The sequence below is a fragment of the Neobacillus niacini genome (assembly GCF_048572935.1).
GTDB classification, from domain to species: Bacteria; Bacillota; Bacilli; order Bacillales; family Cytobacillaceae; genus Neobacillus; species Neobacillus niacini.
On sequence record NZ_CP183883.1, the window covers coordinates 4,524,599 to 5,447,344 of the forward strand.

858 protein-coding genes, 4 tRNA genes, 13 pseudogenes, 5 riboswitches and 3 other annotated features (2 of these 883 only partly in view) are annotated in these 922,746 nt (G+C 37.9%); of the genes and pseudogenes, 187 read left to right on the forward strand and 688 right to left on the reverse strand.

The features are described 5' to 3' along the window. From ACN6MT_RS22380 to ACN6MT_RS22415, 8 genes are all read right to left on the reverse strand, one after another. Positions 1-522, reverse strand: the 5' portion of a protein-coding gene (locus tag ACN6MT_RS22380; protein ID WP_419888115.1) for a hypothetical protein. It extends 15 nt beyond the left edge of the window; the window shows 522 of its 537 coding nt (coding positions 1-522); its start codon is at positions 520-522; its stop codon lies off the left edge, out of view. A gap of 39 nt (positions 523-561) precedes the next feature. After that, positions 562-1,194: a hypothetical protein gene (locus ACN6MT_RS22385; protein WP_419888116.1), complete on the reverse strand. Its 633-nt coding sequence runs from the start codon at positions 1,192-1,194 to the stop codon at positions 562-564. Positions 1,195-1,289: 95 nt separating this feature from the next. Beyond that, complete coding sequence (locus tag ACN6MT_RS22390; protein WP_419888117.1) at positions 1,290-2,585, reverse strand: MFS transporter; 1,296 nt, start codon at positions 2,583-2,585, stop codon at positions 1,290-1,292. Positions 2,586-3,026: 441 nt separating this feature from the next. Beyond that, complete coding sequence (gene brnQ, locus ACN6MT_RS22395; RefSeq protein WP_419888118.1) at positions 3,027-4,352, reverse strand: branched-chain amino acid transport system II carrier protein; 1,326 nt, start codon at positions 4,350-4,352, stop codon at positions 3,027-3,029. A gap of 43 nt (positions 4,353-4,395) precedes the next feature. Further along, the gene (locus ACN6MT_RS22400) at positions 4,396-5,355 is read right to left on the reverse strand and encodes an AraC family transcriptional regulator (protein WP_419888119.1); all 960 of its coding nucleotides are present in this window, start codon (positions 5,353-5,355) and stop codon (positions 4,396-4,398) included. Positions 5,356-5,484: 129 nt separating this feature from the next. Continuing rightward, a complete protein-coding gene (rhaD, locus tag ACN6MT_RS22405) occupies positions 5,485-6,315 on the reverse strand; it encodes a rhamnulose-1-phosphate aldolase (RefSeq protein WP_419956504.1) in 831 nt (276 codons plus the stop codon). A 257-nt stretch (positions 6,316-6,572) separates the two neighbouring features. Then, positions 6,573-7,406 (reverse strand): radical SAM protein, encoded by an 834-nt coding sequence (locus ACN6MT_RS22410; protein ID WP_419956505.1) that lies wholly within the window; start codon positions 7,404-7,406, stop codon positions 6,573-6,575. Positions 7,407-7,514: 108 nt separating this feature from the next. Then, entirely contained in the window at positions 7,515-8,276 is a 762-nt protein-coding gene (locus ACN6MT_RS22415; RefSeq protein WP_419888120.1) for a DeoR/GlpR family DNA-binding transcription regulator, read from the reverse strand. Between the two features lie 185 nt (positions 8,277-8,461). On the opposite strand from ACN6MT_RS22415, the gene ACN6MT_RS22420 reads away from it, so the two are divergent. Next, complete coding sequence (locus tag ACN6MT_RS22420; RefSeq protein WP_063253528.1) at positions 8,462-8,737, forward strand: hypothetical protein; 276 nt, start codon at positions 8,462-8,464, stop codon at positions 8,735-8,737. Between the two features lie 27 nt (positions 8,738-8,764). Further along, entirely contained in the window at positions 8,765-9,109 is a 345-nt protein-coding gene (locus ACN6MT_RS22425) for a spore coat protein (protein ID WP_063253529.1), read from the forward strand. 266 nt (positions 9,110-9,375) lie between these two features. Here the strand turns inward: ACN6MT_RS22425 and rhaA are convergent, their stop codons facing one another. The 3 genes from rhaA to ACN6MT_RS22440 all read right to left on the reverse strand — a co-directional run bounded on the left by rhaA (position 9,376) and on the right by ACN6MT_RS22440 (position 12,845). After that, a complete protein-coding gene (rhaA, locus tag ACN6MT_RS22430) occupies positions 9,376-10,629 on the reverse strand; it encodes an L-rhamnose isomerase (protein WP_419888121.1) in 1,254 nt (417 codons plus the stop codon). 21 nt (positions 10,630-10,650) lie between these two features. Next, positions 10,651-12,069, reverse strand: coding sequence for a rhamnulokinase (gene rhaB, locus ACN6MT_RS22435; protein WP_419888122.1), 1,419 nt, complete (start codon positions 12,067-12,069; stop codon positions 10,651-10,653). Positions 12,070-12,236: 167 nt separating this feature from the next. Further along, positions 12,237-12,845, reverse strand: coding sequence for a hypothetical protein (locus ACN6MT_RS22440; protein ID WP_419888123.1), 609 nt, complete (start codon positions 12,843-12,845; stop codon positions 12,237-12,239). Positions 12,846-13,010: 165 nt separating this feature from the next. Between ACN6MT_RS22440 and ACN6MT_RS22445 the strand changes: the two genes are divergently transcribed. Next, on the forward strand, positions 13,011-13,454 hold the full coding sequence (locus ACN6MT_RS22445) for a cell wall hydrolase (RefSeq protein WP_419888124.1): 444 nt from the start codon (positions 13,011-13,013) through the stop codon (positions 13,452-13,454). Between the two features lie 27 nt (positions 13,455-13,481). Here the strand turns inward: ACN6MT_RS22445 and ACN6MT_RS22450 are convergent, their stop codons facing one another. The 20 genes from ACN6MT_RS22450 to ACN6MT_RS22545 form a co-directional block, all read right to left on the reverse strand. Continuing rightward, positions 13,482-14,177, reverse strand: coding sequence for an SDR family oxidoreductase (locus ACN6MT_RS22450; RefSeq protein ID WP_419888125.1), 696 nt, complete (start codon positions 14,175-14,177; stop codon positions 13,482-13,484). Positions 14,178-14,245: 68 nt separating this feature from the next. After that, positions 14,246-14,704: a VOC family protein gene (locus tag ACN6MT_RS22455; protein WP_419888126.1), complete on the reverse strand. Its 459-nt coding sequence runs from the start codon at positions 14,702-14,704 to the stop codon at positions 14,246-14,248. 145 nt (positions 14,705-14,849) lie between these two features. Next, a complete protein-coding gene (locus tag ACN6MT_RS22460; RefSeq protein ID WP_419888127.1) occupies positions 14,850-15,839 on the reverse strand; it encodes an endo-1,4-beta-xylanase in 990 nt (329 codons plus the stop codon). Between the two features lie 68 nt (positions 15,840-15,907). Beyond that, positions 15,908-16,837 (reverse strand): carbohydrate ABC transporter permease, encoded by a 930-nt coding sequence (locus ACN6MT_RS22465; RefSeq protein ID WP_419888128.1) that lies wholly within the window; start codon positions 16,835-16,837, stop codon positions 15,908-15,910. A gap of 11 nt (positions 16,838-16,848) precedes the next feature. Then, complete coding sequence (locus ACN6MT_RS22470; protein ID WP_419956506.1) at positions 16,849-17,823, reverse strand: ABC transporter permease; 975 nt, start codon at positions 17,821-17,823, stop codon at positions 16,849-16,851. 185 nt (positions 17,824-18,008) lie between these two features. Beyond that, the gene (locus ACN6MT_RS22475) at positions 18,009-19,667 is read right to left on the reverse strand and encodes an ABC transporter substrate-binding protein (RefSeq protein ID WP_063253539.1); all 1,659 of its coding nucleotides are present in this window, start codon (positions 19,665-19,667) and stop codon (positions 18,009-18,011) included. A gap of 83 nt (positions 19,668-19,750) precedes the next feature. Then, a complete protein-coding gene (locus ACN6MT_RS22480) occupies positions 19,751-21,538 on the reverse strand; it encodes a sensor histidine kinase (protein WP_419888129.1) in 1,788 nt (595 codons plus the stop codon). Next, positions 21,535-23,115, reverse strand: coding sequence for a response regulator transcription factor (locus tag ACN6MT_RS22485; protein WP_419888130.1), 1,581 nt, complete (start codon positions 23,113-23,115; stop codon positions 21,535-21,537). The genes ACN6MT_RS22480 and ACN6MT_RS22485 overlap by 4 nt, the downstream gene beginning before the upstream one ends. Before the next feature lie 128 nt (positions 23,116-23,243). Further along, positions 23,244-24,398, reverse strand: a complete 1,155-nt coding sequence (locus tag ACN6MT_RS22490) for a glycosyl hydrolase family 8 (protein WP_419888131.1) — start codon at positions 24,396-24,398, stop codon at positions 23,244-23,246. Positions 24,399-24,720: 322 nt separating this feature from the next. Beyond that, positions 24,721-29,814: an SGNH/GDSL hydrolase family protein gene (locus tag ACN6MT_RS22495; RefSeq protein ID WP_419956507.1), complete on the reverse strand. Its 5,094-nt coding sequence runs from the start codon at positions 29,812-29,814 to the stop codon at positions 24,721-24,723. Positions 29,815-30,130: 316 nt separating this feature from the next. Beyond that, positions 30,131-30,259 carry a sporulation histidine kinase inhibitor Sda gene (gene sda, locus ACN6MT_RS22500; protein WP_419888132.1) on the reverse strand — a complete coding sequence of 43 codons (129 nt, stop codon included), beginning with the start codon at positions 30,257-30,259 and terminating at the stop codon, positions 30,131-30,133. 28 nt (positions 30,260-30,287) lie between these two features. Further along, positions 30,288-32,357 carry a bifunctional aldolase/short-chain dehydrogenase gene (locus ACN6MT_RS22505; protein WP_419888133.1) on the reverse strand — a complete coding sequence of 690 codons (2,070 nt, stop codon included), beginning with the start codon at positions 32,355-32,357 and terminating at the stop codon, positions 30,288-30,290. Positions 32,358-32,707: 350 nt separating this feature from the next. Beyond that, the gene (locus ACN6MT_RS22510; RefSeq protein ID WP_419888134.1) at positions 32,708-33,673 is read right to left on the reverse strand and encodes a Gfo/Idh/MocA family protein; all 966 of its coding nucleotides are present in this window, start codon (positions 33,671-33,673) and stop codon (positions 32,708-32,710) included. A 24-nt stretch (positions 33,674-33,697) separates the two neighbouring features. Then, positions 33,698-34,417 (reverse strand): LutC/YkgG family protein, encoded by a 720-nt coding sequence (locus ACN6MT_RS22515; protein ID WP_419888135.1) that lies wholly within the window; start codon positions 34,415-34,417, stop codon positions 33,698-33,700. 1 nt (position 34,418) lies between these two features. Next, positions 34,419-35,843 carry a LutB/LldF family L-lactate oxidation iron-sulfur protein gene (locus tag ACN6MT_RS22520; protein WP_419888136.1) on the reverse strand — a complete coding sequence of 475 codons (1,425 nt, stop codon included), beginning with the start codon at positions 35,841-35,843 and terminating at the stop codon, positions 34,419-34,421. A gap of 98 nt (positions 35,844-35,941) precedes the next feature. Beyond that, positions 35,942-36,268 carry a hypothetical protein gene (locus ACN6MT_RS22525; protein WP_419888137.1) on the reverse strand — a complete coding sequence of 109 codons (327 nt, stop codon included), beginning with the start codon at positions 36,266-36,268 and terminating at the stop codon, positions 35,942-35,944. Positions 36,269-36,369: 101 nt separating this feature from the next. Continuing rightward, a complete protein-coding gene (locus tag ACN6MT_RS22530; protein ID WP_419888138.1) occupies positions 36,370-37,086 on the reverse strand; it encodes a (Fe-S)-binding protein in 717 nt (238 codons plus the stop codon). A gap of 155 nt (positions 37,087-37,241) precedes the next feature. After that, positions 37,242-37,709, reverse strand: coding sequence for a PTS sugar transporter subunit IIA (locus ACN6MT_RS22535; protein ID WP_419888139.1), 468 nt, complete (start codon positions 37,707-37,709; stop codon positions 37,242-37,244). Between the two features lie 194 nt (positions 37,710-37,903). Then, positions 37,904-38,257 (reverse strand): hypothetical protein, encoded by a 354-nt coding sequence (locus ACN6MT_RS22540; RefSeq protein ID WP_419888140.1) that lies wholly within the window; start codon positions 38,255-38,257, stop codon positions 37,904-37,906. 113 nt (positions 38,258-38,370) lie between these two features. After that, complete coding sequence (locus tag ACN6MT_RS22545; protein WP_419888141.1) at positions 38,371-39,060, reverse strand: hypothetical protein; 690 nt, start codon at positions 39,058-39,060, stop codon at positions 38,371-38,373. Between the two features lie 157 nt (positions 39,061-39,217). Here ACN6MT_RS22545 and ACN6MT_RS22550 point away from each other — a divergent pair, with 157 nt between their 5' ends. The 3 genes from ACN6MT_RS22550 to ACN6MT_RS22560 all read left to right on the forward strand — a co-directional run bounded on the left by ACN6MT_RS22550 (position 39,218) and on the right by ACN6MT_RS22560 (position 41,583). Next, positions 39,218-40,132 (forward strand): DMT family transporter, encoded by a 915-nt coding sequence (locus ACN6MT_RS22550; RefSeq protein WP_419888142.1) that lies wholly within the window; start codon positions 39,218-39,220, stop codon positions 40,130-40,132. Positions 40,133-40,153: 21 nt separating this feature from the next. After that, positions 40,154-40,561: a hypothetical protein gene (locus tag ACN6MT_RS22555; RefSeq protein WP_419888143.1), complete on the forward strand. Its 408-nt coding sequence runs from the start codon at positions 40,154-40,156 to the stop codon at positions 40,559-40,561. Between the two features lie 167 nt (positions 40,562-40,728). Beyond that, on the forward strand, positions 40,729-41,583 hold the full coding sequence (locus tag ACN6MT_RS22560) for an AraC family transcriptional regulator (protein WP_419888144.1): 855 nt from the start codon (positions 40,729-40,731) through the stop codon (positions 41,581-41,583). A 44-nt stretch (positions 41,584-41,627) separates the two neighbouring features. Here the strand turns inward: ACN6MT_RS22560 and ACN6MT_RS22565 are convergent, their stop codons facing one another. Beyond that, a complete protein-coding gene (locus tag ACN6MT_RS22565) occupies positions 41,628-43,418 on the reverse strand; it encodes an ABC transporter ATP-binding protein (RefSeq protein ID WP_419888145.1) in 1,791 nt (596 codons plus the stop codon). Beyond that, complete coding sequence (locus tag ACN6MT_RS22570; protein ID WP_419888146.1) at positions 43,402-45,204, reverse strand: ABC transporter ATP-binding protein; 1,803 nt, start codon at positions 45,202-45,204, stop codon at positions 43,402-43,404. Before ACN6MT_RS22570 ends, ACN6MT_RS22565 begins: the two co-directional genes overlap by 17 nt. A gap of 220 nt (positions 45,205-45,424) precedes the next feature. On the opposite strand from ACN6MT_RS22570, the gene ACN6MT_RS22575 reads away from it, so the two are divergent. Next, positions 45,425-46,225, forward strand: a complete 801-nt coding sequence (locus tag ACN6MT_RS22575; protein WP_419888147.1) for a hypothetical protein — start codon at positions 45,425-45,427, stop codon at positions 46,223-46,225. 305 nt (positions 46,226-46,530) lie between these two features. Next, the gene (locus ACN6MT_RS22580; RefSeq protein WP_419888148.1) at positions 46,531-48,543 is read left to right on the forward strand and encodes an alpha-galactosidase; all 2,013 of its coding nucleotides are present in this window, start codon (positions 46,531-46,533) and stop codon (positions 48,541-48,543) included. A 157-nt stretch (positions 48,544-48,700) separates the two neighbouring features. Here the strand turns inward: ACN6MT_RS22580 and ACN6MT_RS22585 are convergent, their stop codons facing one another. The 12 genes from ACN6MT_RS22585 to ACN6MT_RS22640 form a co-directional block, all read right to left on the reverse strand. Next, the gene (locus tag ACN6MT_RS22585; RefSeq protein WP_419888149.1) at positions 48,701-49,666 is read right to left on the reverse strand and encodes a ribose-phosphate diphosphokinase; all 966 of its coding nucleotides are present in this window, start codon (positions 49,664-49,666) and stop codon (positions 48,701-48,703) included. 35 nt (positions 49,667-49,701) lie between these two features. Beyond that, positions 49,702-50,670 carry a 2-hydroxyacid dehydrogenase gene (locus tag ACN6MT_RS22590; RefSeq protein ID WP_419888150.1) on the reverse strand — a complete coding sequence of 323 codons (969 nt, stop codon included), beginning with the start codon at positions 50,668-50,670 and terminating at the stop codon, positions 49,702-49,704. 18 nt (positions 50,671-50,688) lie between these two features. Then, positions 50,689-52,179, reverse strand: a complete 1,491-nt coding sequence (locus tag ACN6MT_RS22595; protein ID WP_419888151.1) for a xylulokinase — start codon at positions 52,177-52,179, stop codon at positions 50,689-50,691. A gap of 19 nt (positions 52,180-52,198) precedes the next feature. Beyond that, on the reverse strand, positions 52,199-53,023 hold the full coding sequence (locus tag ACN6MT_RS22600; RefSeq protein ID WP_419888152.1) for a class I fructose-bisphosphate aldolase: 825 nt from the start codon (positions 53,021-53,023) through the stop codon (positions 52,199-52,201). Between the two features lie 33 nt (positions 53,024-53,056). Continuing rightward, positions 53,057-54,094, reverse strand: coding sequence for a zinc-dependent dehydrogenase (locus ACN6MT_RS22605; RefSeq protein ID WP_419888153.1), 1,038 nt, complete (start codon positions 54,092-54,094; stop codon positions 53,057-53,059). Between the two features lie 105 nt (positions 54,095-54,199). Continuing rightward, entirely contained in the window at positions 54,200-55,477 is a 1,278-nt protein-coding gene (locus tag ACN6MT_RS22610; protein ID WP_419888154.1) for a TRAP transporter large permease, read from the reverse strand. A gap of 1 nt (position 55,478) precedes the next feature. Continuing rightward, a complete protein-coding gene (locus tag ACN6MT_RS22615) occupies positions 55,479-55,988 on the reverse strand; it encodes a TRAP transporter small permease (RefSeq protein WP_419888155.1) in 510 nt (169 codons plus the stop codon). A gap of 70 nt (positions 55,989-56,058) precedes the next feature. Beyond that, positions 56,059-57,093: a DctP family TRAP transporter solute-binding subunit gene (locus ACN6MT_RS22620; RefSeq protein ID WP_419888156.1), complete on the reverse strand. Its 1,035-nt coding sequence runs from the start codon at positions 57,091-57,093 to the stop codon at positions 56,059-56,061. 218 nt (positions 57,094-57,311) lie between these two features. Then, entirely contained in the window at positions 57,312-58,178 is an 867-nt protein-coding gene (locus ACN6MT_RS22625; protein ID WP_419888157.1) for a MurR/RpiR family transcriptional regulator, read from the reverse strand. A gap of 116 nt (positions 58,179-58,294) precedes the next feature. After that, on the reverse strand, positions 58,295-58,873 hold the full coding sequence (locus tag ACN6MT_RS22630; protein WP_419888158.1) for a uracil-DNA glycosylase: 579 nt from the start codon (positions 58,871-58,873) through the stop codon (positions 58,295-58,297). Between the two features lie 44 nt (positions 58,874-58,917). Further along, complete coding sequence (locus ACN6MT_RS22635) at positions 58,918-59,205, reverse strand: hypothetical protein (RefSeq protein ID WP_419888159.1); 288 nt, start codon at positions 59,203-59,205, stop codon at positions 58,918-58,920. Between the two features lie 51 nt (positions 59,206-59,256). After that, a complete protein-coding gene (locus ACN6MT_RS22640) occupies positions 59,257-59,403 on the reverse strand; it encodes a hypothetical protein (RefSeq protein ID WP_419888160.1) in 147 nt (48 codons plus the stop codon). Positions 59,404-59,535: 132 nt separating this feature from the next. Between ACN6MT_RS22640 and ACN6MT_RS22645 the strand changes: the two genes are divergently transcribed. Continuing rightward, complete coding sequence (locus ACN6MT_RS22645) at positions 59,536-60,444, forward strand: AEC family transporter (RefSeq protein WP_419888161.1); 909 nt, start codon at positions 59,536-59,538, stop codon at positions 60,442-60,444. Positions 60,445-60,546: 102 nt separating this feature from the next. Next, positions 60,547-61,095: a hypothetical protein gene (locus ACN6MT_RS22650; protein ID WP_419888162.1), complete on the forward strand. Its 549-nt coding sequence runs from the start codon at positions 60,547-60,549 to the stop codon at positions 61,093-61,095. A 47-nt stretch (positions 61,096-61,142) separates the two neighbouring features. Here ACN6MT_RS22650 and ACN6MT_RS22655 read toward each other — a convergent pair whose 3' ends face one another. The 5 genes from ACN6MT_RS22655 to ACN6MT_RS22675 all read right to left on the reverse strand — a co-directional run bounded on the left by ACN6MT_RS22655 (position 61,143) and on the right by ACN6MT_RS22675 (position 67,298). Further along, positions 61,143-61,979 (reverse strand): neutral zinc metallopeptidase, encoded by an 837-nt coding sequence (locus ACN6MT_RS22655; protein ID WP_419888163.1) that lies wholly within the window; start codon positions 61,977-61,979, stop codon positions 61,143-61,145. Positions 61,980-62,526: 547 nt separating this feature from the next. Next, positions 62,527-63,270 carry a DUF2935 domain-containing protein gene (locus ACN6MT_RS22660; RefSeq protein ID WP_419956508.1) on the reverse strand — a complete coding sequence of 248 codons (744 nt, stop codon included), beginning with the start codon at positions 63,268-63,270 and terminating at the stop codon, positions 62,527-62,529. 200 nt (positions 63,271-63,470) lie between these two features. Continuing rightward, positions 63,471-63,965, reverse strand: a complete 495-nt coding sequence (locus tag ACN6MT_RS22665) for a flavodoxin domain-containing protein (RefSeq protein ID WP_419888164.1) — start codon at positions 63,963-63,965, stop codon at positions 63,471-63,473. Further along, positions 63,946-64,992: a ribonucleotide-diphosphate reductase subunit beta gene (locus ACN6MT_RS22670; protein WP_419888165.1), complete on the reverse strand. Its 1,047-nt coding sequence runs from the start codon at positions 64,990-64,992 to the stop codon at positions 63,946-63,948. Before ACN6MT_RS22670 ends, ACN6MT_RS22665 begins: the two co-directional genes overlap by 20 nt. A gap of 20 nt (positions 64,993-65,012) precedes the next feature. Further along, positions 65,013-67,298 (reverse strand): ribonucleoside-diphosphate reductase subunit alpha, encoded by a 2,286-nt coding sequence (locus tag ACN6MT_RS22675; protein WP_419888166.1) that lies wholly within the window; start codon positions 67,296-67,298, stop codon positions 65,013-65,015. A gap of 159 nt (positions 67,299-67,457) precedes the next feature. Next, a riboswitch (cobalamin riboswitch) is annotated at positions 67,458-67,636 on the reverse strand. A gap of 146 nt (positions 67,637-67,782) precedes the next feature. Beyond that, a riboswitch (cobalamin riboswitch) is annotated at positions 67,783-67,964 on the forward strand. 163 nt (positions 67,965-68,127) lie between these two features. Between ACN6MT_RS22675 and metE the strand changes: the two genes are divergently transcribed. Continuing rightward, positions 68,128-70,422 carry a 5-methyltetrahydropteroyltriglutamate--homocysteine S-methyltransferase gene (gene metE, locus ACN6MT_RS22680; RefSeq protein WP_419888167.1) on the forward strand — a complete coding sequence of 765 codons (2,295 nt, stop codon included), beginning with the start codon at positions 68,128-68,130 and terminating at the stop codon, positions 70,420-70,422. Between the two features lie 56 nt (positions 70,423-70,478). Here metE and ACN6MT_RS22685 read toward each other — a convergent pair whose 3' ends face one another. Then, positions 70,479-71,948: an amino acid permease gene (locus ACN6MT_RS22685; protein ID WP_419956509.1), complete on the reverse strand. Its 1,470-nt coding sequence runs from the start codon at positions 71,946-71,948 to the stop codon at positions 70,479-70,481. Between the two features lie 191 nt (positions 71,949-72,139). Then, positions 72,140-72,280: riboswitch (cyclic di-AMP (ydaO/yuaA leader) on the reverse strand. A 138-nt stretch (positions 72,281-72,418) separates the two neighbouring features. Then, complete coding sequence (locus ACN6MT_RS22690; RefSeq protein WP_169803694.1) at positions 72,419-72,568, reverse strand: hypothetical protein; 150 nt, start codon at positions 72,566-72,568, stop codon at positions 72,419-72,421. A 296-nt stretch (positions 72,569-72,864) separates the two neighbouring features. Here ACN6MT_RS22690 and ACN6MT_RS22695 point away from each other — a divergent pair, with 296 nt between their 5' ends. Then, positions 72,865-73,596 carry a hypothetical protein gene (locus tag ACN6MT_RS22695; RefSeq protein WP_419888168.1) on the forward strand — a complete coding sequence of 244 codons (732 nt, stop codon included), beginning with the start codon at positions 72,865-72,867 and terminating at the stop codon, positions 73,594-73,596. A 12-nt stretch (positions 73,597-73,608) separates the two neighbouring features. After that, the gene (locus ACN6MT_RS22700; RefSeq protein ID WP_419888169.1) at positions 73,609-74,349 is read left to right on the forward strand and encodes a metallophosphoesterase family protein; all 741 of its coding nucleotides are present in this window, start codon (positions 73,609-73,611) and stop codon (positions 74,347-74,349) included. Between the two features lie 64 nt (positions 74,350-74,413). Here ACN6MT_RS22700 and ACN6MT_RS22705 read toward each other — a convergent pair whose 3' ends face one another. Together ACN6MT_RS22705 and ACN6MT_RS22710 are read right to left on the reverse strand one after the other, a co-directional pair. After that, positions 74,414-75,373, reverse strand: coding sequence for an aldolase catalytic domain-containing protein (locus ACN6MT_RS22705; RefSeq protein WP_419888170.1), 960 nt, complete (start codon positions 75,371-75,373; stop codon positions 74,414-74,416). Positions 75,374-75,568: 195 nt separating this feature from the next. Then, the gene (locus tag ACN6MT_RS22710; protein WP_419888171.1) at positions 75,569-76,786 is read right to left on the reverse strand and encodes an MFS transporter; all 1,218 of its coding nucleotides are present in this window, start codon (positions 76,784-76,786) and stop codon (positions 75,569-75,571) included. Positions 76,787-77,262: 476 nt separating this feature from the next. Between ACN6MT_RS22710 and ACN6MT_RS22715 the strand changes: the two genes are divergently transcribed. Next, positions 77,263-78,075, forward strand: a complete 813-nt coding sequence (locus tag ACN6MT_RS22715) for a YhcN/YlaJ family sporulation lipoprotein (protein ID WP_419888172.1) — start codon at positions 77,263-77,265, stop codon at positions 78,073-78,075. Between the two features lie 204 nt (positions 78,076-78,279). Here the strand turns inward: ACN6MT_RS22715 and ACN6MT_RS22720 are convergent, their stop codons facing one another. The 3 genes from ACN6MT_RS22720 to ACN6MT_RS22730 all read right to left on the reverse strand — a co-directional run bounded on the left by ACN6MT_RS22720 (position 78,280) and on the right by ACN6MT_RS22730 (position 80,221). After that, the gene (locus ACN6MT_RS22720; protein WP_419888173.1) at positions 78,280-78,906 is read right to left on the reverse strand and encodes a fumarylacetoacetate hydrolase family protein; all 627 of its coding nucleotides are present in this window, start codon (positions 78,904-78,906) and stop codon (positions 78,280-78,282) included. A gap of 86 nt (positions 78,907-78,992) precedes the next feature. Further along, a complete protein-coding gene (locus ACN6MT_RS22725) occupies positions 78,993-79,724 on the reverse strand; it encodes a hypothetical protein (RefSeq protein ID WP_419888174.1) in 732 nt (243 codons plus the stop codon). Beyond that, a complete protein-coding gene (locus tag ACN6MT_RS22730) occupies positions 79,721-80,221 on the reverse strand; it encodes an RNA polymerase sigma factor (RefSeq protein ID WP_419888175.1) in 501 nt (166 codons plus the stop codon). The genes ACN6MT_RS22725 and ACN6MT_RS22730 overlap by 4 nt, the downstream gene beginning before the upstream one ends. 243 nt (positions 80,222-80,464) lie before the next feature. On the opposite strand from ACN6MT_RS22730, the gene ACN6MT_RS22735 reads away from it, so the two are divergent. From ACN6MT_RS22735 to ACN6MT_RS22745, 3 genes are read left to right on the forward strand one after another with little or no spacing between them, the layout of a single operon-like run. Next, positions 80,465-81,340: a hypothetical protein gene (locus ACN6MT_RS22735; RefSeq protein ID WP_419888176.1), complete on the forward strand. Its 876-nt coding sequence runs from the start codon at positions 80,465-80,467 to the stop codon at positions 81,338-81,340. Next, positions 81,337-81,675: a hypothetical protein gene (locus ACN6MT_RS22740; protein WP_419888177.1), complete on the forward strand. Its 339-nt coding sequence runs from the start codon at positions 81,337-81,339 to the stop codon at positions 81,673-81,675. The genes ACN6MT_RS22735 and ACN6MT_RS22740 overlap by 4 nt, the downstream gene beginning before the upstream one ends. Next, on the forward strand, positions 81,596-82,924 hold the full coding sequence (locus tag ACN6MT_RS22745; protein WP_419888178.1) for a replicative DNA helicase: 1,329 nt from the start codon (positions 81,596-81,598) through the stop codon (positions 82,922-82,924). Before ACN6MT_RS22740 ends, ACN6MT_RS22745 begins: the two co-directional genes overlap by 80 nt. A 58-nt stretch (positions 82,925-82,982) precedes the next feature. Here ACN6MT_RS22745 and ACN6MT_RS22750 read toward each other — a convergent pair whose 3' ends face one another. The 11 genes from ACN6MT_RS22750 to ACN6MT_RS22800 all read right to left on the reverse strand — a co-directional run bounded on the left by ACN6MT_RS22750 (position 82,983) and on the right by ACN6MT_RS22800 (position 94,861). Beyond that, complete coding sequence (locus ACN6MT_RS22750; RefSeq protein WP_419888179.1) at positions 82,983-83,324, reverse strand: hypothetical protein; 342 nt, start codon at positions 83,322-83,324, stop codon at positions 82,983-82,985. Between the two features lie 141 nt (positions 83,325-83,465). After that, positions 83,466-84,353 (reverse strand): carbohydrate ABC transporter permease, encoded by an 888-nt coding sequence (locus ACN6MT_RS22755; protein ID WP_419888180.1) that lies wholly within the window; start codon positions 84,351-84,353, stop codon positions 83,466-83,468. 20 nt (positions 84,354-84,373) lie between these two features. Continuing rightward, entirely contained in the window at positions 84,374-85,276 is a 903-nt protein-coding gene (locus ACN6MT_RS22760; protein WP_419956510.1) for an ABC transporter permease, read from the reverse strand. Between the two features lie 171 nt (positions 85,277-85,447). After that, the gene (locus ACN6MT_RS22765) at positions 85,448-86,935 is read right to left on the reverse strand and encodes an ABC transporter substrate-binding protein (RefSeq protein WP_419888181.1); all 1,488 of its coding nucleotides are present in this window, start codon (positions 86,933-86,935) and stop codon (positions 85,448-85,450) included. A 164-nt stretch (positions 86,936-87,099) separates the two neighbouring features. After that, positions 87,100-88,029: an AraC family transcriptional regulator gene (locus ACN6MT_RS22770; protein WP_419888182.1), complete on the reverse strand. Its 930-nt coding sequence runs from the start codon at positions 88,027-88,029 to the stop codon at positions 87,100-87,102. A gap of 115 nt (positions 88,030-88,144) precedes the next feature. Further along, a complete protein-coding gene (locus ACN6MT_RS22775) occupies positions 88,145-89,011 on the reverse strand; it encodes a sugar phosphate isomerase/epimerase family protein (RefSeq protein WP_419888183.1) in 867 nt (288 codons plus the stop codon). A gap of 21 nt (positions 89,012-89,032) precedes the next feature. After that, entirely contained in the window at positions 89,033-90,268 is a 1,236-nt protein-coding gene (locus tag ACN6MT_RS22780) for an MFS transporter (RefSeq protein WP_419888184.1), read from the reverse strand. Between the two features lie 186 nt (positions 90,269-90,454). Further along, positions 90,455-92,107, reverse strand: coding sequence for a glycoside hydrolase family 43 protein (locus ACN6MT_RS22785; protein WP_419888185.1), 1,653 nt, complete (start codon positions 92,105-92,107; stop codon positions 90,455-90,457). 343 nt (positions 92,108-92,450) lie between these two features. Next, positions 92,451-92,852: a C-glycoside deglycosidase beta subunit domain-containing protein gene (locus ACN6MT_RS22790; RefSeq protein WP_419888186.1), complete on the reverse strand. Its 402-nt coding sequence runs from the start codon at positions 92,850-92,852 to the stop codon at positions 92,451-92,453. Positions 92,853-92,863: 11 nt separating this feature from the next. Next, entirely contained in the window at positions 92,864-93,757 is an 894-nt protein-coding gene (locus ACN6MT_RS22795) for a sugar phosphate isomerase/epimerase family protein (RefSeq protein WP_283864845.1), read from the reverse strand. 282 nt (positions 93,758-94,039) lie between these two features. Continuing rightward, the gene (locus ACN6MT_RS22800) at positions 94,040-94,861 is read right to left on the reverse strand and encodes an AraC family transcriptional regulator (RefSeq protein WP_419888187.1); all 822 of its coding nucleotides are present in this window, start codon (positions 94,859-94,861) and stop codon (positions 94,040-94,042) included. A gap of 123 nt (positions 94,862-94,984) precedes the next feature. On the opposite strand from ACN6MT_RS22800, the gene ACN6MT_RS22805 reads away from it, so the two are divergent. Then, on the forward strand, positions 94,985-96,526 hold the full coding sequence (locus ACN6MT_RS22805; RefSeq protein WP_419888188.1) for a DUF5597 domain-containing protein: 1,542 nt from the start codon (positions 94,985-94,987) through the stop codon (positions 96,524-96,526). Positions 96,527-96,592: 66 nt separating this feature from the next. Here the strand turns inward: ACN6MT_RS22805 and ACN6MT_RS22810 are convergent, their stop codons facing one another. The 10 genes from ACN6MT_RS22810 to ACN6MT_RS22855 all read right to left on the reverse strand — a co-directional run bounded on the left by ACN6MT_RS22810 (position 96,593) and on the right by ACN6MT_RS22855 (position 108,252). Next, a complete protein-coding gene (locus ACN6MT_RS22810) occupies positions 96,593-97,561 on the reverse strand; it encodes an ROK family glucokinase (RefSeq protein ID WP_419956511.1) in 969 nt (322 codons plus the stop codon). A 51-nt stretch (positions 97,562-97,612) separates the two neighbouring features. Further along, positions 97,613-98,584 carry a sugar phosphate isomerase/epimerase family protein gene (locus ACN6MT_RS22815; protein WP_283864842.1) on the reverse strand — a complete coding sequence of 324 codons (972 nt, stop codon included), beginning with the start codon at positions 98,582-98,584 and terminating at the stop codon, positions 97,613-97,615. Then, positions 98,581-99,036 carry a C-glycoside deglycosidase beta subunit domain-containing protein gene (locus ACN6MT_RS22820; RefSeq protein ID WP_283864841.1) on the reverse strand — a complete coding sequence of 152 codons (456 nt, stop codon included), beginning with the start codon at positions 99,034-99,036 and terminating at the stop codon, positions 98,581-98,583. Before ACN6MT_RS22820 ends, ACN6MT_RS22815 begins: the two co-directional genes overlap by 4 nt. An 11-nt stretch (positions 99,037-99,047) precedes the next feature. Next, positions 99,048-100,175, reverse strand: coding sequence for a Gfo/Idh/MocA family protein (locus ACN6MT_RS22825; protein WP_283864840.1), 1,128 nt, complete (start codon positions 100,173-100,175; stop codon positions 99,048-99,050). Between the two features lie 54 nt (positions 100,176-100,229). Continuing rightward, positions 100,230-101,135 (reverse strand): sugar phosphate isomerase/epimerase family protein, encoded by a 906-nt coding sequence (locus tag ACN6MT_RS22830; RefSeq protein WP_419888189.1) that lies wholly within the window; start codon positions 101,133-101,135, stop codon positions 100,230-100,232. 560 nt (positions 101,136-101,695) lie between these two features. Continuing rightward, positions 101,696-104,371: a sugar-binding domain-containing protein gene (locus tag ACN6MT_RS22835; protein WP_419888190.1), complete on the reverse strand. Its 2,676-nt coding sequence runs from the start codon at positions 104,369-104,371 to the stop codon at positions 101,696-101,698. A 67-nt stretch (positions 104,372-104,438) separates the two neighbouring features. Continuing rightward, positions 104,439-105,836: an MFS transporter gene (locus ACN6MT_RS22840; RefSeq protein ID WP_419888191.1), complete on the reverse strand. Its 1,398-nt coding sequence runs from the start codon at positions 105,834-105,836 to the stop codon at positions 104,439-104,441. A gap of 382 nt (positions 105,837-106,218) precedes the next feature. After that, positions 106,219-106,338 (reverse strand): sporulation histidine kinase inhibitor Sda, encoded by a 120-nt coding sequence (locus tag ACN6MT_RS22845; protein ID WP_419888192.1) that lies wholly within the window; start codon positions 106,336-106,338, stop codon positions 106,219-106,221. An 11-nt stretch (positions 106,339-106,349) separates the two neighbouring features. After that, positions 106,350-107,444: a Gfo/Idh/MocA family protein gene (locus ACN6MT_RS22850; RefSeq protein ID WP_419888193.1), complete on the reverse strand. Its 1,095-nt coding sequence runs from the start codon at positions 107,442-107,444 to the stop codon at positions 106,350-106,352. Positions 107,445-107,463: 19 nt separating this feature from the next. Then, entirely contained in the window at positions 107,464-108,252 is a 789-nt protein-coding gene (locus ACN6MT_RS22855) for a sugar phosphate isomerase/epimerase family protein (RefSeq protein ID WP_419888194.1), read from the reverse strand. 353 nt (positions 108,253-108,605) lie between these two features. Here ACN6MT_RS22855 and ACN6MT_RS22860 point away from each other — a divergent pair, with 353 nt between their 5' ends. Together ACN6MT_RS22860 and ACN6MT_RS22865 are read left to right on the forward strand one after the other, a co-directional pair. Further along, positions 108,606-109,625 (forward strand): sugar phosphate isomerase/epimerase family protein, encoded by a 1,020-nt coding sequence (locus ACN6MT_RS22860; RefSeq protein ID WP_419888195.1) that lies wholly within the window; start codon positions 108,606-108,608, stop codon positions 109,623-109,625. Position 109,626: 1 nt separating this feature from the next. Then, the gene (locus ACN6MT_RS22865; RefSeq protein ID WP_419888196.1) at positions 109,627-110,019 is read left to right on the forward strand and encodes a C-glycoside deglycosidase beta subunit domain-containing protein; all 393 of its coding nucleotides are present in this window, start codon (positions 109,627-109,629) and stop codon (positions 110,017-110,019) included. Positions 110,020-110,267: 248 nt separating this feature from the next. Here the strand turns inward: ACN6MT_RS22865 and ACN6MT_RS22870 are convergent, their stop codons facing one another. The 8 genes from ACN6MT_RS22870 to ACN6MT_RS22905 all read right to left on the reverse strand — a co-directional run bounded on the left by ACN6MT_RS22870 (position 110,268) and on the right by ACN6MT_RS22905 (position 123,118). Beyond that, the gene (locus ACN6MT_RS22870) at positions 110,268-112,463 is read right to left on the reverse strand and encodes a glycoside hydrolase family 3 N-terminal domain-containing protein (protein ID WP_419888197.1); all 2,196 of its coding nucleotides are present in this window, start codon (positions 112,461-112,463) and stop codon (positions 110,268-110,270) included. Positions 112,464-112,893: 430 nt separating this feature from the next. Continuing rightward, positions 112,894-115,413: a GH39 family glycosyl hydrolase gene (locus ACN6MT_RS22875; RefSeq protein ID WP_419888198.1), complete on the reverse strand. Its 2,520-nt coding sequence runs from the start codon at positions 115,411-115,413 to the stop codon at positions 112,894-112,896. Positions 115,414-115,608: 195 nt separating this feature from the next. Further along, positions 115,609-117,012, reverse strand: a complete 1,404-nt coding sequence (thrC, locus tag ACN6MT_RS22880; protein WP_419888199.1) for a threonine synthase — start codon at positions 117,010-117,012, stop codon at positions 115,609-115,611. Positions 117,013-117,147: 135 nt separating this feature from the next. Continuing rightward, a complete protein-coding gene (locus tag ACN6MT_RS22885; RefSeq protein WP_419888200.1) occupies positions 117,148-117,795 on the reverse strand; it encodes a DNA-3-methyladenine glycosylase in 648 nt (215 codons plus the stop codon). A 419-nt stretch (positions 117,796-118,214) separates the two neighbouring features. Continuing rightward, entirely contained in the window at positions 118,215-119,840 is a 1,626-nt protein-coding gene (locus ACN6MT_RS22890) for a M20/M25/M40 family metallo-hydrolase (RefSeq protein ID WP_419956512.1), read from the reverse strand. A 154-nt stretch (positions 119,841-119,994) separates the two neighbouring features. Then, positions 119,995-121,404, reverse strand: coding sequence for an amino acid permease (locus ACN6MT_RS22895; RefSeq protein ID WP_419888201.1), 1,410 nt, complete (start codon positions 121,402-121,404; stop codon positions 119,995-119,997). 44 nt (positions 121,405-121,448) lie between these two features. Then, positions 121,449-122,210, reverse strand: coding sequence for a dimethylarginine dimethylaminohydrolase family protein (locus ACN6MT_RS22900; RefSeq protein ID WP_419888202.1), 762 nt, complete (start codon positions 122,208-122,210; stop codon positions 121,449-121,451). Positions 122,211-122,227: 17 nt separating this feature from the next. Continuing rightward, on the reverse strand, positions 122,228-123,118 hold the full coding sequence (locus ACN6MT_RS22905) for a dimethylarginine dimethylaminohydrolase family protein (protein ID WP_419888203.1): 891 nt from the start codon (positions 123,116-123,118) through the stop codon (positions 122,228-122,230). A gap of 143 nt (positions 123,119-123,261) precedes the next feature. Here ACN6MT_RS22905 and ACN6MT_RS22910 point away from each other — a divergent pair, with 143 nt between their 5' ends. After that, complete coding sequence (locus ACN6MT_RS22910) at positions 123,262-124,014, forward strand: IclR family transcriptional regulator (protein WP_419888204.1); 753 nt, start codon at positions 123,262-123,264, stop codon at positions 124,012-124,014. 149 nt (positions 124,015-124,163) lie between these two features. Here ACN6MT_RS22910 and ACN6MT_RS22915 read toward each other — a convergent pair whose 3' ends face one another. The 6 genes from ACN6MT_RS22915 to ACN6MT_RS22940 form a co-directional block, all read right to left on the reverse strand. Next, positions 124,164-125,369 carry a 4-hydroxybenzoate 3-monooxygenase gene (locus ACN6MT_RS22915; RefSeq protein ID WP_419888205.1) on the reverse strand — a complete coding sequence of 402 codons (1,206 nt, stop codon included), beginning with the start codon at positions 125,367-125,369 and terminating at the stop codon, positions 124,164-124,166. Between the two features lie 19 nt (positions 125,370-125,388). After that, positions 125,389-126,237: an extradiol ring-cleavage dioxygenase gene (locus ACN6MT_RS22920; protein ID WP_419956513.1), complete on the reverse strand. Its 849-nt coding sequence runs from the start codon at positions 126,235-126,237 to the stop codon at positions 125,389-125,391. A 98-nt stretch (positions 126,238-126,335) separates the two neighbouring features. After that, positions 126,336-126,518, reverse strand: a complete 183-nt coding sequence (locus tag ACN6MT_RS22925) for a 4-oxalocrotonate tautomerase (protein WP_179599365.1) — start codon at positions 126,516-126,518, stop codon at positions 126,336-126,338. A 24-nt stretch (positions 126,519-126,542) separates the two neighbouring features. After that, positions 126,543-127,325: a 2-keto-4-pentenoate hydratase gene (locus ACN6MT_RS22930; RefSeq protein WP_419888206.1), complete on the reverse strand. Its 783-nt coding sequence runs from the start codon at positions 127,323-127,325 to the stop codon at positions 126,543-126,545. A gap of 18 nt (positions 127,326-127,343) precedes the next feature. Continuing rightward, positions 127,344-128,120: a 2-keto-4-pentenoate hydratase gene (locus tag ACN6MT_RS22935; protein ID WP_419888207.1), complete on the reverse strand. Its 777-nt coding sequence runs from the start codon at positions 128,118-128,120 to the stop codon at positions 127,344-127,346. A gap of 16 nt (positions 128,121-128,136) precedes the next feature. Next, positions 128,137-129,600, reverse strand: a complete 1,464-nt coding sequence (locus ACN6MT_RS22940) for an aldehyde dehydrogenase (RefSeq protein ID WP_419888208.1) — start codon at positions 129,598-129,600, stop codon at positions 128,137-128,139. A gap of 228 nt (positions 129,601-129,828) precedes the next feature. Here ACN6MT_RS22940 and ACN6MT_RS22945 point away from each other — a divergent pair, with 228 nt between their 5' ends. Both ACN6MT_RS22945 and ACN6MT_RS22950 read left to right on the forward strand, forming a co-directional pair. Then, positions 129,829-130,614 carry an IclR family transcriptional regulator gene (locus tag ACN6MT_RS22945; RefSeq protein ID WP_419888209.1) on the forward strand — a complete coding sequence of 262 codons (786 nt, stop codon included), beginning with the start codon at positions 129,829-129,831 and terminating at the stop codon, positions 130,612-130,614. A 21-nt stretch (positions 130,615-130,635) separates the two neighbouring features. Next, the gene (locus ACN6MT_RS22950) at positions 130,636-131,574 is read left to right on the forward strand and encodes an amidohydrolase family protein (protein ID WP_419888210.1); all 939 of its coding nucleotides are present in this window, start codon (positions 130,636-130,638) and stop codon (positions 131,572-131,574) included. 58 nt (positions 131,575-131,632) lie between these two features. On the opposite strand, the gene ACN6MT_RS22955 is transcribed toward ACN6MT_RS22950, so the two are convergent. The 7 genes from ACN6MT_RS22955 to ACN6MT_RS22985 form a co-directional block, all read right to left on the reverse strand. Next, on the reverse strand, positions 131,633-132,895 hold the full coding sequence (locus tag ACN6MT_RS22955; RefSeq protein WP_419888211.1) for an MFS transporter: 1,263 nt from the start codon (positions 132,893-132,895) through the stop codon (positions 131,633-131,635). A 317-nt stretch (positions 132,896-133,212) separates the two neighbouring features. Beyond that, positions 133,213-133,968, reverse strand: a complete 756-nt coding sequence (locus ACN6MT_RS22960; RefSeq protein ID WP_419888212.1) for a cyclase family protein — start codon at positions 133,966-133,968, stop codon at positions 133,213-133,215. Between the two features lie 108 nt (positions 133,969-134,076). Beyond that, complete coding sequence (locus ACN6MT_RS22965; protein ID WP_419888213.1) at positions 134,077-134,892, reverse strand: SDR family NAD(P)-dependent oxidoreductase; 816 nt, start codon at positions 134,890-134,892, stop codon at positions 134,077-134,079. A 49-nt stretch (positions 134,893-134,941) separates the two neighbouring features. After that, on the reverse strand, positions 134,942-135,847 hold the full coding sequence (locus tag ACN6MT_RS22970) for a fumarylacetoacetate hydrolase family protein (RefSeq protein ID WP_419888214.1): 906 nt from the start codon (positions 135,845-135,847) through the stop codon (positions 134,942-134,944). Between the two features lie 80 nt (positions 135,848-135,927). Beyond that, a complete protein-coding gene (locus ACN6MT_RS22975) occupies positions 135,928-136,872 on the reverse strand; it encodes a VOC family protein (RefSeq protein WP_419888215.1) in 945 nt (314 codons plus the stop codon). 33 nt (positions 136,873-136,905) lie between these two features. Beyond that, positions 136,906-138,012 (reverse strand): alpha/beta hydrolase family protein, encoded by a 1,107-nt coding sequence (locus ACN6MT_RS22980; protein ID WP_419888216.1) that lies wholly within the window; start codon positions 138,010-138,012, stop codon positions 136,906-136,908. A 58-nt stretch (positions 138,013-138,070) separates the two neighbouring features. Then, positions 138,071-139,201 carry an FAD-dependent monooxygenase gene (locus ACN6MT_RS22985; protein WP_419888217.1) on the reverse strand — a complete coding sequence of 377 codons (1,131 nt, stop codon included), beginning with the start codon at positions 139,199-139,201 and terminating at the stop codon, positions 138,071-138,073. A 526-nt stretch (positions 139,202-139,727) separates the two neighbouring features. On the opposite strand from ACN6MT_RS22985, the gene ACN6MT_RS22990 reads away from it, so the two are divergent. After that, complete coding sequence (locus ACN6MT_RS22990; protein ID WP_419888218.1) at positions 139,728-141,077, forward strand: MFS transporter; 1,350 nt, start codon at positions 139,728-139,730, stop codon at positions 141,075-141,077. Positions 141,078-141,131: 54 nt separating this feature from the next. Here the strand turns inward: ACN6MT_RS22990 and ACN6MT_RS22995 are convergent, their stop codons facing one another. The 12 genes from ACN6MT_RS22995 to ACN6MT_RS23050 form a co-directional block, all read right to left on the reverse strand. Further along, positions 141,132-142,883 carry a sigma-54 interaction domain-containing protein gene (locus tag ACN6MT_RS22995; RefSeq protein ID WP_419888219.1) on the reverse strand — a complete coding sequence of 584 codons (1,752 nt, stop codon included), beginning with the start codon at positions 142,881-142,883 and terminating at the stop codon, positions 141,132-141,134. A 24-nt stretch (positions 142,884-142,907) separates the two neighbouring features. Continuing rightward, entirely contained in the window at positions 142,908-144,656 is a 1,749-nt protein-coding gene (locus ACN6MT_RS23000) for a sigma-54 interaction domain-containing protein (RefSeq protein WP_419888220.1), read from the reverse strand. 166 nt (positions 144,657-144,822) lie between these two features. Next, positions 144,823-145,755 (reverse strand): AEC family transporter, encoded by a 933-nt coding sequence (locus tag ACN6MT_RS23005; RefSeq protein WP_419888221.1) that lies wholly within the window; start codon positions 145,753-145,755, stop codon positions 144,823-144,825. A 359-nt stretch (positions 145,756-146,114) separates the two neighbouring features. Further along, positions 146,115-146,261 carry a hypothetical protein gene (locus tag ACN6MT_RS23010; RefSeq protein ID WP_419888222.1) on the reverse strand — a complete coding sequence of 49 codons (147 nt, stop codon included), beginning with the start codon at positions 146,259-146,261 and terminating at the stop codon, positions 146,115-146,117. A gap of 42 nt (positions 146,262-146,303) precedes the next feature. Further along, positions 146,304-147,836, reverse strand: a complete 1,533-nt coding sequence (locus ACN6MT_RS23015; protein WP_419888223.1) for a CitMHS family transporter — start codon at positions 147,834-147,836, stop codon at positions 146,304-146,306. Then, positions 147,793-148,485, reverse strand: a complete 693-nt coding sequence (locus ACN6MT_RS23020) for a response regulator (protein WP_419888224.1) — start codon at positions 148,483-148,485, stop codon at positions 147,793-147,795. Before ACN6MT_RS23020 ends, ACN6MT_RS23015 begins: the two co-directional genes overlap by 44 nt. Beyond that, on the reverse strand, positions 148,469-150,067 hold the full coding sequence (locus ACN6MT_RS23025; RefSeq protein WP_419888225.1) for an ATP-binding protein: 1,599 nt from the start codon (positions 150,065-150,067) through the stop codon (positions 148,469-148,471). The genes ACN6MT_RS23020 and ACN6MT_RS23025 overlap by 17 nt, the downstream gene beginning before the upstream one ends. A gap of 36 nt (positions 150,068-150,103) precedes the next feature. Next, positions 150,104-150,826: a response regulator gene (locus ACN6MT_RS23030; protein ID WP_419888226.1), complete on the reverse strand. Its 723-nt coding sequence runs from the start codon at positions 150,824-150,826 to the stop codon at positions 150,104-150,106. Then, complete coding sequence (locus ACN6MT_RS23035) at positions 150,823-152,418, reverse strand: ATP-binding protein (protein WP_419888227.1); 1,596 nt, start codon at positions 152,416-152,418, stop codon at positions 150,823-150,825. The genes ACN6MT_RS23030 and ACN6MT_RS23035 overlap by 4 nt, the downstream gene beginning before the upstream one ends. Before the next feature lie 71 nt (positions 152,419-152,489). Beyond that, positions 152,490-154,016 (reverse strand): tripartite tricarboxylate transporter permease, encoded by a 1,527-nt coding sequence (locus ACN6MT_RS23040; RefSeq protein ID WP_419888228.1) that lies wholly within the window; start codon positions 154,014-154,016, stop codon positions 152,490-152,492. A gap of 34 nt (positions 154,017-154,050) precedes the next feature. After that, positions 154,051-154,506 carry a tripartite tricarboxylate transporter TctB family protein gene (locus tag ACN6MT_RS23045; protein ID WP_419888229.1) on the reverse strand — a complete coding sequence of 152 codons (456 nt, stop codon included), beginning with the start codon at positions 154,504-154,506 and terminating at the stop codon, positions 154,051-154,053. Positions 154,507-154,591: 85 nt separating this feature from the next. Further along, positions 154,592-155,623, reverse strand: a complete 1,032-nt coding sequence (locus ACN6MT_RS23050; RefSeq protein WP_419888230.1) for a Bug family tripartite tricarboxylate transporter substrate binding protein — start codon at positions 155,621-155,623, stop codon at positions 154,592-154,594. 180 nt (positions 155,624-155,803) lie between these two features. On the opposite strand from ACN6MT_RS23050, the gene ACN6MT_RS23055 reads away from it, so the two are divergent. Next, positions 155,804-156,001 carry an H-type small acid-soluble spore protein gene (locus tag ACN6MT_RS23055; RefSeq protein WP_419888231.1) on the forward strand — a complete coding sequence of 66 codons (198 nt, stop codon included), beginning with the start codon at positions 155,804-155,806 and terminating at the stop codon, positions 155,999-156,001. A gap of 91 nt (positions 156,002-156,092) precedes the next feature. Here ACN6MT_RS23055 and ACN6MT_RS23060 read toward each other — a convergent pair whose 3' ends face one another. The 3 genes from ACN6MT_RS23060 to ACN6MT_RS23070 form a co-directional block, all read right to left on the reverse strand. Further along, the gene (locus ACN6MT_RS23060) at positions 156,093-157,136 is read right to left on the reverse strand and encodes a cytochrome d ubiquinol oxidase subunit II (RefSeq protein WP_419888232.1); all 1,044 of its coding nucleotides are present in this window, start codon (positions 157,134-157,136) and stop codon (positions 156,093-156,095) included. A 12-nt stretch (positions 157,137-157,148) separates the two neighbouring features. Continuing rightward, positions 157,149-158,510, reverse strand: coding sequence for a cytochrome ubiquinol oxidase subunit I (locus ACN6MT_RS23065; RefSeq protein WP_419888233.1), 1,362 nt, complete (start codon positions 158,508-158,510; stop codon positions 157,149-157,151). 149 nt (positions 158,511-158,659) lie between these two features. Further along, entirely contained in the window at positions 158,660-159,151 is a 492-nt protein-coding gene (locus tag ACN6MT_RS23070) for a DUF6803 family protein (RefSeq protein WP_419888234.1), read from the reverse strand. Between the two features lie 280 nt (positions 159,152-159,431). Here ACN6MT_RS23070 and ACN6MT_RS23075 point away from each other — a divergent pair, with 280 nt between their 5' ends. Continuing rightward, positions 159,432-160,616 (forward strand): TetR/AcrR family transcriptional regulator, encoded by a 1,185-nt coding sequence (locus ACN6MT_RS23075; RefSeq protein WP_419888235.1) that lies wholly within the window; start codon positions 159,432-159,434, stop codon positions 160,614-160,616. Here the strand turns inward: ACN6MT_RS23075 and ACN6MT_RS23080 are convergent. Then, positions 160,600-161,772 carry a TetR/AcrR family transcriptional regulator gene (locus ACN6MT_RS23080; RefSeq protein WP_419888236.1) on the reverse strand — a complete coding sequence of 391 codons (1,173 nt, stop codon included), beginning with the start codon at positions 161,770-161,772 and terminating at the stop codon, positions 160,600-160,602. The two genes, ACN6MT_RS23075 and ACN6MT_RS23080, sit on opposite strands and share 17 nt — an antisense overlap. A gap of 390 nt (positions 161,773-162,162) precedes the next feature. On the opposite strand from ACN6MT_RS23080, the gene ACN6MT_RS23085 reads away from it, so the two are divergent. Together ACN6MT_RS23085 and ACN6MT_RS23090 are read left to right on the forward strand one after the other, a co-directional pair. After that, complete coding sequence (locus tag ACN6MT_RS23085; protein ID WP_419888237.1) at positions 162,163-162,537, forward strand: hypothetical protein; 375 nt, start codon at positions 162,163-162,165, stop codon at positions 162,535-162,537. 15 nt (positions 162,538-162,552) lie between these two features. Continuing rightward, positions 162,553-164,316 (forward strand): PQQ-binding-like beta-propeller repeat protein, encoded by a 1,764-nt coding sequence (locus ACN6MT_RS23090; protein ID WP_419888238.1) that lies wholly within the window; start codon positions 162,553-162,555, stop codon positions 164,314-164,316. Between the two features lie 359 nt (positions 164,317-164,675). On the opposite strand, the gene ACN6MT_RS23095 is transcribed toward ACN6MT_RS23090, so the two are convergent. The 4 genes from ACN6MT_RS23095 to ACN6MT_RS23110 are packed head-to-tail and all read right to left on the reverse strand — an operon-like array spanning position 164,676 to position 172,435. After that, a complete protein-coding gene (locus ACN6MT_RS23095; protein ID WP_419888239.1) occupies positions 164,676-169,139 on the reverse strand; it encodes a hypothetical protein in 4,464 nt (1,487 codons plus the stop codon). Beyond that, positions 169,117-169,863, reverse strand: a complete 747-nt coding sequence (locus tag ACN6MT_RS23100; RefSeq protein WP_419888240.1) for a DUF6063 family protein — start codon at positions 169,861-169,863, stop codon at positions 169,117-169,119. Before ACN6MT_RS23100 ends, ACN6MT_RS23095 begins: the two co-directional genes overlap by 23 nt. After that, positions 169,863-171,374 carry a hypothetical protein gene (locus tag ACN6MT_RS23105; protein ID WP_419888241.1) on the reverse strand — a complete coding sequence of 504 codons (1,512 nt, stop codon included), beginning with the start codon at positions 171,372-171,374 and terminating at the stop codon, positions 169,863-169,865. The genes ACN6MT_RS23100 and ACN6MT_RS23105 overlap by 1 nt, the downstream gene beginning before the upstream one ends. Further along, complete coding sequence (locus tag ACN6MT_RS23110) at positions 171,365-172,435, reverse strand: Wadjet anti-phage system protein JetD domain-containing protein (RefSeq protein WP_419888242.1); 1,071 nt, start codon at positions 172,433-172,435, stop codon at positions 171,365-171,367. Before ACN6MT_RS23110 ends, ACN6MT_RS23105 begins: the two co-directional genes overlap by 10 nt. Positions 172,436-172,784: 349 nt before the next feature. Here ACN6MT_RS23110 and ACN6MT_RS23115 point away from each other — a divergent pair, with 349 nt between their 5' ends. Next, positions 172,785-173,363: a M15 family metallopeptidase gene (locus tag ACN6MT_RS23115; protein ID WP_419888243.1), complete on the forward strand. Its 579-nt coding sequence runs from the start codon at positions 172,785-172,787 to the stop codon at positions 173,361-173,363. A 423-nt stretch (positions 173,364-173,786) separates the two neighbouring features. Here ACN6MT_RS23115 and gltD read toward each other — a convergent pair whose 3' ends face one another. Further along, positions 173,787-175,253, reverse strand: a complete 1,467-nt coding sequence (gltD, locus tag ACN6MT_RS23120) for a glutamate synthase small subunit (protein WP_419888244.1) — start codon at positions 175,251-175,253, stop codon at positions 173,787-173,789. 17 nt (positions 175,254-175,270) lie between these two features. Continuing rightward, positions 175,271-179,818: a glutamate synthase large subunit gene (gene gltB, locus ACN6MT_RS23125; RefSeq protein WP_419888245.1), complete on the reverse strand. Its 4,548-nt coding sequence runs from the start codon at positions 179,816-179,818 to the stop codon at positions 175,271-175,273. Between the two features lie 133 nt (positions 179,819-179,951). On the opposite strand from gltB, the gene ACN6MT_RS23130 reads away from it, so the two are divergent. The 4 genes from ACN6MT_RS23130 (at position 179,952) to ACN6MT_RS23145 (ending at position 182,216) form a co-directional block, all read left to right on the forward strand. Continuing rightward, on the forward strand, positions 179,952-180,854 hold the full coding sequence (locus ACN6MT_RS23130; protein ID WP_419888246.1) for a LysR family transcriptional regulator: 903 nt from the start codon (positions 179,952-179,954) through the stop codon (positions 180,852-180,854). A 123-nt stretch (positions 180,855-180,977) separates the two neighbouring features. Further along, entirely contained in the window at positions 180,978-181,478 is a 501-nt protein-coding gene (locus ACN6MT_RS23135) for a redoxin domain-containing protein (protein ID WP_082799457.1), read from the forward strand. Positions 181,479-181,514: 36 nt separating this feature from the next. Then, positions 181,515-181,949 carry a glycine/sarcosine/betaine reductase selenoprotein B family protein gene (locus tag ACN6MT_RS23140; RefSeq protein WP_419888247.1) on the forward strand — a complete coding sequence of 145 codons (435 nt, stop codon included), beginning with the start codon at positions 181,515-181,517 and terminating at the stop codon, positions 181,947-181,949. Positions 181,950-181,976: 27 nt separating this feature from the next. Further along, positions 181,977-182,216 carry a hypothetical protein gene (locus ACN6MT_RS23145; RefSeq protein WP_419888248.1) on the forward strand — a complete coding sequence of 80 codons (240 nt, stop codon included), beginning with the start codon at positions 181,977-181,979 and terminating at the stop codon, positions 182,214-182,216. Between the two features lie 114 nt (positions 182,217-182,330). Here the strand turns inward: ACN6MT_RS23145 and ACN6MT_RS23150 are convergent, their stop codons facing one another. The 8 genes from ACN6MT_RS23150 to ACN6MT_RS23185 form a co-directional block, all read right to left on the reverse strand. Further along, a complete protein-coding gene (locus tag ACN6MT_RS23150; RefSeq protein ID WP_419888249.1) occupies positions 182,331-183,677 on the reverse strand; it encodes an MmgE/PrpD family protein in 1,347 nt (448 codons plus the stop codon). Between the two features lie 153 nt (positions 183,678-183,830). Continuing rightward, a complete protein-coding gene (locus tag ACN6MT_RS23155) occupies positions 183,831-185,363 on the reverse strand; it encodes an acyl-CoA carboxylase subunit beta (protein WP_419956514.1) in 1,533 nt (510 codons plus the stop codon). A 39-nt stretch (positions 185,364-185,402) separates the two neighbouring features. Further along, positions 185,403-186,182 carry an enoyl-CoA hydratase gene (locus ACN6MT_RS23160; protein WP_419888250.1) on the reverse strand — a complete coding sequence of 260 codons (780 nt, stop codon included), beginning with the start codon at positions 186,180-186,182 and terminating at the stop codon, positions 185,403-185,405. Positions 186,183-186,195: 13 nt separating this feature from the next. Further along, complete coding sequence (locus ACN6MT_RS23165) at positions 186,196-187,125, reverse strand: hydroxymethylglutaryl-CoA lyase (RefSeq protein ID WP_419888251.1); 930 nt, start codon at positions 187,123-187,125, stop codon at positions 186,196-186,198. Between the two features lie 32 nt (positions 187,126-187,157). Continuing rightward, positions 187,158-187,370: an acetyl-CoA carboxylase biotin carboxyl carrier protein subunit gene (locus ACN6MT_RS23170; RefSeq protein WP_419888252.1), complete on the reverse strand. Its 213-nt coding sequence runs from the start codon at positions 187,368-187,370 to the stop codon at positions 187,158-187,160. A gap of 11 nt (positions 187,371-187,381) precedes the next feature. Continuing rightward, a complete protein-coding gene (gene accC, locus ACN6MT_RS23175; protein WP_419888253.1) occupies positions 187,382-188,743 on the reverse strand; it encodes an acetyl-CoA carboxylase biotin carboxylase subunit in 1,362 nt (453 codons plus the stop codon). Positions 188,744-188,899: 156 nt separating this feature from the next. Further along, positions 188,900-190,870 carry an acetate--CoA ligase gene (locus ACN6MT_RS23180; protein WP_419888254.1) on the reverse strand — a complete coding sequence of 657 codons (1,971 nt, stop codon included), beginning with the start codon at positions 190,868-190,870 and terminating at the stop codon, positions 188,900-188,902. A 44-nt stretch (positions 190,871-190,914) separates the two neighbouring features. Further along, on the reverse strand, positions 190,915-192,054 hold the full coding sequence (locus ACN6MT_RS23185) for an acyl-CoA dehydrogenase (RefSeq protein WP_419888255.1): 1,140 nt from the start codon (positions 192,052-192,054) through the stop codon (positions 190,915-190,917). Between the two features lie 258 nt (positions 192,055-192,312). On the opposite strand from ACN6MT_RS23185, the gene ACN6MT_RS23190 reads away from it, so the two are divergent. Both ACN6MT_RS23190 and ACN6MT_RS23195 read left to right on the forward strand, forming a co-directional pair. Further along, positions 192,313-194,142 (forward strand): helix-turn-helix domain-containing protein, encoded by a 1,830-nt coding sequence (locus tag ACN6MT_RS23190; protein WP_419888256.1) that lies wholly within the window; start codon positions 192,313-192,315, stop codon positions 194,140-194,142. Between the two features lie 229 nt (positions 194,143-194,371). Continuing rightward, positions 194,372-195,679 (forward strand): M14 family zinc carboxypeptidase, encoded by a 1,308-nt coding sequence (locus ACN6MT_RS23195; protein WP_419888257.1) that lies wholly within the window; start codon positions 194,372-194,374, stop codon positions 195,677-195,679. A 61-nt stretch (positions 195,680-195,740) separates the two neighbouring features. On the opposite strand, the gene ACN6MT_RS23200 is transcribed toward ACN6MT_RS23195, so the two are convergent. After that, complete coding sequence (locus ACN6MT_RS23200) at positions 195,741-197,183, reverse strand: glycoside hydrolase family 1 protein (RefSeq protein WP_419888258.1); 1,443 nt, start codon at positions 197,181-197,183, stop codon at positions 195,741-195,743. A gap of 276 nt (positions 197,184-197,459) precedes the next feature. Here ACN6MT_RS23200 and ACN6MT_RS23205 point away from each other — a divergent pair, with 276 nt between their 5' ends. Next, positions 197,460-198,080 carry a DUF2238 domain-containing protein gene (locus ACN6MT_RS23205; protein WP_419888259.1) on the forward strand — a complete coding sequence of 207 codons (621 nt, stop codon included), beginning with the start codon at positions 197,460-197,462 and terminating at the stop codon, positions 198,078-198,080. A 98-nt stretch (positions 198,081-198,178) separates the two neighbouring features. Here ACN6MT_RS23205 and ACN6MT_RS23210 read toward each other — a convergent pair whose 3' ends face one another. The 7 genes from ACN6MT_RS23210 to ACN6MT_RS23240 all read right to left on the reverse strand — a co-directional run bounded on the left by ACN6MT_RS23210 (position 198,179) and on the right by ACN6MT_RS23240 (position 205,526). Then, complete coding sequence (locus tag ACN6MT_RS23210; protein WP_419888260.1) at positions 198,179-199,153, reverse strand: multidrug resistance efflux transporter family protein; 975 nt, start codon at positions 199,151-199,153, stop codon at positions 198,179-198,181. A gap of 5 nt (positions 199,154-199,158) precedes the next feature. Continuing rightward, positions 199,159-199,824: a GntR family transcriptional regulator gene (locus ACN6MT_RS23215; RefSeq protein ID WP_419888261.1), complete on the reverse strand. Its 666-nt coding sequence runs from the start codon at positions 199,822-199,824 to the stop codon at positions 199,159-199,161. A 951-nt stretch (positions 199,825-200,775) separates the two neighbouring features. Beyond that, a complete protein-coding gene (katG, locus tag ACN6MT_RS23220) occupies positions 200,776-202,986 on the reverse strand; it encodes a catalase/peroxidase HPI (protein ID WP_419888262.1) in 2,211 nt (736 codons plus the stop codon). Between the two features lie 273 nt (positions 202,987-203,259). Continuing rightward, positions 203,260-203,442: a Fur-regulated basic protein FbpA gene (locus ACN6MT_RS23225; protein ID WP_063252828.1), complete on the reverse strand. Its 183-nt coding sequence runs from the start codon at positions 203,440-203,442 to the stop codon at positions 203,260-203,262. Positions 203,443-203,632: 190 nt separating this feature from the next. After that, positions 203,633-204,400, reverse strand: a complete 768-nt coding sequence (locus tag ACN6MT_RS23230; RefSeq protein WP_419888263.1) for an SDR family oxidoreductase — start codon at positions 204,398-204,400, stop codon at positions 203,633-203,635. A 131-nt stretch (positions 204,401-204,531) separates the two neighbouring features. After that, entirely contained in the window at positions 204,532-205,050 is a 519-nt protein-coding gene (locus tag ACN6MT_RS23235) for a GNAT family N-acetyltransferase (RefSeq protein ID WP_419888264.1), read from the reverse strand. Between the two features lie 23 nt (positions 205,051-205,073). After that, positions 205,074-205,526, reverse strand: a complete 453-nt coding sequence (locus ACN6MT_RS23240; RefSeq protein WP_419888265.1) for a MarR family winged helix-turn-helix transcriptional regulator — start codon at positions 205,524-205,526, stop codon at positions 205,074-205,076. A gap of 117 nt (positions 205,527-205,643) precedes the next feature. Between ACN6MT_RS23240 and ACN6MT_RS23245 the strand changes: the two genes are divergently transcribed. Beyond that, positions 205,644-206,084: a GNAT family N-acetyltransferase gene (locus tag ACN6MT_RS23245; RefSeq protein ID WP_419888266.1), complete on the forward strand. Its 441-nt coding sequence runs from the start codon at positions 205,644-205,646 to the stop codon at positions 206,082-206,084. Between the two features lie 74 nt (positions 206,085-206,158). Here ACN6MT_RS23245 and ACN6MT_RS23250 read toward each other — a convergent pair whose 3' ends face one another. After that, positions 206,159-207,403, reverse strand: coding sequence for an endo-1,4-beta-xylanase (locus ACN6MT_RS23250; RefSeq protein WP_419888267.1), 1,245 nt, complete (start codon positions 207,401-207,403; stop codon positions 206,159-206,161). A 612-nt stretch (positions 207,404-208,015) separates the two neighbouring features. Here ACN6MT_RS23250 and ACN6MT_RS23255 point away from each other — a divergent pair. Next, entirely contained in the window at positions 208,016-208,885 is an 870-nt protein-coding gene (locus ACN6MT_RS23255; protein ID WP_419888268.1) for an SDR family oxidoreductase, read from the forward strand. Positions 208,886-209,318: 433 nt separating this feature from the next. Here ACN6MT_RS23255 and ACN6MT_RS23260 read toward each other — a convergent pair whose 3' ends face one another. Continuing rightward, a complete protein-coding gene (locus ACN6MT_RS23260; protein WP_419888269.1) occupies positions 209,319-211,046 on the reverse strand; it encodes an SGNH/GDSL hydrolase family protein in 1,728 nt (575 codons plus the stop codon). Positions 211,047-211,378: 332 nt separating this feature from the next. On the opposite strand from ACN6MT_RS23260, the gene ACN6MT_RS23265 reads away from it, so the two are divergent. Continuing rightward, positions 211,379-212,542 (forward strand): serine hydrolase domain-containing protein, encoded by a 1,164-nt coding sequence (locus tag ACN6MT_RS23265; RefSeq protein ID WP_419888270.1) that lies wholly within the window; start codon positions 211,379-211,381, stop codon positions 212,540-212,542. Between the two features lie 180 nt (positions 212,543-212,722). Here the strand turns inward: ACN6MT_RS23265 and ACN6MT_RS23270 are convergent, their stop codons facing one another. The 11 genes from ACN6MT_RS23270 to ACN6MT_RS23320 form a co-directional block, all read right to left on the reverse strand. Continuing rightward, positions 212,723-213,499 carry a sulfite exporter TauE/SafE family protein gene (locus tag ACN6MT_RS23270; protein WP_419888271.1) on the reverse strand — a complete coding sequence of 259 codons (777 nt, stop codon included), beginning with the start codon at positions 213,497-213,499 and terminating at the stop codon, positions 212,723-212,725. A gap of 47 nt (positions 213,500-213,546) precedes the next feature. Continuing rightward, entirely contained in the window at positions 213,547-213,774 is a 228-nt protein-coding gene (locus tag ACN6MT_RS23275; RefSeq protein ID WP_063252811.1) for a sulfurtransferase TusA family protein, read from the reverse strand. A gap of 19 nt (positions 213,775-213,793) precedes the next feature. Then, the gene (locus ACN6MT_RS23280) at positions 213,794-214,921 is read right to left on the reverse strand and encodes an MBL fold metallo-hydrolase (protein ID WP_419888272.1); all 1,128 of its coding nucleotides are present in this window, start codon (positions 214,919-214,921) and stop codon (positions 213,794-213,796) included. Positions 214,922-214,971: 50 nt separating this feature from the next. Next, complete coding sequence (locus ACN6MT_RS23285; protein ID WP_419888273.1) at positions 214,972-215,547, reverse strand: sulfurtransferase TusA family protein; 576 nt, start codon at positions 215,545-215,547, stop codon at positions 214,972-214,974. A 50-nt stretch (positions 215,548-215,597) separates the two neighbouring features. Then, positions 215,598-215,894: a rhodanese-like domain-containing protein gene (locus tag ACN6MT_RS23290; RefSeq protein WP_419888274.1), complete on the reverse strand. Its 297-nt coding sequence runs from the start codon at positions 215,892-215,894 to the stop codon at positions 215,598-215,600. Between the two features lie 18 nt (positions 215,895-215,912). Further along, the gene (locus tag ACN6MT_RS23295; protein WP_419888275.1) at positions 215,913-216,272 is read right to left on the reverse strand and encodes a rhodanese-like domain-containing protein; all 360 of its coding nucleotides are present in this window, start codon (positions 216,270-216,272) and stop codon (positions 215,913-215,915) included. 44 nt (positions 216,273-216,316) lie between these two features. Continuing rightward, positions 216,317-216,796, reverse strand: coding sequence for a DsrE/DsrF/DrsH-like family protein (locus tag ACN6MT_RS23300; RefSeq protein WP_419888276.1), 480 nt, complete (start codon positions 216,794-216,796; stop codon positions 216,317-216,319). Between the two features lie 121 nt (positions 216,797-216,917). Then, positions 216,918-217,181, reverse strand: coding sequence for a metal-sensitive transcriptional regulator (locus ACN6MT_RS23305; RefSeq protein ID WP_063252800.1), 264 nt, complete (start codon positions 217,179-217,181; stop codon positions 216,918-216,920). An 11-nt stretch (positions 217,182-217,192) separates the two neighbouring features. Beyond that, positions 217,193-217,558 carry a hypothetical protein gene (locus tag ACN6MT_RS23310; protein WP_419888277.1) on the reverse strand — a complete coding sequence of 122 codons (366 nt, stop codon included), beginning with the start codon at positions 217,556-217,558 and terminating at the stop codon, positions 217,193-217,195. Positions 217,559-217,704: 146 nt separating this feature from the next. Then, positions 217,705-218,088 (reverse strand): DUF302 domain-containing protein, encoded by a 384-nt coding sequence (locus ACN6MT_RS23315; protein WP_419956515.1) that lies wholly within the window; start codon positions 218,086-218,088, stop codon positions 217,705-217,707. Between the two features lie 226 nt (positions 218,089-218,314). Then, entirely contained in the window at positions 218,315-218,494 is a 180-nt protein-coding gene (locus tag ACN6MT_RS23320; protein WP_419888278.1) for a hypothetical protein, read from the reverse strand. Positions 218,495-218,714: 220 nt separating this feature from the next. On the opposite strand from ACN6MT_RS23320, the gene ACN6MT_RS23325 reads away from it, so the two are divergent. After that, positions 218,715-219,686, forward strand: coding sequence for a bile acid:sodium symporter family protein (locus ACN6MT_RS23325; protein ID WP_419888279.1), 972 nt, complete (start codon positions 218,715-218,717; stop codon positions 219,684-219,686). 162 nt (positions 219,687-219,848) lie between these two features. On the opposite strand, the gene ACN6MT_RS23330 is transcribed toward ACN6MT_RS23325, so the two are convergent. Further along, positions 219,849-221,240 carry a sialidase family protein gene (locus ACN6MT_RS23330; protein WP_419888280.1) on the reverse strand — a complete coding sequence of 464 codons (1,392 nt, stop codon included), beginning with the start codon at positions 221,238-221,240 and terminating at the stop codon, positions 219,849-219,851. Positions 221,241-221,411: 171 nt separating this feature from the next. Between ACN6MT_RS23330 and ACN6MT_RS23335 the strand changes: the two are divergent. Then, positions 221,412-221,620, forward strand: a pseudogene (locus ACN6MT_RS23335) (hypothetical protein). 213 nt (positions 221,621-221,833) lie between these two features. After that, a complete protein-coding gene (locus tag ACN6MT_RS23340) occupies positions 221,834-222,502 on the forward strand; it encodes a hypothetical protein (RefSeq protein ID WP_419888281.1) in 669 nt (222 codons plus the stop codon). 596 nt (positions 222,503-223,098) lie between these two features. Here ACN6MT_RS23340 and ACN6MT_RS23345 read toward each other — a convergent pair. Together ACN6MT_RS23345 and ACN6MT_RS23350 are read right to left on the reverse strand one after the other, a co-directional pair. After that, positions 223,099-223,539, reverse strand: a complete 441-nt coding sequence (locus ACN6MT_RS23345) for a hypothetical protein (RefSeq protein WP_419888282.1) — start codon at positions 223,537-223,539, stop codon at positions 223,099-223,101. A 290-nt stretch (positions 223,540-223,829) separates the two neighbouring features. Next, positions 223,830-224,282 carry a hypothetical protein gene (locus tag ACN6MT_RS23350; protein WP_419888283.1) on the reverse strand — a complete coding sequence of 151 codons (453 nt, stop codon included), beginning with the start codon at positions 224,280-224,282 and terminating at the stop codon, positions 223,830-223,832. A gap of 782 nt (positions 224,283-225,064) precedes the next feature. Here ACN6MT_RS23350 and ACN6MT_RS23355 point away from each other — a divergent pair. After that, on the forward strand, positions 225,065-225,205 hold the full coding sequence (locus tag ACN6MT_RS23355) for a hypothetical protein (protein ID WP_419888284.1): 141 nt from the start codon (positions 225,065-225,067) through the stop codon (positions 225,203-225,205). A gap of 187 nt (positions 225,206-225,392) precedes the next feature. Here the strand turns inward: ACN6MT_RS23355 and ACN6MT_RS23360 are convergent, their stop codons facing one another. The 10 genes from ACN6MT_RS23360 to ACN6MT_RS23405 all read right to left on the reverse strand — a co-directional run bounded on the left by ACN6MT_RS23360 (position 225,393) and on the right by ACN6MT_RS23405 (position 234,218). Continuing rightward, complete coding sequence (locus tag ACN6MT_RS23360) at positions 225,393-225,581, reverse strand: 4-oxalocrotonate tautomerase (protein WP_256235465.1); 189 nt, start codon at positions 225,579-225,581, stop codon at positions 225,393-225,395. A gap of 61 nt (positions 225,582-225,642) precedes the next feature. After that, positions 225,643-226,425 (reverse strand): 2-keto-4-pentenoate hydratase, encoded by a 783-nt coding sequence (locus ACN6MT_RS23365; RefSeq protein WP_419888285.1) that lies wholly within the window; start codon positions 226,423-226,425, stop codon positions 225,643-225,645. 46 nt (positions 226,426-226,471) lie between these two features. Next, positions 226,472-227,251 carry a 2-keto-4-pentenoate hydratase gene (locus tag ACN6MT_RS23370; RefSeq protein ID WP_419888286.1) on the reverse strand — a complete coding sequence of 260 codons (780 nt, stop codon included), beginning with the start codon at positions 227,249-227,251 and terminating at the stop codon, positions 226,472-226,474. Positions 227,252-227,378: 127 nt separating this feature from the next. Then, entirely contained in the window at positions 227,379-228,863 is a 1,485-nt protein-coding gene (locus tag ACN6MT_RS23375; protein ID WP_419888287.1) for an aldehyde dehydrogenase, read from the reverse strand. A gap of 177 nt (positions 228,864-229,040) precedes the next feature. Further along, positions 229,041-229,481: a GlcG/HbpS family heme-binding protein gene (locus ACN6MT_RS23380; protein WP_419888288.1), complete on the reverse strand. Its 441-nt coding sequence runs from the start codon at positions 229,479-229,481 to the stop codon at positions 229,041-229,043. A gap of 1 nt (position 229,482) precedes the next feature. Further along, positions 229,483-229,809: a 2Fe-2S iron-sulfur cluster-binding protein gene (locus ACN6MT_RS23385; RefSeq protein WP_419888289.1), complete on the reverse strand. Its 327-nt coding sequence runs from the start codon at positions 229,807-229,809 to the stop codon at positions 229,483-229,485. A gap of 147 nt (positions 229,810-229,956) precedes the next feature. After that, complete coding sequence (locus tag ACN6MT_RS23390) at positions 229,957-230,871, reverse strand: catechol 2,3-dioxygenase (protein ID WP_063254913.1); 915 nt, start codon at positions 230,869-230,871, stop codon at positions 229,957-229,959. 82 nt (positions 230,872-230,953) lie between these two features. After that, the gene (locus ACN6MT_RS23395; RefSeq protein WP_419888290.1) at positions 230,954-231,340 is read right to left on the reverse strand and encodes a VOC family protein; all 387 of its coding nucleotides are present in this window, start codon (positions 231,338-231,340) and stop codon (positions 230,954-230,956) included. Positions 231,341-231,359: 19 nt separating this feature from the next. Further along, positions 231,360-232,784, reverse strand: a complete 1,425-nt coding sequence (locus tag ACN6MT_RS23400; protein ID WP_419888291.1) for an amidase — start codon at positions 232,782-232,784, stop codon at positions 231,360-231,362. A gap of 153 nt (positions 232,785-232,937) precedes the next feature. Further along, positions 232,938-234,218, reverse strand: a complete 1,281-nt coding sequence (locus tag ACN6MT_RS23405; RefSeq protein WP_419888292.1) for a Rieske 2Fe-2S domain-containing protein — start codon at positions 234,216-234,218, stop codon at positions 232,938-232,940. Between the two features lie 235 nt (positions 234,219-234,453). On the opposite strand from ACN6MT_RS23405, the gene ACN6MT_RS23410 reads away from it, so the two are divergent. Together ACN6MT_RS23410 and ACN6MT_RS23415 are read left to right on the forward strand one after the other, a co-directional pair. Continuing rightward, positions 234,454-236,382, forward strand: coding sequence for a XylR N-terminal domain-containing protein (locus ACN6MT_RS23410; RefSeq protein WP_419888293.1), 1,929 nt, complete (start codon positions 234,454-234,456; stop codon positions 236,380-236,382). 477 nt (positions 236,383-236,859) lie between these two features. After that, positions 236,860-239,283 carry a penicillin acylase family protein gene (locus tag ACN6MT_RS23415; RefSeq protein ID WP_419888294.1) on the forward strand — a complete coding sequence of 808 codons (2,424 nt, stop codon included), beginning with the start codon at positions 236,860-236,862 and terminating at the stop codon, positions 239,281-239,283. 55 nt (positions 239,284-239,338) lie between these two features. Here the strand turns inward: ACN6MT_RS23415 and ACN6MT_RS23420 are convergent, their stop codons facing one another. Further along, a complete protein-coding gene (locus ACN6MT_RS23420; protein ID WP_419888295.1) occupies positions 239,339-239,995 on the reverse strand; it encodes a YczE/YyaS/YitT family protein in 657 nt (218 codons plus the stop codon). A 217-nt stretch (positions 239,996-240,212) separates the two neighbouring features. Here ACN6MT_RS23420 and ACN6MT_RS23425 point away from each other — a divergent pair. Continuing rightward, positions 240,213-241,546, forward strand: a protein-coding gene (locus ACN6MT_RS23425; protein WP_419888296.1) for an IS3 family transposase whose coding sequence is annotated in 2 segments (ribosomal slippage) — positions 240,213-240,585 and positions 240,585-241,546 — 1,335 coding nt in all. Because the reading frame shifts where the segments join, the coding sequence is not laid out codon by codon here. A gap of 444 nt (positions 241,547-241,990) precedes the next feature. Here the strand turns inward: ACN6MT_RS23425 and ACN6MT_RS23430 are convergent. From ACN6MT_RS23430 to ACN6MT_RS23480, 11 genes are all read right to left on the reverse strand, one after another. Continuing rightward, on the reverse strand, positions 241,991-243,115 hold the full coding sequence (locus ACN6MT_RS23430) for an acyl-CoA dehydrogenase family protein (protein ID WP_419888297.1): 1,125 nt from the start codon (positions 243,113-243,115) through the stop codon (positions 241,991-241,993). A gap of 69 nt (positions 243,116-243,184) precedes the next feature. Beyond that, entirely contained in the window at positions 243,185-243,940 is a 756-nt protein-coding gene (locus ACN6MT_RS23435) for an SDR family NAD(P)-dependent oxidoreductase (protein WP_419888298.1), read from the reverse strand. Positions 243,941-244,131: 191 nt separating this feature from the next. Then, positions 244,132-244,494 (reverse strand): hypothetical protein, encoded by a 363-nt coding sequence (locus ACN6MT_RS23440; protein WP_419888299.1) that lies wholly within the window; start codon positions 244,492-244,494, stop codon positions 244,132-244,134. 136 nt (positions 244,495-244,630) lie between these two features. After that, the gene (locus ACN6MT_RS23445; protein ID WP_419888300.1) at positions 244,631-245,830 is read right to left on the reverse strand and encodes a dipeptidase; all 1,200 of its coding nucleotides are present in this window, start codon (positions 245,828-245,830) and stop codon (positions 244,631-244,633) included. A 145-nt stretch (positions 245,831-245,975) separates the two neighbouring features. Next, a complete protein-coding gene (locus ACN6MT_RS23450; RefSeq protein WP_063254924.1) occupies positions 245,976-246,467 on the reverse strand; it encodes a flavin reductase family protein in 492 nt (163 codons plus the stop codon). Between the two features lie 235 nt (positions 246,468-246,702). Continuing rightward, complete coding sequence (locus ACN6MT_RS23455; protein WP_419888301.1) at positions 246,703-247,641, reverse strand: ketopantoate reductase family protein; 939 nt, start codon at positions 247,639-247,641, stop codon at positions 246,703-246,705. A gap of 216 nt (positions 247,642-247,857) precedes the next feature. Next, positions 247,858-248,853, reverse strand: coding sequence for a 3-hydroxybutyryl-CoA dehydrogenase (locus ACN6MT_RS23460; protein WP_419888302.1), 996 nt, complete (start codon positions 248,851-248,853; stop codon positions 247,858-247,860). Further along, positions 248,840-249,940: an NAD/NADP octopine/nopaline dehydrogenase family protein gene (locus tag ACN6MT_RS23465; RefSeq protein WP_419888303.1), complete on the reverse strand. Its 1,101-nt coding sequence runs from the start codon at positions 249,938-249,940 to the stop codon at positions 248,840-248,842. The genes ACN6MT_RS23460 and ACN6MT_RS23465 overlap by 14 nt, the downstream gene beginning before the upstream one ends. A gap of 45 nt (positions 249,941-249,985) precedes the next feature. Continuing rightward, complete coding sequence (locus ACN6MT_RS23470) at positions 249,986-251,035, reverse strand: TRAP transporter substrate-binding protein (RefSeq protein ID WP_419888304.1); 1,050 nt, start codon at positions 251,033-251,035, stop codon at positions 249,986-249,988. Positions 251,036-251,183: 148 nt separating this feature from the next. Then, positions 251,184-252,473: a TRAP transporter large permease gene (locus tag ACN6MT_RS23475; protein WP_419888305.1), complete on the reverse strand. Its 1,290-nt coding sequence runs from the start codon at positions 252,471-252,473 to the stop codon at positions 251,184-251,186. A gap of 4 nt (positions 252,474-252,477) precedes the next feature. Continuing rightward, positions 252,478-253,041 carry a TRAP transporter small permease gene (locus tag ACN6MT_RS23480; RefSeq protein WP_419888306.1) on the reverse strand — a complete coding sequence of 188 codons (564 nt, stop codon included), beginning with the start codon at positions 253,039-253,041 and terminating at the stop codon, positions 252,478-252,480. A gap of 854 nt (positions 253,042-253,895) precedes the next feature. Here ACN6MT_RS23480 and ACN6MT_RS23485 point away from each other — a divergent pair. After that, positions 253,896-254,075, forward strand: a complete 180-nt coding sequence (locus tag ACN6MT_RS23485; protein ID WP_419888307.1) for a tyrosine-type recombinase/integrase — start codon at positions 253,896-253,898, stop codon at positions 254,073-254,075. Positions 254,076-254,255: 180 nt separating this feature from the next. Here the strand turns inward: ACN6MT_RS23485 and ACN6MT_RS23490 are convergent. After that, a tRNA-OTHER gene (locus ACN6MT_RS23490) sits at positions 254,256-254,340 on the reverse strand. Positions 254,341-255,129: 789 nt separating this feature from the next. Between ACN6MT_RS23490 and ACN6MT_RS23495 the strand changes: the two genes are divergently transcribed. From ACN6MT_RS23495 to ACN6MT_RS23510, 4 genes and pseudogenes are all read left to right on the forward strand, one after another. Next, the gene (locus ACN6MT_RS23495) at positions 255,130-255,360 is read left to right on the forward strand and encodes an IS110 family transposase (protein WP_419888308.1); all 231 of its coding nucleotides are present in this window, start codon (positions 255,130-255,132) and stop codon (positions 255,358-255,360) included. 97 nt (positions 255,361-255,457) lie between these two features. Then, a pseudogene (locus tag ACN6MT_RS23500) lies at positions 255,458-255,526 on the forward strand (hypothetical protein); the annotation flags it as partial. A gap of 114 nt (positions 255,527-255,640) precedes the next feature. Continuing rightward, complete coding sequence (locus ACN6MT_RS23505) at positions 255,641-255,874, forward strand: hypothetical protein (RefSeq protein WP_419888309.1); 234 nt, start codon at positions 255,641-255,643, stop codon at positions 255,872-255,874. Next, a complete protein-coding gene (locus ACN6MT_RS23510; protein ID WP_419888310.1) occupies positions 255,871-255,960 on the forward strand; it encodes a hypothetical protein in 90 nt (29 codons plus the stop codon). The genes ACN6MT_RS23505 and ACN6MT_RS23510 overlap by 4 nt, the downstream gene beginning before the upstream one ends. Before the next feature lie 565 nt (positions 255,961-256,525). On the opposite strand, the gene ACN6MT_RS23515 is transcribed toward ACN6MT_RS23510, so the two are convergent. Continuing rightward, a complete protein-coding gene (locus ACN6MT_RS23515) occupies positions 256,526-259,624 on the reverse strand; it encodes an EAL domain-containing protein (protein ID WP_419888311.1) in 3,099 nt (1,032 codons plus the stop codon). Between the two features lie 410 nt (positions 259,625-260,034). On the opposite strand from ACN6MT_RS23515, the gene ACN6MT_RS23520 reads away from it, so the two are divergent. The 6 genes from ACN6MT_RS23520 to ACN6MT_RS23545 all read left to right on the forward strand — a co-directional run bounded on the left by ACN6MT_RS23520 (position 260,035) and on the right by ACN6MT_RS23545 (position 262,611). Continuing rightward, positions 260,035-260,157 (forward strand): hypothetical protein, encoded by a 123-nt coding sequence (locus ACN6MT_RS23520; protein ID WP_419888312.1) that lies wholly within the window; start codon positions 260,035-260,037, stop codon positions 260,155-260,157. A gap of 138 nt (positions 260,158-260,295) precedes the next feature. Then, positions 260,296-260,541, forward strand: coding sequence for a spore gernimation protein GerQ (locus tag ACN6MT_RS23525; protein WP_419888313.1), 246 nt, complete (start codon positions 260,296-260,298; stop codon positions 260,539-260,541). A gap of 16 nt (positions 260,542-260,557) precedes the next feature. Next, complete coding sequence (locus ACN6MT_RS23530) at positions 260,558-260,926, forward strand: spore coat protein (protein WP_419888314.1); 369 nt, start codon at positions 260,558-260,560, stop codon at positions 260,924-260,926. An 18-nt stretch (positions 260,927-260,944) separates the two neighbouring features. Next, positions 260,945-262,081 (forward strand): zinc-dependent alcohol dehydrogenase, encoded by a 1,137-nt coding sequence (locus ACN6MT_RS23535; protein ID WP_419888315.1) that lies wholly within the window; start codon positions 260,945-260,947, stop codon positions 262,079-262,081. 17 nt (positions 262,082-262,098) lie between these two features. Continuing rightward, entirely contained in the window at positions 262,099-262,293 is a 195-nt protein-coding gene (locus ACN6MT_RS23540; protein WP_335420590.1) for a hypothetical protein, read from the forward strand. Positions 262,294-262,311: 18 nt separating this feature from the next. After that, positions 262,312-262,611, forward strand: a complete 300-nt coding sequence (locus ACN6MT_RS23545; RefSeq protein ID WP_419956516.1) for a spore coat protein — start codon at positions 262,312-262,314, stop codon at positions 262,609-262,611. A gap of 142 nt (positions 262,612-262,753) precedes the next feature. Here ACN6MT_RS23545 and ACN6MT_RS23550 read toward each other — a convergent pair whose 3' ends face one another. Together ACN6MT_RS23550 and ACN6MT_RS23555 are read right to left on the reverse strand one after the other, a co-directional pair. After that, positions 262,754-263,851 carry an L-dopachrome tautomerase-related protein gene (locus ACN6MT_RS23550; protein WP_419888316.1) on the reverse strand — a complete coding sequence of 366 codons (1,098 nt, stop codon included), beginning with the start codon at positions 263,849-263,851 and terminating at the stop codon, positions 262,754-262,756. A gap of 432 nt (positions 263,852-264,283) precedes the next feature. Continuing rightward, positions 264,284-264,622: a DUF5655 domain-containing protein gene (locus tag ACN6MT_RS23555; protein ID WP_419888317.1), complete on the reverse strand. Its 339-nt coding sequence runs from the start codon at positions 264,620-264,622 to the stop codon at positions 264,284-264,286. 242 nt (positions 264,623-264,864) lie between these two features. On the opposite strand from ACN6MT_RS23555, the gene ACN6MT_RS23560 reads away from it, so the two are divergent. Then, complete coding sequence (locus ACN6MT_RS23560; protein WP_419888318.1) at positions 264,865-265,443, forward strand: CBO0543 family protein; 579 nt, start codon at positions 264,865-264,867, stop codon at positions 265,441-265,443. Between the two features lie 722 nt (positions 265,444-266,165). Here the strand turns inward: ACN6MT_RS23560 and ACN6MT_RS23565 are convergent. The 4 genes from ACN6MT_RS23565 to ACN6MT_RS23580 all read right to left on the reverse strand — a co-directional run bounded on the left by ACN6MT_RS23565 (position 266,166) and on the right by ACN6MT_RS23580 (position 269,475). Continuing rightward, positions 266,166-266,732: an HPP family protein gene (locus ACN6MT_RS23565; protein WP_419956517.1), complete on the reverse strand. Its 567-nt coding sequence runs from the start codon at positions 266,730-266,732 to the stop codon at positions 266,166-266,168. Between the two features lie 349 nt (positions 266,733-267,081). Then, complete coding sequence (locus tag ACN6MT_RS23570; protein WP_419888319.1) at positions 267,082-267,681, reverse strand: GNAT family N-acetyltransferase; 600 nt, start codon at positions 267,679-267,681, stop codon at positions 267,082-267,084. 231 nt (positions 267,682-267,912) lie between these two features. After that, complete coding sequence (locus ACN6MT_RS23575) at positions 267,913-268,797, reverse strand: hypothetical protein (protein WP_419888320.1); 885 nt, start codon at positions 268,795-268,797, stop codon at positions 267,913-267,915. Positions 268,798-269,025: 228 nt separating this feature from the next. Next, on the reverse strand, positions 269,026-269,475 hold the full coding sequence (locus ACN6MT_RS23580) for a C40 family peptidase (RefSeq protein ID WP_419888321.1): 450 nt from the start codon (positions 269,473-269,475) through the stop codon (positions 269,026-269,028). Positions 269,476-270,013: 538 nt separating this feature from the next. Here ACN6MT_RS23580 and ACN6MT_RS23585 point away from each other — a divergent pair. Both ACN6MT_RS23585 and ACN6MT_RS23590 read left to right on the forward strand, forming a co-directional pair. Then, on the forward strand, positions 270,014-270,379 hold the full coding sequence (locus ACN6MT_RS23585) for a CidA/LrgA family protein (protein WP_419888322.1): 366 nt from the start codon (positions 270,014-270,016) through the stop codon (positions 270,377-270,379). Beyond that, entirely contained in the window at positions 270,376-271,065 is a 690-nt protein-coding gene (locus ACN6MT_RS23590; protein WP_419888323.1) for an LrgB family protein, read from the forward strand. The genes ACN6MT_RS23585 and ACN6MT_RS23590 overlap by 4 nt, the downstream gene beginning before the upstream one ends. A gap of 162 nt (positions 271,066-271,227) precedes the next feature. Here ACN6MT_RS23590 and ACN6MT_RS23595 read toward each other — a convergent pair. After that, positions 271,228-271,463: pseudogene (locus ACN6MT_RS23595) on the reverse strand (D-2-hydroxyacid dehydrogenase); the annotation flags it as partial. On the opposite strand from ACN6MT_RS23595, the pseudogene ACN6MT_RS23600 reads away from it, so the two are divergent. Further along, positions 271,463-271,900 (forward strand): annotated as a pseudogene (locus tag ACN6MT_RS23600) (transposase); the annotation flags it as partial. The pseudogenes ACN6MT_RS23595 and ACN6MT_RS23600 overlap by 1 nt on opposite strands. Before the next feature lie 130 nt (positions 271,901-272,030). Here the strand turns inward: ACN6MT_RS23600 and ACN6MT_RS23605 are convergent. After that, complete coding sequence (locus ACN6MT_RS23605; protein WP_419956518.1) at positions 272,031-272,621, reverse strand: molybdopterin-dependent oxidoreductase; 591 nt, start codon at positions 272,619-272,621, stop codon at positions 272,031-272,033. Positions 272,622-272,935: 314 nt separating this feature from the next. Here ACN6MT_RS23605 and ACN6MT_RS23610 point away from each other — a divergent pair, with 314 nt between their 5' ends. Beyond that, positions 272,936-273,073: a hypothetical protein gene (locus ACN6MT_RS23610; RefSeq protein WP_309529079.1), complete on the forward strand. Its 138-nt coding sequence runs from the start codon at positions 272,936-272,938 to the stop codon at positions 273,071-273,073. A gap of 664 nt (positions 273,074-273,737) precedes the next feature. Here ACN6MT_RS23610 and ACN6MT_RS23615 read toward each other — a convergent pair. From ACN6MT_RS23615 to ACN6MT_RS23675, 13 genes and pseudogenes are all read right to left on the reverse strand, one after another. Continuing rightward, positions 273,738-274,850, reverse strand: a complete 1,113-nt coding sequence (locus ACN6MT_RS23615; RefSeq protein ID WP_419888324.1) for an NADH:flavin oxidoreductase — start codon at positions 274,848-274,850, stop codon at positions 273,738-273,740. A gap of 98 nt (positions 274,851-274,948) precedes the next feature. Continuing rightward, on the reverse strand, positions 274,949-275,281 hold the full coding sequence (locus ACN6MT_RS23620; RefSeq protein WP_419888325.1) for an ArsR/SmtB family transcription factor: 333 nt from the start codon (positions 275,279-275,281) through the stop codon (positions 274,949-274,951). A gap of 296 nt (positions 275,282-275,577) precedes the next feature. Then, positions 275,578-275,853, reverse strand: coding sequence for a hypothetical protein (locus ACN6MT_RS23625; protein ID WP_419888326.1), 276 nt, complete (start codon positions 275,851-275,853; stop codon positions 275,578-275,580). 564 nt (positions 275,854-276,417) lie between these two features. After that, positions 276,418-277,329 (reverse strand): hypothetical protein, encoded by a 912-nt coding sequence (locus ACN6MT_RS23630; RefSeq protein ID WP_419888327.1) that lies wholly within the window; start codon positions 277,327-277,329, stop codon positions 276,418-276,420. Positions 277,330-277,468: 139 nt separating this feature from the next. Beyond that, on the reverse strand, positions 277,469-277,837 hold the full coding sequence (locus ACN6MT_RS23635; protein ID WP_419888328.1) for a hypothetical protein: 369 nt from the start codon (positions 277,835-277,837) through the stop codon (positions 277,469-277,471). 212 nt (positions 277,838-278,049) lie between these two features. Then, entirely contained in the window at positions 278,050-278,838 is a 789-nt protein-coding gene (locus ACN6MT_RS23640; protein WP_419956519.1) for a PAS domain S-box protein, read from the reverse strand. 3 nt (positions 278,839-278,841) lie between these two features. Then, positions 278,842-279,198: a PAS domain S-box protein gene (locus ACN6MT_RS23645; protein ID WP_419888329.1), complete on the reverse strand. Its 357-nt coding sequence runs from the start codon at positions 279,196-279,198 to the stop codon at positions 278,842-278,844. A gap of 171 nt (positions 279,199-279,369) precedes the next feature. Beyond that, positions 279,370-279,885 carry a CBO0543 family protein gene (locus ACN6MT_RS23650; RefSeq protein WP_419888330.1) on the reverse strand — a complete coding sequence of 172 codons (516 nt, stop codon included), beginning with the start codon at positions 279,883-279,885 and terminating at the stop codon, positions 279,370-279,372. Between the two features lie 245 nt (positions 279,886-280,130). Further along, positions 280,131-280,627 (reverse strand): annotated as a pseudogene (locus tag ACN6MT_RS23655) (aminomethyltransferase beta-barrel domain-containing protein); the annotation flags it as partial. A 65-nt stretch (positions 280,628-280,692) separates the two neighbouring features. Beyond that, complete coding sequence (locus ACN6MT_RS23660; RefSeq protein WP_419888331.1) at positions 280,693-281,649, reverse strand: LLM class oxidoreductase; 957 nt, start codon at positions 281,647-281,649, stop codon at positions 280,693-280,695. Positions 281,650-282,300: 651 nt separating this feature from the next. Further along, positions 282,301-282,972 (reverse strand): GNAT family N-acetyltransferase, encoded by a 672-nt coding sequence (locus tag ACN6MT_RS23665; protein ID WP_419888332.1) that lies wholly within the window; start codon positions 282,970-282,972, stop codon positions 282,301-282,303. A gap of 18 nt (positions 282,973-282,990) precedes the next feature. Further along, positions 282,991-283,662, reverse strand: coding sequence for a GNAT family N-acetyltransferase (locus ACN6MT_RS23670; RefSeq protein ID WP_419888333.1), 672 nt, complete (start codon positions 283,660-283,662; stop codon positions 282,991-282,993). Positions 283,663-283,694: 32 nt separating this feature from the next. Beyond that, positions 283,695-284,558, reverse strand: coding sequence for a carbon-nitrogen hydrolase family protein (locus tag ACN6MT_RS23675; protein ID WP_419888334.1), 864 nt, complete (start codon positions 284,556-284,558; stop codon positions 283,695-283,697). A 244-nt stretch (positions 284,559-284,802) separates the two neighbouring features. On the opposite strand from ACN6MT_RS23675, the gene ACN6MT_RS23680 reads away from it, so the two are divergent. The 3 genes from ACN6MT_RS23680 to ACN6MT_RS23690 are packed head-to-tail and all read left to right on the forward strand — an operon-like array spanning position 284,803 to position 288,501. Next, the gene (locus ACN6MT_RS23680) at positions 284,803-286,284 is read left to right on the forward strand and encodes a spore germination protein (protein WP_419888335.1); all 1,482 of its coding nucleotides are present in this window, start codon (positions 284,803-284,805) and stop codon (positions 286,282-286,284) included. A 7-nt stretch (positions 286,285-286,291) separates the two neighbouring features. Next, positions 286,292-287,413 (forward strand): GerAB/ArcD/ProY family transporter, encoded by a 1,122-nt coding sequence (locus tag ACN6MT_RS23685; RefSeq protein WP_419888336.1) that lies wholly within the window; start codon positions 286,292-286,294, stop codon positions 287,411-287,413. Further along, positions 287,410-288,501, forward strand: a complete 1,092-nt coding sequence (locus ACN6MT_RS23690; RefSeq protein WP_419888337.1) for a Ger(x)C family spore germination protein — start codon at positions 287,410-287,412, stop codon at positions 288,499-288,501. The genes ACN6MT_RS23685 and ACN6MT_RS23690 overlap by 4 nt, the downstream gene beginning before the upstream one ends. Before the next feature lie 61 nt (positions 288,502-288,562). Here ACN6MT_RS23690 and ACN6MT_RS23695 read toward each other — a convergent pair whose 3' ends face one another. Together ACN6MT_RS23695 and ACN6MT_RS23700 are read right to left on the reverse strand one after the other, a co-directional pair. Further along, entirely contained in the window at positions 288,563-288,928 is a 366-nt protein-coding gene (locus tag ACN6MT_RS23695) for a winged helix-turn-helix transcriptional regulator (RefSeq protein WP_108669074.1), read from the reverse strand. Positions 288,929-289,264: 336 nt separating this feature from the next. Beyond that, positions 289,265-290,273 (reverse strand): annotated as a pseudogene (locus ACN6MT_RS23700) (DUF3231 family protein). Between the two features lie 365 nt (positions 290,274-290,638). On the opposite strand from ACN6MT_RS23700, the pseudogene ACN6MT_RS23705 reads away from it, so the two are divergent. The 3 genes and pseudogenes from ACN6MT_RS23705 to ACN6MT_RS23715 all read left to right on the forward strand — a co-directional run bounded on the left by ACN6MT_RS23705 (position 290,639) and on the right by ACN6MT_RS23715 (position 294,390). Further along, positions 290,639-292,167, forward strand: a pseudogene (locus tag ACN6MT_RS23705) (spore germination protein). Between the two features lie 26 nt (positions 292,168-292,193). Beyond that, positions 292,194-293,270 (forward strand): Ger(x)C family spore germination protein, encoded by a 1,077-nt coding sequence (locus ACN6MT_RS23710; RefSeq protein WP_419888338.1) that lies wholly within the window; start codon positions 292,194-292,196, stop codon positions 293,268-293,270. A gap of 118 nt (positions 293,271-293,388) precedes the next feature. Further along, on the forward strand, positions 293,389-294,390 hold the full coding sequence (locus ACN6MT_RS23715; protein WP_419888339.1) for a GerAB/ArcD/ProY family transporter: 1,002 nt from the start codon (positions 293,389-293,391) through the stop codon (positions 294,388-294,390). A gap of 260 nt (positions 294,391-294,650) precedes the next feature. On the opposite strand, the gene ACN6MT_RS23720 is transcribed toward ACN6MT_RS23715, so the two are convergent. From ACN6MT_RS23720 to ACN6MT_RS23740, 5 genes and pseudogenes are all read right to left on the reverse strand, one after another. Then, positions 294,651-294,860, reverse strand: a complete 210-nt coding sequence (locus tag ACN6MT_RS23720) for an SDR family oxidoreductase (protein ID WP_419888340.1) — start codon at positions 294,858-294,860, stop codon at positions 294,651-294,653. A gap of 23 nt (positions 294,861-294,883) precedes the next feature. Then, positions 294,884-295,402 (reverse strand): type 1 glutamine amidotransferase domain-containing protein, encoded by a 519-nt coding sequence (locus ACN6MT_RS23725; RefSeq protein ID WP_419888341.1) that lies wholly within the window; start codon positions 295,400-295,402, stop codon positions 294,884-294,886. Positions 295,403-295,468: 66 nt separating this feature from the next. Then, positions 295,469-295,972: a hypothetical protein gene (locus tag ACN6MT_RS23730; protein ID WP_419888342.1), complete on the reverse strand. Its 504-nt coding sequence runs from the start codon at positions 295,970-295,972 to the stop codon at positions 295,469-295,471. Between the two features lie 75 nt (positions 295,973-296,047). Continuing rightward, positions 296,048-296,260: pseudogene (locus ACN6MT_RS23735) on the reverse strand (glucose-6-phosphate dehydrogenase); the annotation flags it as partial. Positions 296,261-296,681: 421 nt separating this feature from the next. After that, positions 296,682-297,542: a YitT family protein gene (locus ACN6MT_RS23740; protein WP_419956520.1), complete on the reverse strand. Its 861-nt coding sequence runs from the start codon at positions 297,540-297,542 to the stop codon at positions 296,682-296,684. A gap of 641 nt (positions 297,543-298,183) precedes the next feature. Between ACN6MT_RS23740 and hxlA the strand changes: the two genes are divergently transcribed. The 3 genes from hxlA (at position 298,184) to ACN6MT_RS23755 (ending at position 300,217) form a co-directional block, all read left to right on the forward strand. Then, positions 298,184-298,816 (forward strand): 3-hexulose-6-phosphate synthase, encoded by a 633-nt coding sequence (gene hxlA, locus ACN6MT_RS23745; RefSeq protein ID WP_419888343.1) that lies wholly within the window; start codon positions 298,184-298,186, stop codon positions 298,814-298,816. Between the two features lie 8 nt (positions 298,817-298,824). Beyond that, positions 298,825-299,382 (forward strand): 6-phospho-3-hexuloisomerase, encoded by a 558-nt coding sequence (hxlB, locus tag ACN6MT_RS23750; protein ID WP_308080005.1) that lies wholly within the window; start codon positions 298,825-298,827, stop codon positions 299,380-299,382. A 115-nt stretch (positions 299,383-299,497) separates the two neighbouring features. Continuing rightward, a complete protein-coding gene (locus tag ACN6MT_RS23755; RefSeq protein ID WP_419888344.1) occupies positions 299,498-300,217 on the forward strand; it encodes a 3-ketoacyl-ACP reductase in 720 nt (239 codons plus the stop codon). Positions 300,218-300,361: 144 nt separating this feature from the next. Here ACN6MT_RS23755 and ACN6MT_RS23760 read toward each other — a convergent pair whose 3' ends face one another. After that, entirely contained in the window at positions 300,362-301,234 is an 873-nt protein-coding gene (locus ACN6MT_RS23760; RefSeq protein WP_419888345.1) for an SDR family oxidoreductase, read from the reverse strand. Positions 301,235-301,436: 202 nt separating this feature from the next. On the opposite strand from ACN6MT_RS23760, the gene ACN6MT_RS23765 reads away from it, so the two are divergent. The 3 genes from ACN6MT_RS23765 to ACN6MT_RS23775 all read left to right on the forward strand — a co-directional run bounded on the left by ACN6MT_RS23765 (position 301,437) and on the right by ACN6MT_RS23775 (position 303,673). Beyond that, positions 301,437-301,871, forward strand: a complete 435-nt coding sequence (locus ACN6MT_RS23765) for an Rrf2 family transcriptional regulator (RefSeq protein ID WP_419888346.1) — start codon at positions 301,437-301,439, stop codon at positions 301,869-301,871. A 350-nt stretch (positions 301,872-302,221) separates the two neighbouring features. Further along, complete coding sequence (locus tag ACN6MT_RS23770; RefSeq protein WP_419956521.1) at positions 302,222-302,476, forward strand: CBO0543 family protein; 255 nt, start codon at positions 302,222-302,224, stop codon at positions 302,474-302,476. A gap of 762 nt (positions 302,477-303,238) precedes the next feature. After that, positions 303,239-303,673 carry an ASCH domain-containing protein gene (locus ACN6MT_RS23775; protein ID WP_419888347.1) on the forward strand — a complete coding sequence of 145 codons (435 nt, stop codon included), beginning with the start codon at positions 303,239-303,241 and terminating at the stop codon, positions 303,671-303,673. A gap of 280 nt (positions 303,674-303,953) precedes the next feature. Here the strand turns inward: ACN6MT_RS23775 and ACN6MT_RS23780 are convergent, their stop codons facing one another. The 20 genes and pseudogenes from ACN6MT_RS23780 to ACN6MT_RS23875 all read right to left on the reverse strand — a co-directional run bounded on the left by ACN6MT_RS23780 (position 303,954) and on the right by ACN6MT_RS23875 (position 327,736). Continuing rightward, positions 303,954-304,853: an aldo/keto reductase gene (locus ACN6MT_RS23780; protein WP_419888348.1), complete on the reverse strand. Its 900-nt coding sequence runs from the start codon at positions 304,851-304,853 to the stop codon at positions 303,954-303,956. 174 nt (positions 304,854-305,027) lie between these two features. Then, entirely contained in the window at positions 305,028-305,744 is a 717-nt protein-coding gene (locus ACN6MT_RS23785) for an SDR family oxidoreductase (protein ID WP_419888349.1), read from the reverse strand. A gap of 191 nt (positions 305,745-305,935) precedes the next feature. Then, complete coding sequence (locus tag ACN6MT_RS23790) at positions 305,936-306,235, reverse strand: iron-sulfur cluster assembly accessory protein (protein ID WP_419888350.1); 300 nt, start codon at positions 306,233-306,235, stop codon at positions 305,936-305,938. Positions 306,236-306,372: 137 nt separating this feature from the next. Then, complete coding sequence (locus ACN6MT_RS23795) at positions 306,373-307,395, reverse strand: LLM class flavin-dependent oxidoreductase (RefSeq protein WP_419888351.1); 1,023 nt, start codon at positions 307,393-307,395, stop codon at positions 306,373-306,375. A 43-nt stretch (positions 307,396-307,438) separates the two neighbouring features. Further along, positions 307,439-308,398: a TIGR03571 family LLM class oxidoreductase gene (locus ACN6MT_RS23800; RefSeq protein ID WP_419888352.1), complete on the reverse strand. Its 960-nt coding sequence runs from the start codon at positions 308,396-308,398 to the stop codon at positions 307,439-307,441. A gap of 11 nt (positions 308,399-308,409) precedes the next feature. Further along, positions 308,410-308,661, reverse strand: coding sequence for an ArsR/SmtB family transcription factor (locus tag ACN6MT_RS23805; RefSeq protein ID WP_419956522.1), 252 nt, complete (start codon positions 308,659-308,661; stop codon positions 308,410-308,412). Between the two features lie 585 nt (positions 308,662-309,246). Continuing rightward, complete coding sequence (locus tag ACN6MT_RS23810) at positions 309,247-309,585, reverse strand: DUF5655 domain-containing protein (protein WP_419888353.1); 339 nt, start codon at positions 309,583-309,585, stop codon at positions 309,247-309,249. Between the two features lie 303 nt (positions 309,586-309,888). Continuing rightward, positions 309,889-311,001, reverse strand: a complete 1,113-nt coding sequence (locus ACN6MT_RS23815; RefSeq protein WP_419888354.1) for a CapA family protein — start codon at positions 310,999-311,001, stop codon at positions 309,889-309,891. 38 nt (positions 311,002-311,039) lie between these two features. Beyond that, the gene (locus ACN6MT_RS23820) at positions 311,040-312,347 is read right to left on the reverse strand and encodes an amidase (protein WP_419888355.1); all 1,308 of its coding nucleotides are present in this window, start codon (positions 312,345-312,347) and stop codon (positions 311,040-311,042) included. Between the two features lie 168 nt (positions 312,348-312,515). Beyond that, complete coding sequence (locus ACN6MT_RS23825) at positions 312,516-314,279, reverse strand: M28 family peptidase (protein WP_419888356.1); 1,764 nt, start codon at positions 314,277-314,279, stop codon at positions 312,516-312,518. A gap of 153 nt (positions 314,280-314,432) precedes the next feature. Further along, positions 314,433-316,493, reverse strand: a complete 2,061-nt coding sequence (locus ACN6MT_RS23830) for a sigma-54 interaction domain-containing protein (protein ID WP_419888357.1) — start codon at positions 316,491-316,493, stop codon at positions 314,433-314,435. 124 nt (positions 316,494-316,617) lie between these two features. Continuing rightward, entirely contained in the window at positions 316,618-317,721 is a 1,104-nt protein-coding gene (locus ACN6MT_RS23835) for a zinc-binding dehydrogenase (protein WP_419888358.1), read from the reverse strand. Positions 317,722-317,757: 36 nt separating this feature from the next. After that, positions 317,758-319,112 (reverse strand): annotated as a pseudogene (locus ACN6MT_RS23840) (amidase). A gap of 16 nt (positions 319,113-319,128) precedes the next feature. After that, the gene (locus ACN6MT_RS23845; protein ID WP_419888359.1) at positions 319,129-320,580 is read right to left on the reverse strand and encodes a sodium:solute symporter family protein; all 1,452 of its coding nucleotides are present in this window, start codon (positions 320,578-320,580) and stop codon (positions 319,129-319,131) included. Positions 320,581-320,759: 179 nt separating this feature from the next. Continuing rightward, a complete protein-coding gene (locus ACN6MT_RS23850; protein WP_419888360.1) occupies positions 320,760-322,004 on the reverse strand; it encodes a M20 family metallopeptidase in 1,245 nt (414 codons plus the stop codon). 208 nt (positions 322,005-322,212) lie between these two features. After that, positions 322,213-323,640, reverse strand: a complete 1,428-nt coding sequence (locus ACN6MT_RS23855; RefSeq protein WP_419888361.1) for a sodium:solute symporter family protein — start codon at positions 323,638-323,640, stop codon at positions 322,213-322,215. 108 nt (positions 323,641-323,748) lie between these two features. Next, positions 323,749-324,432 carry a hypothetical protein gene (locus tag ACN6MT_RS23860; RefSeq protein ID WP_419888362.1) on the reverse strand — a complete coding sequence of 228 codons (684 nt, stop codon included), beginning with the start codon at positions 324,430-324,432 and terminating at the stop codon, positions 323,749-323,751. A 108-nt stretch (positions 324,433-324,540) separates the two neighbouring features. After that, positions 324,541-325,740, reverse strand: coding sequence for an MFS transporter (locus tag ACN6MT_RS23865; protein WP_419888363.1), 1,200 nt, complete (start codon positions 325,738-325,740; stop codon positions 324,541-324,543). Positions 325,741-325,744: 4 nt separating this feature from the next. Beyond that, positions 325,745-326,830 carry a mandelate racemase/muconate lactonizing enzyme family protein gene (locus ACN6MT_RS23870; protein WP_419888364.1) on the reverse strand — a complete coding sequence of 362 codons (1,086 nt, stop codon included), beginning with the start codon at positions 326,828-326,830 and terminating at the stop codon, positions 325,745-325,747. 123 nt (positions 326,831-326,953) lie between these two features. Beyond that, positions 326,954-327,736 (reverse strand): aspartate/glutamate racemase family protein, encoded by a 783-nt coding sequence (locus ACN6MT_RS23875; protein WP_419888365.1) that lies wholly within the window; start codon positions 327,734-327,736, stop codon positions 326,954-326,956. A 133-nt stretch (positions 327,737-327,869) separates the two neighbouring features. Here ACN6MT_RS23875 and ACN6MT_RS23880 point away from each other — a divergent pair, with 133 nt between their 5' ends. Beyond that, a complete protein-coding gene (locus ACN6MT_RS23880; RefSeq protein ID WP_419888366.1) occupies positions 327,870-329,090 on the forward strand; it encodes an MFS transporter in 1,221 nt (406 codons plus the stop codon). Between the two features lie 44 nt (positions 329,091-329,134). Here ACN6MT_RS23880 and ACN6MT_RS23885 read toward each other — a convergent pair whose 3' ends face one another. From ACN6MT_RS23885 to ACN6MT_RS23960, 16 genes are all read right to left on the reverse strand, one after another. After that, entirely contained in the window at positions 329,135-330,883 is a 1,749-nt protein-coding gene (locus ACN6MT_RS23885) for a M28 family peptidase (RefSeq protein WP_419888367.1), read from the reverse strand. An 11-nt stretch (positions 330,884-330,894) separates the two neighbouring features. Then, complete coding sequence (locus ACN6MT_RS23890) at positions 330,895-332,043, reverse strand: M20 family metallopeptidase (protein ID WP_419888368.1); 1,149 nt, start codon at positions 332,041-332,043, stop codon at positions 330,895-330,897. 24 nt (positions 332,044-332,067) lie between these two features. Continuing rightward, positions 332,068-332,526: an Lrp/AsnC family transcriptional regulator gene (locus ACN6MT_RS23895; RefSeq protein ID WP_419888369.1), complete on the reverse strand. Its 459-nt coding sequence runs from the start codon at positions 332,524-332,526 to the stop codon at positions 332,068-332,070. Between the two features lie 387 nt (positions 332,527-332,913). Next, the gene (locus tag ACN6MT_RS23900) at positions 332,914-334,101 is read right to left on the reverse strand and encodes a Gfo/Idh/MocA family protein (RefSeq protein ID WP_419888370.1); all 1,188 of its coding nucleotides are present in this window, start codon (positions 334,099-334,101) and stop codon (positions 332,914-332,916) included. Between the two features lie 30 nt (positions 334,102-334,131). Further along, positions 334,132-335,307, reverse strand: a complete 1,176-nt coding sequence (locus tag ACN6MT_RS23905; protein WP_419888371.1) for a substrate-binding domain-containing protein — start codon at positions 335,305-335,307, stop codon at positions 334,132-334,134. A gap of 26 nt (positions 335,308-335,333) precedes the next feature. Further along, positions 335,334-336,158 carry a sugar phosphate isomerase/epimerase family protein gene (locus tag ACN6MT_RS23910; protein WP_419888372.1) on the reverse strand — a complete coding sequence of 275 codons (825 nt, stop codon included), beginning with the start codon at positions 336,156-336,158 and terminating at the stop codon, positions 335,334-335,336. A 272-nt stretch (positions 336,159-336,430) separates the two neighbouring features. Then, positions 336,431-337,243 carry an AraC family transcriptional regulator gene (locus ACN6MT_RS23915; RefSeq protein ID WP_419888373.1) on the reverse strand — a complete coding sequence of 271 codons (813 nt, stop codon included), beginning with the start codon at positions 337,241-337,243 and terminating at the stop codon, positions 336,431-336,433. Positions 337,244-337,314: 71 nt separating this feature from the next. After that, positions 337,315-338,166 (reverse strand): sugar phosphate isomerase/epimerase family protein, encoded by an 852-nt coding sequence (locus ACN6MT_RS23920; protein WP_063254398.1) that lies wholly within the window; start codon positions 338,164-338,166, stop codon positions 337,315-337,317. Between the two features lie 131 nt (positions 338,167-338,297). After that, entirely contained in the window at positions 338,298-339,332 is a 1,035-nt protein-coding gene (locus tag ACN6MT_RS23925) for a zinc-dependent alcohol dehydrogenase family protein (RefSeq protein ID WP_063254397.1), read from the reverse strand. A gap of 157 nt (positions 339,333-339,489) precedes the next feature. Next, positions 339,490-340,461: a sugar phosphate isomerase/epimerase family protein gene (locus ACN6MT_RS23930; protein ID WP_419888374.1), complete on the reverse strand. Its 972-nt coding sequence runs from the start codon at positions 340,459-340,461 to the stop codon at positions 339,490-339,492. Then, a complete protein-coding gene (locus tag ACN6MT_RS23935; protein ID WP_419888375.1) occupies positions 340,458-341,636 on the reverse strand; it encodes a Gfo/Idh/MocA family protein in 1,179 nt (392 codons plus the stop codon). The genes ACN6MT_RS23930 and ACN6MT_RS23935 overlap by 4 nt, the downstream gene beginning before the upstream one ends. Positions 341,637-341,706: 70 nt before the next feature. After that, positions 341,707-342,687, reverse strand: a complete 981-nt coding sequence (locus ACN6MT_RS23940) for an ABC transporter permease (protein ID WP_419888376.1) — start codon at positions 342,685-342,687, stop codon at positions 341,707-341,709. Further along, complete coding sequence (locus tag ACN6MT_RS23945) at positions 342,668-344,164, reverse strand: sugar ABC transporter ATP-binding protein (protein WP_419888377.1); 1,497 nt, start codon at positions 344,162-344,164, stop codon at positions 342,668-342,670. The genes ACN6MT_RS23940 and ACN6MT_RS23945 overlap by 20 nt, the downstream gene beginning before the upstream one ends. 59 nt (positions 344,165-344,223) lie before the next feature. Then, positions 344,224-345,393 (reverse strand): substrate-binding domain-containing protein, encoded by a 1,170-nt coding sequence (locus ACN6MT_RS23950; protein WP_419888378.1) that lies wholly within the window; start codon positions 345,391-345,393, stop codon positions 344,224-344,226. Between the two features lie 205 nt (positions 345,394-345,598). Then, positions 345,599-346,594: a LacI family DNA-binding transcriptional regulator gene (locus ACN6MT_RS23955; protein WP_419888379.1), complete on the reverse strand. Its 996-nt coding sequence runs from the start codon at positions 346,592-346,594 to the stop codon at positions 345,599-345,601. Between the two features lie 203 nt (positions 346,595-346,797). Continuing rightward, positions 346,798-347,514 (reverse strand): LytR/AlgR family response regulator transcription factor, encoded by a 717-nt coding sequence (locus ACN6MT_RS23960; protein ID WP_419888380.1) that lies wholly within the window; start codon positions 347,512-347,514, stop codon positions 346,798-346,800. Between the two features lie 190 nt (positions 347,515-347,704). Between ACN6MT_RS23960 and ACN6MT_RS23965 the strand changes: the two genes are divergently transcribed. Further along, positions 347,705-350,269, forward strand: a complete 2,565-nt coding sequence (locus ACN6MT_RS23965) for a substrate-binding domain-containing protein (protein WP_419888381.1) — start codon at positions 347,705-347,707, stop codon at positions 350,267-350,269. 1,234 nt (positions 350,270-351,503) lie between these two features. Here ACN6MT_RS23965 and ACN6MT_RS23970 read toward each other — a convergent pair. After that, a tRNA-Sec gene (locus ACN6MT_RS23970) sits at positions 351,504-351,600 on the reverse strand. A gap of 219 nt (positions 351,601-351,819) precedes the next feature. Here ACN6MT_RS23970 and ACN6MT_RS23975 point away from each other — a divergent pair. Together ACN6MT_RS23975 and ACN6MT_RS23980 are read left to right on the forward strand one after the other, a co-directional pair. Beyond that, on the forward strand, positions 351,820-352,248 hold the full coding sequence (locus tag ACN6MT_RS23975; protein WP_419888382.1) for a DUF2621 domain-containing protein: 429 nt from the start codon (positions 351,820-351,822) through the stop codon (positions 352,246-352,248). 80 nt (positions 352,249-352,328) lie between these two features. Continuing rightward, entirely contained in the window at positions 352,329-352,811 is a 483-nt protein-coding gene (locus ACN6MT_RS23980) for a hypothetical protein (RefSeq protein ID WP_419888383.1), read from the forward strand. Positions 352,812-352,855: 44 nt separating this feature from the next. Here the strand turns inward: ACN6MT_RS23980 and ACN6MT_RS23985 are convergent, their stop codons facing one another. Further along, entirely contained in the window at positions 352,856-353,329 is a 474-nt protein-coding gene (locus ACN6MT_RS23985; RefSeq protein WP_419888384.1) for a CcdC family protein, read from the reverse strand. A gap of 62 nt (positions 353,330-353,391) precedes the next feature. Beyond that, positions 353,392-354,099, reverse strand: coding sequence for a cytochrome c biogenesis CcdA family protein (locus tag ACN6MT_RS23990; protein WP_063254384.1), 708 nt, complete (start codon positions 354,097-354,099; stop codon positions 353,392-353,394). Between the two features lie 279 nt (positions 354,100-354,378). Between ACN6MT_RS23990 and ACN6MT_RS23995 the strand changes: the two genes are divergently transcribed. Then, positions 354,379-354,558 (forward strand): aspartyl-phosphate phosphatase Spo0E family protein, encoded by a 180-nt coding sequence (locus ACN6MT_RS23995; protein WP_082799606.1) that lies wholly within the window; start codon positions 354,379-354,381, stop codon positions 354,556-354,558. 38 nt (positions 354,559-354,596) lie between these two features. On the opposite strand, the gene ACN6MT_RS24000 is transcribed toward ACN6MT_RS23995, so the two are convergent. From ACN6MT_RS24000 to sirA, 5 genes are all read right to left on the reverse strand, one after another. Next, a complete protein-coding gene (locus ACN6MT_RS24000; protein ID WP_419888385.1) occupies positions 354,597-356,405 on the reverse strand; it encodes an ABC transporter ATP-binding protein in 1,809 nt (602 codons plus the stop codon). Continuing rightward, a complete protein-coding gene (locus ACN6MT_RS24005; protein ID WP_419888386.1) occupies positions 356,392-358,143 on the reverse strand; it encodes an ABC transporter transmembrane domain-containing protein in 1,752 nt (583 codons plus the stop codon). Before ACN6MT_RS24005 ends, ACN6MT_RS24000 begins: the two co-directional genes overlap by 14 nt. A gap of 166 nt (positions 358,144-358,309) precedes the next feature. After that, entirely contained in the window at positions 358,310-358,777 is a 468-nt protein-coding gene (locus tag ACN6MT_RS24010) for a hypothetical protein (RefSeq protein WP_419888387.1), read from the reverse strand. Between the two features lie 153 nt (positions 358,778-358,930). Further along, the gene (locus ACN6MT_RS24015; RefSeq protein WP_063254381.1) at positions 358,931-359,152 is read right to left on the reverse strand and encodes a YneF family protein; all 222 of its coding nucleotides are present in this window, start codon (positions 359,150-359,152) and stop codon (positions 358,931-358,933) included. Between the two features lie 78 nt (positions 359,153-359,230). Then, entirely contained in the window at positions 359,231-359,671 is a 441-nt protein-coding gene (sirA, locus tag ACN6MT_RS24020) for a sporulation inhibitor of replication protein SirA (RefSeq protein WP_063254380.1), read from the reverse strand. Positions 359,672-359,966: 295 nt separating this feature from the next. On the opposite strand from sirA, the gene ACN6MT_RS24025 reads away from it, so the two are divergent. Beyond that, positions 359,967-360,977, forward strand: coding sequence for a DUF3231 family protein (locus ACN6MT_RS24025; RefSeq protein WP_419888388.1), 1,011 nt, complete (start codon positions 359,967-359,969; stop codon positions 360,975-360,977). Positions 360,978-361,093: 116 nt separating this feature from the next. Here the strand turns inward: ACN6MT_RS24025 and tkt are convergent, their stop codons facing one another. From tkt to yneA, 4 genes are all read right to left on the reverse strand, one after another. Next, a complete protein-coding gene (gene tkt / locus ACN6MT_RS24030; protein WP_419888389.1) occupies positions 361,094-363,100 on the reverse strand; it encodes a transketolase in 2,007 nt (668 codons plus the stop codon). Positions 363,101-363,279: 179 nt separating this feature from the next. Next, a complete protein-coding gene (locus tag ACN6MT_RS24035) occupies positions 363,280-363,510 on the reverse strand; it encodes a DUF896 domain-containing protein (RefSeq protein ID WP_419888390.1) in 231 nt (76 codons plus the stop codon). 201 nt (positions 363,511-363,711) lie between these two features. Continuing rightward, entirely contained in the window at positions 363,712-364,371 is a 660-nt protein-coding gene (locus ACN6MT_RS24040; protein WP_419956523.1) for a YneB family resolvase-like protein, read from the reverse strand. Between the two features lie 9 nt (positions 364,372-364,380). Then, positions 364,381-364,704 (reverse strand): cell division suppressor protein YneA, encoded by a 324-nt coding sequence (yneA, locus tag ACN6MT_RS24045; RefSeq protein WP_419888391.1) that lies wholly within the window; start codon positions 364,702-364,704, stop codon positions 364,381-364,383. Between the two features lie 157 nt (positions 364,705-364,861). Here yneA and lexA point away from each other — a divergent pair, with 157 nt between their 5' ends. Continuing rightward, positions 364,862-365,485: a transcriptional repressor LexA gene (gene lexA / locus ACN6MT_RS24050; RefSeq protein ID WP_063254376.1), complete on the forward strand. Its 624-nt coding sequence runs from the start codon at positions 364,862-364,864 to the stop codon at positions 365,483-365,485. 495 nt (positions 365,486-365,980) lie between these two features. After that, positions 365,981-366,271, forward strand: coding sequence for a DUF4257 domain-containing protein (locus tag ACN6MT_RS24055; protein WP_419888392.1), 291 nt, complete (start codon positions 365,981-365,983; stop codon positions 366,269-366,271). 391 nt (positions 366,272-366,662) lie between these two features. On the opposite strand, the gene glnA is transcribed toward ACN6MT_RS24055, so the two are convergent. From glnA to hflX, 4 genes are all read right to left on the reverse strand, one after another. Further along, positions 366,663-367,997: a type I glutamate--ammonia ligase gene (gene glnA, locus ACN6MT_RS24060; protein ID WP_419888393.1), complete on the reverse strand. Its 1,335-nt coding sequence runs from the start codon at positions 367,995-367,997 to the stop codon at positions 366,663-366,665. A 22-nt stretch (positions 367,998-368,019) separates the two neighbouring features. Beyond that, a complete protein-coding gene (locus tag ACN6MT_RS24065) occupies positions 368,020-368,421 on the reverse strand; it encodes a MerR family transcriptional regulator (protein ID WP_034672862.1) in 402 nt (133 codons plus the stop codon). 142 nt (positions 368,422-368,563) lie between these two features. Beyond that, positions 368,564-369,835, reverse strand: a complete 1,272-nt coding sequence (locus ACN6MT_RS24070; RefSeq protein ID WP_419888394.1) for an aminotransferase class I/II-fold pyridoxal phosphate-dependent enzyme — start codon at positions 369,833-369,835, stop codon at positions 368,564-368,566. A 4-nt stretch (positions 369,836-369,839) separates the two neighbouring features. Then, positions 369,840-371,108, reverse strand: a complete 1,269-nt coding sequence (gene hflX, locus ACN6MT_RS24075) for a GTPase HflX (RefSeq protein WP_419888395.1) — start codon at positions 371,106-371,108, stop codon at positions 369,840-369,842. A 171-nt stretch (positions 371,109-371,279) separates the two neighbouring features. Here hflX and ACN6MT_RS24080 point away from each other — a divergent pair, with 171 nt between their 5' ends. Beyond that, positions 371,280-371,885, forward strand: a complete 606-nt coding sequence (locus tag ACN6MT_RS24080) for a trimeric intracellular cation channel family protein (protein ID WP_419888396.1) — start codon at positions 371,280-371,282, stop codon at positions 371,883-371,885. A 35-nt stretch (positions 371,886-371,920) separates the two neighbouring features. Here the strand turns inward: ACN6MT_RS24080 and spoVK are convergent, their stop codons facing one another. From spoVK to miaA, 3 genes are all read right to left on the reverse strand, one after another. After that, positions 371,921-372,871, reverse strand: coding sequence for a stage V sporulation protein K (gene spoVK / locus ACN6MT_RS24085; protein ID WP_034672855.1), 951 nt, complete (start codon positions 372,869-372,871; stop codon positions 371,921-371,923). 241 nt (positions 372,872-373,112) lie between these two features. Beyond that, positions 373,113-373,343 carry an RNA chaperone Hfq gene (hfq, locus tag ACN6MT_RS24090; RefSeq protein ID WP_034672853.1) on the reverse strand — a complete coding sequence of 77 codons (231 nt, stop codon included), beginning with the start codon at positions 373,341-373,343 and terminating at the stop codon, positions 373,113-373,115. 26 nt (positions 373,344-373,369) lie between these two features. After that, entirely contained in the window at positions 373,370-374,326 is a 957-nt protein-coding gene (gene miaA / locus ACN6MT_RS24095) for a tRNA (adenosine(37)-N6)-dimethylallyltransferase MiaA (RefSeq protein ID WP_419888397.1), read from the reverse strand. A gap of 324 nt (positions 374,327-374,650) precedes the next feature. Here miaA and mreBH point away from each other — a divergent pair, with 324 nt between their 5' ends. Next, positions 374,651-375,658: a rod-share determining protein MreBH gene (mreBH, locus tag ACN6MT_RS24100; RefSeq protein ID WP_419888398.1), complete on the forward strand. Its 1,008-nt coding sequence runs from the start codon at positions 374,651-374,653 to the stop codon at positions 375,656-375,658. Positions 375,659-375,708: 50 nt separating this feature from the next. Here mreBH and ACN6MT_RS24105 read toward each other — a convergent pair whose 3' ends face one another. The 6 genes from ACN6MT_RS24105 to mutS form a co-directional block, all read right to left on the reverse strand. Further along, positions 375,709-376,971, reverse strand: coding sequence for a hypothetical protein (locus ACN6MT_RS24105; protein ID WP_419888399.1), 1,263 nt, complete (start codon positions 376,969-376,971; stop codon positions 375,709-375,711). Between the two features lie 164 nt (positions 376,972-377,135). Next, the gene (locus ACN6MT_RS24110) at positions 377,136-377,540 is read right to left on the reverse strand and encodes a YsnF/AvaK domain-containing protein (RefSeq protein WP_419888400.1); all 405 of its coding nucleotides are present in this window, start codon (positions 377,538-377,540) and stop codon (positions 377,136-377,138) included. Between the two features lie 70 nt (positions 377,541-377,610). Next, on the reverse strand, positions 377,611-378,159 hold the full coding sequence (locus ACN6MT_RS24115) for a YsnF/AvaK domain-containing protein (protein WP_419888401.1): 549 nt from the start codon (positions 378,157-378,159) through the stop codon (positions 377,611-377,613). 261 nt (positions 378,160-378,420) lie between these two features. Beyond that, positions 378,421-378,873: a hypothetical protein gene (locus ACN6MT_RS24120; protein WP_034672868.1), complete on the reverse strand. Its 453-nt coding sequence runs from the start codon at positions 378,871-378,873 to the stop codon at positions 378,421-378,423. A 438-nt stretch (positions 378,874-379,311) separates the two neighbouring features. Beyond that, complete coding sequence (mutL, locus tag ACN6MT_RS24125) at positions 379,312-381,201, reverse strand: DNA mismatch repair endonuclease MutL (RefSeq protein WP_419888402.1); 1,890 nt, start codon at positions 381,199-381,201, stop codon at positions 379,312-379,314. A 12-nt stretch (positions 381,202-381,213) separates the two neighbouring features. Continuing rightward, on the reverse strand, positions 381,214-383,817 hold the full coding sequence (gene mutS / locus ACN6MT_RS24130) for a DNA mismatch repair protein MutS (protein ID WP_419888403.1): 2,604 nt from the start codon (positions 383,815-383,817) through the stop codon (positions 381,214-381,216). A gap of 162 nt (positions 383,818-383,979) precedes the next feature. On the opposite strand from mutS, the gene ACN6MT_RS24135 reads away from it, so the two are divergent. Then, positions 383,980-384,687 (forward strand): TIGR02206 family membrane protein, encoded by a 708-nt coding sequence (locus ACN6MT_RS24135; RefSeq protein WP_419888404.1) that lies wholly within the window; start codon positions 383,980-383,982, stop codon positions 384,685-384,687. 68 nt (positions 384,688-384,755) lie between these two features. Then, positions 384,756-384,829 (forward strand) — tRNA-Arg (locus tag ACN6MT_RS24140). Positions 384,830-385,084: 255 nt separating this feature from the next. Here ACN6MT_RS24140 and ACN6MT_RS24145 read toward each other — a convergent pair. The 3 genes from ACN6MT_RS24145 to ACN6MT_RS24155 form a co-directional block, all read right to left on the reverse strand. After that, entirely contained in the window at positions 385,085-386,518 is a 1,434-nt protein-coding gene (locus ACN6MT_RS24145) for an MFS transporter (protein WP_419888405.1), read from the reverse strand. A 215-nt stretch (positions 386,519-386,733) separates the two neighbouring features. Then, positions 386,734-389,472, reverse strand: a complete 2,739-nt coding sequence (locus tag ACN6MT_RS24150) for a glycoside hydrolase family 78 protein (RefSeq protein WP_419888406.1) — start codon at positions 389,470-389,472, stop codon at positions 386,734-386,736. Between the two features lie 194 nt (positions 389,473-389,666). Beyond that, positions 389,667-391,151, reverse strand: coding sequence for an NAD-dependent epimerase/dehydratase family protein (locus ACN6MT_RS24155; protein ID WP_419888407.1), 1,485 nt, complete (start codon positions 391,149-391,151; stop codon positions 389,667-389,669). 144 nt (positions 391,152-391,295) lie between these two features. On the opposite strand from ACN6MT_RS24155, the gene ACN6MT_RS24160 reads away from it, so the two are divergent. Further along, the gene (locus tag ACN6MT_RS24160; protein WP_419888408.1) at positions 391,296-392,537 is read left to right on the forward strand and encodes a helix-turn-helix domain-containing protein; all 1,242 of its coding nucleotides are present in this window, start codon (positions 391,296-391,298) and stop codon (positions 392,535-392,537) included. A 35-nt stretch (positions 392,538-392,572) separates the two neighbouring features. On the opposite strand, the gene ACN6MT_RS24165 is transcribed toward ACN6MT_RS24160, so the two are convergent. The 8 genes and pseudogenes from ACN6MT_RS24165 to hutU all read right to left on the reverse strand — a co-directional run bounded on the left by ACN6MT_RS24165 (position 392,573) and on the right by hutU (position 404,774). Beyond that, the gene (locus ACN6MT_RS24165) at positions 392,573-394,837 is read right to left on the reverse strand and encodes a glycoside hydrolase family 3 C-terminal domain-containing protein (protein ID WP_419888409.1); all 2,265 of its coding nucleotides are present in this window, start codon (positions 394,835-394,837) and stop codon (positions 392,573-392,575) included. A gap of 678 nt (positions 394,838-395,515) precedes the next feature. Then, positions 395,516-395,647 (reverse strand): annotated as a pseudogene (locus ACN6MT_RS24170) (hypothetical protein); the annotation flags it as partial. A gap of 295 nt (positions 395,648-395,942) precedes the next feature. Further along, positions 395,943-397,463, reverse strand: a complete 1,521-nt coding sequence (gene hutH, locus ACN6MT_RS24175; protein WP_419888410.1) for a histidine ammonia-lyase — start codon at positions 397,461-397,463, stop codon at positions 395,943-395,945. Positions 397,464-397,518: 55 nt separating this feature from the next. Then, a complete protein-coding gene (locus tag ACN6MT_RS24180) occupies positions 397,519-398,835 on the reverse strand; it encodes a Na+/H+ antiporter NhaC family protein (RefSeq protein ID WP_419888411.1) in 1,317 nt (438 codons plus the stop codon). 144 nt (positions 398,836-398,979) lie between these two features. Then, positions 398,980-400,143, reverse strand: coding sequence for a M20/M25/M40 family metallo-hydrolase (locus ACN6MT_RS24185; RefSeq protein WP_419888412.1), 1,164 nt, complete (start codon positions 400,141-400,143; stop codon positions 398,980-398,982). Positions 400,144-400,165: 22 nt separating this feature from the next. Further along, complete coding sequence (gene hutI / locus ACN6MT_RS24190) at positions 400,166-401,422, reverse strand: imidazolonepropionase (protein ID WP_419888413.1); 1,257 nt, start codon at positions 401,420-401,422, stop codon at positions 400,166-400,168. Between the two features lie 90 nt (positions 401,423-401,512). Further along, positions 401,513-402,874, reverse strand: coding sequence for a YjiH family protein (locus ACN6MT_RS24195; RefSeq protein ID WP_419888414.1), 1,362 nt, complete (start codon positions 402,872-402,874; stop codon positions 401,513-401,515). A 178-nt stretch (positions 402,875-403,052) separates the two neighbouring features. Next, a complete protein-coding gene (hutU, locus tag ACN6MT_RS24200) occupies positions 403,053-404,774 on the reverse strand; it encodes a urocanate hydratase (protein ID WP_419888415.1) in 1,722 nt (573 codons plus the stop codon). A 350-nt stretch (positions 404,775-405,124) separates the two neighbouring features. Here hutU and ACN6MT_RS24205 point away from each other — a divergent pair, with 350 nt between their 5' ends. After that, complete coding sequence (locus ACN6MT_RS24205) at positions 405,125-406,852, forward strand: sigma-54 interaction domain-containing protein (RefSeq protein ID WP_419888416.1); 1,728 nt, start codon at positions 405,125-405,127, stop codon at positions 406,850-406,852. Between the two features lie 438 nt (positions 406,853-407,290). Here the strand turns inward: ACN6MT_RS24205 and ACN6MT_RS24210 are convergent, their stop codons facing one another. From ACN6MT_RS24210 to ACN6MT_RS24235, 6 genes and pseudogenes are all read right to left on the reverse strand, one after another. Further along, complete coding sequence (locus ACN6MT_RS24210) at positions 407,291-408,529, reverse strand: Bcr/CflA family multidrug efflux MFS transporter (protein WP_419888417.1); 1,239 nt, start codon at positions 408,527-408,529, stop codon at positions 407,291-407,293. Positions 408,530-408,961: 432 nt separating this feature from the next. Beyond that, positions 408,962-409,531: pseudogene (locus ACN6MT_RS24215) on the reverse strand (Uma2 family endonuclease). A 450-nt stretch (positions 409,532-409,981) separates the two neighbouring features. Next, positions 409,982-411,292, reverse strand: a complete 1,311-nt coding sequence (locus ACN6MT_RS24220) for a pectate lyase family protein (protein ID WP_419888418.1) — start codon at positions 411,290-411,292, stop codon at positions 409,982-409,984. 270 nt (positions 411,293-411,562) lie between these two features. After that, positions 411,563-413,893, reverse strand: a complete 2,331-nt coding sequence (locus ACN6MT_RS24225; protein ID WP_419888419.1) for a beta-galactosidase — start codon at positions 413,891-413,893, stop codon at positions 411,563-411,565. Between the two features lie 319 nt (positions 413,894-414,212). Next, positions 414,213-415,106, reverse strand: a complete 894-nt coding sequence (locus ACN6MT_RS24230) for a sugar phosphate isomerase/epimerase family protein (protein ID WP_419956524.1) — start codon at positions 415,104-415,106, stop codon at positions 414,213-414,215. Beyond that, the gene (locus ACN6MT_RS24235; RefSeq protein ID WP_419888420.1) at positions 415,084-415,893 is read right to left on the reverse strand and encodes a phytanoyl-CoA dioxygenase family protein; all 810 of its coding nucleotides are present in this window, start codon (positions 415,891-415,893) and stop codon (positions 415,084-415,086) included. The genes ACN6MT_RS24230 and ACN6MT_RS24235 overlap by 23 nt, the downstream gene beginning before the upstream one ends. Positions 415,894-416,091: 198 nt before the next feature. On the opposite strand from ACN6MT_RS24235, the gene ACN6MT_RS24240 reads away from it, so the two are divergent. The 3 genes from ACN6MT_RS24240 (at position 416,092) to ACN6MT_RS24250 (ending at position 419,106) form a co-directional block, all read left to right on the forward strand. Next, positions 416,092-416,904 (forward strand): helix-turn-helix domain-containing protein, encoded by an 813-nt coding sequence (locus ACN6MT_RS24240; RefSeq protein WP_419888421.1) that lies wholly within the window; start codon positions 416,092-416,094, stop codon positions 416,902-416,904. Between the two features lie 541 nt (positions 416,905-417,445). Beyond that, on the forward strand, positions 417,446-418,366 hold the full coding sequence (locus tag ACN6MT_RS24245; RefSeq protein ID WP_419888422.1) for a hypothetical protein: 921 nt from the start codon (positions 417,446-417,448) through the stop codon (positions 418,364-418,366). A gap of 5 nt (positions 418,367-418,371) precedes the next feature. Further along, positions 418,372-419,106, forward strand: coding sequence for an SH3 domain-containing protein (locus ACN6MT_RS24250; RefSeq protein WP_419888423.1), 735 nt, complete (start codon positions 418,372-418,374; stop codon positions 419,104-419,106). A 53-nt stretch (positions 419,107-419,159) separates the two neighbouring features. On the opposite strand, the gene fbp is transcribed toward ACN6MT_RS24250, so the two are convergent. The 21 genes from fbp to ACN6MT_RS24355 all read right to left on the reverse strand — a co-directional run bounded on the left by fbp (position 419,160) and on the right by ACN6MT_RS24355 (position 447,782). Beyond that, positions 419,160-421,091, reverse strand: a complete 1,932-nt coding sequence (gene fbp / locus ACN6MT_RS24255; protein WP_419888424.1) for a fructose-1,6-bisphosphatase — start codon at positions 421,089-421,091, stop codon at positions 419,160-419,162. A 228-nt stretch (positions 421,092-421,319) separates the two neighbouring features. Continuing rightward, on the reverse strand, positions 421,320-423,152 hold the full coding sequence (locus ACN6MT_RS24260; RefSeq protein WP_419888425.1) for an ABC transporter ATP-binding protein: 1,833 nt from the start codon (positions 423,150-423,152) through the stop codon (positions 421,320-421,322). Continuing rightward, on the reverse strand, positions 423,145-424,908 hold the full coding sequence (locus tag ACN6MT_RS24265; protein WP_419888426.1) for an ABC transporter ATP-binding protein: 1,764 nt from the start codon (positions 424,906-424,908) through the stop codon (positions 423,145-423,147). Before ACN6MT_RS24265 ends, ACN6MT_RS24260 begins: the two co-directional genes overlap by 8 nt. 92 nt (positions 424,909-425,000) lie before the next feature. Beyond that, positions 425,001-425,426: a MarR family winged helix-turn-helix transcriptional regulator gene (locus ACN6MT_RS24270; RefSeq protein ID WP_063255343.1), complete on the reverse strand. Its 426-nt coding sequence runs from the start codon at positions 425,424-425,426 to the stop codon at positions 425,001-425,003. 139 nt (positions 425,427-425,565) lie between these two features. After that, complete coding sequence (locus ACN6MT_RS24275) at positions 425,566-426,096, reverse strand: helix-turn-helix domain-containing protein (protein WP_419888427.1); 531 nt, start codon at positions 426,094-426,096, stop codon at positions 425,566-425,568. Between the two features lie 149 nt (positions 426,097-426,245). After that, a complete protein-coding gene (locus ACN6MT_RS24280) occupies positions 426,246-427,547 on the reverse strand; it encodes a TRAP transporter large permease (protein WP_419888428.1) in 1,302 nt (433 codons plus the stop codon). A gap of 22 nt (positions 427,548-427,569) precedes the next feature. Beyond that, entirely contained in the window at positions 427,570-428,049 is a 480-nt protein-coding gene (locus ACN6MT_RS24285) for a TRAP transporter small permease (protein WP_419888429.1), read from the reverse strand. Between the two features lie 147 nt (positions 428,050-428,196). Then, positions 428,197-429,225, reverse strand: a complete 1,029-nt coding sequence (locus tag ACN6MT_RS24290) for a TRAP transporter substrate-binding protein (RefSeq protein ID WP_419888430.1) — start codon at positions 429,223-429,225, stop codon at positions 428,197-428,199. A gap of 343 nt (positions 429,226-429,568) precedes the next feature. Then, a complete protein-coding gene (locus ACN6MT_RS24295; RefSeq protein ID WP_419888431.1) occupies positions 429,569-430,837 on the reverse strand; it encodes an alpha/beta hydrolase in 1,269 nt (422 codons plus the stop codon). A 233-nt stretch (positions 430,838-431,070) separates the two neighbouring features. After that, complete coding sequence (locus ACN6MT_RS24300; protein ID WP_419888432.1) at positions 431,071-432,255, reverse strand: ROK family protein; 1,185 nt, start codon at positions 432,253-432,255, stop codon at positions 431,071-431,073. A 22-nt stretch (positions 432,256-432,277) separates the two neighbouring features. Beyond that, positions 432,278-433,969 (reverse strand): glycerol-3-phosphate dehydrogenase/oxidase, encoded by a 1,692-nt coding sequence (locus ACN6MT_RS24305; protein WP_419888433.1) that lies wholly within the window; start codon positions 433,967-433,969, stop codon positions 432,278-432,280. A gap of 166 nt (positions 433,970-434,135) precedes the next feature. After that, complete coding sequence (gene glpK, locus ACN6MT_RS24310) at positions 434,136-435,626, reverse strand: glycerol kinase GlpK (protein WP_419888434.1); 1,491 nt, start codon at positions 435,624-435,626, stop codon at positions 434,136-434,138. 212 nt (positions 435,627-435,838) lie between these two features. Beyond that, positions 435,839-436,384: a glycerol-3-phosphate responsive antiterminator gene (locus ACN6MT_RS24315; protein WP_419956525.1), complete on the reverse strand. Its 546-nt coding sequence runs from the start codon at positions 436,382-436,384 to the stop codon at positions 435,839-435,841. A 76-nt stretch (positions 436,385-436,460) separates the two neighbouring features. Next, the gene (locus tag ACN6MT_RS24320; RefSeq protein WP_419888435.1) at positions 436,461-437,807 is read right to left on the reverse strand and encodes an ABC transporter substrate-binding protein; all 1,347 of its coding nucleotides are present in this window, start codon (positions 437,805-437,807) and stop codon (positions 436,461-436,463) included. A gap of 148 nt (positions 437,808-437,955) precedes the next feature. After that, positions 437,956-440,364, reverse strand: coding sequence for a TIM-barrel domain-containing protein (locus ACN6MT_RS24325; protein WP_419888436.1), 2,409 nt, complete (start codon positions 440,362-440,364; stop codon positions 437,956-437,958). 38 nt (positions 440,365-440,402) lie between these two features. After that, entirely contained in the window at positions 440,403-441,932 is a 1,530-nt protein-coding gene (locus ACN6MT_RS24330; RefSeq protein WP_419888437.1) for an MFS transporter, read from the reverse strand. A 300-nt stretch (positions 441,933-442,232) separates the two neighbouring features. After that, positions 442,233-443,771 carry a response regulator gene (locus ACN6MT_RS24335; protein ID WP_419888438.1) on the reverse strand — a complete coding sequence of 513 codons (1,539 nt, stop codon included), beginning with the start codon at positions 443,769-443,771 and terminating at the stop codon, positions 442,233-442,235. After that, positions 443,772-445,529: a cache domain-containing sensor histidine kinase gene (locus ACN6MT_RS24340; RefSeq protein ID WP_419888439.1), complete on the reverse strand. Its 1,758-nt coding sequence runs from the start codon at positions 445,527-445,529 to the stop codon at positions 443,772-443,774. A gap of 191 nt (positions 445,530-445,720) precedes the next feature. Further along, entirely contained in the window at positions 445,721-446,500 is a 780-nt protein-coding gene (locus ACN6MT_RS24345; protein WP_419888440.1) for a Cof-type HAD-IIB family hydrolase, read from the reverse strand. Positions 446,501-446,543: 43 nt separating this feature from the next. Continuing rightward, entirely contained in the window at positions 446,544-447,503 is a 960-nt protein-coding gene (locus ACN6MT_RS24350) for a LacI family DNA-binding transcriptional regulator (protein WP_419888441.1), read from the reverse strand. Positions 447,504-447,620: 117 nt separating this feature from the next. Next, positions 447,621-447,782, reverse strand: a complete 162-nt coding sequence (locus ACN6MT_RS24355) for a hypothetical protein (RefSeq protein WP_419888442.1) — start codon at positions 447,780-447,782, stop codon at positions 447,621-447,623. A gap of 163 nt (positions 447,783-447,945) precedes the next feature. On the opposite strand from ACN6MT_RS24355, the gene ACN6MT_RS24360 reads away from it, so the two are divergent. Beyond that, positions 447,946-448,080, forward strand: coding sequence for a hypothetical protein (locus ACN6MT_RS24360; RefSeq protein WP_307196319.1), 135 nt, complete (start codon positions 447,946-447,948; stop codon positions 448,078-448,080). Positions 448,081-448,512: 432 nt separating this feature from the next. On the opposite strand, the gene ACN6MT_RS24365 is transcribed toward ACN6MT_RS24360, so the two are convergent. The 17 genes from ACN6MT_RS24365 to ACN6MT_RS24445 all read right to left on the reverse strand — a co-directional run bounded on the left by ACN6MT_RS24365 (position 448,513) and on the right by ACN6MT_RS24445 (position 470,309). Further along, positions 448,513-448,881 (reverse strand): hypothetical protein, encoded by a 369-nt coding sequence (locus ACN6MT_RS24365; protein ID WP_419888443.1) that lies wholly within the window; start codon positions 448,879-448,881, stop codon positions 448,513-448,515. Between the two features lie 190 nt (positions 448,882-449,071). Further along, positions 449,072-449,803, reverse strand: a complete 732-nt coding sequence (locus ACN6MT_RS24370; protein WP_419956526.1) for a CAP domain-containing protein — start codon at positions 449,801-449,803, stop codon at positions 449,072-449,074. Positions 449,804-450,415: 612 nt separating this feature from the next. Beyond that, positions 450,416-451,057, reverse strand: coding sequence for a YesL family protein (locus ACN6MT_RS24375; protein ID WP_419888444.1), 642 nt, complete (start codon positions 451,055-451,057; stop codon positions 450,416-450,418). A gap of 113 nt (positions 451,058-451,170) precedes the next feature. Continuing rightward, complete coding sequence (locus ACN6MT_RS24380) at positions 451,171-452,016, reverse strand: carbohydrate ABC transporter permease (RefSeq protein ID WP_419888445.1); 846 nt, start codon at positions 452,014-452,016, stop codon at positions 451,171-451,173. A 2-nt stretch (positions 452,017-452,018) separates the two neighbouring features. Beyond that, entirely contained in the window at positions 452,019-452,963 is a 945-nt protein-coding gene (locus tag ACN6MT_RS24385) for a carbohydrate ABC transporter permease (RefSeq protein WP_419956527.1), read from the reverse strand. Between the two features lie 101 nt (positions 452,964-453,064). Further along, positions 453,065-454,369 carry an ABC transporter substrate-binding protein gene (locus ACN6MT_RS24390; RefSeq protein ID WP_419888446.1) on the reverse strand — a complete coding sequence of 435 codons (1,305 nt, stop codon included), beginning with the start codon at positions 454,367-454,369 and terminating at the stop codon, positions 453,065-453,067. Positions 454,370-454,557: 188 nt separating this feature from the next. Then, entirely contained in the window at positions 454,558-455,853 is a 1,296-nt protein-coding gene (locus tag ACN6MT_RS24395; protein ID WP_419888447.1) for an ABC transporter substrate-binding protein, read from the reverse strand. A 22-nt stretch (positions 455,854-455,875) separates the two neighbouring features. Then, the gene (locus ACN6MT_RS24400) at positions 455,876-457,435 is read right to left on the reverse strand and encodes a response regulator transcription factor (RefSeq protein ID WP_419888448.1); all 1,560 of its coding nucleotides are present in this window, start codon (positions 457,433-457,435) and stop codon (positions 455,876-455,878) included. Continuing rightward, positions 457,428-459,212, reverse strand: coding sequence for a sensor histidine kinase (locus tag ACN6MT_RS24405; protein ID WP_419888449.1), 1,785 nt, complete (start codon positions 459,210-459,212; stop codon positions 457,428-457,430). Before ACN6MT_RS24405 ends, ACN6MT_RS24400 begins: the two co-directional genes overlap by 8 nt. A 210-nt stretch (positions 459,213-459,422) precedes the next feature. Further along, the gene (locus ACN6MT_RS24410) at positions 459,423-461,204 is read right to left on the reverse strand and encodes an ABC transporter ATP-binding protein (protein WP_419888450.1); all 1,782 of its coding nucleotides are present in this window, start codon (positions 461,202-461,204) and stop codon (positions 459,423-459,425) included. A 6-nt stretch (positions 461,205-461,210) separates the two neighbouring features. Beyond that, a complete protein-coding gene (locus tag ACN6MT_RS24415; RefSeq protein ID WP_419888451.1) occupies positions 461,211-462,953 on the reverse strand; it encodes an ABC transporter ATP-binding protein in 1,743 nt (580 codons plus the stop codon). Between the two features lie 131 nt (positions 462,954-463,084). Continuing rightward, positions 463,085-463,399, reverse strand: coding sequence for an L-rhamnose mutarotase (rhaM, locus tag ACN6MT_RS24420; protein ID WP_419888452.1), 315 nt, complete (start codon positions 463,397-463,399; stop codon positions 463,085-463,087). A gap of 205 nt (positions 463,400-463,604) precedes the next feature. After that, a complete protein-coding gene (locus ACN6MT_RS24425) occupies positions 463,605-465,593 on the reverse strand; it encodes a beta-galactosidase (protein WP_419888453.1) in 1,989 nt (662 codons plus the stop codon). Positions 465,594-465,622: 29 nt separating this feature from the next. After that, positions 465,623-466,306 (reverse strand): rhamnogalacturonan acetylesterase, encoded by a 684-nt coding sequence (locus ACN6MT_RS24430; protein WP_419888454.1) that lies wholly within the window; start codon positions 466,304-466,306, stop codon positions 465,623-465,625. A 93-nt stretch (positions 466,307-466,399) separates the two neighbouring features. Next, the gene (locus ACN6MT_RS24435) at positions 466,400-467,431 is read right to left on the reverse strand and encodes a glycoside hydrolase family 88 protein (RefSeq protein ID WP_419888455.1); all 1,032 of its coding nucleotides are present in this window, start codon (positions 467,429-467,431) and stop codon (positions 466,400-466,402) included. A gap of 432 nt (positions 467,432-467,863) precedes the next feature. Next, positions 467,864-469,183, reverse strand: coding sequence for a Gfo/Idh/MocA family protein (locus ACN6MT_RS24440; protein WP_419888456.1), 1,320 nt, complete (start codon positions 469,181-469,183; stop codon positions 467,864-467,866). Between the two features lie 40 nt (positions 469,184-469,223). Further along, a complete protein-coding gene (locus ACN6MT_RS24445; protein WP_419888457.1) occupies positions 469,224-470,309 on the reverse strand; it encodes a glycoside hydrolase family 88/105 protein in 1,086 nt (361 codons plus the stop codon). Between the two features lie 335 nt (positions 470,310-470,644). On the opposite strand from ACN6MT_RS24445, the gene ACN6MT_RS24450 reads away from it, so the two are divergent. The 3 genes from ACN6MT_RS24450 to ACN6MT_RS24460 all read left to right on the forward strand — a co-directional run bounded on the left by ACN6MT_RS24450 (position 470,645) and on the right by ACN6MT_RS24460 (position 475,962). Beyond that, entirely contained in the window at positions 470,645-473,206 is a 2,562-nt protein-coding gene (locus tag ACN6MT_RS24450) for a rhamnogalacturonan lyase (RefSeq protein ID WP_419888458.1), read from the forward strand. Between the two features lie 584 nt (positions 473,207-473,790). Continuing rightward, positions 473,791-474,011: a binding site (T-box leader), on the forward strand. A 55-nt stretch (positions 474,012-474,066) separates the two neighbouring features. Beyond that, entirely contained in the window at positions 474,067-475,278 is a 1,212-nt protein-coding gene (thrS, locus tag ACN6MT_RS24455; RefSeq protein ID WP_419888459.1) for a threonine--tRNA ligase, read from the forward strand. 300 nt (positions 475,279-475,578) lie between these two features. Continuing rightward, a complete protein-coding gene (locus ACN6MT_RS24460) occupies positions 475,579-475,962 on the forward strand; it encodes a DUF1398 family protein (RefSeq protein WP_419888460.1) in 384 nt (127 codons plus the stop codon). A 58-nt stretch (positions 475,963-476,020) separates the two neighbouring features. Here ACN6MT_RS24460 and ACN6MT_RS24465 read toward each other — a convergent pair whose 3' ends face one another. From ACN6MT_RS24465 to ACN6MT_RS24605, 29 genes are all read right to left on the reverse strand, one after another. After that, positions 476,021-476,638: an NUDIX hydrolase gene (locus ACN6MT_RS24465; RefSeq protein WP_419888461.1), complete on the reverse strand. Its 618-nt coding sequence runs from the start codon at positions 476,636-476,638 to the stop codon at positions 476,021-476,023. Positions 476,639-476,767: 129 nt separating this feature from the next. Then, entirely contained in the window at positions 476,768-478,066 is a 1,299-nt protein-coding gene (locus tag ACN6MT_RS24470; RefSeq protein WP_419888462.1) for a TRAP transporter large permease, read from the reverse strand. Then, positions 478,059-478,550: a TRAP transporter small permease gene (locus tag ACN6MT_RS24475; protein ID WP_419888463.1), complete on the reverse strand. Its 492-nt coding sequence runs from the start codon at positions 478,548-478,550 to the stop codon at positions 478,059-478,061. Before ACN6MT_RS24475 ends, ACN6MT_RS24470 begins: the two co-directional genes overlap by 8 nt. A 118-nt stretch (positions 478,551-478,668) precedes the next feature. Continuing rightward, a complete protein-coding gene (dctP, locus tag ACN6MT_RS24480; RefSeq protein WP_419888464.1) occupies positions 478,669-479,784 on the reverse strand; it encodes a TRAP transporter substrate-binding protein DctP in 1,116 nt (371 codons plus the stop codon). Positions 479,785-479,881: 97 nt separating this feature from the next. After that, positions 479,882-481,060 carry an acyl-CoA dehydrogenase family protein gene (locus tag ACN6MT_RS24485; protein WP_419888465.1) on the reverse strand — a complete coding sequence of 393 codons (1,179 nt, stop codon included), beginning with the start codon at positions 481,058-481,060 and terminating at the stop codon, positions 479,882-479,884. 69 nt (positions 481,061-481,129) lie between these two features. After that, positions 481,130-481,882: an SDR family NAD(P)-dependent oxidoreductase gene (locus tag ACN6MT_RS24490; protein ID WP_419888466.1), complete on the reverse strand. Its 753-nt coding sequence runs from the start codon at positions 481,880-481,882 to the stop codon at positions 481,130-481,132. A 234-nt stretch (positions 481,883-482,116) separates the two neighbouring features. Beyond that, entirely contained in the window at positions 482,117-482,980 is an 864-nt protein-coding gene (locus ACN6MT_RS24495; RefSeq protein ID WP_419888467.1) for a fumarylacetoacetate hydrolase family protein, read from the reverse strand. A 132-nt stretch (positions 482,981-483,112) separates the two neighbouring features. Then, a complete protein-coding gene (locus tag ACN6MT_RS24500; RefSeq protein ID WP_419888468.1) occupies positions 483,113-483,901 on the reverse strand; it encodes an ABC transporter ATP-binding protein in 789 nt (262 codons plus the stop codon). Between the two features lie 82 nt (positions 483,902-483,983). Next, positions 483,984-484,964 (reverse strand): electron transfer flavoprotein subunit alpha/FixB family protein, encoded by a 981-nt coding sequence (locus ACN6MT_RS24505; RefSeq protein ID WP_419888469.1) that lies wholly within the window; start codon positions 484,962-484,964, stop codon positions 483,984-483,986. 12 nt (positions 484,965-484,976) lie between these two features. Beyond that, complete coding sequence (locus ACN6MT_RS24510) at positions 484,977-485,771, reverse strand: electron transfer flavoprotein subunit beta/FixA family protein (protein ID WP_419888470.1); 795 nt, start codon at positions 485,769-485,771, stop codon at positions 484,977-484,979. A gap of 341 nt (positions 485,772-486,112) precedes the next feature. Then, positions 486,113-486,964, reverse strand: coding sequence for an aspartate/glutamate racemase family protein (locus ACN6MT_RS24515; RefSeq protein ID WP_419888471.1), 852 nt, complete (start codon positions 486,962-486,964; stop codon positions 486,113-486,115). A 278-nt stretch (positions 486,965-487,242) separates the two neighbouring features. After that, on the reverse strand, positions 487,243-488,619 hold the full coding sequence (locus tag ACN6MT_RS24520) for a flavocytochrome c (RefSeq protein ID WP_419888472.1): 1,377 nt from the start codon (positions 488,617-488,619) through the stop codon (positions 487,243-487,245). A gap of 6 nt (positions 488,620-488,625) precedes the next feature. After that, on the reverse strand, positions 488,626-489,072 hold the full coding sequence (locus ACN6MT_RS24525) for a GlcG/HbpS family heme-binding protein (RefSeq protein WP_419888473.1): 447 nt from the start codon (positions 489,070-489,072) through the stop codon (positions 488,626-488,628). Positions 489,073-489,103: 31 nt separating this feature from the next. Next, the gene (locus ACN6MT_RS24530; protein ID WP_419888474.1) at positions 489,104-489,832 is read right to left on the reverse strand and encodes an SDR family NAD(P)-dependent oxidoreductase; all 729 of its coding nucleotides are present in this window, start codon (positions 489,830-489,832) and stop codon (positions 489,104-489,106) included. A 17-nt stretch (positions 489,833-489,849) separates the two neighbouring features. Further along, the gene (locus ACN6MT_RS24535; RefSeq protein ID WP_419888475.1) at positions 489,850-491,271 is read right to left on the reverse strand and encodes an FAD-binding protein; all 1,422 of its coding nucleotides are present in this window, start codon (positions 491,269-491,271) and stop codon (positions 489,850-489,852) included. A 17-nt stretch (positions 491,272-491,288) separates the two neighbouring features. Beyond that, positions 491,289-492,161, reverse strand: a complete 873-nt coding sequence (locus ACN6MT_RS24540) for an isocitrate lyase/PEP mutase family protein (RefSeq protein WP_419888476.1) — start codon at positions 492,159-492,161, stop codon at positions 491,289-491,291. Beyond that, complete coding sequence (locus tag ACN6MT_RS24545; protein ID WP_419888477.1) at positions 492,158-492,994, reverse strand: adenylyltransferase/cytidyltransferase family protein; 837 nt, start codon at positions 492,992-492,994, stop codon at positions 492,158-492,160. The genes ACN6MT_RS24540 and ACN6MT_RS24545 overlap by 4 nt, the downstream gene beginning before the upstream one ends. Before the next feature lie 50 nt (positions 492,995-493,044). After that, complete coding sequence (locus ACN6MT_RS24550) at positions 493,045-494,241, reverse strand: acyl-CoA dehydrogenase family protein (RefSeq protein ID WP_419888478.1); 1,197 nt, start codon at positions 494,239-494,241, stop codon at positions 493,045-493,047. 188 nt (positions 494,242-494,429) lie between these two features. Beyond that, positions 494,430-495,929 carry an FAD-dependent tricarballylate dehydrogenase TcuA gene (tcuA, locus tag ACN6MT_RS24555; RefSeq protein ID WP_419888479.1) on the reverse strand — a complete coding sequence of 500 codons (1,500 nt, stop codon included), beginning with the start codon at positions 495,927-495,929 and terminating at the stop codon, positions 494,430-494,432. 75 nt (positions 495,930-496,004) lie between these two features. Continuing rightward, entirely contained in the window at positions 496,005-496,958 is a 954-nt protein-coding gene (locus ACN6MT_RS24560) for a VOC family protein (RefSeq protein WP_283864540.1), read from the reverse strand. A gap of 21 nt (positions 496,959-496,979) precedes the next feature. Beyond that, entirely contained in the window at positions 496,980-497,819 is an 840-nt protein-coding gene (locus tag ACN6MT_RS24565) for an alpha/beta fold hydrolase (RefSeq protein WP_419888480.1), read from the reverse strand. Positions 497,820-497,981: 162 nt separating this feature from the next. Then, positions 497,982-499,838, reverse strand: coding sequence for a V4R domain-containing protein (locus tag ACN6MT_RS24570; protein WP_419888481.1), 1,857 nt, complete (start codon positions 499,836-499,838; stop codon positions 497,982-497,984). Between the two features lie 122 nt (positions 499,839-499,960). Beyond that, a complete protein-coding gene (locus ACN6MT_RS24575; protein ID WP_419888482.1) occupies positions 499,961-500,737 on the reverse strand; it encodes a 2-keto-4-pentenoate hydratase in 777 nt (258 codons plus the stop codon). 113 nt (positions 500,738-500,850) lie between these two features. After that, the gene (locus ACN6MT_RS24580) at positions 500,851-501,330 is read right to left on the reverse strand and encodes a flavin reductase family protein (RefSeq protein ID WP_419888483.1); all 480 of its coding nucleotides are present in this window, start codon (positions 501,328-501,330) and stop codon (positions 500,851-500,853) included. Between the two features lie 42 nt (positions 501,331-501,372). Then, positions 501,373-502,326, reverse strand: coding sequence for a VOC family protein (locus ACN6MT_RS24585; RefSeq protein ID WP_034674446.1), 954 nt, complete (start codon positions 502,324-502,326; stop codon positions 501,373-501,375). A 64-nt stretch (positions 502,327-502,390) separates the two neighbouring features. Continuing rightward, complete coding sequence (locus ACN6MT_RS24590; protein WP_419888484.1) at positions 502,391-503,584, reverse strand: acyl-CoA dehydrogenase family protein; 1,194 nt, start codon at positions 503,582-503,584, stop codon at positions 502,391-502,393. Between the two features lie 34 nt (positions 503,585-503,618). Then, entirely contained in the window at positions 503,619-504,278 is a 660-nt protein-coding gene (locus ACN6MT_RS24595; protein WP_419888485.1) for a GntR family transcriptional regulator, read from the reverse strand. 113 nt (positions 504,279-504,391) lie between these two features. After that, entirely contained in the window at positions 504,392-505,240 is an 849-nt protein-coding gene (locus tag ACN6MT_RS24600) for an alpha/beta fold hydrolase (RefSeq protein ID WP_034674451.1), read from the reverse strand. A gap of 262 nt (positions 505,241-505,502) precedes the next feature. Then, positions 505,503-506,693, reverse strand: coding sequence for an MFS transporter (locus tag ACN6MT_RS24605; protein WP_419888486.1), 1,191 nt, complete (start codon positions 506,691-506,693; stop codon positions 505,503-505,505). A 514-nt stretch (positions 506,694-507,207) separates the two neighbouring features. On the opposite strand from ACN6MT_RS24605, the gene serC reads away from it, so the two are divergent. Next, positions 507,208-508,305: a 3-phosphoserine/phosphohydroxythreonine transaminase gene (gene serC, locus ACN6MT_RS24610; RefSeq protein WP_419888487.1), complete on the forward strand. Its 1,098-nt coding sequence runs from the start codon at positions 507,208-507,210 to the stop codon at positions 508,303-508,305. A 26-nt stretch (positions 508,306-508,331) separates the two neighbouring features. Here the strand turns inward: serC and ACN6MT_RS24615 are convergent, their stop codons facing one another. Beyond that, positions 508,332-508,982 carry a serine/threonine protein kinase gene (locus ACN6MT_RS24615; protein WP_419888488.1) on the reverse strand — a complete coding sequence of 217 codons (651 nt, stop codon included), beginning with the start codon at positions 508,980-508,982 and terminating at the stop codon, positions 508,332-508,334. A gap of 125 nt (positions 508,983-509,107) precedes the next feature. Here ACN6MT_RS24615 and ACN6MT_RS24620 point away from each other — a divergent pair, with 125 nt between their 5' ends. Further along, on the forward strand, positions 509,108-509,683 hold the full coding sequence (locus tag ACN6MT_RS24620; RefSeq protein ID WP_419888489.1) for a GNAT family N-acetyltransferase: 576 nt from the start codon (positions 509,108-509,110) through the stop codon (positions 509,681-509,683). Positions 509,684-509,708: 25 nt separating this feature from the next. Here the strand turns inward: ACN6MT_RS24620 and ACN6MT_RS24625 are convergent, their stop codons facing one another. From ACN6MT_RS24625 to ACN6MT_RS24660, 8 genes are all read right to left on the reverse strand, one after another. Continuing rightward, positions 509,709-509,909 carry a hypothetical protein gene (locus ACN6MT_RS24625; protein ID WP_419888490.1) on the reverse strand — a complete coding sequence of 67 codons (201 nt, stop codon included), beginning with the start codon at positions 509,907-509,909 and terminating at the stop codon, positions 509,709-509,711. A gap of 115 nt (positions 509,910-510,024) precedes the next feature. After that, positions 510,025-510,570 (reverse strand): outer spore coat protein CotE, encoded by a 546-nt coding sequence (locus ACN6MT_RS24630; RefSeq protein ID WP_034676730.1) that lies wholly within the window; start codon positions 510,568-510,570, stop codon positions 510,025-510,027. 601 nt (positions 510,571-511,171) lie between these two features. After that, positions 511,172-511,621 carry a RicAFT regulatory complex protein RicA family protein gene (locus ACN6MT_RS24635; protein WP_419888491.1) on the reverse strand — a complete coding sequence of 150 codons (450 nt, stop codon included), beginning with the start codon at positions 511,619-511,621 and terminating at the stop codon, positions 511,172-511,174. Position 511,622: 1 nt separating this feature from the next. Beyond that, positions 511,623-513,167, reverse strand: a complete 1,545-nt coding sequence (gene miaB / locus ACN6MT_RS24640) for a tRNA (N6-isopentenyl adenosine(37)-C2)-methylthiotransferase MiaB (RefSeq protein ID WP_419888492.1) — start codon at positions 513,165-513,167, stop codon at positions 511,623-511,625. A 191-nt stretch (positions 513,168-513,358) separates the two neighbouring features. Continuing rightward, entirely contained in the window at positions 513,359-514,225 is an 867-nt protein-coding gene (locus ACN6MT_RS24645; RefSeq protein ID WP_034676702.1) for a 2-oxoacid:ferredoxin oxidoreductase subunit beta, read from the reverse strand. 2 nt (positions 514,226-514,227) lie between these two features. Further along, the gene (locus ACN6MT_RS24650) at positions 514,228-515,964 is read right to left on the reverse strand and encodes a 2-oxoacid:acceptor oxidoreductase subunit alpha (protein ID WP_034676703.1); all 1,737 of its coding nucleotides are present in this window, start codon (positions 515,962-515,964) and stop codon (positions 514,228-514,230) included. 465 nt (positions 515,965-516,429) lie between these two features. Continuing rightward, a complete protein-coding gene (gene spoVS, locus ACN6MT_RS24655) occupies positions 516,430-516,690 on the reverse strand; it encodes a stage V sporulation protein SpoVS (RefSeq protein ID WP_003181955.1) in 261 nt (86 codons plus the stop codon). 171 nt (positions 516,691-516,861) lie between these two features. Then, positions 516,862-517,659 (reverse strand): TIGR00282 family metallophosphoesterase, encoded by a 798-nt coding sequence (locus tag ACN6MT_RS24660; protein ID WP_034676704.1) that lies wholly within the window; start codon positions 517,657-517,659, stop codon positions 516,862-516,864. Positions 517,660-518,004: 345 nt separating this feature from the next. Between ACN6MT_RS24660 and ACN6MT_RS24665 the strand changes: the two genes are divergently transcribed. Next, positions 518,005-519,174 carry an IS256 family transposase gene (locus ACN6MT_RS24665; RefSeq protein ID WP_419888493.1) on the forward strand — a complete coding sequence of 390 codons (1,170 nt, stop codon included), beginning with the start codon at positions 518,005-518,007 and terminating at the stop codon, positions 519,172-519,174. A 287-nt stretch (positions 519,175-519,461) separates the two neighbouring features. On the opposite strand, the gene rny is transcribed toward ACN6MT_RS24665, so the two are convergent. The 79 genes from rny to ACN6MT_RS25060 all read right to left on the reverse strand — a co-directional run bounded on the left by rny (position 519,462) and on the right by ACN6MT_RS25060 (position 606,180). Further along, positions 519,462-521,021 carry a ribonuclease Y gene (gene rny, locus ACN6MT_RS24670; protein WP_034676706.1) on the reverse strand — a complete coding sequence of 520 codons (1,560 nt, stop codon included), beginning with the start codon at positions 521,019-521,021 and terminating at the stop codon, positions 519,462-519,464. A 313-nt stretch (positions 521,022-521,334) separates the two neighbouring features. Then, on the reverse strand, positions 521,335-522,375 hold the full coding sequence (gene recA / locus ACN6MT_RS24675) for a recombinase RecA (protein ID WP_034676708.1): 1,041 nt from the start codon (positions 522,373-522,375) through the stop codon (positions 521,335-521,337). 524 nt (positions 522,376-522,899) lie between these two features. After that, complete coding sequence (locus ACN6MT_RS24680) at positions 522,900-524,153, reverse strand: competence/damage-inducible protein A (protein ID WP_419956528.1); 1,254 nt, start codon at positions 524,151-524,153, stop codon at positions 522,900-522,902. An 18-nt stretch (positions 524,154-524,171) separates the two neighbouring features. Beyond that, entirely contained in the window at positions 524,172-524,750 is a 579-nt protein-coding gene (gene pgsA / locus ACN6MT_RS24685) for a CDP-diacylglycerol--glycerol-3-phosphate 3-phosphatidyltransferase (RefSeq protein ID WP_034676712.1), read from the reverse strand. Between the two features lie 50 nt (positions 524,751-524,800). Further along, a complete protein-coding gene (locus ACN6MT_RS24690; RefSeq protein WP_419888494.1) occupies positions 524,801-525,721 on the reverse strand; it encodes a RodZ domain-containing protein in 921 nt (306 codons plus the stop codon). Positions 525,722-525,741: 20 nt separating this feature from the next. Next, positions 525,742-526,533 carry a DUF3388 domain-containing protein gene (locus tag ACN6MT_RS24695; protein ID WP_034676716.1) on the reverse strand — a complete coding sequence of 264 codons (792 nt, stop codon included), beginning with the start codon at positions 526,531-526,533 and terminating at the stop codon, positions 525,742-525,744. A 156-nt stretch (positions 526,534-526,689) separates the two neighbouring features. Then, the gene (locus ACN6MT_RS24700) at positions 526,690-526,947 is read right to left on the reverse strand and encodes a DUF3243 domain-containing protein (RefSeq protein ID WP_034676717.1); all 258 of its coding nucleotides are present in this window, start codon (positions 526,945-526,947) and stop codon (positions 526,690-526,692) included. 80 nt (positions 526,948-527,027) lie between these two features. Beyond that, on the reverse strand, positions 527,028-527,750 hold the full coding sequence (gene ymfI / locus ACN6MT_RS24705; RefSeq protein WP_419888495.1) for an elongation factor P 5-aminopentanone reductase: 723 nt from the start codon (positions 527,748-527,750) through the stop codon (positions 527,028-527,030). Positions 527,751-527,824: 74 nt separating this feature from the next. Next, on the reverse strand, positions 527,825-529,114 hold the full coding sequence (yfmH, locus tag ACN6MT_RS24710; protein ID WP_419888496.1) for an EF-P 5-aminopentanol modification-associated protein YfmH: 1,290 nt from the start codon (positions 529,112-529,114) through the stop codon (positions 527,825-527,827). Continuing rightward, positions 529,114-530,394 carry an EF-P 5-aminopentanol modification-associated protein YfmF gene (yfmF, locus tag ACN6MT_RS24715; protein ID WP_419888497.1) on the reverse strand — a complete coding sequence of 427 codons (1,281 nt, stop codon included), beginning with the start codon at positions 530,392-530,394 and terminating at the stop codon, positions 529,114-529,116. Before yfmF ends, yfmH begins: the two co-directional genes overlap by 1 nt. 507 nt (positions 530,395-530,901) lie before the next feature. Then, a complete protein-coding gene (locus tag ACN6MT_RS24720; protein WP_034676725.1) occupies positions 530,902-531,852 on the reverse strand; it encodes an ABC transporter permease in 951 nt (316 codons plus the stop codon). Position 531,853: 1 nt separating this feature from the next. Continuing rightward, positions 531,854-532,933 carry an ABC transporter permease gene (locus ACN6MT_RS24725; protein ID WP_419888498.1) on the reverse strand — a complete coding sequence of 360 codons (1,080 nt, stop codon included), beginning with the start codon at positions 532,931-532,933 and terminating at the stop codon, positions 531,854-531,856. Further along, the gene (locus tag ACN6MT_RS24730) at positions 532,930-534,453 is read right to left on the reverse strand and encodes an ABC transporter ATP-binding protein (RefSeq protein WP_419888499.1); all 1,524 of its coding nucleotides are present in this window, start codon (positions 534,451-534,453) and stop codon (positions 532,930-532,932) included. Before ACN6MT_RS24730 ends, ACN6MT_RS24725 begins: the two co-directional genes overlap by 4 nt. Positions 534,454-534,636: 183 nt before the next feature. Then, entirely contained in the window at positions 534,637-535,737 is a 1,101-nt protein-coding gene (locus ACN6MT_RS24735) for a BMP family lipoprotein (protein WP_419888500.1), read from the reverse strand. A gap of 84 nt (positions 535,738-535,821) precedes the next feature. Further along, complete coding sequence (locus ACN6MT_RS24740) at positions 535,822-536,547, reverse strand: GntR family transcriptional regulator (protein WP_063254331.1); 726 nt, start codon at positions 536,545-536,547, stop codon at positions 535,822-535,824. A gap of 247 nt (positions 536,548-536,794) precedes the next feature. Beyond that, positions 536,795-539,134 (reverse strand): DNA translocase FtsK, encoded by a 2,340-nt coding sequence (locus ACN6MT_RS24745; RefSeq protein WP_419888501.1) that lies wholly within the window; start codon positions 539,132-539,134, stop codon positions 536,795-536,797. A 154-nt stretch (positions 539,135-539,288) separates the two neighbouring features. Further along, complete coding sequence (locus ACN6MT_RS24750; protein ID WP_419888502.1) at positions 539,289-539,528, reverse strand: YlzJ-like family protein; 240 nt, start codon at positions 539,526-539,528, stop codon at positions 539,289-539,291. Continuing rightward, the gene (locus ACN6MT_RS24755; RefSeq protein ID WP_063254328.1) at positions 539,525-540,277 is read right to left on the reverse strand and encodes a ClpP family protease; all 753 of its coding nucleotides are present in this window, start codon (positions 540,275-540,277) and stop codon (positions 539,525-539,527) included. The genes ACN6MT_RS24750 and ACN6MT_RS24755 overlap by 4 nt, the downstream gene beginning before the upstream one ends. Positions 540,278-540,437: 160 nt before the next feature. Then, positions 540,438-542,105: a ribonuclease J gene (locus ACN6MT_RS24760; RefSeq protein ID WP_419888503.1), complete on the reverse strand. Its 1,668-nt coding sequence runs from the start codon at positions 542,103-542,105 to the stop codon at positions 540,438-540,440. Between the two features lie 216 nt (positions 542,106-542,321). Continuing rightward, positions 542,322-543,188, reverse strand: coding sequence for a 4-hydroxy-tetrahydrodipicolinate synthase (dapA, locus tag ACN6MT_RS24765; RefSeq protein ID WP_419888504.1), 867 nt, complete (start codon positions 543,186-543,188; stop codon positions 542,322-542,324). Positions 543,189-543,271: 83 nt separating this feature from the next. After that, a complete protein-coding gene (dapG, locus tag ACN6MT_RS24770) occupies positions 543,272-544,516 on the reverse strand; it encodes an aspartate kinase (protein WP_419888505.1) in 1,245 nt (414 codons plus the stop codon). A gap of 33 nt (positions 544,517-544,549) precedes the next feature. Next, positions 544,550-545,608, reverse strand: a complete 1,059-nt coding sequence (gene asd, locus ACN6MT_RS24775) for an aspartate-semialdehyde dehydrogenase (protein ID WP_419888506.1) — start codon at positions 545,606-545,608, stop codon at positions 544,550-544,552. A gap of 189 nt (positions 545,609-545,797) precedes the next feature. Further along, the gene (dpaB, locus tag ACN6MT_RS24780) at positions 545,798-546,397 is read right to left on the reverse strand and encodes a dipicolinate synthase subunit B (protein ID WP_419888507.1); all 600 of its coding nucleotides are present in this window, start codon (positions 546,395-546,397) and stop codon (positions 545,798-545,800) included. Further along, positions 546,394-547,296, reverse strand: coding sequence for a dipicolinic acid synthetase subunit A (gene dpaA / locus ACN6MT_RS24785; RefSeq protein WP_419888508.1), 903 nt, complete (start codon positions 547,294-547,296; stop codon positions 546,394-546,396). The genes dpaB and dpaA overlap by 4 nt, the downstream gene beginning before the upstream one ends. 166 nt (positions 547,297-547,462) lie before the next feature. Further along, complete coding sequence (locus ACN6MT_RS24790; protein WP_063254321.1) at positions 547,463-547,717, reverse strand: YlmC/YmxH family sporulation protein; 255 nt, start codon at positions 547,715-547,717, stop codon at positions 547,463-547,465. Positions 547,718-547,820: 103 nt separating this feature from the next. Next, positions 547,821-549,059 (reverse strand): M16 family metallopeptidase, encoded by a 1,239-nt coding sequence (locus tag ACN6MT_RS24795; RefSeq protein ID WP_419888509.1) that lies wholly within the window; start codon positions 549,057-549,059, stop codon positions 547,821-547,823. Positions 549,060-549,129: 70 nt separating this feature from the next. Beyond that, positions 549,130-550,077, reverse strand: coding sequence for a polysaccharide deacetylase family protein (locus tag ACN6MT_RS24800; RefSeq protein WP_419888510.1), 948 nt, complete (start codon positions 550,075-550,077; stop codon positions 549,130-549,132). A gap of 266 nt (positions 550,078-550,343) precedes the next feature. Beyond that, positions 550,344-552,470, reverse strand: coding sequence for a polyribonucleotide nucleotidyltransferase (gene pnp, locus ACN6MT_RS24805; protein WP_063254318.1), 2,127 nt, complete (start codon positions 552,468-552,470; stop codon positions 550,344-550,346). 226 nt (positions 552,471-552,696) lie between these two features. After that, a complete protein-coding gene (rpsO, locus tag ACN6MT_RS24810) occupies positions 552,697-552,966 on the reverse strand; it encodes a 30S ribosomal protein S15 (protein WP_063254317.1) in 270 nt (89 codons plus the stop codon). Between the two features lie 383 nt (positions 552,967-553,349). Further along, positions 553,350-554,297 (reverse strand): bifunctional riboflavin kinase/FAD synthetase, encoded by a 948-nt coding sequence (gene ribF / locus ACN6MT_RS24815; RefSeq protein ID WP_419888511.1) that lies wholly within the window; start codon positions 554,295-554,297, stop codon positions 553,350-553,352. A 31-nt stretch (positions 554,298-554,328) separates the two neighbouring features. Next, entirely contained in the window at positions 554,329-555,249 is a 921-nt protein-coding gene (truB, locus tag ACN6MT_RS24820) for a tRNA pseudouridine(55) synthase TruB (protein ID WP_063254315.1), read from the reverse strand. A gap of 60 nt (positions 555,250-555,309) precedes the next feature. Beyond that, positions 555,310-555,681 (reverse strand): 30S ribosome-binding factor RbfA, encoded by a 372-nt coding sequence (gene rbfA / locus ACN6MT_RS24825; protein WP_063254314.1) that lies wholly within the window; start codon positions 555,679-555,681, stop codon positions 555,310-555,312. Positions 555,682-555,697: 16 nt separating this feature from the next. After that, positions 555,698-555,979, reverse strand: coding sequence for a DUF503 domain-containing protein (locus ACN6MT_RS24830; RefSeq protein ID WP_063254313.1), 282 nt, complete (start codon positions 555,977-555,979; stop codon positions 555,698-555,700). Then, a complete protein-coding gene (infB, locus tag ACN6MT_RS24835; RefSeq protein ID WP_419888512.1) occupies positions 555,976-558,249 on the reverse strand; it encodes a translation initiation factor IF-2 in 2,274 nt (757 codons plus the stop codon). The genes ACN6MT_RS24830 and infB overlap by 4 nt, the downstream gene beginning before the upstream one ends. Before the next feature lie 19 nt (positions 558,250-558,268). Continuing rightward, a complete protein-coding gene (locus ACN6MT_RS24840) occupies positions 558,269-558,571 on the reverse strand; it encodes a YlxQ family RNA-binding protein (protein ID WP_063254311.1) in 303 nt (100 codons plus the stop codon). Beyond that, positions 558,568-558,852, reverse strand: coding sequence for an RNase P modulator RnpM (rnpM, locus tag ACN6MT_RS24845; protein ID WP_063254333.1), 285 nt, complete (start codon positions 558,850-558,852; stop codon positions 558,568-558,570). The genes ACN6MT_RS24840 and rnpM overlap by 4 nt, the downstream gene beginning before the upstream one ends. 18 nt (positions 558,853-558,870) lie before the next feature. After that, complete coding sequence (nusA, locus tag ACN6MT_RS24850; protein WP_419888513.1) at positions 558,871-559,992, reverse strand: transcription termination factor NusA; 1,122 nt, start codon at positions 559,990-559,992, stop codon at positions 558,871-558,873. A gap of 40 nt (positions 559,993-560,032) precedes the next feature. Beyond that, positions 560,033-560,503 carry a ribosome maturation factor RimP gene (gene rimP / locus ACN6MT_RS24855; protein ID WP_419888514.1) on the reverse strand — a complete coding sequence of 157 codons (471 nt, stop codon included), beginning with the start codon at positions 560,501-560,503 and terminating at the stop codon, positions 560,033-560,035. A gap of 212 nt (positions 560,504-560,715) precedes the next feature. After that, positions 560,716-565,038, reverse strand: coding sequence for a PolC-type DNA polymerase III (locus ACN6MT_RS24860; protein ID WP_419956529.1), 4,323 nt, complete (start codon positions 565,036-565,038; stop codon positions 560,716-560,718). 300 nt (positions 565,039-565,338) lie between these two features. Beyond that, positions 565,339-566,598: an RIP metalloprotease RseP gene (gene rseP / locus ACN6MT_RS24865; protein WP_034677047.1), complete on the reverse strand. Its 1,260-nt coding sequence runs from the start codon at positions 566,596-566,598 to the stop codon at positions 565,339-565,341. A 168-nt stretch (positions 566,599-566,766) separates the two neighbouring features. Then, positions 566,767-567,909 (reverse strand): 1-deoxy-D-xylulose-5-phosphate reductoisomerase, encoded by a 1,143-nt coding sequence (gene dxr, locus ACN6MT_RS24870; protein WP_034677045.1) that lies wholly within the window; start codon positions 567,907-567,909, stop codon positions 566,767-566,769. Positions 567,910-567,930: 21 nt separating this feature from the next. Further along, positions 567,931-568,719 (reverse strand): phosphatidate cytidylyltransferase, encoded by a 789-nt coding sequence (locus ACN6MT_RS24875; protein WP_419888515.1) that lies wholly within the window; start codon positions 568,717-568,719, stop codon positions 567,931-567,933. A 38-nt stretch (positions 568,720-568,757) separates the two neighbouring features. Beyond that, positions 568,758-569,537, reverse strand: a complete 780-nt coding sequence (locus tag ACN6MT_RS24880; protein ID WP_034677034.1) for an isoprenyl transferase — start codon at positions 569,535-569,537, stop codon at positions 568,758-568,760. Between the two features lie 254 nt (positions 569,538-569,791). After that, positions 569,792-570,349 (reverse strand): ribosome recycling factor, encoded by a 558-nt coding sequence (gene frr, locus ACN6MT_RS24885; RefSeq protein WP_034677036.1) that lies wholly within the window; start codon positions 570,347-570,349, stop codon positions 569,792-569,794. Further along, positions 570,349-571,074, reverse strand: a complete 726-nt coding sequence (pyrH, locus tag ACN6MT_RS24890; protein WP_034677039.1) for a UMP kinase — start codon at positions 571,072-571,074, stop codon at positions 570,349-570,351. The genes frr and pyrH overlap by 1 nt, the downstream gene beginning before the upstream one ends. A gap of 112 nt (positions 571,075-571,186) precedes the next feature. Beyond that, entirely contained in the window at positions 571,187-572,068 is an 882-nt protein-coding gene (gene tsf, locus ACN6MT_RS24895; RefSeq protein ID WP_034677041.1) for a translation elongation factor Ts, read from the reverse strand. A gap of 122 nt (positions 572,069-572,190) precedes the next feature. After that, the gene (rpsB, locus tag ACN6MT_RS24900; protein WP_034677043.1) at positions 572,191-572,895 is read right to left on the reverse strand and encodes a 30S ribosomal protein S2; all 705 of its coding nucleotides are present in this window, start codon (positions 572,893-572,895) and stop codon (positions 572,191-572,193) included. 195 nt (positions 572,896-573,090) lie between these two features. Then, a complete protein-coding gene (codY, locus tag ACN6MT_RS24905) occupies positions 573,091-573,870 on the reverse strand; it encodes a GTP-sensing pleiotropic transcriptional regulator CodY (protein WP_063254306.1) in 780 nt (259 codons plus the stop codon). Positions 573,871-573,925: 55 nt separating this feature from the next. Continuing rightward, complete coding sequence (gene hslU, locus ACN6MT_RS24910) at positions 573,926-575,329, reverse strand: HslU--HslV peptidase ATPase subunit (protein WP_419888516.1); 1,404 nt, start codon at positions 575,327-575,329, stop codon at positions 573,926-573,928. Between the two features lie 16 nt (positions 575,330-575,345). Beyond that, positions 575,346-575,888, reverse strand: coding sequence for an ATP-dependent protease subunit HslV (gene hslV, locus ACN6MT_RS24915; protein WP_034675689.1), 543 nt, complete (start codon positions 575,886-575,888; stop codon positions 575,346-575,348). Positions 575,889-576,236: 348 nt separating this feature from the next. Then, a complete protein-coding gene (gene trmFO / locus ACN6MT_RS24920; protein ID WP_034675692.1) occupies positions 576,237-577,544 on the reverse strand; it encodes an FADH(2)-oxidizing methylenetetrahydrofolate--tRNA-(uracil(54)-C(5))-methyltransferase TrmFO in 1,308 nt (435 codons plus the stop codon). 190 nt (positions 577,545-577,734) lie between these two features. Continuing rightward, positions 577,735-579,816, reverse strand: a complete 2,082-nt coding sequence (gene topA / locus ACN6MT_RS24925) for a type I DNA topoisomerase (protein WP_034675695.1) — start codon at positions 579,814-579,816, stop codon at positions 577,735-577,737. A gap of 441 nt (positions 579,817-580,257) precedes the next feature. Next, on the reverse strand, positions 580,258-581,145 hold the full coding sequence (gene dprA, locus ACN6MT_RS24930) for a DNA-processing protein DprA (RefSeq protein ID WP_419888517.1): 888 nt from the start codon (positions 581,143-581,145) through the stop codon (positions 580,258-580,260). A 72-nt stretch (positions 581,146-581,217) separates the two neighbouring features. Next, positions 581,218-582,120, reverse strand: coding sequence for a succinate--CoA ligase subunit alpha (gene sucD, locus ACN6MT_RS24935; RefSeq protein WP_034675699.1), 903 nt, complete (start codon positions 582,118-582,120; stop codon positions 581,218-581,220). Between the two features lie 23 nt (positions 582,121-582,143). Beyond that, positions 582,144-583,304, reverse strand: a complete 1,161-nt coding sequence (gene sucC, locus ACN6MT_RS24940; RefSeq protein WP_419888518.1) for an ADP-forming succinate--CoA ligase subunit beta — start codon at positions 583,302-583,304, stop codon at positions 582,144-582,146. Between the two features lie 220 nt (positions 583,305-583,524). Continuing rightward, positions 583,525-584,301, reverse strand: coding sequence for a ribonuclease HII (locus tag ACN6MT_RS24945; RefSeq protein ID WP_419888519.1), 777 nt, complete (start codon positions 584,299-584,301; stop codon positions 583,525-583,527). A gap of 425 nt (positions 584,302-584,726) precedes the next feature. Continuing rightward, positions 584,727-585,602: a ribosome biogenesis GTPase YlqF gene (gene ylqF / locus ACN6MT_RS24950; protein ID WP_419888520.1), complete on the reverse strand. Its 876-nt coding sequence runs from the start codon at positions 585,600-585,602 to the stop codon at positions 584,727-584,729. 21 nt (positions 585,603-585,623) lie between these two features. Beyond that, positions 585,624-586,175 (reverse strand): signal peptidase I, encoded by a 552-nt coding sequence (lepB, locus tag ACN6MT_RS24955; protein ID WP_034675731.1) that lies wholly within the window; start codon positions 586,173-586,175, stop codon positions 585,624-585,626. Positions 586,176-586,342: 167 nt separating this feature from the next. Then, the gene (gene rplS, locus ACN6MT_RS24960; protein ID WP_034675704.1) at positions 586,343-586,687 is read right to left on the reverse strand and encodes a 50S ribosomal protein L19; all 345 of its coding nucleotides are present in this window, start codon (positions 586,685-586,687) and stop codon (positions 586,343-586,345) included. A 147-nt stretch (positions 586,688-586,834) separates the two neighbouring features. After that, positions 586,835-587,578, reverse strand: a complete 744-nt coding sequence (gene trmD / locus ACN6MT_RS24965; RefSeq protein WP_419888521.1) for a tRNA (guanosine(37)-N1)-methyltransferase TrmD — start codon at positions 587,576-587,578, stop codon at positions 586,835-586,837. Beyond that, positions 587,575-588,093: a ribosome maturation factor RimM gene (gene rimM / locus ACN6MT_RS24970; protein WP_419888522.1), complete on the reverse strand. Its 519-nt coding sequence runs from the start codon at positions 588,091-588,093 to the stop codon at positions 587,575-587,577. Before rimM ends, trmD begins: the two co-directional genes overlap by 4 nt. A 14-nt stretch (positions 588,094-588,107) precedes the next feature. Then, positions 588,108-588,494, reverse strand: coding sequence for a YlqD family protein (locus tag ACN6MT_RS24975; RefSeq protein ID WP_419888523.1), 387 nt, complete (start codon positions 588,492-588,494; stop codon positions 588,108-588,110). 81 nt (positions 588,495-588,575) lie between these two features. After that, positions 588,576-588,806: a KH domain-containing protein gene (locus tag ACN6MT_RS24980; protein WP_034675712.1), complete on the reverse strand. Its 231-nt coding sequence runs from the start codon at positions 588,804-588,806 to the stop codon at positions 588,576-588,578. Between the two features lie 5 nt (positions 588,807-588,811). Then, entirely contained in the window at positions 588,812-589,084 is a 273-nt protein-coding gene (gene rpsP, locus ACN6MT_RS24985) for a 30S ribosomal protein S16 (RefSeq protein ID WP_034675715.1), read from the reverse strand. A gap of 244 nt (positions 589,085-589,328) precedes the next feature. Further along, entirely contained in the window at positions 589,329-590,681 is a 1,353-nt protein-coding gene (gene ffh, locus ACN6MT_RS24990) for a signal recognition particle protein (RefSeq protein WP_034675717.1), read from the reverse strand. 12 nt (positions 590,682-590,693) lie between these two features. Beyond that, positions 590,694-591,026, reverse strand: coding sequence for a putative DNA-binding protein (locus tag ACN6MT_RS24995; RefSeq protein ID WP_034675720.1), 333 nt, complete (start codon positions 591,024-591,026; stop codon positions 590,694-590,696). 86 nt (positions 591,027-591,112) lie between these two features. Continuing rightward, entirely contained in the window at positions 591,113-592,102 is a 990-nt protein-coding gene (gene ftsY / locus ACN6MT_RS25000; RefSeq protein WP_419888524.1) for a signal recognition particle-docking protein FtsY, read from the reverse strand. A gap of 20 nt (positions 592,103-592,122) precedes the next feature. After that, positions 592,123-595,689: a chromosome segregation protein SMC gene (smc, locus tag ACN6MT_RS25005; RefSeq protein ID WP_419888525.1), complete on the reverse strand. Its 3,567-nt coding sequence runs from the start codon at positions 595,687-595,689 to the stop codon at positions 592,123-592,125. 64 nt (positions 595,690-595,753) lie between these two features. Beyond that, a complete protein-coding gene (gene rnc, locus ACN6MT_RS25010) occupies positions 595,754-596,494 on the reverse strand; it encodes a ribonuclease III (RefSeq protein ID WP_419888526.1) in 741 nt (246 codons plus the stop codon). Positions 596,495-596,658: 164 nt separating this feature from the next. Further along, complete coding sequence (gene acpP, locus ACN6MT_RS25015) at positions 596,659-596,892, reverse strand: acyl carrier protein (RefSeq protein ID WP_045515275.1); 234 nt, start codon at positions 596,890-596,892, stop codon at positions 596,659-596,661. 69 nt (positions 596,893-596,961) lie between these two features. Beyond that, positions 596,962-597,705 carry a 3-oxoacyl-[acyl-carrier-protein] reductase gene (gene fabG / locus ACN6MT_RS25020; protein WP_063251645.1) on the reverse strand — a complete coding sequence of 248 codons (744 nt, stop codon included), beginning with the start codon at positions 597,703-597,705 and terminating at the stop codon, positions 596,962-596,964. After that, positions 597,702-598,649 carry an ACP S-malonyltransferase gene (gene fabD / locus ACN6MT_RS25025; protein WP_419888527.1) on the reverse strand — a complete coding sequence of 316 codons (948 nt, stop codon included), beginning with the start codon at positions 598,647-598,649 and terminating at the stop codon, positions 597,702-597,704. The genes fabG and fabD overlap by 4 nt, the downstream gene beginning before the upstream one ends. Before the next feature lie 14 nt (positions 598,650-598,663). Continuing rightward, positions 598,664-599,668, reverse strand: coding sequence for a phosphate acyltransferase PlsX (gene plsX, locus ACN6MT_RS25030; protein ID WP_419888528.1), 1,005 nt, complete (start codon positions 599,666-599,668; stop codon positions 598,664-598,666). Continuing rightward, complete coding sequence (gene fapR, locus ACN6MT_RS25035; RefSeq protein ID WP_063251642.1) at positions 599,665-600,249, reverse strand: transcription factor FapR; 585 nt, start codon at positions 600,247-600,249, stop codon at positions 599,665-599,667. The genes plsX and fapR overlap by 4 nt, the downstream gene beginning before the upstream one ends. 117 nt (positions 600,250-600,366) lie before the next feature. Continuing rightward, the gene (gene recG / locus ACN6MT_RS25040; protein WP_419888529.1) at positions 600,367-602,415 is read right to left on the reverse strand and encodes an ATP-dependent DNA helicase RecG; all 2,049 of its coding nucleotides are present in this window, start codon (positions 602,413-602,415) and stop codon (positions 600,367-600,369) included. A gap of 1 nt (position 602,416) precedes the next feature. Continuing rightward, positions 602,417-603,295, reverse strand: a complete 879-nt coding sequence (sdaAA, locus tag ACN6MT_RS25045) for an L-serine ammonia-lyase, iron-sulfur-dependent, subunit alpha (RefSeq protein ID WP_063251640.1) — start codon at positions 603,293-603,295, stop codon at positions 602,417-602,419. Between the two features lie 38 nt (positions 603,296-603,333). Next, the gene (gene sdaAB, locus ACN6MT_RS25050) at positions 603,334-603,996 is read right to left on the reverse strand and encodes an L-serine ammonia-lyase, iron-sulfur-dependent subunit beta (RefSeq protein ID WP_063251639.1); all 663 of its coding nucleotides are present in this window, start codon (positions 603,994-603,996) and stop codon (positions 603,334-603,336) included. A 102-nt stretch (positions 603,997-604,098) separates the two neighbouring features. Next, on the reverse strand, positions 604,099-605,781 hold the full coding sequence (locus tag ACN6MT_RS25055; protein WP_419888530.1) for a DAK2 domain-containing protein: 1,683 nt from the start codon (positions 605,779-605,781) through the stop codon (positions 604,099-604,101). 36 nt (positions 605,782-605,817) lie between these two features. Further along, positions 605,818-606,180: an Asp23/Gls24 family envelope stress response protein gene (locus ACN6MT_RS25060; protein ID WP_063251637.1), complete on the reverse strand. Its 363-nt coding sequence runs from the start codon at positions 606,178-606,180 to the stop codon at positions 605,818-605,820. Between the two features lie 360 nt (positions 606,181-606,540). On the opposite strand from ACN6MT_RS25060, the gene rpmB reads away from it, so the two are divergent. After that, positions 606,541-606,729: a 50S ribosomal protein L28 gene (gene rpmB, locus ACN6MT_RS25065; RefSeq protein ID WP_045515302.1), complete on the forward strand. Its 189-nt coding sequence runs from the start codon at positions 606,541-606,543 to the stop codon at positions 606,727-606,729. A gap of 101 nt (positions 606,730-606,830) precedes the next feature. On the opposite strand, the gene spoVM is transcribed toward rpmB, so the two are convergent. From spoVM to ACN6MT_RS25150, 17 genes are all read right to left on the reverse strand, one after another. After that, a complete protein-coding gene (gene spoVM, locus ACN6MT_RS25070; protein WP_035445740.1) occupies positions 606,831-606,914 on the reverse strand; it encodes a stage V sporulation protein SpoVM in 84 nt (27 codons plus the stop codon). A 96-nt stretch (positions 606,915-607,010) separates the two neighbouring features. After that, positions 607,011-607,658 carry a thiamine diphosphokinase gene (locus ACN6MT_RS25075; RefSeq protein WP_419888531.1) on the reverse strand — a complete coding sequence of 216 codons (648 nt, stop codon included), beginning with the start codon at positions 607,656-607,658 and terminating at the stop codon, positions 607,011-607,013. Between the two features lie 57 nt (positions 607,659-607,715). Then, positions 607,716-608,360: a ribulose-phosphate 3-epimerase gene (rpe, locus tag ACN6MT_RS25080; protein ID WP_419888532.1), complete on the reverse strand. Its 645-nt coding sequence runs from the start codon at positions 608,358-608,360 to the stop codon at positions 607,716-607,718. A gap of 1 nt (position 608,361) precedes the next feature. After that, complete coding sequence (gene rsgA / locus ACN6MT_RS25085; RefSeq protein ID WP_419888533.1) at positions 608,362-609,243, reverse strand: ribosome small subunit-dependent GTPase A; 882 nt, start codon at positions 609,241-609,243, stop codon at positions 608,362-608,364. An 18-nt stretch (positions 609,244-609,261) separates the two neighbouring features. Next, a complete protein-coding gene (gene pknB, locus ACN6MT_RS25090) occupies positions 609,262-611,229 on the reverse strand; it encodes a Stk1 family PASTA domain-containing Ser/Thr kinase (RefSeq protein WP_419888534.1) in 1,968 nt (655 codons plus the stop codon). Next, the gene (locus ACN6MT_RS25095) at positions 611,229-611,981 is read right to left on the reverse strand and encodes a Stp1/IreP family PP2C-type Ser/Thr phosphatase (RefSeq protein ID WP_419888535.1); all 753 of its coding nucleotides are present in this window, start codon (positions 611,979-611,981) and stop codon (positions 611,229-611,231) included. Before ACN6MT_RS25095 ends, pknB begins: the two co-directional genes overlap by 1 nt. Positions 611,982-611,986: 5 nt before the next feature. Next, the gene (rlmN, locus tag ACN6MT_RS25100; RefSeq protein ID WP_063251632.1) at positions 611,987-613,078 is read right to left on the reverse strand and encodes a 23S rRNA (adenine(2503)-C(2))-methyltransferase RlmN; all 1,092 of its coding nucleotides are present in this window, start codon (positions 613,076-613,078) and stop codon (positions 611,987-611,989) included. 3 nt (positions 613,079-613,081) lie between these two features. Then, positions 613,082-614,431 carry a 16S rRNA (cytosine(967)-C(5))-methyltransferase RsmB gene (rsmB, locus tag ACN6MT_RS25105; protein ID WP_419888536.1) on the reverse strand — a complete coding sequence of 450 codons (1,350 nt, stop codon included), beginning with the start codon at positions 614,429-614,431 and terminating at the stop codon, positions 613,082-613,084. Position 614,432: 1 nt separating this feature from the next. Then, a complete protein-coding gene (gene fmt / locus ACN6MT_RS25110) occupies positions 614,433-615,377 on the reverse strand; it encodes a methionyl-tRNA formyltransferase (RefSeq protein WP_419888537.1) in 945 nt (314 codons plus the stop codon). Continuing rightward, positions 615,374-615,859, reverse strand: a complete 486-nt coding sequence (gene def, locus ACN6MT_RS25115; RefSeq protein WP_419888538.1) for a peptide deformylase — start codon at positions 615,857-615,859, stop codon at positions 615,374-615,376. The genes fmt and def (ACN6MT_RS25115) overlap by 4 nt, the downstream gene beginning before the upstream one ends. A gap of 116 nt (positions 615,860-615,975) precedes the next feature. Next, positions 615,976-618,387 carry a primosomal protein N' gene (gene priA / locus ACN6MT_RS25120; protein WP_419888539.1) on the reverse strand — a complete coding sequence of 804 codons (2,412 nt, stop codon included), beginning with the start codon at positions 618,385-618,387 and terminating at the stop codon, positions 615,976-615,978. After that, on the reverse strand, positions 618,374-619,594 hold the full coding sequence (coaBC, locus tag ACN6MT_RS25125) for a bifunctional phosphopantothenoylcysteine decarboxylase/phosphopantothenate--cysteine ligase CoaBC (protein ID WP_419888540.1): 1,221 nt from the start codon (positions 619,592-619,594) through the stop codon (positions 618,374-618,376). The genes priA and coaBC overlap by 14 nt, the downstream gene beginning before the upstream one ends. A gap of 139 nt (positions 619,595-619,733) precedes the next feature. Continuing rightward, positions 619,734-619,979, reverse strand: coding sequence for a DNA-directed RNA polymerase subunit omega (rpoZ, locus tag ACN6MT_RS25130; protein WP_063251626.1), 246 nt, complete (start codon positions 619,977-619,979; stop codon positions 619,734-619,736). Continuing rightward, the gene (gmk, locus tag ACN6MT_RS25135; protein ID WP_063251625.1) at positions 619,980-620,594 is read right to left on the reverse strand and encodes a guanylate kinase; all 615 of its coding nucleotides are present in this window, start codon (positions 620,592-620,594) and stop codon (positions 619,980-619,982) included. Positions 620,595-620,604: 10 nt separating this feature from the next. Beyond that, positions 620,605-620,868: an extracellular matrix/biofilm regulator RemA gene (remA, locus tag ACN6MT_RS25140; RefSeq protein WP_063251624.1), complete on the reverse strand. Its 264-nt coding sequence runs from the start codon at positions 620,866-620,868 to the stop codon at positions 620,605-620,607. Between the two features lie 59 nt (positions 620,869-620,927). Further along, positions 620,928-621,803 (reverse strand): YicC/YloC family endoribonuclease, encoded by an 876-nt coding sequence (locus ACN6MT_RS25145; RefSeq protein ID WP_419888541.1) that lies wholly within the window; start codon positions 621,801-621,803, stop codon positions 620,928-620,930. 122 nt (positions 621,804-621,925) lie between these two features. Further along, entirely contained in the window at positions 621,926-624,604 is a 2,679-nt protein-coding gene (locus ACN6MT_RS25150; RefSeq protein ID WP_419888542.1) for a calcium-translocating P-type ATPase, SERCA-type, read from the reverse strand. 192 nt (positions 624,605-624,796) lie between these two features. Between ACN6MT_RS25150 and ACN6MT_RS25155 the strand changes: the two genes are divergently transcribed. Then, a complete protein-coding gene (locus ACN6MT_RS25155; protein WP_419888543.1) occupies positions 624,797-626,506 on the forward strand; it encodes an Rqc2 family fibronectin-binding protein in 1,710 nt (569 codons plus the stop codon). Between the two features lie 32 nt (positions 626,507-626,538). Here ACN6MT_RS25155 and pyrE read toward each other — a convergent pair whose 3' ends face one another. The 45 genes from pyrE to ACN6MT_RS25380 form a co-directional block, all read right to left on the reverse strand. Next, on the reverse strand, positions 626,539-627,171 hold the full coding sequence (pyrE, locus tag ACN6MT_RS25160) for an orotate phosphoribosyltransferase (RefSeq protein ID WP_419888544.1): 633 nt from the start codon (positions 627,169-627,171) through the stop codon (positions 626,539-626,541). Then, complete coding sequence (gene pyrF / locus ACN6MT_RS25165) at positions 627,168-627,884, reverse strand: orotidine-5'-phosphate decarboxylase (RefSeq protein ID WP_419888545.1); 717 nt, start codon at positions 627,882-627,884, stop codon at positions 627,168-627,170. The genes pyrE and pyrF overlap by 4 nt, the downstream gene beginning before the upstream one ends. Next, positions 627,856-628,797, reverse strand: a complete 942-nt coding sequence (locus tag ACN6MT_RS25170) for a dihydroorotate dehydrogenase (RefSeq protein ID WP_419888546.1) — start codon at positions 628,795-628,797, stop codon at positions 627,856-627,858. The genes pyrF and ACN6MT_RS25170 overlap by 29 nt, the downstream gene beginning before the upstream one ends. Further along, positions 628,794-629,567, reverse strand: a complete 774-nt coding sequence (locus ACN6MT_RS25175; RefSeq protein WP_419888547.1) for a dihydroorotate dehydrogenase electron transfer subunit — start codon at positions 629,565-629,567, stop codon at positions 628,794-628,796. Before ACN6MT_RS25175 ends, ACN6MT_RS25170 begins: the two co-directional genes overlap by 4 nt. Further along, complete coding sequence (carB, locus tag ACN6MT_RS25180; protein ID WP_419888548.1) at positions 629,564-632,770, reverse strand: carbamoyl-phosphate synthase large subunit; 3,207 nt, start codon at positions 632,768-632,770, stop codon at positions 629,564-629,566. The genes ACN6MT_RS25175 and carB overlap by 4 nt, the downstream gene beginning before the upstream one ends. Continuing rightward, on the reverse strand, positions 632,749-633,855 hold the full coding sequence (locus ACN6MT_RS25185; protein ID WP_063251615.1) for a carbamoyl phosphate synthase small subunit: 1,107 nt from the start codon (positions 633,853-633,855) through the stop codon (positions 632,749-632,751). The genes carB and ACN6MT_RS25185 overlap by 22 nt, the downstream gene beginning before the upstream one ends. Beyond that, the gene (locus ACN6MT_RS25190) at positions 633,852-635,141 is read right to left on the reverse strand and encodes a dihydroorotase (protein WP_419888549.1); all 1,290 of its coding nucleotides are present in this window, start codon (positions 635,139-635,141) and stop codon (positions 633,852-633,854) included. The genes ACN6MT_RS25185 and ACN6MT_RS25190 overlap by 4 nt, the downstream gene beginning before the upstream one ends. Then, the gene (locus ACN6MT_RS25195) at positions 635,101-636,042 is read right to left on the reverse strand and encodes an aspartate carbamoyltransferase catalytic subunit (RefSeq protein ID WP_419956530.1); all 942 of its coding nucleotides are present in this window, start codon (positions 636,040-636,042) and stop codon (positions 635,101-635,103) included. Before ACN6MT_RS25195 ends, ACN6MT_RS25190 begins: the two co-directional genes overlap by 41 nt. A 158-nt stretch (positions 636,043-636,200) precedes the next feature. Beyond that, on the reverse strand, positions 636,201-637,511 hold the full coding sequence (locus ACN6MT_RS25200) for a solute carrier family 23 protein (RefSeq protein ID WP_063251613.1): 1,311 nt from the start codon (positions 637,509-637,511) through the stop codon (positions 636,201-636,203). Positions 637,512-637,677: 166 nt separating this feature from the next. Then, positions 637,678-638,220: a bifunctional pyr operon transcriptional regulator/uracil phosphoribosyltransferase PyrR gene (gene pyrR, locus ACN6MT_RS25205; RefSeq protein ID WP_063251612.1), complete on the reverse strand. Its 543-nt coding sequence runs from the start codon at positions 638,218-638,220 to the stop codon at positions 637,678-637,680. A 178-nt stretch (positions 638,221-638,398) separates the two neighbouring features. Then, positions 638,399-639,310 carry an RluA family pseudouridine synthase gene (locus ACN6MT_RS25210; RefSeq protein ID WP_063251611.1) on the reverse strand — a complete coding sequence of 304 codons (912 nt, stop codon included), beginning with the start codon at positions 639,308-639,310 and terminating at the stop codon, positions 638,399-638,401. Beyond that, entirely contained in the window at positions 639,282-639,773 is a 492-nt protein-coding gene (gene lspA / locus ACN6MT_RS25215) for a signal peptidase II (RefSeq protein ID WP_063251610.1), read from the reverse strand. The genes ACN6MT_RS25210 and lspA overlap by 29 nt, the downstream gene beginning before the upstream one ends. A gap of 79 nt (positions 639,774-639,852) precedes the next feature. Then, on the reverse strand, positions 639,853-640,149 hold the full coding sequence (locus tag ACN6MT_RS25220) for a hypothetical protein (protein ID WP_419888550.1): 297 nt from the start codon (positions 640,147-640,149) through the stop codon (positions 639,853-639,855). A gap of 147 nt (positions 640,150-640,296) precedes the next feature. Next, on the reverse strand, positions 640,297-643,068 hold the full coding sequence (gene ileS, locus ACN6MT_RS25225) for an isoleucine--tRNA ligase (protein WP_419888551.1): 2,772 nt from the start codon (positions 643,066-643,068) through the stop codon (positions 640,297-640,299). 74 nt (positions 643,069-643,142) lie between these two features. Further along, positions 643,143-643,384 (reverse strand) — a binding site (T-box leader). Positions 643,385-643,434: 50 nt separating this feature from the next. Further along, positions 643,435-643,950: a DivIVA domain-containing protein gene (locus ACN6MT_RS25230; RefSeq protein WP_063251607.1), complete on the reverse strand. Its 516-nt coding sequence runs from the start codon at positions 643,948-643,950 to the stop codon at positions 643,435-643,437. A 94-nt stretch (positions 643,951-644,044) separates the two neighbouring features. After that, complete coding sequence (locus ACN6MT_RS25235; protein ID WP_419888552.1) at positions 644,045-644,818, reverse strand: RNA-binding protein; 774 nt, start codon at positions 644,816-644,818, stop codon at positions 644,045-644,047. 29 nt (positions 644,819-644,847) lie between these two features. Beyond that, a complete protein-coding gene (locus tag ACN6MT_RS25240) occupies positions 644,848-645,111 on the reverse strand; it encodes a YggT family protein (protein ID WP_419888553.1) in 264 nt (87 codons plus the stop codon). A 6-nt stretch (positions 645,112-645,117) separates the two neighbouring features. Then, a complete protein-coding gene (locus tag ACN6MT_RS25245; protein WP_063251604.1) occupies positions 645,118-645,555 on the reverse strand; it encodes a cell division protein SepF in 438 nt (145 codons plus the stop codon). A gap of 1 nt (position 645,556) precedes the next feature. Beyond that, positions 645,557-646,243: a YggS family pyridoxal phosphate-dependent enzyme gene (locus ACN6MT_RS25250; RefSeq protein WP_419888554.1), complete on the reverse strand. Its 687-nt coding sequence runs from the start codon at positions 646,241-646,243 to the stop codon at positions 645,557-645,559. After that, the gene (pgeF, locus tag ACN6MT_RS25255; RefSeq protein ID WP_419888555.1) at positions 646,240-647,064 is read right to left on the reverse strand and encodes a peptidoglycan editing factor PgeF; all 825 of its coding nucleotides are present in this window, start codon (positions 647,062-647,064) and stop codon (positions 646,240-646,242) included. Before pgeF ends, ACN6MT_RS25250 begins: the two co-directional genes overlap by 4 nt. Positions 647,065-647,135: 71 nt before the next feature. Beyond that, a complete protein-coding gene (locus ACN6MT_RS25260) occupies positions 647,136-647,405 on the reverse strand; it encodes a YlmC/YmxH family sporulation protein (protein ID WP_063251601.1) in 270 nt (89 codons plus the stop codon). Between the two features lie 197 nt (positions 647,406-647,602). Further along, complete coding sequence (gene sigG, locus ACN6MT_RS25265) at positions 647,603-648,382, reverse strand: RNA polymerase sporulation sigma factor SigG (RefSeq protein ID WP_063251600.1); 780 nt, start codon at positions 648,380-648,382, stop codon at positions 647,603-647,605. A 169-nt stretch (positions 648,383-648,551) separates the two neighbouring features. After that, positions 648,552-649,271, reverse strand: coding sequence for an RNA polymerase sporulation sigma factor SigE (gene sigE / locus ACN6MT_RS25270; protein WP_063251599.1), 720 nt, complete (start codon positions 649,269-649,271; stop codon positions 648,552-648,554). Between the two features lie 44 nt (positions 649,272-649,315). Continuing rightward, positions 649,316-650,254 (reverse strand): sigma-E processing peptidase SpoIIGA, encoded by a 939-nt coding sequence (gene spoIIGA, locus ACN6MT_RS25275; protein WP_419888556.1) that lies wholly within the window; start codon positions 650,252-650,254, stop codon positions 649,316-649,318. Positions 650,255-650,491: 237 nt separating this feature from the next. Further along, positions 650,492-651,625 (reverse strand): cell division protein FtsZ, encoded by a 1,134-nt coding sequence (gene ftsZ, locus ACN6MT_RS25280; RefSeq protein WP_063251597.1) that lies wholly within the window; start codon positions 651,623-651,625, stop codon positions 650,492-650,494. A 42-nt stretch (positions 651,626-651,667) separates the two neighbouring features. After that, on the reverse strand, positions 651,668-652,954 hold the full coding sequence (gene ftsA / locus ACN6MT_RS25285) for a cell division protein FtsA (protein WP_063251596.1): 1,287 nt from the start codon (positions 652,952-652,954) through the stop codon (positions 651,668-651,670). Between the two features lie 126 nt (positions 652,955-653,080). Next, on the reverse strand, positions 653,081-653,443 hold the full coding sequence (locus tag ACN6MT_RS25290) for a small basic family protein (RefSeq protein ID WP_063251595.1): 363 nt from the start codon (positions 653,441-653,443) through the stop codon (positions 653,081-653,083). After that, positions 653,443-654,180, reverse strand: coding sequence for a DUF881 domain-containing protein (locus ACN6MT_RS25295; protein ID WP_419888557.1), 738 nt, complete (start codon positions 654,178-654,180; stop codon positions 653,443-653,445). The genes ACN6MT_RS25290 and ACN6MT_RS25295 overlap by 1 nt, the downstream gene beginning before the upstream one ends. A 52-nt stretch (positions 654,181-654,232) precedes the next feature. Then, complete coding sequence (locus tag ACN6MT_RS25300; RefSeq protein ID WP_419956531.1) at positions 654,233-654,940, reverse strand: DUF881 domain-containing protein; 708 nt, start codon at positions 654,938-654,940, stop codon at positions 654,233-654,235. After that, a complete protein-coding gene (locus tag ACN6MT_RS25305; protein WP_419888558.1) occupies positions 654,921-655,721 on the reverse strand; it encodes a cell division protein FtsQ/DivIB in 801 nt (266 codons plus the stop codon). The genes ACN6MT_RS25300 and ACN6MT_RS25305 overlap by 20 nt, the downstream gene beginning before the upstream one ends. Before the next feature lie 193 nt (positions 655,722-655,914). Continuing rightward, the gene (murB, locus tag ACN6MT_RS25310) at positions 655,915-656,823 is read right to left on the reverse strand and encodes a UDP-N-acetylmuramate dehydrogenase (protein ID WP_419888559.1); all 909 of its coding nucleotides are present in this window, start codon (positions 656,821-656,823) and stop codon (positions 655,915-655,917) included. A 63-nt stretch (positions 656,824-656,886) separates the two neighbouring features. After that, positions 656,887-657,990: an undecaprenyldiphospho-muramoylpentapeptide beta-N-acetylglucosaminyltransferase gene (gene murG / locus ACN6MT_RS25315; protein WP_034673101.1), complete on the reverse strand. Its 1,104-nt coding sequence runs from the start codon at positions 657,988-657,990 to the stop codon at positions 656,887-656,889. Positions 657,991-658,143: 153 nt separating this feature from the next. After that, entirely contained in the window at positions 658,144-659,244 is a 1,101-nt protein-coding gene (gene spoVE / locus ACN6MT_RS25320) for a stage V sporulation protein E (protein ID WP_034673103.1), read from the reverse strand. 55 nt (positions 659,245-659,299) lie between these two features. Then, positions 659,300-660,652 (reverse strand): UDP-N-acetylmuramoyl-L-alanine--D-glutamate ligase, encoded by a 1,353-nt coding sequence (murD, locus tag ACN6MT_RS25325; RefSeq protein WP_419888560.1) that lies wholly within the window; start codon positions 660,650-660,652, stop codon positions 659,300-659,302. After that, positions 660,653-661,627, reverse strand: coding sequence for a phospho-N-acetylmuramoyl-pentapeptide-transferase (mraY, locus tag ACN6MT_RS25330; RefSeq protein ID WP_419888561.1), 975 nt, complete (start codon positions 661,625-661,627; stop codon positions 660,653-660,655). It abuts the gene before it with no gap. A gap of 1 nt (position 661,628) precedes the next feature. After that, entirely contained in the window at positions 661,629-662,084 is a 456-nt protein-coding gene (locus tag ACN6MT_RS25335; protein WP_419888562.1) for a hypothetical protein, read from the reverse strand. Between the two features lie 2 nt (positions 662,085-662,086). After that, positions 662,087-663,547, reverse strand: coding sequence for a UDP-N-acetylmuramoyl-L-alanyl-D-glutamate--2,6-diaminopimelate ligase (locus ACN6MT_RS25340; RefSeq protein ID WP_419888563.1), 1,461 nt, complete (start codon positions 663,545-663,547; stop codon positions 662,087-662,089). Positions 663,548-663,742: 195 nt separating this feature from the next. Further along, the gene (locus ACN6MT_RS25345) at positions 663,743-665,662 is read right to left on the reverse strand and encodes a stage V sporulation protein D (RefSeq protein WP_419888564.1); all 1,920 of its coding nucleotides are present in this window, start codon (positions 665,660-665,662) and stop codon (positions 663,743-663,745) included. A gap of 88 nt (positions 665,663-665,750) precedes the next feature. Beyond that, positions 665,751-667,982: a penicillin-binding protein gene (locus ACN6MT_RS25350; protein ID WP_419888565.1), complete on the reverse strand. Its 2,232-nt coding sequence runs from the start codon at positions 667,980-667,982 to the stop codon at positions 665,751-665,753. Continuing rightward, the gene (gene ftsL / locus ACN6MT_RS25355; RefSeq protein WP_034673117.1) at positions 667,979-668,338 is read right to left on the reverse strand and encodes a cell division protein FtsL; all 360 of its coding nucleotides are present in this window, start codon (positions 668,336-668,338) and stop codon (positions 667,979-667,981) included. Before ftsL ends, ACN6MT_RS25350 begins: the two co-directional genes overlap by 4 nt. Positions 668,339-668,373: 35 nt before the next feature. Then, positions 668,374-669,306 carry a 16S rRNA (cytosine(1402)-N(4))-methyltransferase RsmH gene (rsmH, locus tag ACN6MT_RS25360; RefSeq protein WP_034673121.1) on the reverse strand — a complete coding sequence of 311 codons (933 nt, stop codon included), beginning with the start codon at positions 669,304-669,306 and terminating at the stop codon, positions 668,374-668,376. A 60-nt stretch (positions 669,307-669,366) separates the two neighbouring features. Continuing rightward, positions 669,367-669,798, reverse strand: coding sequence for a division/cell wall cluster transcriptional repressor MraZ (mraZ, locus tag ACN6MT_RS25365; protein WP_419888566.1), 432 nt, complete (start codon positions 669,796-669,798; stop codon positions 669,367-669,369). 184 nt (positions 669,799-669,982) lie between these two features. Beyond that, a complete protein-coding gene (gene bshC / locus ACN6MT_RS25370) occupies positions 669,983-671,617 on the reverse strand; it encodes a bacillithiol biosynthesis cysteine-adding enzyme BshC (RefSeq protein WP_419888567.1) in 1,635 nt (544 codons plus the stop codon). A 79-nt stretch (positions 671,618-671,696) separates the two neighbouring features. Next, the gene (locus ACN6MT_RS25375) at positions 671,697-672,089 is read right to left on the reverse strand and encodes a DUF3397 domain-containing protein (protein WP_419888568.1); all 393 of its coding nucleotides are present in this window, start codon (positions 672,087-672,089) and stop codon (positions 671,697-671,699) included. Further along, positions 672,086-672,991, reverse strand: coding sequence for a 2-dehydropantoate 2-reductase (locus ACN6MT_RS25380; protein WP_419888569.1), 906 nt, complete (start codon positions 672,989-672,991; stop codon positions 672,086-672,088). Before ACN6MT_RS25380 ends, ACN6MT_RS25375 begins: the two co-directional genes overlap by 4 nt. 310 nt (positions 672,992-673,301) lie before the next feature. On the opposite strand from ACN6MT_RS25380, the gene ACN6MT_RS25385 reads away from it, so the two are divergent. Then, positions 673,302-673,778, forward strand: a complete 477-nt coding sequence (locus ACN6MT_RS25385) for an N-acetyltransferase (RefSeq protein ID WP_063251587.1) — start codon at positions 673,302-673,304, stop codon at positions 673,776-673,778. Between the two features lie 32 nt (positions 673,779-673,810). On the opposite strand, the gene ACN6MT_RS25390 is transcribed toward ACN6MT_RS25385, so the two are convergent. From ACN6MT_RS25390 to ACN6MT_RS25405, 4 genes are all read right to left on the reverse strand, one after another. Continuing rightward, on the reverse strand, positions 673,811-674,434 hold the full coding sequence (locus ACN6MT_RS25390; RefSeq protein ID WP_419888570.1) for an RsfA family transcriptional regulator: 624 nt from the start codon (positions 674,432-674,434) through the stop codon (positions 673,811-673,813). Positions 674,435-674,515: 81 nt separating this feature from the next. Beyond that, positions 674,516-675,283 (reverse strand): enoyl-CoA hydratase/isomerase family protein, encoded by a 768-nt coding sequence (locus ACN6MT_RS25395; RefSeq protein WP_063251585.1) that lies wholly within the window; start codon positions 675,281-675,283, stop codon positions 674,516-674,518. A 109-nt stretch (positions 675,284-675,392) separates the two neighbouring features. Next, entirely contained in the window at positions 675,393-675,566 is a 174-nt protein-coding gene (rpmF, locus tag ACN6MT_RS25400; protein WP_063251584.1) for a 50S ribosomal protein L32, read from the reverse strand. 82 nt (positions 675,567-675,648) lie between these two features. Further along, a complete protein-coding gene (locus ACN6MT_RS25405) occupies positions 675,649-676,176 on the reverse strand; it encodes a YceD family protein (RefSeq protein ID WP_063251583.1) in 528 nt (175 codons plus the stop codon). Positions 676,177-676,438: 262 nt separating this feature from the next. Here ACN6MT_RS25405 and ACN6MT_RS25410 point away from each other — a divergent pair, with 262 nt between their 5' ends. Next, positions 676,439-677,653: a nucleotidyltransferase gene (locus ACN6MT_RS25410; RefSeq protein WP_419888571.1), complete on the forward strand. Its 1,215-nt coding sequence runs from the start codon at positions 676,439-676,441 to the stop codon at positions 677,651-677,653. 31 nt (positions 677,654-677,684) lie between these two features. Here ACN6MT_RS25410 and ACN6MT_RS25415 read toward each other — a convergent pair whose 3' ends face one another. Together ACN6MT_RS25415 and ACN6MT_RS25420 are read right to left on the reverse strand one after the other, a co-directional pair. After that, on the reverse strand, positions 677,685-678,704 hold the full coding sequence (locus ACN6MT_RS25415) for a SepM family pheromone-processing serine protease (protein ID WP_419888572.1): 1,020 nt from the start codon (positions 678,702-678,704) through the stop codon (positions 677,685-677,687). Between the two features lie 7 nt (positions 678,705-678,711). Continuing rightward, positions 678,712-679,491, reverse strand: a complete 780-nt coding sequence (locus ACN6MT_RS25420; RefSeq protein WP_419888573.1) for a patatin-like phospholipase family protein — start codon at positions 679,489-679,491, stop codon at positions 678,712-678,714. 215 nt (positions 679,492-679,706) lie between these two features. Here ACN6MT_RS25420 and ylbJ point away from each other — a divergent pair, with 215 nt between their 5' ends. After that, positions 679,707-680,924: a sporulation integral membrane protein YlbJ gene (gene ylbJ / locus ACN6MT_RS25425; protein ID WP_419888574.1), complete on the forward strand. Its 1,218-nt coding sequence runs from the start codon at positions 679,707-679,709 to the stop codon at positions 680,922-680,924. 41 nt (positions 680,925-680,965) lie between these two features. Here ylbJ and coaD read toward each other — a convergent pair whose 3' ends face one another. Together coaD and rsmD are read right to left on the reverse strand one after the other, a co-directional pair. Further along, a complete protein-coding gene (gene coaD / locus ACN6MT_RS25430) occupies positions 680,966-681,448 on the reverse strand; it encodes a pantetheine-phosphate adenylyltransferase (RefSeq protein WP_419888575.1) in 483 nt (160 codons plus the stop codon). Positions 681,449-681,476: 28 nt separating this feature from the next. After that, a complete protein-coding gene (gene rsmD, locus ACN6MT_RS25435) occupies positions 681,477-682,022 on the reverse strand; it encodes a 16S rRNA (guanine(966)-N(2))-methyltransferase RsmD (RefSeq protein WP_063251577.1) in 546 nt (181 codons plus the stop codon). 366 nt (positions 682,023-682,388) lie between these two features. Here rsmD and ACN6MT_RS25440 point away from each other — a divergent pair, with 366 nt between their 5' ends. Then, a complete protein-coding gene (locus ACN6MT_RS25440) occupies positions 682,389-682,778 on the forward strand; it encodes a DUF7147 family protein (protein WP_034674220.1) in 390 nt (129 codons plus the stop codon). A 329-nt stretch (positions 682,779-683,107) separates the two neighbouring features. Here ACN6MT_RS25440 and ACN6MT_RS25445 read toward each other — a convergent pair whose 3' ends face one another. Next, positions 683,108-683,383 (reverse strand): YlbG family protein, encoded by a 276-nt coding sequence (locus tag ACN6MT_RS25445; RefSeq protein ID WP_034674218.1) that lies wholly within the window; start codon positions 683,381-683,383, stop codon positions 683,108-683,110. 128 nt (positions 683,384-683,511) lie between these two features. Between ACN6MT_RS25445 and ACN6MT_RS25450 the strand changes: the two genes are divergently transcribed. Next, on the forward strand, positions 683,512-683,832 hold the full coding sequence (locus ACN6MT_RS25450; protein ID WP_034674216.1) for a hypothetical protein: 321 nt from the start codon (positions 683,512-683,514) through the stop codon (positions 683,830-683,832). 35 nt (positions 683,833-683,867) lie between these two features. Here ACN6MT_RS25450 and ACN6MT_RS25455 read toward each other — a convergent pair whose 3' ends face one another. The 4 genes from ACN6MT_RS25455 to ACN6MT_RS25470 all read right to left on the reverse strand — a co-directional run bounded on the left by ACN6MT_RS25455 (position 683,868) and on the right by ACN6MT_RS25470 (position 685,513). Continuing rightward, a complete protein-coding gene (locus tag ACN6MT_RS25455) occupies positions 683,868-684,311 on the reverse strand; it encodes a YlbF family regulator (protein WP_419888576.1) in 444 nt (147 codons plus the stop codon). A 60-nt stretch (positions 684,312-684,371) separates the two neighbouring features. After that, on the reverse strand, positions 684,372-684,758 hold the full coding sequence (locus ACN6MT_RS25460; RefSeq protein WP_052106323.1) for a hypothetical protein: 387 nt from the start codon (positions 684,756-684,758) through the stop codon (positions 684,372-684,374). Positions 684,759-684,859: 101 nt separating this feature from the next. Beyond that, positions 684,860-685,099, reverse strand: coding sequence for a YlbE-like family protein (locus ACN6MT_RS25465; RefSeq protein WP_034674213.1), 240 nt, complete (start codon positions 685,097-685,099; stop codon positions 684,860-684,862). Positions 685,100-685,117: 18 nt separating this feature from the next. Beyond that, complete coding sequence (locus ACN6MT_RS25470) at positions 685,118-685,513, reverse strand: YlbD family protein (RefSeq protein ID WP_419888577.1); 396 nt, start codon at positions 685,511-685,513, stop codon at positions 685,118-685,120. A gap of 139 nt (positions 685,514-685,652) precedes the next feature. On the opposite strand from ACN6MT_RS25470, the gene ACN6MT_RS25475 reads away from it, so the two are divergent. After that, entirely contained in the window at positions 685,653-686,141 is a 489-nt protein-coding gene (locus tag ACN6MT_RS25475; protein WP_034674209.1) for a PaaI family thioesterase, read from the forward strand. A 17-nt stretch (positions 686,142-686,158) separates the two neighbouring features. Then, positions 686,159-686,527: a hypothetical protein gene (locus ACN6MT_RS25480; RefSeq protein WP_419888578.1), complete on the forward strand. Its 369-nt coding sequence runs from the start codon at positions 686,159-686,161 to the stop codon at positions 686,525-686,527. A gap of 34 nt (positions 686,528-686,561) precedes the next feature. Here the strand turns inward: ACN6MT_RS25480 and ACN6MT_RS25485 are convergent, their stop codons facing one another. Then, entirely contained in the window at positions 686,562-687,593 is a 1,032-nt protein-coding gene (locus ACN6MT_RS25485) for a CAP domain-containing protein (RefSeq protein WP_419888579.1), read from the reverse strand. 199 nt (positions 687,594-687,792) lie between these two features. Next, positions 687,793-688,227, reverse strand: coding sequence for a CBS domain-containing protein (locus ACN6MT_RS25490; RefSeq protein WP_419888580.1), 435 nt, complete (start codon positions 688,225-688,227; stop codon positions 687,793-687,795). Between the two features lie 186 nt (positions 688,228-688,413). Between ACN6MT_RS25490 and ACN6MT_RS25495 the strand changes: the two genes are divergently transcribed. Beyond that, a complete protein-coding gene (locus ACN6MT_RS25495; protein WP_034674200.1) occupies positions 688,414-688,773 on the forward strand; it encodes a YugN family protein in 360 nt (119 codons plus the stop codon). A gap of 39 nt (positions 688,774-688,812) precedes the next feature. Here the strand turns inward: ACN6MT_RS25495 and ACN6MT_RS25500 are convergent, their stop codons facing one another. The 8 genes from ACN6MT_RS25500 to cyoE form a co-directional block, all read right to left on the reverse strand. Then, positions 688,813-689,985 carry a GNAT family N-acetyltransferase gene (locus ACN6MT_RS25500; RefSeq protein WP_419888581.1) on the reverse strand — a complete coding sequence of 391 codons (1,173 nt, stop codon included), beginning with the start codon at positions 689,983-689,985 and terminating at the stop codon, positions 688,813-688,815. Between the two features lie 88 nt (positions 689,986-690,073). Continuing rightward, a complete protein-coding gene (locus ACN6MT_RS25505) occupies positions 690,074-690,538 on the reverse strand; it encodes a DUF420 domain-containing protein (protein WP_034674198.1) in 465 nt (154 codons plus the stop codon). Positions 690,539-690,746: 208 nt separating this feature from the next. Further along, positions 690,747-691,652 (reverse strand): cytochrome c oxidase assembly factor CtaG, encoded by a 906-nt coding sequence (gene ctaG, locus ACN6MT_RS25510; protein ID WP_034674196.1) that lies wholly within the window; start codon positions 691,650-691,652, stop codon positions 690,747-690,749. Positions 691,653-691,776: 124 nt separating this feature from the next. Beyond that, positions 691,777-692,112: a cytochrome c oxidase subunit IVB gene (gene ctaF / locus ACN6MT_RS25515; RefSeq protein WP_034674194.1), complete on the reverse strand. Its 336-nt coding sequence runs from the start codon at positions 692,110-692,112 to the stop codon at positions 691,777-691,779. 4 nt (positions 692,113-692,116) lie between these two features. After that, positions 692,117-692,746: a cytochrome c oxidase subunit 3 gene (locus tag ACN6MT_RS25520; protein ID WP_034674192.1), complete on the reverse strand. Its 630-nt coding sequence runs from the start codon at positions 692,744-692,746 to the stop codon at positions 692,117-692,119. Further along, positions 692,746-694,620 (reverse strand): cytochrome c oxidase subunit I, encoded by a 1,875-nt coding sequence (ctaD, locus tag ACN6MT_RS25525; RefSeq protein ID WP_034674190.1) that lies wholly within the window; start codon positions 694,618-694,620, stop codon positions 692,746-692,748. The genes ACN6MT_RS25520 and ctaD overlap by 1 nt, the downstream gene beginning before the upstream one ends. A 32-nt stretch (positions 694,621-694,652) precedes the next feature. Further along, positions 694,653-695,711 carry a cytochrome c oxidase subunit II gene (gene coxB, locus ACN6MT_RS25530; protein WP_419888582.1) on the reverse strand — a complete coding sequence of 353 codons (1,059 nt, stop codon included), beginning with the start codon at positions 695,709-695,711 and terminating at the stop codon, positions 694,653-694,655. A gap of 184 nt (positions 695,712-695,895) precedes the next feature. Beyond that, positions 695,896-696,831: a heme o synthase gene (cyoE, locus tag ACN6MT_RS25535; RefSeq protein WP_063251576.1), complete on the reverse strand. Its 936-nt coding sequence runs from the start codon at positions 696,829-696,831 to the stop codon at positions 695,896-695,898. A gap of 576 nt (positions 696,832-697,407) precedes the next feature. Between cyoE and ACN6MT_RS25540 the strand changes: the two genes are divergently transcribed. Continuing rightward, positions 697,408-698,313, forward strand: coding sequence for a COX15/CtaA family protein (locus ACN6MT_RS25540; RefSeq protein ID WP_419888583.1), 906 nt, complete (start codon positions 697,408-697,410; stop codon positions 698,311-698,313). 45 nt (positions 698,314-698,358) lie between these two features. Here the strand turns inward: ACN6MT_RS25540 and pyc are convergent, their stop codons facing one another. The 3 genes from pyc to ACN6MT_RS25555 form a co-directional block, all read right to left on the reverse strand. Continuing rightward, entirely contained in the window at positions 698,359-701,799 is a 3,441-nt protein-coding gene (gene pyc / locus ACN6MT_RS25545) for a pyruvate carboxylase (protein WP_419888584.1), read from the reverse strand. A gap of 63 nt (positions 701,800-701,862) precedes the next feature. Next, on the reverse strand, positions 701,863-703,062 hold the full coding sequence (locus tag ACN6MT_RS25550) for an FtsW/RodA/SpoVE family cell cycle protein (protein WP_419888585.1): 1,200 nt from the start codon (positions 703,060-703,062) through the stop codon (positions 701,863-701,865). 175 nt (positions 703,063-703,237) lie between these two features. Next, the gene (locus ACN6MT_RS25555) at positions 703,238-703,519 is read right to left on the reverse strand and encodes a YlaN family protein (RefSeq protein ID WP_063251657.1); all 282 of its coding nucleotides are present in this window, start codon (positions 703,517-703,519) and stop codon (positions 703,238-703,240) included. Positions 703,520-703,691: 172 nt separating this feature from the next. Between ACN6MT_RS25555 and ACN6MT_RS25560 the strand changes: the two genes are divergently transcribed. Continuing rightward, the gene (locus ACN6MT_RS25560; RefSeq protein ID WP_419888586.1) at positions 703,692-704,189 is read left to right on the forward strand and encodes a peptidyl-prolyl cis-trans isomerase; all 498 of its coding nucleotides are present in this window, start codon (positions 703,692-703,694) and stop codon (positions 704,187-704,189) included. A gap of 62 nt (positions 704,190-704,251) precedes the next feature. Here the strand turns inward: ACN6MT_RS25560 and ACN6MT_RS25565 are convergent, their stop codons facing one another. Then, a complete protein-coding gene (locus ACN6MT_RS25565) occupies positions 704,252-705,580 on the reverse strand; it encodes a PhoH family protein (protein ID WP_063251572.1) in 1,329 nt (442 codons plus the stop codon). A 197-nt stretch (positions 705,581-705,777) separates the two neighbouring features. Here ACN6MT_RS25565 and ACN6MT_RS25570 point away from each other — a divergent pair, with 197 nt between their 5' ends. After that, positions 705,778-706,365, forward strand: a complete 588-nt coding sequence (locus ACN6MT_RS25570) for a YhcN/YlaJ family sporulation lipoprotein (protein WP_063251656.1) — start codon at positions 705,778-705,780, stop codon at positions 706,363-706,365. An 18-nt stretch (positions 706,366-706,383) separates the two neighbouring features. Here ACN6MT_RS25570 and ACN6MT_RS25575 read toward each other — a convergent pair whose 3' ends face one another. Further along, positions 706,384-706,839, reverse strand: coding sequence for a pyridoxamine 5'-phosphate oxidase family protein (locus ACN6MT_RS25575; RefSeq protein WP_063251571.1), 456 nt, complete (start codon positions 706,837-706,839; stop codon positions 706,384-706,386). A 170-nt stretch (positions 706,840-707,009) separates the two neighbouring features. Between ACN6MT_RS25575 and ACN6MT_RS25580 the strand changes: the two genes are divergently transcribed. Continuing rightward, positions 707,010-707,210, forward strand: coding sequence for a YlaI family protein (locus ACN6MT_RS25580; protein WP_082799369.1), 201 nt, complete (start codon positions 707,010-707,012; stop codon positions 707,208-707,210). Between the two features lie 158 nt (positions 707,211-707,368). Here ACN6MT_RS25580 and ACN6MT_RS25585 read toward each other — a convergent pair whose 3' ends face one another. The 3 genes from ACN6MT_RS25585 to typA are packed head-to-tail and all read right to left on the reverse strand — an operon-like array spanning position 707,369 to position 709,856. Further along, positions 707,369-707,662, reverse strand: coding sequence for a hypothetical protein (locus ACN6MT_RS25585; protein ID WP_419888587.1), 294 nt, complete (start codon positions 707,660-707,662; stop codon positions 707,369-707,371). Between the two features lie 14 nt (positions 707,663-707,676). Next, positions 707,677-707,994 (reverse strand): YlaH-like family protein, encoded by a 318-nt coding sequence (locus ACN6MT_RS25590; protein WP_419888588.1) that lies wholly within the window; start codon positions 707,992-707,994, stop codon positions 707,677-707,679. Positions 707,995-708,017: 23 nt separating this feature from the next. Next, positions 708,018-709,856 carry a translational GTPase TypA gene (gene typA / locus ACN6MT_RS25595; RefSeq protein ID WP_419888589.1) on the reverse strand — a complete coding sequence of 613 codons (1,839 nt, stop codon included), beginning with the start codon at positions 709,854-709,856 and terminating at the stop codon, positions 708,018-708,020. Between the two features lie 178 nt (positions 709,857-710,034). On the opposite strand from typA, the gene ACN6MT_RS25600 reads away from it, so the two are divergent. Then, positions 710,035-710,220: a YlaF family protein gene (locus ACN6MT_RS25600; RefSeq protein WP_419888590.1), complete on the forward strand. Its 186-nt coding sequence runs from the start codon at positions 710,035-710,037 to the stop codon at positions 710,218-710,220. 26 nt (positions 710,221-710,246) lie between these two features. Here ACN6MT_RS25600 and ACN6MT_RS25605 read toward each other — a convergent pair whose 3' ends face one another. Together ACN6MT_RS25605 and ACN6MT_RS25610 are read right to left on the reverse strand one after the other, a co-directional pair. Then, positions 710,247-711,044: an inositol monophosphatase family protein gene (locus ACN6MT_RS25605; RefSeq protein WP_419888591.1), complete on the reverse strand. Its 798-nt coding sequence runs from the start codon at positions 711,042-711,044 to the stop codon at positions 710,247-710,249. Between the two features lie 203 nt (positions 711,045-711,247). Next, positions 711,248-711,442 (reverse strand): hypothetical protein, encoded by a 195-nt coding sequence (locus tag ACN6MT_RS25610; RefSeq protein ID WP_063251565.1) that lies wholly within the window; start codon positions 711,440-711,442, stop codon positions 711,248-711,250. A gap of 181 nt (positions 711,443-711,623) precedes the next feature. Here ACN6MT_RS25610 and ACN6MT_RS25615 point away from each other — a divergent pair, with 181 nt between their 5' ends. After that, the gene (locus ACN6MT_RS25615; protein WP_419888592.1) at positions 711,624-712,256 is read left to right on the forward strand and encodes a YktB family protein; all 633 of its coding nucleotides are present in this window, start codon (positions 711,624-711,626) and stop codon (positions 712,254-712,256) included. A 33-nt stretch (positions 712,257-712,289) separates the two neighbouring features. Here the strand turns inward: ACN6MT_RS25615 and ACN6MT_RS25620 are convergent, their stop codons facing one another. Together ACN6MT_RS25620 and ACN6MT_RS25625 are read right to left on the reverse strand one after the other, a co-directional pair. Next, positions 712,290-712,562 carry a UPF0223 family protein gene (locus ACN6MT_RS25620; protein WP_419888593.1) on the reverse strand — a complete coding sequence of 91 codons (273 nt, stop codon included), beginning with the start codon at positions 712,560-712,562 and terminating at the stop codon, positions 712,290-712,292. A gap of 44 nt (positions 712,563-712,606) precedes the next feature. Continuing rightward, positions 712,607-713,566, reverse strand: coding sequence for an NAD(P)H-dependent flavin oxidoreductase (locus ACN6MT_RS25625; RefSeq protein ID WP_419888594.1), 960 nt, complete (start codon positions 713,564-713,566; stop codon positions 712,607-712,609). Between the two features lie 206 nt (positions 713,567-713,772). Here ACN6MT_RS25625 and ACN6MT_RS25630 point away from each other — a divergent pair, with 206 nt between their 5' ends. Continuing rightward, positions 713,773-715,245: an aminotransferase class I/II-fold pyridoxal phosphate-dependent enzyme gene (locus ACN6MT_RS25630; protein ID WP_419888595.1), complete on the forward strand. Its 1,473-nt coding sequence runs from the start codon at positions 713,773-713,775 to the stop codon at positions 715,243-715,245. Positions 715,246-715,298: 53 nt separating this feature from the next. On the opposite strand, the gene ACN6MT_RS25635 is transcribed toward ACN6MT_RS25630, so the two are convergent. Together ACN6MT_RS25635 and ACN6MT_RS25640 are read right to left on the reverse strand one after the other, a co-directional pair. Further along, positions 715,299-715,421, reverse strand: a complete 123-nt coding sequence (locus tag ACN6MT_RS25635; protein ID WP_082799367.1) for a GapA-binding peptide SR1P — start codon at positions 715,419-715,421, stop codon at positions 715,299-715,301. A gap of 166 nt (positions 715,422-715,587) precedes the next feature. Continuing rightward, positions 715,588-715,887, reverse strand: a complete 300-nt coding sequence (locus ACN6MT_RS25640) for a DUF3055 domain-containing protein (protein WP_063251560.1) — start codon at positions 715,885-715,887, stop codon at positions 715,588-715,590. A gap of 154 nt (positions 715,888-716,041) precedes the next feature. On the opposite strand from ACN6MT_RS25640, the gene ACN6MT_RS25645 reads away from it, so the two are divergent. After that, positions 716,042-716,476: a DUF1885 family protein gene (locus tag ACN6MT_RS25645; RefSeq protein ID WP_419956532.1), complete on the forward strand. Its 435-nt coding sequence runs from the start codon at positions 716,042-716,044 to the stop codon at positions 716,474-716,476. Between the two features lie 408 nt (positions 716,477-716,884). On the opposite strand, the gene lpdA is transcribed toward ACN6MT_RS25645, so the two are convergent. The 5 genes from lpdA to ACN6MT_RS25670 all read right to left on the reverse strand — a co-directional run bounded on the left by lpdA (position 716,885) and on the right by ACN6MT_RS25670 (position 722,856). After that, positions 716,885-718,300, reverse strand: a complete 1,416-nt coding sequence (lpdA, locus tag ACN6MT_RS25650; protein ID WP_419888596.1) for a dihydrolipoyl dehydrogenase — start codon at positions 718,298-718,300, stop codon at positions 716,885-716,887. Positions 718,301-718,303: 3 nt separating this feature from the next. After that, entirely contained in the window at positions 718,304-719,629 is a 1,326-nt protein-coding gene (locus ACN6MT_RS25655) for a dihydrolipoamide acetyltransferase family protein (protein ID WP_419956533.1), read from the reverse strand. A gap of 123 nt (positions 719,630-719,752) precedes the next feature. Then, positions 719,753-720,730, reverse strand: a complete 978-nt coding sequence (locus tag ACN6MT_RS25660) for an alpha-ketoacid dehydrogenase subunit beta (protein ID WP_192651755.1) — start codon at positions 720,728-720,730, stop codon at positions 719,753-719,755. A gap of 3 nt (positions 720,731-720,733) precedes the next feature. After that, positions 720,734-721,849: a pyruvate dehydrogenase (acetyl-transferring) E1 component subunit alpha gene (pdhA, locus tag ACN6MT_RS25665; protein ID WP_419888597.1), complete on the reverse strand. Its 1,116-nt coding sequence runs from the start codon at positions 721,847-721,849 to the stop codon at positions 720,734-720,736. Between the two features lie 341 nt (positions 721,850-722,190). Beyond that, positions 722,191-722,856, reverse strand: coding sequence for a YkyA family protein (locus ACN6MT_RS25670; RefSeq protein ID WP_419888598.1), 666 nt, complete (start codon positions 722,854-722,856; stop codon positions 722,191-722,193). A gap of 149 nt (positions 722,857-723,005) precedes the next feature. Here ACN6MT_RS25670 and def (ACN6MT_RS25675) point away from each other — a divergent pair, with 149 nt between their 5' ends. The 3 genes from def (ACN6MT_RS25675) to rnjA all read left to right on the forward strand — a co-directional run bounded on the left by def (ACN6MT_RS25675) (position 723,006) and on the right by rnjA (position 725,968). Next, entirely contained in the window at positions 723,006-723,560 is a 555-nt protein-coding gene (gene def / locus ACN6MT_RS25675) for a peptide deformylase (protein ID WP_419888599.1), read from the forward strand. 524 nt (positions 723,561-724,084) lie between these two features. Further along, on the forward strand, positions 724,085-724,294 hold the full coding sequence (locus tag ACN6MT_RS25680; protein WP_419888600.1) for a DNA-dependent RNA polymerase subunit epsilon: 210 nt from the start codon (positions 724,085-724,087) through the stop codon (positions 724,292-724,294). 6 nt (positions 724,295-724,300) lie between these two features. Continuing rightward, a complete protein-coding gene (gene rnjA / locus ACN6MT_RS25685; RefSeq protein WP_063251553.1) occupies positions 724,301-725,968 on the forward strand; it encodes a ribonuclease J1 in 1,668 nt (555 codons plus the stop codon). A 282-nt stretch (positions 725,969-726,250) separates the two neighbouring features. Here the strand turns inward: rnjA and ACN6MT_RS25690 are convergent, their stop codons facing one another. The 13 genes from ACN6MT_RS25690 to ACN6MT_RS25750 all read right to left on the reverse strand — a co-directional run bounded on the left by ACN6MT_RS25690 (position 726,251) and on the right by ACN6MT_RS25750 (position 736,907). Further along, the gene (locus tag ACN6MT_RS25690) at positions 726,251-726,910 is read right to left on the reverse strand and encodes a potassium channel family protein (RefSeq protein WP_063251552.1); all 660 of its coding nucleotides are present in this window, start codon (positions 726,908-726,910) and stop codon (positions 726,251-726,253) included. 71 nt (positions 726,911-726,981) lie between these two features. After that, entirely contained in the window at positions 726,982-727,881 is a 900-nt protein-coding gene (locus tag ACN6MT_RS25695) for a DUF4349 domain-containing protein (protein WP_063251551.1), read from the reverse strand. A gap of 112 nt (positions 727,882-727,993) precedes the next feature. Further along, on the reverse strand, positions 727,994-728,449 hold the full coding sequence (locus ACN6MT_RS25700) for a TlpA family protein disulfide reductase (protein WP_419888601.1): 456 nt from the start codon (positions 728,447-728,449) through the stop codon (positions 727,994-727,996). Between the two features lie 65 nt (positions 728,450-728,514). Then, positions 728,515-729,063: a peroxiredoxin gene (locus ACN6MT_RS25705; RefSeq protein ID WP_063251549.1), complete on the reverse strand. Its 549-nt coding sequence runs from the start codon at positions 729,061-729,063 to the stop codon at positions 728,515-728,517. Between the two features lie 152 nt (positions 729,064-729,215). Next, complete coding sequence (locus ACN6MT_RS25710) at positions 729,216-730,334, reverse strand: N-acetyldiaminopimelate deacetylase (protein ID WP_419888602.1); 1,119 nt, start codon at positions 730,332-730,334, stop codon at positions 729,216-729,218. Positions 730,335-730,398: 64 nt separating this feature from the next. Then, positions 730,399-731,109, reverse strand: a complete 711-nt coding sequence (dapD, locus tag ACN6MT_RS25715) for a 2,3,4,5-tetrahydropyridine-2,6-dicarboxylate N-acetyltransferase (RefSeq protein ID WP_419888603.1) — start codon at positions 731,107-731,109, stop codon at positions 730,399-730,401. Positions 731,110-731,182: 73 nt separating this feature from the next. Beyond that, complete coding sequence (locus tag ACN6MT_RS25720; RefSeq protein ID WP_419888604.1) at positions 731,183-732,067, reverse strand: LysR family transcriptional regulator; 885 nt, start codon at positions 732,065-732,067, stop codon at positions 731,183-731,185. 109 nt (positions 732,068-732,176) lie between these two features. Beyond that, positions 732,177-733,685 carry an MDR family MFS transporter gene (locus ACN6MT_RS25725; protein ID WP_419888605.1) on the reverse strand — a complete coding sequence of 503 codons (1,509 nt, stop codon included), beginning with the start codon at positions 733,683-733,685 and terminating at the stop codon, positions 732,177-732,179. Between the two features lie 51 nt (positions 733,686-733,736). Then, positions 733,737-734,189, reverse strand: a complete 453-nt coding sequence (gene cbpB, locus ACN6MT_RS25730; RefSeq protein ID WP_419888606.1) for a cyclic-di-AMP-binding protein CbpB — start codon at positions 734,187-734,189, stop codon at positions 733,737-733,739. Between the two features lie 111 nt (positions 734,190-734,300). Next, the gene (locus ACN6MT_RS25735; protein WP_045515459.1) at positions 734,301-734,537 is read right to left on the reverse strand and encodes a YkuJ family protein; all 237 of its coding nucleotides are present in this window, start codon (positions 734,535-734,537) and stop codon (positions 734,301-734,303) included. Positions 734,538-734,719: 182 nt separating this feature from the next. After that, positions 734,720-735,214 carry a DUF3993 domain-containing protein gene (locus tag ACN6MT_RS25740; RefSeq protein ID WP_419888607.1) on the reverse strand — a complete coding sequence of 165 codons (495 nt, stop codon included), beginning with the start codon at positions 735,212-735,214 and terminating at the stop codon, positions 734,720-734,722. A gap of 176 nt (positions 735,215-735,390) precedes the next feature. Continuing rightward, entirely contained in the window at positions 735,391-735,627 is a 237-nt protein-coding gene (locus ACN6MT_RS25745) for a hypothetical protein (protein ID WP_063251542.1), read from the reverse strand. A 68-nt stretch (positions 735,628-735,695) separates the two neighbouring features. Continuing rightward, positions 735,696-736,907 (reverse strand): EAL-associated domain-containing protein, encoded by a 1,212-nt coding sequence (locus ACN6MT_RS25750; protein WP_419888608.1) that lies wholly within the window; start codon positions 736,905-736,907, stop codon positions 735,696-735,698. 158 nt (positions 736,908-737,065) lie between these two features. Between ACN6MT_RS25750 and ACN6MT_RS25755 the strand changes: the two genes are divergently transcribed. From ACN6MT_RS25755 to ACN6MT_RS25770, 4 genes are all read left to right on the forward strand, one after another. Beyond that, positions 737,066-737,854: a C39 family peptidase gene (locus tag ACN6MT_RS25755; RefSeq protein ID WP_419888609.1), complete on the forward strand. Its 789-nt coding sequence runs from the start codon at positions 737,066-737,068 to the stop codon at positions 737,852-737,854. A 186-nt stretch (positions 737,855-738,040) separates the two neighbouring features. Then, the gene (locus tag ACN6MT_RS25760; protein WP_419888610.1) at positions 738,041-738,916 is read left to right on the forward strand and encodes a metallophosphoesterase; all 876 of its coding nucleotides are present in this window, start codon (positions 738,041-738,043) and stop codon (positions 738,914-738,916) included. Positions 738,917-739,051: 135 nt separating this feature from the next. Beyond that, complete coding sequence (locus tag ACN6MT_RS25765; RefSeq protein ID WP_419888611.1) at positions 739,052-739,528, forward strand: YkyB family protein; 477 nt, start codon at positions 739,052-739,054, stop codon at positions 739,526-739,528. 147 nt (positions 739,529-739,675) lie between these two features. Then, on the forward strand, positions 739,676-740,830 hold the full coding sequence (locus ACN6MT_RS25770) for an aminotransferase A (protein WP_419888612.1): 1,155 nt from the start codon (positions 739,676-739,678) through the stop codon (positions 740,828-740,830). 34 nt (positions 740,831-740,864) lie between these two features. Here ACN6MT_RS25770 and ACN6MT_RS25775 read toward each other — a convergent pair whose 3' ends face one another. The 8 genes from ACN6MT_RS25775 to ACN6MT_RS25810 all read right to left on the reverse strand — a co-directional run bounded on the left by ACN6MT_RS25775 (position 740,865) and on the right by ACN6MT_RS25810 (position 747,663). Next, the gene (locus ACN6MT_RS25775; RefSeq protein ID WP_063251536.1) at positions 740,865-741,044 is read right to left on the reverse strand and encodes a hypothetical protein; all 180 of its coding nucleotides are present in this window, start codon (positions 741,042-741,044) and stop codon (positions 740,865-740,867) included. Between the two features lie 67 nt (positions 741,045-741,111). Next, on the reverse strand, positions 741,112-741,990 hold the full coding sequence (locus ACN6MT_RS25780; protein WP_419888613.1) for an NAD(P)-dependent oxidoreductase: 879 nt from the start codon (positions 741,988-741,990) through the stop codon (positions 741,112-741,114). A 154-nt stretch (positions 741,991-742,144) separates the two neighbouring features. Beyond that, positions 742,145-742,618 carry a hypothetical protein gene (locus tag ACN6MT_RS25785; protein WP_063251534.1) on the reverse strand — a complete coding sequence of 158 codons (474 nt, stop codon included), beginning with the start codon at positions 742,616-742,618 and terminating at the stop codon, positions 742,145-742,147. 88 nt (positions 742,619-742,706) lie between these two features. After that, positions 742,707-743,492, reverse strand: a complete 786-nt coding sequence (locus ACN6MT_RS25790; protein ID WP_419888614.1) for an SDR family oxidoreductase — start codon at positions 743,490-743,492, stop codon at positions 742,707-742,709. Between the two features lie 113 nt (positions 743,493-743,605). Further along, the gene (gene ptsP, locus ACN6MT_RS25795) at positions 743,606-745,318 is read right to left on the reverse strand and encodes a phosphoenolpyruvate--protein phosphotransferase (RefSeq protein ID WP_419888615.1); all 1,713 of its coding nucleotides are present in this window, start codon (positions 745,316-745,318) and stop codon (positions 743,606-743,608) included. Next, positions 745,318-745,584 (reverse strand): phosphocarrier protein HPr, encoded by a 267-nt coding sequence (locus ACN6MT_RS25800; RefSeq protein ID WP_063251531.1) that lies wholly within the window; start codon positions 745,582-745,584, stop codon positions 745,318-745,320. Before ACN6MT_RS25800 ends, ptsP begins: the two co-directional genes overlap by 1 nt. A 324-nt stretch (positions 745,585-745,908) precedes the next feature. After that, on the reverse strand, positions 745,909-747,399 hold the full coding sequence (gene glpK / locus ACN6MT_RS25805; protein ID WP_419888616.1) for a glycerol kinase GlpK: 1,491 nt from the start codon (positions 747,397-747,399) through the stop codon (positions 745,909-745,911). A 69-nt stretch (positions 747,400-747,468) separates the two neighbouring features. Next, on the reverse strand, positions 747,469-747,663 hold the full coding sequence (locus tag ACN6MT_RS25810; protein WP_419888617.1) for a hypothetical protein: 195 nt from the start codon (positions 747,661-747,663) through the stop codon (positions 747,469-747,471). 231 nt (positions 747,664-747,894) lie between these two features. Here ACN6MT_RS25810 and ACN6MT_RS25815 point away from each other — a divergent pair, with 231 nt between their 5' ends. Further along, positions 747,895-748,083, forward strand: a complete 189-nt coding sequence (locus tag ACN6MT_RS25815) for a YkvS family protein (RefSeq protein WP_063251529.1) — start codon at positions 747,895-747,897, stop codon at positions 748,081-748,083. A gap of 47 nt (positions 748,084-748,130) precedes the next feature. On the opposite strand, the gene ACN6MT_RS25820 is transcribed toward ACN6MT_RS25815, so the two are convergent. Continuing rightward, positions 748,131-748,250 (reverse strand): DUF6254 family protein, encoded by a 120-nt coding sequence (locus tag ACN6MT_RS25820; protein WP_235847045.1) that lies wholly within the window; start codon positions 748,248-748,250, stop codon positions 748,131-748,133. Positions 748,251-748,400: 150 nt separating this feature from the next. On the opposite strand from ACN6MT_RS25820, the gene ACN6MT_RS25825 reads away from it, so the two are divergent. Continuing rightward, positions 748,401-749,012: a CPBP family intramembrane glutamic endopeptidase gene (locus tag ACN6MT_RS25825; protein ID WP_419888618.1), complete on the forward strand. Its 612-nt coding sequence runs from the start codon at positions 748,401-748,403 to the stop codon at positions 749,010-749,012. 44 nt (positions 749,013-749,056) lie between these two features. Here the strand turns inward: ACN6MT_RS25825 and ACN6MT_RS25830 are convergent, their stop codons facing one another. Continuing rightward, positions 749,057-750,091 (reverse strand): GerAB/ArcD/ProY family transporter, encoded by a 1,035-nt coding sequence (locus ACN6MT_RS25830; RefSeq protein ID WP_419888619.1) that lies wholly within the window; start codon positions 750,089-750,091, stop codon positions 749,057-749,059. A gap of 204 nt (positions 750,092-750,295) precedes the next feature. Between ACN6MT_RS25830 and ACN6MT_RS25835 the strand changes: the two genes are divergently transcribed. Next, positions 750,296-752,446, forward strand: a complete 2,151-nt coding sequence (locus ACN6MT_RS25835) for an AAA family ATPase (RefSeq protein ID WP_419888620.1) — start codon at positions 750,296-750,298, stop codon at positions 752,444-752,446. A gap of 254 nt (positions 752,447-752,700) precedes the next feature. Here ACN6MT_RS25835 and ACN6MT_RS25840 read toward each other — a convergent pair whose 3' ends face one another. From ACN6MT_RS25840 to ACN6MT_RS25860, 5 genes and pseudogenes are all read right to left on the reverse strand, one after another. Then, positions 752,701-753,261, reverse strand: a complete 561-nt coding sequence (locus ACN6MT_RS25840) for a transposase (protein ID WP_419956558.1) — start codon at positions 753,259-753,261, stop codon at positions 752,701-752,703. Positions 753,262-753,333: 72 nt separating this feature from the next. Next, positions 753,334-753,405, reverse strand: a pseudogene (locus ACN6MT_RS25845) (hypothetical protein); the annotation flags it as partial. 385 nt (positions 753,406-753,790) lie between these two features. Next, on the reverse strand, positions 753,791-755,485 hold the full coding sequence (locus ACN6MT_RS25850; protein WP_419888621.1) for a M3 family oligoendopeptidase: 1,695 nt from the start codon (positions 755,483-755,485) through the stop codon (positions 753,791-753,793). Positions 755,486-755,582: 97 nt separating this feature from the next. Next, the gene (locus ACN6MT_RS25855; RefSeq protein WP_063251524.1) at positions 755,583-756,023 is read right to left on the reverse strand and encodes a MarR family winged helix-turn-helix transcriptional regulator; all 441 of its coding nucleotides are present in this window, start codon (positions 756,021-756,023) and stop codon (positions 755,583-755,585) included. Positions 756,024-756,156: 133 nt separating this feature from the next. Beyond that, positions 756,157-757,146: a phosphotransferase enzyme family protein gene (locus tag ACN6MT_RS25860; RefSeq protein ID WP_419888622.1), complete on the reverse strand. Its 990-nt coding sequence runs from the start codon at positions 757,144-757,146 to the stop codon at positions 756,157-756,159. A 149-nt stretch (positions 757,147-757,295) separates the two neighbouring features. Here ACN6MT_RS25860 and ACN6MT_RS25865 point away from each other — a divergent pair, with 149 nt between their 5' ends. Next, positions 757,296-758,534: an MFS transporter gene (locus tag ACN6MT_RS25865; RefSeq protein ID WP_419888623.1), complete on the forward strand. Its 1,239-nt coding sequence runs from the start codon at positions 757,296-757,298 to the stop codon at positions 758,532-758,534. 26 nt (positions 758,535-758,560) lie between these two features. Here ACN6MT_RS25865 and ACN6MT_RS25870 read toward each other — a convergent pair whose 3' ends face one another. Beyond that, positions 758,561-759,082, reverse strand: coding sequence for a hemerythrin domain-containing protein (locus tag ACN6MT_RS25870; protein WP_326160998.1), 522 nt, complete (start codon positions 759,080-759,082; stop codon positions 758,561-758,563). Positions 759,083-759,288: 206 nt separating this feature from the next. Between ACN6MT_RS25870 and ACN6MT_RS25875 the strand changes: the two genes are divergently transcribed. Next, complete coding sequence (locus ACN6MT_RS25875; protein WP_063251521.1) at positions 759,289-759,636, forward strand: hypothetical protein; 348 nt, start codon at positions 759,289-759,291, stop codon at positions 759,634-759,636. Positions 759,637-759,762: 126 nt separating this feature from the next. Here the strand turns inward: ACN6MT_RS25875 and ACN6MT_RS25880 are convergent, their stop codons facing one another. The 4 genes from ACN6MT_RS25880 to ACN6MT_RS25895 are packed head-to-tail and all read right to left on the reverse strand — an operon-like array spanning position 759,763 to position 763,222. Then, positions 759,763-760,047 carry a ferredoxin family protein gene (locus ACN6MT_RS25880; RefSeq protein ID WP_063251520.1) on the reverse strand — a complete coding sequence of 95 codons (285 nt, stop codon included), beginning with the start codon at positions 760,045-760,047 and terminating at the stop codon, positions 759,763-759,765. Further along, positions 760,047-761,342: an FAD-dependent oxidoreductase gene (locus tag ACN6MT_RS25885; protein WP_419888624.1), complete on the reverse strand. Its 1,296-nt coding sequence runs from the start codon at positions 761,340-761,342 to the stop codon at positions 760,047-760,049. The genes ACN6MT_RS25880 and ACN6MT_RS25885 overlap by 1 nt, the downstream gene beginning before the upstream one ends. Continuing rightward, positions 761,326-762,366 carry an electron transfer flavoprotein subunit alpha/FixB family protein gene (locus ACN6MT_RS25890; protein WP_419888625.1) on the reverse strand — a complete coding sequence of 347 codons (1,041 nt, stop codon included), beginning with the start codon at positions 762,364-762,366 and terminating at the stop codon, positions 761,326-761,328. The genes ACN6MT_RS25885 and ACN6MT_RS25890 overlap by 17 nt, the downstream gene beginning before the upstream one ends. Positions 762,367-762,394: 28 nt before the next feature. Next, positions 762,395-763,222: an electron transfer flavoprotein subunit beta/FixA family protein gene (locus ACN6MT_RS25895; RefSeq protein ID WP_419888626.1), complete on the reverse strand. Its 828-nt coding sequence runs from the start codon at positions 763,220-763,222 to the stop codon at positions 762,395-762,397. Positions 763,223-763,562: 340 nt separating this feature from the next. Between ACN6MT_RS25895 and ACN6MT_RS25900 the strand changes: the two genes are divergently transcribed. Beyond that, positions 763,563-764,294 (forward strand): ZIP family metal transporter, encoded by a 732-nt coding sequence (locus ACN6MT_RS25900; RefSeq protein ID WP_063251516.1) that lies wholly within the window; start codon positions 763,563-763,565, stop codon positions 764,292-764,294. Positions 764,295-764,303: 9 nt separating this feature from the next. Here ACN6MT_RS25900 and ACN6MT_RS25905 read toward each other — a convergent pair whose 3' ends face one another. The 6 genes from ACN6MT_RS25905 to ACN6MT_RS25930 all read right to left on the reverse strand — a co-directional run bounded on the left by ACN6MT_RS25905 (position 764,304) and on the right by ACN6MT_RS25930 (position 769,304). Further along, positions 764,304-764,540, reverse strand: coding sequence for an aspartyl-phosphate phosphatase Spo0E family protein (locus ACN6MT_RS25905; protein ID WP_235847044.1), 237 nt, complete (start codon positions 764,538-764,540; stop codon positions 764,304-764,306). 265 nt (positions 764,541-764,805) lie between these two features. Beyond that, positions 764,806-765,339, reverse strand: coding sequence for a 1,2-dihydroxy-3-keto-5-methylthiopentene dioxygenase (locus ACN6MT_RS25910; protein ID WP_419888627.1), 534 nt, complete (start codon positions 765,337-765,339; stop codon positions 764,806-764,808). Positions 765,340-765,365: 26 nt separating this feature from the next. After that, positions 765,366-765,995, reverse strand: a complete 630-nt coding sequence (locus ACN6MT_RS25915; RefSeq protein WP_063251513.1) for a methylthioribulose 1-phosphate dehydratase — start codon at positions 765,993-765,995, stop codon at positions 765,366-765,368. Further along, a complete protein-coding gene (locus ACN6MT_RS25920; RefSeq protein ID WP_419888628.1) occupies positions 765,989-766,660 on the reverse strand; it encodes a 2-hydroxy-3-keto-5-methylthiopentenyl-1-phosphate phosphatase in 672 nt (223 codons plus the stop codon). The genes ACN6MT_RS25915 and ACN6MT_RS25920 overlap by 7 nt, the downstream gene beginning before the upstream one ends. After that, the gene (mtnW, locus tag ACN6MT_RS25925) at positions 766,661-767,863 is read right to left on the reverse strand and encodes a 2,3-diketo-5-methylthiopentyl-1-phosphate enolase (protein ID WP_419888629.1); all 1,203 of its coding nucleotides are present in this window, start codon (positions 767,861-767,863) and stop codon (positions 766,661-766,663) included. Between the two features lie 76 nt (positions 767,864-767,939). Beyond that, a riboswitch (SAM riboswitch) is annotated at positions 767,940-768,048 on the reverse strand. Between the two features lie 77 nt (positions 768,049-768,125). Next, positions 768,126-769,304: a pyridoxal phosphate-dependent aminotransferase gene (locus tag ACN6MT_RS25930; protein ID WP_419956534.1), complete on the reverse strand. Its 1,179-nt coding sequence runs from the start codon at positions 769,302-769,304 to the stop codon at positions 768,126-768,128. Positions 769,305-769,419: 115 nt separating this feature from the next. Between ACN6MT_RS25930 and ACN6MT_RS25935 the strand changes: the two genes are divergently transcribed. Beyond that, entirely contained in the window at positions 769,420-770,202 is a 783-nt protein-coding gene (locus ACN6MT_RS25935; RefSeq protein WP_419888630.1) for a carbon-nitrogen family hydrolase, read from the forward strand. A gap of 34 nt (positions 770,203-770,236) precedes the next feature. Here ACN6MT_RS25935 and ACN6MT_RS25940 read toward each other — a convergent pair whose 3' ends face one another. From ACN6MT_RS25940 to ACN6MT_RS25950, 3 genes are all read right to left on the reverse strand, one after another. Further along, a complete protein-coding gene (locus ACN6MT_RS25940) occupies positions 770,237-771,289 on the reverse strand; it encodes an ATP-binding protein (RefSeq protein WP_419888631.1) in 1,053 nt (350 codons plus the stop codon). Positions 771,290-771,463: 174 nt separating this feature from the next. Continuing rightward, positions 771,464-773,758 (reverse strand): thiamine pyrophosphate-dependent enzyme, encoded by a 2,295-nt coding sequence (locus ACN6MT_RS25945; protein ID WP_419888632.1) that lies wholly within the window; start codon positions 773,756-773,758, stop codon positions 771,464-771,466. Continuing rightward, complete coding sequence (locus tag ACN6MT_RS25950; RefSeq protein WP_419888633.1) at positions 773,758-774,771, reverse strand: 2-oxoacid:acceptor oxidoreductase family protein; 1,014 nt, start codon at positions 774,769-774,771, stop codon at positions 773,758-773,760. The genes ACN6MT_RS25945 and ACN6MT_RS25950 overlap by 1 nt, the downstream gene beginning before the upstream one ends. Positions 774,772-775,074: 303 nt before the next feature. On the opposite strand from ACN6MT_RS25950, the gene ACN6MT_RS25955 reads away from it, so the two are divergent. Beyond that, complete coding sequence (locus tag ACN6MT_RS25955) at positions 775,075-776,817, forward strand: B12-binding domain-containing radical SAM protein (RefSeq protein ID WP_419888634.1); 1,743 nt, start codon at positions 775,075-775,077, stop codon at positions 776,815-776,817. A 24-nt stretch (positions 776,818-776,841) separates the two neighbouring features. Here ACN6MT_RS25955 and ACN6MT_RS25960 read toward each other — a convergent pair whose 3' ends face one another. Both ACN6MT_RS25960 and ACN6MT_RS25965 read right to left on the reverse strand, forming a co-directional pair. Further along, positions 776,842-776,976, reverse strand: a complete 135-nt coding sequence (locus ACN6MT_RS25960) for a hypothetical protein (protein WP_268875047.1) — start codon at positions 776,974-776,976, stop codon at positions 776,842-776,844. Next, positions 776,976-777,137 (reverse strand): hypothetical protein, encoded by a 162-nt coding sequence (locus ACN6MT_RS25965; protein ID WP_169803640.1) that lies wholly within the window; start codon positions 777,135-777,137, stop codon positions 776,976-776,978. Before ACN6MT_RS25965 ends, ACN6MT_RS25960 begins: the two co-directional genes overlap by 1 nt. Before the next feature lie 127 nt (positions 777,138-777,264). Here ACN6MT_RS25965 and ACN6MT_RS25970 point away from each other — a divergent pair, with 127 nt between their 5' ends. Both ACN6MT_RS25970 and ACN6MT_RS25975 read left to right on the forward strand, forming a co-directional pair. Continuing rightward, a complete protein-coding gene (locus ACN6MT_RS25970) occupies positions 777,265-777,615 on the forward strand; it encodes a DUF3905 domain-containing protein (RefSeq protein WP_419888635.1) in 351 nt (116 codons plus the stop codon). A gap of 116 nt (positions 777,616-777,731) precedes the next feature. Next, positions 777,732-777,929, forward strand: coding sequence for an alpha/beta-type small acid-soluble spore protein (locus ACN6MT_RS25975; RefSeq protein WP_090763659.1), 198 nt, complete (start codon positions 777,732-777,734; stop codon positions 777,927-777,929). A 46-nt stretch (positions 777,930-777,975) separates the two neighbouring features. On the opposite strand, the gene ACN6MT_RS25980 is transcribed toward ACN6MT_RS25975, so the two are convergent. The 6 genes from ACN6MT_RS25980 to ACN6MT_RS26005 form a co-directional block, all read right to left on the reverse strand. Further along, entirely contained in the window at positions 777,976-779,013 is a 1,038-nt protein-coding gene (locus ACN6MT_RS25980; protein WP_419888636.1) for an anti-sigma factor domain-containing protein, read from the reverse strand. Between the two features lie 14 nt (positions 779,014-779,027). Next, positions 779,028-779,774 carry an RNA polymerase sigma factor SigI gene (sigI, locus tag ACN6MT_RS25985; RefSeq protein ID WP_419888637.1) on the reverse strand — a complete coding sequence of 249 codons (747 nt, stop codon included), beginning with the start codon at positions 779,772-779,774 and terminating at the stop codon, positions 779,028-779,030. A gap of 130 nt (positions 779,775-779,904) precedes the next feature. Continuing rightward, a complete protein-coding gene (locus ACN6MT_RS25990) occupies positions 779,905-780,813 on the reverse strand; it encodes a DUF5667 domain-containing protein (protein WP_419888638.1) in 909 nt (302 codons plus the stop codon). A 112-nt stretch (positions 780,814-780,925) separates the two neighbouring features. Further along, a complete protein-coding gene (locus ACN6MT_RS25995; protein ID WP_419888639.1) occupies positions 780,926-781,399 on the reverse strand; it encodes a hypothetical protein in 474 nt (157 codons plus the stop codon). 110 nt (positions 781,400-781,509) lie between these two features. Next, entirely contained in the window at positions 781,510-782,607 is a 1,098-nt protein-coding gene (locus ACN6MT_RS26000) for an SDR family oxidoreductase (RefSeq protein ID WP_419888640.1), read from the reverse strand. Positions 782,608-782,739: 132 nt separating this feature from the next. Beyond that, positions 782,740-784,320 carry a peptide chain release factor 3 gene (locus ACN6MT_RS26005; protein ID WP_419888641.1) on the reverse strand — a complete coding sequence of 527 codons (1,581 nt, stop codon included), beginning with the start codon at positions 784,318-784,320 and terminating at the stop codon, positions 782,740-782,742. A 184-nt stretch (positions 784,321-784,504) separates the two neighbouring features. Between ACN6MT_RS26005 and ACN6MT_RS26010 the strand changes: the two genes are divergently transcribed. Both ACN6MT_RS26010 and ACN6MT_RS26015 read left to right on the forward strand, forming a co-directional pair. Beyond that, positions 784,505-786,241 carry an AAA family ATPase gene (locus tag ACN6MT_RS26010; RefSeq protein ID WP_419888642.1) on the forward strand — a complete coding sequence of 579 codons (1,737 nt, stop codon included), beginning with the start codon at positions 784,505-784,507 and terminating at the stop codon, positions 786,239-786,241. A 61-nt stretch (positions 786,242-786,302) separates the two neighbouring features. Next, positions 786,303-786,725 carry a YkvA family protein gene (locus tag ACN6MT_RS26015; protein ID WP_419888643.1) on the forward strand — a complete coding sequence of 141 codons (423 nt, stop codon included), beginning with the start codon at positions 786,303-786,305 and terminating at the stop codon, positions 786,723-786,725. Positions 786,726-786,753: 28 nt separating this feature from the next. Here the strand turns inward: ACN6MT_RS26015 and ACN6MT_RS26020 are convergent, their stop codons facing one another. The 8 genes from ACN6MT_RS26020 to phaQ all read right to left on the reverse strand — a co-directional run bounded on the left by ACN6MT_RS26020 (position 786,754) and on the right by phaQ (position 792,567). Further along, entirely contained in the window at positions 786,754-786,891 is a 138-nt protein-coding gene (locus tag ACN6MT_RS26020; protein WP_283864295.1) for a YjcZ family sporulation protein, read from the reverse strand. A 20-nt stretch (positions 786,892-786,911) separates the two neighbouring features. Continuing rightward, entirely contained in the window at positions 786,912-787,019 is a 108-nt protein-coding gene (locus ACN6MT_RS26025) for a YjcZ family sporulation protein (protein WP_082799364.1), read from the reverse strand. 126 nt (positions 787,020-787,145) lie between these two features. Beyond that, complete coding sequence (locus tag ACN6MT_RS26030; RefSeq protein ID WP_063251495.1) at positions 787,146-787,568, reverse strand: CotY/CotZ family spore coat protein; 423 nt, start codon at positions 787,566-787,568, stop codon at positions 787,146-787,148. Positions 787,569-787,591: 23 nt separating this feature from the next. Next, on the reverse strand, positions 787,592-788,812 hold the full coding sequence (locus tag ACN6MT_RS26035; RefSeq protein ID WP_419888644.1) for an ATP-grasp domain-containing protein: 1,221 nt from the start codon (positions 788,810-788,812) through the stop codon (positions 787,592-787,594). Positions 788,813-789,123: 311 nt separating this feature from the next. Further along, positions 789,124-789,957: an undecaprenyl-diphosphate phosphatase gene (locus tag ACN6MT_RS26040; protein WP_063251493.1), complete on the reverse strand. Its 834-nt coding sequence runs from the start codon at positions 789,955-789,957 to the stop codon at positions 789,124-789,126. Between the two features lie 143 nt (positions 789,958-790,100). Beyond that, entirely contained in the window at positions 790,101-791,267 is a 1,167-nt protein-coding gene (locus tag ACN6MT_RS26045; protein ID WP_419888645.1) for a PcsB-like coiled-coil domain-containing protein, read from the reverse strand. Positions 791,268-791,534: 267 nt separating this feature from the next. Continuing rightward, complete coding sequence (locus ACN6MT_RS26050) at positions 791,535-792,149, reverse strand: hypothetical protein (protein WP_419888646.1); 615 nt, start codon at positions 792,147-792,149, stop codon at positions 791,535-791,537. Next, positions 792,130-792,567: a poly-beta-hydroxybutyrate-responsive repressor gene (phaQ, locus tag ACN6MT_RS26055; RefSeq protein WP_179598122.1), complete on the reverse strand. Its 438-nt coding sequence runs from the start codon at positions 792,565-792,567 to the stop codon at positions 792,130-792,132. Before phaQ ends, ACN6MT_RS26050 begins: the two co-directional genes overlap by 20 nt. Positions 792,568-792,716: 149 nt before the next feature. Here phaQ and ACN6MT_RS26060 point away from each other — a divergent pair, with 149 nt between their 5' ends. After that, entirely contained in the window at positions 792,717-793,499 is a 783-nt protein-coding gene (locus tag ACN6MT_RS26060) for an alpha/beta fold hydrolase (RefSeq protein WP_419888647.1), read from the forward strand. Between the two features lie 51 nt (positions 793,500-793,550). Here the strand turns inward: ACN6MT_RS26060 and ACN6MT_RS26065 are convergent, their stop codons facing one another. From ACN6MT_RS26065 to ACN6MT_RS26095, 7 genes are all read right to left on the reverse strand, one after another. Beyond that, positions 793,551-794,135, reverse strand: coding sequence for a hypothetical protein (locus ACN6MT_RS26065; protein ID WP_419888648.1), 585 nt, complete (start codon positions 794,133-794,135; stop codon positions 793,551-793,553). Between the two features lie 18 nt (positions 794,136-794,153). Next, entirely contained in the window at positions 794,154-794,837 is a 684-nt protein-coding gene (locus tag ACN6MT_RS26070) for a hypothetical protein (protein ID WP_419888649.1), read from the reverse strand. A 104-nt stretch (positions 794,838-794,941) separates the two neighbouring features. After that, entirely contained in the window at positions 794,942-796,576 is a 1,635-nt protein-coding gene (locus ACN6MT_RS26075) for a long-chain-fatty-acid--CoA ligase (RefSeq protein WP_419888650.1), read from the reverse strand. Positions 796,577-796,798: 222 nt separating this feature from the next. Beyond that, positions 796,799-799,399, reverse strand: a complete 2,601-nt coding sequence (gene adhE, locus ACN6MT_RS26080; RefSeq protein ID WP_419888651.1) for a bifunctional acetaldehyde-CoA/alcohol dehydrogenase — start codon at positions 799,397-799,399, stop codon at positions 796,799-796,801. 242 nt (positions 799,400-799,641) lie between these two features. Next, a complete protein-coding gene (gene ppc / locus ACN6MT_RS26085; protein WP_419888652.1) occupies positions 799,642-802,404 on the reverse strand; it encodes a phosphoenolpyruvate carboxylase in 2,763 nt (920 codons plus the stop codon). A gap of 138 nt (positions 802,405-802,542) precedes the next feature. Beyond that, entirely contained in the window at positions 802,543-802,992 is a 450-nt protein-coding gene (locus ACN6MT_RS26090) for a CoxG family protein (protein WP_419888653.1), read from the reverse strand. Positions 802,993-803,098: 106 nt separating this feature from the next. Beyond that, complete coding sequence (locus ACN6MT_RS26095; RefSeq protein WP_419888654.1) at positions 803,099-804,274, reverse strand: LL-diaminopimelate aminotransferase; 1,176 nt, start codon at positions 804,272-804,274, stop codon at positions 803,099-803,101. Between the two features lie 177 nt (positions 804,275-804,451). Between ACN6MT_RS26095 and ACN6MT_RS26100 the strand changes: the two genes are divergently transcribed. Then, positions 804,452-805,096, forward strand: coding sequence for a YczE/YyaS/YitT family protein (locus tag ACN6MT_RS26100; RefSeq protein ID WP_419888655.1), 645 nt, complete (start codon positions 804,452-804,454; stop codon positions 805,094-805,096). Between the two features lie 23 nt (positions 805,097-805,119). Here the strand turns inward: ACN6MT_RS26100 and ACN6MT_RS26105 are convergent, their stop codons facing one another. Beyond that, positions 805,120-805,722 (reverse strand): hypothetical protein, encoded by a 603-nt coding sequence (locus tag ACN6MT_RS26105; RefSeq protein ID WP_419888656.1) that lies wholly within the window; start codon positions 805,720-805,722, stop codon positions 805,120-805,122. A 288-nt stretch (positions 805,723-806,010) separates the two neighbouring features. On the opposite strand from ACN6MT_RS26105, the gene ACN6MT_RS26110 reads away from it, so the two are divergent. Then, positions 806,011-806,592, forward strand: a complete 582-nt coding sequence (locus ACN6MT_RS26110; RefSeq protein WP_063251480.1) for a hypothetical protein — start codon at positions 806,011-806,013, stop codon at positions 806,590-806,592. A 31-nt stretch (positions 806,593-806,623) separates the two neighbouring features. On the opposite strand, the gene pabA is transcribed toward ACN6MT_RS26110, so the two are convergent. Together pabA and ACN6MT_RS26120 are read right to left on the reverse strand one after the other, a co-directional pair. After that, the gene (pabA, locus tag ACN6MT_RS26115; RefSeq protein ID WP_063251479.1) at positions 806,624-807,232 is read right to left on the reverse strand and encodes an aminodeoxychorismate/anthranilate synthase component II; all 609 of its coding nucleotides are present in this window, start codon (positions 807,230-807,232) and stop codon (positions 806,624-806,626) included. Between the two features lie 148 nt (positions 807,233-807,380). Then, entirely contained in the window at positions 807,381-807,575 is a 195-nt protein-coding gene (locus ACN6MT_RS26120; RefSeq protein ID WP_063251478.1) for an IDEAL domain-containing protein, read from the reverse strand. A gap of 204 nt (positions 807,576-807,779) precedes the next feature. Between ACN6MT_RS26120 and ACN6MT_RS26125 the strand changes: the two genes are divergently transcribed. From ACN6MT_RS26125 to ACN6MT_RS26145, 5 genes are read left to right on the forward strand one after another with little or no spacing between them, the layout of a single operon-like run. Beyond that, a complete protein-coding gene (locus tag ACN6MT_RS26125) occupies positions 807,780-808,625 on the forward strand; it encodes a hypothetical protein (protein WP_419888657.1) in 846 nt (281 codons plus the stop codon). A gap of 36 nt (positions 808,626-808,661) precedes the next feature. After that, positions 808,662-809,366 (forward strand): ABC transporter ATP-binding protein, encoded by a 705-nt coding sequence (locus ACN6MT_RS26130; RefSeq protein ID WP_419888658.1) that lies wholly within the window; start codon positions 808,662-808,664, stop codon positions 809,364-809,366. Beyond that, positions 809,363-810,100: an ABC transporter permease subunit gene (locus ACN6MT_RS26135; RefSeq protein ID WP_419888659.1), complete on the forward strand. Its 738-nt coding sequence runs from the start codon at positions 809,363-809,365 to the stop codon at positions 810,098-810,100. The genes ACN6MT_RS26130 and ACN6MT_RS26135 overlap by 4 nt, the downstream gene beginning before the upstream one ends. Before the next feature lie 17 nt (positions 810,101-810,117). After that, positions 810,118-811,590 (forward strand): sensor histidine kinase, encoded by a 1,473-nt coding sequence (locus tag ACN6MT_RS26140; protein ID WP_419888660.1) that lies wholly within the window; start codon positions 810,118-810,120, stop codon positions 811,588-811,590. After that, positions 811,587-812,273 (forward strand): response regulator transcription factor, encoded by a 687-nt coding sequence (locus ACN6MT_RS26145; RefSeq protein WP_419888661.1) that lies wholly within the window; start codon positions 811,587-811,589, stop codon positions 812,271-812,273. Before ACN6MT_RS26140 ends, ACN6MT_RS26145 begins: the two co-directional genes overlap by 4 nt. A 74-nt stretch (positions 812,274-812,347) precedes the next feature. Here ACN6MT_RS26145 and ACN6MT_RS26150 read toward each other — a convergent pair whose 3' ends face one another. Further along, the gene (locus tag ACN6MT_RS26150) at positions 812,348-813,190 is read right to left on the reverse strand and encodes an ABC transporter permease subunit (protein ID WP_419888662.1); all 843 of its coding nucleotides are present in this window, start codon (positions 813,188-813,190) and stop codon (positions 812,348-812,350) included. After that, the gene (locus tag ACN6MT_RS26155) at positions 813,183-814,097 is read right to left on the reverse strand and encodes an ABC transporter ATP-binding protein (RefSeq protein ID WP_419888663.1); all 915 of its coding nucleotides are present in this window, start codon (positions 814,095-814,097) and stop codon (positions 813,183-813,185) included. The genes ACN6MT_RS26150 and ACN6MT_RS26155 overlap by 8 nt, the downstream gene beginning before the upstream one ends. Before the next feature lie 177 nt (positions 814,098-814,274). Between ACN6MT_RS26155 and ACN6MT_RS26160 the strand changes: the two genes are divergently transcribed. The 5 genes from ACN6MT_RS26160 to ACN6MT_RS26180 all read left to right on the forward strand — a co-directional run bounded on the left by ACN6MT_RS26160 (position 814,275) and on the right by ACN6MT_RS26180 (position 818,768). Continuing rightward, the gene (locus ACN6MT_RS26160; RefSeq protein WP_419888664.1) at positions 814,275-814,988 is read left to right on the forward strand and encodes a response regulator transcription factor; all 714 of its coding nucleotides are present in this window, start codon (positions 814,275-814,277) and stop codon (positions 814,986-814,988) included. Then, positions 814,985-816,349: an ATP-binding protein gene (locus tag ACN6MT_RS26165; RefSeq protein ID WP_419888665.1), complete on the forward strand. Its 1,365-nt coding sequence runs from the start codon at positions 814,985-814,987 to the stop codon at positions 816,347-816,349. The genes ACN6MT_RS26160 and ACN6MT_RS26165 overlap by 4 nt, the downstream gene beginning before the upstream one ends. 65 nt (positions 816,350-816,414) lie before the next feature. Further along, positions 816,415-817,161, forward strand: a complete 747-nt coding sequence (locus ACN6MT_RS26170) for a PepSY domain-containing protein (RefSeq protein ID WP_419888666.1) — start codon at positions 816,415-816,417, stop codon at positions 817,159-817,161. 126 nt (positions 817,162-817,287) lie between these two features. Next, entirely contained in the window at positions 817,288-817,791 is a 504-nt protein-coding gene (locus ACN6MT_RS26175) for a PepSY domain-containing protein (RefSeq protein ID WP_419888667.1), read from the forward strand. A 182-nt stretch (positions 817,792-817,973) separates the two neighbouring features. Beyond that, on the forward strand, positions 817,974-818,768 hold the full coding sequence (locus tag ACN6MT_RS26180; protein ID WP_419888668.1) for an alpha/beta fold hydrolase: 795 nt from the start codon (positions 817,974-817,976) through the stop codon (positions 818,766-818,768). 69 nt (positions 818,769-818,837) lie between these two features. On the opposite strand, the gene ACN6MT_RS26185 is transcribed toward ACN6MT_RS26180, so the two are convergent. From ACN6MT_RS26185 to trpB, 7 genes are all read right to left on the reverse strand, one after another. Continuing rightward, on the reverse strand, positions 818,838-819,911 hold the full coding sequence (locus ACN6MT_RS26185) for an alpha/beta fold hydrolase (RefSeq protein ID WP_419888669.1): 1,074 nt from the start codon (positions 819,909-819,911) through the stop codon (positions 818,838-818,840). A 21-nt stretch (positions 819,912-819,932) separates the two neighbouring features. After that, on the reverse strand, positions 819,933-820,499 hold the full coding sequence (locus ACN6MT_RS26190; RefSeq protein WP_419888670.1) for a polyhydroxyalkanoate biosynthesis repressor PhaR: 567 nt from the start codon (positions 820,497-820,499) through the stop codon (positions 819,933-819,935). A 20-nt stretch (positions 820,500-820,519) separates the two neighbouring features. After that, entirely contained in the window at positions 820,520-821,122 is a 603-nt protein-coding gene (locus tag ACN6MT_RS26195) for a hypothetical protein (RefSeq protein ID WP_419888671.1), read from the reverse strand. An 18-nt stretch (positions 821,123-821,140) separates the two neighbouring features. Next, a complete protein-coding gene (locus ACN6MT_RS26200; protein WP_419888672.1) occupies positions 821,141-821,581 on the reverse strand; it encodes a hypothetical protein in 441 nt (146 codons plus the stop codon). Between the two features lie 290 nt (positions 821,582-821,871). Continuing rightward, positions 821,872-822,531 (reverse strand): YitT family protein, encoded by a 660-nt coding sequence (locus ACN6MT_RS26205; protein ID WP_419888673.1) that lies wholly within the window; start codon positions 822,529-822,531, stop codon positions 821,872-821,874. Positions 822,532-822,621: 90 nt separating this feature from the next. After that, on the reverse strand, positions 822,622-824,304 hold the full coding sequence (locus tag ACN6MT_RS26210; RefSeq protein WP_419888674.1) for an ABC1 kinase family protein: 1,683 nt from the start codon (positions 824,302-824,304) through the stop codon (positions 822,622-822,624). A 144-nt stretch (positions 824,305-824,448) separates the two neighbouring features. Next, positions 824,449-825,618: a tryptophan synthase subunit beta gene (gene trpB, locus ACN6MT_RS26215; RefSeq protein ID WP_419888675.1), complete on the reverse strand. Its 1,170-nt coding sequence runs from the start codon at positions 825,616-825,618 to the stop codon at positions 824,449-824,451. A gap of 207 nt (positions 825,619-825,825) precedes the next feature. Here trpB and ACN6MT_RS26220 point away from each other — a divergent pair, with 207 nt between their 5' ends. After that, entirely contained in the window at positions 825,826-826,371 is a 546-nt protein-coding gene (locus ACN6MT_RS26220) for an NADPH-dependent FMN reductase (RefSeq protein ID WP_419888676.1), read from the forward strand. A gap of 50 nt (positions 826,372-826,421) precedes the next feature. Here the strand turns inward: ACN6MT_RS26220 and ACN6MT_RS26225 are convergent, their stop codons facing one another. Both ACN6MT_RS26225 and ACN6MT_RS26230 read right to left on the reverse strand, forming a co-directional pair. Continuing rightward, positions 826,422-827,054, reverse strand: coding sequence for a PspA/IM30 family protein (locus tag ACN6MT_RS26225; RefSeq protein ID WP_419888677.1), 633 nt, complete (start codon positions 827,052-827,054; stop codon positions 826,422-826,424). Between the two features lie 19 nt (positions 827,055-827,073). Further along, positions 827,074-827,421, reverse strand: a complete 348-nt coding sequence (locus tag ACN6MT_RS26230; protein ID WP_419888678.1) for a flagellar basal body rod protein — start codon at positions 827,419-827,421, stop codon at positions 827,074-827,076. Between the two features lie 393 nt (positions 827,422-827,814). On the opposite strand from ACN6MT_RS26230, the gene ACN6MT_RS26235 reads away from it, so the two are divergent. Continuing rightward, positions 827,815-828,189 carry a rhodanese-like domain-containing protein gene (locus tag ACN6MT_RS26235; protein WP_419888679.1) on the forward strand — a complete coding sequence of 125 codons (375 nt, stop codon included), beginning with the start codon at positions 827,815-827,817 and terminating at the stop codon, positions 828,187-828,189. Between the two features lie 573 nt (positions 828,190-828,762). Here ACN6MT_RS26235 and ACN6MT_RS26240 read toward each other — a convergent pair. The 5 genes from ACN6MT_RS26240 to ACN6MT_RS26260 form a co-directional block, all read right to left on the reverse strand. Continuing rightward, positions 828,763-830,715, reverse strand: coding sequence for a CoA-disulfide reductase (locus ACN6MT_RS26240; protein ID WP_419888680.1), 1,953 nt, complete (start codon positions 830,713-830,715; stop codon positions 828,763-828,765). A 229-nt stretch (positions 830,716-830,944) separates the two neighbouring features. Next, complete coding sequence (locus ACN6MT_RS26245) at positions 830,945-831,331, reverse strand: YidH family protein (RefSeq protein ID WP_419888681.1); 387 nt, start codon at positions 831,329-831,331, stop codon at positions 830,945-830,947. Between the two features lie 392 nt (positions 831,332-831,723). Next, on the reverse strand, positions 831,724-832,173 hold the full coding sequence (locus tag ACN6MT_RS26250; RefSeq protein WP_419888682.1) for a hypothetical protein: 450 nt from the start codon (positions 832,171-832,173) through the stop codon (positions 831,724-831,726). 295 nt (positions 832,174-832,468) lie between these two features. Then, positions 832,469-832,909, reverse strand: a complete 441-nt coding sequence (locus ACN6MT_RS26255; RefSeq protein ID WP_419888683.1) for a hypothetical protein — start codon at positions 832,907-832,909, stop codon at positions 832,469-832,471. A gap of 256 nt (positions 832,910-833,165) precedes the next feature. Further along, positions 833,166-833,237, reverse strand: a tRNA-Val gene (locus ACN6MT_RS26260). 147 nt (positions 833,238-833,384) lie between these two features. On the opposite strand from ACN6MT_RS26260, the gene ACN6MT_RS26265 reads away from it, so the two are divergent. The 5 genes from ACN6MT_RS26265 (at position 833,385) to ACN6MT_RS26285 (ending at position 837,882) form a co-directional block, all read left to right on the forward strand. Next, positions 833,385-833,609 (forward strand): hypothetical protein, encoded by a 225-nt coding sequence (locus tag ACN6MT_RS26265; protein ID WP_419888684.1) that lies wholly within the window; start codon positions 833,385-833,387, stop codon positions 833,607-833,609. A gap of 91 nt (positions 833,610-833,700) precedes the next feature. Continuing rightward, positions 833,701-834,423, forward strand: a complete 723-nt coding sequence (locus ACN6MT_RS26270) for an alpha/beta hydrolase (RefSeq protein WP_419888685.1) — start codon at positions 833,701-833,703, stop codon at positions 834,421-834,423. Between the two features lie 101 nt (positions 834,424-834,524). Next, positions 834,525-835,037 carry a YjcG family protein gene (locus ACN6MT_RS26275; RefSeq protein WP_419888686.1) on the forward strand — a complete coding sequence of 171 codons (513 nt, stop codon included), beginning with the start codon at positions 834,525-834,527 and terminating at the stop codon, positions 835,035-835,037. A gap of 6 nt (positions 835,038-835,043) precedes the next feature. Beyond that, positions 835,044-835,469 (forward strand): GNAT family N-acetyltransferase, encoded by a 426-nt coding sequence (locus ACN6MT_RS26280; RefSeq protein WP_419888687.1) that lies wholly within the window; start codon positions 835,044-835,046, stop codon positions 835,467-835,469. A 124-nt stretch (positions 835,470-835,593) separates the two neighbouring features. Next, on the forward strand, positions 835,594-837,882 hold the full coding sequence (locus tag ACN6MT_RS26285) for a UvrD-helicase domain-containing protein (protein ID WP_419888688.1): 2,289 nt from the start codon (positions 835,594-835,596) through the stop codon (positions 837,880-837,882). Between the two features lie 87 nt (positions 837,883-837,969). Here the strand turns inward: ACN6MT_RS26285 and ACN6MT_RS26290 are convergent. The 8 genes and pseudogenes from ACN6MT_RS26290 to ACN6MT_RS26325 all read right to left on the reverse strand — a co-directional run bounded on the left by ACN6MT_RS26290 (position 837,970) and on the right by ACN6MT_RS26325 (position 843,114). Beyond that, positions 837,970-839,303 (reverse strand): annotated as a pseudogene (locus ACN6MT_RS26290) (IS3 family transposase). 170 nt (positions 839,304-839,473) lie between these two features. After that, a complete protein-coding gene (locus ACN6MT_RS26295) occupies positions 839,474-839,728 on the reverse strand; it encodes a stage VI sporulation protein F (protein ID WP_063251447.1) in 255 nt (84 codons plus the stop codon). 134 nt (positions 839,729-839,862) lie between these two features. After that, positions 839,863-839,979: a YjcZ family sporulation protein gene (locus tag ACN6MT_RS26300; RefSeq protein WP_082799360.1), complete on the reverse strand. Its 117-nt coding sequence runs from the start codon at positions 839,977-839,979 to the stop codon at positions 839,863-839,865. 95 nt (positions 839,980-840,074) lie between these two features. Continuing rightward, on the reverse strand, positions 840,075-840,431 hold the full coding sequence (gene spoVAE / locus ACN6MT_RS26305) for a stage V sporulation protein AE (RefSeq protein WP_063251446.1): 357 nt from the start codon (positions 840,429-840,431) through the stop codon (positions 840,075-840,077). A gap of 3 nt (positions 840,432-840,434) precedes the next feature. Then, on the reverse strand, positions 840,435-841,460 hold the full coding sequence (gene spoVAD, locus ACN6MT_RS26310) for a stage V sporulation protein AD (RefSeq protein WP_419888689.1): 1,026 nt from the start codon (positions 841,458-841,460) through the stop codon (positions 840,435-840,437). Then, positions 841,461-841,937, reverse strand: a complete 477-nt coding sequence (gene spoVAC, locus ACN6MT_RS26315) for a stage V sporulation protein AC (protein WP_419888690.1) — start codon at positions 841,935-841,937, stop codon at positions 841,461-841,463. A gap of 18 nt (positions 841,938-841,955) precedes the next feature. Then, positions 841,956-842,423: a YhcN/YlaJ family sporulation lipoprotein gene (locus tag ACN6MT_RS26320; RefSeq protein ID WP_419888691.1), complete on the reverse strand. Its 468-nt coding sequence runs from the start codon at positions 842,421-842,423 to the stop codon at positions 841,956-841,958. A gap of 340 nt (positions 842,424-842,763) precedes the next feature. Further along, entirely contained in the window at positions 842,764-843,114 is a 351-nt protein-coding gene (locus tag ACN6MT_RS26325; RefSeq protein ID WP_419888692.1) for a DUF1360 domain-containing protein, read from the reverse strand. Positions 843,115-843,240: 126 nt separating this feature from the next. Here ACN6MT_RS26325 and ACN6MT_RS26330 point away from each other — a divergent pair, with 126 nt between their 5' ends. Continuing rightward, entirely contained in the window at positions 843,241-843,750 is a 510-nt protein-coding gene (locus ACN6MT_RS26330; protein WP_419888693.1) for a CotY/CotZ family spore coat protein, read from the forward strand. A 40-nt stretch (positions 843,751-843,790) separates the two neighbouring features. On the opposite strand, the gene ACN6MT_RS26335 is transcribed toward ACN6MT_RS26330, so the two are convergent. The 3 genes from ACN6MT_RS26335 to ACN6MT_RS26345 all read right to left on the reverse strand — a co-directional run bounded on the left by ACN6MT_RS26335 (position 843,791) and on the right by ACN6MT_RS26345 (position 847,124). Continuing rightward, positions 843,791-844,288, reverse strand: a complete 498-nt coding sequence (locus tag ACN6MT_RS26335) for a CotO family spore coat protein (protein ID WP_419888694.1) — start codon at positions 844,286-844,288, stop codon at positions 843,791-843,793. A gap of 114 nt (positions 844,289-844,402) precedes the next feature. Continuing rightward, on the reverse strand, positions 844,403-845,173 hold the full coding sequence (fabI, locus tag ACN6MT_RS26340; protein WP_063251439.1) for an enoyl-ACP reductase FabI: 771 nt from the start codon (positions 845,171-845,173) through the stop codon (positions 844,403-844,405). Between the two features lie 103 nt (positions 845,174-845,276). Continuing rightward, positions 845,277-847,124, reverse strand: a complete 1,848-nt coding sequence (locus ACN6MT_RS26345; RefSeq protein WP_419888695.1) for a monovalent cation:proton antiporter family protein — start codon at positions 847,122-847,124, stop codon at positions 845,277-845,279. Between the two features lie 76 nt (positions 847,125-847,200). Here ACN6MT_RS26345 and prpE point away from each other — a divergent pair, with 76 nt between their 5' ends. Further along, positions 847,201-847,941 carry a bis(5'-nucleosyl)-tetraphosphatase PrpE gene (prpE, locus tag ACN6MT_RS26350; RefSeq protein WP_419888696.1) on the forward strand — a complete coding sequence of 247 codons (741 nt, stop codon included), beginning with the start codon at positions 847,201-847,203 and terminating at the stop codon, positions 847,939-847,941. Between the two features lie 74 nt (positions 847,942-848,015). Here the strand turns inward: prpE and ACN6MT_RS26355 are convergent, their stop codons facing one another. From ACN6MT_RS26355 to ACN6MT_RS26370, 4 genes are read right to left on the reverse strand one after another with little or no spacing between them, the layout of a single operon-like run. Further along, the gene (locus tag ACN6MT_RS26355; protein WP_419888697.1) at positions 848,016-848,915 is read right to left on the reverse strand and encodes an RluA family pseudouridine synthase; all 900 of its coding nucleotides are present in this window, start codon (positions 848,913-848,915) and stop codon (positions 848,016-848,018) included. A 23-nt stretch (positions 848,916-848,938) separates the two neighbouring features. After that, positions 848,939-849,739: an NAD kinase gene (locus ACN6MT_RS26360; RefSeq protein ID WP_063251436.1), complete on the reverse strand. Its 801-nt coding sequence runs from the start codon at positions 849,737-849,739 to the stop codon at positions 848,939-848,941. Positions 849,740-849,779: 40 nt separating this feature from the next. Continuing rightward, positions 849,780-850,418 (reverse strand): GTP pyrophosphokinase, encoded by a 639-nt coding sequence (locus ACN6MT_RS26365; RefSeq protein WP_034673971.1) that lies wholly within the window; start codon positions 850,416-850,418, stop codon positions 849,780-849,782. Between the two features lie 31 nt (positions 850,419-850,449). Next, entirely contained in the window at positions 850,450-850,809 is a 360-nt protein-coding gene (locus ACN6MT_RS26370; protein WP_419888698.1) for a hypothetical protein, read from the reverse strand. Positions 850,810-850,931: 122 nt separating this feature from the next. Between ACN6MT_RS26370 and ACN6MT_RS26375 the strand changes: the two genes are divergently transcribed. The 4 genes from ACN6MT_RS26375 to ACN6MT_RS26390 all read left to right on the forward strand — a co-directional run bounded on the left by ACN6MT_RS26375 (position 850,932) and on the right by ACN6MT_RS26390 (position 853,295). Further along, positions 850,932-851,504 (forward strand): CYTH domain-containing protein, encoded by a 573-nt coding sequence (locus ACN6MT_RS26375; RefSeq protein ID WP_419888699.1) that lies wholly within the window; start codon positions 850,932-850,934, stop codon positions 851,502-851,504. 71 nt (positions 851,505-851,575) lie between these two features. Next, positions 851,576-851,983, forward strand: a complete 408-nt coding sequence (locus tag ACN6MT_RS26380) for a globin (protein WP_419888700.1) — start codon at positions 851,576-851,578, stop codon at positions 851,981-851,983. Further along, on the forward strand, positions 851,980-852,849 hold the full coding sequence (locus ACN6MT_RS26385) for a ClpXP adapter SpxH family protein (protein ID WP_419888701.1): 870 nt from the start codon (positions 851,980-851,982) through the stop codon (positions 852,847-852,849). Before ACN6MT_RS26380 ends, ACN6MT_RS26385 begins: the two co-directional genes overlap by 4 nt. Positions 852,850-853,121: 272 nt before the next feature. Next, complete coding sequence (locus ACN6MT_RS26390) at positions 853,122-853,295, forward strand: hypothetical protein (protein ID WP_419888702.1); 174 nt, start codon at positions 853,122-853,124, stop codon at positions 853,293-853,295. A 32-nt stretch (positions 853,296-853,327) separates the two neighbouring features. Here the strand turns inward: ACN6MT_RS26390 and pepF are convergent, their stop codons facing one another. The 5 genes from pepF to spxA all read right to left on the reverse strand — a co-directional run bounded on the left by pepF (position 853,328) and on the right by spxA (position 859,534). Beyond that, positions 853,328-855,145 (reverse strand): oligoendopeptidase F, encoded by a 1,818-nt coding sequence (pepF, locus tag ACN6MT_RS26395; protein WP_419888703.1) that lies wholly within the window; start codon positions 855,143-855,145, stop codon positions 853,328-853,330. A gap of 121 nt (positions 855,146-855,266) precedes the next feature. Continuing rightward, positions 855,267-856,472, reverse strand: coding sequence for a competence protein CoiA (locus ACN6MT_RS26400; RefSeq protein WP_419888704.1), 1,206 nt, complete (start codon positions 856,470-856,472; stop codon positions 855,267-855,269). Positions 856,473-856,571: 99 nt separating this feature from the next. Further along, a complete protein-coding gene (gene cls / locus ACN6MT_RS26405) occupies positions 856,572-858,083 on the reverse strand; it encodes a cardiolipin synthase (protein ID WP_034674007.1) in 1,512 nt (503 codons plus the stop codon). Between the two features lie 70 nt (positions 858,084-858,153). After that, entirely contained in the window at positions 858,154-858,828 is a 675-nt protein-coding gene (gene mecA / locus ACN6MT_RS26410) for an adaptor protein MecA (RefSeq protein ID WP_419888705.1), read from the reverse strand. Between the two features lie 310 nt (positions 858,829-859,138). After that, the gene (gene spxA, locus ACN6MT_RS26415; protein ID WP_045519743.1) at positions 859,139-859,534 is read right to left on the reverse strand and encodes a transcriptional regulator SpxA; all 396 of its coding nucleotides are present in this window, start codon (positions 859,532-859,534) and stop codon (positions 859,139-859,141) included. 416 nt (positions 859,535-859,950) lie between these two features. On the opposite strand from spxA, the gene ACN6MT_RS26420 reads away from it, so the two are divergent. Next, positions 859,951-860,136: a hypothetical protein gene (locus ACN6MT_RS26420; RefSeq protein WP_419888706.1), complete on the forward strand. Its 186-nt coding sequence runs from the start codon at positions 859,951-859,953 to the stop codon at positions 860,134-860,136. A 60-nt stretch (positions 860,137-860,196) separates the two neighbouring features. Next, positions 860,197-860,442, forward strand: a binding site (T-box leader). Positions 860,443-860,498: 56 nt separating this feature from the next. Beyond that, the gene (gene trpS / locus ACN6MT_RS26425) at positions 860,499-861,488 is read left to right on the forward strand and encodes a tryptophan--tRNA ligase (RefSeq protein WP_419888707.1); all 990 of its coding nucleotides are present in this window, start codon (positions 860,499-860,501) and stop codon (positions 861,486-861,488) included. A gap of 42 nt (positions 861,489-861,530) precedes the next feature. Here trpS and ACN6MT_RS26430 read toward each other — a convergent pair whose 3' ends face one another. The 4 genes from ACN6MT_RS26430 to ACN6MT_RS26445 all read right to left on the reverse strand — a co-directional run bounded on the left by ACN6MT_RS26430 (position 861,531) and on the right by ACN6MT_RS26445 (position 865,531). Beyond that, positions 861,531-862,277: a YjbA family protein gene (locus ACN6MT_RS26430; protein WP_419888708.1), complete on the reverse strand. Its 747-nt coding sequence runs from the start codon at positions 862,275-862,277 to the stop codon at positions 861,531-861,533. A 108-nt stretch (positions 862,278-862,385) separates the two neighbouring features. Continuing rightward, positions 862,386-863,192 carry a DUF2268 domain-containing protein gene (locus ACN6MT_RS26435; RefSeq protein ID WP_419888709.1) on the reverse strand — a complete coding sequence of 269 codons (807 nt, stop codon included), beginning with the start codon at positions 863,190-863,192 and terminating at the stop codon, positions 862,386-862,388. Positions 863,193-863,307: 115 nt separating this feature from the next. Further along, positions 863,308-864,549 carry a beta-ketoacyl-ACP synthase II gene (gene fabF, locus ACN6MT_RS26440; protein ID WP_034673991.1) on the reverse strand — a complete coding sequence of 414 codons (1,242 nt, stop codon included), beginning with the start codon at positions 864,547-864,549 and terminating at the stop codon, positions 863,308-863,310. Between the two features lie 49 nt (positions 864,550-864,598). Beyond that, positions 864,599-865,531, reverse strand: a complete 933-nt coding sequence (locus ACN6MT_RS26445) for a beta-ketoacyl-ACP synthase III (protein ID WP_034673989.1) — start codon at positions 865,529-865,531, stop codon at positions 864,599-864,601. Positions 865,532-865,712: 181 nt separating this feature from the next. Between ACN6MT_RS26445 and ACN6MT_RS26450 the strand changes: the two genes are divergently transcribed. Then, positions 865,713-865,937 carry a hypothetical protein gene (locus tag ACN6MT_RS26450; RefSeq protein ID WP_419888710.1) on the forward strand — a complete coding sequence of 75 codons (225 nt, stop codon included), beginning with the start codon at positions 865,713-865,715 and terminating at the stop codon, positions 865,935-865,937. Positions 865,938-865,962: 25 nt separating this feature from the next. Here the strand turns inward: ACN6MT_RS26450 and ACN6MT_RS26455 are convergent, their stop codons facing one another. After that, entirely contained in the window at positions 865,963-866,781 is an 819-nt protein-coding gene (locus tag ACN6MT_RS26455; RefSeq protein ID WP_419888711.1) for a hypothetical protein, read from the reverse strand. An 84-nt stretch (positions 866,782-866,865) separates the two neighbouring features. Beyond that, complete coding sequence (locus ACN6MT_RS26460; RefSeq protein ID WP_419888712.1) at positions 866,866-867,588, reverse strand: hydrolase; 723 nt, start codon at positions 867,586-867,588, stop codon at positions 866,866-866,868. 276 nt (positions 867,589-867,864) lie between these two features. On the opposite strand from ACN6MT_RS26460, the gene ACN6MT_RS26465 reads away from it, so the two are divergent. Continuing rightward, positions 867,865-868,005, forward strand: coding sequence for a DUF2929 family protein (locus ACN6MT_RS26465; RefSeq protein ID WP_419956535.1), 141 nt, complete (start codon positions 867,865-867,867; stop codon positions 868,003-868,005). 50 nt (positions 868,006-868,055) lie between these two features. On the opposite strand, the gene clpB is transcribed toward ACN6MT_RS26465, so the two are convergent. The 4 genes from clpB to ACN6MT_RS26485 all read right to left on the reverse strand — a co-directional run bounded on the left by clpB (position 868,056) and on the right by ACN6MT_RS26485 (position 872,243). Next, on the reverse strand, positions 868,056-870,650 hold the full coding sequence (gene clpB / locus ACN6MT_RS26470) for an ATP-dependent chaperone ClpB (RefSeq protein ID WP_419888713.1): 2,595 nt from the start codon (positions 870,648-870,650) through the stop codon (positions 868,056-868,058). A gap of 120 nt (positions 870,651-870,770) precedes the next feature. Further along, positions 870,771-871,721: an IS3 family transposase gene (locus ACN6MT_RS26475; RefSeq protein ID WP_419956536.1), complete on the reverse strand. Its 951-nt coding sequence runs from the start codon at positions 871,719-871,721 to the stop codon at positions 870,771-870,773. Next, positions 871,619-871,951, reverse strand: coding sequence for a transposase (locus ACN6MT_RS26480; RefSeq protein WP_419888714.1), 333 nt, complete (start codon positions 871,949-871,951; stop codon positions 871,619-871,621). Before ACN6MT_RS26480 ends, ACN6MT_RS26475 begins: the two co-directional genes overlap by 103 nt. Positions 871,952-872,063: 112 nt before the next feature. Beyond that, positions 872,064-872,243 (reverse strand): YjzC family protein, encoded by a 180-nt coding sequence (locus tag ACN6MT_RS26485; protein ID WP_063251430.1) that lies wholly within the window; start codon positions 872,241-872,243, stop codon positions 872,064-872,066. A gap of 256 nt (positions 872,244-872,499) precedes the next feature. On the opposite strand from ACN6MT_RS26485, the gene ACN6MT_RS26490 reads away from it, so the two are divergent. Next, positions 872,500-873,192, forward strand: coding sequence for a Crp/Fnr family transcriptional regulator (locus ACN6MT_RS26490; protein ID WP_419888715.1), 693 nt, complete (start codon positions 872,500-872,502; stop codon positions 873,190-873,192). Between the two features lie 29 nt (positions 873,193-873,221). Here the strand turns inward: ACN6MT_RS26490 and ACN6MT_RS26495 are convergent, their stop codons facing one another. The 3 genes from ACN6MT_RS26495 to glp all read right to left on the reverse strand — a co-directional run bounded on the left by ACN6MT_RS26495 (position 873,222) and on the right by glp (position 876,045). Beyond that, positions 873,222-873,947 (reverse strand): YwiC-like family protein, encoded by a 726-nt coding sequence (locus tag ACN6MT_RS26495; protein WP_419888716.1) that lies wholly within the window; start codon positions 873,945-873,947, stop codon positions 873,222-873,224. Positions 873,948-874,240: 293 nt separating this feature from the next. After that, positions 874,241-874,792 carry a molybdopterin-guanine dinucleotide biosynthesis protein B gene (gene mobB / locus ACN6MT_RS26500; protein WP_419888717.1) on the reverse strand — a complete coding sequence of 184 codons (552 nt, stop codon included), beginning with the start codon at positions 874,790-874,792 and terminating at the stop codon, positions 874,241-874,243. Further along, the gene (glp, locus tag ACN6MT_RS26505) at positions 874,780-876,045 is read right to left on the reverse strand and encodes a gephyrin-like molybdotransferase Glp (protein WP_419888718.1); all 1,266 of its coding nucleotides are present in this window, start codon (positions 876,043-876,045) and stop codon (positions 874,780-874,782) included. Before glp ends, mobB begins: the two co-directional genes overlap by 13 nt. Before the next feature lie 211 nt (positions 876,046-876,256). On the opposite strand from glp, the gene ric reads away from it, so the two are divergent. Continuing rightward, entirely contained in the window at positions 876,257-876,955 is a 699-nt protein-coding gene (gene ric / locus ACN6MT_RS26510; RefSeq protein ID WP_419888719.1) for an iron-sulfur cluster repair di-iron protein, read from the forward strand. A gap of 73 nt (positions 876,956-877,028) precedes the next feature. Here the strand turns inward: ric and moaA are convergent, their stop codons facing one another. After that, complete coding sequence (gene moaA / locus ACN6MT_RS26515; RefSeq protein WP_419888720.1) at positions 877,029-878,045, reverse strand: GTP 3',8-cyclase MoaA; 1,017 nt, start codon at positions 878,043-878,045, stop codon at positions 877,029-877,031. A 252-nt stretch (positions 878,046-878,297) separates the two neighbouring features. Here moaA and ACN6MT_RS26520 point away from each other — a divergent pair, with 252 nt between their 5' ends. Further along, entirely contained in the window at positions 878,298-878,996 is a 699-nt protein-coding gene (locus tag ACN6MT_RS26520; RefSeq protein ID WP_419888721.1) for a Crp/Fnr family transcriptional regulator, read from the forward strand. Between the two features lie 37 nt (positions 878,997-879,033). On the opposite strand, the gene ACN6MT_RS26525 is transcribed toward ACN6MT_RS26520, so the two are convergent. The 3 genes from ACN6MT_RS26525 to ACN6MT_RS26535 form a co-directional block, all read right to left on the reverse strand. Next, a complete protein-coding gene (locus ACN6MT_RS26525; RefSeq protein WP_419888722.1) occupies positions 879,034-880,158 on the reverse strand; it encodes a TIGR04053 family radical SAM/SPASM domain-containing protein in 1,125 nt (374 codons plus the stop codon). A gap of 215 nt (positions 880,159-880,373) precedes the next feature. Continuing rightward, complete coding sequence (locus tag ACN6MT_RS26530; RefSeq protein WP_063251425.1) at positions 880,374-880,682, reverse strand: metal-sulfur cluster assembly factor; 309 nt, start codon at positions 880,680-880,682, stop codon at positions 880,374-880,376. 18 nt (positions 880,683-880,700) lie between these two features. After that, on the reverse strand, positions 880,701-881,474 hold the full coding sequence (locus ACN6MT_RS26535; protein WP_419888723.1) for an alpha/beta fold hydrolase: 774 nt from the start codon (positions 881,472-881,474) through the stop codon (positions 880,701-880,703). A gap of 215 nt (positions 881,475-881,689) precedes the next feature. Here ACN6MT_RS26535 and ACN6MT_RS26540 point away from each other — a divergent pair, with 215 nt between their 5' ends. The 3 genes from ACN6MT_RS26540 to ACN6MT_RS26550 all read left to right on the forward strand — a co-directional run bounded on the left by ACN6MT_RS26540 (position 881,690) and on the right by ACN6MT_RS26550 (position 882,953). Beyond that, positions 881,690-882,502 carry a Cof-type HAD-IIB family hydrolase gene (locus ACN6MT_RS26540; protein ID WP_063251423.1) on the forward strand — a complete coding sequence of 271 codons (813 nt, stop codon included), beginning with the start codon at positions 881,690-881,692 and terminating at the stop codon, positions 882,500-882,502. A 110-nt stretch (positions 882,503-882,612) separates the two neighbouring features. Continuing rightward, positions 882,613-882,765, forward strand: a complete 153-nt coding sequence (locus ACN6MT_RS26545; RefSeq protein WP_169803637.1) for a hypothetical protein — start codon at positions 882,613-882,615, stop codon at positions 882,763-882,765. A gap of 2 nt (positions 882,766-882,767) precedes the next feature. Beyond that, on the forward strand, positions 882,768-882,953 hold the full coding sequence (locus ACN6MT_RS26550) for a DUF3813 domain-containing protein (protein WP_063251422.1): 186 nt from the start codon (positions 882,768-882,770) through the stop codon (positions 882,951-882,953). A gap of 42 nt (positions 882,954-882,995) precedes the next feature. Here the strand turns inward: ACN6MT_RS26550 and ACN6MT_RS26555 are convergent, their stop codons facing one another. Both ACN6MT_RS26555 and ACN6MT_RS26560 read right to left on the reverse strand, forming a co-directional pair. Beyond that, a complete protein-coding gene (locus tag ACN6MT_RS26555; protein WP_419888724.1) occupies positions 882,996-883,457 on the reverse strand; it encodes a BsuPI-related putative proteinase inhibitor in 462 nt (153 codons plus the stop codon). Between the two features lie 12 nt (positions 883,458-883,469). Beyond that, the gene (locus tag ACN6MT_RS26560; protein ID WP_411834551.1) at positions 883,470-884,321 is read right to left on the reverse strand and encodes a YitT family protein; all 852 of its coding nucleotides are present in this window, start codon (positions 884,319-884,321) and stop codon (positions 883,470-883,472) included. A 104-nt stretch (positions 884,322-884,425) separates the two neighbouring features. Between ACN6MT_RS26560 and ACN6MT_RS26565 the strand changes: the two genes are divergently transcribed. Beyond that, positions 884,426-885,283, forward strand: coding sequence for a DegV family protein (locus ACN6MT_RS26565; protein WP_419888725.1), 858 nt, complete (start codon positions 884,426-884,428; stop codon positions 885,281-885,283). A 26-nt stretch (positions 885,284-885,309) separates the two neighbouring features. Here ACN6MT_RS26565 and ACN6MT_RS26570 read toward each other — a convergent pair whose 3' ends face one another. Then, complete coding sequence (locus tag ACN6MT_RS26570) at positions 885,310-885,441, reverse strand: DUF3941 domain-containing protein (protein WP_081810752.1); 132 nt, start codon at positions 885,439-885,441, stop codon at positions 885,310-885,312. Positions 885,442-885,508: 67 nt separating this feature from the next. Further along, positions 885,509-886,372 carry a S1 RNA-binding domain-containing protein gene (locus tag ACN6MT_RS26575; RefSeq protein WP_419888726.1) on the reverse strand — a complete coding sequence of 288 codons (864 nt, stop codon included), beginning with the start codon at positions 886,370-886,372 and terminating at the stop codon, positions 885,509-885,511. Between the two features lie 146 nt (positions 886,373-886,518). On the opposite strand from ACN6MT_RS26575, the gene ACN6MT_RS26580 reads away from it, so the two are divergent. Together ACN6MT_RS26580 and ACN6MT_RS26585 are read left to right on the forward strand one after the other, a co-directional pair. Further along, on the forward strand, positions 886,519-887,010 hold the full coding sequence (locus ACN6MT_RS26580) for a YajQ family cyclic di-GMP-binding protein (RefSeq protein ID WP_063251417.1): 492 nt from the start codon (positions 886,519-886,521) through the stop codon (positions 887,008-887,010). Between the two features lie 109 nt (positions 887,011-887,119). Continuing rightward, entirely contained in the window at positions 887,120-887,989 is an 870-nt protein-coding gene (locus tag ACN6MT_RS26585; RefSeq protein WP_419888727.1) for an SDR family oxidoreductase, read from the forward strand. A 48-nt stretch (positions 887,990-888,037) separates the two neighbouring features. Here ACN6MT_RS26585 and ACN6MT_RS26590 read toward each other — a convergent pair whose 3' ends face one another. Both ACN6MT_RS26590 and asnB read right to left on the reverse strand, forming a co-directional pair. After that, entirely contained in the window at positions 888,038-889,546 is a 1,509-nt protein-coding gene (locus ACN6MT_RS26590) for an alpha-amylase family glycosyl hydrolase (protein WP_419888728.1), read from the reverse strand. 62 nt (positions 889,547-889,608) lie between these two features. Beyond that, positions 889,609-891,459 (reverse strand): asparagine synthase (glutamine-hydrolyzing), encoded by a 1,851-nt coding sequence (asnB, locus tag ACN6MT_RS26595; protein ID WP_419888729.1) that lies wholly within the window; start codon positions 891,457-891,459, stop codon positions 889,609-889,611. A gap of 164 nt (positions 891,460-891,623) precedes the next feature. On the opposite strand from asnB, the gene ACN6MT_RS26600 reads away from it, so the two are divergent. After that, positions 891,624-892,187: a DUF2777 domain-containing protein gene (locus ACN6MT_RS26600; protein ID WP_419888730.1), complete on the forward strand. Its 564-nt coding sequence runs from the start codon at positions 891,624-891,626 to the stop codon at positions 892,185-892,187. Between the two features lie 42 nt (positions 892,188-892,229). Here ACN6MT_RS26600 and ACN6MT_RS26605 read toward each other — a convergent pair whose 3' ends face one another. Next, a complete protein-coding gene (locus tag ACN6MT_RS26605; RefSeq protein ID WP_419888731.1) occupies positions 892,230-893,258 on the reverse strand; it encodes a ThiF family adenylyltransferase in 1,029 nt (342 codons plus the stop codon). Between the two features lie 221 nt (positions 893,259-893,479). Here ACN6MT_RS26605 and ACN6MT_RS26610 point away from each other — a divergent pair, with 221 nt between their 5' ends. Then, entirely contained in the window at positions 893,480-895,309 is a 1,830-nt protein-coding gene (locus tag ACN6MT_RS26610; protein ID WP_419888732.1) for an aldehyde ferredoxin oxidoreductase family protein, read from the forward strand. A gap of 56 nt (positions 895,310-895,365) precedes the next feature. Here ACN6MT_RS26610 and ACN6MT_RS26615 read toward each other — a convergent pair whose 3' ends face one another. The 4 genes from ACN6MT_RS26615 to ACN6MT_RS26630 all read right to left on the reverse strand — a co-directional run bounded on the left by ACN6MT_RS26615 (position 895,366) and on the right by ACN6MT_RS26630 (position 897,075). Then, positions 895,366-895,638 carry a hypothetical protein gene (locus ACN6MT_RS26615; protein ID WP_419888733.1) on the reverse strand — a complete coding sequence of 91 codons (273 nt, stop codon included), beginning with the start codon at positions 895,636-895,638 and terminating at the stop codon, positions 895,366-895,368. 1 nt (position 895,639) lies between these two features. Beyond that, positions 895,640-895,912: a ubiquitin-like small modifier protein 1 gene (locus tag ACN6MT_RS26620; RefSeq protein ID WP_419888734.1), complete on the reverse strand. Its 273-nt coding sequence runs from the start codon at positions 895,910-895,912 to the stop codon at positions 895,640-895,642. 116 nt (positions 895,913-896,028) lie between these two features. Then, positions 896,029-896,388 carry a YisL family protein gene (locus tag ACN6MT_RS26625; RefSeq protein ID WP_419888735.1) on the reverse strand — a complete coding sequence of 120 codons (360 nt, stop codon included), beginning with the start codon at positions 896,386-896,388 and terminating at the stop codon, positions 896,029-896,031. Between the two features lie 78 nt (positions 896,389-896,466). Further along, a complete protein-coding gene (locus ACN6MT_RS26630; protein WP_419888736.1) occupies positions 896,467-897,075 on the reverse strand; it encodes an ATPase, T2SS/T4P/T4SS family in 609 nt (202 codons plus the stop codon). A gap of 206 nt (positions 897,076-897,281) precedes the next feature. After that, positions 897,282-897,368, reverse strand: a riboswitch (cyclic di-GMP riboswitch). A gap of 229 nt (positions 897,369-897,597) precedes the next feature. Here ACN6MT_RS26630 and ACN6MT_RS26635 point away from each other — a divergent pair. From ACN6MT_RS26635 to ACN6MT_RS26660, 6 genes are all read left to right on the forward strand, one after another. After that, the gene (locus tag ACN6MT_RS26635) at positions 897,598-897,822 is read left to right on the forward strand and encodes a spore germination protein (protein ID WP_063253175.1); all 225 of its coding nucleotides are present in this window, start codon (positions 897,598-897,600) and stop codon (positions 897,820-897,822) included. Between the two features lie 17 nt (positions 897,823-897,839). Then, positions 897,840-898,082 carry a spore germination protein GerPB gene (locus ACN6MT_RS26640; RefSeq protein ID WP_063253176.1) on the forward strand — a complete coding sequence of 81 codons (243 nt, stop codon included), beginning with the start codon at positions 897,840-897,842 and terminating at the stop codon, positions 898,080-898,082. Positions 898,083-898,091: 9 nt separating this feature from the next. Beyond that, positions 898,092-898,712, forward strand: a complete 621-nt coding sequence (gene gerPC, locus ACN6MT_RS26645; protein ID WP_419888737.1) for a spore germination protein GerPC — start codon at positions 898,092-898,094, stop codon at positions 898,710-898,712. Continuing rightward, positions 898,702-898,872, forward strand: a complete 171-nt coding sequence (locus tag ACN6MT_RS26650; protein ID WP_063253178.1) for a hypothetical protein — start codon at positions 898,702-898,704, stop codon at positions 898,870-898,872. Before gerPC ends, ACN6MT_RS26650 begins: the two co-directional genes overlap by 11 nt. A 14-nt stretch (positions 898,873-898,886) precedes the next feature. Continuing rightward, a complete protein-coding gene (locus tag ACN6MT_RS26655) occupies positions 898,887-899,267 on the forward strand; it encodes a spore germination protein GerPE (RefSeq protein ID WP_419888738.1) in 381 nt (126 codons plus the stop codon). Between the two features lie 64 nt (positions 899,268-899,331). Beyond that, the gene (locus ACN6MT_RS26660; RefSeq protein ID WP_063253180.1) at positions 899,332-899,550 is read left to right on the forward strand and encodes a spore germination protein; all 219 of its coding nucleotides are present in this window, start codon (positions 899,332-899,334) and stop codon (positions 899,548-899,550) included. A 41-nt stretch (positions 899,551-899,591) separates the two neighbouring features. Here ACN6MT_RS26660 and addA read toward each other — a convergent pair whose 3' ends face one another. From addA to ACN6MT_RS26685, 5 genes are all read right to left on the reverse strand, one after another. Further along, entirely contained in the window at positions 899,592-903,368 is a 3,777-nt protein-coding gene (addA, locus tag ACN6MT_RS26665; RefSeq protein WP_419888739.1) for a helicase-exonuclease AddAB subunit AddA, read from the reverse strand. Then, positions 903,361-906,855 (reverse strand): helicase-exonuclease AddAB subunit AddB, encoded by a 3,495-nt coding sequence (addB, locus tag ACN6MT_RS26670; protein WP_419888740.1) that lies wholly within the window; start codon positions 906,853-906,855, stop codon positions 903,361-903,363. The genes addA and addB overlap by 8 nt, the downstream gene beginning before the upstream one ends. Positions 906,856-907,031: 176 nt before the next feature. After that, positions 907,032-907,586 (reverse strand): signal peptidase I, encoded by a 555-nt coding sequence (gene lepB / locus ACN6MT_RS26675; RefSeq protein ID WP_063253183.1) that lies wholly within the window; start codon positions 907,584-907,586, stop codon positions 907,032-907,034. A 2-nt stretch (positions 907,587-907,588) separates the two neighbouring features. Beyond that, positions 907,589-908,242 carry a TVP38/TMEM64 family protein gene (locus tag ACN6MT_RS26680; protein ID WP_063253184.1) on the reverse strand — a complete coding sequence of 218 codons (654 nt, stop codon included), beginning with the start codon at positions 908,240-908,242 and terminating at the stop codon, positions 907,589-907,591. A 44-nt stretch (positions 908,243-908,286) separates the two neighbouring features. Next, entirely contained in the window at positions 908,287-909,231 is a 945-nt protein-coding gene (locus tag ACN6MT_RS26685; RefSeq protein WP_419888741.1) for an LCP family protein, read from the reverse strand. 228 nt (positions 909,232-909,459) lie between these two features. Here ACN6MT_RS26685 and ACN6MT_RS26690 point away from each other — a divergent pair, with 228 nt between their 5' ends. Next, on the forward strand, positions 909,460-909,825 hold the full coding sequence (locus tag ACN6MT_RS26690; RefSeq protein WP_063253186.1) for a hypothetical protein: 366 nt from the start codon (positions 909,460-909,462) through the stop codon (positions 909,823-909,825). Positions 909,826-909,829: 4 nt separating this feature from the next. On the opposite strand, the gene ACN6MT_RS26695 is transcribed toward ACN6MT_RS26690, so the two are convergent. Then, positions 909,830-910,402 (reverse strand): competence protein ComK, encoded by a 573-nt coding sequence (locus ACN6MT_RS26695; RefSeq protein ID WP_419888742.1) that lies wholly within the window; start codon positions 910,400-910,402, stop codon positions 909,830-909,832. A gap of 186 nt (positions 910,403-910,588) precedes the next feature. Between ACN6MT_RS26695 and ACN6MT_RS26700 the strand changes: the two genes are divergently transcribed. Continuing rightward, positions 910,589-910,822, forward strand: coding sequence for an IDEAL domain-containing protein (locus ACN6MT_RS26700; protein WP_063253188.1), 234 nt, complete (start codon positions 910,589-910,591; stop codon positions 910,820-910,822). 239 nt (positions 910,823-911,061) lie between these two features. Here the strand turns inward: ACN6MT_RS26700 and ACN6MT_RS26705 are convergent, their stop codons facing one another. The 4 genes from ACN6MT_RS26705 to ACN6MT_RS26720 all read right to left on the reverse strand — a co-directional run bounded on the left by ACN6MT_RS26705 (position 911,062) and on the right by ACN6MT_RS26720 (position 915,112). Next, positions 911,062-912,330, reverse strand: coding sequence for a M48 family metallopeptidase (locus tag ACN6MT_RS26705; protein ID WP_419888743.1), 1,269 nt, complete (start codon positions 912,328-912,330; stop codon positions 911,062-911,064). Between the two features lie 89 nt (positions 912,331-912,419). Continuing rightward, positions 912,420-912,728, reverse strand: a complete 309-nt coding sequence (locus ACN6MT_RS26710; RefSeq protein WP_419888744.1) for an AzlD domain-containing protein — start codon at positions 912,726-912,728, stop codon at positions 912,420-912,422. After that, complete coding sequence (locus ACN6MT_RS26715) at positions 912,718-913,449, reverse strand: AzlC family ABC transporter permease (protein ID WP_063253191.1); 732 nt, start codon at positions 913,447-913,449, stop codon at positions 912,718-912,720. Before ACN6MT_RS26715 ends, ACN6MT_RS26710 begins: the two co-directional genes overlap by 11 nt. A 106-nt stretch (positions 913,450-913,555) precedes the next feature. Next, the gene (locus ACN6MT_RS26720; RefSeq protein ID WP_419888745.1) at positions 913,556-915,112 is read right to left on the reverse strand and encodes a fatty acid--CoA ligase family protein; all 1,557 of its coding nucleotides are present in this window, start codon (positions 915,110-915,112) and stop codon (positions 913,556-913,558) included. 195 nt (positions 915,113-915,307) lie between these two features. On the opposite strand from ACN6MT_RS26720, the gene ACN6MT_RS26725 reads away from it, so the two are divergent. Continuing rightward, positions 915,308-917,503, forward strand: a complete 2,196-nt coding sequence (locus ACN6MT_RS26725; protein ID WP_419888746.1) for a YheC/YheD family protein — start codon at positions 915,308-915,310, stop codon at positions 917,501-917,503. A gap of 41 nt (positions 917,504-917,544) precedes the next feature. On the opposite strand, the gene ACN6MT_RS26730 is transcribed toward ACN6MT_RS26725, so the two are convergent. After that, the gene (locus ACN6MT_RS26730) at positions 917,545-918,765 is read right to left on the reverse strand and encodes an ATP-grasp domain-containing protein (protein ID WP_419888747.1); all 1,221 of its coding nucleotides are present in this window, start codon (positions 918,763-918,765) and stop codon (positions 917,545-917,547) included. Positions 918,766-918,969: 204 nt separating this feature from the next. Here ACN6MT_RS26730 and ACN6MT_RS26735 point away from each other — a divergent pair, with 204 nt between their 5' ends. Beyond that, a complete protein-coding gene (locus tag ACN6MT_RS26735; protein WP_419888748.1) occupies positions 918,970-920,352 on the forward strand; it encodes a Mur ligase family protein in 1,383 nt (460 codons plus the stop codon). A 121-nt stretch (positions 920,353-920,473) separates the two neighbouring features. Continuing rightward, positions 920,474-921,904: a C40 family peptidase gene (locus tag ACN6MT_RS26740; protein ID WP_419888749.1), complete on the forward strand. Its 1,431-nt coding sequence runs from the start codon at positions 920,474-920,476 to the stop codon at positions 921,902-921,904. Between the two features lie 39 nt (positions 921,905-921,943). Here ACN6MT_RS26740 and ACN6MT_RS26745 read toward each other — a convergent pair whose 3' ends face one another. Both ACN6MT_RS26745 and ACN6MT_RS26750 read right to left on the reverse strand, forming a co-directional pair. After that, positions 921,944-922,327, reverse strand: a complete 384-nt coding sequence (locus ACN6MT_RS26745; protein ID WP_419888750.1) for a GNAT family N-acetyltransferase — start codon at positions 922,325-922,327, stop codon at positions 921,944-921,946. A gap of 125 nt (positions 922,328-922,452) precedes the next feature. Continuing rightward, on the reverse strand, positions 922,453-922,746 hold the end of the coding sequence (locus ACN6MT_RS26750; RefSeq protein ID WP_419888751.1) for a lipoate--protein ligase. 693 nt of this gene lie beyond the right edge of the window; 294 of the gene's 987 nt are visible here — the last part of the coding sequence; its start codon lies beyond the right edge, outside the window; the stop codon is at positions 922,453-922,455.

Below are 922,746 nucleotides of genomic sequence, written 5' to 3' on the forward strand. Positions count from 1 at the left end.
GTTTTTTAAATCCGCAGAAACTTGTTCATCAGGACCATAAACCTTCTCGATAGCCTCCACTGTTCGTGAATTTACCATTTCCAATTTATGTTCAATGCGCTTATCTATATATTCAAACGCAGATAAAGACTTAAGCATATCAAAAAATATATTTATCCCTTTTGTTTCGATTAGGTACGTGCTTAGTAGTGCTCCATCACGGTACATGGAACCTTCAGGATCAGTGTAATCAATTTGCCCAAGCTCTTCGATTGTTTTTAAAGTATTCGAGATTTCCATTGCTTTTTGCGCGTTTTCAATCGGTTTTTGAGGATCAAATGAGACCATTCCGTTACCGTCTCGGTTTATGGCAGCCTGTAAATAAGTAGCAAATCCTTCTTGTATATAGATGGAGGCATTATCGTTGGTTATATCTCCTACCATCTTATGTGTTAATTCATGGGCCAGATATTTAAAAATTTGCGACATGACGCCTGAGTTAATTTTTAGTGATTCTCCAATCTCATTCCATCCGCTCAACATGACCCATGGGACTGTGGCCGACACTTCATTAATATTGGATTATACTTTTATGGAGATCGGTTCTGGTTTCCAATTAAACATTTTTGAATAGAAGGCTACTATATCTGTGGCATCCTTTAATGTTTTTTGAGCTGTATCTTCTTGTCCTTTTTTATAATAAACTGTGATTGATCCAGATTCGGAAGTTAGAGTTTCAAATGGCACATCATTTAGAATCCACTTCTCATTAACCTTAATTGCTTGGTAGATGACTAAGTTATTTGTGCTTTCGAAATTAGGATGACTCATCTTGACTCTAAAATAAACCATCCCTTTCGTATCATTTTCTTTCGTAAAACTAATGTCCACAGATAGTGTATAGCCTTGCTCTTTTTTAAATTTCGCTTCTTCTATCCATCTTTTTTGTTCTTTAAAGAAGAGGTGATTCTCACTGTTTTGATAACTCATAAAAACAGTTTCATCATTGTTTTCAACCGCTTGTTCTATTTGCAGCATATCCCACTCCGGTGTACCCTTCTTAACTTCAGGTTCTTCCACTTGCTTATTTTTATTTAGTTTAGAAGGTGGAGTTTGTTCTTTTTTAGGTTCTCCTTTCGTTTGCTCACTGTTACTGTTACAACCTGTCAGGAGAACGCATACTAGTAAAATACCCCACATACCTATACCCTTCATCCTATTTCCCCCTTAAATAATAAAAACCTTCTAGCATAAGTGGACGGTCCACTATGCCAGAAGGTTTCACATTATTTTCAAATAAAAGTTGCAATTCACGCAGTAACTTTAACTCTTTTAGAACTTGACCAGATTAATACTTGTATGAGGAAGAGTGACAGAATTCCTCCTGCAATGGATAGTGTTGCGTAACTAGTATTCGCAGCCACAACTCCAGAAAGTACACCTCCAGTTGCTCCGGATAAGGCAACCATAACATCTACGGTTCCTTGCGTTTTTGCACGATTGGCCGTATTCGTTGAATCAACAAGAATCGCAGTTCCGCTTATTAATCCGAAGTTCCAGCCTAGACCAAGCAATATGAGTGCCAAGGTAAGTAATGTCATTGATTCACCGGGAGCGATGGCAGCGAGCAGTCCTGCTGCAAGTAAGGTAATACCTGCTGCAATTGCCATATACAGACGTCCAATTCGATCAACGAGGACTCCTGTCAGCAAAGATGGAAGATACATAGCACCAACATGGAATCCAATGATCATTCCAACCTCACGTAAACCATGACCATGCTCTCCCATATGTACAGGTGTCATCGTCATGATGGCAACCATCACCAATTGGGTTAATACCATTAATATTGCTGCGGCAACAATTCCTCTTTTGTTAAACGTTAGTGAGTGTGTATGACTATCTATAAGGATGTTCTTGTTGTTTCTCTTCTCATCGGCAATAGCTTTAGCAACGATGAGCGGGTCAGGACGAAGTAGCACTAGAAGCACCAAACCAGCGAGAATATAGGTGGCTGCTGCTAGGATAAACGGTCCTGATAGTGCCGGGACACCAATTCTTGTTGCAAATCCGCCCATAACATCCACTAAGTTCGGACCTGCGACCGCACCAAAGGTAGTTGAAACCATGGCAATACTAATCGCTGTAGCACGCTGCTTTGGACTTGCCAAGTCAGTTCCTGCATAGCGGGCTTGTAAGTTTGTAGCGCCCCCTGAGCCGTAGATTAGAAGGGAGACAAAAAGAAGTAAAATATTACTTGTGATGGCTGAAACCACTACTCCTATTGCACCTATCCCTCCGGCAAGAAAACCAGCTGCCAGCCCCAACCGGCGGCCATAACGCTGGGATAACCGCCCAACGAGAAGAGCCGCTCCTGCAGATCCAAGTGTGAATAACGCAGTTGGAACTCCTGTAAAGCTGTCTGTTCCCAGCATATCTTGTGCCAGAAGTGCACCAACTGTAATACCAGCTGCCAGTCCTGCACCGCCAAAAATTTGTGATAATACTACAATAATCAAAGTTCGACGATATAGTGCACGCTGCTTTTCTGGGGAGTTAATGTAAAGCAGTAAATTACTTTTTAATTGATCTTTGTTATGTGACACCACTACACCTCCCTGCTATTAATCAAGACCTGATTACTAAATCATAGCATCTTGGGTTAGTAAGGAAAACATATTTATATCTGCTTTCATACTTGATATCAAGCATCCATAATGAAGTCCGTTTTTTCTTTTCCTGCTCTGTTTTGGGCTTCATGCCCCCTCCATGAGGACTGGTTTTTCTTATCCAACTCTACTTGGGTCTTCATGAACCCTTCATGAATCCATTTTTACTTTTCCAACTCTACTTTGGGATTCATAAACCCTTCTGAGGACCATTTTTACTTTTCCAACTCTATTTTGGGCTTCATGAAACCCTAATGAGGACTGGTTTTTCTTATCCAACGCGCTTTTGGGAAGCATGAAACCCTTCATAACCAATGTTTGAAGCGCAAAAAAAACGAGAAACCTCCAATCTAATAGGTTTCTCGTTTTTTAACAATATTATGGATTTGTTCTTGTTACAGGTGATGGACCTCTTAACTTTCCTAACAGATAACCAACGATTAAGCCAACAACTGCAGGGGCTAGCCACCCAATTCCTTCGATGTAAAAAGGAAGAATTTCAAATCCCCCGCCCCATATGTTATTTAGGAATGTTTTATTAATCGTGTCCAATATACTGAATATAGTTACAAAGCCTATCACAGTGATATAAATATATGGATTTCTTTTTATCATATCATCAAATAGCCCTAAGAAGATCAGTACGATGGCAATCGGGTAGATCATCCCGAGAATAGGTACTGAAATCTGCAGGATTTGCGTTAATCCTAAATTCGCAATAGCGGTACTAAGAACAGCTAAGATCACGACCCATACCTTATAAGCAACTTTTGGAATGGCAGTAGAGAAGAATTGACTGCATGATGTAATCAAACCAATGGAAACACAAAAACATGCTAATGTAAAAACGATGCCTAAAATGAGTGTTCCACTTTGTCCAAACAGGTATGTCATAATGTTAGATAAAATAATGGCCCCATTTTCTGCCTGGCCTAATGAAGAACTCGCCGCCCCTAAATAGCCCAAGATAAGATAGATCACTGCTAATAACAACCCCGCGCCGAAACCTGCGTACATCATATAGCGTGATTTCATTTTTGAATCGCTAACACCTTGAGCTGTCAATGTGTTAGCAATGACAATTCCGAATGCTAGGGCTGCTAAGGCATCCATTGTTAAATACCCTTCTAAAATCCCTTGAAAAAGAGGATTCTCACGGTAATTCCCCATCGGTGATTCAAATGACCCAATCGGATCCATTAAGCTCTTTATAAAAATAACTGCAATTAGAGCTAAAAGTATTGGGGTCAATAACTTCCCAAAAAGACTAATCAGTTTTGAAGGATACATACTTAACCATGCCGCTAGGCCAAAAAAGACGACAGTATAGATGAGTAAAGAAACTGGACTTCCAACAAAATTTTCTGGCAAGAAAGGCGCTGCGCCCATTTCAAAGGCAAGGCTTCCTGCACGTGGTATCGCCAGTCCAGGACCAATGGCAATGTAGATTAAAAATGGAAAAACCAGTGCAAAAATAGGATGAACTCTAAGATTCAGTTCATTTAAACTACCTGCCTTAGCCACCGCTATGACCCCTAATATCGGCAGTCCAACTGCAGACACGATAAAACCAGCAAGAGCAGCCCATAAATGATCACCAGCTGATTGACCAAGAAAGGGTGGAAAAATTAAATTACCTGCTCCAAAAAACATAGAAAATAACATAAAACTAATAAAGACCACTTGTTTTGCAGAAAAATTCATGATGTTGTATCTCCTTATGATGTAAAAATATTATTGTATTATATCACTTAATCATTCTGAATTCTTTAGGAGTTCTTCCATATTTCTCTTTAAAAATCCGATAAAAATAACTAATATTATCATAGCCGACTTGCTCAACAATTAAAGCGATCGGCAAATCACTTCCTTGTAATAATTCTTTTGCTTTTTCTAGTCTTCTTTCCTGAAGAAGCTCCTTAAAGGTCCGAGAAGTTGCCTTTTTAATCGTTTTACTAAGACCATAATGTGATTGGTTTAATTGATCTGCTAATTCATATAAAGAGGCTTCCTTGTAGTGTTCCTCAATATATTTAAGTGATTCCACCACCAAATAATGAGTGATGGACGATTCTTCTTTTCTCTCTACCCTATCAGAATTCTTTATTAACTCAATCATAAAGAGACCCATATAAAGCTTGATGGCAGACTCTGAAAAAGTGGTCGGATACATAATTTCATGGATTATTTTTCTAATTAAATCTTGTATGGCTTCCACTTCAGAAACTTTAAAATAAAGAAATTGCCCATCCTGAGTATTATTATAAAGGCTGCTCAACAAAAAATCGCTGACAAAATTTTCAGAACTTAAATAGGAAAAAATGAAGTCAAAGAAAGCAGGACGAATAATAAAGTTGATGATAATGTCTTCTTTCGCACAAGCTTTAATTTCATGTTCAATATGTTGGTTTAAGAGCAGCAGTTCACCTTCCTTTAAGGTAATCTGTCTCCCCCCAACAATCTGCTGCAATTCCCCATTAAAAACATAATTGACCTCAATGTAATCATGTTTATGTAAAGGAAAATCCACAAATCTTGTATGTTTTCGAACCATGATCATCTTATCTTTACTTAAGAATTTCTCACTTTCAATAATAAAATTTGTCTTACTTGTATATAAGTCTTTGCTCACATTACTTTGTTGTTCAATAATCTCTTTCTCTTCATCTGTCAGTTGTAAAAGTTCGTTAAGAAGTTCCTGGTTCACTCTATTCACCTATTTCCTACTGGACCTAAAAGTGCTTTTTATAAGTTATAATGATACCATTTCCCTGCACCGATTAGAATAAAAAAAGTATGCTTCTTTGTAAGAAACATACCATAATTCATTATATTCCTATAGTTTAAGAATCCCTTTTCGTGGTACCACATTAAAAGCATGTGCTAGTTCCAATAGCTGCTGGTCTGTTAACGTTTGTTTTTTACCACCTTGGGTACAAACTAGAGTATATACTTCAGCTGCTTTTTCCGCTGTCTCAATCAAGCCAAAAGTTTCATCCAATGTGCTGCCTGCACCGAATATTCCATGATGCGGCCAGAGTACAAGGCGGACTTCTTCCATTTTCTCTGCAGTTGCTTCACCTATGGCATTTGTTCCGGGAACAATCCACGGAATAATCCCTACTCCTTCAGGGAAAACAACAAGACATTCTGTACACATCTCCCATAAGGTTTTTGTAAATTCTATTTCGTTTAAACTATGTGTAAAGGACATCGCAATTAGGTTTGTTGCGTGGCAATGCATAATTACTCGATGGTTTTTATCAACGGCTAAGCGCTTCATATGGTTCATAAGATGTGTTGGTAATTCACTTGTTGCAATCCCGCCATCTTCAAATCCCCAAAGAATTTCATAGCTTTTACCCTCTGCAGAAATACGGATAATACCAAGGTTATTTGCTGGATCTGTTTTTACATTTTTAAAATATTTTCCGGACCCTGTAACGATGAAGTAACGTCCAGCTAGGGTTGAGGCGTCAAAGTTCATTGCTACTGTTCTTTTAACATCGTCTACATTCAAAAAGGGAAGAACTTCGTACTCATGTAGTAAATAACTGATATTACCGCCATTTCGTTCATCCCAGCCTAAACGATATAAATTCGCGGTTGTTTCTAACATTTCTTGTAAAAATGGTGCGGAGTATATTCCATCTTTGATCATGGTCATGCTCATCTTCCACTCTCTCCTTATATAAAACCTTTTGATTTATTATTTTAGTTATATTTATTCTCTACACCGTAATCATACATCCAAAACAAACATAAATCAACATAAAAACAAACATAAAACACCATTTATATTTGTTTTTATTAACACTTCCGTCACAATTTTATCCGTTTATTTTTGTTTAACTTTAAGAAGTATGGAATACTAATATGTTTTGTTAAACAAAAAACAGACCTAATTCGGTCTGCATTCACATGTTATTCTAAAAATGCTTCTTGTTTAGAAACCCGTATCATATCACTAGGGAAAAATTTATTAAAATACTTTTCAACCTTGATGTGTATATCTTTTCTATACCACTTTGCTAAATCATGTTCCTTAAATAACAGAGGCATACCTAACCTCTCAGAACGTGTTCCATCTGCACCATCCCCAATGGTTAACGTATCAATCCAAATGTGATCGACGATCCCGTCCAATACTTTTGGAAAATCGGGTGTAAATGGCAATACTGGTGATAGCGAAGCTTGTGTAGGTATTCCTGCAGCATGTATTTCTTTTAAAGCCTTTAACCGTAATTGAATTCCTGGTGCAGAAGGAGCAAAAATTTGCTTGATGTCTTCCCTGTCTGTCTCAACTGTCATCGACACAAGAACTTTGCATTTATCTTTCAATACCGTCAACAAATCAATATCTTTTGTGATGAACGGGGAACGTGTTTGAATCCATAGAAAATCCGGTGGATATTCAATCATTACCTGTAATATCCCGCGGACAATGTTTGCTTTCCGTTCTATCGGTTGGTAGGGATCGGTTGCAGATGACATAAAAATATTAATCGGTTTGTCTTTTTTTCGAAGCCTTATTATTTCATTTCGGTAATTTTCAGCTGCGTTTATTTTTATTTCTACCCATTCTCCCCAAGGGATTTCTTTGAATCTTTGAATAGGCATTTCTCTTACATAGCAATACCGGCAAGAAAAGGCACAACCACTGTAAGGATTCAATGAATGGGTAAAGCCAACATCTAAATATCCCTTGGCTTCAGTTAGAATCTTCTTAGAGACACTTTCTTTTATTTCAATGCTAATAAATACTCCCCCTTTCTCAAGTGAATTTGCCTTATCTAGCAATTTAACATGATTGAAAACTAGGTGCAATGAAAACGAAAAACAGACCAGAATTTGGTCTGTTTCTCTTTATTTTGCAATTGTTACGTCTATGTTTCTTTCCTTTAACTGTTTTTTCGTTTTTTCTTCAATATTTGAATCAGTAATAATGCAGTCAATCTTTGTTATAGGAGCAATTTGGGAAAAAGCTCGTGTTCCAAATTTACTTGAGTCCACCATTAGAATTGTTTCATCGGCAATGTCAATCATTTGCTTCTTCAACAGTGCTTGTAATTCATTAAAATCACTTAGTCCTTTTTCAAGGTGCACTCCTTTGCAGGATATAAAAGCTTTATTGACATGGTACATTTCAAGGGACCTTTCGGCAAGTGGGCCGACATATGATAAGGATTGTGCCAATAACGTCCCGCCTGTGGAGATGACTTTGATTTGTTCCTTTTTGCTAAGCTCAATCGCTACTTTAATTGAGTTTGTTAGTACCGTTAATGGCATGTCCTCTAATTCCTTTGCCACATACCATGCGGTTGTACTGGCATCCAAAACAATTTGGTCTCCAGGCTCAATAGAACGGACGGCCTCAACCGCAATGGCTTTCTTCTCAGCAGCGTTGGTAATTTCCCTTTCTATATAAGAGGTTTCACTTTGGTCCTTTTCAATACTTACTGCCCCGCCATGACTTCTCATTAATAGATTCTCTTTTTCAAGTTTTTCAAGATCCCTGCGAATCGTTTCTTCTGTAACAGAAAAAATTTTGCTTAGTTCCGTAACCCTTACACTTAGTCGTTCATTCACTAAATCAACAATTTTTCTCTGTCTTTCCGCTACCAGCATGCCCTGCACCCTTCCATACTTTTGCTTTTATTTATATTGTTTTATCCTTTGTTTATGTTTGTTTTCTATATTCAATATAACATAATTTTTGAAAAACAAAAATAAGTTAAATAAATAAAAAGCATATTTTGGTTACATTTCGCAAAATATAAATTTGTTGGAAGTTAAATGAAAGGAGTTTACTTATGCAAAATAATCAACCACCGATTCCAAACCCTCCTAGGGCTATTACGACAAAGGATGTGCTTTATCTAAAGGATGCCTTATCATGGGAGCTTTTAGCATTTAAGAAATTTCATTTTATGGCGAATCAGATCCAAAACCCTCAATTAAAGGATGCACTAAATAAGGCGGGACAAATGCATCAAAATCATTATCAACGACTACTTACTCACCTTCAGGTGGATAACAATACTGCATTAGCCAATCTTCCTAATACACAGCAGATGCAGCAGCAGTAACGATTATTAAGGAAAGGAGGAAGAATAATGTCAAATCAGCAAAGTCAAAACAGCAACCAAATTGCGAACCCTCAGACTGGAGAATTGCCTAAAGTTAAAACTCCAGATATGAATGATCGAGATTTTGTTAATGACGCACTTAGTACATGTAAGTATTTAACGGACAGCCTCAACATTGCCGTAAGAGAAGCGAGCCACGAACAGCTTCATACGGATGTATTACAAATTCTGACTGAAACACATCAAAGCTGCAGGGAACTCTATAACCTAATGTTCCAGCATGGATGGTACAAACTAGAGGCAGAAGAACAGCAAAAATTAGACCAAGCTTATCAACAATTCAATAACTATTCTTCGCAATTTCCATATTAAAGTCAGCCTTTGGGGGTCATGCGATTTTGAAAAAGGACGAAAGAGTTAAAGTAACAAGGCTTATGAAACCTAATAAATCAAATCGCTCTGCAGATAGCCTTAATAGAACAACTGGAACTGATAATATAAAAGACTATGATAGAGCATAGGAAGATGACCGTCTCTAGAAATTAAAAAACAGACTTTTGTAGAACTGTCACACTTGTCAGCTTCATGCGACATGAGTGGGTCCAGTGCAATAGAGTCTGTTTTTTCACATTATTACTTTATCGCTTTGATAGTACCTCTGCTTCATAGGATCTAATTTCTTCTAGCCACGCTTCCCTCACTGGAACACCCATTTTTTCGCAATAGTAATCCCAAACTGCCCCAAATGGATATGTTTTGAATTCTTCCATTAATGCTAGTCTTTCTGTAAAGTTACCTTCTTCTTGAAGCTGCTTTAAATATTCATTTGGTACTAACATTGCATAAAGGAGCGCTTTAATCATGTTGCGTGTACCAATAGTCCAAGCAGCAACACGGTTAATACTTGCATCAAAGAAATCTAGTCCGATGATTACGCGGTCTAAGGCATCGTTACGCACGATTTCTAATGCGATTTCTTTTAATTCATCATCAAGAATAACAACATGGTCACTGTCCCAGCGAACTGGTCTTGAAACGTGTAACGCAAGTTTTTCGCTAAATAAAAGCATAGATGAGATTTTGTTTGAAACTGTTTCTGTTGGATGGTAGTGACCTGTATCTAGTAAGCACAATTTATCGTTTTTCATTGCATAGTTCAAATAAAATTCATGTGAACCAACAACATAAGATTCAGAACCAATACCGAATATTTTACTTTCGACAGCATCTAAGTTGTACTTTTCATCTGTTTCAACCGCAAAAATCTTATCTAACGATTCTTTTAATCTCTTTCTTGGAGTAAGACGATCACTTGGGATATCTTTGTAGCCATCTGGAATCCAAATGTTTGTTAATGCTGGTGTACCAAGCTCTCTTCCGAAATATTCACCAATTTTACGGCTGCCAATACAGTGATTAATCCAGAATTCACGAATTTCTTCATTTGGATGGGAAAGGGTTAAACCATCATCCGCTTTTGGATGTGAGAATAAGGTTGGATTATAATCCAAACCTAGACCATTTTCCTTTGCCCATTTTACCCAGTTTTCAAAATGCTTTGGTTCCAGCTGATCACGTTCCACCACCTCACCGTTTGTTTCTGCATAAATAGCATGAAGGTTGATTCGGTGTTTACCAGGGATTAAGGATAATGCCTTCTCTAAATCACTTCTTAATTCTTCTGCATTGGTCGCTTTACCAGGATAATTCCCAGTAACATCAATACCACCTGATAATTCGTTTTGGTTTACTTCGAAGCCGGCAACATCATCGCCTTGCCAGCAATGTATAGAAATGGGAACGCTTTTTAGCTTTTCCACTACTTCTTCAACGTCTACTCCCCATTTAGCATATGTTTGTTTCGCAAGTTCAAAATTTTCTTTAATAGTCATATTTATTCTTCCTTCCTTTCATTAGCTGATTACTTGTTGAGCTGGCAGATATTTTTTGACTTCAAATGACTCCTTAATAATCGAACGCGCTTCTTTAATATCATTGATTTCTCCAAGTGCCATTAATTGGGCCGCGATGTTACCAAGTGCGGTTGCTTCAACAGGTCCAGCATAGACTTCTTTATGGGTGACATCAGCAATCAGCTGGTTAAGCATTTCATTTTGACAGCCGCCGCCAATAACATTAATCTTGGTAAACTTCTTTTCAAAAATCTCTTCAATCTCTGCAACAGCTTCTTGGTAGCTTACTGCTAAACTATCAAACACACATTTCGCCACTTCACCAGGTGTACTTGGTACAGGCTGCTGCGTTTCAATACAATAGTTCATGATGGCCTCAATCATGCTATCCGGCTTTAGAAAACGGTCATCGTTTACATTTACCGTCGCCTTATAATCCCCTGCCAACCTTGCTAAATCCACAAACTGTGCAAAGGAGTATTCGTCATTGTAATTTCGCTTCACTTCTTGGATCATCCAAAGACCCATGATATTTTTCAAGAAGCGGTATTGGTAATTGATTCCGCCTTCATTGGTAAAATTATAATCCAATGCCTTCGTTACACAGATAGGAAAATAGTTTTCCACCCCAATTAGTGACCAAGTTCCAGAACTGATATAAATAGATTCAGCTTCTTCTGGTACGGCAATCACCGCTGAACCTGTATCATGTGTGGCTGGAAGGATAACTTGAAGGTCAAAACCAAGTTCTGATACGAGATTTTCTGTAAGTGTACCAAGAATTGTTTTGGGAGCTTTAATTTCATGAAACATTTCTTTATTTATCCCAAGCACATCTAATATCTGATGATCCCAGTGTTTCGTGAATGCATTTACAAGCTGTGTAGAGGTTGCATTGGTGTATTCATTGGCTTTCTTGCCTGTAAGTAAGTAATTAAAATAATCGGGTATCATTAAGAATGATTTTGCTTTTTCTAGGATTTCGGGATTGTTTTTTTTGATAGAGAATAATTGATAGATTGTATTAAACTTCTGAAACTGTATGCCTGTTTCAAGGTAAAGCCGCTCTTTAGAAAAGAGCTTGAAGACCTCTTCCATCATCCCATCCGTCCGAGGGTCACGATACGAAACCGCATTGGTTAATGGTTGATCTTTTTCATCTAATAACAAAAAGTCAACCGCCCATGTATCAATTCCAATGCTGTCTGGCTTAATGCCCAGCTCCTTGCATTTTTTTAGTCCATTTTTGATTTCGTGAAAAAGTTTATCTGCTTCCCAGCAAAAGGAATCCCCTTTTTTTACAATCTTGTTTTCAAAGCGATGAATTTCATCTAGTTTTAATCGTCCATCCTCAAGATACCCCAATATAAGTCTTCCACTTGATGCTCCGATGTCGACAGCTATACTGTATTTTGGCATTAACATCACCTTTCTGTTGAAAACGCTTACCGATAACTCTATCTTACTAGAAATTCTCATTTTTCCTATAACGTGATTCGACTAATTTATTGTCCTTATTTGCACTCATGCATGGTCCATAACGACAAAAGGAGATTCTTTCAATCTGAAAGAATCTCCTTTTAATTCTACTGGGATACTATTGAGAAAAACTTATTGATATTCTTCAAGTTTTTTGCTGTACTTGGGACACATAACACCTTGTTTTCATCCAATTTGAGTGGAGCCAAAAGGGTAATTTCAGATGTACGGATACCGTAAACTTTTTCATCAGAGTTTAACAGTTTATCCGTTCCCTTTAGATCATTTAATGCTACCAATGATGATGGTTGTGATGAAATTTCGTCGAATAGTTCTTTCTCAACAATCATTAAATCAATTCCGCCAAGCGTTATCTCTGCAGACATTTTTTGTATTGCTGCTTGCGAAGCCTGATCCATACTAGCTTTATTATAATTTAAATATTGAACAAAAACTTCTTCATCCGCTTTGTCTTGCACCAGCTTGCTGTTTAACTGTTCTTGTAATTGAACGACACCATCTGAATTTACCCCTTGTCCAATAATGGTCATATTTAGAACCACTTCTTTTTTCTCACCAATACTGCTAATAAAAGAGACTAATAGAACGACGGCCGCAATGGTCCCAATGATATGAAACTTGTAATAATCCCATATATATGCAATTCTTTCTTTGGGACTCATCGGTGTAAGGATTGCTTTGATGTTTTGCTTCAATAGTAGTTTCTCCCTTCCATGACTGGGCTTTCAAATATAGTTTTAATTTGATTTTAGTATAAAGAATCTAATAATACTACAATTGAGAAAAAATAAAACACCATAATTCAGTAACAATGACATCAATACAGGCTGTTTTTCATACTATATTTCTGGGGTGAGAAAATGCCAAGAATTAATTACCGGAGTTCAGACGTTGACTTAATGGCAAGGATGATGCGGGCAGAAGCCGAGGGTGAAGGAAAACAGGGAATGTTAATGGTTGGAAATGTTATTGTTAATCGTGTGAAAGCAGATTGTTCTGACTTTAAAGATCTACGAAACGTTAACGATGTCATTTTTCATGTCCAAGGAGGAAATTTTTCTTTTGAAGCAGTTCAAAAAGGGAATGTATTTTATCAACGAGCGAGATCTGCTGAAAAAAGATTAGCAAAACAGAATTTAGAATATTGGAGAGAACACCCATCAAAATATGCCCTTTGGTATTTTAATCCGTATGCTCCATGTCCTCCAACATGGTACGGTCAACCACATTCTGGTCAATTTAAGCAGCATTGTTATTATGAACCAAAAGCCGGCACATGTGAAAGTATTTATACGGGAGCTTAAGCTTACTCGATGAGTAAGCTTTTTCCATTATAACGGCATTGGCTGCCCTTCGTAGGTGATAAACACATTCTCATTATCAATCTCTCGTTTCCCTTCTATAATATCAAATATTCCTTTGGCAGTTTCAATTGGGTTACCTGGTGCTCTTTCTCCGCCCATATCTGTCTTAATCCATCCGGGATGTATAGCGTAAACATTAATATTTTTAAGTTTTACATAATGGTTTAGTTGATGTGTGAACATGTTTAATGCAGTTTTTGAAGAAGCGTATGCATAATCACCGCCATAAGCATTGGACATACTTCCGGCTTCAGAAGAAATATTAATGATTGATGATCGATCACCCATCATGAAAAGAGGAAGGAAATGTTTTACCACTCTCATGGGTCCAAAAAGATTGACATCGAACGTTACTTTTACTTGATCAAAATCCAAGTCCTCAACCTGTTTATCGCGTTCTAACAATACTCCTGCATTATTAATAATCACATCAATGGTTCCAAAGTTTTCTTTTACTATATGAGCAGCTGAAGAAACTGAGTCTTCATCTGTTACATCCAAAGGCAGCAGTAAAATTGATTTATTCATTTCAGATTGAGTTAAACTTTTATTGTTATTTTGGAGATCTCTTACTCCAGCAAGAATTTGATGACCTCTTTCTGCCCCAATCTGTGATAGGGCCAATCCAAGACCTCTATTTGCACCTGTTATCAAAATCCTCATCCATTCATCCTCCTATTATTAATCTAAAAGGAGAGGAGTACCTTTTAAGTATCTCCTCTAGAACCTTTTTATCGATCGTTTTCCAACAATTCCGTGATAATTTTAAGGTCTTTGAATGTGTCCATGTACGCGTATCTTCCACCGGTGTATTCACCTTTTTGAAGTAACGGCATTTGCTTACCTTCCATTATGGCAATTTTTTCTTTCATACCTTCTATGAAAAAAGCAATATGGTGAGGGCCTTCACCATGTTCATCTAAATGCTTCCGCCAAGTACTTGGATGATGATCCGGTTCGATTAATTCTAATTGAAGAGAGCCCATGTCAAAGAATGCTAGTTTCGCACGAGCCTCAGTCGGGTTACCCTCAAACTCTGTTTCTGCACGTTCTAATGTATCTGTTAAACTCCATTCAGGTTTTTCAATACCAAAAAAATCAGCATAGTTCTGGCTCGTTTTTTCAATATCATGAACGAGAATACCTATTTGAGCAATCACGTTCGTTCCAAGAGCATTTTTTCCTGTCATTTGATTAAAACCTCCTATTATTTTCGTTAGGATAAGTAAGGGATTTACGATTAGTGACAAAACGGGTAATCCTTACTCGTATTAGGATTCAAAGGTAATATCTTCTATTCTCCCTTTCCTGCCCGAGATCTCTATTTATCTATGTTTAATATTGTATAACCTTCCAAAAAGATTCTTTTGCCTGATGATTTTCGTCAAATAAAAACGGCCAATTTTTTCTGCCTTTAACAGGAAAATCGCTTAACCAGGTATAATCATCGGCTGCTCCCCAAAAGGTTACCGAAGTAATATGATTTCGAAATTCTCTCAGCAATTGAAATATTTGCTGGTATCTTTCAGCCTGCAAATCTAGCATTTTAAGGGTTGGTTCCGTGAGGTCAGTTCGCTTATCTTCAAAGTCGAAAACGGATACATCCAATTCTGTCAGGTGAAGCTTCAAGCCAAGAGAGGCGTATCGTTCAATCGCTATACGGATATCTTCTAGTCTTGGATTTACAAGATTCCAATGTGCTTGGAGACCAACTCCATGAATGGGAACACCTTTATCTACCAATGATTTCACAAGCTTATAGATTTTTTCACGTTTTTCGGGATTGGATTCATTATAGTCATTGTAAAAAAGCAGGGCGTCCGGGTCAGCCTCATGAGCAAATTCAAATGCTTTTTCGATATAATCTTCTCCGATTATTTCTAACCATTTTGTAGAACGTAATAATTCTGGACCCTCATCCGTTACCGCTTCATTTACCACATCCCAGCAGAAAATTGTCCCTTTATATCTGTTCATTACTGCAGTAATATGTTCCTTCATTCGTTGTAAAAGTGTTTCTCTATCAGCGCCTTCAAATACCCATTCAGGCGTCTGATTATGCCAGACTAATGTATGCCCGCGCATCTTCATTCCATTTTCCTTCGCAAAGGCAGCCAATTGATCAGCTTTTTCAAACGTAAACTGTCCCTCAACAGGTTGAATTTCAATAAATTTCATATCATTTTCGGCTGTAATACTATTAAAATGTTTTCTTAGTAAATCTTTTTGTGACTCTATCGTTCTTACATTCACTGCAGCACCAATATGAAAAGATGCTTCATACACCTTTGATAAAGAAGGTACTTCTACTGACGTTTTCACCATTATTGATCTCTCCTTAATTCAATAATTTTATTAAAAAATCAGATGAGAGAACTCATCTGATTCTTTTTTCAACCTTTTACTCCGCCTAATGTTAATCCTTTTACGAAATATTTTTGCAGGAATGGATAAACCATGATGATTGGTAAACTCGCAATAATGGTCATGGTTGCTCTAATGGAAGTAGGTGTTACTGAGTTTGCAGAAGAATTACTACTCGCAAAAGCATCTGCGGCAGTTTTACCTGACATTGACGCGTTTGAGTTCTGTAGAATTTTCATAAGTTCATATTGCAAAGTACTTAATTCTGGAACAGAAGAATTATACAAGAAAACATCAAACCATGAATTCCATTGATAAACGGCAACAAATAATGAAACAGTAGCTAAGACCGGCATTGATAATGGGAGTACAATTTTAATGAAAATAGTAAAATCTCCTGCCCCATCAATTTTTGCTGATTCGAATAAACTCTCAGGAATTCCCTCAATAAATGACCGAATAACAATAAGATTAAATACTCCAATGATACCAGGTAAAATATATACCCAAAAGCTATCTAATAAATTTAGTTCCTTGATTAGCAAATAGTTTGGAATTAGTCCTCCATTGAAATACATCGTTAGAACAAAGGCAATGGTCACAAATTTTTTAAACACGAAATCCTTACGGCTAATGGTATAAGCAACCATTGCAGTACCAAGGACGGAAGTCAATGTTCCGATGAGCGTTCGTAAAACTGAAATCATGAATGATTGTATGATGCTAGCCTCACCAAATACATGTTGATAATTGGCCCAAGTAAATTCTCTAGGCCAGAGAAAAATTCCGCCTTTTATCGAATCATTTGCATCATTTAAAGAAACCGCCATTTGGTTTAGAAACGGATACAACATTACAACACAAAGGAAAACCATAAACGTGTAATTAAAAACATCAAAAATATAATCTCCTGGTCCTGAATGATACCTGGTTGCTTTAAAAAGTCGTTTTTTTCCCATAAAAATCCCTCCTAGAAAAGCCTTGGCTGATCAAAGCGTTTGGCAATATGGTTTGCTGTAAATAAGAAAATGAAACTAACGACCGTCTTAAATATTCCTGCAGCAGTGGCAAGCGAGAAATTACCTAATGAAATCCCGTATTTTAATACATAAATATCCAAGTTTTCAGAATAGGCGAGATTTAATGGATTTCCTAATAGATATTGAGCCTCAAAGCCTGATTCTAAGATATATCCTAAATTCATGATCATCAAAATAATGATAGTTGGTTTTAAAGAAGGCAATGTGATATATCGGATACGCTGTAACCTAGTAGCACCGTCAATATCAGCTGCCTCATATTGCTCAGGGTCAATCATTGTAATAGCAGCTAAATAAATGATGGTATTCCACCCCACATTTTTCCAAATATCGGATACCCCATTGATTCCCCAAAACCACGTTTCCTTACCAAGCCATAGAATGGGTTCATCGACGATCCCTAATTTTAATAAGACGATATTGACGATACCGTTATCAAGGGAAAGAGAGTAAGAGATGATACTAGCTGCAACTACCCACGAAATAAAATGGGGCATATAACTAATCGTTTGGACCAATTTTTTAAACTTGGCATGTCTAATTTCATTTAATAGGAGGGCAAGACCAATTGCAGTGACAAAACCTAAAACTAGGTTAATGGTGCTCATACCAAGTGTGTTACGCAGCACGCGGTAAAAATTAGGGTCAGTAAATAAAAATTTAAAATGTTCAAGCCCAATCCATTCCTGGTCAAGCAGACTTTTAGCAGGTTTAAAATCCTGGAAAGCAATTGACCAACCCCACAATGGAATGTATTTGAAAATGAATAACCATATCAAAAATGGAAAGCTCATTGCAATCAATGCTTTTTGTGTCATCATTTTCTTAATAAATATTTTCTTAGATTTTTTTGGCTGAACCAATATGGAGGTATCGATTCCCTCCTCTGTTACTCTTGACTCCATTTGCATATTTACCCCCTCCTCTTTAGTAAGCAAACATTATAAAATCATCATCATAAGCCACACCTCAGAATAATCATTCACACACCTGACGCCAAGGTGGGGCTTATGATCTTGAGGATTAATGTTATATAAAGGAGAAAGCCGAAAAGCCAATTTGGCAATATCGGCCTTCTCCTCTTTTTCTATTACTTAGCTAGGTCAATTAGCTTTTTGATTTCCTTGGTCATCGTCTCCTCGTAAACTTTTACATCCAGAGCATTATATTCTTTCTTATACTCTGTCCAAATGGATTCGAATTCTGAAGGTTTAGCTAAAACTAATTTAGGATAATATTTCTTTTGCAAATCTGTTTGTCTTTGAGAGAATATTTGTTCCTTTGATCCCTCTTCAAGTTGTACACTCCAAGCTGGATACCAAGGACGATCCTCCGGCTTGGCAAAAAGGTCAGAGAACACTTGAACTCCATATGCTTCTAGCAATTTTTTATCTCCGTCTGTGTAGGACATTTGAGCAACTTCCGCTTGCCTTCTTGGCTCCCAAGCATTACCATCGGCGTAAAGTCCATTTCCACGAGGCCAGCCCCATTCATAAATCTTAGAACCAAAATCTTCTCTAAATTTCTCATCAGATGTTTTAGCAATTTGTTCTTCTGTACGATGGAAACGACCTTCATCATTTACTTCATAAGTTTCGCCTTTAATTCCCCACAGAATTAGTTTTTGGTTTTCTTCTTTGACCATATTGTCCAAATACTTAATGATACGAACAGGATCCTTTGCACTAACAGTAATACCAACACCACGGTTAGATACAAATGATGGTGGATCTAAATATTGATCTTTTGTATTTTCATCAAATGTAATTGGTAAAGCCATATAACGCTTATCATCAACACCGGCATTTTTAAGATTATCTTCTGCTTGTCCAATTTGCCATCCGTAGTCAAAGAACCCTAGTACACGTCCAGATGTTAACTTTGCAAGGTATTCATCATAGTTACCAACAAACGCTTCCTTGTCAAACAATCCTTTGCTATTTAACTCATTTAATTCTTTTAAATAACGTTTGGTGTCATCATTGTTTCCGTAAACCTTAGCTTCATGTGTTTTCATATCAACCTGTACGCCGCCATCATTTGGGTAACCCGCTAGATGGTTAGGAGTATTTGATAGAGCAAAGAATCTCCAGTCATAAGTTAAAGCTGTAAACCCAATTGTTGATTTTCCTTCTACCTCTGGATGCTTCTTTTGGTAATCTTCAATTAACTTAAAATATTCATCAAGAGTTTTAATTTTAGGATAGCCAGCTTCTTTTAATACTGCACGTTGAACCCAAAATGCACCTTGGTCAATATTAGGGTTAGCAATAAATCCTTGGCTAGCTTCCATAGGAATAAAGAAAATTTTTCCATCTTTATCTTTCATTCTATTTAAATATGGACCATATAGTTTTTTAATATTTGGGGCATGTTTGTCGATTAAATCATTAAGCTCAATAAAAGCACCTGCATCTAATACTTTGGGTAAAGCAGCATCTGGAACTAATAGATCTGGATACTTACCGCTTGCAATCATTGTACCAATTTTAGTGTTAATATCACCGACAGCATATTCTACCTTAAAGTTTACCCCAGTTTGTTTTTCGAGCTCTTTCCCAATCACTGTTTCGTTCGTATTCATATCTTTACCAGGGCTTGCTGCATTGTAATAACTGAATGTTACTGGTTCCTTTGAGTCACCTGATTTACTTGCTTTACCACTTGAACTTTCGTCTTTTGTGCATCCTGCTACAGACACTAGCAGCACAAACATTAGAAGCACCATAAAAATCTTACTCTTAAACATTTGCTTACCCCCCATTTCTTTTATGAAAGCACTTTCATTATAGAATGGAATAGCTTTTTCTCACTACCTAAAAACTATAGATGTTATTTAATAAAGTATAGGTTTTTTTCTAAATTGCCGTGTATTTGGCTATCTATCTGAAGTGGCAATTGAATGGTGATGATTGTTCCATAGTCTAGATGACTATCAATATTAAAATAGAACTGATCCGGATAGTATAGATTCAAGCGATAATAAACATTTTTAATTCCAACATTCTCCCCTATATCTTCCTCATTTTTTAATGATGATAATAATTGCTTTCTCTTCCCTTCCGTCATTCCAACCCCATTATCTTTAATAACACAGGTTAGGAGATTATCTTTTAAAGAAATTGATAGATTAATTTTGCCATTTTCCTTCAATGGTTCAATTCCATGAATGCTTGCGTTTTCTATAAATGGTAAAATGGCCATATTGGGAATTTTATATTCTTCTGTAGATTCATCCACATGAATTTCATAATCCAATTTATCTCCGAATCTATATCTTTGAATTTCTAAAAAACTAATAATTAAATTTATTTCATCCCTAATTGGTACAAAGTCCCTCCCCCACGTCAGGGAGTTTCTAAAAATTTTAGCCATATTATGAATGATTTTCGCGGTTTCTTTTTCCTCCTTCATTAAGCTTCTCATTCGAATGGTTTCTAAAGCGTTAAATAAAAAATGAGGATTGATTTGGCTTTGCAGTGCACTTAACTGTGCCCGGTTTCGTTTAATTTCTAAATCCTTGTTTTGAATATTAACTAATAACACATCGTTGATTAAATCCTTGATTTTTTTAGTCATTCGATTAAATTCACTTGTTAATTGACCAATTTCATCTTCAAATTCCTGGTCATCAATTAGCTCAAAGTTTTGGTTTTCCATCCTCTTTACATGGCGTAAAATCCGATGTAATCGAATCAAAAATGATCTAGAAATAATCACAATAATAATCGTTGGTGCTAAGAAGTTTATGCATGCCAGCAAGAAAATAAAGAGTTTAGATTTATTAACCGTTGTAAGCATTGTTTCTTCCGATATGGTACCTACAATTGTCCAGTCGTTTAAAAACGAACCGCTATTTAGTTTCGTACGGATGGTAACCTGATTCTTCTCTTTATTTATCTGATTAAAATTAACGGATTTATCCATATGTGATAAGAAACGATTGGTTGTGTATTCAATCTCCCCTCTTTCATTTAGTAAGTATACATCCCCTTTAAAAGTTACGTTGTTAAAGATATCTCTTATCGCTGAGGAATTTAGTTCAACCTTCACAAATTTTTGTTTATCTTTATAAAAGTAATCCAAATTACGGATAATACTAAAGGTTTCTAAATTTTTATTTGAAGGTGTATCAATCAGTATTTGCGAGCCATTACTTTTAGTAAGCTCATCCTTGAAGTGTATTGATTGTTCAAGGCTGTCAATTGGATAAACCCCGCCAGAATAGATTACTGTTTGGTTATCCGTATAAAAGCGAATGCTGTTAATAGATGGATTTAATGGGTTAGTCTGATTGAGATTCCTTAAAAAACTATAATGTCTTTCGATATATTCTATATCTGACATATAATCCGTTTCTAAAAATAGATTTAAATTTAAGTTAGTATAATAGGAAGAAGATATTCCTACAGCCTCGTCAATAATCCTTTTAAATTCATTATTAATCTGCTGCAATGCCAATGTGCTATCATCCATTTGCTGTTTTTTAACATTTTCAATTGTAACAATGTAAAAGATTACATTTGTTAATACGATTGGAATGAATACAGCAAAAAAGTACATGATCAACATTTTGTTCTTTAAACGAATATTATGAAAACTTCGGGTTGACCTACTCATTTTTTTATCACTTTTCTATCGTTTATTAATTTATTCCGATACTCAGATGGTGTGATTTTCTCTAACTTTCCGAAAATAGTGACAAAATAATCTGTATTATTGAATCCAACGCTTTCTGCTATTTCATAAATTCTTTTTTCGGATTGGCGCAGCTGCTTTTTTGCCTCGTTAATTCTTACTTGCAGGAGGTAATCCTTAAAGTAGATTCCATATGTTTTCTTAAACAATTGCCCCAAATATACTGGATTCATAAAAAACTTAGAAGCAATGATTTTTAAGCTAATATTCTCATGGTAATGTAAGTCAATATATTGTTTTATTTTGTGAACTTCACCATTTGCAGTCTGCTTCCTCAAATTAGAAATTTCATCTTTACACTCAACTACAAAACCAATAATCAATTCCTTTATTTGAGGTATGGTCAATGGGTAATTTTGCAGGTAAAAAATAACCCGATACGATTGTAAACTTGAAGGATCTCCTCCCATCTTCGTAATAATTTTATGAACATTTTGTATAAAACTAGTAAGTGTAGCAAGAACTGCAGTTTGAGATAGTTTCTTTGAGACAAGAGACTGAAAAAGTACGTCTATTGAATGCAGAATCATAGATGTAGATTCTTCTTCAATTTGTTCAATTAATGGATGATATACTGTTTCGTCCAGCTCCGCAAAGGTAATTGGTTTATCTACAATCTTTTCAAAGAAAAGGAGTCCATCTTCGTTATTTGCATATTTATGCTGCTGTACCTTTTCCACCGTTTCGTAGGAATCTTTTAACAAAGAAAGGCTTGGTACTCCTTCACCAACATAAAATGTAAAATTCTTGGGGATCCTGTTCGTCAGTTCTTTCCTTACCCAAGTAATCAATTTCTTTAGGCTCATTTGAAACCTTGATAAGTGATTGGAGGTAATTAACACACCCAATACACCATTTGATATCTCTTGAATACAGATTCTTTCTTTGCGTTCACAAACATTTCGAATTACATCGGCTAATGTAGATTTTACTTGTCTTATCTTGCTAGACTCATACACTCCATTTACTTCGACCATTAGGTAAAAAAACTCGCTTGGGCTTCCAAGGGAAAGGAATTTTAAAAGGTCTTTGGAATCATTCCCCTCTACCTCTCCTGACAAAAGATGATGAAACACTAATTTCACTTGTTCTTCCAGCCTTTGATCCTGAAGCTTTTTTTGCTCGTTTAACGTTTTTGATAGTACTCTAAGTGTTTGTTCAATTTCATCTTGGTCAATTGGCTTTAATACAAAATCGTGAACACCGTATCTTAATGCTTGTTGAGCATATTTAAAATCACTATATCCGCTGATAATAATAAATTTAGTTTGAATTCCCTCTATTTCTATGGCTTGTTTAATGAGTCCAATTCCATCAAGTACAGGCATACGGATATCTGTAATCACGAGGTCCGGGTTTAAATCATGGATCATCTTAAGGGCATCTTCGCCGTTTGCGGCTTCTCCGACTACATTAAAGCCACAGTCTTCCCAATTTATTAAATTTCTTAATCCTTTGCGGAAATACATTTCATCATCTACTAATAAAACTTTGTTCATTTCCGTCACTCTCCTATTTTTTACACGCTTAATATGTATTTAGGAATTTATCAAAGAATAATTAATACTATTCCATTTATAGAGAAGGCCCGCAAAATAAAACCTTGCGGACCTTTCTTTTTATTAATCTATTCTTTTGGCATCCATATTTTATAGTTGCCACTCAACGCTAAAATACTAAAAAAGTATAAGCAGTTATCATAGTATCTTCTAACCCCAGTTCTAACCGGAGTATTCCACAACAACTCCACCCATTTTTTGCCCTTAATTTCATCAGCCGCTAGAGAAGCCATGGCGTTGGTTGCAAGCAAGCCAACAGGATGAAGAGATTTCTCTTCGAATGGTTCACCGGCAATCGTGTATCTGCGATAGTCAGCAGGTGCTTTGTCCGCAAAGAAAGCTTGAATTTTATTTGCTTCTTGCCGCTCCCATTCATCTCCTCTAAACCACTCAAAATCAAGCCCGATGTTTGCTGCAACACGATAGGCGTCACTGAAGAAATGCCCATAACCATTTTCATTGTTTGGCGTTCCATCATAATACGCATACTCCGGCGCCAAGCCTGTTATTGGATGACAAGCAATTTTTAAATACTCCCTGCTGGCAGCAGCTGCTTCCTTCCAAAATGGCTGATCTTCCTCGTAAGACCAAAGTGCAAATAGTTCATAAAAGTGAGGTACATGATAAGATGGATCGGAATACTCACAGTTAGGTATGAATTTAATGAGTTTATTCTGAGGATTCCACATTGGATATCCTTCACCATTTTCACCTTTATGTATACAAGTCCTAAGTAAGTCTCTTGCTTGAATGCTGTAATCAAAAGGCGCAGCACCATCTCCCCAGCGGTGTGAGGCAAAAAACAAAGCCATCGCAAAAAATTCTTCCCCATCAGGTGCAGGACCATAAGCTCTCTTTGAACCGTCTGGGTTACAGGACCAGGCAAAATAGCCGGCGTTTTCTCCGCTTGTCATATACATGTTCATCATCGTCCACTTCCACAAGCGGTCGAAGACATCTTTATTGTCCATTTGTACAGCCATCATCATTCCATATGACATGCCCTCAGTCCGTACATCCAGGTTTCCTGTATCCAACATGTACCCTAAATCTTCGCCAACAGGATAGTAGATTCTTGTATCTTCATTTCCATTAAATAACTCTTCCCAATTTTGTTGAATTCTAGTTGAGATTTGTTCATCTGTTTTTCCAATTTCTTTAAATAGGTTGCGATATTGCCCTGTATAAAATGAACCTTCCTGCATTTCTACTAATCTCGACATTTATTCCCCTCCAATTGATATGAATTAATTAAGCTATTATCTGAACCTAAATAATTCGGTGTATCATATATTTAGAATGTGCTGGTAGTCATAAACTGCCAGCACATTATAATTTGTATACTTGTCGCACAATGGTAACGCTTTCAGATGTTTATATTAAAGGAATCATTTAGTAATCTTGTAAAATAAATACGTTAATTTTATTTTTATTATAGCGAGAGGAACTTAGTTTGTCTATTGCATAAACTAAGTTTATTGGCAAATTTATTTGAAATTTTAAATAAAACAGGTCCCAAAATGGAGACCACTTGGGACCTGCTTATTATTTCATTAATACTTCTGCAAATTCAATTAATATCTGTGCCTGGTTATCTGTGAAGTCAGTATTCGTTTTAGCTTTAACCTCATTGATAAAGGCTTTTAGTTGCCCGTCTCTAGCACTATTATTACCTCGTTCATCAGCAGCTTTGGCTGCTTCTAGTTTAGCAATGAAAGAGTTTCCTTTTTTACTTATGTCTAAAGAATTTGTTTGAGTATTTTCAATGCCATATCCAGTCAGGAACAATTTAGTAAGTTCTCCAAGACTGTCAAAGTTAACAATAACATTGATCGTAACAGATTTTACAGAATGGTTGCCAGCAACATCTTCCCCTTCTGCCGTGTACGTATGACCTCCTAGACCAAGCTCGTATGCCGGTACAGAAACTTCTTCACATGTTGATAAGGTGACTCCTGATAGAGCATCTGTTGCTTTGCAAGTGATGCTAATTTGTTGGTCTACTGTGAATTGTGTACCGTCCTCGACCGAGAAGGTGATTTCCGGAGCAGTTTTATCAAGGTTAATAGCAACTGATTTTTTTTGTTCGATATTACCTGCCTGGTCCTCACTCCAATATTCAAGAACATGTTTGCCATCTTCTGTTATTGTTACCGTATTGCCTTCCTGTTCTACGGATCCATTTAATGAATAATAGGTTGCTTTCATACCAGACTGATAGTCATATCCCTTCAAGTTCACTGTAACCGGGTTATGATACCATCCTTCCTGTACTTCCCCGATAACTTCACTTTCTGTTTCTGGTGCATTTACATCTTGTATTTCTACTACATCGATACTCGGTACAGGAGGTTTCTCCATCCCTGTTCCAAGGAAGAAACTGGTATGCGGCGGCTGGTTATAGCCGACGTTTTGCCACGCAATCGATAAACGATATTGAGAATCATGCATTAAGGTGTATATTCTATTGTCGGTTTCCTCTGTAGTCATGTATACCCTTAAAGCACTGCTATCATCGGTTCTCCAAATGATTTCTTCTCTCCAGTCACCAAACAAATCTGCCTGCAGCACAGGATTTCCTTTTGTGCCGTTATTCGATTGTGTTCCATCAGCGGTTAGGATATTCACCAACTTACTATTTTTATAGTCCCACTTATCAATCGTTCCAACGCCTGTTGATGCTGCGTCATCCCATTTATGATCGACTAACTCGCGAGACAAGTCGCCGTCCCACCAAATCGCAAAATTACTCGAAGGAATATTCTCGGAAATTTTTTCACCTTTTGCCGTATGAATTCCGCCGACTTTACTGTTCCAAGCACCTGAGATTGCCCACGCTTCAGCACCTTCGTACCTAGGGTCAATGTCAGCTGACACTCCACGACCAGTATCTTGGCCTGTTTTCACACCCCAGAGGATTTCACCCGTTTCCGCGTCACGCATGTCATATCCGTATGGACCCTCTTTATGCTCTTGAACAGCAAATACTTCAAGTCCTGGTCTTGTAGGATCAAGATCACTTACATGCTGAGCGTCCCCATGTCCTAAACCTGTTGTATACAGCCCTTTTCCATTATCATCAATTACCGCTTGGCCATACACAATTTCGTCTTTACCGTCTGTGTCGACATCCGCCACGCTTAAATTATGATACCCTTGACCAGCATAATCTCTTTGACCTTCATCGTTAGAGTCAAAGACCCACTGTTTTGTCAATTTACCATTTTTAAAGGTGTATGCAGCAAGAACTGATCGCGTATAGTATCCACGTGCCATAATAATGCTTGGTGTCTCACCATTTAGATAAGCAACAGCTGCCAGGAAACGGTCAACTCGGTTACCGTATGTGTCACCCCAGGCATCTACGTCTCCTCGGGCTGGTTCATAATCCGTTGTATCCAGTGCTTTTCCAGTAACTCCGTCAAATACAGTCAAGTACTCTGCACCCTGGAGAACGTAACCTGTACTGTTACGGTGGTCCGCATCTGCTCTGCCGATAACTGTACCCTGCCCGTCTTTCGTTCCATCTGCCGTTTTGAAAACAATCTCAGCTTTACCATCTCCATCAAAATCATAAACAAGGAATGGTGAGTAGTGTGCACCGGCACGGATATTTTTTCCTAAATCAATACGCCACTTTAGGGTACCATCCATTTCATAGGCATCTACATATACATTACCTGTGTAGCCTGCTTGAGAGTTATCCTTGGAATTGGTTGGATCCCACTTTATCACCAATTCATACTCTCCATCTCCATCTAGGTCACCAACACTTGAATCATTCGCACGGTAGGAATATGGATCACCAAGTGGTGTCACGCCATCCGCTGGTTTGTTAAGCGGAATATCAAAGTAATTTTGATTCAATACCTTCGTAGTATCCTTTGTTTTTCTTTCTTTGCCGTCAAGGATCGCACGAACCTCATAAATGGATTCAACTTTCCCATCCTTATCAACGTAGTTGGTGCTGGCTGTAATTGGTTTAGCATTAATCTTTTCACCATCACGGTAAATGTTAAAGTTAATGCTTTCAGGATCTGTTCCAAGCATTCTCCAGCTGACAAAAACACCTTCTTCTGATTTAATGGCTACTGGTGCTCGGTCAAGCTCTTCCATTTGTCGTTTAAGTTTGGTTACTGCTGGTGTTTTCAAAATTTCAGACTGTTTTGAAATACCGCCAGCATTAACAGCTTCAACCTTATAAAAATAAGGAATCGTTGTTAACACACTTTCATCTTTGTAGGATGTTGTTTTGGTTTTACCAATGAGTTCATACGTTCCTTTTTCCTTATTAGAACGATACACATTGTACGTTATCGCTCCTACTACCTTATCCCAGCTTATTGTAAGGTCATTCTTGTTTACTTCGCCTACCTTTAAGTGGTCTGGTGCTGCTGGAACTGGCTGTGTTGGATCCACCATTACTACCTTTAAAGACAGTGAAGGATCGGTTTCCACATTAGCATTGTCAACGGTTGTTGCCACATACTCATATTCCATTCCTACATCTACAGTTTTATCTGTGTAGGATGTTGTTGTGCTACTACCCACTAGGGTAAATTCACTTGTGCCTGCCACTTTACGGTAAACATTATATTTAACCGCATCCTCAACTGCTTTCCAAGATAGAGTCACAAGCGGATTTTCCGCATCCAACGATTTCTCATCCAATTTAAGTTCGGACGGAGCTATCAAAATGGGGGTTATTTCAACACCGTTTACAATGGCTGTTGAACCGGCAAAATTAAAATTCATTTGACCATCTTTAACGGAAACCTGTGATACAACTTTAGTTGTATAGTTATTTTTAGGTGCAGAAATTGTACCATAATCCTGACCTTCCACCGCTAGAGTTGTTCTGGCACTTCCTGTGAAATCACCAACATAGACTTTTAATGCATAAAGCCCGTTTGGTACATCGACATTAAATTTCCAGCCAACATTAAAATAACCCAGCCAGTCGCGAAGAAGATCTCCACCGGTACCGCGGTCACGGCCAATCATCCCTTTTGAATCAACGATTCCATAACCTCTCTCAGCGCTGTATGTGGTGGATAAATTGACACCTGTATAACCTTCGGCAATTGGATTACCTGCTAAACCAAAGTCAAATTTTAACGTAGCTTTCTTCGTTGTGAATTGTTTTGCATCCGATAATTCTGATTCTCCTTTACCATTTATAGCAGAAACCACTACATCATAGGTTTTTCCTTCTTCCATTCCTGTGATATTAAGTTGAGAAATAGTAGAAGTTCCGATCAATTTATATTCGCTGTCAGTTGATAATTTACGGTAAACCCTATAGATGTCTGCACCTTCAACAACTTTCCACGTGACAAGCGCACCTGCGTTACTAATGCTGCTTACCGCCACGTCAGCTGGTTTCGCTGGAACGTTAGCTGGAGATTCGATACCCGTAACATACTGAGAAAGCGAAATATTCAGATTTTTAATTTCATCTGAAACCAGACGAGCGAGCTGGATTGCTCCGTATTCTTGGAAGTGTGTATTATCCTGTGAACCATTTGGAAATGCAGCATAAACACCCGGGTCTGTATGTAAAAATACAGATAGACTTCCCTCAGGCCCAATGGTATCGTAGTAGGCAACACTTCGTGCACTTAAGTCAACCACATTGACATTCATTTCTGCCGCTACGTCTTTCATACCCTGCACATACTCAGGGAAGCTGACATTAAACTTTCCTGTTGCTGCATTAAAATCACGTCTGCCAACCGGGGTCACTAGAATGGGAACCGCTCCACGCTGACGAGCACCATTAATATACGTTTTTAGATAATTTTTATAATCAGGGACAGATGCATATCGTTCAGGAATACTGATGGTTGCATCGTTATGACCAAATTGGATTAGGAAAAAGTCGTTTGGTTTTATTTCTCTTAACACGTTATCTAAGCGGCCTTCATTGATAAAAGACTTTGTACTTCTTCCGCCAATGGCGTGGTTCTTAAAGGTTACATCAGAACTGAAATAGCGTGGGATCATTTGACCCCAGCCAGCTTCTGGTCGCCAATATTCATCATAAGTCTGAACCGTTGAGTCTCCAGCGATATAAACGGTTGGGAGTTCTCCTGCTGTTCTTTCCGGAAGTTTCTCAATGGTTAATCCGTTTACTTTTGGGTTTGCACCAGTAAATTCAACATTTAATTGTCCGTCTATTAGGGCAATTTCAAACTTACGTTCAATAAATTCGCCATTTTTTACATCAGTATTTTGAACCTTTTGGATATTTTCAGCCTTAATGCCTACATTTGTCGTGTCGTTATTGTCGCCGGCAATGACAGTGACCAAATAATCACCATTTGGTAGGTCAACGTTAAAGGAAGTCTCTGTTGTTGTAATAAAATCTGATTTCAAGGAGTCTGATGTTGATCGATCTTGTGAGGTTACCTTGGAGATATCAGCAAAACCGTAGCCTGTTTCTGCTGAATAAGCTGTTTCTGAAGAAACTTTTGTATAGCCATCTTTGACGGAACTTGTTGGTGTTCCAAAGTCAAACTTTTTTGATAGTGTTGGTTCTTCCGCCGATACTTGTATTGGCCCAGCGGGAACCAAGGCTAGTAGTAATAATAAACTAAGAAAAACGGCAACATACTTTCTTGAATTTCTCCGCTTCATTTTCAAAAACTTTCCTCCCTATACCCTATATTTTTATCTACTAACCTAGCTTTGTTTTCTCTGAAACCATCCCCTTTTGCGTTATATTGACAGCGTTTTCATACTTATATTAGCGCCATAGCTTGATTTTCAGTTATAAGAAAAACAGTTAATAATGTTTAAAATTCAGTGCTTCCATAAATTTGAATATATGTTCCTATTACTCATTAGGTCCTACTACCTATTTTAGATGAGGAAACATTTCTTCTATTAACTTACTCACCATAAAAAAAAGAAATGACGTGAGCGAACTCAGATCATTTCCTTTTTCTTTACTTTAATTTGCTATTATCGTGTGTTTATTGTTTATTTCATTTACTACTAACTCAATAAACTCTTTCGGCAGGTTTAACTCTACTGCTCTATTTAATACCTCATACAAATGTTCAATACTAAGGATCTGCATACGTTCGCTCGTCACCCACTAAAATTTCTTATCTTGTAAACGCAGCTGGAACCCCGCCATCAACCGTTAACATACATCCTGTTGTTCGATCAGATTTTGATGAAGCAAAGAATGCGATGGATTCAGCAATGTCTGCTGGATAGATATTTACTAGTAATGTCGTTCGTTTACGATAGTGTTCTTCTAATTGATCTGGGTGGATTCCGTACGCTGCCGCACGTTCCTCACGCCAGCTTGATCCCCAAATGGCTGAACCTTGAAGGACTGCATCTGGCAGAACAGAGTTAACACGAATTCCAAACTCGCCGCCTTCTGCTGCGATACATCTTGCTAAGTGTGTTTCAAGTGCTTTAACAGAGCTGTATGCTGCAGCATTTTTACCAGCGTACACAGAGTTTTTAGATCCGATAAATACCATGTTACCGCCGATTCCTTGGCCTTTCATTTGCTTGAATGCTTCACGTGCAACTAAGAAATAGCCAGTACCTAATACATTCATGTTTAAGTTCCACTCTTTAAGAGTAGTTTCGTCGAATGGACTAGATGTAGCAAGACCCGCGTTGTTAACGATAATGTCTACTCCGCCAAAAGTAAGGGCTGTTTGATCAAACGCTGCTTGTACTTGCTCTTCACTTGTAACATCCATCTTAACCGCAAGGGCACGATCAGCACCGTATTGCTCGTTAATTTCTCCTGCTACTTTTTCTGCACCTTCAAGATTTAAATCGGCAAGCACCACATGAGCACCTTCAGATACTAAACGACGAGCCGTTGCACTGCCGATACCGCCTGCGCCGCCAGTGATGAATGCTACTTTACGAGAAAATTCAGCTTCAGCAGGAGCAAGAGTCAATTTGTATAATTCCAATGGCCAGTATTCTACATTATAAGATTCGTTTTCACTTAGTGAAACAAAGTTTCCTAGAGTTGTAGCACTTTTCATAACTGCAATTGCACGGTGATATAAAGCACCACTTACACGAGAGTTATTTACATCCTTACCGGTGTTAACCATACCTAATCCTGGGATCAGGATTACACGTGGAGCTGGTTCAAACATTTTGTCGCCTTCGTTTTTGTTGCGTTCAAAGTAAGCTTTGTATCCTTCTTTGAAGTTGGCAACTCCTTCTTTAATGCTGGCGATTAAGCTTTCCACATCTTTAGTTTGCGGGTCCCAATTGATGTAGAGTGGAACCATTTTTGTATGAACTAAGTGGTCGGGACAGGCTGCACCGATTTGTGAAAGCTCTGGTGCTTGAAAGCTGTTAACAAACTGAAGTACATCTTCACCACGATCGTAAGTTAGAAGCATTTTCTTTTCTTCACTAACCGCACCACGGATAATTGGCATAACCTTTGCTAGAATACTAGTTGCTTCTTCATCGGTAAGAGATTGATATTTTTGACCGCCAAAAGCAGTTTCTTCATTTGATTTTGCATTGATAAAGCTTTCCGCTTCATTGATAATTTCAATTGTTTTTGCATAGGACTCTTCGGAAGTTTCTCCCCAAGTCACAAGTCCGTGTTTTTCCATTAATACAAGTTCTGCATTTGGATTGTTTCTAACACCTTCTGCGATCATTTTTGAAAGTGTGAAGCCAGGGCGTACATATGGTACCCAAACAAAACGATTTCCAAAAATCTCTTCTGCAATCTGTTTTCCGTTGTCTGCACAGCAAAGGCTGATAATGGCGTCTGGGTGTGTATGGTCAACATGTTTGAATGGTAAGAAAGCATGTAATAATGTTTCGATAGAAGCTCTAGGATGCTTGCTGTCAATCATACAATGTGAAAGATATGCCACCATATCTTCATCTGTCATTTCATCACGTTCGAATAATGGACGAATATCCTCTAAATTAAGACCCGTAAAGTTTTGAGCCTTCATCGTTGCTAAATCAGAGCCGCTTCCCTTAACCCACATAACCTCAATATTACGTCCACGGAAATCTTTTTCCGTTGTCTTCATGGAAGTATTGCCGCCACCCCAGTTACATACGGCACGATCGGTTCCAATCAAATTGGAACGATACACTAATTCTTCTACCCCTTTTGCTACTTGTGAAGCTTTTTCACTTTCCCATAGATTCCTTACCATTATCAGTTCCCCCGTTTGTTTGTAGTTGTGTTTGTTATCTTCTGCTTTATTATATTATATGTTTGTTTGTTTTTGAATAGAAAACATATAAATCTTTTTATTTTTTTGATTTTTTTATATAAAAGCTTTTGAATTTGGATTGTTGATTTCTAGTACAACTGTATAAAAGGTCAATGAAGGTCAATTCTGGATAGTTCTGAGTGAGATTTGTCCTTCATAAGGTTGATGCGAGACAAATCTGGAGCGTTCCCAATGAGTTTTGTCCTTCATCAGGTTTTTGTGAAAAAAATCAACACCTGCCTATATAAAAAGTCGACAAGCAAATAGACTTGTCGACTTTCGTTCTTTTATTATAATTCCAATCTTATTGGCTGCCCGCTCATTGCTGATTGATTGGCTGCAAGAGTAACTTGGTACGTTTTTAGAGAATCTTTGTAGTCTGATAATATTTTTTCTGGGTTACCGGTTTTAACTGCTTCCAGAAATATCTTATTTTCTACAATGTATGGATTACCTTGTTCTTTATATTCTTGTATTTGTTTACCTTTGATTTCTCTTAAAAGCTCATTTCGCAACTCGATGATTCCTTCTTCTGTAAATAAATCCAAACCTACCTTATTGGAATCATTCAGGATACAGGTATTTGATATAGTTGCAACCATGCCATTCTGCAGCTTCATGGTGACACTGCCCACATCTGATACGGTGGTTCCGTCTACCTTTTCCTGCATGATTGTGCTGCCATAAGCAGCATAAACTTCCGTAATCTCACCGCACAGGAAACGTAAAAGATCTACAATATGTGTAGTCTGCTCAACAAATTGTCCCCCTGATTTATTTACATTTCTCCACCAAGGAACCATCGGCATATTTCCCATCCAATAACCAAGAGCCATCCCCACTTTGCGGTTATCAAGTAAGGATAAAGCTTTCTTTGTGGTTTCTTTATAACGCCAGTGGTAACCAACCGATGTAATGAGACCTGTTTCATCTATTTTCTTTGCAATTTCAAACGGTTGTTCATCTATACCTAGTGGCTTTTCTACAAAAAAGGGTATGTTCCTATCTATCAAAGCACACTCTATCTCGCCATGCGCCATTGGTGGTACACAAATATAAACAGCATCGAGTTTTTGTTTATCTAGCATCTCGTCAACATTTGTAAAACCCTTTGCATACGACCAGTCTCTTGCTTCTTTTTCAGCCTTTTCCATACTTGTACCACAAAATGCAGTTACCTCTACTCCATCTATGCCTGCTAATATAGCCGCATGCGTTTTGGCAAACCAGCCGGTCCCAATAAACCCTACTTTCAAAAAAATCGCTCCTCTGTATTTCAGTTATAAATCATTAATCACGATATAAGAAGCCTTTACTGGTCCATGAACGCCAACCACCAAATTTAATTCAATATCTGCTGAATTACTTGGACCAGTAATAAAATTGATACACGAAGCCACATGTCCTGTTTTTTCATGAATTTCCCGCATTTTTTGTGCAGCTTGTGTCATTCTTGGTACTAGCGTACTTATTGGAATCAGAGCGATATAGGTCGCTGGTAAAAAGCTTACTGTTCTGCCTTTATCCTGATCACTGAATAATACAACGGTTCCTGATTCTGCTAATGTGATTTCACTAATCGTGATTCCTACATTTGCCTTTTCTGCTTTTGAAATATTTTCTGATCCATTAGTGTGATTCCATTCATACACATCATAATCTTGGCTTGGCCATTGAGTTTTCAGTAAAGAGTCAAGCCCCCATTGTGAGAACCTTTCATCTTTCCACGTAACAATTGGTCCTCCTCCATAATTGGTAACAACTTCATGAAGGGTGGATGGTAACTCTTTGAGGTTAGTAGTGTAAATACTGGTGTGGATTCTCTTACACTGCTCTGCTAACACTTCTACTAACTCATCTTGCGTTGCTCCTTTTAATACCTCATCCTGCGGCTTAAATTTCCATGCTGGCCGCTCGATTTTGGAAGAAATCCGGGGACGGCCAAGCTGGCTGGCAATTTGATTTAAGAATGACTCGCGATTTTGTATAGTACCAGTCATGTTATTTGCCCCCTTTCTCGCGGTTTTTAAACCAATCTCTGAATCTCTCTTTATTTGGTGCAGGAAACTCACGGATTTCTGTCCAAGCTTTTAATGGTCCAGGGCCTTTAGAAATCTTGTCTCCAGACGTAAATGGATTCATTGCGGTTGGAGCAATCTTGGACCCAATCTTGTATAGTGTTGGTGACGCTGCCCCCAATCCAAACGCTTTCATTGCTAGTTTTTCTGATATGGGTGCCTTTCCTTCCTTCTCAACGATCACTTCTCGATGTTTATGAAGGAGGTTATGCAGTGGAATTTTTACCGGACAAACTTCCGTACATGCTCCGCAAAGGGTGGAAGCATACGGCAGTTCTTTAAATTCATCGTAACCGCCGAGAAGCGGTGAAAGCACGGCCCCTATAGGTCCTGAATAAATAGAACCGTAAGAATGGCCGCCAACATGACGATAGACAGGACACACATTTACGCATGCCGCACAGCGAATACATTGCAAGACGGATTGAAATTCTCCCCCTAAAATCTTGGAGCGGCCATTATCAACAATCACAAGGTGGAATTCCTCTGGTCCATCCACATCTAATTCTTCTCTTGGTCCTGTAAGGACAGTGATATAACTGGTTAACTTTTGACCCACAGCACTTCTTGTTAAAAGGGAAACCAATACTTCCATTTCTTCAAAAGTAGGGACTATCCGTTCCATCCCCATTACGGTAATCTGTGTTTTTGGCAATGCTGTAACTAAATCAGCGTTTCCTTCGTTCGTCACTAAACTAAAGGAACCCGTTTCTGCCACCGCAAAGTTACATCCGGTAATACCAATATCGGCGGATAAATATTTTTCTCGCAGCATTTCCCGTGCATGCCAGGCTAATTCTTCTGGCTTTGATGTTTTTGTATAACCAAGTTTTTCTGTAAACACGTCTCGAATTTGTTCTTTGTTTTTATGTAACGCCGGTACCACAATATGTGATGGAGGATCATGATCATCGACCTGAAGAATGTATTCACCAAGGTCCGTTTCAACCACCTCACAGCCTTCTTGTTCCAAAGCTGCATTTAAGCTGATTTCCTCCGATACCATGGATTTCGATTTTACAATTTTCTTGGCATTTTTCTGCCTTATAACGCCGCGAATATACTCATTTGCTTCTTCTTTTGTTTGGGCAAAGAATACATGCCCTCCTCTTTTAGCCACATTTTCACTTAACTGTTCAAGATAATAATCTAAGTTCTCAAGCACATGCTGACGAATTTCTTCTCCATGTGAGCGCCAGTCTTCCCAGTTTCCAAGTTCCTCCGTCACAAGGCGTCTTTTTACACCCATTCCATCTTGAGCACCGGAAACGGCCCCGCGCATAAATTCGTCATGAATCCCTTTATCGACACGGTCCTTAAATTGCTCATTGCTTATTTTCATGGCCATTTGGTATCCCTCCCATCTTATTTGAGTCAGATAGAGCTACTCTATTTGACCTTAATTTCTATTCAGCTTGATTTTCGGGCACATGGGACCTTCTCTCTTCACCTTGATTTTCGGTCACCATGGGAGCTTCCCACTTTACCCAAATTCTCTTCTCCATGATTTTCGGTCACATGGGACTTTCCCACTTTACCCAAATCCTCTTCACCTTGATTTTCGGTCACATGGGACCTTCCCACTTTACCCAAATTCTCTTCTCCATGATTTTCGGTCACATGGGAGCTTCCCACTTTACCCAAATTCTCTTCACCTTGATTTTCGGTCACATGGGAGCTTCCCACTTTACCCAAATTCTCTTCTCCATGATTTTCGGTCACATGGGAGCTTCCCACTTTACCCAAATTCTCTTCTCCATGATTTTCGGTCACATGGGACCTTCCCACTTTACCAAAATCCCTCTCAGCTTGATTTTCGGGCACATGGGAGCTGTCCCTCTCACCTTGATTTTCGGTCAGATTGGATACTTTTATCATCGACTATTCAATACCTCAGCAATATGCATAACCTTTATCGGTTTACCTTTTCGATCAATCCGGCCGCCAATATTCATCAGACAGCCGGCGTCGGCACCAATTAGATAATCTGCACCTATGTCCTCTACATGACAAACTTTCTCATCTACCATTTGCTCTGATATCTGTGCCATTTTAACCGAGAAGGTGCCGCCAAACCCGCAGCACTGTTCTTTTCCAGGGAGCTCGGTATAGTTTAATCCTTTAACATTTTTCAATAAAATCATAGGAGCTTCTTTTACTCCTAGCAGTCTTGTCATATGACAGGAGGTATGAAAGGTTGCATTTCCCTCCAATTTAGCACCCACATCTTCAACCTTTAATACATCAACAATAAATTGCGTGAGTTCGTAGGTTTTCTCTGCTAATTTCTTTGCTTTCGGTTCCCAAACAGGATCTCCTTTGAAAACATGAGGATATTCATGAAACATAAATGCACAAGAACCGGATGGTGAAACGACATATTCCGCCTCTAAAAAGGTATCAATCATCCTTTTCATCGCTTCTTTAGACTCTTTTGTATAGCCACTATTATATGCTGGCTGACCGCAGCAAACCTGGGATTCTGGGAATTCAATTTCACAACCAAGTTTCTCTAGGAGCTCGACCGTTGCTTTTCCAACATTGCTTTGAAACATATCCACAAGACATGTTGCAAATAAACTTACTTTCATCTTGTTTCATCCCCTTACTAAATCGGAAATTATTTTTATTTATTTTTGTTTTATTATAATATATGTTTGTTTATTTTTGAATCTAGTTAAACAAATTTTCCTAAAAATAAAAAAGAGCAAGCTCTAAATAAGCTTACTCTTTCAGGAATGATAGGTTATTTAATTATTTTTACTTCTTGTCCTTCAATTACTACTTTTTCATCCTCTGCTAAGTTTGTAAAGATGACTGGTGTAATAATGGATGGTACTTTTTCTTTAATTAATTCAAAGTCAGCTTCGAGCAGCTTTTGACCTTTTTGGACACGCTGGCCGTCACTTACAAACGAAGTAAAGCCTTCTCCATTTAGAGATACAGTTTCAAGACCGACATGAATCAAAATTTCTCTGCCATCTGTAGACTTTATGCTTACTGCATGTTTGGTCGGGAATACACTGATTACTTCCCCATCTACTGGAGCTACTACCGTCCCGTTTGTTGGATTTACAGCAAAACCATCGCCAATCATTTTTTGAGAAAATACTGGATCTGGAACCACATCTAGTGAGACAATTTCGCCTTCTAATGGCTGTAAAATCGAAGTATCAACCTCTGCCTTTTTACTCTTGAATAGGTTTTTAAACATATAGAATACCGCCTTTTTGAATACTTTTGCATAACTTTTATGTCACAAGTTTTTACTTATATTATTTTCCCCTAATTTTATTCCTTTATCAAAACATACGCTTAGGACAGATTTTTTAAAATTTTCTTTACTTTTGGTTATACCCTTTAAAAAAAATAATAAACCGCACCAGTGAATGTGCGGAAATGGTATGGTTATGAAGTTATTTTACTAAAGCTATTGCAGAGGTTTTTTAAGGTATACAATCTAGCGGTTATGATAAATAATTCATTGTAGTTATTTTTGACATACTCGTCTATGATGGTAATTCCTTTTTGAAATTGGTCCACTAAGTAAAGTGTGTATTTTTCATCCCAATCAAACTTGTTGATTCTGATTAATTCATCAGCAACAATTTGAAACCTATATTCTTCTATCAGATATTTAATTTGCAATAATTTATTGTTTTCAATTCTAAAATTGTTGGTCTTTCTTTGATTTTGAACAAATTTAATAAAACCATTAATATTTTCCGCCAGGACGATCGCTTTTTGCATTTCGGATTGCATTTCATCCCCTCCTATAGGTCTAAGTTTCATCCTATAGAAAGTGTATGTTGTGGGAGAATATGATGACACCCATAAATTATGTCTTTCGAATCACTCCGATTCACAGGCGGTTGTTAATTAAATTTTTTAATAATTTTATTATGTGTCACTTCAATTTTTCCAGGCAAGACAAAAAGATATTCAATGAGGCTTTCAAGCAAATCCATTAATAAAGCAGTTGTCTCATAATCCATTTCCGTTTCTAGTTCCAGCATCCGATGTAAGGAACCATCAGTTGCGAGCAGGTGGCTAAGAGATTGAATCGGCTTTGCCAAATCAACATGATTTGGCAGGATTTCAAGCTGCTGGGATAAAGGCTGTCCTTTACTTTTTTCTTTAAGAAAATGTTTTAGGATACTCTCAATGACACGTTTTGCCATAACTGCAGTAGCTGAATTTTCTCTAGATTCGAATACATTTATCGCAGATCGGTAAGCTCTTATAAGGTCTTTTGGAATAGTAGGAAGACTTTCTATATGATTAATGAGATTTTTTGAAGCTTGGATGTCATAGATATATGTGTCTGCATGCTCATTTTGCTCATCCTGACCATCTTTAGTCATCATAATAAATACGGTTGATTTTTTACAAGTTGGGCAGCTTGACTCCGTTAGTATTCCATTCTTGCTGCTTTGAAAGTTTGCATTAATCATAAATTCGGTAACATTTCGGCATTGAGGGCATTCACTTTGTATGCTCTTTGGTATTTTTAAATTTCCATATCGGATGTAAGAATTGACGGAACCAGGATTTATCCTTCTCATACCTTAGCCTCCCTGATTTTCCACTTTATATTTCTTATTTAGATAAATGATAGGATCTCCATACATTGTTAGTTTTCCCGTAAAAAGAAAAATCATGTTCTATACGGACAAGCATAAGATGAAATAACTATCTTTTTTGCTGAAAGGACTGTTCAGCATGATTATTAATTCGAAGTTGACTGCTTCACTATATGCATTAATGGCAATTAGTTTTTGGGGCGTTTCATTTGTGTCCACAAAAGCTGTACTAGGAAAGCTGGATCCTTATTCATTATTAGTGATTCGATTTGGGATTGGAGCTTTATTTTTGCTGTTGCTCCTTCTTCTGCAACGAAATCGACTAAAAGTCTCGATTAAATATCTTCCACATTTAATCGTACTTGGTATACTAGGAGTTTTTATTCATCAAATACTTCAGGCAACAGCATTGCTGACTATAAATGCTTCTGCAGCTGGTTGGCTCATTTCATTTTCACCCGTTTTTACCGTCATTCTCTCGATTCTTTTTTTACATGAAAAGATAAATTTAACAAAAGTAGTTGGGATGGTATTGGCGATAATGGGTGTTCTGATTATATCAATGTCAAGAAGTGGACAATCCTTTCAGCTTATGATGAATATAGGCTTCCTTCTCATGATTCTGAGCACGTTAAATTGGGCTATTTATTCTGTGCTTTTAAAAAGTTTAAAAATTCCTTATCCCCCTCTTGTGGTTACGTTTTATATGTGTTTAACAGGCTTGTTTCTTACCACTCCCTTCCTTATTCGGAATAGAGGCTGGGAAGACCTTTCATTGTTAAACCATTCAGAGTGGGCACATTTGTTATTTCTCGGTGTCTTTGTATCGGGAATTGCCTATTGGTATTGGGGAAAAGCACTTGAGGTCCTAGAGGCATCCAAGGTTTCCATGTTTCTCTATTTGGAGCCCATTGCAACATTAATTGCGGCAGTTCTGCTTTTACAAGAGAAAGTTTTACTCATAAGTATTGGAGGCGGAATCATAATTATTATAGGAGTGATTATCGTTAACGGTCAGCTTGTGCCTATGTTGTTACGCTTATTAAAGAAATAACGGCAATAGGAGGAGATCTTTATGACTTTGACAGCTAAGATTAAGAATGCCTTAGATTCTTTAAAAAGCCTATCGAAAGCCGATCTAAAAGAGGCATTGTTACAAATTGATATGAAACTTGATGATCTTGCACAATTGCCAGTACCTTCTGACGGAAAGCCTTACAACCGAAAGCTTCTATACAAAAATGATGAAGTCGAGCTCCTTGTTATGAACTGGTCTCAGTTAGAGTGTGCTCCTCATGATCATGGCAATTCCCACGGCTGGATTCAAGTGATTTCTGGCACGTCCCTTAATTCTGTTTATGAAGTTAAAGGTGATAGCTTACCGAAAGAATTGTTTCATCAGTACCACCATAAAGGACAATATTTTTATGCTCCAAAAAAGGCCGTCCATAAAATGAAAGCCTCTAATAATATGGACTGGTAACACTCCATCTCTATTCCCCTCCCATTACCGGTATGATGGTTTATGACATTGAGAAATGCGCAGCCTGTGTGGTATCAGATGATTGCGGGGCATGGTGGCCAGATGAACAATATCAGAAACTAAAAGAGATTAAATTAAATTCGAAGATAAGTAAAGGATGAAGCTCATTGTGTAAGGATCTAGGAAACCTAACATCTAAACTAAATGAGTTAACCTTTTCCTTATTGCTAGCAGGTTACAAAACTTGTCCTCAAAATTGGGTTAAAAAAGGGAAAAAGCCCTTTTATCATTCCTTTTGGTTTATTACGAAAGGATCTGGCGAAATCATTATAAATGGTAAGAAAAATGAACTTTCTCCCGGGAAACTTATCGTTTTTACACCTGGGATGATATGCGACAAAAAATCTTCTTCTTCAAATCCACTAGAGTTTTATTTTATACGGTTTACTCATGCAGGTGCTATTGAGAAAAAGGAGCAATGGCATTTCAAACAGCCTCAGGATATACCATTTCCATTACATGGAGTGTATTCCATTAAAAACAGCTCTGGAGTTGCCCTTTTATTCGATGAAATCAATTCTTTATCTAAACGCAGAAGTTCAACGATTGCTTTTAGACAAAAAATTCTCTTTCAAGAACTATTACTAACCTTGATACAGGACTTCCATACTCAAACGTTTTCTAAAGACACAAGACAGGTGATTGAGGAAACGATTGACTACATTGGTCATCATTATCATCAGGCTATAACCTTAACAGATTTGGCTAAGATGGCAGACTTAAGTAACAGTCACTTCTCCAGACTTTTCAAAAAGAATACTGGCTACAGTCCGATTGAATATTTGACCCATTTACGGATTGATCGGGCAAAGGAGCTTCTAGCCCATTCTGATATAAGAGTCAAAGAAGTAAGTCAGAATGTTGGTTACGAGGATGAACTCTATTTCAGCCGAATTTTCAAAAAAATAGTTGGAGTTTCCCCTACTCAATTCAGTGATGAACAAAAGACATTAGACCAATAGAAAAAGGATGGTTTTGATTCAAGACCATCCAATACCATTTCATCTTAATTTTTAACTTTTACCTGCTTCCCTTTATTCCGATTTTGGCATAATTGATAGTAGACCAATTGGTTGTTTAGCAGCTGTTGATGATTTCCCATTTCTACAATTCTACCCTTATCTAAGACAATAATTTTATCTGCATGCTGTATGGTGGATAGCCGATGTGCAATGATAATGGTAGTTCGATTCTTGGATATTTCTCTTAAGGCTTCTTGAACCGCTTGTTCTGTTTCTGTATCAATATTGGCTGTCGCTTCATCAAGTATGAGTACATCATTATCCGCAATCATGGCCCTTAGAAAGGAGAGCAGCTGTTTTTGTCCCGCCGACAGTACGGTACCTTCCTCTCCCAGCATGGTGTCATATCCTTGAGGCAGCTTGCTAAAAAAAGTATCCATATTTACAGCCTTTGCCGCTTTTATAATTTCTTCATTACTAACATGGTTATGATTCAAACGAATGTTATCAAAGACAGTCCCTGAAAAGACAAATGCATCTTGTTGTATAATTCCGATGTGCCTTCTAAGGTCGTTTAAATGAACATCTTTTATGTTGATACCATCAAGGCTGATGGTTCCCTTTTGATGATCATAAAATCTGTTTATCAGTTGTATGATTGAACTTTTGCCGGCACCGGTTGCACCAACCACACCTACTGTTTCCCCATGGTTGATCCTAAAATGGACATCCTTTAATACCCATTCTTCATTCTTGTAAGCAAACCATACATGTTGAAAAACAATGTTACCCTTCACTTTTTCTGGCAGTTCCTTAGGGTGCACAGGGTTAATGATTGTTGGCTTGGTTTCTAACGTTTCAAAGATCCGTTCAGCCGATGCTAGTGCTGCTTGTATTTGGTTGAATCTGTCTGCTAATCCTCTAAGCGGTTCAAAAAACTGCCTGACATAATGTGTAAACGCATACACAGTACCGAAAGTAATCGTTCCATCTACTACACTTCTCCCCCCATACCAAACTAATAGCGCAAGCGAAATATTTCCAAATAAGCCGATAGAAGGATTAAAGATAGAATTGATTACCGTTTGACGCATCCCAGCACGATAATGCTCCTCATTTAATTCATTAAAGCGTTCCAGTTGTTTTCCTTCACGGGCAAATAGTTGAATGACACTCATACCTGAGAGATTTTCAGCTAAATAGGAAAGTAATGATGAAAGAATGCTCCTCAGCTTCCTCTGTGTATCACGTAATACCCTTTTAAAATAAAAAGTGACGACGGCTATGACAGGTATGACTAAAAAACAGATCAGGGTCAGTTTTACACTCATATATAACATAAGGGCAATAATTCCAATCAGGATTAATACTTCTTTTACTAAATTAACAATTACTTGAGAATAGAGCTGGTTCAGAGATTCAACATCATGGGTAATCCTTGTCACTAACCTTCCAATCGGGTTTTGCCTAAAGAAATCCATCTGCATGATAGAAAAGTGCTTAAAAAGGGCTTGCCTGAAATCATATATTACATACTGCCCCGTATATTGCAGGGTGTTATTTTGGAAATAGGTACAAATAGAAGAGACCATGATTAGTAAGAAATAGATGCTGCCTAAGTACATCATCCCTTGATAATCATTCAGCCTGATGTAAGTGTCGATGGCCACTTTAATGATAAATGGCTGCGCTAAACTGGCAATGACAATAAATCCTGTCAGCAGCAATGAAAAGAATAGGAGCTTTCGATAGGGTTTCGCGAACATCATCATTCCTTTTAATAATTGGCGGTCACCCATTTGAGAATGGCTTCCTTTTTCAGTTCGTCGAATCATGATCTCCTCCTTTTTTGATGAGGATCTTTCTTCCATTAAGTGATGGACTCAAAAACTCTGTTGTTTGCTGCGTAAACATTTTTTTGTACATTCCATTCTGTTTTAAAAGAGAGTGATGTGTTCCCCTTTCGACAATCTCCCCTTTATCTAATACAATAATTTGATCTGCTTCTTGTATCGTAGAAATTCGGTGGCTGATAATGATGGAAGTTCGACTTTTCATTTCAGTTCTTAGTGTGTTTAAAATATTGGTTTCTGTTTTAGAATCTACTGCCGATAGGCTGTCATCAAATATGATGATAGGAGAAGGTTTTATCAATGCTCTTGCGATACTCACACGTTGTCGTTGTCCACCTGATAAAGATAATCCTCTTTCGCCCAATTCTGTCTCAAATTTCTCTGGAAGTTCCATAATATCTTGATAAACATGTGCTTGCCTTGCTGCATGAAATACCTGTTCATTTTGATATGGATTTGGGTCAAAGGCAATGTTTTCTTTTATAGATGATGAAAATAAGAAATTGTCTTGTGGCACGTATGCAACCGAAGATCGAAGGATTTTTAAGGGAACATCTCGGATATCATGGTCATCGATAAAAATTGAATTTTTAGGAGGATTGTATAAACGTAAGAGTAAATTGACTAAAGTTGATTTTCCGCTTCCTACTTTTCCGACAATGGCTAAACTAGTTCCTTTTGGAATCGAAACGGTAATATTTTTTAATGCACTCTCTTTACTCCTTTGATACTGAAACGATAAATTCCGAATCATAATAGTACCTTGAATCGAGGTAATAGGAGTCATCCATTCTTCATCTTGAATTGTAGGTTCCGTTGATAAAACATGACGAATTCGATTGTCTGCAGCTTTCCCCTGCTGCAGGAGATTGATGACCTTCCCTATGTTTTCAATCGGAGCAATCAACAAAGATAAATAGGTATTAAAAGCAACAAAGTCACCAAGAGAAATGGCACTTTTCATTACTAAAATAGAGCCAAATACGATGGAAATTAAATAACTTAGACCGACAATACCCTGACTTAAAGAGGTGAAAAGCGAATTTGCACGGATTAACTGTTTATTAACCTCGACATTTGCCTGATTATCGTTTGTGAACTTCTTACGTTCTTCTTGCTCTTGTATATAAGTTTTTATAACACTTATACCAGAACAAAATTCTTGAACTCGGCTTGTCAATGTCCCGATCGCTTCTTGTACTTTTAAGGAATGCGTTTGAATCTTTGACCGGAAACGATAGGCGACGTACGTTAAACCTGGTAAAGGCAAAAGGACCAGTAACGTTAAATAAAGATTTATCGTACTAGCCATCATAAAAACAGATATCGAAATAAGTACGGCTGCTTCGACCATCTGGAAATATCCCTGCATCACAATCTGCCTCATGATATTCACATCGTTTACGGCATGAGCCATCAAATTCCCAATTCGCTGGTTTTGATAGTATTCAGCCTGCAGCCTCTCCCAATGGGAAAACAATGAACTCCGTAAATCCCGCTCTAAGATTCTAGACATCTTGAATATATAAATGCGGCCACTCGAGCGAAATAGGAAAGCACCGAGTCCAACAATCACAAACCATAGAGATAACTCCCATAAATCAGAAGTGTGAATGGATTCATTTTGGAGCCCATCTGTGAACTTTTTTAATAAAACAGGAACAATTAATTGCAAAACAAGGGAGAAGGTTAAAAGGGTGGTGCCTTGCAAATAACTCCATTTATGTAGAACAAAATGCTCTTTAAAGATAGGTTTATTTTTCATCATACCTCCTCCTTCATAAAGGAATATGCTTAGAATAACCCACCCTTTCATCAATCACAATGGATTTCCCCATCATCTTTCATGGATTATTATGCTAAATTCTCAGATTATTAAGTAACTGAAATAACGACAAATACTTTTGATTCTTTGTTTTTCGATAGGGCAATTGCTCATAAATACTCAATTATAGGGTGGATACATCACATTTCATAAGAAAGTGACGATGAAAACTCTTCATACTCAAACAGGTACGAAGGAAATGATGTGGAATTTATACATTAACAAGGTAAATACCCTTGTAACTAATCGGAAAGGTTGTGAGTTTATGAGACTTCTGGATGTACAGCCTAAGAAAAACTTTAGCTACATCTTCGTTCAATTTCCAGGAATGAAAATGAATGTCCCTACGCTCTCGAACAATGAGGGAAGGGTGGTGAACGAAGACGTTGCTTTATGTATCCAATTAAATCGTAAAGAGAAGGTTAATAGTTTATACCTTGTGCCCACACAGAGTATAAAACCTTTTGACTTCTCTGATGAAGAAATTGGAGCAAAAGCATTTTTCCGAGTCATCAAGAAAAAAGAAATCTCTAAAGCCTCACACACGAATGAATCCGATGATATTGTCACGTTAATTACAGATGAAGTGGCTGTTGTGCAAAAGAAAACAGCAGGAGGATATGAATTCGTCTTAATTTTAAATAAACGTGAAATTGGAATGGTCGCTTCGCTTGAAGAAGAAGTTTTACAAACAGAAACAGTCCCATTGACACTTATTGAGAAGCCGAAACCAAGTGTCATTGCTCAAACCGTTAAAAAGGAGAATTTCATTGTCTTCCGAAGGAGGGCCAAAAAGAGGATATTCTTTGGAGGCCATGTCTTTCTCAATACTGAAGTTATAGATCCTATCCGAATGCTTTTTGAGGGCGTTAAAAGAAAAGTTATGGTATTCTCTCCTGCCGCATTAGATTTTATCGGTCCAGGTGATCGGAACCAACCCATTTTTATTATGAAGGGAGGGTAAAGCCGTTTTTCCACAAAGGAAAAGACAATTTCATACTAGAAAAATAATCGAAATGAAGGATTAAAAGGATAATCCTTTACGATTGAATAGATATAAAATAAAAGTGAAAGGAAAAAGTTCTTAAAAAAATGCAGCAAATTCAAATGGATTTAAAAGACTTAACCATGGGGTTAAGTCTTTTTGTTTTGAATATATCCAAGTTGTTTATTAAAGAGAAATTCAATGTTGGAACATATTGTTCATTAAAATTTAGAGTTTTCTATATTAATATAGTACTTATAGACATCTATTTTGGGGAGGATTTTATGCTTAAAAAAATAATTACAACTTTTGTTTCCTTCTCAATTGGGCTGACTGGTATTTTTTCAACCTCTGTTTTAACTCCAAACAAAGCAGAAGCTTCTTCGTATAATGATTTGGCAGAGCGCCCTTTTATGGGTTGGAGCAGCTGGAGTTCGATTCGTAAAAAGCCCACTGAGGAAAAGATTAAAGCGGCTGCTGATGTCATGGCGGCAAAATTTAAGTCACACGGATATGAATATGTAAATCTTGATGATTATTATATGTTGGATTGGCGGGAAACCGTTGATGAATACGGCAGGTGGGCCGTTGACCCAAAGAAGTTCCCTAACGGAATGAAAGCACTTGGTGACTATATTCATAATAAGGGATTGAAGTTCGGCCACTATGTAACTTTGGGCATTCCAAAAGCAGCGGTGGATCAAAACACACCTATTGAAGGCACACCATATCATGCGAAAGATATCGTTGACTTTAGCAAAGGGCAAAAGAAAAACTTTAATTATGAAGAAATGTATGCCATCGATTTAGCGAAACCTGGTGGACAGGAGTTTATTGATTCATGGGCAAGGCTGTTTGCATCCTATGGGGTCGATTATCTAAAAATTGATGGTGTTAGAAATCAAGATATAGCTGATGTCGAGGCATGGGCAAAGGCGCTCGAGAAAACAGGCAGACCCATACATGTGGAGTTGTCTAATAACCTCGATATAAAACATATCTCTACCTGGAAACAATTATCCAATGGCTGGCGCACCGACCATGATGTCGAGGCTTACGGGACCCCCTACCTTGCTTCTTGGAAAAAAATAACGAGAAGATTCGATGATGTCGCAGAGTGGCAGCGGCATGCTGGTCCTGGCGGCTGGAATGATTTAGATTCACTGAATGTGGCAAATGGCCGCAAGGATGGTTTAACAAACGATGAGAAAATTTCTTATGTTTCTCTCTGGGCGATTGCTGCTTCTCAGTTTGTTATTGGTAATGACCTGACAAAGCTGGATGATTTCGGGGTCAGTTTACTAACCAATGATGAGATTATAGGTGTCAATCAAAGTGGTGTGGCCGGGAAGCGTCTATATAAAAAGAATGACGCTCAGGTGTTTTACCAGAGTCTTCCTGACGGTTCCTTTAATATAGCCCTATTTAATACGGGCTCGTCTACACTTGATGTTAGTGTTAAATGGGCAGATATGGGGATTGAGGGGTCTGCATTCGTGCGTGATTTATGGCGTCATCAAGATTTAGGAAGTAAGACAAAGGGCTTCACTGCCAAGCTTTCCACCCATGCTTCAAGGGTAATCAATGTAGTGCCAGCTTCAGCACTTACTGTCTCTCCTGTTAGTGGCGCAACTGGATTGAACCCTTCTAAGGTCGCATTAAACTGGGAAACAGTATCCGAGGCCGACAGTTATCACGTTCAGGTGGCGACAGATCCAAGTTTAAAAAATATAGTTTTTGATCAGACCGTCTCTATACCAACTGCAGATGTAAGGAACCTTGATAACGGTACCCGTTATTACTGGAAAGTTTCCTCACTATCAGGAGTAACTGAAAATCAGATTGGAATCTATTCGTTTTATACAGAATTAACGAAAGCTCCAAAAAAGCCAGACTGGGTGTTGGCAAACAGGAAAAATAATGATTCTGTTTCACTCACATGGAATCCTACATTTGGAGCAGAATCCTATACGGTCTATCGAAAAGAAAAAAATATCCTAGGTATAAGCAGCGACTACCAACCAATTGCTACAGATCTATCTGATCCAAACTATATCGATAATAGTGCTAAGCTAAAAAGCGGCGTCACTTATTCTTATAAAGTAACAGCAACCAACAGTATAGGTGAAAGTAAAAAGTCGATAGAAGGACAGTCAGACGATCAATCTACTGTTCAGAAAACTGCTCTTCTGATTGTTTCTTTCACCTTAGCAGCAGTAGCGATTATATTTATTATTGCTCGAATCAAATCCAAATCTACTAAACAAGTAGAATTGGCAAATAAGCGTGCTTCATAGGCCTTAAAGAGTTCGGAGATATCCTCCGAACTCTTTATTTTGGCGCTGTATAAATTGATTATTTTCAGATTAGTTAAAAAGTGCGAATTCTTCTCCTTATGAGTTATGTAATAAAACAAGATAACTATTTGTTCAACAGTTATCTACAAGTTTATTTCTATTCAAATAATGGACTAACTGCTTTTTCATTGTGAATCCTGTCAATCGCTTCTACTAGTAGCGGGGCAATTGATAATGAAGTAATTTTATTTATCATTTTCTCTTCTGGTAACTCAATGGAATTTGTAACTACTAATTCTGTAATCGATGATGCTTCTATCCTACTAATCGCTGGCCCTGAAAGCACTGGATGGGTACAGCATGCATACACGGCCTTTGCCCCTCTTTCAATTAAAGCATTAGCAGCTAAAGTAATGGTTCCAGCTGTATCAATTAAATCATCTATAATAATTGCATTTTTCCCTTCAATATTCCCAACAATATTCATCACTTCCGCAACATTAGGCTGCGGACGGCGTTTATCAATGAATGCGATAGGTACATGTAACCGGCTAGCCATTTTTCTTGCTCGTACTACCCCTCCATTATCTGGTGCAACCACAACGACATCTTCAATTCCTTTATTTTCAAAATACTTTGAAAGTATTGGAACACCTAATAATTGGTCGACCGGTATGTCGAAAAAGCCCTGTATTTGTGGAGCGTGAAGGTCCATTGTGATGACTCTATTTGCTCCAGCTGTTTCCAATAAGTTTGCAACTAGTTTTGCTGTGATCGGTTCACGAGAACGAGCTTTGCGGTCTTGCCTTGCATATCCATAATACGGAATAACCACATTGATTGTTCTAGCTGATGCCCGTTTCAATGCATCAATCATAATGAGAAGCTCCATAATATATTCATTTCCAGGCTGTGAAGTCGATTGCACCAAATAAACCTCACTTCCACGGACACTTTCTTCTATATTAATTTGAATTTCTCCATCGCTAAAACGAGATACAGAACACTTCCCTAACTCACACCCTAAAAGCTGTGCCATCTCTGTAGCTAACTTCCGATTTGAATTTAACGTAAACATTTTAAATCTATTTGTTAGTTGATAAGCCACCGCAAAGCCCTCCATGATGTTTTCAATTTTTGAATCCTTTGTAATCTTTATTATTTCGATACAACTGGCGAAATCGGTTCGTTACCATTTAACACATTCACCAAATTATCCGCAGCTAAATGTGCCATTGCCAATCTTGTTTTAACACTTGCACTTCCGATATGGGGCAAGGTAACAATATTCGGTAATGAAAGTAATGGATGATTAACCGGTACTGGTTCTTGTTCAAAAACATCAAGTCCTGCAGCCCAAATTTGCCCATCCTTCAACGCATGGTACAAAGCTTCCTCATCTACAATTCCGCCTCGAGCAGAATTAATTAAGATAGCATTTTTCTTCATGAGGGAAAATGCTTCCTTTCCGATAAGATGATGTACCTCTGAACTATAAGGAAGAAGTATACAAATATAATCAGATTGCTGTAATAAATCCGTTAGTTCTGCGTATTGAATATCTAACTCTGTTTCTTTTTCAAGCTTACGAGTCCGATTATAATAGAGAATATTCATATCGAATCCTTTTGCTCGTTTGACTAGCGCTTCTCCAATTCTGCCCAATCCAATAATCCCCAGGGTACTTCCATAAATATCTTGACCCGTTAACTGCATTGGGGACCATGCTCCCCATTTTCCGCTTCGTAAAAAATCAGATGCTTCGACAACTCTTCGTGCTGCAGCCATTAAAAGAGTGAATGTTAAATCAGCAGTGGTTTCATTTAACACCCCTGGAGTGTTGGTAACAATGATACCTCTCATGGATGCTGCTTGAATATCAATATTGTTATATCCTACTGCTAGATTAGTAACGACCTTTAAATTCGGCGCATGGTCTAAAACCTCTGCATCGATTGTATCGGTTAATAGACAAAATAGACCGTCAACATCCTCAACTTCCTTCAGTAGGACATCCTTTGGAACCGGGATATATTCTTCCTCCCACATGCCTACATCAAATTGACTTAAAAGTTTATCCAAGATTTCTTCCGGCAGCTTTCTAGTTATATAAACCTTCTTTTTCAAGTATCAACCACTACCTTTCTAGCTTTTCCTGGCACTTAATGCAAAGAATTGTTTTAAAGACGGATATAGCTCTTTATATACTTGATATAATTCATCATAAATGCCAAGCTGCTCACGTTCAGGTTCTACGGAATACAGTGTATGGTTACTTATTTCTTTTGCTGCACTTTCTAGTGAAGAAAAATAACCAACAGCTGTGCCTGCCATAATACACGCTCCTAATACTCCGGTTTCGCTAATGTCCTTAATATGAATATTCTTGTTCAGAACATTTGCCTTGATTTGTGCCCATTCCTTGTTTTTAGCACCGCCACCTATGGAAGGAAAACTTTCAAGTTCGAGTTGATATTTCGACTCAATAATTTCGTGGATTTGCCGTAGACCAAAAGAGCAGCCTTCTAAGATGGCACGAAACATATCAGCTTTGGATGTGTTCAAATGAATTCCTGCGAAGACACCTCTTGCATCTGGATTCCAAATAGGTGATCGTTCACCTTGCATATATGGAAGGAAAAACACACCGTTAGCACCAGCGGATGATTGATTATATAATTCTGTAAATATAGTTTTAGAATGGCCTTCTGGCTTCAAAAACTCCTCATAGAACCATTGAATAGAAGCACCAGGAAATGACATAGCCCCATGGGATAACCACAGGTTTTTAATAATATGGCACCGATTCAAAAAGCGCTTATCTAACATATTGGGCTGACTAGTACAAACTGTTAATACATTTGATGTACCAACGGATTCAAAAATTTCATTTTCCACAATCCCTAAAGCCAAAGTAGAGCAAGCTGTATCCGCAGCGCCAGCAACGACGGGGATACCTTTGGAAGTAAGCTCAGGAATCAACAAATCACCAATAATTGAACTAGGATCAACGACATCTGGAAGTTTATCGCAATTTATACCCACTTTTTCATAAATGTCTGGAGACCAATGATAATTCTCAATATCATACATTCCAGAGAAGGAGCTTTGAGTCCAATCCATCACAAAGCACCCTGTCAGTTTATGCAAAATAAATGTCGATAGATTTCCCCACTTATACGTTTTCTCATATAAGTCAGGAAAGTTATTCATAAACCACAAATGTGTTGTAACCGTATACATTCCTTGTTCTAATCGATTCTTCGTTACCAAGTCCAATAGGTCATCTCCAACTACATGCTTAATCCATTCTGCTTCTGCTTTACTTCTTTGATCTAAGTACATAATTCCTTTGTACAGAGGCTCTCCCTTTTCATTTAAAAACACCGAACAATTACAAAAGGTTGAAAGGGAAATAGCATCCACAGAGCCTATTGCTTCTACTTGATACCATACATTCAAAAGCATCGTTTTTGTCTTATACCAAATATCCTCGAGGTCGATTTCTACCCAGCCCTTTTGGGGGTAAAGAAGGGAGTATGGTTGATACTCGAGGTATCCCAATACTCCTTCTTTATTCATGGCACCGACTTTTATTCCACTTGTTCCAATATCAATCCCGATTACATGAGACATGATTGACCACCTATTTTTATTATACGTTTGCTGGTTGATTGATTAATTCGTTATAAAGCTCAAGTGTTTCATGTACTGTTCCTTTATTATGAATAATATTTTTAAATGCTTTGACAACTGCTGTAGGATTCTGATTATTCCATACTATTCTACCAAATGTTATTCCAGTTCCACCAGCATCGATTACATCATAAACCATTTGGAAATAGTCTTCGATATTATTTCCGTTGTCTCCACCCGCAACGACAACCTTTCCTGGAGTTGAGGAAACAACCTTATGAAATGTTTCTGGATTTCCGGTATATTTCGTTTTGACAATATCTACTCCAAGTTCTGCTCCAGCACGAACTGCATAAGCAACATGTCTCCAATCATTCTTCTCATTCTCGGGAATTTGGTTTCCTCTAGGATAAATATGAGCAATCATTGGCAGTCCATTGGCTGCCGCCTGACCCGCAATTATCCCAAGATTACGAAGCTGTTCTGGCTGATCATCGCCACCAACGATACATCCCATTGATACGGCATCAGCTCCTAGACGGACTGCTTCATCAACCTCTGTAACCCATGCGTCATAGTTAGGCTGCCAAGGTGAGAAGGTTGAGCATTTTAAAATAAAACCCGCTTTACCAGCATGTGGACGGAAGCATAAATCAGCAATTCCTTTGTGCATCGTAATGGCATCAGGTCCTCCTGCCACAATTTCACTTACTTTGCGGTCGATTGGCATTAATTCTTCAAAAATACCTCGTGCCATTGCCTGGTCAACTGCAACAGCTAATAACTTCCCAGATTCCTGGTTTAATAGACGACTCATGCGAATTTCTTTTCCTAAAAATGCCATTAATAAAACACTCCTATTCATATTTTTATTGTTTTATAGTGTAATAACAGACTTCATACCATTGCCATTACGTACATCCAATATCGCCTGCTCGATATCATCTAGCGTATAACCAGTTGTGGTTAAAACATCGGTATTAATTTGACCAGAAGCAATCAGAGAGAGCGACTTGTGGTAATCAGCTCTAGTTAAAGCTGATGTCCCATTAACATTTACTTCGTTATAATGAATGATATTGGGATCAACCTCAGATAACACCCCTTTTGTAAACCCTGCAAATAAGTTTAATGTACCGCCTTTTTTCAGTAGATTTATACTTGAATTAACTAAGAACGGAACTCCAATCGCCATAATCACCACATCTGCTCCAAGCCCATCTGATTCACTTAACACGATATCGTGTAGTGATTCATTATTAGGATTTACAGCAAGATTGGCACCTGCAAGGAGTGCTTTATCACGACGGTGATCAATAGGTTCACTTAAAATAACAGATTTAGCTCCAGCGATTTTCGCTAACTGAACATGCATTAATCCAATAGGACCGCCACCAATAACTACGACAACGTCCCCCATTTTGACATTCGCTTTCCTTTGGCCATTTAGACAGCATGCAAGCGGTTCGGTAACAACCGCTTGTTCAAACGAGATATGATCAGGAATTTTCACAAGATTACCCGATTCCACTGCAGAACCTGGAATTTTCACATATTCTGCAAAACCACCATCAAACTCATATCCAATAGCTGTACGGTTTGAACAAACATTTTCCCTTCCATTCAGGCAGTAATAGCATTTTCTACAGGGAATAACCGGCATAACCCCTACTCGATCACCTATGAAAAAATCTTTCACATTTTCGCCAACTTCTTCAATTGTACCCACAAGCTCATGACCAATAATTGATGGTGTTCGAACCCCTTTTGTCTTTTTACCTTCAAAAATACGGACATCTGTCCCACAAACAGCACTTGCATTAACCCGGAGTAGCACCTCATCCCCATTTATGACTGGTTTCTGCACTTCTTCAAGTCTTAATTTATTTGGTCCATGAAAAACTGCTGCTTTCATTACACCTCACTCCATTTCCTTTTATATTTATATTATACGTTATGGTGGTAATTTCCTTCATAATTTATTAAAAAAAATAGGTGATTTTTTTCTCCCCCCCTATTTTTATAAATCAAACCATCCAATTGGAACGGTAATAATCTGTGGAACAAAGACAAAAGCGAGTAGGATCGCGAACGTTACAGCTAACCATGGCAATGTCGCTTTCGTTAATTCCTCAATTTTAAGACCGGTTATATTACAAGTAGCATATAAGCAAACACCAACAGGAGGTGTAACTAAACCAATAGAGAGAAGAACGACTAAAAATACAACAAAGAACACTGGATCGATTCCAACTGCTAACACCGTCGGCATTAAAATTGGTACGAGGATAAAGATAGCAGCTGTTGCATCCATAAACATTCCCACAAGAATTAAGAACACGAATAGTAATAACATAATCACAAGCGGGCTATCACTTAATCCACCTATAAATCCTGCTACTCTAGAGGGTAATCCATCATATTCAAAAACCCAGCCAGCCGCCTTTGCTGTTACAGCTATGAAAAGGATAGTCCCTGTTAAGGTTGCTGTTTTAAAGAAAATTTTCGGTAATTTCTTGAATGTTAAACCCTTGTAAACAAACAAAGCGATAAATAACATATACAAAACGCATATTCCTGCAGCTTCAGTTGGTGTAAAGTATCCACTTAAAATTCCAGCGAGCAAAACCAAAGGTGCAAGTAAGGCTGGAAATGCCCGTACAAACTCTACTCTGAATGTTTTCCAAACAAATTTCTGTTTAATTCCATAGTTATGCTTTTTGCAGTAATAATAGTTATAGATCATGTAAACCACAGCAATAATAACACCAGGTATAAGTCCGCCCACAAGTGCAGCACCAATCGAAACACCTGCAGTTGATGCTGCAACAATCATCAAAATACTAGGTGGTATAATGGTCGCTAGCACCGAGGTAATAAGCGTGACTGCGGCAGAATAATCTAATGGGTAATTGTTTCTAGTCATTGCATTCGTTGTAAGACGTCCTGTACTCGCAATATCTGCTACGGAAGACCCCGCCATCCCTGCAAAGATAAGACTTGCTAAAATATTTACCTGGCCCAATCCACCCGTCATCCATCCTACAATGCTTTTCGAAAAATCAAAAATTCTCTCTGCAATACCACCTTCATCCATGATTAGGCCTGCTAATATGAACAATGGCACTGCAACCATGAGGAAGCTATTCATCGAACTATACATCGATTGAATTACTATACTTATTGGCACATCTGTGAAAAGAAGAATGGTCCCCACAACCGCAATACCCAGGGAAGTAGCAATCGGAATCCCGATAAACATCAGAATAAAAAATAAGAATAATAGTAAGATTGACATACTATTGCCTCACCTCCTCTTCCAGTAATGATCGATTATATAGTAATGATTGGATGATATTAATAATCCCCGTGACTGCGGAAAAGGGAACGCACAATCCGATTAACCACATTGGTAAAAGTAAGACAGAACTTTTTTCATTTGTACTGAATTGTTGTGACATTAACTCAATTCCTAAAATAAGCATGAAAAGGAAAAATCCAATCGTTGCAACGGAATAAATCCAAATGGAATGTTTTCGAATAAATTTAGGCAAATACTTTAATAACAGGGTGACCCTAGCAGATTCTGCCTCGCGGAAACCGATTCCAATTCCTAAATAAATCAACCAGATAAAGATAAAACGTGTTAACTCCTCTGTCCATGGGGCTGGTTGTCCGATTAATCTACCGATAATCTGCCACATTACGACAATAAAAATGGCAGCAGCTGTTACAGCAGCTAATGTATCAGTAATTTTATTAAAGAACTGAAAGAAGTTTTTTAAGTTACTCTTCTCATTCGTAACCATCGCGTTGCTCCTTTACTTCATTGTTAGGCGGCCATTTACTTAACGTGACCGCCTTCTTTAAATCTAGTAATTATTCACTTTTTCCAACAAACTCTAGTACTTTATCAAAGAATTCATCATCTTTTACTAACCCTTTAAAAGTAGGAAACGCTTTCTTTGAAACTTCGACGAAAAGCTGTTGTTGTTCCTTCGTTAACTCGTTAATCTTAACTCCTTCTTCTTCAAGGAATTCAACCGCAGCTTTAGCTTCTTTCGTATCATAATCTAAAGCCCAGCCTTGTATTTGTTCTGATGCTTCCGTTAAGATTTTTTGCTGTTCTTCTGTTAAATTTTTAAACTTGGATTGGTTGATTCCGACGACCCAACCATCAGCCATATGGTTAGACATCGTTAAGTATTCTTGTACTTCATATATTTTGGCAGTTTGTACAACACCAATTGGGTTTTCCTGTCCATCAATGGTTTTTAATTGTAATGCATTGTAAACTTCACCAAAGTCCATAGGAGTCGTTACAGCACCAGTCCCCTTAAAAAACTCAACCCATAATGGATTGTTTGGAACACGTAGTTTGATTCCTTTCAAATCTTCAGGTTTTGTTATTGGATTCTTTGAATTTGTAATTTGTCTAAAGTCGCGAGTCCAGTAACCAAGTCCTTGGATTTTTAATTTGGATACTGAGTCCAATAGTTCTGCACCAAGGTCGCCATTTAAGAAGGAAACGAATTGATCTTTGTCATCAAATAAGTAAGGGATACTAATTGCACTAAATTCAGGTATAAAGTTTGCATATAGCGATGTTGATAGTACAAGCATATCTAAGCTTCCTGCACCTAATTGTTTAACGGCAGCAGCTGGGTCTCCACCATATAGAGTTCCATTTGGATGTACCTTAATTTCGATAGAACCATTACTTTTTTCTGCCACAACCTTCGCAAATTCTTTTGCTGCTACTGATACCGAAGCTCCATCAGGATCTGGTGTAGACAGTGTAAGTGTTACCTTCTTTCCAGAACCAGATTTTTCTTCACCACTCGTCGTACTGCTGCAAGCTGATACTGCCAGTAAGAGAACCATCGCCAAAACCACTGATAAAAACTTTTTCAATTGTTTTTCCCCCTTATTCTTGACCGTAATTTGATAACGCTTTCTTTTTTTGTTGGATAAAAAAGAATTTTCGTTATCTATCAAATTTTCTGAAAATTCATTCTGTAAAACTATCATAACACATGGTGGTAATTTCCTTCAAGATTTTTTTAAAAAAAATGAATATTACTTTCACGTATGATAGTTAAAGGGAGTAGACAATTGTTTTCAACTTACACTTACATCTTTTTATCAATAGTTGATTTGCGCGTTTTTTGCAAATTATTATAAAATATTTCATACTGTTGGTTTGCAACTGCAGCAACTAACACGTCTATGATGGTTAACTGAGCAATCCTTGAAGAGATAGCATCCGTTCTGAATAACGTTTCATTGGAAGCAGTTTGCAAAACTATGTCAGAGATATTCGTTATTGGTGATTTAGACGAATTAGTGATACAAATTAATGTAGCTCCCGCTTCTTTTGCTAATTTCATAGCAGCTAACACCTCTGTATTTGAACCAGTATGAGAGATACCTATAACAACATCTTGCTCTGTGAGGACACTCGCTGACATTGCTTGGAGTACAGAATCATTATAAGCGAACGATTTGACACCTAATTTTAGTAACTTATGTTGGGCATCTAAAGCAACAGTTCCCGAACCGCCTGTTCCATAAAATTCGATTAATCTTGCTTTAGAGATAGCAACGACAGCCTTCTGTAGTTCCTCATCATTGCATACTTCAATTGAATCATACAAAGCTTGTATGTTAGACTGAAAAACCTTCTTCTTTATTACAACGACATCGTCACCTTTTTCAATCACTTCATGAATCTGTTTCTCGGGAGCAATTACTTCTTTTGCCAGATGGATCTTTAAGTCCTGAAAGCCTTTATATCCTAACCGCTTACATAAACGGACAACTGAAGATTCGCTAGTTTCACTTCTTTCCGCAACTTCAGTAATAGACAAATGAATAATCTCCTCTTGATTATGTTCAATAAACTCAACTATCTTTTTTTCTGAATCCCGGAGTTTTGACATCGCTGCGCTAATTCTTGTGAAAAATCCTGGATTTGTATTAATGTTTAACTCACTCACCTGTAATCCTCCTCTACAAAAATATTACTTGTATATTTAACTATTTTATAATAACTATTTAGAAATTATCTACATAAATTTACAAAGGCGATTATAAATTGGGCTTGTACACACAACTAAATGGTTAAATTATGATACTGTTTTGCAACAAACTCCCAATCACGTAAAAAATAGGACCATAAGTTTGGACGGCGCCTTACAGCCAGCGGATGGTAAGCAACAGTGGTTGGATATCCTTGAACATTGTGCCATGTACCTCGTAATGTTTTTACATCCGCTTCTGTGTTTCGAAAAAAAGATTGAACAGCGACATTTCCTAAACATAAAATCAATTTATGCTTTTTTTGCAGCAATTGTTGTTCCAAATGAACCATACAAGTTTGGCGCGCATCATCCTTGTCGTAAGCACGGACTGGTCTTCTTTTAAGGATATACGTCACATATAAGTCTTCCTTTTTTAAGCCTGCTTCACTTGCAGCTTGTTGTAATGTTTGTCTTGTTCCACAAACCATTGAATTCCCTGAACGGTCTTCCCTGGCTCCAGGATTGTCGAGGATTACCATGATTGGTGCTTCTGGATTTCCTTCTCCCCAGACCATGCGTGATCCGTGCTGATAAAGACCGCATTCACGGCAATTTTCAAAGGTTTTTGGAGTCGGTTCCTCTGGCCATAATTCAGGACAAAATGTAGACATACCTTCCATCTCCTGTCACTTGTTTTTAATTAATAGAATGCTTTTTATTCTTTCCAATAATCTATCACGTACTCAACTTGTTTTTGGTCCACCATATTTACTGCGTAATAAACGATATCTCTATATTTCATTTCTCGTATAGGATTTTTTCTAACATTGTGCAGAACTCTCATAACTGAAATATCGGGGAGGGTAAATGCCACTAAGATAATCGCCTTTTTTCCATTAATCCCCCAAGTACCTCTTGAACCTAAAACTAGAGGCAAGGGTTTATTACATTTGTGAAGATAATTGTAAACCCACTCTTGTTCGCTTAGATTTTTTTTATCCATTCAGCCCTCACCTTTTATGTAAAAAAACAGCCAATAAAATTGGCTGCTTCTTTAACGATCAAGTCCCTTTTTAGTCTTACCAAGATTATCATTCGGTGAGTCACCGGTACCATTTTTGCTTTTGCTATTAGGTGTTCCGTAAATTTGATTATCCGATGTTACTTTTGCACCTGTTTGAACATCATCTTTCGTCTTCATTCTGTCATCTCCTTTCGTTAATCAGTTATAGTATCTATAGCGTGTAACAGAAATATACAGAAGAGCTAAATCTATCATTTTAGATTGATTTTATGGTTTAATTAGAAGGAACTAACATAGAGGAGCTTTTAGATGAATCAAGAATTTCTTTATATTATTATTATCATTGCATTTGGGTATTTATTAAAACGTCTAAATATTTTACAAGAAAAAGATGGAGAAGTGATATCAAAACTTATTTTTAAAATTACCCTTCCCGCCTTGGTTCTTGTAACATTCGATTCCGTAAAGATAGAAACTTCATTAATCGTGTTACCGGTGATTGTACTGGTTTATGGAATTATAACTGCATTACTAGGATTATTAGTTTTTAAAAATGAAGATAGAGAATTAAAGGGTTCTCTTCTTATGCTTTCCTCCGGGTTTAATGTAGGCTTATTTGCATTCCCGTTAGTTTATGCAATTTGGGGAATAGATGGCTTAACTTATTTTAGTATGTTCGATGTTGGGGCGTCATTTGTCGTTTTTGGAATTTGCTTTATTTTTGCAAGCTATTTTTCAGAAGAAGGTCTCAAGCTTAATCCTGTGGAAATTCTGAAGAAATTGGGCAAATCTATTCCATTAATGACCTATCTAATTGCTAGTATTTTAAATCTAATCCATATCCAATTACCAGACATGATCATCAATGTTGCCAGCAAAATCTCTGGAGCCAATATGCCGTTGTCATTATTGTTATTAGGTCTCTTTTTAAATTTTAAATTCGATAAACAATTTATTAAACCTATGATAAAATTCTTAGCTTTCCGATATGGTTTAGGTCTTATTGTTGGTTCAGCGTTATACTTTATCCTACCCTTCGATACCATGTTTCGATATACCATTCTAATTGGACTGTTACTGCCGGTTGCAGCTTCTGCTCTTACTTTTGCAGTTGAATTTAAATATAGCACCAACAGCACTCGTTTCATTGCTACAATGTCAAATATAACGATTTTGGTTAGTATCGTTATTTTATATATCTTTGCTAACTTTATTTAGTAAAGACTCGAAACCCACTAAGTAGGTACTTAGTGGGTTGAAATTTGTTCAGATAAAATTGAATTTCAAAATTTGGGTAAATTAATAGTGGAGGTTATGAAAATGATTGTTTACCATGGATCGATTAGTAATTTTCAACATTTTAATAAAGAAACCGTCGTTCAAAATTTAAATAACGATATCAATACGATTGGATTTTGGTTTACTTCTGATATGAATGCAGCAAAACCTTTCGCAATTGGTTTTGAGACAGTGATTGAAGAATCTAAGAGTGAGTTCTGGGAGAATGGAGAATCAAAGGTCATCCAATATAACAGGCCAGTTAGCGGCTTTATCTATAAAGTGTATATAGATGAACCTAGTTTAAAAATTTATGAATCTACGACAGAGGAATCTTTTGATTTGTTTATGAGGGATCGTGACGTATATTGTAATTACTTAGGCGCTAAAGGAAGAAACGTTACATGGAAAGATAATGCCATCCTTTTAAATAAGGAAGAAGCTAATACAGAATTTCGTAAAAGCCTTATAAAACAGGGGTACGAAGGCTTAGTAATACAAAAGACACGGATACATAATATGATCACTGATTTGTATTGCATTTTTTCGGAGGACTCTTTGCTTATTACAGAAGTCTTGCCTTTAAATTAAGTGTGGACGGACCCTGCGAAGAGTCCATCCAATATCAGTTCAGTTCTCTAAAGATTCGCTGCGTTAAATGTGTCTCCACCCTCTATCGTACCGTTTTTGAATCCTTTATTAAACCATCGCTCCCTCTGCTTAGAGGTTCCATGTGTAAAGCTATCGGGAACTACATAACCTTGTGCTTTTTTCTGAATAGTATCATCGCCGACCGCATGTGCTGCATTAAGCGCCTCTTCAAGGTCACCTGATTCCAGGTAGCCCTTCCCTTCAGCATAATGCGCCCAAACACCAGCCAAGTAGTCAGCCTGCAATTCAAATCGAACCGAATACTCATTGGACCGCTTTTCGGCTGGTGATACGTTTTCACCACTATGTAAAAGCGTCTGGACGTGGTGCCCTACCTCATGGGCTATGACGTATGCCATCGCAAAATCACCAGGTGCTTGGAATCTTTGCTTCAGTTCCTGATAAAAACTTAAATCAATATAAAGTTTGTGGTCACCTGGACAATAGAAAGGTCCGACAGCCGAATTTGCCGCTCCACAAGCTGACTGAACGCTATCTGTAAACAAAACAAGCTTTGGATTTTCGTATACCATTCCTCTTTTCTCAAATTCAGCTGACCAAACATCTTCTGTATCGGCAAGGACTACAGAAACAAAATCTGCCAACTCCTCCTCTTGTGTAGAACCATTCATAGGAGTGTTTGAGTATGAATTATTCGTCGTTGGCGTACTGTTCAATAAATCCCCTGGATTACCCCCGAGCAGAACAAAGAGAAGCATGACTACAATACTGCCGAGTCCTCCTCCGATAACCGTTTTTCCACCCATGCCCATTCCTCTGCGATCTTCTACGTTTGAACTTTGCCGTCTTCCTTTCCAAATCATTATTTTATCCCCCTACAGTATTAATGATGAATAGTGTTTCCCCTTTTCTGATGTTTATTAAACAAACATCATGGTTTATTGACGCAAAAAAGTGTTCAGGAAATCGTTCTCCTGAACACTTTAGCGGTGATTATGGTTTTTATTTTTTTAGGTTTGTTTGATGTTGATGATTATTTTTATAGATATTTTTATAAAGGACGAATCTGGAGTCGGACCTTCTCGATTTGTCCTTCATTGACCTTATGAAGGACGAATCTCATCCGGACCTTTCTTGATTTGTCCTTCATCACTCTTATGAAGGACGAATCTTTTCCGGAACCTTCTTGATTTGTACTTCATCAACCTTATGAAGGACGAATCTCAGCCAGAACCTTCTTGATTTGTCCTTCATCACCCTTATGAAGGACAAATCTCCTCCGAAACCTTCTTGATTTGTCCTTCATCACCCTTATAAAGGACGAATCTCATCCGGAACTTTCTTGATTTGTCCTTCATCAACTTTTTATCCTCTTGTCCTTAAAAACCGACAATAAAATTTTTAGAAAGCTTATTCCTTCAGTCGAGGTTTTGCAGGATCACAATTTGGCGGATCAATGTTTGCCGATTCTGCTAGTTTCATTAGATAATAACATTCTTCCCGGTACATATGATCAGCCATTAACGGGGCAAATGTTCCCAATGCTTGGTTACTTAGTTCTAACTCTTCTATCTCTGTTAAAAAATTTTGAAATAATTTAATTTCTAATTGAGCGTCATTCGTCATTTTTGTTAAAGCTGGAAAGGCAGTCAAATTGGTTCTTAAATATCCTGCCAGCTCTACTGCTTTTAGATAAAAACCTTCGAAATCCTTCTTAAATGCCTTACTTTTCTCTCTTAGTTTCTTTTCAACACCATCTAAATTTGTATAGATAGCATCTGAATGACCTGCTGCGTCTAATAACCAAAGGAGGTGATGATGTAGTTCGTGGTAAACGGGAGGGACTTTACCCTCTTTTAAATGATTTAAAATCCTTACATATTCTTCTAACTCATTTACCATATGATTAATAAAAGTAGGTGATAGATGAATTTTGATTTTACCGACAAGGTGTTTTCTTAATAATTCTAATTTGAATTCCCGTAATTTTAGTACCTCTGGTTCCACTTGAGCTGTTAGTTGTGTTAGTGGTACGGATTTTGCGCGTTCTAGAAGTGTATCGAATATATTTATAAAATTTGCTGCCTGCTCAATCTCAATTTTTTGAATCGGGGCAAGAGCTTCAAAAATAAATCTAGAATGGTCACCTAGTATCTGGAGCCAAAAACGGTGTTCAAATCTGGCTGACCTTTCAAAACTTCATTCATGTCCATTCCTCCTAGGATAAAAATACCCATACTAAATTGATATTTATTCTCCTACGGCACGTCTTATGAACATTAGGTCTGCGGATAAATCATTTGCCTAACCGGATTTACTGGCGTATAGCCAGATTTACTGGCGTATAGCCAGATTTACTGGCTCATAACCGCATTTACTGGCGGATATCTATGCATACTAGCACGCAAAAGCAACGATTCAACAAACTTTTCGCAACGCTGTAAATCCTGACTTTGCGGCCGAAGCTCAACTTTCAAGGTCGCAGCTAAGTTTGTATGAACATACAACATGTCACGAAATTGATCAACACCACCGCAAAACATCGGATAGTTGCTGTCCCCTGTTCCAAATACAGCAGTCGTGATGTCCTTTCTGCTAATCGATTCAAACGCTTGATAGAGTTCCAACATTTCCTTTGGAATGTCACCATTTCCCCATGTATACGTTCCGATCGCTACTGCATCATAGTGACTTAAGTCAGATAAAGAAAACTCTTCTATACTATAAATAGCTATCACGACTGACCTAGTTAAAAAGATTCTATAAATCACTTCTGCCAATTCTTTCGTGTTTCCAGATACTGACGTATAAACAATCGCAACGGACAAATTACAGTTCGTCAAATCCATTGGACTGTGAGACCTTTGAATAGGTTCTGGACTTTTGCTCAAAGAAATCCGACTTTGTTTCATTCATCATTTCATCACCGAAAATTTGAATCCACGGCATCGGATTGTTTCTTTCTTCATAAAGATTTTTCAAACCAAGCTGTCTCAATCGCTTATTGGCTAGGTATTCGACATACCCTTCAAATTCCTCTATATCGATTCCTTTAATTTCAGCCAAAATATAGTGAGCCCACTCTTTTTCCAGCGCAACGGCTTCGTTAATGGTTTGATAGATATAGGTAATATTTTCATCTGTATGAAGCTCAGGATTTTCTGTTAACAGGATTCGAATGAATTGAGCAATAAAGTAGGCATGCTGCATTTCATCTCGTTGGATATAGCTAATCATTGTACTAGTTTTCAGCATTTTTTGCTGACGTGCCAAATGATAGAAAAAAGCAAAACCGGCGTAAAAATAAATACCTTCTAGGTTAATAGAGTTTACAGACAACTTAAATAACGTTTGTGGCGTTGGATATTGTCTAAAATCCTCATAGGCGTCTAAAATTAATTGGTTTCTTTTTCGTACAATGTGATCACTTTTCGCTTGATTAAATCGTTCATTTTGTTCGCCGATAGGAACTAGCGAGCTTAGTATATAAGAATATGATTCATTATGGACGGCTTCTTGCTGTGAAATAACAGCAAAAATCGCTTTAAAACTAGGGTCACTCACATAATCCATGACCTGACACATGGTTGGAGTCTGCAAGCTATCTAGTGAAGCAAGCTGCGTATTAATACGCAAAAATACATCTTTTTCATGATCACTAAGGAGATCCCATTGTTTTATATCATCCTGCATATTAATTTCTTGAGGTTTCCAAAAATTCGATAATAGAGTCTGATATAAGTCGTACATTTTTGGGTAGGCAATATCATTCCAGTTAAGAATTCCCGAAGACTTTCCATTTATGATTCCAGTGGACTTATTTGGAAAGTCAGGATTTAGTAATTTAATTTTGGTTAATGGTGTGTGAATCATCATTCTCAATTTCCCCCTATAGCCTAACTTTGACATGCTTCACATTCTTCTATCTCAGCTTGTGAAGTACTTCTTATGTAATAAGTAGTTTTTAAACCCTGCTTCCATGCTTCCAGATGAAGATTTAATAACTCTACTGCTTTAATATCGTGACGAACATAGAGATTGAAGCTTATCGATTGATCAATATGGCGCTGCCTGGCTGCGTTTTGCCTGATACTCCATGTCTGATCCAGCACATGCCTAGTTCGTCGATAAAAGTTGTAGCTGTTATGGTCTAAATCAGGTGCCGTTACTTTAAATTTAAAGTTTTTCTTCTCCTCTGCGTATTCAACCGCATACAAAGGATCAATCCCATCGGTGGAACCACCAATCTTTGCCGTAGATGAGTTTGGAGCAATCGCCATCATCCAGCCATTACGAACACCGTTACTCGAAATCTCCCCCATCAATTGGTTCCAACTTTCAGACTTATAGCCTTTACGTTCAAAATACTGGCCTGATTGCCATTCTGAACCATCAAATTTTGGATAGCACCCTTTTTCCTTCGCCAATTCCATCGAAGAACGAATCGTATAGTAAGCAATTTCCTCATATAGTCGATCTGCGTATTCAACAGCTTGCTCAGACTCCCAATAAATCCCCTCCAAAGCAAGAAGGTGATGCCAGCCAAACGTACCTAATCCCACAGGCCGATATTGCTTATTTGTCACTTCCGCTTGTCCAACTGAGATGGTGTTGAGATCAATGACATTGTCCAGCATTCTCATTTGAATCGGAATTAATCTTTCCAGCACATTCCCTTTTACTGCTTTTGGGAGATTAATAGATGATAGATTGCAGACAACAAAATCCCCAGGTTTTCGAACAATGACAATATTCCCATCTTCATCCTTATATTCTCTCACAATCGTTGTTGCCGACATATTTTGCGTAATCTCTGTACACAAATTGCTGCAATAAATCGACGCAAGTCCCTTTCCTCTTACATGTTTGTTTGGATTTTGACGATTTACCTCATCCCGATAAAACATATATGGAGTACCGGTTTCTAATTGAGAAATCATAATCCTTGCCATAATATCCATTGCTCGGTATGTTTTTCTTGGAAGAAGAGAGTTTTTTACTGCTTCTTCATATTTTTCTGTAAAAAACTTTTCATCACTCTCATCATAAAAATCTTCCAAGCCAAGGGGATTCCCGTCTTGATCCTTCCACCCCATAATTTGTTTTACTTGATGAGGACAAAAGGTATGCCATTCTCCAACACTTCGACCGTTCTCATCTACTTCTTCTAGTTTCTTCATAAACAAGTCAGGTATCGAAACTCCCGTAAAAATATCATGAGCCTTTCGTCTCTCGTCTCCGTTATTGGTTTTTAAGTCTAAAAAGCCATTCATAATATCTTTATGAAAAACATCTAAATAAACGGCGATGGCTCCCTGCCTTTGCCCAAGTTGATCGACACTCACAGCCGTATCATTAATAAGGCGAATCCATGGTACCACCCCAGAGGAATTACCTTTAAACCTTTTAATATCTGAACCTAATGCACGTACCTTTCCTAGATAAACACCCAGACCACCACCGTCCTTACTTAATCTAGCAATATCCCAATTATTCAAATAAATCCCATCTAAAGAATCGTCTACAGTATCAATAAAACAAGAAGAAAGCTGGCCAAAACTTTTTCCGGCATTTGATAGAGTTGGAGTAGCAACAGTCATATATAAGTTACTCAGTGCCCAGTATGCTTCTTTTACAAGATTTAACCTGTTTCTTTTTTGTTCCTTTCTCATTAATGTCATGGCGATGATCATAAACCGTTCTTGAGGCAGCTCGTATAGATTTCCCTCGTAATCTCTTGCCAAGTAACGATCTGCCAGTAAAAACAACCCTATGTAATTAAACAAACGGTCCCGCTCAGCTGTTATTTCTCCGCCTAATAATTCAATCTCTTCTTCCGTATAATCTTGTATTAACTCCTCTGAATAAATTCCTATTCTAGTTAATTCAGCAACCAGAGTGTAAAAATCTCCGTATTTTTTCTCAGCCTTGTACCCTCTGCTGCTTGAAGCATATTGATAAAGTTCCTGTAAATACAGATTTGCTGCTAGAAAGGTCCAGTTTGGATCGATCATTGAAATTTGATTTAAGGCATAGAAAAGTGATTGTTCATAGATTGATGAGTCTTCAAGACCAGCAATCTTTTTAACTAATTCAGTAGTGTCCAAATTATATTTTTCAGTTGCACTTTTCACAGCTGCTAAAACTGAATCCTTTTCTGTATAAGTACTGTTTATTGCCATGCGAAGGTTCCTCATTTCTTTAGGTAATAACTTCGTGAGTGAAACGACAAAAAACCCATCTATGAAGATGGGTTTGATAACGTGGAATAATCTAGTATACAGGCTCATTCACTGTAATAGCAGGATACCCTCGTTATATCTCCCCAGCTCCCGAAGAAGATAATACGTAATAGAAATGGCAGGTCTCCTGACTTGTGCTTCACCCTACTCAAATCCCTTCCCGTCCGTAGACAGTGGATATGATTATTTCGTCAGCACTTACAGTTGCGGGTACAGTTCTGGATTCTCACCAGATTCCCTATTAAGTCTAAATAGACACCATTTATATTGGTCATTATCTATATTTAGTGTTTCTGATTAAAACAAACACTAAATATTGTATAGCTCCCACTATAATATACTATTTTCACTTTGACAATAACAAAATTAATTCTCTGAAAATGATGTACGAATGTTTTTTTATATGTTATATTAATTGGCAATTACATATCGTGTAAGATTTGGTGCCAAGCTTATGCTTGGCTTAAAAGGGAAGAACGGTGTAATTCCGTCGCTGTCCCGCAACTGTAATTCGGAGTGAATCACGCAAACCACTGTCTTTTGACGGGAAGGTGTGAGGAGCATTGATGATAAGCCAGGAGACCTGCCAATGTCTAGTACACACCAGATACCTACGTGGAAATAGGTGGTGACATTCATTTGTACGACAAACGAGTTAAGAACAGTATTGTTTTTTACATACTTTTAACTTGATTGTATAGCCATTTCCAGTTGTCGGAGATGGCTTTTTTGTATTTGGAAATATGTAAAGATAAAGGAGGAATCGTAAATGAAATTAGCTAGTACAGCTATTGGTTACCCCTACATTGGCGGCAATCGAGAATGGAAACGATGTGTGGAATCTTTTTGGAAGGACGAGAAATCGGAGGAAGCGTTTATCTTTGAGATGAAGACCATTCGCTTGAATCATTTGAAGCATCAGCAATCATTAGGATTAGATATCCTTACCGTTGGAGATTTTACTTTTTATGACCGTATGCTGGACCTTGCCACTATGTTCGGTTTAATTCCAAAACGTTATAAGTGGACTGGCGAAAAGGTAAATCTTAGGACATATTACTCGATGGCACGTGGAGTTGACGATGTTGTCGCTTCAGAGATGACAAAGTGGTTTAATACAAACTATCACTACATTGTACCTGAATATGAAGACCAGCCACTTAGATTAACTCAAAACTACCTTTTAGATTACTTTTTAGAAGCAAAATTCGAGCTAGGATTAATTACAAAGCCGACCATTATCGGCCCCTATACCTTTGTCCAACTTTCTAAAGGGTATGATTCAATTTCAAAAGCCTCATTTATTTTAAGACTCTTACCTCTTTATGTTCAGGTACTCCAACAACTTGTAGATGCTGGAGCTCAGTGGATTCAAGTAGAAGAACCAGCATTAGTCCTTTCACTAGCACCTGAAGATATCAAACTAGTTCAACAAATATATAAACAATTAGCTGAAGAAGTACCTGCAGCGAAACTGATGTTACAAACCTATTTTGAAGGACTATCAGCGTATGAAGAGCTAATACAATTACCTGTCGCTGGAGTTGGGCTTGATTTTATTCATGGTGCTGATCAGAATATGGCTTCACTCCGTAAATACGGGTTCCCACAAGATAAAGTATTAGGAATTGGGATTATAAATGGGCGTGATATTTGGCGTGCAAGTTTAGCTGAAAAAGCAATGATGACAAAAGCTATTTTATCCTTAAGCGGTGTACAAGAAGCGTGGGTTCAATCTTCTTGCAGTTTACAGCATGTACCTGTCACAACCAAATCTGAAAAGACTCTGGATAAGACATTACTAAACGCATTATCCTTTGCCGATGAGAAAGTCATCGAGTTAACGCATATAACATCCTTCGTTTCAGATGAGAATTGGTCTGGAAGTAAAAGTGTGTCACAAAGTATCGTGGCCATTCAAGCCTTAGAGCAGCATGAGGCAAGGAAAAATCCACGTGTGAAGGAGCTTTTATCACAAGTTAGACAAGAGCATTTTACACGTCCAATGCCCTTTAAAGAACGCCAACCAATACAGCAAGAGGCTTTGCAATTACCGGAATTTCCAACAACAACAATTGGAAGCTTCCCTCAATCGGAACAAGTAAAAAGAACTCGTACAGCATGGCGCAGAAGTGAAATAACAGATACTGAATATGCTGAGTTTTTGAAAAGTGAAACCGCACGCTGGATTCAAATCCAGGAAGAAATTGGCCTTGATGTCTTAGTACACGGTGAATTTGAACGAACCGATATGGTGGAGTACTTTGGTGAAAAGCTAAAAGGATTTGCTTTTACAGAAAAAGCCTGGGTGGTTTCCTATGGGTCACGTTGTGTGAAACCGCCGATTATATATGGGGATGTCGAGTGGACATCGCCAATGACTGTGAAGGAAGTAGCGGAGGCACAGGAGCTAACGTCTAAGTATGTGAAAGGAATGTTAACAGGCCCTGTCACCATCTTAAATTGGTCTTTCGTTCGTGATGATCTTTCGCGTGAACAGGTAGCCAATCAAATTGCCTTAGCGTTAAAGGAAGAAATTCAAGCATTAGAAAGTGCTGGCATTGCCATTATACAGGTAGATGAACCTGCTTTACGTGAAGGCTTGCCGCTTAGAAAAGAGGATTGGAACGAATATTTGTCATGGGCAGTAAATGCATTTAAACTCGCGACTTCTAGTGTCAGAAATGAAACACAAATTCATACGCATATGTGTTATTGCGAGTTTAATAACTTTATAGAGCCGATTCGTGCCCTTGATGCAGATGTCATTTCAATTGAAACCTCTAGAAGTCATGGAGAATTGATTCAATCACTAAAACAAAATCCTTATGAACTTGGTATTGGGTTAGGTGTCTATGATATACACAGCCCGCGGATCCCAAGTGTAGAAGAAATCGACACCATCTTAAAAGACAGTTTAGAGATTATTTCAAAAGAACAATTTTGGGTGAACCCAGACTGTGGTTTAAAAACTCGAAATGAAAACGAAACCATTGCCTCATTAAAAAATATGGTGACAGCTGCTCGAAAACTTCGTCAACAGCAACAGCAAACCGTTTCCTAAAGGCTTCTTAGAAAAAAACAGGCTCCAAGTATTCCTAAGAGCCTGTTTTTTCTTGATTATTTATATTTTTTGTCAAAGTCAAACTCAACTTCCTCAAGTTTAACCATTTTTGTTTTCTTAATAAGTTTATATCCAACATATAAACTTAGGAAAAATGGAATACCTAAGTAAGCTGCTACCACTCCGCCCCAATCAATTTGGTCAGCAAGAAAGGCTTGGAAATTTTGAGCTAAGATGACGATAATTCCACAAGCAATCGCAAAGATCGGCCCAATCGGAAACCATTTCGCCTTATAAGGTAACCTGTCTAAAGAATGCCCTTGAGCCATAAGAGCTTTACGGAACCGGTAATGACTGATGGAAATACCCAGCCAAAAGATAAATCCTGTTATACTGATTGCATTCATTAACCAAATATAAACGGTACCATCTCCAAAAAATGAAGCTAAAAAGGCAAGCGCACCTATTGCACATGTTAGAATCATACCAGCAACCGGAACACCACGGTCGTTTAGTTTCCCAAAAATCTGCGGTGCTTGTCCCGCTTTCGCCATCGAATACAACATCCGTGTCGAAGCATACAAGCTAGAATTACCAGCAGATAATACGGCCGTTAAGATTACTGCATTCATAAGTGACGCAGCAAAAGCAATCCCTGCCTTTTCAAATATGAGGGTAAATGGACTGACCATCACACTATCATTTTGTAAATTCGGATTGGTATAAGGAATAAGAAGACCGATTACAGCAATCGCCAAAATATAAAAAATCAAGATTCTCCAGAAAACATTTTTAATCGCCTTCGGTACATTTTTCGCTGGATCCTCACTTTCTCCTGCGGTAACCCCTACGATTTCTGTACCTTGGAATGAAAAACCTGCTGCAATAAAAACAACAAATACACTTAAAATACCGCCTGAAAAAGGAGCTTTATCCACTGTGAAATTTTTAAACCCTACTGCTTCTCCTCCCATAATGCCGAAAATCATCAGTAAGCCAACAATAATAAAGATAACAATCGCTGATACTTTAATTAAGGATAGCCAGTATTCCCCTTCCCCATAACCCTTAACAGATAAATAATTTAATAGAAATATAAGTGCTAAAAATGATCCACTCCATACCAAAGAAGGGCTATCCGGAAACCAGAATTTCATAATCATCGTTGAGGCGGCTAACTCAGCTGCAATGGTCATCGCCCAACTAAACCAGTACGTCCATCCAATTGCAAAACCAAATGCCGGATCGACAAATCTTGTGCCATATGTGCTAAAGGAACCGCTTACAGGCATAAAAGCAGCCATTTCTCCTAAACTAGTCATGATAAAAAAGACCATTGCGCCAACTATTGCATATGCAAGCAATGCTCCACCGGGTCCGGCTGAACTGATCGCTGCCCCGCTGCTCAAGAACAGTCCAGTACCAATCGCACCTCCGATTGAAATCATCGTTAAATGCCGGGATTTTAACTCTCGTTTTAATGTTTGTTCATGCTGTTTATTCACTGAATGCTGGAATTTTTCCATTTCACGTTCTGGTAACATGTACCTCAGTCCTTTCATTTTTTAATAGAAAGCGATTACAGACAGATCATTGCATTACCTTGTCGTATGTACGGACCCCTTAATAATAGAACACCCAGAAATGGACAAAAAAGTGTCTACAAGTCACGGGAAATAAACTTGTAGACACTAAATAATCGGGTCACAAGTTCCACCTTCCTTCTCAATAACGCTTACGAGGTTAGCTGTCGGATTCGGGCCTCCTGAGTAGCCCTACCTTAAAAAGGATTCACCCCTTGGATTGTTTACATCCATATGGTTCCCCCGTGCCTAATAGGTTTCAGCGATTTAGAAATTTGAAACTATTTTCAATATTATAATAGTTACTATTTTAAGAAAAGTAAAATAATTTTTTACAAAAATATAAAAAATATCTAAAATTCCTTTAAAACACTGTCTATGCTTCTTTATAAAGGATATTTTCTTCCAAAATCTTATTCAACTACATCAAAATCATTATAGTAGATCACTTCACTGAGGAATTTACATCCTTCTATACTCTTGTAAGTGGCAGTTGCTTCCTCTTTATTATCAAATTCAAACATACGAATACTTGATTCTGAATACACCGTAATGACCCACATACTAATGCCCTCCTATTCAATGATTTTTTTAGACCGAGCCTTCCTAATATTTCTGTAAAATCAAATCAGGTTTTCTATGCCCTGGTTCTCACCATTAGCAACATAGAGATGTTTTATATCTTGTATTTTTATAATGCAATAAGTGTGCCAAATGTTTTTCCTAGTAGGATTCTACATTTTAGTATTCTTAACAAGCTATTACTGCAAAATTTTTTTGCTATGCCAAAATATTTTGCGTAATAATGTTTATATTGTGCCTACAAAGGTGACCTTTGTATTGACTGGAGGTAGTTTTCATGGGAATGGTTACAGACGCAAAATTCCATTTATATAAAGAAAAAATTGTTTCTCTAGATTTGCCCTTAACAGATCACGATCTATTAAATTCCTCATTCTTATTGAAAAAAGATGAAAAGAAAAAACTTGAAGTTTATTACACCCCATTTGACTACATTAATGAGAAAGCTCGTGTTGTTATTGCAGGGATTACACCTGGACTACACCAGATGAAAAAAGCGTATAGAACTGTGATTGAGAATAGACATTTACATGATGAGGAGCTCCTTCATAAGGTTAAAAAAAGTGCTAGCTTCGAGGGACCGATGAGAAAAAACCTTATAACGATGTTGGATGAACTTGACTTGCCAAGATACCTGGGCATTTCTTCAACAAGCGATTTATTTGGAACAGCTAGTCATCTTGTCTACACTACCTCCATCCTCCCGCATGCAGTCTTTTTTAATCATAAAAATTTTAACGGTTCACGACCAGATATATTAAAAACGGAAATGCTATTGGAATTTGTAAAAAATAATTTTATTAAGGATATCTCTAGAATTGAACATCCATTGATTATCCCTTTAGGGGTAAAGGTAAGCAAAGTGCTTGACCACTGTTATAAAAATAAACATACTTTGAAGGGATTCCCTCACCCTTCAGGGAGTAATGGTCATCGACATAAACAATTTCAGGAAAATTTACAGGAAATGAAGAGACAAGTGGAGAATTATTTTCATATAAATGGTTAGGAGTTTTTTAAAATGGAAAAAATCGCGATTATTTCAGATATTCATGGAAATATCCCTGCATTAGAATCGGTACTGGCTGACATCTATTCTAGACAAATTCAGAGAATTATTTGCTTAGGTGACTTAGTGGGTAAAGGGCCACAATCAAGCGTGGCCATACAAATGATTCAAAAGCATTGTGAAACGGTGGTGAGAGGCAATTGGGATGATTTCTTTCCTAAACCTCAAGAGTCCGACACCATCAAATGGCACCAAAACCAATTAACGAAAGTACAAATGAATGATTTAAAAGAACTGCCGTTTTCAATAGAATTTATAATGAGCGGTAAGCTAGTCAGAATGTTTCATGCTTCACCGCGGAGTGTGTACGAAAGAATTCAACCGTGGGATGCACTTGAACGTCGCTTAAGTATGTTCGAAAACACAGACCACACAGAAAACATAGCAGGAAAAAGAGAGCCAGATGTTGTATTTTATGGAGATATTCATAATGCCTACCAGCAAAATATTAAAGGGAAAACATTATGCAACGTGGGCAGTGTAGGAAATCCGCTTGACCTCACGCAAGCCTCCTACGCCATTCTTGAGGGAGAATATAACCAAAGTGAAAATGGAGTTTTTTCGATACAGCTTGTTCGAGTTCCATATGATATTGAGGCATCCATACAGATAGCGAAAGAAATGGAAATGCCCGAGCTTGAGGAATATATTCAAGAATTAACAACAGCAAAATATCGAGGGTTAAAAAAGTAGAGATTTTATGTGTAAACACAAAACAAGTACCTCTGAGATGAGAGGTACTTGTTTTCAGTCTAAATTATTTTGTCGCTGGTGAAACAGAAACTTCTGGTGATGTTACCTTATCGTAAAAGTCTGCAAATTTATCACGATCGGCGCTGTCACGATAAGCCATTGCGACACGCGGGTGTTCATTCAATACTCCAGAAATCATATACGGAATGATGTAACCCCACTCCCACTTCTGGCGCATGTCGAGCATGTGCTTTTCAATCATTTCTAGTACTGGTTTCAATTCATAGCTTGGCTTTTGGATGTAGCTTACAAGTAGTTCTGTGTTACAGTTACCTGCAGCACGGCCCATGCCATAAACAGATGAATCTAAGTATGTAACCCCATTTTGCATTGCCGCTAATGTATTGGCGAATGCTAACTGCATGTTGTTATGGGTATGGATTCCAAGCTCTTTGTTTGGAATTAATTCTTGGAATCTTTTCACTTGGTGTTCGATATCAGCAGGATCCAAGCTTCCGAAAGAATCAACGATATAGACAACATCTACAGGACTTTCTCTCACCATATCAAATGCTTTTGTAAGCTGCTTTTCAGGTACACTCGATAACGCCATAATATTTAGTGAAGTCTCATAACCCAAATCATGGAACATTTGTACAAGCTCTAATCCTTTATCAACTTCTCGGATATAACATGCGACTCGAATCATATCTAAAACACTTTGATCACGTGGTAAAATATCATTTGGATCTACACGGCCAATATCCACAAGAGCAGAAAACTTAGTGGATTTTTTTTCAGGGAAGATTTCCTTTAAGAAATTATCGTCTAGAAATCTCCATGGATTTGGCTCAGTCGCGTTCAGTAGTTTTGGGGAGTTTTTGTAACCAATCTCCATGTATTCTACACCAGCAGCACTTAAGCTATTATATAAGTCTTGAACAAATTCGACACTGAAATCCCAATTGTTAACTAAGCCTCCATCTCGAATGGTGCAGTCTAAAATTTTACTACGTTGTCCCATGAAAGTAATTCCTCCTGTATATCCTTTTTTGTCATTATTTGTAAGCCTTTTGCTTTAAAGTACTAAAATTCTTACTGTGTTTATATCATGTTTCATTCAAGCGAGTCAATGCTATTTTCCAAAAATTCTTTTTTTTTACAAATTAAAAGCCAATCTCCCAACATGTATGTCGGAAAGATTGGCTTTTTTATAACATTACACTGCTTCAGTTAAAGTATGAATTTCTTCCTGTTTACCTTTTCCTTTTTGCAAAGTAATCATTGCTAGGAAGGAGATACAATAAAGTGCCGCAAGATATCCCATGGCTACTGTTACATTTGCGTTTTGCAGGATATATCCTACTAATATTGGAGATAATCCCCCTAAGGCTCTACCGAAGTTAAAAATGGTATTGGTTGCTGTACTACGAATTTCAACAGAGTAATATTTGCTAATTAAAGCTCCGTAACCTGCAAACATTCCATTCGAGAAGAACCCAACAATTGCACCGCCAATCAGAAGTCCTGTACTGCCTGAAGCATAGGAATATAGGAAGACCGCAACAGCAGAAGCGGATAAGAAGATTCCGTACGAACGCTTCATTCCAAACCGATCCATGAATTGTCCAAATGTTAACATACCTGCAATCATCCCTGCTGCTGTACTAATCGTCCAAAGAGCCGAGCTTGAAACGGATAAGCCTTGAGATTGTTGGAGCATGGATGGCAGCCAAATCATCAAACCATTATAACCAGCAATTTGGACAGTTGCCATGATTGCTAAAGCAAGTGTTGTTACTGTAGTTCTAGGTGTAGCAAATAATTGCTTAAGTTTTCCCTGCTTCTGAACGAGTTGCTTTTTCTTTTGCGATTCAAGCCATGCTGGTGATTCGTCTAGTTTCTTTCGAACGATAAAGGCGAAAATAACCGGTGCCAATCCAACAAAGAACAACCCTCTCCATCCCCAAGACGGAAGAATCATCGCACTAAGAAGGGCCGCAAGGATAACACCGTATTGAGCACCGACACTAACATAAGAGGAAGCGCGCCCTTGTTTATTTTTTGGCCAGGCTTCAGCCACTAGAGCCATTCCAATTCCATATTCTCCACCTGCACCTAAGCCGGCAATAAATCTAAATAAATATACTTGTTCAATATTTTGTGCAAGACCGGTTAATGCTGTTCCGACCGCAAATAATAGAATCGTATAAGTAAAGATTCGAACTCTCCCAAATTTATCTGCTAAAATACCGAAAATAACTCCCCCAGCTAGCATTCCTAAATTAGTAATGGAGGAAATAAGTCCGCCTGCTGCCATATCGATATGAAACTCCGCAATAATCATCGACATCGCAAAGGATATAAACATAATATCCATGCCCTCTAATGTTAAACCTGCTACTGACGCGACTACTGTTTTTTTACGATAATCCATTCTTGTTGTTCTCCTTTCGAGCCTCACAGGACTCCGATTAAAAGATTTTGAGCGAAAAAAATGCCTTTTCATCCAAAGGACAAAAAGGCATTCATAACACATAATAAATTATGCATGAATTTTATTTTCGCCTTTTTGGCCTCTCTGGACCAGATTTAAAGGGATTTAATTTCAACTCGATTTAATTTCAACTAATAGTAACACGATAATTATCATGTGACAATATATTAAAAAAATAAAAAATAAATTTCCATATTATTAAAATGGTAAACATGTGATCGCTTCTCTATTTTATCTTTTTCAAAAACTGCATTTAATATTCTTCAAAAAATCGCCAATTACCATAACTTTCATATTAAGGGAAAACATAGCTGATTTACCTTTAGATCGATTATTTGTCATCTACTCTTTCCGAATAGTTCGTCTTAGATAAGCCACGATATATGTGTAAGATCATTTTTTAGGAGCTGACATATATGAAAAAAAGTCTCATTACTTTCGTTCTAGCCTCTACGCTCATCGGGTTAACTGGCTGTGCCGGAGATAATCAAAATGCAGGCGGCGATAACAACGGTAACAATTTAGGGGTAAATAACGTTAGAAACAACATTAGAAACAATGATAATAATGGGATTACCGGAAGAAATGTTTCGAACCAAAATTTACGAGTTTCCACACGTGCTTCAAACAATGTTGAACGATTAAGAGAAGTGGACCAAGCCCATGTAATCATCCGCAATAACGATGCCTATGTGGCTGTTCGGTTAAACAATCAAGGTACTTCCGGAGATCGAGCAGGAAATGGAACAACGAATAACAGCAATGCTAGAAATACGCAAAATACAGCTAACACTGGAAATACCGGGATCACTGGAAACTATACAAACTCTGGCTTAACCGGCACTACAAATGACAACTTAAATACCGGGGCTGGCGCAATTACAGGAAACAATACAGGTGCTGGTACAGATCGGATAACTGGCAACAACACAAACACTAACAATAATGGTATGATGGGCAATACGGGTAATACAGGTAATAATGGCGTAGGTATGAATGGAAACAATGGAACAGGCGGTACCAATTTTAAAGAAGTATCCACTCAACTTGAGCAAAGAATCGCTGACCAAGTCAGAGCTTCTGATAAAAAAATTCACAAAGTGTATGTTTCATATGATAACGATTTCTACACCCAAATGAACACCTATTCGAATGATCTTCAAAATGGACGAAACAGAGATGGTATTTGGGATGATTTTACTGGTACTGTCAGAAGGTTTTTTGATTAATTAATCAAAGGGGAAAAACTGTCGAATTTATGAATCGGCAGTTTTTCCGTTCCAACTAATAATTCTAAGATTACAGTACTGGAAAAATATCCCTGAATAAGAATCATTTCTGGAAGTGTAGGGTTCGTTCATTTCTCTTTCGATTAATAAAGCCGAACTTCTTGATTCTCGGAATAGGTAAGTATTAAGAGCCTGTTCTATCGCTTAATCAAATTTTATAATACATTCACCAAGTTTGGAATTTCCCCAAAGTAATGTTAAATGATCATTGTCATTGACGGGGCCAACACCTTCAGGGGTTCCCGTATAAATCAAATCCCCCTCGCCTAAACCAAAGTTTAGTGCGGTGAAATCGATAATAGTCTGCAAATCAAAAAGCATATTTTTACTATTACCTTGCTGCACTTTCTCCCCATTCTTAAGAAGATAGAAGTCGACACTCTTCATTTCCTCTATCCCTGGAAAGGGAATAAATTTGCTGACAATAGCTGAGTTTGGGAACCCTTTTGCTAACAACCATGGATGTCCTTTTTTCTTGAGTTCACTCTGGATATCCCTAAGGGTAAAATCAATGCCAATTACCATACTTTCTACTATATCCGCTACTTTTATCCCCTTTTCATATGGTTTTCCCATCCTAATGACAATCTCTGTTTCAAAATGTATAGATCCACGGTTACTAGGGAGTAAAATTTCCTGACCAGAAGCTTCTATAAGAGCATGAGTAGGTTTGGAAAAAAGCATGGGAGATGTCGGTACTTCATTTTGTAATTCTTTGGCATGTGCAGCATAGTTTCGACCAACGCAATAAATGTTATTTACTTTATTCAAGACAATCCCTCTTTCCCAAGTTAGTAATATCATATTAACATATTCTGGCTTAAGCTGAGTTTCGTAAAATAGGTATGTGAGCGGAGCTATTTCATTACATTTTTAGGTTTAAGAGGGTTGTTTTCTAAAATGTTTTCTACTTCTTCATAACCTTCTAGAAAGGCATAGTTATATCTAGCTGGAAGTGCAAAAACATATTCATTATTTTGTCCCAATAGTGTTGGGCCTATCGGAGCTGCTCCAATATGAAATTCACCTTTTTCAAGTGAAGACCATTGTTCAAGAGTAAAAACCATAATTGGAATATCTTGTCTCGGGTTATCCTCCTTCCATTCAGGATGTCTGATTAAAAGGATTTGACCATTTTCCGTTTGTTGTTGATCATTAGAAATTCCTTCCCAAGAATCCGATACAATCTGATAGCCCTCCCAACTAACGGGCAACACAAAGGTGAATCCATATTCTGCATTTTCATATAGGTTTTCTTCAGGTTCATTTTTATCTATATCCTCTTTGTCATTATTTTGAGTTACGGTAGGTTCTCCTTGTTCTTGTTGACCTTGTTTATTTGAATCAAGACTTAATAGAGGAATCGTAAGGATGGCGAATAAAACGAAGGCAGCAATACTTGCTAAACCTAATGAAATCTTTTTCATTATTGCAGTTCTCTTTTTCTTCTTTTCATAAGAACTTGAGTATAGAATTAGGTTTTCATGGATTCTATCTTGGGTTTCTTTCGTAAACTTTCTATCATAATCAGGTTCTGGTAATGAACGAATATTTTTCTCTAGTTCATAAAACTTCTCATTATCTTTCATTGAGATAATCCTCCTATATTCTTTTCTAAAGTCTTTAACGCACGATGATAGGTTGTTCGAACCTTATTTTCACTCCACTTTAATACTAAGGCTGTTTCAGAAACAGAGAGTTCTTTAATCCCTCTAAGGATAATTACATCTCGGTAATCATCTTTTAATGATTGAATTGCTTGGTAAAGCAATTTGTTATTTTCATTGAGTTGAAGCATTTTCTCCGGTGTATCCTTATCAGATCTTTCATCCCTGAACCAACTCATTTGCTTCATCCCTAAACGCTTCCTTTTTCTCATTTCATCTATCCCCACATGGCGGGCAATCGAAAATAGCCATGTTTTAGGACTTGATCTATTCTGAAATGTATTAAAACCTTTAATTGCTCGAATAAAAACTTCCTGTACCAGATCTTCTACATCGCTTGAACCGATGTAGTAAACCAAAAAATGGTATATATCTTTGTTGTACAAGTAATACCACTCCGAAATTTTGTCGCTATTCATCTACTGGTCAACTCCATTTTTCCTCCAATTTTTTATACTCATAAATTAGTCGAAACCGCGCAGCATTTATGTCACCAAATATAAATATTATTTAAGTTTATTTTCTGTTAGAGAGATGTTGGTTAAGAGCTATTATAAATTAAGTGTAGTTCTTTTACTTTTTTTAAAAATATTTTTTTGACCATGTCTTTTTTGCTCTTTCTCTATATATATAGGGTGAGAAAACGATTAGGAGATGGTTAGATGTCCGGATGGGTAAAATTAACCAAGCAATTTACAAATGATGAACTATGGTTTAACGTTTCGGCTTTCCGACTTTATGTGTGGATTTTGATGAAGGCAGCATACGAGGATGGGATCGTTTTAAATGGGTTGAAGCTAAAAAAAGGACAATACATAAGGGCATATTCCCAGTTAGGTGAAGATTTAATGTACATAGAAGGAAGATCCAAGAAGGCACTTGCAAAAAGTACGGTAAAACGCGCTGTTGATAAACTAGTAAAAAAAGGTTTGCTTATGGCCGAAGAAACACCCTTAGGAACACTTTTCACCGTAATGAATTCCGATGATTTTAAGTGTCTAGACGGAAAAGCTGATTTTTTTTGCCCTCCGTTTCGCGAAACGGAAGTGGAACAGTCACAGAACGATAACAAAACGGAACCGGAACAAAATAATAGAAAGAGAGAATATAAGAACTTAAAAAATAATGATGATCCTCACATCCAAGAAAATTTAAATCTCCCTTCACCAGGAGCCTCTAATGATGACACGGTAAATCGTGAAAGAATAGATAAGATCTCCAGAACATTTATCGGTTTACGAAATCAAGGAAAACTTTTAAACCCTAAAGATAAATTGGCAATGGAGAGAATCTGCAGCCTACCTGTGAAAACGGAGCAGTTAGAATCTTTGTTAGTGGAAATTTTTGAAGAATACCTTTTGAAGAATCCAAACGGGACGATTAGCAGTGTATCGTATTGTGAAAAGGTTATTGGGACAAAACTAGAAAGTGAGAAAAATACCAAGCACCAGAAAAAAACAAAAAAAGAATCGATGGCTGATCGTGTTGAACGGTTGATTCATGAAGGAATAATCTCGTTAGAGGAGGAAGCACAATGACCAAGAAAGAGGTAATTGAACTTTTAGTACTGATTGAATCGGTATATTCTAACTGTATCTTTAAGGACGAAACGATACAGCAATGGCTCGAATTTTGTTCAGAGATGGATGTTGAGAAAGTGATGGCGAGGGTAAAGAACCATATTAGAAAAAGTCCTTTCCCGCCAACCATTGCGGATATAGCTGTATTTTCCTTCGATGACAACGATTTTCCTACAATACTACAAGAATGGATTAAGAAAGGACGTGAAAGAATTGAATCAGACAGTAACTCGAACAAACGAGGACGACTACCTGCCTGGCTTGCCGAATATGCACCACGAAGATCTGTTTGAAGCGGAAGGGATTCTTTTAGGTGCAGTGTTCTTGGCTCCTGAGCTCATACATGAAATCACCTTAGATCCATGCCATTTTTCACAAAAGCGAAATCAACTCCTGTTTCAAGTGTTCCGGGAACTGCAAAAAGAGAACACACCAATTGATGTTGTACTGGTAGCAAAAAAACTGGGGAACGCCATTGAAAATATCGGTTATAGTTATATGACAGCTATTGCCGGGTGCTGCCCATCCACAGCTAATTATGAACACTATCAAACTATTATTATGAACGACTATAAACTTCGAATGTTTCAGAAGGCTGCCTTTCGCATTTTAAACGAGAAAACACTCGATGCAGTGGATAATTTTAATAAAATCTATACAGACATGCAGGATGTTGGTATGGTTAAAAGCAAATCGAAACGTGATATCTTAACCGATGTTTATCGGGAGATGGTCGAAGATCAAGGAAATATCTCTGGAATAGATACTGGATTTCCTCTGCTTAATGGTATGTTAAATGGACTTCAAAATGGGGATTTAATTATTGTTGCTGCACGGCCATCCGTCGGAAAAACCGCCCTTGCTCTTAATCTAGCAAAAAACTGCTGCAAGGATGGCGGAGTGGTTGATTTCTTTTCCTTAGAAATGCCTGCTATACAATTGCTGAAACGAATGCTGAGTGATATTTCCTATGTAGACGGCTCCAAATGGAAAAATCCTTATAAGTATTTCAGCGGAGATGACCATGACCGAAGTGTTTATGAGCTAGGAACCGTAGATCAATGGAATATTCACATACACGACCACCCGCGGCAAACTGTTGCAAACATTCGAGCTGCCATCCAGAAAACGAAACGGGAGCACCAAAGTAGGCAACACTTGGTAGTGATCGATTATTTACAATTAATCACCCAAACAAAGAGCTTTGAGCGTCAGGATTTAGCAGTTGGTAATATTACACGTGAGCTTAAGCTGATTGCCAGGCAATATGAAGTACCCATTGTCCTTTTGTCGCAGTTGTCCAGAGGGGTTGAGCAGCGGGCTGACAAACGGCCGGTCATGTCTGATTTAAGAGATTCCGGAAGTATTGAGCAGGATGCAGATGTAATCATGTTATTAAGCCGTGAAGATGTCGAACCTGTAAGGTCTGATAAAGCTGAACTGATTAACTTGAATATTGCCAAGCATCGGAATGGTCCGGTGGGCGTAATTAAGCTGGCTTTCGAGAAAAACTATAGCCGCTATCGGGATTATGTAGTCTAAATGACAACAAACATAGGGAAGGTTACTAGCCTTCCCTCCTAAATGATTGGCAGGAGCATTATTTATTTAAAAAGATTGTACCGATTGCGATAAGAACTAGACCAATGATGGAATAAACGGAAATCTTCTGCTGTAAAAATATTATCGATAAAAATGTAACAACAACGGCATACACCCCAGTCTGAATACCACCGAGCATGACCGTATTTCCAAATGTTTTGCTGCCTTGAATGAAACCCCATGATAAGACGATGTTTCCTAAAAAAGAGAGAGGCAAAAAATACACATTAAATTTAATGCTGTCTTTTAAAGTGGGTTGAAAAAATTGGGCTGATAAAATGGGTAATAAGGAAAAAACAATTGCACCAATAATAATTGCACCTATGACCAAAAACTTCAAGTAAACACCTCTTTTACTCTTTTTAGTGTTACTTTCTCCAAAGCAGGACAGCATATACAATTCGGCAACGGCAAGCATGAAAATATCAGAAAAAAAGGTTAAAAATCCGGATGTGATTTTTAACCTTTTTTTGTATATGAGTTAGCCTTTAACCGATCCTAGCGCAATCCCCTTTACAAGGTACTTTTGAAAGAATGGATAAGCTATAAGGATTGGCAGGAAACCGATTACTGCTATTGCCATCCTCACACCTGTGGTAGGAATCTGGGCAGCAGCCGAATTAGTGTTTGTCCCTAAATTACTGCTAGCCAAAAACTGAATGTCCGTCAGCATCCTATTTAACATGTTTTGGATACTGAATAAGGATGGTTCTGTGATATAAATCAGTCCATTAAACCAATCGTTCCAATAAAAGATTGTTTGAAGTAACCCAATTGTAGCCAAAATCGGCAATGAAAGCGGCAGGACGATGGAGAAAAAGGTTCTAAATTCACCTGCACCGTCCATCCGTGCTGATTCAATAACAGGCTCAGGTATGGAAGTAATAAAAAAGGTTCTCATCAATAATACGTTAAACCCGTTCATTAACAAACCAGGTACGATGAGTGCCCATATCGTATTCTTTATGTCAAATACTTGAGTATATACAAGATAGGTCGGAACAAGTCCACCATTAAATAAGAGGGTAAAGAAAACAAAGAAGGCAAAAAAGTTTCGGTAAGGTAAATCACGACGTGAAAGTGCGTAAGCCAAAAGCGCAGTCATCGCCAAGCTGACAAAAGTTCCAAATACAGTAACGAAAGTGGTAATACCGTAGGCCCGTAAAATACTTGCTGAATTAGTCATCAGGTATTCATATGCCGCAAAGCTAAGCTCCTTGGGAAAAAATGAATATCCATCTTTCAAGATTGAGGCTTCACTTGAAAAGGATGAAGACAAAAGAAGAATCAAGGGAATAATACTACCCGCAGCAAGTATAATTAAAAAGATATGTGAAACCCAATTGGTAATTCGATCTGATCTATACATTTTTCTCCTCCCCCTTTGGCTTAAAATAATGCATTATCTTTACTTTTTCTTCGAACGAGATAGTTCGATACTAACACTAGGATAAATCCTACAACTGATTGATACAGGCCGGCAGCTGCCGACATCCCGATGTCCCCAAGCTGCATTAACCCACGATAAACATAGGTATCAATAACATTTGTCGTGTCATAGATAGCACCTGAATTCATTGGCACTTGATAGAACAACCCAAAATCCGAGTAGAAAATGCGCCCGATTGCCAATAATGTCATCATGATTATGACTGGAATTATGGATGGAATAGTAATATGAATGATTTGCTGCCATTTATTCGCTCCATCCAAAGTGGCAGCTTCATAGAATTCCTGGTCGATTCCGATAATAGCAGCCAGGTAAATGACGCATAAGAAACCAACACCTTTCCACATATTGATAATTGTTAAAATATAGGGCCAATATTTTGCTTCTGAATACCAGGAAACTCCATCAAGTCCAAACAAAGGCAGGATGGTATTATTCAAATAACCGGTATCCTCGCTAAAGAAGGCATATCCCAAATAGCTGACAATAACCATTGATATCAAAAATGGCATAAGGATGACACTTTGATAAAAACTTTTTGCCAGCTTATTTTTAATTTCATTTAACATAATCGCTACCGCGATGGCCAATACAGTATTTAAAATAATAAATCCTCCATTATAAAGGATAGTATTACGTGTAATTACAAAAGCATCTCTTGTGCTAAACAAGTATTCGAAGTTTTTAAAGCCAATCCAATCACTTCCCAAAATTCCTTTTGAAAAATTAATATCTTTGAAAGCAATGATAAAGCCAAACATCGGTAAATAATTGTTAATAAGTAAGTATATTAAACCAGGCAGCATCATAATGAATAGCGGCAGAGCCCTTTTCAATTTCATTAGTCTGGTGTTAACCTTCTTCACTGGTAATGTTTGAACATCTGCTTGCAATTTCTTTACAGTAACCTCTGTCATCCCTAATCCTCCTTGTCTCATTTGTTATCTAAAAGCATTATAAAAAAAGAGATTAAAAATCAATTTGGGATTTTTAATCTCTCCAGTTGGTGGATATTATTTTAGCGTTTTGGCCCATTCATCCAATTGTTTTTGTTTTTCTGCAACAATCTTATCCATACCGGCAGCCTTTAATTCTTTAATAAATTTCGGTAATTCCGTTTCGGGATCTAACACTCCGTTTTCCAATCCGATTGTATACTTATTAACGACATTGGTAACAGCAGTGACCTCTGTTTTCACCGGTGAACTATCAAAATTAAAACCTAATGCCTTGGATTTAATGGCACTTTTGTTAAATTCATCCATTTTATTCCAAAGTTCTGGGTCATTCCCTTCAAATATATACGAGAGGAAGGAATTTCCCATGGCGAAATTCATATTTAAATTGTAACCATTGTTTGTTGCATCCACGCCTTCAGGATACTCAACCAAAGTTTCTGATACTTTTTCGTAATGCTTTCCTTCAATTCCCCAACTTAGCAAATTGACTAATTCTTTATCTTGATACATTAAGTTAAGAAATTTCATTGCATCTTCTGGAATTTTGGAACTTTGAGGTATCCCCCACATCATTGTTGTTACACCAAATGTTGTCGACACTGGTTCTCCAAGGGATGCTGAAACCATAGGCATTTGAGTATTTTTAGATTCTTGTGAGTCTATCCCTGGTTTTAGAGGACTGAAATAACTAAAACCTACATTTGACTTTACTAAGTTTCCGCCCGTTTCCGTATTTGTTCCAGGATTTTTCATAAGAAGTCCTTCGTTTTGCCATTTTCTCATTTTCTTAACAAACGCTTCATATTCGTCTGTTTCATACAAGTTTACTACTTTTAGATTATTATCATATTTTGGTAGTACCCCTAAGCCATCCCCTAAACGATCGAACCAATTATAAATCATTGTTGGCTGCTGTCCTGGATTAGAAGGAACAAGTGGAGTCAAATCTTTCTCGTTATCCTTTATCGTCTTTAATACTGTCTCTACATCATCTAATGTTTTTACCTTACTAACATCAATGTTATATTTTTCTACTAAATCTTTACGCATCAATATCCCACTGGCAGAAGCCATATCTCTTTGTGTTGGGACAGCATACAATTTTCCTCCGACCTTTGATGCATTCAAATAATCCTCATCCATAACCTTTTTGATATCGGGACCATATTTATCTACCAAATCATCTAGAGGAAGTAATTGTCCTTTTGCCGCTTGAGATGTGTAGCCAAAAAAGGAAGCCACAAGCATTAAATCTACTTTTTCATTGCTCGATAACATCAAATTCGTTTGTTGAACATAGGCACCAATGTTAATGGGTGATAATTTTATTTTTACATTAATCTTTTCCTTGGTAATCTTGTTAATTTCATCTTCTACTATTTTTAAATCTTTCGGAACGGATGCTGAAAATAATACCATATTTACCTCAGGTACTTCTTCTCCTGATTCAGAACTCTCATTTGTTGAGCTTTCCTGTTTCGGACTACAAGCAGTAATCAACAGTAAAAAACTTACAAGAATAATACTAATTAATTTCCTCATGTATTTACCCCCTATTTTTATTCATCATACCCCGCCCTTTTGAAGGATTTCTTACCTTTTTTTAATCATCCATCTAATGAAAGCGGTTTATTACTGATAATTATAGAGAGGAATTAACTAGAAAACGTCCAATATTTTAATATAAATGATATCAATTTTTATTATTATTCAGAAAATAACAAATATTTATCCAAATAATTTAGATCCTCTTCTTCCTGATATTGATACCCTTCAACCCCTTTCTTCTTTTGACGTATTCTTATAGAGTTAAACGATTGCTTTTTTCGATATTGATAGGGTGTTGCGTGAAAGGTTTCCTTAAATAGTTTATGGAAGGTATTTAGATTAGAAAAACCAGACTCCATTGCGATTTGAATAATGGGCCAATCTGATTCCAGCATCGTTCGGACTGCATGTTCCAAGCGAATACCATTTAAATATTTAACAAACGATTGGCCCATATGCTGCTGAAAATACTTAGATAAGTAAGGGACTGTTAGTTGTTCAATTTCTGCAATTTCATTTAATGTAATAGGATGCATAAAATTCTGTTGAATATAGCTAGTAATTCTAGTAAGCCGGTCTATATCTTTCTTGCTGTTTCTGTATAATTCCACATTATTTTTTAATCTAAAATTGCTAATGAGCTTATAGACGATATCTAACAAAAGGGAATGGATTTTAACTTCATATCCATCCTTTTTGTTTCTTGAAATTAGCATTAATTGGGCCATTAACGATCGGATATCATTAAATCTATCTTGTTCCTCATATTGAAAAGATTGGCAGTGAAATGTTTCGTTTTCAATGTTTTTGTAAATTTGTTTGATATATGAGACAGGGATTTGAAGGACGATTAGTTTATTTTCCTCACTCGATTCTACACCGTGAACTTCATTACTATTAATAAGCAGCAGGTCATTTTCCTGTAAGAAATATTCATCCCTGCCGACATATACATGAATCCTCCCTTTCAGAACAAATAAAAATTCAATCCGGTCATGCCAATGCATAGCAACATATTTAACACTATTCATCAACATAAACATCGGTATTTCCTCATTCACAACTACAGTTTCATATGGATATTTCATAGTTCCTCCTTACTAACAAATGAATAAGGTAATAAATTTGAAAGAATTCAAAAAAAACCGCAAAAGTTTTACTGCAACATTGCGGTTTAACCTAGATGGCAAGATAATTTTCTCATTAAAGTGCTTGAACATATTTCTCCATGACTTTTAAATCGTTTGCAATACTTGTAAATTTATTTCCTATCTGTCCTTCATTCTCTACAATGGCATAACGAACATTACCCATTTCTTGAAGCTTTTGATAGGTCTCTTGAAAATTAAAGATACCGGTTCCTAGATTAACAAAATCATTTGGTTTTACCATCTCTGTGTAAAGTTTCATCGTATCTAGATTTCCTTGAGATAATGCAGAAAAAATATTTACTGGATTTACGTGCTGCCCTAAATCTTTTTGGTGGATCATATCACAGCGGCTGCCAAGTTTATCGAGTAATGCTAACGGATTATATCCACCTCTCATCACCCATACTAGATCTAACTCAAATTTTACGAGTGCTGGATCCGTATTTTCTGCGAGCAGTTCAAATAATGAGGTTTCTCCTATTCTCCTAAACTCATGCGCATGGTTATGATAGTAAAAGCTTAATCCTGCTTCTTTGCATTTTTCCCCAATTAGATTTAGATGTTCTGCTGTTTCTAGTGTATCCTCACGGCCAGATATCATTGCCATAGGGAAAACGATGGACTTACATCCTAACACTGCATTTTCTTCAACAATCCGATCCCAATCAGCATCCATTATTGCGCTTCCTGGAGCAACACCTTCATGTGCTGAAAATGCATTCAGCCCTAAGTCCTCCAACTTCTGTTTGATGACTGGCAGGGTAAAAGTATCGGTATACCGCTCTCCTGTAGTAAAATTCACCGTTAGCAATTCCAAATTCTTATATCCCATCTCTGCAACATGCTCCAAGGTACCAAAGTAATCCTCGTTTAACTCCTTAAATACTGAGAATAAATTTAATCCAATTTCCATTGTCATCGTATCTCCTTTTTCATGAGTTTATCTTTGCCCACTTAAAATCGAAACAAAATCAGAATTTTGTCTTGCTTTCTGATTCCACGCCACACACATGACAATACTGCCTAACAAAATAACGGCACCAAATATAAATGGAACATTAAATGATACATCAAATAAAATTCCCGCTAATGAGGGTCCGATAATATTACCTAAACTGCTATACGCATTGTTCATACCGGCCGCAAACCCTTGCTCACTTCCTGCCATTTTCGATAACAATGTATTAATTGCAGGGCGAAGTATCGATGTAAATAAGATAAACAAGATATTCATCATCAACATGAATGAAAAATTCCCAGATAGTAATAGTAGAAGCATGGTTACGGCAGATAAGAAGAAACAAACATTAATTACTCTAATTTCATTGAAACGTTGTAGAAGTTTATCTACTAAGAGCGCCTGAATGATAACCCCAATTAATGCTGCTATCGTCATAATGATTGAAATATCTTTAGGGGTATACTCATACTTTTCAGTAACATATAATCCAAAGATTGTTTCAAAGTTTGCTAGACCAAACGTCATCGTAAAGACGAGCAGTAAGAGTACAAAGTAAGACACTTTAAAAGACCTTTTGATGTCATGAACCATTCCATTTTGTTCCGATGATGAATTTCTAAACGCATCTTGTTGGTCTTTTGACAATGACTCTGGTAAAAATAACAGTGATACGAGCATGGCGATAGCTGCGGCGAGTGCTGAAGCATAAAACGGTACACGTATGCCGAACTCTGCAAGAAATCCTCCAATTCCTGGTCCAATAACAAAACCTAGCGAAATGGAAGCTCCAAGTAACCCCATCCCTTTTCCACGATTTTCTAATGTGGTAACATCTGCCACATAAGCCATCGTAGCTGGTATAAGCAATCCAACACCGATTCCACCAATGAAGCGCGAAAGATAAAGGACCCAGAGATCAGTGCCTACACTGAACATAAATTGAGACACCATTATGATCGCTAAACCAATCACCGTTATGATCTTCCGGCCATATTGATCTGAAAGCTTCCCGCCTAGTGGTGAAAAAAGAAACTGAGTTAGTCCTGTTGCTGCTACGAGATATCCCATATCTTTACCGCTGGCACCGATTTCTGAAATAAATTTGGGAAGAACCGGAATCGCCAAACCAACTCCAACTAAAGCGATAAATGTGTTTACCATTAGAATTAGTAATGGCATATTTCTCTTTACTTTTAACAAATTAAACCTTTGCATTCACTTTCTCCTGTTCTAAAAACTAAAAACTCTGCTTATTTAATATTACCTTTCTATTTACTAACTTCATTTCGATTATTTAATCTCTTAATAGTGCAATTCTTATCCTAGTTTTTTCGGATATTTCTTGAAAAATAAAGAGATTAAAAATCTAACTATGATTTTTAATCTCTCTAACAACGATCTTTATTGTTCAATTCCGTTATAGTCAAACCAATCAAATTCTGCTTTGTTAATACTCTCTTGTCCGTTCGAACTTGCAAACATGCCAAGCATTGTTCCCACCATACCGCCAACAATTTCGGGATTTATTTTTCTAGCGTCTGCGTTCTCGTATAGTAAGGTGAGGCTCTCGTCCACTTTGCCATAATAAAAGCTATAATCTTGTCCTTCTGCAATAATACTCAGAATGATATCTCCACCATCGACCAAAGTTTTTGCTAGCTCGCTTTCAGTCGTTATACCTTTGAAGTGCGGCTGGTGCGGGTATCCGGTTAACTCACTGGTACACTGGATCAGCCTCAGAATCTGCTGTCCTTTCTCCAACGACCGCTCAAACCGAAATTGATGATTAGATGCCTGCATTACGACAAGTCCTGCTGTCTCATTCTCTGAACATGCATCAAAACTCATACTAGTTGAAATCCGGAAGTTTGCATGCATCTGTCTGCGTCCGATAAAGCTTAAACTCGGAACAGCCTCATCCGTATTGGTAGCAGACAAGTCGATTTTACGTAATTCAGGGCTCATGGAACGTGGCAGCAATTTCAAAGTCAACTTGCTGTCTGAGAGTGTATGAAAATCTTCATAAGGTGTGCCGAAGTATACCCAATCCATTCCTAGCTTTTCGCCCTCGAAATCATCCCTCACAGATCTAGGCTTTTGCACAGTGGCAGGGAGTTCAGGTGCGGGATAACTCCATTCTACTTTTCCCGTTCCAGGGCTAATGACCGGCCAGCCATCTTCCCAAACGACTGGTGCAATAAAGGTTTCCCTTCCAAGATTTTTATGATAGCCCTCGATGAGGCGTGAGGCAAGCATAACAGCATACCATTCTCCGTTTATTAGTTCAACGAAATCAGCATGGCCAACATTACAGATAGGATACTGTTTGCCTAGGTGGCGATGGGTCAAAATCGGATTTCCAGCATATCCCTCATAATAATCAAAAATATTTTTTGTGCGTGCGATCGTGACTGAATGATAGTGTTCCGTACCACCCTCTGCAATCATCAAGTAGTAATACCCATCCTTCTTGTAAAGATGAGGAGCTTCAGGTGAAGCGCAATTCATTAAGGCTCCGCTCCATATCGTCTTTTTTTCACCGACAAGTTTCATATTGACCAGATCAATTTCACCAATCCAGATCACTTGACTTCCATGTGTACCGTCATGACTGACTTCACCTCTAGTACCGGTGATGTATGCCTTCCCATCGTCGTCAAAAAATAAGGATGCATCAATTCCCGGACAGCCTTCTATCCAATATGGATCTGACCATGGACCCTTGGGATCGGTAGCAGTCACTATAAAATTCCATTTGTCGCTGACATTTGTCGTAATCATGTAGAAGGTACCATCATGATAGCGAAGTGTTGGCGCCATGATTCCGGCTGTCATATGATTTGCCGTGGTGTGCAGCTGTGACTTTCGGTCGAGTACATGTCCAATCTGTTCCCAATTAGCCAGGTCTGTACTATGGAAAATAGGAACTCCAGGAAATAAGGAGAAACTTGATGTAATCATGTAGAAATCATCTCCCACCCTGCAAATGGAAGGATCAGGATAAAAGCCTGGTAAAATTGGGTTGTGTATCTGTTTTTTCTTCAAATAGATCACCTTTTATTTTTTAGTTTTTCACTTGGAATCTACTAAACTTTTTAATCAAGTTTGTCTGAAGTCACATTCTTTTACAAAAGTGTTATTACTGTAGTATGGAACTCATTCAAGATTATGGTCAGCGTTAGGATCACTGCTTTTTATAAAGATAGCTTTCGTGACCGTGGCACCGGTTCATTTATCCAGTTCGGGCACGAATAGCGCAAATTCGTGACCGTGGCACCGGTTCCTTTACGGGTTCGGGCACGAATAGCGCTTATTGGTGATCGTGGCACCGGTTCCCTTATCCAGTTCGGGCACCTGCCAAAACTACGTACTGTATTTCATGTTTCATTACTTAAAATCAAACCAAAATCAGTGTCCTCTTTTGTGTACCGCCAAGAACTGTATCCACCACTGGAGGAAAATAAGAGCAGCTATAAGTATTGTTAACTTCTATTTCATGACTTCCTGATTCCAAGCCGCCTTCTTTTGCAACAGTAAGAGTGGCAGGTTCTAACAGGCCCCAGTGAACATCTCCGAGCTCAGCCATTTCCGCTTGTGTATAAGTAGCACCATTAATCGTCCAGGTAATCTGATCTCCCGAAAAAGTTTCACCATCTACTGTAACCGTAGCAGGGCGCAACTGAGAAAGCCAGAGTCCTCTATAATATAAGGAACGGATATTAACTTGAAAGCCTGTGATTTTCCCATTACTTTCTACATTTTTAAAGCCTCTCGATTGAATACAAGGTTTTTCTAACATACGATTCTCTCCTATTCTCCCAAAATTCTTTTCATCATGACGTGGTGTTTCCGTACTTGTTCAACAGCATAACCAGGCACATCCTTCTTCGGTCCTTCATACTCACTTACCATATAGCCATCCCAGTTGTGCTCTATCAGTGTGTTAATAACCTTTTCATATGGAATCGTCATCTCTTCGAAATCATCTGACATCTTTACGAATTTGGCATGACAGCAATATAAATATGGCAGCAGTGGAATAATATCCTCTACCGGACTGTGATCACTTTCAGGCATGATAAACTCATTTGGCCCCCATTCACTAGCTGGTATAGTCTGTGTCGTAAAAACACCAAAGTCGATATTCAAACCAAAATATTTCGTGCCTGTCTCTTCAATGAACGCCACATAATCATCCACCATCTTGGATTTTAGAAGCGTAGGAGCATGAATTTCCGGACACATGCGCACATTATACTTTTCTGCCATCGGCAGTGCCATTTTAATAAACTCTCTCCAATTTTCTACAGGAGTTAAATCATTATCAATGACTCCTAATTTGGTACGAAGAACCGTGAAACCGAGTCTGTTGGCTAGTTTGAAATCGCGAACCAGCATCTCATACGATTCCACCGCCGTAAGATGTCTTCCCTGATAGAGGCGGGAATCTACCCAATGTCCATATTCAACCGGTACAATATCATACTTTTCAATCAACCTGTCCCAATTCTTGAGCCATTCTTCGCTAGGATTTGGATAGCCTTCAATATGTGAGTTTGCTAGGATTTCTAATCCCCTCGCACCCATATCATGCATTTCAGCAAACATATCTTCCAAACTCATTGTGACACCATATTCACCTGCATAACTGTAAAGAGAAACTCCTCGTTTTGGCTTTATATTTATATCCACCTTATTAGTCATTTCGACTTTCTCTCCTTTTACTATTAATTAAAAATCGCTGATTACGCTTACATCCTTAATAATAATCTAACTTTACAATTAATCATTTCCTTTAATTAACTTAATAGATATAGATTCTTGTTACTTTTACCGCCATATAGCTTAAATTATAAAAAAGAGGATAAAAATTAAAGGTTAATTTTTATCCTCTTTTATTTTGTCTACGATAGATCCATCTTCAGTAATAAAAACGCCAAGCATTTTAATTCTGCTTGGCACCCTTAAACTTTCGTATGTTCCATTTTAATGTAGTTCTCTGAATTTCGCTGGTGTCATACCTTCTTTTTTCTTAAATACCATCCCAAAATAGCTGACATCTTCATATCCACACAATCTACTGATGTTCTTGATTTTCTTGTCCCGTTCTTGAATGAGTAGGGTTTTCGCCTGGGCTAAACGAACATCAGTAATATAGTCAAAAATAGAAAATCCATTAATTTTTTTAAATAACTGACAAAGATATTCTTTTGACAAATCTACTATCTCTGCTAAGTCAGATAACACAATAGGCTCTGTATAATGTTCGTTTATGTAGTCCATAACAAGATGTATTTTCTTATTCTGATTTTGAAAAGACTTTTCATTGTGTAACGTGGTTGATTTTGCAATTACCATTAAGATTTCATAAAGTATTTTTGAAAAATCATACATTTCCGTTGGACTATTTCGTGTATATATTAAAAATAAATCCTCCATATATTGTTCTATTTTTTCAATATCGTTTTGTTTATAAATGCCTGATTGTTTAATTCCTACGTTTTCAAAAAATTCCTTTGTTCCATAGCCTGTAAAACACATGAAATGAACATCCCATTCGTTGCTCACTCCGTAATATTTATGACCAACATTAGGAAAGAGTAACATCCCACTCCCTTCCTCCACCACATACTGTTTATCTTCTATTTCTAGGACACCGTTTCCTTTGACAGCTTGAATCAATTGAAAAAAAGGCAATCCTGTTGGTCTGTTGATGTATTCCTGCCTATGATCTAAACCTAAAGAATATAAGACAAAAGGAAGTTTAATATTTTGTTCAGTATATTTTGTAAAAAAAACCTTGTTCATTACTGAAGAATCACCTTCCTTTTCTTAATATAATCATATTCATCGTAATATTCTAAGATTTCCTCTAATTTCACAATCTATTATCATATTAATATATTCTTATTATGAAAGGGTGCTTATAGTATGTCAACATTGCCACATATTAAAATAAACAATGATATTCCAACTTTATACGTTCATGACGAACCCTTTATTGCTTTAGCGGGAGAAATCCGTAATTCCAGTGCCTCTAGCCTCGAATATATGGAAAAAAATGTTTGGCCAAATATAAAAACATTAAATATGAATTCCGTCATTGTTCCTGTTTACTGGGAATTAATTGAGCCTGAAGAAAATCAATTTGACTTTACACTCGTTGAAGGACTGATCAACCAAGCGCGTGAAAATAACATGCATCTTATATTCCTCTGGTTTGGCTTATGGAAAAATTCAGAATCTAAATATGTACCACATTGGATAAAGCAAGATTCACGAACTTATTTCCGAGCTTGTAAAGCTTCCGGAGAACCTTTAAATACTATTTCACCATTATGTGAAGCAGCAGTTGAAAAGGATGCAAATGCTTTTTATCACCTAATGAAATTTATCAAATCTATTGATTCAGAAGAAAATACTGTTATTGTTATGCAGGTTGAAAATGAAATCGGAATTTTAGGTAGTGATCGTGATTATTCTAATCAAGCAAATGCAGCTTTTTCTCAAGAAATTCCTGAAGCAGTTTCAGAAGCATTCCAAGTCTTCGGAACATGGGAAGAAGCTTTTGGCTACGAAGCGTGCGAATACTTTATGGCTTATTATTTTTCATCCGCAGTAGAAAAAATCACTCAGGCTGGACAAAACGCTTATCCTCTTCCTTGCTACGCCAATGCCTGGTTGGAACAATTCCCGTGGCGTGCGGGGACCTATCCAAGCGGCGGTCCCGTAATGAAGATGCAAAAAATGTGGAATTTATTGGCTCCATCTCTATTTTGTCTTGCACCGGATATTTATGTTCCATATGTACCTGATGTGCTGGATCAATATAGTCAGAACGGCAATCCGCTATTCGTTCCGGAGGTCCGCAAAGATGCGGTATCTGCTACATATGCTTTATATGCTGTTGGCGGATGTAACGCGATTTGTTATTCACCGTTTGGCATAGAGGAACTTTTGATGAATCCTGAAAATATTGACAAACCACCACTAGAGTTAATGGTGGCATTAAATATTGACCCTTCAGCTTTTGAAATAGAAGGCAGCGCAGCGTATCTTGCCAAGAGCTATTCTATTATCGAAAATATCAAGCCGCTTTATTTTAAATATAGAAATACTAGTCATTTACAAAGTTTCGTAAAGAGAAATGAACATGACTTTGGTAAACTTCTTCATTTTGACAAATATGATATTCTCGTATCTTACTCGCCGAAAGCACCCTATAAGCCAACTTCTGGCGGTATGATTTTTGAGGTTTCAGAAAATGATTTTGTCGTTATTGGAACGATGATGAAGGTTCAATTCTTTTCAAAATCAGGAAACAATACACACGTGGATTTACTACGATTTGAAGAAGGCGAATTTGTTAAGGGAGAATGGAAAGCGGGACGTGTCTTAAACGGTGACGAAAAAATGATGATACAATTGAAAGATATGCCAGCAACTTATAGAACTCAGGTATATGAGTATTAGAATGAATTAATATTAGGACAAAAAAATGCCAATTATTCTTTAGTGAATAGTTGGCATCTTTCATTTTTAATTCTTACTTGATTGTTTTACCAATGATGCTGCCCCAATAACACCCGCATCATTACCTAATTGAGCCAGTTTTAATTTTGTACTTGTTTTTACTGTTGGGAAAGCATATTTTAGAAAATATTCTTCGACTCCTTTTAACAGCATATCTCCTGCGGCCGATACTCCCCCGCCAATTACAATAGTCTCAGGGTTTAATATATTCCCAATATTGCCACAGGCAAGTCCTAAGTAATAATAAAATTTATCTACAACAATTAATGCTAATTTATCGCCACGTTTGGCATGTTCGAACACGGTCTTTGCCGTTACTTCTTGTCCATCGTCAATTAACCACTTCAGTTCTGATTCCCCAGAAAATTTTTCTGAAAAATCCCTAGCCAATCGGACTACACCAGTAGCACTTGCGACAGTTTCAAGACAGCCCTGATTTTCACAAGTACAGAGATAGCCTTCAGAATCTACAATAATATGGCCAATTTCCCCGGCTGCTCCAACCTTACCATGAATGAGGTTGCCATCTGCAATTATCCCCCCGCCCACACCTGTTCCAAGTGTAACGAAGACCACATCTGTCCCATTTTCACCGGCACCTTTCCAGCGCTCGCCTAATGCTGCTACATTCGCATCATTATCAATATAAAAAGGAATCCCTGTCCCTGCTTCGATCAATTCTTTCACTGGCTGCAGAGTACTCCAATTTAAATTAAAGGCTCCGATAACAGTCCCTTTCTCACGATCAACTGTACCTGGAGACCCCATTCCGATTCCTATGAATGCATCAGCTGACAACCCGTATAATTCTAGACGATGGTTAATGGATTCGATAATGTTTGGGACAATATTCTTTCCGGCTTCTTGAATATCTGTCTCAATGCTCCACTTTTGTTGAACTTCACCTTCTTCTGTTAATATGGCGAATTTTACTGTAGTGCCACCTAAATCAATCCCAATTAATTTCTTCAATATTCTCCCGCCTTAGTAAAGAATACAGGTGAATTTCACCTGTATTCTCTCAATTTATTTAGCTAGTATTTTTCTTTCCATTTCCAAAAGACGTTTTGTCATTTGTAAAGCTCTTCCCGATAAATGATCCTCATATTCTGCCATTATATATCCGTCGAAACCAGAATTTTGGATAATCGGTAAAATATCCTGATAAGGAATACTCGCTTCCTCAAGATTCTCATCTATATAATGGAATTTCCCATGGAAGTGAATATTATATGGCATGATTTTCTTTAAACCTTCCAAATCAGGCTCGTTATAGAATGTCACGAACCCATACATACCCTGTAATGCCCCCATTACAGGACCATTAGCACCAGCTTCAATCAGCCTTTGTCGTGCTTCCTCTCTTGGCACACCTTCATAGCGTAATTGAGCAGCCATTTCCAGTAATTCAAGAGGAGCTCCATTTGCTAGAGCCTCGTCCCAATGAGGTTTATTTGGCCGAGTTGCAAAAGTTCCAAAATCTGTTACAAATCCTAAATAGTTGGAGCCTGTTTTATCAATTACTTCCACATATTCTTGGATTTTTGGTGAAGTTGGCGTTTCAGGATTATGGATTTCGATTCCAACCTTAATACCATAGCTTTCCGCATAAGGTGCGAGTTTAGCAAATGCTGCCGGCGATAATAGGTATTGAGCACGCATGATTTTACAGCCCAATTTATTGGCCGTTTTCAAATCAATAATGGCCGATTGTAGTAATTCATCATCCGTCAAATCTCTATCAGATCTTAACCCACGGTCTGCATTTGCCCCATAAGAGACGAATTCAATACCATAGTGATTCGTCATTGCTTTAAATTCATTTAACACTTTGTCACTTACATATGGATAAGAAGGCAGCATTTGCGTGCCTACCAATTCAAACCCTTCTGCTCCATATTCAGCTGCCGTACGAATACAGTCCTCTAATGAAAATTTTCCTTTTACATACTCATCTGTGAAGCTGTATAAAGAAACCCCTAACTTAATGTTACTCATTTGGCCATTACCTCCTCTCTTATTGTTAGGGTTTTACTGCCACATGAATCTAGTACGGCATATTCACGTTCAATCTTTCTTCCTGGAACCGCCATATAAGGGATACGTAACATTAATTTCACTTCAATTTGATGTTCCCCTTCTGTCAATCCTCCTGGTTGATAAACATTAATTGTAGCTGGCGCTATTAAATTCCAAAACTCTGAAACAAGACTTGGCAGCTGTTTTACAGTAAACTCTTTGCCATTAAGAGTAAAAGTTAGATGATCTGGATTTACTTCCTGGCCATCCACCGTTACAGCAAACTCCTCAATACAAGATAAATAGTGTCCGCGATAGTTGCTTAGTCGGATTTGGAACTCATATCCCAGCTTTTTACCATTCACGTATGTGTTTTTTAAACTATCATCACAAACAACATCGACGAATGGCAGCTTCATACTAAATGCCATGTTTGCACCTCCTATTTGCTTAAAACTGTCTCTTCTTCAAACACAATTTCTTTACCTGTTTCTGCAGATTTATAAACAGCATCTAAAATTTTCGTTACCACAAATGCTTGTTCTGGTTTTACAAGTGGTTCTCTATCATACAAAACGGCCTCTAGCCATTGTTTTGCTTCTAGTACTTCTGGTTTATTGGATCCGCCTTCAAAGAACGCAATCGCTCCGCCTGCGGAGTTTTTCTCTTCAGTTAACATCCCGTTGCGTGCAGTATTATAAACTAACTCATTTGTACGGAAGCTCATGCCGGAATTGATTTGTGCTCCAGCCTTAGTTCCGCAAAGAGTAGTCGCTGCTTCTCTAGATTCTAAAACGTTTAGAGCCCAAGATGACTCAAGGAAAATCGTCGCTCCATTTTCCATTTTAATGTAACCAAACGCAGAGTCTTCTACTTCATATGTTTCTGGATCCCATGGTCCGAACATATTACCTTCAACTGCTTCTGACAGATTACCTAATTTATTGAAAACAGAACCTGTTACAGAAACTGGTTTGTAGTTATCCATCATCCATAAAGTAATGTCAAGTGCATGAGTACCAATATCGATTAATGGACCGCCGCCTTGTTGAGACTTATCTGGGAACACTCCCCAAGTTGGTACAGCACGGCGGCGAAGCGCATGTGCTTTTGCAAAATAAATATCCCCAAGCTCGTCTTTTTCACAAGCTTTATGAAGTGATTGAACTTCTGGACGGAAGCGATTTTGATAACCAATCGTGAATTTCTTGCCTGACTTTTTCCAAGCATCGATCATTTTTTGAGCAGCTTCTGTAGTATGAGCCATTGGTTTTTCACACATAACATGCTTTCCTGCTTCAAAGGCTGCAACTGTAATTGGGCTATGGCTAACGTTTGGAGTTAAAACGTGTACAAGATCAATCGATTCATCCTTTAATAGCTCACGATAGTCTTCGTAAACTTTAGCATCTGGTGTTCCAAATTCTTTCGCTGCTTTTTCTGCACGTTCAATGACGATATCACAAAAAGCAACGATTTCACTAATTTCTTTAAACTGTGCTAATGCCGGAAAATGCTTTTGATTTGCAATACCACCGCAGCCAATAATACCAATTTTTAATTTACCCATAATGTATCTTCTCCTTTTTCCTCATTATTTATGATTTATAGTTTGATAATCTATTTAAGCGAAGTATTGACTCAAATAGTTTTTGCTAATTTTAATAGAGTCTTTTTTAGATTTAAGTGAATCTTCGAATGCCTTGTCCTCTACTTCAATGACGGCAAATCCTCGGTAACCGATATCTGTTAAGGCAGATACATATTGTCCCCAATTCACATCCCCCAGACCTGGTAGTTTAGGTGAGATGTATTCAAGAGGCGTTGCCATGATTCCCACATCATTTAAACGATCCTTGTACACTTTAATATCCTTAAAGTGGATGTGGAAAATCCGATCCTGGAACTCATAAATCGGCTTGATATAATCCATTTGCTGCCATACAAAATGAGAAGGGTCAAAATTCAATCCAAAGTTTTTATTAGGAATAGCCTCAAACACCCGACGGAAAATGGCCGGAGTTGTCATTAGGTTTTGTCCGCCAGGCCACTCATCAGCAGTAAATAACATTGGACAGTTTTCAATGGCAATTTTCACTCCAAGTTCTTCCGCATATTCTACAATAGGCTTCCAAACGGCTGTCATTTTTTCTAGATTTTCTTCAACTGTTTTATTTTGGTCTCTTCCAATAAAGGTTGTTACCATGTTTATATCAAGCTTGTTGGCTGCCTCGATACATTTTTTGATATGAGTTGCGTAGTAATCACTTTTTTCCTGATCTGCATCTAAAGCATTGGGATAATAAGCAATAGCGGAAATTCTAACTCCTTTTGCCTCGGTATAATTTTTAATGTATTCCACATCTAAATGATCAACGTCAATATGAGTAACACCAGCATATTTCCGAGCAGCCTTCCCCTTTGGCCATGCACATATCTCCACACATGAAAATCCGTTATCAGCTGCATAGTCAATGACTTCTTCAAAGTTGCATTCATTTAAGATTGCGCTGTTGAATCCAAGTTTCATTGTGTCTTTTTCCCCTCCTGTGCCTCTATTGAATTTAACTATTGATTCCGCTTACAAATATATCTTAACCTCTTTTCGCGGATGTTCCCTTTCATTAATTAACCTATTCAGGTATAGATTTTCGTCTTTTTTTTTGATAGATTCCATTTTTATTAATTTGAGATTAAAAATAACAACGTGTTTTTTAACCTGGTATGGGTTGGTGTTTATACCTAAGCTTCATTCGGACAGACTTCTATTTATTTGAGAGTGTCGTGTCCGAATCCAGCACGCATTCGGACACACTTCGTTCTCTTTGAGAGTGTCGTGTCCGAATCCAGCACGCATTCGGACAGGCTTCATTCTTTTTGAGAGTGTCGTGTCCAAATAAGGCATGCATTCGGATAGGTTACGTTCAATTCGTGTGAGTCGTGTTCGAATCAATCCCTCACTCTGACACGATTGCCTTATAATCTTCATTGCTGTCTGTATCAATCCTTACAAAAAAAGTACCCTAGGGAGACAATTACTGTCTCTCATTAGGGTACTTTTCAACCTTTTGGCAGTTTTCGTTAATCAAACTATAAAAATAGAGTTATTTTCCCAAACATTCCCGTAGGATCGATTGCGTCGTGCCAAACAATAAATGGTGGTTCTGGATGATTGAAACGATCTCGGTCTAATGTAGTTGCTACTTCTACCCGAATGGTATTTGTACCTTCCCTTAGATAGTTTTCCACTTCAAAAACATATGGCGGACATACTTTCATCCCCACATATTCTTCATTGATCCATATTTCTACAGCTTCATAAATATTCTCGAAAGTTAATATCCCTTGTTTTGGAACTTCTTCTAGTTCAATTGTCTTTTCGTATTTTATGATACCTGTAAAAGTTGGATACTCTTTGGAAATTGGCACTAATTCTTTCATTTGTTTTACTTCGCCGAAATTTGGATATTCGATATTCTTTACGAAAGAATAATTCCAGTCCTCAGAAAGATCTAATGTTTCTCTACATTCCGAGAACTTCATAGAAAACGAGCGATAATCTCTAAATTCTCCAGCGTGTGCTTCATTCGAAACAATCACCACACAAGATTCATATGGTCTTAACTCTAAATGAATAATAAATTTTCCGTTATCTTTTTTAACTTGAAGATTTTCAAAGGTACTTTCTAGCACGTTATAAACAATCGCAGATTCGCCAACTGGTAATTCAATTTCTCCGCTGAAGGTCTCATGAGCAGCTTCATTCTGAAACATGTAAATATCATTTTCTTTCTTATAATGATAATACGTTAAGTCCTTAAAAGGCTGCCTTAATTGGATATCAAATACCCCTTCTGCCTTAAGAACTGAAGTCAACTCGTTTAAACCTACTACTTTACAATTTTCAACAACCTTTAGAAGGTCTGAAACTTCCTGTCCATCTACGACATTAGATATCCCTTCTGGCCTTCCATCTACAAAAATAATCTCCAAGCCATTTGCATGTTTAATAAAAGCAGCCAATTCTTTCGTAATATATTGACTGTATGGAATCACTAAACATTTAAATACTTCACCATTTATGTGTAAAGCGTTACTCTCTACTTTTCCATTATAGGAGCCTAAATCATTTAACATATCAATCGAAACAAAATCAAAATCAATTTGATTTTCAGTCAGGACTCTGGCTGGTTTTTGCATTTTCATATATTCCCCAGTCCATTCACTTTCCCCGTGATACAAAACAGCTGCAGGGGCAACATGGACACCGCCATTAAAAATATGACATAGTCGATTAGCATAACGCATAAGATACGCAAAATGCTTAAACTGCGGATTATGACCTCTTGCATAAAAATGCGGCGGACAATCAAAGTCAGGGTACTCTCTCATAGAAAAGGCATGAGGAACCAAATAATTGATCCCCCGGACAATCAAGTGGTCCAAAATATACTTCATATCCCTAACCCCAAGCTTCCATCCATAAGCTCCAAAAAGTTCACACATAGTCCTTCCTTTTTTCTTAGGATCTAAATGTCCATAAGAAGAACCGAGCTTACCTAATGTATAATGATAGAATTCTCCATCTCCTTTAAAGACTCCCCTTCTCTCTAAACCTGCACCGCCAAAAATCACTTGACCGCCAATCACATCAATACCCGACATATGCTGGCCTGACAATGCTCTAAAGAAGTGTCCAGCACCGCTGCCTAGACGGCTATGCTGATCATTATCCTCAATAACGTGACCAATGTATTCCACATTGCGTTCTTCGCACCATTGTCCTAATTGTTTACTGAAGTTCTTTTCATATAACACAGTTACAATATCCATATAAGTATAGCGAGTATGAACACAGAGATTCATTTCATCAGTACTACTCCATAAATATGGAAGATACATTCCCCATTTCTCCCCAAGAGCGTCTGAAAGCATATTTTTTGCTTCTTCACTCCAAGGTAAAGGCATATCCTTTCTACCAATCGATTCATTAAAATCGAACCCAATTACATTACCAAATGCCGGCTCATCAGAAAAGAACCCCGCAAATGTCTTCCCGAATTCGTCTTGATAACGTTGAAAATGTGGTTCATATACCGCTTCAAGCTGTGTGCTGACAGAATCTTCATCAATCATATTAATGTATTTCGGGTTACCGCCATCTGTTTTCGTTTCATAAACCACAAAAAGTCTCCATGGTCCTTCAGGTAAGATAAATGTTAAAAAATCGCCCTCTACCCTGTCTGTTAAATCAATTAACTCTTCTGAAATAATTCCGTCTGTTACTAACTTAGCTGCTACGACACTAAGCAACTTATTGTTTTTTTGCTCTTCTTTGTCGATCGGTTTACCGATATCCAGCCATGAACTTTTTGGTTTTAACATTGGCGAAATATGTACACTTACCTCGTTTTGTGCCCCTAAGATATCTAGAGTATTATAGTTAATATAGGTTTTCTTACGATTCAGATATTTCTTTTCGATTAACCCATTCGCATAACCGGTTGGAAAATGGGCATCATCTAACACCCAAACCCGCATGCCTCGCTGCTTTGCCTCTTCCATAACAATATCTAAATCATGCCACCAGCCTGGTCCAGAAAAATCAGGATGCGGTCTTGCTTCTACACAAATTCCTTTAATTCCACATTCATAAATTCTAGCAATTTCCTCTCTTATGACATTTTCTTCTTCCCCTCTCATCCAAAGAAAAGGGAGAATATAATTTTCGTTGTTAAGATTTAACGTATCTAACGTATTAACCATGATGAAACCTCCAATAGATAATAGCTTAATAAGCTGCACAATTTGTGCAGCTTATTAGCTTGAGTGATTAATTTAATAATTGACTTTGTCTTCTTATTAATTCCTCTGTATTTTCCATAGCTCTTGCCTTAGAAATTTTATAAAAATACATAGGAATCGTTGATAGGATAAATATGATACCAGGTGCTAGGTTTACTAACACGTTAATTCCGTTTACAACTTCAGGGGTTTGTTCAGCGTTAGCAACGTAACCAATTGCCCCAAGAATAGCAGCTGCTGCCGCTCCGACGATAGCGCTTGCAATTTTAGTTGAAAGACTAGTTACGGAATAAATAGCACCATCAGCTCGAATACCCGTTTTTACTTGGTGTTCATCAATACAGTCACCAACCATACTGAAAACCATTGGGCTGGCGAAACCAATTGGTAAACTTGCAATAATCGTCCATACAATAATCATGGAAATACTAGTTGCAGGTGTAAAGTACATGGCGATAAAAGCTAACCCTGTAATGGTGGTACCAAGAATCATGATTGTTTTCTTTTCCATAAACTTTGCAAAGAAAGGAAGGCTGATAGCTCCAACAGCTCCACAGACTGATAATAAAGTAAATAGAACTGCGATTAAATCTGGGCGATGCAATACATAGATACAGTAGTATGTTAATGTACCAATTCGTCCAAATAATCCAACCAACACGGTGAAAAGATTTGCTAAGATTAACATTAACGGTTTATTAGAACTTACAGCTTTCAATGAATCTTTGATGGTTGGTCTTTCTTCTTTAACAGGTTCAATAACTTCCTTACAGTTTCTAAAAGTTAAGTATAAAAGTGGAGCAGAGACTACTGATAATACAATCGCTGCGAAGAAGAAACCGTTTTGTTGGTTTCCGTTACCTAATAATGTGATTAAAGGCATTACAGCAGCACCGGTTAAAATACCAGCAAACTGTCCAAACACTCCTCTAAAAGAGTTTAAATTTGTTCTCTCATTTGTATCCCTGGTCATAACAGTTGCTAATGCTCCGTATGGAACATTTACTACTGAGTGAACAGTACCTAATAATAAATATGTGACTCCAGCATAAATGATTTTGCCTGTCATTGGCAGGTCCGGGGTGTAAAAAGTCATAATATTTAGTGCACAAAGTGCAATTGCACCGTAAAGGACATATGGTCTAAAACGTCCATGTTTGCTTTTCGTACGTTCCATTACTAAGCCGAGAATTGGATCTACGAAACAATCCCATACCCTTGCTACCAGTAAAATGATAGCCGCTACACCACCTGCGATACCGAAAACATCCGTATAAAAGAACAATAAATAGGATGACGCTAAACTCCATACAACACTCGCGGAAAACTCTCCAAAACCATAACTTAACTTGGTTGAAAAACTAAGCTTTTCATTTTTCTGAGGAGTAACGAAATCATTTGTTTGCTGAACCACTGCATTTGCCATACTTTTCCTCCTATAAATAAGTATTGACTCATATTGTGTATCTCTTTATCTCAGTAGCTACTGTTAAAATTATAGTAACTTACCTACTATGCAAACGCCTTCATATTATTAAACATATAACTCTTATATTTTAACCTCTTTCATTATTAAAGGGCTTTCATTATTAATAGGATAATAATTAAGATGTAATCCTTAACCTTTTGTTTAAAATTTCAGAAAACTAAACCTAGTAAACAACATCTGAATAGTATTTCTAGCTATTTTAACATATAAAAAATTAACTTAGGAGAATAAAAAAATGCAGCCATATAACATTTGTTAATGGCTGCATATGATAAAGATTGTTATTTTTGCTAATCAGGCTAAGAGACATAGCTTAAAACTATAGTAATGATCTATGATACATTTCAGTTTCTAGTATTCTGATAAAATCTGGGTTAAGATTTAATTCCTTTGCTTTATTGTAAGTTTCTATCAATTTATAATCTGATAATCTTTCCATTAAAAAACACCTCAAAATGACGAAGATAGTAATAAAAATTTATTATTATTCTTTTCGAAAAAAACAGGTTCGTTTCCTTTTGCTGCTTGATAAAAACGATCAATAATTTCCAATGTGTAAACTCCATGCTCAGCAGGTGCCATTAATGGTGCCCCAGAAAGGATACTATTGATGAAATGTTCAAACTCATTCATTAATTTTATATTTGGATTTAGAATTGGAGAGATATCAACACAGGTATCCAATAATTCTGAATGAATCTTTAACTCACCATTAATAAGAGAAACTCCACCTTTTGTTCCTAGTATCTCTATATACTGTTTGTCTTTTTCAATATTGGAAGCCCAGCTGAATTCGAAATTAAGTGTTGCACCGTTTTTAAGGCCAATAAATCCGAGCGCAGAATCCTCAACATTAAAGATTCCATTTGGATTTCCTTTATAACCATTGCGATTACGCGTAGTCGTATAATCAAAATTATTGTATGTGGCTCCAGTTACATATGACGGTTCTGGCATCCCCATAAGATATAATGCTAAATCTAGATAATGAACTCCTAAATCGATCATTACTCCGCCGCCTGCAGAATCTTTATTCGTGAACCAGGTGCCTCTCCCGGGAATTCCACTTCTTCTAATCCATCCAGCTTTTGCATGATAGATTTCTCCCAATAAACCCTCGTCGATATACTTCTTTAAATAAACAGCTTCATTTGTAAAACGGTTATTTAGCCCGACCATTACCTTTTTCCCAGACTTATTCTTTGCCTCTACAATTTTTTGTGCTTCTTTTGAATTAACGGCTAAAGGTTTTTCACAGTGTACATTTACTCCCTTTAAAAGAGCATAAATTGTAATTTCTGCGTGAAGAAAGTTCGGAGTACAAACACTTACAAGATCTAATTTTTCTTTGTCCAACATCTCTTCATAATTACTATAAACCTTATCAATATGATACTTTTTTGCTAATCTATCAGCATTCTCTATATTCACATCACAGATAGAAACGAATTCCACATTAGGGAGATTCATATAATTATTTAAATGTTTTCTCTCCGCATTACTTCCAGCTCCAATTAATCCATATCTTAATTTCCGATTATTCATCTATACCTCTCCTTCTTCTTTAAAAGATAAGCTTCCTCATGTACTCAATTGTATAGTCGATTCCCTTTTCGCCTAGTTCCCCTGTCCAAACTGGTGAATGGGGTTCAATACTTAGACCGCCGGAATATCCTTTGACCCTTAATAATGAAATGAATGTTTTCCAATCCGTCTGATCCAGCCCTGCAGGCGGATCATCGACTCTTTGACCATTTATCATCATGGATCCTTTTAAATGAACGTGGTTAAAACGTTCTCCCCAATCAAGGGTTTCCTGTAGGTAATCTCCGCCAAAATATCGGCTGTGAGAAGGGTCAAATTTGATTCCTAGGTCTTTTAAATGGCCATGAACGATCTTCCAAACCTCAGGAGTATTAACATAGTTTACTTTACGGCAATTGTAAGTGGAGATTTTTACCCCTATTGGTTTCGCATAGTCAATCAGCAGTGAGAAAAAATTTATCGCTGCTGTACAGTTTTCATAAAAAGATAACTCGTCAACATAATTACATCCACTTACAAAATTGGTACATCCTAATTCACTTGCAACATCTATTAATCGAAAACATCTCTCTACTTCTTCTTCAATCACACTTCCCTTATCATCTATGCGTAACGATTTCCATCTGCCGATTGATTGAACGGATACACTGTATTCATTTTTCCATTTTAGTAAATTCTCTCGATTACGATAAAAGGCATCTACATCTTGCCCTTCATTTACACATACCTCAATAAAATCGAGTCCTTTTTCCTTTGCCCGTTGAAAACTTTCTTCTGTCGGTGTAGCTATTATTCCTAGTTGCATCATGATTAAGACCTCTTTCCTTAATTGGTTGGACTTACAATCTATTTAACAAAATGTTTTTGAGTTTCGCTTACAATTTCATTTTAAACGGTCGCCTTATTCTCTTCTCTCCACCAATTAACCACTTTGTTGCAAGTTTTTTATTCATTTTGTTTTATTTTAAAAACCTTTACGAAATTGAGGTTAAAAATTTACACTCAATTATTAACCTTAATTCAGTTTGAAGCGTAAGAAACGAAAATGAGACGAAAATATCTATCTACTAAGATAATTAATGAAAAGGAATGAGGAAAAACACAGGTTATGATACATATGTAAAACACATTAAATAAGAAAAAACGAAGGGAGATTTTTTAATGAGCAAATTAAAAACATGCGTAAGTTTGTATAGTTTGCAGGATGAGTATTTAAATAAGCGTATGAGCCTTGAGGATATCTTCAAATTTTTGGCAGAGAATTCCGTTGAAGGAATTGAAATCATTCCCGATCAGATGATGCATAACGCACCACATCCTTCGGAACAAACGTTAGCAGAATGGGATCGATTAGTTTCTACCTATAAAATGAAGCCAGTGATTGCTGACGTCTTCTTAAATACAAACTTATACAAAAATCGTGAATTAACGAAAAAAGAGTGTGTAGATTTACTAATAGAAGAAATTAAACTTGCAAGTCGATTAGGTATTAAGTTGATTCGTTTGGTGTCAATGGTCCCCGCTTTTGTAATCGAACCATTATTGCCATATGCTGAAAAATATAATGTCACTTTAGCACTTGAGATCCATGCAGGCTTGAGTTTCGACGTAAAGAAAACACAAGATTTTATCAAAGAGATGAAGAGATTAAATTCACCATATGTAGGTCTTGTGATTGATACGGGTATTTTTTGTAGAAGGCTACCAAGAGTAATGGCTGAATATTGTAAGCATTTAGGAACAAGTCAAGAAGTAATTGATTATATCAATCATATTTTCGAGCAAGGAAAAGATCCTAGAAAAGTATATCTAGCAAATGATGGATTCCCTGCAGAATTGAAACAACTTTTAAAATCGGATGCTGATTACTTCTTTGCCCATATGGCAGATGGATATGAAAATGAGCCTTTCAGCGTTTTAGATGAATATTTGCCTTATATTAAGCATTTCCACTTTAAGCTTTTTGAAATGACGGAAACGGGAGAAGAATTTTCAATTGATTATAAAGGCATTCTTCAATATTTACATGATAAAGGCTACGATGGTTATGTTTCTACCGAATATGAAGGAAACCGCTGGGTGCTTCCTGGACACCCAATGAAGGAAAAAGAGCAGGTTTTAGCACATCAGAAGCTTATTCGAAGCGTAATTAAAGAATTAGAAGGTCAGGAGGTATATTAATATGTTTGATAATAATGTTTTCCTTGAGAATACTTGTAGAAATATCGTAGAAGAAGGTCATATTACTGGGTTTGAGCTGAAGACTAATATTACTTATTATCGAGGTATTCCCCTTTCCATGGTCAATGATATTGGTGTTGAAGTAGATGGTGAAAAGATTGCACGTGAACATATTATTTGTTCTATTGATGAGGTCGATTGGTTTACGTTAGAAGAAATGGAAACTGTCACATCCTATAAATGGGAATATGGAGAACCGTTAACCGTAAGAGTTCTTAAAGATGGTGGTTTATCCACAGGAAGTCATGAGATCGCTTTAGATGTAGTTGTTCGTACTGCCTATATACCTGTACCCTTAGCAGGACGTAAAATTAGGACTGTCGAAGTAGGTTAATAAAATGATAGTATTGATTTTTTAACGGGTTTCATTTTCTTTATCGGAAAACGCGATTTTCAACTAAAATGTATAGTAAAATGCACATCCATTTGCACCGCTTTTGCGGTGCTTTTTGTATAGAAATATAGCATAGCCCCAATTTTGCTTCATCTACGATCATATATATAACAAAAAACCATAAATTCAAAGAGATGTTTTCTCTTTGATTTTATGGCATCATCGTACTACTTTTTGAAATTAGTTATTTAAAAATTTATGTTAATCGTTTGGCTCAAGCAATCTGCACTGCTTTTTCCAACATAAATACTGAATTCTCCACTTTCTAGTCTATAATCTCCATTGTTATCATAGAAGCCAAGATTATTTTTTGGTAGATTAAACTCTATTATTTGGGACTCACCTGGTTCTAGTGAAATCTTTTTGTATCCTTTTAACTCTTTTACTGGTCTAACAATGGAAGCAACCCTATCTCTAACATAAAGCTGCACAATTTCCTCTCCTTGTCTCTTTCCAGTATTCGTTATTTCGACTCCAATAGCCAATAAATCATTTTTCTCAGTAACATTTAGATTCGTATAATTGAAACTGGTATAAGATAATCCAAACCCAAATGGATACAAAACATCGTTATTTACATCGATATATTTAGAAGTAAACTTACTTTTACCTCCAGGTCTCCCTGTATTAGGGTGATTATAATAAACTGGGCATTGACCTGTTACCCTTGGGATTGATACTGACAATTTACCACTTGGATTTGTTAAGCCAAAAATGATATCTGACACAGCATTGCCCATTTGAATACCAAGATGCCATGTTTCTACTATCGCATCAATATTTTCAGCTTCCCACTCCAACGCCAATGGACGCCCATTCATTACTATAGCAACTAGTGGTTTATTGGATGTCTTCACCATTTTTAAAAGTTTTTTCTGGTCTCCTGGAAGTTCGATATTCGATCTAGAAGCTGCTTCACCGGACATGTTTACAGTTTCACCAACTACTGCAACAATGACATCTCCAAAATCTAACGCATGTTTTAGCTCTTCTTCATTAATTGGCTCAGTTAGTCCTCCTGTTTGGAAATATCTAATATTATCACTATTTTGTTTCAGTCCATCTAAAATGGATACACAATCTTCCTCTTTCCAACTAATTGACCATGCACCAACAACTTCAGAAGACTTGTCTGCAAGTTCTCCAATGATACTAATCTTCTGTTCTCTATTTAGTGGCAGAATATTATTTTCATTTTTCAGCAAAACGATAGACTTTTTTGCTGATTCAAGAGCTAATTGAATATGTTCACTAGGAATAGGATCCATTCGATCTTCAAGATTGACATATGGATTATCAAATAGACCTAACCACATTTTTGTTGATAAAATTCTCTCTACAGCTTCATTAATTATACGTTCATCAAGCTCACCTGTTTTTACTAATTGGGATAAATAGGAACTATAAATACCTGTACCCATATCCATATCTATACCAGCATTTACTGCCTGTAAACCAGCATCTTGGTCATTAATAGCTATTCCATGTGATACACATTCTCTTATCCCATTTGCATCACTTACAACAAATCCACTAAAACCATATTCTCTTTTTAATATATCTCTTAAAATTTCACTATTGACAGTACAAGGCACACCATTTAAATCATTAAAAGCTGCCATAACAGTTGCTGCACCTTCATTTACAGCAGCTTTGAATGGTGCCAAATAGACATTATGTAATAAAGAAGTTGACATACTCGTGGTATTATAATCTCTCCCTGACTCTGCTGCACCATAGGCCACAAAATGCTTTAAACAGGCTGCTACATAATTCATTGGACTGGAAGTATCTCCTTGGAGACCTTTTACTTTAGCTTTAGCAAATTCTGAAACCAGAAATGGGTCTTCTCCAGGTCCTTCAGAGACTCTCCCCCATCTGGCATCTCTTGATACATCGATCATTGGCGCAAAATGCCAATTAATCCCTTGCAATCTAGATTCCTTGGCCGCCATTCTTGCAGTTCTTAAAAATAAATCACTATCAAAAGAACACGCTTCTGCTAGAGCTATCGGAAACACTGTGCGAAATCCATGTATAACGTCTAATCCGATAATAAGTGGAATACCAAGACGACTTTCTTCCATTGCAATTTTCTGCAGTTCATTTGCCTTCTTAGCATCTTGCAGCATGATGGAACCAACTCTTCCTAGACGGATATCTTCCTCATGATAGTCTTGTTCAGCACTTTCCATAATTTTTGTAAATTCACCTTGGCTAATCCGACCATCTGTTAACATTTCAATTAGTTCTTCAAACGGAACATCGAATCCACCAACAATGGAAACAGAAGCCTGGTTCATTTGCCCAATTTTTTCCTCTAATGACATCATGCTCACAATTTCTTGTACTTTATTTTTTTGTACTTGGGTTAAGCTAACCATTCAAAAACCTCCACTTTAATTTGATTAACTGTAGCCTTTATAAGAGATTTATAGTGTTGTTCCATTTGAGTTGACAACCTTTTATACCGCTCAAAAAATTTCTTATTAAAAGTCCTCTATGAAGCCACCGGTTACAATTGTTATTATATTTAATTACCCACGAAAAAGATTGCTTGAAATTAACCCTTTACTCATACAATTTTTAACCAATCCTATAATCATCTTGTTAAGTGGTTAAAAAAACAATAATAAAATTAACCTTTCGTATATTAGTTTTAGGTGACATGCCGTGAAAACCCTTTACAACAATAAAAAATGAGCGTCAAAATTCATATACGAATTGACACTCATTTTAAATAAAATATTTAATGTTTCCTATAGGCAATGGAGCCTAGGTATGATTTTTTAGCATTTTTTTATAGTACTTAAATTACCTTTCGCCAAATAGTAAATTAAACTCAAATAACCGTACTTCATGGGGTTGAAGTTCCCCCTTCAAAACAATGGAATGATTTTCAACAAGGTAATGCTCTACTTTCATATAAGGAACACAGATTTGTTTAAAATAATCCACTTCATCCGGTTTTATGTCATCCACAGCGCCAAATTTCAACCATTCATCTAGCACACTGCCATGATCCCGATTTAGTCTCAGTTCTTTTACACGATATCTCCCATTAGTAATACCTTGTAATTCCAATGAAAGGTTTAAAGTCTCTTTGTTTTCGAAAATATCATATTGCTCATCTATTCCTGTACTACCTTCAGGATGTAAGTAATAAGAATAATTGAAATGTTTATAGTTATAACATAATACTTGATAGCGATCCCCGGATTTTTTAGTAACAATATAATTGTCGCCTTTTGCGACTAGAATTTCACCTAATTGCTTTAATAGGACAAATGCATGGTAACTCGGTTTCTTAATGCCATTTTTGGTCAACAGCCCGGCACCGCCATGAAGGATGTTTTTCGAATCTCGAAAATCACTAAAAATATCAGAACTTAACCAGTATCCCAACATTTTCACGTGATTTTGATTCAAATTCTCAACAATATTTTTTACCATATAGGACGCTTTAAAGCTGCTATCATTAAGATAATTACGATTAGAGATGGAGATATTCCATTCGGTAACGTTTAGTTCTAAATTCTCAAACCCTGTTTTTTTCAAAGATTTTCTCACATCATTTAACTTGTTCAACACATAATGAGGATCCGTTGAATGTAAATTCTTAATTGGAACCCGATATTTTTCACGATCTATTTCTATTGGATAAAGATAAATTGAGAGAAAGTCAGGCTGAATATCTTCTTGTTTCCATTGATCCAGTAAGGAATCTAACTTGTCACCTTCTAAATCCATGCTTAAACCACATCCGCCTATCTTTGCTCCAGGAACCAGTTCTTGCGCAGTCTTTTTAAATTCACTAAATATTTTAAAATATTCACCAAATTTAGGATTTTGATTATTTTTCATTTTTGCTAGGAAATCTTTTTCTTCCTCTGCTTTACTGTTAAGCTCATCCATTGGCCGCCATAATTCAAAATACCAGGTCTCGACTTCTTCAATACCATAACGTTCAATACATTGCAGTAAAAACGCCGTCACAAGATTATGCCATTCGGACAATGTCCTTTCACTGCTTATCGTTTGGATGACAAGGGTTTCTCCAATCCCTTTTTGAATGATTTTTGGTTTCGGCCCCATTTCAATAAACGGTTTTAACTTATTTTTAATTAGAAAATCTAATAATTTGTTTGCATTTGAAAAATTGTAAGTGATCGTTCCCCTAGAGCGATCCTCTAGCAGCATATCGTCTCCAAACAATCCCCAAAATCTCGCGTAGGTAAAACCGAATTCCGATTGTAGAAGGGTAATTTGCTCTTGCATATCAGAATTCAATAAATCTTTTGCATATCCAATATTAAGTAATCGATTCCAATACTTTATAAAAGCATCTGTTTTTCCAATTTTAACAAGTTCTGTTTCCATATTACTTCTGGATTCAGGAATTGATTGGTCACTTTTTTCCACAGTACTTCTAAGATAATCGCGTAGTTCGGTTAGTGCTTCATTGGTTTCTAGATTACTAATAACATTTGAAGACTCTTGTCTCTCTGTTTTACCTGACATTTGTTTTCTGTATTCAACCGGTTTTAACTCGTAGCTGTCATTAAAAACTCTATTAAATGAAGCTAAATTTGGAAATCCATTATCTAATGCAATCCTTGTTATTGGTTTGTCAGAGTTTACTAATTCGTTAACTGCATGGGCTAAACGAATTTCATTCAAGTATTGAGAAAAAGTTTTTCCTGTTTGTTTTTTAAAATATTTAGATAAATAAGGAATTGAGAGATAATGGATACTTGCTACTTCTTCTAACGATAGAGGCTCTCGATAATTGCTTTGAAGGTAATCAACAATTTCCGATAATCGATCATTTTGACCTTTGATTGACGTATTAAGCAACATTTGATTTTGATTCTTTAAATAATTCATCCTAAGAGTTGATATAAATTTATAAGTTTTTTCAAGAAATTCCACTTGTGAAAAATCGTTTACCTTCATATAAACAGAGAGTAAGTCTTCAATGACTAATCTTAATTCACGATTGGCAGAATGGTCGTGTTCGGTCGAATTACATATAAACAATAAATTTTTTTGCCCAAGAAGGGAACCTATCTCAAAGTAATTAAAATGAAACACAACACATAAATTATCTTCATCAGACTGGAAAGAATGAAATTCATTAGAATTCACCAATACAAAATCAGAACTTTTCATTTGAAAAATTTTATTGTTAACTTTGACCTGTAAATTACCCTTAATCATATAAATCAATTCTATTTCTCTATGGGCATGTTCCAGGTTACTCTTGTTGCTCATCACTGAAATCGTTACTAACTTCGAATCTATTGAAGATTGGAAAGTATGTGAACCAACCAATTCCATCCCCTCCATAAAAAAGCTATACTTTTAAAAACTACTATTTTTAAATATATCACATTAATATTTTAAAATTCGACGAAATATTTAAATTTCATTTAAATATTATGTACATGAACCGTAGGTATGTTGCTTTTTGTTTGAAAAAATAAAAATGCGTACCCTCCTGTCCGGAAGGTGCGCAAATTTTCGTTTCTATTTTTCAGTAAGACTAAAAAGTTTTTCTAAATGCTGAACGATTTCATCCTTATCAGCTTCTACAACTTCAAGATACTGTGGTTTATTAAACAATTGGTTGATTTGTTCAGGGAATGTCTGTTGAATCTGACAACGCTCAATGGATTCATTAAATTTCGCTGGATGAGCAGTGGCAAGAGTGACACAGATCTCATTCGTATTATTACAGTTTTCGTATGCAGCTACCCCACACGCCGTATGTGGGTCTAATAAATAACTAGTTTCTGAATTGTACTTACTGATCGTTTGTAAGCATTCTTCGCCATTTACTCCATGTGCTGCAAAATCCTCTTGCACTTTATGGAGCAGATCGCCGCTAACAACAATTTTTCCTTCTACTTTAAAGCTTTCCATTAAGTCCGACACGGCCTTTGGATCTTCTCCAAGCAGATAATATAGATAGCGCTCAAAATTGCTGGCTACTTGGATATCCATGGAAGGGCTGAATGTACTGCGGAATTCACCTGGCTTGTACACTCCATCATGAATGAAATTTTCTAGTATATTATTCTCATTCGTAGCCACAATGAGTTTACCAATCGGGAGACCCATTTTCTTTGCAAGATAACCAGCAAAGATGTCTCCAAAATTACCAGTTGGCACACTAAAGTTAATCGTATTTACATCGGACTGTTTTTTTACTTGGAAATACGAATAGAAATAATAAACCGTTTGCGCCATGATTCGAACAAAGTTAATGGAATTGATTGCGCGCATATGGTATTTGTTTTTAAACTCTACATCTGCGAACAATTCTTTAATAATTCTTTGGCCATCATCAAATGTTCCTTTAATGGCTAAATTCAACACACTTTTATCATCGACGGTCGTCATTTGTAATTCTTGTACCTTACTTACTTTGCCGTATGGGTGCAAAATACAAATACGAATGCCTTCCTTTCCTCTGACACCTTCAATCGCAGAGGCACCGGTATCCCCTGAAGTAGCACCGAGAATATGAATCGACTCCCCTGTCTTCTTGGATACATAAGAATATAAATTCCCTAAGAATTGCAGTGCAATATCTTTAAAAGCAAATGTCGGTCCGTGGAATAGTTCTAAAACATACATATTATCCTTCAACTTTTGAACAGGCGTTACATCTGGGTGACGAAAGGTTGCATAGCTTTTCTCGATTAATTCTTTCAACTCATTGTCTGGAATTTCACCATCTACATAATAAGAAAAGATTTCGAATGCTAATTCTTGATACGTAAGATTGGACATAGATTCTAACTTTTCTGCAGGAATTTGTGGGATTTTCTCTGGTACTAATAGTCCCCCATCATTTGCTAGTCCCATTAAGACTGTGTCGATAAACCCAATTTTACTTACATTTCCGCGTGTACTTACAAAGTTCATAGCTGCCTCCTGTATATATTAAAAGTTTTATTGCTTCAGTTTTGAAGTCTGAGATTGTATCCTTTTAAAGTGCTAAAATATAAATTTCATTTTAACATAATTGAGTGAATAGTCTAGAAATTATTGTTTTAATTTTCAATAATTGTTACTATTTTTGATTTTTATTTCATATTCAGATTTTTGATGTCTTGAAACAAATTTATTATGGGTAATCCAGAAGCGCCATGGATAATCTTTGGCTTCACCAGATTTGTCAATTCCAATCCTTTTTCCAACTGATATACTCTCCGGACAAAAACCTTTAGCTATGTATAAAGGTGGAAGTGTAAGTGAGCTGCCATAGTCCTCCATGGTAATCCCCATTGATTTAGTCAGTTTTCCAGGACCATTGGTCAGATTTGTTATATCTTTAATCCCTCTTCGGCTTTTCATCAATTCAATCCCATAACGTGGTTCTAAGGCACGGACCAATACAGCCTCTGGATTTTCTTCACCACCGCTGACCACATTGAAAAGGCAATGGGTATGCATAAGATAGGTATAGGTAAGTCCTGAACGGTGGAACATGACCTCCGTCCTTCCTGTCCGCCGATTATTGTAACTGTGCGCAGCCCTGTCACCAGGACCAATATAGGCCTCTGTTTCTACAATATATCCTGCAGCCATACCCTGTTCAGTTTCTTTAACTAGAAGGCACCCGAGCAATGCCTTTGACAATTCTAGAGTAGGCTGTTCATAAAAATCATGAGATAGTGGAATAATTTCTTTTGGAATTTCTCCCATACTGCTGCCTCCGTATGAATGATTTTCTTTTTGGTTTACCCTTATTTCGGAGAATTAAAGTATGAAATTTATTTTAAATTATAGCTTGGTTAAAGTTGATGTGAATTAACTGTATTTGAAAAATAAGCGAAAAATTTCCGGCTAAGTTGGGAAATACCCATATTACCTTATAAATAAGGGGAGCTTTTCCGTTTATATGAGCCAATTCTTTAGATTTTGTCTCATCTAGATCAGTTAACCGTAATATCTCCGGTTATATCTGCTTCTTAAGCTTCCCCTTAAACATTAACCGGAAATTCTCCGCCTTTGAATTCTCATACCTAAACGAAAATTAACATTGAATCATAACAGAGGCTAAATACTAAATCCAGTGAAATGATGAAAGACACCTTCCTGCACGGAAGGTGTCAGTTTTTAAATCAATGAACAGATTGACACATGCTTTTAATGATCATTTTTATCATATCCTCTACTAGAGCCGGTACTTCTTGAAAGGCGCTTTTAATATGCAGTCTTTCTGTCCTTTTATGAGCATCTTTGCCAAACGGACCGACATTTAGGACAGGTGCCCGAAGCTCGGTCATAGCGTCAAAAGGTATACTGTAACTGCTACCCCAAACGGGTGTATTTGCTTTAAATGCAGTCCACCCTTCCCCTTCATCTTGATAGTTAACATAGCTTAAATCACTGATTCCATTAAAATAATGAACCTGTTTTACAGGTAAATTAAATTTTTCCAGTCCTTCTTCCCTAACAAACTGGACACAGCTCTTAACTAGGTCATCATCGGATGAATTAACTGCCGGATAATAAGGAGGTGCAAAAAGTAAAACGATTGCTGGTGCCAGCTCCTGACATTCAATCATCAGACTGTCTGCTATTCGTATGGATTTTTCACGGTCATCCCAGTTTGGATTTCCCTGAACTTGAGCCTTTAATTCCTCCACAAAATCGACTCCGAATTTACGGATAGCATGTGTGTGTAAATCGTCGTAACGCAAAACACGGACTTCGCCAACGGGCTCCACAGAGTGCTTCAAACAAACCTCTTTATATGATTGATTGCAGGCTTTTGCAGCACCTATGGCAACTTTTTCAAATAATTCCATAATTTCGTCAGCATTTCGCTTCATTAGAAACACATTATATAATGCTGCTGAACGAAAAGGCGTTTGAGCGGAGTATTCCAATCTTAAATCTTTCTGCTGAAGGGTAACAGGCAGTGGTGTAGTTTCGCCATTTACTTTTTCTTGCATCAGCAAATTCCAATCCATTCTCTGAGTTAAAAAAGAAGCAATATAGGGCGCAGTCATGCCACTGAGTGGTTCGCCAACATGTGTTTCTTTTCCATAAAAAAGCGCTGATGGCATAATCTTCCCAATGGAACCGGAATATACATAAAAGCTTCTGTCACCCGGTTCTTGGGTAAATACCGGCTCACCGTTTAGGAAAAGTTTATAGCTAAGATTATGTTGATCCTTTAATTCAAGCAGTTTCGTTACAGCGGCACGCATACCAGTTGAATTTACCTCTTCGTCAGGGACTGTGAGTAGGAGCAGATTTATCGGCCATTTCTCAACCGTTGCTTTTTCCAATAACCCCATATGCATTGCCAGTCCCATCTTCATATCCATTGTGCCCCGTCCAAATAAATATTCACCAGATAGGAGATCCCTATGTGCGTCTCCGTACAGTTCATCAACTCTATTTAAAAGTAATTTCGTCAATTCTTCGGGCTGATAGGCGTACTCCTCAAGGTCCCCATACTCTTCAGTGTTTACCGTATCAAAATGACTCAGTAAAACAATCGTTTCCTTCGAAGAGGTATTCTTATATAACCCCGTTAAGAATCGCCGGCCCAAATCAGCCTCATAAAGACCCAAATGGTCAGGATTCTCTTGAAAATACTTAAGCTCCTGAAGTTTCGCCTGAATCTTGAAAGGAAACTCCCGCTCCCCCTCTGTTAACGTCATACTCTTCCAGCTCACCAGTTCACACAATAAACTCCGCAGTCTATCCGGTGTTCCCCACCTAAGTTGTTCCATCATTCTATTCCCCTTTACCAATATTCCATATATGAGTGCCCGACAAATCTGAGGCAGTGTCCACCTCAGGGGTGGAAGTGTCCACCTCAGATGGACACTGTCCACGAGCGGTGCCTGTCACCCATGTTTTGTGTCACCATTGTTGTCACCCATCTTATCCTTTAATATCCGTTTCTGAGTTTGCTTTTGTTTGTTTGTTTTTGATGAAGTAGGATACATAGCATATTACTAGGAATCCTAGGCCGATAAGCAGACCTATTAATTGGGTTGGGTCAAATGCCAGGAATATCAGTATGGATACGCAGAATATGATACAAATCAATGGGATTAACGGATAAAATGGTACTTTGTATTGCAGGTCCTCTAATTTCCCACCGCCATGTAAATATTTACGTCGAAACATTAACTGAGAGAGAGCAATTCCGATCCAGGAAATGGTCACGGATATTCCGGCAACAGACATTAATAGAACGAATACTGTATCTGCAGCAATAACACTAGTCAAAAGTGATAATAGGGAGAATATCATCGTAAACACTAGAGCTCTAAATGGAACCTTCCGTTTTGAAAGTTTCCCAAATTGTTTTGGTGCCATTCCCTCATGAGCCATGGCCCACAAAAGACGGGTGGATGCATAGATACAAGAGTTTCCTACTGATAAAATCGCCGTCAGGATAACAAAGTTCATTATATCGGGAGCGAAAGGAATTCCAGCTAAATCCATTAAAGTAACGAATGGGCTTTCGAGTAAACCAAGTTCCTCAGTAGGAAAAATTGCTGATAAGATTATAATTGAGGCTAAATAAAAGACAATGATCCTAAATAACACGTTGCGAATGGCACGAGGGATATTCTTAGAAGGTTCCTCGCTCTCTCCGGCAGCAATCCCAATTAATTCAGATCCTTGATAAGAAAAAATTACATTCATCATCGTCACAAAAAGAATGGCAATTCCGGCTGGAAATAGTCCAGATGGAGCTAGATTGTCTAATAAAGGAGCAGGTCTGTCTTCGAGAGGAATAATTCCAAATATGGCTCCGGCACCAATAATGATAAAGAAAATAACAGCAATTACCTTAATACCGGCAAACCAGTATTCTGCCTCGGCGAAACCTCTAGTTGTTAAAGCATTAAGCCCGAATAACAACAATATAAACAACGAACACCATATCCAGACGGATACATCTGGGAACCACCTCTGCATAAGGATTCCTGCGGCGGTGAATTCAACTCCAGCCGTCGTAGCCGACCCAATAAAATACATCCATCCTAAAGAGAATCCGGCAGAAGGACTAATGAATTTACTGGCATATGTTTGAAAAGAACCTGTTACTGGCATATATACAGCGAGTTCACCTAAGCAGACCATGACCAGGTACAAAATAATCCCGCCAAACAAATACCCGATTAGTGCACCGCCTGCCCCCGATTGATTAATGGTATAACCAGCATTTAAAAACAATCCTGTTCCAATAACTCCCCCTAATGAAAGCATAAATAAATGTCTGCGCTTCATGGATCGATTTAATTGATTTTCCTGACTTACCTGATTCAGTGTTTCCATTGCCTCTCCCACCCCTCTTAAAATAGCTTTACCCCTTTATATAATTAAAATCGCAGTGACAAACAGCTTAATCCCCCATCCTGCTTACGGAATTCAGACATTTCGAGTTCGATTGTCTGGAATCCGGCAGTATTAAGTTTTTGTTTTGTTATAGGATAGCCTGCAGGAATGATTACAAAGTCATTCACACGGATACAATTTGCTGCGTATTCCTCTTCAGGTGGAACAACTATTTTTTGATATTGATTAAACTCGGGATGATCAATAAATTCCCCTGCGACCACAATCGTTTGATTTCCTAAATAAGCAATGCCTGTTTTTAAATGGAAGAATTTCTTCAGCTCAACAATCGTACCTTTGTACCCTTCTAATTCTAGAATTGTTTTTAATTGCTCAGCGCCATCATGGTTCGTTCTAGCAGAAATTCCTATATAAAAGTGATCTTCAATCTGAAGGATATCACCCCCATCAAGAGTACCCGGAGCCTTAATAGAATAAATAGATTCATAGAATGATTTAAGTACAGGTTCCATTTCATGGATTTCTCCATTCCGGGAAAGTGCCCCTGGATTCGAAATGACAGCGAAATTAGGTGTCAATACCGCTGTATCCTCTACAAAAGTTGAGTCCGGAAATTCAATATTACTAGGAAGAATGGTTACGGTTGTTCCACATTTTTTCAACGCGTCTATATAGGCCTGATGCTGCTCTAATGCAATCTCGAGATTAGGTCTTCCTAAATCGGAAGTAGTTAACCCATTGATATAGCTTTCGCTGGGCATTTTAACAATCGTATTTTTAAACATAATACTAGCCTCCTTATTTAACCTCTTGCTACTGGACATGTAAGACATGTAGGTCCCCCCGTTCCTAAATAAGAAATTTCATTTCCTTCATATTCGTAGACAGTTGCACCGGCTGCAAGTAATTGTTCCTTTGTTGACGGATTTCCTGATACCATCACACAGACTCTTGGTGCGAGTGCAAGAACATTACAGCCTAAGCGGTGATACTCTTCATCAGGTACCTCTATTAATTGAAAACCTCGCTTGATTAGCAGCTGTCGGAGGAATACCGGCATAAGTCTTGAATAAACAACTGCTAGATTCTCATCTACGATACTAATGAATGACATAAGATGAAGACATTCTTCTTCTCCCTGGTCATGCGGTAATTGAACAACAATACACTCTTCAACCATATCCTTTGTCATTTCCTTAATTTGCCGGATGGCTTCATCATTTGTACGATAACCACGTCCAATTAATAAAGTCTGATCATCGAGCCAGACGAGATCTCCTCCATCAGCCATCGCCTCCCCAGTTAGTTCACCAACGATAGGAATCTTCTGTTCTAGTAAAAATTGTTTATAAGCCTCTGCTTCTGGTTGACGTAATTTTTTTCCTGATTTTAAAATAATGGCCCCATTTTTTGTGAACTTTACAGGATCATGTGCGTAAAGCGAGTCTAATCCTACAGTCTCTGAAGCAGGTAAAAATTCAATTTCAGCCACATGTTCTCTAATAATCGCAAGAAACTGTTCAAATTCATTTTGTGCTTTTATGTAGTCTGGTTCATTGATGTAATTAAACTTTCCCCATTCATTTCTTAGATGCTCTTGACTGATAAAAGCGTCCTTTGGATGTTTTAAAATCACCTTGTTAAGATTTTTATGCATAGATGATAACAAGTTTTTCAACCCCCTTTTCCGCATAGTGGAAAACTTTTTCTTTTAATGGAAACTTATAATATGATAATATAAAAAGGGGAAATATATGTCAATATTTTTTGAATTGACTGATAATTAATTATTCACTATTTATACTTTGGCCGAAGATATGATAGGAGTTGGATAAAATGCAAACTATAGACCGTGCTATGCAAGTAATTAAAGTCTTAGCAGAAAGCGATTCGAAACAATGGTTCTCGATTACGGATTTATCAAAGGAGTGTGACTTGCCTGTCAGTACCATGCACCGACTTTTACAGTCCATGATTAAACATGGATTAATTCAGCAGGATCCTCATCTAAAACTCTACTCAATGGGATATACCTGGATGGAATATGGATTAAAGATGTATGATACCTTTGATTTTGTCGGTCTGATCCGACCGGAAATGGAGACGTTAATGCATGAGGTAGAAGAGAGTGTTTATTTTAGTAAACCTATAGGATCAGAAGCAATAATTGTTGAAAGAATCGACTGCCTTCATAATCCAATCCGGATTAATGATCAATTGGGAATTAGAATCCCAATGAATATTGGGGCTGCCAATAAGGTCATGCTGGCACATATGCAGAGGGAAGAAGCTTTAAAAATTGTCAGTGAGTTAGTAAAAAATGATGAAATAGAGTCATTCCTTCAACTGCTAACCACCATTCGTCATAAGGGTTATTGGGAAAGCCACGGTGAAAGAACCAAAGGTACCTCCTCCATCGCTGCACCTATTTTCAATCACTCCAACGAATTAATAGGAGCTTTAAGTATTGGCTACGTAACCTTCAACCAAACAGATGAAAGAAAGCAAATATTAATTGAAAAAGTAATTCAAACCGGTTTACGCATATCTGCTAAACTAGGAAGTAAACTTAAATTTACTATTGAATAAAGGGATAAACAATAAGGATTATCTAAAAAACACTCTTCCGTTAATTGGAAAGAGTGTTTTTGATTTGTATTACTGTTAATAGAAGTCACTAAAACCATAAATGGAGGAGCTTTTAATAAAATACTTTCAAATTAGATCTAAAACCAATCTTAAATTTTTATTGAATAATTAGTCTGAATTTCCATCGGTAGCCCTACGTAATTTTCTGCAAGACCAGTTGCTGCTGCCTGAGAGGAAGTCACATAGTCTAATTCAGCCAATTGGATATTATATTCAAAAGAGCTATGCTCAAAGTTACGATGCAGCATGGTAGTCATCCAATAGGAGAATCTTTGAGCTTTCCAAATACGGCGGAGACAAATTTCTGAATAACGATTAAGCAGATCTTCCTCACCGGAATGATAATATTCACTCAAGCCCTTTGCCAATACTTGAACATCGGCGGCAGCTAAATTCAACCCTTTCGCACCAGTTGGAGGAACAATATGGGCTGCATCCCCAGCGAGGAATAGGTTTCCATAACGCATCGTTTCACATACAAAGCTGCGCATAGATACAATATTCTTTTGAATAATCGGTCCATCCAGCATGGTCCAGCCATCCATGTCAACCCTTGCATGAAGTTCCGACCAAATACGGTCATCTGACCAATTGGCAATATCATCATTTGGATCCACTTGGATATAGTGTCGTTGAATTTCTGGCGACCTTGTGCTTATTAACGCGAATCCTCTTTCGTGGTTGGAATAAATTAATTCTGGATTGACAGGTACTGTTTTTGCAAGAATGCCTAACCAGCCATAGGGATATATTTTTTGTTTTTCAACCCGGATACTTGCCGGAATTGCCTGACGGCTTGGACCATGAAATCCATCACAGCCTGCAATAAAATCACACGTTAATTCTTCAAAATTTGCTGCATTTTCTGGGAGGAACCGGATGATTGGGGAGGTTGTTTCTACTTGATGAAGGCTGACATCCTTAACATTAAAGTAAATTTTAGCGCCTGATTCTAGCCGTGATGCCACTAAATCTTTAATTACATCATGCTGCGCATATACCGTAATCTTTTTTCCGCCAGTCAGTTCATGCATATCGATTCGATGTCTTCTACCATTAAATTGCAATTCAATGCCATGGTGAAAATGCCCTTCCTTCATCATTCTGGTACCGACACCCATTGCATTCAATAAATCGACCGTTCCTTGTTCTAGTACACCTGCACGAATGGTTCCTTCGATTTCTTCACGTGAGCGGGATTCTAGAATGATAGAATCAATCCCTTGCAGATGCAATAAATGAGACAACAAAAGTCCAGCTGGACCCGCTCCAATGATACCTACTTTTGTTCGCATAGTTTCCCTCCTATCACAGTTATTTAGCAAATTGTGTTTCTGCCGAGGTTTTAGAGATTGCAGCTACTTTTTTTTCAAATGTAATAACAGCGTTCCAGCTGCCGGATGATTGACCATCTGCCAAAAAAGCAGGCTCCCAGCCTTCCTCTATCATGCTGAACAACATTGCGAGGTGTCGTCCACCTGACTCGACCCTGGCAAACCGCGAATACTCAGGCAGCATTTCATAAGCTGCTTGATAGTTTTTATTCATCATAAATTCAATAAACTGTTTATCCATCGCATGTTCCGTAACCGTCGGCTTATTATGTCTGCCGCGGACTAAATTATGAGACAGTGCACCACTGGAAACAAACACAACCTTTTTCTCTGTCTCTCGTAATACTTTGGCTATTGTCTGCCCCCATTTATATGTTTCTTCTAAACTAGCTGCCAAAGTGACAGATAAATTAATGACAGGAATATCCTCATTGGGAACCAAATACCGTAAAGGAACAACACCGCCATAATCCCAAAGATAATAGGGATCATTCACACCTTGCACCTGCAGACCCACTTCTTCTCCTGCTTTTACTAATTGATTGGCCAAGTCTTCATCACCAGGATAATGGTAAGCAACATCTTTAATTAAATCGGGTGCTTCAAACGCGGTAAGGATTCCTTTATGAATAGGTGTGCAATCAACATAATGGAAGAAAGTGGACGGCCAATGACAGGAAACCAATACAATTACATCTGGATTGATCTCCTTCAGCTGTTTTCCAATTTCCTTCATCGCAGCAGCCATATCCTTTTGAAATTCAGGTACTAAATCCTCATGGCACATACTGGGAACGTGAGGAGCCAACATACTAAATTCTATCGTCATCATAAAACCCCCTTAAATATTTTTCAATCCAGGAACCGTTTTCAAAATATAATCAATCATAGCATGGCAGTAATTACCACCATGCTTAGTTAAAATAGTTATTTTTCTACAGGTTCCCCAGCTTTTCCCCAGTGCGTTTTAGGGATTTCCGTTACGATAACTCGTATATTCTCTTTCGGGGCATCCAAGGTTTCAGAAACGGTATTGGTTACATTACGAATTAATTCTGCTACTTTTTCTTTTGGTCTGCCTTCCATCATTTGGACTTGAATAATCGGCATAAATATCCCTCCACTTACAATTTTTTAATCGGTTACGGTAAATGAGACTTCGCCAAATCCATCAAATTTTCCGGTTACGATATCGCCATAATTTAATTTGACAGCAGCGGTAATGCCGCCCGTTAAGATCACGTCACCTTTACGTACCTTACCACCCTTTCTAGCCAGCATATTGGCAAGCATCGCCACAGAATGGGCTGGGTGTCCTAGGACAGCAGCACCTGCACCTAATTCCTTGATTTCACCATTAATGGAAAGCGTTGCACCGATAAGGTCCAGTTCAAATTGCTCTGGTTTTTTTAAGGATGTTCCAAACACAACCCGGGAGGTTGAGGCATTGTCAGCAATGACGTCCGGCAGCGTAAATTGAAAATTTTCATAACGGCTGTCGATGATTTCCAATGCGGGGAGAACGTATTCCGTTTTTGCTAGAACCTGCGCCCCTGTTATTCCAGGACCTTCAAGATCTTCTCCCATTACAAAAGCAACCTCTGCCTCTACTTTTGGATGAATCAAATCACTTAAGCGGACTTTACCGCCATTTTCAATCAACATATAATCAAACACATATCCATAGATAGGTTCTTCAATGCCCATTTGCTTCATTTTGGCAAAACTGGTTAAGCCCATCTTAGGACCAACAATTCTTCTTCCTTCATTTAATTTACGGTTTACGATTTCTTGCTGAACAAGATACGCTTCCGCTACCGATAAATCCGGCTTCTGACTCACCGTTACCTTTTGAACTTCACGCCTCTCCTCCTCCGCTGAAACGAGGTAGTTGGCAATTTCCTTGTATTGACTCATGAAATTTTCTCCTCCGTTCTAAAAATGGACACTTACCTGCCCAATATGTGCGAATCTTGCCGTAAATGTATCTCCTGCCTTTGCTTCTACCGCTGCTGATAAAGCTCCTGAGAGAATCACTTCTCCTGCTCGCAATGGGATATCAAATTCAGATAATTTATTCGCCAGCCAAGCAACACAATTGGCTGGATTGCCTAATGCAGCCGCTCCAACCCCAGTATTCACTAACTCACCATTTTTATAAAAAGCCATTCCGAGCAGCTCAAGATCGATGTCTTCAACCTTTACTGGCTTGCCGCCAAGCACATAAAACCCAGACGAAGCATTATCTGCCACTGTATCTGCCAGCTTAATCTTCCAATCCTTTACTCTGCTATCGACGATTTCAAGGGCTGGAACAATATACTCCGTTGCCTGAAGAACCTCTAGAGCGGTTAAATTAGGGCCGCGTAATTCCTTTTTTAAAATAAAGGCAATCTCTGCCTCAACCTTTGGCTGTAGAACTTTCTCGATGGAGATATATCCTCCGTTTTCAACCACCATGCTGTCTAATAGGTGTCCATAATCCGGCTCATCCACACCTAATAGATTCTGCATAGCAAGTGAAGTTAACCCGATTTTTTTTCCTACGATTTTCTTTCCTTGTTCTACCTTTTTCTTGATATTTTCTAACTGGACATAATAGGCTTCTTTTACTGTCAGCTCAGAATCCATGGAAGTAAGCGGTACGATTCCCACTCTTGTAGACTCTGCTTCTGCCAATGTTTTAGCAAACTCTTCTATTTTTCGGTTCAACTCTTTTACTCCCTTTCTAAAGCTTAATTGTAATATTCGATAATTCTGAGTAGAAATCAATGCTATGCATGCCGCCGGTTCTTCCGATACCGCTGTTTTTCATTCCGCCAAATGGAGTACGAAGATCGCGTAGAAACCAAGTATTAACCCAGATAATGCCCGCTTCAATTTGATGGGCGACCCGGTGGGCACGTCTTAAATCGTTTGTCCAGATGGTTGCACTTAAACCATAATGGCTATCGTTCGCCTGAACAATTACTTCTTCTTCCATATCAAATGGCATTACTGTTACAACAGGTCCAAATATTTCTTCACGAACACAACGGGAATTCCGGTCCAAACCAGTAATAATGGTTGGCTCTAAAAAATATCCTTTGTCTAATCCTTCTGGGCGTTTGCCGCCAGTAAGAATGTTCGCACCATCATTACGAGCGATTTCAATATAGCTATTTACACGATCGTAATGTTCCTTACTGATTAATGCCCCAACCTTTGTATCTTCATTTTCCGGCTTACCCACTTTTAATGTTTTTACTTTTTCAACAAATTTCTTTAAGAATTCTTCATAGGCCGGACGTTCTACATAAATTCGGGAACCGCATAAGCAAACTTCGCCCTGGTTAATAAAACTAGATTTAACGGTCGTTTCAACGACTTCATCAAGATCAGAGTCGGCAAAAATAATGTTTGGATTTTTACCGCCTAGTTCAAATGATAATTTTTTCAAAGAACTTGATGCTGCTTTCATAATCGCAGAACCTGTACCTGGTTCACCAATAAAGGAAATCGCGTCGATATCTGGATGTTCTGAAATGGCACCGCCGGCAGAATTCGGACCGAAACCATGGACGAGATTGACAACACCATCTGGCACTCCAGCTTCCTTACAAATCTCCATTAACACCGTTGCCGTCATTGGTGTCCACTCAGCTGGTTTAATTACGGCTGTGTTCCCCATCGCAAGACAAGGTGCTAATTTCCAAGTAAGCAATAGTAATGGCAGGTTCCAAGGTTTAATAATGCCAACAACCCCAACAGGACGGCGGTATGAATAATGAATGGCTTGGTCATCCTGCTGATTTGCATCGGTGTTAACAGAAATCATATAATCGGCAAAAAAGTGGAAGTTGTACGCTGCCCTTGGAATATCGATGCTATTTGCCAGCCAAAATGGTTTACCTGTATCCAATGATTCTAAACGGGCTAATTCCTCTTGTCTTTCTAAGATTAAATCACCGATTCGACGAAGAATTTTCGAACGTTCAGCTACTGTGGTAGTTTTCCACTTTCCATTTAACGCTCTGCGAGCAGCGGCTACTGCATAATCTACTTCTTCTTTTCCACCTTCGGCAACGGTACCTATTACTTCTTCAGTGGCTGGATTAATGTTTTCAAATGATTTTTTATTTTGTGACTCGACAAACTGTCCATTAATGAAGTGTAAGCAATTGATCGATTTTACTTTTGTTTCCACTTGCATACCATGTTTCCTCCTAATTGGAAAAATTTAATTTATGTTCATAACTTGATGGTAATGCTTGCGTGTTTCACATACAACGCTCGCGTTGCTCTATATGCAACAAAAACAAAGAATTATTAAATAAATTTTAATAATTCAAATTATTCGAATTTACTCTTTTCTTTCTAAAAACTTTCTGCTATATTGCGTACTATAGAACAACAGTGTTTTCTATTTTGAAACAAGGAAGTGAGTCATTTGGAACTAAAAAATCAGGAGGATCAATATTTATCCTCTGTTAGGAATGCGCTAAAAATATTAAAAAGCTTTTCAATGGATGAGCCTGAAAAGAAGGTTAGTGATATTTCTGCTTCGCTCGGACTTAATAAAAGCACTGTTAGCCGAACCATGGCAACGCTGGCAAGTGAAGGCTTTGTTTACAAAGACCCTGAAACGAAAAAATATCGTCTCGGACTCTCGCTTCTATCTTTGAGCAGTATTGTGAATAGCAATACAGATGTGTATCGCGAGTCATATCCTGTCTTAACTAGGCTTGTTGAAAACCTTGGCGAAACCGCTCACATTTCTGTAATAGATAAACTAGAGGTTATCTATTTGCAAAAAGTAGAATGTAATCATCCTGTAAGATTCTTAACTCATGTTGGCAGACGAAACCCTTCTCACTGTACGAGTTCTGGAAAAGTGCTGCTCGCCTATGATGATAAGGGACTGGTTAACGCAGTTCTCAAACAAGGCTTAGAAAAATACACAAAAAATACGATTACGGACCCCGATAAACTCCTTGCTGATTTAAAAGAAATTAAGAAAAATGGATATTCTACTAGTTTTGAAGAATTCCATGAAGGAGTTAATTCCATTGCTGCGCCCGTTTACGATTACACAGGGAAAGTTATTGCAGCGTTATCTGTCGTCGGTCCGAAACAAAGAATTCAATCTCATAAAGTGCAAGGGTTTTCCAAGAAAATAATAGCCGCTGCCAAAGAAGTCTCAGAACGAATGGGATACAGAGGCTAATTTTGAAAAGGAGCTTATCATATGCATGACTTTCATACTCATTTTATCCCGTCTGATGTTATTTCCTGGCTAAAAGATAACAAGGAACAGGTGAATGCCAAATGGATTCAAAAAGAAGAAAACAAAGATGATTTCTTATTTATTAATGAAAAATGGGGATTTGAACTAAAAAAAGCCTTTATTGACAGCGAACTCTACTTAACACAACAGGAGAGCGCGGGTGTAACTCATTCTGTTGTTTCTCCAATTCCGCAGCTATTTCTTTATGATTTTCCTGATGAAATTTCAACCGATATTTCAAACGTGTACAATCATTCCTTGGCAGAGTGGTCAAAATCAGCACCTCAGAAAATCTCAGCATTAGGCACCGTACCGCTAACCAACCCAGACAAAGCAGCCCAAGTCTTACAAAACGCCATGAATCTAGGACTTGAAGGTGTCATAATTGGTCCGGGCCTTCCTGGAAAAATGTTATCGGATGAATGTTTCACACCATTTTTTGAAGAGGCCAATCGCCAAAAAGCCATCGTCTTTATCCATCCGTTATTGTGTGAAGACCCTCGATTAAACAGAAGAATGATGCCCAATTTAATAGGAGTTCCTTGGGAAACAACCGTTTGTACGACGGACCTACTATTAAGCGGACTAATTGATAGATATCCAAATGTGAAAATCCTTTTTGCCCATGGAGGAGGTTTCTTACCGTATCAAATTGGCCGGCTGGACAAAGGCTATAATCAGTGGAAACTCGTGTCTTCCAACCTTATAGCACACCCTTCTGAATACTTGAAACGCTTTTGGTATGATACCGTACTTTGGAATAATGAAAGTGTCGAATTCCTGGTTAAAGCAGTTGGCTCAGACAGAGTTGTTCCCGGATCGGATTATCCATTCGACCTTTCTGTATGGCCGCCTGAAGGAAAATTTCAAAACGGCGTAAGTTCTTTATTAGACAGGTAAAATGAATGACTAAAGGCACTGGAATCGATAAATTCTGGTGCCTTTAGTTGCTTCTAGTTTAAATAGTGGTATCGATAGCAGAATCTTCTGAAATCTTAGGCGAAACTTTTACTGGTGCAGTTTCATTAAGTAGAAACGATAACAAGAAAAAAACAACGGCTGCCCCGCTCGCAAGCCATAGCGGCGTATACAAACTAAACTTATCAGCTAGGATTCCGGCAATAACAGGACCTGCTGTTCCTCCGATGATTTCTCCCGTAAGCACAACACATGCAATTGCTGTTGCAGCAAAAACCTTAGGAACCGACTCTGATGGTATGATGGCAAGATAGAGCGGCTGTGCCCCAAACCCTATGGTGAGAATAAAAATAGAAACAGCCAGCAGCGCAAAGTTCGTATGGAAAGCTGCGACCGCAAGCGGAAGTAGAATAGCGATCAATGTTGCAGGAACAATGATTGTCTTTCTGCCTAATCTATCGGATAAAAACGGCAGAAGAAATTGCCAAATGAACATCCCTATCCCCATAATTCCTAAAATAGCTCCATACTGGGCTTCGCTATAATTCGAAACACTCGATAAAAACAACGGCATAAAACTGGTAAACACTAATAAATACATCATGTAAAAAATAGCCATCAGCATACTGACCCAAACATTCCGTGTTTTAAAGACACTTTTATATTCCTGAAACGTTGGTTTTGCTTTTTTGTGGTTAGTACCATCGCTGCTAGTAAAATTAGGTTCTTTCATATAAAACATTAAAATTACCGCTAATATGATCCCTGGAATAGCCAAGGCAAAAAATGAATAGCGCCAATTTGTCGCTGCTGCGATTGCCACGACGATTACAGGAGCAACGGCATTTCCCAATAATGCACCCGATCCTTGGATAAATCCCAGATTTGAGCCCCTTCTTTTAGGCGTAGATTCCGCCATCATCGTAGACTGAACCAGCGGAATGACAGGTCCCTCTGTAACCCCCATCAGTAAACGAACAAGAATAAGCGAACCCAGCCCGCCTACTAAACCAGAAGTAAAGGTAGCGATTGAAAACCCAAGAATAAAGATGATTAACGTGAGTTTCTTTTTGCCAATAAAATCTGAAACACTAGCAAAAAGTAACGTTGAAATCCCCCAAGCAATGCTAGTAGCGCCAACAATCATTCCCATTTGCGTGTTATTCAACTTTAACTCCTCTGCGACAAAGGGAAACAAATAGATAATACTTAATCTGTCCATAAAAACGAGACCAAAGACCAAAAATAGGAGAATGAGCAGACTATTTTCATATCTGAAAAATGATACTTTCTTCTTCATCATTATGACACCCCTTTATTTTGTACTGCATGTAGAGCATTCCTATTATTCTAGTATCGTATTCAAGATTGCACTCCGTTTTCATTGTTCAAGGGAACCGCTTGCTAGGTATTGTTCCCTTGTAAAATCGTTTACGCCATACAAGGGAACATTTTTCTAAGTATCTTTCCCTATAACTTTCATTTACGTCTTTCAAGAGAACGATTCGCCAAGTATCGTTCCCTTGACACCCCATTTTCGTAGTTTAAGGGATTAATTCCTTTCAAAGAGAGTTCTTTAAGTCTGACGATCCCCCATCAATCTATCGCTTTACGATGTCGTTAATCAATAATCGCCACCGCCCTGGTCCATCCTCCGCTCGCGCCCTTAATTTTCACAGGGAAAACGGCTATTCTAAATCCATGTGAGGGTAATTGATCCAAGTTTGCTAGTTTTTCAATTTGGCAATATTCTTTTTCTTTCCCTGCATAATGAGCAGCCCAAAGTACACCTGGACGTGGATTTTCCTTATAATCTGCGGCTTGAATAGCCAGTGGAGTATCCCAGCCCCATCCGTCTGTTCCCATTACTTTAATACCTTGATCAATCAGCCAAAGTGTTGCCTCTGCCGAAACCCCTACATGAATCTCACTATAATTAGGTTGGTACCTTTTTTTATCTGCATCACAGCGAATCAACACGATATCAAATGGCTTTAATTGGTAGTCCATTTTTTGTAATTTTCCCTGCAGGTCTGAAACGGTTACAGCATACCCTGCAGGCTTGTCAGTAAAGTCAAGGACAACCCCCTCATTGAAAAACCAGTCAAGCGGAAGCTCATCTATGGTCCTGGCAGGCTTCCCTTCTGCTGTTGGCCAATAATGCCAAGGTGCATCGACATGGGTACCGGCATGACTTGTTAGAGATAAAAACTCCCCTGCAAGTCCTTTTCTTTCTGGAAAATCATCCGGTGTTACCCCAACCAGCTTCGCACCAAACTCCGCACCCTCTTCATGTGTTTCATAGCGGATTAAACAGGGAAGTGGATCTTTTAATTCTTCTTCGATTGATACACTTAAATCTATTAATTTTGCCATAATTGCCCTCCGTATATTTAGTGAGATTATTTTTTTATGTTGCCTAGAAATTGATTGTTACCCAACTCTCCTATTAATCTCTTTTCGGGAACAATTCAGTTCTATTTGTTACCCAAATTTACAATTAACCTTTTTTCCGGGCACAACCCAGCTACTTGGCAAATGCACCGCCATCAACTGGCAGGCATGTCCGGTTATAAATGAAGATTCATCTGAACTTAACCATAAAATAACATCAGCAACCTCTTTAGGCTGCCCCATCCTCATCATCGCCTGCTCATTTGTAAACTTTTCTAGTAACTCTTGGTTATTCCTTAAATTCAAACGTCCATCCATGATCATCGGTGTTTCAATGGCGGTTGGACAAACGGCATTCACGCGAATGTGTTTCGTTGCATATTCAAGAGCAGCTGTTTTCGTTAATCCAATTACACCATGCTTCGTGGCTGAATAGGAGACATTATTGGGGTGCCCTTTTAGACCGGCAGCAGAGGCAACATTCACAATGGTGCCTCCACCTTGTTTCAGCATTTGATTTAGTTGTGCTTTAACGGAATACCACATTCCGGTGAGATTCACGGCTATCACTTGAAGCCAGCGATCCTCTGGATACTCATGGGTTGGTATGCTCACGCCCCCTGTTATCCCCGCACAATTTACCGCATGATCTAGCCTTCCGAAATGCTCCAAAGCTGCTTGGACCATTGCTTCCGTATCTACTCTTTTGGAAATATCACTTTTTATAAAAACCGCTTCTCCCCCAATTGCGTCAATGGAAGATACAGTGTGCCTCGCACCTTCCTCATTGAGGTCAGCAGCGATAACCTTTGCCCCTTTTCTTGCAAAAGAAATGGCTGTTTCCTGCCCGATTCCTGAACCTGCTCCACTGACTAAGCAAACCTTTCCTGTAAATCTATTGGGCATTGAGTCACCCCCAAATTAAATACAGCCCTAATTCTTTTTAACAATACGATTAAACTATTCTATTTTTAAGAACTCCCAGCCCCGTAATTTCCAACTCTATCTCATCTCCAGGCTCCAGCCAGCGATACTTGTCTGTTCCCAATTCTAAAACACAGCCAAAGCCAACGGTTCCAGAACCGATGATGTCACCTGGATACAACGTTACATCCTCTGAAGCCCGCTCAATCATTTGGCCGAATGAATAGTAAATGTCTTTGAAATTCCCATGTGACCACACTTCTCCATTTACTTTCGCCGTCATTTCTAAGTCAAAAACATCACCAATTTTGTATGGCTGCAATTCATCCTTCGTGACAATCCAAGGCCCGATCGAAGTAGCAAAATCTTTTCCCTTTGCTGGACCAAGTAATACCTTCATTTCCTGCGCCTGCAAATCCCTCGCAGACCAATCATTTAAAATCGTATAGCCGAAGATATACTCTTCTGCTTCACTTGCTTTAATGTTCAGCCCTTCTTTCCCGATGATACAAGCCATTTCTAATTCATAATCCAATCTCACACATTTTTTAGGGCGTGCTACATCTTGATCTGGCCCCTTCATGGCATTCGGGTTTGAATAATAAAAGATTGGAACTTCATACCACTCAGGTGCAACAGTATTACCATGTGTCGCAGCTGCATTTTTTACATGTGTTTCAAAAGCTACAAAATCTCGGAACGTACATGGGTTTGGCAGAGGTGCAAACAGTTCAACTTCTTCAAGTGAATAGGTTGGCTGAACATCTTTATCAATGGATTGAATCACTGGCAGATAGGCTTCTTGGTGTTCCAACAATTCGCGTATGCTGCCCGGTAGTTTCCCTTGACCGGCAAACTGTATATCCACTACTCCGCCGCCGCGAAGCCACCCAGCTCGTTGTTGTCCTTCCGGGTTTCGAAAAGTAACAAATTTCATACAATCATCTCCCCAATCTCTTAAACTAATAAAGGACATCTCTAAGACGCCCTTTATTACATTCATAAGTCTTCAAAAAGTTAAGCTTTTTCTCTGATACTATCAAACTGCTTCGATTCAAAAATATTCACTTCATCCCAAGCATCGTTCGGATTTTCCTCAACCTTCCACATCTTTGGACCGTAATCAGGAGCAAAGTATAGTGGAGAACCGCCATAGATTTCAATCCGATTTCCGCCTGGTTCAATTGCATACGTCGTAAACGCCTCACCTACAGCATGCTTAAATGGTTTCATCTCTAATCTGTAGCCGTTATCAACCACATAATCAGCAGTCTCAAGTACTTGGTCACGATTTTCCACTGCAAAGCATAAATGGTTCAGTTGTCCATGCTCTCTTTTAAAATCAGCAAATAAGGCAATTTCATGTGATAAGCTTGAAACAGCTAGTAAGGAACCAACCTCTGTTCCATTTGGAATGACAATTCCTTCATTGTGTTTAAAACCTAACTCTTTATAGAAGTTTGTATGACGAGTCACGTCACTTGTCCAAAGAGTCACATGGTCTAATCGTCTGACAGACGCACCACGGCTTGGATTTTTTTGCGGACGAGATCTCCATTTACTTTTCAGATGGGCAGGGATTTCGGCAAGTTCAACATCCCAGAAAATTTCTTCTAAATGGCCATCAGGAGAGTAATATTGGTAGGCTCTTCCATGTCCTAGATCTCCATCAATCCAGCCTTTACCGCAGCCCATGTTCTCGATGTATTGAACGGCATCCAGTAAATCTTCTTCACTTTCTGCACGCCAGCTAATATGGCCAACCCCATTAGTACTTGCTTCAGTTATCTTTAAACTGTGATGGAAAAACTCTCCCCATGCACGCATGTAAACAGATTGACCAATTCTTCCGGATTCTTCCATTCCTAAAACTTCCTTAAAGAATTTAACGGATTTTTCTAGCTTTGGGCTTAATAGTTCCACGTGGGCTAATTGTGAGATAAAATGATTTCTTTTTGGCATGATTTTCTTCCTCCTAATAGTGAAAAGTATTTTTTAAGCGTTTAATTGAAGTTTGAGCCAGTCGTACATCTCGTATGTCTCGGTAACGTTATCCACCTGGCAATGAGCGGAACCCGGATTGCTTTTAGCTACAACCTTCAACCATCTTGGGCAGGTTAAATCATTGTATAGGTTATAAGCATTTTCAACAGAGACCTGACGATCATCTTCACCATGAACAATATAGGTTGGCATACTAATTTTTTCAGCCACTCCTTTTAGGTTAAAGATGTCCAACTTTTTCCGTGCTTCTTCCATTGATTCTGCACCAACAACATGCTGGAGAATCTTTGCTAACGGATGGTTATCTGGACGCTTTGCCCAGACAGATTGATAATCATAAACAGCACCCCAAACGGCACATGCCTTGAAGCGCGGTTCAAAGGCTGCTGATCTTGCTGCCATATATCCGCCCATTGAAACCGCCATGATTCCAACACGTTTTGGATGGATATCAAGGTTTTCTGCAGCCCATTCATATGCAGCAGTACCCGCGACATTGTAATCGTAACGAGATGAAATATGATTTAACCTCAATGCTCCGCCTTGACCTGGACCATCTATAGCAAGGAGAGCAATTCCCCTTTCATTTAACAACTGTGCCGGACCAAAATAAAGCTCTTCTGCCGTTGAATCAAGACCGCCAAACATAATGACTAATGGGGTTTCTTTTTTGCCTGGTACAGCAAAAAAGTATCCTGGCAAAAACGAGTTTTCATAGGGAACTTGGACTGCCACTGGCGGATTATCCAGCATTTCTGCCCCTTTTCTGAACGATTCTACCCCTTTTAAATAGGTTGGTATTTTTCTAGGATCATCTGGTTGAAGGAAAAACTCAGCAGTTCGGATATAATTGGACGCCCGCAAAAATGCAGCTCTGGCTGTTTCAATTTGTTCCTTATCAAGGGCTTCATTAGCAACAGCCAACGAGCGGTTCCCTGCTCCCATCCATGCATAATGAAAACTATCCGTATCACCAAGAGTTATATTCCCAGCTGCTTCTAGGATTTCATTCACTTCACCGCCGCCAAAATGGGCTTGACTAAACATCCTTACAATTTGATAAGACCACATATAATGTTCGGGAAAATAATGCCACATATTTACTACACTCCATACTCTGTATAATTTTTTGAGTCCTTACGTTGTCTGAAGTCTTTTAGATGACCTCTGTCATTCTAATTAAGCTTTGTGCAACAATGGCGTTCGGATTATTCTCTTTCGGCAGCCTGCCTTCTAATTGCAAGAGTTCCCAATTTACCAATGTGTTTGAATTATCAACAACAAATTTACAACGTTCAAAACGTCTATCCATGAATTCATCTAAAATTTCTGAGACCGGCTCTTCTTTTTGCAGCAATTCCGCTAATACTAGCGCATCCTCTATCGCCATCGCAGCACCTTGTGCTAAATGGGGAACGGTTGCATGAGCAGCATCTCCAATTAACAGCACTCTGTCCCGATACCACGGTTTCTCGACAATAAGCGTTTCAAGCGGACGATACACTACTTCTTTTGGATCCGTAATTTGTTCACTTAGTTCCGCAACTAAGCCTCCAAATTCTTGAATGGCCTCACGCATAAGAACATGCAGCTGGTCTTCTTGCTTCCATGGGTTATCAGGTTCTGCCGTAACAACAAAAACATAGCAACTATCTTCAGTCATAGGAACAATTCCCGCTTTAGCTTTTTGGCCATAGTACATGGTAATGTTCTCGATACCCTTAGGACGCTTAAGTGTATAACGCCAAACAGCCTGTCCGACGAAGGTTGGTTCAATATCGCCAAATACCAAGTTACGAACCTTCGACCTAACTCCATCAGCTCCAATCACTAGATCATAGGTCTCTGAAGTCCCATCGGTAAATTTTGTATAGACAAAGCTGTCTGCATTTTCAATTACGTCAACAGTGATACCCATTCGAATCTTTGTTCCATGTTTTATTGCAGCTTGCAGCAAAATGTCGTGAAAGTCCCTTCGTGGAATACCAGCTGTCATATTGAACTGTCCTGATGGATGAATAGGTGCATCAAAAATCATATTTCCTTGGGCACTACGGATATGTAAGGCAGAGTGTGTCGTACCCACTGCTAAAAATTCTTCCGTGATCCCTAGTGCATCAATCGCCCTAAGCGCATTAGATTGAAGAATGATTCCAACTCCATAAACATTCCATTCCTTCTGTTTTTCAACAATCTCTGTTTGAATTCCGGCTTTTTGTAAAGCTATAGCTGTCGCCAGCCCGCCTATGCCGCCTCCAACGATAAGAACCTTTTTTACTTTTGACAAGAAAACCCCTCCTTTTAATTGGCTTTAGGATTCATTTTTTTCCTCAGTCAAAAAATATAATCTTTGCACTGTGTTGATGATATAAAAGGTGTTTGAATCCTATGCTTATTACTATTGCAAGAAGTGTGCCAAGATAGAAAACGTCGTCATACACAATATTCAAAAAAATACCCAACCAATTTTGGGTATTTTTTGTCCGAAAATACTACACATGTGTTTGAATTGTCCGAAATCAGTACAACAAACTAATTACGGTGATTCTTTTTTTAAAATTTTTAAAAGATAGTTCGGGCGTAAAACAAAAAGAAGCAGGGATGCTCCCCCGCTTTTTGCGTTCATGTGGTTCTATGGAACTAATTAAGTATTAATATTCCGAAAAGTATAAATTCTATATTGAAAATATCACTACTAGTGTTTATAATCTCTAATTAGAGAACTATATTAACTATTAGTAAAGTGTGAATGATGTTAACTAGCTATTATCGTAAGCGTTATCATTTGATCTACTTTTAAAGGGGGAAATAATATGAAAACAATTAATCCTACCGAGGTTATTGCTACTAGCAAATTTAACCGCTTTCATTTAGGATTACTACTATGGAGTTTTATCATTATTTTGTTTGATGGTTATGATCTTGTTGTCTATGGAACGGTTGTACCAACCCTGATAGAAGAATGGAATCTTTCATCAGTGGAAGCAGGCGCAATTGGGACATATGGGTTATTTGGGATGATGTTTGGGGCCATTTTCTTCGGTACTTTAGCAGACCGAATTGGCAGAAAGAACGTGATTGCTATAACATTAGTACTGTTTAGTTTATTTACATTCCTTTGCGGCTTCGCTAAAACCCCTACAACTTTCTCAACCTTTCGTTTTTTAGCTGGCTTAGGTTTGGGAGGAATCATGCCAAATGTTATCGCACTCTTAACCGATTATGCTCCTAAAACGATGAGAAGTATGATTGTAAGTATCGTGTTATGTGGATATTCTGTTGGGGGAATTCTTGCTCCCTTGATAGGAATCTTCTTAATGCCAACATTCGGTTGGGAAGCAATCTTTTGGTTTGCAGTTCTTCCTCTATTATTTTTGCCTATCATGTATAAACAGCTGCCAGAAACCGCCAGCTATCTTATCCGTACAGGTAAAAAAGAAAAATTGATTTCAACTCTTGCTAAAGTAAGTCCAGAATCGGATTTTAGTCAAAATGATGAGATTATCGAATTAAAAATACAAGAAACAAAGGTTCCTATAATAGGATTGTTTAAGGAGAACCGAGCATTCAGTACGGTTATGTTTTGGATAGCTTTTTTCAGTTGTTTATTGATGGTTTATGGTTTGAATACTTGGCTTCCAAAATTGATGATGGAAGCAGGATATGGTTTAAATTCGAGCTTAGGCTTTCTCATTGCCCTCCAAGGAGGAGCCATTATCGGGACACTCATCATCGGACGACTTTGTGATAAATACGGTTCAAAAAAGATGCTTGTTCCAATGTATGCCTCAGGTGCCGTGGCTCTGACGCTCCTAGGATTTGGAGGAAATACGTTAGTAATCTATCTTTTAGTAGCCATTGCCGGAGCTGCAACCATTGGTGCACAAAATATAGTTCAGGCTTATGTTTCTCAATACTATCCGCCAACGATTAGATCTACAGCATTAGGGATGGCTTCCGGAGTCGGCAGAACCGGCGGGATGCTCGGTCCACTTTTAGGAGGATTCCTATTATCCGTTTCTTTACCCATTCACTTAAACTTTATCGCCTTTGCGATTCCTGGCTTAATTGCAGCCGCCGCACTCTTTATGGTGCCTTTAAAAAATGCCTATCAAAATGAAAACGATGCCAAAGAAGAATCTATTAAAGCACATGTAAGTTAATGGATTAAAAAAGTCTCCCTTGAAAAAGGGAGACTCATTGCTGCATATGGAACTTTAAAGTAAATGATACTGATACATTTTTTCATATAAGGTAGATCTGGCAATTCCGAGCTTTTTTGCTGCCTTACTTTTGTTACCTTTTGACTCTTTGAGAGCGTTGATAATTAATTGCTGTTCCATGACACTCTTTGGCTTTTCCGCCGTCTGATGAACAACGGATTCACTTTGAACTAGGGTGGAACTCACGTTTATTTTTTGTATTTCCAACAATCTCTTAGGTAAATGTTGATAATCAATTTCCCCATTTGCAAGGATCACAGCACGTTCCATTGTATTTTCCAGTTCCCTAATATTCCCGGGCCAAGGGTAGTTTTCTAGAACCTCCACGACCCGTTCCGAAAGCTTAGGAACCTCCCTTTTTTCACGTTTTGCCGTCTTTTCCATCAATTTAGTAACGAGGAAAGGCAGATCTCCTTTACGATCACGTAAAGCTGGAACAAACAAATTGATCACGTTCAATCGATAGTACAAATCGTTTCGAAAATTACCTTCCGATACTTCATGTGCCAAATTTCGATTTGTAGCAGCAATAATCCTGATATTAAGGGAGATCGGTTCATGTCCTCCGATTCTCGTAATCGACCTGCTTTGTATCACACGAAGAAGCTTGGATTGAATCTCTAATGGCATTTCCCCAATCTCATCTAGGAATACGGTCCCGCCGTTGGCCCGTTCGAATTTTCCCATCATGCCTCTTTTGTGTGAACCAGTAAATGCTCCCGCTTCATAGCCAAACAATTCACTTTCCACTAGATTTCGTGGTATAGCAGAGCAATCAATGACAATAAATGGATGGTTTGAACGACTGCTGTAATTATGAATAGATTGGGCAATAAGTTCCTTCCCTGTACCGCTTTCACCCTCAATTAAGATACTTGAGTCCTGTAATGCCGCCTTTTTGGCTAAATGGATTAAGCTTTCCATTTCATTACATTGATAAATAATATCATCAAAGGTAAAAAAGCCCTTTGTGTTTACGATCATTTCTACTTCTTTTCGAATATCTTTAAAGTGAAAAATAGCCCCAATCGGTTCATTCGAATTATCATAGAGCGGAACGGAAGATAATCGAAAATGATATTGACCCTTATTTATTTTTATTATTATGTCTTTGTTAATGACCGGCAACCCAATTTCTAAGACGTCTAATGAAAATGCCTGGTTATCCAAAACCTCCGAAATGGGTTTGCCTAATACTTCTTCAGCTCTTACACCGAGCATTTCCCCTCCCACCTCGTTGATAAACATGATGGTTCCGAACTTATCGACAGATAAACTACCTGCACTTACCGTTTCTGTTATTTGTTTCATATGATCGTTTTTCAAGTGAATCTCCTGAAGCTTTATGTGAGTTTCAAGCCGTGTGCTAATATACGTTGACAACAGTTCTACTATAAGAAGAGTAAGTGCGTCATGATCAATATCTGAAGTGCACACCAAATAGTATTTTATTTCTTGCTCTACTATTATGGGTGATGCATATAAAAATTCTGATTCCCCTGCCTGAGCCCATCGAGCCATGGTGTTTTCATAGCATGTGGTTTTGTCCATGAGTGTTACATCACGGGGCAGGTCAATTCCCTTACCTCTATCTAAAACCACTTCATCTAATAGAGGGTCATAATGGCAAATGTAAGAAAGATCAGAACTCATAATTTGAATCTGTGAATTTATTTCATTATGGGTTTTGTATTGCTTAAACACCTTTTTAACTGTGTCCACCACAAGGTCGATATGAATAATCATGATTGATATCATCCCTTTTGAAAGTCATCTATTTACCTGTTCTATATTATATTTTGCTATTTTCTCATATAAGTTAGAGCGGGATATTCCCAGTTTACGCGCTGCTTGGCTTTTGTTCCAATACACATGATCAAGAGTGTTTCGAATTAGCTCCTTTTCCATCTCATTAATAGTTTTCACATTTTTATAAATGATAGATTGCAACGGCTTTCTTTTATCACTTTTAACAAGTGCATTTAACAAATAATTCGGCAGGTGTTCAGGTTCAATCACTTCATGTGCAATCAGAATGGCTCTCTCTATTACATTTTCTAATTCTCTTATATTTCCTGGCCATGAATAGCTTTCTAGTATTTTCATCGTTTCAATAGAGAGTGTCGGAGACTGACGATTGGTTCGATTTGCTGCTACCTCAACTAAGGTTTTTGCCAATAAGGGGATATCACCCTCTCTGTGCCTTATTGGCGGGATGGTTAGCTGCAGGACATTTAAACGATAATATAGGTCTAATCGAAAATTTTCGTATTCAACTTCTTCCTCAAGATTTCGGTTCGTTGCCGCAATGATTCTAACATTACATGGTGTAGGTTCATGTCCGCCAACACGTGTAATTGTGCGTGTTTGAAGTACACGCAGCAGTTTTACCTGAATTTCTAAAGGCATTTCCCCAATTTCATCGAGAAACACCGTACCTCCATTGGCCACTTCAAATTTCCCAAGCCTGCCGCCTTTTCGGGCACCTGTAAAAGCACCATCGACGTAGCCGAATAACTCACTTTCTACTAAATCTCTCGGGATGGAAGAACAGTCTATTACAACAAACGGCTTCCCTTTACGCTGGCTTTGATTATGTATGGCTTGGGCGATTAATTCCTTTCCAGTTCCGCTCTCACCTTCTATTAGAATATTCGATTCTGTTTTTGCCGCAACCTTTGCTGTCTTTACCAACTCTTGCATAGAAGTGCTTTTGTGAATGATATCTTCGAAATGAAATATTGGATTGATATTGACTAAGCTCTCCAATTTTTTCATAATGATTTTCATTTCTCTAAAGGTAATGACAATCCCAACAGGATGACCATTTTCAAACAAAGGAGTAACGGAAAAAATAAGATGAATCTTGCCCTTTGGCAATTCAAAAGACACTTCCCGATTTATCCAATTCTCCATCGTTTTTAAGGTTTCAAGGGGAGAGGGGTTAAAATTGGGCAAAATTATCTTAAGAGGCTGACCAGTTATTTCATTTTCATCCAAACCTAGAATGCTAGACCCATTTTGGTTTATAAATGTAATCATTCCCATTTGGTCAACGGTCAAATATCCTTCCTCGATGGTGTTCGTAATTTGCTGCTGATATTTACTCTGCAAAAATAAAGATTTAAGATTCGGCTGGGTTACGAGTTGATAACTAAGCTGTTTTGCAAGGAGCTCTAAGATTTGAAGTATTTTTTTATTATTTTTTTCAGGATAGTTTATCACTAGCGTATATTTATGTTTACTATAGTGTGAAACCGGACGGGCATATATCCATTCTGATTGAGCTACCTCATAAGATATAGCGTTTGAATGAATATATTCTTCCCACTTTATCGGATTCATCCTATTACTCTGGTTTTCATCAAAAATGATTTTTCTCTCCTGGATATCGTAATGGCAATGGTAGAGATAAAGATTATTTAGAAGAAAAATTTCTGTTATTCCTGTTTGAAAACTTCCAATTGAACTGCAAACCTTTAGAAAACAATCTATTAAAGGCTGCTCTAAGGTATTCATTCTACATTCACCGCCTTATAAGATATCATGTACAAATAGGACATTGATACAGCGGACACTTTCATTTAACAAGAACTCCATATGTACTAGGAAAGTATATCATATAGTCTGACTATTTTGAAATATCATCATTTTATCCATAACATTGTTAAACCACTAAATTTCACTATCCATTACCAAAGAGAATTTTCGATAGAAAGACTACAACCGCAACTGTAATACTACTGATGACAGTAGTTAATAGAACCGCTTGTGAGGCATATTCCGGGTAATTATCATATTCAAGCGCCAGTAAAGCACTATTTCTTGAAGTGGGAAATGAACTGGCTATAAATAGTGCCTGAGCAGTTATTCCAGTTAATCCAAGAGAGTATATAACTACTAACCCAACAATAGGAGAAATTATCAACCGGCCGATTACTATCCAAACAATGGGTTTAGAAATTCGTGTAATCTTTAAAAACGCCACTTGAGCTCCGAGTGTGACGAGGGCAACTGCCAAAAACGCGTTTGATGAATTTTCAATTGGCTTCCACAAAAACGGAGGAATTTGAATATGGAGCCATTTCAACAATATCGCCAATAATAAAGCGTATATAACCGGAAGACGGATAATTTTTCGTATGATATCTCTACCGCTGCTTTGGGCAGAGACACTGTTGAAGAATCCATATGTAAAGGTAAGGAGATTTTGAAAAATAGAAATAATAATTTGGATTGACATGCCGGCAGGATTAACAGCAAAAACTAATTCACTTACAGGGAGACCATAATTTCCTGAATTGCTCAAAACCATGCTGTTTTTAAAAGTAGATGACAGCTTACGGTCAAACCTGTTCGCTTTTGCAATAACCATACTGGTAAGGATAAGCAGAACATTAAAAAGGATTAAAAATATTAACGTTTGGCCAATTAACTCACTTGACATTTTGCTTTCATAAATATTTACAAAACAAACCGCTGGTAATAAGAAATACACCGTCAATGTTGACAGTGTAGATAAATCCAGCCTTATTTTCCGCTGCAGTAAAGCGCCTGCCCCAATCAATAGAAATATCGGAAAAATGATATCCAACAAGATATGAAATAAAATATTCATACAACTACCCTTCTCTCCATCTAATGAAAAAAAGGAAAAATGCAGTTTATTTAAAAATATGCTCTGTTATTATTTATTGTTGATTTCGTTTAGGGCCGAGAATTCATAAGCGGAGAATTTCCGGCTATTGTATAAAGATGATCTTAAGAAGCAGAAATAAACGGAGATATTCCGGTTAACTGCTTTAAATAAGACAAATTCCATGGATTTCGATACAATAAGCGGAAAAACTTCGCTTATTTTTAAAGAAATATGGGTAATTCGCAATTTAAACGGAAATTCTCCGCTTATTTTCCAAACACAGTTAGATCAACATTCAGTTTTTAAGAGCAAAAAAATAAATTGCATTTTCCTATTTCCTATACCACCTGATCATTAAAATAAATAACCTCTGATAGAATCTTACAACCTGAAACATTATTAAAAACTTCTCTAGCTTCTTTTTCAGAAGTAAATTCAAACATTGAAATATTGTTTTCCTTTGAATAGACCGTGATTATCCACATTAATATTCATCCCCTATCGATTTTCCTTTGTTCTCAATCTAGTTAAAAAGGAATAATTGACAATAGTATTGCAACGGTCATCATAACCAGGGTTGAACCACAAGCCCATTTAAGGAATGCGCGCTGTAAGTCCCCAAAATCTTCTCCCACCATACCGACTAATAAATATGTTGAAGGTACAAGAGGGCTTAATAAATGGACAGGCTGCCCCAATAGTGATGCTCGTGCGAGGAACTCAGGATCAATGCCATAGACACTTGCTGCTTTGGCAAGCAATGGCAAAACACCATAGTAAAAGGCATCATTTGACATAAAGAATGTTAAAGGAGCACTGATTATAGCGGTAATAATAGCAAAATGTGAACCAAGTACATCTGGAATATACGTAATCATGGAGTTTGCCATCGCATCGACCATTTTTGTGCCTGTTAGGATACCAGTAAAAATACCTGCAGCAAAAACCATCGAAACAACCGACAACGCATTATCTGCATAATTTGCAATTCGTTCTTTTTGATCACTTAATTTTGGATAATTAATCGTAATTGCCAAAGCAAATCCAAGCATAAATAATACAGTGGTTGGAAGTACTTCTTTAATTAGCGCAACTAACAGGATAATCGTAATAAAATAGTTTACAAGTATTAACTTTGGTCGTTTTAAATAGGCGTCCTCTGATGTAGCCGCTACCATTGACATTGTGCTGTGATCGATTTGCAGTATACCAACCCGTTTCCGTTCTTTTATCCCTAGAAAGTAGGCCATGAGCAAAACGAACAGCACTCCACCCGCCATGCTAGGTATTACCGGGGTAAAGACATCTGACATCTCAAGATGTAATGCCGTCATGGCTCTCGCAGTTGGTCCACCCCATGGAAGAAGGTTCATGACTCCTGAAGCTGATACAGCAATTCCGGCAAGGATTAACGGTTTCATACCGATTCGTTTATACAAAGGTAACATCGCAGAAATCGTAATCATGTACGTCGTAGTTCCATCTCCGTCAAGGGATATTAAAAGTGCAAGAACGGCAGTTCCGATGGCTATTTTTACTGGATCTCCCTTTACAACTTTCAAAATAGTAGAAATAATAGGATCAAATACTCCTGCATCAATCATGATGCCAAAAAAGAGAATAGCGAATAGGATCATAATCCCAGTTGGTGCCACACTTTTTATACCTTCTAGCGCCATTGGTCCCATTTCCTTACCAAATCCGCCGATTAATGCAAAAATGACAGGAACAACGATAAGGGCAATCATCGCCGGAAGTCGTTTTGTCATAATTAAAATCATAAAAGTAATAATCATCAAAAACCCTAATAATGCAAGCATCGTCTTCACCTCTTTTGTTTGTAAATTAAATATAATCAAAATATTCAGTTGTGAAAACGTTACCAAAATAAAGTTATTAACGTAAATAAAATTGATTTTGTACATTTTGTTCACAGTAGGATAATATTTCCATATAGGATTTTTCACTGACTGTATCCAAAAAAGTATAAAAAAAAGAAGGTCTTTGGCCCCCTCTTTAAACTGGATAATATTTTCTTTCCGGTCTTCCCACAATTCCATAAACCACTTCTGCTCTTACCTCCTGTTTGGAGGAAAGATATTCCAGGTATCTTCGTGCAGTGATTCGAGAAGCACCCATTTCCTTGCCAACATCCTCTGCGGAAAGTCCCCCTCTTTTTACATGAAAAACAGCCTTAACTTTCCCTAAGGTAATTTCGTCAATTCCTTTTGGCAATCCCGCACTCTTTGTCGGCTCTTCCTGTTTCCCTTTACGAAATAGCAGATCTACATAATTCTGATTTACTTCTTGATTGGCAGAAAGAAGCGATTGTTTTTTAATATAATCCTGGATGACTTCATCGAATCTTTCCCTGCTTACAGGTTTAATTAAGTAATTCTCAACACCATAGCTTAATGCCTTTTCAAGGAAAACCTTATCTATTGCCGCTGTTATCATAATAATACTGACCTTTGGGAATTTCCCCCGGATTACAGGAAGCAACTCAGAACCAAGTATATCCGGCATATACACATCTAACAGCAGTAGATCTGGGTTTTGCTGCTCCAATATTTGCAAAGTCTGCTCACCATTCAATGATTTGCCAACTACATCGATTTCCTTAAACTTTTCCAAAAATTTCTCATGAATATCAGCTATTCGAAAATCATCTTCCGCTATAGCCACTTTTATCCTATCCAAGTTCCTCATCTCCTTGCAAATTCTTTGGAAGATAGACAGTAAAAACAGTTCCACTTTCCTGATTGCTTTGGACCTCAATAATCCCATTCAGCTCTAATACCGCTTCTTCAGCATTTGATAGACCAAATCCCCTTAATTCGGACCCATTTTTGGAGGTATACCCTCTTTCAAATAGAAGAGGAAATTCTACATCGCTTATTCCTTTTCCATTATCTGAAATTTCAAAAATAATATCTTTTCCAATATCTGTTGCGAAAAACTTTACCGTCGGGATTTCACAATCATAGACGGCTTCAAAGGCATTATCAATTAAGTTTCCAAGGATCACGATTAAGTTTGATAGATTAACATGGGAAGGTAAACTATCCAAATAGCTATCTGAAATAATTTCAAACTTAATTTTCCGCTCGGACGCTTTTCCTAATTTCCCTAGTAGGATCGCCTGCACTTTTATATCTTTGATCTGGTTAAAAACCACTGTATTTTGAAATTGCAGCGTTTGTGTCTCACTTTGAATCATCGCGATTGCTTGGTTATATTCTCCAAGCTGAAGCAAGCCCAATAAAACATATAATTTATTGGTAAATTCATGTGTTTGGGCTCGGAGATCTTCCGAATAACTTTTTACCTCGGATATCGTATTTAACATTTGTTTAATTTCGGTTTTATCACGAAAAGAAGCAACAACCCCCTTAATACCTGATTCATCAACGATAGGGGTACAATTAACAATCACTGTTTTATCTTTCCAAACCATTTCTATATCTGTTTGAGCGTTCCCTGACCTTAATACTTCATACAAATAATTAGAAGGAAACAGCCCATCTACTTTCCTATTTTTTACTGTTCCCTGAAGCTGCAGAAGCCTCTTTGCCTTTTGATTCATCATGGTAATAAAGCCTTTATTATCAATCGCTAATATCCCTTCTTTTACAGAATGCAGGATAGCATTTTTTTCTTTATACAGAGTGGCAATATCATAAGGCTCAAGCCCCATTGTATCCCTGCGTATATTCCGTCCAAGTAACATACTGCCTATAAGGGAAATCAACAGTGCAAAGAAAGAAACAATGAGCACTCTCCTGATGTTATTTACAATTTGCTGATGGACATCTTCTAATAGAAATCCTACGGATACAATTCCGATAATCTTACCTTGATGATTAAAGATAGGAGATTTCCCTCTAATGGACGGTCCGAGTGAACCCTCCGCCTTCGAGATATAATACTCTCCTTGGACAAGCGCTCTTTCATTATCTCCTCCTGTCATTTTCCTCCCAATTTTTGTATCCAATGGGTGCGAATATCTGGTTCCATTACGATTTCCGATGACGACAAATTCTGCACCGGTTTCTTTTCGTATCTTTTCTGCTATAGGCTGTATCGTTTTAGAAGGATCAGGCGTTTGAAAGGCATCGATGATGGTTGGAATAAACGATACGGTTTTCGATAATTCCAATGCCAGCCTTCCCTTATTTTCCTCAATTTGTTTACTCTCCATATAACTATAGAATCCTGTCATTAATATGATTAACAATAAACCTAGTGAGAGAACCAGCCCGAATATTTTTGTTTGCAGGGAAACTTTCATTGACTTCAGGCAGAAAACCTCCTATTAAAATAACGCTTAAATCTTAGTTGCTTTGCTTGAAACGATATAAACTCGTTCAGGCCTTCCTACTGTTCCATATGATAAATCCGCTTCTATATTTTCATTCGATACTAAGTGTTCAAGGTACCTTCTAGCGGTGGTTCTGCTTACTCCTATTTCTTTCGCGACACTCTCTGCTGTTAGTCCATATTCAACTTTCCCGAGAACTTCCATCACTTTTTCTAGTGTTAATGGGTCGATTCCTTTTGGGAGATAAGACTTTTCATTTCCAACTCCCTCTGCTTCTTTCCGTAACAGCCTGTCTACCTGCGCTTGAGTCACATGGGTATTTTCTCTTCTATATTGTAATAGCTTTCCATGATAATCCTTATATCTCAGTAACGATTGTTTAAAGCGGTCAAAGATGACCGGTTTGATAATATAATCAAATACACCAATACTAATTGCCTCTTGGACCTGTGTAATTTCTTTTGTTGCTGTAATCATAATAACATCCATTTGTTTCGATTGTTGTTTTGCTTCTTTTAGCAAATCTAGTCCGTTCATATCAGGAAAATAAACATCTAACAGAAGTAAGTCTGGCTGCAATATATCAATTAAGGTTTTAGCCTCAACATAGCTTGCCGCAATCCCGACCGTTTGAAAGCCTTCAATCTGTTCTAGAAACCTCTTTTGAATTTCTGCTATCCTTAAGTCATCTTCAACAATTAATACTTCAATCTCTCTGTTCCTCTTCATTTCACAATCTCCCCCTGCTCTTTGGGTATAGCCACAGTAAAAATCGTACCGTCCCCCACATTTGATGAAAATGTGACATATCCCCCTAAGCCTTTGATTGCCTTCTGAACTAGACTAAGCCCAATTCCTGCATTACTATTGGTATTCTTAGTCGTATAGCCTGCTTTAAAAATCTGTTCGTTAATAGTAGTATCGATTCCTTTTCCGTTATCCTCTACTTCTATAATCAGTTCCTTTCCAAGGTCGGTTAAAAACAACGAGACTCTTTTCTCTTCTTTTTCATTCTCCCTAACTGCTTCAAAAGCATTATTGACAAGGTTGCCAATGATGGTGACTAATGAATCTCTGTTGATATCATGTGGTAAATCTTTAAAACTGCTCTCTCTATCTATTGAAAAATTAACTTTCCATTCGCTTGCTAGACTTACTTTCCCTAATATAAATCCAGCAATAATGGGATCAGGGATTTCCTTCATTAAAAATTGGATAAATCCTTGTGTGACATCGACTTCCTTAGAGATAAAATCAATCGCTTCCTTATACGACCCTAGTTGAATTAAGCCTAGCAGGGTATAAAGACGATTGGAATATTCGTGGGTTTGAGCACGCAGACCTTCTGCATAGGCTTTTACATGTGATAATTCCTGCAGTAACTGGGCAAGTTCCGATTTATTGCGTAAACTGGCGACAGCCCCAATCACATCACCTTTCTTATTAAAAATCGGAATCCGATTAGCCAAAAATATATCTCCAAAGATGAGAATTTCCTTATCATATTCTGCCTGTCCATTTCGAACTACTTCAAGAAGATTCGTATTTTCTAGAACCTCTTCAATCCTCTTTCCTCGGAGAAGTATCTCATTTGGAACCCTCAAAATTTTATGTGCGGTTTCATTCACTACTGTGATTCGTCCATCAGTATCAATGGCAATAATCCCTTCATGAATGGACTCTAAAATGGCATGTTTCTCTTGGTACATCCAGGCGATTTCTTTCGGTTCTAGTCCAAACATTGCCTTTTTTATATTTAAAGAAATGAGTAATGCAGCCAGTAATCCTCCTATTAAAATAAGCAGTGTCGCAAAAAAGATTTTTTTCTGTATCTTTGAAACTTCCTTTTGAATATCAGTCTGTAGATATCCGACTGAAACAACACCAATCACTTCCCCCTGGCTAAAGATAGGGGCTTTTCCACGTAGAGACGGACCCAGAGTTCCGGTAGATTCTGAGATAACAGATTCTCCTTTAAAAACAAGTCCATTATCTCCCCCAACCATTTTTTGTCCTAATCGTTTCGGATTGGGGTGCGAATAGCGAATTTCATCTCGGTTCCCGATAACAATAAATTCTGCCCCAACTTGTTTACGAATGCTTTCTGCAATCGGCTGGATTTGTGCCGCAGGATTTTCGGCTTCAAACGCTTCCTTGATATGTGGCATATTTGCAATCGTTTGGGCTACAGATAACGCTTTAGAACCTATTTCATGTTTAAGATTGTTTTCCATAATATTCTTAAAGGTAATCTCAAAAATAACTCCAATCGAGATAATTAAAAGAAGAATGACAAGCATTAATTTCGAATGTAAACGCACGCAACCACCTCATTACTTATTATAGTAAAAAAACTCCTTAAATAAAGGAGTTTTCAAATTATTATAAATTTTTAACCTTCGATATTAATAATTACATCTTTCCCTCTTCTTTTCATCATGAACGGTATGAGCAGCCAAAGAACGGTGATAATTAGAAAAACAAGTGAAATCGGCCGAGTTAAGAATACACTGAAATCTCCATTAGAAATCGTTAAAGCTCTTCGTAAATTATTCTCTACCATCGGCCCTAACACCAATCCTAGTACTAAAGGAGCGATTGGATAATCGTTTTTACTTAAGAAATAGCCAAGAAGTCCACATCCCAATAAAAGCAAAAGATCATTCGTTGATACTTGGACAGCATAAACACCAAAAATCGAGATGGCAATAATCATAGGAATCAAGAATTGCTTTGGTGTTTGAATAATCTTTGCAAACACTTTGACTAGTGGTAGATTCAAAATTAATAGCATGATGTTCCCGATAAACATACTCGCTATCAGTCCCCACGCCACCTGAGGATGGTCCTCAAATAATAACGGCCCCGGTTGGACGTTATACATCATCAGAGCTCCCATTAAAATAGCCGTAGTACCTGAACCAGGAATCCCTAATGTTAATAATGGAATCATTGCTCCCCCTGATGCCGCGTTATTCGCCGATTCTGGTGCTGCAACCCCTGCAATGGTTCCTGTTCCAAACTTTGATGGTGTTTTCGAGATCTTTTTTTCAAGAATATAAGAAAAGAAGGAAGCTAGTGTTGCCCCAGCACCTGGTAATATACCTACAAAGAAGCCTAAGAGCGAACCTCGGGCAATAGGTCCTGCGGATTCTTTTAACTCAGCTTTAGATGGAAGTAAATTATTTATCCTTGCAATCTCGGTATCTTCCTCTTCCTTTTCCAAGATGGTCTTAAAAACCTCACCAAGCGCAAACAACCCTACCGCGATCGTTAAAAACTCAATTCCCTGATACAGCCACGGAACATCAAAGGTAAATCTAGCAATTCCAGATACATTGTCGATTCCAATCGTACCAAGTAATAACCCGAAGATAGTCATTATTAATGCTTTTGTTACGGATTTTCCAGCTAATCCGCTGACAGCCCCCAGCCCTAAAAGCATTAAGGAAAAATATTCAGCAGGACCAAACTTAAGTGCGACAGCTGATAATGGTTTTGCTAATGCAATCAGTGCCACCAGGGTAATTATCCCCGCCACGAAGGAACCGATTGCTGCAATAGATAGGGCACTCCCTGCTCTCCCTTTCTTGGCCATCTGGTAACCGTCCAATGTCGTCACGACAGAGGAAGATTCTCCTGGTGTATTTAATAGAATGGAAGTGGTCGATCCGCCGTACATCGCTCCATAATAAACTCCAGCGAGCAGAATAATTGCGCTTGTTGCTGCATGTTCTGGCGGGAGGCCGCCGGTAATGGATGCGGTTACCGGAATAAGAAGAGCAACGCCACTCATCGGTCCAATCCCAGGAAGTACACCAACAGCAGTCCCAATTAAAACCCCAACAAAGGCAAATAGGATATTATACCAAATAAGTGCCGTTTGGAATCCTTGAAATAAATAATCTAGTGTACTCATGCTTCAATCTCCTTTCCAAAAGCCTTCTCTTTAACTACTGAAACCAAATTGGCCAATCTGGCAGTGTCCCTTTTAAAACTTCTACATATAAAAAATAAACAAGTCCTGAAAAACATGCAGAAATGATAAGGGAAAGAATCACTTTTGAACGTTCCATCGTTTGAAAGCAAACGAATAAAAACAGGAAGGTTGTGATGACATACCCGATCGTTTCCAACGTCAATATGTAAACCAATGTAGCAATAAAAATGATTAAGAAAGGCTTGTACTGTAACTTTTCCTTCGTCCCCTGTTGATTCTTCGTGACGAATGTTTCATAAAATAAACGGATACTTAATAAAACGAGTGCGCTGCCAAGAATCAATGGAAATATATCAGGCCCAACGGCACTTCCATAGGAAGAACTTCCAAGACTTCTGCTCCCAATGATAAAAAGAATACCTACGGCGAGAAACAAGACTGAAGCGATGTAATCAAATTTTAATTCCATTTTTAATCCTCCTTCAGAAAAAATAGAGGAAGGAGAAAGTTAACTCCTTCCCGAGGAAGGAGCGAGTTCCTCCTTCCCGTCATCTTTATTTTTGCATTCCTAATGCAGTTAATAATTGCTGGACTTGGCTTTCTTGTTCATCTAAGAACTTTTTGAATTCAGAACTGTTTTTATACTCTAGTTCCCAGCCTTGTGTCTCTACTTCTTTTTTCCATTCAGGAGAGTTAACGAGCTTATCAATAGCTTGTTCCCAATATGTCTTGGCTTCTTTAGACATTTTTTCCGGACCAAACACCCCGCGCCAAATCGTAAATTCTGCATCGACACCTTGTTCTTTTGCAGTTGGAACATCTTTAAAATCACCAGCTAAACGCTCTTCTGAGGTAATCGCCAACACGCGCACCTTGCCCGCCTTTAAAAATTCTTTAACACTGGAGGCATCGGTACCAATTACATCTGCGTTACCGCCTAGTAGTGCTGTTATGGCTTCCCCGCCCCCATCATAGGAAACGTATTTCACTTTTGTTGGATCCACTCCATACTTATAAGCAGGTAAAATGGAAATTAAATGGTCCATAGATCCAGGTGCAGATCCGCCTGCAAATGTTAGTTTACTAGGATCTTTCTTTACCTCTTCTAAAACGGATTTTAAGTCTGTGAATTTGGAATCTGCTTTTACCACAATCGCCCCAAAATCTTTTGTAAGCTGCGCTAATGGTGTTGTATTTTTATAGCCATATGGGCTGTTTCCTTCTTTTTTCAGATTGTTAATTACAATCGGTGGTGAATTAACAAAGAGCATGTCATTATTTTCAACTTGCTGGGTAGCATATTCAGCCATAAAGACTGCACCGCCGCCGCCAGGCTTATTTTCAACCGTCATAGGCTGATCAACGATTTTCGTTTCACCTAGTACTTTAACGAACGCACGAGCGGTTAAATCCCATCCGCCCCCTGCCCCTGATGGTGCCACAACTGTAATCGCTTTCTTAGGGTAGCCGGTCCCTTCTTCCTTCTTTTCTGTACTACCTGTCTCTTTACTGTTGCTGCAAGCACCAAGACTTAGAGCCAATGCACCTGCAACCATTACTGCTGAGATTTTTTTGATAGAAAACATTTCATTTCCCCCTTGTAAACGTTTTCTTAATTTTACAAAACTTTTGAATATTTAATAGATTATACATTTAAACAGCATTAAAAACTTATTAACCATTTTGTTCATATTGTTCACGAAGTGTATGCAGATCTTTAGAATATAAAATGGCTATATCGGAGAGGATAAAATTGAGGTGTTTATATGAATCTACAACGTGCCAAAGAAATTCTATTAGCCGACCAAGAAATATCCGTTCACTATCATGGAATTCCTGTGTGGATTGAAAGTATAGATGATACATCGATTAAGGCCGTTGTATCTGAAAGAGGAATTCATAGTAAAAGACAAATCGTACCGATTAATGATTTGGAAGAAACGGGAGAGTATTACACTGAATAAAGACAACATGTACATCTCCAATTTCAACTACTAAAACAGCATAGCTCGTCAACAAAAAATCCCACCTTTAGGTGAGATTTTTTTGTTTCTACTAGTTCCCCTTTTGCCTCAAATATCGTTTATCATTCATAAATAAACTCCAAAAGTAAATGAAGCCCGGGAAAAGGATGGCGAATCCAACGATATAGGTGATAAACACGGCTTTAAATGAGTTAGGGTCTGTAAAGGCCGACTCAATCGTAACATTTGGATAGATGATATAAGGTAAATGAGCCTTGCCATATACATAGCTTGCAATGAGGTATTGAATGGTAACTGCAATGACAGCGAGTCTTGGCATACCTCGTACCCCTTTTTGAAAAGGATTGGACGCATATAATCCGTAACCGATGATTAAAAAGAACCCAACCGAAATCAATAGTAATGGAAGATCTTCCATCATTTTAGTATATAACCATCCCACTTCACTTTTTAGCGTCAGCATAATCAGCAATGCCATTATTAAGGAAATCGGTCCAAGGATTTTTCCATCGCGAAGGTAAACACGATATGCTTCCATTTCATTCGAAGCCTTGGAATAATCCGCTAATAGTAAAGATGAGAGAAAAAGTGTACTCGTGATTGCAAACCCAATAAAGGCATACTCATTGGGGCTCGTAAAGAGCTTAGTAAGGTTTAAATTGGCATTGGCATTGCCATCTACAATATCAACATAGTGACCATGTGTAATCGGCAATACACTAATTAACAGGCCGGGAATAATGATTCCTGCAATACCAGAAATGTAGGTTAACGGCTTTTTGTATTCCGTAGCAATATTTGAAAAAACTAAAAAAGCACTCCGTAATGCAAGCAATAGAAGGATCAAGCTGCCAGGAATCAGTAATATCGTCCCCAATATATTGGCCGCACTTGGAAAAAGGCTATAGACAGCAACAACCAACGCAACAATAAAGGTATTTGTCACTTCCCAAGTTGGAGATAAATAGCGATTGGCAATGTTCGTTGCTTTCGTTTTTTCCCGATTAATGTAAACCATTGACCAAAAGCCGGCTCCAAAATCCATTGTGGCCATAACTGCATAAATAAACACGAACCCCCATAGCACGGTAATTGCAATAAGAGCGTCAGCCATACGTTTCTCCTCCTATGAATTTGAACTAAATAATGGGGTGCTTTTTTTCTCAGCACGCTCGATATCATCTAATTCTGTGTTTTTTCTAAAGAAATAGAGTAATACGAACACCACAGAAAGCCCTAGGATGATGTAAACAACAATAAACGATATAAATAGAGGACCTAAGTTGGTTGCCGTCGTTGCAGACTCTGCCGTCGATAAGATGTGGTAAATGACCCACGGCTGACGGCCGGTGCATGCGAAAATCCAACCACATTCTATGGCGATGACAGCCAGAGGACCTGTCGTTACCAGCCCCCAAAGCAGGATCCTTGGATAATGTGTTTTTTTCAAAAATTTCCTCCATGCGAAAACAAGTAAAGGAACCATGATAAGTGCGGACCCAATAAACACCATTCCATTAAAAAGAGTATGGATAAATAATGGCGGCCACAGTTCCTCTGGATAATCGTTTAAGCCAACAACCACCGTATCAAAGCTGTTTCCCGCAAGAAAACTCAATGCCCAAGGAATCTCAATAGCTCCTTTTATTTCCTTTGTTTTTGGGTCGGTAAAACCACCAATGGCTAAGGGTGCATGGGATTGTGTTTCAAATAACCCTTCTGCTGCAGCTAATTTTTCCGGCTGGTATTTATGCAGGTATTGAGCAGATTCATGTCCATTTAAAGCAGTTAGAAAAGCAAAGATCCCCCCCACTACAAGACTTAGAACCAGTGCTTTTTGGTGAAAAAGATATACTCGCGATCCAATTTTATTTTTCAACATTTTAAAAGACGCAACAGAAGCAACCACAAAAGCTCCTACTACATAGGCAGACAACGCCACATGTGCGGCTGTAACAAAAAAGCTTGGGTTAAAAAAAGCTGCCCAAGGGTCAATGTCGAGAAATTTCCCATCTTCATAACGGAAACCAGCCGGTGTACCTTGAAAGGCATGGACATTGGTAATTAAGACTGCAGAGGACAGTGCCCCAATTGCCACTAAAACTAAACTAACGATTCGCATCCAAGGAGCTATTCTTTCTGCTGCATAAACGTAGATCGACATAAACAATGCCTCAATAAAAAAGGCATAGATTTCGATTTGGAAAGGAAGAGGCATTACTCTACCTATCACTTCCATAAAACCCGGCCAAAGTAACGATAATTGAGTACCCGCAATCGTACCGGTGGGAATCCCTACGCCCAGTAAAACTGCAAATGCTTTAGTCCAACGTTTCGCCATTACTACATAATCTTGATCTTTTGTTTTTTGATAAAGAAGTTCTGCAGCTAAAATCATGAGCGGCAAGCCAACTCCTATCGTGGCAAAGATAATATGAAAAGCCATGGTTGTTCCAAATAAGGAACGGGCTATTAAGATGTCACTCAAAAATAGTTCTCCCCTTACGTAGTATAGTCTTGATAATTATTTCCAAAAGGTCCAATAATATGTAAACTTGTGTTTTCTAAAATCTTATTTATGAAAATACGCTACCAATAAAAAATCTCACCTCCATTTGAAGGTGAGATACATTTATATTACATATTGTGACCCATAGTAGGCATGTCAGAAACGATTGTTGGATCGACCATTCCAGCAATCATAGCAATGTGCGCAAAAATCAGGAACATACCTACAAAGGTTGCGTGAACTTTTAATTTTCCTTCTTGGGTTTTGTTTTTATAAATCAAATTTAAATCCAAAAGTGCCATGCCCAGCAATGGGACAATCCCTAATAGGTAAAACCCTACTGCCACTACATCAATCCAACCATGCCATTCTCCGTTTGATGTAATCGGTATAACAGCATTAAAGAATAAGTAAATAAAAATACCAGTGAAATAAATTCCTACAAAAATAGATGTGATTTTGTTGACCAATCTTAATTTGCCAGTCAGATTTCTAGTAAACAAAATCGCTAATTCTGTTACAGCGATCGTTTCCGCACAGATAACCGGAATGGCCATAAAAATAATCAGGTTCCATGGTTGATTGTCTGCTAGCAGGCCCATATAATGTGTCATGTTCATTTTCTTACATCCTCCTAAAACTTCTTTATTTTATTTCGCTGCAGATTGATTTTAGTTTTAGGATATAAAGATTGGATGAAGAAACTGTGACAATAACATGACACATACCTGGCTTGTGATTTTTAATAACACGCATGATAAATGACGTCATAATGGCCTTTCATTATATTGAAAATGTTTCCAACTTAAAGTATATTAAAATTTAAATATAAAAAATAGTCAGTTTATAGAGACTCTTTTACTAGACTATCAATATTCTTTTTAAAGGAGGAATTTGAAGGTGAAGAGTAAAGGTTTACGTTCACAAAGAGAGTTTGTTCGTGCATTATTAGAGCTTTTGGCTATAGAAGATTATGATACTATTACCATTTCTCAAATCTGTAAAAAAGCTGGATACAATCGTGTTACGTTTTATCAAAACTATGGTGATAAAGATGAACTTTTAAATGAAATAATTGACACGAAACTAAATGAAATGGTGGAAACACTCAGAAAAGTTCACAATATATACCCTGATGAATCTTTTTCTAGGCAGAATAAAGTAGAGGCACTCCTCTTACTTTTTGATTATATGCTTGAAAATGTTCATTTCTTTAAGGTCGTACTGAAAGATAATAAAATAATAGGGTTCCGTCAAAAAATGTTCGATGCCTATAAAGCTTCAGTAGAAGAAAGTTTTATAAGTCCACTTTATAACCCTGATAACGACCCTGGGATAAATGATTTTTATCTTATGTACGCTACCTCTGCAGCATTAGGCGTATTACTTTATTGGATAAACGAAGGATTAGATAAATCTCCTAAATATGTCACTGAACAACTTAACATGATTACAGAGATACGGCCCCATGACTTAATCCTAGGAACCATTCCATTTAGGAAATCAATTTTAGAAGTAAAAGATGTAGAGACGGATCCAAGAATTCTTCGGACTAAGCAAGCGCTTAAGAACTCATTGGTCAGTCTAATGAAGAACCATCATTATACGATGATAAAAGTTAATGATATTACAAACCATGCCGAGTATAATCGTTCAACATTCTACTCTCACTATAAAGACAAGGATCAACTATACCAAGACATCCTTGCTGATTTTGTAAACGGTATAATCTCAGCCTTGAAAAGTAATCCGCAAATAAATAAGATTGATGAGGAACAGTCTACACCCCTTCATCATATATTTGCCTACATCTATCAAAATCGTACACTATTAGAAATAATGTACAGTGATAAAAAAGTTCCTGGTTTTTTTAATTTTATGTACAACCGTTTAATTGACATGTTTTATGAAGAATTAGATGGACAGATCGAGGTGGATACCATCATTTACTGTCATTACATAACGTCCACGTTAATGTCAGTTATTGGCCATTGGATTTTAAACAAGGTTAAGTATTCCCCAAGTTTTCTTGCTGAACTATTTATCGAACTTCTAAAGAAACATCCAATTAAAAATCCTCTCTAACCTGTTTTAATCGGTTCGAGTTTACCATTGCTCCTTGTTCAGATGTCCAATAGGTAATAACTCCAATCAGCCCGCCTGTAATAAAGTGATTGAATGCGTCTTGATTCATTTCTTTTTCCATAGAGTGGCTCAATTGAAGTTGTTTCTGATGGTATTGGTAGATTTTTTCATAAATGTCCTTGGATAGGCAGCTATTTTTATTTTGTGAACTCATAAGTTTATATAAATTAGAATGTTCCTTAAGATAATAGAACAGTGGTAACTGATGATTCTCTATTTTATGGGAAAGTGCTGTAGATAAATAAGAACGATGCAGAGCATCAATTAATCCTGAATTTTTCTCATCTATTATTTCTTTTAATAAATGCTCTTTATTTTGATAGTGAGAATAAAAAGTGACCCTGTTACATAGGGCAGTTTCAGTAATTTGCTTAATGGTTATTTCGTGGTAAGGGCTAACTGAAAGTAAGGAGATTAACGACTGCTTGAAACTTTTTTTTGTCCGCCGAATTCTCGGATCAAGTTTAACAAATTTTCTTTCTACCTCAACTTCGTAATGATTAGGCTGAAATAAGTTTTCTATTGGTCTTTTAAAAATTTCATGCAATTGCTTTGCCATATATTTTGGAGAATAAGCAAACCCTTCTCGAATCCAATAATGGATTACACTAAAAACTGCTGAGGATAAATAATGAATGTATGCTTCTTGATTAAGCCTTGTTTTTAACGGAATATTGTATGTGATTGTAATTTCCTCATTTAAGAACTTCCATATACCACGATATAAATTTTCAAAAGCTGTGGGCACTATCTTTCTAGCATAAACTAATTGGAAAAAATCGGCATTTTCATTAATAAACTGAAAAAGGTTAATAATCCAAGAATCAACCGTCACTTTTACTAAGGATTTCCCATTTGTATCAGATTTATAGATTGACTCGAATAAGCCATTAATTTTATCTTGTATCATTTCATTCAATAAGGTCTTCTTATCTTCATAATGAGCATAGAACGTTACTCGACTATACTGTGCCAAATCACATATATCGTTAACTGTAATGTCTGAATAATTTTTATCAACAAGTAAAGTGAGGAGTGTTTCCTTTAACATATGTTTGGTTCGAATCACTCTACGATCATCCTGTTTTTTCCCCATTGCTACACCCCACATTATAAATAAAATTACCCATTTACTTCCCTTCATTTGATTATTAAGTTACATATTTTTATTCAAAATTGTACGAGTAATCCCATTAACCATCAATAAACATTTGAACCCTTTTTGTTTATTAAACTACAATTACATTTATTTTGTGGATTAAGCCAAGAATAAACTACACTTTTTCAGCTTCATCATGTGTTTATGTAATAGTACTTATAGACTACAAGAGATTGATTTATGTAAGGAATTTAGCAATTTCCTAACATATACCACAACTTTGTAGTTTACCCGTCACTTCACAGTAATCTGAATATTGAAAACACTGTAATTTTTACTATTATTAACTTACAGATATTACTATAAAGAAAGTGGGGTTATGCAGTTTTGGAACGAAAAAATGGATTAGTTATTTCAGGATTTTTAGGTCTATTTATCCTAATTGTTTTCTTTACTATTTTCCTATCAAAAGTAGAGAATTCAGAGAAGGTGGATGGAAAACCCCAAGAAGAAAAGGTAGAAGAAAACGAAAAACCACCTGTGGTATTAGACCCTATTACTCCAGCATTTACAAGCAACGAATTGACAGCGCTTCCAAGTGAAAACTGGATTGGTAATGGTGGAAATGTATTTAATCAACGTTATTCTACCTTGGATGAAATCAACTCCAGCAATATTAAGAATTTAAAGGGAAAATGGGTAACCAAATTAGGTTCTGGACTTGAATTTAAGTATTCCGGAGAAGCGTCACCAGTGGTTTAAAACGGAGTAATGTATGTGATTACTGGTGCACATGAAGTCTCAGCCATTGATGTTAAAAACGGAGACATTATTTGGACCTACAAACCAAATCTTCCCGAACTAACCACCGTGTGCTGCGGCTGGACTAGCCGGGGTGTAACGATTGCCGAAGGAATGGTTTATGTTGGGCTTTTAGATGCTCGTTTAGTAGCACTGGATCAGAAAACAGGCAAAGAAGTTTGGTCTACTGTAGTTGATGATTGGAAAAAGGGTTATACGATAACAAGTGCACCACTCTATTACAATGGTAAATTGTACACGGGTATTTCTGGCGGTGAATATGGTACGCGAGGTCGGGTTACGGCCTATGAAGCGAAAACGGGTAAGGAGCTTTGGCGTTTTTATACCATTCCAGGACCTGGCGAAATTGGACATGAAACCTGGCCAAGTGACAATGATTCCTGGAAACGTGGAGGAGCTCCAGTTTGGCAAACCCCTGCTGTAGACCCTGAATTAGGAATGATTTACTTTTCAACCGGAAACGCTGGTCCCGATTTAGATGGAAGTGTGAGGAAAGGTGATAATTTATTCGCAGCTTCCATTGTCGCGATTGATGCTGAAACAGGGGCATACAAATGGCATTTCCAAGAGGTACACCACGATATATGGGATTTAGATGCACCGAATCCTGTCGTTTTATTCGATACGGAAAAAGATGGTAAACCTGTAAAAGGACTTGCGCAGGCAGGTAAAACAGGATGGGTTTATATTTTAGATCGAACAAATGGGAAACCTTTAGTAGGAATAGACGAAGTACCTGTGCCACAGGATGAACGTCAGGCTACCGCAGCTACCCAGCCGATTCCAAAAGGTGACGCATTCGTTCCTCAAGGTGTAACAAAAGAGGATATTGCGAAAGATGCACCTAAGTATGAGGGTAAGTTTGGGAAAATATTTGACCCATTCTGGGAAGAGCCACTTCTCTTAAAACCAGCCGCAGCTGGAGGGGCAAACTGGCCGCCATCTGCTTACAATCCAGATACGGGATATTTTTACGTAGTGGCAACGGATCAATATCAGCTTTTTACAAGAAGCGAAGAAGAGTTTAAAGAAGGAAGTATGTATCTAGGCAGTATTATCGCACCTGTCGATGATTCACCAAGAAGAGGCACCGTGACCGCGATTGATGTAAAGACAAATAAAATTGCTTGGCAGAAAGTATGGGATGACAGTGCCTATAGTGGTGTGGTAACCACCAAGGGAGGACTTGTCTTCGTCGGTCATAATGATGGAAGATTAATCGCTTTTGATGCAAAAACCGGTGATCAGGTGTGGGAATTCATGACAGACGCAGGAGTAAACGCGCCTCCAATCACCTATGAAGTGGATGGTGTACAGTACATTTCTGTTCTTGTCGCAGGAAATTCTCTTGCTGGAACGAAACATGGAGATTCCTTATGGACTTTCGCTTTGGATGGTACCATTGAATCAGGTACTGATATTACGGCATCTAGCAACCAAAATGATAGCAATGACGGTGGTACCGGCGCAACAGTGAGTGTTGATGAAGGTAAAAAGGTGTATGAAGGGAATTGTCTTGCTTGTCACGGAAATGAAGGCACAGGTGGACATAATGGACCAGATTTACAGCTTAGCCAAACAGCCGAAGACGCAAAAAAGGTCATAGAAAGAGTCAAAAAAGGCGGAACCACTATGCCAGCTTTTGCTGATTTATTGACAGAAGCACAAATACAAAATGTTGCTGCTTATATTTCTGAGGTTGTCGCGAAGAAGCAATAAAACTTTAGTGAAATGCACGAAGAAATAGTTTTAAAAAAAGGCTCTGTTAGTATTCATTGTTGATTTTCGTGGAGGTATGAGAAACCATAGGCGGAGAATTTCCTGCTAATGTATATAGAGGAAGCTCAAGAAGCTGATATAAGCGAAGATTTTCCGCTTAACTGCTCTAAATAAGACAAAATCCATAGATTTGAATCATATAAAAGGAAAACCTCCTCTTATATTTAAGAAAGTATGGGTAGTTCGCAATTCAGTCGGAATTTCTCCTCTTATTTTCATATCAACATTCAGTTATAGCAGAGCCTTAAAAAAGAGTCAGTTTTCACTCATTAGAGTAAAACTGACTCTTTTAGCATTATTTATCTCACCTGTCCAACTTCTTCTCCCTGGTAAATCCGAAATGCCGGAACGATCGTGTCAGATACAATTTCTTTTCCTTTTTCACGAATGAAATCCAATTTATAATAGGCGTCGAATCGTTGACTAATTTCTGTTTTCACTAGCTCTGGCGGCGTAACCACAATGAATTGGAACTTCAGTTTTTCAGCAACGGCGAAGATCGGGTCAAGGACATGTGCCGATGCCGCTTGTCCGAACGGATTATCACAGACTAATGGTACCCAGCTATGGTCGGTTTCACTTTTAACCGACAATAACATCATCATCATTACCATTCGCGCAGATAATTTTTGTCCGCCACTGCCGTCTGATTTCGTCTTAGAACCTTGATTGATTGTCTGCCAGGTTGAATAATGCTCTCTTTGCGGCTTCCCGTACATAAAGGCATTATCCGTTCGCATGTTGTAAACCAAAACCTCAGGATAACGGTTTCGAAGTGACACAAATAATATTTGCTCATCACTAATCAGCTGTTTAATTTCTTCGTCTAAGGCCCGGTTATGATCATCAATCATATCAAATTGTTTCGTGATTTTGTTAATCGCAGTAACAAAATGCTGCTTCAGCAGCGGCTCGATATCTTCAGGCTTTTTAGGTAAGATGTCTTCTTTAAGCTGGACGAGCGGGAAAGATCCTCGTTCATTTTTCAGCTTCATTTTCGCCACCATCGAACGAATTGCCTCTGAAATGCTCATCACTTTCATGCTTGCACGGCTAGCCCAGAAGTTTTGCGCCTTCTCTGCCCTTTCCTTATCTCGTTCTAATTGTTCCAAACCACTTTGTGAAAAACGCTTCATATTTTTAACAATGGTTTGGATATGCGTATAATGCCTCGTATCCAAATGGTCAAGGGTGGTTAGTACTTCATTTTTAAAACGAACTTCCCAATCCTTCCCTTCAATCGTTAGCTTGAGATTGCGCAATGATTGGTCAATTTTCGCATGTTTTTCCTGACCTTCTTCTTGAACCGCTTGATGTTCTTCACACCAGGATAAGATACATGCTTTACCTTGACTCTTAATTTTTTCAACATCATTATTCGTAAATACAGCTGCTTCCTCTTTAAGGATAACCGATAGGGTTAATAAGTCTCCTTCATATCCCGCAATATTGGTTTCTGTTTCTTTTTGAACCTTCTCAGCCTTCTTTACTTCCTCTTTCGTTACTTTTGTTTGATCTTTAATCTCTACTTCTTTGACTTCTAAGTCAAGATCTTCCCAGGCTTCTGGCTGTTTTTCATGCTTTTCTATCTTTTTACCTAATTTGTCACGCTGTTCAGTCGCGTGCTTTAAGGAAGTTTCCGCCACCGTTACCGCAGTTCCTTGTTCCCGTTCTTCTTTTTCCGCTGCCTTTGCTTCCTTCTGAGCATTTTGCAGCATGTTTTCTAAGATACTAATCGGTTCCTCCGGTTCGGCCGCTTTATTCCACTCCTCATCATGGGTGTGGAGTTTTTTCTCTAATTTCTTCTGCTGCTTTTGCTCCGTTTCTTTTCTTGCTTGAAGAACGAGTAATTCCCTAGCTTGTTCTTCTTTGGATTTTTGCAGCTGCCTTAGCTCCCCAATACTTCCGTTTATCTCTTGTAATAAATGTGGTGAAAGCTTAGGAACCTCTTCACTTTGCTCCGCTTTTTGTTCGGCAGGAAAAACGGCTTCTTCAATAAAGAAGGCAATTTCCTTTATATTTTGTTCGGTGGTAAGTTTCCATTCTAGGTATGTTTGATTCCACTGATTTTGCAATTCAACGGTCTGCTGGTGCTCTTTACCTATTTCTTGTTGCTGAAGTGTCAAGGCTTCCTTCTGTTTTTCTTTTTCCAGTTTTACCCGTTTATTTTCTAAGTGAAGCGTTTTTGCCTGATCAAAACCCTCTAATGTCTCAACATTTTTTGAAAGTTTTTCTATCTTGCCTTTTGTCTTTTCCAGCTGTTCTCTTAACGCAAGCTGTGATTCTTTTTCTTTCTCTTCTTGTGTCTTAATTTCCTGTAGCTTCGTTTTCAAAGAAAGAAGAGTGTTTTGTTCCTGAATCATCGCTTTTTCGATATCACTAGAAAGCTCACTTGATGAAAAACGATCGATTTCTTTTAAAACACGACGCAAGGAGGTTTCTGTTTTTTCAATTTCAAAAAGGGTATCTTTCTTGTCTTCTATTTGTTTTGTAATATTTATTTTCCAGCTGGTAAATTGATTTTTATCGGTTAAAAGCTCTTTCTCTTTTCCGTTAATGATAACAAAGGTTGGTTGTTGCTGTTCATTGTTCATTTCCTCACGCAAGAAAATCGGAACAGGACTTTTAAACATTCTTCCTGAGAGAACCTGCTGGTTAATTTTTTTCCATTGCTGCCCGCTTACGACCAAGCCGTACGGAAGCAGCGGATCGTTAATAAGGGTATTCGCCAATTCTTCGGGACTTAAAGATTGAAGAAATTGAGTTCCATAAAAGACATCAATTCCAGTCTTCTCATCAATCCATTCCTTTAACTCTTTCACATCTTTATTGGCAATCCAAAAGGGCTCATCGTTTAAGGAATGGTCTAGTTGAGTTTCCCAAAGTTCTTTTTTCATTTGTTCTGCTTGTTGGCGGTTATTGCTCAATATTTCTTCTATCTGCAGGCTATACTTGGATAAGAGAGAGTGCGTTAACGGTGCTGTAACATCATCCAATAAACCATGAAGCCGATCTACTAGTTTTGCTTCTCTTTCTTTTTGCTTTTCATTTGCAAGGCTTAATTCCTCATATTTCTCTTCTGAGTACTGAATCGATTGAACTTGTGTACCATGGGAAGTGGCCAACTTGTTTTGCTTTTCACTAGATTCCTTATCCTTTGTATGCAGCTCTACTAATCTTGCTTTTTTCTCATCAATTTGCTTCAAGAAACTGTCAGTCAAGCCCTTTAAATCATAGGTTAAGCGGTCGCCAAATTCCTTAATAAGTGCTGCTTCCTTAGAATCAAAGTTATGCATTTGCGTATAAAGAAAATCAATTTCAGAACTTAGCTGAGCAATCTCTGTCGTCTTTTGTTTATCCTGCTGCGACAGCTCTTTTGCTTTTTTAGTTAAGAACTTTTGATACCCTAGATACTGTTTTATCCCTTCTTGTATCGATAAAAAAGAATGATTCCATTGTTCTCTCGCTTCTTTTTTAATTTCGTCCATTCTTTGATTCACTTGCTCTAACCCGCTATTTTGTTCCAATGTTGCAATCTGCTGAGAGAGGGAAACAATACTCTGTTCATTTTCATTCCATTCTTTCAATAACGCTTGAAAGGCAAGCTGTTCTTTTCGTTCCTGTTTTTCTTTCACAAAACTTTGTAAGGAAACATGTTTTTCCTTTTCTTGTACTAATTTCTTTTCCCAATCCATGACGTCTCTGTGAGCTTTTGCAAACTCCAAATTATCCTTTTGATAACGTAAATCTGCTTGCTTAATGATTAGTTTCTCTATGTCTTTCTGCAGAGTAAGCAAACCTTCCTCTTCTGTTTGCTTCAAATGCTCTAGCGCACCTAGAAGCTGCCTGCCAGTTTGTATACTTGCCTGAACAATTTCTTTATGTTCTACCCCTTTAGCTAAGTGCTCTTCAAATGGGACAATGTCTTCTAAAAACTCTTTATGAGCTTGCTCTCTTTTCAATAGGACAGGCAGATCCTTTGCGATACTGGCCTGACTTTTGAATATCTCCACTAGATCGTTCTTTTGGTGTTCGGTTCGATGTAAGACCTGACTTACGGTTGGAATGATTCGTTTTTGGAACAGGGAATGATCATCCTCAGCTCCCTCGAAGTATTTTCCAACGCCGCCTTCATCCTTATTAATGTCCTTCATAATATCCCAGTCTTTACGGTTAATGCCGTATGTATCAAGAATGCGATAATGCTTTTTCGTATCTCGGTAAACGTCATATCCATTCCACTTTAAATAGTCTTTTAAGCCTTCGGTTTCAGCAACCTCACCATTTTCATAGAGCGGAATATGCTCAATGGAAGCTTCTTCCTTCCGTTCAAATTCTCTTGTATAGAATGTTATATTAGGAAGAATCTTGGCTTCCTGTTCTAATGTTTTATTTTCGTTTTCTTCACTCATCGAAATCCGCTGCTCAGCTGAAAACATTCCTCCAGTTATCAAATGGCGGTGGTCCGCACCGTCCAACTCCCACTGTATGAGAACATGAAAAGTATAGGGAATAAATTGCTCTTTATTATTAAAAAAGAACTGCTGGTAATAACGATTGTTTTGCTTTCCCCAAGAGGTACCTGGTTTAAGAATCTGGAAAATGGTCTGAAGAAACACACCTTTCCCGCCGCCATTCATCATCGCAATCAGCCCATTTGTGGATGTCTCCTCATTATGGAAATTAAACGTGGTATCTTTATATTGCTTTTGCATGCCATCATACTTCAGGCCGACAATTCTAATTCGATGGATTTTCGGCATGCTCATCCTCCTCTGATGTCATTAACTTTTTAAAAAGTTCATAACGGTCATAATCATGATACAAGTATTCAATCCGTTCAAAAAGTTCTTGTTTTGGAATGACCTTAGCGATATCGTCCCGGTCCAATATGACGATAAGCCCCTCACTCTCTAATAAGCGCATAGCGCCCGCAATTAAACCAATTCTGGTTCGTCTATTTCCCTTTTTTAATCCAAAATCGTCACTATCGACCTCCATGTATTTCCATGTGGTCACCACTTCCTTCATATCAATTCGTTCTTCTTCTCCAAAGGTCGGTTGATTTTTAAGCAGGCTCTCCCATTTCATAATGAGATCATTTACTTGGCGTTCTAATGCATAAAAGCTAATGCCTTCCCGCTTCGTGCGGATTTTTGCAGCCTGGTTTCGATCGATGGCTGCCAAAAAAGACATAATGATAATGCTGATTAGATGAAAATGTTTTTTCGTTTCCACTTGCTTATGCTTATCTTTTAAATGGGTAAAATTGGTAGCAAAGACCGAACCCGTTGGCTGAACCACTAAATGGATGCGTTTAGGTGCTTCAATGATATATGTACCGGATTCGTCTGCTAATAATAGTACTGTCTGTCTTACTTCCGGATCAAAATAGGTTTGGAAGTGTTCACTATTTTCGTCGATTACTTTTTCTTTTAATAGAGTAAAATAGACAGCTGATGCTTTTTTGATTGTTTCTGCATTCATCACTTATTCTCCTCTACACAAATTTTAAAAGGGGTCATTTTCGTTTGATACCACAGGAAAGGTTCCGCCTGATGATCGAACATCGTATAGATCTTTAAACCTTCAAACATTTCAAATTGTGGATACTCCTTCATTAGTTTATAAAGAAGAATTTCCCTCTCATCGCTTAAGGTTTCTTCCTTTCGATGGAGCACTTGGACCCTCAGCGGCTTTTTATCGAACATCATCCACAAATCAATCGTTTCAGATTCTTCAAACCATAAGTCCTGCACTTCTAATGGCAGCTCTTTTAAATCGGTTAATGAAAATTCACCGTTGGTTTGTAAAAACTGAAATACATAACTCCATGCCTTGATAACAGAATCCCAGTTGGTCACTCGTAGTCTTTTGATTCCTTCTTCTTGTTCCTCTTCAATGATTGTATCAGTTACTTGCTTTTCATTGAGTTCTTGCTCTCCCCAAATCCAGTCAAGCGGCAAGATAAATTCATTCTTCGGTGAGAATAAAGGCGATAGTAGTTTTTCTATGACAGTGAAACGTTGAACGCCTTCCTTCAATAACCAATTTTCATAAAAATGCTCTCGAAATGAAACGAGACTGTTTTCCCAAAACAATGAAGGGTTTTCCGCTTTTAATTTCATCTCATAGGAAATATTTTGAATGACGAGTTTGGCAAAACGATCATGCAGCTGCCTTGTATGGCCAATTTTTTCTTGAAGAAGAATCAATTCTTTTTGAATATAATCATCTTCTTCATTTCTTCGTTTTGTCTTATCTATCATACTAGTAATCGTCCGGAAGTGATTTTTCTCTTCTTCAAATTGCTTTTCAATTTCCACACGATTGTCTGCCCTTTGCCATTCATCTTCAATTAATAAGATTTTGGGATTATTAATCATTTCCTTTTGAAAGGAGAATTCCTTTGCCATTAGGCGGTTCACACGTGAAATGAGGTGATCGAGGTTACGAGTGGCTTTTCTGAAATTACCGTTTTTAATCAACTGCATACTGTAGAGTTGTTCAATCGTAATCGAGAATTCCTCTGCCATTTCCCTGCTCATAAAAATCATTTCCTGAGCGACATCGGTGAGTTTATATACAATGGATCCGCCCATCTCCAAATTCGTATATAATTCATCCATGGTGACATATCGAAAGGTTTGTGTCTCCCAGGATTGTTTTATTTCATCATAATATAAGGCTTCAAACGGTTTACTATACTCTTCTTTCCCCTGATAAAGGAGCCCGCTTGTAATCCGTTCAATTTGCTTTTCGTCTGCTAACAGTTTCATTTGTTTAATAGAATCTTCCACCATATACTTAATATCCGACTTACGACGATGATCATCATCATTTAATTCACGATAAAAGATGGTGAGAAGAACTTGCATGAGAATAGTTTGGATATGTGGTTTCAATTCCCCTACTTCCATTCCCCTGCCAAGCTCAAACAGTGGATTTAATCGTTGGATTCGCTGGGCAAATCCTTCCCATGATTCGTTCACAGCCATCTCCTCCAAGTTTCGATGTTTAAGACTTCTTGCGGAATCCGTTTATTTTCCTGCCATAATTGCATTAATAGATTTTGCTCCTCCTCGGTAAACCATTGAAAGAAAGCGTCACGGTATTTGGGATTCTGTGTTTGGCCTTGCTTTTGCTCATTCCGCTGATCTATACATTCAAGCATTTTCCGATAAATTTTTAAGGCAGGCTGAATACAGCAATCCGAATACTTTTCGATAAGCCGAATGAGGATGCCGTATCCTGCAGCATCCAAATCACCTGCGTAATAGAAAAGATAGTTTTTGACTGGAAACATTCGGAAGAAAAAAGAAAAGCTCCGTTCAATCTTAGTCCCTTCACCATAAATAATCAGTTCAGGTTCATAATCAAGTTGATTGGCTTCCAATAACTTAATGGAAGTATGGAAGAAAGATAGATTCTCGACAATCAGTATCCGCTGAATATCGTTAATTTCTTTCCCTTGCTTCATCCAAAAGACAAATGGCTCGCCGTAGTTCACCATTTTAAGACGCTCTTCTGATACTCCTATTCTAGCTAAAAATCCTTTCCCTTCAGGAAAACTATCACCGTCGAGTAGAAACTTTTCATGGCCAAAGAGCTCCAAGCTTCTTTCTTCGACTGAGACAGTTTCCCGTTCCTGACCGGATTGTAAAAATGAATATAAATGGTGGATTCGGTCCCATTCGTCTTTCGTTTGCCATTGGGGGTGCCGTTCATAAAAGGAAAAATCAAACTGATCACTTAATTTCATCATCCCAAGACGATCCCATTTGGCTGATTGAACTTTTATATTAACCCAGTAATATAATGGCAGCCCTGGTGTTCTGCCATTATATTGATTATTTTGTATAGGAATAAGAATTCCCTCAGCTTGCAAGGCTTCAATGGCACGGTGGAACAATGCATACCCGTCCATTTCGAAATAATCATCCAAAAGCCTGCGCAACTGAATCTCTAAATCGTTGATATTAATCTTCTTTTTTTGTTTTGGGTGTTGAATATCAGCAATAAACCCTCTCACCCTTGTTTCAATGATGTCGATGACCATTCACCTACTTAAAATCTCTTAGTTTCATAGGAATAGACTCCTATCATCCAATTTGGACATCCTTTTATTATAAACTAGTTATGGGAAGGTTGGTAAATGGATTTTTTCTTACAAAAATTTCCCGTTCAAATAGGCACCGGTTAACTCATCTGCCAAGGCGGACCCTATGTTAGAATTAATAGAGTAGTCCTTTACTAGAAGCTCATGATTGTTTAATATGTAACATATTAGTTTTATACTATTAAGAATGGTTTAAGGTTTATATTAGGGAATAAAAGGGATTGATAGACAAATAGAAAGAGGACACAAGCTCGGCTTAGTAGTCTTCTAACTGAAAGGAAGAGGCACCATGAAAAGGATTAAACTGTTACTTTTTCTGCTGGCTATAGGAATTAGTACCATTTTTATATTAAAAGACAACGAAACCATACCTTCTAAAGCAACAAGCATAGAACAAAAGAAAGATGTACCCTTACCAACAGAGCTTCATCCCATCGTAAAGGAAAGAAGCGACCAATTAGTCCAACAAGCGGCAAAGATAGGAATTGTCGTTTTGATTACGGACGGCTTCCGCAGTATAGAGGAGCAGAATACCATTTATGAGCAAGGACGTACGGCAGAGGGCAATATTGTCACGAATGCAAAAGGTGGAGAGTCTTACCATAATTATGGGCTTGCGATTGATTTTGCTCTTGAAACTACTTCAGGAGACGTTATTTGGGATCGTCAATATGATCGTAATCAGAATGGAAAGTCCGATTGGTCCGAGGTAGTGAAAATAGCTAAATCACTAGGGTTTGAGTGGGGCGGAGACTGGAAAGGTTTTAAAGATTATCCACATTTCCAAATGGATTTTGGACTGACAATTGCGGATTTGCAGAATGGAGAAAGACCTGACGATACATCTAACGTGGCAGATACCCAGTGATATTAACAATCACAAAAAACAAAGCACATTTGCGTCAGACGTGCTTTGTTTCCTTTTATACTAATATACTCGGTTTCCGCTATTATATTGAAACTTTCAATCTATTTAATTACTTGAACATTTCTTGGGAGAAGTCCATTCCCTTTTCTCTAAAAATATCACTGCGCAGCATGATTCTCAGAGTATCGTTCCCTTCTTCTCGAATAACCTCGCTGCACGGGCACGATTCTCTGAGTATCGTTCCCTTCTTTTCGAATAACCTCACTGCACGGGCACGATTCTCTAAGTATCGTTCCCTTCTTCTCGAATAACCTCACTGCACGGGCACGATTCTCCATTACTTCCTTTCTCCTTGTGCATATATCAAAAAGCACAACCCTAATTAGGTTGTGCTTCTTAATCAACAAATGCAAACTTTAGGGTTCACCCCAACAAGTATTTATGAACTTCCTGTGCAACTTCCCTGCCCTCGTTGATCGCCCAAACGATGAGGCTCTGCCCTCTTCTAGCATCACCTGCAGCGAACACTCCTTCAACGTTGGTTTTGAACTCACCGTATTTAGCTGCAACCTTTTGGTTGACTGCTTTCACACCGAATTGGCTTAACAGAGGCTGTTCCGTACCTTCAAAGCCGATTGCGATAAACACAAACTGCGCTGGCCATACTTTTTCAGTCCCAGGGATTTCTTTAAAATAATAACGGCCGCCTTCATCTTTCAATTTCTCCATTTGGATAGTGTGAAGTTCTTTCAGGTTCCCATTCTCATCTGCGACGATTTTCTTTGTTTGAATCGAATATTCACGAGGATCCTGACCAAATTTGGCTTCTGCTTCCTTATAAGCATAATCCATGGTAAAAACGTTCGGATACGCTGGCCATAAATTATCAGAAGTACGCTCACCAGGTAATTGCGGGTGCTTCCCGAACTGAACGACACTCTTGGCTTTTTGACGAAGCGCTGTTGCCACACAGTCAGCACCTGTGTCCCCGCCGCCAATAACAATGACGTCTCTATCTTCAACATTGATAAATTGACCATCCTCAAAGGTTGAATCTAATAGACTTTTTGTTGCCATAGTTAAATAATCCATTGCAAAATGAATACCCCTTGCTTCACGGCCTTCAATCACTAAATCGCGCTGCTTCTGGGCACCAGTACAAAGAATGACCGCATCAAACTGTGCTTGAAGATCTGCAGCTGTTATATCCTTACCCACTTCTGTATTCGTAACAAAGTCAATGCCTTCCTGTGTCAATAAACGAATACGGCGTTCTACAACATCTTTTTCAAGCTTCATGTTCGGAATTCCATACATCAACAACCCACCAGGACGGTCGGCACGCTCAAAAATCGTTACGGAATGGCCAGCTTGATTAAGCTGGTCGGCTGCTGCCAAACCAGCAGGACCAGAACCGATAATCGCCACTTTCTTTCCAGTCCGTACCCTTGGAATCCTAGGTGTAATCCAGCCGTTTTCAAAACCTTTATCAATAATCGCTTGTTCAATATTTTTAATTGTAACCGCTGGGTCGGAAATGGCTAACGTACATGAACCTTCACACGGCGCCGGACAAACCCTGCCTGTAAACTCAGGAAAATTATTTGTTTTCATCAGCCGGTCGAGTGCTTCTTTCCAACGGCCGCGGTAGACTAGATCATTCCATTCAGGAATCAGGTTGTGAATCGGACAGCCTGATGTTGCTCCTTGAATCTCCATTCCCGTATGGCAGAAGGGGATCGAGCAATCCATGCACCGCGCCCCCTGTATACGTAACTTTTCGTCAGAAAAAGGAACCTTATATTCTCTCCAATCGTTTTGGCGTGTCAGCGGATTTCTTTCCCCTACTTTTTCGCGGGCATATTCCATAAATCCCGTTGGTTTCCCCATTGTTCCTCTCCCCTTTCTTAGCGGTTTGCAGCTTCCTGCTGTTTAGAATGTGTTAGTTTTGCAGAGGAGTTCGCTAAAAAGGCACTCATGACTGCTTCTTCTTCCGATAATCCTGCTAATTTTTGCTCTTCAATCAAATCAATCATTCGTTTATAATCTTTCGGAATGACTTTGACAAATTTTCTGACACACTTTTTCCAGTCTTCTAGTACACAACTAGCCTTTACACTTTGAGTGTAATGGAAATGGTTTTCGATTAACTTTTTTAGCTCATCCTGTTCTGCAGGAGTTGAGACTGATTCAAATTCAATCAATTCTTGATTACATAAATGCTTAAATGCATCCTTGTCTTCTGTTAACACGTAGGCTGTTCCGCCAGACATCCCAGCTGCGAAATTTTTGCCAACTTCACCTAAAATAACGACGCGTCCGCCCGTCATATACTCACAACCATGGTCACCAACGCCCTCAACTACGACATTTATACCACTATTTCGAACAGCAAAACGTTCGCCAGCGCGGCCGTTAACATAAGCCTCGCCGCTAGTTGCCCCGATAAATGCCACATTTCCTGCTATGACGTTTTCTCCAGAAGCAATCTTCGTGTGCTCATCCGCTTTCACGATAATCTTTCCTCCAGATAGACCTTTACCTACATAGTCATTCGCGTCCCCGGTCAGTTCAAGAGTCAAGCCTTTTGGTACAAAAGCACCAAAGCTTTGGCCGGCAGAACCATTAAATCTTAAGGTAATGGTATCTTCCAGAAGCCCTTCTTCACCGTAGCGTTTGGAAATTTCACTTCCGATGATCGTACCAGCCACCCGATTGATGTTCGTAATTGGGAAGCTTAAATCAACCGGTGTTCCCTGTTCTAATGCCGGTTGAACAGCCGGTAGAATTTTTTGGATATCAAGAGATTCATTGATTCTATGATTTTGTGGTCGTTTAAAAGTACGCACACCTTCAGGCTTGTAAAGCAATGCTTTCAAATCCAAATGCTGAGCCTTCCAATGTGCTTTTGCCCGCTCACTTACGGTTAATACATCTGCGCGGCCGACCATTTCCTCTACAGTCCTGAAACCAAGTTCAGCCATAAGCTCGCGCACTTCCTGTGCAATGAAACGCATAAAGTTAACGATATAATCTGCTTCACCCGTGAACTTTCTGCGAAGCTCTGGGTTTTGAGTGGCAATCCCAACAGGACATGTATCCAAATGACAAACACGCATCATCACACAGCCAAGAACAACTAACGGTGCAGTTGCAAAGCCAAATTCCTCCGCTCCAAGCAAAGCCGCCATAACGACATCCTTACCTGTCATTAATTTTCCGTCTGTCTCAAGCACAACTCGATCACGTAATCCATTCAGCATGAGCGTTTGGTGTGCTTCTGCTAACCCAAGTTCCCACGGTAATCCGGCATGCTGAATGCTCGTTTTCGGGGAGGCACCTGTTCCGCCATCGTAACCGCTGATGACAATGACATCTGCCACCGCTTTTGCTACTCCTGCGGCAATCGTTCCTACTCCACCTTTTGAGACAAGCTTTACGCTAATGCGCGCATCACGATTTGCATTTTTTAAATCATGGATTAGCTGGGCTAAATCCTCAATGGAGTAAATATCATGGTGCGGCGGCGGTGAAATTAAGCTGACTCCCGGCGTTGCCCCGCGAACATCCGCAACCCATGGATATACCTTGGTACCCATCAACTGGCCGCCTTCACCAGGCTTTGCACCTTGTGCCATTTTGATTTGCAGCTCTTGGGCATTCACAAGATAATGACTTTTTACACCAAAGCGGCCGGAAGCAACCTGTTTAATCGCACTTCCTCTGTTGTCGCCATTTTGATCTACCTCATATCGGCTAGAATCTTCTCCGCCTTCACCGGAATTGCTTTTTCCGCCTAACCGGTTCATGGCAATCGCCAATGTTTCATGAGCTTCCTTACTGATCGACCCAAATGACATTGCACCCGTTTTAAAGCGGCGTACAATTGAATCCACTGATTCTACTTCTTCAATCGGTACAGCTGTACGCGTTCCATTAAAGGAGAATAAGTTGCGCAAGAAGCCAAGTCTTTCTTCATTTGCTAATGTTGAGTATTTTTTAAATAATTGATAATCACCGTTACGGCAAGCCCATTGCAACGTATGGATAGTTCCAGGGTTAAAGGCATGGTGTTCACCATCATGTCTCCATTGGAAGTTACTGCCTGATTCTAAGGTTTTGTCGGTTGATCCAACAAACGCTTCCTCGTGTCGCAGCTTCGCTTCCTGGGCGATAGTGTCTAAACCAATCCCACCAAGCTGTGAAACTGTTCCAGTAAAGTAGGTATTGATGACATCAGTGCCAATCCCCACCGCTTCAAAAATTTGTGCACCGCGGTAGCTTTGCACGGTTGAAATCCCCATTTTTGACATGACCTTCACAACACCCTCAGTCATGGCATAGATATACTTCTTCACCGCTTCTTGATAAGTGAATGGTATGGTTCCTTCCTCAACAGCTTGCTGATAGGTAGCGAACACAAGATAAGGGTTAATGGCATCCACACCATATCCAAGCAGTACAGCAAAATGGTGAACTTCTCTTACTTCTCCGGTTTCAATGATAATGCTTGCTTTCGTTCTCAATCCTTCACGAATCAAGTGTTGATGAAGGGTGCTCGCTGCCAATAAAGATGGAACGGCAGCTTCTTTTGCATTCATATTACGATCAGACAGGATAATTAAGCTTGCACCGCCTGCAATTGCTTTTTCTGCTTGACGGCAAATTTCCTTAAGGCTATTCTCTAAATCCTCGGTAAAAAGGATGTCGATTGCATGGCTTTTAAATGCTTCGTTCGTTCTTAAATCTTCAAGCTGGCTGTTCGTTAGGATTGGTGTCTCCAACTGAATCCGACGGCAATTTTCTGCCGATGGATGAAGTAAATTCCCCTCTGCTCCTAAATAGGAAATCGTTGAAGTGACAATGGCTTCACGAATCGAGTCAACCGGCGGATTGGTTACTTGGGCAAATAATTGCTTAAAATAGTTAAACAAGTTTTGTGGCCGGTTTGATAATACAGCAAGAGGCATATCATTTCCCATCGCTCCGAGCGGATCTTTTCCTTCCGTTACTGCTGGAAGGATATATTTTTGAATATCCTCATACGTATATCCAAAGGCTTTTTGAAGGGTCAGTATATCAGCAGGGATTTCTCCCTCAGCCTCTACGCTATCGTTCAATCGAACAAGCTGTTCATTTAGCCATTGCTGATACGGCTGTTGACTCGCCAATTGTGATTTGATTTCCTCGTCAGAAATAATTCTTCCTTCTTCTAAATCAATCAAAAGCATTTTTCCTGGGCGCAGGCGCTCTTTATATAAAACCTTTTCAGGCTCCACATCGATGACGCCAACCTCTGATGAAAAAATAATATAATCATCTTCTGTTACGTAATAGCGAGCCGGACGTAATCCGTTCCGATCCAAAATGGCACCGATTTGTTTACCATCTGTGAAAGAAATAGCAGACGGTCCATCCCAAGGCTCCATTAACGAACTATGGTATTCATAAAAAGCGCGCTTTTCCTCAGAAATATGAGGGTTTTCAGACCATGGCTCTGGTACGAGCATCATGGCTGCGTGAGCTGGCTTTCGGCCGGCAAGCACCAAAAATTCGAGCGCATTATCCAATATGGAAGAATCACTTCCTTCTGTATCGAGAATAGGCAGTACTTTTTCTAAATCCGTTCCAAATGCTTCTGAAACGAATTGTTTTTCCCGCGCCTTCATCCAGTGAATATTTCCCTGAAGTGTATTAATCTCGCCATTATGAATTAAATAGCGATTAGGATGTGCTCGTTCCCAGCTTGGAAATGTGTTTGTACTAAAACGCGAATGGACTAAAGCAAACGCTGAGACAAACGTCTCATCCTGCAAATCTAAGTAAAACTGATCAACTTGTTCAGGTGTTAATAAACCTTTGTAAACAATCGTCCTGCTAGAAAGACTAGCAAAGTAAAAACGATATTCTGAGGTCTTTGCCCATTTTTCTGCCAGTTTGCGAATGACGTATAGTTTGCGTTCAAACGCTAATGAATCCGTACCTTTTTCGTTATCACCAACAAACAACTGACGAATCACAGGACAGCTTTCCTGTGCCGTTACCCCTATTGGTTCTGCATTAACTGGGACTGTTCTCCAGCCAAGCACCGTATGCCCCTCTTGTTCGACCATTTTAGTGATATATGTTTCAATTTCTTCCCGTTCCCCATCGTTCTTAGAGAAAAACAGCATCCCCACACCGTATTTCCCTTTTTGCGGTAAGTTGATTTCTGAACATTCTTTGCGGAAAAATTGATCCGGTATTTGAACCATAAGTCCCGCGCCATCGCCTGTAAGAGGATCACTCCCCTGTCCGCCGCGATGTTCCAATTGACAAAGCATCTTTAGTCCTTTTGCCACAATATCATGTGTAGCATTCCCTTTAATGTGAGCATACAAGCCGATACCACAAGCATCATGTTCAAATTCTGGACGGTAGAGACCTTGTGCTTTTGGTAGTTGATGAAACGTCATATCTAATCTCTCCCTGTTAGTGAAATTGTCGGAATATTTATATCCACTATTCTAGGTTTTCTAATTAATACAAACAATATATAATTTATATCAAACCAATCTAATTTTTATATAAATAGAAGGAGGAATAGCATTGGAGCTTCGTCAATTACGTTATTTAATCGAAGTGGCAGAGCGGCAGCATGTGACGGAGGCCGCTGATCATCTAAACGTGGCGCAATCGGCGGTTAGTTATCAAATTACCAAACTGGAAGAAGAGCTAGGGGTTAAATTATTAGAAAGGGTCGGCAGGAACATTAAGATTACACAGGTCGGAAACATTTTTTTAGAATTTGCGAAAAGTGCTCTAAACACATTAGAAGAAGGAAAAGACAAAGTAGATGAATATCTTAATCCTTTAGGAGGCACGCTTCATATTGGGTATCCTTCGAGTCTTTCCATTTATTGGCTTCCAACTCTTATTTCGGCTTATAAAGAAGTTGCGCCAAATGTTAACTTCCATTTGCGGCATGGCTCCTATGCCTACTTAATTGATGCCGTTAAAAACGGTGAAATCGATTTAGCCTTTCTTGGTCCTGTCCCCATGAAGGAACCTGACCTTGAGACGAAGATTTTATTTATGGAAAATATCGCTGCGCTGATTCCACAGCGTCATCCTTTGGCTGATAGAAAAAGTCTGTTTTTAAGTGACTTGCGGACAGATCCATTTGTCTTATTTCCAGATGGATATGTCCTTCGAAAAATTGCTGTAGATGCCTGTCATGAGGCTGGGTTTGAACCGAATATTGTGTCAGAAGGGGAAGATATGGATGCTTTAAAAGGACTTGTTTCCGCAGGAATCGGCGTTAGCTTATTACCTGAAAGTACTTTCTATGACTCTGTTCCCAGGTTCACAGTCAAAATACCGATAGAAGCACCAAAGGCCATGCGTACAGTTGGGGTTATCATTCCTAAACACAGGGAAATAGGACCTTCCGAAAAGAATTTCTATCAATTTCTCATCCAATACTTCAACCGATTGGACCAATTCAAATAAATAAGACTAGTAAAAACGATAGAAAAAAAGATAACTATATAATCAATTTCCGATTAATCCAAAATGTACATGGGAATAATAAACAGTGTTCGTGAATTTTAAAGCTAGAAAGGAGATAATCACATGCCACAAGGAGCTACTGAAACAAGCACCTTAAAAGTTGGTGATCCGGCACCGGATTTCACAGTGGAAGCCCATGGCGGCCGCAGAGTGACGTTGAGTGAATTCCGCGGATCCAAAAATGTATTTCTTTGTTTTTATCCTCTAGATTGGACCCCAGTTTGAGGCGCGCAAATGCCTTCATACGAGGATGATCTCCCTCGTTTTGAAGATTTTGATACCCAGGTCTTGGGTATTTCAGTCGATAGCGTTCACAGTCATGATGCATGGGCAAAATCAATCGGCGGGATATCGTATCCGCTTTGTTCCGATTTCTATCCACATGGAGAGGTTTCGGAGAAATATGGCGTCCTTCGCAAAAACAAAGGCGAACCGGCATATGGAGCTTCAGAGCGCGCTCTCTTTATCATTGATAAAGAAGGAATCGTTCAATGGATTGATGTTCATCCACTTGACAAGCAGCCTGATAACGAAGAATTGTTTGATGTTTTACGAAAACTTTAAATCGAATAATGTTAGTAGAATATAAGGAGGCTGTGTATGGAACTCTCAAGAAAAGCTATCCCATATACACCTAGTACCAAACCACTGCATGAAATGACCATTATGATTGTTTCTACTTCTGGTGTTCATCTAAAGGACCAAGAGGCATTTAACACGGATCCTTCAGTAGGAGATGCGACCTTCCGCATTATTCCAGGAGACGTAAATTCAAAGGATTTAACCGTCACTCATGCAGCCCCAAAGGAGCATTATAATACAGATGCTCCGAAAGAGGATATTAACTGTGTTTTTCCTATTGATCGACTTCGGGAAATGGTAGACGATGGAGACCTAGGCGGGGTTGCCGAGAAACATATGACCATGATGGGTTATTCCATGAGATTAAACATTATCAATAAGGAAACAATCCCTGCACTCGTGAAAGAAGTAGTCCGTTCCAAAGCGGATGCGGTGCTTTTAACTGCCGGCTGACCGCTCTGTCATCGCACTGTAGTTACAGTGCAGCGCGGCATTGAATCTCAGGGAATTCCAACCGTACTAATTACGTTAGATGTAGAACAATCCAGTTTAATGAGGCCGCCGCGAGCGATCCATCCAGTGGGGTTCGAATTCGGACACTCCCTAGGAAAGCCTCATGATAAAACAACACAAATGAAAGTATTAATGGCAGCACTGGCAGAACTAAATGAACGACAAGAGCCAGGCAATATTCATGATGCTCATTTTCCATCTTATTAAGGAATAAGAAGGGACGGCTTGATTGCCGTCCCTTTCTGTTTATACAATATCCCCCACTGAAAGGGGTGAAACCCTTACAGTTTTTAGTCAATTGGTAGTCGGATCCTTGAGATTCTAATGATTAATCGTTGGTAATCTTTCTAATTTGTCAAAATCCGAATCATTACTTAACTGCTCCCAAAGTACTTCAGGTTCGACAACGTCTGCATACAGACAACAATCGATAAACTTCTTTTTAACTTCATTAAAAAATGTTTTAGGTTGTATGTGCTCGATATGTCTTTTTGTTTCATTTGCAGTTTTGACCTTAATATCACCTAAAGGAATACCTAGTGTATTTGCCTGGGTTTGCTCTATTTTTATACGATGAGCTAATTCTAAGACCTGAGTTTCCATAAGAGCACTCTCCGTCAGATTATTCAGGTGAACACTCCCATTAACAAAGGTAAAGGCAACCATAAAAGGAATACTAAATTTAGCATCTTGTAAGGTTTTAGGATGACAGCGATCCTCAAGCGGCTGACATAACATACCTGCTGTTTCATTTACTCCGATTACAATTTGGTCGATGTCATGAAGACTAATATGATTTCGAAGAACAAGGACTGATTGAATATACGGATGTGAGTAACGGCAGCTAGGATAAAGTTTAATAGATGTATCGGAAAAAGCCCATGTAACAGTATCCAATAATACACCCCGTTGTTTTTCGTTTAGATTTTCCCCAAAATAATTTGGAAAAAGACCTGTCTTTCCATCCAAACAACTTGCAGGAGCAGTCACCCCTTCTCGGGCTAAAAATGCAGCTTGAACACCTCCCATTGAGGCAAAGGCTGGATAAATTGCTCTAGCCTGTGAACCTGTCCCCACTCCCGGCTCTTTTCCACCTGCCGCTTGCATATACGCAAGCCCTAAGGCATGAACTAACTTCTCATCATCTAATCCAAGTACAAGTCCAGCAGTAATTGCGGCTCCTAAATAACCAAACAGTTGACTTAAAAACCATTTGGAATCGGAACCCGTTCCCCTAGGTTCAATTGCATACCCAAGCCGGCATAATAACTCGTTTCCTAATGCAACTGAAGTAATAAGATCCGTACTCCTTGAATCTTGAGAGTCAGCAGCAGCTAAGGCGGCTGCTAACGTAACAGGAGTTGGATGAATTCTAGCTAAATCATTGATATCATCATAGTCTAAAGCATGTGCTAAAGCCGTATTTGCAAATGCAGCATAGGCAGGAGGTAATCGCTGCTCACTTCCAATTACTCTCCCTGTCCCACCGGTTACTCCAATTGATAGACCTGCTATTGATTTTAAAGCGACCGGTGCTCCTTTATAAGAAGCTAAAGAAATGGCAATTGTATCACATATATGAAGAATCGCTTTTTTACGAATATGCTCTGGCACTCCTTGCTTCTGTCTTTGACGGATAGCTTGTACAATCTCGTGGCTTAATGACAAAATAGCTTCCCCCTAGTAAATGTTTTATTGTCAAATATTCAACTATGTCCATCTAGTTTCCTGTTTTCCCTATAAAAAACTCCTTGCATACAAAAAGCCCGCTTCATTAAAATAAAGCGAGCTACCACTTAAAGTTGGATTGACTCTTAACAGTTAGACCGGATATACAGGATGCTTCCGTTCTGAGAAAATGAGGTATTTTGAAGAATATGCCTCAAAACGAGTGACAAGTTCCTTACGTAATGAGTTCGCTGGGATAATTCCGTCAATCACCATCTCGGAAGCCAAATTATAAATATCAATATCCTCTTTATATTCCTCACGTTTTTGTTCAATAAATGCAGCACGCTCCTCTTCTGGCAGCGCAGCAATCTTATTTGCATAGACCGCATTAACAGCCGCCTCTGGTCCCATAACCGCAATGGATGCGGAAGGTAAAGCAAGACAAGCATCCGGTTCAAATGCTGGGCCAGCCATTGCATAAAGACCAGCACCATATGCTTTACGTACGATAACTGAAATTTTTGGAACACTTGCTTCAGACATCGCTGAAATCATTTTCGCACCATGGCGAATGATTCCTGCTCGTTCTACCTTGGTACCAATCATAAATCCAGGTACATCCACTAGGAATAAAAGCGGAATATGGAAGGCGTCACAAAGATTAATAAATTTCGCCGCTTTATCGGCTGAATCGTGGAATAACACTCCGCCTTTAACACGCGGCTGATTGGCGATTATTCCAACAGGCTTCCCTTCCATACGGGCTAGGCCTGTGATAAGTTCACCGGCAAAAAGCTTCTTAATCTCATAGAAAGAACCTTCATCAATGATTCCATTGATTAGATCAAGCATATTAAATGGTGAATTTTGATTCACTGGAATTAACTCTTCTAATGGTTTCTTCAATTGTTTTGGTTCCACCGCCTCACGAACTGGCGGTTTCTCAGAAAAATTAGCTGGAAAGTAAGATAGATAGTTTCTAGCCATAGAAATGGCTTCCTCTTCATTTTTCGCCAGAACATCACCGCAGCCTGAAACAGAACAGTGCATGCGGGCTCCACCCATTTCCTCCAAGGTTACATGTTCACCAATAACCATTTCTGCCATTCTTGGTGACCCCAGGTACATCGACGCATTTTTATCAACCATGATAACAATGTCACAAAAAGCTGGAATATAGGCTCCGCCTGCAGCAGATGGCCCAAATAGAATACAGATTTGAGGGATTTTTCCTGAAAGTTTTACTTGATTGTAAAAGATTCTTCCGGCACCACGACGTCCCGGGAACATTTCCACCTGATCCGTGATCCTCGCTCCAGCGGAATCTACCAAGTATAATAATGGCACTCGCAGTTTTTCAGCTGTTTCTTGGATTCGAATAATTTTTTCAACCGTCCGGGCTCCCCAAGAACCAGCCTTAATGGTGGAATCATTGGCCATCACACAAACCGTCTGGCCATTTATCTTGCCCATCCCTGTCACAACTCCGTCAGCAGGAAGATCCCCCGCCATACAGTTTGCAAATAGACCATCCTCTAGTTCAAGGTCAGAATCAAATAATAATGATAAACGATCGCGGACAAACAATTTCCCCTGCTCTTGGTTTTTCTCGTGATATTTAGGAGGTCCACCCTTTTTAATTTGTTCAACTCTATCATTTAACGTTTGTTGGAGAGGTTTCATATCCACAGTCATTTTTCCTCCTCGATTCATGTAAGTTTCTTATTCTCCAATGTAGTTTGGAGTTCGTTTCTCTTTAAATGCCTGTAATCCTTCTAAACGATCTTTTGTTGGGATTGTCACTGCATAGGCATTTTGCTCAATGGCAAGACCGGTATTTAGATCAACATCATACCCTTTATCAATAGCGAACTTTGCTTGGGTAACCGCAATCGGGCCATTCCGAACGATTTGCCCGGCAACTTCTAATGCTTTATCTAGTAAATCTTCAAATGGAACCGTATACTCTACTAATCCAATTTCAAGGGCCTCTTTGGCGTCAATTCGTCTAGCAGTAAAAATCAGCTCTTTTGCACGTCCCTTTCCTACTAATCTAGGTAATCGCTGTGTTCCCCCGGCACCTGGGATGATCCCCAGGGATGTTTCCGTTAGACCAAGCTTGGCCGTTTCTGAGGCAATGCGAATATCACAAGCAAGTGCAAGTTCAGTTCCCCCGCCAAAAGCGACTCCGTTCACAGCTGCTATGACGGGTTGTGGTAATGATTCTAACGAGTTGATTGTATCGCGGATCAAAGACACTGTTTTCTTCACTTGAACACTATCCATTCCCGCTCTTTCTTTTAAATCAGCTCCTGCACAAAAAGCTTTTTCCCCCGCCCCTGTTATAACGATACAGCGGACTGACACATCAAATTTACAGGCAAGAAGTGCGTCGCGGAGCCCCTCTAACATTTCTATTGATAAAGCATTAGCCGCTTCCGGCCTATTTAGCGTAATCACTACGATTCCGTTATCCAGTTTATTAACTAATATTTTACTCATACATTCACCTTCCTCAAACGGAGCTTCCAAGTATTCCACCCAGCCCGGCGGAACTGGCTGCTTGAAAACTTTTACTAGGCAATGTTCTGCCTATCTTCTCCTGAATGAATTGCGAGGCATATAGCAGCTTTTGTTGATCAACCCCAGTATGAATCCCCATCCCGTGGAGCATATAGAGTAAATCATCTGTCGCTACGTTTCCGGATGCACCAGGTGCATAAGGACATCCCCCTAAGCCGCCAAGGGACGAATCAAACGTAGTAATTCCCATGTCTAATGATACTAAGATGTTAGCTAGTGCTGTTCCCCTTGTATCATGAAAATGCATGGCTAGCTTATCTGCCGGAAATCTTTTCAATAATACTTCCAATACTTCTTGGACTTGCTTTGGATTTGCGACACCGATCGTATCCCCAAGAGACAGCTCAGCAATCCCCATTTCAAATAACGCTTCGGACACTTTTATGACACCTTCGATATCGACATTTCCTTCATACGGACAGCCAAAAACTGTGGAAACATAACCTCTGGTAGATTTCCCTGCTGTCAGGGAGTCTCTTACCAAATCTCTTAAAACAGGTAAAGTCTGATCAATATTTTTATTAATGTTTTTAAGATTATGAGTTTCACTCGCTGACATAAATACAGCGACTTCATCTATGTTTGCTTGAAAAGCCCGTTCCAAGCCTTGGTGGTTTGGAACGAGTGCGGTATAGGTAACACCTGGCACTTTAGTAATTCCAGTTGCAACGGCAACGGCATCAGAAAGTGCAGGGATCCATTTTGGATTAACAAACGAAGTAATCTCAATATGTTTAAGTCCACTTTCTGACATTTGATTAATCCAAGTGATTTTATCCTCTGTTGAAATAAAACTCTTTTCGTTTTGTAAACCATCACGAGGACCAACCTCTTTAATCGTTACACCTGCCGGCCACTTCATTGCTCCATCTCCTTTCCACCTTTATATAGGCTTTATTCGACTACTACAATAACATCGCCTTCATTTACAAATTCGCCTTCTGCCACCTTTACTTCCTTTACCGTCCCATCAAATTCAGCAGCAATCGGAATTTCCATTTTCATTGATTCTAAAATCACAACATCCTGGCCTTCTTCTACCTGGTCTCCAACTTGAACTAATACCTTCCATACACTTCCTGCCATGCTTGCAATGATTTCATTCATGATAATTCCTCCTATTTTACCTTGTTGGGTTTAGTTGGTTTTAAATACTTGCTGACAAAGTCTGTTGTCGTATCCCCTGAATGGAATGCCGGATGAGCAACCACTTCTTGAAGCATCGGGATGTTCGTTTTAATTCCTTCAATATGATAATCAGCTAATGCGTCTTGTAAGCGATTGATAGCCTCTTCACGAGAGCTGCCTTTAACAACTAGCTTCGCAATCATTGGATCATAAAATGGAGTAACGACGGATTGACCGTGAATAGCTAATTCATGTCGCACTCCCGGTCCATTCGGAAGATCTAATTTTGTTATTTTTCCAGGTGAAGGGAAAAATGTCTTAGGGTCTTCTGCATAGATTCTAACCTCGATGGCATGGCCCACAAGTTTTACATTTTCCTGCGAAAAATTCAAAGGTTGACCTGCAGCAATTTGCAATTGTTGTTCAACTAAGTCTAAACCTGTAATTTCTTCCGTAACCGGGTGCTCTACTTGTAAACGGGTATTCATTTCAAGAAAGTAGAAGTTTTGCTCTTCATCCACTAAGAACTCAATGGTTCCTGCATTTTTATACCCAATTGATTTTGCCGCTTTCACTGCAGCCTCGCCCATCTTCGTACGGGTGTCTTCCGTGATAAACGATGATGGGGCTTCTTCTACAACCTTTTGATGGCGACGCTGGATTGAACATTCACGTTCCCAAAGATAAACGGTATTCCCCTCACCGTCTGCTAAGATTTGAATCTCAATATGTCTTGGATTGGAAACAAATTTTTCTATATACATCGATCCATCACCAAAGAAATCTGTCGCTCGCTTTTGGTTCCCCGCAAAAGCTTTTCGGACTTCATCTCCGCTATGGACCACCTGCATTCCAATTCCTCCGCCCCCAGCAGAGGCTTTCAGCATGACAGGGTAGCCGATGCGATCAGCCACTTCTACTGCTTCCTCTGCATCTGCCAGCGGGTAAGTAATTCCGGGTACAACAGGAACACCTGCTTCTTCCATCACTTTGCGTGATTCAATTTTACTTCCCATTTTCGAGATTACCTTTGGAGAAGGTCCGATGAAAATTAGCCCTGCTTCCTCACAACGACGGGCAAATTCAGCATTTTCAGAAAGCAAGCCATATCCCGGATGGATTGCCTCTGCCCCTGAGATTTTCGCAACCTCTAGTATTTTATTGATGTTTAAATAGCTTTCTGCTACCCGGGAACCTCCAATTAAATAGGCCTCATCTGCCAGTTTTACATGCGGGGCATCACTATCAGCTTCAGAGTAGACTCCAATCGTTGTAATCCCTAAGGCTTTGCATGTACGGATAACACGAACAGCAATTTCTCCGCGATTAGCAATTAAGACTTTTTTGAACATGCTTTCCACCCTTTCTCGCTTTTATCAACTCGTAAGCTTCCTTACAAAGATATGTAAAGGTACATTTTTTCAACTATCTTTATCAAAAACTCCTAATCTTAAATAAGAAACCAGTCATTTGCCAGGCAGTTTCCTGACAAATGACAGCTCTCCTTACTACCTTTTTGCTGTTGCTTTTTCAGCAACAATTTTTTGTATTTGAAGAACAGTAGCTGGGTCTTCTAGTCCTGTAATATCGCCTTGAACCTTTCCTGATACAACAATTTCCTTTAATAGGCGGCGCATGATTTTTCCACTTACTGTTTTCGGCAGCATATCTGTAAAAATAATCGATTTTGGAGCAGCAATCTTGCCAATTTGTTGGATAATCTGGGCATTTATTTGCTGTTTTAATTCTGCTGTTTCTTGATAACCATCGGCAAGACGGACAAAAACGAGCGGAACTTCTCCTTTGATTTCGTCAGGTATTCCGATGATTGCCGTTTCAGCAACACCCTCAATTTCTAGTACAGCGCTTTCCATCTCCATTGTACTTAATCGATGTCCTGCGACATTAAACGCATCGTCCGAACGGCCAACTACCCATAAATAGCCATCCTGATCAATCAACGCCAGGTCGCTGGCATAATAGCAGCCATCCACTTGACTGAAATAGGAGGCGTAATAGCGCTCAGGTTCTTTCCAAAGGGTACGGCATAGCATAGGAAATGGTTTACGAATAACCAGATTACCTAACCTTCCAGGTTGAACTGAATTTCCTTCTTCATCCACGACATCAAAAACAGCACCTAAAAAGGCAGTACCTGCAGCACCTGGTTTCATTGGCGTCAGCCATGCTGCTCCTGCGATAGGCGACCCTGCTGTTTCCGTCTGCCCCCAAGTATTGTTTATATATACTTTCTTCTTACCTAACACATCGTATGTCCAATACCAGGTTTCTGGATCGAAAGGCTCTCCAACAAGGGATATAACATCCAGGCAAGTTAGATCAAATTTCTCTAATACCTTTTCTCCCATACTCTTTAACATTCTTAATGCAGTTGGGGCAGTAAATAGTTTATTCACCCTGTATTTTTCAATCACTTGATAGAAACGGTCTTTTGCTGGATAATCTACTGCTCCTTCATAGACAACGGTTGTGACACCATTTGCTAAGGCACCAGTAATCCCCCAAATATGCATGGTTAACCAGCCGATATCCGCGGTACACCAGAAAACATCGTCATCATGGTGATCCATATGATACTTGGCATATATATAATTCTGAATAACAAAAGCCATGCCGGAATGTACAACACCTTTTGGTTTCCCTGTGGTACCGCTAGTATAAAATACAATACCGCTCTCATTCGCTTCTAATCTCTCAGGTTCACAAACAATGCTTGCTGCTTTTGTCTGTTCATGCCACCAGTAATCCCGGCCTTCTTTCATTTGAACCTCTGAACCTAATCTATTTACAACAATGACAGCTTCTATGGAAGCAATCGATGGGACAACATTGTCAACCTTCTCTTTTAAAGGAATCAATTTTCCCCTGCGTTCAGTTGCGTCCGCAGTAATCAAAACTTTTGGTTCAAAATTAATGAGTCGGTCTGACAATGATTTTTCGGAGTAACCTGAGAAAATCGTATTGTAAATGGCCCCAATTCGAAAACAAGCTAAAACAGATATAATCGCTTCTGCTAAATTTGGTAGAAAAATAGCGACACAATCGCCTTTTTTTACACCGAATGATTTTAGAACATTGGCAAACCGATTAACCTCCGCAAGAAGCATATTATAGGTATAAAATTTGCTGTCTCCGTTTTCCCCTTCCCAAATCAAAGCAGTTCGATTCCCTGCACCATTTTCAATATGCCGATCAAGTAAGTTTACACTCGGATTACTTATACCGCCGGTAAAAAAGCGAAAATCAGGAAGTTCTCCACTAATGGTTTCATTCCATGGTTCATACCAAACAAGTTCACGTGCTGCAGTATCCCAGAATGTTGCAGGATCTTGTTGAGATTGTTTAAGAAGTTCTTGAAAAGCTTCGGTACTGCCAATCGATGTTGAACGTACTTTCTCTTCTGCTGGATAAATGAGTTTACTATTTGAAACAACTTGTAAAATTCCACTGATATCCATAATATGGCTCCTTTAACAATGATATTTATTCACCATAAAATACGTTAACATCCAATTTGTTTCGCAATGACCATTCGTTGAACTTCAGATGTTCCTTCACCAATTTCCAATAGCTTTGCATCGCGGAAGAATCGCTCAACTTGATATTCCTTCATATATCCATATCCGCCATGAATTTGAACCGCTTGGTCGCATGCACGCATACAAATCTCCGAAGCAAATAACTTTGCGTATGCAGCTTCCTTCTTAAATACTCGTCCTTGATCCTTTAACCAGGCTGCTTTGAAGACCATATTCCGCGCCAATTCGATATTCATTGCCATATCCGCAAGCTTAAATTGGATGGCCTGGAAATTGGATAAGCTTTTTCCAAACTGCTTTCTTTCTTTTGCATATTGAAGTGACTTTTCATATGCTCCTTGAGCAATCCCTACCGCCATGGCACCAATTCCAATTCGGCCGCCATCAAGTGTAGCTAAGAATTGTTTGTAACCGTTTCCAATTGTGCCTAGCAGATTTTCTTTAGGAACTCTTACATTGTCTATGATAAGTTCTGTCGTATTCGAGGAATGAAGACCCATTTTTTCGTAGTTGTCAATCACGGTGAATCCTTTTGCATTGGTAGGAACAATAAATGCACTGATCCCATTGATTCCTTTTGAACGATCTGTTACCGCAGTCACTGCCAGGTGCTTGGCATAGCTTGCATTTGTAATGAAGCACTTTGAGCCGTTAATCACCCACTCGTCTCCATCAAGAACTGCTGTTGTTTGAGTTCCCCCTGCGTCGGAGCCTGCATTTGGTTCTGTTAATCCAAATGCACCGAAGGATTCTCCCGTACAAATAGGGGTTAAGTATTTTTCTTTTTGCTCGTGGGTACCAAATAGATTAAGTGGAGCCCCGCCTAATGAGATATGTGCTGAATATGTAATTCCAGTGGAGGCACAAACGCGGCTTAGTTCTTCAACGACGATTGCAAAACTGACAGTGTCTGCTTCACCGCCGCCATATTGTTCAGGAAATGGAAGACCCATGATACCTAGCTCTGATAATTTTGCGAAAATCTCTTTAGGGAATTCCCCCGTCCGATCACGTTCATCTGCACCAGGAGCTACCTCTGCATCAGCAAAGTCCCGAATTAAATTGCGGATCATCTCTTGTTCTTTCGTTAAATCAAAATTCATTTATTTACAACTCCTTTCACCAATTATGAGTGTTTTTAGAAATAAAAAATGAAAAACAACCTATTAAACTCTTTTTCTACGTGCAGCCCCCCTTTCAATACATTCCAAATTTTCTTATAATCAGAATATAACGATTAGCAATATTATGCTATGTACCTTTTCATGAATATAGATGTGATAAATTTGTGTCTTTTACACAAATTTATAAAATTGGATCGATATGTAAATGACATTTCATAGAGGAAGGGTGATGAAACGGTGCAAGATACATTAACTCATCGGCAACTTAAGTCCTTAATCCATGTTTCCAACGTTATTAATTCCAAATTGGATATAAATTCAATTTTTGAATCCATCATGAGCGAAACCATCTCTGTGGTGGAAGCGGCTGGCGGCGGCTCGATATGGATTTTTGACAAAAAACAGAACCGACTAATCGCTAAATCAGCGCAAGGATTATTTTATCCTCATATCTTCAGGCAAATTAAACTTGTTAGTGGTGAATCGATGACGGGGATGGCTTTTGCTGCGAAAAAATGTCTCATTTTTTGGGATGAGGAAGAAGTAAAACAAGCACTGTCTACACTGACTCCACATAATAGAGATTTATTGGATCAGGCAATTCCGAGTAATTTTCATTTTACCTCTGTTATTTCCTCCCCTATCTTACAAAAGGGAGAATGTATCGGTGTTATTACATTAGACTCATTTGAACAGTCTTTGCAGTTTAAGCAAGAAGATATTCATTTATTGGAAGCGATTGGTCACCAAGCAGCGGTTGCCTTGGAAAAATCCAAACTATTTTTCGAGAAGGAAAGAATGGTTCATAAGCTTTCCCACTCTATTGAAATACATAGAAACTTAGCAAATCTTGTGGTGAATGGAGAAGGTATTCAATCCATTTTGAATTTTATACATAAATCAATTGGACAGCATCTGTTTCTCTTTGACGAAATTGGCGAACTTAAGGCTTCTGCCTGCGATTCCTCCTTTTCGGTTGAAATGACCGAATTTATGAAAGCGTATGCAAAACAGATTATCTTAACACTAGAAAACTCACATACTGTTTCCGAAATAACTTTAATAGACGATACATACCAATTGGTTGTACTGCCCCTTGGCTCTAAACAAAAGTCTCTTGGCGGTCTTATCATCCTTTCTAAACAAAAAGTAAGTAAAGTGGATATCGCCGCTCTTGAACATGCTTGTACGGTGATTTCACTTGAACTTGTAAAAGAGCAAGCGGTATTTGAAACACAACAGCGTTTACGAGGAGAATTCGTAACCAAACTTTTTTCAGGACAAATTGATGAACTGCTGATTCAGAAAGCAAAGAATTTACAGTTTGATCCGAACTGGAACTACGTGGCGATTATTATGAATGCGAAAGATAAGGTAAACGAGCAAAATGTGATCAGTGAACCCGTTATTAGAAATCTGCTCCATATGACCAATCGAACATTGCTAGGAAGGAACTTTCAAGTAACGGCAGTACGAGAAAAAAATCAAATCGTTGCCCTTCTATCCTTGGATGTAAGAGTTTCTTCATCCAATATTGTGGCTGAAATTAAGGAACTTGCAAAAAAGTTACAACTTGAGATTACGAATAAATATAGTGAGATCGACGTATCCATTGGGATTGGAAGAATGAAGCAAGGACTTACACTTGTCCATGAGTCATTTGTCGAAGCGACTAAGTGTATTACGTTTCTCAAAAACTACATTTTTGATGATAGAGTCATTAGTTATACAGACCTTGGGGTTCAAAGGTTTATTTTGCAAAATTCCAAGGAAGAATTGATTGATTTTATCCAAGAAGTATTAGGAGCTCTTATTCAGTACGAACAATCAAGAAAAGGTGAATTATTAAGCACGCTGATTGTTTATTTAGACCAAAATCAAAACATCAAGAGAACGGCAGACTCCTTGCATATTCACACCAATACCTTAAGCTATCGGCTAAAGCGGATTGAAGAAATTCTCGTAACAGACCTGAATGATAGTCAATCGCTATTTAATATTCATTTAGCGATAAATATTTATCAGTTCATAAAAGATAAAGATCCATTACTGACATCCAAAGACTAATAAGAAAAGCAATTACCTGATAGCAGGAAAAAGGCCTATCTTTTTGATAGAAAAGATTGGGTAATATTGTCTAAAATGAACCAATAGAACAAGTTCTATTGGTTCATTTTTCTAAATATAGGGATTTTTCAGTTAATAAAAACTTCCTCCTCTGGTAATATACTCTATAACTACCATTTGTTTCTATACCCGAAAGAAATGGCAGCTAAACATACTGGGGGGAATATCTATGAAAAAGTTTTCAAAGGCTGTTATGCCAGCCGCCATGGCATTAACCATGACACTTTCAACAACTGCATTGGCTGGACCTCAATCAAATCCAAACGGACCTTATATTGAGGGAGAACAAAATATCTCTTTATCAAGCTACATGTCTAATGAGGAACTAACCAAAACATTACAGAAACTGGAAGCGTCCTCTAAAGGGAAAATGAAGTTAGAAGTAGTCGGATATTCAAACCATACGTTAGATGGATATAAAACCGAAGAAGACAAAGGAGATCCATTGTATGTAGTCAAATTCGGTGATGCCGATCCAAACAAAAAAAGAATTTTAATTACGACGCAGATTCATGGTAACGAACAAATTGGAACAGAGGCTGCGATTGATATTATTCAAAAACTATCAAGCGGCGGACAGGAAATCGATGAAATACTAGAAAATGTGTCTATTTGGATTATGCCAAGAATTAATCCAGAAGGATCAGATAATACATATGAAGGAAAATGGTACCCTACTCGTTATACACACCAAACCTGGCTTCCAGAAAATATAGCTCTTCCTGCAGGAACCTTGGCGCCTTGGTACTATAATGCCGATGGCAGTGAAAGAGGTCAGGCAAATGATGGCCGTGTGGTATATGGAATCCCTGGTTACGACCAAAACCGAGACTACAATCCTAACTTAGATTTTAGAGTGGAAGATGAAGATAAAAGTAAAGTTGCAGCTTTTTTAAATAGCAAAGCAACAAATAACAGTAATTATGGCGGCTTTTATGTAACAGCGGAAGCTAGAACGGTTACAAGTGTATTTAAAGAATTTAAACCTGATGTTTATGTAGATGTTCACCACCGTGGATTTAATACACTTTCTGATGAGGACAACAGATCCGTTCCAGTCCAAGTGGCGGCAGTTGTAGCCGATCCATACACCGATCCATTCTCAGGTAAACAATATGAAGTGGATGAAGAGGTATTAAAGCTTGGTAAACAAGTAAATGCGCTCGCCAATCTTGCTCTTCAAAGAGGGAACTCGCATTATGGCGCCATTCAAAAGTATCCTGACGTTAACCTTCCAGGTACAGCACTTGGAGCGTTTGCTTTAAATGATGCAGCCATCATGCTGATTGAAATCAAAGGTCAAAGCCAGACTCTAGGACAAAAACAAGCCGGTATGTTAAAAGAAACCGTAAAAGTACCATTATTTGAGGTATTTAAAGGGCTTGCAGATGGATCGATTCATGATGTGGATACAGCGATTTATGATGCCATTCCAGAATCCACGAATAGAATTGAAGACCCTACGACAAGAGATTAAGTAATAGAGACTGACCCCAAAAGGAACAATTTCTTTTGGGGTCAGCTTTTTTTAGTTACTATTAAAGAACCTCTCCATTGCTTTCAATGACTTTTTTATACCAATGGAATGAATTTTTCTTTCTTCTTTCCAGTGTTCCACTTCCATCATCATTCTTATCGACATAGATATATCCATAGCGCTTCGACATTTCGCCGGTTGACATACTGACTAAATCAATACAGCCCCAGCTTGTATAACCCATTAATTCCACACCATCTTCTATTGCCTCTCCCATCGCCCTCACATGGTCACGGAGGTAATCAATCCGGTATTCATCATGGATAGAACCATCACTCTCCAGTTGGTCATGTGCCCCTAAGCCATTTTCAACCACAAATAGTGGAATCTGATATCTTCCATAAAGCTTATTTAAGCTGATACGTAAACCAACCGGGTCAATCTCCCATCCCCAGTCGCTAGCATTAAGGAATGGGTTTTTTACGCCGCCAACAATATTTCCTTGTGATTTTTCCTCTTCAGACTTTCCTTTTTTATCCGTACGAGACATGTAATAACTTAAACCAATATAATCTACCGTGCCTTGTTTGATTAAATCTAAGTCACCGTCTTGAATCTCTAATTCAATGTTCTTCTCTTTAAAGAAAGGCTTAATGAAAGCTGGATATTCCCCGCGCACATGTACATCACCACAGAAATAGTTAAAAAGTTCCTCTTCTTTCAACGCATACAAAATGTTTTCAGGATTACTATCGAAAGGATAAACAGGTGCAAAAAGAATCATGCAGCCAATTTTTGCTTCTGGAATCATTTCCTTGCAGGCCTTAACTGCAATAGCACTAGCAACAAATTGATGATGAAATGCCTGAAACGTCTCCTGGTAACGACTTTCCTCATTTTTTGGAGAAAAGCCCATACTCATAATTGGCATTTTTAAGGCACCGTTAATTTCATTGAAGGTCATCCAATACTTCACTTTATCTTTATAACGCAGAAGGATGACATTCACATATTTTTCAAAGAAGCTCACGACCTGTCGACTTCTCCAGCCCCCATATTCTTTTACCAAATGCAGCGGCATTTCATAATGTGAAATGGTTACCACAGGCTCAATTCCATACTTGAGTAATTCATCAAAAACCCGGTCGTAATAGGCCAACCCTTCTTCGTTTGATTCTGACTCATCACCATTTGGAAAAATTCTTGTCCAAGCGATCGACATCCGAAACACTTTAAAGCCCATTTCCGCAAACAGAGCGATATCTTCCTTGTAACGATGGTAAAAATCAATGGCTTCATGATTTGGATACGTGTATTTTTCACGATTGATTTCAAAGTTGAACCCAGCTGACATTAAAATTTGAAGACGCTCTTTTCCACCTGGCAGTACATCTGCAATATTTAGGCCCTTGTTTCCTTCATTAAATCCACCTTCTATTTGGTTAGCAGCCGTTGCCCCGCCCCATAAAAAACCTTTAGGAAATGCCTCTTGTTTAGAAATCAACCCTTTATCCTCCAATCGATAGATTATGTTATATCCTGTTATATTTCTATTGTCTTTGCTTGTTTTTCATAATCCTTACCATCATTTGTAGTATTCGACCATTTTATTCTGTATTTTAGTGATATAAACTAGAGTCATTAACTTCTTCTATCTATGATACAGGTCACCCTGATTTATCTAAACGAGGTTTTACAATTTTACCCTTTTTTCTCCTCAATACTATTTAAATGTTTAGCTAATACTAAATACATTATGTTTTCTGATGGAGTGATTTGAATGTCACGAAAAAAAGGGAGTTCGATACATTTTCTCTTGTTATTTGTTGTGATTCTGGTACTTATTTGGTCCTTGATTAAGCCTGAGGAAGGTTATAAGGTTTTAATGATGGAAATTTCCCCTTCCGTATTAGTTTTAATATTCTTAGTATCAAGATATAATCAGTTTCGGCTAACCACTGTTTCCTATGTCATTATTACTCTTCTTGTCATTTTAACGTTTATCGGAGGGCATTATTCTTACGCCAAAGTTCCTCTCTTTACATGGATTAAGGATTATTTTGATTTACAACGAAACAACTATGATCGGTTTGGTCATTTTCTTAAGGGGCTTATGGTCCTTGTTATAATCGAGCTATTATTAAGGAAAACCGTTTTATTAAAAAGTAAAACGACAAATTTTATTGCTCTATGTATAACACTTTCAATAGGGGCTTTCTACGAAATCATAGAATGGTTAAGTACAAAAATTGGGAAAGAAGGGAAAGCCACAAAAGATTTTTTAGGTATGCAAGGAGACATATGGGACGCTCAGAAGGATATGGCACTTTTACTAGCGGGTTCAATTCTTTCGCTTCTTTTCATAAAGATCCTTTATAAGCAATTGGAAAAATCCAAATAACAAAAACACTCATAAATGTTGATTTAACAACATTTATGAGTGTTTTATTGTTCTTCAAATGATTAACAATTAATTTAGAATCATATTCGCAAATAAAATCAGTTTACATTTATTGAATGATTAACATAAGATTCAACCTTTTTATTTGTTAGATAGCTATGCAAAATCATCCCTAAGATGACCACAAAAATACCAATCCAAGATAATAGGGTTGGAAAAGGTATTGAAAGAAATAGTAGTTCCCCCACTAATGCGAAAACCACTTCCATAGATTGCGTGGCCTCAACAGCGGCTAACTTTTGCATATTTCCTCTTACCATATCTGTGGCCATGAAAAATAACACAGTTGCAATGACACCTGAAGAAAGTGCCACCAATAAAGATTGAAAACTTTGCCCTCCACTTGGTAACCCGACGGTAAACAATCCATAGAAAGAAAGTATCAGCCAAAATGGAAGGCTTGCTAATGTCATTCCTAACACGCGTTGATACGCATCTAAACGCCCTTCACTTACATCCATCATTTTGCGATTTCCTAACGGATAGGCAAATGAAGCGATTAGAATCGGAACTACTCCCAGTAATACATTTTCAAAAGAAAGTTGCTTGGCGTGTTCCATTTGCATGAGTACAATCCCTAACAGAATGATCAAGGACATGACAAGTCCTCTAAAGGGAATCTTCCCTCTTATTTGTATAGGTCCATTCTTTGTAGGAATCGTTTCAAAAAATAAAGGTGTCAGTAATGCGCCTGAAATGATGGTAATTTGCCATGTTCCCGCGATCAGCCAACCCGGTGAATATGCAGCGGCAAAACACAATGGAGCATAGAATAACCCAAAGCCCACAAAGCTCCAAAGCAGCCATTTTCCGGGTTTTTCTTTCATTTCTTTTAATAGCGGCCGTAGGTTTTTCCTCATACTGACAATACACAAAAGAAATGGGACCATAAAGATGTACCGGAGCGAGGCACTCCAAATCCAACTACCTCCAGATAACTCCATCGACGCGTTAAGAACAAATGTAAAAGCAAAAAAGAAGGCTGCGCAAATACCTAATAGTATTGATTTCACTGAACTCACCTCGGCTCGATTCGCTGTGATAAAAGTTCGCCAAGACTTAGCCAGTTATCTTCTACCAAACGGACTACTCTTTCAAACTCTTGATTTTTACATGCTGAAATAATTTGATTGTGCTGTTCTACCGATTTTAATCCTTTAACTGAAATAAATTGTGAGATTTCAAGTCGTTGAATTTTAGGCAAAATACGATCCAATGCGAATGCAATTTCAGGGTTCCCAGCCAGGTCTAGGAAAACGTTGTGAAAAGACCCATCTGCCTCAATGGCCTTAATCACATCACCAGCTTCAATTGCTAGTCTTAACGTCTTATTGCTAAGCTCTAAATCTTCAATATCCGATTCCTTCAATAATGGACTTGCAAGTCGAGCAGCTAATGCATGTAAAGCTGCTACCACGGTAAACGCATGTTTCGCCTCCTCTAATTTTAATGGTGCTACGCGAGTAGATGATCCCGGCAGTGACTCAACAAGCCCTTCATCCTCAAGCCGTTTAAGTGCCTCCCTAACAGGAGTCCGGCTAATTCCAAACTTTTCTGCTAATTCTTTGTCACTTAGACGCTCATCAGGTTGTAATTCCAAGTTGATAATTGATTTTTTTAAAGTTTGATATACTTCATCTCTAAGAGACAAACGCTTAATAGGTTTTATCATATCTTTTTCCATAAAACCAATATATCGCATATTGGTTTTTAATACAATCCACCATTTTGAAATTTCGAATGACGAGGTTACAAATCATTTTTGCCTTCTCGTATCGATTTTCTTGCAGGTATAGGATTAGACGGAGAATTTCCTGCTAATGAATATAGGGAGGCTTGAGATGTGAGTATAAGCGGAGATATTCCGGGTAACTGATCAAAACAAGGTAAAATCCATGGTTTTTGACAATTTAAACGGAAAAGCTCCCCTTATTATTAAGGAAAAATGGCTATTTCATAATTAGCCGGAATTTTTTCGTTTATATGACGAGGTTACAAATCATTTTGCCTTCTCGTATCGATTTTCTTGCAGGTATAAGATTAGGCGGAGAATTTCCTGCTAATATATATAGGGAAGCTTAAGGAGTGGATATAAGCGGAGATATTCCGGTTAACTGCTCAAAACAAGGTAAAATCCATGGTTTTTGACAATTTAAACGGAAAAGCTCCCCTTATATAAAGGAAAAATGGCTATTTCATAAATTAGCCGGAATTTTTTCGTTTATTTTTCATTTGTAGTGAAATCAACATTCAATTATAACAAAGGCTAATCTAAAATGAAGTATATTTTGCGGGTACATTGGCTATTGTAAATGCACTGCAAAATTCTCCCCGAACAATATGAAAATCCCTTTATATCAGCAAAATAGACCTCCAAATTACCATACAATTTGGAGGTCATTCTACATTACATATTTAATGTTTGCGATAGTTAACGGAACCCGTTTCTATAAAAGCATCTCTTCTTAAATCCCTAATAAATAGGTAATTCCTACATAAACTTCAGCTAAGACAATCGTTGAAATGACCATGATGTGAAAAACATTCCAACCGAATTATGTAGAAGAGAAACCAACAATTTACAGCATAATGACAGGCACATGCTTATCCCTGGGAAGTCCCAGGTTTTGTTACGTTAAATACTTATTTTTTGAGCTCTCTTTAACTTAAGATCAAAACGATCTGCATTCATGACCTTGACCCAAGCAGCGATGAAGTCACGTACAAACTTCTCATGGTTATCGTCTTGTGCATACACCTCTGCAATTGCACGCAGAACAGAGTTTGAACCAAACACAAGGTCTACTCTTGTTGCCGTACGGACGACTTTACCTGTTTTGCGATCACGTCCTACATATACGTTTGCTTCTACAGGCTTCCACTCAATTCCCATGTCAAGCAAATTAACAAAGAAATCATTTGTGAGTGTGCCTGCACGCTTAGTGAAAACACCGTGTTCTGCTCCACCGTGGTTGGTGCCCAGCACACGCATACCGCCAATAAGAGCTGTCATTTCTGGTGCAGTAAGGCCTAAAAGTTGTGCCTTATCCACTAGAAGCTCTTCCGGACTCACTCTATACTGCTCCTTCTGATAGTTACGGAAACCATCCGCGATAGGTTCAAGCACGGCAAAGCCGTCAACATCTGTTTGTTCTTCAGTAGCATCGCCACGACCCGGTGCAAAAGGAACGGTTACATCAAAGCCTGCATCACGCGCAGCCTTTTCTATGGCAGCACTGCCTCCTAGTACAATCAAATCAGCAAGGCTAACTTCCTTCTTTAATTTACCTTGTAGGTCTTCGAATACCTGAAGCACTTTTGCAAGCTGCTCCGGCTGATTCACTTCCCAATCCTTCTGTGGAGCAAGACGGATGCGTGCACCATTCGCGCCGCCGCGCATATCTGAGCCACGGAAGGTGCTGGCAGAAGCCCAAGCCGTTGTCACTAACTCGCTGATTGTTAATCCTGAGTTTAGGATTTTCCCTTTAAGATCTTCTATTTCACTGTCTGTTAATTCATAATCAACAGTCGGAACCGGATCTTGCCAGATTAAATCTTCTTTTGGCACCTCTGGACCTAGATATCTTTCTTTAGGACCCATGTCACGATGAAGAAGTTTAAACCATGCACGTGCAAACATGTCCGCAAATTCTTCTGGATTCTGATGGAAACGACGAGATATCTTCTCGTATTCGGGATCATAGCGTAAAGCCATATCCGCTGTGGTCATCATCGTTGGAACTTTTACGGATGGATCTTCGGCGTCCGGTGCAAGATCCTTTTCATCAGGATTGACAGCAAGCCACTGAAAGGCACCTGCCGGACTCTTTGTAAGCCACCATTGATATTTAAACAATAGATCAAAGTAACCATTGTCCCACTGTGTTGGATTAGCCGTCCAAGCACCTTCAATTCCGCTGGTAATGGTGTCATGCCCCTTACCGCTGCCGTGTGTGCTTAACCACCCTAAGCCCATTGCTTCAATAGGAGCAGCTTCTGGTTCTGGACCAACATGAGCAGCATCTCCTGCACCGTGCGCCTTACCAAACGTATGACCGCCCGCAATGAGTGCCACTGTTTCTTCATCGTTCATTCCCATCCGTGCAAAGGTTTCCCTGATATCACGGGCACTTGCAACTGGATCTGGGTTACCGTTTGGTCCTTCAGGATTCACGTAAATAAGTCCCATCTGAACAGCAGCGAGTGGATTTTGCAGTTCCCGATCACCTGAGTAACGATTATCACCCAGCCAGTCTGTTTCAGTTCCCCAGTAGATATCTTCTTCTGGATGCCAGATGTCTTCACGTCCTCCTCCAAAACCAAAAGTCTTGCCTCCCATGGATTCAATCGCAACATTACCTGCTAAAAGGAGCAAGTCGGCCCAAGAAATCTTGTTGCCATACTTTTGCTTAATCGGCCACAGGAGCCTGCGAGCTTTATCGAGGTTGCCGTTGTCAGGCCAGCTATTCAGTGGAGCAAAACGCTGTGCACCCGTTCCGCCTCCGCCTCGGCCATCTGTTATACGATAAGTACCTGCAGCGTGCCATGACATACGGATAAAGAATGGACCATAATGTCCATAGTCCGCTGGCCACCAATCTTGACTGGTTGTCATGAGCTCCTGAAGGTCTTGCTTAAGAGCATAGTAATCTAGTTTTTTAAATTCTTCTGTATAAACAAAGTCTTCTCCCATAGGGTTAGATTTTCTGTCATGTTGATGAAGAATATTTAAATTTAACTGGTTTGGCCACCAATCTTGATTCGTCGTGCCGCTAGATTTGTTACTAGTAGCGCCTCCGTGATGAAACGGGCACCCTTCTGCTTTAGCATTGTTTTTAACGTCCATCGTTTTTCCCCTCTCTTTGTAAAATAAAGAACAAATAATTATTCTTTCTAGTGGTCAAAAACTACAAACTCCTGACAATAACTATTCTATTTATATTCTACTAAGCTATTACTAAAAATTGATAAAATAGGCAAAATAATCACAAACTTGTCACAAAGGACCTTAAAACCATAGGCTTTCCAATACTGGTAAATGGACAATCCCGAACGTTTTCTGCACAAAAAAACTGCAGGTGTGAAAAACACCATGCAGTGAAAGGTAATCATATTTAATTTATACCCATTGAATAGACCCATACACATCATGCGGATGGTTTGATAATTTAAATCTTCTATACTCATATTCTAATTTTGATAGTGACATTTCGGAAAGCTTTTGATCATCTTTATTATAAACATTTAAAAAAATTAATTTATTAATAAGTTTTTGCCGCTTTTTTTCATCATTTTTTCTCATCAGAAACACTCCTTTAGATTTACAAAGTCTTTCCCTTGAATACAACAATTCGTTTATTTGATTAATCTCATTATAAACTTATAATTCCTATCTGTAAAGTAGGAATTAAAAAAAAAGTAAAGGACGTTCCACTTAATTGTAGAAACGCCATCGTTTGTTTAATATTTATTCCAGTCTTTTTATCAAAATATCAATTAAAAATATCCCTCTTTTTAAACATTGAGCTGGCAAATCGCCACATTACTTTTGGCTTGGTCAGCCAATGTATGCTGGCGTCGTTTTCTTGATTACCGAGAACTTTCTGTGCAAGGAATTTTGTTACTGGTTCGACCTTGTCGCCTAAAATATTGAAGATTTTCCGGTTGTGCTCATCAAGAGATTTCCTTAAAAAATCAGTCGCAACCATTCCAGGGCTTAACGTGCCTACTTTAATAGTTGTCTGCTTGGCCTCGATAGCCAAAGAGCGGGTAAAGTAGCTGACAGCACTTTTTGATGTTCCATATAACGTCATCTTTTCGCGCATCATCCCGTTGCTGCCGAAGCCCTCCATATTAAAAATTTGGCCGGAACCTTGTTTTAACATGTGATTGAAGGCTACATGGCAGCCGTTCATTACACCTTTTAGATTGGTATCAAGAATTTGGTCATATGCCTTTTCTTCCAGCTCCCAAAAGTTTTTCCGCTCTTGGTCAATTCCTGCATTATTGATCCAAATATCGATCGTGCCAAACTTTTCTTCGGCGCATTTCCATAATTGCTCCATCTCGTCTCGTTTACCTACTGCTGCAGCGAAACCCTCGACAGTATCGGGATACAATATTCTTAAACTTTGCAGTGCAGCCACCACACTTTCCTGTGACTGTCCATTTATCGTCACCCTGCATCCTAATCGTAGAAATTCTCTGGCCAGTCCATACCCAATTCCTCTTGTACTTCCCGTTATTACAACATGCTTCATCGTACATGCCAACTCCATTTCCATGAAGAATTCAACTATCTACATTATAAATTCTTTTCAATGGACATTTGCTGCTGGTAATAAATAATTATTGAAATTTTTGTAAACTCTTATAATCTTTAATAAAAATGTTATTGGAGTGATTTGGTCATGATAAAGTCTGTCTGTTCTTCTTCACCCATAAAAAAAGAGTGGGCTCCAGTTTGCACATATCCCATTTTCATATAAAAAGCGATCGCATTTTCATTTCTTTCCCATACGCCCAGCCAGATTTTCTTTTTACTACATTCCAGTGCAATTTCCGCAGCTTTATTTAGCAGGACTTTCCCAAGCCCATGCTTATGAAACTGTTTCTTAATATAAATTCTCTCAACTTCGAGTGATTCGTCACCCATTTCTTCAGACTGAGCGTCATTAATATTGACCTTTAAATATCCAGCAACTTCATTATTAAAAAAAATAAAGTAGAATTGAGAAGAAATATTGGCTATTTCTTTGTCTAATTGTTTTAAGTTATATGCCTTTTCTAAATAGGCTTCCATCGCCTCGGGTGTGTTTTGATCTTTAAATGTCTCATTAAATGTTTGATAACTAAGTTCTTGAAGTTGGTATAAATCCTCATGGGTACACTTTTTTATAGTAATCGTCATTTATATCTGCCTCTCCTTATAAATCAGTAATTTCTCTTGTTCCCCTTTTTTACAAAATCCCAGTCTATTTCTATATTTTTTCGTACTCTTTGAAGAAGATTAAAAATAGTTTCTACTTCTTTTTCGGAAAATCCGGATAATGCAACCTTATTGGAATGATTATTTTCTCTTACTATGAAAGGATAAACTGTTTTCCCTTTCTCTGTTGGATAAAGTTTTTTAATTTTTTTGTTTTGTTCATCTTCTTTCTTTTCAATAAAACCATTCATTTCAAGTTTTTTTATGGCACGGGCTGCTGTTGTTCGATCTACTTTTATCATTTCAGCTAACTTTTCTTGAATGATTCCAGGGTTCTCACAAATTCGGACAAGGTACAAATACTGCCCCTTTGTAAGGTCATATTCTTTAAATTCTATATTACTGATAGAATCTAATGCCCTTGCGATCATTCCGATTTCTCGCAAAATCTCCTTCATGATAAACTCCTTACCTTTCATTTTTTGTTGCATTTACTATAAAGATGGTATAATTTAAATGTATCCTATTTTTGTTGCATTTACAACAAAAATAAATGGATAAAAAGGACTGATAGAATGAATGCAAAAAGAATAACCACTGAGGAAGATCTAAAAGAAACATTTGCTATTCGAAAAGAAGTATTTGTGAGAGAACAAGGCGTACCGCTAGAGGATGAATTTGATCAGTTTGATACACTGGATGGGCTTTGTGAACACATATTAGTCTATCAACAGGATCAACCAGTCGGAACGGGAAGGTTACGGTTCATCGATGGAGTAGGAAAATTGGAGCGAATCTGTATACTCGAGCCATACCGTAAATTCGGTCTTGGAAAAGTCATTCTAGCCACATTAGAAGGAATTGCTGCTGAACGAGGAGCTAAGAAGGTTAAATTACATGGACAAACACATGCGGAAGGTTTTTATAAAAAACTTGGTTATCAGACTGCATCTGATATCTTTATGGAGGATGGTATCCCCCATATTCTTATGCTTAAAGAATTGTCTAGTAAATAATGATAGTAAGGTCGAGTTACCCATATATCTAAAAAAATCAGCTCCAAAAACCTTGGAGCTGATTTTCTATTATCTTATTTGTGGTCGATAATTGCCCAATAGGCTGGTTTTACATTGTATTCTGGATCAAATACAAATGGTGCATCTTTTCCTGATCTAGGTACCATTTTAGTATATGGAGCATTTGGCAGTGTTACAACATTTCCATCTGCATCATAATAAACATCTGCACGGTCATTTAACCATGTATGATTATCGGCAATACCCCAGAATGTTACATTGCTGATTTTATCTCCTAATTTCTCATATATCTTAAATAATCGATCATAACGGTCTGCTTGATCTATGAATTTTTGTCCTGGAATTGCTTCATAAGTCGGAAACGCTCTTACAGGCCAGCCGTACATACTAACATCAAGCTCGGTAATTTGGTTATCTAATCCTAGATCGGCAAACATGTTAATCGTATCTTCAATTTCTTTATCAGAAGGCCAGCCAATTTGGATGTGTGACTGATGCCCAACACCATCAATAGGAACACCTTGCTCTTTTAAACTTTTTACCAGGTTGTAAAGATAGGTTCTCTTTGGTGTTACTTCTGTATTGTAATCATTGATATATAACTTAGCGTCTGGAGCAGCATATTTTCTGGCTGTCTCAAAAGCAACTTTAATATAGTCTGTCCCGGTAATGAGGAACCATGGAGATTGACGTAAACCATCAGGCTGCCCGCCCCACTCATCAATTACTTCATTGACAACATCCCAAGATTTTATATCATTTTTATAACGTGATACGACCGTTTTAACATGATTTTCTAAGCGGCTTAATAGAAGCTCTTTGTTAGCCTCAAGATTTGCTGGATCAGCGACTACTTGTCTTCCATTTTGCCAAACTACCATTGAATTTCCATTTCCATCTTTAAAGAACCAATCTGGTACTTGGCTATGCCAGACAAGCGTATGGCCGCGCATGTCCATTCCATTTTCTTTCGCAAACGTAACAAGTTTATCTGCTGGTTCCCAGTTAAATTGCCCTTCTACTGGCTGTAGACTGCTTGGCTTCATGACATTTTCTGCTACGATACTATTAAAATGGCGCTTTAACATTTGTGCGTCTTTTGAATCTAACAATTGAGAGGGTTCCACCGCCGCTCCAATAGTAAAAGAATCTTTGTATCTTTGATCCAATTGCGGAGCTGTTAATCCACTAATACTTGGCTTATTTGAAATATTCGTTTCGGCACCTGCTGACCCAACCGGTAATAATAAAGCTAAAGCTAATCCAGAAATAATAGGTTTACGTAAAACTTTTAGCATGTCTTAATCTCCTCTTTATTAATAGATTTTTGAAAAGTCTAAGCTAAGGTGAAAATTCTTCCTTTTCTGAATTTATTGTAACGCAAATAACTTTGTCTATATACCAGACAAAGTAAAGGTCTTACTTTTACTTTTAAAGGTAGTTACCCCCAAAATAGGTATTATTTACTACCTTATTAAGTATCAATTATTTACAATGTGGCTATTCGATGTCAAATTTAAAAAATAATAGCAGCACCACAAATATGGCACTGCTTAATCACCGTGATAAGTACCTATTCTTGTTTTCCAATATCGCTAAACGAATTAGTTTCAGTTTGATTTCTTTGCTTAATGAAAGCCATTCCGGTTTAAAGATTTTCATTTTCCATTCCCCCATAAGAGTATTGTTCGGTCCATTAACAACATATCTTGCAACAATATTCATCTGAGCTGTATTTGATATTTATCATTCCCCTTCCCGCGAGCTCTGTAACATTTTTCGTTTTCCATTTTTCTACATTTTTTTTGATTTTATAAGATTAAAAGATATCGAAACAATAATGGGGTTTATTACCTTTATCTAATGGGTACTGAATGACCATAGTATATTTTTAGGAGGTATCATTTTTCATGAACAATGAACAATACCCAAGCAAATTACCTGCACAAGAACAAAACCAGCAGCCAGGGATGGAGAAGGAAATGAGGCCACTTCCGGAGTCCGAAAATCCGAACTACAAAGGAAGCGACAAGTTACAAGGAAAGAATGCAATTATTACCGGTGGAGACAGTGGAATTGGACGTTCAGTAGCAATAGCCTTCGCAAAGGAAGGAGCAAATGTTGCGATTATTTATTTAAATGAAAGCAATGACGCCGAAGAAACGAAACAGCTGGTTGAGGAGCACGGTGGAAGGTGCCTATTAATTGCTGGGGACATCGGTGATGAATCCTTCTGTAAAGAAGCTGTACAGCAAACGGTAGATGAGCTTGGCGGCCTTGATATCCTTGTAAACAATGCGGGTGAACAGCACCCTCAGGACAGCATTATGGATATCGGTACAGAACAGCTGGAAAAGACATTCCGGACAAATGTTTTTTCTATGTTCCATTTAACAAAATCGGCGTTACCTCACCTTAAGGAAGGAAGTGCCATTATTAATACAACATCCATCACTGCCTATAAAGGGAATCCAAAGCTGCTCGACTATTCTTCTACAAAAGGTGCCATAACATCCTTTACAAGGTCTCTTGCCCTTCAGCTGGCTGAGAAAGGAATCAGGGTAAATGGAGTCGCTCCAGGACCTATTTGGACACCGCTTATTCCTTCTACGTTTACTGCGGAAGAAGTAAGTAAATTTGGACAGGATTCACAGATGAAGCGCCCTGGACAGCCGGAGGAGGTTGCTCCTGCATTTGTCTACCTCGCCTCACATTCAGATTCATCCTATGTAACTGGACAAATTCTGCATGTTAATGGTGGACAAGTCGTTAATGGGTAGGTTGCTAAAAACAGCCCTAAAATAAGGGAATTCCTTACTGTTTTCTATTAATGTTTTATTTTGTTTTTTCACCAATTTAAAAGGACCTCCGGTATATGGATGGTCCGCTTAAATGTTTATTTAATTTCTTATGTATGATTTTTTTATTTCAAGATATGAAGAAAGCAGGGAATATGAAACATGCCCCCTGCTTCCTTTATGCTCTTTTTGTTGCCCCTGCCAAGGAAATTCATTTTAACACATTACTTACTAACTTGACACGTCTATAATAATCCTCCTGAATATATGCAATCAGTTTCAATTCTTAGATAACTTAGATTCACATTCGACTAGTTTAAGTAGTGACTGGATTAGAAGGCTGCATATTTATATCGAACCGCGATCCAGTTTCGATTATTTTAAAATTACGGTTCCCAACAGGAATAATGAAATGTTACAAGGTGTATCCGAATCCCAGTATCGTAAAACATTTGACTTCATGCTCGGCAGCCATCTTGATTTCTATTTGATGTTCCCGGGATATATTCTCCTGATACAAGATTACAGCATTGCAATGTGTCCAGTTCACTTCATGAGGGTCGAGGGTTTTTATATGCTGGCCATCCACAAATATATCTGCTATTCCAAATTCACTACTTCCTGAATCCTTAAAAATAAGGATAAGACTTTTGCTGTTTATCGTGATTTTGAAACTCTCATTTCCCGAAGCAGCTGTATGCATCCAGTTATTCGGGAATTGTGGAGTAACAAAGGGGTTCGCATCCATCTCTACCATTTGCAAATCAGCATCTAATTCATAATAACTGCCCATATTTATCGTTGCATTTATTGTGTTATCTTTCCTATCAAGTAACTGAACAGCCTTAAAACCATTACCAATAACCGGCGTTTTATCGATTTCGATGTCAACTTGGTCTTTACGAGATTTCTTTGTTTCTGAAAATAAATAGGCAAGACAATCGGCCATTACAGTATGACCGTCATTTGTTGGATGATAAATATCGTAAAAAAATTGCCTTTTGGTAATGATGTTTCCTTCTTCCTTCGTAAGCCTAAACTGCTCTACCACTGCGTCCTTTACACTGACCATTGGCAGATCATAGTGCTTTCCTACGGGAGAAAGCCTGTCCTGCAGATTCCAGTCATTTTCAAACACGCTGAATAATAAAATAACAGCTGGTTTGTTTTTCGATGAAAGTATTTTTAAACATAAGCTTTCATAACAAACTCCCTCTGTTTCGTCTCCTGCATCATTTACGGCAAACTCAACAATCACAATATCCGGTTCTACTTTTCCATTCCTTAAAATATCCCGTTCATAACGAATCATGCCAAGTTCAGATGGTGTACCTCCTACCCCGGCCTTTATGAAATGAACGTTCTCGCCATCATCTTTTCCAAACATTTCTCTGAATTTCAAATAAGATTGGTAAGCATAACAATGGGTATGAATTGGTTTTGCACCAGCGCCCTGAGTGATGGAGCCCCCTATATAGGCAATGGTAACATCGTCGCCTCTTTCTGCTTTTTCAATAGCTGCTTTTAATCTATGATTGTTTCCCTTTCTTAAAAGGGACTTATTAATCATAGTCTGGTAACCTTTTGAGCCAAATGCAACCGGTGGTTCCATTGGTATCTCGGGTACCTTATAGTCATCATGAAGATAGAATTTGACACTTGCCAATGCTAGTTCACCAGTATGGTTAAATTCAAAGGCAAATTTACCTGGAACATCATCATCTAGGGACCATTGAAAATCCCCAAGTTCTAAAATCGTCTCGGTTCCATCTGTTGGACAAGCTATTCTTAGCAGTGTTCCAGTTTCATATTTATTTTGCTTTCCATAATTGTGTAATATAAAATTAATTTTTCCTGCATTTTCAGCATCTGTTTTAATCACTATACCTATACTATGCACAAGCTTGCGGAAACCCTTACAATCGTCAAGGAGAGTCAAGATGTCCTCATCCTTCACGCCACCTACAAGTCTGGCAATACTTTTTAATCGTTCTCCATCCAAATAGATTTCCTGTGAAGGCTTCCCTTCATTACGGGGAGTTGCCTCAATCACTTTCTCGAACATAACGAAAAAGCTATCTCTCTTTACTACTAGATTTTTTGGTGACTTGAAATCGTTATTTATTAATCTGCTTTCTGTCATCGTTACCTATCTCTCCTATGAATGATCAATTTTTATGACATATGGTGCTTCATAATTGACACCTGTTGCCGATCCAATGGGAGCCTTTTGGTTATTTTTAAAAGTAATAACCACCTTTTTATATGTTACTGCTACTAAATTTACAAAGTTTATTCATTCAACAAACAAAGTCTATATGTATTAATTTTATTATTATTTTCAGAAAGGTCAATGCATTTTTGAAATCGCTTTATATTATTAATATCATCTTGTTGCAATTAACAATAAATGGTTAAATGGGAGTATCATCTACTTTTCTGTAAGTCGATGCATCGTAAGGGGGGGGAAGTTGTTTGAAATCATTTGAAAAACTACATCCATTATTAAAAGGCTTTGTCGAAAACGGTCCGGCTGGATGTGCTTGTTCGGTTACCTATCAGGGGAAAACAGTATTTGAAGATTACATAGGATATGCCGACATTGAATCTGAAAAACCAATTTTCCACGATACGATTTATAGAATTTTTTCAAACACCAAATTGGTTACGTGTGTTGCTGCCCTTATTTTATATGAACGGGGATTGTTTTTGCTGAATGATCCTCTTGAAGAGTATCTTCCTGAATTCAAAGAACCAAAAGTTTACCATAGAAATAAAAACGGAGAGTTATCGATTTTACCTTCTTCAAAATCAATCAGGGTCAAAGATCTCTTCATGATGACCTCCGGATTAACCTATGGAGGGGAAGGAAATGAAACGGAACGTTCGGTTAAAGTGGCGATCAATAACTTTAATAACGAAAACGGTTCTGAGAATTTAGATGTAAGATCCCTCTCCCAAATGCTCAGCAAGATTCCACTTGCCTTTGAACCGGGGACACAATGGCAATATGGCTATAGTCATGACGTCTTAGGTGCACTGATTGAAGTCGTGTCAGGTAAATCCTTTGGACAATTTTTACAAGATGAGATTTTTGATCCTTTGGAAATGAAGGACACATTCTTCAAGATTGCCGAGGAGAAAAAAGAGCGTCTTAGCAACCTTTACAATCGCAGCGAAAATGGAGAGTTAACCCAAAATTCTTTATTGGATGGGTATTATCAACCAGAAGCCAAGTTTGAAAGTGGAGGTGCAGGTCTGCTGTCGACGTTAGGTGACTATAGTCGATTTGCCCACATGTTGGCAAACGGCGGAGAGCTTAACGGGGTCAAAATTTTGGGGAGAAAGACGGTAGAACTAATGTCCACCAATCATCTACAGCCTGAGGTGTTGCCGTACTATAATTGGGACTATCTCAAGGGCTATGGTTATGGATTGGGTGTCAGAGTCATGATTGATCCGCCTTTAGCTGGCAGTAACAGTTCAATTGGAGAATTTGGCTGGTGTGGTTTAGCGGGTACGTGGGTATTAATCGACCCAAAAGAAAAGCTTTCTGCAGTGTATATGCAACAAATGTTGCCTAACTTTGAGGCTTACCATCAGCCACGGCTTCGCTCGGTTATTTATAGTTCGCTTTAAGAAAAGGCATATGTGTTGAATTATTTAAGGAAAACAATGATTATTTGTAATTGTTGTATCATTAGTACTCAAAAGCAATCGCCCAAACCAATGCAATGCTGGGTCGATTGCTTTTGTTTACACAAAATAATACAGCTTCACCATTTTTAAACATTCGGGCTATTAGCGGAATCTTAAAGCTTACAAGATATCCATCCAAATCTTGATAGCTGTTGCTAAGATTAATAATGCCAGTACAACTTGTAAGATCTTCGTATTGATCTTCTTTCCAGCCATTGCACCAAGTGGGGAGGCGATTAAGCTGGCAATCACCATGATGAGCGAGGGTACAAAATCAACTTGTCCGGTTGTAATCTTCCCCACCGTCGCACCAATTGAAGAGATGAAAGTTATCGCTAATGAGGACGCAATGGTCATTCTAGTTGGAATTTTTAATACCACGAGCATGATAGGTACCAATAAGAATGCACCTGCTGCCCCAACAATTCCAGATCCAATACCAACAATTAATGCTAAAGTTGCTGCCAGCCATTTATTAAACTTCACTTGATCAAGAGGTATATCGTCGATTCCTTTCTTAGGAATAAACATCATTACAGCCGCTATTAATGCTAAAATACCATAAACTAGATTAATTCCACCCTCTGTCATTAATCTTGAACCAAAACTCCCAACAAAACTACCAATTAATATGCTTACACCCATATATGCAATTAGTGTTTTATTTAAATAACCGCCTTTACGGTAGGCCCATACACCACCAATAGTCGCAAAGAACACTTGAACAGCACTTATTCCAGATACTTCGTGGGCGCTAAATGCTGCCAGACCAAATAAAGGTGGAATGTATAACAGCATCGGATATTTAATAATGGAACCGCCTATTCCTAACATCCCTGATATATAGGATCCTATAAAACCAATTAAGAAAATAATCATAATAAATCCAAAATCCATGGTATTTCCCCCCTTAAGAAAAGGGAACCTGATTGGTTCCCATATTCTTACCCTTTTCTAATCCAAAACTTAAACACATCGTTCTCCTCATCGTGTTTAATTAGTTCGTGACCACCTGATTTTGCCCATGCAGTAAGGTCATTTTTTGCCCCTTTATCTGTCGCATGAATTTCTAGTACTTGACCACTTTCTAAATCATTCATCGCCTTTTTTGTTTTAACTATTGGCATTGGGCATGCAAGCCCTTTTGCGTCGAGAATTTTATTTGCTTCCATTTACATTACCTCCTCAAATTTATCGAACGGCACAGCGATTTGGTCCAATTTCCATTTCGCGTTGTTTTTCTAGATCTGGATTCATTTTTCCCATATTTGTTTCCCGAATCTCTTGATAAGCATTCGGTTGTGGCGGCAGGTTTTCCGTAACCATTTTTCTGAACTCATTTTCATCTTCTATGTTTAAGCCATGGTTTTTCGCGAACAAAGTTCCTAATTTTTCAGCGACACTGCCATCTTCATTCAATTCATCAATAATCATAAAGTGAGCAGGAAGAACCGTTAAATCCTCTGATAATTCTCTGTAGCGCTTATATAAACTTTCTCTTAAGTCCCCTACCCAATCCTGTGCCAATCCTGCTAAATCAGGTCTGCCAATAGAGTCAATAAACAAGATATCACCGGAGAGTAAGAACTTCTCATCAACAATAAATGAAGTAGATCCAATCGTATGACCTGGTGAATACAAGGCGTGGATATGGATTTTTACCTTTCCAATTTCAACATCATTACCATCTTCTAATGACTGATACGCAAACGTTACTTCTGTTGCGTCCTTTGGCGGCAGCCAATACGTTGCACCCGTTTTTTCTGCTATCGTTCTACCACCTGAGATGTGATCGGCATGTAGGTGTGTGTCAAAAACATGAGTAATTTTTGCACCAATACGATCAGCAAATTCAAGATAATTGTCTGTCATACGAGTGGCGTCTATAATCGCAGCCTCATTGTTCGACACAACCATGTAAGATAAACAACCTTTGCCAACACGGACAAACTGATACATTTCTCCGCCTTCTCTTAACTCTCCGACTTTTACTGGTTCTAAATGCTCACTCCATGCTTTCATCCCACCCTGTAGGTAAGAAACCGTAAGCCCTGCGTCCGAGAGCATTTCTGCCACCATGATAGAAGATCCTTCTTTTGCACATACCACTAAAACTTCCTTATCTGATGGAATCTTATCGATAATCTCTTCAACACCATCTAGTAATTCAAAATAGGGAATGTTAAAATGATCGAAGTTTTCTCCTTCAATTTTCCAATCTCGAAAGTCACTCTCATTACGAACATCGAGAATAAATAATTCTTCCTTATTAAAGACTTTCTTTGTTACTTCTTTTGAAGTCATAGCTTTAACAGTCACTCTTAATTACCCCCTACGGTATATTTTATTTTAAAAAAATTTAATATATCTTATTTGACGATAGTAGTAGTTTTCCCAGACCATTGACTCATTCCTGGTACGACGTTCGTCACCTTGGTAAATCCCTTTTCTGTTAATTTTTGTGCAGCAAGGTCACTACGGCTGCCTGTTCGGCAAACAACATAAATCTCCGCTTCTTTGTTTATTTCATCAAAACGTATTTCTAATTCACCTAATGGGATCGAAATGGAATTCGGGATATGATTAAACGCATATTCAGCATTTTCTCTAACATCGAGAACAATGATGTTATCCTCCGTTTCGAGTTTTCTTTCAAGTTCATCATTATCGATAACATTTGGATGTTTTCTGTCGATTGTTTCATCACTAGAGGATTTTCGTAAGTAATGCTTTAATACGGCTCCTTCCTCTAACGTACCTAAATATTGATGACCTGTGCTCTCAGCCCAAGCCTTTAAATCAGCCTTCGACCCCTTATCTGTTGCTTGAACTTCCAATACTTGCCCAGCTTCTAATCCATTCATCGTCTTCTTTGTTTTGACAATTGGCATAGGACAAGCTAATCCTTTTGCGTCTAACATGACATTTGCTTTAACGTTTTCCATCTTAAAACCTCCGTTTTATACCCACTATGGTATTATTTGTGTGAAAAAATTTATTCCATCTTTCCTTCCCAAGCCATCATGCCGCCTGTCATATTAATGACATTATATCCGTGATACTCTAAAAATTGCACAGCACGGGCACTTCTCCCACCAGAGCGGCAAACGATGATATATTCTATTGCTTTATCTAATTCATGCATACGGAATTCTACTAATCCTAAACGAATGTTTTCAGCACCAGGAATCTTTCCAGCTGCAACCTCATCCACTTCACGTACATCAATAATGTTTAATTTCGTTCCTTCATTTAATTTCGTTTCAACTTCTTTAGCTGTCATTTCTCTCATTGTTAATCCTCCTTTATATTAAAACCAAGCGCTCATACCGCCCTTAACATTCGTAACGTTTGTAAAACCAAGTTTTTTTAACTGCTTACTAGCCTTTTGACTTCTCATACCACTTTGACAAATAACGACTACTTCTTTATCTTTTGAAAGCTCGGGTGCTTTTTGAGCTAGTTGATGAAGAGGAATATTTTTAAATTCTTTAATATGATTGCCTTTATACTCACCTGGAGTTCGAACATCAACAAATTGCTTATTCTTGTCTTTTAATTCATTTTTCAATTCTGTTGTCGAGATATTTCTTACCCCTTTTGTTGGAATGAAACGATTGACAATCAAAAAGAGGAAGAGTCCCATGATTATATAATTTATATATTCCATCTTAGTAACCTCCTAATGTTGGGGCGTAAATCCGCCAATTAAAATTAAATGAACAGATTTACATTACCATCTTCAGCTTCCGCTAAATAGGCTGCCACTCCTGCATATTCAATGTTATCTAATAGTTCTTCTTTTTGAAGACCTAGTAAATCCATCGTCATCGTACAGGCAATTAATTTTACATCTTGTTCTTGTGCCATCTCAATAAGATCAGGAAGAGGAAGCGCATTGTGTTTTTTCATTACTTTTTTGATTAACTTAGGACCAAAACCAGCAAAGTTCATTTTTGATAAACCCATATTGTCAGCGCCTCTAGGCATCATCTTAGCAAACATTTTTTCCAAAAAGCCTTTATCGACTGAAATGCTCTCATCTTTCCGTAACGCATTTAACCCCCAGAAAGTGTGAAAGATCGTTACTTCATGATCATAGGCAGCTGCACCATTTGCAATAATATAGGCTGCCATTGCTTTATCGTAATCACCGCTTAATAAGACAATAGTAGTTTTTTTCTTTTCAGTCATTTTTATGACCTCCTGTGTATTTTTACCCCTAAGGGTATTAATTTATATAAAATAAAAGTTAATTACCATTACCCCTATGGGTATCATAGTAACGAAAATAAAAGAGGGTGTCAACCCTTTTTTATCGGCTTCTTACCAATAAGTTTACTGCATCTTTAATTAACTCTTCGGCACTTCTTTCTTTTGTTTCATCGGCTTTTCGAACACATTCAACTAAATTGGAACTCACAATGACCCCTATTGTTCGATCGATTGCAGTTCGAGCAGCAGACAACTGGGTAATCACATCTTTACAATCCTTATCTTCTTCCATTAATCGTAAAATACCTCTTAATTGACCTTCAATTCGTTTTACTCGGTTTTTGACCTGATCATTATACTCCATGATTTTACCTCCTAACAGTGTATTTCTAATGGACATTTATTTAATTCATGATTACGAACAAAGGTATATCCAACTACTCGAAAACCCTTTTTTTGCAGCGTCCGTATCCCAATATTTTTTTCAAGTAAACTTGATACAACTAAATGTAATTCTTTATGTGGTATCTCATGCATGTTTCTTTTAAAATAGGAAATAGGAATATTAATGGCTCCATCTATCGGGTTCTTGTAAGATTCGTTATAATCTCTGACATCAAGGATTTCTATTTGAGATAAATCAAGTTCTGATAAGGGATGACATTTCACACCCAGAACAGGAAAATATCTTTTATATGAGATAGTTGCTACTGCGATCAGCGCTAGAATTAAATATACCATGTATGCCTCCTAGAATGAAACAAATTGCAATGACAATTTCAATAATATACCCCTATAGGTATAAAGTCAACCGTAAATTTTATTATTTGATATCCTATTGAAAAGACCGCTTAATCCAGCGGTCAAAGAAGTTTTTAGAGAATACATTATTTACTTTTGTTTATAACATTAATTAACCGATCTTCAATTTCGTTAGCAAAATTTTTCATTCTCTCATCATTTAACAGACTAATCAGTGCAGTGGGTTTTGGCATTCCAATTTTCGTTTTCCCTTCATGCTCATAAACAACCATTTTACAAGGGAGGAAATATCCTGCCATTTCATTTTCACTTAAGACCCTCTGTGCCTCAACAGGATTACAGACTTCAAGCACTTTAAATTCTTTGGAAAATTCCAGGCCTTTTTCTTGCAGCTTTTCTTTAATATCAAACATCCATAGCACACCGAACTTTTCTTCTTGTAAGCTTTTTTCCAGGCTTTGTATGGCCCCCTCAATGGTTTTATCACTTATAACGGTATAATCAAACATGTTTTCTTCCCTCCTTTCTTGTTTAGTATCACCTACCTTTTTTGACATGCCTCCTACCAGAATTTTCACATCTAAATAGTTCGTTTTGGGTAAATATAAAAAGCATGACTCGAAATTCAGGGTCATGCTTCATGTTTAAACTTTTTATTTTTCTAAAAAACCTACCTATATTAAAACAATGACCAAAAACCCTTTACTTGCGGCAAAAGCACCTCTACTTAGAATTTCAAGAGATTCGAATTTTTCCAACTCTTCTGTTTCGATTAGGATCTTTAGTATTCTGGGATGGAGGTATCCCTTGAAAAGATATGAGGCCAGCCTTAAACATGGCAAAACCAATAAATGCGGCAAAGACCGAACTTCCAATCAGAAATAAGATAAATTTTCTGCCAACATTACGTAACATGTTTTCACCTCTTTAACCTCTCATTAGTGATAAATATGATGAAATCATCTTTTTTATGTCGTCTTATTCAGCTCCTTTATCCTTCCTGTCTAAGCAAGCGTTTACAATATTTTAATTCTTAGTTTTTTTGATAATTTAATATTCTAACTATTGTTTTTATTCAAAAACTATTCTATAATACTTTTCATTACATAAAAATTCAAAGTCAGAGGTGTAAAAAATGAGAGTTTTAGAGAAAATAAGTCAATTGGCTGGCAGTACCTTTGCTGTTTGGGTGCTATTGTTTGCAGCCCTTTCGTTTTTTTGGCCATCCGCATTTACGTGGATAGCACCACATATTTCCCTCCTATTAGGGATCATTATGTTTGGAATGGGACTAACATTGTCTACAGGAGATTTTAAAGAAGTGTTCAGACGCCCAAAGGATGTGGCGATTGGAGTTATTGGTCAATTTTTAATCATGCCTGTTCTTGCCTTTTTACTTGCAAAAGGATTACAATTACCTCCTGAAATTGCGGTAGGAGTCATTTTAGTAGGCTGCTGTCCAGGTGGGACTTCATCTAATGTTATGACTTTCTTGGCGAAAGGTGATGTACCCCTAAGTGTAACGATTACTTCAGTGACGACAATTCTAGCACCTGTAGTAACACCAGCACTTATTTTATTACTGGCAAGCGAATGGATTCCAGTAGATCCAGCTAGCCTCTTTATTTCCATTGTAAAAATTGTGATTATACCTATCGTCCTAGGGGTAATCATTAAGAAATTATTTAATCGTCAAGCACAAGCAAGTGTAAAGGTCCTTCCACTTGTATCCATTATAGGAATTGTTGCGATTGTAGCAGCAGTAGTATCGGTTAACCAACAAAATATTGCTAAAACGGGGTTAATCATTTTTGCTGTTGTTATCCTACACAATGTCCTTGGCTATTTATTAGGCTATTTCTTTGGAAAATTATTCAAGATGGATTTATCGAAGAAAAAAGCAGTTGCCATTGAAGTGGGAATGCAAAACTCCGGCTTAGGTGCTGCCATTGCTTCAGCACATTTCTCACCATTATCTGCCGTACCAAGTGCTATTTTTAGTGTTTGGCATAATATATCTGGTCCAATATTAGCAACCCTATTTAATCGGATGGATAACAATAAGTCTGTCGATGCGGATTCAAAAAGTTCACAATTAACAAACTAGATAACCACACCTTCATTGTTGGAATTAACGTCCACATGAAGGTGTTTTTTTTGAAATTATGAAAATGGTTTTGTTACTCAATTCCCTTTATTTTTATATTGGATGAGCAATAATAATAGGAAGGGAGACTTTTCAGATATAACTATTTTCAGCAGCGCCCTTTTAACGCGGACGAATTTTCCGAAATAATGCAGACGTTCTATTTTCAAAATCATTGTTTGTTTGTGAAAAAAACGAAACAAACGTTTCTTCAACATTTGTAAGCCCCATATAGTCACCAATAAAATATCCTGGTACAGAAGGAGGAAATTGTAGCGCAGATAAAAGCATATCAAACGGACCGGAAATTTTTATTTCCGTTTTAAATGTCCGTCCGCAATCATCCGATGAAGTAAACCAATAATTTACCGGGAGGGTTTCGTGTGTTGGATCTTGTTGACGTAAATCAAAATATGTTACACCAACAATACCATCCGAGTTAACGCGAACCATTGGTGTAAAGGCAGGTTTTCCTGTTGGAGTATTGACTCGTATTGGTTTGGTCCAAGTTTGTCCGCCATCTCGTGATGATGAAAGTGCAATTTCGTCATAGATTCCTCCATTAAAACGTGAGTCTTGCCATACAACATATAGCACCCCTGTCTTTTCATCAATGGCTGGTTCAGGAATCATTTCCCCCGCGCTGCGAATTTTTGCCTTTGTATTCGGATCAATAACACCTATTCCTTGCAATCGTGAAATGATTATCGGCTTTGACCAAGATTCTCCTTGATCGTCCGATGTCTGTACAGCCACAAACGACTCCGATTTTTGCTCCTGAGTCATGTTAAGAGTTAGAGTGAAAAAGTTATATAATGTTCCAGTGTTTGGATCCACAACTATTTGATTTCCAATAGTTCCATTATTTTTACCTGGGTTAAAAATAATCCTCGGTTTACTCCATGTTTCACCTCCATCTGTTGTTTTTGAAAACCATGTGGGTGCTCCGTTCGGTGTGACACGATCCCAAACCATATACGCTACTCTTGGAGTGGTCGGGTCGGCTGTAATCGCTTCTTTATCGTTAACAATCCCTGCCGCACTATCTTCCTTTATGATGTTAACATATTGCCATGATCTCCCACCATCGAAGGATGTAGCTGCAGCAATCGCTGAATCAGTTACCTCTTCATTTGCACCAATATTAATACAAAGAGCTGAAACATATGCTGTTCCATCTGGTCCAAATGATACCCATGGATCGGAGGCACGATCATATGGAAAATTCTGATTTACACATCTGCTAAACGGTAATGCTGTATTCCTCCAAGTTCTACCTCCATCAAATGAGGAGGCGGCTACTAATCCTTTAGCCGCTCCGTTGGACCAGCGATCACCTTGCCATATTCCTATATAGTTGACTCGATTTTCTCCCCGGCCAACTGTCGTAGGATTCACAGCAATATACGGTTCAATTTCAGTGTTTCCATAACTGATCCCCGGCCCTCCAATTGTGCATGCTCGAAATGGACTGTTCCTTGATACACGGATGAGTGGTGATAATTGATCTGTCATAAAAAGCCTCCCATTAATTTTTAAAATATAATATGTACAAGATAGGACGGCGGATTGGACAAACAAACGTAAAGTGGGCCCGGAACTTGTACGTTCTTTGTGCAAATAAACCGTTCTTCGACACTTAAAATATATATGGGCATATAATGTATTTTAAGGGGTGGTGGTAACATGCCATGGCATCAAAAAATTGGGTACTTAATTGGGCAACCAATCGGATTTCGTTATTAAATGGGCAAGGGACCTCTGGAGTTTTGTGCGGTACATCTGACAGAAAACTTCTTGTTATGGAATACCTATATCAAAAACAGTTTGCCTTAAAACAATACGATTTTTATATGATTCAAGATATTAATGGATTTCCACCTTGTAACATCTAATCATCGCTATAATAATAAAATAAATCCCTCAATTTTCATGAGGGATTTTTTCATTATGATAATTGTTATATTTATAGACTCAACTTGTGCAGAGTGTATGGCAACACATGGGCTGCTGGTTAGAAAACTTGTGTTTTTTAAATTATCATTTGTAATACTTGTCCAATCACTTCATTTTTCTTTGAATATCCTTAATTATGAGGTGATGCAAACATGTTGGATAAAAATCTTAAGGAAAAATCTAATAAGAAGGAACAAACCAATATAACTTTAAGTAATGAAGAAATGCTACAGTGTCAAAGGGATATTCAAGATTTAAATGATGCAGCAACCGCGTTCTTTAGAATTCCCGTCTTCTTCAGCCATCAAAACCTTTTTAGTCTAGGTGATCCGAATCCACCTTTTACTAATCAGCAGGAATTTATTATTCGGATGTTTAAAGAAATTAAAAAGGTTCTCCTTTTCCCCAGAACTTTACCTAATACTGAACAGTATCCCGATACAACCTTAGAAAATATTCGTACAATGGTTAATTCAAGTTATGGACTGGCAGCTGCTCTATTGGTGCCAACTGGACCTACAAACAAAGGTGAACCATATTCACCGTTTTTACAAATTGAACCATCCATGGCCTATCAGCGTGGCCTTCCTATCCTTCTCGTCATAGAGAGTACTATGCAGGATAGAGCAGGCGGAATCTGGACTGGACAACTTGCACCGTTCACCCCAGTGGTATGGTTCTCTGCTACGACATCCGTTGATCAATTTTTCAATAGCGTACAATGGAAGGAAGCTCTTCAAAACTGGGCTGCACAAGTTCGAAGCGGTTATTTTGCACAAACAGCACCTGAATTTGAATATAAATTTAACAGCCATGACTAAGAAATTCAATAATAGAATAAACTTCATTAAAAAGAGAGTGGAATCACAGATTATCTGGAATTCCACTCTCTTTTCACTTTTTATATTCAATAACTCTCTTGGATTTGTATTTACTGGCATGCTTCCAGGGAAATATGAGCCCCTTTATCGTTAGCGGCCACGTATGGAAAAAATGGAAATAACAGCGTTTTGGTAATCCTTACCTCTTGCCAACTTAACCCTTCATTTATACTATAAGTCAAATAGACAGCAATAAAGGTTCGAAGCAATCAAATCCGCCTGCATCCCAGAAGGCATATTTATTTTCATTCGAATGAGTCTGAATGACTTTTGCCACCCGGTAGTTTAATCAGAAAATGTTTATTGAAACATTTAAAAAAGCAAAGCCATTAAGTTGGAGGATTCGCTCCCCTTCTAGCTTGTCCTTTTCTTTCCCAATCCAGTTTCTATATAGTTCTAAATAATCCTCATTTAAGATATTCGCCCAAAATTTCTCCTAGACTCCAGAGCATTCTCTTTGGACTCGGTGCTCACTCTTGAATAATAAAAAATCGGATAGCTAAATCCTCCAATCTTTAAAACTTCACAATGGAACATTAACCAATTATATCATTTTTCTCTAATAATCGAAGGGCTCTTTTAACATCTGAAACGCTGACAATAATTGCATTATCTTCTCCAAAGTATATAGCTTTCACTTTTACTTTACGAAACAAAGCTTCATATATACGACTTAAGACGCCGATTGTTCCGGTTACCAACCCAAGAAGCTGTATAACTTTCTCCTCCAGAAACCTTACGCCTGCTGAGCAAAGAACATCTCGCACAACACGATTAGCATCTGGATCATTCGATAGTGGGGGCCCAACAACAATTCTGACAAGATTAGTGTTTTGTAGCTTAGTGATTGTGGTACCGGTAAAACTTACACCTCTATTGGATATATTTTTTATAATATTATTAAGAGTTTGATCGTCCGCAGTGAATGTAAATTGCTGTCTTATTCGGGCAGTTAAACATAAATTCATGCCGTCCATTAATATCACTTCCTTTCTATAACAATAAATTATTCATTTTATCAATAGATGACAGGTTTATCCGTCCATAATCGTGAGCCTAATTTAAAAAATATATCAGTGATAGGGGGCAAAGCCCTTTTTGATATTAGTGCCAAAGACAAAGAAACTTAAAAACAAATGGCTACTTGCAATGAAGTGGAAATCATAGAAAAAAGAAGTGGTGACATTTCTTAAGACAATGCCTGAAATAAAAAAGAACCGCAACCCAAAAGTAAATGGATTTGACGGTTCTCTTTTATTTGGATAAATTAGCAGATTTCCCAATTCGAAGCAACAGTCGTTCGAGGTACATGATGGATATCCTCGTTTTCAACTTCAATGAGATCTGCATGACGGAAGAACATGGTTGGTTCATGCATTCGATCACTTGCTCTTCTGCCTACGAACGATATTTCTAGTTTCTTTGCATCTTTATCAATATGACCTATAGCATATAAACGAATAATAGAGTCAGGAAGAACACTATTAAAAAGACGTAATCTTAAACAGCTATTATTAAGAATGGTAAATAAATCGGAAGATTCAGTCCTTACAGTTGTTGAGTCCGGAGGACAAATGTCTGCAAAAACTTGTACCTTAAAATTTTTAGAAGTTGGATTTATAATTGTAATAGCAACCTCGTCTGGAGGACCGCCGACGGGATCACCTGTTATTTTCCTAGGAACCATCATCGGTCCTGTTGTAAGAATTTTTTTTGACAATTTTTAGCACCTCATACTTTTTAGGATTACTATATTTGATGCACCAAAGGGACAGCTTGCAAGGGACAAAGCTCCCTTTATAAAATTATTTTTCATTCCTTCAACGGATTGCATAAAAACCGGTAAAAAGGTTAATCAAAGGAAAAATTACGGGCAGAAAACCAGTGCTTAAACTACGGTACCACGTGATACGGAAACTCACAATTAGACTTTTAAAATTAGGAAGCAACCTTAACCAACCCCAGACTGGATCAGTAACGATAATCCCCCCGTCTAAACCAGTGCGAGTTTCGGCTTATCTTTTTCGTAATAACAACCGTCTACATAAAATAACCTCCAATAAATAACTATTTGGAGGTTAAAGAAACGTTCTCTATAGTCTCGTCAACAGCCCCTTTACAATTGGGCCAGTAGATAGGGATGAGACTGTTAAGGAATATGTGAAACTTAATCAAAGTAATTCTGTTCAAACCCTTGATAAATCGATACTTTTGGCGGGACTGCGTGGGAATCGAACCCACCAGACCTGGCACGCAGGTCTCAAGCAGTTTTGAAGTTCTATACAGTACGTCATTTCTAATATCACAAAGTCCCATAAAGTGCTATAGAATAAGGTTTCTGTGATTTTAGAGTGTTAGGTAATATCATTAATTTTTTTCAAATGGGCACCAAACTCGGCACCGAAATCTTCTCCTCCCCCACCCTCTATGTAACCAGCAAAATAACCTTTCTCATACATCTTCAACTCATTCAACCCGTTTGCTGGTCAGGAAAATCAAGATTTGACTAATGCAGGAAAGGAAACATTTACCACTGTGCCTGGAGCTTCCATTTTTGACAGCACTGAATCATTTTCAATGATTCGCGGCGGGCATATTGACGTAGCATCCTTGGCCGCATGGAATTGTTTTGAAGATGAGTGACCTTGTTAAATAGGGTGATCCCAGGTAGATGCTCAAAGATATGGGTTGAGCTATGGATCTCTTTAACGGTGCAAACGGGTTGTTGCTATAATGGAACATGTCAAAAGTATGGTGTGTCCAAGATAACTTGTTGGTTTTGATAATCGACAGGTGGAGGACAATTTGACGTTTACATTGTTACTATTTTTTATTTTCTTTCGGAAGCTGGTACTCCGGCAATTCCCCAATGAGTCTTTGGCATTTCATTAACCAAAACTCTGACACTTTGTTTAGGAGCATCTAATGTTTCAACAACTGTATCAGTAATATTTTCAATTAATGCTTTTATTTTTTCAGGGGGTCTGCCTTCCATAATATTTACTTGAATAAGCGGCATAATTTATCACTCTCAATCCTTCATAAATTTCAATCTTAACATATCTCAACTTTTAATTATCTTATTCACCAATAGTGAAAGTAACTTCTCCAAGTCCGTCGAACTTTCCGGAAACAAAATCCCCTACTTTTAAAAGGACAGCACTTGTTAAAGCACCAGACATGATGATTTCACCTTTTTTAATCTTGTCGCCTTTTCTGGCAAGCATATTGGCTAACACAGCAATTGCATTGGCTGGATGCCCTAAAACGGCTGCACCAACTCCAAGTTCTTTAATTTGACCATTAATCGAAAGTGTAGCACCTACTAATTCCAAATCAAAATCACTTGGTTTTCTTAGTGTATTTCCGAAAACAACCCTTGAAGTAGATGCATTATCAGCAATTACATCTGTATGGGTAAAGTTAAAGTTTTCATAACGGCTGTCAATGATCTCAAGTGCCGGCAAAACATATTCTGTTTTTGCTAATACTTGTGCACCAGTAATTCCAGGTCCTTCAATATCTTCACCAATAAGGAAAGCAATTTCAGCCTCTACTTTTGGATGAATTTGAAAAGGAACGACTCCGCCATTTTCAACAAGCATATAATCAAATACATAGCCATAAATAGGCTCTGAAACACCCATTTGATCCCATTTTGCCTTACTTGTTAAACCCATTTTAGGACCAATGATTTTGTGTCCTCGATCTAATTTCTTTTGAACAAGCAATTCTTGTGCTTGATATGCTTCCGCCACAGTTAAATCAGGTTTAATAGTCTTTGTGATTTTTACAACTTCCCGTTTTTCTAATTCTGCTGCTTCAAGATAATCTGCAATTTGTTTAAAGATTTCACTAGCCATTTTCTTATCCTCCTCGGATACAATTCCATGATCTATTCAAGCCAAATTATTTAAAGTTAACGCTTACTTGTCCAAGATGAGCAAATCTTGCAGTAAAGTTGTCACCAGGTTTTGCAACCACCATGCTAGAAAGTGCACCAGAGAGAATTACTTCCCCCGCTTTTAGGGGGATACCATAATCAGCCAAACGGTTTGCCAACCATGCAACACAAGTAGCCGGATTTCCAAGAGCAGCAGCCCCCACCCCGGTATTGGCAACCTCACCATTTTGCATTAATACCATGCCAATTAATTCAAGATCAATATCTTCAATTTTTGTCGGCTTGCCGCCTAATACGACTAATCCTGAAGAAGCATTATCTGCAACTGTGTCTTGTAATTTGATTTTCCAATCTTGAACCCGGCTGTCAACAATTTCTAAAGCGGGAACAACATAATCTGTTGCTTGTATAACATCAAGGACAGTCACATTAGGGCCTTTTAAATCTTTTTTCAAAATAAAAGCAATTTCGCCTTCAATTTTTGGTTGAAGCATTGTTTTGATGTCAATAGTTCCGCCATTTTCTACTACCATGCTGTCTAAAAGATGTCCGTAATCTGGTTCATCTACACCTAACATTTTTTGTACTGCTACAGAAGTTAAGCCGATTTTTTTACCGACTATTTTTTGTCCTTCGACTAGCTTCTTTTTAATATTTTGCAGTTGAATATAATATGCCTCATCGATTGAAATTTCTGGATCTGACGTAGTTAACGGATCTATTCCAACGCGTGTTTGTTCAGCTTCAATTAATTGAGCTGCAAACTTTTCAATTTTACTTATCAATTAAATACATCCATTCTATTAAATATGTATTTTGGTCATTGTTCGTATTAACAGAAAACATTTAAAAACCTGTTGCACGGCCTAACCTATCTATACCGTGCAACATAGATGTTTTTAGAAAAGAGAATTATAGTTTAACACAAATATTCGTTAATTCTGTGTAGAATTCCCAGCTATGAGCACCGCCAACGCGACCTAGTCCGCTATCTTTCGTACCCCCAAATGGAGTTCTTAAATCACGTACGAACCAGCAGTTGATGTAAGATAAACCTGATACAATTTTTTGAGCTACACGATGTGCACGACGGATATCGTTAGTCCAGATTGTGTTACTTAAGCCCACGCGGGTATCGTTTGCTGCCGCAATTACTTCTTTTTCTGTGTCGAATGGAATAACTGTAACAACTGGCCCAAAGATTTCTTCACGAACACAACGAGAACTGTCATCTAAACCAGTAATAATAGTAGGTTCTATGAAATATCCTTTATCCAATCCTTCAGGACGTTTTCCTCCTGTAACGAAAGTTCCGCCTTCTTCTTCAGCAATTTTTAGGTAGCTCATTACTTTATCATAGTGTACTTTAGCAACTAATGCGCCTTGATCGTAGGCCATATCAAATGGGTCGCCAACTTTTAATTCTCTTGTTTTTGCTGCAAATTTTTCTAAGAATTCTTCATAAATTGGACGCTCAACGTAAATTCTGGAACCACATACACAAACTTCCCCTTGATTTGTAAAACTTGATCGAATAGTGGTGGCAACTACTTCATCAATATCCACATCCGCAAAGATAATGTTAGGGTTTTTACCGCCTAATTCGAAAGAAAGCTTTTTTAATGTAGGAGCAGCTTCTTCCATGATTTTAGTACCTGTTGATACTTGACCGATAAAGCCAATACCTGAAATGTCAGGGTGTTTGTTGATAGCACTTCCAGCACCAGGACCAAAGCCGTGAATCAAGTTTACAACTCCATCCGGAACACCAGCTTCTTTAAGAATTTCCATTAATTTTGTTGCTGTCATTGGAGTTAATTCAGATGGCTTAATAACTACTGTGCAGCCTGCAGCTAAAGCTGGAGCTAATTTCCAAGTTAATAAGAATAATGGGAGGTTCCATGGCTGGATTAATCCGACTACTCCGATCGGGCGGCGATATCCGTAGTTAAGCGCATTATGAACTTCATCCTGGTATGCTTCTGTTCCTATAGAAATCATGTAGTCAGCAAAGAAATGGAAGTTTGCCGCTGCTCGAGGTGCATCAACGTGACGTGAAAATTTAAGATGCTTTCCGGTATCCAAGGATTCTAATTGTGCGATTTCTTCTTGTCTTGCTTCAAGAATATCACCAACTTTGCGGAGAACTTTCGAACGTTCTTGTACACTCATTTTTCCCCATGGTCCTTCTTCGAAAGCACGTTTCGCAGCTTTAACAGCTAAATCAATATCTGCCGCGCTTCCTTCTACAACTGTACCATAAACTTCTTCCGTTACAGGGTTCACGTTATTAAATGTGTTTCCATCTAAAGATTCAACAAATTTGCCGTCAATATAATGTAAGCAATCAAATGCTTTAACAATAGGTTCAACTACTGTTTTAGTTTGGACTTGCATTGTAAAACTCCTCCTTGAACATTGCTAATTTCTTATTAACGCCTACATACTTTTTATCCCCAAAAGATTACATCCAATATACTTTTTTTAAAAGTGTATCTACTATTCTATTATGTTTCCCATTATATGCACTTAGGACAAAAAGTCTTTAAATTGAGAAAGCTCAAAATAGGGCTACTAGCTATATAGAGTAAGCTGAGCATACTGTTCAAATACTTTAGCACCTGCTTCTGCACATTGTACATCTTCTATTGCACTACCGCCGGAAACACCAATGCCTCCAACAATAATTCCATTGTATAGTAACGGAATACCTCCACCAAAAACAACAAGCTTATCTGTATGAACAATCCCTGTTAACAAGGCGGGGTCATCTTTTATCATTGGATACCATTCATGTGTCGGTTTTCCAAATGCAGCAGCCGTATAAGCTTTATTTTGGGCAATGTCTGAGCTTAGTAATGCGGCTTCATCCATGCGAATGAAGGCTTTTAAATTAGCTCCTTCATCTACAATGGCAGCATTAATTTTAATTCCAACCTCTTTTGCTTTCTTTGTAACTGCCTCAAGAATTTTCAATGCTAGCGACTGGGTTAAAGCATATTTTTGATATAGCATTTTATTTCGCTTCTTCCAGACTCGCTTTTTTTAGTTGGTCTTCGTAATCAGCTGCAGAAATAATATCAAGATCACTTTTAACTGTCATACAACAAGCTAGTGCAAAGCCGTTGGCTAGTTCCTCATTAGATAGTGCTTCATGTGAGCGCTCTAATTCTTGCTTATATTCCCCTTCTAAAACTTTCATCTTGCACATCCCACAGCCGCCGCGCTGGCATCCTGTCGGAAATGGAATAAACTCGTTTCGGGCTGCTCTTAAAGGTGTTTGATCTGGAGCACAATTATACTCAAATTGTTGATTTCTTACCTTTAAAGTTACTTTATACATATCGTTTCTCCTTAATTTCAGATAGACTCTCGGATTTCGCCGAGGCAGATGGGAGAAGGAGTCCCTTGCCCCACCCATTTGTTTTCCAACTTACTTTGTAGGGGCTTTTTTCCCAGTAGGTCAATTTCATTTACTCTGAAAATAAAATCAAGTCAATGCCTTCATAAAGGATTCAGATAATTCTCTGCGGTGATAAAAAATACCCGTTCCAATTTTTGACGCATCCCATGTAATCGTTGGCATATCCCGAAATGCCATATACCCACCTGCAAATGCTTCATTACGGTTTCCTGATGGGTCAAAGAAATAAATGGTTTGTCCTCTTGAAATTCCGTGTCGAGTAGGAGTCACATCGAATGGTACTTCATACATCGATAATAAATCAGCTGCTTTAAATACATCATGAAGAGATTCTACACCGAATGCTGCATGGTGAAGTTTTGCATCAGGCCCTTTTACAAAAGCAATATCATGAGACGTATTTGTCGTAAATAAGAAACTGCCGACTAATTCTTCTTCCCCTTCTGTAACTACTCTTTCACTTTGTCCAAAATTAAGCACTTCAACAAAGAATCTTGTAACTGTTTTTAAATCATCACCAGTAAGTAATAGGTGATCAAGGCGATGTGGAGCAATCCCTTTCATACCTAATGGCCATGGATGTGGATTTCTCGTTCCTACGGCTGTGCCTAAGAAACCGATTTCATGATAAAGTTCACAATGATGACCAGTTGGCAAAATAAAATGGACGGCTTCCCCTTCACCTAATCTAGTATTGCTGGAAATACGAGTAGTCGTACAGCCAAATTCCTCTATTTTTCTTTCATAATAGGCAAGATCATCAATTGTCTCTACTTTAAAGGCTAAATGGACTAAACCCGCCTTGTTCGATTTTGTTAAAATTAAACTATGATGATCAAATTCATCCCATGCTTTTAAGTAAACACTATTTCCCATACGTCCCGTTTCTTCTAACCCTATAACCTTTGTATAGTATTCTACTGATTTATCTAAGTTTAATACATTTAATTCCACGCGGCCTAAACGCATAACTCTTGTCATTTTTTATCCTCCTAATACAGGTAGTTTTTTGAGAGATGACACCATAATGCCACCTTAGCACTATTCAAAATGCTGATCCGGCTCATTTTACTTTTTCTACTAACTGCAGCAGCTCCCGGCTTGGCCCGTGAAAGAAGATCATGCGCCCGCCATCAAGCGTTGGCTTCACCATATCCGAAGTAACGATGATCTCTTTTTCTTTTAAGAACTGAATCGTTTCATCAATGTTTTCGACTGTAAAAGCAAGATGGTTCACAATACCCGTTTCAATGTACTTAAGCTTTTCTTTTTTCTCATGAATAAGCTCAATCTCCATATCAGGCTGTGATTCAAGATACAAAAAAGCCATTTCGCGGTCGGATTTACTTCCCCGGAGACGGACGTTAAATCCAAAAATCTCCGAATAAAACCGGATCGATTGATCCATATCACGAACCATTATGGATACGTGCTCCATTTTCCGTATCATATAGTTCTCCTTTTATTCTTTATTTGTTTGAGGAAGCAGCAGAACCGTCCCCTGGCATCATCATTAGTGCTTTGACCCATTGCATTGAGTTTTCGTAGCAGTCGCCAATTTGAAGCACTCGATGATCTGTGAATGGTTTTCCGATTAGCTGCAATCCGACTGGCAGGTTCTCTGTTGTAAAGCCGCAGGCTACGGATAGAGCTGGGAAGCCTAGGATATTTGCTAATGGTGTTTTCCCAAGAGTAAACATATTGCTAATCGCCATTTCTGGAACCATCGTACCGATTTCAAACGGTGGTTGGACATTTGTTGGGCCGACTAAGGCATCAATCCCATTCATTTGTTTGATTGTTTCTCTGACAAATTGCTCTCTCCTGCGCTGGGCACGAAGGTAGATTGTTGCGGAAATATCACTGCCAAATTCAAAGCGGTATTTCAAATCATCTCCGTATAGATGACCGTATTTTTTCAATAATGGTTCGTGCACGGAGACTACCTCTGATTGAGCGATTGCCTTTAAGGCATTTAGGGCTTCATCTATTCCTGGTAAATCAATCGGAATGATTTCAGCGCCAAGTGATTCTAGCTGACGGAAGGCTTGTTCAATCACCCATTTCACATCAGCATCAATCCTGGAAAACATGTATGGCTCATAGAATCCTAGCCTTACACCCTTTAAGTCGCCTAAGGAGTCAAATCGAACAGGAACATTCCTTTTAACAGTTGCCGGATCTTTCACATCATGCCCTCTCATGACCTCAAGCATGATGGCCGCATCCTGAACCGTTCTTGCCATCGGCCCTACATGATCCAATGACCAGCTGAACGGTAGACACCCGCGTCTGCTAACGACTCCATAGGTCGGCTTGAACCCGACTGTGCCACACATTGCTGCCGGTAGTCGGATGGATCCAGCTGTATCTGTGCCTACCGCACCAAAGGCCATTCCTGTTGCGGTTGCCACTGCTGAGCCGCCGCTTGAGCCGCCTGGAATTCTAGTGACATTCCAAGGGTTCTTGGTGCTTCCATAATGTGGATTTTCCGTCGTTGCCCCCATGGCAAACTCATGAAGATTGGCCTTGCCGATGATAACAGCTCCAGCCTCTCTTAGCTTTTGAACAGCCGCCGCATCCTCAGAAGGAATCCAGTCTTCAAAAATTTTCGAGCCGCCAGTCGTTTTTACACCCTTCGTTTGTAAAATGTCTTTGACAGCAATGGGAATTCCGTGCAACGGCCCCCGCACAATATTATTCAGTAATTCCTCTTCCAATTGCCTCGCCTGAACCAGGGCTTCTTCTTCCATGACAGTAATAAACGCATTAACTCTTGGCTCATACTCGTGAATTTGGTTTAATGTCATTTGCGTCAACTCAACCGGTGAAATCCGTTTATTTCTAATCGCGGCCCCTGCAGTTTCAATTGTTTCGAAAAGGAGTTGATTCATGGCTTGTCTCCTCATAAACTTCTAAATTAAAAGTAAAGGACGGCTCTAATGTTGCTAATTCTAGTTCCTCATCACATAAAATGGTGCGTAGATACTCTTCTAAAGTCATCAAATCCCTACTCTCACTTTGATATTCCTATTTATTCAAATATTTTAAGACTTTACTTTCTGCCCATCCTTTTTATATTGTTCCTCCAAAGGAAAAGCCTCCTGCCAGGACTTTTCGTTCTTGTCGTAGAGTCCCGCACTGTATAGGTTCCTCAGTGATTCATTGTCTAACTTAAAGTTCTCTGCTCCTTCTTGAAACGCTTTCACCTGTTGAAGCAATAAGCGGCGCATATGAATAATCGGTAAATCACTTGTTCCTAGATGCTCTTTAGAGCGGTCGACAATCGGCCCCATTGTTTCGGTTGCTGCGTGATCCTGATTAGCGATTCCTCGGATTCCGGTGAAATTTCCTGTCTTTTGTAGCTCACGGTCCTGTGCATAATCATTCTCAAGGCTGATTTGTTTTTTGAAGTGCTCATCTAACTTTAAGCCGCGGCGTTCATGATTCGCCTGAGCATCAATTGTACGGTTATGTGAAAATTGTACATCCCAGGACCAAGTGCTGTAGTCATCTCTTGGAATGAACGCATGCCACATTCCATCCTCACCCTCAAACCTTGGTGGATAAGTATAAAACGGGAAGATATAATGAATTTCCATAAAGGCATTTTCTGTTTCGTTGCCAATTCCTACGGCTACACAGCGTTTTCCGTAATTGGTATCCTCTACATCTTGTTTGACCGGTGGATTCTTCACAAGCGGATGGTTCGGATCAATTCCTAAATCTGTACTTAAAATTCCTTCTCCTGTCTCCTGTTTCCCATGTGCTTTGTGAAGAAACGCCGCATGTACATAATCAAGATCATTTTCCATTACCTGTGCATAGTTGCATTCCTGCCAAACCCGTTCCGACATCATATATTCATCAGGAAGCCCCATCCAGTAGAATTCAGGAAATTCAGGCTGGCTCTCTTCCGGTCCCATGTACGTCCAAACGATACCTTTTACCTCCTTCACCGGATAATTTTTGATCTTGATTTTATGTCTAAACTTCGGATCGCCTTCCTCTGACGGAATTTCCGTACAATCACCATTCGTATCAAATTTCCAGCCATGATACATACAGCGTAAGCCGCATCCATCATTGATGCCGTAATATAGAGATGTTCCACGGTGCGGGCAGGCTTCCTCCATTAAACCGACTTTCCCTTCCGTATCACGAAACGCAATTAATTCCTCCCCGAGCAATTTCACGCGCTGCGGCTTGCCGTCGCTTAGTAATTCATCTGACTTTAATGTCGGTATCCAATAGCGGCGAAACAACTCACCCATCGGAGTACCAGGCCCTACTCTTGTTAATAAATGATTATCTTGTTTTGATAACATGTCGATTCCTCCCATTTGTACTTTATCTGTTTTTAGAAAATTTTGACTTTATGTTTATATCTTATTAAAATAGCATCATTCAAACAATTTATCTTTAGGTCGGAAAATTTTCATTTTATAACCGAAACATACAGTTAGAGATAACTATTCTGATTCTTTCAAAAATAGTGTGAATTATGATAGATTAGTAATAAATAATAAATGCTTTTGATTTTCTTTTTCTATAGGAGGCAATATGGCGATTAAAGCAAACACCATCACCTTAGGTGATTTATTTGGAATGAACCCTGAAAATGACAACTTTCTACAAGCTCACCGAATGTTTATATCAAGCGCGGATGCCTGGGGGGCTTTAATTAAAGATTTAGTTTTAGCTCTAGGAATTGAAAGAGCCAAACGCTTTCTATTACGGTATGGCTATCAATGCGGAAGGCATGAAGCTTTAATGCTGAAGGAAATGTTTAATTGGGAGAATATTAGAGAATGGATTATGGGCGGGGTTACCATGCATGGCCTTTCTGGACGAACAACATCCGTTCCGGTTAACGTTCATATTGACGTTGAAAACCAGGAATTTGACGCGGAAGGATATTGGAATAATTCTTATGAGGCCCAACAATATTTGCAGCACTTCCCAACACACTCAGAGCCAGTTTGCTACTTTCTTGAAGGATATGCAAGCGGTTACTGTAGTACCTCCCTGGGCAAAAAAGTGGTTTTTAAAGAAGTCGAATGTATCGGTAAAGGTGATCCACATTGTCATTTTATTGGAAAAACACTTGATCTATGGGGAGATGAAATTTCACCTGAGTTAGTTGATTATGCACGAGAAGACATTGGGGACGAACTAGATCAAGCACATAAACGAATTGAAAGACAAAGTGAAATTTTAAAACGTGGGAATTTATTAAGTAATCAATTGACACAAATTGTCCTACAGGAAAAAGGACTAGACTCAATTGCCCAGACACTTGGACGAAGTTTAAAATGTGGAATCGTTATCTCCAACAAAGATTTTGAACCCCTTTCACAATATGGGGATGTATTTGAATATTCCTTAAAAAGGATTATTGAAAAAAAGGAAAACCTTGACCCATCAGATCAAAAGAAAATAATCGAAATGATCCATCATCGAACCACCATTCAACTCAATACTTTAGATAAACAAGGATTTTTCCATTATCCTTTAATCACTCCAATCATCGTGCGAAACCATGTATATGGTTATATTTCGATTATAAAAAACTCGAAAGAAATGGACGAACTCGAGTCATCTTTTATCGAGCGGGCAGCCAATATTTGTGCACTTCATATTCTAAATGAAAAAACAGCCATTGATACGGAACTAAAAATGAAAGGAGAATTATTAGACGAGGTTCTACTGCAGCCAAAGTTAGATTCTAACATTACGAAAAAAATTTCTTTTCTAGGCTATAACCTCAACAAACCTCATTATGTGTTTATTTTTCGTTTACAAAATCCGTCCTTTGATTTTCAAAAGGATGAATTAGTACATGATGAAAAGGAAGTGATTATGAATGTCCTTAGAAAATATTCAGCTAATGCAGGAGAAAATATACTAATCTCGAACTCTTTTGGACAGGTTCAAACCCTTATTTCAGAAGATTTATTGAAGACTAACAATTGGAGCGAAAAGGAATTAGGGACATTTATACTAAAAGAAGTGAAAAAGGAATTTCCTTCATCACAAATAATCATTGGAATCAGCAACATATGTTTGAATATAAATGGTGTTCACGAAGGTTACAAACAAGCGAAAAAAGCTTTAGAAATTGCCCAAATCAACAATGAGAACCAACACGTGTTCCAATTCTCAGCCATTGGACCTATCTCCATTCTATTAGATGCCAGAAATCCACAGGAATTGGAGGACTATGCCGATTATATTTTAGGTGCCATCTATCAATATGATATTCAGAAATCTGCAGAACTATTAAAAACTCTTTATTTCTATTTAAATAATGAATGCAATTTGCATAAAACAGCCCGCTTCCTGAATTTATCAATTGGAGGGATGCGTTACCGCCTTGCAAATTTAAAAGAACGATTTAACATTGATATGATGAATTCAACAACGCGTCGTGAGGTTCAAATGGCCTTAGACATATATACAGCATTTGGCAAACTGTCTACCCTCTTTTGAATCAAGAGGTAGAAGGTATAGAAAATCAAGATTTACGATAAATATAGAGACTGTCCTAGTTTAAAATGGACAGTCCCTTTCATTTTTTACCATAACTTAGATACATCCTGATCTCAATACAACCCCAATCCATTGATAATAGGATAGAAACTGCCCATTCCCCTCCAACACCAACACCTTGTATTAATCTCATTAAAACAAGCAGGATAGGAGCCCATATTCCAATCGAGTCAATTTATATGCTGGAATGGGTTCTTGTTTTTTCGTTCATATGTTCTTCTTAAAATAATTTGACCAGATGTACGAATCGTATAGAAAAATGAAAAATAATAGACCAATCTATACATTGTTTACTAAAATGACCTAACGTATAATCCATAAGGTGAACCGAAATTTCAGAAAATTTAGAATTAGCGGTTCAAGAAGACTAAGAGATGATCTTAGCCCATTTTTTAATCCATTTTGAAAGGAGAAAAGATGAAAATGCACAAAAAAGGCTTAACGTTATTTTTAACCTTTGTTCTGTTGTTAGCCTCCATTACTCCGGTACTGGCGGATTCACAGAAAAAAGGAACAGCAAAAATTGTCCGCGACAATTATGGTGTCCCGCATATTTATGCCAATAATAACGAGGACTTGTATTTTACCTATGGGTATGTAATGGCTGAGGATCGGTTGTTTCAACTGGAAACGTTTCGTCGGGGGAATAACGGGACGGTAGCTGAAGTCTTTGGGGAGAAGTTTTTAGCCAGGGATCAACAAATGAGAAGAGATGGCTACACAGATCAAGAGGTCCAAAAGATGATTACAAAAATGGATGGATTCTCAAAAAAGGTCATCCGTAACTTCGCAGCAGGTATCTCTTTGTATGTAGAAGAAGCATTGAAAGATCCAGATGAGAAGCTGTCAAAAGAATTCCATGATTACAAGGTAACACCTAAGGCTTGGACAGAAGTGGATGTATTAAGGTTGTTCATGTCCTCTATGGGGGTATTTATGGATTCAGAGCAGGAAATCCAAAATGCTAAGATTTTAGCTCAATTGGAAAAACAATATGGCCCTGAAGCAGCGAAAAAAATGTTTGACGATATTTTTTGGGAAAATGACCCTGCCTCACCTACTACTCTGCCGGATGATGGAGCTGTCAATCCTGTTAAAAAGGATACAAAAAAGACTGCCAATCAGCAGTTTCCGGGGATTGAAAAAGCATCTGAGACATTTTCAGAGAAGCGCAATGATTTCGTTGTAACTTCACAAGAATTAGGACTTCCGCTGAAAATTGGAAGCAATGCAGTTGTGATTGGTCCTGGGAAATCAGCAACAGGTAATGCTTTACTGATGGGTGGACCGCAATACAATTTCTCTGCACCTGGTTCTGTGTATGAAGTAGGCTTGCATGCTCCAGGAATTGATATTGAAGGTTCTGGGCTAATCGGTCTTCCGATTATCATGTTTGGTACGAAAGAAAACTATGCTTTTACCTCCACTTACGGAGTTGGGAACTTAGTTGATATTTTCGTAGAAACATTAAACCCTGAGAATTCATATCAATACTTATATAAGGGAAAATGGCTCGATATGGAAAAGAAAGTAGAAACTTTTACATATAGGGACAGCGAAGGAAATCGTCAGGAAGTGGCTAAAGAATTTTACAGCACAGTTCATGGACCTGTAAATCACTTCGATAAAGAAAATAACACTGCCTATAGTAAAGCCTGGTCCTTCCGTGGAACAGAAGCAGAGAGCTGGTCAGCTTATTTAGAGTCGAACTGGGCCAATAATATGAAAGAGTTTCATAAAGAGGCAAAAGAAATGACCATGAGCATTAACTGGTACTATGCGGACAAGGAAGGAAATATCGGTCACTTTTATACAGGTAAATATCCGATTCGTGATGAACGAGTCGATTTAAGACTTCCAACCCCAGGTACAGGTGAATATGAGTGGAAGGGATTCATCGATCCAAAAGATCACCCCTATGCCATTAATCCGAAAACCGGCTATATTGTTAACTGGAATAACAGGCCTGCTTCAAATTGGACGAATGGTGAGTTAAGCTTTATGTGGGGTGAAGATCACCGCGTACAGCAGTTTATCGATTTAGTCAACGCTAAGGACAAGTTAACAGTAGACGATATTGATGATATTAACTATCATGCAAGCTATGTTAACTTAAGAACAAAATGGTTTAAACCGATGTTGATGGAGGCTTTGGAAAAAACAAATGACCCAAGATATCAGGAAGTGTATGAAGCCCTTCAGGATTGGAACAATCTAAACGAAGATAACAATAAAGATGGTATGTATGACAGTCCAGGCTTAACAATCTTTGAATCATGGTGGCCGCTTGTCGTGGATAATCTTTACAAAGCGCAGCTTGGGGATGCTTATGCCTCGTTAAAAGGGATCATCGATCATCGTTATGGGTCAAGTCTTACATTAAGAGCTTTGGGAGGAAATAACGGCCCGCTCAAAACAAATTATCCATGGCTGAATGAAGACACTGACCAATTCTTGCTTACAGCATTAGATCAAGCACTTGAAAAGCTCGAGGAAGAGCACGGAACAGATATAAGTACCTGGTTGAAACCGGCCCGGATGATGGTATTTACTAATACTTCATTAATCGGCCTTCCGCAATACGGATCCGAAACAAAATTACTCGAAGCAAACCGCGGCAGTGAGAACCATTATATCGAACTAACCAAAAATGGCCCTAATGGAGTCAATGTAAATCCTCCAGGTCAAATTGGTTTTATCAAAAAGGACGGTACAATGCATACACATTATGAAGATCAAATCGAGCTGTTTGCAAATTGGGAATATAAACCTGTCTTGTTTACAGAGCAGGATGTGGAAAAATACGCTGTGAGTACTAAAGTACTTAAAATTAAAAAATAGAGCGATATGAAAACACAGGATCCCATCCTGTGTTTTTTCGCGATAACCATCTTATTCATCCTTCTTTATGAAACGTTTGAATCAATTGTTTGTCATATTTTAACTTGATAAATAGTTTTTCTACTTTAGGATAAAAAAAGGCAACAATAGGTCCCAGAGAAACAACCATAATGAACGTTCCAATGCCGACGGGCCCGCTGAAAAGGAAGCCGAGCGTGACGACTGCCAGTGAAAATAATGTCCTTGAGGTAGAACGGCTCATCTTCCAAATTTCCTCAAGAAGAAGTATCATTCCGTCCGGCGGTGCAGGCGAAAATTTTGCTTGTAAATAAAGCGATACGCCTAAGCCCATGAATAGTAACCCAAAACAAAGGAACAAAATTTTACCGGGTAATTGTTCGGGAATATAAACTAGTTCCGTGACATAAAGCCACATATCAATACTTAAGCCGGTCAAAAAGGATGTTAAAAAGGCCAGGATATCGGGTCTGTTTCGGCGCACAATGGCCATAATCGTGACCAATATGGCACCAATAATAAACTCCCAGCTGCCTACAGTTAGACCAATTGTTTGCTGAAGACCGACCTGTAATGAAGGCATTGGAGCAGCTCCAAGCTGGGAATTTACTGAGCAGCTGATCCCAAAGGAAAGCAGCAGAATGCCAATCATATAGAAGGCAAAGCGAATTCGAATGTTTATGTTAACAACCAATGACATCACTCCTTATAGCAAGTTCATTTTAAAAAAAGAGACGTAACAAAAAAACTTCTATTTTTTAAAGATAAAATAGAAGTTATGGATAGAAAGTATGAACTATAACCCGATTAATGGACACTAAATAAAAAGTGCCCCTTAATCGGGTTTTTCTATGTCCCCTTAATGAAAACCCGTTTATAATAAAAGAATTATTGTGGACGGAGGATTTATCATGAGTAAGAATCTATTTACCGAATACCAGATTAAAGAGTTAGAGAAGAATCCTAATGTTAGTCGGGTTTCAAATCGCTCTATTTCCTATGACCCTGACTTCAAAATAAAAGCCGTAAAGGAATATCAAAAAGGGAAAAGTCCTTCCCAAATTTTTATCGAGAACGACTTTAACATTGAAGTAATCGGTAAAAACCAGCCAAAGAGATGTTTACAAAGATGGCGCGCAACCTTCGATAAATCAGGTGAATTAGGTCTTCAAACAGAGCGTAGAGGAAAGGCAAGTACTGGACGCCCTTCGTCGAAGGAACTATCTGTGGAGGAAAGACTGAAGAAGGCTGAAGCTAAAATAAAATTCTTAGAAGCTGAGAATGACTTCTTAAAAAAGCTAGAGGAACTAGAGAGGCAGGCGTTGAAGAAAAAACGATATTAACTCCATCAGAAAAATTCGAACTTATTGAATACATCCTTCGTCAACACCAACTAAAGAACACTGTAAGTTACTTATGTGAACTAGCAGGAGTAAGTAGAAGTGGGTACTATGCTTGGTTAAAGGCAGCTTCCATTCGCGAACAAAGAGACTTCGATGATGAAGCAGATTATGAACTTATCTATTCTATTTTTAAGCAAAAGAAGGAAAAAGTTGGGGCATTACCAATCAAGATGATTTTAGAAAACGATTATTTTGTAGTAATGAATCATAAGAAAATTAGAAGGTTAATGCGCAAGTACGGACTAATTGCGAAGGTTAGAAATGCGAACCCATACAAAAAAATGTCCAAAGCTACTCAAGAACATAAAACATGTCCTAACATTTTAAAGCGTAAGTTTAATCAAGAGGAACCTGGAAAGGTGTTATTAACAGATATAACCTATTTATATTATGCAAATGGTCAAAAAGCCTATTTATCATGTGTTAAAGATGGCAGTACCAATGAAATACTAGCCCACTATTTATCTACTTCATTAAAGATGAATATTGTTTATAAAACATTAGGAAGGCTAAAAGAAGCAGTGCAGAATCAGTTCCATCCAGAAGCAATTCTGCATTCAGATCAAGGCTTCCATTATACTCACCCCCTCTTTCAAAAGAGAGTAAAGAAGTTGAATATAACCCAATCAATGTCCCGTAAGGGTAACTGTTGGGATAACGCTCCAATGGAATCCTTCTTTGGTCATTTTAAAGATGAGGTTGATTATAAAGAATGTAATAGTTTTATTGAGTTAAAGCAGATGGTGGATTCATATATCGAGGAGTACAATAATCATCGTTACCAGTGGGGATTACAAAAGATGACCCCGGTCCAATACCGAGGTCGTCTGTTAGCAGCATAGGCTCTTTTATTAAACTGTCCATATTATGGGTTATAGTTCAGTAATGAAAAGTAATCATTCTTTTAAATAATGATCTCCCCCATGATTGAAACAGGAAAAGATGTTTGTTAACTTGTCTTTATTAGAAGTTGTCAAATCAATCTACCTCTTTCTCTCAATAATGTGTAGAATAAAATGAAAATAAACACTATATTAATAGTGTTAGAAGAGTAATATTTAGTGGTTTTAATTTTAGGAATATTCTATTATTTATTACACCCTATGATTAGGGACATTTTCGATAACTTCCTTTCTTTTCTATATTCAGAAAGGTTAGAACCTCCACGCAATTTTAGAGTTTTTTCTTTGCATTCATCCCCCACCAATAAAAGTGGGGATGATTACTGAATGAAGTTAACAGAGTCTTATTTAGAAATGTAGGAACCCAGGTAATGATTGACGGAATTAAATGTAGCCGCGAAACGGCTGTACGCCCAGGAATACTGATCCAGCGCCGTCATACATACTTTCGTTAAGGAATGCGTGCTGGGTTACGACCATTGCATCGCGTAGATAGCGTTGAAGTGGGTGCCCGTCGTAGATTGCTGAGGTGCCAGCGAGCATGTAGGCTGTCTGCACGGCACTTGCACCTTCACGAGCAGCTTGTGCCGCTGCTAAACGCAACATGCTGGTTTGCTCAACGGAGACACCGTCTCCCATTAGGATTGATTCCCAAGCAGCATCAGTGGCCTCGTAGAAGAAAGCGCGCGCCGACCTTAGAGATGCTTCTGCCTTTGCAACGCCAACTCGCAAGTAAGCACGATCGCCCATCTTTGGTGCACCGGTGATGCTAGAACGGCCTGCCATCTGAGAAATTTCATCAAGCGCAGCACGGGCTATGCCAAGATTGACCACCGCCAGCACCTGTGCTGCATAAGCGATAGATGGATACTGGTAGATCGGCTCATCAATAGTGGGCACTCCGCCACGGGCAAAGGTCCATTCGTCAGAGACGAAGGCGTCTTTCACCCGAAGGTCATGGCTACCCGTTCCGCGCATCCCAATCACTTCCCAGTTCTCGACGATTTCCACATCCTCAGGTCTCAGCACCGCAGTAAGCGGCTTACCGCCTTCTCCAATGCCAATACCAACACCGAGAATGTCAGCACCCTTGCAGCCGCTCGCAAACTTCCAGAGACCGTTCACGCTCCAGCCTCCCTCGACCTTCTCTGCAGGCTGGACCGGAAATAAGCCGCCTGCGAAGGCCACGTCCGGTCCATTTGCGTAAACGCATGCGAGCGTTTCACGTGGAAGGGCAGCTAGGTAGATTGCAGCAGAACCGAAGCTCGCCACCCATCCGGCAGATCCGTCAGCCTCGGAGATGGTTTCGATCAGCTTGAGGAACTCCCTAGGAGAGGAGCCATCACCGCCAAAGCAACGCGGTGCGTGAGCACGATAGACGCCCAATTGTTTAAATTGCTCGATCATGTCCCGAGGCACATGTCTCTTCGCTTCAAATTCATCTCGTCTGGCGCGGATTTCGGATAACACAATGTCAATCTGGTTTTGATTTTGCATTTTAACAGTCATGATTCATTCCTCCCCATTATTATCTATCGTTTCACCTAATGATTATTGTTTTAATTCTATAGAACACCCTTATCTCATAAGCCTTCCGCCATTAATGTCAAAAGTTGCTCCGGTTGTAAATCCACCACTATCAGAGGCTAATAAGGAAACTAAATCTGAAACTTCTCGGGGTTCTCCCACACGTCTAAGTGGAATGGTCTCTACCATTTGGGCTAATTTAGCTGGATCCATTTTATCCATCTCTGGTGTACGAATGGCAGCTGGAGCAACCGTATTAACAGTAATTCCATAAGGCGCTAGCGATCTAGCAAAGACTTTACTTAACGCAATTTGTCCCGCCTTGGAAGCAGAATAATGGGCACCCGAAGTTAATGGACCTGCCTGCCCTCCAATGGAAGACATATTGATTATTCGTCCCCATCCCCTCTCTTTCATTGTAGGAATAACAGCTTGTGAAAAAAAGAATGTGCTTTTTAAATTGACAGATAAGACTTGATCCCATTCTTCCTCATCGATCTCTTCTATTGAAGTTTCAAAACGGATTCCTGCATTATTTACTAGAATATCGATTCTACCCCACTCGTTTAAAACCTCGTTGACAGCACTTTTAATTCCGTTAATGTCAGATACATCCAATTGGATGAACATGACTTGCTTCTGTAATTCTTCCTGTTGAAACCGCTGTCTTGTTTGTTCAAGATTCGCCTTATTTCTGATCACAAAAACGACCTTTTTTCCTTCCTTTACGAAATTTTCGGCGACAGCTAAACCCAGACCTTTATTTGCTCCGGTAACTATTGCGACTCTTTGTTCATTCATTTGCATTGAATTTCTCCCCTATTCAAAAAATTTACAATACATTACAATTACAATTTCCTGTATTATGGTCCGAATTTTAGCACGATATCAGACCAACTGATAAAACGCTTTCATAATGTAATTCTATTAATCACTATAATAATAGACAGGACTGAGAAGCCCCATGTATCCATGTTGGGCTCCGCCAATTAGTCTTCTTATTTTTCAAGTAAGAAAAACGGTCTGCCAAGTACAGCTTCTAAACGGAAATACTTATCCAATCCAGTTGCACGGAATGAATTGGTCATATCTGCAACGGTTTGTAAATCTGGAACATTATAAAGGAAACTTGCATGCCAGCCAGCACTTCCAGCAGGTCCAGCTGTTAAAATATCTCGGTCAATGGTGCCAAGTAACTCTGACCCATTCTCTCTCCATGAAGCAATGATTTCGTTTAATACAGGTAGAATCTCATTTGTCTTCTCCTCACCCGTTGTGTTAAACCACCCTGTTGATTCAAAATAGAACATTACTCTAAGTGGTGATGGTACTTGTGGTGCATCGTGTTTAATTCCAGCCATTTTTATATTCCTCCCTGTTATCTCCATAATAATTTCAATTGTTAATCTAGTGTTACTAGTTGACTCAGAAGCAAAAATATAAGATTGCTACTCTTCCATAGCATCTATACTTTCTATCACTTTTAACAAGAATATTTTACAATATAGATTGTAAAACTCTTAAAGCATTTCCACCCACAATTTTCTCAATATCTTGTACCTTATAATTTTTCTTGATCAGCCATTTAATTATATTACTCATGGCTTCAGTTGGGTTCTCTAATCCTTTGACAAAAGGAGAACTGTCATAGTCTTGATTCCCATGTGACTCATGAAGCGATAACATCGAATCGAAAGCGTCTTGCAGGGCTACATGATCTCCAAAAAATGTATCCGGTCCTAAACCAACATGTTCAATCCCGACTAAATCTATGAGATACTCTAAATGCTCCATAACCGATTCAATGGTATGTTCATTGGGATTCTTAGAAGAAAGAGTGGTGTTTGGAGCAGCACAAACCCCGATAACCCCACCTTTTTCAGCACATGCGAGAAGAATTTCATCCGGTTTCATTCTTGGTGAATCCCATACTTTCCTCGCTCCAGCATGGGTAATCATGACAGGTGATTCACTTGCTTCAATAACATCTAGGCTTGTTTGATCACCGCAATGTGAGATATCGATAACCATTCCAAGAGTATTCATTCTTTCTACTACTTTTCTGCCAAACTTAGTTAATCCGCCGTCGAATTTTTCAGTTAAACCGGACCCTAATGTATTGGCATCATTATAGGTGATCCCCATGCAGCGAATCCCTAGGCCATATAGAACATCTACCCGATCGACTTCATTTTCTAAAATACTTGCAGCTTCCAATGATGGTAGAATGGACACCCGTTTTGATACCTTCGCTTCCTGTAAGTCCTTAAATGTTTTAGCAAGAAAGACGGTATCTTGTTTGGCTATGTCACAATAACGTATCCCCAAGGTTAAGATGACATCGTTCCACTTTAGCCCATTTTGCGATGTGATAATGGAGATTCCATCCATAAAATTCTCAAATACAACATCAATTCCGGAGCGGGCTAAGCCCTCATAATCAAATTCTGTATGAAGCTGACGGCAATAAGGAATGATATCATCCAGAATTTTGGGAACTATAAATCCGTGGTCCCTTAGAGAAACAATCGGATAATATTTTTGAATCGTATTGAAAATACGTTCCTCCGATTCTGAAAGCTTCATCTCATAAGTATTTCGATATCTTTCCGATTGAGGGAGAGGATACGTTTTATAGTGTTTGCCAGGTGTTAGATATTGAAATGAGCGGTATCCATCATAATGTTTTACTGTCATAATCATCCCCACACTTTGTGAATAGTTATTTCCTTCAGTTTGTTCATGTAACCGTTGACTCCACTAGCTTCCTTTTAAGAAGGAAAAATAGCAGACTTTTCACCTTATTAAACTAGTATTTCTTTTAAATGGAGCATTTATTAAATTATTGATTGTTCACCGCAGGAATAGAAATACTACAAATTTTCCCTTTATAGAAAAGAAGCGGTTGTTTCTCTTCTTTTCTAGAGATTGCTTTCACTAAACCCGTTACGATCCAATGGTCGCCGCCTTCTAGTACTTCATGAACATCACAAACAAGTGTTGATAGATTTTCTTTTAACATCGGAACTCCATCTTCAGAAAGTTCGTATTGTGCATTGGCAAATTTATCGGTGCCTTTTTTCGCAAATGTCCAACAATCACTTTCCTGCTCCTCAGATAAAATATTTACGACAAACGGACGGCCGGGTTGGAACGCCGGTACACTATAGCTATTCTTATCTATGCAAACTAAAACTAAAGGCGGGTCCAGCGACAATGATGAAAAGGCATTTGCTGTTAGCCCAATATTTTCTCCATTTTCTCCTTTACCTGTGATGATCGTAACTCCTGTCGCAAATGTTCCCAATGTATTTCGAAATTCTCTTTGATCCATAAACCCATCCCCTTTTTTCTTATTCATACTCCTATAATGACGACAATCTAATCAATCACGCGAAAAATGAACTTTTTTGTATCCTGCCGATAATACACATTCTAGAATATTTCGAACATTCAAACTACAACATAACCTGTCTGAATTCTTCGATCTGTTCAATACTATTAGTATAGTGTTATTTAATGTAAGGCAACTAATCCTATTAAAAGTTCGTTACTAGATAATTGTTGTTTCAAATTAAAGACGGTTGCTCATTCCCTTTTTCCAACATTTTTATTAAATGATAAAGAATTTGATTATAAGGCATAGAAATTTGATTATGCTCTCCTTTTTTTAACAAAGCACCATTCAAAAATTCTATTTCAGTCGGTTCACCACGTTGTATATCTTGATACATCGATGAAAGATGACTTCCAGACATAGAAGGATTGAGTGCAGCAATAATCGTTTCGGTAATATATTTTTTGTTCAGTTCGATCCCTTCTACTTCCGCAACCTTTATGATTTCATCTATAATAGGATCTATAATTTCATAAAAATGACTATAGGTCCCTATTACTCCAGCCGAACTTTTCGTTAACGTGCAAAGGGGATTCATCACAGAATTAAAAGCCACCTTATTCCAGATACTTTTGATAACATTTTCAGAAATGGTTGCGTGAATGCCTGAATGATTGAATATCTGTATCATTCGTTCAGTATCTTCTATGTGTTGGCCAGTCACATTCATGATTTCCGTTTTTCCTGAACCAAATGCTTCCACCATTCCAGGTCCGCTCAGTTTCGCTGAGTACGTCGTAACACCAACAAATAATTGTTCTTTGGACACATATTTTGTTAATATCTCTATATTCCCTAGACCATTTTGTAGAGTGAGGACTTGGGTTTGTTTACCTAACAGATGCAAACAACTTTTCATCATGGAATCTGTCTTTGTTGATTTCGTAAGGATGATTAATAAATCTACTTCCCCCGCACAATCTTTCGGAAGATGTGCTGGTATGTAGACTTGTTCCTTCCCCTTTTCATTTATTACCATTAGTCCATTTTGTTGGATGGCCTCAACATGCTCCTCCCAATCATCGATTAGCTGTACATGATAATCATGTTTATAAAGTGCAGAACCCACACGACTTCCCATTGCTCCAGCACCTACAATCACAATGTTCATTTGATCCCTCCTTTTTACCAAACGATTTTTATGTATACAATCTTCCGTTTCCTTTTTACTAGAGGAAAACAAAAAGAAGTAGTGGTTATCGACTAACATCCACTACCATATATTTTTCGAAAAAAGCACAAGATCATGTTTCATACGGCTACAAAGCTACTATTTTCGTCCAACGTATCAGGGTCGAGATAGGCTTTTACACTGGAATCTATGTCTCTAGTTGTATTGTTTTTTAACATCTGTCAGATACCCTAAATGCTTCAGCAAATCCACAAATTTTCGAAGGGTTTCGACTTGATATTCATCGATATTTTTCCCTTCAAATGAATAAAAGCCTTTCCCTGTTTTCATCCCTATTTCGCCTGTATTCATTTTATTTTCAATAATCTCTGGAGGAGCAAATCGTTCTTCACCCATCGAATCTTTTAAATAGTGACTGGCATGGTAGAGCGTCTCGGCACCGCCCCAATCGATAAATTCTAAGAGTCCTAGAATAGCAAAACGGAGACCGAACCCTACCGTAGATGCCTTATCAATATCTTCAACGGTTGCGACTCCCTCTTCCACAAGACGAGATGCTTCATTCATGGCTAGCGCTTGTATTCTTGGTACGATAAAGCCTGGTGAAGGAGCACAAATTACAGGAACTTTCCCTATGCCTTCAAGTAAGCTGGTCATTTTTTGCAAGTATTCAGAACTAGTTGATTTCGATGGACTTACTTCTACTAACGGCATTAAATAAGCAGGATTCAACCAATGGGTATTCATAAATCTTTCTTTCCCTTGAATATATTCAACTAAATCATTGGCTGAAAAAGATGAAGTGGTAGAGGCAATGATTGTATTCTCTGACAGAATCTCACAGATTGAAGCAAATACGGATTTTTTCACCTCTAAAATTTCTGGTACTGCTTCAAATAGTACATCTGAGTTTTGCCAGGAAAGATTGTGGTCTTTCATCGAACAGACTTCAACTTGACTTAAAATGGTCTTAACGGACTCTCTTGCTATTACATTTGTCACGACTAGGATCTCTAATTGACTCCTTAATTCGTTAAAAACTTGTTCTTTTAACTGGAGAAATTCTTCTCTTGTTCGTTCTTTAATATCAATAAGTGTGACAGGATAACCTTGATAAGCGAAAGAAAGGGAGATTCCTCTCCCCATCCTTCCTGCTCCCGCTACCGCAATGGACCCATTAGTTAATTTCATATTGGATCACGCCTTTTTCCAAAATCTCTTTCACTTGTTCTTTTGTTTTAATAGAAAGTCCTAAGTTCTCCATCGTTCTACCTGTCTTGCGCAAATCTTCCCCTATCACACTGGATGCAATAGCCAATAGACCGGACGCAACTGGTACAGGAACCTTTAGCCATTCACCTAAGGAAACAAGGAAAGCAAGTCCGCATGCCACATCTTCTCTCATATAGCGGTGATGAGTGAGATTAAGAGGTTCATGCCAATCATTTCCATCTACGAGCTTCTCGTGTGCACCGTTTCCATACATCCACTCGTCTCCGTCATGATTATAGTGATCCTCGAGCGGAAAGTGAGGGGCCGTATATCCTAATGCTTCACGAATTCTGATCCGTTCTGCATCCAGCGCTCGATGAACATTTCGAATTGCAGGCTGGGTGCCTTCATCATGAATATCCCATTTATCAAAATGTTCAATGGGTCCTGCATTCATTAAGATAAGTGGCGGGTGAATAATCGGTCCTGCATTCATTAAAGCTCCATCAAGAGCATCTTGATTCTCTTCAATCGCAGGAAAGGCTTCTTTTAAAATCCGAAAGGCATATTCTGCTTGGTTACTAGGGAAGACCCCTGTAGGAAGCCTTGTCCCGCGTCCTGAAATTGAAACCGTTTCTTCATCGTGTTTTCTTGCTAAATAAGGCAGGGTTCCTGTTTCTGCAAACATCACATTTGCTCTACAGCCTTCCTCTACAAGAACCTTGGACATTAGGTAGCTGCCGAATGTTCCAGGTGGTAAGAAAATAACTTGGCCATCTTCTAAAATCGGTGCCAACTGTTTGGCAAGTGAGCTTTGCGTGACAGCGGGTAGAGGAATGACAATGAGCTGTACCCCTTGAACCGCCTCTTTCAAATTGGTCGTAGCATTCGCTAACGTAACCAATCTATTTCCCTTATAGTCTTTTACTTTGATTATTTTTGTTTCTAGCACTTTTTGAAAGGCTTCAGCGTTACGTCTCCATAGAGTAACCTCATGACCTTGTTCCGTCAAATCAACTGCTGCTGCGTAGGATCCATTTCCTCCACCAAGAACCGCAATTCTCATCGGTATTCCTCCATTCATAATTATATTAATAAAAGCAATTCTTTGTTACTTCTTGTATTGTTCAACTAATTCTTTAAGTCGTTCATGGTATTCCTTGCCTGGCAACCCTTTTTCTTCTGCATTCTTCACTGCATTTTCATTAATTGGCGCAATGGTTTCACTCCACAGTTTTGTTTCCTCTTCTGATAATGGAACAATTTCTAACCCTTTGGTTTCTTGACTCCATTTAATAGCTTCTTGGGTGTGTTCATCTAAATATTTCCCTGTGAAAATAGTCATTTCTCTATTTAATTCATCTATCACTTTCTTTACATCATCAGGAAGGCTTTCCCATTTATCCTTGTTCATAACAGCCACAAAAGTATTGATCGTTAAAGGATAATCCGAAACATATTTAACATATTCAGCAAGTTTTAGATCCTTTAATACTTCACGCGAAGAAACATTCCCTTTCACTACTCCAGTTTGCAGTGCTTCTGGTACTTCTGATTGAGCCATCCCGACTGGTGCTGCTCCTAAAGCTTTCATTACTGGCGTTAACGCACCTGCAATACGTAATTGAGTCCCAGAAAGCTCTTTTAAATTGGAAATACTCTTTGTACTTTGGATATAAGCAGGCTCTGTTGCGAAAGTAGTCACAATTTTAAAGTCCTTCAGTGCATCTGCTGGATACTCACTCAATAAATCCGCTACCACTTGGCTAGCTACTTCAGCGCTCGGGTAGCCATTTGGTAAATCTGAAATTTCTAATAATGGAAAACGTCCTGGTTCATATGTGGTTGCCGTTAAACCGATATCAGCTGTACCATTGGCTACTCCATCAAACATATTATCTGCTTCAAGAAGTGTTCCACCAAAAAACATATCGACTTCTACTTTACCATCTGTTCTCTTCTCTAATTCCTCTGCCCATTTCTTCATTTGAACAGCTGGAAATGTATTATCTGGTGCAAAAAAAGCATAGGATAGAGTAATCTTTTCTTCATCCCCGCTCCCAGATGAGCTATTCGAACTACATGCCCCTAAAAAGGCAACCATTGCCACACTTAGTAACATTAAAGCTAATTTCATTCCAAACTTTCTTTTGGATCTCATACTTTCATCTCCTTTTTCATTTTTCATTTATTTTCTTTGTCACTTCAAGTAAATGGTTTATCAGTTTTTGAAAACGCTTTATATTATAGATATCTATAAAACTAGCTTTCTTAGCCCTAAATCAATCTAGCAGATCAGACAATTCCTTCTACAAAACAAACGTTACAATGCTTGGAAAAAGAATGAGCAACGCAATAAACACAAAATATGGGATAAGAAAATAGGATGTACCTCTAAAAATGGTTGTAATCGGTGTAGTAGGTGTTAACCCTTGGACGACAAATACATTTACTCCTACTGGTGGAGTGATCGCGCCAAGACTCGTTACGACACAAAGGACGATAGCAAACCAAATCGGATCGTATCCTAACGCAAGCACCGTTGGATAGAATATCGGTAAGGCAATGGTTAAGAATCCCATTGCATCCATAAGCGCTCCACCAATGATAAAGATGAAAAGAATGGCAAGGAGAATAACGACAGGAGGCACGGCCAATCTACTCACCCCTTCCGCCACATCAAAAGGCATTCTCGTTATGGCTAAAAAGCGCCCAAACACCATCGCCCCAACTATTAGCATCCATACCATAATCGATGAACGTAACGTACTTTCGATCGATTGCTTAAAGTTCTTCCACGTTAATTTACGCATAATTAGGGATAGAACAATGGCACCAAAAGCACCAACGGCAGCCGATTCTGTTGGCGTGAACCACCCTAAAAATAAACCACCAATGACAAAGACAAATAAGATGCCGATTGGAACAACTCCTTTTAATGAGCGAATCCTTTCTTTCATATCCGTCTTTTCCCCAGCAGGTCCAAGATTAGGATCTTTCCAACAAATAAACACAATCGTTAAAATCAATAGAATGGTTAATATAATTCCCGGAACAATACTTGTTAAAAATAAATCTCGTACCGATTGCTCCATTTGTAACGCTAATACGATTAACACTGTACTAGGTGGGATGATAACACCTAATGTTCCTCCAGTAGCAATACTTCCTGTACTTAGCGCCTTATTGTAATTATATTTGTTCAATTCTGGTAACGCCATCGTTCCAATCGTAGCGGCTGTTGCAGAGTTAGAACCACTAATAGAACCAAAGACAGCACTTGCTAACATCGTAGTACTTGCCATCCCGCCTCTGTGATGACCTACCCATGTATAGGCCGAATAAAAGAGCTTTTCTGCAATTCCTGTTCGGTATACCACTTCACCCATTAAGATGAACAAAGGAATAACGCTTAAGGAATAACTCGTAAATTGACTCCATAAATCAGCACTTAGTACATTGTTGGCTGCCTTAGGAGAAGCTGCCAAGATTAACCCAACATACCCGACAATAAACATCGCAAAACTAATCGGCATACGAAGAAACATCAACACAAACATAATGATAATTCCGATGAAGGCTAATAATATTGGATCCATTCTGTCACTCCTTCCAAATGAAGATTGTTTCTTTAATGATGGCAAGAACTATCCCAATGAATCCTAATGAACATAGTTGGACAATAGGATAAAATGGAATTCGCAAGGTTTCTGATACCACTCCGCTCCCCATCATATTCAACCCATGCTGAAATATAAGCCATCCAGCTACGAGAAAAAATAGAGCACTCACGATATTCACAAGGGTGTGAATGATTTTACTGACCATTTCGGGGAATTTGTTAATCAGCAGATCAATAAATACATGACTTTTATGCAATTGTGCATACCCAAGGGCAAAAATACCTGAAATCGCTCCAAGCCAAGTGGCTATCTCCACGGTTCCAGCAAAAGGATCTGAAAACATCCGTTTGATGGCATTAAAAACAATTAATAGCATTAATAAGACAACTGCTGCACCTGCAATCCATGCCAAAGCCTCATTCATCTTATCAATCATGGTAAAAAATAGATTGATAGATTTTGATTTTGTCTTTTTAATGGTTTGATCATATACAGTCACTCTTGCCTGATCATCTATGACTGAAATTGATTGATCCCTATCCATTCTCACACCTCCATGTAAATTGTTTTATGCTTTTTATCTATAAGAGAAGGAAAATTAGCTTTCCCTTACTTTGTGTGGTTAAGACTGTCACACCTGTTGCAAATTGACTAAGCGTATTTCTAAAAAAAGAGCATTGGATTGACTGAGGTGGTTTCTTGTATTATTCTGGTTTTTGCATTTCGGCATAGATTCCTAATTTAATATTCTTTCATCCTCCTAAAATTGAATTGATCTTTCTTTTTGTCCTAATTAATAGAATCTTTACAATCTTCTTTATTTTCTGTCCTGTTTTGAATTATAGTTTAAACATTCTTCTGAATCAATTACCGATTCGGTTGGAATTTTTTGTTTTTACTACCTTATTCAGACTGTAAAATATGGGAATGGTTCTCACCATCTCCTAATTATTCCTAATTCACAAAACTTTGAGTATAGTTTTCTACTTTTTTTGTTAGAAGTAATTGAAAGAATTAGAACTTGGAAAAGGATAAGTGAAGGCTGTTTATTCTTAATTCAAATATGAGGAGGATTCAAATGCTTTTTTCACAAAAAAGACGATTAAACTGCTTATTAATAAAAAAACGTAAGCCCGAACTATAAAAAATAAGCGCAACTTTCCGGTACGCATCACAAATAGCCGTATATCATGATTTTTTTAATCAAATATCCGGCACATAAAAACTGCGCAAAATGCCAAAAAAATCTGAGCCATTAAAAGATTGTGAATTGATATTTTAAATGTGGTGTGTATTGCAAAATAGAAGTGATAGAAAATATCCTGCAGTACTAAGAGAATATCAGGACTTAGATTTAGTTTTGCTCAAAGAAATGGTAAACCACTTCAACCTACCGAAATGGCAAGAGATTATCGAAAGATGGTTGATAAAAGTGGATTACCGTATATTCTTTTTCATGATTTAAGGCATACACATGCGACATTATTGCTTCAACAAGGAGTACATCCAAAAGTGGTTTCGGAACGATTAGGACACTCGACTATCGGGATCACGATGTACACATACACTCATGTGTAACCAAATATGCAAAAAGAAGCCGCCCATCAATTTGAGCAGCTCATCAAATAACCTATGTAAATTTTAAAAATATCCATGTTACCAAAATGTGACCAAAGTTAATATTTTCGTTGTTGGCCAACAACTTTACCTTTCAATCACCTTCATCAAAAATACTCATAAACCCTTATATATCAAGGTTGGCGGGACTGCGTGGGAATCGAACCCACCAGACCTGGCACGCAGGTCTCAAGCAGTTTTGAAGTTCTATACCGTATGTAGTTCCTAGTATCACAAAGTCCTATAAAGTGCTATAGAATAAGGTTTCTTTGATTTAGAGTGTTATGTAATATCATTAATTTTTTTCAAATGGGCACCAAACTCGGCACCGAATTTTCCCCATAAAATAATGCGAATTAATGGTTCAGCATAGAAAACGGAATTTTTTTGATAAACATAATTTAATTAAATTTAAAAATGATTGTAAAGACTAGATTAAATAAATATTATTTATTTTTTAATTAATTCCTCCAAGTATCTCACCTTTTCAGGTATCTCCACTTAACAAATCTCACCTTAAGATTGTACTTCTCATATTAACCCCTACCGTACTTTACAACTATTTGTCTGATAGTCCTCTTTAATTAAATTTAAATATGTCACATTAGGCTTAGGTGACTAACAAAAAGTTGTTTCCCCACTCCACATGTGTGGACTGTAATTGACAACACAATGGATGTCGGTGGGTTTATCAACATTATTGATGCATTTTTCACTTAGATTATCACACTTGTTAAACTAATGCACCCCGTTAGCCATCCATGAAGCGTAAAAAATCGGCGCTTCACCACAGAGAATGAAAATGGTTTAGAACCGTCAGTACCGATTCTACTGCTGGAAGAGGAATGTCGCTGAACTGTGGTGCGTTAAAGCCCATCCGTTAGTCTGACTCCACCCACTACGGTTCACCACTAACTGTCGCTCCCTTACGGGAAGCACACATGGTAGATTAATCCTATTCTGGTTGATGCCCCAACCTCTAATCATAACGATTGCCGAAGAAAGGATGTTTTCAATGGATGTAGTCATTGAAAGAGCCAGCGGTATGGATGTCCATAAGGACAATATTACTGCATGTATTGTGACACCTGAAGGAAAGGAGTTTCAAACATTTTCTACCAAAACTGTATTTCTATTACAGTTGGTTGACTGGATTGAACAACATAGTTGTACTCATGTCGCTATGGAGAGCACAAGTGTTTATTGGAAGCCGATAGTGAATTTACTTGAAGATGAGGATATTTAGTATTTAGTTGTGAATTCGCAACATATGAAGGCAGTTTCAGAACTCAAAAACAGATGTAAAAGATGCAGAGTGGATTGCCAAGCTTCTTCGCCACGGACTGATCAAAGCAAGTTATATTCCAGATCGAAATCAACGAGAACTGCGTGAGCTAGTTCGCTATCGCCGAAGTATTATCGAAGCGCGAGCCAGGCAACATAACAGAATCCAGAAGGTTTTAGAAGGTGCGAACATTAAATTAGATCTGTTTATTTCTGATGTTCTGGGTGTTTCGGCTCGGGATATGCTGGATATCATTGCCGATGGTGAGGAGGATCCTGAAAAACTAGCAAACTTTGCAAGACGCACTATGAAAAAGAAGAAAGATGAGCTGGAACTCGCCCTAAAAGGCTATATCAATTCACATCAACGCCTCGTGTTAAAAACCATTTTAGGTCATATTGATTTTCTGACTGAGCAAATCCTATCTGAAATTGGGACTGATGTAAAAAACAATTCCCTACTGCTGCTCAAATGAGTTCTTGGGCAGGATTAGTTCCTGGGCAAATCGAAAGTGCGGGAAAAAGAAAATCAGCCAAAACTAAAAAAGGAATAAGTATTTAAGATAAGCATTAACCGAAGCAGCTCATTCAGTAAGAGGAACCAAAAACTATCTCGGAGCATGTATAGGCGTACAGCATCACGAAGTCAAGAAACGTGCTGGTATTGTAGTCACTCACGCAATGTTACGTATCTCTTATTATCTCTTAACCCGAAAAGAAATATATTTAGACATAGGCGAAGACTACTTTGAAAAGCAGAGACAACAATCTATCGTTCGGCATCCACTGAGACGACTCGGAAGTTTAGGATACACAGTTACGTTAGAAGAACCTAAAGTCTCTTAATCTAGTCACTTTCTAAACCAAAGATCAATGTATCTGGCGCTCTCCCCTTTTTAAAAAATGAATGAGCTTCGTCCTATTAAGTATTGCCTTTATTCATGGTAGTTAAAGAAGTCTATTTTCATGGTAGTATAAGTACGATCCTTCACAATATAATTTATTAATTTCATAACAAATGAATAAGGCATTGGGGGTTTTTCCGTTTGCTTTTAATGGCGTTGTATTACCTTCCTGCATATTCTTTTCCTAACTAGCTATAATGGTTTAATTCATTAAGTTTCTTCCTATTGACAAGTTTTTATCGGTAACCTAACTTCAACCGTAGTACCTTCATTTTCTTTACTTTTTACTTTTATTGACCCATTATGTTCCCGAACAATTCTAAAACATATCATTAAACCTAAACCAGTACCTTTTTCTTTATTACTATAGAACGGCTCACCTAATTTCTGAACTCGCTCCTCACTTATCCCAATTCCATTATCTATTATTTTTATTAGGACATTTTTTCCTTCTATAGTGCCTTGGATTTCTACAAACCCATTATTAGGAATTGCTTCAATGCTATTTTTAATAATATTAATGAAAACTTGTTTTATTTGGGTGGTATCACACATAATCTGAGGAAGATTTTGTTCATACTCTTGGAAAATTTCTACGTTTTTCAAATTTGCTTCTGGTTTTAATAATGTCTCAACTTCTTTAAGTATATTTTTAATATTAACCCTTTTTAATTGAATCTCTATTGGTTTGGCAAGATTAATAAATTCTTCGAGAATTCCCTCAACTTGTTTAAGTTCTTTGGAAATTACTTCAAAAAATTCTTTCTTCATGATTCCTTCCTCTATAAGTTGAATGAATCCCTTTATTGAAGTTATAGGGTTTCTAATTTCATGTGCAACACCTGCAGCAAGTTGACACACAATTGATAATTTCTCTGATTTTGAGAGTTGTTCTTCCATTTCCCTTTTTTCAGTAATATCTCTCCCCACTACTATAAAATGTTCTGGATCGCCATTTTCTCCAAGGACTGGGGTACCTAATCCTTCAAATAATAACGATTTACCATCAACGTTCACAAAACGAGCTTCCGCCCTTAATGGATTCATAGTATCTAGTACTTTTTCAAATCCCATCATTACGCTTTGCTTGTCTTCAGGATGTATTAAATCAAAAGAGCTTTTACCTATATATGATTTTAATGGGTTACCCATTACTTTTCCAAGGGAAGGTGATGCATACTGTATCGTTCCATTTATATCCAATAACATTATTATGTCTGTCATGTTTTCAGAAATCAGTCGATATTTAGCTTCGCTTTCTTGTAAAGCTTTCTCCGCTTTTTTGCGTTTCGTTATATCTATACATGAACCTATGACTTGTACTACTTCACCCGCTTTTTTAATAGGACGTAAAGTTGTAAGATAATTAATTCCATTTAGCTCTGCCTCATAAGTAACAAATTCCTCTCCTTCCCATGCCATCTTATAGTAGGCAGTTTTATCGAGGGCAGTTCCATAAGGTATAAAATCATCTAATTCTTTTCCTATCACTTGAGAAGGAATCATTCCAAGACGGTATAATAATTCCCCGTCACATTGTGTATGAATAAATCGTTCATTAATTTTCTTATACTTAAATATCATCCCTTGCTGTAAACGAATCGTATCGTGTAACTCTCTTTGGGCTGATTCCAATAATTCTTTCAATAACAATTGTTGGTTTATATCTTTAGGGATTCCATGTTCTTCAACCATTTTTTCGATTTCAAACCGTTTTTCTTGTAATTGGGATGCTGTTAAGGGCTTACTTAAAAAATATCCTTGTCCTTCATCACATAAATGTTGTTGTAGAAAAACTAGTTGTTCCTTTGTTTCTATTCCCTCTGCCACTACAATCAAATTCAAATTATGAGCCATTGAGATAATGGTTTTAACTATGGTTTCATCATTTGGGTTGTTTCGAAGTTCTTTAACAAAAGACTGGTCGATTTTTAAGGTATCAACAGGAAAATTTTTCAAGTAGCTTAATGAACTGAAACCTGTACCAAAATCATCGATACTAACACGGACTCCAATCTTTTTAAGCTGTTGTAACATTAAAATTGTACGGTCAATATCAACTGTCATACTTTCAATAATCTCAATTTCTAAAAAGTGTGGCTCTAATCCTGTTTTTTGAAGAATGGATTCAATAGTATCAATTATATTAGTCTGATTAAATTGAATAGCTGATAAATTGACGGAAACAACTGTTGAAAAACCTTGTTGCTGCCATGTTTTATTTTGTTTACAGGCAGCATTCAAAGCCCATTCTCCAATAGGTAAAATTAATCCTGTCTCTTCAGCAACGGGTATAAATGTACTTGGTGATACCATTCCCCATTCTGGATGGTTCCAACGAAGTAATGCCTCAACACCCACAATTTTCCCCGTATTTAAATTAATTTTAGGTTGATAGTGAAGTAATAACTGATTATTTTCTATCGCCTTGTGGAGCTCTATCTCTATTTTTAAAGTGTCTACTCTCCCTTCATTCTCATCAAAGGCGTAGAACTTATATTTGTTTCTACCCTCTTTTTTTGCCTGATACATTGCATTTTCTGATTGTTTTATTAATAATTCTTCACTTTGTCCATCCTTAGGAAACTGACTAACCCCAACGCAGATTGAAATTTTTATGTCAAACCCATTTATACAAAATGGACTTGAAAATGATTCAATTATTCGTTCAATCACAGATGAAATTTCATTATCATCAAGGTTTTCCAACGTTAGAAGAAATTCATCTCCAGAGTATCGAGCTATGAAACCAAATTGATTTATTTTTTTCTCAATTTGTCTTGAAATTTGTTTTAATACCAAATCACCTACTCCATGACCATATGTATTATTAACATTTTTAAAATTATTAATATCTATAAATAAAACAGCAAATGAACCACCAATAGATTGTGATTGTAACTTGCGTTTTAAGTATTTATTAAAGTAATAACGGTTCGGTATTTCTGTTATAACATCGTAATTAGCTAGAAAATTAATGTTTTGAAACTCTTTCTTTTGTTCTGTAATATCTCTAAAAAGTACAGACAAGCCTTCCTTTGAAGGAAATGCCCTTATTTCATACAATCTATTATTAAAAAACTCTTCAAATTCTACAGGTACTTGTTCCGACAATGCCCTTTTATATCGTGATAAAAATTTATGCAATTCACTGTGTGGTAATACATCATAAATATATCCGCCAATCGCATTTTCTCGCTTAATTTGTAAAAGTTTTTCTGTAACTTTATTAATATATTCAAATTTTAATTCATTATTTAATGAATAAAACGCATCGGATACTCGCTCCAAAATATCCTTCGTATTGGTTATAGCACTCAAGGGTGATCTCCTTTCGTTAGGACCTAAAAAAGGAACTAAATTTTTCACTAATATATTATACAGTTATTTTCCATTGCAACGACAATTTTAATATAATCCAACGATATTCTTTTAACACCTTGAGCTTTCATCCATTATTAATCACTTTTTGAAGAGTGTACCTAGCATCATGGTATTTTTCGCTCTACAACTAAAAGCTCCGTTAGCCCAACAAGAAAAAGCTGCTCAGTTAATGGCAGCTTGATCTTTAACTCTTGCACCAGTTTGTTTAAGTGAAGATGTTCACAATCAGGAAACAATTTTATATCAAAATAGAACCTTGTTTATTCATTTTTTACTTATCTCATTTTCGAATGTCCTAGGTATAACCACCTGCATCAGAGATAACCTATCTAATGGAGGAGCTAAACATGGGTCGAAAATTTGAAATTTCTTTGGTATTAGTTCCTTTATTTACTTTAATTAAAAAACCACTTGCAAAGGACTGGCTCCTTGTTTTCTTTATAAAAAGTCATCCTCAGCAATCACAATAAATAAATTTCCCCCGCTTTATAAATAATCCAACCATTTAAGATAATATACCAATTATAAAAAAAACTTAAAGAATGTTTCCCTCTTATTTTTGGAACAATACATTTGATTGTATTAACGTATAAGGAGGGAAATTAGAAATGGATAATCAAAAATTAGCCGATCATGAATCATTGGATTTACATGAAGTTATTAATTTCAAAACCCTTTGCTTAGCGAAATCAAAACTAATGCAAGGACTGGTATTTGATCAGGATTTGAGGGCATTAATGCAAAAGGATGTTGAACAATCCATGCAAGCGCTTGGAGAATTACAGGCAGTTTATCAACGCGCACCTTTTGAAGCTCCTGTTCCTCAAAACCGGCCAACACCAATAGTAAATTGAAAAGGAGGCAAATTCATTGAATAATGACTATTTAGACCCTATAAACTCGCTACACGTACCAGAGCTAGCAGATACTACATTTGCGATGGATTTACTTCTTCGTGCCAAAGAAGGTGTGCGTAATATAGCTGTCGCATTAACGGAGTCCGCGTCACCTGATGTTAGAACCCTCTTACGAAACCAGTTAATGCAAGGGATTGCCATTCACCAAGAAATTACAGAATTAATGATTAGTAAAAAATGGTTCCATCCATACGAATTAAGTGAACAATATCAATTAGACCAACTCTCTGCCAACAATACTTTGATGATTGGCAAAATGAATCTATTTCCTGTTGAGACCAATAGAAAAGGTATGTTTGACCGGACACCTGATGAACATTAACACTGGAGGCTGTAACCAATGAAGGCAGTAACGTATCAAGGTATTAAAAATGTTGTAGTCAAAGAAGTTCCAGATCCAAAGATTGAAAAACCAGATGACATGATTATTAAAGTAACAAGTACAGCTATTTGTGGGTCTGATTTACATTTGATTCATGGCATGATTCCTAACCTGCAAGAAAACTATGTTATTGGCCATGAACCAATGGGAATCGTCGAAGAAGTTGGTCCAGGTGTGACTAAGCTAAAAAAGGGAGATCGAGTTATTATCCCCTTTAATATTGCATGCGGTGAATGCCAATACTGTAAAAACCATTTGGAAAGCCAATGTGATAATTCTAATGATAATGGTGATATGGGTGCCTATTTCGGATATTCTGGTACGACGGGTGGCTATCCAGGTGGGCAAGCTGAATATTTAAGAGTGCCATTTGCCAACTTTACTCATTTCAAAATTCCAGAGACTTGTGAAGAGCCAGATGAAAAGTTAGCAGTTATTGCCGATGCGATGACTACTGGTTTTTGGACTGTTGACAATGCAGGTGTAAAGGATGGAGATACAGTTATTGTTCTTGGCTGTGGTCCGGTTGGTCTTTTTGCTCAAAAATTCTGTTGGCTAAAAGGGGCAAAGCGAGTCATTGCAGTTGATTATGTCAATTATCGCCTGCTGCACGCCAAGCGCACCAACAAAGTAGAAATTGTTAACTTTGAGGACCATGAGAATGTAGGAAATTACCTGAAGGAAATCACCAAAGGCGGCGCTGATGTTGTCATTGATGCAGTTGGTATGGACGGTAAAATGACTGATATGGAGTTCCTCGCAAGCGGAATGAAGCTTCAAGGCGGAGCATTAAGTGCGTTTATCATGGCTTCACAAGCAGTGCGTAAAGGCGGGACAATTCAAGTTACTGGCGTTTACGGCGGCAGATATAATGGTTTCCCTCTTGGAGATATTATGCAGCGAAATATCAATATCCGCTCCGGTCAAGCACCTGTCATCCACTATATGCCATATATGTTTGAATTAGTTACGACCGGAAAAATTGATCCAGGAGATGTCGTAAGTCATGTACTTCCACTTAGTGAAGCTAAGCGTGGCTATGAGATTTTTGACACAAAAATGGATGATTGTATAAAAGTCATATTGAAACCTTGAGGAAGGAGGTATAAAAAATGAACTACGCCTTACATGAAGTTCTTGAGGTCCATGAGATGACTGCATTTAAGACCACATGTTTGACTAAGTCCAAAACGATGAAAGCGTTAGTTACAGATCAGCTATTAAAAGATATTATGCAGCAAGACATAGATGTATCTACGAGACAATTACAAGAATATGCTTCTATCCTTTCCAACGCTAAGCAGTAAATTAGGAGATGAATGAACATGAATCCAATCATTGAAACTTTAACGGGCATGGACGGACTATCGGATCAAGTTGTTGCAATGGACCTACTCATTTCAGCTAAAAGTGGAGTTAGAAATTATGCCATGGCAGTAACAGAATCAGGAACACCGGAAATTAAAGAAATGCTCACTCGCCATTTAGTGGAAGCTATTGATACGCATGAACAAATATCCGCATATATGGTAGAAAAAGGATGGTACCATGCTTGGGATACAAACGAACAGATCAGTTTGGATTTAAATAATATCAATACAGCATTGAACTTACCGACATTATAAAAAAATTTCTAGGAACAGTTTAACAAACTGTTCCTTTTGAACCATTATGAGTTTATTTGACGGAAGTAAATAACATTAATCCTTATTGCTAACTGTTTTTGTTTTACACTATATAATTAAAACAATGAATTGACTATTTCTATTATGAAAAAGTCGGAGCAGGAAATTCATCAATTTTGATACGGAGTAAACTATAAGGTTTCTGTCGTAAGTCTTTTCCATAATGAAATCTAGGCTGTCGATGTAATTGGTTCACAATGACATATAAGTATCCATCAGGGCCAATTGAAAAAGTATCCGGCCATAGTATTCTTGGATCATGTGCAATGGTTTCCATTACACCATTCGGCAATATCTTTCGAATACTGTTATTTTCGTAGTCCCCAGCATAAACGATTCCTTTTGCATCGGTGATCATTCCATCAGACGCACCTTTTTCTCCCCAATACTCCACATGATAAGGTAAATCCATATCCGGTATCGTTCTGTTTCTCAGGGCTTCTGTTGAGATCGAGAACAAATGACGACTAGTTAGTGGAGCAAAATATAATATCTTTCCATCGGGAGAAATCGCAAGACTATCAGACGCCAATCTAAATGGAGAAGTTGAACCATCTTTTTTTCGATTCATTAATATTCGACCTTCTACTTTCGGTAAAAAATAGGGATCGGGTGAAGTTGAATTTGCCCCATTTAACCGTCTAAACGCGTTTCCATTTGATAAATCTACGACAATAATAGCTCCCGGTCCTCTTGAAGAAGAATCCGTTATATAGGCATAACCTGCTTTTCCTACACGAAAATCAAAACGGACATCATTCAGATACGTTGTAGGCAGGACAACATCTTCTTTAAAGGTATATACTTTCCTTATTGTATTGGTTTTTAAATCAACAGCGACTAATTTTGCCCCTCCTTTAATAGGTTCAGAAAAATTGGGTGCCGCTGTATCTAATATCCAAAGCGTTCCCCTTCCATCAGCAACTACACTTTGGACACTGATGAAAGTCATTGTGATATTCTCGGGATTAACCAAATTGGTTTGTAAATCAGGATAAGGCTGCAATTTATCCTCAACAATTTCCGCCACCGTAAATTTAACATCGTCTCCCCATTTCGGAAAGCAAATGAAAATACGACCGGTTTCTGAAACAGTAACACCTGTAGGCATAGCCCCATAAAATGCATAAACTAGTTCTAAATTACCGAAATATTTTTCACTAGGTAACATAGGTTTCATAATATCCTCCTCAACCATTCAAACGGGATATCACCTATATATGATTTATATTTTTTCTAGTGCATGTTTCTTAATAAGTTTTTCTATACGAAAAGATTATTGACACTACTTTAGCCAATAAAGCCTCCAATAATAGCTCCTCCGATTACTCCTAAACCAATAATTGGTAAATAGGCTTTTGTAATAAGTGCGTCTGGGAGGCTAATTAACAACCCTATCAAAATTCCTTTTGTCCAACCATACATAGGAAGAACAGTTACTGATATTAAGAAACCAATCGTAGAACGATTAATAAATGAACCAATAATAGCAATACGTTTATCTCAAAATTTCATTCGGGAGCATTAGTAATACAGAGAATAAACCAAATATTATAACAGATATAATTCCAAAGAAAATGCTGTTCATTGGTAATAAATATCCTTTCTCTAACTAACTCATTAATTGATATGATTCTTTTAAAAGAACTAAAAACTCTTGATTTAGTTCGTCTTCACTAAGAAATCTAAAGTTATTGTGAAATCTTTTTTTTGAAACTTGTTCAATTTTAGTAATCTTCTCATGTTCAATTTGATGGTTTGTTACTAAATTAAAATCTAACCATTTCTTTTTTGGATGAACTCCTCCGAAGGAAGATTTATTCAAAAGATGTATAGAAGTCTTTTTAAACTCAATTTCAAAAGGTCCAATTTCTTTCAATAAATCGAGTATTTTTGAATATATTTCATAAACATTAGATGCCTTATTTGAGAATAATTCATCTTCTGACATATCACCATCTCCTACTTTCAGGTTAACTTATTAAACTTTATTTCCTTTATTTTGCCTCTTTTTACATCCTTTTACCATTTCTATATTCACTAACATGCTACGTTACGTGAAGAAGCAACTCGCTTTTATTACACCTTATTGTCGAAATGCGAAATAATCATCTTCTTTATTTAATTACTAATAAACGAAATATATTAGGTTATTCTAACTGTATAATTGGCAAACATTAGGGAGGAATTTTATTGGATCGTTTACATGAATTTGACAAGATTCTATACGGTAGAAAAGAGAATACCGATTCTTTAATTAATTATTGGACAGACTATTCTAACCCTTCTACATGGCAGTTTTGGGTTTTAATTGCTATTCTTTTAGTCCCATTGGTTATTCTTTATATCAAAATTGACCGAAGTAAAGTATTTCTAATTGGTTTTTACGGATATAACGTTCATGTTTTTTTTACATTTATCGATATATACGGTATTAATAGAGGGTATTGGCATTACCCTTATCAGGTTATCCCTGCACTGCCAAGCATCTCATTGGATACCTCTATGGTTCCTGTGGCTTTCATGCTCATTTACCAATGGACATTAAATAATCATAAAAATTACTACCTATACGCAATTATAACTGCTGCTATATTTGCACTTATTTTAAAGCCTATTTTAGTAAGTACTGGTCTTTTTAGAATGTACGGTGAAATTAATTATTTTCACTTATTTTTTGGATACGTATTTGTACTTTTGATAGCAAAAGTTATAACCTGTTTATTTCATATATTACATAAACCTAATTTCTCAACTCAGAATAGAGAATAGTAAAGTACTCATATAATATGGGTGCTTTTCTATATTTTCCAGTCCAGATACTTAATACGTAATTTCTTTCAAGAGTGACTTAAAGCTGGCATTTCAATTTGAACTATCCTGCCCCTTTAGTTCAATAAAAAAGAACACTTCTCCTCTTGAAGAAATGCAACCGTTAGACGAACAAAATGTTTCTTTAGGGATATTATAATTCTGATTTCATCTTATTTTGATTTACAATTTTCACTCTTGCACCAGATAGTTTAAGTACATAATTTCACAATCCCTTTAAAAGTTATCATAGAGAACTAATTTTCTTTAAAGGAGTTGCCCCATAATCTAATCCTTTTATGCAAAAAAAAGCACAGTTCCATACTCTGGAAACGCACCCGATTGTTGAATGTGAAAAAATCCTGCATTAACAGGATTTATGATCAAACTTTATTCCAAATCTACACAAGTTTTTCCATTGTCTGGTAACCAGAGTTGTAGTACAAGAGTGTCTAGACTTTTGTGTTACTAGTCAATGTTGATGATGAGTGACAAAAACTTTGGACTAAAGTGACATAAAAGTTTAGACTACTTTAAATTAAAGATTAAAAATGACAAAATAATTCATACACTAAGGATAAATAACGAAACCTGTGTAGAATTTTATCTATAGAGGTTTTTTTAGAAAATATAACAGAAATAAATGCGAAAGTTATTCATTAAAAGAATTTATTTCTATACTTTTATATCCAAAAAACAGGATAATTTCTATCACTTCGTAAATTATTAATTAATAATGCTATCAGGACAATAACAATGGATCCTGTTAATACTGGCGTAAATAAATATTCCCATGTATAAGAGCCAAGTATTACAATGATTGGATCTGCCCCCGCGGGAGGATGGGTTGTTTTGGTTAACATCATCAAACCGATAGCTAATCCAACCCCCAAGGCCAAAGACCACGGTTCATTTCCAATTATATGATATACGACTAATCCTATTAATGTTGAAATGAAGTGTCCTCCTATGATATTTCTAGGCTGCGATAAAGGGGAATTCCAAAGTCCAAATGCTAATACACAACTTGCCCCAAATGAAGCTATTAACAATGGAGTGTATGTAAAGCGTGTTAATAATCCAAGAATAAAAATAGTAATAGCCCCACCTATAAATCCAGTTATAACATCTTTCGAATTTACTTTCAGAGGACTTTTCCCTCTTCCCCTCATTTTAGTTAGATAAGAAGGGATGTTGTGTTGAGCAATTACTTCTGGTTGCTCCTTTTTCGCTAGATTTCCTTCTGTAATCAAATTATGTTCCCTCCTTGAAAAAACTACCTCTAATTATATTATAATAATTGATATTTTAGGTGAAGCAAAATCTTTCATAAACTTCATGCCAGTTTGAACATAAATAACCAATTTCATTTAAGTTTTCTATTCAATTATATGGCCCGATTATTGAATAAAAACTAAAGACGATTCTTCCACTAAACTGCACGTTACTTCAATAAGAAAAAAAGGCTTTACTCTTTATTCAAGTAAAGCCCCCATTAGTTAATTAAATCCCCATAGTTATTACCAGCCTGTACATAAGCAAGTAATCCGAGAAGCACCTATTACTATTCCAGTTACTTTGAGCAGAATACTTTACTAGCTATTTAACACTGTTCCACTTTTGCCAGGAACTTTCAAGTTTGTTTTTTATACTCTTCCATTCTTTTTGGAGAATACTATAATAAACCGTATCACGAACAAACCCATCGTAAAGAACTCTATCCATTCGTAATACTCCTTCTTTTGTTGCACCAATTCTTAATACTGCTTGATTAGAACGTGTATTTCTGCTGTCAACTTTAAACTGAACACGAGTTATATTTAAAGTATCAAAACAATAATTTAATAGCAGATATTTACATTCAGTGTTAACTCTTGTTCGCCAAACTTTAGATGAATACCAGGTCCACCCAATCTCCAAGCTTCTATTTTCTAAAGAGATGTTTAACAGTCTAGTTATTCCAACAATTTGGATAGTTTTCTTATCGAATACCACAAAGGGCATTTCCAATCCACTTTCCTTTGCTTTTAAAGCTTCTTGAACATGTTTTGTCATATCTTCTAAACTATCCATCTTACTGGGTAAGTAAGTCCAAATTTCAGGTGAATCAATAGCTTCGAATAATTCTGGAACATAAGAAATATCAAGAGGAAAAAGCTTAATCCGCTCGCCTTCTAAATTTCTTTCCTTAATTTGCATAAAACTATCTCCTTCTTTAAATTGTTTGTAGATTACAATAATAAACAATATGTAAAAATTAAGATACTTTTTCCTTACTTTTTATTCATTTATGAACCTTTTCTTAATATCGGCGATATATGGTTTGGGCTGTTCATTAGTAAATCCTTCTTGAAGTAATCTGCTTCGTTACTTGAATAAGAAAAGCCTTTACTCCTGTTAAAGTAAAGCCCAATAGTTGAAGAACAATTGCTACTTTTCGCGATAAACCTTCATCTTGTACTGCTGCCATTCTTCATTTAACTTATTCAAGTGTGTTATTTTCCAAGGGTTGAAGAAAGTTTGTCCATTTTTATTAAAGAAGAGGTTATTGTCTATATGGTAAGCAGCATGCTGAATAACCTCACCATTATTTACCCAAGTAATAACGTCTCCTTTTTTTATTTCATCGTTTATGAGGGAAAAATTTGCTCTTTCTAATCCATTCAAAAATGTATTAGGGTGAACCCACTCACCAATAATCCAATCTTGTTCTGTTATTGCATATAAAGTAGCGGATAAACAATTACTTCCTGATTCTGTTGAAAATTTGTTAGCATATTTTTTTATGTGTAAAGGTGTCTGTTCTGGAATATCACAACAAGCCCAACTATCCCAAAGTTGAGCATATGCTTGTATTGCACTCTCTTTTATTTGATAGGGTAGTTCATTCCATATATTGTGTTGAATCACAACATACTTTTCCCCTTTATCCTCAATAATGTATTCTTGAGGAAATGAATTTGCAGAAGAAAACAATGACAAGGGGAAAATTAAACCTCTGCCCATTTTATATTGAATGATAAAAATATCTCTTTTCTTTTGCTCTGGTAGGTTTGTAATCCAATCAGGTTGTGCCACAATAACAAACTTAGCCTTAGCAGAAATGTTCCAATACATATAACTATTGACTAGCTGGATTTGTTTATATGATGAATGTTGAAAAAATTCTTCTCTTGGGACAACTAAGACTTCACTTAAATACTCTACTAACATAATTAAATCTTTTTCTCCTACGAAAAACAGGTCTTTTTTTGGAACAATATTTTCTATCCAATTACTTACCTGTTCTTTTGATGGTTCCATTTTAATAGTCATTTTTACCACATCTCTCCTTTAGCTCTGTTTTTCTGTTTCTTCTTTAACTCTTCTGCCCAATTAGTTCAATAACAAAAAAGATGCCGTCGCGATACCCGTTCTTTAACTCTTTCCCCAGTTAGTTTAATGAGAGCTTAACCATGGAGATTTTAAATTACTTCAATAATCTCTCATAAGAGAAAACAAAAATACTATAAAATGAAAAAAGACCATCGTAAACGATGATCTTTATACTCGCTTTACTCCAATATATCTAGCATGCCAATATGGGTTACTTGTGTAGGTGATAATGACTCCTTTTGATGAAGATGCCATAATCATTTTCCCGTATCCAATATAGATTGCAACATGAGTTGGGGCACTTGCTTTAGTCGGTGCATAGAACAGTAAATCACCTATCTGCAAATTAGATGGTCGATACCCGTTTCCATAGTACATTTGGGCAGCGGTGCGGTTTAGCGTAATTCCCGCTTTTCCGTAAGAATACTTTACAAGACCTGAACAGTCAAATCCGCTTGGCGATATCCCGCCCCATCTATATGGAACTCCAAGATTTGCTTTTGCAACAGAGATTGCTTTTGTATGATAATATGCCGCTTCCGCTTTATCACCCTTGGCGGCGAACAAAGTGCTACAAGAAACTAAAATGGTAAAAGCTACGATGAATTTCTTTAGCATGGCTGTTACCTCCTAGTGTGATTTGATAGGTTAACTATACTAGAAAGGTATAACAGACTCATCACAGCAATATAATAATTTCATTACAAAATAATTCTAAAATAATTTTTTGAAACAATGGATAATTATTCTTTAGCATGTTCATCTTCGAATTCTTTTCTATTAACCTGTCCCATAGTTGAAGAAGAAAGAACGTTACCACTTAATGTAGTAACGCTACCCGATAGTTTAAGTGCATTTTTTCACAATCTTTGCTTTCATAATAAAAAAAGGGTTGCACCAATAATCGTTATTTAATCGTTTTATTATGATGAAGGAGTAACTCTCTAAGCCATTCTTGATTTTTCACAATCAAGAATGGCTTTTTTTACATTTATAACAGATTCCTCATAAGCCCTAATAGTTATAAATTGTAAGATTTTCTATCGGAATATTAGCGCTTTCGTCGAATAACGCGTAATATTTTCTTACGCGTTTACTGACAAAAACTTATTTGTAGTCTAATCTGAAACTAATTCAACAGGATGGAGGGAGTAATATGAAGCTAAGTTGGCTTGTTCAGATGTTCACAATTTTAGGATTTCTTCTCCTTGGTAACGGAATCATCACGGTGTTTCATATTCCTCTACCCGGAAGCGTCATTGGCATGATCCTTCTCTTTGTTTTTCTTTTAACAGGAATGATGAAATTAGAATGGATTGAAAAAGTTTCTTCATTTCAATTAAAACATCTTACTTTACTGTTTATCCCTCCCATTGCAAGTCTATTTTTATCCCCACGGCTTTTAGAGATATTACAATGGAATATCATAGTGATTTTACTTGTCAGCAACATCACCTGTTTGTTAGGCACAGCTTACACGGTTGAATGGTATGAAAGAATAAAAAGGAGAAATGTAAAATGATACTCTTTATGATAAATATTTTTTTCTGTTTGGCCATCACCCTAGCCTGTTACTTTTTCAGTTTTAAACTCTATCGGAAATATAAAAAAGCTTGGCTGAATCCTTTATATACCGCATCAGCCCTTCTTATTTTTTTCTTACTTATCTTTCATATTCACGAGGATACCTATCAGCAAGTAAGTGTTGTATTTAATCAGCTATTACAACTTGCTGTTGTCTCGTTAGCTGTTCCACTATACAAACAATGGTCCTTCTTAAAGAAAAACTATAAAAAAATCTTTGCTGGCGTGATTTCAGGTACGGTCCTAGGAGTGATAGCTGTGCTAGGAATGGCCCAACTTTTTCAATTGAAACAACAACTGCTCGCGTCATTAATTCCTAGATCTGTAACCCTCCCTATCGCCTTAACTATATCGAATGATCTTGGAGGGATTACGTCGACTACGATCTTCTTTGTCATTTTCTCAGCCCTTATATCTTTGATGATCGGGCCGAAATTATTAAATCAACTGGGAATAAAGAGCAAATCTGCAAAAGGATTGGCAATGGGAACCTCAGCACAAATGCTTGGGGCAAATCGTTCTCTCGTGTGGGGAGAAGAGGAAGGAGCAATGGGAAGTATCGCAATGACTACCTCGGCTTTATTTCTCTCGGTTTTAATGCCAATCCTCCCTTACATTTTCTAAAAATGCTTTTGCTTAATCATTTGTGAAATGATGAACATCAATACCATGATAATTTAATTGGTACAATGCGGTATCGTTTTGCAATAAAAAACTCATCCATACGTATTATTGGATGAGTTTTTACATTTTAAAATGTAGTTTTGCTGCCTTCTATTCAATTTTTTAATATCCCTTAGAAAAATCGACAAGATTAATCGAAGGGGCTTTACCCAAAATATAGTCTTTAAGGTTAGGAATTAAGATATCTTCAACGACACGCTTATTATAATGTTCAGTTGGGCCGGCAGTGTGAGGTGTAATGATGACGTTCTCCATTCCCCATCTTTTAATGCCATAACCAAATCTTCCTCATTTACAATCTCTCCTCGCCCAATATTAATAAAATAGGCCGAAGTCCGCTAAAGAAATTGAAGAATATCATATACTCCAATCTATTCCTGGAATCGGAGAGAAAATCGCCGCCACGATTATTTCCGAAATTGGTGAGATAGATCGGTTCAATGATGCCAAAAAGCTAGTTGCATTCGCTGGAGTAGATCCTAGCGTTTACTCATCTGGTAAGTTTACGGCATCAGTAAATCGAATTACCAAACGAGGTTCTTGTAGGCTTCGTCATGCCTTGTATATGGCTGTTCAAAGTGGTATTCGTGATGCCCGTAAAAAGAAAACGACTGATGAGATCATCGCACGCAATAAAAGACTAAGAGAGTTTTACGATAAGAAACGTGAAGAAGGAAAACCCTTCAGAGTAGCAGTTATTGCATGTGTAAATAAGCTCTTACATTGGATTTTTGCCTTACTGAAAAGCAGAACTACTTTCCAAGATATAGCTTAAAAACTATATCTAACTAAATGCAACAAAACCTTCCAATTACAAGATAGAGGAAGGTTATTTAGCTGGTTTAGTTTAAGTACATTGTTTCACAATCTTTGATGCTTCTTTTTGTTTCCTAAACGAATCTGTGTTAACGGTACCGTTCTTCTTTAAATGGATTTGCTGTCATCGAATAGCCAAGCTCTTCCCAAAAACCAGCCTCGTCTACTTTCATAAACTCAATCCCTGAAACCCACTTTGAGCCTTTCCATAGATAAAATACTTCTGGTGGAATAAACCTTAGTGGATAACCATGTTTTGGATCAATATCCTGCCAATCATGATTTTTATCCTTCCAACGGTATACAAACAAAGAATTGTCCCCTAATAAAGGCTCTAGCGGCAGGTTTGCAGAATAACCAAATCTGTCCCCATTGTAGTAACCGTAAATTTTAATGTATTTTACACCTTCATTAATTTCAACAAATTTCAATAACTCTCTAAGTGCAATTCCTTCAAAAGTTGTATCAAATTTAGACCAGGTGGTAACACAATGCATGTTAACGTTTGATATGGTCTTGGGAAGCTCCATGATTTCCTTATAGGATAAGAACTTTTCTTCCTTCACCTCACCAAAAAGTCTGAAATTCCATGTGATTTCATTAAACTCGGGAACATCCCCTGTGTGCAATATTGGCCATTTTTCTGTTTCGAATTGGCCAGGTGGAAGCTGCTTTTTCATCATACACCATCCCTTTTTCATCATAAACGATAATTAATTCAAAGTGCTTTGTATAGTATGCTTCAAAATAATGACAGCAACCTGTAGTCAAATCCGTTATTTGGGATATACCTAAAATTTGGAACCAGTATATTCCCATAAATTTCTTATTCGACTATCCTGCCCCATTAGTGCAATAAGAAAAGCTGTCTTAATGACAGCTCCCGTTGAACAAACACTATTTCTTCTAATGCACACTATCATCGAAGTATGTATTACGAATAATAAATGTTTTTTTATACAAACTATAATTATTGCTAAAGGGAGGTTCTGTTATGCGTGATAATACAAATTTGGCAGTTACTGTCTTTTTTTCACTTTTAGGCTTTGTAGCAACAATAATTTTTAGCAGTGTCATTATAACTCAAAATAACCAAATTAAATCAAAACTTGAAAATGCAGAACAAACGTGATTCCTTTCAAGAAAAACTTGAGGGAATTTTTTATGTCAAAAATATTCATCAAAGGCGATATAAAAAGAGATGGTTTTTCATCTTGCATATTCTACTAAACTAATTTACAACGTTAAGGAATTACAAATATAAAAAGCCTAATTTCTCAGGTGTTAAAAGTGAGAAATTAGGCATTAGTTACTTCAGAAAAGCGCTCGATTGTTGCATATCACATTAGTCTATTGAATAGTATCGTTGTACTGTGCATTAATATCTTGTACACAATATTTCATTCTCACATTTACTGCATTGACATACTGATAAAATGTTTTCGGTAGTATTATCAACTTCTATATCCCAGTATTCTATTGAGAATCCATGTTCTAATCCTCTAAGACATCGCATTTGAATCTTGTAGCACCAGTTGAGTCTTTCCAAACTGTGTTCAACTAAGCAAGGAAATCGATTAAACTAGGCGGGTCGGAGGGACAGGCACTTTGCGACTCGGATTCACGAGCATTAATATCCAAAATAAAGGCTCCGCAGAGTAAAATTATCTCTGTGGAGCCTTTTAAATGAGTAATGGGATCTAATGTCCCATTTACGAGGAACCCATCCTTTAAATTTTCGGTAAATAAGATAAATCCTTAAAAATGAGTATAGGAACCTGTCCCTAAAACACAGATTAGCTCAGCGTACCAAGTGCCTCTCGGGTAAATGCTTGAAGTTCATCATTGCGGCCATCGCGAATTTTGGCTGCCCATGCCGGGTCGTTCAAGAGGGCACGACCTACCGCAACTAGGTCGAATTCTCCGCGTTCAATGCGTTCAATCAGGCTATCGATACCGGTAATTTGTCCACCTTTTCCTGATTCAAACAAGCTAGTGAATTCGGAATCAAGGCCAACTGATCCAACTGTGATGGCTGGTTTGCCAGTTAGCTTGCGTGTCCAGCCTGCCAAGTTAAGGTCAGAGCCTTCAAATTCTGGTTCCCAAAAACGGCGTGTGGAAGCGTGGAAAATATTGACGCCTGCTTCAGACAATGGTTTAAGGAAACGTTCCAGTTCTTCAGGAGTTGCAGCCAGCTTTGCTGTGTAATCAACCGGCTTCCATTGGGAGAAACGGAAGATAATTGGGAAGTCAGGACCGACTGCAGCTCTCACCGCTTCGATAACCTCTACCGCAAATCGGGTACGGCCAATCATATCGCCGCCATACTCATCTGTTCGCTTGTTGGTCACTTCCCAGAAAAACTGATCGATGAGATAACCGTGTGCGCCGTGAATCTCCACCGCATCAAAACCGATGCGCTTTGCATCTGCAGCCGCTTGTGCATAGCTTTGAACAAGACCGCGGATTTCCTCGGCTGTCAGCGGATCAGATACTTGTTTTCCAGTCAGACTCAAGCCGGATGGGCCGATTGGATCGGCATCTGAATCAGGAAATTTCTTTCTTTCGCGAGCCGTGCCAGTATGCCAGATTTGTGGAGCAATTTTGCCGCCTGCTTCATGTACTTCCCGAACAACGTGTGCCCATCCTTCAAGTGCTTCTTCACCATAGAAGTGGGGCACATTATGGTCGGCCGGTGCTGCCGGATGGTTGATAACCGTTCCTTCTGTAATAATAAGACCGACACCATTTTCTGCTCTGCGGCGATAATATCCAGCCACATCTGGACCCGGAACGCCATTTGGGGAAAAGCAGCGTGTCATGGGAGCCATGACAATGCGGTTTTCTAGCTTCAGATTGCCGCCTTCAAAAGCCTCAAATAAAGGTGTTGCTACTTTGGATAACTTCATCGTACTCTCTCCTCATATCGCTATTTTTTTAAATCTATAAAAATGAATATACAGATATATAGATTAATATGCAAATAATAAAGCCGTACATTATTAAGTTAATCCACTTTTGCGTGCAATCCAGCTGCGAATTGTTCCAAAAACTCAGCAATTGCTTCTTCATTGCGCCTGTAATATGTCCACTGGCCGAAGCGGCGTGACTCAAGCAAGCCAATCTTCTGCATGGAAGACAGATAAGAGGAAATAACAGACTGTGCAAGGCCGGACTTCTCTTGAATGCTTCCTACACATACACCGCCTGGAAATTCTTCTTTGATGGCCGTGGGCAGGTTCGCGTTTATTTCTCCTGGTTCCTTCAGCCAACAAAGAATATTGAGTCGCGTCTCATTGGACAGAGATTTCAGCACAGCAAGTATCTCTTCGTTCTTCATGTATTGACACCCATTTCTACTTTGTTTAACTCAGTATACCACAGATGGTTTTTGGGCACAGGTCCTAGATATTGCTTCCACAAAGATAGAAATCTATCACTTTTGTTATCATTACTTACGTTGAATACGGTGGATTTTCATACTATAGATAGCTGCCCCTTATTTTAAGTAAAAAGCTTCACAATATCACAAACTTTGATATTAAAATATGAACAAAACTTAACGAATTTTTGTTCATATTTTCCACAATTGGGAATTGTTGCTGCGCAGTATAGGTCTACTACGTAATACATGAGTTACTCCACAATCTGGCCCTTATCTTGAATAACATGACTAATGTTTTTAAACAAATGTAAGGTTTTTTCTTGTGTGGCTACTGTCATAAAGTGTGTTGTAGATTTCGCCTCATTAATATACCATTCATCGGGTGTCATTCCAGTCTTAGCATTGAATTGTTGTTCGTTCCATTCCTCTATTGTTATTCCGTGTCTTTCCTTAAAACGTTCTTCTGGTGTCTTACCATGTACTACTCTATTGTTTGTCTTACTGATACGTTTTTTGTCTTTCATCATCCTTTTCACCCTTAGAATTAGTTTTTAATATATGATAATTCGATACTGCTTTCATCTTTCCCTTCTAAGTCTTATTGTGCTAAACTGCCCGTTAGCTTTAGTACATTGTTTCACAAAGTCACCTAATAATCATAATATTTATTGCGCAGTTTGAGTCTGCTACGTAATACAAGAGTAAATCTGGACCGTTTGCAAAAGACTGATTTTTTTGAAAGTCAATCAATTTTTTATAACATTTTGGTTCTCAAAACTATGGTTTTATATCTTTTATCACCAGATAGATTGCAGTCTTGAACAGTCTGTAATTCTTTAGTACATTCTTTGTCATTAGTGGTAATAACTATGTCAGAGGTAGTCCATTCCAATGGCCGTAATTATATACTGCAATCTTTATAAAAAGAAGCAGATAACACAACCTAGCGGGTTTAGTTATTGGGGAGATAAATCATATTAAGAACGTAATTAGTACCTTAATCAGAAAATCTATTAACAAAAAAAGCATAAAAAAAGCAACTGAATTCGCTTAGTTGCTCGTTTTTCATTAAAAATATGAAATTACACCGTTTATTCTTTAACCGCTAAGACAACATCAGCATAAAATTCGCCATCTACTACCACTTCATAACGCCACAAGCCGCTTTTTGGTACTGCAAAGGTAGCTGTGAATCGGTCTAAAGTGGAATATCCTGTTGATGGCTCTTTAATCGTTTCTGGGGCAAATCCTGTAATTTTTTCCCCTGTTTCTTTATGGTAAGCGTAAATAGCTAATTCTTTCCCTTTAAAAGTCTCAAAAGGTACCGTGAAATGAAATAAGTATCCATACGGTTTTCCTGCTGAAAGAGATCGATCTGGGGCAACCATCAATAACACTTTCCCATCTTTTACATATATATCTCTAATTTCTTTCATTTCTTTAGTCCTTGAGCTCCAAAAATCTTTCGTACGAATTAACATTCCTTCTATTTTGTGCTTTTCTGTTAAATTTGCTTGCCCAGTTACGATCCCAGTTTCTGATTTTTCACTGCCTTCTTTTTGGAACTGTATTTCTACTGAAAAATTATAAACTCTATCTTTTGCATCTACTACTTCATAGTCAATGTTCTTTATCTTAAAATTGTAATATTCACTATTCGGTTGAATCATTACTAACGAACCATAGCGATTAACGAAATCTCTGTAAGACGTTTCATTTGCAAAATAAGCTTTAAATAGCTTTTCTTCGTATTGATTTAAAGCTTCAATTTTTTCTTCACTTTCTTTATCTAATATTTGTCTCAATTCAACACTTGAACCTGTAAGGCTATTCTGTAATACAGCTTCAATGGTCTTTATATTATCATCTTGAGTTTCCTTTTTTTCGGTACATCCACTTAACATTAATAGGAGTAAAATAAATAAAGTGGTTAAAAAAATTTTGACCGTTCTTTTTCTCAGGTAAATCCCCACTTTAATTAATGATATCATAAATTTTTCCAATTAACTCCAAAAAAAATAATAGTTCACTTGTTTACAAACGAACTATCTGGATTGGCTACAATTTTTTCTCAAGTGTGTTTTCGTAAAATTTGTTAAAAATTTGGGGCTTAATATCCCCCAATTTCACTATCAAGCTATCCTAATCAACAAGACCGTTACCTATGTAATTAAAGGTATTTACGTCTGCATAAACAATCATATTGTTTGGAATGAATTTACTTTTCGTAGGAAAATCAATCAAATATACTTCTTTTCCTTCATATGATTTATCATCAACTTGGATCATCATATTCTCAGTAAGAGTAATTTTAGAAAACTTTCCATCTTCCCAAGTACCATTAATCCATTCTTTTTGTTCTGAGGACAATTGGTTCCAAACTATTTCTCTGACATCATCTTTTTTGACAATCTTTTCTTCATTTTTACTTGATTGTACACTCTCGTTAGAACAAGCAATCAGTCCTAACAAAAGAGCTGTGGAAAGAATATATAGAGTAATTTTTTTCACACCTAACACCACCTTATATTATAAGACGGACAACCTATAAATTAGTTTCAAATCAAAGCCAGCACTCTTTTTATTCAAGATATTCCCACCTTAGCTAAACAACTCAATCCTTATTTATCTTTTAGGCATTGTTATTTAATATCTTTTCAATCTCATTGTTTGGCAGAGGTTTACTAAAGTAATACCCCTGCATCTCAGTAAATTCATTTAATCTAGGGAAGAGCATCTTTAAATTGGATATATAAAATAGTAAAAGTGCCTTCATTTGATTGTGCCTGATCGTCTAAGTATTTATTTAAGGAATTTCGATTGAACAGGCCAGTGATAGAATCATAATAGGCCAAATAGTTTACTTCCTGTTGAGAATGGATTTTATCAGTTATGTCATATTGAAATCCTATAAAGTGATTTGGTTTATTTTGACCATCAACAATCGGTACAATCGTGGTGTCAAACCAAAGTAGTTCACCCGATTTTGTCCGTCTATTCATCTCACCTTGCCACACATTGCCTGACTGAATGGTGTTACGCATTTCTGTAATGGTTGCATTAGTATTAAAGTCTGGAATAAATAAATCATGAGTCTTTCCAATAAGCTCATCTTGATTGTACTTGGAAACTTCACAAAACTTGCCATTGACATAGACGATTTTCCCGGCTGAGTCCGTTACCGATACAATTGCAGATACATCTAAGGCAAATTTAATATCTTGCAGTTCCTTTAGAGCCTTTTTTAATTGCCTTTGAGCGATTTTTTCATTGGTGACATCTGTTATCGTACCGATAATAACTTTTTTATTGTTTATGATAGTGACGACGGAACGAATATCGACTTCCCGTATTTCTCCAGTCTTTGTAATCATTGATAGTTCCTCGGTCATGGAGTGTATATTGGATTGCAGCATTTGCATAATATTATGCAAAACAAGTTCATGCTGTGTTTCAACAAATAAATCTAGCAGATTTGTCTCTTCAATTTCAACACGTGAATATCCGAGAATTCGTTAAACTTCTTTATTTACATATGTAACTCTTCCATCTTCAAACATATATACGCCAACCAAGGATTCTTCGGAAATGCTTCGATACTTTTCTTCTGCTTCCTTTAACTTCAACTTCATTTTCTTATCTTCTGTAATGTCTTTAGCAACGACTAAAATAGCTTCAACGTCATTATAGCTGGCTATAATGGCAGTAGACTCTACATCAATAAAGCTCCCGTCTATTTTTCTAACCTTAAATTCTTGAAAAGGAAGCTTATCAATCTCTCTTGAGTATAATTGCCGTAATCTCTGGTTGGATAGATTTTGTTGTTCATCTGTTAAAAATGTTAATAATTTTTTGCTGAGAACTTCCTCCACTGAGGAACCCGAAAAAATACATGGGGAGCAGTAAACTGGTCGTAAAAGCTATTTCAAGAGGATGTATTTCAGCTCCATTAATCAGATCAAATAGAAGACATACGGTTATATACATAAGTGTGAAGACAATGGCAATGATTCTACCTTTATAGCCCATCAACTCATCCCCCTTCAACTAGAGGTTTTCGTTTTTTGCCTGCTTTCAGGCAATTCTTCCCTATTAGCTTTAGTTTGAATCAACTGAATAAAACCTCTTACTAGCATTTTCACTGCCGCTATCGCGCCGAACGTGTGATACCATTTCCAGCCCTTTTTATACTCAATGAGATCAGTGTATTTTTCCAAAATAATTTCAATGACGGTTTGTGGTAAAACATATAGAAAGGTCTTGAACAAAAACTCAGATATTTTTTTCGTATTTTTCGTTGATTGACAGTACCATAACGTTACAATTGGACATAACAGATTGTCATATAAGATACTTCCTCTAGTAAATAAGCCGGCATGTTTCACTCTAACCGGATATTTTAAGCGTTTCGTATGAACTAAATAATTATCTAAATAGATATTAAGGACGGAATTGAATAAAAACACAATCCATCTTTCTCTTATCGGTTTCCTAAATATGGTAGAAAATAGGATGATTCCTAATATCCAAAGGTATTTAAGAATTTTCCGCTCTAACATGGTGTCACACGCTCCTTTGGTATGGCGGTTTATACTTAAATGTCATTCAGGCATTGCAGGTTTATGATTGCAAAGCTTTATTATTTGCTATCGAGCATTAGGTTCTAAAAATATCATTTGCGAACGCAACCTTCCTTATTCCAACCATTCAAAGCGCAGTGGAGTCTAAACCGATAGGAAAATTTCTATTATATTATGTGTAGGCTTAATGGGTAATTTTACGGGCAAAAAAAGGAAAATGCCATTTAGGCATTCTCCCATTTTTTAATTACACGGTCTATTGTTCCCCCACCAATACAAATATCACCATCATACAGAACAACAGCTTGTCCTGGGGTAATAGCCCGCTGTCCTTTGTGAAAATAAATCTTAGCTGTTCCATCTTCCTGCGGATACACTGTTACCTGTTGATCCTCTTGACGGTGTCTCATCTTGGCGGTACAACTAAATTCTTGCTTAAAAGTTAGATCTGTTTTAATCCAATTCATACCAATAGCCTCTAAACCTTCTGAATAAAGTCCTTCGTTATGAAACCCTTGTCCAACAATCAGAACATTTTTTGAGAAAGAGCATTAAGGAAGTATGATTGGTCTTTATTATGATCAGCACCTCGCAGCAATCGGAATTGTCCATCTTTTTCTTCGACTCGTGCATAGTGACCTGTTGCGATATAGTCAGCCCCAAGTGACATCGCATGATTTAAAAACGCCTTAAATTTGATCTCTTTATTACACGTGACGTTTTAAATTAGCTAACTTTATTGTTACTTATTCTTAAATCCCTGATTCATCAGCTCTATTGTATGGATTATAAGGTCTGTTGTTTAAATGCAGGAAACTGAGGTACTACCTTTTCTCCTAATTCATTAATTACATCCTTTGCCGGACGTTGACCATATTTTAAATTCAGAATAACATGATTAACTCCAATTTCTTGTAAGCGATTCAGAAATTCAATTAAAAATTTGTATCCGCTTCTAAACCCAAGGTGAATAGGAGTAGGACCTTCATCCGGATCTTTTGCTAAATCAATATAAAGTGATTGAGAAAATGGCTGGAAATCATACGTTAAGGAACGCCAATCATTAATGAGTTCAGCTTGTACATCAATATTTCGCGGGTAACTAATCCAACCGTCACTGTTTTCAGCTATCCACTCTAGTGACTGCCCTGAACGACCTGTTACGAAAACAGGAATATCTGATAAAACTGGTTTTGGCAAGAGGTCTCCTTGTTCTAATCCAACTCTTTGTGAGTTGATCAGTGGGAATGACTTTTTCCATGCCTCCTTCATAACTAAAAATGACTCTTGAAATAATTCGGTTCGTTCTTCTCGGTTAACTTTATATGCTGAAAATTCAATAGGTCGGTCTCCAGTTGCAATACCCAAAAGAAGCCTTTGATTAGATATTTGATCTACAGATGCAGCAGCTTTCGCTAGGTCAAGTGGATGACGTAGTGTCGTCACAATGCTCCCTGTCCCTAATGCAATCTCTTTTGTTTGAGCAGCTAAGTATCCTAGAAAAACCCAAGGATCATATATTTGCCCAACATCACCAAAGGTCGGGTCATTCAACGGAACATCTCTTACAAATAAAGAAGCAAAATTAGCTTCCTCAGCTATTTGAGCAAGATCTACCTGATGCTTTAAATCCATAACTGGGATACTTCCCTTATATGCTTCTAAAGGAAAGAATAAACCAAGTGAAAGTTTGTTTTCTTGAAATGTGCGTGAATAACCATTGTGCTTTTCAAATTTATTCATACTTTTTAAACTCTCCCCTTTCAATGTTGAATTTAACTGCACTTCCTCTAAAAACTACATGGACTAACCAATCAGTCTTCCTTAGCGAATAAGTGAACTTCCCTGTTTATGCAGTTTCTTGCTTCACTGAATTTGGATTCGCAGCATGATATTTGCCCCCACTTTGTAAAAAAAACATGAATGGTCGTAATTCGGAATGACCACATTTAGGACAATGATCACTTTCTTTAGTTATCGTTAAGCATCTGTCGCAAACGTGTCTATGCTTTGCATTTGACATAACCATACATTTGTCATACCTTTCTGTGTTTTATTGAATGAAACCTCTTATTTCTCCTGATTTTTCAATCTTGCTCTTGATCCATCAAGTATAAATTCTATTATTAAACCCTGTACGACGTAAAAACGAACAAGTATTGAGAGGATTTACCGAAGTTAACTGAAATAAAAATAGTTACAGTTTATACAAAAGGAAAATTAGACCATCTAACTAAAATAGCATTTACCATCTGTAACAAAATATATTACATTTAATTCAAAAATAAAACAACTATTAACATTGTTTTATTTTCTTTAAGATGGATGTAATTGAAATACGATCGAGGTATGCTGAAAAATATTGATCGGTTAATCAGCAAGCTTTTTCAATCATTAAAAATATAATAATGCCACTTTTTCTTTTGCTTCTAAGTTTTCAATCATTGAATACCAAGTCTCTGGTTTATTTGATAAGACGGTATAATAGCGTTTCAAAAATTTCACTATTAAGTCTGTTTGCAGTTCATTCCTTTCTTCATCCATTGGGAGGAAACATAGATCTAGACCAGTTACAGCTTCTCCATCATTGTTCCAGGACGGGTGAACATATGGAAAATCCAGACGTTTGTATCCAAGGTGTGCCAGCACTTCACGACGAACATAAGGATCCATCGGCTTAACACCGCCAAATTCATAATGCTCTATACGATAGGGATCATAGATTTCAGCAAACATGCCCATCAGTTTCTTCCCATTCGCTGCTGCTAATTCATTCAGGTCTTCTAGTCTTTTATTCGCTAAAAATGGGCCGATGCCCAAGCCTGCTTGGCCAATAATTGTAAAATCCGTCATCGCTACATTAAAATCTTCATAATAACGGTACTCAGTTGCGCCAACTACTTTTCCTTCATGAACAGCGACAAAAACACGGATACCTGGATCTTCGAGCGGTTCTTTCCAAAGATCAAATTCTAGTACTTCTTCTGGGGGGAACACATCTTGCATTAAATGATGCATTTGTTTAAATAACGGATCGTTGATATTGGTAATTCTACTATATTCCATTGGATCATCTCCTTTTCTTTATTTTGAATGGGAAAACGGATTTTTCCATTCCATTAGAGTGCCATAATTATACGATTCTTCATCCTCTAAATAATTTGCTACTACTTTTACTGGTGTACGGCCGCAACGGAGGAGAAAAGTGATAACTGGATCCTTCAGCTCCCCTTTTACCACAGCATCTATATATTGTTCAGGTGACTTTTCATTCGCATGTTTGTGATAACCTGGCATCCTGCCCCCACCAAGCAGTCTTTCCAACCCCAAATGAACAACAACATCATACATAGAAAACATCAACCACTTGCCTAAACCTAACTTTCGAAAAGCTGGACGGACACCTATATCGACAACGTATAAGCTATTCCCTTTAGGGTTGTGGTTCCGGATATAGCCATTATCCGTTATTTCTTCCCAGGAATGTTCTGGATGTTGAGGATCAAATTCGACAAGAAGTCCAGTCATAGACCCAGCTATTTCACCATCCACTTCGATACATAAAGCTCCCTGTGGAAAAAGAGTCACGTGATTATTTAGTTGCTCTTCATTCCACCATAATTCAGATGGAAATGGAGGAGGAAAGCTTTCCTGTTGAATACGAATTAAGTCAGGAAAGTCCTTCTTTTCATAATTTCGGATGACAACTGGAACAGGTTTGTCTTGGTCGAAAACGAAAAATTCTTTTCGGTACATGAGGATTCCTCCATTTCATTCTATAAATCAGCTTATTTTGTTTCCCAATCTGGGTAAAGATCTGTGCGTCGGTCACGCCATGTGGTCACCGATCCTTTTTCACGAACTTGATATAATAGCTCTAAATTCAAGTCAGCTGTAACGATCATATCTTGATTAATCTCACCTTCTACCAAAATCCCTTTTGGCGGGAATGGAATATCATTTGGTGTGATGACAACTGCCTGGCCAAAATTGGCACGCATGAAATCAACGGTTGGCAGCGCACCGACCGTACCAGTTGTGACAACATAGACTTGATTTTCGATGGCTCTTGCATGACTTGTGTAACGAACACGGTGAAAGCCGTGGCGATCATCTGTACATGATGGACAGAAAATGACATCTGCTCCTTTCGCTTTTGCCATACGAACGATTTCCGGAAATTCTATGTCATAGCACGTTAACATAGCGATTTTCCCTTTTTCAGTCTCGAAAACTTCCAGACCGTCTCCGGGACTCATATTCCACTCATGTACCTCTGTCGGAGTTATATGAAGTTTCGCTTGTTCCACCACTCTTCCATCCGGGTAAAACATATGAGCAACGTTATAAAGGCGATCACCCTTACGGATCACATGTGTTCCACCTATAATGTGCATCTTATATTGTTTGGCAAGTTCGATAAATAATGACCGGTACTGATCGGTATAATCAGGTAATTCTTGGATGGTTAATGCTTCCCCTTTATTGTTCCCAATGGACATAAGTTGAGTAGTGAAAAATTCAGGGAAGATGATAAAATCGGATCCGAATTCTTCTGCTGTTTTTATATAATGCTCCACCTGGTCTGCAAACTCTTTAAAAGAGCTAATGGTATGAAGATAATACTGAACGGCTGATACTCTCATTTGCATACAATCCCCTTCTTTCTATTTGTAATAATCATATAAGCCTATTATTAGCGAAATGACAAATTTGAACAAGTACGCACTTTTTAATTACATAGTGAAAAAAACTATACTGTAAAATTTATATAGTTTCCCCTACCTTATTTTATTAGGATAAAATAATCTTTTCTTTTTCATACTAAAAGGAAGAATTACTATTACACTTTTTCTAAAGTGAAAAAATGGCAGCTTATATCAGTGAGGGATGTTTATGTTTTGGAAAAAGGGTAAAAGCATTGATAATAATAATAGTGACACACAACAACCTGTGCAAAGGAAGATATCTCTAGACTCTCTAAAACAGGTTTTAGACAATATGGACGATGTAGAGATAATCGAACGCACTACACTTAACGATCAAAAAGTTATCATAATCTATTTAAGAACCTTAATTGACCAGGATCGTTTGAATGAATCGATAATAGAACCTGTTATCCAATGTCCACATGCCTTGATTTACGAAAGCATAGCCACACCTAAAGTAATGAAGATCCAATTACTTGAAGAGGCACAGAAATTACTCCTCACCGGTGCTGTACTTCTGAATGATTGTATCCAAGAACAATGGTTGGTCATTCCTATTCCTAACGAATTAAGTAGGGGGATTGAAACCTCTGAAACAGAAACAATTTTATACGGTGCAAAAGATAGTTTCACTGAACAATTAGAACCAAATATCACCCTCATACGCAGAAGACTTCCTATTACTGAATTAAAAACAGAGAAATATAAAGTAGGTTCATTAAGTGAAACAACGGTTGTCCTAATGTACATAGACGGGTTAACCAATCCTGAATATATATCAATAGCAAGAAAGAAAATCTCTGAAATTAACTTTGATTTATTTTTCGATTCATCCCAGGTAGCGGCATTTATGGAGGAACATAATCACAGTATTTTTCCACAATTCCAACAAACTGACCGCCCTGATGTTTGTGCTTATTCCTTAGGGCTCGGTAAATTAACAATCTTGGTAGAGAACACACCGTTTGTATTAATTGCACCAATCACCTTTTTTCACCTTTTCCAATCACCTGAGGATTATATTAATCGTTGGCCGGTTGCAAGTTTTTTAAGAGTTATTCGATATTTAAGCTTTTTTCTGTCCGTCGCACTGGTACCATTATATGTTGCACTAACAACTCACCAGTATCAAATGATTCCCTTACAAATACTATTTGTTTTAGTGGAATCTAGAAGTAAACTACCTTTTACACCATTTTGGGAAGCAATACTGATGTTAACTATTCTTGAAATCATAAAAGAAGCGAGTTTACGGATGCCGACCAAATCAAGTCAAACCTTAGGGGTGATTGGTGGTATAGTTATCGGTCAAGCAGCTGTTCAAGCAGGTTTTGCCAGCAAAGTATTAATTGTATTAGTTTGTATTTCAACCATCTCCTCATTTTTAGTACCAAACTATTTGATGACGAAGGCAAATACACTCATTCAATTTGGTTTTCTTCTCCTTTCATCCATTTTTGGTGTTTTTGGCATTGCCATGGGAGCTGTTGCCATTTTGGCACATCTAAATGGTCTTACTTCCTTAAAACAACCCTATTTTTCACCAGTCGCTCCATTTTACTGGAGGGACTGGATCGATCTCTTTATTAGAGGGCCTTTAATAAACATGAAATCCCGTCCGGATCATTTACACCCTTTACAGAAATGGAGATTCAAACGAAGGATGTGATTCAAAGTTGACCACATTTTCCTTATTTGATAAAGCATCTAAATTTGACGGAATCTATGCCTTTTTCATCGTCAACCGTTTCCAAATGCTTTACCTATTAATTTTAATGCCTAACTACTTATTACAACCGTTTATGATTTGGGGCATTGTTGCAATGGCAATCTTTTCCCAACTCAATATAAGGCTGTTATGCAAATGGCTAGAATCAAATTATGCTAAAAAAGGATATCAAGGTTTTGTAGAGCTTTTTGGTGTTCGAATGGTAAGGCTTTTGACTTTTATAGGCCTTATATTGATACTAATCAAAATAACGGTGATTACACTCGGATACATTGAAGTCATTCATGATTTTATTTTCCCGTCAATGAATTCAAATTGGATTATTTTTTTGATTCTTCTTACCAGCTCCTATGTCGCTTCACTAGGAATGAAAAATACCATACGGTTTGTGGTAATTGTTTTTTTATGTGTTTTTTGGATGATTTTTTTATATTATCCCTTTTTTATTCCACCAATCGCTGCATTACATGATTTGTATCCTTTGATACCAACAAATTGGACAACTGATTCATGGAAAGGACTGTTACTCATTTGGGCTTCATTTTCAGGACCAGAGTATTTAATCTGTTTAATTCCTTGGATCAAACCACAACAAAAAATGAGTAAATATTTAACCTATGCGAATGCTCTTTCTGCTTCAGAGTATTTGCTATTGTTTATTGCGAGTTTATTCTTTTTCGGTTCAAATTATTTAAGTAAAAGTAAATACCCTATTATTCATATGCTTCGATACTTACAATCTCCCATGTTTGAACGACTGGATATTATCCTGATTTCACTACATATGTTTGTATTGGTGTTTGCTATATCAATTTTCTTGTTATGTATATATGGGGCTACAAGAATCATCCTAAAAAAAACAAGTACCCAACCTTCACGTATGGGTTTTGCTGTCACTTGTATTATGTTATTTCTCTGCTTTGTAATTGTGAATAATTGGATTTGGTCCATTAAAACGGAACAGAATATTCTCCTGAATATTCAAATTTGGTTAAGTGGAATAACTTACTTTATCGTCCCAACATTCTTGCTCCTATTGACAAAGCTAAAAGGGCGTGTAAGAGCATGAGACACAAGAAAATGCTTTTTGTTTGGGGAATCTTTGTTTCATTAGTCATGATTCCAGGATGTGCACCATTTGTTGAGAACAACACAATTGAAGATATTGCCCCTGTCACTTTTTGGTCGATTAGTAAAGGCGAAAAAGGAAAAACAAAAATGAGTACATTAGTCCCTCCATTAGTAAATGCGCCAAAAAGCTTATTAACCCTAGAAGTTGATCTCCTTAAACAGGGAGGAAAAGACTTTAATTTAAGATATTATCGTGAATTGAAGGTTGGACAACTCCGTTATTTTTTAATTCATGAGGAATTAGCGAAACAAGGAATTATTCAGTTGATTAACACGCTATTGACAGACTATGATATTTCGCAAAGAATGTATTTAGTAATCGTTAAAGGTAATTTTGACGAATATATTAACAGACAAGCAAAGAAGCAAGAAAACCTTGATTATTACCTGTATCGGATGCTAAGACACTATGAGAGGAAAAAACAAGGTGAAATGACCATTGTCAATTTGCATGAATATAAAAATAAGCTGTTTTCACCATTTTCTGATCCCGTTCTTCCTGTTTTCAAAGTAGCGAAAGATAACTTTACTTATGAGGGGACTGCTTTTTTTAGCAATGATAAATTAATAGAAACGGTCACAAGTACTGAAGATCAAATATTTCAACTGCTTGACAACGATCACTATTTGAAGTTTTTCCCAATACCCAAATTAGATGTGGTTATTGGACGTCTACGCTCAAGAGTAAATGTGGATTTAGATAAAAATCTTTCCCTAGTTACAATAAACGTGAAACTAAATGGAAGAATTGAGGAATATCAAGGTAATAAAAATATACTCAACGGAAATGAACTGATGCAGCTTCAGAAGGAAATTGAAACTGAATTAGAAATGAAAACTACGGAACTCATAAAAAAATTGCAAGAGCTGAAGGTGGATCCTCTTCAAATCGGGACACACACCCTTAGCCCCTTTTCTAAACCCATCAGCGAAAAGGTATGGTCGGCCGCTTGGGGAAAAATGAAAATAAAAGTTAATTATCAGCTTTATTTTGAGACATTACAAAATACTAAAAATAATTATTAAATTATCATAAAAAGAGGTTGACCCCCTTGGCCGGAGTCAACCTTAGATTACCAGTTAAAATTTACCTAATCGACTCTTGTCTTACTAAAGGATTCAACCCAGCAGTTTCCATATAATCTTTTCCCCAGTTATACATAGCATCGAGAATCGGCATCAAGCTTCTTCCTTGTTCAGTAAGGGAGTATTCTACTTTTGGAGGAACCACGGGATAGACTTCGCGTTTTACAATCAAGTCTTCTTCCAGTTCTCGCAATTGATTAACTAGCATTCTCTGCGTAATTCCTGGCATAAGAGCTTTTAGTTCACCAAATCGCTTCGTTCCCTCTTTTCCTAGATGCCATAGTATAAGCATTTTCCATTTACCACCGATAACGGAAAGAGTTAATTCTTTTTCACAATTAAACATCTTATCCTGCATTCGCGACATTTCACATCACCTCCATATTTATTATAACCCATAGTATACTTTTTTCACTATATAAAATAAAAGTCTGTACATGTGATATCCTTCCATACATTATATATTAGCAGTGAATATATAATTCTATTCTGTCACTAGAAGAATTACCTGAAACCTTACCTACTATTTTAAAAGGACAAGCAAGAGGTAGAATCATAGTAAAGATTTAATAAAACAATAGAGAGAGACCCAAAGTCTCTCTCTAAAGGAAATTACTTTCTTAACATGACAACATTTTATCAACCATTTTGACACCCATCAAAACTAGGTCCTTTCTTTTTCATAAAGCTACTTATCATTGATCTAATTCTTAGCCAAACTTTCGTGATCAGTGGCAGAGGGAGGTTGTTCCATCCATCCCTTTTCTATTAATAGATTTATACCCTCTTCAGCAATTAAAAGCAATTTCGGTATTCATTCGTGCGTAATCTGCCGTTATGTCTCTTCTTTGTCCCATTGATAATGCCTCACTATAATAAGCAATTGCTGCAGAAAGCAGTGTCGCTATATGAAATAGCATAAGTTTATCTGAAAAGGGTGGAACTGTTGAATCTGTTACTTCTGTTTCAAATAACTTTGGAACATGAAGATTCTCCTCTTTTAACATTGAACTTAGAATATCAAAGTGTTTAATACAAAGCTTACGAGCACGTTCCATATAATCTCGTATCTCTTTAGATTGACAAACTTGACTAAATCCTAACTCCAATACCATTTTCACCATTGTTTTCTGCATATTAAGATGCACACCACTGATTTCAATTGCGTTAATAGGTCTACGTTTCCCGAACCAACCAGTTAAATAATTTTGCTTCCTCACAAAATCAATCTTTTGTTGATTGTTTAAAGTAGGAGGTTTGTTAATAATTCCCTTATTTAAGGAAACACTAGTTACCCTATCATATAGTTCCAATGTTTGCGAAGTACATTCAATAAAGTATTTTCTGACATCCTCTCGTATACAAACACTAGTGGCACCAGCATATCTAGTCAAACCGTGAATTGTCATAATATGTAAATAAACAATCTTAAATGTATCAGTAAATAAACTTGGAGCGTCTACTGTGACATCTTCGTCTGTAAAGCCAATTGGAATTGGAAGATTTTCTAAGGATAAGAATTGCTTCGTTTTTTCTAAATGTGTTTCTGATAATTCTAAGGCAAATTCCAGTAAATCGCGAATATCTTCAACCTTTACATCATGTAACATATAGCGAAGAATACATCGTGACAAACTGTCATTAACATATTGTGACCAAATGACAGCATATTCTGATGCATTAATTTTAGTATGGTGATTAACTTGTTCCATTTTATCATCCCTCCTAGCTATTATAGGTTAGGATAACCGTTTACATTAATTTTATTTGTTAAATGTTCCTTGCAAGAAGAGTATTCGTTAAAACAGCCGGATTATGGTCAACAAATCCATCATAAAACGAAGCAGATCCAGTGGGGTCTGCTTCTTTAGTTCGTACAAAATACTCTTATATGTATCAGTGATACAAGGACATTACTTTCTCTAAATCAACAATTTACTGTTTAACTTCATTCTGTGCTAAGCGTACAAGCATTTGATCGTATAATAGTAAACTTGTTAGGCAAAAAGCATATTTGAATATAAATTTCACCATAATATAGATATACATGAATGGCTCTAAGTGATGAGGTGATTATATGCCCTTCAAACAACAGTTCTTAAAAAATAAAATTGAGAAACAAGCAATAGGTCATCAAGATATTAACCATTTATTTACTAAAGCAAAAAAATCCAGTGATTTTGGGCAACTTTCACTTATAAATAAAGCAGGACATTTCATCCTTTCTTACTACAACACGCTAATTGATCGAGAACAATTGCAGTGCAAAGTATTAAATGTTTTTCAAGAACCGTCTTTTGATATTGGTCACATAAAGAACATTGAGGATATTAGGAATACGATTCCCATTGATGATATTTTGATTACAGACAACATTGAAGTGATCGAATCGAAATTCCTTAAAGGGTATGCTATTCTGCAAATGAAAGAAAATGATTATAGGTGTGCTTTAATTAATTTATCCAATGAAAAAGTTGGGTTGCGTGAGCAAAATAACGTTGAAAATGAGTTCAGCGTCATAGGACCTCAAATCGGATTTGTTGAACATGTCGATATCAATATACATTTACTAAGGCAGCAAATCAATACACCTAATTTAATCATCCAAGACATTCAAATAGGGTCTATGTCACATACTAAAGTCATCATCGCTTATATTGAAGGGATTACAAATGAGCAGCATATTCAAACGATGACTCAACGATTACAAAATATCGATTTTGATGTAGTTTTTGATTCTTCTCAGCTTCATCAAATCATAACCGATATTCCTTAACACCTTTTCCGCTACTTCTATCCACGGAACGTATTGATAGAACGGTTTTTGCTTTGATTAGCGGACAAGTAGCTGTTTTTAGTAATGGATCGGCTTATGCCGTCACGGGCCCCTCCACATTACTGGATTTTTTTGTTTCGCCTGAAGATTACTATTTACCGTGGATTATTGCGTCTTTTTTTCGTTTGATACGTGTCTTTAGTGTGCTTTTCTCAGTTTTTGCAACCTCTATATACATAGCTGTTTTGACATATCACTATGAAATGATTCCAAAAGTGTTACTCGGTCCCCTTAGCTTTTCACGTCATAACGTTCCGTTTACACCTGTATTAGAAGTACTTTTTTTGGAATTGACGATTGAACTTTTACGTGAAGCTGGAGCACGCTTACCTACTAAGGTGGGACAAACGCTGGGAATCGTAGGAGGTATCGTAATAGGCCAGGCCTCCGTTGAAGCAGCACTTACAAGCAATGTGTTGCTTATTATTGTTGCCTTATCTGCTTTGGCTTCTTTTACTACACCGATTTATAAAATGTCGAACACCATACGCTTTTTACGTTTTCCTTTGATTATATTAGCATCGATATGGGGCGGATTTGGGATTGTTATAGGAATAAGCTTTTTGATCGTTCATCTGACACGTTTAGAATCATTAGGTACACCCTATACCGTTCCCTTATATCCATTTAGGCGTAAAGATTTAGCGGATAGCATTATACGTTCGTCCTATAATGCCACTTCAAAAAGACCAAGTTATTTACGTCCCAGATCCCTTTGGAGATATCATCCAAGTGACCAGATCAAAAAGAAAAACGATTTTGATGATTGATCAGAAAATAATAGACGAGGTGAGGTATGAACTCACGTTTTTTCTTTGCGATTAGCTTCATTGTCTTCCTAACTGGGTGCGAGAATGAAAGGACTATTGATCAAGTTCAGATTATCGAATCGATTGGTTATGATCAGCATGAGGATGAAATCAAGGGAACTGCTATCTATCCTACGTTCACAGAAAAAGGACAAACCAAATTAAATATCTTGACGACAAAATCTGCTTCGTATGATGATATCCTCCCGAGAATGAATACAATGTCTGCGCATCCAATCGAAATAGGCCAATTACGTTTAGTATTGTTCGGCAAGAAGTTTGCGGAACAAGGGATTAATCCGGTTATAGAAAGCCTTAAACGGGATCCAGCTGTAGGAAGTCGAATGCAGCTCGGTATAGCCGAACATACAGCAAAAAATATATTAATATCAGGTATAAATACAAACCTTCCCTTCCATTTAAGCGATAAAATTAATCAGAATATACAGAATGGAAATTTACCCAAAATGAATTTACACCTTTTTTTGGAAAACTTTTATAGTAAAGGCAGAGATCCATATTTGCCTTTCTTTACCATAGAGGAGGGAAGAGCCCACATTAATGGGTTAGCTTTATTTAAGAATGACAAGTATATAAAGCATATTAATTTAAACCAGTCATTTATTGTAAAAATGCTAATTGACGGAGCAAAAAATGGATATTATCACATCAAAATCAATGAAAATAAAAAGGATGGTTTTATTTTATTAAAAAATCTGGATGCAAAAGCTCATTTTACAATTAGTCAAATCGATCCAGTTCCGAACATATCTATCGATTTAACGGTGAATACTCAGATAAAAGATGTCCCGCCTTGGCTTAATGTAACCGTAAAAAACGATATCCTAAAAATGGAAAATATTATGAATAAACATTTTAATGAAGAAGTCCAGCAATTAATCTCATTGTTTCAAGAATACCAAGTAGATCCAATCGGGTTTGGAGACATGGTTAGAGCAACATCAAGCAAGTGGAATTATCGCCGGTTTCAGGATGTGTATCCACATCTCAAAACTACAGTCAATACAAAGGTGAATATTATACAAACAGGTGTCGGGGAGTAAGGATTTCATTTTTGAAGAGGAGAGGAATAATGTGCACACTTTAACCGATGAACGATTTTTAGTATCTCCTTTTTTCGTTTTCTTTCTGATTTACTCTAATATTGTTGGTGTGGGAATCATGAGTTTTCAAAGAGATATCATAAAGAGCGCCGGTTACGATGCATGGATTTCCGTCCTATTAACCGGTATAAGCATTCATGTTTTAGTTTGGATGATATATCGCATTCTTACAATTGCTAATAATGATATCATTTATATCCATCAATTTTGCTTTGGGAAATGGATTGGCGGGTTATTAAACGTTTTTATCATCATCTATTTTCTTGTAGTGGGATTGATTGTTTTCCGTGTTTATATTGAGGCTGTTCAAGTTTGGATGTTTCCTTTAATGAAGACATGGCAAATAAGCGTGATTTTTCTATTCCTTCTTTATTACATTGTTTCCAGTGGGTTTCGTGTGATTACCGGGGTGTGTTTCTGGGGAACAGTTATACCTTTTGTTTTTCTGTTTCCCCTTTTATTCTTTTCCTTAGAATTTGCCCAATTCAATCATTTACTGCCTCTTTTTAATCACTCGGTTAATGAAATATTAGGATCATCTAAAAAGATGGTGTTTCAGTTTCTTGGCTTTGAGACTTTACTCATGTTCTATCCATTTATCAAGAATCCTGAAAAATCAAAAAAATGGGCTCATTTCGGGGTTTTGTTTACAATCTTCCTATACCTTTCCGTAACAATCATTACTTTTGTTTTCTTTAATGAAGAGCATCTCAAACATACGATTTGGCCGACCTTGACTTTACTTAAAATTACGGAAATGCCTTTCATAGAAAGAGTTGAATATATTGTCGTTTCCGTATGGTTCCTTGTCGTATTGCCTCATATTAGCCAGCATCTATGGGCAGTCTGCCGCGGACTCAAACAGTTAGTAAATATCAAACAACGTATCAGCTTATTGATTTGCCTCTTTTTATTCTTTTTGTTCTCTAATGTATTAGAGAGTCATAAACAGATAGAACGATTAGCTGATTTATACTCATCTGTCGGCTTCTATTTTATATATTTGTATATCCCTTTTCTCTTTTTAACGATTAACATTAAACAAAAACTAACTAAATAGGGTTTTGATGGGAGAATAATTCGATATGGATATTAAATCTCCCCGATAAAAAAACTGTATGGAATAAATTCTACACAGTTTTTTGAAAATCCTATTAGATTGTCAGCAACTACAACAAGAGTCCTTTTTTAAAGTAAATTTTCAAATAATATCCAATGGTATTTTCCTAGTAGGTTTAGGAAATACTTGATCAATTCTACTGAGATCTTCTTCAATAAACTCAATTGTTGCTGCTTCAATCGACTTTGATATCAAATGGATTAGATCAGATGAGCTCCTCCATCGATAAGAACCGATGTGCCAGTTGTAAACCCATTTTTCACTAGGTAAACATAGGTTACAGCTATATCTTTAGGTTGAGCAACACGTCCGACAGGTAATTGCTTAGCAATCCCATGGTACATCTTTTGTCTTTGATCTTCTGCCATTCCGCCGTAAAGAGGAGTGTCAACGGTACCAGGTGATACCACGTTTACTCTGATAGCTGCCAGGTCTACTGAAAGTTAGCTAAAAGTTTTAGTGATTCACGATTAAATGCTGGAATATCTTTTAGTTCTCGACTTGTTACAATATTTTTGCTGATGACAACTTCTTCGTCTTTATAATTTGCACCAGCATTTTTTAAATCGTTGCGAATGGATTTATAGCCAGTGATGTCGACACCTTTTAAAAGGTCTGTATCGATTAATACTTGTGGTCCATGACAAATGGCAAAAACAGGTTTTTCATCTTGGATAAATGCTTTTGCAAATTCACCAAAACGATCGTCTTCACGCAATAAATCGGGAGAGAATCCACCAGGGATAAGCAACGCATCAAAGTCAGCAGGATGAACTTCATCAATGGATTTATCAATTTTTACGGTTGTGCCTTTTTTACCAGTTACTTGGTTACCTGATTGTTTGTCAATCTTGATAACTTCATGACCAGCTTCTTTAAAGGCTTGTGCCGGTTCAGTGTACTCCACATCTTCAAATAGGTTTGTTATAAGTGTAGCGATTTTTTTACTCATGCTCATTCACCTCCTTTCAATGACAAAACAGAAGCACATAAATGTTTCCCATCATCTTAAAAGTTACTAATGAACATACTCAAGGTCTCTCATAACATTGGTACTTAAAATGTCTTCTGTTTTGATTTCGAGTAATTTCTCTAGGAATCTTATTGTTCCTAGTACTACTTGAATATCTCCCTCTGTTTTAACGTTTTCCATTTTCTTTTGAACAATCAGTTCATTGATAACTTGTTTGAAAGCATCGGTCTTTATAAGCCATTTTCCAACCAGTTCCTTTGTTGTGTCTCTTTTGCCTTCATTTTTGACAGCAAATATACTTTCCGTTTTCGTTTCTACGAGCGTTATGAAACCGAAATCGGAATCCATACGGATACGAAAATAATTCTTTCTACTGTCATAATATCTTTCTTCCTTTAATATAAAATACTCTATCCCTACTGTGATTTCATAAAAGAGTCGTGTCTCTGTAGGATAATGAAGATCTCTTACATCAACACTATTTACAACGTCTAAATAGGTCTCCAAACCATATTGGGTACTAATGATTTTTGCATCCATTACATTCATGATTTCACTCCCTTTTTCACTTTTGCGGATTGTTTAAATATTTTAAGTAGCTTGTTTACTAAAATCCACTCAATATTAGAATAATTGCTTTTTTCGACTTGATTGATCTTTTGAAATCATCTCATACTTAGACCCTTGGTATTCCCACCAATAAAACCCGTCCTCTTTTAAAAGTTCATCCGAAGCATCCGGACCCATCGAACCTGAACGATAGAAATGTAAGTGGACTGTGTTTTCCTCAAATGCTTCTAAAACTGGCTGCACCCATTTCCACGATAATTCTACTTGAATAAGGATCTATGACTTCCACGTAAAAACTGTATTATATATTATTACAGTTAAAACAAAAAAATAGATTTATATGTTATATAGTGAACAAAAAAGCACTTAGTACATTTTTATACACTATTGAGAGTTATGCAATTTTTCATTTTGGGATTTAAAACAGAAAAATCCCCGTTAATGTACGAGGATCTTTCAAAATTGCCTTGGAGTTATGATTTAAATAATAGTTTGATCAACTAATGATAAATAAGGGAGTATCCCTGGGTTCAAGACTTGTTGTGATATTTTTTCTTAATGCCGAATCTTGGCCCTTGTCGTTTACACAGACATTTATCAAACCTTTGCGAATTGGTTTAAAACAGGTAAATATACACGCTTTCTATTCTCTAGTATCAAACAGGATGCTAACTAATGTAAGCAAATATTACGATTTATTGTTAGAAGGGTTGGCTTTCGGTAATAAAAGCGACCTATCTATACCAGATGTTTCACAAACATATGACGCCTCCATAATAGCTGATGGATCTGATGCTAAAACGACACTTTTTAATTTGGAAAAAATAAACCTGTTCGTAATACAATAAATAACCTTCTTTCTTTCCCCTAAAAAACCTCCTTCTCCATATAAAAATGTAATGCTGATATTTAAATGGTTGATAATACTATCTCCAACTTCATCCGGTTTTTCTGAAATGATCATGACAGATTTCCCATGATTTAATCCATCTAAAACATAATTAATCATTTTCGTGACTAGATAAAAAACCGCTAGAGAAAGCATGGCTTGTTCCAATGAATAGACAAGCGCTGCAATCGTAAATATGAAAGCATTCACGACTAATAAAAATGAGGCAATCGGAAATCGATAGTGTTGGTTAAACCAAATCGCCAGCATTTCAGTGCCATCTATTGCACCGCCAAACTTTACAACGATTCCTATCCCAACTCCTAAGATAACCCCACCGTATAAAACAATTAATACTTCAGATTGAGTAATAGGAGGAATCGATTTAAATAGTACTAAACCAACGGTAGTAATGATATTTGCATATAGAGTTCTAATGACAAAGGTTTTACCCACTTCTTTAGCTGTAAAAATTAAGATAGGAATATTTAAGCCCAAAAATACAACATAAATTGGGATTCCCCATAAAGCATTGGCCATAATTGATAACGCTGTTACACCACCATCTACTAGCCCGTTTGGTGCTAACATCGTTTCTAATCCCATAGCAACGATTGACGCGCCAAAAGTTAAAAAAACATACTCAACAAATTTTTTCATCATCTCACCTTTAATTATCTATTATTCTTGATTCCTTACTATAAAACAGTTGAGCTAAAATCCTTTTCAACACAGGAATATTATTCACCTTTTTCCAGATTGTACTCCTTTATTTCCTTTATGCACTGGATCATTGCAAATAAAAAGACCACAATTCTTGACTTATTAAAAGTGTTTCTTCGCTAAATCAGGATCTGTTCTTTTGATTAATGGATGTGGGATAGGAATATACCCCATAAAGCTATAATGATATTCTGTTAACCCCCCAATAAAACTTCGTTCATCAAGTTGCTTGAACCTTTCAATTGGAAAAAAGCAATTTATGTCCTCGTCTGCATTCTAGTGATTATTATGTTCGTGAAAATGATAGCAACAATTTTACGAAAACAGCTTATAGTAAGACTTTATAAGCGGTTTGTCTTTTAGTATACTTTTTTACACTATGTAAAATAAAAGTGCGTACTTTTAATGTTGAATCATACGTTGTATACTTGCAATTGTTCAGCGAGAGGACATGGTATCCCTTATTGCTGGCAGGTACAGTTAATGCACTATAAGGATAATATTACTGTAAAAGTATTATTACCCTTTGGAAACATGATCACTGTACAACAATTAAAAAATTATAGGAGTGAATATAGATGGAATTACAATTAGCATTAGATTTAGTGAATATCCCAGAAGCAATAGAGTTAGTTAAAGAAGTGGAAGAGCACATTGATATCGTTGAAATCGGTACACCGGTTGTAATCAATGAAGGTCTTCATGCTGTAAAAGCAGTTAAAAAAGCATTCCCTAACTTAAAGGTATTAGCAGACCTAAAAATCATGGATGCTGCTGGTTATGAAGTAATGAAAGCTTCTGAAGCAGGGGCTGATATCGTCACAATTCTTGGAACGGCTGAAGATATGTCAATCAAAGGTGCTGTTGAAGAAGCGAAAAAACAAGGTAAAAAAATCCTTGTTGATATGATTGCTGTAAAAGACCTTGCTGGACGTGCAAAAGAAGTGGACGCTATGGGCGTTGATTATATTTGTGTTCATACTGGCTATGATCTTCAAGCAGTTGGAAAGAACTCTTTTGAAGATTTACAAACCATCAAAGGTGTTGTAAAAAATGCTAAAACTGCAATCGCAGGTGGTATTAAGTTAGACACACTTCCAGAAGTCATCAAAGTACAACCAGACCTTGTCATTGTAGGTGGCGGGATTACTGGACAAGGTGATAAAAAAGCTGCTGCTGCCAAAATGCAACAAATGATTAATCAAGGGTAATTCAGATTATGAATACAACTCAATACCTAGCAGAAATCATAAAAGAGTTAAATCGCTCCGTAGATTTAATTTCGAATGATGAAGCTGAAAAATTAGTTAATGGGATTCTTGAATCTAAAAAAATCTTTGTTGCAGGCGCAGGTAGATCTGGATTTATGGCCAAATCATTCGCCATGCGAATGATGCACATGGGAATAGATGCCTATGTGATTGGCGAAACAGTAACCCCTAACTTTGAAAAAGATGACATCTTAATCATTGGATCAGGTTCAGGAGAAACGAAAGGTTTAGTTTCCATGGCTGAGAAGGCAAAAAGCATCGGTGGGACGATTGCAGCTGTAACCATTTTCCCTGAGTCCACTATTGGACAATTAGCGGATATCACAATTAAGTTGCCTGGCTCACCAAAAGATCAGTCAGAGAGTGATTTTAAGACGATTCAACCAATGGGCTCATTATTTGAGCAAACACTTTTACTATTTTATGACGCTGTGATTCTTCGGTTCATGGAGAAAAAAGGTTTGGATACCAATAAAATGTACGGTAAACACGCCAACTTAGAATAAATATATTATTCCTCGAGTTCTAAATAGGAAAGACCGCAAGCTGTTTCCATGCAAGATTGCGGTCTTTCTGTTAAAATGAACTACTTCAATTTGTAATAATTTTAGGAGTGATAAAATGATTTCTTTAAATGGAAAAACTGCAATAGTTACTGGCGCAGGTAGAGGCATTGGTCGTGCTACTGCTATCGCCTTAGCAAAAGAAGGCGTTCATTTAGGCCTAATCGGCTTAAATATGTCTAATCTAGAAAAGGTAGCTGCTGAACTAGCACAATTTGATGTAAAGGTTTCTGCAGCAACAGCAGATGTGACCGATCTTGAATCAATTACCCATGCTGTTGAACATATCAAATCAGACTTAGGCCCAATTGATATCCTAATCAACAATGCTGGTGTTGCTAAATTTGGTGGGTTCCTTGATCTAACACCAGAAGAATGGGAAAAAATCATCCAAGTCAATTTAATGGGTGTGTATAATGTAACGAGAGCAGTATTACCAGGAATGATCGAAAGAAAATCAGGAGATATCATTAATATCTCTTCATCTGCTGGCCAAAAAGGTGCTCCTGTTACAAGTGCTTACAGTGCTTCTAAATTCGCTGTTTTAGGGCTAACAGAATCACTTATGCTAGAAGTAAGAAAACATAATGTCCGTGTTACTGCTTTAACACCAAGTACGGTCGTTACAGATTTAGCCATTGATACAAATCTTGTTAAAGGCAATGAAGAAAACGTGATGCACCCAGAAGACCTTGCAGAATTAGTCGTGGCTAGTTTAAAATTTAATCCAAGAGTATTCGTTAAAACAGCCGGATTATGGTCAACAAATCCATCATAAAAAGAAGCAGATCCAGTGGGGTCTGCTTCTTTAGTTCGTTCAAACAATCTGATAATTATTTCTCATGTTTAATTTCCTTTTTCGGATTACAACTGAATAATTCAGCAAAAAAAACCGACTTAATGTCGGTTTTCAAATTGATTTTTATTTTGTTTGTAAAATTGCATTAACAAGTTCGGTCAGTGATTCGTTGATTGGAGCAACTGGACGACCAAGAATTTTCTTAAAATCATTGCTTTCAACTTCTAGTGAACCGTTCCGAATGCTTTCTTGAATTCCTACTACTATCGGAATCACAAAATCAGGTAAACCTAAGCCTTTCATGATTTCTGCATATTTTTCGTCGCTAACTTGTTGTACAGGTACTTCTTTACCCATTACATTACCAAGAGCAGCTGCCAATTCTTCCTGAGTTAAAAGTGGACCAGAAAGTTCATATACTGTATTATCGTGACCACTTCCAACAAGAACTGCTGCCGCTGCATCTGCGTAATCTTGTTGCAGTGCCCAGCCTACTTTACCTTCTCCAGCAGATGTTACCCATGGAGCTCCAGCCATAGCTCCTTGAATGCTTCCGATTTCATTTTCCAAATACCAATTGTTACGCAAGAAAGAATATGGGATACCAGTCTTAATGATGGCTGCTTCTGTCGCAATATGAGGAGGAGCCATTATATTTTTGCTTTCTGTTGCATTTGCTAAACTTGTGTAAGCAATAAATTTTACCCCTGCATGATCAGCTGCTTGGACAGCATTAGTATGTTGACGAATTCTCGTTTCATTGTCACCATCCGCAGAAATAATTAATAAGCGGTCAATCCCTTTAAAAGCATTTTCTAATGTTTCTGGATGATCAAAATCTCCATGACGAACTTCAACCCCTCGACTACGAAGTCCTTCTGCTTTCTCTGGGTTTCTAACACTTACTACCAACTCTCTTGCAGGTATAGATTTCAATAATGATTCTACAACCTTTGAACCTAATTTCCCTGTTGCTCCAGTTACTAATATTTTCATTAATATTCCCTCCAGTAAACTTTTATCTGTAACAATAATGATTACATGTATTCATTTTAGTTACATGTAACTATTTTGTCAACAGGCAAAATAATAGATATTTTTTTGTTTGTATTTTGGTATAATAAACTTGTAATCAAAACAATTACATGATGATGAAATAAAAAATATAAGGATTAGTTAATAAGGATGGTGACTGAAAATGTCCATCAGCAGCCGATTTGCAGTAGGTATTCATATATTGGCTCTAATTGAATTAAATAATGAAGGAGTTACTTCTTCTGAATTTTTAGCTAGGAGTGTCAATACGAACCCAGCCGTTATAAGAAAACTAATGGGGATGTTAAAAAAAGCTGGTTTGATAAAAGTAAATCCAGGAATTGCAGGTGCTAAACTCGCAAAGGAATTATCTAGTATCACTCTGTTCGACTTATACAAGGCAGTGAATGTTGTACAGGAGAAAGAGTTGTTTAGCATACACGAAAGTACACATCCTGATTGTCTTGTAGGAAGGAACATCCAAAATACAATTGAACCATTATTCACAGCTGCACAATTGGCAATGGAGATAGTTTTAAGAAATGTTACTTTAGAAGATGTTGTGAGAGACATTGCTACTAAAGAAAATATCTGTTAGAAAAGACATTCCTAAAGAATGTCTTTTCTCTTTCTTTCAACTAATCTGCTCTATAGTTAGTTCATTAAGGCCACAAAAATAGCGTTAATCCTGCTTTGAATCAACGCACTCGTTTGTTTAAGTGAAAATGTTCATAATTAGGAAAAAATTTTATTACAAGATAGAGCCTTGTTTTATTCATTGTTTACTTATCTAATTTACGAATGTCCTAAGTATAACCACATGTATCAGAGATAACCTATCTTATGGAGGTGCTAAACGTGGGCCGAAATTTTGAAAAAACCCTTATAAAATTGCTATATTTCTTTGGTATTAGTTCCTTTATTTATTTAATTAAAAAACAACTTGCAATGGGCTGGCTCCTTGTTTTCTTTATAAAAAGTTATTATGCATCATTGGTCGACAAACTGGTTGTTAATACTAGTTATGTTAAATATCCCACCCGATTTCCAAAACAAGTTAAAACAAGTGTGGTGTTTGATTACATACTATTCCCAATTTCATGTGTCTTTTATAATCAACTGACTAAGGATTCTCACATCCTTCAGTGCCATATAAAAGTTCTGTATTTCAGTGTACCGATGACTATACTGAGCTATGGCTAGAAAAAAACACACAGCTTGTTAAATATAAAAAGGGGTGGAATTGGATAACCACTTTTTATTCGCTTTCTTTTTCCTTTTTATTGGTCAGATTTTCAATGTCTATTATAATTGAACGGAAAAGGCTAGAAGTAGCTGAATAACATCTAATAGTACTCCGTACATATTTGAATCCTACGAATAAACCATCACTTGATTAAGCGATAAAAAAATTGTGTATTTGTCTAAGAAGCCGGGTAAGTTGGTACTAAATCGTCGATTCCCTACTTCAACGGGTTATGAGTAGGTTAAACGATGCATTTGCGGGAATACCCTGCTTCATCGGCTTTATGAAGCAGGGTAAGTGGGTTTTAAATCGTGGATTCCCTACTCCATAGCCACTAGTGATGATGATAGAGTCACGGAAGCCTAAGCCTTAATAAGGGACATATTACAGAAACTTTTCCGCTAAAAAGTATACGTTTTAACTTTTGATCTGTAGTCATAAACAATGTTGATGATCATAAATTCATCTGTTTGGTAATGATTGCTTAATCGAAACATTCGTCCCCCGATTTTTTCAAATATGAAGATCCCATACCCTTTTTCTTTGCTCTGTTTTTATGTTAAAGCCTCTTTTATCCTATCTTCCTAAAATTATAGATACTTTTCGAACAAGTTACAGTTTGACCGTTAAAAATTTAAATGAATGTAACGAAGCAAGTATATACTTTCCTTCAGTAAGGGAACCCTAGTCATACATTTTTCTGATTGGGGACGGGCTAAATGAAAATTCTATCAATGATTCAGCCCTGGGCTAGTTTGTTTGTCCTTGGCGAGTCCAAATATGAAACGAGGACATGGAGAACCAACTATCGAGGTCCATTAGCGATTCATACGAGCAAAAAACCGGACAAGGCCGCCTGCCGCTACCCGAGGGTCCAGGAGCTTCTCCAAAAACACGGATATTCAGGAGAAGACCTCCCGACAGGTGTTATCATTGGCGTCTGTGAACTGAAAAATTGCATAAGAGTGGTTGAAAGCAATGAAACTTGGGCGGTACTGGAAGATGGGCGAGTTGTTTCCGGTATTGAATTTTTGTTAGGTGATTATCGGGTAGGCGGTTATGCCTGGGAAGTGGAAGGGATGCGCACGTTAAAGGAGTTTATTCCTGCAAAAGGGCAGCTTGGTCTGTGGGAGTATCCCGGAATGGATCATTAAAAACTAGTCTTAGTTAAGTCAGCAGGACTTCCTAACTGACTATACGGCGAATGTATTACCTAAAATGTAATCCAGTAGTTGCTAGGAGAGCAACGACCACCATGTGGTAGTCGTATCCTTGTTAACACAAAAGAAGTATCCCATCGGTCTAGTCAGTGCATTTACTTACTTCAGAATCCTAGGCCGGGAGCCTCCTCTGCGCTGCATGGGAGTATATTTTCCCGATACCTCTGAAGACATACAAATTCAATCCCTTCTCTCCTGTCTATCCTCAAAATTTCTATAAAATGTCCAAAGGCATTTTTCTAGTCGGTTGCAGAAATACTTCATCAATTCTATTTAAATCCTCTTTTGTTAATTCAATAATAGCAGCTTCCGCATTTGCTAGTACATGCTCTTCTTGAACAGCTTTTGGAATAGCTAGACAATTGTTAGACCGGATTGTCCAAGCAAGAGCGATTTGTAAGGGTTGTACAGCGTACTTTTTTGCAATCTCTAAAATGGTTGGATCCGTTAACAGTTGTCTTCTTAAAGAACCCCCTTGAGCAAGCGGGCTATATGCCATAATAGGCATGTGATGTTCTCGCTGCCATGGTAAGAGATCATACTCTATACCCCTTGAACCAAGATGATATAATACTTGATTAATCATACAATTTTTTCCGTTAGTGGTGTTCCATAACTCTTTCATATCATCAAAATCAAAATTGGAGACTCCCCACCTTACTATTTTTCCTTCCTTGCGTAGCTTTTCCATTCCTTCAATGGTTTCTGCTAATGGCACACGTCCTCGCCAGTGTAATAGGTACAAATCAAGAAGATCGGTTCCCAGCCTTTTTAGACTGTTTTCACACGCTTTGGCAATCATATCTAATCCAGCATGATGAGGATACACCTTTGATACTAAAAAGACGTCATCTCTTCGTCCTTTAATGGCTTCACCTACTAAGCGTTCAGAATCGCCATCACCATACATTTCCGCCGTATCTATTAGTTTCATGCCTAATTCTATTCCGAGTTGTAAAGCTTTGATTTCCCTTTCTCTCATTTGAGGATTTTCTCCCATGTACCAAGTTCCTTGTCCTATTCTTGGCATAGAAGTTCCATCAGGCAATGTAACTACACGACTTTCAAGGGAATTTCTTATTTTTGTTAATTTATTTTCGTCCTGTACACTCATTAAAAATCAACACTTCCTTTTGTATCTTTTTATGTACCTAATAACAAAAAAGGCGGCAATACTCTTTTGCAGTATTGCCACCAGTGAATTACTTAATTCTTAACTTATTTCTATTTTAGTTAGAACCGCTGCTTGGCAGGGTGATAAGCTTCCGTTCAACATCCATTTAGGCCATTATACTAAGTGGGCTCCACCATCAATAAGAACAGCCGTACCAGTAGTAAAACCATTTTTAGCAAGGTATACATAGGTTTCAGCTATGTCTTTCGGCTTTGCAATCCGTCCAACAGGGAGCTGTTGTGCAATGCCGTTGAACAGTGCTTGCCTCTGATCATCTGGCATTCCAGCATAGATTGGAGTGTCTACAATTCCAGGTGAAACCACGTTTACCCTAATAGGGGCTAGGTCTACGGAAAGTCCTCGAACCAATCCTTCAATGGCTGAATTGATTGCCGCTAACGTAGTAGCGCCTTGAGGAGGACGAACGCCATATACACCAGAGGTTAAGGTGATTGAGCTCTCATTGTTTAAATATGGAAGTGCTGAACGGACGGTTATATATTGCCCCCAGAACTTACTATCAAACGCCTCTTTAGCACTTGCCACAGGCAATTCGCTAAAGTGCCCCATTGCGCCTTCTCCTGCTGTTACCACAAGGTGGTCAAATTTTCCAACCTTGCTGAAAAATTCTGCTACTTTTTCTTCGCTTCGAAAATCGATTTCATTTCCTTCTACATTGCCACCAAGAACTTGTTTTGCTTCATTTAATTTGGAAACAGAACGGCTGGCAATGATCACTTGAGCTGATTGATCGAGAAACGCTTTGGCAGTTGCTAAACCAATACCAGAAGTACCCCCTATAACAACTACTCGTTTACCATTTAATGACATAGTAAAAAACCTTCCTTCTTAAAACATTTTTTGTATTGAAATTCATTTTGAAGTATTAATTTAAAATTATAAAACATCGTTGGTATTATTCTCATTTAATACAATTAATACAAGTAATTTACCGTGTTTAGTATATGTTTCTGCTAGATATATGAGGGTATAAAAACAGTTAGTATCGCTCTGTCACGTGTTTAATGATGGTGATGCCCTTTGGAAGAATTCGTGATGTCAAATCCTTCTTGCGGCACATAGAAATACTTGATCCAAACCCCATCTAAAAACGGTTCCCTTTTATCAAGTAAAACATCAATGCCTTTGTCTGTTTTCACAATTTCATCATGGTCCGTGGGCGTATCAAGTTTTACTTCATAATGGGCATGGTCCCCATGGTCCAATGTAACGTAGACACGAACCATTTTCCCTTCAGCCTCTTCACTTTCCAACATTTGTTTCAGCACTTTAGCAGCATTTCGGTTAATTTTGCAGTTCATATCATTGTCTCCTATTCTATCAACTTTTATCTTTTAAATTAAGGAATCCTGTAAACAACCTCATAACCTGATTTCACGGTTTCATCCATATTCAGTGCCTTAGAAAAATCAAAAAGGTTTCCTTGCTGATCGCCTTTTTACCTTTCACTTTTTGTAATTTCTGCCAGAAGCTCGTATGAATGCAGGCGAGCTTTGTGGTCGTACACTTGGGCAATGGCCATGATTTCATCTGCCTGGCTCTCCTCCAAAAATGTATGAAGCTTGTCCTTTATCGTCTGCTGGCTGCCAACAATCGATGAGCCTAATTGCTGCTCGAGAGCCTTTAATTGGTAGCTGCCGGCCACTTCGGATATGTCATCTACCGGTGGTTGAAGCGGTGTAAGGTTGCCACTCATCAGATTCAAAAATTGCTGCTGTATTGTTGTAAAAAGGCGCTTTGCCTCTTTATCCGTTTCTGCTGTAATGATATTCAATGCCACGATCGCATATGGCTTTTCGAGAACATTCGAGGGCTTAAACGCCTTGCGATAGATCTGTAGAGCACCCAGAGTGTTAAGTGGCGAGAAATGGGCGGCAAACGCAAATGGCAAACCCAGTTCTCCGGCCAGCTGCGCACTGAAGCCGCTTGAACCCAGCAGCCAGATTGGAATATTCAAACCTTCACCTGGAATCGCTTTTATAGTGTTCCCTTGTGCCAGGGATGGATTAAAGTAACCGCGGAGTTCCGCTAATTGCTCAGGAAAGTCATCTCCGGTACTTCCCAAGTTGCGTCTCAATGCACGAGCGGTCCCCTGATCTGTACCGGGTGCCCGCCCCAGACCAAGGTCAATTCGCCCAGGATATAATGATTCAAGAGTGCCAAACTGCTCAGCGATGACGAGCGGTGCGTGATTCGGCAGCATGATTCCTCCTGAACCGATCCTGATTTTTGAAGTACCGGATGCCACATGGGACATCACCACAGAAGTGGCGGAACTGGCGATAAACGGCATATTATGATGTTCTGCGAGCCAAAAACGGTTGTAACCAAGTTTTTCAGCAAGCTGTGCGAGTTCCAATGTATGGCGGAAAGAGTCAGCAGGAGTACTTCCGGCTGTTATCGGTGAAAGATCAAGCACCGAGAATGGAATTTCGTTTAGTTTATTTGGATGTTTAGACATAAGTTCATCTTCTTCCCTTATCTAATTTTTTTAAAAACTAATCTCATACTGGAATTTCATGAGTCGGAAAGTAAGGCAACACAAACTCTCCAAGCTCCTGGATGACTTCCTCGGGAGGGCGCTTTGAAAAGTACAATACAAATGCCAGGTGATTGACACCAATGGATTGAAATTGATATAGAATTTCTAATAACTGTTTGCGCCCTACACGAAATCCTAACGGAATCGGAACAGGAAACGTATCGGGATTTTCCGATAAATCGATAAATAAAGTCTGAGTGAAAGGTTTAAACACTCCTGGGGAGTGAATTTCCGACAACTCGCGATACTCGTTAATCAATTGAGTTTGTTGTGAGATAATCCTCGGGTACTGGATCCAGCCGTCCCCATTCTGGGCGATCCATTCAATCGATTGATTGCTGAATCCTGTCACCATGGTCGGAATCGAAGAAAAAGGTTTGGGGATCATTCTCATATCCGTTCCATCGATGATGCCTAAATCGCTGTTGATTGTCGGATTTTCCTCCTTTAACAGCCGTTCAAGGAATGCATATTTCTTTTTAAACAGCCCTCCACTTTCGAGCTTGGATATTCCCAAAGCTGTGAAATCTTTATCCCGGTCTCCTGAAGCCACTCCCATGATCAGGCGTTCGGGAAACAACCGGTCAATAGATGATGCTTCCTTTGCCACTCGGACAGGATGGCGCAGCGGGAGGACCACACTCGCCGTCCCAAGTGCAATATCCTTCGTATGGGCAGCAAGATAGGTCAAATAAATCCATACATCATACATTTGACCATTATCATCAATATTCAAATTCTGAATCGTAACATCCCGAAGCCACAATCCCGCGAAACCATGGTCTTCAATTTTGCGGGCAAGCGACAGCTGATTTTCCATAATCGGATATTTGGACATCTTTGCCGTCGGAATCGCGAAACCAAGCGTCATTTTATCCTTTTGGTACAACCTGTTAAATGCTCGATGCTGTAATAAACTCACTTCAATTCTCCTTAAATTTTTGTACCAATGTATTTTTCGAACTTTTTAATCGTCTCCTCATTACGGCGATAATACGTCCATTGTCCGATTCGCTTCATTTCAACCAGTCCGCTTTGCAGCAGAATCGATAAATACTGTGAAGTAGTGGATTGCGAAATCCCGGCCTTGCTTCGGATATCCCCTACGCAAACCCCGCCTTTAAATCCTTCATCAGCAATAATATGGGTTTGCGGTGAAAAATGACTGTCTGGATCTTTTAACATTTGAAGAATGCTCACCCTTGTCTGGTTCGACAATGCCTTAAAAATTTCAACGGCTTGTTCATCATTTAATCGTTCCAATGTCATTTGCCTCTTTCTATATCGATTATCACTATCCCAATGAAAGCTGAATAGAGGATCTGAAAGCATCATGCCAAATCGGTAATTCGCGATATTACTATCTTATCTATCTGGTCCTTCCAAATCAAATCATTTGTTTGGAAGGGAGATACCGTGAGAAGCTACCATTTAAAAAAGGTCACTAAAAAACCTGCAAATAGCAGGTTCGACTGTTCCGCAACTTAATCTTTGAACTAATTCCATTATTTTCAGCTTTATAGACTTCTCTATTTAATACACGGTCTGTAATATGGTTCCTGTATTCCTGATAATGGGCAGACTGAATATGGCGTTCCAGAGCTTCCTCAAGAAACCAATCGTAGAACGATTAATAAACGAACCAATAATAGAAATACGTTTAACTTCAAATTACAGGAGCCTTAGTAGTACAGAGAATCAACCAAATATTATACCAGATATAATTCCAATCAAAATGCTGTTCATTGGTAATAAATATCCTTTATCTAACTAACTCATTAATTGATATGATTCTTTTAAAAGAACTAAAAACTCTTTATTTAGTTCGTCTTCACTATAAAATCTAAAGTTATTGTGAAATCGGTTTTTTGAAACTTGTTCAATTTTAGTAATCTTCTCGTGTTCAATTTGATGGTTTGTTACTAAATTAAAATCTAACCATTTCTTTTTTGGATGAACTCCTCCGAAGGAAGATTTATTCAAAAGATGTATAGAAGTCTTTTTAAACTCAATTTTAAAAGGTCCAATCTCTTTCAATAAATCGAGTATTTTTGAATATATTTCATAAACATTAGATGCCTTATTTGAGAATAATTCATCTTCTGACATATCACCATCTCCTACATTCACTTTAACATATTAAATTTTATTACCTTTATTTTGCCTCCTTTTACATCATTTTACCATTTCTTTTTGTTTGTCTTTCCAGCTGTTTAATCTTAATCGCTTCCCACTTTATTTCTTCTAGGTAATGTACTCTTGTGCTCATAGAAAAACACCCTCCTAAGAATCATATTGTATAAATACGATTCAGGGGGTGTTTTTTCCTTGTATCATTTATCTGGGTCTCTCCAAATCATTAGTCGGCTGGTTTTATATTAGAAATCATTCATTCAAATTTTAGGCAATGTTTTATTTCTTGCTATTCCACACAACTGTATTATCTTCAATTATGGTTAAAGTACCACGCTGATTATTAAACTCATTTAATCGATTGGCAATGTCTAAACATTCTTGGATGCTAGTTTCAATTGCTTCACCAATCTCACTGATTACTGCTGGATGAATTGTAACCCGTTCAACTCTAAGTCTTTTATTAGAAGTAGTTAGTTTGATTTCTGCAATACAGCTTTGGCGGTTTTCTGGGAGCTTAGGAGGGAATTTAATGGTGCAGGAAGACATATCCAGCCCTACTCCTGAGTATTCGTAATGAGAAATGTAGTTTCCAAGACTGTAAAGCACAGGCACTTCTTTTTCATCTTTGCCTTTGAATGCTTCCATTCCATATGGAGCATGTGCATGGTGCCCAAGTATAATATCGACACCAGCATTGGCTGCACGCTGCGCAATGATTGGTTGATATTCGGCAATCACACCTTGATATGGAACACACCACTGAGGCGGTACACCCCAATGAAGAGCTAATATAACGAGATCTGCTTCCCTATTCGCCTCCTCAATCACTTTTTCAAGTAATTCTAGATCTTCCTCAAACGGTACTGATTTAATATACGGAGCTGTTCCAGGCTGCTCCAAATCAAGACTTGGTCCTAATTCATAGAAAGATGTAACCCTTACACCCGCTATACCTGGACGATTGTGCATGGCCTGGAATCCTGGTGACAGCGTAGTGGCCCATGATAGGAATGCAATTCTATGATCGCCTGCTTGAAAATATACAGGTTTGATGGCTTCTTCTAGATTCCGGCCTCCTCCAGCATAGCTTACGCCAATTCGATCCAATTCTTCTTGTGTTTGAAAAAGTCCCTCTTGGCCCCAGTCCATCGTGTGATTATTAGCAATTGAAACGGCTGTAGGATTCAACTCTTTCAGCCATTCCCCTGCTTCTATTGGCTGTTGCAATCGAAATTGCTTATCAGCGGGAGCACCCGGTGTATGCATGATTGGCGATTCCAGATTTCCAATTCGAATATCCGCAGCATCCCATACACCTCTAAATAATTCCTTTCCAACTTTCTGCGATAGAGTAATATCACCTACAGCAGCAATAGTGATTGATGACATATGGACAACCCCCAAAATTTATTTTAGAAAAATGGCCCCTAAATGAGCGGGCGTTTATATCCTCCATTGGCTATTTGGAATGTATCGGCGATACGATAAATGGTTGCTTCATCATGGTGACGCCCAATGAACTGAAGACCTACAGGTAAATTTTCAGATGCCGTAAGTCCGGCGGAAACCGTTATTGCAGGATTACCCGCAATGTTAAACGGAATGGTTCGTTGGAGATAATCATATGTTGTATCTTCAAATGATGGATCACGTTCCGTTGCAGGACTTGGTGAGGTTGGGCATACAAGTACATCGAAACGATCGAATAGACTGTCGATTTTTTCAGCAAACTTTCTTTTCTTAGCAAGTGCTTCTACATAACTTACAGCTGGTATCTTGAATCCTTCTGCCAAAACGATCTTGGTTCCTTCTGCGTAATCGTCTGCACGTTCTGGATACCACTTCTTATGATGGAAGGATCCTTCTGACATCAATATTGGAAGAGCGATTTCGCCTATGTTTGCAATTTCAGGTATTTCGATGTCCACGACTTCAGCACCTAATTCAGCAAGCTGATTAATCCCTGCATTCACCAGTTCTCTTACCTCTGGATGAATGCCAGATAAGTCGATTAAAGAACGGATAACTCCTACTTTCATACCTTTAATGGAACCGGTAAAAATAGAATTAAAGTTTACTGGGATAGAAGAAATACATTCTAATACAATCGCATTATCGCGAACGGTTCTCGTTAACGGCCCAATATGATCCAATGAATGGGATAAATGGAATAATCCCTCACGCGAAACTCTATCATAGGTAGGCTTTAAACCGACAACCCCACAAAATGAGGAGGGCAGGCGAATTGATCCCCCTGTATCGGTTCCAATCGAGGCGAACCCAATTCCGGCAGCTACGGATGATGCTGAACCCGTACTTGAGCCTCCGGAAGTTCTATTGACATCCCAAGGGTTATTACACTGACCATAATCGGAATGAACAGAACCATAAGCAAATTCAAGCATATTGTTTTTACCAAAAATAATTGCACCCGAAGATTGTAGCGCTGTATATAGATACGCATCCTCATCCGGAACATGGTTTTGTAATATTCTTGAGCCTAATGTCGTTTTGATTCCCCTAGTGTTAAAGATATCCTTAATTGATACAGGCACTCCGTACAATTTGCCGACAGCTTCTCCCTTAAGAAATACTGCTTCTGCTTCTTGAGCTTTCTTTAAGGCGGCTTCTGCCAACACTGTAATAAAAGCATTTAACTTAGGCTCGAGTTCATCCAAACGTTCCAAAGTTGCTTTGGTTACTTCAACCGGTGATACCTCCTTACGGCGATACAACGTTCCAATTTCATCGATCGTTTTAAATAGTAAATCTTTTGCACTTGTTATGGCGATGTAGGTTTCTCCTCCATTTGTCAGGCTGGTCTGGACGAGCCTTAAATGCTACATTCTTTCTCGTAAAAAGGAGTGTCAGCAAGCTCCTAACACTCCCAGCAGCAGACACTCTTAAGATAGTAATTCCCGGGCTTGTTGAATGGCCCAAATGACACGGTTTTGACCGCGAGTTAAATGAGTTTTTAAAACCTTATACTCATGAGTTCCTTCTTGTACCTGATTAAAGTTTAATGCAGGTGCAATGTCTGGCAGGGCTGGAACATTAAGAGCCGGATCATGCCAGAACTTCCCACGCTTTGTGAAGTTGATTGGAACCAAGATTCTAGCTAATTTTTCAATGACTTGATTTGCTTGTTGCACTACAGGGTTGCTAATTTCCAAACCTTTTAATGTGTTTGTTTTGTCATAGAATGCTAGTAAATCTTCGCGAAGTGCAGACACTTCATTTAATGCTAGCGTAAAATCAAAATTGGAGCCTGCTGCGTCCTGATAGGATTTAATCGTATTCTCAAACTCATCCGCGGTCTTCACAAAATTAAATGGATGAACAACGCTATTGGCTGCACGAAGCACCCCGGTAATATAGACTTTAATGTCCTTTACAAGGATATCTAAGTCAGCTACATGCATTAAATCTTCTTCTGTGTGCCATTCAATGTTTGCTCCACAGCCGCCTACAGGATAGTAGCCTTTTTCTTTTAGAAGCTCCTCTGGAATGCTGGAAGAAAGCATAAAGAAGGAAGTAATACCAATGTTGTTAAAAGAATAATCACCTGCACGAAGTGGTCTTGATCCTTTTGAAGGAAGATTGACAGCATCGGTAATAACATCTGTACAGAATTCATCGACTTCGCTCATCCACATCATATACTCATAAGAAGTTGCCCAGCGGCATCCGGGAGAGTCACAGTTCACCTGTGCAATACAATTTTTATCTAAATCTAATCCGAATTGGTCAACGAACCAGCTCGAACCGGCATATCTGCCCGTTGAATGACCTGTCCAAACTGCAATTCGCACACTTCTCTTTAACTTGTCGCGGTGCTTATAAAAAATCCGTGCCATTTCTAGTAATGCAGCATTCCCTGTAGCATTATCTCCGATTCCTTCATGCCAAGAATCTAAATGGCCATGTAGGAGAACATATTTTTCTGGTTCTTCTGTTCCTTCTATAAAAATATCGATTACTGGACATTCCATCCAGCCTTTTTCAAGATATGTCTTGAATTCAATCGTTACGCTTTCTTTTTCAATTAATGCTTTTAACTCATCGCCATCATTTTTATTGATTGCAAGGACCGGAATGGTTGGTTCGTTATTCATGTTTTCTAAATCCGGTGCTCCCCAGATTGGTGTACATATGCCCTCGTGAATGTTTTTGCCAGGGTTGATGAAAATCATCGCATTTACTCCCTTTTCGGCAAATTCCCTTACCTTTCCTGGCATCGCATACCCTTCAGTAAGGACGATTTTCCCTTGTAAATCTCCTAAATCGCCATCTACTGCCGTTCCGAAAATATCATTAATGCCTTTTGCATATCCAGTAGCTATGTAAACAAGCTCGCCACTGACTGAATCATAACCGGTTGCAATTGAAAAAGAAGGTGTTTTAACGCGAATTTCTTTTTCAAAGGGAGCTGTTACTTTTAGATAAGCCTTTTTTGGAACGCTTAAATATAATTCAGGGTGATGGACCTTATGAGGTACACCCCATTCTTGTAAATAATTCGTTAAGAAGTCAGCGGCAATTCTTTCATCTTCACTACCAGATTCACGAATTAACGTGCTGAATCTTTCCAGGACGGCTTTGGGAACCTCCATACTAATTTCATCAAGTAAGCTTTTCTCAAGAGCAATATTTGTAACAGTTGACATTGATTTTATCCCCTTTCTTGGATACATGGTTTCATATACTATTAATGCAAGTATTGTGCCAATTTACTAAATTTCAAAAGTCGTAGAAATAAAGAACTCACCTGCGACAAAGGTTACCTATTAGGGTCTAATAGGCTAAAAAAGGCTGTCCAATTAGGACAGCCTTTTCATTACTTTTTCGTTTTCACTTATGATTCTTTCCATTTCTTTCATGGTATTTATACCCATTTGGGTTATTTTGCTTCCCTGGCCTTTTGTTCCAGATTGAATAAATCCTAAATCCCTCAACGTTTCCATTCTGCGCCGAACTTGTTGATCCGTTAACATGACTCCCTTTTCTTTAGCATACGAAACAATTTTCCCTCGGCCTATGCTTTTCCGCTCCTGAATTGCTTCTAGTAAACTACATAGAATCGTATGAAAATCTATCAAATCTCCTTCTTTAGTCAGCTGCAAAAGGGTATCATCTATTTTTACAGTTGGACCAGTATGGCGAAATTGTTCTGGTAAATCAAAAAAAGTGATAAGGTTATTTTCCATCACTGTAATCATGTATTGGACAACACTTGCCAGTTCTCTTACGTTACCAGGCCAATCATAATTCACTAACTCATCCAAGACATCGTCCGATATAGCTGGAATGCTAGGACAATATTCTTCAAAAAAATGAGTGATTAATTCCGGAATATCCTCTTTCCGATCTCTAAGCGGTGGGACGCGCAGCGGCAATACAAATAACCGATAATAGAGATCCTCGCGAAAGCTTCCTTCTTCCACCATCTTTTTTAGGTCCTTATTTGTTGCGGCAATCACACGGACATTCACTGGGATAATGCTTCTACCCCCAACCCGCATCACTTGTTTCTCTTGTAAAACGCGTAAGAGCAGAGTTTGCAGGTTTTTAGGAGCGTCCCCTATTTCATCAAGGAAGATGGTACCATTATGTGCTAATTCAAAAAGTCCTTGTTTACCACCTTTTACTCCGCCAGTAAATGTCCCTTCTTCATATCCAAAAAGTTCACTTTCCGCTAATGATTCAGGTAGCCCAGCAAAATTCACGGGAATAAATGGGCCGTTATGACGGGATGATAGTTGATGAATAGAATGGGCAAACAATTCCTTTCCAGTTCCATTTTCCCCTAATATTAATACGGTCCGGTCTGTTTTAGCCAGCTTGTTAATAATATGCAAGATATCCTTCATTCGCTGACTTTTACCAATGATATCTGATATCGAATACCTTGAAGAAAACCCCTTTTTTTGTATCTTCTTTCTGATTTCCTGCTCCAAAGCCTGAATCCGTGTTACATCCTGAAAAGCCGTGACGTCTCCACTATTTTTTTGATCCACTACAATGGAACTATTATTGATAATTAATTTTCTTTCGTTAAAGGATATAACATGGTTTTTTTGCGATAAATCATCATTTATGTAGGAATCCAACTTCAATTTTGGAAGTATTTCTGAAACTTTCTTTCCAATGATCTCATTCTCTGAATGCTGCATACCGAGCATTGATTTTGCGGATCTGTTTATTTTTATAATCTTCTTTTCTGCATCTGTCGCAAGAATTCCATCATGTACAGTGTTTAAAATCGCATCTAATTGATGATTGAGATGGGCAACCTCTTTAAAGGAATGTGAAAGGTTTCTGCTTAATTTTATGATTTCTTGAATGTATCTGGCTGACTGAATATTGGCTCGATCGATATTGATGTTTAACTTAAGTGAAAGTTCAATGAGGGTTGAAAAATCTAATGGACGCAACCCGATATCGATCATTCTTTTTATCCCTTTTGGAACCATTTCAAGTGCCTCAGGAATAATGGCGACCTCTACTTTTTGATAAGTTTTGATTCCAGGGTAATAGGGATAGAACTTTAATTCAAAACCGAGGTTTTCCAAAATTTCGATCGTTTCAGAGGCAGTGGAGGATAAGTTATTCACTACAAGGCATTCAGTTCCTGCCGGCAAAGAGATTAATTCTTCTAGTCTTGCAATATTTATCGTCCTTCTAGCAATTAAGACTTTTTCTTCGGGGTACTGGTCGTCTTGAAGCTCTTTATTAGAGAGCAATATGATATCAACGTTTTCATAATCTTGACATTTCTCGCGTGATAAAATGGTCACTTTTCCATTAAAAAAGTCAGAAATTTGATTAAAAAACAATTTATATGTACGATTATCCTTCGTGACCGCTAAAATCTTAGGCAACCTATTCTCCCCCTAATTCAACCTATTATAAAGGATATTGTAAATTTTTTTGATTTTTTAGTCAATGAAGACTATTCAAAAAAATAAAAACAGCCAAGAGGCTGTTTTTACCATTACAATTTTTTTAACTTATCTTTATTACTATTTTTCCAAAATGCTTTCTCTCTTCCAACTCTCGCTGTGCCTCAGCAATTTCCTCGAAAGGATATACTTTATGAATAGTTGGATGTAATTTTCCGTTCCAAATCAGGTTCGTCACCTGCAAGAAATCTTCCCAATTCCCCATCGGTGCGCCTAGTATTTGACGGTGACGCTGATAAATTTCTCTTATGCTTAAATCAGGCGAATCACCAGCTGTTGCTCCAGATAGGACGATTTTCCCGCCCATCTCTAGGCAGCGCAAGCTTTTCCTTATGGTAGGAGCCCCTACAGCATCAAAAGCGGCACTGACCCCCTGTCCATTGGTCCATTCCATTACTTCTGCTTCCCAATCACCATTTGAATCAAACATGGCGACAGCGCCTTTTTTACGTGCTTTTTGACGTTTGTCCTCGGTACTCGCAATTCCGATTACAGTAGCGCCTGCTGCTGCTGCAATCTCCACCTGGGCTGATCCCAGACCTCCAGATGCCCCAACCACAAGGACCACGTCTGATGGTTTTACCTGGGCAACCGTCATAACGGCTCTCCATGCAGTAGTGTAAACAACTGGAGCAGCTGCAGCTACCTCAGATGGAATGTGAGCAGGTACAGGTATAATATTGCGTGCAGGGGCCACTACATATTCAGCCAAACCGCCCCAAAAATGTTCCCCCAATATTTGATAGTCATGGCACATACTTGGTTCTCCACGTCGGCAAAAGCGGCATTCATTACAACCGATAGCAGGATTGATGATAACTCTTTCTCCTATGGCAGGTCCGCCTTTCTGTCCAGGGAGCCCTTGCCCATAAAATTGAACAGTTCCGACAATATCTACACCCGATATATGCGGTAATGTGATTTCTGGGACCCCAGGTCCTTTTAAGCCCTCTCTTGCAAAAATGTCAAGGTGATTTAATGCAGTTGCCTCAACTTTAAGCAATACCTCTCCTGGCCCCGGCAAGGGAGTTGCGATTGATTCATACTTTAGTACTTCCGGTCCGCCATGTTCCCTGATGACAACAGCTGTCATGGTAGCAGGAACATGGTTAGGTTTTATGGTATTAATTGAATCGTTTTTTAACATGGTATCCCCTCCTTCCGCCTTATCCATTTCTTTCATTTAAAGAGGAGGCTTCTTGTAGCCGTCTGTAGATTGTTGGAAGGCATCACCTACACGATAAATGGTTTCTTCATCAAAGTATCGTCCAATGATTTGCAGCCCCACCGGCAGATTTTCTGAACCAGTATTTCCTGCTGACAGAGATAGAGCCGGATGTCCACTCATATTAAATGGAATCGTGCGCTGAGAAATATCGATATTTCCATCCTCAAAGGAAGGGTCCTTTTCAGTAGCTGGATATGGGACCGTTGGACAAATCAGCACATCCACCTGTTTTAATACTTGATCAACTGCTTTTGTGAACGCCTTTTTCTTCTCTAACGCTTCCAAATAGCTTACTGCTGTAACCTTATAGCCTTCTCTTAGGTTGGCATAGGTGTTTGGAGAATAATCTTTTTCCCTCGAATCAAACCATTTTTGATGATACGTCGAAGCTTCCGCAAGGACAATAGGCATGGCAGCTTCTTCGATTGATTCAATTCCTGGAATCTCTACATCGTAAAGCTGAGCACCTAATTCCTTAAGTTGCTGAATGGCAGATACCATTAACGCAGATACTTCCGGATTCATAATAGAATCGGTTAATGATCGGATGACGCCCACTTTTATCCCGCGAATCTCTCCCCAGGAATCGAAATTAAAGCGGCGGGAAGAAATGTGCTCCAGAACAATTGCATTATCTCGGACAGTCCTAGTTAGCGGCCCGATATGGTCTAAAGAATGAGATAAAGGGAACAACCCTTGTCGTGAAACCGTTTCATAGGTTGGCTTCAGCCCCACAATACCACAAAAGGAAGATGGAACGCGGATGAGCCTCCTGTATCCGTTCCGATTGAGGCATATCCAATCCCTACGGCAACTGACGCGCCTGACCCAGTACTGGATCCACCAGCTGTACGGCTTACATTCCACGGATTATTGCATTGACCATAATCTGGGTGTACGGACCCGTAAGCAAATTCAAGCATATTATTTTTCCCAATGATGATGGCACCATTATCCTGTAATGCACTATAAACAAAAGCATCTTCTTCTGGAACAAAGTCCTTCATAATTCTTGATCCAAGTGAAGTACGAATCCCTTTTGTCATAAAAATATCCTTCAATGATACAGGTATTCCTAATAACTTACTGGCATTTTCCCCTTTTATGAAAATCGCTTCAGCTTTTCTTGCTTTCGCCAAAGATTGCTCACCAAGGACCGTAACAAATGCATTTAGCCTTGGCTCCAATTCCTGTAAGCGGTCTAAAGTTGCTTCCGTAATCTCGACCGGAGATACCTCTTTTTTTCTATATAATGTACTGATTTCTTCAATTGACTTATAAAGCAATTGCTTCGTATCTGTTGAAGGCAATGCAATTTCCTCCTTTTTATCCTGCTATTGTGTTTCCAGACTCCGATGCTTGGACATCTTTAAAAAATGGTTGTAATGCTTGTTTTGACACCGGCTTCGTTAGTAAGCTGACAAACACCATTCCTAATAGACTTACCGGTACACTGATATAAACAGGATCCAATCCAAATGGGTTGCCAAGTGATAACCAAAGTATAGCGCTGCCTATTCCGCCAACCATGGAAGTAATAGCACCAGCTTTTGTTGCCCGTTTCCAGTACAACCCTAACAAAATAGAGACTGCGAAGGATGAACCAATCAGGGCAGCTGCATTAATCCAAATTTGCTGAATTAATGGCAGCGGGTTTAACGCAAACGGAATTGGTAAAATACCCATAATCAATACAACGATCCTGGTAATCTTTAATTGTTGTTTGTCGCTTAATTTTTTCTTCATTACCACTTTCATAATATCATGAGAGATGGAGCTTCCCAGCATCAATAAAACGGCACTGACAGTCGACTGAATCGCAGCTAAAATGGCAGCTAAAAGCAATCCACCCAATACTGGCGGCAATAGATCCATGGCGATTGTAGAGCTGGCTAAATCAGGTGAAGTTAAATTAGGATATAAAACTCTTGCACTAACCCCAAGGATGGCGATAGAAACCGCTACAATTGCCTGAAAAATAAAAGATATACCTACTGCACGGCGGATCGTTTTATTATCTTTTATTGAATAAAAACGAACAGCAATAATAGGATATCCGATCATCATGATAAAGAATGATAGAGCGACTGCCGTTAAAGCCGATGAAGGCATCCCGGTGGCAACAAGATTCGGATCAATCGAAGATAATGTTTCATTTAATTTACTAAAACCTCCTGCCTTTGATACAGCAAAAGGCACTGCAATGGCAAATCCTATAGCAAAGACAAGCATTTGAAGTACGTCTGTATAGGCAATGGCAAATAACCCGCCCATTACAGTGTAAGCAATAAATATACATGCAATAATTAATACTCCCCATGTAATAGGGATATCGAAAACAACATTTAATAAATACGATCCCCCAACTAATTCAGCTACTACTGTCATCCCGTAACAAACTAATAGAATAAGAACAGAAATCACTCGGATGGCATTACTTTCATAGCGGGTTCCTAATAGGTCGGGAATGGTTAAGGCCTTATTAGAATTAAAGAATGCTTTCATTTTAGGTGCAATAAAGATGGCCATGATGACCCATGAAGCCCAAATGGCTGGCCAAATCCAAGCAAAATTATAGCCTACTTGATAGTGGAAGCCCACCGTTCCAATGGCTGTACCGGCACTCATCTGAGTGGCTGCAAGCGTCATACCTCCAACCCAGACCCCTAATTTCCCGCCAGCCGCTAAGAAATCCATTTCATTTTGGATGCGAGATTTCATGTAATATCCAATCCCAATAACAGCGAGCATATAAGCGACAAGAACAGCGATAGCCATTATTTTTTCTCCTCCTTTTTAGTGATCGCTTCGGTGACAACAAAATAGGCGATAATGAAGACACCCATTGTGATCCAAATAAACCAATTAGATGCCGATAACCCCAAAAATGTACCCATTCTTCTCCAACCCCTTTTTGTAATTGTTTCTATATTCCGAAAAATCAGGATAAAATTTTGCTATTCCGTGACGTATTCTTTTGTTCCACAGAAATTTTTAGCAAGAACCGTTAAGATTTTTGTCGTTTGGATTAAATCCTCGATTTCCATGAACTCATCATAACCATGGAGATTATTGTTGTTTGTACCAGGGCCATAATTAATACCTGGGATTCCATTTTGAATAAACCAGCGTGTATCTGATTGCCCTAACATTCCTACTACAGGAATTGTGGTTCCTGATACCTCTTGAATGGCCGATTGCAATTCTTCAATTAGAGGTGAATTCGCTTCAGTTACGGTTGGATTGGTTTGAAAATCCGGCACTCGCTCTACCTGGATGTTCATCTCTGGATCTTCCATCTGAAGCCTTTCGATCATAGTAGATACCCGATTATAAATATCATCAAGGGTTTGTTCTGGAATCACCCGAAAGTCCACCTCAATCTCACAGGTCCCAGGGACAACATTCACCTTGGTTCCCCCATTGATAACTCCAACATTGACGGTTGTATAACTCATTCCCTCAACTTCTGAAGGTTCATTTTTTAATTGTTCTTGCAGGTTAGTTAATTCTAGTATGACTTTTGCCATTTTTTCAACGGCATTTATTCCCTTCCATTTGAAGGCTGCATGAGCAGGACGGCCTGTTGATTTAATTCTTAACTGAAGAACTCCAGCCATAGCGCGAACGATATGATTGCTGTAGCCTTCCACGACCACCATATCACCAGTAACTAATCCTTGACCAGTGACATAACCTGCTCCTAGAACACCGCCAGTTTCTTCATCACAAGTAGCTGCGATCACAATATCACCGTAAAAAGGAATTCCGGACTTCTTTAACGCCACAGCAGCCATAATATAAGCGGTTAATCGCCCTTTGGAGTCTGTTGCACCTCTTCCATATACCTTACCATTAGCAATGGCTCCTGAAAATGGCGGGTAGGTCCATTGTTCCAAGTCTCCTGCTGGAACCGTATCAATATGAGAGTTAAAAATTAAATTTTTCCCTCCTCCATTCCCCTTCATGACAGCAATAACATTTTTCCGAGGTGTTGGCAGATTTAATTTCCTCGTCTCTTCCTCAGGCACATTGACTACCTTTACCTCAAATCCTAACGATAATAGTTCCTTTTCTAGAAAGTTACAAATTTCCTCATAGTTTCCTGGTGGATTTTCACTAGGAATTTGAATCATTTTTTGCAATAGAGATACGATTTCATTACTCATCGAATCTACTACTTTTTCAATTGTTACATTCATGGTTGCACCCCTTTCTCTTTACAACAATATTAATGCAAGTTCTGTGCCAATCTGTTAACAAGGTTTTTAATATTATATATTCAAGTTTCGATAGGAATTAGGTTCATTTAGGTGAGGATACACGGCCTACTTTTTAACCTAAACGAACTTATATTTGTTTCAAATGACAATTAAAAAAGGGGAAGGAATAAATCCCCCCCTTGAACATTTACTTCACATCGTCAAAGAATGGTTGAAGCGCTTCTTTCGGCACAGGTTTCGTAACTAGACTGACAACAATAAATGAGATGAAGCTGACCATGACTCCAGGTATAACCTCATTAATCCCCAACGGATTACCTGCTAAATACCAGAACAATGCTGTGAAAAAGCCGCCGATCATCGAAACAATTGCACCCGCTGCTGTACCTCTTTTCCAGTTAAGGCCTAGAATTACCGTTGCAAAGAAAAAGCTCGCCGTTAAGGATGCCTGGAGAACGACTATGAATTGAACAATGTCTAACTGTCTTAAGGCCAAGAAAATTGGGATAATTCCTAGTACTAGTACCGCAATTCGGTTTACCTTCATTTTTTCACTGTCACTGGCGTTAGGCTTGATCATCGTGGCATAGAAATCATGTGAAAACGCGGAAGCAGATACCATCATAATGCCGGAAACTGTACTCATTATCGCTGAGAGGATTGCTAAAATAATCAAGGACCCCACAACTGGCGGAAGTATATTAATGGCCATGATGGTAGAAGCAATATCAGGTGTAGGCATATATGGGAAGAGTGCTCGAATGGCCATGCCTGCTGCTGCTACAGAAATACCAACAACTGCTTGGAAAATAAATGAAAAGCCGATTGCTAATTTAACGGTCTTCCTATCTCTTAATGTATACATTCTTGCTAACTCATATGGCGCTGCGGCCATTGCAAACCCAAAGGCTGCACCAAAACCAAGCAACTCCTTAAAACCGAAATGCCAGCTTAACATATTAGGACTAAATTCGGCTAAGAAATTCCCGACAAATTCTGTTCCACCTGCTTGATTAAAGAGCAAAGGAAGAGCAGCAAAAAAGCATCCTGCCATGATAATTGCCTGAACGAAATCACTGTAAGCAGTAGCTCTCATTCCGCCAATCATCGTATAAAGTAAAGTGATCCCAACGGTTATCATTGCTCCCCAAATGAACGGAATTCCGAATAGTGTCTGAAAAATATTTCCTCCTGCTTGGTACTGTGCAGTTAGGTAAACGGTATAGGCTACTAATATTAAAAGGGCTGATATTCCCCGAGCCGCTTTACTATTAAATCTAGTACCTACATAGTCAGGTACCGTTAACCCTTTAAAAGCTTGGAACTTAGGTCCGACCAGGGTAGCCGCAATTAACCAGCCGAACCAAAGACCAGCCCAAATCCAAAGGAAACTCCCGCCAGTTAAGTAATGAATACCAAGTGTTCCAACAAATGTACCTGCACTCATTTGTGTTGCTGCAAATGCTGCACCACCTACTAATGGCCCAATGGATCTCCCTGCTACCAAGAAATCCTCTGTTCCTTTGTTCTTGGTTCCCGACCAAATTCCGATACCAAGAATGACGGCAAAATATAAAACCAACACCACATAAAACGTCGTACTTACTTCGAACATTCGCGATCCCCTCCTTTTAGTTATTTTTCACTTTTAACAGCCCATAGGAAATATCCAGCAATCCAAACAACGGTATATAGGACAAAAAAGGTAAAGGGAGCACCAAGATTAAACATTTACTACTTCACCACCCTTACTTTTTCTTTCACTAATGATCCAAGCCAAAATAATTCCCAAGATGACAGCCAATCCGAAAAAGGTATATAGATTCGAGGTTGTAAATAACCCTGCAGGGGAAGAACCTGTTTCGAGATTTACGTAACTTGGAACGTTCATCATATCCTCTTTGACCATCCCCGAATCTCCAGAATCAATGATTGGGAATGATTCATGCAGATATTTCCCCTTTGGCAGATTGATATTTAATGAGACTACATTACCATCTCCAGCTGTATTAACAGCCGGTACGACAAATGGAATTTTCTTATTTCTCGTATCTGAAAATTGATAACTTACCGTATAGGTAAATTCTCCTTTACTGCCCTCAGGTAGAGATACTAGTACTCTATTAACAGAATTTCCTTCGTTTAACTCATAGGTAAGCTCTTGATCCTCTCCATTAATCACTAAATCTTCAAACCGTGCACCCCCGATTTTGGTTACGATATGCTCTAATGTTCCCTCAGGGATTGCTTCGGAGTTGGCAATCGTTATTTTTTCCGTTACTTTAATAACATGATCATACATAACTTCAAGGTTGGCGCTTTTTAAAACCGGCGTTGCTTCTTCTGCCGAAACGGTATTAATTGAAAGCAGCATCACGCCAAATAGCAACATGATTATTCTTTTCATTTCACTTTCCCCCTTCATTTCGCTTTTGATCGTTTCAAGAATCCTAGTATCTTTTCTTGACACCAAATTCTGTTAGTTATGAATAATCTGGAAACTAATTCTAAAAAATTAAATACTAATTTCTTTCTCTGATTCTATGACTTGATGATTTTCAAGCTCACCGAAAGTGAACATAATTCGAATGAGACAAGCAATAAAACTGACAATCCAGATTATTTGGAAACTCCCGAACGTATCATAGAGCATACCAAATACATATCCAGAAATCGCTGATCCTAATTGACCAACCGTGTTCATGATACTAATAAGCGATCCCGCGCTACTAATATGAACCATTTCAGTGGCGAGAGTCAGCATCGGGGCTAAAGACCATGAAATAGCGATGCCAATCACAAAAGCTGTACAATATATCCCCGTGTCGTTTAGGAATATCAACCATAAACAACATCCTGCCGCTAAGATCGAACCGATGATGAGAGTTGATTTTCTTTGCCCTACTATATCAGAAAGTTTACCTGAAAGAGGGGCTCCGATGATTTGAGCGATCATCATAATGGCCATGATCAGACCGGTCTCTTGCTTCGTATATCCCATAGCCGCTTCCAAATAGGTGGGCATCCAGGCCAGAAAGCCATAAAGTCCAAATAAGCCAAAAAAGGAAATTCCCAAAAGACGGTGGATTTTTTTATCTTTAAACAAATTCAAGAAAACCCTAGGCTGGACTTCTTTCTTTCCCTGTATTTCTGATATGTTTTTACCCTTTGGCACCTTTAGGAATAGCAGCAATGTTGGCAAAAGGAGAATAGATAACATAAGAAATAATGTGTTCAATTCTACATAGATTGATAGAATCGGAAAAACAGTTAAAGTTAATAACGATCCAGCAGCTGCGGCACCTTCTAGTATGCCAATGCTTAATCCCCGTTTTTCTTTAGGGCTATGGATTGAAATTAGTTTTATCGCTGGAGAAAAGATCATGGCTGCTGAAGCCCCCATAATAAACCTTAAAATAAGAGCCAGATAAAGTGAATGCGTCATTGAAAAGATCATCGATGAAATCATCATTAGAGACAATCCCAGCACGATTAAGGATACAGGTGAATATCGGTCTGCAAGAGTTCCTGCAGGAATTTGGAAAATTGCGTATCCAAGCAAAAAGGAAGATAAAAGCCCTCCTACTTGAGTAAATCCTACATGATACATATCTTTTAGATCGACCAGAAAAGGAACGACTTCCATTCGATGAGATAGAGCTAAAAAATGAATAAAACTGACGAAACAGACCATGAACCATTGAAATTTATTCAAGGTACTACTCCTCCATAATCTCATCGAAAATATCTTCCATCCCGAATCCAATACCCTTCGGTATATCCATCACTCCCTTAATCTCTACCACTCCAAAAGGGTCGTCCTTTAAATAATAAGGACCAACCATTTCATGTGAGTAGTTCCCAGGTAAAATAGTGGAAAGATGGAGACTTGCATAGGTTCCAAGCAGAGTATCCCATGGACTGATTAACACACATTGAAGACCTATTGCCTCTGAAAATTGCGCGATTTGAACAGCTGGTGTGATACCGCCGCATTTGATTAGCTTAATACCGATCAGGTCGATGGCTTCCTTTTTTGCAAGCTCATAGACATCCTTTAACGTATGGGCACTCTCGTCGGCCATGATTGGAATAGATGTTGCACTTCTAATTTGTCTTAATCCATCATGATCCCATCCGGGGACTGGTTGTTCAATGTAATCAATCTTATATGGTTCGATTTCTTTAATCACCTGGACGGCCGTTTTCACTTTATATCCCTGATTTGCATCAATTCTTAAATGAATGGCTGGACCTATTGCCTGTCGAATTTGAGAAATGGCTTCGATATCTTTTCGAAAGTCGCTGCCAATTTTAATTTTCAGCGTATCAAAACCAGCTTCCGCCATTTCTTTTGCAGCTCTTGCCATTTCCTCTGGGAATTCATCCCCTAATACGTAGGCCACTCTGACAGGCTGTTTCCTTTCACCACCTAAAAGCTCATATACGGGAGTTTTCAACCTTTTTCCTTGAACATCCCATAAAGCCATATCAATAGCCGACTTTGCACCAGTTGCATTCCCGAGAATGATTCCCATTGAACGGTGTATTTCTCTTAACGCATAAACCGGTTTTCCAATAATGGCAGGGCCAAGTTTTTTTTCCACTAAGACCTTCATTGTTTCAACAGTCTCTCCAGTGAAAAAAGGTAATTCGGATGCTTCCCCAAGACCTGTCAATCCTGTGTTGGTGGTGATTCGAACAATAAGATGGGATTGATATGGAGGCATTTTCCCATATGTCATTTTAAAAGGGACATTAAAGGGTGTTCGTACGATCTTTGCCTCTACCTTAGTAATGTACAAAATGCTCCCTCCTTCCTCAGAAATGGAAAATGTAAAATCATGATCTTTTATTTTGGTGCATTAGGTTGTTTTAGGGTTGATTAGACTTTTTCAATACCCTTTTTCGTGAATAAGGGTATTCCATTATTGGACGATTTTGTTTTTCTTCACAAGCAAGCCTTTAGAAGAAGTAACCGTTCCTGTTGAAATCTTCGGCGGTGTAAGATAGGCAAGCTTGGAGTGTGATAGCCCTGCTCCAACCAATGCTTCCGCCATCTTTAATGAGGTTTTGCCAGGATTGATAACAGGCACACCTAGTGCTTTAGACATTTCTTCTGCAACATTAAGGAAGCCCATTGACATACAGCCTAATACCAACGTATCTGCCCGGTCTTCCTGAATCGCTTTTTTTCCCTCTTCAATTAGCTTTTGGATCGTTCTTTCACGATCGTTGGCAAGTTCGAGAACAGGTGTATTTATGGCACGCACGGAAGCTAGCTTCTTACCAACCCCTGCTTTTTCCACTAGGTGATGCAGTGGATTTATAATGCTATTTGTAACGGTTATGATTGAAAACCGGTAACCACACATTGCTGCTGCCATTACACCCGCTTCACCAGGTCCCACTACCACCATTTTTCCCGTTACTTCTCTAACTGCGTCCAAACCTGGGTCTCCATAACAACCTAAAATGGCTGCATCATACCCTTTTTTCTCCATCTCCAACATAAGATCTACAGTATTCGGTATACTTAGGTATTCCTCATAAAGAGATTCAATGGACGCGGGGCCTTCATCTACATCGACGATATCAACATGTGTACCAGGCGCTGCACAGGAGCGCAGGATTTCTAATCTTCTCTCCATTTCTTGACGTCCTGGTTCCGTCCTACTTATCGGTCCTGGCAGTACATAAACTATTTTCATAGTCATTCCTCCTTTTTCGTTTTCGTTAGTAATACCTGCAAGTTCTATGCCAGTTTTAGGACATCAAGTTCGATTGGCATAAAAATTGCATTTTAATTTAATGAACAGTACAATTACAAAGGTTGTGAAGCACATGAAACAAGATCTCAATTTCTATATCAAGGAAAAAACAAGCCAATTCTGGAAGGCTACTATAGCACTAAGTTTCGGTTCTTTCCTCGTATTTTCAAATTTACATTTTACACAGCCGTTACTTCCGTTAATTTCCAGAGAATTTGAAGTTTCTCCTGCAATGGCAAGTTTAACCGTTTCGCTTGTAACATTGTCATTGAGTTTGTTTTTATTAATAGTTGGCCCTTTTTCTGACCATATCGGCCGAAAAAACTTAATGTCTTTCGGGCTTTTGTCATCATCTTTATTTTCCCTTGCGATCTTTTTTGTTACCGACTTCTGGTTCCTTCTATTTTTACGAACACTCCAAGGGGTCACATTAGCTTGTTTGCCGGCTATTGCTTATGCCTACATTGCAGAAGAATTTGAAAAAAAAGCCATAGGAGTTGCAATCGGTCTTTATATTAGCGGAAACACAATTGGGGGAATGGGCGGGAGAATCATCGGTGGATTCACGTCTGATTTATGGGGATGGCGATACGCCTATCTAACAATGGGGTTGATAGGTATTTTCTGTTTTCTGTTATTTGTTTTTTATTTACCTAAATCAAAACATTTTTCCCCCAACTCTTTGGAGCTTAAGGAAGTTTTAGGGCATCTTATTATCCATCTAAAGAATCACGAACTAAGATCGGCGTATTATGTTGCTGGAATCATCTTTTTTATTTTCATGGGGTTGTTTAATTATTTATCCTACCATCTGCACGGGGCACCGTATCATTTATCTTCCAGCATAATCGGTCTATTATTTCTATCCTACCTTGCTGGAACATTTAGCTCGACATTTTCCGGGAAACTGGATGCCGTTATGAGTATTCCTAATCGGATGTGTGCAGGTCTCCTCATTATGTTAGTCGGTGTTTTGCTAACGCTTTTTAGTTCGCTTTTAATGATCTTAATCGGTCTTATCATTGTCTGTTTTGGTTTTTTCTTCGTACATGCAGCTGCAACAAACTGGGTAAGTATCCTGGCAAAAGAGGCAAAAGGAAGTGCCTCCTCTCTCTACTTATTTTTCTATTATGCAGGAGGCAGCTTGGGGAGTTATGTCTTAGGGTTTGTTTGGGAGTATTTTGGGTGGTATGCGATTGTAACGGTAACCATCTTGTTACTATTGGTGGGTTTAAAAATAACCCTTGGAATGGTCGCCGTACAAAAGAATGAAAAGTTAAAAATCACTTTGTAAAAGGGAGAAATGGATCGACCATTCTCCCTTTTTTTATACAATATTTAGTTATTTATTTGCTCAACAGCGAGTTTAATGGTCCGGATTGCTTCTAATAGGGCATAGTTTACTTTATTGAGATTGCGTTTTAATTCGGTTAGAACTAAATGATATTGATGACTTCCTACCTCTAAGTCTGCTAATTTCTCACAATTCGCTAGTAACGGGATTGGAGGCTGCTTTAATGCTGTATCATGGTTGAATATGTCCCCTTTTACATAATTAAGGGGAACTAAAATATTGGAAAGGTGTTTTAATGTTTTGTTAGCATGAGTAACTTGTGGCTCTGTAGGTGTCGTTTTTAGCAAACTGCCAAACTGTGTTAAGTTATTTTTCAATTCCTCGATCCGGTTATTTGTAATGCTAAAATTCAGGTGGCCATTTGTTTTGCTTTGATAGTCCTTTATGCATGTTTCCAATTCTTCGACCGCTGCCAATTGGTTAACAGGCAAAATCTCAGTAGTACATGCTTCATACACGATAGATAAATAAATTTTGCAATCACGGGCAAGATTTTCTGGAGAAATCTTGTCAAGTGTATCTTCTGTTGTATGCCACCACCAGCCAAATCCGCCGGCTTTTCCTGCTCCAAATAATTGAGAAAACGCTTCTGATGCTGGATTATTGGACTGAGGCTGTTCAGATAACCCCATAAAAAGTGACGGAACACCAGGGCCCCAGAAGGATTGATCCCCTGCTCTTCCAAATCGTGATCCTTCAAACTCATCTCCGGTTAGTTCCTTAATAGACCGTTTAGCAAGATCCCTAGTCTCAGCCATACAATTAGCCTCTGTTAATATCGTTGCTCCTTTGCCGCCAACTGAATCAATATTAATATGAAGAACACAATTTTCGTGAAGGTCTTCCCAATGTTCATCACAATACAAAGCAGAACCTGCATAACGGCCATGCGAGTGGCCAGACCAGAAGGCAAGCTTTAAGCTGCGACGAAGATTGTCTTTATTTAGGGCAAGTATTCGTGCAACTTCCAACATCGTTGCATTTGCTGTTCCATTATCCATTACCCCATAATGCCATGAATCAATATGGCCGCTAAATAATACAAAATGATCATTCTCGTCATTACCTGGAATCTCAGCAGTTAAAGTGGGAATTTTTCTCCATCCAGTATCAACCTTAGTTTTTAGCCATCCTTGACAATTGGTGTGATTTTTTACAATACTTTTCATCTTTTGTCCATCATGAAAATTGACCGATACAACTGGAATCTTTGGCAAATTGTCATAAGTATGAGGTGTTGGGTTTCCCCATACTGGTGAAACGATCATTTCATGCGTATATTCAGCATTTATAAAGATAATTGCTTTTGCTCCTGCTTGCTGAGCTTGAAGTACCGCTCCTGGAATAGCGAGACCATCTAGCAGGACTATTTTTTCGCTAACTGGATTTTTTTGATAGTCTACACTTACTGACTTACCTGAATACACAATTTCCCCTTCTAACCCTGTTTCATCCGTAGAAACGGCCATTGAATGAGTAATGGCAGGAAAGCTTTGACGGTTAACCTTTAGCTCCGTTTTTCCTGGAAGACTAATGTAAGCATCATTAAATGTTAACTCTGTTGTTAAGCCAAATTCTTCAAGCTTTGATTTTGCATAATAAAAGGCACGGAGCTCTTCCTCCGTTCCTGATAGACGAATTTCTGAAGCAACGTTTTGAGTATATTCCATTAATAGATCCTGATTTACTTCCTCAAGCATTTGGCTTTTAATAGATTCTAAATTGACCTTCATCAAAAATCCCCCTATTGGTAAATTGCTAACTCCTTGATCAACAAAGCTAATAATGCACTTCTTTTCGGCATTTGAGAAATAATGATATGTTCATTAAGAGCATGTGCCCCGTCACCAACTGCACCTAATCCATCCAGGGTTGGAGCAAACGGTGCTGTAAAGTTCCCGTCACTACCTCCACCTGTTTCTTTCTCTTCCAATTTAAAACCCAAATTTTCCTGGGCCACTTTCTTTGCCATGTTAAAAAGTGAAATAACTTGATCTGTTCGTTCAAATGGCGGTCGATTAATACCGCCGGCTACACTAACTTCAACACCAGTGGTACTTGGCTTAAGATTTTTGATGATTGGTATGATCCGGTCAAATTCTGCTTTCGTTTTTACACGTAAATCGATATCTGCTTCCGCTTCTGCTGCAATCACATTCACGGTTGTTCCACCTGTGATTTTGCCTACATTGACGGTGGTTCCTTTGCTATAATCAGTTAATTCATGTAAATAAGTTACTTGTTTGCTTAATTCAAGAATAGCGCTTATTCCTTTTTCAGGTTCCACTCCGGCATGAGCTGCTCTACCTTTAACATTTAGTTTGAATATTCCTACACCTTTTCTAGCAGTCTTTAATGCGCCTTGCCTCGATATTGCTGGTTCTAATACCAACACGTATTTACTTTTTTTTGCTTCTTCTTCTATTAGTTTTTGAGAGGATGGGCTTCCCAACTCTTCATCAGATGTACATAGAAAAACGACCTTTTTGTTTAATTGTGCATTTGTTTCTTTTAGTGCCCACAGTGCATATAACCCCTGGACAATACCGCCTTTCATATCAAAGACTCCTGGTCCATAGGCAATATCTCCTTCAGTTTTAAAAGGGATTTTTTCCAGAATATCCCCTTTTTGCCAAACCGTATCATAGTGTGCCAGAAGCAGAATTTGTTCGTCGCCATGTCCAAATTCCCCTCTGACATGATTACCAAAAAGCTCATTTTGAATAATGGATGATTTCCCAGAAGTTAATTCTTCAAATAATTCAGCAATGAAAATCGCCAGTTCATCAGCTAATTCTTTATCACGAGTAGGTGATTCTTTTTCTACTATTTGTTTTAATGTCTCAAGCATCTCTGCTTGATTTTCCTTTAGAATTTCGACGAGCTCGTTCATAGTAGCCCCCTTTTCTGATTCTAATTACTGAGAAGATTGTGAACCAACTTCCCAATCATAGCTCTGCTTAAAGATTTCCAAAATCAACGAAGACTCTATCGATTCAATACCATCGATTGGGCTAATGCCATTCTTCATAACCCGATAAAGTTCCTCATTCGAGGACGTAATTACTTCCACATATAAGTCATAGACACCCGTTGCGGCTGCTACAAAGCGGACCTCTGGAATCGCAACTAGTTTTTTTATAACATGGTCTAATTTCTGATGACGCACCTTCATTCCAAAGATGGTCACACTAGGACTTCCTGTCTTAAATGGATTGACTACACCTACAATTTTAAGAATTTGGTTTTCTATCAGTCTTTGAACTCTGTTTCTTACGGTCCCGACAGTAACACCTAGTTCCTCTGAAATGTCAGTATAGGAAGTTCTACCATCCGTTTGTAACCTTTTAATGATGTCGAAATCTAGTTCATCCAAATTCAGTGGGGCTTCTTCAACCTTTTTAATGGAACTCAGCCTCCTTTAAAAATTCAAAATTTTCATTTAATTACATAATAAATTATAAATTTTTCAATATCAATTATTATTTTTTCATTATTTTCAAAAAAATCAACTCCAAGATATAGAGCCGATTTACTACTTCCGAATGTTTTAAGGGGTATCTTCATTTGGTTTCATTGACCATTTTAATTGTTTTACCACCTATATCAACACCAACTAACCATTTTTCTTCCATAACTATTCACTCTCTTCCCCATTAATTTCTTTCCATAAAAACACCTGAAATCTAATTACGATATATAAGATTCTTTATTTATTTCTACAAAAGAGGCTCCTCAATTGAGAAGCCTCTTTTTATATATTTTATTTTACAGCTACTGCTGTTTTTTCAATATTTACCCATTGACCTTTTTCAGCTGATTCAAGGATTGCATCTGCGATTAATTCAATTTGGTAGCCATCATTGAAGTTTGGAGAAAACTCTTTATCTTCAGCAATTGCTTTAAACAAATCATATGTTTCAATGATTTTTGTTTCGCCGTAACCAATACCTAGAGCAGGGATTGGCCATAATCCTTCACCATATGGAGTGGCAGGTCCTGTATAAACCGTTCTAAAGCCTTTTGCATCGCTTGGATCATCAGCAAAGCAAACTTGAAGCTCGTCACGGCGCTCATAGTTAAAGTATAGAGAACCTTTTTCACCGTGAATTTCAAAGGTTAGGAAGTTGTTACGCCCCCATGCATTACGTGTTGCTTCAATTGTTCCAATAGCACCATTATCAAACTTAACCATGGTAATCACTTCATCGTCTACATCGACTTGCGCTTTTGGTACATCACTTCCACCGGTTTTCACAGTACCTAGTTTATCAATACCGCCAGTTTGAACCGGTCTTTCTGGAATCCATGTTCTTGTCATCGCATTTACATCTGTAATTTCACCAACAAGGTAACGGGCAAAATCAACTACGTGTGTTCCGATATCACCTAGAGCGCCAGACCCAGCAATTTTCTTCTGGAAGCGCCATGATAATGGAGAATTGGGATCCGCTGACCAGTCTTGCAGGTATGTTCCTCGGAAGCTGAGAATGTTTCCAATTCTTCCTTCTTCAATATATTTTTTCGCAAGAGCAACAGCTGGTGTTCTTCTGTAGTTGAAGGCAACCGCATGCTTAACTCCTGCAACTTGTACGGCTTCCAGCATTTCCTTGGCTTGTTCAGCACCTAATGCCAATGGTTTTTCGCAGATAATATGTTTACCAGCTTTTGCTGCTGCAATTGCAATTTCAGCATGCGAATTATTTGGAGTAACAATATCAATAACATCAATTTCGGGATCGTTAACGACAGCTCTCCAATCTGTCGAATAATTGTCAAATCCTAACCTTGCTGCTGCGTCTTTTGCTAATTGTTCGTTAACATCTACTACTGTATGACGGTGAGGGATTGCTGGTGCTGGCCAGAAAAACATTGGCATTCCTGCATAGGCAAGTGAATGCGCCTTTCCCATAAATCCACCGCCGATCATGCCTACGTTTAATTTTTTCATTTTTGTATCCTCCCTTTTATGAATGGTTCATTATTTTGCAACACTTTGAATAGATTTTGGTGCATCCTGATGGTAAACAAGTTTCCATGCGTCTAATACGTTTTTATTCGTTACTTGTAATGCTGGTACAGCTACATATGCCGGGGCTTCTTTACCAAGTATTCCATAACCTGCTAATATTGCTTCTGAAATCCCCTGGTCATACGGCAGCTGAGCACCAAGCCCTTTAATAATTCCATCAGAGGCAATATCCAAGGCTACGTTTGTCCCTAAATCGATTGTTGTAATCACGAAATCTTTCTTGCCTGCCGTACGTGTGGCTGCTAAAGCTCCTTCTGCCGGAACATCCCAGACGACAAACATGCCATCAAGGTCACGATTTTTCGTCAACATTCCAGAAGCCACTTTCTCGCCATCGTTAGGGCCGATGATGCCCCCACGTTCAACGATTTTGATATTCGGATATTTTTCTTTGATTGTTTTTTCAAATGCTTCTGTACGCTGCTTGGTTACGAAATAATCGGCATCATGATAAATCACACCGATTTTCCCTTTTCCACCAAGCTTTTCAGCCATGATTTCCGCTGCCTGAACACCATTTCCATAGTTATCAGCAGAAACTACACTCACATAATCCTTGCCTGCTTCCAGACCATTTGGTTTATTATCCATAAACACGACTTTCACTCCTGCATCTGCGGCTTTCTTAAAAGCTGAAGCAGTCGAAACAGGGTCAACTGGAATCCCTACGATAATATCAGGTTTTTTCGCTAAAACTGTTTCAATATCAGATACTTGTTTTTCAGCCTTAAATTGGGCATCGGTTACAGCCACTACTTCAATTCCCATTTTCTCAAAGGTGGCTTTTAAACCATCGATTTGAGCAGTCGCCCAGTCGTTTCCTGCATAGTGCATAACAAGAGCGGCTTTGTATTTTCCTTCTTTGATCTTTTGAACTTCTTCTTCAGTCAGCTGTAGTGTTTTAGCTGAAACAGCAGCTTCCCCGCTAGGACCTTTACTTAATATTTCTTGGTCAGGGATCTCCTGATTAATGGTAATTGGACCGGAACTTGCCGCTGTTTCTTCCGTTTTGGACTTCTCTTGCCCATCACTTTTTTTGATATTCGTGCTTTTCTGGCCGCAGCCGGCTAGTGCAATACTAGTAATAAATAGAATCATAGTAATAATCGATAAAACCTTTTTCATATTGGTCCCCCTATCTCTTGAAAAACTTATTTTGTCTTTAATGCTTCATACCGGGCAAGAAACTGCCGGCTGATTTCGGCACCCTCTTTTGGATTCGCCCAGCTGTCCAATTCCACTGTAATCCAGCCGTCATAGTTTGCTTTCTCTAGTAATTCTAGCATTTCAGCAAACTTCTGATGGCCTTCCCCTAAAGGCAAAAACTCACCATTTTCATAGTCTTTAAAGTGAACATATTTGATGCGGTCGACATATTTTTTAATCACTTCAACAGGGTCTCCCCCACCTGCTTCAATATGAGCTGTGTCAGGACATAGGTTGATAGTTGTTAAAGGCATTAATTTATCCAGCTGTTCAGGTGACTGTACATTCGTCCCCAAATGCGGATGGTAGCTAGGAATAAGGTGGTATTTCTCTGCGATTTCTACTACTCTATTAAGGGCATTTCCTAAATCTTTGTAGTCGCTTTCTTTGATGCCGTTAGTCCGGACTGCACCGCCGCCGACAACAAGATGCTGTGCTCCTAATTCATAAGCAAAAGCTGCTACCTCTTCAATTTTTGCTAATTCTTCCTCTAAAATATCAGGAAAAATAAAGTTTCCGCCGGTGTAAACACCTATGAAGGATAAAGAGTGATCTGCGATTAGTTTTTTAAATTCTTCCTTTTTATCTCGAAATTGCATCATATTTCCATCAAAAATTTCAAACCCTTTATACCCAGCTTCAGCAATCTCTTTGAGCGCGTCCTCTGTTGAGCCGTTTGCAAGGTAATAGAGATCCTTTACAGAAGTAACTCCTGCCGGGTGACCAACTACGCCTCCCCAGGTATTCGTTTGATAACCTAGTTTCATCATTTTCCCTCCATTTTTCACTATCTAGCTTCTTGTCTCTTCGAAAATATTCTCCGTTATGTAATCGATTACAATTTAAGGATTTAAAAAATAATTATTTTGTTTTCTAAGAGAAATAATGTAATCCATTACATTTGACAAAGTAGTATCTTCACTCCTTATACTACTTGGTATATGGTAACGTTAAAATCAATAAAATTGCTAATCTAAATACACATTCTTGCTAACCAAAAAAAGCTCTAATCTTTCCCTAAAGTTTTTGAAAGATTAAAGCTTTATACTTTCATTCTTCTGAATTTTCCCGGCGGGCTACCTGTCATTTTTTTAAAAAGCAAATTGAAATAATTAGCATTTTCATATCCTATTAACGAGGCAATTTCCCTCACAGAAAGATCGGAATACTCCAGCAGCCTTTTTGCCTCTTCAATACGGCACTGAATCATGTATTGAATGGGCGGCAGGCCCACTTCTTCTTTAAAAATGTGTACTAAATGGAAGGGGCTTACATAAACGAGGTTGGCTAAATCGTTTAAGGTCAGCTCTTGCCGAAAATTTTCTTCAATATATTTTTTTACTTCAAGGCACATAGAAGAAAAGGAAGGATGATGATCGACATTTTTCAATAGACGAGTAACTTTAATCACTACCGTTTGTAATATTGAGGATATGATATCTTGGTAACCCACATGCTTTATACTATATTCATTTAATATTACCTTTAAATAACTATGAATCTCCTTCTTTTCTTCCTGCAAATTAATAATTGGAAGATCTGTGGATTCTATCAGAAAACCTTTCTGCTTCCCATTGATATGGAGATTGGAAAAACAGATGGAAATCCCATTAAGAGGATTATCCATACAAGATTTCACCTTGAGATCACTTAATGGATTTAATATGATAAGATCTCCTGTTTTTCCCACAAAATGGCTGTCTTCAAGTATGAAATCACCTCGTCCTTGTTCTATAAAGATAATCTCTGTATAGTCGGCGTCGGCATTTTTTTTAAAACCAAGAGGACTTTTTTGACTGATTACTGATGCAGATATTAATCGAGGTGTTTCAAGTAGAATGGAGGTTTTTTGCACGGCGAATGCCCCCTTTAAAGAAGAATGGGCGGCGACTACAGGTATCTGTTACCGCCCGGATTTTTCCAAGATTATTTGTGCTCCCAGCCAATTTCTTTCATTTGCTCTTTTAAGTATTTAATCGATTCTTTGGCAAACCAATCTGGTTCAGACGCTCTAGAATTGAATCCAACTTCCATTGCTAAATATCCATCATAATTGATATCTTTTAAGGCTCTTAATACCGCATCATAATCACATTGGCCTTTACCAGGAGGGAGACGGTCGCTGTCGGCGATATGAACATGATGAAGCTTGTCTTTCATTCGGTATACATAATCACTGGCCACTTCATTTCTGTACAATGCATGGAATGTATCAAACATGACCTTAACATTATCCATACCTGATTGCTCTGCTAATAGAAGGGCATCATCAGCTGTTTCAATTAAGTTGCTGTCTGCTGGAGTTGGTTCAACTACAAGTGTCACACCAAGATCCTTAGCATATTGGGCTACTTCAATTAAGCCTTCTAAACTGTAGTTCCAAGCTTCTTGCTGTGAAGTTCCAAAAACCACCCAGCCTGCAATCCACATAACGGTTGGGCATTCCCATTCATGCGCTAAACGAACAACTTCCTTATAATGTTTAATCGTAAATTCTCTTTCTTCCTTTAAAGGAGAGCTTGGGTTCATCCCTGGACCTCCGCCTGGTGCGGGAAGCATCGATGAAACCTTTAAGTTCTTTTCCTTAAGCAATTTTTTGATTTCTTGTCTTCTTTCAGGTGATAAATAGTCTGGCCAGGCATGCGGGGCTGCACAGCCAATTTCAATCGCATCGTAACCAAAAGAAGAAAGACGGTTGATAACTTCCTCTAATGGATAAGAAGAAAGCCAGTTTGGAAAACTACTATACACCCATGTGTTAAATGAAATACCTTTCATTAGGAACAGCTCCTTTTAATATAATCATTGGTTTAAATCTAGTAAGGATAGCTTAACCTGTGAGTAATGCTGCTTTATCCGAGAGTAAAGGCAGCTTATCCGAGAGTTACGACCTACCGCTTCTGCTTTTCTTATTCCCAAACAAATACAGCTTTTTCTGTCTTTCTTTCATCAAACATACGGAATGCTGTTTCTGCTTCTTCCAATTTAAATTGATGTGTCACTAGTTTTTCAACAGGCAGATTTTTTCTCACTATGAATTCTGCAATTTCGTCAAACTCTTGAATTGGGAAGTACCAAGAACCGATCACCGAAATTTGCTTACGAATTAACTGCTGACTAGGCTTAATTGTTGTCTCTTTGCTTTCGCCGATAAAGGCCACACTTCCATGTGCTCTCACACAATCTAATGCATCATTTTCAGCATACGGGCTTCCGGAGCAATCGATTGCTGCGTCTGCACCGGCACCATTTGTAATACGGGCAATTTCTTCTTGAACATTCATCGTTTTACCATTGATGGTGTAATCTGCACCTAATTCCTTCGCAAGCTCCAAGCGCTCATCCAGCATGTCAACAGCAATAACCGTTGCACCTAATCCTTTAGCAATCATCACACCTGCACCGCCCATTGGGCCCATACCAAAAATAACAAGGTAGTCTCTTCCGGAAATTCCTAATCTCTTTTGAGCGTGATAAAGGGTTCCTACTGCATCTGTTGACACGGCAGCTGTTACAAAGCTCATAGTATCTGGAAGTCTCATGCAGTTTTCAGCTGGAACTACCATATACTCAGCGTCGCCGCCATGAGAGTCAAAACCTATGCACTTAAATTCTTTACAGAACATTTTGTATCCACTCTTACAATGAGCACATTCACCGCAGCCTAATGCTAAGTAAACAGCAACCCGATCACCAGGCTTAAAATTAGATACACCATTACCTACTTCTGTAATAACTCCCGCAGGCTCATGTCCAGGCACCGTACATCCACATTTTGTTCCTTCAAAAACAGATGTTCCGTAGTATAAGCTCATATCACTGCGGCAAATAGCAGACGCCTTTAATTGAATGAGTACTTCTCCTTGTCCTGGTGTTGGGATTTCAACCTGACGAATTTCTACCTTTTTGTCTCCGGGAAAAAATACTGCTTGCATTGTTGTCATCGTACTGCCTCCAATAAGTTAATTTGAATCATAGGACTAAGGTCTACTACAACTTGTTTTTATTGATTACATAAGGGCTGTAGAATACAGCCGGCCATATCCCCTTTTATATAAAAACGTATAACGTTCCGATCAAAATTGCTCTATCAACCAAAAATTAAGCCCACCACATATCAGTAACTTGTTCCTTAAACATGGCATATTTTAAAAGAGAAATCGCTTTCTTTAATCCCTCATCTGTTGAAGCAAGCATATCTTCATGTTCAATGGAAATGACATAATCATAACCAACCGCTCTTAAGGTACTCACAATGTCTTTCCACATTTTTTCATCCGATCCATATCCTACAGATCTAAATGTCCATGAGCGATCTAAAATTTGGCTGTAATGCTTTGTATCTAAAACACCATTTACACTAATATTGGCTTGATCTAAATAAGTGTCCTTCGCATGGAAATGGAAGATGGCTTTTTCCCTTCCAAGCCTTTTAATTGCATCTACCGGATTGATTCCTTGCCAAACTAAATGGCTTGGATCAAAATTGGCACCAATGTTTTCCCCCGCATGTTCTCTTAACTTTAGTAGTGTATCAGGATTATAGACTACAAACCCAGGGTGCATTTCAAAGGCAATTTGGTTAATGCCATGCTCTTTCGCGAATTTCGCTTCCTCTTTCCAATAAGGAATCGCGACTTCGTTCCATTGCCAGTTCAACACATCTAAATATTCAGGCGGCCAAGAACATGTGACCCAGTTTGGATTTTTTGCACTGATATGATCACCCGGGCATCCGGAAAAGCCATTGATAACAGGAACTTCTAAATGTTCTGCCAGTAAAACGGTTTTCCGCCAAACGTCGTGTGATTCTTTGGCTATTTTCACATTCGGATGCAGCGGATTCCCGTGGCAGCTTAAGCCACTGATGGTTATTCCCCTTGTTTCAAGTGCTCGCAGGAATTCTTTAGTTTTATCGGGAGAGGCAAGCAATTCATCCGGTTTACAGTGATGGTTGCCGGGATAATTGCCAGTCCCCAATTCAACGGTCTCAACACCCATACCTGCCAGCTTATCCAGCATTTCTTCAAATGGCAAATTCTGATAAAGCGGGGTAAATACACCTAGTTTCATGCCAGAACCTCCTTGCTTGCCTGAACCTTCACCCATTTCTGCAGCTGATGGCTTTCCAAGATGGCATCTGTAATACACATGGAAATATGGCCATCTACAAATGTCGCAAACTTATGCTTGTCTGTTTTCAGGCTCTTTCCTTCGCTAACAAAAGAGTAGAAATTTAACATCATATTTTTTAATGCATCCGGCCAGCCTTCATTATGCCCACCTGGATGATGGATAGCTGATCTTGCCTCCGCTGAGAATAACGCAGGGTCTGCTAAAAGAACTTCATTCGCTTTATCCCGGTGTCCGATCCATAATTTTTCTGGTTCTTCCTGGTTCCAGAAAACAGAGCTGTGGCTTCCATTGATTTCAAAACTTAGTCTATTTTTCCGACCGGCACTTACTTGGGATACCGTAAAGACTCCTCTTGATCCATCTTCAAAGCGAACTAGAACGGATGCATAGTCTTCTGTATTGATTTGAATATCTTCATATTCCATATCTTCTTTATTCTTGGCCCCAAAAGTAGCTACATTTCCTGTAGGCTTCTTTCTTACTGGAATAACAGTTGCTAAATCAGCAAATACTTCCACAATTTTTTTACCTGTTACAAATTGGACAGTATCGCACCAATGGGATCCAATATCCGCTACGGCCCGTGATTTCCCGCCTACTTCCGGTGCTAAACGCCAGTTATAATCTGTTTCATATAATAACCAGTCCTGCAAGTAACTTCCGTGAACCAAATTCACTTTCCCAAGATCACCATTTGTGATTTTCGCTTGTAAGTTTTGTATACTTGCATGCTGTCTGTAATTAAAGTTCACTGCATGGACTACGCCGTGTTTTTCTGCAAGTTCCAGCAATTCTGCTGATTCTTCACTGTTCATTGCCAGCGGCTTTTCTGAAACGACATGCTTTCCTGCCAAAATAATCTCTTTATTAATTGCATAGTGCAGGTGATTTGGTGTGCAATTGTGCACTACTTGGATTTCACTGTCTTTTAGCATTTCACGGTAATCACCATAAGCTCTCGGGATTCCAAGCTCAACGGCTTTTTTTTCAGCTGTTTCCTGACTGGTTTCCGCCAAACCAACTACTTCTACAAAGCCAAGTCTTCTGATGGCTTCAATATGTGTTGGCCCGATAAAACCGGTACCAATGATACCAACTTTAATCTTCTTCACTTCGTTTCCTCCTGTACATAAGTTTTCTCATGTTGCAGTAACGTACATTTTAAGAGCGTTTTATAAAAACCTATCGCTTCATCGCTTTCTTACCAAATGCCACAGCCAAGATGATGATAATTCCTTTGATAATCATTTGCTGGCTGACATCAAGACCCATAATGATCAAACCGTTATTAATCGTACCAATCATCAAGGAACCTACAATCGTCCCGATGATCGTTCCTACACCGCCAAACAAGCTTGTTCCTCCAAGGATGACCGCTGCGATAACAGAAAGCTCATCCCCTTCTCCAAAGGAAAAACGACCTGCATTCATACGACCTGCATAGAGAAGCCCGGCTAAACCAGCCATTAATCCTGTACCTAGGAAAACCATCAGCTTAATTTTCATTGTCTTCACACCTGAAAATCTTGCAGCGTTTTCATTTCCGCCTGTAGCAAGCACCTGACGGCCAAAAGCTGTTTTACGAAGCAACACATGGGCGATAACCGTAAACACTAGAGTCCAAATAAGAAGAACCGGAATTGGACCAATGTCACCAGATCCAAAAATAAAGTTGAAATTTGCATCTACAATTGGAACTGGTGCTGTGTCTGTAATCCACATTGCAAAACCTTTAATTGCTCCCATTGTTCCCAATGTTACAAGGAAGGAAGGAATGGCTACCTTTGTAACAAGCAAACCATTGATTAAACCAACCACAAGTCCCGTACTTACACCGCCAATGAGTCCTCCCACAATGCCATAACCGGCTTGGAGCGCCAATGCACCTACAAGAGAAGAAAGAGCGGCAATGGAACCAACAGAAAGGTCAATTTCACCTGTACTGATTACAAATGTCATTGCCAACGCCATTAAGGAAATGGTAGCTGTTTGTCTAACAATATTTAACAAGTTTCCTGATGTTAAAAACCCTTCATCACTTAAGGTGATAGAAAAATAGATTAATACTCCTACGAAAGCGAAATAAACAATATAATTGCGCCATTCGAAGCCTTTCAATGCCGGAGCTGCCGGCTTTTGTATATTAGAAACCTTGGATTGCATATTGTAATTCCTCCTCTGTTTTAATCTCTTTGCGTGTCATCTCCTTCTTTATTTTCCCATCATGCATGACGACCACACGGTCACTCAAGGCAAGCAGTTCTGGAAGTTCAGAGGAGACCACAAGGATTGCCTTGCCAGTTTCGGCCATTTCTCGAATAATCTCAACGATTTCTGTTTTTGCACCAATATCCACACCAATGGTTGGTTCATCCAGCATGAGTACGGTAGGATCATTCGCCAGCCATTTGGCGAGAACGATTTTTTGCTGATTACCACCTGATAACAGTCTGGCTTGTTTAAAAATATGATCCGTTTTAATATTGAGCTTTTGAACAAAATCATTACTAATGTCATTTGATTTTCTATTATCTATAAAAGTTCCTTTTTTAACCTTCGAAAGAATTGGAAGAATCATATTATCCTTGACACTATGTTCAAGAACCAAGCCTTGCATTCGGCGATCCTCCGGAATCAAAGCAAGACCGGCATCGATCGCATTTCTTGGATTCTTTATCCTTTGTTTTTGTCCGTTTACGTAGATTTCTCCACTCTCAATCGGGTCAATTCCAAACAGACTTCGAAGTAATTCTGTTCTCCCGCTTCCCATCAGCCCGGCAATTCCGACGATTTCACCCGGCTGAATTTTAAGATTGATATCTTGAACAATTCCGGCTGTTAAATTTCTCACTTCAAATATCGGCGGTACGTCAGTAGCGTAAGCACGTTCCTTCCATTCAAATGCTTGGTCAAACTCCATACCGACAATATGTTGAATAACGGTGTCAAGATCGGTTTCACTGCATTTTTCAGTTGTGATATACCGTCCATCACGTAATATTGTAATTCGGTCACATATTTCAAAGATCTCATCCATCCGGTGTGAAATATAGATGATGGAATATCCTTTTGCTTTCAATTTGTTAATAAAGCTAAATAATACTTCTGTTTCATTTTTGGTTAAGGAAGAGGTTGGCTCGTCCATGATAAGAATTTTCGCTTCTTGGGAAAGTGCTTTGGCAATTTCTGTCATCTGCCAATAGCCAACACCAAGGTTTTGCACAATATCAGTTGGTTTAATATCTACGCCTAATTCTTCAAGCAGTTTTTCCGTTTTCTTCTCACAATCCTTGTCATCGAGCAGCCCTAATGATGTCTTCTTCTCACGTGTAAGATAGATGTTTTGGGCAACAGTAAGGGTTGGAATTAAACTAAACTCTTGGAAAATCATCGATATATTATTTTTTTGTGCTTCTTCATAACTTTTAATACTCACAGGTTTTCCGTCAATCAGAATGTCGCCGCTATCTGCGGAATAAACACCTGTTAGAATTTTCATTAACGTCGATTTCCCGGCACCATTTCCCCCCATCAAGGCGTGAACTTCACCTTTTTTCACGGAGAAATTAACATCTTTTAATACAGGAATCCCGTTAAATGCTTTACTAATATTTTTCATTTCTAGAATAGGTTGTTCCATCCAAGTTCACCTTCTTTTCGTGATAGAGGCTGCTTTTCAGGCAACCCCTATCCTATTTTTTATTTCATTGCATCTTGAACTGTTTTTGGTGCTTCTGTCCCGTAGATAAGCTTCCAAGAATCTAATACATTTTCTTTTGTGACTTTAATCGATGGCGAAGCAACATAAGCTGGTGCTTCCTTACCTAATAGTGCATAGCCGGAAAGAATCCCTTGTGCAACACCTTGGTCATATGGCAGCTGAGCTCCAAGTCCTTTTACGATTCCATCCTGTGCAATTGAAATTGCAACGTTTGTTCCCAAGTCAACAGTTGTTACAACAAGATCATTTTTGCCTGCAGTGCGGGCAGCTGCCATGACACCTTCAGCAGGTACATCCCATGGAGCAAAGATTCCGTCAATATCTTTATTTCTTGTAAGCATCGCTGAAGCTACTTTTTCAGCATCGTTTGGACCGGTAATACCGCCTTTTGCTACAATCTCAATATTTGGATATTTTTCCTTGATTCTTGCTTCAAAGGCATCCGAACGATTTTTTGTTACAAAGAAGTTTACATCGTGATACACGATACCAACTTTACCTTTTCCACCTAGTTTTTCAGCCATAACGTCCGCTGCTGTTGCTCCGTTACCCGCGTTGTCACCAGACACAATACTGATGTAATCTTTTCCAGGGACAAGACCTTCTGCAGCTCCATCCATAAATACTAATTTAACCCCTTGTTCAACTGCTTTTTTATAAGCCGGTGCTGTAGAAACGGCATCAACTGGAACTGAAATCATGATGTCAGGTTTTTTTGCTAAAACCGTTTCAATATCATTTACTTGCTTTTCTGCTTTAAACTGTGCATCTGTTACAGCAACTACTTTGATACCCATTTTCTTAAACGTATCCTGCATCGCACCAACTGCGGCATTCATATAATCAGTACCAGAATAATGCATAACAATGGCTGCTTTATATTTTCCATCTTTAATCTTTTTTAGCTCTTCTTCCGTAAGCTGCAATGTCTTTGCTGAAACAGCTTGTTCACCGTTTGGACCTTTATCTTTAACTTCTAAGTCTGGAATTGCTGGATTAATCGTTAATGGACCTGAAGCTGTATCTGAATAGTTTTCATTCTTTTTTGTCGTTGCTTGATCACCTGAAGTAGATTTATTGCCGCCGCATCCCGCCAGCACGAAACTTAAAATCAACAATAATACCGAAAGTGAAAAACTCTTTTTCATTTGGTTAACCCCCACTATTTTAGTTATTTAGTTAAAGCTCGTTTTTTTGTTGGCACCACCCTTAGAATCTAAAGTGTGGCACCACCACCTTTTCATAATTGAAAGTTTAGTAAATTTTATCTAGTAATCGTTTACATTTAAGAAAGTATAGGAATCTCTTTGACTTCTAAAAAAATGTAAAGGATTACATTTTTATTAAAAATTTTTAAATAGTTCTGACAGACTCCCTTACAACCAACTGGTCAGCTAAGATAATTTGCTCACGTTTGACTTCCTCTTTGTTGATGAGCTTCATCAGTAATTCCATCGCGTTCTCACCAATTTCGAATGCTGGCTGTGCAATCGTTGTAAGACCCGGTTCGAATATGGAGGAAAATTTTAGATTATCAAATCCTAGAACCGAAATATCCTCAGGAACCTTAAGACCTTTTGATTTAATCGCCTTAATCACTCCCATGGCCATATCATCGCTTGCAGCGAATATCGCTGTTGGGAGTTGGCCAAGAGCGAAAAACTTCATCATGAGATTAAAACCGCTATCAAATGAGAAGTCACCCTCCTGGACTAACACGGGGTCAACGATAAGGTTTTTCCTTGCCATCGCCTGATAAAATCCTTTGAGGCGGTCTCGGCTCAATACGATATCGAGAGGTCCAGTGATGCAGCCAATTCTTTCGTGTCCCAAATCGATTAAATATTCCGTTGCCTTTCTGGCACCACTGATGTTATCAATCGAAACTGTTGGGATCCTGGAGCCTTCAATATATTCACATGCCAGCACCACCGGAAAACTTCGGGCCACCTCTTCAACGGCTGCTGCCTCCATTCTGGCGGTTAATAAAACCATTCCATCTGCTTTTTTTTGCTGCAGGATGTTTAAATACCCCTTTTCTCGTTCCACATCATTGCCTGTATCACCAAGTAATACCTGATATCCTTTTGCAACTGCGACAGCTTCAATCCCCCTTAACACCTTTGAAAAAAAGGGATTTGTAATGTCAGGCACAACGACTAGAATTGTCTTCGTTTCAAGTCTTCTTAGCTGGCGTGCTAAGAGATTAGGCTGATAATTCAATGCTTCAATCGCCTTTAACACTTTTTCCATCGTTGTTCCCCTAACTGTTTCAGGCTTTGTTAATACTCGAGATACTGTTGCAGTTGAAACATTAGCCTTTTTTGCTACATCCACAATCCCAACCATCTTTGTTCTCTTTTCCTTTCCTGTTTCTATACTTGGATTGTAATCGATTACAAAATTGTCGTCTAATCGCCTTCAGACAAGCTTTTTGTTCAAATGGCTACAAGTTTTTTTCATCCAGAATTCCATTTCATTCATTCGAACAAAAAAAGCTTTTTTTAAAAAAAAATAAGACCCAGTAATTTTTCATTACTGAGCCTTACTTTTTACAACGATTTACATTTTTGCAACTCTGCAAGCTTATTCTTCGAAACCTTTGCAGTCTCTTCATAATTTTTAAAATAAGCATTGTACGACTGGCCAGCCGCTTCAATTTTCGTTAAATGTTGCAAATTGATAATACAAGAACGATGGGAGGCAACAAATCGCGAATCAAGAATTTCTTCAAGTTCGGTTAACGCTTCATTTAACTCAATTTTTTGATTAACCGTATGAATGACGGACTTTCGGTCAGCTCTTTCAATAAAAATAATCTCGTCTAACGGAATAAAAGAATACTGGTTACGCTGTTTGATCATTAAATCCTTTTTGACTGGAGCAAAAGGCGGAACCTTGACTTTTTGCTTCGAAAAGGCTGCTGCCCGCTCTAAAGCGGAATAAAGCCTGCCCCGCTCAATCGGTTTCACAATATAATCGATCGCATTCACCCCAAAGGCTTCCAGAGCGTATTCATCATGGCCTGTAATAAAAATAACCTGCAAGGTTGGCAGAATTTTTTTACACGATTTAACCGCTTCCATTCCGTTCAATAAAGGCATGTTAATATCAACTAAAACGATGTCGGGCTTTTCCAGCATTACCTTGTTAATTAAATCCTCACCATTTACTGCTTCTCCGACAATTTGATAGTTCGGAACAGATTTAATCATATGCTTTAACAATTTTCTAGATGGTGCATTGTCCTCTGCAATCAAAACTTTCATAAATCATCCCTCATGTATTTAAGTTTGGTTTAAACTATATCACATAACGTATTAAGTAGATAATATGTGAAAAAAATGAAATAAATGGCTTCTTCTTTTTTAGTTAGCAGCCAATCTAACTGCTTACAGTATAAGACAGTACATCTGGCTTAGGAAGTTTTTAGAATCGAAAGGGAATGGTGGAGAAAAAATGGAAATGTTTTATAAAGATAATTTATATAAGGAAGTTCTTCGGACCATGTCCGAATGTGTAATCATTCTTGAAAAGTCGGGGAAGATGGTTGCCCTAAATGAAAATACAGAAAAAATACTGGGGATTAAATCAGAGTTCTTAACTGAATCCAGCTTGATGCAGCTAGAATATGTAAATGAAGACGGATCGCCGTTACTCTATTCTCGATTACCAGGAATAATAACACTTAAGGATGGTATTCCTTTCCATGATTTCATTTTAGGTATTAACGACAGGAATAAGGAACCTAAATGGATCTCAGTCAATTCAACGCCTCTTAAAATTTGTGATAATGAAGAACAGGCTGCCCTTGTTACCATTTCTGATATCACCGAACGAAAAAACATGGAAAATGCCTTAATTCAAGCTAAAGAAGAGGCAGAAAAAGCAAATATGGCTAAATCCGACTTTCTGTCTAAAATGAGTCATGAACTCCGTACACCATTGAATGGAATCCTTGGTTTTGCACAGCTATTAGAAATTGAAGAAACCTTAAATAATGATCAGCGTGATTTTGTCCAAGAGATTTTAAATGGAGGGAGACATTTATTAAGTATAATTAATGATATTTTAGATTTATCAAGAATAGAGACGGGCAATATAAAAGTATCGATTGAAGAGATTGATCTTCTAACGATTATTAATGAATGTATCAATATCGTGCAGCCGCAGGCCAAGAAGAAGAGAATCAGTATACATAACCAATTGGATAACTGGCAAAATATATTTATTCTTGCCGATCCCATTCGTCTTAAACAAATCTTCCTTAATCTTCTCGATAATGCGATCAAATATAATCGGGAAGGCGGCAAAGTCATGATCTTCTCTTATTTCAAAGGAAACGAACAGATCATTCATGTTGCGGATACAGGGGTCGGAATTTCAGTTGAAGAATATCAAAAGGTATTTGTTCCCTTTTACCGAATTGAAGGGACACAAGAAGAAGGTACAGGTATTGGATTGTCTTTAGTAAAACAGCTCGTCCAGCTAATGGGAGGGCAAATTAGTGTAACGAGTCAAAAAGGTTTAGGAAGTGATTTTTGCTTTAGCCTCCCTCTTCCCCATGATTTAAAGCCTGTGATGAGATGGGGTGAAGAGGTTGAACTTACTAAGGATAATATCCGGAAGGCAGATGACTACCGTTTGCTGTATATCGAAGATAACGCGTCGAACGTAAACTTAGTAAGGAACATCATGAAATCGCATCCTTCCTATACGCTTTTATCTGCTCGTTCCGGAAAAGAAGGATTAGAAATGGCAGCGAATGAAAAAGTGGACTTGATTCTGCTTGATCTAAACCTTCCCGATATCCATGGTTATGAAATATTTAATAGGTTAAAAACAATAAAACAAACAAAAGATATTGCAGTAATTGCTGTAAGTGCCAATGCGCTTCCGCAGGATATTCAATATACATTAGACAAGGGCTTTGATAATTATGTAACAAAACCCTTTAATGTAAAAGAGTTTTTGACCATCATAAGAGAAACGCTGAATAGTACGATTAACCAAAATATTCCGGATGAAGAAATTTTAAGCACAGGGCCGCATGGAGAGGAGGCTATTTCAGCCAAAACACTCCAGTTATCGTTGAAAGACCTGAAAAAGCTTAAGGAAATGAATTATAAGGCAGCTGTTGCCATGCACTATGCAGGAAACGATTTCTCAACTGCCATCATCAATGGTGTGAAAGATACTTTTGGAAAAATGGGCGTAGAAGTTGTTGCCGTTACTGATGCACAATTTAAACCTGAGAAACAAATTTCAGATATCGAAACCATCATGGCTAAAAAACCAGATGTTATAGTAGCTTTGCCGGTTGATCCAGTTGCAACTGCTTCCGCTTTTAAAAAGGCTGCAGAGGCAGGAATCAGACTTATTTTTATGGATAATGTGCCTGAAGGATTAGAATTTGGCAAGAATTATGTGAGCGTCGTTACATCTGACAACTATGGAAATGGTATATTTGCAGCGGAGATTATGGGTAAAGAACTTAAAGGAGAAGGTAAGATTGGTGTTATGTTCCATAGTGTTGATTTCTTCGTAAATAATCAGCGTGTAGAAGCATTCGAAACTACGATTAAAGAAAAATATCCAAATATTAATATTGTTGTACGTAATGGAATTACCACCCCTAACGATGCGGAAAAAGCAGCTTCTGTTATGTTAGCAAAAAATCCAGATTTAGATGGTATTTTTGCCATTTGGGATGAACCCGCGAAAGGAGTACTAGCTGCAGCACGTAAAGCAGGAAAAACTGATATAGTTATTACGACCGTTGATTTGGGAAGTAATGCAGCATATCAAATTGCTTCTGGAGGAAATATTAAAGGTCTTGGAGCGCAATTACCTTATGAAAATGGAGTTGCACAAGCAATTATTGCGGGATATTCACTACTTGGTAAGGAAGTAGCTCCTTTCTATGTTGTACCAGCGATAAAAGTAACAAAAGAAAATATCTTAAAGGTTTGGAAACTGGCTTATCGTCAAGATCCTCCGGATGCCATTCAAAAGTACTTTTAATTAGCTTGATTATACCGGTAACAAGAGTATCAATCCCAATATTACCGCATAAAAAGGAGAGGCCGGATTCTTGTTGAAGCCGACCTCTTTTTAGTCGAATAGACCTCTTATTTACGACCTCTTTTTCTCTCAGATTTCAGGCTTCATGAACAACTTATAAAAACTGTTAACACAAAAAACTATAAACCTTCTACAAAATCCGGGATGTGGCAGCAGCTATATCAAAGGTGGTATCGCTTTCATTTTCGCTAGGTCCTTATCCTCTCTTATAAACTTTATCTTTTGAAAAAATCTCGATTTTGTTGTGAGAATTTTTCAGTTATTCGTTCGTGCTTCGCTCCATCAATAATCCCAAAGCATTTTCCATAGAAACGAATACAACAAGATTTTTTCCGAAGAAGTAAAGATTGACGCATGATTATTCTCTTCCACTTTTCTTTATATATATTATTTATCCCCAAAAAACTACGTATGTGCAAAAAATTCATTAATGAAATTTTATTATGTTTTCACTAAATAATTGAGAAAACAAATATATTGTTTTTTTCTTGACTTTAGGTATAACCATGGAGAACTGTTTATTACCCAATGATTTTCACAGCGTGTCATATGGGGCTCGTCTAGGTGAGTTACGTGCGTTATCGTGAACAGATATCGACGGATGACGATTACTAAGTCCGCTTATGTGGATGAAGAGGGAAACGTACAAATCAGGGATCTAACAAAGGGTGGAAAAGATTGAACGATTGTCATTGGAAATAAGCTTACGAATTTATTTAAGAGCCAATACGAACGTTATCAAGAGTTAAAGACCGTTTAGGAGATAGCTTTAATCCCAACTATCTAGTGTTTTTCAATTCAAATGGTGATTATACTCACCCACGTGAGTTACACCGAATTTATAAACGTTCGATTCAACAACCAGGTTTAAAGGATTCTCGTTTTCAAGATACAAGACATTCTTACGCTTCGATTTTACTACAAAAAAATGTGCATCCTAAAAATTGTCAGTGAGAGACTAGGTCACTCTAAAATAGGAATTACATTAGATCTATATAGTCATGCGATACCTTCTCTTCAGGAACAGGCTGTTGAAGTATTTGGCGAAATAGATGATAACAAATAGTTATTGAAGTCATATGGCACCAATTTGGCACCCGAAGTGAGTAAAGGGATATAATCGAGGTTGTCTTCTTAATATATGAAACTCTTCAACCCCTTGCTATGTAAGGGTTGGCGGGACTGCGTGGGAATCGAACCCACCAGACCTGGCACGCAGGTCTCAAGCAGTTTTGAAGACTGTGGAGGACACCAGTACCCCATTCAGCCCCAGAATATTATTGTAAAAAAGATATCTACCATTTGTAATCATAATACAATGGAATATAGTAATAATCAATAGTGTCAGGGATATTGTCATTTTTCCGACAACTTTTGCAAACTATTCTTTGAACTCGTCTCTTCCTTGATATTAAAGACAATGACTTGTCTTTTCACCATATTACAGACTATAATAAATAGATGAAAATAGTATCGTGTAGGTGAAAACAATGCAATTAACAGGTTGGTTTCTTTGGTTTATATTAATATGGATCTTTGCCTTTGCCGGGGCTATGGCGATTGGCGGATTTTTTATGTTTCGTAAGTTTCTTAAGAGAATGCCAAAAGACGATGGCAAATCCGTGATGGATTGGGAAGAATATTATGTCAACGAATCTCGTCATCTGTGGGGAGACAACGAAAAAGCACTTCTCGAAGATTTAGTCAGTCCGGTTCCCGAATTATTCCGCGATGTAGCCAGGCATAAAATAGCTGGTAAGATTGGCGAACTTGCTTTAAATGAAAAAGTGCCAAAAATTACAGAAGAACTCGTGATTCGGGGCTACATTCAAGCAACACCCAAAAGAGATCATAAATTTTTACGTAAAAAGCTATTTGAAAATAGAATTGATGTAGCTCCTTATGAGCATTTATTCTAAACCGCCCAAAATTTGGCGGTTTTTTTTCATAAATTTGGATACTTTATCATAGAGGGAAAAATAGGCTGGGGTGAAAAGAGATGGCAAAACGTTCGGCAACTAGGAGACACAAAATATTTAACCTATTGATCATAATGATTCCATGGTTATCCTTGTTATTTATAGGAAAGCGTGATTTTAAAAGATATTCTTTTTCAGGTGTTTTTATTGTTATCTTTGAGATCGTGAATCACTGGTATGGACACAAGCGGAATTGGTGGAAGTTTTACGATAAGAAAAAATCATTTATGAGAGATGAACTTCCTTTTAGCGTGGGTCCATATGCGCCTTTTTCAATGTGGCTCCTTAAAATCTCAAACGGAAACTTTAAGAAATTTACGTTACTGAATGTAATTTCTGATGGGCTATTTGCCTTCGTGATTATTGATGTTCTTAAAAAGCTTAAGATTATCAGTCTAGGTCGATTAAATCATATTCAGTTTTTCTTCTACTTACACTATAAAGCCTATATTTTATATGGAGTTCAGTATTTATTTGATAAAATCAAAAGATATCGGTATTAAACAACGCTCAGAGCTTTTTATGCCCTGAGCGTTTTTAATGACAATTAATGTTGACCATGAAGCTTTTTATATAGTTTTTTATAATCGTGATACATCGCAACACGCCATGGAACGATCATACTAAATGCCAACAGGAAGAACATACCGCTTAGCTCTCCATAATCAATCGTTGCACTTAAGATTGTTTTCAGTCCAATCCTTACCACTAATAGTCCTACTAAAATAAAAATAAATGCCTTCGATCGTTTTAAGTAGATATCGTTCTCCCGAATTTCAAATTTAGAAGTTTTGATCAATAGAATCGAAAAAAGCATACCCACAACGACCGCCTCTAAGATTTCCATAGATGATAATCTAAATTGTGGTACTACGTACATTAATGCCCCGCTTGACATAAAAACGGGTGGCAGGATAATTTTCTTTGCATTTGTAGGTTTCTTAGCAGCCTTCATACGGACAAATAATGCAAAGATACCCATAAAAACCGCACCAATTGAAGAAACAACAACGAAGTTCATAGGTTTCATCCCCTATTTTTATAAAATAAAACTATATCATATTTTAAACTATCATTCCCATTTTAGAAACCGGTAAATCCACCAAAAAGACCGGAGAAAATAATAATAATTTTGGTCATCCAGTCAAAGAATAACACGATTCCCATGACAATCATCAAATACCCACCGATTTTCATAATCTTAACGCTGTTCTTTCGGATCCATTGCATACGTCCCACGAAGAACGATAAGATGAAAAATGGTATAGCAAAACCAAGTGAGTAGGCAGTCATGTATAGAACACCTGAACCAGGATTTGAGCCCGCAAGCAGAATAACGGAGGTTAGAATTGGACCTGTACAAGGTGTCCAACCAGCAGCAAAAGCCATACCAATTAAGATTGATCCAATAAAACCTGAAGGTCTATTTTTAAATTCTAGACGGCGATCCTTCATAAGGAATTCCGGTTTAAAAATTCCAACAATCATTAATCCAAATATCACGATAAAGATTCCACCAAGCTGGCGAATGAGATCTTTATACTCAGAAAAGAAACGACCAATAAAGGAAGTACCAAACCCAATGGCAATAAAAATAGCGGAAAAGCCGATTAGAAAAAATAATGTATGTAAAAGGCTCCGCTTTTGAAGCATGGCATTTTCAGTTTTTAACTCCCCAACCGACATCCCCGTGATATACGATAGAAAGGCTGGGTAAAGCGGTAAACAGCATGGTGAGATAAAACTTAAAAAACCTGCACCTAAGGCCAATAATATATTTACATCCGTCATATTAACACTCCCACTATAGTCGATACTTCTTCATTTTAACAAAACTTATCCGTAAAAGATAATGATTAACATGAATATTTTGTGTCTGTAGCAGCGAATGCATATCTCATCCAAACATCTTCTATGTTTCTACTAATTTCCTACATTATATGGATATTTTTTTACAAATATCTTTGTATTTATTCCCAACTTAGGTTATACTAGTAAAACATTGGTAGAGAATTTCCTATCAATGTTTTGTTTTCTACTTATGGAGCATCTCCGGAAAGGACCACGGCAATGATTAAACAAGATCTCATTACACTAATTGAAAAAAAGCGTGCTGAGTTAATACAAGTCGCGGTCACTAACGGCCTGACTTCTTCCATTGCTATCCGCTATAGCCAGGAATTAGACCACCTTTTAAACGAATATAATCGAAAGTATATAAAGAAAACCCGCCAAGCGGCGAGTCTCTAGTAAAAAAATCCTGGCAATTGCCAGGATTTTTTTACTATTTACTGCATAACATCTTCTAAACGATCGACAGCTCCATTTTGCAATAAGAACATTTTATGGTATAGCCCGCCGAGTGCCAGCAGCTCTTGATGTGTTCCTCTTTCCACAATCTCACCTTGGTGCAAGACGAGAATTAAGTTCGCATCCTGAATGGTTGACAATCTGTGCGCAATGGCAATCGTCGTGCGTCCTTTTCTCATTTTCGCAAGAGCTGTTTGTATCGCCTCTTCTGTTTCGGTATCAATATTGGCTGTTGCTTCATCAAGGACAAGGATTCTTGGATTGGCGGCAATTGTCCTTACGAAGGCAATTAACTGCCTCTGTCCACTAGATAAAGTAGAACCTCTTTCCACCACTTTGTGATTATAGGAATCTTCTAGCTTTTCGATAAACGTATGTGCTTGAACAAACTTAGCAGCTTCCTCCACTTGTTCATCTGTTAAAAGATGATTATGAAGCGTAATATTGTCTCTTACGGTTCCGTAAAATAAAAATGGATCCTGGAGTACAAGCCCCATTTTGTCTCGTAATTCTTCCATCGAAAAATCACGAATTGATTTACCATCAATTAAAATATCACCATTTTCATATTCATAAAATCTCATTAATAGATTAATAATCGAACTTTTTCCACTTCCCGTATGTCCGACGAGTGCTACCGTTTCCCCAGGATGTGCAGTAAAGGATATATTTTTTAATACATCTCGCTGTCCATCATAAGAAAAGGTTAAGTTCTTAAATTCAATTCGTCCCTCTTGAATCGAAAGAGTACTTTCATCCTGTTGTGCCGGTGCCAATTCCTGCTTATCCAAGATTCTAAACACACGTGCTCCAGCCACAATGGCTTGCTGATATAACGATAATCTCATCATCATATTATTGACTGGCTCAAAGAACCGCTCCAGGTAATTGACAAATGCGTATAGCACACCGATTTCAACGGGACTGTTCAATGAAGTGATACCAAAATAATTTAAAACGATGATTAGTCCTAAAATGAAGATCAAATCAACCGCAGGTCGCAGCAGTAATCCGTCAATCTTAATATTTTTCATACCTGCGTTATAATGCTTTTCATTGATGTCTTCGAACTCTTTACGAAGTCTCTTTTCTTGCCGGAATACCTGAATAATACTCATTCCCTGCAGAGATTCACTAAGCTTCGCATTTAATTGGCTAAGCCTTTCGCGCATATCCAGATAAAAACGGGAACTAAACTTACGGTATAAACTCATGACAAGTAGAATCAATGGGATAAAAATCAGACAGAAGAACGCTAATTTCACATCCAAAATAAACATGGTTATGAAAATACCTGTTAGTAAAAATCCGCTTTGGATAAAGGTCGAAAGTACGGTAACAAACATATCTTTAATGGCTTCGGTATCATTTGTAATCCTAGAAACAATACTTCCGGCCGGTGTTTGATCAAAATATTTTAAACCGAGCGACTGTACTTTTGAAAAAATATCAACCCGCAGCTGTTGTATAATTTTTAAAGCAATCTCCTGAAACTTTACCAATTGGAAAAACAACAATACCGATTTAACAATTTGAATGCCAAGATAACTTACCCCAAGTATTAACAAAGGCTGAAACACTAAATTTCCTGGCGTTAAATAATCATCAATAAAAATCTTAACGAGAATCGGAGAAGCTAACTCTCCTAATGTTGTTAACACTAAAAGGCTGAATGCTAGAATTAATTCCTTTTTATGTGGTTTCGTATAAGATAGCAGGCGATATAAAACAGTCTTTTGTTCTTTTTCAGTCAGCTGTGCTGTTTCATCTATTTTAATGTCCTCCATGCTCTACCAACTCCTCTAGCTGCTGACGTAAATACATTTCCTTATACCATCCACCGCTCGCCATTAGTTCCTCGTGCGTACCTCTCTCCATGACTTCACCGTTATCTAAAACTAATATTAGATTGGCGTGTTGGATGGCACTTAAACGGTGAGAAGTAATGACCGTGGTTTTCCCCTCACGATTTTTCCTTAAAGAGGAAAGAATCGCTTCTTCCGTTTTTGCATCCACAGCGGATAGGGAATCATCTAGTACCAGCACTTCTGGATTCATCAACAGTGCGCGTGCAATCGATATTCTTTGTTTTTGGCCGCCTGACAGTGAAACTCCCCTTTCACCCACCACGGTTTGATAGCCCTCAGTAAATTGAAGAATATCTTCATGAATATTGGCTAACTTTGCTGCACTGTTGATTTCCTCTTTCGCTGCACGGGGATTCGTAAAGGCAATATTTTCAGCCACAGTTGCTGAGAATAAGAAATGATCCTGAGGCACATAGCCAATGGCTTCACGCAGTTTTTCCAGCTTGTATTGTTGAAGGGTATGACCTCCGAAAGTAATTTCCCCTTCATAGCCCTCAAATTCGCGAATGAGAAGCTTTAATAATGTGGTTTTTCCAGCGCCTGTTTTCCCTACAATTCCAAGTGTTTCGCCTCTATTAAGTGTGAACGAGATATCCTTTAACATGGCTTCTTTTTCACCAGGGAAGGTGAACTTCTTAATGTTATATTGGAGATTGCCGCTTGGCACTATCTCTAAAGCTTCCTCTGTGTCTGTAATATCAGATTTTTCACGAAGTAATGCTGCTACACGGTCATAAGAAGCGCGGCCGCGTTCAACGATGTTAAATAACCAGCCGAATGCCAACATTGGCCAGATTAAAAGTCCTAAGTAGGTAGTAAAGGCAATTAACTCACCAATCGATAATTCTCCAGCTAATACATATTTGGAACCAAAGGTAATCGCTAAGAAAAACGATATTCCTACGATAATGGAAATGGTCGGATCATATAAAGAATCTATTTTTGCTACGACGATGTTTTTTTGAACTACATCCTCGGATTGCTTTCGGAAATCCTCGATGTCTTCTTTTTCCTGACCAAATGTTTTTATAACCTTAATCCCTGAAATACTTTCCTGTGTTTTATCATTCAAATCAGAAAAGGCTTCTTGCGCTTTGTGAAAAGTACGGTGGAGCATGGTACCAAACCAATTTGTAAGCACTGCCATAAATGGCATCGGGATTAAACAAATCAACGTTAATTTCCAGCTGATCGTAAATGCCATGGCCAGAATAACAAATCCACCTGTTGATAGCGAATCTACTAACGTTAGTACCCCCGCCCCCGCTGTTTGTTGTATAGCCTGTAAGTCATTGGTCGCATGTGCCATTAAATCGCCAATTCTGCGTTTCTGATAGAACGATGGTGACATTTTGGTAAAGTGCTGATATAAGCGGTTTCGTAACTGTTTGCTCAGTTTAACGGCTGAACCAAAAATCATGATTCGCCAAAAATACCTCAAGACATACATACCCAGCCCAGCAGCTACTAATATAAGCATCCATTCTAGAAGCACGCCTTTGGTCAACGTACCTTCATTAATATGGTCGGCGATTACACCAATTACCTTTGGCGGTACGAGCTGAAGAAGCGCTACAAACAGTAATATACATGTTCCTGATAGGTATGCTTTTTTCTCTTGCTTAAAAAACCAACCTAAGTCTAAAAATACTCTCATAATTGTTCCCCCGAAAATGATTTACCTTATCGTTTTATTATTTTAAAAAAATCATTTCACCCCACCCGAAGGTATATTTTATCAAATATTAGTAAAATAATAAAGATTTAGACACTTTTTCCCATTTATAAAAAAAGCACTCACCGTAATGAGTGCTAGTCCATAATTATTTAGTTAATTGCTTATCTGCTTCTGCAACTTTTCCTTCTGCAGATGTTTTTAATCCTTCAACTTCTGCTTTGATTTCGTCAGGTACAAACTTCACTCGGTTAATATAGTTAACGATTACCTGATAATCTGTTTTCATTGCAGTTAAATCAGCCGGATCGTACGTCTTAGTTTGATTTTCGTTGTTTTTAATAAATGCTGAAGCGATATAATAGAAATCTTTTTGCGATTCACTCTTTAACGAAACGGTCTCTTTAACGACTTCGTCATACTTTTTTTCTACGATTAAGTTTGAGAACTTTTCATCTTCAGCTGTTAACTCTCTTGTATTTGCATTTTCTTTAGCAGCATTGGTACCTTCTTCTGTCTTCTTTACATCAGGAGAAGCCTTTTCTTCTTTTTCTGTCGTTCCACAAGCTGTTAAAGCTAGAAGTAAAATTAAAATAAGTGATATAACTCTTTTCATAAAACATGCTCCTTTATCTATGTAGTTGTTCTTAGCGTAACTATTATGTACCTATTTATCCCATATTTCAATATATTTTTCTGAAATAATAAAATTCTGAATAAATAAAAAAACCACTTTATCCGAAGATAAAATGGTTTTAAGTTTCATCTATTATTTGCCTTGTTGTTTGTTCATAGCAGCCATCATTTGGTTGATCTTCTTTTGAGAAGGCTTCATACCCATTTGCATCATCATCATTTTTAGCATTTGCTCATTGATTGGTGGATTTTTCTTTAAATAGCTCATCATGTATCTGCGAGCAATGAAAAATCCTAGAGCCACACCAGCTACTAATGCTAGTATAACCACTAGAATCCATAGACCTGTACCCATTAAAACTTCCTCCTTCATGTTGTCTACCATACAGTGTACTAAATAAAACGGGAATATACAATATTCTCTTTCAAAAGTTTAGACATATTTTCTCTCTTTAATAGGCTTTAACCATCCAAATCTTTGATGATCTAGGTCTAAAGCCATAAAGGAAGATTCACATTTCCTCAACACTTCAAAGAAAATTGTTTCTGCTTCATAGCTTCCGGTAGCCTCAATGGTGATTAAATCCTGGTAGACCCTTAGTTTCGCTGTACTCAGTTTTCCACTTAACTCAATAGAGTATGTACCATGTTCCGCACGAAAACCTTTCTTTTTTCCAAGTTGTTTTTGAATTAAATTATGGATTTTTAAAACTTCTATCGATTTTGTTATATAGGTTATTTGTTTATTGGTAATAAATTTTAGTTCACCTTCTGCTTGGTCATGTTCCTGAAAAAGCTGAAAAAACATACGCTCTCTTCCGAAGTAATGGGCGGCAAATTCATCTTCTATTAAATAAAGCTGATACTGTCTCACCACGATCTCTCCTTCGTTGAATACCTTTCTATCAATTATAAGATAAGCGCTATCAAAACATTTGTCTCTTACCGGCAAAAAATTGCACTATTATTGTCGAATTCATAAGTTTCTTACAATTTTTATTATATCTACCAAACAACAGGAATGGTATAAATTAAGATTTCTTCATTTATTGTTTATAACTAGCTATATACTATTTGGATTTGCTCCATTATTAAGAACAAAATAGTATTCCTTTTCCTTTATTTGGATATTATAACCATAACATACATTTTGAAAAGGAGGTAAAATTTTGGTATTAACTAATCCATTAAATGTATCGGAAATAGGTTCTCTTTGGCAGACATATCAAGAAAAGACCCTGATCATGAGATTCTTGGAATACTTTATAGAAAAAGCAGATGACCCACAGGCAAGAAATATTTTAGGTGGGCTATGGCAAGAGCTAGATTATTATCTGAAGGAGATGGAAAATCTATTTTCCGAGCAAGGCATGGCCATACCTGTTGGGTTTACATCCAACGATGTTGATTTAGAGGCACCGAAATTATACGACAATGGTTTTGACATTATGTTTCTCCGTATATTAAAGGAAGTGAGCATGGGGCTTTACACACTGGGAATGAATATGACTTATAATAAAAAGGTAATGGTCATTTATGAAGGACTAACAAGTGTTACACAAAAAATCTATAAACTTTCTACCTCTTATTTACTTGAAAAAGGGATTCTATCGCTCCCTCCCAAAGTGTCTATGTCGAAAAGAACAGAATTTATTAAAAGTAAGAAGTATATGGAGGGATTTAAATTAATTGGGGACAAAAGAACTTTAACGACTCTTGAGGTTGGTATCATTCATCACAATCTTGAAGTGAATAATATTGGCATGCAGCTGATTACTGGTTTTGCTCAATGCGCCCAAAACAAAGATGTTAAGCAATACTTTACTAAAGGGATTAATCTTGCTAAAAAGCAGATAAAAGCGATGGAAGAACTCCTACTAGAGGGAGATATTCAACTATCCGCAACCTCTGGAGCTACAGTTACGACATCTACAGTCCCGCCATTTTCTGATAAGTTAATGATGCACTGCATTTATATCCTGAATGGATTTGGGCTTATAGGTTCAGGAACAGGTGGTTTTTTCAGTTTAAGAAATGATTTAGCGATGAAAACTCTTTTGCTGGCAAAAGATGTCTATTTCTTTGCCCAAGAAGGGATTGAAATTAAGATTAAGAACGGCTGGTTTGAGGAACCACCACAAATGGAAAACCGTTCACAGATTATCCAAAGAGGAAAATGAATAAACTACATAATTAAGTGAACTTTTTACATCTAAAAAAATGACTATCAAATCTGCTTACAATTTGATAGTCATTTTTGGTTTAGAACGGTACCGATTACGGTCCCCTCTATATTTTATTTTTGAAGAAGTGCTTTCACGCGTGCTACTACATTGCTTACACTGAAGCCGTACTCTTCCATAATCTTTTCTCCAGGTGCAGAAGCCCCGAAAGTATCAATTGCTAGGACGTCTCCTTCATCACCTGTGTATTTGTGCCAGCCGAATGAAGAACCAACTTCAATTCCAAGACGCTTTTTCACGTTCTTAGGAAGTACTGAGTTTTTGTATTCCTGTGACTGCTGTTCGAAGCGATCCCATGATGGCATACTTACAACAGAAACATGAATACCTTCACCAGCTAAAGCAGCTTGTGCTTCAACAGCTAAACTTACTTCAGAACCAGTTGCTAGTAGCAATGCATCTGGAGTCTCTCTTTCAGAAGGAGCAACCACATAAGCACCTTTTGAAACGCCTTCGTAAGCATTTTGGTCCGTTCCTTTTAGTGTTGGCAAGTCTTGACGTGTCAGCACTAAAGCAGTAGGTTTGTTTGTAGATTCAACTGCTAGCTTCCATGCTGCAGCAGTCTCGTTACCATCTGCTGGACGAATAATAGAAAGACCTGGCATTGCACGTAGTGCTGCAAGCTGTTCAATAGGCTCGTGTGTAGGTCCATCTTCACCAACAGCAATACTGTCATGAGTGAAAACATACGTTACTGGTAAGCCCATTAATGCAGCCAATCGGATTGCTGGACGAAGGTAATCAGAGAATACAAAGAATGTTCCTCCAAAAATCTTCACTCCACCATGTAAAGCGATTCCGTTCATGGCAGCGCCCATTGCAAATTCACGAACACCGAACCAAATATTGCGGCCTTCATAGCTGCCTGGCATAAAATCTCCAGTTCCTTTGATCATCGTTTTATTAGAACCAGCTAGGTCAGCTGAACCACCAATAAAGATTGGTAAGTTTTTCGCAATACCGTTAAGAACTTCAGCAGAAGATGCACGGCTTGCTAAACTTTTTCCTTCACTGTAAACCGGAATATCCTTATCCCAGCCTTCAGGTAATTCGTTATTCAACGCTTTTTCTAATTGATTTGCTAACTCAGGATAATCCTTTTTGTATTGTGCAAAAAGGTCATTCCATTCTTTTTCTTTCTTCGTACCGTTTTCAACGATTAGGTTTTGGAAGTGAGCATATACTTCCTGTGGAACATGGAAATCTTCTTCGAAAGTCCATTTATAAGCTTCTTTTGTAAGCTTTAATTCGTCAGCACCAAGCGGAGCACCATGGACACCAGAAGTTCCTGCACGGTTAGGTGAACCATATCCGATCACTGTTCTAACTTCAATCATTGTTGGACGGTCAAGGTCATTACGAGCTTCTTCAAGGGCCTTAGAAATTTCTTCTAAATTATTTCCGTCTTCGACGCGAAGATATTGCCAGCCGTATGATAAGAAACGCTCCTTAACGCTTTCAGAGAAGGATTTGTCCAAGTCACCATCAAGTGAAATATCATTTGAATCGTATAAAACCACCAAGCGACCTAATTTTAAGTGGCCAGCTAGTGAAGCTGCCTCAGCAGAAACACCTTCCATTAAGTCTCCATCACCACAGACACCATATGTATAATGGTTCACAAGTTCATAATTGTCTTTATTGTAAACACTCGCTGTATGGCGTTCTGCCATTGCCATACCAACAGCCATAGCAATACCTTGTCCAAGCGGGCCAGTCGTTGCTTCTACCCCTTCAGTATGACCGTACTCAGGGTGTCCTGGAGTTTTACTTCCCCATTGACGGAATTGCTTCAGATCATCCATTGATAGATTGTAACCAGATAAATGAAGCATGCTGTATAATAAAGCAGATCCATGGCCTGCAGATAATACAAAACGATCACGGTTAAACCACTCTGGATTTTTCGGATTGTGGTTCATGAAACGAGTCCATAAAGCATAGGTCATTGGTGCAGCACCCATTGGCATTCCAGGATGTCCTGAATTTGCTTTTTCAATCATATCAATTGAAAGCGTACGAATAGATGTTACAGACAAAGCATCGATAGTATCAAACATTGTTTACATCACTCCTGATCTCTAGGATAAAAAAATAATAACAACCTTAATATTATAGCTCTATTCACATTAATTCAACAATTAATTTGACTACTAAACAAATTATTTCACTTCATTATATTTTGACACATGTTGGTGCGCAATATGTAAAAAGGAAAACAAAATGTTTTCCTATTAGATTAATGAAGATTATATTTTTTTCTATGTTTGATTTTTTCTGGCGTTACGTCATTTCCCTTAGGGTCAATGATTTTTGTATTTGTTAATGTATCCAGCATAGAACTGCGGAAAGTGGTCAAATACTCGCTTCTTAATTTAGATTGTTCCTTCGCTTCTGCTTCTGTAAGACCAGTTGCTTTAGCTTTTCTTGCTAATTCATTGATTCGTGCCATTTTTTCTTTTGAGAGCATTTTTAGGACCCTCCTTTCAAATACTTGTGCTGTGTATATAGATCAGCTGATTTCCGCTCCATGAACTTAGCGCACCAAGGACGGTAAGGGAGAGACCCCGCAAGAGTCTTCGTATCCAATCAACTGAGTACATAAAAGATTCCACAGCCGCACTTAAGGACTGATTTTACTAAAAAATAGACCATCTGACAAGCAAATGGTCTACTCTTCTTCTGACTCAATCAATTCTTGTTGATATTCCTGATAGCGTCTATGGACAGTTGCTTTTGAAATATTATATCCAAATCCCCTTAAAGTAGCAGCAATCTCTGAAAAAGTTAATTTATTTTTTCTAAGACGGATAATCTCCTCAATTGGAAGTTCTTTTTTTTCCCTTCCAGAATTCCACTCAAGATTTTTTAGATTTTTTTCAGGCTTATATCCCTGCGCCACGGCTCGTTTCATCCCTCGTTTAATTTTAATATTATGTAACTTACGCTGGTATTCTTCAACCATGCCAACAATTTTTAAAACCATTGAATCACTTTCCGATAACTGCAGTTCACCATTATGAGAGATACTATAAAGTTTCACATTTTCTTTTAAGATACAATGTAAGAGGGCAATCTTCGCATTTCCTCTTCCTAGTCTTGTTTCATCTTGAATTAACACAGCTTGGATGTTTTTTTCTTTCAATAAATCTAATAACTCAAGAATCCCGTTTCTTTCAAGTTCATAACCACTTGCCTGTTCCCTAATAATGGAGACGACATGAAATTGATATTGAGCGGCAAGCTGCGTGAGCTCCTCTTCTTGGCGCTTTAAAGATGTTTCCTGGGTTTCTTTGTTTGTACTTACCCTGCAGTAAATGATTGCATTGATCATCTGACTCTATTCTCCAGCAGCGCTAGCATATTCCGTTATTGTCCCAACTTCATAGTTGACAGGAATCATGATTTTTTCCCCAGGATAAATTCTATCCCCATCGATTTCATTATGATGCTTAACCCAGCTGACAAATTCATCATTAGAGTAAGAATGCTGACCGGAATATTGGTTGGAGATCTTCCAAAGTGAATCTCCTTCAGATACAGTAATCGTTAAGTATGTTTCTTCCACATCAGAATTAAAGCGTAATGATAAAATAAAAGCTACTGAGCAGCTCAAGATGATTAATAAAATAGCATACGAGTATTTGTCCCAAACTTTTCTCATACTATAACCCCTATCTAGAATGTATGTTCGTTTTTATATTTTTATTATAGTCCGAACGTTTGTTTGTTGTCAATAATAATTCGAACTTATGTTTGTATAAAAAATACGAACATGCTATAATAAAGGTAAATATTACATAGGGCGAGGTGTATCTATTATGACAAAAATATCTAAGCGCCAGCAGGATATCCTTGAATTTATTAAAGGGGAAGTAAAGAAAAAGGGTTATCCGCCATCCGTTCGGGAAATTGGTGAAGCGGTAGGACTTGCCTCTAGTTCTACGGTTCACGGTCATTTAGCACGGTTGGAAAGCAAAGGACTAATCAGACGAGATCCAACTAAACCGAGAGCCATTGAAATACTAGAAGTGGATGAAACGGTTCATATTCCGAGAAATAATGTGGTCAATGTACCGATTGTGGGTAAAGTAACTGCGGGTCTTCCTATTACCGCCATCGAAAACGTGGAAGAGTTTTTTCCACTTCCTGAAAGTCTAGCACCTGCAGACGAGCAAGTATTTATGCTAGAAATCATGGGTGAGAGTATGATAGAAGCAGGAATTCTCGATGGAGATTACGTAATTGTAAGGCAGCAGCCAACTGCGAACAATGGAGATATCGTTGTTGCGATGACTGAGGAAGATGAAGCAACCTGTAAACGTTTCTTTAAAGAAAAAGATTACATCCGTTTGCAGCCTGAAAACTCAACCATGGATCCCATTATCTTAAGAAATGTTTCTATTCTTGGAAAAGTTATTGGGGTTTATCGACATATTCATTAATCTAATCACAGGAAAGAGTACAATTCCGTTTGCGAATTGTACTCTTTTTTATCAGTAGCGAAGGAAAACTCACCTAGATTATGAGTAAGCACCCATCTGGTAAATAGACGGAATAAGTCCGGCTATTTAGAAAATATCATTGAAAATAGCCTTATTAGACGGAGAGATTCCGCCTATTGACTCGAAAAAACGAAAAATAGGGGATTTTGCTTTGCATAAGCGAAAAAACTCCGTTTATTTTCCCCTAGACGAACTCCATTCTGCATTTAACCGGAAAGTATCCGCTTATTTACATCTGCCGGATACTCTATCGAAAAAACGCCTCATCGATACAACATCTCCACGTTTTCACCTATCCTCGACCAAATCATATTTAAATTTATACGAAAATGTGTATAATTACTCATTCTAACTAGTTTCCACTATTTGTATAATAGTAATACACCATGATTTAACCTTAGGTCCAAAAAACTAGGCTTAAGGAGAGTGGAATGAGTGTTGTATGACATTATTTTCTCGATGGTTATTGGTGGTATGGTAGGGATTACAGGGCATGTTAGGAAGCATGGAAAAATAATAATGCCCCGGAAAACAAAGAGGTTTATCTATTTGGGTTTTTTAGAAGAAATGCTTCTAGGTGCAGTCGCAGCTCTCCTCATCCTGATTTACACAACTCCCAATTCAATGGTTGAAACCATTTTTTTATCAGCCCTTGCCGGAATTAGCAGTGATATCATACTCACTAGATTCAGAGCGCTTAATGAAAATAAAGAAAAAGAGTCTTGAACGCAAATAGCCCAGTATGGACCATATCCATCCTGGGTCTTTTAATTTGCTGGAAGCTCCTTTTTTATATCCTTTTTTTCATCTTTCTTGTGATTTCCATGAGAGCTCTATGATTACCACTTTCTCATTTTTCCTGCACGTTAAGTCGTCATAAACACTCTATGATTACCACTTTCCCGTTTTTCCTGAACTTCAGGTCACCATAATCACTTTATGATTACCATTTTCTCATTTTTCCTGCACGTTAGGTCACCATAATCACTCTATGATTACCACTTTCACTATTTTCCCATAATTAGGTCATCATAATCACCTTATAATAACACCACAACCAACTAAAACGAAAAACAACCCAGCATGGACTCAAATCCACACTGGGTTATATTAAATCTTAGTACATGCTCATGTATTGTTCGCGTTCCCAAGGGTGAACAACAGTACGGAACATATCCCATTCAATTTCCTTTGCTTCGATAAAGTGTTCGAAGATGTGCTCTCCTAAACCTGATACAATGACTTCATTAGACTTTAATAGGTCTAATGCTTGAGCTAGAGTAGCAGGAAGATCGATGATACCTTCTTCAATTCTTTCTTCTTTGCTCATCACATAGATGTTACGGTCCACTGGAGCTGGAGGAGTTAATTTGTTCTTGATTCCATCTAAACCAGCTTTTAATAGAACAGCCATTGCTAGGTATGGGTTAGCAGCCGGGTCAACACTTCTAACTTCTACACGCGTACTTAAGCCGCGGGAAGCTGGAATACGAATTAGTGGTGAACGGTTTCTAGCGGACCATGCCACATAGCAAGGTGCTTCATAGCCTGGAACTAGACGCTTATAAGAGTTAACAGTTGGGTTTGTTACCGCTGTAAAGCTTGGTGCGTGCTTTAGGATACCAGCGATGAATTGACGAGCTGCATCGCTCATTTCTAAGTCACCAGTTGGCTCGTAGAACGCATTTACGCCATTTTTAAATAATGAAAGATTCATGTGCATTCCTGAACCATTCACTCCATATAATGGTTTTGGCATGAACGTAGCGTGTAATCCGTGCTTACGTGCAATTGTTTTTACTACTAATTTAAATGTTTGGATTTGGTCACATGCTGTTAACGCGTCCGCATATTTAAAGTCAATTTCATGTTGTCCTGGTGCTACCTCGTGGTGAGAAGCTTCAATTTCAAAGCCCATTTCTTCTAACTCTAGTACGATATCTCGACGGCAGTTTTCGCCTAAATCTGTAGGCGCAAAGTCGAAGTATCCGCCTTGGTCATTCAATTCTAATGTCGGCTCACCTTTTTGGTCTAATTTAAACAAGAAGAATTCCGGCTCAGGTCCTAAGTTAAAGTTCGTAAAACCTAACTCTTCCATTTCTCTTAATACTCTTCTTAAGTTATTACGAGGATCCCCATCAAATGGCTTTCCTTCTGCAGTATAGATATCACAGATTAGTCGAGCTACTTTTCCTTTTTCAGCCGTCCATGGGAATACTACCCAAGTGTTTAAATCTGGATATAGATACATATCTGATTCTTCAATACGTACGAAACCTTCGATAGAAGAACCGTCAAACATCATTTTATTGTCAAGAGCTTTTTCTAACTGACTGATAGGAATCTCAACGTTTTTGATTGTTCCTAGAATATCAGTAAATTGTAAACGAATAAATTTAACATTATCCTCTGCTGCCAACCGCTTAATATCTTCTCTAGTAAACTTTGCCATTTTCATTACCTCCAAGATTTAATTAGTGGAAAAATCGTGACATATCCCCTTGCCTTAGTGACGAACGATTGAATCTTCCTGCTTGCTGCAATTCTTGCCGGAGTAAATTCCGTAACTGTTCGTCTGTTAATTCCTGCTTGGCTTTTTCAGCCTGCTGCTGGATAACATTTGCCTGTTGATCTTTGACCAATAACAGCTGTTTGATACCAGCCATATTTATTCCTTGATCAATGAGATCCTTAATTTCTAATAGTCTATCAATATCGTTTAAGCTAAAGAGTCTTCTATTCCCATCTGTTCTAGCTGGAGAAATCAATTCGTGCTCTTCATAGTAACGGATTTGTCTCGCTGTTAATTCTGTTAGCTGCATAACCGTTCCAATTGGGAATAGTGGCATTGAGCGGCGTAATTCTTTTCCACTCATTTAATTTCTCCTCTCCTTTTGCTGATTTATAATCCTATTATATTTCGTGTTAGAAAAGATGTCAATGTTGTGTTAGGTTTTCTAACATGGTTTTTTCATCAAAAAGAAAGGACAACTCTTTCGTTATCCTTTGTATTTCTACTTAGTTTAATTCAATCAACTTTTTCTCCATTAACGAATCGATAGCTATGCAGACCGCCATTTTGACATGAGAATATGTTAATCCGCCTTGAACATAGGCCACATACGGAGGTCTAATTGGTCCATCGGCAGTTAATTCAATACTAGCCCCTTGAATAAACGTTCCAGCCGCCATGATGACATCGTCCTCATACCCAGGCATATAAGCTGGATAGGCTGTAACATGCGAATTAATTGGTGAAGCAAATTGGATCGCCTGGCAAAAGGCTATCATCTTATCTTTATCATCAAATTGAACAGATTGAATTAAATCCGTTCTGTTTGCATCCCACTTCGGCGAAGAATTCATTCCTAATTTTTCTAAGAATGCTGCTGTAAAAACAGCTCCCTTTAATGCTTGTCCGACTACATGCGGAGCTAAAAAGAAACCTTGATACATTTCCTGCAGGCTGTAAAGAGAAGCTCCAGCTTCTGCGCCGATCCCCGGAGAGGTCATACGGTACGAACAGGCCTCTACGTATTGCTTTTTACCGACTATATAGCCGCCTGTTTTTGCAATTCCTCCGCCTGGGTTTTTAATCAGTGAACCCGCCATTAAATCAGCTCCAACATGACAAGGCTCTAATTCTTCAACGAATTCTCCGTAACAGTTATCAACGAAAACCACTACATCTTCTTTAATTTCTTTTACGAATGAAATCATTTCTTTAATTTCCGCAATCGTGAAAGATGGACGGGTTGCATACCCTTTTGACCGTTGGATGCCAATCATTTTCGTATTGCTCTTGATTTTAGAAGCTACGACCTCCCAGTCGATTCGCCCCTCTTCCGTTAGCGCTGCACTATCATAAGAAATGCCGAACTCCTTCAAGGAACCGACACCATTCCCACGGATGCCGACAATTTCTTCAAGGGTATCATACGGTTTTCCCGTAATATATAGAAGTTCATCTCCAGGCCGAAGAATCCCAAATAACGCAATCGAAATCGCATGGGTGCCGGAAATAATCTGCGGACGGACTAGGCCCGCCTCACCACCAAAAACATCTGCATAAATCAGTTCTAATGTATCTCTTCCAATATCGTCATATCCGTACCCTGTAGTAGGGATAAAATGAGAATCACTGACTCGATGTTTTTGGTAACTACTCAATACTCGAAATTGATTGGATTCAATCCTTTCATCAATCCCTTTATGTACGGAGGCAATTTGTTGTTCTACACTCCTTACGATTGGTTGAAGTTTTTCCCCATTTTTTAACTGTTGAAACATGCTGTTACTCCATTCTTGTTTTATATTTCTCTAATTGGCCGGAAATTTGATGATCTGGAAGAGAAAATCCGCGGCATTGATAAAGTTCTTTTTCTTCATCAAAGACAAGTTCTCTTACAATCGTCTCATTCTTTAATTGTGCCAGCAGTTTTCCCTCGGTTGAAGGAATACTCACTTGATATTGATCCATCATTTCAATAATGACTTTTTCGATTTTTCTTTTGAGTTCGTTTCGGTCCTCTTTATCATAAGCGCTTATGAAGATAAGAGGCGTGTTTGCCGTTGGTACAAAGTCAGGATGTTTAATATCCCTCTTATTATAAACAGTGATCTGTGGAATGTCTTTCACTTCTAAGTCTTCAAGCAGCTTATTGACTGTTTTTTCATGCTGAAAATAATCAGCATTGGCCATATCGACTACATGTAAAAGAAGATCCGCTTCCTTCACCTCTTCTAGAGTCGAACGGAAAGCAGCAATCAGGGCTGTTGGCAGGTCTTGAATGAATCCAACTGTATCTGTTATTAACGTTTGATAACCGCTTGGTAAAACCAATTTCCTTGTCATTGGATCCAACGTCGCGAATAATTGATTTTCTTCATAAGAATCCGCTTCAGATAGCCGGTTAAAAAGTGTCGATTTACCTGCATTCGTATAACCAACAATCGCAATTTGGAACGTTTTGTTTTTCTTTCTTCTTTCCCGGTAACGTTCGCGGTGCTGTACAATGACGGAGAGCTGACTTTTAATATCATCAATTCTTCGGCGGATATGACGGCGGTCAGATTCAAGCTTTGTTTCCCCCGGCCCCCTTGTTCCAATTCCAGCCCCTAATCTTGAAAGTGCTGTCCCCTGCCCAGCAAGTCGCGGCAAAAGGTATTGAAGCTGCGCTAGTTCGACCTGCAGCTTACCTTCTTTTGATCGTGCTCTTTGTGCAAATATATCTAATATCAGCTGAGTCCTGTCAATAATGCGGGCGTTTAATTCAGAAGCGAGATTTCTTTTTTGGCTTGGGGATAATTCATCGTTAAAAATCACCAAGTCAGCCTCGACTTCATCGACAAGGGTTTTTAGTTCTTCCACTTTACCTTTTCCTATGTATAGAGCAGGGTGAATCCGCTCTCGTTTTTGAGAAACAGACATCAGAACTTCACCCTTAGCAGTTTCTGTTAAGGAAGCAAGTTCCTCCATTGAATATTGGAACCGACTATCATCTAATGTTTGCGTTTGGCAGCCAACTAAGATTGCTTTTTCTAAGCTTACTTCTTGTTCCATACCAACACCTCTTTTTCATAAATATTCTTTCCTCATCATACCAAAAATGATGACAATCCCCTAATCTAAAGCGGATTTTTTCATTTTTATATTGATTAATTTTACTTCCGTGTTAAAATCATATTTGTTTACAGAAAATTAAAAGACTTTTTTCATCGAGGGGAAACTAAAATGACGTGGGATGTCTTAAGTATCATTGGCACAATTGCGTTTGCAGTTAGCGGCGCCATTGTTGCGATGGAAGAAGAGTATGATATTTTAGGGGTTTATATATTAGGAATTGTAACGGCTTTTGGCGGTGGTGCAATTCGGAATCTGTTAATCGGTGTCCCTGTTTCAGCACTTTGGGAACAAGGGTTATTTTTCCAAATAGCACTATTATCAATTACAGCTGTGTTTCTTTTTCCAAATAATCTATTGCGTCACTGGCAGAAATGGGGAAATTTTTTCGATGCCATTGGCTTATCAGCTTTTGCCATTCAAGGTGCCATATACGCGGCCAATATGAATCATCCAATCAGCGCTGTCATCGTCGCAGCTGTCTTAACTGGAATTGGCGGAGGGATTATTCGTGATTTACTTGCAGGAAGGAAGCCAATTGTTTTAAGAGCAGAAATATATGCAGTATGGGCGATTCTAGCAGGTCTCATCATTGGATTAAAAATTGCGTCAAGTCCATGGGAGTTGTACACGCTTTTTGTACTAATAACATCACTAAGGGTCCTTTCCTATACATTTCATTGGAAACTGCCATCAAGAAGACTTGGTGTACATTAATAAATCGGCGGAATTTGTTCCGCCGATTTTTTGTATTATGAATCTTCCTCAAAGATTAAATCATTACTTCTAAGTGTCATTAATTCATGCTTATCAAAGCTATTTTGCAATAAAAGCCGCATTGCCTGAGCGCGAATGGACTTTTCAATTATGTTACGAACATATCGCCCATTCGAAAAACTATTTGGACTGAGTACCGCTTTGACCCAAATTAAATGATCCTTTAGCTTTTTTTCGGCTTCATGACTTAAAGAATACTCCCTTTCATCGAGCATACGGCTGGCAATTTCCATTAATTGTTCAATGGTGTAATTCGGAAAATCAATGACTAACGGAAAGCGGGAATGTAAGCCTGGGTTTAGTGTAAGGAAATAATCCATCTCCCGGGAATAACCAGCCAAAATTAGAATGAACTCGTGCTGTTTATCCTCCATATGCTTCACGAGAGTATCAATGGCTTCTTTTCCGAAATCCTTCTCCCCGCCGCGCCCTAATGAATAAGCCTCATCAATGAACAGGATTCCTCCTTGCGCTTTCTTAATTAGATCTCTTGTTTTCTGTGCGGTATGTCCAATATATTCCCCCACGAGGTCAGCTCGTTCTGCCTCAATTAAATGTCCTTTAGTCAGAACATTCATTTTTAAAAAGAGCTTGCCAATTAACCGTGCAACCGTTGTTTTGCCTGTTCCTGGATTCCCTTTAAACATCATATGAAGTGCTTGTTTTCTAGCCTTCAGTCCCAGTTCCTCTCGTTTCTTATTAACAAAAATCCATGCATAAATTTCTTTTATCATTCGTTTCATTTCTTCCATACCCACTAATGCCCCGAGCTCGTCTTCAATTTCCTTTAATGCCGAGTGCTCCGGGGGAATAACCTTTGGAACAACTTGAGGAACAGGCAGCTCTTTTGTCAAGGACTTCCTCTTTTGCGAGTTAAGGGATACTGTTATTTGTCCATTACTTTTCATGCGAATTGGTTGATCCAAAGCCTTCACCTCTCATTCTGCAAACAGTATACGTTAGGCAGCTTTTATCGTTGATTTGAAAAAATAATTATTCATTTTGACAAATAACGAGAGGAAATTGCTAATTAAGTTCACTCTGATTTTTCTATGCGCTTCCCAAGCAATACTCCTTCATTTATGTGTATTCATCTTATTCACAATTCATTATTAAAAATAAAAAAGGAGCCCATGAAATTCATGGACTCGGGCTCATACGTAAAGATTATTGTGCATCCAGGTCAAGCTGAACATTTCTTTGCGGTGCAAAGGTTGAAATGGCATGCTTGTAAACCAATTGCTGCTTACCTTCTGATTCAAAAAGTACAGTGAAATTATCAAAGCCTTTAATTTGGCCTCTTAATTGGAATCCGTTTAATAAGAATACCGTCACATGAGTGTTATCCTTACGGCATTGATTTAAAAATTGGTCCTGAATGTTGATCGTGGTTTTCATTGGTATATCCTCCTCTTTTATCTCTACTAATATGTATTCGATTTTACTTGTAGGTTTCCTTCAACGTAATGTGAAATTTCGGTTATTTTTTTTGACAAATTTACGACATCTGTCATATCAAACCATTTTACTTCCATTTTGTTACGAAACCAGGTTAGCTGTCTTTTTGCATATCGTCTAGAATTTTGTTTTAAATTTTCAACGGCAATCTCGACACTTACCTTCCCATCTAAATAATCATAGATTTCTTTATAGCCTATAGCCTGAATGGATTGACAATCTCTTAGTCCATGCTTGTATAACATGCTGACTTCGTCAAGCAGACCTTCCACAATCATTATGTCGACTCGCATATTAATCCGTTCATATAGCTTCTCCCTCTCCATTGTTAAACCGATCAGTGCAGTTTCATAAAGAAGGTCAGGCTGTTGATTATTTTGATAGTCACTCATAATCTTACCAGTACAATGAAAAATTTCAAGTGCCCTAATCACCCTTCTTACATTATTCGGATGAATTTGGCTGGCACTCTCAGGATCGACTTTCGTTAACTCCTCATGGAGAGCAACATTACCAATTTCCTTTGCCCTCTCTTCAAGCTGCAGGCGGAACGCTTCATCGGCAGGAGCCTCAGAAAACTGATAATCATAGATAACTGATTGAATATATAAGCCAGTCCCTCCAACGATAATAGGCAGCTTGCCTTTTGAAGCAATGTCCGATATTCTTTCCCGCACAAGCTGCTGGAACTCCGCAACAGAAAAACTCTCATCCGGATCTTTAATATCAATCAAATGGTGGGGAATTCCTTCCATTTCTTCGGGTTTTATTTTTGCAGTTCCGATATCCATACTTCGATATATTTGCATGGAATCGCCGCTGATAATTTCGCCATTATACCGTTTAGCCAATTCAATGCTTAACTTTGTTTTTCCAACTGCAGTTGGACCAATAATGACTAATAATTTCTGTTTTGAATCCAAAATTTTCACACTGCCCTTTTCTTAATTTCCGTGATGGTAGGAACCAAGTCACACTTACATCCTAACATAAAACCTTAAAAGCAGTTGAACATCAAATAAGTATAAACAAAAAATATCTTTTCTATGCATGATCTGCACATTTAATTTATTCCATTTTCATCTCAATAAAGATATTTCGGTTACATCTTTACATTCCTATAACGATTCATTTACAAACCGAGTTTTACCCCCAAACTCATGGTAGTCTTAATCGTAGCTTATTTTGTAGAAAGATGACTAGCCAATATGGAAAGTTGTCGAAAAATAGGAAATTAGGTGAAAGAAATGTTATCAAACTTTGAAATTGGAATCGATTTAGGAACAGCAAATATATTAGTTTATAGTAAAAATAAAGGAATCGCTGTGAATGAACCTTCGGTGGTAGCGATTGATACAGAAACTAAAAAAGTTGTTGCTTTTGGTACAGAAGCAAAAGAAATGATTGGAAAAACACCTGAGAAAATTATTGCGATCAGGCCGCTGCGAGAAGGTGTGATTGCCGATTATGATCTTACAACAGAGCTTCTGAAACATATCATGCGAAAGGCTTCTAAATCTGTCGGCTTTGCCGTTCGTAAACCCAATGTTGTCATCTGTACACCTTCTGGATCAACAAGTGTTGAAAGACGAGCGATTCAAGACGCTGTGAGAAATGCCGGTGCAAAAAAAATTCAGTTGATTGAGGAACCAGTTGCAGCTGCTATTGGTGCTGGAATGCCTGTGGATGAGCCGGTAGCCAATGTGGTGGTTGATATTGGCGGCGGTAATACTGAGGTAGCGATCATATCATTCGGTGGTGTTGTTTCCTGCCATTCTATTAAAATTGGCGGAGACCGTCTTGATGATGAAATCATTCAACATGTCCGTAAAGAATATAATGTGTTAATTGGCGAACGAACAGCTGAAAATATCAAAATGGAGATAGGCTATGCCTTAATTGACCACGAAGAGCTTACTATGGAGGTACGCGGACGTGATCTTGTAACAGGGCTGCCAAAAACTGTTACACTCTCATCCTATGAAATTCGCAATGCTTTAAAAGAATCATTATCTCATATATTAGAAGCGATTCGTGCCACCCTTGAGGATTGTCCTGCTGAATTAAGTGGTGATATCGTCGATCGCGGTGTGATTCTAACAGGCGGTGGTGCCTTAATGAAGGGAATGGAAGAGTGGCTGAGTAAAGAGATCTTTGTTCCCGTTCAACTCGCTCCAGAACCATTAGAATCCGTTGCAATTGGAACCGGAAAAGCTCTTAAATACATGCATAAGCTTCCAGCTTCAGTGAAGTAAGAAAAAATAGAGTGAACCATTTCGGTTCACTCTATTTTACTTTTTCCATATTAAGGATTATGCTGTGACCGTTGCGGCATGATTACATAACCCAATGCCCTGCGTGATTTAAGAATTTTCATTAGCTGATCCTGCATTGAGGCATTGCATGTTACCTCTATAATAACCTCTCCTTTACTGCGCGCAAAAACATCTATTTTCTTTTTATTGACTGCTAACTCGATAATCAACCCTAAAAGAAAACCACCTGCTAAGCCGAGCAGACCCCATATGACGGGTCCCCAGTGCCACACGAATCCATATATCGTGCCGAGGACACCAAAGATGGTTGCGCCCATCATCGCTCCATCGAGAATACTTCTGCCATCCACTCGATGAATAGTGTCAATGATATGTGCTTTTGAATCCAAGTTTTCTAGAGGCAATGCAACGATATTCTGTTGTGGTACTCCCAGTTTCTCGATGTCATGGATGACCATCTCCACAAACGGGGAAAAATCAAAGGTAGCTATGATTTTTACAAGATTTGTTTCCGATGCGTTTTTTTGACCCAAGTTTTCCGCCCTCACCCTAAGAAACCGTATTTGTTCAATATCAAATAGAGTATTGCTTTCGGTTACAGAGACATATCCTTGATAAATCGCAAAAGCGTACATCGAAGGTAAAAACAAAAACCACTGCCAGTCCACAATTGCCGCCGCCTGGGTAAAATCCCCAAGGAACGAATAGAGGAAGGTACCTACTGCCTCTGCCTTATAGCAAACAAAGATCCACCATGCCAATACAAATGCACCAACGACCGTACTTCCTCCATATAATTGTCCTAGGCCAGGTGTAAAAGCAGACCAGAACATTCCCACAGTTGGAATTTTCTTATCTAAGATTACAACATCAAAAAAACTAACTTCTGAAGGAGTAACCGGTGCATCTTCAATCTCAGATAAAATGTGACTTTTCTTTATTTCTACAGCGCATCGGTAACTATCCCAAATACTATATATGTATACTGCCACATAAAGGAGACCCCATTCCTGGTCGATAACCGCAGTAGCCTCTGCAAATTTACCTTGAAAAGATAGAGCAATCCCCATGTTCAAATGAGATTTATTGTTCACCACAAGTTCCCAAAGTATCAGAATCAAACCGTGAAGATACTTCCCGATAAACATGTGTCCAAACCCAGGAAAAGCAGCAGACCACCAAGCGGCAATCCAAGGAGGACGTGGATAAACCGAATTAATCCCAAATACAGATATCCGCCCTTTAGAATAACGTGGTTTTATGTTAGCTGACTGAAACTTCTGATGCGGCATAGGGAATGTTCTCCTTTGACTTATAGTCTTTGTTAATTTTACCAACAATTCCCTATGTTATGCGGTTACTCATTTCCCATCTTAACGGAGGCAAAATAAATATAGCTCTCGCCAATAAAATATCAGAGACGGGAGCATAAATGGTTGTGTATGATAAAAATTAATCAATGACTGTTAATTCTGATATCACCTATCGTTTCGATATGAACTTTTTCTTCCTTTAGCGTTTCAATAAATTGTTTTACTTCTTCATACTGGTTCTTATATATTTCTACATCCTCAAGGAGAGTTGAATGTAAAGTCACCTCAATACGATCTTCCCTCAAAGGAATACGAATGGTTTCAATATTTTCATCCAATTCGCCTTCAGAATTTACTATCTTTTTTTCAATGATTAACTCCTCACGACGAACAGGAACCAATATTTGCTTCTCTTCCGTATAACTTTTCTTATAAACTTTAACGTTTGATGTCTCTATCCACTTTTTGCTTACCTGCAATTCTTCCTTATGTAATTTGATTGTTACATCCTCATTGTGGTCATTTGACTTTTCGAGCTGTTCAGACACCTTAAACCTCCTCCAATGAAAAGAGTGAAAACACCTTTTCATTATGGAGGATGAAAAGGTGTTTTATTTTTTAGCTGTTATTTATATCTTCAAAACCTGTTGTATCGGAAACAAAGTCGACACTTCCAGTGGTGTTAACATTAGCCGTTTCATGTTTAAGAGTTTCCTGAATTTGCTGTGTTTCCTGAACTTGGCGCTTGGAAGCAGAGACTTCCTCTGTAGCTACTGTGTATTTGTTTACTTGAACTTGCTCTTGGCTGACAGGGATATGGATGGTCTCATCAGACCCGATTGATGCATTACTACGTTCGTTCAATGGCGTTCTCTTTATCACAACTTCCTCGTGCATAACAGGAACTTCTACGGTTTTTTGTTCTTCTACAACCTCTTTTGAAAGAACAACTTCACCAGCATCGACTTTATTTTTCGTAATGTCTAGCTCTTCTTTATGAAGCTCTAGGGAACCATTAGTTTGATTATCTTGGGTACCTGAGCTAGCATTGTTTCCTTGTGCGCTGGAGCTAGCATTGTTTCCTTGAGTTGATGCATTATTTTGGCTGTCTTGATTATTTGTATTTTGTGAATTGTCATCACCAAACAAATCAAAAATGTTACCCATAAGTATTCCTCCTCGCAAATTGATTAAAAGTAATGCCTTTATATAATCTACCCAAGAGGTATTTTTATTCTTATGGATTAAGATACCTTTTCAAACTTATTATTTAAAAAAAGTTGTTCATTTTACCGAAAAAATTTCTGCTGTAACACATCTTTTAGACGTTACTTACTCCAATAAAAAATGACTATCGTTTTCAAACTTCTCGATAGTCATTTTCCATATATTGTTATGTTTGTTATGGATGGATTCTAGACATTCCCTTTAAATTTCACTTTGACGTTTTCTCATATTGTTGAAATAAAGGAAAATGGGAAATGGAATAACAATAAATCCTAAGCTTTTAATGATTTGGTTTTTTGCGTTTTCTCTTGCACGATTCTTTTCATCTTTTACCATTTGGTCATATCTTTCACGAATTTCATCATCTGATAACTTCTGACTTTCATCCGTCGGAACTTTGCCATCATGGTAAACCTGCTTAAAATCTTCAAAGTTTTGATAGTAACCTGGTGGACTGACCAAATCGGCAGCGGCCATAAAAATCGAAATTCCTCCCCCAATTACCATCATAAGTGTTGCAAACAGGACTAAATACGTATAAAGATGACGTATCACTGCTTCTCCCCCCTTTTCTTTGTGTTTCACAGCGTAAACAATTACAAAAATAATTATGACTATAGGTAAAAAAGTACTTAAGATGCCAAAAACAAACATTCGGCCACCTCCTTTTGTCTCCCTTATAGTGTAATTTTACACTATCTAACAACCAAATATAAGTCCTATTCTAAATATTTTTGCTGTGCTTGCCTGATTGTTACGATAATTTGGCAAACCTTACTTTATCGGCACTATCCTCACTTGATTGTTACAATAATTCGGTGAGCTTTACTTTATCGGCACTATCCTCACTTGATTGTTACGATAATTTGGGGAGTTTTACTTTATCGGCACTATCCTCACTTGATTTTTACGATAATTTGGGGAGCGGTGATTTATCGGCACTATCCAAATCTGATTGTAACCGTAATTTGAGGGTTTTGAATATTCGTGGAGTCCTGGTGTCGTCCTTTCCATATAAAATCAATAATTTCCCTTTAACACAGCAAAAAAAAAGAGTGCTTTCTTTTAATAAAGAAAACACTCTAACCATAATTACATTACCCTTTTAAACATTTTCTCCATCTCGTATGATGAATAATGAACAATAATAGGTCTGCCATGCGGACAGGTAAACGGATCCGAGGCTTTTCGCAAGTCATCAAGTAACGCTTGAATTTCATCATTACGCAGATGACGATTGGCTTTTATCGAAGCTTTACAGCTCATCATAATTGCAGCTTCCTCTCGAAGCTTTTTGATATCGACCTTCTTCATCGAAAGAAGCTGCTCAATCATATCTTCGATGATTTGCTTTTCTTCTCCCTTTGGAAACCATTGCGGATGAGAGCGAACGATGTAGCTATTCAATCCAAATTCCTCTAGGAAAACCCCGACATTCTCTAATTCCATACGATTTTCATTAATTTTTAGATATTCATCCGTTGAATAGTCCAGCGTGATGGGAACAAGTAATTCTTGGAGCTCGGCATGGACCTGCCCGACCTTTTCACGAAAATACTCGTACTTTAGCCGTTCCTGGGCAGCATGCTGATCGATGATATATAAACCATTTTCATTTTGTGCGAATATATACGTTCCGTGCATTTGTCCAATTGGATATAACCGAGGTATTCTGCTTTCTATTTTATCATCCTGGCGGGTAACTTCCGTATGCTGCTCTTTCTCAATTGGTTCCTGATCTATTTCAGGTTCTTCGTATTCCCAATTTTGTGGATGGTTTTCCACTTCTACTCTTGGCTGCAGCACAGGTTCAAAATTCACCTTTAAAGGTTCTGCCTTTTCTTGAATGGTTGGGCTTGAAAAGGCTGGCATTTCCCATTTCATTTCATTACTACGCGGCGTAGGCGTATCATTCGTTCGTTCATCAAGAATTAACGAAGTCTGTTCTGACTTTGGTATCTCTTTTTTCTCTTGCGTATAAGCTGACGGAATCAATATCTTCGATTTAAACGCATTTTTGATGATACCTGTAACCAATTCATTTAGTTCTGTTTCTTTACTGATCCGAACCTCCATTTTAGATGGATGTACATTAACATCCACCAATAATGGGTCCATCTCAACATTGAGGAGAACAATCGGGAATCTCCCGATAGGAAGTAATGTATGGTACCCTTCCTGAATTGCTTTGGCTAAGGCATAATTTTTAATAAAACGGCCATTAATCATTGTAGAAATATAATTTCTAGAGGCTCTCGTTACCTCAGGCATCGAGGCATAACCGCTAATTTTGTAATCCAATGATTCCCCAGATATAGGTACAAGCTGTTTCGCGATCGCCATTCCATATATGGAAGCAAGCACTTGGCGGACATCACCATTACCGTTCGTTTGCAGCAGCTTACGTTCATTATGAATTAACCGGAAGGAAACTTCTGGATGGGAAAGCGCAAGTCGGTTCACGACATCCGTAATATTCCCTAGCTCCGTATGAATGGTCTTCATATACTTCAAGCGTGCTGGTGTATTAAAAAACAAATCAGTAATGGTTATATCCGTTCCGCGTCTGCTTGAAGCTTTCTCATAGACTTCAACCTTGCCGCCTTCAATCACTACACGATTTCCTGCACCATCACCGGTCGAGGTTTTCATCTCCAGTCGTGAAACAGAAGCGATACTCGGCAGAGCTTCCCCACGAAACCCAAGGGTGCGAATACGGAACAAGTCATTTTCGTTCTTAATCTTACTTGTCGCATGACGTTGGAAGGCAAGTAAGACGTCTTCTTCATCAATTCCATTCCCATTATCGGTAATTCGAATTTTTGCAAGTCCTGCTTCTTCTACTTCGATTTCAATGACCGTACTGCCAGCGTCAATGGCGTTCTCTACTAATTCTTTTACAACCGAAGCCGGACGCTCAACTACTTCACCTGCTGCAATTTTATTGGATAGCGCGTCATCTAGCTGGATAATCTTACCCATACGTGTCACCTCCTAGCTTTTTAACTTCTTTTGAAGCTCGTACAAGAGATTAATCGCTTGAAGCGGAGTGATATCTAATAAATCTATTTCTTTCATTTTATCAATCACTTTCTTTTCTTTAGAAGAAAGCTCTTGTTTCTTTGGCTCTTTCGGTTCATCAAAGAATGACAGCTGTGCCGGATGCTCTTCGATTTGCTTCACTGCACTTTTTACAGGTACAGGTTGTACAGATTGTACATCTGGTTTTTCAAGTGCTGATAAAATTTCATTGGCACGATTAATTAGTTCCTTCGGAAGCCCTGCTAATTGAGCAACGTGTATTCCGTAACTCTTATCCGTCGGTCCATCTTTTATTTTATGAAGGAAAACAAGTTTTCCATTGTGTTCAATCGCACTAACGTGGATGTTCTTTAATTTTTCTAACTGATGATCTAAGACGGTTAACTCGTGGTAATGAGTTGAAAACAGTGTTTTCGCACCAATATGTTTATGGATGTATTCAATAATCGCTTGAGCCAATGCCATCCCGTCATAGGTAGAAGTACCACGGCCAATTTCATCAAATAAAATTAAGCTGTTTTGCGTGGCATTGGTCAAGGCATTTCTAGCTTCAAGCATTTCGACCATAAACGTACTTTGGCCAGAAATCAAATCATCCGCCGCTCCAATTCTCGTAAATACTTGATCAAAAATAGGCAGTACCGCTTCATCTGCCGGTACATAACAGCCAATCTGGGCTAAGATGGCAGTTAACGCAATTTGACGCATGTACGTACTTTTACCGCTCATGTTTGGACCCGTGATAAGAAGAACTTCACGGTCGCCGTCCATAAAGCAATCATTCGCGACATACTCTTGTGCATTCAACACTTTTTCAACCACAGGATGTCTGCCTTCTTTTATAACCACTTTACCTTCTGTGGAAAACTGCGGTTTTACATAGCGGCGGTTTTCACTCACTTCTGCAAAGCATTGGAGCACATCAAGTTCACTTACTGCTTTTGCAGCAGCCTGAAGGCGTGGAATATGTTCTTTGACAATCTCACGAATTTCCGTAAACAGTTCATATTCAAGCTCTCCGCATTTTTCTTCTGCTTCTAAAATTAATGCTTCTTTTTCTTTCAAATCCGGGGTGATAAAGCGTTCTGCATTGGTTAAGGTTTGTTTGCGTTCATACTGTCCTTCGGTTAACAGATGAAGGTTTGCACGGGTAACCTCAATATAGTAACCAAATACTCTGTTAAAACCTACCTTTAGAGATTTTATCCCCGTCTTTTCCCTCTCTTCACGTTCAAGCTGGGCAATCCAGGTTTTCCCGTTTCGGCTGGCATAACGGTATTGATCCAACTGATCATTGTATCCGTCGCGGATGATATTCCCTTCTTTCAGTGAAAGAGGAGGATTATCAACAATGGCCTGCTCTAATAAATCTGTTACTTCTTCACAAGGATCAAGAGAATCTGCAATCTGTTTTACAACTTCATGCTCCATACCATTTAGAATTTGTTTTAAATACGGAATCTGCATTAATGAGCGCTTTAATTGAACAAGATCGCGGGCATTCACATTTCCAAATGCCACACGGCCCGCCAACCGCTCCAAATCATAAACTTCGGTTAACTTTTCACGCAGCTCCTGACGTTCAAAATACTTGTTCATCAATACTTCTACAATGGTTTGACGGTGCTCAATTTCATCTTGAGACAGTAATGGACGATCTATCCACGTTTTCAGCATCCTTCCGCCCATTGCTGTCATCGTTTCATCCAACAGCCACAGTAAGGAGCCTTTCTTCCCTTTGGAGCGGATGGTTTCTGTCAATTCAAGATTTCGTTTTGAGTAGTAATCAATTTTCATATATTGATGGATTTGATAAGTAGTCACAGGCTGCAGGTGGTCAAGACTTCGCTTTTGGGAGCGGTATAGATAGTGAAATAGCCTTGCTGCACTTTGTTTTAGTTTATCTTGATTAAGATTGTCCAAGAGATTGGAAAAATTCATCTCTATTGAACTATTATCTTCAAACGAAATGGCTAAGACATCACGTTCCCGCATTTTCCGTTGTAATTCAGCGTCAAAGTTGCTTGCCACAACCACTTCTTTTGTACTTAAAACAGCAAGTTCATTTAAAACTTCATCAAAATTACCTGACAACTGGGTAACTTTGCTTTCACCTGTTGAAAGATCGGTATAGGCAAAACCATAGGTTTGATCATCAAAATATGAAATTGAAGCGATGTAGTTATTTTCTTTATCGGTCAATGACTTGCCATCCATTACCGTTCCTGGTGTGATAAGCTGGACAACTTCTCGTCTTACCATGCCTTTGGTTTGCTTGGCATCTTCCATCTGCTCACATATGGCAACTTTATAGCCTTTTGAAATAAGTTGTTCAATATAGTTCGGTGCAGAATGATAGGGTACTCCGCACATTGGGATCCGTTCTTCTGTGCCGCCCTCTCTGCTCGTTAACGTTATCTCTAATTCTTGTGAAGCTTTAATCGCGTCATTAAAGAACATTTCATAGAAATCGCCTAAGCGAAAAAATAAAAAGGCATCCTGATAATCTGCCTTCACGGTTAAGTATTGTTGTATCATCGGCGTATAACCAGCCATAATGACCTCCACTTGTTTAATCATTTCGAGTATCTTCGACAAACTATTATATCATATATCAGTTAAACTTAGATGAGGTAGAAATTTCTTTTAATGATAATGTTCGTGGATTCTACTTCCTTGCATATAATTTATAGTACAAAATCGAAAAGGGTGGTCCTCATGGGATGGTTCGGAGGCAGTTATAAGGAATTTGATTTTGAAATGTTTTCTATCAGCCATTTTGTGATTATAACCCTTCTATTTTTAGGCGCTGTCTTAATTTATATCAATAGAGAAACTCTAAGGGATATTAAGTGGAGAAAAGCAGAGGTAACGGCAGGGTTATCTCTTCTATTAATAGAAGTAACGTACCATATTTGGATGACTGTCAACGACATGTGGGATGTCAGTCATGCCATTCCATTAGAATTGTGTAGTATTAGCCTGGTATTATCGGTGTTGTTATTATTAACGAGGAAAAAAATCATATATGAAATATTGTTATTTACAGCCTTATTAGGAGCTTCTCAAGCTATCTTTACACCATTATTAAACTTTGACTTTCCTCATTTTCGCTATTTTCATTTTTTCTATACCCATTTAATGGACATTTGGGTGGTCTTTTATTTCACTTGGGTGGTAGGCTATCGACCAACCATTTGGTCGGTTGTAAAATTGTTCGTCTTTTTGAATATTTTAATGCCAATCATTTTGGTCATAAATAAAGCAGTCGACGGAAATTATATGTTTTTAAGCTATAAACCGAAGAGTCCAAGCCTATTGGATCTTTTAGGTCCGTATCCTTGGTACATCTTATCAATGGAGTTTTTATTAATATCCCTTAGTCTCATCGTTTGGTTAATATTCCGAAAAAAAAGACTTGGTTAGTTTTGGCTATTTACTTATTGACCTTTTACCAGGAACTATTTATAATAAGTATCGTTCCTTATAAAAGTGTCCCGATAGCTCAGCAGGATAGAGCAACAGTTTCCTAAACTGTAGGTCGGAGGTTCGAATCCTCTTCGGGACGTTAAAAAGCCTTGATTTTTTCAAGGCTTTTTCATTTATTGTTAAAAGCATTCAAATAGTATTAACCACTGAAAATCCATGTATACCTTTTTGAAAAATATGAGATTCGAATGGGATGTCTTTTCATTCAATGCCTGCATAACTAAGGTTGTGTTGTATAGGACCTCATCATATTTCTCCTTTATTTTTAACTATATAAAAAAGGAAACATTCGAAAATTCATCCCGAATGCCTCCTCCTGACCTGATTATTTATATTATTTATTTTTTCTTTCTTCTATTTCTTTAACAATCTGTGGATATTTTTCATCCAAATCATATTTACGTAGAAGTAAATAGGTAATAACAAACAATGCTAGTGGCAAATATACAGTCAGTACCAAAATACTAGTAATCGCAGAATCTGGCTGCGTTGCCAATGCACCATCATAGTTTCCAAATGCAAGAATCCACCCAATTAAGGCTGCGGCTAAACCGCTTCCAATTTTTACACCAAAGCTGTTTGCGCTGTTAACCATTCCTACCAATCTCTTACCAGATTTCCATTCACCATACTCGACAGTGTTATTTACTAGTACACCACCAACAGACATCATTGGAATCGTAGCAAATGTAGCAACTCCTCCTAAAATTAAGGCAGCCATAAAGCTGTATGGCATAAAGCAGCGAATCAAAGTTGCGATAATACCTAAAGCTAAACCAATTCGTGCTGTCTTGGTCAAACCGAATTTTTTAATCATTGGACCAACTAATGCAAAACCAAGAAACACAGGTATGAGACCAACTGCTCCCATAATACCTACTAAGTTTTCATTACCAAGTATATATTTAGTGTAATATACCCCCGTTGACCCAGATAGTACGTACATCATATTAATGAATAATTGCGCAAATAACATAATAACCCAATACTTGTTCTTAAATAATAATTTTATGCTCTCAAAAAATGGGATGTTATCTTCTTGTTCTTCCTTAATACCTACATCATTCTGCTCCTTTGAAGCAAGGAAAGTCATGTAAAGAGAGATACTTGATAACAAACCTAATACTACTGCTACCTTTATCCAGGCTCCTTGGTCTCCACCTAACATATTTGTTAACGGAATTAAAATGATTGCAATTACCATTCCAATGATATAACCGAAAACAGAACGAGTAATTCCCATTTTACTGCGTTCTTCTGAGCTTTTGGTTCTCATGGCCATCAAACTGCCATATGGTATCGCAATTGCAGTGTAAATGATAGCGGTTGCAAACGTAACAGTAATTAAAGCATAAATGGTTTTAGTTGTAGCAGAAGCATCAGCTGGTAGAGTAAAAAGTAAAATAATAGCTAATAATGTTGGAATTACAGTCCATAACATCCATGGACGAGCCTTACCGTATTTAGATTTTGTTGAATCAACTACTTTACCCATTATAAGATCTGTAATCGCGTCCAATACTCTGGATACAAGCATAATCGTACCTACTGTTGCTGCTGCAATCCCAACCTTATCCGTGTAAAAATAGGTAAGCATTCCAATCAATCCGTTGATAGAGTTTAAGGCAACCTGCCCTGCACCGTCACCAAGGTAATGGTGGAACCGCATCGTTTTTTGGATACCTTGTGAATCAAGACCAAGTTCTTTTTTCTTTTTACCGGGGGATTTCAATGGATTATTGCTTAATATTTCTTGTTCTGTTTTCATACCTTCTCCTCCTTATATGTTTCATTTTTTTATCGGTTACTAACTTCAATTGTATTAATATCTAATTTACTATTATGGTAATATCCTTCTTTATTTAGTAATCTCATTAATCTTTGAAGTATTTAAATTCGTTTCAAAGGCACTTATTAATTCTATGGTTGGAAAGGAATACATCCGTTCTTCCAACCATAGGATTAACCTTCTAGTCCATTTATTTATACGGTGATTTCCGTTTTGTTTAATGTATCAATGACCAATTTAAATAGTGTTTCTGTTTCCCCTGGGGCAGTCGCTAAAACCTCACTAATCGATAAATGGTTGGCAAACTGAATCATAGGATGATTAATCATATCTGGTGCATACTGATTTAGGATTTCAACAGCCAATGGCTCATCAAGGATTTCCTTCAGAGTAGAATCCATGGAAAACCTATTTCTGTCTAAATCCGTTTCAGTCTCATATTCATAGTGGTAGGATCCGGAACCTACTTCAATGGCCTGCTTCCGCTCTGGTAAATACAATACTGCTGTTGTGTTAGCAGGAATAACGACATCTATCTTAATTTTACTTTCCTTGCAAGACCAAGCACTTTTTATCTCACCGTAAACAGATTGAAAGTTTGCTTCTACGGAAGTAATCCCTTTGATAAATTGAGGCTTGATAAAAATTTTCTTGTATCCTGGCTCTAACTGATTGATTCCAGCTAGCTTTTTGTACATCCACTCCCCAATGGAACCATATGCATAATGGTTCAACGAATTCATCCCCGACTCATCAAAGTCACCGTTTGGCAGAATGGAGTTCCAGCGTTCCCAAATGGTTGTAGCGCCTTTTTTAATAGCGTATAACCATGAAGGATAATCTTCTTTTAGAAAAAGAGTTCCAGCCAAGTCATGCTCATCATTATCTGACAAAGCATGGCATAAATATGGTGTACCAACAAAACCCGTAGTTAAATGATTTTTATGGTTGGCAATATTCTTGGTTAACGACTCTAAAATTCTTGCGCGATGTCTTTCTTCGGCCAAATCAAAGTGTAAGGCTAACACACAGCCCGTCTGTGTTTCACTCACCAATCTTCCAGTTGCTGTAAGGTATTCATCATTAAATGCCTTCTTGATTTTTCTATAAAGTGCCTCGTATTGTTCTTTATCTTCCTCTTTTCCAAGGACACTTGCCGTCTTGCTAACGATGTTGGCAGAGTAGGCATAATAAGCATTTGCAACCAGGTATTTGTCGGTTGCACCCGTTCGATCAGCACCTTCTTCTTTATCCAATGCCAGCCAGTCTCCATACTGAAAACCAGTCTGCCAGAGTCCATTAGTTCCGCAGCGTGCTGTAATATAATCAACCCAGCCTTTCATACTCTCATATTGCTCTTCTAATATCCTTTCATCCCCATAGGTTTCATAAACCACCCATGGGATAATGACAGCTGCATCACTCCAGGCTGCTGCTCCCTCCTGGTTTCCTAAGATATTGGGAACTACATGAGGGACACCATATTCTTCAGTCTGTTCCGATGCTAAATCATGGAGCCATTTGGAAAAGAACAAAGCCACATTGTGGTTATAGGCCGCTGTTCCTACAAATACTTGGGCATCACCTGTCCAGCCAAGGCGCTCATCTCTTTGCGGGCAATCTGTTGGAATATCGAGGAAATTTCCTCTTTGGCTCCATTGGATATTGCTTTGCAGCTGATTGACAAGAGCATTAGAAGTTGTAAATGTACCAGTTTCCTCCATATGGGTATGCAATACACAAGCTGTGAAGTTTTCAAGTTCAAATTCCTCAAGTCCTTCAATAGCAATATACCGGAACCCATGGAAGGTAAAATGTGGTCTAAAGGTTTGTTCTTCTCCATTACAGATAAATTGGTCAATCGATACTGCCTGGCGAAGTGTCTCGGAATAAAAATTCCCATCTTTATCTAAAGTTTCTGCATGTCGAATGGTTATTTTCTGTCCAATTTGTCCATGTACCTTTACTTCTACAAAGCCAGTTAAGTTTTGCCCAAAATCGATTACCTTTTCAACCTTTGGTGTAGTAAATGATTTTAAAGCAGGCATCCTCTTGGTAATTCTTACAGGCTCACTTTCCTGCCCCACAATTCGTTCTTTATCAAATGGAAAGATGACCGCATCAGAGAAATTGGGTTCCGTAAAACATGAATCAATGGTTTCCCCCATGTAAATCTCACTACTGCGGATACTGCCCGTTGTCACCTTCCAGCTATCATCCGTTTTGATGATTTGTGAGGTTCCATCAGTATACGTAATATGGATTTCTGCCAGAGCTGCCACTCGATCACCGTAATGGTTAGGAGTACAGGTGAAACCAAATATACCTTTATACCAGCCGTTTCCCACTGTTATTTCTACTCTATTTTTCTCTTGAAGCAGTTCATCCGCCTGATACGTTTGGTATTGAAGCCGTTTATGATAGTTCGTCCACCCTGGTGCAAAATAAGTATCTCCTACCTTTTCACCGTTGAGTTTTATTTCATAAACGCCTAATGCAGTTGCATAGATTCGGACACTCTTAATCTCTTTCTCTGCCTTAAATTCTTTTGTAAAAATAGGACAGGCCGTTTCTTCTGCCGGAAAATCATGTGTAATCCATTCTGCACGAAAGTTGCTTCCCTTTAGAAGCCCTGTCTCAAAACTGCCTTCAACAGATGACTGTTTTCCTTTGTTGTCCCACACCTTAACTTGAACATCGTACTTAGTCTGTCTCTCAAGCTCTAGTCCCATATATTCTAGTAAGACAGATGAACCGCTTTCCATCTTACCGGAATCCCAAACCTTTTCTTTTTCTTTTGAAACAATGATCTGATAGGCGGTTTGCAAAACATTCTGTTCTTCTGATATAAGTTTCCAAGAGAATCTGGGCTTTTTAACATCAAGACCAAGAGGATTTTCTTGATATTCTATCCGTAAATCTGTTACTTTCATGGTATTAGTTCCTCTCATAAGAATTTTATATTTATAAGTATGGTATCGCTTTCTACATCTATTTTAATCGCTATCATTTCATTATTATGGTAATATCAATTTATTTTTGGTATTCTAATTTAAAATCTAAAAAATAAATTAAAAAAGACTGTTATGATGTAAACAGTCTTTTCTAACAACGGTTGATTAGTGTTTTACTTCTTATAACTTCTCAGAATACTTTGGTCATAGAAATAGGATTCCTCTTTGTCATGCAATGGATACCACACTTGTGCAAAGAAGGGATTCCTTTTTGCTTCTTCATCATAATTCCAAGGTGCTGGCAAGCATTCAGGACACCAGTGTCCCCCTAAAAGGACAAGAGTTGGACTAGCCTCAAAGTAATGCCCAAAAGCACAGCACCAGCGAAGTTTGGTAGATAAGTCACCTTTTTGCATCGTTTCCGAGAGGCAGTCACCTCCCCTAAACTCCGCGGCTTGCTTCATATCCTCAAGATCCAGTTCTGACCTTGGTTTGGTTTCATCATAACCATGATTAAGACGTACCGCCTTTTTCGATGGTTCCACCGCTTTGTACTCCTCCCAGCTAGGTATCTCTTTCCACTTTTCCTTTGAACCAAAGAAAGCAGTAATCCGGTCTTTCACATCATTTTTCATCCAATACATTGTACCAAGTTCCTTATTGGCCACTGGTTCCATGATTAACTTTTTAATAAAAAGTGCGGGGACATATTTAGCCAATTTCATTTTAAAAGGGGCATTTTCTTTTAACTCTGCAATAAACTCATCCGCGCTTCCACTTCTGAAGTGCAGATATTCTTCAAGCACATCGGAATCTTCATACCATTGACCGTGAAAATTCCTTGTTGCAAACCAATTTAAATCTGTCACTTTTTTAACATCCATGCCCAAAGCCGCGAAGCTTTTTTCCATAAATTCATAATTGGTTGTCCGATATTTCTCTCCGCCGCCAATGTTATAAATCCTTCTCCAAAACTCTTCCGGAATATCCTCATTACATACATTCGCTAAAAGCCTGCCAGAATCACGTGCCGTCACCCATTCAAATACACCATTGATTGGTTCGTGAAACATAATAGGATCTAAGTTATCCAGCATCCCGCTATAAAGAACTCCTGTTTGCCGTAAAGTTACCCAGTATTTCAAACCGGATTCAATCACTTCCCGTTCAGCAATCGTCTTCGAAATGGCATAGTTATCGTATACACTGATATTAATCGGGTCACCCGGCCTTCCCCAATGAATAGGCGGATTTCGATCCCCTGTTTCCGCCACTGTTCCTATATAAACGAGTTTAATCTCATCGGGATTCGCTTGAGCTTTAATGGCTTTAATAATATTTCTGACAGCCCCTACATTTACCTGAGTGGTTAATGCAGGAAGATAGTCTGCAGCCGGAGACACCATTCCACCGACATGAAGGACATAATCCGCTCCCATTACCCCTCTTGCTACATCATCATAATTCGTTAGATCTCCCCAGATGATTTTCACACCGGGTTCTTTTTCATACGGAGACATGCTCTTCCTATCTTTTTCCGTTGGCAACACCAAAGCTACTATATCAAAATGCTCTCTTCTATTCAGCAATTGCTTAAATCCTTCGAATCCCATGTTCCCCGAAGCACCTGTTAAAAATACTGTTTTTTTATTGTTCATATCCTCCACCTCTTTCCTAAAATCCTTTTATAAAATTCATGATAGAGAATCCTAATGATTTGATATGGTAATTTCATTTATAATTTGGTAATTTATTTACTAATAGACATTTTATTAAAACAATCGTAAGGGTAGGAAATCAGTATGCTAAACCGTATCGATACTCTAAAAGAAGTATGTAAGTTAATCTCTGAAACCTTTGATTTATCTATTTTTTTCGTTAAGCCGACTGGAGAGATTACGTTTGAAATCACTGATAACAGGGTATTAAACCCCCTATATCAAAATGAGAAACAAAATTTATTTTCCATACTAAACTTTGAACCGGACAAGCCATTTCAGGTTCCTGTTATTAGAAAAACCTACTTCTATGAGAATTATATTTTGTTCAGCGTAGTTCACGAGGAGATGATTGAAGGCACCTTAATTATCGGCCCTTCTCTTCCCTACGTTTTATTCGAACAGAAAATCAATGGGTTAATTAATGATTTTCATGTTTTTGCCCAGAGAGAACAGGTATCTCATTACTATTCTTCCATGCCGGTTATATCAATTGACAAGCTATTAAAGATTAGCGTTATGGCATTTTATCTGATTAACCAAACCCTAATTTCTACTGAACAGGTCACAAAGGAAAATGTAAATTTTGGAGAACAAGGAAATCAAGATAAGAGTAAACTACTCCCAAATACCAAAAGGGAACAGCCACAAGCTTTTCACCACGATCCACTTTTAGAAAAGAAGCTCTTAACGATTATTAGAGAGGGCCGGCTGGAGGAACTTAAAACCTTTACTCAGATGGGAGAAGAAAGCACCGGGGTCTTGTCAAAGTCCAGCTACATTCGCTCGAAAAAAAACGTATCAATTGCTGGAATTACCCTGGCAACCAGGGCTTCCATTGAAGGAGGACTTCACCCAGAAATTGCTTTTTCATTAAGTGATATTTATATCCAGAGACTAGAAGACTTAAAAACAATTAAAGACATTGACCATGTAACCGGGGAAGCTTTTTTTATCCTTACAGAAAAGGTAAATCAGGTAAAAGAAGAACGATTTTCTAAAACCATTACTACCTGCAAAAACTATATTTACAATAATCGATATGAAAGAATTACTCACGACGATGTAGCAAATCAGGTTAGTTTAAGTCATAGCTATTTATCCATCCTATTTAAAAAGGAAGTGGGCATTTCTGTCAGCGACTATATTCAACAAGTTAAAATAGATGAAGCTAAAAATCTGATCGAATATACCGAAACCCCACTTTCAGAGATTGGTTCATTGTTAAACTTTTCTGACCAGAGTTATTTCACAAAGGTTTTCAAAAAACATACCGGTATTACCCCAAAACAATACAAGGAAAAGTTTCACCTTTTACAAGAATAACCCGACAGAAAGTTTCTGCCGGGTTTGTTTCACTGTCATTCATTTGATTTATTTACAGCTTGCAGGATTCCCACCAGCATTTCCTCTGTAAATACACCATTACTCATTACAGCTGCATTATGAAGCGTAGTACCCAAAATCATTTCCTGCATTCCCGCTCCTAAGCTGCTTTCCCCTTCGAATTTGGCCTGACCCTGACCCATGGCTTTCATGATTTCTGCTCCCACAGGATGTTCCATTAATTCTCCGAATGTAGAATTTCTAGTCAATACTTTTTTAATCTTGACTGTAGATTCCACATTGACAGTCTCCTTAAGTAGAATCTCTCTTGAAGATTTACCAACCAAAATTTCAAAGACCCCAGATTCAACATGCCAATCCTTTATTTTAACATTGTAATAGGCAAATGCTCGCTTATCTAATTGGAATGAAACGGTCTTTTCTTCTCCAGGGATTAATGAAACCTTTTCAAATCCTTTTAGTTCTTTTTCAGGACGCGGTATATTGCTTTCTACATCTCTGACATAAAGCTGAACAATCTCTTTTCCTGCCATATTACCGGTATTTTTCACTTTCACAGTTACCGTAATGGTTTCATTATCCTTGATTTCTTTCTGATTCACTTGTAGATTACTATATTCAAAGCTTGTATAACTCAAACCAAAACCAAATGGGAATAATGGCTCGATATCCCTTGTATCATAATGGCGGTAACCAACAAATATTCCTTCTCTATATTCAACGGTTTCACCATCTCCAGGGAAATTTAAATAAGAAGGATTATGCACGAGTTTTTTCGGAAAAGTCTCTGCAAGCTTTCCGCTTGGGCTGGCGAGCCCAAACAATAAATCCGCAATGGCTCCACCTAATGCCTGCCCACCAAGATATGCCTCCAATACACCTTTCACCTTATTCAACCATGGCATTTCGATTGGAGCTCCATTACTTAACACAACAATAAGGTTACTTTGTACATCTGCTACTGCTTCAATCAATAACCTATGATTTTCAGGGATATTAAGATGTTTCCGGTCAAATCCTTCTGATTCATATCGCTCGGGCAGTCCAGCAAAAATCACTGCCACATTTGCCTGCTTTGCAGCTTTTACCGCTTTCTCTATTAAGCTTTCATTTACTTCATCACTTTCTAGTGAATATCCCTCTGAGTAAGAAAGAGTTGTTTGGTTTCCTGCTACTTTTGCAAGTTCCTCATAAATATTATCCACTTTAGTAGGATTAATATGCGAGCTTCCACCGCCCTGATATCTTGGGCTTTTCGCAAATGCCCCAATAACCGCAAGTGATTCCACTTCTTTAATTGGCAAGATATTGCCCTCATTTTTAAGCAGGACCATGCTTTCCCTTGCCGCTTCCCTCGCTAAAACATGATGTTCTTCCTTACTATAAACAGCATTTTCCTGATTATTTTCTACTGCCTTAAATACTACTTTTAGAATTCTTTCTACAGCCGCGTCAAGTACATCTTCTGAGAGTCTTCCTGATCTGACTGCTTCAATAATCTTGTTATCTCCAATTCCGCCGCTTGCAGGCATTTCAAGTTCAAGACCTGCAGCTAAACCTAAATCTCTTTCGTTGACTGCACCCCAGTCTGATACAACTAGTCCTTCAAATCCCCATTCATCTTTTAAGATATCACTTAATAACTTCTTATTCTCCGAACAGTAATCACCATTTACTTTGTTATAGGCCGCCATCACTGTCCAAGGCTGTGCATCTTTCACTGCTTCTTCAAAACTAGCTAAATATATTTCTCTTAATGTCCGTTCATCGACTACTGCATCAATGGACATCCTCTTAGATTCCTGATTATTTACTGCAAAATGCTTTAGGGAAGTACCAACACCCTTACTTTGAACACCTTTTATAAAATCAGCGGATAGCTTACTAGAGATATAGGGATCTTCTGAAAAATATTCGAAGTTCCTTCCGCATAATGGAGATCTCTTTATATTGACTCCTGGCCCAAGTACAATGGCCACGTTTTCCGCCTGACTCTCTTCACCAATGGCCGCACCAACTCTGTTCACCAATTCCTTATCCCATGAACAGGCAAGGCCTGCTGCTGAAGGAAAACAGGTGGAAGGTACACTTTTATTAATTCCTAGATGGTCAGTATCCCCTACCTGTTTTCTAAGCCCATGAGGTCCATCCGTCATCATAATAGAAGGAATACCTAACCTTTTAATTGCCTTCGTATTCCAAAAATCAGCACCTGAACAAAGTCCCGCTTTTTCTTCCAAGGTCATTTTATCAATTAGTTCTTTGATTTTTCTGCTCATGCTATACTACCTCCTACGTATTACTAACTAAATGACACCGTTTTCTATTTAATGATATAAGATGTTATAGTTTTTTTATGGTAGTTTCATTTTATTTTTTGTATTTATATCAATATTGTTACTAAAAATATCAGTTGTAAAAACAACTTGATACACCTTTGAAAGGTAAATTGAAAGACTGTTTGCGTTATTTTTTCAAACAGCCTATAAAACTATAATAAAAAAATTAGTTTTGTACTTTTAAGCTACAAAACTGCTTTCAGAGTAATCTTAATTTTATTAAATTTAAGGCTCTGTTATTTTTCATTGTTGATTTTCGTACCAGGGGTAAGAATCCATAGGCGGAGAATTTCCGGCTATTATCTATAGAGGGACCTTTGGAGCAGTTATAAGCGGAGATATTCCGATTAACTGCTTTAAATAAGACAAAATCCGAGGATTTGGATACATTAAGCGGAAAAACTCCGCCTGTTTTAAAGGAAATATGGGTATTTCCCTATTTAAACGGAAATACTCCGCTTATTTTCCAAACACAGTGAAATCAATATTCAGTTTTAACAGAGCCAAATTTAAAAAGAGAACAGATTTTATCTGTTCTCCCCTTTCCTACTCTCTAAAGAAGATATTTAAATTATTTTAGAACTTTTATAATCACTAGTATTAAAGTTGTCCTTTTTTTCAAGTTCCCTTTAAAATAGCTTCGCCTTCAACATCAATATTTGGCAATAGTTTATCGAGCCATTTCGGCAGATACCAAGCTGATTTTCCCATTAACATCATTACAGCGGGAACATTGGCCATCCTTACGACATTTTGACATAAATTATGTCATATGATTATACAATTTCATACTTTCCCTAAACTGTAGGTCGGAGGTTCGAATCCTCTTCGGGACGTCAAAAAGCGAAAACGCTATGTATCGTGGTTTGTTATCCGTTCAATCAGTCGGAAACAATGCACATACATAGCGTATTTTACTTACACTGTATGGACGCAGTTTTCGACAATGCGATGCCCCGACTGCCTGATAATTGGCAGAAATCCTGCGGAGCATTATAACAAAAAAATAAGTGCCCATAATTTTTTTATGGGCACTTCTTCGATTTTATCGCAAAATATTTTCCCTTAAAATAAATTGTGCCAATTCTTCAATTTGCTCCGAAATGGCGCGGTCACTTTCCAGTGGAGGGCAAATTTCACGGATTTCCTCCAGATACTCTCTTGTTTTAGGGGCTAGGTCTCTTTCAGCCCCTTCTAGATAAATAGCTTGAGAGGCACATATCATTTCAACGGCAATGACTCTGGCCGAATTATGAATAATTTCCCTTGCTTGTCTTGATGCGATGGTCCCCATGCTGACATGGTCTTCCTGATTTGCAGAAGTAGGAATGGAATCAACACTGGCAGGGTGAGCAAGGACTTTGTTCTCAGAAACAAGGGAAGCGGCAGCATATTGTGCAACCATTAAGCCACATTCTAATCCCGGATCTACAGCAAGGAAAGGAGACAATCCGCTTAACTGCGGATTTACAAGCCTCTCAATCCTACGTTCAGAAATATTTGCCCACTCCGCTGAAGCCACCTTTAAAAAGTCCATTGCTAATGCAATCGGCTGCCCATGGAAGTGACCTCCCGAAATGATTTCACCACTTTCTAAAATAATGGGATTATCCGTAACGGAATTGATTTCGACTTTTAAGCGGTCTTCCACATATTGAATCGTCTGCCAAGAAGCGCCATGTACCTGAGGGATACAGCGAATCGAATAGGCATCTTGAACCCGAACTTCTCCCTGATGGGTAATCCTTTTACTGCCTTCAAGCCATTTTCGCATCCGGGCTGCAACCAATTCCAGCTCTGGATGTGGGCGAACTGCCAACAGTTCTCTTTCAAATGCAGAAATGATTCCTCTTAAAGCCTCCATTGTTAAACAGGCTGCCATATCTGCAGCTAACCCTACACGCTCGGCTTCATTTAGTGAAATGGTTCCTACTGCCGTCATGGCTTGTGTTCCATTAATTAGAGCCAGCCCTTCTTTTGCCTCCAACGATACAGCTGTAAGTCCCGCTCGTTTAAGTGCTTCCGCTCCAGGAAGAAGTTCTCCTTTATATTCAGCTTTCCCTTCTCCAATCAGTACAATTGCAATATGCGAAAGTGGGGCTAAATCACCGCTAGCACCGACTGAACCTTTGCAAGGTACGATGGGGTGAACCCCAGCATTAATCATATCGACTAACAGATCTAGCGTTTCTTCCCGAATTCCGGAGAAACCTTTGACTAAGGAGTTAGCCCTAAGTGTCATCATTGCCCTAACTACCGAAGTTGGCAGGGGCTCACCAACTCCAACCGCATCCGCCCGCAGCAGGTTCAGCTGCAGCTTTGCTATATCCTCCTTTTCAATCTCAATATCACTTAATTTACCAAAACCGGTATTGACACCATAAATCACTTTTCCATCATTTATTTGTTTTTCAATTCGCTGCCGACTTGCTCGAACTCGAATTCGATTTTCTTCAGGGATGGAAACGCTTGCATTTCTATTAACAATACTATCAATCTTGTACCGGTCAAGAGTCATTCCGTCAAGTTCTATTACTTCTAGTTCTACTAATTTGCTTTGACCCATTCGCTATCAAACTCCCTTTAGTGCTTTCGCAAAAATATTCTGTACTTTGACACTATTATAAAACTAATGCTGCTACTATACCAAACACAAATAACGGGATGTTATAGTGTAAAAACGTCGGAACACATGTATCCCATATATGGTCATGCTTCCCATCCGCGTTTAATCCAGATGTCGGCCCAAGAGTACTATCAGAGGCAGGTGAACCGGCATCTCCAAGGGCACCAGCTGTACCTAGTAATGCCACAGTGGCCATAGGACTAAAGCCCATCATAATACATAACGGTACGAACACAGTGGCCAAGATTGGAACTGTACCGAAAGATGTTCCAATTCCCATAGTTACTAAAAGTCCGATAAGCAATAATAATATAGCTGCCAATAGCTTGCTATCCCCAACAAGAGAGTTTACTGCTCCTACCATTTCACTAACTGCACCAGTCTCTTTAAGAACGGTTGCGTAGCCCGAAGCAATTAACATAACAAAAGCAATGGCTCCCATCAGTTTTACACCATCTTGGACAACTTGTTCCCCATCCTTTAATGTGACAATCCGTCCGATAAACATAACTAGAATTCCCGCAAGAGCTCCCAATACCATTGAGCCGGCGATTAGCTGCGTAGCTAATGCCATGACAACGGCTCCTATCGTGATAAAGTCCCTTATCTCAAACTTTCTTGCAGCCGTTTCGCTGGTTGCACTGACCTCCGCAAAAGCGGAATCCTGACTTGCTTCATATGTTCTTGATTTGCGGTAAGAGAAAAAGACGGCGATGAATAAACCAACAAACATGCCAACTGCAGGAAGAATCATCGCCAGTGGGATTTGCGTTTGAGCAATTGGCATTCCGTTTGCTTTCATTTCTGCAGCAAGAATTCCATGGAAAATGATTCCGTAACCAACAGGAATAACGATATATGGCATTTTCAATCCAAAAGTAAGGGCACTAGCCACCGCTCTTCTATCAATTTTTAAATAATTAAAGAAAAGCAAAAGAGGTGGGATTAAAATTGGGATAAATGCAATATGGACTGGAATTAGGGTTCCAGAGAGACATGTCAGTCCAGCAATCATAAGCAATAATACATATTTGCTTTGCTTTTTCTTTGCAAGCAATTTATCTATCAAAATCTTGGTAATTCCAGAGTAAGCGATCATCGCTGCAAACACACCAAGTAAAATATAACTTAATGCCGTTTCCGCTTGTCCCCCCATACCTCCTATTAATGTGGAAAGCGTTTCTGGAAGCGATAGTTTTGCTGCAAGTCCGGCGACAATGGCAGCAAATAACAAAGCAAAAATAACGTGCACCCTTAAAAGACTCAAGACCGTTAATACAAGTACAGATATTAGTACAGGATTATCTAACATATAGGACCCCCTCATAATTTGACTAATTAATAGTTTTATTTTTTCGCTTCATTCCTGAAAAGAAAGTGGCGTCATATATAAATTCTTAAGTGGCGCTAGGGCTTAAAAAGTATTTTTTGTACATGCACCGTTGTCTTTGCCCATCTATTCTCTATGATTGATATACCATTGCTCAATGAGCGCAGCCGTCAGTCTGCCAGTGTTAAGTAGGTTTTCAATGCTGATACATTCCCTGAAAGAATGGATATTCTGAAACCCGAGTCCCAGTGTCAAACAAGTTAATCCATTTTCATTTAATACATTCGTGTCTGCTCCGCCCAATGTTTCTGTTAAATAGGGTTTTACAACGATATTTTCAGCAGCTCTCCAAACTGTTTTTACTAAAATATCATCTTTAGGAATTTCAAATCCCAAATACTTTTTCTCAGTTCTCACATTGACTTTCGCGCCCTTTTTCAATGCAGCTTGGTGCATTACTTCTTCCATATGCTTTAGCTGAGCATTAAGCTTTTCCTCTGAAAAGCTCCTAACTTCTCCCGCCAATGTGACACTGCCCGGAATTATAGAGGTAAGCTCACCTCCGTTAATAATCCCAATATTGGCCAGAGTTCCTTCTTCAATTTCGCCAAGTTTCATGTTGGAGAGACCTTCAGCTGCTATTAAAATAGCACTATTACCTTCTTCTGAATTGAGAGCAATATGGGCGGAATTACCCTGAATCTCAATCCAAATCCGACTGCTATAAGGACCTTTAAGAATAATTTGACCGACATCACCGCTGCTATCAAAAATATAGCCTGTTTTACTTTTTGCTTTAGAGTAATCCATATAGGTGGCACCAACTAATCCCGGCTGTTCATTTACGGTTAAAATAAATTCAATTGGACCATGCGGAATACCACCCTCAATGATGGCTCTCACGGCCTCAAGATAGGCCGCTAATGCCGCTCTGTCGTCAGCCCCTAAAATCGTTGTCCCGTCAGAATGGATGACACCATCTTTAATTACCGGATTCAAACCCTCTGTTGGTAAAACGGTATCCATGTGTGTAGAGAAGAATAATGGCGGAATTGTTGGATCAGATCCTTCATGCCAAGCAATCAGATTGCCTACTTCCCCATTAAAATTTTTATGTGCTTCGTCAAACTCAAGAGTAAACCCAAGCTCTGGTAAAGCCTTAATTAAGTAATCAGCGACCTGCTGCTCCTTTGTGCTCGGTGCGTTTAATTTGGCTAATTCCAAAAATAAATCTAAAAGACGATCTCCATTTACATGCTCAGCTGCTCTCGATTTAAGTTTAGTTTGCATTTGAATCCCTCCATACTTCTCTTCATCTAGATTTGCGGTTAACAACCACTTTACCGTTTTTTATAACCGTTTCTACGATATTAGTTCCTAGTTCATATGCCACATGCTTATAGGTTGGAACATCCCAAATCTGTAAATCTGCTAATTTTCCTTCCTGAATGACTCCACGGTCATAGAGGTTGAGTGCCCTCGCACCCGCAATTGTGGCTGCTTTAATCGCTTCCTCCACGGAAAACTTATACAAACGGCAAGCAAGAGTGATGACAAACTGCATTGATTGCGTATAGGATGCAGGGCAAAGGTCTGTAGCCAGCGCGATGTCCATTCCCAAATCGAGCATCTGTCTAGCATCAAATGGCCGCTTATGACCTACAGCAAAATCAAGGGCCGGCATTAAAACAGCTGTTACTTTTGCCTCTGCAAGCTTTTTCATTACTCCTACTGGCGTGTAATTTAGATGATCAATGGAAACCATTTTCATTTCAGCCGCAAGGTCAGAGCCACCTATGTAAGAGTAGGCATCTGCATGAATTTTTGATTTCATTCCATACTCTAATCCAGCCTTAAGAATCCTTTCCGATTCCTCCGCTGTAAAATAACCATCATCACACCATACATCGCAAAACTCAGCCAGTTTTCGTTCAGCAACTTTTGGAATCATATCGTTAATAATGACTTCCACGTATTCCTCTCTCGACAGGTTTTCAGGAATTCCATGCGCTCCTAAAAATGTATTAATTACATCAAGCGGTGTTTCTTCTCCGAGTCTTCTGCTAACTTCAAGAATTTTAATTTCACTTTCTGTCGTTAGACCGTATCCGCTTTTACTCTCCACCGTTGTAATTCCATGCTCGAGCATTGTCAGCATGCGTTTCTTTGATTGTTCAAATAATTCATCCGCAGAGGTATTCCGTGTAAGCTCAATCGTTCGATTCGGCCCTTTTGTCATCGAAAGCTTTTCAAGCTGCTCCGGCTTTCCTGTCATCTTAGCCGCATATTCTTCCACCCTTGTGCCATAAAACACTAAATGGGTATGGGAGTCAACAAAGCCTGGAACAACAACTTTGCCTACAGCATCAATTAAACTGCCCGGCTCAAATTCAAATTGGGCTTTAATCTCTTCTTCGGAGCCAACTCCAACTATTTTGTCATCTTTAATCGCAATCCAGGCAGTTGTGATCACACCGATGTCTTCCATGCTCTCTCCAACACAGGTTAGAGCTTCTGCTGCCTGTGCGATTACTAAATCTACCTTTATCTTTACTTTGGTATTAGACATTTTTAGCCATACCTCCATGATTTTTTTCACATGTCTAGTTGTACTAGAGGTGATTTTTCCCCAATTTGTACAAAATCACAAACTTGTAATTTATAAAAACAACAAAGCAAGCGGTGTGATTAGCATAAGAGAAAATACCGTTCTTAAGAACCAGATAGAGATGATATCTCTCATCTTCAACGGAATTTCTGTTGACATGATGCACGGGATTAACGAAGAAAAGAAGAGAATGACAGAAACGGATAAAGACCCAATAATAAATCTTGTCTCTAAACTGGTTTCCAAAACGACTAAAGAAGGAACAAACATATCAATTAAATTAATTGCTGCAGCCTTTGCTGCCAAGAATGGCTCTGGGATTTGCAAAAGCGCTGTTTGCGGGTAAAATACATAGGCTATATAATCAAACACTGGTGTTTGGTTTACTAATATTAAACCCAGTAAGCCAATTGACATAATCGTAGGCAGAATGCCCATTGCCATTAGGACTCCGTCTCTAACATTTTCAAAGATATTCCGCCACAGTTTAGGGGCTGATGAAGCTGTCACCATCGCTTGATTCCATGCTACCTTCAGGCGGTCCTTCTTTATTACATCTTCAGGATAGCCTTCACCCGAGTAGTAATCATCACTCATTTTGCTGATTGGTCTTAGACGTACTGTAATGGCTGTAACAGCAAATGTAACAACTAAAGTTAACCAAAAGTAAAGATTCCAAATATGCATTAGATCCAATGTTTTCGCGACAACAATCATAAATGTTGCGGAAACGGTTGAAAAGCCTGTGGCAATAATCACCGCTTCTCTTTTCGTATATTTTCCTTCTTTATACACCCTATTTGTAATTAAAAGCCCAATAGAATAGCTGCCAACAAATGATGCAACAGCATCGATCGCTGACCTTCCCGGTGTTCTCCAAATCGGTCTCATAATTGGCTGCATAAAAATACCGATAAACTCCAATAATCCATATCCAACCAACAAGGCTAAGAAAACGGCTCCAATTGGAACAAGCATACCAATTGGTATGAGTAAGAAGTTTAACCAATAAGGACCCATATCTTCAGCCATTAACCAGGCGGGACCAGCCTTAAAAATGACAAGAATGGTTGCAATTGCCCCAAGAACTTTAAATAAAGAAAAAACCACTTCCACAGCATTTCTATTCCATGTCTTCTTATAAAAGGGGTGGATGGCGCCTAACACAACAATGATTAATACATAATAGGATGCACCATTTCCAATCAATGATCGAACCCAAGTCACGAAATGATCTAATGGAATAGAGCTTTTCCCGTTCCATTCGATTGGAATAAAGAACATAAAGATACCAATTGAGCTGAACAGTAAAAACTTTATAATGTTCTGAATGGAATGAATGGGCGCCAGCAAATCAGAATTTTGATTGAGCCCTGGCTGATGAGTTTCTACGGATTCTTGAAGTTCACTCATATGTTCACCTCTTTTAATAATTATCCGGAGTTTTTTGGGATTATCTAATCAAAAGAAAGGCTGTCCCTTAAGTCGTATTCCAGTCTAAGATCATACCGATTTTATCAAGATGATTTTGAATGGCAGGTTCATACCCCTTTACGTTGGGGACAGCCTTTATTTCTCAGTAACAGTAAAATTAAGCCTTTACATTTTCCTTCTCTAGATCCTTTGGACCAAATGTTGCCTTCGGTGACCACCATAGCGGAATCTTAATGCTTTCATCAGTCAGTTTTCCTTTTCCGTTGGCTACATCACGGGCAGTTTCGTAACCAGCCTGGGCATGGCGTACAACTCCAATACCTGAGTCAACTGTCATAGCTACTTCAAGTCTCATATCAGATTCTGCAGTTCCATCAGCAATCATCGTTACACCCGTATGAACCGCTTCACCCATAGAGTAATTAGCTTGTAATGCGATTAAATCACACATACCAACTGCATTTAATAGACCATTCAATACCGGCCAGTCAGAGATTAAGTCACCGCCATCTTTCATATTCTCAGACTCGAATGTTGGGTTTACTATGGAACCAGAGTCAAGATTGTCACGGGAGAATGCCACTGGCCCTGAAAGTTCACCTTTCTTAATCATGTCATTTACTTTTAAGGCGAATTTCTTCCGCTGCCCAAAGCCCATGTAACAAATACGAGCAGGTAAAGCTTCGATCGGGATATGTTTCATTGCCAGTTTAATCCAGCGAGTTACCAGCAAGTCATCACTAAATTCTTCAAGAATCATTTCATCAATTTTGCGTAAATCTTCTGCTTCACCTGATAAACAGATCCAGCGGAAAGGTCCGCGGCCTTCGCAGAATAGTGGACGAATGTATTCAGCAACAAATCCTGGAAGACGCTTTGCTTCTTTTGCTTCAAACCCAGCATCGATACATTCCTTACGGATACTAGTGCCGTACTCGAAGGAGTGCACGCCAAGATCCAAGAATTTAATTAATGCCTTAAGCTCACGGACCATTGTTTCGCGGGCTTTTTCTAAATAAAGATCACGATTTGTGTCGCGAAGTTCTTCTGCTTCTTGAACAGTGTAACCGGATGGTAAGTAAGAGATTGGGTCATGTGCTGGTGTCATGGATGTTGAGATATCTGGTAACCAGCCTGTTTGAAGAACTTCTTCGAATATATCTGCAGCGTTTCCTACCACAGCGACACCAAGCGGCTTTCCTTCTGCCGCATATTGCTTTGCCATTGAAATTGCCTCATCCAATGTGTCTGCGATACAATCAATAAATCCTTTTTCAATTCTGCGATTAATAATGTCAATGTTAGAGTCACATAGAATCGCAACCCCGCCATGCATGGTCATTGCTCTTGTTTGGTTGCCGCCCATTCCCCCAGCACCGGCAGTTAAAAGGATCTTCCCAACAAGGGAATCATTATAGTGAAGACGGGCAATAGCTGATAATGTTTCAAATGTACCTTGGATAACGCCTTGTGTACCGATGTACTCCCATGGAGCAGCAGTATAGTTAGCATACATTGTTAAGTTCTTATCTTGGAGATCATAGAAAGTAGGCCAGTCAGCTTTCATAATATTGGTTGTTGCCATAACAACGGTTGGGGCATATTTATGAGTTTTGAAGACGGCCACAGGCATACCTGATTGAACTACAAGTGTTTCATCATCTTCAAGCTCTTTTAACGATTCTACAATCGCATGGTAGGACTCCCAGTTACGTGCAGCCTTTCCAATCCCGCCGTAAATAACGAGTTCTTCTGGTTTCTCAGCATTTTCCATGTTATTTTCGAGCATTCTCAGGATTGACTCTTGTCTCCAACCTTTACAACGGAGTACATTTCCTCTTTGTGCTTTTACGGAATATAAAATTTCTGGTTTCGACATAAACATTTCCTCCTAAAAAAATAATTGTAGTTTTAAGTCTACTCACTTTAGATATTGCAAGTTGCGTGCCAACTTTTGAAATCCTCCTATTTTTATTAAATTTTCGCAAAAAGCCTGTATGGAAACTTAAAAGTTATTAATAAGGTAAACGGAGAAATGGAAGAATTTTCAAATATACCGCAGATAGATTTTGCACAGCTTTTTGTCTATAGAAATCCTTAAACATAATGAACTGTTAAAAACGGTTACTTTTTCTAAGTGCAGATATTATTTGCATGCAGACTATTAATAAAATTCAAAATACATGTTATATTCTGATAAAGGTTATTCTTTTGTAGGAGGTAAAGAATATGATTGCACAATCGATAGGTTCTATTATTAAAAGTTTTGTTGACGGAGTGGTTGTCCTAAATGACACCCTCCATATTTTATGGTATGACCTGCATCCAGTCTTTGAATTAGATTTAATAGAAGGGCAGCATATTTTAGACCATATCCCCCTCAAGCGGGAGAAATTAATTGAGAATGAAAAGTTTACCCTAACATTGAATCAAAAAAAGCTCACTATTGAGGTAAAAAAATTTTCTTCAGAAAGTGATTACATTATCCTTTGTATCGAAGACATTACGAATTTAATAGAAAATCAAAAAGCTAGATTATATTGCCTTGAGAAAATAATGGATTCTTTAGGTGAAGGGGTCATGATGAGCGACCATGAGGGAAGGATAGTCTTATATAATCATGCTCAGGAAAAGCTTGAGGGATTAGAAAGCCAGGAAATTATCGGAAAGCACCTTTGGTCTGCTTATAATTATAATCCGCAGTATTCCGAGCATAAGCATACCTTCAACACAGGAAAGCCCATATTTTCACGGTACCGGGCTCATTCAACTGTAAACGGAGTACCACGGTATGTGAATTATAGTACGTTTCCTATTCAAAGAGATGGAGACACCATCGCTGTTTTTTCAGTAAGCACAAATGAATCACAGCTTAAGGATCGCTTACACCAAGCGATCGAGCAAAAAAGGCAAACGATTCAATCCTCTGAATCTGGTTCCCAGCACTTTAACAATGGTACCTCCTTTACATTTGAAAATATTAAAGGCAAAAGTTTCACCTTGAAAAATCTCATTCTAGAAGCTCAAAATATTGCGATACATAATACTGATGTGTTAATTGTCGGAGAAACCGGAACGGGAAAGGAACTGTTTGCCCAGAGTATACACAACCATAGTCCAAGGGCAGAAAATCCATTTGTAGCAGTTAACTGTGCAGCTATTCCTGAAACCTTATTGGAAAGCACGCTATTTGGAACTGTAAAAGGGGCTTTTACCGGAGCAGCGAATCAAATTGGGCTTTTCGAATATGCAAAAAATGGTACACTTTTTCTTGACGAGATTAACTCTATGCCGCTTACACTACAGTCGAAACTGATGAGAGTTTTGCAAGAACGTTTGGTTAGAAGGGTCGGATCGAATGACGTTTCCCCAGTAGAATGTACAGTTATTAGCGCATCAAATGAGGACCCAATTAAACTGATAGAAGAAAAAAAGATGCGTCTTGATTTATTTTATCGAATCGCTCATACAAGTCTTTTTATTCCGCCTTTGAGAGAACGTACTGAGGATATCATATTTTTTATCAACTACTTTATTGAAAAACATCAAAAAAAATTCAACAAAACTGTTCCAGGGCTTTCAAAAACATTACAATCAGCACTCCTTCAATATCCTTGGCCTGGAAACACCAGGGAATTGGAACATCTAATTGAAAATATCATCATACAAACTAGTGAATCGGAAAGCGAAATAAATATTGACCATCTCCCTGCCTATTTACGAAATAAACTGGTATCAAAAAGTTCATCAAAGAATAGAAAACAGAAAGAAATGACGAATAACCCATTTAAATCTATTTTTAGTAACTCCCAAGAGCATTATATTCAGAGGGTTTTAGATCAAAACGACTGGAATATTTCAAAATCAGCTAAAATGCTAGGGATTACCCGACAAAGTTTACAATACCATATAAAAAAACATGAGTTGAAAAAAGCTGGAACGAAGAAGGATAGTTAAAAAAGGAATACCAAATTTGGACTAGCAGGATATAGCAAATGTTTCCTAAAACGTAGGTCGGAGGTTTGAATCCTCTTAGGGACATTAAAGAAATCCTTATTTATAAAGGGTTTCTTTGTTTTTTAAAAAAGTTTTGTAAACGAATATCCTGAATTTTTGTTTGCAGATGAATTTTGTGATGATACGCTTCAAAAAACGAAGAGTCGATAAGAAGTTTAATTCAAGGGGAGTGGGTGTAGATAATTTCAGAAGAAGTATCTAAAAACGTTGTAATGCTGGTTTCATACGATAAGCCATATAATCACGCTTTTTTTTAGCATTGTGCTGCTCAAATGCGTCTATTGGCATTTATTGTGAAATCAACTTAGATTATTCCTAAATCCTAGTCTTACTCTCCAGGATGGATAACGCCTGACGATGATCAGTCAGGCGATACTATTATCCCTTAATTTGAAAATTCCCCTTAAGCTTTCTTCTTGACTGAACCTTAAAGGCTTTTCGGACAACTCCAAAATAAATCAATAAAGCGATAAAGCTAGTTGCCAACATAATAACCCCCATTGGAATGGCAGAATACTCTCCTGCTATTCCAACAAGCGGAGATGTTAAAGACCCCAGAACAAATGGCAATAGACCTAAAAGCGCAGAGGCACTTCCTGCTATATGGCCTTGTTTCTCCATAGCTAATGTGAACGAAGTGGAAGAAATGACGGCTAATGATCCAATAAACAAGAAGATAGGAATCGCAACGGCAATTAATGGCGCCTTCAATAGAAGAGCTGCAAGTAACACAGCACCCGCTATATTAGCCGTAAATAACCCGATTTTTAAGAAGGTCGTTTCAGATATGTAATCTGCTAAACGTCCTACCAATTGACTTCCAATAATCAGCGCAACACCATTCACTCCGAATAATAGACTGAATACTTGCGGAGATACACCGTAAATGTTTTGATAAACAAAAGGAATACCTGAAACATAAGCAAAGATTCCTGCTACGATTAATCCTTGAGTAAAGGCATACCCTGTAAACTCTCGATCCCTGAATAAGGAACCAAAATTCTTCACGACCTGTGAAAAATTACTTGGGACACGCTTATCCTCAGGTAAGGTTTCGTCTAGTTTCCATGAAACTATTAAAACTAAGACAATTCCTATACACGATAAAACTAGAAAAACTCCTGACCAGTCTGTAAACGCCAGGATGATAGCTCCCGCAATCGGTGCTACGATTGGTCCAAGATTACCCACTAACATCAATAAAGAGAAAAACTTAGTCAGTTCTCTTCCACTGTAGAGATCGCGAACGATTGCCCTAGAAATAACAAGACCGCCTGCGGCCGCAAAGCCTTGAATGAAACGTGCACCAATAAAAGTGTAAATATTGGGTGCAAATGCACAAATGATAGAAGCGATTAAATAGAGAAAAAGGAAAGTCCTAAGCGGTTTCCGACGGCCTTGTACATCACTCATCGGTCCAATAATTAATTGACCCAATCCTAATCCAAGCAGGCAAGTCGTTAAACTAACTTGAACGAGAGATGCAGTTGTATCATAGTCTTTCACAATCGTAGGAAATGAGGGCAAATACGTATCAATTGTAAAAGGACCTAAAAGGCCAAGTGACCCTAATAATAAAGCAAGTTGTAATCGTTTCGAGCCTGTTAAAGTATTCAACTATTACTCTCCTTTTTATACATTTTATTATTAAATTTGTTAACTTTTTGAAAATGCGTAATAACTGGGGTTAGAATCAACATGCATACAAAAATAGCACAGGACAAATTACTTCGTCAAGCGAATTATTACTATGAGGATTTTTTGAGATAGATTCAAAATTCAATATTAAAAAAATCAGGATGAATCCTGCTCTTTAAATGGTTCTCTAGTATTTTTACCAGTATCTCAATACTATCTTTTAACGGCGGTAATTGCTCGGATAAATTTTGCAATAATCTTATAGATTTCCTTTAATAATTCATATCTTCCCTGCCTCAGAAGGCAAGGCTTTTCATTATTGCTTTTATTAAATAATTTTAGTCCAATCTCTTTTATTTTTCATGACAAAAATAAAAGCCTGCCACTTATCAAAGTAACAGGCACCGTTTACTATTTGAATAATGCTTCAACATCTACTTCAAAACCATTTATGATGACGGATTTAATTAAACCCTGTTTCTCATTTTCAATTAGACGATATTGATTGTCTTCCCCTAATGAATAAACCATAATATTGTTCAATATTGGGTTGATTATCCAGTATTCTTTAACATGGAATTTTTGATAGAGATTTGTTTTAAATATTAGGTCATGTGACTGGTTGGAAGGGCTGATAATTTCAATTATCAATTCGGGAATACCAATGTATTTCTGTTCAGTAAAACCTGTTTTGTCACAAATGATCGATAAGTCAGGTATAATAATCTTTTTCTCTTCACTTTATTTATCGACAAATTCAACATCATAAGGAGCAGCCAGAACTTCGCAATCCTTTCCGTCTAGTAATCGAAATAAAAATGCGGATAGTTTCATTGATATTCTTTGATGTTTCGTGTTGGGAGATGGGGAGATATAAACAACACCATCGATATATTCTAATTGCTGGTCTGTTTCTTTCCTTAATTCTTCAATTTCCTCAATGGTGATATATTGATCTTTAGGTAATTTCAGAGAAAACACCTTCTTTCAAACCAATTCTTATTAATATAATATGAAAAAGCTGTAAATAAAACAAAGATGAAAGATTATTACTGCCATTCCTTATAAAGGAACAAACCTCATGATCAAAATGAGTTATAAAATTTTTTTAACGTTCTCCAAATAAAGTAACCCGACAGACCAAATCTGTCGGGCTTACCTTACATCTTTTTTTGAAAAAGGTAATTTATATTATGTTATTCTCAATTCTTATTATCTTCCTTTTTCCTAGATGATAAATTTGTTAACGCACTTGGCAGAGCAAACATTGCTGATAAAAAGATTGGCAGCGGAACAAAGCACAGTACTACAGGCCTGTAATAACAGCTATCGCCAATTCAGATAATAGCAGCATTCCAGAAGGCATAAGTTTAGCAAAGGTGCCTCCAAGAATGATGACTGCTGCTATATAATTTATGGGTTCTTAACATCCTATTTTAATTTGCCAGTACCCGCCTTCGCTTTTACCAGCGCTGGTACTGCCTGTGTAGGATCAATTTTTGTAAACAAGGATGGTTCCCAGCCAACATTTTCATTTAACTGGACCGTATGTGTTTGATTAAAGGCTTTGACTAAATCTACTTCATTTGCAGAGCTTTTTCCATTTACAAAAGATCCACTTTCATAAATGGATGTTCCCTTCCAGTCCTTAATAATTTCTCCAGGATCAACATCATAATCAAAATTAAAGTAATTATTCTCAGCATAAATTTTAGAATTCACGCCAACGCCTAGAGCATATTCAAACTGATAATCTGAGTCTTTATTAAACTCATAATAATTGTTGTAAACATGTACTTGACCATATCGTACCCTAGGCAGACGCTGTGTTACGTTTTTGTAATAGTTATGGTGAATCGTGACCTTTAAGTGTCCCTCGTCGGTCTTTTTACTATCGCTTGAGCCGATAAGTGAGGTCTTGTCATGGTCCTCTAATACATTGTAAGAAATGGTTACATAATCTGCGCCATTCGTCACATCAAGCAATCCGTCATGCTGCTGATAGGTTCTTCCAAAAACTTTTCCAAAATCCTCGTCATGGTGTTCTCCATCCGTAAACTTGTTATGATCAATCCAGACATTGTGCGAGTTATTTGTTACCGTTACATTGTCATATTCGGAGTTCCATTCACCAAACTCGCCGTCGGTTGGGTCCCATTGTGGAAAGAAATCAACAGGTGCTTCAAATTCGATATTGCGGATAATGATATTTTCTACACCGCTCATAATAAAGCTGCCGCCTATAATTTTGGCGTCGTCTCCTAGTCCGAGAATCGATGTGTTTGAGCCAATATTAACAACGATTTGCTGTTTTTGGTTTTGAGCAGAGCGGGCACGTGCATCCTCCAACGGCCCGAACACTTCGTCATCGTGACCCCATACCTCAGGTTTATAGGCATCAAGGTAGGCAATATCATCATAGGCTGGATCTGCATAATACTCAGGTCCAACTGGAGTATTATTCGAATCTACATTAAAGTCAATCGTACCTTTAACATAAATAATTTTAGGAGTGTTATCCTTGCCGTTTCCAAGAGCTTTTAGAAGCTCGCCTTTATTGGTTACAGTGAACACATGGCTCACGTCAGCGGCTGCCCCTCCTGTTGTTCCCGTACCATAAGCTGCCCAGCCATCCTTAGGTGCTAGAACTTCACTTCCTAAATTAGACGAAGCTGATGTTACCGAAGCAATCCCCATTGACAACAAAGAGACTGCTAAAAGACTGCTAAATGTTTTTTTCATCCAGTACACTCCTTTAATAATTAGAATTTAATCAATCTTCGCATTTCCTGTTAATATTAACCGCAAGCGCTTACAATGAAAATTCAATATGTTAAGATGTTTGTTTGATTTTTTTAGATTTTCATAATTTTTAATATTTAGTATCTCTATTAAGTTTCGGCATTACAAAGAGGGCGTAATTTTTAAATCACCCCCTGATTGTTTCTTCTATTTTTCTACTTAGATAAAAACAACTATTATTAATGCATTTCCCACCTATCCTTAGGAGCGTTACATCTCTAATTCAAGTTCACGAATTGCTTTTGCCTTGATTGAATGAATTTCAGCAATTTGTTGATTTATTACCTCAGTTCTTGCTGCCATTGGTGAATCACTCTTAACAACGCTGCCCTCTTTTAATGGGGAGATATAAATATACATTCCTTTTGCTATCAGGTCTTGCTTATGCTGTTGCAGGCCGATTTCCCATGTAGCATTATTACAGAAATTATCATGAATTAACTCGCCATCGATAAACGCATAACCAATATCTCCGGCATAATCAATTTGAAGAAGAAGTTCTTTTACATCATCAAAAACATCTGGTTCAAAACGAATCACTGCTTTATTTTGATTAACCATTTTAACATTTAGTCCAGAATGCGTTACATTGATTGTTTTTTTATATTCCTTGAATAAGCCATTGCTGCGGCTAGAAATTTCCTCACCAGCAATTTTAATGGAGGTATTAAAGCCTGGAAATGACTTTATATCAACATCCTCTAGTCCTACGGTTTCCAGCCTTATTTTTTCTTCACCTACAAGCAAGGTTGCATTCGTAATGAATACCTGTTCTTTGCCTCTATATCGAAACTTCCAAAAGTTTAGGCTTGGTTCATGCGTCATCGTACAAACATAAAGCGTTCTGCCCGATTTCAACGTGATTTCAACTAGACTAATCTCCTTATTACTTACTTGTATCCATGTATGTTCATCACATATGATGTTCCCATTATCGACACTTACCTCTTGGATCTCATCACTTTTAAAATAATACTCCCCATTCATTCCTTTTGGAGTGAAAAAGAAAAAGTATGATTCACCATCATGCTCTATGCTTGTTAGGAATTGAGTCGTTGAATATTTAAGAGTCAGTCCTTGCAAATCCAAGTTAAAAGGGAGGATACAGCACTCATCCTTCGCCAGCGACATAGTACCAGTTTTAGGCAGACGTATCACTTCATTTTCAAGGTTAACGGTGATGGCAAAATCTTTTTGGTCCTTTGTTTCAACATGATCCTGATAATTATTAATAAAAACAAAACCAGAATCTCGATCTGCTCTTACAGTAAATCTTAATGTTTCAATATCTGTTGGGTCCATATCTCTCGTATCATACGGAAGGAGGGTCTTGGTTTTACAAAAGCTCTCTTCCACTGTTTTATAAAAGTAGTGTTGACGTTTTAATCTCTTATATGATTCTCTTATTTGTCCAAACTCTCCAATTGGAGCTTGATAATCGTAGGATATTTTAGGTGTGGCATTTTCATTCAAGAAAGATGTCTTTTTCCCCTTCGGATTCGAACCGCCATGGAAAACATAATAGCCCACAAAGTTACACCCACCTGCTACCTTCATTTCTGCCATTGCATCAACACTTTCATATGGCAACTTGAATCTATATTTATAGAAAACGGTCATCCCTCCCCCCATTTCACAGCAGGCAAATGGTAGACTCTCAGGACGATAAGCAGGATCAAACCCATAATTTTTCTGCTCATTGTTATGATAGTCTCGAAAGATAAATTCTGGTGTTGCTGGGTGCTCCTTCACATCACCATAGAATATCCATGGCCAAAACGCGTAGCCTCCCCATAATGGGAGGACCTCTTCTACTGGTGCTGCTGCACCACCCCACCCAGTACTCGTGTAAATTGGAGTTTGAATCCCCGCTTGGACGGCTAACTCTTTTAGTTTAATAATATGAGCTTCTGCTTCTGTGCCTGCTGGTACCCACTCGTTACTGGTTCCAGTTGTTATTTCCCACGGTGCACCTGCATGTTGATACTCATTTTCAATCTGAGTTCCAATAATTGGGCCGCCATCCTTAAAGAGATATCCTTGAATCTGTCTCCCAATTTCTTGATAAAACCTTTCGACATATGTCAAATACTGTTGATCATTTGATCGAAGCTCAAAGGGTCTTCCGAAGAGCCAATCAGGAATTCCGCCATTTCTTGCCTCACCGTGGGCAAATGGACCGATTCTCAAAATGACACTCAAACCATGCTTCCCGCAAAGCCTGACGAATCTTCTGAGGTCTTTATTATCTTCCCAATCAAATATTCCTTGTACCTCTTCATGATGATTCCAAAAAATATAGGTTGGGATAATATCAATACCTGCCATTTTGATTTTGATGATTTCGTCTTCCCATTTTTCACAGTTATATCTACTGAAATGGAACTCACCGCTGATACCGAAAAATGGCCTACCATTTTTCTCTATATAATAGTTTGTAAAACTATAATTTTCTCCGGTTATATTAGATCCACCAAGCTTGGTTTCAAGTGGATATATCTCTTTTTGCGTATTCTTGACATCAATACTATAATCTCTCATAAAACGATTGCCTCCATCCAATTGGCAAACAGGTCTTAACACTAAACATTAACCTGCTCTTTGTTCTCTGGTATGACTGTATGTTGATTTTACTGGTGTTTGAAAAAAAGGCGGAGAAATTCCGGCTATTTTTCAAACATCTATATTTCCTTAAAAATAAGCGGAGTTTTTCCGGTTATCTTATCCAGATCGTGGATTTTTGTCTTATTTAGAGCAGTTAACCGGAATTTCTCCGCTTATATCTACTCCTTAGGCTCAATCTATATACATTAGCCGGAAATTCTCCGCCTATTCATTCCCATACAAACACGAATATTAATTATGAATACAAAACCCGTTCCCATAAGGAACGAGCAATCTTTGCAAACAGGAGTGACTGTTTCCAGCGGTTGCTTATTTCTTGGCCGTGTACTGCTATCGCATAAGGAGGCGGCCCCAACTCGCAGACAAACGGAAACAACTCATTTACCTTTGCCGTTTGACGCCAACTGCGCATCCCTTCAAGCCACCACCGTAGAAAGTGTTTCATCATAGGGTGTTCAAACTCAAAATCAGCAGCACCATCCCCACCCACGGGAATATCTACTTGTACCTGCTCCCCGTTCGATACTCTTGCATGTATGCTCTTCGTCCGAGGGAGCAGCTTCTGTAACAGCTCTTCTGCCTCGTCAAACACAGTACGCATTTCCCCGGTAACAACATAATGAGAGAAGTCGATCGTCAGCTCAAGCCCAGGCAAACGCTCGGCATACTCCACCGTCCGCAGCAGATCCTGCGTGATTGTGCCCCGGTGCGTTTCGATATACGCCGAAATACCTGCAGAACGAGACAGCTCCTCCATGTCGGCTAGCATTTTCACCGCTTGCTCTCCGACCAAAAACGGCCTCATCACCTGTACGTTGACGAAATCCACCCTTCCGAACGATTTTGCCTTGCAAAGAAACACGTCCAATTCTTCCGCCGTTTTTGGATACGCATTTACGCTATATGAAAGGTTGTATTGATCCAGCAACCGGTGCCATTGTTCGGCCTCCCTGCCCTCCGGCAACATCCCGTTAATGCCGTCGTATCCTGCTTCAGCGATGTACTGGACCTTCTCCTCCATGGTCCATTCACCGCCAACGCCGTTTTGGCCTCCCAGTCCGTTCATCCCCCACCAGGACATTAACACCTCGAGCCGTGGCTCGCGCTTAGTGGAAATAAGGTGATTCATACTCAACGCCGCACGGACCTCCATCCGGATTGCTCTCTAGTTCCACAGGTGTGCCGTCAGCACGGAACAGAGGACGATAATGTGTGGCAATGTGGGTAGCCGAACTGTTTGCGTAGTGACATATGAACGAGCGGCGGAAACGATCTTTCGTCTTATTGCGGTAGGATCCATGAATCAAATTCCCATTGAAAAAGAGCACATCGCCCCTGTCCATCACCACCGGAACTGCCTTTTGATCCTTCGGCGGCTTTACATAGTGTGTTGTGAACGACTCCTTGGAATCAGACTCATCAGGACATACGATTTCATACGTACTCGTCTTTGGCACAACTAACAGCCCGCCGTTTTCCTCATCAGCTTGATCAATCGCTGTCCAAGCAGCAATGCAATTGCCCGGCTCGACCTTTAAGTAAAAGTTATCCTGATGGAGTGCCTGTCCCCGAGCGCCCGGGGGCTTGTAATAGAACATGCTTTGTGCTGCCAAAGGTTCCTCCCCATACAAATCAGACAGCACATCCAATACCGGCTTATGCAGCATATACCGTTTAGCTGTTTCATTAAACCTGTGCGGATGCATGACCCTCGGATAACGCTTTAGCGGATCGGTACTTTCCTGACGCAAATCCGGCTCAAAATGCCCCGGGAGCACCTGATGGCTGATGTCTTCAAATGTTTTGTCAATCTCCTCTAGTTGCTCCTCCGTAAATAACCCCTTTACTATTAAAAAACCTTCCGTTTCGAAATGTCGCTTTTGCTCCTCCGTTAACAAACGATGGAAATACACCATGTTTTTAACCTCCCCTATTGCTGCTAAAAGTGATATTTATCACACCATCATTATATAGTTAGAATACTGATTAGAAGAAGGATGTATCCTGCTAACAATGCATACGATTCTGCTACTTCTTAACCATCCACCTTGTATGCAGTTGTCGGTTAAGCTAAACTAATTTTGATATTGAATTATTAGTAAAGGATGAGTGCCATGAAGCTGGACCGCCCCTCCAACTATGATGGATTGGCCTATAGTACGGTCATTGCCGGACATTTTCATGAAACTGACACCTATTCTACCGTACGTCCGGACGGCATGAGTGACTGGCTGATCACGTACACGTTAGGCGGTGAAGGTTACTTTGAGACAGACGGAACGGAGAAGAGAGTAAGGGCCGGTGATGTAGCACTGTTGAGACCGGGAACTCCACATCGTTACGGCACACCTAAAGGGGAAACCTGGCATTTCGTTTGGGCGCATTTTTCTGGCGGTTTTATGGATGCTAGTCTACTGCCGCTCGGTGCTCTGACCATCGTGCAGATTGAGCAAAATGCCATGAAGGACCGTGTCTATGACGCTTTTCACCGTATTCTATCTGACTCCCGGGAACGAGGTGCTTATTGGCACGAGCTGTGCTTAAGTGCGCTGCGAGAAATCTTGATGCTGCTTGCAAAGCAGCAAACCAGTGGATTTGACCCGCGGATTGAAGAAACACTTTATTTGCTCGCCCAGCGAATGCAGGAAACTGTTCGAGTAGAGGAGCTGGCTCACAACATTGGGCTCTCGGCATCGAGACTTTCACATTTATTTAAAGAAAATACCGGCGAATCGATTGTAGAGGCATTAAACCGAATGCGAATTAAGCAGGCCGCCTTGCTTCTTGCCCATACGAATCGGAATGCAACTGAAGCTGCCCAGGATGTAGGCTTCCAAAATTACAATCACTTTACCCGGCAGTTTCGCAAATTTATTGGGGTAAACCCAAGCGAATTCGGCCATAGCGTCAGGTCCAAGGAAAAGTAGAGCTCTGATTAGTTGATTTTTTTCCTTCACCTCGGTCACAATACCACCTTTCGTGACCTATTTTTTGTTTTTTCATCGCTTTGGTCACGTATATTTCCTATTCGTGACCACTGCATTGGATTTTCTATCTCTTCGGTCACGAATATTTTCTATACGTGACCTATAATTGGTTTCTGCCTCCGTTTCGGTCACGTAAACCAAACTATTAAATAAGAATACTATTTGTACCCAAAGCCCTTATTCTGGTGATATTGAAAAGAAGAGACCGAATTCTACGGAGAATCCATCATGGAGATAAAATTTCGACTAAGTATCTTATAATGTTACTGTAATGCCACCCCTAGCCACACATTATAACCGCTTCAACTTCTGAGGGTTTTGCTAGTATAACAGCTCTCATACTAACTAAATATTCATAGAGACTATGATTATCTTATTAAAAAATTGATTTTGGGGCCTTTTCTTCCATTTAACTGCATAGAATGTAGACAAGCGTATGTGATCTCTCAATGAAAATAGTTAACCTGGAGGGAATAACCGAATGCATTTTATAGAAGATGTTAAAGACGTGAAATTTAGTTTTTTGGAAAAGCCGCCGGCGTCGTCTATGACACATGCCTTTGTTTATGTGAATCATCACAACGAATACTATGCAGTTAAAAATGGAGAGCGATTGTCACGTAGTGAACTGAGGATTGGCAAATATAAAAAGGTTTATACAATCAATATGCAACAGCATACTATCACCTACAAGGAGGAAGTCCCATCGGCAACACGCGGAAGAAGGTTTTCTATCAATTTATCTATCGATATAGCAGTTGAACATCCCGAACGGTTAGTTCAACAAAATGCAGGAGAAATTAACACCATTTTTAAGAATAACCTTCCTTTCTGGGTAGAGTCGGAAGCAAGATTCTACCCTATTGAAGAGGAAATGAGTTTTGCTCGGCATATTGAAGAGTTTTTTCAAACGTCGAAATTGTCCAAGGTGTTAAGAGAGGCTGGTATTGTGATACGAAATGTTCGCGTGTTGATCCGGCAAGGGATTCGGGACCAACGTCATGATGAGGTGATCGCCGATTTAGACCGGAACGCCGAACTATCTGCATATCAAGAGGCTCTAGACTTGGAGGAGGCCCGCCGGATATCGGCAGCAATTAAAGAAGCCCTGCAAGCAGGTGATTTTATCACTGCTGGGAAACTTGGAGAAAAGAATGAAATGGCCAAGCGATTAGTGGAATCGGAGTTTAGCCAAAATCAAGCATTCAAATTTGAGGTAAACAAACAACTTTTTAACTTGATTAACGATCACTCTATTAACCAGTTTGAGGCAGAACAAAGATTGGCCAGGCTAAAAAAGCTATTCCCCTTCCTCCCCGTCAATGAGGGAAACAATAATGGAAAAAAACAGATATCTGGTCCAAGGAGAGAACGTTTATCCTATTTAAATAAAGGAGACTAGCAATTGTGGAATCCATTATAAATCAGCTGTTTTCGATCTGGTCACTTTTTTCTGTCCTGCCTGAATGGCTGCGTATATTTATGGCTCTTTTTGTGCTCCTGCAGCTCGCAAGGTTGATTTTGTTGTACATTTTTCCTCCATTCTTAAACTTGTTTTGCCGTTTGTTGAAAAAATTGCTTCATTTTCTTTCTTACCCCATCATGGCACTTCTTTGCACGGTGCAAAGAAGACGGAGAGAATCAGAAAAAGCTGGCATACCTGTGTGGATGGATATCATCGAAGGATTGTTGGCCTTATTTGAACGTTTTTTCAACAAAATGATTCAGCTTTCCAGGAAACGGAAAAGGAATAAGACAAGGATTAAAAGATGGACCTTCCATTCTGCTACTGTATTAGTGATTTTACTGACTACCTCCATCATGAACAATCCAGATAACTGGTTTTCACAAACATGGGAGAAAACTGAAATTTTGTTAAACCAAGAACCTGCGCACATACAAGCATCCGGAACTTCCAAGGATCAAAAAGTCTTAATTTTAAATAAGGATTATGAAGAAGGCGGTAATATTCGTGTAGCTCCCGAATTAACCGCGGCACATCTTTACACGATTAAAAATGGAGAAATCATGCACTATTTGAATCAAAATCAAGTAGATTCCAAAGGAATTAAGTGGCTAAAAGTTCAAACCCCAAACGGAATCGAAGGATGGATTTCATCCTTAATTGTCAAGGAAAAATAAAAAGAAGAGGGAAACTTTCCCCTCTTCTAATTTAACCATCTTCCTAATTGATATTAATTCATATAACGGTATTCTCTCAGACTTTTCAAGATAGAGATTTCCTGTAATAAATTCTCTCCAACATTTGTTTCTCTTACCTTTTTTCTCTTTAACTCTTCATCTACCACTCTTTTTATTGATAAAACATCTGTCCCGTTAAGTAAAACATCTTCTTTTGAATTAAAATGCTTATGGGCGACTAGCTGCATACCGAAAGAATTATATAGTAACGTATATCCTGCGATTCCGGTTGTTGATTGATAGGCTTTGGAGAAACCTCCATCGATTACGATCATCTTACCATTTGCTTTAATTGGGTCTTCTCCCTCAATTTCTTTAACGGGTGTATGCCCATTGATAATATGCCCCTGGTCAGGATTCAGATCAAATTCTATTAGGATTTTGCGGCAAATTTCTTCATTTTCACGTAAATAGTAGTATGGGTTCTTTCCCTCCTTATGAGTTGCCTTGTCCTTTATAAAGTACCTCTCAAAAGTGGTCATTTCTCTTTTTCCAAAGAGTGATGAGTATTCTCCTGTCCATAAATACCAGACCATATCCGTCGCAAGATCATCTGACACTTCAGGGTGGGCAAATGCATGCCGTAAGTACCGTTCAAAAACATCGAGTAATTCACGGCCAGAATAGGTATTATTTTCAATAATCATTTTTTCCATATTCCCGTTTTCATCTAAAGGAATACAACCATGTATTAAAAGATTCCCATTATATTTTAAATAGAGACTCCCTTTCTTCAAAAGAAAATTCATATGTCTGGCCAGCTTTTCTGAATGTTGCACTGAAAATAATAATCTTTCCATAACCTGTTTTTCTTCTTCTAATAATTGATCAGGCTGTTCTGGATTTACCGTGGCAAAACAAGTATTTTCTAGAGAATAGGTTTTCCCATAAATCGTTATTTCGTTTTTGTCATAATCAATTTTCTCCAGCAAAAGCCTTTCTGACATATTAAAATACGGGCGTCTCTTGATAATAGGCATTTCGAGTTTGAATTGGATCATCGCTATAGCTTGATGGATTTTTGTTATTTGTAATATTTCATGATCAGACTGCTTCATATCTGAATGTACCTTAGGTCTGAAAGCCGGATTGTCCTGATAGTATTTCTCCGCAAGATTTAAGAGTGGCCTAAGATTGATTCCATATACATCTTCAATAATATCTAGATTGTCATATCTTGCGCAGATACGAATGATATTAGCAAGACAAACCATTGAACCAGCAAAAGCTCCTATCCATAGTACATCATGGTTTCCCCACTGAATGTCAACGGAATGATAATTGATTAGAGTATCCATGATTTTATCAGGTTCGGGTCCCCGATCATAAATATCCCCCACTACATGGAGATGGTCGACCACCAATCTTTGGGTGGTATACGCAAGCCCTGTAATAAGTTTATCAGCCTGACCCAAGGAGATAATCTGCTCGACTATTTCTTTATAATATTGCTCCTTATTTTCAGATTGGTTCGTTTTGTATAGCAACTCTTCTATAACAAACACAAACTGATTCGGCAATGCTTTTCGTAATTTCGACCGTGTATATTTGGAGGAAGCGTGAGAGATCAGCCTGATCATCCGCTCAATGATAACGATATACCATTGGTTTAGTTCTTGTTCATTGCTGAATTGACTTTTCATTAATTTTAATTTTTCTTCAGGATAATAAACTAATGTGGCAAAATCATTTATTTCTTTTTCAAATAAAACGTCTTGAAACAAGTCTCTGATTCTCTTTTTTACATTCCCCGATCCATTCCTTAATACATGTTGAAAAGCTTGATACTCTCCATGTAAATCACTGACAAAATGTTCGGTCCCCTTTGGGAGATTAAGAATGGCTTTCAGTTTAATGATTTCGGTTACCACTTTTTCTTCACTATCGTATTTTTGAAGGAGTAAATCTAGATATTTTGAATTCAAAACTATGTATCCCCTTTCAAAGTTCACCATTTGTTTTCTATGTAATTGATTGAGATTAATTATGTATTATATCAGAAATGATAAATAATGGTTATTGAAATATTTAGAATTTGATAGATTTGCCATCCTAATACACCTATTTCAATAAGTCGCCTCCAGCATTATATGATATTTTATTAAAAATTCCCGGGGGAAATTTTCCCCCGGGCTATTCTACATCAAAGCCAGCTATGAAGCATTTTCAAACTGACTATTATAAAGCTCAGCATAGAAACCATTCTTCTGTAATAATTCTTCGTGATTTCCACTTTCTATTATGTCTCCGTCCTTCATAACTAGGATCAAGTCTGCATTCTTTATAGTTGAAAGTCTATGCGCAATTACAAATGAAGTTTTGCCGACTGTCAGCTTATCCATAGCTTGCTGAATCAATACTTCCGTACGGGTATCAACTGAACTAGTTGCCTCGTCTAAAATAAGCAATGGTTTATGCTCAATCATTGCCCTAGCAATGGTAATCAGCTGTTTTTGGCCAGCGGACAGATTTGCTTTATCATCGAGTATCGTATCATAGCCTTTTGGCAGTGTTTTAATGAAGTGGTGAAGACCCACTGCTTTACATGCCTCCTCTATTTCATCATCCGAAACTCCATTCCTGGAATAAACAATATTCTCACGAATGGTGCCTTCAAACAACCATGTGTCCTGAAGAACCATACTAAATAGGTCATGAATGTTTGCCCTCGTGAGCTTATTGGCTGGTACTCCGTCAATCAAAATCTCCCCGCCATTTACTTCATAGAATCGCATTAGCAGGTTTACCAAAGTTGTTTTACCGGCACCGGTAGGACCGACAATCGCCACTTTTTGACCTGCCTTTGCTACAGCAGAGAAGTCTTTAATCACCATTTTGTCCTCACTATAGCCGAAGCGAACATTTTTAAACTCCACATCTCCATTGGCGGTTTCAAGTCTTTCATGTTTTTTACTTTCATCTGCAAGTTCTTCTTCAGCAAGGAATTCAAAGACACGTTCACTCGCTGCTGCTGTCGACTGCAGGTTGGTAGCGGCCTGAGCAATCTGTGTAAGAGGCTGCGTAAACAGTCGGATATAAATCATAAAGGCTACAATAACACCAAATGAAATGACATCATTCACGGCAAGAACGGCACCGACGATACTTACAACCACGTAACCAAAATTCCCAACAAACATCATTAACGGCATCATCAGCCCTGACATAAATTGAGATTTCCAGGCACTATCGTAAAGTCTAGTGTTGATTTCATGGAAGGTTTCCTTCGCATTTTTCTCTCCATTATAAACCTTCACAACATGGTGGCCAGAATAGATTTCCTCAATATGACCGTTTAATTTACCTAGCTCTTTTTGCTGCTGAGCAAAGTACTTTTGCGACTTTGAGATGATGAAAGTCATTAATGCAAAGCCTATAAAAGTTGATAATATGGCTGAAATTGCCATAATCCAGTTTGTATAGAACATCATGATCAGCGAGCCGAAGAACATGGTCACTGCCGAAACTAGTGCACCTAAACTTTGATTCATCGTCTGGCCAATCATATCAACATCGTTTGTTATCCGACTTAACACATCTCCTGTACTGGTCTTGTCAAAGTATTTTAACGGCAAACGATTGATTTTAGTTGAGATATCAGTCCGTAGATTCTTGGACACCCGCTGTGTAACGGTGGCCATAATATAACCTTGAATGTAATTAAACAAAGCACCTAAGCCATATAGAAAAGCAAGAATGGCTGCGACATTAACCACTGCGTCAAGATCGATGCTGGTCATCATTCCTTCCGTAATCAAATCGGTAATCTGATTCAGGAACTCTGGTCCAATGATGTTGAAAATGGCCCCTGCCATTGCCAGTAACAAGGCAATGATAATTAGTGGCAAAAATACTTTGCAATACGATATCAGCTGCCTAAATGTTTTCTTAAAATCCTTAGGTTTTGCAACTGGACCACGGGGACCGCCTCCATGCGGCGGGCCTGATGGTGTCGTTCTATTCTGTTCCTGTCGATTTTCAGCCAATTTCAAGTTCCTCCTTTGACAACTGAGAATAGGCAATTTCCTGGTAAACTTCACAATCCCTCAAGAGCTCACGATGGGTGCCAATCCCAACCACTTCACCATGATCCAGTACAACGATTGTATCTGCATCCTTAATGGTACCAATTCGTTGTCCAACAATTAATGTAGTTGCCCCTTGCGTTTCTTTTTTTAGAACAGACCGCAATGTTCTATCAGTCTTATAATCTAGTGCGGAAAATGAATCATCAAAAATATAGATTTCCGGCTGTCTATATAACGCACGGGCGATGGACAGTCTTTGCTTCTGTCCGCCGGAGATATTGGTACCACCTTGAGCTATGGGAGCCTCATACTGGTTTTCCATTTTCTCAACAAATTCGGTACCTTGTGCAATTTCCACTGCCTTCTTAACGGCATGGTCCTTTGCTGAATTCTTGCCACTTTCACCATAAGCTACATTGGAAGAAACAGTACCGCTGAACAATACGGCTTTTTGAGATACATAACCAAGTTTATTACGTAATGCCTCCTGATGATAATTTTTCACATTCAGACCATCAATCAATACTTCCCCTTCCGTTGCATCAAAATAGCGGGGAATCAGATTAAGCAGTGTACTTTTCCCACTGCCGGTGGACCCGATAAATGCCACTGTTTCTCCTTTGTGTGCAGTAAAGCTGACATTTCGAAGGATATAATCGGAAGCATCTGGATATTTAAAACTCACATTCCGGAATTCAACCTCGCCGGAGTGATCCTTCTTTCCTTCCGTTTCTGTTCCATCCATGATGGTTGCCTCGGTATCCAGGACTTCATTAATCCGTTTGGCAGAAACAGACGCCCTTGGCAGCATGATAAATACGAAAGAAAGCATCATAAATGCCATAATTACCTGCATAGCATAGGAAGAGAAAACGACCATATCTGAGAACAAAGATAATCGATTAGGCAGAGCCGCATCATTTATCAAGTACGCACCAATCCAATAGATAGCTAGACTCATACCTGACATAATGATACCCATTGTCGGCATGATGATGGTCATTGTCCGGCTGGTAAAAAGATTCGTCTTGGTCAGTTCGTCGTTTGCTTTTTCAAATTTCGCTTCCTGGTACTTTTCGGCATTGTAGGCATGAACCACCCTGATACCAGACAAGTTTTCTCTTGAAACAGTATTCAAGTTATCTGTTAAACTCTGAATCACCTTAAATTTCGGCAGAGCAACAAAAATAAGGATTGTTAACATGATGATGAGGATGGCAACGGCAATACCAGTAGTGGCCGTCCACTGCCAGCTTTTTCCCATAATCTTAAAGATTGCCCACACCGCTAAAATTGGTGCTTTGATCACTACCTGCAGTCCCATAGCAATCAGCATTTGAATCTGTGTGATATCATTTGTGGAGCGTGTAATCAAACTAGGAGTTGAAAAGCCATTGATTTCTTCCATTGAAAAAGACATGGTCTTCTCAAATACCATCGCTCTAAGCCGAACCGAAAAACCAGCGGCGACTTTGGCTGCAAAGAATCCCACAATCATAGCCGCTACCATGCTTCCAACAGCACATAAAATCATATAACCACCATTTAGGAGAACATCGCTCATCTTACTTCCTTCCATCTGAACCAGCACGGTGACTTCACGCATATAGTCAGGCAGTTTTAAATCGAGATACACCTGGGTCACGATGAAAATTAAACTGCATACGATTAGTACCCAATCCTTTTTTTGAAGATATTTAAAAATTTTCAGCATGTAATGTACATCCTCCTAATGTTTGATCCAGAACATATCTAACACTGTTAGATACTATTTAAAAAACTCTCTAATAAGTCTACAGTTAAAAGTTATTCATCTTCCGCAGCAATTTCGGTGATCCGTTTTATAATACGCACAAATTCCTTTGCATCGTTTTCGCCTAATTTTTGAAATGTGCTCTCGAGCATTGATAATGCCTCTTCATATTCCGCCATAACAAATTTATGTCCAGCTTCTGTGATGGTGACGATGACTATACGTTTGTCCTGCTCATCCCTATTTCGCTCGATAAATCCTTTTTTGGATAAACTGTTAAGGGCTGACGCAACACGAGGGGTGCTGAGATACAGTTTTTCACTAATTTCGCCTGATGTCACTCCTTTTTTCCATAATACAAGGTACCCTAATATCCTTTTTTCCCCATTAGAAAGATCGTCAACTTTTTTTTGAAAAGGCATTTTAGGGTGTTTCATCATATTAATAAGCAGATCATTTGCTAACGCTCTGAAATCCATGTCATTTCACCTTTCGGAAATTATCTAATACTATTAGATAATATATTATGTGGAGAGTACCATGTCAAGTTCTATGGTTGTAGATTACCTTTAATACCACGGTTCAGCCAAACGTCAAAAAGCCTTGATCTTTCAAGGCTTACTGTCTCACTTCTTTTTGATAAGTTAAAGGTGTTACACCAGTAAATTTCTTAAATGCCCTACTAAAATAAGCAGGGTTATTTTTAAAGCCTATTTTTTCTGCTACATCGCAGACCTTTAAATCGTTAGTTTCAGCGATAAGCTCCATAGCCCTATTCATCCGAAATTGCATTAAGTAATCTGTAAATGTTTGCCCAGTTTCTTTTTTAAATTGCTTTCCTAAATAGTCCTTATTCATAAAGACTATTTCTTGAGCAAGCCACTTTAGTGATAAATCAGGATTACTTATTTGTTTATCAATCTCTTCAATCATTTGATTTATTACCATACTATATTGTTTGGTATTATCTTTTGGATAAACTTTGTCTAGATCATTAGTAATGTTCATTAAATCTGTTTTGATAGAGTCTATATTATCCGTTTGAAAAATAACTAATAGAGCACCTAACTGATAATAAATGAGCTCAGAATTATCCAGTCCAGAAGCCTTTAATGGATTGTGATTTAACAAATAACTAATCTGATTCATATATTCCCCCTAATACGCTTATGGTGAAAAAAGAGACCACAACGGAAGGACCTGATAAAATAACAGGTAATCCGTGTGAGTCTCCATTTCTCCGTCACATTTTATTAACTTAATTAATATAATAATAGGATATAAGTACGTTCAAGCAGCTACATAGCCCCAAATAGTTTCGGAACAAATAACGTAATGGCTGGAACATACGTTACGAGCAGCAGCGTAACAATTAAACCTGCCATGAATATTAATAATGGTCTCGTTACGGCCTCTATGCTAACTCCCCCAACACTGCACCCGACAAACAAACTGCTTCCGGAAGGCGGACTCACGATACCGATACAGAGGTTAAAAACTAAGACAATACCAAAATGAACAGGATCCATACCTATGTGAGTTACAATTGGCAAAAAGATAGGGGTAAAAATCAGGATCGCTGGTGTAATATCCATTACAGTGCCGACTAATAACAATACAACATTAATAATCAATAGAATAACAATTGGGTTATCTGATATGGATAATACAGCCTCACTAATTGCAGCTGGTATACCGCTAAATGCCATTACCCAGGACATGATCGATGAAGCCGCAACCAGAAATAGTACAATTCCTGTCATAACAACTGTTTCCCTCAAAATCTTTGGAACATCTGACCACTTTAAGGTTTTATAAATGATAGAAAGAATGACGGAATATAAAACTGCGATGGCAGAACCTTCCGTTGCAGTAAAGACTCCTGCTACAATTCCCCCGATTACGATCACGATGAGCAGTAAGCTGGGGATGGCATCAATAACAACTTTTATACCCTCAGAAAAGCTCGGTCTTTTTGCTACTGGATATTTCTCTTTTTTAGCAATATAGTAGGCAATTGCCATTACCGTCAGCCCCATTAGGATTCCCGGTACATATCCCGCTAAAAATAATGCGGCAATTGAAGTACCTCCGCTGACCATCGAATAAATAATAAATGCTCCGCTCGGAGGAATCAGTAAACCTGCAGGAGAAGAGGCAATATTTACAGCTGCAGAATACGCTTTATTATACCCCTCCTTTTCCTGAAGCGGAGCCATTGTACCACCGATGGCAGCCGCTGCCGCTACTGCGGATCCTGAGATTGATCCAAACAGCATGTTCCCTACGACATTCGTATGAGCTAGCGATCCAGGAAGACTGCCGCCCATCAACTTTGCCAGGTTGACAAGACGCAGGGCGATTCCCCCGTTATTCATAATAATTCCTGACAAAATAAAGAAGATAACCGCCAAAAGGGAAAAACTGTCAATCCCAGTTACCATTTTTTGAGCTGCCGTAAAAATGGCAACGTCAAACGGTACAATCATGATCGCAGCAATAAAAGAGGCGATTCCTGTTGCCACAGAAATTGGAACACCCATTGCCATTAAAATAATAAAGCTTATTACCATCACTAAACCTGTTTCAATCGCACCCATGAAAAAACTCCTCCTTTCATCTCTATAAAATTTCTTCTTTCTTTTTTAACCAATCGGGCATATTTAATAGTTGATAAATGATAATGATTACTCCGGAAATAGGTACAATGGAATAGATGACTCCCATTGGAATTTGCAGAATCGGTGTCAACTGTGTCATCGTTGTGGATACTATGTTTAATCCGCCTTTAATCATGACAGCACCGGCAAAACTAATGATGAACAAATCATTAACCAGTCTAAGTGCTTTTTGATTTTTTCCTTTTAATTTATCCAATAAACCGGTTATCGCCAAATGCTCGTTTTTGCCGAAAGCATAACTTGCTCCTAACATAGTGGTCCATATCAGTCCGAAACGAAGCAATTCTTCCGTTATCGTGCTCGGATCACCCAAAATATATCGGCTAAAGACCTGCCAGATTGCACCGATAACCATGATGACGGTGAATAAGCACCCTACAAACATAATTAACTTATCCAGAAAACTTCGTATTGTTTTCATAACCTAAACTCCTTCTATTAAATCGGTGTCTTTTTCTATTGCTTTTCCTGTCATGATACCTTTGTGACTCAAAATAAATAGAAAGGGCAAGCCATTATTCCGCCCTATCATTTCTCCTAGCAAGGCGCAGCTTGACCCTTTCCTCTATTATTTTAGAGCTTCAATTGCATCTATGATTTCTTTGATTTTAGGATCTTTCTTGCTATATTCCTCATGCATCGGCTTAACCTTCTCAATAAATGGCTCTTTATCGACTTCATTGAATTTCACGCCCATCTTGGACTCTGCTTCTGTTTTTGCCTCTTCAATTGCTTTATTCCATAGTTCCTTTTGGTATTCTGTAGAGGACGCCGCTGCTTCTGTTAGAATTTTCTGCTGTTCTTCAGATAGGCTGTCCCAAGTTGCAGCACTCATAACGAGAATATCTGGAATCATGGTATGCTCATTGATTGAAAATTCCTTCGCAACTTCTCCGTGCTTTCCAGTTGTTAATGCGGTTTCATTACTTTCCGCACCATCAATAACTCCCGCTTGCAGTGCTGTATAAACCTCTCCATACGCCATTGGTGTTGGATTTCCGCCTAATAATTTCACCATATCAATCGCGGTCGGTGAATCCTGAACACGAATCTTTAAACCTTTTAAATCATTTGGAGTTTTTATCGCCTTATCTTTTGTATAGAAGCTTCTAGCCCCAGAATCATAGTAAGTCAAACCTACAAATTTTTTATCTTTGTTTGCCAGGTAAAGCTTTTGAACCGCTTCTGATTCCATGGATTTATAAAAATGATCTTTGCTTACAAATAAATATGGGAGACTGAAAACAGCATATTCAGGAGCAAAACTCTCCAAAGCTGCAGCGCTCACTTTCGTCATATCTACAGCTCCGCCTTGCAGCTGCTCTAATACTTCTTTCTCTGCTCCAAGTACCCCATTAGCAAAAATTTGAACTTTCATTTGCCCATCAGACTTTTCTTCTACCTTCTTGGAAAAATCCTCAAGGGCTTTGTGAACCGGATGGTCTTCACTCATGTTATGAGCAAGCTTAAAGGTTTTCTCCTCTACCCCCGTATCCTTTCCGCCTGTGTCAGCTGCATTGCTTCCTCCATTGCCACATCCAGCCAAAAGTCCAGCCGCTAAAATACCAGTTGTAACAAAAGATAATAATTTTCTCATTTTAATTGCCCCCCTAATAGGATTAGGACGAAAAAAAAAAGAGACCCACAACAGAAGGACCTGAATAAAATACCAGGCAATCCGTGTGAGTCTCCATTTCTCCGTCACATATTATTAACTTAATTACTATATTAATAGGTTTTGAAAACGATGTCAATCTGTTTTTTTCATAGTCATTTAAACTTGAAAAAAGCGTTTGATATTTTCCGCGAATCTATTAAAACAGCCCCACAAAGTGCTAACCTTGCGGGGCTGTTTATTATTTGCTTATTGTTTCATCAATCTTATATCAAAAACGCTCGCTGCAAAAGACTTAATCAGGCTTTTGTTACCTTATTCTCTATTACTTCCACAAGTGATCCCCTACAAATTTAGCATAGAACAATTGCCAAACTTCCCAGTCATGAGCAGCTGGAATCTCAAGATAATCATGTTCGATTCCTTCATTCGTAAGCGCAGCGCTTAAATCTTGCACAGGTTTAAGACCAAAATCCCACGTACCAGCACCCACCATAACGGAAGGCTTGTCCAGGTTACTGTAAGTACCGATATTCTTCAGTTCATTGCCCGTTACTGCATAACTCCAAATACCAAAATAAGCAAACTCATCTGCGTGGTTGAAATACATCCGATTGGCTGTTATACCGCCTGCCGACAAACCAGCGTAAGCGCGGCCCTCAGGGGTATTATATACATTGTAGTTGGCTTCAATATAAGGCATAATATGTTCAAATTGGTCTTCTTCTATTTTTTTATAGTCCCATCCAAAATCCTGATTATTCATGGTCACTACAACAAATGGTTCAGCCGTTTCATCTGCAATCAGATTATCCATAATATTAGCCACTGCACCCTCATTCATCCAGCGCAGTTCATTGCCAAGCTTATCGCCAGAAGTGCCATGTGACAGATAAAGCACCTTGTAGGGTTTCTTTCGGTTTTCATTATACCCATGAGGCAGGTAAACGGCAAGCCCGCGCGTATCACCGGCAGCACCTGTATAAGCAACGGTTTTAACTTTACCGTTCTTATTTTTGCGTGGAAGCTCTACCGAGCGATCCAGCCATTCTCCCGTTCCCATTGTTTTCGAATTATACGGTACATAAACCATGCTTGACAGGCTATCAATTCCTGTTGCAGTATTCAGCAGCGTCGGATTGTTAGGATCATCTAGTCTAGCGGTTGTAGTGCCATCTGGATTCGTAATGCGGAAATTGTAGACAAAAGCGCCACTGGAAAGCGGAACTCTAGCTCCCCACAAATTCTTGCCCAGCTTTTCCATCGTTACATAATATGTGGTTTCAGCATTACCGCCTGCAGGGAACATACCCGGTTTATACTCCTCCGGTTTATATGGACGTGTAAATCCATCTTCAATTGTGAAATGATGGAATGTGTCACTATAAAGTTCAACCTTTGTTGCTGCTTTGGTTTCATCCTCATAAATAAATGTTGCATAATAGCCTGTTGGAGAAGCAGCATTCGCCTCCACAGTTACGCCGGGTTTATAATCAGAGTAATTAACTCCAGATGACTCTGAAGCAAAGATCGTGGTGCTAAAGATCGAGCATAGCATTAAAACCGTGATTCCTAGAATTAAGACTTTTTTCATTCCCCTTCTCCTTTCATATTTATTTGATCTATTAAGTTACATCAAGGTGTGATTTGATTATATATTTTTTCAAAATTATTAGAAATGTAAAAAAAAGAGGTTAATTTTCACAAAGAAGAGGTTTTCCAAAAATTGATTTATTAGAAGATCGAAGGACGGTTGAAGTTTATAGAAATAAATAACCCAACAGTTTATGCACCTGCTGGGTTACTTCTTTATATTTTTGAGGATTTTTAACTAGTTTGTAAGAGCACATCTTGTTTAGTTGACAAACTTAACTCAGGAATTTCTAAATAATTCTTTATCGCTAGAGCACAAGCACCCATTCCACAAGCATCAGTACCGAGCTCAGACAGATATATTTCCTTATAATTACTAATTGAAGTTTTTATATTTGATTTAATAATACTCATTGCTCCAGGAAATTGTTTTAATAATTCACTATTTATCACCAGTGTTTCAGGATTTAGCAAATTTATAATATTATTTAGCCCAATTGATACATACTTTATATACTCATCCATTTCAGTTAAGACTGCTGGGTTTCTTGCAATAACAAGATTTTGGATATCCTCGTAGGTTAACAAAGGTTTATCCAGTTTCTCGGATATTTTTTTAAAAAAGCTTGCTTCTGAAGCATATAACTCCCAACAGCCATATTTACCGCAATTACATGGTTTTCCATCAGGCTGGATAATCATGTGGCCCATTTCACCTGCAAATCCATGATACCCTTTTACCAAGTCTCCATTCATTAAGAAGCCCATGCCTATTCCAGAATACATACTTATATTAATTAAATTCGTGCATTGATGAAAATTAAATACTTTTTCGGCAAATGCACATAAATTCGCATTATTTTCAACAGTAACTTCTATGTTTACATTTTTCTCTAGGTCCGTCTTTAAGTCCTTGTTATACCATCTATGCTGTGGAACAAAAGAGATGGTTTTGTCATTGGTCACTGTTCCATGTATTCCAATGACAACACCAATAATCCCAAAATGGCTATGAGAAAATTTCTGCTGGTATGCACGAATTTGGTTGATTAAGATTTGAATAATTTCATCATAGTTGGAATTTTTCAAATCTACTCTAGCAGTATGAACCGGGTTCCCCATAAGGTCAGATATAGTAAATTTAATATCCCGATAATCTAAATCAATTCCCAATGCATAACCAGCATTTGTCCGAAGCGAAAGCATAATCGGCTTTCTTCCAACACTGTTATACTCTATATGGGTTTCGATAATTAATTCTTCCTCTAAAAGATCTGCTGCCTGTGCAGAAATGGTGGCCTTTGTTAATTTGGTTATATTGGCTAAATCCGATCTTGAAATCGGCCCATGCTTTATAATTTTACTTAATATCAAATTTTTATTTATCTTCTTAAGATAAGAAGCAACACCAATTTCCATAACGTTCACCCTGTTATTCAAGTTAGCTGCCATTTGCAGCTTTTTGGTAAGATTCTGGATGATCCACAGGGATGACAGCAGCTTTTAATGCCTCATCTACTGAAGATGAATATTTGTTTTTCTCTTGACCAGACCAGTTTAACCTATCAGCTAAATAAGCAATCACCTGTTTCTTCCATTGTTTTACGGTTTTTATATCAAATAAAATGGCACCTGTGCGGCGGTTAAAGAAATCAATAGGTGTAGCAATCATTTCATGTTCAACGCTATATAGTAATTTTGCAAATAACACGGTAGGTAATTGATATTTTTTTACAGCAGACATATTATTTTTCAACAATTCAAATACTGTATTACTATTGGAGCCATATGTTTTCACTAATGTTTCAGCCTCTTCTTTAGTAAGACCAATATCCATACCTCTTTTAACTGCTGCATTAATAAACGTTGAAAATTGTTTTGAACCTCCAACGTGACCGCCTGAAATTGGGAGATACTTCGTTTGACAAGGTTTGAAACTTCTCCCCTCTTCGGATTCCAATTTTGCTGCCAATAAATCAACCACCATTTCAGCCATTTTTCGATAGCCTGTTAATTTACCTCCTGCAATGGTAATTAACTGCGATTTCGATTCCCAAATTTCATCTTTTCGAGAAATTTCTGATGCATTCTTCCCTTCTTCGTAAATAAGCGGTCTTACACCTGCCCAGCTCGATTCAACATCTTGTTCACTTATTTTTACGTCAGGGAACATATAATCAATCGCATTTAAAATATAACTGCGATCACTTTCTGTCATATTAGGGTTTACGGCATCTTCATTATAGAAAGTATCTGTTGTTCCGACATAGACCTTACCGTCACGAGGGATCGCAAACACCATCCGGCCGTCTGGAGTGTCAAAATAGACTGCTTGTTTCAACGGAAAACGGGATTGGTCAATCACTAAGTGAACACCTTTTGATAGCTGCAGGAATTTTCCTTTTTTCGATTGGTCCATTTCGCGAATTTGATCCACCCATGGTCCAGCAGCATTAACAACCTTTTTGGCATGAATTTCATACCTTTCACCTGTTAATTGATCTTCGACTAGGGCACCAATTAGCTTGCCATTTTCATATAAAAGCTTTGATACCTTTGTATAATTACAAGCTATTGCCCCTTTTTCCACCGCGGCCTTCATAACCTCAATGGTCAGCCTTGCATCATCTGTACGATATTCCACATAATAACCGCCGCCTTTTAAACCAGATTTTTTTATCAGCGGCTCTTTTGCTAATGTAGACTGAGAGGTTAGCATTTTTCTCCGTTCCGACTTTTTAACACCAGCTAAGAAATCATAGACACGAAGACCAATAGATGTGCTAAATTTACCAAATGTACCACCCTTATGAAGTGGCAATAACATCCATTCAGGCGTAGTTACATGCGGGCCATTTTCGTAGACAATTGCCCTTTCTTTTCCTACCTCCGCCACCATTTTAACTTCAAATTGTTTTAGATATCTAAGGCCGCCGTGAACTAATTTAGTCGACCTGCTAGAGGTTCCAGCAGCGAAGTCTTGCATTTCAACTAGAGCCGTATTCATTCCTCGGGTTTGTGCATCAAGGGCAATACCAGCCCCTGTAATTCCTCCACCAATAACTAACACATCAAAAACTTTTGTTTTAAATTTGTTAACAAATTCAGTTCGATTTAAGTTTGAAAATTGCATAATGGATTCCTCCTGCTTATATATTATAATTGAATTTTTCAGACGAAATAAAAAGAGACCACAAAAGACATTATCATATTGATAATGTTTTTGTGGTCTCTCCGACTTCTCCTGCCATGTATTAACTTGCTTTCAGTATAACACTAAGTAAGGGGTTTGAAAATAATTATTTAAAAGCCATTGTGGCATTGACGGCTTTTTTCCAACCATCATATAGTCTATTCCGATTTTCATCAGACATTTTTGGTAAAAACGTACAGCCAACCGCCCATTGCTTTGCAATTTCCTCTTGGCTTTCCCAGAATCCAACAGCAAGTCCCGCTAAATACGCCGCTCCTAATGCAGTGGTTTCATTTACAATTGGTCGTTCTACTGGAACATCCAAAATATCACTTTGAAACTCCATGAGGAGATTATTTTTTACTGCTCCACCGTCAACACGGAGCGTTTTTAGTTTAATTCCAGAATCAGCTTCCATGGCGGATAATACATCTTTTGTCTGGTATGCAAGAGATTCTAATGTAGCGCGAATGAAATGTTCCTTTGTAGTACCACGGGATAAACCAAAAACGGCACCTTTTACATCACTATCCCAATAAGGAGTTCCTAAGCCAACAAATGCTGGTACCACATAGACTCCCTCGGTAGAATCGACTTTTCCTGCATATGCTTCACTATCCTTGGCATCTTTAAACATTCTTAACCCATCACGGAGCCACTGAATGGCAGAGCCCGCTACAAAAATACTTCCCTCAAGCGCGTATTCTACTTTTCCATTCAGCCCCCATGCTATAGTGGTTAATAAACCATGTTCTGAGCGGACGGCCTTCTCACCTGTATTTTTCAACATAAAACAGCCGGTACCATAAGTGTTTTTGGCCATTCCTTCCTCAAAACACGCCTGCCCGAACAATGCAGCCTGCTGGTCTCCTGCAACCCCTGCAATGGGAATTTCATTGCCAAAAAAGTGATAATCAACCGTTTTTCCATAAATTTCAGATGATGGTCTAACCTCAGGCAGCATGGATTTAGGCACACTTAGAATATCCAATAATTCATCATCCCACTCTAATTCATAAATATTGAACATTAAGGTGCGTGAAGCATTAGAATAATCCGTTACATGTGCACGGCCCCCGGATAGTTTCCAAACCAGCCATGTATCAATCGTACCAAATAATAATTTTCCTTGATCCGCTTTTTCACGTGCCCCTTCCACATGATCAAGAATCCATTTTACCTTTGTCCCTGAAAAGTATGGATCAATTAACAGGCCTGTTTTGTTCCGAAATAGGTCATGATAACCTTTTTCTTTCAATTCTTCACAAATCTTACTTGTTTGTCTTGATTGCCAAACAATGGCATTATAAACTGGATGGCCTGTTTCTTTGTCCCAGACTACAGCTGTTTCTCGCTGGTTAGTAATCCCTATCCCTGCAATTTGCTCAGGTTTAATTTCAGATTCTGATAATACTTCTGCCACAACGGAAAGGATAGAACCCCAAATTTCATTAGGATTGTGTTCAACCCAGCCCGGCTTTGGAAAGTATTGCTTGAATTCCTTTTGTGCTGAATGAACGACATCTCCATTTTTATTAAAAATAATTGCACGGGAACTGGTTGTTCCCTGGTCAATAGATAAAATGTATTTTTCCACTATTCTTTTCCTCCCAGAATACTATCTTCTAAAAATATCAACTTAATTTGGATATAAAAAAGGAGATTCACAAAACAGAACTAACCACAAAAAGGGTCTCTGCGTGAATCTCCTACTCTCCGTCACATACTGTTAACTTGTTGTGGAAAGTATACAATTCTACTAAAACCCATGTCAACAACTTTTTTAACATGAGAATGTTGTTAATGAGTTTAAAAAAAATCCTCCCATAACTCTCGTTTTGAAGTGGTGATGGCGGTAGCTCCTGCATTTAGCGCCGCATATACATCTTCAGAATTTCGAATTAACCCCCCAGCCAAAATGGGTATTCCTACACTCTCCTTAACTTCTGAAATAATCTTCGGCATTGCCCCTGGCAGGACTTCAATGTAATCAGGCTGGGTTTTTTCTATTAATTTATAGCTTTTTTCAAGAGCATGACTATCGATTAGGAAAATCCTTTGTACCGCAATGACACCTTTTTGCTTTGCTTTTTGAATCACACTAGATTTAGTTGAGATTAAGCCGTACGGCTTGAATTCTTGACAAATATACTCTGTTGCATAATCATCATTTTTTATGCCGTGGATTAAGTCCACATGGTAAATCATTTTCTTCCCTTTTTCCTTAGCCATACTATTAATATGTTTTAACTGAGCAATATGCATATCTAAAAATACACCAATCTCGTAAGGACTTCTCAAGAAGGATTCGAATTCCTTCATATTTGAAGAGGCAGGGATGATTTTTTGGTTCATAAGATTAATCCTTTCATCTCTGTTCTTATTATTTTTTAGGTTATAAAACACATCAATTGGACCCCTAGGTCTATATTCAATAACTGGCTGAATGGTTTGATGATTGAAGCTCATAAGGCGCCTCATTTCTATTTTCACTCGGATTTTTGCGACTTCCCTCAATCGCTTCTCTAATTTTTTCTGCCACTGCATCCATTGCCTCTTGTGAGGTTACTTCCCCATTTAGAGCTCTGATGATGTAGTCTCTCATTTCAGTGGAAATTTGGGAAATGACCTCTTGATTTCGCCAATCTTCAGCTGCAATGACTGGCGTATTTTCTAATTCATTTGAAAATATTTTATACATCTCTTTGCCAAACTCATAGTTTAGTTCATTGTTATCTAATCTTGAACTTAACAATAGAGACTCTTGATTAAATTTTGCATTAACTTTTTTTGACGCTAAATATTTAATAAAATCAGCAGTTTCGTCTTCTACCTCTGTATTTTTGAAGCCCATGATATATTTCCCTCCTGGTACAGAAGAACGAATCTCTTTTTTAGGAAGATAAGTTACCCCCCACTCAAAATTCTCAATATCGCTATAGTTGCTTAGCATCCAGTTTCCAGATAAGTGAGCAGCAGCCTGTCCTGAGCGGAAAAGTTTAATCGGATCTTCCACACCTAACCAAACAGATTCAGGAATGATCGTATCTTTATGAAGTTTGATAAAATAATCTAATGCTGCTACGCCTTTTTCATTATTGATTGCTGGTGCAGAACCATCTTCTGTCATGAGGCTTCCGCCAAATTGATAAACCAAAGTGGAATATCTGCGAGGGGTAAAATCAACTAACAGCCCGTGTTTTGCCCCGCCTTTTTGTTTCACCGTTTTAAGTGCGTCGGCAAATTCATCCCAGGTCCAAACTTCTTCAGGGGTTTGCGGAACTTGCACTCCTGCTTTATCGAATAATGATTTGTTATAGATGATGCAGTTTGCCGTAACATCCATCGGTGCTGCAATAATTCTATTCTCTTTTACATAATAAGGTTTAATTGCTGGGAGAAATTGAGAAGTAAATTCTTCCTCTCCCTCAACATAAGGTGTTAGATCAAATGCAAAATCAGCAAAATTCCCAGTATCTGTTATTCGCGCTAATGCTGGAGGTTCCCCTCCTGCAATCATTCTTTTTAATTTGGTATCTAAATCTTGATAAGCCACTTCTATTAATTTAATTTCAACATTTTGATTTATTGCCTGATAATCCTTGATAATCTCTTTCATTACCTTTCCCTCTACACCATCACTAAACCAAAGGAAATCCAAGGTAACTTTCTTTGAATTGTCTAATCCAATTGAATCTTTTGGACTTGGATTGTAAGCACAGGCAGATAGTGTAAATAATATAACTGATGTAATTAAAAAAATAGAAATCTTTTTCAATGATTCTTTCACCTTTCTATGATCGCACCTTATTTGGGATGTGAAATACATAACCCTCACTATCATTATACAAAAAATACCCTATAGTTAGACTTATTATGTATATCTATACTATAGGGTCTATATTAGGGATAAAACCCTTTAAATTTTATAGATAATAAACAAAACTTCCATCATCTGTTTGTTGTAAAGGCTGTCCGTTCACCAATAGCTCTCGTGTTTCACCTTTTGGCAAATGGAATGTAATTTGCTTATATGATAACTCGAAGACTCCTACTTTTTCTAAAGAAACTTCCAATCGATCACTTGTTGTTTTCATGTGAACATGAAGTTTAGTATGATTTTCTTGATAATTTGAAGTGATTCCGTCATCCTCGTACAAGACATAATCTGATGTACCTGTTTGTTGGTGAGGGAACAACTCAAATCCCCGTTCATCGTTTGTTTTTGTTAGAAATGAACAGTCTGCATCATTCACTGGAATGATACTGCCTGCTTTTACAAGGAACGGTGCATACGTTAATGGTGCAGGTATCGTGACAGTTTGTCCACCTTCATACCAGGTTGATGTATGGTAATCGTACCACCCGCCATCGTACTTTGGTAAATACACTGTTCGCTCAGTTGCTCCTTCTTCCACCACTGATGTAACCAGAATAGAATCACCTAACATAAAATCATCACATTCTTCATACGTCTTTTTATCATGACCAAACTCGTAGAAAGTTGGTTTAATGATTGGTTCATACTGATCGTGAGCATTGTATAACAAAGTATATAAATATGGAGTTAATTTTTGTCTAAACTTAATTAAATCTCTAATAGCATCCGCTGATTCTTCATACATCCAAGGAACATTGACAGTTTGGTCATCATTCCATGAATGTATCGTAAACCTAGGATAGAAAATTCCATTTTGCACCCAGCGGACAAATAATTCCGGTGAAGGAGCAGGACCGGAGAATCCACCAATATCATGACCGATATTATATATCCCTGATAAGCTTAAACCAATGGCCATTTTAATATTGTATTTTACAGTTTTCCAGCTTGTATAATTATCACCTGTCCATGTTTGAACATAACGCTGCATTCCTGGACTACCGGAACGTGAAATCAAGTACGGTCTTTTTTCTGGTGAAAATTCCTTTTGTGCCTCATAGGAAGCTTTCATCATTAATAATGGCTGTAAGGCACGTAAAAGTTCAAAATCTACCTCTTGTCCAAACCCATTGCTTTGGATGTTTTTTGTCCAAATTTCAAACTCATTGTTATCATTCCATGTAGAATCAATACCATATTCCAGTAATGCTTCCGTTACCTGCTTTTTCCACCACTCATAAGTATCTTTATTTGTAAAATCAAGATAGGCTCCAACTTCATCCCAAAATTGTGCCATTTCAGGCGTCTCGCCATCCAGTGATTTAATAAACATTCCTTTTTCTTCTAATTCTTTGAATAATGGATGGTCTTTTAACAAGCAAGGCTTGATATTCGCACAGAGATGCACATTCTTTTCATGATATCCTGCAGAGAACCCTTTAGGATCTGGAAACTTATCTCTATTCCAATTAAATACATAACGTTTATTCCCAATAGATGTATAGCCTGATGATAATTGAAACGAATCACAAATAATATCATGTTCTTCACATAATTGCAGAAATTCATTTAATCTTTCTTGGGATTTAGGTAAATCTGTATACGTCATTGTAGATCCGGAATAACCCAGGCTCCATTTTGGCTGAAAAATCGTTTTCCCTGTTAACCAAGTGTATTTTTTTACAACATCCTTTACTTCTGGGCCGGCTATGATATAGTAATCCAAATCTCCCGCATCTGATTGGAAATAGCGATACCATCCATGATAATTATCCATTTCATTTCCCATATCAAATACTGCTTTTGACATATTATCGTAAAATACACCAAATGATATATTTGTTTGATTATTTCGCGTGATATAAAATGGGATATGTTTGTACAATGGGTCGGTATATTGGGCATCGTAACCCATTGGATCAACATTCATCATACGATAGCGCTTACCGTAGCGATCAGTTTCTCCCGCTTTTTCTCCTAAACCGTAATAGCTTTCTTCTTTGGTTCTTTCGATATAATGGAATATACCCTCCCCTAGTGAACCATCAAAATTATAGGCTTGCGTTTTTCGATCATTCATAAGATGAATATAATCTGATGTCGCTGAATCTTTATAGTACCAATGTATAATGAATCCATTTAAGTTAATTTCAACTTTTAATGATGAGGTTTCAACATAAAATACTTCTTCTTTTTCGTACGAAACATAGTCTGGCAGACTAAATGGACTTACATCCAAACGGTCTCTGCCTTCCATAGGGACATCATCCATCCCCGGTGCCACCAACCATGTTTGCGGCAGTGATAGCTTATCGCCCTTTGTCATCAGAACACGAACAATATCATTTTCTAAAACTAATACTCTAGCAATAACATCACTATGATTTAATTTAAACGATAAACAATTATTTTCTTCATTGATAAACTTAAACATGTATTTTTCACGGATTGACATAATTCTTTCACCTTACGCTTTCTATTGAGTGACTTAACTTAAGCAGATTTTATTTTACTTCCATCGTTATTATCCTTCCAGATATCCTCATACTTATATCCAGTAAGATTTTCAACCACTTCTTTTGTTTTTGGATCCACTTTAAGTTTTGAACCATTATTTTTTAATCTATCAATTTCATCGACTAATATTTTATGAGTTTGTTTATTTAATTTAAAGGTAAAAACAACTAGTAAAGCTGCAACAAGAAGTACTGAAGCGCCAATGACCATAGTATAGACGATGGTATGAACTGCCTCTATAGTCTGTGTTTTTTCTCCTGCAACAAAACCACCCCATTGTAGTACAAGTCCCACAACCATAGTAGCCAATGCAACAGACGTTTTTCTAGCGAATGTCATAACGGCTGCAAATAATCCTTCTCTTCTTTGTCTTGTTACAATTTCATCAATATCCGGAATGAAAGGGAATACATTCCAAGGTGTAAAGTCTAAAATTGCTCTGCCAACTTGATAAAAAGCAGCAATCACAAACAGCATGACGACCATTGACTCAGGCTTAGTAATATAGACTGTATAAAACGCTCCCAAGCAGATTAGCATTACAGAATAGGAGAGTTTGTACAGATTACCTGGACCTACTTTTATCATTAGGAATCCAGCTACCAGCATAATGGGTACTCCAATGATACTGAGTGAGAGCAAGTCTGCAGCAAGGGATGATGAAATGCTTAGCGCAAACACACAGAAATAGACAAAAACAGCATTAAATACGTCTTTAGCAGTAAACGATAATAAATAGATTGCTAAATGTTGACGAAAGCTTTTTATTTTCAAGGTAGTTCCATATTCCTTTAAAACGATTCCAATACCACGAAGTGTTTCACTAAAACTTTTAGATTTTTTGGATTGTGCAATGAATTCTTTTTCTTCTTCAGGTGTAAGCTTGTTTTCCCACGTTACTTTATAAGAGATAAAGATACAGATTGCAAAAAGTATCGCAAAAAATACAGCATTGATAAAATAAGCATACGCATTATCTTCACCAAAGTAAGCGATTAACCGTCCGGGAACAAACGTAGCTAAAAATACACCTGTACCAGACATAAACATTCTTGCTGTGGATAATTTCGTTCTTTCATTAAAATCCTTTGTCATTTCGGAAGGAAGCGTTTCCCATGGAATTAACACTAAAGCCATGACGATTTCAAATAACAAATAACTGATTAAGTAGTACCAATAATTCATTCCTGTAAACCAGAGCAATACATATGTTGCCATTAACGGTGAACCAATTAATAGGAAGAAACGGCGTCTGCCAAACTTTCTACCCAATTTAAATTTATAGAAGTTATCTGTAATACTGCCGATAGATAAACTCACTACAGCATCCACCACACGAGCAATCGCAATAATGGAGGCACCTTCAACAGGAGTTAAACCAACAAAGGTTGTATAGTAATACATTAACCAAGCGGCAATAACGGTGAAAGCACCGCCACCCATGATGTCTGTTAATCCATAACCAACGGCTCTAGGTATGGTAATCTTTTTCTTACTGTTTGTCATATAATTCCCTTCTCTCTCCTCATAAGATTTAACTACTTTTCTCCTATTCCCAGCCACCGATTTATTGGAAGGTTAAAAATTTGGGATAATATATCATTTTGTATATTCCTACAATTGCAATCCCTTACAAAAGTAGTTGAAAGTGCTTTCTTGTTTTTAATTTTACCTGACTACCTCTAGAGAGAAAGGTTGAAATTTTTGATGTAGTTGTTGAAAATATTGACTACCGTAAATAAAAAAAACCGCATGCACATGAATTTCATGTGATACGGCCATGAGGGAGAAAGGTTGAAATATTGATTACTTACATTTTTTATATTCAGAAGGTGTTGTTCTCATAATTTTCTTAAAAACTTGACCAAAGTACCTCGCGTCAAGAAATCCTACCATAATTGAAATCTCGTTAGCTTTTAAATCAGTAGTAGTTAAAAGTTTTTGTGCCTCCTGAATTCGTTTTTCGGTTAAGAAATTACTAAGGTTTTCCCCCGTATCCTTTTTAAAGGACCGGCTTAAATAACTAACACTAACATCAAGTTGTTCTGCAATATACTGTGCATTTATATCTGGATTTCCATATTGTTGTTCAATAATTCGTTTTGCCTGCTCAACTACACCTAAGTTATTTTTATTCATTGTTTCATAAAGATGATTTTTTACCTTCACACAGGTTTGCTTCATAAATTCAAGTAGTTGTTCAAAGGTTTTACACCGTTCAAGTTGTTCATATCCAACGGTCATCGAAAAATTTTTATCCCATTTTGCAACGATCAATCCTAATTTAATTAATAACTCTAAGCAAAGATTTAATACTAACTGTCTATCAAATGTGTATTTTAGCTCCTTGAATAGTCCCTCAATTTGAAGCAGTATCTTCTCAAGTTCCCATTCTTCAAACTTTTCAATAAAGATCGATAATTCAGCGGAGAAATTATTGTTATAATGTTCGGTACTAGATTCAGAATATATATGAATCTTCCCTTTCCCAACAAAATAACTCCGTGATAATGCTTTAATTGATTGTAAGTAAGAGGAGTGTAAGGTATTGATAGAAGTAAACATTCCTCCAATCCCAATTGAAACATGGATGCGATCCTCATAAGAAAAATAACTCAATATATGTTCACCAATATCTTTTAATCGTGTTTCTACCACTTTATCTGGCAATACTAGTGAGAATGAAGGTATTACCAAAAGTTGTTGATCATGGGTAACAAATCTTGCTTCCATATTTTTTGTTCTTAATAAGTCCTTGATTGATTTTGAAACAGTATCATTTATATCACTATCCATTTCTACTGTTATCACAGCGCCTTTTCCAGGCGTAAGATCGATGCTTTGTTTTATATTTTGTGTCGGTCCTATCCCCTTAACCGTCAATTCATATAATAAAGATTGTTCGATAATGGGTATACTCTCCTGAAGAGCATTTTCCAAATATTCATAGTTTTTCTCTTTATCTCTTTTTTGTTCTATGGTATTTACTGCATTTTTAATCACGGCCATTACTTCTTCGACGACAGTTGGTTTAAGTAAATAATCAAAAACGCCATATTTAAAGGCTTCTTTAGCAAAGGTAAACTCATCATATCCTGACAAGAGAATCATTAAGATATCTTTATGATTTTGATGAACGAACTCCGCCAATTCTAGGCCAGTATGTCCTGGCATAACAATATCAGACACTACGATATCCGGCTTAAGTTGATTAATTAGTTCCTTTCCTTCGTAACCATTTGAAGCCATTCCACAAATTTCGCAGCCAAGGGCTGACCAATCGATTTTTTCAGATAATCCTTTACTAATAAATGGTTCATCGTCAATAATTAGTACTTTCAACATTTAGATTCCCTCCCTTCTTATAGGTAAAGTCAGCACAAACGAGGTTCCAACGTTAATATTACTTTCAATCTTTAAACCATTATCATCACCAAATAATAATTGAATCCGGTTTTGAACATTTAATATCCCATTTCCTGTTCCTCCGTTGTCTTCAAGACTTACATATCTACCCTCGGAAAGAGCGGAGACTTTATTTTCATCCATACCCACTCCATTATCTAAAACTTCAATGTGTAATTTGTTATCTTTAATTTTCCCATTGATAAATAAGTATCCGTTTCCAATTTTTTTTTCTATTCCATGGATCATAGCATTTTCAACAATTGGCTGCAGAATCAGTTTTGGAACTAGGCAATGTTTAGCCTCTGAATCAATGCTAACAGAATAATGAATTCTATCTTGAAACCTAATTTTTTGAATCGTCATATAATCATCAATATAATTAATCTCTTCTTCAAGTCTAATGAACTCACCATTATTCGTTATACTTTTTTTCAACAGCCTGCTTAAAGAGGTGGTCATTTTACTAACTTCATCTGATTTCCCAAATTGTGCCATCCAATTGATTGTGTCTAGAGTATTATAAAGAAAATGTGGATTTATCTGGGCCCGAAGTGCTCTTAGCTGTGCGTCTTTTTCATTAATATCCTTCTGATAGATATCCGAAATTAAGTTGTTAATTTTACTCATCATTCTATTAAAGCTTTCGCCAACTCTACCAAGCTCATCCGAACGGTCGATTTGAAGCTGAACATTGAAGTTATCTTTTTCAACCTCATCCATCACCAAACTTAATTTGTTTAAAGGTCTGACAATATAATTCGTACTAATCCAAATAATAATGATACCAATAATAATCGCTACTATTCCGATTAGAAAGATGGTCTTACCAATAAGTGCAGGGCCTTCCGAAATTTCATTCATACTTATTAAAGAAATGATTTTCCATCCTGTTAATTCAGATTGATAATTGTTTATAATCATTTCCCCAGAATCCGGTATTTCTATTAAGGTATCGGAATTAGCTAAAGGCTTAGATGAAGTAGACAGCCATGATGTAACCGCACTTAATTCCCTTTTATTAGAATTAGACATAACCACTTTATTTTCTTTATCCAGTATAATGATATGTCTTTCTTCCGTTGGATCAAATTTCTGAATCCGCTCTTGTAAATATGCTTGATCCAAAGACATTGTTAGATAACCAATGACTTTCATTTTATAAGAGTGTATATCGTAAATCACCCGATTCGCTGTAATTACAGACTTCTCAACGCTCCAAGTGATTTTTCCACTTGAATCGTAAAGTTCGGGACGTAATGTATTAAGAAATTCATAGTTATGGTTATTGACACTTCTTCTAAAATTCACCCTTACGCCTTCAGTGTCATACAGATAGACAAGATCGACTTCATTAAACATGACAGTCTCATCTGTTATTTTGGATAATAAATTTTTATTTAGGAAATTTTTTTCTTTACTATTTTCGTATGCAGCTGGTAATAGCACTTGTACATCATTATTAAAAGTTACACCATCCATCACACGATTAAAGGATTCCACCATATTATCTATACTTTTACTAATTTGCATGACCATAACAGTATTGTATCTAATGGCCTCATTAATCTGAATTTTTATAGCAATACTATAGGTAATAATTGCAGTCAACCCAATGATTAGACTGATACTAAGAGCATTCTGGAATAACAATTGATTTTTCAAATGGCGAAATCTTAAGAAACGTTTAAACTTCATATTCCTGCACCGTTGCTTCCCATAATATATTTATTTATCTTAATATAACAAAATTATTTCAATTAGATAAGTTACTTTGTTCTTCTGAACTACGAACAAAACAAGACCCAAGTGCTGATTATCCACTTGGGTCTTGTCAAATACATATTTAAATAAAAGCCATTGCGTTGAAAAAAAAATCAAACCAAAAGTTATAAGAGGCCAACCATTTGAAGTCCATGAGTAATCCCATTGTCTTCCACTGATTTTGTAACATATTTTGCGACTGCCTTTACACTTTCTTCTGCATTTCCCATTGCCACACTATTATGTATAGTTGAAAGCATTTCCATATCATTTAGTCCGTCTCCAAAGGCATATTGTCGTTCCACAGGAATATCTAATGCCTCAACTATTTTTTCAATGCCTTTAGCTTTCGATCCTCCACTTGGGAGTATATCCACTGAAACAGGATGCCATCTCACAAAATCAAAATCAGTATACACCTGTTCATATTGTTTTTCTTCACCTTCTGGACAAAAAAGGAGAGTTTGAAATAGCTCCCGTCCTTTGTAATAAAGCGGATCGTGAGTAGGGAATACGTTAATTTTTAAGGTATCAATACTTTCCTTAATGTAAGCATGTTCTGGAACATTTGCTTTCATGTCCTCATGGTCCATAAAGACAACAGGATGATTGTTCTTAAGAGCTGCTGCTGTTAACTTTTCAAGAGATGAGATCTTTAATGGATTTGTATACAAGACTTCTCCCCTATACACGACGTATTGCCCATTGTAACTAACAAAAGTGTTAATCTCCAATTCTTTTCGCAAATCCTCGAACATAAAAGGAGCTCGTCCGGTTGCAATGGCAACTTCATGTCCTAGTTCCTTTAATTTAAAAATGGCTTCTTTGGTAGATAGAGGCAATTCTTTGTCATGAGTGAGTAAAGTTCCATCTATATCAAAGAATATAATACTTCTTTCTTTCATTATTGCTTCCAACTTTCCAATTTGTTTTTTAAAGAAAAAGCGGTTAAACTGTTCCTCTCTCAATTAGTTTGACCGATATTTCCTTATTTAAGATATCACTATTTACTGCTTGCAGGAATAGGTTTTTTCCCATCTCCTCAAGAGGGATTTCTATGGTGGTAATATTCATCATTTTCGCGATAGGTTGATTATCGAATCCAATGATGGCAAGTTCATCTGGAATAGAGATATTTTGGGTTTTACAATAGGTAACGATTCCAGCCGCAACTTGATCGCTCGTCACCAACATTGCAGATGGCGGTGTATCCATATCTTTTAATTGTTTGATGACTTTTTCACCATCTTCGAAATAGAGGCACTCATCGATAATGTAAAGGGGCACGAATAGCATATTATATTTTTTAACAAAATCTCTATATGCTTTCTCTCGATAACTACTATTTGTTCCAGTTTTTCTGCCTATACAATATCCGATTTTTCTATGACCTTTATCGTACAAATATTCTAAAGCACGAAAAAAGATTTTATAGTGGTCAACATAAGTAGATGATAACTTCTTCGCTTTATTAACTTCACATAATACAATTTGTCCAAATGGCAAATACTCCTCAATAACAGATAATTCACAGGATCTCGAACAAATAATGAGTGAGTCAATCTGTTTTTGTTTTAACATTTGTAAAGCTTCTCTTTCCCTGCTTTCCATATAGTCTGTTTGAAATAAGACCAACTTATAGTTATGGTTGAATGCTTGCTTGGCTATTCCCTTTAATAACTGAGCAAAATATGGATGATCCGAGAACGGTAGCACTACTCCCATCAACTGTGTTTTCCCCGTGCTTAAATGAACAGCATTGATGTTTTTTTGATAATTGGTCGATTGAATTGCCTTTAAAACCGCATTCTTTTTTTCTTCACTAACATATGGGTGATTATTTAGTACACGGGAAACAGTGGTTTTAGATACTCCTGCCATTTTAGCCAGGTCTTTTATATTTGCCATGGTCTCACCTAATTGTTTCGAAATATGTTGTTTTGGTTGTAAAATACCCGTTTTTTGCAAAGTCATACAGAACAAAATATTCTACTGGTAAACCTTGTAGGTAATTCCTTTATTTTATTATTGTGGTTTATTAATTGTAAATGTTTTTTTAACAAAAGACTCGATGAAATAGTCATCAAATGATTGGATTGGTTCCACTTTTATCACTTGTTTAGATGACTTTAAGCAATAGAACGCCGAAACATAGACTAAAAAGCTAAGTAAAATTAATTCAAACATGCAATGATCTCCTCACTTTCTGTAATTTGTTTTGAGTGTAAATGATGAAACGCGTTCCATGTCAAATTCCATAATTAAATGTAACTAAGTAAAGTAACCAGAAAATAACCTAAAACATAATTTTTAAAAAATGGAAAAGAATAAAGTTTTGGAGGTGAAAAAAATGGATGAGAATACGAAGAGCTATCCCAATGCAAGTTTAGGCGGAAAAAAGTCTAATGAAAAAGGTGAAGGTGATTCCGGCCATATGCGTTATGGTCAGGGGAACAAGGGTGAGAGTAAAGGTAATAATAAGTAAAAGAACCTATTGAAGACTTGAGGTTCAAATCCTTTATCCATTGAGGACAAATCCTTACTTGGTGCTCGGGTGATTTGTCCCTAAGACCCTGTATTGAGGGCAAATCTTTGTTTGGTGCTAAGGCGATTTGTCCTTAAGACCTTGTATTGAGGACATACCTTGCTTGGCGCTCATGCGATTTGTCTTTAAGTCCCTGTATTGAGGACAAATCTTTGCCTGGTGCTAAGGAGATTTGTCCTTAAGACCCTGTATTGAGGACATACCTTGCTTGTTGCTCACGCGATTTGTCCCCAAGACCCTTTATTAAGGACAAATCCTTGCTGTTGCTCATGCAATACGTCCTCAATGCACATAGAAGTAAAAAATTGCCGAGAAAGATACCTTTCTCGACAATCTGAGAAGAAGCACGCCTAAGCGCGCTTCTTGTTTTAGCTATTGACGAAATGTCTGATGTTGAAAGCTGTGCACCGGCTGTGATTGGAAGGATGGATTTACAAACGTTTGAGGTTGAAATCCAACTGAACCTGCCTGACCTGACAATTCCCTTTCCAGCTGATTACATTGAGCAATAACTTCCTGACATCTCTGAATCGCCAATTCATGTCCTTGGAGGCTTTGTTGAATCGTTTGAACTGCCAACCGTTCTTTTTGGATCATCTGCTCAAGCACCTGTGCATTATGCTGCTCATTTTGAAGCATTTGTTGATATTGCTGATTTGCCATTTGCGTTTGTTGAATTAACTGTTGAGCCAGCTGACGACATTGTTGGATATGAGTGATAGAATGTTGGCTTGTTTGCATTCGTAAATCCCTCCATTTTTAGGACTTTTCTTGATCTGCTTAGGTTGAATTTCAACCCTCTATTATATTCCGCATTTGGTCGCCGTCTCATTCTCTTAGCTAAATACCAAATAATGATGAGAATAGCCATTAAATTACCTTTTACAGAAAAACAAGGAACCCTTTTTAGGATTCCTTGCTTTTGTCGATATTATTTTCCAATAAACATTTGTGTCCAGTGGTTACCAGACTTTTCGTACCCTACTCCAATATGAGTAAAGTTAGCACTTAAAATGTTCTTTCTATGCCCTTCACTGTTCATCCACGCATTTACGACTTCCTGAGGTGTACGTTGTCCTTGGGCGATATTTTCTCCAGCCGATTTATACGTCACGCCAAAGTCCCTCATCATGTCAAATGGAGAACCATAGGTTGGGCTAGTATGTGAAAAATAATTGTTTTGAGCCATGTCTACAGATTTCTTTTGTGCCACGCCGCTTAGTTTTGTATCGTGTAGTAAAGCTGGCAGACCGTTTTTACTGCGTTGTGCATTCGTTAAATCAATCACCTGTTGAACGTATGCACTGACGTCACCAGTTGCTGGTGCCGGTGCCGTAGGCTTAGGTGCTGGTGCTGCCGGTTTTGGTGCCGGAGCAGCTGGTGCTGGTGCCGGTGTAGCCGGTGCTGGGGCTGGTGCAGCTGGTCCTTGTTGTTGATTTGGTGCTTGTGCTGTTGGTCCTTGCTGTTGAGTTGGTGCTTGTGTTGTCGGTCCTTGCTGTTGGTCAGGAGTCATTCCTTGTTGGCCACCAAATTGGTACCATTGGACTGACCCGAACGGAATATACCTATACTGAGCGTGTTGGATTAATATCGCTTTTGTATGAGGGTAACTTCTACTGTCTAAAGTTGTTCGATCAGCAGAAATATTCAGGCCATCGTTCATATTGTTGTTATTGTTTACCTTATTGCGTACATTTGTGACATTACGGTCTATACCACGACTTAATGGATTGTAATGTACATTATTCGTGTAAATGTTTCGATTTGTCGTACGGTCGTTATTTACATTGGTCATATTGTTGTTTCGATTGTTTGTACGGTTGGTTCGATTGTTCGTACGATTATCATTTACATTGGTAATATAACCGTCATTGTTGTTCCGATAATTCGTGTTACGATCCCAATCCGGATCATTATTATCATTATTGGTGTAATCCTCGGTTAGAGGTCCATTATGATCAATACCGTCATCTCTGTTATTCCCAACATTTAAATACGTATTATCTCGATCTGCCCTGCTTGTACGTACTTCGTCTGCTGCATTATTATTGTTATTACACGCAGCTAGACCGAATGTCAAAACACCTGTTAATAGTAAGCCTAAAGGCTTTTTTATCAAACTGATTACCCCCTTGCAAAATTATTTTTTTGCCTTCTTAGTTTTGATTATTTTTCAATAAATATTGATGGAAATAATCGTGTGTTTTTACATAAAAAAACCCGTATGGTAATGAAACCAAACGGATTTTTCTGTATTTAAAGGGGCAAATTATTGCTATATATTTTCTTGAATGAACAACTGTGATTTTTGATTAATTTTTTCAAAGGCATTGGTCGCTGGTTTCATAATAAATAGTGCTAACAGGTTGCCGCTATACAATAGACAAATCGGCGGCGCATAGGATAATACAAATAATATGCCGAAGCTGCCAATCAACATATAAAAGGTAGATAGTGGATTCATAATCATTACAAAGAAAGAGTTTTTAATGACCTGACTGATTTTCATATCATAATGCACAAAAATGGGAATGACATAAAACATCATTGATATAAAAATGAGTGTGATAATAAATAATGGAACATTAAGAACAGAGACGAATGGATTCGTTGCATGTTGGATGAACTGAAAATCAATATACAAGATTAAGCCAATGGCAACAATCATCATACCGAGTAGATTACTCTTTAGAAATTCACGTTTATACGCAGTCCAAAAAGTCTTAAAAATAGACATTTCCTCATTTCCTAGCATCCATTTACGAGCAACTGCGAACATCGCCACCGTTGCAGGAAAAAAACCAAAGATGAGGAGACCTAGGAGCGAAAATAAAATCCATAGTAAATTTAAAAACGCTAGTCTTGATATCCATTCAAGCAATTTATTAAAACTGCCTAAAAATCCTGAAGTGTCCATTTGTAATCCTCCTTGAACCGTTATACCCTGCGTTTTAAAAATATTGTTACTTTGCCACTTCCATTAAGGGGGCGAAGTGGCAAAGTTAAAAGGTTGGGATATTCCTTACCATGTTACCCCTTTAACCCACTCGTACTGATTCCTTCAACCACATGACGCTGGAAGAGGAAAAAGATCACGAATACAGGAATCAGTGTAACAACTGACATCGCAAACATTGCACCCCAGTTGGATACTGTCTCATTACTCAAGAACATATTTAACGCCATTGAAACCGTGTATTTGGTTGGACTATTTAAATAAAGAACCGGTCCTAATAATGACTCCCACGTCCAATAAAATGAGAATATTGCAGCCGTAGCTAATGCTGGTCTAATTAATGGCAGAATAATTTTGGTGAAAATCTTGAAAGTTCCACAGCCATCAATAATCGCGGCTTCATCGAGTTCCCTTGGAATGGTCCGAATAAACTGGACTAATAGGAAGATAAAGAACGGATGTCCAAAATAGGCTGGAATTGCAAGTGGCTTAATCGAGTTGAGCCAATCAAGCTTTGAGAAAATAATATATTGCGGTACCATTACTACATCATGAGGAAGCATTAAGGTAACCATCATAATTCCAAACCAAAAGGCTTTTCCTTTAAACTCAAGACGTGCAAACCCAAAAGCAATAACTGCCGATGAGATTACCTGTCCGATTAAAGTAATAACAACTAGAATGGCTGTATTTTTAATGAAGACACCAAATGTATTACCGCCAATCCCTTTCCAACCGTCTATAAAGTTCGTCCAAATCCATGGATCTGGGATCAATGATTTTGCCGTGACAAAAATGGTATCACTAGGTTTAAATGAACTCATTAAGAGCCAAATAACTGGGTAAAGCATCAAAATCGCAAAACCGCCGACAAGTATATGATAGATCCACCATCTTGGTGATTTTAATTTTACTGCCATTGTTATCTGCCTCCTTCCGATTCATAGTGAACCCAATATTTCGATGTAGTAAAAATAATGGCCGTTAATATTCCGACAATAATCAGCATAATCCAAGCCATTGCTGAAGCATACCCCATGTTGAAGAACTCAAAGCCTTGTATGAATAGATATAAAGAATAAAGTAGAGTTCCGTCTAACGGACCGCCTGTACCCTTTGAAATAATAAAGGCAGGTACGAATGTCATAAAGGCGGCGATCGTCTGCATAACAGTATTGAATAGAATGACAGGACTAAGCATTGGGAGAGTAATTTTGAAGAACTTCTGAATTCCGTTTGCACCGTCAACACTTGCTGCTTCGTAATAACTTTTTGGAATACCTTTTAATCCAGCTAAGAAGATTAACATTGAAGAACCAAATTGCCATACGGATAAGAAAATCAGCATCCACAATGCTGCCGTAGGGTTACCAAACCATCTGACAGCTGAAAGTCCTAGTACATCAAGAACAATATTAACAATCCCTAAATCACCAAATACATTTCTCCACATAATCGCAACGGCAACACTGCCGCCAATCAATGAAGGTAAATAGAACAAAGAGCGGTACAGTCCAACAGCCCTTGAGGCTGTATTTAACATTAAGGCAATTAATAAAGCGAAGGTGAGTCTTAAAGGAACACCGGCCAATACATAAATCAATGTAACTTTTAATGACTGCCAATAACGAGGATCGGCTGTAAACATTTTTATGTAGTTATCCATGCCTATCCATGTTGGGCTAGCAAACAGATTATAATTTGTAAATGATAAATATAAAGACGCTAGTATAGGAATGAATGTAAAAGCTAGAAAGCCGATAATAAACGGACTGATAAACGCATAGCCTGTCAGGTTTTCCTTGAGGATACGGGAACGTTTGCTGATAGGGCGAATAGTGACATCTGCTTGTATATTTTCCTTCATCACACGTGTATTCATTTATTCATCTCCTTATCTTTTGACTCTTTCCCTTAGATGAAAGGACGATAGCTGATCTATTATCTGATCAGCTATCGATGTGGAAATTATTTTTTGTTTTGTGCTAAGACACTTTCAGCTTGTTGTCTAAACTGTTTAGCAGCATCTTTCACAGATAGATTTCCATAAGCCATTTGTTCAGCTAAACTATCAAGCGTTTCAATTACTTGGCCGGCACCAACTGGGTCTGGACCATCGAATTCAGAGCTATTTCCTTCTGCCCAATCCACATAATCAAAAACTTGGACTTGTGCTGGTGAAAGCAGTGGCTTCAATGCTTCTTTTACAACGGAAGAACCAGGAACACCACGGTCACCAAGATTTAATTTGTTTGCTTCAATATCATTGATCATGAAATCGATAAACTTTGCAGCCTCTTCTTTATGCTTTGAATTGTTTCCAACAGACCAGAACATACTTGGTTTTAAATATAAACCTTTATCGCTGTCAGGTCCTGGCATTGGAGCGATAGCAAGTTCTCTATTTGCCACTTGTTGAAGCCCAACAAACTGGTTAGACCATTGGAAAATACCAATTGCATTTTGTGTAACGACTGGATCATCTTCAATTCCTTTCAACTGTGCTAAGAAGTCCGGTGTTGGAACTGCCTTATCCTTAACTAATCCAGATGTCATATTGAAGAATTCTTCGAACAATTTGTCATCTTTATAACCTAGAGAAGCACCATCTTTACTGTATAGTGACTTTCCTTGTGTTCTTAAGAAGTAATTGAAGAATACATCTGCTTTCATTCCTGTATCCATAAATACGCCAGCAGCTTTTGCTTTTACTGCGATTTCTTTGTAATCATCCCAAGTCCAATTTTCAGGGATAGAATCTACACCAGCTTTTTTAAGTACAGCTGGATCATGATGGAAACCAACAACGTTGACACCAGCGTTAATTCCATATAACTTGTCGCCAAGTTTACCGCCGTTGATGATATTTTCAGCAATATCTTTCGTATTAATTTGTTTATCTAAAAATGGGGTTAAATCAGCGATTTGGTTGTTTTGTGCATACTGTGAAAAGTAGGATAAATCCATTTGAATGATATCAGGGAGCTCATTGGCCGCAGCTTGTGGAGCTAGCTTTTTCCAGTAGTCATCCCATGCTGCATATTCTGCTTCGATTTTTACATTTGGATTTTTTTCTTCATACATTTCAATTATTTTAAGTGTATAATCATGTCGCGGCTGTGATCCCCACCAAGCAATACGAAGCGTAACTTTTTCATCTTTTTTGTCTTCTTTAGGTTTAGTTTCTTCACTGCCCGTTGAACTGCTGCTATTACATGCTGCTAATGTAAAAACTAAAACAAAAGAAAACAATAGCGTTAAAAATTTCTTCATTCTTTATTTCCCCCTTCTTTTTTCACACTTTTATGTAAGTGTTTACATTCTTAATTATGCATTGAAATCAAAATAGTCTGAATCCAATTTTCCGCTTTGTTTGTTTAAAAATCAGACATTTAAAAAAGCTCTCTTGAAACAAGCAGGTGCGTGCTTGTTTTTAAGAGAGCTTTCTTTTGATATATAGATTAGTTATTGGTAGTGAGGATTTTGTTTGCTTCCATTCTAAATTGCCGCGCACCCTCAGTTGGTGTAATTTTCTTAAACAAGATTTGTTCGGAAACATCTTGTAATAGTTTCACAACCTCATTACTGCCAAGAGGATTTGCCTTTTCGACGATATTGTTTTTATTTTGTACTTTATTTACATAGTCGAATACCTTTTTCTGATTAACAGATAAATCTGGTTTCATTTTCTCTGCAACCTTTGCAGAAACAGGCACTCCTCGTTCACCTTTTATTACTTTATTTGCCTCGATATCATTGATGAAGAAATTAATAAATTGAGCTGCAGCTTCTTTATGCTTTGAACTTCTTGACATCGAAAAAAGCATACTAGGCTTTACTGTAAGACCCAAATCCTGTCCCGGTCCTGGAGGAGGAAAAAGCTCGAGCTGTCGGTTTGTCGCTTCCAAGAAGCCGATGTATTGGTTTGAATATACCCATTGCATCGCTGACTGCTGCTTCACTAGCAATTCATCTTCGATTCCTTTAATCTGTTCTGTAATATCTGCTCTTGGAAAGGCACCTTGGTCGAGGAGCCTCAATTGCATGTCGAAATACTCAACAAATAATTGATCATCATCATACCCTAATCCAGTTCCAGATTTATTATATAAATCCATTCCTTTTGTACGTAAGTAATACGAGAAAAATACATCTGGTGACTTCATCCCGTTCGTACCATAAATCCCCTTATCTTTATGAACCTGTAGAACAATTTCTTCAAAATCACTCCAAGTCCAATTTTCTTTTGGCTGGTTACCCGTTCCTGAAGAAAGTAAATGGGGATCAACAATGATTGCAGGGGCATTTAACCCTAAAGGAAAGCCATACAAATGCTTATCGATTTTCCCGCCTGAAAGGATCGTCTGATTAATTGAGTCTGTCTTAATTAGCTCTTGATTCACATATGGTGTTAAATCTTCAAGCAAGAAATTTTCACTGTATGTTTTAAGATAAAGCATATCCATTTGGATAACGTCAGGAAGTTGATTCCCGGCTGCCATCGGAGCTAATCGTTTCCAGTAATCATCCCAATTTGAATATAGCGGCTCTACATTAATCGTTGGATATTTTTCCTCAAACAATTCTATTACTTGCAAGGTATAGTCATGACGGGGTTTTTCGCCCCACCAGGCAATTTTTATGGTTATTTTTTCTTTCCCTTTACTCTCGGCAGAATCTACTAAATCGAAATCTCCACACCCACCAGCAAAAAATACCATTACTAGGGATAAAGTAGAAAACAAGAGTTTTTTCATTTTTTTCCCCCTTAAACATTTATCACAAACCTTGTAACGATTCTCTTTTGTATTCCGACGGAGTAAAACCTGTATGTTTTTTGAATACCTGACTGAAATATTGAGGGTTTTCGCCATAACCTATTTTTTCAGCAATCTCGAATACTTTTACATCACTTTCTTTCTCAATCATACTTATGGCTAATTCAATTCTTAATCTCGTAATATAATTTGAAAACTTTTCCCCTGTTTCTTTTTTAAAAAGTTTGCCAAGATAATCGGCATTCATATATAGCATTTCGTTTGCAACCCAATGCAGTGATAAATTTTCATTGCTAATATGCTTATCAATAGTTTCGATTACCTTCTTAATAATTGTTGAATGTTTATTATTATTTTGATTAAAAAATGTAAGAGTAATTTCTTCGGCAACGCTTTCAAAAAACACCTTCAAACTTTGAATCGTGTCAATTGCTAAGAGTTGATTTAATTTCGTTAAATACATATTCATCGCTTTTGGTTCACATAGACGAATCATCGCATTAAATAATTGGATCACATAGGACTTGGTACTATTGATATCAAGCCTTAGTTCGATTAACTGATTAAAAAATGTTTCTATCTCTGAATTAACTTCAACCCAGGAGCCCGATTTCACCAATCGGCAAAAGATTTGATCATTATAATAGAATTCTAATTCCTCTGATGGGTTTTGATAGGTAATATCTTTTTTAGTGATAACTCCGCCTTCTCCTAAATAAAAACGATAAGCTAAACAATCGAGTGCTTCACTATATAATTTATTCGCAGTACTTATTTTCCCTGTATCACTGATTGCGACTGTAGAATCTAGTTGGTAATATTGATAGAATGTTTTTTTTATCTTCTCTATTTGAGTGAGTAGTATTGAGTAGCTGCAATCATCCTCGATCAGAAATAATATTGTTTCCCCAGCCATACAACTTAAAATATAAGAATCAAAAATATGTTCAGCAATATTTTTTATGGCAAACATATGCTCAAATTCAAAATTCCCTTCAAGTTGAAATAAAACCAGCCTAACGTTCGGTGTATGTAAATCGATATTAAAAAGCTTTTGATAATAAAATAGATCTTTGTTTTCGTAACGGTTAGTAATGAATTCTTTTAACAGTTGTTCTTTAGCATAGGGCAGAACACTGTCTAATGTTCCTTTCATCTTTTGAATGAATTGTTCCCGAATTTGCTTTTTTTTCAAATCCTCACAGATTTCTGATACCGCATCCATAATGGAATTCTCATTACAGGGTTTTAAAAGATAATGCTTCACCCCGTATTGCATCGCCTGTTTAGCAAAATCAAATTCGCTGAAACCTGATAACAAGATAAATCGTATATTGGGAAATACGCTATTTACCTTTGCAACAAGCTCAAGACCATTCATTCCAGGCATTTTAATATCACTAATCACGATGTCTGGCTGCTGATGTTCAATAATACTGAACGCCTCTACCCCATTTTTTGCGGTCCCGATTAAATTTGTCCCGATTGACCCCCAATTGATTACCTTTGACATCCCTTCTGTAATGATCCGTTCATCATCCACTAGCAATACCTTATACATGGTTCTCCCCCTTATCGAAAGGTAAAACAATGATCACTTTCGTCCCCTTATTCGGTTCACTTTCAATCTCTACTCCAAATCTCTCTCCATAGGCCAATTTAATTCTGTCATTAATATTCGATAAGCCTACACCCTGTCCTCTGGTTTTTACTTCTCCGCGTTTTAACTTTTCTATAAAGGCTGACTCCATTCCGGGTCCATCATCCTCAACAATTAGTTTAATACTATCTTTTTCAACGATTGAATAAACACTTATTTTACAAGGTTCAATCTTCGGCTCCAGTGCATAATGGATGGCATTTTCCACTAGAGGCTGCAACGTAAGCTTCGGAACATAGAACCCTCCAATATCAGAATCTACCTCCATGTGGAAATCCAATCTTTCTTCGAATCTATATTTTTGAATGATCACATAATTTCCCACAACATTAAGCTCTTCTTCAATCGTAATCAGGGGTTGTTTTAAACTGATTGAATTGCGCAGTAAAAATCCAAGTGCTTCTACCATTCTAGAAATTTGCGTCTGTCCGTTTCCTTTTGCTAACCAATTAATAGATTCTAAGGTATTATATAAAAAGTGAGGATTAATTTGGGCCTGCAGTGCCTTGAACTCTGTCTCTTTTATCGTAAGCTGTTTAGAGTAATTTTCATGAATAAGTTCATCGATTTGTTGGATCATTGTCTGGAAATTCTGCTGAAGTTTACCAACCTCATCCTCTTGGTTAATTGGCGTTTTCAATGCCTTCCTGCTTGCCTCCTTAAAATCCCCAACTTTTACATACTGCATACTAGCTACCAGATTCTCCAAGGGAATGGTAATGTTTCTGGCAAATCGAATTCCAACTATCGTTACAACAACAAACATGAGGATAAAGATTATGACCAAAATCGTTTTTACCATATTGATATTCTCAAAGATTTGATTAAAAGGAATAAGGTTCAAGTAACCCCAATTAAAGTAGGTGGATTTTATGTGAACAAGGAAATAGTTTTTATTGTTGATTTTTTTTATTTGATAACCTGAATCTGATTTTTGGGAATCTAAAGATTTTGCTGCCTCTTTAAATAATGATTTCGTTTCTTTAGGAAAAAGAATATTACTGTCTCTGACAATTAAGAATTCCCCATCTATTTTTCTAGAGCCTTCTAAAATATTTGCAACCAGTTTGTCCATATTAATATAGATGATGAGTGTACCAAGATTGTCAAAGCTTAAGTTGCGAAACTGTCTGATTTCGCGGGCAGTAGCAAATGTAAAATCATTCTTCTCAGGATCCAACCAAACATTACTGCCGTTAGCATGTATGGCCATCTTGGTAATATCGGCTTTTTGTGTTGGGGTAAGTTTGACTGTCCTAGGTCCGACTACATATTCTTCTCCATTTACATCAACTAAATTAATTGATTGGATATATTCTTCTTTGTTTGCATAGCTTAAAAGCTTGTCTAACATGTTCGTTCGGATACGAAATTTATCATAGTCGGTACTATCTTCACTGATTGATGATAAATATTGCTGGATTTGGGAATCGGTCAGAATATTATAGGAAAGTTCCTCTAAGTTTTTCAATTCACTCTCAATACTATTTGAGGAAGTACTTAAAACCTGTGATGACTTACTATAAATCTGTTCATCGTAAATATGAAAAGCATACTGTAATCCAAAAAAAGTAAAAGAAAATGATATGATCATGATCCAGGATACTAGTAGAAAAAGTTTGTATTTAATTTGTAAATTGTTGTACTTCATCTTTACTCTATCAAGTATCTTCTTCATTGGGGTTATTTCTCCATTTTCAATAGTAGATGTAAGCGCAGTCATTCTTGGGGTAAAAATTATTTTCTTTTTACTAAAAATTTTCTGTAAAATTAATTAGATTTTAACATTTACTCTGTGTTTTTCATAGTGGTATTTGTTTGTTTATGTCGTACAAGGTTACTAGTCATCTCAAACAAAAAGGCCCTCAAGAGTTGAGGGCCTTTTCGTTTATCCAGCGTCCAGTGAGGAATAATGTGATGTATATAATTTCCAATAATAACCTTTCTGTTGAATCAATTCTTCATGAGTTCCTTCTTCAATAATTTTACCTTTCTCAATAAATAGGATCTTTGAAGCGTTTTGAATGGTTGAAAGACGATGGGCGATAATAAAAGAAGTTCTTCCCGAGAGCAGGGCCTCGAGTCCCTTTTGTAAAGCAAGTTCCGTCTCAGTATCAATCGAAGAAGTTGCCTCATCTAAAATTAGAATTTTAGGATCGGCTAGTAGTGCACGGGCAAAAGAGATTAACTGCCTTTGACCATTAGAAAGAACGGATCCCCTCTCATTTACCTCGGTACGATAACCATCCCTTAATCCCATAATAAATTGGTGGGCTTGCACTGCCTTTGCTGCTTCGATGACTTCTTCGTCAGTTGCCTCCAACCTTCCGTAGCGAATATTATCCATTATGGTTCCCGAGAAAATAAACGGATCCTGAAGCATTACTCCCATTTGTTTACGCAGCGATGAAATGGTTACAGACTTTATATCGATATCATCAATTTTTATTGCCCCGCTATTAATGTCATAAAAACGACTTATTAAACTGACGATGGTGGTTTTTCCAGATCCCGTCGGTCCTACGATTGCAATGGATTCACCTGGATTGGCCTTGAAATGGATAGAATCTAAATTCCTTTCACTCTCTTCATATCCAAAGACTACATTCTCGAATTCTACTTTTCCTTTAATCAGCGGCAGTTCATTCGCTCCAGGTACACTTGAAATGGTTGGTTTTTCATCCATCATTTCAAAAATACGTTCCAGATAGGCAGATGCATTAATAATCGCATTATAAAAGTTTCCAATGTTCGCAAGCGGCGTCCAAAACATCCAAATATACCCGATAAAAGCAACCAATGCGCCGACTGTGATTCCATCACCAATCATGCTGATCCCTATGACATAAACAAGTGAAACCGTTAGGACAGATATGTTCTCAATTGCCGGCCAAAGCAAAAACTGAATTTTGACCGCTCTTAGCCAGGCACCCCTGTATCCATTTGATACTCCATAGAAGATTTTTTTATTTTCTTCTTCCCGGACAAACGCTTGAGTCACTTTAATTCCATTAATGCTTTCATGTATATAGGCATTCATATTCGATTGCTTATTACTTAAATTTTGCCATGCCTTGCGCTGGGCGTTTTTTATGATAAAAATAATCCCAGCTAGAACCGGGAAACCGGCCATTGCATACATGGTCAGCTTCACATCAATCGCGAGCATAAAGCCAATGATGACAAATAAGCTGAATAAATCGGTAATCAAATTAATTAAGCCGTTTGAAAGCAGGTCACTTAATGAATTAACATAGTTCACAACCCTGACTAAAATTTTTCCATGCGGACGGCTGTCAAAAAACGAAAATGAGAGCTTTTGTAAGTGGGTAAATAAATCTTTTCGGATATTTTTTATGACACTGTGACCAATTTGGGACATCATTCTGATTCTGTATTTCATACAGATTCCAGTAATCGTTAACGCACCTAAATAAATAACGCCAAGTATGACCAGACCCTGAATATCCTTACTAGGAATTTCTTCGTCAATTGCCTGTTTGATTAAGTATGGGCCAATTAAATTGGCCCCGCTGGCAGCCAGCATTATTAGAACTGTCACCATAATCTTTATTTTATAAGGTTTTAAATAGGTTAGTAACCTTTTAAGATGAACGAAATTAAAGGGTGTTTCCAGCTCTTCATCTACATTAAATTTATTACGTGCCAAAGTTTGTCACTTCCTTGCCATTAGGTGAATGTCAAAGTTCCCATACTGATTCTGAAAGACGTTGTAATAGTATCCTCTTTTCAAAAGTAACTCTTCATGGGTGCCTCTCTCGATGATTCTTCCATCATCCATGACGAGAATTACATCTGCGTCTTTCACTGAGGAAATTCGATGCGCAATAATAAAACAGGTTTTATTTTCCTGAATGGAATGTAACGTATGTTGAATTCGTTCTTCTGTCTCCATATCCACGCTTGAAGTGGTATCATCCAATATAAGGATGTTTGGATCTTTAAGAAGCGCTCTTGCAAGAGCAATTCGCTGTTTCTGACCGCCTGATAGACCTACACCCCTCTCACCAACAATCGTGTCATACCCCTCTGGCATCGAAGTAATAAAATCATGAGCCTCTGCTTTTCTGGCCGCTTCATAAACCTCTTCCAAAGTTGCAGTTGGATTTCCATATGCGATGTTCCCTTCAATCGTATCGGAAAAAAGAAAAATATCCTGCATGACCATTCCCATTGATGATCTTAATTTATGAGTATCCCATTCCTTCACATTGATTCCACCTACTTTTATATCACCACAGGTACAGTCATAAAATCGGCTCAATAGATTCACTAATGTAGACTTTCCCGAACCTGTTGGTCCAATGATCCCTACTGTCTGCCCTGGTTGAGCAACAAAGCTAAGGTCTTCTAACACCATGCCATCACCATAACTAAAATAAACGTTGTTAAACTCCACTGTTCCAACAGTTGCTTGAATATTTTGTTCATCTCCATTAGTGATTTGTGATTTGGTTTCAAGGAGATCCTCCACTTTTTCAGCAGACGCAATAAATCTTTGAACATCATTAATCAGCCAGCCCGCCATTCGCATTGGATTATTCAGCGCCCAAATCAAGGAATTAAAAACGACGAGTTCTCCAATGGTAAGTGACCTGGAAATAACCATCGTACCTCCGACTAAGATCATCACAACCGTTAAGACACCTGCAAGTGAATCCAAAACAGGTAAATTTTTCTCCCACACTTTTGCCGATTGAAGATTTCGATCCTTAAAGGCTTCGTTCTCGATTGAAAATTTTTCAATTTCATAGCTTTCTTTTGCAAAAGCTTTTACTACCCGATTTCCACTGATATTTTCTTGTACCACTGAATTTAGCCTGGCAAACTGATTTCTGATTTCTGTGAATGTTGGCTTCACGTCACGGGATAATCGGTAGGCAAAAAATCCGATAATCGGTGCGATGGTTAGAATGGCTACCGTTAATGGCGGATGAATCGTAAACATAAAGATAATAGCGAAAATTAAAATCGTTGCATTTTCAAAAATCATATAAATGGTCCATGCTGTAAAATGCCGAATCGCTTCCATGTCACCTGTCATTCGGGCCATGATATCTCCCGTTTTGGTACGATTATAAAAAGAAAAATCCAACTGAAGAAGACGATTATAGAGGTTTTCTCTCATGGTAAAAATAACGCTTTGGGACATTTTTTCAAACATGATCTGATATCCGTAGCGAACGCAGGTCCTGACAACGGTTATACCAATCATGGTTGCTAACAATGGCCATAATAAACCTATATTTCCGCCGAACATAACATCATCGACGATTTTTCCTGCCAGATAAGGATTTACCATATTAAGAGCGGAAACCGCTAGCGCCAACAACAAACCACTATATAGCCTGAATTTATGGTTCCGAATATAACTCCATGCCCAACGCAAACTCTGCATACAACCTCGCCTCCTTTGAAACATAAATCAATCTTATTTAATAATTCTGCTAGTTATGCAAGAAAGACAAGTACTTTTCTTAAAAAAACCACCAAAATTTGGTGGTTTTTTATCCGTCCCGAATTCAACTATTAATTTAAATAAAATACTTGCTTTAGTTCGGTGGAAACAGGGCTGTTATCAGGATTTGTTTCCATAATATCCTTCATATACGCCCACCACTTTTGACAAATCTCCGTTTCGGCCATTTTACTCCACTTTTCTTCGCTCTCAATTTCAACATACGCGAAAAGGGTATTGGTCTTTTCGTCTAGGAAAATTGAATAATGATGGGCGCCGTGTTTCCTTAGTTCTGTTGCCATTTCGGGCCATAACTCGTCATGGCGTTTTTTATATTCCTCTTGATAGCCGGGAAACAATTTCATAATTGTTGCTTTACGGATCATTTTTAATTCCTCCTTATTTATTTGGAAGAACCCCCCATTGAGGTCCATTCTTCCTTTCTTTCACTTAGTTTGGGCTCCATGAACACTTCATGAGGACCATTTTTACTTTCTCTTGCCTCATCTCGGACTCATGAACGCTTTATGAGGTCCTTTATTGCTCTTTCTTACCTCGTTTAGGCTTCTTAAATTCTGATTTATGACTAGCCTAGTTGTTAAATCTAATCATTTTATACTCAAATCTGCCCAGTTCTAGCTTACCTGGTTCTACTACTCTATTTGTCTTTAAGTCTAAACCTGTTTGTGGGATAATTACTGTTCCTCCATTCCCGTCCATGTTGATGATAAACCAGACTGTGTAACCGTCACCATGTCTTGGAGCGACGATCGTACCTTTAGATACATCGGTCCTCATTGTAAGATTTGCTTCTAGTGCATAGTGGTCGACTAATTTTTGCAGCAATAAGTCACCCGAGTCCCCTATAGGCAATGACCCCAGCATGACTATTTTACCTGCCCCAAGCTTATGCTCAGTGATAAAGGACTTTCCTTTCGAAAGACCCTCTTCTATGATTCCAACTGCACTACTGGAATCCATTTCAAAAACGGAGCTCCATAATCCTAATGGCGCAGAAATATCAAACGCACGCCCAATCGTTCCTGTTCCATCCATTGGGTAAGTGTAGAGCACTTCAACACCTGCAATCTGCTCCAGCTCACCTAATGCTCTTTCCGTATGAATCGTATGATTTTCAGTCCTGCCGCCTGTTAATGGTCCGGCAATCCAAATGCCGCCATTTTCCACAAACTGCTTCGCACGCGCGAGATACTCTGAAGATAAATAGTGAATAAACGGTGTGAACAATAGCTTATACCCGTTTAGGCTTGCTCCTTCTGGAATGACATCACGGTGAATCCCCATTGATACGATACGTTTATAAAAATCAGTAATTAATGTTCGATGATTTAAATCACGGTGAGGTTCGGTTTTTAAAAATGCCTTGCTTCGGTCAGAATAGGTAATCGCCAATTCCGCCTGAGATGGTTGAGTCGAAATGATAATCTCTTCTATTTCCTTTCTCATCGCTTCTACTTCTAACACATTCGCATAACCAACTGTAGGTTTTCCCCATGCACTGATAACAGATCCATGTGGCTGTTCACAGCCCGCACGTTGCTGTCTCCATAACCAATAACAAAACGCTTCTGCACCTAATGCGTAGGCGGCCGCCGCTTCTACTTTTAAATATCCATTTGGATGAGGACTTGCATAACTTTCTAATGAAGCTGCATAGGATGGACTCGTCTCCATCACCCAGTAATTTCTGCCTTTTTTGAAGTTTCTCCACAAATCGTTGTTAATTAAATAATTTTCGACGGAATCAATGGTGGCATAGGTATCAAACGAAGCAAAGTCCAAGTTTTTGAAGAGTCTCTCATTATCTACACTAAAAAAAACAGAACTATTATGTGTAATTGGCGCAGCAGTATATTTTCTAATAATTTCTGCTTGATCATCGGAAAACTCAGCTATTTTTTCCATTGAAAAGATTTGGTACATCGTACTTAGTGATGAGTTGTGTAAAAACGGTGCAGGTCCAGGCTGCGGCACCTGTTCAAAGCGATGATAATATTCACTCCAAATTTTTGTACCCCAAGCGTCATTTAAATTTTCTAACGTTTCATAACGATTCTTTAACCACTTATGCCATTGTTTTTTGCAGGTATTACACATACATTCGCTGACATGACATTTGAACTCATTATCAATCTGCCAGCCTATCACTCCAGGCAAGCTGCCAACTGCTTTGGCTAGATTTTCAGTAATTAGTGCGGCTCTTTCTCTATAATAAGGATTGTTGGTACAAGCATGCTGTCTGGAACCATGTCCCATTACTTTTCCATCCCGATCAACATACATTCTCTCGGGATGTCCATCACTGAACCAGATTGGAGGGGTGGGCGTCGGAGTACACATGACCGTTTCAATGCCATTTTCATAGAGCTTTTCTATAGTGGTAACAAAAAAGCTAAAATCAAACTTATCCTCTTCCGGCTCCATTGTGTGCCATGCAAATTCACCGATTCTGACCACATTTATTCCGGTTTCCTTCATTAATTTAATATCTTCTTCGATCACCTTTTCGTCCCATAGCTCCGGATAATAGGCAGCTCCATGATATAACTTTTTACCCATATTTATCACCTCGTCAGACTATCAATCTATCATTTTATATAAGACACTAATGGCAGCTGGAGTTCCTTAATTCCCTCAATTACTAGCTTTCCAACTTCCCGTGCACCATGTTCGCAAAAGTGTGTATTATCCTCGATACCATTCGGGTAGTTTGGATGTTCATTGGCGGCGAATTGCGTAAACAATTTCCTTGACCCTTCAACACCTAACGTTTCATAAATCCTTTCTGTTTTTTCCAAAAGATTGATCAGCTGGACATCTAATTTCTGAGCCAGCTGTATCATCGACGTAGGATAGTCCCCTAGCGTATTGACTATTTTCCCCTGTTCATCAAAATTTCTTCGATGTACAGAAGTAACTAAGATCGGGAAAGCCCCTTTCTCTCTGGCCCCATTAACATATTCCGTCAGATACGACTGGTAGGTTGTAAATGGTTCCGTACCGAATGATTTTTGGTCATTATGACCAAATTGAATAAACAGGAAATCCTTGGGACCGATGAACTCAAGAATGATATCTAAATACCCTATTTCAATAAAGGTATTGGTACTTGCTCCACCCTTGGCAAAATTAAGAACTTTTACTTCCTCTGAAAAAAAGGATTGGAACAATTGTCCCCAGCCCGCCATCGGTGCCTCATTACGTGGACAGCTCGCCACGGTTGAATCTCCTGCTAAGAAAATATGGATGGGTTTACTTTCATTATTTTTCACCTTTTTTCCTCCTTTTTGAAGAACTTTTGTGCCAGCCTCTGAAGCATTCAAAATAAACCTGTGGATGTTTGCCACATTCCACAGGTTATTTATTTACAGATTCTTATTTTCTCTTTTTAATAGTAGTGATAAAAAGGCTAAGACAAGCCCTTGTCCCCATCCTTGTACTCGTTTATAAGGAACTTCTCTATAACCATCCGCGTCAAACATGACAGCCGTTCCTGCAGATACTCCCATAACCGAACCGTCTTCTCTTATTTGAGCAAGGATTCCTTCGACTGATCTTTGTATAAATTTGTTATATAATTTGCCGCTTGTTAACAGTGCTGCTGCAATTCCAGCTGAACCTGAGGTTTCAAGATAAGAGTCGGGGTCGTCTAAGATTGTATGCCATAGCCCTGCCTCCGACTGTAAGCGAACCAAAGCACTTAATTGATCACGTAAGGATCCTTGAATAATCATAAACGAAGGGTGCTGAACCTCAATTAGTTCAAGTGCCCGTGCCATGGTGTACGCCGCCCAGCTGTTTCCTCGTGCCCAAAAAATTCCTGACATATGATTTTGCGCAAGGTTATCCCACCCATGGTAATAGAGGTTTGTTCTATCATCCTGGAGAAACTCTTCATGTCCATGATATTGCTTTAATCCAAAGTTGAAGTAATCTTCCCGGTCTAACAGGTTCCCGATTCTCAGTAAGAAATACCCTGCCATAAACATGGTATCGACCCATGCCTGCTCAGGGAATTGATATTTATCGCCGTTGACGGTATGCTGCAGAACACCATCGGCAAATCGCTCGGCGTCATGAAGCAGATAATCTGCCATTTTAACGGCGGTCTCTATATATTTTTCTTCATTTGTCGCTTTGTATAGTGTTAATAGTACGTGACCGATGGAAGATGCATTTACCGTTAACCGAGGTAGCCCATCTTCTAATTCTGAATCAATCCAAGCCTTTATCGCTTGTAGATATTTCTCTTCACCGGTTGCTTCAAAAGCTTCAGCTACACCAAAAAAGGCAACTCCACCTGGCCAATCCCATCCGAAATCCATGTTAAAAGTTCGCTCAACAACCCGATCAATTGCTTGTGAAATCTTGGTTTCCTCAAGTACTAATTGTGGCATGTTTATCCTCCTTTATCTGGCCTATGATTCCCGTTATCTTGATTTTTTTGCTTGAACGGTGATCAAAACGCCTCTTTGATTCCCGTTTTTTGATTTTCCTGCTCCAACGGTAACCAATACGCCTCTTTGGTTCCCGCTATCTTGATTTTCCTGCTTCAACGGTAACCAATACGCCTCTTTGATTCCCGCTTTCTTGATTTTCCTGCTCCAACGGTAACCAATACGCCTCTTTGGTTCCCGCTATCTTGATTTTCCTGCTTCAACGGTAACCAATACGCCTCTTTGGTTCCCGTTATCTGGATTTTCCTGCTTCAACGGTAACCAATACGCCTCTTTGGTTCCCGCTATCTTGATTTTCCTGCTTCAACGGTAACCAATACGCCTCTTTGGTTCCCGCTACCATTATTTCTCTGCATCAACGGTAACCAAAACTCAAAAAATAGCCTTTGGCATAGAAAAATCCACGTTACTTTTTAATAATTCCTTGATCTTCATTGGCTTATTTTCTTTAACGGAACGCCAGACACCCTCACCTACTGCAATGGAGTATGCTCCTGCCTCTGCACCCGCTAAAATGGAGTAAGAGCGTGTCTGATCGACTCCCATGAAGAGGTCTTCTAACAACACAGGATCTCCGCCTCCGTGTCCCCCTCCAGTTTGAAGAACTTGAATGGTCTCTTTTGCCCCGTCAAACAACGGAAAGAATTCAATGGTTTGTTCCGGAACAGAAAATGGAATTCGGCTTGGTTCGTGAAATTCAGTGGTTTCAATTCTTCCTTTCGTTCCGTTGATGGCTAAACGATAGCCTTCATATGGAAGTGAAAAATTTACGGAATAGCTTAAGAATGCACCTTTATCATATTTAACAGTCGCTACATACGTATCTTCGATTTCAATTTCGTGGTCAAAGATACAAGAATCAGGACGATAATGAGTATAATTTTGAGCTGACTTTTCAATGCTGTCAGCTGTAATATGGTCATCTTTAACGGCTAAATTATTTCTGCGGTTCGACCAGCGCATATAGTATGCACATGATAGCTTCTCATCGCAAGTACTACAATAACGATTGTCATTTGGGCTTGGATTAAATTCCCCGTCTTTACCGAAGTAATTTAAGGCTCCATAGGCAAACACTTCTTCAGGATTCTGATCGATCCACCAATTGACTAGGTCAAAATGGTGTGTCGACTTGTGAATTGATAATCCACCTGAAAAATTCCGGTTGCGATTCCACCGTTTGAAATAGCTGGCACCATGATAGGTATCAATATACCAATTCAAATCAACTGAAGTGACTCTGCCGATTTTCCCTTCTAGTATCAGTTCTTTTATTTTTCGGTGAAACGGATTATAACGATAGTTAAAGGCGACAATTACTTTTCCCTTACTATTCTTTTCTGTTTCTACTACTCTTCTAGCATCATCTGCTTTTGTCACCATTGGTTTTTCTGTTATTACAGTTAAGTCATTCTCTAATCCTAGTAAAATATAATCGACATGCGTATCGTCTCGGCTTGTCACCATCACGGTATCAGGATTTGTCTCATCAATCATTTGCTGAAACTGGTCTGGATGATATGCGGGAACAGACTTTAATTCTTCGAAACTATCCTTGCAAATTTCAATTCTCCTTGGATCGCTGTCTAGGATACCTACAATTTGGTTTTGGGAACCAAACTGATTCACAATAGAATGAATAAACATTCCTAATGCTCGATTACTTAAACCACAAACAACTATTTTATTCATTCTCTTCCCCCCATTCTGCTTTCTTTTTCATAAGATATTCTTATATTCTGTGATATAGGTACTCGACTAATGAGAGTATCGCCATTGATTGTCCATACGGCATAGCTGTAACAGGAATTTGTTTGTAAAATTCTTGTGTTTCCCCCATCGCTGTTCCAGCAGAAACATGCTGTAGTTCACCAGTTTCATTAATATTTTCAATCACCGCCTGTATCGCCTTTAAGCCCATATCACTGTATTTCTTTTCCACATAGCGTTTACGAACTGCTCTTAATGTTCCAAAAGCAAAACCCGCTGTACAGGATGCCTCCACATAGGAGGTTGGATCGAGCAGCAGGGTATGCCATAAACCGTTTTCATTTTGGCATGAGACCAATGCTTCTAATTGTCTTTCGAGAGTATCGATCAACACTTGTCGCACCGGGTCATTCTCCGGAAGTTCTACTAAATCTAAAAATTCAGGGATGGCAATCGTAACCCATGAGTTCCCGCGTCCCCACAATGCTTCCGCAAAGTTATGATTTCCTTCAAACGTCCACCCATGGAACCACAATCCAGTTTTCTTATCAAATAAATATTTAATATGTATTAAAAATTGCTTCTTTGCCTCTTCCACATATTCCGGCTTATTAAGTAATAAACCAATTTTCGTTAAAGGCAGAACACTCATCATTAAGGTGTCATCCCATAATTGCTGGTAATTTTCATTGCCAAAAACAACATGCTGGATGCCGCCATCCTTGGTTCTTGGCATATCGTGATACAGCCAGTCTCCCCAGGTTTCTAAGTATGGAAGGTAGGTGGGATTCCCTGTTTCTTCATACAAATATGCAAGCGTTAACATTTGTACCATCGTGTTAACATTTTTTTCGACAGGGTGTTCTTTAAATTGATCATCAAACCATTTGACAATAATCTTTAATACTTCTTCCTTTTTGGTTAATTTATAATATTTCATCATTCCATAAAGGCCGACACCCGCTGTCCATTCCCAATAGTTAAAACTCTTATTATCAATTTTCCTTCCATCTGCAAGGGGGATCGCATATTTCCCATCTGGATCATTTAGGTTTATTAAGTTATCAATTAGGAGCTCAATTTTCTGTTCGATTTCTTGTCTATGCATCTATGATTTCCTCCTCGCGGCTAACACATTTTAAAAGATTCCTAGTATATACTGTTTCATTATATTTCAACTATTTTTCGTATTTAATTTAAAATTCAGTTTTTATTTATTAAAAAACAGTGATTTCGTTATTTTTGAGCTGATTCTCATCGTAATAGCAGAGTAATAGGTCTTTTGGTCTGTGTTAATAGACTTAAACAGCAATTTTTGTTACTAGATAGCACTGTTTTTTTATTAAAAAGAACTGATTATTAAATTTATTGTTCAGAATATTTAAAATACAATTTTATTGTAAGCGTGTTCATAACCAAACAAAAATAAGGAGGAAACCACATTTGAAGAAAAAATTTACGAAAAAAGTCCTTTCTACCGCACTCGCTTTACCCCTGCTCTTAACAGGTGTATCGGGTGTATCTGCTGGCGAAACTCAGAAAATCAAAGTTACTAGTAATCTTCTAGGCATTCAATTAGAGTACCTTGACAGAGGCTTAGTTGCGGCACCAACATCACAAGGTGTATTCCTAAGCTGGAGATTATTAGCAAATGAAGTGACAGGTTACTCTGAAACTGGATTAACTGGCGTAAACTTCAATGTCTACCGAGATGGTAAATTGATTAGCACGGTAGAAGACAGCACTAACTTTGTTGATCCCGATGGTAAAACCGATTCACGCTATTATGTTCGCTCTGTCTTAAACGGAAAGGAGCTTGATCAAAGTGCTTCCATATCACCTTGGAAACAAGGCTATGTTGATTTACAGCTGCAAAAGCCTGCAGATGGAGTAACTCCTGCGGGTGAAAGCTATACCTATTCAGCCAATGATATGAGTGTTGGAGATGTTGATGGAGACGGGCAATATGAGTATTTTGTTAAGTGGGATCCTTCCAATTCCAAGGACGTTTCCCAAGTAGGATACACTGGCAACACATATATTGATTGTTATAAGTCTGATGGAACTCTATTATATCGGATTGACCTAGGTGTGAATATCCGCTCTGGCGCACACTATACACAGTTCTTAGTTTATGATTTTGATGGTGACGGTAAATCCGAAATTATGTTCAAAACGGCTCCTGGGACTAAGCTTATGAAGTTTGATAAGAATGGAAATGTTGTATCGGAAGAGTTTATTACCCTTCCGCAAAAGGACATCGATGCTGGATATAGTAATGAAGATGACTACCGGATGAGCAGCGAAGATTATTATAATCATGTCGTTAACATGTTTATGGGCTGGCACCAGCATGAAGAAGTGGTAAATGGAAATTGGCCAAGCACTCTTGAAGAAGCATTTGGAATTGAAAAACAATATAGCTATCCATTATCAAAAGAAAATGCTGAGAAACTAACAGACTATTTCATGGATGTCTATGCACCTTCTCGAAGTGCCCGAAATAATTTACGCGCTTTCGAAGGATTTATTTTAGAAGGCCCAGAGTATTTAACGGTATTTAATGGAGCAACAGGCGAAGAAATGGATACGATTGATTATAAACCGGCTCGACATGATGATGGTCTCATGTGGGGTGACTATGCGATGGCTAGAATTGAACCAGGCAACCGTGTCGACCGTTTCCTAGCAAATGTCGCTTACCTTGACGGCGATAAACCATATGCGGTATTTGCACGTGGATATTATACAAGATCCAATCTCGTTACATATAGCTGGGATGGGGAAAACCTTAAGGAAAACTGGGCAATTGACAGCGGTTGGACACCCATGACCAATCCATTTAATGATGGCCCGCATGGCAGAGACGGAACTGATCCGGAATATGGCACTCTTACCACACAAGGTGCACACTCCCTGAGTGCTGCAGATGTGGATGGCGACGGCAAACAAGAAATTGTTTACGGCAGTGCCACCATTGATGATGATGGCTCCTTGTTATACAGTTCAATGGATACCATGCCTGCAGAAAGTGCAGCACCTGGTACCACAGCAAGACTTGGTCATGGTGACGCCATGCATGTAACGGATATTGATCCGAACAGACCGGGACTGGAAATCTTTATGGTTCACGAAGGCGGAGCATGGGCTCCATATGGTTATTCATTACGGGATGCAAAAACCGGAGAAATCATTTATGGGGGCTATACCGGCAAGGATACTGGCCGCGGAATGGTTGGTGACGTGGATCCCACGAAACCTGGTTTAGAAACTTGGGCAGTTGGATTATGGACTGCAGATGGAAAACGGATTTCTGCGAATGCTCCAGGGACGAATATGAATATTAAATGGGCTGCCAATATGACCACTCAAATTGTGAATGGATCGGGCAATAATACCCCTACAATTGACGATTGGCAAAAAGGCAGAGTCCTAACTGCTACGGATACTAGAACGAATAACGGAACAAAGGGTAACCCAAGTTTAGTGGCAGATATTTTCGGAGACTGGAGAGAAGAACTGTTAGTAAGAACTGCGGATAGTTCAGCCATTCGTATTTATACGAGTACTGAGGTGACAAACCATAAATTGTATACGCTTATGCATGATGTTCAATATCGTGCGGAAGTAGCAAGACAAAGTACCACTTATAATCAGCCATCGTATACAAGCTTCTACTTTGGCTCGGATACAAATTGGGCAAATGTCCCCGTTCCAAACTTTTCAACACCTGGTGTGTTGTCAGTATTAGCGGGAGCGATGTCTGAATATCAAGCCAACGGAGAATTGACTGGACCGCTAGTTGCCAAACTAGAAAATTCACTTAGACAAGCAGAACACCACTTGGAAAAAGGTTCTGTAGTTCAGGCATTGAAATTTATTGAGCAATACCAATCTGAACTTAATCATAGCCGAAACACAGCTAACATTTCTGATCATGCTAGACTAAACTTATCACATAAAGCTGAATTATTAATGGGTATGTGGGAAAGAATAGATAATTAATTACAAAAATAGGCATTTTACTATTGACCGCTTGAAAAAATTATATTAAAATTTCATCAACATTCATTTACAAATTCAGGCAATGATAAGGACATGAATCATTCGTAAACTTTCTTTTCCAGAGAACAGGGTCACCGGCTGAAAGCCCTTAAGAAAAACGAATTGATTTACCACCTTAGAGCTATTATGGGGAATTACAGTATCTATAATCGGTAAATCCGTTATCTTTTTGAGAGTAAGTTTACTTACGGAATTAGGGTGGCACCACGACCACACTCGTCCCTATTATTGGGATGAGTGTGGTCTTTTTTATTTAAAATTAAATAGTCCTGCGATGAAGAGGACATGAATCATTCGTACATTTTCTTTACCAGAGAACAGGGTCACCGGCTGAAAGCCCTGTAGAAAAACGAATCGATTTACCACCTTTGAGCTATTATAGGGAATTACAGTATCTATAATCGGGTAATCCGTTATCTTTTTGAGCGTAAGGTAGTCGCTACTTTACGGAATTAGGGTGGCACCACGACCACACTCGTCCCTATTATTGGGATGAGTGTGGTCTTTTTTATTTAAAATTAAATAGTCCTGCGATGAAGAGGACATGAATCATTCTTACATTTTCTTTACCAGAGAACAGGGTCACCGGCTGAAAGCCCTGAAGAAAAGTGAATGATTTACCACCTTGGAGCTATTATAGGGAAATAAAAGTATCTATAATCGGGTAATCCGTTATCTTTTTGAGCGTAAGGTAGTCTATACTTTACGGAATTAGGGTGGTACCACGACCACACTCGTCCCTATTGCTAGGAAGAGTGTGGTCTTTTTTTTATATAACTTAAACTATAGGAGGAATTCGCATGTCTATTCAATCAGAAGCAGAGCTAAGAAACCATAGGAAGTTAGGTCAGGAGTTAGAATTATTCACTTCCATGGAAGAGGCGCCAGGGATGCCATTTTTCTTACCAAACGGAATGGTAGTCCGGAATGAACTTGAAAATCTATGGAGGAAAAAACACAAAAAGGCTGGTTATCAGGAAATTAAAACACCTATTATGATGAAACAGGAACTTTGGGAACAATCGGGCCACTGGGATCATTACCACGAAAATATGTACTTCAGTAATGTCGATAACCAAAATTATGCGATTAAGCCCATGAGTTGTCCTGGAGCAATCTTAATTTTCAACAGCAAACGGCGAAGCTATCGAGAATTGCCGATTCGTTTTGCTGAGCTAGGATTAGTGCACAGGCATGAACTATCAGGTTCTTTAAATGGACTTTTACGGGTTCGTTCCTTTACTCAAGATGACGCGCATTTATTTGTCACAGTTGACCAGATTGAGTCTGAAATTGATAAAGTCCTTGATTTAGTGGATGAGTTTTACTCCCATTTTGGTTTTGACTATAAGGTAGAACTTTCTACTCGTCCAGATGAATACATGGGATCCGAAGTAATTTGGGATCAAGCAGAAGCAGCGTTGGAATCAGTTTTAAAAAAGAAAGGTATTAACTACCAGTTAAATCCTGGTGATGGCGCATTTTATGGTCCAAAAATTGATTTTCACATTCTCGATTCACTCGGGAGAAGCTGGCAATGCGGCACGGTTCAATTGGATTTTTTAATGCCGGAAAAGTTTAATTGTTCATATGTAGGTGAAGATAATTACCTTCATCAACCGGTTATGATTCATCGAGCCATATATGGTTCAGTTGAGCGTTTTATGGCCATCTTGATTGAACATTATGGCGGCGACTTTCCACTTTGGCTGTCTCCGGTTCAGGCAAAAGTAATCCCTATTGCTGATTCACATTCTGTTTTTGCAGAACAAGTGAAATCCCAACTGGAATCAGCAGGCATCCGAGTGGAAGTCGATTACAGAAATGAGAAGATGGGATTGAAAATTAGAGAGGCTGAAAAACAAAAGATTCCGTATATGTTTGTAATTGGCGATAAAGAGGTCGAGAACCATTGCTTAGCGGTAAGAAAGAAAAAAGCAGGAAACGTTGGCGTGATGAGCGTTGAAGCAATTATTGAACTGTTCATGGAAGAAATGAACCTAATTAGGTAAAATATCCTTAAGCCCAAAAGGATTCTAATTCTTTTGGGCCTTTTTCATTACCTTTTTCCCTTAAATCTTCACTGTCCTGGCATGATACTCCCAGTATCGTTACCCTATTCTCCTAAAACTCTCCCACATGGGCATGATACTCCGAGTATAGTTACTCTTTTTACTTGAAATTTCATCACACGGGTACGATTCTCCATCTATTATATTTTCCATCCTCATGTCCTTTTGGATTTACTCACATAAGCATAAGAGCCTGCTTTTGGGTAAAAATATGCAGAAACCCCAGAGGGAGGAACGATCATGAATGATAATCTAACGGAAAATGAGTTACATAAGATTATTGAAAGAAGAAGTACAGGAAAAACAAGCTTTACTGAATTTTTGGAGGAATTATCTCAAATTGGGGTCGTTCGATACGATATCAATGTTGCTACAGGTCAGGCTGCATACAAGGGCGAGCACTCAGAAGTTAAAACAGACCCTCAAGTGGAATTCGTCATTTCGAATGATTTTAATAGAAACCAGGCAATGCAAGCCATTGCCAACATTACACTTCCCTTTTTAGACTTTCTAAGAGAGCTGGCTGCGGCAGGAGTTACAACTTATAACGTGGATATTATTGAAAAAAAGGCTACTTACGCTGGTATCAAAGGCGAACAAATTGTAGAACCGCTGCAACTATAGATGCGAAAAGCTCACAAAAAGCGTTAATCCTTTTAGATTAACGCCTCTGTAAAGAGAATTAAATATGGGCTCTCATTTTCTCAAGAACGGTTCTGTAAAATTTATTTTGATGGGGTACAAATTTTTCCTTTCCGACTTGCTCTTCAAAATAAATTTTATTTCCGTTTTCAGTTACTTCAAATCCTGTTATTGTAATGAATGGTCTTTCATCGAGCCAAAGTTCAACAAACTCATTAAATTCAACTTTTACAATACCTGCCACTTCATCTTGAAGGATAAAATCTTCAAAGTTTTTTTCACTTTTATACAAAAAAGTATGTGCGAATTCTTTATCTATAAAATCTCCGTCTAATACAGAATAGTCGATGATGCCTAAGGGGATTAATTCCTGAGGGGTGATATCAATCCCAACCTCTTCCTTAATTTCCCTTACACCATCCTCAACCGATTCGCTTGCCAATAAATGCCCAGCCGCTGTTATATCCAAAAGATTTGGGTAGTCCTTTTTGATTTTACTGCGAAGTTGTAAATAAAGATAATCCTTTTCCTTTTCTTTGCTTATAAACCAACAATGAAACGTTTCGTGCCAATAACCAAGTTTATGTACCTCTTCCCGAGAAGCAATGCCTATGGGATTTCTGTTTTCGTCAAAAATTTTTAATTGTTCCGTTTCCATCTACTCTACCCCCTGCCCTTCCGGCTCAGTGTTTTATAGACCAACTATAACAAAAAAAATGACCTGTGTGATTCACAAGTCAATCATTCTCTTTCTTATTTAGGTTCCAACCTTCTCCATACTGCCCCGCTATAAATGACTTGGTAAGAGCAAGACAATATCAGGGAAAATATAGATTAATACAATTAACACAAGAATAGGGATAGAAAAAGCTAATGCCCCTTTATATATTTGACCCAAGCCTAAATCTGGTGCTACACCATTTAAGACAAATATACTCATCCCAATTGGTGGTGATATTAATGCCAGCTCCATTAATATACACATCACTACTCCAAACCAAATAAGATCGTACCCCAATGTTTCTATTAATGGCAAAACAATCGGGAACGTAACAAGCATAGCGGCCATTGCATCCATAAATGCCCCTAAAATAATATACATCAATACAATAATAATAAAGATAAAAACAGGTGCTAATGTCAAACCTGTTAAAAAATCATTTAGGTACGTTGGTAAACCGGACTGTACAATGAAACTATTTAAGATGAGTGCTGCTAATAAGATCCCAAATAAGGTACCCACTGTTTTTATCGTTTTCTCTAATACCTCGAAAATAACTTTATATGTCAGCTTTCTCTTTATAAGTGCAATAACGGCCGCGCCTAAGGCTCCCATACTTGCGGCTTCTGTTGGTCCAAATAATCCAATGAAAAGCCCCCCAATCACGAAGGTGAACAGAATAACGATAGGCAAGATACTGGATAGACTTTTAAATCGTTTAGACCAAGTACTTCCCTCGCCTATTTCCGCCGCATTAGGGTGTATTTTTACATAGATTACTACGGTTATAATATAAAGAAGTGTTAATAATAATCCTGGCAATAATCCGGCTATTAAGAGTTTCCCAATATGCTGCTGTGCTAACACACCATACATAACCATAAAGGTACTTGGTGGAATCAATATCCCTAATGATCCACCTGCGATAATGGAACCACTTGTTAATGCCTTACTATAATTACTTTTTATCATCTCTTTCGAGGCAATGGTTCCTAACGAAGCGGTTGTAGCAATGCTTGACCCAGAGGAGGCTGCGAACATTGCTCCTGCCGTAACGGTTGCCAATGCCATTCCGCCGCGAAGTTTACCAAACCATACTTTGAAGGTGTCATACAAACTATTGCTGATCCCCGAGGAATTCATTAATTCACCCATCAGGACAAACATGGCAATCGTTGTCATCGTATAACTTAGTGAGTTTTTCATAATCGTTAAATCGATAACGTTTACTAAAACACCCCAGTCTCTCATATACAAAATTCCAACTATCCCTGGAACGGCCATTGCAATCGCAACAGGAACTCTAATTGCTAGTAAAAGAAACATAATAACTATGAATATGATTCCAATCATTTCATTAGACATCTGGCGACACTTCTTTCTCCGACGGTGGAGTTTTAAAGCTAATTTGACTAAGCGCAACTAGTCCCCAAACAAAAAAGCCAATGGTTACAATGATTTTTAAAAACATAAAAGGAAAATCTAATAATAAACTCGTTTTTGTTTCTTCCATTGAAATTAAAAAGAAGATATAACTGATTACCATGCAAACACAAACCGTTAGTACATGTGCGATATTATCAAATAGTAATTGTACCTTTGGTGAAAAACGATCAACCAATAACCCTATGGAGATATGTTCCTTTTCTGCTTGTGTGTAGCCAAAGGCAAATAAAATAACAACAAAGTGGATAATTTCCGCTAGTTCAATAACCCCTAACAACGGTCTTCCCAATAAACGTGAAATGACACCCACTGATATAATAAGCATTACTAAGGCCAAACAAATCATGCCGATGATTTTCAATATATTCATGATATAGAACACGCTCTTAGCGAATACTTTCACTAAATCACCCTCAAGTTAGATTTTTTAATCTATCAGTATAGTAAAGTAAGGAAAAGGGAAAATTATTAAACGAAGGTGTATGGATTACTTGGCATACACCTTCGTTACTTGCTTCCAATTATTTAAGGAATTCTAATTCCACTCCGTGTTTTTTAGAAATTTCAATATAGCGTTTAAGCATTTCATCGCCAGGGTAACCTTTTTCATTCGCGTTCTTTACCCACTGTTCCCAAACTGGAACGGCATACTGCTGTAACTCTAGTAATTCCTTTTCAGAGAATTTGGTCACAGTTCCGCCAGCTTCTTTTGCCATTTTAGCCACTTCGTCATTACGTTCCATTACTTTTCTAGCATTCTCTTTATATAACTCTTCCCATTTTGGATTAATATCTTCTGCAAAGAGAGTTTGTAAATCTTTTGGCAATGAATTAAAGAAATCTTCATTCATTAAGGCTGTTCCTACCGCAATTTTCACAGGCTGATCCAAATAGTTAGGAGCAACATCTGCTAATTGCAAGGCTGCAAATACATCTTTAGTAGTGAAAAATGTTTCAATCATTCCTTTATCCAATGAATTATAGAGTTCTTCAAAACTCACTTGTGTAGGTGTTCCACCCATACTCTCAACCAATAAGGCTTCTAGTTCAGTGGATGCACGGGCAGTTTTACCCTTCATATAATTCAAATTGTCAATTGGCTTTGTAGAGAAAGCATAGTTTGGCGGCGGGGAACCGACACCTACCTTAACGACCCCATCCCAAATTTCATCTAAATATTCTGCAGAGAATTCTTTCATAATTTCTGATGCTTGATCTGGATCACCACCAGCAGCAAAAGGTAACTCTCCAATTGTTAATGGGAATAACTGTGAATCTTCATAGTAAAGTGCTATCGTATCACCGACATCAAATAGTCCACTTTTTACACCCTCTAATACTTCATTAGACGCTGCGAGAGCACCATTATAATGAACGGTTACCTTCACTCTTCCATCTGTTTTTTCTTCCACATATTTTTCCCAAGGTTTCCAAACATTGTTCGGAACATCGGCATCGCTAGAAAACCAACTATTCACAACTAACTCAATCACATCATCATCTGACGCTTTTCCATCTGACTTACCAGATTCAGTGGAACTCTTATCCGAACTCCCACAGGCAGCAAGTGTTAAAACAAGTAAACTTATAAAAGTGAATAAAAACAACTTCCACTTTTTTTCTATTGGCTTCCTCATTCGAATCCTCCTCTAATTTAGAAAAACTGCTTTCACTTTTTGTAAACCCTTTCAAATTAGTTTTTTATTCACTGTGTTCTGCTAGCTTCACATTCTATTAACCTACCACATTATGTTCAAAACCGAATATTGACTTACCGTATGCCTCAATCGAGTCCTCATATAAATTTGATCGATGAGCGCTTACAGCATGCATATCTCTAAAGAATAATTCAACTGGGTGTCCCTTATATAACGCAAAACCGCCAAGTACCAGCAAAACTCTTTGGGCAATCTCGGTACAATTATGAATAATTCTCGCTCGAATTGCAGCGAATTCAGCCCTTTGATCTCCATCATTTGGATTGTAATTTTCTAGCATTTCAAAAATACGGGACAATAAACCTTCTGCTTCAAAATAGCGAAGATTTAATTCCGCTAATACACCTTGATGACGGGATTCTTTAGCACTTACTCCACGTAATCTCGTGCGGTTTTCTGTACGTTCTTTAAATTCTTCTAAAAGCCTTTCAGCTCCGCCAAGTGCAACCATACTAAACCCCGCGATGAATGGCACAAAGAATGGTTTATTAAAAAAGAAATACTCTTCATCATAACCTGTCCCATCAAGCGGGCGCCCAACCCTATCAATCTCACTTAAGCGTAAAAACTGCTCTTTCGGAACATAGAGATTATCTACTACGACTTGGTTACTCCCTGTGCCTCTAAGACCTAACGTATCCCAATTCTGAATGATTTGAACATCTTTCGTTGGCAGATTAAAAGCGACATGTTCTTTTTGCCCGCTCTCTGGCACCTCCATAAACGCCCCCACCGCTACCCAATCACTGTGCAAGACACCGCTTACAAAATTATAAGTACCTGATAAACGAAAGCCATCTCCCTCTGCCACTGCGTTTCCAATCGGTGAAAAAATATCTGCCAGCAACCCGCCTTGATTAATGACTTCTTCCCGGCCTTGTTCAGGTAAATATGCCGCCCAAATATTGTGGGTGGTGTATAAGAATGTCAGCCAACCGGCAGACATATTGTATTTTGATACTTTTCTAATGATTGCTGAATATTCTCTATAGTTTACCTGGGGACCGCCATATTTTTTTGGAAGTAATAGTTTAGGTATTTGTGTAGCTTTTAAAGCTTTTATCACATTCTCTGAAATAGTTTGGTTTTTCTCCATCTCTGCCACTTCAGACTCAGCAAGTTTACCTACTCGCTCTGCGTCTATTATCAATTGTTGAAATTCAGTTTGTGTCCACTCATTTGTCTGGCTTACCATGTCTTCCCTCCTCATTTTTTAAAGAATAATAGGATGATTCAATTAGCAGCACATCATTTTTGAGGAGTTTTAAATTCCAGTTACTCCGCCATCGGTAACAATGGATGACCCTGTCATGAATGAAGAATCCTCTGATGCTAAGTACAAAACAGATCTTGCCTGCTCCTCAGGTGTTGACATTCTTCCTAAAGGAATCCCTCTAGCCACCTCAGGTGTTCTCGGGTTATCGGCAATCATTTCAGTATAAACAACCCCCGGTAATAAACAATTCACTCTAATCCCTTTATCTGCGTATTCTGCTGCTACAATTTTTGACATATGTGTAATTCCAGCTTTCGTAAAACTATAGAGTGCATGTGTTTTTCTAACATTAATTGCTGCTGCCGAAGTAATGTTTACGATACTGCCTGATTCTTGAGATACCATGTGTGGCAGGACAAGCTGCATTGCTCGAAAATAAGAGTAAGAATTTAAGCGGACATAGTGATCCCAATCCTCCGATGTTAATTCTGAGAATGGTTTTTGAATGAGATTTCCTGCATTATTGACAAGGATATCCACTTTTTGAAAAGTTCCTATGGTTTTATTCACCATATTGGTGAGGTCCATTTCATTTCTTACATCGGTTTTTACAAAGATAGCTTCCCCGCCATTTTGCCGGATTTCATTTACAACACTTTCTCCTCGTTCTTGCCTTCTTCCAACAATGACTACTTTTGCCCCTTCTCTAGCAAATAATTTTGCCGTTTCTTCTCCAATTCCAGATGTACTTCCGGTAATAATTGCAACCTTATTTTTTAATTTTTGGTTTACTCGATCCACCCGTTTCACCTAAATTCTTTCTAGTTATTCTAACTGAAATTTTAGAATATTCAATATAGTCTTTCTAGAGTAAAAACCATTTGTTTTTTCATTTATTTTCAATAATTTATTACTAAAAAATACCTAAGGATAAAATTAGTAAATAAAAAACGACTCAAAAATCCAAAAATCGATTTTGAGTCGTCTCTTTTCTACTATATGAAAACATTCTACTAAATTTATTCTATATTAATCTTATTTTCTCAATTTATTTACTAGACTTCCAAGACCCTCTATTTCACACACAATCTCATCACCAGACTTTAACCAGTTTTTTTCTTCCATTCCCATAATAACTCCCTCTGGTGTGCCTGTATAAATGACGTCACCTGGCTGCAGCGTCATAATTTGCGACAAATCACTTATAATCTTTGCAGTAGAGAAAATCATATCCTCCGTGTTTGAATCTTGGCGTAATTCCCCATTGACCCAGCACTTTAAGTTCAGGTTTTGTGGATTAGGAACCTCATCGGCCGTTACGATATAGGGTCCAAATGGCGCAAAACCGTCAATCGCCTTTCCATAGAGCCATTGATTACTTCGGAATTGAAGTTCCCGTACGGAAAGATCGTTGCCGACTGCATATCCAAACACATAATCTAAAGCTGCTTCAACGGGAACATTTTTTGCTGGTTTTCCAATTACCGCTACTAATTCAACTTCGTAATCCACTTCTACAGCCATTTGGGGTACCGGAATTTCTTCACGATGTCCAGAAAGACTATTGGCATATTTAGCAAAATAAATAGGTTCTTCTGGGATAGCAAGACCAGATTCTATAGCATGTTTACGGTAATTAGCACCAACACATATCACCTTTCCCGCATTCGGAATTGCCGGGGCGTATTGAATATTTTCTTCATCCAATTTCTCATCAGAATTTGTTATGATTGTCGTTAACGCTTGTAATGCTTCATCTCCACCTTCAATAACTTCTAAAACTGTATTTGGTGCAGCAATTCCTGTTTTCTCAGAAACAGCATGAACATCAATAATTCCATCATCTGTTTTAATCCCTAGTTTTACATGTTGATTCTCATAGTAAGAAAGTACCTTCATCTCATCCACCATCCTATTTACCTTATTAAACTTGCATACAATACTAGAAACTTTTTCACTGTCTTACTAGAATAAATACTATCTGTTTTTTTAAAATTTTTCGATAATTATTATCAGAAAACTTCGTTAATGCTAAACCTGCATTTGTAATCTTGTTACAAACGGCCGATGATTTTCCCAATTAACCTGAACCGGAAGATCGAAAAATTGGGTAAGCTGTTTATTTGAAATCATTTCACTTGTCTTGCCCGCAGCAAATACCTGTCCCTCTTTTAGTAGTAAAGTTTTATTGAAAACAGGTACTATTTCTTCAACATGATGTGTCACATAAATAATCGTTGGAGCAAGCGGTTCTTTAGCAATTTTTTCAATGGATTCTAATAACAACTCTCGGGCAACAAAATCCAATCCGTTTGTCGGCTCATCTAAGATCAGTAACTTAGGTTCAGACATTAACGCACGGGCAATGAGAACCCGTTGTTTTTCCCCTTGGGAAAGCGTTTCATATCTCCGGTTTGCATAGTTGGTTGTTCCAAGCTGTTCCATTACATTTGCTGCTTTAATTCTCATTTCTTCTGTTGGCGTTTCATAAAGACCAATGGACGCAAATGCACCACTTAACACGACTTCCAAAGAAGTATCACTTGGATAAAATTTTTCTTGCAGCGAAGTAGAAACAAAACCGATTTGCTTTCGTAATTTTTCACCGAGGTAGGTTCTTCCAAATTCCATTCCAAGAACGGTAACATTCCCTTTAGTTGGAAAATAGAAGGCATTTAACAGATTTAGAATCGCCGTTTTGCCTGATCCATTTAATCCAAATAGTACCCAATGTTCACCCGTATCAATTTGCCAATTAACATTACCTAAAATCATATTGCCTTCTCGGTATAGGTAGACATCTTCAAGCTTTACCACCATATTCTTTTATCCCACCTTTAAAAAAGAACATCCTCAACCTATTTCAATTGAGGATGTCTTTATTATTTCATGCGGAAAATTCCTAAACAAGTACCTTTTTTAGTTTTTCTGTTAGTGCTTGAATGACAGTTTTATAATCTGCAATCACACCGATATTTGCTCGTTTAAAGATAGGAGCTTCTGGATCTGTGTTAATTGCCACCACACTCTTGGCATTTGTAATTCCAGCCAAATGCTGACTGGCACCAGATATTCCAACTGCAATATATAAATCAGGAGCTACGACTGCACCCGTCTGACCTACCTGAAGGTTTGAAGGAACCCATCCGGCATCACATGCCGCACGTGAAGCACCGACAGTACCTCCAAGTACATTTGCCAGAACTTGAAGATCCGTAAAGCCTTCTGATCCACCAAGCCCTCGGCCGCCTGCGATGATGATTCGAGCGTCCTCCAAACGAATATCCGATAAGGCAGCTTGAATTTTCACAACCAGTTTGCTGACGATCATTTCTTCTGAAGGGGCATAATCGACTTCAATGATTTCACCTTTATTTGTCTCATCCGGCACATTCACATCCTGGCTCTTTTTACGAATACCCACTACTACCTTCTTACGAGTAGTGGTGTACTCACCAAACGCCTTATCTCCGTAAATTGGCCGAATCCAGCCTATTTTATCACTGTTGGCAGTGTAATCAACTACTTCCGTAATAGCAGAGGCACCATTTCGTGCAGCCAGTCTGCCAACTAAATCCTTACCAATCTTGTCAAAGGACAGGATAAGTATATCGGCCCCAGACTGCTCGAAAACAGTATGAATGCTATTACCAAACAGTTCAACATCATATTCAGCTAAAAGAGGATTAGTAATGGTGTATGCGATACTTGCCCCACTGGCAATTGCTTCTTTAGCTCCAGCCTCTGCGAAAGGTCCAAGAGTGATGGAACGAACTTCGCCTCCAGTAGAACTAGCCAAGCGGCTGCCAAAGGCTATAGCTTCCTTGGCACCTGAACTCAAGACATCCCCCTCTTGATTTGCAAAAACAAGAATTCTAGACATAGTTGAATCCTCCTATAAAATCTTGAGAGCCAAAAGCCGCTCAGCTAATTTGCCAGCAAGCTCTGCCCCATCCTCACCGGGCAAGACATCACAAGCAACCTCCCTATTTAGGACGTATGCCCGCTCGAGCTTAACACCTGGTTGACAGCGCTCAGTATCAAGTTTAAGATCTTCTGATTCTAATAGCACAATAGGTTTACTTCTCGCAAGCCTAATATCCTTGACTTTAGGAAGCCTTGGAACGTTTGACTCAGAACTGATGATGGTAAATACTGCAGGAGATGGAACACTGACAACCGCATATCCACCTTCAACCTCAACAGTAGCCTTTGCACGATTCTCTTCCACCTCAAGGTCTGAAACAAGTGTCACGCAAGGAATTCCTAGCTCTTCAGCCATAACAGGTCCAACGAGGCCTTCCTCGATATCACTAGCTTGATAACCTGTAAGTACCAGTTGTGCACCGCCTAAAGATTTAATGGTTTGTGCCAGAATATGGCCAACAGCCTGTCCGTCTAGATCTTCCCACTCTTCATCCCACACCCTTACCGCCGCATTCGCGGTAAAGGCGAGTGCCCTCTTCAGTACCTCCTCCGATTCCTCATCTCCGAGGCAAAGTGCGGTAACAGTAGCACCAGGAACCTTGTCACGAAGCTGTATAGCAAGTTCAAGTGCATTCTCGGCGAACGAGTCGAGTACCAAATCACTGTCACTGTTATCTGGACGATTGGTTTCGGGATCTATTTTAAAATACTTCGGTGTAATTTCTGGGTCTAGTACCTGTTTAAGGCAGACAACGATGTGCATATTTATTTTCACCTCACGATTGTTAAGATGGTATATTATTTTTGGTTCCCTTCAGTGGGCTTTTTTCCTGTAAAGGGGACCATAGCCTTTCTTTGATTCCCTTTAGCGGGCTTTTTTCTATCCGAAGGGCAACAAAAACCTTCTTTGATTCCCTTCAGTGGGCTTTTTTCTTTCCGAAGGGCGTCAAAAATCCTCTTTGATTCCCTTCAGCGGGCCTTTTCCCAACCAAAGGGCACCAAAGATCTCTTTTAATTCCCTTCAGCAAGCTTCTTTTCCTCCGATGAGCACCAAACACCTCTTTTAATTCCCTTCAGCGCGCTTCTTCTCGTCCGAGGGCTTCATTAGCTCTTAACGCCTACTCCCTTAACCAACAAACCGTGATCGTCTTTAGGATCAGGAGAAGGAATCAGTCCGTACATTTCTCTCAGTCTTTCCACTGCCTCAGCAGGAGGCTTTGCATTGAAGAATCCTCTGCGTGTCATATAAACACCCGAGTTTTTACGCAAATCAACAAGTGACTCGCACATCTTGATTCCAGCTGCAAAGGAGTCGACCACTGGTACATCGCCAATTCTAGAAATCCCATGCGTCGCTAAAAAGACATTCATCGGGCCCTCTCCAGGGATGATGACATCGGCTCCATCTGCAATCGCTTGCTCTGCTGCTTTTTTGAACGATTCAATAATCGGTTCAGGATCATTAAATCCAGCCATAATATCATCAAAGCCCGCTTCAGTCTGCACGATTGGACCAAGCTTTCCTCCTAAACCGTACTTTTCAGCATTCTGACGGAGCTGATCCGCGAGCGGTGCTAAGAAGTTCACCACTCCTATCCGGTCCCCAAGCATGGAAGCCATGTGGAAGGATGCTTGACCGTACCCAACTACAGGAATATCTACCAGCGTACGTGCTTCTAAAAGCCCTACATCAGGTATTGTTGCGATGAACATGGCGTCGTACCCGGCTTTTTCAGCGGTAAGCGCAGCACGCACGAACTGTTCCCGGTGGAGATTTTGCAGATAAGAATGAGTAATAAAAATTCCCGGGTAATGGGAAGGATATGTCTCTTCCGACATACCATGTAAAACAACCTCTACATCCGGTCGGGCAATTCTACTAACATGTTTGATGATTGCATCCCGATAATGCGGGACCCGATCAATCGTTGTAAGACTTTGATGCCAGATTTTCATCTTAACGACCTCCTTTTTACGTATTTTTAATACTGTTATAACTGAATGTTGATTTTCACACGTTTAAATTATCCAAATCATTTGATTTTGTCTTATTTTAAACAGTTAATCGGAATTTCTCCGCTTATTTCAGCCTCTTAAGGTTCCTCTATATACATTAGCTGGAAAATCTCCGCCTATGGATTTTCATACCTACATGAATTCAACAATGAATCATAACAGGGCCTTAATCAAAGAAACATTGATAGTTGTCCGCCTTATATAACCTGGACGCCCACTCAAACTACCGCGTTCCCAGAAACAGCAGCCTTTACTGCCAGCCGCCCGAAAACAGCAGCTTTCCCTAACGAACTTCCCGTCATGTATCCTGCTCCGTGAAATCCACCGGTTACTTCTCCTGCTGCATACAATCCAGGAATAGACTCACCATAAGGGTTCACGACCTGGGCCTTCGCATTTACAGATATGCCTGCATAGGTGGCAAGCATGGCAACGGTTGATTCAAATGCATAGAAAGGCGCTGTTTCAATCGCTGTTGGTTTTCCATAGTTATGGGTCAATGACTTTCTGCCAAAATCAGGATCTTCTCCATTTTGAACGCCTTGATTGTATCTCGAAATGGTGTCTTCCAGTACTTCTACAGGTACGTCAATACAGTCTGCCAGTTCTTCTAACGTATCCGCTTTGTACAAAAGTCTGCGCTTCTTTAGCAATTCAAAATCATAGAGCGGATCATCTAGCACGCCCTTATCCATTACGGTCTGATCCCATACTTGATAGCTAATCTGCTCAGGCTGATCGAATGCCGCTTTTCCTAGTAGTTTATAAGAAATAGATTCATTCACAAACCGCTTACCAAGCTGGTTAACCATAATAGCTCCTTTATAAAATGCCAATCCCTGTGACTTTAACTTCCCTGCTGCACTTGGATGAAATCCGTATGTTCCATTCAAATAAGGAAGGTCCTTCATCCATGCACCATGCTCCCAGGCCATCTGAATTCCATCACCTTGATTGCCGGCACCGCCAATTCTTAAGGCACCCTTTAATTGAGGGGCAAACTGTCCGAGCAACTTCTCGCTTTTAGCAAAACCGCCAGAAGCAATTAATACTCCTTTCGAAGCAACTGCCTTCCTTTCTTCCCCTTCACTTTCATATAAAACCGTATCAATTCGTCCTTCAGCGTTCTTTAGCAGTCTCCGTGCAGGAGCATTAAAATAAACCGTCACGTTAGCTAGCTGCTTCACTCTTTTGTATAGAGACTGGATAGCCTGATGAGGATCAATAATATGACCGCGCGGAACACTATGACCACTTACCGCTTCCAAGGATCTAAACTCGATATCGTGGTTAACCAGCCATTGGTAGGTCTCGAGCTGATGCTTGCCATATTCAGCTACAAGTGTTGAATCATTTACCCCGCCGCCAACCTCCGTCATATCAGCTAGCAGCGATTCTGTAGAATCAATAATTCCTGCATTTTCCTGCATATCTGTACCTGCAAATGCCATATAACCTGAGCTGAGGACTGTACTTCCGCCGAGTTCATCCTGCTTTTCCAGGAGCAGGACATCTATCCCCTGCTCCCCAGCCTCAACGGCGGCACACATGCCCGCAAGCCCGCCTCCTAGAATGATCAAATCATAGCTTTCCATTCCTTATCACTCCTCAGATTCAAAGGCTTTTAACACTTCTAAGGCTGCTTCACATACCTGCATGTCATGAGAATAATGACCGCCGCTAACACCAATTCCACCAATAAGTTCATTATTAATTTTAATTGGATATCCTCCTCCAAAAATGACTAATCGAGGTGTGTGAACAATACCATGAAGTAATGGTGGATCATCCTTTAATCTGTCATACCATTCATGTGTTGCCCGGTTATAGGCGGCAGCAGAAAACGCCTTATTTTGAGCGATTTCAAGGCTTAAAATTGGCGCACCATCCATCGCATTAAATGCTTTTAAATTTCCTGGTTTATCGACAATCGCAATACTAAACGGGATACCTAACTCTTGTCCCTTTGCAAATGCTGCCTCGAGCATTTTATTTGCTAGTGCTAGACTGATATTTTTTGATTCAATTGCTGTTGTAATGTTTTCCATTTTCTTTCCCCTTTTCTATCAACAAATTAGTTTATAAATTTACTGGTCTTCCATTTCCAAATGCTTCGATTACCGTCGCGGATACTGCTTTCATTTTTGGCAGACACATGTCAACTATTACATTTGCCATATCAACTGGCTGCAGCCAATTATCTTTGTTCGCATCTGGAGCAATATCTTCCATCATCTTTGTGTCAACTGGACCTGGACAGACGGCATTTACTCTTACATTAAATGGTTTTAACTCTTCACCCAATGCTTTGGTAAAACCAATTACTGCCCATTTAGAGGTAATATAGGCACTTCTGTCCGGACCGCCTTTTGTTCCCCAAATCGATGATACATTGATAATGACACCATTTCTTTTCTCTTTCATTTGCGGTACTACTGCATTCGCACATAAAAACACACCGCGGGTATTGATTTCTTGGACAAAGTCCCACTCTTCAACACTCGTTTCATCGAATGGCTTTAGCAGCATGACACCAGCATTATTAATTAAAATATCAATACTACCCAGTTTTTCTACCGTTTCCTGAATTGCTTTGTTCACATCTTCCTCAGAGCGTACATCACCAGCAAGAGCGATTGCTTCGCCAGCTAATTCCTCCCTAATATAAGCAGCCGTTTCCGAAATTTCTGCTATACTACGAGAAAATACAGCTACTTTTGCCCCCTGCTTTGCTAAAAGCAAGCAGGTTTCCCTGCCAATTCCTCTGCCGCCGCCAGTTACAAATGCAACTTTATTTTTTAGTTCCAAAGGTCAACACCCCTTCTTTACACCCCAAGTTTTTTTAAATCGCTGACGTATGACGCTGCATGCTCACCAGCACGTTTACCAAATACCAGGCCGCGAAGCACGGATGTGCCGCCAGGATATTTGCCATAATAAAGACCAGCTGTCTCACCTGCTACGTACAATCCTGGAATTACATCTTCATCCTGCGATAAAACCCTTCCATTTGTATCAGAAGCTATGCCTCCATTCGTGAAAACATTGGAGCAGACAATAGGGTAGGCGATATATGGCGCCTTATCGATTGTAATCGCCCAATTTGATTTAGCCGGATTAATTCCAACAGCCTGTTTTCCGTCCTTCTTATCCCAATGGAATTCACCTGGCTGTACAGCTGCATTGAATGCTTTTACCGTTGCAGTCAACTGATCTGCAGGCACCCCAATTTTTACAGCTAATTCCTCGAGTGTATCAGCCTCAATTGCCGGTTTATCTGTTTCGATTGCTCGTTCATAATTCGGAATATCGTACATTTTTTGGTCACTGATCATATAGGCGATATGGTCAGGGAGATCGTAGAAGATTTTGCGGGCTACCGCTTCATATTGCTCGTCTACTGTGGAAATACCTTCATCGACAAAACGGTTGCCATTTTTATCAACCAAAATTGCGTAAGGATAGGTCATAACGGCTGCTTCTTCCCGCTTACTTCTAGGGTCAACTGGTTCTGCATGAAAGGCGTCGAACTGGCCGGCTCCTTTAGCGCCAATTGCCATTGCCATCCGAATACCTTCCCCTTTGTTGTAAAGGCCGCCTTCGGCAACAGTGCGGATTTTATGTGCATCTCTGCCAACATACTGTGCCATCATCTCTTGATTTCCTTGGAATCCGCCAGCTGCAAGAACAACAGCGCCGACTTTCAGCTGAAGAGAATTACCACCCTTAACACGAACCATGAGTCCATTTATCGCACCTTCATCATCAAGGAGTAATTTCCAAGCAGTCGCTTCATAAATAATCTCGACACCAAGTCCGCCAGCACGGCGGGATAATGTATCAATGATTGCCCGGCCGCCGCCAACTGGGAGAAGCCGCGGTTTTGAAGAAGTTAAAAACATCGTTGGCAGGTAATCGAAATCTACCCCTTTTTCCTCGACCCAGCGCAGCGTACTTCCAGCGTTTTCTGCGAGAGTTTCTATGTACTCCCTATCGGAGAAATCATCTGAGAATGCCATCATATCTTCTACAAAGTTGTCTGCGATTTCATCAATATTCTTCATTCGCATGTAAGAGGCTGTCCATCTGGAATTTCCGCCCCGATGATCGTAATCCGTGCGTTCTAAGATCGCAATTCGTAAATTTCTTCCTTCCTTCTTGGCACTTTCTGCAGCGGACAAAGCTGCTGCTGTTCCTGCCACACCACAGCCAATTACTACGATGTCATAATCCAATTCTCTCTCCACTTTCGTAACCTCCTAGATTAATTATTATATAAATACTTCTTTTCCCACTCTTTGATTTGATCTAGTTTGAAAAGTGATTGTCTTTCCTCCCAGGTACATATTAAAGGTAATAGATTTTCCTGAGAGCCTTCTTCTTTTAAAATTCTTAAAGATTCAGTGATTCCTTTAATAGCGGAACGAAGTGCAGTATTCGCACACAGCATGATTTTAAAACCTATTTCTTCTGCTTCTTTTAAAGAAATGAGTGGAGTTTTGCCGCCCTCTACTAAGTTAATAACCTGTGGAATTCCTTTTAGTGAACTAGTAATTTGCCGTAATTCTTCAATGGTATTTGGTGCTTCGACAAAAATAATATCTGCACCCGCTTCGTAATAAGCAAAAGCCCTGTCAATGGCGTCTTCAACGCCATTTGTTGCAATGGCATCAGTCCGTGCCATTATGGCCAGATTTTCATCTTTTCGGGCATCTAAGGCAGCCTTAATTTTTCCTACCATTTCTTCTTTCGAAATGACATCTTTTCCATTAAAATGACCGCATTTCTTTGGTGATACCTGATCCTCCATCTGAATGGCAGCGACACCCGCACGTTCAAACTCTTTTACCGTCCGAATCACATTGATAGCATTTCCGAACCCAGTATCTCCATCTACTACGATCGGAACATTGGTAACATCGGCCATTCTGGCAACGACATCAACCACTTCCTTAAGAGAGGTAAGTCCTACGTCAGCCCAGCCAAGCTGTGCATTAGATATTCCAGCTCCCGTAGCATAGATCGCCTTAAAGCCAGTTTCTTCTATTAACTTTGCTGACATCGCATCATAGGCCCCAGGAAGAATAAAGGAACCTGGTTCACGAAGCAGTTTTTGAAAATCTTGACATTTATTCATAGAGATAATCCTCCAACTTTTAAAATAGGACGAGAAAAGGCAGCCTCCTCAGAAATACGCTGATGCCAAACAATCGATAGCCTCCCAAACATATATAGCGGCAGCTCTGTAACAGGTTTAAGAGATTTTTCTACCACATTCACTTCTGTAAGCATTGATAAATTTCCGATATTAATGCTTACCGCATACTTTCCGGGGGCAGGAAGTGTATAGTATGGATTCAACTTGAATGTTTGACCATCCCACATTCCTTCTACTTCATAGCAGCAGCCAAGAAAATCTGGCAGTTCCTCTACATTGCCTGCAGCTAATCTTTCACGAATGCTGGTAGAGCTTATTTTCTCACCGCGGCATGCTACTTTTTCCACTTTTGTCACATCAATGATTCCACCACTATCAATCATCAAACGCTCTAAATTTCCGATTCCCCTAGAACCATAAGTAAAATCAAAACCGGCGACTGCATGGATAACCCCAAGATTGACCAGATAATCTTTAACATATTGTTCAGGTGAAAGAGCGGCAAATTCCTTAGTGAATTCAACAATATAAAACATATCGACACCAAGCCCCCGAAGAATCTTCTCCTTAACAGAAAGCGGGATTAAATAATCAACTTGTTTTTCCCCATTGGATAAGACAGACTTTGGATGTGGAAAGAAACTCATAACAGCAACCTGCACACCCTTTTCTTTCGCTATCCGTAAAGCCGTTTTTATTACTTCTCGATGTCCGTAATGGAGTCCATCAAAAAAACCAAGGGCCATTACACATGCATTTGCTTTTCCCTGCCAATCTGCCAAATTATCATGGTTAATATAAATCGTTTCCATACAGTCTCCTTTCTTCTTGATTAAGAATTTTTTGATAGATTAGGAGTATCCTAATATCTTAGTGCATTTGATTCTAAGCCTGCTAAAACTCGGCCATAATTTTCTTTGGTGATTAACGGTGAAATCGTTCTGTGTGAATAGAGCGTCCAAAAATCACGGAAAATTCTTTGCAGCGGGTGACCTTCATATACATAACCAGAACCGCTGGCTAGAATTAAAATATCGAGTGCTTCCTTGCTTACTTGATTGGCATAACCGATATCTGCTAATGCCTTAACTCGAGCTGGCTTATCCATGAATGTACCGCTGGCAGCCCATGCATCTAGCTCATCCGCCACACGGTAATAATGCATGGAAGCGGTATCAATTTTCAAAGCAGCGTCCGAAAGTAATGCATGGAGAGTCGGTGAATCAATTAAATTTTCTACACCAATATGAGCAGCTTTTCGATTAGGCAGAACTTGCTGGAAAAATTCTAACGCTGCCTTAACCAATCCTAAGCCTGGTAATGCCAAAGACAACGCTAAGGCTGGAAAAAGTGCTGTATTGTAAAGTGGGATATCGCGTAAATGATCTGATTTAAATTGTCCGTTTAACACTTCTGCAAAAGAAACCACGCGGTGTTCAGGAATAAATACGTTGGTCATTTTGACACTGTTACTGCCTGTGCCTTTTAATCCCATGACGTGCCAGTCATCCATAATCTCTACTTCTTCAAAAGGAAGTGTCATCAAAGCTTGATCTACTAGGTTCCCTTCTTCATCCCTGATCGCCATTCCGAAGTATCCCCAAGTGGCATGAAGCGATCCTGAGCAGAACATCCAGAAACCTTCTTCGATTAAATAGCCACCTTCCACTTTTCGAGCAATGCATTTTCTAGGTTCATATACTCCAGCAAACAGGACATTATCTTCATTTTCTCCGAAGATTTCTTGGTGCGTTTTTTCTGTGAATGATTCCGCTACCATAAGTTCTCGAATCGCACATAGTGATAAAATCCAGCCTGCCGAAGCACAGCCGCGGGAGATTTCAACAATACAATCAGAATAGGTTCTCATGCTCGTTTGATAGCCGCCATATATTCTTGGGCGAAGTAACTTGAAAAGTCCTGCTTCCTTTAAGTCATTCATCGTTGCTTCTGGAATCCGTCGTATTTCTTCCGTCTCTTTTGCTCTATCTCTTAGATTCGGAACGAGCGCTTTTGCTTTATCTACAAGATAGGTGTCACTAAAGGCAACTTTTGTCATTGTAAATTCTCCTTTTCAATTTAATTTCACTTATTCGTTTAAGTTCTTACTTAAATTTTAGAAAATTACAAAATCATTTTAAAGGGTAAAAACCTTTCAACTTTTAAACATTTTTAGATAATTTTTATTAGTTTTTGAGTTATAAATTTGAAGTTTTGTCCATATCAGTAGTAAATAGTACAGATTTTTTACGAATTAATAATTTCCTTCGTTTTGATAAATTTCGCTGCATTTTCACCTGCAATTTTTCCAAAAACAGATCCAGCCATTAAACCTGCACCGCCAGGGTAATTAAAGTAAAATAGACCTCCTACAACCTCTCCTGCAGCATATAGACCTGGAATAGAATTGGATAATACATCTTGAACTTCTGTCGTTGGGTTAATTTTCAAACCTCCAAAGGTAAAGGTAATACCGCAAGTAACCGCATAAGCTTCAAACGGACCTTCCTCCAATGTGTTTGCCCAATTGGATTTGCGTACTTCTAATCCTTCTGTACACCTTCCGTCCTTGATATTTGGATTAAACGGGATATCCTTCACAATCGACGCATTGTATTCTTTGACCGTTTGTAAAAAGCCTTTAGCGTCCACACCTTCAAGTTTTTCCGCTAATTCCTCTAAAGTGTTAGCTTTTACTTTCGTTACTTGCCTGCCCTTGTATTCTTCTCGTAAAAGCCGTGCTGTTTTTTGATCGAAAATCTGCCAAGCAAATTGCCCCGGCTGTTCAAGAATTAACCTGCCATATTTTGCATAGGTGTAATTACGGAAATCTGCACCCTCATCCACAAAGCGCTTTCCTTCTGCGTTTACCATAATTCCAAAAGGGTAGCTTAGCTTTTGAAAGCCTTCTGTAAATTCCGGAAGATACCTGTCGCCGCCGACCGAATGACAGCCCGACCAATTACCACAAGCAAGTGCTCCAATATTTAATGCCATTTGAATGCCCTCTCCAGTATTAAAACGGCTCCCTCTTGCATGGGCCAAGTCCCATTTCGGTCCTAAATAACGCGTCCGCATTTCAGGATTTGCGTGAAAACCTCCAGAGGCCAAAATGACGGACTTAGCATATACCTTTGTTGTTTTACCATTATGCTTAAAAATCACTCCCTGCACGCCTTCGTCATCATGGATCAACTCCGTTGCCATGGCATTGAATAGAATTTGAACACCTAATGAAGATGCTTCTTTATGCAAAGCTTCTACTAATCCAGGTCCCCCGCCGACCGATTCCACAATCATTCCGCCCCAGAACTTAAATTTACCGTCTACCTTAAATGCTTGACGACCATATATAGGCACCCAGCGGACTTTATGGGCGGTGAGCCATTTCATTGTTTCAAAACTTTTTCCTGTTAAAATCGAAGCTAATTCCGGGTCTGTCCGGTAATTGGTGACCCGGCACATGTCTTCATAAAATTCTTCCTCAGAATAGACGCCAAAATCAGAAGTCCCTATATCCTCTTGGGATAAATCTGGCATAATTTCCTTTAAATCCTCGATACCATCGTAAGCAAATCGAATGGAACCATGTGTATAGGTGCTGTTTCCTCCTTTTTCAGCTTCTGGTGCTTTTTCAAGTACCAAGACATTCGCTCCATTTTCCTTAGCTGAGATTGCTGCGCAAATAGCTGCATTCCCTGCACCAACTACAACTACATCTGTTTCATAAATTTTGCTTTCACTCATCACTATCAGCCTCACTTTTTAAGAAAATGTCTTTGAAAAAAGCTGACTCAATTGCATTTGAGTCAGCTCTCTAATTTAAGCCTCTATTGTTGGTTTGTTTATTTCTTTATCACTGACGGTTTCACCCCAATAGGTATTCGCAATGGAATGATCTTCCTCCGTCCATTCAACTGGTTCCCAGTCCGGTTCAAAAATTAAATATCCATTTGTAAACAGTTCAACACGGCAGCCGCTTCCGGGATCAAGCACATATAAGTATAGTGCTTGTGAAACTCCATGTTTACCTGGGCCGATGAACTTAATACGTTCTTCAGCTAAAATATCTGCTGCCCGCAGCACGTCTTGTGCGTTATCAAGCCAATAAGATATATGGTGCAGCTGGTTTGGTGTCTCTGCCTCCGGTCTTGAGATAACGGCAATGTCGTGAACGAGCGGCGTTACACTCATCCAGCCGGCTAAAGTTTTTTCATTGTTGTATCTAACATATTCACGCAGCTTAAAGCCTAATTGTGTACCCAAGTAATCAAGGATTTCTTGAACATCCATGGAAGTAGCAATATTTACATGGTCAAATCTTCTAGGAGAGCAGCCACGTGCCCAAGCCTTGTATGTTTGATTTTTCAGGACTGAACGGCTTTTTTCATCCGCTTTTGGTTTTTCTACATCATAATAAATTTCAAATGAATGCTGACTTGGCAGTTTAAAACGAATGGCCCGTCCTTGACCTGTTTCTTCACCAGCTTCAATCCATTTTACTTCCGTACCAGCTTTTTGAAGCAGCTGAGCAAAACCTTCAACATCTTCCGGACGTTTGGTTCTCCAGCCAATATGATCGACATAACCTTTATCCCCTGCTGTTAAGGAAAGGGAGTGGTGTTCGAAATCGCCCCATGCCCGTAAATAATAGGTACCGTTTACTTCCTCTGTTACTTCTAAACCGATCACATCACGGAAAAACCAAAGCGATTTTTCTAGATCTGGTGTTACGAGTGCAACATGCCCTAACTTTGCAATTTCAGGTAAAGTCATCTTTTATTCCCCCTCAAATGATTAGATTTTATTAGAAAAATAGTTCTGAATTAAATGATTAAAGCTCTCCTGCTTTTCAATTTGTGTCCAATGCCCACATTTACCGAATACATGCATTTGTGAATTCGGGATATGTTCAAGATAGTAATAGCTGGATTCCACAGAGCAGACCATATCATCTCTTCCATGGACAAGCAGTACAGGATGTTCAATTCTTCTTAGTGCAGTCACAGGTACAGGGACAGCGGCTGTTGCGAAAATCGAATCATTGGAAATTCGGACTTCTGGTTTCATCGCTGTTTCATAGCGATAATCTGTCACAGCGTCAATAATTGGAGCCATTGCCTCTGCGTCATACACAAACCAACTCATAATTTGACGTAATTTCTCTGGTGATGGATTGTTGTAAAACCCTTTAGCACGAGCAAGCTCATGGCTTAATTTGGTATTTGGTGTTCCTCCAGGTCCCATCAACACCACTTTATCAAATCGCTCTGGATGTTCTAACAATAGCTCAAGTGCAATCGAGCATCCGAGCGAATTACCCACTAAATGAGCCTTTTGAACATCTAGTTCATCTAAAAGCTCTATCAATTGATTAATCCATAAATCCATCCATTCCTGCCTATTCTTTGGTAATGTCTCTGGATGGCTGCTGTTTCCGAAACCTAATAGATCCGGAGCAAGACAGTCATACGATTCGCAGCAGGCATTTAACGCATAACGCCAATTCGCAAATGATGTAACACCAGGTCCTGAGCCATGTAAAAATAAAATTACTTCTGAATTGCCTTTACCTGCACGATTTAGGTAGGTTTCAAAGTTAGCACTTTTAATCGATTGTTGAGTAATGTTTGTCAATTTTTATTCTCCTCCTCGTACTATTCATAAGGAATGCCACCATATTGAAATCCCTTACATTTTATCCTTACTGAAATTTTAGAAAATTTAATCATTTATATCTAGAATAATAACTATTTAATTTATTATTATTTTTTAGTAAGTTTTTATTGGATTTTCACTCTATATTTCTAGTTCTCCCAAAGCTAAAAGCGAATCTAGTATCAAAAGTAACTGGTAGCTTTGTGATGAGTCTCGTAAATCCTTATTTATAAGTGTTTCGATTTTGTTAATCCGATACATAAGTCCACTCATCGACAATGACAAATCATCCATCGTTTGTTGGAGTTTTCCGCCATTTGCTAAAAACACATAAAGTGTTTTCAATAATTCCTTTTGTTTGCCCTCTCCTAATTTATAAAGCGCACCTAATTCTTGTTTCGCAATTTTCTTGATACCGCTGACATTTTTTGAATTAATTAATATACCAACAATCCCCAAATCTTTAAAATGGATTATTTTCTTCTCGGTTGACATCCTTAGGCTAATTAGTGATTCATCCAAATACTCCAAAACCTGTTCAATTTCCTCAGCTTTATCACTAATTCCAATTTTATAGTTGTAAAATGAATGGGTCGTTTCTATATGTTTTAATATTTTTTCCATATTAAGCAGTATGTTTGACGACTCTGGTATCAGCATAATAATCTTACCTTCATATTGACCAATGAGTGCTTTATATCCCTGAATGTCTAGATACTTAGCGATCGATTCTAAAATTTGTTCATAGTAATCATTACTATCTTTTGCCGTCTTGCCATTTTCTTTATAGTCAATTGCAGCAATATAAAATGGGGTTTCAAGGTCTACCCCCATATAACGGCCGCGATTGATAATTTCTTCCCTAGAGGAATATTGTCCCTTTAAGATTTGTTCTAAAAAATAGCCTTTCATCTTTTCAAGTGCTTCAAAGCTCGTCTTCTCATTTAAAAGGTATAAAGAGGCTGCATTTGCTACACGCTCGATAAACATAATATTATTTTCGGAGCTTTTCTCTGTTTCTTTTAAATAAAGGAATGTACAATAACCAATTACTTTTTTTTGGACAATAATCGGAGTGATGAGCCGCTCTTGATTTTCTGTTTTTAGTCTTGTTGTTTCTTTAAAAAGCGGAAGTGGTTTATTATTTTTTCTGTTTTTTCGAATTAGGCTCTCTTTCAGTTCTTTACTCAAACTGCTATATTCGTCTTCTTCCATTCCTGCGTAAACAATCTTTTGGAAACTTAAATCCTCGATTGAAATGGGTATTTTTAATAATCCGAAAGTGGTATCGGCAATATCCTGCAAATTGCTTCCGTTTGAAATACTTTCCGTTAATTTTTTATGGAATTTGGAAACCTTATCGATATAATTTCGCTGTTCTAACAATTGCTCGTAGGTATACTCTAATTCTTCAATAATATTGATTTCATGATAGAATTTGAGTTCTTCCTCGATCTCCAGTCCCCAATCCTCCTGGAGCTTCATTTCGAAGCAGCATTCAGGATCCCCTTTGGCCACACAACTAATTTCCTTAACAATCAAACTCTTTTTACAAATCGTAGACATATAGCCGCTTGCATACCCCGTTAAAATATGGCATACAGGCATATCAGATTTTCCATGATGTTTAAGGTGCTCCTGGGCTTCGAATGAATGAATCCATTTTCCTTTCCCGCTTATTGTTTTGATATTTTCTGAATCAACCCATTCAATAAATCTTTCAGATTGGATATCTCCGATATGACCTGTACTTAAATGGAGCACGGCGGCTTGTTTAATAAGATAGTCTATGGAGGTACTTTTTAACATGGCTTCTTCCGCATCACTGACACCCAAACTCCAACCATAACGCAGTAAAAAACCCTTGGCCCGCTGTAATCCTAAATTTTCAATAATTCCTTTACGTAATAGTCCAAAGGCTCCAGCGGTGGTTAGAATTTTTTTATTTCCTTCTTCTATGTAGTTTGGTTCCAGTAAATTGTCGAGATTACCCTTCATAAACTCACCTTTTCCCTCTAAAGATTAAAAATTAAACTGGTCTGATTCTTACAAATGTCAAAGTTTAAAATAAAGACTCCTTACATGTTGCATACAAGGAGTCTTAATCTTTATAGCGTGTTTTATTTCTTGAAGGTAGCGGTTACTGCTCCTAAATAGTCAAACTCAGCTGTGAAGGTATCACCATCCTCAATTGGTATTGCTTTTGAAAGTGCTCCTGAAAGAATGACTTCCCCTGCATGGAGAGAGATTCCGTAGCTTCCAAGTGCATTGGCTAGCCAGGCCACTGCTTGAGCTGGGTGACCCATTACTGCGGCACCTGTTGCTGAGTCCAAATATTCACCATTTCTTGTTACTGTCATTTTTACCGAGGCTAAATCCAATTTATCTAGTTTAGCCGTTGTACTTCCAATAATGGCTCCAGCAGATGACCCATTGTCTGCAACTGTATCCTCAAATTTGATTTGCCAATCTTTTATGCGGCTATCAATAATTTCAAGGGCTGGTACAACATAATCCGTAGCCTCAATCACATCATTTATTGTCACACCTGGACCTTTTAGGTCCTTTTTTAAAACAAATGCAATTTCAAATTCAATCCTTGGCTGAATATATTTAGTAAGACTTATGGTTTCCCCATCTCTATACATCATGTTATCAAGAAGATGACCATAGTCTGGTTCACTAACATTTAGCATTTCCTGCATGGCTTTACTAGTTAACCCAATCTTTTTTCCAACGATTGCCGCACCTTTTTCTACCTTTTGCTGGATTTGGTATAGCTGGATGTTATATGCGTCCTCAACTGAAATTACTTCGGTTGAGGATGTGAATGGGGCAATCGGTTTTTTCACATCTTCTGCTTCCATTAAAGCAGTCGCGGCTTTTTGAATGTCCAATTTAGCTGTCCCCCTTTACTTTATAGTGCAGGCTGTGTTATTGGACTGTTGATTTGCGCTCCAATCAACAGGTTCTTAAATCAACAGTCTACCTTAACACAGCCAAAAGTTAATTAAACCGTTACAGCCTTTTCTTCCACTAAGGATCTGTATTTTCCACTATAAAAAATTAGTGGTTCTGCATCTTCTAAATGTATATCTGTTACTCTCCCAATGAATAGGGTGTGATCGCCTTCAAGATGTTCTGCAGATACTTCACAGGCAATTTGTGCAACTGCTCCGTTTAGTACGGGTTTCCCATCTAATCGGTCAAATTCCACTTCGCGGTGTTCTTTCAATTGTCCCGCAAAAATCATCGAAAGTTCTTGTTGATTCGCTGCTAATATATTCACAGAAAACGTTTTGCTTTGTTTAATTTTCTCAAGAATTCTTGCTTTTTCACCAATTGAGATTACAACTAATTTCGGGTCAAGTGACACAGACATGAAGGCATTTGCTGTCATACCATGCACATCTCCATCCACATCAGTAGCAATTACAGTTACGCCTGTTGCAAATTTCCCCATCGCGGTTCGAAATTGACGATCATCCATTTTACTAACCTCTCTCTTCTATAAAGTTAATCTACTATACTCTTAAGCTTCAATGGTCGGATTATTTTCAGGTAAGGTGTCTGTTTGATCACCCCAGAAGGTAAAGCCTACATCCATCTCATCTAAAGTCCACACAATTGGCTCCCAGTCTGGTTCAAAAATCAAATAGCCATTTGTGAATAATTCTACGCGTACTCCACTTCCTGGATCGACCACGTAAATATACATTGCTTGTGAAATCCCATGTTTACCTGGACCTTTAAACTTAAGTCCATGTTCTGTTAAAATGTCCGCTGCGCGCAGCAAATCTTGAGCATTATCCAGCCAGTAAGACAAGTGGTGAATCTGATGTGTTGATGGCGAGAATGGATCATGGCTTACCGCAATATCATGAACCAAAGGTGTCACGCTTAACCATGCGCCAATTAATGATTCATCCGGAGCTTTAACGCATTCTCTCATTTTAAATCCTAATTTCTCCATCAAATAATCTGAAATAACGTTGGCTTTCAAAGATGATAGAATATTAACATGGTCAATTCTTCGAGGAGAACAGCCTTTTGCCCATGATTTATATGTCTGGTTCTTTAACACTGAACGTTTAGATGGCTCGGCTAGTGTTTTTTCCATGTCATAATAAATTTCAAAACGGTGCTCACTCGGCAATTTAAAACGAATGGCTCTTCCTTGCCCTGCTTCCACTCCAGCCTCCACCCAGCTTACTTCTGTGCCTGCCTCCTCGAGCAGATGAGCAAATTGCTCTACATCTTCAGGACGCTTTGCTCGCCACGCGATATGATCAACATACGACTTTTCCCCAGCTGTTATGGATAAGGTGTGGTGCTCAAAGTCTCCCCATGCGCGTAAATAATGCGTGCCATTTACTTCTTCTGTTTCTTCTAATCCTATTAATTCTTTAAAGAACCATAGTGATTTTTCAAGGTCAGATGAGACTAAAGCTACATGTCCTAACTTTGCGATTTCTGGTAAACTCATGTTTTTTTCCTCCAATTAATTTTATATTTGAATCTTCAGAAAACAGAAAGCCTTTTCATTTAAGTTAGACAAAATAAGTATTCGGTTCTTGGCCGCAAAGGACTCTTCCATATGTTTCTATTAAACTTGATGGCGTAATGAATCCATGTAAATGCATGGCAAAAAAATCACGATAGACTAATTGTAAAGGATTGCTATGGTAGGTAAACATAGAACCAACTCCAGCAACTAGAAGGTCGATTGCTTCCTTACACAATTGATTTACGTACCCAAAATCCGCCTTTACTTTTACTATTTCTGCGGTATCCATTACCTCACCGCGTTCTGCATAGCTATCAATTTTATCAACAGCACGGTATAAGAACATTTCAGCAGTATCAATTTTCAATTGTGCTTGTGCCACTTGGTGATGTGTTATTGGTGCTTCATTTTGTTTATGATAAAAGGTGTTACCAATTCCAGCCTTCGGAAGTCTTTCCATATAAAGGTCCATAGCTGCCTGCGCAAGCCCTAATGCCGGTCCTACAATTGATAAAGTAAGAGATGGCACAAAAGAAGATCTATATAAAGAAACGTCTTTCAGCGGTTCAATTAGATAATGACCTTTGCTTGCTAAGCGATCTAACGATACACGGTGTTCTGGAACGAAAACATTTTGAATTCTACAGCTATTGCTGCCGGAACCCTTTAATCCCATAACATTCCAGTCGTCAATAATCTCAATTTCCTCGCGCGGTACAACCATGATAGCCATTTCCATTCCGCCATTTTCATCCACTAATGGGAATCCAAAGTAGCACCAATCGGCATGTGGACTTCCTGAAACAAATGGCCACTGGGCTTCTTCAACAAAATATCCGCCTTCGACCTTTTTGATATTACATTTAATAGGTTTAAAGTTACCTGCTAATACAACATCTTTTCCTGTAGAATAAATCTCATTTAATGCTTTTTCTCCAAATGTATAGGAAATCATATAGTCACGTATATTGCTAAGGCAAACGAACCAGCCGGCTGAACCGTTACCACGGGAAATCTCTGTTACAACCTCTGTGAACGCTCTCATATTTGTCTGATAGCCGCCAAACATATAAGGTCTTAGTACCTTTAAAAGTCCCTCATTTTTCAAATCATTAACGATTTCTTCTGGAATTCTACTATTACTATCAATATCTTGGCTAAACTCACGCAGTTTAGGAATTAGAGCCCTTGCTCTGTCGACTAATACATTTTTCGTTTCCAACACGCTTTGGTTCATATGAAAACCTCCCGTAATATGGTTGTCGTACCTTTTAAACTTCGTTAACCACTTCCTGAGCTATACCCATATTCTGATATTTCTCGCTGACGCTTTCCGCAATACGTGTTAAATGTTTTTCCATTAGCTTTTTCGCTAGTTTAGCGTCCCGCTCTTTTAAGCTGAAGTAAATCATCCAGTGCTCCGCCTGTGATTGTTTTCTTCGTTCTGATGAAAATAACATTGATGGATTTCCAACATAATTCAAGTAATCCCATAACTGATTTGCTAAAGTAAACGTATAGGGCAACTTAGCTGCTTGATAAATGATTCGGTGAAACTCAATGTTGAGAAGAGAATACTCTTCTTCAGAGATTTCTAGATTATCCATCTTAGTCAAAATCGAATACATTTGAGAGAGTTCATCATCAGTTAAATTTTTTATCGCATGCTCTGTCATTAAGGCATCCAGGTTTGCACAGACCAATAATCGCTCCATGACTTCTTCCATCTCAGGTCTCTTTACAAAAACACCTACTTGGGGAATGATTGACAAAAATCCTTCTTCTGCAAGTTTTGTCAAAGCCTTGTGTATCGGTGTCCGGCTCATATTTAAATGCTCTGAAACTTCATTCACATTAATCGCTGTATCAGGTATCCAAATTCCATCAATAATTTGTCTCTTAATATAGCGATAAGCTTGATCTATTTTCATCTTCATACACCTTCAATTCTCATTTATTGTTACCCCTATAATATTAGTAATTACTCTAGTAGTCTAGGTATCAACGGTGTATTCGTATGAACTTTAATGATCTACTATTATTTCTATATTTCACCGTTGAAAAAATCTGAAGTTAGTTTGATAAACCTTTCCTTTTGTTCCACCTGTGCCCAATGCCCACAACGTTTGAAGATATGTAACTGTGCATTTGGAAGATACTCCATAACGTAAAGGCTGCTTTCAAGTGGTACGAATCGGTCTTGGTGTCCATGAATGAGTAACATTTCATGATCCATTTGTTTAAGTGCGGAAGGAGGAACAAGCATGTCGGACAAATGTGATTTCGTGAAATTTTCCTCGTAAGATTTGCGTACATCCGGTCTTAAGAACAACTCTAAACGTTCTGCAACAATATTCTCCAGTTTATCCTCTAAAATACTCTTATCGTATAAGAACCAACTTAATAGATTTTTAAATGCAACAGGATTTGGATCTTTATGGAAGTTTGCTAACTTAGCAAGTTCTGGTGTCGGTTCTTTCAAGCCGCCTCCTGCCCCCATCAATACGATACGGCCAAATCTTTCGGGAGCGTACATAAGAAGGTGAAGTGCAATAACACCGCCCAAGGAATTTCCAACCAAATGGGCTTTTTTAACTTCTAAAGCGTCCATTAATGATAGTACTTGATTTACCCGAATCTGCATCCATTCCGCTCCATTTTGAGGATATTCTTCAGGATGTTCTGTATTACCAAAGCCATAGATATCTGGTGCCACTACGTGGAAATTCTCTTGAAAACGAGGTAGAATTTCTCTCCAATTCGACTGGCCGCTTGCCCCAGGTCCGCTGCCGTGTAAAAAAATGATTGTCTCAGATGACCTAGGATCTCCACCTTCATTAATAAAAGTTTGATAGTTTCCAGTTTGGATCCTTCGTGATATTACTTCAGCCATTCTTTTTACCTCCACTTTATTAAATGATTGATTCTTTCACTAAAATTTCAGTACTTATGATTTCCATCATGATAGTAGTGTAAATCCTATAAAAAAGCGCTTTCATTAACTAACTATAATTTTACCTACTGTTTTTAAATATGTCAATCAATTCTAAATATTTATTAAATTAAAATATAAATATATGAAATCTCTCTTAAAAACCTTTCACAAAAAAAAGAAAAGGATGTACAAAGTTATTTGTAACATCCTTTCTTGATCATTAGTTATTTAATGTAACTTCTATATCTTTTTTAGGTTTCATTACGGCTGCCGCCCATATTATCGATAAGATAATTAACCCAATGGCACTGACAGCTAACGGGAACCTTCCAATGTCTTGATTAAATATGTTTTGCACGATTTGAAACACAAATGGTCCTAAAATACCACCTAGTCCCTGCCCTACGACAACAAGTCCTACTGCCGGCGGTGCACCAGGAGGAGTAAGTTCTGAAACTTTTGTAAATACACCTGGAAGTCCAATCCCCATTGCAAACCCGCCAATAATACTACCTACAAAAATCATTGTTAGGGTTGGTGAGTAATAACAAATCGCCATCCCTATCCCTGTCACAAGAACACCAGCAGGCAAATAGAAATTTGGCAGTGCATGTTTGATTTTCCCAAAAATAAATCCTGCAATTAGTGTACCAAAAGTAAATACAGAGATTGCCATTCCTGCTTCTGTTGCATTCCCTAGTCGGTCACCTTGAATAACAACCGAAATATTTGTTACATATCCAAAAATTAACCCAGAGTATATTACTTGACCTAAACATACCCAATATATTGCTTTTGGTAATTTAACCTTATTACTAGCTTTTGCTGCTTCATTAGTCAGTTTCTTTTCAGGTTCAGGTAAATAAAGCATGGTAACAGCAAGTATCCATATCGGGAAAAGGTAAGTAAGGAATCCATATTGCCAGCCAAAAGAATCTGCTAAAATCCCTCCGCCTAATTGGAAGAAAATCGCTCCAATACATGCAATCGTAGAGGTTCCAAAACCAATCAAGAAATCTCTTTCCCTGCCGTCAAAGAAATCTGTAATTACATCTATCGATAACGGCATTGTTATCCCTACACCTAACCCTAAAAGTCCTCTCATTGCAATTATCAACGGAAGGTTATCAATAAAAGTCGGGAGTGTTCCACCTACAATAAATAAAGTCAATCCGATAAATAGCAATGTTTTCTTTTTAAATACTTTGGTTAGTTTTCCATAAAATAACGCAGGTACGATTTGTATGAGACCCGGGAAAGTAGCTACCAACATGACAATGGTGGGATCATAATCTGGAAATGCCTTAATAATGTCGGCCATAATCGATCCTGCTACTCCAGCTGCAACATCTTGGAAAGCTAGAATGACGACCAAAAACTTAAGCATATTTCTACTGATATTTTTTGCCATTTTTTATCCCCCTTTTGTTTTTCAGTTCGCAAAAGACTTTTTTGTAATCGTTTTCATTTAATAAAAGATAAAAATTCTTCTGCCCTGCTTGTGGCCTGCAAGCAACAACAGCTAAAATTTCAGTTTTACACAAACTAAAATTTTACATTACTTTTTTTCACGCTCTTACCGGTAAAAACCGTAAAAAATGCACTTCCTTTTGCTAACTGTAATTCTACAGTCGTATAAAATACTTGTCAATGTATTCATAATATTTTATATTTTCCGAATAATTATCTACACAATTTCTCAGTTAATCTAAAAAAGAACACTCAATTTCTACTATTTATTAGCTAATTTTTTTCTTAAATCTTTGTGAATGTATGAACTCTATTTATATTTTTTATTAGTGAAAGCACTTGAATTTTATTTATTTTTGAGTTTTTTTAAATGTAAACGTCTTCACTAAATTTATTTGATTTATAATGTAAGAAAATATGTTATATTCTAATAAATGAAAAATGGGAGTGAAAATATGAATACACTAGTCCAGCGTGCCTATAACTTTAATGCAGGTCCATCTGCCCTTCCGTTAGCAGTTCTTGAGAAAGCTCAACAGGAACTTATCAATTTTCGTGGTACGGGCATGTCAGTCATGGAGCTCAGCCATCGTAGTGCTGTCTATGAAGAAGTACATAACAACGCGATTGCACTTCTAAAAGAATTGTTATCGATTCCGGAAAATTACGAGGTCCTTTTTCTGCAAGGAGGAGGAAGTCTTCAATTTTCAATGGTTCCAATGAACTTTTTGAGACCGGGACAAAAAGCAGGATATATCATGTCCGGGTCATGGTCTGAAAAAGCATATTCTGAAGCAAAACTTTTTGGAGATGCTTACCATGTGGCTTCTACAAAGGAAGGACAATATAGCCGTGTCCCTCAATTTGACGAATTGAAATACAATCCGACAGATGCATACATTCATCTCACATCAAATAATACAATATACGGGACACAATGGAAGGACTTCCCTGATACAGGTGATGTACCATTGATCGCGGATATGTCCAGTGATATCCTATCCAAGCCTTTTGATGTTAGCAAATTTTCATTAATTTATGCCGGAGCCCAAAAAAATCTTGGTCCTTCTGGTGTTACAGTAGCAATCATTCGCAAGGATCTGCTTGAAAAAGCGAATCCTAACATTCCGACTATGCTAAAGTATAGCACCCATTCAAAAAACAATTCCTTATATAACACACCGCCAACCTTCGGAATTTATATGCTTGGTGAAGTTTTAAACTGGATTAAGGAAACAGGTGGAATTACTGAACTTACCAAACGAAACGAGGAGAAAGCAAAGCTCATTTATGACGCAATCGATCAAAGCAATGAATTTTATATTGGTCATGCCGAAGTCGAAAGCCGCTCACTTATGAATATTACTTTCCGAGTGAAGGATGAAGAATTAGAGAAGAAATTCTTAGCTGAAGCAAAGAATGCAGGATTTATCGGTGTAAATGGTCACCGCTCTGTTGGAGGCTGCAGAGCCTCTACCTATAACGCTGTACCATATGAAACATGTAAAGCTTTCAGTGAGTTCATGATTCAATTTCAAAATGCAAATCAATAAGTAACACAAAAAGGGAGGTATTAATTTTATATACTTCCCTTTTTCATTTTTCTAAACAAACGATATCCTCTTCTGACATTGTTAACGATAAAGAAAGGAATCGGAATATTATATTTATAAATAAAAGGTAGATAAAATTTGTAATATGCCTTTTTTAGGTCATCCCACTTTCGGCATTTACCCTGCTTATAAAAATCTGAAACATCGACTATATACCCTCTCCCATTGCTCATCACGACATTTTTTCCGTGTACATCAAAAGGATTTAATCCAACCGACCTTGCATACGCAATCCCCTCATCTACATCGTGGATAACTGACTCTGGAATACGTAGTCCTTTTATCACTGCATCGAACAGATTTACACCATCTATCCTTTTTAAAATCAAATAATTATCCCCATAGTCAATTAACGAGGAAAAGGATGGATGTTTCCCTAGTTTTTTATACACTTCCACTTCCTTTTTTAATTCCTCAGGTTTTCTTCCATACACCTTTACCACCCATTTCGGATTTGACCGATGTAAAAAGACACCTGCATAATTTCCACTTCCAATAGTTTGCCACGTATTCGAAAAATTTTTTACAATAATTGGTTCAAACGGACCTTCAGTTGATAATTGGATATTGGGTAATAATTCATTTCCAATTAATTTTGTATATTTCTCTATTTTCATTTGTACACCTCAAAACAAACTAAATAATACTTTCCTTCAAGTATACATCTCATATACACTTAGAATAGAAAATATATTCTTAATTTTTATTTCATGTTATTACTTATTAATAGTGAGGTGTTCTTGTGTTATTCCCAACGTTAGAAACTGATCGATTAAAACTCATTGAGATTACTCCTATACATACTTTAAGCATATTTGAAATTTTATCATTAGATGAGGTAACCAGATATTACGGTACTGATCGATTCACCTCAATCGAAGAAGCAAGAAAGTTAATAGAGGTGTTCCAGAAAAATTTTTATGAAAAACGGGCAATGCGCTGGGGAATAGTCCTGAAGGAAAATAACAAATTTATCGGTACATTAGGTCTAAATGGATTACAGCTAAAAAATAAAAAAGCTGAAATTGGCTATGAGATACATCCCTCCTTTTGGAGAAAAGGCTACACTTCTGAAGCTATAAAAGAGGTATTACGATATAGCTATCAAGAGTTGAAATTGAACCGTATAGGTGCAGTTGTTTACCTAGAAAACGAGGCTTCTAGTAATCTCCTACAAAAGTTAGGTTTTAAAAAAGAAGGGGTCCTGCGTGATTACTTATTTCAAAACAACTCTTATCATACCACCAGTATGTTTTCTTTGCTAAAGCGGGAATGGGAACTGCCTGCAGCTGAGTCTTTAGATACTCATGCTAAATAAAAAAAACGCCAGGTAATCCTGGCTTTTATTCTTCAAAGTAATCTCTAAACGCTTTGGGGTTATTGGTTTCCTTCCCCTTATAATAAGGGTTATTCTCAGTGGAATCCTGCGGGTCAAGGTTTGTCTTAATAATTAAATGTGGTTCGGATGGCTGCTCAGCAATCATTCTGTCGTTTAATTGATCGAAATCAGGCAGTTTGTTATTTCCAGGTTGTCTAGGTTCCATATCTGTGACACCTCCTAAAAATAGGTTGCTGATTTTTCTTTTTTATCATACACTCTTTCTTTATTATAAAATAATAAAAAAGAAAAAACTAGGAAGTAGAGACTTCCTAGTATGTTTATTCTTCTTCGACGCCGAGTAAGAAATCTGGATTTAAGTCCTCGAATTCTTCGTCGTCAACATCCATTCCCCATTCATCGTCATCATCATGGCATCCCTTTGGATTAATGGCGACACATACTTTTGTTTCGCCAATGACTTCTACCAGGAATTCCCTTTCAACATGAACAATGATTCGATTGCCATTTGGGGAAATAACGGCTTCACAACAATTTGGCTGCTGCAGAACGCGAGCACAAATTTCATTGTCGTCCAAGCAATCATGGTCACGGTATCGTAACTTAATAACATCCGTATACTGAACCTTTTCAGTTACTACTTCTGTTCTGGTATTGTCATTAAATGAATACCAAGCATTAATGTCATACGAGCCGTGTATTTCTACAGTTTTGCCGACTTTTTTCGCGTTGTATTTATGGTTGATAATCCAACATCCAAGAATGCTTGTTGGACTATGTGCCGGGCTAATCGTATGATTGGACTGGGTGAATTTACGCCCTTTCGCTACTACGGCCTTCGTAATTATCTCTCTGTATTCTCCCATTTCGCGCGAACCCTCCTCATTCATTTTCATTTCATCCTATGCAAGATATTAGACTAGTGTGCGATATATTTCTGCGAATACTGGTTAAAAGTTTAGTCATAGTTCATTTTATGCGGGAGTTTGAGGTAGGTTCCTTTTTAGGCATGTACTTTACGTAAAGAGGCATTTTTGTGTAGGCTGTGTTAAATAAGGCTGTTGATTTGCGCTCCACTAAGGAAAGCTTCTTTGAATAATCACCGCAGGGACAGGCGGTCTTTGCCTGTTACGAGGCGCTATGCTTTCCGCGGGCTCGCCCGTGAGCCTGTCTAGCTACAGCGCCTAGACCCTCGAGTCGCTTCGGTCCTGACGATGAAGTCAAAGAACGACTTCAACGCCAGGCCCTCCAGCGCTTGTCGGGTCTGGACAAGGCGCTTCCGCTTTTCTTTCTCCTCGGTCGTTCCGACCTCCGGGGTCTCACTCAGCTCGTGCATCCCGCAGGAGTCAAGCGCCTTCCGCTCCAATCAACAGGTTCTAAAATCTACAGTATCCTTCAACACAGCCACCTAAGTTTGTTAAACGCACAAAAAAAACCAGGCTTTTATAAAAGCCTGGTTTGGTTTATTTAATGTTCGTGGTCGTGGTCGTGATTTCCGCAAGATCCACCACTGCTAATACTTGCACCGGTTTCGCCTTTTAAGACATCGCCGCCAGTTGACTCGATAATGACGTCTGTTACCTTATTAGAGATGGTTGTAGCAATCAACTGAAGCAGTTCATTTACTTCGATTTGTGACTGCTTAAACTCTTGAACAACTGGAATTTCATCTAGTTCCTGTTCAATTGAAGCAATTTTGTCTTCTACTTTTTTCAATGCTTCTGGCTTACCGTAATGCTGTAAATTAACGGCTTGCTTTTGTAAACCCTTAATATCAGAAATTAACGTACTAACCTTTGGGTTAACATGAATCTGTGCTTCTGCACGTTTAAAGAAATCAACTTCCTCAGTTTCTGCTATCATGCGTGCTAATTCTTGTGCACGAGCGATGATATCATCTTTTGTATATACCGCCACTTTACTTCACCTCAACTGGTTCTAATTCTTCCACTATTTCTCCGTTTAATGACCATGTTTTTGCGTCCGTAATTTTCACTTTAACAATTTTACCAATCGCTGATTTTGGAGCCGCAAAATTCACAAGCTTGTTTCTTGAAGTGTATCCTGCTAGAACGTCAGGATTGTTCTTGCTTTCCCCTTCAACAAGAACCTCAACTATTTGGCCTTTATATTTTTTCATTGCTTCAGCAGATAGCTCGTTGACCAACGCATTTAAACGCTGCAGGCGTTCCTTTTTTACCTCCATTGGAACATTATCCTGCATTTTTGCTGCAGGTGTACCCTCCCGTGGAGAATAAATGAAAGTATAAGCTAGTTCATAGCCTACTTCACGATATAAAGATAACGTTTCTTCAAATTGTTCATCCGTTTCATTTGGATAACCCACGATGATGTCAGTTGTTAATGCAACATTTGGAATAGCCGCTTTAATTTTGCGTACTAACTCTAAGTACTGTTCTCTCGTATATTTACGAGCCATAATTTTTAATACATCCGTTGATCCAGATTGAACAGGCAGATGAATATGGTCCATTAGATTACCGCCTTTTGAAAGGACTTCAATCAAGTGATCATCAAAGTCACGTGGATGACTTGTCGTGAAACGAATACGAGGAATATCAATCTTCCGTAATTCGTCCATAAGGTCACCTAAACCATAGTTCATATCTTCTAAGTCTTTACCATACGCATTTACGTTTTGGCCCAAAAGAGTAACTTCCTGATAGCCTTGTGCCGCTAAATGACGTACTTCCTGGATAATCTCTTCGGGACGACGGCTTCGTTCCTTCCCGCGCGTATAAGGAACAATACAATAGGTACAGAATTTGTCGCAGCCGTACATAATGTTGACCCATGCCTTAATATTTCCGCGTCTTACTTTTGGAAGGTTTTCAATTACGTCACCTTCTTTTGACCAAACTTCCACAACCATTTCTTTAGACATGTACGCTTCATGTAAAATATTTGGCAGACGATGAATGTTATGTGTACCAAAGATCATGTCTACTTGGTTATAGGTTTTTAAGATTTTATTGACCACAGATTCTTCCTGTGACATGCATCCACATACACCTATTAGTAAGTCTGGCTTTTCGGTCTTCAAATGCTTTAAATGTCCTAGTTCACCAAACACTTTATTTTCAGCATTTTCACGAATGGCACACGTATTTAATAGAATGACATTCGCATCTTCTGTATTATCAGTCGGTTCATAGCCTAAAGCTAAAAAGATTCCTGCCATTACTTCCGTATCGTGTTCGTTCATCTGGCAGCCGTACGTACGGATATAGAACTTTCTGCCTTCACCCATACCGCGAAACTCTTCAGGAATGGAGAAATCGTTGTGGTATTTCACTTCTTCTTTTCCACGTTTTTTAGCGTCTTTTAAAGATGGTGCCGTAATGACCTGTTCAAAGTACTTACTGTAATCCTTGGCGGATTTTTTGTCCGAAGAATTAGCAGCTTCAATTTGTTTAGATTCTAAACGTTGTTTTTCATTCATTAGTAGTAAAATCTCCTTTCAGTCGTTTTCCTTCATGTGTCTATTAATATTAATAAAGTAATTTTTTACCTGTACATAGTGTTAGAGCACCTCTAATATACTTCTGCACATTATTATAGTATAAAGGTTAATAGCCTTGAAAACAATAGAAAATCCCGCAGCAGCACACTACGGGATTCTCACAATTGCTATTACATGAATTCGCCAACTAATTTATCAAAATATTCTTGGTCAAGGTCTAAATCAGCCTGAGATAAAGGAGTTTCAGAGTAACCATTGATTAATTCCTGATAAGATTGACGTTCAGTGTTTTGATAAATTAAACCAGTGACTAAGCCATTATGCTTCATCAATGTTTGCATAGCTTCTTCACGATTTGAAGGATCATAGCCTTCAATATCGCTTAATTTCGTTAGATTTTCTTTAAACCAGTCATAAGTATTAACTTTGTTATACGTTACACATGGGCTGTATACGTTAATCAAAGAAAACCCTTTATGCTTAATACCTGCTTCAATTAAAGCAGTAAGATCTTTAAGATCAGTAGAGAAGCTTTGTGCAACAAACGTTGCGCCAGCAGTTAGGGCCATCTCCATTGGAGAAATAGCTTGTTCAACAGAACCCATCGGAGTTGATTTTGTTTTAAATCCAGCAGCGGAACGTGGAGACGTTTGTCCCTTTGTTAAGCCATAGATTTGGTTATCCATTACAACGTAAGTAATATCAATATTTCTACGAATTGCATGGATTGTATGACCCATACCAATTGCAAAACCGTCTCCGTCACCACCAGAAGCGATAACTGTTAGATCACGATTTGCCATTTTTACACCTTGCGCGATTGGTAGTGAGCGGCCATGAATTCCATGGAAACCATATGAATTAATGTATCCAGAGATACGGCCAGAACATCCAATACCAGAAATAACAGCTAAGTTTTCAGGCTCAAGACCTACATTCGCTGCTGCACGTTGCATTGCCGCTTGTACAGAGAAGTCGCCACAGCCAGGGCACCAGTTCGGTTTTACATTATTTCTAAAGTCTTTAAAAGTGGCCATGTTTAGAACAACTCCTTACATTTTGTATATACTTCGTGTGGTAAGAACGGATTACCGTCATATTTTAAATGTTTAATAATCTTTTCGGCATGACCGACATTCATTTTCATAATGTTAGCCAATTGTCCAGTAGCATTGTTCTCAACAACTACTACTTTTTTAGCTGAACGAACAAGTGGTAATACTTCGTCCGTTGGGAACGGGTGAATCAAACGAATTTGAGCATGGTTTACTTTTAAGCCTTCGTTTTCTAAACGAACCATTGCTTCTTCGATTACACCACGAGTAGAATTGAATCCAACAAATAAAACGTCGGCGTCTTCGTGTTTAACATTTTTATAAACAGGTGTGTTGAAACGAATATTTTCTATTTTACGGAATCGCTTGTCCATTTGGGCAATTCTGTTTGCTGCGGATTCAGAAGGTTTACCAGTTTCATCATGTTCAACACCTGTTACATGGTGGATACCATTTTTCATACCAGGGATCACACGCGGTGAAACTCCATCAGCCGTCACTTCATAACGTTTAAAATATCCTTTGTTTTCATTTTCAGGAATTTCATCTGTTACCAGCTTACCACGTCTGATTTCAACTTTATCCATACGTAATGGTTCAACGGTCTGCTTACCTAGAGATAGTTGAAGATCTGAAAGGATAATAACAGGACATTGATATTCTTCAGCAAGGTTAAATGCTTCAGCAGTATCATAGAATGCTTCTTCTACGGTACTTGGAGCCATTACGATTTTTGGGATTTCTCCATGTGTTCCATAGATCATTGCCATTAAATCTGACTGCTCTTGTTTTGTTGGTAGTCCTGTAGATGGACCTCCACGCTGGGTATCAACAATAACAAGCGGAGTTTCTGTAATACCAGATAATCCGATTGCTTCCATCTTTAATGAAAGTCCAGGACCAGCAGATGCAGTAATTGTACGAACACCAGCATAGTTGGCACCAATTGCCATTGTACAAGCAGCAATTTCATCCTCTGTTTGAATAACCGAACCACCAAGTGCAGGAAGCTTTTTAATTAAATATTCCATTATTTCAGAAGCTGGTGTAATTGGGTAAGCAGCCATAAAACGGCAGCCAGCTGCGACAGCTCCTAATGCAATTGCGTCATTTCCAATCATGAACATTCGCTTCTTGCCGTCAGCTTTTTCAAGTTCCATTATTTCAACGCCATCCACAAGCTGTTTTTTCATATAATCATATCCAGCTTGAATGGCATCCATATTTTTCGCAACTACTTGCGCACCTTTTTTACCAAAAATCTCTTGAACTACTTCTTCAAAAACATGAATATCAAGATTCAAGACGGCTGATGTAGCACCAATCGCTACCATGTTTTTCATTAGAGATGTTCCTAATTCAGTAGCAATTTCTGTAAATGGAACCGCATACAATGCAGCTTGTGTATCTTCCGGTTTCTTCGGCGTGAATTTACCATCCGCAAGGATTACACCTTTCGCGTGTAACTCTTTGTAGTTTAAATCGATAGTTTCTTGGTCAAACGCGACAAGAACATCAAGATCATCAGAGATTGAACGAACTTCTGTCGTGCTTACTCTGATTTTGTTGTTTGTATGTCCGCCTTTAATACGAGATGAAAAGTGACGATAACCATACAAGTAATAACCTAGGCGATTTAATGCAATAGCAAATATTTCCCCTGTACTTTCAATACCTTCCCCTTGTTGTCCGCCAACTTTCCACGAAAGTTGATTGATCATGACTTACACCCCTTTGGATATGTAAAAAATATATTTTAAAATCACTAATAGTGTAGCACTTTTCCGAGTAATTCACTAGAATTTAGTCTTTTAAAGCACTAAAAACTAAATAATATGAATTCAGAATACGTACTAAACGCTTACAATTCTAGACCTCTAAACCAAAAATTGCAACCCTTTCAGACTAAATATTGTCTAAAATATGAATATTTTTTTATATTTTAAAAATTGACATATAGTAAATCTTCATATCTAGCTGTAAAATGTTATAAAACGTTGTTGTTATGCGATTTATTAATAAATCTAATAAAATATGTTACTTTAATACTTTATTCGAGAAAACGTTTTCATTTATATTAGAATAACATTATTTTAATCATTTGTATATAAAAATACCTGCTTAAAAATTTAAGCAGGTTAAAGTTTGTTTTATTCTCTTGTTTGACTTCATTGATTCTATCTCTTTCATCTTGGTTCAACAATAAGCTTTATAGCTGTGCGTTCTTCACCATCAATCTGAATATCAGTGAACGCAGGGATGCAAATCAAATCAACTCCGCTAGGTGCTACAAATCCTCTTGCAATCGCTACTGCCTTAACAGCTTGATTCAATGCACCTGCACCAATCGCCTGTATTTCTGCTGCACCTCTTTCACGCAGAACTCCAGCAAGTGCACCAGCTACAGAATTAGGATTAGATTTTGCTGAAACTTTTAATATTTCCATTCCTAGCTCCCCCTTGTATAATCCCGATCCTGGCATGAGCAGTTTCATGAGCAAATCAGGTATATAAGATTCCACTGCTACTATATTCATTCTGCAAAAGACATATTCCGGCTTGGACAAAAAAAGTGCATATTTACTGATAAAAAGAGAAAAACCTTCCATAGTGGAAGGTTAAGAATACCAAGGATGATCTTCATTTATTAGAATTCTTTCCATTTTTTTGCATTTTCCTGTTTTTCTGTCAAGTTCCAAGTAGACACCACTCAGCTGGGTTCTACCCGTTTTAGGGACCTCAAATCTCACTGGAAGGCTTGTTAGGAATTTTGTGATGACCGCTTCCCTTTCCATACCAAGAATACCATCATAAGGCCCTGTCATGCCTACATCTGTTAAATAGCCTGTTCCGTTTGGAAGGATGCGGCTATCTGCTGTTTGTACATGTGTATGTGTACCTACGACAGCAGAAACCCTCCCATCCAAATACCAGCCCATTGCCTGTTTTTCACTTGTCGCTTCTGCATGAAAATCCACAAAGATAAAAGGTGTACGCTCTTGAGCGATTTCGACTAATTCATCTGCCTTTTTAAAAGGACAATCTAACGGTGGCATAAAGGTTCGTCCCTGCAAATTGATGACCGCTACTTCTATGTCATTTACCTTAAAAAACGCTAATCCTTTTCCAGGAGTCCCTTCTGGAAAGTTTGCAGGACGGACCATATTCTTTGCTGATTCAATAAATTCAAATATTTCCTTGTTATCCCATGCGTGATTTCCAAGGGTTACAGCCTGCGCACCGGAACCTAAAAATTCTCGATAGATTTTTTCTGTTATACCTCTGCCGCCTGCTGCATTTTCACCATTAATAATAGTAAAATTTGGTCGATATTTTTCTTTTATTTTTGGCACATACTCTTTTACCATATCTCGACCTGGTGATCCTACAACATCTCCAATAAATAATAAGTTCATATGTAATCCTTTCGTGTTGCATTTATTTATTATAAATTGTATCACACTTTTATTTTAATTAACCGCTCGTTACCTTTCAAAAAGGCGTGTTTCAGGTTATTGTTGATTTTATTAATTTTAAGAAGATTAAATAGACGGAAGAATTCCGCTTAATTTGAAATTACGAATAAAAATAGCTTATTTAGACGGAGAAATTCCGCCTATTGCCCGGAAATGCGAGAGTATAGAAGTTTTTTCTTTGGATAACCGATTAAGTCCGTATAATTGTGTAAAAACAAAATGAGTCAAATTAGTTCCTCATGGCTACAATGTTATCAGCGACGAAAACAATGAGGAGGAATTAATTTGACCCAGTTTCAGTTTAACCTAAATATTGAGGATTTAAAAGATTGTATTATGAAATCTGATATCGATGCAGTTGTTAAAGCGTCTGTTGTCCTGGTTCTAAATTCAGTTATGGAAGATGAAAGAGATAAGCATTTAAACGCTAGAGCTTACGAGCGTTCTACTGACCGACGCGACTACCGGAATGGTTATTATGAAAGAGATCTCATTATGAGTATTGGAAGAATCACCCTAAGGGTACCTCGTACACGTAACGGGGATTTTTCTCCATCCGTATTTGAAAGGTATGCCCGATGTGACCAAGCACTTGTCCTTTCTATGTTAGAAATGGTAGTGAATGGTGTATCTACCCGAAAAGTAAAGAATATTGTACAACAGTTATGTGGGGAAAGTTTTTCAAAATCACTTGTTTCCTCTCTAACAGAGAAACTTGACCCGATTGTAAATAAATGGGCTAATAGGCCAATTAATACGATGTATTATCCCTACATCTTTGCAGATGCCATGTACATTAAAGTGAGGGAACATAACCGAGTGGTATCTAAGGCTGTTTATATCGCAACTGCCATTAATGAAAAAAATGAGCGAGAAATCCTGGGGTTGAAAGTAGACCACTCTGAAAGCTATGAGGCTTGGCAAAGATTTTTTCAACACTTACAATCACGTGGTCTTCAATCACCAAGATTAATCATATCAGATGCACATAAGGGCTTAAAAAAGGCAATTGGCACAGAGTTTGTGGGAACAACCTGGCAGCGCTGCACTGTACATTTTAAAAGAAATATCTTTAATCAATTACCAAAAAAAGATATGGACGAGGTAAAAGCGGCATTAAAAGGGATATTTAATGTAGTAAAAATTGAAGATGCTAGGAAACTTAAGGACGAGTTTATGGAGAAATATGAGGAAAATCCAAAACTAGAAAACGCAATAAATACATTAGAAGAAGGCTTCGAAGATGCCATTCAATATTTGAATGAACCTACTAAATATCATCATCATATACGTAGCACTAATTCCTTGGAACGATTGAATCAAGAAGTTAGGAGAAGGGAAAAAGTCATACGGATCTTTCCAAATACACAATCAGCGTTCCGATTAATAGGAGCTGTACTAATGGATATTGCCGATGAACAAGCAAAGAAACCATCTATGATAGGGAAAAAGTAGGAGTAGGAGCGAAGCGCGCGAAATTTTGATGGTTTTGGAAGGGGGTACCCCCTTCCCAAACCATCAAAATTCATAATAGCTATTAAACATTGTAATCATGAGTAAATTAATTTACACAAAATCTAGGACTTGACTGGATAACCGGAAAACCTCCCCTTATTTACTCCAAAAGAGACTCCATTCTACATTTAACCGGAATTTCTCCGCTTATTTTACTCTCTGGTTACTGGGCGCAAATCAATTTAACACAGACCGCAAAAAAATAAAGCAGTGCTTAGAGCACCGCTTTACTTTGCGTATTCTACAGCCCGTGTTTCACGGATGACTGTCACTTTAATATGTCCTGGATAATCGAGTTCTTCTTCGATACGTTTTCGAATATCACGAGCTAAACGATGTGCTGCTAGATCATCAACCGCATCTGGTCTTACAATGATCCGTACCTCTCGGCCAGCTTGGATAGCAAAGGATTTCTCAACACCTTCATAAGACTCAGAAATTTCCTCCAGCTTTTCTAAACGGCGGATATAGTTTTCAAGAGTCTCACTGCGTGCCCCAGGTCTCGCAGCTGACAAAGCGTCAGCAGCAGCCACAAGAACAGCAATGGTTGATGTTGGTTCCGTGTCACCATGGTGCGAAGCAATACTATTGATAACAACTGGGTGTTCCTTGTATTTTGTAGCAAGTTCAACCCCAATTTCAACATGGCTTCCTTCCACTTCATGGTCAATCGCTTTTCCGATATCGTGTAATAGACCTGCACGACGTGCAAGTGTCTCATCTTCACCAAGCTCAGCTGCAAGCAAGCCCGAAAGCTGTGCAACCTCCATGGAGTGCTTCAAGACATTTTGACCGTAACTTGTACGGAACTTTAAGCGTCCTAGGATTTTAATTAGATCCGGATGTAATCCATGAACTCCGACCTCAAATGTCGTTTGTTCACCGACTTCACGGATGTACTCATCCACTTCACGACGAGATTTTTCGACCATTTCCTCAATTCGCGCAGGATGGATTCGTCCATCTTGGACTAACTTTTCAAGCGCTAATCGCGCAGTTTCTCGACGAATCGGGTCGAATCCTGATAGAATAACAGCTTCTGGAGTATCATCGATAATCAAGTCAATTCCTGTAAGTGTCTCTAGTGTACGGATATTTCTTCCTTCACGGCCAATAATACGACCTTTCATCTCATCATTTGGAAGGTTGACTACAGATACAGTCGTTTCCGCAACATGGTCAGCAGCGCAACGCTGGATTGCAAGAGAAAGAATTTCTTTTGCTTTCTTATCTGCTTCCTCTTTCGCACGGTTTTCACTTTCCTTAATCATTATCGCAGTGTCATAGGTTAACTCCTGCTCCATTTTATCGATAATGATGTGCTTCGCTTCCTCACGAGTCAAACTCGAAATACGTTCAAGTTCAGTTTGTTGTGTTCGTACCAACTCGTCCACTTTGCTTTCCATCTGTTCAATATGCTGTTGTCTTTGGTTTAGAGAATCATCCTTCTTTTCTAACAGAATTTCTCGTTTATTTAACGATTCATCCTTTCGATCTAAATTCTCTTCTCTTTGCAGTAAACGGTTTTCTTGTTTTTGCAGTTCATTTCTTCGTTCACGAACCTCACGTTCGGCTTCTGTACGAAGCTTGTGAATTTCATCCTTTGCCTCTAACAAAGCTTCTTTTTTCAAAGAATCAGCATCACGCTTTGCATCTTCAAGGATCTGCTCTGCAGCATCCTTTGCACCCGCGATTTTTGCCTCAGCAATGGATTTACGAACAAAATAGCCAACAACGGCACCGACGATAATGCCAAGCAAAATGGAGATGATAGTAATAGGTTCCATCGTTACACCTCCTCTTGCTATGAACTTTTGTTACACTTTTCAAGTGTCGGCATGTACGTTGGTTAAGTTCAACATACAGCAAGCACCAAGCTTTTCATTGTAATATTAACAAAAATGTAAAATATACATGTTAATTGTAAATGTGTGTATATTCATTGTCAAGGGTAACTCCTGTCAGCTTTTTGAAATATTTAGACTTTGTTCATATCTTAACAATATATAATTTGATATAACATGAATAAATATACACATTTATTAATAATTATTCAATTCATTAAAAAGAGCAAAACCCAATCAGGCTTTGCTCTTTTTGTTAGTCTATTAATTCGAATTGCTCATCGTCATCGGCTTCAGTTACTATTTTTTCCCCGTCTAATCCGAAGTGTTCACGAATCTTTTGCTGAATTTCAAGACGAATACTTGGATTTTCTCTTAAGAAAGTCTTTGCATTTTCACGGCCTTGACCAATTCTTTCCTCATTATATGAATACCATGAACCGCTCTTTTGAACGATATCTAAGTCAGAGCCAATATCAATGATCTCGCCCTCTTTAGAAATTCCTTCCCCATACATAATATCCACTTCAGCAGTACGGAATGGAGGCGCAACTTTATTTTTAACAACCTTAATCTTGGTTTTGTTTCCAACCACGTCAGTGCCTTGTTTAATAGCTTCTCCACGACGTACTTCAACACGGATTGTAGAGTAGAATTTCAACGCACGACCACCAGGAGTCGTCTCAGGGTTTCCAAACATGACGCCAATCTTTTCACGAACTTGGTTGATAAAGATTGCAATTGTCTTCGATTTGTTAATGACACCAGAAAGTTTACGGAGCGCTTGAGACATTAAGCGGGCTTGAAGACCCATGTGTGAATCTCCCATTTCTCCTTCAATTTCTGCTTTTGGAACTAGTGCTGCAACGGAATCGACTACTAGAATATCAATTGCACCGCTTCGTACAAGTGCTTCTGCGATTTCTAGTGCTTGTTCCCCTGTATCAGGCTGGGATAACAATAACTCATCGATGTTTACTCCTAGTTTTTGTGCATATGCTGGATCTAGGGCATGCTCAGCGTCGATAAATGCTGCTTGTCCGCCTGCAGCTTGTACTTCTGCAATTGCATGTAAGGCAACAGTTGTTTTACCAGAGCTTTCAGGTCCGTAAATTTCAATAATTCTTCCTCGAGGATATCCGCCAACACCCAGTGCTGCATCTACTGCTAATGAGCCACTTGGACTTGTTAAAATTCTTGTGTCCGTCTTCTCGCCCATTTTCATGATGGAACCTTTACCAAATTGCTTTTCTATCTGTTTTAGCGCCATTTCTAAAGCCGCTTTACGATCACTCACTACTAGTTCCTCCCTTATATATAAACAAAAAAAGTTAATAGCCAAATTCTATAAATTTAAAACCTATTAATAATATAACCTCTTTTTGGGTATTTGTACAGCAAAAAGTCGAACACTCATTCGATTTTTTTGAAACAAAAAGTCATGTAAAAATAGGAAAATCCCCCAGTGATTTATATCTTTTTGATTCACTTTTTTATTACTTTTTACTTTTTCTCCTATTTTCAGACTACTTCCTTTAAGATAGATTTGTTAAAGTATGATATTGATTTTCCATGTTTGAAAACAAACGGAAGATTTCCGGCTAAATGGGGAAAATACCATATTTCCTTAAAAATAGGGGGAGTTTTTCCGGTTATATGATCCAAGTCTATGGATTTTGTCATATTTAGAGCAGTTAACCGGAATATCTCCTCTTATAACTGCTTCTTAACTTCCTCTATATACATTAACCGGAAATTCTCCGCCTATGGATCACACGAAAGTAAATAACCTATTCTATGATAAAAAAATCACAGAGAGCCTTAATTAGCTTTCTGTGATTCTTGCAAAAGTTTTATTAAATAATAACAGCCATATTTCACGGAACGGCTTCGGTTTGCTTCTCTTGAACCGCCTAGTTCCAGCTTTTCAACCACTGTTTGTTTTCCTCTAATCGAGATCCCAATGTAAACTGTTCCTACAGGTTTACCCTCAAGCTCAGCAGGACCAGCGACACCCGTGAAACTAATCCCTATATCAGCACCTACTAATGCTGCAACATTTTCAGCCAGCTCTTTTGCACACTCTTTACTGACAACTCCATGTTTTTCAATCGTTTCTGGTTTGACTTTTAATACATTCTTCTTAACCTCATTCGTGTAGCAAACCACTCCGCCCTTTAGGACCGAACTAACACCGGGTACACTTGTTAATTCCTGCTGAAACAATCCGCCTGTCAAGCTCTCTGCTGCTGAGATCGTTAATTTTCTTTCTTTTAAAATGTTCATAAGTTCAGATACTATGGAAGTATTGTTATAGCCATATAAAAACTGGCCAACTCGAGATCTGATGTTACCCTCTACTTCATTAAGCATAGCCTCTGCTGTTTGCAAGTCATGGTGCTTCGCCGTAAGCCTTAACGTGCATTCTCCGTCTGCAGCAAGCGGGGCAATCGTTGGATTTGTTTGCTGTTCTATTAAATCAATGATTTCCGTTTCTAACGCTGCCTCTCCAATACCAAAGAACCTTAAAACTCTAGAAACGATTTTCTCATCCGTTTTTACTTGTTTGGACAAGGCTGCAGCACCAAAGTGTAAAAACATAGGCTCCATTTCTTTCGGAGGTCCTGGCAGAAGCATATATACTCGATTACCAGTCTCTACCATCATACCTGGTGCCATCCCATGATGATTTGGCAGGATAGTAGAATCTTCTAAAACAAGGGCCTGCTTTTTATTATTTTCAGTCATTACTCTATTTCCCTTTTTAAAATAAAGTTCAATAGATTCTAATGCTTCTTGATCCATAACTAGATTTTTCCCTAAATGCCGAGCAATCGTTTCCTTCGTTAAATCATCCTTTGTCGGTCCTAGACCGCCGGTAAAAATAATTAAATTTGAACGGTTTTCTGCAATTTCAATTACAGACCTTAATCGGTCAGGATTATCACCAACTACCGTATGAAAAAAGACATTGATACCGAGTACTGCGAGTTGTTGCGAAATAAAGCGTGCATTACTATTAACGATTTGACCCAGCAGTAATTCAGAACCAACTGCAATAATTTCTGCATTCATCATCCATTACCCCAAGTTCTATTTAGAATTTTTAAAAACATGCATGTTCTTTGAAAAATAATCCCATCCAGACCAAATAGTAAAAATTAATGCAACCCATAATGCTACATCACCAAATGGAAATCCAATCATTTCAAAAATAATGTTATGTAATAAAAGTGCTGATATTGCGATAATTTGCGCCCAGGTTTTGATTTTTCCGAGATTATTAGCAGCGACCACTTCTCCACCCTCTACTAGCAAGAGACGAAGGCCCGTCACAGCAAATTCACGGCTTATGATTAAAATAACAATCCAAGAGGCTGCATAACCAAGATCAACAAGAACAACTAGTGCTGCAGAGACAAGTAACTTATCTGCCAGCGGATCGAGGAATTTCCCCATATTAGTAACAAGATTGTATTTTCGGGCATAATAGCCATCCACCCAATCTGTCGCTGAAGCAAAAATAAAGATTAAGGCTCCCACAAAATGGGTTACCGGAAGGTCAGCTCCCAGCAAATGCATGTTTCCCCAATCAAAGGGGAATAGCATGATTATCAAGAAAATAGGAATTAAAAGAATCCTTGATATCGTTATTTGATTTGGTACATTCATTGTTTTGCCTCCAAATAATATTAGAACGAAAAATAGTCATCACTTGATGACTATTCGTTCTTCGGAACATATTGAATCGTAATGTTCTGAACAACCTGATCAGCAGGTGCGATTGCATACTCCAGCTTTTGGTCATTGACGTAAATCTCAGTAGCTACGGTATTACCAACAACAATGACTGCTTTGGTTTCACCGGCTAAATCAACTTCTGTACTTTGTGTACCAGTGTTCGATAACATCCCATTGAACTTGGAAATACCACTGCCTGTTTTAACACTTACCCATGTATTCCCTGTTGTCACCAGTTTTAAAACAAACTTATCTGCATTTTTCAAATCATAGGAAGAGTTTTTCCCACTGTTTTGAACTGCAGCTAATTCTTGCTTAGGAGTTTCTACAACGGGTTTTTCCTCAACAGTCTTTTGCTCATCATTCTTTTGTTGATCATTCTTTTTTTCTTCTTTATTTTGTTTCGTATCTTCTTTTTCTGTCTCATCCGCTTTGTCCAGATTTTCAGAGCGTACAAATTTTACAGGTTCATTTTTCTCATTAATCTGGTCATTAGCTTTGTCACCGACGTTATTAACAAAGAAATAATACAGTAATCCAGCGGCGCCAATAATAAAGACCCCAATTAAAACCTTTGGGATAATATCAAAAATTTTCGAAGATCCTTCTGATACCGACTTTCGCGATTTCACCCGCGACAGTTTCTCAGGTAAATCATCATTGTGAGTTGCTGGTATTTCGTTTTTATACGTTTCAAATATTTCTTCTGGATTAAGCTGAAGTGCCTCAGCATATTGTTTTACAAAAGCACGAACATAAAAATTCCCTGGCATACTAGAATAATTGCCTTCTTCAATCCCTATCAAATACCGTTTTTGAATTTTTGTGATTGCCTGTAAATCCTCTAAGCTTAATCCTTTGGCTAATCGCGCTTCTTTTAGTCGATTACCTAATTCAGTCACCTATTAACACCTTCCAATAATTAAAATCCAAAATCTCCAAAATCAGAGCCAGAGAATAAGTTATTTTGGTCGACAATATCATATGTAATTTCCTCATCCGCATCGTTTCGGAGCTCAATGATGTAATCAAAATCATCCAGCGTATACTCAGAATTTTGAACAAAGATATCCGGATGTTCGACCACTTTGACTGCAGGTAAACGCATAATTTCACGTACGAGCTGCCAATGTCGTTCACTAGCACGTTTGGTTGAAACTATTCCATCAAGAATAAATAAATTATTCTCGTTATATTCATCTTGAATCAGCTGGTTCCGTATTGTTTGTTTTAGAAGAGTGGAAGATACGAACAGCCATCGCTTGTTAGCACATACGCTCGCAGCCACTACTGACTCTGTTTTACCTACCCTTGGCATTCCGCGGATACCTATCAGTTTGTGTCCTTCCTGCTTAAATAACTCTGCCATAAAATCAACCAATACACCAAGTTCACTCCGAACGAACCGGAATGTTTTTTTATCATCCGCATCACGTTGTATGTATCGGCCATGGCGGACAGCCAGGCGGTCACGCAGTTTTGGTTCTCTAATCTTTATTACTTTTATTGTGTCCATTGTATTTAAAATTGACTCTAACCGTTTAATTTGGTTATCATCTTTTGCTAAGATTAATAAACCGCGTCGCCCTTCATCTACACCGTTAATGGTTACAATATTAATTGATAGCATTCCGAGCAATGATGAAATGTCGCCCAATAAACCAGGACGGTTTTTTTGAATCTCATATTCTAAATACCACTCTTTTTTTTCCATAAAAACCTCCTTAGGCGTATACGACAATTTTTTCATTTCCTCATCTATCCAATATAATATATGATTTTGATACAAGATGAAAGCAAAAACAAGTTCAATCTTTAATTAAGTATGTAATACTCATAAAAAGCAAAAAAAGAGAGGTTGCCCTCTCTCTTAACGACTTCCGTTATTTTGAACTAATTTTACCATAATGTTTGCAATGGCTTGCTGCTCTTCTTTATCGGCAACAGACCAAAGGTCAGCAAGAATTCTTTCTTGCTCGTTTTTCGGTTCTACCTGCTCAGCTAGGTAATCACCTATTTGTAATGCAAGCGCACTTATTGCACCCTCGCTCATCCCTTCATTTTGTGCTTGGTGAAGGCGGTCAGCAAGAAAATCCTCCCATTGCTTCCAGTTATCTAAAACAGACATATTAAACCCTCCTTTATAGTTGTACATTGTTATTTTGCAATGATAGGGAGGAATTTATTCATCAAAAAAATATGTATATTTCATGTATACCATCCGCCGTTAATCGAAAGAACTTGTCCTGTAATATAGGAAGATTCATCAGATAGTAAAAATTTAACACCATTCGCAATTTCCTCTGGAACACCTAACCTGCCCATAGGGATTTCGTATTGAAGATGTTGTTTATCCTCTAGAGAGAACTGGCTCATCATTGGTGTTTCAACTGCTCCAGGAGCAATGGCATTCACCCGCACCCCATTTAAGGCTACTTCTTTACTTAATGCTTTCACAAACGAAATTTGTGCTCCCTTCGCAGTCGAATAAACTACCTCGCATGCAGCACCAGTTTGACCCCAGATGGAGGAAATAAGAATGACATTTCCTGACCTTTTTCGAATTAGTTTCGGCAGCAGTTCTTTCGTAATCATTAAAGGATTCATTACATGAACTCTCATTAATGACTCAATGTCTTCCTGTCCAACATCCACAAGAAGGCCATAATGAGTATTACCGCTGCAATGAACAATAGCGTCGAGAGAAAAAATTTGTGAACAGATCTTCTTATAGCCATCCGGCTCTTCTAAGTCGGCTTGAATGGCAGTATATTCACCGCCAAATGGTTCAAGTTGATGGAGTAAATCCCTTATTGATGTTTCATTTTGATTAAAGTGCAGATACAGATTATAGCCAAGAGAAGCTAATTTTAATGCCACCGCTTGTCCTATCCCGCCGCTTGCTCCTGTAATTAGTGCATGCTTGTACACGTGCTTCACTCTTTCTATTTTTAGCTGACTTAATTTTAATCGAAAAGAGAAGCGCCGGCTAGCGACGCTTCTTGTTATTTCTTAGGTATCACTTGGCAGACTGAGAAACGTTCTTCTGAAATAACTTCTGAGGCCATTATTTTAATGTCATCCATCGTTATTTTCTCTAATGTAGGAACGACATCGAATAAATTCATGTCATTGAAGGCATATCTTGTGAATTGGTTGGCAATATACTCTGGTGAGTTTACTGCACGTAAGAATGCACCGATTTTTTTCTTTTTAGCCCTTTCTAATTGCTCTTCTGTAAATGTTGTACCATTCTTAGCTTGAAAAAGCATATTTTTTAGCTGATCCGCAAGTTTATCAGGATTTTCTGTATCTCCGCCAACCATCGCAAAACCGAAGCCTTGTTCTTGTGTATAATCATAAGAGAAGGTTTCATCAATCAGACCTTCATTATAAAGTTGATTATAATTTTCTGAGCTTTTTCCAAACAATAAATCCAAGAGGACATTCATGGTTAATTCATTCTTTAATAACTCTGGTCCCGTTTGATCTACATGAAGTGCTTTCATCCCAATTAGGCATTTAGAGGTTTGCACATTCATTTCAAGTACTTGTTTTGGCTGGGCTGTTTGAACTGGCTCATCTTCAAATTTCCGTTGAATCTCTGGCATTTCTTTGTATTGCTTTTTCGCTTGGTTTTCCCGCACTTGATCCATGAATTTATTCGGGTCAACTGGCCCTACAATAAACAATAGCATATTGCTCGGATGATAGAAGGTGTTATAGCACTCATACAGCAAGTCTTTTGTAATATGGGAAATCGATTCAATCGTACCGGCGATATCAATTTTCACTGGATGGTTTTGATACAAATTTTGAATCAGCCCAAAATACAGACGCCAATCAGGATTATCATCATACATAGTTATTTCTTGACCAATAATCCCTTTTTCCTTTTCAACCGTTTTTTCCGAAAAGTACGGATCCTGTACGAAATCAACTAAAGTTTCTAAGTTTTTTTCTACATCTGAAGTACTCGAGAACAAATATGCTGTACGAGTAAATGAAGTAAAGGCATTGGCTGAAGCCCCTTGTTTGCTAAACTGTTGAAAAACATCACCGTCTTCCTTTTCAAAAAGCTTATGCTCAAGAAAATGCGCAATACCATCAGGAACCTTTACATATTCCTCTTTTCCTAATGGTACAAAATGATTATCGATCGAGCCATACTTTGTTGTAAACGTAGCAAACGTTTTGTTAAAACCTTTTTTTGGCAGAATATAGACATTTAAACCATTGGGTAACTTTTCATGATAAAGTTCTTCTTGGAGCTGGTCAAAATTAATCTTTTCCATTATTTTACCGCCTCCGATCCAGTTAAGAAGTAGATGGTATCAAGTTCAATTTTATTCGCAACCGCTACAATTTCTTCCTTTGTTGTCTTTTCCATATCATTAATCCATTGTTCAAGTTTTATGTCCTTACTTGCGACAACATTATGATAAAGAATCTCTGTTAATCCTCGGGATGTATCTATGGTTTCTAGAATTTGATTTCGAATCACTGCTTTAGTTTGGATTAATTCTTGATCAGAAAAGTCACCTTTTTTCATCGCTTCCAACTGATCGCGAATAATTCCCACTGCCTGGTCATAGTTCTTTAAGTCAATCCCTGACATGACCATCATCAGTCCCTTATGGCTCTCTAGCCTGCTGGATACATAATAGGCTAAGCTTGCCTTTTCACGGACATTGATAAACAACTTCGAATGTGAAAATCCTCCAAAAATGCCATTGAACAATTGAAGGGCAAAATAATCGGAATCTCCATAGACAATATTCGTACGGTAACCGATATTTAATTTTCCTTGTTTCACATCCTGTTGTTCTTTTACTTCATTTTCCTTTTCCTTTTTCGGTGTCTCCGTGGAAACTGCTTTTTGTGGTGTACGGTCATCAAATTTCAGTAGGCTTTCTGCAATACTTTTTACTTCGTCTTCATTTACATCACCAATGACATAAAGATCCATTTCATCTTCGGAAAATGCCTTTTTAAAGTATTCATATAAATTTTCTGGAGTAATGGAGTCAACATCCTCAGCTTCACCATTTACTTGTAGAGCATAGGGTTCACCCTTACACATTTCTTGCAGCAATCGTACATTGGAATAACGCATTTTATCATCATAAACCGATTGTATACGCTGTTTTAATGTTCTCTTTTCTTTGTTCACTGTCTCTAGTTCAAATGCATTGCCTAAAACATTCGGTTTTGTCAAAACCTCTGAAAGAAGCTCGAACCCTTTTTTCAATAGAGGGGTACGATCACTTAAGAAATTCTCATTTGCAATCTCAAGTGTGAAACTGATAATATGATATTCACCTTTTTTCGCTAAATCAATGAATAGGGTGGCACCATATAATTCATCTAAATAAGACCGTAATGCAGTTGTTGTCGGATACTTTGCGGAGCTGCTTTGTAAAACCTGAGGAAGCAGTGCTCTTTTCGTTACATCTTCCTTTGTTAACGGTGCTTTCATTTTCCATACAAATGTATTCGTTTTGTATTTATCTGTTTCAATGACATGGAGTTTGTAGCCCTGCATATTGGTTATTTTTTCAGCAGTTGAATCCATCTCAAAACCTCCTTGGGATTTCAAAATCCTTCTTATTATATATGTAAACATTTAGCCGGTTATTTTACATCTTTTCCATTGTTTTAAACGCTTATTCTTACTATAATTTGCCAGGCTTGGTTTTTACAAGTTAAAACCCCTGAGCATATATAAACAAAGGCTGTGTTAATTAGGCTGTTGATTTGCGCTCCACTAAGGAATGCTTCTTGAATAAGCCCCGCAAGGACAGGCGGTCTTTGCCTGTCACGAGGCGCCAGCGGTTCGCGGGCTCGCCCGTGAGCCTCCTCGGTCATTCTGACCTTCGGGGTCTCACTCAGCTCGTTCATCCCGCAGGACTTTGAATTTACTCCCTCGAATAATCACGGCACGAAGGAAATGCGATAGCATTTTCGAGGATCGAGCGCCTTCCGCTCCAATCAACAGGTTCTTAAAACTAAAAGTATAACTAAACACAGCCAATAATAAAACAAGGCTGACAAATAAGTCAGCCTTGTTACCTTACTATAATTATCGTTTTCCTGGATCGAATGGTTCTCCGGCTGCTTTAGGTGCTTGTGAAGATTTAGAGAAGATGACTAAAGCGATTAGGGTTACCACGTATGGGAAAATTTTAAGAATGATTGGCGGAATAACTGCCAATTCAGGAATAACTTGAGATACGTTAGCAATTGTGCTGGCAAATCCGAAGAATAAGGTTGCACCTAAGATTCCGAGCGGTCTCCACTGACCAAAAATTAAGGAAGCTAGTGCTAAGAAACCTAGTCCTGATACAGAACCAGTAAATTCGCCTGCATATGTTAAAATAATGATTGCGCCGCCTAAGCCTGATAATGCACCAGAAATCATCACACCGATATAACGGATTCTTACAACATTAATCCCTGCTGCTTGAGCCGCCTGTGGAAACTCACCACAAGATTTTAAACGTAAACCAAATTTGGTTTTGTTTAGGATAAACGCACTAACCAGTAGCACGACTAATATAAACCAAGTTGTTGCATACGTTTTTGTAAACAACAAATCACCAATAATTGGTATTTGAGATAAAATTGGTACATCAAATGGTGTAAAACCGTTGGTAATACGAATATTACCACTACCAGTAATATTTCTAGCTAGGAAAACTGTTAAAGCCATGGCAATCATGTTAATAGCTGTACCACTGATTACTTGGTCTGCACTTAAGTTAATGCTGGCAAACGCGTGTAATAAGGAGAACAACATCCCTACTATGACTGCAACTAATAACCCAATCCATAATACCGCGGATCCAGACATACTATCTTGCAAAAAGTTAACCGTTAGTGCACTCGCAAATGCTCCAGAAATCATTAAACCTTCTAATCCGATATTTACGATACCGCTTCTTTCACTAAAAAGACCACCTAATGCAGTAATAAGAAGAGGAATGGTAAATACAATTGCGTAAGGGAATATTTGTTCAATTATGGTCCACATATTATGCTTCTCCCTTCTTGCCAACAGGTCCATCTACATCATTTGCATTTGAACGAGTCTTACGGAATTTATTTAATAGACGGTGAATCATAACGCTAGTAGCAGCAAAGTAAATAATAATCGCAATGATGGTATTGGCAAGTTCTGGTGGAATCTCAATCATCGCATTCATAAAGCCTGTCCCTGAATAAAGAATACCGAAAAGGAGTGCTGCAAAGAATACGCCAACTGGAGAGTTAGCTCCAAGTAAGGCTACCGCAATGCCATCATAGCCCTGTGATGGTAAAATACCGATTTGCATACTTGACGCATTACCAGTGTATAATGCTACCCCGCCAAGACCTGCGAGCGCACCTGAAATTAACATAGATAAGATAATATTGCGGTTAACTTTCATACCTGCATATTCCGCGGCGTGTCGATTGAAACCAACAGCTTTTAATTCAAATCCTAAAGTAGTTTTATTAATGATAAATGCAATGATAATTACAGCAATAACTGCGAAAAACAAACCTAAGTTGATATAAGAACCTTGAAACATATCTGTCAGCCAAGGCGTTCTCAAAGTAGAACTTTCAGCAAGTTTGCGTGATTCAGTTTCTAAGAATTCACCTTTAAAATATCCTGGAACGACATAGTAAACAGTCCAATATGCAATCCAGTTCATCATGATGGTGGATACTACCTCATGTACATTGAATCTTGCTTTAAAATATCCCGGAATAAATGCCCATAAACCACCGCCAACAATACCTGCTAGTATCATTACAAGGATTAAAATGGGTCTTGCTAAATCAAAAGTTAAACCGACTGCAGTAGCACAAAGCCCACCGATTAACATCTGACCTGCAGCACCAATATTAAATAGACCTGTACGGAAGGCAAAAGCGACAGCAAGTCCAGTAAAAATCAGTGGTGTTGCAGTTGCAAGAGTATCACCGATACGTGATATATTTTTTAAAGCACCTTGAAATAAATACGTGTAACCTTCAATAGGGCTAGCCCCTATGAAAAGCATTAGCAGACCACCTGCTATTAGTCCTAAAATAATTGATATTAATGATACAATGGTGTTTCTCATATGCTTCCCTCCTTACTCACTCCTGCCATCATCAGACCTACCTCATTCTCATTTGTTTCAGAAGCATTAACGGTTCCGATTAACTCTCCATTATTTACGATGGCTATACGGTCTGATAGCTGTAACACTTCATCCAGCTCTAAGGATACAAGAAGAACAGCCTTTCCTTTATCCCGGTGCTCAATTAGTCTTTTGTGAATATATTCAATTGATCCTACATCCAATCCACGTGTAGGCTGTACGGCAATGAGTAAATCAGGATCTAATTCCATTTCACGTCCGATAATTGCTTTCTGCTGATTACCTCCGGATAGAGTCCTTGCTATAGACGCTCCGCCTTCACCGGAACGAACGTCAAAGTTTTCTAAAATACTTTTAGCATATTTTTTAATTGCCCCACCATTTAGTAACCCTGCCTTTGCAAAAGGAGGTTTATTATAAACTTCTAAAACCATGTTATTTTCGAGTGTATAATCAAGAACAAGTCCCCGTCTATGTCTATCTTCAGGGATATGGCCAATTCCGCTTTCAATTCTTTGGCGAATTGGAATATTTGTAATTTCTTTACCTTTTAATAAAATTTTGCCTGATTCAGCTTTTCTAAGTCCGGTAATCGCTTCAACGATTTCTGATTGTCCATTTCCTTCAACCCCTGCGATACCAACAATTTCTCCTCTTCTTACTTCAACCGAGAAGTTTTTAAGTCCTAATACTTTTCTATTATTTTTTACAGAAAGAGAATCTATTTGAAGTACAACCTCACCAGGTATACTAGCTTTCTTATCCACTTTAAAGTTTACTTGGCGTCCAACCATCATTTCAGCCATTTGTGCCGTGCTTGTTTCTTTTACGTTAACTGTTCCGATTCCTTTTCCACGACGAATCACCGTACAACGGTCTGCAACCGCTTTAATTTCTTTTAACTTATGTGTAATAATGATAATCGATTTACCTTCATTTATAAGATTACGCATAATTTTCATTAACTCTTCAATTTCATGTGGAGTTAATACCGCTGTTGGTTCATCAAAAATAAGAACCTCTGCTTCACGATAGAGCATTTTCATGATTTCTACTCTTTGCTGCATTCCTACTGAGATATCCTCAATTTTCGCATGTGGATCTACGTTTAATCCGTAGTGTTTTGATAATTCCGCAATTCTTTTAGCAGCTTTATCAATATCTAAAACCATTCCTCTTAACGGTTCACTGCCTAAAATAATATTTTCAGTTACAGTAAAATTTTCTACTAATTTAAAATGCTGATGGACCATCCCAATACCAAGTTGATTGGCTACGTTAGGATTAGTAATTTTTACTTCCTTTTCCCTGATTTTAATGATTCCTTTTTCAGGTTGATACATACCAAATAATACACCCATTAGTGTTGATTTACCGGCACCGTTTTCCCCTAATAAAGCATGGATTTCGCCTTTTTTTAATGTTAGGGTAATGTTATCATTTGCTACAATACCAGGGAATTCCTTCCTAATATTCAGCATTTCAACCACATAACTCATAGTAGCACTCACCTTTTATTTAGACTCTGTTTCTTTGAAAATAGGGAGCCCCCTATTACAACATCAAAAACTGAAGGATATTGAAACAGTTATATATGATTACTTTTGTAATATGCATACTTGACATCAATCATAGATAAGGAAATAAAAGAGACGGAAAAAAAACCGTCTCTTTATGATTTTTTACTTGAATAAGCTTCCTTGTTCAGAAGCAACTTTGATTTCGCCAGACTTAATTTTTTCAAATACTTCTTTTACTTTAGTAGTAGTATCATCGCTTAAGTTTGGATTTTTTTCTGGTAAGCCAATACCATCATTTTTAGCGTCGAATACTAATGTTTCGCCGCCAGGGAAATCACCATTTAACTCACGCTTAATGATGTCCAAGGTAACGTTGTCTAATTTCTTCATAGCTGAAGTCAAGATAATGGATTTATCTCCATCATATTTACCATCTTCGTATTGATCAGAGTCAACACCGACGATCCATACTTTTTCGCCAGCTTTTCCACGTGTTTTCGCTTCGTTGATTGCACCTACACCAACACCACCTGCAGCTGTGAAAATCACATCTACACCACGGTCATACATTTGTGCAGCAATTTGTCCACCAGCAGCTACGTTATCAAATGAACCTTGGTAAACTACGTTTTCAGCTTTAAGTGTTAGGCTTGTTCCTAAATTATCATTTGCATATTTAACACCTTGCTGGAAGCCCCAGTTAAACTTTTGAACAGCAGGAATTTCCATACCGCCGATGAAACCAGCTTCGCCTTCTTTTAATTCAAGTGCAGCAGCAACACCAGCTAGGAAGCCTGACTCATGCTCAGCAAAGAAAACGGCAACTGTATTGTCTTTAACAACTGGTTTAAAGTCACCAGAATGAGGGTTCCCATCAAGAATTACAAATTTTGCGTCTTTATATTTATCTTGTGCATGGAAAACGGCAGTTTCAAATTTAAATCCAGGCGTTACGATAAACTTATAACCTGCATCGTATAAATTACCCATTTCTTTTAAATATTCTGCCTCAGTTGTTCCAGCTGGCTTAAGATATTTTGATTGAATTCCAAGTTCTTCTTCAGCTTTTTTAATACCTTCCCAAGTATTTTGGTTAAAGGATTTGTCATCAATCGTACCAGCGTCGGTAACCATCCCGATTTTTACAGCTTCTTTACCTTTATCTTCACCAGTACCCTTGTCATCACCGCCGCCACATGCTGCTAACATTGTGCCTGCAGCTACAATCATTGACATAGCTAAGCCAAATTTACGTTTCGTCAAAGCAATTGACCCCCTATATTTTTGTTTGATTTAGTAGGAACTTTCAGAAAGCAGTTTGATTGCGTTTTCATAACCCGCAAAAAATTAAAATCTTTTTCGCAAAACCTGAAAACTAAATTTATCTGCTTTAAAGTAGTTTACCGAGAAAAGGACTGGTTCATCCATTTCGTCGAAATGCATTTGCTTTAATACAAGCAATGCCGTTTCTGGTTCACATTCCAAAATAGGTGAAATTTTCTCATGATAGCCGATTGGTTCAATTTGGGCAACCGCGTATGTAATCTTTCGGTTGGCCTCTTCTTCCAAAATGGAAAATATGGATTCTTCACCATGAGAAAACGTCTCTGGCAAGATTTTTTCAGGTACTTTGTCGATACAGTAAACGACAGGTTCCCCATTCGCGGTTCTAACCCGCTCCATGACGACAATTCCCTCATTAGGAGAACATGAGAAACGACGAATATCCTCTTCAGTGGCTCCAATAGTTGATGAACTTAAGAAAATGGTGCCTGGTTTCATCCCAGCTTGAAGGATCATGTCCGTAACACTATTAAGTTGTTCAATCCCTGAGGTAAACAAAGGTTTCGCGTTAACAAACGTACCGACACCATGGCGGCGAATGATAACATTCTCCTCTTCAAGTATCCGCAGTGCTTCACGAAGTGTAGCTCTACTTACACCCAGTTGTTTGGCAAGATCGAATTCAGAAGGTAATTTTTCTTTTTCCTTATAAACTCCTAGTTCGATATCTTGTTTCAACCGATCAATAACTTGTAAGTATAAATGTCGGTTATCTAGCTTAATAGACATGCGGGTTCCTCCAACTCTTTCCTAAGACATCAGACATCTGATGTATAATCATTCCTACTAATCGAAAATAATATACCATTTTTTTTAGCTTATGGAAATAGAATTTATAATTTTTGTCGAAAAAAGCGAAATTGTCGAAAGATGTCAATATTAACAGGACTTTTTTCCTCTGAATCTGTTATAATTTATAGTTGTCTACAATCAATAGGGTTATTATGTAAAAAAAAAGAGCCAAATGGCTCTTTTTTTAATTCACTTCTTCATTTGGTTTCGATTGTAAAACCGTTCTAGGCTTACTGCCTTCATATGCTCCAACAATTCCACGGGCTTCCATTTCGTCAATTAAACGTGCAGCCCTTGTGTATCCTATTCGAAAGCGTCGTTGCAGCATTGACACTGAAGCAGTTTGCATTTCTATGACTAAATCAACTGCGTCGGCGTATAAATCATCATCCACTTCGCCAACTGCCTCAGGTGTATCATCTGGTATCATCTCTTCTTGATATTGTGCTTTTTGCTGGCCAATTACGAAATTAACGGTATCTTCAACTTCATTGTCCGATAAAAATGCTCCTTGTACACGAACAGGTTTTGAAGCTCCCACAGGCAGAAATAACATATCCCCTCTACCTAACAGTTTTTCTGCACCGCCCATATCCAAAATCGTTCTCGAATCTGTAGCACTTGAGACAGCAAAAGCAATTCTTGAAGGAATATTTGCTTTAATTACTCCTGTTATGACATCCACAGATGGCCGCTGGGTTGCGATGATTAAGTGAATACCCGCAGCACGAGCCATTTGTGCAAGTCTGGTAATGGAATCCTCTACATCTGATGAGGCTACCATCATTAAGTCAGCTAGCTCGTCCACAATAACAACAATATATGGCAATAGAGGCTGCTTATCATTTTCCTCCATGTTATGCCTTTTCACATGGTCATTATACCCTTCAATATTACGCGTTCCTGTATGTGAGAACAGGTCATATCGTCTCTCCATCTCACTTACGACCTTTTTCAACGCTTGTGAGGCTTTTTTGGGCTCTGTAACGACTGGCGCTAATAAATGAGGTACACCATTATAAACATTTAACTCAACCATTTTCGGATCAATCATCATTAACTTGACTTCATGAGGCTTAGCTCTCATAAGTATGCTCGTAATAATACCATTAATACAAACACTCTTCCCACTTCCGGTTGAACCGGCTACAAGCAGATGGGGCATTTTATTTAATTCAGCAAGTACTGCTTCCCCCGTAATATCTCTGCCTAAACCAATCAGAAGCTTTGCCTCCGGTTTATTATTTTGGGTTGCTTCTAATACCTCCCTTAGGGAAACCATTGCAACCTCAGAGTTTGGCACTTCAATCCCAATTGCAGATTTTCCAGGAATAGGAGCTTCAATTCGGATATCTTTAGCAGCAAGTGCTAATGCCAAGTCATCACTCAAACTAACAATTTTACTAACCTTTACCCCTACATCAGGGTGAACTTCATATTTCGTTACAGCAGGTCCGAGATGCACTTGGGTAACACGTGCTTTTACCCCAAAGCTCTGAAAAGTCCGTTCCAGTTTAGCTGCATTCGCATGGATTAATTCGTATTCCCCGCTTTGATCTGTCTTCTTCGGAAGCTTAAGGATTCTCAAAGGTGGTAATTCATAGGCTACATTCTCCACTTCCGTAAAGGTAATAGGCGGAGTGGAATCTTCTTCGTCTATCACTTGGTGATTCCCTTTATTTTCCTCTTTTCTTCGTTTAGGTTTTTGTGGATCCTCATCAGAGTAAGCACGGTCTGCAAAACTTGAGATAAGCGGCTCGGGTGTAACCATTTCCTCTTGTGTATTTTGCAGCGGAGGATTAATTTCAGGTTGAGCAGAAGCCGCTCGGTTTTCCCTTTCACGCTGCTGTTGTATCCGTTTTTCTTCACGTCGCTCTTGTTTTTTCTGCTTCCATTCCTCCATATCTAATTGAAAGGCACTCCATTGCCCCTTGGAAAATTCAATCAGAGTATTCCCTATTTTTGCAACAAATTCACCAAATGATTTACCTGTAAGTAGAATAAATCCAATTAGAATAAAGATAAATGCTATAATCTTGGTACCCGTTTCAGCAAACAAATAATGAAACATAGCAAAAAGAACTGCACCAATCATTCCACCACCAAGGTCGATTGTGCTCGTTTCTCCTTTGATTTCCATCATGAAAATTTCCCATGTATTACTAATGACACTTGGGTTTTTAAAATTTCCATCGTTTGTCAGCAAATGAAAAAGCGTAACATGGCTTAAAAGAAGTATGGAGGAAACAATTAAATAAATGCCAACTAATTTAATATGAAAGATAAACGGTATAGTTCGTTTCCACATAAGATATACACTGAGGAACACGAGTCCAATCAGACTGAGCATATACCATTCACCCATCCAAAATCGGAAAAATAAAACTGTTGCCTCCCCCACAGCGCCCAATTTGGCTATCGATATAATAGCTAGAGCCAATAATGCAAGCGCGGAAAGTTCAAATTGAACGGTTTGTTTTAATTGATTATCTCTCTTTTTTGATCTTCTCTTTTTCTTAGCCATCTAATCACCTGTCTATATAAATGTAATACTATCATAATCATCCTAACGCGTAATCAAACATAACTACCTTCCAATAAGGAGTAAATTACCCGTAAAAGAAGAAAGCAGCCCGAATGGCTGCTTAAGCTTCTAAACCTGATTATACCATAATATCCTAATTGATTGCCGACAATCCTTCAACGCTCGCACAAGAAATTTTAGCACCAGGACATATACGCTCGTCAAGAAAGTGCTGCGGATCACTGCTTAAAATGCGAACTACCTGTACATTTTGTGAGTCAGTTTGTTCTACGATTAGTGATACACCTTGAAAGGTTACAGTTTGTTGTTTAGTAAATGTATCTGTTTCAGGAGGATATATAAATTCCTGCGGCATCGTGGTGTATAAAATCATTGAATCAGCCCCTCGGCAGAGGATTTCCTTTGATCTATTAATTCGTTAAGCTTCTTCATCGCTTGGCCTAGTCCGCCAACTTCATCAATTAAACCATATTCCACTGCATCTGGTCCCACTACATTTGTACCGATGTCACGAGTTAGATTCCCTTTGGCAAACATTAGGTCTTTAAATTTCTCTTCGGTAATATTCGAATGCTTTGTTACAAAATTAACTACTCTATCCTGCATCTTATCTAAATATTCAAAGGTTGCGGGAACTCCAATTACGAGACCTGTTAATCGAATAGGATGGATCGTCATCGTTGCCGTTTCAGCAATAAAACTGTGATCACATGACACTGCTATTGGCACTCCAATGGAATGGCCTCCGCCTAAGACAATTGAAACAGTTGGTTTTGAGAGAGTAGCCATCATTTCAGAGATCGCCAGTCCTGCCTCCACATCTCCTCCTACTGTATTCAATATGATTAGTACACCTTCTATTTTTGGATTTTGTTCAATCGCTACTAATTGAGGAATCAAATGTTCATACTTAGTAGTTTTATTTTGTGGAGGCAGTGCTAAATGACCCTCAATTTGTCCGATAATCGTTAAACAATGAATTCTAGAATCGGAGGACAGCTGTGGTACATTCGTTTGCCCTAGTTGTTGAATTTTTTCCATTAAAGAAGAAGGCTTATCCTCTTTTTGAGGTTCTTGCCCTTCTTGATTTCCGGATTCGTTTTTTTGTAAATCCTTATCCATCATAAGTCTCCCTTCACGCATGATAACGTTAGTATTGACCTATGATACAATTTCATTCTCAGATAGGAATAATCATTTAAACTTGTCTGTTAATTGCTGCTTCAATCATCCTTTTGCCCATTAAGAAAGGCATTGGTTTAACCCAATGCCTCACCACTATTTATACTTCCATAATAATAGGAAGTATCATCGGACGTCTTTTTGTCTTTTCGAATAGATATCGGTTTAATCCATCTCTTATGTCTTGCTTTAGGCTTGACCATTCAAAAGATTCCTTTGAAATGTTTTTTTGGACGATGTCTCGAACTAATTTTGTTGATTCATCCATTAACTTTTCGGATTCGCGAACGTAGACAAAACCACGTGAAATAATTTCAGGTCCTGCAGCTATTTTCTTATCTTGGCGTGTTAATGTAACGACTACTATTAATATACCATCTTGGGATAGCAGGCGCCGATCCCGTAATACGATATTTCCAACATCCCCAACACCAATACCGTCAATTAAGACATTTCCAGATGGTACCTTACTGCCTATGTTTAACTTACCATCCTTCCATTCAATGACATCACCGCGGTCGGGAATAATGATATTTTCATCCAATATTCCACAATCTAATGCCAGTTTCCTATGGGCCTTTAACATTCGATATTCTCCATGCACCGGGATAAAAAACTTTGGTTTCATTAGATTAATCATAAATTTTAGTTCTTCTTGACTGCCGTGACTAGATACATGAATCGTTCTTTTACCTGAGATTACATTCGCTCCTGCTCTAAAGAGCATGTCCACTGTTCTGGATATTAACAGCTCACTGCCTCTTAGCGGGGAAGCGGCAATTAATACTGTATCACCTGGCTGAATATTTACATGTTTCGCAGATTGCTTTGCCATTTTTTGAAGTGCTTCAATCGGCTCACCTTGACTGCCTGTCATCAATACTACAATCTCTCTATCCTCGAATTTGTTTATTTCATTCACAGGAATAATGAGATCTTCTCCTACTTCTAAGTAACCTAAATCTAGCGCGATATGATAAATTCTTTCAAGGCTCTTTCCCACAACGGCTACTTTACGCCCATTATCCCTTGCTGCATCAAAGATATGCTGAATTCTATTGATGTCAGACGCAAAGCAAGCGGCAATTATTCTGCCTTTAGTATTATAGAACGCTGTAGATAATTCTCGTTCAACGATTGCTTCCGACGTGGTGTATCCTGGTTTCTCTGCATTCGTACTGTCAGAGAGTAAACACAGTACACCTTTTTCTCCAATCGCTGCCATTTTTCCTATATCAGGCTTGTAGAGTTTAGTTGCTGCCTGGTCAAATTTAAAATCACCCGTATAAACGATACTGCCCTCTGATGTTTGGACACAAACACCAACTGAGTCGGGAATACTGTGATTGGTTCGGAAGAAGCTTACTTCCACGGAATCCATATTAATAATCGATTCCGATGTTATTTCAATAAAATTAGTCTTCCCGCTATATTCCTGTTCTTTTAGCTTTGCGTTTGCAAGAGCTAAGGTAAGTTTCGTTCCATAAACAGGTACGTCCATTTGGCGGAGAAGATAAGAAAGAGCACCAATATGATCTTCATGACCGTGTGTTAAGAATACAGCCTTAACCCTTTCTTTGTTTTCTGTTAAATACGTGATGTCTGGAATAACGATATCAATGCCAAGCATTTCATCCTCGGGGAACATTAGCCCAGCATCAATGATATAGATATCCTTGTCCACTTCAACAAGATACATATTTTTCCCGATTTCTCCAATACCACCAAGCGAAATAACCTTAATGGAACTATTTTTTCTATTTATCAATTTCCGTTTCCTCCTATGTTGATTGTCTAGCTCAAGCACTTTTTCACTAGAGGTCTTCGACATTTCAAAAATTGCCCGATCGAAATCAGTTATGATCATTATACTTGATAGTTGAAAACCTTTACAACCAAATTTAGTCGATTTTACCATCTGAGAATTTTCATGTGTAAAAAAAACAAAAGCCAATCGAATAAAATTCGATTGGCTTTTGTATGTTTATAATAATAATTTACTTAATACAGCCCGTTCTTGCTCAGTTAATGGTACAAGTGGCAGCCTTACTGAACCCACATCAAGCCCTTTTATTTGAAGCGCCGTTTTAACAGGTGCTGGACTAGGAGCAGCAAATAGCCCCTGCATAATCGGTAACAGCTTTTGGTGGAGTTTTGCTGCTTTTCCATTATCTCCATCAAAAAAAGCTTTCACCATCTCTTGCATTTCATTCCCTATCACATGAGAAGCAACGGAAACTACCCCTGCCCCGCCAATGGATATTACCGGAATGGCCATCGCATCATCACCACTATATAGATTGAAGTCATGATCGGTATTTGCAATAATGTGTGTCATGGCGTTTAAATCGCCGCTTGCTTCCTTAACAGCTACAATATTCGCTATTTTTGACAGCTTTATAATCGTTTCCGGATGAATATTTACGGATGCCCGTGATGGGATGTTGTATACCATTACCGGTAAACTAGTGGCTTCAGCAATCGTTTTAAAGTGCTGATACAAGCCTTCTTGATTCGGTTTATTATAATAGGGTGCTACTAGCATGATACCATCCACGCCAAGCTGTTCTGCCCTTTTTGTAAGTTCCACTGAAGCATAGGTGTTATTACTTCCTGTACCAGCGATTACAGGTATTCTTTTTGCAACTACCTTTACAACATGATTAAATAGTGCCAGCTTTTCTTCCTTTGACAAGGTTGGAGATTCACCCGTTGTTCCTGCAACCACAAGAGAATCCGTTCCATTATCTATTAGATAATTTATTAATTGAGTGGTCTTGGAAAAATCAATATGACCTTTTTTATCAAAAGGTGTGACCATGGCTGTCGAAACTCGACCAAAATGAACCATTTTACTACTCCTTTCAATTACGAAAATCCCGTTGCGACAATGGCATTTTAGGAAATCTAGACGACATTCGCCGTCTAAATATACTAGATATCCGTAAGCTTTATATCCAGGGTTTCTTCTTCTAGATGAAAGGCGTCATGTAATGCATTAACTGATTTAGCCAAGTCGTCCTGCTTCACAAGAACCCAAATCGTAGTGTGGCTATCAGCAGATTGTAAAATGCGAATTCCATTCTCAGAAAGAGCTGTAACTATTTTAGAAGTAATACCCGGAACACCGGCAATACCGGCTCCAACAACAGAAACCTTTGCACAATGACGTTCTACAACAGGTTCATGTTCTATTTCCTTTAAGACCCTAATTGCTCTATCCGTCATTTCATCCGTAACTGTATAGACAACTGCATTGGGTGAAATATTTATGAAGTCTACACTAATTTTTTCATTTGCCATTGCTTTAAAAACTTCGGCTTGTAAGTAGTATTGGTCTTTTTTAGCAAATACCTTAATTTGAGTTACATTTGAAACATGCGCTATTCCAGTAACGGTTCTCTCTTTAATATCACTGCCTCGAGACTCTTTTGAGATCGATGTTACTAATGTTCCTAAATCATCGGAATAAGTAGAGCGAATTCGAATTGGCACTTTTGCCTGCATAGCTATTTCAACTGCTCTTGGATGAATAACCTTCGCACCCTGATAGGCCATGTTACAGAGCTCGGTATAGGTAACAACTGAAAGACGCCTTGCATTATCAGCAATTCTTGGGTCAGCTGTCATAATCCCTTCTACATCAGTAAATATATCAATCCATTCAGCATTAAGAGCAGCCCCTAACGCTGCTGCCGAAGTGTCACTGCCACCTCGTCCAATAGTGGTCGTGTCACCGTTCTTTGCAGCACCTTGAAAACCAGCTACCACAACAACATCATGATGTTCTAAATCTCTCAGCAATCTGTCACATTTCATTTCTACAATCTTTGCCTGTGAATGATCACTATTCGTTCGGAATCCTGCTTGTGCCCCAGTCAGAGCAATCGCATTGATGCCATTTTCTTTTAGCATATTGGCAAAAACAACGCTTGAAATAATTTCACCACATGATACAAGAAGATCCTGCTCACGTTTACTGATTTTATTTTCATTACCTCCAATTAAAGAGAGGAGTGTATCCGTTGCATAAGGATCACCCTTTCTTCCCATTGCAGATACTACAACAACTACCTTATATCCATCCTCTAATGCATTATTGATGTGTCTGTTTGCATGTTGCCGGCTTTTTTCATCCTTGACAGATGTCCCGCCAAATTTTTGTACTATGATTTTCATATAACCTTTAAACCTGCCTTTATAATCAAGACTTTATTTTTTTTCTTTGATTAAACCCAGCTTTATTAAGCTCTCAGCGATTTGAACTGAATTCCAGGCAGCACCTTTGAGTAAATTGTCAGAAACAACCCACATATGGAAACCACGACTTTCGTTAAGGTCATTACGAATTCGACCTACAAATACATCATTACTTCCTACACAATTCGCAGGCATTGGATATAATTGATTCTCTGGGTCATCTTGTAACACCACGCCTGGAGCTGTCTTTAATAACTCTTTTATTTCATTTGCACTTACGCCGTCTGCTTCAATTTCAAAATAAACAGATTCAGAGTGCCCGACTGCTACAGGTAAACGAACACATGTCGCAGCAACATGCAGCTCTGGCATATGCATTATTTTCTTTGTCTCGTTAATCATTTTCATTTCTTCAAATGTATATCCGTTATCTTGGAACTTATCAATTTGTGGTATAGCATTAAACGCGATTTGATAATGGTTCTTGTCACCTTTTACCGGTAAAATTTTGGGTTCTACTGTTTCACCATTCAGAAGAGCTTTTGTCTGATTCTGTAATTCTTCAACCGCAACTGCTCCTGCACCTGAAACTGCCTGATAGGTTGAAACAATAACCTTTTTAAGTCCAAATTTTTGCCTAATTGGTTCTAGCGCTACTACCATTTGGATAGTAGAACAATTTGGGTTAGCAATAATCCCATTATGCTGGTGCAAATCATGTTCATTTACCTCAGGTACAACTAACGGTTTATCTGCATCCATTCTGAAAGCACTTGTATTGTCTACTACAATAGCTCCGTGTTTTACTGCTTCAGGAGCAAGTTCTTTTGATATATTTCCTCCAGCTGAAAATAAAGCAATATCCACACCTGCAAAGCTTTCTGGTTTCGCTTCCTGTACCGTATGCTCAACTCCATCAACCGTCACTTTCTTACCTGCAGACCGTGCGGAAGATAATAGAGTTAGTTGTCTAATTGGGAATTTTTGTTTCACTAACGTTTGGATCATTTGCTGACCCACCGCTCCTGTTGCACCTACTACTGCAACATGGTAACCATTTGTTTGATTCATTTTCTAGTACCCCTTTCAATCTTTCATCTACTATTTATGGTCCATTCTGCTTCACGAAAATGAATCAGAAAAGGTTAATATAAATTCTCATCAGTGAGATAAAAGTATCCCACTGATGATTGAATTAATTATAAATATATTAACATATTCCTCGAAAGAAATAACCATATTTGATGAAAGGAGTATGAATTAGTCTGTATCCTTATATCTTTCCACTAACACAGGTTGAATTTGCCGGCCTTCAATAGCTGCTTCCACTGTTTCCATTAGCATAGGCATTCTCGCAACCATGGAGTTTGGCTTCTTGATTGGGTCGTCTTGCCCGTACGGGATAAAAAATATATTTTTTGTTGCCATCAATCTCATTAAGTTTACTCCATTTAATCCCAAAGCATCATTGGTTGAGATTCCCAGGACCACCGGTTTTAAATTCCTCAATGTCGCTTTTGCTGCCATTAAAACCGGGCTATCATTCATTGCATTTGCAAATTTACTCATTGATACACCTGTCAGCGGTGCAATAACCATACAATCTAAGGGGATTTTGGGACCTAATGGCTCTGCTGCAACGATTGAATCTATCGCTCTGTTTCCTGTTAAATCCTCAATCCTCTGAATCCAGTCCTCACCTTTTCCAAACCGAGTTTCGGTATTTTTTACTGTAGCGGTGACAACCGGTAAAACCTCCGCTCCAGCTTGAACTAATTTTTCAATTTCTGGGAATACAGCGTCATACGTACAGTGGGACCCCGTTAATCCAAAGCCTATTTTTTTTCCTTTTAAACTCATTTTATTTTCCCCTTTCGCTTGCTTAAATCATCTTGAAGCAATTGGGCCAGAACATTAGCTAGTATTTGACCAGCTGTTTTTGGCGCGACAATTCCAGGTAATCCTGGTGCAAGAAGTGCTTTTATACCTCGTTTTTCTGCATATCTAAAGTCTGTTCCACCAGGCTTTGAGGCTAAATCAATAATCAGAGTATGAGCAGGCATTTTTGAAATAACAGAAGCACTTACAATCTGTAACGGTATTGTATTGATTAAAATATCAGTATCTTTAACTTCTTTTCCTAAGTCGTTTAGATGAAAAGGAGTTAAACCCATCTCTGTAATCCTAGCAAGATGTTCACTCTTCCTTGCACCAACCTTTACCTTCGCTCCTAGTGCATGGAAGGTTCTTGCCACACTCATTCCACATCTTCCCAGCCCTAATACGGCAATATTAGAGCCATGAATTGTGAAATCTGTATGCTGAATTGCCATCATAATTGTTCCTTCTACTGTCGGAATAGAATTGTAAATGGCCACATCGTCCCTTTCAAAAAGCTGCACAAGTTGACGATTTGCTTCCTTCGTAATACCATTTAAATAATTATTACTAATTCCGGAGTAAACGGTACAATGATCAGGTGTTTTCTTAAGCATTTCGGCCGTCAAAATGACCTTTTCATTGGAAAAAATCGTTTCTACATATCCTTCTAAATTTGTACCGGGTACCGGTAAGATCACCGCATCCATATTTGAAAAATCGACTTCATCCAACTTTTCCTTAACAGCGCCTGTGAACGCGTGGTCAAGCTGCTCGAAACCAATTAATGATAATCTGGCATCTAACTCGGTTAACTTCCGGATAATTTCCAGCTGCCTTGCATCTCCACCGATCACTGCTATCTGCATCCCTGTCAGCATGAAATCATTCACCTTCTTTTCAAAAAAATCCAAGCAGGAAGTTTTTTTACTCTTATCACTTCAACATCTTATGTAAGTATGAATAAATCTGTGAGTTTTCCATCAACAGATATATAAAAAAGCCCAAGCAAAATTTTACATTGCTTGGGCTTTTAAGACATTATTCCTATTTTTCTTGCTTCTCTTCTTGTACATCAATAATAATCATATCGGAGCCTATCTTTTTTATATGCTGCCATGGAACTCTAATTTCTCCGCCTTGTTTTCTAAATCCAAACCATTTTAATGAGGATGGAATCAGCAATGCTTGAATTTGGCCAGTATTTTCATTGATTTCAAGATCTGTTTGACCAAGAACCCCCAATCGCTCTGCTTTTTTGACATCCACTATTTCTTTTCCGCTTAATTCACTTAACCTCATGTGAATGAACTCCTCTCTAAGCACTCTTTACTATATGTTTATCGATGGAAGTCCAAATTTAGACTAAAGAAAAAAACAGTTCTGGTATGAACTGTTTTTTCTTTTATCTTAAACCATTCGGTAATTCGCCGTCCGGACTGATCAAGGAAACGGAATACTTGTTTGTAAAGACCGAGGTCGCCATTCCATCTACACTTTGTTTTGTTACTTGGTCAATTTGCTCAATAATTTCATCAAGTGAACGATGGCGCTTCAATAATAACTCGTTTTTCCCATTTCGGCTCATCCTGCTATTTGTACTTTCTAAACTTAACATTAAACTTCCTTTTAATTGCTCTTTACTATTAATTAACTCTTTTTCTGTAATTCCATCTTGTTTTAATTTATCGAGAGTTTCTTGAATGGTTTCAAATAACACATCCAGCTGCTTCGCACCTGTTCCTCCATATACGGTTACCACCCCATTATCCTGGTAAGCGGAATGATAGGAAAATACAGAGTATGCTAGCCCTCGTTGTTCACGAACTTCTTGGAACAATCTGCTGCTCATACTGCCGCCTAAAATGTTATTTAAAATAATTAAGCTGTAGACATCTTCATGACCAATCTTTAACCCTTCGAAACCGATACATAAGTGTGCTTGCTCGGTTTCTTTTTTGCGTGATAATCGATTGGAATGGAACGTAGGAATATTCTCAGTGATGGTACTTTTCCCGCCTTCATACGAACCAAAGTACTTTTCAACTTCCTTGATAAAAGACTCAGATACATTTCCAGCAATTGAAATTACCACGTTTTCAGGTATGTAATGATTGTGAATATATTCTTTAAGAGTATCTCCAGTGAAGGTATTTAGTGTTTCCTCTGTGCCTAAGATTGGATATCCTAGAGGATGGTCGCCATAAATAGCCCTGCTGAGTAAATCGTGGACAATATCATCTGGAGTATCATCATACATCTTAATTTCTTCTAAAACGACATTTCTTTCTTTATTTAATTCTTCTTCAACAAATGTTGAATTGAAGAACATATCAGCTAAAACATCTAAAGCAAATTGGGCATGTGTATCGAGAACTTTTGCGTAGTAACAAGTGTACTCCTTTGAGGTGAAGGCATTTACTTGCCCTCCAATACTATCAAAGGATTCAGCAATTTCTTTCGCGGATCTTGTTGTGGTTCCTTTGAAAAACATATGTTCTAAAAAGTGCGAGATTCCATTTGTTTGGGGATTTTCATTTCTTGAGCCAGTGCCAATCCATACTCCTATTGCTACGGATCTTACTGTTGGAATATTTTCTAATACAATTCTTACTCCATTTTTGCAAGAATATTTGTTTATCATCAAAATCCTCCTATCGATAGAAAAGCGGAAACATTGGTATCTTTCATTATTATCTGGATTCCTGGTTTTTTTATTTCATAATTCTTTCTTCACTCATTAAATCGCTTACAGTACCTATTTTTAATCCCTTATCCTCGATAAGTGAAATTAAACGATCTAATGATTTGGCAGTCGAAGCCGTCGGATGCATAAGCACCATAAAACCATTATCAATTTTAGAAATAACACGATTGATTAGTTGGTCAGGTGTAGGCTTTTGCCAATCGATTGTATCAACTGTCCACATAACGGTCTTCATATTTAATTCAGAAGCTATTTTAACGGTTTCGTCCCTGTAACTGCCGCTGGGAGGCGCAAACCAACTACTTTTATTTCCTGTAGCTGCTTCAATTACTTCATTTGTTTTCACCAATTGCTCTCTTGTCTCGGCAGCGGTAATTCTTTTCATGTCAGGGTGTGTATAGGAATGGTTCCCAACTTCGTGACCTGCACTTACAATCATTTTGGCCAAGTCAGGATTATTTTTTACCCATCTTCCCTCGAGGAAAAAACTTGCCCTAACTTGGTGTTGTTTAAGTACCGCAAGCATTTCAGGTAAATATTCATTTCCCCAAGCTACATTTATAATGAAGCTGACCATTGGTTTATCAGGGTGTCCCCGATAAATCGGAGATGGTGACAAATCCTTAAGATGGACGGATGGTTGAGTTTGTTTATATACTAATTTTTTTTCATCAAAAATACCGCTCTTCTTCATATTTTTATATGACGCTTCAATATCGACAGTTAACCCATTATACCCTGGGATAGCTTTCCACACTTGATCAATCTTAGCATTGGAAGGCGGTATTTCATATGTAGAAGCCTTTTTTATTATACTTTGATATAGCGGATTTTCTTGCTTTACTGCGGTTACGAAGTTCCCTTTAAGTGAAGTTATATATGTATCTACAAGTGGATTGTTAACAGAAAACCACGCTACAAGTAATAAGCAAACAATCAATCTTAACTTCTTCATTTACCTTCCCCCTTCATACACAATATATGAATAAAGGGGACAAGGTAGAACTAAAAGCGGAGGAGCCTTGAACAGGGGCGACAGGCATAAGACGAGCCGACATGAAGGTTGCTTTTTAACCTTCTTGCCGGGTTGGCTTATGACCCGAGCCCCTAGGCGCCGGAGCTGGATAGAACTAAAAGCGGAGGATCCGTAGCTAAATAGAACTAATATGGAAAAAGTCAGGGTTCCCCCTGACCTTTCTATACATTCCTAGTGAAGCAGCTTTATTGTTTTTCCGCTGCTTTCTCAGCCTTTTCACGTTGTTCCTTTAATATCGCCTTACGTGATAAGTTTACACGTCCTTGTTTATCGATTTCAGTAACTTTCACTAAAATTTCATCACCGATTGCAACGACGTCTTCAACCTTGCCAACTCGTTCCTCGGCCAATTCAGAAATATGAACCAATCCATCTTTCCCTGCAAAGATTTCAACAAATGCTCCGAATTTTTCAACTCGTTTCACCTTACCAAGGTACATTTGGCCAACTTCAACCTCACGTACAATGTCTTCAATTATTTTCTTTGCCTTTTGGTTCATTGCCTGGTCGGTTGAAGCAATAAATACAGTACCATCTTGTTCGATATCAATCTTAACACCAGTTTCTTCAATGATTTTATTGATTTGCTTACCACTTGGTCCAATAACATCACGAATTTTATCTGGGTTAATTTTCATAGTTAAGATTTTTGGCGCGAATTTTGAAAGTTCACTTCTTGGTTCAGAAATAGTCGCCAGCATAGAATCAAGAATATGCATTCTACCCTTTTTAGCCTGCTGAAGTGCTTCTTCAAGAATTTCACGAGAAAGCCCTTTAATTTTAATATCCATTTGAAGTGCAGTTACACCCTTAGCCGTTCCAGCAACTTTGAAATCCATATCGCCTAAGTGGTCTTCCATACCTTGAATATCAGACAAAACAGTATAATGTTCACCTGATTTAACAAGACCCATCGCAATCCCAGCAACCGGGGCCTTAATTGGTACACCAGCATCCATCATCGCAAGGGTACTTGCACAGATACTCGCCTGAGAGGTAGATCCGTTAGATTCAAGGACTTCAGAAACAAGGCGAATCGTATATGGAAAGTCCTTCTCAGAAGGTACAATTGGTTCCAATGCTCGCTCACCAAGAGCACCATGTCCGATTTCACGACGGCCAGGTCCACGGATTGGTCCAGTTTCTCCAACACTAAATTGAGGGAAATTGTAATGATGCATAAAACGCTTTTCTTCCTCAATGCCTAAACCATCTAGTATTTGCACATCACCCATAGCTCCTAATGTACAGATACTTAATGCTTGAGTTTGTCCACGAGTAAACAACCCTGATCCATGTGTCCTTGGTAAAATACCTATCTGTGAAGATAATGGACGTATTTCATCGATTTTCCGACCATCTGGACGAATCTTTTCAACGGTAATTAAACGACGAACTTCACCTTTGACAATTTTATCTAAGATTTGTTTTACCTGTTTCATGTCATCGTCTGTTGCCTCATTCTCCTCGAACTTAGCAATTACACGATTCTTTACTTCTTTAATGGCATCCTCGCGGGCATGCTTTTCTTGAACCTGAATAGCCGTGACCATATCTGCTTCGCACATTTCTCTCACTTCAGCTTCAAGGTCTTTATCAATTTCGTAAAGAACTATTTCCCTTTTTTCCTTACCAGCCTCAGCCATAATCTTCTCTTGGAATTCAATTAAGCGTTTAATCTCTTCATGTCCATACATGATAGCTTCGAGCATTACTTCCTCTGAAACTTCATCAGCACCAGCTTCAACCATGTTAATTGCGTCTTTTGTCCCTGCAACAGTTAAATGAATGTCGCTTTTTTCAGCTTGTTCTACTGTTGGATTGATGACAAACTCTCCACCCACTCTTCCAACGATAACACCAGCAATTGGTCCCTCAAATGGAATGTCAGATGTACATAGAGCTAATGATGACCCAAACATTGCTGCCATTTCAGACGAGCAATCTTGATCCACACTCATAACAATGCTGATTACTTGTACGTCGTTACGGAAGCCATCTGCAAAAAGTGGACGAATAGGGCGATCAATTAAACGACTAGCTAAAATTGCCTTTTCACTCGGACGGCCTTCACGTTTAATAAATCCTCCAGGTATTTTCCCAACCGCATATAATCGCTCTTCATAGTTACATGTTAAAGGGAAAAAGTCTAAGTTTTTGGGTTCTTTTGAAGCAGTAGCAGTACTTAGAACTGCCGTATCTCCATAACGGACCATTACGGCTCCATTTGCTTGTTTGGCTAGTTGTCCAATTTCAACGGTTAATTTACGACCAGCCCATTCCATGGAATATTCATGTTTCGTTTGTTCCATATTGTTACCCCTCTCTATCTAAATCACTTTAGAGGATAATGCGAAATAATATCGCTCTAATCATCTAATATAAAAAAAGCGTTTAAGCTTATATTATCAATACAAATATACTTATAGTATGCTCAAATTTTTGCGACTTAAAATATGTATATATATATTTATCTTGCACTAGGGATTATCTTTTTTAAACCTAACAAAAAAGCGGGAAAAATCCCGCTTCTTTTGATTATCGACGAAGTCCTAGCTTATTGATTAATTCACGGTAACGTTGAACATCTTTATTACGTAGGTACGTTAAAAGATTACGACGCTTACCAACCATTTTCAACAGACCGCGACGTGAGTGGTGGTCCTTCTTATGAGTACGTAAGTGCTCATTCAAATTGTTGATTGATTCAGTAAGGACAGCGATTTGAACCTCTGCAGATCCAGTGTCGTTATCATGAGTTTTATACTCAGCGATTAGTTCGTTTTTACGTTCTTGTGTGATTGCCATCCTATTCACCTCCTAATTTTACTATCCCCTGTTACTGAGCAAGCGTCGGTGACTCGACTTGCCAAGCAAAGGTTATTTTTAATACGTTAATAAGAATACAACTTTTTACGACAAATTGCAAGTTCTATCGATAGAAAAGCTATTTTATTAGCTGCATTTAATTGGTCTGTTGATTTCCTTTCCAGGCACTTCGCTTTCCGCGGGCGGTCCGGGGAGCCTCCTCGGCGCTTTAGCGCCTGCGGGGTCTCCCCTGCCCCGTCCTCCCGCAGGACATTGAATTTCTTCCTCGAATTTGCCCACGCACGAAGAAAAGGCGATAGCCTTTTCGAGGAGTCTTCGTCCTTCCGCTCCAATCAACAGAGTGCCAAAATCAATACTCTGCTTTAATCAAGTCTTTTATTAAAGTATTCAATTGCGTTTTGTTTATCCTTTTCAATTTGTGTAACTAGTTCTTGGATTCCTGAGAATTTTTGTTCTTTTCTTAGGTATTGGTGCCATTCAATGATTACTTCTGAGTCGTAAATGGTTTCTTCAAAGTTGAAGATATGGACTTCTACAGAGATCCTCAGCGCGTCATTATTAAACGTTGGTTTGTAGCCAACGTTGCATACACCTTCGTACCAGATTTCATCTATTTTGATTTTTACTGCATAGACACCGGTCGGGGGTAAAATATATGCATCCTTCGTATCCACATTTGCGGTTGGAAATCCGATTGTCCTGCCTCTTTTATCTCCGTGGACAACGATGCCGGCTGTTGAATAGAATCTTCCCAGTAATTCCGGAAGCTCGGCAGTTCTTCCATTTTTTATATATTGACGGATGCGAGTAGAACTTACTTTTTCATCGCCACTGGTGTATTTTTCAACAATGGTGAAGGTGAATTTTTCTCTCGAATGGAAAGGTAAAATTTCCATGGTTCCTTTCCCCATACGGCCATAAGAGAAATCAAATCCGGCTACGACATGTTTTACATTTAAATCTATAACATACTGATCGATAAATTCTTGCGGAAGAAGGTTTGCAAAATCACCAGTGAAATGGACGATAAAAAGGTAATCGATGCCTAATTCCTCAATTAAAGTAATTTTATCGCTTAACGGTGTTATATACTGAACATGCTTTTCATTCTTGCCTAAAACCACCGATGGATGAGGGTCAAAGGTCATAACTGCGGAACTTAGTCCTCTTTGATCGGCTTGTTTTTTTGCTTCAAGGATCACCTTTTGATGACCAAGATGAACACCGTCAAAATATCCAAGTGCCATTGATAGTGGAGGTATTTCAGTTTTATTTATATTTAATGGAAACTCTAGCTTTATTACTTCCAATGAAACTCACCTTTTCTTGACCGTAACCTTTTTAACCTTGTTCATTCCGCAAAACTTTAACAGGTTTAAGAAGCCCTGGCTTGTTCGGGTGTACCGAATAGATGGCTAGAGCTCTTCCTTCTTCTGTTTCAGCGATAATAGGTCCGTTACTGTTTTTTAAGTGTTCTGGTATTGGCAAAAGTGCGCCATTTTTCACTTTCTCTGCTACTTTATCATTTATTATGTATTTCGGCAAATGAGAAAGTGCCATTTCTAATGGCCGTAAAGATGAAGAAATTGTCCCCATCTCCATCAACTTTTCAATTTGCTCAAATGTCAGACAATCATCAATGTTAAATGCAGCTGATTGCACTCTGACTAAATTTGACATATGTGCAGGATAACCAAGACTTTCGCCAATCATAACCGCTAATGTCCTGATATAGGTACCTTTACTGCAGCTTACTCTAAATCGAAATGAAATCGTTTCTCCTGAAAACTCTTCTCGATCATCAAGCAGCTCTATTGAATAAATGTTCACCTTTCTAGTCGGGCGTTCTACTTCAATCCCTTTCCGGGCATATTCATAAAGACGAGTGCCTCCTACTTTTACAGCTGAATACATCGGAGGAGTCTGTTCTATTTCACCTGTTAAAGAATCAAGGACCTGAAGAATTTCTTTTCTGCTAATGGTACCTTCAATTTTCTTTTCCTCCACTTTTTCGCCAGAAGCATCCTCGGTTGTTGTGGAATAACCAATCGATACTTCGCCTTCATAACTTTTTCCTGCGTCAGTTATATATTCTGCAACTTTTGTTGCCCTGCCTATACAAATAGGAAGAACTCCGGTTACATCTGGATCCAGTGTTCCAGTATGACCGACTTTTTTCGTTTTTAATATTTTCCTCAGTCTGAATACACAATCATGCGACGTCAGTCCAGCGGGTTTATATAAAGGTAATATTCCCTCCACCTTTGGTCACTCCATTTCTATTTTGTATCGAAAAAAAAGGATAGACAATTGTCTATCCATTTATTCTTCTTCATTTTTTTCCATGCTTCTTTCTTCATGGTGCAATTGATGAATGAGAGAATTGATTCGATTTCCATAATCCATTGATTCATCCCATTCAAAAAGGATCTCAGGTGTTTTGCGTAAACGAATACGATGTCCGATTTCAGTTCGGATAAAACCTTTCGCCTTTGCAAGACCTTTAAGAGTATTTTCCTTTTGCTCTTCATCGCCCAAAACAGAAATATATACTTTTGCTTGTTGTAGATCTCCTGATACTTGAACGTCTGTAACTGTCACAAAGCCGATCCGAGGATCTTTAATTTTTCGACCGATGATGTCACTTAGTTCTTTCTTCATTTGTTCTCCAACACGATTTGCTCTGTGGCTCATCACTTCACCTCTTAACTTAAAGCCATTCTACATCGGTGATTGTTCTTTCTATTTCAGGGAAAGAATCAATAAATTTAAGTGCATTTTGCAGTTCCAGTTCAGTCATTACCCGATTGGATGTTACAGCAGCAATGGCTATTTTCGTCCTTTGCCAAACATCCTGATAGTCAACTTCTGAAACCGATACATTAAATTTTTGTTTTAACCTGGTAAGAATTCGCTGCAAAACCGCACGTTTTTCTTTTAATGAATGCGCATCGTAAATAATACATTCACAAACAGCGATACCTACAATCATTTACGCTCTATTTCTTCCATTACGTATGCTTCAATAATATCTCCTTCTTTAACATCATTGAAGTTCTTAATGGTAATACCACATTCATAACCTTGTGAAACCTCTTTGGCATCATCTTTAAAACGTTTTAATGCATCGATATTTCCTTCAAAGATGACAACACCATTACGAATTAAACGAATTCCGCTATCACGAGTAATTTTACCGTCTGTCACATAAGAACCAGCAATGGTTCCAACCTTTGAAACTTTAAAGGTTTGACGAATTTCCGCTTGACCAATTACTTTTTCTTTAAATTCAGGATCAAGCATACCTTTCATAGCAGCTTCAATTTCTTCGATTACTTTATAGATAATGCTGTGTAGACGAACATCTACCTTTTCCTGTTCAGCTGCACGCTTTGCATTCACATCAGGACGTACGTTAAATCCAATTACAATCGCGTTTGAAGCTGAGGCAAGTGTAATATCCGACTCATTGATGGCACCTGCACCACTATGAATAATTCTGATATTTACACCTTCAACATCAATTTTTTGCAGGGAAGCAGCAACGGCTTCAGCCGAACCTTGAACATCAGCTTTAAGGATGATATTTAAATCCTTCATCTCGCCTTGCTTTAGCTGTTCAAATAAATTATCTAGGCTGACAATTGATTTTTCACCACGTTGAGCTGCCAGTGCTTGTTGCGCACGTGCTTCTCCAACTTGACGAGCTGTTTTCTCATCGTCGAATACGACAAAACGGTCACCAGCTTGTGGAACATCACTTAAACCTGTGATTTCAACAGGTGTAGAAGGTCCAGCTTCTTTCACACGGCGTCCTAGGTCATTTACCATTGCCCGAACACGACCATATGTGTTTCCTACAACAATCGGATCACCGATCTTCAGTGTACCGTTTTGAACGAGCAAAGTAGCAACGGATCCGCGGCCTTTATCTAATTGTGCTTCAATTACGGTACCAACTGCTTTACGGTTAGGGTTTGCTTTCCATTCTTCCACTTCACTAACAAGAAGAATCATTTCCAACAGATTATCGATTCCTTCTCCTGTTTTTGCGGAAAGTGGAACAAAGATTGTGTCTCCGCCCCATGCTTCAGAAACTAATCCATGCTCAGTAAGTTCCTGCATAACACGGTCAGCGTTGGCAGCCTCTTTATCCATTTTATTAACAGCAACGATAATTGGAACTTCTGCAGCTTTGGCATGGTTAATCGCCTCAACTGTTTGCGGCATAACACCGTCATCAGCAGCTACCACAAGGATTGTGATATCTGTAATTTTTGCACCACGTGCACGCATAGTTGTAAAAGCAGCGTGTCCCGGTGTATCAAGGAATGTTATCTTTTTCCCATTTTCAACAACTTGGTAAGCACCAATATGCTGGGTAATTCCACCTGCTTCACCTTCCGTTACCTTTGTGTTACGAATGGAATCAAGCAAAGTTGTTTTACCATGGTCAACGTGACCCATAATGGTTACAACGGATGGTCTTTCCACTAGGTCTTCTGGTGCGTCTTCAGTGAAATAAACTTCAAGATCTGTCGTATCGATCTTAACTTCTTCCTCGACCTCAACACCATATTCACTTGCAATTAATTCAATCGCGTCTTTATCTAAAACCTGGTTAATTGTTGCCATTACGCCAAGTAAAAATAGCTTCTTAATGATTTCAGAAGGTTCGCGGTAGATTTTTTTTGCAAGTTCGCCTACAGTTAGAGATTCACTAAAAGTAATTTTAGCTGGAAGCTCCTTGACTTTCTTAACCTGAGGCTGTGCTTGCGGAACCGGTGTATGGTTCTTTTTCCGGTTGTTATTATTATTGCGATTTTGATTATTATTATTAAAAGGTTTTTTATTTCCTTTTCCTGCACTAAAAACTTTATTTTCCTTAGATTGGAATTGTTGACTATGTTTTTTACTGTCAACCGCTTTTGGTGGAGATACTACTTTCACCTTGCTAGGAGTTGTCGTCTTAGAGTCGTCATCCTCAAAGGCTTTTGGGCTTGTTTTACTTTGCACTTGTGGTTTAACTCCCTGCTGCTGTGGTTTCTGATTCTGGCGATTTTGCTGTTGCGGTCTCGCTTGCTTTTGTTGTGGTTTGCTATCATTTTTATTATAGGTTGCGTCTAGCTTAACAACTGCCGCATCCTCAATCGTTGCCATATGATTTGAAACCTCTATATTCATTTCTTTCAACTTGGTAATTACATCTTTACTTGAAATATTGTGTTTTTTTGCATACTCATAAACACGTATTTTACTCATATTTTCACCCCCGCTAAAATTAATCGAGCAACGTCATCAATTTTTTTGCAAATCCATCATCCAGTACAGCTACAACAACGCGGGCTTCTTTGCCAATCGCTTGGCCCAGAAGGTGGCGATCTTCCACTAGTTTATATGGAACTTGGTATGACTTACATTTATCTGTAATTTTCTTTGTCGTATTTGCAGATGCATCTGCCGATAAAAGTACGAGCTTTGCTTTTCCGCCTCGTATCTCCTTAACAGAAAGCTCCTCACCCGATATGATTTTCCGTGCTCGATTTGCTAAGCCAAGTAACGACATCCATGGATGTGTATTCATATGGATTGCCTGTTATCCTTTTCTATCAATTCCAAAAGTTCCTCGTATAAGGTTTCACTTATCGAAACTTCTAAATGATTAGAAAGGATGTTTTTCTTCTTGGCTAGTAGGACCGCTTCCTTGTCCTTTGAAAGGTATGCACCTCTGCCCGACTTTTTTCCAGTTAAGTCGATAGATACTTCCCCTTCTTTTGAGCGAACGATGCGAACGAGTTCTTTTTTCGGCTTCATTTCGCCGGTTGCGACACACTTCCGCATAGGAACTTTTTTACGATTGTTCACGATCATTCACCTCACTTCTTATTCCTTTTCTTCTTCATCATTAAAGTCTACATCAACTTGATCATCAAAAAGTCGAATCATTTCCTCACGTGGATAGATTCCTAATTCACGTGCTTCGGTTTCTGATTTGATATCTATTTTCCAACCGGTCAACTTTGCAGCCAAACGGGCATTTTGTCCGCGCTTCCCAATTGCCAGTGAAAGTTGATAATCTGGTACAACGACTGTGGTTGCTTTTTCAGATTCATTCACCATGACATCTAATACTTTAGAAGGGCTTAAAGAATTCGCAACAAAGACGACAGGATTATCGGACCATTTAACAATATCGATTTTTTCACCCTTCAATTCATTCACAACAGCTTGAACCCTTGTACCTTTTGGACCTACGCAAGATCCGACTGGATCAACTTCATTGTTATCCGAATGAACAGAAATTTTCGAACGGTCTCCTGCTTCACGAGCTACTGATTTGATCTCAACTGTCCCATCATATATTTCTGGAACTTCTATCTCGAACAATCTTTTAAGTAATCCAGGATGAGTACGTGATACGAAAATTTGTGGACCTTTCGTAGTCTTCTCAACCTTCGTAATAAACACCTTTATACGGTCATGTGGCTTATACCGCTCATTTGGCATTTGTTCATTAACAGGGAGCAAAGCTTCAATTTTTCCAAGACTCACATAAATAAACTTTGAATCAAGTCTTTGAACAATTCCGGTCATGATATCTTCTTCACGGTCAATAAATTCAGAATAAATGATGCCTCTTTCAGCTTCCCTCACTCTTTGGGTAACAACTTGCTTGGCTGTTTGGGCTGCAATTCTTCCAAAGTCCTTAGGAGTTACTTCCATTTCAACTACATCTTCAACAGCATAATTAGGGTTAATGTTTCTGGCATCTGTTAATGATATTTCAAGACGAGGGTCAAAAACTTCATCCACTACTTCTTTTCTGGCAAAAACACGCATGGAGCCTGTTCCCAGATTTAAATCAATTCGAACATTTTGGGCTTGATTAAAATTGCGTCGATATGCCGAGATCAGTGCGGCTTCAATCGCGTCGATTAAAACATCTCTAGAAATGCCCTTTTCTCTTTCTAGTATTGTAAGAGCATCTAATAATTCGCTGCTCATTTGATCATATCCCCCTATCTTTCATATATATTATCTTTTATTATGAAAAAATAACTGCTAGCCTTGCACTAGCCACTTTTTCAAAAGGAATCTCGATGACTTTTTTACGGGTTTTGATTTTGATTTCAACCTTTACTGTCAGCCCATCATAATCAAGTAACTTTCCTTCAAATCCTTTTTCACCGTCAATAGGTTCGTATGTTTTAATGAACACATTTTTACCAATTGCCTTTTCGAAGTCCTTCGCCTTTTTCAAGGGTCTTTCTGCACCAGGGGACGAAACCTCAAGAAAATAATTTTGGGTTATCGGGTCAAGCTCATCGAGTTTTTCACTAAGCCGTTCACTGACAATGCCACAGTCCTCAATATCAACACCGTTTTCCTTATCAATATATACGCGAAGAAACCAGTTTTTCCCTTCTTTAACAAACTCAATTTCCACCAATTCTAATTCTAATTCTTTCAAGATTGGCTGAGTTAGCTCTTCTACTACTTCCGTTACTTTGCTCATGTTTAACCTCCTTTACCGACATTTTCACCCATATTATACGTATTTCACGGAAAGTTTTATCAATAACTCTGTAAAATTGTCCAATACAAAAACGAAAGAGCGGGTTTCCCCACTCTTTAACACGAGAGTATTTCTTAGTATTTCCAATAAAACTATACCATAACCAAATTTTATATGCAAACCGAAAGGCATTAGATCAAGGTTTTTACTATTTAGAATAAGGATAGCTGATTTTGATCTGGTAAAGATCCTAGACAGCCTTGCTTATCTAAATATTCTAGTATAGTTTTTGACACTTTACCACGTTGCTGTAAGTCCTCTTTAGATAGAAATTCTCCATCTTTTCTTGCCTTTACAATGTTATAAGCGGCATTTGTTCCAAGCCCTGGTATTGAATTAAATGGAGGGATTAATGAATTTTCTTCAATAATAAACTCAGATGCATCGGATTTATATAAATCATAGTTTTGGAAAGAAAAACCCCGTTCCACCATTTCAAGGGCCAACTCGAGAACAGTTAATAGGTTTTTTTCCTTATTTGAAGCTTCAAGGCCTTTTGCATTTATTTCCTCTATCTTTGCACGAATCGATTCAGAACCTCTTGTCATTACCTCTAAATCAAAATCTTCTGCACGAACCGTAAAATAGGCAGCGTAATATAAAAGCGGCAAATGAACCTTGAAATAAGCAATTCTAACGGCCATCAATACATAGGCCGCTGCGTGGGCCTTAGGGAACATATATTTAATCTTTTTACAAGAATCAATATACCATTCCGGTACTTCATTACGACGCATTTCTGCTTCCATTTCTTCTGAGAGTCCTTTCCCTTTACGAACTGACTCCATTATTTTAAAAGCAAATGATGGTTCTAGTCCCTGATAAATAAGGTAGACCATGATATCATCACGACAGCCAATAACTTCACTCAGATTACAGATGTTGTTATGGATTAATTCTTGTGCGTTACCGAGCCATACATCCGTTCCATGTGACAGACCGGAAATTTGGACAAGTTCAGAAAAAGTTGTAGGTTTTGTATCTTCTAACATTTGGCGGACAAATCGTGTACCGAATTCAGGAATCCCAAGGGTACCTGTTTTACACATAATTTGCTGTTCCGTAACACCTAATGATTCAGTTCCACTAAAAATTTTCATGACTTCTGGATCATCTGTTGGAATCGTTTTTGGGTCCATTCCACTGAGGTCTTGCAGCATTCTTATTACGGTTGGATCGTCGTGCCCAAGTATATCAAGCTTTAAGACATTATCGTGAATGGAATGGAAATCAAAATGTGTTGTCTTCCATTCAGAGTTTCTATCATCTGCAGGGAACTGTATTGGTGAAAAGTCATAGACATCCATGTAATCAGGAATAACGATAATACCACCTGGATGCTGACCAGTTGTTCGTTTTACACCTGTACAACCGGAAGCAAGTCTTTCTATTTCCGCTCCGCGTAATTGTAAATTATTGTCCTGCTGATATGCTTTCACATATCCGAAAGCTGTTTTATCTGCTACTGTTCCAATCGTACCAGCTCGAAATACATTGTCTTCTCCAAAAAGAACCTTCGTGTAGTTATGAGCACGAGGCTGATACTCACCGGAGAAGTTCAAGTCGATATCGGGAACCTTGTCCCCTTTAAAACCAAGGAAGGTTTCAAAGGGAATGTCATGTCCGTCTTTTCGGTATTTACCTCCACATTGCGGACAGTCTTTATCTGGTAAATCAAATCCTGATCCAACAGAACCGTCATTGAAGAATTCCGAATGCTTACAGGTTGGACAGACGTAATGAGGGGGCAATGGATTCACTTCGGTAATTTCCGTCATCGTTGCAACAAAAGAAGAACCTACAGATCCACGTGATCCAACAAGATATCCATCATCCAGGGATTTTTTCACTAGTTTATGGGAAATCAAGTAAATAACAGCGAAACCATGGCCGATGATGCTTTTCAATTCTTTTTCAAGGCGTGCTTCTACGATTTCTGGAAGCGGTTCTCCGTAAATCTTCTTTGCCATCGAATAACTCATTTCGCGCATTTCTTCATCTGCGCCTTCAATCCTTGGCGTGTATAAGTCATCTTTAATCGGCTTAATGACATCAATCATATCTGCTATCTTGTTTGTATTGGTAATAACAATTTCCTTCGCCTTTTCTCCTCCAAGGAAAGAAAACGCTGCAAGCATTTCATTGGTTGTTCTAAAATGGACATCAGGTAATTTGTGACGATTTAACGGGTTTGCTCCACCTTGTGAATTAACTAATATTTTTCGGTAGATCTTATCATTCTCATTTAAATAATGTACATTACCCGTTGCAACGACCGGAATACCTAATTTATCGCCAAGTTTTACTATATTCCCAATGATATCTTCAAGTGCCTTTTCATCACGAACTAGTTCCATTTCAATCAATGGAGCATTTACTTCCTTCGGCATAACTTCAAGGTAATCATAGAATTGTGCCGCCGCTTCCACTTCATCAGGGGATTTTTGCATCATTCCTTCAAAAACTTCCCCTTTATTACAGCCGGAACCAACAATAATCCCTTCTCTGTATTTTTGTAGGACCGACCGTGGCAGTCTTGGTACTCTATAAAAATATTCAATATGTGAAATGGATACGAGTTTAAATAAGTTCTTTAAACCAACTTCCGTTTGCGCAAGTAACGTACAATGATACGGACGTGCACGTTGATAGGCATTTCCTTTCCCCATGTTATCGTTAAATTGATCGTGGTATTCAATCCCTTTTTCTAATGAGTCCTTAAGCATTTTTAAGAGTAAATACCCGGTAGCTTCTGCGTCGTATATAGCTCTATGGTGCTGTGTTAATTCGATATCAAACTTTTTGGCTAATGTATTTAAACGATGATTTTTCAGTTCTGGATACAGGAATCTACCTAGCTCTAGGGTATCAATAACGGGATTTTTTGCCTTTTCTAGTCCTATATTTTTATACCCAACATTAAGGAAACCCATATCGAAAGAAGCATTATGAGCAACAAGGATTCCGTCTCCTACCCACTCATGAAATCTTTGTATTACTTCTCCGACTTCAGGAGCATTTTGCACCATATCATCAGTAATTCCTGTAAGGTTTATCGTGGTTGCCGATAAACGATGATGCGGATTCGCAAATGATTCAAAGCGATCAATTATTTCCCCGTTTTGAATTTTAACGGCAGCTAATTCAATGATCGTATCGTACACTGCTGATAGACCCGTGGTTTCAACGTCAAAAACAATAAATGTATCTTCTGCTAATAACCGATGGACATCATTATAGGCAATCGGCACACCATCATCCACAAGATTTACTTCTACACCATAAAGAATTTTAATATCATTTTTCTTTCCTGCACCATAAGCTTCAGGAAAGGATTGGGCAACAGCATGGTCAGTAACAGCAATCGCTTTATGTCCCCACTTTTTTGCCTGAGCTATCAGCGTCCCTACAGGAGTAACTGCATCCATTGAACTCATAGGAGTATGAAGATGGAGCTCTACACGTTTTTGATCCTCTGGAGCTGTATCTTTACGACCCTCTGGTTTGATTTCGTTTATATCATTTCCAATCATGACTAAATCACGTACAAAGGTATCATTTTGAATGCTGCCTCGTACCCTTACCCACATACCTTTTTTGACGAGCTGGTAAAGGGCTGCGTCTTCTTTATCCCGTGAAAACATTTTAACCATGAGAGAGCTTGTGTAATCCGTAACCTTAAAGGTTAAGAGCGTACGGCCACTTCTTAACTCTCTTGTCTCTGCGTCAAAAATAAACCCTTCTACTGTGACTCTTCTTTCTTCATCCACTATATCAATCATGTTTCGCAGGTCTGAATCATCCTTAATTGTAAGACCAATTGAGAGTGGACCTTCAGAAACTGCCCCTCCTGCATCCTTCTCCGCTTCTTTCTTTTGTAAATCAGCTAAGGCCATGAGTCCGCGTTCTTGATCTTCTTTTTGTTTTGCTAATAAAAATTGTTGGTATTCGTCATTTTTCTCTACATTATTAATGTCCGTTTCAACTGTTAAACTCGGAAATCCGAACGATTGGTAGAGGTCGGTAATCATCGCGCCATATTTCTTCTTTAAGGCCATACCTTCCGTCTCATTGCGTACTGAAATGGTTACCTTATTACCACTAACTGTCGGCACTTGTTCATTCAATAATTTTAGCATTGGCGGAGAGATACCATCGATTTGTTGAATACTATGATTCCAATACTCTAGAAGTAATTCTGGATGAAAGCTTTGATCTTCAACTTTTAAATCATAGGTAATATTTGCTATATTTGAGAATTTTCTTTCAAGTTGAGTAGTAAAACGAAGATACAAACTATAAGGAAGAATTTTTTCTAGTAAAAATTGAAAATGCCATTTTCTTGCCTTCTTTTCTACAATAAATCTCTCAATTTGTGCATTTTGAAATTGTGCTACAACAGCGTCCTCTATTAATTCTAGTTGCTGGAGCAAGAGTAAGAATCGCTCTTTTTTGCCAGAGGCATGTTCGCTCATCATTCCCTCTCCCATCTATATAAATCTTTTAATGTATCTATTATCAAAAAGTAATTATATCATATGATACATAATCATTCGGCGTATTTCGACAGAAAAATAAAACCAAAAAAGTAAATAAAATTTACAGCCATTCCGCTTTCTATTCAAGATGGGCATTCAGGCAAATTCTATTTGACCGAAAGATTTCTTTATTGTCTTTTTGGGCACATGTGGCCTCTCTATCTGACCGAAAAATCTCCCTTTTTTTTCGGGCAATAAAAAAGGGGCTCACTGAGGAACCCCTTTAAAATAGTTATCTTATAAGAAAAACCTCTGAATATCATTCCAGGTAACAACCAGCATAAGGAGCATTAGCAATGCAAATCCAATAAAGTGGACCATGCCTTCCTTGTGACGATCAATCGGCTTTCCTCTTACAGCTTCTACTGCAAAAAACATTAGCCTTCCTCCGTCAAGTGCAGGAATAGGCAAGAGGTTCATAATCCCTAGGTTAATGCTCAGAATAGCTGCCCACTTCATGACATAGTAAATACCAGACTGGACAACTGTATCAGTTGAGGCGTATATTCCAACCGGACCTGAGAGCATATCGATGGAGAATTGACCAGTGACTAACTGACCGAGCATCACAAAAATTTGTTTTGTCCAAAAGTATGTCTCAGTAAAACCAGAGGTAATCGCTTTTAAAGGTGATTTCTCAATTGGACTATAAACACCAATGAGACCAATCTTTTCACCCTCGACCGTTTGCTCTTTTGGAGTAACTGTTATTTCTTGTTCTTGCCCATCACGTGTAATCGAAAAATCAAGTTCCTCATTCGGATTTTCCCTGATAATTTCAACAACATCGGACCAGCTTGAAATTTCAGCACCGTTTATACTGTTGACAACGTCACCTTGCAGGAGACCAGCAGCATTTGCAGCACCATCCGTTGTAATTTCCCCTAATTTAGGTTCGTTTGTTGGAACACCTTGTAAGAACGCAATGATAATAAACAAAAAGAAAGCGAGGACAAAATTCATCATCGGGCCAGCAAAAATGGCCATGGTTCTTTGTGGCAGGGTTTTGGACGCAAATTGACGGTTATATGGAGCTAATTGTGTTTCGATTCCATTTTCAATCGTAACTGCAGTCGGGCTTACAGTGAAAGTCTGCAAGCTTTCTTCGTCATCATCCGGATAGCCCTTAATAAATAACTTGTGTTCAATATCTGCATATTCCACTTCAACAATCCGGCAATCAGGATACTTTTCTTTATTGTTTAATATGATTTTATTAACGGTATTATCTTTGTCGAATAAAAGCCCGATTCTATAACCTGGTTTTATTTCGACAACTTCTGGGTCTTCACCTGCCATTCGGACAAAACCACCTATTGGCAGCAACCTAATGGTATACGTTGTTTCCCCTTTTTTATGAGAAAAAACCTTAGGACCAAATCCAATCGCAAATTCGCGGCATAAAATACCTGCCCGTTTTGCAAAAATTAAATGGCCTAATTCATGGAAGAAGACTAGCGCTCCAAAGATAACAATAAAGGCAATAACTGTACTCAAACTAAAAAACCACCTTTTTTATAGAGGCTCTCTTCTTAAACTTTGTTCGTTTTAGAACAAAATTTATTAAGAAAAGAGCCTGCAAAATAAATTCAAAAGCGAAAAATAGCTATTTCAAAGTAAAAATCGGCTTTATGATTTTTACAACTATTTTTACGATAACAGCCTTTATAGAAGTGAAGATACATATTGTCTTGTTTCTTTGTCCACCTCATGAATAATGGATAAGTCAGGATTGATAATTATATCATGCTTGGTTAATGCCTTTTCGATCATATCCTCAATTTGTAAGAATGTAATCTTTTCATTTAAAAATGCAGCTACTGCCACTTCATTTGCAGCATTTAAGACAGTTGGAAGTGTCCCGCCTTTTTTCCCTGCCTCATAAGCAAATTTCATACAGCGAAAACGGTCATCGTCCATTTCTTGAAAGTGCAATTTACCTATTTGCGCTAAATTTAATCGTTGAGATGAAGCTAACGGTAAGCGGTTAGGGTATGAAAGCGCATATTGGATCGGTACTCGCATATCAGGTGTTCCCAGCTGTGCGATGATACTGCTGTCATGAAACTCCACCATTGAATGAATAATACTTTCTTTATGAAGAAGGACATCAATTTTTTCATACGGCATATTGTATAGCCAATGTGCTTCAATCACTTCAAGCCCTTTGTTCATCATTGTAGCTGAATCTATGGTTATTTTTGCTCCCATTGACCAATTAGGGTGATTTAAGGCTTCTTTTACTGTAACACCTTCAAGGTCGTTTCGTGTCCGATCACGGAAACTTCCTCCGGAGGCAGTCAAAATCAATCTTTCTATGGTCTTATCTTGTTCACCCTGCAGGCATTGAAAAATAGCCGAATGTTCACTATCCACTGGAAGTAATGCTACTCCATTCCTTTCGGCAGCCTCCATGACAAGGTGCCCAGCTGTTACCAATGTCTCTTTATTCGCAATTGCGATGGTCTTGCCACTTTCAATTGCTTGTAAGGTTGGATTTAAGCCAACACTACCAAGAACCGCATTTACGAGGATATCAGCCGAAGGGTATACAGCAACTTCTACAAGCCCCTCATCGCCAAAGGTAAATTTAGTTTTGGGGAATTCTAGTTTTAATGTATTACAATCATGGTACTCTTGTACAGAAACAAGCTCTGGTTGAAATTCAGCAATCATTTTTCTTGCTAATTCTAGATTCTTCCCTAAAGAGATTGCCACTAATTTAAATTCTGTTGGATGTTCACGCAAAATATCTAAAGTTTGGGTTCCAATTGAGCCAGTAGCACCCAAAATACTAATCCTCTTCAACGATCATTCAACTCCTAAATTCTACCATAAGTGAAAAAAATGTAATAATGGCAGAACGAATAAAAGACTATCAAAACGGTCAAGGATTCCACCATGTCCAGGAAGAATATTTCCCGAATCCTTCACGCCAAAGTGACGCTTAAACGCAGATTGGACTAAGTCCCCTATTTGTCCAAAGATTGAAAGTACAGCGGTTATTACAAGTAATGATAGTAAGTTTGCATTTATGTCTGTCAATAAAGAAAAGAGGACAGCGACAATTAATGCACAAACAACACCGCCAAGCGAACCTTCCACCGTTTTGTTCGGACTAATTTCAGGCCATAGTTTTGTTCTGCCTGTAGCTTTTCCAACAAAGTAAGCACCTGAATCAGTGGCCCAAATCATAAATAAAGAGTAAAAAATATACACTAGACCGGCATCACGCGTTTCAATAAAGAAATAAAAACCGATGCCAACATAAATGGCCGATAATATCGAAAAACCAACGTCTTCAAAGGTAAATCGATTTTTCGTTATGACAGTATAGGCCAATAACAAGAGTATAAAGGCAATTCCAAGTTCCGTTTTTGTATAGTAAAAGGAATCTACTATGTCACTGTACTGCTCTGGATATAAAATAACCCAGAGAAATAAAACTGTTAACAGTCCATGAACTGAAAAAATACTAAGTTTTTTCATTTTTAATAATTCATACAAACCCACTGTTGCTAGGAAGTACGTTAATAATACAAAAGGTAGTCCACCGTAAAAAACAATAGGTAGAAATAAAGCAGCTGCTACGACTCCTGTAATGATTCTTTGCTTCATCTAAGATTTCAACACCTTTTTAGGACTTGAGAAAGTACTTAAATACCGCCAAATCGACGTTGACGATTTTGATATGCTTCAATTGCTTCAATTAGATGTTTTTCTCTAAAATCTGGCCATAATACATCCGTAAACCAAAACTCGGTATAGGCTAATTGCCAAAGCATAAAATTGCTTAGACGTATTTCCCCGCTAGTTCGGATCAATAGATCCGGATCTTTATGGTCGGATGTCATTAGATATGAAGAGAATACTTCTTCATTTAATTCGCTCTCTTTCAGTATTCCACTTTTATAATCATTTAAGACTTTTTTGGTCGCATCAATAATTTCAGACCTGCTTCCATAGTTAAGGGCAAAGTTTAATACAAGACCATCATTGTCCTTTGTGTCTTCCATGGCTTTTTCAATTGCATGTAATGTATGTACTGGCAGTTGGTCTTTATAGCCCATCATTTCTACTTTAACATTTTCATCAATTAGTTCAGGCAGGAAGGTCCCTAAAAATTCTTCTGGTAGCTTCATTAAGTAATCTACTTCATTTTTTGGCCGTTTCCAATTTTCCGTTGAAAAAGCATATAAAGTCAGCGTTTTTATTCCAAGTGCGTTTGCTAACTTCGTTATTTTCCGCACGACCTTCATACCTTCATGATGGCCTGCAATTCGCGGCAATGCTCTTTTCTTTGCCCAACGCCCATTGCCATCCATAATAATCGCTACATGTTCCGGTACCGGCAATTTTTTAACCTCTTCTATATGTTCTCGGAGTGTGGAAGAGTTATTATTTTGATTCTTCCAAAGCCTAATTTTATTAAACATAACATTGCTCCTCCAAATTAAGATAATCATTTCCTCCGATAATAGATCATGCCCACAGAGCCTGTGTTGATATATATGAAGAATGCTGATTTTTGCATGCTTTTATCATACCAAAAAAGTAAAAATATATCTTCTTCTAATTAATTTATGTATTAGGACAAGAAATAAGAATGATGTTTTACTTTCCACTTTAAAAATTATTTTAAGGAGAAAATAGTGAAAAAACCCCCTGAAAAGAGGGTTCTTCAAAATAATTAAACTTCCAAGATTTCTTTTTCTTTGTCTTTTGTTATTTGGTCAATCTTGCTGATATGCTCATCTGTTAGCTTTTGAATATCATCAGAATAACCGCGAAGGGCATCTTCGGTAATTTCTCCGTTTTTCTCCAACTTTTTCAAGTCATCGTTACCGTCACGGCGAATATTACGGATGGCTACTTTAGCCTCTTCAGATTCTTTCTTAACCAATTTAACAAGCTCTTTACGGCGCTCTTCTGTCAATTGAGGAATAGCAAGGCGAATCACCTGACCATCATTTGAAGGATTCAAACCTAAATCGGATTTAAGAATGGCTTTTTCAATATCACCTAGAATGGATTTATCATAAGGCTGAATAACAAGAAGTCTAGCTTCTGGAGTTGAAATTCCTGCCATTTGATTTACTGGTGTTGGTGCTCCATAATAGTCAATTGTAATTCTATCGAGTAAAGAAGCACTCGCTCTCCCTGCACGAATACTCGCAAGCTCACGAGTGTAAGCTTGGATAGCTTTTGACATTCTATCTTTTACAGTTGAAATCACTTGTTTTGGCATTAAATTTTCCCCCTAACAATCGTTCCAATTTTTTCACCCATAACAGCACGTTTAATATTGCCCTGTTCCATAATAGAGAAAACAATAAGTGGAATATCATTATCCATACATAATGAAGAAGCCGTTGAATCCATAACAGCTAATCCTTCTTTAATAACATCCAAGAAAGTGAGGTCATCGTATTTTGTTGCATTCGGGTCAAGACGAGGATCAGCAGAATATACACCGTCCACATTATTCTTTGCCATTAATATCACTTCGGCATCGATTTCAGCAGCACGAAGTGCAGCAGTTGTATCGGTTGAAAAATATGGATTACCCGTACCCGCAGCAAAAATAACTACTCGCTTCTTTTCTAAATGTCTCATTGCACGACGTCTAATATATGGTTCTGCAACTTGACGCATTTCAATGGAGGTTTGAACGCGTGATTCAATCCCCAAATGTTCTAAGCTATCTTGAAGTGCTAATGAGTTCATGACTGTGGCAAGCATACCCATGTAATCGGCAGTTGCTCTGTCCATTCCCATCTCACTGCCTATTTTACCACGCCAAATATTACCACCGCCAACAACAACTGCCACCTCAACACCAAGTTCTGCAATTTCCTTTACTTGTCCAGCGATTGATTTAATAACGGATGGTTTAATACCGAAGCTAGATTCTCCAGCAAGTGCTTCCCCGCTTAGTTTTAGAACGACACGTTTGTACTTAGGACCGCTCATATGAACCTCCTTATTATGTATATTATTATTATTATTAAAAAAAACTTTAAAAATAGGGAACACAACGTGTTCCCTATTCAAAACATATTTTGCGTACCTTGATTAGAACCAATTACTTTTTATTAACTTGATTCATAACTTCTTCAGCGAAGTTGTCTTCACGCTTTTCAATACCTTCGCCTACTTCGTAGCGAATAAATTCACGTACAGTAGCGCCTTTTGACTCTACGAACTGACGGATTTTTTGATCAGGGTTTTTAACGAAAGTTTGATCAAGTAAGCAAACATCTTCGAAATATTTGCCAAGGCGGCCTTCAACCATTTTTTCAACGATTTTTTCAGGTTTGCCTTCGTTAAGAGCTTGTGTAGTTAACACTTGACGCTCACGCTCAACTTCTTCTTGAGAAACTTGGTCACGTGAAACATATAATGGTCTTAGAGCAGCAATGTGCATAGAAACATCTTTCGCTGCATCTGCATCAGTTGTACCTTCAAGAACTGTTAAAACACTAATACGGCCACCCATGTGAAGGTATGCACCAAAAGCATCATTGTCAGTTTTAGATACTACAGTAAAGCGACGAAGAGATAACTTTTCACCAATTTTAGCAATAGCTGCATTGATGTAGTCTGCAACCGTTACGCCATTAATAGTTTGTGCAGAAGCTTCCTCAACAGTTGCCGGTTTGTTAGCAAGCAAGTGCGCAGCTAATTCTTTTACAAGGTTTTGGAATGCTTCGTTCTTTGCAACGAAATCTGTCTCAGAGTTTACTTCTAAAATAACTGCATTGTTTCCTTCAGCAACAACATATGTTAAACCTTCTGCTGCAATACGGTCACCTTTTTTCGCAGCTGACGCAATTCCTTTTTCGCGTAAGAAGTCAATTGCTTTTTCCATATCACCATTTGTTTCTGTTAACGCCTTTTTACAATCCATCATTCCAGCGCCAGTTTTTTCACGTAATTCTTTTACCATTTGAGCAGTAACTGCCATTAGTAATTCCTCCTTAAACTATGTACTATAATATCTTAGCCATTCCTGCATAAGATAAACATTTCTTAAAAAAAGGTGATAAAGGGTCTCCCTCTTATCACCTTTTTGAATAAGTCACTATCTTACGCTTCTTGTGCTACTTCTTCACCTTGTTTAGCTTCTAGAATCGCATCCGCCATTTTACCAGTTAATAGTTTAACGGCACGGATTGCATCATCGTTAGCTGGAATTACAACATCGATTTCATCTGGATCACAGTTAGTATCAACAATACCTACGATAGGAATGTTTAACTTTTTAGCTTCTGCTACTGCGATACGCTCTTTACGAGGGTCGATGATGAATAGTGCATCAGGAAGTTGCTTCATATCTTTGATTCCGCCTAAGAATTTTTCAAGGCGTTCTTGTTCTTTCTTAAGTTGAACAACTTCTTTTTTAGGTAATACTTCGAAAGTACCGTCTTCTGACATTCTTTCGATATCTTTTAAGCGACCAATACGCTTTTGGATTGTTTCAAAGTTAGTTAAAGTACCACCCAACCAACGTTGGTTAACAAAGTACATACCTGAACGAGCTGCTTCTTCTTTAACAGAATCTTGAGCTTGTTTCTTCGTACCAACAAAAAGGATTGTTCCGCCGTTTGCAGCAAGATCTTTCACCCAGTTATAAGCTTCTTCAACTTTCTTAACTGTTTTTTGTAGGTCGATGATGTAGATACCGTTACGCTCTGTGAAGATATATTTCTTCATCTTAGGGTTCCAACGGCGAGTTTGGTGTCCAAAGTGTACACCAGCTTCAAGCAATTGCTTCATTGAAATTACTGACATGTTATTTTCCTCCTATGGTTTCGTTTTCCTCCGCTTGTCTCATTTTTAAACAGCAACTGTAAAAGTTACAGCACCGGCTGTTAAATCAACAAGCGTGTGTAATAACACCGTTAAATAATATAGCATATGTGGGAATAACAATCAAGTTTTACTTTCAAAAAAAATCCCCAGTTATACTGGGGACTACTGCTATCATTAATTAGATCTTAATTTATCAAGCTCTACTAGGAATTTATCGTTTAGAACTTTGATATATGTTCCTTTCATACCAAGGGAACGAGATTCGATTACTCCAGCACTTTCTAGCTTTCTTAAAGCATTAACAATAACAGAACGTGTAATACCAACACGATCTGCAATTTTTGAAGCTACAAGTAAGCCTTCATGGCCATTTAATTCTTCAAAAATATGTTCGATAGCTTCAAGCTCACTATATGATAATGAACTGATAGCCATTTGAACAACTGCCTTGCTTCTTGCTTCTTCTTCAATTTCTTCTGACTTTTCACGTAAAATTTCCATACCAACAACCGTTGCACCGTACTCAGCAAGAATAAGATCATCATCATGGAATTTTTCTTGCAATCTTGCAAGGATTAATGTCCCTAGACGTTCCCCGCCGCCAATAATTGGCACAATGGTAGTTAATCCTTCACGGAATAAATCTCTGTTTTCAACAGGGAATGCAGTATATGCACTATCAACGTCAAGGTTTGAAGATGTTTCTTGAATGCTAAAAAGACCATTAGTATATTCCTCTGGGAATTGTCTATCTTCCAACATTTTCTTCATACGTTCATTTTCAATTTGTTGATTTATTGCAAAGCCTAAAAGCTTACCTCTGCGGCTGACAACGAAAATATTCGCTTCAATCACTTCGCTTAGGGTTTCAGACATTTCTTTAAAATTTACTGGTTTTCCTGCTGCTTTTTGTAATAACACATTAATTTTTCTCGTTTTAGTAAGTAAATCCATCTGTTTCTTCCTCCTAATTAACTCAGAACCATTATTAAGTTTAATTGTTATATAATTACAAGATAAATTGGCTTAAATCTTTGTTTTTTGATATTGCTCCAAGCTTATCATCTACATATTGTGGAGTAATCGTAATCTTCTCCATTAATATATCAGGTGCCTCAAACGACAAATCTTCGAGTAGTTTTTCTAAAATCGTGTGAAGTCTTCTAGCCCCAATATTATCTGTATTTTGATTCACTTCAAAAGCAACTTCAGCTATTCTACGAATAGCATCGTCAGAAAATTCAATTTGTATACCTTCTGTTTCTAATAATGCCTGATATTGTTTAATTAATGCATTATCCGGTTCAATTAAAATTCTGAAGAAATCGTCAACGGTTAACTTAGTTAGTTCAACCCTAATCGGTAACCGCCCTTGTAATTCCGGGATCAAATCTGATGGCTTTGACATATGAAAAGCACCAGCAGCAATAAATAAAATATAATCCGTTCTAATGGATCCATATTTCGTTACAATGGTTGAACCTTCAACGATTGGTAAAATATCACGCTGTACGCCTTCACGAGACACATCAGCAGAAGATCCGCCTGAGTTTCTGCTTGCAATTTTATCAATTTCATCGATAAAGATGATACCTGTTTGTTCAGCACGATAAACGGCTTCCGTAGTAACCTCATCCATATCAATCAATCTTGCAGCTTCTTCATTGGTTAAAACTTTTCTTGCCTCACGGACAGTTAACTTTCTTTTCTTCCGTTTTTTCGGCATAAAGCTGCTTAGTGCGTCCTGCATATTCATACCCATTTGTTCCATCCCTGAACCTTGAAGCATATCAAACATGGACGGTGTTTGCTCTTCAACTTCTACAGTAACGATTTCTTCTTCTAGTTGACCAAGTGCTAGCTTTTCCCTGACAATTTTACGTTTTTCAGTTACTGAGTAATCTTCTTGATGGGTATCCTGCTCAGGAGTTGTATTGCCGCCGCCAAATAACATTTCAAGCGGATTTTTATAATTTTGTGCTTTCTTTGCCGATGGAACTAGTAAATCAACCAGCCTGGCATTTGCATTTTCCTCAGCACGTTCCTTCACTGCTAACATTCTATCTTCTTTAACCAATCTGACAGATGTTTCAACGAGGTCCCGAACCATCGATTCAACATCACGGCCCACATAACCGACTTCTGTGAATTTCGTAGCCTCTACTTTAACGAATGGGGCACCAACTAGCTTAGCAATTCTCCTGGCAATTTCGGTTTTACCAACACCTGTTGGACCAATCATTAAAATGTTTTTAGGAATAATTTCTTCGCGTAGTTTTTCGTTTAACAAACCTCGTCTATATCGATTTCTCAACGCAACTGCAACTGCTTTTTTTGCGTCCTTCTGACCTATTATATATTGATCCAGTCTCTCAACAATTTGACGCGGTGTTAGGTTATCTGTTTTAGCCATTGTAGGTTCCCTCCCGTTAGAGCTCTTCCACGATAATGTTGTGGTTTGTATATACACAAATTTCAGCAGCTATTTCTAAAGAAGCCTTTGCAATTTCTTTTGCAGTAAGATGGTCACCTGCATATTTCTTTAGAGATCGTCCAGCTGCAAGTGCATAATTCCCACCTGATCCAATTGCTAGAATTCCATCGTCAGGTTCAATAACTTCTCCTGTACCTGATACGAGAAGTAAATCCTCTTTATTCATGACGATTAGCATCGCTTCTAGCTTTCTAAGAACCTTATCACTTCTCCATTGTTTCGCTAGCTCCACTGCAGCTCGTTGGAGGTTACCATTGTATTCTTCTAATTTGCCTTCAAACATTTCAAAAAGAGTGAAAGCGTCGGCTACAGATCCGGCAAACCCAGCTAATACTCTTCCATTAAATATTTTTCTAACCTTTTTTGCTGTGTGCTTCATCACTACTGCATTACCAAATGTGACTTGACCATCACCAGACATTGAACATTGACCATTATGATGGATTGCAAATATCGTCGTGGCATGAAATTCGTTCATCATTTTTCCTCCTCTTGCAAATTCATTAGCAAACCTATGTAACAAGAGATTGTCTTAAGTAGACAAGTGCATTACACTAGAAATAGTATGAAAACTTTATTCATTTATTCCCTTTTATAAATGGGTATATACGTTCAATTGCTTCCACTAATCCTCACTTGTTCACCCATGAACAAAAGAATTTTACACTGAGCATATAGGGGTTGTCCAATTGTTTATTGTGATTAAGTTTGTTCCCATTGTAAATGGTAGTTAACGAAAGTTAATAAAACAGTCACATTTATTAATATGTCAACCTCACAAAGGCTACTAAAGCGTAACATACTTCTTAATCCCTTGCAATAAATTTTACAAAACTTTCACAAAGTTCTGAATTGTTTCCAACGCTCTGTTTGCATGTTGCATATTACGTTCCTGTTTTCCCTTAATTTTTTCAGGTAAATCTGGAAACAGTCCAAAATTAGCATTCATTGGCTGAAAATTCTTTGCGTTTGCTGTGGTAATATAGCGTGCCATACTTCCAATTGCTGTTTCAACAGGAAACTCTACAGGATCTTCTCCCATAGCTAATCTAGCAGCATTTATTCCGGCAGCTAGTCCACTTGCAGCAGATTCAACATATCCTTCTACACCCGTCATTTGGCCAGCAAAAAATAAATTTTCACGCTCTCTAAATTGATAAGAAGCTTTAAGTACCTTTGGTGAATTGATAAAAGTATTACGGTGCATAACCCCGTAACGGACAATTTCTACATTTTCAAGTCCAGGTATTAACTGAATTACCTCTTTTTGCGGACCCCATTTTAAATGTGTCTGGAATCCTACGATATTATAAAGAGTTCCTGCTGCGTCGTCTTGACGTAATTGTACCACCGCAAAAGGTCTTTTCCCTGTTTTCGGATCTTCTAAACCAACTGGCTTTAACGGACCAAATAACATGGTTTTCTTTCCTCTTTGGGCCATAACTTCTATTGGCATACAGCCTTCAAAAAAGATTTCCTTTTCAAATTCCTTTAATGGAACTGTTTCCGCTGCAACTAGTGCTTCATAAAACGTGTTAAACTCTTCTTCCGTCATTGGACAATTTAAATAGGCAGCTTCGCCTTTATCATATCTTGATTTTAAATAAACCTTATCCATATTAATGCTATCTTTTTCAAGGATCGGTGCTGCGGCATCATAAAAATATAGATAATCCTCACCAGTTAAAGATTTTAATTTATTCGATAACTCAGGACTTGTTAATGGTCCTGTTGCAATAATCGTAATTCCCTCAGGAATTTCTGTTACTTCTTCATTTATGACCGTAACATTTTCATGGTTTTTAACCATTTCTGTCACTTTAGCTGCAAACTCATGACGATCTACTGCTAAAGCACCTCCTGCAGGGACCGAGCATGCATCAGCGGCAGCAATGATAACAGAGTCAAGTAATCTCATTTCTTCCTTCAATACACCGACTGCATTTGTTAAGGTATTTGCTCGTAAGGAATTGCTGCATACTAGTTCTGCAAATTTATCAGTATGATGGGCAGGTGTCTGTTTAACTGGTCTCATTTCATAAAGACGAACCTTTACACCACGTTTGGCAATTTGCCAAGCAGCTTCACTTCCAGCTAAACCAGCACCAATTACATTTATTGTTACATCGTTCATGTATTTACCTCCTGATTTTCAAAGCTTAAGCACCATGAATCTAGCTTTACTTTTTACTATGTTTACTTTTCCCTCTTTTTAGCCCATCTTGCATTGTACTATACGAATCAAAAACAAAAAAGTTTTATGTTTCAATAAAAAGTGATGGGGTCATTAAAAAAAAGTGAAAAGGGAGAGCTTGTGCTCACCCTTAACTTTGTGGTTCTTCTTTGTAATCACATTCAATACATTGCACTTGAACGCCTTTTTTCAATTTCTTTTCAACCAGTGGACCTTCGCACTTTGGACAATTTCGTGGTAATGGTTTATCCCATGAGATAAAGTCACATTCTGGAAATCTGTTACACCCGTAAAAGATTCTCTTTTTCTTGCTCTTACGTTCAATTATACTGCCTTCTTTACATTTAGGACATGTAACGCCTATTTCCTTTACAATTGCTTTGGTATTTCTGCAATCCGGAAAATTACTACATGCCATGAATTTACCGTATCTGCCCATTTTGAAAACCATTGGGTTAGAGCATAGTTCACAATCCTCACCAGCAGGCTCATCTTTTATCTCAACAGATTGCATTTCCTCTTCGGCTTTGGCCAAATGCTTTTCAAAATCTTGATAAAATTCATCAATGATTTCAACCCAGCGGACTTTACCTTCTTCCACATTATCTAAATCCTGTTCCATTTTAGCAGTAAAGTCAACATTAAGAATATCAGGGAAGAATTCGAGCATTAATTCATTACAGATTTCCCCTAGCTCAGTGGGAACAAAACGTTTATTATCTAATGCCACATACCCTCGTTTTTGTATCGTATCCAATGTTGGCGCATAGGTAGATGGTCTGCCAATCCCTAATTCCTCAAGTGTTCTAACTAACCTAGCTTCAGTATAGCGCGGCGGCGGCTGAGTAAAATGCTGTTTCGGTTCTATATCCTTTTTGAAGACCTCGTCGCCCTCTTTAAGATCCGGCAGCATTTTATTCTTTTCTTCCACTTGATCGTCTGTTCCCTCTACATAGATTTTCATAAAACCAGGAAACTTTATCTTTGAACCATTTGCCCGGAAAAGTACATTCCCATTTTGAAGATCTACACTCATTGTATCCATAACAGCCTGTGCCATTTGACTTGCCAAGAATCTTTCCCAAATTAGCTTATAAAGCCGCAATTGGTCTCTTGATAAGTATTGTTTCACACTATTTGGATCACGGAAAGTACTAGTTGGACGAATCGCTTCGTGAGCATCTTGAGTATTGGCGTTTTGTTTTTTTTCTTTTCGCTCATCTTCTTTTAAAAAGTTCTCACCGAATTCTTTTTGAATATATTCTGCTGCTTCTTTCTGTGCTACCTCTGAAATCCTAGTTGAGTCCGTTCTCATATAAGTAATAAGACCAACTGTTCCTTCTGCCCCTAGCTCAATTCCTTCATATAATTGCTGAGCTAACATCATGGTTTTTTTAGCACGGAAATTAAGTTTCCTTGCAGCTTCCTGCTGCAAGGAAGAGGTAATAAAAGCTGGTGATGGGTTTCTTTTTCGTTCCTTTTTGGTAACAGCAACGACTTTAAACTTATCACCCTTCATTTGCTTCAAAATAGCCTCAACATCTTGTTCCGATTTAAGTTCTACTTTTTCTTTATTCGCCAGTGCATGGAAAGAGGCACTAAAATGATCCTTCCCCTTAAGCAATTCACTCTCGATTGTCCAATATTCTTCTGGCACAAAAGCCTTAATTTCTTTTTCCCGATCAATAATTAATCGGACCGCAATGGATTGAACTCGTCCAGCACTTAATCCTTTTTTTACTTTTTTCCAAAGTAGCGGACTAATGTTATAACCAACAAGACGATCCAGAACTCTTCTGGCTTGCTGCGCATCAACCAAATCCATGTTGATTGGGCGGGGGTGCTTAAAGGACTCTTTAATTGCGTCCTTTGTTATCTCATTAAAGACCACCCGGCAATCGGATTTTATATCAACATCCAAGCTATGTGCCAAATGCCAAGCAATTGCTTCCCCTTCGCGATCCGGGTCAGCCGCGAGAAAGACTTTCTTTGCTTTTTTTGCTGCTGTCTTTAATTCTTTTAATACTGGCCCTTTTCCGCGAATCGTAATGTATTTGGGTTCAAAGTTCGTTTCTTTAGAGACTCCCATTTGGCTTCGCGGCAAATCACGTATATGTCCCATGGATGCCTTAACTTTATATTTATTACCTAAATAACGTTCGATCGTTTTCGCTTTTGCTGGTGATTCTACAATTACCAGAAACTCTGCCATGCAAATAATCCTCCTCAAGGGGATATAAGAAATGTGAAAGCACTCTGAAAATAATCAGCTTGCTTACAATTTGAGAAGTTTTCCTAAATTCCAAATTTCTCAATTCGGATCTGTGAAAATACTTTACAAAAATGCCTTATCCCTAAATTTATCAATTTATATAATCATTCCTAAGAAAAGTGGATAGTATATCTTCATGAATACCTCTTATTTTTAAACAAATAACTGTTGATGTCAATGATATCGAAACCGTTTACAACTAGTTAATGATAATAATACGCCAAAATATTCCTATTTACACATTCTTTTTTTCGAATATCTGTTGGAAAATGTATAACATATTAGAAATAATTTCAAGCTTTTTAAGCATTATTCTCCAAGAATATAGAAAAAACCTTTAAAAAACTAATTATTCATCGATATTGTTTTTGACAATTATGGTTATAAGTGAAGTTCTTCTAGTATATCCTCACTGCTCATGACTAGCTTTGCTCCCTGCTTGATGAGGTCATTTGTACCTAGTGAATGTTGACTAAATATGCTCCCAGGTAGTGAAAATACCTCTCTCCCTTCATGTACAGCATAGTTAGCGGTAATGAGGGATCCGCTTTTTCTTTTTGCTTCTATTATAAATGTACCATTTGATAATCCGCTGATGATTCTATTGCGTGCTGGGAAATGCCATCGCAATGGTTTCGTATCCGGTGGATACTCGGAAATTACCAGCTGTGATTTCATCATTTCCTTTGCTAATTCAGCATTCTCCTTTGGATAGATATGATACAATCCTCCTGCTATAACTGCAATGGTTTTGCCTCCATTTTTCATTGCACATTCATGTGCAAGTGTATCTATACCTCTGGCTAAACCACTTACAATCGCTACTCCCTTTTCGATTAATGGAGGAAACAAAACAGATATGGCATTCTTACCATATTGAGTTGCTTCTCTGGAGCCAACCACTGCCAGCTTTGGCTGTTTTTCTAGTAATGTTAGATCTCCTTTTATAAATAATACCCATGGCGGCTGATATATTTCTTTTAACAGACTAGGATAATTTTCATCAAAGATTGTAATTACCTTAATGTTATTTTTTTCGTATTCCTCGATTTGTTGGGAAATGTACTGAAGTTGATTCGATGTTATGGAAGGGGAACTTTTTATGAAAGTGTTTGTTGAGGATGGGAATAGATTATATTGGTAGAATCGTTGTTCATCATGTATAGCTGTTTGAAGAGAAGGGTCTTTTTTTATGAATTGCAAAACTGTATTCCAGGTCATTCCTGAATGGTGGAGCAGAGCAACAAGTCTTTCTCTAAAATCATCCATTAATAAGCCTCCATTATTAAAAAAATAAATAAGAAATAGTCCCTCTGTAAAAAGGGACTATTTCTACTATTCTTAGTGTGTTTTACACTTATCGTATATACCTTGTTCTTTTAGAACTTCAATTAACGTTTCACCCATAACAGATGGTGTATCTGCCACTTTAATTCCGCATTCATTCATAACACGGATCTTTTCATCAGCAGTTCCTTTACCACCTGAAATAATTGCACCAGCATGGCCCATACGCTTTCCTGGAGGAGCAGTGCGACCACCGATAAATCCAACAACAGGTTTAGTCATATTTGCTTTAACCCATTCAGCTGCTTCTTCTTCAGCCGTTCCGCCGATTTCACCAATCATGATAACAGCATATGTCTCTGGATCTTCATTAAATGCTTTTAATACATCGATGAAGTTTGTACCATTTACAGGGTCTCCGCCAATTCCAACAGCAGTAGTCTGACCGATTCCTGCTTGTGTTAACTGGTGAACAGCTTCATAGGTTAATGTTCCAGAACGAGAAACAACCCCAACATGACCTTTTGTATGAATGTAGCCTGGCATGATACCAATCTTACATTCGTCAGCTGTAATAACACCTGGGCAGTTTGGACCAACTAAACGGGTCTTCTTGCCTTCCATATAACGCTTTACTTTTACCATATCCAAAACTGGGATATGCTCCGTAATACAGATCGCTAAATCTAATTCAGCATCAACAGCTTCGATGATAGCATCCGCAGCAAATGGCGCTGGAACGTAGATAACAGAAGCAGTAGCGCCTGTAGCTGCAACAGCTTCACTCACTGTATTAAATACCGGTACACCTTCAACTTCCATGCCGCCTTTACCTGGAGTGGTTCCAGCTACAATTTGTGTTCCGTATTCTAACATTTGTTTTGTATGAAAAAGGGCAGTTGAACCTGTAATCCCTTGAACAATAACCTTCGTATCTTTATTAATAAAAACGCTCACGTTAATTCCCCTTTCTTTCGATCCTATTTCACAAGTGAAACGATTTTTTGTGCACCGTCAGCCATTGATTCTGCAGGAGTGATGGCTAAACCAGACTCAGCAAGAATTTTCTTACCTAAATCAACGTTTGTTCCCTCAAGTCTAACAACAAGAGGTACGCTTAGTTGAACCTGCTTAGCAGCCTCGACTACACCCTCAGCAATGACATCACATTTCATGATTCCGCCAAAGATATTAACAAAAATACCTTTTACGTTTGGATCAGAAAGGATAATTTTGAATGCTTCTGTAACCTTCTCAGCTGTAGCGCCGCCCCCAACATCAAGGAAGTTCGCTGGGTCTCCGCCATAATGCTTAACGATATCCATTGTTGCCATAGCAAGTCCGGCACCATTTACCATACAGCCGATATTTCCATCTAAAGAAATATAGCTTAAATCATATTTAGAAGCTTCGATTTCCTTTGGATCTTCTTCCTCAAGGTCACGGTAAGCGAGCACGTCTTTTTGACGATATAAAGCATTTGAATCAAAGTTTAACTTTGCGTCAAGCGCCATTACTTTACCATCGCCTGTAACAACCAATGGGTTGATTTCAGCAATCGAGCAATCCTTTTCGATATAAGCATTATATAAGCCCATCATAAATTTAACTGCTTGATTCACAAGCTCTTTTGGAATGTTGATATTGAATGCAATTCGGCGCGCCTGATAAGGCATTAAGCCTAGAACCGGATCAATTTCTTCTTTGAAGATTTTCTCCGGAGTTTTTTCAGCTACTTCTTCAATTTCTGTTCCGCCTTCTTCAGAAGCCATGAGTACAACTTTTGAAGTAGCACGATCTAATACAAGACCAACGTAATATTCTTTTTTGATGTCGCAGCCTTCTTCAATTAAAAGACGCTTTACTTCTTTACCTTCTGGGCCTGTTTGGTGTGTAACCAACGTTTTCCCTAGGATTTCACTCGCATATGTACGAACTTCATCAAGGTTTTTAGCAACTTTAACACCGCCGGCTTTCCCCCTGCCGCCAGCATGAATTTGCGCCTTAACCACACATACTTGTGTGCCTAATTCCTTTGCAGCTTCAACAGCTTCTTCAGCAGTGAAAGCCACTTTTCCATTAGGAACACTTACCCCGTATTTTCTGAGGATTTCTTTCCCCTGATACTCATGGATATTCATTTCCCATCCTCCTATCAAACTCTTCAAAAAATTGACTCCGTTTTCATTTTATATAATGACTGAAACCTTGTCCACAGTTATGCACAAAAAAATTATATTCCTCATAATATTATGAATTGTTAAATCCAGTAATTAAAGCGCTTTCATAAATAAAAAAACCAAATAATGACAACTTAATGTTTTCTAACAATAACAAAACAAGCATAAAAAGCTTGTCTTGTTATTCATTCATCACCCATTCTTTTACAGGTGCAAAGCTCTTTCGATGATAAGGGGTAATGCCATGACTTTGAATAGCGTGTATATGTTCCTTTGTACCATACCCCATGTTTTGTTGAAAACCATATTCAGGAAATTGCGTTGATAATTCCACCATTAATCGATCTCTAGCAACTTTTGCTACTATCGAAGCAGCTGCTATAGACACACTTTTTGCGTCCCCTTTAATGATAGAATCCACCATAAAAGGTGTTTCAAGTTTCATTGCGTCTATAAGCAAAACCTCTGGTTGGGGGCTTAAAGAAGCAATTGCAGCAAGCATAGCTTTTTTTGTTGCCTCATAAATATTGACACGATCAATTTCAGCAGCGTCAATCTTTGCCACACTAACTGCTAACGCTTCACGTCTAATGATTTCATCATATTCATTGCGCTTTTTTTCAGAAATTTTTTTTGAATCATCAATACCTGGCAAATAAAAATCCTCAGGCAAAATAACGGCGGCTGCCACAACTGGTCCGGCAAGCGGCCCCCTGCCAACTTCATCCACACCAGCTATATATTTATAGCCTTGGGTCCGCCATTTGATTTCATAGCCCTTCATTTCAACAAACTTTTCTTTTAGCTGTCTTTCCTGTTCCATTTTCTTTTGCCATCTATGTATTAATTGTTGAACCCCTTTACGTTCATCCTGCTGAATCCTTATATAAAAAGGGTCGCTCTCATCTTTAATGTTAGTAAGCTGTTGTTCAATTTCTGCTATTGTTACTATTTTCATTTTCTTCACCCGTTGTAAATCATACCTTTCCCTCCGATTAATTTCAATGACCAAAAATAAACAAAAAGACCCTCCATATGTGAAAGTGAAGGGTTCCGTTTTTCTGGTGCATTATATTAAATGATGACACAAGAATAGTGGTATCTAGGTTCATAGGGTCCGCACGCTTCGGTTTAAGGAAGAGGTTAAGCACCTGAGTTGATAAATAGGCGAAGAAATTCCGCTTAATTTGAAATTGGTAATAAAAAAAGCTTAAACAGACGGAGAAATTCCGCCTATTGGCTCGAAAAATTCGCTTATAATCAATTTTGCATGAATTAAGCGGAAAACCTCCGATTAATTACCCCGAAACAATGATTGATTCAGCATTTAAACGGAAAATCTCCGCTTATTCTACTTTTCCTGCTTACTAGATTAAGGTTTGTTTATTTCTGGTCAGTTTTATCGATGAAATCACTTGGTCTTTCAAATGTCAGCGGTCCAAATCTTTCAGACCGAATCTCCCTGATCACCAGCTCGGATACTTTATCATAATCAACAATTCCGCCGGCTCCGAGACAGCCTCTAAGCTCTCCTATTTGGTCAAACATCTCGACCACATTTTCAGGGACAGAATCGAGTTTGTATCGTTCTTTAAGTCTCTCGGGATAATGCTCTGATAAAAACTTAATTGAAAAGACAACTAAGTCCTGCAAATTTAGCAGCGTGTCTTTAATCGCCCCTGTTACAGCTAGTTTTTTCCCAACCTCTTGGTCTTCAAACTTTGGCCAAAGAATACCCGGAGTATCTAATAATTCCAACTCTTTGCCAACTTTAATCCACTGCTGAGCTTTTGTTACACCTGGCATATTCCCTGTCTTTGCGATATTTTTCTTTGCGAGCCGATTAATTAATGTTGATTTTCCGGCATTAGGAATCCCAACTATCATAGCTCGAATCGCTCTGGGGTTCACTACACCCTTGGCTCTTAGGCGGTCAAATTTTTCTTTTAAAATTTCATGAGAAGCCTGAACAATATCCCTCATTCCTTCTCCAGCCTGAGCATTGATCGCTATTGCTTTTATTCCTTTTTGAGCAAAATAGGCAATCCACTCTTTTGTAGCTGCTTTATCCGCCATATCCGCTTTATTTAACAGAACCAACCTTGGTTTATGCTGAATAATTTCATCAATCATTGGATTTCGGGATGAATAAGGAATTCTCGCATCCACTAATTCATAGATAATATCTACTAGTTTTAGTTTTTCTGTGACTTCTCTTCGAGCTTTTGCCATATGACCTGGAAACCATTGTATTGTCATAGCTGTCACCTCCTAGGTCTTCTATTTCACGATATGTGCATCTTTTAAAGGCCAGTACACAATACTAGTATTCCCAATTATTTTGTCTAATGGGATGGTTCCAATATGTCTGCTGTCTTTACTAAATCGACGATTGTCACCCATTACGAACAACTCGCCTTCTGGCACCGTTTCAGTACCTACTGGAGTTTCTTCAAGCGTAAAAGGATCAGTAAGCGGTCCTTCTACCTTTTTCTTGTATTCATCCAAATATGGTTCTTTATACGGCTTACCATTTACATATAAGGTATCGTCTTTGTATTCGATACGGTCTCCCGGAAGTCCAATTACTCTTTTAATGTAATCCTTCTGTTCAGGCGCATGGAAGACGATAATATCAAAGCGTTTTGGCTCACCAATATTATAGCTTAGCTTGTTTACAATCATACGATCTTGGTGCTGCAGTGTCGGCATCATAGAGAGCCCGTCTACTACAATTGGTGCAAAAAGAAAATAACGAATGACAGCTGCTAGTGCAACAGCAATTAATAGTGCCTTCGTCCATTCCCAAAGTTCATTCTTCTTTTTTATCATTTCTTGTTCCCCGCCAATCACAAAAAAAATGTTTGCTATTCTCTTATTTTACATAAAAATTGTATATTAAACACGTGGGGCTGCACTTTTTAATCAAACTTTAATATTACTAAGATTTGAAATGATATGTACGAAAAAAGAGCTTGCAGAGCAAGCTCTTTCTTTTATTATCTAATTTCTTTAATACGAGCTTTTTTACCACGTAGCTTACGTAAGTAGTATAGCTTAGCACGGCGAACTTTACCGCGGCGCAATACTTCAAGCTTCGCAATTTTAGGTGTGTGTACAGGGAAAGTACGCTCAACGCCTACTCCGTAAGAAACCTTACGAACTGTGAAAGTTTCGCTAATTCCACCACCACGACGCTTAATCACTACACCTTCGAATAGCTGAATACGCTCACGAGTACCCTCGACAACTTTAACGTGTACACGTACAGTATCACCAGGACGGAACGCAGGTAAATCAGAACGAAGTTGTTCTTTTGTGATTTCTTCAATTAATTTTTGCATCGTTTTCAACTCCTTCCAACAGACGCTCTTGCATATCTACTATCCTATATCATTGCAGCGGAACATCGTTATAAGACCATACTGAATTCATCACTCAGCTCAAGTCACAAGATGTATAATAACATAAAAGACATATCTATGCAATAACTACTCGTATTCTTTTTTTATTTCATTAAGCCATTTTTCTTGTTCTTCGGTTAAATCTATTTTTTCTAGTAAGTCAGGTCTTCTAAGGAATGTTCGTCTAATAGCTTCTTTGTTTCTCCACTCTTCGATTAATTTATGATTACCTTGCAGCAGAACATCTGGAACCTTCATGCCGCGAAAATCAGAAGGACGTGTGTAATGAGGGTGTTCCAATAAACCTGTACTGAATGAATCTTTCATATGTGATTCTTGATTTCCTAAGACTTCAGGTAAAAGACGGACGACACTATCAATCACTACCATTGCTCCAAGCTCTCCGCCAGTTAAGACATAATCTCCTATTGAGATTTCGTCTGTTACCACATGTTCACGTATTCTTTCATCATAGCCCTCATAATGACCGCAAACAAATATCAGGTGCTCCTCCTGCGCCAATTCCTCTGCTGTTTTTTGGTCATATGTTTTTCCTTGAGGGCAAAGCAGGATCACTCTTGTCCGATCACTTTCCGCCTGTTCCTTTAATGCTGCAACAGCGTCAAATAGCGGCTGAGGTTTTAATACCATTCCGGCGCCACCACCATAGGGATAATCGTCAACAGTCTGATGTTTATTATCCGAGTAGTCCCGAAAATTGACAACATTGTATTGAACAGCTGATTTTTCAGCTGCTTTATGTAAAATGGAATGTCCAAATACACCTGAAAACATCTCAGGAAATAATGTAAGTACATCTATTTTCATCATGAAAGCAGCCCTTCCATTGGTTCAATTAAAATAACTTTTTCTTTAATATCTACTTTTTTTACAACATCTTCAATATAAGGAATCAGTATTTCTTTGCCGCCAGGCGATTTAATTACCCATACATCATTTGCCCCGGGGGAAAGTATCTCAGTAACCTTACCAATTTCCATACCGCTTGTTGTAGCCACGAGGCACCCAATAATCTCATGGTAATAATATTCATCCTTTTCAAGATTGCCTAACTGCGATTCTGGGACCTTAAGGATTCCATCCCTAAACTTTTCAACCTCGTTGATATTTTCAAATCCTTCAAAGGTTAGAAGATTAAAATTTTTGTGAGTACGGTGGGTTTTTACGGTCAATTCAATGGGCTTATTTGATCCTGGCATAAATAAATACAATGTATTCCCTACTTTGTAGCGCTGCTCTGGGAAGTCAGTTTTAGAAATAACCCTGACCTCACCTCTAATTCCGTGTGTATTGACGATTTTCCCAACATTAAACCATTTTTCCATTCTGCTTGTCACCTCTATCTTATTTCCTCGATCATACCGTCTTTAATGATGATTGTCCGGCGCTCTGCTACTTCATCCCAATTGTCACCAACATTTACTTCAACAAGGGCCTGCACTTCTTTTTCTTTTAATTCACTGCCTAATGGTAGCATATGTAGTTGTTCGATTTGAAACTCATAAAGCTTTTCTTTGTCATGGCGTTTTTTCAGTTCTTTTTCAAAATGAGTTTTCAGCGCACTAGCTTGATATTTTTTCGCCTTTTCTAATTTTTTTAACTCAAATTGAAGTTGCTCATATTCTTTTTGCATCTGCAGCTTACCTGCAAAATATTTTTCAAGCAGCTTTTGTTTGCTTTGCTCCGTCAAGATTTGCTTTACGATCACAGTTTGAATAAGTTGCATAAAATTGCCTCCTCAAGATCTGTTTTCTTGATAGCAAAAAAGGGAGGAATTTCATTCCCCCCTTAATCTAGATGCAAAAAGCTATTCACCAATTTCTAGAAAAATTTTCTTTTGTTGTGAAGATCCTGCTGCATATACAACAGTCCTAATGGCCTTTGCAACACGCCCTTGTTTACCAATCACTTTTCCCATGTCTGTCTTATTGACAGTAAGGTAATACGTGATTCGCTGATCCTCTTCGTTGACATTCACGCGAACATCTTCTGGAAAATCAACAAGCGGCTTTACAATCGTTTCAATTAATTGCTTCATAGCAATTACTTGCTTAACTTAGCATTATGGAATTTTTCCATGATGCCTTGGTTAGAGAAAAGGTTACGAACTGTATCAGATGGCTTCGCACCATCTTGTAACCACTTAAGAGCTAATTCTTCGTTGATTTGGATTGCAGCTGGTTGAGCTACTGGATTGTAAGTTCCAATCACTTCAATATAACGTCCATCACGAGGAGAACGAGAATCTGCTGCTACGATACGATAGAAAGGAGTCTTTTTAGCTCCCATACGCTTTAAACGAATTTTTACTGCCATTTTAAATAAGCACCTCCGAATAGTTTCACACAAGATAGTATATTATCAATTATTAATTCATTTGTAAAGTGTTTTTTCTTTACAGTATTATTTCCAATTTCAGACAGCTCTAAACATGTTGTCCAGCTACAGCGCCTAGGGGCTTGGGGTCATAAGCCACCCCGTCAAGAAGGTTAAAGAACAACCTTCTCGCCGTCTCGTCTTATGCCTGTCGCCCCTGAACAAGGCGCTTCCGCTTTTCGTTTTAAAAAGGTTTAAACGGAAATTTAAATCCGCCTTTTTTCTTACCTTTTTGCTGCATTCCTGTCATTTGCTTCATCATCTTTTTCATATCTTCAAACTGCTTTAATAAACGGTTTACTTCAGGAACGGTTCTGCCGCTTCCTTTGGCAATCCTTCGTTTACGATTTGAATTCAGAATTTCTGGATGACTCTTTTCTTCAGTGGTCATAGACCGAATGATGGCTTCTACGTGTGCAATTTGCTTCTCTTCAATTTGAATATTATTCAAACCTTTAATTTTGTTTGCACCAGGCATCATCTTTAATAATTCATCAAGAGGCCCTAAATTACGGACTTGTCCCAGTTGCTCTAAAAAGTCGTCAAGCGTAAAAGATGCCGTCCGCATTTTCTGCTCAAGCTCTTTTGCCTTTGCCTCATCAACATTTGCTTGTGCCTTTTCAATTAGGGTAAGCACGTCACCCATGCCGAGAATCCTAGAGGCCATCCGTTCAGGATGAAATGGTTCAATGGCGTCCATTTTTTCCCCTAGACCCACAAACTTAATAGGTGTTTGAGTAACAGCACGAATGGACAGCGCTGCCCCGCCTCGCGTATCACCATCAAGCTTTGTTAAGACAACCCCAGTTAACCCAAGTTGTTCATTAAAGCTTTGAGCTACATTAACTGCGTCCTGACCTGTCATTGCATCAACTACGAGAAAGATTTCATCAGGTTTCGTAAGCTCTTTAATGTCCTTTAGCTCACCCATTAGGTTTTCATCGACATGTAAACGACCCGCAGTATCGATGAGAACATAGTCATGATGTTCTTCTTTTGCCTGCGCAATAGCTTGCTTAGCGATTTCCACTGGGCTTACTTGGTCACCAAGAGAGAATACTGGCATATCTAATTGTTTTCCAAGAGTTTGAAGCTGCTTAATGGCAGCAGGGCGGTAAATATCAGCTGCTACAAGCATTGGCTTACGGTTATACTTTTTACGAAGCAGGTTGGCAAGCTTACCTGTCGTTGTCGTTTTACCAGCACCTTGTAATCCAACCATCATGATCACAGTAGGAGGACGATTAGAGGCAGCAATCTTACTTTGCTCACCGCCCATTAATTCTGTCAATTCTTCATTAACAATTTTAATAATCTGCTGACCAGGGGTTAAGCTTTTTAGTACTTCTTGTCCTACTGCACGTTCGCTGACTTTTTTAACAAAGTCTTTAACGACCTTAAAATTAACATCGGCCTCGAGTAGTGCGAGACGGACTTCACGCATCATTTCTTTTACATCCGCTTCCGTTACTTTGCCTTTTCCACGGATTTTTTGAATCGTATTCTGCAGTCGGTCGGCTAATCCTTCAAACGCCATTTATGCCGCCTCCTAATCTAATTTCTCAAGCTCGGCAACCACTTCCAGCATTGCCTGCTTTGATGGGTCTTCTTCAATTAGCAATTCTTTTACATGCTTCAATAGTTTACTGCGCTCTTGAAATTTCTGAAATAGTAATAGCTTTTCTTCATACTCCTCAAGCATAGCTTCCGTACGTTTGATATTATCATATACAGCCTGACGGCTTACAGCGTACTCTTCAGCGATTTCTCCAAGTGAGTAATCATCTAAATAATAGAGAGACATATAGCTTTGCTGCTTTGGTGTTAACAACGAATAATAGAAATCATAAAGATAATTCATTCGTGTTGTTTTTTCAAGCATGCTTATCCCTCCCTTTGTTAAGTGAAAAGCCTTTACAAATGTAGTTTACACAGTCATTTCAAGTCTGTCAAGAAAATATCTTTACATCAATTTACAGCATCATCCACTTGGTCGGCAAATAACCCATAAACATACTGCTCTGCGTTAAATTCCTGTAGGTCATCCATTTTTTCACCAAGACCGACGTATTTAACAGGGATTTTCAATTCATTTCGAATCGCTAAGACAATACCGCCTTTTGCTGTACCGTCCAGTTTGGAAAGAACAATCCCGCTTACATTCGTTACCTCTTTAAAAGTCTTAGCCTGAATAAGTGCGTTTTGACCCGTTGTTGCATCTAGTACGAGCAGAACCTCATGTGGTGCACCGGGTACCTCACGCTCGATTACCCTTTTTACCTTTTCTAGCTCTTTCATTAAGTTGACTTTGTTTTGTAGGCGCCCAGCAGTATCGCAAATCAAAATGTCTACTTTCCGAGATTTAGCAGCCTTAATTGCGTCATACATAACAGCTGCTGGGTCAGAGCCTTCTGCCTGTTTAATCACGTCTACTCCGACTCTTTCTCCCCACACTTCTAACTGTTCAATGGCACCAGCCCGGAAAGTGTCACCTGCTGCTAATAAAACAGATTTTCCCTCAGTCTTAAACTTATGACCAAGTTTCCCGATGGTCGTGGTTTTTCCCACACCGTTAACACCGACAAATAAAATAACAGTAAGTCCATCCTCTTGTATATTTAACTTAGAAGATTGCTCCTCTCCTGCATTATAAATATCGACCAGCTTTTCTGAAATAACACTTTGAACTTCTTGTGGATCCTGGATATTTCGGCGTTTCACTTCCATCTTCAGCTCTTCGATTAGCTTCATAACGGTATCAAAGCCTACATCTGCCTGGATTAAGATTTCTTCTAATTCCTCGAAGAAATCTTCGTCTACTTTTCGGTACCTAGCTACAAGGTCATTTACCTTGCCAGAGAAATTATTTCTCGTTTTCGAGAGACCGTCTTTAAATTTTTCGGTTACAGCCTCTGTTTGTTGCGTTATTTTCTCTTTTAACTTTTTAAAAAAACTCATTCTTCTTCACTTCCTATGATTTAAGTTTCAACAAGCTCCTTCGTATCCTCCAGCCGGACAGAAACGAGCTTTGAGACACCTGATTCCTGCATGGTTACACCATATAAAACATCCGCTTCTTCCATCGTACCTTTTCTGTGAGTGATAACAATAAACTGTGTTTCAGAACTAAACCTCTTCAAGTATTGACTAAAACGAAAAACGTTTGCCTCATCTAATGCTGCTTCTACCTCATCCAATATACAAAACGGCACAGGACGGACTTTTAAAATTGAGAACAGCAATGCAATCGCTGTTAATGCTCGTTCTCCCCCTGATAATAACCCAAGGTTTTGAAGCTTCTTACCCGGTGGTTGTGCAACGATTTCTACACCTGTATTTAATAAATCCTCTGGGTGGGTAAGTTTTAAATCTGCTCTTCCACCGCCAAATAACGCTCGGAACACAGGTTCAAATTGCTCACGAATTCCATAAAACGTCTGTTCAAAACGTTTTTTCATTTCAGTATCCATTTCGTCGATGACTTGATAAAGTGTATCCTTCGCCTCTTGGAGGTCGTTCTTCTGCTCATTTAAAAATTCATATCTTTCCGAAACTCTCTCGTATTCTTCAATGGCTCCAATATTGACACTCCCAAGTTCCTCGATGGCAAGTTTAATCAACTTTACCTTTTTCCTAGCTTCTTCTACTGGCAAATCGAGTGGATACTGTTCTTTCGCTCCCTCAAAAGAAAGTAAATATTCTTCTCTAAGATGTGCAAGCTTTGTTTCAAGTTCCACATCCAAGCGATTGATTTTCACTTCTTCATCCTTTAAAACTTCAACCATCCCTTTATGAAGTCTCTTTATTTCTTTTGCCTCAATTTCGGCATCTTCAAGTGCCGAATGCATTTGGAGCCGTTCCTGCCTCCTAGACGAGATAAGTGAAATGGTTTCTTCCTTGTCCTGCTGTTTACGTTTTGCAGCAATCTCTAACTGTTCTTCACCGGAAGTACTCCCCTCCATTTCCGATGTAAGCAGCATAAGATCCTCTTTATATAGCGCGAACCGCTCTTGGCTCTCGTTTAATTCTTCATCGATCATACCTAAACGATCTTTTGAATTTACAAATTGCTCATTCTTTGAAGCATATTCCACTTTTAAATCCGTTATTTCCTTCATCAGTGTATCTTTTGATGAGATATCATTCGTTTTTTGTTCTGTAAGTTTAGCAATTTGACTATCAAGAAAAGTTATCTTTTCTTTAAAGCCAGCAATCGCTTCCTTAAGTTCAGATGATCGGATTGTTATCGTTGATTGTTCCTCTATTAATTGACCTTTTTCAAGGTCATAAATTTTCAAGCGGTCGTTAATATTTTTGGCTTCAAATTCAGCTTCACGGAGATCACCTTTTAATGTTTGCTCCTGTTGTCTTAATTCTTCACCAAACCTTCGCAATTTTTCTAGCTCTAGTTCATGTGTTTTAACATCCGCTTTTAATGACTTTACATGACTTTCTAAACTTGAAGTTTTTTCACTCATGATGATGAGCTTTTCTTTCAACTCTTCAAGCTCACCTTTTCTCGTTAATAACGAACTTGTCTTTTGCTTTTGTGCCCCGCCTGTCATTGACCCGCCTGGATTCACGATATCGCCATCTAAAGTAACCATACGACAACGATACTGGAGGGTTTTAGCCATTTCGTTAGCACCCTTTAAATCTTTTGTAATAATAACATTACCTAAAAGGTTACTTATTACCTCAGAGTACTTAGGATCAAAGCTTACTAGATCTACTGCACTCCCTATCAGTGAAGGATGGTTTTGAATAGATAAAACTTGAGAGGATGACAATAATCGGCCTTTAATAACGCTTAAAGGTAAAAAGGTTGCTCGCCCGTATGAATTCTGTTTCAAGTATTGAATAGCCATACGAGCATTTTGTTCCGTATCTACGACTATGTGCTGCAAGGCTCCGCCTAACGCTGTTTCAAGTGCTGTCTCGTACTCCTTAGGCACCGTTATAAGCTCGGCAACAGCACCTTCAATTCCGTGCAGCTTTTTTCCCCTAGCTTTTAATACTTCTTTTACGCCTTGGAAAAATCCAGAGTAGTCTTCTTCCAGTTCCTCAAGCATTTCTTTTCTTGATTTCGCCTGTTGAAGAATTTGATAAGCCTGGTATAAAGTCTTTTCTTGCTTTTGATAGTTATTTTGGACATTCTCAAGCTTGCGCTGCTTCTCCCTAAAACTTGTAACCTGACTGGAGAGCCTTGATTGTACCTCTTCTAGTACTGCCTGAACTTGCAGCATTTTATCTTGAGCATGTTCCCTTTCCTCAAGGAATTTAACATTTTCAGAGTCAAGGCGTGAGCTCTTTGTTTCTTGCTGTTCTAGCCGCTGATCAATAAACTTAAGCTCATTTTTTGCACCAGCTTGCTCATTTAAAAGTTCAATATATTCACTTTTTAAAGCTTCAATTTTTTCTTCAATATTTTCGGTAAATAACGCCAATTTCCCCTGTTTTTCTTTTAACTGTGTTTGAAGTAAATTTACCTGTTCATTCAGTTGATTCACTAAGGCTTCTTGATTTTGTTTGTTACGTTTTAAATGTGAGATTTTATCCGTCAGTTCACTAATACCCTTTTCGAGCTGGGCTCTATTTTGAGAGGCATTTTTCTTGCGTTCTTTTAGTACCTCTTTCCTGCCTTCTAACTTTTCAAGTTCCTCACTTGCATGGAGGAGAACATTTTGCAAATCAGTAATCGACTCATCAAGTGCAGCAATGTGGTCCCTTGTTTCTTCTATCTTTGCTTCCTTTACTTGCAGCTGGGCCGAAAGTTTAATTTCTTCCTGCTGATGCTCTGTTAGCTGCTCCGATAGATGGGTCCATTTTTGGTGTAAATCTTCAATATCATAAACGGTTAAGGCTACTTCGATGTTTTCAAGTTCTGCTTTTTTCTCTAAATAATCTTTTGCCATGGAGGCCTGAATCTTCAGTGGTTCAACTTGTCCTTCGAGTTCATGAAGAATATCATTCACTCGATTTAAATTATCCTGTGTTTCTGCTAATTTAACTTCTGCTTTTTTCTTACGATTTTTATATTTCAAAACACCTGCAGCTTCTTCAAAGATGGTTCTTCGGTCTTCCGCCTTACTGTTGAGAATTTCTTCCACTTTCCCTTGGCTGATAATGGAAAAAGCTTCTCTGCCAAGACCAGAGTCCATAAACAAATCTATAATATCTTTAAGTCTGCAAGGCTGTTTATTAATTAAATACTCACTATCTCCTGCACGGGTGACTCTCCTCGTTACACTCACTTCATTGTAATCGATGGCTAATCCTTCGTCCTGATTATCCAGCGTTAACGTCACTTCCGCATAATTTAACGGCTTTCTAGAATCGCTTCCCGCAAAAATGATATCTTCCATTTTGGAGCCTCTAAGTGATTTCGCAGACTGCTCACCTAATACCCAGCGGATGGCATCTGTTATATTACTTTTCCCACTTCCATTTGGGCCAACTACAGCAGTGACTCCTTGAACAAAATCCACCCCAATACGATCTGCAAAAGATTTAAAGCCAATGATGTCCAACCGTTTTAAAAACATATCCTTTTCCTCCCTAGAGCTTGGCCGGAATCTTTCCTTAGCTTAGCATTCTATGGTTGTTTTTCTATGATGATTTAGCCTTTAAGACCTCCAATGCCATTTGGGCGGCATGCTGTTCAGCTTCTTTTTTTGATTTACCTGTACCGATACCTAATTCTTCACCATTTAATGAGACTCTTGAAACAAATTCTTTGCTATGAGCAGGGCCTTTTTCAATTAATACCTTATATTCAATTAAACCGGTCCCATCTCTTTGAATTAGTTCTTGAAGCTGGCTTTTGAAATCCATCACATGAGAAAAAGCACCCTCATTTATTTTAGGGAAGACCACTTTATCTAGAAATCCGTTTACTACCTCAAGTCCTTTATCCAAGTAAAGTGCACCAATAAATGCTTCGAATACATCCGCTAACAGTGCTGGGCGCTCCCTGCCCCCTGTCATTTCTTCACCCTTGCCTAACAAGATCAACTTGCCAAAGCTAAGTTCGTTTGCCATGGTTACAAGTGAAGGCTCACAGACAATAGCAGCCCGGAGCTTTGTCAGCTCTCCCTCACTCATCATTGGATATTTTAAGAACAAGAACTTTGAAACCGTTAGTTCTAGTACGGCATCCCCTAAAAATTCAAGCCTTTCATTATCTTCATAAGGCTTTCTGCGATGCTCATTCACATAGGATGAATGAGTAAATGCTTGTTTTAATAGTTTTTCATTTTCAAAATGAATACCGATCCTCGTTTGAAAATCCTTAAATTGATTTTCTTTTGCGCGATTGTTCATTTCTTTTTCCTTACCTTTTCTGCGCATTAAAGTCTCCACCTTGCATATTTTTTACACATACCTATCAATAGTTTAAGTAAAATCAATTCAAAACGCAAAGAAACCTGGCAGTATTTTTTTAAGACTGCCAAGTCTTATAATACAGAAAGAAGCTCCGTTTGAAAACGGAGCTTTTGAAGAAATCCAACGAATTAATTTTTGCTATTTATGTAATTAACAGCATCACCAACTGTGCCGATTTTTTCAGCATCATCGTCAGAAATTTCCATATCAAACTCATCTTCCAATTCCATAACTAGTTCAACTACGTCAAGGGAATCAGCACCAAGATCATCTTTGAATGAAGCTTCAAGTTTAACTTGTGACTCATCTACGCCTAAACGGTCAACGATGATTTTTGTTACACGCTCTAATACCTCTGCCATTCTAGTTCACCTCCCCTCAAGCTATTATAAAGTATATCAAAAAAATAATACACATACTTTAATAAAAAATTACATGACCATGCCGCCGTTAATGTGAAGAGTTTGTCCTGTAATGTATGAAGCGTCATCGGAAGCCAAGAATGCTGTCATTTTAGCAATATCCTTAGGCTCACCCAGTCGTGCAAGCGGGATCTGTTTTAACATCTCACCTTTTACTTCATCCGATAATTTATCTGTCATATCGGTTGTAATGAAGCCTGGAGCAATTGCATTTACTGTAATATTACGAGAAGCAAGCTCTTTCGCTGTCGTTTTTGTTAAACCAATAACACCTGATTTTGCGGCAACATAGTTTGCCTGACCTGGATTTCCACTTACACCAACAACTGAGGTGATATTAATAATACGACCGACACGCTGCTTCATCATTTGACGAGTTACCGCTTTGGTACATAGAAAAACACCTTTGAGATTGATATTAATAACATCATCCCATTCTTCTTCTTTCATTCTCATTAATAAATTATCTTTTGTGATCCCTGCATTATTGACAAGTATATCCAATTTACCAAAGCGATCGACTGTTTCTTTTACCATTGCAGCTACTTCTTCGCTATTGGATACGTCACACTTAATTGCAAATGCTTCTTGACCTAATGCTTTTATTTCATCTACCACTTCATTGGCTTTACCTTCACTGCCAGCATAATTCACGGCGACATTGGCTCCCTGTCTAGCAAGCTCAAGGGCAATTTCTCTGCCAATCCCTCTTGATGCGCCGGTTACTAGGGCAACTTTGCCTTCTAGTGTCATAGATTTTCCTCCTTTAATGCCTCAATAACAGATTGACAGCTTTCCTCATCCGAAATCGAATATGTTTTAACACTGCGGTTAATTTTCTTAATTAGCCCTGAAAGTACCTTTCCAGGACCAATTTCAATAAATGTATCAACACCTAAATCAATCATCTTCACAACAGAATCTTCCCATAAAACAGGTGAATAAAGCTGTTCAATTAAATTTTCCTTTATCTCTTCTGCCTTGGTCATTGGATTTGCTGAAACGTTAGCAATTACAGGTATGCCGGCATCTTTCATATCAAGTTCATCTAGAACCTGTCGAAGTTCACTGGCTGCTGGCTTCATTAAAGAAGAGTGGAATGGTCCACTGACCTCCAAAGGAATCGCTCTTTTTGCGCCGGCTTCTTTTGCACTTGCGCTAGCAAGCTCAACCCCTTTTCGAGAACCCGAGATAACAATTTGACCAGGACAATTTAAATTTGCCAGAGAAACTGGGAAACCAGTATCACTAACTTCAGCTGTTACCTTAGATAGAGGTTCACGGTCAAGTCCTAATATGGCTGCCATGGAACCTTCACCATTTGGTACAGCTCCCTCCATAAATTCCCCTCTTTTTCTTACAGCGTAGACACCATCCTCAAAGGTTAAAGCACCAGCTGCTACAAGTGCTGTGTACTCACCAAGACTATGTCCAGCGACAAAATCAGGCTTAATAGCTGCTTTTTGAAATCTTTCTAAAATAGCCAAACTCGTTGTTAATAAGGCCGGCTGTGTATTTACTGTTTTTGTCAATTCTTCTTGAGGTCCCTCAAAAATAAGCTTACTCAATTCAACTGAAAGTCTCTCGTCTGCTTTTTTAAAATATTGCATTACCTCAGGATACTGTTCAGCAAGTGAATGTCCCATACCAACTGTTTGTGAGCCCTGACCAGGAAATACAAACGCGATTTTCCCCATTTCCGCACCCCTTCTTACACTTCTATTTTAGATGTTTTCTCATCTTCAACAGATTTTTTGATGAGACCAACTACATTCTTTTCAACCATTTCCCTCGTTTGACGAATTGCACTAAAAATAGCTTGTCCGTTAGAGGAACCATGTGCTTTGATTACGGGCGCCTTTAAGCCAAATAGGCCTGCACCGCCATACTCTGAATAGTCTAATGTGTTCTTTAAAACTTTGAACTCTGGCTTTAAAACGGCTGCAGCAAGTTTACTTTTAAGACTGCTCATTAACGTAGTTTTTAGCATTTTAAACATGGAAAGTGCTGTACCCTCAACCGTTTTTAATACCATATTCCCAGTGAACCCATCCGTTACAACAACATCTGCTGCACCATCAAGCAAATCCCTGGCCTCTACATTGCCTACAAAATTTACATTTGCATTTTTTAAAAGTTCGAATGCCTGTTTTGTTAGGTCAGTCCCTTTCTTTTCTTCGGTTCCGATATTAAGAAGACCTACTCGCGGCTTCACTATGCCTCTTACCTTTTCACTATAAATGGATCCCATTATCGCATATTGCAGCAAATGCTCAGGCTTGGCATCTACATTCGCCCCAACATCCAGTAATAGAAAACCCTCTCCACCAATCGTCGGTAAAGTTGGTGTAAGTGCTGGGCGATCAATGCCCTCAATCCTGCCAACTACAAATAATCCAGCAGCCATTAATGCACCTGTATTTCCTGCTGATATACAGGCGTCTGCATTTCCGTCAGCTACTTGCTGTGCAGCTAGTACCATAGAGGCAGTTTTTTTACGGCGAACAGCCCTAACAGGTTCGTCCGTACCAAGGATTACCTCGGATGTATGTAAAATGCTTATACGTTCTTGGTTCGTTAAGTATTCTTTAATTTTTGTTTCATCGCCCACTAGGGTAATATGTATATCTGAAAATGCTTCTACAGCTTTCATCGCACCGATTACGATTTCTTTAGGCGCATGGTCGCCGCCCATTGCATCGATCGCTATTTTCATCTTTTCTCATCCTTTAATGATTTTTCTGAACGGTACATTTCGAATTCACCTTTAAAGACAAGTTCATTATTAACATAACTTGTTACTTCAACAATTGTTCTGCCAAGGCCGTCGTCTATTTTTAAAACTTTTGCTTTGGCAATCACTCGTTCACCTTGTTTGACAGAACGCTTAAATTGAATATTTGCCTTTGCCGTTAACGCCAATTCATCATTTATTACCGCTACTGCTAGTGAGTTTGCCTGGGCAAAAACATGGTGTCCCCGAGCAATCTTGTTTCGTATAAAAACATGCTCTTCTCTAACATCAAATATTGAAATCGCACTTTGATCGAGTTCAATATCAATTATTTCACCAATTACTTCTTCTAATGGCAGAGACCTGACCTCATCTTCAAATTTTTTCTCAGCAACATACTTTATCCTTTCCCGTAGTTCAGGAATTGATAATTCCAAACGATCTAGGCGAATCGTTTGTACACTAACTTGAAATTTTTCTGCAAGGTCTTCATCAGTTATAAAAGGATTTTCCTTTATGGTTTCCTTTAGCATTTGTTGGCGTTCTTTTTTTGTTCTTCTCATATCATACACCGTCCGAGCTATTATGACTAGGTACTAATAGTAGTATAAAATTAGAAAAAGCAGATTGCAAGAATAAGTTTTTATTCTTGCAATCTGCTTCCAGGCAGTTTTTGTAAATTAGTCCAATTTTTCTCCTTCTAATACACCGGTGTCTTCTAACTGGTTTCTAAGGTATTGGTATTCGCTTCGTGTCCAGAAGGTTTTTGATTGGATCATTAGTGTTGCGTCATTTCTAGCGGTTTCGAGCGTACGGTAATCATGAACCATGTCTGCAAGCTTAAATTCTGGGACTCCACTTTGTTTTTTACCAAAAAAGTCTCCAGGTCCCCGTAATTCGAGATCCTTTTCACTTAAAACAAATCCGTCATTTGTTTCGGTCATGATTCGCATTCTCTCCTGACCTACTTCTGACTTTGGATCCGCTAATAAAATACAATAAGATTGGTCACTGCCTCGGCCAACCCTTCCCCGAAGCTGATGGAGCTGGGAAAGTCCAAATCTTTCGGCGTCATAGATCACCATCATCGTAGCATTCGGAACATTCACTCCAACTTCTACTACTGTGGTGGAAACTAACACCTGTACCTCATTGGTACTAAATGCCTTCATAATGGTATCTTTTTCTTCTGAGCTTAACCGCCCATGCATAAGTCCAACCTTATATCGATTTTGAAAATGGTGGGTTAGTGTAGTATGAACGTCAATTGCATTTTGAACATCCAGCTTGTCGGATTCTTCAATCAATGGGCAAATCACATAGGCCTGATGACCCTTTATCAACTCCTTTTCGATGAAAGAAAGAACTCGTCCCAACATTTCCGGTTTTGCCCAGTAGGTTTCTATCGCTTTCCTTCCAGCTGGCATTTCATCAATAATCGATACATCCATCTCACCAAAAACGGTTATAGCAAGTGTTCTTGGTATCGGTGTCGCAGTCATGAATAGGACATCAGGATTTTCTCCTTTTTCTCGTAAAACCCTCCGTTGTTCAACCCCAAAGCGATGCTGTTCGTCGGTTATGACAAATCCCAGTCTTTTGAAGGTAACCTCATCTTGTATAAGTGCATGCGTCCCTATTAATATATCTACTGTTCCTTCAGATACATGTTGAAGAATCTCTCTTCTTCTTTTCCCTTTAACCGAACTCGTTAACAATTCACACCTAAGACCGAAGGGTTCTAATAACCCATTAAGCGATTCAGCATGCTGTTCTGCTAGGATTTCCGTTGGTACCATTAATGCTCCTTGGTAGCCAGCCGTAACACTTGCATATAATCCAATCGCTGCAACCACTGTTTTCCCAGAACCAACATCTCCTTGCAGAAGACGATTCATTCTTAAAGGAGATTTTAGGTCGTTAAGGATTTCCGATACAACACGACTCTGTGCATTGGTCAACGGAAAAGGCAATGATTGAATAAATTGCTCCACCTTTGTTTCTAGATATTTTTGCTCAATTCCAGGTGAGTGCTCTCGTTCAAATTTCCGTAATGCCTGCATTTTTAATTGAAATAACAAAAATTCCTCATAAACCAAACGGCGGCGGGCCTGTTTTACGTCCTCTTGATTAACTGGAAAATGCATGGCTCTGAGAGCCTCATTACGGTCTAACAAGCGATATTTTTTCACAAGTGATAAAGGTAAACTTTCCTCGATATATTGACCGAATTGTTGAAAAGCAATTGAAATAAATTTGCGCATTCCCTTGGTCGTGATTTTACCTTTTAGTGAGTATACCGGCTCAAAATCTTTTGTTTTTGTATTTAGTCCAACCTGCATTTCATTAGCAGTAATTGTTTGCCGATGGGCGTCCCATTTACCTGTAACCGTAATGGTTTCATTCATAATAATCTTCGATTTTAAATAAGGCTGATTAAAAAACACAACCTTAATTAAATAGTTTCCAACGAACATTCTAATCATCAGTTTAGATTTCTTCCTGCCATAATATGTAAGAGAAGGCTCACTATGAACCTTCCCTTCTACAGTAATTTTCTCATCATGCTTTACCTCTGAGAGCTCGCGCAGCCGATAATCTTCATACCGGTATGGAAAATACTCTAATAAATCTAAGACTGTATAAATTTTCATTTCTGCTAAACTCTCAGCCGTTTCTTCCCCGATTCCCTTTAAGACTGTAACTGGCTGTTTTAGATATTGATTCACCTTATACGCGCGGAATACCGAAGATCTTAGCCTCGAGTTCACGACCTGTCGGAGTTGCCGCCAACCCTCCCTGTGCGGTTTCTTTTAACGCTGTCGGCATTGATTGTCCGATTTTGTACATAGCATCAATGACTTCATCACATGGAATTCTGCTTGTAATGCCTGCTAAAGCCATATCTGCAGCCACCATCGCATTGGCTGCACCCATTGCATTTCTTTTTACACATGGTACTTCGACAAGACCCGCAACAGGATCACAGACAAGACCAAGCATATTTTTTAATGTAATGGCCATCGCTTCAGCACATTGCTCTGGAGTGCCGCCTGCCATTTCAACAATAGCGGCTGCGGCCATACCTGAAGCAGAACCAACCTCTGCTTGACAACCGCCTGCTGCACCTGAAATCGAAGCATTGTTCGCAACAACAAAACCAAAAGCTCCTGCTGTAAAAAGAAATGCCACCATTTCCTCTCTAGACGGATTTAGTTTTTCTTTTACTGCAAATAGTGTGCCCGGTACAACACCAGCTGAACCTGCAGTTGGTGTAGCACAAATGGTACCCATCGCTGCATTTACTTCATTCGTAGCAACGGCTTTGCTCACAGCATCAAGTACGGTTTTACCTGAAAGGAAGTTGCCTTTTTCAATATATTTTTGCATAAGGACAGCGTCTCCTCCGGTTAAACCAGAGTGCGATTTTACTCCTTTTATCCCCCGCTCAACCGCTTCTTCCATAACCCTTAAATTACGGTCCATAAAAGCAAGCACTTCCTCCCGGGTACGTCCGGTTACTTCCATTTCTTGCTCAATCATAATTTCAGAGATTTTTTTATTTTTACTAATCGCAAGCTCAACTAACTCTGCAACATTTCGAAACAATTGCCTTCCCCCTTGTTGTTAATATGGTCAACGTCTAGCTAATCCACAATCTTTGTTACCTTCAGAATGTTTGGTAATTGTTCTAATTCTTGAATAACAATTTTATCTATGTTTTGGTCTACTTCAATGGTCATAAGAGCAAGCTTTCCAATTTCTTTTCTTGATACTTCCATATGACCAATATTAATTTCGTATTTTGCCAATACATTCGAAACACTCGCAATGGCACCAAAACGATCATTATGAACCACTAATATTGCTGGATGGTTTCCTGATAATTTCAATTCAAAACCGTTTAACTCGGTTATTTCAATTTTGCCTCCGCCAATTGAGATTCCTACCAGCTCTAATTCGCCTTTATCATCACCGATGATTACTCTCGCTGTATTTGGATGATCCGTAATGGCTTCTTCTTCTATAAATCGAAGTTTAATACCCCGTTCCTTCGCTATATCAATTGCATTTATTATTCTTACGTCATCGGTATCAAAATCTAACAAACCACCAATAATCGCAACATCCGTCCCATGTCCTTTATACGTCTTAGCAAACGAGCCGTATAATGATATATTTGCCCATTTTGGTTCCCTGCCAAATAAACTCCTTGCAACTCTGCCTATTCTGGCAGCACCAGCAGTATGCGAGCTAGATGGCCCAATCATAACGGGTCCAATTATGTCAAACACGCTTCTATATTTCATTCGTCTTCTCCCCCTAGGACAAATAAATCTTTTTCGTTATCCATTTATATTTATAACACAGAAAAAAGAAAAAAGAAGGGTTTCCCCTTCTAATTTTATCACTTATTCAATTGCAAAGATAAATGAATATAATGGTTGTTTTCCATTATGAAGTTCCACTTCTACGTCTTCAAAATTCTCTTCTACAAACGCTGTTAGTGCATTAACCTCTTCCTGGGTTACGTCTTCACCATAAATGATGGTTAAAATTTCCGAATCACTATCCACCATCTCAGCAAGCAAATCTTCTGCAGCTTTTGCTTTATCCTTGTTTTTTACAACAATTTTACCTTCTGCAATTCCCATGAAATCATCTTTTTCAATTTCTAACCCATCGATTTGGGTATCGCGAACTGCAAATGTAATTTGACCCGTTTTCACATGCTGCATAGCTTCTGTCATAGCAGCTTCATTCGCCAATACACTTCCAGCTGGATTAAATGCTAAAAGTGCAGATAAACCTTGAGGGACTGTTTTAGACGGGATTACATAAATTTCTTCATCTGATACATCCGCCGCTTGCTGCGCAGCCATAATAATATTTTTATTATTCGGGAGAATAAATACTTTTTTCGCATTCACTTCTTTAACGGCTTTAACAATATCCTCTGTACTCGGATTCATCGTTTGTCCGCCTTCAATAACCGCATGTGCACCGATACTTTTGAATAAGTCAGCAATACCAGAACCCATCGACACAGTAACAATCCCATACTCCTGCTGTTCTTTAGGAACTTGAGGTTTATCAGAAACTAACGGTGTGTGTGTTTCTCCAACAATATTGGAATGCTGCTGTCTCATATTTTCAATTTTAATATTGATTAGGCTTCCGTATCGCTGTCCGTAGCTTAGGCAATCACCAGGCTGTTCAGAATGAATATGTACCTTCACAACCTCGTCATCGGCAATAACTAGTAAGGAATCACCAAGTTTACTAAGATCATTCCTGTAAACCTGTTCGTCAAACGGATGCTTTGCCAGCTTTGCGTCTTCAAACTTGACCATGAATTCTGTGCAATAGCCAAATACAATATCTTCCGTATTTATATGACCTTGAACACTTTTATGATGTTCCGCACTGACCATTTCGTCCATAGTAGGATAGGCTTCAGGCGAATCTGGCAGTTTCTCGCCTTTTAGTTCAGCTAGAAATCCTTCATAAACAAAAACTAGCCCTTGGCCACCGCTATCGACAACTCCAACTTCTTTTAAAACCGGAAGCAGGTCTGGTGTACGCTTAAGCGATGCTTTTGCTTCTTTTAAAACCTCTTCCATTATCTCGATAATATCGTTCGATTTTTGGGAAGCCTGAACACCTCTTTTTGCAGAATCCTTTGCAACCGTTAAAATCGTTCCTTCTACCGGCTTCATTACCGCTTTATAGGCTGTTTCGACACCTGTTTCTAATGCTGCTGCAAATTCTACACCAGAGATCGCTGCTTTGGTTTCAATTGCTTTTGAAAATCCACGAAATAATTGGGAAAGGATAACCCCGGAGTTGCCTCGAGCCCCCATAAGTAAACCCTTTGATAAAGCAACTCCTACCTTACCAATATGTTCCTGGACATTATTTTTTACTTCCTTTGCCCCTGAGGTCATTGATAAATTCATATTCGTTCCAGTATCACCATCGGGCACAGGAAAAACGTTTAATGCATCCACCATTTTCGCATTGGTTCCCAGGTGATTCGCACCTTGAATCACCATTTCTGCAAAACGTTTTCCATCTAAAGCTGTAATAGACACAAACTTTCCTCCTCTACTAGCGGTTCGTTACACCACTTATGGGTTCGTCACACGAACTCCCTGAACGTAAATATTTACCGAGTCAACGGCAAGTCCAACGGTCTTATCAAGTGTGTATTTCACCTTTGATTGCACGTTATGAGCAACCTCGGAAATCTTTGTTCCATAGCTGACAATTATATACATATCAATATGTACTTCTTCATTCTCTTGGCGAACAATAACTCCACGAGTAAAATTCTCTCTTCTTAAAATTTCTGTAAGACCGTCTTTTATTTGGCTCTTTGATGCCATACCGACAATACCATAACAATCGATAGCGGCACCTCCAGCGATGGTGGCGATTACTTCATTTGAAATATCAATTTGTCCGAACTTAGTTTTTAATTCGATGGACATGAATCGTTCCCCCTTTTGGAAATTGCTCCTTGACTGAGCTCTTAGAAAAAGTGCTTGCATACTAATTTTCTAAAGCGCAAAATAAATATTTCCGCGTTAAAATCGGCTTTATGATTTTAACAACAATATTTAGGACACTACCTTGACTAAAGTCATTTTACTATAGTCAAGAAAAATTTGAAAGCGATACTTTCTTCTTATAGTATTTACAAACAATAACTTGGCATGTCAAGGTATTTTTCTTGAAAGGTTTATTAATCACTCTTGCATTCAAACTGGTTGTATGATAAATTATTAAAGTATCTTTAGACAATAACGTAAATGCTGTATAAAGCTTTGGGTATTAAGGAGGGAATCATTATGCCACGTAAATGTGTTGTAACTGGAAAGAAAACTACAACTGGTAACGCACGTTCTCACGCTATGAACGCTAACAAGCGTACATGGGGTGCTAACCTACAAAAAGTACGTATTCTTGTTGATGGAAAGCCTAAGCGTGTTTGGGTTTCTACAAGAGCGTTAAGAGCTGGTAAAGTAGAACGCGTTTAATATGTCAGGGCATCCTTCAAGAGGGTGCCCTTTCTTACTATCTTACCCCTATTTCCTCAAAATAAAAAAGCACCCATTAAATAGGTGCTTAAACAGATTCTCTATTCATTCTTTTTAAATGCACCGATCATCGCTCGGACAAGTCCACCTAAAAACTTTGGCAGTTTAATTGTATAAAACTTCATTTATGTCCCTCCTCACCATCTCACACATCTAACATCTCTCGTACGCCCTTACTATTTTATTCAAACGGACGAAATCAGTACCTCAAAAAAATTGTATTAATCATTACTTCTTATCACTAATAATATGCCTTCTGAAAATGAAAAAGTACCATAATCACTAATAAGTTCATTACTAATACATAGTGTAGAGCCGATGGAAATATGACGATTTTCCAATGGATATTTAAAGCCACGAAGAGTGAGACCTTTTATCTCAAGGGTAAGAGGAACAAAAGAAATATACTTTTTATCTACCCTCTTTTCAATTTTATAACGTCCCGGTCCTTTTAATGATAAAATATTTTGATTATCAATAAGAACAATATTTATCTCATGTTCTGCCATCATCGGTTTCACCAGCAAGTGAATATTCGCTAAAAGATGGTCTAATCTCCCTCCAGTCGCTCCAAAAATACGGATGGAAGCAGGCTTTTGTTCTATGGCCCAATTCAAAGCAAGTTCCATATCTGTTTCATTTTTTTCAGGCTTATACCTTTTCAGTTCTTTTACATGATTTTCAATTACCAGTAACTCTTCTTTGGAAACAGAATCGAAGTCGCCAAAAGCAATCGCAGGTGTAATATCCTTATTAATGAGAGTATATACCCCGCGGTCCACACCAACCCAAATGTCATTTTCACTAGTGTATGTATGTAAATTGGGAAGGAACTGTACAGGACCTCCTGCCAAGATATTTATATTCATTTTATGCCCCCTGTTTTTTCTACGCAAAAAGCCAGCATTTAGCCGGCTTTTCACTTTTTATCCTCTTAATAATGAGATCGCTGTTGCGTAGTCCTCTTGATCATAAATAGCAGATCCAGCAACAAGAACGTTCGCTCCTGCCTCTACACATAGTTTTGCCGTTTCCGAATTGACTCCGCCATCGATTTCAATTTCAAGGTCTTTTCCAATGGAGTCTGCCATTTCCTTAACTTTTCTAATCTTTGGAAGGACTTCAGGAATAAATTTTTGACCGCCGAACCCCGGATTAACGGACATTAATAAAACCATATCAATGTCTTTTAAAATATGCTCTATGGTATTAACAGGAGTCGCTGGATTCAACACCACCCCTGCTTTAATCCCAAATGATTTAATATGATGAATCGTCCGGTGAAGGTGCCGGCATGCTTCAACATGTACTGTAATATAATCAGCTCCAGCTTTAGCAAAATTCTCTATATATTGGTCAGGGTTTTCAATCATTAAATGGACATCCAGAGGAAGCTTTGTCACAGGTCGAATCGCCTCCACAATTAATGGTCCTATCGTAATGTTTGGAACGAAATGACCATCCATAACATCAACATGAATATAGTCAGCCCCAGCCTTTTCAACTGCTATGATTTCATCACCTAATTTAGCAAAATCAGCAGAAAGGATGGAAGGTGCAATTTTCAGCATTTTAATACCTCGGCTTTCTTTCTTTTATTTCTTGAAGGAAATCAACATAATGTTGATAGCGATATTGAGTAATTGTTTGTGTCTCAACCGCTGCTTTCACTGCACATTTAGGCTCACTTATATGTAAACAGGCTCGAAATTTACATTTTTCGCTTTCTCTTGCGATCTCCGGAAAGCAATAGGTTAACTCTTCAGCTTCAATATCGGTGAATTCTAAAGAACTAAATCCCGGTGTATCAGCAATGAGGCCATTACCTATGCTAATTAATTCAACATGCCGGGTGGTGTGCTTTCCCCTGCCTAAATGTGAGGAAATATCGTTGGTTTTCAGTTCAAGTTCAGGTCGCAACACATTCAAAAGTGACGATTTTCCCACACCTGATTGACCTGCAAAAACGGATATTTTATCTTCTACATGCGGGGTTAAACCCTCAATACCCGCTTCTGTTTCAGATGAAGTTAGTAATACTTCATAACCAATATTTCTGTATTGTTCAGCATATTCTTTAATGGCCTCTTTTTCTTTCTCATTGGTTAAATCCATTTTTGTAATGCAAATAAGTGGTTTAATATGGTTATATTCTATAAGGACGAGAAAACGGTCTAATAAAACGGTACTAAAATCAGGTTCGACAGCGGAAAAGACAAGAATGGCCTGATCGACATTTGCAATAGGCGGCCGAACCAGTTCATTCTTCCTTTCCTTAACCTCCATAATATAACCATCACGTTCATTCTCAGCCTGAAAAATGACCTCATCACCGACTAGTGGTGTAATTTTGTTTTTCCGAAAAACACCTCTTCCCCGGCACTGAATCATTACTCCATCATGAAGTACGTAATAAAAACCACTTAATGCTTTTACAATTTTCCCTTCAGGCATAGCCACACTCCTTGAAGTTTATTCTAACTCTTGATAATTCAACGTTTCTTGTGCAATAACTCTATCGTCAAGTTGGACTCTATAACCGCCTTTTCCATTGAATGGAATTTTCAATGTAATTGGAATTCTGGTTGTTGAAGTAATTTCAAAGTCTTCCGCAGGCTCAGTCATACTATGAGTCATATCCTCGATATAAATAAGGACTCTCTGTTTTTGCCCGGGTATTATAGGGTTGTACTCAATAGTGATATCTCTCGTTACATCTTTTGGCGGTTTTTCTTCCTTGCCTTTTGAAATAACAACAGAAACCTTGTCACCCATTTTCATTTCCGTATTAGGCAGAGGTGACTGAGAAATAATACTTCCCTTCGGAACCAACTCATCAAACTTTTCTTCTGAAATTTCAAATTTAAGTCCAACAGAATCTAAATATTCCTGTGCACCCTTTGTGCTGTATTGTGTTAAGTCTCTTAGGACAATTGGTTCGGGTCCCTTACTTACTTCCAATATTAATATTGTTTCATCAGGTATTATTTCTTGACCTGCTTCAGGTTCTTGGTTAAGAATGGTACCAGCTTCACTTTCATCAAATACTTCAGTAATAGTAATATCTTTAAAGTTTAGCTCATCCAATAAAGGACTTACATCCTTATAGTTTCTTTCAACATAATCTTCTAATTCTATCTTTTCCTTACCAGTACTTACAAATATTTTGACAGAAGTATTCTCTTTTACTGTACTTTCCGCTTCAGGACTGGTTTTTATAACTTTACCCTCTTCGATTTCATCATCAGGTATTTCTTCTTCCTCGCCAGCCTTTAGGCCAGCTGCTTCCAATTTGGCAATGGCATCATCCAATTCCATCCCGCTGATATCAGGTATGCTTACATCTTTAGGGGATAATAAGTCTGGTAAAACTGTAATAGTGAATAATCCCAGCAATAATAACAATAAAAAGGTTGAAATTAATATAATAGGCCACTTTTTACGTTTTTTCTTGTCTTTCGTTGTATTTACTGAATCTTTTTTGACATTGTCTGAGATTTTATCACTATGTACTAAGGTTTCATCAAGATTTTGCAATGGACGGTCATTCGTTATAATAGGAATCGCTTTAGTTGCTTCATCATCAATAGGAATTACAAATTTAGCTTCATTTATTCTCTCTGAATCAAGTGCAGTCCTTAAATCGTCCTCCATTTCATCTACACTGTTATACCGATGAAAGGAATCCTTGGCAGTCGCCTTTAACACGATATTTTCAACACTTTGGGGGACGTTCGGATTCCACCTTCTTACGGAAGGAGTTTCTGATTGCAAATGTTTTAATGCAATCGAGACTGCAGATTCACCTGAAAAAGGAAGTCTGCCCGTTAATAATTCAAACATGACTATTCCAAGAGAATAAATATCCGATTTCCTATTTGCCATGCCTCCACGTGCTTGTTCTGGTGACAAATAGTGTACCGAACCCAAGACAGAGTTAGTTTGGGTAATACTTGTTGCACTAAGAGCCATCGCAATGCCAAAATCGGTTATTTTCACATTTCCAAAACGATCAACAAGAATATTTTGAGGCTTGATATCCCTGTGGATAATATGATTTTGATGGGCATGAGAAATAGCAGAGGTTAATTGTTTCATAATATCAATTGTTTCTTCAACTTGTAACGGTGAGTTGTGTTGTATGTATTGTTTTAGTGTTTGACCTTCAACATATTCCATTACAATAAAATAAAGATCATCCTCTTCTCCCACATCATAAATACTTACGATACTTGGGTGAGCTAAGCTTGTCGCTGATTGTGCTTCCCTGCGAAACCTGCGAATAAATTCCTCATCATTGGCAAAATCAAGGCGAAGCATTTTAACGGCTACATCACGGTCAAGAATCATGTCGTGGGCTAAATAGACATTTGCCATTCCGCCGCCGCCAATCATTTCTAACACCTTATATCGACCGCTTAAACGTTTTCCAATCAACATTATAAACCACCCTCGCTGGTATCAGAAAACTCTACAATTGCCAGTGAAATGTTATCCTCGCCGCCACGCTCATTTGCAATCGAGATTAACGTATTTGCTTTTCTCTCTAAATCATCTTTGTTCTTTAGAATATCAGCAATTTCGCTTTCACTTACTTTGTTCGAAAGTCCGTCAGAGCATAATAAGAGGTTGTCTCCTTCTTCAAAAGTAATGGTTTTAATATCTATTGATACATTCTGTTCAGTGCCGAGAGCCCTCATAATAACATTTTTTCTAGGATGATGTTCGGCATCCTCTTTCGATATTTGCCCGGTACGAACTAATTCATTAACTAGAGTATGATCTTCAGTCAATTGCTGAAATCCCGATTCATTTAAAATATAACAACGACTGTCTCCAACATGTGCAATGGTTGCAAATATATGTGTGGTAATGACAGCTTCAATCGTTGTACCCATTCCATCACATTCATCGTGACTGTTTGCATGGTCAAATAAAACCCTATTCACTTGAATAATCTTTGATTTTAACCATTCTTCTGCTTGTTCGGCCGTTTGAATCCCTTCGGATTCCTCCCACATCTCTTTTAATGTGGTTAATGTCATGCTGCTGGCAACGTCACCAGCACGGTGACCGCCCATACCATCAGCTACGATGGCAAGGCGCTGCCCGTCTCGATTTAAGAATATACCAACACTATCTTCGTTATTCTTTCGAATTCTCCCTACATCCGTCTTATACACAGCTTTCAACGCTGTCACCTCGTCTCTTCTTTTCGCTCCTTTGCACGAAGTTGTCCACATGCTGCGTCAATGTCGTGACCTTGCTCCCGGCGAATGGTTACATTAATACCACGGTTTTTGAGTGTTTTTTCAAATGCAAAGATTTTATCCTTAGGGGTACGTACATAGTCCCTTTCTGGCACATAATTGACCGGAATTAGATTAACATGGCATTTAAGTCCTTTTAATAAGGACGCCAATTCTTCTGCATGTTCAACAGAATCATTAACACCGCCAAAGAGTCCGTATTCAAAACTAATTCGGCGCCCCGTCTTATCGATATAATACCTTACGGATTTCATTAAGTCATCTAGTTTATATGCTCTGTTAATAGGCATTAACCGAGACCTTAATTCAGTGTTAGGCGCATGAAGTGAAATCGCAAAATTAATTTGCATATTTTCATCTGCAAATTGATAAATCTTCGGTACAATACCGCTAGTTGATACTGTTATATGACGTGCACCAATCATCAATCCTTTGTCATGATTTATGATTTTTAGAAACGACATCATATTATCATAATTGTCGAAGGGTTCACCAATTCCCATAATAACTACGGAGCTTACACGCTCGTCTGTTTCGTCAAGCGCTTGCTGCACTGTTACAACCTGCGCAACAATTTCACCCGCTTCTAAATGACGCTTAAGCCCGCCAAGTGTTGAAGCACAGAATGTACAACCAATCCGGCACCCAACTTGCGTTGTTACACACACCGAATTTCCATAATCATGGCGCATTAAGACCGTCTCGATTGAGTATCCATCATGCAATTCAAACAGAAATTTAATGGTACCGTCAGAAGAAGATTGCTTTATAACCGTTTTTAATGTAGTAATCTGAAAATTGTCAGAAAGCTTGTCACGTAAACTTTTTGATAAATTATTCATATCCTCAAACGATGTAATTCTTTTTTTGTAGAGCCAGTCATAAATTTGCTCTGCTCGGAAAGGCTTTTCACCATTATTCGTCAGCCATTCCTTGAGCTCATGTAGCTGCAGGGAATAAATAGAAGTTTTTTTAATGTCCAATGTTGTATTGTTCTCAGTTGTATTTAGTTGTTCCAACTGTTACACCTTCTTTCTTAAGCATGCGATAAAGAATCCGTCAGAGCCAATATCCTGGGGAAGTATTTGTAAAAAACCATCTGTTACCAGGGGTTGGATTGCCTCAGGCATTCTTCCTTTTAATGAAGCATCTATTTCAAATTCAGGATGCTCTTGTAAAAATTTTAAGACTGTACCTTCGTTTTCTTCTTTATCTACTGTACACGTACTGTAGACAAGAATTCCACCTTTTTTCACTAAAGGTGAGACAGAGTTTAATAAATTTTGTTGGATGGTACTTAATTGATAAAGATCCTGTTCTTTTTTTGTATATTTCATGTCAGGTTTCCTTCTCATAACACCCAGCCCTGAACACGGGGCATCAAGAAGAATTCTATCAAAATATTCCTCTTGAAACTGTTCTCCTGCCTTACGTGAATCCATTGAAATTGTCCTTATATTGCCCAAACCTAAACGTTTAGCATTTTCATTAATTAATTTTACTTTATGTTCATGTAAATCAAGCGAGATCACTCCGCCAGTTAGTTTCATTTTTTCAGCAATATGCGTCGTTTTACCGCCAGGAGCGGCACATGCATCCAAAATTAATTCATTTTCACTGGGAGCTAGTGCATAGGCCGCTAGCATTGAACTTTCATCTTGTATCGTAATCAAGCCTTTTTTAAATGCCCTTGAAAGTGCCAAATTTCCTTTCAATGCCCTAATGGCTTCGGGTATAATGGGACTTTTTTCAACTAGGAAGCCTTCCTCATCAAGATCCTCGATTACTTCACGGACGCTCGTTTTTGTTAGATTAACTCTTGCTGTCTGCAGTGGTGCCGTTAGGTTGACCTCACACATTTCTTTTGTTCTTTCATAACCAAATTGGTCCACCCACCTCTTAACGAGCCATTCTGGGTGGCTCGTTTCAATTGATAGCTTTTCAATTGAATCACTAACCACTTCTAAAGATGGCAGTCCTTCACGCTGAATACTTCTAAGCACACCATTTACCATCCCTGAAATACCTTTGTGACCTCGTCTTTTGGCAATTTCTACCGCTTCAAATATAGCAGCTCTATCTGGAATTTTATCAAGGTATACCATTTGATAGAGGGTTATCCTTAGTAGCTGACGCACCCAACTTTCCAACTTTTTGCTATTTTTAATGAATGGCTTTAGAAAGTAATCTAATGCCATCCGTCTTTGTAATGTTCCATATGTTAACTCAGTTAGTAAACCGATATCAATAGGGGAAATTTTGTTTTTTTCAATGGTACTATTCAATAATAAATTACTATATGATTGGTTCTTTTCAATGTTTTCGAGTAACTCTACCGCTGCTTCACGGACATTTTTCTTTTTATTGGTCATTTTATTCTCCTAGTCTGCTGCCAACTAAGATTTTCGATCCTGCACCTCTGTAAAACTCCTCACATGACATTTTCTTTTTTCCAGATGGCTGCAGTTCAATAATCTTAATAGCAGTGTCATCACCCGTTGATACCGTTATACCATCAGGTTCGTTTTTTATGACTGTCCCAGGCTCCTCTATTTTTGTACCCGCGACCTTTTCTGAACGCCAGATTTTTAACGTTTGACCATCAAGAGTGGTAAAAGCAACTGGCCAGGGGTTTAGCCCACGGATATGATTATAAATTTCTTGGCCGGTTTTGGACCAATCAATCTTTTCCTGATCACGTTTAATATTATAAGCAAATGTTGCCCTCTCATTATCCTGAGGGATAGGTGTTAATTTTCCTTTTAGTAAATTTGGCAAAGTTTCAGATAATAAGTCTGCACCAGCCTTGCTTAACTTTGTATGAAGGGTTCCCACATTGTCTTCTTCGGCAATTTCTACTTCTACTTGAGTTAATATATCACCTGCATCCAACTTTTCAACCATATACATAATGGTTATCCCTGTTTTCTTCTTGCCTTGAATGATAGCATAATGTATAGGTGCACCTCCCCGGAGCTCAGGAAGAAGTGAGGCGTGGACGTTAATACAACCATGTGCTGGTGCTTCTAATATTTCTTTCGGAAGTATTTGTCCAAAAGCGGCTGTAATGATTAAATCAGGATTCAAAGAAAGGATTTTTTCCTGTTCCTCTTTTTGGCGAATTTTTTCAGGTTGAAAGACAGGGATTCCATGCTTCAATGCCTCAACTTTGACAGGCGGCGGTGTTAGTACTTTTTTTCTCCCCACCGGTCGATCTGGCTGGGTAACAACACCAATAACCTCATATCCATCATCTATAATTCTTTGCAGCACGGGTACTGAGAAGTCTGGGGTACCCATAAAAACAATCCTCGTCATTCACTTTCTACTCCTTTTAACTCATCTTCCTCGAGATATCGGCTTACCTTTGATGTGAATAATACCCCGTCTAAATGATCAATTTCGTGTTGTATCGCCCTTGCGAGAAATTCATCCGCTTCGAGCGTGTATTTTTTTCCTTTACGGTTAAATGCCTCGATTGTCACATGATTTGGTCTTGTAACTTCACCAAAAAGATCTGGGAAGCTTAAACACCCTTCTGGACCGGTTTGCTCTCCTGATGTATGAATAACACGAGGATTAATCATCTCAATCGTCCCTGATTCATCATCAATATCGACGATTGCAATTCGTTCATCTATCCCAATCTGTGGGGCAGCCAGACCAACACCATCGTATTGAATCATAGTGTCATACATATCATCAAGCAATTTAGCAAGCTTTTTGTCAAACTTCTCTACAGGTCTGCATTCTTTTTCAAGTACCTCAGCTGGGTACATAACAATTTTTCGTATAGCCAAAGGTGTTCCTCCATCTAAATCGTAGTTGTCCGATTTTTATCTTTATACGTAATTACTAAACATTTTCACCCAAATCACTATATCATAACCTTGGATATCAAGGATATTTGTGTTTCTTACATTAAAATAAATGGGTTTACATCGATAGAAACGAGTAACCCGCTCTTTGGGTCGCTTTGATACTGGTCGAGTATTGCTTTTAACGTTTTAGTAAGCTCCGGTTCACGCTTATATTTTATTAAGCAATGATAGCGATATCGATTATTAATTCGCGGGATTGGCGACGCCGCTGGTCCTAAAACAACTGCCTGGTTGGAAATACGTGCTCGGACAAATGCAGCAATTTTTTCCGTTGCTGAGACGACAGTCATTAACTCTTCATGACTTATGGTAATTAAGGCCAAATAGTAAAATGGCGGGTAATGATGCGCTTTTCGTATCATCATTTCCCTGTGATAGAAGCGATTATAATCCTGTGTTCCGGCCAGTTCTACACTATAGTGCTCCGGAGTATAAGTTTGGATTACCACTTCCCCGGGTAATTCATGACGTCCCGCCCTGCCGCTGACTTGTGTTAATAGCTGAAAGGTCTTTTCAGAGGAGCGGAAATCCGGTAAATGGAGCATCGTATCCGCTGAAAGTACGCCAACAAGTGTAATATTGGGAAAATCGAGTCCTTTTGCAATCATTTGTGTTCCTAAGAGAATATCTGCTTTTCCTTCATGAAATTCCTTTAACAGTCTTTCATGGGCGCCCTTTTGTCCCGTTGTATCAACATCCATACGAATCACTTTTGCTTCAGGAAGAATTTTACCAAGTTCATCTTCAACCTTTTGTGTTCCCGTCCCAAAATAGCGAATGTAATCACTTGAGCACTCAGGGCACTGGTTCGGTACATAACTCTCAAATCCACAATAATGACATTTCATTTGTTCCTTAACCTTATGATAAGTCAAGGAGATATCACAATTAGGACAATTCATCACATACCCACAATCCCTGCACATAATGAATGATGAGTGACCGCGTTTATTTAGAAATAGTACAGACTGCTCTTTTCTTTCAATTCTATCCTTCAGTAAGTCAAACAACTTTCTTGAGAACATGGATCGATTGCCTTCTCTAAGCTCTTCACGCATATCAATAATTTCTACAGCTGGGAGTGCTCTTTTATTCATTCTGTTTGGCAGAGATAATAATGTGTATACTCCTTTTTGTGCTCTCGCAAATGACTCTAGTGCTGGAGTTGCACTTCCTAAAACAACTGGGCAATTATTTTTTTGGGCTCGTTCAATTGCCACATCTCGAGCATGATAGCGTGGCATTTCTTCCTGCTTATAGCTTGTTTCATGTTCCTCATCAATAATGATGATTCCCAAATTCTCAAAAGGAGCAAAGATAGCTGATCTTGCACCAACAACTACTTTAACCTCTTTACGTTGGATCTTCCGCCATTCATCATACTTTTCACCAGCAGACAGTCCGCTGTGCAAAACCGCTACTAAATTTCCAAAACGTCCCTTAAAGCGATTTACCATCTGAGGAGTTAAAGCAATTTCTGGTACAAGCACAATCGCTTCTCTGCCTTTTTCAATGACATTCTGAATGGTTTGTAAGTAAATTTCAGTTTTCCCGCTTCCAGTTACTCCATAAAGTAAAAAAACCTCATGAAGTTTATTTTCAATACTATCTAGAATTGGAACGATTGCCCGCTGCTGGTCCTCCGTCAAGAGCAGCGGCTCGGTACGTGAGAAAGTCCGATTTTCATAGGGATCACGATAAACTTCCATGTCTTGTTCAGCAAGAAATCCCTTTTCAACGAGTGCTTTTACGGTTGACCCAGATATATTTAATAGTGATAATAATTGCCGTAATTCCACCGGATCACTGTGTTCAACAAAGTATTTTAGTACTTCTTTTTGTTTGTCTGCTTTTTGAGGCAGGCTCTTATGCGCTGTTTCCAGATCTGCAGAGGAAATCAGCGGGATTACATACTTTAACTTCTTTTTCTTAAGTCTTTCTTTCACAACATATATAACTTCTAACAGACCTTTAGCAGCTTCTCTTTGAAGGATTGGAACAAGACCATTCTTTAAGGCGTCATCCCAATTAATCGTTTCTTCATTTTTAAATGCTTCTTGAAGTTTGTCAGGTAATTGATTTGGTTTTACTCCTGCAGAAAGCTTTACTTTCTTTTCATATTTCGCTTTTAAAGCAGCTGGGAGCATAGCCTGGAAGGCATATATCTTAAAGCACAACGTATTTTCAGTCAGCCAATTACCTAAATCTAGTAATTCCTGATTTAAAACAGGTTCTAAATCCATTGGTTCAATAATTTCACGGAGTTTCTTAAATTCTGAATCTGCTTTTATCTCAGTAACAAAACCTTGAATTTTCCTTGGACCGAAGGGGACGATTACCCTCATACCGAGCTGAATAGTCTCATGCCAATGTGCTGGTATTAAATAATCAAACGCTCTATCAGTTTGTTTTGCAGGCACATCTACAATAACACTAGCGACTTTCATTTGGTTCCAAATCCTTTGGTAATACAACGATTTCTTCAATAATTTTATGTGCAACCTCAAGCTTTGACATCAGAGGTAACTCGATTTTACTTCCGTCACGCTTAAAAAGTGTCACTATGTTTGTATCCCTGCCAAATCCTGCACCTTCTGACTTTACATTATTGGCTACAATCATATCTGCATTTTTGGCCTTTAATTTTTTTACTGCGTACTCTTCGACATTTTCCGTTTCCGCTGCGAATCCAATTAGAATGTGGTTTCTTTTCTTGGCTCCAAGCTCAAATAAAATATCTTTCGTTCTTTCGAGTTCAATCACTTTGTCTCCTGGCTGCTTTTTCATTTTATGTTCATAAGAAACTTTCGGAGTGTAATCAGCAACCGCAGCTGTCTTTATAATAATATCAGCATGATCAAAGTTGTTCATGACTGCATGATACATTTCATCTGCACTCTCAACGTTCACTATATCCACATCCACGGGAGGAGATAAATGAACCGGTCCAGAAACCAAGATTACCTTTGCGCCCTCTTTCTTCGCTGCTTCCGCAAGAGCGTATCCCATTTTTCCTGTAGAATGGTTGGTAATAAAGCGGACGGGGTCAATCCTCTCTCTCGTTGGGCCTGCAGTAATTAAAACGGTTTTCCCTTTTAACTTCAACGAGCTTTTATTTAAAAAATGCTGGTGGATTAATTCAACAATTTTTTCAGGTTCCTCTAAACGTCCCTTGCCTACATAGCCACAAGCTAAATAGCCCTCACTTGGTTCGATAAATCGATAACCATAAGCTGCCAATATCTCTATGTTCTTTTTTACTGCCGGATGGTCATACATATGTACATTCATCGCCGGAGCAATCCATACTGGAACAGTTGCAGCGAGTAAGGTGGTGGTAATCATGTTATCAGCAATGCCATTTGCCAGCTTACCTATCGTATTGGCTGTCGCAGGGGCCACAAGTATTAAATCCGCCCAATCAGCTAAATCAATATGTGCAATCACACCGGGATTTTTCTCTTCAAATGTATCGGTATACACATCATTTCGGGATAACGCCTGAAAAGTTAACGGGGAAACAAATTTTACTGCAGAGTCACTAAGGATTACTTTTACCTTAGCGCCAGCTTGGACAAGTTTGCTTGTAAGAGCTGCTGCTTTATATACCGCAATTCCACCTGACACACATAATAAAACCTTTTTATCTAACATCTCGTATCCCCCACTTCTCTATTCCACAAATATCTATTCTTTTATTATGCTAGAAACACTTTGTTTTTTCATCTTTTTCAACCGCTTTTCGACAAAAAACAAAAAAGTCTGACATCCTGCCGTCAGACCTTCTCGTTTACTACTTGCCTATATTACTATCTTTACCGTAGACAGCACCTGTTTCTGATTTTTTGGGAATTCGGTATGTTAGCTCACCGCTGTAGATTTCCTCTAAGGCTTTTCCTACATGTTTATAGGAAACATATTTAGGTAATCTTTCATCATGTGTTTGCTGCATGGAACGAGCACGTTTTGCCGCAACAGAAACTAGTGAGTATTTTGAGTCAATTTTATTAAGTAATGAATCAATCGAAGGATATAACATTTATTCAACCTCCAGTAATTTTTTATATCGGTGTTCTACACGTTCTCGGCGGCAATGTTCCGCAACAACGATTGCTTTTACACGTTCACATGCCAATTCTACCTGGTCATTTTCCACAACATAATCGTATAATTCCATCATTTCAATTTCTTCACGAGCAGATAACATCCGATTGTTGATTAACTCTTCTGTTTCGGTACCTCTTGTAACAATTCGATTCTTTAACTCGGAAAGACTAGGTGGCATTAAGAAAATAAATAAACCTTCTGGAAATTTTTCTCTAACCTGTCGGGCACCCTTTACTTCAATTTCTAAGAAAACATCTTTCCCGGCGTCTAAGGTCTCTCGTACATAATCTACAGGAGTGCCATAGTAGTTGCCAACAAATTCTGCATACTCTAAAAGTTTACCTTGCTGAATTAATTCTTCGAATTCTTGACGTGACTTAAAAAAATAATCTACTCCATTTACTTCCCCAGGGCGAGGCGCGCGCGTTGTTGCAGATATTGAGTATTCAAAAGCCGTGTCCGGATGGGAAAATATTTCTTTTCTAACCGTTCCTTTTCCGACACCAGATGGACCAGAAAATACGATAAGTAATCCTTTTTCCTGCATTTTCTATATCCTACCCTTCGTCTATAATTTCATCACGGTCGCCCAAACGATGGGCAACCGTTTCAGGTTGTACAGCTGATAAAATAACATGGTCACTATCCATGACTATTACCGCACGTGTACGTCTTCCATATGTAGCATCAATCAAAGAACCCCGATCACGGGCATCTTGGATTATCCTTTTTATCGGAGCTGATTCAGGGCTTACAATTGAAATTATCCGATTGGCAGATACGATATTTCCAAAGCCAATATTAATTAATTTAATCGACATGATTATCATCCAATCATCAATAATATATTTTGGTCGAGTCAACCAGTTTCTAAACACTATTATTCAATATTTTGAACTTGTTCCTTCAGTTTCTCAAGCAAACTTTTTATTTCAACTACTTTTTTAGTAATAGTTGAATCATTTGCTTTTGACCCAATTGTATTCGCTTCCCTATTCATCTCCTGCACAAGAAAATCAAGTTTTCTTCCAATCGGCTCAGTCTCGTTTAATGTTTGCTTAAATTGCTGGACGTGACTATTTAACCTTGTCAATTCCTCGTTAATATCAATTTTATCAGAAAAGATTGCCACTTCGGTTAATACACGACTTTCATCCATTTGTCCTTGTACTAATTCCTCAATTCTTTTCATTAAACGTTCTTGATAGGCGGAGACAACTTGAGGAGCGTAATCTTTTAATTCATCTATATTTGTATCTAGCTGTAATAAAGAAGTGAGCAAATCCTTTTTTAGCTCTTCTCCTTCGGTAACTCGCATTTGCTTACATAGTAAAACTGCTTCTTCTGTTGCTCTTAGTACTAAATTTTCCAATTCTTCGTTGCCAGTATCATTTTCTTCGATATGTAAAAATTCGTTTCGTGTCAATAAATCCTGAAGAAACACTTTTCCTTCAATATTAAATTTATTACGTGCTTCTTTAATAAACAGGTAGTATTCTTCGAGGAGTTTCCAATCAACCTTAATTTTCCGAGTAACCGCACCTTCCCCTTCTATCATTATATATACTTCAGCCCTGCCGCGCCTGAGGTGCTGATTCAACTTTTTCTTAATCTTATCTTCTACCTTTAATAACTGCCTCGGCATCCGAACATTTATTTCACAAAAACGATGGTTGACTGTTTTTACTTCCACATTTACAGAAAAAGAGGCAGAGGAAATGCTGCTCCTCCCAAAGCCCGTCATACTTGAAACCATTAAGGACACTCCAATCTTCTGAAGATGAGCGGTTAACCTACTATGTAAAGTATTGTTTTTTTTTTGAAAACTAACAAAAGGTAATAGAGTCATCTCTACTACCTTTTGGATTATAACACACTTTATTTTGTTTTTCTTAACAAAAATGATCCTGCTAGTAAAAAAGTTGGGATTGAAGATAGTCCGATAATCAAAAGCCAGTCTTTTGCTAAGATTGGTAAGGTGTGAAATATTGGCTGGAATGGCGGGTAGTAAATGACTGCAATCATCAATGCAAGGGATGACACAACCGCCCAAACCAGATATTGGTTCCCAAATGGATTTCTAGATAAAACAGACTTTTCACTTCTACAATCAAACACATGAATGAGCTGCGCTAACACTAATGTTGCGAATGCAATTGTTTGTGCATATGGTAGATTTTCAGGGTTCTGTTTATAGACAATCATAAATGCTAATAAGGTGACGATTCCAATGAGAAAACCCCTTGAGATCACTTTCCAGCCTAATCCTCGAGAAAATACACCTTCATTAGGGCTGCGCGGTTTACGTTTCATTACATCTTCTTCAGGGCGGTCCAATCCTAATGCCATCGCTGGCAGTCCATCCGTCACTAAATTAACCCAAAGGATTTGAATCGGAACTAACGGCAGTGGCAGTGCTAAGATCATAGCAAACAACATGACCAAAATTTCACCTACATTCGAAGCCAGTAAGTATCGCACAAATTTCCTTATATTTTCATATATATTTCTGCCTTCTTCAATTGCAGACTTGATTGTTGCAAAATTATCATCCAATAGTACAAGTGAAGATGCTTCTTTTGCCACGTCTGTGCCAGTAATCCCCATGGCGACACCGATATCCGCGGCTTTAATAGCCGGTGCATCATTTACACCATCACCTGTCATGGCAACAATATGACCTCTATTTTGTAAAGCCTTAACAATTTTCAATTTATGCTCTGGTGAAACACGAGCAAATACTGAAACATCGTCAACTACTTCCTCAAGTTCCTCAACTGACATGTTTGATAGAGCATTTCCATCTAGAACCATACTCTTTTTCGTTAAAATTCCCAGTTGAGCAGCGATCGCTTTAGCCGTTATTACATGATCGCCGGTGATCATTACCGTTTTTATTCCTGCTTCTTTACATTCTTTGACTGCGTCTTTAACCTCAGGTCTTGGAGGGTCAATCATTCCCTGGACACCAATAAAGGTTAATTTATTTTCCGCTTCCTGTTCGCTAAGGATCATGGTATTGGCAGGAATAGGTTTAAAGGCAATGGCGATCGTTCTTAGGGCTTTTGAAGCAAGGTTATTGATAGCTTCTTGTACTTGGTTTTGGACACTCTGTCCGAGATATTGTGTCTTACCATCCCATAGGATGGATTCACTCTTACCTATAATTACATCCGGAGCCCCTTTTGTTACTATAAAATTCCTGCCCTGCTTGTCTTTAACATGCATACTCATCATTTTTCTCGCAGAATCAAACGGGAATTCCTTTACGATGGTAAATTCATCTAATAAATTTGTACGGTCTAATCCCGCTTTCATCGCACTAACAAGCAACGCACCTTCTGTAGGATCTCCGTCAAGAATGTAATCTTCATCTTTGATTACTAGTTCTGAATGGTTACAGATCATCCCGAAGATGAGCATTTGCTGCAAAGCTTTTTCATCTTTTGGATGTACAACCGTATTATCACGGTAAAAATCACCACGCGGCTGATAGCCGACACCATCGACTGTCCAAGTGTTACCTCCGCTCCATAAATGGGTAACAGTCATTTTGTTTTGTGTCATTGTACCTGTTTTATCAGAACAAATAACCGACGCACAGCCGAGTGTTTCTACTGCCGGCAGCTTTCTGACTATCGCATTTTTCTTAATCATTTTTTGAACTCCAAGAGACAATGCAACCGTAACAATGGCCGGTAATCCCTCAGGAATAGCTGCAACTGCAAGAGATACACCGGCTAAGAACATTTCATATAGTTCGTGTCCCTGTAAGACTCCAACCGCAACCACAAGCACAGTTAAAACTAAAGCGACTGTAATCAAAATTTTTCCCAACTGCTCTAAACGGCGCTGCAGCGGAGTTTCCTGCGTTTCTGCATTTTGGAGTAAGTCGGCAATTTGCCCCATCGCTGTTTTCATTCCTGTACCAATAACTACTCCTACACCACTACCCCTAGTAATCATCGTGCCCATGAAGGCTATGTTCTCCATGTCACCAATCCCTGGGTTAATTGTCTTTAAAGGATCTATATGCTTAGATACCGGCACGGACTCTCCAGTAAGTGCGGACTCTTCAATTTCTAAACTTCTAGATTCAATAATCCGTACATCGGCACCTATTCTATCTCCACTTGAAAACTTAATAATATCTCCGGGTACAATCTCTTTAGAAGGAATTTTCACCCATTGTCCTTCCCGTAAAACAGAAACCTGTGGAGCGGATAATTCCTTTAGTGCCTGCAAGGATTTCTCAGCTCTTCTTTCCTGATAGAATCCAAGGATACCGTTAATAATGACAATAGCAATAATCGCAACGGCATCAATATATTCACCAAGCAAACCCGATAAAAGCGTAGCTGCAAGAAGTACCAGCACCATAAAATCTTTAAACTGACTAAAAAACAAGAGCAAAGCAGATTGCTTTTCCCCTTCTTGCAATTCATTATGCCCATGCTGAGCTATTCGTTTCTTTACTGCTTCTGGTGATAACCCAGACGAAAAGTCGGTATCTAAGACCTTTTCTACTTGATTTATCTCCATCTCATGGAATTTCATCCGACCATCTCACTTCCCCCTAGTTTTCTTAGACATTACTCTAAAGACAGCTTATTCAGCCTCGTCCAAAAAAATGCTATGATAATTTAGACGAGTTATGAGAACTGCATGAACTAGATAAAATAAGACATACTCATACTTTGTAAGCTATACTTAAAGAAGTAAATATGTTTGAAGTAAAGGATGTTTTTCATGTCATTTGATGGTTTATTTACAAAAGCAATGGTTGATGAACTTTCGCGCACGTTAAAGGGCGGTAGAATTAACAAGGTGCACCAGCCTTATAAAAATGAAGTAATTCTTACAATCCGTGCGAATGGAGTGAACCAAAAGCTATTATTTTCAGCTCACCCAAGCTATGCACGAGTCCAGCTTACAAATGAAGCATACGAAAACCCTAGCGAACCGCCAATGTTCTGTATGCTGCTTAGAAAGCATATTGAGGGCTATATATTAGAGGATGTGTATCAAGTAGAAAATGATCGGATGATTATTTTTGAAATCAAAGGTAGAAATGAAATCGGTGATGTCAGCTACAAACAGCTAGTCATCGAAATTATGGGAAGACACAGTAATATTGTACTGGTTGATAAAACTAGGAATATCATTCTCGACAGTGTTAAGCACGTGTCATTTGCGATAAATAGCCACAGAGCGATCTTGCCAGGGCAGCCATATATTTACCCGCCAGAACAAAACAAACAAAACCCATTTATGGTTGGTACTGATGATATCTTGAGAAAGATTGATTTTAATAGCGGTAAGCTTGATAAGCAAATTGTTGAGCATTTTGCTGGAACCTCACCGCTTTTTGCGAAAGAAGTGATTTTCCAAAGCGGTATTGCTAACCGAGCAACCGTGCCGGCTTCGTTTCTTCAATTGATACAGAGAATTAAGAATGGAGAGCTTTTACCTTCTATTATGTCAACAGGTAATAAGGAAGTGTTCTACCTCTTTCCGCTTGAACATATTAAAGGGGAAGTGAAAAACTTCTCCACCTTAAGTGAAATGCTTGACCGCTTTTACTTCGGAAAGGCTGAAAGGGACAGGGTTAAGCAGCAAGGAAATGATATTGAGCGGTTAATCATTAATGAGAAAGAAAAAAATGAGAAAAAAATTGAAAAGTTAGAGAGCACATTAAGAGAGGCTGAGAAATCAGACCAGCTCCAACGTTTTGGGGAATTATTAACTGCAAATCTCTATGCTGCAAAAAAAGGGATGAAAGAAATCGAGGTAATGGATTATTACGATGAAATGGGCGGAAAAGTTGTAATATCATTAGATCCGCGGAAGACGCCATCAGAAAATGCTCAAAAGTATTTTTCTAAATACCAGAAAGCGAAAAACTCTGTTTCCATTGTTATTGAACAAATTGAAAAAGCACGTGAGGAAGTTCTTTATTTTGAGAATTTACTGCAGCAGGTACAGTCAGCGTCCCCTAAGGACATCCAGGAAATTCGCGAGGAACTAGTGGAAGGGGGATATATCCGCGACCGTCAAAAACGAAATGCTAAAAAGATATCCAACGCGAAACCGATATTGGACCATTACCTTTCTTCTGATGGCACTGAAATAATCGTTGGAAAAAATAATAAGCAAAATGATTATTTGACCAATAAACTAGCCGCAAGAGATGAGATTTGGCTTCATACTAAAGACATTCCTGGCTCCCATGTAGTCATTCGCAGCAAAGAACCATCCGAAGAGACCATTCATGAAGCAGCGAACTTGGCTGCCTATTTTAGCAAAGCTCGAAATTCCGGTTCCGTACCGGTAGATTATACAAAGGTGCGGTATGTAAAAAAACCTAGCGGTGCAAAGCCGGGCTTTGTTATTTATGATAATCAACAGACAGTATATGTTACCCCTGAAGAAGAATTGGTTCTTAAACTTAAGAAATAATAAATATGCCCCGGATTTCCGGGGCTATTGTTTTATTCGAATCTCTTACTCCATTCTGATGGGGCCGTGCTCCAAGATAGTAAACTTTCTTGATCGTTTTTGCTGATGTAGCCCATTTCAATTGCCACCTCGACTAGATTTGCAAAATCTGTTAGCGATTCACTTCGAATCTCTTCTTGTTGGAATGCCTCCTTCCCCTTTTCCAGCCCATATGTAAAAATGGAAACTACACCAAGGACTTCACAGCCAGCTTCTCTTAGTGCTTGAACAGCTGTAATGACACTGCCGCCAGTAGAAATTAGATCCTCCACCACCACAACCTTTTGACCTTTTTCTACTTTTCCTTCTATTTGGTTCCCTTTTCCATGACCTTTTGCTTTCGAACGAACGTAACACATCGGTAAGTTTAATAAATCGCTAACCCAAGCAGCGTGTGGAATCCCTGCTGTTGCTGTCCCGGCAATTACTTCTGCAGCCGGATATTTCTCAAGAATTAAAGCTTGCAGACCTTGTGCGATTGCTTTTCTTACTTCTGGATAAGAAAGAGTTAGGCGGTTGTCACAATAGATTGGCGAGCGTAATCCTGAAGTCCATGTAAATGGATCGTTAGGTTTCAAAGCTACCGCATTGATCGTTAATAATTTTTCTGCTATTACTTTTTTCATTGTTGAATTCTCCTCCATGCATCTAACCATTTTTCGTAGCTGTTTACTGGATCCGTTGATCTTGTGATGGAACGACCTACAACTATTGACGATACACCAGCGTCCCTTGCAAACTCTGGAGTTGCAATTCGTTTTTGATCACCCGTATTATCTTCTTCCATTCGTATACCTGGAGTAACTGTATAAAAACTGTCACCCAATTTTTCACGAATTGTTTTTGCCTCCCATGCTGAGCAAACGACTCCATCTAAACCAGCTTCTTTTGCGAGTGAGGCATAATGGAGAACCGAAGTTTCAAGTGGAACTGAAATCAACTGTTCTTTATTCATTTGCTCTTCCGATGTACTTGTCAGCTGGGTAACTGCTATACACGCTGGACGCTTTCTACCAGCTGCAGTCCCTGCTTCTAAACCTTCTAATGCCGCATTCATCATCTCTTTACCGCCTGCAGCATGGACGTTGACAAGGTCACATTCTAACCTTGCTAGACCCTTCATGGCACTTTTTACGGTATTCGGAATGTCATGAAGCTTTAAATCTAGAAAAATACGATGACCAATTCCTTTTAAATAATGAACAATTTCAGGACCTTCCTGATAAAACAGCTCCATTCCAACCTTTACAAACAGCTGCTTACCATTAAATGGCTGTAAAAATTGCTCTACCTCTTTACGATTCGCAAAATCAAGCGCGATGATAAGTGAGTTGTCCATGCTCCTGCCAGCTCCTTCCCCTGCATTCACTGATGTGTTCATAGCCCAATTGATCCAATAGCATTGGTAATTCATCAATAATGGTTGGGCATACAAATGGGTCCACAAAATTTGCTGTACCAACGGCAACGGCACTTGCCCCGGCATAAAAGAATTCAATCACATCTTCGGCAGACTCAATACCGCCCATTCCAATGATAGGGATATTTACTGCCTGACTCACTTCATAAATCATCCGTAGTGCGACCGGTTTAATCGCAGGTCCTGATAGACCGCCAGTACGATTAGCCAAGATTGGCTTACCTGTCTTTAAATCCAATCTCATTCCAACAAGCGTGTTAATCATCGTTAAGCCATCCGCACCACCATCTTCTACTGCTTTGGCCATCTCTACAATATTGGTTACATTCGGTGAAAGCTTGACGTAAACCGGAACTTCGGAGACTTCTTTTACTTTCCGAGTTAACTGCTTTGCTACCTCCGGAATCGTACCAAAAGCAATTCCTCCCGTTTTTACATTTGGGCAAGAAATGTTCAATTCTAATGCATGAACATTAGCAGCTTTCGAGATATGTTCTGCCACCTCAATGTAGTCTTCTTCCAATGAACCTGCAACATTGGCAATAATCGGGACATCATACTGTGATAACCAAGGAAGTTCATTGCTTAATACTTTTTCCAAACCCGGATTTTGCAGTCCGATTGCGTTCAGCATTCCAGATGATGTTTCTGCAACTCTCGGTGTTGGATTGCCGAACCGAGGTTCCACCGTCGTGGCTTTAATCATAATCGCACCGAGTTTACTTAAGTCATAGAATTGGCTATATTCTCTGCCAAATCCAAAGCAGCCTGAAGCAGGCATAATTGGGTTCTTTAAGTTTAAACCAGGTAACTGTATGTTTAGTCTGCTCATATTAATACCTCCCCGGCACGGAAAACTGGGCCATCACTGCAAACTTTTTTATAGGATACGTCTTCTAGCTCATTGCTTGTTTTACATACACACGCAAAGCATGCTCCTACCCCACAGCCCATTCTTTCTTCTAACGATAGAAACACTTTCTTATGAGAATACTGTTTTTCAATTGCTTTCAGCATAGGTGTTGGACCGCAAGTATATAAACAATCAAAATCTAACTCTTTAATAACATCGGTAACAAAACCTTTTTTCCCGTAAGAACCATCCACTGTTGTAATATAAGTATCCCCATATTCTAAAAACTCTTTTTCATAGAATACAGCGGATTCTGTCTGGAAACCAAGGACATGAACCACCTTTACTCCTTTTGCGGTCAGTTGCTTAGAAAGTTCATATAACGGCGGGACACCGATTCCGCCGCCCACTAGCAGTGCCGTTTCACCCGCATTGACTTCATTGACTGGAAATCCATTGCCTAAAGGGCCGAGAATGTCTATCAGCATTCCCGGACCATTATCAGCAAGCAACGTAGTCCCTTTTCCTTCCTTACGATAAATCATCGTAAATTGTGAATTCTTTTTATCAAATGAAGAAATACTAATTGGTCGCCGCAGTAGAGGATCTAACCCCTTAGCAACCCGGATATGCACAAACTGTCCTGGTGCGTTTATTTCATTTACAAAATCTGCTTCGACCGTTAGTTCAAAGATATCTTTAGCAACTTCTTCTTGGGAGATGATTTTGCATAGTTCCTTTTTTATCAAGCAAACACAACCTCCTTTTCCTCTACTGCCATAGCTTCTGCTGAAAAATTCATTGATTCGATTACTTTAAGAATGGCGTCAGCTGTATCTAATGAGGTTAAGCATGGAACTCCATTTTCAACTGCTTCACGACGAATTCTAAAGCCGTCACGTTCAGGCTGTTTTCCTTTTGTCAGTGTGTTAACAATGAACTGGGCCTCCCCATTATGAATAACGTCTAGAAGTGTTTTGCCTTCTGAGCCAATTTTCCCAATGACCTTTACAGGAAGACCAGCAGCCTCGAGAACAGCAGCTGTACCACCTGTTGCCATAATTCGATAACCGTTGGCAGCAAAACGTTTAGCAAGCTTTAATGATTCTTGTTTATCTTTATCTGCGACGGTAAACAATACAGTACCAAACTTTTGAATATTCATACCTGAGGCAATTAACCCTTTATAGAGTGCTTTTTCAAGGGTAATATCTTTACCCATTACTTCACCAGTTGATTTCATTTCAGGACCAAGCGTGATATCTACGCTTCGGAGTTTCGCAAAGGAAAATACTGGTACTTTTACATACACACCTTTCTTTTCAGGAACGATTCCTGGTGTGTAGCCTTGATCCACGATTGAAACACCTAAGATTGCTTTTGTGGCAATTTTAGCCATTGGAACATTAGTAATCTTGCTTAAGAATGGAACAGTACGACTTGAACGTGGATTGACTTCAAGGACATATACCTGATCTTTCGCAATGACATACTGAATATTCAACAGTCCAACAATGTTTAAACCCTTCGCCATTTTTTCGGTGTATTCAACGAGAGTTTGTTTGATACTAGCTGAAAGTGTCTGTGGCGGGTATACTGCAATCGAATCCCCAGAATGGACCCCTGCACGTTCAATATGCTCCATAATGCCAGGTATCAACACATTTTCGCCGTCACAAATGGCATCCACTTCAATTTCTTTTCCTGTTAAGTAGCGGTCAATCAAAACAGGATGTTCAGGATTAATTTTTACTGCATTTTCCATATAATGAAGCAGTTCTTCTTGGCGATAGACAATCTCCATTGCTCTGCCTCCTAGTACATAAGAAGGACGCACAAGAACTGGGTAGCCAATTTCATTTGCAATTTCAACGGCCTCAGAAACTGATAATGCAGTTTTCCCAAGCGGCATTGGGATGTCGAGCTGTACAAGGGCTTGTTCAAATTTATCCCTGTTCTCTGCACGATCCAAATCCTCCAGGCTTGTTCCAAGAATTTTCACTCCATTTTCCTCTAATTTAGCAGCTAGATTAATCGCGGTTTGTCCGCCAAATTGTACAACTACACCTAGTGGATTTTCTAAATCAATAATACTCATTACATCTTCAATCGTTAGTGGTTCAAAATAAAGCTTATCCGAGATACTGAAATCAGTTGAAACCGTTTCAGGATTATTATTAATAATAATTGCTTCATAACCAGCTTCTTTTATTGCTTTAACAGAATGAACTGTTGCGTAATCAAACTCTATACCTTGGCCGATACGAATTGGACCAGAACCAAGAACAATAACACTTTGTCTGTCTGTTACCATCGATTCATTTTCTTCTTCGTATGTTCCATAGTAGTAAGGTGTTTCTGATTCAAATTCAGCCGCACATGTATCTACCATTTTATAAACTGGGATTATACCCAAATCTTTGCGTAGATTGTAAATATCCTGTTCCTTACGATTCCAAAGTTTGGCAATCGCATTATCAGAAAAGCCTTTTTGTTTAACTTCCTTAAGTATATCCATATCCATTGGATTAGAAGCAATCTTTGTTTCTAATTCAATTATTCCTTGGAACTTGTTTAAGAAAAATAAGTCTATCTGGCTCCATTGATGAATGGTTTCTACCGTAATCCCCCGCTTAAGTGCTTCCGCGATATAAAAGAGCCTCTCATCTCCGGCTTTACAAATTCGTTTTTCTAATAATTCATCACTGATTTCTTCTGCTCCATTTAATTCAAAATGGTATACACCAGCTTCTAACGAGCGGATTGCTTTTAATAAAGATTCCTCAAAGGTTCTTCCAATTGCCATTACTTCACCGGTAGCTTTCATTTGCGTTCCAAGTGAACGGTTGCCTGATTCAAATTTATCAAATGGCCATCTCGGAATTTTAGTAACAATGTAGTCTAGAGCCGGTTCAAAGCTTGCATAGGTTTTTCCAGTTACAGGATTAAGCATTTCATCCAGCGTTAAACCTACTGCAATTTTAGCTGCAAGTTTAGCAATCGGATAACCTGTTGCTTTTGACGCTAAAGCGGACGAACGGCTTACCCTTGGGTTTACCTCAATGATATAGTAGTTAAAACTATAAGGGTCTAGGGCAAGCTGAACATTACAACCGCCTTCTATTCCCAGTGCACGAATTATTTTTAATGAAACGTTTCTTAATAGCTGATATTCTCTGTCACTCAACGTTTGGCTTGGCGCAACGACAATCGAGTCGCCTGTATGAACACCCACAGGATCGATGTTTTCCATATTACATACAACAATGGCATTATCATTTCCATCGCGCATTACTTCATATTCGATTTCTTTATAACCTGCAATGCTTTTCTCGAGTAAACATTGGGTTACGGGACTGTGCTTTAAACCGCTCGCAACGATTTCATCCAACTCTTCTGCATTATGACAGATTCCGCCGCCTGTTCCGCCAAGTGTATAAGCAGGGCGAACAATGACAGGAAATCCAATTTTTTCAACAAATGCATGTGCTTCTGCTAATTCATGGATGATCTCACTATCTGGAACAGGTTCACTAAGCTCATTCATTAGACTGCGGAATAAATCACGATCTTCTGCTTGTTCAATCGCGGATAACTTTGTTCCTAAGATCTCAACTTCACACTCTTCTAAAACTCCTGATTTTGATAACTCAACAGCTAAGTTTAGACCTGTTTGACCGCCAAGAGTAGCGAGCAGGGCGTCTGGTCGTTCTTTGCGAATGATTCTGCTAACAAATTCCTCCGTTAATGGTTCAATATAAACGGCATCCGCAATTTCTGTATCTGTCATAATTGTGGCCGGATTGGAGTTTACAAGAATAACACGATAACCTTCTTCTTTAAGGGCAATACAAGCCTGGGTGCCTGCATAGTCAAATTCTGCTGCCTGGCCAATGACAATTGGTCCTGAACCAATCACTAAAATGGAGTTTATATCAGTACGTTTTGGCATGTTGTGGAAACCTCCTGTTTTTGATCTTCAATCATCGCAAGAAACTGATCGAATAAATGGTTGGCGTCTTCAGGTCCTGGTGACGCTTCTGGATGGTATTGAACAGTAAAGGCAGGATAATCTAAATGCTTTAAACCTTCGACTGTTCCATCATTTAAGGCAATATGGGTAACTGCCAGTCTAGTGTTCTGTAATGACTTTTCTTCAACCGTAAAACCATGATTTTGTGCTGTAATCGCGATTTTCCCTGTTGTTAAATCTTTAACAGGATGGTTAGAACCTCGATGTCCGAATTTCATTTTGTCTGTATTGGCACCACATGCTAACGCAAATAATTGGTGGCCAAGGCAGATACCAAATATCGGAACTAAGCCTAATAGCTGTTTAATCATATGAATCGCTTCTGGAACATCCTTTGGATCCCCAGGTCCGTTGGAAAGCATAATTCCGTCTGGTCGTAATTGCAAGATTTCATCCGCCGTTGTATGGTATGGAACCACAACAACATCACAATTGCGTTTATTTAATTCTCGTAAAATACCATGCTTCATCCCGAAATCAACGAGCACAATTCTTTTTCCTCTGCCTGGACTTGGATAAGAATTTTTTGTGGAGACTCTTCTCACTTGGTCGATCGGCAGCTTCGTCTGTCTAAGTTTACTAATTACTTCATTTGGATCACTTTCAATCGAGCAGATAGCTCCTTTTAATGTTCCGTATTGACGAATAATTCTTGTTAATTTACGTGTATCAATCCCTGCAATTCCAGGGATATTTTTCATTTTAAAATACTCATCCATCGTAAATTCGCTTCTCCAATTGGATGGGAATTCTGCAGCTTCCTTGACGATAAAGCCTTTCACAGCAGGGTTAATGGTTTCAAAATCGTCTCGGTTGATACCATAATTTCCAATCAGTGGGTAAGTGAGCATAACAATTTGCCCGCAATAAGATGGGTCTGAAAGAATTTCTTGATAGCCTGTCATTCCTGTATTAAAGACGACTTCTCCGATTGTATCCATATGACTTCCAAAACCATCGCCGATAAAAATCGTTCCATCTTCTAAAATTAGTTGTGCTTTCATACTGTTACACGTCCTTTTTCCCAAACTACTTGCCCGTTACAAATGGTCATTTCTGGCCAACCCTTACAATTCCAGCCAGTAAATGGTGTGTTTTTCCCTTTAGATAGGAATTCTTGTGGATCAATTACCTTTTCTTCTTCAAGATTTACTAATACGATGTCTGCTGGCGCTCCTACTTTAATCGTTCCAGTAGGAAGAGAAAATGTTTCTGCAGGTTTTTTGGTCATAAAACCAATTAACTGTTCAAGACTCATAATGTTCTTTAAGACAAAATGTGTATAAAGAAGAGGAAACGCTGTTTCTAACCCGACAATCCCAAAAGGAGCAAGCTTTATTCCCTCATTTTTTTCTTCGCTAGTATGTGGTGCATGGTCAGTTGCAATAAAATCAATCGTTCCGTCCAATAGTCCCTCAATTAACGCTTCTCTGTCAGCCTTATCACGAAGCGGCGGATTCATTTTAAAATTAGGATCAAGATTATCTGGGATATCATCTTGAGTTAACAATAAATGGTGTGGGGTAACTTCAGCAGTGACTTTAATCCCTGCTCTTTTTGCATCCCTAATCACACGAACCGATTCTTTTGTACTGACATGGCAAACGTGATAATGACATCCTGCCGCCTCTGCAAGCAATACATCCCTTGCAATCTGGACAGACTCACAAACGGATGGAATCCCGTTTAATCCATTCCTTTTAGAAAAAGAACCCTCATGGACACACCCTTTATTAATTAATGTGTCTTCTTCACAATGGGCAACAATAGCCATGTTAACTTCTGCAGCTTTTTGCATTGCCTTTAACATCATGTCAGCTGATTGTACGCCGACACCATCATCTGTAAATGCGAATGCTCCAGCATTTTTCAGCCCTTCAAAATCTGTTAAATCCCTGCCAAGTTGTCTGACCGTAATGGAAGCATAAGGTAGTACACGAACACTTGCAGTTTCTTGTATTCTGTTTTGCACCCATTCCATTTGTTCCACTGAATCCGGAACAGGTCTTGTATTTGGCATTGCTGCCAGTGTTGTATAACCGCCTCTCGCTGCTGCAAGAGTTCCAGTAGCAATGGTTTCTTTCTTCTCGCCTCCTGGCTCTCGAAGATGGACGTGTAAATCGATAAATCCTGGAGAAACCAGTCTTCCGTCCGCATTAATTTTTCGATCGGCAGTTGTTTCTATCTTTTTATCAATCTTTACGATTTTTCCATCTTCTATTAAAATATCTGCTAGTTCCTTCTTACCGTTAAATGCTATGTAACTGGCGTTCTGAATAAGTAGTTTCATTTCCATACACTCCTTTTAAACTTTCTATTGATCTCTTTAAAACAGCCATCCTTACAAATACACCATTTTCCATTTGCTTAAAGATTCTTGAACGTTTGCATTCTACTAAGCTATCTGATATCTCAACATTTCGATTTACTGGTGCAGGGTGCATAATAATACTGTGAGGCTTCATTCTTTTTTCTCTTTCTAATGTAAGCCCAAACTGTCTATGGTAATCTGCCGCTGTGTAGCTTCCCTTTTTTTGGTGGCGTTCATGCTGCACGCGCAGGAGCATCACCACATCAGCCTCCTCCACAGCCTCATCAATAGGTCTAAATCTCGAAGCACTTATGCTATGATGGTCAAACCATTCATTTGGTCCTGAGAAAATAACTTCAGCTCCTAATCTTGTAAGAGTATCAGCATTTGAACGTGCGACACGGCTGTGCCGGATATCACCAATGATGGCTATTTTCAGGCCAGTAAAAGTGCCAAACTCCTGATAGATGGTTAAGAGGTCTAAAAGAGATTGTGTGGGATGATGACCACAGCCATCTCCTCCATTAATGATTGGAATATTTACTTTCTCAACGAGTTCATCAAAGTAACGATCTTGCCCATGACGAATAACGATTGTATTAACGCCAATTGATTCAAGTGTTTTTACGGTATCATATAGTGTTTCACCCTTTTGAACACTTGAAGTTTGGACTTCAAACGGAATGACCTTTAGCCCTAACCTTCTCTCAGCCACTTCAAAACTCGATTTAGTCCTAGTACTTGCCTCAAAAAATAAGTTAGCAGAAAACATTTGCCCTTCTGGATTCCACTTCATTCCATCAGAAAATGCTTGTGCCTCTTTTAAAATATGATATATCTCATCAACTTTAAGCTCATTTGTGGTTAGCAAGTGCTTCAACATGCTATTCCCCCATCTCTTTTTTTGGTAAAAAAACCCTGACCGTAAACGATCAGGGTGCAATAAAATCTAACCAAGTTCATTAATGTACTGAACATTAACACTTAGTATTACACCCTTATAGCCTCTCTGGACTACTTTTAAAAGGTTGATTCTCCTTATGCAGTTTTTGGATTATCTTTTTCTACCGTTTGTTCGAACATATCTTCATTTACTGGTTCTTTACCAGGCAGGATTAAGTGCAAAAGAACTCCGGCAATGGCTGCGAATGCCATTCCTTGAATCTGGAATGATTCTGATACTTTTACAAAGGCGCCGCCAATTCCGAAAACTAGGATGACAGATGAAATCACTAAGTTTCGCTTGTTACCAAAATCAATTTTACTGTCTACGAGCATCCGCAGCCCTGATGAAGCGATGATTCCAAAAAGAAGTATGGATACGCCGCCCATAACAGGTGTGGGGATGGTACTAATTAATGCTGTTATCTTTCCGATAAATCCAAAGATTGTTGCAAGAACTGCTGCACCTGCAATAACATATACACTGTAAACTCTAGTTATTGCTAAGACACCGATATTCTCGCCGTATGTTGTTTTCGGAGGTCCGCCAATCAATGCAGAAATAATCGTTGCTGTTCCATCTCCCAAAATAGAGCGGTGCAGACCTGGTTCTTTAATGTAGTCACGGCCAACTACTTTACTAAGCACAAGCTGATGGCCTATATGTTCAGAAAGTGTAACGATTGCGACCGGCACCATTAGCAGCGCTAAGTCCCATGTTACTTTTACTTCGTAGCTCACAAAAGGAATGATAAATTCGGGCATTTCAAACCAACTTGCTTCCAAAACTGGTTTAAAATCAACTATACCGATTGCAAAAGAGTATAAGTATCCAATCACAATACCTGCCAGAATCGGGATAATACTCAACATGCCGCGCATGTAAATAGTACAAATAATGGTTACTGCTAACGTTACTAAAGCAGCGGAGAAATGTATTAAGCTATATTCTCCTGCTGGATTATTCATTGCCATACCAACCGCAGTACCTGCGAGCGCTAAACCAATTACAATAATTACCGGGCCGACTACAATAGGAGGCAGCAAATTCATAATCCAGCGGTGACCTGCTTTACTAATGATCAGTGCTACAATTCCGTAAACAAGACCTGCAAGGAATGATCCAATCATGGCACCCCCTGGACCGGCTGTTGCTTTTGCCGCAATCACTGGAGCTATAAAAGCAAACGAGGAACCAAGATATGCAGGAACCTGCCATTTTGTAATCATTAAGAAAGCGAGTGTTCCTAAACCACTTGATATCAATGCTATTGCTGGGCTTAACCCAACAAGATAGGGAACAAGAATGGTTGCTCCGAACATTGCGAATAAGTGTTGTAAGCTTAAAGTGATCCATTGGGCAGGAGTTGGAATCTCTTTTACGTCTAAGATGGGTTTATTATTCAATGGTTTCTCCTCCGAAATTCTTTTGTTATATAGTGTGTTTTTTCCAAATAAAAATACCCTCTTTGTCCATGAGTGTACAAAGAGGGTATGGAAATGCCATTTTAGCTAAATGATGGCATTTTCCCCTTTGTCAGCCTCACTGGACTGCTATTAAAAGGGTCACTATTTACTTTTCAAAGATACTTACTTGGTCAACCTTATCGACATCTTGTAATTCAACTACTACTTTTTCACTGCTGGAAGTTGGGATATTTTTACCGACATAGTCTGCTCGAATTGGCAGCTCGCGGTGACCTCGGTCAACTAGCACAGCTAATTGTATGGATGAGGGACGGCCAAGGTCCATAATTGCGTCTAGCCCTGCTCTAACCGTTCTGCCTGTGTATAAAACATCGTCAACAAGAATTACTTTTTTATCCTTCAATTCAACGGGAATATCCGACCCCTTCACAAGAGGTTCTTGATCATCGGTTTTCTTGGTTAAATCATCACGGTAAAGGGTAATATCCAATTCACCTACTGGGATTGGTTTACCTTCAATTTCTTCAATTTTTGCAGCAAGCCTTTCTGCAATGAATATCCCTCTAGTTCGGATACCCACAAGGACACAATTTTCAATCCCTTTATTTTTTTCAATAATTTGGTGGGCAATTCTTGTTAATGCTCTTCCTATTGCTTGCGTGTCTAATACAACTGCTTTTTGATTCACTAATCTCACCCGCCTAGTATAATAAAAAAACCTCTCACGCTTTGAGGTGAGAGGTACAAGAGTTTATTAGTATGGGCATAGGCATCCCAACTAAATTATCCGTTTCCTTCTCAGCCTCACTGGACTGATTTAAAGGCATATTCAACTGTTGTTATCGTACTTTAATTCGACAAATATGTCAATGATTATTTCGCAATTGCTCTAATAACTCTTCAAATTCTTTCGGCAGAGGCGCTTCGAATTCTAGGTATTCGTTCGTTCTAGGGTGATTAAATCCAAGGATTCCTGCATGCAAGGCCTGTCCATTAATATCCAATGTTTTCTTTGGACCATACTTGGGGTCCCCTGCAAGTGGATAGCCAATATATTTCATATGGACACGAATTTGGTGAGTCCTGCCTGTTTCTAGTTGACACTCCACAAATGTAAAATCCTTAAAACGCTCAAGCACATGGAAATGAGTCACAGCGTGTTTCCCATTATCCACCACCGTCATACTTTGACGATCTTTTGTATCTCTTCCAAGCGGCGCATCGATGGTTCCAAAATCATGCGGAATCACACCATGGACGATGGCTCTATACTTCCGTGTAACAGTCTTTTCCACTAATTGGTTTACAAGCTTTTCATGCGCCATATCATTTTTAGCAACCATTAAAAGACCAGATGTGTCCTTATCAATGCGATGAACAATACCAGGTCTCAAAACACCATTTATTCCTGATAAATCCTTACAATGGGCCATTAAACCATTAACAAGTGTTCCCGTTAAATGTCCAGGTGCAGGATGGACCACCATCCCGCTTGGTTTGTTAACCACTAAAACATCTTTATCTTCGAAATAAATATCTAAATCCATATCTTCGGGAATTACATCCAATAACTCTGGGTCTGGAATTGTAATCTCAATTTCATCATTTAGACTGCATTTGTAGTTCGTTTTAATTTTTTGCCCATTTACTAGGACATTTCCTTCTTTAATCCATTGCTGAACCTGTGTTCTAGACCATTCTTCATCTAAAGTTGAAATAACTTTATCAATTCGGTCTCCCTTTTGTTGTTCAAGAATGGTGTGTACCATTTTCTCCATATGATTTCTCCTTTGTTTCACGCTCATCGCGCAGCATTTGAATCATCAATAACACTACGCCAATGACCAAAGCCGAATCCGCAATATTAAATACTGGGAAGTTATAATTAAAAATATACGTATGAATAAAATCAACAACTTCTTTTCGAAGCAAGCGGTCGATAAAATTACCTATAGCTCCACCTAGCATAAATGCCAAGGAGACACCTAACAGCCACTTACCTTTTGCCTCTTTTTGAATGTAATAAATGATCGCAACGATTACTACAGCGGTAATCACATAGAAGAACCACATCTGTCCTTGTAATATTCCCCATGCCGCTCCCCGATTCCGGTGAGAAGTAATATACAAAAAGTCCTCAATAATTGGGATACTTTCACCAAGGTACATTTTTGTGACAATCATCCATTTTGTCACTTGGTCTAATAAAATAATAAAAATTGCGATTAAATAATAAAACACTAAGGAATACCTCCATCTCACGCGTTGACTTTACTCCTTAGCATTTTAGCACAATCTTTAGCTAAACTACAATGTAACGCTAGAAAATGGAGGAATTCATTGGTTTTCGATAAAAATGCTCTAAAATTTCTGTATCCCGTGATGTTTTTATCGTTGGCATAATTTTCAAAAAATATTCAGGTATCGGTTCACCTGATGTTTCACATTGTCCAAAATTACCGTCTTCCAACTTTTGAATAGCAGTTGATATGTCATCCAATTCTTCCTCTAAAATAGTAATCATCCATTCATTTTTCTGCTTATTTTTTAATGATCTTAAAATTTCTAATTGAGTTTTACGGAGTTCCCAAAACAGCTCTTCCTGCATTGCATTCATAGTTGTAACCTCCGTTATCTTATTTCTCATATTATCTCCCGATAAATTGTACCGACCCGGGAAAACATTTGACATCAAAAACAACAATTAACGGAATAGGTTAAAAAATGAAAAAACCCCATGAAAATGATCATGGGTTTTTTCTTATTAAGCTAAATGAGTATAGTTTTCTTTAACTACTTCTGCACAACGAGGGCAAAGTGTAGGGTGCTCCGGATCTTTACCAACTTCTGGTGTCACAACCCAACAGCGCTCACAAGTTTCACCTTCAGCTTTTGTGACAACTATAGCAGCTGTATCTAATTTAATCGCATTTTCAGGTGCTTGATCGTAACTTCCTGCGACCTCGAATCCTGAGATGATAAATAATTGCTGCACATTCTCTTGAATAGAGTCTAATAAGGATTTCGTATTCTGATTCACATATAAAGAAACCTTAGCAGTTAATGATTTACCAATAACCTTTTGATTTCTTGCTTCTTCAAGTGCTTTTAATACATCATCACGAAGCTTCATAAATGCCGTCCATTTTTCCTCCAATGCAACTGCATTATTAAGTTCCTGATATTCAGGCATATCGGTTAACTGGACACTTTCTTCTGTAACGGCAGGGATGAATTTCCAAACCTCGTCTGCAGTATGAGGAAGAATAGGCGTTACTAACTTTGTTAAAGCAACTAAAGAATCATAAAGAACGGTTTGAATTGCACGGCGTTCATGGTTATTAACGGACTCGATATAAAGAACATCCTTTGCAAAATCAAGATAGAATGCACTTAAATCAAGAGTACAGAAATTATTAACCGCATGGTAAATTCCAGCGAACTCGTAATTTTCATAGGCATTTAAAGAATATTTGATCAGTTTATTTAATTTTACAAGCATAAATTGATCCACTTCACGAAGGTTTTCATATGAAACCCTATCGGTTACAGGATTGAAGTCGGACAAGTTACCAAGTAAGAAACGGAAGGTATTACGGATTTTCCGATAAACTTCTGCAACTTGTTTTAGGATAGCGTCGGATACACGAACATCCGCCTGATAATCAACAGAAGCTACCCAAAGCCTTAGAATATCGGCACCTAATTGTTTCATTACCTTCTCAGGAACTACAACATTTCCTAATGATTTACTCATCTTTCTTCCTTCACCATCTAAAGCAAATCCGTGACTTAATACTCCTTTGTAAGGTGCTTTACCAGTCACAGCTACCGCAGTTGATAACGAAGAGTTAAACCATCCGCGATATTGGTCTGAGCCCTCTAGATACAAATCTGCCGGGCGTACTAAGTCATCTCTTTCTAAGAGAACCGCTTGGTGTGAAGAACCAGAATCGAACCAAACATCCATGATATCCGTTTCTTTTGTAAACAATCCATTTGGACTGCCTGGATGGCTGAAGCCTTCTGGAAGAAGGTCCTTTGCTTCTCTTTCAAACCAAACATTTGATCCAGATTCACGGAACAAATCGGAAACATGATTAATCGTTTCATCGGTGATGATTTCCTCGCCATTTTCAGCATAAAATACCGGGATTGGAACTCCCCATACACGCTGACGTGAAATACACCAATCGCCACGGTCACGGACCATATTAAATAGTCGTGTTTCACCCCATGCAGGCACCCACTTTGTTTCTTTAACTGCTTCTAGCAGGTCATCCCGGAAGTCTTTAATGGATGCAAACCATTGTGCTGTAGCTCTGAAGATTACAGGCTTTTTTGTTCTCCAATCGTGTGGATAGGAGTGAGTGATAAACGAAAGCTTTAAGAGAGCACCAGCTTGTTCCAAGGCTTCTCCAATTGCCTTGTTTGCAGTGTCGTAAAACAATCCTTCGAATCCTGGTGCTTCACTTGTCATCACACCTTTATCATCCACTGGGCAGAGTACTTCTAGTCCATACTTTTGTCCAACATAAAAGTCATCCTCCCCATGTCCTGGTGCTGTATGAACACAGCCTGTTCCAGCATCAGTTGTGACATGTTCTCCTAGCATTACTAAGGAGTCACGGCCATATAATGGATGTGTTGCAAGGATATTCTCTAATTCATTACCTTTTACCTTTTGAACAACAGCTACATCTTCCCAGCCAATTTCCTTCGTAACTGATTCTAGAAGAGCTTCCGCTACTAAATATTTGTTTCCGTTCACGTCAACAACCACATAGGTTAGGTCTGGGTGAACCGAAATTCCTAAGTTAGCAGGAATCGTCCAAGGTGTTGTCGTCCAGATGACAATTTGGACATCTGAATCAAGAACACCTTTTCCATCCTTAACTTTAAAGCCCACATAAATGGATGGTGATTTTTTATCTTGATATTCAATTTCTGCTTCAGCAAGTGCTGATTCACTTGATGGGGACCAATATACAGGTTTAAGACCTTTATAGATATAGCCTTTCTTCGCCATTTCTCCAAAGACTTTAATCTGCTGTGCCTCATATTCAGGCTTAAGAGTAATATATGGGTTTTCCCAATCACCACGAACCCCGATGCGTTTAAATTGTTCACGCTGATTGCTTACTTGTTCAAGGGCATATTTTGTACAAAGCTGCCGGAATTCCGCTACAGTCATCTCTTTACGCTTTACTCCCTTGTTTGTTAACGCCTGCTCGATTGGCAAACCATGTGTATCCCAGCCTGGAACATATGGTGCATTAAAGCCACTCATCGATTTAAAGCGAACAATCATATCCTTTAATACTTTGTTTAGGGCGTGACCCATATGAATATCGCCATTTGCATATGGAGGTCCATCATGAAGCACAAACATTGGACGTCCTGCTGTACGCTCCTGAACCTTTTTGTAGATATTCATTTCTTCCCACTTTGCCTGAATTTCAGGTTCTCTTTGTGGAAGATTTCCACGCATTGGAAATTCAGTTTTTGGCATTAATAACGTATCTTTATATTCCATTTTCTTATTCCTCCTGTAATACTCATCATAAACAGAATTGACAATAGACAAATAAAAAAACCCTCTCATCCCAAAAAAGGGACGAGAAGGTTTTATTCCCGCGGTACCACCCTGATAAATAGCACGTAAATCGTACTATCCTCTTTAAGATTCGTAACGTGAATAACCCGCCATAACTTACTCTTCTTTATATAAGAGTTTCAGTTTGGGACTCAAGGGTGATCTTCCAATCTTTCACTTTTCCCAGGCTTCCACCCTCCCCGGCTCGCTTTCAAAAGTTTTCGAAAAATTGTACTGTCCCTCTCATTGTCATTACCATTCTTTATCTACCTGTTAAAAAATTATATGCGAAATAATACCAGTTCGTCAAGCTAAGGAATCTTCTTCTTCGTGAATTTTTAATTCTGTTGCATCCACTTCATACTCTAATAAATGATCCCAATCATCTGTATTAAGCATATCCAGCTGAGCTTCTATCAACATCTTGAAACGTGTACGAAAAACTTTTGATTGCTTCTTCAAATCCTCGATTTCAAGAGCAATTTTTCTAGCTTTTGAAAGCGACTCATTCACGATACGATCTGCATTCTTTTCTGCTTCCTTTATGATGAGTTTTGCTTCCTTTTGTGCATTTCGTTTAACATCTTCACCAGCCTCTTGAGCAATGATAATAGACTTGTTTAATGTTTCTTCAATATTTACAAAATGACCTAGACGGTCTTTCATTTCATTTAATTTTTCTTCCATTTCTTTTTTTTCACGAAGGACTAATTCATAATCCTTAATTACTTGATCTAAAAATTCATTTACCTCGTCTTCATCATAACCACGAAAACCTTTATTAAATTCTTTATTGTGAATATCTAACGGCGTTAACGGCATTGATGCCACCTCCAAGAATCTTTCTTCTGTATGTATATAGTGTATAAGCAATTATTCGACAATGTTTTCGGAAATTCCTGCTGATTAATAAAATTTATTTTTGTTTTCCGACAACAATTCGCCACTTATCTTTTTTTGTTTTTCCTTCAACAGACAAAATCTTCACTCTGCCATAGCCTCTAACTGACAACAAATCACCTTCTCCACATTCGAAAGAAACATTTTCAATTGAGGTCCAGTTTACTTTTACCAATCCTTGTTGAATAAAAAGCTGTGATTTTTGCCTTGAGATATTATGTATACCGGAAATAATGGTATCGAGCCTTAAGGAGGAAACAGTGATTACCTGTTCTATCCATAAGTCATCTGTATTTATTGCGTCATCCAGTGCCAGCTCTTTTAATCGTATAGAGGCTTTGCCAATGGATTCTATATTATTTCTGATGTAGTCACTAATTTCTGAAGCAGCGATAAACTGAACTCTTCCATCTTTCATCAATATGTCGCCAAATTTTCCTCGTTTTAATCCAAGTGACATGAGTGAACCCAGTACTTGGGGGTGTTCGATTGTAACAAATTTAACAGGATAGTCGATTTCAAAAAGATTAATTTGAAATTCATCTTCCGTCGGAATCAAGTAGTCCGGCATAATTAATGCCCTTTTTCTTTCACTAGCTAAGATCCCGCCAAAAAGCTGATACTTTATATTTCCATTTTCACCTATTAAGACTTTTAAAATATGCTGCTCTCTTGGATCAAGAAAATCGGTAAGCTTAGCAGTATAGCTGGTATCCACATAATCTTTCCAATGTAATACTTGATCAATAAATTCCCGTTCCTCCGGGCGAAAATGCTGATAAATATTCATGTTTAACTCCTCAGACCGGATAGGTTAATTTAAGAAATTAAGTTTTGTATTACTCTTAAGCCATGCGGGGCAAAAGATAAAACAAAGAAAGCCGCTAAAGGAGAAAGATCCATCATACCAAATGGTGGAATAATTCTTCTAAAAGGTTCTAGAAATGGCTCACATAATTTACCAAGAGTTGCTCCAATCTGAGAGTCTCTCATATTTGGAAACCAAGATAGAAGGATATAGATGATGAGCATCCATTTATATAATCCAAGTAGTTGGATTAAAACGTTAAAGATAATATCCATTTCTTTTTACCACCTCGTATCTTGAAATTCTTGTTCTTTTACTAATTCAGATATATTACCAGAAATCTCAACATTATCAGGTGTACATAAAAAGATACTAGATCCTATTTTTTGTATATCTCCACCCAATGCATAAACAGCCCCACTCAAAAAATCAACGATTTGTCTGCCTTCATCATGGCCAATACGCTGAAGATTCACGACTACAGCCCGGCGGTTTTTTAAATGGTCGGTGATATCCTGGGCTTCAGCATATACTCTTGGTTCCACTAAAATTACTTTTGAAGCCTTTTGGACACTCTGTAAACTAACAATATTTTGCGGTTTCATAGTCGGTTTTTGAGGTTTTATAGGTGGTTCAACCTTTTCATAATCATCCTGATTATTATCATCGTAATCATCATCTAAAAAGAAAAATGTTTTTAATTTTGATTTAATCGTCATTTTATTCCTCCTCACCAGCCGCACCGACAAGTGCAGTTCCAATTCTAATCATTGTTGCTCCCTCTTCAATGGCTATTTCAAAATCGTTTGACATCCCCATTGAAAGTTCTTTACAAGGGGCATAATCCAGATTACAATTTTTTATTTCGTCACGGAGCTCCTTTAACTTTCGAAAACAGGTTCGAAGCTGTTCTTCATCATCCGTGAATGGAGCCATTGTCATTAAACCTTCAATGCTAATATTCTCATACGGACGAAGATCCTTGATAAAATCTAAAACAGCATGAGGAGCTAGACCATGCTTTGTTTCTTCTTGTGAAACATTCACTTGGACAAGGCATTTCATCTTTTTCACTGCACGTTTATTAATTTCCTCTGCCAAAGAAATGCGATCTAAAGAGTGTATATATTCTACCTTATCAATAATATTTTTAACTTTGCGAGTCTGCAGACTGCCGATAAAATGCCAAATAGGCTTGTCCCCTAATACTTCCCATTTATTCAAAAGCCCGTCATCTCGATTTTCACCCAGATTTATGATTCCAGCTTCCAAAGCCTCATTCGCTCTATCAATACTAACATACTTGGTAACGGCAATAAGTTTCACTTCATCAGGAGTCCGATTTACCTTTTGACATGCCTCGCTAATTTGCTGACTGATATGTAAGAGATTTTCTGCAACCCTCATTCGGAGGTCTCCTTCCATCCTATATAACTTAACATCCTTCCCGTCTTTCCTTGGTCTCGGCGATGAGAAAAAAATTCTGATTTGTCACAACTAGTGCATAGTTTAGTCATTTGAATATTCTTTTCTGGGACACCAGCTTTGAGAAGAATGATTTTATTTAGCTCACGTAAATCTAATGTATATTGACCTTCTTTTATTGTATTATATGGTTTTTTTTCGACATCTTCTAGGGTATTTTCAACAAAGTTCATTACATAATCATTAACAATATAACATTTTTCACAAATAGATGGACCAATTACTGCAAAAATTTGATTCGGAGGTATTCCTTCCTCTCCCCACTTCTCTACCATCTTCTTCGCAATTTCATTCACGGTTCCCTTCCACCCTGCATGTGCTGCACCAATCATCTTGTGTTTTGGGGAAATAAAAAAAAGAGGGACACAATCAGCATAGCAAAGAGTTAGTAAGATTCCCTCTTCATTCGTATAAAATCCATCGGTCCCTTTAAATCCACTTTCGTAAGAATCCGAACCTTTACCACGGTCCTCCAAGATAATTCTTCTAATTACCGTGTCATGTGTCTGTTCAGCACCTACCCAGGAATTCAGTGGAAATTCAATAAGGTTAGCCAACTGGCCCCTGTTAGAGCATACAGCTTCGAGTTGATCCCCTACATGAAAGCCGAGATTAAAATTTTCATAAACTCCTGTACTGCTGCCGCCTTTCTTAGTTGTTATTCCAGCAACGAGCCCAGGATACTGTTCCATCCAATTTTTAATTAAAAAATATGATTGATCCTCATATGCAAAGGGTTCCATACTCAACCTCATTTGTTTTTATCTAGTTTAACACGAATCGTTTAAATGGTCACCGTCGATATTACTGAGTTCTAGGCTTCGATTTCTTCTGCCGGTCTTTCTTCAATTGCCTTGAATCGTACCAGTATTACATCTTGACCTATTTTTATAATATTTTTCCACGGGATCACGATATCTTCTTCCCTGCCAAAAAAACCTAAAACTTTGCCATTTCCGGTAACGATGACTGCTTCAATTTTGCCAGTAGTAAGATTAATTTCAATATCGCCAATATTACCCAGCTTTTTTCCATCAGCTACATTCACTACATCTTTAATCTGAAATTCAGATATTTTTACCATATCTCTCACTCCCACCTTTTTATCCTATTGAGAATATATGATTTGTTTGGTTATTTTATCTGTTATTATCATAAAAAATAAAGCTGCCCTTTCTAAGGAGACTGCCAGCATAAAATAAAAAAGGGTGAGCCGCTACTTATAGTAGCGTTCACCCTATTTTACCGTCCCAACTATTTGCAGTTTCCTCTTGGACAGCTTCAGCTTTGGATATTTTTATTCATTTGTTTGATAGCAGCTTTTTCTAAACGTGAGACTTGTGCTTGTGAGATCCCAATTTCGTCAGCTACTTCCATTTGTGTTTTACCTTGGAAGAATCGCTTTCTTAAAATTAACTTTTCCCGCTCATTTAAGCGGCGCATACCTTCTTTTAATGCGATCTCTTCGATCCAGTTGATATCTTTATTTCGTTCATCGCTTAACTGGTCCATCACATAGATAGGATCCCCGCCATCGTTATAAATCGGTTCAAACAGCGATACTGGATCTTGAATAGCATCTAATGCGAAAACTATTTCTTCATGAGGGACTTCTAATACTTTGGCAATCTCCTCAGCAGTTGGTTCCCGTGAAGTTTCACTCATTAATCGTTCTCTTACTTGAAGAGCCTTATAGGCGATATCTCTTAAGGACCTAGAAACGCGAATAGGATTGTTATCGCGCAGGTACCTGCGTATTTCGCCGATAATCATTGGTACGGCATAAGTGGAAAACTTAACGTTTTGACCTAAATCAAAGTTATCAATCGATTTCATAAGTCCAATACAGCCAACCTGAAACAGATCATCAACAAACTCGCCTCGGTTGTTAAACCGCTGAATGACACTTAGAACGAGTCGTAAATTTCCGTTGACGAGTTTTTCTCGTGCTGTAATATCGCCCTCTTGCATTTGCTTGAAGAGTAATCTCATTTCTTCATTTTTTAATACAGGAAGTTTTGATGTATCTACGCCACAAATTTCAACTTTATTTCGAGTCAATCCCTTTTCCCTCCTCATAGGAGTTGCTGTACAAAAAACAGTATTTCCTTGAGCAGGAAAAATATGCACTTGTACTTTTTAAGGGATTGCCCGAGATTGTCGAAAAACACCATTATTTCTTTAGTTTAAAAGGTCTTTTCAGAAAGAAAAAAATTCTTTTTTTGTTATATCAAACCATTTTATTGAATTCTTTCCTTAATCTTTTAATAATTCTTTTTTCCAGGCGTGATATATACGATTGGGAAATACCAAGCATATCGGCTACATCCTTCTGTGTCTTTTCTTCACCATTGGTTAGTCCGAAGCGCAGTTCCATAATTTGTTTTTCCCTATCAGACAATTGGTGTAATGCTTTAGTTAATAATTTTCTATCTACATTTGCTTCTAAATCCTTTGTAATAATATCATCATCTGTTCCTAAAACATCGGATAATAATAATTCATTACCGTCCCAATCGATATTTAACGGTTCATCAAAGGAAACTTCTGATCTGATTTTATTGTTTCTACGCAAATACATCAGGATTTCATTTTCAATACACCTAGAAGCATATGTAGCCAGTTTGATTTTTTTCTCCGGATTAAAGGTATTTACCGCTTTAATTAAACCAATTGTTCCAATACTAATTAAGTCTTCAATATTGATTCCGGTATTTTCAAATTTTCTCGCGATATACACAACAAGTCTAAGGTTGCGTTCTATTAATATCGATCTAGCCGCCTTATCTCCACCTGGAAGCTTATTTAAAAGCAGCTCTTCTTCATCTTTACTTAAAGGAGGCGGTAAGGCTTCGCTGCCGCCAATATAATAAACTTCATCACTTTTTATTCCTAATTTGATTAGTATCTTATACCAGTAGTAGGATAAGCGAAGTCTCCATTTTTTCACGCAAGTTCCTCCTTCTAAAATATGTTTTTCTGAGTATAGTAATATTAGCTTACTTTCACCGAATCATTATGCTGCCTAGGTCCGGTGAGCATTTTTGGATGAACGATGCATTGAAAGGCATCATCAGCAGATAATTGCTGCATAGTAAACGATACGAGACCTTTTTCGCATAAATAATTTTCTCCTTTTGTATTAATAATAATTGTGTCAGGCTTTACAGCAACGATAAGCTGGTGCTCTTGTCCTACCACCCGGCAAGGAACTATCCTAAGCTTATTTTGCCAATCATCCGGAAACTCTTGATTTCCTAGAATCAGAGATTCTGGATCAGCTGCCATTTTTTTTATTGGATCGGCCATGCCTTCTAGCATATTCCTAATTGAAACAAACATAACAGGAAGTTTTGATAATGGATCATAAAGCTGATTTCCGCTGTCGACTAGACCCTTAAAAGTAAAAGTTTCGTTATTTATTTTTAAGGTGACATTAACAATCTGATCAAATTGAATCTTGGTCATTTCCATGCCCTCTATATTCCGTTTTGAAAAATGCCATGCAATTGGAAAACCTAACAGAACAAAAAGCCAGCTAATTGGATCACCAAACCCAGTAACACTTGCAATCATAACCTTTGTCGACATTTCAGAATCAAATTGGACAAAATAGTGTGCTCCTATTAGTGCTCCTCCAATGAGAAATGTTGTTACATAAAGAGTCATTAAAGCCTTAATGAAAAAGGAAAATCGTTTATAACCAAATACAACTAACACCATAAACACAGAAAATAGCAGTTTTGAAATTGGATGGTTAGAGTAGGTATGTATTGGTGTAAACGACAATACTATGATTAACGAACCAATAAAGCCGCCTGCTATTATCCTCCAAATTCGAATTTTTCTTTTTAGAAAAATGGCAGATAGATACAGGAGTAGGCTATCAAATAACAGATTAAGGGCCCAAATGACATCTAAATACACAGACAACCAAGCCTTACCCCCTTTTAATATCAAAAGCATTTAATAGCTTTATGGATTTACATTAGGGTGTATTACCAATCTTTTCTATTATTCTGTTTAGGAAAAAGTATAACCTACTTTATGGGCTAAAGTGTGTCACTTTCTGTAATCAAAAAAACAGAAATTTTCACTATTAACAACGTATTTTGTCTAATTAAATTTAAACAAAAAAGGCATGGTCCTTTTGGACCATGCCTTTTTGTATTATCTTCTACGGTTTCTGTTTCGTAGGAATGTAGGAATGTCTAATGTTTCTTCTTGTGCTGCATTGTTTTGACGAACTGGTTCTTGTGGTGCTTCTTCACGCTTTTGTTCCCGCTTTACTGCACTTAGCTGCGGTTTGGCTTGTCCAAATGCTGGACGACTTGCCTTAGGCTGAATCACTTCTTCATTAAAGCCAGTAGCAATAACGGTAACAATAATTTCATCCTTGTGGTTCTCATTGATTACAGATCCAAAAATCATATTTACTTCTTGGTCTGATGCAGTTGCCACAATATCAGCAGCTTCTTGGACTTCATATAAACTTAAGTTACTGCCGCCTGTAATATTCATCAGAACTCCTTGTGCACCATCAATAGATGTTTCTAACAAAGGAGAACTTATTGCTTTTTTAGCTGCTTCAGTTGCACGATTTTCACCGGTTGCCATACCGATTCCCATTAGTGCGGAACCTTTGTTTGACATAATGGTCTTCACATCTGCAAAATCCAAGTTAATAAGACCAGGAACTGCGATTAAGTCTGAAATACCCTGAACCCCTTGACGAAGAACATTATCTGCTTCACGGAATGCCTCGAGCATTGGGGTACTTTTATCTACTATTTCAAGAAGGCGGTCGTTTGGAATCACAATCAATGTATCCACGGCCTCTTTCATAGCGCCAATACCACCTGCAGCTTGATTTGAACGTTTTTTACCTTCAAATGTAAATGGACGTGTTACAACACCCACTGTTAAGGCACCTAAATCACGGGCGATTTGTGCAATAACAGGAGCAGCCCCTGTACCCGTTCCGCCGCCCATACCTGCAGTAACAAAAACCATATCTGCACCACGTAATGCGTCTTCTAATTGTTCTTTACTTTCTTCTGCCGCTTTCTTACCTACTTCAGGATTAGCCCCTGCACCAAGACCTCTTGTTAATTTTGAGCCAATTTGCATTTTTACCTCTGCTTTTGAAAGGTTTAGTGCCTGTGCATCAGTATTAACAGCGATAAATTCTACTCCTTGAACACCATGTTCGATCATTCGATTTACTGCGTTGTTTCCACCGCCGCCAACCCCAATTACTTTTATTGTAGCAAGAGAATCTAAATTTGTATCAAACTCTAACATGACAAATCCTCCTAATTCGTCGATAATCCTTTTCGTGTCTGTCTATTCGAAAAAGAGACCAAGGAATTTTTTTACTTTTGATGACATCTTATCTTCCGGATGTTTTTCTGGTTTTGCTTTTGGCTGTTGTTGTTGTTTTTGAACTTTCTTCTCGATTGGTTCAGTAACAGGTGCTGAAGCGACGGGTGTTCCACCTGGTAATCTAGCATTCTTGTAAGCATATTTAATCAAACCAACCGCAGTTGTATACTGAGGTTCTCTTACTCCAATATAGTTGGGAACGGCTTTTCGAACTGGACTTTGGAAAATCGTTTGAGCTAGTTCTAATATGCCTTGCATATTTGCAGTACCACCTGTGAATACAAACCCTCCAGGTAAGTCATTGATACCTAATCGTTTCAGTTCATGCGCAATCAATTCAAAAATTTCTTCCATTCTAGCTTCTATAATTTCAGAAACATATAATTGATTAAATTGTTGATGCTGGTCGCTTCCTATGATTGGAACACTAAAGAACTCGTCTTCTGAAGCGTCATCGTAAAAAGCATGTCCATATTTGACTTTAATTTTTTCAGCGTCCTCGGTTGAAGTGTGTAATACCTTAGAAAGGTCATTTGTAATGAGGTCTCCGCCAACTGGTATTACACTTGTGGCAGCCAAGAATCCTCCTTCAAAATAAGCTATGGTAGTGGAACCGCCGCCTAGGTCGATTAAAGCAACGCCTAGGTTTTTCTCATCCTTTGAAAGTGCGTACTCTCCAGCTGCAAGCGGCTGTAGAATGATATCGGTAATTTCTAAACCTGCACGCTCGACGCAGCGCAGCGTATTCGTTATGATAGCGTTGGAACCTGTAATAAGAGTTCCTTCAACTTCCAAACGGACACCAATCATACCACATGGGTTATTAATTTCATCCTTGCCATCAAGGATAAATTGTTTACGGATAACCCCAATAATTTCTCTATCCTGAGAGATCGATACAACTTGTGCCTCGTCTATAACACGTCTCACATCTTCATTCGTGATTTCACGATTTTGACTGGAAACTCCTACAATTCCACGGCATGGTTCAAGAGCAACCTGATTGCCAGAAATCCCAACAATCACTTGTCTTATTTCCATTCCTATCATTCTTTCAGCTTCTTCAATAGCACGTTTAATAGAATGAACGGTATCATTGATGTCAATGATAGATCCCTTACGAAGTCCTTCAGACTTTACATTTCCAACACCAATTATATTTATCGAGTCGTTGACAATTTCACCAATGATTACTTTTACACTGGATGTACCGATGTCAAGACTTACATATATTTCATTGCTGTTCATTCTTTGGCACCTCCTTAGCATTCCTTCAGTCGAACAACAATTCTATTTCATAAGATATAAAATACAAGTACATACCTATATCTTATAAAATTATTCGTCACAACTAAATAATTCCCTTTAAAAAAATCAATTTTTTTCTAATTTTTCTTTTGACTTTGACCATTTTGTCAATAATATTCGCCTAATTACTGCAATATTTTGAAATAGGCGGACACCAAAGGCAAAAACAGCTGCTAAATACAAGTCTACACCAAGATGAACGCCTAGAAAAGCTAAACTTGCGGCAAGTAAAATATTAAAAAAGAATCCAGAAACGAATACTTTTTCGTCATAAATATTTTGAAGGTGCGCCCTTATTCCTCCGAATAATGTATCTAGAGCTGCCAAAACTGCAATAGACAGATAATTTGAGTACTCTTCAGGAATCCTAATATCTGTTAATAAACCAAGAAGGATTCCGACTATTAATCCTAATAACGGAAGCCACATTATGTATTCCCTCCTTCATTCGCCTTCAATGACTCTAAATATCGAATCCGGATAGGATTATCATATGCAGGAATGGTAATTTCAGGATTTGGCTCCGAAATAGTCAATTTTAGGTTTTCAATGAAGAACTCTTCCGTAGCCTTCGATACTTTCATTTGATTGTATAACTTTTCTGCATTTTCTATATTATCAACGCCTACCTTAATCTCAATCGGCAAGCTTGATAATGAATGGCCATCAATTTTTGTCTCATTGTTAATGTCCCTAATGACAGTGGTATTGATAATACGCTGACCATCAACGGATACAAATTTAGCGTCATACATATTCAATTCATTTAATAATCTTTTTAGAAGTTCAGGTGACACAACCGTTGATATATCTGCCCCAATTTGAATTTCCTCGATTATTGGTTCAATATTTACTATTAATCCAGGAGCTGTTATTTTAGTCATTCCTGCCTCAATCTTCAATTCTTGAATCGTATCGCGTAATGCCTGTTCCTTACTCTGCTTTTGCTTCGATTCATAGGCAAGTAATTTTTCTTCAATTGAACGAATTTCTGTTAATAACTCGGACTGCAATTCTTTTTCCTGAAGTATAGCCTCACGAAGCTGCCATATATCACGAGTATCTCGTTCAACAGGTTTTTTAACCGTTTGAAATTGTATCGCAATCATAAAACCTATTACTGCAGAAATAGCAATAAAACTAAAATTTTTTTTTAGCTTGTCCACTTTTTTCACCTAACCTTTAATTTTGATCTTCACGTGGACATATTCGAATGATTTATGACTGTCCTAAAATTGGATTTAGGACAATTTCGCTCTTTTCTTCTAATGTAAATACAATATTATCGTTAACAAGTTGATCTTTCACCCCACCTGTAAGGTTCAAGGCAGCAGTTAATACATCAGGGTCACCAATTGCAGTAATCACAAATGGCGCTGGATGTTGAATGCCATCTACCGTAATGACGGGTCCGTTACAAATAATATAAGAATGGCTTGTTAATCTCTGACCATTAATCGCAATAGCTGCTGCACCTGAGATATAAAGCTCATTAATTACTTTAAATACATGGTGTTCATGTACTAAATAGTTATTAATATTTTCTTCTTCAGGGTCGTAAGCACCATCTGAAAGCTGGACGCTTACCCCCTGTCCCTTAACCTTAACCTTGCCTAGGAACATCCGGTATTTTTCTGCGTCTTCAGCAAGAGTTGAATAGACTACAGCTTCTTTTGATAAATCTTTTTCGTTCGCTAGAACCTTATCTTGTTTTTGGTTTAATTCCTTTTGTAACTTACGATTTAGTTCTTCTAATTCTATAAGCTGATTTCTAAGATCAATCGTCTTTTCCCATTGTTCACTAGTTAAATTAGTATTTTTTTTATTTAATTCTTTTTGGGTAAAATGATAGGAAAATGCAATCATAAACCCTAGCACAAGGCATACTAGGGATAAAACAACATGCTTACCCTTCACCTTTATCATTTTCAACTTGAGATTCCTCCGATTCGTCCGCTTGCAATTCAAAGGCCTTAAAATAGGAACCTACCTCTAAATCAATAATACCCTTAATATTCGGATCTAATTGGCTTATGATTGAAGGATAATGCACCATTTTTTCCGAAAAGCTTCGTAGTGTCGCACTGACTTCAAAACCATCATTCATAAATAATGAAATATGATACTGGTCCGTTTTTTTCGGAGTATAGTGAATTTCAGAGATAGCATTCAGAACCTCAACCGGAAGTTCATCAAGTGCGGTAACCATTTCTTTAAGAATGGCACCCTCATTAAATTTAAAAAGGATTGGTGCATTAACAGGAATTTCAGTAACTTCCCTATCCTTAAGAACTTTTCCGTTTTCCATTACAGGGTAATAGGAGTCATCAGACTCTACATAGGCAATTTTATTGCGTTCTTCAATCTCAATTATTACTGTGTTTGGCAACTTGATGGTCACTTCTGCTTTTTTAATTACATTCATTTTTCGTAGAGTTGATGAAATCGTATCTTTTTTCACACTCCAAATGTTTGTATGTTTAGATATCTTTGTTATTTCAATAATCTCATCTGTTGACAGCAATTCATTTCCTTTTATAGTAATCTTTTTTACATGACTTAATGGTGACTGTACATATGCGACAACGGCAATCATAGTAAAGAACAAAAATAGAAGAATAATAAGCCTTCTATTAGCTTTACGCCGTCTTTGCTCTTTAAGTTTTGGAATTCGATCCTCAAGAGCGACAATCTTACCTTTATCCATACACTTCCCTCCATTAAGAATAACGCTTAGCATGTCTAAAAAGATAACCCATTAATACTACAAGAATTTCTGAGCCTATAAAAGCGAAACAACGGCACGAAAAATCATGCCGTCATTCATTTTCTCAGTTTTTTTCCATATTTATAATGTGTAATTATATCACAAGTTTTGACATTGGTACGACTATTTCTTTTTACCCGCGTCCAATAATTTCTACCTCAGTTTCCATTTTAATTCCATATGAGGTTAGTATTGTTTCTTTTATATATTGAATTAAATCAAGAACATCCTTAGCTGTCGCATTACCAGCATTAACAATAAAATTCCCATGCATTTCCGATATTTTCGCACCGCCGATTTGGTACCCTTTTAATCCTGCGTCTTCAATAAGTTTTCCTGCATAATTCGGCAGTGGATTCCGGAAAATACTTCCAGCACATGGGAAATTCCATGGCTGCGTTTCTTTACGGTAATCTTTGTTTTTTTGCATTTGTGAGACAATCGAAGTCCTATCACCTTTGATGAGTTGGAATTCTGCTTCTAAAACGATACCGGGACGCTTCTTTTGAAGGACTGATGTCCTATAAGTAAACTCCATTTCATCGTTAGATATCCATTCCATGGATCCGTCTTCAAACAAGATGTGTGCCTTGGTTAATATCTTACTAATATCTGAACCATGTGCTCCAGCATTCATATATACTGCTCCGCCGACAGACCCAGGGATACCGCTGGCAAATTCAAGTCCTGATAATCCCTTTTTTGATATCAAGGTAGATAAACTTACTAACGAATGACCACCGCCTACGGTTATCGTAGAGTCATTTATGGTTAGATGATCTAAACCTGGTCCTAATTTAATTACTACACCCTCAATCCCTTTATCTGAAACGAGTAAATTCGATCCTCTGCCAATTGCTCTCCAAGGAATTTGCCGTTCCTTAAGAAAAGTCATTACTTTTTGAATATCTCCCAAAGAAGCTGGCTCAATAAAAATGTCAGCAGGTCCTCCAATTTTCATAGTCGTGTGCTGGGATAGCAGTTCATTTCTCTTCACTTTGCCAATATTTAATTCTTGAATTTCTGTAAATAATCCGTCCATTCCTATCACCCTATCTTTCAAAACAAACGTATAGTTTTAGTTTATGCTAAAAATCTGTTTGGGCTACTTTTGTTTTTCTAGTACTAGCTGTTTCATAAGTTTATATAGTCTTTCAGCAGAGTCAGGTACCCCTAATTTTTTTGCCTTTGCTTTCATGGTCTGTAAGTACTCCGTATCTAACAAAATTTTATCGATTTGCTGAATAAGACTTTTGTTATTTAAGTCTTTTTCAAGAAGTAATTCTGCTGCACCATGATCACTCAGTGAGCGAGCATTTTTTTCTTGATGGTTATTTGTCACATATGGACTTGGGACAAGAATACTAGGAATACCTAATGAAGTAATCTCAGCAAGAGTTGTTGCTCCAGCTCGTGAAACAACTAAGTCAATTCCAGATAATACCTCCGGCATATTATGAATGAAGGGCTTAATGACCACATTTTTCGGATTGCCCACGAGTTCTACTTCGTTTTGCACATCTTTAAAATGAACATCACCTGTAACATATAGTACTTGATAAGGCTTTTCTCCAAATTCAGATAAAGACTTAACAACCGCATCATTTATAGGTCTAGCACCACGGCTGCCTCCAAAAATTAGTACTGCAGGCATGGTCGTACTCAATCCTGCAGATAACCTTCCTCTAATTCCATCTTTTCCATTCACTTCTGATGCTCGAGGATTCCCGGTAAACACTACTTTTTCCTTTGGAAAATATTCTTTTGCCTCTTCGAAGCAAATCGCAACTTTGTTTACGTATCTACTTAAAAATTTGTTTGTCAGCCCTGGTACACTATTCTGCTCATGGACAATCGTTGGGATATTTAATTTTGCAGCTGCATACACAACAGGACCACAGACATAACCACCAGTTCCAATTACAATATCAGGTTTAAATTCTTTTAACATTTTTTTACTGTCGCTAACACCTTTTAAAAATCTTAAAACCGTTTTGATATTATCTAAGGATAATTTTCTTTTGAATCCAGTAATATGAATCGATTTAAAAGGTATCTTTTCCCGAGGAACAATTGTACTTTCTAACCCGTTCTTTGTCCCTATGTATAAAAACTCAGCATTTTTGTTTTCTTTTTGTATTTCCCTAATGAGAGCAAGAGCTGGATAAATATGTCCTCCAGTCCCACCGCCGCTTACTACTATTTTCATATGTCCACCCCAAATATAAAAATGCTTTAAGTTAATTTCTTATCCTATCTTACTATAAAATTAACAGAAGTTAAGGTTTGCAAAAAGAATGTTATCTAATTGTAAACTAACGAAGAAATAAATAAAAAGAACCCTGCCTAAAAACAGGGTAAGTTAGTATCGTGAATAACGGCTAATATTTAAAAGTACTCCTATTGCCATCAACATCAATGTTAAGGAAGAACCGCCATAACTTAAAAACGGCAGAGTGATTCCAGTAACCGGCATTAAACCGGTGACAACACCGATGTTAATCATTACTTGAATCGCGACCATTGATATAATACCAACCGCCAAAAAGCTGCCATATAAATCCGGTGCACCAAGGGCAATACGTATTCCCCTCCACAACAACAATGCGAATAAGAGAATGATAAAAGAGCCTCCAATAAAGCCTAATTCTTCAGACAAAATCGCAAATATAAAATCTGTTTGCGGTTCAGGTAAGTAAAAGAACTTCTGTCTGCTTTCACCGAGACCTAGACCAAATAATCCACCAGGTCCAATTGCATATAGCGATTGAATAATTTGAAATCCACTGCCTAAGGGGTCCTGCCAAGGGTCTAGGAATGATGTTATCCTTTTCATCCTATATGGCGCTGAAGCAACCAAACCAACAAATCCTGCTACACCTACTAAACCTAATAAAGCAAAATGACCTACCCGAGCCCCTGCAATGAAGATCATGACCACACATGTTCCAATCATTACTGTTCCTGTACCTAAATCAGGCTGAAGCATAATAAGCGCAAATGCTACAAAAGCAAGACCTAATGAAGGAACCAGCCCTTGGCGAAAAGAGGTTATCAGTTTCTGCCTCTCTGAGAGAAACTTTGCTAAAAAGGCAATCATAGCAAGTTTCATAAACTCAGATGGCTGAATGGAAAAGGCTCCTACACCAATCCAGCTTCGCGAGCCATTTCTGACATTTCCAACACCTGGGATGAGTACTAGTATAAGTAATACAAAGCAGGTTATTAAAATGACCTTTGACCACTCTCTCCAAGTCCAATAATTAATATTCATAATAAAAAACATGGCAGCAATCCCCACACCGGCAAAAAGTGTTTGTCTTTTCGCGAAGAAGAAGGAGTCTTCGAATTTATACTCCGCCCAAACTGCACTCGCACTATAAACCATAATAAGTCCTACAGCTAATAGTGTAAATGTAACAATAATTAATATAAAATCAGGAGTTGTTCTTTTTGTCGGCACACCTAACACCTCGAGTAGCAAGTTTTAGGGTTTCCAACCTTACTTTGGACAACCCTTACTTAAGCTTATGCACCGCTTCGATAAAAATGTCTCCCCTGACTTCAAAACTTTTATATTGATCCCAGCTCGCACATGCAGGAGATAACAAAATAACGTCGCCTGGCTCTGAATACTGAAAAGCAACAGGCACGGCCTTTTCAACATTATCGACAGTGTTAATTTGTTTTATTCCTGCTTCTATCCCAACCCTCTCAATTTTAGATGATGTTTGACCAAAAGTAATTAATGCTTTTACATTTTTTAAATATGGGATTAGTTCATCAAATTCATTTCCACGATCAAGTCCGCCTGCCAACAAGATGATTGGATTTTTAAATGCCTGTAAAGCAGGAATAGTAGCAAGTATATTGGTTGCTTTTGAGTCGTTATAAAACTTTCTCTCAGCAATTTCTGTAACGTACTGAAGACGATGCTTAACACCAGTAAACGTTCTAAGTACTTCCTGAATGGCTTCATTACTAACACCTGTTAACTTAGCCGCTGCCATTGCGGATAAGATATTTTCTAAATTATGGACCCCCGGCAGGGCAATATCATCAACCAACATAACTTTCTCATCCTTAAAATAAATCCATCCCTCACTTATATAAGCTCCCTCTTTTAGAGTTTGCTTCGTTGAAAAAGGAATGCCGGCGGCTTGGGAATGTTCAGCGATTTCCCGCACTTCCTGCTGGTCTGCATTAAAAATAAAGTAGTCTTTTGCAGTTTGGTTTTTTGTAATATTTGCTTTTGCTTTAATATATTCAGCTCTTGTTCCATGATAATCCAAATGTGCATCATAAAGATTTGTAATGATCGCTATCTTAGGTTTAAAGGTTTCGATACCCATTAATTGAAAGGATGATAATTCAATCACGATATTATTTTCTGCAGTTGCTTCTTCTGCAACACCAGATGCTACCGTACCAATATTTCCGGCAATTAGCGGTCTCTTCTTACCTTCATTCAACATTTCAAAAATAAGCGTTGTCGTGGTTGTTTTTCCATTTGTTCCTGTTATCCCGATGAAAGGTGCTTCTGATATTTGGTAAGCAAGTTCAACCTCTGTTAATACAGGAATTCCTTTCTCCAGCGCTCCTTCAATGATGGGGTTTTGGTAAGGAATACCCGGATTTTTTACGATTAGTTCGAATCCCTCATCCAGAAGTTCTACTGGGTGTTCACCACAAATAACTTTAATACCTTGTTCTAATAACCCTTGAGCTTCAGGATTTTCTGATAAAGGCTTTTTATCATTTACGGTTACAAACGCACCAAGCTTATGTAAGAGCGCTGCAGCGGTTACCCCGCTTTTTGCTAATCCAAGAACAAGTATTTTTTTATGGAGATACGTATTTATCTGCTTCAATTATAACCACACCTCAATATAGATACCTAGTATCGCTAATATTAATCCAACACTCCAAAAAGTGACAACAACCTTCCATTCTGACCAGCCTATGAGCTCGTAATGATGATGAAGCGGGCTCATCCTGAATATTCTTTTACCCGTTGTTTTAAAAGAGATAACTTGTAAAATAACTGATAATGTTTCAATGACAAATACTCCGCCGATTATGACTAACAATAACTCTAACTTAGTTAGAATAGCAATGGTCGCGATTGCACCTCCAAGTGCCAGCGAACCGGTGTCACCCATAAACACCTTTGCAGGATGGGCATTAAAAACAAGGAATCCTAAGACTGCTCCTGCTACAGCAACCGAGAAAATCGCCACTTCCATTTGCGATTGGTTCCAGGCTAAGACAGCATAGGCACCAAATGCAATGGCAGCTGTACCTGAAACTAATCCGTCCAATCCATCTGTTAGATTGACTCCATTCGAGAACCCTACAAGCCAAAAGACGATGAATAATACATAAAACCAGCCAAGTTCAATGGAGTAATTACTTCCAGGAACGGAAATTTCCGTAGGAAACCCATTTTGTTTGTAAACAAGATAAAATATAACGGAAATGATAATTTGCCCTAACAGCTTTTGTCTCGAGGTTAATCCTAGATTTCGCTTTAGTGCCACTTTGATAAAATCATCTAAAAATCCGAGTAATCCAAAACCAAAAGTCACCAGAATAAGTAAGTACGTTTTAACAGTTGGTTCGGAAAATTTCCCGGTCATTACGAGAGTAGTAATAATAATAGAGAATAATATCATAATTCCACCCATCGTTGGTGTACCTGTTTTTACTTGATGGGATTTGGGTCCTTCTTCCCGGATGCTTTGTCCAAATTTCAACCTTCTTAAGAAGGGAATAAAAATAGGAGAAAGCAGCACTGTAATCAGAAAACCCATTAAAATTGTGAAAAATATAACTTGCTCCAGCATTTTATCCCCTCCTCTCAAAATCATCTTTTGGATTTATATTCGTTATCTTATCCAACATTACAGCTATATCATATGTTTCTTTATTTTCTTTGAGACGTTTTTTATTCAAAAATACGAAATTAGTTATATCCATTTTCTCTGCCTTTTCTCCGTCCATTTTTTCAATATAAAATTGTAATAGTTCTCTAATAGCTTCAATTGGCTGATCAGTAAAAAAGATTGGAAAGTGATTGGGAGTGTATTTAGGCAGCTGTTTTTTGTTATCCCAAATCGCTGCAATCGCACCGTTGGCAATAGCATCTAATAGTTCGCCCGAATCCTCAGTTAACGGTATGAATAACCCTCTCGTCTGCACTGCCTTTGCATCGTCTGTTACCGTGATATAAAAATGACCCGCTTCTTTGATACCCCTTATATTAGAGAATAACTTTACTAAATCATTAAACGCTAAATACATTTCTATCTCCTTTCGATAGCCTCCCGAGCAACCAATCGGTCATCAAAATCATAAACATTACTGCCAATAATCTGATATGTTTCGTGACCTTTACCAGCAATCAAGATTACATCACCCGCAGAGGCTTGGTTGATTGCCGTTATAATGGCCTCTTTTCTATCTGGAATGGTGATGTAACGTTTCCCAAGGACGCCTTCTTCCATATCTTTTAAAATCGATATAGGATCCTCGCTCCTTGGGTTATCTGAGGTAAATATAGGATTTGTAGCATAACGACAAGCAATCTCTGCCATTAATGGTCTCTTCGTTTTATCTCTGTCTCCACCGCATCCCACTATGACAAAAATCTTTTTTTCTGCAAAACTTTGTATCGTTTTCAATACATTTTCTAAACTATCGGGTGTATGAGCATAATCCACAATGACAGTATAGTTTTGACCTGCATTTACTAACTCAAATCTACCGTCTACTCCCTTAACACTCTCGATTGACTCGATAATTTTTTCCATCGGAATTCCTGAAACATACGCAGTAGCAATACTAGCCAGGACATTATAAATACTAAATTTGCCAATTAATTGAATGTTAATGGAATAATTCTTATCTTTTATTACTATTTCAAAGGAAGTCCCCGCAGAAGTCATCTGAATATTTCTTGCATGAAAATCAGCATTATTATCAATTCCATACGTATAACAATGAGCTGCTGTCGATTTTCGGTACAAATCAGAAGCGGCATCATCTGCATTTAAAATAGCAAATTTCGGTTTATTAGCATCGAATGTGTTGCCCAGCTGAGAAAATAATAAACTCTTAGCCTGCCTATAGTCTTCCATTGTTTTATGGTAATCCAAATGATCTTGGGTGAGGTTTGTAAATACGGCTATATCGTAGTCACAGCCATGGACTCTTCCCAAATGTAAGGCATGCGATGAAACCTCCATAATCGCTGTATCGACGCCCTTTTCAAGCATTTGCTTGAAACCCTTTTGCAGGACAAGACTTTCAGGAGTTGTATTTTTAGTTTCAAACTTCTGGTCACCAATTTTTGTATACATGGTTCCAATTAAACCAGTGCATCGATTAACATCAGAAAAAATTTTTTCAATTAAATGACTTGTGGTTGTCTTTCCATTTGTCCCAGTTATTCCGATTAAATGCAGTTTTTTGGTTGGATGTTGATAGAAGGCATCGGCCAGTACTGCCATTGCTCTTGTTGTATCATTAACGATTATTACCGGTACTGATAGTGGAAGTTCCCGCTCAGCTAATACCGCCACTGCACCGCTTTTTACAGCTGATTCCGCAAAATCATGACCGTCAACCGTATATCCTTTAATACAAATAAATAAGCTTCCCATTTGCACCTTCCGATTGTCATTCTCGATCGAAGTGATTTCTGGATTTGTTCCTTGATATGGAACGAGAAGGTGCAAATGTTGAAGTAAGTCATGTAGTTTCATATACTCAAATCCTCTCTTGCCTTTAGAAAGTTACCAATTTTCACACAAAATATTTACCTTATAAAAGATTCACCTTATTTTACAGCAAAACACAGTAGAATGCCATTATACTTGAGATTCTACTTCATTTTTTTCAAAAGAACAGGCGGCGGAAATCATTCCGGCCGCCTGACACAAATTGAATTAACTATTCCTCTATTCTTCTTTATCAAAATAAAGTCTAATAGTTGATCCTTCTTTAACCTTTGAACCAGCTTCAGGGGACTGTCTTACCACAACATTACCTTCACCGCTTGCATCAATTTTAAGATTCAACAATTGTTCTGTGATTTCTAATTTGGTTAAACCCGTTAAATCAGGCAGGGTAATTAAAGGCTTATCAGGCCATTTGATTTCTTTTTCAATTTGATCTTTTCTAGGTTCTACTCCCAACGCCATTAGCCCATCTTTCATAATACTCCCGACTATTGGAGCGGCAACAGTTCCACCGAAAATAAGTCCGCCTTTTGGATTATCCACCGCAACATACACTATGATTTGTGGGTCATCTGCCGGGGCAAACCCCATAAATGAAACGATAAAGTTATTTTCTAAATATCTTCCGTTTTGAGCTTTTTGAGCGGTTCCCGTCTTACCGCCAATTCGATAGGAATCAACAAATGCCCTAAATCCTGAACCTTGAGCAACTACAGTCTCAAGAGCATGACGGATTTCTTTTGAGGTTTCCTCAGATATTACTTTTCTCTTTGCAATCGGAGTATTTCTCATAACTACTTCCTTCGTCACTGGATCTATTAACTCTTGGGCAATATACGGCTTATAGAGAGTTCCTCCGTTTACCGCTGCTGCAACTGCTGCAACCTGTTGAATAGGAGTTACCGATACCCCTTGACCAAATGCAGTGGTCGCTAATTCAACAGGACCCACTCGATTTAAGTTAAACAATATCCCTGAGCCTTCACCCGCTAAATCTATCCCAGTTTTTTGTCCAAAACCAAAGTCCTTTATATATTTAAACAAAGTATCCTTACCTAATCTTTGCCCTAATTCTACAAAACCAGGGTTACAAGAATTCTGCACGACCTCAAGGAAGGATTGACTTCCATGGCCGCCTCTTTTCCAGCATTTCAGTCTTGCACCTGCAACTTCTACGGAACCTGAATCATGGAAATGTTCTTTTTCTAGATTAACTTTACCTTCCTGTAATGCTGCTGCCAGGGTGATAATCTTAAAGGTCGACCCAGGCTCATAGCTTGACCATACAGGAAGGTTTCGATTGTACACCTCTTGTGGAACGTTCCGAAAATTAGCTGGATCAAAGGTTGGACGACTGGACATTCCTAAGATTTTCCCATTATTCGGATCCATTGCAATTGCGATGATTCCATCTGGGTTATAAGTTGCCTCTGCAATATCAAGCTCTCTCTCAATAATGGTTTGAATTTTTGTATCGATTGTAAGCTTTAAATCAAGACCATCCACTGGCTTTTCATAATCGTCAGCCATGTCATTCATTCTTTCACCTTTAGCATTTGCATAAAACTTAACAGAGCCTCTTTCACCGCTCAGCTCTTTATCGTAATAGAGCTCTAGTCCCATTAATCCTTGGTTGTCCACTCCAGAAAATCCCAGAACATGAGAAAGATAGCTTCCAAATGGATAATGCCTTTTTGAGTCTTCTCCTATATATATCCCTTCAAGACCCAAAGACCTGATTTCTTTTGCTTTTTCATGTGAGATTTTTCTACCTTCTTTTATCCTCACTATGGATTCGCCCTGGGTAATCTGCCGGTATGCATTTTCTTTTGGTATATTTAATACTGCCGCCAGTTTTTCAGAAGTAGCTGCTGGGTCCTTAACCTGTCTCGGTATTACATATACAGTCGGAGCACTAATATTTGTTGCTAATGGTACTCCATTACGGTCTATAATCTCGCCTCGCTTTGGTTCAAATGGAATATTTCTGCTCCATGAACCCTTTGCTTGACCAGTCAACTTATCACCTAGAACAAACTGCACATAACCAAGCCGGACATCAATGATTAAAAAGATAAGAATTCCTACGAACATTGCAATCATTAACCTTTTACGGACAGTTACATTTGAAACACGCATAAAATGAACGAGCCTCCTTTATCCTACTCGTTCATTTATATGCTTGTACTATATCGAATAGAACGAATACTACAATTGTCTATTACTATTACTCCCTTGGGAGATTCTCTAATTCTTCTTCAGGTGCTTCGGTGTTTTCCTCGGCTTCTTTTGCTTCCAATTCTAGCTTTTCTTCCGTTGTTTTGAAATCAACGATGAGAAAATCTCCCTTTTTTAAAGCAGCACCTTCTTTAATATTTTGCTTAACAACATAACCACTGCCTGTAGAATTTAGCTTCATTCCAGATACTTTTGCAACCTTCATTACATCTCTAAGTGACCATCCTGTCATATCCGGTGCTGTCAGTTTCCCACCACTTTGGATTATTATTTTTTCACCTTCAAGTACGTTAGTCCCAGGTGCAGGAAGCTGACCTGTGACTTTTTCACCTTTTCCTAGTACCACTACATCTAGACCCGATTCCTCAAGTTGTTTAACTGTTTTTGAAACACCTTGACCAACTAAAGCAGCAAGTTTTGTAGTTGAAGCCTTTTCTTGTTGTGAAGGCTGAATATTTAAATACTGTAAACTATTTTTCATCACAGGATTGAAAACCAATGAAACTGGTATCGAACCCATGGAATAATGATCTATCTCGGGTTGTTGGACAGCAACGTATACAATTAACTTCGGGTCATCTTTTGGTGCCATACCTAAGAATGAAAAGATATAATCTTTCTGTCCAGTTAAATAGCCGCCTTTTGGATCAGGGATACTTGCTGTTCCTGTTTTCCCAGCAACACTATAGCCATCAATCTGATATCGAGTCCCCGTACCCTTTTCCTTATTTGTCACAACGGTCTCAAGAATATCACGGACTTCTTTCGCGGTTTCAGCTGAGATAGGTGTCGAAACAACCTCAGGTGTTACATCTCTAATTACTTCACCAGTGTCGTGACTGACAATTTTATCAATTACTTGCGGCTTCATCATTTTCCCATTGTTAGCAATCGCCGTCATTGCTTGTATTTGCTGAATAGGAGTAATCGCAGTCCCCTGTCCATAGGCAGTGGTTGCTTTTTCGACTGGCCAATTAAATTGAATTTTCCCTGAGGTTTCGGCAGGCAAGTCAATCCCAGTTGGACTATCAAACCCAAATTTAGTCAAATATTCCCGGAACTTATCGAATCCTAAAAGTTCGTTTGCTATTTTGGCAAAGGCAACATTCGAGGAGCGCTGTACTCCTTCTAGATATGAAATCGTGCCCCAGCCAGATCTCTTATGATCATGTATCGGCTTATCTTTTGGTGTTACTTTATAAGAACCAGACTGGAAGAGATCATTAGGATTAAATTTTTTTTCTTCAATTGCCGCAGCAAGTGTAAATATCTTCATCGTCGAACCAGGCTCAAAAGAATTTTCGATTGCTTCGTTGTGCCAGCTTTTATCAATCCCTTCCTTCGTTTTAGGATGAAAGGAAGGTCTCTGCCCCATGGCTAAGATGTTACCTGTTTTAGGGTCAGCCACTATCGCAATGATTTTTGCTGGTTTATATTCATCAACCACTTTGTTCATAGCGTCTTCTAAAAAGGTTTGAATTTTCTTGTCAATCGTTAAGTACACATCATTTCCATTTTGAGCTGGAGTAACCTTCTGTTCTCCATTTGGAAGCAAGTATCCCCATAAATCACTTTCATAATTAATTTTTCCATCTTTGCCTGTTAACTCTTTATCTAACGTTTTTTCAATCCCCATTTTCCCCACATAATTATAGGTACCGTCCGGCTCGTCAATTCTGTCTGCATAACCAACGAGGTGTGAGGCAAAGATTCCATTTGGGTAGAATCTTTTCGAGTCGCGTTTAAACGTAATTCCTGGCAGCTTAAGTGCCTCTATTTCTTTTTTCGTTTGATGTGATATGTCCCTGCCCGCTTTTCCAAATTCAACCTGAAATTGGTCTTTGGTTAAAATGCTATAAATCTCAGATTCTTTCATATTTAAAATTTTAGCCAATTCATTTGCTGTTTTTTGAGGATCCGTCACATGGTTTGGATTTTTTGGGTTAGTTGTCATTTTTTTATCTAAAATTGCAATTAATGTATAAGAGGTTGTATCCTCCGCAATAACTTCCCCTTTTTGGTCATATATAACTCCTCTAACCGATTCTAAACTTCCTGTTCTGCTGTATTTTTGCTGGGCTTTTGCTGCTAGAGGCTGTGAGCCGACCTCACCGGTAATCTGAATCGAGAAATATCTAAAAAGCAATATAAAAAAGAGCAGGCCGAATAATGCAAACAATCCGGCTGCCCCGACATTCATATATGGCTGTTTCTTGTTCATTTCTCGTGCACAACCTTGACGTTATTTTCGTTTAAAACAAGTCCCATTTCTTTTGCTTTTTCCCATATCCGTTCATACGTGCTAAGCTCACTAACTTGTACCTGCAAATCATTATTTACCTTTTGAATCTCATTAATGGAGGTTTGAACCTCCTGAATTTCCTTGTTCACCTGGTAAATTTCCGCTTGATTCGAGATGAGATGGACGGCACCAAAACAAACCAGCCCTGTAAATACTACTCCGATAATTTTCTCCCCAGGTGTAAGCCAGTGCTTTTTTGTTTTTACAATACTTTGTTCCTGTACTGTCCGTTCTACTTGCTGTTGTTGCTGAAATTTCCTGGCAAGATTACTCATTCTTTCCCCTCCACATAGATATTTTTTATTTCTATTTATAGTTTTTCTGCAATCCGCAATTTCGCAGATCGAGCACGATTATTATGTTCTAATTCTTCTTCTGAAGGAAGAATAGGTTTTCTGGTAATGAGCTTTAAAATCGGCTTAAATTCTTCAGGGATCACAGGTAAGCCATGCGGTAAGTCTGGTGTTTCACTTGCCTTTTTGAACGACGCCTTACAAATCCGGTCTTCTAAAGAATGGAAGGTAATAACACTAATTCTTCCTTCTGGGTTAAGAATATCAATTGCTTTTTGTAAAGACTTCTCAAAAACCGCTAATTCATCATTTACAGCAATTCTTACCGCTTGAAATATTCGTTTAGCCGGATGTCCGCCCTTTCTTCTGGCTGGTGCAGGAATACCTTCCTTAATAAGTTCAACCAACTCAAAGGTGGTCTCAATTGGCTTAATATCTCTTCTAGCCTCTATTTTTCGAGCAATCTGCTTAGAGAATTTCTCTTCACCATAGCGAAAAAAGATCCTAACTAAATCCTCGTAAGACCAATGGTTAATAACATCATAGGCCGAAATATCCGCATCATTGTCCATCCTCATGTCCAGCGGTGCGTCATGATGATAACTGAATCCTCTTTCTGGAGTATCTAATTGAGGAGAGGAAACACCAAGGTCATAAAGGACCCCGTCCACCTTATCGATCCCAAGCCGTTCCAGCTCTTCCTTAAGGTATAAGAAATTGCTCTTGATTATTGTTAGCTGCTCACCGTAAACGGACAATTTCTCTTTTGCATTGGCAATAGCTACTTCGTCTTGATCAAAGGCAAACAATTTCCCATTGTCAGTAAGTTTTGAAAGTATCAGGGAACTATGTCCCGCCCCACCTAATGTACAATCAACATAAATCCCGTCAGGTTTAATATTCAATCCGTTAACAGCTTCATTTAGTAACACAGTTGTATGTTCAAACATCATTATCACCTTTTCCAATCGAACGATATAAAACGGAGTTATAATAGAATAACTTGTCCATTATATATCAAAACCAATCATATTTTCTGCAATTTCGGCAAAAGATTCTTCAGATTCTGCGAAATAGTCTTCCCAAATCTGTTTGCTCCAAATTTCAATCCGATTGGACACTCCTAAAACTACACATTCTTTTTCTAGTTTTGCATACTGAAGTAATGGTGCTGGAATATTAATTCTTCCTTGTTTATCTAGTTCGCTCTCTGTTGCACCTGAAAAGAAGAATCGGGTGAATGCACGGGCGTCTTTTTTTGTCAGGGGCAGACCTTTAAGTTTGTCTTCGATAACTGCCCACTCCGATAATGGGTAACCAAACAGACATTGATCCAAACCGCGTGTGATGATAAAAATTTCTCCAAGCTCTTCGCGGAATTTGGAAGGCACAATCATCCGGCCCTTATTATCAATGCTATGATGGTATTCACCCATAAACATACCCGGTACCCCCACTTTCTATTTAAAATGTACCACATTCCCCCACTTTCCTCCACCTATTTTTAATTTATTCTTTTCGCAGTTGCCTAAATCCTTTTTTTGCACTAAATTTTTTCAAAAAAATGGATCTTCACTCTCGGTGAAGATCTAAAAAAAAGAAACTTCACCATCGGTGAAGTCTCCCTTAAAGTTTTATAACCTTATGCTGTCCGTCAAATACAAACTCAAGTTTCATTATTTCTTCAATAAAGCTTGTTCCATACTGATTTAAATAATAGAAAATGTTCCAAACCCGCTCTTGCGGAAATCCATCAGGCCGCAGTGATAAATCAATACGATTAAACTTACTAAGAATGACATTGTACTTTGATTGTACTGATTCCTCCAGCTTCGTTTCCATAAATCCAATCTGCTTTAATAAATAGGTTTCATTCTTCTTTACTAGCGGCAGCAAACTTTTATCAAGCTGGTTGGTTTTCTTTTCAATAAGGTCATACTGCTGTAATAACTGCAATTTCAGTGTAGAAAATAGTTCAGAAACCTCTTTATCCTTGATTGATTCTAGATATTGGTTTCTCTCTTCTACAGTTCCCCTGCTCAATACCTGGGATAGTTCTAGGTTTAGCTCATGAATATCACTTTCAACCGCTCTCTCCACCAAGGTTATATTTAACCTTGGTACAATCGGAGGCATACTTATTTTAAAATGTTCAAAAACAAGCTTCAATTCAGCCCAATAAGAGATTTCTCCCGGACCAGCAATAAATGCCAGTGTTGGGAAAAGCCATTCTTGCATTAGGGGCCGTGTCACCACATTATTACTTAGTTTTGCCGGGTCTTGATAGGCAATCTCCATTAGTTCTTCTTTTGTAAAGGATACAGCTCCACTTTTCCCCACAAAAACATTTCTTTCTGAATCAAATTCAAGCAAAATTCTTTCATTTGATTTTGGATTGTAATAAAACAAATTGGCTGCATTTTCATTGGAATCAATTGTGATTGGATAACCCTTTTTACCTATAATACTTTGTTGTTCAAGCAGATAATTGGTAATTTCCTTATGCTGCTCAATTTGTTGAGCGAATTTCTCTGTTTGCAAGAGACGGAACTGGCGATCACCTGAGTCTACAATTAATAATCCATAATCCTTAAAGAGCTCCATTACAATGTTAGCAAAAAATTCAACAAACGTTGAAGAATCACGTAAGGTTTCTTCTGCGAAATTGATTAGCTGCTTTGTATGATTGGTTTCACCAAAGTTTTCTATTACATTAATGACCCACTCTCGGCAAACATCTTTGTTAAGTGTGACATCTGATACCATTTTCTTTTGCTTAACTATTTCTGGGTAGGACCATTTATCTACTCTTTGCTCTACGGGCATAAACACATGATTTACTTCATGAAAATCATGGTCTTCTCCAGCTATCCAGAATACAGGAATGACTGGTACACCAAGCTGCTTCTCTTTTTGCTCTGCTAATTTAATAATGGAGATTATCTTATGTATCGAATAAAGAGGTCCTGTAAGGATACCTGCTTGTTGACCGCCAATAACTACTACACTATTCGGTTGTTTTAGTTTTGCGAGTGAATTCTTCACTTCTTCTGATGATGGAAAACGTTCCATAAATTTCTCTATGTGACCAGCTACTTTTTCCCGTGGAAAGTGTCGATTGCTTAATTCGTCTAACCTCTTCTGATCTTCGGCAAAGTCATTAAACCGATAATGAAAAAAAGGCAGAACATCAGAGGATTGTTCTAAATAATTTGAAGCAAATCGATTCGTTGCTGACAATGAGAGATTTAAAATCTCCATTTAAGTACTTCCTTTCTGATCAACCATATTCATTCCATATGAGTATAGCATCATCTGCACTAATAAAAAAAATCTTTGCTTAAGAAAATGTAAAAGTTAAAGCACTTTGCAGTATGCCAAATATAGTTAGGGATACATAGGCTAAAAAGAAGATAAGAAAATTAAATCGCCAAAACCCTTTAAAAACCTTTGACAATATAATTTCACCTTTTATCTTCCAATGTATGACTACGAATATCATGGCAATGACAAGTAAGATTAGCAAAATCAGCCCAAAAAATGATTTGCCCCAAATGGTTAGTAACAAAAAGTGAACAGCCACGATAAAGAGTAGCGTTGAGTAGTCCAACGCTTTATGAAAAGACTTTCGAGTGTTATTAGTTAATAACTTATTTAATACATAAATCATTATAAAACCTAGAAGAGGTACAGTTAAGAAAATGGTAATAATCGATGAGATAAATGAACTCAATTGCTGCTCCTCCAATCCTTTTCTTTCCCTTTGATTAAATAATAATAGCTTTCAATGTTCGTTGCTGTTTTTTGTTGAAGTTGAGCTTCCTCTATCAAAAAGCCAAGTATCGCATCAATTTCTGTCCTTCTCCCAGCCTCTAAGTCTTTTAGCATAGATGACCTATTATCACCTGTTTTTTTACATATTCTCAACACATCTCTAAATCTTTTAATAGGATCTTCTAGATTTAGTATAAAAGAGATTTCTAGAAACAGTTTTTTGACCGCAGCAAAATAGAAGGTGTTTTTGATTAATTCACCATTATTGACTTGAAGAATTGCAGTTAAAGGATTGATGATGGCATTTGTAATTAATTTATTTATCAGCATAGTATAATAATCGTCTTTCAGGGTCATAGGGAAACGAATAGAAGTACAAACCTCAGCAAACTCCTTTATTCCGTCAACATTACCTTTATATAGAGCAACATTAATGGCCCCCTTACCATTGTGAGAAACCGTATATGTATTAACTTTACTGGCCCCATGCTCAACGGATCCAACAAAAATATTAGTCGCAGGAATATTTTTAAGTAATGTAAGATGACTCATTCCGTTTTGTAAAAATAATAGGGTCTGAGGAATCATCTTCAGGCTTATTATCTGATTTATTATAGAGTGAATTTGATATTGTTTGACGGCAATAATGGTAATCTCTTCTATTCCTGCCCATTTGGAAATAGGAAGGGCACGAACACTTACTTTTCTTTGTACAGAACCTTCTTGCAGATATATCCCATGCTGATTAATGATTTCTGCTTGTTCGCTTGTTTTAGTATAAAGCGTGACAGAGAAAGCATTGCTTAAGTATGATGCGACTAATAATCCAATAGAACCAGCACCAATAATGCCAATCTTCATGATACCACCCATTAATTGTCTTTTTGTTTATATTTTATCAGATGCTGCACCTAGTTTATACGTTTGTCCATAAAAAGATTGCTCTATTAACATGTCTATTGATTTCCTCTTCAGGCGCTTCCCTTTCCACAGGCGGTACAATCAAAAAGAAACCGTTTTCCAGGGAATATATAAAGAATTTTTTGTATCTTTGTTATATAATGTTATTAATTCATTTTGAATAATTTATTAATAAATTCATTTCACATTATTCAGCTTTAAATGAATATATACAGTTAGTATGAAAATCATTTATTAGGGGGGCTTATATATGGTGATGAAAGTTGAAAAATTAAAAATTAATTTTAAAACACTTGAGGAATTTAAAAAATTCAAAGAATATGGAATTCAAGAACTCTCCATGATTGAGGACTTAGAAGCAAATATGATCGATAATGATATTGACTCTCCTTTTTATGGAATCTATTTTGGAGACAAACTAGTAGCTCGAATGAGTTTATATCAAATAGATGCCAAGTTTGACCGTTATTTCTTTCCACCACAAAATTATTTAGAACTGTGGAAACTTGAGGTATTGCCGGATTATCAAGGTAAGGGTTATGGAAAGAAGCTCGTAGAATTTGCTAAAAGTTTCGGTGTTCCAATTAAAACGAACCCAAGAGTACAATCAAGAAGCTTTTGGGAACATATGAATTTTACAAATGTTGAATATGACATGGAACGTGACCGTGGCGAAAATCCACTTGTATGGTATCCTGAAGGTGTAGAAGCTCAACATAATGAATAACGAAAAAAAGCGGACATTATGTCCGCTTTTTACTATTTTTCGATTCTTTCAAGATTTCCGTTTTTATCCATTTGAAATTTTACTTTTTGCTGTCTATCTTCTTCTTGTAAGACAACCATTTTTCGCGCTCTTTCCATAATTTCAATTAAAGAGCGATAGTCTTCTTCAATCGCTTTTAGGTTTTTTGCTAATCTCTCATTTTCAGCTGCAAGCGAATAAGATTTCTTTTCAAGCTCTTTTATTTTTTGGATAGACTTATCTCTTGCTTCCTCTATGCTTGAAGCAGCTGCCGCTTGCTTTTGGAGATTTTCAAGGAAGTGAACCACCGATTGAAATGTTATATCTTCACTCCTAGGTGAACCCAAGGATTGCGTTTCTTCGGCAACAAACTCTTTTGTTATCTCTTTATCGGCAGGAATATTTTGCTTTTTTAATTCTTTTCTCTGTTTTTTAGCCAATTCTATTCCTGATTTATATTGCTTCCTTACAAATGAGTTCCAACGAAATCCGCATGCCGCAGAAGTTCGAGAAAGCTGTTTTCCCACTTCCTCAAATGCTTGAAGCTGTGTCCCGCCTTCTCGAATATGTCTCAACACAACTTCAGCGAGCAATAAATCTTCATCTTGGGACCATGCATCTTGGCGAGTTGGTGACATAAGTCAAATCCCTCCTAGTGTTTTTATTCATACATATGCATCTACTAGAAAAGATAGACTGATAACAGATTGTCTTTATTCTTATTTTTGCATTTTTTTACTAATAAAGTTTTGGACATACTTATGATGCGGTTCACTTTCCCATAGGACACTGCAATTCCTTACTTCTTTTTCTATTCTTTCTCTTAGCTTGTTTTCTTCCCACTTTACTATCCACATCATTTTATATGCTTCTAATACCTTTAAATCAACTGATAAAAGCTTTCCCATAAACGTCTCGCACGCAGTAATGTGAGTATTTGAATAAATATAATCGATAAAGCCCGCTTCTTTTAAATACTCAGCATTTTGAATTTCCGCTTCCATTAAAAGCTTCATACCGTGTGCAGTTGATAATTTTTCTGTTATAATTGTTCCCCCGCCCCAACCAGTTGTAATAGCTTGTTTACCTTGTACGAAACCAGCTCTAATCCCTTCTCTCGCTAAACGGTAATCACAAGCAGAAGCAAGCTCACATCCGCCACCGATAGCTGTTCCATTTAAAAGAGCGATCGTTGGTTTTGCTAAAGTCATTAGCGAATAAAGAATTTGAGACATTTTAGAAAGCATGTCATACGCTTCTTCCTTTGTCTTAAGCTGGTGAAAAACAGATAAGTCCCCGCCGGAACAAAAAGCCTGATCACCTTCTCCTGTGATGACGAGCGCCTTAATATTTGAATCATTTGCAGCCAAAGAGATAGCCTCTGTTAATCCATTCATAACCTCATAATTAATGGCATTTCTTTTTTCGACTCTGGTAATCGTAAATAATAAATAACCCATATCACGTTTTTCAATGGAAAATGACATATTGGTTTCCCCCTTTTTATATCCAAATATTTTAAGTATGTAAAATATTTTTTAAAACGACAAAAGCACAAGGGCATATTGCTCCTTGTGCTTTTTATCGTAATGGAAATTAGTCGTTAACAACGTCTTTTCCTTTGTATGTTCCGCAAGCTTTACATACGCGGTGTGAAAGTTTCATTTCACCACAGTTTGGGCAGCTTACCATACCAGGTACGTTTAATTTAAAATGTGTACGACGTTTTCTTTTTACAGTTTTAGAAGTTCTTCTAAAAGGTACAGCCATTCTTCCCACCTCCTTAAAGAGTATTAAGAAAGTAATGAAGGCCAGGAATGCTGGTTCTTCACTTTGCTTCTTGTTTTAATGATTATGATTCGGAAGAAGAATTGTTTTTGTCAAAAAACTTTGCAAGACCTGCTAGTCTTGGATCAATCTTTTTGGATTGATCTCCATCACTTATAACTTCCCAGTCCTTACCGGATTGTGGTGCAGCGTCTTTATGGTTGACATCTTCACAGAACACTTGCATTGGAACCTCTAGTAAAAGAATTTCTCTAATGACAGGCATTAAATCAATTACTTCCCCTTTTACTTGATAAACTTCCTCTTCAGTTTCATATTCTGATCCTTGCAAGAGGAAAGTTTCAGTTGTTTCGACATTAATCGGAAGTTTAACATCCACTAAAGTACGAGAACAAGGCAGGATTAAATGACCCTCAATTTTCAGATGAAATGTCACTTTCGTTGAATCAATATCACCCCGACCAGTAATATGCATCGGAGATACTTCACGAATCGTCGGATCCGTTTCTTTTATCTCATCAACTCGAATAATATCATCAATCAGAAAATCCTTGTTTCGGTATTTTTGTAATTGGCTTAATGTCCATTTCAATTGAATCACCCCAAGGCAACAAAGGTAATTATAGCCTTCGATTAAATTTTTGTCAATGTTTTTTCTTTACACCTAAAATGTGATTTTTCATTTTAACATTCTTCTAAAAACAACCTCTTCAAATTAGTTTACCCAGTTAATTCAGTTTACAGTCCCAACTGCACATTATCGTAAACCATTATCTTATCATGGTAATTTTTGCTATAATACGATTACTATAAAAAATTACGATGTTTTACGAACAGATAAAGGAGAACTTTAAATGAAAGCTGTTGGTGTAATTGTCGAATATAATCCTTTTCATAATGGCCATGCCTATCATCTGCAAGCAGCAAAGGAAACAGCCCAAGCTGACTTAGTTATCGCCGTTATGAGCGGTAATTTCCTTCAACGTGGTGAACCTGCTCTTGTTTCTAAATGGTATCGGACTCAAATGGCTCTTCTAAATGGTGTTGATATTGTCCTAGAACTACCTTATCGATTTGCAACGCAAAAGGCTGAGACATTCGCAAATGGTGCAGTCTCTATTTTAGACGCCATTGGATGCCATTCGCTTATGTTTGGCAGCGAAAGCGGGGATATATCTTCCTTCATGCAAACGGTTGACTATTTGGATAAAAATAAAGAGCGTTTTGAGCAAAATATTAAAAAGAATATAAAATCAGGTGTTAGTTACCCTAAAGCATTATCGTTGTCTTTTCAAACATTGTCAAGCCCTGATAATATATTGAGTCTGGATAAACCGAATAACATCCTTGGTTTTCATTATGTTAAATCTATCATTCAGCAAAATAGTCCGATCATTCCTCTCACTGTAAAAAGGAAAAATGCGGATTACCATGATGAACACTTTGCCACAGAGACCATCGCTAGTGCCACAAGCATACGTAAAGCTTTGTTTACCCATCAAGAAGGAAAGAGCTCGATTGAACAATATGTGCCTGTTGCAACTAACATGCTTTTGAAAGAATACCTAGCTGAATATGGGCATTTCCACCAATGGGAAAATTACTGGAGTTATTTACGCTTTCGTTTGCTGCAAATGAGTCCGGAGGAACTAAGTGAAGTTTATGAGGTGGAAGAAGGAATTGAACATCGTTTAATAGCTGCTGCACTAGAGTCTACTCATTTCAAAGAATTTATGCAAAAAATAAAAACGAAACGCTATACATGGACAAGATTGCAAAGAATTTGTGTTCACATCTTAACCAATGCAAAAAAGACTGATATGAAAAGCACCAAAGAGATTGCTACCTATTTACGACTGTTAGGTATGACAAATAACGGAAAAGAATACTTAAATAAGTATAAATCTCAATTTGCTCTTCCACTCGTTTCTAAACTATCTGCCTATAAGGAAAAAGATATCGTATTAGATATCAGAGCTTCACGGGTTTATTCCTTCGGTGTGGGAATACAAACTAGGGAACGCTTATTACATCGAGAATATAAACAACCACCCATTTATATAAAATAAAGAAGATGGCGCCTAGAAGGCACCATCTCCTTTATTTCATAGGTAATTCCTCTAAGTAATTTATCGCGTCATCAATTACATCCACCGGAACAATTTTCATTTTAGAATCAATCTCACGGGCAGTCTTCACCGCTAGTTTGTAATTGGAATCCTCGCCACCTTTTTCATTAGGTGCAAAGAAGATTTCTGCTCCCGCCTTGTCAGCTGCAACGATTTTTTGATCAATCCCTCCAATTGGCCCAACACTACCTTTTGGGTCGATTGTCCCTGTTCCAGCAATTTTGTACCCTTTCGTAAAGTCCTCTTCCATTAACTGATCATAGATTTCTAGTGAGAACATCAACCCGGCAGATGGTCCACCGATTTCATCAGTCTTAACAGTAACTTTAGGATCAACAATAATTTCCTTATCATCAACTAACGAAATCCCGATACCGACTTTCTTTGGATCATCTATGAAGGGTTCGACCGTTACCTTGACCGTTTTTGTTTTATCTTCCCTATTAATGGTTAATTCTACTTGATCGCCTGCCTTTTTCTTGCCCACATAATCGATAAACTTCTCAGAAGAGGGAAATTCTTTCCCATCTACCTTAGAGATTCGATCCCCAGCGCGTAATTTTCCCTCTGCAGGCATATCAGGGACAACCTGAACAACGTAAACCCCTTTGTATTCGTAATCAACAGGATATTCCGCTTCCTTATAGGCCACTTCAATAGCATTCAATTTTGATCCTGCCATCATATGGAGCTGTCTGGCGTTATATTCTTCTTGTGTTTCTGCTTCGTGTAATATAGCTTCCACAGGATAAAGTTCAACATAATCAAAGAGTTTAGCTTCAACATAGGAATAAATATTTGCTCTTCCCATTCTCACTGTAGTCAACATAAAGGTTCCTTTCGACTCCGTACCATCTTTTACTTGAATAATAGGTGCTAATTCTTTCGCAATACCCGGTTTCGAAACATAATACGGTAATGAAAAAAATATCCCTGCAATCATCATTAGTGCAATTACAATGGAAGACCCTACAAAAATTTTGCTTCTCAAAAGCTCCCTACCCCTTCCATTCCGTTATAACCTTTTTTATTATTTCTAAATGTTTCTTCGCTTCTTCTTCTCCAAGTTCGATAATTTCTTCAATATTCGTGAATGCACGGGAGCTATATGCCTCAACAGGCGGACGAATCATAATATCAGAAGCAATCTCACGATAATTAATAATTTCAGTTTGCATGATATCAATACTTTGCATAATGACATCGTATATAGATGTGATTTCTGCATTCCGCTTCACTCTAGAAACATCTACCGCTATTACAATGTCAGCCCCCAATTCTTTCGCCACAGATACGGGAACCCGGTCTGACACCCCGCCATCAACTAAGATTCTCCCATTATACTTTTCAGGTACAAAAATCCCTGGAATTGATATACTAGCTCTGACAGCTTCCGCAACAGGACCTTGTTTAAAAACAACCTTTTCCCCAGTTAGTAAATCCGTTGTAACGATTCCTATTGGTATGGATAATTCTTCAATATTTTTACCATGGGTAAACACTTTAATGAATTCCTTTACCCGCTTCCCTGCAATAAATCCCATTTTAGGCACCGTAAAATCTAAAAAATATTTACGCTTAAATGCTGTTGATAATTTATATAAACGGTCCAGTTCAATACCTGCCCCATAAAAACTGGCAACAAGGGCTCCCATGCTGCTTCCAGCGATTACATCAATCGGAATCCCTGCTTCCTTTATAACTTTAATAACCCCTAAATGAGCAAAACCCCTTGCTCCGCCGGAACCTAGCGCTAATCCTATTTTAGGACGCTGCATAACCGTTCCCTCCCTTTTCATAAGCCTTAAAAGCATTATGACACTAAACAATCTGACAGGAGAATTCTCGTTCAATCTTATGGTCTAAATTAGCGTTCTATGAGTATATTTGTGTTATATGGGGACAAGGCCGAATCTACAAATAGTGAGTAATCCTTATTTTAACATTTTTTATTTATACAGTATAACAAAACCCTCGGAAAGGAGGATATTCTTTGTTTTATTCAAAATTAAAAACAATCTTTCTATCTATATCCGTCATTATTTTAGCTGGTTCCTTGATTACTTTTCCTAAGGAGTCATTTGAAGCATCTCTCCGTGGACTTAATATGTGGTGGGAAATTGTTTTTCCATCCTTACTTCCGTTTTTTATCATATCCGAAATGTTAATTGGTTTCGGTGTAGTTAAGTTTATTGGAGTGTTATTAGAGCCGCTCATGAGACCTCTTTTCCGGGTTCCTGGAGTAGGGGGATTTGTTTGGGCAATGGGAATGGCTTCTGGATTCCCTGCAGGCGCTAAGCTGTCCGCAAGACTTCGTCAGGAAGGTCAACTTACACAAATTGAAGCTGAAAGACTTGCTTCTTTCACTAATTCCTCTAACCCATTATTTATCTTCGGTGCTGTAGCGGTTGGTTTCTTTCATAACCCGCAATTAGGTGTCATTTTAGCATTAGCTCATTATTTAGGGAATATTTGTGTTGGACTAATGATGCGGTTTTATGGAAATGAAACGCCCGATAAAAAGAAGGATAAGGAAGATAAATTTATCTTAAAGTCTGCCTTTTCTGCATTGCATCAAACTAGAATAAAAGACAAGCGGCCAATTGGCAAACTTCTTGGCGATGCTGTAAACTCTTCTATTCAAACTTTGTTAATGGTTGGCGGATTTATTATTTTATTCTCGGTGATTAACAAGCTGCTGTTTCATCTACATATTACCGCTGCCCTTGCCAGAGGATTTGACATTCTATTTTCCGCCCTCTCACTCCCTGATATGCTCAGCATTCCATTTATCTCAGGTTTATTCGAAATTACACTTGGGAGCGATTTAACGAGCCGGGTTGGCGACGCTACTCTGCTTCAGCAAGCAATTGTTACGAGCTTTATTTTAGGTTTTAGCGGATTTAGCGTGCAAGCTCAGGTTGCAAGCATTTTGGCCCAAACTGACATACGATTTAAACCATTCTTTTTCGCAAGAATTGCACAGGGGTTATTCGCCAGTATCTTTGCTTTCCTCTTATGGAAACCAATTTATGTCCGGTTTTATCAAACAGAACAGCCGTCTAATGCAATCCCTGTTAACCTTTTTGTTGAAGGTACATGGCCGCAAATTTATTTTCAAAAATTAACAGAAGCAGGTCCACTGATAACAATCATTTCACTAATGATATATGTATTCATACTGTATAACAAATTACGTAAAAGCTATTAGCATCAAAAAAAGCCCTGGATTACCAAGGCTTTTTGCCATTTTCATCGATTAAATTTCTGGTTTAATGCTGCTTCCACAATTGGCGGCACAAGCTCTGAAATATTGCCATTGTACTTTGATACTTCTTTTACAATACTAGAGCTTAAGAATGAATATTGGCTGTTTGTCATGATAAAGAAGGTCTCAATTTCGTCATTCAGAACTCTGTTCATTGATGTTATTTGCATTTCATATTCAAAGTCTGAAACGGCACGCAAACCTCGTAAGATGGCATTCGCCTGAACAGCCTTAGCATAATCAACAAGGAGTCCAGAATGTTCATCGACCTTGACATTTGGAAGATCCTTAGTCACTTCTTTTATTAGGTTCATCCGCTCCTCGACGCTAAATAGCGGATTTTTTGAAGAATTATTCATAACACTCACATAGACCATATCAAACACCTTAGCGCCTCGTCTAATAATATCTAAATGACCATATGTGATTGGATCAAAGCTCCCTGGACAAACGGCTATACTAGCCACAAATGACTCCCCCTCATATCTCGCTGAATCATGCATAAATCGTTATCGCAATCATTCCATACTTTTCATGTCTCTGTTGCGAAAACTCACCAGCATGTTCTGGCAATTCAACATCATGACTGTGTTCGCAGATAATGTTACCGCCAGCTGTTAACAGCCCATGTTCCGATATCTTATCCATTAAATTTAGTAATTGCTGCTTTTTATACGGTGGATCTAAAAATATGTAATCAAAACGAACGTCCCTTTTGATCAAGGCTTTTAAGGCTCTGTCAGCATCATTTCGATACACTTCCGACATATCCTCCATATTACATGCTTTGATATTCTCATGAATGGTTTGTATAGCCTTTACATCACGGTCGACAAAAATAACTTTATCTAAGCCTCTGCTTAATGCTTCCAGCCCTAACCCTCCGCTGCCGGCAAAAAGGTCCAATCCTATTCCACCGTCAAAATAGGGTCCAATCATATTAAATAAGGCTTCTTTTACTTTATCTGTTGTCGGTCTCGTTGTATTTCCTGGAACAGCTTTTAATGGTCTTCCTTTACAAACACCTGAAACAACTCTCAATAATTATCACCACAATTTATCCATTTTTCTATTTTTAAGAATATCCTATCATAATTGAATAAACTAGCCAACTTGTTGGATTATTTCTGAAAAATTATTTTAAATACGTATAAGCTTGTTAGTTGTGGAGATAATGTAATTAACAACATCAATTCGAGGATGTTGTTGCCAACCGCGGAGAAGACTTACGTTTCCCCATAAGTTCTTCCTCCGGTTTCTCCTCTCCCTTTGCCTTCTATCCTTTAAGAGGATGTAGAAGGACCCTGCAGATTTAAGTCTGCAGGGTTTTTTTCTTTTAGTTGAGCATTTAACCCAAAAATATGTTAAAGTATGGGAATGAATTATTAAACAAAGGAGAGTTACCTTTTGATACAACGCTTTATTGAACTAGGTGAAGGTTATTCGGATATATATGAGCTGCTTGAACTTGCAAAGGCTAATCAACACCGTCTTCTCCATATGATGGCCTTTCATACTGTGAAAAATGAAAAACAAGTGACATCTTTAGCAGTTGTGATGCAGCTCACCGATCCAGGAAAATTTCAGGCACTTTATATCTGCCGAGAAGGGATTCCGAATCCAAATTTCATTCCAAATAAAAGATATGATTTGTTTCAACAGACTGCAGAAGAACTCGGCAAGCAAATTATCCAACTTTCCGTTAAACCTTCGACGATTTTTCATGAAAAAGAATTATACTATCAACATTTAATCGCAATTCTAAGACTAAATCACTATATTAAGCCACTCCATTAAGAAAAGCGGAAGCGCCAAGAGGCTCTTCCGCTTTTTTTATTAAGCTGTGTTAAAGGTTATGGTTGATTTTATTGATTTTATTGATTTTAAGAATCTAAATAGACGGAAAAATCTCGCTTATTTGTAATTATTAATAAAAAATAGCGTCAATAGTCGGAGTGATTCCGACAATTGAAGCTAAATACGTGAAAATGGAGGTTTTTGCATTGCTCAATCGGAAAACCTCCCCTTATTACCCCTGAAACAGGCTCCATTCTGCATTTAACCGGAAAGTCCCCGCTTATTTTACTTTCGCTGGTTACTGGAGCGTAAATCAACAGCTTTATTTATTAAATACCCATTTTATAATCATATTCTTTTGCTTTATCTGGTGCTGCGTTTTCAAATTCCATCTTTAAGAAAGGTTTATATGACGGTTCTACTTTCTTAACAAATGAAAAGGAATTTATTTTTTCCATAATCATTTCAAGTTCATCTTGATTACAATAAAGTACAACATACTTTAATTTCTTAGAAACATAATGAACATTCCCAAAACGTCTTAACATCTTTGCTTGCTTTAAGGAATAGAGCCAAACAACCAATCCTTGTCTTTGTACGAACATACTTATTTTCCCCTTCAATAAACCATCATTTTAATAAGTCTAGCATAGTAAAACACTCTTTTTCAATTCAAACTTTACTGACAATGGCTAAAGTAAATAAAACCACCTAAGGAATAATGGTGATTCATATGGATTTAGAACCCATTTGGCAACAATTTATTAACAAACTTACCCTAAATAAGGGTATTACCAGTGCCCATTGGATAAAAGTTGCAGGAATACCATTTTTGTATGTTACCCTAGCCCCTGAATTATCTCAGCAGGCTCTTGAGGCAATCATTAAAAAATGTTCCATTGCCGTAATATTAGGTAATCGATTGCACAGTGAAACAATATTTGTCCGACAGGAAGGTTTACTTTTGGTTTATCGTCACCGGTTTTATGTACCGCAAGAAAAAATGTTCTGCTGTGGGAATTTATGTGTTGATTGTACACGGTTAAAAGGATAAAAAAACGGCTTAATCTAAAGTTAAGCCGTTTTTCCTTAGGCGGAGCAGCTGCAGCTCCCACCGCCTCCACAGCCTGAACCATGAGATCCTGTATCAAAAAATGGATTCCCTGACGGCACTTTTATCTGCTTGGAAACAGCACCGCCAACTAACATACTAATTTCGTCCAGAAGACTTTGCAGGTCATTTTCTGCTAATTTAAACTCTGCAACAAAGGGATCTAAGTCCATTTCCCGTTTGTATTCGCGAATTTGGCTCATTACCCTCTTGTAGTCCGGATGGTATTTGCCAAATCGCTGCACCTCTTCATAAAGCTCTTTAATATTAACAAAACGGTGAATCTTTTCTTGCGTATCTTTATTGTTTTGCATATTATATAGACAAATTTGATATTGCTCCACAATATCCGATTTTAATACCATTTGTGCTAATTGCTCAGCATAGTCCAATAGTTCAATTCTTTCTGATGTAGCAAGCATGTACGCCCACACCTCCATTCACATTTTACCATGAATGTATACAGAAAGTGAAATAAACTATTACTTAGGGATATTTACCAAGAATTCCTTTGTGATTCCGTACGGTACATTTTTTAAGTCAACAACTTCCAGCTTAACTGTATGTTCTCCAGGCGGCAGACCTTTAATAATAAAAGCGGCCGAGTTTACTTCTTTGGTTCTTTTACCATCCAGCCAAATTACAAGCTTCCCCACTTTCCGGTCATGCTGGTCAGATTGCCGAAAACTGATTCCAGATAAAATACACTCAACAAATACATTATTTCCTTTGGTTCGAGATTGAACATATAACGATGGATTATTTTCAGAATACTTACTAACCATCGGTAAAACAGGTGACTTTTGGAACCCTGAAAGGATACCTGTTAAAAATATAGATAGAATCGTTAATTCTATGTACCTTTTCAAAATAATCACTCCTTTTAACAGTATTGTTCGCTTCCTTTATTTTTTTTACTCCATACTCTATTCCTCCAATAAAAAAGACCACATTGAATTGTGGTCAAATTTCAACTCTGGTCTTTCATTGACTGCAGCATATAAAACATCATCGATGCCATTTGTACATTATTAGTGAATTTTTCTACCCGGTGAGGAATGGTTTTTTTATAATAATGCAGGGAGGCAATTTCAAACGTTTGCAAATCATAAGGATTCCTTGATAGCTTTCGGTACCAAAGCGGCTGTTCGCGTATGAATTTTTTTAATTCCTTTTTGCTGTTTAAATATTCAAGTACATCTCTTCTCATGAGAAATATTCCCTTCTTTTAGTCTTTACGAAACGAAAACGGATGTTTGTGTTCTATTTTTGGTTTTACCTGACTTGGCTGGCTTCCTTGAAATTGGGATATTACACCTTGTATGGCTCCTAACGCTTGACTTAAGTTATTGATATAATGCTGAATTTGATTGGGATCCATTTTCTGTACGGCCCCTAGGATTGTTGAAATCCAATCTCCTTTATTTTCATCATTCTTCTCAACACTATTACTTGCTTTTACTCCTAAAGAATCCCAACGATTATCTTCTTCCCCAAGCAGATACCAATCCTCATATAACTCTTGCCAAGTTGATTTTCCATCTCGTACTTCCTTAATTAAAGCCGGGTTATTTTTCACAAATTCTTTAAACTTTATCACGGAAGGATGTAAATTTTTTTGCATGTGTCTTCACTCCTACCCATATCAATGCCCCCTATACCATATGTTTTAAATTCAAAATGGTGAAAATTCTACTTACTGTGAAAATTGTTTTTTTAGTGGTAAGATGTCTTCAGAACTAGAAACGAGAGAGGGATTTCATATGAAAGAGACATTACAGCAATTATTAGATAATTGTATTGAAAGAGGAACAGAAGAGGATTTAAGTGCCCTTGCCCATGTATTAAAAGGATTTGAAAAGAAAATAGATCATAAGTACCCCCAATTTATTGATGGTCTTCTTCATTTGGAGAGGAAAATAGATAAGGAGAAGAAAAGCTGTGAAATCACTGTACCATTTAATCCAGTTTGGAATAATGCATTAGGCATTGTCCATGGAGGAATTACAGCCACTCTGCTAGACACTGTTATGGGAACAGCAATACATGCTATCCTGCCAGAAGGTTATGCAGCAGTAACGAATCAGCTTAATATCCATTACATAGCCCCTGGAATAGGTGATACTCTTCGGTGTAAAGCGGAAATCATTCATCATGGAAGTAAAACAGTGGTTATAGAGGGAGAAGCTTTCCGTTCTGACGGAAGAAAAATTGCACATGCAACAGGCACATTTTTTATCATCCAAAAATAGGTGGGAGAAGGCACGTAATGGTTACTGCAATTGTTATACCGATAATTTGTCTTTACTTCTATTGGATAACAAAAAAAGAAATGAAATTAAATGATCATAAATGGCTGGAATTAGCAGAAGTAAAAAAAGAAGCAATTGCTACAGGTGAAATTAAAAGTATTAGCCAAGAGAAACAACGCTTTTATTATCATCGATTTATACTTGTCCAAGAACTTACACTGCAAACAGAAACGAAATTAATAAAGGCAAAAAAAATAATTCCTATTAAAAACAATATTAAGATAGATACCTTCTCGATTGGCGAGGTAATACGAATATACGGGAGCTGGGAAGGAAATCATTTCCACTTTAATGAATACCAGATTGTACATATCAATAAAAAATAAAAGGTGACAACTCGTCACCTTTTTACCTTTATCATTATTCATCGTTTTTTAGAATAAAGTTTTGTGTATAATATTTCCGATAAACTCCGACACCTAGATGTGTGAATTCCTCGTTTAATAGAGACTCCCGGTGCCCTTTACTATTTAACCAACCTTCTGCTACTGCAGGTCCATCCGGGTAATTAACGGCAATATTCTCACCAGCAGACTTATAAGCAACGTTCGCTGCCTCTAATCGATCGGAAAGATTGCCAAATTTTTTAGAAGTATGGGAGAAGTCGTTATTCTCTGACATATCCTTGCTATGGTTATAGGCGACGTCTGAGGTTTCTTGATCCCATTCTAGCGTCTTTACATTATGCCTAAGTCGCATAACATTCGTAATATCCAAGATTTCTTTTTCTGTTCCTTCTTCAATTAATCTCCAGGCGTCTTCCGTCGGTTCTTCTGCCTCTATTAATTCACCGGTATATCCGAGTTCATAGGGCCGTTGCTTGATTAAAGTTAAATCATTTAAAAATCGCACACTTGAAAGACTTCCAGTAAATTTATCAATATACAATTGGACAAAAACATCTCCCAATTGTAGTAATGGACGTATATTTAAATCTGTATCATTCAATTCAAAACGATAAGAGTTTCCATTATAATCAATATCTATATTTGTATCTATAAAATGAGTATTAAAGATTTCCTCAATTGGCTGTCCAATCTTAAAGGGAGAAACATCCACATCTTCTCCTACTGCATACACTGTTACGACTTTATTGTTTTCTACCCCAACCTGTACATATCGTGAGTAGTCAATATTATATATATACCATTGGTATCCATACAAAGATTCATCTATCCTCTGCGGTTCACCTAATATACCTTTTAAATAACCAAGATCTTGACCAATAAGTATACCCAAACCACTAGTTGGCCGTGTGGCTGTCGTTTTTTCTTGGGTATCATTTTCCTGATTTTGATATAATGATTCATTCATTTCTAACGTATGTTCATCAGTTATTAAAACTTCATTATCGTCATTTTCATTTATACTTGCATAAAAACCAATTGTCACAAAAATAGACGCTAGGATGAGGATTCTGAAGAGAGTACGCAGATGTATTCACCCTCTCTATTACATTTCTTCATATAGTGTTGCTATTTTTAATTATATCACCATTATCTTTGTTAGTAATAGAGAATATTATTTTAACTGAAAATTAATATTTATGTAAAAAAACAGATACACCAGTTGATGTATCTGTTTTCATTCTTTAATGTTGTACCCCATTGTAATTTTGTTCTGAAATTTCACTAAGAGCTTCTTTTGCTTGATCATCGGTCATTTTTCTTATCGCAAAATCACCTAGAGAAACAATTCCAACTAATTTGTCTCCTTCTACTACTGGAAGTCGTCTGATTTGATGTTCAGCCATTAAGTTTGCCGCTTCATTTGTCGTGGCATCAGCAGAGATTGTTATAAGTTTATCACTCATTATGTCCTCTACTTTTGTTGAACCAGGATGTTTTTCTGCAACTCCTCTTATAACAATATCACGGTCCGTAATCATTCCCACAATTTTTTCCTTATCAACAATAGGAATGGCACCGACATTTAATTCTTTCATTTTCACAGCAACCTCAAATACATTATCCAACAAGGTACAACACTCTACTTGGTCTGTCATAATATCACGAATCTTTTCCAAATCTTCGCCCCCAATTGCAGAAAATAATCTTAACATTTACTTATGGTTACCAAAAAGGAATGGTTTATTCGCTAATGTATTCATTGCAAGTTTAAACATTTTCAACTATTATTAAATTGAATTAATTTGCTATCCTGTTAAGTAAATAACAAAGGGGTTAGGCATGTTTCTAGGAGGGACTACGATATGAAATTCGAGAATACTGGCTTAGAAAAGTTAAAAGCTGATTTAAACCGTTTGGATGATGTGATGCTAGATTACGGTTTAGTCCGTGAAGGTCAGTGGGATTACGAGCGTGTTACATATGACCGTAAATTCGAGTTAAAAGAAGGCGTATTTTACTTACGTGTTCGCGGCTATGCGGTTGAAGGAGATGTTGATACCAATAAGGCAGTTATTCAGTTATTGCCGGCATTGTTAGGAAAACATTATTATCCACATGGAGTAGAGTATGGTGAAGGCGAAAACTTCCCAGCATCACTCGTAAATCAATGCAAAAAAATTCTTGATGATGTGAAAAAAGAAGTAGAGAAATTCGCATTATAATAAAAACGACGCATGAATAGCATTCATGCGTCATTTTTATTAAAAGAAATCATAAAAGAATGGTTTGGAATATGGGAATAGTTTTTCTAAAACAGCAATTTCTGACTCTGTACCTTTTATATATCCCAATTCAAATAATTCAGCCGGCCGCTTGTACCCAAATAGCAATGCAGTTAATGAATTAACATCCATCCTTACGCCTCTTTGTGGAGGCTGCACACAATTGCTCCCTTGCTTTTCCTTAAATTGCTTCACTTCTCCACTACCGATTAAATAGCTTCCATTGTTCCAAGGTGCATGCTCATCCTCCAAATGAATAAAGACCTTGTCAGTCACATCATTAAACCGATATTTTTGCAAACATTTCTCTGCATCTACAATTCGTGCCATAAAGTATGGTGTGACCTCTGTCTTTACTTTTGGCTGCTGCAGGATATATGGTAATAATTCATGATTGGATGTTAGAATGCTGATATTTTCAACCATAGAGTCGTGCTGACAAATAAAATTCCATAATCCAGCTCTTGCTTCTCTGTCTAGCGCTATAAACTCCTGAACGTCCATTTTTCGTTCTTTCACTTCAAATAAGATATAACCCTTCGGTTCCCCACTTTGATCATAGTAAACAGCAATCTGGCCATCATCGTAGATGTTATTCCTCCACCACGTTACATCACGAACAAGCATCCCCATATAATTTTTACTAAACTGAGCATATACACTTTCAATGTCACGGTGATGAGTCTCTTTTTGAAACCGTTTAATAGATCCTGGCTGACCATTTAGAAAGGTCAAATCTCTTTTCTCAATTTGAAGTTTCTTGTTCTCAGTAAATACTTCCCACCCAAATTTGCGATAAAATCCAATATCAAAGGGATGAAGCAGTGAAACAATTTGCTCTTCTTTCCGCATGCTTTCTAAAGCCTCGATAATTAACTTTTTCACATAACCGGTTCTTCTAAATTCAGGGTATGTTGCTACTCCCGCAACACCACCCATTTTCCACTCTTGATCATTCATGTAAATATGGTATGGGATAATATGCAGCTTAGCTGCAAGAATATCATCCTCCCAAACTCCTAATACTTTATGGCGTTTTAACATTTCTATTCTCGAAGCAATACTGTCTTCAGGTATTTTATATTGGAAAGCATACATTGAAAGCTTCATTGATTCAGAATAATCTTTTTCAGTAAGTTCTTTAATTTCCATATCATCCATCACTCCCCTTTTACATTTATTTCTATCAAATCGTGAAAATTCCTTTATAAAAATAAAAAAAGTGCCTATTTTAGACACTTTAGAATCCAAGAATTGCTTTTATTACTGAGGTTGTTTCCCCACCGTGGAAAAAGACATATAACAATAAATATACGGCAACTCCTGTGATGGCGGTAAAAAACCAAATGACACTTGTAATTGGACCCAGTTTCCTATGTTTCGTCAAGTTATTTTTATAACCTGTATAGAGTGTTACAATGCCAAATACAGCGCCAGTGGTGGCTAAGAAGATGTGGAAAATTAAAAAGATAGTGTAGTAAATTTTTAGATTGTCGGGACCGCCAAAAGCAGTATTTCCAATAAAAATCGTCCTAGAAGCATAAATGATAAAGAAAACAAGTGCAAATATTGCAGCCATAAACATGGTCTTCTTATGTGCTTCAATTTTCCTTTGTTTAATTTGCCACCAGCCAATTGCAACAGTTATGGCACTTAAAACGATAAAGCTAGTACTAATCGTTGGTAAAATCGGTAGAGAATTCATGGCATGAGCCTCACTTTATATATATTCTACAATAATTTTAGTTTAGTTAACCCATTTTTTCAATGGGCTGGTTCGTAAAAATTGTCGTTAAAATCCTATAGCCGATTTTAACGAAATAATCTATTTTGGTCTTTGAAATAAAATTTACAAGCTGTTTTCTATAAGAATAGAGCTTATTAAAAAGAAAATCTCCCAATGATATGGGAGATTATTCGATAAGAGAGGGCTTTAAAGTCTGTTGTAACTCTTTTTCACTATCCGCTTGATCCTTACGGTACCATTCAAAAAAGACATGAGCTAAAATTACGCCGTAGACAATTTCCTGAATGATTTTCATAAGTACGCCGCCAAGCTGTTGATCATGTAATAATGACATTGAACTAAATAATTCTGGACCACTAATATCTAATCCAGCAAATGTTGCCGGACCAACACAAAGACTCATTACCTGAGCCCATACTTCAGGATCAGAATAGGTTGCGTAGATTGAGCCAGGAGCAAAAATAATCAAAGCGCAGGCAGGAGTAATTAAAATACCGTCGGCAAAAATATACCCTACCTTCTTAAGACCGCTTAATCTTTGATGTTCTGGTAAAGGATTAATGAGCGGCCACCACATGAATATCGCGACGATAAATAAAAGAATCGAATAACCGGCATGTAACACAAAACTTTGCATAACCCGGTCAAAAATCATCGGTATATGGTAAAAAGAAAATAGACCGTTAAAAATAATTAATGCAATAAGTGGTTTTGTAAAAAAGTTAAAGAGTGTATGAACCAATTTAATCTTAAATAGCTTTCTCCAGATCCAAACAGGTACTCCAAATATAAAGATTGGAGGTATCACAAGAACTAATAGTGCCATTGAAATCATATGGATGTAGAACATTAAATGGGCCATTAAATCCAGCGGCGAGCCCTTAATTGCATAAATAAGGGTAATAGAGAGTAAAAATAACCCAGCCTGTTTTTTAGTCAATGGTTCACTATCCATAAATTTACTGCGGAATGTAACGGTAATTAAGAAATATACAGCCACAATCGCTAGTAAAGTTAATAGGAAGTACGGGCTCCAAAGTGCTTTAAAGCCAAAAATATCTAATGTAAGCACCGCATATCACCTCTAAATAGTAGTTATTCATAATTCTATTATAAACGTTAGCAAATTAAAGAAGCAAAGAAATGAATTATTTCCCTATAAAAAGAAAATCGGCATAAAGCCGATTTTCAAAAGATTACCACCAAATAATTGTTGAGAAAGCCAATACCGTTACAGCACCAACAAGCACTCCAGAATAGAGAAACAATGATGGAGCTTCGTGGCCTTTATGGCTCATATGCATGAAATAGTACAACTGAAAAATCACTTGCACGATAGCTAAGAGGATAATAAACGGCACAATAAACCAAGCCGAGAAACCTTTCATAGCCACTGCTGCAAAAGCAATTAATGTTAAAAAGATCATCAAGGCGAATGAAACAACTTGATGTCTCATTTCTTCAGCACTTTTTTTGCGGCGATATTCAATGTCAACTCTTGGGTTACCTGAATTTAATTGTGGATTTGCCATCAGTTTATCCCACCATCCCCATCAAATATACTACTGTAAAGATGAACACCCAAACTACGTCAATGAAATGCCAATAAAGGCTGGCAACGTAGAACTTAGGAGCATTGTAAAGATCCAAGCCACGTTTCGCATTGCGTACAATTAGTGTAGTGATCCATAAAAGACCGAATGCAACGTGAGCTCCATGGAAACCAACTAATGTGTAGAACGCAGAACCAAACGCACTGCTTGTAAAAGTATGATGATACTCATGCACATAGTGGCTAAATTCATAAATCTCTAATCCAAGGAATCCAAGCCCTAATAATAGAGTAAGAACTAACCAAATGTTCATTTTTTTAGCATTAAAGTTTTTCATGTGATACATTGCGTAAACACTTGTTAAAGAACTTGTTAATAACAACATTGTTGCTACAAATGTTAATGGCAAGTCATACAAATCTTTCGCTAATGTATGAGATGAATCAGGTACCTTATCCTTTAAAGCAAGGTAGGTAGCAAAGAGAGAGGCGAAAAGCACCGTCTCTCCACCAAGGAAGAACCAAAAGCCTAAAAATTTATTTTTTGCCTCAAGGGTTGATTTTTCAGGCTCAGCAGGCCATGTTTCATAAGTTAATTTTTCTTCTGCGTGCATTATGCCTTAACCCCCTTATCTTTATCATCTTCCATTAATTCTTCTTTATGAATATGGAAACCATGGTCATCCTTCACTGAACGTAAGAACATTGCTCCAAAGGTAATTAATAAACCAATAATGATTACTGGTACTGACCATGCTTTATCATCCATGTGATACAATGCACCAAATGCGGCAACGAATAATCCGAATGCGATCACAAATGGTAAAAATGATGCATTTGGCATGTGGATGTCACCTACCGGCTCAGCAGGAGTCATACCTTTTTTGCCTTCCATCTTTTCTAACCAATAAGCATCTAAACCACGTACAAGTGGAAGTTGTTTAAAGTTATAGAATGGCGGCGGTGAAGGAAGTGCCCACTCAAGTGTTCTTCCATCTCCCCATGGATCATTTCCAACTCTTACATTTTTCACAGAAGTCGCAATGATATTGTAAAGAAGAACGATTACAGCTAATGACATAAATACTGCACCAAGAGAACTAATTAAGTTAGATGTTTCAAATCCTTGACCAGGAAGATATGTGAAAACTCGACGCGGCATTCCCCATAGACCTAAGAAATGCTGAATAAAGAATGTCATATGGAAACCAATAAAAAATAACCAAAAAGTAATTTTACCTAGAGTTTCGTTTAACATGGTACCGAACATTTTCGGCCAGTAAAGGTGAGTTCCTGCTAGAAGCGCAAATACTACACCACCAACGATAACGTAATGGAAGTGAGCGACTACGAAATACGTATCATGGTATTGATAGTCTGCTGCTGCTGATGCAAGCATAACCCCTGTTACCCCACCGGCAACGAATGAAGGAATGAACGCTACAGCATAATGCATTGGAGTTGTGAATTTAACACTTCCGCCCCACATCGTTAATAACCAGTTAAAGATCTTAATACCAGTTGGGACACCGATTGCCATCGTTGCAACAGCAAAGATTGCATTTGCTACAGGTCCAAGACCAGTCGTGAACATGTGGTGAGCCCAAACCATGAATCCTAAGAAACCGATTAAAACTGTTGCGAATACCATTGAAGAGTATCCAAACAAGCGTTTTCTTGAAAACATTGCAAAGATTTCCGAGAAAATACCAAACGCAGGAAGTATTAAGATATATACTTCTGGGTGTCCGAAAATCCAGAATAAATGCTCCCAGATAACTGTGTTACCACCCATTGATGTTTCAAAGAAATTCGATCCAAACATACGGTCAAACATCATTAAGACTAGACCAACAGTTAATGGAGGGAATGCAAATAAAATAAGTGCTGATGTTACAAAAGTAGACCAAGTGAATAACGGCATCCTCATATAGGTCATTCCTGGTGCACGCATATTAATAATCGTTACAAGGAAATTAATACCACCGATAAGGGTACCTAAACCTGAAATCTGTAATCCCAATACATAGAAATCTACCCCGTGACCTTTAGAGGCCATCGCTAGGGATGCATAAGATGTCCAACCAGCATCAGGTGCACCATCAAAGAACCATGAAAGGTTTAGAAATACTCCTCCGAAGAAGAATAACCAAAATCCTAAGGCGTTTACAAATGGAAATGCCACGTCTCGGGCACCGATTTGTAACGGCATAATAGCATTCATAAAAGCAAACACAAGCGGCATTGCTGCAAGGAATATCATCGTGGTTCCATGCATGGTGATTATTTCATTAAATAAACCGGCACTAACAAAATCATTATTAGGTACTGCAAGCTGGATGCGGATAAATACTGCTTCAAGTCCGCCTATTACAAAGAAGAATCCACCTGCAATAAGATATAGGATTGCGATTTTTTTATGGTCAACAGTTGTTAAATAGTCCCATAAAGTCGCGCCAAATCCCTTTTTTTGTGCGTAGGTACTCACGCTTTTTACCTCCCTTTCTACCAAATCCCCTATTATTCCTGAACTTTTAATCCCATTAGATAAGCTGTTAACGCATCAAGCTGTTCTTCACTTAATTCTGGATATTTACCTGTCATTAAGTTTCCTGGCTTGTATTTTTCAGGAGTACGCAGCCAATTTTTTAAATCTTCTTCACTATGCTCTAATACACCTGCAATACGAGAGCGATCTCCAAAGTTTGTTAAGTTAGGCGCTAATCTTGCCTCTGGAGGTGTTGTATTTCCTGGTGTTACTGCGTGACAGCTAACACAGCTCTTGTTAAAGATTTCTTGACCTTGCTGAGCTAAATCAGTATCTGCTTTTGCTGGTTCTTTTACTTCCTTCATATCAGCAACCCAGCTGTCAAAGTCATCTCGGCTTAATGTTTTTACTTTAAAGTCCATTAAAGCATGTGAAGGTCCACAAAGCTCAGCACATTTACCATAGAATAAATCCCCGGCCTCTTCTGCCTTCGCACTATCGAACTCTAACCAGAATTTATTAACATTCTCGGTATTCGTATCAAGCTTACCGCCTACCGCTGGAACCCAGAAAGAGTGTTTAACATCAGAAGATATTAAGTTAAAGTATACCTTTTCATCTGTTGGAACTACTAAATCTTGACCAGTCACAATTCCTTGGCCAGGATATTCAAATTCCCACCAGTATAAATTTGAACGGACATTGATCACCAATGCATCAGAATCTTTCTTCTCCATAGGTGATACATCTGCTAATTTAAATGTAGCAGAAACCGTTGGAACCGCTAAAAGTAATAGTAATAAAATAGGTATAACTGTCCAAATAATTTCTAGTTTGTGACTTCCTTCTACTTGTTTTGGAATCTTTTCATCTTTACGTCTGAACTTAACCAAAACGATAAAGAAGATTACCATAACAACTACAATAACCCCTACCATAATCAATGTACTAAGTTTCATCAGATCATATTGAATGTCTGCAACTTCACCAGCAGGCCTTAATGTCGACAAGAACGGTTCGCCACATCCTGAAAGGATAAGCGAAAGAATCGCAAATATCGAAATCAAACGCCATTTTGCAAGCCTTTTCATAGCTAAATCATACCCCTCTTTCGCTAAATGATTTCTTAAATTATCTGTGATCAAAAATGTATGTAGTTTCATTCTTTCTTAAATGTTAAAAAGAAACACAGAGGCAAATAGGTTCATTGCCTCCATATTTTTTATAACAACGAAGAGTACTTATATTCCCCTAAATTAAGAAAGAACATCCCAGCTAAACCAATGTTACAATGACCATTGCAACAAAAATAATCGTTAGATATTGCAATGAGTACACAAACATTAGTTTTGCCCACTTAATATCATCTTTGATCTTATATCCATAAATCCCTAATACAAGCCAACCGATATTTAATACAGTTGCCAAAATTAGAAATGGGATTCCTAATGAAGTTAGTAATAAAGGTGTTGGTAATAGTGCCGCCACCCATACTAGGATGTGTTTCTTTGTTGTTTTGAATCCTTTCACTACTGGAAGCATGGGAATGCCAGCAGCTCGGTATTCCTCTACCCTTCTCATAGCAAGAGCATAAAAATGGGGAGGCTGCCAAATAAACATAATAATAAACAATGACCATGCGATAATATCAAGATTTCCGTCTACTGCAGCCCAGCCGATTAATGGCGGTACTGCCCCGGAAATGCTGCCTATAATAGTATTTGAAACCAATTGTCGTTTTGACCACATAGAGTACAGGACAACATAACTAAAAACCCCAAGCAGCCCAATCACTGTTGCAGTCACAGTAGTAAAGAATAGAAAAATTGTACCTATAGCAATTAGGAGTATACCTAATCCAAGTACCTTCGAAGGAACTATTTTCCCAGTAACCGTAGGTCTTGATTTTGTTCTTTCCATTAACGGATCAATATCACGATCAATATAATTATTTATACTGCATGAACCAGCAATAATGAGCGAGGAACCTATAACAGTAAATAATACAATATCTAAATTGTTTAGAAAACTTTGACCACTAAAGTGGAGCGCGAGCCAGATACCTGTAAAAGTAGTAATAAGATTCGAATTTACAATCCCAATTTTTATTAGTGCCATAAAATCTTTCCACATTGTGGTTTCCATATGTGAATTAAGACCCGTAGAACCATTTTCGATCGTCGCTTCACCAAATGCCTTTGAATTTGGCATTTTTCCCCCTCCTAAAATGTTCTAATTATTATTATAAACCCGATAGATAACTTTACCAAATTATAATAGTTATTTATAAGCTATTATTATTTTATAATATTGTTATTTAAGTAACACTTTCTCTGTATATTAAATCACACTTTAGTGTATTTTTGTGAATTTTTTTTGAATAATTTTTGTCTAAATTGTGTCTGCCTCTATTTAATACCCATTATACTATATATTAGAATCTTTAGATAATAAAATACACTCTAATTTAAGCAAAATCCAAATATTTTCTTTGTGTTATAGACAACAATTGTAAATTTCAAGTTTGTTATATATAAGCTCATTTTAACCTACCTTCTATTACTAACAGACACTTCTTTTTTTAGCAATAGTTTTCACTATAATAATAGTGTTAATCTAAACAATAATTTTTTCTAAAAGTTATGCAAAAATTTCTGTTTTAATTCTGTTCTTTTTTCTACGTTTTCGATATGATAGATAGGTACTTTTATCACTTCATATTTAAAATCATTATATTCACAAAATATTTATAAAAATGATTAAACTTTTATGTAAGAAGGTGATTTTTTGCAACGTTCTTTAAAGTGGCTTGCAGTGGCAACTACTATTGGAATGATTTTGGTTCTACTTGGGGGTGCCCTCGTAACAAAAACGGAGTCCGGTATGGGGTGCGGTAGATCTTGGCCTTTATGTAACGGAGAGTTCGTTCCAACTGATATAACTCCCGAGTTAGTGATAGAACTTGCTCATCGACTTGTGTCTGGCTCTGTTGGTTTTTTGGTACTGATCTTATCTATCTGGTCATGGAAAGTAATCGGGCACATTAGGGAAACCAAATTTCTTTCTTTTCTATCGTTTTTCTTTCTAGTGTTACAAGGATTAATTGGAGCAGCAGCAGTCATTTGGGAACAGTCTGATTTTATCCTCGCCCTTCACTTTGGAATCTCACTGATTTCCTTTGCCGCCGTATTTTTGCTTACATTATTAATCTTTGAAGTGGATAAAAAGTTTGACGCCGATAAACTTATGATTGATAAGAGAATGGGATTTCATATTATCTCTATTTCTATTTATAGCTACTTTGTTATTTATACAGGCGCATTAGTTCGTCATACCGAATCAAGTTTGGTTTGCCGTGATTGGCCACTATGTATCAATGACAGCCCAGCGATGCCTAGTAATCTTTATGAATGGGTGCAAATGGGGCACCGCGCTGCGGCGGCAGGTATCTTTATTTGGATAGCATATGCAGCATACTTAGCAATAAAAAAATATCGTCATCAAAAAGTCATCTATTGGGGCTGGATTAGTGCATTTACATTAGTATCCTTACAAGTAATATCGGGAGCTGTTATTATTTTTACCCGATTAAATCTTTACATCGCATTATTGCACGCTCTATTTATTACCTGTTTATTTGGTGTATTAAGTTATTTTCTCTTTTTACTCTCAAGGTCGCGAAAGAATAAATAACAAAAAAAGTTGCCAGGTTTTACCTTGGCAACTTTTTTATATTGATTATTTCTCCAGTTCAAGCAGTAAATCACCGGTTTGAATAGCGTCATCATTTTTCACATAGATTTCCTTTATTACTCCTGAATATGGAGCTTGGACTGTAGTTTCCATTTTCATAGCTTCCGTAATCAAGAGATGGTCTCCACGTTCTACTCTTTCCCCTTTTTCTACTACTACCTTTACAACAGTACCAGGCATGGTAGCCGATATATGTGTTTCATTTTTAGGGTCTGCTTTTACTCTGGTTAGTACTGAAGCTTTAATACTTTCATCTTTAATATTAACCTCACGAGGCTGACCATTTAGTTCAAAATAAACCACACGTGTGCCGTCGGCCTGTGGCTGCCCAATTGAGACGAGTTTAACAATAAGAGTTTTACCTGTTTCAATTTCAACTTCAATTTCTTCCCCTAGCCTTAGACCATAAAGGAAAGTAGGTGTGTCTAGAAATGATAAATTCCCATATTGCTCTACCGTATTAAGATACTCTTTATAAACCTTTGGATACAGTGCATAGGAAATCAAATCAATATCTGAAATGTTTCTTCCTAACTCCTTCTCTAACTCATCCTTTAGTTCCGTAAAATTAATCTCTGGAAGTAACTCACCTGGACGGACCTCCAAAGGCTTTTTCCCCTTTAATATAACGTTCTGAAGTCTTTCTGGAAATCCTTGATGCGGTTGACCTAGATGTCCTTGGAACAACTCAATCACTGAATCCGGGAAATCAATCGAGTCTCCTTTAGTAAGGACATCCTCCTCTGATAGATTATTCTGTACCATAAACAGTGCCATATCCCCGACAACCTTAGATGATGGCGTAACCTTTACGATATCCCCAAACATATGATTAACTTTGGTGTACATTTGTTTAACCTCATCCCACTGCTCGCCAAGCCCAACACCTTTAGCTTGCTGCTGGAGATTACTGTATTGTCCACCCGGCATTTCATGCTGATACACCTCTGAATGCGGCGCTACCATTCCACTTTCAAAATCATGATAAAATTTACGAACATCCTCCCAATAATAAGAAAGCTGTTCCAATGCTTCAATCGTTACATCTGGTTTCCTATCCTTACCTTCTAATGCATAATAAAGTGAATTTGCGCTCGGCTGAGAAGTTAGCCCTGCCATCGTACTTAAAGCTGTATCCACGATATCTACCCCGCCGTCAATTGCACGCGCATATGTGTAAATGCCATTTCCACTTGTATCATGGGTATGGAGATGAATCGGAATATCTATAGTCTCTTTTAACTCAGAAATTAGTCGATAGGCAGCTTCCGGTTTTAGCAGCCCAGCCATATCTTTTATTCCTAAAATATGTGCTCCTTGGTTCTCTAGCTCTTTAGCAAGTGTTTTATAATAGTTCAGGTTATATTTCACTCTTGTTTCGTCCAGAATATCACCAGTATAACAAATCGCCGCTTCTGCAATCTTTCCACTATCTCGCACCGCTTCAATCGCAATTTCCATTCCCGGTACCCAGTTTAAACTGTCGAACACTCTGAAGACATCGATACCTTCCTCTGCAGACTTTTGTACAAATTCACGAATAAGATTATCAGGATAATTTTTATATCCCACTGCATTAGAACCACGGATTAACATTTGAAACAGAACATTCGGAATTTTTTCGCGAAGCACCTGTAACCTTTCCCATGGATCTTCTTTTAAAAAGCGATAGGCTACATCAAAGGTAGCTCCTCCCCACATTTCAAAGGAAAACAAGTTTGGTAAAAGTTTGGCTGTCGGTTCAGCTATATGCAAAAGGTCTGTAGTTCTGACCCTGGTTGCCAATAATGACTGGTGTGCATCTCTGAAGGTAGTATCCGTTAGTAGTACCTTTTTTTGATTCTTTATCCAATGAACAAGACCATCAGCACCATTTTGATCCAGTATTTGCTTTGTTCCCTCTAGGTATGGGAGATCATATTTTACTTTAGGAATTCTTGGGTTAGAAAAAACGGGTCTTTTCTTTTTTTCAATTCCAGGGAAACCATTCACCGTGACGTTCCCAATATACGATAGCATTTTGGTCCCACGGTCTTTACTAACTGGAAATACAAATAATTCAGGGGTTGAATCAATAAATGATGTATCATATTCCCCTCTTCTGAACTTCTCATGTCTAACTACATTCTCGAGAAACGGAATGTTTGTTTTGATGCCACGAATTCTAAACTCCCTAAGATTCCGAACCATTTTTGAAGCAGCTTGTTCAAAGGTTAATGCCCATGTAGAAAGCTTCACAAGCAATGAATCATAATAGGGTGTTATGACTGCACCTTGAAATCCATTTCCTGCATCAAGTCGAACACCGAAGCCACCTCCAGAACGGTAAGCCATAATCTTCCCAGTATCCGGCATGAAGTTATTTAACGGGTCTTCTGTGGTAACACGTGACTGTATAGCAAAACCATTAAGCATAATTTTCTCTTGTGGAGGTATTCCCACAATCGGACTGTGTAAGTCTTGCCCTTCAGCAACTAATAGTTGTGTATGAACAATATCAATGCCGGTTACCATCTCTGTTACGGTATGCTCAACCTGAATTCTCGGATTAACTTCAATAAAATAGAAGTCCTGACCAGAAACAAGAAATTCAACCGTACCCGCGTTTATGTAAGCAACATTCTTCATTAACTTAACAGCTGCAGCACAAATTTTCTCACGTAAAGAATCGGAAATCGATACACTTGGGGCCACCTCAACAACTTTTTGATGTCGTCGCTGTACTGAGCAATCCCTATCATACAAGTGGACGATGTTCCCATTTTTATCCCCAAATATTTGGACCTCTATATGTTTTGGTTTTTCGATTAATTTTTCCAGATAAACTTCATCGCTTCCAAAAGCTGCTTTGGCTTCTGATTTAGCTCGGTCAAATGCTTCTTGCATTTCTTCTTGATTTCTTACAATTCGCATTCCACGGCCGCCGCCGCCCAAGGCTGCTTTAATAATGATTGGAAAACCATAATAGTGCGTAAACTCCTGTACCTCTTCAATATTTTTGACCGGTCCATCAGTGCCAGGAATTACGGGTATACCGGCCAATTCTGCTTGCTTTCTTGCTTTAACCTTATCTCCAAACATATCAAGATGGGTGGAAGTTGGTCCAATAAAAATAATGCCTTCTTCTTCACATCGTCTTGCGAAATGAATATTCTCGGATAAGAAACCATAACCTGGATGTATTGCATTTGCACCGCTGAATTTTGCGATTTCAATGATACCATCAATGTCTAAGTAAGCATCAATGGGTTTTTTCCCTTCACCAACTAAATAGGCCTCATCCGCTTTATACCGATGATAAGAACCCGTATCTTCCCTCGAATAAATGGCAACTGTTTGGATATTTAATTCAGTACATGCCCGAAAAACACGAATGGCAATTTCTCCTCTGTTTGCGACTAACACTTTGTTAATTTGTCTTGTCATGATAAGCACCTCATTCTTTCTCTCTTTTTTATATAAAAGCGCAGGGATACAATTTTCCCAGCGCTAGGTTCGAAATTGATATACATTTCCGTCTTGGTGGTTATTATTCTTTTCTAGGTGCTTTTGTTTATATTTATTTTCATATTTAACAAACATAGAAACATTAACTAAAATACCAGCCGCTATTGCTAATTGTAAAAGTGAAGATCCTCCATAGCTGACAAATGGTAATGGGACACCTGTAAGAGGCATTATTCCCGAAACCCCAGCAAGATTGATAAAAGACTGTATTCCAATCATACTGGATATCCCAATCGCTAATAAACTTCCAAATGGATCCTTACATCGTAAGCCAAGATATATCCCTCGTAATACTATATAACCTAACGTAAGGATGACGAAGCTTACCCCCCATACTCCTAACTCTTCTGCAATAACCGCCATAATAAAGTCAGTATGTGATTCCGGTAGATAGCCTAACTTCTGGACACTCTTTCCTAGTCCAAGTCCATTTATGCCGCCTGAGCCAATCGCAATATAGGAGTTCGCTAGATGAAACCCAGAATCAAGTTCATCTTCGAATGGATTACTTAAAACTTCAAAACGCTCCAAACGTTTTTCAGAAAATATTTCGTCCTGCAGTACTAAGAAGACTGGTGATATAAGAATCATACCCAGCAAGATTAATTTAGTAATATTTTTAATATTCATTCCTGATGAAAGAATGATTGTTCCTGCAATTAAACCAATAATCAGTGCAGTCCCAAAGTCTGGTTGAAAGGCAATCAATCCAAGTACGATTACCAAGTAGGCTAATGGAGGAAGTACACCATGGTTGAATTTATTAATATATGCCTGCTTCTTTGCGTAAACGGCTGATAGATAAATAATAAGAGATATTTTTACAAACTCAGCCGGCTGAATACTAATAAATCCAAAGTCATACCAACTTTGAGCATTTCCTCTAACTTGTCCGAATACAAATAGACCTAAGAGACCCAATATAGATAACCCCACCATTGGGAGTAAAAACCTTGTACTCTTCATAATTTTATAGGGAAATAAAGCAATCAATAGAAAAATCAATCCCGAGACGAATAAATATAGCTTTTGTTTTTGATAAAAATAATCACTAGGAACGTGGTATCGTTGAACGGCTGAAGCCATACTGGCGCTGTATACCATTACTAATCCAAATAAAGATAGCAGAATAATGGCTATGATTAATGAATAATCATAGGATTTCAATATTTTTTTTAACATCTTATAACTTCCTCGTTTTTTTAAAATTGTCGTTATTGCTATTATAATAGAAAATGAAACGAATGGGTTGAGGAAAAGTTACTTTACTCCAACATTGTGTATGGGAATATTCTGAAAATGGCAGTAGTTAATAAAAAACTCAAACAACACACTATCATTGTTTGAGTTTTTTTAGCTATTTTCTAATGGATGCTTCATGAAGCGCAGATAATTCTCTTTCTAATTTATCTAGTATCGCTTTACCATCCTTGACTTCAATTAAGCCTAATCTAACCGCAAATTCGATCTCTCTAGATAAACCAAACATTTGCGTATCCAATACCTCTTCATAAAGTGGGCATTGAGGCATCGTGAGATTTTCCATTTGCACTTTAATAAGCTTTAATATTTTTTCAGCGTCTGCCTGTAATAAGGCATAGGCTTTTTCCTGATGATTCACAATCATTTCAGACGCCAACATTGATCCCCCCATTCAGAGCGATAACCCAACTTATCTATAAATTTTACCTTTTACCACTGAAAAATGCAAGAACAATAACTGTAGGAGTACTGTGAATGTCATCTTACTTATATGACATTCACTCTAATTCAAGGTATACTTTACTAGAAATGAACTGGAGGAATGAAAGATGGAAAACATTATTGTACTGTCCGGAAAGGTTAAATATACGATTACTCTCGAACCCACTGTTTGGATTTTTGATGACCGAAAGATTGATTTGACTACTTACTTCTCATCCACTTCAAATCCGTCAAACGAGCTTGAGGAATATACCAAATCAATTTCGAAACATTGGGATCGTGAAATTACCGAAGGAGCCATTTATCCGCCAACCTTAAAAACAGAGAAAAAGTATGAGAAGGAAAAGGTATTAACGGGAAGTTTCGGGATCCCATTTCAACCTTTTTTAAAAAATGCAGAGCCCGATGAAACTGCAGCTTTTTTAGTGATAAAAACAGCAACATTGGAACATGAAATTCCCCTTGAAAAGGCAATGAACCTAGTTTTAGGTTTCTCCAATGCGGGGAAGCCACTTTCTGAAGATGGGCCTGTCCACGTTTATTTCGGAGATGGCTCTAACCAGCAAGAACCAATTAAACATGTCAGGGAGTTTATTGTAAAATAGCAAACAACGGGTGCCAATCGGTACCCGTTTGGAACATTTGTATGTTATTTTACCTTAGCATTTTACAGCAAATCTGCTGCCAGTCTTGCTAATCCAGATCGCTCTCCTTTTAATAATTTAACATGTCCCGAAATAACTTGGTCTTTAAAACGTTCGACGACATAGGTTAACCCATTATTGTATGCATCAAGATATGGATGGTCGATTTGTTCTGGGTCGCCCATTAAGACAATCTTACTGCCCTCACCTACACGTGTTAAAATTGTTTTTACTTCATGTTTTGTTAAGTTTTGTGCTTCATCAATGATAATAAATTGTTTTGGCAGACTTCTCCCCCTTATATAGGTTAAAGCCTCTACCTCTATTGAACCCATTCCTGCAAGGATCGCGTCCAATTCACCAGGTTTTTTCGTATTAAATAGATATTCAAGATTATCGAATATCGGCTGCATCCATGGTCTAAGTTTTTCTTGTTTTTCTCCGGGTAAATAACCTATATCCTTACCAACAGGTACAATCGGTCTAGCTACTAATAACTTTTTAAATTCTCTAAAATCTTCCGTCTGCATTAATCCTGATGCTAGAGCTAAAAGCGTTTTACCTGTACCTGCTTTTCCTATTAATGTAACTAACGGTATATCTTTTCGAAGCAATAACTCAATTGCCATGGTTTGTTGGACATTTCTCGGATGAATCCCCCATACATGTTCCTGATTAATCGCAAGTTTTTTTACCATTTGCTTTGTTTTATCCACCATTCCTAACGCTGAAGCAGATCCACCTAAAGCATCTTTCATGATTAAGAATTGATTGGGATAGTACGAATACTTACCTATCTCCGATAAAGGCAGCTCCCCTTTATCATAAAACTTACCCATTAATTCTCCAGATAAATAAACCTCTAAAAAACCAGTGTATATATGGTCGATTTCGACCACCCTATCACTTAGAAAGTCCTCCGCTGTTAACCCAATTGCGTCAGCCTTAACTCTGACTAGCGTATCCTTGCTTACAAGGATTACTGGCTTTCCATCTTCCTTTTGTTGTTCCTCTGTTGATAGGTTTTTTGCTACCGCAAGGATCCTATTGTCATTTGTTTTCTCAACAAAAATTTCCTGTAATTCATGAAATGCGCGATGATTAAGTTCAATTCTAATGGTTCCACCATTTTCAAGTGGGATTTTTTCATGAAGTTTCCCCGCTGCTCTCAATTCATCAATTAATCTTGATACATGGCGGGCATTTCTACCAATTTCATCCATGTACCTTTTCTTTGAGTCCACTTCTTCAAGGACAACTGCAGGAATGACTACTTCATTATCTTCGAATGAGAATATGGAATACGGGTCTTGTAATAAGACGTTTGTATCTAACACGTATATTTTACTCAAAGCGACGCCTCCACTTTTTCTAGTTGTGGCTTGTTTATGATTCAAACAAACCGAATGCTAGATAGGACTTTGGTAAAATATATGTTTGTTCGAATAAAGATAGAAGGAATTCCGCACAATAAATGTAAGTTGAGTAAACAAAACTCGTGTATCCTTGAGGAATCCTTATATAACTCTTTGTGGAGGTGGATATGTTAATGAAAAAGGTTTTTATGCTTAGTTGTTTATTATTGATCTTAGCCGCTTGTAATAATAACACTAACAATGCACAAAATAACGAGAAGCAATCATTAGTTAATGTCAAGAACAGCAATATCGAAAATGTAGACAGGAAAACAGGTCAAGAGATTTCTAAACGATTAGTCGAGCTTGCCACTAGTATTCCAAATGTTCATGACGCTACTGCTGTTGTTATTGGCAGGTATGCCATTGTGGGCATTGATGTAAATTCGAAGATTGAACGATCTCAAGTGGGGTTAATCAAATATTCTGTGGCTGAAAGTCTAAAAAAAGACCCTTATGGTGCAACTGCCATTGTTGTGGCTGACGCAGATACCAATCAACGTCTAAAAGAAATTGCAGCAGATATCGAAAAAGGAAGACCCATTCAAGGTATTATGGAAGAATTGGCAGACGTTGCGGGCAGGTTAATGCCTGAAATCCCAGGCGATATGATAGATCCAAATCCTAAAAACGCCCCTGAGGAACCAAAGAAAAAGCTGCCAGATGACCAAAAACGAGAGTTAGAGAAAGATCAGGAAGATCAATCCAATCATTATAAATAAAAAGGCTTAGTCGTGAGACTAAGCTTTTTTCATTGCTTCCATTACCTGTTTGTCCAGCCTTGCAGCTGCATTTTTGTCATACGTTTTGTCATACTGCGGTTCAGTGACAATTTTTGAACCATAGAACATTACGTCTCTAACCTCGTGAATCTTTATTTCAATCAATGCTAGCTTCAAAGGAACTTCCTGCAGCCGCTCTTCTTTCAATGAAGCTTCACCCTGTATGGAATATGTAGATTCATTCGCAATTAAATTAATAACCACTTGATTATTTTTTGTGATATTTTGGATAATTCTTGATTTGTTATCTACGGCAAAATAGATTGTTTTTTCATCTTTTGCTAAAATCCAAGATATCGCACTTACATTTGGACCACCTGTTTCATAATCCACTGTTGCTAATGTTACAAACCTTTCTTTTTGCAGTTCATCATATAAAGGCTTAATAAGTCTTGGTTCTACTTGATTTGGCATTTTTTCAACTCCTTTATTCATATCCTTATCTATCTTTAAGAAAACAGATATTCTCATAGTACTATTATCTGTTTTTTTCAGCAACTTAATCAGATTGATTTACTTGTCATGATAGTTGCATGATATACTATAGTATAAACAAAGCAAGACTAGAGGATTTGAGGTGTATTATGAGAGTTAAGTGCGTAATCTGCGACAAAATTGAATCGATAGAAGATGAATCCTTTATAGCAAAACGTCTTCGAAATCGTCCAATCCATACATATATGTGCCAAGACTGCAGCAGTAGAATCACAGAAAAAACGAAAGCAAGAATTGATACAGGTAACTTCAGATTTTATCGTGAACAGTCTGAGAAAGACGATTGGTAAGAAAAGCGGAGGCGCCTTGCTCAGGGGCGACAGGCATAAGACAAGCCGGCCAGAAGGCTGTTCTTTAGCCTTCTTGACGGATTGGCTTATGACCCGAGCTCCTAGGCGCTGGAGCTGGACAGTAAAAAAAATTCATGCCGAAACCGGCATGAATTTTTTTAATCTTCAAATGGAAAATTACAATACTTATCCGGCTCTTGATTGATTTGGTTGAGCATCACTTCAATAAGGTCACGAGGAAACCGAGTCTTTTTCGTTTCACCTTCATGGGTAAAAGAAACATAATACATTACTTCATCCGTTGTTATTTCAATATCAGTTAAATGATGTTCATCCTTAATAATCTCATCAAAAAGGTCTAACGTTTCTCGCGCTGCCGTATCCAGAGGACGAGCATCGCATACTACCTTTATTGAAAGCCAATTATAAAGCGCATCCTGCACCGATCTCATGTTACTCTCCCCCGTTACTTTGCCTCAAACTCTGCAGCTTTTTTCGACTGGTGTAAGCGAATTTTGTAAATGATTAATATTAAGGCTGCAACCACTAGACCCTCTGTTATTGGCAGGAATATTCCTAATGCTGTAAGAATCGTACAACCTGCTGCTAAAAAGATATAAATCATTATTGATTTTCCGATTGGCAGCTTTTGAGCAAAGCCAAGTTTATAAACCAAAATAGATAGGGCTACTATCGTAATGTACAGCAGCCACATTCCCATTTTAGGATTTTCGGTAACATTATAAAGCGCTGGAAAAAAAGAAAGTCGATCCGCTACATTCACACGAATTCCTCCCCCGAAGGATTTTAGCTTAATTCTGCAACTTTTTTCTTTTTAGCCATTCTTTCACGTTCGTTTTTATCAAGAATTTTTTTACGTAGACGAATTGATTCCGGTGTTACTTCACAGTATTCATCTTCGTTTAGGTATTCTAATGACTCTTCTAGTGTCATTATTCTCGGTTTCTTAATAACGGAAGTTTGATCCTTGTTTGCAGAACGAATATTTGTTGCCTGTTTCACTTTTGTGATATTAACCGTAATATCATTTTCACGTGTGTGCTCGCCAACGATCATACCTTCGTATATTTCAGTACCAGGTTCAACGAAAATTGTTCCACGGTCCTCAACATTCATAATACCATAAGTAGAAGCTTTTCCTGATTCCATTGATACTAGCACACCTTGACGTCTTCCTCCAACTTGACCTTGAACCATTGGCTGGTAGCTGTCAAATGTGTGATTTATTATTCCATAACCACGAGTCATTGTTAAGAATTCTGTAGTGTAGCCAATTAATCCACGTGCTGGGACATTAAAGATTAATCGTACTTGACCAGACCCATTATTAATCATATCAATCATTTCGCCTTTACGAGCACCAATTGATTCCATTATAGAACCTGTATGCTCTTCAGGTACATCAATTTGAACTCGTTCAATTGGCTCACAGCGAACACCATCAATTTCTTTAACAATTACTTCCGGCTTAGAAACTTGAAGCTCATAGCCTTCACGGCGCATGTTTTCGATTAAGATAGATAAGTGAAGCTCACCACGCCCTGATACGATCCATGCATCTGGTGAATCTGTATTTTCAACACGTAGACTTACATCAGTTTGCAATTGAGCCAAAAGTCTCTCTTCAATCTTTCTAGAAGTTAGATACTTACCTTCTCTACCTGCAAATGGGCTGTTATTTACAACAAACGTCATTTGCAATGTTGGTTCATCAATTCTTAGAATTGGTAATGCTTCCTGGTGCTCGACTGGACAAACTGTTTCACCGACATTGATATCTTCCATACCAGAAACAGCAATTAAGTCTCCAGCTACAGCTTCTTGAATTTCCTGACGTTTTAGACCAAAGAAACCAAAGATTTTACTTACACGGAATTGTTTAACTGAACCATCTATTTTCATTAATGAAACCTGTTGACCAACATGCATTTTGCCGCGGAAAACACGGCCAATTCCAATTCTTCCAACATAATCATTATAATCAAGCAGAGCAACTTGGAATTGTAATGGCTCTTCACGATTATCAATTGGTGCTGGAATGTTTTCAACAATGGAATCATACAAACATTGCATGTTTTCATCTTGTTTTTCATGATCTGTGCTTGCCGTTCCATTTATTGCAGATGCAAAAATGACTGGGAACTCAAGTTGATCTTCATTTGCACCTAGTTCAATAAACAAATCAATTACTTCATCAATTACTTCTACTGGGCGGGCAAAATCACGGTCAATTTTATTAACCACAACGATTGGAGTTAAATTTTGCTCTAATGCCTTTTTTAATACAAAGCGTGTTTGCGGCATTGTTCCTTCATAAGCATCAACAACGAGTAAAACACCATCAACCATTTTCATGATTCGTTCCACTTCGCCGCCAAAGTCAGCGTGTCCTGGTGTATCCAAAATATTGATTCGTTTATCTTTATATTGAATCGCTGTGTTCTTAGCGAGAATCGTTATTCCACGTTCCCTTTCCAAATCATTGGAATCCATAGCACGTTCTTCAACGTGCTCGTTCGTACGAAATGTTCCTGACTGCTTTAATAATTGGTCAACCAAGGTTGTTTTCCCGTGGTCAACGTGCGCGATGATTGCTATATTGCGAATATCTTCTCTTAAATTCAAATGATTCACTCCTGCCTCTATTTCAAAGAATTTTAGCTATTTATAGTTTCCCATATACAACTAAAGTATTATACCACATTTATGGTGGAAAGCTAACTGCATTTTATGTAGAATAAAACTATGTAAAATATCACGGCATAATATCTTATTTTTTTTTATAATAAAGGGGACTAGCATAATGAAGCAAATTAAATGGGTGTTTATTGTTTTTGCTGTAATGGCAGCAGCTAGTATTATGGGGATAGGTGTCGCGATTGGCGAAAAAAGTATATTAGGGGTTATTGGCAGTATCCTTGTATTAATTGGTGTAATGGGCTTCGGATTTAAAACAAAAGCAAAATATAGAGCAAATGGCCAATTGTAAAAAAGAAGCCCGCGCAGGCTTCTTTTTTACCATTTACCTTCTTTGAGATAATCATTAATGATGGTTTGGTGCAACCCTTGTTTGGCCACAAGCAATGAATCATTTGAAAGGAAATCCAACTTATTTCCTCGTAAATTGGTTACAACACCGCCTAACTCCTCAATAATAACTGCTCCAGCAGCTACATCCCAAGGTGACAGCCTCATTGAAATATATGCATCTACTCTACCTGTTGCCACGAAAACCATTTCAAGAGCAGCTGTTCCGTATGATCTCGTCCCTCGTGCCTCTTTAACAAGTGGTATAAGCAAGTTATGGTCAATTCTGTGATTCTCCATTACCCACGTTGCATTGAGGGCGATAATCGCTTCCTTTAATGTTACTTTGTTTAAAATAGGCAGCTCGGTGTCATTCATAAATGCACCTTTGCCTGCGATAGCGTGATATAATTCATCGTGTGCTACATCATAAATAATCCCAACTTTGCCTATTCCATTTTCATAAACACCTAGAGATATAGCAAAATTTCGCTGTTGATGAATAAAATTCATCGTTCCATCAATCGGGTCGATAATCCAAACAACACCATCAAGATTGTTTACTTTATCTCCTAACCCTTCTTCACCCAAAATTCTATGGTTTGGGAACGTTTTTCTGATTTTATGAATAAAGAATTGTTCAATTTCTTTATCTATATTAGTCACTAAATCATTAGGATTGGATTTGGTTTGGATATTTAACGTTTCAGAAAATGAATCCCTAATTTTATCACCAGCTTCCATTACCCATTGCTTAGCCTGAAGATCAATGTACTCCCAGTCCATTTTATACCTCCAATTTTTCAATCCTCTATGTACATATCATTAGCTTAATCAAATTTATGTAAGCCTACAACTTTTAACACCTTTATTTTTATGTACAAAACAATAAACGAACTCTCTACTTACTTACACAGAGTTCGTTTTATAATATGAATATGAAATTCTTTATTTTCATTCTAAATGGTATCCCCTTTGAAAACAAATTATCAAAGAGCTTTAAGTTTTAATAACTCTTGGCGAATCTTTTCTAACTTCTGTTTACATTCCTTCATCTTTTTTTCATTTTTTTCTTCAATGGCTTCAAATAATGTTGCCAGCTCATAATCCATTTCTAAGCGTAAATAAGCTAATCTTTCTTTCTCGCCAACCTTTTTTAGTGAAGTATTCATCAATTGTTTCATTTTAGCTTTTCTCCTTTCACTTGTTATTTAATTTTTCAGACTTATTTTTAGTAATATAATATGAGCCACCATGTAAGGTTGCAACAAATATGTGCGTTAACCCATATAAGCAGTTAGTTTCAAGAAGTTTCGCTGGTATGCTACAATAAATGACAAATGTCTTCACATGGAGGTTTTGCAAATGGACTTTAAAGGCTTTAATAACGAAGATTTCGATGTATTTCAAATAGATGGATTAGAAGCACGAATGGAGGCTTTAAAGGAAAAAATTCGGCCAAAGTTGGAATATCTAGGACATTATTTTGCACCAACCTTAACTACCCTGACCGGTGATGAAATGCATGTTCATGTGGCCAAGCACGCAAGACGGACGATAAACCCTCCCAAAGATACATGGGTTGCTTTTGCAGATAATCCGCGCGGTTATAAAATGCTTCCTCATTTTCAAATTGGGTTGTGGAATACTCATTTATTTATTTGGTTTGCTGTTATCTACGAAGCGCCACATAAACAAGAATTTGCAGTGAGATTTACAAAAAAATTAAACAAGATCTATAAAGAGATTCCAAAAGACTTTGTATGGTCTTTAGATCATACAAAACCTGTATCCGTACCCCACGGGCAACTATCAAAAGAGGATTTAAAAGGCATGTTTGACCGGCTGGAAAATATAAAAAAAGCAGAAATTTTATGCGGATATGAAATGACACGAGAAGATGTTCTTAATTTAAGCAGTGAAGAATTCCTGCAGCAAGTGGAATCTGTCTTTAATAAAGTAACACCTTTATATAAGATTGCTCTTAATAGCAAATAAAAAACTCCTGAACATTGTTCGGAGTTTTCTTTTTTATTTTATTAAGATTTTTTCACCTGGTGAGGCATTTTTGGCCTTTGTTATCGTCTTATAGGAAGAATATCCGCTGATCTCCTCAAATTCACCACAGATTGTTTTTTCTTCTGCTTTAGAAGGGACAATTTCCTTGAAACGACGATAAATCGTCATTAATTCATCACGGTCAATTCCTTTTTCATAGGCTCTTTCTATTGCTTCGTAAAATTTAATTACGTCAACAATTTCATCTGTTGTCCAATGATAATCAATAGGGTATTGGTATTCCATATATTCACCTGCTCGTAAAAATTTCATCTATATGTATAATACCTTTATTTTGCCCATTTTACACGAATTTGTTCTGCGTCTATGATCATTCGATTGAATAATTCGGCTACGGTTGGTATATCTTTGATGAGCCCCATTACCTGTCCTGCCCATGCAAAACCTTCATCTTCTACTCCATCATAAATATATCGCTTGTTTGCCTCGCCGCTAATATAATTCTTTAATTGTTCGTAATGGCCGAATTCTTTTTCAAGTTCGAGTATTTTATTGGTCCAAGAATTTGAGATTGCTCGTGCTGGTGCCCCAAGAGTTCGCTTGATGACAACCGTATTTGCTTCAGTGCCTTCGATAAGTCTATCCTTATAGAGGTCATTTGCATGTACACATTCCTTTGTGGCTATAAAACGAGTTCCCATTTCTATTCCTTCTGCACCCAAGCTAAGAGCTGCCATTAGACCTCTCCCATCGCCAATTCCACCAGACGCTATTACTGGAATAGAAACGGCATCCACCACTTGAGGGATTAATACCATTGTTCCAATATCATCCCTGCCGAGATGACCACCGCCTTCCTGCCCCACTACCATAACGGCATCTGCACCTAATTCTTCGGCCTTTTCAGCCTGCCTTCTAGCGGCTACAAGAACTAATTTTTTTATCGATGTTCCTTTTAACTGTTCAAAGATGGGCGCCGGATTCCCGCCTGTCATAGATACAACAGGGACGTCTTCATCAATAGCTACCTGAAGCATTTCTGTAAAAGGTCTATTATGCTGACCAATTGCGTAATTCACACCAAACGGTTTAGATGTCAGCTCTTTTACTTTTCTTATTTCTTCCCGAAGTTTAGCCGGACTCTCAAGAGACATCGCTGTAATCTGCCCAAGACCACCTGCGTTAGAAACAGCTGCAGCTAGTTCTGAATAAGCTAGATAAGCTAAGCCACCCTGAATAATTGGATATTGGATAGTAAGTAGTTCAGTAACACGCGTTTGCCAATTCATCGAAAACCCCTCCTCATTCTGTTACCTTCTTATTTCTACTTTAAAGGTTAATTTCCCTGTTTTAATGAGAAACTAACATAACACACACACGAAAAAGTGTTTATTACAACATAAAAATCTATGCAAGTCATGCTATTAGTGCTATAATTCATTTGTTTTGTATTGATATTAAAAGCATTTTGCATATAAAGAGGTGTGGAAATAAATTGTCTCAAAACCAAACACCGTTATTTAGCGGTTTATTAGAACATGCACAGAAAAATCCGGTTCAATTTCATATCCCTGGACATAAAAAAGGGGTAGGAATTGACCCTGATTTTCGTAATTTCATTGGCGATAACGCCTTATCAATAGACCTAATAAATATTGGTCCACTCGATGACCTGCACCAGCCAAAAGGGATGATTAAACAAGCGCAAGACTTAGCTGCTGAAGCCTTCGGTGCGGATCGAACTTTTTTCTCAGTTCAAGGAACCAGCGGCGCCATTATTGCTATGATCATGGCGGTTTGCGGGCCAGAGGATAAAATTATTGTCCCAAGAAATGTGCATAAATCCGTTATGTCTGCCATTGTCTTTTCGGGTGCCATTCCAGTGTTTATTCATCCAGAAATAGATGAGGATTTAGGAATTTCCCATGGTATTACAACCGATTCCGTTGAAAAAGCACTAAAACAGCATCCGGATGCAAAAGCAGTCTTAGTCATTAATCCAACTTATTTTGGGATATCCGCAGATTTGAAAAAGATTGTTGAAATTGCCCATTCTCATAATGTTCCAGTTCTTGTTGATGAAGCGCATGGAGTTCATATTCATTTTCATGATGATTTGCCTCTCTCCGCCATGCAGGCTGGTGCTGATATGGCTGCAACAAGCGTTCATAAACTTGGCGGATCGATGACACAAAGCTCTATTCTAAATGTAAGAGAGGGGCTTGTTTCTGCTAAGCATGTTCAAGCAATTCTTAGTATGCTTACAACCACCTCAACATCCTATTTATTACTTGCTTCCCTAGATGTTGCTCGTAAGCAATTGGCTACAAGAGGGAAAGAATTAATTGATAAGACCATTAACCTTGCCCAATCCATTCGAAAGAGAATTAATGAAATTGATCATTTACATTGTATTGGGGAAGAAATTTTAGGATCAAAGGCAACTTTCGATTATGATCCAACAAAATTGATCATTTCTGTAAAAGAATTAGGCTTAACCGGTTACGAGGTTGAAATGTGGCTAAGAGAAAGACATAATATTGAAGTAGAAATGTCTGACTTATACAACATTCTTTGTATCGTAACAATTGGCGACACAGATAATGAAGCAGATATATTAGTAAAAGCGTTAAAAGAGCTTGCTGACGAACGTGAGCATAGGAAGGAAAAGCCGGAACTGAAGCCGGTGCTTCTTCCTGATATTCCTGTTCTCGCTTTAACACCGAGAGACGCCTTTTATGCCGAAACAGAGGTTATTCCTTTTGAAGAATCAGAAGGAAGAATTATTGCAGAATTTATTATGGTGTATCCTCCAGGGATTCCAATTTTCATTCCTGGCGAAATTATTACAAAAGAAAATTTACATTATATTCGCGAGAACCTGGAAGCTGGTTTACCTGTTCAAGGACCTGAGGATGAGGAAATCAAAACCATACGTGTAATTAAAGAATATAAGGCTATAAAATAAAAAATACAGGATTCCAATGAGGAATCCTGTTTTTAATTTTAAATATAGATAAATTAACGTGTTTCTTCGGTATTGTGATCATCGCAACAATTACATCTAGAATAGAGAACTGTTACTTTTTCATCTTCAAAATGATCAATTGTTGAGTCGCAAGCTTGGCAAACGATTGTACCCATCTTTTTTCAATCCCCTTTTCATTATGAAATGTGCTACATTGGAAACGTTTTATTGTTGTTAATTTAATAATAATATAACACATTTAATTTTTCAAGCCTAAATTGTATGTCACATTTAAATTTTTTTCATATAAAAAAGACCTATAATAGGTCTTTTTCTGTCCAACTATTCATATTGGGTAACAAATGGGATTTGCGGGAGGGTTTCTTTGAAGAACTCAGCTAAATCTGCAGCTTGCTGTTTATCTGGGATCCGGAAAGCATTTTGAAGGTATTCAATATCTTCAATTTCTTTTGGATCGAGGAGAGTGGACCGGCCGGTTTGCATGCAGACAACAAGGGGTTTACCAAAAAACATGTTCGTGTAAATAATTCCAAAATCATAGCGGGTATGTTCTGTAGTAAAACCAATAAATCTGACTTTTACATTTTCGTGCTCATCATAGAGCTTATCAAATAACTCCATATGATACCTCCTTCAAATAAAATAAGTATTTAGAATATTATTATAATTTATTTATTAACTAATAACAAATGATATTTGTGTGACTAAATGTTGTCATCATGGTTTTTACAATGCTAGAATAAAAGAGATATCAATGGGACTAGGGGGGATGATGATGGCTGAAAACGCATTTATTAAACTAGTGCCTTCATCTGCACAACAAACAATTACGGTAGAAGAAGTAAAAGAACTCTTAACTTATTATAAAGATATTACGAGCAAAACAGGGAATCAAGTCGATTGGGAATATGGTGACTCTGCCTTTCCTTACGAAATCAAAGAAAAAAATGATGGCAAAGGAAAATGGTTTTATTTGGAGTCATCAAATGAACGGTATTATGCTATATTATTTGGAATCGATCAAGAAATGGTCCGTGACGAAGATGGTACAGAAAGAATTCAAACATACATACAAGTCACTCTTCCAGAACAATCTACGTTCGGTGATAAAGGAAAAGCAAATGAATTTTGTAAATTCTTAGCAAAAAAATTAAAAGGTGAATTGCATCTTTTCAACGAACGAATCATGTATTATTATCCAAGAAAGTAACACCACTCAACTCCCATTATGGGAGTTTTTTTAATGCGTAATTAAGGCAAGCGTATAATGAATAGAAGAATAAATCATGAGGCTCAGAGATGTTATAAAAAGGGTTTTGGCAGTTGATTGTGTCACTCGATTGCAAAGTACAAAAGCTAAGTAAAAGAATACAAAAAACATTATAACCTTATATAGCAGTTGATCATGCTTCGATAACCATTCGATGAGTGTAAAAGCACTCCATATCATTAATTGCAATATCATAATAACGTAAATTCGCATCATATATCACCACTCTAAATCTTGTTCTAAGTGCTAGTAGTGTTTTAAATATATGAATAAAACTTGAAGATAATTTATTTTTTAGCAAAAAAAGAAGTCCTTTCCATAAAAATATGGAAAGGACTTTACTTTTTTCTATTTTAATACGTGAATTGGCGTACCAAGTGCTACCTCAGCAGCTTCCATTGTGATTTCACCTAATGTTGGATGTGCATGGATAGTCAATGCTAAATCTTCGACTGTCATCCCTGCCTCGATTGCCAACCCTAGTTCCGCAATCATGTCTGATGCGCTGGCACCAGCAATTTGTGCACCGATTAAGACACCATCTTCTTTGCGTGAAACTAACTTAACAAATCCATCTGCACTATCTAATGATAAAGCACGACCATTTGCTGCAAATGGGAATTTCGCTGAATTAACATCGATTCCTTCTTGTTTAGCTTGCGCTTCAGTATAACCTACGCTTGCTAGTTCTGGATCAGAGAAAACTACTGCAGGGATACCTAGGTAGTCAATTACAGCGTTATGACCGCCAATTGCCTCTGCTGCTATCTTACCTTCGTAAGAAGCCTTATGTGCTAATTGAGGACCTGCGACAACATCACCAATCGCATAAATGTTAGAAACACTTGTACGGCACTGATTGTCAATCTCGATTAGACCACGGTCTGTAAGTTTCACACCAACTTGTTCAAGACCCATTTCATCCGTATTTGGACGACGGCCAACCATAACAAATACGTAATCCGCTTCAATTTTCTTTTCTTCGCCTTTAACCTCAAATGTTACAACTACACCATTTTCAGTTTCTTCTACACCTTTAGCCATAGCCTTTGTATAGAATTCAGCACCTTTTTTCTTCATGGTTTTCTTAACAAGCGCAGCCATTTGCTTCTCAAATACGCCAAGACCTAAGATCTCATCTGCACCTTCAAGGATTGTTACTTGTGTACCGAAGTTCGCATAGGCACCGCCAAGTTCGATTCCAATAACTCCGCCGCCAATAACAACGATTTTTTCAGGAAGTTCTTGTAAGTTTAACGCGCCTGTTGAGTTAAGTACTCGTTTTGAGTATTTAAACGTCGGCAGTTCGATTGGTCGAGAACCTGAAGCAATAATTGCATTTTTGAAATTGTACGTTTGCGCAGAATTTTCACCAATTACGCGCAGTGAATTCCCGTCCACAAAGTATGCTTCCCCACGAACAATTTCAACCTTATTCCCTTTTAATAGACCCTCTACACCACCAGTTAACTTTTTCACGATTCCAGCTTTCCATTCCTGAACCTTTAAAAAATCAACCGTTACATTTTCAGCTTTAATTCCGAATGAATCGGAGTGTTTTGCTACTTCGTAACGATGTCCAGCAGCAATTACAGCTTTTGACGGAATACAACCTACGTTTAAACAAACGCCGCCAATATATTCTTTTTCTACTATTGTCACCTTTTGACCTAGCTGGGCTGCACGAATCGCAGCCACGTATCCGCCAGGACCAGCACCAATGACTATAGTATCAGTATCAATTGCAAAATCTCCTACTACCATTTGTTACGCCTCCATTAACAATAGTTCTGGATCGTTCAATAATCTCTTAATGTGATTTAATGCATTTTGAGCAGTCGCTCCATCAATCATTCTGTGGTCAAAGCTTAATGACAATGCTAATACAGGAGCTGCCACAATCTCACCATCACGTACGATTGGTTTTTCAGCAATACGGCCAACACCAAGGATAGCAACTTCTGGATGGTTAATGACAGGTGTAAACCATTGACCGCCAGCAGATCCGATATTCGAAATAGTACATGAAGCACCTTTCATTTCGTTTGGAGCTAGCTTTCCATCACGTGCTTTTCCAGCTAATTCATTGATTTCATTTGAAATTGAGAATACTGATTTGCGATCAGCATCTTTAACAACTGGTACCAATAAACCTTTTTCAGTATCAGCGGCAATTCCAATATTATAGTAATGCTTATGGATAATTTCACTTGTTGCGTCATCAAGTGATGTATTTAAAGCAGGGAATTCACGTAGAGCACTTGTTAATGCTTTTACGATATAAGGTAAGAATGTTAACTTGATACCCTTAGCTGCTGCAACTTCTTTGAATTTTTTACGATGAGTAACAAGTTTCGTTACATCGATTTCATCCATAAGTGTTACGTGTGGTGCAGTATGTTTTGAATTTACCATTGCTTTTGCAATAGCTTTTCTGATTCCGCTCATCTTCTCACGTGTTTCAGGATATTCTCCTTGTGGGATTGCTGCAGCCTTTGGTGCTTCCTCTGCCTTAGCAGCTGCAGGTGCTTGAGTATCTGCAGCTTGTGTTGCCGCTGCAGGTGCTCCGCCGCTTAAGAATGCGTCAATATCAGCTTTAACAATGCGTCCGTTTTTACCAGAACCAGGAACTTGTGTGATTTCCACAGCTTTATCACGCGCATATTTACGAACTGATGGCATCGCAATGATTTTACGGTTAGGGTCTACTTCAACATTTACTTGTGGTTCTGTAACACCGATTCCATATGCAGGTGGTGCTGGCGGTGGTGTTGTTTGAGTTGCTTGTGCTGCTGGTGCAGGTGCCGCTGGGGCTTCTTGTTTCGGAGCTTCCTCAGCATGGTCGTCACCTTTGAATTGCAAGTTTTCATAACCAGGAGCATCAAATGTAACTAGAACTTGTCCAACGGTTGCAACTGTTCCTTCAGCAACTAAAACTTCAAGTACAGTACCTTCAACTGGTGAAGGAATCTCTACAACTGCTTTATCATTTTGTATTTCGCAAAGTACATCATCTTCCTGGACTTTATCACCTGGCTTTATGAACCATTTAACAATCTCGCCTTCATGTATACCTTCACCAATGTCAGGCATTTTAAATTGGAATGTGGTTGCGGTTGCGCTCACTTGGGATTCATCCTCCTATTTTTGCATATATTTCTACCGATCAATGATAAGAAATAAGTGGGAAACAGTTATACTATTCCCCAACTTATATTAGAATGTTAAAACTTTTTTCGCTGTTTCAATTACATCTTTATAAGTTGGAAGCCAAACTGCTTCAGCTTGCGGGAATGGGTAAATCGTGTCAGGTGCTGCTACACGTAGTACAGGTGCTTCCAAGCTTAAAATAGCACGATCGCTAATTTCAGCTACTACATTTGCTGCAATACCAGCTTGCTTTTGAGCTTCTTGAACAACAATAGCACGGCCTGTTTTTTCTACAGACGCAATAATCGTTTCAATATCAAGAGGGCTAACAGTACGTAAATCGATTACTTCTGCAGAGAACCCTTCCTTTTCTAACTCTTCTGCAGCTTTTAGAGATTCATGTACCATTGCACCATAAGTAATAATAGAAAGATCTGTACCTTCACGCTTTACATCTGCTTTGCCCAGTGGAATGGTATATTCTCCTTCAGGAACTTCTTGACGGAATGAACGATATAATTTCATATGCTCAAGGAAAATAACTGGATCATTATCACGGATTGCTGAGATAAGAAGACCTTTTGCATCATAAGGTGTTGATGGGATAACCACCTTTAATCCAGGCTGTTGTGCCATTAAGCCTTCTAAGCTATCTGCGTGCATATCTGGTGTATGTACGCCTCCACCAAATGGTGAACGGAATGTGATTGGAGCACTGAATTTGCCGCCGGTACGGAAACGAAGGCGGGCTGCTTGTCCGGAAATGGAATCCATTACTTCATAAACAAAACCAAAGAATTGAATTTCTGGTACTGGGCGGAAGCCTTGTAGTGCTAGACCAACAGCTAAACCGCCGATTCCAGATTCAGCTAAAGGTGTATCAAAAACACGATCCTCGCCGAATTCATTTTGCAATCCTTCTGTCGCACGGAAAACACCGCCGTTTACGCCAACATCTTCACCGAAAACTAATACGTTCGGATCGTTTTTTAATTCCACACGCATTGCATCTGTAATTGCTTGAATCATTGTCATTTGAGCCATGACTTACTTCGACTCCTTTGCTGAATAAATTTCATATTGCTCTTTTAAGCTGTCTGGCATGTCGGTATACGTAATGTTCATTAAATCCGTTACCTTTTGCTTAGGAGCGGCATCTGCTTGTTTAAGGGCATCTTTAATTTCTTCTTTCGCCTGCTCGATTACTTCATTTTCTCTTTCCTCATTCCATAGGCCTTTCTTTTCAAGGAATTTACGGAAACGAACTAATGGGTCCTTCTTTTCCCATTCATTATCTAATTCAGCAGTACGGTAACGTGTTGGATCATCACCGGCCATTGTATGTGGACCATATCGGTAAGTTAACGTTTCTATAAACGTAGGTCCTTCTCCGTTAATAGCACGCTCACGTGCGTCACGAACAGCAGCATAAACTGCTAATGGATCCATACCATCTACTTGAATACCAACAATACCTGCTGCTACAGCTTTTTGAGCTAGTGTTTTCGCTGCAGTTTGCTTTTCAACAGGAGTTGAAATGGCAAAACGGTTATTTTGAGCGATAAAAATTGCTGGAGCGTTGTATGCACCTGCAAAGTTCATTCCTTCGTAGAAATCACCTTGAGATGTTCCGCCATCACCTGTATATGTAAGGGCAACAGCTTTAACACCACGTTTTTTAAACCCTAAAGCTACACCTGCAGTTTGAACGTATTGCGCACCAATAATAATTTGAGGAATCGCAACATTCACTCCATCAGGAATTTGTCCTCCTGCTAGATGACCTCTGGACCATAAGAATGCTTGATATAATGGAAGACCATGCCATACGATTGGTGGAACATCACGATAGCCTGGTAAGATAAAATCTTCTTTTTCTAGGGCGAATTGAGAAGCTAATTGGGATGCTTCCTGTCCTGCAGTTGGTGCATAGAAGCCAAGACGTCCTTGACGATTCAACGAGATTGAACGCTGGTCAAGAATACGAGTATAAACCATACGGCGCATTAATTCTTGAAGCTGTTCGTCGCTTATTTCAGGCATTGCTGCTTCATTAACAACTTCGCCTTCTTCATTTAAAATTTGAAGCGTTGTAAACTGATTTTCTACAGCTTCGAGTACTTTCTTAGCATCGAGCTGAGCATTTTGGGTTTTAGATGCCATTCGTCACATCTTCCTTTCTCTCATAAAAATAATGTAAAAAAATAAATTCACTCATATTAGATTACCCAAAAACCTTAAACAACATTAACGATTGCTTTACTTTCGTAATTTGTTGTTCTGTACTATAATTTTTCAAATAATTAATAGTACAATAATTAATTCCATATTGAGTTTACATCAACTCCATACACTCGTCAAATACTATGTTTTAATAATTTTACAACATGGAAATAATAATAACTTAATATCTATCTAAAACTTCTGTATCACAATCAATTTGATTCTGTTATATTAATATATTTACTTCATCAACAAAAAAACCGACCAGCGAGGCCGATTTTTTAATCGTTTTCAAGTTTTAGTCCTGCTTCTTTATAAAATTCAAGTTTTTTCGCATTATATTGTACGGTTAATGCATTAAATTTTTCATTTGCATCATATACCAATTGATAAATAGTATTTAAATTCGTAACATGCTCTTCTAGCTGTTCGTATGAAACACTTTCATTTTTTAACATCAGATACAATTCTTTATCATTTTCCAATGCACTTCTATATTCCTTGGCAAGCTGATTATGTACTTTATATCGATTCCTCATTATTTCTATTAGCTCAGAAGCTTTTTTCTTTTGTTCAGTATCGTCTATTTCATTCTTTATATCTTCAACCTGCTTAAATTCTATTTTTGAGTCATTGATACTGTCGATTTCCTTTTGTAAATGGTCTCTTCTCTGTTCAATAATTGAAAGTGCTTCGTCTGCAAGCTTAACAAGCTCATCATGCTGCTTCATACCAAGTTCCATTATCCGATCATATATTTCTTTTTCTTTCTTTTCTAACTTTACAAGGGGCTCTTGCTGCTCTTCAAAAACTTCTTCTGCTTTTACGACGTTTTCTAAGGCTCGGTACATTCTTTCAGTTGTCTCTTCTTTACTAACACATCCAATTAATAAAAAACTAATGGCGAAAATAGAAAAAATAATACGATTCATTCTAACGTTTAACACTTCGCAACCCCCTTAATGATTACAATTCTTACTATATCTGTACTTATTATGTTTGACAATATCTCATGCAACAATTAACTTTTCGCGAATTGTCTGATAGACTAATGAATATCAATATCTTTAGTTTTTAAACAGGAGTGAATGGAATCATGTTAATGATGAATGATATCATTCGAGACGGCCACCCTACCTTAAGAAAAGTAGCGACTGAAGTAACTATGCCGCCATCGGATGAAGAGAAAGAAATACTTAGAAGCCTCTTAGAATATGTTAAAAATAGCCAAAATCCTGAAATATCTTCTCAATATGGATTACGTCCTGGGATCGGTTTAGCTGCTCCGCAGATAAATGTCTCAAAACGCATGATTGCGGTTCATCTTCATGATGAAAAAGGGAACTTATATAGCTACGGATTGTATAATCCAAAAATTATCAGTCACTCTGTCGAAAAAGCTTATTTGGTTTCTGGAGAAGGATGTCTTTCTGTAGACGAGGAAATCCCGGGATATGTGGAAAGGTTTGCTCGAATTACGGTAAAAGGGATCACCCTTGATGGCGAAGAGGTTAAACTTCGTTTAAAGGGGCTTCCAGCGATTTGCTTTCAACATGAAATTGATCATTTAAACGGGATTATGTTTTATGATCATATCAATAAACAAGATCCTTTCAAACCGATTGAAGGTGCCATAGCTATTGAAAGATAAAAAATGCGCAAGTGCTCCCATGCCTTGCGTATTTTTTTATTTATTTTAGTTCCCATATTTTCACCATCCGTTTCATCTGTCAATTTATATCAACTTTCATAATTCTTCCATCTTTATCCATGAGAGAAATCCTGTATATACCATATAATATTAGTATAAAAATGATTGAATAAAAAAAAATCTACAATAATCTGTCGTGGCTTGCTTTACATTGGACAAGGATCGTTTAAAATAGGAAGTAAGGAGATGATCCACTATGTTAAAGAAGCTAAGAAAGAAGCTCTTAAAACAGTGGAACGATTTACTGCGAAAAAAATCAATTGCCTAACTACAACTTTTTTCGAGCCCTTCAAACTTGCGAAGGGCTCCTTCCTTATTGTAAATTGATTATCAGTGTATTATTTACATATTTTTTCTAATAGGTCCAAGCGTTTACTTTTTAGGTGAAAAGTGAATTTACATGAAAAAAATGTAATTATTTTATATAATAGAAAAAGTCATGATCGATTAAGGAGCGATTTATTATGGTATTTAAAATTTATTTTCAAGAAAACATCAAGGAAGTTCCAGTTAGAGAGAAAACAAAGGTTCTCTATGTAGAAGGAGAATCTGTTAGGGATGTACGAAAAAAAATTCAAGATCGTGGATACAATGTTGAAATGGTGCAAGAAGTAAGCGGAGCATTTTTAGAATATGAAAAACAAAATGAAGATTTTAATGTATTGGAGATTTGATAATTTATGAAATTTGTAAAAAATGACCAAACTGCTGTTTTTGCTTTAGGTGGTTTGGGCGAAATCGGAAAAAACACATATGCAGTACAATTTCAGGATGAAATAATCCTGATTGACGCGGGGATTAAGTTTCCAGAGGATGAGCTATTAGGAATTGATTATGTTATTCCTGATTATACCTATTTAGTAAAGAACGAAGATAAAATAAAAGGATTGTTTATTACCCATGGACACGAGGACCATATCGGCGGTATTCCTTATTTGTTACGTGAAGTAAATATTCCGATTTATGGCGGTAAGCTTGCCCTAGGACTTATTAAAAATAAACTCGAAGAACATGGGCTCTTAAGAACGGCGAAGTTAAATGTAATTCAAGAGGATGATGTGATCAAGTTCCGAAAGACATCTGTTTCTTTCTTCCGAACGACACATAGTATCCCAGATTCATACGGTATCGTTGTAAAAACTCCGCCAGGACAAGTCGTGCATACTGGCGACTTTAAATTTGATTTTACACCAGTGGGTGAACCGGCTAATTTAACTAAAATGGCTGAAATCGGAAAAGAAGGAGTACTATGTTTATTGTCAGATAGTACTAATAGTGAAATTCCGGAATTCACCATGTCTGAACGTCTTGTTGGCGAAAGCATTGATGACATTTTCCGAAAGGTCTCAGGCCGCATTATATTCGCTACCTTTGCTTCTAATATTTACAGACTACAGCAAGTAGTGGAAGCAGCAGTTGCTAACGGAAGAAAAGTCGCTGTTTTTGGCCGCAGTATGGAGTCGGCTATTACGATCGGTCAAGAACTTGGCTATATTAATGCACCAAAAGAAACGTTTATCGAAGCAAATCAAATTAACCGACTTCCTGCAGACAAGGTAACAATTCTATGTACTGGCAGCCAAGGTGAAGCTATGGCCGCATTATCTAGAATCGCAAATGGGACGCATAGACAGATTCAAATTATTCCAGGCGATACCGTTGTTTTCTCATCTTCACCTATCCCAGGGAACACAATTAGTGTAAATCGGACGATTAACCAGTTGTTTAGAGCAGGTGCTGAAGTTGTTCACGGTAAACTCAGTAACATCCATACTTCTGGACATGGCGGTCAAGAGGAACAAAAGTTAATGCTTCGCTTAATCAAACCAAAATTCTTTATGCCAATTCACGGCGAATATAGAATGCAAAGAATGCATGCTAAATTAGCAGTAGACTGTGGCGTTGAAGAAGAGAATTGTTTTATTATGGACAATGGTGAAGTATTAGCTCTTTCTGAAAACAGCGCGCAAGTAGCAGGGAAAATCCCTTCAGGCTCTGTTTATATTGATGGCAGCGGTATTGGTGACATTGGGAATATTGTTCTACGTGATAGAAGGATTCTTTCTGAAGAAGGATTAGTAGTTGTAGTGGTTAGCATTAACATGAAAGACTTCAAGATTGCTTCAGGTCCGGACCTTATCTCTAGAGGTTTCGTCTACATGAGAGAATCTGGCGACTTAATTAACGACGCTCAAAACCTAATTACTAAGCATTTAAATAAGGTAATGGAACGAAAAACAAGTCAATGGTCCGAAATTAAAAATGAAATCACAGATACATTAGCACCATTCCTTTACGAAAAAACGAAACGCAGACCAATGATTTTACCAATCATTATGGAAGTATAAGAAAAAGCGGAAGCACCCTAAGGGACTTCCGCTTTTCTTATTGTCTAGCTGCAGCGCCTAGGGGCTCGGGGTCATATGCCAATCCGTCAAGAAAGACCAACCTTCTCGCCGGCTCGTCTTATGCCTGTCGCCCCTGTGCAAGGCGCTTCCGCTTTTCTTATTGTCTAGCTGCAGCGCCTAGGGGCTCGGGGTCATAAGCCAATCCGTCAAGAAGGTAAAGACCAACCTTCTCGCCGGCTCGTCTTATGCCTGTCGCCCCTGTGCAAGGCGCTTCCGCTTTTCTTATTGCATTACCTTACGTTCAAAACGATCAATATCTTCATCTGTACCAATAACAATTAATACATCGTTTGCTCTGATATCTTCATTGGCCTTTGGAGATACGATGATATCCATACCTCTTTTAATGGCAACAATATTTAATCCATATTTCTTACGAATGTCTAAATCAATGATGGTATGACCGCTAATCTTACTGTTTGCAAAAATTTCAACAATACTATGTTCATCTGATAACTCCAGGTAATCTAAAACACTGCTTGAAGCCATATTATGAGCTATTCTTCTGCCCATATCTCGTTCAGGGTGAACAACCTTGTCAGCGCCAATCTTCACTAGTACTTTCTCATGATAATCATTTTGTGCTTTAACGGTAATATGATTTACCCCTAATTCTTTTAAGATCAACGTGGTTAAGATGCTAGATTGAATATCATCTCCAATCGCAACTATAACGTGGTCAAAATTTCGAATACCTAGACTCTTTAATACAGCCTCATCCGTTGTATCTCCCACAGCAGCATGAGATGCTATCATAGCAAAGGCATTTACTCTTTCTTCATTTTTATCGATTGCCAATACCTCAAATCCTTCATCGGAAAGAGTACGACAAATGCTGCCACCGAAACGGCCCAGTCCTATTACTGCAAAATTCTTCCTCACTAAAAACTCCCCCAGCAAAATCAATTAACCATTTTTATTTTAGCATATCCAAATTAGTTGAATATACTTATTTATCCGTTACCATTATGGTTCCTTGTCTTTTTGATAGATAGGTAAATAAAAACAGCAACCACTGCAATGATAACTATGATTGGTATATTACCAACAATAAAAACAAATAAACCTGAAATAGCTGCTAAGAGGAAGTTAGTACTTTTCATAAATTGCTTTTTAGTCTTATCCCAAGTATTAAGATCTTCATCATCAAGATTTGGGACTATAACTTTATTTTCAAAAAGTGATAAATGAACGGTCGATAATGCAGTCTGATTTTCTAAATATTTCATTCTTCCTTGAATCGTTTCGATTTCCTCTTGAACTGTGGCAAGGTCTGCTGAAATTTTCAAAAGATCTTCCGTCTTTTGTGCAGATTGCATGAATGATGTTAAACGCTCTTCCACAACTCTTTTTGACTTCATTCGTGAGTCAAGGTCGATATATTCTTCAGTGACATCCGTACCAGTAATATTCCTTTGTAGAACCTCAGCTGCCTGCCCCTCAGCATCATGTAAAAAGGCTTGGAAATTCTTTTGGGGAATGCGAACAGTAATTTGCCCGCTTACTTGTTCTATACCATCCTTAGAAACATTAGACTGTGAGATATAACCCCCGTACTTTATCACTTGTTCTTCTATATTTTGCAAGGTATCTTCAAATTTCTTAACACGAAGCTGTAAATCGGCTTGATAAATAACCATTTGGCTAGGGGCTTCTAACTCTGCAGGAGCTGTTTTCTCTTGTCTAGCATTATTATCAAGTGATAGTTGTGATTTTTCTTCCTTAGCAGCTGAATCCATTTCCACACTACTGTCACTACTCATTTTTGTATCTTCACTTTTACTGCTTGAACTGCAAGCAGCTAGAAAAAGCACCAGAGAAATGAAAGCAATTAATCTGAATACCTTTTTCATTTGTGTAACCCCCTTTTATCTATTTATAAATACGGACGTTAAATAATTGGGATGGTTACAACTATAAACGCAAAAAAACTGATCGTTGAATAACGAACAGTCCTTTAATCATTTATTCAGTTTTTTCCATTTCATCGAGTACACGGTTGACTCGCTTTTCAAGCATTTTCATTCCGCTTCCTCCTGCTTGGAAATGTCGGAGTTTGCCTTCACGGTCGAATACGTAATATGCCGGGACATATTGGTTTTCGAATGCTTCTGTTAGTTTATGTTCATTATCAACAAAAATTGGCTGGATGATTTCATGCTCTGCTGCAACTTGCTTGATTTGCTCTATATCTAGGTCCTCTTCCGACCTAGGCATATGCACTGCAACCACATTTAATTTATCTTTATATTCATCACGGAATTGATTAACTTGCGGCATAGCTTCTTTACATAAGTAACAGCTGACTGACCAGAAATGAATAAGTGTAGGTTTATCACCCACTAGATCCTCTCTTATTACTTCTCCATTTAACCATTCAACTGCACCGGTTAGTTCTGGCATTGGCTCACGTAGTTTCATGATATATCCCCTTTTTAAAAAAAACCTAACACCAATGGTTAGGTCTATCGTTTTAAATGTAAGAATTATGCGTTAAGTGTAGCTTGTCCTGGTTTCCAGTTAGCTGGGCAAAGACCACCAGTTTGTAGTGCTTGAAGGACACGTAATGTTTCATCGACATCACGGCCGATATTGTTGTGGTTAACAACTGAATACATTAACTCACCTTCTGGGCTGATGATGAATAAGCCGCGAAGTGCAATACCTTCTTCCTCGATTAAAACCCCATAGTCACGTGCAACAACATGGTTAGTGTCTGCAGCTAATGGATAGTTAAGCTCACCAAGGCCATTATTTTTGCGTTCTGTGTTAATCCAAGCAAGGTGTGTATGTATTGTATCAGTTGAAGCTCCAATAACAACTGCATCAAGATCATCGAATTCTTCATAACGATCAGATACCGCAGTAATTTCTGTTGGACATACAAAAGTAAAATCCATTGGATAGAAGAACAACACAGTCCACTTTTCATTTTTCATGTTTTCTTCAAGGCTTACTTTTCCAAACTCTTTGTTCGGTAATACTGCATCCATTTCAAATCTAGGTGCTTGTTTCGCTACCATACGTTCTGGCATATCTAACCCCTCCAATTTGTATTATAATAGTCCCTTAATTGGTTTACCCTATTTAACTAAAGAATAAACGACGATATGTAACAATCTTTTCTAATTTTCAGTTTAACATTATTATACAAAAGAATAAAACGAAACGCTTTTTAGAAAGAAACTTAATTTCCTTGAAACGTAATATAGCTAGTGAGAATATCAATTGCGACTTCTATGGCCTCTTCATTTGGGTTTAATTTGGCATGGTGCAGTCCATATTGCGAATCCACTCCGAGCCAAAACATTAAACCGGGAATTTCCTTCAACATATAGCCAAAATCTTCACCTGTCATAGCTTCTTGGCATTCAATGACATCAATCGTGGTTTGTGTTCTCATATATTGTATGAAATCTCTCGTAATTTTTTCATCATTGTAAACCTGGTGATACATCGCACCATAATCAATTACTGCTTCACATTCAAAACTAGTCTCTATCCCCTTTACGACGGCATCTATTCGTTGTTTCACCTTAGCCATTGAATCATCAGAAAGTGTACGAATTGTTCCTTCAAGTCTAGCCTTCTCAGCAATAATATTTTGAACGGTTCCACTAGTGATTTTTCCAATCGTAATAACTGCACTATCTAATGGATTAACATTCCGAGAAATAATCGTTTGAAGCTGACCGACAAGCGAGCAAGCAGCTATTACCATATCATTTGTTAAATGGGGATAAGCAGCATGGCCCCCCTTCCCTTTTAGGTCGATAAATAGCTCTGAGGTATTCGCAAATAATAGCCCCTCTTTAATCGCAATCGTTCCGACAGGATATTCTGGAGCGATATGTAAGGCAAAAATAATGTCGGGCTTCCATTCCTTCATAATGTCGGATTTTAGCATTGGTTCTGCTCCGCCCGGCCCCTCTTCTGCAGGTTGAAAAATAAATAAAATATTATCTTCTATTGGATTATTGACAAAGTGTGTTAAAACACCCAGCGCGATACTCATATGAAAATCGTGTCCGCAGGCATGCATTTGTTCCTCATGGGTTGAAGAGAACTCTAATCCCGTTTCTTCCACAATTGGCAGCCCATCAATATCTGCGCGATAACCAATGGTTTTTCTGGGATTTAAACCTTGAACTTTAACAAAGAGTCCAGTTTTCCACTTTTTAATGGATATTCTCTCTTGTGATAAGTTTTCAATATACGATAATAAATAAGCTTGTGTTTTATGTTCTTGGAAACCCAATTCAGGTATTAAATGCAGTTCACGGCGAATTTTTACAAAAGGGTTCATTTCTTTCACTCCTTTTACTAGAAAGAAAGCGTGGAGATTATCCACGCTTTACTTTGTCTTAGATTTATAGCTGGCGAAGTTCTTGCATAATTTCTGTTTTAGATTTTGTTTTCTCATCTATATCCTTAATTTTTTTAGCAGGAGTGCCAGCTACGACTGTGAACGGAGGAACATCCTTTGTAACGACTGCACCAGCAGCAACTACTGATCCTTGTCCTACTCTAACTCCTTCTAAAACCACTGCATTCGCACCTATTAACACATCATCTTCTATTATAACAGGCTGTGCGGATGGTGGTTCAATCACACCAGCTAAAACTGTTCCTGCACCGATATGACAGTTCTTCCCTACAGTAGCTCTTCCGCCGAGAACAACACCCATGTCTATCATCGTTTTCTCACCAATAACTGCGCCAATATTAATAACAGCACCCATCATGATTACGGCATTATCTCCAATTTCTACTTGGTCACGAATCGTCACTCCAGGTTCAATACGAGCATTAATATTTTTTGTATTTAATAATGGAATCGCTGAATTGCGGCGGTCATTTTCAACTACATAATCCTCTATTTTCGCTTGGTTTGATTCTAACACTTGGTTAATATCTGACCATTCTCCAAAAACAACACCTGTATTACCATTAATAAAAGTTTTAGAATCACTTCCAAAATCAATACCTTCTAAATCACCTTTTACATAAACCTTTACTGGCGTTGCCTTTTTGCTGTTTTGAATAAAAGAAATAATTTCATTTGCATCCATCATTTTCATAGTACTACCTCCAAATATAATTAAAATTTACTTTACCAAACAAAAGTATTGAAAACAAGAGAAATAAACATAATCATCTGCTGTTTTGACAGCTATGTTCTTTAATGAGATCCACGAACGCTTGTACTTGTTTGAGTTTAAATGACGACTCATATGCTAGTAACCATGTATCTCGTTGAAGTGCATTACCATCTTCATCTAATAACGGAATTTTATAAATTTCTTTTTCACTATTATTTAAAGTTATACCCGGTAAGATCGAATAACCTAAACCATTAAAGGTTAATTGCTTACATGTCTCAATTTGATCGACAAGAATTGTTCTTTTGGGTGAGGTTTTGAATTGGCGCATCCACCAATCTTGTATCTCTTGATAATAATTAGAATCACTTTTAAATTGAATGAAAGGTCTGTCTGTTTCCAATAACTGTTCGGGTCTGGTAATATCTCGATCAACTAAAAAGAGCGGATCACTGAATAGTTTAATTTTAACGCCTTTCCAATCTGGCATTCCTCGAATGATACCAATATGTACTTGATCATCATATAAACTTTTCAATATTTCACTGCTCCAGCCAGTTATAAGTGATATTTTTGCTTGTGGATACGTATCACTATATTTTTTTAAGACGGGAGGGAGCCAATTTTGACCAACGATCGAGGCCACTGCTATTTTCAATGTTCCTGATACTCCAGATTGAAGGGAGTGTACCGTTTCCCGAACCTTTTCTTCTTTAACTAGAACCTCGTTTACAAATTGAATGACATGTTCACCTGCTGGAGTAAGTGCCAGTCCTTTTTGTGAGCGGATAAATAATTTAGTTCCCCACTCTTTCTCAATGGTTTGAAGACGTTGTGACAACGCTGGCTGTGATACGAAAAGCCTCTCTGCGGCTTTACGCATATTCATCTCCTGAGCTAAAACAGATAATAAGTGAAATTCAGATATAGAGGACAAAACCATCCACCTTTATACTTTAGTAAACATCACCATCTTATTATATAGAGAAAATTAAAACTTTTCATTATTAAGCTGCATTTTTTTATTTAGAAAAAGCTCTGCACATTTATGCAGAGCCGCGGTTTTGTTTTGGAATGAAAGTTATCAGGATTAAACTTATAATAGCAAAGGCAAGTACAACATAATATACCCAATGCAAGGATTGCGTTAGACCTTCTTGGAGCAGTTCTTTCACTGATATATGTAAATCTGCCCGTTCATTTTCCTTTAATAATAAGTTTGCAGAATCCACTGTTAATTTTTCATCAGTACTGCCCGCATTTTCACGAAGGTAGTCTGCAAGCCGATTATTGAGAATTCCTCCAAGTAAAGCAGCACCTATTGTGTTTCCTAGATTCCTCATAAACATATTTGCTGCAGTTGCAACTCCTCTTTGCTGCCAGCCTACGGTGCTTTGTATAGAAACGATAAAAGCAGTAGACGTTAAGCCCATACCAAACCCAACAATAAAGGAACCAGCAGCCGCCCAGAGGGGGCCTGAGGAAGAAGTCATTGTTACAAATACCAAACTTCCTATGATTAAGGCTGTACCCCCAATAAGGGATGTTTTTCGGTATCCCATAGAAATTAACATCTTTCCTGAAAATGTAGACGCAATTGGCCAGCCAATTGACATGGTTGTTAACGTAAAGCCCGCGACAATCGGTGATTGTTCCATTACCCCTTGAACAAATGTAGGAAGAAAACTGGAAATCCCAATCAACATAATTCCCGTCGTTAAACTAGTAACATTTGCTACAAAAATAGACCTTTCCTTCCATATATTAAATGGCATGACTGGTTCTTTTACACGGCCTTCATGAAAAACAAAGATACTAATGGTAATAATAAATAGGACTGCCAAACTTATGATTTGCCAAGAGATCCAGGACCACCGTCCTCCACCCTCAACAAGTAGAAACATTAATGATGAGATTGATATGGTTAATAGAAACGCACCTATGTAATCAATTTCGTGTTTTTTCTTTTCAACATTTTCGTGCAAAAAGATTCCTATACCAATTAAAGAAAGGATCCCGAGTGGAATGTTTATCCAAAATACATACTTCCAGCTCACATACTGAACCAGTAAACCACCGACTGCTGGACCCGTAACGGCAGAAATTCCCCATACACTTGCAAGGTAACCCTGGACTTTTGCTCTCTCTTCAGCTGAATAAATATCGCCCACAATCGTCGTAGCAATAGGCGTAACAGCTCCCGCCCCAAATCCTTGGATTAAACGGAAAAGAATAAGTGATTCCATTGACGTGGCAAATCCGCAAAGAATGGATCCAATTAGGAAAATGATAATTCCGATAAAGAGAATAGGTTTTCTACCGAATAAATCTGATAATTTACCATAAATTAGTACCGTTACCGCATTCATTAATAGATAAGCAGAAAAAACCCAACTATAGAGAGTAAAGCCGCCCAAGTCAGCCACAATAGCCGGCATGGCTGTCGAAACAATCGTTGCCTCTATTGCTCCCATGAACATTGCAAGCATGACTGCTGCTAGAACCAGCGGTCTATTTGTCTGCCCTTTTTTAGACTGGGAAACCGGAGCACCCATTTTCACACCTCTACTTTCTCTGGAAAATAATACAGCCCCCTTTTGGGAGCCTTATTTATCACTTTTATTCATCTTATTAATAGCTAAATTTAACTGGGTTAACACTGTACTCCTAGGCAAAATACCTTCGAAATAACCATCCTCGGTGTCTATACAAAGAAAAGGATGATTTACTAAGAGCCTTAAACAGGTTTTAATGGAAGCAGATACTTTAACCCGCGGAACTGATGTATTCATTACCTCTTCCACTCTCTTTTTTTCAAGTTGTTCAAATTCTATTCTTTCAAGTCCGAGAATCGAATCCATTATTATTGGGGTACTAATTAGACCGTGTAATTTATAATTAGGATCTAGTACGGGTATCGCTGTATATCCGCTCTTCGTTAACACTAATAAGGCGTGTTCTAGATTATTTCCAACCTGTACATGAGCAACACGCTCAGATGGAATCATTAATTTCCGAATATCTATCTCTAAAAATTCTCCACTGTGAAGACTTATCATCGCCGAAAACTCCTCAATGTTTGTTATACCACATGTATATTCTACCATAGTTTTCGGAGAACTGGGTTTTTTTATAAAAAAACAGAAAAAGATAGGAACCGAAATCGGTTCCTACTGGATTAGATCAAAAATTTCAATCGTGATCATGTCGACATTATCAAATTGATAACGCTTTGGCTTTTCCTTTTCATTATATATTTCCAATTCAAATGTTTCTGTTTTTGGATGAAATGTAACCTGACACTTTCTTTCACCATTCACTTCGAAATAGCGTTGTGCCGGTTCACCTCCATTAGACTGTTCCTGAAGGTTTTTTAACCGGGTTAATATCCCTTGAAGCTGTGACATATGCTCCGTCTCCTTTCAAACACAAGCAAACTTTCTACTGTTATGTTTCTCTTTTAGCCTATTTCTATCCTTATCGATTATTTCCAGTAATAATCTCAGGTAGAAAATATGCCAATATTAAAAGAATAAAATAACAGAGAGCATTTGTCCAAGCAAAAATGAAAAAAATGGGAAACTTTTTTTCAATAGGCTTTATCTATAATCGATTTAGGGATATTATTATATAAATATTCATCTACTTTCCAGCCGCCATTCATTTTCTTTAATACTACTCCCTCATAATGGTCTTCATAACTTACAGGACCATCGGTAGTTGATGGAAAAAATTGAAGAACATAAATCCTTTCAGGGGAGATGACAACTTTTGTTTCATCAGAAAAATGGAAAAAGGGAATATAATAAAATGCAAAATCCGAGCCATAGGTAACAAATTTCCCCTCTTCTTTAAATATATTCTCATCCCAAAACATTTTTTGATATTTATCAGAGAAATAAGGGCTTAAAACATCAATAATTTCTTCTTTTGTTCTAGTTTGATCACTAAGAGAGATTTGAGCCTGAAATGCTTCCTGGAGGAATCTAAAAACATCGTTTTTATTACTTAAACTATCTTTTGCATTTGGAGACAAAGGTATTAATAATAGCGCTATAAGGAGTATTAGCAAAGTTTTCTTCAATTTCTTTTCCCCCTGTATTTCAAAAACTTGTTAATATTCATTTTAACAATAAATATTCCAACCAAACGTATAAATAAATCGCAAAAAAACAGCAGCAAAAGACATTTATCCACAATTTATATTAATAACCACTCGAAAAATCTTTATAAAAAATAGGCCCTCTTAAAGAGGCCCTATCAAAAAAAACTAATTACACAAAAAAGGATGATAAAGAGAACCAATGCAAAAAATATACCATATGATACGAATATCGGATTGCTAAGATAGATATGTTTTTGTACTGGCTTAGGGATAGTGGAATCGATATCTCCTTCTGCAGTTTTTTGTTTTCTGGCAATAACCAATGTATACACAAGCGAAACCGCAAGAATACCTACAATAACGATGGAGAGTGCATTAACAAATAGATTCATGAGCGATTTCTCCTTTAATAAAGTTAATATTAAGTTTCCACCGCCCTAACCATTCTATGCAATTTAAGTTATAACAACTGGTCATGATCAAATAAATACTGATAGCTAATATCAATAAATAAATAGTCATTCCCATTTATAGGAATAGAGAAGGTTCGAATTGTTTCCCCAGACTCGATATCACTATATAAATCCGAAAGAATGCCCTTGCCTCCATTCCTCATTTTTATAATATTTTCTAAAAAATATGGACGCCAGCTCCAATTCTTTAGGATATATTCTTTTTGCGTAAACCAGCCGTTTTCTCCTTTAAAGATGTTAGAAGATTTTTGAAAACCATCTTCATCACATACATACATTCGGAATGCAATCTCATCCATTTCCTTTGCGAGTGAAGTAAATAAATCCTCGTAATTAGCTTGTTTATTCTTTACAAGGATGTCTTGTACTTTATTTTGAAAATACTCAGCGGCTGAATAAATTGCCTCAAGCTTCCTTTTCTCATAAGCAATAAATTCATGAAATTTCCCTTTTAACCGCTCTTTTAGTAATTCCCGCTCAATAAACTCCGGTGCAGGTGGATGAAGATAAAAACCTTGGTAATATCTCCCTCCATTTTTCCATGCAAATTGGAGCTGATAACTCATTTCTATATTTTCAAACAATAATGTAGCCCCAATTTTCCTCGCTAATAATGACAGAGAAAATAGAACGTCCGTAAAGCTTGATGCGGTTGCGTTTGATTTTAGTGCTTGTAAATTAATTTTAATGATATCAGGATTTAATTGGCCAATTCTCTCAAAGTAATTGGTGTCACTATCAATACTGGCAATCGCTACCTTAATGCCATACGTACGATAATACTGTAATAAATGATCCAATTGAGCCAAATCACCCTTATAATTACCTTCAGAAATTTCAAGGACTATTCTCTTTAAATTCAATCCTTTTTTTTCAAAAGCCAGCAGTTCCTGTAGAAATGGCTCTCCATGTCGATACATGAGTAAATCGGCATCACGATTCAAATAGAAACTGACATCATCTTCTAGTCCGATTGCAAGGTCTAACGCTTTCTGAACTAACAGCAGATCAACTTCATATTTATATTCTTCTGGAATTTGGTCATCAAGAAAAAATTGACCTAAGCTAATGATGTTACCTTCCGATCGATATCTGCCTAAAACCTCATATGCGATAACACGCTGCTCATCTGCACTAAAAATTGGTTGAAAATAAGGAATGACATTTTCAAGATCCGTTAGGATATCCAATGCATCCATACAAGTACCCTCCAGAAAAAGATTTTCCTCATTATACCATACCCTAATATACAATACGCTCAACTTGCATATCTTGTTCTTTTCCAAAAGGATACCATCATAGCAAAACTGAAACAACCAAATGATAAAACCAATTCCATATGATTGGGGGATACCTCTTGAAAAAACTTTGTTTGATGGCTTCAATCCTTCCACTTTTTGGATTTATTAATACAGACGATACAGCTTCACAAAAACCAGAGAAACAAAGCTATACAGAAATATACGAACAAGTACCAAGCCCAGCAATCAAAAGAGCGGGGAATTCCGCCATTAATCATACGCATGTGATCAATCACCCACCTAAAAAGGATTCTAAAATGCTTGACGTTGTATTAATAAAACAAAATCCGGAGCTCAAATATGGGTGTGAAGTAACAAGCCTTGCAATGGTATTAAATTATGCAGGTGTAAACACAGACAAAATGGATTTATATCGTTCCATTCAAAAAGATCCCGACCCTATAAGAAGAGCGGGAAATGGCGATATATTAAATTGGGGCAATCCCGCAGATGGTTTCGTTGGAGATATGACAGGAAGGACACCAGGGTATGCCGTCTTCGATAAACCCATGGAAGTATTAGTGAATCAAAAACTTCCAGGAAGAGCAATTAATTTAACAAATCAGCCATTTGAAAGAGTTCTAGAGCATGTTTCTGCTGGTTATCCCGTAGTCGTTTGGACAACAGGTGACTATCGGTTACCTGATCGCTGGGAGGCATGGAATCATGGGCAGGAATTGATAAAAACACCTCTTGATCTACATGCAGTAGTTCTTGTAGGCTATGATACAGACTATGTATATTTGAATGATCCGCTTTCAGCAAAAAAACAAGTAAGGGTAGATAAAGAACAATTTATTGAATCCTGGAAGGCTTTACAAAGCAGGGCAATTAGTTATAAATAGACAGCAGCCAAAAAATGGCTGCTTTTATGTATTTTTTTTACATTTTAGAATATGAACTAGTATAGACCGTTTTTTATAAATAATCATTTATCATATTACTTGCAAAATGAACCAATTTTAAAGAAAATACGAATGACTCTTTTTTAATAAACCAATAAAATTCGAAGATAGGTTGGTAGAAAAAATATGCCAAAAAAAATAAAAAGGAGAACTTTCTTAAAACGTACCTTTGGAACGTTCCTAACAGTTCTCGGTCTCGGTTCAGGCGGTTACTTCTATGCCAATCGAATTGAACCTTCACTTTTAGAAATCAAAAGAATTGAAATCAAACATTCCTTAATTCCCCCTAGTTTTAACGGTACGACAATTGTCCAATTTAGCGATACCCACTTAGGTTTTCATTATAATATAAACCAATTTAAAAAATTGGTAGAAAAAATTAATCAACTCGAGCCTGATTTAATTTTTTTTACTGGAGATTTATTGGACGAGCCAAATAAATTTGATGAAATAAATAAAGTCGCTCCAATCTTGAAGCAATTAAATGCCACTATCGGTAAATATTGTATTTATGGAAACCATGACCATGGTGGTTATGGGTCAGAAATCTATCGAAACCTAATGGAATTTTCAAGCTTTACTGTACTGCTAAACGAATCCTTGCTTATTAAACAAAAAGATGGCACCTCTATTTCTCTTCTAGGTATAGACGACCGTATGCTGGGAAGACCCAATTTGGAAACCGCCATGAAACAGGTCCCCAAAGATTCATTTAAACTACTGTTATCACATGCTCCAGATGTTGCTGATGAAGCCTTAAATTATGGGGTACATTGGCAATTAAGCGGGCATAGTCATGGGGGACAGGTAAAAATCCCTTTTGTCGGTGCACTTGTGATCCCTCCATACGCACAGAATTACCCTGAGGGCCTCTATACGATTGGCCAGGACAATCCCTTATCGTTATATGTAAATCGGGGAATTGGTACCACTCGACTGCCCTTTCGATTCTTAGCAAAACCTGAATTAACTGTATTTACTCTCTCATCAGGAACAAATTAAGAAAATCCTTGCCAGTGATTGGATAAGGTTTTTTCTGTTTTTTACAATAATGTTTTTACTTTCTGGTATTTCTATTTTACAATTAATAATAATAATAAAGATAGACCAATATAAAAACTAAAAGGAGTACCTATTTTGACTGATGATAGAAAACACCCCCATACAAAAGGAAAGCTGACAATCGATAACCTCTCACAAGCTCTCTTTATTGTTAATCGCCATGCAAAAACAGCTCCAAACCCCAAATTTTTATACAAATTAAAGCATGAATCATTAAAAAAATTAATAGAAGAAGGAAAAGCAAAAAAAGTTGGCCTTCATTTTTCCCAAAACCCACGTAATAGTAAACAACAATCCGACGTCCTTGTCGAATGTGGTCATTATACCTTTCATATTCCTCCTACCAAGTCTGATTTTGCTGAACTGCCTCATTTGGGCAAGTTAGATGGCAGCGTAAGGAATCCAAAATCTTCACTTTCACTAAGCCAGGCAAAATCGGTGTTACAGATTTATACCGGAATTAATGAAATCGAACAGCCACCCTCAAATCGACAAAAAAACCGCCCCTATCAAAAACCTATTTTTAAAAAGTTAGGGGAAAGATATACGTAAAAAGCCGGACTCATCCGACTTTTTTACGTATTTTTTTATTATTGGAAATATTCTCTCCCAACCTCTACTTGCCAATAATTGTAGAATATTTCTATAAATCTGTTTATAATCAAAGGTATTGATGAAAGCAATGGAAGGATGAACAAGGTGGAGCATTTAATTAATACCAAAGTTCAAAATATTGAGGTTTCAGGAATCAGAAAATTTTATAATATGGTATCACACATAGATGATGTTATTTCATTAACTATTGGTCAGCCAGATTTTCAAACACCAGAGCATGTTAAACAGGCTGGCATTGAAGCGATCGAGGATAATTTCACCTCCTATACCCATAATGCAGGTATCAGTGAATTACGAATTGCTGCTTGCGATTTTGTTGCGAAAAAATACCATCTAGCTTATGAGCCAGATTCGGAAGTAATTGTTACTGTAGGAGCAAGTGAGGCCATTGATATCACATTTAGAACAATATTGGCTGAAGGTACAGAAGTAATTCTGCCTGGCCCAATATATCCTGGATATGAACCCATTATTCGGATGTGTGGGGCTGTCCCCGTGCATGTCGATATCAGGGAAAATGGATTTCGATTTACCTTAGAAATGATTAAACCTTATTTAACCGATAAGACACGCTGTATTGTAATGCCTTATCCATCTAACCCAACAGGAGTTAGTCTTACAGAGTCCGAGTTAAAGGAAATAGCGGATTACTTGAAAGAGAGAGATATATTCGTACTTGCAGACGAAATTTACAGCGAGTTGACTTATGATCAACCCCATATTTCGATTGCTGCGTTTTTAAAGGAGAAAACGATTGTCATTAATGGCTTATCAAAATCTCATTCAATGACTGGATGGAGAATTGGATTTCTATTTGCACCTAAAGACATTACAAAGCACATATTAAAGGTGCACCAATATAATGTCTCCTGTGCCAATTCAATTGCACAGAAAGCCGCTCTAGCCGCTTTAACAACGGGAATCGATGATGCCACTCCAATGAAAAAGGAATATATCATAAGACGCGACTATGTTTATAATCGTTTGTCCACCATGGGGCTTCGTGTAGTCAAGCCTGATGGGGCATTTTATTTCTTTGTGAAGATCCCTGACTTCATTCAATTAAATAGTTTTGACTTTGCCCTAGAGATGGTCCACCAAACAAAAGTAGCCGTAGTACCTGGAAGTGCATTCTCTGAATACGGTGAAGGTTATTTTAGATTATCTTTTGCCTGTTCATTAGAGACGTTAGAAACTGGATTAAACCGAATTGAGACATATTTAAACATGAAAAAGTAAAATTACCCTCACTGCTGCAGTGAGGGTAATTTTATTATTGACCTGTATATTTACCATTATTTTTAGGTGCTTTTTCTTTTTTCGCTTTATCTTTATGAATTTTATTTGTTGCTGCTGACCCCATCTCATGAGCAAATTCTTCATTTAAGACAGCAGAATCAAAACCCTTTTTATTTTTTTGCTGTGGGTCATTCTTTTTTGTTCTCTTTGCCATAAACAGTTTCCTCCTATTTCAGCTTCTATCATAGTTTCTGAAATCAAGAGCTATTTATTCAAGCCGGTTAGGACTTCCAATATTTATAAAGAGCTTGTGTTCCACTATTTTCCTCACCCAGTTCAGCAAGTTGGACATAAAGCTTCTTGGCCAAATCTAAACCAGGAACTTTCATGTCCATTTGCGCTGCTTCATCTAAGGCAATTTTCATATCTTTAATAAAATGTTTTATATAAAACCCGGGTTCAAAGTTACCATCAAGCATTCTTGGTGCCAGGTTGCTCAATGACCAGCTTCCTGCAGCGCCAGTTGTTATACTTTTTAAAACGGATTCTGGGTTTAACCCTGCTTTTTCAGCATATACGATCGCTTCACAAACACCTATCATATTAGAGGCAATCGCGATTTGGTTGCACATTTTGGTGTGCTGACCTGCACCGGCTTTACCCTGGTAGACGATAGTTGATCCCATCAAATTTAACAATGGTCTTATGGCCTCCACGTCCGCTTCCTCTCCGCCAACCATAATAGACAGCTTCGCTTCCTTTGCTCCTACATCCCCGCCAGAAACAGGTGCATCAATGGTATGTATTCCTCTTTCTTTCGCAGCCTTAAATATTTTTACTGCCAGTGATGGAGCTGAAGTTGTCATATCAACGAGGTAACTTCCCGCTTTAGCATGACTTACCAATCCATCTTTTCCTAAGTAAATCTCTTCAACGTCAGTGGGATAGCCAACCATGGTAATAACAACATTTGCCTTTCGAGCTACCTCTCGTGGAGTTCCCCCCCACTCTGCACCTTTTTCTAACAGTTCCAACGCCTTTTCCTTTGTCCTTGAATAAACAATTAATGGATAACCAGCAGCCATTAAATGTCCTGCCATACTTTTTCCCATTACGCCTGTCCCAATGAAACCAATAATAGTATTTTCTGGAGTAAACAATAGGATCAATCCTCCGATTATGAATTTCCTTCATAATTATATAATTTTTAACACAAAAAAACCGGAACTAAGTACTTTCCGGTTATCGTGCTCAATCTCCAAATTTATGCACCTTTTTAGTCTCTCCTAGATAAAAAAGTGATAAACACATTTTTCACAGCTCTGACGAAAAATTTGTTAGGTACACTCTTCCAAAAACTTCTTGGTTGTTATATATCTCGATTGAAACTGCCTGATTTTTTTCTATCATTGTTTGAAGCTCATGTATGTGTAAGTCATTTTTTAACGGCAGCGGGTCCATGAAAATATATTTTTCACTTTTACCCTTGACCTCCAAATATTCACCATTGAGAACTTGTTCTTCACCATATATTATTTCACGCTTACCTATCGCCGAAGCCAAACGATCATCATGAATGGTAACTTTGACTTTATATAATTCATGTCTATCCAATATCTCATTATTAATTCTAAATCGAAATTGAAGTTCATTATTTTTTGTTAACAAGGCATCCGCGTAACGATTGACAATCAGTTCCTTTGATAGGGGAATTCCACACCCGGTTAGTGTTGTGCCTAATAGAATCATACTTATTAAAACAAAAAACATTTTTATACTTCTCCGCATGATAAACACTCCTTTATGTTTTTACCTTAGCCAAATATTTCTGGTAATAAACGTTAAGCGAGGTCGTTATTGGAAGTATATGAGATAGTTAAATAGATTTAATCATACCCCCATCAACTAAAAAAGAACTTCCTGTCATATAGCTATTAGCATCGGAAAGGAGGAATACTGCTACATTGGCAAATTCCTCAGGTGTTCCATATCGCTTTAGCGGAATTTGCGCTTTCATGGTCAACTCAACACTTTCTACATCTATCCCCTGTTTATCTGCAGTAAATTGATCTAAGTGTCTGACGCGGTCGGTTGCAATTCGTCCAGGTGCAATTGTATTAATTAAAATATTATGTGGTGCCAATTCTGAGGCCAAAGTTTTGGAGAGTCCTACAATCCCTGTCCGAAAGGTGTTGGAGAGTATTAATCCAGGTATCGGTTCCTTTATCGAAGAGGACGCAATATTAAGAACCTTACCGCCTTGCTTTTTTAAGTATGGTAATGCTTCACGAATAGCACGAATATAGGATAATAAATTTAGTTCAAATGCATTTTCCCAATCTTCATCGGTTAAATCCTCGAAAGACCCAGCCGGTGGACCACCTGCATTATTGATAAGAATATGAAGACTTCCGAATACCTCAATTGTTTTAGAAACAAGCCTCTTAATATCTTTAGTTTCGGTTATATCTGCTTTTTGAAAAGCAACTTTACCGAGACCAATAGATTCTAACTCTGCAGCCTTCTTTATAAGTTTTTCCTCATCTCGGCCAGAGATCATTACATTTGTACCCTCTTTGACTAGTCGTTCTGCAATAGCAAATCCTAAGCCCTGACTGGAAGCCATAACAAGAGCTGTTTTTCCGCTCAAATTCAAATCCATCCGACTCATCCTCCTTGAACCTGTCTATCCTCATTATACTAAAAATTTCCTCTAATTCCTAAAACATGTACAAAAAAAAGAGACAGAATTATACTGTCTCTTTCAAATCAATTCTATTTTGTAGCATTGTTAACTGCTTCAATTACTTGAGCGGTTGTTTGCATATTTAAGACTTGATTAGCCAGGCTCTCCATTTCGGATTTGTTCAACTTTTTAATTTGTGAACGTGCTTTTAAAATTGACGTAGCACTCATTGAAAATTCGTCTAATCCAAGACCAAGAAGAAGTGGTATCGCTGTTTCGTCCCCAGCCATTTCACCGCACATTCCTGCCCATTTACCCTCTGCATGTGCTGCATCGATAACCATTTTAACCAATCGTAAAATCGATGGGCTATATGGCTGATAAAGATAAGACACACGTTGATTCATTCGGTCTGCTGCCATTGTATATTGGATTAAGTCATTTGTTCCAATACTAAAGAAGTCAACCTCTTTAGCAAATTGATCTGCTAAAACGGCAGTCGATGGAATTTCAACCATGATTCCCAGTTCAATTCTTTCTGAAACTGTTTGTCCTGCAGCAATAAGCTTTTGCTTTTCCTCTTCAAGAATCGCTTTTGCTTCACGGAATTCATCTAGAGTTGCAATCATCGGGAACATAATTTTTAAGTTTCCATAGCTGCTGGCACGGAGAAGCGCTCTAAGCTGGGTACGGAAAATATCTTGCTCCTCTAAACATAAACGAATAGCTCGGAATCCCAAAAACGGATTAAGTTCTTTTGGAAGTTGAAGATATGGAAGCTCTTTATCGCCGCCGATGTCCAAAGTACGAACAACAACTGGTTTCCCATTCATACCTTCTAAGACTGCTTTATAAGCGTCAAATTGTTCTTCTTCCGTAGGAAGCTGGTCTCTGCCCATGTAAAGGAACTCAGTTCGGTATAACCCTACACCTTCCCCACCATTTGCGATAACACCCTTTAAATCATTAGGAGTTCCGATATTTGCCGCTAATTCAACATGATGGTCGTCAGCTGATACCGTTTTCTCATTAACAAGCTTTGCCCACTCTATCTTTTGAGCTTCAAATTGCTCATGGATTTTGCGGTATTCTGCCACGAGTTCTGGAGTCGGGTTAATATGTACTTCACCTTTTAGACCATCGACAATGACCAAATCACCATTGTTGATTTCTTCAGTAGCGGTTTTTGTCCCTACAACAGCAGGTATCTCCATCGAACGAGCCATAATCGCAGAATGTGAAGTGCGTCCGCCAATATCAGTAGTAAATCCTAGCACATACTGTCTGTTTAATTGAGCAGTATCAGAAGGAGTTAAATCCTCAGCAACAATGATTACTTCTTCTGCAATCATGCTTGGATTTACCAGTTGCACACCTAGTAAATGTGAAAGGACGCGTTTTGTTACATCTCGGATATCCGCAGCACGTTCCTTCATATACTCATTGTCCATTTGTTCAAACATCATAACAAACATGTCAGCAGTATCTTTCAATGCGGCTTCAGCATTTACTTTTTCTGTCTTAATCTTATCTTCAATCGGTCCGTTTAATTCTGGATCCGTGAGGACAAGTAAATGTGCCTCAAAGATAGCTGCTTTATCCGCACCAAGTTCAACCTTGGCGCGATCACGAATAGCCTCAAGTTCTGCTTTAGATTTCTCTATTGCCGCTTGAAAACGAGCTACCTCTGAAGTCGTATCTTCAATGGTCTTATTTTCAAATGATAAATTTGGTTCTACTAACCGATATGCTTTTGCAATGGCAATGCCATTGGAAGCAGCAATTCCCTGTAAAAATGCCATTACTCAGCCAATCCTTCTTTTTTCAATAATTCTTCAAGGCTTCTTAGAGCTTCCTCACTGTCACTGCCTTCTGCACTGATAGCAATATCTGCACCTTGTCCAATTCCTAAAGACATAACACCCATAATCGATTTTAAGTTAACTTTTTTACCCTTATATTCTAAATTGATTTCAGAATCAAATTTGCTTGCAGTTTGCACAAGTAATGTTGCTGGTCTAGCATGAATCCCTGTATCAGCTGTTACTTTAAATTGTTTTTCTGCCATGTTAAATCAAACTCCTTCTCATTAATGTAAAATGATGCTGGCTATCGCATATCTAACAGCTTATAGTCAGATAAAAAAACTGAGCTAATTGTTATAGTTTCTCCAAAAGGAAATGAAGTATGTATGCTTGCGAGCCTCATTTTATTATTAGAATTTCATACATTTGCTAGAATAACATGTTCAAACACTTGAGACAACCAATAATACTTTTTGTAAGCGCATTAAAAAATCGACAAATCGTTTTTTTTTAAAAGTTCACAAATTAGCCATAAAAATAATAGAACGTAACATAAAACTTCTCTGCAAAAATTATCTTATTTAAGGCTATTTAAAGACCATTGCTGCTTTAACTGCCTTTTTCCATCCATCATAGAGACTACTTCGCTCCATATCAGTCATTTTTGGTAAGAACTTTTGTTCAGTTGTCCATTGCTTAGAAATTTCATCTTGGCTCCCCCAAAAGCCGACCGCCAATCCAGCTAGATATGCTGCTCCAAGTGCGGTTGTTTCATTCACTTTCGGTCTTTCTACAGGTACATTTAAAATATCACTTTGGAATTCCATTAAAAAATTATTTTTTACAGCGCCGCCGTCTACTCGAAGGGTTTTAAGTTCTATTAGGGAATCGGCTTCCATTGCAGATAGTACATCTTTTGTTTGATAGGCTAATGATTCGAGTGTGGCCCGGACAAAATGTTCTTTTGTAGTTCCTCTTGTTAAGCCAAAAACAGCCCCTCTTACATCACTATCCCAGTAAGGTGTCCCCAATCCGACAAACGCCGGAACCACATATACACCCTCTGTGGAATTCACCTTAACTGCATAGGACTCACTATCTATAGCGTCTTTAAACATCCTTAATCCGTCACGGAGCCATTGAATAGCAGACCCAGCTACAAAAATACTTCCTTCAAGTCCATATTCAACCTTACCGTTAAGTCCCCATGCTATCGTTGTCAGTAAACCATTTTTAGATCGTACGGCCCTATCACCGGTATTCATCAGCATAAAACAACCAGTACCGTAAGTATTCTTAGCCATCCCTTTTTCGAAACACGCTTGCCCGAAGAGTGCAGCTTGCTGGTCACCAGCTATCCCTGCGATGGGTGTCTCTCTCCCGAAAAAATGATAATCAATTGTTTTTGCATATATAGCAGATGAAGGCATAACTTCAGGCAGCATAGATTTTGGAACGTCCAATATCTCCAATAATTCATCATCCCATTGGAGGTCATAAATATTAAACATTAATGTTCTAGAGGCATTGGAATAATCCGTTACATGTGCTTGACCTCCCGAAAGTTTCCATACAATCCAGGTATCAATAGTCCCAAATAAAAGTTTACCCTGTAATGCTTTCTTACGTGCACCATCAACATGATCCAAGATCCATTTAACTTTTGTTCCTGAGAAATATGCGTCTATTAAAAGACCTGTTTTTGAGCGAAAAAGGTCGTCATAGCCCTTTACTTTTAACTCCTCACAAATCTCACTTGTTTGTCTTGATTGCCATACGATTGCGTGATAGATAGGCTCTCCTGTCTCCTTATCCCAAATCACCGTAGTTTCTCGTTGATTAGTGATACCTATTCCAGCAATTTGCTCTGGTTTGACTCCTGATTCAGACATTACTTCAGCAATAACTGATAAAACTGAGCCCCAAATTTCGTTTGCGTTATGCTCCACCCAGCCAGGTTTAGGAAAATGCTGAGTAAACTCTTTTTGTGCAATAAAAACAATTTCACCTTGTTTATTAAATAGAATAGCCCTAGAGCTTGTAGTTCCTTGGTCTATAGAGAGAATAAACGTCTCCAAAAAGATCCCCCCTATTCACGATATAGTTTAGTTTCAATTTCTAATACTTTTACTAGGTACACTTTCTTCTTAACTTCTAGGTTCCTGCAGGTAATGATATAACACATCTCCACCTCGCTGACCTATACCTCGAAAATGTTTAAAGTCATCTCTTTTGACAAGGACTTGACGAAAAACCATAAATTCTTCTTTCTTAACATAGAACTCTGATAGCTCACCTTTTTTTAATTTTTCCAAGATTTCTTGTACAAACTGTTCATTCATAAACGGCACCACCTTTAGTACCATTTTATAGTAAGGCGCATGATCATAGTCAATATTTGTATGATCTTCTATAAAAATTTCTTCTTTAAATGTAAACGATTGCATTTTTTTATAATTTTTATAAGTAATTAACAAAATTGTCAAAAAAAAGCCTTTACGAAACATACAAAGTAGTGCAAACTGTTACTTAAATGAATATATATAGATTGTCAGGTAAAGGAGAGAGACTAATTGAAAAAAGCAGAAGTAGGTAATGTCATTGAATTTCGAGGCGGATTAAAAGGTATTGTAGAAAAGGTCAATGAAAACTCTGTAATAGTCGACCTAACACTCATGGATAATTATCGTGATCTAGAATTGGATCAGCGGACTGTTGTGAATCATAAAAATTATAAGATTGTAAAAGAAAGCGCTTATTAATTTAATAGCTTGGTAGTTTAGGCAGCCAAAGGCTGCCTTTTTAGTTATTATTTTTCTCGTCCAGCTTCTTTTAACAGTTGATCTTTGGATTTCACTTTTCCGTGTGGATTTTGGTCTTGTTTACGAACTGTCCATTCTCGCTCTTGCTGGCTTTGGGATTTGCTCATTGTTGTTCCTCCTTTCCTTTGACCTTCATATTTTTTGCAATTTTTTTATTCTTATTTATTGGATTCGAACAAAAGTGTGATGTAAACATTTCCTTTCATAAATTTTTTTTGTTAAAATAAATTTTATTGTTAGAAAGGAGGTAATAGTAAGTGAAAAATAGCTTTTTTGATCTTCGGTTAATCTTTGGGTTAATCATTGCTCATGCTCTTATGTATTTCACCTTTTATGACCGAGCCATATTCTGGTACATCTTTACCGGTTCACTACTTATATTGATTACATACGCTATGTTTCAAGAAGCTGTCGAGGATGAAGCGTCATTTTTTAAATATATCACCATCGGTACAATATCGGGACTAATTCTCTATTTCTTATTTTGGCTGGGAGTACAAGCCTTTGACCTGCTAAATCTGCCTTTTGAAAATAGTATTAAGAAACTCTACCGCTGGTTTGCCCCTGCATTATTTTGGCAATACCTGGCACTCATTTTAGTAGCAGCACCTGGAGAAGAACTCTTTTGGCGTGGATTTGTTCAAAAAAGATTACTTCGCTATTTTGGTCCATTAAAGAGTATTTTAATTGCTGCTCTGCTTTATGCTTCGGTTCATATTTACTCGGGAACGATAATCCTAATGCTTGCTGCATTCCTTTCTGGTCTTATGTGGGGTGCACTATATCTATGGAAGAAAAGTATGCCTCTAGTTATTGTTTCACATATTGTCTTTGACATCATGATCTTTATTATTTTGCCGTTAAAATAGGAAAAGCACTTGTCAAAATAACGACAATGCTTTTCCTATTTTTATCATTTCAGAGGCTTCCTCCATAGTAGTATAAAAAAGATTAGACTAATATAGCCAAACATTGGATAAAGATTAGACAGCAGCTTGCTATAGTCAATAAGACTGATCATATATGAAACGAAGAAAATGGCTGAAATTGTAAGGAATGTAGGAACTTGAACATACTGCTTTAATTGACGGTCCAATCCAAAAACATTTCCAATGACTGATGTAAAGATTTCACCATAAATAACAAGGACAAATATCCAATAAAAGAAAGGCGCAATTTGCTTCATAATTATGGCCATCGGTATCTCATAAAGCTCAAAATTTGGGAGCATGATCAAGGTAAAGTGGCTGGATATTAAGATAAGAGTTAAAGCCGCCCCTCCTAAAATACCTCCCCACTTTATTGTCCAATCATCCTTAATTTCATTTGCAATTGGAACAAGCACAGCTTGTGCTAATGCCAGGTTTAATGCTGTATAAGAAAACGGTGCTAATAAACTTTTCCAGCCGTCCTCCGTATGTGGTACCAATAATAAATGATTAACAAAATCGGGCTGCTTAACAGACAGTGACATTAACATAAGACTGAAACAAACCATAATGGGAACTACAAACGAATTGACAGCAAATAACCCCTTTGTGCCAACCAGCATGACAATAAAGGATAATATTATTGTTATATAAACCCCTAAATTCTTCGATAGTCCTAGCTGCTCCTCAAACACTGCTCCGGCACCAGCAAGCATCACTGCACTCACTCCAAGTAGCATAAAAAGCATAATTATATTAATACCCCTGCCTGCCCATTTCCCAAACAGGTGTATATTAAACTCTTGATACGATACTGCGTTAATTCGAGCAGCAATTCTCATTAACTTTGATCCTAACACGATAAGGAGGTAGCCGCTCAATAAAATACCCAGAAAGCCAATGAAACCAAACCGAGAGAAAAACTCAACGATTTCTCTTCCTGTAGCAAATCCCGCCCCAACTACAGTACCAACGTACACGGCAGCGATTTGAAATGCTGCTGACCAATTCCTTTTCACCTCATCTCCCCCTCAAATACACTATATGAGCAATAGGACAAACAAAGACGAGCTTTTTATAAATTGGCTTAATTTGTTAGTAGAAAATATTACCATAAGCAAAACTCTTGAAAGTCAAAAAAGGTCAAAGTATACTAATTACACAAGGTCAAATATAGTCAAAGTCAAATAAATAGTAAATATATTTTTAGGAGGTTTTATATTATGCTGTGTCAATTATGTAAAGATAACCAAGCCAATATTCAACTAAATATAAACATTAATGGACAACACAGCAATATGAAGCTGTGCCATGAATGTTATTCAAAAAATAAAAATATGATTCATTCAGGAATGGGTCCCAATATGAATTCCATCCCTGGATTTTCATTTGATGATTTATTTTTCAATATGAAGAGCTCTGAAAATAATCAATTAAATGGTCAGATACCTTCTACACAAAAAGGTCAGGGCGGCTTTATTGATCAATTTGGCCGCAATTTAACAAATATGGCCAGAGCTGGTCTCATAGACCCCGTGATTGGCCGTGATGAAGAAGTTAAAAGGGTCATTGAAATATTGAATCGCCGTAATAAAAACAATCCAGTATTAATTGGTGAACCAGGTGTTGGGAAAACAGCTATTGCTGAAGGTCTTGCGATGAAAATAGTCGATGAAAAGGTACCAGGCAAATTAAAAAATAAAGAAGTTTATTTACTAGATGTTGCTTCTTTAGTTGCAAACACAGGTGTCCGTGGGCAGTTTGAAGAAAGAATGAAGCAATTAATCGCAGAATTACAGGAGCGTAAGAATATTATTCTTTTCATTGACGAGATCCATCTCCTTGTAGGAGCAGGTTCTGCAGAGGGTTCAATGGACGCGGGTAACATTTTAAAACCAGCTCTTGCACGCGGTGAACTTCAACTTGTCGGCGCAACAACACTGAAAGAGTATCGTCAAATAGAAAAAGATTCCGCTCTAGAACGTCGATTCCAGCCAGTTCAAGTAGCGGAACCGACTCCTGAGGCGGCAATTGAAATCTTAAAAGGAATTAAGAATAAATACGAGGATTACCATGAAGTAACCTACTCTGACGCAGCGATTAAAGCTTGTGTGCAGTTGTCACACCGTTATATCCAGGATCGCTTCTTACCTGATAAGGCGATTGATTTACTTGATGAAGCAGGCTCAAAAATCAATCTTACTTCAGATGGTCAAAGCAAAGATCAGATTGAGAAACGGTTAAAGGAAATTGCTGTTCAAAAAGATTCAGCGCTTAAAAATGAAAACTACGAATTAGCTGCCTCGCTTCGTGATGAAGAAGCCTTGCTTGAGAAATCATTAAATGAAACTTCAGAGATCACAAGACCGGTTGTAGAACTTTCACATATTCAAGAAATTATTGAGCAAAAGACCGGTATTCCTGTTGGTAAATTACAAGAGGATGAGCAGCAAAAACTTAAAGCTCTTGAGGAAAACTTAAATTCTAAAGTCATCGGCCAGATAAAGGCTGTAGAGAAGGTTTCAAAAGCAATTAGAAGAAGCCGTGCCGGCTTAAAATCTAAGAATCGTCCGATTGGCTCTTTCCTTTTTGTCGGACCAACAGGCGTTGGTAAAACGGAACTTTCCAAAACATTGGCTGAAGAATTATTTGGTTCATCTGAATCGATGATTCGTTTAGATATGAGTGAATATATGGAAAAACACAGTATTTCCAAATTAATTGGTTCTCCTCCAGGCTATGTAGGCCATGATGAAGCAGGACAACTGACTGAAAAGGTAAGAAGAAACCCATACAGCATCATTTTATTAGATGAGATTGAAAAAGCGCATCCAGATGTGCAGCATATGTTTTTACAGATTCTTGAGGATGGGCGTCTTACTGACAGTCAAGGAAGAACAGTAAGCTTTAAGGATTCAGTGATCATCATGACAAGCAATGCTGGTGTGGGACACAAAACCATTCATGTTGGCTTTGGAACAAATGAAGCAATGGAAGAAGCTTCTATCCTGGATTCTTTAGGCAGCTTTTTCAAGCCAGAGTTTTTAAACCGTTTTGATAGTATTATCGAATTTAACTCACTTGAAAAAGAACATATCATGCAGATTGTTGATTTAATGGTGAATGATTTACAAGAAACATTAAAAGAGCAAGATATTGAATTCACAATTACACTTGAAGCGAAAGAAAAGCTTGCGGAGCTAGGCTACCATCCAGCTTTTGGTGCCCGCCCGCTTCGAAGAGTAATACAGGAACAAATTGAAGATAAAATTGCAGACTATATTTTAGACCAGCCTGAGGCAAATAAGTTAGCTGCCATTTTAGAAGGTGCCAAATTGAAGGTATCATCCGCTGAAAGTGTAAACGTTCATTAATAAAAAAAGCGAAGCCATCAGGCTTCGCTTTTTTTCATATTGTTGAAAAACAATTTAGTCAATGAAATCCTTTTGAATTTTCACCTGTTTTTTCGTGTGAGGCTGTGTTAAACTAGGCTGTTGATTTGCGCTCCAGGCGCTATGCTTTCCGCTCGCCCGCCCGTGAGCCTCCTCGGTCGTTCCGACCTGCGGGGTCTCACTCAGCTCGTTCATCCCGCAGGAGTCAAGCGCCTTCCGCCCCGATCAACAGGTTCTTAAACCAACAGTATCCGTTGACGACACTGAGGGTGTTCATTCGTTGCCGTTCTGCGATAGGAAATATACGCAAAGATATTCCGTTTAAATAACTCTATTGCTAATCGTGCTTTATAGTATCCTGCATCAAGTGCGATCTCACTACTGTAACGACCAAAAAGATTCCGTAAGGAATCCAGCTGGGATGGTAGTATTTTGTGTCCGGGAACATTGGCAGCGGTCACTTCAGCGGAAATAATGAAATTGTGAAGGCTATCGACAATACGATGTTCAAAATACGCAAAACGGCCACGTTTTTCGTGTTTTACAGATAATCGAGCATCTGGGTCAACTGGACTTCGATTGGTCCGTTTATAAATCTTTTTATCTCCTTTTGCTTTCAGTGGTTTCTTTCCATACTTAAAACGAAACTCATTAATTTTCTTCAAGGTTTCCATAGCTTCTTTGACTATCGTTTCTGTAAAACATACTTCTCTTTTTCTCTTGTTACAATTCGCTTTTAATTCTGTTTCATCCGCGACCCAGGTTTGATGGGCGAGAAATCCTTCTTGATGAAACATACATAAATGACCATTGAAGAGCTTTCTCCAGAAAATAGTTCCCTCTAATCGCTTAAATAAAAATTTAGAAATAGTAGAATGGTCCGGAACTTTAATAAAAGGAGAGATCCCTAAAAACCACCTATATGTAGCGTTTTGTTGCACCTGCTTACAGGTGATCGGAACGAATGGAATCCTTCCAATGATTGAATCATTAGGATTTTGACTATTACAATAGGATATACCGAGGGACTACCGAATGGTTTAGGATAGTATACTTTGAGGTTTTCATATAGCTGATACCAGTTCATAGTCTGATCAATCTGAACTAGTTGATGAGAAGGATCATACATATTAAGATAAAACTTCCGATTCTGTTCAACTTGATGAGGAGTATAGGTGAAAAGCATAAAAAAACCTCCTCGATTTATTCACTTCGAGGAGATTTTTTAAGATTTTCCATATTTTGTCCATTAAAAAAAGACTTTTTTCAACAGAGTGAAAAAAAAGCGAAGCCATCAGGCTTCGCTTTTTTTATTTGATTTCGTTATTATAATTTTTGATCTTCAACCGAATTTAACCAGTTTTCAGTTTCGCCAACTACCGATTCTACGCAGCCATCCTCAAATGGTGAAATCAGATTAGCTTCTCTAACCAACTTTGTAAATGACATGCTTCCGCCAAGTTTACAAAGATTTACATAGTCTGCCCAAGCCTCTTCTTGATTTTCCCTCGAACGTTTCCAGAATTGGAGGGCACAAATCTGAGCTAATGTGTAATCGATATAATAGAAAGGCGAGTTAAAAATATGTCCCTGCCGCTGCCAGAAACCGCCATTCTCTAAATAAGCATTTCCATCATAATCTTTATGCGGCAAATACTTTTTCTCAATTTCACGCCATTGCTGTTTACGTTCTTCCGGAGAAGCCTGCCAATTTTCATATACCCAGTGTTGGAATTCATCTACGGAAACTCCATATGGAAGAAATAATAACGCATCACTTAGGTGCGAAAATTTATATTTATCGGTATCTTCCTTAAAGAAAAGGTCCATCCATGGCCATGTGAAAAATTCCATGCTCATGGAATGAATTTCACAAGCTTCGTAAGTTGGCCAATAATATTCAGGGATTTCAAAATTCCTGCTGGAATAAACCTGGAATGCATGACCGGCTTCATGTGTTAGTACATCAATATCCCCTGAGGTTCCATTGAAATTTGAAAAGATAAACGGTGCCTTGTAGTTTTCGATAAAAGTACAATACCCGCCTCCTGCTTTACCTTTTTTGGCCACAAGATCCATTAAGTTGTTATCCTGCATGAATTTAAAGAACTCTCCTGTTTCCTTAGATAGTTCTTCATACATCTTTTGACCATTTTCAATAATCCATTCAGGAGTGCCTTTTGGAATAGCATTACCTGTTTTATAGTTAAAGCCCTCGTCGTAGTATTTTAACTGTTCAACACCGATACGGTCCTGTTGTCTTCTTTTTAGTTTCGTTGCAATCGGAACAATAAAGTTCTTCACCTGCTGACGAAAGTTTGCCACCATTTCAGCATTATAATCCGTTCTCATCATTCGATAATAGCCTAGTTCAACAAAATTTTTATAACCTAATGTATGGGCAATTTCAGTCCTTACCTTCACCAGGTCATCATAGATACGATCTAGCTCGCTTTCATGCTGGGCTAAGAAACCGAACTTTGCTTCAGACGCGAGTTTTCTAGTTTCTCTGTCTGTTGATTGAGTGAACGGCTCTAATTGAGCCAGTGTTCTTTCTTCCCCTTCAAAATTAATTTTTGCTGAAGCAATTAGTTTTGTATACTCTGTCGATAAACGGTTTTCCTTTTGAAGTAAAGGAACGATTTCTGGTTTAAAAGTCTTTAACTGTCCTTCTGCGAGCGCAAATAATTGCTTACCCCATTTCGCTTCTAATTCGCTCCGAAATTTAGAAGTTACTAATGCCTGATAATATTTTGTTACAAGCCCTTCTATTTCAGGCTGAACTTCATCCATATAATCCTGCTCTGCTTTATAAAACTCATCATTCGTATCAACAGAATGGCGAATATAGCAAAGATTGAACATCGTCCCAATATCATTTCTAATTTCATTCACTTCGTTCATGGCTGCACTTTGCTCTTCTAGAGAAGAAGCATTCGCAAACTTTTCGATTGCGGCCTCAAATCTTGCTTTTACTTCATCAAGGTTTGGCCGGATATATGTATACTCTTCAAATCTCATTGATACATCTCCTTTATATCAAACTTTTTCCAACATTTATTCTTCGACACTATCCATTAATATTCCTTCAAACAAAAAAAATACGGCAAATGCCGTATTAAAATTTACCAGCTGGCAAACCAAGTTTTTTCAACAATTCAATTGCTTCCTGTTTTTCAGAATCTGTCAAACTAGACATCAGTGAATGAATCTGCTGGGCGTGTTCTGGAAAGATTTCTTGAATAAACTCTTTCCCTTTATCGGTAATTTGTGCAAAGGTTACTCTTCTATCGTTAGGGCAAGCAATCCTTACTAAAAATCCTTTTTGTTCTAACTTATCGACAACATAGGTGATGCTTCCGCTGGCTAGTAATATTTTCCCGCCGATTTGCTGCATAGGCTGATCACCCTTATGATATAAAAGCTCTAATACGGCAAATTCGGTTGGATTTAATCCGCTTGCTTGAATAACTTTATTAACATGCTCATTAATTGCTTTATAAGCTCTGGATAAAACAATATAAAGCTTCAGTGATTGGGAAACAGAATCATTTTCCATTGTGAATCATCCTTTTTATTTATGTCTAGCTCAGCACCTTGTCCAGGGTCATAAGCCCTTGGACAGGTGCTTCTGCTTTTCTGATTATCTCGACTTCAAGATTATTATAAAAAACTTTTGGTTTGGTGTCAATTTAACCTAGTTTTACAATTGGTTCTTTCTTTATAATTCTTGATTTCAATCCCTCTAACATTTGATTTATTCCATCATCTCTTTCTTCAGGTGAGATTTTTTTATGCAGGACAGAGTAAAGAGTTATATCTCTTAGCATGAAAAATAATGGCAGCTGTTCTTTCCATCCTTCTGGCAATAAGTGGTGCTCCTCATACCCCTTTATAAAATGAAATAGGAAATTGCTCGCAAACTGTTCTCGCACCATTATACTAGCACTATGGTATCCATATAAAACGGAATAATAAAGCGGGATTGCAATATCTGAAGCAAACCAATGATAACTACAATCATCAAAATCAAAAACATAAACCGAATTACCATCATAAAAAAAATTGCCTGAATGAATATCACTATGGATAAGCCCAAAGTTATCCTTGGTTTTTGAAAGAGATTTTATCCTTTTAATGATCCATTTAGTATTCTTAATAACCTCTTTCTCATTTGGCACATAGGTTTCAATATCTAGTAATTCCTCATCCTCCCAAGTAGGGCGAAGCTTTATCTCTTTGCTGGGCTGGTATTCCTTCGTGATAGAATGCATCTGGCCTATCGCTCTGCCCCACGCCTGAAATAACTGATTATTAAATTCTGATGTTTTAATTTTCACAGGGGTGCCAGGTACCTTGGAAAACAAACAGGCATAAAAATACGAACCATCACTAGCTGACAAGACTTCAACTAATTCATTTTTTAATGAGCTGAATGCCTCAGGGCAATTTACTTTTTGTTTATGTAAATAATTCATCCAATCTAACTCAGCAAGCAGTTCATCCTTGTTCCGATGTGAACTATGTGTGATTCTCAAAATCACAGGGGTGTCCCCACGATAAGCCTCGAAAACATAATTCTCAAAATCTCCTAGTTTTTTCACCTCAGGTTGCAAATGAAAGATTTCTAGAAAGTAATTAAGAATAGGTTCGTTAAATAAAATTTCAACTGATTTCTCCATTATAATCCCCTTTATCGTTCATAAATGTCCCTCTCCCTCATTATATTTAATTATTCCGAACTTAGAAACATTCCATTTCTCATTTTTAGAGAAGTTATGTAAGATAGGATTATTAAAAGATTGATAATTTCTTAACAGGGGTGTAGATAATGAGTCAACCAGCTACAGTGTCTGCAAATACAGCAAAATCCTCAGACACGACTATGTTTAATATTCTATTTATTATTGGGATATGCCATTTACTAAATGATGCCATACAAGCTGTTGTTCCTGCGATGTTTCCAATTCTTGAAAAATCAATGGGGTTATCCTTCACACAGCTTGGTATTATTGCCTTTTCCTTAAATATGGTTTCGTCAATCCTCCAGCCCGTTATTGGAGCAGTTACGGATAAAAAACCAATGCCCTTTGCTTTACCAATAGGACTTTCCTTAACTCTTTGCGGAGTTCTTGGATTAGCATTTGCACCTTCATTTGGTTTAATCGTTTTGTCAGTCATTTTCATTGGCTTTGGGTCTGCCGTATTTCATCCGGAAGGCTCTAGGGTAGCTTATATGGCTGCAGGCAGTAGAAGAGGGCTTGCACAATCGATATATCAAGTTGGCGGAAATACGGGGCAGGCATTAGCTCCGCTTATTACCGCGCTAATCCTTGTACCACTAGGACAGAAAGGAGCTTCATGGTTTTCGCTAGTGGCAGCATTGGCAGTATTGTTACTACTCTATATTGCTAATTGGTATAGACAGAGATTAGTTGAAAATCTTTCTTTCATAAAGAAGGAAAATCCAACCGCAGGTAAAAATATTGGTCTAACAAAAAAAGTTAAACAGTCTTTATTTTTAATTCTTTTACTTATATTTGCAAGATCATGGTATATATCAGGGATGACTAATTTTTACGCTTTCTTTGCCATTGAAAAATACTCCCTCACAATTAAGGAATCACAGCTTTTCCTCTTTGCCTTTTTAATTGCCGGAGCATTTGGTACGTTTTTTGGCGGTCCGCTGGCTGACCGGTTCGGGAAGAAAAAATTAATATCTGTTTCGTTGTTACTGACTATACCATTTTCCATACTTATTCCTTTTGTACCATCTTTTATTGCATTTATCTTTCTAACTCTCACCGGATTTATTTTAATGACCAATTTTTCAGTTACTGTCGTTTTTGCACAAGAGCTAGTACCAGGGAAAATCGGAACAATGTCTGGGTTAACAGTGGGACTCGCCTTTGGTATGGGGGCTATCGGTTCAGTAGGACTGGGATATATAGCAGATTTATTTAGTATGTCAGTCATGGTTTCTTCGATTGGATTTCTGCCATTGCTGGGATTATTGGCTTTCCTCCTTCCAAGTGATCAAATGGTCCGAGAATGGAATCAAGAGGAATAGAAAAGGATGGGCTCTAGTACCCATCCTTAATTTATCTCCTGTATTCTGCAGCTTAACTCTTCTTTTTCATCTTCTGAAAGCATCCGTTCTGCCATAGGGAAAAGGACATTTTCTTCTTTTGCAAAATGCTCGGTTAAGATAAAGTACGCATTCTTTACTAAGTCACTTAAGTTTTTCTTTTCTAGGTCTGTTTTACTGCTGCCGGCTTTCTCCAGGAATTCGTGAATTTTTGCCTTAGCCTGATCATGTTCATATTCCATAACTGCAATAGGTCCAGATGTTGTGCCTATATATACACCCATCATTGGAAATAGAACCCCTTCTTCTCGTTCTGAATGCGGATCAAGCGCTGCCTTAAATTCATGAACCTTGATAATCAATTCTTCAAATATATTTTCAATACCAGAATCTTCTTGGATTTGCTTAGTTAAATTAAATAATCCCTCTAATTGTGCTAATAACGGAGGATGCTCTGACTTCAATTGACGAAGCCCTTTACTAAGTTCTACCGGGGAAGTTCCTCCAAAACTACTCATACAGCCGCTCATCTACAAACACCTCTTTTTAAAAATCTTATCTTTAGTATAAGAGTTGGTTTCAATAATTGTTGTGACACCCATCACATGATGACAAAGAATTAAAGTACTAATAATGGCAATCACTAAAGTTTTCGAAAAATTTTAACATTTTTGATCAAAAAATCTTAAAAACTATCATATAATATAGTTAGAACCTAAAAGGGAGGGCTAAAATCTTGAAAACCCCTAATTATCATGACTTTTATCAAAAGGCATTAATTCCAATTGGTTTTAACGACCTGCTGGCACTTAAAGAATTGAGTTCTTATGAAAATGATTCACCTTTCACCCACTGGCTCATTGCAGTTGAAGGAGAACAGCTCTCGCAGCCAAGGATTTTCTATCATTGGAAAGTATGTATCTATCCTTCAAATTGTGACGGTGATTTGAATTGGAAAAAACCATTCTATTGTTCTCGAACTATGATATCGATGGACAGTGCTCACGAGCTTGCCTGTTCTCTAGTTTCTGCGAGTAAACAAGATCAACTTTCCATTTTAAACCTACAAGAGAAAATCAGTTAGACCACAAAAAATATCCCCCTTCTGCTTCACCTTCTTTTTAACCTCACTTGTGAAAAAAACCACATATAGTGTTAATAAATAATTAAAAAAGTGCTGCCGGCTTTCGCAAGCAACACTTCAACTTTATTATGCTAATCTAAATACGATTCCATGTCCGCCTTTTGGATATTCCCATTTAATATTTTGGTACGGGCAGCCGATCCGGCAGCTGCCGCATTCGTGGCACCCTTCATATCCAACCTGCATCCGTAATCCTTCCCATTTATATACCTCAGCCGGGCAGAAGATGGTGCAAATTTTATCAGGGCATTTTGTCATACAAATATCATTGTCCATAACAGTAAGATGGGATTTCGTATCAGCTTTAAAACGAAGAAGGTACTGTTTTTCTTCGATATTCTTAGTTGACATTATTTCACCGCCTTCCAAGCACGATAGATATCTTGTATTACTTTAATCGTTCCTCTTTCCGCTGTTACACTCTTCATGATTTCTTTTTGTTTATCACGTTTTGGAGTTCCATCCACCGTAAAGAATTTACTCATTGCTTTGTTCATCATCGGTACATATTCTTTAAAGTATTGTGGATTATTCTCAAAGGTATGTGTGGCATCCTTATATTTCTCTAAATCTTTGATTATGAAACTATCATAAAGCTTCTGACGATAGATATTTAAAGTGGACTCAGAAAAGTCCCCACGGTGATGCGCCTCAATAACAGATTCAGCAGCCAATAAACCAGAATGCATTGCCATGTTCGAACCTTCACGATGGATTGCGTTAACAAGCTGTGCAGCGTCTCCAACCACCACTACACCGTTTCCAGCTACTTTGGGCACCGAACGGTAGCCTCCCTCTGGAATGAGGTGAGCAAGGTACTCTGCTGATTCTCCACCAGCTAGCATTGGTTTAACCATTGGATGTGTTTTTAAATAGTCTAGAAGGTCATATGGCTTCATCTTTGATTTGATCATACTTGAAAGAGTGGTACCTACTCCAATGTTCAAACTATCCTTATTCGTATATAAAAAGGCCGTTCCTAGATTTCCTTTTGTTGAATCACCGAATATTTCAATGGTACACCCTTGATTATCCTCTAGATTAAAACGATCATTAATTTTTTCCTTTGGTAAGTTAATAACTTCCATTACAGTTAATGCAACTTCATCAGGACGGAATTCTTTATGGAACCCTAACTGCTTTGAGAGAAGGGAATTTACCCCATCTGCCAGTACAACAACATCAGCATAGACCTCTCCATTTGGACGGTCCGTACGGATACCAATAACCTTACCGTTTTCAACAATACATTCAGTTACAACTGTTTCATTGATTAACAGTGCCCCTGCTTCCACTGCTTTTTTTGCAAACCACTGATCAAATTGTGCGCGTAATACCGTAAAGTTATTATATGGCTCTACTCCCCATTCAAGTCCTTTATAACCAAATTGAACCACAGACTCCTTATCCATCATCCAAAAACGCTGCTCGATAACAGGCCTTTCTAGGGGCGCCTCTTTCCAAAACTCTGGAATTAACTCTTCCATTTGCTTTCGATACAACACACCGCCCATTACGTTTTTGCTTCCTGGATATTCTCCCCTTTCAATAAGCAACACGTTTAAGCCATTTTGTGCACAGACTAGAGCACAAGAAGTACCAGCAGGTCCTGCCCCAACAACAATGACATCAAATTTTTCTGGCATAGCTCATTTCACCGCCTTTTTCATTTCTCAGCTGTTTAAATTGCTGTATTAATTTAGGGACAATTTCCAATGCGTCGCCTACAATTCCGTATGTGGCAACATCAAATATCGGTGCATTTGGATCCTTATTAATAGCGATGATGAGGTCTGAATTTTTCATGCCTACTACATGCTGGATTGCTCCGGATAAAGCAATCGCAAAGTATATTTTTGGGGTTACGGTTTCACCAGTTTGACCAATTTGCAGTTCATGCGGTAACCATCCTGCTTCAACAACATCCCTTGTACCGCCGACCGTTGCTCCAATCGTATCAGCTAGTTCATAAAGAATTTGGAAGTTTTGGACATCCCCCATTCCTTTTCCCCCACAGACAATAACATGTGCGTCAGCTAAATTTGCCTTTTTTGTTACATCATTCACAATTTGCAGGACTTTTGTGCGCATTTCTTCTTCTCTCAGGGTAATACTTTCCTCAATAATTTTACCTGTTCTTCCTGTATCTGGCTCAAGGGCCTTCATTACTTTAGGTCTTACAGTCGCCATTTGCGGTCGATGCTTTTTACAGAGAATTGTAGCCATAATATTACCGCCAAATGCAGGACGGCTAGCTTCCAGCAAACGGTTATCCACATCAACATCAAGCATGGTGGTATCTGCAGTTAAACCAGTTACCAAATCAGTTGCCACTGCACTCGCTAAATCTTTTCCGTTTGGTGTGGCACCGTAAAGAATAATTTCTGGTTTGTATTTCGGAACAAGCTGCATAACACCCTTCATATAGGATTCAGTCCGATAATCTTTCAAGACCGGATGATCAACCAGGTATACTTCATCTGCACCATAGGCAATTACTTGGTTAGCCAATGATTTAATTCCGCTCCCAAGTAAAAAACCGGCTAACGGAACTTGTAACTTGTCGGCAAGCTTTCGACCTGCACCCAGCAGCTCTAGTGAAACTCCTTCAATTTTACCGCCATTTTGTTCAATAAATATCCAAACACCACGGTAATCATCAAAATTCATGTAAACCCCTCCCTGCACCAAAAGATTATTATTGTTTAGATGACTGTAATGTTAATACGTCTTTTTGCTCCAGCAAGATATCCATAAGTTGTTTAACTTGCTCATCCGGGGAACCTTCAATTCTCTTTCCGCCTTCAGGACGTGGAGGTGTAAACATTTTTCCAACAATTGTTGGTGAACCTTTTAGCCCAAGCTGTACACGGTCAACATTTTCAAGATCACTAACTGCCCAAATGATAGGTTCATATCTTGCAGCCTTAATCATATTTGGCATTGGAGAGTATTCAATCTGGTTTATTTCTTTTTCAACGGTAAGAAGACATGGCATTTCTGACTGAATTAGCTCATAGCCGCTAGATAATTTTCTTTTGATTAAGACGGTTTTTTCTTCTTGGTTGACTTCAGTAACTTCAATTACATTTGTTACAGGTGGTATATCTAACCTCCTAGCAATTCCAGGTCCAACCTGACCCGTGTCCCCATCAATAGCATGCTTTCCACAAATAATCATATCAATAGGAATTTCCTTGTTTATTTTTTCTAATGCTTTAAATAAGGCATAGCTGGTTGCAAGTGTATCTGCCCCGGCAAAGGCACGGTCCGTAATTAAATACCCCCGGTCAGCACCTATCTCAACACTCTTTTTAATTATTGCTGTCGCTTGCGGCGGTCCCATGGACAAAACTGAAATCGTACCGCCGGTCTTTTCACGAATGCTTACAGCTTCTTGCACAGCATGAGCATCATAAGGATTCAAAATGGCTGGTGCGCTTCTCCGGTCGAGTGTGTTTGTTTTGGGATTGATTTTAATGATTTTAGTATCTGGTACTTGTTTTACACATACGACAATGTGCATGTAGTACTTTCCCTCCCCATAATTGCTATGTTTGTTTGAAAGCGTTTGCCTTCCTTGGTTATAAAAAATGCCATATTACGATATATGTATCGCAACACAAGCATAGTACCAAACAATGATAGATTCTTTTTTCTAAATTGATAAATTTAGGGATTGAAGTAAAATCTAGGAGTATAAGATTAGCAGAACCTCATGGTGTGGAAATAGTAATAAGAATAGTACTAATTTAACTATAAGAAATATTCAGATATAGACAATGATAAAAATCACAGTTTCTGTCTAAATATGTAGTTTAATTCATATTGCAAAATTTTTAATGAATGAAAGGTTTGAGGCTTGCATGATGGAAGTGTTTGTAGGAAGCGTTCTTTCTGCTTTATCAACTGGAGCGGGTGCCCTTTTTATTCTGTTTATAAATCAATCTCTTACACACCGCTGGATGGATATGCTCTTGGCTTTTAGCGCAGGGATTATGATGGCTGCCTCAACAATTGGGCTTATTCCTGAAGCCTTGAAGCTTGGGGGTTTTATTTCACTATCTCTCGGTGTATTCTTTGGGGTATTATCATTAACAACTCTCGAAAAAAAAATTCCGCATATTGATCTTGAACATAATCGGTATGGAATCCAATTTGATGAAAAGGCTTTGTTAATTATTGCAGCGATTACACTGCATAATATTCCAGAAGGTTTGTCGGTCGGTGTCAGCTATGCTTCGCAAACAGAAGATACGGGGAATTTAATCGCTTTGGCAATTGGGTTTCAGAATGCACCAGAAGGCCTTCTTGTTGCACTGTTTTTAATTAATCAAAAAATAAGCAAACTCAAGGCCTTTTTACTGGCTACTCTAACGGGGGCAATTGAAATTGTCACATCTTTTATAGGATTTTATTTAACCTCGTTTGTCCAAGGGCTTGTCCCCTATGGTCTTTCTTTTGCGGCAGGAGCGATGCTGTTTATTATTTATAAAGAGTTAATTCCAGAAAGCCACGGAGATGGTAATGAACGAGTTTCTACTTATGCATTTATTACTGGTCTTTTAGTTATGGTTTTTTTAATAGATATTTTTTAAGTGCTAATCCTATACAAATACTTTCGGCCATATCATTACCATTTGATTAAATGCGAATTTCACTTCTTCATTTGGCCGCGGAAATTGCTGGGCTGCTCTCTGATATTCATTTATTAATACATCTAATTCTTGGCTGTATTTTATTGTTTCTTCACTTGTGAATCCTTTTTTATTTGCACAATTTATCATCATTGCTCGTTTGACTTTTATTGCGTTAAGCATCTCAGAAGGGTTATAACTATCCATGTACAATCTCTCCACCTACTCCTTACTCTTTTACACTAAACTGTTAAAAAATTGATTACTTGATGAATTATGACAAGATTTTAGTAAAAAGTAAATACTTTCGCAAAAGTAGACAAAACAAGCATTTTATTGCATTATTCGACAAATTTCACATGCTGTTCTTTGTTTTTACGACAATTTTCCATCTGATTTCGGTAATTTTTTAGTAAATACATTTACTAAAACACAAAAAAAAACTGGCTTTTTAGCAGCCAGTTAACATAAATTATTGATGAATTTCTTCATTTTCGTATATTGGCACCCAGCCCTCTGTAGTAACAAAAATACGAATAGCGACTACTTTTCGATCTTCTTCTAGTGTAAAATAATGTCTTGTGTTTTCTGGAACTGAAATTAAATCTCCTGGATTAAGATGAACTTCGAAAAACTCACCGTCTTTTCCTTGGATTACAAACACTCCATGACCACTTACGATAAAACGAACTTCATCATCCGTATGGTGGTGCTCATTTTTGAAGTTTGTTAGCAAGGTATCTAAATTTGGAGTATTATCAGACAATGAAATGATATCCTGCGCTTTATATCCTCTTCTAGCAGAAATATCTGAGATTTCAGTTGAAAAAACATTTAGGATTTCATTTTTTTCTTCATCACTTAAAAGATACTTTTCAACAAGCGTAGCTGGAAGTTTTGTAATATCCCAATTTTCATAAATTACATCTTGTGTTGCTAGGAAACTTGCTACCTCTTCTTGATTTTGAATTTTGTCTTCTCTATTTTGAAATGTAATATATGCCATTATCTGATCAACTCTCCCCTATTAATTTATACAACTTTAAATAACTGGTATGGCTTATGTTCTAGTAAGCGTAATTGGTATTTAAATAAAAACTCAGAAGCCTCAAGAATTTTTTTTGCCTCAAATGCATCTCTTCCCCATACAGTGATACCATGATTACGGATTAATACAGCACCCGAATCTTCTTTAATATGCTCAGAAAATGCATGTGCAAGCGTTGGGATATGAGCATAGTTTTTAATAATTGGAATCGTCAGCACTGCGTCCTCTTCCCATTTGTTGAAAGCCTTAATCAGCTCCTGCCCCTTAAACGTCACCTCACCCTGATTACCATAAACCTCTGATATTACATTATTATCTATGGTGTGAACATGGAGACTACAGCCTGCTTTGGTTTTACGATAAATTTCGACGTGAAGCAGCGTTTCTGCAGAAGGCTTTAAGTGAGTTTCTTCAACTGCATACCCAAATTCATCTACTAACAAAAAGTCCTCTTCTGTACGTTTGCGTTTATCCTTACCACTCGCGGTAACCAGAAATTGCAGAGGATTATCACTTACCTTAATAGCAAGGTTGCCGCTTGTTCCCATAAACCAATCGCGCTCAGCTAGTTCATCCTTTATATCTGCTAATTCCAGCCATTTTTCTTTTAACATGATGTCCTCTTCACCTCAATCTGATCTTTAATTTCTTCTATACAATCATAAAAGGTAGTAAACCCTTTATAATTTAAACCCCATTCAGAACATTTTTTCTCCAGTAGATCTCTTGCCAGCACGAAATTTGCTTGTTTAGCCGCTTCAAGATCGGTTACGGAATCACCGATTACAATCTTATAGATATCTCCATCTTTATTTAGCTTACGGATAATACTAGGCTTGCAGCACCCGCATTCATTTTCACATAAAGAATCACAGGTATACGGCCATAGGATTTTTATATTTTCCCCTGAAAAATCGCTGTGGTTACAATAAATCCCTTCAAACGGACCGTATTTTTCAAGAATTGGATAAACAAAGAAATCAATTCCACCGCTGACAATATACAAAGGGATATTCTCTTTTCTTGCAAACTCCACAAATTCAGAAAACCCTTCTCGTATCCTGGCGTTTTCGATGGCAAACTTTGTAATTTCTTCTTTTTTGCTGCTTGGTAATTCTGCAAATAATTTACCTACACCTTCACTAATGGAAATCTCTTGTGATAAAATTTGGTCTTTAATTTGCTCCCAATTAGGTGGTGCAAATTTTTTCATGATTGCTATGATGTTATCACTCTCGGTAATTGTCCCATCAAAATCACAGTAGATAACAGGCTTCATCTATACTGACACCTCTTGATTTCCCCATAACTGCAATGCACTCTTAAGCTCTGGGTAAAGATGGGCACCTTCGGCTAGTGTTTTCCCCTGAAGATTTACTTCAATTGCTTGGCGGAATGCAAGTCCGCCGCCGCGGGCACCATTTGGATGACCATGAACGCCGCCTCCAGCGTTAATAACAGATTCAATCCCAAAGTCCCGAATCAAGAGTGGCACTAAACCTGGATGTATGCCTGCTGAAGGGACAGGAAACGACCGCTTTATAGTGTCCGCTTTGATTAATTCTTCTGCAATAGAAATAGCAGAGGATTTCTCTAATGCCACTGTTCCATATGGTGATGGAAATAGCGACAAATCAGCACCAGCAAGTCTAAGCAGCTTACCTAGTAATAAAGAATGAGAGAGGCCATACTGGGAAGATGATGTTAACGCCCCGCTTACAGCAGGATGAGCCATTAATGGCAATGCAATTTGATCATCCTCGCGTAACTCCTGCAGAACGTCCAATCCATAGGCAAAAACATTAAAAAGTAACAAGTCTGCACCAAGCTCTTTTGCTTTCCGTGCTTTGTCCTTCAATTGTGATGTTCTTCCTGTTAGATTTACCGCATACAAAGTGCGATGTCCGGTTTGTTCAAATACTTCCTGTAACACTTTTTTGCCTTCTGAAATTCTTTTTTCAAACGGAGTCAGCTCATTTTCAAAAAGAATTTCGTCATCCTTTACGAAATCAACACCACCAAGAGCCTGCTGCCTTAATTGCTCTGTTAGGAAACGAATATCCTTCCCAAGAACTCCTTTAAAGATGCTCATTAATAGGGGGCGGTTAAAAACCCCAAGTTTTTCTCGTAACCCTTCAATCCCAAATCTGGGTCCAGGAAATTTACTTTTTAATTCATTGTCAAACTGTAAATCTATTAATTTTATTTTTCCGTCTAATGAAAGTTTTCCAAAAACGGTAGTCAGAATAGCAGGAATATCATTAGAGAAATTAATCGTTGGATATGCTATACGGATTATCGACTGTTCCTCATTTATTCCCTCAGTCGATACTACTTTGCCCTTGTGCTTGCGTAATTGACTCTGTTCTAGTTCAGGTAAGTTCGTCCATGAACCGACAGTCAAACCTAAAGCAATTTCCTCAGCTTTTTTTTCTAGATTTTTTTCACCATGAACTAGGTAGGTAGCTATTAATTCAGTCAATTTTACTCTTCCTTTCTCAAAAAAACATAAAAAACCTCTTCCAAAAAAGAAGAGGTTAGCATCGCAAACTAACATCTTCTCATCTTTCAGCTTGTGCTGCAAGATTTAGCACCGTGCCTAACATAAATGTTAAGTCGGTTGCCGGGCTTCATAGGGCTTTTCCCTCCGCCTGCTCTCGATAAGAAAACGATCGTATTATTTATTGTTATCACGTTGATAAACTATATTTTGCATTATCCCAAGAATCACATTTTTTGTCAATCTATTTTTTGAATATTTCTAACTCACTAATTCTTCTAACCGCTTCACCTAAACGCTCCTCACTTGTGAGCAAACCAACCCGGACATAACCTTCGCCTAATTCACCAAATGCAATCCCAGGTGCCACAGCAATATGTGCTTGTTCCAGTAAGAGATCGGCAAATTCAGTTGATGTAAGTCCGTCAGGAACCTTTAACCAAGCAAAAAATGACCCCTTCGGCGCTGTCACATTCCAGCCGAGAGAACGAAGTCCGTCTATTAAGACATTTCTTCTGCGCTCATAGAGATGATTCAGTTCTCGAACACACTCCTGCGAACCGGTTAACGCTTCTCTTGCAGCTTCCTGAATGCCGCCAAATATGCTGCAATATAGGTGGTCTTGTAAAAGCTCAATGGCTGAAATAACACTGCTATTGCCTACAGCGAATCCGACACGCCACCCCGCCATATTGTAGGTTTTCGAAAGAGTATATATTTCAATCCCAACTTCTTTTGCTCCATCAATTTGTAAAAAGCTCAATGGCTTTACTCCATCAAACCCTATTGCCCCATATGCAAAATCGTGTACCACACAAATATCATTAAGGCTTGCAAGTTTGACCGTTTCCTCAAAAAATTCCTTCGTGGCTGCAGCTCCTGTTGGATTGTTCGGGTAATTAAGGAACATTAATTTAGCTCTTTCAATCGCCTCTGAAGATAAATCATTATAGTCAGGCAGGAAATTATTAGCTTCCCGTAACGGCATCATTACCATTTCTGCTTTTGCTAAAGCTACCCCAGATAAGTAATCTGGATAACCAGGATCAGGAACAAGCATTGTGTCACCTGGATCTAATAAGCATTGCGGAATTTCTACTAAACCAGCTTTACCTCCAAACAAAATGGCTACTTCCTTGTCAGCATCAATCGTAACGTCATATTCTCTTTTGTAAAAATCGGCGGCTGCCTGCTTTAAATAACGGTGTCCCTGAAAAGGGGAATACCTGTGATTTGCAGGATTAGCAGACGCTTCCTGCATTTTTTTCACGATATGATTTGGGGTAGCCTGATCGGGATTACCTTGTCCTAAATTGATTACATCATAGCCTGCTTCAATGTATTTTCCTACCTTTTTAACTAAAGAAGCAAAAAACTGTTTCGGAAGATTGTTTAAAATTTGAGATGTTGGAAATTGTTTCATCATATCACCTGCTTTAATTAGTACATTTTATTGTTGAATTCTAGTCACAAATGATATAACTTTTAAGACAGCTTGTAAAGAAAAAATTCCGAAATTTCAAATGAGGTGAAGTTAAGTGAAATTTAAAATAACATGTTTGCAAATGGACATTGCCTTTGGAGACCCAAATAAAAACTACCAACACGCAGAAAAACTTATCGAAACAGCAATGAAGGAAAATCCAGATATTATTGTTTTACCGGAGTTATGGACAACAGGGTATGATTTGACACGACTTGATACAATTGCAGACAGAAATGGTGAAGAAACCATTGATTTTTTACAGAAAGCAGCGAGGAAATATCAAGTTCACTTTGTTGGAGGTTCAGTGGCAAATCGAAGTGATCTAGGAGTTCAAAATACCCTCCTTATTATTGATAATGAAGGTAGGCTTGTACATTCATATAGTAAATTACATCTTTTTAAATTGATGAATGAACATCTTTATCTAGAATCAGGTAAGGAGAAAGGGTTATTTGAATTGGATAGCCGTACTTTTGGCGGAGTAATTTGCTATGATATTCGTTTTCCTGAATGGATACGTGCACATACCGCAAACGGAGCGGAAGCTTTATTCGTTGTTGCAGAATGGCCTGCTCCACGTTTATCGCACTGGAGATCACTGCTTATAGCAAGAGCAATTGAAAATCAGTGTTTTGTCATTGCTTGCAACCGATCCGGTTCCGATCCAAATAATGAATTTGCCGGACACTCGATAATTATTGATCCTTGGGGAGATGTTATTGCTGAAGCAGGAGCAAGTGAGGAGATATTGTCTGCAGTAATTGAGTTAGACCTCGTAAAAGATATTCGAAGGCAAATCCCTATTTTTGAAGATAGAAGGCCAGATCTATACTAACAAAAAAACCACTTCCTTTATTGGTAGTGGTTTCCTATACTTTAGCTAAATGATTCAATGGTATCCTAATCTTAAATAAGGTTCCTATCCCTTCTTTACTCTCTACTTCAATACTTCCATTATGTTCTTCGATAATTCGATAACTTACCATCAATCCAAGCCCCGTACCTTTTTCTTTGGTCGTGTAAAACGGCTCCCCAAGCTTTTTTATTTTATCAGAGGGTATTCCCTTTCCTTGGTCACAAATCGATATCTGTATAAATTGGTCATTGATGGTACTTATCGAAATCTTAATTACTCCGCCGTTTGGCATGACCTCAATTGCATTTTTAATAAGATTTATAAAAACCTTTTTTAATTGGTTTGGTTCACAATTAACGTACTCTAATTTATCTTCATAATGAGTATGAAATTGAACATTATATAGTACCGCTTGTGCACTTAATAAATCCACTGTTTCCCTCATTATTTGACAAATATCCTTCTCTTCATACTTGGTTTCTTGAGGCTTTGCCAAAATTAGGAATTCATTAATAATAGAGTCAATTCTCGCTAACTCTGAGGTAATGACATCATAATACATAGAGTGCTCGGCTTTAATACTAGGCTCTAGTAATTGAATAAACCCTTTCAAAGCAGTCATTGGATTTCTAATTTCATGGGCAATTCCCGCAGCAAGCTCACCAATAAGGTTTAGTCGGTCAGATTTCCTCAACTGCTCTTGCATTTGGGCCTTTTCAGTTACATCTGTAATAACAGTGAGATTCAATCCATCGATAATTCCGCGCTTTGTAGAGTAATCAAAATGTCTTACTACCCCGTCAGTCCCTTCAATCACCATGGATGAACATTGTTTACCATTATTTGTTACCTGCTTAAAATGATTAATTATTTCCTCACTTAAGTGACAAAATAAATCTAGTACAGAGCGTCCTGCCATTTTATCTTTTGAAAGTCCAAATATCCTCATGGCAGAACAATTGGTATCGACAATTTTATACATGTCATCCCATAAAATAAGTCCGTCCATGGAATCTTCAAAGATCCTTCGGAATTTTTGTTCGCTTTTAAGCAATTCCTTTTCCATTAAAACACCAGCCTCATGAAACCAAAATAAGGTAATTATATTTATCCTATATTCTACATTATAATAGAAAATCCTTTTTACTTGACAGAAAAATAATGACATTGTTAGGTATTCTGATTGGGAAAATCCAAAAAAGGTAAAGCGAAATAATGATCCGCTTTACCTTTTTATCAATTAAAGGAATGGATTTTCGTGCTTTGCTTTTAGACGCTGCCATCTTTTATCTACTTCTGCCTCAAATTCTTCTAAGATAGAGTTGTTTTCTTCTTTTAGCAGATGTTTTGTTTTACCCATATATTTTAGCCATTCAGAAATAGCTACTCGTTTATTTTTATCTTCCGGGTTGTAAGTAATGCTTGTAACCCCCTGTTCGACCTCATACAGCGGGAAGAAGCAAGAATTTACGGCCTGTTCTAATATCGTTGCCCCATAGCGGTCTTCCGATTTCCAATTAAGCGGACAGGTAATAAGAATTTTCCCATAAACTGTTCCTACATTCTGTGCATACCATTGTGCTTTCGCACCCTTTTTTATTAAGTCTTGCGGGAACGCTTCAGCGCCTGTAAATACGTAAGGAATATTGGTTGCCGCCATAATTTGCGCGGTATCTTTATGATGGAATCCTTTTCCCTTTTGTGCCTTACCAACACCAGACGTACTTGTCATATGACCAATTGGTGTAGAATAAGACATTTGAGAGCCTGTATTCATATAACCCTCATTATCATATTCAAGCATAATTAGCTTATGCCCACGTAGTGCTGTACCTATAGCAGAACCCATACCGATGTCCATACCGCCATCACCGGTAATCATAACAAACGTCGCATCATCAGAAACCTCAATTTCACCGCGGCGTTTTAATTCAAGGAATGCTTCTAATGTTCCCGATAACGTAGCAGCACCATTTTGGAATAGATTATGAATCATCGTTTGTTTATGGGAACTGTGCGGATAAGAGGTCGTCGTTACATATGCACAGCCTGTTTGGAATAATGTAACGATATCCCCTTCTATTCCTTTAAAGAATAGTTCCAGCCCAGCAAAAATACCACAGCCTGGACATGCTCCGTGCCCTGAGGCAATTCGCTTCGGTTTAGTTGTCAGTGCACGAAGCGGAGGTATTTTCACTTTAAGTTTATTGGTTTCTTCATCCATTTTTACTTCTATTAAACCAGAATTATACACATCACCGTGCTGCGGTGTGATTACAGGCTTAAGGATTTTCTCCGGATTGCCCGGTACATGACCGTAATAATCAAATGGCTTTTCAGCGAATCCTTTTTCCATCGCTTCAATGGTCATATCGAAGAAATTTTCAGCATCACTTGCGTAGAAATCTTTACCTCCTAGACCAAAAACACGGCTAAGAACAATCGTTTGATTATTTCTGTCTTCTTGGAGTGCTGATTTTACTTCATGAGTTAAGTTAGGACCATTAGCACCATATGAATCTGCTCGCTCACCTACTAATAATGCTTTTACATTTTTAAGCGCTTGACGGATTTCTTTAGCCGGAAATGGACGAATGATATTTGGGCTGATTACACCAGCTTTAATACCTTTTGCACGTAATTGGTCCACAACATCTTTTGCTGATTCAGCAGCAGAGTTTAATAAGAATAATGCAACTTCTGCATCTTCCATTTTATATAAATCTAATACCGGATATTCACGGCCGGAAATACGGGCATATTCAGCCGCGACCTCTCTAAAAACCTCACCAGCCGCATATATAGCTTCAGATTGTTGGAAATGGTTATTGATTAGATCATCACCATTCATATGTGCACCAATCGTGACAGGTTTTTTTGGATCTCTAGCAAAATGATAATCTGTTGGACACTCACCCACAAATTGTTGGACCACTTTTCTATCTTTAAAGTATTCTACCCGGCGTTTTTGATGTGATGTAAAAAATCCATCATAGGCTACGATTACTGGCAGACGCACCTTTGAGTGTTCTGCAATTTTAAGTGCCATAATATTCATATCATAAACGGCCTGTGGTGTTCTGGCGGTTAAGATGACCCAGCCAGTATTTAAAGCAAAGTAGAGGTCAGAATGATCGCCTCTTATATCTAGTGGTCCACTGACTGCACGCGTTACAAGATTCATTACCATTGGAAAACGGGTCCCGGCCTGTACAGGAAGCTGTTCGATCATATAAAGAAGCCCATTTGCACTAGTAGCATTAAAGACCCTGGCACCTGTAGCTGCAGCACCATAGCAGATACCTGCTGAACCATGCTCACCATCCGCAGGGATTAACTTAATATCATGTTCGCCGCGGGCTTTCATTTGGTCTAAAAATTGAGCTACTTCCGTTGATGGTGTAATTGGGAAATACCCCATAATATGATAATTGATTTGTGCTGCAGCCATTGCAGCCATTTCATTTCCTGATTCAAAAGTTGAAAGCTGTTCAGCAACTGCTGGTTTCGTTAGTTGTTCTTCTACCATTGCCATTATGAAATCCCCCCTGCTAGATAAGGAAAGTTCTGTTTCACGCGGTTAGCTTCTGCATATCCAATCATTTCACGAAGATCTCCAAGTGCATCAGTTGGACAAGCTTCTACGCATTTTAGACAGCCCTTACAATATTGATAATCAATCCCTTTAAGGAACATTTGCTTTCTGCCCTTTTTATCTTCACCGGCTTCCCAAACGAAGCAATAGTCTGGACAGACATTATCACAAGCAGCACAATAGATGCATTTATCCTTTTTAAATTCTGGAAGGAATCCTTGCCGTGACCCGCTTAAATCTTTTAAAATACTATTTGCTTGTGCTGTCATAACTCCGCCAATTTCCTGTGTCAAATATCCCAGTTGCGGAAGTGGTCGTGTAAAACTTTTTCCTTCTGCACCCACAGGGACTTCATACGTTTTAAATTGTACTTCATGATAACCACGATCGAACGTACGTATATTAGGTTCAACGAGATGAGGGTACTTCTTTTCAAATGTTTTTCGGATGACATTCCGCATTGATTCTGGGTCTAGGAAATCACAAATACGATACAACGCACCGAGCATTGCGGTGTTAACTTTCGTTTTTTCCTCAACAGCAATGGTTAATGCGTCCACTATCGCAAGTGTTCCATATTCTAATTTTAAATCCCTTCTCACTTCATCGAACTCTCTTGAGGTATTTACAAGGGCGATGCCATCAGCATTCAAACCGCTGACTACATCCACCGTTTTATAAAGTGCTTCATGAAAAACTGCCACAATATGCGGCTGCTCAATGGGGCTGTGATCTCTTATTTCAACTCCTGGGTCACAATAACGGATAAAACTTTTAACCGGTGATCCTTTCTTTTCAGAGCCATAGGATGAAAAATTAGATCCATTCAGACCAAGTCCTAGCACTCCTGCTTCTGCCAGCATTTTTCCGGCCAAGTTTGCTCCAAGACCACCAATAGATTCAAGGCGGATTTCAAAGAAACCAAGATTATTTTTCTTCGGTAATATAGACATAGTGTCCCTCCCCTTCTTGTTCAAAAAGACTGAAAATACATATAATATAAATTCCCCTCATTCATTGTAGGACATTTATTTTTTTCACGCTGTGACAAAAATCAAACATCTTCAAAAAAATTCTATAACACTTTTCAACAACTTTAAAAAAACGTTAATTTATATGGATTTTGGTGGAAAAATAACTCTATAACAGAAGTTATACTGTAGTATAACAGTAATATCATACTTCTTGAGTTATCCTTTTTTTCAAAAATGGGGTATAATATACTATTGTTTTTATTTTGTTGAAGGAGTTTTACGATGAACGTTATTTGTAGTACCTTAAATGCTAAATATATTCATACAAATTTAGCAATCCGTTATTTAAAGGCTTACGCAGCTCCGGAATTCAATATCCAGCTGAAGGAATATACAATAAAAGATCCCGCTATGAATATTGTCTCTGACCTCTATCAGCAAAAACCAACTGTCATTGGGTTTAGCTGTTACATTTGGAACATTGAAGAAACAATTAAAGTAGTCACTATGCTGAAAAAAATCGATCCTTCTATCCAAATTGTTTTAGGCGGTCCTGAAGTGACTTACGATACGGTAGAATGGATGGAAAAACTTCCAGGTGTTGACTTTATTATTATCGGAGAAGGAGAACATTCATTTAAACAGTTGTTAACTGAAATGACTGGAGAAGGACAGTACAGAAATGTTCCCGGAATCGCCTACCGTGAAAATGGACAGGTAAGGGTCACCACTCAGATGAATAAACTAGACCTAAAAGAACTTCCTTCTCCATACCGATTTCCTGAAGATACAGCTCATTTAGGAAAGCGTGTCACGTATATCGAGACAAGCAGAGGATGTCCATTTAGCTGTCAATTTTGTCTATCTTCCATTGAAGTCGGAGTACGCTATTTTGACAGAGAGAAAATTAAGAATGATATACGATATTTAATGGACAACGGGGCAAAGACGATTAAATTTGTGGATCGTACTTTTAATATTAGCAGAAGCTATGCGATGGAAATGTTCCGTTTCCTAATAGATGAGCATCTGCCAGGAACAGTTTTTCAATTTGAGATTACCGCAGACATCATGAGACCTGAAGTTATCGAATTCTTAAATAAAGAAGCACCTACTGGGCTGTTTCGTTTTGAAATCGGGGTACAATCAACTAATGATTATACGAATGAGCTTGTCATGCGTAAACAAAATTTTGAGAAACTAACGCGAACGGTCACCTTGGTGAAAGATGGCGGAAAAATTGACCAGCATCTTGATTTAATTGCTGGTCTTCCAGAGGAAGATTATTCCTCCTTTCGGAAAACATTTAATGATGTCTTTGAACTCCGGCCAGAAGAACTGCAGTTAGGATTTTTAAAAATGTTAAGAGGGACTGGACTTAGACTTCGTGCTGAAGACCATGATTATATTTATATGGATCAATCGCCTTATGAAATTTTGGGGAATAATGTTCTGCCATTTCATGATATTCTCAGAATTAAACAGGTGGAGGATGTTCTAGAAAAATATTGGAATGACCATCGAATGAATCATACGATTGAATATCTAGTTACAAATGTGTTTCCTTCCCCTTTTGACTTTTTCCAAGAGTTCGGGACCTATTGGGATGAGCAAGGATGGTCCAGAATTGGTCATCAATTAGAAGATTTATTTCGAAGATTATTTTCGTTTCTAGAATCAAAAACGGCAAGCGACATTGACATTATCGCCGGGCTGATGAAATATGATTATTTAATTAATCATAAGTATAAACCGCGCAAACCTTGGTGGGAACAAAGTTCAAATAAACAGACCAGAACAGAACTATATAAGCAAATAATTGAAAATCCATCGCTTCTAGGACATTCTTATTTGGAACTGACTCTTGATGAGAAAGATTTATACAAGCATACGATGATTGAAGAAATGTCTTTTAACCTGTCCACTTACTTAACATCAGGTCAGATTGTAAAAGAGCCTTCTTATTTATTATCTTATTTTGACCCGTCCAATAAAGGAACGATTATATTTCCTTTTAGAGTTTAAAAAATAGCCGGCAATTCTGCCGGCTTATTTTTCTTTTTTGGAAGACTTTTTATTGGTGTCCCTTGTTTGGAGTACTTCATAAAGCTTTATACCATTAACGTCGCCAAATTCAATGCTGAATTCTTCTCGTGTGTTTTGGAGACTTTTTTTATCTTTCATTAACTTCTTCCTTTTTTTCCAAGCTTGGAATTACGGTTTTGAACCTTAATGGCATCTTCTGTCCCTGCATATTCTGCGGAAAATTCACTTTCCTGCACATTCTTATGAGGAGTTTTGGAATATTTATTTACAGCATCATGTTCTGCTTTTCGTTTAGCCATATTATCAGCCTCCCTTTTTATGTTACATGATTAGTTTTTACAAAAGCAGAAAATCAATCACTTCCTTATTTTTCATAAATAAATTTGCCCTTCCAGCTAAAAATAAAGAAAAATAGGAGTGAGGAAAATGACCAAAGAACTTAAAAAAACCGATGAAAAAGTAACAATCAATGAGACAATGCCGCATCAAATTAATGCCCCAAGTTTTGAGGGTACAGGAATTAAAATGAAGCCCCCATTTGTGAATGAACATGGGGTGGTAATTGGTGACAGTAACTATTCTTCCCCAGACTCACCGTTGGAAAATTGGACCGAAGACACTGACCCTGAAATTATGGCAGGGGAGGAGTGGGTACACCCGACAAACGATATCGGCTGGAATACTGCGGAAAATCGGGAATTGCTTGAGAGTAAAAAGAAACCCAAAGCCTATCCCTTTATGCACCACACTATTGATGTTAGCAAGGGTACCGATTGATTAATTTATAACGTTCCATATTCGCAAAACATTTCCACTTATGAAAATAAATATTTGAATCATAATACAATTACAGAGAAAAAATCTCTGTAGAGATATTTAAGGAGTTGACAAAAATGGCTAACAGCAGCAATAAATTATTAGTTCCAGGAATAGAGCAATACCTTGATCAGGTAAAATATGAAATTGCCCAAGAGTTTGGAGTAAATTTAGGGTCTGATACAGTGTCCCGTGCAAATGGTTCTGTTGGCGGCGAAATTACGAAAAGATTAGTAAAACAAGCTCAGGCTCAAATGGCAGGACAGCAACAATAATACAACTGAATAAACATGGAAAAAGTCCGGCATTTTGCCGGACTTTTTATTTGCTATTCTTCTCTTGTTTATTTGTTTTAGGCGGCTTATTGTGTTGCTGGTTATCTTGTTTGTTTGTCTCTCTATGATTCCCTTGATTTTGTTCATGTTTGTCATTTCCATCTTTGTTTAAACCAGGTGCAGCCTGCTTTCCATTACCTTGCTCTGCTGGGATTGGTTGATTATTTGGGATATTTTCACTTTGGTTTTGGTATACCTGCTGATTGTTATTTGAATGATTGTTATTTGAATGATTGTTATCTTGTTCTTGTTTCATTTGCTGGCCAGGGGGCAGTGCTGTAGGAGATGAAGACTCAGATGGAGTCATATCTGTTTGGTTCACTTTTTCCACTTTGGTCCGCTTAACTTTTTCCTGCGATTTCTTATCTTTTGCAGTATTATTTTTATTTTTATGATAGAGCCCGACTGGAACACCTGAGTCTTGAGCTTTTTCTACTTCTTCTTGAGTACTTGTATACATATCTACTTCTATAATATTTTTATCAACTTTTTCTTTAATTTGCTTGATATTTTCCTCAAGTTTCACTAATCCATTCTCTTTTAACTCATCCGTTTTAACTGTTGAAATTAAGACTGGCTCAGCTTGTGTGATATAACCATCTTCTTTTAATTCTGTCAATATCATGGTAGTCAACTCAGAAACGTCCATCTTTTTCCAATCTAGTTTAGAAATAATTTTTTCTGCTTCTTTATTAAATCCCTTTAATTCAACTACCTGCATATCTTTATTTAATCCCATTTCAATACTAGTGCTAGTATCAATCGACATATAAGCATATGCTTTGTTACTTTGATAAACTGGTATAAAAGAGCCTACACTTATTAACAGAACAGCCAACGCTATCCAACCTTTTTTTAAAGTAAAAAAGTTTTTAAAAGATGCTGTTGGTGTGCTTTGTAAATAATCTGTAACAGGGAAAAAATCTATTTCCTCACCTATGGAATAGACCCTATCCATTTTACGGGCACGCAAGAACTCTCCTTCAGAAGTTAAAAATGTTACATAAGGATCATTAACTTCCATTACAACTCCCCTTCTCATGTCTCTAGCACCCCCTTTAAATAATCATTTAAATAAACATAGTCACTCGATAATATAAGTGAAATTGCAATAATATATTTCCGGTTCCGTTCAATCGTCTTTCTACTGACATTCACCATTTTTTCTAGCTGCTTTATAGGAAGACGCTTTTTCTCAAATAAAGCGTCCCTTAATTCCCTATTTTCAACTAATAGCTTTGCGACTTTAATGGCGTTCTCTCTTGCATCAGCATGCTTTGGTGAATTCTCAACTAAATCGCTGAAGCTTAAATCAAATGATGTTAATAATGTCTGAAATTGGATTATTTCTTCTTTCCTAATTTCTTCGTCCGACTTTTTCTTATATTCCTCAATTGACAGCTCGTTTACAATAACCATGCCTGCTGATTCTTCCTCAATGGAAGAATAAGTTAAATCAATACTAACATGCTGGTCTTTTGTTTGCTTCCGAATATAATCAATTACCCTTCGTTTTATAATCACTTCAGCAAAACTAAGCAGGGAACTGCCCTTCTCGGCTGAATATTTTTCAATTGCTTCATTAAATGCAATTAGACCAATACTAAATTCATCGTCGGTATCATAAATATATCGTTTACATACGGAAGATACGTTTTTTGCAATAAATGGCTTATAAGCCTCTATAATTTCATTAAGTAAAAAGTGGTCGCCTTGTTGAATTAATCGGACCGACTCTTCTAAAGTACGCTTTTTATTTTTGGTTAAAAACAATAAACCTAGCATTGCCTCACCTCTCTAAGAACCAATTATACCATAAGGCTGACAAATTGGATTTTTTGGAGGTAATAGCAAACTGAAAAAAAAATGCACCAAGATAGGCTATGTTTTCCTGTTTATTGTTGCTATGTTTCTATTAATTTCCTTTATCGTTATTTCTTTTACTGTGTTGCTTCCATTCTCTTGCTGCTTGCTTCATTTCTTCCTTTTTTTCTTTAACTGCTTCTCTTGCTTCAATCCTTTGTGGTTGAAGTTCTTGTTTGGCTGATTTTGTCTCTTGTACTGCTGTTTGTTGAATCTCCTTCATTGCTGGTTGTGTGGTTACTGGCGAGGAAACCTCAGGTGTTATTTCTTCTTCTCTTTTAGGAGAAGTGGTTTCCATGCTTGGGTCAAGTTCAGAAGTAGCTGCTGATTCTTCATTCTGATACTCAGAGTTCTTTTGTTGTTGTTTCTTTTCCTGCTTTTCCATTTTCTTGGCAAGCTTTGCATAGCTTTTTTCAATATTCTTTTGCAATGCAGCTTTGGCAACTGGATTTTTCACCTTTTCCATTGCAACAGTGAGAGCGATAATATTTTGTGAAACTGCATCCTGTGCTTTCTTTAATTCATCTACTACTATTTCCTCAGAAGCCTCTTCCTCAACATAGGTGACATGTTCTTCTGCTTTGTCTATATGGTCCATTGCTATTTTCATCGTTTCTACTGCCTCTTCTTCATTACCCTCAGTAAACAAGGCTTCAGCCTCTGCAAGTCGTTCCCCTGCATATTCAGCCATTAATTTTGTTTCTTTTATATCATCAAAAGTAAGAGCAAGATGAATTTTTTCTAATAATAACTTCGAAAAATAAAAGAAATCCCCTGGTAATAGTAAAGGTGTTTGTTCTTTATCACTAGAGCTAGAATCTGCTCCGAGATTTATTATTGGTGGCTCGCTGGTCGTTTCATCAGCAAAAACATTTGTAGCCGGAAATACAACTGCACTTGTAACAATTATTGCGATAGCACCTTTTGAAATTTTTTTTAATGGATTGGTCTGCTTTTTCAACTTGTTCACCTCAATATTTTTGAACGGCCACTAACACTAAAGATTTACGTTATATTAAAAGCGGTTTATGGGGGCACATTAAAAATTTCCATAAAAAAGCTTCAAAACTGTGTCAGCTTTGAAGCTTCTTTTCCCGAATTTGTAAAATCCATTTTATCAAGAAACCAGTGAGTACCCCCGGAATGACAAATGACATTGGTAAAAAAACAGGGCCTGGATGAACATTAAAAATCGTGAACTTTGGTGAAATCATTAATCCTACCGTGACAAAATAAGCGGAAAATACAAAAGGTAAATAAGAGTACTTTTCCTCATTCGGCATTGCTGATCGATAACCATCCCACATTGCAAACATATAAACACATGGATAAAACATTAGCCACTGGTAATTAATTACGGATTCAGCTTTATTAATTTCACCTAAGAAGCTGTACATAATCGCACGATTAAAATGACTATTCACATTTATCATAAATTCTAAAATTACAAAGAAAATACCTTTAATGTACTGACCACTTAATAGCTGGCTGAATCCCGGAAAGGCTATACTCCATAAAACCGCTTCTAATTTACTCATTTTTTTCATTTCTCTATCTCGTTTCTACTGTAAGTTACTTCCAATTTAGTTTTACCAGTAAACGTCTGAATAAACGAGGTATATAAGAAATATTTTTGAATAGTATCTTTATGTTAAATTCATAAAATGGGTATTTGATAGTTTGGATTATCCTTTTGTTTTAAGTAAAAAGCAGTCATTGACTTGATACCATCCTTAAAATCAGGGCACTTTATTCCTGACCCCTTTAAGTCATGGACTGCCTGTGTACAATCAAAATGACCCATCCACGTAAAATAATCCAGTGCTTCTTTTTCAACCCCCAGATACTTTCTCATTGGCTTTATAGAAAGAAACCATTTGCCAACTGATATTGGGAGTGTGCCTATTGGTTTCTTGTTCAGTAATTCCTCCATCAAAAAGGTGTATATTTCTGATGCACGGTAGGGACGAGGATCAGTCAAATGATATGTCTTACCGACACCATTTTCTAAAAAGCTGAGATATACTGTGGCTGCTATGATATAGTCAATTGGGACCAAATTAACATAAGCTTCGCCCTTTCCCAATTTTGGGAGGAGTGGGAGGTATTTTAATCTCTCCAAAAAATTCATCATAAAGTATGGACCATCAAATTTTATCGTTTCTCCTGTTTGTGAATGACCTTTAACAATCCCAGGACGAATAATTGTAATCGGGACTTCTTCTTTTAAATTTTCAACCAAGACTTCCGCCTCATATTTTGTTTCTTCATAATGATTTTTGAAACTTGCAGGACGAATAAGTTCAGTCTCTAAAAGATTTCCCTCTCGTTTTCCCACAACATATGCCGTACTAAAATAGACATAACGTTTTAAGCGAGTAAGCCCTCGCACCCACTCATTCACATTATTAGTCCCATTCACATTAATTCTTAAAGCAATATCTCTTGGTACTGCCAAATCATAAATAGCCGCAAGATGAAAAACGTGGGTTACCCTTTTGTTTAGAATAACAAGGTTATCTTCAGAAATCATGAGTGAGGGCTGGGTGATATCCCCTTCTATAAGGATAAAAGAATCATCCTTTAGACCTAATTCTGTAATAATAGCATGTCGTTCTTTCCTTGCTTTATCCATCATGCCTTGAAGAACTAATACGTAAATAATTCCTTTCCTTTCATTCCTTTTTAAAACTTCCCGAATTAATTGATTGCAGATAAAACCCGGAAATCCTGTAAAAAAATAGTTATAATCCATTTCTATTACCTCCCAGAATATGTTAAGTTGACATTTGTACTCATTGTAAGTTGTTTTGAAAATAATAGTCAAGAAATTTATCTGAATTTTCTGTATTTTTAATATAAAAAAAGACGGGTAATATCCCGTCTTTTACTCGTCCTGGTCCATAGGGTTATAAAGCTTAACTTCTGGATTCTTTTCTTGGAACCAACGAAGTGCAAAATCATTTTCAAATAAGAAGACATAATGATCAAAGCGGTCCTTTACAAGCAAACTTCTAGAACTCGAGAGATTTTCATCCACGACTTCCCCTTCTATCCATCTGCCAATTTTAGAACCTATACGTTCCATCAATACCTCAGCATTGTATTCATTTCTCATCCGATGTTCAAAAACCTCAAATTGTAATTGTCCAACCGCACCTAATAAGTAATCATCTGTTTTTACTGTTTTATAGAGCTGGATAGCACCCTCTTGAACAAGTTGCTGAATTCCTTTATAAAATGATTTTTGTTTCATTACATTCTTTGCAGAAACCCTAACAAAAAGCTCAGGTGTGAATTGCGGCAGTCTTTCAAATTGAAAATTGTCTTTACCGGAAGTAATTGTATCCCCAATTTGATAAGTACCTGTATCATAAAGACCAATAATGTCCCCGCTAACCGCCTCATCCACTGTATTTCTTTCTTCAGCCATAAAAGAAGTGGACTGGGAGAGTTTTATTTGTTTACCTAAGCGAGGAATATTTACAGTCATTCCTCGTTCAAATTTACCAGAACAAATACGAACAAAGGCAATCCGGTCACGATGGGCAGGGTTCATGTTTGCTTGAATTTTGAAAACAAATCCCGAAAATTGCTCACCAAGCGGATTGATTTCACCTATCGATGAATTACGAGCCATTGGTGCTGGAGCAAATTGCAGATATGTCTCTAGGAAGGTTTGGACACCGAAAGTCGTTAGTGCACTGCCAAAGAATACCGGGGTAATTTTACCATCCGCTACTTTTTCAGCAGTGAAATCATTCCCAGCTTCGTTTAACAGCATAATCTCTTCAAGCGTTTGGTCATACAAACCAGAAGCCTTTAAAGGATGGTCACCTTCTATTTCTCCATCGCTATTTAATGAAATAAAACGATCTTCTTCATTTACTCTAAATTGTTCGATTCGCTTGTAATAACGGTCGTAAATCCCGAGGAACTCTTTACCCATCCCAATTGGCCAGTTCATTGGATAAGACTCAATTCCAAGTACCTCTTCTAATTCAGCCAGAAGCTCTAATGGCGCTTTTCCTTGTCGATCTAGCTTATTAATAAAAGTAAAGATTGGAATTCCACGCATGCGGCAGACTTTAAATAGTTTTAATGTTTGTTCCTCAATCCCTTTTGCAGAATCGATGATCATAACAGCACTATCAACGGCCATTAAAGTACGATACGTATCTTCACTAAAATCCTGGTGTCCGGGAGTGTCCAAAATATTAACACGAAAGTCATTATAATCAAATTGCATAACGCTTGACGTAACAGAAATCCCCCGTTGTTTTTCAATTTCCATCCAGTCACTCGTTGCAAACTTACCTGTTTTTTTTGCTTTGACCGTACCAGCGTCGCGAATCGCTCCGCCAAATAATAATAATTTTTCCGTAAGTGTTGTTTTCCCGGCATCCGGGTGAGAAATAATCGCAAATGTTCTACGCGATAATACTTCTTCTTTAAAATTGTTACCCATTTCTAATTCCTCTCTTTTGACAATCCAAAAATTTTTCTCGTACCCTTAATCTTATATGTACGGGGTGAAATTTGCAATCCTTTAATACATTCCAACTGGAAATCTATTTCCACCCATTCCCACATCGTCTTTTATCATTTTTCTTTTATAATAGAATTAGACTCTGATTAAGGAGATGACTGAATTGAATCAAAGTAAAAAACTAGTTTCAAAGATTATTCCGCTCATCGCAGCGTTACTAATAATACTTGGTGGAGTTACTTGGTTTTTCCAAACAACCAATAAAGAAATTGAAATTCCTTTCTCCTCAGTTGAAGAAACCATTCAAAAACAAAATGGGAAACCAGTAGCACTGACTGAACACTCTGACGGCAGCATTAAACTTACAGTGGACGGTTTTAAATATGAATCACACGTTCCGCCGAATAGTCAAATGATTGACAAACTCGTTGAGAATTATAATATTAATTATTCTTTTTCTAATAACAGTCGTTTTGGAAAGTGGATCATGGCCGGTATAATACTGGCACTTGTTGGAACTGCTATTGTACTTCAAAAAACAAAAGGTGGGCTTGGGTTATCAAATTCTATGAAGAATAGTGTTTCACAAGCACGACCGCTTCCGTCCATTAGTTTAGAGGATGTTGGTGGGATTGGTGATGAAATGAAGGAAGAAATTATCCAGACACTTTCAACACTGAAAGAGCCGGAAAGGGCTCTTAAAATGGGGATTAAACCACCTAAAGGAATCCTATTGTATGGACCTCCAGGCACTGGAAAAACTTTATTAGCTCAGGCGATTGCCCGTGAATTAGATGCGGCTTTCTATTCAGCCAGCGGATCGGCTTTTAATGAGTTATTTGTAGGAGTTGGGGCCAGCAGGGTTCGCTCTTTATTCCAGACTGCAAGAAAACAAGGTCCAGCAGTAATCTTTATTGATGAAGTAGATGCCTTGGCCGGCAGAAGAAAAGCCCATGGCGGTGAAGAAGCAGAAAAAACATTAACCGAACTCCTGGTTCAGCTCGATGGAGGGCATTCCAATGATGGAATATTATTTATCGCCGCCACGAACAGAAAAGATATGCTTGACGAAGCATTCCTAAGGCCGGGTAGAATTGACTTCACGTTTCATATTCCCCTTCCTGATACAAAAGGGAGAAGAGAAATTATCGATATTCATACAAAAGGGAAGGCACTTAGTAATGACGTTACAGACTCTTTAGATGATTTAGCTGAAAGTACTTCCGGTTTTTCAGGAGCAGAGCTGCAATCATTATTTGAAACAGCCAGCAGAAGGGCAGTACGAAATCGGCAGGATGTACTTACTAAAGGCGATCTTGATTATGCTCTTGACCGGACGATATTAGGAAGTACTTCACGGTCTTTACAGGATTTTGATACGAAGCGCCGTGTGGCCATTCATGAAGCAGGGCATGCCATAGTAGCTTCATTAACGAAGCCAGGATCTGTTAGAAAAGCGACCATTATCCCACGTGGTGAGGCACTGGGTTATGTGGCACCTATTCCCAAAGAGCTTCATTTATCAACAACAAGTGATTTACTAGACCGGGTCGCAATGGTGCTAGCCGGTGGTGTTGCCGAGAGAATGCTGCTTGGTGAACATAGCATAGGTGTTAGTGGAGATGTACAGCAGGCAAAGCAAATTATCGAACAAATGGTCGATACGGGTATGCTGCAGGAAGGGTTTACCCTTACTTTTAACAAACAGGACAAAGAAGAAAAAATGCAAGAACTGTTTAAAAAAGGTTTAGAAAAAGCAGAGAATCTAATAAAAAGTCATCAGATTCAATACCAGCAATTAGTTGATTGTTTATTAAAAAAAGAAACACTTGAAGGCTTTGAGGTTGAAGTAATTGTTTGGAGAAAGACTACAGTAAAAAGTAATGATGTTTCTGCATAAATGAAATGGATATTTTGAGGTACACTAACTTTATGTATTCTACGTAGGGATGTGTATGCAAATGTTGGACTCAAAAATTGATTATGAGGCAAAAAGACATCGGCAAAATGCAAAGGGGTACATCGACAATCCCAAAAAAACTGAAGGCTTACTGAAAAAGGCAATACTCAAGGCGAAAAATAATAAAGGCACTTTAGGTGATGCTTGGGAAAAGCTGCAATTATTTTTTGATTTAGTCCAAGCATATTCTAAAGGCGAATATAAAAATGTTGCTCCTGCTACTATCTTAACCATTATTGGGGCAATCCTATATTTCGTTTCTCCTTTAGATGTGGTCCCTGACTTTCTTGTTGGCTTAGGAATCCTTGATGATGCCGCTGTTATCAGCTTTACGTTAAAAAAATTATCTGCCGAAATCAGTGAATTTAAAAAGTGGAGACAAAATGATTCATTTTCATCACTAGTAAAAAGCCCTCTTGACTAGTCAAGAGGGCCTTATTATCCAAATATTTTTATCTAAAGCAAGCTGCACCTACGATAATTAAAAGGATAAATAAAACGACGATTAACGCAAAGCCGCCGCCAAATCCACAGCCTCCGTAACCATAACCTCCAAAGCCACATCCACCGTATCCATATCCAAATGGCATATTATAACCCCCTTTTTAAATTAATAGTAGTATCCTCGGCCCCAAGAAGCCCCAATAATAATTAACAAAATGAACAATACAACTAGAAGAGCAAAGCCTGCGCCGTACCCGCCATGTGAACCAGACATTTACATTACCTCCTTTTTTGAATTCCATATATCCTATTCAAATCTATAAAAATGTGCGATAGACACATATCCAAATAAATCACTTTTCGAAAAAAAGAATAAGCCCAATCTAATTGGGCTTCTGAATCATTTTGGTTCCACTATAGGTAGGAGCCTATTCACTAATCTAGGTGAGAGCGGCTGTATTGATTTAAAACAGGTTAGGTCTATAACTAAACAATTCGAGGTTGTTCTTAATGAAAATACATGGTCACATAAATCCACTGGATAACCGTCTATATCTACAGGCTCAAGTAGTGATACTGTTGCGCAGCATTTCCTAACATCTATTGCTTCTAATCGAAATACATTTGTTGTAAAAAAGTTACCATTATTATTCCATCCAAAAGCCTCAAATTGGCACTTCCCTGTTGAAAGGATAAACGGAATCGTGTCATATCCAAAATCGTCACATATAAAACGAAAATCTTCAAAGGATAAATTTTTTTGTTCTTCTAATAGTTGCTGCAGATCCTTACATATACATACAACCTTATGTTCTTCCCCCATAACCAAACCTCCTTTCAAATATTCTAAACAGGCTGTAAATAAAATTGAATTTGCTTTGCACCATTCAGAGCACATTCTCTAGCTCGATCCTTTGAATCAGCTGAAGCAATTACATATCCATATCGTTGTCCCATGGAGCGAGGCGGTATAACAAGTTGACCATATTCAGCTTTCATGCTCACCTCTACTACACCGGTTTGTTCTTTGGCAGAATCACAACCTGATACTTTAAGTAACTTTCCAACTGTTCCAACAATCAAATAATGTGTATAAATGGCCTTATTGTGTTTTTTCCTTAAATCTGGTTCTAATCCTGAGAACAATCTTATTGTCTGTTCAGCTAGGTTATAACCAAACGCTTCTTCAATCATCCGATTCATAGCTCCCCCAGCCATCCTCGGATTAATCTCAATTAGCTTCCAGCCTTTATTTGTTAATTTCATTTCTAAATGGCAAGTACCATTTCTTATCTGAAAATCCTCTATAATTGAAAGGACCGTCTCCTTTAGCCCTGGCAGTTGTTCTAAGTGCAACTCAGGACAAATAGAATAACCTGTGATAATAAAACGTTCACCCTTTGTTACTTCCTGCTCTACAATCGCTGCAACCATGATGGTGGATTGATAGACAACAATTTCAATCAAATATTGTGGTCCCTCCAAATACTCCTCCACTAATATTTTTGATTTAGAGTTTTTACGGTGAAGTTGTTTCACACCCTTCATACATTCCCAAACATTTTCGACCAGTATGACATCCTTTGAACCATTGGATTGAGGGGATTTAATAATTAGCGGAAATTGGTCTTTTAACTCCTCCATCACATAGTCGGCATTTTCGATTGAACCAAGAACCTGATAAAACGGGTTATAATCTTTCCCTGCTAAATACCTTCTTGTTAAAATTTTGTCAGTCATAAGTTCTAACGGTTCTAATGTTAGAAGTGTATGGCAAAGAGAATTAGTAAGCAGTGCTGCTAAATAAATATATTCATCTAAAAAACTAATAAAACAAACAATCTTTTTCCCCTCTTCAATGATGTCAGTGATTGCAGAAAGTATTTCATCTGTATCTGACATATTTAATAGGCGTACATCATCAATCTCCTGATAATCCTCCCTTTCTTCAACAAATATGGTTCGATTTGTTAACAGAATTGTTTCGTAGCCTAGTCTTTTTGCTGCTTTAATTCCTTCATAGCTCGATCCTGTTTTATTTGTACCTAAGAAAACAATTGAATTCATCTTTTGCACCTACTTAAAAATGGCCTCACCTTTTGTGCTAGTTTTCCTGTTACAATAAAATATTCTTTTTCCAATTGTTGGTGTAGGCATGTTCATTATGTACAGACAGTTATTTGACCAATTAATTTAAAGTGTGACAGATGCCTGCAAAAAAAATTATGGACAAGTGTTTACATAAATGGCCATCCCCACAAGGTATGGCCTTAACATTCAATAAGCATATCCTGTTTAATCCAACAAAAAACCAACAACTTATCGTTGTTGGTTTTTTGTGACAGAAAGACGCAAATTGACTCCTGCCTTTTAGGAATTTAAATGTAAACAAGAAAAATAATTAATGCTAACAGAATTCGATATATCGCAAAGGGAACTAGCTTAATTTTATCGATTAGTTTTAAGAAAAAGCGGATGGAGATTAAAGCAAAAACAAAGGCACTAAAGAATCCAGCAATAAAAAATGGAAGCGCATCGATTGTGATATACTGCCAATTTTTAAGTAAGGAAAGAAAACTGGCACCTGCCATAATAGGTACTGCCATAATAAACGTAAAATCGGCAGCCGCCCGATGACTCAAACCGATTAAAACACCGCCTGAAATAGTTGAGCCGGAACGAGAGAACCCTGGCCATAATGAAAAACATTGAATGAGACCAATCGTAATCGCTTGTTTATATGTTATTTGGTCAACGGTTTCAACCTTAGGTATCTTGGGACCAAAGCGATCTGCAATAATCATGAATACTGCACCAATCACTAAACCAATTAAAACTGTTTCAGTTGAAAATAAATGCTCATCAATATAATCTTCAAAAAGAACGCCAAAGATTCCAGCCGGAATTAATCCAACGATTACTTGAGTTAATTTTAAACGACCACCACTTTGTCCAGACAGCTTATTTTTTATCCGTCCCATTCCTAAGAGGTCAATAAACCTATCTTTGAAGGTCACGACAACAGCTAAAATAGAACCTAGTTGAATTACTACTTTAAAAGTATTCGCTCCATATTTCCCCAAGAATTCTTCTGATCGAAGCCACATATCATCTACGATGATCATATGACCGGTCGATGATACCGGAGCAAATTCAGTTAGACCCTCTACGAAACCTAAAATAATAGCTTTGATAATTAATAATAAGTCCATGGTTAATGTAACTACTCCTAACTATTTCTTTTAATTTAAATTTTAAGGATATGGAATAACCTATTAATTGTACTCAATAACCATTGCCATAAGCAAATACTTTTTTTCATAGTAAGGAAGCGAGGCTCTTCCGCCTCGCTCCCTTATTGTGAAATTATGCGATTCACACGCCCATTGAATGTCTCAAACCAATAACCATCTTTCATATCAGCTATTGCAACACCTGTTGAACTTTGTGAACCCAAGAATTTTCCAGCACCGAGATAAATACCGACATGGCCATCTTTTTTATATGTATCAAAAAATACAAGGTCTCCAGGAATCATTTCTTCTACACTAACAGGTGTTCCAGTATTTTTTAAAACCTCAGTACTTGCTCCTATTTTGATGTCAACCTGGGTAAACGCCCAACTTACAAATGCTGAGCAATCAAATCTTCCATTTGCAATATCATATTCGTTCCGGCCCCCGCCAAATACATAAACTGAATTTCCTACATACTTTAATCCAAGGGTAATTAGGTTTTTTACCTTTTCGTTTGTTAACAATAAAGATTCATTCCAGATTTGAACTGGCTGTATGTCGGTTACATCATACATAGATACAAGTGCAGAATCCTGTTGCATGAAACCAGCCTGTTCGACTAGTGTGATTTGCTCTTTTTTCTTTGCTTCTGCACTTAACCATTCATTTTGTTGCTGCTGCTCTAAAATTTGCGTTTGCATACCTTCTAATTCAACTATCATATGCTGAAGCTCTAATAATTTACTTTCTACTTGGGTTTGCTTCTTTTTCATTTCCTCTTTATCAGCTTCATGTTGAGTTATAATATTTTGGTCTGCCTCAACAAATGAAGCTACCGCACCAACTCGATCGACAAAATCCTTAAAACTTGAGGACCCAAGTAAAACATCAAGATAATTTACCTTTCCACCCGTTTCTTGAAAAGCCAATGCGCGTTTTTTTAATATCTCATTACGCTTGTTTACTTTTTCGTTCAGTCCTGCGACCTCAGCCTCCAATTTCTGTATCTCTAATTGTGAATCACTTATTTTGTTCTCTGTTTCAAGAATGATTTGATTATTATCATTAATCGCTTGCTCTACTCGCTTGATTTGATCATTAATTCTTTTAATTTCAGCTTTTACTTGGTTAAGCTCAATATTACCTTTTAAGATTTCTAATTGAATTTTTGTCCGTTGCTCGTCAATTATTTGCTGGTTATGATTTTCTTCTGCTTCTACTTGAAGTAATACAGTTGGGCTTCCAAACGTGATTATTGTACATAATGCCATAATCTTCTTTTTCAAATTTTATTCCCCTGCTTCCCTCATCGCAAATAGCAATAATTTTTGGTTTTCTATGTACAATTAAGCAGTCTACCAAAACACCAAAAATAATTCTTTATACCCACTTATTTCCTATTTTAATTGCAAGTAGAAGTATAGCATGAAATGTTGTCAATTTTATAATAGTAATATTAAATTTATGTTGCAAGATATTTCCACATACAATGTTCAAAGAATAACAAGAAAAAACAGACCAATGATGGTCTGTAAATGTTTTTTAATGTATTTTTACTTTGCTTTTAGAAGCTCTTTGACGCTATTTTTTCCACGATCGACGATTTCTTTATGAGTATTTCTAGCCATTTTAACATACTCATTAGTGACCTGCTGCCAAGCATTTCGACGTTCGCGGCCATAAGCAATGTTCGCCTCTGTGCTCTTTTCAAAATTATCCTCTAACTGATCAATAATGTGGAAGACAGATTTGATGGGAGTAAGAGCAAGGTTTTCTAATTGATGAGATACCTCTTTAAGTTGCTCTTTAAGTTCTACCCGTTCATTCATCATTTCTGCTTCGATTCGTTCTTCGTCCTTGATAAGTTGTTCCCTGCGTGCATTCATTTGCTCCATGAAACCAGAGACTACTTCTTTATTTGTTTTTTTAGTCTGTTCGAAAAGATTAGCTATTGTTTTTCTATATTGTTTGTTAAACTTGATGACTTCTCTTAGTGCGTTCACATATGCATCTTCACGGTTTTCCCGCAGTTGTCTTGCCCGTTCAAGTGATTGTTCATACTGATTCCAGAGTGTATCTACAAATAAACCTTCTTTTTTAGGTTCTTCTGCTGCAGGAATCATCTTTTCTTCAACTGCTTGGATATTTTCATTCTTTTTCTGTGCCATCGTCCTTCCTCCTCTTTTTACTGTTTACTTTCTCTATCGGATCCCTCTTTTGAAATGAAGGAATATAGAGCTCAAGGAAACTTGAATACATTTTGAAGAATTGGTCTAGCATCGATTGGTACGATTCTAGTTGATTGGCATAGCCTTTTAAGTATGTAATACCAGCTTTAGTAATGGAATATCTTCTTTTAGCAGGTCCACTGCCGTTTGTATCCCACTCAGATGATACTAGCTCTTCCTTTTCCAGCTGTCGTAACAGTCTGTAGAGATTACCCTGGTCAATCGTTTTAAAACCAAATCCTTGTAATTTCTGGCTTAGCTCATATCCGTGAAGAGACATTCTGCTAAGAAGCAATAGAATAAATGGCAGAACAAAATTTTTTGAAGGATTGACAGACTGATTGTCTTGATTTACCATTTCTATATCACCTCACCTATATGTATTTTACACCTATGAGTAATATTTTGTCAACTTCACTAATACATGTTATTATATGGTGTAACATCACGTTTACTAGGTTCGTAACTTGGTAATAAAGTAATTATCAAATGAAGGTGGTGTTCAAATTGAAAAAATCAAAAGTTAGTATGTTGGGGATGCCTTATTTACATTTTGGAAATGGTGAACCTCTAGTTCTAATCCATGGCCTAGGTGAAGTAAAGGAAGGATGGCAGTCACAATTTGAATTGGCTGATCAGTACGAACTAATTATTCCTGATTTACGCGGGCATGGTGAATGTACCAAAGCGGAAGGGATAACTATTCCAAATTTCGCTTCAGATGTTATTACTTTATTAGAGGAGTTAAAAGTTGAAAACGCTCACATTTTAGGTTTATCGATGGGCGGAGCCGTAGCCCAAGAAATTTATCGTCAAGCCCCCCACCTTGTTCGCTCTCTTATGTTGATTAGTACTTTCCACTATTTCCCTAAAAAACTCAGAAAACCGTTATTCAAATTTAAGAAAGTGAGGTTAGGTGTCGCAGCAACAGAGGACGCTGTAAAAGAAACAGCTGCTCATATGAGCCTATATTCTTGGTCAAAGGAAAATATGGATTATTTCAAACGTTATTTCCAGCCGAAGCGCCACATTTTTTTAAAATCGTTAAATGCATGTTTCCAAGTTAATAATATTTCCTTATTACCAAGAATTAAGGTCCCAACTCTTATTATTGGATGTCAATATGACTCCGTTTTACCAGTTTGGATTCAATACTGTATGCACAAGCTGATACCACATTCAGAATTTATCATTATTAGAAACTCTGGGCATTTAGCAAAATTAGAAGCAACAAACCGGTTTAATCTTCTGCTAAGAAAGTTCTTAAACCGGCATAAGGCTGCTGCCTAAATTAAGTAAGTGGGAAGGATGGGGTCCTTCCCGCTTATAACATGGTTTCACTTAAACGGTTGTAACGAATTCCTTTTCTTTTGTCTTTCCTTTTGGGATATCTCTAACCGCAAGCCCCTTTAAGGAAGCTATTTCACTTTTAATTTCTGCAAATTGACCTAATCCATGTTTAATTTCCTGTAAATTGGAAAGAATAGTTTTCTCCTCATCAAGAATATTCATTCTCATCATTTTCTTTTGTGAATCTTTTATTTCCTCAAGTTCCTCCTTTATATCACGTAGGTGGACTTGAATAATTTTTATGTCGACAAGATCTTTACGTAATTCCTGGAAATCATCCTTTATTTGGTTCAGTTCAGTTACTTCTTGGATAGTTTTTTGAAACTCAACCTGCATTTGTTTAACCAGCTTAATCATTTCTTGAAATAATTCCAGGTTTTCTTTATTTAATGCCCCAAGACTGTCCTGTAATTTCAGCATTTTCCCCTCTAAAATATCGAACCTTCCCTCTGCTTGAATCGATAGATTAGCAACATTCGCAACATCCTTTTTGGTTGGTATATTCATAATACCAGCCCACATTTCACTAATTTGTTTAATTCCTCCGTATGGGTCATACATTTTTTCTTTTGACATTCTTCATCATCCTCAAAGTTATGATTTTGTGACTTCTTCCTCTTTTTCCATATATTTATATAAAGGGAACATAAATGATTTTAATTGACCGCTAAGAAGTCCAACAAACCCTTTTTGACTCTCATAGATTAGGCTTCCTGCTTGCTTTAATGTTTTAATATATTGCTTCCGTCCATTCTTCCTGACCGCAATATATTGTTCAATCATTTCAAAATATTGATCCATCATTTTATAACTATCGACCATTTGTAATGGAGAACTTAAAATGGCGGCGGTCTTTTTTTGAATTTGGTCAATTTGCTGATTAATATCTTCATACGATCTTTTTGGAAATACATGCTGAAGAACTGTTGTTGACATTAAGAATTCCTCTCTTGCTATACGCTCCCAATTTGCGAATTCTTTATTGAACTGCTCCCTGGCTGATTTAATATTCGCTTGATTTCGTCTAATACTTTCAGCGAAACACCTTGCTTCTTTCAAAAACACCTCATCACGAAAATCCCCGTGCTTTGCCCATTGATCTAACTCATTAAAAGCATTCTCCCAAAGAATGTCCAAGCTTGAAAACTGTTCTTGTTTCTTTGATTCTGCAGGTTCAGAAAGTTCCACTTCTTTGATATTATTATCAACAGTGGTATTTTCCTCTGCATTTCGTCTTCTTTTAGTCGTTTTTGGTGATTCTTCTTTTCTTTCAGTCATTACACTCATTACTCCTTTTTATCTTTTATAGGTAGGGAAAATACGTGATGTATTCTTAGAAGGATTCTTGATGTTTTCTACGAAGTTTATTATAAGCGGCTTATTTATGAATGAACCTTTTCATTCTCTTCTTGTCGCAGCATTCTTCTTAACAGCTTTCCGACAGATGATTTAGGAAGTTCGGATAGAACCTCAATTTCTTTCGGCACCTTATAAGCAGCAAGAAATTTCCTTGAATAGTCTATTAATTGCTCAGGGGTAATAGTAGCACCAATTTTTAATTTTACGAAAGCCTTCACTGTTTCTCCTCGATAAGAATCAGGTATTCCAACGACTACGGCCTCTTCTACGGCTTCATGTTGATAGATAATTTCCTCAATTTCACGCGGGTAAACATTGTATCCGCTTGCAATAATCATATCTTTTTTCCGATCTAAGATATAGAAATAGCCATCCTCATCCATTTTGGCGATATCCCCTGTAAAGAGCCAGCCGTCTCTTATGACCATTTGCGTTTCACTAGGACGTTTCCAGTAGCCCTTCATAACCTGAGGCCCGCGAAGAATTAATTCACCAGCTTCGCCAACCGGCACATTTACATATCCATCTTCTGTCTCCTTTACAATTCTTGCTTCTGTACCCGGTAAAGGAATGCCCACACTGCCTAGTTTACGTGGAAGAAATGGTGGGGTAGAAATAGCAGACGGTGCTGTTTCCGAAAGCCCGTACCCGTCTGCAAGTCTAATGCCTACTCGTTTTTCAAAAATTTTTACCTGTTCAACAGGCAGTGGAGCTCCACCGCTGCTTAAATAGTAAATATCTTTAATCGAGCTATTTTCCAATAGCGGGTGACTATTTAATGCAAATATCATAGTGGGTACCGCCGTCAGCTGGAATGGCTTTTCCCGATTGATTAGCTCTAGTAATTCATTCACATCAAAACGAGGAAGAATTAATTGATTACACCCAATTCTGATAGCTGAAAGTGCATTGCATGACAGTCCATAGACATGAAACATTGGCAGTACACTGATAATCTTAAAATTTTCTGGTTTCTCATCAACTGCATTATAAGTAAAATCACAGACTTGAATAATATTAGCCAGAAGGTTATGGTGGGTGAGCATGACGCCTTTGGAGATACCTGTGGTACCACCTGTATATTGCAAAATAGCTACATCTTGTTCTATATTAATCGGAATTTCAGGAATCACGTTATCATGTGTTAGAAAATCATCAAAATAAATATCACCATCTGCAAGATTAATTCTTTTTCCCCCAAATCCCACGACGATAATTTTTTTCAATGAAGTTCTCGTTTGAACTTCCTTTACCGTTTGATAAAATGCTTCGAAAACTACCATATAGTCAGCTTCAGAGTCATTTAAGGCATATTCAATTTCCCTTTCTACGTACATTGGATTCACTTGAACCGCAATCCCCCCCAACCGGAAGACTGCAAATAAGCTAAAAATATAATGCGGACAGTTAGGAAGCATGATTCCCAGTCTATCGCCCTTTTGAAACCCGATACGGTACAGTGAAGCAGCTAGAAATTCTGAAATTGCTCTCGTTTCTTTGTAGCTCCAAGATCTTTCATAAAAAGTAAGAGCGGGTTTGTCACCGTGGATTATAGCTGCCTGGTTCAAAAGATCGTATAAAGAATCGTAGTTTACTGAAACATCCTTACTAATTCTTGGATCATAAAATTTTAACCATGGCTTTTGTGAATAAACCATACAATCTCCTCCCATTTCCTATCAAGTTTTCAACCACTTAAATTATTGTTTTAAAAAAGCAATTTGTAAACGCAGTCAAATCGACAATTTTCCACAAATTCACAATTCAAACTATAAAATATAGTATCAAATGCTTGATAGAGGTAAGGCATAGGAAGAGGATTGATGGTTTTTGTCGATATTTTCATTCTTGTTCACAGAATTTTCGAATCTGCAGCTCAACTAACCTTTAAATGCCTGCCGATAGATATTGACCAGTTCTGTTACAAGTGGCTGCTTGGGATTGGCAATCGTATCTTGGTCATCAAAGGCATGTTCAGCAAGGATATTTAATTTTTTATCAAATTCATTCTGACTTATCCCTGTATCTTCAATGCTCATTGGCAATTCTAATTGTTTCATTAGGTTGATAACCGCTTGTATTAAACTCTCTACGCCTGCTTCGGATGTTTCAGCAGACAAACCTAGCATTCTTGCAATCTCAGCATAGCGCTGATCAGCAATAAAGTGTTCATATTTAGGGTATGTCATGAATTTATTCGGTTTTGCTGCATTGTAACGAATAACGTGAGGTAACAAAATGGCATTCGCACGACCATGTGCAATATTAAATTCTGCACCTAGTGCATGGGCCAAGCTATGATTAATTCCTAAAAATGAGTTAGCAAAAGCCATTCCTGCAATCGTAGAGGCGTTGTGCATTTTTTCCCTTGCAAGTTCATCATTACCATCTCGATAAGCCCGAGGTAAATATTCAAATACTAACTGTATTGCTTTCAATGCTAACCCATCTGTAAAATCATTTGCTAATACTGAAACATATGATTCTATTGCATGTGTTAAAACATCCATCCCAGTATCTGCGGTAACATGCTTAGGGACGGTCATGACAAGCTGCGGATCAACAATTGCTAAATCTGGTGTTAATTGAAAGTCAGCCAACGGATACTTTATATTTGACTTTTTATCTGAAATCACTGAAAAGGAAGTTACTTCAGAACCTGTGCCAGAAGTGGTCGGAATAGCAACAAAGATTGCTTTGCTACGAAGCGCAGGAAATTTAACCACACGTTTACTAGGGTCAAAAAATTTTTGCTTTAAGCTGTTAAAATCAGCGTCTGGATGTTCATAGAACAGCCACATTGCTTTGGCAGCATCCATTACCGAGCCGCCCCCAAGTGCAATGAGACAGTCAGGCTGGAATTTTTGCATCCTTTCTGCTCCATTCTTTACACTTTCAATGTCTGGCTCAGGTTCAATATCATATAAAACTTCATATTGGATAGGACTGGGATTTTTGTCTAATTGATAAAGCACTTTTTCAATAGAGCCATTTTTCATTTGACTAGCACTCGTTACGACAAACACTTTGGAGATTCCAGGAATGCCAGCAAGCACCTGAATCGAATTCCTTTCAAAAAATACTTGTGATGGAACTTTAAACCATTGAGTCATGTTTCTCCTTTTTGCCACCTTCTTAATGTTTAGTAAATTTTCTGCTCCTACATTCTGAGACACAGAGTTCCCACCATAGGTTCCGCAACCAATCGTTAAAGACGGCAAAGATGTGTTATAGATATCACCAATTGCACCGTGTGTCGATGGTGTATTAACCATAATTCTTCCAGCTTTCATTCGAAGGGCAAAGGTATCAATCACATTCTGGTCAGCTGTATGAATAGCAGCTGAGTGTCCAAGCCCCCCATATTCAAGTGTTTCTTCAGCAACAAGCAGCCCTTCAGCTAAACTATTCACTTTATAACAGGCGAGTATAGGGCTTAACTTTTCACAGGATAATGGGAATTTTGGACCAACTCCTTTTAACTCAGCCACTAGTATTTTCGTATCTAAAGGAACATTGACACCTGCCATCTTTGCAATCAGATGTGCAGGCAATCCGACAATCATAGGATTTAAAGAAGCACTTTTTTCGTCTATTACTGCTTTTTCAATCAATTGTTTTTCTTCATTATTTAAGAAATAACACTGATTTTCGATCATTTCCCTTTTTACCTCTTCAAATATCTCATGATCGATAATAAGTGCCTGTTCGGAGGCACAAATCATACCGTTATCAAACGTTTTAGAAAGAATGATGTCATTTACGGCACGTTTGATTTTTGCAGTCTTTTCAATATAACAAGGAACATTGCCCGCACCAACACCAAGAGCGGGTTTACCTGAGCTATAAGCTGCTTTTACTAAATTTGGTCCCCCCGTAGCTAAAATAAGTGAAATCTTCGGATGCTTCATTAAGAGTTGAAACGCGTCATGAGATGGAACATCAATCCATTGTATACAATTCTCTGGTGCCCCAGCCTTTACGGCTGCTTCTCTGAGAAGTTGTGCTGTTTCGACACAACACCTTTGAGCATATTTCGGAAAGGCAAAGATAATTGGATTTCTTGTCTTAAGCGATATTAATGATTTAAAAATAACCGTGGATGTTGGATTCGTAATAGGAATAACCCCAGCTATTACTCCCACTGGCTCAGCCATCTCTACCATGCCTTCGTGCTCGTTTTCACGAATGACTCCGACTGTTTTTAGATCTCTTATATTGTTGTAGATATACTCTGTTGCAAACATATTTTTGAAAACTTTATCTTCATAGACCCCTCTTCTTGTTTCTTCCACCGCTAGCTTTGCTAAGTCTTTGTGATGATTGAGTGCTGTATAGGCCATTTGCTTAACGATCTCATCCACCATTTTCTGATTGTAACAACGAAACTCAGCTAAGGCTTTAGCGGAATTGTTAGCCAGAATCTCAATCATTGCCGCTACATTTTGTTTTTCTTGTACAACTAATTCTTTAACTGCCATAGAACTATCCCTCCAAATCTAGCTTTTCAAGCAGGCACTTTTTTAAAATTAACCCTTCTATTCCTTTAATCTTTTCTGGCTAAAATATATCATGTTCAATAATGCAGAATTTGTCGGATTATGATCAAAAACGAATGAATATTCATTCATTTTTTAATATTTCACAGAATGTTCAAAACTAATTTCATTTACAAAATGAAAAAACGCTCCTCACCTTAACGAGTGAGAAGCGTTTATACAAATCAACCTGTATTACGTAAACCTGCTGAGATTCCACTAATGGTTAATAGTACCTCAATTAATAACTCTTCCGATGGTTCGTTTTGACTTCTTAATTCCTTAATTAATTCTACCTGTAAAAAGTTTAATGGATCAACATAAGGATTTCTACGATAGACTGAGTCTTTAATGTTTGGTGTATGATCTAGTAATTCTTTATCCCCTGTGATTTTGAGAAGAATTGCTTTTGTCTTTTCATATTCTTCAAGGATATTCGAGAAAATTCTCTCAGCTATTTTCTGATCTTCCACTAGTGTTAAATATTCTTTCGCAGTTGTGATATCTGCCTTCATCAATGCCATTTGCAGATTATCAATCGTGGATCGGAAAAATGGCCAATTTACATACATTTGTTGTAATTGTTGTAAATTTTGTTCACTTTTTAAAGCATAACTTTCTAAACCTGTTCCTGCGGCATACCAAGCTGGAAGGAGCTGCCTGCTTTGTGTCCAAGCAAAAACCCATGGAATAGCTCTTAAATCCTCGAAGCGACCGCGGTTTTTTCTGCTCATTGGTCTTGAACCGATGTTTAAGTCTCCAAGTTCCCTTAATGGGGTTGCTTCATTAAAATAGGTTAAGAAGTCTGCATCTCCAAAAACGAGTGATTGATATTTTTTTAGTGCTGAGTCAGAAATCTCCTCAATAGCAGTCTCCCAACATTCATCCCTTAAATCCCCAGGCTCTGCCTCTTTTGATACGTGTGCCGTTGCGAGCATTAGAGTAGAAGTTGCTTGTTCTAAGCTTCGATAAGCAATGTCTTCAAGCAAATAGCGGGATGATAGGACTTCACCCTGCTCCGTAATTTTTACTCCATCACCAATTGTTTCGGCAGGTTGTGAAAGCAGGCTTTTATTTAACGGACCGCCTCCTCGCCCAAGCGAACCGCCTCGGCCATGGAAAAACTTTAATCCTATGTGGTACTTGCTTGCCATTTCATGAATTTCAAGCTGAGCCTTATAGAGCTTCCAGTTTGCCGTTAATGTACCGCCGTCTTTACTGCCGTCGGAATATCCAAGCATAATCTCCTGCTGGTCATTCATTACTTTTAAGTGATTACGATATACAGGCATTTGGAACAATGTTTCCATAATCTTAGGGCCTGCTGTTAAATCATCAATCGTTTCTAGCAGTGGGGCTACATTTAATTGGCTTTCAACTGTCCCATCTGCATGAAGTCTATAAATTCCAGCCTCTTTCGCTAGAACCAGCACCTCAAGTAAATCACTCACTGATCTTGTCATACTTACAAGATAAACAGAAATGGAACGTTTTCCAAATTCTTTATGGGCATTCTTAATCATCTGAAACACCTGAATCATTTGCTGTGTTTCCGGTGTATAATCTTCGTTTAATAATAGAAGCGGCCGTGGGTCCATTAGGATATTTTCCAGGATTTTTACCTTTTCATCCTCAGAAAGCTGAGGATAATTATTCGTAATTTGTACTTTTCGTAAAATCTCCGAAATTGCAGCCTCATGCTCACCACTATGATTGCGAATGTCAAGTGTTGCTAGATGGAAACCAAAGAGTTGTACCTGACGGATTAGCTTTTGAATTGTTTTTAACTCATGCGCTGCAGGATGATGGTTATTTAAACTTCTTTTCACTACATATAAATCTTCTAATAATTCTTCAGCAGAATGGTAACCTAAATCTGATTTCCCCACTTGTTTCAATCGTTCGATAATAATAGCAAATTTTCGGCGGTATACCTCCCCTTTAACTGGCCATTTCTTATCTTCTGTCAGAAACTTGTCCTCTTCCATCTCAAGGGATTGGACTAATTCATCACTGACCTCTACCCTGGTAGTAGAATGACTATAACGTTTCATAAGATCAACTAATACATTTTTATATTTCTTTAAGACAAGCTTTCGCTGCTTATGTAACGTCTCCCACGTAACCTCCGGTGTTACGTTTGGGTTGCCGTCCCGGTCTCCGCCAATCCATGAGCCAAATCTGAGGAAATTAGGAACATCCCATTGTTTTGTGGAATAGTTCTTTTCTAAGCATATCTCAACTTCACGATGGATTTCTGGCAGGACTTCAAATAAGGTCTGATCAAAATAATACAGACCGTTCCGGACTTCATCCAGTACAGTTGGCTTATTATGGCGAAGTTCATCTGTCTGCCAGAGAATCGTTACTTCGTTAAATAAACTCTCTTCAAGTTTGCTGCGCTCTCTTTTTGTTATTAAAGGGTAGTCGAGTTTCTTCAAGATTACAGCAATACGTTGTTGTATTTCTAAGATTGATCGCTTTGCTGCCTCTGTTGGATGTGCAGTAATGACCAGCTCAAGAGATAACTTCTTTAATACCTCTTGAATCATATCTTCATTAAGATTATTCTCCTTTAAAGAAAGAATTGCACTTTCGATAGAATCTGGCTGAACAATTGAATCATCCTCAAGTTGATATTGTCGTCTTCTTCTAATACGGTGATTTTGTTCGGCGATATTTATCAAATGAAAATACATTGAGAATGCACGAATAACCTGCTTTCTCATTGGGCTGTTAAGGTTTGCAATTTCTTCCTTTAATTCGGAATAGATTTCGGTATCAAAATGAGTTCTGAGTGTTTTACACATCAGTCGAATTTTTTCCACTTTATCAAAAAGTTCATTCCCACCATGGCTGACTAGGATCTCACCAAGAATTTGACCTAGTAATTTTACATCGCGGCGAAGTGGAAGACTGCTGTCATTCACTTTTAATTCTGTACTCATGCTTTCACCCTCCCTGTACTAGTAAATTTACTAAATTTTTTATTTATTAATATAACATAACTTTTAGTCTCATGTTAAAAAATTTTTTAATTATTTAAAAAAAACAATCCGAATTTCCCATCGGATTGCCAAATTTTATTACCTTTCGTTAAATTCTTCAAGTTTAGAGGCAATGGCAGATGCCACTTCTTCTGATGATTTTGGAATCGCATTTTTAAAAAGTGAATTTGCAAATGAACCTAATGCCCCACTAGCATTTATTTCAAGAAACCCAGTAAGCAATGTTTTTTTCTGATTTACTGCATGTGCTTCAACATAACCTTCACCAATATATTTTTCATTGGAACGCCTTAACTCAAAGCTTATCCTTGTTGGTTCATTCCACTCTTTAATATCAATAATTAAACTTACCTTTTTTTTCATTATACCAAGGTCACTTTTAAATTCCCATGTTATAATATTTTCATTAATTTGCTCATGTTGTATATAACCAGGCACAAGCGGTGCCCAATTATTTGCATCCCTGATGAAATCCCAAATTACATTTATCGGGATAGCTAATTCTATTTGTTGTTTTTCGCTAGGCATTGGTATCCCTCTTTCATATTAAATCTAAAAGACCTTCAAAGCTGAAGGTCTTTTTACAATTTATATGATTAATAGTGTCTTTATAGAAGAATGAAATTGCCAATGTCTAGTGAGCATATTCAACTAGAAATTCATGTATTCGAGCTGCTGCTTCTGACAGTCTCTCTGGGGGCTGTACTAATGCAATTCGAACATAGCCCTCGCCTTGTTTTCCGAACGCGTCACCAGGGATTACGGCTACGCCAGCGTGACTGATTAATTCAAAGGCGAATTGTCTTGATTTCCATCCAGCAGGGATTTTGGCCCAAAGAAACATCGTTGCTGGGGATTTAGCCAACTGCCAGCCGCTTTTTTCTAGTCCAGCCATAAGGGTATCTCTGCGAAACTCGTATTCTTTCACCTGCTCTTGCAGTATGGTGAAATTCGAAGTAAGTGCAGCAACAGCTGCCTTTTGAATAGGATAAAATACCCCATAATCAATTTGTGATTTAAAGGTTCCTAGAATATTTAAAGCTTGTCTATTGCCGACAGCGTAGCCAATCCGGCAGCCTGCTAAATTAAAGGTTTTTGATAGAGAATTAAATTCAATCCCAACCTCCTTAGCACCCGGAACAGACATGAAGCTTATTTGTGGATGGTTATCATAGATTAATTCAGAGTATGCGAAATCATGGACAATAAGAATATTATGACGTTTCGCAAAATTGATTACCTTTTCGAAAAAGCTTCTGTCAGCTAGTGCAGTTACCGGATTACCTGGATAACTAAGGATCATCATTTTGGTCTTTTCCAAGATTTGCTGAGGAATATCCTCAAGAACAGGTAAAAAGTTATTTTCTGCTAATAATGGCATAGAGTACAGGACACCGCCAGCAATAGTGACACTCGCTTCGTAAATAGGATAACCCGGGTCTGGTACTAAGACATAATCCCCTGGGTTAATTATCGCTGTTGCTAAATGAGCAAGTCCGTCCTGTGATCCCATTAATTGAAGTACTTCTTTTTCTGGATCGATATCTGCTCCATACCGCCGCTGATAAAAGAAAGATACAGCCTCATGAAATTCTGGTATACCCTTTAAGGTGTATCCGTAATTAACAGGGTTACTCGCATATTTTACAAGTTCTTCAACAACAAATGCAGGAGGTGGTAAATCAGGGCTCCCTACACTTAAATCGATAACATCAAGACCCCTGTTCAGTGCTTGCTGCTTAAGATCAGCTACCTCTTGAAAAATACTGGCTGTTAATTTTTGAACTTTAGTTGAAGCAACAAGATTCATAGATATAACCTCTCAATCATTTATATAACCCAAATATGTTTATATTATTGATACATTTTAGCAAAATTTTATCTATTAATAAAATTCTTTTAACTCCAATATTCTAAAAATGGTTGATTATCAATTCGACATCTTTTAAGATTTAGGATAATTGACAGTTTTATAATCGGGGGTAACGTGTGGGTGAAAACAATTCAGTATGTAATATTTATATTGGGATTAACCTTCTTTGGGTTAGGTAACGCAATAGCCGTTAAGGTGAAACATGTTGGTTTACATCCTTGGGAGGTCTTAAATGTGGCATTATATCAACATTTTGGGCTTACTATAGGGACTTGGGGTGTAATTTGCGGCTTAGTACTGGTTAGCATCTCTTATTTTACAGCAAGAAAATATATTAAAATTGGGACCTTTCTAAATGCCCTTTTAATTGGACCGATTATGGACTTTTTTCTATGGTTGGATTTTTTACCTGAGCCAACTAATTCTTGGGTCGATTATCTTATATTGTTATGTGCCATTGTCATTTCAGGAATAGGCGGCGGGATGTATGTCGCGGGAGGTCTTGGTGCCGGACCAAGAGATGGTTTTATGCTTTCCATTTCAAATAAAACGAAATTATCGGTAAGTCAAGCACGTATCCTTGTTGAAAGTTTGGTCTTAATCATCGGTTTACTTTTAGGAGGGCCAGTATTTATTGCCACCTTCCTATATACCTTTATCCAAAGTCCAGTATTCCAAAGGTCTTTGAGTCTTTTTAATAGCTTAATTGAAGCATTTAAAAATCGTAATAAACAAATTAGAGAAGACGTGTATTTATAAGTACACGCCTTCTCTAATTTTAACTAGATAACCTCTACTCTATCAGTACTGAAATCCTGATAGTATGTTTGATTAGATAAATTGTTTATATCATGTTCACTTGCCTCTTCAAAATAAGATGACAATTTTCCTTCATAGACTAATTCTAAAGAATTGGATTCTTTTATGTCATCTGGAGTAACTAATGATAGCGGCTTTTGTTTATTGATTTTAACCCCTGACTCCTCAAGAAGAGCGGCAACAAAATGGGAACAAAAAAAAGCATTTTTTCGATCCAACTCCAAATTGAACATGACCGCGAATAGCCCCAAAAGATTATAGCGATAATCCCCTTTATTTTTCTCAATTTCTTCAATTTTCCGATAAATTACCTCGTACTGTTTTTCAGATATCGTACAACAATATATAGCACAATCAGCATTGCGAAATATTCCACCACGGATATTTTCTCTGACAAAACCAGCTAGGAAAGGATTGCGAGGTCTTTTTCTTCCAAAACTATAAACATCCCATAATTGGTCATCTAATGCTATGGAAGCATGATTATGCGGCTTCTTCGTATAGAGTTTAATAATTTTTGTTAAAACCGTCCCAGTATCAGTAAGAAGTACGTAAATCTTCCTCATCCTATATTCCCCCTTCATTTTTCTATAGGAAGGGATTTCTCTCCTTATATCCCTTAATGATTTAATCTTAATTTATTTTAACGTGTAGTTCTTCAGGATTACACAATCTCGGGAATTATTTTAAGCTAAGACTTAAGACGTAGGAAATTCTCTTTATGCTCATATATTATAATTTACTAAGATAAATTCCCTATAGACACACATTTTTCCTGTTTTTTTATAAAATTTTCCCATTTTAACATATTGAGCATAAAATAATACATTCATTGATGATAAGGGGTGTAATAAATGGGATTGTATATTAACAACGGTAAACATCCTACAGTTTATAAGAATAAGGAGAAGCTATCTGAACCAAATCAAAAGTTGGTGAGGAGAGATTTTCTTTCAGAAGTAATAGACGAGCAGCATCAGGCAAATGTTTCACTGATTAATGCCATAAATGAAATGAAACACCGGTTTCTTAACCAAGAGGTGGTACAAGCAAACAATTGGGATAAAATAGAAAATCAGTTAAATGAGATTAGCACTCGTAACCAAAAGCATGGTGAATATGAAGAATTAATTATCCATCTGTTGAAAACACAAGAGGAACTGCAAAAACAACTATCCGAAAAAATCAGTAAACAAGAAGATTTTCAAAAAGGGGTATTAACTCGGTTAGACCAACAAGAAGCATTGACGGAAAAAATCTCTCGGCAATTAAATCATATTCGCTCCATTTTATTTGAACGCACTAACTATCTTGCAGAAAAGATTGACGAAGGTTATAAAATTACATCTTCATATGTTTATAACTTAATGACTGGTTCAGACCAGCCCATAACATTTTATTTAATGAATAATAAAAAAGGGGAAAAACAGAAATAATCTCGGTGCCATAAACAATGGCACCATTTTTTTATAATCTATATTGTCTTTCTGCTTTAATCGCTCCAACTCTTCCATAAAAATGGACAAAGTTTTTCAAAATCTGTTTTCCACATGAGGTTAATATCGATTCAGGGTGAAACTGAACACCTTCGAGTGGAAGTTCTTTGTGACGTATTGCCATGATTTCTCCATTCTCCGTCCATGCGGAGACCTCAAAACAGGCTGGCAGCGTCTCTCTCTTCACGATTAAGGAGTGATACCTCGTAGCCTGAAATGGATATGTCAGTCCTCTAAATATTGTTTTTCCATCATGGTATATATCAGAGGTTTTTCCATGCATTAATTTTGCAGCAGGGACAACATCCCCTTCATAAGCTTGAGCAATTGATTGATGCCCAAGACAAACTCCCAAAATGGGAATCATTCCTGAAAATTCCCTTATAACCTCTAGGCTTATTCCAGCTTCACTAGGATTACCTGGCCCCGGAGAAATCATTAAAAAATCAGGATCCAGCTTCCTAATATCATCTAAGGTGGTTTGGTCGTTCCGCTGTACGACTAAGTCCTCCCCCAGCTCCTTTAAGTATTGAACTAAGTTAAAGGTAAAAGAATCATAATTATCAACCATGAAAATCATTTGCTGCTCACCTATATCCCCTTCAAACTCATTCATTTTCTTCTTAGCTTCCGCTTTTTTCATCATACATGAATATCAAAAACAAAAGAAGCCCTTTCTAGTATGAAAAGGGCTTCCAATATAAATGAAGTCTGTTAGGTAACATATGCTATGAAATTTTCTTTAACTCCTCAGATAACTTGAGGAAAGCTTCTTTATTTCTTTCTTGTAGCGAGAGGTCGATTTCCTTACGGAGCACTTCTCTTCTAAATTCAATCAAGGCGTGGTTTAAAAACATCTCAGCAATTACAGAATCGTTGTTCTCATCAGTTTGTTGTGGTGAATTTAATAATCTCTTTTCCATGGAAATCAACTCCTTGAGCTTTTTTTAATTATACTGTTAATTATCTAAAAATTCAAACATTTTATTTGTTATTATCCAAAGAAATTTTTTCCTGCTTGGTAAACAGCATTTAATTTAAGAAAAATTTAATAGTTTATTTAGATTGCTTTTATATCTCCCGATTACACTGAGCTTGTAACAAACTAATGATTGGAGGAAATGTATATGAATAAGAAACTTTTAGCTGTTATCGGGATTAGTGGAACACTTATGTTAGGCAGTGTTTATTCGATTTCAGCGAATACATCTGGTTACGACCTTTACAAGGACGCCCTAAAGAAAACTCATACAGCTGAGAGCGCAACGTTGAATTTTAACCTAAATATCGAGGACAACAACAAATCCTTACTATCATCCCAGTCCATTTTCAAATCAGACTCAGTGAATCAAGTAAACTCTATCTCAACTCGATTTGCCAATGAAACGGATGTTAGCAGCATGAACATATACAAACAAGATGGAAATTGGTATTTGATGAAGGACGGACTTGATACGGTTTACAAAATGGATACCTCCAAGAATCCACATCACAGTAATATAGCTGAATTAAAGGATGATGTAGAGAATCTCATCGATGTTATGACAAAAAATCTTCAACAGCAAATTACAGTCGCTGAAAAGAAAAACGGCAATCACGTGATTGATCTTGATTTAACTGGAAAAGAAATTCCTCTTTCTGCAAATGCTTTGAGTACGTTAATGATTAAACATGCTGTCATGCTTCAAGACAACAGCGATTCTAAAGGCTCAGACTTTCATATTAAGGCGAAGCTCCCTGAATTAGATCACGATATTACAGTTAAGCAAGTTAAACTTACTGCGGAAGTGAACAAGGACAATTACATTAAACAGCAGACTGTCAAAGTAATCGTAACAGGAAAAGATAAACAGGATACCAGCCATGAATTAGAACTTACAATTAATTTGGATGCATCTGACTACAATCAGACTATGGTAACCCCTGTTGAAATATCTGCCGATAAGATAGTCGAATTCAATCACGGTAAATAGGATTCTCAATTTAGCAATTGATAGAGGGTGACAATTTTGGAAAAAGCAGTGGTTATTACAGGAATGACAAAGCAATACTCAAATGGCAGAGGAATACAAAATATCAATTTAAAGATAGATCAAGGAGAAATAATCGGAATCTTTGGACCAAATGGAGCCGGTAAAACAACCTTATTAAAATGCCTGACCGGTCTATCTTCTCCAGATAGAGGAAAAGTCGAGATATTTGGCGTCGACCTTTCAAATAATTACAAAGGAGCGATAGGTCCTGTTGGTGCCTTAATTGGACCCGCTGCTGCTTATGAAAAAATGTCACCCTATAAAAATCTAAAAATGATTTCTCGCTTGTACTCAGGCATAACCGATTCAGACATTGAAATGGTATTGCAACAGACTGGTTTAACTCCTTATAAAGACGAGAAAATTTCCTCCTTTTCTATGGGCATGAAGCAGCGTTTTGGGATTGCCTCAGCACTTATTTCTAAGCCTCGCTTGATTGTTTTGGATGAACCAACGAATGGCTTAGATATTGATGGATTGCTATTGTTAAGAAAAACAATACAGCAAATATCAAGCCAATCCGGTGTAACCTTTGTTATTTCAAGTCATCATATATCAGAGCTAGAAAAATTATGTAATAATTTTTGTTTTCTCATCAATGGAGTAGTTTCATTATTTGAAGCAAGTAACGAGCCATTAGAGGATGTTTATGTCAGGAAAATTGAGGTGGCAGGGAAATGAACACGATCAAAGCAAATACTTTGAATGAAATGCAAAAGCTGCTGACAAAAAAGGGTACGAAGCTTTTTCTTCTCGCTGCGGTGCTTATTCCTGTACTGACTAAAATTCTTGTTAACAATCTATTTTTGACAGATTGGATGGCATTACCGGCTGAAAATATTAATATGACCTTGTTGGATTTATTTGTAACCATTTTAATACCTTTATTTATCTTTATCGCGGCGACAGATTTATTTACGAGGGAAGGTGAACGTGGAACTTTACTTCAAGTGAGACCAATTAGTCGAATGGAGCTTTTCGGATCAAAGGTAATCGCTATTAGTATTTTAAGCTTATTTATTCTTTTATTGGAATGGACAGCTGTGGTGGTTAGCAGCACTGTTTTTGATAAGGCTTTTGAGATAACTGCCATTCCTTCCAGCCTAGGTGCCTTTGTTGTGTCCTGGTTTCCCATTATCGTTCTAACAGCATTTGCTGTTATGTTGGCACTATTTGTCCATTCCAGTGTTCTTGCTGTTTCAGGAATGATTGTCCTATACTTAATCATGCTATTTATTCCATATGTGCTGCCTGGTTCATTATATTTTCTGCCAACAGCCTATTTGGATTGGTATATGCAGTGGTTTGGCAATGTGTCAATTCGGTGGATGATACAAACTGTCACGTATTTGTGCTCTTCTTTCGCATTGTTTTTTACAGTTGGCTATTATATGTTTAATAGAAAAGAAGCCTAACTAGAGGGTGTTTTTCAATGTCTATTAAACTTCGACTAATACTTTCAAATATTGCGATGATAACAGTTCCCATTATTTTGTTTTTAATAACTTCCTTTCTTTTGATGATTGTTTTTCTCGGTGATATCCGTGAGATGGCTACCTTCTTACCCGAGAGCCACAATTACCATAAAACCAAGCAAGAGGATACAATATTTTTCCTCGAGCTAAAAGAAAAATCCGCTGTAAATCCCGCTGAATTGATGAGTAAGGAGTATTTGGAATCACTAAATAACGAGCTTAGTGAGATTGAATCAGGATTAATTATTCGTAAAAACGATGAGATTTATTATCTTACACGTGAGCTTGAAAATATTCGTACAAATGAACTGCCGGAATTTGGAACAGAAAAAAGCTTCCGCAGCCTTGAAGAAATCGGTGAGCAGACTTTTGCTATAAAGCAGCATGATTTCTTCTTACAAGATGGCAGTAAAGTCTCCTTATTTTTAATGAGGGACGCAAGCCCATGGAATCAGTTTGTCCGAACCTTCTTCCCTATCCTCTTCGGTTTATGTTTATTGATTTTAATTGCCACTAATGGGTTATTAACCTATTTTGTATCAAAGAGTATTATCAAACCCATTAATCAATTGAAGAAGGCTGCTCACTTTATAAAAAACGGTAACCTCGAGCATTCCATTTCAGCAGCGAGAAATGATGAGATTGGCCAATTAACACAAGCATTTGAAGAAATGAGAATTCAATTAAAGGAATCACACGAGATTCAAAAACAATATGAGGATAACCGAAAGGAATTAATTGCCCATATCTCTCATGATTTAAAAACACCAATAACCTCGATTAAAGGTTATGTTGAAGGCATCCGTGATGGCGTAGCAGACACACCTGAAAAGAAAGCTCGATATATCCAAACCATCTATACAAAGGCTGTGGATATGGATCATTTAATTGATGAATTATTCTTATTTTCCAAGCTGGATTTAGGCAAAGTCCCCTTCGAATTCGAACGAATTGATATCAAAGATTATTTAACCGATTACTTCGAGGAATTGAGCTTCGATCTTAGAAAACAGCATGTGGAACTACATTTTCAGTTTGCCCCTCTGGGTCATTATCATGTTGTAGCAGACCGTGAAAAGTTTAAACGAGTTCTAGCAAATATTATTAATAATAGCTTGAAGTACATGGATAAAGATAAAAAGGAATTAATCATATCCATAGATTCTACTGACGAAGACGTTGAGATTTCCATTGCTGATAATGGACCAGGTATCCCAAAAGAATCAATCCCCTTTATCTTTAATCAGTTTTATCGTGCCGAGCAATCTAGAAATAAATTAACCGGTGGCAGCGGTTTGGGACTTTCTATAGCAAAAATGATTATCGAGGAACATAACGGAATGATAAGATTGGAAAGCACTTTAACTGTGGGAACAAAAACAACTATTATTTTGCCGCACTATTCCTGTTCCGAGGAGGCAACATCATGAAAAAAATATTAATCATAGAAGATGAAAAAAGCATTGCGGAATTAGAACAGGATTATTTAGAGATCAACGGCTTTCAGACAGAAATGGTTCATACAGGAGATATCGGTCTTCAAAAGGCTCTAACACAGGATTTTGATTTAATTTTGCTCGACGTCATGCTGCCAAATATTGATGGTTTTGAAATTTGCAAGAAAATACGAAGTATCAAGGATATCCCAATCATTTTGGTGACAGCAAAAAAAGAAGAAATCGATAAGATTAGAGGTCTTGGGCTAGGTGCTGATGATTATTTAGTTAAGCCGTTCAGTCCGAATGAAATGGTAGCTAGAGTGAAGGCACATTTATCCCGATATGAGAGATTATCAATGAAACAAACTACAGAATCCCAAGAAATTTACATCCGTGGTTTATTCATAGACCGCTCCTCACGACGTGTTTTTGTTAATAACAAAGAAATTACCTTAACCACAAAGGAATTCGATGTACTAACCTTTCTTGCATTAAACCCAGATCAGGTCTTCAGTAAAGACCATTTATTTGAAAGAATCTGGGGCTATGACAGCAATGGGGACATTTCAACCGTCACCGTCCACATCCGTAAAATAAGAGAAAAAATCGAACTTGACCCCTCTAACCCTGAATACATAGAAACCGTATGGGGATCAGGCTATCGTTTTCATTAACCTTTTATTCACCCTGGTGACAGGCACCACAAAAAGACAGTGTCCACCCCAGGTGGACACTGTCTTTTTGTCGTTTAGTGTATTTGACTTTGGAATAGTGTGTTACGATTGTTGAATTTAGTGACCAATTTTAGTAGGAATAGGTTGCCTATAAGTAATACAGCTCCTATCAGAAATAATGTTAATGGGCTTAGGAAGAACATTCCACTCGCTTGGCTTATGATGATTCCCACGATTGGGAGCACAAGTATTCCGCCAAATTGCTGGGCTTCTTGGAACGTTTTAACCTTTGCTGAGATTAAGACATTTAAGATAATATTGAATAGTACTAATATCGGAATTACCCAAAACATTAAAATCATCCAGGTAGAGTTAAAATATAAGATTACTTTAAATTGTGGATACGTAATTACATTGACAATAATAGAACTAATGAAAAAAGCAGCAAACGAAATTGCTAATGCTGGAATTAAGGAGGCTAACACTTTACCAAGAAACAAGTCTTTAATTGAAATAGGTGCAAACAATAATGTTTCTAATGTATTTCTCTCCTTCTCTCCTACAAAACTATTTGATGAAGTAACCATTGAGTTAATAATCGCTACCATCAAGAAAAAGGGAATCATCATAAAAGATAAGAAAAAATATACAAATTTATATCCAAGGGTCGGCAATGCAATAAGAGTATTTCTCATATCCTCATCAGGAAAATTCTCAATAAATGAATTAAGTGGTTTTTCTATGTCTTTTGAAGAGGTCCCAACTAAATCAAAATGAATTCCGAAGTAGGCGATACCAGATGGAACTACAATACATAGGATTAATGCAATGATTATCATGGGAACCCAGACCTTTTTGGATGAAAAAGCAGCTTTCATATCTTTCCGTGCAATGGTTAAAATCGTCTGTTTATTCAACCCCTCTTCCCCCCCTAATAGTAAAATAAATCGCCTCGAGGCTTCTGTTGGTTATCTCACAAGTATGAATCCATGTTTCATTAAGAATGTTGGATATTAAAGGAGTAATCTCTTCTTTTGTGGACAACAAAAACTCCAATTGGTTTGCCCCTCTTCTTTTATATGGGTGCCCCTTGTAGGCTTGGCTATTAAGAGGCTTAAGACCCGTTTCTACTAATAAGTTGATTTCCTTTAAGTATTTATCCTCCAATTCCGCCAACGTTCCGTTTTCTACGATTCTTCCATCTACTAAAAACAAGTACGAATCACAGATGGTTTCAAGCTGATGTAGAACATGAGAACAAATTAAGATTGTAACCCCTTCTTCTTGGTTCACTTTACGGAGATAATGAATTACCTCATTAATTCCTTCAGGGTCTAACCCATTCGTTGGTTCATCTAAAAATAGTAAGTCTGGATTATGCAATAACGCTTTTGCTAGTGCAATTCTTTTTTTCATGCCTGTAGAAAAGCTGCCAACCATTTGATCCTTAAAGCCCAGCATATCGAATTGCTCAAGTAAATGTGTAATTCGCTCCGTATTTGAATATCCATAGATTTTAGAAAAGAAGATAAGATTATCCCAGGCCGACATATCATGATAAAGACTTGCACTTTCTGTAACAATTCCAACCCTTTTTCTGATTTCATCACCCTGTAATTTTGGATCGAACCCCATTACGTTCATCATTCCAGTAGGCGCTTCAATTACTCCGTTTAACAAACGAATAATCGTTGTTTTCCCTGCCCCGTTTGGACCCAACAATCCATTGATACTTCCTTTCTTTATTGTAAAAGAGACATCTTTTAATATTTCACGTTGATTAAACTTTTTGCTGACTTTTTTGACCTCAATAATATTTGTCAAATTTGTCCCCCCCATAACCTTCATCCTTCTTTATAACGATTAACGATGGGTAATCGTTCATAATAATTAAATATTTATTTGATAATCTCTCTTTATTACATAATGACTATATGTTCGAAAGGTTTTTGTATTTATGTTGCCGAATAGATGTAGGAATAAGAAGTGAGGAGAATTGAAATGTCAATAAAAAAAGGGAGTATTCTGGTAGTTGAGGATGAGGAAAAGATTGCACGAGTATTGGAACTTGAACTTGAATATGAGGGGTACGAAGTAACCAAAGCATTGGACGGCCTAGATGCTCTTGAAGCCTATCGTACCGGAAATTGGGATTTAATATTATTGGATGTCATGCTTCCAGGGTTAAGCGGGATTGAACTTCTTCGGCGCATTCGAAAAAATGATCGCCTTACACCTGTCATTCTATTAACAGCAAAAAGCTCTGTTGAAGACAAAGTATCTGGTCTTGACCTGGGGGCCAATGATTATATTACAAAGCCCTTTCATATTGAAGAACTGTTGGCAAGAATCCGTGCAGCCTTAAGAATCAAACAGGCTGAAGAACAACAAGCTCAAAACGAAAACGAAGACCTGCTGCGATTTGCAGACTTATCCATCAATCAAAAATCTAGAGAAGTTACTCGAAGCAATAGTGCGTCCATTGATTTAACTCCCAGGGAATATGACTTACTCGTATACCTAATGGTCAATAAACGACAGGTGTTGAGCAGAGATCAAATACTCGAGGCCGTTTGGGGGTATGACTTTTTCGGAGATACAAATGTTGTGGACGTCTATATCCGTTATGTTAGAAAAAAGATTGACCTCCCACATCTGTCCCCGTTGATTCATACGGTTCGCGGTGTTGGGTATGTGTTAAAGGATTCCAAATGAAACTGAAAAATAAAATAAATCTTTATACCGCTTTTTTATTTGCGATCCTGCTGCTCATCATAAATATTACCGTTTATTATTCCTTCAGCAAATTAACACTCGACAGCGAACTTAGCACAGCGAATGATGAAATGAAAAAAATATCTGAGAATATAGGAAAATCGCTTGGAACTATATCCGAAGATATCCTTTTAAGATCTTATGTCCCTGTAAACGGGATGATTCAAATTGTTACCAAAGACAAGAATGACTCCTCTCCGTATACTAGCCCTGGAGCACATGACTTAAGTAAGCAGCAATCAGTTTTTTATAGTAATGAAGTCAGTAAAACGATCGAATACCAGGACCGACTATTTAGCTTTCAATCTATGCCAATCATATTGGAAGACGGAAGCATTGCCAATCTGCAGATAACCAAAAGCATGGAAACGGCAACCAATAATTTATCCATTCTGCGACTTGTGTTAATCATGGTAACTCTTCTTTCGCTGATTCCTGTATTAATATCAAGCCGGATTCTAAGCAACCTGATTACCAAGCCCGTAACATCTATGATAAGAACCATGAGAGATATAAGGCAAAGCGGAGCTTTTAAGCGCCTTAAGCTTGAGGGCAGTTCGAAAGACGAACTTTTTCAAATGGGACAAACCTTTAACCATATGATTGATTTATTAGAAGTCAACTTTGATAAACAGAAACAATTTGTGTCTAATGCGTCGCATGAACTTAAAACCCCATTAACCATAATAGAAAGTTACGCGAGTCTTTTAAAAAGAAGAGGTTTAACGGAACCGAAGCTTTTTCTTGAATCAATCGAAGCGATTCACTCCGAGGCAATCCGTATGAAAGAAATGACAGAACAACTTTTAATGTTAGCAAGACACCATGAACAATTGAATATTGAACTCAACCAGTTAAACATCAGCCAGTTAATCACCCAAACCGTCACAGCCTTTAAAAATGCATATAATCGTGATATTGAATTTGTTCAGGAGAATGATCCCCCCCTATTCATCGAAACCGATGAAAAAAAGCTCAAGCAGCTGCTGTTTATTTTTTTAGACAATGCAAGGAAATATAGTGATAAAACTATAACAGTAGAACTAGTGGATGCCCACGATGAAGTTTTTATAAAAATTATTGATCGTGGAATTGGTATTCATAAAAGCGACCTTCCTAAAGTGTTTGAAAGGTTTTATCGGGTTGATAAGGCAAGGAGCAGAAAACAGGGTGGTTCTGGTTTAGGATTGTCGCTCGCAAAGGAAATAGCTGACGCGATCGGTGTTATCATTCATCTAGATAGTGTAATTGGTGCAGGAACTACCGTCACAATTCAGAGTAAAAAAATTGAAAAAGGATAGCAATTTCTCATTACTTTCTCATTTCCATATAAGAAAATAATTAGTAATAAGGTGGTGAAAGAAAAGTGAAGAGATTATCTTGGTTTTGGATAACCATTTGCTCAATCATAATTGTTATTGTTTTTGTCAGCTGGCAGCAATTTGGAAACCTCTCTCCATCTTCTCGCATGTTAACAGAAAAGGAAGCTGCAGAACTTGTACAAGAGCGTTACCAAGGAGAAGTGACCTTATTGAAACTAGCCGATCAGCAATATCAAATAGAACTCGAAAAACAGACGAAGCTTTACGTCATCAAACTGGATGCGAAAAGTGGAAAAATATTATCGTTTGATGAAGGTACCAAATCAACAGCACCAAGACCAGATTCTCCTGTTAGAGTAGAGCTTCCTGAAGAAGAACTAAAAGATATCGTCCTCAGCACAATAAATGGATCACTTGTATCTTTCGAGAAAGTTGATACTAATCAAAAACCAACTTATAAAGCAATTGTGAATGAAGCCGACAAACAAACAACGATTATTGTTGACGCCGCTTCAGGTGCTATCCTCTCCATCACATCATCTGAAATCTACCCACCTCTGAAAACTTTAACAGAAGATGAGGTTATAACTATTGCGAGTTCTCAGGTTCAGGGAAAGGTTGATGATATTTGGCTGGATACAGAAGGGGGCCAAACCTTTTACCTTGTTAAAATCGAAACAAATGATGACCGTGAAGCAACTGTCCAGATCCATGCCATTACAGGGAACGTACTGTCAGTATCTTGGGATGATCATAGAAGTGACCAAAACGGAAGAGACGATGATGATTAGTTTATAAGAAACGATTTTTATGAACAAGTATTTCTCATGGATTTCTAATGTTTCTATCCTTTTGCTCTCATATTCGGTGTATATACTGAAATTGTAGAAAGGTAATAGGAAAAGGAGGAAATCATAATGAAAAATAAAGTTCTAATAGGTGTAGTGTCATCATTACTCGTTTTGGGTGGAGCTATTGCAGTCGGTGCTTCAAAGAATGATACTCGTCCAGATGATTCCATTCATCTTAATGACAAATCATTTGTCATCAATCTTGATACTAAAAGCTTTCCTGAAATAAAAGAAGGTCAAGAAATTGAACTAGAAACAGAGCACGGTCAAACATTCTACAAAATTGAAAATGCCGATGACAGCAGTAAATCAACTGCTTCCCAATTTACCACTTCGGCTTTATCCATTGAAGAAGCAGCAAAAATTGCCACAAATGAGGTAAACGGTACGATTACCGAAGTTGAAAAGGAAATGGAACATGGCAGACTAGAATACAAAATTGAAATTCAGTCAGATCAAGGCGAAGCTGACGTACGAGTTGATGCTGAAACAGGAAAAATCACACGAGTAAAGTTCGATGATGACAGCAAAGATAATCATGACGATGATGACAGCAATATTGATGGATAAGTAGGAGGGAGAACAATCGTTAAATCGATTGTTCTTTTTCGTCCTATATATGTAATTTACACCTATTGGTTATATTAAATAAAAAATACATATATAATATGTTAATTACATCTTTATCCTGTTTACACTATCCGAATTATGGCTAAAAAGATTATATTAATCAACCATAGGAGGTAGTTTAATTGGGTAAGTTATTATCTGAAAAATTTTCGAAAAATCCTTTCGGAATCCCCTATTTACGAATGGGAGCTGGAGAACCTCTGGTTTTTATTCATGGGCTTGGTGAAATCAAGGAAGGCTGGTCAAATCAGTTTGAATTCGCACAACATTATGACTTGATTATTCCAGATTTACGTGGACATGGGGAGTATATTACCGATGAGGAAATTTCGATCAAAAACTTTGCCTTGGATGTTATAAGTTTGTTGAAAGGTCTTGGGATCGATAGCGCCCACATTTGTGGACTATCAATGGGTGGAATGGTTACACAAGAGATCTACCGTCAAGCACCAGAAATGTGCCGGTCCCTTACGCTCGTAAGTACGTTTCATTATGCACCAAAACATTTCGGACAGCTCTTTTTAAAATATCGTAAGTTAAGAGCAGACTCAATTTCTCTTGAGAAGCAAAAAAATATAGCTGCACGTGTTTGCCTTTATTCTTGGACTGAGGAAAACTTTGAGAATTTTTATAAATTCTATCAGCCTAATCATGACTACTATCTTCCTTCCATGCATGCCTGCCTTGAAGTTAATAATCTATGTCTGCTGCCAAAGATAAAAGTTCCAACTTTAATTATTGGCGGTCAGTACGATTCGATAACCCCCGCTTGGATACAATTACTCATGCATAAACAAATTAGAAATTCTGAATTTGTTATTTTTAGAAATACAGGACATATTGCAAAGCTAGAGGCAAAAGAGGCATTCAATGAGGTACTGCGAAACTTTTTAAATAAACATAAAAAGGCAAGTTAAGGGAAGGAATCTCTTCCCTTCCTTCCCTTAACCATTATATAATCTTGTACTCATCTTTATTACAAACAATTAAAGTGGATTGGAACGAATGGAAGCCCATTCATCTACAACTATCGCGAACAATCCGGTTAATGCTAAGGAAACATGACCGGCTTCTACAAGCTTGTACGTTTTATCCTCACTAGAAACTAAATCCATAATCGGCAAGCTTTGTGGTTCTAACACTAAATTATCATTAGACGAGGAGATAACAAACAAATTCGATTTAATATTTTTTAGATCTGCATGTTTATTGCCAATCATTAATTTGCCTTTAACAAGCTTATTCTCCTTAAAAAGATCATTCGCTAATTGTCTAAATGCCTCACCTGCAAATGGGACCTGATCAGTTGTCCATTTATTCATTCGGCGCCATTTATCCACATATCTAGCATCATGGGCTCGATTTAAAAGCGTCGTATAGTTACTAAAATAAATCGGAGCCGATACTGCACGAAACATTGCTTCCACATAGGTTGACGGAACATTTCCATAAACATCAATTAAGCGATCAACATTTATATCACCATTCCTAAAACCCTCTGCCCATTTATCTGGACCAACATATTCATTAAAATCTATAGGTACCGTTGCAACAATCAAGTTTTTAATGGGTTCTTCCGCAATGGAAGCATAAATAGAGGCAATTGTACCGCCTAAACAATAGCCTACTATTGTAATTTCATCGGTCTCTGAATTGCGAATGGCGCGCTTAACTGCCGTTCTTAAATATTTTTCAATGTATGTATCCAAGCCGATGTCTTTGTCTTCATAACCGGGAGTACCCCAATCTAATAAATACACATCATATCCACGGTTTGTAAGTCCCTCAATTACGCTTGCCTTCGGAGCAATATCAAGAATATAAGGTTTATTAAATAAGGAATAGACGAAAAATAATGGAATTTCATATTTTTTTTGTTTTGCCGGGTAATGCCATAATATGGATTTATTCTTTCTCCAAACCTCAGTCCTAGGTGTATGGCCAATTTTGGGTTCTGGCTCATTTAGCACTTGGAAAAGATGTTTCCAGCGATTCATTTCTTTTTCATAATCTAACTCTAAGGGAGGAAATAAATCCTTAAAGAGCGTATCAGCTGCCACTTCTTAAGCCCCCTTTGCTACTTATATTGTTGCCCCAGCACCTGTAAGGACCGGTTCTTTTTGATGGTCATTTTTCACGTGACTCTTAAGTAGTTCAATATCTTCTTTAAGAATAGTTAATTTATTCAATTCAAACTTAATCTCTTGTAGTTCGCTTTGTAAGTTCTTTGTATCTGCAAGTTCCTTTTTTGTTTTTACTAACTCTGTTTTTAGTTGTTTCGTTAGTTTAATAATTTCTTTAGATACCTCTACAACACTTTCGATTTCCTTGCTTTGTGAATTCAATGAATCTTGTACACACCAAATCTGTTCTTCAAGAGAATCAATTTTCTCTTCCGTTTGAATGGTTAAAGAAGTAACATTCGCCAAGTCATTTTTAGTTGGAATATTGAGCACACCCGCAAGTGCCTCTTGATTCTTTTTTAATACTTCAACGTAACGAGAGTGCGAATCAGTCCCCACTTTTGACATTTTGACAAATTCATTGTTATTGGACAAAAGAAAAATAAAATCATTTATTTGTTTTTCCCAAATTTCACTATACTTTTTGAAAGAATCATATGGATCAAACGGACTTTTAGTTGACATCTGGTTCACCTCAGGTAGTGTTATGATTTTGACTCCGAAGTATTCTTCATATATTGCTGAAATGGTAAAAGTGCAGACTTTACTTGTTTTTCAAAAAGATTCACGAATATTTTCTGATTTTCATATAATATATTTGTTGTACTCTTTACACCTTCAATATACTTCTCTCTGCTTCTTTTTCTAAAAGAAAGATATTGCTCGACACTTTCTAAATACTTGTCTAGTGCTTGTCCAGTAGTTAATGCACGAATAGGTGTAGTGAATAAAGAGGTGGTTTTATTTTGTATGTCATCAACTACTTGGTTAATCTCTTCATAAGATTTTACAGGGAAGAAATGTTGTATCGTAGTCGTAGTCATAAGTAATTCTTCACGAGCATATTTCTCCCACTCAAGAAGCTCTCTCTTAAATTGTTCAGTAATAGCTTGGCTATTATCCTGATTTCTTTTAATACTGTCCACAAATTTTTTAGTAGCATTCAAGAAAATTTCATCATGATGGTTTAATCGCCCTGCCCATTCATCCACTTCCTCGTGAGCAGCTCTCCAAATTAATTCAAAACTTGATAGCTGATTTTCCTTGTTCTCTTGACTTTCGTTTGCGAAATCATTTTTATTAACCATTGTTTTTCCTCCATTTGGTTAGTCTTCGAATAATCTCTTCAATTCTTCGAGTTCATTCTTCAACCAATTTATTTTATGTGCCTTTAAATCCTTCACTTCATTTTCCATAACACAAAGCATTTCAGATAAAGATTTATTCAGTTCTTTTAACTCGGAATAATTGTTTTTTAAAACAATATTCAACGTATAAAGTCTTTCTTCAAGATCATCCAGCTTATCCTCACCATCTACTTTTCTATTAGAAAGTTCAGCAAAATCATCTTTCTTAGAAAAATTAAATTGAGTTAACCAGCTGTTTATTACCTTTTGTTGAATCTCTACCTGGTCTAAATGATTTTCAATTCCTTTTCCAAAAGCACGTGTAAAGTTTAGGCAATTAGTAGATGAATGGATCATTTTATTCCATTCTTTTTCCAATTGTTTGTAAAATTCTACAGGGTCTTGTTGTTTTGATTCCATAAATGCCCTCTTTAGCTAACTGGTTAGTAGGTTTTTACAAGAATATTACTATAATTCAAATTATTATAATAAATAATTCATTTGTAAACCTTCGTTCTTCGACAAATTTCATCAATTTCATATAAAATGAATCTTTTTCTGTATAGCTTTTCATTTATCCCCTAATAAAAGCTTAATACATTTCATTTTATTAAAATATGGATATTTATCAACATTCACAAAAATGTAAAGAATCAAAATTTATTTAATGAAAAGAACCTTCTCTATCATGGGTTCTTGTGTGTATCTGTTTATTGTTTTATTGAGTAATCAATCGTTTTATAAACAACAAAAAATGTTGCTAATGAGAACAAAGCCTCTTTCAAGCCAAATATAAAAATCGAGCTTGTGAAAATAAAGAAATTCAAAAACATTACAATTTGACCTAATGAAAAAGATGTCCGTTGACTTAATAAAATTCCCAAGACCTCTGTACCATCTAATGATCCTCCAAAGCGAATAACCATCCCGACACCTACACCTAATAATCCTCCTCCAAAAAAAATTACTATCAACGGATTTTGTGTTAAGGAAGGATATGGTTCAAGAAGATGCGTACAGAAAGATAGAATTAGAATCGCAAATAGACTAAACAAAATAAACCTTTTACCAAGATAAGAATAGCCTAAAAAGAAAAAAGGGGTATTTAAAACTAAGAGAAAGAACCCAACTTCAATGCTAGTCATATGTGAGAGAATAATACTGACTCCAACAATCCCTCCATCAATTACATTATTCTTCATCAAAAATAACTGTAATGCTAAAGCAACCATAAAGGCACCACAAAATATGAATAGTAATCTTTTGGGTATAGATATATAATCTGATCTCTTATACGATAGATAATATTTAACTCTCTCTTTATACATGTAAAGCCCCTTTGAGTTATTTTTTTGAATGATATAGTTCATTATATTCCCCATAAAGTGGAACATGCCCGACCATAGGTCAGGCAGAGGTAAAGTTTTCAATTTGATTTTATGTCTATCTGTTAATCTAAATCAAAATCTTCCTGATTTAAAAATAGAGTATAAAAGTAAGAGGAACATTGCCGTGGCAATCCCAAAACCGATTTCTATGACTGGCAAACTGTGAAATAAAATAGAAGTTTGTCCTGATAATGAAGCACCGACAATGATTCCTACCAAAATTAAGCTAAAGGAAAGCAGTACGATGCTAAAGGAGAGCCTGTTGCTTATCTTATTAAGCTTTTTAAGGACTGGTTCTATTTCTGGTGTTGTGATTTCAATCTGCATCTTGCCTTTTTTCATTACAGATGTAAAATCTTTTATCGTTTTTGGGAATTCTTGAAAGATGTCTCCGTATTCGCTAAAATTTGACCATGCAAACTCAGCTACGTTTTTCGGCTTAAAGCGATCCAGGAGCAGCTGTTTTCCAAAAGGTTCAGCTACTGCTAAAATACTAATGTCGTGGTTTAGCTTTTCAACAGTCCCCTCCAATGTCAGCAGCGTTTTTCCTAATATCGTTAAATCGGTTGGAATCGTAATGTTATGTCTGTAGGCAACTGAAAAAAGTTCATTCACAGCAGTTCCAACACTCATTTGGCTAAAGGGAACATCCAAGTATTTTTCCCGAAGCTTATCTACATCTGAATGTAACTGTTTTACATCCACATTATCTGGTACAAGCCCCATGCTCGTAATGGCCCTAACAACTTCTGCTGTATTTTTACGCATTAATGCAATGACAAAAGAAGCTATGTGAGATTTCATTTCAGGAGTGATTCTGCCCACCATACCAAAATCCATAAATGCAATCACCTGGCCTGGCAGGGCAACGATATTCCCTGGATGGGGATCCCCATGAAAGAAACCATCAATTAAGATTTGATGAAAAAGTGCATTTACTACTTTTTCACCTAATACTTTTGTATCGTACCCCGCTTGATGAAGCTTCTCAATTTCATTTAATTTAATTCCATCAATATATTCCATTGTTAATATCTTTTTCGTCGTGTAAACCCAATGAACCTTAGGTATGTGAACCTTATTATCGTTATTAAATTGTTTAGCAATTTTTTCAGCGTTTCTACCCTCATTTTCATAATCTAATTCTTCCCGGAGCGACCTTGATAATTCCTCTACAATTGTCCGAATCTGGTACCTTTCTACCCAATCAATTCTACTTTCCGCTAATCTTGCTAGATCTATGAGAATTTCTAAATCCGTTTCAATCACACTCATAATATTGGGACGTTGCACTTTAACAGCAACACGCTCTCCTGTGAGCAAGACCGCATGATGGACTTGCCCAATCGATGCGGCAGCTAGTGGTATCTCACTAAACTCCGCAAATGAATCTTCGATAGAATCAGCCAATTCCTCTTCTATTATTCTTTTTACATCTTCAAATGAGAATAGAGCAACATTATCCTGAAGTTTCACTAACTCTTGCAGGATTTCAGCTGGAATGATATCGGGTCTAGTGCTGGCAATCTGTCCTATTTTCACAAAGGTTGGTCCTAATTCCTCGAGAAACATCCTAATTCTTTCACCAGTTGTTCTGCTATTTCGTGATTTATTTCCTTCAACAAATACTCTTTTCGGTACCGATAACAAATCTAGGAGACCTAACTCTTTCATAACAAAACCAAATCCATACTTGGTAAAAGTATATACAATGTCACGATAGCGTTGAATATGACGAATTTTTTTCTTAATCATTTATGTCACTCCTGCTGGGAGTCTTTTATTATTTACTTCCCGAATCAAGATTCTCACTTTTCCCTACCATTTACAAGTTGATTCTCAGATTGTTCAAGTAAATAACAAAAAGACGCATCTTTGTCCGATACGTCTCGTGTTTACCTACTGGTTTTTCACCATATTAAATACCTGCTCCACATCTTTATCCCCGCGGCCTGATAAATTAACGACCAGGACATCTTCTTTCGGTAAATCCTTTCCTAGTTTTATCGCATATGCAACCGCATGGGAACTCTCTAAAGCTGGAATGATTCCTTCTGTTTTACTGAGAAGCAAAAATGCTTCTAACGCCTCTTGTCCAGTAACCGTAACATATTCCGCTCTGCCGCTTGTTTTTAAATGGCTATGCTCTGGTCCAACACCAGGATAGTCCAAACCGGCAGCAATCGAATAGGTAGGCTGAGGATTTCCATTTTCATCAAGAAGCGTCAAACATTTGAAGCCGTGAATGATGGCTGGAGTGCCTTTTGTTAGGGTCGGCGCTTCCTCTGGTTCCACGCCAATTAATCGTACATATTTTTCGTCGATATAGTGTGCAAAAGCACCAATTGCATTACTTCCTCCGCCAGCACAGGCAATCACTGCCGTTGGCAGCTTGCCCTCTTTTTCGATAATTTGGCGCTTTGATTCTTCACTTATAATCGCTTGGAAATGTTTAACCATGGACGGATATGGATGAGGACCTACTGCGGATCCTAATAAATAAAACGTATTTTGATAGTTTTGAACCAAATCTGCTAAGGCTTCATCGACAGCGTCCTTTAATCTGCCCTGCCCTTTCTCAACCGGAATTACCTTTGCTCCTAATAATTCCATCCTAAAAACGTTGAGCGCCTGACGTTCCGTATCGAGCTTGCCCATGTAAATGACACATTCCATACCAAACATGGCACATGCAGTAGCCGTTGCTACACCATGCTGACCTGCACCCGTTTCCGCAATAATTCGTTTCGCACCCATTCGTTTTGCTAATAAAATTTGACCGATTGCGTTATTTATTTTATGAGCACCAGTATGGTTTAAATCTTCCCGCTTTAAATAGATTTTTGCTCCGCCGATCTTTTTCGTTAAATTCTCCGCAAAGGTCAGCGGGTTTTCACGTCCGACATATTCCTTAAGATAGTAGTTAAATTCCTCGATAAAATCTGGGTCATCTTTATACTTTAAAAACTGTGCTTCCATTTCATTGAGCACTAATTGAAGGTCCTCAGGAACGAAACTTCCACCAAATTCACCAAAATAACCTCTGCTTTCCACAACTACTTTTTCCATCCTCAGCTCGTCTCCTTTTTAAGCTACTATTTAATTAATAATTTTTATTTAACTATTATATATCCATATAACAGAATATTCAATTAATAATCTTTAAAACTCTAATAGGTAAAAACTCTTACTAGATTTCCAAAATTAATAGAACCTCTTTCATATGATTTACTTTTAACACAGTGGTAAAATATAGAAATGAAAGGAGAGATATATATGAAAATTGCAGTACTTGTGGGCAGTAATCGTAAGGAATCTTTTAATAAAAAATTAGCGGTATTTATGCAAAAACGCTATCAAGCGACAGCAGAATTTGAGATTCTACCGATTGAACAACTTCCAATGTATAATCAAGATGATGAACTAACACCACCGGAAATCGTAACAGCTATAAAGCAAAAGGTCGCTCAAAGTGATGGTGTTCTTTTCGTCACACCTGAGTACAATCACTCTATTCCTGCTTTTTTAAAAAATGCCATTGATTGGTTTTCTCGTGTCGATAAAATCATGGTGAACAAACCAGTCATGATAGTCGGTAGTTCCCCTGGAGTATTAGGAACCGTCCGTGCGCAAATGCACCTACGACAGATTTTAAATTCTCCAGGCATTTCTGCACTAACACTGCCGGGAAATGAAGTATTTATTGGTGCCGTTCATGAAAAGCTGGACGAATCAGGAAATCTCGTTCATGTGCCAACCATTCAGTTCATTGATACTGTAATGGATAACTACATAAATTGGATAAAAAAACAAAGCCTATAAATGCAAACACGCATGGATTCTTTATCCATGCGTGTTTCATTGTGCTCATATTACTTTGAATGGTTCATTTCTTTTTCTAACTTTTCAATCCTTGTGTCAATCGTGGTCTGATTATATGAACGATCGACTTGATTCTCGAGATCGTTAATATAATTTTCAATTTCTTCAAAGCGTGAAATCGATTTAGCAGTATAAGTGTTGGATTCTAATACCTGGTCAATTCGATGGTTTGCTCTCGTTACGTTTTCACGTGCCATTAGTTCCATCCTGCGAAGCTGCATATCTTTTAATTTATTCTTCATATCTCCATGTTTTCTTTCCAGTTCAGCCAGCTGGCCTTTTACTTGCTCGAGTGCTGATTTAACTCTCTCTGCGCGATTAGAATATACTTGCTGCTCCTCAGAGGCAAATTGATAAAGCTCGGTTTCTCCCCCTTTTAAAGCTACTTCAGCCTGATATTTTCTTTTTTCAGCTAACTGCTCGGCGGTGTACAACTCTTTTGTGAATTCCTCCTTAAGTGCAGTTTGACGCTCCAAAAGATTTGCCACTTTTTCTGTTTCCTTTTCGCATTGAAAAAGGTATTGATTCAGTATAAAAATAGGATTTTGTTTCTCTTTTTTATCTAGTGCCTCGTTTAAATCTGCTGTAATTGTATTTTTAATTCTTGTGAAAAGATTTGTCATGTTATTTTCGCTCCTTTAATTAGTAGTTTTTAATTTCATTCCATTGCTTTTCAAAATTTACAAATGGATCTGATTCTTCTTTGATTACTGAATGTTTGCTTGAATTCCAGTTCTTATAAACTAGATAAAGAATGTATGCAGCCACAAGGCCGATAATAGCTGGTGCATTAGAGATAGAGGCCATTAGGAACATAACCCCGACGATACCAAGTGCAATTTTCCATCCTGTTGATTCTGCTTTTAAGAATTGTTTGTAGGTGAAATATAAAATCGCGAGACTTATTAATAACCCAATCATCGGACCCAGTGTAGAAAGTAAGATGATGGCTGCAATTCCTCCCGCTAAGACTAAACCAAATTTTTTCATTTTGTTTTCCTCCTTTTGTTTTCTTGATATCATCTTACCTTTTTTAATGGTTTCAGATAATTGCGCCTGAGCTTGATTTTCATATAGGACTGAAGTCGTAGTTAGGGTCATCCTACCGGAGGGAGACCCTTCACACAAAAATAAAAACATTTATTACATTGAGGCAGTTTACCTAAAAAAGTTTGTTTTTTATTCAAATATGGTTTGAAAATCTACTTACCCCATGAGGTATAATTAGCACAATGACTCATGGAAGTAGGAGAAAAAATTCAGTCCAATCAAATAGCATTCTTTTGGAGATGAAATAGCCAATAGTATTTCATACGCGGCTAAAAAAACAGTAAATTAATACTAGATTTTAATTGAATGTCATTTTTGCAAGGAGGTAATAAGATGAAACGGTTATCGTACTTTTTAACATTATTTCTAGCGGTACTCCTTACTGCATGCGGAGTGAGTACAGAAGGATATAGAAATGTTACTTCAGAGGAAGCCAAGCAATTAATTGACGACAACGAAGTAGTTGTATTGGATGTTCGCACCCCTGAAGAGTATGAAGAAGGCCATATCCCTAATTCAATATTGGTTCCAGTACAAGAATTGGAGTTTAGATTGAATGAATTAGGAAAGGAAGAACACTATCTAGTGGTTTGCCGTAGTGGAAATCGTTCTACTCAAGCTAGTGAAATATTAATAAATAATAAATTTACTAATATTTATAACATGACCGGCGGGATGAATAACTGGTCATACGAAATTGAAAATTAAATATAATAAGGACAAGAGAAAAGAACCCAGTATTTATAATGGGTTCTTCCTTTTATAAAACGAGTTTAAGTCTCGGCATTTACTTTTATATGATTCAAATTTAAACCTTTAATACAACAAATTGTCCGCCACCGAATAAGGACTTGGTATAGTCAATCTTTGCATTATTGAAATAAACCTGGTCTCTTTCGTTTACTAAAAACCTAATACCACTTTCTTCTGTGATTTCATCACTTTCTAAAGCCGACTCTTCCAGAGTCAGACGTAACTGGGGACCGCCTCAGCCAATGCCCATTGATAAACGAATAAGTGGCTTATTACCTTTATTAATTAGATCTTGTATTTCTTTCGTTATCGCAGCTATTGCCGCATGTGTAATTTTAACCATTGTATTACCTCCATAACAATGACAAATAAACCGCCTTTTATATTATTTTTATCCACTGAAAGTTATTAAATTATAGTATATCTTTCCAAAAAATAGAGTGTCACCCCTTTTTTATCGATTAGATATAACAGACCGCTGTTTATAGCGGTCTGTTATATCTAAAGGAGATAGGCATACCGACTAGCTTATTTCTTTTTAATCCAGAATTTAATGAGTTTATCATCTTGTTCCGTTTTCAAAATCGTATGTCCTGCATTTTTTGACCAAGCTGGAAGATCATTCAATGCACCTCTATCTGTCACATGAAGCTCTAATACTTGATTACTTTCCAATAAGTCTATGCCTTTTTTAAGCTTAACAATTGGCATTGGACATGTTAAACCACTAACATCTACCACAGAATCTACATTTATTTCATTGGCTTTTTCTTCAACTACGATCTCTGTCTCGCCAAGGTCGTTTGTTTTAGTCTCAACATTATTATTTATATTGCTTCCATATACAGAGGAATAAGTTTTCCAACCGCCATCCACATTTTTAACATGGTAACCATTATTTTTAAGAATCCGGCTTGCTAAATATCCTCTTAAACCTACCTGGCAGCTTACATAAACGGTCTTATCTTGTGGAATTTCATCTAATTTAGTTCGTAAGTCGTTCAGGGAGATATTAATGGAACCTTCAATAAAACCAAATTCACGTTCCATTGGTTCGCGAACATCGATTAATAACCCACCTTCTGATACGATTTTGTCCACCTCATGCCATTGAATATGCTCTAATTCACCATCCATTATATTTGTTGCCACATAGCCTGCCATATTAACAGGGTCCTTTGCTGAAGAAAACGGCGGTGCATAAGATAATTCTAAATTCGTTAAATCTTCTACCGTTAGTCCACCTTTAATCGCTGTCGCAATTACGTCCATTCGCTTGTCTGCACCATCTGCCCCTACTGCCTGAGCACCGAAGATTTTTCCCGTTTCTTTATCAAATATTAATTTTATGGCAATTGGTGCCGCGCCAGGATAATATCCCGCGTGTGAACTTGGATGAATATGAACAACCTCGTAGTTAACACCTAAGCGCTTTAATGTTTTTTCATTGGCTCCTGTAGCTGCAACAGTTAAATCAAATACCTTTGCGATGGACGTACCTAATGTTCCCTCGTACTTCTCTTTTTTACCCATCATGTTATTCGCAGCGATACGTCCTTGTCGGTTGGCAGGACCTGCAAGGGGAATCATTGCCTTAGTACCATTAATGTAATCGACAACTTCCACAGCATCCCCAACCGCATAAATATCTTCATTAGAGGTTTGAAGGTATTCATTTATAACAATTCCGCCACGCTCTCCTAATTCCAGTCCTGCTGTTTTTGCTAATTCATTTTCGGGTCTAACGCCGATTGAAAGAATCGTCATATCTGTTTGAATTACTGTTCCATCTGATAGAATTACTTTCTTTCCCTTTTCAGCGAATGATTGGACACCATTTTCTAATATAAGGTGTACACCTTTCTCTTTTAAATGATCGTGTAAAATACTCGCCATTTCAAAATCAATTGGTGCCATAATTTGATTGGCCATTTCAATAAGTGTTACTTCGATTCCTCTATCAACGAGGTTTTCGGCCATTTCTATCCCAATAAATCCACCACCGATAACAACAGCTTTTTTAGGTTTATTGTTATCAACATGGTTTTTGATTTTATCTGTATCAGGAATATTTCTTAATGTAAACAAAGTTGTATTTTCACTTAGTCCGGGAATAGGTGGAACGATTGGTCTTGCTCCAGGAGATAATAATAACTTGTCATATGATTCTTCATAAACTTCGCCGTTTTGTAGATTCTTTATCGTAACGTATTTGTTTTCTATATTAATGCTCAATACTTCACTTAGGTTGCGAATATCAAGATTAAATCTTTCCGACATTCCTTTTACAGTTTGAACTAATAATTTACTTCTATCTTTAATAGTCTCACCAATGTAATATGGTAATCCGCAATTTGCAAAGGATATATGTTCTCCACGTTCTACAAGAACAATCTCTACATCTTCACTGATTCTTCTTAATCTTGCTGCAGCTGTCGCCCCACCCGCAACTCCACCAACAATGATAATTTTCTTAGTCATAATAAATTCTCCTCCAAATTGAGTATCTATTTATAAAAAACTTATATTTCTATTCAATTTTATAATATACCCTATAGGGTTTATACCTATATGGGTATTATAACTCGCAAAAAAATAATGTAAAGACTCTATTTAATTTGTTCACAATTCCTTCATAATTACTGTGAAGACCCATTAAAATAACCTACCAATCTATAGTTCAGTCCCCTATAGAATATAAAAATTTATATTATATCAGTAAGAAATATGAACCAAATAATAAGGCAATAACAATTATAAATACACTAAGAGTAATAATATATTTTTTTGATGCCGTATATGTTTGGTTATTAATCGTATTAATTTTTATTAGGTAAACAACGGTTGCCATAATGATTGTAATGATTCCGATACCAACTGAAGCAATTCCTATCATATTTGCAAGTAAATCCCCAACAGGTGAAAGACTTTCTTTCATATTAAAATGTAAATTCGTAACTAAGAAGCCCACTCCAATGATTGCAATAGCAGTTCTAATCCAAGCTAAAAACGTTCTTTCATTTGCTAAATGCTGCTGAATATATCTTGAATCGAGTGTTGGAATATTGACTCTTTCTTTTTCTTTCCCAATACTCATTGCTTCCTCCTCCTTAACTTAGGCTTTTCTTTTTAGTTTATACCCTAATATCCTCTTAATACCGCAAAAGAGACGAAATCCTGATTTCCTAGCACCCTATGTGGATAGATGATTCCTACTTTCATTATAAAATTTCACATCAAACAGTAAAAAAAACCTAACATTTTTATAAATGTTAGGCTTTTAAATGAGATTATCCACGCAATGGAAGACAACGAGAGGTTTATGACAAGAAAAGTGATGAAGAAAAACCCTTTAGAGTAGCTATCTGTCTGTCTGTGAAAATAAGCTCTTACATTTGATTTACGCCTTATTAAAAGAAGATCTACTTTCCAAGAAGTATCCATACTTTGGCTTCAGTATATGGTGAAATATGGTGATTAGACATAGCTTTACATTTCCTCTAACAAAATATCTAGTGCTTTTTTTATGTCAGATACATTTAGATAAATAAACCCGCCTTCTCCTACGTAAAAGGATTTTACTTCAACTTTGCACCATAAGCTGTTATAAAGATTGCTATAGCCTCCAGGAATACCTGCTGGAATCCTACTATTCGAAATGGTAATGATTTTTTCCTTATTAAATCGTATTTGCAGAGCTTGAAGTATTTTTCTTACTATTTGAATGTCTCTTTTGCTTTCGGATTCATTTGTCCCCGGTACAAGCCTAACAAAATTTTTATCTTCTTTCGTTCTAGTTGTAAAATAACCCGAAATATTCACAGACTCGTCTGCAATGTCAGATAAAATAACAGCTAAAGTTTGGTCGTCAGTAATAAAAGAAAACTCAGTTCTAATAATAAGTCCCGTGTTTTCCAAACTTGCATTGGAGATACTCACATTTTCCACATCCTAAATATCCATTTTAATATTAAGCTATGTGTGAAAAGAGGTAATGATTGGGCCTAAATTAATCCATAATCGCCAAACTTCAGTAACGTGCGGATTTAAACTCATTTAAAAACGCAGAGGATGTTACGACCTCTGCGTTTATGAATATAACGTTGATTTGGAACCCAAACAAAAGCAAGCCAGTTGGTTGTGGAGGGAAAACCATTGATTCGAGACACTTATAGCTGAAAAATGCTGTATAGTTCCCACTTATTAGACCTTTAAGATTGGTAAGAAACCATAACTAAATAATGTTAGCTTCCCTTAGTAATTTAAGAGCAGTTCGGTTATCCGAGAGGTTCAGTATCAGGGAATTATCTCCAGTGTACGTTGCAAACAATCTTAGAGGGCATAAAGCTTGTAAAATTTTTCTACCGAATCCAGGCGAAGGTTCACTAATAATGATCTGAATGACCTCCTTCTCATGGTACCGTATGCAAACTGAGTGAAGAGCCTCCCGCGCAACCTTGTTGGCAAATGAACTATTGCAGTTATTAGGACCGACAATCATTCGGACAAAATAAACGTCCCCCTTGTCCATCGTTGTTATAGTAAATGCAATGAGCGTTACTCCTTCATCCGCAATAAATCCTAAAACCCGGTCAAGCTCTGCCTCATTTACATAAAACGAAAATTCCTGCCTTAACAAGGCAATAGCAGTATTGTCATTAGTATTTCTTCTCACCGATTTCACTTCCTTTCCTAATAGATTACTATAACTTATTCGTATAATCAGAAAGTGAAAAGTTATTTTGTCCATCTTTTTGAATACTTTATTGTTCCTCAGTTAAAACCAGCTTCCTAAAACATACGTTCTGTTTTTACCACTTTTTAAAACACCTATATTTCAAACAATGATTACAATTTTACTTGGTTAACTTCGTTCCGAACTAAGATGCAAAACAACCTAACACCATTTAGATGTTAGGTTGTTTTTATTATGATCTGAGAGGGATTCGAACCCCCGACCCCATCCCTGTCAAGGATGTATTCTCCCGCTGAACTATCAGATCTCTTATTAAGCTACAAATATAATTATAGTAAAAACTCATAAAAAGTCAATAGTTTTAAAAAAGAACAATATTTTTGAATCCCTTCGAATAAAAGAACTAATGTTCGTATATAATAAGAGTATAAGATAGCAGAAAGGCGGTATAGACATGGATGGGCTTTTATTACGTTCTATAGAGGATAATATTCCCTTAGAGATGATTTATCTTTCCGAAGACCAAAAAATCTCACAGCGTAGACTACTTGTAAAAGAAGTCAATGATGACTACATTCGTGCTTATTGCCTGCTTCGTAAACAAATGCGAACCTTTCGCCGGGAAAACATTTTATCCTTAATGCCAAATACTCGCTCCAATAATCCCTTCCTACACTAATCCAACACTCCTATTTCCTTCCTATTGAGCATTCCCAACATAGTTATGATAAAATGCATTTGTATCTATCGAACATTGGGGGAATTGTCGCATGGAGATACCAAAAGGCACGATAAAAGAATATACAATTAAAAGTAATGAGCTGGGAGAGGATGTCCTTCTTCTCATCTATTTGCCAGCCAATTTCTCACCATTATATAAGTACTCACTTTTAATCGCCCAGGATGGCAGAGATTATTTTCAACTTGGTAAACTAGGTCGATTAGCAGATGAGTACCTTTTTAAACGAGAAATTGAAAATTTAATCATTGTTGGGATACCCTATAAAGATGTAGGTGATCGCCGCAGAAAATACCACCCTGATGGTTATCAAAATCAGCAGTACATTCGTTTTCTAGCACATGAATTAGTTCCATTCCTGGATCAGGAGTTTCCAACCTACCATATGGGGTCTACAAGAGCGTTAATCGGTGACTCACTGGGAGCAACTGTTTCTTTAATGACCGCCCTCCATTACCCGCACAGTTTTGGAAAAGTTCTTTTGCAATCACCATTTGTAAATGAAAAGGTCTTGGATATGGTTAACAGCTTTAAAGAAACTGAACTTATAGAAATCTATCACATTGTTGGCAATCAGGAAACAGATGTTCAAACCTCTAATGGTAAGATGATTGACTTCCTTAGTCCAAATCGCAAGCTTTCATCTATTTTTTATGACAAAGCATTTACATACTTTTACGATGAATTTGATGGCAGCCATACATGGACTTATTGGCAGCCGGATTTGAAGAGAGCCATAAAGAGGATGTTTTAAAGGTGATTTCATATTTTTTGAATATTTGCTATAATATCAGGAAGGTCCATGACTGCACCGATTAATTACAGAAAAATTCTTGTAATCTGGAGGTTAAACATATGAAATTTGGGGTTGTTATATTCCCATCAAAAAAACTACAAGATTTAGCGAATTCCTATCGTAAGCGTTATGACCCGCATTATTCACTCATTACTCCGCATTTAACATTAAAAAATGCTTTTGAAGCAACAGAACAAGAAGTCATTCATTTTGCGGAAAAGTTAAGAAAAATTGCAAGTAATACCAGTGCTTTTACCTTAAAAACCAGAAAAATCAGCTCTTTTCAGCCGGTAAATAATGTAATCTACTTTAAAGTAGAACCAACTGAAGAATTAAACAAATTACACCATGAAATCAATCAAGAATTTAGTGAGCAAAATTTAGAATACGCATTCGTGCCTCATATTACCATTGGACAAAAACTATCGAATGATGAACATTCAGATGTTTATGGCTCACTAAGGATGAAGAGATATGACCACGAAGAGACTATTGACCGATTCCATTTACTATACCAACTAGAAAATGGTTCTTGGACGGTATATGAAACATTTCGCCTAGGAAAGGAATAATCAACTGTGAATGTAAAAGTTTGTGAAAATGAAAAAGAAATACAAGATGCCTTCTCTGTCAGAAGAATCGTTTTTATCGACGAACAAAATGTCCCTGAAGAAGAGGAAATCGATCAATTTGAGGAAGAGGCAGTCCATTTCGTTTCTTACCACCAGCAAGGTGCACCGGTTGCAGCTGGCCGCTATCGTGTCGTGGATGGTTACGGAAAGGTAGAACGAATTTGCGTATTAAAGGAAGCTAGAAATAATGGGTCTGGAAAAGCAATAATGAGAGAAATTGAAGCTTATGCTCTAAAAGAAGGACAACATAAGTTAAAGTTAAATGCTCAAACGCATGCTATCCCTTTCTACGCTAACCTTGGATATGAGGTAGTTTCAGAGGAATTTTTAGACGCAGGAATTCCACATAAGACCATGATAAAAAAAATTTAATTCCAAGCATTTGCCCATAGCGGCAAGTGCTTTTTTTCATTTTTCAAAAACAAGGGCACTTTTCGATATTAGCAGGTTTTGTTATCATAGAGTTTGTCGTATTTTTAAAAAAAGAGGCTAAAAAATGAAATCTGCTATGCACAAAAACCAAAAGATTATTCTTGACAAATTAGCAAGGGAAGAATATCAACTTCTATATTTACATGGAAAAAACGGCGAGTTATCTTGTCCTGTTTGTAATGAAAAAGTCCGGTTATTTCTGGGCATACAGAAAGAACCCTATTTTTATCATATTAAATCTCCGGAACATATATGCCCGGAACCAGTTATCGAGGATGAATTCGAACCTGTTATTGTCGAACGGAATGGATTCCGTATTCCCCAAGGAAGAACGATTATTGAAACTGCAAAAAATACAAGCCTATTCCGTCCAGCCAAAACAATTGAATGCTCCATTCCATTTAAAAAAACTACAACTGCAACCAAATTGGAACATGATTCCTATTTAAAAGAACTGGCAGCAAATGAAGTCATACTTGATATAAGCCAAAAAGCGGCAGTCGTGGAAACAGAAGGATCATTACTCGTTCTTGCTGGTGCTGGCAGCGGTAAAACGCGAGTACTTACAGCACGTACTGCTTACATGCTGAATGTTAAAAAAATTGATCCGGGCACGATTATGCTCGTTACCTTTACCTCAAAAGCTGCTGGAGAAATGAAAACCCGTTTACTAACATACCCTCAGATTAAAAAGGAACAAATAAACAAGTTGGTGACAGGCACCTTCCACAGTATTTTTTATCGTATCCTTATGTTCCATGAAGGAAGCAATTGGTCCGCAGAGCGTCTGTTAAAGAAGGAATGGCAGCGCGATAAGATTTTGAAAGAAGCAGGCAGGGAAATCGATTTATCTGAAAAGGAATTTGCTTATGATCTAGCACTTCAACAGATTGGTTTCTGGAAGAATTCGCTTCTTTTCCCTCATGAAGTGAAGCCTCAAAGTGATTGGGAAGAAAAAACCGCCTTCCTATACAAAAAATATGAGGAATATAAAAAGCAAAAAGGTTTATTTGATTTTGACGACATGCTGATTGGCTGTTATCAACTGCTAAGCAGTTCCCCGTCCCTGCTTGAACTTTATCAAAATCGCTTTAAGTATTTTATGATTGATGAATTTCAAGATATTAATAAGGTTCAATATGAACTAATAAAGCTGCTATCAGGCAAACATAAAAATGTTTGTGCTGTTGGGGATGATGACCAATCAATCTATTCATTCAGAGGAAGTGACCCAAGTTATCTGTTAGCATTTGAAAAAGACTTTCCCTTCGCACAATTGGTTTCACTGGACCAGAATTACCGCTCCTCTCATGAAATCGTCTCTGCAGCCAATGAGATGATTTCAAAGAATAAAGTTAGAAGACTAAAGAAAATGAAAGCGCAATTTGAATCTGGGACGTCTCCAATACTCTTTTTCCCCTATGATGAAGAAGAAGAGGCTACGATGATTGTAACCGACATCCAAGAGAAAATTGTACAGGGAGCAAAACCATCCGATTTTGCGATTTTATATCGGACAAATGCTGGTTCTCGGGCTGTGTTTGAACGTTTGGCAAGTTCGAACTTACCTTTTAAAATAGATTTAGATTCTGAGGCTTTTTATGAGCGAAGAATTGTAAAAGGCGTACTCTCTTTCCTAAAGATAAGCTTGGATGAAGATGACAATCAGGCATTAGCTGATATTTTACCTATATTATTTTTAAGTCAAAGCGTACTTAAGGATTTAAAAGCTGAGAGTATACTGAATGATTGTACCTATCTTGAGGCACTGTCGCATTTAAAAACAAAACATGCTTTTCAAGAAAAGAAAATAAAAAAGGCAGTACAGCTGATCCGCTCACTGAAATTTGCCTCCCCTTTAAAGTCAATTGAGACCATTGAAAAGGATTTGGGTTTTCTTGACTTTTTGAAAAAACGAGGTACTGAATCGAATCAGCAAGATAAAGGTTCTGATGATTTAAAGGATTTAAAAGTTGCAGCCAAAAGCTTTTCAAGTATTCAAGCTTTCTTGTCTCATACTGACCATATGTCTGCCATGAACAAGGAAATTAAAAATTTAAGCAAACATTTTCCCAATGCGATTAGTTTAAGTACGATTCATCGGGCAAAGGGATTAGAATATAACAATGTATATATTATTGGAGCAGTTGATGGCAGCCTGCCGCATGATTACGCTCTAGATAGCGCTAGGAATGGCGAGTTTGGAGCACTCGAAGAAGAAAGAAGACTTTTTTATGTGGCTATGACACGCGCTAAAAACAAGCTTTTAATGTCCGTTCCTCAGAATCGCAGAGGCAAAAAGGCTAACCCTTCACGATTTTTATCACCTTTAATGAAACGCAATAAAAAATAACAAAAAGACCTGTTCCTTTCAAAGAAACAGGTCTTTTGTTTGCTCAGTGAACTATAACCCATAATATGGACAGTTTAATAAAAGAGCCTATGCTGCTAACAGACGACCTCGGTATTGGACCGGGGTCATCTTTTGTAATCCCCACTGGTAACGATGATTATTGTACTCCTCGATATATGAATCCACCATCTGCTTTAACTCAATAAAACTATTACATTCTTTATAATCAACCTCATCTTTAAAATGACCAAAGAAGGATTCCATTGGAGCGTTATCCCAACAGTTACCCTTACGGGACATTGATTGGGTTATATTCAACTTCTTTACTCTCTTTTGAAAGAGGGGGTGAGTATAATGGAAGCCTTGATCTGAATGCAGAATTGCTTCTGGATGGAACTGATTCTGCACTGCTTCTTTTAGCCTTCCTAATGTTTTATAAACAATATTCATCTTTAATGAAGTAGATAAATAGTGGGCTAGTATTTCATTGGTACTGCCATCTTTAACACATGATAAATAGGCTTTTTGACCATTTGCATAATATAAATAGGTTATATCTGTTAATCACACCTTTCCAGGTTCCTCTTGATTAAACTTACGCTTTAAAATGTTAGGACATGTTTTATGTTCTTGAGTAGCTTTGGACATTTTTTTGTATGGGTTCGCATTTCTAACCTTCGCAATTAGTCCGTACTTGCGCATTAACCTTCTAATTTTCTTATGATTCATTACTACAAAATAATCGTTTTCTAAAATCATCTTGATTGGTAATGCCCCAACTTTTTCCTTCTTTTGCTTAAAAATAGAATAGATAAGTTCATAATCTGCTTCATCATCGAAGTCTCTTTGTTCGCGAATGGAAGCTGCCTTTAACCAAGCATAGTACCCACTTCTACTTACTCCTGCTAGTTCACATAAGTAACTTACAGTGTTCTTTAGTTGGTGTTGACGAAGGATGTATTCAATAAGTTCGAATTTTTCTGATGGAGTTAATATCGTTTTTTCTTCAACGCCTGCCTCTCTAGTTCCTCTAGCTTTTTTAAGAAGTCATTCTCAGCTTCTAAGAATTTTATTTTAGCTTCAGCCTTCTTCAGTCTTTCCTCCACAGATAGTTCCTTCGACGAAGGGCGTCCAGTACTTGCCTTTCCTCTACGCTCTGTTTGAAGACCTAATTCACCTGATTTATCGAAGGTTGCGCGCCATCTTTGTAAACATCTCTTTGGCTGGTTTTTACCGATTACTTCAATGTTAAAGTCGTTCTCGATAAAAATTTGGGAAGGACTTTTCCCTTTTTGATATTCCTTTACGGCTTTTATTTTGAAGTCAGGGTCATAGGAAATAGAGCGATTTGAAACCCGACTAACATTAGGATTCTTCTCTAACTCTTTAATCTGGTATTCGGTAAATAGATTCTTACTCATGATAAATCCTCCGTCCACAATAATTCTTTTATTATAAACGGGTTTTCATTAAGGGGACATAGAAAAACCCGATTAAGGGGCACTTTTTATTTAGTGTCCATTAATCGGGTTATAGTTCACAGTTATTTGTGTAGCTTTTTTCATTATTGTCTATAAAAGTTTGGAATCACTTATTTCTTATTAATCATTTTTGAAATTGTATTAAAGTCAAGTTGTTTTCCATCGTTAACAATGGACTGCACAATTTTATCTTCTGTTGCTTTATCTACCGGTTTGTTGGCAATTTGTGAAACACGGCGAATTACATTACGGACCGTTTTTTCATCTTTGAAATTTGCATTTTGTAAGGAATTTGCTAAATCAAAAATATCTTTCATATTCACGCCAGTTTTCTTTTCGATATTTTTAAAAAAACCATTATCCATGGTAAATATCACGCTCCTTCATAGGCTACTGATAGTGTATGAAGGAAGAGTAAAAACGTGAAAAAAATTGATAAAAGAAAAGGCTGGCCGCTAATAGGGCCAACCTCATCTCTCCTGCACGATTATGCAGTTTTTTAATAAAAGCTTGCACCGACGATAATTAAAAGAATGAATAATACGACGATTAAAACAAATGTTGAACCGCCGCCATATCCACCGCCGTAGCCATAGCCGCCATATCCACAGAACATAGAGTGTCACCTCACTTCGTAGTCTCATTAATAACATATGAGATATAGCTGCAAAGTGTACTAGGCGCCTCTCTACAGACAACCTGTGAATTTTTTTAACCTTTTGGTTTAAAAATTAATGCACCGATAAATCCAAAAACAATGGCCGCTGAGATACCAGAACTAGTAACTTGGAACATGCCAGTCAATACACCAATCAGACCATGCTTCTCTGCATCCTGCATAGCACCGTGCACTAAAGAGTTGCCAAAGCTAGTAATTGGAATCGTTGCACCTGCACCTGCAAAATCAACGAGCGGCTCATATAGACCAAAACCATCTAAGACGGCTCCTATTACAACTAGTAAGCTCAGGGTATGTCCAGGTGTAAGCTTTGCGACATCAAATAACAGCTGCCCGATAACACAAATGATTCCGCCAACCACAAAGGCCCAAAAATACATTGCTAACATAAATTACCCTCCCACTCCATTCATTTCAATACTCACCGCATGCGCAATACAAGGAATTGATTCCTTTTGCTGAAAACTAAGCGGCGATAACAATGCACCGGTTGCAACCACTAATATCCGTTCATATACTCCCTTTTTCATCTGATTTAACAAATGACCATATAAAACCGTTGCCGAACATCCCGCACCGCTAGCCCCAGACTGCACAGGCTGATCATCCTTATAAATTAATAATCCACAATCTTGAAATTGTTCTCGTTCTAATTTAAGCCCGCTTTTATTAATTAACTCAAAGGCTGTTTCATGCCCTATTCTCCCTAAGTCACCGGTAATGATTAAATCGTAGTGGGATGGTTCTATTTCCAGATCTCGAAAATGTGCCATAATGGTGTCGGCAGCTGCAGGTGCCATAGCTCCGCCCATATTAAAAGGATCAGACAATCCCATGTCAATGACTTTCCCAATTGTTGCAGATGTGGTAACCGGGTGCTGTTTTCCAGGGACATTCTCAGTTACCAGTCCGACCCCTGCACCTGTAACTGTCCATTGTGCTGTAGGCGGCTTCTGTCCTCCGTATTCAGTTGGGTAACGGAATTGCTTCTCAGTTGCAGCATTATGGCTCGAGGCTCCTGTTAACACATTGTGTGCTCCTTTGTAATTAACCACAAAAGATGCTAATGCCAACCCCTCCATAGAAGTGGAGCATGCGCCAAACAGTCCAAAATAAGGGATTTGCATAGTCCTAGCTGCAAAGCTAGATGGAGTAATTTGGTTAATCAAATCCCCAGCAAATAAAAATTCAATTTGCTCTTTTTCCATGCTTGCTTTTTCTAATGCAGTGGTAATCGCCTCTTCGAGTAAAACTCTTTGCGCTTTCTCGTAAGAATCCATTCCCATCCATAAATCTTCATGTAAAATATCAAAGTCATCTGCTAAGTTGCCATTCGCCTCAAAGGGTCCTCCGGAGACCCCCGTTGCCACTATCATTGGTCTGTTTTGAAAAATCCATGATTGTTGCCCTTTTATCAATTACAAAACCCCCCACATTCCAAGTAGCGTTTTTATTAACGCAACAACAAAAGCAGAGAACACTCCGAAAAGAATAACCGAGCCTGCAAGTTTAAACATATTTCCTCCAACACCTAACACGAATCCTTCAGTTCTGTGCTCGATAGCGGCGGATATCACAGCATTTCCAAATCCGGTTACAGGCACAGCACTTCCCGCACCGGCGAATTGTCCTAGACGGTCATATACACCGAACCCGGTTAGCAGCATGGATAAAAACACCATTGTCGCAACGGTTGGATTTCCGACATTTTGTTCAGTGAAGTCAAAGTAGTAAATATAAAAATAACTAATTGCTTGACCAACCGTACATATCAGTCCGCCAACCAAAAACGCCTTAATACAATTCTTTAATACAGGTCTTTTTAACTCATGCTTCTGTTGAAGCTGCTGATACTTTTGCTGCTGGGGCGTCATTTTTTTCTGTTTACTCGCCATGTGCTGTCCATCCCTTTCTTACTTTATATCTGATGTCATTTTTAAAATTTCATTTAACCGTTTCTCAGCCTGCTTGTCTGAAAGGTTTCCATGTTCTTTTCTTTCAACTAGCCTTACTGCCTCTAGAAATATTTTATAGTCACTCGAAACTGTAAATTGTTCCTTTGGGTGTTTCTCTTCCAATATTTTGTTCAAGTCCTTTTCAATTTGCTTCATTCTAAAACGCTGCATATGCTTCACTTTATAAACAACAAGTGTTTCTTTTTTCCCCTTCACTACTGCCACATCATATATCTCGTCGAAACTTTCAACTTCACGCTCAATACTTTCCACTTTTTCCTGGCCGTTATTTTTTTCCGTAACAGTCGGGTTAGGATTGGTCGTTTTCATGAGAGCCAATTGGCTGTCCTTTTCTGTTTGCCCCTGATTACAGGAAATCAATAATGTTACACATACACTTATGATTATACGGATTATGTAGACCATATCTTTCCCTTCCCTTTTTCAAATTATAGAAATCACTACATAGTAGTTTTTTCGAGATTGAAGGAAATTATGACAAGAAAAAGACGACTTTTGTATAGTTACTATTGTGCATAAAAAAACTGCCGTTAAAAAACTGGCAGTTTACCGATTATCTTTTAGTTTTTTTGCCGCATCCGCAGCCTTTTTTCTTGGTAAGTTTTTTCGTTTGAGATTTTTTTGTTGATTGCGTTTTTTTATTTTCTCGATTCACTTTCCACCACTCCCATACTTATCACTACTGTTAGGATATGAAAGAAATCAAGAACTTGTCTCGGGCAGACAACTAATTTGCATTTTTATCTTAAATCCAAAGCTGAACAATGGTTTCTACTAAGGCAGCTAAACCTGCCACAGCAAACACAAGGATAATAGGCATAAAAACAGCGGGCAAAAACAGGTACCCACTGACCACTGCTGCCGAAACCCAAACTCCTGTACACCAATAGCAGCTAAGCAGCTCCCCAATAAATTTTTTAATTGGCGTTTCCTTTGGAAGGTAATATACCTCCTTCGTCCCCTCTTCATTTTCTTCTTCAATCTCATCAAAAAATGGCTCACGAAGAAACTCTGTGATTTTGTCAAATACAATAAGCCTAGTTAGCCGGAACGAGGCTAATGCTAATATGGTAAGATTTAAAAAATCAATATTCATTATTTCCGTCCTTCTCTATTTAATCAGCCTAATTTTATCTAAAAAGGCGTTTGTCCGTTACCCAATTGGTCCTATTTAAATATGTTATTAATGTAAGATATATATCACGAATAGGAGGAGTAATTAATGGGTTGTGGCAGAAATAGTGACTCTCACAGCAATACTAGCTGCGTCTGCGATGTAGTACGTGCAATTAAAGACATCCAGGATAATGCTGTAAATGATGAATGTGTGGATTGCCCAAGTTGTTTCTTAGAACCGCTTGGTACATTAGTGTCACCAGCAAGAAGAGATCGTGCTGATACTCGTGTATTTGTATTAAAAAACGCTGATGGTTCGCCATTCCATGCATTCTTTAGCGGTGAAAACAATGCTTGCGTATCAATCTTCTTCCGCGTTGAAGATGTATTTGATAACTGCTGTGCAACACTTCGTGTCCTCATTCCAGGACGCAGCGACAATGGGGGATTTGTTCCGGTTAACCTCGTTGCAGGCGGAGACAGATGCTGCATTAACCTTGAAAGAGTCTGTCAGGTTAATCGCTTCAGAGCAAGCAATGATTGTATAACAGTTGATTTAAATTGTTTCTGTGCAATACAGTGTATTGCCGATGTAGACCTTGGTCTTTGTGACTAATAAAATGAGCCAGTCGATTAACCCGGCTGGCTTTTTTTGTTTATCGCTTTATTCCAATCATCATAACATCTTGTAAACTCTTGAAAGGAATGGTTTCAGTTGTTTGATCTGGAAATCGAATGGTTACATCACTCTCATTGTATTCGACTAAATAGCCTTGGTAGTTCTTTTCATCTGTATAAAAAACGCATGGAACAGGCGGTAATGCTTTAGGAAAATTGTCCAGGTATTCTAACCTTTCCATGAGATTCATTTCCTTAAAGCCTTTTACACGATTAAATGTACGCTTTTTCTCCTGATTGCTCTGAGATTTTTCTTGCTGTTTTACTTCTTTTACTTTTGACTGTCTTGGTAAGTCAGTCTTAGCCAGTGAGACCTCAAGAACTTTCTTGTTGCTTTGCTCTTCAACATTTGGTTCCTCTAGTGGCAGTTGGACCTCCTGCCTGTTTGTGAATATTTCCTGCATGTTTTTTACAGGTGTATTTAAAAAGGTCTGTGAGACGTAAAGTAACGGTCCACGTTTTGTCTTTTTCTCCATCCAATTCACCTCCATTTACTAGCCCTACACTCTATATGTATGCAAATTGCCTATACTCGTTCATGAAAATTAGGGTACAAAAAAGCCCGCTAAATTTAATAGCGGGCTTTACCATTATAAAATGTGAAATCCTGAGTCAACATGTATATTTTCACCAGTGATACCACGAGAAAGATCACTGAACAGGAATAGTGCTGTATCACCAACTTCTTCTGGCGTTGTTGCTCTGCGTAATGGCGCTTTCTCTTCAATCACCTTGGTAATAAGATTGAAATCGCTAATACCTTTTGCTGAAAGAGTTCTTATTGGACCAGCTGAGATTGAATTGACACGAATACCTTCCCTGCCTAAATCTTCAGCCAAATACCGTACGCTTGCATCAAGAGAAGCCTTTGCCACACCCATTACATTATAATTCTGAATAACTCTTTCTCCGCCTAAATAGGTTAGAGTGACGATACTTCCGCCTTCTGTCATTAATCCTCTAGCCTCTTTTGCTACAGCTGTTAAAGAATAGGAACTAATATTATGTGCCAACAAAAAGCCTTCTCTTGTTGTATTCAAATATTCTCCATTTAATTCTTCTTTATTTGCAAATGCAATACAGTGTGCAATACCGTGGATAGTACCAACAGCTCCTTTGATTTCAGCAAAGCACTTAGCCACTTCTTCATCATTTGTTACATCACATGGAAGCACAAGTGTACCTTCTGCTTCTAATGATTCCGCTAATTCTCTAACACTGCTTTCAAGTCTTTCACCTGCATAAGTGAAAATTAATCGAGCTCCTGCCTTGTTCAGCGAACGAGCAATTCCCCATGCGATACTACGTTTATTTGCAACACCCATTACTACATATGTTTTTCCTGCTAAAGAAAGATTCATTTAGAAATAGTCCCCCTACTCGAACATTTATATTAGTTATTAGTACTTGGTACTAATATTACACTATTTACTAAAAAATGAAAAGTAGCAGCATTTATAACCTCTAGAACTCGAGCTCCCTTTTCAATTCATCCACATATTCCTTCGATCCAGTAACAATCAAACGGTCATTTAAGAGCAATTCTGTGTCTCCGTGAGGAACAATGGAATCCTTGCCCCGAAAAATTCGCACAAAGATCACGTCACCAGTAAACGGAAATCTCCTTAATGTCATACCATCAAAATGTTCATTTTGCATTCTTATTTCATGTAGTGATGTATCTTGGTTTGTTAAAATGTTAATAACACTTGGTGCTTCAATTAAGGCCCGGAGTAATGTTTTGGTTGACATGAACGATGAGAAAACCTCAATATCTTTTTCTCTCAGGCTTTGCTCTAGTTCGGGTCCTTCAATGCGTGCGATTACCCTCGACACACCCATTTCTTTAGCTTTAATTGCTAAATCAGCGTTTGTCTGTTCATGTCCTGTAGAAATAACAATGATTTCATTTTGAAAAATTTTATTTTTTTCCATTGTTTCTAACGAATAATCAAATATCTCGACGATATCAAATAATGAATTTGAGATCATTTTATCGGATTTTTCCATTGTCGTATGATATAATACCGGTTCATATAGACCAGATTTAAGTTCCCGTGATACAGGCAGTGTTACTTGGTTTGCCCCTAAAATGGCGATTCTTACTTTTGGGTCTGCTGCCACTTCAATTGGGAATAACTTTTTAAAGGCTATCGGTGTAAAAATAGAAGTTATTACAGCAACTAGAATCAGTGTTCCACTCATTTCAGGTGTAATTACCTTCATACGCTCCCCAATCGTAGCTGCGGCAATGACTAAAGATAGAGTAGAAGTAAGTAAAAAACCTGAAGCCAGTACCGTCTTTGTATCGTACCAGATTTTCAGTAAATAAACCGGTACAAGCTTTGAAAGTAAAAGTCCTAATAATAATAATGGTATTAATAATAATAGCTTTCTATCTGCAAAAAGTGACCAAATATCTAGTTCTACACCAATCATTACGAAAAAGATTGGGATTAGGAACCCATAACCAAAGGAGTCTAGTTTATGGACTAGTTCTTGATTTGGTGATAAAAGTGATACGAGAACCCCGGCTAAAAAGGCTCCTAGAATATTTTCTGCCCCTACCGATTCAGAAAGACCAACTAACACAATAATAAGCATAAAGACAGCACGAGTACCAATTTGTACGGTCCCTTTTGACAGGGATTCTAGTAAAGGGCGATTTTTAAACCGTTTAGCCACAAAATACAAGACCACTCCGGCTGCAAACAAAATTAGTAACAACCATGTATTCCCCTGTCCTGGGTCATAGATAGATACAAAGATGGCCAAAAGAATCATGGTCACTAAATCTGCCACAACGGCAACTAATAAGATAATTTGACCAATATTTGTCTTCATAAGATGTGCTTCTTTTAAAGTTGGCACAACGACTCCTAGAGAAATCGTTGATATAATAAGTGTCATTAAAAAGGCATTTTCAATAAACCCAGCATAGACGAACAAATAGGATAAACCTAATGAAAAAATAAAGATACCTGCAAAAATCATAGATGACACCATGAAGGTATTCGGTTCTTTTTTACCACTAGGCAGTGTGGCAGGTTTCTTGCTACCTGTGAAAGCAGTGAAATCAATTTCTAATCCGCTGAGAAACATCAAGAAAATAAATCCCAGGGTAGAAAGAGTTGATAACCACATATCCTCATGAACCACATTAAAACCGCTTTTACCAATCACAAGCCCCATAATGATTTCGGCAACCACAACAGGGATAAAGTTTAACCTTAACCTGTGGAGTAGAATTGGGGTTACAAATGCCACTGTCACGACCACTAATAAAGAGATTACGGAAGCATGCTGATCCATATATCGTCCTCCTTGGTTTCTATTTATAAAAATTACTTCATTAACAAAAAATAAAGATAAAGGGGGAATCATTTCTATGAAAATTGATATCATCGGTGATATTCATGGCTGTTTACCAGAATTTGAAGCCTTAACAAAAAAATGCGGTTATCAATGGAAGGATGGAATCCCAATCCATCCAGAAAACAGACGTTTAGCCTTTGTTGGAGATTTAACGGACCGCGGTCCATCTTCATTAAAAGTTGCTGAAATCGTCTGGCGGCTTGTAATTGAACAACAACAGGCATTTTATACACCAGGGAACCATTGCAATAAGCTTTATCGTTACTTCATTGGGAATAAAGTCCAGGAAACACATGGACTAGAAACGACCGTAGCAGAATATAAGTCATTACAAAAAAAAGATCAGCTATCGACTCGAAATAAATTTGTCGACCTTTATGAAAAGTCTCCGCTCCACCTAGTATTAGATAAAAGTAAGTTAGTTATCGCTCACGCTGGAATAAAAGAAGAATTTATCGGCAAAACAAATTCTAAGGTTAAGACGTTTGTCCTTTATGGAGATATAACTGGTGAAAAACATCCTGATGGTTCCCCAGTTAGAAGGGATTGGGCGAAACAATACACAGGCAATGCAATTATCGTATATGGGCATACCCCAGTGAAAGAACCTAGAGTAATCAATAATACATATAATATTGATACTGGAGCTGTTTTTGGCGGTAAGTTAACGGCGCTTCGATATCCAGAGTTGGAAATCGTTTCTGTAGATTCTACTATGCCATATATTAAGGAAAAGTTTAAAGACTTTGATTAAAAATAGGGAAAATACTCCTAAGTACATCGACAAATTTCCTAGGAAATCATCAAAAAATGCAAAAGGCTGGCCATTTAAAGGGCAGCCTTTATTATTTCATCCATATCTAATGGAATTGGTGCAGTGAAATCCATTTCCATGAAGTTAAAAGGGTGTATGAAGTGAATTTTTTTACAATGCAGGGCCTGGCGCTCAATAAGAAAAAGATTTCCCCCATACAAATCATCTCCCAGTAAAGGGTGACCAATAAAAGACATATGTACCCGTATTTGATGTGTTCTGCCAGTCTCTAAGATTAGCTCAACATGGCTGAACTCCTTATACCTTTTTAGCACTTTGTAGTGGGTACATGCATATTGTCCATCCTTACGGACTTCTCTTTGTATTATACTGTCAGATCTCCTGCCAATTGGTTCTTCAATCGAGCCGGTATCGCTCTTTAAACTACCCTCAGCAAATGCCTCATACGTTCTTTTTACATGACCATTTTGTTGCTGCTTGCTTAATAAATGATGGACATGCCGATGTTTTGCAATTAAAACAATCCCTGAGGTATCCCGGTCTAAACGGGTAACAATATGGGACGTGGCTCTAATTCCTATATCTTCGTAATACCCAACCAAGGCATTTGCTAAACTTCCATTAGGATGTTCCCTAGATGGTATCGTACTCATCCCCGCTGGTTTATTTACAACTAGTATAAATGGGTCTTCGAAAAGAATCTCTAATTTGATTTTTTCGCCTAAAACACCTTCACTTGGATTTTCAGGAGGGAAACTAACGGTGACAATATCGTCTGCTTTTAACACATAGCGGACATTCACTTCCGTGTTATTAACTAGAATTTTACCACCTTTGAATTTTATATCTGTTAGCGCAATCCGAGAGATTTCCTTTTCTTTCAAGAACTCCTTGATCATTCTACCCTCATGATTTTCATTAATGGTCCACTGCAATTCAAAATTTGGTTTCACCTGGCGTCCTCCCAGCATGGTGATTAGTCCGAATCTGATATAAAGGAGTCATGAACCCTCTTCCAAAAAGGAAATGGACGGAACCGAGCAAAGCGAATTTTTTCATCTGGCACTCTAAATTGAATGGATTTTACATCCTTATGAAGTAATGTAAGATGATCAACGGTTACTTGAAAATCCGGACGATTAACAGGTTTTAGCATACAGGTGTGATGGGACGGCAGGATTAGCGGTGAACCAACAGTCCGAAAGACCCGGTTATTGATTGAAGCCATTTCAGCTACCTGCAATGCCGGAATCGAAGGATGGATAATCGCTCCACCAAGTGCTTTATTGTATGCTGTACTTCCAGATGGGGTGGAAACACATAGACCATCACCCCGAAAGCGTTCAAAGTGCTGTCCGCGGATTTCTACATCCATAACCAATGTCCCCTCGACACTTTTGACAGTTGATTCGTTTAGGGCAAGATACCGAGATTCTTTTCCAGCATGCTGATAACGAATGATTACTTCAATTAATGGATATTCAACAACTTGATATGGAGTTTTGGCAATTGCAATCACAAGTTTTTCGATTTCATCAGCTGTCCAGTCGGCATAAAAACCAAGATGGCCTGTATGTATTCCGACAAAGGCAGTTTTATCCAAACGGCTGCTATATCGGTGGAATGCATATAGCAGTGTACCATCCCCGCCAATTGAAACGACAATATCCGGTTGATCCTCATCGTAAATAAGATCAAAGTCGAGTAAATAGGTTCGCATTTTATGCATTAAGATATTCGATTTTTGATCTCCTTTGGATGTAATCGCAAATTTCATAATGTTTTCTCCTTGTAGTATAATACTTACAATGCCTATATTAACTTTTCTCCTCTTGCTTAAACTCCTTATTTCTTGTGAAGAATGCTTGTGCCTCTTGGATCTCACCACGAATTAAGGACATTTCCTCATCAAGACGAAACGCTGCCTCTGCAGCACTTTGCAGCCTCATTTTTATATCTGCGGGAAAAATTCCTTTGTATTTATAATTTAACGTATGTTCAATTGTCGCCCAGAAGTTCATTGCCAATGTTCTAATTTGAATTTCAGCCAGTATTTTCTTTTCCCCGTGAATCGTTTGAACCGGATAACGTATGACAACATGGTAAGAACGATATCCGCTCGTTTTTTTATGTGAAATATAATCTCTTTCCTCGACGATTTCTAGGTCATTTCGGTTCCTTAACAAGTCGACAACATGATGGATATCATCTACGAATTGACACATGATACGCATACCGGCAATGTCTTGCATTTCTTCTTCCAATTTATCAAGTGGAATACCTTTTTGATTTGCCTTATCAAGGATACTCGCAATTGGCTTGACTCGACCAGTTACAAATTCAATAGGCGAATGGCTGGAGTCTAACTCAAATTGTCCTCTCATACCCTTTAATTTTATTTTCAGCTCTGATACGGCTTGTTTATATGGAGCTAAGAATTGGTCCCAATGCTTCATGATTCCACCTCAATAAGAAACTATAATATGTTTAAAAAATTCCTTCTACTTTTGCGACCATCTCTTCACCATAATTACTATTTCCTCTAATGTTGTTAATAATATCAACTAATTCCTCATTAAAATTAGTTAACTCCAATTCTTCTTCATCAAAGTGAATCCATACTGCAATTTGTCTTGTTAATGTCTCTTTTAATAAAGGCCAAATGGATTCAGGAATGTCAATATATGTATATCCCTCTTGATTCTCCATTAAATAGACAAAAGAAAATTGCTTAGAATCAACAAGAATTTGTTCTGTTGGGATTAATCCCGAAATCGGCTCATTTACTTGTAATAGTAGCTTATTATTTGATATGTTCGCCTTGCTAATTAGTATTCTTTTATTCATTTTATTTACCTCCAACATTTACCCTACTATTTTAGCATAATCTATCCATTTCTCCCAAGAATTGCGGTTCGGCCAAATGCTAAGATAAAATAAGAGGACGCATTAGAAAGGATGGACTAACGATGTCAGAGACAATTGAAATAGAATTTAAAAATCTACTTACAAAAGCTGAGTATAAAAAACTGCTTAAAGCATTTAGAGTAAAGGAAGACCAAATCATCAGCCAAACAAATCATTATTTTGATACACCTGATTTCAGATTAAAGGAATTAGGTTCTGCTTTAAGGATAAGGGAAAAAAAAGATTACTATGAAATGACACTTAAGCAGCCAGCTGCTGTTGGTCTGTTAGAAACCACACAAATTCTATCTCTAGATGAATTCTTGGGTGCGATTAAAAATGGAATAATCCCTAAGGGAATCGTTCACGAACGATTGGAACTATTAAATAAACCGATAATGGTTTTAGAGTATTTCGGTTCTCTCACAACGAAACGAGCTGAATTCACTTATAGAGAAGGACTTTTAGTATTAGATCATAGTTTATATCTAAATACGGAAGACTACGAGGTTGAATACGAAGTGGAAGATTTCCAAGTTGGTCAACGTGTATTCGAAGAGCTTCTTGAACAATATAATATTCCCTTACGGACCACCCAAAATAAGATTGCTCGGTTTTACAAGCAAAAATTATAAGCGGTTTATTTGAGATATGAAAAATCCATTGATAAAATAATAATACAAACATATTTAAAGGAGTTGTCAACATGAATGAGAAAAAGCCTACTCCATATGAAGCCATCGGCGAAGATACCTTACACCGCCTAGTGGATACTTTTTATGGTTTAGTTGCACAACATCCTGATCTTGCACCAATCTTTCCAAATGAATTTTCCGAAATTGCTAGGAAACAAAAGCAATTTTTGACACAATATTTGGGGGGACCAGCGTTGTATACCGAGGAGCATGGTCATCCGATGATGCGTGCACGACATTTGCCTTTTCCCATTACTCCTAACCGTGCAAAAGCATGGCTATCTTGCATGAAACAAGCGATGGACAAGACTGGATTAGAGGGTCCGATAAGGGATGATTTTTATTCAAGGCTCTATCTTACTGCACAACACATGATCAATAAGCCAGATACCAGTGAGATACCAGGTGAAAGTTCGTGAGTAACCCTAGGTTCACTTCAAAGCAGCAGGTCTACAATTTTGACAAGAAGCCACTCGAAATATATATGTTCATCGATCCTTTATGCCCAGAGTGCTGGGCACTCGAACCAATTCTAAAAAAACTGCACATTGAATATGGCCGCTATTTTTCCATTAAACACGTTTTAAGTGGGACTATCGCAAATTTAAATGTTAGCAAAAAGAAAAATTATGAAGTCATTGCCGAATTATGGGAAAAGACAGCAAGCAGATCAGGGATGTCCTGTGATGGAAGCCTATGGTTAGAAGATCCAGTAGCTTCCCCGTATATTGCTTCGGTTGCCATAAAGGCCGCAGAACTTCAAGGAAGACGAGCTGGTATACGGTTTCTTCGCAAAGTACAAGAAAAACTATTTATTGCTAAACAAAACATTTCCCATTTTGAGGTATTAAAATCTTGTGCAAAGAGCGCAGGATTAGATGTTGAGGAATTTATTTCTGATTTCCATTCCGAAAGTGCAGCAAAAGCTTTTCAGTGTGACTTGAAAATCACCACTGAGATGGAAGTACAAGAAATTCCTACCCTTGTTTTTTTTAATGAAAATGCAGAAGATGAAGGAATTAAAATTACAGGTTCTTACCCGTATGAGGTTTATGTTCAAATTCTTGAAGAAATGCTTTCTGAACAGCCAGTTAAAAATCAGCCGCCCCCGTTAGAAACATTTTTGAAATATTTTAAACTAGTCGCTTCGAAGGAAATTGCTGTCGTTTATAACATGTCCATTTCTCAGGTGGATCGGGAAATGAAAAAATTGCTATTACTTCAAAAGGTTGAACAGCTTCCTGCTAAATATGGAACCTTTTGGCGCTATGTAGAAGAGAATTGATTTTGAACATGAAAAGACCTTGCAGTTATAACTGCAAGGTCTTTTTCTATTAATACGAACAAAGGGGATGGGAGAAATTTTTCACGGTCAAACAAAGGGGTATATGTTTGTTGTGATTAACTTCACGTATAGAATATACCATGTAAATGAACCTGATGACAATGCGATTGTGCGTTATTTCACATAATTGTCAAAATATCATATTATGCTATTTTGGACAATACACTATAACTAAGTTGTTTCCGTTACTTAAAAATAAGGTGGCATGTCGAATGAAGAATTTACCTGTAATCTTGATGATTCTCTTTATACTTTTTGGATTTTCTCTCCATATCCTTGCGTTAATGAAGATCTTTCCACTGATCATTAGTATTCCACTTTTTTATATTGGAATTTTTATGTTTCTCTTTTATCTGAATGATCGAAAAAGATTTAAAGGGTTTTAAAGGAGAGTACTCAGGGTACTCTCCTCTACTTGTTAAGATAATAACTGCTCTAGTTCATTTAACTTTTCTTCAAATACTTTACATGCATCCCTGATTGGGTCGGCGCTTGTCATATCTACTCCAGCTTTCTTTAGTACTTCAATTGGATAATCGGAGCTTCCAGAGCTTAAGAAATCAATATAACGCTTTACTGCTGGCTCGCCTTCCTCTAGGATTTGCTTGCTTAATGCGGTTGCTGCACTGAAGCCGGTTGCATATTGATATACATAATAATTGTAATAGAAATGTGGTATTCTTGCCCACTCTAAGCCGATTTCTTCATCAATTACGATATCCTCTTCACCAAAATATTTCTTATTTAAGGCATAATATTCACTGGTTAAGGAATCCGCTGTTAAAGCCTCATTATTTTGGGCCTTTTGATGAATTAAATGCTCATATTCTGCAAACATCGTTTGACGGAATACAGTGCCTCTGAAGCCTTCTAAATAATGATTTAATAAATAGATTCTTTTTTGCTCGTCATCAATTGTTTTTAATAAATAGTCATTCAATAGCGCTTCGTTACAAGTTGAAGCTACTTCCGCAACAAAAATTGAATAATTTCCATAAGGATATGGCTGATTTTTCCTTGTATAGTAGCTATGGACAGAATGGCCAAATTCATGAGCTAACGTAAATAAGTTATTCACATTATCTTGCCAATTCATAAGAATATATGGATTTGTACCATATGCTCCTGAAGAATAAGCGCCGCTTCGCTTTCCTTTATTTTCGTGTACATCTACCCAGCGGTTTTCAAACCCCTCTTTTAGGATCTTTGAATACTCCTCGCCCAATGGAGCAAGCCCTTTGATTACAAGCTCTTCTGCTTTTTTATAAGGAATCTCCATTTTTACATCTTTTACAAGGGGAGTGTAGAGATCGTACATATGCAGTTCGTCTACCCCTAAAACCTTTTTCCTGAGCTTAACGTAGCGGTGCAATAAGTGTAAATGATCGTTTACTGTGTTTACTAAATTATCATACACGCTTTCAGGAATATTATTAGCAGATAGTGCTGCATGCCTAGCAGAGTCATATTTTCTAATTCTTGCATTGAAATTATCCTTTTTCACATTCCCGCTGATTGTGCTAGCGAAGGTATTGCGGAAATTCCCATAAGTGTCGTAAACAGCTTTAAAGGCGTCACGTCGAACTCTTTGGTCAGCACTTTCTAGAAAACGGATATAACGACCATGGGTAATCTCAACCTCTTCACCATTTTCATCTTTTACGGAAGGGAACTTTAAATCTGCATTATTTAACATTCCGAAGGTATTACTGGAAGCATCCATTACTTCACCAGCTTCTGCTAACAAAGCTTCCATTTCTGCTGACAAAACGTGTGGTCTCTGAAGGTTAATCTCCTCAATCGCATGCTCATAAAGCTTAAGTTCAGGTTTTTCTTTTATAAATCCATTAACCTTGCTTTCCTCTAATGAAAGTATTTCAGGAACAATAAAGGCTAATTGACTGCCAGCTTGTGAATAGAGGTTTTTCATTCTATCATCTAATCCCTGATAAAAGGAATTTGTTGTATCCTGGTCATAACGCATATGAGCGTATGTATATAACTTTCCTATTCTTTCAAGGAGCTTATCCTGAAACTGGAGAGCATTATAAAGAGCATCTGCACTCTCCCCAAGTTTCCCTTCAAACTCTTTAATCCCAGAAATCTGACTCTTTACATCTTGAAATTCATTTTCCCACTCTTTATCGTTAGCAAAGATATCCTCTAATCTCCATGTATCTTCAACCGGAATTTCACTTCTTGAAGGCAACGCCTTTATCGTAGCTTCGTTTGCCATATTTCTTCCTCCATTCAAAATTTATTCGGATTACGAAAAAAATTTACCCCTGTTAATATTCTCCTTTTTTATTGTTTTTCCTTTATTTTTTTAGTTTTACCCATTATATTATGCCCTAAAGTTATATTTCATTTATAGTTTCTAGGATGGTCTTATATTTTTGATGAAATTCATTCCTTCGTTCCTCCTTTTCCCGATTAGATTTTGGAACGGAGATTTTAGTTTGAAGTTGAAAGACCGTTTCAGTTTTTTTTATAAGAATTCCGAGTTTTTCTAGTTGAAATAAATACTCTTTCACAGCATGAAAAGACTTTTCATTCGTTATTTGTGGAATATTCCTGATGATAATCTCATTATTCATGATTCTCTTACTGTAATTTCTTTCAACTTCCTTTAAATTAACAAGCTCATAAAGTGTTTTATTTAGCAATACATCTAAAAATAAATAGGTTTGCCAAATAATTGCAGGTGTTTGAATGAATAAAGAATGACGAACAGGTAAACCAATTTCTGGGGGAAGCAAATATAAGTTGAGGTTATGAATATAGATTTCACGAAGAAATCGATGGAGCTCGGGACTCGGATGGAGTGACCAATTTAATGTGAATCTCTCCATCTCCTTTGACCATTTCGCGAAGCTGAAATAATTATTTATTTGCGGTGCTAAAACTTCTTCCAATTTAGTATTTTCGAGGGAATGATAGGTGATGTTGGCGACTGCATTTTTTATAGAATAAGGATAGACCGAACTGAGGATTTTAAATTGTTTTTCTTCGGGGCAATAAGAAGGCAGTATCAATTGGCTCTCCTCTGTTTTTCTAAAAAAGAAATAATCAAAGTTTGATAAAGAGAAGACACTATTCCTTTTGGTTTTCAGATGCTTACTGCCTTGGATCCAAAGAGGAATGTAATTTTGTTGGCGATAGGCCTCTGTTCGCTTCTTAAATATTTCTTCTGTAATTGGTGAACATTGATATTCTAATGCGTATTTCTTACCATCGTAAAGGAATAAAATATCAGGGCGCTGTTTAATTATAGAATCATAATATTCTAATTCTACAGGAATTCTTTGTCTTTCCAGCCACTGATAAAGCTGCAGTTTTCCTTTCATATGATAAATCGTTTCTCCTTCATAGAATTCCCTGCAAACCGTTCCGCTTCGGTGTGCAAAGTGGTAAATTCTTTGAGTCCCCAGCTTAAGTGAAACTCGCTCCCCACAAGCTGGACAAAAAAATTTTTCATTTTTTCGTATAAACATGAGTGTCTCCTTGTTATACTCCTTACCTAAGCTAAAAATGGTACCTGAATGTGTTTGTGCCGTCAGCAATGGTTATCAACCTCCTTTTCTTTCTTACATTCGTGTTATCTAATTGGAAATCCTTTTTTATAAAAAAAGAAAACCCGCCAATTTGACGAGTTTGTGAACTTATAGCAGCGGTGATAGTAACCTAGCAGTAGATTCAATCAACCGTAATCCGATATGTCTTTTTCTAAAAGATGTTAATTCAAGCTGTTTCGCATATTCTAGATCATTAATATACTCCGCCACAAGTTTCTGAGTGCTTTTGGTACGAAATAAGAAAGCATTTACCTCAAAATTTAAATGAAAACTGCGCATATCCATATTAGAAGTTCCAATAGAAGCGAGCTCATGGTCAACAATAACGATTTTACTATGCATAAACCCGCGTTCATATTCATAGACCTTTACACCAGCTTCTAAAAGCTCAGGAAAGTAAGATCTAGAAGCATGAAAGACGATTCGTTTATCAGGGCGATTAGGAACAAGTAATCTTACATCAATGCCGGAAAGCGCAGCTACTTTTATCGCTGAAAATATATCTTCATCCGGAATAAAGTATGGTGAGGCAATCCAAACAGATTCCTTTGCCGAAGTAATCATCGAGAAAAAGATATTCTTAATTACACTCCATTCATTGTCCGGACCGCCAGCAATTAATTGAACGCCGCCATGATTTTTTTCATCTATTTGCGGAGACAAATATTCGGCAGTTAAGAAGCTGTGATTCGTCATGTAATACCAATCTTGTAAAAAGATTAATTGCAGCGATCTTACAGCTTCTCCTCGCAACATTAAGTGGGTGTCCCGCCAAAAGCCATAAGTGTCATTTCTTCCTAAATATTCATCACCAATATTTAGCCCGCCTACAAACCCAATCATTCCATCAATCACAATAATTTTACGGTGATTTCTGAAATTAAATTTATTATTTAAAAACGGCAGCTTAACAGGACCAAAACAAACTGTTTCAATCCCTGCATTTTTTAAATCATTAATAAATCTTTTGGATAATCTCCAAGAACCCACTGCGTCATACAAGAATCTTACCTTTACCCCTTGTGCAGCCTTTTCAATTAAAATTTTCTTTATCTCTCGTCCAATTTCATCATCTCTTACAATATAATATTCCATATGTATATGATGTCTGGCTCTATTCAATTGCTCAAGGATGTGATGAAAGGTTTCCTTCCCGTTCGTTAGTACCTTCGTTGCGGTGTCAAAGGAAATTGGACTATTCCCCAATTTTTGCGCCAACGTAAATAGCCTAGCTTGGTGCTCGGCCATTAATCCAAGTTTTTCTTCACTTCTCGGGTCATCTTCACCCTCCACAGTCAAGAAAGCTTGTTTGTCGAGAAAATACTTCTTCCGATACATTTTCTCCTTTCGGTAATTTCTTCCGAAAAGTAAATAGAAAAAGAAACCCACTAGTGGAAAGCTACCCAATACCACCAGCCAGGTAATGGTTTGTGTCGGGTGTCGATTCTCTAAAAATATGACGAATGCAATAAAAATAACAGAAAGCGTTATCAATAGGCTCAAAAAACCAAATATTCCAACCTGTAAATACTCCTTAAAGAAAAACATAAGTATGGATAGAACCAGTACAAACAATACAACCCTTACTGTGTTTTTCAGTCTCATCACCCTCAAAAAGTTTTTATACCTATGTAAAAAATACCGATTTCAAAAATCGAAATCGGCACGTTTATTTAAAATGTTTTCTTATTTCAGCAAAAACATTCTCAGAAATTATCTTTTTCCCATACTCATGGATTCGATGAATAGTGAGTTGTGTTTCATAACCATATTCAAGCAGAATACTTAGAATATCATCAATTTCATCTTCTTCAAATAAATCTTCTGGAAACTCAGTATATAAATAATATTTATTTTCAAAGTTGTACAACACAGTAACCAAATCATCAAGTCCGCCACGATTTGATAACATAATGACATCTTCAAAATCTTTGAAAGCAATTAAAAACTCTAACGACTCTTCTTCGAGTAAAAGATCATCATCATCATCTCGATTTCCAGGATTGAAATGGTGATCCAGGATCTCTTCTATGTTGCCATCAACAGGCAGATCCTTTAATTTTTCATTTGGGATTGGCAGCTCAAACTTTTGTCCATCCTTTGACACCTGTGCTTTTGTCACAAGAATTTCTAGCCCTTTCTCTAATGCCTGCACTTGGATCCACAGCGGGCCTTCGACAACAAACTCTTCTTCTTGATGTACTTCATCCATCATTTCCCAGAAAAGCTCCTCACTTCGCTCCCGATTGTACCAAATTTCTTCACGATCGAAGCCTCGTTCTTCTATATCACCATAAGAAATGTAAAACTTTACTGTATTCTCATTAATTCGTTCGATTTCCATCGTTACCTCTCCCTTCCGTTTCCTTATTGAAGGGACAAAATACCCCCAGCAGACAATGCTTTTTGGCAATTACCCATTTACCCAAGTAGAAAGGATTAATTATTGTAATGTAAAAAAAGATTATAATCCCTGTACTTTTATTTTATGACAAAAGTATTAAATTGGGAAATAAATTTACTCCTAATTGCAAAAACCATTCATTTGCCTATTAATTAGATATTCCTTATATTGTAACAAAATGACAGAGAAATCTCAAACCAAAAGAGGTGCAAAAAAAGCCTTCAGATTTGAAGGCTTAGTCTCATTCGTTTTAATTTACCATACGCTGAGCTTCTCTTAATTGGAAGGTACGTACTCTTCTAGGTAAAAAACGTCGAATTTCGTCCTCATTATATCCAACCTGAAGACGCTTTTCATCAATAATAATTGGACGGCGTAATAAACCAGGATTAGCTTTAATTAATTCAAATAAATCCTGAAGCGGCATGGTATCTAAATTAACATCTAATTTTTGAAAAGTCTTTGATCTTGTAGAGATAATCTCGTCTGTACCATCCTCAGTCATACGAAGGATTTCTTTAATCTCTTCAATCGATAATGGCTCAGAAAAAATATTTCTTTCGGTATATGGAATTTCATGTTCTTCTAACCATGATTTTGCTTTTCGGCATGATGTACAACTTGGTGAAGTGTATAATGTTACCATTTGTCTCCACACTCCTCTTTTAATTACTATTCAAATCTATAGTAAATCTATCCATATTTATGTTTCTTTAATTAAAATGATTATAAATAAGTAATATATATCATTAATTATACACCACTGTTTCTAAAAAAGGTATCCCTTTTTCAAATTTAATTAAATGTCAAACTTTTAGCCTATTTAAATTTATTCATTATATTAGACGTTTAAATATTGAAAAGGTTTCATTCTTTCTATACCCGGAAATATTCTCAATTAAACCTCACTTGGTGAAAACGCATTCATTTTTGTATAACTTTTAATGTTTTTATAACTTTACCTCTTTTAATAACATCCAAGTTCTTTTAAAATATACATGAGGAGATTTAACATTATAAGCAGTTGATTATAACTTAGAATGGAAATATGGAGGTATATTCATGGCCGGCTACATAGCTGATTTATCGATGGTTGCGATTTTAATTATTGGAATTACTGCATTTATGGGGGTACTCACGAATGGTTTTGGTGAAAAGGCTTTCGGAGGAAAAAAGCGCTCTGAATTTGTTGACCAAAGTGCGAGATTCCAAACGGGCTGGAAAAGTGTTGGCGGGAAGAAGAAGTAATCCTTCATTTACTTGATTCCAAATTTACATTTATTTATAATAGGTATAAATAAATTATTTACTTTAGCGATGACAAAGAGTAGTACGTATTTTTAACCGTTTCAGAGAGTTTGTGGCTGGTGAAAACAAACACGGAAAAATACCGAATGGACTTTTGAGCTTCTTTCTGAACTTCTAAAATGATTAGTAGGAAAAGACGTTAACCTTGCGTTAAAAGGATTCCTAGTCTATCCATTCTAGATAGATCTGGATTGAGTGACTCTTTTTGAGTAATTAGGGTGGTACCGCGAACCATTCGTCCCTATCGTTTTTAGGGATGAATGGTTTTTTTATTTATATAAATAATTAGGAGGATTTCGGTCATGAAAACGATTTTTTCAGGTATTCAGCCAAGTGGAACCATTACACTTGGAAACTATATTGGGGCAATGATGCAATTTGTTGAATTGCAGAATGACTATAACTGCTACTTTTGCATCGTTGACCAGCACGCGATAACAGTTCCTCAGGATCGTTTAGAGCTTCGAAAGAATATTCGCAGCTTGGCGGCACTTTATCTTGCCGTTGGGATTGATCCAAAGAAAGCAACCTTGTTTATCCAATCGGAAGTTCCCGCTCATGCCCAAGCAGGTTGGATGATGCAATGTATTGCTTATATAGGTGAATTGGAAAGAATGACTCAATTTAAGGATAAGTCAGCTGGTAAGGAGGCTGTTTCTGCAAGTTTATTAACCTACCCGCCACTAATGGCCGCAGACATTCTTTTATACAATACCCATCTAGTTCCGGTTGGTGAAGATCAGAAGCAGCACATGGAATTAACACGTGATTTAGCAGAAAGATTCAATAAAAAATATGGGGAGATTTTAACCATCCCAGATATTCGAATTCCTGAAGTCGGAGCAAGGATTATGTCGTTACAGGAACCAACAAAGAAAATGAGCAAATCTGATCCAAATAATAAAGCTTTTATCACACCTTTAGATGAGCCAAAACAAATTATTAAAAAGATAAAAAGCGCAGTTACAGATTCAGAAGGAATTGTTAAATTTGATAAAAGTAACAAGCCAGGAATTTCTAACTTACTGTCTATTTATTCCATTCTCGGCAAAAAGACCATTGCTGAGCTTGAAGCAATGTATGAAGGCAAAGGCTATGGTGATTTCAAAGGCGATTTAGCACAAGTAGTCGTAGATGTATTTGAACCAATACAAGAAAAATATAAGAACTTAATGGAATCAACTGAACTAGACAGAATTTTGGACGAAGGCGCTGAGAAAGCAAACCAAGTCGCAAGCAAAACCGTAAAAAAAATGGAAAATGCCATGGGATTAGGCAGAAAAAGAAGATAAAGAAAACAGGTCACGAAAGTGTTTACTATCGTGACCTGTTTTTTAATTTACTTTCGGCCCATGCTCCATTTCCCATAGCTTTTCAAAAAATGGCTGACCTTTTATTAAATTCTCACAAAAAGTTTCATGCTTTTTAGACCAACCGTATTTCGTTTCCTCAAACAACTGCTCCCATGCTTTCTCAAAATTCAATTCCTGAATCGCCGAGTATCGCTCTGGACACCATTCAGTAAACCAATAACGGACTTCTGCTTCGTTCTTAGATGTATGTAATTGATCAAGTGCCATAAATAACAACTGTTTTAGCTGACGCTCTTTTCGGGTTAATCCCGTCATTAATTCCGGTTCAGGTGATAAAATATGAAAATCTTTATCCACTGTATTCTGTTGAAAATGATATTTTTTTGCATCATGATTGGCAATCATTTCATAGACAAGCTGTTCCTGTCTTGGTATGAGTCTGCTCTTTCTAATTGGTATTGAATACCCAATCGTATCAACTGCTAAAATTCCAACCCCATCTGTAACCACGAAGCAGTACTCAAGTTGAACCCTTTCATGGTTTTTCCTTAAATATGCCTTTTGAAAAATATCATCTAGAAGCTGTTGAGGTAATTCTGAGAGATCGTTCTCAATATAGTGAAAGAGAATCGGTTCTACTTTTAACAAAGGAGCTTGGTCTAACAGCTCTACACCATCATCTTTGCGCCATTCATGAAAGTGGCACACATTATACCCGTTTTCTTCACCTTCAAACCAATTTACCCAAACATCATGAAGATACAACATTGTACAACCCCTCACTTCAAGAAACTGTTTGTCAATCAGTATGGTCAGACAGAAGTTAATTTATTCCTTAAGAACCAAATACTCTTTGATGAGGATAAAAAAAAAAGCCTATTTTTTTCGGCCATTTTTTGTATAGTTTTCAGTTATTAAATATTTCTTTGCAGGTTGAGTAAAGGATAGTTTTGCAGAATATTCATTATTACGATAATAATCTTCAACAATTTTAAAACCAACTGCGTATCCAAGTAATCTTGGTATTTTTCCTGAACCATACAATAAATCATCATGTTTTTTTTCACTCTTTTTTATGTCTAAGTTTCCTTGTAAAAATTTTTCCCAAAGATTATCTAATTCAGCTTCTGAGTACCTCTTACACCAATCGGCTAAATAATTTCTCCCGCAATGAATTAAAACAGAGTATTCTGCAAGTCCTTCAATAATGATTGAATCAAGCAATGTATAATCTTCTAATCTTTTAGTTTGTTTATTTAACCTGCAAATGTGATGGTATTCATGGACAAATAGCGCTTCTAACTCTTTTGAAGGTAAGCTGTCGGAAAGAAATAAAAACATTTTGTCCGGGTAGGAGACCCCACCCTTCACCTTATCTTCTTGTCTAAAAAAGAAGCTTCTACTTTGTCCAATGGGAAAAATGTAGATAGGTATATCTGGTCCGCCCCATTTCTTTTTATATTCCTGAAAAATCCCCTCCACTTCTTGCCAAACCATATTATCCTTCATAGCGTTGAATATTTCCTCAGTCCTCCGGGAGGCTCGGTACATCCCAAAATCTATCAATTGATTGTAGACCTTTGAAGCACTTTGCCCCTTAAAAACAGGGAGCAGCTTTTCGCATATTTTTAATGGACGATCAAACTCATCCTCCAGCCACTTATCAGTTCGAATGATGCCCATTTCCTCACTCCAAACCTTATCATTTTTTACATAGTATGAATGATATGCAAAGTGGTTCGCGTTGGTCGTCCTATAAAAGAAAAAAGCCGACCAGGTGTTTTCCTGGTCAGGCTGCTTATTTTTCATATTTTTTGAAGACTATTGTTGCATTATGGCCTCCAAAGCCTAGAGAATTACTCATTGCTGCTTTTATTTCCTTTTGACGTGCCTTATTTGGGACATAATCTAAATCACATTCTGGATCTGCAGTTTCATAATTGATCGTTGGAGGAAGAATACTGTCTTTCATCGCAAGGACAGTAAAAATTGCTTCAACACCACCAGCTGCTCCTAGAAGATGACCTGTCATTGATTTAGTTGAACTCATTGCCAAATTGTATGCATGGACTCCAAAAACTTCTTTAACTGCGAGTGTCTCAAATTTATCGTTATACTCCGTACTAGTTCCATGTGCATTGATATAATCGATTTCTTCAATATTTAATCCGGCATCGTTAATAGCCATTTTCATCGCGCGCGCGCCGCCTTCACCACCAGGGGCTGGTGCTGTTATATGATAGGCATCACCTGTTGCACCGTAGCCAACGATCTCAGCATATATTTTTGCACCGCGTGCTAATGCGTGTTCTAATTCTTCAAGTACAACGATACCCGCTCCCTCACCGATAACAAATCCATCGCGGTTTTTATCAAATGGCCTGCTGGCATTTTTAGGATCTGGATTCGTAGAAAGAGCTGTATTCGCACAGAAACCAGCTACTGACATTTTCGTAATTGGTGCTTCCGCTCCACCTGTAACCATGGCATCCGCGTCTCCACGCTGAATGACTTTAAAGGCGTCACCAATTGAGTTCGTTCCTGTTGCACATGCTGTTACCGTACAAGAATTAAATCCTTTTGCACCAAGTCTGATCGAAACTTGACCAGTCGCCATATCAGGAATCAACATCGGTACAAAGAATGGACTTACCCTGCGGTACCCTCTTTTCTGAAAGATTTCATATTGTTCTTCAAATGTTTCCATTCCACCAATACCGGAACCAATCCACACCCCGATACGATCGGCATTTTCGTCAGTAATGGTTAGCTTTGCATCCTCAACAGCCATCAGCGCTGCTGCAACCGCATACTGGGTAAAACGGTCCATTTTTCTTGCTTCTTTTCTATCCATAAAGGTTTCTGGATTAAAGTCATTAATCTGTGCCGCAACTTTTGCAGGATACTCTTCTGCATTCACACGTGTTAAAGGGCCAATTCCAGACTTTCCTTCAATAATCCCTTTCCATGTCGTTTCAACATCGTTACCAAGCGGGGTAACCGCTCCTAGACCAGTAACCACAACCCTGCGCTTATCCATATAATACATCTCCTTTAATACACTTCAATATATTAGTTAACTATTTCTCTTATTTACCCCATCTAATCGCAATGGCACCCCATGTTAAACCGCCGCCAAAACCGACCATTACAATTAGGTCATCGTCTTTAATTCTTCCAGCCTCTAATTCCTCAACAATAGAGATGGGAATAGATGCTGCCGAAGTATTCCCGTATTTATGCACAGTCTTTGACATTTTTTCCACTGGAAGTTCAAGCCTTTGTCTCGAAGCCTCCATAATACGAATATTAGCTTGGTGAGGGATAAGGAAATCTACATCCTCTTTTGTAAGCCCCGCTTTTTCAAGAACGTTAATACAGCTTTCACCCATCTGGCGAACAGCAAACTTAAATACTTCCCGTCCATTCATGATAATATACTCATCTTGGTATAAATGCTTTGCACCCGTGCCATCTGCACCCAATTCAAACGAAAGAATTCCTCTACCCTCAGAAACCTCTCCAACGATAACTGCGCCAGCACCATCTCCGAATAAGACGGCAGTGTTTCGGTCATTCCAGTCGGTGATCTTTGAAAGTTTTTCAACCCCCACTACTAGAACATGCTTATAAGCTCCTGATTCAACAAACTGCTTTCCGGTAATAATACCGTACATAAAACCTGCACATGCTGCACTAACGTCCATTGCGGCAGCTTTTTTCGCACCTAATCGTTCTTGAAGCATGCACGCAACCGAAGGAAATGGTTGATCTGGCGTTACGGTTGCAACCAAGATTAAATCGATATCCTCTGCTGTGATACCTGCATCTTGGATTGCTTTTTGTGCAGCAGCAAATCCCATATCAGATGTATTAGTGTTATCATCTGCGATACGACGTTCTTCAATGCCTGTTCGTGTTCGAATCCATTCATCTGATGTATCCATAATTTTTTCTAAATCCGCATTTGTAACAACCTTCTCTGGCAAAAACCTTCCAATTCCAACAATTCCAGCGTTCAAGGAATCATCCCCTTATATGATTAATCTATTATTAGTAATTATTATGACTTGGTACTAATTTTATCAAATAAAAGTATAAATAAGCAACATTTAAATGTACCATCCCCGCTTATGTCCATACCATTTGTTCATAAACTTCATAATCTAAAGGAGAATCACACTATTAGGAGGAGGCAGTAAGATGGGAAATGAAAGCAATCGGGATGATCGCTTTTCAAGAATGATGTTTGGTAAACAAAAAGAGAGTGTTCGGGGCAATCATGGTAGTCCTCAGTTCAATCCATCTTCACTTGATATAGAATCAATAATAGAAAACATAAGTAAATTAAGGGATTCCTCCCAAAATTTAAAACCATTATTTCAAAAGGTTTATCCTTTTGTACAAGGATTTTTGAAGAAAAAATAAGCTGCCTATGTTACGGCAGCTTTTCTTAATGATCAGCATTTAAGCGGTGAGTATGTTCAATTTGTTTAGTCAACGCAACTGATAATGGAACGGTGCTAGGTACAATTTTTCTTATAATATCTTTATCCTTTATTTCTAGTATTCGCTTGTTTAAATCTTGTTCGCTTAATTGAAGTAAGGCTGCACATGAGTCCCATTGATTGTCCTTTCCACTTTGGAGAAGGTATTTTCCAGGCTGATTGATTTCCATTATCTCTATAATCGCTTTCACCACATCATCAACAAATAGGGCGTCACTTGTTTCCTCACGCAGTCCTTTAAACGGCATAGCTCTATTTAATTCCGTTAAAATAGAGGATTGGAATATAAAGGTTTCTGGCTGCCATGGCCCAAATACTGTTGGCAAATAAAGTAAATAGCTATGCTTATTCGGTAATATAGTCCTTTTTAAAAAATCCTCGATGACGATTTCAGCTTTTGAATCAATCACATTTTTTAAGATTTGACTTGGAACCAGAATGACGATATTTTCCCAATTGTTTTTATTAATTATATTGCTTATCAAATGATCGGTTAATAAGTAATCTTCCTTATATCGCATATATAGGTCATATACAGAGAGTACTATTGTTTCATTCGCGGAAGATTGATTTGCTATGTCCCCTAATGAAACTTCAGCAAAGTTAGCGTTTCTTCCAATTTCTAGTCTTTTTTCGCTTGCCATATTCTCCTTTTCTTTCGTATCAAGTTGTACTCCCCTTACTACAATCCCTTTATCAAGTAATGATTTGCATACATGAAAATTCACAAAGTCAAATACTCCAATAATAACGACCTTGTCCATTACTATTCCTTCCTCCCCCAAGCTTCATTAGTGAATCCTATGCGGCTACATGAAGAATTATATCTCTCTAGGGGAGGAAGCTATTTATAGCACCTTTTCAAACTGATTGAAAAACTTTTTCATCATATTTCCAAGCTGTTGTTTTTTTTCAGGAACAATATATGTTGGACTAATATCCGTATTAGCCAGTAATTTTTGCAGCTGTTTTGATTGGTTATAGGATTTACCACTGGACATAACATGGATTATCTTGATTGGAATGCCCATATTCAATTGAACTTCATCTTCCATATCTTGAAGTTCTTGCTCAAGTGTGTCTTGATCCGTTTTATAGGCAGCTGTTAATTCTCTCATAAGCTTTTTATAGAAAAACTTGTGTTCTTTTTCAAGTTCGATATGTTTTTTTAAAGAAAGAATGGGATTTAATAAAACGACTGACCTCAATTGCCCCTGCATTTTCTCCATTAATCTTACAGCCACAAGAGCCCCCATGCCCTCAGCTATTAGATGAACTTTATTATTAAGAATTTCACTTCTAATTACTTGCTGATAAAGCCTTTGAGCTAGCTCTACAGCATGGTCACTTCCCCAGTTTCGCCCATACAAATTTGAGGAAAAAATAGTATATCCTGATTCTTTCAATTGATTGATTATGGCCAGTCTACCTTCATTCTGAGTCCAAAAGCATTTGCTTTCATCAACAAAATGCCTTTCATCTCCAATTATTAAAATTCCAAAACCTGTGGGCTTTTCAGGGTAATGGATGATATTCCACTCGGTATCCATCTGAAAATTCCGGTTCTCCATCGCTAAATCTCCTTTTACATATTTCCTCAAAGTATTGTATGTGATTTCACATGAGATGAAAGGGAATATAGCCTATTGGACAGTTATACAATGGTGTTTTTATTGTTAAACCTGGTGTTTTTTTTACATATCCGATTGTAGACGGCCCAGTGTTTTGAATTTTTGCTTTTATTATTTCAATAGCATATGGTAATATTATGAGAGATGATAATAGGGTAGAGGTGAAAGATAGTGCGATACTTTTGGACTTTTTTTTGGGTGTTTGTTTTAGTGCAAATGCTTTCATATGTAGTTAGTTCAATGACTGAAGGCGGAGTATTCAACTTCCAGTCAGGTGCAATTGTTTCTGTTGGAGTTTTCATTTTGATTGTTATTGCAACGGCAGTCATTCCTAATGATCCTGTTGAAAAACACTAAATACTGTGACAAAAGGTCATCCATTAAACTGGATGACCTTTTTTATTTTCTTACAAAATAGTGATGGTTAATTCCCCGTTTTCAGTTGTAACGCTGACAATGGAGTGTTCGTGAACATTACCTGCAATAATGGCCCTGGCAAGTTTTGTCTCGATATTTCGTTGAATAAACCGCTTTAGTGGTCTTGCACCATATATAGGGTCAAAACCATTTATTGCAATAAACTCTTTCGCATTGTCAGTTATTGTTACTTCAATATCCTGTTCCTTCAGCCTGCTTTGAAGTTCCTTCATCATTTTTACGACAATATCCTTTAATTCGGTTAAAGATAAAGGCTTAAATAGGATTGTTTCATCTATTCTATTTAAAAATTCTGGTCGGAAATGACTTTTAAGTTGTCCTAGGACCTTGTCTTTGGTTGCCTCCGAAATTTCAATTTCATTTTCATGTCGTTCCAATAAGAATTGTGAACCGATATTGGAGGTCATGATAATGACTGTATTTTTAAAATCGACTATTCTTCCTTGGGAGTCCGTAATTCTGCCATCATCAAGTGCCTGTAGGAGAATATTAAATACCTCAGGATGTGCTTTTTCAATTTCATCCATCAGGATAACAGAATAGGGTCTTCTTCTGACAGCTTCTGTTAGCTGCCCGCCTTCTTCATAGCCCACATATCCAGGAGGGGCTCCAATTAACCTAGAAACAGCGTGTTTCTCCATATATTCAGACATATCAATGCGAATCATTTGCTCTTCACTATCAAACAAAGCTTCGGCGAGTGCTTTAGCCAGTTCAGTCTTTCCTACACCTGTTGGTCCTAAAAATAGGAATGACCCTATCGGTCTTTTTGGATCCTTGATTCCGGCACGTGCTCGTAATACCGCATCAGCAACTAGTTGAACTGCTTCATTTTGCCCGATTACTCGTTCTTGCAATAGAGATTCTAATCTTAGAAGTTTCTCCCTTTCCCCTTCAACTAGCTTAGATAGTGGAATACCGGTCCACCTTGACACTATATTTGATATCTCTTCTCCGGTAACTTCCTCTCGAAGTAGCCGTTCATTTTTGGCTGTTTGCGATTCAAGCTCTTTCAATTCTTTTTCAACTAATGGGATCTGACCATGACGAAGCTCTGCAGCACGGTTTAAGTCATATTTATCCTCGGCTTGCTGTAATTCTCTTCGCAGTTTCTCAAGTTGTTCCCTTTTCTCCTGCAACTTCTGTATTCCTTGTTTTTCATGAAGCCACTGGGCTTTCTTGCTGTTCGCTTGATCTTTTAATTCGGCGAGTTCTTTTAACAGGGCCTCTAGCCTCTTTTTACTTGCCTCATCCTGTTCCTTTCTTAAGGCAGCTTCTTCAATTTCCAATTGCATAACTCTGCGTGTTACCTCGTCAAGTTCTGTTGGCATTGAATCAATTTCAGTTCGAATAAGTGCACAAGCTTCATCCACTAAATCAATTGCTTTGTCTGGAAGAAAGCGATCCGTGATATACCGGTCGGATAATGTTGCGGCCGCCACGAGAGCATGATCATGAATTTTTACTCCATGGTGAACTTCAAATCTCTCTTTTAACCCGCGTAGGATGGAAATTGTATCCTCGACATTCGGCTCTTGAACCAGTACCTGCTGAAATCTTCGCTCAAGTGCAGGGTCCTTTTCAATATATTTACGATGTTCATCGAGGGTTGTTGCCCCAATACAATGCAGCTCTCCACGAGCGAGCATAGGTTTCAGCATATTCCCTGCATCCATAGCCCCATCCGTTTTTCCTGCTCCTACAATGGTGTGCAGCTCATCAATGAATAATAATATTCGCCCTTCGCTTTTTTTCACTTCATTCAATACAGCCTTTAATCTTTCTTCAAATTCACCTCTGAACTTTGCCCCTGCAATCAATGCACTCATGTCCAATGAGAATATCGTTTTATCTTTTAACCCCTCTGGAACGTCCTTCCTAACAATCCGCTGGGCGAGCCCCTCGACAATCGCCGTTTTTCCTACACCAGGTTCCCCAATTAAGACAGGATTATTTTTAGTCTTTCTAGAAAGAATTCTAATAACATGACGAATTTCTGCATCCCTGCCAATAACAGGGTCCAGTTTACCAGCTTTAACTTCGGCTACAAGGTCTCTTCCATATTTTTTAAGCGCATCGTAAACTGCTTCTGGATTTTGTGATGTCACTCTCTGGTTCCCCCTTATCTCCTTAATTGCAGTTAATATATATTCCGGAGTTTTCCCATTAGATTTTAGTATTTTCCTCATTTCTGAATCATTTGCATAACAAGCCGCCAATAATATATGTTCAATTGAAATAAAATCATCAGTAAACTTAGAAGCAAAATCTTCGGCACTAACAAAAAATCGTTGAAGTTTAGATGTAATGTATAACTTCCCTTGCTCGGTACCACTTCCAGTAACTTGTGGTTTTTTATCAAGGACTTTCTGAAATGCACTATCAACACTCTCCGTTTGGATTTCTGCTTTCTCTAAAATAGCAGCTAATAAACTATCCTCTTGACGAAGTAATGTTAAAAATAAATGGGGTTCATCTACCTCTTGGTGATTGTTTTTTATCGCTAAAGACTGTGCATCTGCTATGCCTTTTTGCAACCGCTCTGTCATACGATTTAAATCCACCTTTATACACCTCTTGACCTTTTCTGACCTATTTAATTTTATTATATACGTATATGTAATGAAATATAAAATAAAAGCCATCCATGGTCTTACCCCTGTCAAGTAGACAGCTTAAAAAAACTAAGCAACCAATGCGTGCCGGTATTCCACTGGCGCGCGTTGGTTTAGTTTCTTCTGAAAGCGTTTGTAGTTATAATGGTAGATGTAGTCTTCAATCGCTTGTCTAATCTCATCTTCTGATTTACACTGTTTTATATACAACTTCTCTGTTTTGAGGTGCGAAAAGAAGGATTCTATACAGGCGTTATCCAGGCAGTTTCCTTTGCGAGAGTGGCTGCCCTTTACACCGTATTTTTCTATTCGTTTGTTGTATAGTTTAGACGTATACTGAAAGCCTTGATCTGAGTGTAGAACGGCTTCAGCTACGTCTTTTTTGTTTGCCCATTGAGAGACAGTATTTAAGACTAGTTCAAGATCATTTCTTTTTGATAGCTCCCATGCTACAACTTCATTATTAAAAAGGTCTTGAATGACCGATAAATAATAAAATTGCTTCCCGTCAGATACGTATGTAATATCCGTAACCATCTTTTGATTAGGCGCTATTGCCTCGAATTTTCTATTAAGACGATTAGGTTGAATCACCGAAGGTGTATGTCCATGTCTTTTTCTCTTCTTGCGTATGATAGCTTGAATCTCCATTTCCTTCATAAGACGGTAAACCTTTTTATGATTAATTGAATAATCATTTTCATTTAACCAAGTAGTCATGCGAGGGTATCCAAATTCTGGATGAAGTAAATGAGTCCCCATCATGTGTTCACGTATATCTTGATCCTGTTTGGCTCTTTCTGCTCTATCATTCTGTGTAGCCCTCCACTTATAGTAACTAGCTGGCTTAACATAAGCGACCTCTAACAACCATGTAATACGATGGGTATCTTTTAATTCATCAATGATCTCATATTTTATTTGTTGAGTGATTTCCTCTCCTCCTTTACCAGATTTGGATACTGCTTTTTTAAATAATCCACCTGTGCTCTTAAATAATCTCTTTCTTCTTCGACGGATTTAAATACGGTACGTGGCCTACCTTTGAAGGGACTAACAGCTCCGACTCTTGTATCAAACTGTTCTCCACTTTTCCACTTCCTAACCCAAACTTTAAGTTGAGTACAATTCTTAATGCCAAGTTCTTTAGCTAATACCGCATAACTTTTATTCCCATTAATATACTTCATAACTGCTTGTAACTTAAATTCATCAGTATAACTCTTAAATTCTTGTCCCTTTTTAGCCATTGAAAAATCCCCTCCAAGTTTAAGTGTAACACCCAAAATAAATATTTTGGGTTTTTTACACTATCTACTTAAAGGGGATAATATCACCACGGGGATGACTTTTTTAAATGATTTAAGGTTTACGCTGGTAAGTCCAAACACGTTCGTCATTTGAGGTTTCAGGGAACCTGTCCCCTGCTTTTAGCTTTATCTTTTTTGGATTATTGACATTTGACTCTGTATCACCAATTTCTATATATATACCATTATTTGGTGCTTTTTGTCCAGATCGAAACTGACGGCTTTGGCCCATTTCTGTCCCTCCTTTTTCTGTACAATATTATTATTTCCATTTACTCTAGGGACATTAAAGGAATTATTATGAAATAAATTCCTTTCTCTGCTTGGAATATATTTTGACGATTATATGAACTTATGTCACAATTATTGATATATAAGCGTTGTTAACAATATAATTATAGTATTATCTAGTAAATGAAACCTTGACTGTCATTTATTTAGGAAAGCAAATTAGCGATTGATTTCGCCCCTTTAAGGTGGTTATTCTTATGCAGTCAATAAAAGAAATACCTGTGAAGTTAACACAACTGTTTGATACGGTTCACCATATAAAGAAAATGGAAAAAGGCACTTTTCTATTTCAAGAAGGTTCCACTGCAAATGAATTATTTATTATCCAAAGTGGAATCATTCAAATAAGCAAGATTATTCCAGATGGCCGGGAACTTACATTAAGAATGTGTTCAAGAGGGGACTTTATTGGAGAACTTGATTTATTTTCTCCTGCACCTAAGTATTTGTTAAGTGCCCGGGTTGCGGAAAGCGGCGAAGTAGCAGTTATTATGAAGGATGTGCTCGAGGAGAAGCTTGCTAAAAATCATGAACTGGCACTTGAGTTCATGAGATGGATAAGCCAGCAATATCGAAAAACTCAAACCAAATTTCGAGACTTAGTTCTACATGGTAAAAAAGGTGCGCTATATTCCACCCTTATTCGAATTACAAACAGTTACGGCATACAAACCAATCAAGGAATCCTGATTGAATTACCGTTAACAAATCAAGAATTGGCTAATTTTTGTGGAACATCACGTGAGGTAGTAAACCGATTGCTAAGTGATTTAAGAAAATCAGAAATAATTTCCATAGATAAAGGCTCTATTACTATTCATGACCTGGATTACCTAAAGAATGAAATTGATTGTGAGGACTGTTCTCCAGAAATCTGTAAAATAGACTAAAATAAAAAATCGGTCGTTTGACCGATTTTTTATTTTAGTAAAACGATTTGAATGATTATAACTACAAAGAATAGGGTTGAATTGATGATTTCATATATGCCAATTTTCATTGGTGATAATGTTTTCCCATAAAATATCACCGCTCTTATTAAGCTTGGCAGAAATGCTATCGCCACGATCCAATACCCAAACGTTAAACTGATGATGAGCAATAATGAATGATATCCCCATGAGATCCATTTGTATTGAATGTTCTTTTTCTCTCTAATCATGGTTTTGACATAAAAAGTACACCCAATAAAAAATAACACTGAAGCGATAAAAATGAGTATTGTTTCATATGAAATCAGTCCCTTTCCGAGGTAGCTGCTAGCCAATCCAGCGATAGAAAAGGCAAAGATTGCACTAAAATCATTCATTAATGCACGGTCTTTATTAATTGAAGTATAATAAGCATTAATAATAAAAAATGGAACCATTAAGAATCCAAACGTGATAATAGAAGGCATTTTTAAAAGCGGAAATAGCAGAAATAATAAAGCAGGTATCATATAAATCATGGTCCACTTTTTATAAAATTCGATCTTTTTCTTTTTAAATAACAAGAGCATTGGATAGGTGGCTAGGTACAGGAATATCCAGCCAATAAAAAATGGAATATGCTCCCATAAAAATCCTCCATCGACTACTCCAAGCCAGAAAGGGATAATTGTCATTGCCCACGCGCCATGTTGTTTCGGTAAGAATAACTTCATAAGTCCACTCCTTCATTCCTCTGCTTTCCTCCACTATATCGCAGCCGAAAGAATTAAAAAGTGAAACACATCACAAATTGTGGTATATAAAAGAAGACAACTCACCTTCTAACAAAATTGTCACTTTTATAGTTTAAGAAATAGAAAAGCCCCAGATATTCATGATGAAAATGAATAAACTGGAGCATTTCTAGATAAAAATATTTTTATAATTAACAAACATATAAACCCTAATTGTATTATAGCGCAAATATGTTTCTGCCACAGTGTTAAAAATAATATTTTTGACACTTTTACAAATTTTTTTCAACAATATGATGAGCAAGTTTTTTTAATTCTTTGGATATCGCCGTCATCGCTATTTCCTCTGTAATATGAAACACCGGAACCTCAAGTTTTTCCCTAACGGCATTAATCAACTCTTTATCCCATACAATGACGGTCTTAATGTTACTTACATCGGAAATGAGAGGAAGATCGTTTCTATCTCTAAGAATCAGTAATTTGGGATAAGATTTCATTTTATGGCCCTCAATGAAGATAATATCTGGGCGAAAAAAATCCACAAATCTAATTTGTTCTTCAAGTGTTAAAGCAGTTTCATCTGCTTGCAAACATAACCTGCCCCCTCCTTCAATCAATGAAGCAACTGCTCCTGCATTTATATGCTTAGCCGAGTCCTTTTGGGAGAGAATGTCTGGGCGGCCCCCATGCCCATGATGCTTGATGGTAACACTCTTAAGATCATTTTTTTTTAAGATTTCAATAAGCTTCATGATGATAGTAGTTTTACCGCTATTTTGGTAACCCACTATTTGAAAAATTACAGGCTTCACCATGGCCATTCACTGCCTGCTTGGTCTTCAAGCAGCAAAATATCAACCTCATCACCTGCTTTAAAGCTTCTTGTTCCTCCCGGAAGAATCATCAATGAATTAGCGCCAGAAAGACTCATAATAATATTAGATTTGTCTAATCCACTCGGTGTTGCACTTAATTTCCCTTCTTTTATGGAAAAAGTACTGCGGACAAATCTTGTAAAAGGGTTTGCTTTGGGAAAATCAACCTCAAGGACCGCTTTTTCTTTTCTCAAGTGAGGTGTCGTAGAAAAAAGCATTTTTCGAATAATTGGCCGTGCAAACAATTCAAAACCCACATAGCAGGCAGATGGATTACCCGATAACCCAAATAGCAGCTTTCCTTCAATTTGAGCTACTGTAGTAACACTTCCAGGCCTCATGGCAACTTTATTAAATAAAACTTCTGCGCCTAGCTTTTCATAAATGGCAGGCAAATAATCGAAATCACCAACCGAAACGCCACCCGTTGTAACAAGTATATCTACTTTTTCTATAGCTGCTTTTACTGCAGTAAAACATGTTTCAAAAACATCAGGAAGTTTCCCATAATATTGAACAATTGCCCCAGTTCTCTGTATTTGCGCAGCAATCATATGTGAATTACTATTTCTGATTTTACCAGGTACTAATGCTTCATCCACTTCCAGCAATTCTGTTCCAGTCGCAAACAACCCGATAATCGGTTTTTTAGCAACAGGAACCAAGTTGTAACCAAAAGTAGCCAGCATTGCTTGAATTCCAGGGTTGATCAATGTTCCTTTTTTTACTAGGACTTCACCCTCCTTGGCATCTTCACCTCGATAGGAGACATTGTCACCCTTATTAAAGCTTCGTTTTATTGACATAAAAGGTTCGCCATTTTTGTCATATGCTTTTGCCACTTCAAACATGACCACCGCGTCAGTTCCTTCAGGCATCATTGCTCCGGTCATAATACGTACTGCCTCGAATTGTTTAATGATTTTAGAAGACGTCAATCCGGCACCAATATGGTCGACCACTTTAAATTCTACTGGATGATTTAATGAAGCTTCCTTGGTATCAACAGACCGGACAGCGAAACCGTCATAAGGTGCTCGATCAAAATGAGGGACATCACTCGTAGCGATTAAGTCTTCTGATAAAAAACGGCCATAACTTTCATCGATGGATATATATTCGGTTTTGCCATTTAATTGATATTCCAAAATTTTTTTAACTGCTTCCCCAATCGGGATCGGTTTTCTTCTCTCTAACAATTTCATCATCTCCTGCAGAACCATATCAAATAAAAAAGATAGTTATTCATTAATTATTATAAGCGTATCGAATAGTCTCAAATATAGCAAACATCACATCATAGGACAAATATTATTAAATCATAGCAAATGTGTGATTCAGGTCACCCTTTTTTTTTGATGAATGCCTTATTCTTAAACTATAAATGAATAAAAACATTAGGAGGAAAATATGATTACTTTCCCTTTTTCAACAAATACATTGGTTAGAGATATCGTTAATGTACTGCCAAAAACAAGTGATGTGTTCAAGAAATTCAGAATTGACTTTTGCTGCGGAGGGAATATTCCTTTATCAGAGGCCATTGCCGCGAATGGAATAAATGAAGAATCAATAATGGAAGAACTGAGAGTAGTATTTGAAAAAAATAGTTCTGCTGAAACAAATTTAGAAGTTTGGACTAAATCAGATTCAACTACGATTATTAATCATGTTATTACCCATTATCACCGTACATCTGAAGAAGAATTGTCACTACTTAGCCCCTATGTTACTAAGGTTGCCCGTGTACATGGTGACAGTCATCCTGAACTTTTAAAGGTTCATGAATTATTTTATGAATTCAAAAAAGAATTACTGGAGCATATGGCTAAAGAGGAAGCAGTTGTCTTTCCGTTAATTAAACAACTTGCGGACGGAACGGTAGAAAATCGTGAAGAAGCCATTAACATGATTGTTGAACTTGAAAAAGAACATGACCATGCAGGTGAAATCCTAAGACAGATCCGCGCCGTAACTTCTGATTTCACTCTGCCTTTAGACGCTTGCGGAACCTACAGTTTAGTATATAAGCGGTTAGAGGACTTAGAAGGACTAACATTTATGCATGTGCATTTAGAGAATAATATCTTATTCCCTAGATATTTTTAATAAGATTTGTCAAAGAGGCTGGATAAACAGCCTCTTTTCTATGAAAAAAAACCTCTCTTTAAAGCAGAGAGGTCTAGCCGCCTATATATGACATTTCGATTTTCTTGCGATTTTTTGCTGTCTCTTCTGTTCTTTCGTCTGAATATCTGTCATTTCGACCATTCCAAATGTCTGTTATGCGCTTTCGCAGCTCTTCATCTGTTGCCCCGTTTCGCATAAAGTTTCGGATATCATGACCATTTCCATTAAATAAGCAAGTAAAAATCTGTCCATTTGCAGAAAGTCGGGAGCGCGTACAGCTGCTGCAGAAAGACTCTGAGACTGAGGAGATAAAGCCAACATTAACGTCTGTGTTCGTATAATTATATAGTTTTGCTACTTCTCCAAAATAGGCTGGATCAAGAGATTCTAGCTGGTAGTGCTCTTTAAGCATGTTATAAATTTGTTTTTTTGTGATGACATCATTCATTTTCCAGCCATTAGATGAACCTACATCCATATACTCAATAAAGCGGAGCTCTAATCCATTTTTCAAGCAAAAATCTGCCATTGGAATTATTTCTGAATCATTAAGGCCTTTTTTGACAACCATATTAATTTTGACTCTGAGACCAGCTTTCTTTGCTGCTTCAATCCCATCTAAAACCGGCTGGGTACCGACACCTCGTCCGTTAATAATCCCAAATAGCTCATCATTTAAAGTATCGAGGCTTATGTTCACTCTTTTTAGTCCTGCCTCTTTTAATTTATCAGCGAGTTTAGGAAGAAGGACTCCGTTTGTTGTTAAAGCGATATCTTTTAAGCCATCAATTTCTGATAACTTTTTCACCAAAATGGGAAGGTCCCTGCGAAGCAGTGGTTCCCCGCCTGTTAGACGAATTTTCTCGACACCAAGACTAACAAAAGCTTTTGCTACTCTATCAATTTCCTCATATGACAGCAGTGCACTTTTCGGCAGAAATTCAAAATCATCACCAAATTGATCGGCAGGCATGCAATATTGACAACGGAAATTACAACGGTCAATTACCGAGATTCTTAAATCACGTAATGGGCGTTCTAATTTATCTTTAATAATGGTCTTCTCCATTCATATCAACTCCATTATTTTAAAAGCAAATAATATAATGCAAGTGTACCAACTATTAATAAAAAAAACTGTTACTTTATTCACTATCATAACATTTCTTATACAATTTTTTAACGTGTTTCATGTAATTAAATGAGTTTTCACTATATTGTCATTGTTTACTCCGTAATAACCAGAAAACCTAAGTTAAAATAAAGTTAACGAAAATAGCTGAAAAGTTTAATGACCAACAAAACCTTCGAGGTGGAATACATGTTGACTAAAATGAAACCAACCCATTCTATAGAAATTAAAGAATTACTCAGATTTGCCGATCGAAAAATTAAAAGTGAAAGGGGTACCTTCTTATTTCAAGAAGGTATGCTTGCTGAAGAACTTTATATCATTATCTCTGGTAAAGTACAAATTAGCAAAATTACTTCCGATGGACGTGAACTATCATTAAGAATATGTGGAGAAAATGATATTTGTGGAGAATTAACGCTTTTTACCGACAATCCGAGATATTTATTAAGTGCTAAAATATTGGAGGAAGGCGAAATCGTTGCAATTAAAAAAGATGTCATTGAAAGCGAAATTTTTCAAAATAGCAAGCTTGCTTTCGAGTTTATGAAATGGATGAGTGACCATTTCCGTAAAACACAGACAAAGTTCCGTGACCTCGTCTTAAATGGGAAACGAGGAGCACTTTTTTCCACTCTCATTCGCATGTCTAATAGCTATGGTATTCAAAAAGAAAATGAAATATTAATTGATATACCATTAACCAACCAGGAACTTGCAAACTTTTGCGGCACTTCGCGTGAAAGCACAAACCGTATCCTAAGTGAATTAAAAAAAGATAAGATTATCAATATAAAAAAAGGGAAAATCACTATTCTTGATTTGCAATATTTAAAGGATGAAATTGGATGTGAAAATTGTCCTGCTATCTATTGCAGTATTGAATAGTTAAATGGAAGCAATCGATCTGATTGCTTCCATTTTTTTATTGCACTTGTTTTTCTCGCAACGCCTTTGGAATATAAACACAGAATGGTTCACTTTCCAAATAATCTCCTGTCATCGCATAAGCTCTAGACCTTGAGCCGCCGCATACATGACGGAATTCACAGACACCGCATTTGCCTTTATAGAGGTCAGGATTTCTCAGTGATTTAAATATTGGTGACTCGCGATAAATTTCCGCAAGTGGTGTCTCTCTAACATTACCAGCTTTGACAGGCAATAGTCCGCTTGGGTATACATCTCCTATATGTGAAATGAAGACAAAACCATTTCCATCGTTAACACCTTTAGGTGCTCGTCCAAGTCCGTCAATCGATCCTGTTAACCCCTGCTCTGTTAATGCACTTAAATAGTTAATTTCATCTGATTGGTCTTTTGCTTCTCTCATTTTCTGTTGAATGACAACACGTCGATAATGCTGTGCAGCTGTTGTTTTAATATCGAAAGAAACGCGTTTACTTAGGTCATAAAGCCATCTAAATACCTTCTCGTGTTCAACAGGTGAAATCATATCAGACTCTTGTCCTCTTCCTGTTGGTACTAGGAAAAAGACACTCCAGAGTACGCATCCTAAGTCCTCAACCATTTTTGCCATTTCATCAAGGTATTCTATGTTGTATCTAGAAATAACTGTATTTATTTGAATGGGGATTTCAAGTTCATGTAAATATTTAATTCTCTCCATTGTCAGATCAAAAGAACCGGCAGTGCCACGGAAGTGATCGTGAACGGCAGCAGTTGGTCCATCAATACTAAAAGCCCAACGGGAAAGACCAACTTCCTTCGCCTTTTCAATCGCTTCTTTTGTAACATTTGGTGTCGCGCTTGGAGTCATTGAAACCCTGACGCCTTTTTCAACAGCATATTTTGCAATATCAAAAACGTCTTGTCTCATTAATGGGTCTCCGCCTGTAAAGACCAGCATGGGATTATTCATTTCGTATATTTGATCGATTAAGTTCTTGCCTTCTTCAAATGATAGTTCACGTGGGTCTCTTCTTAATTGAGCTTCTGCACGACAGTGTAAACAAGCTAATTGACACGCACGTGTTAGTTCCCAAATTACGATAAATGGATCTTTATTAAAATCTCGGCCAAAAGCCATATGAAACGCCTCCTAAAACGGCCATTTCAAAAACCAAACAGCCTTATTACCTGTAATTATATAGGGGATTCCACTATGGATAAGTGAACTACCTCACATTACTTGAAAATTATATGTCCACTTTGTGAAGTGCAAATGATGATCGCAGGGAATTAGTTGCTGATGGCAAGAAAAAACAGCAGAACATTTCTGCTGTTTTTATAATACGAATATTATTAACGAATTCCTAATGCAATTTTTGCATAACGTGACATCATGTCCTTATTCCATGGCGGGTTAAACACGATATTAACCTCTACCTCTTTTACTTCTGGGATATCTGCTAATGCTCTCTTCACTTGGTCAACAATGGTTCCAGCAAGAGGGCAGCCCATGGAAGTTAATGTCATCGTAATCGTTACATTGCCCTCCTCATCCATTTCCGTATCATAGACTAAACCTAAATTAACAATATCTACACCTAGCTCAGGGTCTATGACAAGCTCTAATGCACCTAAAATATTCTCTTTTAACTCTTCATTCATCTATAACACTCCCTATCCTTATTGTAATAAATATTTCTCAAACCATTCAACCGTTGCTTTTAATCCTTCTCTGCTTACCTTATGATCTGCATGTTCATCTGAAATGAAGTGAATATCTCCTGGCTTTGCAGCATAGTTGTTTTTTACAGATTGATAAAAACGATATGTTAACGCATAAGGTACAATTGGATCTTTTTTTCCATGCCAAAATAACAATGGTCTATTATCAAGCTTATTTGGTTGAAGACTCAAATCATATTGACGTAAGACTGATAATTGCCCTGCAATTTCCTCATCGGAAAAAGTAAGACTAACACCAAGGTTTTTCATTTGTTCTAGCTGCCAATGCAGATATTCTTCATATGACGGCATCCCCATTAAACTAACTGCCGCTTTGACCCATTTATATTTAGTCAAAGCACCCAAGGTCACCATTCCACCCATTGAGGTCCCTGCAAGTCCAATTTTATCCGGATCTGCTAATCCTTCTTCTACATAGTATTGCTTATAATCGTTTAATTCATGGATGGTCTTGATGACAATTTCCCAAAAATGACTGTATAAATCCCTTTCGGTTAAACCTTGTTCCCTTTCCCCATGGTAGACCGCCTCTGGCAGGATCACTCTAAATCCCTTTTCCGCTAATAAATAGGCATAATGTAGATTATTCTCCTTTGCACTAGTGAAACCATGAGTAAAGATAATCAGCGGAAGTTTCTTTTGTTGTATACTTTTCTTTACTATATGTAGGAAGGGATTATGATTCAGCAAACTTTTTTCAACGATAATCACGTAGGCAAATCCTCCTGGGTAAAATAATTATATCTGATAGCAAAATCTTATGAAGTGAATTTTTTTACAGGTACGGTATAAAATTGTTAACATAGTAGTTATAATGGTATGACTTTCCAACAAAAGAAAATCCATATTTGTAGTGTATCATTTCATTCACCATTTATCTAAAGCTTAGACTTATTGTTTAGAAAACGATTCAAAAAGGAGTCAATATGGCAGAAAAACATTTAATTGCATTGGACTTAGATGGAACTTTATTAAAAGATGATAAAACGATTTCCGAACGAACAAAAAAAGTTTTAAGTAAAGCTAAAGAACAAGGACATGTTGTTATGATTGCAACAGGAAGACCGTATCGTTCAAGTGAACCCTATTATCGTGAGCTTGGGTTAGACACACCTATTGTTAACTTTAATGGTGCTTTCATGCACCATCCACTTGATTCCAACTGGGGATTTTTCCATGCTCCTCTCGATGTAAAAGTGGCCAAGGAAATCGTTGAAGCGTGCCGGTCTTTTCAGTTTCACAATATTATTGCCGAAGTAATTGATGATGTGTATTTCCACTATCATGATGAAAAACTGTTAGATATTTTTAGCATGGGCAACCCGAACGTTACAACTGGGGATTTACGAAATTTCTTAAATGATTCTCCGACAAGTTTGTTGATACATACAGAGGAAGATGAATTAAAGCTTATTCGTAAGCATTTGTCTGATGTTCATGCGGAAGTAATTGATCACCGCAGCTGGGCGGCACCATGGCATGTTATTGAAATTATAAAAACCGGAATTAGCAAGGCCGTTGGTTTAAAGAAGGCCTCAGAATACTTCAACATTCCTCCAGAAAGAATTATTGCTTTCGGTGACGAAGATAATGATTTAGAAATGCTTGATTTTGCTGGCCATGGTATTGCAATGGGGAATGCGATTGATAAAGTCAAAACGATTGCAAATGAAGTGACTCTTACCAATGAAGAAGATGGTATTGGCGTATATTTGTCAGATTTGTTAAATTTGAAATAAAGATGGTTGACACCATTGTTTACCTAAATGAAAAACTCTGATTTGAGCATACTATTTTTGTGAGGCACTAACCTGCTTCATAACAAGCTCACCAAATTGGAGGGATTGCAATGGGTAAACGAAACAAATCAAAACGCTTTGTCCAGCAAGGAGTGGATACTGTCAGTAAGCATGCTGAACGTATTCCATACCACATGACCTACGCTGAAGCGGAAGCCCAGAAAATGTCCAATGTGCGTGAATCCTCGCTTGGAGGAATATAACGATGGGAAACCAACTATTCCAGGAAGCAAGAAGATTTGTTGAGATGGCGAAGTCTGCCGACCCTGCTGATCGTGATTCTGTGATTTCGAAGGCCAAGAATGCATTAAGTTCTGCTTATGCTAATTCAACCTTCGCAGAACAAAGTCAGCTCCAAGAAATGCAAAATGAGCTTGAACAATTAAAATAAGTGGAAAAGCTGGTACGTTACAAAACGTGCCAGCTTTTCTTTTTACTGAAGAGTAAATTTGGTTTTGCTTAATAATGTTTGGTTGTTACTTATAGGTTTGTCATTTATTTTTCTTGGTAAAAGAGTTGCAGAAACAATGTATTCCCCTGCCGGAACTCTTTTTCCATGTAATTGATAATCCCATAGTTCCACTTTTCGATAGGTTTTATGAGGTTCAATTTTAATCGTTTGCAGTGCCTGTAAAAAAAAGCGTCCTTTTGAATACCGATATACTTCATGCCCGGATTGGTCAGTAACAGTAATCTCATAATATTGTGAGGTAGGAAACTCAAAATTCAGCGGAGATTCTTCATTATTCTTGATAAAAAGTTCAAATTTCACTGTTTCACTTCCCACAATAGGAACCACTGAAAACTGAAATTGGTGATTGGACTCACCATAACTTGCTTCCCCTTCTAAACTAAATGGAAATAAAAATAAATTTATTAATAAAATAATTCTCACACTTCATACCCCCTATTCTCGTCTAAAAAACCCATAAATCCCGGTTGTCTGAACAATATTCGTGAATGCATTTGGGTCAACCTCAGAGATTATTCGTTCCAAATCATATAACTCATAACGGGTAATAACAATCATAAGCATGTCTCTTGCTTCATTAGAAAAGGCACCCTTTGCAGGAATCATTGTGATACCTCTAACCAACTTTGAATGAATCGCTTTCTTAAGCTCATCAGCTTTCTTAGTAACAATCATAGCAGTAAGCTTTGCATGCCTAGTATGGATAGCGTCCACTACTCTTGTAGAAGCATACAAAGATACAATCGTATAAAGTGCTTTTTCCCATCCATATAAAAAGCCGGCCGTAATGATAATTACGGCATTCATAATAAACATATAGCTGCCTATCGGTTTATCTTTCATTCTCGATAAAACCATAGCAATAATATCTACGCCGCCTGTTGAAGCACCCCATTTTAGGGTTAGTCCGACACCTACAGCTAATATAACGCCCCCAAATACCGAGTTAAGGAGAATATCTTTTGAAACCTGTGTAATTGGAATTAATTCTAAGAAAAGTGATGATAGTACCACACTTAAAAAACTATAAACGGTAAAGGACTTTCCTACCTTAAACCACCCTAGGATTGCCACTGGGATATTTAGCAGCAGCAATAAGAAGCCCATTGATATATTTAATGGTGTTTGTTCACTTAATACTTTTGATAATAATTGTGCTGCCCCAGTAAATCCGCTAGAATAAACATTTGCTGGAATTAAAAATAAATTAATCGCCAGGGCATTTAGGAATGCACCCACAGTAACAATGATTGTTTTCTTGATTTGCTGCCATAACAAAAGCACCATCTCCTTTAATTTTTAAGGTACTAATTCTATGCTGATAATTGTATTTTGGGGGTGAAACCGATAAACTGAAACTAACTATATTAGTTTGAAAGCAGGTGAGCTTCATGCCGGTAAAAATACTAGCTGACAGCGCATGCGATTTACCAAAAGATTTTTACGCTGAACATAACGTCACATTATTCCCACTAAAGGTGCACGTTAATGGGCAAGAATATGAGGATGTTAAAACGATTGATCCTAAAACTGTTTATGACGCCATACGTACGGGCGATGTTCCTAAAACATCTCAAGTTTCTCCTTTATTATTTGAAGAAGTCTTCACTAAAATGGCTGAAAATAATGAAGATGGAATATATATTGCTTTCTCTTCAGCATTATCTGGTACATATCAGACATCTGTTATGATTCTTGACCAAGTAAAAGAAAAATATCCAAACTTTAATTTAACGATTGTCGATACCCAATGTGCTTCGCTTGGTTTTGGTCTTGTCGTAAAGGAAGCAGCAAGACTTGCAGCCGAAGATGTCTCAAAGGAAGAAATTTTAAATGATGTTTTATTTCGCAGTCAGCATATGGAGCATTTGTTTACCGTAGAGGACTTAGATTATTTAGCTAAAGGCGGCCGTGTATCCAAAGCCTCAGCCTTTTTAGGCGGTTTACTTAACATAAAGCCTATTTTGAATGTAGAGGAAGGAAAACTAGTTCCAATAGAAAAAATACGAGGAAAAAAGAAAGTATATAGACGTATTGTTGAACTGATGAATGAACGCGGTGCCAGCTTTGGTGACCAAGTAGTGGGTATTAGTCATGCGGATACCGAAGATACAGTGTTAGAAGTAAAGGCACTGATTGAGGAAGAACTACATCCAAAAGATGTGCTTATTACCTCGATTGGTTCAGCAGTCGGTGCACATACTGGGCCGGGAACCATTGCTATTTTCTTTTTAAATAAATTACCATAAATAAAAAAGCGGGAAAGCCCGCTTTTTTATTTATGGTCTGTTTTCTTTGAGTATTGATTTTTCCCTGCTTGACGATTCTTCTCGCGCATCATATTTTTTTCATGTCTTAACGCATTATTATCTTGAGCCTTTTTATCATTATCTGATGTATGCGGCATAATCCTACCCCTTTCCAAATGCTTTCAACATTAGTGTTGTCATTTTAAAAAAGAGTATGTAGAAAAGTTAATCTTTCTTTAGATAAGTCCAGCTTCCTTCTTGATAAACCCTGCCATCTTTCATAAGTTTTCCAAGCGCCCGCTTAAAGGCTCCTTTACTTAATTGAAAACGCTCTTGAATATCTTCCGGCATGCTTTTATCATTAAAAGGCATAGCACCATTTCGACTCATTAAATATTCAAAGATACGTTCAGCGTCAAGGTCCTGTAATTCCTGTTTTCTTGCAAGCAAAGAAACATTCACTGTCCCATCATCCTTAACGTCTATGATCCGTCCTTCCACCTTTTGTCCTAATCTTGGCTCTTCCTGTCTTTGTGATTCATGAATGAATCCTTTATACCCTTCAATGGTGTAGACCCAGCTACCTACCTTAGCAGTACGATAGATATGCCCTTGAATATTTTTGTTAAAATCTTTTCTAGCAGCCTTTGTTGAAATTGATTCAATGACAGGGTCTGTTGCAAGCCTTGCATATAGCAGATAATTGTTATTTACTCTTAAGGTTGCATAGACCATGTCGCCCGGCTTTGGCCAAACTGATTTATGGACTGGAAGATCATCAATCCCTAATAATAAATCCTTTTTAATCCCAATGTCTAAAAACACACCTATATTAGGGTTGGTATCGACGACTTTAAGCCAAGCATACTTGCCAATCCCAATTTCAGGTATAGTGGTAGAAGCTGACGTCCTGCCTTCTGAATCAACATAAAGAAACACTTCTACCGTATCATCTACATCATATTCACGGTCTGCCTCATTTATATGCAACAAAACATCTTCATTTCCATCTGTTAAAAAATAGCCGAATTCAGCTTTTCGTGCCACCGTTAAGGTAACTGCTTGACCAATAAGTTCTTGTAAAGACATATTAATTCACCTTTTCTTTATCCTATAGCTCTACCATAGGGTTGTTTGAACTGCTATATTTTACTATAATGTACCCATAAAGGGAAACATTAGCAAAAATTGATTACTACATTTCTTAATTAAAATATACTGGAGGTATTTTTACTATGGCCAAAGATGAATCTTTTGATATTGTATCCAAAGTGGAATTTACTGAAGTCACAAATGCAATTACCGCAACAATGAAAGAAATTAAAACCCGTTATGATTTTAAGGGCAGCAAAAGTGAAGTTACACTGGATAAAGAAGAACTTGTTCTAGTTTCAGATGATGAATTTAAAATGGACCAACTAAAAGACGTCTTGCTTGGCAGGTTAATCAAGAGAGGTGTTCCTGTTAAGAATCTCGATTATGGAAAAATGGAAAAAGCCTCTGGCGGAACTGTTCGCCAACGAGCAAAGTTGGTTCAAGGGATCGATAAAGATAATGCAAAGAAAATAAACACGATTATTAAAAATAGCGGCCTTAAGGTGAAAAGCCAAATTCAGGACGATCAAATCAGAGTTAGCGGTAAAAACCGTGATGATTTACAAAAGATTATCTCGTTGGTACGTGAAGCAGACCTAACAGTCGATGTTCAATTTATTAACTATCGATAAAACTTATTAAGTGGGTGAAAGGAAAAATTTCTTTTCGCCTTTTTATTTTCTCATATTTATGTTCATTTTCCTTAAACTAACATGGTAAATAAACTTGGAGGTAAAATGAATGCCCAATAACCAACAACAAAAAAAGGTTTTTCCACCACAGCATCAAAATCAACAGCCTGGTATTGAAAGTGAAATGAACCCTCGTCCTGTTTCAGTTGACCAAAACTATAAAAGTGCTGGTAAACTAACTGGAAAAACAGCGATTATTACTGGTGGGGATAGTGGGATTGGTAAATCCGTCGCCCTATATTTTGCTAAAGAAGGTGCTGATGTCGCGATTGTCTATTTGAACGAACATCAGGACGCTGAAGAATCAAAAGGACTTGTTGAAGCAGAAGGGCGCAGATGTTTACTATTTTCCGGTGACATAGGAAATGAGGAATTCTGTAAGGATATCGTTAGTAAAACAATGAATGAATTTGAAAAAATCGATATTTTGGTAAACAATGCTGCAGAGCAGCACCCACAGAAAAGTCTGTTAGATATTTCGTCCGCGCAGCTTGAAAAAACGTTTCGGACCAATATTTTCTCGTATTTCTATATGGCTAAAATGGTCCTGCCCCATCTGAAACAAGGATCAACCATTATCAATACGGCGTCCGTTACGGCTTATGCCGGCAATGAGCAATTATTAGATTACTCTGCAACAAAAGGTGCGATTGTGACCTTTACACGTTCCCTGGCAAAATCGCTTGCCCCACAAGGTATAAGGGTAAATGGCGTAGCACCGGGTCCTATTTGGACGCCGTTGATTCCCTCTACGTTTAATGAAGACCAGGTGGCAAGCTTTGGTTCAACTACACCAATGGGCAGAGCGGGACAGCCATTTGAGCTTGGCCCAAGCTATGTATACCTCGCTTCTGATGATTCTTCCTACGTAAGCGGACAAATCCTTCATGTAAATGGTGGAGAAATCGTAAATGGATAGCCTATAAAGAAAGCGCGATACTCTATAAGCAGTATCGCGCTTCCCTTTTTACTTTCTTCTTTTCCTAATTTTTAATATAAAAATAGTGAACAAGATGTACACCGCAACCAAGGAACCCACTAAAGGCATATTGATGCCGCTTTTTTTTGTTAATACATAAATCTCTGATTCATCACGGTCGATGATTAGGTCATATTGATCACCATTGCTCCGAACCAAATCTCCATTAAGCAATCCTCGTAATTCCTTATCACCTTCAATTTGCTCACTGTTTAAGGTAATGTTTTGAGATTCACTTGTATTATTAATGGCAATAATCGCTGTTTCATCTTGGTAGACACGTTTGTAAACTGCCATTCCATCTTTTTCGTAAAGCATTTCCATACTTCCTCGGGTTAACGAAGGAAGTTGATTCCGGAGCTCACCAAGCTTGGTTATATAGTCAATGAGTTCCTTTTCAGTCCGAAAATTCATTGGCTGGCGATTATCTGGAATTTCTCCCCCATTTAAAGCAATTTCACTTCCATAAAAAACAACTGGAATACCGGGTGTTGAATAAATATAAGTTAATGCCGTTTTCCAGCGTGCTCCTGGAAAATGTTTATTTGAAACGATATCTTGTGTAAATCTAGGTGTAAATTCGTTATCAAAGAATTGCGGCTGTACTTCTAGCTTTTGAACCTTGCTATCATTTAATGGGCCAAAGGTTTGATTAGTAGCAGCAAAGACATTCCTTAAATCTTCACTATGTTGATAATCAGTAAGGCTGTCAATTCCTGCCTCAACATATTTTCTGGGGTCTGCTACACTGTTTGTAGAAGTTATCCCTAACAGAAAAAAGTCTTCCTTTTCGCTTTTAACCTCTTTTGAAAAATCACTCCAAAAGGAAACAGGTACATAATTTACTTCTGGAAGACTATAACCGTCAATATCCGTCTCGTTAATCCACCATTTAGCAGCGTCCAATAAGTATTCCTTTACCTCAGGGTTGTCCTGATTTAGATCAGGCAAACCGTTCACCCATCCATTTTCTAATTCTTCCTGTTCCTTTGAGTCGCTCATTTCCTGCTTCTCATGAAACCAATTTTTCTTGGATGAATCCATCAACCATGGGTGTTCAAGAGAGACGTTATTGGATACAAAATCAATAACCACCTTCATCTCTCGTTTATGTGCTTCTTGCACAAGTTTTTTAAACGTTTTCATTGAGCCAAAATGTTCATCCGGTTTATAAAAGTCATTCACCCAATACCCATGATATCCACCAGCTGTATTATCAAAAATTGATGTTAATCGGATCGCTGTGAAACCCATTTCATTCAGATAGTCCAACTTATCAATGACTCCTTGAAAATCACCGCCATTATAGGCTAGCGGGTCGAGTGTATTCACTTCCTTATCATTATTTGTATTTGCATTAAAAAAGCGATCAACCATGATCGAATAAATGGTTTCATCCTGCCATAATCGGCCATCTCTCTGGGTTTCTGCATGTGCAGGTATCACCGTAATAAGCAAAAAACAGATTAAAATAAGTGTAATTAAGGTTTTTTTCATGTTCAATCCCCTTCCATACACTCATTTTAATCTAATAAAGTTTTGAATCCAACTATTAATGTCTACCCATTTACTATATTAATATTGTAATCTTTAAACCATATATCGAGTTGAATGAAGTAAGCTAATAGTTGTGGACCTGACATCAACTGACCAAACCAAGGTTCTTTGAAGGAATTACCACCTGATTCGACAAGTTCATTAAGTAATTCACGATTAAATAATTCATATAGTACCGAGGACTTATCTGCTAATATCTCCTTTAACTGTTGTTGAACTGCTAATGTATATCCTGGGTTATGGGTTTTGGGATACGGGCTTTTCTTTCGATAAAGTACTTCCTCTGGTAGTATTCCTTCAAAAGCTTTTCTCAAAATACCCTTTTCTCTGCCATGAATCATTTTTATATCCCAAGGAATATTCCAAACGTATTCAACAAGACGGTGATCTGCAAAAGGAACCCTGACCTCAAGACTTGCTCCCATACTCATCCGATCTTTTCTATCAAGCAGCGTTGTCATAAAATGTGTCATATTAATATAGAAAAGCTCTCGCCTCTTTGCTTCCTCTGGGCTCTCTCCATCCAATCTAGGTGTTTCCCGGATGGCCTGATTGTACTTTTCAATTACATAGTCCTTAAGATTCAATCTTTGCTGCCAATCAGCTCTTAACAAATTATTTCTTTCATGAACAGAACGCATCCAAGGGAAACTCGGTCTCTCTAAATCTACCTTGCGATGAAACCATGGATATCCTCCAAAAATCTCATCCGCACACTCTCCAGAAAGACTCACAACAAAGTCCTGCTTTATTTCCTTACAGAACCAAAGTAAGGATGAATCAATGTCAGCCATACCAGGACAGTCTCGAACATGAACCGATTCTGTTAAGTCTTTCACTAACTGTTGCTGAGAAATTGTTTTGAAATGGTGCTTTGTATCAAACTCCTTGGTTACAATGTTAATCCATTTCTCATCTGCATTTGGCTGGAATTCATTTGCTTTGAAAAATTGATCGTTTCCTTCATAGTCAATAGAATACGTATGAAGCTGACCTTTACCTTGGTCTTTAAATCCTTTAGCAGCAATCGCTGTAATAATACTTGAATCAAGCCCGCCTGATAGGAAGGTTGAAAGCGGCACATCTGATACAAGCTGTCTAGTTACTGCGTCTGTTACCAAGTAACGTACCTTTTCAGCTGTTTCTTCCACATTATCCTTATGGACATCACTCTTAACATTCCAATAGCGCCATATCTTTAAGCCATTTTTCGAAAAGGTCATAGCGTGTGCCGGCCTTAATTCCTTAATGCCTTTAAAGATTCCAGATCCAGGTGTTCTCGAAGGTCCTAAACCGAAAATTTCTGCAAGGCCCTCATATTCCAGTTCTGTTTTCATTCCCGGGTTTGCAAGTATAGCCTTAATTTCCGAAGCAAATACAATTCCGTTATTTAATTCCGTATAAAACAATGGCTTAACTCCCAATCGGTCACGGCCAATAAACAATTGTTCTCGCTCTTGATCCCAAATTGCAAATGCATAGATACCGTTGAAATAATTTACGCACTCTTCCGCCCATTCTATATAGGCAGTTAACAGAACTTCTGTATCAGAATGACCTTTGAAAGAATATCCTTTAGTAAGGAGAATTTTGCGGATATCTTCGGTATTATATAGTTCACCGTTGTAACAAATGGTGTACTCATTACCTTCCTTTTGTTTTGTCATTGGCTGTCTTCCGCCTTCAGGATCCACAACAATCAGGCGCTTATGACCAAACCCTGCATGTGTTTGAACCCAGAGATTCGTTTCATCTGGTCCTCTTTTGGCTAGAGTTTTGGTCATTTTTTCAATCGTATCTTTTTCGTTTCTTAAATCTTTTGTAAAATCAACCCATCCTGAAACTCCGCACATATAACTCTCCTCTCTCCAGTAAATGACACTGGATATCATTGAATGCTTTTATTCTATTCAGCCCAATTTATTTGGTAAATTGTCCAAATTAAAGATAAACAAGTTATAAAATCTCACAAAGATGTCTACAAAGAAAAAGAAAGCATTAGGCACGGAGGTTAAACATGAATCGACAACAAAGAATTAAACTATTGGATTTTCAACTGAGGGCCTATAACGAAGGAGCAGTTGAACAAATTAGTGATCAATGGATCTTTTTTGATGAAGAAACAGAAGAAGCAGCAATGCTCGAAGACTTCCTTCAGCAAGAGATTGAAATATTTCGTGTAAATCGTTGGAGGAAAGGAATCTTAATAGAATCGGGAAAGATTCGATGTGGAAATGAAATTATCATGATTCGTGACCATGACAAGGTTAGAATCAGAAAGCATTTAATTTACTCATTAGAAAGACTTTTAGAGGGAATGAATGATGATGCCTTTTTCCAATTTGTTACCACATTAAATTCTTTAGATTTTTCTATTTATGATTGTATTTATTGTTATAATCATCTATCATTCTTATCCGATGATAATCAAAGAGATGGAGTAAACTTTATTGTCTTCGATAATCAAGAGCAAATTTGTAATGTTCAGCACCATTTTTGCTATTTCGAAAAGGTAAATGACCGCTTTGAATTCACCTTAAATACAGGGAAACGATTGGTTATAGAAAAGATGATATCTTAAGGAAAAAGGTGTGGTTTCTTATTAAGAAAACCACACCTTTTTCTAGTTGCCTATATATTTTGAAAAAAGGGATTTTGCTTTCACGATGTCATCGGTACCATGGACTAGTACACGACCATCCTTGAATACGACGATGGCAGTTTCATCATTTGGAGAAAAACGAAGTAAAAATTCGTTTCCGCTGACTTTCCCATTCTGTTTTAGGCGTTCACTAAGCTTATGTAAATTGCGTTCCCGTTTTTCTCTAAAATATATTTGCACGGTATCTCTCCCGCATAAAGAACTATAAGTTTCCTGGACTGCAGACAAACGATCAAGGAATTCAAATTGTCGTTTTACACAGGCAGGGCATTGTGGATTTTTCCCCTCAGTTGTATCCATTGAAAAAAAGGAAGTTTCCCAAATATCGATTTGCTCAAGATTAGTATTCGTCACAGCCCCTAACAGTAATTTAATGGCTTCCATAGCTTGAAAAGAACCTATAATATCTGTAATTGGCGACAAGACACCAATTGTATCGCAGGTCTCGCCCCTGCCATCTGGTACTTGTGGAAATAGACATCGATAACACGGTGTGATTCCAGGTTTAATGACGGCAAACATTCCTCTTGAACTTACTGCAGCCCCATGGACCCAGGGAATTTCATATTTAACAGCAACATCATTGATTAGGTAGCGAGTCATAAAATTATCAGTACCATCAACAATGACATCAACCCCAGACAATAATTCCTCTGCGTTATCAAGATTTAAATCTGTGATAACTGCCTCAACCTTAACCGAAGAGTTAATAGAGTTCAGCCTCTTTTTAGCAGCAACTGCCTTTGGAAGATTTAGAGTTACATCTTCTTCATTAAAAAGTGATTGTCTCTGCAGATTGGAAAGGTCAACTACATCTCTATCAATTAATCTTATGTATCCAACTCCAGATCGAACCAAGTGATTGGCACAGACTGTTCCCAGTGCACCGACACCGACAATAGCAACTTTGCTGTTGAGTAGTTTCAGCTGTCCCTCTTTCCCTATCCCTGAAAAAAGAATTTGTCTTGAATATCGCCCTAATTCGTTCATATTATAATCCTCTTTTCTAGATTAGTAGTAAATTCTAACGAGTTCAGCAATCTATGTTAATTTTAGTTGATTTTTGGAAAAGTTTAAATATTAAATATATAAAAATAATTGTATAATAGTAATTGGGTTTATTTATTAATTTTGTGAGGAATATCCTATTAATATTTTTAATATCGATGGGAGATAAGCTTCAATTTATTAATGAAAGAGAGGGAAAAACATTGAATTTAGGCGGTTTTTTAAACAAAGAAGTGGTGGTTGATTTAACATCAGGTACAATCAATTACAGACCTATTAACGAAGAGGATGCAAAAAAGTACATTGGCGGCCGTGGTCTCGGCGTAAAATATGTACTTGATAACGGCCCGGAAGTAGAGCCTTTATCTCCTGAGAACATTCTTTGTATCATGACTGGCCCTGTAACCGGCTCACGTTCTTCCATGAGTGGACGTCTTTGTGTTGTGACGAAGTCTCCGTTAACAGGTACCGTTACAGACTCTCATATGGGTGGATGGACCGCTGCACGCCTAAAATGGGCAGGTGTCGATAACATCATCCTTACGGGTAAAAGTGACAAACCAGTTTATCTTTATATTGAGGATGGAAAAGCGGAACTGCGTGACGCTTCTGACCTTTGGGGCAAAGGTACTAGAGAAACAGTTAAAACGATGCAAGCTAGATATGGAGAACAAGACCTTAGTGTCATGACGATCGGGCAAGCAGGTGAAAACACCGTTAAGTTTGCTTCCTTTATTAACGAACATGATCGCGCTGCTGGACGTGGCGGAACTGCCGCTGTTGCAGGCTATAAAAAATTGAAAGCGGTTGTAATTAAAGCTGCTCAAAAAGGAAATATGCCGCAGCCTAAGTTAGAAACTGAATATAAAGAGGCTAACAAAAAGGCGGTAAAGGCTATTCTTGACGGCGGATTAACAGCCCCAAATAAGGGTGGTCTTTCTGTTTATGGTACAAACGTATTAACCAACATTATCAATGAGGTTGGGGCGCTTCCAACAAAGAATTCACAGTTCACTCATTGGGATGAGGCAGAAAAACATAGTGGTGAATATGTAAACGAGCATTTACTCGTTAAAAATAATACTTGCCATGCATGTCCCGTAGGCTGCAAAATCGAAGTTGAAGTGAAAGATGGAAAGTATAAAACTAGAGTCGAAAGTATTGAGTTTGAATCTGCTTGGTCCTTAGGCTCAAACTGCTTATTAAGTGATGCTGAGGCTATTTCTTATCTGATTGACCGCTGTAATGAGTACGGTCTTGATACCATTGAACTTGGCCACTGCTTCTCTGTTACAATGGAGGCTTATGAAAAAGGATTGATTACAGAAGAGCTCATCTGGGGCGATGCCGATTCGATGATTGACTTAACGCAGAAAATTGCATTCCGTGAAGGCTTTGGCGGCATCCTTGCTGAGGGCCCTGCAAGAGCAACAGCTTCTTGGGGCGCACCAGAACTTTCGATGTCTGTAAAAGGTCAATCAATTCCTGCCTATGACCCTCGTGGTATTCAAGGAATTGGACTTGGTTATGCCACTAGTAACCGTGGAGCCTGCCATTTACGCGGCTATACCGTTGCCAGTGAGATTGCCGGGATTCCTGAGCCAACTGATCGCCTAAAACCAGAAGGAAAAGGTGAGCTATTAAAAATATTCCAAGATATGCTTGCTTTCTCTGATTCTATGAATATTTGCAAGTTTTCCTCATTCTCAGAAAATGCAGAGCATTATGCAGAGCAATACAGCACAATGACTGGAATACCGATGACAGCAGATGATGTGATGAAGGCTGGAGAAAGAATCTATAATCTTGAGCGCTATTATAATAACTTGGCTGGATTCAACAAAGAAGAAGATGATTATCTGCCAAAACGATTTACGGAAGAGCCTGCCTCTGGTAATAGTGCAGGAGAAGTGAGCCGTATGGATATCATGCTTAAAGAGTATTACCAAGTCCGGGGCTGGCAAGATGGAAAGGTCACCGAAGCTAAGCTTCGTGAGCTAGAAATCATCGACCCTGAAAATCAATTGGTTTAAGGAATAATCAAAAGGCTTCTGCATATTTTGCAGAAGCCTTTTGATTGGTTTAGAAATTATCCGCCGATTCTCCTTGTTTTGACCCGGTAATTTTTGATAAGCTCATTAAGCGTCATGTCATCTGAGGCACAAAATCGGATATGAACACTATTGACTTTAAATGTAGAAGTTATCGATAATTCCTCTTCCCTTACGATTTCACCATACCAGTGGTCAGATTTATATATGTAAGGAAATTGATTCGTAATTTGTTTGCCGCCTAACTCTTCAAAATATAATCCGAGGTGCTCTCGTTTGATTCCGCGAAACTCCAATTCCTGCTGCATCATATTAACCACCTGCAACTGGAGGAAAAAGTGCAAATTGATCGGTTTCTTTTACAATGGTCTTAAGACCATCCAAATGAATAATATTTCTTCCGTTAATGAATACATGAACAAATGGAAGAAGCTCTTTTTCAGGCGTAAAAATTTCATCCTTAAGATCAGGGAACATTTCTACCATCTTATTAAGTACATCAATGACCTGTTGCCCTTCCGGACTAACCTCTACCCCAACTCCGCCGCAAATTTGCCGGAGATTTGCAAACACTCTTACCAGCATAACAAACACTCCTCTCCCCTTACTTAAATAGTAAAACTATTTGCACTTCTTGTCATCTTTTTTTGAACTAAAAAAGAGCAGCCGGTAAACCGACAGCTCTTTCTAACAAACTAATCTTATACGTAAAAAATCGACATAGGCAGTTTATCAAATCCTAAATACAATACAAGTAAGAAGGCGATAACGAACTGTATCCACAAAACGGAAGTTTTTCTATTTTGTGCAACCTTGCTAAGGATCATTTCAAATAAACCAATAACCCAAATGCCTACTACGGCTTTTAATATATACAACAAATCAATATTAGACACCATGAATAGAAGTCCAACACCCGTTGCAATGATTAACAGATAAAGAACACGCAGAATCATTTGCACAATTTTAGCGCCCTTTTCTTTCCCGCCTTTTAGTAAAAATATAGCGACAATAAACAAAATTAGGGCTAGTACCCAAGCTGTTACGTGACCATGAATCATTTAATCTTCCTCCTATGTATCAATAGCTTATAGCAACACTATCATACCATAGGCATTGCCAAAATTCCTAAAGAAAAGCTAATAATAAGAACCTTCTAGTGGATTCACAGTAAAAATATCTCTAAGCACAATATTGTCATCCTTGATCCCTTGAACCTCTGCTATCTTAGTAATTTTTCTTTTTCCATCATTTAAGCGTGAAAGGTGGACTATGATATCAATAGTACCAGCGATTTGTTCCCTAATCGCATTGATAGCCAAATTCATCCCTTCAAGATAGGCAATGACTTCCAAACGGTCAATCATATTACGCGGGCTGCTGGAATGTCCTGTTGCAAGAAAACCATCAAGTCCTCTATTTTCTTTCCGAAGTATTTCACGTACATTTTTACCACGAACATCTCCAAGAATATTCCTTTCCTCTCTTGGAATGAAAGTAGAAAGGGCATTGGCAAGGGTTGTTTTACCTGCACCTGTTCCTCCGCTCACTACGATATTTAACCTAGCTCTCACACATGTACAGAGGAAGAGGGCCATTTCTTTTGACATGGTCCCGTTACAAATTAAATCCTGTAAGTCTAGAGGTTTCCAGGAATACTTTCTATTAGCCAGCCTAGCCGAATTGTATAATTTGTGATTAATGCCTTGTCCCTGATGATTTTGTTCGATTTGTTTTAATAGCCCCATAGATTCCACCCACCTTGTTTGTTTTTTGAAAACCAATTTACTCACAAAACTTAAAGAAAATATGAACGAACGGTTAGGCTGGGGGCGATAAACAGATAAAAACAACCCCGCCTTTACCGAAAGGGGGGTTAACAAATGAAGTACAACAATGTACATAGAAAGACCTATGTAAACAATGCTGTTATCTACGAAAAACACCCTGTTCTTTCGGTAACTGGCTGGCGTAGTGCAAATGCACCTTAGCCCCTTTAGCTTTGCGTCACTGATTTTCACCAGTTTTGCCTTTATCGAGAATCAGTGTTTTTACATTTCCGACTGATCTCTTAAATCTATCTTAAGTCCTTTTGCCTTCATCTCATATCCTACTATTTTATCATTTTTCACAAACAAATAGGTATTTGTACCTAATTCTATAATTTTCCCAACCAATTAAGGTTGGATTTACTTTATTTGGGCGATTGAATCACATTACACCAACCCATACATAAGATATTAGGAGAAAAAAGGTAAAGGGTGTTGTTTATGCCAGCGATTGTAGGAGTTGCACAAGTCATATCACTTGGCAGCAGTTCCGTTTTTCATATTGGAGATGTCTACAAAATTATGCCATTTTCATCTGCAAGAACTTTCTCCGGTGCTGGTTCATTTAATACGGGTGAAAGTTTAAATGTTCATAATAATAATTTAAGTAATACGAACACAAACGATTCAGATGGTATTGATCAAGGAATCTTCCTTAATGCTTAAGGAAAGGTTGGTTTTTTATGAATTTTTATATCCAGCAATCCATTCAAATAAACTTTATTAAAATTAGCAGTATAACAAATTCTTCTGTCCTGCAGATTGGCAGTGCTGGAATTATTAAACCTGCCTCATATTTGTATAACACAGGAGGTTTTACAACGCCCGCACCAACTGCAGGAGGTACTCAGACTACGACCGGGCAATCTGGCAGCCCCGCAGTGCCATTATCAGGTACAGGTTCGAGAGAAGAAGATTCAAAGTGAGGTGATGGTATGTACCAGGATTATTCACAACTTCTTCAATGGGTCCAGATGACTTTACAGGCACAGGAAAATAGAATTGCAACTCTTGAACACACCATTCTAAAACTTCAGGAAGAAATAAATCAATTAAAAGATAAGCCAAGTATTCGGGTTGATAAGATTGAATACAAATTCGATCAATTAAAGGTTGAAACTCTTGAAGGAACCTTAAACATTGGACTAAATCCATCCGATTTGGCAAATATTGAAGATTTTGCCGTGGAAAATCAATCCTTAAAAACACCTATGCATCCTAAGGCACAAATGCAGCGTTCTATGAAAATCGAAGAATCTATTTATCAGTATTTAGAAACCGAACTGCCAGTGCTATTTAAGGAAACTCAAAACCAAATAAATGTTAGATTAGATGATTCCTATTTAGCTTTCATTAAACAAGATATCATGAAACAGCTTCCAGCCAGGATTGATTACCATATACAAAATGCTGCAGCCAATGAGCGGAATGGCGAACAATTCTCAGAGGAGAGCATTGTCGAATTACTTAAACAGGAAATTAGAAAAGGAATTTTAATCTTTATTAATCATTTACCAGAGAATGTGAAAGGAATGAATACACAAAATGAACTTTGAGGTATATAATCGAGATCTCCATGTTGATACCATTAGAATAATAGGGGTTGCAAGTTCGTCGCTCGTGATGGTAGGCGACACACAAACTATTCAATTGGCGTCAACTTTTGACACTCCCGCTGAATCACTTATCATCGGGCCGTTTGTCCCACTTTTTTAGGGGTGCTAAAGTTTATGCTCCAGAGATCTTCTGTCGTAAACAGGGTTAATGTGACCTCTGCTTCCTTTGCCTCTATCATTCAGCTTGGAGATTCCCGTATTATTAATGGATTTTCACGTGCCTTGGCTGTTCAAAGGGAAGCTGAAGTTTTTAATACAAAAGAAGGTAATTTTTCAAACTATCCTGTGTTTTCTGAACCAATCCCTTTTTTGCCAATAAATGAGAGTATTACGATATCTACTCATAATTGCCTTCCTATCATTAAGGTCAACACTATATCTATCCTTGCAATGTCCTCGGATGCCATACTGCATGTAGGAAACAGTGAAAACGTCTCAATGGAAGCAAGGGTTAAACATATCAGACAACTGCAGCATAGAGGGGATGAACAATGACAAGGCCGTTAGAATACAATATCACAAGCTCGCTAAGGGCAAGTAAAGAAAAGGATGTTAGTAAATGCCAGCGATAATGGGTCCAGTTCAAATTGTGAATGTAAGCGGTGGAATTGTTCATTTTGGGGATACGGTATATATTTCTCCAAAAAGTGCTACAAAGACCAATGCAGGTTCTGGAGGCTTTAATACAGGAGGAATTATATTTACTGCTAGCGGTTTAAGCGGCACAAATGTTCTTGATGCTAATTTGCTTGACCAGCCAATTGGCGGAAATAATTAGAAACGACATAAACGAGGATGTTTATGTCGTTTTCTAATTGACTATAGCTTTACTACATGAGCACCGTCAAAGAAGAATAAAAATCTTTCATCGACTTTTCTTTTCCAAATTTTCTCCAATGCTTGCGTGTATAGATTGATTTGCAGCCGGTACCGCTGTTCAAGTATTGGTTTGGCCTGTTCAAAACCACCTTTGTATCGATCACTTATCCCGTCTGATTTAAAATCAATAAGAACAAGGCCATTTTCATCCTCAAACACACAGTCGATTATCCCCTGAACAAACACAGATTCATCTTGGCCCTTCCATGTTGGATAAACTTTAGCAGCAGGTAAGGATAGGGTAAAAGGAATCTCACGGCTCACTGCCTTTGCCTTTAACATCCTCTTACCTAAATCTGACTCAAAAAATTTCCCAATGAGCTGTGTATCAATGACCTCCGCCTGTTCGACCGTTATCAGCTCATTATTAACCATGGCCTCGATTTGTGTCTTAACAGATTCTATTGTCACAGGTCTTGCTAAATCGACATGCTGCATGACCATATGGAGGGCAGTCCCTCTTTCAGCAGGGCTAAGCGCCTTTTCCTGCATAAACTTAGGGCGTTTTGTAATCGATTTTTTAAATTTGCTTAATAATTCAGTACCACTATGCTCATCGGACATTTCCCGCTGACGTTTCATTTCGGATACGGATTGCTTCGAGCGATGGGTTGAGGCATTGGCAAAGTAGTATTCCCATGTTAAACGAGACTGAATTTCTTCTTTAAAAGGAGATGTTAAAGGTATCATTTCCTTATTCTCTACCTTATCTAGGAGGGTGTCCTCCTCCAAGCTTTTGATAACTTCCTGATTTTTGACTTCGTCTGCATGTATTATTGTAATTTTCCAAGCAGAAGGGTGACAGGTAATTTCATCAGGAAGGACTGAGTTTTGAATCTCACTCTTCATTAATTCTTTACTGTCTTTGTGCCGAATTAACGCGGGGCCAACCCAATCCATGTAACAGCCTGCCGCCGCTCTTTCATAATCCTTGAGCAGCCAGTTTTGATTAGTAGAAACATCAGACCACTGATCTATTTTTTTTTCAGTATCCTTCATAGTCCCTATTAAATATAACTTTTCCTTGGCCCGTGTAAGCGCCACATACAGAACTCGCATTTCTTCTGCAAGCATTTCCATCTTCTTTCTACGCTTAAAAGCTATTTGAGGCAAAGATGGATAGGAAATTCGTTTTTCCACATTTACATACTTTGATGCAAAACCGAACTCTTTGTCGAGCATATAAGGCTTCCGGATATCAGACAGATTAAAATTACGCGACAATCCTGCAATAAACACAACCGGAAATTCTAGTCCTTTACTGCTATGAATGGTCATAATTCGAACAACATCTTCTTGCTCTCCGAGCGCCCTCGCTGCTCCTAGGTCATCTCCTCTTTCAATCATTCTTTCTACAAAACGCAGAAACCGGAATAACCCTCGAAATGAAGTTTGTTCATATTGCCTTGCACGATCATACAACGCTCGTAAGTTTGCCTGCCGCTGTTTACCACCTGGCAAACCACCTGCAAAGTCATAAAACTGTGTATCCCGGTAAAGCTGCCATATTAAATCTGATAGCGAACCCTGACGTGCCATCGAACGCCATTGTTCCAAAAAGTCATAAAAACGACGAACCTTTTCATATAAAAACTCTGTTTTTTCTGTTGGGCTGCTTCTACAGAAATTCTTAACAGCCTCCCAAAAAGTCCCCTTGTTGTACATGCGTATTTGTGCGAGTTCTTCCTCGTTGAGCCCAACAATTGGAGACCGTAAGACCGAAGCCAACGGTATATCTTGAAATGGGTTATCAATCACTCTTAGCAATGACATCATGATCGCTACTTCCGTTGCTTCAAAATAACCAGAGGAAAGGTTCGCATAAATCGGTATACCTTGTTGTTTAAATTCCTCCATTATTTGTGGTGCCCAGGTCATGGAGCGAAGAAGAATCACTATATCTCGATACATAATCGGACGATAAGAATTGGTTTTTGGGTTATAAACCTTGGTTTCATTCTCGATCAACTGTTTAATTTTTGAAGCCATTACTCTTGCTTCAAGCTGGGATTTTTCTAAATCCACCTCATCAAACTCAGAAGGTCCGATCTCCGTTTCTGCTTCAGCTGCTTCTGCAGATAATTCTTTACTATCATTATTTTGGTCGATAAGTAATAGCTCAATTGGAAATGGTTCATCTTCTGGATATGGTGCACCCGGCCTTAATTCAGCAGCTTCATCATATTCAATTTCTCCAACCTTTACACCCATAAGTTGTTTAAATAAATAGTTTGTTCCATCCAGTACCTCTTTCCGGCTTCTAAAATTACGAGCCAGATCAATTCGTAATCCAGTGCCATTACCATCCTGCCTGAAACGGTTATATTTTCCTAAAAATAAATTAGGCTCTGCTAATCGAAACCGATATATTGACTGTTTGACGTCACCGACCATGAACAGATTACCATTCGTCTCATCTTCTTTTGATACCAGCTTTAATATGGTTTCCTGAACCATATTGACATCTTGGTATTCATCCACAAATACTTCATTAAACTGTTGGCGATAAGCTACCGCTGCTTCCGATGGAAGAAACTCTCCTGCAGTATTTATTTCTCCTGTCAATATTTCTAGGCAATAATGTTCTAAATCGGCATAGTCCACAAGTCCTTTTTCACGCTTCGCTTTCTCAAAGCGCGAAGAGAAAACAGTGACCAAATGGACCAGTGTTTCAATGAGCGGGCGCATTTCAGCCATATCCCGTAAGAAGCCTTCTGGTTTTCGCAAAAACAGCTCTTCTTTAATATCTTGGATCCTCTTTTTAGCCTTATCACGTAGTTTTTGCGCTTTTTCAGTCAACTCTTTGTCGAAGTGATCGCCTTTAACTTGTTTTGCTCGGGAAAATGACCATGTCTGCATCGCCTGATAAAGAGCTGACCACGAGTCACGGTTCGCCTGGATAAGCGTATTAATCACATTTATATCATCAAGAAAATTTTCCGCCCTTGGTGCCGGACCACCTGGAAGCTTTGTCACTTCCAAGCCCCGCTCAATCAATTCCTTTGCACCTTCCAATTGAAGTTCCATATCAAAAACAAGCGCTTGAATGAATGGTAATTCTTCAAGATTTGTAATAGAAGCAACATCATACATACCTATCATTGACTGTAAATAATGACTAGGCACAGGGTTTGACCGTGCAAAATCATAAATATCTCTCACTATATCCATTAGGGCACTATCACTGCGGTCGCTGGTAAAGGAATCTACTAGCCTAAAAAATGGCTCATTATCTTTTTTTCCATACTCCTCTTCAAATAGCTCGTCCATGACTTCATCCCGAATTAATTGTGCCTCTGTTTCATCAGCAATTCTAAATCCAGGGTCAACATCAATAAGGTAATAGTATTTACGGATAACCTCCATGCAAAAGGAATGCAATGTGGAGATGGAGGCTTTGTTTAATAGGCTAAGCTGCTTTCGTAAATGCCTGGATCCGGGATCCTTATTAATCGCTTTTTCCAATGCTTCTCCGATACGATGACGCATTTCAGCTGCAGATGCGTTCGTAAATGTTACCACTAATAACTCATCCACATTAATAGGGTCTTCTTCTGATAGAATCTTTTGGATAATTCGCTCGACCAAAACCGCTGTTTTACCTGAGCCTGCTGCGGCTGCGACAAGAATATCTTTATTTTTCCCCATAATCGCTTTCCATTGGTCTTCCGTCCAGGTTGCCCCCTCTGGTTTAGGAGGTATTACAAAATTACTCATTTACGCCAACCTCCTTCCTTATTAATTCAAAGATTGTTTCCTTGGGCTGCGGTGTTAGAATTCGATATTGATTTTCAATCGACTCATCAAATTGACAAACGGATTTGTAGGCACAAAATGTACATGGTGTTTTATCTTTCATTTTATAAGGAGCAATGTCAACTTGACCATCCACGATAGCCTCTCCTGTAGTTTGATAGAGCTTCCGGACATAATCCCTTAAATTATCAAATTCATTTAGACTTGCAACTTTTGATTTTTTCGTCAGATTCCCATCTTTTTTTATGCCTGCTGAGATAATCTGTGAATCACCTGAATCAAGTGTTTGGTCCATGAGTTTAAGGACATCTGGGTCACCCATCATTAAACCGTTCATCTTGAATTTTTTCATGATTTCCTTTTCGATTTCTTCAATCGTCAATAATTTAGTAGTGCTTATTAATGGGTTATGGACATGGAAATAAAGGACCCCCGCTGGGCTTGCTTTCATTTCTACCAGTTGGTCAGAATGTGTAATGACTATATCTAGGTAGGTTAACATTTGCAGGGCTAGTCCATAGTATACCTCGTTCAGGTTAACATCCTTTTCACTCGATTTATAATCAATTACACGTAAGTACGTACTATCATTAACACCCTTTGCTTGATCGACCCTATCGATACGGCCAGCTAGTTCCATTCGTTTGCCATTTTTTAATGAAAACGTTAATGGCGGAAGCTTGCCATTACGTCCAAAGCTCAATTCTAATCCGATTGGTGAGAATCCACTTACTTTTGCATGTTCGCTTAATACTTGAGATGCCCGGGTAATAATTTGTTCTAATTTTCGTTTGATATAATGATGACGTTCCGAACTTAAAAGAATTTCATTTTGGAGCTTAGGAGCTAAAGCACTCACCGCTTCTTTGGCCAGTTCTTCACATTGTTTCTTTGTAAGAGATGCCCAGCTAAGTCTTTGTTCATTGACATAATCAGAGATATGTTTTAAAGCAGCATGAAATAATTCACCTATGTCAGGAGCTTCCAATCGGAAAACCTTCCGTTCACGAAGCTTTAGCCCGTGCTGTGCAAAATGGGAAAAGGCACAGCCATTGTACAATTCCATTCGTGAAACACTCGCCTGTATGGTATCCCCATATAATTCGTCCGCTGTTTCCTTTGAAAGCTGTACCGTTTGGTTGGTATAGAAGAGACTAGCGAATACTTTCTCTGCTCTTTGCTTCCACTCACCGCTGATATAAAAGTTATATACATCCCACCACAAATCGGATATAGGATAATTCCGCTTTTTCAACTGAAGCTGTGAAGTCAAGTAAGAAAGAGTGGTTTTGTGATTAGTAACAAAGTTTAACTGTTCTTCTTCTGTTAACTCAGCAGGATCGGTACCATAAAAATGTTCTGCTAAATTTGGATACATATCTTTTAATCTTTTAATATACGAGGAAGCTATTAATGCCTTTCCTTCATCATTGGCAAGCGGGTAACTCACGTAAAGAGATTCTGATGGTGTCGTTAGGGCCTTGTAAGCTATAAAATGCTCATCCAATAGCCGTGTTCTGCTGCTTGGAGCTACGATTAAATCTGATTCCATTAACATTTCACGCTCATCATCAGATAATATCCCTTCATCGGCAATCTTTGCTGGTAATACCCCCTCATTTACACCAACAATAAAAGCTGTTTTTATATCTGTCAGTCGAGATTTCTCCAAATCTCCTATGATAACCTGATCTAGAGCTGGAGGAATAAGTGAAAAATAGAGTGATTCGAATCCTGCTTCCAAGATAGCAGAGAAAGACTTTAAGGAAACCGCATCATCTCCTAATATTTCCACATATTGATCCAATAGATCAATACAGGCATTCCATACCTGATCATGCTCACGCATTTTGACTAGATTTCCTTTCTGTTCGGCTTCCATTTTCCAATTTTCTAGTTTTGAAGGAATATCTAATTCTTCTAGATATAAGTAGATTGCTTCACAAAGTTTCCGGCCCGTGTCTGCCTTTTTAAGCCTTCTTGATAACCGTAGAATGGGTGCTGTTACCATAAGCTTTAATTCATTCAATTGCTGTTCTATTTCTTTTTCCGCGTCGGTTTGCACATTTGTTTCCATCTCCAGACCATTGAAGCGACGGTATGTCCAGCGGTCTTTACTTGTCCATTTACTGCCTTTAATTCCATAGGCAAGTACATAGTTTTCTAGTCTATCCATTTTTTCCCGTATTCGATCTGGATTTTCATGCAGCGGGTATATCAATTCAGTTTTGATTACTCTAAAAACAGGCTCATAACGCCAAAATGATTGAATTACCTCCATAGTTGACCGGATTAATTCAATCAATGGGTGATTCAGCATTGTTCTCTTTTGGTCAATAAAAAACGGAATTTGATAATCAGAGAAAACAGGCTCTACGATATCATGATAATCAGTGCCATTCCTTATCAATAGGGCTACGTCTTTATACCGATAATTCTTTACCCGAACTAACTGAAGAATTTCGCGTGCAATCCCCTCTATCTCTGCTCTTCGATTAACAGCTTGCCCTATATAGATGTCTGTTTTTCCATCATAAGGGGTTGCTGGTCTGGTATCAAAATGTCTCTCTAAATGCTGTAAAGATAACTGATTCCATTTCTGCTGCTCAGATAGAAAAAGCGGAGACTCCATTTCAATTCCTTCCGCTTGTGCTAAATTGTATAAAGTGGTGCACGTATCACTTGTTAATCGAAATAAATCCAATTCATCTGGCACCATTTCAAAGGAAGTTTTGTCAGTTGTCATGGTAATCGTTACTCTCTGACAATGTTTCATTATCTGTTGTATGACAAGGTATTCTTGTGGCGTAAAGCTATAAAATCCATCTATATAGATTTCTGCCTCTTTTAAGTAGGTGGATTCAGAAACCTTTTCTGAAAGCAAACGAAAATAATCTTCTGAACTGATATACTTACCAAAGACTTCATCTTCAAATTGTCTATATATAATCTCTAAATCATTTAGTTTATCTTGTAAGGCTCTAGAAGCATTTTCACTATTTCTATTACCCTTCCCTGCCTTATCAATCAACTCATCTGGGGTAATACAATAACGTTTAAACTCAGTAATCATCTGTTCAACTTGCTGAACAAAACCATTTTTATCAGCGGCACGCTGGAATAATTTTAATTCGTCTTTCTTATCCTCTATAATTTTTCTAATAAGCATGCTTAGTCCAACACTACTTAGATGATATCGGCTAATACCTCCAGCCTCCTGCAATATTCTCCAAGCTAACCGTGAGAAACTGTACACTTGTGCACGTATCATTCCACCAAGTTTTGGATTGGTCGCTAAGCGGTATTCTGTTGAAAAAGTCATCTGTTCTGGAACAATATAAATAATCGGTGCACCCTCTGGATTTTCCAGCAGCCGATCTTCAATTTCATTCATACACATTTGTGTTTTACCGCTTCCCGACCTTCCGGTAATCATTCTTAATGACATGTTTCTTCCTCACTTTCCGATTACCCTGTTTTAAAATTACTTACTCTCATTTTATCATAAAATGAGCACAAACGTTTGGAACACTTCTTACAGATTAAAACCAGTAATGGTAATTTTTAAATAAAAAAGAGAGTCGATATTATCATCGTACTCTCAGGTTTCTACTCTATTCTAATTTAGAATTGTACATCCATTTCGTTTAGCGGCCAATACCGGAGGTCAACCTTTCCTACAACCTGGGTTACAGAGATGAATCCAAAATGTCTGCTGTCCCAGCTGCCTAAGCGATTATCTCCTAGCACGAATAGCTTTCCTTCTGGTACTGTACTTTCACCTGTTATTTCCTTCAAACTAAAATCACCTGTAAGTTTGATACCAGGTATTTCTTGCTTATAAACAGATAAAAACGGTTCGTTGTATTTGTGTCCATTGATATATAATTGATCATCTTTAAACTCAATCTTATCTCCTGGAAGCCCGATTACTCGCTTGACGTAATCTTCTTTCTCATTTGCATGGAATACTATGACATCAAAACGGCTCAAATCACTAATTTGGTAGCCCAGCTTATTAACTACTAATTTGTTCCCATCCTGGAGAGTAGGCATCATTGATTCTCCCTCGACCACATAATTAGAAAAGAAAAAAGTTCGTATAAAAGCAAAAATAATAATACCAATTGCAAAAGCCTTAACCCATTCGATCCCCTCTTTTTTCCATTCAATATTCACCTTTAACTCCTCCTTTTCTTCAACTCTTTACCTCTATTTATCTCCTCATTATGGTCATTTTCCATCCTCTTATTCAATCTTACTTCAATTCTTTTTCCAACATACCAAAGAATAAAAATAACTAGAAAAACGATGGCAGTACGGTAAGGCTGAGTAATCAATGATTGAAGGTCATAGCCAACAAAGCTGATGGTAAAAATCATCACCATCTTACCAATTGCTACAGCAAGCATATATTGATAAATACTAATTTTCGAAAGAGCCGCTACAACATTAACCACAACAGATGGTGTAAATGGGAAACAAAGGAGCAAAAAGAGCGGTCCAAAGCCATGTCGATCTACCCAGTCCATCAACTTTTGAACCTTTGAGTGTTTTGATAGAAAAGAAAAAACTCTCTTTTGTCCATACTTCCTTATAAGGAAAAAAAGCAGCAGCGCTCCTAAAAAAGACCCCAGCCAAGAATATAAAAATCCCAGCCATAATCCAAAAGCACTGGCATTAGCCATTACAAAAATAACCAATGGCAAAAAAGGTAAAAATGCTTCAATCATGGGCAGCACTACACCGGGGATTGGGCCAAAGGACCGGTACTCTTGAATTAAGTCCATTATATTTTCTAGTGTGAACCATGCCTTGATTGCTTCAATGTCCATATGATTGCTCCTTACTTCATACATTGTTGCTGTTTGTTTGTTTTTTATTTAGTTAAAAACTGGTGAAAAGCTTCCCTATTCATCTCTAAATTTAAATCTAGAACAGATCCTTCCCCTTTTATTCTTGCGTCTTCATATCCGTTTTCAATTGGAATTCTAAAGGTCTGAATATTTCCTCTATCTTTTGCAAAGAAATCTTTTGCCATAAACAATATATCCCCGGTATCCATGTTTGTATTGATATAGGGTGTAACTACACCAATTAATTTCGGGAGTTTGGGGATGGTTTGAATTCCTGAAAGCTGGTCGCTTATCGCCTGAAGTGCCTGCTGCTGACGTTGAACCCGGCCAAAGTCACCTATCGCATCATGCCGAAAACGTACAAAACTAAGCATTTGTTCGCCATTTAGTCTTTGCAGTCCTGGTTCTAGTGGAACTTCAACATATGCTGACATTTTCTTTTCAACATTTATTTCTACGCCATTCGGAAATGCCTCATCAACCAATTGCACAAAGCCTTCAAAATCGACAATGGCATAATATTGTAAATCAATATCAAAGTTTTCTTTTATTGTTTTCCTCATTAATTCAGGACCGCCACGCATAAAGGCAGAATTAATTTTATGTTTACCCTCACCTGGGATATTTACATAAATGTCTCTCATTATAGAAGTCAGCTTATAAGTGCCTTTGTCTTCATTATAATGTGCAATCATGATAGTATCCGCCCGTGATACTTCCTCGCCCGCTCTGGCATCGCTTCCTAATAAAAGAATATTGGTGGCCCCATATTGATCTTTTTTACCTTCAAACGTGTAAACTTCTTCATTAACATTATTTTCCTTATTCATTTTCTCTAATGATTGATTAACTCCTTGTTTATACTGATAATATGTATAACCTGCAGTTCCTCCAAATAGTAGCAGCAGGACCAATAGTATTGAAGTCTTTTTCCTTTTTTTCTTTTTTGTGTGTCTATCGTATCTCATACCAGATTCACCTATCTATGTCATATTTTTTAGAACAAATTTATTGTGTACATATATAATTCATTTTCCCCGAAGAAATATCCTTCTATCAAAAACTTTCTCATACAAGTACCAAATTTTGCAAACAAAAAACGCAAGCTTTAAAGCATTGCGTTTTCCATCAGACTTTTGTATGATAAATTAAGAACAAACGTTCGAATTAGTTATTTGAAAGGGGTCGATGACGGGATGACCAGAATTCCAGAGGAAGATCGTAATATAATGGAAAAAGCCATCTATTTGCCTATGGTATTAATTGTCTTAAATCGTGATTTAACCGTTGTAGAAAACAGTCCTTTTAAATTAAAAAAACCATACTTAGAACTAATTGAAGAAACCATGAAAAGCATTCAAACGGAATTAGCTGAAGTGAAACGATATATGAAGAAGAATAATCTGAGAGTAATGGAAACAAAACGGGATGAAGCCTTTACCATGTATATGTTTTTATATAAAGGGTATGAAGAGGCTCATAATTACTTTAATCCAAGAATACGCAACAAAGTTCAAGAACTAATGGAGTTCTATTTTCTAAAACAGTACCTGTCCCGTTAAGATATTATTGTTTATCCTTAACCTTATGTTTGCCATATTGATAAAAGTTTTCTGAAGCCTCCATGGGTTTTGGCCGTTGTAATAAATAAAAGGATTTTTTTTCATTGTACTCAATTCTTTGCATTAACTTCGTTCTTAAGTAAGCTGTTCTCTCCAGTTGAGAAATGATTGAACTGCACGAAACAGGGAATTTAAAAGACTGATTATTATTAAAAAGGATTAAAGTTTCTTGGGGATTTACTCGATCGTAATCTTTTACATGTTCATGGGAAATCCAAATACATTCTTGACGGGTTGGTGATGTGGTAGGGAAGAAAAAAATGCGGTTTGTAGGATCAATTGCAATGGGAATCTTATGCGCATACCCAACTAACTGTTTGGTGCCATTCCTACGACCTTCATAATCACTTCCATAGTATTCACAACTATTTCTTATTATTTCGAGTGGTTTATAGGAAGATAAAAATTTGTCCTCTACTTCGAAAATCTCCGAATAAATTTTACTGCCATACGCGATAGGTTTAATAAACATCGTAAATGGATTTACCTCATACTCTTCAATTTGTTTTAGCTTCAATATGCTCAACTCCATTAGCAATTTTATCCATCATATCATGTTTAAAATTTGGTTGATTTATTTTTCTGAATTGTTGCGAATTTATTCACAAAGTTATTACGGAAAAATAAAACTGAAAATTATAAATATTAATTGATATTATCAAAAAAACCCCATATAATAATAAAAAGCATCGAGGTGATTTTGATGAATGAGAAATCATACACGGAATTAATGAAAATTGGTGCCATGAAACGTCAACGGAAAGAGAATTTTGTCCAGGATTTGTACATTGAAATGCTCTTATCAGAGATTCAATTAAATGTCGAAAGAGAAAAACTGCTGAAGAAAATTGACCGTGCGATTGACCATCGCGATAAACAAAACTTTTACCTTTTATCAAAACAATTAGTTGAAATAAACAAACGGTTTGGAACGTAAAGAATAAGGCTGTGTAAAATATGCCTGTTGATTTCCACTCCAGGCACTTCGCTTTCCGCGGGCGTGCCGGGGAGCCTCCTCGGCGCTTAAGCGCCTGTGGGGTCTCCCCAGCCCCGTACTCCCGCAGGAGTCTTCGTGCCTTCCATTCCAATCAACAGGGTGCAAAAATCACAGTTTTTTTTAACACAGCCTAAAATAAAAACGGGAAAGGAGATTAAATTCTCCTTTCCCGTTTTTATTTATTTGCGTTGTTTAACTTCATATTCTTCAAGCATTGAAATACGCTCAAGCATGGAAGGATGACTGTAACGGAATATTTTTACTAATAAAGGCGGGTTAACCTGGCTTAGTCCCGAGCGGGTTAATTCTTGGAAGGATGTTATCGCAGCTTCAGGATTCTGTGTCATATTAATCGCATATCTGTCAGCCCTGGTTTCCTCATACCGAGAAATGAGATTAGAGATTGGACTGGACGCAAACAAAAGCATGGAAATGATCATGAAAAAGAGCGGTAAGGAACGAATATCTTTTACGTCTGGAATTTTCAATTCTTTTCCATATCGCCCAATTGCCCAATTCATAATTCGATACGTTAAATACAACCCCAAAAGTGAGAACAATAAATATAAAGCGATTCCGATATAGATATGCTTTTCAACATAATGACAGATTTCATGTGCCATGATAAATAAAATTTGATCATCTGATAATTTATTTAAAGTAGTATCCCATAGTACAATCCTTGCGTTTGAGCCAATCCCTGATACATATGCATTTAAGGAATTTGTCTCCTTGGACATATTCACTTCAAAAACATGTTCGGCGGGAATTTGCGCTTTATCTGCTAAAGCTAATATCTTCGTTTCTAATTCTTTATTTTTCAAAGGATAAAAATCATTATATAACGGGTCAATGATTACGGGCTGTAGAAACATCATAAACAAGGTAAAGGGTATCGACAATATCCAGGCATAGAGCCACCAGCGTTTAACACTTTTTTTCATGAGCCAATATAAAACTGGGACAATAATCAGTAAAGTCCCGTAATTAATCCAAAAATCAATTAACTCCTCCTTCATCCAAGAAGCAAAGGTTTGTGTTGAAATGTTATAAGTTTTTGACAAAGTGTAACTGATATAGCTTAGTGGCAATGTAGCCAAAAAAGCAAAAAATGAAAGCCATATCATATATATAGCTGTTTGAAGCAGCTTATACTTGGACGAATTTTCAGCCCATGATTTAAATGCTTTTGAAAAGCCAAACAGTAAAATCAGAAAATAGAAAAGCCATTCAAATGGTGTTGATAAGAAAAATAACAAATTTCTAATTTTTGAATACTCTTCACTCAGCATTAATTCCCTGCCATTTAAAAAAGTAGCAGGATCAGCTTTCGTCCCTTGATATTCAAAAGGCAGGTTTGAGTCTGCAAAGTAAAATAAATACCAATAAAAAAACAACCCATATATTACATAGGCCAAAACTGCATAGACTCCCATTTTTCTAACCATGTTTTGTCCCCCTTTTTGTACAAACTCTCTATATTTAGTTTAGTTATAAAGTTCATATTTAGAACTAAAAAAAGCCGGGCTATACCGGCTTAGAGAAAATAAGAATATAGAGCAAGAACTGTAATCGAGCCTAGAACTACAATGATAACATTTGCCCCTAAAAAAGCAGCACCAAAGGCGGCAGCGGCACCAGCAATTCCATACCAAATATCATCTTTTTGAAGAAATAAAATCGCCGGGAATATTAGTGCACCAAGGGTTGCATACGGAACATTTTTTAGTACACCTTGGATAAATGGCGGCAGCTCCATACCTTTAAACAATACAAACGGAAGCATTCTTGGTATATATGTAACTAACCCCATTCCAATAATCATCCATACTATTTCACTTTTCATGCTTTACACCCCAATGCCTTGCTTTTATGACGTCAATCAGTTCAATTATTATAGCGGATAAAATGGTAGATATAACGATTGCCCATCCTTGAGCCATAATGCCTCCGAATGTAAAAATCGTATTAAATATCGCCGCAAGAAGAGCTAGAAATATTACCTTCGCACTTTTTTTCAGCGAAGGAACTAAGAGGCCAATAAACATGGCATAAAGCGCCACGCCCATACTCTCTTGTAATGTTTGTGGAAGACTTGCCCCAATCAAATGACCAATCCCAGTGAATATTACCCAACTCGAATAGGCTAACAAATTAACTCCAAACATAAAACCAGAAGTCACTGTCCCTTCTCTCGTTGCCGCCACTGAAAAGGTCTCATCTGTAATTCCAAATGAATAAAGCATTTTAGTGCCAAGATGATCATCTTCACACTTTTCAGTTAAAGAAGTCGACATTAAAAAATGACGAATGTTTACAATAAAAGTAGTTAATACTATTTCAACTATTCCAGTCCCATAGGCAATTAAACTTAATGAAATATACTGTGAGGCTCCAGCAAATACAATCAAGCTCATCAATACCGATTCATAAATAGAAAGCCCTGATGTTTTGGCAAGAAGACCAAAAGTCAATGCAATCGGAAAATAACCAATGCCAATGCTAATTCCTGCCTGTAATCCTTTTTTAAATTCAGTCGATTCTTTTCCTATTGCAAAATCAGACAACCTTATCTCCCTCTTTCTCCCTTTGAATCAAAAGTAAATTTTATCAAATTTTTGAAAATAATGAAATAAAAAAACATGGCGAGGATTCAGCCATGTTTCCTTGTTTTTATACCGTCTGTGTAATTTGTGCTTTTAACGCCCTTCGCAGGATTTTTCCAGTTGTGTTTTTTGGAAGTTCCTCTAGAAATTCTATTGTTGAAGGAACTTTATACTTAGCTAAATGTTCTCTGCAAAACTCAAGTAATTGCTCCTCAGTCGTATTCGGATTTTTGCTCACAACATAACATTTTACTGCTTCTCCGAGATTGGAATCTGGTACACCAAGAACGGCTGCTTCTACTACATCAGGATGATTATAGAGGACTTCTTCCACCTCACGAGGATAGACATTAAAACCGCCGACAATAATCAAATCCTTCTTCCTATCTACGATGTAAAAATATCCATCTTCATCCATTCTTGCTAAATCACCTGTATATAACCAGCCATCACGTATAGCTGCTGCTGTTTCTTCCGGCATTTTGTAATAGCCTTTCATGATATTGGGACCAGATACAATTAATTCACCCACTGCTCCAACCGGCAGGTCCTCTCCGAGTTCATTTACAATTTTGTTCTCAACGTGGAGAATAGAGGTTCCAATTGAACCAGCTTTACGCGGTCGATCCAGTGGATTGAAGCAGGTAACCGGGGAAGCCTCAGACAAACCGTATCCCTCAGAAACACGGACATTAAATTTCTTTTCAAAGTTAGCTAGCAGGGCAACTGGTAATGAAGCTCCGCCAGATATACATAATCTTAGAGATTTAAAATCTTCAGGGTTGCCTTCAGGGTATTGGAATAAGAAATTATACATCGTTGGAACTCCGGCAAAAACGGTTGCTTCATACTCTTTGGCTAATTCAAAAATTTCTTTCGGACTAAATTTTGGGGCAATCAATAAGGTAGCCCCACTTAATAATGGTGCATTTAAAGCCACAGTTAAGCAAAACACATGGAACATAGGGAGAGTAGTGATGACACGATCTTGATCATTCATCCTTAAATAATCGCCCACATCGCTAGCATTGCTATATAAATTTTTATGAGTTAGCATTGCACCTTTAGGTTTCCCGGTGGTACCAGAAGTATAAAGAATAATCGCTGTGTCATCATCCTGAAGCTCCGGTCCTATAAAGGAAAGATCACCAGAGGCAACTACTTCTGTAAACGATTTCATTTTAGAGTAAAGTGAGAGTGATTCAATATTTTGCTGGGGGATACCATTTTGACTAGTTTCACAGAATACAAATTTCTCTACCTTAGGTAAAAAAGCATGGACTTTTTCTGCTAATGGAATAGCCATATCGAGCGCAACGACAACTTTTACATCACCGTTATTTAATATGTAACCAATTTCATCTGGTGTATAGATTGGATTAACTGGAATGACAGTAGCTCCCAACCTCAATGCCCCATATAAACTTATAACGAAATGAGGTGAGTTCCCTAGTAACAAAGCTACATGATCACCTTGTTTAACCCCTAACTTTTCAAGCCCAGAAGCGAAGCTTGTAATCGCTCCATCCAATTCGGCATATGTAGTACCTTGTCCCATAAAATAGTAGGCAGTTTTGTCTGCTGCATATTTAGCAGTTTCCTGAAGTCTAGATGATAAATTCATAATTTCCCTCCTCCTTATGAATGAATACTCATTCACTAAATCGTAAAAATTTTCTAAATATATTATATTTAAAGAAATTTAAGTATTCAAGCAAAATTTTTTTGTATTAGTCAATTTTCTACTTCCGCAGATATCCATATCAAAATCCCCTTCTACATCATATTTTATCAGTATGTAATAAGAAGGGGGATTTGTATGACCTTAATAGGCATGCTGCATCATAGAAAAGATCCTAATACTGTTATTAAGTCCTATGCCTATGCTGTTGTCGCAATGGCAGAGGGCGCGGATTTCATATATTTTACTCCAAAGAGTGTAAGTTTCGAAAATCAAACCATTGAGGGTTATGTATATAAAAATGGCTCTTGGCAGAAAAAAATTACACCATTCCCAGATGTTATCTATAATACAGGGAGCCCTGAGAAACTTGAAGCCTCAAAAGATATCATTAATCAGCTAAGGGAAACCATTCCTTTTACTACTGTTTCATTAGGGAATAAATGGGGTATTAATGAACGCTTAAAAAAAGGGAAGGAATTTTCTAAGTACTTAATTCCAGCCCAGATTCTTCAGGAATGGAAAGATCTACTGAATTTTCAAACCTTGTATCAGGATGTGGTTGTCAAACCGATGGATGGAAGGAAAGGACAAGGTATTTATTTTATTAAGAAGTGCGACCAAGGATTTATTGTTAATAAAGATTCTAAGGATAAAGTCTATACCCAAAATGAGTTGAAAGAGTTTCTCCAATCTTTACTTCAAGAAAACACATATATTGTTCAGCCATATGTTAAAAGCAAAACAAAAACGGGTCTTATTTTTGACTTTCGTCTGCATGCGCAAAAAAATGGAGAAGGCAAATGGGTCATTACGACTATTTATCCTCGAATAGCCTCAGATGGTACGATTGTAACCAATATTAATAATGGCGGGTACACCAATTATTTAATGCCGTTTCTCAACCAAGAGTTTAATGACGAGGAAGCCCTTAATATTAAGCGAACATTAGAATACTTTACACTTGCTCTTGCCCGTCATCTTGACGAGCTTCAAATGCTGGAATTTTCAGAAGTCATTGATGAGATAGGAATTGATGTTGGTTTAGATGAAAATCAAAAACTATGGATTTATGAAGTAAACTGGCGTCCCGGCTGTCCCCCAGCATTTTATTTAGAACTTGATGTTGTTCGAAATACAATTCAATATGCAATTTATTTAGCCAATAATTACGAAAAAGTTAAACAGGACATCAGGCAATTTAAAAAGAAAGATATGGAAAAAAGAAAAGTGCCCATTATTGCAGTAACAGGCAGCGCCGGAAAAACCACGACAAAATCGTTTATTACATCAATTCTTAAAACAAGATGGAACACCTTCGAATCGAAAGATTATTGGAATCGGACAGATCATACACAAATACATGCTGATTTAATTAATTCCAGTCATCAAGCGGTTGTTTTAGAGTATGGAATGGGTTTCCCCGGAGTCATTACAGAACATTGCCGTATCATTCAGCCAAATATTAGTGTCATTACAAATGTGGGAATGGCACATATAGGAAACTTCGACGGAGATATCAAAAAAATTGCCAAGGCAAAATCTGAATTAATTCATGGAACAAAGAAAAACGGTATCTTATTTATTAACAAGGATTGCGAAAATTCAAAGTTACTCGAAACCGATCAGTTTAAAGGGAAAATTATCACAACAGGAATAAAAAATCCGGCTGATTATCGTGCATATGATGTCTCTTATGCTGAGAATGGGATGGAATTTAAAGTAAAACTTCAAGACAAAGAATGGTCATTCTTTATTCCGATTTATGGTGAACATCATGTTTATAACGCACTGAATGCTATAGGCGTTGCTGATTATTTAGGATTTTCTCCGGAGGAAATAAAATCCGGTTTACTCTTTAGAAAGCCTCCGCGCCGTTTAACGGTCTACCAATTAAAACAAGCCATCACATTAATTGATGACTCTGTTCATTCCACACCGCAAGGAGTTAAAGCAGCCATCGATGTCTTAAAAAATATTAGCCCCAATCGAAAAATAGCCGTCCTTGGCCGAATGATTGGGCTTGGTAACCGAAGAGTTGAGCAATATCAACAAATTGGTAAATACCTTGTTAAACAGGGAGTTGACATGGTTATTACTTACGGTCGTTATGCACAGGGGATTGGATATGAGGCAATTGCTGCAGGTCTTCCGATTGAAAATTTCAAACATTTCATGGATGAAGATGCGATGCACGAATACCTCCTAAATGTTTTGCAAGAAAATGATTCCATTCTTGTAAAAGGAGCAAGTATTATGAATATGTTTAATACCGTCCAATTTCTCAAATCCGCTATTGGTATCGATAATAGACAAACTACTTCAGAAAAATAACGATAAAAAGATCCCCATATAAACCAGTATGGGGATCTTTTCTACTCTATTCTAAGATGAAAGGTAATCTCATTTGCAGCCTGCTTTGCTATCCTTTCTGCTTCTTCTAGGGTATCTCCTTTTGCAATAACATACGCATAGCGGTGCCCCATGGATAACGGAGGTGTCACATACGTTCCACTCTTCGGTTTGACGTACACTTCCACCACACCAGGTATAGACATTGCCCTTCTCTTGCCTGTTACTTTTTCTAAAAAGCCTTTATTTTCAAGGATGACATACTGTGTAAAGACATAATGACTTGTGGTCTTTTCTAAAGAGGGGGTCTCACCTATTAACAATTTTAGTGTTTCTTCTACTAAGCTATAACCAAAAGCAGCTTGAATCATCTTATTCATTGCCCCGCCGGAAATTCGTGGGTTTATTTCGATTAGTTTCCATCCATCCTCCGTCAATCTTAGTTCTAAATGAAAGGCACCATTTTGAAATTTTAATGAGGATACAATTGTGTCTATTATATCTAGTAAACCCTCCTCTAGCTGCGTGGGTACTTCTGCTAACACGCCATATCCCGTTACAATAAACCGTTTTCCCTTGGTAATTTCTTGCTTGATAACGGCACAAATGAGAACTTCCCAGTTAGTGACTAAAACCTCAACTAAATATTGGTCTCCCTCCACATATTCTTCAATGATGATCGTTTCATTTGGATTTTTTGCACGCACCTTACCTGCGTTTTTTTCTAATGCTTTCATATTCTCTGCAAAGATGACATCCTTTGAGCCAGTTGAGGAAGCACACTTCACCACCACCGGAAACTTTAATTTCGGGTCAGAAAGATCAACTGGCATTTGCATATCTTTTGTAATTAACTTAAATCTTGGAGTAAATGATTGGTTGGCGAAAGTTGATCTAGTGGTATCTTTATTTTCCATTATAGCAAGGGCTTCCGTTGATAAATAGTTTACGCAATATTCATCAGCCAACCTTGAAGCTGTTTGAACATATTTTGCAACAAAAGTAGTAATGATTACGATCTCATGTCCACGTTGCTGCAATAACTCAATTTGTTGTTTTATTTCTTCGATCTTGCTAAGGTCGATTAAAGTCATATGATGGACATCCTGATATTCACTTCTTTGCTGCATTTGCTTTTCAAGATTAGTAAAAACAACCGTATAATAACCTAATTCATTTGCGACTTTTACAGCCTCTCTGCTTGACCCGGATTTATTTACACCGATAAATATGATCGTTCTCATTCTTCTCACTCCTATTTTCCCCTGACAAAGATGAACGCCCTATATGTTATGAAGGAATTAAACTTTTGTATGGACTTTTTCAACATTTCTTGGAATTTAGACGGACCAAACCATGTATTTACATAGTTAAATGTACAGTCCCATCGTAAAAGAACTCATAAAATAACAGGTAACGTATTATAGGATTGGAAGTGAATAAAATTCATGAAAGCTTTTTCCATTTTCGAAATTCGCCATATCATCAATGGTGAATTGCTTCAAGGCTCTGATGATTTACTTGTTGACTATATACCTTATTATCAAAATATTAATAGGAGAAAAAGAAATGTACTCATTTTTATAAGAAATAAATCTGATTTGGACCTCAGCTATATTAAGACAAGACTTCCTTGTGCAATTGTAATTGACAATGATTTCGATGGACTTAAATCCATAGAGGAATTAACGGTCATTAAAGTAAAAAATGTAAAGAGAGCATTTTGGAACTTTGTTCAATTTTATCGAGGGTTATTTACGATTCCGGTAATAGCAGTAACCGGTACATGTGGCAAGACAACCACTAAGGAAATGATTGCGCATATCCTTAGAGAGGAGAAGAAAAAGGTCCAAGCCACTAAAAGCAGCGCTAATTCCCGGCTTGCACATTTACACTATTTACTTGGAATAAATGAGGATACGGATGCTGCAGTAATTGAAACGGCTGTAGGCAAGCCAGGGGATATTTTATATGCTTCTAGATTTTTCAAACCAACAATTGGGATTATTACAAACATTGGTGCCTGTCATTTAAATGCCTGCAAAACCATTGACGCCTATGTTGCAGCAAAAGGAGAAATGGTTTCATGCTTAGACGATAGTGGTGTTTTGATTTTAAATGCAGACGATGAAAAAACGAAAACAATTTCCTTAGAGCATTTTAAAGGTAAGATTGTATACTTTGGCATCAAGAACCATGCTGACTTCTATGCAACAGACATTCAATATGGTAACGGCGGCATGAATTTTAATCTTAAACTAAAAGAGATTAGTTTACCTGTATTTGTTCCAGGGTATGGAGAACACCAGGTTGCCAATGCCCTGGCTGCCTTTGCTGCTATAAATGAAATAGGTATAGACGTAACACAGGCGGCAAAACGGTTGCACTCATTTAAGAACCTTGGGAGACATTTGGAAATAACCAAGGGGTACAATGGCGCTACTATTATTGATGATACTTGGAATTTTAATACTACTTCGTTGGAAGCAGCGATGCAGGTTTTAAACTATGCAGCTGAAGGAAAACATAGAATCGCTTTGTTTACTGATATGGCTGCACTCGGAGATTACAGTCTTCAACTGCATAAGGAAGCAGGTGAAATTGTCAAAAAATATGGGGTAGATACAATTATTACAATTGGTAATCGCTCTAAAGAAATGGCCCACTATACACATGACCTTGGGTTAAAATGCACGATCCATTCATTTCATGACTATGAACAGGTGTATTCACTGCTAAAGGAAATTTTAAATAAAAATTCAACATTATTAATAAAAAGCTTTGGAAATAACACCTCTATGATTGAATTAGCTTCTTTTTTTAAAAGATAATTTCTCCCAAAATGTGGAACCATAGGTGGGAATTTCCTCGGTTTCTCCTCCAATTTCTATGTTAAGATGAGGTTGTTCCTACTCGAGGAGTAAACAAAACAGGAAGCGAGGAGAAACATTTATGAAAAAGAAATTGATTACAACATCTGTGGCGCTAATGATAACTTTTAGTGGAATGAGTATTCCTACTTTAAATATAACGACAAATCATGCAGCAGCTGCCACAACAGCAATACCTAATCCTTATAATAACCAAGCTGCAGTTGACGCTAAAGCAGACCAAATCATCGCAACAGCGAAGGATTTAATCGGAAAAGCTACGTACGGTACGAAGAAACTAACCTACCCTTATCAATTTACTTGTGCAACATTTGTAAATTATGTATTTGCACAAAATGGCGTTGATATAGCGACTGAGACAGAAGAGTATATGATGGAACAAGGCTATGACGTTCCAAGAGATCAACTACAAAAAGGTGATCTCGTTTTCTTTGACGCTAATCCAACTAATACTGATCCTACCGATCATCTTGGGATCTATATTGGCGATAATAAGATTATTCACATGGCAAACCCTGAATTAGATATTACCATTTCTGATTTGGATAGCACTTCTTATTACCGTAATAATTATGTGAAAGCGAAAAGAGTACTTCCAAGTCTCTTATCAGCAAATCCTGCTACAAAAGGTGACCAAGTGGTGGCCGGTTACTTCGCTTTGAAAGACAAGGTGAAAATTAATTCAACAACGAATAACGCAGCAACTTCAACCTTTACAAATGCGGGATTAATTGATCATATCTATAAGACAGCAGGTATTAATTTAGGTACAACAAACATGACTGAGCAAATGAAATTAGGTGAGCCCGTTTCTAAGGATAATCTAAAAAAAGGTGACCTTGTATTCTTTAACAATACTACAGGTTCTAACACACCAGCTTTAGTAGGTATTTACGGAGGCGACCATCGTTTACTTTTAGCATCTACTGCCTATGGAACTGTGACTAGAATTTTGTTCTTGCCTTATTATAATGACTTGCACTATATTACTGCGAGACGTGTGATTACGGAAACACCAGTAACAACTACAGCACCTGCACCAACGCCAGCACCTGTACCAACGCCGGCACCTGCACCAACGCCGGCACCTGCACCAACGCCGGCACCTGCACCTGTAGTGCCAACTAAAGCTGATTCTATTGTTACTACTGCTACAAGCCTCATAGGAAAAGCAAACTTTGGCTATGTTTATAATGAAAGTACGCTAACATTTACGCCTGGTGGTTTTACAAAGTATGTTTATAATCAGCATGGGATAAACTTAAAGTCTACTCTAGCCAGTTACCAAGCTACATTAGGACAGCATGTCGAGAAGGCTAATCTTCAAAAAGGCGATTTGATTTTCTTTGGCGGAGCAACCATTAGCAACGTAGGAATCTATGTAGGTGATAACCAATTCATCCATCTAATTAGAGGTAAAGGAACCATCAAAGAAACTTTAAATTCTGATTGGGCAACGCAAAATTACAAAACTGCCCGCCGAGTTTTATAAACAAAAGAGGAGCAAATTTGCTCCTCTTTTGTTTATAGTTCATATTCTTTTTTCCACATAAGTTATACTCTTTCTTTTTCCAGTTGCGACAAAATCATTTTTTAAGTAAAGTCTCAAAGAATAAGGAGTACACTTTGCTTTAATAAGATTCTTATTTAAGGTTTCCACATACTTGTCCCGTTCTTCAAATAAACGTTTGTAAATACCCTTCCCCCTAAATTCTTTTCTAACAAAATCCGTATTGTAATAAACGAATGTTTCCTTTATAACACATGACACAATACCCACAATCTCTTCTCCATACTTGGCGCCAAACCAAATTGTATTTTCTGTATTCCTAATTCTCATATTTCCCCTGAGTACGTAAGGCACAATTGGAGATATTTCATCAAATGTCATCTGAGAAATGGTAATATTCATCATCCTCAACTCCAGCAGATATTTAGTACCTTTGATACTATATGAAAGGGATTTATAACTTGTCTGTGTAAACATACCGGATAGATGGCCTAAAAAAAACACGGTGAATATTTTCACCGTGCTGAACTCTAATAAATTAGGTCGATAAATTCTTCTTTTGATACGTTTCCGAAATAATAAGTTATGTCGACATCTTTAAGTACAGCTTCTAGCTCACTTTTTTCATAGCGAACATGCTTTAGTTTAGTTTCAATATCACTTACATCACCAACACCAAAAAAGTCGCCATAGATTTTACAGTTCTCGATGACTCCTTTATCAACATCCAAGCGGACATCTATGTGCCCCACTGGGAAACGATGAGAATGCTGAAGATTAAATTTCGGCGATTTCCCGTAGTTCCATTCCCAATTCTGGTAACG

What these genes read in the sequence shown, in the direction of transcription:
- ACN6MT_RS25625 (WP_419888594.1), bottom strand. Translation starts at nt 713,566, where the DNA reads ATGAATTGGCAAACGCGTGTTACTGAACTACTTACTATCCAATATCCA.
- ACN6MT_RS26580 (WP_063251417.1), top strand. Translation starts at nt 886,519, where the DNA reads ATGGCCAAAGATGAATCTTTTGATATTGTATCCAAAGTGGAATTTACT.
- ACN6MT_RS26300 (WP_082799360.1), bottom strand. Translation starts at nt 839,979, where the DNA reads ATGTTCTGTGGATATGGCGGCTATGGCTACGGCGGTGGATATGGCGGC.
- ACN6MT_RS22995 (WP_419888219.1), bottom strand. Translation starts at nt 142,883, where the DNA reads ATGATTATTCATATCGACCTTGTGGTGGACACAGTTAAAAAGGTGTTT.
- ACN6MT_RS25620 (WP_419888593.1), bottom strand. Translation starts at nt 712,562, where the DNA reads ATGGAATACCAATACCCTATTGATTATCATTGGACAACAGATGAAATT.
- codY (WP_063254306.1), bottom strand. Translation starts at nt 573,870, where the DNA reads ATGGATTTACTTACTAAAACGAGAAAAATTAATGTGTTATTACAAAAA.
- ACN6MT_RS23810 (WP_419888353.1), bottom strand. Translation starts at nt 309,585, where the DNA reads ATGTCAGAAGATGAATTATTCTCAAATAAGGCATCTAATGTTTATGAA.
- ACN6MT_RS24830 (WP_063254313.1), bottom strand. Translation starts at nt 555,979, where the DNA reads ATGATTGTAGGTATCGCTGTTTGTGAATGTATTATTTACGATGCGCAT.
- ACN6MT_RS25850 (WP_419888621.1), bottom strand. Translation starts at nt 755,485, where the DNA reads ATGAGATTTGAAGAGTATACATATATCCGGCCAAACCTTGATGAAGTA.
- ACN6MT_RS25475 (WP_034674209.1), top strand. Translation starts at nt 685,653, where the DNA reads ATGAAAGAGACATTACAGCAATTATTAGATAATTGTATTGAAAGAGGA.
- ACN6MT_RS25750 (WP_419888608.1), bottom strand. Translation starts at nt 736,907, where the DNA reads ATGGATGCATTGGATATCCTAACGGATCTTGAAAATGTCATTCCTTAT.
- ACN6MT_RS22615 (WP_419888155.1), bottom strand. Translation starts at nt 55,988, where the DNA reads ATGGTTACGAATGAGAAGAGTAACTTAAAAAACTTCTTTCAGTTCTTT.
- ACN6MT_RS22805 (WP_419888188.1), top strand. Translation starts at nt 94,985, where the DNA reads ATGTCAACATTGCCACATATTAAAATAAACAATGATATTCCAACTTTA.
- ACN6MT_RS22890 (WP_419956512.1), bottom strand. Translation starts at nt 119,840, where the DNA reads ATGGAACAACTTAGGTGGGGAACACCGGATAGACTGCGGAGTTTATTG.
- ACN6MT_RS26635 (WP_063253175.1), top strand. Translation starts at nt 897,598, where the DNA reads ATGCCAGCGATTGTAGGAGTTGCACAAGTCATATCACTTGGCAGCAGT.
- ACN6MT_RS26365 (WP_034673971.1), bottom strand. Translation starts at nt 850,418, where the DNA reads ATGAAGCATTGGGACCAATTCTTAGCTCCATATAAACAAGCCGTATCA.
- ACN6MT_RS22415 (WP_419888120.1), bottom strand. Translation starts at nt 8,276, where the DNA reads ATGCTGGTAGCGGAAAGACAGAGAAAAATTGTTGATTTAGTGAATGAA.
- ACN6MT_RS25170 (WP_419888546.1), bottom strand. Translation starts at nt 628,797, where the DNA reads ATGAGCAGACTAAACATACAGTTACCTGGTTTAAACTTAAAGAACCCA.
- ACN6MT_RS25240 (WP_419888553.1), bottom strand. Translation starts at nt 645,111, where the DNA reads ATGGATATTATCTTTAACGTTTTAATCCAACTACTTGGATTATATAAA.
- ACN6MT_RS22950 (WP_419888210.1), top strand. Translation starts at nt 130,636, where the DNA reads ATGCATGACTTTCATACTCATTTTATCCCGTCTGATGTTATTTCCTGG.
- ACN6MT_RS22630 (WP_419888158.1), bottom strand. Translation starts at nt 58,873, where the DNA reads ATGTCTACATTTTGTCCTGAATTATGGCCAGAGGAACCGACTCCAAAA.
- ACN6MT_RS24790 (WP_063254321.1), bottom strand. Translation starts at nt 547,717, where the DNA reads ATGAGGTTAAGTGAATTAAGCGGAAAAGAAATAGTGGATGTCAAAAAA.
- ACN6MT_RS24590 (WP_419888484.1), bottom strand. Translation starts at nt 503,584, where the DNA reads ATGAACCAAAGCGTGTTGGAAACGAAAAATGTATTAGTCGACAGAGCA.
- ACN6MT_RS23545 (WP_419956516.1), top strand. Translation starts at nt 262,312, where the DNA reads ATGAATCCAATCATTGAAACTTTAACGGGCATGGACGGACTATCGGAT.
- ACN6MT_RS24340 (WP_419888439.1), bottom strand. Translation starts at nt 445,529, where the DNA reads ATGAAGTTTAAACGTTTCTTAAGATTTCGCCATTTGAAAAATCAATTG.
- ACN6MT_RS22675 (WP_419888166.1), bottom strand. Translation starts at nt 67,298, where the DNA reads ATGGCAATAAACAGTACTTATACAGAAAAGGATTCAGTTTTAGCAGCT.
- ACN6MT_RS26605 (WP_419888731.1), bottom strand. Translation starts at nt 893,258, where the DNA reads ATGAACGAATTAGGGCGATATTCAAGACAAATTCTTTTTTCAGGGATA.
- pyrF (WP_419888545.1), bottom strand. Translation starts at nt 627,884, where the DNA reads ATGGACAACTCACTTATCATCGCGCTTGATTTTGCGAATCGTAAAGAG.
- prpE (WP_419888696.1), top strand. Translation starts at nt 847,201, where the DNA reads ATGAAAATTGATATCATCGGTGATATTCATGGCTGTTTACCAGAATTT.
- ACN6MT_RS22765 (WP_419888181.1), bottom strand. Translation starts at nt 86,935, where the DNA reads ATGAGGAAATTAATTAGTATTATTCTTGTAAGTTTTTTACTGTTGATT.
- ACN6MT_RS23170 (WP_419888252.1), bottom strand. Translation starts at nt 187,370, where the DNA reads ATGAATGAAATCATTGCAAGCATGGCAGGAAGTGTATGGAAGGTATTA.
- ileS (WP_419888551.1), bottom strand. Translation starts at nt 643,068, where the DNA reads ATGGAATATAAAGATACGTTATTAATGCCAAAAACTGAATTTCCAATG.
- ACN6MT_RS24275 (WP_419888427.1), bottom strand. Translation starts at nt 426,096, where the DNA reads ATGAATCAGATTAGTTATTTGTTAAATCACAATCCATTAAAGGCTTCT.
- ACN6MT_RS24595 (WP_419888485.1), bottom strand. Translation starts at nt 504,278, where the DNA reads ATGAAAATAGATCAAGCTTATCGCTATATTAAGAGACAAATTATTGAT.
- dapA (WP_419888504.1), bottom strand. Translation starts at nt 543,188, where the DNA reads ATGGTTCATTTTGGTCGAGTTTCGACAGCCATGGTCACACCTTTTGAT.
- ACN6MT_RS25920 (WP_419888628.1), bottom strand. Translation starts at nt 766,660, where the DNA reads ATGAAGCCTGTTATCTACTGTGATTTTGATGGGACAATTACCGAGAGT.
- ACN6MT_RS22700 (WP_419888169.1), top strand. Translation starts at nt 73,609, where the DNA reads ATGGAAAAAATCGCGATTATTTCAGATATTCATGGAAATATCCCTGCA.
- ACN6MT_RS25145 (WP_419888541.1), bottom strand. Translation starts at nt 621,803, where the DNA reads ATGGTTTCAAGTATGACGGGCTTTGGGAGGAGCAGCATTTCCTCTGCC.
- ACN6MT_RS25840 (WP_419956558.1), bottom strand. Translation starts at nt 753,261, where the DNA reads ATGTTTCATCAAGAAGGATTTCTCGCCCATCAAACCTGGGTCGCGGAT.
- ACN6MT_RS25190 (WP_419888549.1), bottom strand. Translation starts at nt 635,141, where the DNA reads ATGAAACTACTTATTCAGAACGCCAGTTACATAGCATTTAACGGTAAG.
- ACN6MT_RS26650 (WP_063253178.1), top strand. Translation starts at nt 898,702, where the DNA reads ATGAACTTTGAGGTATATAATCGAGATCTCCATGTTGATACCATTAGA.
- ACN6MT_RS25645 (WP_419956532.1), top strand. Translation starts at nt 716,042, where the DNA reads ATGGCTGAAAACGCATTTATTAAACTAGTGCCTTCATCTGCACAACAA.
- ACN6MT_RS22475 (WP_063253539.1), bottom strand. Translation starts at nt 19,667, where the DNA reads ATGTTTAAGAGTAAGATTTTTATGGTGCTTCTAATGTTTGTGCTGCTA.
- ACN6MT_RS25455 (WP_419888576.1), bottom strand. Translation starts at nt 684,311, where the DNA reads ATGCTTGCTACATCAGAAAGAATTGAACTATTGGACTATGCTGAGCAA.
- ACN6MT_RS24755 (WP_063254328.1), bottom strand. Translation starts at nt 540,277, where the DNA reads ATGGATAAGGATTTACAAAAAAACGAATCCGGAAATCAAGAAGGGCAA.
- trpS (WP_419888707.1), top strand. Translation starts at nt 860,499, where the DNA reads ATGAAAACGATTTTTTCAGGTATTCAGCCAAGTGGAACCATTACACTT.
- ACN6MT_RS24195 (WP_419888414.1), bottom strand. Translation starts at nt 402,874, where the DNA reads ATGAGTGAACTTCAAGAATCCGTAGAAACTCATCAGCCAGGGCTCAAT.
- ACN6MT_RS23070 (WP_419888234.1), bottom strand. Translation starts at nt 159,151, where the DNA reads ATGAACATGACACATTATATGGGCCTGCTAGCAGACAATCAACCATGG.
- ACN6MT_RS22635 (WP_419888159.1), bottom strand. Translation starts at nt 59,205, where the DNA reads ATGGATAAAAAAAATCTAAGCGAACAAGAGTGGGTTTACAATTATCTT.
- ACN6MT_RS23625 (WP_419888326.1), bottom strand. Translation starts at nt 275,853, where the DNA reads ATGATGAAAGACAAAAAACGTATCAGTAAGACAAACAATAGAGTAGTA.
- rpoZ (WP_063251626.1), bottom strand. Translation starts at nt 619,979, where the DNA reads ATGTTATATCCTTCGATTGATTCATTACTTAATAAAATTGACTCAAAA.
- ACN6MT_RS22565 (WP_419888145.1), bottom strand. Translation starts at nt 43,418, where the DNA reads ATGATTCGACGAACTGAAAAAGGAAGCCATTCTCAAATGGGTGACCGC.
- ACN6MT_RS26090 (WP_419888653.1), bottom strand. Translation starts at nt 802,992, where the DNA reads ATGCCTAGCGAAAAACAACAAATAGAATTAGCTATCCCGATAAATGTA.
- ACN6MT_RS23285 (WP_419888273.1), bottom strand. Translation starts at nt 215,547, where the DNA reads ATGGAAAACGTTAAAGCAAATGTCATGTTAGACGCAAAAGGATTAGCT.
- ACN6MT_RS23675 (WP_419888334.1), bottom strand. Translation starts at nt 284,558, where the DNA reads ATGCAAATGAGAGTATCAGCCGTTCAGTATTATCTTCATACCATTAGC.
- ACN6MT_RS25900 (WP_063251516.1), top strand. Translation starts at nt 763,563, where the DNA reads ATGATGGAAGTGTTTGTAGGAAGCGTTCTTTCTGCTTTATCAACTGGA.
- ACN6MT_RS22840 (WP_419888191.1), bottom strand. Translation starts at nt 105,836, where the DNA reads ATGGCAAATGCAGTGGTTCAGCAAACAAATGATTTCGTTACTCCTCAG.
- tsf (WP_034677041.1), bottom strand. Translation starts at nt 572,068, where the DNA reads ATGGCAGTTACTGCTCAAATGGTAAAAGAATTACGTGAAAAAACTGGC.
- ACN6MT_RS25880 (WP_063251520.1), bottom strand. Translation starts at nt 760,047, where the DNA reads ATGTCAACTAAGAATATCGAAGAAAAACAGTACCTTCTTCGTTTTAAA.
- lepB (WP_034675731.1), bottom strand. Translation starts at nt 586,175, where the DNA reads ATGATAAAAAAGAAGAATGAACTTTGGGAATGGACGAAGGCACTATTA.
- dpaA (WP_419888508.1), bottom strand. Translation starts at nt 547,296, where the DNA reads ATGCTGACAGGGATGCAGATAGCAGTGATCGGTGGAGATGCAAGGCAG.
- rbfA (WP_063254314.1), bottom strand. Translation starts at nt 555,681, where the DNA reads ATGAGCCACAGAGCAAATCGTGTTGGAGAACAAATGAAGAAAGAACTA.
- ACN6MT_RS24070 (WP_419888394.1), bottom strand. Translation starts at nt 369,835, where the DNA reads ATGTTTCAACAGTTAAAAAATGGGGAAAAACTTCAACCAATCGTAAGG.
- ftsZ (WP_063251597.1), bottom strand. Translation starts at nt 651,625, where the DNA reads ATGTTAGAGTTTGATACAAATTTAGATTCTCTTGCTACAATAAAAGTA.
- rsgA (WP_419888533.1), bottom strand. Translation starts at nt 609,243, where the DNA reads ATGCCTGAAGGGAAAATTGTAAAAGCATTAAGTGGTTTTTATTACGTA.
- ACN6MT_RS22940 (WP_419888208.1), bottom strand. Translation starts at nt 129,600, where the DNA reads ATGCAAGTGGAAACAAAAGTAAAATCGATCAATTGCTTACACTTCATT.
- ACN6MT_RS23985 (WP_419888384.1), bottom strand. Translation starts at nt 353,329, where the DNA reads ATGAACTTCGTTGTTGTTTCTTCAATTGGTGCGGTTTTTATGGGTATC.
- ACN6MT_RS26270 (WP_419888685.1), top strand. Translation starts at nt 833,701, where the DNA reads ATGGAGATACCAAAAGGCACGATAAAAGAATATACAATTAAAAGTAAT.
- ACN6MT_RS25960 (WP_268875047.1), bottom strand. Translation starts at nt 776,976, where the DNA reads ATGAAAGATAAAAAAAGTCTCCAAAACACACGAGAAGAATTCAGCATT.
- ACN6MT_RS22970 (WP_419888214.1), bottom strand. Translation starts at nt 135,847, where the DNA reads ATGAAATTTGTTACTTTTCGAAACCCGGAAGGACAACAACGAGCTGGG.
- ACN6MT_RS25290 (WP_063251595.1), bottom strand. Translation starts at nt 653,443, where the DNA reads ATGTGGCTTCCGTTATTAGGATTAATAGTCGGAATCCTTCTTGGTTTA.
- ACN6MT_RS22800 (WP_419888187.1), bottom strand. Translation starts at nt 94,861, where the DNA reads ATGAACAAGGTTTTTTTTACAAAATATACTGAACAAAATATTAAACTT.
- trmD (WP_419888521.1), bottom strand. Translation starts at nt 587,578, where the DNA reads ATGATGAAAATAGATGTACTTACATTATTTCCTGAGATGTTTTCAGGT.
- ACN6MT_RS26690 (WP_063253186.1), top strand. Translation starts at nt 909,460, where the DNA reads ATGACCAGAATTCCAGAGGAAGATCGTAATATAATGGAAAAAGCCATC.
- spoVS (WP_003181955.1), bottom strand. Translation starts at nt 516,690, where the DNA reads ATGGAAATATTAAAAGTTTCAGCAAAATCTAATCCTAATTCTGTAGCT.
- ACN6MT_RS26630 (WP_419888736.1), bottom strand. Translation starts at nt 897,075, where the DNA reads ATGGGGCTATTAAAACAAATCGAACAAAATCATCAGGGACAAGGCATT.
- ACN6MT_RS24525 (WP_419888473.1), bottom strand. Translation starts at nt 489,072, where the DNA reads ATGGAAAACATTACAACAGCAATTGAATCAAAAAATATCAGTCTAGCA.
- ACN6MT_RS24350 (WP_419888441.1), bottom strand. Translation starts at nt 447,503, where the DNA reads ATGGCAAATATAAAAGACCTGGCTAAAATGGCAGGAGTATCTAAAACC.
- ACN6MT_RS26680 (WP_063253184.1), bottom strand. Translation starts at nt 908,242, where the DNA reads ATGGACATTGAAGCAATCAAGGCATGGTTCACACTAGAAAATATAATG.
- ACN6MT_RS25810 (WP_419888617.1), bottom strand. Translation starts at nt 747,663, where the DNA reads ATGAATGAACAGTTTGTACAAGAAATCTTGGAAAAATTAAAAAAAGGT.
- ACN6MT_RS24580 (WP_419888483.1), bottom strand. Translation starts at nt 501,330, where the DNA reads ATGGATGATCGTCAATTTCGAACCGCGATGGGGAAATTTGCAACAGGC.
- ACN6MT_RS24880 (WP_034677034.1), bottom strand. Translation starts at nt 569,537, where the DNA reads ATGTTTAATAAAATTAGGCTTTGGAAGAATCAAAATAATAACTCTTCC.
- ctaF (WP_034674194.1), bottom strand. Translation starts at nt 692,112, where the DNA reads ATGGCAAATCCACAATTAAATTCAGGTAACCCAAGAGTTGACATTGAA.
- ACN6MT_RS23955 (WP_419888379.1), bottom strand. Translation starts at nt 346,594, where the DNA reads ATGGTTGGGATTGTGGATGTAGCAAAAAAGGCTAATGTTTCAACTGCA.
- ACN6MT_RS23030 (WP_419888226.1), bottom strand. Translation starts at nt 150,826, where the DNA reads ATGAAGAGGAACAGAGAGATTGAAGTATTAATTGTTGAAGATGACTTA.
- coxB (WP_419888582.1), bottom strand. Translation starts at nt 695,711, where the DNA reads ATGAAAAGGCTTGCAAAATGGCGTTTGATTTCGATATTTGCGATTCTT.
- ACN6MT_RS23975 (WP_419888382.1), top strand. Translation starts at nt 351,820, where the DNA reads ATGCAATTAACAGGTTGGTTTCTTTGGTTTATATTAATATGGATCTTT.
- ACN6MT_RS26570 (WP_081810752.1), bottom strand. Translation starts at nt 885,441, where the DNA reads ATGCCGCATACATCAGATAATGATAAAAAGGCTCAAGATAATAATGCG.
- ACN6MT_RS24180 (WP_419888411.1), bottom strand. Translation starts at nt 398,835, where the DNA reads ATGTTAGATAATCCTGTACTAATATCTGTACTTGTATTAACGGTCTTG.
- rny (WP_034676706.1), bottom strand. Translation starts at nt 521,021, where the DNA reads ATGGAACCTATTACTATCATCTCCATTTTGCTTGGCATTATCGTCGGT.
- ACN6MT_RS25520 (WP_034674192.1), bottom strand. Translation starts at nt 692,746, where the DNA reads ATGCACGCAGAAGAAAAATTAACTTATGAAACATGGCCTGCTGAGCCT.
- ACN6MT_RS22450 (WP_419888125.1), bottom strand. Translation starts at nt 14,177, where the DNA reads ATGAGGATTTTGATAACAGGTGCAAATAGAGGTCTTGGATTGGCCCTA.
- cyoE (WP_063251576.1), bottom strand. Translation starts at nt 696,831, where the DNA reads ATGCCAAATTCAAAGGCATTTGGTGAAGCGACGATCGAAAATGGTTCT.
- ACN6MT_RS22965 (WP_419888213.1), bottom strand. Translation starts at nt 134,892, where the DNA reads ATGCCCAATAGATTTACAGGAAAGGTTTGCTTAGTCAGTGGAGCAGGT.
- ACN6MT_RS23140 (WP_419888247.1), top strand. Translation starts at nt 181,515, where the DNA reads ATGGAACTCTCAAGAAAAGCTATCCCATATACACCTAGTACCAAACCA.
- ACN6MT_RS23960 (WP_419888380.1), bottom strand. Translation starts at nt 347,514, where the DNA reads ATGAAAGTTTTGATTGCAGAGGACAATGCACCATCTAGAAAATTGTTA.
- ACN6MT_RS26020 (WP_283864295.1), bottom strand. Translation starts at nt 786,891, where the DNA reads ATGCCATTTGGATATGGATACGGTGGATGTGGCTTTGGAGGTTATGGT.
- ACN6MT_RS26380 (WP_419888700.1), top strand. Translation starts at nt 851,576, where the DNA reads ATGAATGAGAAAAAGCCTACTCCATATGAAGCCATCGGCGAAGATACC.
- cbpB (WP_419888606.1), bottom strand. Translation starts at nt 734,189, where the DNA reads ATGATAAGTCTTCACAGTGGAGAATTTTTAGAGATAGATATTCGGAAA.
- ACN6MT_RS25915 (WP_063251513.1), bottom strand. Translation starts at nt 765,995, where the DNA reads ATGTTAAAAGAAAAATGGCTGGAATTAGCAGATATAAAGGATGAACTA.
- ACN6MT_RS24015 (WP_063254381.1), bottom strand. Translation starts at nt 359,152, where the DNA reads ATGGGTACAGGTCTATGGATTCTAGTGGTTATACTAGCATTAGTAGCT.
- ACN6MT_RS26620 (WP_419888734.1), bottom strand. Translation starts at nt 895,912, where the DNA reads ATGCTGGTAAGAGTGTTTGCAAATCTCCGGCAAATTTGCGGCGGAGTT.
- ACN6MT_RS26225 (WP_419888677.1), bottom strand. Translation starts at nt 827,054, where the DNA reads ATGACAAATCTTTTCACAAGAATTAAAAATACAATTACAGCAGATTTA.
- ACN6MT_RS24720 (WP_034676725.1), bottom strand. Translation starts at nt 531,852, where the DNA reads ATGTGGACCATAATTGAACAAATATTCCCTTACGCAATTGTATTTACC.
- ACN6MT_RS22820 (WP_283864841.1), bottom strand. Translation starts at nt 99,036, where the DNA reads ATGGCATTTAGTATGAAGCTGCCATTCGTCGATGTTGTTTGTGATGAT.
- ACN6MT_RS24470 (WP_419888462.1), bottom strand. Translation starts at nt 478,066, where the DNA reads ATGTCTAATGAAATGATTGGAATCATATTCATAGTTATTATGTTTCTT.
- ACN6MT_RS23055 (WP_419888231.1), top strand. Translation starts at nt 155,804, where the DNA reads ATGAATCTACAACGTGCCAAAGAAATTCTATTAGCCGACCAAGAAATA.
- ACN6MT_RS25615 (WP_419888592.1), top strand. Translation starts at nt 711,624, where the DNA reads ATGGACTTTAAAGGCTTTAATAACGAAGATTTCGATGTATTTCAAATA.
- ACN6MT_RS23450 (WP_063254924.1), bottom strand. Translation starts at nt 246,467, where the DNA reads ATGGATCAAAGAGAATTTCGAAATACATTGGGAACATTTGCGACAGGA.
- ACN6MT_RS23900 (WP_419888370.1), bottom strand. Translation starts at nt 334,101, where the DNA reads ATGAAAAAATTAAACGTAGGCATGATCGGCGGTGGATTTATGGGAAAG.
- ACN6MT_RS23465 (WP_419888303.1), bottom strand. Translation starts at nt 249,940, where the DNA reads ATGAGAATTGCGGTTCTTGGTGGAGGAAATGGATCCTACGCAGCAGCA.
- smc (WP_419888525.1), bottom strand. Translation starts at nt 595,689, where the DNA reads ATGTTTTTAAAACGGTTGGACATCATTGGCTTTAAATCTTTTGCAGAT.
- ACN6MT_RS25300 (WP_419956531.1), bottom strand. Translation starts at nt 654,940, where the DNA reads ATGATAAAGGTGAAGGGTAAGCATGTTGTTTTATCCCTAGTATGCCTT.
- ACN6MT_RS24615 (WP_419888488.1), bottom strand. Translation starts at nt 508,982, where the DNA reads ATGAAAATAGAGAAATATACAAAATTAATTGGAAATGAATTATTACCC.
- ACN6MT_RS26015 (WP_419888643.1), top strand. Translation starts at nt 786,303, where the DNA reads ATGTTGGACTCAAAAATTGATTATGAGGCAAAAAGACATCGGCAAAAT.
- spoVAC (WP_419888690.1), bottom strand. Translation starts at nt 841,937, where the DNA reads ATGGCGAGTAAACAGAAAAAAATGACGCCCCAGCAGCAAAAGTATCAG.
- ACN6MT_RS24325 (WP_419888436.1), bottom strand. Translation starts at nt 440,364, where the DNA reads ATGTCAATCCGTGAAAAATACATGTTTAAGTTTATCAATGAAGAAAAT.
- thrC (WP_419888199.1), bottom strand. Translation starts at nt 117,012, where the DNA reads ATGAACTTTGTAAGTACACGCGGAAATGTAAGTAAAATTGGGTTTATC.
- ACN6MT_RS22815 (WP_283864842.1), bottom strand. Translation starts at nt 98,584, where the DNA reads ATGAGTAACATTAAGTTAGGGGTTTCTTTATACAGCTTCACAGATGAG.
- ACN6MT_RS25350 (WP_419888565.1), bottom strand. Translation starts at nt 667,982, where the DNA reads ATGAACAAGAAACAGCCATATATGAATGTCGGGGCAGCCGGATTGTTT.
- ACN6MT_RS24695 (WP_034676716.1), bottom strand. Translation starts at nt 526,533, where the DNA reads ATGGAAAAAAAAGAGTGGTATTTAGAATATGAGATTCAAAAAAACCGT.
- ACN6MT_RS23410 (WP_419888293.1), top strand. Translation starts at nt 234,454, where the DNA reads ATGGCGATTAAAGCAAACACCATCACCTTAGGTGATTTATTTGGAATG.
- ACN6MT_RS25930 (WP_419956534.1), bottom strand. Translation starts at nt 769,304, where the DNA reads ATGAAACAATTTCCAACATCTCAAATTTTAAACAATCTTCCGAAACAG.
- ACN6MT_RS24005 (WP_419888386.1), bottom strand. Translation starts at nt 358,143, where the DNA reads ATGAGAGTATTTTTAGACTTAGGTTGGTTTTTTAAGCAAGAGAAAAAA.
- rpmF (WP_063251584.1), bottom strand. Translation starts at nt 675,566, where the DNA reads ATGGCTGTACCTTTTAGAAGAACTTCTAAAACTGTAAAAAGAAAACGT.
- ACN6MT_RS22695 (WP_419888168.1), top strand. Translation starts at nt 72,865, where the DNA reads ATGGGAATGGTTACAGACGCAAAATTCCATTTATATAAAGAAAAAATT.
- ACN6MT_RS23605 (WP_419956518.1), bottom strand. Translation starts at nt 272,621, where the DNA reads ATGAAAAAGCAGCTTCCACCTGGCCAATTCGAAACAGAAAAATGGCCA.
- ACN6MT_RS26710 (WP_419888744.1), bottom strand. Translation starts at nt 912,728, where the DNA reads ATGAAAAGTGAAATAGTATGGATGATTATTGGAATGGGGTTAGTTACA.
- ACN6MT_RS24385 (WP_419956527.1), bottom strand. Translation starts at nt 452,963, where the DNA reads ATGAAGGAAAATATACAAGCAGATGTCACTATTCGCCCTATCAGCAAA.
- ACN6MT_RS25385 (WP_063251587.1), top strand. Translation starts at nt 673,302, where the DNA reads ATGGTGATGAAAGTTGAAAAATTAAAAATTAATTTTAAAACACTTGAG.
- ffh (WP_034675717.1), bottom strand. Translation starts at nt 590,681, where the DNA reads ATGGCGTTTGAAGGATTAGCCGACCGACTGCAGAATACGATTCAAAAA.
- spxA (WP_045519743.1), bottom strand. Translation starts at nt 859,534, where the DNA reads ATGGTAACATTATACACTTCACCAAGTTGTACATCATGCCGAAAAGCA.
- ACN6MT_RS23415 (WP_419888294.1), top strand. Translation starts at nt 236,860, where the DNA reads ATGAAAATGCACAAAAAAGGCTTAACGTTATTTTTAACCTTTGTTCTG.
- ACN6MT_RS23115 (WP_419888243.1), top strand. Translation starts at nt 172,785, where the DNA reads ATGAAAAGGATTAAACTGTTACTTTTTCTGCTGGCTATAGGAATTAGT.
- ACN6MT_RS23495 (WP_419888308.1), top strand. Translation starts at nt 255,130, where the DNA reads ATGGATGTAGTCATTGAAAGAGCCAGCGGTATGGATGTCCATAAGGAC.
- ACN6MT_RS26230 (WP_419888678.1), bottom strand. Translation starts at nt 827,421, where the DNA reads ATGAAAAAATTTGGTTTAGTCTTAGCGGGAGGAATTGCAGCCATCATC.
- ACN6MT_RS23885 (WP_419888367.1), bottom strand. Translation starts at nt 330,883, where the DNA reads ATGAAGGTCAATTTAGAATCTATTAAAAGCCAAATGCTTGAGGAAGTA.
- ACN6MT_RS22610 (WP_419888154.1), bottom strand. Translation starts at nt 55,477, where the DNA reads ATGTCAATCTTACTATTATTCTTATTTTTTATTCTGATGTTTATCGGG.
- ACN6MT_RS24375 (WP_419888444.1), bottom strand. Translation starts at nt 451,057, where the DNA reads ATGGACACTTCAGGATTTTTAGGCAGTTTTAATAAATTGCTTGAATGG.
- ACN6MT_RS25340 (WP_419888563.1), bottom strand. Translation starts at nt 663,547, where the DNA reads ATGAAACTACATGACTTACTTCAACATTTGCACCTTCTCGTTCCATAT.
- ACN6MT_RS23305 (WP_063252800.1), bottom strand. Translation starts at nt 217,181, where the DNA reads ATGGAGTATAATGATCAGGTCAAAAACCGAGTAAAACGAATTGAAGGT.
- ACN6MT_RS23205 (WP_419888259.1), top strand. Translation starts at nt 197,460, where the DNA reads ATGTCACGAAAAAAAGGGAGTTCGATACATTTTCTCTTGTTATTTGTT.
- lpdA (WP_419888596.1), bottom strand. Translation starts at nt 718,300, where the DNA reads ATGGTAGTAGGAGATTTTGCAATTGATACTGATACTATAGTCATTGGT.
- ACN6MT_RS26465 (WP_419956535.1), top strand. Translation starts at nt 867,865, where the DNA reads ATGCTTTCATATGTAGTTAGTTCAATGACTGAAGGCGGAGTATTCAAC.
- ACN6MT_RS26600 (WP_419888730.1), top strand. Translation starts at nt 891,624, where the DNA reads ATGAATCGACAACAAAGAATTAAACTATTGGATTTTCAACTGAGGGCC.
- ACN6MT_RS22730 (WP_419888175.1), bottom strand. Translation starts at nt 80,221, where the DNA reads ATGAATAGCGACAAAATTTCGGAGTGGTATTACTTGTACAACAAAGAT.
- ACN6MT_RS26005 (WP_419888641.1), bottom strand. Translation starts at nt 784,320, where the DNA reads ATGGGTAACAATTTTAAAGAAGAAGTATTATCGCGTAGAACATTTGCG.
- ACN6MT_RS26745 (WP_419888750.1), bottom strand. Translation starts at nt 922,327, where the DNA reads ATGATGAATATTACCATTTCTCAGATGACATTTGATGAAATATCTCCA.
- mobB (WP_419888717.1), bottom strand. Translation starts at nt 874,792, where the DNA reads ATGGCCATGGTGAAGCCTGTAATTTTTCAAATAGTGGGTTACCAAAAT.
- ACN6MT_RS23430 (WP_419888297.1), bottom strand. Translation starts at nt 243,115, where the DNA reads ATGACTGTTAAAATGCAAAATCAAAACCAGATTGACATTGTGTTATCC.
- rpsP (WP_034675715.1), bottom strand. Translation starts at nt 589,084, where the DNA reads ATGGCAGTAAAAATTCGTTTAAAGCGTATGGGAGCTAAAAAGACTCCT.
- ACN6MT_RS23690 (WP_419888337.1), top strand. Translation starts at nt 287,410, where the DNA reads ATGAGACACAAGAAAATGCTTTTTGTTTGGGGAATCTTTGTTTCATTA.
- ACN6MT_RS25395 (WP_063251585.1), bottom strand. Translation starts at nt 675,283, where the DNA reads ATGTCATTTTCCATTGAAAAACGTGATATGGGTTATTTATTATTTACG.
- ACN6MT_RS24080 (WP_419888396.1), top strand. Translation starts at nt 371,280, where the DNA reads ATGACGTGGGATGTCTTAAGTATCATTGGCACAATTGCGTTTGCAGTT.
- ACN6MT_RS22445 (WP_419888124.1), top strand. Translation starts at nt 13,011, where the DNA reads ATGCCAAGAATTAATTACCGGAGTTCAGACGTTGACTTAATGGCAAGG.
- ACN6MT_RS25575 (WP_063251571.1), bottom strand. Translation starts at nt 706,839, where the DNA reads ATGCCAAATCAAGTAGAACCAAGACTTATTAAGCCTTTATATGATGAA.
- rnc (WP_419888526.1), bottom strand. Translation starts at nt 596,494, where the DNA reads ATGCGCAGAAAAGGTAAGGAAAAAGAAATGAACAATCGCGCAAAAGAA.
- gltD (WP_419888244.1), bottom strand. Translation starts at nt 175,253, where the DNA reads ATGGGGAAACCAACGGGATTTATGGAATATGCCCGCGAAAAAGTAGGG.
- ACN6MT_RS24240 (WP_419888421.1), top strand. Translation starts at nt 416,092, where the DNA reads ATGAAGCTGGACCGCCCCTCCAACTATGATGGATTGGCCTATAGTACG.
- brnQ (WP_419888118.1), bottom strand. Translation starts at nt 4,352, where the DNA reads ATGAATTTTTCTGCAAAACAAGTGGTCTTTATTAGTTTTATGTTATTT.
- ACN6MT_RS24345 (WP_419888440.1), bottom strand. Translation starts at nt 446,500, where the DNA reads ATGAAAGAAAGAAGTATTATATTCTTTGATATAGATGGAACTTTACTC.
- ACN6MT_RS23550 (WP_419888316.1), bottom strand. Translation starts at nt 263,851, where the DNA reads ATGAAACCTATGTTACCTAGTGAAAAATATTTCGGTAATTTAGAACTA.
- ACN6MT_RS26110 (WP_063251480.1), top strand. Translation starts at nt 806,011, where the DNA reads ATGGGATTGTATATTAACAACGGTAAACATCCTACAGTTTATAAGAAT.
- ACN6MT_RS26495 (WP_419888716.1), bottom strand. Translation starts at nt 873,947, where the DNA reads ATGAAGTTATTCTTACCGAAACAACATGGCGCGTGGGCAATGACAATT.
- ACN6MT_RS24505 (WP_419888469.1), bottom strand. Translation starts at nt 484,964, where the DNA reads ATGTCTAGAATTCTTGTTTTTGCAAATCAAGAGGGGGATGTCTTGAGT.
- ACN6MT_RS25550 (WP_419888585.1), bottom strand. Translation starts at nt 703,062, where the DNA reads ATGTTAAAAAAAATATTGAAATCCTATGATTATTCATTAATCATAGCC.
- rpmB (WP_045515302.1), top strand. Translation starts at nt 606,541, where the DNA reads ATGCCACGTAAATGTGTTGTAACTGGAAAGAAAACTACAACTGGTAAC.
- ACN6MT_RS24680 (WP_419956528.1), bottom strand. Translation starts at nt 524,153, where the DNA reads ATGAATGCAGAAATTATTGCAGTTGGTTCTGAATTACTGCTGGGTCAA.
- ACN6MT_RS25580 (WP_082799369.1), top strand. Translation starts at nt 707,010, where the DNA reads ATGAGAGTTAAGTGCGTAATCTGCGACAAAATTGAATCGATAGAAGAT.
- ACN6MT_RS26140 (WP_419888660.1), top strand. Translation starts at nt 810,118, where the DNA reads ATGTCTATTAAACTTCGACTAATACTTTCAAATATTGCGATGATAACA.
- ACN6MT_RS26165 (WP_419888665.1), top strand. Translation starts at nt 814,985, where the DNA reads ATGAAACTGAAAAATAAAATAAATCTTTATACCGCTTTTTTATTTGCG.
- asnB (WP_419888729.1), bottom strand. Translation starts at nt 891,459, where the DNA reads ATGTGCGGAGTTTCAGGATGGGTTGATTTTACAAAAGATTTAAGAAAC.
- gerPC (WP_419888737.1), top strand. Translation starts at nt 898,092, where the DNA reads ATGTACCAGGATTATTCACAACTTCTTCAATGGGTCCAGATGACTTTA.
- ACN6MT_RS24390 (WP_419888446.1), bottom strand. Translation starts at nt 454,369, where the DNA reads ATGAAGAAATTTTTAACGCTATTGTTTTCTTTTGTTTTAGTTTTTACA.
- bshC (WP_419888567.1), bottom strand. Translation starts at nt 671,617, where the DNA reads ATGGAGATTTTAAATCTCTCATTGTCAGCAACGAATCGATTTGCTTCA.
- tcuA (WP_419888479.1), bottom strand. Translation starts at nt 495,929, where the DNA reads ATGAGTGAAAGCAAAATTTATGAAACAGATGTAGTTGTAGTTGGTGCA.
- ACN6MT_RS22740 (WP_419888177.1), top strand. Translation starts at nt 81,337, where the DNA reads ATGACCAAGAAAGAGGTAATTGAACTTTTAGTACTGATTGAATCGGTA.
- ACN6MT_RS23240 (WP_419888265.1), bottom strand. Translation starts at nt 205,526, where the DNA reads ATGAAGGAGATTTTGCGAGAAATCGGAATGATCGCAAGGGCATTAGAT.
- ACN6MT_RS24220 (WP_419888418.1), bottom strand. Translation starts at nt 411,292, where the DNA reads ATGAAAAAAACATTTAGCAGTCTTTTAGCAGTCTCTTTGTTGTCAATG.
- katG (WP_419888262.1), bottom strand. Translation starts at nt 202,986, where the DNA reads ATGGACGTTAAAAACAATGCTAAAGCAGAAGGGTGCCCGTTTCATCAC.
- priA (WP_419888539.1), bottom strand. Translation starts at nt 618,387, where the DNA reads ATGAAAGTCGCTAGTGTTATTGTAGATGTGCCTGCAAAACAAACTGAT.
- ACN6MT_RS26700 (WP_063253188.1), top strand. Translation starts at nt 910,589, where the DNA reads ATGAATGAGAAATCATACACGGAATTAATGAAAATTGGTGCCATGAAA.
- ACN6MT_RS22915 (WP_419888205.1), bottom strand. Translation starts at nt 125,369, where the DNA reads ATGCGAACAAAAGTAGGTATCATTGGAGCGGGTCCAGCTGGACTTTTG.
- ACN6MT_RS24730 (WP_419888499.1), bottom strand. Translation starts at nt 534,453, where the DNA reads ATGAGTTATGTGGTTGAAATGCTGAATATTAGGAAGGAATTCCCTGGT.
- ACN6MT_RS24465 (WP_419888461.1), bottom strand. Translation starts at nt 476,638, where the DNA reads ATGGAAACGGAACAATTAAAAATTTTTGACGAAAACAGAAATCCCATA.
- ACN6MT_RS26740 (WP_419888749.1), top strand. Translation starts at nt 920,474, where the DNA reads ATGAAAAAGAAATTGATTACAACATCTGTGGCGCTAATGATAACTTTT.
- ACN6MT_RS25860 (WP_419888622.1), bottom strand. Translation starts at nt 757,146, where the DNA reads ATGGAGAAATCAGTTGAAATTTTATTTAACGAACCTATTCTTAATTAC.
- ACN6MT_RS25870 (WP_326160998.1), bottom strand. Translation starts at nt 759,082, where the DNA reads ATGAGCGGCTGTATGAGTAGTTTTGGAGGAACTTCCCCGGTAGAACTT.
- ACN6MT_RS23295 (WP_419888275.1), bottom strand. Translation starts at nt 216,272, where the DNA reads ATGGAATATATAAATTATATAATCATGGGACTCTTCCTCTTTTTGATT.
- ACN6MT_RS23475 (WP_419888305.1), bottom strand. Translation starts at nt 252,473, where the DNA reads ATGGATCCAATATTATTAGCCTTCATCGGAATTATCATTATGTTTGTG.
- ACN6MT_RS24495 (WP_419888467.1), bottom strand. Translation starts at nt 482,980, where the DNA reads ATGAAGGTACTTTCTTACTATGAGAATCAACATGTAAAACTAGGGATT.
- ACN6MT_RS23695 (WP_108669074.1), bottom strand. Translation starts at nt 288,928, where the DNA reads ATGTCGCGAATGCAGGATAAGATGTTTAATTGTGAAAAAGAATTAACT.
- serC (WP_419888487.1), top strand. Translation starts at nt 507,208, where the DNA reads ATGAATACACTAGTCCAGCGTGCCTATAACTTTAATGCAGGTCCATCT.
- ACN6MT_RS22780 (WP_419888184.1), bottom strand. Translation starts at nt 90,268, where the DNA reads ATGCAAAGGTTTAATTTGTTAAAAGTAAAGAGAAATATGCCATTACTA.
- rhaA (WP_419888121.1), bottom strand. Translation starts at nt 10,629, where the DNA reads ATGACTATTAAAGAAAATTTTGAACTTGCGAAACAAACATATGCTAAA.
- ACN6MT_RS24650 (WP_034676703.1), bottom strand. Translation starts at nt 515,964, where the DNA reads ATGATCAATCAACTTTCGTGGAAAGTTGGCGGACAACAAGGGGAAGGT.
- ACN6MT_RS23330 (WP_419888280.1), bottom strand. Translation starts at nt 221,240, where the DNA reads ATGACAGATCAATTATCACCACTCATCCGTGTATCAAGGAACAGTCCA.
- ACN6MT_RS24645 (WP_034676702.1), bottom strand. Translation starts at nt 514,225, where the DNA reads ATGGCCACTTTTAAAGACTTTAGAAATAATGTAAAACCGAACTGGTGC.
- ACN6MT_RS23160 (WP_419888250.1), bottom strand. Translation starts at nt 186,182, where the DNA reads ATGAGTAAAATATTAGTTAATAAACTGGATAACGGAATCGTAGTGATT.
- ACN6MT_RS23185 (WP_419888255.1), bottom strand. Translation starts at nt 192,054, where the DNA reads ATGAATTTTGATTTAACGAAAGAACAAGAGATGATCCGCAATTTAATT.
- ACN6MT_RS22530 (WP_419888138.1), bottom strand. Translation starts at nt 37,086, where the DNA reads ATGAAAGTAAGTTTATTTGCAACATGTCTTGTGGATATGTTTCAAAGC.
- mraZ (WP_419888566.1), bottom strand. Translation starts at nt 669,798, where the DNA reads ATGTTTATGGGTGAATACCATCATAGCATTGATAATAAGGGCCGGATG.
- ACN6MT_RS25940 (WP_419888631.1), bottom strand. Translation starts at nt 771,289, where the DNA reads ATGGAAAAGGAATTGCTTAAAAGCGAACAAAAATTCCGAAGGATCTTT.
- ACN6MT_RS23345 (WP_419888282.1), bottom strand. Translation starts at nt 223,539, where the DNA reads ATGGACGGCATGAATTTATGTTTAACTGCCCGAATAAGACAGCAATTT.
- ACN6MT_RS24120 (WP_034672868.1), bottom strand. Translation starts at nt 378,873, where the DNA reads ATGTTTGTTTTTGGCATCTTAAGTACTTTTTTACCTATAGTCATAATT.
- ACN6MT_RS23455 (WP_419888301.1), bottom strand. Translation starts at nt 247,641, where the DNA reads ATGAACATTGTGATTGTAGGTGCTGGAGCAATGGGAAGTCGTGTGGGT.
- ACN6MT_RS23395 (WP_419888290.1), bottom strand. Translation starts at nt 231,340, where the DNA reads ATGATACGGAAAATGGAGCACGTATCCATAATGGTTCGTGATATGGAT.
- ACN6MT_RS24300 (WP_419888432.1), bottom strand. Translation starts at nt 432,255, where the DNA reads ATGGAAATTGGTGTTGCTTCTTATCTTAAGAAGATAAATAAAAATTTG.
- ACN6MT_RS23230 (WP_419888263.1), bottom strand. Translation starts at nt 204,400, where the DNA reads ATGAAGCATGTTGTAATAACGGGAAGTACAAGAGGAATTGGGTATGGA.
- ACN6MT_RS26050 (WP_419888646.1), bottom strand. Translation starts at nt 792,149, where the DNA reads ATGGCACAGAAAAAGAATGAAAATATCCAAGCAGTTGAAGAAAAGATG.
- acpP (WP_045515275.1), bottom strand. Translation starts at nt 596,892, where the DNA reads ATGGCAGAGGTATTAGAGCGTGTAACAAAAATCATCGTTGACCGTTTA.
- ACN6MT_RS23775 (WP_419888347.1), top strand. Translation starts at nt 303,239, where the DNA reads ATGAAAATTCTATCAATGATTCAGCCCTGGGCTAGTTTGTTTGTCCTT.
- ACN6MT_RS23095 (WP_419888239.1), bottom strand. Translation starts at nt 169,139, where the DNA reads ATGCCGAAAATCCATCGAATTAGAATTGTCGGCCTGAAGTATGATGGC.
- rpsO (WP_063254317.1), bottom strand. Translation starts at nt 552,966, where the DNA reads ATGGCAATCACACAAGAACGTAAAAACGAACTAATCGCTGAGTATAAA.
- ACN6MT_RS23680 (WP_419888335.1), top strand. Translation starts at nt 284,803, where the DNA reads ATGTTTTGGAAAAAGGGTAAAAGCATTGATAATAATAATAGTGACACA.
- ACN6MT_RS22690 (WP_169803694.1), bottom strand. Translation starts at nt 72,568, where the DNA reads ATGTGGGTCATTACGGTGTATTCAGAATCAAGTATTCGTATGTTTGAA.
- pabA (WP_063251479.1), bottom strand. Translation starts at nt 807,232, where the DNA reads ATGATTTTCATGGTTGATAATTATGATTCTTTTACCTTTAACTTAGTT.
- ACN6MT_RS25445 (WP_034674218.1), bottom strand. Translation starts at nt 683,383, where the DNA reads ATGTTCGTACAAAGACAAGGATTGGTTGTTTGGCTCTATTCCTTAAAG.
- ACN6MT_RS23255 (WP_419888268.1), top strand. Translation starts at nt 208,016, where the DNA reads ATGAACAATGAACAATACCCAAGCAAATTACCTGCACAAGAACAAAAC.
- ACN6MT_RS23050 (WP_419888230.1), bottom strand. Translation starts at nt 155,623, where the DNA reads ATGTTTTCTATCAAAAAAATCTCAGCAGTAATGGTTGCAGGTGCATTG.
- trmFO (WP_034675692.1), bottom strand. Translation starts at nt 577,544, where the DNA reads ATGAACGATGTAACAATAAATGTAATTGGTGCTGGTTTAGCTGGAAGT.
- ACN6MT_RS23525 (WP_419888313.1), top strand. Translation starts at nt 260,296, where the DNA reads ATGGATAATCAAAAATTAGCCGATCATGAATCATTGGATTTACATGAA.
- ACN6MT_RS24745 (WP_419888501.1), bottom strand. Translation starts at nt 539,134, where the DNA reads ATGGCTAAGAAAAAGAGAAGATCAAAAAAGAGAGATAATCAATTAAAA.
- hslV (WP_034675689.1), bottom strand. Translation starts at nt 575,888, where the DNA reads ATGAACGAATTTCATGCCACGACGATATTTGCAATCCATCATAATGGT.
- ACN6MT_RS26040 (WP_063251493.1), bottom strand. Translation starts at nt 789,957, where the DNA reads ATGGACTTATTATTAATTATCAAAGCTATTATTTTAGGTTTCGTAGAG.
- ACN6MT_RS26655 (WP_419888738.1), top strand. Translation starts at nt 898,887, where the DNA reads ATGCTCCAGAGATCTTCTGTCGTAAACAGGGTTAATGTGACCTCTGCT.
- ACN6MT_RS23435 (WP_419888298.1), bottom strand. Translation starts at nt 243,940, where the DNA reads ATGCAAATGAATGAACAAAGAGTCGCAATAGTTACCGGAGCAAATAAA.
- ACN6MT_RS23875 (WP_419888365.1), bottom strand. Translation starts at nt 327,736, where the DNA reads ATGAAAATAGTTTATGTACTGCCAGGACCGATAAGTAGGACGGAACCA.
- ACN6MT_RS25210 (WP_063251611.1), bottom strand. Translation starts at nt 639,310, where the DNA reads ATGGAGAAAATGGTACACACCATTCTTGAACAACAAAAGGGAGACCGA.
- ACN6MT_RS23925 (WP_063254397.1), bottom strand. Translation starts at nt 339,332, where the DNA reads ATGACAACAATGCAAGCAGTATTTTTTCCCGGAGACAAAAAGGTAGAA.
- ACN6MT_RS25760 (WP_419888610.1), top strand. Translation starts at nt 738,041, where the DNA reads ATGCCAAAAAAAATAAAAAGGAGAACTTTCTTAAAACGTACCTTTGGA.
- ACN6MT_RS25260 (WP_063251601.1), bottom strand. Translation starts at nt 647,405, where the DNA reads ATGGTAAAAATATCTGAATTTCAGATTAAAGATGTAGTGAATGTAGCT.
- ACN6MT_RS23390 (WP_063254913.1), bottom strand. Translation starts at nt 230,871, where the DNA reads ATGACAAGAGTTATGCGTTTAGGCCGCGTGGAATTAAATGTATTAAAC.
- ACN6MT_RS22570 (WP_419888146.1), bottom strand. Translation starts at nt 45,204, where the DNA reads ATGATGAAAAATAAACCTATCTTTAAAGAGCATTTTGTTCTACATAAA.
- ACN6MT_RS22520 (WP_419888136.1), bottom strand. Translation starts at nt 35,843, where the DNA reads ATGGCCATGAAAATAAGCAATGAGCAATTTAAGGACCGTGTCGATAAA.
- ACN6MT_RS25505 (WP_034674198.1), bottom strand. Translation starts at nt 690,538, where the DNA reads ATGAATTCTCTACCGATTTTACCAACGATTAGTACTAGCTTTATCGTT.
- ACN6MT_RS23325 (WP_419888279.1), top strand. Translation starts at nt 218,715, where the DNA reads ATGAGAGTTTTAGAGAAAATAAGTCAATTGGCTGGCAGTACCTTTGCT.
- accC (WP_419888253.1), bottom strand. Translation starts at nt 188,743, where the DNA reads ATGTTCAAAAAAGTCTTAATTGCTAATCGCGGAGAAATTGCTGTTCGT.
- ACN6MT_RS23460 (WP_419888302.1), bottom strand. Translation starts at nt 248,853, where the DNA reads ATGAAATTAACTAATGGGTCCATTGCGGTAGCGGGAGCAGGAAGGATG.
- ACN6MT_RS26565 (WP_419888725.1), top strand. Translation starts at nt 884,426, where the DNA reads ATGCCGGTAAAAATACTAGCTGACAGCGCATGCGATTTACCAAAAGAT.
- ACN6MT_RS22685 (WP_419956509.1), bottom strand. Translation starts at nt 71,948, where the DNA reads ATGGAAAAATTCCAGCATTCAGTGAATAAACAGCATGAACAAACATTA.
- ACN6MT_RS23025 (WP_419888225.1), bottom strand. Translation starts at nt 150,067, where the DNA reads ATGAAAGTTTCCCTGCAAACAAAAATATTCGGGCTGGTTCTCTCACTA.
- ACN6MT_RS24035 (WP_419888390.1), bottom strand. Translation starts at nt 363,510, where the DNA reads ATGCTCTCAAAAGAAAAAATGGCACGAATCAATGAATTAGCAAGAAAA.
- ACN6MT_RS24285 (WP_419888429.1), bottom strand. Translation starts at nt 428,049, where the DNA reads ATGAAAACAATACGAAGTTTTCTGGATAAGTTAATTATGTTTGTAGGG.
- ACN6MT_RS26660 (WP_063253180.1), top strand. Translation starts at nt 899,332, where the DNA reads ATGCCAGCGATAATGGGTCCAGTTCAAATTGTGAATGTAAGCGGTGGA.
- ACN6MT_RS24395 (WP_419888447.1), bottom strand. Translation starts at nt 455,853, where the DNA reads ATGAAAAAACTCTTGTTTTCTACTTTATCCCTAGTAATGGTATTTTTT.
- ACN6MT_RS23590 (WP_419888323.1), top strand. Translation starts at nt 270,376, where the DNA reads ATGATACTCTTTATGATAAATATTTTTTTCTGTTTGGCCATCACCCTA.
- ACN6MT_RS24185 (WP_419888412.1), bottom strand. Translation starts at nt 400,143, where the DNA reads ATGCAAACTAAACTTAAATCGAGAGCAGCTGAGCATGTAAATGGAGAT.
- ACN6MT_RS25335 (WP_419888562.1), bottom strand. Translation starts at nt 662,084, where the DNA reads ATGTATTTAGCGTTTAATGATTTAGTAAAGTTATTCTCTAATATAAGG.
- ACN6MT_RS23535 (WP_419888315.1), top strand. Translation starts at nt 260,945, where the DNA reads ATGAAGGCAGTAACGTATCAAGGTATTAAAAATGTTGTAGTCAAAGAA.
- ACN6MT_RS25855 (WP_063251524.1), bottom strand. Translation starts at nt 756,023, where the DNA reads ATGGAAAATGATTCTGTTTCCCAATCACTGAAGCTTTATATTGTTTTA.
- ACN6MT_RS22600 (WP_419888152.1), bottom strand. Translation starts at nt 53,023, where the DNA reads ATGGCATTTTTAGGAAAAGAAATTCGCATGAGTCGTCTATTAAACCAG.
- sigI (WP_419888637.1), bottom strand. Translation starts at nt 779,774, where the DNA reads ATGCTAGGTTTATTGTTTTTAACCAAAAATAAAAAGCGTACTTTAGAA.
- ACN6MT_RS25155 (WP_419888543.1), top strand. Translation starts at nt 624,797, where the DNA reads ATGTCATTTGATGGTTTATTTACAAAAGCAATGGTTGATGAACTTTCG.
- ACN6MT_RS22990 (WP_419888218.1), top strand. Translation starts at nt 139,728, where the DNA reads ATGAAAACAATTAATCCTACCGAGGTTATTGCTACTAGCAAATTTAAC.
- ACN6MT_RS23225 (WP_063252828.1), bottom strand. Translation starts at nt 203,442, where the DNA reads ATGAGAAAAAATGATGAAAAAAAGCGGCAAAAACTTATTAATAAATTA.
- hxlB (WP_308080005.1), top strand. Translation starts at nt 298,825, where the DNA reads ATGAATACAACTCAATACCTAGCAGAAATCATAAAAGAGTTAAATCGC.
- hutU (WP_419888415.1), bottom strand. Translation starts at nt 404,774, where the DNA reads ATGTCGAAACCAGAAATTTTATATTCCGTAAAAGCACAAAGAGGAAAT.
- ACN6MT_RS25480 (WP_419888578.1), top strand. Translation starts at nt 686,159, where the DNA reads ATGGTTACTGCAATTGTTATACCGATAATTTGTCTTTACTTCTATTGG.
- nusA (WP_419888513.1), bottom strand. Translation starts at nt 559,992, where the DNA reads ATGAGCAGCGAATTATTAGATGCTCTTACAATACTAGAAAGAGAAAAG.
- rpe (WP_419888532.1), bottom strand. Translation starts at nt 608,360, where the DNA reads ATGCTGAAAATTGCACCTTCCATCCTTTCTGCTGATTTTGCTAAATTA.
- ACN6MT_RS26070 (WP_419888649.1), bottom strand. Translation starts at nt 794,837, where the DNA reads ATGACTGAAAGAAAAGAAGAATCACCAAAAACGACTAAAAGAAGACGA.
- ACN6MT_RS23360 (WP_256235465.1), bottom strand. Translation starts at nt 225,581, where the DNA reads ATGCCGCTTATTCAAGTAAATATTATGGAAGGCAGACCCCCTGAAAAA.
- ACN6MT_RS23270 (WP_419888271.1), bottom strand. Translation starts at nt 213,499, where the DNA reads ATGGATTTTGGATTTATTATGATTATTTTCTTAATTGGTTTTATAGGA.
- ACN6MT_RS26370 (WP_419888698.1), bottom strand. Translation starts at nt 850,809, where the DNA reads ATGAATAAAAGAATACTAATTAGCAAGGCGAACATATCAAATAATAAG.
- ACN6MT_RS24520 (WP_419888472.1), bottom strand. Translation starts at nt 488,619, where the DNA reads ATGGAAAGCTATGATTTGATCATTCTAGGAGGCGGGCTTGCGGGCATG.
- ACN6MT_RS25640 (WP_063251560.1), bottom strand. Translation starts at nt 715,887, where the DNA reads ATGGAGTTATTTGATAAGCTCTATGATGAGCACGAAAATGTAAAAGTC.
- ACN6MT_RS24800 (WP_419888510.1), bottom strand. Translation starts at nt 550,077, where the DNA reads ATGAAGAAGTTAAGATTGATTGTTTGCTTATTACTTGTAGCGTGGTTT.
- ACN6MT_RS23965 (WP_419888381.1), top strand. Translation starts at nt 347,705, where the DNA reads ATGGAAATGTTTTATAAAGATAATTTATATAAGGAAGTTCTTCGGACC.
- ACN6MT_RS23950 (WP_419888378.1), bottom strand. Translation starts at nt 345,393, where the DNA reads ATGAAAAAGAGTTTTTCACTTTCGGTATTATTGTTGATTTTAAGTTTC.
- ric (WP_419888719.1), top strand. Translation starts at nt 876,257, where the DNA reads ATGATTACTTTCCCTTTTTCAACAAATACATTGGTTAGAGATATCGTT.
- ACN6MT_RS22770 (WP_419888182.1), bottom strand. Translation starts at nt 88,029, where the DNA reads ATGAAATATCCATATGAAACTGTAGTTGTGAATGAGGAAATACCGATG.
- ACN6MT_RS23005 (WP_419888221.1), bottom strand. Translation starts at nt 145,755, where the DNA reads ATGAATATTTTATTTCATATCTTGTTGGATATCATTTTTCCGATATTT.
- glnA (WP_419888393.1), bottom strand. Translation starts at nt 367,997, where the DNA reads ATGGCAAAGTTTACTAGAGAAGATATTAAGCGGTTGGCAGCAGAGGAT.
- ACN6MT_RS22585 (WP_419888149.1), bottom strand. Translation starts at nt 49,666, where the DNA reads ATGGAGGGCTTTGCGGTGGCTTATCAACTAACAAATAGATTTAAAATG.
- ACN6MT_RS22715 (WP_419888172.1), top strand. Translation starts at nt 77,263, where the DNA reads ATGAAAAAAAGTCTCATTACTTTCGTTCTAGCCTCTACGCTCATCGGG.
- ACN6MT_RS24335 (WP_419888438.1), bottom strand. Translation starts at nt 443,771, where the DNA reads ATGTTGAAAGTACTAATTATTGACGATGAACCATTTATTAGTAAAGGA.
- ACN6MT_RS23385 (WP_419888289.1), bottom strand. Translation starts at nt 229,809, where the DNA reads ATGTATAAAGTAACTTTAAAGGTAAGAAATCAACAATTTGAGTATAAT.
- ACN6MT_RS23165 (WP_419888251.1), bottom strand. Translation starts at nt 187,125, where the DNA reads ATGAAGTGGCCGGCAGGTGTAACGATTAAAGAGGTTGGTCCTCGTGAT.
- ftsA (WP_063251596.1), bottom strand. Translation starts at nt 652,954, where the DNA reads ATGAACAGCAATGAAATATATGTAAGTCTTGACATCGGTACATCCAGT.
- ACN6MT_RS26625 (WP_419888735.1), bottom strand. Translation starts at nt 896,388, where the DNA reads ATGATTCATGGTCACGTAACAGCTTGGGTACTAGCCCTAATTTTGTTT.
- trpB (WP_419888675.1), bottom strand. Translation starts at nt 825,618, where the DNA reads ATGGAAAAAGTAGTTGTGGAAAGCAGAGGTTATTTTGGTGAATTTGGT.
- ACN6MT_RS24725 (WP_419888498.1), bottom strand. Translation starts at nt 532,933, where the DNA reads ATGAGAAACACCATTGTATCATTAATATCAATTATTTTAGGACTAATA.
- ACN6MT_RS23740 (WP_419956520.1), bottom strand. Translation starts at nt 297,542, where the DNA reads ATGAAAAAATTTGTTGAGTATGTTTTTTTAACTTTTGGCGCGTCAATC.
- ACN6MT_RS25800 (WP_063251531.1), bottom strand. Translation starts at nt 745,584, where the DNA reads ATGGCAGAAAAACAATTTAAAGTAACAGCTGATACAGGGATTCATGCT.
- ACN6MT_RS24370 (WP_419956526.1), bottom strand. Translation starts at nt 449,803, where the DNA reads ATGAACGATGGCCTGAATATTTCTGCTGATCGAACAACTTTAGACAGT.
- ACN6MT_RS23785 (WP_419888349.1), bottom strand. Translation starts at nt 305,744, where the DNA reads ATGTCATTAAATGGTAAACGAGTAGTTGTTATAGGGGGTACTTCTGGT.
- ACN6MT_RS22925 (WP_179599365.1), bottom strand. Translation starts at nt 126,518, where the DNA reads ATGCCGATTATTCAAGTCCAAATGATGGAAGGCAGACCAAAAGAAAAA.
- ACN6MT_RS23000 (WP_419888220.1), bottom strand. Translation starts at nt 144,656, where the DNA reads ATGAATACCTTAGAGCAGCCTTTAATAGATTGTTTTCTAAAGGTTTGC.
- pepF (WP_419888703.1), bottom strand. Translation starts at nt 855,145, where the DNA reads ATGGCAAACGAAGCTACGATAAAGGCGTTGCCTTCAAGAAGTGAAATT.
- ACN6MT_RS25735 (WP_045515459.1), bottom strand. Translation starts at nt 734,537, where the DNA reads ATGTCACAGCTTCAAGGGATATTAACCCGGTTAAAAAACCTTCAGGAA.
- ACN6MT_RS22710 (WP_419888171.1), bottom strand. Translation starts at nt 76,786, where the DNA reads ATGGATTATCGTAAAAAAACAGTAGTCGCGTCAGTAGCAGGTTTAACA.
- ACN6MT_RS26220 (WP_419888676.1), top strand. Translation starts at nt 825,826, where the DNA reads ATGAAAATTGCAGTACTTGTGGGCAGTAATCGTAAGGAATCTTTTAAT.
- ACN6MT_RS25980 (WP_419888636.1), bottom strand. Translation starts at nt 779,013, where the DNA reads ATGGAAGTTAATGATCCTTATGTAACATTTTTAACTTCTGAAGGAGAG.
- pknB (WP_419888534.1), bottom strand. Translation starts at nt 611,229, where the DNA reads ATGTTGATTGGAAAACGTTTAAGCGGTCGATATAAGGTGTTAGAAATG.
- dapD (WP_419888603.1), bottom strand. Translation starts at nt 731,109, where the DNA reads ATGAAAATGATGGATGCAAATGAAATTATTTCTTTTATTCAAAACAGC.
- ACN6MT_RS24165 (WP_419888409.1), bottom strand. Translation starts at nt 394,837, where the DNA reads ATGAGCAGAAAAATCAAAGAACTAATTGATAAAATGACCTTGGAAGAA.
- ACN6MT_RS22420 (WP_063253528.1), top strand. Translation starts at nt 8,462, where the DNA reads ATGCAAAATAATCAACCACCGATTCCAAACCCTCCTAGGGCTATTACG.
- ACN6MT_RS24995 (WP_034675720.1), bottom strand. Translation starts at nt 591,026, where the DNA reads ATGCTTGAAAAAACAACACGAATGAATTATCTTTATGATTTCTATTAT.
- ACN6MT_RS24365 (WP_419888443.1), bottom strand. Translation starts at nt 448,881, where the DNA reads ATGCAAACAAGCCAACATTCTATCACTCATATCCAACAATGTCGTCAG.
- ACN6MT_RS24570 (WP_419888481.1), bottom strand. Translation starts at nt 499,838, where the DNA reads ATGAAGGGTAATCTCGACAATTTACTGGAACCAAACTACATAGAAGAA.
- ACN6MT_RS26030 (WP_063251495.1), bottom strand. Translation starts at nt 787,568, where the DNA reads ATGGGGGAAGAACATAAGGTTGTATGTATATGTAAGGATCTGCAGCAA.
- ACN6MT_RS23815 (WP_419888354.1), bottom strand. Translation starts at nt 311,001, where the DNA reads ATGTCATCAATCACTATTGCTGCTGTAGGTGATATTACTCTATCGCAG.
- ACN6MT_RS24225 (WP_419888419.1), bottom strand. Translation starts at nt 413,893, where the DNA reads ATGAGAGATTATAGTATTGATGTCAAGAATACGCAAAAAGAGATATAT.
- ACN6MT_RS25500 (WP_419888581.1), bottom strand. Translation starts at nt 689,985, where the DNA reads ATGGAAATTAAAGAACTTACTGAAAAAGATTATTCTGAATCAATGAAG.
- ACN6MT_RS25605 (WP_419888591.1), bottom strand. Translation starts at nt 711,044, where the DNA reads ATGGACTGGGAGTACATTGATCTTCAGGCTAAGCAATGGGTAATGGAA.
- ACN6MT_RS22580 (WP_419888148.1), top strand. Translation starts at nt 46,531, where the DNA reads ATGCTTAAAAAAATAATTACAACTTTTGTTTCCTTCTCAATTGGGCTG.
- rimM (WP_419888522.1), bottom strand. Translation starts at nt 588,093, where the DNA reads ATGGAAAAATGGTTTAATGTTGGGAAAATCGTCAATACACACGGAATT.
- ACN6MT_RS23470 (WP_419888304.1), bottom strand. Translation starts at nt 251,035, where the DNA reads ATGAGATCCAAAAGAAAGTTTGGAATGAAATTAGCTTTAATGTTACTA.
- ACN6MT_RS22465 (WP_419888128.1), bottom strand. Translation starts at nt 16,837, where the DNA reads ATGGGAAAAAAACGACTTTTTAAAGCAACCAGGTATCATTCAGGACCA.
- ACN6MT_RS26730 (WP_419888747.1), bottom strand. Translation starts at nt 918,765, where the DNA reads ATGAGAACGATCATATTTATCGGTGTAAATAAATCCGGGTCAAGCAGA.
- ACN6MT_RS24355 (WP_419888442.1), bottom strand. Translation starts at nt 447,782, where the DNA reads ATGTTTGAATTAATTTTACTTAGCTTTTTAGTCTATGTTTCGGCGTTC.
- ACN6MT_RS25420 (WP_419888573.1), bottom strand. Translation starts at nt 679,491, where the DNA reads ATGCAGCGTCCTAAAATAGGATTAGCGCTAGGTTCCGGCGGAGCAAGG.
- ACN6MT_RS25885 (WP_419888624.1), bottom strand. Translation starts at nt 761,342, where the DNA reads ATGCCAGAAAAATTTGATGTCATTGTTGTTGGGGCAGGACCTGCTGGT.
- ACN6MT_RS22725 (WP_419888174.1), bottom strand. Translation starts at nt 79,724, where the DNA reads ATGAAAGATAATGAGAAGTTTTATGAACTAGAGAAAAATATTCGTTCA.
- ACN6MT_RS24280 (WP_419888428.1), bottom strand. Translation starts at nt 427,547, where the DNA reads ATGGGTGCGATTGAAACAGGTTTAGTGATGGTAATAAGCTTTATTATT.
- hutH (WP_419888410.1), bottom strand. Translation starts at nt 397,463, where the DNA reads ATGGGTCAAAGCAAATTAGTAGAACTAGAAGTAATAGAACTTGACGGA.
- ACN6MT_RS23505 (WP_419888309.1), top strand. Translation starts at nt 255,641, where the DNA reads ATGCTGGATATCATTGCCGATGGTGAGGAGGATCCTGAAAAACTAGCA.
- ACN6MT_RS23010 (WP_419888222.1), bottom strand. Translation starts at nt 146,261, where the DNA reads ATGTGGATAATCACGGTCTATTCAAAGGAAAACAATATTTCAATGTTT.
- ACN6MT_RS24270 (WP_063255343.1), bottom strand. Translation starts at nt 425,426, where the DNA reads ATGGATTTCAGAGCGTTAGCAAATGATCTGCTTATTAATATGATGAAA.
- ppc (WP_419888652.1), bottom strand. Translation starts at nt 802,404, where the DNA reads ATGAGTACAGAATTAAAAGTGAATGACAGCAGTCTTCCACTTCGCCGC.
- ACN6MT_RS26325 (WP_419888692.1), bottom strand. Translation starts at nt 843,114, where the DNA reads ATGAATATTGATTTTTTAAATCTTACCATATTAGCATTAGCCTCGTTC.
- ACN6MT_RS25975 (WP_090763659.1), top strand. Translation starts at nt 777,732, where the DNA reads ATGGCTAACAGCAGCAATAAATTATTAGTTCCAGGAATAGAGCAATAC.
- ACN6MT_RS25495 (WP_034674200.1), top strand. Translation starts at nt 688,414, where the DNA reads ATGAAATTCGAGAATACTGGCTTAGAAAAGTTAAAAGCTGATTTAAAC.
- topA (WP_034675695.1), bottom strand. Translation starts at nt 579,816, where the DNA reads ATGGCAGAGTTTCTGGTAATTGTAGAATCACCAGCAAAAGCGAAAACG.
- adhE (WP_419888651.1), bottom strand. Translation starts at nt 799,399, where the DNA reads ATGGCAGTTAAAGAATTAGTTGTACAAGAAAAACAAAATGTAGCGGCA.
- hslU (WP_419888516.1), bottom strand. Translation starts at nt 575,329, where the DNA reads ATGGCTAAAACAGATAACCTAACACCGCGTCAAATTGTTGAGAGACTG.
- ACN6MT_RS26275 (WP_419888686.1), top strand. Translation starts at nt 834,525, where the DNA reads ATGAAATTTGGGGTTGTTATATTCCCATCAAAAAAACTACAAGATTTA.
- ACN6MT_RS22425 (WP_063253529.1), top strand. Translation starts at nt 8,765, where the DNA reads ATGTCAAATCAGCAAAGTCAAAACAGCAACCAAATTGCGAACCCTCAG.
- ACN6MT_RS23770 (WP_419956521.1), top strand. Translation starts at nt 302,222, where the DNA reads ATGGGCTGGCTCCTTGTTTTCTTTATAAAAAGTTATTATGCATCATTG.
- ACN6MT_RS25955 (WP_419888634.1), top strand. Translation starts at nt 775,075, where the DNA reads ATGAACGTTATTTGTAGTACCTTAAATGCTAAATATATTCATACAAAT.
- ACN6MT_RS26000 (WP_419888640.1), bottom strand. Translation starts at nt 782,607, where the DNA reads ATGGATTATAACTATTTTTTTACAGGATTTCCGGGTTTTATCTGCAAT.
- ACN6MT_RS25345 (WP_419888564.1), bottom strand. Translation starts at nt 665,662, where the DNA reads ATGCGTGTTTCAAATGTAACTGTCCGTAAAAGGTTAATGATTGCAATG.
- ACN6MT_RS22975 (WP_419888215.1), bottom strand. Translation starts at nt 136,872, where the DNA reads ATGCCAAAAAGAAATCATTTTATCTCACAATTAGCCCACGTGGAACTA.
- ACN6MT_RS23855 (WP_419888361.1), bottom strand. Translation starts at nt 323,640, where the DNA reads ATGTTCGAAGTAAGTACGACGTTTTATGTGGTGTTGGTTTTATATTTT.
- ACN6MT_RS24485 (WP_419888465.1), bottom strand. Translation starts at nt 481,060, where the DNA reads ATGGTAAGCCAGACAAATGAGTGGACACAAACTGAATTTCAACAATTG.
- ACN6MT_RS24380 (WP_419888445.1), bottom strand. Translation starts at nt 452,016, where the DNA reads ATGGCAGTAAAATTAAAATCACCAAGATGGTGGATCTATCATATACTT.
- ACN6MT_RS26705 (WP_419888743.1), bottom strand. Translation starts at nt 912,330, where the DNA reads ATGGTTAGAAAAATGGGAGTCTATGCAGTTTTGGCCTATGTAATATAT.
- ACN6MT_RS25570 (WP_063251656.1), top strand. Translation starts at nt 705,778, where the DNA reads ATGAAAAAGGTTTTTATGCTTAGTTGTTTATTATTGATCTTAGCCGCT.
- ACN6MT_RS23910 (WP_419888372.1), bottom strand. Translation starts at nt 336,158, where the DNA reads ATGATGAAACTAGGTTATCAAACGAATACCTGGGGAGGCGTAGTTGGT.
- ACN6MT_RS23715 (WP_419888339.1), top strand. Translation starts at nt 293,389, where the DNA reads ATGAGTTTTCAAAGAGATATCATAAAGAGCGCCGGTTACGATGCATGG.
- rhaD (WP_419956504.1), bottom strand. Translation starts at nt 6,315, where the DNA reads ATGACCATGATCAAAGATGGAATATACTCCGCACCATTTTTACAAGAA.
- tkt (WP_419888389.1), bottom strand. Translation starts at nt 363,100, where the DNA reads ATGTTTGATACTATCGATGCTTTGTCTGTAACATCTATTCGTACGCTT.
- ACN6MT_RS26190 (WP_419888670.1), bottom strand. Translation starts at nt 820,499, where the DNA reads ATGTCAACTAAAAGTCCGTTTGATCCATATGATTCTTTCAAAAAGTAT.
- ACN6MT_RS26480 (WP_419888714.1), bottom strand. Translation starts at nt 871,951, where the DNA reads ATGGCTAAAAAGGGACAAGAATTTAAGAGTTATACTGATGAATTTAAG.
- yneA (WP_419888391.1), bottom strand. Translation starts at nt 364,704, where the DNA reads ATGAGAAAAGTTTGGGACAAATACTCGTATGCTATTTTATTAATCATC.
- ACN6MT_RS25950 (WP_419888633.1), bottom strand. Translation starts at nt 774,771, where the DNA reads ATGTCTATATTACCGAAGAAAAATAATCTTGGTTTCTTTGAAATCCGC.
- ACN6MT_RS23620 (WP_419888325.1), bottom strand. Translation starts at nt 275,281, where the DNA reads ATGAAGAACGAAGAGATACTTGCTGTGCTGAAATCTCTGTCCAATGAG.
- ACN6MT_RS23310 (WP_419888277.1), bottom strand. Translation starts at nt 217,558, where the DNA reads ATGGTATATTTAATTCTAGCGCTGATCGCAGTAGCAACTATCTCATAT.
- dpaB (WP_419888507.1), bottom strand. Translation starts at nt 546,397, where the DNA reads ATGAGTTTAAAAGGAAAAAAAATAGGCTTTGGATTAACGGGGTCCCAC.
- ACN6MT_RS25710 (WP_419888602.1), bottom strand. Translation starts at nt 730,334, where the DNA reads ATGAACCCTTTTGTAAAAATTCGCCGTGAACTGCATTTAATACCTGAA.
- addA (WP_419888739.1), bottom strand. Translation starts at nt 903,368, where the DNA reads ATGAGTAATTTTGTAATACCTCCTAAACCAGAGGGGGCAACCTGGACG.
- frr (WP_034677036.1), bottom strand. Translation starts at nt 570,349, where the DNA reads ATGCCAAAACAAGTGATTTCAACTGTAAAAGATAGAATGTCAAAAGCT.
- ACN6MT_RS23730 (WP_419888342.1), bottom strand. Translation starts at nt 295,972, where the DNA reads ATGAATGTAATGGATGCAAAAATCATTAGTACCCAATATGGTTTGGAG.
- def (WP_419888599.1), top strand. Translation starts at nt 723,006, where the DNA reads ATGTTAATGATGAATGATATCATTCGAGACGGCCACCCTACCTTAAGA.
- rimP (WP_419888514.1), bottom strand. Translation starts at nt 560,503, where the DNA reads ATGAGCAAAGTAACGGAAGTAGTAGAAGAGCTAACTCAGCCAATCTTG.
- ACN6MT_RS23805 (WP_419956522.1), bottom strand. Translation starts at nt 308,661, where the DNA reads ATGTTAAAAGATCCAGACAGTCATTTTTCACCGCAAACCCATATTATT.
- ACN6MT_RS24295 (WP_419888431.1), bottom strand. Translation starts at nt 430,837, where the DNA reads ATGAAAAAAGTCTTAATTCTAGGAATCACGGTTTTAATGCTATGCTCG.
- ACN6MT_RS23015 (WP_419888223.1), bottom strand. Translation starts at nt 147,836, where the DNA reads ATGGAATTGTGGGAAGACCGGAAAGAAAATATTATCCAGTTTAAAGAG.
- ACN6MT_RS22485 (WP_419888130.1), bottom strand. Translation starts at nt 23,115, where the DNA reads ATGAACAAAGTTTTATTAGTAGATGATGAAATGTATTTCCGCAAAGGA.
- ACN6MT_RS23380 (WP_419888288.1), bottom strand. Translation starts at nt 229,481, where the DNA reads ATGCTATATCAAAAATATGCTTTAACCCAGTCGCTAGCATTGAAAATT.
- ACN6MT_RS25785 (WP_063251534.1), bottom strand. Translation starts at nt 742,618, where the DNA reads ATGCGGAGAAGTATAAAAATGTTTTTTGTTTTAATAAGTATGATTCTA.
- ACN6MT_RS22495 (WP_419956507.1), bottom strand. Translation starts at nt 29,814, where the DNA reads ATGAAGCGGAGAAATTCAAGAAAGTATGTTGCCGTTTTTCTTAGTTTA.
- ACN6MT_RS23570 (WP_419888319.1), bottom strand. Translation starts at nt 267,681, where the DNA reads ATGCAAATTAAGGAAAGAAATTTAGAAGGCGAGCGGATTAAGCTTTTT.
- spoVM (WP_035445740.1), bottom strand. Translation starts at nt 606,914, where the DNA reads ATGAAGTTTTATACAATTAAACTGCCAAAGTTTTTAGGTGGACTTGTC.
- pgeF (WP_419888555.1), bottom strand. Translation starts at nt 647,064, where the DNA reads ATGGAACCCTTTGCATATGAGGATCAATCATATTTTTTAATTAAAAAT.
- ACN6MT_RS25655 (WP_419956533.1), bottom strand. Translation starts at nt 719,629, where the DNA reads ATGCCTGACATTGGTGAAGGTATACATGAAGGCGAGATTGTTAAATGG.
- ACN6MT_RS23585 (WP_419888322.1), top strand. Translation starts at nt 270,014, where the DNA reads ATGAAGCTAAGTTGGCTTGTTCAGATGTTCACAATTTTAGGATTTCTT.
- ACN6MT_RS25835 (WP_419888620.1), top strand. Translation starts at nt 750,296, where the DNA reads ATGCTGTGTCAATTATGTAAAGATAACCAAGCCAATATTCAACTAAAT.
- gltB (WP_419888245.1), bottom strand. Translation starts at nt 179,818, where the DNA reads ATGACGTTTCATCAACTACCAAAAGCACAAGGTCTCTACCGTCCAGAA.
- ACN6MT_RS26460 (WP_419888712.1), bottom strand. Translation starts at nt 867,588, where the DNA reads ATGGAGAACCGGAATTTTCAGATGGATACCGAGTGGAATATCATCCAT.
- ACN6MT_RS23610 (WP_309529079.1), top strand. Translation starts at nt 272,936, where the DNA reads ATGCGTGATAATACAAATTTGGCAGTTACTGTCTTTTTTTCACTTTTA.
- ACN6MT_RS23375 (WP_419888287.1), bottom strand. Translation starts at nt 228,863, where the DNA reads ATGCAAGTCCAAACTAAAACAGTAGTTGAACCTATTGTTAAAGCATTT.
- sda (WP_419888132.1), bottom strand. Translation starts at nt 30,259, where the DNA reads ATGCAGATCCTTAGTATTGAACATTTGTATGAGGTATTAAATAGAGCA.
- ACN6MT_RS22930 (WP_419888206.1), bottom strand. Translation starts at nt 127,325, where the DNA reads ATGAGTCAATACAAGGAAATTGCCAACTACCTCGTTTCAGCGGAGGAG.
- ACN6MT_RS26265 (WP_419888684.1), top strand. Translation starts at nt 833,385, where the DNA reads ATGGATGGGCTTTTATTACGTTCTATAGAGGATAATATTCCCTTAGAG.
- ACN6MT_RS26320 (WP_419888691.1), bottom strand. Translation starts at nt 842,423, where the DNA reads ATGGTCTACATAATCCGTATAATCATAAGTGTATGTGTAACATTATTG.
- gmk (WP_063251625.1), bottom strand. Translation starts at nt 620,594, where the DNA reads ATGCAGGAAAAAGGATTACTTATCGTATTTTCTGGTCCATCTGGTGTC.
- ACN6MT_RS22385 (WP_419888116.1), bottom strand. Translation starts at nt 1,194, where the DNA reads ATGAAGGGTATAGGTATGTGGGGTATTTTACTAGTATGCGTTCTCCTG.
- ACN6MT_RS25820 (WP_235847045.1), bottom strand. Translation starts at nt 748,250, where the DNA reads ATGAGCAAATCCCAAAGCCAGCAAGAGCGAGAATGGACAGTTCGTAAA.
- ACN6MT_RS24630 (WP_034676730.1), bottom strand. Translation starts at nt 510,570, where the DNA reads ATGGGAGAATACAGAGAGATAATTACGAAGGCCGTAGTAGCGAAAGGG.
- hutI (WP_419888413.1), bottom strand. Translation starts at nt 401,422, where the DNA reads ATGTCTAATACCAAAGTAAAGATAAAGGTAGATTTAGTAATCGCACAG.
- ACN6MT_RS22650 (WP_419888162.1), top strand. Translation starts at nt 60,547, where the DNA reads ATGATTGTTTACCATGGATCGATTAGTAATTTTCAACATTTTAATAAA.
- ACN6MT_RS23250 (WP_419888267.1), bottom strand. Translation starts at nt 207,403, where the DNA reads ATGCTAAAAGTTTTACGTAAACCTATTATTTCTGGATTAGCTTTAGCT.
- ACN6MT_RS25695 (WP_063251551.1), bottom strand. Translation starts at nt 727,881, where the DNA reads ATGAAAAAGGTATTCAGATTAATTGCTTTCATTTCTCTGGTGCTTTTT.
- ftsL (WP_034673117.1), bottom strand. Translation starts at nt 668,338, where the DNA reads ATGAGTAATCTTGCCAGGAAATTTCAGCAACAACAGCAAGTAGAACGG.
- ACN6MT_RS25585 (WP_419888587.1), bottom strand. Translation starts at nt 707,662, where the DNA reads ATGAGATCGGTGCAGGATGCGCTTTATAATTGGCTTTCAATAAAGGTA.
- ACN6MT_RS23365 (WP_419888285.1), bottom strand. Translation starts at nt 226,425, where the DNA reads ATGGCTAGTGAAATCTTTAAACAAATTGCAGATTATCTTGAAGCAGCA.
- ACN6MT_RS23780 (WP_419888348.1), bottom strand. Translation starts at nt 304,853, where the DNA reads ATGAGTGTACAGGACGAAAATAAATTAACAAAAATAAGAAATTCCCTT.
- ACN6MT_RS26550 (WP_063251422.1), top strand. Translation starts at nt 882,768, where the DNA reads ATGGGAAACCAACTATTCCAGGAAGCAAGAAGATTTGTTGAGATGGCG.
- ACN6MT_RS23100 (WP_419888240.1), bottom strand. Translation starts at nt 169,863, where the DNA reads ATGAATGCAGAAACAATCAAAAAAGCATCAGCTGTCTATTTTACTCTA.
- ACN6MT_RS26685 (WP_419888741.1), bottom strand. Translation starts at nt 909,231, where the DNA reads ATGAGATACGATAGACACACAAAAAAGAAAAAAAGGAAAAAGACTTCA.
- ACN6MT_RS22575 (WP_419888147.1), top strand. Translation starts at nt 45,425, where the DNA reads ATGAAAACTCTTCATACTCAAACAGGTACGAAGGAAATGATGTGGAAT.
- ACN6MT_RS22955 (WP_419888211.1), bottom strand. Translation starts at nt 132,895, where the DNA reads ATGATGAAGAAGAAAGTATCATTTTTCAGATATGAAAATAGTCTGCTC.
- ACN6MT_RS23825 (WP_419888356.1), bottom strand. Translation starts at nt 314,279, where the DNA reads ATGTCAACTGTTACAAATATTGCTCTTGAGAAAAGCTTACTTGATGAA.
- ACN6MT_RS26525 (WP_419888722.1), bottom strand. Translation starts at nt 880,158, where the DNA reads ATGGCTTTTGGCCGAGATTTTAATAAAGATCCATTTATCGTAATTTGG.
- ACN6MT_RS25775 (WP_063251536.1), bottom strand. Translation starts at nt 741,044, where the DNA reads ATGGCAAAGAGAACAAAAAAGAATGACCCACAGCAAAAAAATAAAAAG.
- ACN6MT_RS24750 (WP_419888502.1), bottom strand. Translation starts at nt 539,528, where the DNA reads ATGATTTTATACACCACGATGCCGCAGGAATTTATATATCCTCCTGAA.
- ACN6MT_RS26245 (WP_419888681.1), bottom strand. Translation starts at nt 831,331, where the DNA reads ATGAGTATTGGGAAAGAAAAAGAAAGAGTCAATATTCCAACACTCGAT.
- ACN6MT_RS26125 (WP_419888657.1), top strand. Translation starts at nt 807,780, where the DNA reads ATGAATAAGAAACTTTTAGCTGTTATCGGGATTAGTGGAACACTTATG.
- ACN6MT_RS26560 (WP_411834551.1), bottom strand. Translation starts at nt 884,321, where the DNA reads ATGGTGCTTTTGTTATGGCAGCAAATCAAGAAAACAATCATTGTTACT.
- ACN6MT_RS25895 (WP_419888626.1), bottom strand. Translation starts at nt 763,222, where the DNA reads ATGCACATTGTCGTATGTGTAAAACAAGTACCAGATACTAAAATCATT.
- ACN6MT_RS23940 (WP_419888376.1), bottom strand. Translation starts at nt 342,687, where the DNA reads ATGCAATCCAAGGTTTCTAATATACAAAAGCCGGCAGCTCCGGCATTG.
- ACN6MT_RS22910 (WP_419888204.1), top strand. Translation starts at nt 123,262, where the DNA reads ATGCAAACTATAGACCGTGCTATGCAAGTAATTAAAGTCTTAGCAGAA.
- metE (WP_419888167.1), top strand. Translation starts at nt 68,128, where the DNA reads ATGAAATTAGCTAGTACAGCTATTGGTTACCCCTACATTGGCGGCAAT.
- ACN6MT_RS26205 (WP_419888673.1), bottom strand. Translation starts at nt 822,531, where the DNA reads ATGAACTATATCATTCAAAAAAATAACTCAAAGGGGCTTTACATGTAT.
- plsX (WP_419888528.1), bottom strand. Translation starts at nt 599,668, where the DNA reads ATGAAAATAGCGATCGATGCAATGGGCGGCGACCATGCGCCTAAAGAA.
- ACN6MT_RS24540 (WP_419888476.1), bottom strand. Translation starts at nt 492,161, where the DNA reads ATGAATAAATGTCAAGATTTTCAAAAACTGCTTCGTGAACCAGGTTCC.
- ACN6MT_RS26375 (WP_419888699.1), top strand. Translation starts at nt 850,932, where the DNA reads ATGTCAGAGACAATTGAAATAGAATTTAAAAATCTACTTACAAAAGCT.
- ACN6MT_RS22860 (WP_419888195.1), top strand. Translation starts at nt 108,606, where the DNA reads ATGAGCAAATTAAAAACATGCGTAAGTTTGTATAGTTTGCAGGATGAG.
- pyc (WP_419888584.1), bottom strand. Translation starts at nt 701,799, where the DNA reads ATGACAAGACAAATTAACAAAGTGTTAGTCGCAAACAGAGGAGAAATT.
- ACN6MT_RS26575 (WP_419888726.1), bottom strand. Translation starts at nt 886,372, where the DNA reads ATGTCTTTACAAGAACTTATTGGTCAAGCAGTTACCTTAACGGTGGCA.
- ACN6MT_RS23920 (WP_063254398.1), bottom strand. Translation starts at nt 338,166, where the DNA reads ATGAAAGGTATTTCATTTAACACATGGGTGTATAGTAGTTTTCCAAAC.
- dapG (WP_419888505.1), bottom strand. Translation starts at nt 544,516, where the DNA reads ATGAAAATCATAGTACAAAAATTTGGCGGGACATCTGTCAAGGATGAA.
- ACN6MT_RS24330 (WP_419888437.1), bottom strand. Translation starts at nt 441,932, where the DNA reads ATGACAAACAGTAAGAAAAAGATTACCATACCTAGAGCCGTTGGTTAT.
- ACN6MT_RS26065 (WP_419888648.1), bottom strand. Translation starts at nt 794,135, where the DNA reads ATGTCAAAAGAAAAAATGTATGACCCATACGGAGGAATTAAACAAATT.
- ACN6MT_RS25680 (WP_419888600.1), top strand. Translation starts at nt 724,085, where the DNA reads ATGGTATTTAAAATTTATTTTCAAGAAAACATCAAGGAAGTTCCAGTT.
- ACN6MT_RS25865 (WP_419888623.1), top strand. Translation starts at nt 757,296, where the DNA reads ATGAGTCAACCAGCTACAGTGTCTGCAAATACAGCAAAATCCTCAGAC.
- ACN6MT_RS22595 (WP_419888151.1), bottom strand. Translation starts at nt 52,179, where the DNA reads ATGTCTCATGTAATCGGGATTGATATTGGAACAAGTGGAATAAAAGTC.
- ACN6MT_RS25995 (WP_419888639.1), bottom strand. Translation starts at nt 781,399, where the DNA reads ATGAAAAAAATGAGTAAATTAGAAGCGGTTTTATGGAGTATAGCCTTT.
- ACN6MT_RS26725 (WP_419888746.1), top strand. Translation starts at nt 915,308, where the DNA reads ATGACCTTAATAGGCATGCTGCATCATAGAAAAGATCCTAATACTGTT.
- ACN6MT_RS26420 (WP_419888706.1), top strand. Translation starts at nt 859,951, where the DNA reads ATGGCCGGCTACATAGCTGATTTATCGATGGTTGCGATTTTAATTATT.
- ACN6MT_RS23710 (WP_419888338.1), top strand. Translation starts at nt 292,194, where the DNA reads ATGAACTCACGTTTTTTCTTTGCGATTAGCTTCATTGTCTTCCTAACT.
- ACN6MT_RS22795 (WP_283864845.1), bottom strand. Translation starts at nt 93,757, where the DNA reads ATGACTAATAAGGTGGATATAAATATAAAGCCAAAACGAGGAGTTTCT.
- ACN6MT_RS23890 (WP_419888368.1), bottom strand. Translation starts at nt 332,043, where the DNA reads ATGAACGAGCTCGTCGAAATTCTAAAGGAAAATCAAGCAGAGATGCTT.
- ACN6MT_RS22605 (WP_419888153.1), bottom strand. Translation starts at nt 54,094, where the DNA reads ATGAAAGCAGCAGTTTTTCATGGACCAAATAAATTAAGACTTGAAGAA.
- ACN6MT_RS24560 (WP_283864540.1), bottom strand. Translation starts at nt 496,958, where the DNA reads ATGACTTTACCTGAAATTGCAAAGTTAGGGCATGTTGCACTCGTAACA.
- ACN6MT_RS24360 (WP_307196319.1), top strand. Translation starts at nt 447,946, where the DNA reads ATGGATGAGAATACGAAGAGCTATCCCAATGCAAGTTTAGGCGGAAAA.
- ACN6MT_RS26145 (WP_419888661.1), top strand. Translation starts at nt 811,587, where the DNA reads ATGAAAAAAATATTAATCATAGAAGATGAAAAAAGCATTGCGGAATTA.
- ACN6MT_RS25700 (WP_419888601.1), bottom strand. Translation starts at nt 728,449, where the DNA reads ATGAAACTACGTGAGCCAATGCCAGAACTAACCGGTGCAGTTGAATGG.
- ACN6MT_RS24500 (WP_419888468.1), bottom strand. Translation starts at nt 483,901, where the DNA reads ATGGTGGTAAAGCTTGAAGATGTCTACCTATACCGAGAAGGCAATATG.
- murB (WP_419888559.1), bottom strand. Translation starts at nt 656,823, where the DNA reads ATGGACGGATTATTTACAGAAATTCAAGAATTAAATATTGGCAAAGTG.
- ACN6MT_RS22960 (WP_419888212.1), bottom strand. Translation starts at nt 133,968, where the DNA reads ATGGCAAAATTAATAGATTTAAGTGTATCAATCGAAGAAGAATTAAAA.
- ACN6MT_RS23845 (WP_419888359.1), bottom strand. Translation starts at nt 320,580, where the DNA reads ATGGCTATCGCTGTTCTTGTCGCTTATATGCTCGCTGTTATTGGGATT.
- ACN6MT_RS24545 (WP_419888477.1), bottom strand. Translation starts at nt 492,994, where the DNA reads ATGGAAACGATTTATATTAACCATGATAATTTGGCAGATTGGCAGGGA.
- ACN6MT_RS22775 (WP_419888183.1), bottom strand. Translation starts at nt 89,011, where the DNA reads ATGACAATGGAAATTGGATTAAATTTATTCTCAGTATTTAAGGAGTTA.
- ACN6MT_RS24010 (WP_419888387.1), bottom strand. Translation starts at nt 358,777, where the DNA reads ATGAAAAGAGTTATATCACTTATTTTAATTTTACTTCTAGCTTTAACA.
- ACN6MT_RS22490 (WP_419888131.1), bottom strand. Translation starts at nt 24,398, where the DNA reads ATGTCGAGATTAGTAGAAATGCAGGAAGGTTCATTTTATACAGGGCAA.
- ACN6MT_RS23105 (WP_419888241.1), bottom strand. Translation starts at nt 171,374, where the DNA reads ATGGCTGTGAACGAATCATGGGAAGGATTTGCCCAGCGAATCCAACGA.
- ACN6MT_RS24600 (WP_034674451.1), bottom strand. Translation starts at nt 505,240, where the DNA reads ATGGCTGAAGTAATATCACGAAGGATCCAAACTGGAAACTATCAAACT.
- ACN6MT_RS22455 (WP_419888126.1), bottom strand. Translation starts at nt 14,704, where the DNA reads ATGACAGGAAAAAATGCTCTTGGAACGAACGTGATTGCTCAAATAGGT.
- ACN6MT_RS26520 (WP_419888721.1), top strand. Translation starts at nt 878,298, where the DNA reads ATGTTGACTAAAATGAAACCAACCCATTCTATAGAAATTAAAGAATTA.
- ACN6MT_RS23540 (WP_335420590.1), top strand. Translation starts at nt 262,099, where the DNA reads ATGAACTACGCCTTACATGAAGTTCTTGAGGTCCATGAGATGACTGCA.
- ACN6MT_RS23575 (WP_419888320.1), bottom strand. Translation starts at nt 268,797, where the DNA reads ATGACTATTAAAATGGAACCATCAAAAGAACAGGTAAGTAATTGGATA.
- ACN6MT_RS25965 (WP_169803640.1), bottom strand. Translation starts at nt 777,137, where the DNA reads ATGGCTAAACGAAAAGCAGAACATGATGCTGTAAATAAATATTCCAAA.
- ACN6MT_RS24205 (WP_419888416.1), top strand. Translation starts at nt 405,125, where the DNA reads ATGATTGCACAATCGATAGGTTCTATTATTAAAAGTTTTGTTGACGGA.
- ACN6MT_RS23245 (WP_419888266.1), top strand. Translation starts at nt 205,644, where the DNA reads ATGAATGCAAAAAGAATAACCACTGAGGAAGATCTAAAAGAAACATTT.
- ACN6MT_RS24265 (WP_419888426.1), bottom strand. Translation starts at nt 424,908, where the DNA reads ATGCTGAAAATTTTTAAATATCTTCAAAAAAAGGATTGGGTACTAATC.
- pyrH (WP_034677039.1), bottom strand. Translation starts at nt 571,074, where the DNA reads ATGAGCGGTCCTAAGTACAAACGTGTCGTTCTAAAACTAAGCGGGGAA.
- ACN6MT_RS23445 (WP_419888300.1), bottom strand. Translation starts at nt 245,830, where the DNA reads ATGACAGTAAAACATTATGATGGATACCGCTCATTTCAATATCTAACA.
- ACN6MT_RS23795 (WP_419888351.1), bottom strand. Translation starts at nt 307,395, where the DNA reads ATGTCTAAACATCCAAATAAACTAAACGAAATTCCATTCTCGGTGCTT.
- ACN6MT_RS26450 (WP_419888710.1), top strand. Translation starts at nt 865,713, where the DNA reads ATGGGAAATGAAAGCAATCGGGATGATCGCTTTTCAAGAATGATGTTT.
- ACN6MT_RS22670 (WP_419888165.1), bottom strand. Translation starts at nt 64,992, where the DNA reads ATGATGATTCACACACCATTAACCAAAATTAAATTACTAAATCCTGAC.
- ACN6MT_RS22645 (WP_419888161.1), top strand. Translation starts at nt 59,536, where the DNA reads ATGAATCAAGAATTTCTTTATATTATTATTATCATTGCATTTGGGTAT.
- ACN6MT_RS24795 (WP_419888509.1), bottom strand. Translation starts at nt 549,059, where the DNA reads ATGATAAACAAATATTCTTGCAAAAATGGAGTAAGAATTGTATTAGAA.
- mutS (WP_419888403.1), bottom strand. Translation starts at nt 383,817, where the DNA reads ATGGCTGGTTATACGCCGATGATACAACAATACTTAACCGTGAAGGCA.
- ACN6MT_RS25450 (WP_034674216.1), top strand. Translation starts at nt 683,512, where the DNA reads ATGGATTTAGAACCCATTTGGCAACAATTTATTAACAAACTTACCCTA.
- ACN6MT_RS22920 (WP_419956513.1), bottom strand. Translation starts at nt 126,237, where the DNA reads ATGACGATAGAATTTAGTATGTTGGCTCCTCACGTTCCCAGTATGTGC.
- ACN6MT_RS23765 (WP_419888346.1), top strand. Translation starts at nt 301,437, where the DNA reads ATGTCCATCAGCAGCCGATTTGCAGTAGGTATTCATATATTGGCTCTA.
- ACN6MT_RS24160 (WP_419888408.1), top strand. Translation starts at nt 391,296, where the DNA reads ATGCTAAACCGTATCGATACTCTAAAAGAAGTATGTAAGTTAATCTCT.
- ACN6MT_RS25610 (WP_063251565.1), bottom strand. Translation starts at nt 711,442, where the DNA reads ATGAAACAATTGATGAATACTTCACTAAAAAAGGTTGGCGAGAAAGAA.
- ACN6MT_RS23930 (WP_419888374.1), bottom strand. Translation starts at nt 340,461, where the DNA reads ATGAAACTAGGTGTATTTACCCCGCTTTATCAGAATTTGCCATTTGAA.
- sdaAB (WP_063251639.1), bottom strand. Translation starts at nt 603,996, where the DNA reads ATGAAATATAGAAGCGTGTTTGACATAATTGGACCCGTTATGATTGGG.
- ACN6MT_RS26120 (WP_063251478.1), bottom strand. Translation starts at nt 807,575, where the DNA reads ATGGAAAAGAGATTATTAAATTCACCACAACAAACTGATGAGAACAAC.
- ACN6MT_RS23400 (WP_419888291.1), bottom strand. Translation starts at nt 232,784, where the DNA reads ATGAATCAACTCCTTTTCGAAACAATTGAAACTGCAGGGGCCGCGATT.
- ptsP (WP_419888615.1), bottom strand. Translation starts at nt 745,318, where the DNA reads ATGGCATTTTTACAGGGAATTGCTGCTTCCAATGGCATTGCCATTGCA.
- ACN6MT_RS23665 (WP_419888332.1), bottom strand. Translation starts at nt 282,972, where the DNA reads ATGGAATATAGTAGAATTACCAATATCAACGATCCGTTATTTAAACAA.
- ACN6MT_RS22885 (WP_419888200.1), bottom strand. Translation starts at nt 117,795, where the DNA reads ATGGGAGAAATTCCAAAAGAAATTATTCCACTATCTCATGATTTTTAT.
- ACN6MT_RS22865 (WP_419888196.1), top strand. Translation starts at nt 109,627, where the DNA reads ATGTTTGATAATAATGTTTTCCTTGAGAATACTTGTAGAAATATCGTA.
- ACN6MT_RS22515 (WP_419888135.1), bottom strand. Translation starts at nt 34,417, where the DNA reads ATGACTGGTACTATACAAAATCGCGAGTCATTCTTAAATCAAATTGCC.
- ACN6MT_RS24660 (WP_034676704.1), bottom strand. Translation starts at nt 517,659, where the DNA reads ATGAACTTATTATTTATTGGAGATGTTGTAGGATCACCAGGTCGAGAT.
- infB (WP_419888512.1), bottom strand. Translation starts at nt 558,249, where the DNA reads ATGAGTAAAATACGTGTTTATGAGTATGCAAAAAAACACAATATTTCA.
- rsmB (WP_419888536.1), bottom strand. Translation starts at nt 614,431, where the DNA reads ATGACCAATAAAAAGAAAAATGTCCGTGAAGCAGCGGTAGAGTTACTC.
- ftsY (WP_419888524.1), bottom strand. Translation starts at nt 592,102, where the DNA reads ATGAGTTTTTTTAAAAAGTTAAAAGAGAAAATAACGCAACAAACAGAG.
- ACN6MT_RS25635 (WP_082799367.1), bottom strand. Translation starts at nt 715,421, where the DNA reads ATGGGTACAATCGTTTGCCAAGCTTGCGACTCAACAATTGATCATTTT.
- ACN6MT_RS22855 (WP_419888194.1), bottom strand. Translation starts at nt 108,252, where the DNA reads ATGATGCAACTAGGAATAATAGCTACACCGACAGAAGAAAGTTTTCAA.
- ACN6MT_RS25220 (WP_419888550.1), bottom strand. Translation starts at nt 640,149, where the DNA reads ATGAATGCAATGCAGGAAGAGCTGTTTTGGGAACTCCGTAAAACTCAA.
- ACN6MT_RS26615 (WP_419888733.1), bottom strand. Translation starts at nt 895,638, where the DNA reads ATGATGCAGCAGGAATTGGAGTTTCGCGGAATCAAACGAGAGCACCTC.
- ACN6MT_RS23510 (WP_419888310.1), top strand. Translation starts at nt 255,871, where the DNA reads ATGAGTTCTTGGGCAGGATTAGTTCCTGGGCAAATCGAAAGTGCGGGA.
- ACN6MT_RS22790 (WP_419888186.1), bottom strand. Translation starts at nt 92,852, where the DNA reads ATGTTAGAAAAACCTTGTATTCAATCGAGAGGCTTTAAAAATGTAGAA.
- ACN6MT_RS26175 (WP_419888667.1), top strand. Translation starts at nt 817,288, where the DNA reads ATGAAAAATAAAGTTCTAATAGGTGTAGTGTCATCATTACTCGTTTTG.
- ACN6MT_RS24305 (WP_419888433.1), bottom strand. Translation starts at nt 433,969, where the DNA reads ATGCAATTTTCAAACTTAAATCGAACTGAATTTGTTAACAAATTTAAA.
- remA (WP_063251624.1), bottom strand. Translation starts at nt 620,868, where the DNA reads ATGTCGATTAAATTAATTAATATTGGCTTTGGAAATATCGTATCTGCC.
- fabF (WP_034673991.1), bottom strand. Translation starts at nt 864,549, where the DNA reads ATGGATAAGCGCAGGGTTGTGGTTACTGGTCTAGGAGCGGTTACCCCG.
- ACN6MT_RS26195 (WP_419888671.1), bottom strand. Translation starts at nt 821,122, where the DNA reads ATGGTTAATAAAAATGATTTCGCAAACGAAAGTCAAGAGAACAAGGAA.
- ACN6MT_RS26235 (WP_419888679.1), top strand. Translation starts at nt 827,815, where the DNA reads ATGAAACGGTTATCGTACTTTTTAACATTATTTCTAGCGGTACTCCTT.
- ACN6MT_RS23850 (WP_419888360.1), bottom strand. Translation starts at nt 322,004, where the DNA reads ATGAATGTAACAATTGAAAAAGTAGTAGATTCGATGAGTAATGAAATC.
- ACN6MT_RS25910 (WP_419888627.1), bottom strand. Translation starts at nt 765,339, where the DNA reads ATGGCATATATTACATTTCAAAATAGAGAAGACAAAATTCAAAATCAA.
- ACN6MT_RS24585 (WP_034674446.1), bottom strand. Translation starts at nt 502,326, where the DNA reads ATGAGTTTACCAGAAATCGCAAAGTTAGGACATGTAGCTTTAGTCTCA.
- mraY (WP_419888561.1), bottom strand. Translation starts at nt 661,627, where the DNA reads ATGCTGGAGCAAGTTATATTTTTCACAATTTTAATGGGTTTTCTGATT.
- ACN6MT_RS24515 (WP_419888471.1), bottom strand. Translation starts at nt 486,964, where the DNA reads ATGAAAATCTGGCATCAAAGTCTTACAACGATTGATCGGGTCCCGCAT.
- ACN6MT_RS24290 (WP_419888430.1), bottom strand. Translation starts at nt 429,225, where the DNA reads ATGAGAAAATTATTATCTTTTGTTACAACTGGTATTTTAGCGGCTGGA.
- rplS (WP_034675704.1), bottom strand. Translation starts at nt 586,687, where the DNA reads ATGCAAAAATTAATTGAAGAAATCACAAAAGAACAACTTCGTTCTGAT.
- ACN6MT_RS23020 (WP_419888224.1), bottom strand. Translation starts at nt 148,485, where the DNA reads ATGAGGAACTTGGATAGGATAAAAGTGGCTATAGCGGAAGATGATTTT.
- fabG (WP_063251645.1), bottom strand. Translation starts at nt 597,705, where the DNA reads ATGACACTAGAAGGCAAAGTTGCCCTAGTAACCGGCGCATCAAGAGGG.
- ACN6MT_RS26285 (WP_419888688.1), top strand. Translation starts at nt 835,594, where the DNA reads ATGAAATCTGCTATGCACAAAAACCAAAAGATTATTCTTGACAAATTA.
- ACN6MT_RS24860 (WP_419956529.1), bottom strand. Translation starts at nt 565,038, where the DNA reads ATGAGCGAACATGCCTCTGGCAAAAAAGAGCGATTCTTACTCTTGCTC.
- ACN6MT_RS26075 (WP_419888650.1), bottom strand. Translation starts at nt 796,576, where the DNA reads ATGGTTTATTCACAAAAGCCATGGTTAAAATTTTATGATCCAAGAATT.
- ACN6MT_RS23040 (WP_419888228.1), bottom strand. Translation starts at nt 154,016, where the DNA reads ATGAGTACACTAGATTATTTATTTCAAGGATTCCAAACGGCACTTATT.
- hflX (WP_419888395.1), bottom strand. Translation starts at nt 371,108, where the DNA reads ATGGAACAAGAAGTAAGCTTAGAAAAAGCAATCTTAGTTGGCTGCCAA.
- rsmH (WP_034673121.1), bottom strand. Translation starts at nt 669,306, where the DNA reads ATGTTTGAACATACAACTGTGTTACTAAATGAAGCTGTTAACGGATTG.
- hfq (WP_034672853.1), bottom strand. Translation starts at nt 373,343, where the DNA reads ATGAAAACCACGATCAACATTCAGGACCAATTTTTAAATCAATGCCGT.
- mreBH (WP_419888398.1), top strand. Translation starts at nt 374,651, where the DNA reads ATGTTATCAAACTTTGAAATTGGAATCGATTTAGGAACAGCAAATATA.
- ACN6MT_RS23320 (WP_419888278.1), bottom strand. Translation starts at nt 218,494, where the DNA reads ATGTTACGTAATGTTGGCAGAAAATTTATCTTATTTCTGATTGGAAGT.
- thrS (WP_419888459.1), top strand. Translation starts at nt 474,067, where the DNA reads ATGTCTATTCAATCAGAAGCAGAGCTAAGAAACCATAGGAAGTTAGGT.
- ACN6MT_RS22900 (WP_419888202.1), bottom strand. Translation starts at nt 122,210, where the DNA reads ATGTTTAAAAATACGATTGTTAAAATGCCCAGCGAAAGCTATATCAAT.
- ACN6MT_RS23995 (WP_082799606.1), top strand. Translation starts at nt 354,379, where the DNA reads ATGATTAAACAAGATCTCATTACACTAATTGAAAAAAAGCGTGCTGAG.
- ACN6MT_RS24840 (WP_063254311.1), bottom strand. Translation starts at nt 558,571, where the DNA reads ATGAATACACATCCATGGATGTCGTTACTTGGCTTAGCAAATCGAGCA.
- ACN6MT_RS22470 (WP_419956506.1), bottom strand. Translation starts at nt 17,823, where the DNA reads ATGGAGTCAAGAGTAACAGAGGAGGGAATCGATACCTCCATATTGGTT.
- ACN6MT_RS24700 (WP_034676717.1), bottom strand. Translation starts at nt 526,947, where the DNA reads ATGTCTGTTTTAGATAACTGGAAGCAATGGGAGGATTTTCTTGCTGAC.
- ACN6MT_RS25945 (WP_419888632.1), bottom strand. Translation starts at nt 773,758, where the DNA reads ATGGCAATGGTAGAAGAACAACTAACGAAACCAGCAGTTGCTGAACAG.
- ACN6MT_RS24135 (WP_419888404.1), top strand. Translation starts at nt 383,980, where the DNA reads ATGGGATGGTTCGGAGGCAGTTATAAGGAATTTGATTTTGAAATGTTT.
- rpsB (WP_034677043.1), bottom strand. Translation starts at nt 572,895, where the DNA reads ATGTCAGTAATTTCAATGAAGCAATTGCTTGAAGCTGGTGTACACTTT.
- ACN6MT_RS25465 (WP_034674213.1), bottom strand. Translation starts at nt 685,099, where the DNA reads ATGAGAAGAGATGTACTTGAATATTTAAACAGCAAAAAGGAATTAAAA.
- spoVAE (WP_063251446.1), bottom strand. Translation starts at nt 840,431, where the DNA reads ATGTTAGCAATGTATTTTTGGGCCTTTGTGGTTGGCGGAATCATTTGT.
- ACN6MT_RS26160 (WP_419888664.1), top strand. Translation starts at nt 814,275, where the DNA reads ATGTCAATAAAAAAAGGGAGTATTCTGGTAGTTGAGGATGAGGAAAAG.
- ACN6MT_RS23300 (WP_419888276.1), bottom strand. Translation starts at nt 216,796, where the DNA reads ATGACTGAAAAGAAAAAAACTACTATTGTCTTATTAAGCGGTGATTAC.
- ACN6MT_RS23860 (WP_419888362.1), bottom strand. Translation starts at nt 324,432, where the DNA reads ATGAAAAGAATAATCATGTTGCTATTTGGCGTGATGCTGCTTTCAATT.
- ACN6MT_RS24115 (WP_419888401.1), bottom strand. Translation starts at nt 378,159, where the DNA reads ATGGGTAACATTTTTGATTTGTTTGGTGATGACAATTCACAAAATACA.
- ACN6MT_RS23760 (WP_419888345.1), bottom strand. Translation starts at nt 301,234, where the DNA reads ATGAAAATATTAGTAACTGGAGCAACAGGGAAATTAGGTTCAAAGGTT.
- ACN6MT_RS22870 (WP_419888197.1), bottom strand. Translation starts at nt 112,463, where the DNA reads ATGGTTAGCTTAACCCAAGTACAAAAAAATAAAGTACAAGAAATTGTG.
- ACN6MT_RS23945 (WP_419888377.1), bottom strand. Translation starts at nt 344,164, where the DNA reads ATGGAACAACCTATTCTAGAAATGAAAAATATTAGTAAAGCATTTAAC.
- ACN6MT_RS26095 (WP_419888654.1), bottom strand. Translation starts at nt 804,274, where the DNA reads ATGAATCTTGTTGCTTCAACTAAAGTTCAAAAATTAACAGCCAGTATT.
- ACN6MT_RS23290 (WP_419888274.1), bottom strand. Translation starts at nt 215,894, where the DNA reads ATGAGAGAAATGACAGCTAAAGAAGTTGAAACGAAATTAAATGAAGGA.
- ACN6MT_RS24235 (WP_419888420.1), bottom strand. Translation starts at nt 415,893, where the DNA reads ATGGTGTATTTCCATCGTTTGTTAACGGAGGAGCAAAAGCGACATTTC.
- ACN6MT_RS23905 (WP_419888371.1), bottom strand. Translation starts at nt 335,307, where the DNA reads ATGAAAAAGGTTTTATCGATTATTACTATGATTCTATTTATTACTAGT.
- ACN6MT_RS26025 (WP_082799364.1), bottom strand. Translation starts at nt 787,019, where the DNA reads ATGTCTGGTTCACATGGCGGGTACGGCGCAGGCTTTGCTCTTCTAGTT.
- ACN6MT_RS23480 (WP_419888306.1), bottom strand. Translation starts at nt 253,041, where the DNA reads ATGGATAGGGATCAATCAATTTCAGTCATAGATGATCAGGCAAGAGTG.
- ACN6MT_RS25380 (WP_419888569.1), bottom strand. Translation starts at nt 672,991, where the DNA reads ATGAAGATTGGCATTATTGGTGCTGGTTCTATTGGATTATTAGTCGCA.
- ACN6MT_RS22505 (WP_419888133.1), bottom strand. Translation starts at nt 32,357, where the DNA reads ATGGTAAGGAATCTATGGGAAAGTGAAAAAGCTTCACAAGTAGCAAAA.
- ACN6MT_RS22835 (WP_419888190.1), bottom strand. Translation starts at nt 104,371, where the DNA reads ATGGTTAATACGTTAGATACGTTAAATCTTAACAACGAAAATTATATT.
- ACN6MT_RS24245 (WP_419888422.1), top strand. Translation starts at nt 417,446, where the DNA reads ATGCATTTTATAGAAGATGTTAAAGACGTGAAATTTAGTTTTTTGGAA.
- ACN6MT_RS24000 (WP_419888385.1), bottom strand. Translation starts at nt 356,405, where the DNA reads ATGGAGGACATTAAAATAGATGAAACAGCACAGCTGACTGAAAAAGAA.
- sucC (WP_419888518.1), bottom strand. Translation starts at nt 583,304, where the DNA reads ATGAATATCCATGAGTATCAGGGGAAAGAAATCCTCAGAAAATACGGG.
- ACN6MT_RS24625 (WP_419888490.1), bottom strand. Translation starts at nt 509,909, where the DNA reads ATGGAACCTAGACAACCTGGAAATAACAAACTGCCTGATTTCGATCAA.
- ACN6MT_RS25250 (WP_419888554.1), bottom strand. Translation starts at nt 646,243, where the DNA reads ATGAGGGTTGCAGAAAATCTCTTACATATCAGTCAGCAAATTAGCGAG.
- ACN6MT_RS23080 (WP_419888236.1), bottom strand. Translation starts at nt 161,772, where the DNA reads ATGGGGAAAAAACAGGATGATCGTAGAGTGATTCGAACCAAACATATG.
- ACN6MT_RS23755 (WP_419888344.1), top strand. Translation starts at nt 299,498, where the DNA reads ATGATTTCTTTAAATGGAAAAACTGCAATAGTTACTGGCGCAGGTAGA.
- ACN6MT_RS23275 (WP_063252811.1), bottom strand. Translation starts at nt 213,774, where the DNA reads ATGGAAGCAAATAAAATTCTCGACGCAAAAGGGCTTGCATGCCCAATG.
- yfmF (WP_419888497.1), bottom strand. Translation starts at nt 530,394, where the DNA reads ATGGATTCAACTGCTGAAAAAATAACCAATATGCAGGGCTACAAACTC.
- ACN6MT_RS23650 (WP_419888330.1), bottom strand. Translation starts at nt 279,885, where the DNA reads ATGTTAGAGCGGAAAATTCTTAAATACCTTTGGATATTAGGAATCATC.
- ACN6MT_RS25150 (WP_419888542.1), bottom strand. Translation starts at nt 624,604, where the DNA reads ATGAAATTCCATGAGATGGAGATAAATCAAGTAGAAAAGGTCTTAGAT.
- ACN6MT_RS24230 (WP_419956524.1), bottom strand. Translation starts at nt 415,106, where the DNA reads ATGAATCACCTTATTTCCACTAAGCGCGAGCCACGGCTCGAGGTGTTA.
- ACN6MT_RS23980 (WP_419888383.1), top strand. Translation starts at nt 352,329, where the DNA reads ATGGCAAAACGTTCGGCAACTAGGAGACACAAAATATTTAACCTATTG.
- ACN6MT_RS25245 (WP_063251604.1), bottom strand. Translation starts at nt 645,555, where the DNA reads ATGACGATTAAATCAAAATTAAAAACATTTTTCTTTTTAGATGATGAT.
- ACN6MT_RS22640 (WP_419888160.1), bottom strand. Translation starts at nt 59,403, where the DNA reads ATGAAGACGAAAGATGATGTTCAAACAGGTGCAAAAGTAACATCGGAT.
- ACN6MT_RS24975 (WP_419888523.1), bottom strand. Translation starts at nt 588,494, where the DNA reads ATGCAACTTATTCAAACTGTGATCGTAAAGCAAATCTTGACGGAGCAA.
- ACN6MT_RS24145 (WP_419888405.1), bottom strand. Translation starts at nt 386,518, where the DNA reads ATGAAAACAGAACAAGAAATATTAAGCAATAATCCATTGAAATCCCCC.
- ACN6MT_RS24405 (WP_419888449.1), bottom strand. Translation starts at nt 459,212, where the DNA reads ATGAAGAAGATACTTGATAGAGTAAAGATGAAGTACAACAATTTACAA.
- ACN6MT_RS24400 (WP_419888448.1), bottom strand. Translation starts at nt 457,435, where the DNA reads ATGTATAAGGTATTGCTAGTGGATGATGAACGGATCATTACAGAAGGG.
- ACN6MT_RS23580 (WP_419888321.1), bottom strand. Translation starts at nt 269,475, where the DNA reads ATGCTAAAGAAATTCATCGTAGCTTTTACCATTTTAGTTTCTTGTAGC.
- ACN6MT_RS24440 (WP_419888456.1), bottom strand. Translation starts at nt 469,183, where the DNA reads ATGAATAAAATAGTTGTTTGTGGTTTAAGTAATCGAGCATTAGGAATG.
- ACN6MT_RS23215 (WP_419888261.1), bottom strand. Translation starts at nt 199,824, where the DNA reads ATGGAAAAAGATATGATAAAACCTATTAAGCGTTTGTCTCTTAGAGAT.
- asd (WP_419888506.1), bottom strand. Translation starts at nt 545,608, where the DNA reads ATGAATCAAACAAATGGTTACCATGTTGCAGTAGTAGGTGCAACAGGA.
- ACN6MT_RS26210 (WP_419888674.1), bottom strand. Translation starts at nt 824,304, where the DNA reads ATGATTAAGAAAAAAATTCGTCATATTCAACGCTATCGTGACATTGTA.
- ACN6MT_RS22760 (WP_419956510.1), bottom strand. Translation starts at nt 85,276, where the DNA reads ATGAAATTGAAAAGGGCTCTGCCGCTATTCATTATGATGCTGCCTGGT.
- ACN6MT_RS25410 (WP_419888571.1), top strand. Translation starts at nt 676,439, where the DNA reads ATGAAAGCTGTTGGTGTAATTGTCGAATATAATCCTTTTCATAATGGC.
- ACN6MT_RS23660 (WP_419888331.1), bottom strand. Translation starts at nt 281,649, where the DNA reads ATGAATAAATTTGAAAAGCACAATGGTTATTCACGCACATTTCAAGAA.
- ACN6MT_RS25660 (WP_192651755.1), bottom strand. Translation starts at nt 720,730, where the DNA reads ATGGCTCAAATGACAATGATTCAAGCAATTACAGATGCAATGCGTGTG.
- yfmH (WP_419888496.1), bottom strand. Translation starts at nt 529,114, where the DNA reads ATGGAAAAGATTAATTTTGACCAGCTCCAAGAAGAACTTTATCATGAA.
- ACN6MT_RS22850 (WP_419888193.1), bottom strand. Translation starts at nt 107,444, where the DNA reads ATGAATAATCGGAAATTAAGATATGGATTAATTGGAGCTGGAAGTAAT.
- dprA (WP_419888517.1), bottom strand. Translation starts at nt 581,145, where the DNA reads ATGGATGATTTTAGAGAAAGACTTGTTGCTCTGCTCCACCATTCAGGA.
- ACN6MT_RS26455 (WP_419888711.1), bottom strand. Translation starts at nt 866,781, where the DNA reads ATGGACAAGGTCGTTATTATTGGAGTATTTGACTTTGTGAATTTTCAT.
- rhaM (WP_419888452.1), bottom strand. Translation starts at nt 463,399, where the DNA reads ATGATCCGTAAAGCAACAATTATGAAATTGTTTCCCGGCTATCAAGAG.
- ACN6MT_RS25470 (WP_419888577.1), bottom strand. Translation starts at nt 685,513, where the DNA reads ATGCAAAAAAATTTACATCCTTCCGTGATAAAGTTTAAAGAATTTGTG.
- ACN6MT_RS23555 (WP_419888317.1), bottom strand. Translation starts at nt 264,622, where the DNA reads ATGTCAGAAGATGAATTATTCTCAAATAAGGCATCTAATGTTTATGAA.
- ACN6MT_RS24945 (WP_419888519.1), bottom strand. Translation starts at nt 584,301, where the DNA reads ATGAAAATAGTAACAATAGCAGAAATTGAACAACAGCTTACTAACATT.
- phaQ (WP_179598122.1), bottom strand. Translation starts at nt 792,567, where the DNA reads ATGGTAAATCAAGACAATCAGTCTGTCAATCCTTCAAAAAATTTTGTT.
- rhaB (WP_419888122.1), bottom strand. Translation starts at nt 12,069, where the DNA reads ATGCCAAAATACAGTATAGCTGTCGACATCGGAGCATCAAGTGGAAGA.
- ACN6MT_RS26435 (WP_419888709.1), bottom strand. Translation starts at nt 863,192, where the DNA reads ATGGGCATCATTCGAACTGATAAGTGGCTGGAGGATGAGTTTGATCGT.
- dctP (WP_419888464.1), bottom strand. Translation starts at nt 479,784, where the DNA reads ATGAGGAAGCCAATAGAAAAAAAGTGGAAGTTGTTTTTATTCACTTTT.
- addB (WP_419888740.1), bottom strand. Translation starts at nt 906,855, where the DNA reads ATGTCATTAAGAATGATTACCGGAAGGTCGGGAAGCGGTAAAACACAA.
- ACN6MT_RS24550 (WP_419888478.1), bottom strand. Translation starts at nt 494,241, where the DNA reads ATGACAAAAGTTGCCTTTAGTGACACCTATCTTGTAGATAAAGCAAAA.
- ACN6MT_RS22830 (WP_419888189.1), bottom strand. Translation starts at nt 101,135, where the DNA reads ATGAAACTTGGATTCAACAGCGCAATCTTAAATGAATGCAACTTTGAA.
- ACN6MT_RS26485 (WP_063251430.1), bottom strand. Translation starts at nt 872,243, where the DNA reads ATGGGCCAAAGCCGTCAGTTTCGATCTGGACAAAAAGCACCAAATAAT.
- ACN6MT_RS24460 (WP_419888460.1), top strand. Translation starts at nt 475,579, where the DNA reads ATGAATGATAATCTAACGGAAAATGAGTTACATAAGATTATTGAAAGA.
- ACN6MT_RS22980 (WP_419888216.1), bottom strand. Translation starts at nt 138,012, where the DNA reads ATGTGGCATTATTTTCCCGAACATTATATGTGGTCTTATCAAATTGTA.
- ACN6MT_RS24510 (WP_419888470.1), bottom strand. Translation starts at nt 485,771, where the DNA reads ATGCACATCGTTGTCTGCCTTAAACAGGTACTAGACCCAGAAATTACA.
- ACN6MT_RS23405 (WP_419888292.1), bottom strand. Translation starts at nt 234,218, where the DNA reads ATGTTATCAAAACAAGATAATCATTTATTAACAAGAGTAGGGCCTGGT.
- pdhA (WP_419888597.1), bottom strand. Translation starts at nt 721,849, where the DNA reads ATGGCATCTAAAACCCAAAATGCTCAGCTCGATGCTAAGAAAGTACTC.
- ACN6MT_RS23990 (WP_063254384.1), bottom strand. Translation starts at nt 354,099, where the DNA reads ATGACGGATGTAAATATATTATTGGCCTTAGGTGCAGGTTTTTTAAGT.
- ACN6MT_RS26330 (WP_419888693.1), top strand. Translation starts at nt 843,241, where the DNA reads ATGGGTTGTGGCAGAAATAGTGACTCTCACAGCAATACTAGCTGCGTC.
- mutL (WP_419888402.1), bottom strand. Translation starts at nt 381,201, where the DNA reads ATGGGTAAGATTATCCAGCTAGATGACGCGCTATCCAATAAAATTGCA.
- ACN6MT_RS23045 (WP_419888229.1), bottom strand. Translation starts at nt 154,506, where the DNA reads ATGGAATTAAAATTTGATTACATCGCTTCAGTCTTGTTTCTCGCCGTA.
- ACN6MT_RS23615 (WP_419888324.1), bottom strand. Translation starts at nt 274,850, where the DNA reads ATGAAGTTATCCAAAGTAGCAACACCTTTATTTGAGGCTTTTGAAGGC.
- ACN6MT_RS26545 (WP_169803637.1), top strand. Translation starts at nt 882,613, where the DNA reads ATGGGTAAACGAAACAAATCAAAACGCTTTGTCCAGCAAGGAGTGGAT.
- ACN6MT_RS23440 (WP_419888299.1), bottom strand. Translation starts at nt 244,494, where the DNA reads ATGGCTGGAATTAAACACGATGCACCACAAGTACCATCACCACTTAGA.
- ACN6MT_RS25185 (WP_063251615.1), bottom strand. Translation starts at nt 633,855, where the DNA reads ATGAAAGCACAACTAATTTTAGAAGATGGAACGATTTTTATCGGCGAT.
- pyrE (WP_419888544.1), bottom strand. Translation starts at nt 627,171, where the DNA reads ATGAAAAAAGTAATAGCAGAAAAATTATTAACGATCAATGCGGTAGCT.
- pnp (WP_063254318.1), bottom strand. Translation starts at nt 552,470, where the DNA reads ATGGAACAAACGAAACATGAATATTCCATGGAATGGGCTGGTCGTAAA.
- ACN6MT_RS26135 (WP_419888659.1), top strand. Translation starts at nt 809,363, where the DNA reads ATGAACACGATCAAAGCAAATACTTTGAATGAAATGCAAAAGCTGCTG.
- ACN6MT_RS23315 (WP_419956515.1), bottom strand. Translation starts at nt 218,088, where the DNA reads ATGTTTGATTATACCGTTATAAGTGATAAAACCATTGAGGGGGCCATA.
- ACN6MT_RS22895 (WP_419888201.1), bottom strand. Translation starts at nt 121,404, where the DNA reads ATGGAAACACTGAATCAGGTAAGTCAGGAAAATCAATTAAATCGATCC.
- ACN6MT_RS25305 (WP_419888558.1), bottom strand. Translation starts at nt 655,721, where the DNA reads ATGGATAAAGGTAAGATTGTCGCTCTTGAGGATCGAATTCCAAAACTT.
- ACN6MT_RS23790 (WP_419888350.1), bottom strand. Translation starts at nt 306,235, where the DNA reads ATGAACTGCAAAATTAACCGAAATGCTGCTAAAGTGCTGAAACAAATG.
- ACN6MT_RS26430 (WP_419888708.1), bottom strand. Translation starts at nt 862,277, where the DNA reads ATGTTGTATCTTCATGATGTTTGGGTAAATTGGTTTGAAGGTGAAGAA.
- ACN6MT_RS23155 (WP_419956514.1), bottom strand. Translation starts at nt 185,363, where the DNA reads ATGAAACCTCTCCAACAAACGTTAAATGATAGAGTTGAACAAATTAAA.
- ACN6MT_RS23180 (WP_419888254.1), bottom strand. Translation starts at nt 190,870, where the DNA reads ATGGATATCAGTGGAATTTTACAAGTTGTTTCAAATAGTAAACTCATT.
- ACN6MT_RS26240 (WP_419888680.1), bottom strand. Translation starts at nt 830,715, where the DNA reads ATGACTAAGAAAATTATCATTGTTGGTGGAGTTGCGGGTGGGGCGACA.
- ACN6MT_RS22540 (WP_419888140.1), bottom strand. Translation starts at nt 38,257, where the DNA reads ATGCAATCCGAAATGCAAAAAGCGATCGTCCTGGCGGAAAATATTAAT.
- ACN6MT_RS22555 (WP_419888143.1), top strand. Translation starts at nt 40,154, where the DNA reads ATGACTTTGACAGCTAAGATTAAGAATGCCTTAGATTCTTTAAAAAGC.
- ACN6MT_RS22460 (WP_419888127.1), bottom strand. Translation starts at nt 15,839, where the DNA reads ATGGTGAAAACGTCAGTAGAAGTACCTTCTTTATCAAAGGTGTATGAA.
- fmt (WP_419888537.1), bottom strand. Translation starts at nt 615,377, where the DNA reads ATGACGAGGATTGTTTTTATGGGTACCCCAGACTTCTCAGTACCCGTG.
- ACN6MT_RS25075 (WP_419888531.1), bottom strand. Translation starts at nt 607,658, where the DNA reads ATGAATATAAATATCTTGGCAGGAGGTCCTGTACAGTTCCTTCCCAAT.
- miaB (WP_419888492.1), bottom strand. Translation starts at nt 513,167, where the DNA reads ATGAATGAAAAACAACGTTTAGAATCTAAACAAATTGAAGCTGCTAAT.
- ACN6MT_RS26390 (WP_419888702.1), top strand. Translation starts at nt 853,122, where the DNA reads ATGAAGAATTTACCTGTAATCTTGATGATTCTCTTTATACTTTTTGGA.
- ACN6MT_RS23670 (WP_419888333.1), bottom strand. Translation starts at nt 283,662, where the DNA reads ATGTACCGAAAAGAATTTTTCGTTTTCGACCAAGACAAACCTGTTCCA.
- ACN6MT_RS24740 (WP_063254331.1), bottom strand. Translation starts at nt 536,547, where the DNA reads ATGTCTATTAAGCTAGATAACCGACATTTATACTTACAAGTTATTGAT.
- ACN6MT_RS26335 (WP_419888694.1), bottom strand. Translation starts at nt 844,288, where the DNA reads ATGGAGAAAAAGACAAAACGTGGACCGTTACTTTACGTCTCACAGACC.
- ACN6MT_RS24980 (WP_034675712.1), bottom strand. Translation starts at nt 588,806, where the DNA reads ATGAAGCAATTAATTGAAACGATTGTAAAGCCGCTTGTTGATTTTCCA.
- ACN6MT_RS24875 (WP_419888515.1), bottom strand. Translation starts at nt 568,719, where the DNA reads ATGAAGCAAAGAATCATTACAGGAGTCGTAGCAGCTGCTTTATTTCTA.
- ACN6MT_RS26035 (WP_419888644.1), bottom strand. Translation starts at nt 788,812, where the DNA reads ATGAATTCAATTGTTTTCTTAGGTACAAATAAAACAGGATCGAGCTAT.
- ACN6MT_RS24315 (WP_419956525.1), bottom strand. Translation starts at nt 436,384, where the DNA reads ATGAACCAAAAAATCATCCCTGCCTCTTCAAATATGAAGGAATTCGAA.
- ACN6MT_RS23235 (WP_419888264.1), bottom strand. Translation starts at nt 205,050, where the DNA reads ATGACGATTACTATAAAAAAGTGTACCCATGAGGATTTATACCAACTT.
- ACN6MT_RS26295 (WP_063251447.1), bottom strand. Translation starts at nt 839,728, where the DNA reads ATGGATAATGGTTTTTTTAAAAATATCGAAAAGAAAACTGGCGTGAAT.
- ACN6MT_RS23725 (WP_419888341.1), bottom strand. Translation starts at nt 295,402, where the DNA reads ATGAGTAAAAAAATCGCTACACTTATAACAAACCTATTTGAAGATGTG.
- hxlA (WP_419888343.1), top strand. Translation starts at nt 298,184, where the DNA reads ATGGAATTACAATTAGCATTAGATTTAGTGAATATCCCAGAAGCAATA.
- ACN6MT_RS22665 (WP_419888164.1), bottom strand. Translation starts at nt 63,965, where the DNA reads ATGGATTTGACGAACTGTAATTTGTCCGTTGCGATTGTTTATACGTCA.
- ylqF (WP_419888520.1), bottom strand. Translation starts at nt 585,602, where the DNA reads ATGACAATACAATGGTTTCCAGGTCATATGGCAAAAGCTCGAAGAGAA.
- ACN6MT_RS26720 (WP_419888745.1), bottom strand. Translation starts at nt 915,112, where the DNA reads ATGAATTTATCATCTAGACTTCAGGAAACTGCTAAATATGCAGCAGAC.
- ACN6MT_RS25230 (WP_063251607.1), bottom strand. Translation starts at nt 643,950, where the DNA reads ATGCCGTTAACGCCGTTAGATATTCACAATAAAGAATTTAATAAAGGT.
- ACN6MT_RS24105 (WP_419888399.1), bottom strand. Translation starts at nt 376,971, where the DNA reads ATGCCGCATCAGAAGTTTCAGTCAGCTAACATAAAACCACGTTATTCT.
- ACN6MT_RS22480 (WP_419888129.1), bottom strand. Translation starts at nt 21,538, where the DNA reads ATGAGTAGGTCAACCCGAAGTTTTCATAATATTCGTTTAAAGAACAAA.
- ACN6MT_RS26540 (WP_063251423.1), top strand. Translation starts at nt 881,690, where the DNA reads ATGGCAGAAAAACATTTAATTGCATTGGACTTAGATGGAACTTTATTA.
- ACN6MT_RS22705 (WP_419888170.1), bottom strand. Translation starts at nt 75,373, where the DNA reads ATGGGACAACGTAGTAAAATTTTAGACTGCACCATTCGAGATGGAGGC.
- ACN6MT_RS22655 (WP_419888163.1), bottom strand. Translation starts at nt 61,979, where the DNA reads ATGATTTGGAAAGGAAGACGGCAAAGTTCAAACGTAGAAGATCGCAGA.
- ACN6MT_RS25745 (WP_063251542.1), bottom strand. Translation starts at nt 735,627, where the DNA reads ATGAATCTATTTGTTAATGCACTCTCCATCGTTATTGTAGGTATTCTT.
- ACN6MT_RS22825 (WP_283864840.1), bottom strand. Translation starts at nt 100,175, where the DNA reads ATGGGTAAATTAAAAATTGGTATTATTGGCTGCGGTGGTATTGCAAAT.
- mecA (WP_419888705.1), bottom strand. Translation starts at nt 858,828, where the DNA reads ATGGAAATCGAACGAATTAATGAGAATACAGTAAAGTTTTACATTTCT.
- ACN6MT_RS24155 (WP_419888407.1), bottom strand. Translation starts at nt 391,151, where the DNA reads ATGAACAATAAAAAAACAGTATTTTTAACAGGTGCTTCGGGGAACATG.
- ACN6MT_RS25600 (WP_419888590.1), top strand. Translation starts at nt 710,035, where the DNA reads ATGAAGCAAATTAAATGGGTGTTTATTGTTTTTGCTGTAATGGCAGCA.
- ACN6MT_RS23195 (WP_419888257.1), top strand. Translation starts at nt 194,372, where the DNA reads ATGAAAAAGTTTTCAAAGGCTGTTATGCCAGCCGCCATGGCATTAACC.
- ACN6MT_RS24605 (WP_419888486.1), bottom strand. Translation starts at nt 506,693, where the DNA reads ATGGCAAAAAATATCAGTAGAAATATGCTTAAGTTTTTGGTCGTCATT.
- ACN6MT_RS25705 (WP_063251549.1), bottom strand. Translation starts at nt 729,063, where the DNA reads ATGCCAGAACGTATGGTAGCGAAACAAGCACCTAGATTTGAAATGGAT.
- ACN6MT_RS26345 (WP_419888695.1), bottom strand. Translation starts at nt 847,124, where the DNA reads ATGGATCAGCATGCTTCCGTAATCTCTTTATTAGTGGTCGTGACAGTG.
- ACN6MT_RS22545 (WP_419888141.1), bottom strand. Translation starts at nt 39,060, where the DNA reads ATGAGAAGGATAAATCCTGGTTCCGTCAATTCTTACATCCGATATGGA.
- ACN6MT_RS23260 (WP_419888269.1), bottom strand. Translation starts at nt 211,046, where the DNA reads ATGACAGAAAGCAGATTAATAAATAACGATTTCAAGTCACCAAAAAAT.
- ACN6MT_RS26735 (WP_419888748.1), top strand. Translation starts at nt 918,970, where the DNA reads ATGAAAGCTTTTTCCATTTTCGAAATTCGCCATATCATCAATGGTGAA.
- fapR (WP_063251642.1), bottom strand. Translation starts at nt 600,249, where the DNA reads ATGAGAAGAACAAAAAAAGAACGCCAACAAATGCTAAAGGAAACCATA.
- ACN6MT_RS24425 (WP_419888453.1), bottom strand. Translation starts at nt 465,593, where the DNA reads ATGGGTAAAAAGTTATATCATGGAGCTGCCTATTATCCGGAGCTATGG.
- ACN6MT_RS26200 (WP_419888672.1), bottom strand. Translation starts at nt 821,581, where the DNA reads ATGGAATCAAAACAACAAGACCCTGTAGAATTTTACAAACAATTGGAA.
- fabI (WP_063251439.1), bottom strand. Translation starts at nt 845,173, where the DNA reads ATGAATCTTTCTTTAGCAGGAAAAACATATGTAGTAATGGGTGTTGCA.
- ACN6MT_RS26105 (WP_419888656.1), bottom strand. Translation starts at nt 805,722, where the DNA reads ATGAGGAAGATTTACGTACTTCTTACTGATACTGGGACGGTTTTAACA.
- ACN6MT_RS23060 (WP_419888232.1), bottom strand. Translation starts at nt 157,136, where the DNA reads ATGGCTGACGCTCTTATTGCAATTACCGTGCTATGGGGGTTCGTGTTT.
- fabD (WP_419888527.1), bottom strand. Translation starts at nt 598,649, where the DNA reads ATGGGGAAAATCGCGTTTGTATTTCCTGGTCAGGGCTCACAAACAGTT.
- ACN6MT_RS25235 (WP_419888552.1), bottom strand. Translation starts at nt 644,818, where the DNA reads ATGAATATTTATCAGCATTTTCGCCCGGAGGAACGGGAATTTATTGAT.
- pgsA (WP_034676712.1), bottom strand. Translation starts at nt 524,750, where the DNA reads ATGAATGTACCAAATCAAATAACGATATCAAGGATTCTTTTAATTCCT.
- ACN6MT_RS22535 (WP_419888139.1), bottom strand. Translation starts at nt 37,709, where the DNA reads ATGTTTAAAAACCTATTCAAGAGTAAAAAGGCAGAGGTTGATACTTCG.
- ACN6MT_RS26360 (WP_063251436.1), bottom strand. Translation starts at nt 849,739, where the DNA reads ATGAAATTTGCGATTACATCCAAAGGAGATCAAAAATCGAATATCTTA.
- ACN6MT_RS24065 (WP_034672862.1), bottom strand. Translation starts at nt 368,421, where the DNA reads ATGAGTGGAAAAGAATTACGCCGCTCAATGCCACTATTCCCAATTGGA.
- carB (WP_419888548.1), bottom strand. Translation starts at nt 632,770, where the DNA reads ATGCCAAAACGTACTGATATAAACTCCATTTTAGTGATTGGTTCAGGA.
- ACN6MT_RS23485 (WP_419888307.1), top strand. Translation starts at nt 253,896, where the DNA reads ATGGCAAGAGATTATCGAAAGATGGTTGATAAAAGTGGATTACCGTAT.
- ACN6MT_RS25390 (WP_419888570.1), bottom strand. Translation starts at nt 674,434, where the DNA reads ATGTCACCAACTCGCCAAGATGCATGGTCCCAAGATGAAGATTTATTG.
- murG (WP_034673101.1), bottom strand. Translation starts at nt 657,990, where the DNA reads ATGAAAATAGTAGTAAGCGGCGGTGGGACTGGAGGACATATTTATCCA.
- ACN6MT_RS26590 (WP_419888728.1), bottom strand. Translation starts at nt 889,546, where the DNA reads ATGAAAAAAACCTTAATTACACTTATTTTAATCTGTTTTTTGCTTATT.
- rnjA (WP_063251553.1), top strand. Translation starts at nt 724,301, where the DNA reads ATGAAATTTGTAAAAAATGACCAAACTGCTGTTTTTGCTTTAGGTGGT.
- ACN6MT_RS24150 (WP_419888406.1), bottom strand. Translation starts at nt 389,472, where the DNA reads ATGAAAGTAACAGATTTACGGATAGAATATCAAGAAAATCCTCTTGGT.
- ACN6MT_RS25560 (WP_419888586.1), top strand. Translation starts at nt 703,692, where the DNA reads ATGGAAAACATTATTGTACTGTCCGGAAAGGTTAAATATACGATTACT.
- ACN6MT_RS25060 (WP_063251637.1), bottom strand. Translation starts at nt 606,180, where the DNA reads ATGTCCATCGAATTAAAAACTAAGTTCGGACAAATTGATATTTCAAAT.
- ACN6MT_RS23835 (WP_419888358.1), bottom strand. Translation starts at nt 317,721, where the DNA reads ATGTTAAAAAACGATTCAATTAATACCATAAAACCTAACCATGTTCCT.
- ACN6MT_RS26490 (WP_419888715.1), top strand. Translation starts at nt 872,500, where the DNA reads ATGCAGTCAATAAAAGAAATACCTGTGAAGTTAACACAACTGTTTGAT.
- ACN6MT_RS26585 (WP_419888727.1), top strand. Translation starts at nt 887,120, where the DNA reads ATGCCCAATAACCAACAACAAAAAAAGGTTTTTCCACCACAGCATCAA.
- ACN6MT_RS23340 (WP_419888281.1), top strand. Translation starts at nt 221,834, where the DNA reads ATGTTGGATAAAAATCTTAAGGAAAAATCTAATAAGAAGGAACAAACC.
- ACN6MT_RS24445 (WP_419888457.1), bottom strand. Translation starts at nt 470,309, where the DNA reads ATGCATAGACAAGAAATCGAACAGAAAATTGAGCTCCTAATTGATAAC.
- moaA (WP_419888720.1), bottom strand. Translation starts at nt 878,045, where the DNA reads ATGGAGAAGACCATTATTAAAGATAAATTAGAACGCCCATTACGTGAT.
- ACN6MT_RS26640 (WP_063253176.1), top strand. Translation starts at nt 897,840, where the DNA reads ATGAATTTTTATATCCAGCAATCCATTCAAATAAACTTTATTAAAATT.
- ACN6MT_RS24415 (WP_419888451.1), bottom strand. Translation starts at nt 462,953, where the DNA reads ATGCAGAGTTTGCGTTGGGCATGGAGTTATATTCGGAACCATAAATTC.
- ACN6MT_RS23110 (WP_419888242.1), bottom strand. Translation starts at nt 172,435, where the DNA reads ATGGTCATCGACATCATTGAAACAAGGGTGAGAGGGTTTATTGCTGAT.
- ACN6MT_RS25970 (WP_419888635.1), top strand. Translation starts at nt 777,265, where the DNA reads ATGACCAAAGAACTTAAAAAAACCGATGAAAAAGTAACAATCAATGAG.
- ACN6MT_RS22550 (WP_419888142.1), top strand. Translation starts at nt 39,218, where the DNA reads ATGATTATTAATTCGAAGTTGACTGCTTCACTATATGCATTAATGGCA.
- ACN6MT_RS23880 (WP_419888366.1), top strand. Translation starts at nt 327,870, where the DNA reads ATGAAACAAGATCTCAATTTCTATATCAAGGAAAAAACAAGCCAATTC.
- ACN6MT_RS25725 (WP_419888605.1), bottom strand. Translation starts at nt 733,685, where the DNA reads ATGGGTGCTCCGGTTTCCCAGTCTAAAAAAGGGCAGACAAATAGACCG.
- ACN6MT_RS22755 (WP_419888180.1), bottom strand. Translation starts at nt 84,353, where the DNA reads ATGTATAGATCAGATCGAATTACCAATTGGGTTTCACATATCTTTTTA.
- ACN6MT_RS22845 (WP_419888192.1), bottom strand. Translation starts at nt 106,338, where the DNA reads ATGGAAAGATTATCAGATTATAAATTGATAGAAACTTACAATAAAGCA.
- ACN6MT_RS22905 (WP_419888203.1), bottom strand. Translation starts at nt 123,118, where the DNA reads ATGCGGAAAAGGGGGTTGAAAAACTTGTTATCATCTATGCATAAAAAT.
- ACN6MT_RS23520 (WP_419888312.1), top strand. Translation starts at nt 260,035, where the DNA reads ATGGGTCGAAAATTTGAAATTTCTTTGGTATTAGTTCCTTTATTTACT.
- coaBC (WP_419888540.1), bottom strand. Translation starts at nt 619,594, where the DNA reads ATGTTAGATAAAAAGGTTTTATTATGTGTGTCAGGTGGAATTGCGGTA.
- ACN6MT_RS25905 (WP_235847044.1), bottom strand. Translation starts at nt 764,540, where the DNA reads ATGGATAGTTATAACCCTTCTGAGATGCTTAACGCAATAAAAGTCAAA.
- ACN6MT_RS26530 (WP_063251425.1), bottom strand. Translation starts at nt 880,682, where the DNA reads ATGAATGAAGAGTTAAAAGAGAATATTTTAGGTGCATTAGAGCTTGTC.
- ACN6MT_RS24435 (WP_419888455.1), bottom strand. Translation starts at nt 467,431, where the DNA reads ATGCCACAATTAGTACTTGAGGAAACCAAGATTTCACAAGCAATTGAT.
- ACN6MT_RS25790 (WP_419888614.1), bottom strand. Translation starts at nt 743,492, where the DNA reads ATGGATTTGAATTTGAGCGGAAAAACAGCTCTTGTTATGGCTTCCAGT.
- ACN6MT_RS25890 (WP_419888625.1), bottom strand. Translation starts at nt 762,366, where the DNA reads ATGAATTTTGATGATTACCGTGGTGTTTGGATATTTATTGAACAAAAT.
- ACN6MT_RS22735 (WP_419888176.1), top strand. Translation starts at nt 80,465, where the DNA reads ATGTCCGGATGGGTAAAATTAACCAAGCAATTTACAAATGATGAACTA.
- lexA (WP_063254376.1), top strand. Translation starts at nt 364,862, where the DNA reads ATGACAAAAATATCTAAGCGCCAGCAGGATATCCTTGAATTTATTAAA.